This is a genomic window from Legionella cincinnatiensis (assembly GCF_900452415.1).
Taxonomy (GTDB): Bacteria; Pseudomonadota; Gammaproteobacteria; order Legionellales; family Legionellaceae; genus Legionella; species Legionella cincinnatiensis.
Window position 1 is genome coordinate 1325274 of sequence record NZ_UGNX01000001.1, and the last position, 922746, is coordinate 2248019.

Sequence of the window (922746 nt, forward strand, 5' to 3'; positions counted from 1 at the left end):
TCGGGGATGTAGGAACAGTAGTTGTTACTTTAGGTACCACTAGCATTGGAGCGCTTGATCCGCTCACTGAAATTTTGCAGCTCAAATCGATTTATTCTTTTCGAATTCATGCTGATTGTGCTTATGGCGGTTATTTTACTCTATGTAGTAATTTACCAGCTTCTACAACAGAGCATTTTAATCATCTGATCGAGGTAGATTCCTTAGTAGTCGATCCTCATAAACACGGATTGCAACCTTATGGATGTGGATGCATTTTATTTAAAGATACCTCAGTAGGGCGGTTTTATAAACATGATTCTCCTTATACTTATTTTAGTTCCTCTGAACTACATCTTGGAGAGATTAGTTTAGAATGCTCAAGACCTGGTGCTTCTGCTGTGGCATTGTGGGCAACACAACAACTTTTACCTTTAATACGAAATGCTCAGTTTGCTATGGATTTGGAAAAATCAATACAGGCAGCATTGATGCTGTATCAAAATCTTGTTGATCATCCTAAATTTTTAGTGGCAATGCCTCCTGAGTTAGATATCGTGGTGTGGGCACCTAAAGCACCAAATGTCAAAGCAATATCAAATCTTAGTCAACAATTTTTTGATTTATCGGCACAATCAGATTTACATTTCGCATTAATCAAGTTACCAAAATCAATATTAAAATCCCACTGGGCACACCTGGAATGGGATGATGAACATGTCACACTTTTACGCTCTTGCTTGATGAAATCGGAACATTTAGATTGGATGGACGAAATTTGGAGCCGAGTAAAGCATGTCATTGCTTTAATGAACGTGTCTTAAAGTTTAGAGTATTTATCTGTAGACTGTTGTATTTTAATTTTTCTGTATTCTGTTCGATCTAATTTAATATGCTGATTCGATTAAAGGATTAAAAATGAAAATAGCGATTATTGAACCAATAGGTGTGACTAGCGATGAAATTCATTCTGAACTATTCAATGAGACGGTTACGGAATGTGACAGTCGGAATTGGTCTGATGAGCAATTAATCAATCATATCAAAGATGCTCATATTGTTGCGCTTACCAATCGTCCCTTGTCCGCTGCAGTGATTCATGCAGCAACAGAATTGAAATTGATTGCTGTTGCATTTGCAGGAATTGATCATATTGATATGGATGTTGTGAATCAGAGACATATTTTAGTGAAAAATGCCGCTGGGTATGCAAATACTGCAGTCGCGGAACTTGTGTTTGGGTTTATGATCTCTTTAGCACGCGATATTCCTGGTAATAACCAGAAAGTGAGACAAAAAGCTACGACCAATACAGGCATTGAATTAAAAAATAAAATATTAGGCATTGTAGGTTTAGGAGCGATTGGGTCAGAAGTCAAAAGACTTGCTGAAGCATTTCAAATGAAAACACTCGCTTATGGTAAAAATTCGCAATTAACCTTAGAAAATTTATTTTCACAATCGGATTTTATAACGCTACATATTCCTCTTGTTAAGGAAACCCGAGGTATGGTTGATTTAAAACTTTTATCTAAAATGAAAAAAACTGCTTATTTAATTAATTGTGCCAGAGGTCCTATTGTAGTAAGTAGTGATCTCAAACACGCCTTAGAACAACAACTAATTGCTGGTGCAGCAATAGATGTATTTGATATGGAACCACCACTACCGACTGATTATACTCTTTTTGAGGCTCCTAATCTGATAGCTACCCCACATATAGGTTTTAATACTCAGGAAGCACTTAGAACAAAAGGGCTATTAACATTAAAAAATATTCAAGAATTTCTCAATATAAATATCAATGACTAATCATTTTAAAGTGGGTTAATTTGTATTCTCTATGTGTCTTATAGATGCAAGCCTGTGATATTTAAACTTGCTACACAGGCTGGGCGTAATTATTTTTCGCCTTGTACTACATAAACAGAAAAAATAAACCAATACTCCCCGGCAAACTTCTCTTGGCATTCTTGCTCATAAACCCTCACTAAAGACTCATTAATAAGGTTTATTTGTTCCTTAGGGACTTGGCCTTGAAAAAAAGCAATACCATTTACAAATTTACGAAAAATATCCAAATTCGGTAAACGAATTTGATGCTTTAGCCGTTCAAGTTTGATGTGTTTAAAGGGAAGTGTGTGTATTTTTTCTTCTAAGTTTTGAAAGTGGCCATACTCTACGGGCGCTTTAAATTCATTGAGGCAAGAAAATTGGTGAGACTCTTTTACTTGATAATAGCTGAGAATAAAGGGATCATCGCCAGAAGGGAAAAGGGCGAATACTTTTCCATTTGTCTTTAAGGCTCTATGAATATTGAGAAATGCTTTATCTATGGCGAATGCACACCATTGTAAGCACCAAAAGGAGACAACATAGTCAAATTCATTGATAAAGGGCAAGGTTAATGCATCGGCATGTTGCAGTTTAGCATTTGGATAATCAGCTAACTCTTCTTTTGCTAATGCCAACATATTTTCTGAGGCATCTACGCCTAAAAAATGGTTTTGAGGAAATTTATTCAGAATTTTTCGACTAAATGATCCATTGCCACATCCAATATCTAAGACGTAATCCGTTGGTTTTATGTCCAAATATTTTAAATAGTTACTCGCAATGTTTGCTTGAATATAGGAGCCAATTGCATAATCATGAGCTGGCCACTCTTGTGTTGGCATTTGATATCCTTTTTTGCTGGCTTATAAGCATTAATAAACGATGCACTATCTTTAAAGAAAAAGCAAATTTCAGCGAGCAGCTTTAAATTCTTTTAGGAATTAGTGCACCTGTTAAGCTGACCATTATTGCAAGTACACCAGCTGCCGCCGCCACAACTTAAACAATGAGACTTATCAATATTGCAATAGTCGCCACCAGTAGAGTTTCCTCCATCCCAACTGCAAAAACCTACCTCCGAACCCTGATGTTCTTTACAATAAGAACTTTGTTGTGGTTCTGAAGTGCACTGAGATGAAGCGGCTGAAGGAGCATTTACATTATCCTGACGCGTATAACCATCTCTTTGGCAGGCAGGTAGTGGCCCAGAAACAGCTAAATCTTTAACGTGATCAGTCCAAGAGGCAGTTGGTTTCGCACAATCCATCATACGCGTCATAGCACAAGCAATCGAGTATTTATCTCCTAGGTTGCAGGGTTTAAAAAGCAATAACTCATAATTAGGTGGATCATCTTTACGTTTAAATCCTGTGAGTTGAGTGAGTTCATCAGGACATTTTACTCGTTCTGGTACATATTTAAATTTATAATTTAAACCATTCTCGCCTCTGTATTTATTATCAAAGCCATATTTACATAACATTTGTAGGTTATTAGTTTGACCATTACTACTTACTACCATGGGATATTCTGGCAAATTACTGCAATCAACTTCGTTTTGAATGCCACCATATACGAGCCCCCATTGAGACTTACTGCCGGAATACATGCTAATCTTGGGATCTCCTACGCATGCATTGAATGCGCCCATGCCGCCAGCCCCCATTTGTAAATCAAATTGATTGGGATTGTTCATGTCATATCCTGTATTTACTACTTGGGCTATGATATCTTTTTGATCATCTTTAAATACTAGCCGAAAACAACTCCCTAAATGCTTATCGGTGCCAACTTGATCGCCTTCTCCCATAAATGTGCCAACACCAAAATGTACATCTTGTCCAGTCTTATTTTTGAAGTTTTGCTCTGCTTGTTCCATTTGTGTGCTGCCTAAAGTCCAATCCATGCAAGCATAAGCACAGGAGTTATTTTCAGGTTCAGCAGAAGAAGCATTTTGTGAAAAAAAGGATAAAACCGTCAGGAGACCAAGCCCGATTTTAAATTTGCTAGGCAAAATTATTGAAGCTATTTTCATTTAGCTCTCCTTGGATAATGAAAATTGCGTTATTTATGAAAGTATAGAATAGTTTTAAGTGCTTAAATTGCTTAGAAATCATCGCAATCTTAGGTAAATCATAACCACTTCATAAACGATACAGGCTTGTGGAGACTGGATAGAGCATTTAATTGGAATCAGTAGAAAAATATTGTATCTTATCTATAAAGCATCATGTAATTCATGATTTTATAAACTTTCTCAATGAATGTGATCATGGACAAACAGTGTTGGTTCAAATGGATAACTGAACTGCAAGGACTTTGCCAAGCGGGCTTAACCTATTCGAAGAATAGCTACGATATCGAACGGTTTCAGCGAATTGAACAAATTGTGGCACAAATGGCTGCTTACTGTTCCTCACAATCGGTAGAGGTTATCCACGGACATTTTCAAGTAGAAAAAGGCTATCCGACTCCCAAAATAGATGTTCGCGCAGTCATTCTCCAGAATGAAAAAATATTATTAGTCAAAGAAAGATCAGACGGGCTTTGGTCTTTGCCGGGTGGTTGGATCGATGTATCTGAGTCACCTTCAGAGGCCATTATCCGTGAAGTCCGCGAAGAAGCGGGTTATGATGTCAAAATCATAAAATTACTGGCTGTGTGGGATAAATTAAAGCACGATCATCCGCCACAATGGCCGCATAGTTATAAATTAATTTTTTACGCCCAAATTCTATCCGAAAACTTTGAGCCTAACATAGAAATCCTTGATTTGGATTATTTTCCTCTCCATCAACTTCCTGAGCTATCCACCCATAGGGTCACACAAAAGCAATTAGAGCGTTTGTATCAACTCATTATCAATCCTACTGACACGCAATATGATTAGGCACCGTACAGCCTATTATTATGTAAAACCTAATAGAATAATTCAAAGTAGAGTTTATAAATTTAGCAAGCGCAGAAATAGACTTTGATTATGCTTTTATATTTAGATCTTCGTAATAATGATTTATCAGAATTGCCTACGTCATTATTGCAACTAAAATATTTAGAAAAAATTGATTTACGTTGTAACCATAAACTTATGTCTATTGTTCATCAATTCAAAATATTGGTAAAAGCGAAATAGAATTTATTATTTGCAAATCAATTTTCTAAATTAGGTCTTATAAGAGGAAGTTCATATCCCCTAGCTTGAAATAAGTCTAGGGGACCAAGTATTTGCGAAAAAAATTCTGAATAGTTTCTAGAACCTTAATAAATTTTTTGACGAGGAATCTAAATGCGAATTTCTTTGAGGATTATTTCCTAAAAAACCAATTCTATTCATGGTTTGTACATCTCTAAAACTAACAACTGTATCGTCTATAGGCTTTCCAAGTTGTTGGGATTCTATTTCTTCATAGATTTTTTGATCTTTATTTCTTAAATCTGATTTACCTAAATGATATTGTTTTTCCCATTCTTCTTTGTTTACAACCATATCTTCAATAAAAGCACGTTTCAAATTTTTATGCAAAGCAGGTTTTAAAGAAGGTACATAAAATAAATCACCAAAGGCTTCCGCATACGATGATCGGTATTCAGGATCAAAAACTGTATCAATATCAGGGGGGTATGAATGAATTAACTCACCATCCACCAAAATTTCATCGACAGGACGACTTTGAAAGTTTTGGGGATGGTTCTTTGCTATCCATGCCAGCCGCATTCTGGCTTTAGCAACATTCTCTGACATTGCTATTTCGCGCATTGCATGATATACATCGTGAATGGCACCAGCAAAGGCTGTTTCTGATGGATGGCCGTCAATTTTCGTTCTAAATCCGCCCCAATCATTTTGATACCTATTTGCTATGCTTTTTTCTGGCATATACATAGCCATAGCGATTTTTCCAAAAGATTTTAAGTCAGCGTAATGTTCAGGGTCAACATAACCATAAGTGGGAATTAATTCTACGGGATTTCTACCTAAGGTCTTTGCTTTTGCATTGATGGCTGCCTGAAACATGCTAAAGCTTGGCACAAGCATTATTTTTTCTGTTACTAATCCATCTTGGGAATCAACAAGCCAATCCAATACACGCATGCATTTTAATACTTTTTGTATATTGGCAATAATACTAGACCAACACCCTTCTTCCGGAGTGACCAGAATATGAAAAAATTGCTCTGTAGAAGGAGCTTTGGCCATTTCTTCGCAAAAATGACTCCATTCGGAGTTATTAAAATTGAAAAAACGTTGCATTAATGGTTTTCGCATTCGCCATGGCATATCAGATACTGACATACCACTTTTGGGTAGAATCATCGCGTTGTAAATAAGTCTTTTAACCGAAGTAGGTATCCCTTGTAGATTCGCTAAGGAAAACAGATTAAACGTTGTTGTGAGTTCATCATTATCATTCACATATTTATGAATAAAATATATCATGGGATTTACATATAAAGTACGAATTGCTGAATCAAGAATATGGAGTGTTGCTAATTGATTTACCGATATTTTCCCCTCTCTTAAATTTCTTAGTGCTGCCAAAAATAAAATTCGTGACTCCTTAATGTTTAAACCCACCAGTTCATCTTGTGAAAGCTCTTTGCAGAGTAATTGAGCTCGTTCAATAACCACATCACTATCCAATTCAGTAATAATATATTCGCGTTCTTCTGCTGGAAGAGAAAGCATTAATTCATAATAAGGAATTATGTATAGCTTATCTACGGTTGAAATGTTTTGAAGGGGCTTTTCCTGTTTTTTCTGTAGATCAGCTTCTATTTCTTTTCTCATTAAATACCCCCAGTGTTTCAATCAATAAATTTTATACTTCGTCATTATAAGCATTTTTTATATCAAGGATAACTGTTGAAATTTACTAGGTAAGTAAAACGTGTATTTGAAAATGATCTTGCCCTGAAAAAACGGAAATCTGACTAAGTGGCTTTCATCAAAAGATGAAATTCATTCAACATTGCGCTTATGGTTTTAGAAATTTTGAAAACTCCAGATTAAGGGTTAAAGTTTTGTGTTCTTGATTAATGCCCGTAAATGGGAAAGAGCCGCGATATATAGCACGCGTAGCCTGGTTGCTCGCAACCAGGATTTCACCTGATGTTCGATCCTTTAATGCCAGCGTAAAAAAATACGTACCGCCCCGAGTTTTTATTATTACAAAAGCGGCCCCTTTGATAAATCCTGGTTGCGAGCAACCAGGCTACGCTTGCTGGGTATTGATGAACATTTTTTTAGTCGAAAACAAGGATTTGCCACAACGATTTGTGACCTTAAGAAACATAAAATTTTTGATATTGTTAAAGGAAGAAGTGAGACAGACCTTTCGAGTTATCTTGCTTCTTTGGTAAGAAAGGAACGCGTTAAAGTGTGTATGGACTTAAGTAGTACGTACCGTTCCATTGTTAAAAAACATTTTCCCAATGCCAAAATAGTGGCTGACCGCTTTCATGTCATTCGCTTACTTCAACATCAATGTATGATGACCTACCGCGAATTATCGGGCCAAATAAAAAATAACAGAGGCATCTTGGCTTTACTGCGTACACGCCCTGATAGATTATCACCCCAACGAATGCTTAAACGTGATGCCTTTCTCGAAGATAACCCAGCAATAAATGCTATATATCAATTTCAGCAACAACTTCATTCATTGCTCCTACATAAATCCATGAATAAAGATTGGTGTAAAAAAATGATTCCTCTATTTTTAGATAAGCTTGATGAGTTAAAAAATAGTCCGTTTAAAGCCCTGGCAGCTCTTGGAAAGACTTTCTGTCAATGGAAGGAAGAGATAGTGCGTATGTGGCGTTTCAGAAAGTCTAATGGGATTACTGAAGGCTTTCATAGAAAGATGAAGTTGATTCAAAGAAGAGCTTATGGCTTTCGTAACTTTGAAAATTACAGAACTCGTGTTAGGGTGCTGTGCTGTTAAATGTGAGTGCCCCCGTAAATGGGAAAGAGCCTTAAATAGTGAGTGCCCCCGTAATTGGGAAAGAGCCGAAAGAGCCGCGATGCCTTCGGAATAGAGCCTTTGGTAATGGTGGCTATGGGTGGACTCGAACCACCGACCTCAGCATTATGAGTGCCGCGCTCTAACCGGCTGAGCTACATAGCCACAAGACGCGTGATTTTGTCGTTTTAATGAGAGTATGTCAAGTCTATTAAGGGATTTTTTTATATTTTTATTTAATATGAGTTTAAATTCAGGAAATAATGGTAATTTTTGATTGGAGTGGGTTAATTTTTAACCGGGAAAAGATGCTATTTAAAATGGATTGAGTTATATTTTTTATCGTAGGTATTGTGAATAAAAGCAATTTGAGCCTGGGTATGGTTTTACCCAGGCTATGAAAAAAACTAAATAATCAATAAATACATTGCGCCAGGTCCACGTAGTATTTGAACCAATAGCTCTTGCTTTTTCTGCAGCGCGATTTGTTGCAGAGACTTCACGTCTTTTACAGGAGCTTTATTTGCAGAAATAATAATATCTCCGGGTCTTAGACCAGCGCGCCATCCTGCACTTGTTTCTGAGGCCCCAACAACTTGTACCCCTATTACATTACCATGAGGTGGAGTTTCTTGCTCAAAATTTCTTAATGCTAATCCATAGAGGAAAGGATTTTCAGACTGAAGTTTTTGCTCATGAGATTTGATGTCAGTTACAACAGCATCAAGGGTAATAGGTTTACCATCACGTTGAACAATCATTTTAACATTTGAGCCCACACGTAAGAGGCTGATTGTTGTTTTTACTTGGGTTGCTTGGGTGATTTTAGTATTGTTAATTTGAGTAATTATATCACCTGACTTTAAACCAGCTCGTTCAGCAGGAGAGTTTGGATTAACCTGTGATACTAATGCCCCTTGAAAATCTTCAGAATAGCCTAAGGAGTGGGCAAGTTCAGGGGTTAAATGTTGAACATATATACCCATTAATCCTCGGTGAATAGAGCCAAATTTGATTATTTGTTGTGCTACATCTTTAGCCATATTAATAGGGATGGCAAATCCTATACCTACATTCCCACCATAGGGTGAAAGAATCGCTGTGTTAATTCCTATTAATTCTCCTTTGGTATTTACTAAAGCACCACCAGAATTACCTGGGTTAATTGCTGCATCAGTTTGAATAAAGTTTTCTACACCTTCAATATTTAAATCACTGCGTTTTAAAGCGCTGACAATACCAAAAGTTGCTGACTGGCTATTACCAAAACTATTTAGGCCAAAAGGATTACCGATAGCAACTACAAAATCACCCACTTGCAATTGATCTGAATCACCTATAGGTAACGATTTTAGATTTGTAGCATTGATTTTTAATACCGCTAAATCAGTTTCACTATCACTACCAATCAATTTTGCCTTCAATCGTCGGCCATCTTCTAAGGTTATGGTGATAAGGGTAGCATTACGAATGACATGATCATTGGTAATAATAATTCCATTTTGGGCATTTAAAATAACACCAGAGCCAATGCTTTCAAATTTACGTCCTTTTTCTGGAGCTGCTTGATGAGGGCGTCGGGTATTCAGTGCTTCATCATCATTTCTAGAAGAGGCTCCAGGAGGTGTTGCATCAGCAGGCAAATAACCTTGTACTGCAACATTAACAATAGCCGGCATTATATTTTTTAAAACCGGAGCAAGACTCGGAATCGGTGAGGCTTCATCAGCCGCATATGTAGCAGAAGCGGTTAGAAGAAGCAGGGTACTTATAAATAATTTGATACGTTTTATCATATTTTAGTCCTGAGGTTGATCATTAAACCAGATTAAGGTAGCTATTCTACCTGTTTGTGAGGTTCTTCGGTAGGAATAGAACTCATTTTTTAACTCAAAAGTACATAATTCTGACTGATAAACACCTTTAATTCCTTTAGAATGTAAGACAATTTCAGCGATTAAAGATAAATTAGCGAGCCATTTTTCCTTTACAGGCTTGAACGCTTGTTTACTGAAAGGATAAGTGGTAATGAATTTTTGATAGACTTCCTCACCTACTTCATAACATTGGTGGCAAATGGATGGGCCAATCCAGGCTAGTAGTTCCGATGCTAGACTGTTCATTTTATCCAGTGTATTTTCAATAATACCATGAGCCAATCCTTTCCATCCAGCATGAATTGCTGCAATCTCAGTGCCTTGTACGTTACATAGCATAATAGGTAAGCAATCCGCAGTAAGAATTACTAAGGGATGATTCTTCGAACGAGTTATTGAGGCATCTGCATTTCTATTTGAATCTTCTTCGATTATGACACAATGGGTGCTATGTGTTTGCTTTAACCATTGAGGTTCGCCAGGTAGCTGCAATAGTTCAATCAGTTGCTGCCTATTTTGCATCACTTGAAGGTCATTATCACCAATACCTAAGCCCATATTATTGCTTTCATAAGGTGCTTGGCTAAACCCTGAAAGTCGCGTAGTACTCAAGGCTGTAATATTTTCTGGGGCAAGCCAATTCGCTAATTTAGTCTTCATAATGCTCGTCCAATGTGTTTAGAAGGAGCTTAAAATCATCAGGCATAGGAGCCATAAGCGTCAACTCTTTTTCTGTTTTTGGATGATAAAATGAGAGAGTGCGTGCGTGTAGTGCTTGTCTTTTAAAGTTTTGAAATAGGGTGCGTAAGTGCTCGGATGCGTGCGTTGGAAATCGCATACGTGTTCCATAAAGCGGATCACCAACTACCGGATGGTGGATATATGCTAGATGAACCCTGATTTGGTGTGTTCGTCCAGTCATGAGGTTGACATCCAATAAAGTAAAATCATGATACTGCTTTTTTACTGAATAATGAGTTATGGCTTGTTTTCCATGTTCTTGTACAGCCATTTTTAGTCGATTTCTAGGATGTCGTCCAAACCCTGTATCAATAGTGCCGCCAGAAATAATGTGGCCTTGCACTAAAGTAATGTAATGACGTTTAATTTCACGGGCTTGCATTTGGCGTATCAAAGAAGTATGTGCGGGTAAGGTTTTAGCTACGATTAAAAGACCGGTTGTGTCTTTATCGAGTCGATGGACAATTCCTGCTCGAGGTAAATGAGTGAGTGAGGGGGCATGATGTAATAAGGCATTAACCAATGTATGTTCTTTATTTCCAGCACCAGGATGAACAACCATATGTGCTGGTTTGTTGAGCACTAAAACATCTTCATCTTCATAGATAATATTTAAAGGAATTTCTTCTGGAACACAATGCTCTAAATGAACATCTGTTTTATTAAAATCAACATTAATCTCGATTAGGTCACCATCCTCAACTTTGTCTTTGGGTTTACACGATTGGTGATTAAGCGTTATTGTGCCACTTTTAATCCAGCTACTGATTTGTGAGCGCGAATAGTCAGGGAGTAGATGCGCGAGTACACTATCTATGCGTTGATTATGGTACTCGCGAGGAATGGTCAATTGTTTTTGAATATGTTCTATCATTAAATCGTTTCGGTCTCAGCGGCAATGAGACGTCCTCGTAATGAGTTTGGTAATGCATCACTGATTTGAGTGTCAACGAATTGCCCAATCAAATGTGCTGGGCCCTCAAAATTGACTACTCGATTGCACTCAGTACGTCCAGAAAGTTGTTGTGAATCTTTTTTAGAATGACCAGTAACTAATATTTTCTGTATGGTTCCAACCATAGACTGGCCATAACGAGAGGCTTGTAATAAGAGCCTATTTTGTAAAATCTGAAGTCTTTGTTTTTTAACTTCCAAGGGTGTGTCATCGGGCAAATTAGCAGCTGGGGTACCGGGTCTTGGGCTATAAATAAAGCTAAATGAAGTATCAAAACCTATTTCGTAGACTAAATCCATAGTATCTTGAAAATCTTTATCGGTTTCCCCTGGAAAACCAACAATAATATCTGTAGATAAACGAATATCCGGTCGTACTTTTCGTAATTTTCTAATTTTAGATTTGAATTCTAAAGCGGTATATCCTCGCTTCATTAAACCTAAGATACGGTCTGAACCACTTTGTACCGGTAAATGCAGATGATTGGCCAACTCGGGTACTTCTGCATACGCATTAATTAGATTGTCGGAAAACGCCAAAGGGTGGGATGTTGTAAAACGGATTCTACCTATCCCCTCCAGGGCAGCAAGATAATGAATTAAAAGTGCTAAGTCAGCAATATCGCCGTTTTCCATTGGACCGCGATAATCGTTAACATTTTGGCCCAATAAATTAATTTCTCTAACTCCTTGCATGGCTAATTGATAACATTCTGCAAGTACATCATCAAAAGGGCGGCTAATTTCAGTGCCACGAGTATAAGGAACGACACAGAAGCTGCAATATTTGCTGCAACCTTCCATGATGGAAACAAAAGCAGTGGGTCCTTCAGCTCTAGGTGCAGGCAGATGATCAAATTTTTCGATTTCTGGGAAGCTAATATCAACAACTGGTTTTTTCTTTTCCATTCGCTCGTTAAGTAGCTCAGGAAGTCGATGTAATGTTTGAGGACCAAAAACAAGATCAACAAAAGGTGCTCTTTTAATGATAGCCTCACCTTCTTGACTTGCTACACAACCACCCACTCCAATCACCACATGAGGGTTTTTCGCTTTATATTCACGCCATTGCCCTAATTGAGAAAAAACTTTTTCTTGAGCTTTTTCGCGAATGGAACACGTGTTCAGTAAAATCACATCTGCATCTTCAACCTGATCTGTTTTGACCAAGCCATGTGATTGCAACAAAACTTCTGCCATTTTAGATGAGTCATATTCATTCATCTGACAGCCGTTAGTTTTGATATATAGTTTTTTTGCCATATTTAAATCTACTTTCAAAATGTATTCCAGGTGCAAAGAGTAGAACCAGATTTCTCTATTCTCAAGAGAGAACACTCTATTGCATCTAGGTTACTTTATATAATCTCAGGGAGCCTCGTATTATTTCATTACTGTGCACTTTGGCAATAAGTTTCTTTGATTTTTGGTAAAATAATTAAAGCAATGAGCATTCCTAGTGGAAGAATAGCAAGGCCAGTGTGATATGCTTCCAGGGGATAAACTCTGACATTACCATTGATTTCTCCTTCCCACATTTTATCAAGAATATAACCAATAAGGGGCTGTGCTAGCGCTATTCCTATCATATTCATCATATTCATGAAACTTAAACCCGTAGCAACATATTTTTTATTGCATAATTCTTTAGCAACGGTAAATGCAGGTAAAAATCCTGCAGAAAAAATACCAAATGCGAATAATAAAAGCTCCATATATATTGCTGTATTCATTGGGACAAAAATAAAGAGTAAAGAACAAATTAGAGCGCCGATACATCCTATATACATGGGGGGTTTACGCAAACCGATGCGGTTAGAAAATACTCCCCATAAGGGACTGGCAATTGCCCAACCAACAAAGACTAGAGAAATATAATTTGCTGCTGTCGTTTTGGTAATCATCATTTTGTTCATTAAGAAAGGAACACCCCATAGCCCACAAAAAACAGGAGTTGCCATGTACATTAGACCACCATAGCAGGCGACTAACCAGAGTTGTTTATTCTTTATTAATGCGAGTAAACTTGGTATTAGTTGTTCTTCTTCAATGGGATGAGAAGCAGTAACTTCATGATTTTTAGGGGTATCTTTGGCAATAAAAATGAGTAAAACGGCAAGTACAAGTCCTGTACTTCCCATGATCAGCATACTGTGACGCCAACCAAAATTGTCAATTAATAATGCTAAAGGAGCCTCTCCACCAATTGCTCCCAGCATTCCTAAAGTTACCATAAGGCCAGTTAACAAAGCAAAACGTTGAGCCGGAAACCAATTGGCAGCAAGTTTCATTGTTCCAACAGCTGCGAAAGCAGAACCAAAACCTATCATTAAGCGTGCAACACAAGCCATAAAAAAGCTATCAGTCATACCAAAAGCAATAGTACTCAAGGCACAAACTAGAGTGGCTAATGTTAACAGCCGATGTGGGCCGAAATAATCCATTAATACACCGCCTGGCAATTGCATGGCTGCATAAGAATAAAAATAGATGCCTGATAAAATTCCTAAAGTTTGGCTGGTAACTGAGAAGTCTCTCATCAACTCGTGACTCATAACACTTGGAGATACTTGTAAGAGACACTCATAAAAATAAAATAAACAACCTAAGCCCCATACCATCCAAGGCATAATTGATTGTATTCCGAAATTTGCTATTGAGTCAGGCTGTGTATTGTAATGTGCCATTCTTTTATCATTCTCCAGGTGTAAACACTATTGATTTTGACGAAAACGTGGGAGTAGTTCCATGCTGTAGATTAATCGATTAAACTTTATGATGTCCAGTTATGCAGTTTTTTCGATCATAAATGTTAACAAACAACCTTATCATACTAATGTATAAAATTCACCTTTTAAAATATTAACAGCTTGTTTATTATTTGTCTATTGCTCATTAGGGTCGTTTGGCTCATCAATAACAACTCGAGTTCCCTTCATACCTCCTCCAGGTAAATCTATAAATTCTTCGTTAAGCCACCGCGCATCTTCAATAAACATTCTGACACAACCATGACTTGCCCTATAGCCAGGCAATTCATAACTGCCATGAAGCGCATAACCCCTATAAAAATGCATACAATATGGCATTAAAGCGCCACCATCGTTGCCGTTAGATCGCCTTGGAAATACAGTTGAAACACAATCTATATCTTGTTTACGAATAATTCGAAATGAGCCTGTAGGTGTAGTACATCCACCAAGAACACCAGGACATTTTCCTATTCCTGACGAAATTGGCCCCCACCAGAGTAACTCTCCATCTTGGTCGTAGGCTGCCCATGCTAGCTTTTTCTGACTTACGTAAATTGTTTTTTCACCGTTGGGTTCTATGTATCTGGGAAATGGAGATACATCATAAATCGTTAAGCGATCGATATTTTTGGGTACAGCAATAGTTAATCCGGGACGCAAAGCAATATTCATACGATTAATTCGCTTCACCATATCTCGTTCTTCTTCATTTGGGAAAAGTTTATCCCAACTCTCACCACTTTTAATTTTCATACAAAAATAATCGGGTGAATTGCATAATGTTTCACCATATCGATTATGAGCGAGAACAAGTTGACTAGAAACTAAGAAACAGATGAAGGTTATTATTGATATTATAAGTTTCATACATGAATCTCAATTTAGGTACTATATTTTCTTTAGCGGCATTTTAAATAATAACTTTAAGTATATTGAAATGAAACAATAATTAGGCTTTAGAACATCGATAAGTGCGTCAATGCTGCCTTTTTAAATATTAGAAGATATTATCACATGAACAATATGTGGATTTAAGAATATTTTTTTCTGTGTATAATAATGAAATTTTTTAAATTAGGTTCCAATTATGAGTTGGTTTAAAAAACTATTACCTTCAAGAATTAATACAGAGACTTCTCAAAAAAAAGGAGTTCCTGAAGGTTTATGGCTGAAATGTTCTGGCTGTAATGAGGTTCTTTATAGTATTGAGTTAGAAAAAAATTTAATGGTTTGTCCATCCTGTAATTTTCATCACCGGATATCTGCCAGAACCCGAATTAAGCAATTTCTTGATGAGGGAGGGCAAGAGGAAATTGCTGCCTCTTTAGAACCTCATGACAGATTAAAATTTAGAGACTCCAAAAAGTACAAAGATAGGATTTCCCAGGCCCAAAAAGCAACTGGTGAAAAAGAAGCGTTAGTTATTGTAAAAGGAACTTTATTACAACAGCCTGTAGTAGTTGGGTCTTTTGAATTCAACTTTATGGGTGGATCCATGGGGGCAACTGTAGGTGAGAAATTTGTTCGTGCGGTTCAGGTAGCAACTAAAGAACAAAGACCCTATATTTGTTTTACCGCAAGCGGGGGCGCGCGCATGCAGGAGGGACTTTTTTCCCTAATGCAAATGGCGAAAACTTCAGCTGCTTTAGCGAAATTTGCAGAAACAGGATTGCCCTTTATTGTGGTGCTCACTGATCCCACTATGGGCGGGGTGTCTGCGAGTTTTGCAAGCCTTGGTGATGTAATTGTTGCTGAACCTAATGCTTTAATTGGTTTCGCTGGTCCCAGAGTTATTGAGCAAACAGTAAGGCAGATTTTGCCAGAAGGGTTTCAACGTAGTGAATTTTTATTAGAGCACGGTCACATTGACATGATTCTGGAGCGAAAACATATTCGTCCTGTTGTCGCAGAACTGGTTTCCAAATTAACGCGTCAAGCCGCAGGGGTTTAGTTGCCAAAACATCATGATATTAATGAATGGTTACGTGATTTAGAGACCAGAAATACTCAAGAGATACAACTGGGTTTAATTCGCATCAAAGATGTTGCACAAATATTGCATTTGCAACTTCCTGGATGTCGAGTGATTTCTGTTGCTGGTACGAATGGTAAAGGTTCGACTGTAACGGCTCTTGAAACAATTTATCATTCTGCTGGATATAAAGTAGGTTCTTATACTTCGCCTCATCTAATTCAGTTTAATGAACGTATTAAAGTCAATTTAACTCCAATTTCGGATGATGACTTATGTCAGGCATTCAGTATCATTGAAGAAGCTCGAGGGGAAGTCCTCCTGACCTATTTTGAAATGACTACTTTAGCAGCTCTGTGGTATTTCAAAAAAATGAAATTAGATATCATTATTTTGGAAGTGGGATTAGGTGGACGTTTAGATGCCACTAACATAGTTGATGCTGATTTATCCATTATTACAACAATTGATTATGACCATCAGGATTATTTAGGCGACACACTTGATGCAATTGGTTATGAAAAAGCTGGAATTCTTCGTTCAGGTAAACCATTCATTTATGCAGACAATGATCCTCCTGCTTCTATAACTAAGAGAGCGGCACAACTAGCTTCTCCTGCATATCTTTATGATCACGATTTCTCAATTCAGGAAAAGGATTCCACCTGGAGTATTCATTATGGCGAAAAGACGGGACTTTTTTCAATTTATGAATTACCTAAACCTTCGATACAACTCAAATCGGCTGCGGCTGCAATTACTGCCTGTTTTTTATTGGGGGAGTATTTACCTATAGCTCATACTCATTTGCAATTCGCGATGCAGCGCATTTTTATCCCAGGACGTTTACAGTTGCATCGAGGTGCTGTGGATGTCTTATATGATGTGTCTCATAATCCTCAATCGGTAAAATTACTTGCTGAAACGTTGCAAAAAATGAAAAAGACGAAGGTACATGCTGTTTTTTCTGCATTAAAAGATAAGGATATTCTTAACCTAATTATGCCTTTAAAGGATTGCATCGATTATTGGTATCCTGCACAATTAGACAATAAACGAGCTGCTGATGCTGATTTACTAATTACAATTTTAAGAGATGCAGCAATTTCTGTGGAGTTTTGCTATACTAATCCTCTGATTGCTTTTGAAGCTGCATTAAAACAATCTAGACTTGGCGACTTAATTGTTGTTTATGGGTCTTTTTTTACAGTGAGTCATGTTATGGCTAATAGGAGATTCAATGAAATTAGTAATTGATGAAAAGCTAAAACATCGTTTGGTTGGCTTGGCTGTTGTTTTATCATTGGGTGCTATTTTCCTTCCTTCCATGATGAAAAAATCAGGCCAGCGCTTTGAAAATAATTTTAGTGTCAATGTGCAGTTACCTCCTAAACCAACAGCTCCTAATGTGGTTATGTCTGATGAAAAAGAGATGTTTGAGACTATAAAAGTAGCTAAAGTAGAAATTCCTCCTGTTCTAGACCAAAAGGGATCTGATCTCGATAAAGAAGATTTTATTCAATCTGTTCAAGCGGTTGATGATGCAGCAATTCATATAGCTAAGTCAGCGCCTACAGCAAATCACGAGGTGGCTACAAAACCTATTGAGATTGCATTAAATAATGCCGCAAAAAATGCGGCTGAGAAGCAAATAAATGAAGTGGCAGCAAAACCAGCGAAACTGGTCAAACCTGTAAAGATACAGGCACAAGCGGCAGCAAAAAAAGTGGTTACTGAGCCAGTTGTTGCTAAAGCAAATGGGACTCATCCTGGACGTCAAAAAAGTATTTATGCCGTTCAACTAGCATCTTTTGCACAGCTTTCTAATGCTCAAGCTTTGGTAAGCAGATTACAGAGCCAAGGATATAAGGCAAACTACCTGAAAACAAATGGAAAGCGGGGCGTTATTTATAAAGTTTATGTAGGGCACTCACCTGTTAAAAGTGATGTGATAAAAGTAAGAACTCAATTAGCAAGTGCTATGCAGTTGAATGGTTTAGTGGTCAATACTGGAGTTAGCTGACGATGCAATTTCAATGGGTTGATATAATTTTTATAATAATAATTGGGTTATCCTCTATTACTGGTTTGCTAAGAGGGTTTGTTAAAGAGTTTATTGCAATAGGAGTATGGATCTTAGCCGTGTGGGCCGGTTATAACTATTCAGGCAGCGTTAGCCCTTATATCCAACCTTACATACAAAATGCCTCAATCCTTTCAATAGTAAGCTTTATGGTTGTTGTACTAGGTGTTTTAATCACAGGTGGTATCGCGAATTTTATCATCGGCCTTTTTTTAAAAGGCAGTGGTTTAGGTGCTATGGATAAAGTTTTAGGCGGTATTTTCGGTTTTGGCCGAGGAGTGTTTATTCTCTCACTTATCTTTGCGATACTGAGCATGACGTCTTTGCCTTATCAGCAATATGTTCAAGGCTCTAGGGTGTATAATCAGCTAACACCCGTGATTAACTGGGTTTCTGGATACTTGCCAGGGCTTCTTAATCAAGCGAAACAAATGGCTGCAAACAATAAGTCCTTTAATCTTATTGATATAACCCCTGATGTTTAATGTATTCATAGACTGAATAAGGGAGCTTATTTTTAACGTTGACTCCCTTTTTTATCTCTTTTCGAAGTGACGTAGAAGAAATTTCAAAATTCCCTGCATCAAATAAAAAGACACTCCCAGATTGAGTGTTCAAAAGTTCTTGTTTATTTTCATTTTGATATTTCTTTAAAAATTGTTGCATGATTTCTGGAATAGGTTGTGTGGTGAATTCAGAGCGGTTGATTACCATGAGATGGGCAAGGGTAATTATTTTTTGCCACTGATGCCATTGATATAAGGAAAGAAAAGCATCATAACCAATAATTAAAGTAATCGATGCCTCAGGAAACTCGGCTCTAAAGCTTTCGAGAGTTTCAACCATATAAGATGGCGTAGTACGCTCTATTTCACGCAAATCCAATTTGAAATTTTGCTTATAACGCTTTATTGCACGTAGAATCATTTCTATTCGTTGTTTGCTATTAGCAACAGTAGCGGGTTTTATTGTTGGTGTTTTACAAGGAAGAAAAATATAAGAATCAAAGTTGAAATGCTTTTGTATGGTTAAACTGGTGTGCAAATGCCCATTATGGATGGGATCAAATGCGCCCCCGAAAATAGCTATGCTGTACATAAATCACCTATTATGAGTCCTAGACACAATGAAAGAGCAATATTTTCCAAAGTATTCCATACTTGCTTATTTATATTTGATTTAATACGTTCATCAATGGAGTAACAGCAGCTATGTAATTTTATTAATGTTTCTTTATTAAATCGTTTACAACATGCTTGATAAAGATTAATACGTTGTGGCCATATTTTTAATTGATCACTAGCGCTCTTAATATCAATTTTATGCTCCAGGAAATGATAAAGTTGCATGATTATTCTGATTTCTTGGCTAAGTACCCATAACACCAAAGTAGCTTCAGTTTTATTATTTGCAGCATGACGTAAAATTTGAATTGCTTTATCACTTTGGCCAAGTAGGCATGCATGAACTAATTCAAAAAGATCGTGTTCGCATTGATCTGATAAATGTTCTTGCACTTGTTGGACATCAATTTTGTGATTACCATTATTAGAAAGCGCTATTTTTTCAATGACTTGAGCGCAAGCCAGCATATTTCCTTGGGTGTAATGGTGAATTAAATCAGGAACCTGTGGATCAAATTGGATAGAGTTTTTCTTTAATTGCATGACTATCCAATTTTTCATAGCCTCGGCATTAAGCGGGTAAGCAACAGTAAGTACGGCATGTTCTTGGGAGGAAAGCCATTGTAATTGTTTTAGAGGTAAATTAGGTGCTCTTATGATAATAAAGCAGCGTGAGTTAATAGAATTAAGGTATTCTACTAGAATTTTCTTTCCTAGCGCATCTATTGTTTTTTTATCAAAAAAGACATTTAAAAGTACAATATCTGAAAACAAAGAGTAACTGTTTGCCTCTTCTTTAACACTATTCCAATCTTCAGTAGACTGGATGGAGATGATTTTTTCATCATAATGATGATTTTTTTTGATGGCAGATTTTATTGTAGCTAGAGAATCCTCTAATAGATAGTTGTCTTGCCCAATAAGCATGTAGAGTGGTGCAATTTTTTTTTGGACTTGTTGAGCGAGCATTTGTTGTTTGATTTGCATAGGAACAGGTCACCCTTTGTCTTTGTAGCCGTAAACGTCACGCCCCATGCACCGAAAAGCTGCATTTGGCAAATCTTGCGCGAAAATAACACTTCAAAAACCTCACATACTGACGTATGCTCATTTTACTGCGGGCTATGTTAAGTTTGGTTCTTCCACATCAGGTTAAAATGAAGGTTTTTGTAGATGGCTTAGTCTATACAAGATTTGAGTCACAGCATCTTGTTTCATTTCTCCAATTAAAATGCTTTCTTCATCTTTAGAACCAAGAATTCTATCATTATTCAAGGTAAGCTGTCTGGACACACTAACCTTGCTCGGAGGAGTTAGCTCTTGCCCTTTTCGAGTTTTCAATATATAGATTACGGTTAAAGTTAACGTATACTGTCTGGGATTTGTGCTTGCTCCAACACTAATAATTTGCTGTTGCAGATTCACTTCATTAACTAGAAGCCAATATTGGGCATGAGAAGGCTCATTAATTTCAACCTTTGAACCTTCCAAGCGTGATTCTATTATGGAGATAAATTGTTTGTCGTTATTTTCAGAAATGATCGCAATATTATTAAGCCAACTAGGTACGTTACTAACCCCACGTAGATGAAATCCACAAGCAGATAGAAAAAGAGCGAGTACCATAATAGTAATACTTTTTAAAATCATAGATTGAAACTTTGAGTAGCTGTATTTCATCAACCAACGACCAAATTAATTAATTGTCTGTGCGCAACAACGATCGCTTTTTTAACCGTTTGATTCGCCAGAAAATCTTTTACATGTTGTTTGGCTGCAGCAATTAATGTTTCTTCTGTTGCATCTACGCTCGCAGTAAATTGTGCTCTAAGCTTGCCATTAACTTGAACCACATAATCAACCTCATCGGTTTTTAATGCTCCTTTGTCGACTCTAGGCCAATTAGCATCAATAATTGCTTTTTCAAAGCCCAATTGTTGCCATAAGTGATGCGTAATATGAGGGGTTATAGGAGCGAGTAATCGAAGTAATATACTTACTCCAGAATGAATAAAAAATTTATCTTCCTCAGTTTCTATAGAATAACTTGATAATTCATTAAACAGCTTCATACACCCTGAAACTACTGTATTAAATTGGTTGCGATCGTAATCGTGAGTCGCTTGGGCTAGAGTTTGGTGCACCACATGACGTGATTTTTTTAAGCGACTTTCAGCTTGTTGCCAGTTTACATGACCGTTACCACTGAGAATAAGGTCATTTATATCAATAAGCATATTTTGATGTTGATAAGCAAAAACCCAAATTCGTTTAAGAAAACGATGTGCGCCTTCTACTGCGGTATCTGACCATTCTAAAGATTGTTCAGGTGGTGCTGCAAACATAACAAATAGTCGTGCTGTATCTGCTCCATAAGTATCAATCAGATGGTTAGGATCTACGACGTTGCCAACAGATTTAGACATTTTATGCCCATCTTTTAAAACCATACCTTGAGTTAATAGAGCTTTAAAAGGTTCATCTGAATTAACTAAGCCTTCATCACGCATTAATTTATGGAAGAAACGGGCATAAAGTAAATGCATAACGGCATGTTCAATCCCCCCTACATATTGATCTACAGGAGTCCAATATTTTGCCCGATCATCGAGCATGGCATTTTCTTGGCCTTTACACGCAAAACGTGCGTAATACCAAGAAGACTCGACAAAGGTGTCAAACGTATCTGTTTCACGATATGCATCCTGTCCACATTTCGGACAAGTGATGTTCACAAATTCAGGGCATTGAGTTAAAGGTGAGCCTGTTCCGGTAAACGAAACATTCTCTGGGAGCACTACTGGAAGATCTTCATCTGGAACAGGGACTGTGCCACATTGTTCACATAAAATCATGGGAATAGGCGTTCCCCAATATCTTTGTCTCGATACACCCCAGTCACGTAATCTGTAATTAATTGTGGCCTTACCCGCATCATGCTCTTCAAGGAAATTCGTTATAGTTTCCATAGCTTGAGTAGAACTTAATCCATCAAACTGATCTGAGTGAATCAGCGTACCTTCGCCTGTATAGGCTGATAGGTTTAAATCGTGTACGACACCATTTTCTGGTTTTATGACTGCTTTAATAGGTAATTGATATTTTTTTGCAAACTCCCAATCTCTTTGATCGTGAGCGGGGACTGCCATTACAGCACCAGAGCCGTATTGCATCAGTACAAAATTTGCCACCCATATTGGTAGTTTTTCTCCAGTTATTGGATGAATCGCAGTCATTCCAGTATCTACACCACGTTTTTCCATGGTGGCTAACTCTGCTTCAGCCATTTTGGTGCCCTGGCAACTGTCAATAAATTCTTTTATTTCTTTACGATTATTGGCTGCTTCTTTAGCTATAGGATGATCCGTTGCTACTGCAAGATAAGTTGTACCCATGAGGGTATCAGGTCGGGTCGTATAAATTTTTAACCGTTTGGGATAGTTATTAACATTGAAATAAATTTCAGTCCCAGTAGAGCGTCCTATCCAGTTGCGCTGCATTTGTTTAACTTGTGCTGGCCATTCGTCCAGGCTATCTAATGAACTTAATAATTCATCAGCATAGGCTGTAATTTTAATGAACCACTGAGAAATTTCTTTTCTTTCAACCAGAGCCCCAGATCGCCATCCTCGGCCATCAACTACTTGTTCATTCGCTAAGACAGTTTGATCGACGGGATCCCAATTTACTACTGCATTTTTTTTATAAACTAAACCTTTTTCAAATAATCGGATAAAAAACCATTGCTCCCACCGATAATATTCAGGGGTACAGGTGCAAATTTCACGTTTCCAATCATAGGCATTACCAAGACGTAAAAACTGCTTTTTCATCGACTCTATATTCTTTTTAGTCCATTCAGCTGGAGGAATACCATTTTTTATCGCCGCATTTTCTGCAGGCAAACCAAATGCATCCCAACCTATAGGTTGGAGGACATTTTTGCCTAAAGCACGTTGATAGCGGGCAATAACGTCGCCAATAGTATAGTTACGCACATGCCCCATGTGCAATGTTCCACTGGGATAGGGGAACATGGATAAACAATAAAATTTCTCTTTGTTTAAATCTTCCGAAACATTAAATGATTGTTTTTTATGCCAATATTGTTGAGCTTGTTCCTCAACTTCTTGTGGTATATAGGTTTTATCCATGGTCCAATTTTTTAAGTGACTCTAAATCGCTAAGGATAACTCCTCTTGTGCTTGCCAGCAATAGATTATTGCTGGAATAAGCGACGAAGTTGAATAAAAAGTATAAAAATTATAAAAATTGTACAAAAAATTAAAGAAGGATACTCATACCAAATAATCCATGGGGTAAAACCTTGAGCAGGATAAACAGTACCTTGTAATAATCCAGAGCTAAATGGAGGAAGACTTTCAACTATATCACCATGACTATCAATTATTGAAGATAAACCATCATTGTTAACGACCACTTGATATCGCCCAGTCAGTAACGAGAGAAGTTGAGCCATTTGTAATTGCTGATAACTCGCTAGTGAATGTCCAAACCAACCATTATCACTGATGGAAACGATCCATTGGGCTTTGGGCATTTGTGCACGTAAAATATTGGGATAGGCAATTTCATAACAAATAAGACTGGCAATTGGGTGTTTAGCGATTTTAATTAAAGGCTGTTGTTTTTTTCCAGGTAATAAATTTGCTTCGGGTAAATTGAACCATTGATAAATCGTAATTAGAGGTTTAGGAATGTATTCTCCAAAAGGAACAAGTTGACGTTTGAATTTTTTTCCTTTGGCCTGTCCAAAAGTAATAATGGAGTTATAATAATGGGTTTCATTGTCATTGGTAGGTTGAAGTATACCTAACATTAAAGCGCTGTTTGCTTTTGTTGCTTTTTTGTTTAATTTAAGAAAATACTTATCCAGATAACTTGCAGGAAGTGGTATTGCGGATTCAGGCAAAATAATAAGTTGTTTTCCTAAAAGTTTATTTATTGCATTTTCATAATATTTTAATAAGTTCCAAAATAAAGTTTCATCCCATTTATCACGCATGGATAAATTGGCTTGAACTGCACCAACACTAATGGGTTCTTGCTTTATTTGTGACCAAGAAATATTTTTACATAACACAGGGCTTATCATGACAAGTACAAAAGCAATGAAGCAGTAATAGCGTTTTGGGTAATTTGGTGAAACTGCTAAGGTAAGCAATGCAGAGATAAAAACACAAACTAAACTTAATCCGTAGATTCCTAAAATAGGGGCAAGGTATTTAATAGGTGTATCAATAAGAGTTGTACCCACCAATAACCATGGAAATCCAGTAAATAATGTGGAGCGACAATATTCACTGAGGCACCATAAAGTACTAAATAAGAGTAAAGACAGCAGTGTTCGGTGTTTTAATTCAAGTAACTTATATAAGTAAGTAACAAGAGCGGGGAAAAGTGAGAGATACATGATAAAAATTAATGTAACTAATGCTGAGCCAAAATAATTTAATTGGCCATAATCATGAATACTGATGATAACCCACGAAACGCCGAAGCCAAAATAGCCTAATCCATAAAAGAATCCTAAGAAAGCACCTTGTTTTATAGAGCAGTTTTTCAGACTGAAATAGAGAGAGGCTAGACTTAATAAAGTGAGGCCTGGCATGTGAAAAGGGGCAAAGCCAAAAGGAGATAATATTCCAGCTATAAATACAAATAGATATTTTGTATAGCTAATACGGATTGATGATTTAAGCGTGGTGCTGTTCGCTAAAGCAGTTTGCTTCATATTTTATCAATAAATTATAAAAGGGTAAGATAAATGAGTACTGGATTTAGGTCAAGAATTAGCAAATTCTTTTCTTTAAAATCGAAAGATAACATGTATCGCAAGATATTGCACCATTAGTGACTAAAACAGCATATCTTCCATTAAAAAGTATATGTTAATTGGGAATCAGAATGATTCATTAAAAGTATCACTGATGCGGGGATAACTACCTTTTATTTATTCATGTACAAAATTTAGATTTAGAGAACACTATCCAAGCCTTGAGAATTTGTGTAGGATGATCGCGTTTTATAATGGGAGAGGGATTCAAATGTATAATGTAATGATTACTGGCGCAGGGAAAATTGGTAGTTTAATTTCTTGCTTACTGTCAGAAAGCGGTTCTTATCAGGTCCATTTAGTAGATATTGATTTTAATGGTTCCGATGTAAAAAGATTATTGGACGCGGTGCCACAAGTCAAAACTGTGGCTTTAGATGTTCAAGATAAAGAATCGACTCAAGCTTATATGGAAAAGCATGGAATTGTGGCTGTTATCTCAAGCCTTCCTTATTTTTTAAATACCCATGTTGCTGAAGCAGCAAGAGCTGCCAAAGCACATTATTTTGATCTGACTGAAGATACCGCTGTTACGGAGGCAGTCAAAGCAATTGCTTTGGATGCAGAAACTGCTTTTGTGCCTCAGTGTGGTTTAGCTCCAGGATTTATTAGTATCGCTGCTAATAGCCTAATGCAGGAGTTTGAGGAATGCCATCATGTGAAATTACGTGTGGGTGCACTTCCGCAGAATGCAAATAATGCACTGCAATACTCATTAACTTGGTCAACCGACGGTGTAATTAATGAATATGGTAATCCTTGCTATGCCATTAAATATGGAAAAGCAGTTACTGTAGCTCCATTAGAAGGTTTGGAAACGATTCAAATTGATGGTTGTGAATATGAAGCTTTTAATACCTCTGGAGGTCTTGGGAGTTTAGCAGAAATGCACGCAGGCAAAGTGCAAACCATGAATTATAAAACGATGCGTTATCCGGGTCACTGTCAAAAAATGCGTTTATTAATGAATGACTTGCGTTTAAACCAAGATAGACCTACATTAAAGCGAATCTTAGAAAATGCTATTCCTAAAACCTATCAGGATATTGTGATTGTTTATGTTTCTGTAGAAGGAATAAAACGTGGTGAACTTACAGAAAGAAATTATGTGAAGAAAATTTATCCAGTCGAAATTTGTGGTTTGGAGTGGTCTGCTATTCAAGTGAGTACAGCTTCAGGTGTTTGTGCTGTTGTTGATTTAGTACTAGGCCAAGCCAATGAATATAAGGGTTTGGTTTTACAAGAAAAATTCCAATTATCTGCTGTATTGGAAAATCGTTTTGGTCGTTATTACGCTTAACCGCGACCGCAACCCCATGTTCTTATCCACGATCGTTAGTGCAAATAGATGTTTTGGATTAGCGGTCGTATCTCGAGTTAAATGATATAGTTTTGGATTATTACGGAGATAATCAATGGATATATTAAAGCATTTAAAAATTCATGCTGTTAACCCAGGAGCTTTTAGCGGTCAGGGATGGCAAAGCAGGGTTCATAATCATCAATTAGTTTCTTTTAACCCTACCAATGGGGAAAAACTTGCCGAAGTTGCAACATGTACCATAGAAGATTACGAAGAGGTGATGAAGCGCGCGCAATATGCTGCACACGAATGGAAAAAAGTTCCAGCTCCGAAACGAGGGGAAATAATCAGACAAATTGGCCAAGCTTTACGTGAGCATAAAGATGCTTTAGGTAGTTTAGTTTCCTTGGAAATGGGCAAATCAAAGCAAGAGGGCGATGGCGAGGTTCAAGAGATGATTGATATCGCTGATTTTGCTGTTGGTCAATCACGAATGTTATATGGGAATTCTATGCACTCAGAACGGCCTCAGCATAGAATGTATGAACAATGGCATCCCTATGGAATTGTTGGAGTTATTTCAGCCTTTAATTTTCCCGTTGCTGTTTGGTCTTGGAATGCTTTTTTAGCTGCTATATGTGGAAATGTTACTTTATGGAAGCCCTCAGCAAAAACACCTTTATGCGCTATAGCAGTACAACAAATTTGTAACGAGGTATTAAGTCGCAATGGCTGTCCTGAGATATTTAGTTTAATTATTCCTGAAAGTCACGAGGTTGTGGAAACGATGGTTAATGACAATCGTATACCCCTGATTTCGTTTACCGGTTCAACGGCTGTAGGGAAACAAGTTGCTGCGAAAGTTGCTGCTCGATTAGGAAAGACTATTCTTGAGTTGGGTGGTAATAATGCCATTATTTTAGATGAAACAGCGGATCTTCATTTAGCGATACCTGCCATAGTTTTTGGGGCTGTCGGCACTGCAGGGCAAAGATGTACCTCGACACGACGTTTATTTGTACACCATTCCATGTATGATTATGTGCTTGAGCGTTTAAGTTTTGCTTATGAACAGATAACAATTGGTGATCCCTTGGATAAACACAATTTAATGGGGCCTCTTATTGATAAGCAAGCTGTAGAACAATTTAATAAAGCAATGTCGCGTATTAAATCAGCTGGCGGTCGTATTTTATTTGGTGGAGAGTCCTTGCATCAACCGGGATTTTTTGTGCAACCTACCCTAGTATGTGATGTAAAAAATCATTGGGATATTGTGCAAGAAGAAACATTTGCGCCTATTTTGTACGTGATGCCTTATCAGACTTTAGATGACGCCATTGCTTTGCAAAATAATGTTCCTCAAGGACTGTCTTCAGCGATGTTTACTCAAAACTTGAAAAATGCGGAGCATTTTTTAAGTGCCTGGGGCAGTGATTGTGGAATTGCCAATATTAACATAGGGACTTCAGGTGCTGAAATTGGTGGCGCATTTGGAGGAGAGAAAGAGACTGGTGGGGGACGTGAGTCTGGTTCTGACTCTTGGAAGGCATATATGCGTCGACAAACTAACACAATTAATTGGGGTAATGAGCTGCCTTTAGCTCAAGGTATTCGTTTTGATCTGTCTTGATAAAACTGTTGTTTGGTAACGTGAAGCATAGCGACCATTTAATTAAAGATATTTAATGTTACCTCGCTGTCGCAGCATGGGGCGAGGTAAATCAATGTGTTTCTCTCTAAATTTAATGGTACTTACTCAGATAATATAAATGAATAAGGAAAAAAGAATGCAGGGATCTTTTTTTATAAAAAAAGCCGCAGTTCTAGGGGCCGGTGTTATGGGTGCGCAGATTGCCGCGCATTTAGTGAATGCAGGTGTAGAAACCTTACTTTTTGATTTAGCATCAAAAGAGGGGAGCCCTAATGCTTTTGTTGACAAAGCAATAGCTCATTTAGGAAAGCTAAAACCAGACCCTCTTGCAACAGCCCAAACTACTGCCTTATTACAAGCACGAAATTATGATCAACATCTTTCGGACTTGTCCTCATGTGATTTAATTATTGAAGCTATTGCGGAGCGTTTAGATTGGAAAGAAGATTTATACGAACGTATTTCTCCTTACTTAGGAGAAAAAGCGATTCTTGTGAGTAATACTTCCGGTCTAAGTATTAATACTTTATGTTCTGTTTTGCCTGAACGACATAGAAAGAATTTTTGTGGAGTTCATTTCTTTAATCCCCCACGTTACATGCATCTTGCCGAGCTTATTCCTGCAGCAACCACAGATGAAGAATTGGTGAATCATTTAGAAACTTGGTTGACTCGCTATGTGGGTAAAGGAGTGGTCAGGGCAAAAGATACCCCTAATTTTATTGGTAATCGTATTGGGGTATTTTCTTTATTAACAACCTTACATCATGCATTTGCTATGGATATGGGTTTGGATGAAGTTGATGCGTTAACTGGCCCCTTATTAGGCAGGCCCAAATCGGCGACCTTTCGTACCATGGATGTTGTTGGTTTAGATACCATGCAACATGTTGTAAATACCATGCAACAGCAATTAGCTGATGATCCCTGGCATCATAGTTTTCAATTACCAGAATGGATTGTTAATTTAATTAAAGAGGGACATTTGGGACAAAAAACTGGCCAAGGTGTTTACCGAAAAAATGGTAAAATGATCGAGGTTTACGATGTAAAATCAGCAACCTATCGTCCCGCAGAACCTTCCGTTAGTGATGAGTTGAAAGCAATCATGGGGAACCAAGATCCAGTTGCTCGCATGCAAAGTCTGATTACCTCTAAGGACAAGCAAGCGCAATTTTTAGCTGAATGTTTTAGGGATTTGTTCCATTATTGTGCCTATCATCTTGCTTCTATTGCGGATAATGTAAGAGATGTGGATTTAGCAATTCGTTGGGGATTTGGTTGGATGCAAGGTCCTTTTGAAACCTGGCAGCTTGCTGATTTAGCAACGATGACCCAGTATATTTATCGAGAAATAAAAGAAAATAGGACCCTTAGCTCCGCGTCTTTGCCCGGATGGCTTTTTGAAATTAGTCATTTTTATACCGAAAAAGGCGCCTATTCGCCACAACTCAATGATTACCAACCTAGAAGTCAATTACCTGTTTATAAGCGTCAATTTTTCCCAGATAAAGTTCTCAAAGAGCCTGCGCATCCTAAACCTGTACTTTATGAAAATGAAGGTGTTTGTTTGTGGCATTTACAAGATGATGTTGCTGTAGTGAACTTTAAGAGTAAAGCGAATACAGTAGGGCAATCGGTGCTTGATGGGTTAGAAGCAGCATTGCAAATGGCGGAAAAACAATGTCGTGGAGTAATCCTACATCAGCAAGATGCGAATAATTTTTCCTCAGGCGCTGATTTACGTGGCGTATTAAAATTAATTCAAGATAATAAAATGCGTGATTTAGAGGCAATGATTGCCCAATTTCAGCATGTAGCTTTGCGCTTAAAATATAGTCCCATTCCCGTTGTTGCTGCCTTAAGAGGGCGAGCTCTAGGCGGTGGTTGTGAATTAATGATGCATTGTGATGCTGTAGTTGCTGCTTTTGAATCTTATCCTGGCTTGGTGGAGTTCGGTGTTGGTGTGATTCCTGCTGGAGGTGGATGTAAGGAAATGGCAATGCGCGCGGCGCATCTTGTTCCTCAAGGGGATTTATTGTCCGTGATACAGGTTTATTTTCAGCAAATTGCAACTGCCCAAGTAGCGAATTCAGCTGCTCATGCGATACAGATGGGATATTTGCGAAATACCGACAGTTACATCATGCATGCTAATGAGGTTCTATATGTAGCGCTAGAACAAGTAAAATGCATGCATGCAAAGAACTATCTTCCTCCTTTAAAGAAACAATTTAAAATTGCAGGCATTGAAGGTAAAGCTCGATTGCAAGCAGGTTTAGTGAATTGGTTAGAAGGAGGATTTATTTCTCAGCATGACTACTTTATCGCTACGGAGTTGGCAACAGTGCTTTGTGGTGGCAATCTCAATCAAAATACAGTAGTTGATGAGAATTGGATGCTTAAATTGGAGCGAGAGGCTTTTATTAATCTTGCTTCGGCACCGTTAACGCAAGCACGGATTAGTCATTTACTAGAGACCGGCAAGCCACTACGTAATTAAGGGAGATTGAAAATGACTAATGTATACATAGTTGACGTATTACGTACTCCAGTTGGTAAAGCACCTCGAGGTGTATTTAAGCATACTTTGCCTGATGATTTGTTAGCACATGTAATCAGAAATTTAATGCAGCGTAATCTGTCTGTAGAAACGTCAAAAATAGAGGATGTTGTTGTAGGATGTGCTATGCCAGAAGCAGAGCAAGGTATGAACGTAGCGCGTATCGCATCGTTATTGGCCGATTTACCTCAATCAGTTCCAGCAATGACCATTAACCGCTTTTGTTGTTCAGGTGTACAAAGTATTTCTATAGCTGCGGACTCTATTCGTAGTGGCGATGTACATTTGGCCCTTGCTGGTGGTGTTGAAAGCATGTCGATGGTGCCTTTAGGTGGAAATAAATATACAGCAAACCCAGCTATTTTTAATAATGAAGATATAGCAATCGCTTATGGTATGGGAATTACTGCTGAGAATGTGGCTAAGCGATGGGGAATTTCGCGAGAGCAACAAGATGAGTTTGCTACTGAAAGTCATAAAAAAGCCGTGGCAGCACAGCAACGTGGTGATTTTAAGGCAGAGATCAGTCCTATTGAGATTACGATAAGACAAGCAGACTTAGAAAACTCAAATGTATTAATTAAGAAAAAATTGGTAAGTGAGGATGAAGGACCACGTGCTGATACTTCATATGAGGCAATTTCTAAGTTAAAACCCGTTTTTGCCGCAAGAGGAACGGTCACTGCGGGAAACAGTTCGCAAACTAGTGATGGTGCCGGTATTGCTTTATTAGCAAGTGAGCAGGCGCTGCATTATTATAAGCTAAAACCTATGGGACGGTTGTTAAGTTATGCAGTAGCTGGGGTTCCTCCTGAAATTATGGGGATTGGACCTATTGAAGCTATTCCTATTGCGTTAAAAAGAGCAGGGCTTACGTTAGATCAATTAGATTGGATAGAGCTTAATGAGGCTTTTGCGGCTCAAGCTTTAGCCGTGATTAAAGAGCTTGAGCTTCCGCGTGACAAAGTAAATCCTTTAGGTGGTGCTATTGCCTTGGGTCACCCACTAGGAGCTACTGGTGCGATAAGGACGGCAACTTTATTACATGGTTTACAAAGAACTAAGGGTCGTTATGGCATGGTTACTATGTGCATTGGTACTGGCATGGGAGCTGCTGCCATATTTGAAGCTTTATAAAACGCTTTTTTCACATAATAGTGTCAACAGCTTTGATACTGGGCCCTGCGGTCTGCACCGCGGGGGTTCGGCATAAACCCGATGACGAGATTTATACCAAGCCATGTGTTGACCATGCAACAACGCCGCTTTTGCAGAAGGTGACGTAGAGAGTAGCGGCACAAATTAGTTTGCACTACTTGAGATCGAAAGTTCCTTCAAGATGATGTGCTTGAAGGATAATACGATGGAGTTACCACTAAATTCTCAATGGGATTAATTTTTATCGCGGAAGATAATACGACCCTTAGTTAGGTCATAAGGAGTTAACTCAACCTTGACTTTATCTCCAGTCAAAATTCTTATGTAATTTTTACGCATACGACCAGAAATGTGAGCAGTGATAACATGCCCATTTTCTAATTCAACACGAAACATGGTGTTGGGTAGGGTGTCTATAACAGTACCAGCCATTTCTATATGATCTTCTTTTGCCATAGGTCTCTCAGTGATGTACCAAATTGATAAAGTTTATTATGCATAATTATACATTTACTTGCAGCCATGTATACTGCACTAAAATAAATAAAATGGCAATCTAACCGGATTAATTTTCATGATTAGTATCCATTTCTTTGTATCAAATTGTTACCAGATGTAAAAATATTACCAAACATAACCGGTGAAATGTTTTTCTTGACTGGCTTGAGAGCGCTTGGGTTTTATGAGTCCTTGTAAGTTAAATTCGTGTTTTTGTAATTCCATGATTAATGTTTTGAATGGTTCAGAACTAACATGCTGTTCAAACAACTTTTTTGCAGTATTGATAAATTTTTTCATTTTCTTATCAAACTTTATTTTATCCGCGGTATATTTTTCTTTAATCGCAGTTGAATCTGTTTTTAGAGGTTCTTGGGGTGGCTTGGGGGCCATTTTCCATCCCTTTTCAGTTAGCCCAAATCGAATATGTTTTACTATATCTTGTTCTTGACAGTAATAGGAAACAGTGATTAAACCTGGATAAGTGGCGCTATCTCTTATTAAAAATACCGCCTTAGATTCTTTTGCTTTTGCATTATGCTGTTCTAGAAGGTTATGTATTTGGTAGCTGTTGATTAATCCAAAAATAATCGGGATCTTGGAGTTTGGTTCATTTTTTTGTATTGCTTCCATAAAGTACTCCAGTTTTATTAAAATCATATTAAAGCCAGGTCATAATCAGTAAGTTATGATAAAAAGACTGACTATTAGCTACCTTATACAGCCTTCTAATAGTATAGTTCTACTAATTCAAAATATTAGTGGTCAAAAAGAGAAATGCCATAGGCCTTGTTGAGTAGGATTAATTAATGTCTTGCCTAATAAACAAAGAAACTCTTTGCGATCAATTATCTTAGCACCTAGACTTTGTAAATGATTTGTAGGTATTTGACAATCAATAAAATCGAAACTCCAATCTGTTAACGTTTTACATAAATAGTAAAGAGCAATTTTAGACGCATCCGTTATTTTATGAAACATGGATTCACCAAAAAAAGCCCGTCCTAGATTAATTCCATAAAGGCCACCAACGAGTTCGTTTTCATACCATATTTCGAAGGAATGGGCGAAACCTAAAAGATGTAAATTGGTGTATGCTTCTATCATTTCTTCAGTAATCCACGTGTTATTAAACCGATCAGAACAAGTAGCGCAGGCCGTAATTACTTGTTTAAATGCGGTATCGATGGTGCAGCTAAAACCTTTTTTTAGAGATTTTTTTAAGCTTCGGGATAAGTTAAATTCCTTGGGAATCAAGATTAGTCTAGGATTTGGTGACCACCAAAGCACAGGCATGCCAGGTTCATACCATGGGAAAATGCCCTGTTTATAAGCCTGAAGTATACGTTGGGGAGCCAGATCGCCTCCGACCATCAATAAACCATGATCATCACTAGTTTCTGGGTTTGGGAAAGAGTATAGTTCATTATAACTCAACTTAATCTCCTGAACTTTGATTTCTATAAAATTGTATCTTACAGTGATTATAAGCAAGTATTAGAGAAAACAAGAGAACCCTAGAGACATTTTTAGGGACAAGATCTTGGGTTTGAAGAAATTTGGAGGCAGATATAAGATTAAAATACTTTATCAGCTGCTAATCAAAAATCATAGCCTGGGTGTAATTGGAAAAGCCCAAGCTATAATTTTGCGTCTTATTTATTTAAATTTAAATCTAAATATTGTTCTGCATCAAGGGCTGCCATACAACCAAAACCTGCTGAAGTAATGGCTTGACGATATACATGATCGGCTACATCGCCGCATGCAAATACTCCAGGAATGGATGTACTGGTAGCCATTCCATCAAGTCCTGATTTAATAACAATATAACCATTATTCATTACGAGTTGATCTTTGAATAAATCAGTATTTGGCGTATGGCCAATGGCGATAAATACACCATCCACATCTAATGATTCTTTGGTATCATCTTGTACGTTGCGAATTAAGGCTCCAGTTACTTTTTTACCGTCACCTATAACTTCTTCTAATGTTGAATTCCATATGATTTTGATATTTCCATTTCGAGTTTTCTCAAAAAGTTTGTCTTGAAGAATTTTTTCGGCACGTAAACTATCGCGTCGGTGCACTAAAGTAACTGATGAGGCAAGATTGGATAAATAAAGTGCTTCTTCAACTGCGGTATTTCCTCCGCCAATAACACAGACTGTTTTATTGCGATAGAAAAAACCATCACAAGTAGCGCAGGCAGAAACACCTCGCCCCTGATAGGCAGATTCAGATTCTAATCCTAGATAACGTGCGGAGGCTCCAGTAGCAATAATTAAAGCGTCACAAGTATAAGTTTCACTATCACCCTGAAGCACAAAAGGTGCTTGTGCCAACTCAGCTTTAACAATATGATCAAAAATGATTTGGGTTTCGAAGCGCTCTGCATGTTTTTGCATGCGCTCCATCAGGGCAGGGCCTTGTAATCCCTCAATATCTCCAGGCCAATTATCTACATCGGTTGTGGTCGTTAATTGGCCACCTGGTTGCATACCCGTGATTAAAACGGGATTAAGATTGGCTCTTGCAGCATAGACAGCGGCGGTATAACCTGCTGGACCTGAACCTAATATGATTAAGCGGTGGTGATTGCTTGCGCTCATCTCTCTGCCTTCCTTAATAATTTGTGTTAAGATGGCGAATATTATGATAAAAACAAAGATATGAAAATACCTATGGAAAAACAACGCTCCGGAAAAAAAAATCAAGGTACTAAAAAACACATGCCAAATTATGTCACCAAACGGTTGAGTGAGGGGAGTTTTATACTCATTTTAACTAGTGCTCTTTTTGTTCTTTTGTCCTTGCTAACCTATAAAGTAAGTGATCCTGGGCTGTCGCATGCTGCATGGAAGGGACTTACTGTTGCTAATTCAGGTGGACAAGTGGGGGCATACGTAGCAGATGCGCTTTATTTTACATTCGGGTATATTGCCTATTTAGTGCCTATATCTTTTGTATATGTTGCATGGCTTATTTTACATGATTTCCGTGTGTTAAAAATTCTTGATAAACGAGTTTTATTGCTGCGCTCTATTGGTTTAATTTTTATGTTTGCAGGTGGCTGTGGTTTATTAAGCTTACAAGTAGAGCTGAGTCAATTAAATTCCATTCGCGGTCCTGGAGGGTTTATCGGACAGGCAGTAGGTAGTGGTTGGTACCAAATGCTGAATGTATATGGAGCAAGTCTTGCGTTATTGGCAATATTTTTAGTAGGTACTACTTGGTTCACTGGTTTGTCCTGGATAAACGCGATTGAGTTAATCGGTTTTTATACTTTATTTATTGCAAATTATATAACCAAAACGTTACAAAGGGCATGGCAGTTCATCAAGTCCCAGATTGATAAAAATAAAGCAAAAAAAGTAACGAAGATTTCTAGCACCCCTCGTGAGAAATCTGCACCTAAATTGTTTAAACCTAAAGTAGTGAAGGAAAAAGAAACAGTGGTTGCTGCCCCTGTTTTAATAGCCAATGAAGTAAAGCCTGAAATTGTTAAACCTGCCAAAGAAATAAAAGAAATTCGTGCTCCCAAAATGAGTACTTCAGGCGATTTACCTTCGCTTAGCTTATTAGATAAGGGACAACCTGGCAAACCTATGGGTGGATACACACACCAAGAATTAGAAAATTTATCACGCGAAGTGGAACAGCATTTGTTAGATTTTGGTATTCAAGCAGGAGTAGTCGCTGTACATCCTGGCCCTGTGGTTACTCGTTTTGAATTACAATTGGCTGCTGGAATAAAGGTCAGTAAGTTAACTGCTTTGGCTAAAGATTTAGCCCGTTCTTTGTCGGTCATTTCGGTACGTGTTGTTGAAGTTATCCCAGGTAAGACTGTGGTTGGTTTGGAGTTACCTAATCATTCACGCGAAGTTGTTCGTTTATCTGATGTTTTATCAGCAGAGGTCTATCAGCAGGCACATTCGCCTGTAAGTATGGCTTTAGGAGTGGACATTGGAGGCCATCCAGTAGTGGTGGATTTGGCAAAAATGCCCCATTTACTTGTGGCTGGTACCACCGGTTCAGGTAAGTCTGTGGGGATAAATGCCATGATTTTAAGTATCCTATTTAAGGCAACTCCTGAGCAAGTACGCCTGATTATGGTTGATCCTAAAATGCTGGAATTATCGGTGTATGATGGTATTCCCCATTTATTAACTCCAGTAGTTACTGATATGAAAGAAGCTGCGAGTGCCTTGCGGTGGTGTGTTGAGGAGATGGAGCGACGCTATAAGCTGATGGCTGCGTTAGGGGTAAGAAATTTGGCAGGCTTTAATAGTAAAATTACTGAAAGCATTGCTAATGGTCAACCTTTAGCAAATCCTTTATGGAAACCTACTGATTCAATGGATGAGGTTGCCCCTGAATTGGAGCCTTTACCCTGCATTGTAGTTGTGATTGATGAACTTGCAGATATGATGATGGTTGTGGGCAAGAAAGTAGAACAATTAATCGCCCGTATCGCACAAAAAGCTAGAGCAGCAGGAATTCATATGATCCTTGCTACCCAAAGACCTTCCGTAGATGTTTTAACCGGTCTCATCAAATCAAATATTCCAACACGAATGTCTTTTCAAGTTTCGTCAAAAATTGATTCTCGGACTATATTGGATCAGCAAGGTGCTGAGCAATTATTGGGGCACGGAGATATGTTATACTTAGCACCAGGAAGTGGTGCTCCTTTACGTGTTCATGGTGCTTTTGTGGATGATAAGGAAGTGCATCGTATCGCTGATGATTGGCGAGCTCGCGGTGAGCCTGATTATATTGATTCTATTTTAAAAATGCCTGGAGATGGGAATGAAGGTGGCTCTGATGAAGAAGGTCAAACAGAAGAGGATGATCCTCTTTATGACCAGGCGGTAGAATTTGTAATTCAAACACGCAAAGCAAGTATTTCTGCGGTACAAAGACGTTTGAAAATAGGCTATAACCGTGCAGCACGAATGATTGAAGAAATGGAACGTGTAGGAATTGTTGGCCCCTTAGAAGGGGGATATCGGGATGTCCTAGTGACATCAGTGACAGAGGATTAACTATGAAAAAAATGTTTATTGCACTACTTTTAAGTATTTCTACCTCAGTATTTTGCCAAACACCAGGCGAATTATTGCAAGATAAACTCAATGGAATTCGCTCCATGACTGCCAATTTTAAGCAGGCAGTGAAGGCAAAACATCGCGTGGTCTCTCGTTCATCAGGTACTATGGCTTTGCAAAGACCTGGTCGATTTCGTTGGCAAACTGTGCAACCTATGGCGCAGTTGATGGTTGCCGATGGTCAGCGAATTTGGGTTTATGATAAAGACTTAGAGCAAGTAACGGTTAAAAAGCAAGATAAAGGTTTAGGCGGTACTGCTGCTTTATTTTTGAGTGGTTATGACGATACAGTAACTCGAGATTTTAATGTAGCTCAAAGTGGAATGGGTCATGAATTGGTTTTTGATTTAAAAGCAAAGTCGTCTAAAGCGAGTTTTCAACGAATTAAATTGGTTTTTCGGCAAGATCTCTTAACAGGGCTAGAGCTTTATGATCAATTAGGACAAGTGACTACTGTACAATTAACTCAAATTAAATTAAACCCTAAATTGACCTCCAATATGTTTCAATTCAAAACGCCTAAAGGTGTGGATGTGGTCCAACAATGAGTTTGTTTCAGGAAGAACCTACACCGCCATTAGCAGAACGTCTAAGGCCCAAGAGTCTCGATGAGGTGATTGGGCAAAGTCATTTATTAGGTGAGGGCAAATCTTTAAAACTGAGCTTTGCAGGAAAAAAACTTCATTCCATGATTCTATGGGGTCCTCCTGGCGTGGGTAAAACAACAATTGCACGCATTACTGCAGAAGCTTTTGACTGTGAATGGATAGCACTGTCTGCAGTTTTTTCGGGAGTGAAGGATATTCGTGCTGCGATCGAAAAAGCACAAGAAAACTTGATTCATGGTAAACATACCCTCTTGTTTATTGATGAAATTCATCGTTTTAATAAAGCACAACAAGACGCGTTATTGCCTTATACAGAATCAGGCTTGGTTACTTTCATAGGCGCTACCACGGAAAATCCTTCTTTTGAAGTAAATTCTGCTTTACTTTCGCGAGCCCAAGTATATGTTTTAAAACCTTTAACTGATGATGAATTACGGCAATTATTTCAAAAAGCGCATCAAGCAGTTTTATCCCATCTTCAATTTGATGAAGAGGCTATTCAAATGATCATTGGATTTGCTGATGGGGATGCTAGACGATTACTCAATACGCTGGAGCAATTACAAACTGCTTGTATTGCAATGAATAATCAACATGTGACCAAAGAATTGGTTATCAATTCTTTGGCAGAAAATACTCGTCGCTTTGATAAGAGTGGAGAAAATTTTTACGACCAAATTTCTGCGTTGCACAAATCTGTGCGTGGGTCTAATCCTGATGCCGCACTTTATTGGCTCTGTCGTATGTTAGATGGTGGGGCAGATCCTCGCTATCTAGCACGGCGTATTTTAAGGATGGCATGGGAGGATATTGGTTTAGCTGATCCACGCGCCATGCAAATTGCTAGCGATGCTGCAGCAACTTATGAGCGACTCGGTTCTCCAGAAGGGGAACTTGCATTGGGACAAGCTGTTATTTATTTGTCAATAGCTGCGAAAAGTAATGCAGGTTATATGGCTTTTAATCAAGCAATGGATTTTGTAAAACACGATAAGTCTCGAGAAGTGCCTATTCATTTACGTAATGCACCCACTCGATTATTGAAAAAATTAGGTTATGGAAAAGAATATCGCTACGCGCATGATGAGCCGCACGCTTATGCTGCTGGCGAACATTATTTACCTGAAGGGATGCAAGAACCGGGATGGTATAAACCAGTAGAACGTGGTTTAGAAATAAAGATCGCGGAGAAACTTGCTTTTTTAAGATCGTTGGACAAAAAAAATAATTAATGTATAATATGCGGCCATCATAGCTTTAGAAATAGCAGTAAATTTTCAGTGTTGATCAATATTTGAACTATTCTTCTCTTATGATTTGATGACAATGAAAATAATAATTCATTAAGGTTGTCCCATGTCTTTAGATATCCCAAGCGCCCATTCTTCAAAAGAACTCAAAAAACTGATAGATTTAATTACAAGATATAATGAAATTTCTGATAAAGAAGAAAATGCCGAATTAAAAAGGTTATTTTATCTACAACAGATTAATTATTTAACTAAATACAGTACAAACACTGTCATCATTCAGTGGCGAAATCAATACGATAAAAATGGACTAGAAAGTCATTTACAAAAATATGGAGTACATCGTGATTCATCACTGTTATTAGAAGGTATTGAATTTGCCAATGCTGTATCTCGTTTTTCTCCTCTATTAGGATCATCACCTGAACTATTGCAAACTGATTTTTATGAAGCAATGCAAGAGCGGGATAAATTATTTACTGAGGACCCAGCTCCGGGAAATATTACGAAATACATTCAGTATAACCAAATTATAAAAGCTTATTATCAACAAGATAAGCAATTACAAGAGAAAGTCCAAAGAAATTTATACTATTTATCCCTTGCTTATGCAAAAGTTGACGCCATACAAGGATTTGTTCAACAAGAGTTTGGAGAATATCAGACCGAAGTTCTTGGTAATCCTAAAGGCAATAATAAAAACTTTACGTTTACTATTGAAGGCGAGCCAGTAAAAACGGTAATCCGAGTAGAAGATCGGAATACCATTGGAAAAGAACAACAACTACAAACACATCAAGTGAGTGAGTATTTCTCTGAAGATTATGTAACGATCATGGTTCCCTTTTTGAATGATGATAATGAAACAGCGTATCAACCTGTTGTGATTAGTGAATTTGCCTCAAAGGGAGATTTAGCTCATTATGCCGAAAAGCTTAAAGGCCGAGATCCTAAGGATATTTTAAAACAAACAGTATATTTTATGGATAATCTAGGTGATTTTTGTACTAAATTAATGGACTCAGGGCATTATCATCCAGATATTAAATTATCTAATTTTTTAACTGATGGTGAGCGACTTATTGTTAGCGATAGAAAAACCATCACTGATAAAAAAAATCCTAAAGTTAATGAAATTTCCAGTTCACCTATTTATGGAGCACCGGAGTATCAGAAGTGTCTTAGATCAGGAAGTGTAGGTCTCAATTTTAGAGCATTTGCTACAACACTTGATATGCCTTCCTACATGTCTTTTCAAGTAGGTACGGCTTTGAAAGAGTTTATGCTCAAAAGTAATCTTATTCCTTATGACGAACAAAGTGAGGAAGACTTTGAGGAAAAATTTTCTAAATGGCAATCATTAAGTAAATTTGCTAATCCTCAACCATCTACAAATGAAATAAGAAATATGTCAGTACTTGTTCAAGAGTTAACTCGACAAAACTCAAAAGACAGGCTTCCGATTAAACACTTTCAAACATTATTAAAAAAAGTAACCTTATCTCCCGATGAATTTATGGACGAGCTGGAAAAATTATCTCCTGCATCTAAATTAAGCTCTTCTGAGGATATTGAATTAATTAAAACCATTTTAACCGCAGATACTTTAGATGAGAAATTAGAAGAAAAACTAGGGCAAATGGATCCAACTCATTTAGAAACACTATTTCTCGATCCTAGATTCCATTCAGAGTCATTGTTTAAAGGCAAATCACTTGCTCATGCTAATCAATATCTTAAAGCTGTGGATGGTGCACTATTAGCAAAAGATTTAGAAAAAGCCAGTGGTTTTAGATGGTTCATTCATGTGATTTCTTTTGGGTTTATCACTGTACCTAGAGTTAGTACCATTAATGACATAAAAAATAACTTACCTAAGATGGATAAAATAACACAGGCATGTTTTATATTAAGCGGAATAGCAGGTAATGAAACTTTCCCAGGTCTTGATGCAAACAAAAAAGATTTATTTCAACAGATTAGCAATTTGGAAGAAAGCTCTGAGGTCGAGAAACAAGCTTCAAATGAGGAAGAATCTAACTGTCGCCACAGGGGTCAATCAGCACAAAGTAGTACAAGCGGACTCCATAATACAGATACAAATGAAGAATGCGATGTGATAATTCATGATGTTGACCAAAAAGAAATAGATGAAGGTATAAAGAAAATAAAGCTTTCAGTTAAGAACGATGGAGCCTCTTTAGAAAGGCCAGCACATAACCAACAGGTTACTATTGCACCTTCAAATGTTGACAACATCGCGAATACAATTAATCGAGGTAATAAATTTAAAAATGGATTATTTGCAATAAAAGAGTCTGTTGTTCAAGAGGCTACTGAAAAAGAGAGTTTAAATAAAAACCCAATGTTTTAGTTTAAAATATCTAAGCATTATGTCGAATTACTTTTATTTAGAACTGGATCCCGTATAAATGTGGCGCATCCCCGCTTTCGCTGGGGACAAGCTTTACGGGATAACGTTCGTTTAGCGACATAAATGGCATAGAAATGCCTTTTATGTCGAACTCACGTTAATTACATAATGTTTAGATATTCTCATTTGAATCTAAATTTGTTAGAGTCAATATATTAATTATAATAATTTCATCTAGATGCATTATTCTAATTACCAAACTTGTGCGGTAAAACCACAAATACCTCTTTCTGAGTGGGATATCTTATCCAGTTTGCCTACGGCTTTAGTCATTATTAATTCTCAAGGGCGTATTGTTTGGCTAAATCCACCTGCTGAAGCGATGTTAGGTTATGGATTACTCGGCTCTTTATGGTTAGATGTGATTTTGCGGGCGTTTGTTCCGCGTGTTGATGATGGCCATGAGGTTTCTCTAGCGGATGGGAGGCGTGTTCATGTAGCAGTTGCTACTTTAGATAGTTTGCCAGGTATTTTAGTGAGTTTAACAGATATCACGGCAACACGAGATTATGAGAAAGCTAAAGAAAATGAAAAGCGCTTAGTTTCTATTGGCACCATGACAGCTCAGCTAGCCCATCAAATCAGAACTCCTCTAGCTTCCGCTATGTTGTATACGGAGCATTTGAATAATCTTCTTGATTTGGATTCTCGCACTCAAAATTGGATTCTTAGATTGCAAGAATGTCATAGCAGCATTGAGCAACAAATTCAGGATTTATTATTATTTGCACGTGGTACTACAATCGAGCCAACACGACTGGATGTGACTTATTGGTGCTCTTTGCTGATGCAACGAGCTCAACCTTATGTTTTAGCCCGTGGAGTAACGTTTAATGTGAGTAACCAACTCATTACTCATGAGGCATTAATCCATGGAGAGTCACTTCTTGGCGCAGTTTTAAACTTAGTGATCAATTCATTACAATCAGGGGCAACAGAAATTAATTTAACACTTGCATCTACTGATAATTCAGGTATACAAATAACAGTAGAAGATAATGGAAAAGGAATGACAGAAGAGGTGAAGAATCAGGCTTTTTCACCTTTTTATACTACAAAAGCTCAAGGCAATGGTCTGGGTTTAGCTGTGGTTTATGCAGTAGTAAAAGCACATGGAGGTCGAGTGAGTCTGGAGTCTACCGAAGGAATTGGTACACAAGTTAATTTGTTTTTGCCCTAAGGGGGTACTAACTTTTAGAAAAGGAAATCTTATGAGTCATGTTTTAATCGTTGAAGATGATCCAGTATTAAGGGAAGCTCTGGCTGAAACAATGACTATTTCTGGCCATACCTATATTACCGCTAAAAATGGCAAAGAAGCTTTAGTTCTTCTTGAAATCCATAATCCATCTGTAGTTTTATCCGATATTCGCATGGATGAGATGGATGGAAATCAGTTATTATCGGAAATCCAAAAAAAAAGACCGGGATTGCCTGTTATTTTAATGACTGCGTATGGTTCCGTCCAAGATGCAGTGACAGCTATTCATCATGGTGCAGTGGATTATTTACAAAAACCTTTTAGTGCCCAAGTATTAACTGAAAAAATCAATCAATACATTAAAGTTGAATTTGATGAAAATACTGGAGAACCTATAGCTCAAGATCCTAAGAGCCAAGCTTTATTGTCTATGGCGTTAAAAGTTGCTCAATCTGATGTGGGAGTAATGATTAGTGGTGAAAGTGGCACGGGGAAAGAAGTGTTAGCACATTTTATTCATGATCATTCACCACGAAAAAAACAACCCTTTATTGCAATTAATTGTGCTGCAATTCCTGAACAAATGCTTGAAGCAACCTTATTTGGTTATGAAAAAGGCTCATTTACTGGAGCATATAAGTCTACTCCAGGAAAATTTGAGCAAGCGCAAGGCGGGACTTTGCTTCTGGATGAAGTGAGTGAAATGCCTTTAAGTTTACAAGCTAAATTGCTTCGTGTTTTACAAGAGAAAGAAGTTGAGCGTATTGGCGCTAATAAAACAATAACTCTTGATGTACGTATTTTGGCTACAACAAACAGACTACTTAAGGATGAAGTGAAAGCGGGACGTTTTAGAGAGGATCTGTTCTATCGTTTGAATGTTTTTCCCTTACAATGGCATCCGCTGCGGGAAAGAAAAAATGATATTATTCCTTTAGCCAATTATTTAACTCGTAAACATTGTCAACATAAGCAACCCGTAGTTCCTGTAATTAGTCCAGCTGCGCAAAAGTTGATGTTAGCTTATCCATGGCCCGGAAATGCACGAGAGCTTGATAACGTGATTCAAAGAGCATTAGTGTTACAAACACAAGGTATTATCGAGGCAGAACATTTACAATTATCCTTAACTGCTCCTTTGGTTCCAGATACCAGTTCAACGGCGCACAGTAAAAATTTACAAGTCCATGAGTTTGAATTGATCGAGAAAACCTTATTAGAAAACGAAGGTAACAGGCAAAAGGTAGCTGCTTTATTAGGAGTAAGCGAGCGAACTTTACGTTATAAATTAGCGAAAATGCGTGAGGAAGGTTACACTGTATAAAGCTTAAAATGTAGTATGAGCAAGAAAGCAATGGTATAGTAAAACAATGAATGAGTAACCGAATCCTAAGTGTGAGTAAAGTATTTAAACGAATCTGGGTGTATTTAGCAGTCTTCATTATTTTTATGGCGGTGTTATCCAGTATTTTCCGTGCGCTGACTCCATGGGCGAAAGAGTATAAAGGGGAGATTGAGCAACATTTATCTCTTCTTCTTGGTCAGCCAGTTACCATTCAAACTATAGAGACAGGATGGTATTGGTTGCATCCTGTACTTAAATTAAATCAAGTTACGTTAGGCGATGACTCAAATAATAATTTTCATGTCACTAAATTATTAGTAGGGATTAATTTATTCAAATCTTTATGGAATTGGCAGATACAGCCAGGCGTTCTTTATATTGATGATATGCATCTTAATCTAAGAGAAAAAGATGCTCATTGGACTATTGATGGCATTACTACAAATGCACTCAGTAATGATATGACCCCCGAAAAAACCAAACAAATTTTGATTTGGTTATCACAACAAGAACGTTTAATTATTAAACATGTTTCAGCTTATTTTTATTTTAGTGATGGTGGTTTGATTCCAGTAGATGGATTAAATGTATCAGTAGCTAATAGTGGTGGACATTATAAATTTAAGGGGGGGGCTAGGCTTGCACAAACTAACAGTACTGATTTTCAATTATTAGGCGATGGATATTTTGATCCAGAGCATTTTGAAGAGATAAAAGGACGGTTTTATTTCTCAGCTAAAAATATCGTCCCCGCTCAATGGCAAAGTTTATTCCCTCAAGCAACGGAACATTTGGAAGGCGGTAAAGGTAATATTGCTTTATGGGTTGATATGCGTCATGGTTCTATTACTTCGGTACAAGCACAGGTAGATTTTAAACGCTTAGCTTGGCGCCTATTACGTAATCAACAAAGCCAATTAGTTCAGTCTTTTTTTGCTAACTTATCTTGGAAGCCTGATAATGTAGGATGGCAATTACTTGCTGATCACATTCAATTGCGTATGGGAGGCATAAGTTGGCCTGAAAATCAGATATTACTTAAATACAAGAAGGAGCAACAAAGTTATCAATTATTTGTGAAATCAATTATCATCGAATCGTTACTGTCTCATGCAATTGATTGGCCTAAAAGTATGCAAGCTCTGTTGGACATGAAACCCCAGGGATTCTTGCATGATTCTCAGATCATGATAACAGCAAATGCTAATGTCTCAAGTATTCCCCCCATTCCAAGTTTTAATACGTTGCGCTTTGGTGCAGATGAGTTACCTCAGCTCCAACTTGCTGGGGTTGATGAGAACAAGCAAAACCCTAATAATTTGCAAAAAGAAGATAATGAGATAGTTTTTAATGATTATTCTATTAATTATGTTTTAACCCGTTTTGAACAGCTGGGATGGAGTGCCAAAGACTCTATCCCAGAAGTACATAACCTTTCAGGAGTGATTAATTGGCAACCTGACCAAGGACGTTTAGAACTTGACTCCGAGAATACTTCCATAAAGGTCAATGGTTATCCAGAGCAAATTTTATCATTACTCAATGGTGCTTTTGATTGGAAGGACTTGAATGATGGTTTGCGCATTAGTGTAGATCGATTTGTCTTGAGCCAACCTGAGTTAACTATGAGTATGCAGGGTGTTGTCGATCAAGTAAGTCGTCAATCTATAGGCCATATTCGTTTGGGGGCTGAATTTTCTGGAAAAAATTGGCAGCAATGGGTGGTTTTTCTCCCTAAAGAATACTTGAAACCTAAATTATATCTCTGGCTGAAAAATGATCTAAAACGTATCGATGAAGCGAGTGGTCGAATTAGGCTTAATGGTTTAGCGAAGGATTTTCCCTTTGATAATAATACGGGGGAATTTACTATAGATAGTTTTGCAAGTGGGGGAGAGCTTGCAATCAATTCTAAATGGCAAGTGATTAAAGACATTGATGGATATATCCACTTAAACAAGCGTAATTTAAATATTGACATCGTCCATGCTAATTTTCAGGGCGTGCCAGCCAAACAAATGCATTTGCGTATTGATGATATAGGAAAGAATAAAGAAAATTTGATTGTTACGGGAAGAATTAATGCATCTGTTCAAAAAATGATGAATTATATTATGGCTTCTCCCCTCAAGAAAAAATTATCTCTTTTAAAAATGTTGTCAGTGAAGGGAACTGCATGGCTCAATTTAAGGGTAGAGGCTCCTTTATATCCTGAAAATGATACAGTGCTTGCACAAGGAACTGCGACTTTTAAAAATAATACCATTATTGTAAATCATGAATTAAGCTCATTTACTGTAAAGAATTTATCAGGTGAATTAATGTTTAGTGAAGCAGGCGTTACTGATAGTTCATTGTCTGCTAACATTCTTGAAAATCCAATGAATATTAAAGTTCAATCTGTTAAACAGCCTCAACCTGCTACAACAATTACCGTTAATGGAAAATGTACCGTTGATTCTTTAAAGGATCAATTTAAATTACCTATTTTTGCTTTAGCTGATGGTTCTTTTTTAGTGAATGCAGAATTAAAGCTAACCGATAAGCCCTCTGAGGCAGACAGTATCAGTTTAAGCAGTTCTTTAGAAGGATTGGCGATTCATTTACCTGCACCTTTAGGAAAAGAGGCAGATGAAAAAACTCCTCTAAATTTAGATATTGATTTTAATGCAAAAGAATCAATGCGACTAAGAGGTAATTATGATGGACGCCTCAGTGCTGATCTCTTGTTTAAAAAAGACAAGCAAGGTTTGGCTTTTAGTTCAGGGCAGTTGCGTGTGGGAAGTGCGAATGCAGTAAATCAGAATTTACCCGGTCTTTCACTAGTAGGCTCATTAAAAGGTTTTGATTTGCACGATTGGAAGGATATATATACTCAATTTTCTACAACACAAACGAATACATCTTTATTAAATAAATTACGTGTCATCAATATAACTATTGATAAATTTAACTTTTTAAAACAACAATTCAATGCAATGGCTGTTAAAGCAAAAATATTACCTAATAAGGATTGGTCTTTTAATTTACAACAAAAAATGATTGCCGCAGATTTGGTTTATCATGCACCCACCAACGAATTAAGCGGCCATGTCCAATATTTGAATTTGGATAAAATTTATGTTGCTGATAGAGATTATGTTGATTCAGTACAAATACATCCCGAGCAAATTCCAAATCTAAATTTGCGTATTGATAACTTATCAGTGAATAAATTACAAATTGGTAACGTTACTTTGAAAAGCCAGTCCAGTGTTGGAAAATGGTCGATAAATTATTGCCGAATTGATTCTCCAGTATATCAATTTGATATTCAGGGGGAGTGGACGGAGAAAAAGAAGGTCAACCAAACAAAGCTGGATGTAAAATTAAATATGACTCATTTAGCAAAAACTTTAGAACGTTGGAGAGTAACCCCTGCTGTCCATGCTAAAAAAGGATATATGGAGTTTCACGGAGGTTGGAAAAATCGAATATATAACTTTTCTCTTGCCTCCTTAAATGGACAGATGTATCTACAACTTAAAAATGGAAGAATTACTCATTTAAGTAAGGCAACTGAAGAAAAACTAGGTTTAGGTAAATTATTAAGTATTTTGAGTTTACAGACCATTCCTCGTCGATTGCAATTGGATTTTAGTGATTTGTCACATCAAGGGTACAGCTTTGACATTTTTCAAGGGAATTTTATGATTAACGATGGCATCATGAGTACCCAAGACAGTTATTTGGATGGTCCAGTTGCTTATGCCGGCATGAAAGGGGATTTAAATTTGCCTAAGCATACTTACAATTTGAACTTAAAGATCTCACCTCATATAACTGCAAGTTTACCTGTTGTCGCGACTATTGCAGGAGGTCCTGTTGCGGGTGTTGCAGCATGGGTTGCGAATAATATTATAAGTCAAAGTATGCAAAAAATTTCTGGGTACAGTTATAAAATATCAGGGCCATGGAATGAACCCGTCATTCAGCAGCTTAGCATGGTGAAGAAATTAATGAAGAGAGTAGTGGACTAATTTAATGGCAATAGGCGAATACTCTATGTTCTAAAATGAAGACATAAATGTTCCATCTTATATTTGATCGTTACTGGGATATCTGTTTATTAAAGGAAAGTCCTGAAAATACTCCTTATTCTATTTCTCGAATGGTTTTGAGTGGATTTTTTTTGGTGTTACTCATCATGATCGAATGGAATGTAACTTCGTTGAAATCTTCTAATGATATGGTGAATAGTGTCCTTATTTCTTTCTTCTTGATTGTTTCTGATGTGATTTATACTTATTTGGTTTTATCTTTTAAGGGATTAACAGCAAGGCTTGTACAAGTTGTAACTTCATTATTTTTTATCAACATTATTATTCATATATTAGTTGTGCCTTTATTACTGATAGCACCTTATTTATCTCAGATTCATTTAAAAGGCCCTTTATTTTTATTTCTGGGAATTATTTATTTATTGTTAAGTTTGGGATTATCGATTTGGCAACTTGTTATTACTGCTAATATTTATAAGTTCGCATTAAATGTGACCATGATTCAAGCTGTATTAACTGCTTTTGGTTTAGTGGCTGTTAATATTTTAACGGTTTCTTTATTACAATGAGATTAGGATTATTATGCATTTACATATATTAGGTATCAGTGGAACATTTATGAGTGCACTTGCTTTGCTTGCTCGTGAAGCAGGGCATAAAGTCACTGGCAGCGATGCTAATTGCTATCCTCCGGTCAGTGATTTGCTTGCGGCAAAAGGTATAGCTTGGACTGAAGGTTATGTGGATACACGTTATGCATTACAAGCAGATGTAGTTATTGTGGGGAATGCAATTAAAAGAGGCATGCCTGTGCTTGAGGCTGTTCTAGAGGCAGGAAAACCCTATACTTCAGGACCTCAATGGCTTGCTGAAAACATTTTATCCAAATATCAAACGATTGCTGTTTCAGGAACACATGGAAAGACAACAACCACCTCTATGATCGCTTGGATTTTACATCAAGCGGGATTGAATCCGGGTTTTTTGATTGGTGGGGTCTCGTCAGATTTTAAAACCAGTGCTTGTTTAGGTTCAGGAAAATGGTTTGTTATTGAGGCAGATGAATATGACAGTGCTTTTTTTGATAAGCGTCCTAAATTTATGCATTATCGACCACGAATAGCTATTTTAAACAATTTAGAGTTTGATCATGCTGATATATATCCTGATCTTGGCGCAATTCAATTGCAATTTCATTATTTTTTAAGAACGATACCCGCAAGTGGGGTTGCACTCAAACCTTGTCATGATAAAGCACTCAATGAAGTTATTGCTCGCGGTCAATATTCCCGTATTGAAGAGCTTTCTTTGGAGGGTGATGCTCAATGGTCTGCAAAATTACTGGAAGAGAATGGTTCGACATTTAAAGTATTGCATCTGGGGAAAGAGGTTGCAGAAGTTAATTGGCCTTTAATTGGTCGCTTTAATGTGGAAAATGGTTTAGCTGCGCTTGCTGCAAGCGTAAATGCTGGAGTGAGTCCAAAAGTTGCTGCTGAAGCCTTAGAACGTTTTACACCAGTGAAACGGCGATTGGAAGTTCGTTCCAATAAGCATGGTATTACCGTCTATGATGATTTTGCTCATCATCCTACTGCGATAATGCGCACTGTTGATGCTTTAAAACGAAGTAATAGACATCAACGAATTTTTGCAGTTTTGGAGTTTGCATCATATACCATGCGCACAGGTGTTCATGCTGAAGAAATGGCACACGCTTTGGAATCAGTTCATGGCGCCTATGTTTTAGAGCCTCAAGATTTTGATTTACATAAAACCTTAGAGCATTGGACTTGCCCTTACACTATTTGTAAAAGCCATGATGAAATCGTTAATGAAGTTTCCAAAACAGTAGAAGCAGGAGATGCTGTATTAGTTATGAGTAACCGTGGTTTTAATGGTATTCACCAAAAGCTAATTACTTCAATTGATGGACGTTTTGCAATGTAACGTTTTGATTGATAATTTAATAAAATGACTTATATTTAACAGTTAAAACTCAAGCATAAATTTAGAAAAAGAAACGCTTAATTCTTTTTATGTTCAATTCGTTAAATTAATAGTTGCAATATTTTTTATTGGTTGTTATAAAAAATGGAGGTGTTTACATTTTAGGACATAAATGACGCGTTGCAGTTTTGCGGGTCACTATTTGCAGGAGGGATGCAATGACTCAATTTGCTATGTTTCAGCAAAAAGCAAAACGGTTGGCGATGTGTTTAGCAAAAGCTTATGGACAACATGCGGGCTGTTTAAGTTTTTTTTCAATACTAATTCCTGACAATGCTGCCATGGATGATGCAAGCACAATAAGTCTTCTCGCTCAGAGTTTAGATGAGACTTATGATTTACTCAATTATGTTAAAGACGTTAAAAGAGATCCTAAGTTAACTCTTGATGATTTCGATGAATTTAGAACTAAAGTTATTATTGGGATATATTTGTTAAAGTGGTTGCAATATAACTCAATAATTAACAGTTACTTGCACCAACCTTTGATTGATTTGTTTCGCGGTCATTTGGGGGTGCAATCACTTGAAGAGATAAATAAGGGGTTCTTTGATTCGTGTCTAAGCGATCTTAGCTATTATTGCACTTTTGTTTATGAAAGACGTGAAGAAAAAACATACAGTGAGTTAAATACACGATTGGGAGTAACAATTCAAAAAGATATTCATGAGGCTAAACACTTATCGTTTCATAATGATCTTTCAGCGTTGTATGGTATTTATAGAGGGATCATGGGTTCCTTGGGATTGAATATGTAATAAGGAGATTGTATGACTTATACCCCACCACCATTTGCGACATTTAGAGTCAATACTCTTAACCTAGATACTGCATATTCTACTTTATTAGGCAGATATAAAGTGGTTGAAGCACGAAGTAGTGATTCAGCACAGCAAACGAGCCTTGAAGTATTAATAGCCAGAACAAATGAAGTAATAAAATGTAAGACTGATAGAGAGAGTCAGCGCGAAGTATTTAACTTATTAGTTAATGAATTGCGACAAATTCCCAGAGAAGATAGAGAAAAAACCACCCAAGGCACTTTGTTTTTATTAGGAGCATTAATTCATCGTTATTTTCGGTTAATCAAAGAGTATGATGATTATAATGGATATGCATCTTGGACCTATTTTGGTACATGTGATGTCACTAATTGTAAATTGTTCCTAGCAATAAGAAGAGCATTGCAATTTAAAGAAATAGAGCACATTCCTAAAAAGAAATTCAAAGAAGATGACTTAAAGATTCTGGATGTTGTAACTATTGTACGGGCATTAGAGGTTTTTCGTGATAATATGCTTATCGAAGATAAAGAAAAAGTTCTTCGATACATGAAATATCCTCATTTTGCTCAAGATACAAATTTCCAAAAGTACTTGCAGGATATCATTGAGCAACAAACAAGACGTGGTGCTGCGGTTTTGCATCGGTTTAAAGCAATCGCTTTTGTTCAATCTCTAATAAAGCAAATTGAAAATGAACGACAGCAGCTGGATAAAGATATAGAAAAATGGTGCAAAGCAATAGCAAAAGAGTATAAAGATTTTAATGTTTTTAGAACATTAAGTGACGGGGTAATTGGCGCAAGTATTCTTAAACATGTTGAAGCAGATAAATCAAGAAATATAATATATGATTTATATTACACACCCCTGATTCGAGATAATCTTGAGTCGATGGATCATAGTACTTTGGTAACTAAGATAAAGGAATGTTATGATCAAAAATGCAATTATATGCTTTTTGGTGGATATGCCTTATTATTGCAACAGCCAAGAGGACTGGATGACAATTTGTTGTTTACCTTACAGAAAGCATTAGGTCTTGAGCGTTCTTTAGATGAGTTGAGCAAAGAGGATCTGGGTAACGGGATAATGTTTCTCAAAGAATTTCTTGAACATGATCCAGGTGTGGTTTTGGATTGTGAGTTTTTTGGTGGACGAGATAAAATGGATACTCTTATTGCACGAGTAGAGAAAGAATTGACCAAAGCAACATCCCCGGAAGGTTTTGAGAACGCGCTTTCATTAACCTGTTAGTTTTCCAAAAACAATCCCGGTTAGAAAATCATAATCCGGGATGTTTACAAAATTCATTTTCTTGTTGAATAGAATCAAGATCAACACTAAATAACGTTTGATGTCTCTATTATGTTTAAAAAAAAACCAGAAATCAGTAATTTGGAGCCTAAGGTTCTTCAGGGTAAAACGATTCAATTAGAACCTATTACTATGAATCATTATGAGTTTTTACGATATCCAGCAAATGATGTACGAATTTGGACTTATATGCCATGCAGGGCGGATAAGGAATTTTATGATTGCTGGTTTCAGGATTGTTTACACCAACAAGCTTCGCGCACAAAGCTGACTTATGTGATACGAAGGTTAAAAGACAATGAATTAATTGGCAGTCGTGCCTACTATGAAATTGAACTACAGCATAAAAAACTGGAAGTAGGCTATGGCTGGTTTACTCCATCGGTATGGGGTATGCACTATAATCATGAATCTTTATTGCTTCTATTTAAAAATGCTTTTGAAGAATGGCATATCAATCGTGTGCAGATTGCAACGGATCCTTGTAATATCAAAAATTACAATACATTGAAGAAATTAGGTGCAAAACAAGAAGGTATTTTGCGCCAACATATGATTCACCATAATGGCCAGATAACGGATACCGTTTTATTCAGTATTCTGGCAGAAGAATGGCCCGAAATAAAAACAAGATTAGAAGCGCGGTTAATACAGCTGTATGTAAATAATCGATTTTAAACATCTTCTGAAATTTATCCCATATTTAGCTTGCATAGAGAAGTTGAGACAAGATGACTCAACCTTCTACTGCCGTTATTTTTCAACAACAAATCTATAATATTATTCATTCGTACGTTGTATTGGAAGACTGATAATACTTACTTAAGGTATTTGAATTATAATTGGTATTATGTGTCATTTTTTATTCATTTATAAAGTGCTTTTGAGTTAGGCAAAATTAATTTTAAGTTAAAAGGAATATATATGTTTGATAAAACAAATCCTCTAAGTGATAAGGGTTTTCAAAAATATAAGCAGGATTTTCAAAAAAAATTTCTTTTAAATTTAGAAAATCATCTAAAGCTGCCATATGATCCCGAAGGCGCGGATAATCAACCGTATAAAGTCATAGAAAAATCAAAGAACACAGCGGCTAGTTTTTCTCGTATATTTGATGAATACAAAGTTCCTTTACCCTCTTATGCTGAGTTTAAAAAATATGTAGAAGCACCAAGTTGTATTGGTGCATATATGCAATCGATAATGAATGAACTTGTACCTCAGATTTTAAATGAAGATAAAACGGCTTTAAATCCCAGAATAATTGACGCAATTAATCACAATAATAAAGAAAATTACCGCCTCATGCTGCAAAAAGCAAATAATGACCCTCAACAACTTGCAAGACTCTTTATACAAGCAATAGTTGTTGGTTATAGTCAGCAAATGTTAGACGAAGTTAGGAAAGACCCAAACCAAGAAGCACAAATGGCATGGTTCAATAATGAGGGTGCTGAGTTTACAATAGTAAGTAGACTAGTGACTATTGATGGACTTAGTGAGTTTGCGCAGAAACCTTTACCCATAGATAAAAAAGAACAAATATCCCGTATGCGGGATTTAATGGATGTATATGGAGGAGAGGAGAATGCCCCTAAAGCACTGAAGGATAAGTATCAAAGATTTAATGATTCTTTTGATTTTAGCAATATAAAAGCTCTTGAAGCTTATTTAGATGCATTAAACTGGGCATTAAAAGAAGAGAATTTAAAAGGATTATCTGAAGAAAAAGTCCAAGAATTATATAAGCTGGTTGAAGAAAATATTTCCCTTGTTCCATTGGATGAGAATTTAGAAGCTCGAGTCAATTTCAACGAGGCTTATAAGGATTTAGAAAAAATTAGTTCATCTCATCCAAGAGTTGGAAACCTTTTAAGCACTGTTAAAAAGCTTAAAGATAATGTTGATTTGAGTACAGAGGATTTGCAAAGAATAACTACCTACCTTAATGATACAAAAGCTTTTATCGAGAATCCTACCAAGGAAACCCGTGAAAAGCAGCATAATAATATAAGAGATGCAATTGGAAAAAACCAATCGTGGGGACCCATTATTGGTGGCGCACTACTCTTGGATAAAGTAGTTTATCACTCTCTGGATTTTGATGGATGTTATAGCAACGAGGCCTCAAGCTTTAATCTTGGTAGAAACTGGATTACAGAACGAACACTTGAAGAATCCAATAAAGCGTATCTAGAGGCAAATCGTGAATTTCTAGATTCTCTGAAAACAAAAGATAAAACAGTTCTTTTTATTGGTTCTAATCGCCAAGCACCTGATATAGATTTTAAAAATGGAACTGGTACGGACTATCCTCCTGGCTCCGTTTACCCGAGAATGGCCGCTATTGCTAAAGAATTGGGACCAAATGCAACATTTAATCCTTTTCTGCTTCCAGATTTAGAGAGTGATGTATTTGTGGCAGGAAAAACGCTTGAAAAATTCAATGAGAAGGGATACTTAAATGAGAATGGGAGTTATAAAGAGGAAATAAGATCAACATTTAAGGAGGATGGATTTTTAGAGTTAATAGATGATGAAAGTAAGGTTTCCTTGGCTCTGGCTCAAATGCATTATGCTGCCATGGAAAATCCTGATGATATCATTGAATTTAATTTTTACGACGATCGTAAAGATATCGTCGAAAGTATGGAACATTTTTTTAAAGAACATCCCGAATTAATTCCTAAGAATGTAATTTTAAACTTAAGAGGATATTCCGGACCCCAATTAACTCAAGAACAAGCCAATGAGAATCTCCTTCATTTTCTAACACTCACAACAACAGATCTTGAAAGTGAAGAAACAAAGAAGGCAATATCAGAAGCCCAACAACATAATTTTCCTATCCTCATTAAAATTTCAGGTGAGGAGAAAAAATTTAAAATATATTGCCGTGGTGCTAATGGAGTCTGGGGCTTCGCTGACTTTAATAGAAATATAGCCTCTAATTTTGATGGGGTTTTTCCGAAGCTTAAAGAGCTTGAAAGACTTAATACATCAAAAAACATGGAAATTTTTGATGAGTTAAAAAAGCATCATTTTTTGCCTATCCCAGTAACAAGAAACGATAAAATCTATAATTATGGAAGCCCAACATTAATAGCCTCAATACCAGGCGAAGGTAGTATTCCAAAAGAAGTAGCTGATTGGAAACCTCTTTATAGAGCAGTTCGGGAAGCTTCGATGAGTCCCGATGCGAAGCATTGTAAAGCAATGAAAGTTGCTAGTGAGTTCAGTTTTACAGAACTTATATCGCAATCCTACTCCGACACTCACTTACCTGCTAAAAGAGTGAAAGAATTTATTGATCACAATCTTTCAAAAATGGGAAATAAAGAGATTGCTGAAGTACTTTCTAAGAGCAAAATAAGTAGCCAAGCAGTAGTTCAAATCCTTAATGGGAATGAAAATAAAGATAATATAATTAAACAAATCATAGAAAACAAAATCAATCAGCTTAAAGAAGAATTAAGTAAGGAAGAACGTCAGCAGATAGAATCTTTTCTTAAAGGTTTTACAAAGACTATTAATACCATAATAAATGAAAAATTATTGGAATTGCGCAATGAGAATGATCTTGAAAAGAGAACTGCAATAGAGTCTTATTTAATTGATCTTTATAAGCTAAAAATTCGCGATGAAAATAAATTTTTAGCCGATATGGAAATAAATAAAGGGATAAAACAAACAAGAGATGCACTATGTAGCACCATTAGTGATGCATTGAACTCACCTATAACACTACAAGATTGTCAAAAATTGAATAGTTTAGTAGGGCATGCGAGAATTGCTGCGGCTCCTAATGTAGATCCGGAAACTAAATCAAAATCCCTTTGCGAACTTGCTTATCTTTCAGATGAGCTTGTTGGAGCAAAATCTGAGAAGTTGCAGGCAGTCTCTGTAGCATGTGGAGTATTTGCTGTTATTGCCACAATAGTAGCATTTGCTCTTGCTCCTACAGGTATTGGGTTTATTATTGGGATGGCTGTAGCTGGGGCACTGGCAGCGGCTAGCATAGGAACGGGAATAGCGGCAAAAGTTAAAGAATCCGATTTGTCGGAAAAAACTCGGGACTTCAAGAAGGCACTCGAGGAAAACAGAGAAGCTCCAGTGAAAGAGGATCAGAGCATCCTCAATTTAACTTTTCGTGACTAAGAAAGAGCTTTAGTCGAAATTTAGATGCAAAGAAGCTGGGCTGCAGCAACGTGTCAAATTTCTTTTGCTTTTTGAAATTGAATTCGTTGTTGTGATGTTGAGTTGGTGTAATGTCCGACTGCTAAGCGAAGAGGTTTCTAGTTTTTCCCATGGCTTTGGGGATTCATTGTAGCCTGGGTTCCGCTACGCTGTACCCAGGCTACCAATTCATTTAATTGAATGATCTATTCGTGACCAGTAAACTTCATCTCTCCATCTTGGTAAGTCACAGCAATAGTTTCACCTGATTTAAATTTTCCAGTTAAGATTGCTTGGGCCAGAGGGTTTTCCAATTGTTGCTGTATGGTTCGCTTTAAAGGTCTGGCACCATATACTGGGTCAAATCCTGCTTCAGCTAAATGTGTTAACGCCTCTTGAGTCACTTCAAGATGAATGTCTTGTTGTTGTAGGCGTTTTTGTAAATAGTTAATTTGTATGGCAGCAATTTTTGCGATTTGCTCTTTAACCAAAGCATGGAAGACAACTGTATCATCAATTCGGTTAATAAATTCAGGACGAAAATGTTGTCTAACCATTTCCATGACGGCTTCTTTGATTTGCTCGTATTTGAATTTATTACCCATTTCTTGAATTAGATTCGAGCCAAGATTGGACGTCATGACAATAATCGTGTTGCGAAAATCTACAGTACGCCCTTGGCCGTCAGTTAAACGACCATCGTCCATTACTTGGAGGAGAATATTAAACACATCAGAATGTGCTTTTTCCACTTCATCCAGTAAAATGACTGAATAAGGTCTGCGACGTACGGCTTCGGTTAAGTAGCCACCTTCTTCATAACCAACATAACCTGGAGGGGCACCAATTAGGCGAGCGACAGAATGTTTTTCCATAAACTCAGACATGTCAATACGCACCATTGCCTCTTCTGTATCAAAAAGAAATGTTGCTAAGGCTTTACACAATTCTGTTTTGCCGACACCAGTAGGCCCCAGAAACAAAAAGGATCCAATAGGACGATTAGGATCAGAGAGGCCTGCACGTGAACGACGAATGGCGTTAGACACTGCCTCTATGGCTTCATTTTGTCCTATGAGACGATGATGCAGTACTTCCTCCATCTTTAGTAATTTTTCTTTTTCGCCTTCCATCATTTTAGCTACAGGGATACCCGTCCATTTAGAAACAACTTCTGCAACTTCATCCTCAGTGACTTTATTACGCACGAGTTTGGTTTCATGCGATTCCGCAGTTGCTACTTGGGTTAGGCGTTTTTCAAGTTCTGGAATACGCCCGTATTGTAATTCGGACATCCGACTTAAATCTCCAGCTCGACGTGCGGTTTCCATTTCAAGCTTTGCTTGCTCAAGCGCTTCTTTAATTTGAGTGGCTCCTTGCATGGTTGCTTTTTCAGCTTTCCATACTTCTTCTAAATCGGAATAATTGTGTTCCAATTCGTCAATCGCATGTTGTAAATCTTCAAGTCGTTTTTTAGAAGCTTCATCATGTTCTTTTTTGAGTGCTTCACGTTCAATTTTTAATTGAATCAAGCGTCGCTCTAATTTATCCATACTTTCGGGTTTTGAATCGATTTCCATACGTATCAAGCTTCCTGCTTCATCGATTAAATCAATTGCTTTATCAGGTAGCTGCCTGTCTGTAATATACCGGTGTGATAAAGTAGCAGCTGCAACAATCGCGGGATCGGTAATTTCAACGCCATGATGAACTTCATAGCGTTCTTTTAATCCGCGAAGAATGGCTATGGTGTCTTCTACACTTGGTTCATCAACCAAAACTTTCTGAAAGCGTCGCTCTAAGGCCGCATCTTTTTCAATGTATTGTCGGTACTCGTCTAACGTAGTTGCACCAATGCAATGCAACTCTCCCCGAGCCAAAGCAGGTTTAAGCATATTTCCTGCATCCATTGCTCCTTCTGCTTTTCCGGCACCCACCATGGTATGGAGCTCATCTATAAAGAGAATAATTTGACCCTCTTGTTTTGCTAAGTCATTGAGTACGGCTTTAAGTCGTTCTTCGAACTCACCTCGAAATTTCGCTCCGGCAATTAATGCTCCCATATCTAGAGCGAGCAATCGTTTATTTTTTAGACCTTCGGGAACTTCACCATTAATAATACGTTGCGCCAATCCTTCAACGATAGCGGTTTTACCTACTCCGGGTTCACCAATCAAAACGGGGTTGTTTTTAGTACGTCTTTGCAGCACTTGAATGGTTCTACGGATTTCATCATCGCGCCCTATAACAGGATCCAGCTTACCTTGTTCTGCACGTGCTGTTAAATCTAGAGTATATTTTTCAAGTGCTTGTCGTTGTTCTTCGGCATTGGGATCGGTGACTTTTTCTCCACCTCTTAACTCATTTATGGCTTTTTCTATGGCTTTAACTTCACCACCAACTTGTTTGAGCATGCGAGAAAGAACGCCTTCTTCACTTATTGCTGCTAAAATAAAAAGCTCGCTGGAAATAAAATTATCTTTTTTTTGTTGTGCTAATTTGTCGGTAAGATTTAATAGGCGATTTAAAGCATTGGAAATATGAATATCGCCTCCTATGCCAGCTACTTTAGGAAGTTTATCCAAGGCTTGATCGAGCAAAGTTCTTAATAGAGGGATATTCACTCCAGCTTTACTAAGCAAGGGTCTACAGCTGCCTCCTTCCTGATCTAAAAGCGCTTTCATTAAATGTTCTGGCTCTATAAAACCATTATCTCTTCCTAAAGCTAGAGACTGTGCATCTGCTAAAGCGATTTGAAACTTTGACGTCAGTTTATCCATTCTCATAACGATTCACCTTATTTAATGGGTGTTAATTTTCTTTTATCTACCGTAAAATGAGGCTTAATTAAATAATTTCAAGTGATTTTAATATGACAAATGATATTTCTTCTAATCCGAGTCAGGATTCACAAGCTTTGCTGAATCAAATCATCATTGATTATATGAAAGAAGCCAAAAGAAAGCGTAGATGGAAATGGTTCATGCGGGTCATTTATTTATTAATTATTGCTTATATTGTTTATCAATTTTCTACGAGCTCAAATGAGGAAGTAGGTACCAATACCAAGCCTCATGTTGGAATTGTTGACGTTAATGGTGAAATGGCGGATGCAAAGCCTGCTAACTCTGATGATTTTGCTAAGGGTCTTGATACCGCTTATAAAAATTCAGGATTAAAAGCACTCATTGTTCGTATTAATAGTCCTGGAGGTAGTCCGGTACAGGCCGAGTATATGTATAACACAATAAAATACTATCAAAAAAAATATCCCAGTATAAAAATCTATTCAGTTTGTGTCGATGCTTGTGCTTCTGCTGCTTATTATGTAGCTGTTGCTACAGATGCTATTTATGCGAGCCCTGCAAGTATGGTTGGCTCGATCGGGGTTTTATACAATGGATTTGGAGTCGTGGATCTGATGAATAAAATCGGGGTTTCGCGTCGATTGCAAACATCCGGTGTTAATAAAGGATTTTTAGATCCTTTTTCTCCACAAACAGATTTTGAAAAACAAAAATTACAAACGATGCTTGATATAGTGCATCAGCAATTTATTAACCGCGTGAAAGAAGGGAGAGGAAGTCGTTTACATATTGATGATGAAACTTTTTCAGGACTTTTTTGGACAGGTGAGCAAGCTCTCACTATTGGCTTAATTGATGGATATGCCAGCAGCGGACAATTGGCTCGCGAAATTATTAATGTTCCAGAAGTTATTGATTATACGCATAAACAAAACCTCTTTGATCGCGTCACTAAAAATATTGGTACAGCAATGGCGGATGAATTACCTTTAAGTTTTGGGGCAAGACAAGGATTTAAGTAACGTGAGTTCGACATACAAGGCATTTTTATGCCTTGTATGTCGCTCAACAAACGTTATCCCGTAAAATACGCGGCATTTAATTGACAGTAAAGCTTTCTCCACAACCACATTGACCTGTTTGATTGGGATTATTAAATACAAATTTATGATTTAATCCTTGTTTTACATAATCAACATCCATTTTTTTTAGAAATGGATAGCTGGCTTTATCAACACAGACAACGTATTCTTCAGTTAAAGGTAGAATTAAATCTCCTTCTAATGGAGCTAACACATAATCTACTACATAGGACAGACCCGAACACCCTGTTTTTTTTACTGATAGGCGGATTCCTGCATGTTCAGGTTTTTTTTGTAAATAAGATATTACATGTTTTAAAGCTGCATCGGTAAAACTGATTTCAGGTGTTTTATTTTCTGCATGATGCATGATGACGCTCATGATACTACCTCTCAATTTATATGTAGACCTCTTTCATATCATCTTTAATTGTTTGCAATGAAGCAAAACCTACTGACTATGTAAGGGGTTTATTTTTGTTTTTTATTAAAAGCATGATTTCTTTATAAATACCTACGATTCTTAATGCTATAGGATATTGGGCAATAGGAATATCCAAATTTTTAATAATCAGCACATGATCAATCTGCGGTACATTATCTATAGCTTTTCCTTCTAACTGCCTGCATAACCATTCCAGGCCAGCAATCACATAGGGGTTTCCATTGGTTTTAAAGCAAGTGCGCACAATGGTGCCCTCTGAGTTGCATTGCATGTAAAACTCAATAGTTCCTTGATCTTTTTGGCTGTTTTTTACCATCACTGCAAGCGCATGATTGATATCAATGATCCCTACATGTTTTGGTAAAAAAAAGTAGTCTTGTACTATTTTATTATACATCATGATGGTGATATTTCGTGTAATCGAGTGATTTGAGTGCAAATTGTATTAATTGCATAGTCAACTTCTTCTTCTTTAGTAAAACGTCCAATGGATAATCTCACCGTACTTTGTGCCAGATCATCACTTAATCCTAAGGCTTTAAGCACGTAAGAGGGTTGAATGCTTGCAGAGCTACATGCTGAGGTAGTAGATACTGCGAGTTCATTTAATGCTAAAAGCAAAGAGTCACCATCTAATCCTGCAAAGCTTATATTCAAATTTCCAGCGATTCGTTGATGTTCATCGCCATTAAGCTGAATACCCGGTAGATGCTTTATGCCATTCCATAAACGCCTCCTATAACTTAAGATACGTGCCTGTTCTTCTTGACGCAAGAGCTCAGTTAATGCGAATGCTTCTCCCATACCTACTATTTGGTGGGTTGCTAATGTTCCTGAGCGTAGACCTCCTTCATGTCCTCCGCCAAAACTTTGGGGTTGAAGACGAATTCTAGGTTTATGTCTGACATACAATGCACCGATACCTTTAGGGCCATAATTTTTATGTGCTGAAAATGCCATTAAATCTACCGGAAGCTGGGTTAAATTAATCGGAATTTTTCCCGCACTTTGTGCTGCATCAACATGAAAAATAATTCCTTTGTGGCGTAATAAAGAACCTATAGCTTCAATATTTTGGACAACCCCAATTTCATTATTTACATGCATAATAGATACTAAAATAGTGTCGGATCTTAATGCTTGAGCTAATTGTTTGAGATCGAGCAACCCATCAGATTTTGGCTGCAGATAGGTCACTTCAAAACCATCCTTTTCTAGGCGGTTAAAACTATCGAGTACTGCTTTATGTTCTGTACTCATAGTAATTAGGTGTTTTCCTTTGCTGTGGTAAAAATGGGCGGCACCAATTATTGCTAAATTATTTGCTTCAGTTGCACCCGATGTAAACACAATGTCTTGAGGCGACGCGTGAATTGACTCCGCAATTTGGGTACGAGCATGTTCAACAGCACGTGCTGCGACTCTACCGTATTCATGAGTAGTTGATGAAGGGTTACCATAGTCTCCATCGGGCCCTAAATAGCAGAGCATACGCTCTACAACACGTGGATCAACCGGTGTTGTTGCCATGTAATCAAAATAAATTGGTTTTTTAATGATCCTGTTCACTCCTGCCTCTTTTGCTTGCCCATTCAATTGATTTTTGTACTTGGCTTAACATTCCTCTTAAAAGATTCACCTCCATTTTCTCTAAGCTCGCGCGGTTAAATAATCGTCGTACGCGTTGCATTAATCGTCGTGGATTAGACGCTTTTAAAAATTGGATCTCAATAAAAACTTCTTTGAGATGTTCGTAAAATTGTTCGATATCTTCTGCAGTTGCATATTCGTCTTGTCGTAATGCTACTTCTGCTTTAGGTGCTAATAATTTCATCCGTAACTCATAGGCAATAATTTGTACGGCTTGAGCTAGATTTAGCGAACTGTACTCAGGATTGCTTGGAATATTTATATGATAATGACATTTTAGCAGTTCTTCATTAGTAAGACCTGCATGTTCCCGCCCAAATACAAGAGCAATTTGAGTCTTATCTGCTTGCTGATTGACTAAATCCGCACAAGATGAGGGAGTTAGACCGGGCAAAGAAATTCCTCTAGGCCTTGCACTGGTTCCTAAAATGAGCTGACATCCCACCAAAGCCTCGTCTAAAGATTCTGTAACTCGTGCACTTGCTAAAAGATCATCTGCTCCAGCTGCCATTTCTTGTGCACGCAGATCAGGAAAAGATTTGGGTTTAACCAAATATAGAGATTTTAATCCCATAGTTTTCATTGCTCGAGCTGTTGAACCGATATTACCTGGATGAGAAGTTGCTACTAAAATGATGCGAATAGAGTTTAGATTCATAAAAAACAATAATTAATGTATTTCGATCATGTGATCATAACATTTAACTCTCTTTGTGCAAAAAAAGTATGATAGAATCGCCAGCTTTGTAGATTACATAGAGTATATTCATGGAACCACTTTTAAATATAGCAGTTAATGCAGCGCGACAAGCCGGTGATATAATAATTCGTCATATGGAGCAAGTGGATCGTCTTAAAATTACCGCTAAAAATAACCATGAATATTTTAGCGAAGTAGACATCAAAGCGGAACAGACTATTATTAATACCATTTATAAGGCATATCCAGAGCACGGAATTTTAGCTGAAGAAAGCGGGATACAAGAAGGGGACGGAGAAACAATGTGGATTATTGATCCGTTAGATGGAACATCTAATTATTTACATGGTTTTCCCTTTTTTTCAGTTTCTATTGCGGTAAAAGTTAAAGGAAGGATGGAACATGGAGTTATTTATGATCCCTTGCGACACGAATGTTTTGCTGCGAGTCGCGGGCGAGGAGCTCGGCTAAATGATCGAAGAATTCGTGTTTCGAAACAAACCCAACTCATGGCTGCATTATTAGGAACAGGTTTTCCATCCCGAGATATTAATGTTGCGCAAAGATATTTACCCACATTAGAAGCATTGTTGGGTAAGTGTGCTGGAATAAGAAGAACAGGATCTGCTGCTCTTGATTTAGCGTATGTAGCCAGTGGACGATTGGATGGTTTTTGGGAGTTTGGTTTACGCCCCTGGGATATTGCGGCAGGTTCATTATTAATTAGAGAAGCTGGTGGCTTAATTAGCGATTTACAAGGAGGAGATGATTTTATTAAACATGGAGATATTGTTGCAGGAACTCCTAAAGTATTTAAATCTTTGCTGCAAACTATTTCTCCTGCTTTGAAATAAGTATGAAAAGACAAGGTAATATCCCTGAAGTTTTTATACATCCGAATACTTTCCTTGGAAATTATCCAAAATTTGAACTATATTGCGCGCGATAGCGCGCTTTGTTGGTGTCTTTTTAAATGAGCATAGAAATTTTAAACATTCATCCCATTCAAAAGATATAACCTCAAGAATACCAGTCTATGCTGCCGCCGAGCATTTCATTGTTTGATAAAAATACCTTATATCTAAGTAAGTAACGTCAGTTATGGATAAAGATATAATTATAACGGGCCGAAGTAATAACCCGATCTCTTATCCGTAATTGACGTTAAGTAAACTTCAAACTGTGGTGAATTTAATTAATTAATAAATTCACCCTGTCCATTTAACAGTTAAAATGGTAGAATTTTTTAACTTAATATTTCCTTAATAAATGAATATCATTAAAACAATATTTACACTCTTTGAGATGTTTGGTACTATATAGACCATGGTGTTCGGTGAGTGTATGTACTGGGCATAATTTCATTTATTAATTTGTACTAGGAGACTTAAATGAGCACAGAAACAATGGTGCAAAGCAGCGAAGCACTTTCACATCAAGTAATTCGTGCTGTTAAGGGGTATTTGACGAGCATTAACAATAAAGACTCTAATTTGAATTTATATCAATTAATCGTTGAAGAAGTTGAAGCACCTTTATTTCGGACCGTTATGGAATTAACTCGCTACAATCAATCAAAAGCAGCGCGTGTTCTTGGTGTAAGTCGTGGGACCTTACGTACTAAATTGAAGCGCTATTTTGACGATGAGTTTATTGGAACTCGTGATTTTTAATTAATTTAACCCTAAATTCTCAATAGCATTTTTCGATTAATTATCCCCAAATAGTGGTCTTTCGGTAGGCACTCTGCTACTATTGATAACAGAGTTGGTCAGGCAATCGCTCTTTGCTGTTGCAAAGGGAGGAAAGTCCGGGCTCCAAAAGGGCAGAGTGCCAGGTAACGCCTGGGAGATGCAAATCTACGGAAAGTGCCACAGAAAATATACCGCCTTTTTAAGGTAAGGGTGAAATGGTGCGGTAAGAGCGCACCGCGCGATTGGTAACAGTCGTGGCAGGGAAAACCCCACTCGGAGCAAGACCAAATAGGAATCCATTTGGCTGTAAGGCTAACACGTGTGGCCCACACGGGATTCGGGTAGGTCGCTTGAGGCGTGTGGCGACACACGTCCCAGATGAATGATTGTCCACGACAGAACCCGGCTTATCGACCGACTCTTTTTATTTCCAGTTTTTTCATCTTCAAAAATAAAATGTAAGTTCTTATTTTTTAGTGTTTGCTAATGTGTAATTTTAGTTTTGGTCGTGCACGGCTTAGCATTCTATTCGCTATTCGGAGTAAAAATGAACACCATACTCCATACAATGCGGATAAATGCATTAAATATAATGAACGATAAGCAAGTTGAGCAACTTTGCCTCCTAGAAAGTAACGTACTTTGCCCATGCCTGAAATATCACCATAGGCACCATAGCAACTTAATGCAATTAAAGAACCTCGATCTTCATATTTAAAATCAAGTAGCTCCTCATTATTCAGTTTATTCTTCAATGATTTTGCTAAGAGATGAGCTTGCTGGTGAGCAGCTTGTGCACGTGGTGGTACAGGTTTTTCTGTAGCAATATCTATTACTTGAGCACAATCACCAATTGCAAAAATATGCTCATCATTCGCAGTTTGTAGTTTTGAGTTAATCATTATCCGATTTAAATTATCTACGGCTAACCCATCTAGAGTAGATAAAAATTCAGGCGCTTTAACGCCTGCAGCCCACACACAGATACTTGCCGGTAAAACTTTCCCACTTTTAGTGTGAATTCCTTCATGATCAATTTGACTTACAATTTCATTTGTTAAAATTTCAATTCCTAATTCTTGTAGTTTTTTAGTAGTTAAAGCAGAAAGCAATTCAGGAAGAACTGGTAAAATCCGCGGAGCACCCTCAATGATAGTAATTTTTGCTAATTTTCTAACCACATGATTAAATTGATATTTTTCAGTTTGGTTGAGGGTATGAAGTAATTCTGCACCCAATTCGATGCCGGTGGCACCTCCTCCAATAATTACAATATTAAAATCTTGGGGTGTTTCTCCTTCAGGAGTGTATTGCAGGGATAATAATTTATCTACGTATTTCTTTTGAAAATGGTTTGCTTGATCAAGATTATCAATGCTTAAGCAATGTTCTTTAACTCCAGGAGTATTAAAATCATTGCTTTGACTGCCTACGGCAATCACTAATGTATCGTATTTTAAAGTTCGTTCAGGCACTATAATGTTTTGTTCTTCATCTACTAGGGCAGCAATACGAATGATTTTTGCCTTACGATCCAAACCAATCATAGCTCCTGGTTGGTAGTTATAATGATGTGATACTGAATGAGAATAAAAATTGAGTTGATCCATATTGGAATCGAGTGAGCCTGCAGCTACCTCATGCAATAACGGTTTCCAGATATGGATTTCTTGCTTATCTAAAAGAGTAATATTTGCTAGTCCTTTCTTTCCTAAATCTTTACCTAAACGAGTAACTAACTCAACTCCACCAGCTCCTCCACCCACAACTACGATATGATGCAATTCCTTACTCATTTTAATTTTATCCTTAATTAATACTTTAAGATTGCCGAATTTCTGTTGCTTATTTAGTTTTTTGTTTCAGCATCAAGTAGCTAATGCCTAATACAACACCAAACACAAGATGGCCTACTAAAGCAGGTATATTTTGTTTTATGCCTTCAATAGTCCATTTGGCAAATAAAGGTGCGCCTGAAGAAAGGGCGGGCAGTAGTGTCATAGGACCTCCTACCCACAAAGCAAAACCAAACAGTATTCCAAGGCTTACAGCAGAAACCCAGGAGTTGATTAACCATCCTAAAATTAAAGCAAAAGCGATACCACCGCCTATGCTTACGACAGTATGAACTAGTAAACCACCCGTGATATTCGGAAGATTGATGATATTTCCTAATGTCTCAAGCATTCCAGCATGAACAAGAAAAAAAGCAAACACAATACCTGCAATTATCCCTGCAACGGCTCCTTGCCAAATCCAGTTAATGTCCTTCATGGCAAACTCCTTATTAAATAAATGCTGATCAAAATATATTTGCGATTTCACCTATGATGAGCTAATGACTCATCGTGCAAATGCATATCGTATAAAACTGCTCCTACGTCTTGAGGTATGGGTTTAAGCCAAGGGGATTTCTTAACGGCTAGCGTTGCTTGCTCGTATCCCATTTCAATACCTTCGCGTATTGATGCGGGTGAAAAGGCATAGTCTTTGGAAGAGAGATCGGTTGTTGTATGATGGCGATGAAAACGTACCATCAGCATTGTCGATTTACATCCTAGTGCTCTTAATTTTCGGGCATGCGGATCTTCTTTTATTTTATCTGGAAGCATATCATAAAGAGCAGAAATGGCATGTCGCATTTCGTGAGCTTCACTAAAAGACTTTATGACTCGTTTATAATTACTCGCATAACTGATGTCTTTATGTCTTAATAAGACTTGGTCTAAATTAGAAGGCAAATCCCCATCGGGATCAAACAAATGTACCATAAAGCACAACGTATTTTTGCGAGGTAAATCATTCAAAATCACCTCAATCGGTGTATTGTTGACGATTCCACCGTCCCAATAATATTCTCCATCAATTTTTACCGCTGGAAACCCAGGAGGTAACGCACCACTTGCCATAATATGTTCGGGGTATATCTTTTGGTTTTTTGTATCAAAATGGACTTCTTGTCCGTTATCCACTCTTACTGCAGATAAAGTTAAGCGAGTCTTACCACTGTTCAAAAGATCAAAATCGATGAGATTTTCCAGGGTATTACGAAGTATTGATGTGTCATAAAAACTGATTTCCTCAGGAACAGCCTGATGAATAAAATGAGGGGATATCATGCGTGGCTGAAAAAAACCAGGTTGGCCTAAGAGTAGGGTTGCATGGGCATGCCATTGATTATACAACTTCCTTAGACCCTCCTCTGAGCCCCAATAATACCACCAATTTAAGGATTCAGGGGAGCTAATTATTTGCCAGAACTCTTTTAGCTTTTTCACCCGATCTTCTGGTTTATTACCAGAAACAATAGCCGCATTAATTGCACCAATTGATATACCACTCACCCAATCAAAATGATATCCAGCGTGTTGTAGGGCGTCAAAAACTCCAACCTGAAAAGCTCCTAAAGCACCTCCTCCCTGAAATAAGAAGGCGACTCTATCCCATATTGGCTTTCCTTGCATCTTCTTAGCCATATTAACCTCTCTTCCCAAATTAATACTAATCCATATTAAAAAAATACAGCACTTCTTCTGAAAAATTAATTATTTCCATTCCATAGTTACTTGGCGTTTCTCAACTTATTATGGGGTGAATGATTAATAATATTTAGTATTAATTTTTTATTATTTCAAGCAAATTACTCGCTATAAAAAAATTTGTGGGGGTGGATAGGTAGTTCTAAAATTTATTTTTTGATCCTTATATTTTTTGCAACACGGTCGATACAAATCCGGTTGCAAAAAAACTAAGCATAATTAAGCATCTTTTGGTTTTGCCATACCAACGAATGCTACTAATCCATCGCCTCCTGTATTTAATTGTCCCTCAGTAATGGGAACAGGTTTCCAGTTATTGGTAACCCAAACATTGCCTGCGGGATCGATTAATACATAGGTTTGTCGCATTAAAGGACTAAAGGTGGGTGGTTGATTTTTTCCTCTCAGAGGATCGCCATTGGGCAAGCGCACTTGCGTTCCGCCTGAGGGTAAGGTATAGCCTGTTTCTGGTGATATACCATCTCCTGGTATAGTACTACCTGGAGGACAGGTTACCGGCTGATTGCCGCATAACTCACTTACTCTTGCTTTAAAGGGTTGGGAGCCTAGGGGCTGAGATTCAAAATTTCCCACCCAAATATGATCATTTCCATCAATTGCTAACCCCCAGGGGCCTGCAATTCCACCTCCTGTATAATTCCCTATAATATTATAATTATCTCCGTCAATCTGATAAACAGATGAGCTAATAGGGGTTGTATTATCCACAGTTGAAGCGACCCAGATATTGCCAATCGAATCTACAGCAATTTCTTTAAGCCTTAAACCTACCGGGCTGATAATTTTTAATAGCTTAATACCTGCCTCTGTTAACCTATAGACATAAACAGATCCAGGGTTTGAAGAACTGTCTTCTGGCAATTGTACTGCTCCGTTGTTTGTGACCCAGATACGTTCTTTTTTATCGATTGCAATGCCAAATGGGTAGCTCATGTCCGGTTCTTGATACGATATAGCATCATTTGGTAATCCTTTACGAAAAACCACTACTTTATTATTGGCAACACTTGCCATCCAAATGTTATTATGTTTATCTGAAACAATTCCTTGAACACGATCTAATTCATTCGGCGGTGCTGATTGATACCCATCCGGGCCAGAAATGGGGTGACCTAATGGAGTCAATTGAGAGGCGCTTCCATTGGGAATACAGGTGCTACAACTACCCCAACCAAAATTACCTTGCCAAATAGTGTTGTCTGCAGCAATACATATTCCCAATCCACCGCCTAAAAGTCCACCGCCAAAGATAGGTGAACTTGGTGTCCAATTTTTGCCATCTGCAGGGGCTCCATTGCTTTTGAGTACAATCATACAATTGCTGGAGTCAGGAGTACCTTGAATGGTGTTATTAGTTATCCAAATAAAACCATTTTTATCCTGAACCATTCCACCAGGACCTCCAAAAGGGCAAGAGGTATCATTCCCTGAATGGTTAAATTTCACTGCAATCGTCCATGCGTCAGGTTCTGATTGAAACTCAGGGAAAGGCAATTCGGGTATTGTTAAAGACGGGATATAAACCGTTGTAGTTTGTGCCAAATTAAATATTCCTGAAACATTATTGGAAGGATGTCTTGCGACGCTATAAATGGCCGCCAATACATTAGCGGGTCTCGCTCCATTAAAGGTAGTTTCATTATATAAAAAGGTACAATCACTTCCCCCATTTCTCACGCAAGGCAACAATAAATTTGCTAAAGAACCTAACGACCGTTGCGCGTTTGTTTCGAATGCATTTGGGGGCGAAGCAATTATCGAAGAGAAGGAGCCAGTCATAGGGTCAACTAAATTATGGTTCATTTGGCTGGCAATATTTAAACCTTTTAAAGAACCTTGCATTAAAGAAGATCCTAATAAAAGTTTTGATGGATCTAAGAACTGTGCCATAGCATAAGCGGTAGCCACCGTGGTCAGTTCATTTACTACAAGAGTGGGTATTATTTGGGTTCCCATGACATTAGCGAGTACTAAGTCATTTCCCTTCCTGGCAATTACAAAAAAGGTATAATCTTTGTATGTTTTTAAGGTGCCAGGGGAGAGCGCGATAAAAAACTCCCCATTGGCATTGGTTAGCGTACTTCCCACAATTTCAGAGCCATTAGGCCCTGCTGCATAGATTGTTACCGAAGCATTATTGATAAAGAGAATATTATTCGCAATACCTGATTGTACTTTGCCTGTAATTTCGGCTAATTTAATATTCAACTCATTGCCTGCACTAGGCTGATAACATTGATTGGGATTTCCTTGACTGCAAAGAATCGGGCCTCCTACCACAGCTCCTGAAAGCTCATTGCCATGAACCTGTAAAGTCAACGTGCAGAATTGATGATACCCTAAAGGCAAGCTACAGCCTGATGAGGTGATGCCCTTTATGGGCTTCATTATCAACTGATGCGTTCTATGTGATTGATTGGTTACTGTATATTTAATAGTGGCGTTACTGGTTTTCCCGACTGTGACTGTAGGAGGGAAATTTCCATCAGGTGTGAATGTCCATACAGGGGTTCCTGCGTAACTCATTCCCATAGTTAAAAAAATTAAAATAACAATACCTATTTTATAAATTCCATGTTGTTTCATGTTGCAATCCCTAAGTAATATATTGTGATGATAAAGAGTTAGTTTCGATCAATTTCCGCTTAAACGTTTCTTCAAAAGAAGATTAATTTGTTCAGGATTTGCTTTTCCTTTAGTTTGTTTCATTATTTGCCCAATAAAAAAGGCTAATAATTTTTCTTTTCCTGATCTGTAATCAGCAACTTGCTCAGGATATTGTTTTATTAACTGAGCAATCATCTCTTCCCAAAGAGCGGTATTATCTGATTGACGAAAACCTTCACGCTCAATGATAGTTTCAATATCTTTTTCACCAGACCAGAGTAAAGTAAAAATGGTTCGGGCATGATTTAGAGAAATAATATTATCCTGTAACTTATTGAGTAGATTTGCCATAATATTTGCCGCTACACGAGGTGTATCAAAGGTGAGATTTTCTTCATTCAACGCTGCAGTATATTGTCCTTTTAACCAATTAATGATCATTTTTTCAGGGGCATGGCTTTGTGTCTTTATTTCTTTATAAAAATAATAAGTTGCGGGCGAAGAAAGAATAAAATTAATGTCTTCTTCGTTTAATGAAGGAGTATTTTTTAATTCCAGATAAATTTTATCGGGAAGATCTGGTAAATTATTTTTTACTTCAGAGATAAGAGAAAGGGGGATTTGAATGGGTAATAAATCAGGATCGGGAAAATAACGATAATCATTTTCATTTTCTTTACTGCGCATTGCATGAGTAGTATGCGTATCAGGATTATAAAGACGAGTTTCTTGGGTTACTTGTTGTCCACTTTCCAATAAATCCATATGTCGCGCTTGTTCATACGCAATTGCTTTTTCAATAAAACGAAATGAGTTTAAGTTTTTTAATTCAGTTCGTGTCCCTAAAGTAGAAGAGTCCTTAGGTTTTAATGAGAGATTCACATCACAACGAAAATTACCCTCCTGCATGTTCCCATCACAAATATCCAAAAACTGAACTAGTTGATGCAGTTTTTTGAGATAGCTAACAGCTTCATGACTGGAAAATAAACAGGGAGTTGTTACAATTTCCAATAATGGAGTGCCTGCACGGTTCAGATCAATACCACTATAACCCGCATGTACTCCATGCAGTGATTTACCTGCATCCTCTTCCAAATGGGCACGTGCAATTAAAACTTCTTTTTCACTGCCATCCTTTAAAGTAATGGTTAATTTACCGTTGCTGATAATTGGTTTTTGAAATTGGCTGATTTGGTATCCTTTGGGTAAGTCTGGGTAAAAATAATTTTTGCGCTCAAAAATGGATTGATCTTGGATTTCTGCTTGGATGGCTAAACCAAATCGGATCGCCATAATGACCGCTTCTTGGTTTAATACGGGTAAGACTCCCGGAAGTCCTGCATCAATAAAGCATGTTTGTGAGTTAGGAGTAGAGCCAAATGTAGTAGAGGCGCCAGAAAAAAGCTTAGATTTTGTTTTAAGCTGAATATGTACTTCGAGCCCAATGACAGTATCCCATTCCATAGTTCGCCCTTATTGATTTGGACTGGCTAAATGCCAGTTGGTCTGTTGTTGATAATGGTGAGCAACCTGAAGCAAACGGTGTTCGCTAAAATGCTTGCCCATAAGTTGCAGCCCTACGGGTAACCCTTGAGCAAATCCTGCTGGTATGGAAATTGCAGGGAGTCCGGCAAGATTAGCCGCGACAGTAAAGACGTCCGCCAGATAATTTTGAATGGGATCTGCAATTTTTTCGCCGATCTTAAAAGCACATGTTGGCGAGGTTGGCCCCAAAATTATATCTACTGTTTTTAAAGTAGTGACAAGTTCTTCCTGGATTAAACGACGAATTTTTTGTGCTTGCAAATAGTAAGCATCAAAATAACCTGAAGAAAGTACATGAGTTCCAGTAAGGATACGACGTTTTACTTCAATACCAAATCCTTCACTACGCGTGTTGCGAATGAGCTCTGTTAAGCTTGTTGCTTTATCACTGTGGTAACCAAAACGCAGCCCATCATAACGCGATAAGTTAGATGACGCTTCAGCGCAAGCAACTACATAATAACAAGGCACCCATAATGGCTGTAGTTGCAAATCCAACTCAATAATTTCAGCTCCCATTCCCTCAAAAACATTTACTGCTGTACGAATTGCCTGTTGTACTTCTAGTTCTACTTGGGGTTGAAAGAAACAGGAGGGTAGGCCAATTTTTAGTTTGGTTAAGGACTTATTGAGTTCTTCATAATAATTAGGAATTGTTGCTTCAACGGAGGTTGAATCTTTGGAATCATGTCCGGCCATTGCTTGGAGCACCAGAGCTAGATCTTCAGCACTTCGGGCCAGAGGTCCGGCTTGATCAAGGCTGGATGCATAGGCAATCATTCCATAACGCGAAATAAGGCCATAGGTGGGTTTTATTCCACTAATTCCGCATAAAGAAGCAGGTTGTCTTATTGAGCCACCTGTATCAGAGCCGATTGCAAAAGGGATTAGACCTGCAGCTACGGCTGCTGCAGAACCTCCAGAAGAGCCTCCTGGAACTCGCTCTTTATCCCATGGATTTTTGACGACACCAAAGTAACTGTTTTCATTGGATGAGCCCATGGCGAATTCATCCATATTAGTTTTACCAATAAGAATGGAGCCATGTTCTAAAAGCTTATTCACCAGAGTTGCTTCATAAGGAGCTCGAAAATCAGCAAGCATTTTAGACGCACATGTCGTGGTCATTCGCTTAGTACAAAATAAATCTTTCAGGGCCATCGGAATTCCAGTGAGTACTTTGCCTTGGCCATTTTTTAATTTCTGATCGGCTTTTTGGGCTGCAAGCAGGGCGTATTCTTCATCAATGCTAATAAATGCATTTAAATCGCTTTGTTTTTCGATTTGTGTCAGATAGTGTTGCGTTAATTCAACGCTAGAAAGTTCACCTTGGTGCAAAGCATCGGAGTATTGTTTTAGAGATAAGATTTCCATAGTTATTTACTCTGTTCTATCACTTGAGGTACTAGATAAAGCTCATTTTCAAATTTGGGTGCAAGTGCTGCTAATTCAGTCACGCACGTTTCTTCCGTAACCAGATCCGGTCTTAGGCATTGATTTAGAGCAAGGGGATGAAAAAGTGGCTCTACTCCTTGAGTATTGACAGCACGCAATTGATCTACAAAATTCATAATGGCATTAATATCTTCAATAAGCTTGGGTGAATGTTCTATATCTGTATCGAGATAGGCTAGTTGAGAAATCTTTTCTAACTCTTTTACTGAGATGGTCATAAATTAGGTACCTTTCACGTTGAATCCTTATTATATCTAGGATGTAATAACTTACAAATATAATTATATTTTTGGTGAGGCGTGCTAAAGCCCGGGTTCAGCTGCGTTGCACCTAGGCTACATATATGGAGCATCAGTAGCTTCTGTGCGTATTTTTCGGAGCGATTTTTGTTTTCTTAGTAAAACGTAACAATGCTTTGCGAAATGGTTGAGTTGTAGTTAATGTTGCAGCCAATTATCTTTTTAAATAAGGAAACTCGTCGTATAACAATTGGACTACAGTAGGTAGTAACTCCTTATTTTTTACAATAAGAAGCACTGTATCATCGCCTGCAATAGTCCCCAAAATGCCGGAGTTTGGGATATTCTGAAGCGAAAAAGAGACATATTTTCTATCAATGTAAAAAGCAAGACTGTTTGCGTTTCCGGGATGGGTATGGAGTATTATGAGTCCATAATCCGAAATTTGCATATTCAAAACTAAGGGTAAATTGGGTAGATTAAAATCGATTACCTGATAAGTGCCACCAATTTTCGCAATTTTTAGTTTTTTGAGTCGACGCGATAAAGTTGCCTGAGGAATCGTGAAACCTCGTTTTTTTAAAGCATTTTGTAAATCAATTTGTTCTTCAATTTGTTCTGTCTGCACAATATTTAATATATGTCCATCCAAAGCGGGATCTTGGCTCATTGATATCTTCCTTTTATTCGATATTTTGAATATATAGTCACTTTTTAGAAATTATATTCATAATTCCTTGACAAAACAAGAGTGGGTTGTTAAATTTAAAAAACGCATAAAAACTGGATTTAAATTCAAATGAAGATCATATTTTCTATTGTTTTAACAAGCTTAACTTTTATTATATCTCTATGTTATGCCGATATATCTGATGAAAATACAAAAACAATTCACTTTGCCGTGGCGGCAGAATATCCACCATTTGAATATAACGACTATGGGGAAATTAAGGGATTTGATATTGATCTTGCCCGTTTAATTGCTAAAAAACTAGGTAAAGAAGCCTATTTTGATGCCATGCAATTTAGCGGTATTTTACCTGCGCTAAGCTTGGGGCAGGTTGATGCAGCGATTTCTACAATTACGATTACAAAACAGCGAAAAAAGAATTTTGATTTTACAGAACCTTATTATTTCGAAAGCATGGCAGCAGTTTTTCCAAAAGAAAAACCAATTAAAAATGCAAGAGAATTAACTGATAAAAAAATAGCAGTACAATTGGGGACTACTATGGAAATTTGGTTAAAAAAGAACGTGCCCAATGCCAATATATTAGTGATGGATAATAACAATCAAACTATAGCGGCATTAAAAGCAGGGCATGTGGATTTAGTTTTGGTAGATGGAATACAAGGAGCTGTTTATAGTCAAAAAAATCCCGGATTGTCTTTTGCTGTTATCGCTCAATCAGCAGATGGTTATGGTATTGCACTAAAAAAAGGCTCACTTTTAACACAGCAGATCAATAATGTGTTACAGGATTTGGATCAAAGTGGTGAGTTATCCAAACTGAAGAAAAAATGGTTGGGGGGTGCCCAATGGCAGAATTAAATCAAGATATTCTTTATATAGGTGAAGGAATTTTAGTCACTTTAATCTTGTTGTTTGGTGGTTTGTTGATAGGAACTTTATTGGGAACCTTGCTGGCGTTATTACGTTATCAAGGAATAATGAAACCTCTTATTAATGGATTTATTTCGATTATGCGAGGAACCCCAGTAATTTTACAGTTGAGTTTTATTTATTTTGCAGCACCTGCATTAATTGGAATTAAAGCAAATATTATGGTGGCGGGACTAATCACGTTTGGTTTAAACAGTTCCGCATATATAGCTGAAATTTTGCGAGCAGGCATCGACCATTTACCAAAGGGGCAGTTTGAAGCGGCAAAAACACTACACATTCCAAATTTTTATTTATGGAAAGATATTGTTTTACCACAAGTAATTAAAAATGTTTTACCTGCTTTTATTAATGAAATGATCGCGCTACTTAAAGAAACTGCTTTGATTGCGACCATTGGTGGTATGGATTTGATGCGTAGAGCACAGTCTGTTGCTGCTGAGCAATTTACTTATTTTATCCCTCTTTGTATTGCGGGTTTTTATTACTATGCGTTAGTCCTCTTAATTGAATCTTTGGGCAAAAAAATAGAACAAAGGGGAGCTTTATGTTAACCATTAATAAAGCATGTAAGTACTTTGGTGAAGTGCTGGTATTAAACAATTTAGATCTTCATGTTAAAGCACATACTGTACTTGGTTTGGCGGGACCATCAGGAAGTGGAAAATCTACATTATTGCGTTGCGTGCAACAGTTAGAAACCTTGGATTCAGGGACAATTGAGGTGGTAGGGAAAAGTGGTTTCATGTTCCAAGATTTTCAACTTTTTCCTCATATGACTGTAATGCAAAATTTAGTGTATGCACCGCAATTACACCACAAAAACGTAAATCATGAGGAGCAAGCACATACTTTCTTAAAGAGTTTGGGTATTAGTGATAAGGCATATGTTTATCCCCAACAGTTATCTGGAGGACAAAAGCAGCGTGTTGCCTTAGCACGAAGTTTGATGATGAAACCCCAGTTGCTACTTTGTGATGAACCTACATCAGGTCTTGATTTAGCAACGATTGATGAGGTGATTAGTTTATTAAATTCAGTAAAGTCTTTGGGTGTTACGATGATCATTGCTTCGCATGATCTTGATTTCCTAAGCAAAATGGCTGATCGATTAATTATTCTTAAAAACGGCCAATTAGTCGCAGATGTAGTTCCTAAAGAATTAGCTGAACCAATAGCACATTTAAAACAATATTATCAGGAGTAAACGATGACTGAATCCATAAAAAAAATTGTTCTTGCTTATTCAGGCGGCCTTGATACCTCAGTGATGATTCCCTGGCTTAAAGAACATTATCACCAAGCAGAAATTATCGCGATGGTTTGTGATTTAGGACAAAATGAAGATTTAGCTGCAATTAAGGAAAAGGCAATTAAAAGTGGTGCTACAAAAGCCTATGTGATGAATGTTCAAGAGGAATTTGCCAGTAATTATCTCTGGCGATTAGTAAAATCAGGAGCACTTTATGAAAATCAATATGTTTTAGGCACTATTTCTCGACCTTTAATCGCGCAAAAATTAGTTGAAATTGCATTACAAGAAAATGCAGATGCAATAGCTCATGGAGCAACTGGCAAGGGTAATGATCAGGTGCGCTTTGAATATACGATAAAAGCTTTGGCTCCCGAACTTAAAATTATTGCTCCATGGCGAATTTGGACGATAAAGTCAAGACAAGAAGCAATAGAATATGCCAAGTTACATGGAATAGAAGTGCCGGTAACACCTAAATCTCCTTATTCACGAGATCATAATCTTTGGTATATTTCGCACGAGGGTGGGGTGTTGGAGGATCCAGGACAACCCAAACCGAATGATTTGTTGTTAATGACAACCGCTTTAGAGCATACGCCCAATCATTCAGAGCTCATACATATTGATTTTGAACAGGGTATACCTGTTGCTCTAAATTCTAAAAAAAGATCCCCAGTTGAATTGCTGAACGAATTAAATCAAATAGCAGGTGCACATGGAATAGGTGTGGCTGATATTGTAGAAAATCGATTGGTTGGAATGAAAATCCGAGGCGTGTACGAAGCTCCAGCCGCGGCAGTACTTTATAAAGCACATCAAATGTTGGAAAGTTTATGCTTGGATAGATCAACATTGCATTTAAAACAATCCTTGCAACACATTTATGCCAATTTTGTATATGAAGGGCGTTGGTTTTCTCATGCTAAAAAAGCATTGGATGCCTTGATCGATGTAACCCAACAGCATATTACGGGGACGGTGGAGTTGCAGCTATTTAAAGGAAATATTATTTTTGAGGGTATGCATTCACCTTACAGTCTTCATGATCCTGCTTTAGCTACTTTTGAAGAGGATAGTGTTTATAATCAAAAAGATGCCGAAGGGTTTATTAATTTATTTTCTTTGTCAGCACAAGTCTATGGCAAGGTACATAAAAGCAAGGAGAATTGTAATGAGTCATAAAACTTGGGGCGGAAGATTTAAGAAAGCATTGGATCCCAGAGTGATGCATTTTAATGCCTCATTGCCTGTTGACAAGATACTTTTTAAGCACGATATATTGGGAAGTCAGATCCACGCAAAAATGCTTGCTCGCCAAGGACTTATTACGCAGAGTGAAGCGGACTGTATTTGCAATGCTTTGACAGAAATTGGTCATGAGCTCGAAAACAAGACTCACGAGTTTGATGAGTCTTGCGAAGACATTCATATGCTCATTGAACAATTATTGATTGCTAAAATTGGTGAGGTGGGTAAAAAGCTGCATACAGGCCGCAGTCGTAATGATCAAGTTGCTTTGGATCTAAGGTTATATTCTCGTGATATGGGATTACATATTAGCCAGCTCTTAAATCATTTACTTCATGTTTTAGAAGACCTCGAAAAATGCCATGCTCAGGAAAAAATGCCGGGTTATACTCACTTGCAACAAGCTCAGCCTATTTATTTAGGCCAATTTTTTGCAGCTTATCGTGCCATGTTTCATCGCGATTTAGGACGTTTGCACGATTGGCACGAAAGAATGAATTATTCCCCTTTAGGCGCGGGAGCCTTGGCAGGAAGCACTTTACCACTCGACAGAGTATGGGTGGCACAAACTTTGGGGTTTACAGGGATTATTGAAAATACATTAGATGCAGTAAGCGATAGAGACTTTATTATTGAATTTTGTTCCGTTGCTGCAATAGTCATGATGCATTTATCACGTTTGACTGAAGATTTAATTCTTTGGGCAACACAGGAATTTGGTTTTATCACACTTGATGATGCATTTGCTACGGGTTCTTCTTTGATGCCCAATAAAAAAAATCCTGATGTTTTAGAACTCATTAGGGGAAAAAGTGGTCGTGTTTATGGACATCTCATGGGTATTTTAACCGTAATGAAAAGCTTGCCCCTGGCTTATAATAAAGACATGCAAGAAGATAAAGAAGGGTTGTTTGATACTGTAAATACATTGAGTGCGTGTTTGGAAATCATGATTCCTTTCTTACAAAGTGTACAATTCAATACGAACCTGATGCAACAAAAGGCTAATAGTGGCTATTTAGATGCTACGGCACTTTTAGAATCATTGGTATTGCAAGGAATGCCATTTCGAGATGCACATCATCAGGTTGGGATGTGGGTTAAAGAAGCAATAGAGAATAACTGTTCTTTAAGTGAAATTATTAAAAATCAATGAGATGTTCTTTAAACAAATCTGCGATTACAAGAGGGGTACTGTTTACATATCGCGCTTTATGCGCGATATCGAACCTTAAAAATTCTAAAAAATGGTTCCCTTAGGTTCGCACTTTTGGAAATGGGTTACTGAAATCCTGGTTGACTGAGTTGAGATAGTTTCTTCATCTCTTTTGCGGCTACTTTAATGGTGTTATAGGTCTTCATTAAGATTGCTTCGATATTTTCCAATAATACTTCTTATTTTTTAAAAGTTGCATTAATTGAACTACTGGAGTAATATTTGTCCTTTTTTGCAGGGGTGTGACCTCAGATTAATGTAAGCAAACAATGACACAATTCACCAAATAGTCATTTTACGCATCACCCAAAGTATTCTTATTTTGTCTTCCATAAAATTTTATGAATGATCAAGTGGTTTAAATGAACAGATTTACAATTAAGATGTGCTGAAGCAAATCATTAATGGTGTTTACAAACACTAAATGATCAAATAAAATACAAAAATTAATTTACAGGAAAAGCCATGCACGATAAATTTGAACATTTTAATCAGTTGCCCAATGTTATAAAAGGTGAAATCACTAAGTTTTTACCCACCAAAGAGTTCCTAGACCTTTCTATGACTTCAAAAAGTAATCATAATTTGTTCAGAACAAATCAACACTTAGCACCATTACAGGAGGCTAGAAAATTTCTCCATCAAGTTGTTCGTGGAAATCATGAAGCTGTAGCAGAGATGCTGAAAAAGAATCCGGCTTTAATGCATATCAGGGGACAAGTGACTGATTTATCAGGCCGCAAATTTACCCATATTAGTGGTTTTGAATACGCTATGTGGGCTTTAGATAAGCACATGTGGACGAAGATGCTTGATTGTTTACCTAAAACAGCAGAAGGTGAAAAAATAAAGACGGTATTAAGGACACAATATCAAAGGATAAAAGAAACCGGTGTAACCTATGAACTTCATGGTGTCATCACGCAAACGCCAGAAAAGCATTTTGATTTTGAAGGTACTATTATTAAGGAACTTCAGGAATATGTTGATAAGGATGATGATAATCAATGGCGAACTGGTGTTGGCAGTGCTCAAAAATTATTGCCTATTCATGTTGTTTATGAATACTGTAGTGACACGCCCTTTTATCCGGTACCTGATTTTAAAGAACAACCCAAGTCGTCAACAGAATTTTATAATTGGTTAAATAATGGCGAGAAAGAATCTTGGTTTTGCGAGGGGTCTAAGTTAGGTATTGATTTTTCAATATATAAAGGCTGCCCCCGTGTGGTGGCCGTTGCCGCGTATGTTCTTGCCGGGGCCTGCGTTCGCATCGATTTAAATGCCATAACGGCGCTGGGCGTGGCCAGAACAAAAGATTTTCTTGCGCTAGAAAATGATCTCAAACCATGTTACTTGTCTGAACACCAGTATAAGAACTGATATTCGTTAAGCGCTGGGTATATTGCTGTAACAGTTCGGCGGCATACCCTGCCGCTCGCCTGTCCCAACAAACCTTCAAAAACCATAACAGCAAGTCAATGTAGTGCCAACTTGCGCTTGTTCTAACCCACCAATGACACCATCGATGCAAGTAACGTTTGATTTTTAGGGGAGAAACCCCATCGATAACCATCGATTTGACTTGCTCGCGCGCCTTTCTCAAAGTCCTCGGATGAGGAACGATGTTTGATTCCAAGCTAGGCTGCTCTTCTGATTGACATAGTGTCTCTGCCCCCCACAGAGGATATATTTTGTTCAGATGATGCTTGATGATAAGCAACATGAGCCACCTGTGTTACATTGGTGTTATCCAGAGGTCGCGTTTCTGGATATTGGATACCTAAAAAGTGAAAACCTTTATCAATTGCTCCTATTCGCGTTTTTTTGCCAGATAATTGCAATTTTCTTTCTCGTAAGACCTTCATCAATCGTTGTTTACATCGCTTCAAGCTACGCGCTGAAAAATCCTCTCATTTTTTTGAATAGCTAAAAAAGGATGCAAGCGATGGAATCTTTTGATCTAATAAGAGTTCCTACACAATCATTAGATAAGAACCATGCTTGCAGATGTATTTTGTCAGAACTTCATTACTAAATCACTTTCTTGGATGCACACAAAGACAAGAAAAAGCATAATCAACGAAGCGAGAAGTTTATTAAAGGGTCAAACCTACTTAAGTCTGAGTAGTATTGGAAGGAATTTACCTGGAAAGGCAAAAGTAACACATAAAATAAATAGGTGTTGGCGTTTTTTATCCCATAAAAAACTTTCTCAAAATCAAGTTGCCCTTTACAAAAGCCTGTTCAAAGACATGCTTACGGGGTTAAATGAGCTATTAATCGCAGTAGACTGACGGGTTGTTGTCGTTCAGATATTCATATGTTACGTGCAAGTTTAGTACACGAAGGCCGCTCAATCCCTATTTATAATGAAATCCACTCCCAGCACGATTTGGCAAAAGAAGAGATACATACCCAGTTTTTAATTCACTTAAAAGAGATTTTACCGGAAGGGAAGAAAATCATTATTATCACAGATGCAGGCTTCAAAACACCTTGGTTTACTCGCGTTAATCAACTCGGTTGGTATTTTCTTGGAAGGGTAAGCGGTACACTAAACTATCGTATGAATACCGACAAAAAATGGAGCCCTATAGCGAAGTTACATTCTGACATTGCTCGTGGAGAAACCCAATATTTTGGCATCGGTCAATTGGGACAAGATTCCAAAACACGCACTCACGTTTTATTTACAGGCTATTGGGGTGAAAAAAAAGGGACGCAAAAATCCCAAACCCAAATATCCCGACGTTGAAAAGAGATATTCTAAAATGTATTCCGAACCTTGGATTTTGGTATCCAATCTTCATCAAGACCTCTCCTTGGATGTGGAAAATCAACAAGAGACCGTAGCCATTTTGGCACGGGAAGTATATAGCAAAAGAATGCAGATTGAACAAAACTTCCGAGATGATAAGAGCGAGCGCCTGGGATTCGGTTGGCGGTTTAGTAGGACAAAAGATAAAAACAAAATAAGTCTTTTAATACTCATCACCACCATCGCCACACTAATCCTTTGGATGATTGGATTTGCCGCTGAAAAAAAGAAAATTCACTATCACTTTCAAGCAAATACTCTACGTACTCATCGAGTGCTTTCTTTCCTCTATTTAGCGAAACAGCTAATTATCAATGGATTGAAATGATTAAAAATACGAAAGTTTGACCGTACCATCGCTTGGTTTCAATTAGAGTATAATGAAAACTCCCCTTTTTGACTCTGTTTGCAAACGGGAATTTAAAAAAATCAGAGGATCACTCAGCGCGAGGGGTTATCCCCAATTTTTGTGGATAACTTCTTTAATAAAGGATCCTCATAGGTGACTGGACTTACGATACAACATTGAGATTCTTGCAGAACAGCATTTTTAAAGTACAATGATAAGCCATCCTAATCATTCTTTGAGTTTGTTATTTATGTTGCAACACTATAAAACCCAAGGCGGTGTTGAGATTGAGTGTACTCAACAAAGCTTAGATTACACCCAAGGTATAGGAAATCTTCTGGAACACTTAGATACGCAACGAGGTGCTTTATTTGCTTCGAGTTTTGAATACCCAGGACGTTATACATGTTGGGATATAGGTTTTTATAATCCTCCCTTGGCTCTTGTATGCCGAAAAAACCTGGTGCAAATCGATGCATTAAATCAACGAGGCCGTATGTTGTTGACGTTTATTAGTCCTTTATTGGCAAAGGAAGACTCTTTGCAGCTCGTGACGCAAAACGATTCTGTTGTTCAAATTAAAATTAAAACTTCTGATCAGGTGTTTCGTGAGGAAGAACGCAGTCGTCAGCCTTCTGTTTTTACTGTCATTCGCTTGCTTCTGGCTTTTTTTAAAATGGAGAATGAATCTTATTTGGGATTATATGGCTCTTTTGGTTTTGATTTAATTTTTCAATTTGAAGATTTGCAAAAGCATAAAGAACGAGAGTTATCGCAAAGAGATATGGTTCTTTATTTTCCTGATGAAATTTTTGTTGTCAATCATCAAAAAGAAGAGGCCTTTGTACGCCGTTACGAGTTTCAATTTCAAAACTTATCCACTAAGTCTTTAGCCCGAGAAGGTGTTTCTGTACCGTATGAGGCGTCGCAAAAGCCTGAAAAAACGTGTGATCATTTGCCTGGGGAATACGCAAAAATAGTCAATATCGCTAAAAATCGTTTTGCTTGTGGGGATTTATTTGAGGTAGTTCCCAGTCAAACCTTCTATACCCATTATACGGAGTTGCCTTCTACTTTATTCAAACAAATGAGGCAATTAAATCCTTCTCCTTATGGTTTTTTTATTAACTTAGGTGAGGAAGAGTATTTGGTGGGCGCCTCTCCAGAAATGTATGTGCGTGTACAAGGAAGAAGAGTAGAAACATGTCCTATTTCTGGAACAATTAAGCGCGGTGCTGATGCGATTGAAGATGCTCAAAATATCCAAGCTTTACTCGACTCCAAAAAAGAAGAGTCTGAATTGACGATGTGCACGGATGTGGATAGAAATGATAAGTCACGAATTTGTGAAGCAGGTTCAGTGAGAGTCATTGGGCGAAGGCAAATTGAAATGTATTCTCGGCTTATTCATACTGTGGATCATGTGGAAGGAGTTTTAAGAGAAAATTTTGATGCTGTTGATGCTTTTTTAACCCACATGTGGGTGGTAACGGTTACAGGTGCACCTAAAATTTGGGCGCTTAATTTTATTGAAGAACATGAAAAATCACCACGCAAATGGTATGCGGGTGCTGTGGGATGGTTTGGTTTTGATGGCAATTTAAATACAGGCTTGGTATTACGAACCGTTCGCATTGAAAAAGGAATTGCAGAAATTCGTGTAGGTGCTACTTTGCTTTATGACTCAGTGCCTGAAGCCGAGGAACAAGAAACTCGTTTGAAAGCATCTGCTTTTTTAGACATCTTGCAGAAAAAAGGAATCAGTGCACACGTTAAACCATCTTTACCTTTAACGGGAAAAGGAAAACGTGTTTTGCTTATTGATCATCAAGATTCTTTTGTTCATACCTTGGCAAATTACCTCCGCCAAACGGGAGCTGAAGTAAGTACGGTTCGCTTTGATAAGGCATTACATTATTTACAAGAGCAAAAATATGACCTTGTTGTTTTGTCTCCTGGCCCGGGTAAACCCAGTGATTTTCATGTTTCAGAAACAATAGCCGCAGTAATTTCTCAAGGCATCCCTTTATTTGGTGTTTGCTTAGGTTTACAAGGTATTGTTGAGCATTTTGGTGGTGTTTTAGACGTACTTGATTATCCCATGCATGGTAAACCATCAATCGTTAAGGTGACGCATCCTTCTCGTTTATTTTCTGGCTTGGGTGAGAGTTTTAAAGCGGGTCGGTATCATTCACTTTATGCGCGTTTAAAAACCATGCCTAAAGAGTTGAATGTGACGGCAGTAAGCGATGATGGTATTGTGATGGCTGTTTCGCATCAGCATTTGCCGATTCATGCAGTGCAGTTTCATCCTGAAACAATATTATCTTTAGTGAACCAAGCAGGAATAAAAATTATAACAAATCTGATGGGGATGATTTAGAAGCATGCGCAATAAAATATTGATACTGTATGTTGTATCTGTTGTATTGGGCATTGTCGTTGGTTTAGTGGGATCAACTTTTCGTTTATCCATCGACGTATTGAGTGCTTTATTAGATAATTTTTATCATTTTCTAAGTATCAATGGATGGCCATCCGGACTTATTTCTGGATTAGTCTCTATGATTATGGTCTATGCTGCTTACCTTGCCGTGAAACATTTTGCCCCTGAAGCTTCAGGAAGCGGAGTTCCAGAAATAGAGGGAGCATTACTCCACCTAAGACCTATATTTTGGCGACGTTTATTACCCGTAAAATTCTTTTTTGGTATTTTGGCGCTTGGTGCAAAAATGATTTTAGGTCGAGAAGGACCTACTATTCATATTGGTGGTAATTTAGGAGAAATGCTTGGTAGTTTATTTAATCTGGCACGACGTAGAAAAGATAGTTTGATTGCAGCAGGGGCTGCTGCGGGTTTGGCTGTTGCGTTTAATGCTCCGTTAGCAGGAGTAATTTTTGTTATGGAAGAAATGCGTAACCAATTTAACTACTCTTTCACAAGTTTCAATATGGTAGTTATTTGTTGTATTACAGCCACAGTAATTTTAGATTTTATGATTGGACCGCAGCCGACTATTCCAATGGATGTTTTTGAATTTCCACAACTTGACGCTTTATGGTTATTCGCTTTATTTGGTATTGTGGTTGGTTTGCTAGGCCTTTTGTTTAATCTTTCTTTAATGAAGACGCTAAAACTTTTGGATAAATTAACCTCAAGACAGAAATCATATTATGTTTTAATTGTTGGATTTTTAGTTGGTTTTTTAGCAATACATCATCCTGCCGCAGTGGGTGGCGGAATGGACATTATTCATCAAGCAATCACATTATCACCAAGTTTTAGTCTTTTGTGTTTTTTATTGATTGTACGCTTTATAGGTATGATGGCTTGCTATGGGACTGCTGTACCAGGAGGAATCTTTGCTCCTATCCTTTCTTTGGGCACACTGCTTGGATTAGCGATGTTTCGTATATTAGAGTTTATGCACATTGATTTTTTAACGCAACCAGGTATGTTTGCTATCGCAGGAATGGCTGCACTTTTTGCTGCATCGACTCGTTCTCCTATCACTGGAGCAGTATTAGTGGTTGAAATGACTCATAATTATTACCTCATATTCCCTGTGATGATGACTTGTATTACCGCAACTATTGTGTTGCAGCTTGCTCCTAATGGTCCAATCTATGAGCAGTTGCTGTATCGGACTCTTGCGAGTAAAAAGTTAAGATAGTACCTCTTAAGAGCTTGCAATAATTTTAATTGATAAGCGTAACAATTTTACCAAAGTGGGCACTTGATTGCATGTATTGGTGAGCTTCCTCAATTTGCTCCAGATTAAACTTAGAATCAATAATGGGCATTAGTTGTTTTATTTTGAGGGAATCAAGCCACATTTTATGGGCATCACTCCATAGTTTAGCTTTTTCTTCGATACTTTGGGCTCGAAGCACAAACCCAATAATTTTTAGTCTCTTACGCATAACCAGTGCAAGATTGCATTCGACAGTACTGCCTTTAAGACAAGCAATCTGAATTAATTTACCTTTAGGTTTGAGCAGATGCAGATGCTTATTAAAATAATCGCCGCCAATAAAATCAATAACTAAATCAATACTGTGATCGGCAATTAAATCTTCGAAATCGTGTTTATTATAGTTGATGACTTGATTTGCGCCTACCATAACGGCTTTTTCTACTTTGTCATCAGTTCCTACAGTCGTAATGATGTTCCCCTGAACGAGTTTTGCCATTTGAATTGCGAGTGAGGCAATACCACTTCCTGCCCCATGAATAAGTAAATTTTGTCCAGATTGAAAATTTCCTAGATCAAATAGGGTAGCATAAGCGGTTGTTAAAGCTTCAGGAAGGGCAGCGGCGAGTAGATAATCCCAATTCTCAGGAATGTGGCGTGCAAGCGATGCTTCCACAGGACAAAACTCAGCATATGCTCCACTACCCACTAAGCCATAGATTTTATCACCAGGTTTGAATTGACTTACTTTTGCGCCTACCTCGATTACATCTCCAGCTAATTCCAAGCCAGGAATTTCAGATTCTCCAGGAGGGGGTGGGTATTTTCCATACCGTTGCATAATGTCAGCCCGATTCAGAGCTGTTGCTTGAACTCGCACCAGGATTTGTGAGTCGCTGTACTCAGGCGTGATGCCATTTTCAATAATTAAACGACTGTGTACCCCAGGATTTTCTATGTGTACGTAGCGCATATATTCCTTTTTATCGTCACTTGGGCGCAGCGAAACGAGCCCTAGGTTTAATTGGCATAAGATTCCCGGGTTTTGTTTCGCTGCACCCAGGTGACGCGTTATCCATAAATTGCAATTTGTCTTAACATCTTATTCTCTTAGCTTACTAGAGACTGGTACATATCTCGACCAAAATGAGCATAATTTTCTATGTTCCAATTCTCATATAACTATATTGCTGCGTGTTGGTGTTCGAAGATCAACCCATTTTGATTTGGGCAAGCGAAATGTAAACAACCCCTACTTTACTTCAATAACTATCCCTATATAATGCTTGTACCTACCCTTTTATTTGTTGGGCAATGGCTAAATTCAATCATCAACGTCTTTATGCTTGGTTTTTTATAATTCCTCAACTTATTGTAACCTTGATGTTTTTTATTTGGCCTGCATGCAATGCATTACTGCACTCTTTTTTTTATACAGATGCTTTTGGCCTCCATAAACGATTCGCAGGCCTTGCCAATTTTTTAGATCTTTTTCGAGATCCAAGTTACAGTAAGGCAATTGGAGTTACGTTTAGCATCGCTTTTAGTGTCACATTTCTCACTATGAGTTTAGGGCTTTTTATTGCCATATTAGTGAATAACCGAGGTAAGACGCAAGGGGTTTATAAATCTTTGTTAATTTGGCCTTATGCCGTTGCACCTGCAGTTGCTGCAATTTTATGGCGTTTTTTATGTCATCCAACCTTGGGTTGGGTGACTCATTTTTTGCAATCAAAGGGAATAAATTTTGATTATGTCAATCATGTAAACCAGGCGCTTTTAGTGGTTATCATTACCGCGAGTTGGCAGCAGTTTAGTTATAACTTTTTATTTTATTTTGCAGCTTTAAAAGCGATACCCTCCTCATTAATTGATGCAGCAATTATTGATGGTGCTTCTGTATGGCAACGCTTCTGGCAGATTATTGTTCCGCTTTTATCGCCAACAACATTTTTTTTACTCATTATGAACTTAATGTATGGTTTTTTTGAGACTTTTGGCATTATTCAAGTGATGACTCACGGGGGGCCAGGTAATAGTACGACTAATTTAATTTATAAAGTATATCAAGATGGATTTGAGGGAATGGATTTGGGAAGTTCATCGGCTCAGTCAGTACTACTAATGATTATTGTAATCATTATTTCTTTACTGCAATTCAAATACCTTGAAAAAAAGGTTCATTACGCATGAAACGTTATTTCACACGTGTTTTATCTCATGGATTTTTATGTATTTTTGTTCTTTTAATGTTGTTGCCTGTCTATTTGGCACTTGTAGCTGCCAGTAATGATGGCAGTATCATGATGCAATCCCATATACCTATGGTTCCTGGGAGTTTATTATTTAAAAATCTAAAGGCAGTAATGACAGAGGGTCTATCCGTTACAGGGGGCGAGCCAATTACTTTTATGTTGCTTAATAGCTTATTTATGGCTTTAGCAATTGCTTTTGGTAAAATTATTTTTGCTTTAGGATCTGCGTTTGCTTTGGTTTATTTTGATTTTCCCTTTAAAAAATTGTGTTTTGCATTAATCTTTACGACGATGATGTTACCCATTGAAGTCAGGATTGTACCAACATTCCAGGTGGTTGCTTCTTTTGGCTTGTTAAATTCATTCACAGGATTAACTTTACCCTTATTTGTTTCGGCAACAGGTACATTTTTATTTCGTCAATTTTTTAAAACCATCCCCGCTGAACTAGTTGATGCAGCGAAATTGGATGGAGCAGGGGCGATCCGTTTCTTTTTTGATATTGTTTTACCTTTATCTAAAACACAAATTGCATCACTATTTGTGATTTTATTTGTGTATGGTTGGAATCAATATCTTTGGCCATTAGTGATTACTACAGAAACAAAAATGGCTACCGTAGTCATGGGTATTCGTTATCTTGCTGGAGTAGCTGACCAGATTCCTCAATGGCATTATATTATGGCTGTTGCATTAATTGCTTTAATTCCACCATGTTTGGTTGTGATGTTGATGCAGCGGTGGTTTGAAAAAGGGTTAAAATAAACATGGCAACAGTCAATTTAATTGAGGTATCAAAACGGGTTGGACAAACAACAATTTTAAATCACGTTAATGCGAGCATTAAAAAAGGTGAATTTGTGGCAATTGTTGGTCCTTCTGGATGTGGAAAAACAACTTTGTTACGTTTAATTGCCGGTTTGGAGGATGTAAGTTCAGGAACAATTTTAATTAATAACCAATGTGTTAATGAAATTTCTGCTGCTAAACGAGATATGGCTATGGTTTTTCAAAATTATGCACTTTATCCGCATATGACTGTATTCGAAAATATGGCTTATGGATTAAAAATGAGGAGATTTAAGAAAGCGGAGATTCAAAAAAGAGTTCACGAGGCAGCTCAATTATTACGTTTAACTCCTTATTTAGATCGTAAACCACAAGCGCTTTCTGGAGGGCAAAAACAAAGAGTTGCTATGGGACGAGCGATGGTGCGATCTCCTGCTGTTTTTCTATTTGATGAACCTTTATCTAATTTAGATGCAAAATTGCGCACTGAAATGCGACATGAAATTCGACGTTTACATCAACAGTTGAATACAACGAGTTTATACGTGACCCATGATCAAACTGAGGCCATGACTATGGCAGAACGGGTAATGGTGCTTAATCAAGGAGTTATTGAACAAATAGGAACACCACAAGAGTTGTATCAAAATCCTGCAACGTTATTTGTAGCAGGATTTACAGGCCATTATCCTATGAATCTTGTACCTGGTATTTATGATAAGAACAGTCGTTGCGTACAAACAGAATTAGGATTGAGTTTTCCTGTTCCAGAGTTAGCTCAGAATTTGCAAGATAAAGAGAGGGTCATTTTAGCGATTCGCGCGGAGCATGTGTTACTTTGTTCGGAAAATGAGCCCCAAGCAATATCAATCCAAGCTGAGTTTGTGGATGATATGGGAGCTGATAAATTAATAAGAGCTAAAACGAATAAAAATGGATTAATTTTGAATTTGCGCATTACAGCAGATCAATCTCTTCCTAGTGGACAATTTTATGTGGAGCTACCTAAAATAAAGATACATCTATTTCAGGATCAATCGGGAAAACGAATTGGAGAGGTAGTATGAATAAAGAAAAAAACACACTAAAATCAATTGACACACCTAATTATCGCTATTGGTCTGCATTGTATCTGTCTTTTTACTCCAGACTTCTTTATGTCGATGTAGGAAAGCGTTGGCGGGGACTCGGCTTTCTTTATCTTTTATTGGCTATTGCTTTATTTTCAATTCCATTTGTTATAAGAATGGATTTAAGTTTTAGTCATTCTTTTAAGGAACAGCTTATTAAACCTTTAGAAGAAATTCCGATTTTTTATATCCAGGATGGAAATGTTGTTTTTGACAAGCCTATGCCTTATTTAGTAAAAAATGATAAAGGACAAGTGAGTATTATTATTGATACTACAGGACAAGTTAATGATTTTTCTAAATATCCTTCACTTGCAGTTTTGGTCAATAAAAATAAAATTTCTTTAAAAATACCCAATTTACAATTATTTAATATGCCTCAAGCTCAATTAAGTAGTGGGCCTCCACTGGTGCAAGAGTTTAGTAAAGAAGATAATGCTGTGTTTGATGGTAAAATAATTACCAAAGAAAAGACAATAACTAATATGAAATACTTTGCACAAGTATTGATGTATCCCATGATTGTTGCGATATTTTTTTCAATGTTTATTACGGTTTTTTTATTATTTGGATTTTTAGGGCAAATTTTTTCTAGTGTATTTTTTTCCTTTAGTATTACCTTCAAGCAATCTTGTCGACTTTTAATTGTTGCAGCAACACCAATGCTGTTATTAATGCTTCTTTTATTAACATTTAATTTTATGTTCCCCGGCTCGGGATTTATTTTATTATTTTTGCTTATTGGGTATTTCAGTTATGCTCTCTATGCTTTGCGTGCAGAGAGTAAGAAAGTTGTTAAGACATGATTGAGTTAAAATATTTCCACAAGAATAATTGTTGAATTTTAGAGGAACAGTAACTTAACGCATATGGATAAGCGATCGGCTTATTATCTCGAATCGTTTAGGCTTAGGAGGCATTGATGCCTCACTAAGCCTTGTATGGGTTAAGTATCCTCAGTCCGAACGGACCTAGATATAGACTAGATCTTATATAATCTTTATCCATACTCATGTTAACTTAAAAGAGTTGCGTTTGGCTAAGAATAAGTGGTGACTTTATGAAAGAATTGATTCATTTTGCTCATGGAAATGGCTTCCCAGCTTTATGCTATAAGCAAATGTTGGATTGTCTAGAGAATCAATTTGATTATTGTTATATAGATAGGATTGGACATAATCCATTATTTCCAGTTAGTGAAAATTGGCACAATCTGGTACTGGAAGTTATTGCTAGTGTTAAAGCACAAGCAACCCGTCCCGTTATTGCAGTGGGTCATTCTTTAGGTGGTGTTTTAAGTTTATTAGCTGCGATAGAGCAACCCGAATTATTTAAAGCAGTAATTATGCTAGACTCACCATTAATTGGTACTTTTAAATCCAGTATGGTTCGTTTTGCAAAAACATTGGGGATTATTGATCGGATAACACCTGCACATAAAACTCGGGGACGTCGTATGTATTGGAAAGATCATGAGCAATTAATTAGCTATTTAAAAACAAGAGACTTATTTAAAACGTTTACTGATGACTGTTTAAATGATTATATTAGTTATGGACTAGAACATACGGACGATGGCTATTATTTACGTTTCGACAGACATATTGAATATCAAATTTATCGGACTATTCCTCATGTCATTCCTAATTTTGAAGGTAAGTTATTCATTCCAACAGCATTAATTTATGGTGACAAAAGCACTGTGGTTGGTAAAATGGATGTACGTTACATGAAAAAATATTTCAATGTAATCAACCATCGGATTCAAGGAACCCATTTGTTTCCTATGGAGTATCCTGAATTGGCGGCAAAGCAAATTATAAAAATTGTTTCTTGTTTGAATAGACCTTTACATGTGCCAAATAAAATTAGTTTGATATAAAGAGGCGCGTTATTTTTATATCAAACCTTACATTAATTAAGGAGAATACTGTGCTACATGCTATTTTAGTGCTCATAACCCTTGGAGCAGCAGGAATTTTACTCACGAGACAAGCAGCCATTTCGGTTTGGGCTATTAGCTTTGCTTTATTTAGTGCTCTTATTTTCTCCTATGGCTCTCCAAGCTTATTCACTAAAATTGTTCTTGTGATTATTGAACTCATTTTAATTGTCAGTTCTATAAAACCTTTAAGAAGAGAATTATTATCTAAGTATTTTTTTAGAGCAGTAAGCAAAGCAATGCCTTCTATGTCAGCAACAGAAAAGGAGGCCTTAGAAGCAGGTACAGTGAGTTGGGAGGGCGATTTATTTAGTGGTGCTCCTGATTTTTCCTCACTTAGAAATGCTCCAATTGTGCATTTGACTGAGGAGGAGCAAGCATTTCTTGATGGACCTGTGAATACTTTATGCTCTATGATTGATGATTGGAATATAACTCATAATCTTACTGATTTACCTCCTGAAATTTGGCAATTTATTAAAGAAAATCGTTTCTTAGGTATGATCATTCCTAAAAGTTATGGTGGTCTTGAGTTTTCTGCCACAGCACAAATGTCAGTTTTAGTAAAAATCTATGGGCGTTCGATCACTGCAGCAACAACTATTTCTGTTCCTAACTCACTGGGCCCTGGTGAACTGTTACTCAAATATGGGACTGAAGAGCAAAAAAATTATTATTTGCCACGGTTGGCTGATGGACGAGAAATTCCATGTTTTGCGTTGACTGGACCTAATGCGGGCTCAGATGCCGCATCGATTCCAGATAAGGGAATTGTCTGTCATCAAGAATTTAATGGTCAAAAAGTACTAGGGATACGCTTAAATTGGGACAAGCGTTATATTACTTTATGTCCAGTAGCTACAGTAATAGGTTTAGCTTTTCGATTATTCGATCCTGAGAACTTGTTAGGTCGGGGTGAAGATGTGGGGATTAGTTGTGCATTAATTCCTGCAAATACACCAGGAATTACTAAAGGACGCAGACACTTCCCATTAAATACCGGATTTTTAAATGGGCCAACTCAAGGTAAAGATGTATTCATACCTATGGATTATCTCATTGGTGGCGCAGCTATGGTAGGATGTGGTTGGCGTATGCTTATGGAGTGTTTAAGTGCTGGAAGAGCAATCTCTTTGCCTTCAAGTGCTAATGGTGGTGCTCAGGCAGTTGCTTTGGTTTCAGGAGCATATGCACGTATACGGAAACAATTCAATCAGCCTATAGGAAAATTCGAAGGAATCGAAGAGCCCTTAGCGCGCATTGCCGCGAATACTTATATTATTGATGCGGCATTAACAATGGCTGCTGCAGCTATTGATCATGGCGCTAAGCCGTCTGTGGCTGGGGCTATATTAAAATATCATACCACCGAACGTGCCAGACAAGTCGCATTCGATGCTATGGACATTCATGGTGGTAAAGGAATTTGTCTTGGCCCTAATAATTATTTAGGTCGAGGTTACCAGGGATCTCCTATCGGGATTACTGTTGAAGGCGCAAATATATTAACTCGTAGCTTAATTATTTTTGGTCAGGGCGCGATACGCTGTCATCCTTATGTGTATCATGAACTAGAAAGTATTAGAAATAATAACCTTGTTGATTTTGATCAGGCTTTTTTTGCACATGCAGGTTTTTTCCTGGCTAATTTTACTAAGTCCATTATTTTTGGCTGGACGGATGCTTATTTATCCAAAGCACCTGTAAGTAGTGCAAAACGGTATTATCAATTAGTCCATAGGTACAGTACTCACTTGGCATTTCTTGCGGATTTTTCAATGACCGTCTTAGGGGGGGCATTAAAGCGTAAAGAAAAATTATCTTCGCGTCTTGGTGATATGCTTAGTAATTTGTATCTTGCTTCCGCTGTTTTGAAGCGCTTTCACGAGGATGGAGAGCCAAAGGCTGATTTTCCTTTGGTTGAATGGAGTTGTCAGCAATTATTGTATGACTGTGAGACAGCAATGCAGGGCGTAATTGTTAATTTTCCTGCGCGTTGGGCAAGAATTATGTTGCGATTGATTATCAAACCATTAGGTAATCGTAGAAATAAACCAGATGATCAATTAGGTCATAAGTTAGCACGAATTTTAATTGAACCCAATGAAACTCGGTCGCGTTTAACTCGTTTAGTTTATAAAAAATCTGGGGAGAATTGTCCGTTAGGCCGTACCGAAGAAGCATTCCTTAAAATTTGTGCTGCAGAAGAGTTAGAAAGAAAAGTAATGCGCGCAGTCAAAGAAAATGTTTTAAAATCGCTTACTTTGCTTGAACAAATCGATGAGGCTTTGGCTTGTGGGGTACTCAGCGATAAAGAAGCAAACCAATTAAAAGAAGCTGAATTGGCTCGCCAAGAAGTGATCAAGGTAGATGATTTTAATGATGAGGATCTTCGTCGTCCTGTATTAACAAAAGCAGTAAAAAGTAAAAAAGTTAAAGATGACATAGAGTCAGAAATCATTTAATTCGCCTTTCCCTGGCTTGCTAAAATGATAGAAAGTTTTTCATAAATTTTTCTAAGGTGTGTTCGCTCCCATAACACACCTTAATTTCTTACTTATAACCCTTCATAACTATCAACTTGTTTGTATTTGTTCAAGAAGTATACTTATCTCTGGGGTGTGATAACAGGTAGTGCTAAAATAATACTGTTACTATTTTAATGGTCTTAGATCGTTTCTTTGGTTATTAGCATCGCATCTATAAGCCGTTCTTGGCGCTTCTTTAAAAAACATCTGTTGCGGCACTCGGGTATCCCAATTCTGATTTGCTGTATTTTTTATTTTGAATAGATAAAAACTCAGATTATACTTAATATCAACAACTTGTTGGTACGTTTTAGCAAGAGCAATATTCTTCGTTTGCTCCTCAGTGTATTTTTTTATTTCAATATTTTTATCGCTTGGATTATAAGAATTAAGTTCCTTTAAAAGAGATTCACATTTACTTATTTCTAAATCAAGAGCATGTTGCTTTATTGTTGTGACTTTTTTATGCAAAAATTTAGAAATAGCATTAATTTGTTCCAGACTATTGGAATGATTAATGTTGATAAACTGTTCCTTAATAAAGCAGCTTTTTTGGGGTTCCTCTGTGCCTAAATTATAAGAATTAAGTTCGTTTAAAAGGGTTTGACATTTAGTTTTTTCTAAGTCAAAAGTATGTTTTTTTATTGCTGTAGTCTTTTCATGCAAAAATTTAAAAATGGTATTAATTTGTTCCAGACTATTGGAATGATTAATGTTGTTAAGCTGTTCATTCATAAAACTAGCTTTTTGTGATTCTTGCCCTTCTAAATTATAAGAATTAAGTTCCTTTAAAAGGGTTTGACATTTAGCTTTTTCTAAATTAAGAGCATGTTGTTTTATTGCTGCAGTTTGCAGATACAAAAATTTAGAAATGGTATTAATTTGTTCCAGACTATTAGAGTTATTAATGCTTACAACCTGTTCTTTAATAAATTTAACCTTTTCAGATTCCTTGTCACCTAGATTATAAGAAGAGAAATCCCTTAAAAGGTTTCGACATTTAATTTTTTCAAGCTCTAATAAAGCATGATTGATTGAAATACGATCGGTAGGATTTTGTTTTATCATCGAGCGAATTAGTTTTTCTAATTCACTTCCTTCTTCAGTTTGAAAAATTGAACTACTGAAATCATACATATTTGCATCACTTTTATTATGAAGATATGCCGCCTGACAGCCTGTTAAATATTGGTATAAGTTTTTTCCAAGTATAAAAGAATGTAATTTATCTGCAGATAAGCGTGTACCTATTATCTCTGGTGGATTCATATGGGCAGAAGTAATAAGAAGGCACCAATTTTTGTTTAAATTATCTATATTAATGAATCCATCCTTATCTAAGGGAACAAAAGATTTTGTATCTGCTAATTGTATTTTTCCTTGCGGGTCTATCAACCAATCTGTATTTTTCATATCAGGAAAGCCAGCTTGCTTATAGACAAGATGCTGTAAAATATTAGCCATTTGACTGTATATATTTAGCGATGATTTGAGTCGATGAGAAGAATTAGCTGGAAAATTTTGACAATGCATTTCAAGATCTCCTCCGCAACAGAACTCAGTGACTAATAATGTTCTGGTTATCATCTCGTTATTCACTATATTTGAAGCTTGTCGTTCAACATAAACTGGAGTAAATACTTCTTTTAATTCATGTCTTAAATGTTGTTCTATACTTTTAGGCATGCCCATTCTATTATCAATTTTTAATACAAAGGGTTGTGTACCATTGGCAGGAATTACTTTAAAATTTTTTGAATTATTTCCCCCTAGAAAGATAATGGAATGAGTGTTAATAAACTTTTAGTAGTCTTGATAACCTGGCTCAGATGGACTGTACAAATTTGTAAGTTTATCTTTTTCAAATCCGCAACCTGCTGATAGAATTTGCAATAACAGATTTATTTTTTCAGGTTCCATATTCGCTAAAATAATAGGAAAACTATCTAGAGGTACATTGGTTAAATATTCGGAATGATACATTGAATATATACCATGATTTTTAGCCTCTAATTGTATTTGTTTGAACAGTTTTTTTTGAATTTGTTCCTGATAATCAGTATATCTGCTTATGTAATTATCACTATATGTATTATCCATTCTTTGCTTACAAAGAAATATATCTTTTAATAATGCAAGTTGCGCTTTATTATCTGCACAGTGATTGTATGTGTGTATTAACTCGTTCAGTTTTTTGATGTCTGTATTTACAGCAATTATAAAGGGATCTGTATTCGGACCTTGTATTAAATCGATATACATTAAACCAGCCATAATAATATTTCCTAAGATAAAACCCTGTTGATCCAAAGTAGATGATATCTATTTGCCATCATTGGTTATATTTTTGTCACTTTTAAGTTGATTTTAATTTAACCAAAGTGATCGCAATAAATCTAATTGATTTTATTTATATGTGATATCAAATAATTTAATAGTTAAATTAAATCTCGACCTACAATTGAACGTAATCTTATGGAATGATAAAAAATAATTAGGGCTTGATATGTTCTTGTTGCCTTAAAATTATTTCTGAATTTTGTAGGGAAGCCTGATGTTAGAACTGGGAATGGTGATATTCTGCGGGTAAAAAGAAACATCTCTATATTTGTGAAGCATTGACGGTCATATGATGTTTGTGGTGTTTTCAGCAGGGTTATCAATGGCTTTTGTTTCTCTTATATGTATTAATAAATTCTCACTCAACTCACTTTGGTGGCGCATAGGTATCTTGATTTAGGAGCTATAATTAATGGATAAAAGATGGGTAATCACAATTCATGTTGCTTTAGGAGAATAGCATGGAAAAGAGATCAATAAGGCATACTACCATGCTAGCTGCCTGCCTAGGTTGTTTTAGCTGTTTAGTATCCACCTTTATCTTTGCAGATCCTTCCTCCCAAGTAGTAAGGCTTAGTTATCTTAATGGGACGCTAAGCTTTCTGTCTTTTAAAGAAAGGCAACAGATTCTTTTAAAAAATGGGAGTAACCCCTGGAGTCCTTTGCAATCTTATAAAATGGCCACTAAAAAAAATTTCAACGATGTATTTCAAAAAGTTGAACCTAAAAATAAAAAAAATTTCAACGACGTATTTCAAAAAGTTGAACCTAAAAATAAAAAAAATTTCAACGATGTATTTCAAAAAGTTGAACCTAAAAATAAAAAAAGTATCAACGACGTATTTCAAAAAGTTGAACCTAAAAATAAAAAAAGTATCAACGATATATTTCAAAAAGTTGAGTCAGATAATCCTATTTAACATACACCACCAGTGGTTGTTTATCTTTTACTCGGAGATCCAATGACGCTTTTCTGATCAAATATTTATCACAAACAATAAGGATATTCAGCCTAAATCCATAAGTTTACCCTACGCGTAAAGTCAAACCCCTAACGTCCAATTAGAACCTAGAGTTAATTATGCACCTAAAGATGGATTCTGACCCTCATATTCCTAAAGTTTTATGCATTAAAGCTGGTGAATTTGAAAAACTTTAGAAGCATTATCTAGTTCAATAAATAAATGCGGGGATAAGGGATATAAACGGTAAATCGAGAAGCGTCTTCTAGTTTCAATGAAAACAATACAAGAAATGCCCTCCAGAGTGCGTTCACAACGAAAAGCTGGTGCGTTTAATAATAAAACTTTTAGAAAATATGCTTATGAGCAACTTAAGAATCGGGTAAGTTTGAAAATCCTTTTGAGTATTTATCGGAATTTTGCACGATAATTACAAATTGAGTGTTATGCGCTTTCTAAAGCATCATCCGGCATAGTAATGTTTAATTCAAGCACGGAATTATCACCCATACGCTCAAGATTTACACTGACCTGATCACGCGTAACATGAACGTATTTGGCAATAACCGCCAGAATTTCTTCTTGAAGTTTTGGTAAATAATCAGGTGTATGTCGTTGTGAGCGCTCATGAGAAATGATTATCTGTAACCGCTCTTTAGCAACTGATGCTGTAGCACTCCTTCTACGCAAATAATTAAAAATACTCATACGGTTACCTCCTCCTTGTTTTTACCGAATAAGCGACGCAATAATCCTTTACGATCATTACTTATAAAGCGCATTGGTTTCTCTTCACCGAGAAAACGAGCAATTGCATCTTGATAAGCAATGCCGGCATCACTGGTTTCGTCAAGTACTACTGGAGTACCTGTATTTGAAGCTTTAAGAACTGATTTTGATTCGGGGATGACACCAATTAAGGGAATAGCCAATATTTCCTTTACGTCATTAACCGAGAGCATATCGCCACGTTCAACACGTTCTGGATCATAGCGGGTTAGCAATAAATGTTCTTGAATTGGTGTTGCGTTTTCAATGGCTCTTTTTGTTTTGCTGGCAAGTATTCCTAAAATTCGATCAGAGTCCCGTACGGAAGAAACTTCTGGGTTAGTTACCACAATTGCATGGTCAGCAAAGTACATAGCCATTAATGCACCAGTTTCAATTCCTGCAGGGGAATCGCAAATGATAAAATCAAAATCTTTAGATAGGTCATTAAGTACTTTTTCAACGCCTTCAAGAGTCAATGCATCTTTATCTCGAGTTTGAGATGCAGGAAGAATGTAAAGGTTTGCAATGCGCTTATCTTTAATTAATGCCTGATTAAGACTTGCTTCACCATTGATTACATTAACAAAGTCATAGACAACACGGCGCTCGCAGCCCATAATGATATCAAGATTTCTTAAACCAATATCAAAATCAATGACAACTGTTTTGTGTCCCAAAAGAGCAAGACCTGAAGAAATAGCGGCAGAAGAAGTAGTTTTTCCTACTCCACCTTTACCTGATGTAATAACAATTATCTTAGCCAACGCTGAACCCATCCTATTTTTTGATTCAACACAATATTTAACCAACAGTGTACACGTTAATCAATAAATAATTCAAGTGCTGTATTCGGATCTATGAAAAAACATTTTCCAATGATTTAGCTTAAGCAGATTCTTATTAATTTTTATAAAAAATCACTCTGATTTTTGTTGGAGCAGCTTGCAATTGCAAGCAATTTTTGAATTCTTTAAGATACTTAATTAATAGAGCAAAACAAGTAAAATTATAACAAAATATCAGCTGATAAGTCTATTTACTGTTAATTATCTGTTTAATTTGTCTACTATTTATGGTAAACTATTCGGTTAATTTAACTCCGTAGTGATGAGAATAAAATGGCTCTTTCTATTGTGCAGCAATCATTAACTTTTGATGATGTTCTTCTTATTCCCGCCCATTCTTTGGTGCTTCCTAAAGATGTTTCTTTAAAAACAAAACTGACACAAGGTGTTGAACTAAACATACCCCTTGTTTCAGCAGCTATGGATACAGTAACTGAAGCACGTTTAGCAATTGCTTTAGCTCAAGAAGGGGGGATTGGTATTATTCATAAGAATATGACAATTAAGGCTCAAGCGGATGAAGTTCGGAAAGTGAAAAAATTTGAAAGTGGCATGGTGAGAAATCCAATTACGGTTACTCCTAATATCACTGTTAGAGAATTATTGGATGTGATGGAAAAATATAATTTTTCAGGTGTGCCGGTCGTTGATGGTGAGGATTTAGTTGGTATTGTAACCAGTCGAGACATACGCTTTGAAACAAATCTGTCTTTGAATGTAGAACAGGTTATGACGCCTAAAACAAAACTGGTTACCGTTAAAGAAGGGGCCAGCCGTGAAGAGGTTTTGAGTCTGCTGCATAAGCATCGTATCGAGAAACTACTCGTGGTTAATGATGCTTTTCACCTACGAGGATTGATCACCGTAAAAGACATACAAAAAGCTAAAGAAAATCCATATGCATGTAAAGATGAGGCAGAGCAATTGCGTGTTGGTGCTGCTGTTGGTGTGGGTGAAGGAACAAATGAGCGTATTGAAGCATTGGTCGAAGCCGGTGTTGATGTTCTTGTTGTAGATACGGCACATGGACACTCACAAGGCGTACTTGATCGTGTTAGATGGATAAAAAAATACTTCCCCAATGTCCAGGTAATTGGTGGTAATATTGCTACTGCTGCTGCTGCTCGAGATTTGTATGCTGCAGGTGCAGATGCTGTAAAAGTGGGTATAGGCCCTGGTTCTATTTGTACTACAAGAATTGTAACAGGTGTGGGTGTTCCTCAGATTAGTGCTATTGCGAATGTTGCACAAGAACTTAAAGGAAAAATTCCGATTATCGCAGATGGTGGTATTCGTTTTTCCGGAGATGTTTGTAAGGCACTTGCAGCAGGGGCGGATACTGTAATGTTAGGTAGTATGTTTGCTGGAACAGAGGAATCCCCGGGAGAAATTGAATTATATCAAGGCAGAACATACAAAAGTTATAGAGGAATGGGATCAATTGGTGCGATGGCATTATCACAAGGATCAAGTGATCGTTATTTTCAGGATGCATCATTAGGTTCCGAGAAATTGGTTCCAGAAGGGATTGAAGGTCGTGTTCCTTATAAAGGATTGGCTCAAGCGATTATTCATCAATTACTGGGTGGTTTGCGTTCTTGTATGGGTTATACAGGATGTGAAAATATCGAACAATTGCATACTAAAGCTGAGTTTGTGCAAGTGACAAGTGCTGGGATGCGAGAGTCGCATGTTCATGACGTGAATATTACAAAACAAGCACCAAATTATCAGGTGGATAATTAATCATGAAAGATTTAAAACAGCATCCTTTGTTAATCCTTGACTTCGGTTCCCAATACACACAACTGATTGCACGACGTGTTCGTGAATTAGGTGTTTATTGTGAAATTCACCCTTTCAATATTGAGCAAGGAAAATTTATTGCTCTGAATCCATGTGGTGTAATTTTATCTGGGGGGCCTGCAACAGTAACCTATGATATGAATCCGCGTGCGCCTGAATGGTTATTTACCACCGGAATACCTATTTTAGGAGTTTGCTATGGAATGCAAACAATGGCAGTTCAATTGGGAGGGGAAGTTCAATCTTCTTCGCTTAGAGAGTTTGGTTATGCAGAATTAAAATTACATGGCCACAGTCAGTTATTTTCACAAATTGAAGATCGTATCAATTCTGAGGGTTGTGCTTTATTAGATGTCTGGATGAGTCATGGTGATAAAGTAACGCAATTACCTCCAGGTTTTAAGATTGTTTGCGAAACACGCAATGCTCCTATTGCTGGAATGGCGGATGAAAGTCGACAAATGTATGGAGTACAATTTCACCCAGAAGTAACACATACCTTGCAAGGATTGCGTATTTTGCATCGTTTTGTGGTGGATATTTGTAAGGCTTCGACCAATTGGACTTCTGAGCTTATTATTGATGAAGCGATTAGTGAGATAAAGGCTCAAGTAGGAGCAGAGAAAGTCTTACTGGGATTATCTGGAGGTGTAGATTCTTCAGTTGTTGCTGCTTTATTACACAAAGCAATTGGAAAGCAATTGATTTGTGTTTTCGTGGATACAGGCTTATTGCGTATTCATGAGGCAGATGAGGTTATGAATATGTTTGGCAAGAACATGGGAGTACAAGTTATTGCCGTGAAAGCCGAAGATAAATTTTTAAATGCATTAAAAGGTGTCACTTGTCCTGAAGAAAAACGCAAAATTATCGGCCGCACCTTTATTGAAGTATTTGATGAAGAAGCTCACAAGATTCCTGGTGTTTCATGGCTTGCCCAAGGCACCATCTATCCTGATGTTATAGAGTCTGCAGCAACAAATACAAATGGAGCTTCAATGGTTATTAAATCCCACCATAATGTGGGTGGGTTACCTGAAACGTTAAATTTGAAATTATTAGAGCCTATACGTGAATTATTTAAAGATGAGGTTCGCAATATAGGTCTTGAGCTAGGTTTACCTCATGATATGATTTATCGTCATCCATTTCCTGGTCCTGGTTTAGGAGTGCGAATTTTAGCTGAAGTGAAAAAGGAATATGCTGATATTTTACGCAAAGCAGATGCGATTTTCATCGATGAATTGAGAAAGGCTGATCTTTATTATAAGGTGAGTCAAGCATTTGCAGTATTTTTACCCGTTAAAAGTGTGGGTGTGATGGGGGATGGTCGTAAATATGATTATGTCATTTGTCTTCGTGCTGTAGAAACAATTGATTTTATGACCGCACATTGGGCACAGTTACCTTGGGATTTTCTTGGTCAAGTTTCCAATCGTATTATAAATGAGGTAGATGGCGTATCACGTGTCACTTATGATATCTCGGGTAAACCACCAGCTACAATTGAATGGGAATGATATATATACTGCGCACAATCATAATTTGCGTTTTTTAAGTTATTCAAAATGAATGATCAATACTGGATGTGTAAAGCTTATGAACAGGCAATTCTTGCTCAAACTGAGGGAGAAATTCCTGTAGGCGCGGTATTAGTGAGTAAAGAGAATGAGTTATTAGGAATAGGACGAAACCTCATCCAACAGAGTCATGATCCATCAAGCCATGCAGAAATTCATGCCATCAGAAAGGCATCGCAGCGCTTACAAAATCACCGCTTATTGGATACAACTCTATATGTTACTCTGGAACCTTGTGCTATGTGTGCAGGACTTATGGTTCATGCACGCATTAGACGATTGGTTTTTGCGACACGTGATTTTAAAGCAGGAGCAGCAGGCTCTGTTTATAATTTATTACAAGGTTATCCGCTAAATCATAAAGTTCAAGTCGATGAAGGAATCATGCAAACTCAATGTGCTTCTTTATTAACTGAGTTTTTTAAAACCTGTCGCTAAATTTACTTATTGTTTCGATCTGAAAAAATATACTCCAGTAAATGGTTTTATACGTGTTGATTCGTTTGATGCAGTGTTAACAGAACTCTATCATGATATGGCTTGAGCGTTTTTTAATAGGTGTTGGAAAGCTCTTCAATAAGTTTTTCCCGTAGTATTTCTTTTTCCTCAGGAATTAATGCTTGATTTTTTTGATTTGTAATATAAAACGTATCTTCAGCACGTTCTCCAGCAGTTACAATTTTAGCATTATGTAAATGAATTTTGAGTGTTGAAAATACCCTACCAATTGTTGCTAGAAGTCCTGGTCGGTCGCTTGTGACTAAAAACAAACGAGTTTGGTTATTTACAATTTCATCGTAGTAATGAATTTGAGTTTTAACATTAAAATGCGCTAAAACACGAGACAGTCTTCTTTTCACTACTACAGGCAATTGATCACTTTGAGCTAAATGAATACATAAGGCTTCTTTGATGTCGATGGAGCGTTGGGTATCAAAAAATGCCTGATTTTGTTCGTCTAAGATAATATAGGTGTCTAAATCGTATTGATTATCACAGGTTAGAATCATTGCTTCCTGAATGGTTACATTGTGATTATTTAAGACTGTTGTTGCAATGGCAAATCGATCATCGCAGTGGGGCATATAGATAAATACTTCAGTTCCACCCTGACTATGATGAGGCATGATCATAACTAAAGGAAAATGAGTACAAGCCAAGATTGCTTTGGTGTGGCGTGCAATTATTTCAGAAGATTCATGCAAAAAATATTTATCTTTAAACTGAGCCCATAAATGTTCCACTGTTTTAGAGGCTACACCTTCAGCAATTAATGCGGATAAGGCATTTTGTTTTCGCACCCTAATGAGCATGGACTCATCCATTAATTCTTGCTCTTTATGGAGCATATGTTTTGCTGCATGATATAACTCTTTAAGCAGAGAGTCTTTCCATGAGTTCCATAAAGTAGGATTAGTACCGCAAATGTCTGCAACCGTAAGTAAATATAAATAATCTAAATAGTAGGGCTGAGGTAATAGTTGACAAAAGTTTTTTATTGTAGTTGGATCGTAAATATCTTGTCGTTGCGCAGTTTGTGACATGATTAAATGATTGCGTACAAGCCAGACAAGTAAATCACAATCTTCTTTTTTAAGATGATGATTTTTTGCAAAATGAAATACTTCAACAGCGCCCAACTCCGAATGATCACCTCCTCTACCTTTTGCAATATCATGAAATAATGCACTTATATATAAAAGCTCAGGTTTATTTAAAGTAGGCATTATTTGAGCACACAGAGGGAATTGTTTTGCATACTTTTCTTGTTTAAAGCGGGAGAGATTACGAATTACAAACAAAGTATGTTGATCAACTGTATAAACATGAAAAAGATCATATTGCATTTGTCCAGTAACCATAGCAAAACACTCAAGATAATGAGCTAAAACACCATAACGATTCATTCTATGCAGCGCTTTATAAGGATCATTTTCTGTTTTAAGGATGCTCATAAAAAGGTCTGTTGTTTCTTGGGAGGTTTTAAAGCGTTTATTCATAAGATAGAGCGATTCTCTAATTAATCGAATTGTATTTGCTCTAACTCCTTCAATATCAGTTCTTTTTGCAATCCAAAGAAATAATTTTAAAAGGGCTTGAGGATGTTGGCTGAAGATGCGGGAATTTCGTACTTCAATATAATTATTGGAAAGTTGGAATTCATTATCCAAATGAAACAGTTGTTGCTTAGGGGCGTGCACAATGGTTTCATCAAACCATTGTAATAACATTTCATTAAGTTCTCTATTACGCTTAATGATCTTAAAGTAATCTTTCATGAATTGTTCTATGGCTAATGAATGCGGTTTATCCTTATAACCAAAAAACTGGGCTAATTTAATTTGGTAATCAAAAGATAAACGTTCTTCTGCTTTTTCAGCCAATACATGCAAGGCAAAACGTACGCGCCAAAGAAAATGTTGGCAATACATTAAGTTTTCATATTCTTTATCAGTAATAAATCCGTAGCTTATGCCATCTGCTAATTTTTTAATATTAAAATGACGTTTACCTATACTCAGTAAAATTTGTAGATCGCGTAATCCTCCTGGGCCATATTTAACATTGGGTTCTAAGTTGTATGCTGTTTCACCATATTTAGCATCACGTTTTTCTTGTTCTTGACGTTTTGCTAAAAAATAATCATGACTGGTCCACATATGTAAAGGATGAGTTTGATAAATTAATTCCTCCATCAATGCACCGCGGCCATATAATAAAAACATGTCCATAAGACTAGAGATGACGGTAATATCTTGTCCGGCTAATTCTGCGCAATCAGAAACACTCGTAATTTGATGACTTAGATTTAACCCTACGTCCCAGCAATCTTGGATGAAGTTTTGCGCATATTGCAATTGTGATTTTGAAACTTTATCAGTATGTATTAAAAGTAAATCAATATCGGAATAAAGGAGCAACTCTCGGCGCCCGTAACCACCTAAGGCTAGAAGACAAAAAACATCATGATCCAGTTTGTTTTTAATGAAAAGGGTGATCACCAGCTCATCAATAAAGGCAACCAATTTGCGAATGATTGTAGTAACATTGGTTTTATAATCAAACTCTTTCCTAAGTTTTTCTTTAAATTCTTTAACCGTATTTTTAAGCTGATGTAAATTTACTGACATTCCTGATAAAAAGGGATGGGCAGCATTGGAATGTTTATTTTCGTTCTTCATTGCGCAGAGTTAAAATTTCTACACCGTTATCTGTGACCAATAAGGTATGTTCCCATTGGGCTGAAAGGCTGTGATCTTTGGTGACTACTGTCCAATGATCAGGTAATAATCGTGTATGATGTTTTCCAACATTGATCATTGGTTCAATTGTAAAAGTCATGCCTTGCTCTAATCTCATTCCAGTTCCAGGTACTCCATAATGTAATACTTGTGGATCTTCATGAAAAATGCGACCTATGCCATGGCCGCAATAGTCGCGTACCACGGAGCAACGGTTTTTCTCCGCATACTGTTGAATTGCATGGCCTATATCTCCTAAATGAATGCCTGGCTTGACCATTTCAATTCCGATAAATAGACAATCATGGGCTACTTGGACTACATGCTTTGCTTTAACTGATGGATTGCCAATAAAAAACATTTTGCTGGTATCGCCATGATAGTCATTTTTGATAACAGTCACATCAATATTAATGATGTCTCCGTCTTTTAAAACTTTTTTTCCAGGTATCCCGTGACATACGACATGATTAACTGAAGTGCAAATGGATTTAGGAAAACCATTATAATTTAAAGGAGCAGGAATGGCTTTTTGTGTATTTACAATGTAATCATGACATAAGGTATTAAGCTCATCCGTTGTAATACCTTCTTGTACGTGAGGGGTTATCATTTCAAGAACCTCCGCGGCAAGTTTGCCAGCGACACGCATTTTTTCTATTTCGTCAGGAGTTTTTATTGTAACTGCCATTATGAATCCAAAAAGTGTTATTTATTAGTGTTCCAAAGTTTATAGAGTGGCTAAATTAAAGAAAAATTTCTGGCATTATCAATCAAATATCCACAGATGAACAAAAAATACCCCCCAATTGTGACTATGAGATAAATGATGTTTTTTTGGAACGAGATCGATTTTATCATAACTGATTTTGTATGTCATCGAATTGCTTTTGCAATCAAAGTTAGCTATCAATCAATTCAGTTTATACTTAATTTAATAAGGCCTATTTATCTTAAGGAAAGAAAATGAAAATACATGTATCTTCTGTCATTTTTTTAATGTTTTTTTTCTTAAATACATCTGTTTTTGCTGATGAATATAGTGGTTATCATAGCGGTAATTATGAACATAATGGCTATCACAATAACGTCTGGTATGGTGGTACTATAGATGTCAATTCATGGGATGATGGAATTTGGTATGATAATAATCTAAATGATGATACAAATGTAGTAGTAGGGGTGCCTGATGAGGGGTATTATGATCCTTCATGCCAAACAATCGATGATTGCAGTACAGGTACATGCATGTTAGTAAATACGTGTGAATAAAGACGGATTATGCATAATAATAAATTTCAATGGGCGGTAATAGGAGCAGGACCTGCTGGAATTGCAGCGGTGGGTAAGTTATTGGATCATGGTATCTTACCGGAGCATATTCTTTGGTTAGATCCTCATTTTAAAGTGGGTGATCTGGGTTTTTTTTGGCCGAACGTATCGAGTAATACTAAGGTAAAGCTCTTTAAAAATTTTTTGTTAGCGGCTAACTCTTTTCATTACAAAGACGCCACTATTGATTTTAAATTAAACCACTTACCAGAAGATGAAACATGTACTTTAGCTTATGTGGTTGAACCGTTGCAGTGGGTTACTGATCATCTCTTAAAAAAAGTCCAGGCCATAAAAACAACAATTCATACTATGTTTTTGTCTGATCGGTTATGGTCCTTAAGTTCAGAGACAGAAACTTTTTACGCTAAAAATGTGATTTTAGCTACTGGTGCATTGCCTTCCTCGCTTAATTATCCTGGAGTGAATGTCATTCCTTTTGATATTGCGATTGATAAAGAAAAATTATCTTCGATGTTTCATCGTGATGAAACTTACGGAGTATTTGGTTCGTCTCATTCTGCAATCATTATCTTAAAACATCTAGTCGATTTAGGTGCAAAAAAAGTTATCAATTTTTATCGTTCACCTTGCTGTTATGCCATTGAAATGGATAATTGGATTCTTTTTGATAATACTGGACTTAAAGGTCAAAGTGCGGCATGGGCTCGAGAAAATATTGATGGAATTTTACCCTCAAACCTTGTTCGTTATAATGTTAGTGAACCTAACATTGCACGTTTTTTACCAGAATGTGATCATGTTATTTATGCAGTAGGTTTTGAGAAGCGTAAAGCTATTGTTATTGGTGATTATGAATATTCTCATCATAATCCCTATGTAGGTATTATTGGCCCGGGATTATTTGGTTTGGGTATTGCATATCCTGAAACAAAGGCAGATATCTATGGTAATGTGGAGTCTCAGGTCGGATTATGGAAGTTTATGGTGTACCTTAATAAGATTATGCCTATTTGGTTTAAATATCCTGCTTGAATCATATCAATGCATCTGCGCGTCAGTAAGTGGAGGATCACTTACTGGCATTGAGGTTGCAAAATTTAACTCTGCCAGCCTTTCCCACTCTACTATCTAATTAATAAAAAAATTTGTAAACTATACTCCCTTTTGAGGAGTGAACCATTATATTGAAACGTACTAGTTATTGGTCTAGTGAATTAATCACTTTATTATGCAGCATTTTTTTTACCTTAGCATGTAATACCTCCTTTTGGACTGAATTATTACGCGATAAGGAATTAATGAATGCCCATACCTGGTTTGTGATTTTTGGTACAGCAATCGCAATCACTGGATTACAGTGGTTTTTGCTCTTATTAGTGATTAATCGTTGGACTTTTAAGTGGGTTACCAGTTGCCTTTTTTTGATCACATCTATTGCAGTTTATTTCATGAGCACTTTTCATGTTTATATTGATTCCACAATGATCACTAATATTGTGAGCACTGATTATCATGAAAGTAGAGAGTTTCTGCAATGGCGAATTCTTCCTTATTTTTTATTATTGGGTGTCCTTCCTTGTTGGATTATATGGCAAATCGAAATTTATAAAAGAAGCCTGACTTCTTATTGGATTGGGCGATTAGGAACAATTTTTTTATCGCTATGTATGGTTTTTGGGGGGGGATGGGCAGTGTTTCATGATCTTGGCCCAGTTCATCGAGAGCGGAAGGAAATTGTTTATTTGATTACTCCATTAAATTTAATTTCATCTTCTGTAAAAGCATATAGGAAGACTCGCCAAGTTCTGGCGGATAAAACAAAAATCAAAATTGGTGAAGATGCATATCAGCTTCCACGCGCAGAAAATAGTAAACCTCGAGTTATAGTACTTGTAATTGGTGAAACGGTTCGAGCACTAAATTGGGGATTGAACGGTTATCACCGGCAGACAACACCTGAACTTGCAAAACGTCATGTAATTAATTTTAATCAAGTAACGAGTTGTGGCACTACAACCGCAGTTTCTCTACCCTGCATGTTTTCTCCTTATGGAATCCATGCTTATGACAGTCAAAAAATAAATCAAACAGAGTCTTTATTGCATCTACTCGATCGAGCTAATATTTCAGTATTGTGGCGAGATAACCAATCAGGATGTAAAGGAGTATGCGATGGCTTGGTCACTGAAAAATTGGAAATAGATGCTTTATGTAAAAAAGGGCGTTGTTTTGATGAAATTCTTTTGCATCAACTGGAACAACGTATTGTCAAAAATAAGGAAGATCAGTTAATCATACTCCATATGCTAGGTAATCATGGCCCCGCATATTACGAGCGATACCCAATGCAGTTTAAACGTTGGCAACCTACCTGTGAAACTACGGATTTATCCAGTTGCTCGCAAAAAGCTCTAATCAATACTTACGATAATGCTATTTTGTATACTGATACCATGTTAGCGAATGCTATTGATCTATTAGAAACGATAAAAACCCATGATACAGGACTGATTTATGTTTCTGATCATGGGGAATCATTGGGAGAACATAAGTTGTTTCTACATGGACTTCCCTATTTTATGGCTCCGGATGAACAAAAAAAGGTGCCAATGATCTTGTGGATGTCCCAAGGGCTTACAAAGCAATTAGTAGTAAAAGAGGATTGTCTACGCGATAAACAATCGGATTCTCTATCTCATGATTATCTGTTTTCTACATTGCTGGCTTTTTTTGATGTGAAAACAAAAGAATATGATTCAACATTTGATTTGACTTATTCGTGTCGAAATTTGAATAAGACCGTATAATGTTTTAAACGATAAAAAAGTCACTTTATTTTTTACATCGAACTAATGTTACATTAGTGTCAGTTATGGATATGGATGTAATTATAAGCAGTTCCTATCACGAATCGTTCCGGCTAAGGGGCGCGGTGGTGTAATAAGCCCATTACTGGCAAACTTATTTCTACACTACGCTTTTGATAAAGAGAGGGAACGGAATTATCCGCAAAACTCATTTGAAAGGTACTTTGATGATATTGTTGCACATTGCCAATTGGAAGAAGAGACTTATAAACTCAAGAAGGCATTGAACTGCGGTTACTTGAAATGCAAACTGGAGCTTCATCCTGCTATTGGTCCGATGGGCAATGAAAATATAAAAAGCTGGAAGGACACTAAAGGCGTGCTACATATTGGCTGGGACAAGTCGCAAAACGCGACACAAAACTGTTTCCTCATTGGAAACGCTTAAGGCTTTTCCCTGCGACTGGCCAAGAAGAGTCGGATGAGCGGAGACATTCAAGTCCGGTTCTGTGAGAACTTGAGTGGGAGATCCCCTCGGGCTACTCGACTTCTTATCCTGTGCTAAACCAAGCGCAATCTCAATCGTTGTAAACAGCGCCTCATGCAGATATTACATGAAAGGCGTCTGCGCTTGTCCGGTAAAAAAACGCGTATTGGGTCAATTGATAAAGGCTTTCACTTTTTAGGCATCCAATATCTACAGACGCGACCTGTGGATAACACCACAATAACACAGGCTATTGTAACTGTTTTTAACGTGGAGTAAGTTGATCAAAACCAATCCAAACCTGCGGGGTAGAGACAATTTGGCAACCCGATGAGCAGCCCCTTTTGCAAACACACATTGTTCCTCATGCAAGAACATTGCGCAAAGCGCGCGTGCAAGTTAAATGGATGGTCAAAGATGGGTTGTCTGCCTGGCGAATTATCAGTTACTTGCAGGGATGGTGTCTGTAGTGGGTGAGAATAGCAGCACACTGGTTATACCAGGGCTTGCTTTTATGGCTTTTAAACTCATGCTGGGATGAGCATGTGGCGGCGTACGCCGCCAGGCTTCTTCATAGCCATGCAGTCAACTTGGTCACATCGGAACAACTTGGTAGTGATTATCCAAGCCCGCTTGCTCTTCAAGTTGTGATTTGAGATTAATAAGATCCAGAGTTCTTACTTCACATAATGTCTTCATGGCATTTAAATCATGCGTGGCGCCCCCGTGCCATCCCCCATCTGCCACCCGGCCGGGTAAATACCAGATGCCTTTCCATATAGCAAACGCGGAACCTAACTTGGAATCAACACTAAACCAATCTTCGTCCTTATGAGTAGCCCAATTGTAGAATTGTTTCGATGATTCTGGCTGCGAGGTAAACTTAGGTACAGGACAAAATGGCTGATTAGAGCAGTATTCATCAACAACATGCATAGGCAGCAACTTTTGGGCACCACCAACACCTTCTCGCCACTGAGTATTAATAATGGCACTCCAATTCATATTCCCTAGCGCATTGATTAAATCTACTTGTGTTTGCAGCTCTTTAATGAGGGTATTTTCAAAATCAAAATGCTTTTCAGTGATTGTTTTCCCATTCAGCCTATAAGTGACTCCGTCGGTGTTGACTTTGTTGTATTGAGCAATCAATTTTGCAAATACTTTTCTGCTTTCTTTCTTCTGGGGTATGCACGCAATCATTTTTGCCCACATGTGTTTATCCAGAGCCCACAGTGCATATTCAAAGCCACTTATGTTCTCAAATTCTCGCCCAGAACAATCAGTAACGAAGCCCCTTTTAAAAAGTAAACTCCTGTCCTTCTTTAACATTGCTTTAACTGTATCATGCTTACCCTGCACGACATGGTGCAGTAGCTTACGAACATTAATCATGGGTTTAAACAAAGCTAAATGATATTTTGATGCCTGAGCCAAGTTCACTAAATCACGGTTTGATAAATTTTTTGCTGTTTCGACTTCGATTTCTGTCGGTAATTCATCAAACATCTCAAATTTGTCTTGCATACTTTTCCCCTATAATTTGAATTTTTATAATGGGAAATATTTAATCAATTTAACCTTAATTAATCCAATTAGTTTTATTCGTAAGTCATATTAAAAAAATTCATAACTCATGAATGGGCGAGGTTGAAAAGCATTGATAAAGGAGCAGCCTTCTTTTGGGAGGTTGCCTTTCAGTCCATTGTTATCACCTATATTATAGTTGGTAATAAATTTTGATTGATATTAGTTAATACATTAATACGAGGCCCCCTCAGCCAGAACGGTTTGAAATGTAATAACTCGATCTTTTATCCATAACTGACGTTAAATTACAAGTCTTTGGACGGTGATGTTGTATGAGCTTGATAATGCCAAAATTTGGGTAATAACAAACAGCATGCAGTTACTCCAACAATGCACAATATACCGCCTGAGATCAAGGCTGTCGAAATACCAAGAGAAGAGGCGATAAAGCCGGCACGTGTATCCCCTAATTTAGGCCCGCTTAAATAACTAATCATTTCAATACCGGCTAACCTGCCTCTGTATTCGGTTGGAATAGTATTATTCCATAGGGTAGTGCGAAAAATACCGCTTATGGCATCAAATGCACCAGACAGTGCTAAGAAAATAAGGGCTAACCAAAGTGAGTCTGCTAATCCAAATCCAATAATTGAGGCTCCCCAAAGTAGCGCAGCTATTGCAATTGCTTTACCATCTTGGTTTATTTTTGAAGTCCACCCACTAAAAAATGAAATAAATAGTGCACCAATAGCTGGGGCAGAGTAGAGTAGGCCTAGAGTTTTTGCACCACCAAATGATTGTGCCAGAGCAGGAAGCAATGCATTAGGCCAAGCAAAAATCATAGCAAAAAAATCAACAAAATAACTTCCTATTAATTCTTGTCGATTAAAAGCAAAAGAAATTCCTTGTTTTAAAGAAGATAAAATGGATGGGTGTTCTTTAATTTCTGGTTTAGGTAAAGTATGCATTCTTGCTAAAGTAATTAATGATAAGAAAAAAGTAAGCAAATCAATAAAATAAGTAACCACAATACCATAATGGGCAATTAGTAACCCAGCAATTGCCGGCGCACAAATCATGCAAAAACTAAATTTAAATGTAGCGAGTGCTCCTACTTTTTTATAATCACTTGGATTTACGATCTGCTGGATAACACTGTCAAAAGCAGGACGATGTAATCCATTAATGGCTGACATTGCCGCAGAAACAATAAAAATTAGCCATGTAGATGGAGTTGTATGATAAGAGTTCAACGCCAGTAAGAAACAGCCTCCAGTCAGAAATAGTTCACTGATAATTAATAATCTTCTACGATTATACCGATCAGCAAATACTCCTCCAATCAGTGCGGTGATTAATAGAGGCAGTAATTGCACAAGGCTTAATAATCCGACCATAAAGCTCGAATGGCTTATTTGATAAATTTGATAGGGTAGGGCAACACTACTGATCATAGTGCCAATAAATGAAATGAATTGTCCTGAATAGAGCAATCGAAAGTCACGATTTTTTTTGAGTAGAGAAAAATCTAAGAACTGACTCATTTTGAAATATCCAAAATTATGGAAAACTTAGTTTTATTGAAAAACTATTTGTCACGTGTTGCGAGCTGAGAGATGTTACATCTTTTATTGCCTACATATTATCTTTTATACATGGCTTGATGCTTAATACTAAATTTTATTAGCATTAAGCACCATCGATAACCATGCTAGCTCCAATTCATAATTTTGGGGAGAGGAGCATAGGATGGATTATAAACAATCCTCAATAGAACAGTAAACATTAATTTGTGCTTTTTATTTATTTCATAGTTAATAATGATTATAAGAGATTGAAAATACATTAATATTTGAAATTTTCGTATAACATATCAGAACAATCAATTGGATATAAATTTAACTTAATGTTTAAATTAAGTGAAAATAAGCCATGGCAAGCTGATGGTGAAAATTTGCATCTATTGAAGAAATTGGTGCGCGACTAAAACAAATTGGTACGAAAAAAATGAGTTGTTTAGATACCTTAAAATACATAATTCAAGAAATAATTAAAGAAAAAAATAAACTGCATCAAGAGAATACAGTTTATTTAGAGCGAACATGCTGTACTTTATACGAAAAAAAAGTAGTAATTGATAGTCTCATTAAAAACCTTGCTTTTGAGATTGCCGTTAGAGATGAGATTTTTACAAAGAGACTCCAGATACCAGAGGTAGGTATACAACCCTACTCAGAAACAACATGCAAGAATTTGATAAACATAACTGTTGCTATGGATACTTTAAATAAAGCATCCAACTCTGGAATCAAATTTTCTGAGAAAGGACTGGAAGATATACTTTTTAAATTTGGGAAAAAGGCAGAAAGTTATTTAAGTCATCCATTTATAAAACAATATATTGTTCACGATGGAAAATTTCAATTATTTATGGGTAGAACTATAAATACAATAAATAAAGTCTTCTTACAGAAATACATCTTCTTATAGCATTGTATAGCACCACCCATTAGGTTCGATACATCATTGCAAGCTCGGTTGGATTAGTCATGTACTTGGTTAACTCATTCAGCTTACTTTATTTGCACCTTGTCTCGTATGATTTTTTAATTTTTGAACCTTTTTCTTTTGGCGGATACACATCTGCCAACGATACAGAAGTACCATGTTCCGAAACAATACGCGCATGGTGCCGCCTTAATTCACGTGGTTCTTCTACACCACAGGAATGGCAAATGACTCCTACTTCATAAGTGAGGTTTTTTACATAGTGATATACGCGGTTCGCTTTAATTTTAGGATTTAAACCTCTAACAAGCCATTTATTGTGTGTTGTAATTCCTGTAGGACACGTATTTTTATGGCATTTTAATGCTTGAACACAGCCAAGAGCAAACATAAAGCCACGTGCTGAATTTACAAAATCAGCACCGACACAGAGTGCCCATGCAACCATGCCAGGGGTTATTAATTTTCCTGATGCTATAATTTTAATTCGTTCACGTAAATCATATTCAATGAGCTTATCAACAAGAACAGGAAGACTTTCTGTTAAAGGTAACCCCATATAATCTGCTAAAGTAAGTGGAGTAGCTCCTGTTCCACCCTCAGCACCATCCAGGGTAATAAAGTCAGGTGCATATTCAACTCCTCTTTTAATAATCTCTTGGCAAAGTTCATCGAGCCATTCATAATTTCCTAAAACAACTTTAAACCCGGTAGGTTTACCCGTTATTTCTCTTATGTGATGAATCATGTTCAGCAATTCAAAAGAGTTTGAAATTTCAGGAAAACGGTTAGGGCTTATTGCGTCTTGATGAGGTTTGATTCCGCGAATTTTAGCAATTTCTTGAGTTACTTTTACTGCGGGTAATAATCCCCCTTTGCCAGGTTTTGCTCCTTGACTTAGTTTAATTTCAAACATTTTAATTTGAGGGTGCGCTGCGGCTTCTTTCAATTTTTCATCAGATAAATTGCCATGTTCATCACGATAACCATATTTTGCGGTGCCAATTTGAGCTACTAAATCACAACCACCATCCAAATGATAAGGCGATAATCCACCTTCACCTGTATTAAGCCAGCAACCTGCTTTTTGAGCACCATGCGATAATGCTAAAATTGCATTTTTCGAAATGGCTCCATGACTCATTGCGGAAATGTTAATTAATGAGCTTGTTGTGTAAGGAAATTTACAATGTTTTCCTATTGTCACTGATCCTGCTTTTACGACATCCCGTTTAAGTACTGGGAAGGGAGAGTCTACAAAATATATTGTATTAATCGGTTTGCGATCTCGAGTAGTTCCAAATCCTATGGTGGTGTCTGTGTTTTTGCTTGCTTCATAAACCCATGTACGTTCAGTGCGATTAAAGGGTAACTCCTCTCGATCTCGAGCGTAAAAATACTCTCTTAAGTATACCCCTAATCTTTCGGCAATATAGCGTATGTAACCAATAATAGGAAAATTTCTTAATATAGTGTGTTTTTTTTGGGATACATTCCATATCGCTACAAGAATGATTAATGAGATTAAAATAATGACTAATAATTCTAAAAAGCTGGTGTATCCTTTCATAAATAAGCATCCAAGCTAGAAACTCACTCAGAATACAATACAAAAGTGTTTGCCAGCAAGGGTGAAGAGCGGTAGAACTCAGAATTAAGGAAATCAATGTATACCATAATTAGCGCTTATTGATTGGATAATGGCATAAAGATATTGCATATGTCATTTTGATCGTATAAATTGCATTTTATGCTAAATAAAAACTAAAGGATTAATGTTGTGTCAACATGTTGCGATCTCATCATACAAGTAGACACCATGGATGAAAATGTCACCGTTTACTTCACAAGAATCAATGCCCTATTGCATGTCAAAAAGATCTTAAGATTAGAGATACAACGATACAACCCAATGACTTATATGACTGATCAATATCAGCCTTTCACTATTAAAACAACATAAACTTTAATCTTCATTATTTTATCAAGGAGGATAAAAAAATTACTAAAACAGAACAAAATTAAGGATTAACACTTTGCACTGGACAAAACTTCAAACCCTATATGTTGTGTCTTGTCCATAGCCTTTCTAAGTGATCTAGATACTGTGGTTAGGCCGATATACATCGGGAATTAGTCCAAACACTCAATATTGTCTTGTACGAAGGGATTAACAACTTCCAAAAAGGGGTAAATATGTTTCAAGTGGATAATAGTGGTAAAGGCAATTGCATGTATTATGCGTATAGTATTTCTTTAATGTATTTTCTACGAGCCAAGAATATTCCTGATGTAGCTGAAGATATTTTTAATACATTAAAACTTGGAGAAGAGGAAAAAGTTCGTTTACGAGTTCTATTATCTAAGAAGTCAGACCAAGAGTTTTCCTCTTCTGAGATTAAAAATATCATTGAACCTATTCTTGGAAAAGCAACTCGAAATTTAGCGGCAGAATATACAAAAAAGGAATTTAAATTGTCTCCTCAAGATACTCCTTTATTTTCTTCTGCTCATTATGGGTTAGAGTTTTGTTTTAAATGTTCTATGCGGATTAATAGCTCAGAATTGTCCCATCTTATTGAGCATGAGTTTGATAATCCTGATTATATTGGAGCAGAAATCTATAAGGTCAAAGGCATGGACATAGCAATGCATGAGTATTCTTTAGCTCGATTGCCTTATGTTGTTGAAAAATTCAATCGTCAGTGGAGCATTAAAGAACTAGAATGCATACAACAGAAAAAAGAACTCACTGAACGTGAGATTCAATCTCAAAAAAGAACTCTTTTAGATAATATTCTGAGAAATGAGACAATCGAGTTTTTTTTAGGAGAAGAAGACAAGCATTTGGATCAATATGCTCATCATCTCCAACAAAACGGTGTATGGGGCACAGAAGAAACGCTTTTCGTCCTCCATCGTGCGATTCAAGGAGAACATTTAGTTCGGAATCAAGAGGGGAGAGCTCATATTTTATACGATAGAGAGATTATCTTACATCTGTATCGAAATGATGGAATTTCCTACGATCAATCTGGAAGTCCAGAAATGATTGTAAATAATAAAGGTAATGTTCATTGGACTTCGATCATACCTGATTCAATATTTGTATTAAAGTACACTCCTCAAGAACAAAGACTTTATCAATTACTTGATGACATGCAGATGGAGTATGAAAGTATACCACAAGGCTCAGAAAAACAGGCCAGTATTTCAAGCGATTGGATTCATGCTTTAAGAGTTCAAATAGGTGCCATGAAAGATAATCCTAGTCAAGAAGCGAAAGAGAAAGCAATGAGCGATTCGATGCAAATTCTTGGTAAGATGATGCCAATATTAGGTAATTATCCCTATTGGAGAGTTTTGCTCGCTCATTTTTTCACTGCCTTGCTCGAATGTATTCCCACCTTGATGGCAGACAAAAAAATAAGTTCGGGATTGATTCAATGTGAATCATTGCTCACTACACGACCACATCTTACTCCAGTAGCTTCAGAGAAAAAAGAATTATCACCTCCAGATATTACCAATACTGAGGAAAGGCCAAGCCAATCTCAAAAAGAAATGGTCAGTAAGTTTTCTCAACATACTCTGTTCAAAAAACCGTCTACAACAATTCAAAGGGCTTATCCTGAGGAAATTGCCAGATATATTCGAGAAAACAAACAAACAGGACCAAGGGTAGCAAAGGTGTTGAGAAAAATGTATCAAGAAGGACTTCATGGGAGTGAAGAGTATTCTCCAGAAAAGTGTAGAGAAATAGCCCAACGTTACATTGGTTATGTCAAATATCAAGGACGGCATTTTGTTCTTGAGGATGTGGTTCATTTTATAAAAGAAATGGATGAAGTGATAAAACAAAAAGAGGAAAATCTTGAGGAGTTTATTGAACATGTTGATGGTATGAAGTTCAACTAATTCATTAAATTCTATTGTTAATTGTCAGCACAATTTTTCCATCTCGACATTTTAGATGCATATCATAATTCATCGAGATGGAGCAATTTATAAACTAAATTTGATCTGACAGATACTTCTTAAAAACCCGGAAGCTGTCAGAGCACGTTTGAACTGCTACTGCATTTAATGCTTGTGTATCTAGAATTCGTTAGTTAAGTCTGATTCGATTGTTTCTCTCCTCTGTTATTTCCAAATCATTTAATTCAACTTCCAGTTGTGCCTTATAGTTTTTAAATTTATCAGTAAGAGTCTCTCGACCAACTAGCTTTTGTTCTTCAGTGTGAAGTGCATCATGTAAATAACGAGTAAATGAGTTCGCATTAACACCTGAAGTGTTAACTATTTCATGCGTTGCTTTTAATATTTCGGCCATAGGCCTATCCTGCTCAATCATTTTTATTAATTTGTCTGCTTGTTCTCTTCCATACGAACCATAAGACCAATTAGTGAGTCGCCAGCCTGTAGCGTTTGCGGTAGACCATTGTAAATATTTTTCTGCAGCGGTTTTTACGTTCTCTATGGTTTTGCCGATCTTTTCCTTTTCGGTAAATAGTTCCCCAATTTTTAGTCTTTTCTCGTCAATTTTTTCTTGAAGTGCAATTTTATCTTCTTCCTTAACCAAGGTATTTTTTTGATTCTCAAGCTTTTTTAATGCTTCGAGTAGATCTTTTTTGCATTCTTTGGCCTCTGTCATCGTTTTAGATTTTACTATTCGTTCAGGCTTAATGGCATTGCAGTCTTGAAGCAAAGCATTCAACGGGTTTGTAAGTCGATCAAATGTGTTTACCGCTTCAGCATTTTTCAATAAAGTCCCATCTCGCTTGATAAATAACCCTCCAGGATTACTTACTGTTCTCATGTGTTTATTGTTAAGAATTGTATAATCTTCCTTAGCTAATGCTTGCATAACCCCTAATGGTAACCCGGGAATTTTTTGTTTAAATGTTTTGTCATCGGTATGAATACGACGAGGCTCAGATGGAGGACCCTCAAAATTTTCATTAAGTCTAGCACCAATCATTGTCTTAGGTGGTCTGCTTGGGAAGGTATCTATAGAGATTGTAGGTTTACCCTTTCTATGTACTTCTATCCACATATGTTCGGGTAGAAGCTGTCCATGGCCTATGTCATTTTTATCTTCTTCTGAACTACCTCCCCCCCCATAACCACCGCACAGATAGACAGTGACCTCTTCTTCATCCATAGGCTGACCACATTGTCTGGTAGCGTGATTACCTAGTTCACCCATAATTGCTTTTCTTACATCTTTGCTGTCAATGGTAAGAGGAACATCTAAGGACTCCATGGTGCTTGCCAAATTACCCAAATTTTCTAAGGACCAATATTCACCATCATCAAGTCTGCCATCTGCAGCAAATCTAAAGCAGGCTATAGAGTCAATCGTATTTTTGTGATTCGCAAATTGTTGTTGATGATCTATGATTTGTTCATTCATGGCTTTAAAAAAAGCATCTTTGTTCATTTTTTGATCTTCAACGGTACTGTTATTTTTCAACCTATTCCAAAACAAGTTCATCATTTTGTTAAGATTTTCTTCATTAGGTTCACCGAGTTCACCCGTCTTCATTTGTCTATAGTATTCATTGATGGCCGGAGAAAGTGTAGAATACAAAGATTGTGTTCGTACTGTTGCCTGATAATCGTTAGGTGGGTTCGTCTTATTTACAATTGCAGTTATTATTTCTTTTATTGCCCCTTCAAACTCCCCCCATGTCTTGATGTCAGCCATAATTCATTCTCCATATTTAAGCAGTACTTTGTTTAATAATAGCAAAGAAATAGTTTTATTGTGGGTTATCCAATTTATTGATATATAGGATTAATAGGAGCAGCGAACAAATTAAGACTCTTTTTCGGCCTCTGTTGAACTGAGACATGGTTCAAAACACACGTATTTTAGTGAGCACAGTGCGAGTAAAATCAACTCATTCGATGTTTACTAAAAGGGCAAGAAATTTGCGGCTCTTTTGTGCCTCCGTAGAAATTAGTGATGCACAAATTTTCAACCTTTGAACATCAAGAATCAGATGCTGAAAAATGGTTTTAAAACCATAGTAACATCTTTTGGCTATTTTGATTTTACCCTAACAAAGCCGCTGTTTTAATCCTCAAGAGAATGCATATTTTAATGAAAAAATGATTATTTTCGGTACCATTATTTGCTGTTTATTCCCTATAGAAGGTGATAACATCATCAACGATTAAGTATGAGCTAAGGAAAGTAGCACTTATGCATAAGGGAGTAAATTCATTCATTTTTTTTGTTGCCTCGATTGCTGGGTTTGGAGGTTTTTTATTTGGGTTTGATTCCAGTGTCATCGCAGATGTTAAAGATCAGGTTATGGCCCAATTGTCTCTTTCAGAGTGGCAATGGTCTCAGGTAGTCAGCATTAGTCTAATTGGATGTATTCTTGGTATTCCGGTAAGTGGCTTTTTTGCGGATAAGATAAGTCGACGCTGCCTTTTAAAAACAGTCGCTTTAGGCTTTATTATAGGAACAATCTTATGTGCTTTGACCAATTCTTTAATCGTATTATTAGCAGGACGCTTTATTATTGGAATTTGTATCGGCATTGCTTCTTATGTAGCTCCATTATTTATTGCAGAAATCGCTCCTCCTAACAAAAGAGGAACATTAATTTTGATCAATGGCTTAACGATTACCTTCGGTCAGGCTATAGCGTATTTAATTGGCTACTTTCTTCATGAGTATTCTATAAACAGCTGGAGATTTTTATTCGCAATAGGTGGGATTCCTGCATTGGTATTATTTATAGGAATGTATTTTGTGCCTCATTCACCTCGTTGGATAATGAAACAATATGGAGTAGATGAAACAATAAAAACCTTAAAACGTATTCGTCCTTGCGGTTATAACATTCAACAAGAAATAGAAGAAATTTATAGCCACATAAAGAAAATTCAGCCAAGCTATAGTTTGTTACTTAAACCGCCAATTGTTTTCGTTTTAGCAGTCGGAATTATTTTAGGAGTATTTCAGCAACTCTCAGGGATTAACGCCGTAATGTACTATGGACCAGTTATCTTTGAATCCGCAGGTTTTTATCCAGTTTCTCAAGCCATTTTGGCAACTTTTTGTATGGGAGTAGTTAATTTTTTATTTACCGTACTGACTTTGTTGTGTGTCGATAAATTAGGACGACGTTTTTTATTATTAAGTGGTACTTTGATTGCTGCGTTTAGTCTCTTTGTCGTTGCTTTATTATTTAGTTCGGTCGTGCCACATCAAAAATTCTGGGTACTGGGTTTCTTATCAGTCTACATCATGGGTTACTGTATTAGTGTAGGATCTTTATTCTGGGTTTTAATCTCTGAAATTTATCCTTTGCATGTACGTGGTTTAGCAATGAGTATTGCTACAGTAGTGCAGTGGGGGGCAAATTTTTTAGTTTCCATATCTTTTTTGGCTATTTACCAAAATTTAGGGCAAATGCTTACTTTTGCTTTATTTGGTTCATTATGTTTATGCGCTTTTTTCTTTATTTATTATTTTGTACCGGAAACCGCTGGTGTTTCTTTGGAGAAAATAGAAAAAAATTTGATGTCAGGTAAAAAAATTAGAGCTATTGGCAAACAATTATCGAATCCAATAAAAATTAAAAATTTTGAATTAATGAGAGATTAAAATGGATTGTATCAATCAACAAAGAAGATGTCGTATTGGTATTATTGGCGCAGGACGTATTGGAAAATTACATGCAGAAAATATTAAATATCATTTACCAGAATATGAATTATCCGCTATCGCAGATCCTTATTTAGATAGAGAATGGGCAAATCAACTGTCAATTCAAGGTCAGTATCATCATGCTGAAGAAGTCATTTTTCATCGGGATTTAGATGCAGTGCTTATTGCTTCCCCCGCGAATTTACATACAGTGCAAATTAAAGCAGCTAGCGAAGCAGATAAGGCTGTATTTTGCGAAAAACCGATAGGCTTGAATGAAGGAGAAATTATAGATGCCTTAAAGACAATTGAGGCGAACAATACTTTATTACAGGTTGGTTTTAACCGACGCTTTGATCCAAATTTTTCTTATCTGCAAAAACAGGTGCAAGCTGGTGAAATTGGTGCTGTTCATGTCGTTAAAATTACTTCTCGTGATCCTGCTTGCCCTACTCAGGAATATTGTAAAAACTCAGGCGGTATATTTATGGATATGAGCATTCACGATTTTGATATGGCACGTTTTTTAACGCAATCAGAAGTTGTTGAAGTGTATGCCACAGGTGCAGTGCTTATTAACCCTGATTTTGAAGCATTGAATGATGTGGATACCGCAATCATACAAATGCGTTTTGCGAACGGTGCTATGGGAGTTATTGATAACAGTCGTCAGGCCGTTTATGGCTATGATCAACGTATAGAAGTATTTGGTAAAGAAGGAATGTTATTAGCTACGAATCAATTAACGCATTCCGTGTTTTATTATTCAAATACAGGTACCGAACAAGCGAATCCGAAATATTTTTTTCTTGAACGTTATCATCAAGCGTTTATAGCCGAGTTACGTTCGTTTTATGATGCCTGGTTGAATAATAAACCCAGCCCTGCTTCTGGAAAAGATGGCTTGCAAGCTTTGCGAATAGCACAAGCAGCAAAGCAATCTTTAGTGACTAAATTGCCTGTTTTTTTGAGTTGAGGATAGACATGATTTTCCCACCATTTTATTTTGATGCGGAACGACCAATAGATTTGATTTGTATGGGTCGTGTTGCAGTTGATCTTTATTCAGAACAAATTGGGACTGCCTTAAGGGATGTAGAAAGGTTTAAAAAATATTTAGGCGGTTGTGCTGGAAATATTGCTGTGGGTGGGGCTCGCCTTGGCCTTAAATGCATGATGTTTTCTTGCATTGGTAAGGATGAGATGGGATGTTTTCTAAAAAAGGAATTAGAAACTGAAGGGGTAAATATTGATTTACTCCAAGAAACTGAACATCATTTAACCGGACTTGTATTATTAGGTATAAAGCCCCCTAAAGAATTTCCCTTAATGTTTTATCGTACTGATTGTGCGGATATGCAAATTAAGACGCATCATATAAAGAGTGAAGTACTTCAGCAAGCAAAAGCCATTTTAGTGACCGGGACGGGCTTATCTACCGCTACTATGTTACAGACAACTGAAGAAGTGATCCAACTTGCGAAACACGCTGAAACAGCAGTAATTTTTGATCTGGATTATCGTCCTGTTCTTTGGGGATTAATGCAGGTAGGCGATGGGGAGACGAGGTATGCTCATAGCCAAAGAGTAAGTACTACTTATCAACGTATTTTATCATTTTGTGATTTAATCGTAGGTACCGAAGAGGAGATTTGTATCGCGGGTGGCTGTGATGAGGTCGTAAAGGCATTAGAGAAAATAAGAGCATTGACTCAGGCACCTGTAGTTGTAAAGCTAGGTGAAAAAGGTTGTGACGTTTATTTTGCAAATCATAATCAACCCTTAAAGACCAAACCATTTCCGGTTGAAGTGCTTAATGTACTTGGTGCAGGAGATGGTTTTATGGCGGGTCTTTTATCGGCTCTTTTGTACGGCAAGTCTTGGGAGGTTGCTACTACTTGTGCTAACGCTAGCGGAGCCTTAGTAGTAACTCGTCATGGCTGTGCTCCGGCTATTCCCTATAAAGAAGAGTTGGACTATTTCATTCAACATTTTGATGAACAGCCACAGATTTGGAGGAGTAATTATTTGACTCAATTGCACCAAAAAAGAGCTAAACGAAATTCGCATGGACTTATTAAAAATCCACAAGGTTTTAAGCAAGGATGTAATACGATTGTGACTATGGATTCTTTAGCAATGGAGAGCATGAGTTTTAGTGCTTTAAAACTGATTGCAGGAGAAAAATATTCATTTAATGAACATTATGAATTCGCTGCTTTATTAATGACTGGGAAGGTAGTATTTCATTATGCCGAACAAAGTCAACAAGTGGATAGATATGATTATTTTCTTCAGGAGCCTATAGTTTTACATTGCGCTTCAGGTCAAATAGCTTCAGTTGAAGCTCTGACTGATTGTGAGATTTTATTGATCGAAACAGAAAATAATGCGTCATTTGCTCCTTTATTATTTGATAAATCCAACCTTCTGGAGTTAGATAATCGGGGAAAAGGTATTTTAGATGACAGTTCATATCGTATTGTGAGAACGGTATTCGATAAACGTAATAGACCAGAGTCTAATTTAGTTGTTGGAGAAATTATTACTTTTCAGGGGCGCTGGTCAAGTTATCCCTCTCATTATCATGATCAACCCGAAATTTATCACTATCGTTTCTCAGAGCCACAAGGCTACGCGTTTGGTGAAAATGGGGAAGAGGTTTTACGTATTGAGCATTATGATACGTATCAAATTGCTCCTGGTCAGACTCATGCTCATTGTACCGCTCCAGGATATACTCTTTATACACTTTGGTTTATTCGGCATTTAACAGATAATCCTTACAGTACTCCAACTTTTCTAAAAGAGCATGAATGGACAAGAACAGATAAAGCAAATAATAGGGTATGGAAAAAGAAGGATTAGCATTGATGAAGATTCGATTAACTATGGCTCAGGCTTTATTGCGATTTTTGGCCAATCAATACGTAGTAATGGATGGCGAAGAACATCGATTTATTGCAGGAATATTTGGCATTTTTGGGCATGGTAATGTGACTGGTTTAGGTGAGGCTCTTGAGTATGATAGCTACGGTTTGACTTATTATCAAGGCCATAATGAACAAGGAATGGCACATGCAGCGACCGCTTATGCAAAACAGAAAAATAGATTAAGCATTTTTGCCTGTACTTCATCTATAGGCCCTGGTGCTACCAATATGATTACTGCTGCGGCAACGGCAACCACAAATAGAATCCCTTTATTGCTACTGCCAGGGGATGTATTTAGCTGCAGACAACCGGATCCTGTCTTACAACAACTTGAGATATCACATGATTATGCGTTATCGGTTAATGATTGTTTTAAACCAGTGAGTAAATATTGGGATAGAATTGTTCGACCAGAGCAATTAATGACTGCGTGCATGAATGCAATGAGGGTGTTAACAGATCCGGTTGAAACAGGTACAGTTACTTTATGTTTACCACAGGATGTACAGTCAGAAGCATATGATTACGAAGATTCTTTTTTTGAAAAACGTTTTTGGCACATTGATAGAGAGCCTGTCAGTGAGCGTGCGCTCGATGATACGACTCAACTTATTCTTAAAGCAAAAAAGCCATTAATCATAGCAGGGGGTGGAGTCCATTATTCTTTTGCTACAGATGTTTTATCGCAATTTGCGCAACACCATAAGATTCCAGTGGCTGAAACACAGGCGGGCAAAAGTGCTTTGCCAGCAAGTCATCCTATGAATGTAGGAGGAATAGGGGTTACTGGTTCTGAAGTAGCAAATATTCTTGCCTCTCAAGCTGATATGATCTTAGTAATAGGCTCTCGTTTACAGGATTTTACTACTGCGTCCAAATGGGGCTTTAAAAATGAAGCATGCCAGATCATTCACCTTAATGTTTCCCGTTTTGATGCATTAAAAATGAATGGTTTCATGTTGAAAGGGGATGCAAAAACCGGTTTAGAGCAATTAGGAAAAAAATTGGGAAGTTATCAAACTTCTAAAGACTATCAGCAATTGGTAGGGCATTATCAAAAGGAATGGCAGAAAGAATTAAAACGTATTTGTGCGACATCTCATGCTTCAGAAAGTGGTTTATCTCAAATTAAGGTTATTAGTCTGTTCAATGAAATGGTCACTGAAGATGACGTCATTATTTGTGCGGCAGGGAGTTTGCCAGGAGATTTGCATCGATTTTGGCAATCCAAAACACCGAAAGACTATCATCTGGAATACGCTTATTCCTGTATGGGTTATGAAGTTGCTGCAGGTTTAGGAGTGAGACTCGCTAAAGAAAATAATCCAGGTGAAGTGTATGTTTTAGTGGGTGATGGTAGTTTTGTGATGATGCATTCGGAGCTACTGACTAGTATTCAAGAACACAAAAAAATAATTATTATTATTTTTGATAATCATGGTTTTCAATGCATTAGAAATTTACAAGAAAGTCAGGGTAGTCAAGGTTTTGGCAATGAATTTCGTTTTCGAGAGGATAAAACGAAGCGGTTATCAGGAAATTATTTACCTATAGATTTTTGTAAGTATGCTGAAGGATTAGGAGCCCGCTCGTTTTATGTGAATTCTTACGAACAGTTGAGTGGTGCAATGGAAGTTGCTAGAAACGAAAAAAAATCTTCAGTGATTGTATTACCGATATTACCTAAAACCATGAGTCATGGATATCAAACTTGGTGGCGTGTAGCGGTTGCAGAAATATCGAATTCTGAAGAAGTGACTAAAGCACATCAAGCGATGTGCGAGCAATTGAAACAGGTTAGGGAATATTGAAGAAGGATAATAATCATGTGCAGCATGGGCATTGGTGTGTGAATAAAAATAAAATTGTAGGTTGGGCTTTGCTCAACAATAAAAACTTACGGTTTGAATTTTATAAGTTGGGCCAAGGCCCAACCTACAAATTTTTCTATGCAAGAATGTCTTCTAAGAATAGTTATCTTACTTTTGATTTTTAATAGAGGAATTATTGATGCACGTCAAATTAGGAATAGCACCAATTAATTGGTGTAATGATGATGATCCAGAATTGGGTAAAGAGATTAGTTTCGAGCAATGCATTCGTGAAATGGCGGAGTCGGGTTATAGTGGTACAGAACTAGGGAATAAATACCCTCGAGACACGTCTGTTTTAAAAAATGCGCTCAATAATTATGGATTACAATTATCCAGCGCGTGGTTTAGTACTTTTTTTACAGAGCCAGAACAATATGAAAATACTTTATCGCGGTTTATGGAGCATTTAAGCTTTATGAGAGCCATGGGCGCCTCCTTTATTAATGTCTGCGAATGTGGACATGCTATTCAAGGAACAGAATTACCCATTTTAAGTCACTATAAACCTAAGTTTACTGAAAAACAGTGGATGAGTCTGATTCAGGGGCTTCATGCTATTGGACGTATTGCCTATGATTTTAATATGCGTCTTGTTTATCATTACCATGCAGGAACAGGAGTTTTTTATGAGCATGAAATTGATTTTTTAATGGAGAATACAAGCCCTCAATTAATTTCTTTATTACTGGATACCGGGCATGCTGTATTTGCTGATATTGAGCCAGTTGATTTAATTAATAAATACAGTGAGCGTATTTTATATGTTCATTTGAAAGACATTCGCATAAATATTCTGGACCAAGTTGATCGAGAACAACTGAGTTTTATGGATGCGGTACGCCACGGGGTGTTTACCGTACCAGGTGATGGCTCTCTTGAATTTGCATCCATATTTAAAGCCTTACAAAAACATCAATATACTGGATGGATGATTGTTGAGGCAGAACAAGATCCAGCCAAAGCTTCCCCGCTTGAGTACGCTAAAAAAGCTTATAATTTTTTGCAGCAGTACATTATTTAGTTAATCTTTAACGTTAATAATGTTTGTCACTGTATTGCTATACATTAATTCTTGGTCATCGTATAATTTTTGCTTTTTTGGACTTGGGTAAGCACTTCATGTGCCACTCTAATCCCAGATAAATAAGCCCCATGTACGGTGCTTAGATCCGTTGTGGAAGTTGCTTCTCCAGCAAAATAGAGTTTTCCCGCAACGGGTGTGGCTAATAGTGCAATCATCTTTTTATCGACATCTTTAGGTAAATAAGAATAACTACCCAGAGTATAGGGATCGCTCGCCCAATGGGTTCTTTTGGTTTTTATCGGTTCAGGAATATGACTTCCATAAATCTGTCGTAGATGGTGCATAACCCATGGGGTGAGCGGTCCTTTTTCCATATTGCGCGCTAGCTTACCACTAGTAAATACGATAAGGATTGGTTTTTGAGTGTATTTGTAAAGATTGAAGATGTTATATGCTTCTTCTTTATTATTGGGTATCATACCAATCCATTCTTTATCTTTATCCCAAAAAACTTTATCAAATAATAAATAAAGTTTTTCATAATTACCCATTTTCAATTGAGCAATTGCATCCCGCTTGTCTTTAGGTAAGTCAGGACGAAATAGAATTTTATTGGATTTGAGTACTCCTAAGGAGACGGTGATGACGACTCGTTCGGCCTGATAGGTATCATTTTGGGTTATAATTGTAACCCCATCTGCATCATAATCAATTTCTCGGACAATTTGATTCAAATATAAGGGAATATGCTGCGAAAATTGTTGAAAAATCTGGAAATAACCTTCTGGAATAATGGCATTTTTACCCGTCGCAATTGATTTTTCAGAAACAAAATAGGAGTTAAGAGATAATTGTGGCAAATTATCTGCAAATTCGTAAGTATAAATATTGTCTAACGCATAATATAACAAGGAGCTTTGTTTCAAGGTTAATTTTTTTTGTTTCGCAAATTCAGTGAAATTTTGCTCAAAGGTGATTAACTTGTTACGAGTTTGGCAGTACTGTAAGAACTCATAAGTTAAACTCGAAAATAGGTGTAAGTCGTATTCTGATACAGGTTTTCCCTTGCTATCATACAAAGCAAAATCTTTGAGCATGGCTATTAGATTAGAGTTATCATAGCTTGTAGGCGCAATGGATAGTTTGCCTAGCAAAGGGATTAATGGGTTGTGATCAATGCCATGAATCCAAGAAGCGCCTAATTCAATGGCGAATCCCCAGCTATAGTTCGTATCTACTCTGCCGCCGATACGATTTTTTGCTTCAAGAATCAGTACATCTTGTTGTGCCTCATGTAATTGTTTGGCTGCAGTGAGGCCTGACACTCCAGCACCAATAATGATGGTATCGTAGCGATGGGCTGCCCAAGAGATTTTAAAAAGGAATAATAAAAAAATAGAATAGATAAATCGTTTTGTAACCCGAAAAAGACTCTTACTCATTACCTAGTTAAACCTATTTCTTTATAAAAATTTTGCTCAATCAAATAAGCACCAAAAATTGCTCATAGTAATATCATTTGCCTGCTTTATTCAATATGCTTTTAATATAAAAAGGGCTGTTTGTTGAAGTTTTGATGTTTTTCTCTCAACTAAGTACAACAAATTGCCTATCTTTGGCCAAATACATTTAATGTTGCAATAAAATTGTAGAACAGCGTTTTGTTTTGTAGATGCTAAATGTAAACTCAATAAGAGGGTTTTGAGTTCACTTTGAAGTGGGGTTCAGGTAAACCCTTAAAAGGAGTTTTCATTGCAAATAGATTCCCAGAGAAGGGACTTTGTTGTAATTGTTCCTCACTAAGCCCCATGCGCGCTGAGGTAATATAAAGTGTTGAAAGATTACGATCGCCAAAAGCAACACTAGTTGGTCTAGGAATAGGTAACTCGATAGAGTTCACTTTCCTCCCTTGTGGATCATAACGATTAATGCCCCACCCATCCCACATGGCAACCCATAAAAAACCATGGGCATCAACAGTCATGCCGTCGGGTAATCCTTCGGAATCGGGAATGCTGATAAATGATTTTTTATTTGCAATTGCCCCAGAGGATAAATCAAAATCATAACGATATATTGTGTGGGTTAATGAATCAGAAAAATATAAATATTTATTGTCGGGGCTAAAGCCTATACCATTTGACAAGATAAAGCCTTTGTCCATAGGTTTAAATACTAAATCAGCGGATAATTGAAAAAGCACTCCTATAGGAGATTGCCAATCTTTTGCTGCAGTACCTGACCAAAAACGTCCTTCACGATCACATTTACCATCATTAAAAATTACCGCTTGATTGGCATACGGATTACCCAGATCCTCTAAGGAGCCTGTTATAAGATTTGCAAAAGCGTATCCTTTTTCAGTAGTAATCAGTAAACTGGTTGAAGAATATAGAGCAATACTCGTTACAATTTGGTCTAAGACAGTAACTTTATCGGTGGCTGTCCGTGGGTTAAAACAATGTATCGCAGGCTGTAAACAATCTAACCAATATAGTACCTCTTCAAGTTTTGACCATATAGGGCTTTCCCCTAAAATAGCTTGGGAATTGAAGATAACTGTTGGATTAAATGCATTCATAATAATCATTATTATTCATAATATAATAATATAATAGAACAGGGAGAGTATGAATGGTGTTAAAAATTGTAGATTCTCATTTCCATTTTTACGATAAGAAAATAAATCATCATCCTTTTTTAGCAAATTACGATGAGAATCTTGCATTATTATGGGGAAAAGATTATCAGCAAAAACTACCAGAATCCTATCTTCCTACAGATTATTTTAGGGATATGAACGAATTTCAAATCGATGGTTTAGTAATGGCTGAATTGGTTTCAACTGACCCACTCAAAGAAATGCAATTTGCTCAGGATCTTGCTAATCAGAATCCACAGCTATCAGCAGTAATTGCTAATATTAGTCTACGTGATGAAAATCTTTCACAGCTTCTGGATGAGTATCTTAAAATCCCTTTGATACGTTCCGTTCGTGATCATTTGCTTTGGGATCCCAATAATTCTAATCGATGTTATACAGATAAGGCGGGGGTTCTTCTAGAGCCTATTATAAAAGAGTCTTTTGCAATTCTTAAAAACTATCCTTTTAATTTTGAATTTGAAGTTTATGCACACGAAATACCCTCAGTACTTCATTATGCAGAACAATTTCCTACAATTAAATTCGCGTTACATTGCCTGGGTTGGCCATTAGATCAAACTCAAACTGGTTTTTCAAAATGGAAAAAAGACATGCGAAGCTTAAGTCAATGTCAGAATGTCTCTGTGAAAATTACTGCTATTGAGTGTATTTTTGGTCTTGAATGGTCTTTCACTCAAATTGCTCCTTGGATAAAAACAACAATCGATATTTTTAGCCCGACGCGATGTATGTTTGGCAGTCATTTACCTATTACTAAATGTTCAAAAGGAGCCAAGGCTCTTTATGAGTCATATCAAACCATTGTTAAAGATTTCTCACTCCAGGAACAACAATCTCTTTTCGCAAATACTGCAAAGAATTTTTATAATATTTCTTAAGTGAAACATCGTATTATCTGTATGTTTGGCTGTAAAACAACTAGTGATCAAATTAAAAATTGGATTTGAATAGGATGATTTCTTCTATTGCCGATTACCATGAGTGAGGCTGCACAATGCAAATTACCTCATTTTTTATTCGATTATAGCTGCAAGAGAGTAAGCAGATGTTGAGCATCTGCTTGATGTAATTAAAGACTTAAGGAACTTGTAGTTGTTCTCGCGCACAATGTTCAAATAGAGATAGATTTCTGCTTCGCGAAAATGATAAAACTCTTAAGTCAATGGCAGTGGGGGGTAGCTCATCTGCAGTTATTGATCCATCTCATCTTTGTGCTTTATTGTGAAAAAATACATCTAACCTTAGATGATATATTGTAATCGCGTTAACATAAATCTCACATTAGTTAAGGAGATATTTAAAGATTAACAACACTGAAGAGTCTTTGTCATAGACCGTTCATTAAACTCCTTTATCAAGAAATCGATTTTTTCTCCTAACTGACTTTTCCCCATTATTGTTTCACTGGCTTTATAAAATGTTTGCGAAAAATAAGAATACATCGAGCTTGTGCTTGGTTGCGATTTACGTCGTTGGATATCATTTTCATCTGTTTGCATTTTTTGCAGTAACATTTTTGTAAGTTCTTTGTATTCACTATCTTCTTCATTATTTTCAAAACGTGAATATAGACTCGTGGCATTTTGGACATATTTAAGAATCAATTGTATCTTTGTATCGAAGATGTCTCTACCGGTTTTATTAGTAGCAAGTTCGAATTCTTTTTCAAGAATGTATTCATATAATACAAAAGAAAATTGATAAATCCAGGGTACACTTCTATTATTGTTAAACGATGAATTATCCTTAATGTTTTTGATGATTTCAGGGCTTTTTTGATATAGATCGCTTAAAGCATTAATAAAGTTTTTCAAACTGGATGTAAAAAATGATTCATAAAGATCGGATGTAAATGCTGTACCGTGTTTGCTATTATAATCAATAACAGTAGTATTAACGTGTTCTAATGTAGTAGTAATTTCATTTAAAAGTTGTTGAAAATACTGATTATAATCCTCATCGAATTCCTTTGATTTAATTGTTTTAATGAGACATCGAGCGAACTCATTTCTTTCGATTAATAATTCAGCTTCCTTACCTTTATAAGTTTTTTCATCTGCCTGTAATTTGTAGGCATCATATATTTTTTCACAATAACGGATTGCAATCTCTCTAAACATGCCCATTGTACCTCCCTTTAGTTCTCTAGGCTTAGTGTCTTCTTATGCAATATGGAAATAAATCATTTTTTAAGAACAATGTCTTCTTTTTTCCTATTGTGATGCACAATATTGTAATTATGAAAACATATAACTTCCAGATTGTTCGTTATGTTAACTCACTGTAAGCTTTAGGAAAAGTAACTTTAGGCTATTTTAGATTTTATATAGTGATTAAAGATATAAAAATGAATATCTAGGCCTAAGGTGAGTAGTAGATTTTTAATTAGTATTCAAGTTGGGGTATAGTGTAGTAAAGCCCATACTGTCAATATTGTGTTATTTTTTTCCAAATCTTATTTCGTCGACTCAATGATAGGGCAGGCAATGATAAAAATTGCTCGTGAGGGATACGAAAAACCAATTTTAAGAAATAAAGATTATACCTGTTGAGCTTATCAAAATAGAAAAGAGATTTGTTTCTTTAAGTTATAAAGGCTATGCTCATTAAGAACGGTGATTCTTGAGTAATAATATGGATTATCATCCACCTTCACAATTGGTTCCTTTGATACAGGAACTTAGGCAATTAAATATTTTAGAACACGAAGATCATTATAATATTGAAAAGGTTTCACTTATTTTAAAAAATTGGGTGAAAAGAACAGATTGGCTTGAAGATTATTTTTATCTCGTTGATACAACAAAAGGATTTACTTCTTGGTTGATTTTTGAGGAATCAGATCATTCGTTAGCGATTAACTTAGTTGCTTGGGAACCTGGGCGAGAAATTATCCCGCATGATCACAAAACCTGGAGTGTAGTAGGCTGTGTCGTGGGTGTAGAACAAAACTATCTGTGGAACCGTGTTGATGACGGTACTAAAGAGGGCTATGCAGAGATTAAGAAAGAAAATAAAGCCATTACCTGTTTTCCCGGGGATATTATTGCTTTTAATTCCAATGATATTCATAGTGTTGTTAATGTTTCTGACTCTGTGGCGATTTCATTACATATATATGGTAGAAATTTAAATTATACCAATCGGCTTCAGTATAATCCCCTTACTAAAACCGCTGAGCCTTTTATTATTAATTTTAGTTAGACAAGCGAGTCCTCTAATCCGATTTTTCTCCAGATTTTTAAGGTCTAAGAGGATAAGAGAATGAGCTATGGATGCAGGTGGGTAATAATGCGATCTAAGTGGTTCGAAAAATGCTGAATTTCTTTTGAACTCAATGTATCTAATCCTCCTCGAATTAAACCACTTTCTCTTAGAGATTCATTTAAATGACGCATACTGAGCGTTTGTTTTATATTATCGGTAGAATAAAGCGTGCCACGTGGGTTAAGGGCAGACGCTTGTTTTGTAATAATATGATCTGCCAAAATAATGTCAGCAGTAATTACCAGATCTTGGCTTTGGACATGAGCGAGAATGTATTTATCTGCCCCATCAAATCCTGAGTCAACTTTAACTCTTTTAATAAAGGGGGAAGGTGGAATGGTTGCTAAGTGGTTTGCGACAATAATTACCAAAATGTGGCGTTTCATGGCTGCACGAAATAAAATTTGCTTAATTACCTTTGGACAGGCATCACCATCAATCCAAATTTTCATTAATTGTCATTCACCTAAGTTAGTTAACAAAATAGTTTTTCATTCATTATAGTAACAAATAATTTATGATTTAATTTTAAACATTGAGTATATTGATACTTTAACTTAAATAATTTAAATAGAGCAAGGGAAGAATAAGTAATAAGATGTTTTTGGGTTGGTCATTTAACAAGACCAACCCGAAATTTGATTAAAAAAGATCTAGTTTACTTGAGGGTATGGGCTCTTTGGGCGTTTCTGCAGACATTTTTTTATTATGTATTGATTTAAAAAAAGACTGTAATGTACATGCATGGCGATAGATGCTTTCTGATTCAAAGTGGCTTGGTTTTCCTTCCTTATCCACTTGTAAACGATAACCCTTTTCGCGAGCCTCTTGTGCTTTCATAAAGGAGACTACACATTTCTTCGTTGTTTCACTGATCTCATAAACTGCTGCATTATGCCAAGGAGTACCACCGGGAGCATGATCTTCATTAAACCATATACCAATTTTGTCAGTAGCTATTGTTTTAGGATGACATGACAATCGCAGTGCTTCAGGCTCAATTACTGATAAATATTTGCTAAGTGCATTACTCATACGCGCAACACCACGAGAAATGATTTCAGCCTCTTTTTTAACTTTTGATTTGGACTTTTCTGGATAGCCCATACTTAGTTCAGTTGTAAAAAATTGAATTTGGCCTCGATATAAATTAAGGCTATTTATATCATCATCATTCTTAGGTTTTGAAACCCTTTGTCTGAAGCTGGTTTCAGTTTCTGCATATTTGTTTAAATCAACAGTACCTGCTAAGTTAATAATTTTAATGTTTTTTAAATCATTTTTTTCTATCATTTCATTTAATTTTGCGAGATAGATTTCACGTTTTTCTTTGGTATGAATATCAGGAAATACCTCTGCAAATGCAAATCCGTCTGTATAGATTACAATTTCGGCTCCAGGGCCATAAACAGCCTCTATTTTCTTACAGACATTATTTAGGTGTTGTAAGGAGACTAATTCGGCCATATCAGGCGTGTCCCCTAGGGTTTTTCCTCGTACTGGCGCTTTTTCTGGGAAGGCTGGTGCCACAAGTCGTATTTTTTTTCCTTCCAGTACCATATTATCTACTTTATTGATGATTGCATCTGAAAATTCGGTGACTGTATGACTTTCTTTTTCATTGTCAGGAATTTTTCGATGTTCAGATAATATATTCAAAATCTTACTTGTCAGGGGGTGAGGCATAATGATACTCCAATATTTGTAATCTTTATCTATTTAATCTTTTGACTTTTGGTTAATTAAAAATCCTTTTTATATAAAAACAACACATAAAGATTAAATAGTGATCCAATATGATATATTCTAAACATTAAGGAAACATTAAATTCGATTGAATATAATTCATTTGGCATTATTATTTTTCTCTTTGGATTTAATCATTTCATTTTGATTGTAAATTGAAGGAAGGGATTACAAAGAAAAATTGAATAATCTTAAATGGATTATGTTGCTTGTTTCGACTATAGGTTACAGAGCTTTGACCTTACACAACGGTAGAGTTTTCTTTAACTGATGTAGCTGTGTCCAGTATCCATGTCGTACATAAGATCTATTGTTTATTGTTCTCACGCCATAAAATGGATAATGGTATTTTCATATCATATACTTTTAATATTATTCAGCTCAGTTTTCTTAACTATTAAAAGTAGTTTTAATGAATTGATTTAGTCTTAGTACTTTAGATTAATGGTTAAAGCATTTGGATTAGGTAGTGTTGTTACTCTTTTAGATGTCTTGTGAGCACCAGCTACTATAGCGATGTTTTAAGAATGGAGCTGGTATTTACCTAAATGGCAAGGTTGTGTATTACCCAAATGATAAGGACAAGGTATATCAAAATGGATAATAAAAATACAATGCCCAGTAGGTTTGAGGCATATACAGCTCAGTTTCCCCATCATATTGCCGCAATTCATGGCCAAAAAATTCTCACTTACGCTCAATTAAATCAACAAGCGAATCAACTTGCACATTATTTACGAAGCATGGGACTTAATGCGGATACACCTGTTGCTGTGTGTTTCGAGCGTTCTTTTGATTTTTTAATCTCCATAATAGCTATTTTAAAAGCTGGGGGTGCTTACTTGCCTATTGATGCTTCACAACCTGAAGAGCGTCTTTTGTTTCTTTTAAATGATAGTCAAGCCCCGATTTTAATTACTCAAGCTGCCTCTGCTCATAAATTTTCACAATATCAGAGGAAGATAGTTTTCTTAGATAAAAGTCACGCATTGCTCGAGCAGCAACCTGACAATAATCCATCAACGTTTATCTCTGAACAGCAACTTGCTTATATTATTTACACATCAGGTTCTACAGGTGCACCTAAAGGCGTGCTCATCGAACACCGTTCCATTATAAATTATTGTCAATGGCTTGGAGAATATACTCAAAGTCAAGTGCAACAACGAGTGGATTTTTCTGCTAGCCCTATTTTTGATATGGCAGTTTCTGTTTCTTTAGCACCACTTATGTTAGGTTTAACCATTGTTATTTGTGATGCAGAAATAAAAAAAGATCCTAAAGCTTATTTAACCAATTTAGCAAGGTCACAAATTAATGTGATTAAGCTAACTCCAAGTTATTTTAAACTCTTAGTTCAAGAAACCAAAAACAATTTTATTGCCTTACCCCACCTAAAGTCGATTATTTTAGGCGGTGAACATCTTGCTGCTGCTGAATGTAAAGCCTGGCTTAGCTTGTATCCTGAACATATATTATATAATGAATATGGACCGACAGAAGCAACTGTTGCGGTTTCAGTATATAAAGTGCAACGCGATAATTTTACTGATTTTGATACTTATGTACCTATCGGTACGGTGGGACCGCAGATTTCCTATCATATTCTTGATAAATACCATCAACCAGTAGCTGATGGTGAAAAAGGTGAACTGGCTATTGGTGGAGTTTGCCTTGCACGGGGTTATTTAAATCGTCCGGATTTAACTCAAAAGCAATTTATTCAGCATTCTTTCAACCAGGAACCAGAAGCTCGTTTTTATAAAACGGGGGATTTATGCCGAAAACGCACTGATGGTGTGATTGAATATTTTGGGCGTATAGATGATCAAGTCAAAATACGAGGTTTTCGTGTGGAACCAAGAGAGGTAGAAAACTGTCTAGCAGCCCATTCTTTAATTAAGTCAGTTGCAGTGGTGACGCAAGAAAATGAACAAAAAGAACAACAACTAGTAGCTTATTATGTTTTAGACAATAAAAATACCGAACTAACTGCCGCACAAGTACGTCAATTTTTAGAAAAACAAATTCCTGATTATATGATTCCTTCAGCTTTTATAAGGGTGGATTTTTTACCCTTAACTGCAAATGGAAAGTTAGATAAATCAGCTTTATCTGTACCTAAAATGCATATAACTCATGATTATATTGAACCTGTAACCGCTTTAGAAAAACAGCTTGCTCGTATTTGGTCGGAAGAATTAGGGGTGAAATTAGTCGGTTTAAAAGATAATTTTTTTGAGCTTGGCGGACATTCTCTTTCTGCTGCACGTCTGGTGTCTAAGATAAATCATACCCTAAAAAGAAATATTACACTTTATGATTTTTATAAAACTACGTGTATTGCTGATTTAATCCCAGTGCTTCAACGCACAAAAAGAATTAGAAAAATTATTGTGAATGAAAAGACACTAGAAACAACACCATTAAGTGATTTCCAATTTGTGCTGTGGATGGCTGATACTTTTGAGCCTAAAGCCAAAAGATTAAATATTATTGCTAGAAAGCGCGTGCAAGGCCATTTTGATAAAGAAGCGTTAGATTTTGCTTTTCAAGCCGTTTTAAAAAAGCATGAGGTGCTTATTTATCGTGTTTTTAAGTTACAACCTAAACAAAAAGCAAGTAAAAATTTATCCATTAAACTGATTACAAAAGATCTTAGTACTTTATCCGCTGCAAAAGTGGAACAAAATCTCGAGCAATCAATGCAAGAACTGGAGAATTTTAAACGTTGGTCTAAAAATGTTCCTTTGATTGTAGCTCGTCTTTTTTACTTAAATAAACATGAATCAGAGTTGCAAGTTTGTATGCCTCATTTAATTTCTGATAATGCATCGGTGGATATTTTATTTAGTGACTTATCTAAATTCTACCTTCAGAAACTGAAATTTAATGAAAGAGAACAACTTACTACTTACAGGACAAGTGAGCTATTACAAGCAATAGAAGTTGATATGCATTTTAAAAAATATATTCTTACTGAACAGCAATTACTTGAAAATTTTTTAGAGAAGGATGTTCAGTTTTGGGAAAAATATTTGCAAAATGCTTCTTTCTTCGCTTTTCCTAAAAAGTATGTCGTCAGTGACATGAAAAAAGAGAAACTTGCTTATTCAACCTACATGCCAATACCCACTGAAGCCTTGAGTAAGTTAAAACACTTTTGTGAGCAGCATCATATTAGTATGAATAATGGCTTATGCACTGTACTAGCATTGGCCTTACGTAATTGTTGTAGCAATTCTAGAAATGATAAACCGTTCATGGTAATGAACATTATTAAATCAACACGAGATAATCCCGCTTATGATAATTCTATTGGCTGTTTCTTAAGAGTTGAGCCTGTTAAAATTGCTTTAGACAATAATGGGACTCTAGAAAGTTTATCGCAGCAAATTCAGCAATCAATCATTGAAACCAGTAACCATCAACATTGTTCCAATCTTATAAAATTGAGTGCAGTGAGCACCTTAAATACAAAAAAGAAAAAAATCCAAAGCTCTTTAATCAAGTTAGTAACGCCAGTGTTTACCAAAATTCTGCAAACACCGCTTATTTATCGCAAGATATTGCAACGTTGTATCAGTCGTTTAATGTTGTTTAAACGCAATCATTATTTTGTTATCAATCTGAATGTCAGAAATAATTTTCTAGCTCATGATGAAAACCAAACTCAGTTATTTGGTTTTAAAAGTCAGGGTGCCGATCTGCCGCAGAGAGACTTATTGGCCATCGATTATATTTTTGAAGCATGTTTTTTATATGATGAAGATCAAAAAATCTATTATTTGGTAATTTCAGCAAATTTAACACCAGAGTTCAAAAAGAAAATAGCGCAAGAATTTGTGCAGATAATGGGGGATACATCATTAACTCTATCATTAGCAGTACAAAGCAATTAATGGGGTAGGGCCAAGAGCGACGCATAAAGAGATCTAACTCCTCTTTTTCCTATTTTAAAAGTCAAATGATCAAAATATGCGCCAATATTAATTCGTCGGTTTGGTAGTCATTGAGGCACCTAAAGTTTCTGTCATTCGTTCAGTAGCGACTAAAGTACCTGGTGCTGAAGAATAATAATTCATATCCAAAGGATTACAAATCATTGCTCGAATCAATCGAGAACCTAATCCTGGCATTCCGGCATGCATTACTTTTTTATTATCAATGAGCAATACATCTCCTTTTTTCCAGATACATGAAGAATAATACTGACGCATTGTTTGTGCAAGAGCAGTCACCTCTTGATGATTAAAACAGCTTCCTACCTTTTTTTTATTGGATGACCTAAGCTTATTTTTTCTTGCTGCTTTAAAATTATAAAATTTGGTGCGCAAAATTTTATAAGAATTCTTTGGTGAATGAAAAAAAGAAATAAAAAGAATAGCCAGAAATTCTATCGAATTAAAAATAGGGGTGGGTAGTTTCCAAAAGAAACGATGCCAAAGCCATTTCTTACCTTTATAATCATTCATAAAACACTTTCTTAATTCATAATTCAAACTTGCAAGTTCAAACAGATTAATTTGCAATGCTTTTTCTTGAGTCAAGGGATGTTCTAAAACGCTTGGTTTATACATTACGGCAAACGACTCATTTCCTTCTCCTTCAATAGGAAGAGCAAACCGTTCGCATTGTTTTTTGACTTCATCTTCGGTGATCTGATACCTTTCTGCGATCTCTTTAATTGACCATTGGCATACAAAAAACGAATTCTTTTCTAATTTTTCTTTTAATTCTTTAGGTAAATGAGTGTAAATTTTTTGTGTATTGATTAAACCGGTTTCTCCGCCTAATGCTGAAGGTTGAAAACAGCAAAAACATAAATAACTGGGGACATCAGCAGAATAATAATTTTCAGTATGAAATCCTCCAAGATATAATGTCCCCCCGGTTTTATAAATAGAGTTGGTATGTAAAACATATTGAAGATCACCAACATGGACGCGACCATTTTCAGACATAAATGCTTCACTAATACCACGAAACTCAGAAATACTTAAAATAATATTTTCAAATTGTTCATCAGTTTCAATATTAAATCCTCTTAAAAGCACGGCGCCATATTGAGCCATATCCTGAATAATTTGACTGGAATAAGATTGTAGAAATTGCTGCAAAAATTCGAGATCAACTGCTTTGTCTGCCTCGATAACCAACGGCATTTGTTGTTCTTCAGATAAAATAAGTCGCTCATCTTTACGAAGAAAACGCGTGATAACACCTTGATATTCCTTGTGCATGCCTAAGCTTCTCTAACGAATTAAGATATGAAAACTATAGCATAAAGAGCAGACTTATTTGAGCGTTTTACAGAGTACCCGCTTTAACTTTTGCTGGTGGAACTACAATAGCAAAAGGTTCAATAGAGCTACCATCAATGGTTTTGCTTAGCAACTTAACTTGTATTAAAACCTCAGTAGTGTGGCTGTCTTCGGAACATTTGATGTCATACAATTCGCGTTTACAATTTGCAACCTGATGCACTGTATCTACGGAGCTGCTGTCTTTATCAATCACTTTTTGATTTTTTAGATCGAAAACAGTTAATTCTAAGTGACTGAGTTTCCACTCGTATCCATCAGGAGTATATCCTACTCGTCGCTCATGTACTAAAGTAACTTTTTCTCCTTTTTTAAGTACAGTACGGTACTCCCACACCGGGTTTTCTACAGTGAGTTCATTTTCTACAATATTGTTTCTTTGTTGAAACGCCTTTTCCATATTGAGATAACCCCAGCCGTAAGTTCTATTCCAGGCTGAGCCCATGATTTTAGAGTGTTTGGAGTCAGCACTTCCTGCATCAGTCCAAGTATCGGCACTATTGATAAGTAATGCCTTAATTGCCATAGGATCCTGAATTCCTGCATCTTGTAACAATAGGGCAGCAGCACCTACATGTGGCGCCGCAGAGCTAGTTCCCCCCATGAGACGATAACCATCTTTATAATTCATCGTATTGGAATAAATAAAACCATAAACTTTCGGATCAGGAGCACAAGTCATTGTATCATGACCAGGGGCAGTTAAATCAGGTTTCCGCCTACCAAAAGGGGTAGGGCCTCGACTACTTGTATTTCTAATGTGGTGTTTTTTTCTGTCGGCAGTTTTAACCACGGCATCATTTTCTAGGACAAGTGTATTCATATTCGCTATAGTCAACCCATTATAGTTGTCACCAGGAACAGTTAGTGTCGACGCATAAGGTAATTGGTGTGTTGCTTCTATATATCCAGCATTTCCGGCTGATTTTACCCAGAGGATTTTTTTTGTATTTACGACATAGTCAATGACTTTTGCAAGCCCACTCCACTCAGGACAAGAAGGGCAATTTAAATCCAATTTGCCGTTTCCCATGCTGTAATTAATGAGGGTAGGTTTCACTTCAGAACGGTTTAACATCCAATCTAATGTTTCCATCGTGAGTAAAATACTGGCTGGATCTGCTGTTTCTTCTCCTGCTAATCCAGAAATAATAGTCGATGCTCCATAAGCTATACCTTTGTATTTTTCATGGCTACTCGCATAAATACAAGCTACACCTGTGGCATGGGGTTCTTTTACACCGTTAATATGATTGGAATATCCTGAGCCTACATCTTGGCGGACAATTAACCTTTTGTTGGATAAAGCAGGATGTAAGGGATCTACTCCTGTATCGATAATACCAATAATTCCTTTTTGTCCTGTATAGCCATGAGCCCACCAATTATCTACATTAGGATAAAAAGAAGAGGGTGCTAGTTTTAAAGCTTGTGTTGTAATATCTAATTCAGTTTCGGCTGCTTTATGTGAAGAGATTTGCGCGGCGGCATCAAAATTAGCAATTTGCTCGACCAAATTACTATCCCTGGGAAGTTGTATTGCCACAGCAGGCATGAAACCTAAATCTTGTACTCGTACTCCCTGAATTTTTTTAATTTTCTCAATAAAAGATTCTTTTTCTGAAGGATTATGGAAAAAAACGAGGAGTGATAAAGGAGTGTGATTTACTTCTAATCTTTTCGAGTGTTTTACAGTATTGAGAACATCAATATCAATGATTGCTTTTGCAAAAAGAATAGGGTTTACGGCTAATAAAAAGATTGCTCCATAAAATCTTCTAGGTATGTACCGCATCCAGAGTCTCATTTTGAATTCTCACTTGTGAATTTCTTATTGATTTAGATGTAAATAATCCATATTAAATTAAGTACTTGCAAGTGAAAAGCTATTCGTTGCATTTTAAACTTTATAAATCGAGATCCCGCGAACAAGTAGAGGACGTCGGAATAAGGATAGATGGCAGTAGGGCCTAGGACATGCCAAGGCACCTAGGTGGTGGAGATCAATTGTTAACGCATTCTATTGAGAAATTGTTGATTATCTTTGGTGTCAATCGGGGCTGACATATGGTTATCTATTGCTGTTTTAGCTTTAGTTAAACTTGCGGTTATATCCCCTTTTTTATTTGGATCATAAGCTATTTTTTCAAGATATTGGTTTAATTCTTCACTCACATCGCTGGCAGGTTTTTTTTGTAATTTTGAGGCCAAAATTTCTAAACTGTCTGCTGCACGTAGATGAAGTGAAAAGAAACCAGCAATCTTGCTTCCAAAGTGTATTGAACGAGAATTGCTACGTATTTCAGCGGCTATTTTATTAAAAATATGAGAAAGTTCCATATTATCTACTTGATGAATTAAGCCTGCAAAAAATTGCTCTGATTTTTCCAGGTAATTTTTATGGGTCGCGTGGATAGTGGGAATTCCTTTTGTCTGTGCCGCTTCTATTTCTGTATGATCATCATCGATAAACACTTTTATCTTATTTCCGCTCATTTTTTGGATATATAAAATGAAACTTGCTTTATCAAGGAAGTTTGTTTCACCATACCTAGTAAATAATAAACGAGTATCATTCTCTTCAAATGCGAAATTGTCTAATGGCAAAACAGAAGACTCTAGACCATAACTTTGTAATTGAAGTTGTCTTAATTTATTTAACTCTCCGCGTGAACTGACGATCACAACATGATATTTTTCTTGTAGTTGTTTCAGTGCCTCTACAGCTCCAATGAACATAGGAGAAATTTGATAAAGAGTATTGTTTTCGTCTGTTACTGATTCAAAATCCTCTGCATTTTCTCTATTGACTAATGTATCATCCCAATCAATAAAAACTAGTTCTTTGGTCATCGTTAACTCCTGATTAAGTTAAATAATTTAATCCAATAATCATTAAAAGATCATAAAGGTTGATTTTTTTTCAATTATACGCAAGTCTAATGAGATAAATAACTGTCATGTTTTAACAGTGGAATAGATAGATTTTTTTCAAATTCCTTGCGCGGGAGAGGGGGCAGATCGCAATAATTTGAAAAATCTGGGCGCCGATTCGGTCTGGAAAAACTATAATAAAACTTTAGGAACGTTGCCTAGTATTTATAGGGCTAGGGAGCGAGTCATTTCCACATTTTCTAAATTATCCTGAAGTGCAGCTAACTTTAAATTTAACTTATCAGTTTGTGCAATAGTGACATGAAATGGAATTTCCTTTTTCTGACTATTCCAAATTTTAAATCCTTCACCAAATACACATGAAAGTTTATTAGAAAACATCTCCTGGATTTCTTTATTGGGTAAAAGATTTACAATAGTATCTCTACAACTACCCACAACTGGCGCAAAAGCTAAGTTAGCTTCAGTGTTTATTTTATTGAATTCTTTACTTGTTGAGACGATTTGGAAAGGGCATCCATTGATTTCAAAGGATACTTTCTGGCCATCTAATTCTTCATAAGCGGTATCAATCTTTTGTTGATCAAGATCGTTATCCGTATTTCTTCCTATTCTAAAATCGCCAAAATAAGCAAGAGAAAGATGGCATACATCGGTCATACCTGCGGCTAATTTATAGGTTTCAAACAAATCATTCACTTCTTCATTATTAACTTGAATTGAGGGAAAATTAGGTTTTAGTGTATTGAAAACACTCGCTAAAGTTGAAATGGGACTCCCATTAATATCAGTAATTTCAAGTGCTAAGAAATAATCATTGGGTAGTTGCTTTTTCACAAATCTATCTGTTCGTCCAGGTGTTTGGATCATCTTAATTGTTCCAGTAATTTTCATAGATTAAGTCCTATAGTTTAAAAGTGATAAAGGCAGAAATAAGCACCCGGCGTGATTATAAGCAAAAAGAATAAGTGCCATAACTGTTGGATTTTAACAGTTACTTTTTTAAATCAAAATGATTAAAATTTGACTTATTTTCTCAACTTAGAAGAGATAGCAAATACCATTAGTAACTATTTTGGAGTAATTTAAACATGCTTGATAGTAATATAAAAGAAATAATCAATGAATTACAAGAACAGGAGATACTTCCTCATACTGGAAGAATTATAGGTGGTTCCCGAAATCAATTTGATAAAAAAGGACAGGCAAAACAAGGGCATCTTTTTTCCGTTATTGAAAACAAACCAATAGGAAAAGGTGGGTTCGCTTCTGTTTATCCTATTACTCTGTATCGACAAGATGAAACTGGAATAGTTAAAAAATCTACTCATCATAAGGACTTTGTAACCAAGGAATTTAATTTAGAGAAACTTAAAAGAAATTATAGTGAATTAAATATAGAAAATTTAATTGAAAAAGAATTTGATTTTTGTCGAAAAGCAGGACACTTAAGCATAAAACCACCTGTCTATGATAATAATAAATGTTATCTTACGATGAAACGAATGCCAGGGAAGAATTTAGAGAGTATCTTTTATAAATTAATGGATAATCCTAATTATCTTACTGATAATCAACGAATTAAGATAACCTATGCTTTATTATTGGCTTTGAAAAACCAGGTAATTGATAAAGGGATTATTCATCGAGATATAAAGCCTGAGAATATTCATGTTAAAATAGCTGAACCTATTGAAGTGAATATTTTTGATTATGGACTTGCAAAAAAAGCAGGCGAAGAAGATGAGCTATTTCCTGGAAGCGAACTTTGGGCAGCACCTGAAATATTTACTGGCTTACAGCATGATAATAAAGCTGATATTTTTTCAATGGGAAGAGTAATTGCCTTCTTATGGGGTGAAAGTACTGACAACTATTTAAGTGTTAATCCTTTTAACAAAAGCAGGTATGCAGCAAAAAACCTTAATTTGCCTGAAAATGCTAAATGGGTAGAACCCTTTTTAAGGCGCATGTTAGCGGAAAAGCAAGAGGATAGAACAGATATTGATTCCGCAATAAATCAATTTAAGCAACTGGTGTCTATTAACGCACCGATGCTTAAATTACCTCAATGCCCAATAGAGAATCACTCAAATGTGAATAATCTTCGCTTTTTTCAAAATCCAATTGAAAACGCAAAAATTTCTCATCTGAAACAATTAAATATTCAACAGAATATCAAAAGAGATTTTCAGGAGTTATTAGAGTATCTTCCTTGTCAATATTCTCATTATCGCAGTAATACAATTTTTAAAAAAACAATCGGTCGCTTTACAACTCTACAAAAAATGATGAATGAATTAAAACAAATAATGAATGACAATGAATCACAAGACATACCTCAAGCATTATACAGGTTCTTGAGTCATCATCAGAATAAGCCTTTACATAGAAGCGAAGCTAATATTATGAGAAAAATAAATGACTTCTTAGAGGATATAAACTATCAAAATTTAACCAACTCAGGCTGTAAATTATAATATATTCATTGTTGCTCTGGGATTGTTAGGAGCGCATTGCTAACAAATCCCAGATAAGTGTAAGATTTTTCAAGCCTTTTTCAAAAGATTTAGTGTATATATCTTCTTTATTGTAACAACCCCATTTGCTTTTTATATTATTAAGATGAAAAATAACCGTTCTTTCAGTAATATGAAGCAATGGAGCAATAAGCTTGATGGTTTTTCCTTGTAAAAAATAATACAAAACTTCCATCTCTCTTTGCGACAAATTAATCGTTGTTTTTAACCAATCATCAACATCAATATTGATTTTAAGATTAGGTGCTAAAAAGGTATTTTTCGAATTGATGTTACTAATCAGTTCATGGAAATTCATAAATTTCGTAAAACCAATGACTCCATGCGTTTTTCCATCCTCATCTTTAAGCGGTAATTTGTGAGATAAGGCAAAGATTTTTTCGCCATTTTTAGCAAGACAATCGTCCAATTGAAAATAAATAATTTCTTCCATGGCGCAGTAATCATGACTATTATAAAAATCAGCATATTTTCCAAAAGGAAGTGCTTTATCGGGCATGCCAAGAATATCTTTTTCTTGTAATTGCAATTGCTTGAGCCCATTATTATTCATATACTGGTAATGACAATTTTTATCTTTGATGTATACGGTACTATGGGAATATTCAAAAATTGTTTTTGTATAGGTTAAGAGTTTTTCAGGGATCATAAAAGCTACGGTTATACCAACTCACAACGATTTAAAATTATACCATTGGTGTAATTTTAAATCAATTTGATTTTTTTGGATCGATATGATTACCAGATTAAAACCAGGTATCTGTCAGTGGAGCATGCTTGCCTCTTGGTGCAAGGATTTGAATGGGGGTTGCGCCAGCAGCCTTTCGGTGCATGAGGCGTGAATGCTTACAAAACCAGTCTTGACATTTATTAGACAAAAATTAAGTCTTTTCCTGAAATTAACTTCTTATCTATCAGAATAATTCATGAAACTTTCTTTAATAGGGTTCACCATTTTTACGAGAAAATTGCCAGTGCCCATTAGAATCAAAAATTGCGACTAAATCGTCAGTAGGATAACTTACCTTATCACCTTCAGTTCGATCGCCAATTTCAAGGTAAATAACATCGCTTGATGTGCGATTTATTAATTTATGTGCTACACCATCAGGAGTAAATCCAGCACACATTCCTGGTTGTAATGGAAGTTCATCAACATCAGTCACTAATGATGGTTGTCCTTCCAAAATAAAAATAAATTCTTCTTGTACTGAATGCCGATGGAGTAATGCAGATTGTGCACCTGGAGCAAGTCGAGTTAAATTTACACCAAATTTTTTTATTCCAAATAGATCACCTAATGGATGTTTTTCTCGCCCAGCCATCATGGAAGCAAATGGTTCTGGATAAACAGAAGGTTTCTTACGTGCTGGTGTATTTTCCGCCACAACAGCAATTGGACATTTGTTATTTTTATTCACATATTTCCTTATAAAAACGTACTAGAAATAATGCTAGGTTAGCATAAACAGATTGCTAAGTATTATTGTTGAATTCCATCAATCCTTTTTTATAATTTATATTTTATGAATAACTAATTTCGATTCCATGTTTCGAATTTTTTCGTAATCTAATAAAATTGATTCGCGGTCACCAGCTAGTCCAATAATGCCAATACTCGTGAGATAATCTACAGTCTGGGGTACCAGATCCCCATTTTTAAACCAAATATGTTCACTGAGAAAGGTCGGTAATTTAGAAATTTCAGCAAGAGCTTCAGCATTTGATATTATTCCTTGCGCGAACGCTTTCAAAAAAACGGGGATAACCGATTTTTTGAATACATATTGTTTAGTGAGTACATCACCATCAATATAGATTTCAACTAATTTATCAGCTTGACTACTACCGGTCGCTGCTCGTGCAAACCTCACAACTGGACCGCCGCACATTCGAGCACCTGTTTCTATAAGGCGCGGTCCTTGCTTCGTAAGCATAATTTCAGTGTGCGTAGCACCCCAACGAATTCCCAAAGCATCCAGCGCCTTTTGGGTATAAGCAAATAACTCCCCATACACTTTTTCACTATAGGGCACAAATTCAACATAGTCGTAAACCGTGTTACGATTATTAAATGAGGTTTTATTATATTTAATTAAATGCGCTAAATAGTGTTTTCCATGAGCACTTACAGTTCCGATGGCAAATTCTGTACCAATAGCTTGTTCTTGCACGACAACGGTTTCGCTAATCGCTCCAGTAATTTGAGATGGTTCGGTCATAACTCGATTGAAGGCCATTTTCCAATCTCCTTTTGCTGGAATGTGAAAAACCTTATCACTACCGGCAGACATTGGCGGTTTAATTACAAGCGGAGCATCAACTAATCCGTTTTCCTTAATCCAGGTATCCACTTCATGTTCCGATGACGTATTGAGCGTTTTAAGAACAGGAACGCCAGCTTCTTTCAAAGCATTTTGCATAAGGGCTTTGTGTAATCGATTAAGCGATTTTTTGGGGTCATTGGCGAATTGAGGCGTTAAAATCTCAGTCAGGTGTTCTGCCACAGAAATCCCTAATTCGTCACCAGGAATAATCGCAATAGGATTGTACTTTCTAATAACCTCGACCAGGTTTGGATGGTTAGGAATAATTTCGATAAAATCTGAAGTTTGAACTTTTAATCCAAATCCAATTTCTTCTAAGGATTTAAAAGTGACTGCAATGGCCGGTATTCCTCGAGCTTTAAAAGCAGGAGCTAAATCTATTCCTGATGACAATGGATTAACAATGACCACGGGTCTATTCACGTACTGCCTCCTTATTTGAATTTTTCATTAACATGATTGGAGTTTTGTCAAAACTCCAATCAAATAGAGATTCAACTTTATCTAACGGCGTGGACGATTCAATATAGGAATCCGGCCTGACCAAAATTGCATGGTTTCTATATTGAGTGTTCTGGGTCCAATAGTTTGCCTGCTGTTCATATGAATAAATTTGAATAACTTTTATAAATTCAGGTACGTTTAGCTCAACTGCACCATCATTAAAAATTAAGAGGGTAAATTTGGTATAATCTAAAAGAGAATAAAGTCGGGTTTTAACGATTCCATTAAAAATTTCAAAGTCAAAAAGGCGAGAGCCATTGCGCTCTTGATGACCATAACAAATGCCCATCCCAGTGATATTACCCGCACGTTTTTGTACAATCTTTACATAATCCTGGGCGTGGGTCCCGTTCTGCGAATACTTAGTTGAACGCACAAGTTCCCCGGAAGTTTCAATCACACTTTGAGCAACCGGTTTACGCTCGTTTTCATAGCTTTGCAAAAGTTGTGGAGAAGCCCCAAAATTGATAACCATATTTAACTTCCATATGAGATTAAATGCATCTGCAAGACCTGTATTAAGACCTTGTCCTCCGTTTACTGAATGAATATGACATGCATCGCCAGCAAGAAAAATGCGATCTTGCACGCAAAATTTCTCGGCTAAAGATTCTTTGACTGAAAATTGTGAAAACCACACGATTTCTTTAAAACGGAGGGTATGAGGCTGCATCGCATGATTAATTTTGTCAATTGCCTCTTCTAGGGTAAAGTCCTTAGTGTCCATTCTTACGTAAAATCTATCAATTTCTCCCTCTCTGGGAATCCATGCCACATCTGAGGTTTCTGCTTGAAAAACGATGATTTCAGGAACTTTTAGAAAATCTGTGTCTATGATGCCATCGATTACAGCCCATATAATTTGGGGGCGTATGATTTCAAAAGGTATTTTAAAATGATTGCGAACGAAAGAACGAGATCCATCGGTACCAATCACATAACGTGATTGAATACTTTCTTTATTGGAAAGCGTTGTGAGGCATCCCTCTTTATTGAGCTCAATGTTCTCAGCTGCAGTGGAACGTTTTACCGATGTTCCAATCTCTTTAAGCTTCCTATCTAACAGCTTTTCTACATAGGACTGTCCAAGCATAAGGAAATGTTTATGGAAGCAGCCTTGAAGTTCATCCCACCAAGAGGATTGACGTGAAATAAATTTACCATCCGCCCACACAGCACTGGTATTGCATGTCTTTCCCAAGGGATAGAGCTCATCAAATAAATCAACTAATTCAAGAAGTTGTAACGTACGTGCATTAAGAGCATCGGCTCTTCCAACTTCTAAGGGACCATCAGACTTATCGACAATAACAGTTTGCATTCCACAAAGTTGTCCTAAGTAAGCACACATGAGTCCTACCGGACCTGCTCCAACTATTACAATATCTGCTACTTGTATGTTCATTCGTAAGATTCCAAACCGGGGTTATCAAAAGGAGGGTTACTCAAAACATGAACTCGTTGAATATGACGAGGAGACTTAGAGGTGAAGCCTTCTCTACCATGTAAGAGTGAAAAATTATCTGCAATGACTACATCTCCAGTTTGCCATTCATGGGCATAAAAATTACCAGGAGAATAAAGCGCTTTTTCTAGACTTTTATGAAAGATATCTAATTCTTCATGACTAGCGCCCGTAAATTCAAGATCTGGCGGGTTTACGAAATGGCCTTTATCTTGAGAGGGGGGCTCATTGTAGCGAATGACAGGAAAATCTTTTTGAGGGTGCTTCGTAATGATTGGTGATATTGTTTTGCTATTATAAAATTTCATTTTTCTTTGATAGGTACCAGTTACTTTATGCCAAAGTTCTTTTATTTCAGAAGGTGTATGTTTTAAAACTAAAATGGTATTTGAAAAAGTTGTTTTTCCTCCTTGGCCAGGCAAAGGTGCTTTGACACAATGAAAAATCTGATACTCAGGGACTTGAGGGCGATACATGCCATCCCAATGCAATGGCATGTAACTATGATCAAAAATGTGATCTTCGGGGGCATCTTGCTCAATTAATTCAAGTACCTTTCCAAATGGCCAGACACTCACTTCTCCCCAGAGTTCGCAATAGTTAGAAAAATCTTCTGCATTCTGAAATGTCTCAAACCCTCTCAATACAACGAGTTGATTCTTCCCAAATAAATGCCGTAAACTCTCTATATCGAGATCTCCCACATTCTTTTTTTTGCTCAGAGGTTCTAAGAGCACACCAAATGGTTCAAGATCAGTAATTTTATAATTCATACCATATCCTTTCTATCGATAAGCATTAATCTGTGATTAGTTTATAATGGCTTGGACGTCCATCAGTGGCATAAATTAATTGAGCACCTAAAGCTTCGGCTTCTGAGCGTTTTAGCAAGATATAACCTTTCTTGCTTTCAATGACAACGCCATGCCATGGAGTCATCCAACTTTCATTTCCAATTAAACGGATCCCTAATTTTTTTGCACCGCAAGTTTGAGGGTGAATAGACAGTCGAACAGCGTTAGGAAAATGCTCTGCAATTAACTGACTCCAGGCATTACTTCTTCTTATAACCTCATATGCTTTAGAACGAGATTCTTTTTGGATCGCAGTACGACTTTTAGTTTGGCCTCGATACTTGGAGTCTTCAAATAAAAAGCGTGTGATACCACAATACATGCGATTTGATTCTTGTTCATCCGGGCTTGCTGTGGGTTTTGCGCCATTACGAATCTTATACTTAAGAAAATCTAATGATTGTGCATAACCTTTCATGAGTTCGTCACGCATTTGGATAAAGTTAAGTCCCCTATAAAAGTCATCAAGATTAAACGTTGATAAGTCTGGAAGGGACATTTCCTGTATCAGTTTATCTAATTCAACCTGGTAATCGGTCACATTACTTTCCTTCATCCCAACTACATCACTAAATACTCTTCCATCGGAACACAGAAAGATTTTAATTCCAGGTGGATAAAATCTTTTAATTTTTTGACAAAGATTTCCAAGAAAATGGAGCGCAAGTCTTTCTGCATGATCAGGAAAGTGACTAAGTACTTTTTCGGGATTTGGAGACTTTCCAGGGAAAGCTGGCAATACAAAAGTCACTGGTTCACTTTTTTTTACTGCTGAGAGTATCTTTGGTAAATGAGGCGAAGAACACTTTGGGCAATTTACATCGTTACATGCATCGATAGACTTTGGAACACGCCGAAAAATCATGAACTCAGCCAATATTTTTTTAGCCATTTCCATAGCATAGGCGCTATTTAATGATTTTCTAAGCTCAAAATTGTTAATTGAATGATTCTGAATTGTACTTAAATTAAATGTTGTATTTTTCATTTTTTCTCTCCTGAATTTAGATTACTTACTTTCAAGAGATAAATAAAATGACTTATTTTAATTGTTGTGATAAAATTTTTTTATGCCTTTATTATTAGATGACATAAAATATTTTATAATTGTCAGTGAAACCCTTAACATTACAAGGGCCTCTGAAATTATAGGGATATCTCAGCCTGCGCTCAGTTATGCTGTAAAAAGATTAGAAAGTAAACTGGGTGGGCAGCTTCTAATTCGACTTAAAACGGGTATCCAACTCACGAAACTTGGAGAGGAGTTTAAGCGACGTTCCTATCGTCTATTGTATGAGTGGGAGCAGGCTCAAAACCTGGCTAATTCTGAATCAGGGCTTATTCAAGCAAACTATACCATTGCTGTTCATCCATCAGTTGCTCTTCATACGCTCGAATACTTTATGCCAAAACTCCAAGTTAATTTTCCAAAACTTGGGTTTAATTTTATTCATGGCCTTTCAAGAGAGATGACTGAAAAGATTATTAGTTGGGAGGCCGATTTTGGAATCGTTGTAAACCCTATAAAACATCCTGATCTCGTTATTAACAAGTTAAATAAGGATGAAGTCACCGTCTTTTATGCGCAGAATGCTCAAGATAAACTGATTTATGATCAAAATCTCGCTCAATCACAATATATACTTAAAAAATTGGGTAAAAAATTAATTTTTAATGGCATACTTAACTCTGCTAATCTTGAGGTTGTTGCTAAATTAACATCATTAGGTCTTGGCTACGGTCTTTTGCCTTCAAGAGTTGCATCTCAATATGCTCATCTTAAAAAATTAAAAGATGCTCCCGTATTTCATGATGAGATTTGTTTAGTTTATAGGCCTGAAAAACATAAAAATCCCGTGAGTAAAAAAATAATTCAAATTATCAGATCATCCTTCAATATTGGGTAAAAAATAATGGGTACACAAGAGTAGTGCGGCATGCTTCTCAAAGTCCTTGCAAAGAGAGCTTAAACTTGTGCATTAAAATGGGTGCATTTAAAAAAAATTAGGGCCTTACTTAAGGTATTTTAAATACTATCCTGGAATGCTTCGGGAAAAATATTCATTCTGGAGTAGGTTTAGAATCCGCTGCTTTCTAAAACATTTTTTGTTACGTTTTTTGAGAAAGAGCAGGAAACACAAGGGCGTATTAATTAAAGCGAGTTACTTTATGACAATAGAAAAAACAGTTCTGGATCCTAAGATACTTCATAAGATTACTCATTTGTTACACACAAAATTTGCTACAGAAGTTAAGGTATGTTCCACTCAGTTTTTAAGTGAACCTGAACGTAGAAATTGTGTAGTAAGACTGGTTTTATCAAGCAAAGCGAAAACAGTGCCTGCAAGTATTATTTTGAAGCAATCTTTACGAGAAGAAATTGATGTTGATGATAAAGAAGCATATGCGCGATTTGCTCGAGACTGGGCGGGTCTTGAGTTTGCAAGTCAAATCAAACAAACGAGTCATAATGTACCAAAATTTTATGGGGGCGATAAAGAGAACAGATTTATTCTTATTGAAGACTTGGGAATACCGCATATTAGTTTAGTTGATTCACTTACTGCGGCAAATCAGGGAGCAGCTACTGCAGCATTGACTCGTTTTATGAAAGCTTTGGGTAGTTTTCATGCAGCAAGTTTTGGCAATACCGAGCTTTATGAACGTCTTTTAATATCTATTAATCAAAATGCTCAATCAATTGATGACGAACGGGATTTTATGTTTGCTGATTTGTTACCAAAACTGGAGATAGCAAATAAAAAGTTAAGTTTAATTTTAACCGATGAATGCATTGATGAAGCCAAGTCTGTCATTGAATATGTGCTAAAACCAGGACCCTTTACTGTTCTGACCCATGGTGATATTTGCCCTGATAATGTATTTGACCATACAGAAACTAAAGATCTGCAGCTTATTGATTTTGAATGGTGCGTAGTACGTAATGCGTTGCTAGATGGAACGTATTTACGTATGAGTATGCCTACTTGTTGGTGTGCGAAAGCAATCCCTGCTGATATTATTGAGCATTTAGAGCTCATTTATAGAGAAGAGCTGAAACAAAATATTCCGGCAGCAACAGATGATACGGAGTATGAGAAAGCCTATACCTATGCGTGTGGTTTTTGGATTTTACAACAAACAATACCTTTTATTGATTCAATTTGGGAAAAAGACAGAATCGGACCGTCTGGCCCTGTACCTAAAGATTCTTTATGGAAGGCAGAAAACAATTGGGTGAGACCAAGGGTTTTTTCAAGGTTGCAAGCATTTATTGATAAAACAACGTCCCATCAACAATTACCACATTTACGAAAGATGGCGGTAGCACTATTAAATGAGTTAAAACAACGTTGGCCCGAAACCCCATTTCTCGAATATTATCCCGCATTTTTGTCATGATGAGATGAACCCTCCGCGAAAAACGGAGGGGCTAGTCTAGATCTTATGTGTTTTTTTCTTACAACTAGGAATATGAAATTCCAATTAAGGAAATAATCTGTCTACAGTCCAAGACTCTACTCAAGATTCGGAGACTGGATCAAAAAAAACTACACCAAGCACGAGTGCGGTAGGCACTGCCTCAAAAGCAGGCCTACCAGTGACCAAGTAATTTACACGCAGAATAATAGATGCTTTATAAAAAGCAGCATTAAACTATAAGGAGCAGATGCGTGAGTTCTATTTATGTTTTGGTAGAGCCACAAATAATGAGCCTGCGTGATTTAACCCATTTGCTTCTATACCCGCTTGATTTCCCTCACCTTTATAAACATCTACATGAGCCCCTACAATAGCACCACCTGCGTCTTGGGCCAAACACCAGGAAGTAGATTTTTTGGACTGATAAATAAAACTCATTCCAATAGGAATGACTCGGTGATCGGTTGCGCATGAGGCATGAGGTGTTAGAGGAATATTTTCTGAACCATAAGGCCCACCATTTTCTTTGGCAAAAAATACATAGCTTTGATCACGATTTCTCAAATTCTGGGCTTTATCAGGGCTAAGAGTATTTAGATATTGGCGAATTAATTTTTCTGATGCCCCGCTTTGTTTGATTTTTTTAGAGAGATTGCAGCGTAACTTTGTTTCATCATGACATTTAGGATCTTTAGCACAACGTTCAATGGTATCCAGGTTGCCACCACAAGTTGGATCTTGTGCGCATTGAACTATTCGTCCAAGCATGGTGCGTGGTCTGCCGTTAGCCCCATCGTAATTAATCTGAAATAATTTACCATCAAGAATTAATGAACCCGAGCCTTGAAGCATTAAAAAAGCTGGATCATTGGGGTCTTTAACATAACCAATAATATACTTTGGATTTAAAGCTCCATGATTAATTTCTTCTCTATCTGGTACTAAGGAGTAGGTGTTATTGGCATTTTTCAGGCAAAATCCACGCACCATTTTGGTAAGTGGATCCACGCCGCAAAGAGGAATTTGCAAATGGAATTTTTTGCTTTCCGATGTTACTTGTACAACTCCGGGATTACTATAAATAGGATATAAAAATGCTCCATCCTGTTTGGTGCGAGCTTCAATAGGGGCGGGGGCATAATAAGCAGTAAATTGAAACTCTCCCTTTTTAAATCCCGCATGATTTTCAGGCCAGCCATCACTTTTATACCAATCAAATTCGGTTTTAATGGTTGCCAAAAATTTTTGAAAATCGCCATGGGCTGCTTTTGCAAGAGCGAGCATTTTTGTGTTGGTATTAAGACACCATTCTTGGCGCTTGAGTTTTTGGCCAGCAATCGTAACTGTCTGAAATCCACCATAGTTTTTATTGCAGTTTTCAAGCTGATTATTTAATGCTTTAATCACTTCATCCATGTTTCCTACAGGATTATCTAACGGTAACTCGGATGCTGAAATTTTATGAAATTTAAAGCGCAATACACCAGGTTCTTTAGCAGCCATTTTCTGTCTTGTGGTAAAGTCTGCAAGCCTTCTAATATCCAAACAGCGTTGAATTGGATCATTGGGAAGAGCTGCTTGAGTAATGACGCTAAACGTCATTAATGCAATTATTAAAATGGATCGAAACATAGGTATCCTCTAGCCTTGCTATGGTTGCGCTTTAGCCTAACCATTGATTTGAATTTATAAATAAGGATTATATAGACTATTGACCAGTCATCAAAGAGGATAAATTAGGAGAGTAATAGCCCTCAATATTTATCGAACCGCTACATACTCCAAAATCATGCATTACGAACTCATTTAATGAAGGCTATACTTGTTTATGAAATCCAGAATTGAAAAAATGAATAGCAACAGATTATGAGAAAATTTCATTTAGTAGAAGATAAATCGCCAACGCATGCTAATTTGGCTCGCTTTTTGAAAGCAGAGGGATGGAAGTCAAGTAAGTTTTCGGCACTGGCGTCAGTGAATGAAGATTGGCTTCAGTTTTCACCGTTGATTAGTAAGACATTGGAGTATAAACATCTTCTGGCATCCTTCTTACAAGAAAATCATCTCGAATATTTGATGCCGGAAACTTTTTTTATCGATGATCAAATTTGGCCTTTTGTATTGGCTGATATTGGCAACTCACAAGCTGCTAATTTGCCTTGGATATTGAAACCTTCTATGTTGAATAATGGACAACATATTCATCTATTTCATGACCTAAATGATGTTGAAACACATTTTCTTTCCCATCATCGCATGGGGGGGCCTCAAGTTTTACAGCGTTATATTGTTAAACCACAACTTATTCAGGGACCTACATTTGGGCATAAATTTTCTATTCGAGAATTGCTCGTGGTATCGACGCATGTAGGCTCAGCACTTTTTCCTAGTGGCTATTTAAATATTGCCTTAAAACCTTATCAAGAAGATAATTTCAACCTACTAGAAGCCCATCTCACCAATGAACATCTTAATGATGAGCGACTTAATGTTGTCCAACGCTTAAGCGATGATATGGCAATTTTTCAACCCTATAAGCAGGGTATTATTTCTATTTGCCAACTTGTAGTGAAGGCCTTAAAAAAGCAATTTGCCACTATTTGGCAAGATAGCCAGCCTCGAATTGCTTGTTTTGGTTTTGATTTTATGGTTGAAGCCGAGGGGAATAAGCTTTGGTTATTAGAAGTGAATCATGGGCCATGTTTTCCTGTTGATGACTCACATCCTTTATTTAATGTTTTATATCGTCCTTTTTGGCAGCAATTAATCAAACGGTTTATTGACAGAAAACCATCCACTTTTATTGCATTGGATGAGGACAATTGGAAGCGTTAGGTAAATCGATTTTAATTTTCATACCCCATGTTAAATTTTTTAACATAATTCAACATGCCTTTTGCAAGAATATTAGAAATATCTATTTGGTTAGTGGAATGTATTATGGTATTACAGGTAATTATTTGCTTTGCGCCCGCGTTTATGAGCATATTTTCCGTTTGAGTATTAAAAAGAGCATGTACACCAATACATATTGAATTTTTAAAGCCAGAGATTATTACTTGTTTTATTTCTGACTTTTGAATGAATGCAAATATAAGATTCCTTATCAGGAAAGGTTCGTATCTCTGCTTTACCCATTTCAATAGCGAGCTTATTGCTTAACTTTTTTGTAAGCCCTGAGTTTCCTGGTAATGAAAAAAGAATATGCTTATCCATATGCTTGCTCTTAGGCTATGTTTTTTCCGGTGTGATTTTAATAATGTTGGGTATAGATAAAGCATAAGTACAGGCATAGTCCAAAGTTCCTTTAGATTCAGCATGCACGCGATACAACAATTGTCCTTTTTCTATTTGAGTATTTAATTTTGCATAAAACTCAATACCCGCAGCAGGTTCATAAGGAGCTCCTGCTAATTTTGCTATTTTCGCTAGATTTCTATTATCAATTGCGGTAATAAGCCCATTTTTTGTCGCAGTAACATCATGTGTAAATGATGCAGTAGAGGGAACTCTAAAACCACCTTGAGCTTCGCAAATTGCTAAGAATTTTTTTAGTGCAGTTCCACTTTCCAATAATTTTATTGCTAACTCTGTAGCTTGCTGAGGGGGTATTTTTTTTCCCAACTCAAGTTTTATTTAACTGAACGATAACTCGGGCCTGGGTTTCAAATCCTTCCGAAATACAAATAAAACAATCTGAACGTATAAAAAGAATAAATTCCTGCTTTGTATCAATACCTAATTTAACTAATTTTAATTTATTGGATCTCTTTTGTTTGTTCATCTTAATTTTTCTTGATCTAAATAGTTAGGAATCACGCAGTTCCAATGAAGTTTTTGTTCTATTTTTATTTTAAGAGATTCGGAAGACTCTTTTTCACCATGAGTGATAAAAACTTTTCTGGGCGCATTTTTTAAACGTGCTAACCAAGAGAGTATTTCAGCATAATCTGCATGTGCAGAAATATTTTCCATTTGAATCACCTCAGATCGAATTGGAACCATTTGCCCAAACATTTTTATTTCTTTTTCACCGCGAAGCATTCTATCACCACGAGTTCCTCCTGCCTGAAAACCACTAAATAGGATTGTATTTTTAGGATTTGGGGCAAAATTTCGTATATGATGTACAACTCGACCTCCTGTGGCCATTCCACTTGCAGAGATTAGAATCATGGGCATTTTTTGGTGGCTCAATGCAATAGACTCTTCTGTAGTACGCACGTATTGGGCAACACCACAGAGTTCCATACATTGCTGAGCAGTTAATCGATTTTCATTTGCATGATGAGAAAATATTTCTGTTGCATTCGTAGCCATTGGACTGTCTACAATAACCGGAATATCTGCGATTATTTTTTTTGATTTTAATTGTTGAATGTAATACAACAAAGATTGGGTGCGGCCGACTGTAAAAGCAGGGATTAAAACAATACCACTACGTTTTACTGTACGGTTAATTACTTCTCCAAGTTGTTTCTCAGGATCCACTTTATCATGTAAACGGTTACCATAGGTTGACTCAACAACTAAATAATTGGACTCTATCGGCGCCTGAGGTGGATTCATAATAGGATCCTGGGTTCGGCCAAGATCACCTGAAAAAAGTAGTGATACATTATGATGACAAATCCGGATAAAAGAAGCTCCAAGAATATGACCAGCATAATGGAAGCTTGCATAAAAATCCTTATGCATTTTAAATGGCTTGTTTAAATCTGTAGGATGAAAGTAGTTCAGTGAGAGTTCTGCATCCTCTTGAGTATAAAGAGGAAGGGCTGGATGATGCTTTGAATAGCTTTTTTTATTTGCATAAAGGGCTTCCTCTTCCTGAAGATGGCCGCTATCGGGCAATAAAATTTTACACAAATCATAGGTTCCTTCGGTACAAATTATTTTTCCACGAAACCCATTTTTTACCAGTAATGGAATGTATCCACTATGATCAATATGAGCATGGGTAAGCAAAACATAATTAATATCTTGGGGTTTAACAGGTATTGAAGCCCAATTTCGTAAACGAAGTTCTTTATAACCTTGAAAAAGACCACAGTCGACAAGAATTTTCATATTTTCAGTTTGTACTAAATATTTTGAACCCGTAACTGTTTGAGTCGCGCCTAAGAACTGTACTTCCATGAATTCATCCTTTGCTTTATTGATACTCTTTATTATAGCGAGCGTTGGCCTACTATTGAAGAATATCAATCGCTCATCAGCTTTTTGTCTCTGGCAGTGTGCATGTATTGATGACTACACTTTGAGTAGTAATGGCTGCACTCACATTAATAGCGCCATATACCATCCCAGTGAACAGGTGATGAATGAGCTAACATTCGACAGCGCTCAATATATATTGAAGCTAATTGATCGCCTGGATAAGCAGGGGTAATTGCCAGAAAAGCCTCTATGCTTTTTTTCCATAAGCCTTTTTGATAGAGAGAAAATGCTTTTATAAATTCTTGTTTATGTTGCTCAAGATTTTCAATATCCTGATTAGTGATTAATTCATAAATGGCAATGCTTTCTTGTTTACCACGAACGGTAACTTCATCTAAAAAGCGAAAATGAAATTTCTCTGATACTTGATTGAATGTCGCATGACTAACAATAATTTGTGTATTATAATTCTTACTTATTGATTCCAAGCGACTTGCTAAATTCACTGTATCGCCTAAGGCTGTGTAATTGAGTCTGTCTTCGGAACCTACATTACCAACAATAGCCTCTCCAGTATGAATACCAATTCTAATGTTAAATTCAGGAAACCCCTCATTTTTATGCCTTTTATTGAGACTTTCAAGGCGTTTCTGCATCGATTTGGCAGTTTCACAAGCATGAAAGGCATGTTCTACATCTTTTGAAGGGGCATTCCAGATGGCCATAATTGCATCACCGATGTATTTATCCAGTGTTCCTTCGTGTTGAATCACAGCCTCTGTCATTGACTGGAAATAATTAGATAAATAAGTCATGAGTTTTTGAGGAGATGTTGATTCTGAAATGGTTGTAAAGTTCTTGATGTCTGAAAATAAAATAGTAATTGTTTGATTTTGGCCACCAACCTTAGCTATTTTTCCCGTATGTACTAATTTTTTAACTAAAGAATGAGGAACATAACGCTGAAAGGAAGTTAGACTCGAACGGAGGGTAGATAATGCTTTATCCAAATAGCTGATTTCTTTAATCATAGTTTTTAGGGGTGATTTGGCTTTCAGATGAAACATAGTGATTTTTTTTGATTCTTCGGCTAATTGAATGATGGGATTTGATATTTTTTGCGAGACGATACGAACTAAGATTGCTCCAATAAATAAAACTAAAATAGTTAACAAGACGTAGCCCTTACTTAAATTTTTTAGAGGCTTTATCACATCATTTTCAGGAGTAATAATTAAAATATGCCAAGGCTCTATTCCTAATTTATTTAATATGGGTTGGTACGAGAAAAAGTATCTTTGTTGTTTATACACATAGGATTGTATTTTTAAATGAAAATGATCGTCGAGTATCTTTGATGGAATGTTCAGTTTTTTTAGTAAATCAGAATCTAACTTTTTTCCTACAATATTTTCTGGAATCTTGGGATCACGAAAAGCGATGACATTTGACTCATTGTTAATAACAAAAATCATTGTATTTTTCGTTAGTTCCAGTTCTTTTATAAATTTTTGGAGGTGATTGATGGTCAAAGCAATTGCTGTAACACCTTTTAGATTATTATTTTTATCATATATAGGAGCAGCAACAGCAACACCAGGTCTTCTACCAAACAAATAAAATTTATATGTGTTGGTCCATATCGGTTTTTTATTGCGTACAACCTCTTGGTACCAAGGACGGGTTCTTGGATCATAGGGAATAGTCATCGTTTCTTTTTTAATTATTTTTCCTTGTTTATCTAACTTATAACGCATGTTGATAAAAGGAGGTTTAGAGTTCACTGTGTGGACTAATTGTAATCCTTTTTTTTCTTCTCTATTTATATTAAAGAAATCGCCATTTGCTGCTCCATAGTGAATCATAAATATGTCTGGATTATCTTGGATTGTTTCGAAAAGAAATTGCTCAAATAAGTTCTGGTTATTAGAATTGATAATATCATTACTAATCGCGCTTCTCATTTCCATTAGATTATGGTTTAGGGTATCTAAATAAGCTTGAAATCGTTCATTAACGAACAAAGATGTTTTTGTAATTAAATCTTTTGCACTATTATTAAGGACCTTATTGAAAGCGAGATAATTAATACCAATGATAGTAAAACCTATCAGACTTAATAAAAACACAAATAGGGCCATAATACTAATGCGTATGCTAATTTTAAAATTACGAGCCATAATTTTATCAACGTGTAGTTAAGAGGTTTGAAAAAAATTTGTTAATTGTTTATTTAATTTTATAGCAGAAATATTCAGCAACTATAGAAATATCAATATAAAAAAGCGTAATAGATAAAATAAATAATAGAGTTTTTATTAATTTTCAATTTTAACAGTTAACGATAGAAAAATCTTATTGGATTTTAGAGAACCTGCCCTATAATTACACTCATGTTAACGAAGCTTATGGATTAAGATAAAAACTGCTTTTGTCTATTTATTAAATATTATGAAAATTTCTTTTTTTAGCACCCAAAAATATGAACGACCTATTTTCGAGCAAGTAAATTGAATAATTCAGAAATAATTGTTTCCCCAACAATTGGCGTTTACCTAGGCTCAAGTATGGGCAATAATCCATCTTTTAAAGATGCTGTTGTCTCTTTAGGAAAAGGAATTGCCAAACACGGATATGCGGTGGTGTACGGGGGAGGAGGAACTGGTTTAATGGGGCTTCTTGCTAAAACGGTTAAATCTCATGGTGGAACAGTTATTGGGATAACTACGGAATACCTTGCTAAAATAGAGCCACCAAGCGAGTTTTTAGATGAATTGCATCTAGTAAGCTCCATGTATGAACGAAAACGTTTGATTCATGAAAAATCATCCCAGTTGCTAGCGATGCCTGGAGGGATTGGTACATTCGATGAGCTATTCGAAACTTGGTGCGCTATCAAAATAGGAGTTATTAAAAAACCGTTTGGACTGGTTAATATAGACGGATATTTTAATCCAATGCTCCAATTTGTTGCTTCATGTGTTAATTATGACTTGTTAGGCGAACAAGATATTAAAATTCCAACCGTCTATGATGAGATTTCATCCTATTTAAAATATTTAGAAGAAGAGCAACGGCGTAATTTTTTTGACGTTTATTCCAATTTAAATCTCAGTAATACTCAAAATAAGGATAAACATCCAATTGAAATCTATGACATAAGCTAAATTTTTTCGTTACGGTGCAAGTTGTGAAGTACTAGTCATTCTGCTAAGGAACCATGTTTAGGTCTCGCATCCTAGCAGGTTAATAGTTCAGTTAAGTATAATGAACAATAAATCAAAATGGATCTTAACTATGGCAATTTTTATAAAAAAAGTCTCTTCTGATGAGGATATTAAAAAATGTTTGGAGATTCGCTTTAAGGTGTTTGTTGCCGGCCAGCATGTTCCTCTACACGAGGAGGTGGATGGAAAAGATGCCGAGAGTGATCACTACCTTTTATGGTACAATAAGCATCCATCTGGGACAACCCGAGTGAGGTATGTAGAGGATTTTGCAAAAATCGAGCGGGTAGCTATATTGGACGAGCATCAAGGAAAAGGGTTAGGGTTTGCAATTATGCGGTTTATTTTATCTGATCTTCAGAAACATACATTGATAAAAAAAATTAAATTAAGTTCGCAAACTCATGCTATCCCATTTTATGAAAAATTGGGTTTTATAGTATGCAGTAATGAATACACGGATGCCGGGATCCCCCATAAAGACATGCAGTTATTTTTTGAGTGAAATGGATAATAGAGGAAGTAACTGTTATTTATTTCAAGATTAATTATTGCTAGGGGCTTTTCCTTATATCGTCTTCAGGATAACGGTGTGCAATTAAGTATAAAGCTTGAAAGAATTCATTACGCAGCTGAGGGGGGAGCATATCAATATGAATCGAGTTTTGATGTTCATTGGTTGAGCTGTAATTAGCATTATATGGAATAGCATTTCTTGAAATTTGGAATGGCTCTATATCTGTATCAGCAGCAAATCTTGCATCTATATTAATAGCGACAACACAATCAGCACCACTTATGTTTTTAACATAGGCTCCAGTATTTTTGCAAGAGCCTCCCATCCAAACGTCATACTCGAATTCGTCTGGGTGCATCCAGGAATATGTGCTGCTTTTACTCGAACATTCCTTTACAATTCCTTCTACTAAGCAGACCAATCTGGTTGATGGGGCATTCGAAAAATATTCATATTATTTTGCGATAAACAAGTAACTACTTAATAATTTGTCTGGCTCAGAAGGTGGGAGTTTTATTTGAATATAGAAAATAAAATCATTCTCCATACGGGATCTTTATTCCATGATGGGATTCGCTAACTGCTCTCATAATGTGCTCAAGAGCAGTGATATGATTACTCGTTATGCCTGTAATAGAATTGGCCAGTGAGAACACGCTTCAACATAGCGGAGCACATGTTGACATTAAACCCACTAATTTTCTTCTTGCTGAAAATGATACATTAGACAAACACAAGAGAGAACTATGGGCTACACCTTGCTAGGTCCCACCTATATAGATGCTAAGGTTTTCAATAGCTATTAGTAGGATTAGCACTTTCAAACTCAAGCAGGTCAGGAGATGCGAAAACTAATTGATTCTATGACAGATCCAGATCCAACTAATCAACCTAAACTTGATCGAGTTTTAGGCATTTGCGGTCAATATTTATTTACAAAGGTTTGTACAGTTCTTCTTGCTCTTTTTCAACGTGTTCTTCTTCAATAGGGTCTTTAGTTGTCAATTGGCTTTTATGATAAGCAAAATAGAGTCCATAAATATTATGAGATAGACGAGGAGAAAAGACATCGACTTTGGGAGCTTCGACCATTTCTATTTCTTTCTCAGCAAGTGTACCAAGTATATCAATTTTTATTTCATTAATAAGTTTTGCTGCTTTTTTTAATAATTCAATTTTAAGTAAAGGAGTTTTTGCTAATACAGCGGTATCAAATTTGTCTATTTCTGTCTTAATTAAACCAATAAATTCTTTCTTAATTTCTAATGTGCCATACAAGGTAGAATAGTTATATTGCTGTGCATAAAGGAGGCCTGAAATCGTCTTAAGTAATGCGTGCCAACTCCGATCATGAAGTATCCATAATATAGGATTGTTAGGAAATTCTTTATAGGAATCTTGTAAATAATTTGCTCCAGATTCCAATAATGTAACCAATTTAATTTTAAATGTATCGATATCTTTCTTAAATTGATCTAGTCCTTCATGGACTTTCTCAGTGTGGAGCAAGCTTAAAATTTCATTTTCAATTTTTTTTACTTCATTACACAAAGAAATTAAATCAACTTCTTCATGAAGTTGTTGTTTTAAAAAATTCGCGGACTCAATGTAATCTTTTTGTTGGGTGGTGTTTATTCCTTGATGACTATAAATGGCAAAATAAGTTTCGCAAGCGCCTAAACATACACGATAAATACTCAGAGCATAAGCAAATTGGCGCATAAAAACTTGTGCCATAGGAGTATATGGTTTTTCAGGTTTAAAGAGAAACAAGCCATCTTCTTGATTTAATTCCAATGGTAAACCACTTTTTAAAACATGATGATCAAAAGCAGCTATAAAGCTTGGATTTTCTGCTTCCTTGACAATTGTTTGAGCAGTTTCTATTAATATGTTCTCATCAACCAAACAATCTTCCATGGCTTTTTGAACTATATTGAAGCTAAAAACAACTTCTTCTCCTTTAGCAACTTCAGTAAGTCTTTGTGTTCGCCATGTATTAAAGAAATAATCCTTTAATAATTTCCTTATTTCAAACATGGTCTTTCGATAGTATTCTAGACGCTCAAAAATTGTTTGAGTTTGAACATTAAGTTCCTGCTGATAAAGTTCCAGTTTTCCTTCCATAACATTCTCCTTTTCATTCCTTATTAATGTTTTAATTTTTACAGGGCGACATGTTTAGTGTCAAGGTGTTTAATTTTGAGAAGTGCAAAATTAAGAATAAGCACTGGATCGTGTAATTGAGGTAAAAGAGGGTATTAATAGATTTCAATAAATTTTTGAAAATTTACCTAAATAAATAAAGAAGAAAAATAGTTCAAGTCAAGACTGTTTTTTTAATTTTTGTTTGTTTAAAATGTAAATGCATTAATTCAAATATTCAATCTGTGGATATTTATTCAATCCTAGTAATTGAAGTCCCTTTCAAAGATTCTTGAGAGCCTTGTTTTACCTAGGTTTTTGCTATTTTTAAATAGAGTCTATTTCCTCTAAGTTATGCACATTTTCTGTGGATAACTCTGTTTATATTCTGTCAAACTTCTTGTGGTAATTAACCTAACTTTCTGTAAACAATAAGATATTTAAAATATTAATAAAAGATGGGTGAACCTCTTTAAATTTATATTGTACCTGGGGCATAACATAGATTTCATGCCCCAGTTATCCCCGCTTTCACAAGCAATGAAGCCTTACTCACTTCTTAGCTCACCTTAATTGCAAAAGGAACATATACATCTTGTTCATTAATCCGAAATTGCGCAAATAATTTAACAAATCCGGTTTTTTTAAGCCCTATATGAAACATGAGCTCAGCGCCGCCGCGCTCGGATTCCCTAGTGGGCTCTTTTCCCATAGGATGAATATGAAGAATCGATGCATGATCGCCGCTAAAACCCACAACATGAGCAAATGCTCCCATCACAGGTTCAAGCTTAGTGAATGGTTTGCCATTCTTGGTAACGGTAATGGTTGCCATAACTTCTTGCCCCGCTTTTGGTTTACTGTCTAGTGTCAAAGTGAATTCATAAGGGCTCATCTTAGTATTTAATACTACTTTTTCTTTCACTAATGGATTTAGGGGGGAAGTTCCTAAATCAGTTACTAAAAACTCCTGCTTATTGGTTTTGATGGGAGTAATATCTACCCACATTTGATAAGCGCCAGTCTTTTTTGGGGTAAAACTAAATACAAAATCTTGTTTTTTACTATCTATTACAGGATGAACATGATGATAGTCACTAAGAGAAGGATCAATGATTAATACATGAATTTTCTGGGTATGTACTTCTTTTAACTCATCAATCTTGAGCGCTTTATTATCTCTTAGCAATTGAAACCTGATGGTTATTGGTTTATTGGCGGTGAGTATATTTGGTGATTTTTCAAGAGAAATCTTAATGCTACGGTTGCTCGCCTCATTTTTACCAGGGTATTGGTGGGAATGAGGGGGGTACCCCTGGGCGTAAGATGGGACTCCGTCCAGCATAAACCCTAAATATAATAGAAAAAATAAATACCGCATGAACTGCTCCTGCTAAGTTAACGAATAAATTTAATGTATAAATATTGCCTTAAGGGAATTGAGTAGTGACTTCAATACATGCGCCACATTGCCAGTGCCATTCCAATCATCATTAAGTTTTCGGTGAGGGAGATAAATCCCAAAGGAACATTGCTGTCACCGCCGACACAGGCACATTTCAATTCGCGTTTCTCAATATAGACTGCTTTAAATACAGAGAGGGCGCCTATTGTTCCTATAAACAAGGCAACCGGAATTGAAATCCAACTAAAGGCTCCTGCGATCATTAGAATCCCTGCTAATGCTTCTGCAAAAGGATAAATGTAGCTGTAGGGGACCCATCGCTTGGCTAAGAGGTCATAATTCAGAAACATAGTTGAAAATCCCTCAACATTCTGTAACTTTAAAAGCGCAAGAACGGTCATGCTAAAGGAAACAAACCAACTTAAAGCTCGAGTTGTAAACACAGTACTGGTGGATGCATAGCTTGTAGCAAGTGCCATAAGGGCAGTTATAGAAAAAAGAACAATTACTGGACGATAGCTTTTTTCTTTAGGATCTTGCACTTTTTTTCCAAAATAGCGGCGCAAATCGTCGTAACCCCCGATCCGTTTTCCATTGATAAAGGTTTGAGGTGTAGTTTTCACGTCATGTTCTTCTTTAAATGCATCTACTTGTTCACGACTAGTGAGCCACTTATCTTCAATAATATAACCTTGGCGTTCCAATAAATCTTTGGTTTTAAGGCCATAAGGACATATATGCTTTGGGATCACCATACGATAGAGAGTCGCTTTTTTAGCTGCTGTATTTCTCATTTGAATACTCCATTGATTCATGGTCTATAAATAATATAGAGTATGTACTATAGTACGGAGTCAAGTAATGAATAGTAAAACAATTAGTGAATTTGCTAAATTATGTGGAGTTGGGGTAGAAACGATACGTTATTACCAACGCCAAGGGATTCTTAGTATTCCACCACTTGCAAAAGAGTTTAGCGCGGGAAGAATCAGGCGTTATGGTGAGCATGACATCCGTCGTTTAAGGTTTATTCTTTCGGCAAAAAAAGCTGGTTTTACTCTAAAGGAAATCAAAGAATTATTAGATCTCGATGCAAAGAATGATCGTGAGCGTGTGAGAAGCATCGCCCAAAACCGTATTACAAAGTTGGATATGCAAATTGCTGAACTTACGGAGGCTCGAGAATCTCTTTACCGCTTAATAAAAGAATGTAAAAGAGCTGATTCAGCGCCATGTCCTATTTTAGTTGCATTTGAAGAAAAATAGAGTTCGATAGTACTCTATATTCGGGTTTATTGACAGATGTATTTTGCAAGAGCAATCACATACAAATAGATGAAAAAGCCATGCTACGACTTTTATTTAGGTATAAGGTTTTGCAGATATTTTAAAAATAAAGAAGGAAAATAGTTTAAGTCAAGACTGTTTTTTTAATTTTTGTTTGTTTAAAATAGCCATGCTTTAATTCTTTTCGAATATCCAAATCTGTGGATATTTAGTTTGACCCAATAGTTGCACTCAATTTTAGAGTTTCTCAAGATCCTTGTTTTATCTAGGTTTATTCCTATTTTAAATAAAATTCACTTCTCTAAGTTATGCACATTTTCTGTGGATAAGTCTGTTTATATACTGTCAAACTACCTTTAGTAATTGAAAGATAAAGCGATGATCCCTTATTTTCCAGTATTACGCACCAACATCGGCTGTTACTGGCTGCAGAATCTGCTGATTTTAGAAAAAGCATCGATAGCTTAAAAAAACTATGCCGATAAAACCGCTTGTTGACTCATTCATCAGTGCCGTATTTGTTTTTAGTAAGCAAAGATCGTTTTAGATCACTTCGCTCATTCTCACAAAGATGTCGCTAATTTTTGTCCTATACAAAAATCGTTTTTTTGCATTCAAATTAAGTCATGTGGATTAATATTTAGTTAATATCCTTATTTTATAATGAAGATATTGATGTTGTTTTTGGACTAATTATGTCTTTCACGCTTACTTTATTAGGTACTGATACTCAATTTACCCCGGATCACCTTGAAAATGCATATGATAAAGCAGAAACATTAAGTTACATTTCCACGCTAATTAACAAAGAGTCAACAATGCCTACGGATGATGTGACTCGTTTTAGAAATCAAGACGTAGCTGTGATTGATGGTCCTACTACTTTTGGTGCAGAAGTGGGAGATAGAATTGCACGTGGAGTTGCTGCAGTATTAGAAGCAATAAGCCGAGGAGAAACGAATATTAATGTCATTGCTCATAGCCGAGGTGCTGTTGAGGCGATATTGGTTGCGCATGAGTTAGAGCGTTTACAAAATCTAACAAAAGAAAAAAGATTAGATAGTTTTAGTCCTGAGATTTTAAATAGTGTATGTAAGTATACTAAAACGGCGATGTCTGGCTCTCATAAAGATGCTTTTGAGAATTTAAAATGGGATGAAATCAGTAAACATATAGGTGATGTAAAAATATCTATGTTGAATATTGATCCTGTTCCTGGAGGAAATTATGTAGGGGTTACTCATGTTTCTTCACTAGCCTGGAGAGATCCTCGTTTTTATGAAGTACCAAAAATTGTTAAAGAGTATGAGCAGGTTATTTATGAGAACGAGCGTACACGTTGTTTTAAACCAATCGTACCTAAATGTGTTTCTCCAGAAACTAAATTTAAACTGCAAAGTTTACCAGGACATCATGGAACCGGTTCTGGAAATCTTTTGGATCAACAAAGAGGTAAGAATTCATCTGAAAAATCAACGGCTCATGTACAAGAACTCGCTGTGGTTAAACTTATTGATTTCTTAACACGCAATGGAGTAAACATTACTCCACGAGCACAGCAAGATGATCCGTTTGCGGAATTAATGTCTGAGCTATTTGAAAGAGAATTTCCTGCTTGGGAAAAACGATTAAAAGATTTATATTTTAAATTGTATAATCAGATTATCGAAAATAGGGAGGCTTATTTAAATTACAATAAAACTTCCTACGCGGTACTTGGACAAGAACAAGCGCTACTTAAATTAATATGGAATGTTACTGATCAGCGGATTGTTCACCATTTAGCTCATAATGATACTTTTCTAGACGTGATTATTCCTCCTGTTCCAGGCGGGCATTTTCTTAATTACGAGCATGCTCGCATGCATTTAAATCATGAGTTAGGTTTATCAGATGATATTCCCCTTAGCGGGACTTTGGATATTGCTACGCAACGTCTGGTCAAAATTTGTGAACACACAAAGAAATTGCAAGAGTTGAAAGATTTGAAAAAAAAGGAGCCAACAGCAGCACTTCAGGATATGACTGAATCGATAATGTTTGATAAAATTGCCCATGCTATAGATTCTAAAGAGGGGTTTGATTTACTTTTACAAGGGATAACGACTCTTATTGAAGAAGTAAGGCAATCCTATTTACAAAATAAATTAGTAAACCCTGACGAACGGTTAGCTGTTTATGAAGCAATTCAACGAACATTTTCTGCGTTTTCAATTTTCACTCAAACCGATCCTCATAATGAATTAGCCACAAAGATTTTTGAGCGATTAAAGTCTGATTTAGAAGCCACTTTGACCATGAAGCGCAATACTTTAAAAGGTCAGTACCAGGAGCTTGCAAATAAATTAAAAGAAAAACAATTTCTTAATGAGTTAGACGGTAAAATTCAAAAAATTATTGATAACTTAGAAGAGAAAAGGGCAGAGGGCAACTCCTTAGAAAATGAATTATTAATAGAAAAGTTAAAAGGATTTATATCAAGATCCAAACAACTTCAGGAAAAGCACTCACTGTCTTATGAGGTGAAACACTTATTGGAGCAAGAGTTTTCAGAATTATCCAAACTTGAGTTGTCCAGTGAGTTAGCTATAAATAGCCGTGCATGGTCTTGCTTGTTAATCGATGAGGCTGTGGATGAAAATCTTACTTATTTATTACCTCATATTATTCAAGAAGTTATTGCTTCCTCCAATGAACTCGATAAATTTAGAAAAGCGCTTCCTGACTTTAAAGCACTTGATAATACCCTTAGTTACGAACAAGTTGAAACAGAGTTGGAAGAATATAAATCGCGTGTCATTTATCTAGTAGCTCAATATCTCCATCGCCATAAGATCCCTTTACAAAATGTTAAAAAGATATTTGGAGATGAAAATCAGGATCTTTTCCAACAAATTGAAGGACTAGCTATAGGAATGGGGGCTGTTAATCCTTTAGCGTTAGCTATTGAAGAAAAATTACATGTGATTCAAGAGTTATCATCAACTAATGAACAACAAGCGAATCAGATAGCGCTGTTGACCCAAGATAGACAACAACAAGCAGAATTGATGAACAAGTTAGGTCTTAAGGTTGAAGAGCAAGCAGCACTAATTAGCAATCTGCGGCTCGAAGTTACAGATCAAGCGGAGCTAATTAGCAATCTGCGGCTTGAAGTTAAAGATCAAGCAGAATTAATTAGCAATTTGCAGCTTGAGGTTAAAGATAAAGCAGCACTAATTAACAATCTGCGGCTTGAAGTTAAAGATCAAGCAGAGTTAATTAACAATTTGCAGTTTGAGGTTAAAGATAAAGCAGAATTAATTAGCAATTTGCGACTTGAAGTTAAAGATCAAGCGGAACTTATTAGCAATTTGCGACTTGAAGTTAAAGATCAAGCGGAACTTATTGGCAAGTTAGAGCTTGAGGTTAAAGATCAAGCAGAACTGATACGCCATTTGAATCTTGATCTTGGAATGCGCGCTAAGCTGATTAAAGCGCTAAACCTTAATATTGAAGAGCAAGCAGAATTGATTAAGGAATTGAGACTTGAGGTAGGAGCGAAAGCTGAAGTGATTCACAAGTTAGAGCTTGATATCACAAAGCAAGCGGAACTTATTAAATCATTAACTTCTGGAAAAGAGGAGAAAGCGAAATTGATTGTCTTGTTGACTGATGAATGGGACAAGCAAATGCAATTAGTAAATGCCTTAACCTCTACTAATGAAGAGCAACAAAAGTTAATTATTGAATTATCTAGAGCAAATGCCCTGCTTGAGGAGGAGAATCGTAATCTTCGTGGCAACATAGCTCATCTCAATCAACAATTGGAACTATTAAAAGCAGAACAAAGTACAACAGCAACGGTTGATGATGAGTATGAGTTCGATCTTCAAATCATTATTAAAAAAGAACTAACTCCATTAACTAAAGATTATTTAATTCATTTAGCTAAAGAAATAAAAAAATCTGTGGATCCTACTCTGGATGTGAATGACTTTCCTAATCTTGTTAAAAATGTGAGAAAAATTCAAAGTTGGCCTGAAAATGAATCTAGTAAGATTCTTAAGCAAAAATTTGATAAGGTTAGCGAGTTGTATGACACACTTAAAGCAAAGAATAAACCTAGTGTCAAAGTTGGTCAATTCTATAATCAATTAAATGAAGGAGAACGACTCATCCAAGCTCACCGAGATCCGGCATGGAAAAGATATACAATGATTGCTCTAAGTATATTGGTGACGGGTATTCTTCCTGGTTTAGGTGTTCTTGCTTATTCTGCAATAACGGGTAATACCCCAAAATTTTGGCAATCTACTGGGCAAACATTCTTTCAAAGTGCTAAAAAATTGGAAAATACTGTTGTTAATCCCGATCTGAAAGATGTTCCTGTTAAAGGATTTTAGGAAAAAATATGAGCATATCAAATAAATTAAGTCTTGGTTGAGGTAAAATGTCCAAATTTACGCTTCCCGGCTGTAAGCCAGCCGGTCTACCGATCTTAGGCCATGTTGACCCAAAATACGTTTTTTTAGAGAGTATATAATCGCGCTAATTCTGATAAGGATTGATCAATTGTTGTGAGTATGAAATTCACTTCATCCTCATTAATTGTCAAAGGCGGTGCTATTCGGAAAACATTACCAAATTGTCCTCCTTTTCCAACTAATAATCCTTTATCCTTACACAGATCCATTAACTGAAATGCTTCATCAGATGCTGGTGTTTTTGTTATGGGATCTTTGACGAGTTCAATCCCTAAAAGCAAACCACGACCACGAACATCTCCAATGAGGGGGTGCTTCTTTTGTAATTGATGGAATCCATCTTTTAATAGATTACCCATAATACGTGCATTTTCAACAAGTTGTTCTTCTTTAATGATTTCCAATGTGAGCTTAGATTGGATCATTTGCAATGGGTCACCTGCAAACGTATTAAAATACGTTTTGCCAGTCATTGTTTCAGCAACTTCAGTTTTCATAAGTACTGCTCCTACTGCAGCACCGTTACCGAATCCTTTTGCCATAGTTACCATATCTGCATCGATAGCCAAAGTTTTGGTAAGTAAAAGATCGCCGCCGCCACGGCCTGCTCCAGTTTGTACTTCGTCACTGATGTACTTACCACCGTAGTTATGAACAATCCGGGCGACCTCGGCAAAATAGTCATCAGGAGGAGTAATAAAACCACCTACGCCCATTACGGGTTCCAGTATAAAAGCAGCTATTTTTCCATGTGTCGAATTTTGAATGGTTGTTTCAACATTTTTTGCACATTCCAGATTGCAGCTTTCAGGTTTTTGTTTAAAGGGACAGCGATAGCAATAGGGTTCAAGAGCCGATGTTACACCGGTAACTGGCTGTCCCTTGAATCGCCAGATTGAATGGCCACATGAGGCCAGTGCAGCAGAAGTACCCCCATGATAAGAGTGGCGTACATTCACGACCATCGTTTCGCCAGTTGCGTGACGTGCTGCCATTATGGCAAGTTCATTAGCTTCTGAACCAGAATTAGTAAAGGATACCCTGTCCATACCATTAGGTGCTTCTTCAAGCAAACGCTCTGCAGTTTCGACAGGTGCTTGATTTAAATAAAGAAGACTTGTGTGCTGAATTACATCATCTTCTATTGCTTCAATCAGTGCTTTTTTGATCTTAGGATGATTATGGCCGGCTGAGATACAAACAATTCCACCTATGGCATCAAAGTAACGTTTCCCTTCGGAGTCCCATACATAAGTACCTTGTGCTTTGACAAGCTGAATTGGTTCTTTATGATAAAATCCAGCAGTAGGTAAAAAGTGATTTTTTCTAAAATGAATAAGCTCTTCGTTTGAGCGTAGTTGTTTTTGAGCATTGTTCTCATTCATGAGGGTTGTTTCCTTTTATGTTTGTGAAGACTTGAACTTGTAAATAAAGAGCTTTTGCAGACTCCTTTTACTTCAAATTCTTGTTGATTTATTTTGAGATTTACATCTTTTTCTAGTATTTCTTGAATACTATATTTTTTAAGGTTCATATTTTTATCATTCTCCTTTTTATATTCGTTATTAATAATAAGTTGTATAATATATTTAAGATCAAGAGCAATTTACTCATTTTCCAACCTGCATAAACTTATTTGAATATGCGTCATGATAGATGCCATATTTCTTCACGAATTAAAAGTGGTCTAAACAAATTTAATTTTCTTATTTTTTATGTTTGGAGATGTTTATCCAACTAGATGAGTTCTTTTGAAAATCAGTCAGCGCTTTTGCCCCTCATCAGTCTCACTGTCATTGACTTAAGGCACTTACAGTCAACTTCATCTGTATGATGATGTGTTTATTGAAGCCTGCATATTACTAAAGAATGTTTCTTGCTTGTTTTTAATCTGATTTTTTATCTTCAAATATAGTTTCTAGTATTTCATTGGGAAAGCTCAAGAATCGATGCTCATTCTTATAAGGAATGGTCAATCACCAAATGTAATCTCTTGCTCAGATTTAGATAAGACTGTTGCTATAAAATAAATACTCATAACTAGAGTGTTCCTATACTTTAAAGTCCTCAAAGGAGTAGTGATGATAAGATTATTAATTGACAATGATGGAACGATTGGGTCAGGAGAACCACCTCATGTAGTTCGTAATTCAGCCGTCTTTGCCTTGGCTGCTCTCCCTTGCTATAAAGAAGTATCAATTTTTACCCATGGTGGGGCAAAAGGGCCGACCTACGATCTTCTTATGGCTAATCAGATTTCTTTAGCGCAATTTAAAAAATTTGTATATACGGGGGCAATAAACGAATGGAGAGAGGCAGGAAAGATCTCTAAGGTATATACAACTTATGATATTGCTTGGGGGCAAGGCCCAGGCCAATATTATGAAGACATGATTGCTCCAGTTGAACGTGCGTTGATTGAGATCAAAGAAAATCTCGATAGAGGTAGTATTACACAAGAGCAAGCCAATGCGCGTTATGCTGAGTTGAAACCTCGTATGGAAGAAATGTCTCAATTTGAAAGAAATGGCGTTGCATTTTTGTATAATACAAAGAATACGCGCGGTAATCAGGATTTATACGACACTGTTCCTGGATTGCAAAAGGCATTAGAAGATTTTAAAGAATTTTTTATCAATAGTGGGGTGAATCAAGAACCCCTTAAAAAACTTGCGGAGCAGTATAATCAACAAGTTTTTGAGCAAAAAGAAGAAAACGCCTTGCTTAAAGAACAGATGATTGATTTACTTTCCACCATGGATCCACGCCACTCAAAAGAAAATGCAGCGGCTTATTTAAAATCAATCACTGATAGCAGTAATGGTACTGTGAATATAACACGAATAGGAAGGTATCAAGGCTCCTATGAAGAAGACTTAGCGCCAACAGTATACGAAATTACGAAAAAAGCATTGGGGTATAAACAAATTCAGCTTGAAAATCCCTATTTAGAAAATCAGATGTTTGATGATTCACTGGAAAATTTAGCCTGCATGGAAGCTGCTGATCGTTCTTTAATAAATGGTGATTTAACCACTGCACTTATTACGATGCGCGAAGATCGTAAAGGAAAAGAGTGTACCATTAATGATCCTAAGACACATTCACTCCTTACACGTCCCTATCTATATACTGAAGCAGAGATTTTAAATGCGCTTTGCGCTCATTCCTCAGCTATGCAGAAAGAATGTGAAAATGCCTATGAAGTATGCCAATCGCTTGTTAGTCCTAATAATTACCCGCAAGAAGGAAGTTTTAATATTAAGTGTAAGAGTATTGTTCAAAATGCAAATTTGATATCAAAAAATAGTAATAAACATCCTATATGGCTTCAAGCTTTAAAAGATATCCAGGATCTAACTGTACCTCAAGCATTAAAAGATAAGAAAAATTTGGACTATCTCATTGATTTACTCAATAAGGAACCTCAGAACGATCCTCAACGTATTCATGATTTAATTGATAAGTTAGTTCAAAGTGGAGACCGTGAATTTACGCGACAAAACTTTAGGGATAGTTTTTCTTATTATAAAGTGGCGTACTTGTTTTTAGATCCCGCTTATGCGGATGAGCATACTATTCATCAATTCAAGCAACAAGTATTTGAAAAGATGAAATATTCTTATACGACTGAGCGTTTGCAAGCCCGTGATAATCATTTTGATAATAGCTATATTCACCAATTAAATGGACAGCTTGAATCCAGTGGTGTCGAATCTCGCCTACGCATGGTTCAACTATACATAGATTTACATCAAAATATTCATCGTTTTGCTTATGCGGATCAAGGTATGTTTGGTTTTCGACAATCGCTATTTGCGAAAAACCACCGAAATCCAATGGAAAATGATTCATTGTTTTCAAGAAGAATTGTTGACTACCTCATTAAAACAATGGAAATATATCCAAATGCAGAAAAAATATGCAAAACGAAATTAGCGGCGCTCCACACAATTCTTTCAGCCCCAAGCTACAAAAATTACATTACGACGAAGCTTGAGTCATACGAACAAAATAAAGCCACTAAAGCATCAGTTATTCCAACAGCTCAACCTGTTTTTCAGTAGAGGAGTCATTATCAGGAAACAGAAGAAAATCTTATTATGCTGCCCCCAAAAGATCTTATTGGGGGCAATCTTAGTAAGCCCTAAGATCACAACTCTGTTATCCTAACGTGTATATTTCCTGACGGAGGAGTACAAGAAGAAAAATAGTTCAAGTCAAGACTGTTTTTTTAATTTTTGTTTGTTTAAAATAGCTATGTCTTAATTCTTTTCAAATGTCCCATCCTGTGGATATTTCTTCAAATAAAGGGCTGAGCCTTTTCCCGTACTTCTTAATCTTTCCTTGTTTTATCTAGGGTTTAGTTAGTTTTAAATGAAATCTACTCTTCTAAGTTATGCACATTTTCTGTGGATAAGTCTGTTTATAGAGTGTCAAACTCCTTGTGATAATTAGCGATTAAGAGGTGATGTATCATTTTCCATAGTGTCTTTTTTGATACGCTACACTTGTATAAGGTTCAATAGAAAAAGATTCATTATGAAAGATAAAAGTAAAGAATTGCAAATAAGCAGTAATCCGAACAGTGTGTTTTCAACGGCTTCTTCTAAGGATCGTTTAAAGGATTTTGATGCAAGCAAACAAAATGCATGGTTAGAATATACTGCGGCAGTAATTAATGAATTAGGTGATCTATTTCCTTTCTTTCCGGAGAAACCTCCACTAATCCATAAAGATCTGCGTTGCCCAGAGGACTTATTATCCATCCAAGTAGGATGTACCTATGCTTGGTTAGCAAATAAAAGGCGAGAAGTAGCTAAAATTTTAAAACATGGCCCTTTAAGACATCAATTTGGGTTATTTAATAAGCCAGGATTTGCATCTACCGATGAATTTAATTTAAACAGAGATTTATCTTCACAAAAAAATGAGATCTACGAGCATGTTCATGAGTTAATTAATAAACCTACAGAGAACATTGAAGTAACAGAACAAAAAAATGAGCATGAAGAGAAAACTCAATATATTATTCGCATTAAATTAACTGAGGATGAGCGCGCCAAATTACATGAAAAAAACAAGAATTCTCTTTTCCCATTTATTGAAGATGAAGTGGCACTTACGATTACGTTGCATGATTATGGCAAACAAGACAATCGAACAACTCTTGTTATTGATCATTGCATGACGCCTTTTGCAGAAAACTATGCGAGCAAATCCAGTTATTTTCAAGTTCAATTTGCATTAATTCAACCTTATTTTGAATTATGTTGTAATTGGAACTCTACTGAAAGCATCCACGAGTTCTTAATGAATGCGGGAAAAATTGCTCATGGGCTTGCGCGATTACAACCTGTTGGTCGAGGCAATTCTGCAATTGTAGAATGGATGATAAGAGGTTTAGCAAGAGCAAAAAATATTGAATTAGGATTTTTTACTCATAACGAATTAGGATGGGACTTTAAAGCCTTTTTAACTCCTGATATCGAAGCATATGCTCATTGGTTTGCTGAAAAAGCATTTGCATCATCTAATTTGATAGCAAAAGAAAGCATTTCATTAGGGGGCTAAAATGGCGGCGCAATTTTGCAAATAATAAATAAATTAAAAGAACAAAATATTTTTAAAAAATATGCTCACTAATTTACCAAATATTTTAGCTATTCTAATTATTATTTCCTAAAATAATTTATATACCTATTTTGAGTAAAAAAATGTGCAGATTTGTTGCCTATATTGGAAAAGAAAATATTTTACTATCTGAACTTTTAATTAAACCAAAAAATTCACTGGTAAAACAAAGCCTTATTTCTCAAGAATCACACACAGTGACAAATGGGGATGGTTTTGGTGTTGGATGGTATACTCCATTTGATAAAAATCCAGCATTATTTACTTCGTTATTTCCTGCATGGAATGATCAAAACCTATCTTATTTGGCAAAAAAAACAAAATCATCACTTTTTTTTGCTCATGTACGAGCCGCAAGTACAGGAGGTATTTCCCAATTTAATTGCCATCCCTTTATCTATAAAAATTGGCTATTCATGCATAATGGTTGGATTCCCTATTTTGAAAAAATAAGACGTCAAATTCATCATTTGTTGGAGGATGATATTTATAATTGGATAAAAGGAACAACTGATTCAGAGTTGATATTTGCTTTGTTTTTGCAATTATCAAAACAAATAAAAATTAAAAGTTCCCAGGATATCCATACAGTATTACTAGAAACCTTAACTCTTATTAATGATTTAGTAAAAAAAAATTATCAAAGAGCCGTATGCTATTTTAATATTTGTATTACTAATGGAAAACAGGTAGTAGCATTTCGTTATTGTACCTCTTCTCAAGCTAAACCGGAAACCATGTATTTTGGCAGGGATAAAAATTCTATTTCAGAATATGTCATAATCGCATCTGAAAAACTCTCTACAAAAGGGTTTGAATGGAAAATTATTCCTCGAAATCACAGTTTGTTAATTGAGTCTGATTTTAATCTTTCTTTAAATGAACTTTGAATCAGTGTGAGTTATCCATAAACTCCAGTATTGGTATGGTAATAAAAGTAATATTTTTTACTAGGTAAATGGTATTATCACTTAGACTATTCATTAGCAAAATTAATAAATTTTTGTCTATATTCGCAAAAATTCAACTCAAATCATTTAAAGCATGAGCAAATTGTGCTAATTTATGTATATTTTATAGGCAATAATGGGTTTCATAGTGAAGGATAAAGACATGGTTAAACCAGTTCATGTTCTAATAGTTGGTGGTGGTATCGCGGGATTGACTTTGGCTAATTTATTAATTCATGGTAATAAAAAAGTTAAGTTTCATATAACCCTATTCGAATCTCGGCCATTTTGCGATAGTAATGAGCAAAGTATCGGCGGAGGGATAGGGATTTGGCCACCAAGTCAGGCTGTATTAAGAAATATACCAAACTATCAAAACCTTATAGAACAATTTGGTTATATTATGCCATCGCCGAGTTACCGAGATGCAGAGGGAAAAATATTAGCACGAGCAAATGAAGACTTTGGTGATCGATTTCCTGTTCAGTGTTTAAACCGCGATGATTTAATCAATATGCTCTCAGCAGGATTAAAAAATAGAGATGATGTTGAAATTATTACGTCACAAAAAATTCGCGGATATGAAAGAGATAATGATCAAATCGTGGTTAATATTGATGGTAATAAATATAAAGGTGATTTACTTGTCGCTTGTGATGGGATTCACTCAAAAATTAGAAATTGCCTGATGTCTGAATTAGAACTGCCCCCAGTCCTCGAGACCGACCTTGGTTACACATATTTTCGGGCAAATACTCAACTTCCTGCAGATACCCAGCATAAATGGTGGTCTCAAGCATTTGAAACATGGGGAAATGGCACCTCTAAAAAGTATGGAAATCATGAAATTCGCTTCGGTTATGTGCCACTAAAACCCCCAAATGCCTTCTGGTTTATCGCGGTTAAAACACAAAAAGATCACCAATATTTATCGCCAATTAATGGTGTGCAGGTAGTTAATGAAGACACCAAGGAATTTCTGAAAGAATTGATTAAAGAATGGAAACCTATTCGAACAGATTCTGGTGAGATTGTAGTTGATTACGAAGAATTAATTAATTCGACGCACAAAATACTAAGAACGGATATTGCTAAAATTCAAGGAGTTGAACAATTTCCTTGGACATCAAAAGATCATCGAGTGGTGTTAATGGGGGATGCTGCTCATGCTACTGCACCGAATATTGCTCAGGGAGCTGGTTTATGTATCGAAGATGCAGCGTGTTTGGCTTCTAAGCTCAACCGAGTGGATTATTTAGAAGGCATATCTGAGTATGAGCAAGAACGAAAACCCCGTGCTAAAACGGTGCAAAATATTGCAGATTTGATTGCATCGGTAGGACAAGTTCAAAACCCGATAATCAAAATGATAAGAAACGGGGTAATGCGCACTGCGAGTAGTCTTTTTCCTTCGCTACAGCGAAGTATATTTGAATATTTTGTGTCGTTCAGCTTAGGTGGTTCAACGAAATCAAGATATTGGCAAGCTCCTCGATTATCAATAACTGATGATGCGTCATCTTCTGTATTCGGCAGCATTTTTCCTAAATTCAATCAACTGGATAATCATGTAAAAGAGTTTAAAACTTCGAGTATTGGCGGTAGTGGTACGGGTGTTGTTACCGTAGAAAAGCCTTCATCTTTTGCAAAGATACTGGGTGCTTTTGCAGGTTTTCCCCGTGATATGAGTCAGCAACCATTTTATGCGCAAGTAACCAATTTATCTAAAGATGTACAACGTTGGAGTAGGGTATTTGGCTATAACACTCCTCAACAGAAAACCTATTCAACCACACACTCGCTCTATCGCGGGTTTAATCAACAAATGTATTTAAGTGAGGGTATCGGTGGTTTTCTAGACAAGGCGTTTCGATTTATTTACCAAATAAAACTCCAAGCAGATAAGTCATTAAAATATGAATCTCAGGGGCTAACATTCTTTGATTCATTCCAAATACCATTACCCACATTTTTATTACCAAAATCAGAGTGGATCGAAAAACCAACGGAAGATGGTTGGAAATTTGATGGTAAAATTTCTTTTCCTATGATTGGTACGTTATTGCATTATTATGGTCAATTCCAAATTGACAAAAAAGATGTTGTAACGAATAAAAGAATTATTATAGCGGGCGGCTCTGGAATGATTGGCAAAGAGGTTTGTTTGGAGTTTATCAAAAAAGGATATGACGTATATTGTTTAAGTCGCTCTGCACAAACACAACTCAATATTGAAGGAGTCAAAGTCAGGCCTATTAATGAAGATTGGTCCGATTTGATTGATAAAAACACCATTATATTGAATTTAAGTGGATCAAATCCAGGCGCTAACAGATGGACCCCTTCCGTAAAATCAGATATAGCCGAATCACGCTTTCAGGTAATTGACACCATTGTTCAAAACATAGAAAGAGCTCACGAAAAACCATTAAAATACCTACAAGCTTCCGCAGCGGGATTTTACGGGGATGCTGGCGATACAATTTTGACTGAAGACAGTGAGTCCGTTGTGGGTAGTGATCCAGGAACAAAATTCCGAGTAGACGTATGTAAGGAAATTGAAGAAAGAGCAAATAAGGCGAATTGCAACGTGGTTAATTTAAGAATTGGACATGTTCTATCTAATGAAGGCGGTCTTTTACCCTATTATCGATTCGCTGGTTTTTTCTCTGCTGGTCGATTTGGTTCTGGTAATCAATTTGTGCCCTTTGTGCATGTCAAAGATGTTGCGAAGGCTATTGAATTTATTGCTAATAATGACACACTTATTGATGGCGCAATAAACATAACTGCCCCACAATCCTGTAGTAATTCTGAAATGTTGAGAGAATTGCGATTAATTAAATGGGCGCCCGGAGTACCTCTGCCTGAATCTGTATTAAAATTACTAATCGGCGAGTCATCTGTTGTGTTAACAGATTCTGAGCGAGTCCAACCGAAAAGGTTACTCGAGAGTGGATTCCAATTTGATTACAATACCCTAAATGAATCTTTGCATGGATTGCAGTAGGAGCGCTTCTTGCTGAAGGATATACTGGGTTTCGCAATAGAGAAACCCATCCTTCGAATATAGATTCAAGCGTTTATAATCACCTTGGTGTATAACGCGAATCTTCATGAGTTGAATCAATTGTTGCTTTTTTGATATGGTCTCGAAAATAATGGTGCACTTCCAATAAGCGTTCAGTTTCATCTTGAGTGGGTTTCCATACGGTGGCTGCTTCAAAATCTGTAACGTATTTTTCAACTCTGGCCAGCACTTTTGCTTGTAACTTAGGATCATATCCATACGTATCAAACTCTCCTTGAATTTCAGTTAAGGTTATATTCATTTCCCATATCTAGCTCAGCGCAGCAAAAAACATCCCAATGATGTATAGTATTAGTGAGTTCTAGAAAGTGTCTTGCATGCAGATAATACAAAATAACCCAAAATTTTTAATTTGATAATATTGGCACTAAAGCACTAGAAAATGAATAGGGGATTCTAGGACCTTTATCATCAGAGGCTTTGCTATCTTCATTGATGCTCCAAGTCATCGTCCCACCAAATGAGGACAATCCCTTAATATTTTGATATTCATTTGCTATTTCATTGTAGGTTCCATGCTCTAAGGCACCATGCCCTGCGCTTTCGCTCGAATTCGCAGGCTCTCCTATCATGATTTTTGTTTTTGAGTCTTTAGGCAATAATTTTTCTAAACATGGGGCAATTTTGCTAATAAACGTAGGGTATGTTTCATCTCCTACATTTTGCCATTGTACAGCACATTGGTTGTTAACTGTAAATCCAGGCGTGTTATATGCTTGTGCAAATATATAATCAAAGAGATTGTTACTTATCGCATCGTTATATACTGTTTCGGATCCGGTGTTAACAAATTGTATTGCTGTTCCAGAGGAATCTTGTACTGGGTTTATTTGAGGGGCACTAGTTATTATTAGTTTATTATTAAGAAGTTTTATTTGCTTTATTAAAGCAGATAAATATTGTTGTCGCTCTGTTGAATTTCCAGGAAAATCAGTTGTTGAGATATGTTCTAAATCAAAGTCTATGCCATCTAAATTTAGATTTTCTAAATAGTGTACTATGCTTTGTGCGAGTGTCGTACTATTAGTGGTTCCAGGTTTAAAGGTGTTATTAGCGCCACCGAAAGAAAGTAAGACTTTTACACCTTTGCTGTGAGCAAATGCAACACTATTGGTAAAGTTTGGTATCCACTCGGGTGGTTCAGGCCACCATTGCACAGAGGGTAAAAAGCAGCCATCAGGCATAGTTGGACCACAGTTTAGATTCATGCCCACTTTATCGCCATCAATAGTACCAAATGCAATGACAATTACATTATAGTTATTAGCGATTGCCTCTTCTATACTTATCTTTCCCCAAGATTCTAAATATCCAACCATGTTGTATTTGAGTGGAACCGTTGTTTGAGATGATAGTCGTTCAGCAAATTTTTCGGCTTGTTGTATTTCTTTTTTCTGTGCATTTTGTGTGGCAACATGAGTATTTTGAGCGGAAGCATTTGTAGGTATAAAAACCAGAGTAAAATCCAACAAAAAAACGGGTAATACTTTAATCATTAACTTGTTCATAACTAACTCCTTAGATGATAGTTATTTGGACAGATTTTTTATTTTATGTATATCACTATAGCTTGTTTTCTTAGCATTTATTCGAAAAGTCCTAATTTTTGCCGACTTCATGCCAATATATTTATGGTCTTGATAAAGTGGGGGATTTATTGTCGTTGATATTGGAGACAATAAGCTCTGTTTAAGTTTTACTATGTATTGTTTTTAACGTGAGTTTAGAATAAAGAATCTATTTTAGATCACGCAATTTAAAAAAAATCTCCCAGTCCCTATTTAAGTCCGTTCAGCCTGAGGAGGGGCAAAATGCCCCGTCTCGAAGGATTTTATTATTTGTTCTTAGCTATGAGGTTTCATCTTGAGATCTTTTTGGCTGAAAGTTTATCGGAAACCTCATCCTTGTCATGGGATTATTGTTATGCGAAAGGTGTAAGCCCAGTTTACCACTTTATTTGTCTAACTTGTGACCATCTAGAAATCGTTCACTACGTTCATTGTTTTGTTTTTCTATCTGCTTTTCTTGTTTCGTTCTTCCGAATTTAATGCGATTTTCAGAAGCTTTTTTTTCATTTTCTAAACGATTTTTAGTTTTTCTTTTTTTATTAAGATTAATCACGTTCATCATAGTAACTCTGTTATGTAATATTGTTTATACTATAGCGCATAAAATGTGAAAAGATCATCTCAATAAATAACTCAAAATCCACTGTTATGGGAATGTTGGGAATGGAAAACCCAAATTGTAACCCCTCTTTCTCTAACAGTGTATCAAAACATATCCCTGTGCATCGATGAATCCTTGTAACGTTTTCATAAGCCTATCTGCTGATATACTAACCAAGTCGCCATAAATAAAGTCCAATTAAATTTATTAGTATGTTATATTAAATAATTTAATATGCTTTTATTTTCAGTAAGTTATTTAATTTTTAGGATTGATATCCTCGATTGATCCAGATGCTACGTGTAGTTCCACCTAGTTAAGCTGTTAACGCATAAAATGCTCGCAAATAGTTATTGCTATCAGGTGATTAATAAATCATATAGAATTACCTACAATTGATTGCTTTATGAATATTAATCTCATTTTCTTTATTGGCAGCGAAAGAATCGATATAGCTATTTAAATTGGAAATAGCCTGGACATAATTGTTGCAATCATGTCCGGTGATAGACTGAGTGTTTTGGCATACCCTGGAACGACCAATATTACAGTCATAGTTAGACACTCCTCCGAAATCAATCACGTATGCTTTAAACGACTTTCCTTCGTTGTGAATCAAAATGTTAGGCTCCAAAGTATCGTTTTGGTACAAATTTTTAGCAGCCAAATCGTGTAACGCATGCGCGACAGCTAACCATATTTTAGCTTGATTCAATTTGTCGTCACATTCTATGTTATTTAGCCACCACCCTAACTCTTGGCCAGGCAAACAGGGTAATATTAATCGCGGACCATTCTCTTGATTGAATACTATCGTTCCTTTTTTATTCGGATAAACAATGTTCCATTTTTTTAGCTCACGTTCAAACTCTTTTGCCTCAAAAGCAAACAATTCGGAGCGTTTTTTGGGCGTGTCCCCATAAAATGCTATTTTTTTTTCCGGTATTCGCTTGACGATGTATAGAGGATCATCGGTTCCATTTTTGGCGAAAAATCGACTATCTGCTGAATATCCAGAGGGCGGACGGCTATGGGGCGAATAAGTAACCCCTAAATTTATAAAAGTTGAGTTCTGTTTTTCTAGCGTAGGAAATTGATAGGAAATTTCTAATTTTTCATTACTCATGAATAAATAGCTGCACCTTTTTTCATTATTTTACGTCTTTAAATGGGAAAGAACTATAGTTTATATACGCTTCATAATCAATAAGGAATTGGTAAGACACCAAAATCAACATACCGTTTGTGCTTATTAGACTTCAATGATTTTCTTTGAAAACTGCGACTTTTCTTAATACTCCATAAACAGTCAGTAGTGGGTTACGTAGAATGTAAAAGAGAGTCGCTTGCACTAAAAATATAAGAAATTTAATATGCTCAAAAGTAATAGTAATTGCGATTTTTAGTCATTCGAGGGAGTGTTCTGAGTAAGCAGTTCTGAATAGGGAAGTTTAATGAAATCAATTTTCAATAGCCTGCTATGTTGGCGTTCAATACTTGTGTGCATTGTGCTGCTTATGGCAAATGTGTCGCCATCTCAATCAATGCAGCCCAAACGGGATAAGCAGACAATACTGTATGCTACGAGAATTCTGGATGTTCGTAGTGGTATCTACCTCAAGAATTCTGCAATCTTGAGAGTGTCTTTCTTGTTCCTACCTTGTCAGGGCTCGATGCGAGAATAGCCAAGGCGTCTGGTGGATTGTCTTCCGATAGTATTCAGTCATTAGTCAAAGCAAAAAATCAGACATTTTTCTGTGCAAGACAGATCGGAGTCAAAATTGCTAGCGGCTCTGATCCTGCATCGGCAGAGCGTCATGGCAAAAATGCTGAAGAGCTTAAATCCATGACACGCCGAAAACTAAATCCGTTGGAAGCAATTCAAGCAGCTACTATCTCTGCAGCAGATTTGCTTGGATATAGGAACAATAGAATCTGGAAAGTTTGCTGATTTGATAGCCGTTCAGGGCGCTCCTATTGCTGATATCACAAGATTGCAACACGTTAAATTCGTTATGAAAAGTGGAGGAATTATCAAAAATAATCTTACATAGTTCGAGTTAGAGCAAAAATATGGTTCCTTTCTTTAAAATAGCGGCGTTGTTGTATAGCTCAACAAATGTCTTGGTATAAATCGCGTTATCTGTTTGGTGCTCCTGCTAAAGAAAGATACTCGGTTTTCATCTAAGATGACTACTTGAGCAATAGATTTTTGTCCCCTATATTTCTTCTGGACTGTCTTATTACACATTATTCATGATTCCTTTTATAGGAATAGATTACGTGTCTCAAGGCGATATCAAATCTCATCTCAATTTAAATAATTAAAACCTTAGTCCCTGGATTGGCTTTTACCCAATTAGCCACATATTCGATATAGTTATTTTTACCAACAGCAATGCATCCACGTGTTGAGTAAGGTAAGTTGTTAAACCAACTAAGCCTACTAGATGACTGAGTGGGTCCATGGATCCCTACATCTCTACCTGTATATCCTGCAGCTAGTTGCTTTGTGGTGGGATAGAGAATGGGAATAAATACTTTAAATTGATTGGATTTTCTTGGATGAGCTAACCCATATAAACCAATTGGAGTTTTATTATCACCCGCTTGTTTTTTACCGACACCTTTGTTTCCGAGAGCTACTTTAAAGCTCTTAATTACAGTACCATGTTTACAAATATTTAAAATTCGCTTTGTGGTGTGTACATTGATTCCGTTTGATAAAGGACAAGTAGCGGTACTGGCGAATAAAGCGACAGGGAAAAAAATAGAGATCATTAAATAAATTGCTTTTATTTTCATTTAAGTAGACCAATATTGTTTAAATTGGGCAATAATTATTCCATAATATTGCCTTTATTCATAGGGGTTGACAGGCTAAATTTTTATTATTTTTCAATTGAAGAAACATCAAATAGGTCTTAAACAGCGTCCAATTGGTATAGTAAGCAAAAATATCGTAGCCTAATTTGTAAGATTACTGATATTAGCCCTCCATTCTCTTTACAAGTACTTAAAGAAAAAAAGAAAATATTAGAAGAAGAAAAATTAGAAATGGCCCTTATTAAATGAATAGTACTAAAATTTCTACAGATTTTATGAATAATTATATTATTATGGGAGGTGGCCCTGTAGGGTGTTATTTAGCTTACACTCTATTAAGTCAAAAAAATGCTCGTGTTTTTATACTTGAAGGTCGTGCCTTTGAACGTCTGCAAGTTATTCGTATTCCTTTCTGTATTGCTAAAAATTTACCTGAATATGTAAAAAATATAATGTGGGCTGACGAGGAAACACGCTTACGAATATTTAATACATATCAAGCAGATGATGAAAATTTTTGGCCAAAACCAGGTTATCCTTATTGGCCATGGATTAATATTGGTTTATTCCAAGAAAGTATGATTAATTTTCTTCAAAATAATCCCGAATATAAAAATCGATTCTTTTTTATTCCTGTTTACTTCGATTTAGAGAAAATAAATTACCAGGCAGAAATAAAAAAAATACTTTCAATAAATCATTCAACAATTATAGAAAATATAACGGCAATTTATTGTACTTGTGGAACCTATGCAAAATCATTAAGAGGAGAACTAAATCTTCTTGATGGGAAAATATCTGAACCAAAAGGCCATGGTGTTTATTTAATTTATCAAAATAAAGGTGTAGAGAATTACCTCAGAAATTCTACTCCTATTTTATATACTAAATTAGGTGAAAATGGTATTTCATATGCGGCATCTAATAATTGCAACTATGATGTTCAACTATATACCTATCCAGCTGGTGAATTATCTTCTGTACTAAATGAAGTCCCCGAGGATTTTATCCACCGTGTAAAATATAATTCTCTATTCAATCGACTTGATATGACTGGGAGGGCGTTATCTGAAAACTCAAAACAATGGTTTGAAAATTATAAAAAAATTATTGTTAATGAAACAAATAAATATGGAATTGAGCTACCATCCGATTTAGAAAAAATAGAAATCTTCTATGCCTCTCGTAGCGAATATTACTGGAATAGGGCTGCAATAAAAGTTTCATGGCAAAAAAATCTTCATGTTCCTCTATTTTTTATTGGAGATAGTGCTGGAAGCACCGATTATAAATTTGGCTTGAGTGTTGGTCGGGGATTTTTAGCTGTCGATATGCTGATAAATTCAATGCAATATTATCGCTATGATTTTGATAAAATTGCTTCAAATTATCAAACTTATTGGAATAAGATAATTTTTTGTGAATTTAACAAAGGACCATTGTTGTCCTTAGAACCATGGATTCAATATCAATATTTAATAAAAGGCAGAGAGGTACAATTTCACAATAATAAGCGTATTCACTATATTGATAATGACCAATATGAAATTTATTTAGATGAGTATCAACATCTTTCAACGGATTTTTCAAAGACCAGCGAAACGAGTTCTATTTTATTTATTAACACAAAAGCGATAAAAGAAAATATCGAAAATATTATTTCTTTTGGGAAACATTGTTCGCATTCAAAAATAATTGGGGTGATAAAGAGTAATGGCTATGGATTAGGTTCCAAATTAGTTTCAGATTTAGCCATAGAAGCAGGTATCGATTTTTTAGCAGTTGCTAAATTGCAAGAAGCAATCGCACTGAGAAACTCAGGGATTCCCAGTTCTGTGCGTCTCATGACTTTTGAAGCGCCTATGATATATGATCTTAGCACTTATGCTGCCAATCAAATAGAAGTTATTTTGCCTTCTAGCAAAAATGCAGCATCCGTAAAAATGATTGAAAAATGGCTGCAAAATAAGCATCGTATTCTTGGAAAGTTAAAAGTACATATCATGGTTGATACTGGCTTGCGGCGAGACGGTGGCTATGAGAGTAATATACCTGATTCAGTCATGGAGACTATTTCAAAATTGCAACTTCTTGATCCTAATCAAGTGGAGTTTGCAGGGCTGTCTACTCATTTAGCTTGTTATCGTTGCACAGATTATAATGGAGATGAAATCATTAATTTCCGTTCTCTACAATTCCATAGATTGAAGGAAGTTATAAAATTTCTTTTTTTACAAGGCATTCATATCCCTTTGATTCATATTGGTGGAGGGCTTGCTCTTCTTGCTGAGAAATGGCCGTTGCAATTTGAAAAATTTTCAAAAGAATTTAATATGAGATTGTATACAAGAGTGGGGCATGGGCTTTATGGCATGGAACTTGAAAAAGATTTACATCTAGATAGTCCGAGGCTTCGCCCAGTTGTACAAATGGATTTACAAGTACGTAATGTTTTTTATGTTGAAGAAGGAGAGCCTGTCTCTTATGGTGGTTACTGGCGCGCTCCGAAAGATGGTGCCTGGATAGCTACCCTTGCAGGGGGATGGGCTGAAGGAGTCCCGCGTACAGCCCAGACATTAGGGGAATGGCAACATGGGATAATGGTTTGTATCAACAATCAGCAATATCCTATCGTTGGAAAAATTAACATGAATGCAATGATGGTAAATTTGGGATCTTTGACAAAAGTGAAACCAGGAGATAGGGCAATTATTTTTGGATGGAGAGATCATGAGCCAAAGTTGAATGACTTGGCGCAACTAAGTGGTCAAATTGCTCCATCTATTATGGTGAATGTGCCATTTTCAATGCCAAGAGTAGTAGTATCAGAGTAAATACGTTAATGAGTAACTTCAGATGTGAAACGAAACCTATATAATGATTTTAAATTTCCAGTCGATAGGACTACTCAAAAAAGGATTTTATTTTCTGCCTAAGTACATTATTTTTTTGACAGATAAAGCAACTCCATTCTAATAGGAGTTGCGTTTAGTTGAGAGAAATTTTTGAGAGTTTTCTGCGCCCCAAAAAACTCTCTGTTTGTGTTTCAAATTATTATGATAAAACTCTTTTATAGGTTAGCTTGATATCCATAACTAGATTTTAGCTCCAGATCCTCAGACTGTTTTTCTGGTTGGAAAAATTTAAATTGATGCACATTATCAGCTAAAAACCATTTAGCCAAAATATCACAATCAGTTTTCACATTTTCCATCGTCAGCTTTCTTAACCCCTGTCTAATTAGTGCTTGAGCTTCCAGAGGAATAATTTTACAACCTAGGGTCAGATCCTTATCATTTTGAAGCAAATACTCCTGAATTACACGCAATTGTTTTTCAATTTCAACTGTATCTTCAAGATTATAAAGTTTTGAGCAAAGGGCCATTAATCTCATGCTATGGATACGATGCTGCAAGCCTTTGCCAATGGTATTGACAATATCCTCACACCAATCATCAAACTGATATTGTTTCTGAGTGAATTGGCCACCAAGCCTTAGCATTAAGCCCATTAAGGCAGTACGTTTTTCATCTGCTGTAAAAGGAGTTAATGTATGCAACAAGGTATTATTAACATTAACTAGGGTTGCTTTTAATGTTTCCTCGGCCTTGTCTGCAATATTTTTCAATGCATCAAAAAATTCATGATAGTTAATAAGATATTGATAATCTCTTAATGCATTACTTGGGGGAAATCGATCTTGATAAACAGTATTTAAAACATTCCGTCTTGCAAAAAATGATAAGATCTTAATTTGTCCTAATTCATCTAAAGCCCAATCGTGATCAATTTTATAAAGATTTTTTTTATTTAATACAATATTGCCAAGATGTAAATCCCAATCTGAGACTAAAAAACTCGCGGCAATAATATGACAAAACTGAGTCAAAAACTGACTATCTTTTTTATAGTTTTCCTTTTTAAATTTAGAAAATAATTGTTCATTTTGAAATATAGAATTTCGAGAAGTAATAAAATCTAAACGTCTCGGAACGATAGTTTTTAAATGAGCCAAAAATGGCTGATTTAGAAATACACTACCCTCATCTGAGCAAACGGTTTGAGTCGGCAATATGTTTGAACAAAGCGGATGGGCAATAACACTTGCAATCGTGCTTGCTAAAATATCTTCTAAATGCTTTGGTTTTTTAAAAATAAATTGCTCTTGTTGTTGATTTTCATATATCGCTGCATTTTTAAAATGAGGAGGTGTAGGTTGTAAGGTATATCCTTCAAATTGAAGATATTTAAAATGTGAGGGGAGAATGGGTTTATCAGATGCAATTGGCTTTTGTAATATACCTAACCATTTATTCACTAGTGGTTCTGATACGAAAGACATTAAAACTGCTTCTGAAAATGTTTTGGCGATGATAAGACCTTCACTAGGAGATTCAAAAGTATTGATTTCAAACAGGGACTTTAATTCTAAATACAGATTGAAAATTTTATTTAATGCAATAAAGCTTTTTTTGTCTAATTTTTGTTCTATATCTTCCTTGATCTGAGATAAAACTTCAGGGTTTTTTTCTCTTAATAAGATTTTTACAAATGTTTCTGCCGCAAAATCAGTAATCTTAGTTAAAGATTCTTCATTTAAATTAATAACAATATCATGAAAAACTGTCCAGTTATCAATAGAAATAAGATTAGAAATATCTGTTTTAAACTCATTTTTAAGTTCATCCCAGTTAAAATGACTTACATACTCAGGCTCTATCTCTTTAATTTTGTCAAAAATTTGATTTAATAACGTATTACATCTATTGATAAACTCATATTTTCTATAGGCAAAAAAATACAGATAAGCGTTTTTTGCTTTTTGCATGAAATATTCAAACATTGTACTCTCCTGTAAAGCTTATCCCTTAAATTACAAAAAATAGTTTGCAATAAAATATAGTGTTAATTATATTTTGATTCTGCTCCTTTATTGATCTTTGTATTTTTGAAATTAGCATGAAATAAATATATAAATCAATAATATATTATTCATTATTGCAGCCTTGAAATAGTCACTTAAACAAGAAAGATCTGCGCAAAACATCTGCATTCTGAGTTTATAGTAAAGGGGTAAATGTAAGATGAAGTTTTATTTTGATAAAATTTAGCACAGCCTTTATTAAGGATTTAAAATCCTGAGTTCTGGCAAGTTGGCCTGCTGAGTATTGGCTTCGTCAACGTAGGTTTTCATACCATGATTGTTCTTGATGCAGGTGTTTATGATTATTTAGCTAAACCATCTAGTTTAATGTTGGCAAGAATTCCTTTTTTATGGCACTTCCAGAAAATATTACGATTTTTCTGTGGAATGACCCGCTACAAAATTATTTTCTAAATTACTCAGGCTTACACCTATTTCCTGATTCAGAGTAATACTATCAGCATCATTTTGCTTCTTATATTACTTGCCAAGCTCTTTAATTCTTCTGCTAAATCCAGTTTTCATTTGCAGTAAAAGCGATGGTTAGCCAACGTTGAGGCGTGTCTTCTCCAATAGCCAATGCGATTTCATTACGAATTTCATCCAAGGTTTCAATGCTCGAAATTGGGTAGTCCATGGGCACTACTATATGTATTTCAATAAATTGTGCACGTCCTATTTTTGCAACATAACTTGTATAGGTTTTGAAATTCCGTTGTTTGATAAGGTTATCTAAAAACGTTCTTATTTTTTCATCAAGACCTAAGGGTGCCATGCGAAATATGTCTCGTATGGCATCACGGACTGCAGCCATAGGCACAAAAATCAAACAAGCAGTAAGAATCGCTAAAATAAGAGGATCAATATAGGGGGTAAAATATCCGTAGACCCCACCATGCAATAAGGCAGCGAGGCCAAATGCTGCTAGGAGAGAAGAGGAAATCAAAGCAGACATTAACCAACTTTGAATGTCTAAGCGCAAAAATTCAGACTTAATTTTGCGGTTTTTTTTAATCAAATAAAAATACATGCCGGTTGATAAAAAAAATACTAAAAGAGCAAACACAAATGCCCAATCAAAATTCAGTTCATGCCCACCAGACATTAAACTGCCAATTGCATTTATCATCGCATAAACACAAAGAAGTATTAGAATACTACCATTCAAAACAAGAACCATAGGTTCAATATGCCAGTAACCATATTGAAATCTTCGATTCCCTTTGCTTGTTAAAAGACGGGCAACAAAAAATGCCAGGATTGACATAACGGTATCCACCATATTAAACATACCGTCAAAGATGATAGCTAATGAACCCGATAATAGCCCAAATAAAATACCTACCACAGCTAAGAGAAGTGTAACAGCTATTGATATTTTAAGAGCCCGTCGTTCATGAAGCCCGTCTTGTATTTTCATTTGAGTGATATCCTGATCTGCTAACTGTAGAAAAATCAACTTATTTGACGCACATTAACTTTGCATCTTTTTAATTTTCCATTTTGTAAATATTGGTACGCCTTGTACTGCAAAAAAAGAAATTTTTAAATTACTTAATAAAGACAAAGCAAAAGCAATCGTCTTTCCACTCCCTGTTTTTGCCTGAGCAATAATATCTTCATTTTTAAGAATTATGAGGGGGCTTTGCATTTGAATTGAGGTCATATTTTCATAATTTGAAGAAGCAAGGCTCTTTATTAATTCTTGGCGAAGAGGGCGTTGAGCGAATGATGGCTGTTGAGTGGTGTGTTCTGATTGAATCATGAAAAGTGCTTATTTTTATTAGGAGAATAGATTAACATTTTTTAGTGCAATTTTAAATCAATTTATTTTGAGCACTTTTTCTGATGCTTGTAACTGTTTTTTCTACTTTTAAGCCAGAGTTTTTAATGGATTAAAAATTAGTATCGTTATCGATGCCGCTGCCCTTCAGTGAGGGTTCTAAAGCCAGAACTTGAAATTTCTTTAAAGTGAGCAAAAACATCTGGACCTGATTCTTGCTTAATAAAACCAAATCCCTTCGATTCGTCAAACCACTTAACAATCTCATTTACTGTTTTAGACATAAGTATCCTTAAGTGTTTATTAAAATGCCCGTATAGGCGAATTTAACCGGAAGCCGGTCAAGAATTAAAAACTACCGAACGAGGGATTAAATGAATAAAACGACAATTTGGAGAGTATAAAAATAGATATTTTCTAGCTGGATATAAGGATACTATTATTCTAGGTTATAAGCTAGGCAGTGAACATGAATTGTCAACTTGCCTTAATCTTATTTGCAATAATAGTGTTTTGACTACGCCCACTAGCTATACCTAGAAAAAAATGTTTACTTATGCTTTTTGTTTGTAAGTAAATATCAATTATTAAAAGAATAGAATAAATTATTCATCAACATATATGGGATTTTTTTGAGCATTTTCTTTTACTGTATTTAAAAACAATTGGCGACCTTCTTTATCAGAGAAACTATTAATGCCAATTAATTTTTGGGTGCATGATGGACAGAGATGGTAGCAAAATAACTTTCCATTTTTAGCTCGAGATTTCCCTGTTAAGGAAAAATAATTTTTAATTTCTAAACAGTAATGACACGTTTGGTAGCTCATAGATATCCTATATAAATAGCTAATTGCTCCTAATGACTATGAGGTAAAGTAAAGAAATTACAAGATAAAAATGAATTTCCCTAGATAGGCAATAAGAAGATAATAGAAGGTTAACATTATAAATTATAACATCTAATTGGCTAATAAACTAGATTATGGATGTCAATAGCGGCTAGGAAGATTTATATCTCTTTTTTGTTTTGCTGATATGATGCATCCAATTGCCACAAAGATTAGAATCAGCAATGAAGCATCAATCAGCTATTTCAATTCCCTGGCTACTGCTTTTTAAGTAATAAGTGGCCCTTGCGCGAGAATGACTACAAGTTCATTAAGTCCTCTGGCAGTGCTCTAAGGTTGAATGGCCCTAAGTAGCACTGCATCTTCAGTATTTCAATTTTGTGAGGATCTCTCAGGGACAAGCCGCGGGATCTCGGGTTTTGGAAGCCGAATTGTCAACAGACTCTAATAATTATTTTGTAATTGTATCCTAAGTTCTTTAGGAAGAAATGTAAGGTTGTTTTTAATGGAATTATGATTTTTATTTTGACCTACAAAAAACAAGGCTTGACTGCGTAATGAAGGTACAGAATCTTTAATGCCACATAATTTGAGCCAGTTTGCTTCCTGCAATGGATTTTGATTGGCGAATACATCTTCTCCTTTATCCATAAATGTCACTTTGTTTAGATTGGGAAATACCGTCGTGAGTAGTTTAAGTTTTGTTGAGTGTTCTTTAGCTGAGTCATAAGTGATAACCATATTGGTAATCGTCGATAGAGTTGTTTTTTGCTGGCTTAATTGCTCCAATATAGCAAGCCAATCACTACCCAGCTCAAGAGTTGTCACGGAGGGTGGGATATTGGTAAATGCTATTGAGAGTTCCTCCCCACTTTTTTGGCCAAGTTTATTAAGACTCAAGTCTAGGGTAGTTATAGAGGATGGAATACTGGCAAAGGCGATCGCTAGTTCCTTGCCACTTTTTTCGTTAAGGCCATTAGTACTTAAATCAAGAGTAGTAACTGATGTCGGAATACTAGCAAGGATTATTGCTAATTCCTCACCACTTTTTTTACTAAGATGATTGAATCCTAAATTAATGGCAGTGATAAAAGGTGGAAGTTTATCAAAGGCTGTTGCCAATTCGTTGCTATTTCTAAAATTAAGATTATTAAGACTCAGATCAAGAGAGGTGACTGAGGATGGAATGTTAGCAAAGACTGTGGCTAATTCTTGACCACTTCTTCGGCCTAGGCGATTGAACCCTAGATTAAGTGAAGTCACCGACTTTGGAATCTTAGCGAGAGCTATTTTTAATTCTTCGACACCTCTGTGACCAAGGAAATTATGGTATAAATTAAGTGATGTCACTGAGGGAGGAATGCTAGCAAAGATGATCGCTAGCTCCTCGCCACTTCTTTTGTAAAGAAGATTGTACTCTAAATTTAGCGTGGTCACTGAAGTTGGAATGTTCGCAAAGGCTATTGCTAATTCTTCGGCACTTCTCTGGCTGAGGTCATTGGTGCTTAAATCAAGAGTCTTCGCCGAGATTGGGATGTTGACAAAAGCAATTTGTAATTCATTTGCAGTTAAATTTTGAAGAACAAGTTTATATGTGTACACGAGCGAGCACTCCATTAGTGAAGACATTCATTAGTGGTATCTAATGATGAAATTCAAAAAAGAGGCGAGTACACATCAAAGGATCTTACTAAGATAAGCTAAATATGCTGCGACACACCTCATCTTAGCGAGAACCCGTTTAATCATTAAAGCTAGGAAGCCAGTTCTCCTTTTATGCCATTGGGAGAAGATTATCGCATGGCCAATATTATAACAAAAAGATAAAATTTAATCTATAATATCGCCTTATACCTTTGCTACTTTTCTTCTAAATCTGTATTATAATTGAGCGATAGTGAGTTATATGAAGACATTCCCTCGTTTCCTTCGCTAGAGTACCTCATGACATCAAAATCAGATCATTCTGTGATACAATAGTTGGCTGTAGTAAAAAATAAGATGGTCCAATTGTTGATCTATTTTAGGGTTTTAATACAAGTTGAAGAAATAAAATAGCTTATGAAGATTACGTTCACGCAACTAACCGAATCATATTTTTCTCTCCTTTTGAAGTGGCTTGAAGCGAAGCATGTGAAAATATGGTGGGATCCGGATGTCCAGTGGACGGATGAATTGGTTTCTCAAAAATATGCCGCTTATGTTAAAGGGTATAAGTTGGTTCATGGTACTCCTAAACCAATCCACCCTTATATTATCTGTGTTGATGAGAAACCTATTGGCTATATCCAACTCTATAATGCTTATGATTTTCCCTGTTCAAAATCACTTCAAGGCTTACCTCAATCTCTTGCAGCCTTCGATGTGTTGATAGGTGAGACAGAGTATTTGAATCGTGGTATTGGCGCATCTGCGATTACAGCATTTTTAAATCAATATGCGGCTTCATATACCCATATTTTTGCTGATCCTGAACGTACCAATTTTGCGGCAATTCGAGCCTATGAAAAAGCGGGTTTTAAGAAACTTAGCTTACAACCAGATACAAATGAACTATGGATGATAAAACAAAAAAACACTTACATTATCTACTTGTTTGGCCATCCTGGTACTGGAAAATATACAATTAGCCAGGAATTGATGAAACATGATTTTATTGTTTGTGATAATCAGCTCATTAACAATCCAATTTTTGCATTACTGAATTACGACGGCTTTAGTAAAATCCCTGAGTTTGGATGGGATGCCATAGGGCGCATTCGTACTGTTGTTTTTGATTTCATCACTATGGAACAAAATCACAATTACGTTTTAACAAATTGCCTATATGAAAATGAAGGTGATCGGGATTGCTATATACAAGTAGAAACAATGGCATTAAAGCGCAACTCGATCTTTATTCCTGTGAAATTGCTTATCTCTGAAGAAGAACATCTAAGACGTATTACGGTTCCCTCTAGAAGAGCGCGATGGAAATCAATTGATCCTCAAGACGTATATCAAAGAGAGCAACTTATTCACATAGATCATCCACATTTGTTAGAATTAGATGTCAGCGCTTTGTCCGCAGCTCAGGCAGCGGAAAACATTTTAGAATACGCATTTAAGTTAAAAAATCATAATGGTGGAAAACATGAGTAATAAACCTGAGCCACTAAAAAAACCATAACCAGAAGAGGGTAAAAATACTGATACTATCCAAAAATTGGAGCTATCTCTTTTAACTCCAGACAGTAAAGGCAATCTTCGAAAAACAATTAAATAAATGAATAACGCATGAACAAAAACATCAGCCACCGTAAAGCCCATATAAATGACTTACCCTCGATCGTGGCTCTTCTCTTTGAAGATGAGCTTGGAAAAACACGAGAGAACAAGCAGCAAGCATTAGATCAGCGCTATGTTGATGCTTTCCACAAGATAGATATTGACCCTAATCAATACCTGATGATTGTAGAAAACGACGATGAAATTATCGGAACATGCCATTTAACCATCATCCCATCACTTACTTTTACTGGGCAAACCCGAATGCAGATTGAAGCTGTAAGGGTTTCTAAACAATATAGAGGTCAGAAAATTGGTGAATGGATGATGAATGCTGCAATCAATTATGGGAGATCCAAAGGTGCCTCAATCATTCAATTAACAACCAACAAAAAACGCTCAAGAGCAAAAAATTTTTATGAGAAATTAGGTTTTGAATCTAGCCATGAAGGGATGAAATTGTATCTGGATAAAAACAATGAACATACATTTTGAAAAAGCCAATGCTAGTCATTGATACAATTTTCGGTTGCTTGTACAGGCCAGAGTTCAATTATTGCCTTATTTTATGCTCGCAAGAAAACTGGTAACAATCGCTTGGCTGGAAACATGGCTTAATTAGATTCTAAATGCGGTGGGTGGTTCTTATCTCTTGGATGGATGTGTAGTTGTTGAAGCCAAGAAGTTGGAGTTGAAGGGCAATATTCAGAGGTATGTACGTAATCACCATCAATAATCTATCATTCATCTTAATATTTTATTAATATTTACAAGTCATAATATCGGCACTTTAAATAATCAAATTGAGCGAAATATATGTACAGCTCCAGTCTTCTAAAGCTTCTCAATGAGGTAGATAGTTCATATGACGTATTAGAAAAGCTTAAAGAAGCAAATTTTGCAGTCACTGATAGTACCGATGAGGGCGATTCTGTTTTACACATTTTAGCTAAGTCTAAGCATGCACAAACTCGATATTTTTTTGACTATCTCCAGAAGTTAGTAAATGCTGGAGCGGATATAAGTGCAATCGATAATCAGAATAAGGGCTTCCTGAGTTACTATTTAGAGCATGGGGTACGATACGATGAACATGAAACCTTTAATCTCTTGCTTAAAAAAGAAGGTTTTGACATCAATCAAATAATTACAAGTGACAAAACATTTTTCGAATTTGTCTACGATTCTCATGATTGGAACTCTCGTAGCTCCATGGAAATGTTTATAAAGCACAAAAAATTCAATCCTAATCTTAAAACCTCTAAACATAATTCTATATTGCTACATCTTATTTCTGAGAATGTCTTTGCTCATAAAGAGCACATGCAAGCGGTGGCTAACCATCCACAAACGAATCCAAACATTAAAAATAATAATGGACAGACAGTATTGGATTTGATTTTAAGTGATACGACATATAAGAATATGGCATTAGTTACTGCTTTAATCAATCATGAACAATGTGATATTGATCTCTTAGATAAAGATGGAAATAACTATCTGCAATTGGCAATTATTTCTTGCGAATATCAAGCAGAAGAGATCGCAAAACTACTTATTAACAAGGCTATTGATGTTGACCATAAAAATAATGAAGGTAAATCCGCATTTGATTTAATCCTTGAGAATAGAGCGGGTAGATCAGATTATGCAAATAATGCATTATTAATACAGATCCTTAAACTTCATCCAGCATCGCTTCTTGAGAAATATAAAGATGGTAAGTCTATATTAAATGAACTCCTCAAAAGCGAAGATTATACTCTTAAATCTGCATTTCCTACACTCCTTAGTCTATGTAAAGATCAAAAAGAGGGGGAGGAAACTATTAAAAGGACCGTAGCAGAATTCTTTAATGATTTTCGTCAAGGTTTGGTATCTGAGGAGACAATAATTGCTTTAACCCAAGCGCTTATTGATGCTCAAGTTAATATCGATGTCGAATATTGCTTTGCTCAGTGTGCGATTTATAACTCACATGGATATACAAACACCGTACTTAACAACAATTTCAAAATGCTCAAACCTCAGCTTGATTTGAAAGCAGTGATTAGCCATATAAAAAATTTGACCCTAGACAACAGTGATGAACGTTTACGCGCCTTATCTTATTTAAATGAATTTAGTTTTTCTCCAAATAATTTAGATGAAGGGACACTTGCATTAGAAGATGAATGTCTCCACGCTAAATCAAGACAAAATGTGAAGAAAGCAAGTAAAATGTTCGGCCATTTATTTTCATTAAGTGGTTCAATACCTACAGATAACCACCTCATCAAACTCACAGGAAGTTCTCCTCAGGATACCGCGCCATTTATGGTATATTTAATGAATGCATACGTTTCTTATTGCGAAAAAAATAATAAGAATACAGAGTACCTAGACACTATTCGAGAGGTAAGAAACATGGCAGTAAAAGCCATGCGTCTTTATTTTATGTCCCACTCGTATTACCAATCTACAAATACCTCTAAAGAAAAAATGTTGCTCTCTATGATAGAAGACAGTAAAAATGCGGGTGTCGAAATCATTACGGGTTGGCCTGAACATACGATAGATCTTGTTATGAAACAGAATGATCTGTACCGCAATAATGGTGGTGGGTGCAGTACTGATGCCACGATAGAACATTACAAAATATCTAAACCCGAGAATATAACCAAAGATATGTTTTCTACCCTCTATAAAGATGAGTGGGAGTCAAATAAAGCATATATTCAACGAGATTTGCACGGTCTTCTAGGATTAGTATTTATTGATAGTATTCCGGGTGATTTTCAAACTGTAGGCAATTGCAGTCTTTACAGTCTGTTACTCGCTTTAAAAACTAAATATCAGCTTTTTTTACCCGCAAACATAGCCGAGCAATTACATGCTGATACTATAAAATTTTTTGAACAGTTTTATTTGGAAGAATATCTTGCTCTTCATGCGAATAATCCAACTGTACCGCATCTGCTCATGCGATTAATTATTCAGAAACTAATGCCAGAGGGACAACTTGAGTTAGTAAAACGATTGCTCGCTGAGCATTTTAATACTGAAGCGAATCAGGAAATAATGCAAACTGAATTTATGTTGAAACGGTGGAAGTTAATTGCTTATGGAAAATCTACAGAACAATTTGACAAACAACTACAAACTTTAGGTGTGCATCTAGAACCCACGAATGAGCGCCTAGAAATTTTGCAACGCTTCCTTAATGATCAAGTAACCACTAATGATTTAGATGAGTTAAAATCCTGGCCTTTATTGAAGCAAACTTTTCAAGGTTATCATTTATTACATTTTGCGGTGATGAATAACAACTTAGCTCTGGCTTCATCACTTGTACAGATGTTTCCTAATGCTGTTAATCAAACTAATTGGTATGGTGAGGAACCATTATGTTTGGTGAGCTCTGTTGAAATGATTGATGTATTAATCAATGCAGGTGCCAGTGTTACTAGGACAGATAGTGATCATGCACTAGATTATGCAATCCGAGCAAACAGAGTAGATTTGGTAAGCTCTTTACTCAAACATGGAGCCAAACCCAGTGAGTACAGTGCTTATTATGCTGCTTCTAAGGATCCCAAAATTTTACAATCTTTAATGGAGCATTATCCAGAAACAGTGATAAAACCTACTCATGATTACAGTACTAGTATTCATGCTGCAGCCAGATCGGGAAACGATGAAAATATTCGTACATTAGTCTATTATGGCGGCGCTAATCCAGATACCAGTAACGTAAATGGTATTACGCCTTTACAACTAGCACTGAAAAATGGACATAAAAATACGGCTAAACTATTGATTGACTATCCAGGCACCTTATTTAAAGGCCCTCATCGAGGAGAGTCCATAATTAAGATGACCCAAGATGAGGATATTCAAAAGACGATTGAACTTAAAGAGCAAGAAAGAAAAGCAGATCTTGAGTATTTTCAGACAACGTTTAAAAATAGCAACCCGGGTATTATCAAAGAAAATATAGATTATCTCATTGTTGCTATCCGTCTTAATGACATACGAGCTATTCGCGGATGTTTACTTGCTTATCCTAATATTAAAGTAGTTGATACGAGTGATCATTATTGTACTACTCCTATAGGAGATGCGATACGTAGATTGGCAGGCCAAAAAGGAGAAGAGTATAACCAGGCGTTTAAAATAATAGAAATGCTTCTTAAAACCCCTGCAATTGATATCAATGCGATACAAGCAAGTTCAGAACCTATTTTATTCTGGGCTACATCCATTGGTGATGTTGCTGTTCTTGAATTATTCCTTGCAGATCGCAAACTGGATCCTAATAAACAGGATAATGTGGGATATACAGCTTTGCATGATGCAGTGGAACGTGGTCACCTAGACTGCGTTAAACGATTACTCGCAGATGATCGTGTTGATAGCACTATTGTTAATCACAAAAATCAAACAGCAGCAGAGCTTGATAGTTTTAGATACAATTCAAAAAAATGCATCGACGAAGTCGTAAAACATCAGCAATGTTTAAAACAAGGTAATATGAGTCGGGTAGGGCTCTATTGTTGAACACCTCTGAGCTAGAATGCGAAGCTATGATCACTTTATCCTAAAAACGCAGTGAAATCGTTAGGAGAGTGATTCATGTGCTGAGTACTTGAGAGAATTTGAAAAATTGCCTGCGAATTTCAGAAAAGAGTAATTGCCCCAGAAAAACGGCATGTTGGAGACAAAGACTATGATACAGCATATCTTACTGTGACTCATGCCACAGTGCATACTAGTTCCATCAGAGTAGTTAATCACTTACAAAATACAACGAATTTGTTTCGAAGTGAATTGGAGTCTTTACGTTCAATACAAGACATTCCAATTCCATATGCCATGCCAAGTGGGACCTAAATAAGGCCCATTGTAGCAGCTCTGCTGAAAATATTTTGTGCATCAAGATATCTAACTTAATAAAAAGAAAAAAAACTCAAGTCAAGACTGTTTTTTTAATTTTTATTTGTATAAGATCGCTACGTCTAGATTCTTTTCAAATATCCAAATCCTGTGGATATTTATTTTAACCCAATAATGAATAAATAATTGGCAATATAGGTGAACCCTTGCTGGGCTTGGTTTATTTCATTTTTTCATCTACAAAACATCATTTAAGTTATTCACATTTTCTGTGGATAAGTCTGTTTATAGTCAGTTAATTTCCTTGGAATAGTGAGGAGTTAATGAGATGATTCATCTTTTTTCAAAGTGTTTTTTCTATTTTTTGAGAGAAGCAACTTGTACCCAATTAGCTAGTTTAGTTAATAACATATTGAGTGTAGATTAAGAAATGGGTCAATTATGAAAATGGTTGTACCAAAGATTTTTGCAAGCGATTCTGGTCTTTTATTGACTGAATCACTCTGTTTCGGTTACTTTAATTAAGATTATGAGTTTATTCAAAAAATAGAACATGTTCTATTAGGTAAAAACCCTTAACTCCTATCAATCGGCGTGCACTTCATTTTAAAAAAGCTAGACTTATGAGTAAGGACTCAAGGTTTTATAAGGAAACAAAATGAAAGCAAAATACACTGCAAATGCCTATTGTAATGAAGAAAAAATTGCAACAGAAGCAGGAGACGATGTTGATAAACCTTATGCGTGGATGGTGTTGCAAGCCAATGGAAACTTTGGCGATGTTCATGGAGAAATTATTGATAATAAGACTCATGAGGTGGTGAAGACATTTCAAAAAACCTATTTGGATTGATTATAAAGAGTATTATTTAAATGTGTCCTCAATGAGGAATTGAAATGGATTTAAAAAAACTTCCAGGCGGTGATGATGTCTCTAATGAAATCAATGTAGTGAAATTTTCACAAAGTCTATAAAACCCAAGCCCTTGTTTCACTACTCATAATAAAAGAGGGCATTAATCATTTGAACCCCAAACAAACTGGAACTAGGAAAAAGCAAAAGAAAATGAAACAAAAATGCACTTATATCTTATTGTTTTTTAATTTGATAACCTTCCTTAAAAGTAGAAGAGCTAAATTCTTATTTCATGAAAGTCCACTATAATTACTTGTTTCAAAAAAATGCATTCACTTTCATTATGCTTTTAGGTCTTGTTAGTTTGTTTGCCGATATGACGTATGAAGGTGCACGAAGTATCACTGGACCTTATTTGGCTTTATTAGGGGCCAATGCGGCGATTGTAGGTTTTGTATCAGGATTGGGCGAGTTATTAGGCTATGTAGTACGCATGGTTTCAGGATATTTAGCAGATCGCACCGGTAAATACTGGACCATTACGATTGTGGGTTATATCTGTAATTTATTGGCTGTTCCTTTGTTAGCTCTTGCAGGCTATTGGTGGATTGCTGCGGTTTTGATGATTACAGAGCGTGTGGGTAAAGCCATGCGTGTGCCTTCACGAGATGCAATGCTCTCTCATGCTGGAAATCAAATCGGTATGGGCTGGGCATTTGGTCTTCATGAGGCATTAGATCAAACTGGGGCTATGATTGGTCCTTTGATTGTTGCTGTGGCGCTTTATTTTAAAGAAGGATATTCATTTAGTTTTGCAATCTTATTGGTTCCTGCACTCTTTGCTTTAACTATATTACTTTGTGCGCGATGGCTTTATCCACGGCCACAAGATTTAGAAATAGAGCGTGATAATTTAAAAACGTCCGGAATGAATCAGTCTTTTTGGTTTTATTTAGCAGGTGCAGCATTGATTGCAGCAGGTTATGCTGATTTTCCCTTAATTGCCTATCATTTCCAAAAAACAGCACTTTTATCACCCATCTGGATTCCTGTGTCTTATTCGATTGCCATGGGTGCTAATACCTTGAGTGCCCCATTATTAGGCTATTTGTACGATCGCAAAGGTTTTATTATTTTAATGGGTGTCACTTTAGTTTCTTGTCTCTTTGCGCCTTTAGTGTTTTTGGGCGATTTCAATTTTGCGTTACTCGGTGTTATCTTATGGAGTATTGGGGTTGGCGCTCATGAATCATTGATGCGTGCTATTGTAGCCCACATGATTCCAAAAGAAAAAAGAGGCTCTGCTTATGGAGTTTTTAATACTGGATTTGGTATTTTTTGGTTTTTAGGAAGTGTGTCCATGGGGATTCTTTATGATACATCGATTTTGGCAGTAGTTGTTTTTTCAGTAGGAATTCAGCTCTTGGCCCTTCCGTTGTTATGGATGGTCATGAAGAAAATAAACTAATTATTTGAACGATGAGGTTAAGGATGATTCAAGTTAAGATTCCAGGGTTTGCTGAGGTAACCATTAAAAATGTAATCTTTGATTACAATGGTACGCTTGCGGTGGATGGTTATTTGATTGAAGGGGTTGCCCCTTTACTGACCGAACTGGCTCAAAAGGTAAAAATTCATATCGTCACCGGTGATAGTTTTGGGACGGCTCAAAATGAAACCAAAGATCTTCCTTGTGAATTGTTGATTACTCCTTCAGAGAATCAAGGAACTACGAAAAAAAATTATTTACATCAATTAAATCCTAAAGAAACGGTTTCAATTGGCAATGGCCGTAATGATCACTATATTCTTAAAGAGTCTGTGGTAGGGATTATTATTTTGGGTAAAGAGGGGGCTTCGATTGCTGCATTAAATGCAGCTGATGTTGTGGTGACCCATATTTTTGATGCCATTGATTTGCTCCAACACCCAAACCGTTTGCGCTCAACCTTGAGGGCATAATGTCAAGGAGTATCAAATGAGTGTCCGTATTCAATCGATTCACGCCTCTGAAATTTTGGATTCACGTGGGAATCCTACATTAAGGGTTACCGTACAATTAACGAATGGTCTTAAAGGCCATTCTTCAGTTCCATCAGGTGTTTCAACGGGAAAATATGAGGCCATTGAGCTACGCGATCATGATGAAACGCGATATCAAGGGAAAGGGGTACTTACAGCGGTTTCTCATGTGAATACGATTATTGCGCCTGCCTTACACGGTATGGAAATACAAGATCGCCAAAAGGAGCTGGATGAGTTCATGATCCATTTGGATGGAACTTCTCTTAAAGCCAATTTAGGAGCCAATGCCATTGTCGGTGTTTCCCAAGCCTTATCTTGTGCGGCAGCCCAATCCTATAATCTTCCTCTTTATGCATACCTGAGCAATAATAAAGCAACCTTATTGCCTATGCCGATGTTAAATATTATTAATGGGGGAAAACATGCCTTTAATACGCTGGATTTCCAAGAATTCATGATTGTTCCCATTGGTGCGCCCACCTTTTCTGAAGCGCTTCGCTACTGTGTTGAAACATTTAATAGTCTACGTACTCTCTTACTTGAGCATCATTATGAAGTGGGTATTGGCGATGAAGGGGGTTTTGCACCAAAGTTAAAGAATAATGAAGAGGCTTGTGAGCTTATTGTACAGGCGATTGAAAAAGCTCAGTTTAAGCCAGGGGAAGACCTTGCGATTGCATTAGATCCTGCCGCCACTTCGTTTTTTAATACCGATCATTATCAATTAAAAAATGCAAAATATCAGCAAAAAAGCAGTGAGTTGATTGCGTTTTATAAAACATGGGTGAAACAATATCCTATTGTGAGCATCGAAGATGGTTTGGCTGATACGGATTGGCAAGGATTTCATGACATGACTCAAAGTTTAGGGGAGCAAATACAAATCGTGGGTGATGATATTTTAGTAACGAATCCTGAGTTTATTCGTCGCGGTATACAGGAAAGAACATGTAATGCGGCACTGATTAAATTGAATCAAATAGGAACAGTAACCCAAACAATTGAGGCCATTAACTTATGTCGCGAAGCCAACTGGAATTTTATTATTTCCCATCGCTCTGGTGAAACAAACAATTCCTACATTGCTGATTTTGCTGTGGCCATGGGCGGAGGGCAAATTAAAACAGGCTCTGTGTGTCGTGGAGAGCGTATCGCTAAATACAATCGGTTGCTCGAAATTGAACAGGAGCTTGGCGATAGAGCAGTGTTTGTCAATCCATTGAAAAAATAATAGGGTCGATCACTGTCAGTTGTGTTGAAGGGGTGTGGGTTATATTCTCTATAGGCCCCTAATTGAGCTGACGCAACTTACTTTGGGCATCTATCATTTATAACATGATATGAACATTATAATTTCATACATCAATCGATTGAGTTCCTAGCTTAAAGGACTCAATACAGTAGTCTTTTTCTAATAAGACAAGCAAATCATAAGGAGCCGATGTACTTAAAGGTTTTTTCCAGGAAATCAGAAATTGGAATTTAGATCTTTTAGTTCCTGTATCGCAAGAGCATTGAAGAAAATAAGCATGATACCCTAGAGGTTGAATTAATTGATTCAGATCGGGAGGAGTAAGCGTTTCTTTATTTGAAGAAACTAAAAGTAAGGCATGTTGCTTATGAGGTAACATAAGATCGAGTTTTTTTAATAATCCAATAACGACCAAACATACAACGGTGGTGATGGTGCCAAGGAGGAGTTGGCCTCCACCAAAACAAAGGCCAATAATCGTTACTGTCCATAAAGTAGCGGCAGTAGCCATTCCAATAATAAGATCCCCTTTTTTCAAGATACATCCCGCACCAATAAATCCTACACCGGTTAAAATACCAAGAGGCATACGCATAAGATCCATCACACCAAATGATTCGTGAGTTTTACCTCCTATAGAGAGCAGGATATTTGCTTGAATCATTGCTACTGAGGCAGCAAGACATAATAAAATGGTTGTGCGAAGCCCTGCAGCATGGCCTTTAGTTTCCCTGTTAAATCCGATTAAAGCACCAGCAAGAAGAGTCAAGAGCAGGCGAATAAAAATATCATACACTGTTGGAGATAAAGGCATTTGCATCATTTGTCCTTAAATAGTACAAAATATACCTACATTATAGAAAAGCTTTATTTAAATTATCTTGATAAATTGATAAAAGTTAGTGAGGGCAATCCTTAGTATTAAAGATTTAGTTCGATGAATATTTCTATGCAATTTTAGAAACGGAACTACTAAGTAGTTTCCATTAGAAATTGTTAAAGCAGTTGCTTTTTTAGGGGTTTCGGATGCTGGTTTTGCAACCAGCATTAACTTTGATATTAATGGTGTGTGGTTGTAATGGGTTCCTTTATTGTCTTTACCTAATTGGGCACTGAGTAGAATGCTTTTGCGAAATTTAAGTTGGTCGATATGCTGTTTCATGTTGATAAAATAATCATCATTCAATTCGGTTTTGAGGGGGGTAAATAATCGAGAAAATCCTTTTGATTTGAATTTAGGGGCGTATTCTTATGCAATCTTTTTTAATTGTTTTAGGGGTCCTTCATATAATGAGAGCATCTCCATGGAATAAGAAATCACTGAAGAAGAGGTCCTTGTGAAAATAAAAAACCAATGTTTTTTCTTGCCCTTCAAGAACGTGTTTTAGCCAATTCCAAATGTTATACTCAAGAGGTTGAGCAGTTATAGTAGAGTCCTATCACTATTGCCCTCAGGGTATGAGCTATAAGGAGTCTCCTTTAATAAAATTTATGGCGATGTGGCTTTAAAGTAGAATAAAATTGTCTTAACGCTGTTATTTGACAACTAATTTATTTCAACAACGCATTTGAAATACTGAAACAAAAATCTTGGAAAACTCATTAAATTAGGGATATTAGTTATGAAAGCATTAGTATATCAAGGACCAGGAAAAAAGAGTGTGGAGGACCGTCCCAAACCAACAATTAAAAGAAGTACAGATTCTATTGTTAAAATCAAAAAAACTACAATTTGTGGAACTGATCTGCATATTCTGAAAGGAGATGTGCCAACTTGTTCCTTAGGCCGCATTCTTGGACATGAAGGAATTGGTGTGATTGATGAGATTGGCTCAGGTGTTACCTCATTTAAGCCTGGCGATAAGGTGCTTATTTCTTGTATTACAAGCTGTGGTAAATGTGATTATTGCAGGAGAAGCATGTATTCACACTGTATTCATGGCGGATGGATCCTTGGCAATAAAATTGATGGTACTCAAGCAGAATATGTTCTTATACCACAGGCTGATACCAGTCTTTATAAAATTCCATCTGATATTAATGAAGATGCATTAGTTATGTTGAGTGACATTTTACTTACAGGATTTGAGTGTGGTGTATTAAATGGAAAAGTGCAACCAGGAAATACTGTCGCTATAGTTGGAGCTGGGCCAATTGGTCTATCTGCTTTGCTTACTGCACAGTTTTACTCACCTTCACAGATTATTATGATTGATATAGATGATAATCGTCTTGCAGTCGCTAAAAGGCTGGGTGCAACACAGATTATAAATAATAAACATGGTAAGGCAGTTGAGCAAGTTATGGCGATAACCCAGGGACAAGGTGTAGATACAGCTATTGAAGCTGTTGGTGTTCCTGCGACGTTTGTTCTTTGTGAAGATCTCATAGCCCCAGGTGGTACTATTGCTAATATTGGCGTACATGGAGTTAAAGCTGATTTACATTTGGAACGTCTTTGGTCCCAAAATATCACGATTACTACTCGGCTGGTTGACACAGTAACTACTCCAATGCTTCTTAAGACAGTTTGCGCTCACAAAATTGACCCTAATTTACTGGTTAGCCATCATTTTAAGTTTGAACAGATTTTGGAGGCTTATGAAACATTTGCACAAGCAGCTAGTACGCATGCCTTAAAAGTGGTAATTGAACTATAGAGTAATTGAAATTGTGCTAAGCTTACAATTGCTTCAATTTAATCCTAAGGCCAAGGAATAGGGCATGACTAGCACCAGAAATAAAATTCAGAATAGTCCAAGATTTCATGAAAAAAGATTAGCATCAGTGCCACCTGAATTTAAAGTGGGTGTCAATCTTGCGGTTACCTCGGATAAAGTAATCTATAGAAATCGATTAATCGAACTCATCCAGTATAAGCCAACAACAAAAAGGAGAAAAACACCTCTCAGCTGAAGTTTGGCAAGAAAAGGCAGCGCATTTTGATGGTTCATGGTGGCCTCAATGGGAACAATGGATAGCCAAACAGTCAGGAAGTCAGATAAAACCACCAACACTTGGTAATTCTGAAAAAGGTTTGAGTGCTCTTTGTGATGCACCTGGCACGTATGTTCACCAGAAATAGTGATGCGTGATTAATATTAAAAGGATATTAATATGAATCAATCCGATTTAATTACAGATGCAAATAAGGGGTTAAATTTTCAAGAAATCAAAAAAAGACAGGCTGCTTATGGCATAAATGCCATTGAGGAAAAGAGAACAAGTAAGGCTGTTAAATTTTTATCATTTCTTTGGGGGCCTATTCCCTGGATGATTGAAGCAGCACTTCTCTTATCTGCAATCTTACAACACTGGGAAGATTTTTGGGTTATCTTTTTGATGCTGGCACTTAATGCTGGTGTGGGTTTTTGGCAACAATATCAAGCAGATAATGCCATTGAAGCGTTAAAAAGCAAATTGGCATTGACTGCTCGTGTACTGCGTGATGGTAAATGGGAAACGATTCGTGCTCGAGAGTTAGTGCCGGGGGATATTGTTTTAATCAAATTAGGAAATATTATTCCAGCCGATATGAAATTATTAGTTGGTGAATATTTAACGGTTGATCAATCGACTTTAACCGGGGAATCTCTTCCAGTAGATAAGAAAGTAGGAGATGAAGTGTACTCAGGCTCTATTGTTCGACTGGGAGAAATGACAGGGGTTGTCACTGGAACTGGGATGAATACCTATTTTGGGCGAACAGCAAAACTGGTTGAAACGGCTAAAACAACCTCTCATTTTCAAAAAGCAGTATTAAAAATCGGAAACTTTCTCATTTGCCTAACTTTAATATTAGTTGTTATTATTTTGATCGTGACTCATTTAAGAGGAGATCCATTTCTACATACGCTTCTGTTCGCGTTAATTTTGACAATTGCTGCAATTCCTGTAGCACTTCCAGCCGTTCTAACAGTAACGATGGCAGTTGGTGCATTACAACTTGCTAAAATGAAAGCGATTGTTTCTCGATTATCCTCCATTGAAGAAATGGCAGGTATCGATATTTTGTGTTCGGATAAAACAGGAACACTGACGAAAAATCAACTCACTATGGGCGAGCCAATTATTATTGAGGCAACTGGGAAAGAAGAGCTTCTGCTTGCTGCTGCTTTAGCTTCAGAGGGAAACGCCGATGATGTGATTGATGAGGCAATTATTCAAGCGCTTCCCACAGCCATTCATTTAGAACAATATAAAACAGCACACTTTACTCCCTTTGATCCAAAGCATAAGCGTTCGGAAGCGCTCATTGAATACAATCATGATTCTTTTCAGGTATCTAAAGGGGCACCACAAGTGATACTTGAATTAGTTAATAATCCCGGAATTACGCAACAAGTGGAACGTGAAGTGGATAAGCTTGCAGTCACTGGATATCGCGCATTAGGTGTTGCAAGAAAAGAGAAGAATGGAGTATGGAAGTATCTTGGGCTTATTGCTTTATTTGATCCTCCAAGGGACGATACTGTCGACACAATTAAAACTGCGCAAAAGATGGGTCTTGAAATAAAAATGTTGACAGGAGATCACGGCTCTATTGCTAAGGAAATTGCTGGAAAAATTGGTCTAGGTAAACACATTATTTCTGTCGCTACCTTATTTAAGGACAAGAAAGAGGACGCCCAGCAACTTGAAGCAATTGATGGTTTTTCTGAAGTATTTCCTGAACACAAATTTAAAATTGTTAAACTGTTGCAATCCATCGATCATATCGTAGGAATGACCGGTGATGGCGTTAACGATGCGCCTGCTTTAAAACAGGCTGATGTGGGTATTGCTGTGGGTGGTGCCACTGATGCTGCGCGTGCTGCAGCAGCTTTGATTTTGACTGAGAGTGGATTATCGGTGATTACTCAAGCAATAGCCGTAGCCAGAAAAATTTTCGAACGGATGAACAGTTACGCTACATTTAGAATCGCCGAAACAATTCGAATATTACTCTTTATTTCCATGAGTATTGTGGTATTTAATTTCTATCCTGTAACAGCTATTATGATTGTGTTGTTGGCTATATTAAATGATTTTCCCATTATGATGATTGCCTATGATCATGTGCCAGTAGCTCCATTTCCAGTGCGTTGGAATATGCGGCGTGTTTTAATCATCAGTACAACCCTCGGTATTATAGGGGTGATAGAAACCTTTATCTTATTTTATATTGCTAAAGACTATTTTGAGCTGTCTGTGCCAATGATCCAAACCTTTATATTTTTAAAATTATTGGTATCAGGACATCTGACTATTTACTTAACTCGAAATGCGGGAGCCATCTGGCAGCGCCCTTGGCCTAATCTCTGGTTCTTTCTCACCATTGAATCTACCCAAATTATTGGAACTTTAGCTGCAGTTTATGGGTGGTTTATTACCCCAATTGGTTGGATGTATGCCTTACTCATTTGGGCTTATGCTCTATTTTGGATGTTTGTTGAGAGCGGTGTGAAACTAGTGCTTTACAAGAAGGTATTGACTTGTGATCACGAGTGTTGGACATGAGACAGCCATACTGATTGATTTTAGTAGAAAAATAGGGTTAATGAATAAAAAACCTTTAAGGTGATTTATATATTTTATTATGCTATAATAACCTTAAAGGTTATCAATAAGAGATGACCATGAATGAATCACACGCACCAAGCTATCATTTAAATGATATTAAAAAAGCTTTTAATAGCGCCAACAAGCTAAATATGACTGTCTCAGCTAAACAAGAACAAATCATGTTAGGATTTACGGATCAAGATGTAGTCGATGCTATTCAAAATTTACAGTGGAATGATTTCTATAAATCAATGGCACCAAAAAACAAAGGCTTTTTTGCTTGGCAAGATGTTTATAAATCTCATTTCAAGGGCGTGGATTTGTATATCAAATTCCAAGTGGGCACACGTGGTGAGCTTATACTCTCTTTTAAGGAGAAGTAAAATGAAATATGAAACTTGTAGTATATGCGGGGAAGAAACTGCTTGTCATGATATAAAGCCTGTAACCTATACATACAAAGGTCATGATTTCATCATTGATCAACCAGCAACTTGGTGTCATTCATGTGGTGAAGGAATAATCGGCCCAAAGGACAACAAAGCGGTTCAAGCAGAAATTCAGGCACATAAATCTAAAATTGACGGGATACTTTCTCCTTTAGAGGTCCAACAAATTCGAAAGCAACTACGACTTACTCAAAAAGAGGCCGGCGCTTTATTTGGCGGTGGGGTTAATGCTTTTAATCGTTATGAAAAAGGAATTAATCCCATTCCTAAGCCTTTAAGCCTTTTATTAATTATTTTAAAAAGGCATCCTGAGCAATTAAGAGAGATCTTGACTTATTGACCTTTCGATAAAATGTTTCATCCAGTGTAATTTTTGTAAGATAGAAAGATTGTTTTCTGCTTTTATTTTTTCTCTTAACAATGCTTCGCTAATAATCTCGGTTTGAATGATTTCGGATTGTTTAATATTTGATTGATTACTGAGAGGATTGAATTTATGAGAGCTCAACCAATTGAAATAATAAGTTCCATCAATTTCATCTTGCTAAAATGGCAATTAGAATAAATCTTTTGGAGATTCCAACTATACGGAGATATTAGGCTAAATAGTTCTAGTTCTTGTATGAAAGAGGGAGTTAATATGACACATGGGTCAATGCCATCTTTTCATATTCTACAGCTTCGATTAATGGTGCACCGGCACTACGGTTTCTGTTTGATCCATACCTCCACACGATATCGCACCTCTCGTATACATTCCATTTGACAGTGCACGATTAGAACAAATTTTGCAGTATTATTTAATCATGACCTTATTTAGCAAAAACCATAAAAGCAAATATTCCTTTGTCTACTATTATTTGAAAGTCTTTCCATGATTGTTGTTTCGCAATTTTTTTAAATGTTTTAATTGATTCTGGAAAATCATCAATATATGGATGCTCCATACGAGTTGCAACTTCATCGGATGTGATCTCGAGATTTGTTTCCTCGATTCGAGCCTTTAGAGCATCCAGCCATTCATCACGATTTTGGTTATGATTCAGTACGCCGTCAACCATTAACAAAAAGCCTGTCGAGTTTAATTGTTGTTTACAATTATCGATAAAAGTGATTTTATCTTGTAAAGAAAGATGATGAACTGCATAGCTTGTAAAAATGATATCAACAGTAGATGATAAATTTGGAAGAGCGGTTATCATATTATCTGTAATAAATTCTTTTTCACAACTGAGATGAGCAAGATTGTGTGATGCCATTATTAAAATATCTTTTGCAGCATCAATTCCTATATATTTTTTAATCGCATGATTAGTTAATATTGGTGCAACAGTACTGCTATCTCCGCAGCCAACATCCACAAAGGAAAAAGCACGGGCACCCATGTTTTCAGAGAGAAAATGGTGTAATGCAGCTAACATTTCCCGGTGATAGAGGGTATTATTTTTAACTGTTTGCAGGTATCGCTGCCAATTTTCATTAAAGTATGCGCTTGCAGTGTTTATCTTAGATTGCATCAGACTGTATCCATAATCTTATTTTCTTTATTTTTGTAATGGGACTCAAAATTTTTTAGGTAATTAAGAAAATCATGTGACTCATAATCATCAACAAGGAAAAAGTTTCTATTTTCTATGGTTTTTAAATGTTCACCAACTCCTATAAAATCAATTTTCAGAGCTTGTGTTGCTTTTAAATCCCACAATCTGTCGCCCACATAAATGATATTATGATAGTTGTTTTTGTTATAAAAATGCTGTGCTCTGGAAACAGCTGTCATAATAATGTCTTTTCTTTCAAAATGGTCGTCTGCATGTGCCATAGGCGTGTTATGATAGGGAATTCCTACGGTATCTAATTTCATTACAGCTGATTCATACCAACCGCCGGTGGCTATGGCAACATCCCAGTTAATTTGCTTTGCCATGTCAAAAACATCCCTCGCTCCTGGAATGCATTTTAAAGAGTTAGGGTTATGTTTGAATGAGGCAGATAAATAAGAAATATACCTATCTTTTATGGAACATTGCTCAGTATTTTTAGGTTCTCTTTGCAATGATTGAAAAAAGATTTCTGATAAAATACCAGACTCTGTGGAGTAGGAGTAGTCGTCCCATTTTGTACTTATTTTGTCAATTCCTATAACTGAATTGATGGACTCTACATAAGCGGTTGTTTCGCAATCAATATAATGAATTAGTGTTCCATCAATATCAAATACAATCAGATTATTCATCGTTAAGTTGGTATAATTTCGTATTATCAAGATTAGCTGATTATAATTTATTAAAAGATAATTATCCCTAAGTTTTTTATTAATTGGAGTTACAATCTGAGAGGAATAGTTATTTCTGGGTTTCCTGAGTTTGGTCATTTGCAAATTTAAATAGTAAATTAGATATAGCGTTCATGATAAATATTCCGATCAGTTATTATTAGCAAAGGTATGTTGCCAGAGAACGCCTCTTGATAGTGGCAAGCAATAGAATTTTATAAAAAATTAGGATTCAAACTTGACTTTGAGCGGTAAAATAAATGTCAGCCACCCAGGAATATAAAAAATATCCTGCCAAATTTTAATCATGCCTTGCAAAACCATTTGCCAAGAAGCCACCATCTACAGCGATGCATTGGCCTGTTATATAAGAAGCTGCAGGCATGCATAGAAATGCAGCAAGAGTTGCCACTTCATGAGGTTGTCCAACTCGGCGCATTGGTGTATTTGAAATGATATTATTCAGTTTTTCATGATTGGATAAAGCTGGTTTAGTTAATTCTGTTTCAATATACCAGGGCGCTATAGAATTAATTCTAATGTTATCTCGCGCCCATTCTACTGCAAGATGTTTTCCTAATTGAATCATCGCCGCTTTACTCATCCCGTAAGGAGCTCCTGAGGCATCATCAATTAATCCTGAAATAGATGCAATATTAACAATATTTCCTTGCACTGATTTTCTTAATAAAGGGTACGCTAATTGGCACAATTTAAACGTTGACGTTAAATTAGTTTGCATTATCTGCTCAAATTCATGAGGCAAGTAATCTTGAGCGGGCTTTCTGATGTTGATTCCAACATTATTAATGAGGATATCTAATACGCCCCATTTTTGGGTGATTGAATTGATTACATCGGAATAAGATGCTTCCTGATTGAGATCTGCTTCGATTCCAGTGACACGATAACCCTTTGAATTGCAATTGTTAATGACTTTCTCAAGATTATCTTTATTTTTAGCTACAACGACTATGTCTGCACCTAATTCCAGAAACTCATCAACAATTGCTCGTCCGATTCCACGAGTGCCGCCAGTAATGAGGGCTTTCTTGCCTTTTAAATTCCAATACGATTGATTCATGAGTTACACCTTCTAAAATTAGGTTGTATACAATAAATCATTGACAACTTCCATAGTAATTTCGGGTAGTTTTTGCGTTTGATCCATACACTCTTGAATGGTTATAACGGCTTTTTTAATTTCATTGGGTAACATCTCGGATGGTACATTGTCGCCTGGCCAAGAAGCATCTCGAGTCGCTTTATCAGGCCAACGAGAATAGGCAAGCCACATACCTTCGCTAGTTTTATGCAGGCAAGAACCTAATGCACCGCGATATTGTACAAAATAGGAAGCGACCTGATGCCAGGCTTTTTGATATTCCATCTCAAGCCCAGGCTTTATAAAGGCTCGATAAATAACAGCAAAACATTTTTGGGAAAGCAGCTTAAATTGTTCAAGCGCTTCTTCAGGTGTTAAGTCTTGGGTACCCAGAACTTCCTCTGCTTTGAATATGTTTATACCTTTGGGAATGGAAAATTGGGAGGTAAAATACATCTGATCAAGGCCTATTCCAAAAGCACAATGCTTATAGCCTAGAACACGAAAGTAATTAATTGGTTGCTGGTTTTCATTAACTAAGACATAGTTTCTGAATTTGGGATTATAAAACCCATAAGTCATGTAATAATGAATACCTTGGCTTTCAAGATGTTGAATGATGTGAACTAAATTTTGGTGCAGTTTTTCAGGCGAATAAAGTTCAATATACATCCCAGCTTTTTCAAACGTGGAGTGTTCATTCTCTGGATAGGGAGGGTTCAGTGCCACAAAATCACCTGGTGCAGCAATCGAAATCACTTCCATAAAATCACCACTGCTGAATGAAACTTGATTCGCATTAAGTAGATTAGATACTCGGTCAATTTCACTCAAGAACATTTCCAACGACAAATTCGCATGTTCAAGAAATCGATTAGCATTTTTTTCTTCAAATAATTCACCTTCGCGATAGATAATATTCAATTCCTTGTCATAAAAAAGGATACCGCTCCATGAATAATTAATGATAAAAGGGAGTAATAATGCTTTTTCTTCATCAGTTGCCCGGTTGTAATTCCCGATTGCTTCAAGAAAAAAATTTTTCTTCGATAGGGAGACATCATATTTTTCTATTAAGGCAGCATAAGAGGCTTTGACACGCGTAGGATTGTCTCTAATTAATTGAAGTGTATTAATCAGAATTTTATTGCTGTCATTGATAATATATTCTTCTGCAAGACCTATCTCCATCGCGGCCATGCTCCAAGAGGCAGAGCCTGAAAAAGGCTCAATTGCTTTCTTGTATTTTTTGCCCTTATTGTTTGCTAATAATACAGAGAAATGCTCATTTAACCAGCTAGTATCAGGGGACATATGCCCTGTCAAATCTGGAAGAGTAAGATACCTATTTCCGAGATAGTGGAGTGGTCCCCCATGATTTTGAGTTAATTGAACAATGATTGGGTTCATAATGATCACAATGCAGTAAATCTATCTTTAAGGAGGCACATCTTAACATGAAACAAAATTTTTCTTTACTCTTTTAAAAACGCTTTACTACTGCTTTAGCGAAACTGATTTTTCATGTGTCGGAGAAAACACAAGTTTGGGTTGTTTCGCATGCAAAGTCGCTTATTGATCTTTTAAAACAATATCAGGGATGTCCTCTTATAAAACTTGAGAAACAAATCGGACAAACAAAAATTCTGGGGCAATCGATTTTGGAAATGCCTTCTTGGCATTGGCCTGATTAGTTGCATTAGCTTGAATAATAAAGGAATATTCAGCCGATTTTCAGTGCTTCAGTAATTTGTAAGCCATTTCCATTATTGGCTAAGTTTTTGTATGGTTTGGAAAATCAACTTATTTTATGCACATTAACTTTGCGTCCTTTTAATTTTCCGTTTTGTAAGTATTGGTACGCTTTGTCTGCTTGGCTGTGGTGGATTGCAACATAGGAGTACATGGCAGTGATATTAATTTTACCGATTGTGTTGCCTGCTAATCCTGCATCTTTGGTTAATGCTCCAAGGATGTCCCCGGGACGAATTTTATCTTTTTTACCGGAAGCAAGACAGAGTGTAATCATTTCTGGCGCTAAACGAGTACTATGGTTATTTTCTAATTTATTAATGTTTCCCCAGTTAATGGGGTGCGGGAGGTTGTCTTCAATGACGCAAACTCGTTGTGCATCTGCAGGTGTTATAATATTTAGGGCAATACCTTTACTCCCAGCTCGCCCAGTTCGGCCAATACGATGAATATGGACGTCATGCTCAAAAGCGAGATCAAAATTAATCACTGCAGAAAGTTCCTTTATATCAAGTCCTCGCGCTGCAACATCAGTGGCGACAAGAATAGAACAACTTTGGTTGGCAAAACGCAATACCGCAAGATCCCGATCGACTTGTTCCATATCGCCATTTAAAGCGATGGCACTGAAGCCTTCGTGGATGAGCTGGTCTGTTACTTCCATTGTTTGTTGCTTGGTATTACAGAAGATTAACGTTGATACAGGTCGGTAGTGCACCAGTAATGATTTTAATAAGGGATATTTCTGAGCTTGTTTCGTTACTTCATAAAAATGTTGTTCAATATCAATTTCATCAGCAGGAGTTTCAACATGAACTTCTTTTGGATTTCTCATGAATTGTTTTGAAAGCTGTTTGATTTCTTCGGGATAGGTCGCAGAAAACAGTAGAGTTTGTCTTTGTTTGGGACAAGTCGAAATAATGCTTTTAATGTCATCAAAAAAACCCATATCCAGCATTCTGTCTGCCTCATCTAAAACTAAAGTTTTTACCTGAGATAAATCTAAAGAGGCGTTTTTTAAATGCTTAAGAATTCTTCCTGGTGTTCCTACACTGATATGAGCTCCATGCCTTAATGAATCAAGCTGCGGTTTCATAGGTATCCCGCCGGATAAATTAATAATTTTGACGTTAGGCATCAAACAGGCTAATCGACGGATGGCTTGGCTTACTTGTTCTGCCAGTTCACGAGTAGGGCAAAGAACTAAGCCTTGTACTGCAAAAAAAGAAATTTTTAAATTATTTAATAAAGACAAAGCAAAAGCAATCGTCTTTCCACTCCCTGTTTTTGCCTGAGCAATAATATCTTCATTTTTAAGAATTATGGGGAGGCTTTGCATTTGAATTGAGGTCATATTTTCATAATTTGAAGAAGCAAGGCTCTTTATTAATTCTTGGCGAAGAGGGAGTTGAGCGAATGATGGCTGTTGAGTGGTGTGTTCTATTTGAATCATGAAGCTTTCCCTCTTTGAGGCTTAATTGTTATTGATACGTATTAGGTGTGGTCTCGCCGAACGTCACGTTTTTGCCACAGTAATTTTTTCTCTCGTTCGATAAATACTGCCAGCTCACTCTTTGTGAATAAAATAGTTTTGATATATTGAGGTAAAATACATAGGATAATCTGTGTGCTGGCCAAAGCTTTTAATATTAAAAGTTGTATCAATTATCGATGCCGTTTGCGTGCACTGTAATTTTCTTGGGCCATAGTTACTTTTAATGGGCGTCCTTCCAGCATTTTACCATTCATACCTAAAGAGGATTGAGCTTCTTGTTGGGAGCTAAAGGTTATAAAGCCAAAACCTTTGATGTGGCCTGTAAAGCGATCTTTGATTAAAAGAAGCTCGTCTATCTTACCATATTTAGAAAATTCTGCTTGTAATGACTGTTCAGTAATTCCAAAGGGTAAGTTGCCTACATAAATTTTATTTTGTCTCACTGTCGTTTCCTCAAAGTAACCACTACAACCACAGTGAGATATAGTGGTTAAATAATATTAACTACTTCAATTAAAGAGCTATTATATTTTGTGCTTGAAGACCTTTTGCTCCTTGCGTCACAATGAATTGCACTCGCTGACCTTCTGTAAGGGTTTTAAAGCCAGAACTTAAAATTTCTTTAAAGTGAGCAAAAACGTCTGGGCCGGCTTCTTGCTCAATAAAACCAAATCCTTTGGATTCGTTAAACCATTTAACGACTCCGTTTACTGTTTTAGACATAAGTATCCTTAAGTGTTTATTAAAATGCCTGTATAGGCGAATTTAGCCGGAAACCGGTCAAGAATTAAAAACTACCGAACGAGGGATTAAATGAATAAAACGACGATTTGGAGAATATAAAATAGACATTTTCTAGCTGAAACTAGGTTACTACTCTTTCAGGTTAAAAGTCAATCTTATTGTAGCATGTGTTGTTTAAATCCCCTTAAGACCCTATAATATAATAAAGGACTGTATAAACATTTTATCATCTTATTTTTCTTAATCATATTATACCTTTCTTGGTTCGTACTTATTGTGCGCCTATTCACTTTCATATCGAGAGTAAAATGTTTACTTATACCGCAAAAATATATTTTGATAATATTGAAATTAATCAATCCTCTGGAAATAATTTAGACTCTCTTTTTATTTGGATGCTAACTCAGCAGAAGGGGGAATTTGGTAATTACAATGGTCAAATTACTAATAACAAAACGCATCTGATAGAAAAAGAATTTCGAACCAGTTCTTATTAATGTGCAGGCCTTTAAGTTTATATTTAATTATGCTTTTTGTTTACACATGACGTTTCAGCATATATGTGATTATTTAAATATTAAACCTTAATCTTAAGGAAACTATTCATCAACATATATGGGAAATTTTTGAGTGTATGATGGGTAGAGTTGATAGCCAAGGAATTTTCCATTTTTAGCTCGAGATTTACCTCTTAATGAAAAATCATTTAATTGACTAATAATACACTATGGCTATATTACACTTTGTTACAAATCTGCTACAGTAAATTTTTGTAGTTTTCCCGTTCAATAAAGGTTACCAACTCTCTTTCTGTTGGTAGTACAGCTTTATATTTAGAAGCGAAAATTTGCTTGTTTTCTTTGAGTACTGAATATTTAACCATCGCCTCATCTTTGTCTGCACAAAGGATAATGCTTATTGTTGGGTTATCATCCTTTTCCGCGCTTTGTAGTGTTTTCGCCAGATATAGATATTATTTTCTGCGACCCTTAACTCCCTTGCTACTTGGCGTAATGATTTACTGCTTTGCTCCAGTAATTCAACAGCTTTAATTTTGAACTCTTTTGATACGTTTCTTACCATTATTACTCCTTGTTGACGCTATTCAAAGGAAGATCAATGGCTGTTGATAAGTAATAATCCTAATAACATTAGACGATATCAAATAATTCAATATCTCTTATAAATATAACTGATTGTATTTTATTAGTAGATAATGGTTAAATAAAAAGCAATTTTTTACACGAAAGTGAAGTCTCCGCTTGCTGACCAATTAAAGTCCTCTTCAAATTGAGGATGATATCTTGATCTGAAGCAGTCCCTGTTATCATAAATTAGGAAATAACTATGCCAAAGTCCAACTTATCAGTTTACATACCAAGAAATGATAATGAAGCTTATGAAGAGCTTAAAACGAAACAGCTACCCATTGAATTAAAAGAGCAATTGCAAATAGTAGATTCATATCCCGAACTCATTGAAAAAAAAATTGAATCAATCATTCAAAGAATTTTTGAAAAAAATTCACTGACAAATACTCTTTGTATGCCCCAATTGCAATTATCTGGAAGTGATAATGAAAATGCTTCTATAATTACTATAGGAAAACAACCTGTACTTATTATAACCAAAGGACTCTTAAAAAATGTTCAAAGTGAGGATGAGCTTGCTGGTGTGATTGCTCATGAAGTAGGGCATTTATTACTTTATAAAGAGCACCAAGAAGCGGATCATCAAAACAAAATAGAGGAAACAGCTGCAGACAATCTAGGTGTAAACTTACTCCATCAAGCAGGATACGACCCTGATGGCGTCATTTACTTTTTGCGTCGGGCTGGTGGAGATAAAGGGCACCTTATCACGATAGAGGATATAACTCACGCGGGCTCAATAGACGAGGGGGCTCGTTTAATTCAGACTGTTACTGCTCCCCATCCTTCAGATAAGTCACGTATTCGTGCAATGGAAACTAATATTACTTCTCTAAAACGAGATGGAATCCTTACCAACATACCTGCGATTACTTTATTGGATCAAAAATTCAAAGAAGCCGTTAATAATGTATCCTATACTTCTCCCATTGCTAAGGGGTTAAATGATATAGGTTATGAAAATTTATCGATACTCGACAAACTAGGCGCTCTTACGACCTTATTAAATGATATTTATCCACCCACAAATAGCACTTCAGCCGAAAGACTTGCGGAAATTGCACGTTATATTGACCAATTAACGGTTGATTTTGCTCAACCCGATCAATCTGAGGCATTTAAATGCTTAGCTGATGTAACTATGGGATACAAAATATTGGACTCATGGCCCAACATCGTCCGCCCTAAAAAAATCCCTTTTGGCTCTCCTATTGACGGTCAAATTACTGTTGCTTTAGAGCATGTTTGGATACAGGGGGGTAAAGATTCACAATATCTTGCCCGGCGGGAAGACCTAAAAAAATCGCTCGAACAATTTTATGACGCCAAAACGAAGGAAGAGGCAGAGCATTTTGCTAGTGAAATTGTAGCATTATGCAAAAAAATAAGCGTTACTTATCAAGTTCCTTCCATATTTAAAGGATTTTATCCTCCGAGTATTCAAGAGGTAAAAACTGCTATAGACGTGCACGGCTCATGGAATCCCCCATACCAAAAGCAGGTTCTTTGGTGTTTAGAAGATCACTCTGAGAACATAAAAAAAGTCCTTAGTGGCATGAATATAGATAAAGATCCCTGGGCAAAAAACATTATAGGATTTATTGAAAACAATGAGAAAAACCAGCTACATAAGATTATTCATAATCCTAATGCTCCTACATTCATTGAAAGGGCAGTGCTATCCTCTGAAAATGTAGCGCTTTGGGCGCAATTTGTAAGAACTAAAGAAGGTGTGGCCACAGATCGATTAGTATTAGTCCCTCCTTATCCCTGGAAACATTTTGCTCCAGAGACTACTTTGGAAACGTTAACACTTTCTCATCAACAAGAATCAGAGAATAAACGTCTTTATGAAGAGCAAGTTATTTCTAATGTTGACTGGGAATTGCTAAAAACTGATTTCCCTCGTTTTATTCTTCAATATGGAAGATTAATATTTAACTATTACTCAGTCGTTCCCGTTGCATCTCCTTTTGCACGAAAGTTTTTTGATGAATTAACTACATTTCTTCCTCACGCAGACGAAGATTATATAGCGCAAATAAGCGGTTTTTTTGAGAATAATACACCCACAGATGGAGAAGCCCTTCTATCGTTTATGGATTTTTATCCTAAAGATAACCAATGGTCTTATCAGTCTGTCTCTAGGCCAAAAGGTTGGTATCTTAACCATCCCTTCATTCAATTTATATTGAATCCAATATCTTCAATTGTGATGACTGATGCCTTGAAATTAGTTCATTTAAATGAAACATCAGGTTTTATAATCCCAGACCCCAATAAAAAATTAAAGGATATATTTTCTATTCCTCTTCATTCCATACTTTCTCATTATCCGCAATCGATTAATACCGTAGCTGATCTTGAAGCTGCAGATAAAGGAACACCTGTTTATAAGGCAATTACACTCGCTTTGGAGGCAGAACGACTTGCTTATGATTTTGAAACCTCAGTGACTTTACAAGAGTTCGTTATATTGGATCAATCAAGTAGAGTAGGCCGTAATGAAGAAGTGTATGTCAGTAACATGAATACGTTCTTTACACAACTGAAACACAAAACAGTTCAACGTGCTCTTAATATTGATGATTGTGAAGAACTAATAAAAAATTATCGTTTTGCAATAGCACATTATCTATTGCAAGAGATCCCATCAATTAGAAATGAAGCCTATGAAAAAATAAAAACTCTTCTCCCCAAACTTCCAGCTTCGAAACAGTTGGAGTGTCTAAAAGCTTTATTTAAGCCCGAAGTCTTTACTCCAAGTAAAATTGGCATATCAGCGTTGGATAAAAAATACGATGGTTATATTGCATATCCTGAGTTTAGAAGCTGGGCGATTGAGCAACTCACGGATTTGATCGTGGCTGATTTAGGAAAAGATGACGGAAGTAGTGACTATTTAACCCGAATTAAATTAGTGATAGATGATATTGGAGCAAATACAGTTGGAATATCCCAGCTCACTATTTTAAGCACATTAGCAGCCAAAATTAATGCACAAAAAGAAGTTGCTTTTCTTATGAGGGACACTTACAACCATAATTCGGTTGCTAGCGCGCTTGCAAAATCTTATGAAGGAGTTGCTATTGAGTTGCTCATTAACGAATCGAACAAGGATCCAGTTTTAAGACAACATCTTCTCGACTTTCTTGCTAAGCCCTTAAACCAGAGTTCTACGAGCACCTTACGCGACTATATCAAGTCTAGATATGAGTATAAATTTCTAGAACTTTCGAAAGAGACGATTGATGATCTGATTGATGATCAGCTGCAAAACTACTATAGAAATTTTAGAGCCTCTTCTTTAACCATGCGAGTTATTTATTTAGAGCCTCTTCTTTTCCCCTTAAGCAGTACGGAAAATCAACAATTAGATATCATCCAAAAACTCATTGATGAGGTATTTCCCACCTCAGCAAATACTCCTGTCTTACAGCAAAATACAGCGGATGAAAATGAATACGCCAAAATAATTATCAATGCCTATCTTGGAGTCGCTCAACTAGCAGAACGTCGTTTGCTTACTACAGCACTTTTTGTGGCAACGATGCAAGAAGAGCAGGATACAAAACGCACACTTGGTCAAAAATTAAATATGGTTTTATCACATATGGGACCAGCCGGTGGTAAATTATTACAAGCTATTCACAGTCATCCACAAACACCGGAGGATTTAAAAAGAGATATAGCTTCCTCAAAAACATTGTTCGACCCTCCATTACGCTGGGAATTAGTCGAGTATGTTGATAAAAGTGGATTATTGGAGCACAGTGAGAATAACCCCAATCCTGTTATACACATCGGTCCCTTGGTCGGAGCAGGTTCATTTGGTCTCACCGTATTTAACACCTTAAGTGACGGAACAAAAGTGGCAGATACTTTCTTACGTGACCATGCTGCAATAAAAGCGGAGCGCGAGTTAACGATAATGAGCGCGGCTACAAATAAAATTGTCGCATTAAGACCTGAACTTAAACCTATAACCAATATGGTTAATGAAGCACAACGTTCCGCGCGCGAAGAAACAAATATGCAATTGGCGGAACAGGCAAACGCTCTCGCGGTAAAATCCTATCATAACATCCGGGTTGTTGTTGGGCCTCATAAGTTTACTCATGAGGTAACCCAATTACAAAAAACTGGGGATAACTTTAAGCGAGTGACTATCGCCCCAGGCGAACATTTCAATGACTTAAAAGCATCACCTTACAAAACCGCGCTGGCCAAAGCCATGGTTCTCACTCAACTCTCTTTACGCTTGGCTGGATTCAATACCGATTTGGATCGTCATGGGGGGAATATCAAAATTCAAGGAAACACGATTACCCACTTCGATTTTGGAGCAATGAATCTATCTCCAATCACTGAAGAGGATAAACGTATCACGGGAAAAATTCTGGCGCAAATTTTGATTGCTGTTTTTAACGGAGAGGCATTTTCTAAAGCCTTATTGACAACAATACAAAATGCTCAAGTTTCAGAAACATCTCTCATTTACCTCAATGGACTGAATAAGGATTTTCTGGCTTTAGGAGATTATCTTAAGGAAATCAACAAACAGGAACTGGCCTATCTTGTTGCTCAGTGTCTTATCGGAGATACAGTAGATTCTCCAATTAACACCGCGTTTAGAGAAGAGCTTGGCTTGGTACCTTATGTATTGTTTTATTTTAGTGAGATGCTTAATATGTTGATATCTAAAATACAAGGAACGGGCAGTGATATTCATCTAAATGAAACTGTCAGCAATGTTGAACAAGTTCAACATGAACCCAAGAATAAAATACGTTCGCCATTGTTATGTTATAGCTCCTTTTTTTCCCATAAGACGAGCGATGAAGTCCTATCACTATCAATAGAGCAAACTACAAACAACTCTATTGATTAATTATTGTAGCCAGCTCAAAATATTTTTGAGTTGGCTATTGATTGGGTTATCACTTTTCTTTGAAGCAAGAGATCAAAATTCAAGGATACGCCAACCATCTTTGGCTCTCCCTCAAATGTAGGGGCATTTTAATCAAGTTAGTTTAGACTAACCCATTGATTTGACGGTCAAAAGGAAGATTAAAATGCCTAAGAAAGATTGTATCCTAAATTTACCTGGATATTCTATTAAAAAAGTAAGTGGAGAGAACCCGGTTTATATCGAAGTCACTTATCGATGTGTTGTTCGCTGTATTCATTGTGGTAATAAGAAATTACGTAAAAAAGACAGCACGGGTAGCCTGGTTGCTTGCAACCAGGATTTCACCTGATTGTCGATCCTTAATGCCAGCATAAAAAAATACGTACCGCCCCGAGTTTTGTCTCATCTGTAATTGACCCTGAGGTTTTTGCTCTTCCTTGTGAACTTGCAACCAATAAAATAGCCTCTTTATTATTACAAAAGCCTGATAATCTTTGCCCCTTTGATAAATCCTGGTTGCAAGCAACCAGGCTACGCGTACTTTTGAATGATTATTTTGAGCAATCGCGTTGCACGCGCTTGCTCAATGATGAATAGTGGGTTGAATTTATTGAAAAATTTCGCAGCCCTTAGGCTGCGTCACTGCAGATACATTTGCAGTGACGCGGCATAAAGGACTGTTATCGGCATGATGTGTATGGTAGGGTTGCATGACGCAATGGAAAGCTATGCCCCCAACCTATGTCCAACATTCTGCCTACTCAAAATGGGCTATTGGTGCGCGCATCTATGGAATATGCACGCCATCAACCCGAACACACATTACTTTATCAAGTAATAGAAGCGTATTACCCCAAGTTTTTGGATTATCTTATTGAATCAGATAAGACACTTCCACAATATGTCCAGGATGAGTTTGAAGCTTACCTGAAATGTGGTCGTCTTGAGCATGGCTTTTTGCGTGTTCAGTGTGATACTTGTCATCGTGAGCAGCTGGTAGCATTCAGTTGCAAGCGCCGGGGTTTTTGTCCGAGTTGTGGTGCAAAACGCATGGTAGAGAGTGCCGCGCTTCTAGTTGATGAGGTATTACCAGAAAAGCCAGTACGACAGTGGGTATTGAGTGTGCCATTTCCATTACGCTGGCTATTTGCAAGCAATCCCGAGATGTTAAGCAAAGCGCTTTTGGTAGTAACAAGAGCCATTAGTAGCTGGCAGATTAAGAAAGCTGGATTGTCGAAAAAGACAGGCAGAACAGGTGCTGTGACATTGATTCAGCGTTTTGGAAGTGCCCTGAATTTAAACATTCATTTTCATATGCTATTTCTGGATGGCGTTTATGAAGTTGACTCTGAGGGAAATACTATCCAATTTCACACAATTAAAGCCCCCTCCAATCAGGACATGAATTTACTGTTACGCCGAATCAGCATGCGTATCATGAGGTTACTGGAGCGTGCTGGATTTTTGGAGCGAGACCAAGAAGAGGGTGGTTTGATGTTGGAAGGCTCTGATGACGATGTTATGAACCATCTTCAGGGGAGTTCAATTATTTATCGAATTGCGACAGGACGACGTTTAGGTCAAAAGGTTTTGACGTTAAAGACGTTGCCACCCCGGGATGAGTTTGATGAATCTGTTGGAGAGTCATTAGCCAAGTCAGGTGGATTTTCCTTGCATGCTGGAGTCAGTGCCAAATCGCACCAACGAGATAAGGTTGAACGGTTGTGCCGATATATAGCAAGGCCCGCAGTATCGACTCATCGATTAGAGATTTTGCCGGATGGCAAGATTTCTTATGAATTAAAGACCCCCGTATAAAAATGGCACTACCCATGTAGTGTTTGAGCCACTGGATTTTATTGCCCGCCTGGCATCGCTGGTACCCAAGCCACGAGGTCATCACTTAACGCGATTTCACGGCGTCTTTGCACCAAACAGCAAACAACGTGCTGCTGTGACTAGCGAGGGGAAATTAAATAAAAAGAACTCTTCACCCAAAAAATAGAGGATGTTGAAGAGCGTCGAAGCAAAATGAACTGGGCAATGCGTTTGAAACGAGTATTTAATATTGATGTATCGATTTGCAGTCATTGCCGAGGCAATATGCGAATCATTGCTTGGATTGAAGAACGAGCGGTCATTGATAAAATTTTGTTACACATCGAGCAAAAGCAAAAATCACAAACACCTTTCTATTGTTCGTCTGATATTCGAGCGCCTCCAGTAACGATAAAAAAGCAACTGGCTTGCCATTACAACTGAATAAAGAAAAAAACATAGTTTAATTATGCGGTTTTGTGTCGTCCTTGAATTATGCATGTTCATAAATAGAACGCTCAAACGCCTTATTTCAGAAGAAATGTTGCTCATTATTCATAAGTCTGGAGAAAATCTAAAAAACGGACCAAGGTTTTTGTAAATTTGTTGGTGATGATACTTTTGCAAAATGGAAAAAAGGTGCTTTAAAATTCTTATACCCTGATTTTTTGATACTGAACAAAACCTTAAGAAACGATAGATAATCCTCATACCCTATCCAACATCTGATTACTTAGAAACATATTTCCTTAAGACCCTCTCGATAAAATTCTAACTATGAACAGAGAAAAAACATTCTGGTTCTAAAATGGCTAGGAGAACATATCATGGGTATCGTCGAAAGCAAGAAAACATCAATATCAGAAAATCAAGGTAAAGGTATTGTTAAAGTGCAAACCTGGGGAACATCTCCTGATGGTGGTTCGGGATTAATGAATTTTTTAAGCACCCAATATCGTGGAGAAAATGTTGGGCATGCTTCTCTTGAGATTAGGCTTCCTGATAGTCCAGAAAACTCTGAGCTTATAAAAAAATATTGCTATCAAGATCCTGAAATTCCTGTTGAAAGAAAGATGCGGAAAAAAGATGATGGCACTGAAGAAGCAGAATATATAGTTAGATTTAGCTTCATCCCAGGTAAAAAGAGCCCATTCCATCTAAACTTCTCTTACAGCGACGATACCATTTATGAGAGAGCTGGTCATCATACTACAGAGAGACATTATCTAGAGGTTTCAGAGCTAGAAGAAAGAAGAGGAAGTAAAAGAGTCATTAGTGTATTTCCCGCTTGCTCATTAACAGAAAAGGGACGTGCACTAGATTTCTCTACTCCTCAAGGTCAGTATATTCTTAAAGTAAAAGAAATTGAAAATTGTAATGATTTATTAGAAACAGCAAAATTATTAGAGAAGAAATACAATGCATTGAAAGAAAATAAAAAAACTGTTGACTTGGATCATCCAAGTAATAAAACGATTTTGATTGCTGCTAAACGATTAGGTATAGAGCTTCCTAAAGGAAAATTTTCTCTGGAAGAGTTAGATAATATGCTGAACGTATCTGAAATTAAGAAAAATGTTCAAGACAAAATAGCCCAATTAAACAAAGAAAAGCTTGTTTTAATGGACAAAATTGACCAAAGAGAGAAGAAAGAAGAAAACAAGCAATTGGTTACAGCACTTAATGATATTTTAAAAAAACTTAACGACTCTAATCTTGACATTTTGCCTTCAGAAATTGAGAAGCTAAAAATTCCTGAAGAAATTAAAAATGAACTTCTCAAATTAACTGAATTAAACGAACTAGGACAATTAAAAGTCAAATTAGAGAACTTACGCGAACAATGCATCAAAGAAAATGAGCGGTTTTCTATAGAAAGTCTTACCTTTTTTAATAATAAAGACGACTACTTATGTCGTGGTAGACCAGCTGATGGGGAAATACAGCTTCCATTAGGAGCCGGAGAAAACGAACTTAATGCTGCTGCTATGTTGGAGCAAATGCGAAAAATAGTCGACTCAGGCTATGATTATGACTTATATACTCATAATTGTTCGAGCACTGCTTTAAGTATATTAAAGGCAGGCAGAGATGGTGCCGTATCGGAAGTCTCCCCTGCAAGAGGATTTACTACAACCAATCCCCAAACGGTTTACAACGAGGCAATCGCTTTAAGGGATAAAGTTTGCAAAGTATCAGCACCTCAATCACTCTCAAACCTAGATGATTTTTATGCTTCAAGAACTCTTGGAACTAAAGTTATACCTAGAGAATGTTCGAATGTACATGAAGCAATACTTAGTTTTGCGGTAGATAATATATTTCCAGAAGACGAAGATATAACAAATAAAACGTTTTATGTATTCTCAAAAAGTGATAGAGAGAGCATATTAAAACATCAGGACAAACTGATACCCACTGATTTACTACGAGATCTTTGGGGTATTATTCCTAATAGAACATTACCTCTGTCAAAAGATGGAGCAAATAATGTTGTAATAGATCGGAATATGACAATTGGCCAGTTAATGCAAGGACTATCTATTCTAGCACAAAAAAATGCTGAAACTCGCCTTACAAAGCAAGATGCTTTGATTGAATCCAATGAAAACGATCCATATAAGATTTTAAGAGATAAAATTGAATCTGAGATTATGAGACTCGGGAACAGAACCGACCAAAAATCCGTTAAAAAAACTACTGACTTAACTGAAGCTTACATCAATACAGTAGAAAGATTAAATTCAATTAACCCACCATTAAGTAACAAAGAGAGAGCTGCTCTTCTTTTTGAAGAATTAACGCCTCAACTAAAAGTAAATACTGGATTTAATTTTTACGAAGCAACATCTTATGCAGAGGTGAAGAAAACAGCTATAGAGCTGGGTGTATGTGAAAAAACAGATTACACAAATAAGTTTAGAAATATAGTTCATGAAATGAGAGAGAAATGTGAACAAACAAAACTTGAAATCACTGAAGAGCAACAAAGTTTGTTTTCACCTAAATAATGATTTGAATACTATGTATAATTGCTCAAAGCGATTAAAAGGTCATAATATAGAGTGCAGGACAACAAAGGACTGTGTATCTTGTCAAAGATCAGTTAATATGGAGTATTTAATAACAAATCCCGAGATTTATGACTGATCAGGAAAAGAAAACTCATTTTGGTTACAGCACTGTAGCCTGGGATTTTTTTCTTCAACTTCACCATCAAATAGTTCTCCAGCTAATCCTGAATCATCAGAGACTTCTTCTGTATCGTGCAAAAAGTCAGGTTTATGAAAGCTACTTTTGCAAAATGGAAAAAAGGTGCTTTAAAATTCTTATACCCTTTTGGCATTTCAAAAATATTTTTATTATCTAAAATAAGTTGCTTATTCATAAACATAGATAAATCTCATCATTACGTGGCACTATATTCAAACTATTCGAACAGCGCCTCAATGGTTGATTGCATTTCTTCCTGGCTTGGCTTCGCATACCTAAAAATTTCCTTAATAGATACATTTCCGCCAAGCTCTTGAGCAAAATGTACTCCATGTTTATCACCTCCATGAAATTATTATAGGTTTGTAAAGTGATTTTTATAAAGTTGTCTTTTTCTTTTAAGAGTTAATTAATCAAGAGAAGCATTTTCATCAAGTAAAAAGCTGTCAGTTATAACATAATGATTTAATAATTTAGCTTTTTGCATTGAATAACAATTTTTATGCATAATCTTTTTTATACTTAAGGATCAATGATGAGGTCCAGAATTTTTCAACACTAACGCACACAACCATGTGCAAATAAATCAAATTGATCCAAACCATGAAGATTATCCGCATTTATCCATAAACACACTTTTATACTTCCAATTACTGCTTTTTCTAGGTTTAATGAGTGGGGAAATAGGGTTAGGGCGTAAAACGACACTCTTCTTCTTCCAAATAGAGCGTAGGAAATAACACCATTTCTGTATGCTTCTCAACAAAATCAGTTACTTCTTTCATGAAACAATTAAAAGTCATTTTTTCAATACGATGAAAAGGATGTTCCGGGTTTTCCTTAAACTGAGTCAATAAATTGAGCTCCATATCATTTTGGTGTAGTACTGATATGTTGACGTTACAAATATCCACACCTAATTTTAATATATTGTGTAATGCGGTTCCTTCAGGAATATTATGAATTTTTTCAACCCAATAATTACTTGAATCAATAACCAAGCAATCCTCTCCCCATGTTCTGGGATCTTGAATATCGCTGCCATCATTTCTATTCAAAACCACTACCTCATGATTTTCTAATGAATTTTTTGATTGGATGCAAATATTTTCAATCACAGGACTGCAATTTACCCCATTTAGCTTTAATAAGGCCAAACTAACTAGTGAGGCATGTTCTTGGCAATGACCAAATCCATTTTTAAAGCTATCCAAAACACACTGCATCAGTGCCATATAATGAGCAGTATTATTCAGTACTTTATTGATGTGTAACAGTAAGTTTTGTTTCTCCTCTTGTAAACGAAGAGAAGTTTGTTGCTCTAGTAATTTCTTAATTACTAACGCTTCATTTTTTTGGATAATTACTATTTCCTCAACAAGATGATTTGAAATAGATCTGTAATACTCAGCATAACGAGAAAAACATTTTTTTCTTGCCAAACTATCTTGTTTGATCATTTGATCATGTAAAAAATCAAATAATGGTTTTAAGGTCGATATATCAATTCTCATAAATACCCCTCTGCTACATGGTAAAAGAATGTTGCAATGAAGCCGTATGTTCTTCCAATGCCTCTCTAAAACGACTTATTGATACCATATGATCATTTTTAAAATCTGCTGGCATGCAGGAACTGAAAGCTCGCTCTAAAGTTTGTAAACTGTTAATTATTTTTTGTAGATCTTCAGGCTTGGCCTCCATTTCGGAAAGAGCATCTTTCCACAACTGTATGTTTTCATCTTGACTTAATCCAGATTTATTTAAAGAACACACCGCCATTAATGTTTTAGTGAGGGTAATTGGTAGTGTGGTTAATAACGACATCCAATTTTCTTCGGGTGAAAAGTGTTCCCGTGCTGGGGCATCATTTCTCCATTTGTCAAAAATTTTATTAGAACGATCTACAGAACGAGACATTCTTTTCAGTTCGTGAATAACATCGGGTACCGAACATATTTGTAATTGAAATTTCTCAATTTTCAATATATTTTTAACGTCACTATCCTCTTCATCAATTTTCTCTAGCTCCTCTGGCGACCGTTTCTGCTGTTCGTTAAAGTGCGCCTCTAATTTCTCTAACATATCAGGATCATAATTTCGAGCGAGTCCTATATGGTACAAATCACGGATAGCGTCATTTCCCGGTTCTGCAGATACATGGCCCGTTCGGTCTGAAAATCCATTCTCTCGGCGCAAGCTATTTTCACAGAGTTGACCCGCCTCAATGGTCCAGTATTCTTCTGCTGCATCACCTACTTTTTTATCACTTTCCTTTGGATAAAGCAGTCCTAGCAAATAATCATCGGTTTTATCAATCCCTTCATAAAATGAATTAAAATTCCCTCGTGCACTTCCTGTTACATTATGAGTAGCATGAATCAACTCATGGGCTAATAAAATAAATGGTGGTCCAAGATCAGTTAATCCGACTTCAGGAGATGCATACGACTCAGTATTTAAAAATGCCATGGATTTGAGATAATTCATATCCATAAGAACTGAGACATCTTTTGTACCTTCTGAGGTCATTGTTGCTTTTTTTATTATATTTTTTAATGACGGTTCATCTAATGAACTATCTAAATAATCCAGTCGTTCTTTTGCTGCTCCAGCTAATGATGAGGAACATCCAAACTCTTGGCTGGGAGCCATATTTAGTTTTGCGGCTTTTGTTTCTAACAACCAATTGAGCTTAACAATCAAATTTTGGCCTTCTGGTCTGGCGATTATTTGCATGAGAAGTGAATTAATAAATGCTCGATCACTTTCTTTTAATTTCTTATTTTCGCCTATTTTTTCCAATAATTGATAATAATTCTCTCGTACGATTTCTTTTGGTGCTTTTTCTTTGAGTCCATCTAAAATATATTTTTCATTAAGCGAAATTGATTCTTCATTTTTAACGTAGATAAGTTTTTTTTCATTTAATTCTTTTGTTAACTCCAAATGTACAAATTCCAACTCTCTCAATTGAGCTTTAATATGGATTATATTTTTATAAAATTTGATCTGTTCGTCTTTACTTGCGTTAGGATCAAATTTAGCATATTGTTCTTCTATCGCTTTATACGCCGCATGTTGTAAATCACCCACTACTGCAATCAGCTTTAGTGGATCCTCCTCATTGCGGATACACACTTTAGTAAGTTTAAATAGTAAACTATTATCGAGAGATACTTGATACAGTGATAATTGTTTTATTATCTTTTGAAGTTGATTTACAGTGTTCATAATAAACTATGTTCCATTGTCTCTTTATTTCATTTTAAATAAGCAGGATGAATGCTTTATTAAAGGAATAAGACAATACCCAATACCCTCTTCGGTTATTGTTGTGAACTGTTAATGTTTATTTAAGGATCACCTTCAGGGGTAAGAAATCACGAGGATGGTGAATCGTCAGCATTCACGCAATGGCGTCGCTTAAGGACGAATTTTCCTTACTAAACATGTCGTCACCCTCCGCGAAAGCAGTGTTGTTGCATGGATAGAGTGGCCTTTATCTAAACAATGTAAGGCAAATTGAAACATAAGTTAAGGGAAAATAGTGCCTATCTGTTTTAGTTTTAACAAGTTAGGCCAAGGTCGAACCTACAATTTTATCCACGCAACAACGCCGCGAAAGCGGCGGAAGTCTTAGTATAAAATATACACAGAATTTATAGATTCAAAGAACACCAATTGTTCTAGAAATAAAGCGCTTACTGTTTGGCAAGTTATTTAGACCCCCGCTTTCGCAGAGGGCGACGTTCTTTCCTCTCCCGAAACCTCATCCTGATTGACGCCATTGACTGAACGGATAGGGGTTGGCTTTTTACCTGCAGGGAAATAAAAAAGGAAGCATTAACACAATCAACTTCCGTTCTTATTTTGATTGGAGTGAGTTTTTTTTGTGTGCGCTGAAGTGGTTCTTCTTTGTCCCATATCCAAAGACCAACCGCCCCCTAGGGCTTTAATTAATTGCACACTGGCAACTTGGCGACGCGTACTTACATTAACCAATGAAAGTTCTGATTGCAGTGCGATATTCTCCACAACCACTACTTGCAGAAAAGTAACTAACCCACCTTTATATCGATATATTCTCTGATTCCAGGCTCTTTTAGCAGCATAAGTTGCCGCTGTTTGAGTATGAATTTCTTTATCTAACTGGTGAATGGCAATAAGACTATCTTCAACGTCTTGGAACGCAGTAAGTACCGTTTGCCGATACTGTGCTACTGTTTCAAAGTATTGGGCTTTCGCTTGATTCAATAATCCACGTAAACGACCACCATCAAAGATCACTTGCTGAACTAAAGGTTGGGATAACGTTAATAAACTAAAAGGTCCAAGAGACCAAAAAAGACTAGGCTTCGAAAACAGATTTGAAAAACTCTGACTTTGAAAACCTCCTGTTCCCGTTAAGTTAATCGCAGGAAAAAAAGCTGCGCGCGCAACACCAATATTTGCATTCGCCGCTTGTACGCAGGATTCTGCTGCCACAATATCTGGTCTATGTTCTAAAAGAGTTGAAGGTAAATTAGGACCAATTGCCAGAAAACTCTTGGGTAGTTTGCCTGGAGCTAATGAAAAATTGCTGGGTATTTGTCCGACCAAAACCGCAATTGCATGTTCTAACTGAGCTCGTTGTAACCGGTTGTCAGCGGCTAATGTTTTTGCATTTTCTAATTGCGTTTCAGCCTCATCAACATTAGCGACCGGCGCAACTCCTCCTTGAAATCGATGTTTTGTCAAATAAAGTGCTTTTTGATAAGCAATAACTGTAGTATCCAAGATACGTTGTGCTTCATCAGTCCCTCGTAACGCAAAATAATCATTTGTAAGTTCAGCCTGTAAACTCAAACGAACTGAAGCCATATCAGAAGCACTTGCTCGAGCAAGACTTTCACTTGCTTTGACTGCATTACGAATACTTCCCCAAGCATCAACTTCATAAGTGAGATAACCACCCAATAAAATGTTATTGAAAAGAGGCTTAGAAGCAGAATTTGCTATAGTTTGTGACGTTTGCTCTCTATTTCCGTTCAATAAACCTTGGACTGTAGGATAAAAATTAGAGCGAACCACTTGAACTAGAGAAACGGCCTCTTGAAAACGAGCATAAGCTAACTTTAAATCTTGGTTTGCTAAATTAAGTTGTTTTTGTAAATCATTTAAAACAGGATCATGGAAGGCTTCCCACCAACCATCCGGTGTAACAAGTCGAGGTGTTGATTTAATTTCTATCCATTGTCCTGGCTCTTTAAAATGATCTGGAATAGGCATCGCAGGGCGTTGATAATTTGGTGCTAACGAACAACCTGTCAATGCAAAAATCAATAAACCTATGCTCACGAATTTATTCATGAAACAACCCGCACTGTTTCTCCATTGGTGATACCATCCGAAGGATTTAATATAATCCGATCACCTGGCAGAACGCCTGTGGCAATTTCAAGCTTCGAGCCAAAATCACGACGAACAGTAATTGACTTTAATACAACTTTATCGTCTTTATCTAAAGAAGCCACCTGTAAACCCTGAGCACGAAACAATAAGGTATTAACCGGTAACATCACCGTCTTAGGTGGAATATCCAAAGTAAACCAAACCTCCGTATAGCCCAGGCAACAGCTCTCCACTTTTGTTAAGCGTAGTAAATTGAGCCAGTAAAGTACGCGTTTTAGGATCAATAGCATGCGCCGTTTGGTATAATTTGGCAGTAAATGTCTGCTTTGGGCGCTCAGTAAAATGCAGCTTTACCGTCATATTAGGTCTAATCCGGGTAGAATAATATTGTGGGATTTTTACATAAATTCGTAAGGGACTGGTTTGAGCAATACGAAATAAAGGTGGGAGTGAAGAACTACTTCCCGAATCAATTAAATCACCTATATCCGTAGCACGATCCGTAATCACCCCATCGAATGGTGCGATAACACGTTCAAAACCAACTAGAGCTTGTAAACGTTGCAGATTAGCTTTAGAAGCAAAAACAGCAGCGTCAAGCGCCACTGCAGTCAGCACCTTCTCGTCGGTTTCTTGTTTTGATACGGACTCTGTTTTCAGGAGATAACGCCAACGCTTAGCTGTAATTTGTGCTAATTTATTATTAGCAATTGCTGTTTTTAAATCTGCCCTTGCCTGACGCTCTTGTGCATCAAGTTCAGGCGTTTCTATAACAGCAAGCAAATCACCTTTTTTCACACGACTACCAATATCCACATACCATTTTTTAACATATCCATTTGTGCGTGCATAAATAGGGGAATCATGCCATGCCTGCACATTGCCTGGTAGAATAATGCGATCAATGCCTTTTTCTTGTTGTGCTGTAATTACTTTTACTACAGGGACAGCATTCGCTATAGTTTCATTGCACAAACGAATAGCTGCAGCAATACGCATGAAAAAGATAATGAGTAGAATCATTAAAAACACTGAAAGCCCCATAAGAACTCGTCTATGCTTGGGGTTTTGTAAATGAGTGTGAATTCTTTTAAGCATGCTCGTTCCCTTGTTTTTGTTTCTTTTTCAATTTGCGCTCATGAATCACATAAAAAACAGAGGGGACAAAAAAGAGTGTAGCTATAGTAGCAAAGGATAGTCCACCAATTACAGCTCTCCCTAACGGAGCATTCTGCTCCCCTCCATCGCCTAAACCTAAGGCCATAGGAAACATACCAATGATCAACCCCCGACACCTTGGTTCGAAGCCTGCTCCTCTAGTTTAAAATTCGTTATAAATCAATATCTTGCGAAGCGTCAAATTCATCAGGAACTGCCTAAAACTGCCTATTACAGCGTAGTGCTACCACAGTTGAGACACGTTTTGGTCACAGAATAAATTTAACCTTTTTGTTTTAAATAAAATCAAAAGCTGGCTTTTGAATATCTAATTTACAAAGCGCTAATTTTTTCTATTGCACCCAGAACAATATTTCTAGAGCGTTCAAGCCGAGCGATTGCTTTTATCGCTTCTAACCATTTAGGATCTTCAATGAGCTTTTTAAAGTATCCTGAAATAAATTGGACAACATCTTTTGGTGAATTCATTATTTCTACTAATAATTCAGGCCTGCCATTAATAACATTGATGATATCTTCTAAATCCTTGCAATCCCAATAATCATTATTCTTATAGGCTCTATCAGTAAATGCCTCAAGCTTTATAGCAATGAAATAGACAGCGTTGAGTATTTTGATTTTTTTGTCTTTAATTTGAATCTCAATTGCATTGTCAAAACCCGCTTGATACCAATTTGAATTGATTCCTTGTAAAGCACCATCGGTGTACATGACATCAATCATAAAATCATCTAACACATACCTGCAATTGACATTCCCATCCGGCTTAAAACCTAAGCTTTCCAGTTTTTTCTGTAAAGAATAATGGGCAACAACATCAGTTCTTCCTAAATCCAGAGCGACATCAATATCATAGGTTGGTCGTACATCATCTTCTATTGAATCAGTTATCAATAGCCCAACGATTCTGCCACCGACATAAACAACTTGTTCATTTAGATCTTTTAAAAGGGTTGCTGCCTTATAAAGTGCTTCATTGTTTTGTTTAACCCTTATTGATTCCATACAAAATGTTCCAATAGTTCTTTTGCAATTTTATTTTCTCGCTTCCCACCTAAGCGGATTAGATCAAGCGCGCTAATAATGGCATAAAAATTCTCATCAGGGCTTCTATCTAAAGCATTGGGTAATGTTTTGTATATAGGAGTTAAGGCAAGCCCCTTTGTATCACCATTAATATAGGGCCATACATAGGACTCTTCGCTCATGATTAATTTTTTAAAATGAGGGGAGCTATAGACCGCTGGCATGCCGCGTGTTGCTATATTAATTTCCGCTGGAAAATGATACTTCACACTATGGACAAAAAATTCCATAAGCTCGTGCTTATGTAATTCAATGCTATCATCCGAATAACGCGTTAAAAGTTTTGTAGCTTCTAGCCTTTTAATACTTTTAGTCACTTCAGATTGGCTGATATAAAGCTCATAAGCTATGCTTTTAAACTCAATTTTTTCTTTATTATTATTTTTTAAAAGCAATTTAATGAGAATAGCTATGTCTTGCCCTTTAAGCATGCAAAGCTCCAGTCTATTTTAATGGAATTATAGCATGCTGGTTTCCGATTTCCAAATTGGAAACTGGAAATTATAGTGTAGTGAATGATAATTTCAAGGCACGGATTCTGTTAATTTGCTACAAAAAATGGCACATTGGCTTAAGTAGTACATAGGTAGCCAGGCGATTTGGTTTATATTTTTATGTTTAATTAAACTAAAAGTGTATGTATATCTGTAAGGGTAAACTAATCCCTGTGTTAAAGTTACAATGAGTTTAGGCTTGGATCATATGTTGCCATGCCTCAATAATCATAACCATGGCTAATGTATCTAACTCGCAATATCTCAATAAAGCGTTTCTAAGCTCTTCTCGTTCAAAATCACTCATATTTGTAAACTGTAATTTTGCATAAGCTATTGTTGCAGCACCACCTTCTTTTAAGTCTTCACTATCAAATAGAAACACCGCATCTTCATCAGAGATATCTTTATTGATTGGCGGTAGCAAATGGTAAGGATCTTTTATTCTGTCATTCTCTCTAACTATCCAGCGTTGGTTTATAAAGTTATGGCTTTGAATTCCATTGGCAGCGCCATAAATGGGTTGGTTATATTTTTTTTGAAGAAAATCTGATCGATTTAAGATTGCAGGAAAAACTTGTTTAATTGAGTTAGCACCATTAGTTAGAGGATCATAATAAAAACGTTTAACTAATTCCAAAATATCAACCATACAACGTGGTCCTTCCCATTTTACTTTGCTATCAGACGGTGACTTTGTGATGGAACGAATAAAGACACATAAACCTTCTTTGTCATCAGGTGGCTCAATCATGTGTTCTAGTTGTTCAAGAATGAAGTTGAGATAGGTATTTTCATGATTACTATATCTAAATATTGTGCCATCATCATTTTCTAATTCCTTTTTTAGATGGCGCACAAATTCGATGCTTGGATCAACACCAGGCTCCGAATTAAGATACTGGCCCACATGAGCAATTTGACCCTTTTCATTGAATATATGATGAGAGAATTGAAAAGCGATGCCTTGATAGGGATGAGCTCCTTTATTAAAGGGGATGGGTAGCATAGCTGTTTCGAAGTCAATGAAATGAAGAGGGTATTGCCATGAGTCAAGTTCAGCTTTTAGGTTTTCTTTGTCAATCCAGATACTATGATTTTGAGTTTTAATCTTCTCAATCTGTAGCCATTGTCTTTGTGTTCTGGAAATACCAGACTTATCTGGTTCCGTAATTTTGAATTTTGTTTCATCAATGTCTTTTAGCTTGATGAGTCCTTGCTTGAAATATTTCGGTTTGTCTCGGCAATCCCATAAGTTCAGAATGGTTGGATCATTAAAGTCAGTTTCTTTATATCCTAAAGCTTCACACCAACATTCTCTAAAGCCAGATAAGAGTTCGTCAGAGACAGTTGCAATCGCCACATTCTTTCTTTGCTTTAGGTGGAAATTTTTGTTCACTGAAATATATTTTGCTGAAATGATGGAATTGGTCTTTTACTGTTTGTCCCTCGTCATTTTTTTCTTTCCATAGTAACTCTATGTGATAGTCAACATTTACTTCTCTTAATATTTTTATCGATATGTCTTTTTCAGTTATTGGCGTGGTTAGGCTAACAATAGCTTTACCATTACAGTCTTTTTGAACCAGAAATTTTTGATTTAAGCCATCAGTCGGACAAATAGTATCTTTATCAACAAGCATTAAGTAACTGCTTATAGTGAAGGAAGGATAGAGTTGTTCGAGTACCCACTTTTGAAAAGCGATATCAGCAATATAGAGCCGCCATTCTGAACTTACTGTTCCTTTTTTAGTGGTCATCTTAGCTTCATCTTTTTTGCTGATTGATTTAGCTTTAACTTCGATTATTTTGATATGTCCTGGTCTTTTCTGCAGAATATCAGCGCGAAGGAAATAGTTTTGATGTTGGAAGGAGGCTTCAAATAGTGTTACTGAATCCCTTTGAATTAACTCTTGGGTTCTTTCTAGTGCCTCTTTTGTGCTTGAAGTCTCAATTGATATACCGTCTAAAAAGTAATATCTTGCCAAGGCTTCTACTTGAGCGCCACCCTCAGCCAATGCTTTTAGAAAAGAGTCTTCATCCAGTTTATTTGTATACTCATCAGGCCGATCGTAGTACCAGAGCTTAGTTGGACATTCTAAAGCCATCTTAAACTTGGATTTAGTAAGTAGCTTTGCCATCCCTGTCTCTACAAGTATTGGGTTTAACCTATTTATGTTATTAAGTTTAGTTGATAAAAATAAGAAGCCCCAATTGGGGGCTTAATAATACAAGAAAGTTATTGACAAAATAATAAGAGAATCATACAAGAGACAGCAAACAATGTGACTGATGATACCAATGCAAATTGGCTGAATTTTTGTGTCTTTCGTGTGAAGGAATGAGCTTCACTCAATGAATCCGAGATCAGCTTCTTCATAGCTTGAACCGATTCTTTAGTAGATTCGTGCAGCAATTTGGTTATAGCTTCTTTACTACTAGCTAATGCCGCATTGAGAACCTTTTCAGCTTTTTCTTTTGCATCATCTCTCCATTGTGAGGAAATGCTTTCCATTTCCTCTCGGAACTGTACTAGCAAATCTTGTTGGGCTTTTCGATTTTCCTCAATCAGTTGTTCATTCATTGTCTGAAGCATGAGGATTGGATCGTCTTTACCTAAAAGTACACCATGTTTGACAGTGATGTCTTGAATAATTTTATCGAGTTTCTCTGACATTAGATCACCCTGACGCTATCCAGCTGCCCAAACAGTTGATCGCGAACGATTTTTAAGCGTTGACGGGTCATAATGCTTTTCTCTGGCGTACCCAGGACTTGATCGAAGGTCAGCTTTTGTTGAAGTATTTCAGTTAAATCTCGGCCGTAGGTTTCTTTTTTCAGATCGGGGATTTGAATTAATGCTGATATTCTGTCTTTGTTATCTCGGTAGGCTTTCAGTTGTTCAAATGCTTTTCCTTCATGCTCTATGGCTCCCCAATAGGGATTAAGCCAGACAACAAATTGTGCTTCATTTGCAAACTGGTCAATCAGCTGTGCAAAACCATTAATGGTATCGAATAAGGCTTGGCCACCGGTGATGACTGTATGAATCACCATTTCATGGCCTAATTCCTTTAACAAAGCTGGAACTTGGTTGCTGATGAGGTAGTGAGATAGCGGTACAAAAGAACTGGCACCGTTGTCTATGACTACATCATTAGTTGTTGAGGCAATTTTTTCGATGAGGACATCAAAAAGACGGGGGTTGATTTCATCACCGCTCATGACTTGAATATGATCGACGTTGAGGGCTTTAAAGCCATGAAAGGTAGAATTGATGGGGTCGGTGTCAATGCAAAGTGGGGCTTGGTCTTTATGCTGTTTGTATTGAGCTGTGGTTGCTGAAATAAATGATTTGCCGACACCGCCTTTTCCCTGCAGTGTAATATGTATTTTTGCCATTACAAGAGTTCCTCCAGGTTGGGTTTGGGATTAAAAGTAAAACCGCGAATTTCATTTTTTGCTTTACTTTTAGCCTTTTCATCTTCCTTGGTGTTCTCCTGAATAGATGGCTTTTTTTCTGCAGCAATCAAACGTGCTACATAGCCACAAAAGGTTTTGTATGAAAATGAGATTTTACCTTCCTCAACTAAGGTTTCCCAGACAAGCTTTATAGACCAGCCGTCAGCTAGAGCTGAAGCGATATCATTTTTTAAAGCAAGAAATGCGGCTTTATTTACAGATTTAGCAGAGGCTTTTCTTACCATTTGCTTTGCTGCGATTCGTTCGCTGAGGGAGTTTCCCATGTCATACCGTCAACTTATTATTGTTCTCTTTCTGATGGTACAAACTATTTTATTGTTATGCAATTAATTAAGTTATTTTCTTTCCTTTTGGCGTAATTAAGCATCATCATAAACGTATAAATATGTAATTTATCGTAATAATTGGTAATTATTCGAAATTAAATTAGTTTTAAAACAAAGGGTCTTGAAATTACATAAAATTACCTGATAGGATGCTATTAAATGAACTTAAAACGCAGGGCAAGATAGGTGAAGTTAGCTAACCAGCAAGCTGGCTACCAAACCTCACAAGTCTTATTCGCACCTTCGGTGCTCAACGAAAAACCTGTGTTTTGAGGTCAAATTAATACCCAAAGGATTGCATAACCACTTAATAAAGAGGTCAGCATCCTTATGGACGATAAGCTTAAAACACCTACCAGAAAAAATGGTCGCCATCTTCGTGTACCTGTCTTGCCTTCCGAAGAAATTCAAATTAAATCGAATGCAGCCACTGCCGGCCTTTCAATTGCCGAGTACTTAAGACGTATTAGTCTCGGTTATCAAATTCAAAGTAGTGTTGATAAAGATCATATACTGCAGCTAGCCAAAATTAATGGGGACTTAGGACGGCTTGGTGGACTGTTAAAATTATGGTTGACTCAGGATAAACGCGTTGCGCATTTTGACCTCCAAACAGTAAAAACATTATTAAATCGTATTCAAACCACCCAAGATGCAATGTTGGAAGTGGTGAAAAAATTATGATTATTCGCCATATCCCTATGAAGAAAACAAGACATAGTAGTTTTTCGAGCCTTGTTCAATACCTGTGTAATCAACAAAACAAACAGGAGCGAGTGGGTAAGATCAGATTATCAAACTGTAATAGTCTTGATCCCATTTGGGCTGTTCAGGAGGTATTAGCAACACAAGCTAAAAATCAAAGAGCTACAGGAGATAAAACTTACCATATGCTTATTTCCTTTGCTCCAGGAGAAAACCCTTCGGCTCAAGTTTTACAGGAAATTGAAGATAGGGTGGCATTGTCGATTGGATTTAAAGAACATCAAAGAATCTCAGTTGTTCATCATGATACAGATAATCTTCATATTCATGTTGCGATTAATAAAATTCATCCTCAAACCTTTAATATGATTGAACCTTACAGAGCATATAAGAATTTTGCAGAGGTCGCCTCCAAGCTGGAAATTGAATTAGGCCTTCAAATAACCAATCATCAAACTCGGAAAAACCGTTCGGAAAATCTTGCAGACGATATGGAACATCACTCAGGTATTGAAAGTTTAATTAATTGGATGAAGCCTCACTGTAAAGAAAAAATTGATGCAGCCAGTAGTTGGCAGGAGATTCATAGTATTTTGGCAGAACATGGGTTGGTGATACGTGCTAAAGCTAATGGTTTTGTTTTCTGCAATGTGCAAGGGATGACTGTTAAAGCTAGTTCAATTTCCAGAAGCTTTTCTAAAAAAAATTTTGAATCCAAGCTAGGCTCCTTTGTATCATCCTACTCAAATGACTATGCATCTGCATCCAATGTTTACCGTTATGAACCATTAAATAAAAAAGTACTTGGTTCCGCTCTGTATGACAAATATAAGCACGAAAAATCCCATAATAAACACTTTATCTCATACCAACTTAAAAACTTGCGAGAGGCCAGAACGAAACTTATTGAAAAGGTTAAAAAGCGAGGTCGAATTAAAAGAGCGGCTTTGAAATTAATGAACCTCTCTAAAGTACAGAAAAAATTCCTATATAGTCACATAAACAAAACGCTGCTTAATGAAATTGATAACATAAGGAAAAATTACGCCAAAGAACGTAGCCGGCTATTAGATTCCTATCAAAACAAAACCTGGGCTGATTGGCTAAAACAAAAAGCACAAAGCGTCGACCAGGATGCCTTAGTGGCAATGCGTTATCGTAATCGTAAAAATAATCATGATTACACCATTTCAGGTGCAGACTCAGTTTTTACTACTTTAAATTTTGGACAAATCGATTCTGTTACTAAAGAAGGCACTGAGATTTATAAAAAAGATAACAGTGTTATTAGAGACAATGGAAAAGAAATTATCATTTCTAAGGGTGGGTCTATTTCTGCACTGAATAGAGCATTGGAGATGGCAAGACAGCGTTATGGTGACTGTATTTGTGTGAACGGGTCTCCACTATTTAAAAAGATTATTTTGCAAATTGTCATTCAATATCAAATGCCGATCACTTTTGCTGATTTTGATTTGGAAAATCAATGTCAAAAACTGAACTTTGAAAAGGAGAAATCTCATGAACAATCAAGATCAAACTGGCAATACCATCGAAGAGGAACTCCAAGAAGCCATGAAGCTATTGGAACAACCACTGGAAATCGGAGCACGAAGCCCAACGCTTTTAGCATTAGACAAGGCTCGCCAGCCAAAGATCATAACAGCCTGCGAAACCTGTCCCAATGCGATCTGGTTCAGCTCACCGGAAGAGGTCAAGTGCTATTGCAGGATAATGCACATGATCAGCTGGAGCGGCAAGGACTCCAACCTGATAACCATGTGCGACGGAAAATTTTTGGAATAATTAACAAAAATAAGAGTCGCAAAAATAAATAAATTGGGCAATTTACCACTGTGCTTTTATAGACATTTATGAAAAATAAGTGAGTCAACACCAAACGATTATTATATAATCCCGAAGTTTAAGATTATGGTCGTCATATAGGGAAATATTCGTGAAAAAACTCTTTAAAATCTTATTTGTTCATATAATGCTATCTTGTAATTTATTTGCTTCAGAGGCTATTAAAGTATACCCCCAATTTATAGGATATTCATTTGCAGAATATGAACCCTATGAGTTTATTCAAGATGAAGAGACCTGTGCAGACTCAGCTAAAATTACAATTAATACTCCAATGGATTTCCATAATGAAAATGAGTTTCCAGTTATTTTTTATTCCAAACTTCCATCGCTTCCTGATTGCAAATGGGATGTAAATTACAGCGCTGATGCTATTTCGGATAGTATTACTTCAAATTATGATCTGACTAAAATTAAAAAAACACTTACTGCTCAAGCATCCTGTTTTTCATCGGAAAGTGGACATTTTAATTTTTTCAAATTGAAAGCTCATCCTGTCTATTTATGCCCCAAAAATACAATATTCACTGGTGCTGGTTGTATGACAGTCGACAAAGAACATTGCTCAGGCGACATTGTTGCTAGAGATATGAATTCTTCAATACCAATGATAAAACTACAGGGTCATGTGGGACTAGTTTTCAGATTTAATTGGAATGCCGATGATACTCCACTTGATGTTGGTGATAAAATGCCTATCTACACCTTTGAAGTACTCAATAATGAAAATGTAATAAACTTAAATACTATTGATAACTTCGTAAATACTGTTCCAGGTGGGTATTGGGGTGAAAAATTTGGAGTTAAATCGCATCTTTATTTAAAAGATAATGATTTACATTTGATTTTTGAGTCTTTGATTGATTTATTAGAAAAATTAGAGGCAGGTATCCCCATAAGCTATAACTTCAGCTGGCATGTTAGCAATGGTGAGATTATTTCGAGGTATAAGTACATTGATGGCAAATTTATAAAACAATACCATCAACAACCTATTGGATTTCGTTGTGATACCTTTATAAGGTACCTTTTTGATAATGGCCCAGGTATTAAGTTCGATACAGGATTATTTATCACGCCACGTTTGCTTTATATAAGCTTATTACATCTGAGAAACGGTAAAGATATTCCACTTTCTATGATGCCAACTCCTTATAATATTCCCCTTGATACGGACATGGAAAAAGAAATTAAAGATGCATTAATTAATGACAATGTAGATCGCCTTGATGCACTAACATTTACTTATCTTTCAGAGAGCAGCATAACTGATGATTCAAAAGCTAAATTCATACTATCATTAGCTAGTTTATATTTTGAGGATGAGTATAAGTCGCAATACTTGCTGGATTTACTTTATGAGATCAAACTTTTTGGTATCTCATCAGATCTTATAAACTTGTACTTTAATACTACTAATAATGAAACTCGCGCGAAATTATATAAACTGATCGAATCTTCGGTTTTATTTGAAACTAAAGAAGAGACCGAGGAGTTATCTAGTTTCGATATGAATAAAATTATTTTCGTCAATGATTTTCTTCTTCATCAAGCTAGCACCATTGCTCCTCAAAGAACGGTAAATAATGAATTTATTGTTCAATTAAGGCACCTCCTTATGCTGAACAATAAAAGATTAAACTTTAATAAAGGCAATAAAAACTTGTGGAAAAAGAGTTATTGAGATGGTAGAAAATAAGGCTTGATGATCAGGCATTTTAGTCATACCTGGCCTCCATCGCATCCAGAAAATTCCTTTGGGTTTGTTTAAAAACTATATTAACCATTTTTTAAAGTAGAGGCAGTTTTTAATTTATGGCAGCAGTTGAGGTCCTCATCAATCGCTGCCAGTTGAATTGTATCTATGCGATATGAACCACATTAGTCTTTTGCATTAACTGCAAGCGACTGTTTTGCTTAATAACACTATCAATTTTTGATTTTAACTGCCGTTTTATTCCTTCGATTCCCAGCTTACTGTTGTTAGCCAGATCATTAAAATCGTTAAACTGTCGAGGGTTGATAACTGCTCTCCTAGAGCAAAGGTCGGTAGAATGATGAAGCCATTAACTGAATCTGCTGCCTCTTTTCCTTTTTCTTTTCCAGGATTAATACCCTTTGTTAACTCAAGGTGTTTGTCATCATCTGCAGCCACAATAATTGGAGTATCGGGATATTTATCATGTAGCGCTTTAGCGACTGGTTTGAGATTACCGGAGTCAAAAGCAGAGACAACAGCCGGTAATCCGGTTGCCTCTTTTATAGTTGCAGCTGTAGCATAACCTTCAGCAATAACAATGACAGGCGTTCCTGAAAGTTTTTCTAGGCCACCCAATACATGAAAACTGCCTTCCTTTCTTGAATCTTTTGCAAACCGTTTGGTTCCATCTTCCGCAATGTATTGAACAGTCCAAAGTGTTCCTTTGCAATCTGTTGCTGGAATACAGGTTAGTTTTCTTTCTTCATCAGTATATACGCCAGAATGACCCTCAATACCCTTGGCCTGCATATAAGGTGTGGGTTCCACAATCTCTGCCATCATAGATAATTTTTCCTTGAGTCTTAATGCAGTACTTTTTTGTTTAACTTCAAGCTCACGTTGGCGAGTCTGTTGATGCTCAAGTGCCTCTGCTTTGAGTGTTGCCTTCTGTTCATCAGTTAAAATGTAACCCTTACATTTCCAATTAAGATCAGCACCAGTTCGATTATTTTTAATATATCCAGCCGGAATACCATCTAAATGGGCTACATAAAATCCTGCCTTTTCACCGTTTTTATCACCCTCTGTGGCTATGCGATGAGGTTTACCATCCATAATTGGATGCCCACCTGAAACATTAGCACCAAGGCTCATCAATGCCGTAGGTATAAGCGCTTTATCCTGAGTCAGTATTCGATTTTCAGGAAGCCAGGCTTTGATTTTCTCAATAGGAACACCAGGATTTGCATACCAACATTTTTGAACTTTATCCCAGACAATACCTGGTGTTCCATCAGGGAGCTTTCCTATTGTGGATTTGGCACTTTCTTTTTGTTTGAAGGGGATGCTTAACCAGACCTTTTCAGAAGTGATGTTTTCAGACGTCATAACGGCTACCTCTTTAAGTTTCTCATCCCTGGTTTCAATAAGTTCTGCTAGTTGAATGTCTTGGGTTTGCTCTAACGCACACAGGTGATTAACTATTTTTTCTGCATCTGCAGATGCTCTGAATATTTCTAAAGGCTCATCTTCCAGAACTTGAATCCACGATTTGATATATGCCGTGTTTTGAGAAGGGTCATGGCCTATACCAAGCTCAGCACCTAAAAGCATGCTTGCAATTTCTGCTCTCAATTCTTCTTTGGCATAGGCATCTGAACCAAAGGGATGGCCTAAATCTCTATCCAGTCTTGATGGATGGCCACTCCAATGTCCAAGCTCATGCAGGGCAGTGGCATAATAGTTTGCTGCAGATTTAAATTGCTCTTTTGGTGGAAGATGGATGCTATCATTCGATAATCTGTAAAATGCTCTGTCCGCCTCAGAATGAATAATGGTGGCGCCAGAGTTAAGTAGTAGTTTTTCTGCTCTTTTAATTAAGGACCAGTCCGGCTCTTTGGCAATGAGTTCGGGCATATTATCAATTTGTGAGGCATGAAATACTGTTGCATAAAACACCTTGGGTCGTTCAAGATTCACCTGCACTTTTAATGGATTACCTTGCTCATCAAGCACAGGTTTACCAGCATCATCTTGTTTGATTTGTTCTTCATGAAATTTCCAGTACTGAATCGTCGTGCCTTTTTCTCCCTTACGTACCTGCGCATCCATGCTTTGTGCTTGTTTGTAAGTTAACCAGCGATTGTCATCACTTTGGTTCAGCATTAAATACAATGCATTAATCCCGCGATAACGTTTTCCTGTTATCGGATTATAAGGAACTTGATCATTACCTGTGCCTGGTTCCTATGGTTTTAACCAAGGCGCAGTTCCTGTTTTCAGACTTTCAATAATTTGATTGGCAACGACTTGATGATAAGGCATTTTAGTCATAAATAGCCTCCATCGCATCTTCTTCATTGAGTGCATCTTCAAAAAATGCGCCCATGATGTCTGCTTCTATCGGACTGACCTCAACAAGAAAGCCAGGGATTACTAAATCCTCGAGCTTTTCTGCAATCACATCCATTAACTCGGTTTCATGACTCATGTAGTTTTCTCCCGTTTATTAATTACCCATATGGGTGTGATCATTCCCTTGATTTGTCTTGTGTGAACAAGACCATAATATCGACCATCGAATGACCATTCGCTTTGATTGGTCATCGTCATGATTTCATCTTCTTGAAGTTGATAATTCATTACCTGCCATTGAGGTAAAGAGCGGTTCATTCCATCTTGTAATTTTGGTTTTGAATAAGGTATTAGCATTTGATTCACATAAACCCTGTCATTTGTCACAGAGAGGATATCCCCAGATACAGCCACCACTTTTTTCATTAAATAGCCATATCCATTACAATAAAGACCATGGTCTATATAACCTCTGTTCTTGGCTAATCTGAAAGTTTGCCTATCATCTGGGCAAAAAATCACATAAGCATTTTTTAGCGGCTCTGCACCGGTGATGCGATATAAGCCTACAGGAATTGATTCAGTAAGATTTATCCTAAAGCCCATAGAATGGAATAATGAGCCTGCAGCAATAGTACTTATCAAAACAATAGCGATGATGATGGATGGTTTTTTCATAACCGGATCACCTCGTCTTCACTTAAACGAACACGTAAAATATCTGAGTGAATAGGTGCCTCTACAGAGGCTCTAGCCATGAAGACTGGATCTTTAAAATAAAGTGGCTGTTTACCATAAATTGCAGGAAAGGGCTCTACCCCAAATAAAGGGGCATTTTAATCAAGTTAGTCTAGACTAACTCTTTGATTTGACGGTCAAAAGGAAGATTAAAATGCCTAAGAAAGATTGTATCCTAAATTTGCGTGGATATTCTATTAAAAAAGTAAGTGGAGAGAACCTGGTTTATATCGAAGTCACTTATCGATGTGTTGTACGATGCATTCATTGTGGGAATAAGAAGCTACGTAAAAAGGATAGTTTCATGAGGCGAATCCGCCATGAATCAATTGGATTGCGTCGCAGTTACTTGTGTATCAAAGCTCATAAGTATTATTGTCCCTCGTATGGTCGCTATTTTAATCAACGATTTCCCGGGATAGGTAAATATCAAAGGGCGAGTGAGAGTTTACGGAAACAGGTGTTTCACTATCCTAGCAAAGGAGTGAGTCAAAAGGATTTGGCTCGTGATTTAAAGCTGGGTAAATCGACTGTAGAGCGCTGGTATCATTACGGTTATGAGCTACGTTATAAAAAGATAGCGACTCGTTCCTGTCCCCGAGTATTAGGCCTTGATGAGCATTCGTTCAATAGAAAGATGGGGTATGCGACCACCTTTTGTGACTTGGCCAAACACAAAATATTTGATGTGGTTGAGGGGCGTTCAGCACGCGTAGCCTGGTTGCTCGCAACCAGGATTTCACCTGATTGTCGATCCTTAATGCCAGCATAAAAAAATACGTACCGCCCCGAGTTTTGTCTCATCTGTAATTGACCCTGAGGTTTTTGGTCTTCCTTGTGAACTTGCACCACATAAAATAGCCTCTTTATTATTACAAAATCCTGATAATCTTTGCCGCCTCTGATAAATCCTGGTTGCAAGCAACCAGGCTACGCGTACTGGTTTTTGTAATCCGACTCTCAGAGGATGGATGCAATACTATGGCAAATATTCCCCATCATCGCTTGAACCCGTTTGGACTCAGTTTAATGCTGTGTTGGTAAAGTGGACACTGCGTAAATATAAAAAGGTAAGAGGGAAAACTAAAGCGGCAACTATGTTGGAGAACATCCAGAAAAATAAGCCAGCTTTATTTCCACATTGGAAAATTGGTGTAGGTAGAAACTTTGCTTGATGGGAGCCGTATGAATCGAGAGGTTCACGTACGGTTCTGAGAGGGGCTGACGGGGAAGTTCCGTCGGTCTACTCAACTTAAAGTTTTGTGTTCTTGATTAATGCTCCCGGAATTGGGGATGAGCCTAAAGTTTTGTGTTCTTGATTAATGGGCTCCCGGATTTGGGGATGAGCCTAAATGGCGCGCTCGGAGGGACTCGAACCCCCGACACCTTGGTTCGAAGCCAAGTACTCTATCCAGCTGAGCTACGAGCGCAATAGGGGACGGATTTGATGCATTTACTGCATCTGTTCTTTTGGTTGACTGCTGGAAACCAAAATGGTGGGCCGTATAGGATTCGAACCTATGACACAGAGGTTAAAAGCCTCCTGCTCTACCACCTGAGCTAACGGCCCTCAAAAGGCTAAAACATTAAAACTATACTCTAAAACTGGTGGGCCGTATAGGATTCGAACCTATGACACAGAGGTTAAAAGCCTCCTGCTCTACCACCTGAGCTAACGGCCCTAAAGAGGCTCGAATCATACCGGATTAGGATAGAATTTCAAGTCTTTTTATTATGTTTCTCGTATTTTTGTTATTTTTGTGGTTGTTTTTTGTTTTTGATGGCAAAGAATTAACAAAAGTGGGATAAAGTCATTAATTTTTGACTTGAAAAATAGATGCTTTTTTCAGAGGCTAAAATCATGTAATGATGAGCTTTTAAGCGATTCTCTAAAGTTTGGGCTTTATGATTTGCAGTCACAAGTAAGATTACGTCTGAACCTAAAGCACCGCAACCTTTGATTGCAAGTATTTCAGTATATTCTTTAAGTCGATTTATCAAATTTAAACTGTGTTCTGCAACTAAATTCAATTCAACTAATTTTTTATGATAATCATTAATAGTTGTAATTAATTTTGTAGAGTCAGTCTGCTCAAATGCCAGTTTAGCCTCATCAACTAAAGTAGATAAATAGTCAATCTGATCAGGTAGGGTAGCGGTTTGTAAATGATGATGTGTTGCAAGTTTTACTCCTGTATGAATAAGAAAAAAAGACAGCTCGTGGAAGGGCCACCCATAAGATTGAAGCATTTTTTTTTGTGTATTAATATAGACACAACCTTCTTGTGCTTGCGCTATAACATCATACCCACTCGGCTTTAGCCCCGTTCCTGCCCATGATACTTTATAATAAGCAGTGAGCATGTCATCTAAATTAGGTTTATTTTTTTTGAGAAAACAGCTTGCTAAATAGCTCGCTAAAAATTGTGCACTGGATGCACCTAACCCCCCTCGTTCTGTATAGGGATCGTTCCAGATTAAACCGTGATCTAAATGTTGCTGTTGCCACCAGACTCCTGCTGGAGACTTGGGGTGAATTTCTGATAATTGGTTGTTTTTAGACGTTAAGGTAAGCTCAAAACAAGGGTATGTGGTTAGAAGAATCGCTGATGCCCCAGCTAATGCAGCATATTCGCCCAATAGAAATGTTTTTGCGGGAATTAGCCATTTCATACTGCAAGTGGAGTTTGTCTGATTTTTGCTAATAAATCATGGGCATTATTTAGGCTGATTCTTTTATGCAAAGCGAGCCACTTTTGTAAATGTTCTTTAAGAAGAGGCATTTCACTTTCATTAGCTCCTGCAGCAAGAAGCAAATTGTCGATATGAAGTTTCATATGACCTTGAATAATGCCTTCAGTACATAATGCTTTAATCGCACCTAAATTTTGTACAAGACCTACTGCAGCAATAACTTGAGAAAGTTGGTTTGCAGAAGAAATATTCATCATTCGTAAACACATCTGGGCAGTAGGATGGAGTGAAGTCACCCCACCTATAGTGCCTACTATAATAGGTGCAGTAAGTTGACCAGTGAGGGTGTTGTCTTCATAGCGCCAACGTGTGATTGCCTGATATTGCCCGTCACGAGCCGCATAAGCATGTACGCCTGCCTCCACCGCTCGCCAATCATTGCCTGTTGCAATTAAGACAGGATCAATGCCATTCATTACTCCTTTATTATGTGTAGCTGCTCTATAGGGATCCATTTCAGCAAAAAGAGAAGCTTCTTGAAGCTTTTGACCAAGTATTGGGTTTATTGCATGAATGGTGACTTGAGCGGTGGTTAGCTTTTGGTCGTTTAGGTTGGATAAAATGCACATGGTGACTTCTTCACCTGTTAACTGCTCTATAGGTGTCTTTAAGTATTCAAGTACTTGATTAATGATATTAGCGCCCATTGCATCGCAGCTGTTCATTGTTAAATGGATGACAACCATTTCTTGACCATCTTCTCTTTTGAGGAGACGTAGCTGTAGATCAACAACACCACCACCACGTTTTACCATATTCTCTGCTACATCTTTATTTGCTTTGCTAATCAGGTAAGCTCGGTTTTCATAAAAGATTTGAGAAAATTTGTTGAAGTCTTTAACTTTAGCTAATTGAATTTGACCTAAAATGCATTCACCTTGCACCCATGTTTTTATTTCACCACATTGTCTAATCCATTTAGCTGATTTGGACAAAGCGGCAATAATTGATGTTTCTTCAACAGCCATGGGAATCACATAATCTTGTCCATTAATGTTGAAGTTAGTTGCTACACCTAAAGGAAGCTGAAAGTAGCCTATAACATTTTCAATGAGTTTATCTGCTAAGTTTAAATCTTTTATGCCACCACTTTTAAGAAAAGCAACATCTTCTGCAGTGATTGCACCTAGGGCTAGCAAGCGTTTAAATCGTTCTTCACGTGAAAGTTTTGAGAATCCGCGGAATAGTTCATCAGTATTAGAAGATAAAGGCATGCTTTCTCCTTGGGTTAGCCGGCATTAACGCCAAGTTTAATAAGGTCGTTTTTGCATTGTTCAAAGTGGCTGTAGTCGTCTTGCATACCTAATTTTTACGTCTTTTGCGAAAAATGAAATAATTTTATCATAAAATAGGGAAGCAAACTACTTAAAACTCATCGCTTATATGATTTAGTTGTATTATAGCCTAGATTTTATTTCTGTTGCTTGTGTGATAATAAGGAACAGCAAATTTATTCTTCTTAAAGCCATTTTCGAAGGTCCTTAGTCTTAATATTTTAAAGAATAACATTATCTCATTGTTTAATACTTCATTTTGATAACACTTGTTTTAAAAAATCAAAGTTCTTTGAATACAATGAGTTACAACCCATAAATGTTTTTATTTTAATTTTATGGTATTTTTTTTGTGTTCAGTGTAAATTAATCGCTCTTTATGACTTGGATTAAGAGGGAGATGAAATGGGAAAACGCGCTCAAGCCGAAATGAAATCTTTTCTGTTGGCTGAAAAAAGACGATTGGAAGTTATTGAACAATTAAAGAAATGTGAATCCCATGAAGAGCTTTCCAAAAGTTTAAAAAAATATGAAGAAAAGAAGGAAAAAAAATTTTTTGTTATTTCTTCCAAATTAACTGAATACCACGTACAACGACTAAGAAAATTGGATGAAGAGATAAGTCAATTAAAAACAGAACTTAAAAAACAATTTCCTTTACCTGGCGCACACGTAAAATTACAGCAAATATTGCCGCCGAAAGTTAAAGTTGTTGCTTCTTGTGAGCAAACACTCGTTGAACGGACGTTTACTCAGAAGATGCCAGGACATTTGCTAAGTAAGCCATGTAATTTAGGTGACGATAAACTAGTTTTAGCTAAAGAAATGATAGCAAGAAGCGTAGAAATTCCTGAAGGTAGTTATGAAGGAAGTCTGCAACGAGATGTTAGTGAGAGTGCTTTTAGTTCAGAAGAATATATACAAGAAAATTCTGTAGATCCTAAAACTAAAAGAGAAAGAGAAACCCATCTTTTACAAGTTAACGTTCAACTAAGAATTTTTAAGCTGAAACAGGAAGAGCTTGAGGCTACCTATCAAAAAAATCTTAGTAAAGGAAAACAAGATCAAGCGAACAAATATCAAAAAGCTTCCAACGCTGCTAAAACTATTTATGATGAAATCTCTCGCTTAGCCAAACAATACATCAACGATGGAGATTTAGATGCTTTTAAAACCAATAGTCAAAGCATTTTAAAAGAAGATAATGATAATGTAAAAATAGTGCAGGAACATCGAGGTTGGAAATCTTTCTTAGCTAATTTGGCTGGACTTATTTTTACTGTTGGACTTGCTCAAGCAGGATATTCTCTCTATAAAAGAGAATTTTCGTGGTTTAAGCCTCCCACTGATACGGGTAAAAAGGTTGAGGATCTATATACATCAATTAATACAATTGCTGTGACTGGTTAAGATGATACTTATTCAATTTTAAAAAAATTTACTTCGCCTAACTCTGTAACAACACAGTGGATAGGCGAAGCCAGATTTATATAGGGTATAGGGTGCTATAAACTATCAGAATAACCATGCATTGTGATACTATAAGTCATCGTTTTTGCTCTTCTAGAATATTCGTATTATTCTGGGGAATATTTTTCAAAATAGATAACTATGGTACAAAGTAACGCACAAATCACTTTTGATAAGAAACAAATCAGATTTCACTGTACTGGTATCTGGTCTGTTTTGCAAATTGATAATTTGGTGAAACGGTTTAGTGCAGATGAGTTACCGAAAACAGAAAAAGTAACAATCAGTGGGAAAGGGATTAGTCACTTTGATAGTGCGGGCGCTTTGGCTTTAATGAAGTGTATTGATAAGCTGGAGCAACGAGAAAACCAAGTTGAATTAACTGATTTTACTGAAAGACAACAACAACTTTTGGATCTCATTAAATCAAAGAAAGATATTTTAGAGTATCATATTCCTTCACCCCCAAAAGAAAACGTATTTTACCAATTAGGTAAAGAATCAGAAAATAAATTTCGTCAAGTAGATGGTCTCCTCGTTTTAGTTGGTGATTTAACTACGAAAATAATTGAAGCATTTGGTAATTGGCGACGGTTTCAATTACCAAGCATCATTTCAAATATCTATACTACTGGGGTAACTGCTTTACCTATCCTTGCGCTGCTTTCTTTTTTAATTGGGGTGGTTTTAGCATATCAAATGGGACTGCAGCTACAAACCTATGGTGCTAACAGTTTCATTGCTTACCTATCCGGGATGGCTATTTTTCGTGAATTTGCTCCGTTAATTACTGCGATTATTGTTGCTGGACGAACGAGCTCTGCTTTTACAGCACAGATTGGTAGTATGAAATTGAATGAAGAGGTGGATGCTCTACTCACTATGGGACTTTCCCCCACAGAGTTATTAGTGCTACCTAAGGTTATTGGGTTATTGATTGCATTTCCTTTATTGATTTTTTGGTCTGATCTTTTTAGTATTTTAGGCTCAATGATTATGTCCAATAATATGTTAGGCATTAATTTTATTGACTTTTTGCAACGATTAAAAGACTCCGTTGGACTTTCTCAGTTGAATTTAGGACTTTATAAAGCACCTGCTTTTGCATTATTAATTGCCTTAGTAGGATGTTTTCAAGGGTTTAAAGTTGAAGCAGGGACGGAAAAAAATATTGGAAGCCAAACAACTAAAAGTGTAGTACAAGCACTATTTCTGATTATTATTGCTGATGCAATTTATTCAGTTATTTATAGCCGGATGCATTGGTAAATGAGTGAATCCATTATTGAAATTAAAGGGCTGAAGAATTACCTCGGTGGTCAATGGGTACACTCCGGTGTTGATTTAACTGTGCAGAAAGGAGAAATCTTAGCCATTATTGGCGGCTCTGGGAGTGGAAAAACCACAATATTACGTAGCGTGCTAATGTTAATGCAGCCGACAGCTGGTGACATTAAAGTATTTGGTAAAGATATTAATCATCTTGATGCCCAAGAAGCACTTTCTCTTCGTCGTCGCTGGGGAATGCTTTTTCAACATAGTGCATTATTTTCATCAATGACCGTACTGGAAAATGTGATGTTTCCTATGCAAGAGTTTACCAACCTTGAACATGAATTTATGCATGAATTGGCTTTATTAAAAATTGCTTTAGTTGGGCTTCCTCAAGAGGCAGCAGGAAAATTACCCTCAGAATTGAGTGGAGGAATGCAAAGAAGAGCGGCTGCAGCGCGTGCTATCGCTATGGATCCAGAATTATTATTTCTGGATGAACCTACCACGGGGTTAGATCCGCTGAGTGCAAGACGTTTTGATGATTTAATTGTTTTTTTAAGAGACTCATTAAAGCTTACTATAGTTATGGTAAGCCATGATATAGAATCCTTAAAAAGAACTACAGATCGCGTAGCTTTTATTGGTGATGGAAAAGTTTTAAGTATTGAACCCATTAAAGAATTAATGAAAAATAAGCATAAAATAATCGCAGACTATTTTAGCAAAGTGTAACTGGAGATAATATATTTGGAAACGAAAACCAATTATACCATAGTGGGAGTGGTCGTACTTATATTGCTTGTGGGACTTATAACTACAATGTTGTGGTTATCCATTGGTTTTAATCAAAAAAAATATACTACTTATACAGTTTATATGCATGAAGCTGCTTCAGGCCTCTCTCAGGATGCCCCAGTAAAATACAATGGAGTACAGGTAGGTTATGTTAAAGAAATAAGATTAAATCAAAATGATCCACGGCAAGTTGAAATTTTGTTGAATATAGAAGAAGGAACTCCTATCACGACCAGTACTTTTGCCACTCTTAATTCTCAGGGGATTACAGGAGTAACTTATATTGGTTTGAGTGCAAGTACTTCTAATTTGACACCTATACGAAAGATGCCTGGAGAACCATATCCCGTTATTCCTTCAAAGCCTTCAGTCTTTAACCAATTGGATGGTATTTTAAAGAAGGTATCTGAAGATATGGGTATTGTGACTACCGAAGCACAGCGTATATTTAATGAAGAAAATGCGAAACACATAAAACATATACTTTCAAATATTGATAGCTTTTCTAAAAATATGGCAGACAACGGTAAAAATGTGAATGTCTTTATGGATAATCTCGCGAAAACCAGCCGTGATTTTCCACACATGCTTGAAGAGTTAAGAGTGGGGATATCCAAGTTTAATCTTATGGCAGAAAGTTTGAGTAAGGCTGGAAATAGTGTATCAAAAACGATGAATTCAGGAAAAAACACTCTCGATAAAATTTCCCAGGAATCACTTCCACCGGCAACCATTTTGCTGCGTCGATTGAATGCAATTTCGGCAAATCTTGAAAAAGTGAGCAGTGAAATGCGACAAAATCCTGCGGTAGTAATTCGTGGAAGTAAACCCCCACACCCCGGGCCTGGAGAATAAATAATGAAAAAATTGGCTGTTTGTCTTGTGGGTTTAAGTGCTGTAATACTTAGTGCATGCTCACCTGTTAAAATTTCTGTAAAAGATCAATACCAATTAAGTGCCTATAGTGCAAAGCAGTTGGCTCAAAAACCTATGCCCATTACTTTATTGGTTACTGCACCTGACGCAGCTGGTGGTTATCAAACGGAACAGATGCTCTACATAAAAAAACCTTACGAGCTTGAAGCTTTTGCAAAAAATGCGTGGGTAAATCCTCCCGCTGACATGCTTTATCCTTTAATCTTGCAAAGCCTACAAAAGACAAATCTTTTTGAAGCAGTTACTTCTAATGCATATGCTTTAGGTGCAGATTATCGATTAGATACTCAACTTCTTTTTTTAAATCAAAACTTTCTCAAAAAGCCCAGTGTTATTGAGTTTTCGGTGAAAATAGTTTTAACTCATGTTAATGATAATAAAATATTAGGTTCACGCATTGTTAACTTAAGAGTTCCATGTCCAAGTGATACCCCTTATGGTGGTGTCATTGCAGCCAATAAAGCAACACAACAATTTACGGCGGAACTGGCTCATTTTGTAGTGTCTCATATAATGCATTAAGAAGGATGAATCAGCATAAAGTGCAAGGGAATTACTGTAGCCAAAAAATAAAAAGGATTGTACAATGTGCCTCCATAAGCCCTTTATGGGAATCTGACTAATAATAAAAAGAAAAGAGGAGATTGAGGATGAAAGCCAGATCATTATGTAAATTAGGTCTGCTTGTAGCGAGCGTTGTTTTAGTGGCTGCTTGTTCTAAAGCACCAGGCAGTGCTGATGGGTCTGCTTTGGCTGAAGGTGAGGCATCTGCTCAAGGCCTGGGGCAATTTACCCATTTTGCTGGCCAAGAACCAGGAGAGTCTTACACTACTCAAGCACCTCATAATCAATTGTATTTATTCTCTTACGATGATAGTAATTTGGCTCCAAAATATTTGCCATCTGTTAATGCCCAAGCTGAATACTTGAAGACACATCCTGGTGCTCGTGTATTATTGGCGGGACATACTGATGAGCGTGGAAGCCGTGAATATAACGTAGCTCTTGGTGAGCGTCGTGCAAATACAGTAGCTGATATTTTACGTATGGCAGGTGTTAACCGACAACAAATACGTGTTGTGAGTTACGGTAAAGAGCGTCCAATTAATTTAGGACATGATGATGCGTCACATGCACAAAACCGACGCGTAGAATTTACTTATGAGGCAACAAGATGATTTATTGCAAAAGACACATTATCGCTGCAGGCTTTATGCTTATGCTCCCTTTGACTGGTTGGTCAGAGGCGCCTGTTGTTGATGATAGTGAAAATTTTGCGATTATTGAAGGACGAGAGGCGCAAGAAATGCCTCTCGTTGGTTCTAAATATGATGATCCCCAAACTGAAAGCGGACAATTTGATTTAGCACAGAATGAGAATTACTCTATTGATAATTCTCACGATGATGATGGTCCTGCGCTGGCTAAGGATGATCATCCAAGTGATTCAGAGAACAATCTTACTGATAATGCCAAATTGATTGATAAGATTCAAAGCTTGCAACAAGAAATACAAGAATTGAGAGGTCAATTGGAAGTGCAGGCTCATGATTTAAAGTTATTACAGCAACAACAAGTGGCTTTTTATAAAGATTTAGATGCACGCTTAAGTGGAAATAGTCCTTCTAAGTTGACATCGAGTAAACCACCAATAGATCTTGATGTAGGCTCTAAAGAATCTATTTCCAAGACCAGTACACCTGCAGCAAAAACTGAAACGAATGCAATAGCGACGACTCCGGTTTCTGTTCCTATTTCTCGTGCGAATCCAGCTGATGAACAAATTAGTTATTTAGCTGCTTATGAATTAATAAAAAATAAACGTTATGATGATGCTGTAATTGCAATGAATACTTTTGTACAAAAATATCCCAAAGGTGGTTATACCGCTAATGCTCAATATTGGCTAGGGGAACTTTATTTGGTTAAAAAGGATTATTCAAAATCCATTGAGCATTTTAATACCGTTTTACAACAATTTCCTACCTCAAGTAAGTCTGCCGCAAGTATGTTAAAGGTTGGATACGCCTATGCAGAACAGGGAAATAAGCAAGAAGCAAAAAAATTCCTGCAACAGGTAGTTAGGGCCTATCCTAATACACCCACTGCCCAACTAGCGAGCTCAAAATTACGTACGATATGAACATAAAGAATTTTAGTTTTAGTTTGAAATGCAGCCTGGATTAGGGAAAAGGAACTTCGTTTTATCCAGCCTAAATTAAACCTTTTTGCCTCATCGAAAGATTATATTTTTGCACAAGGCATGCATATTTATTGAAAGGCTATGTTTGCGTAAATGAATAAGAAATATAAGGAATCGATAGTTTATCTAGGACGCGTTAACAATTCATTCTGCTCCCCTATGTTTTCAAATGGGGTGAATCTTATGAACCAATATTAGGTTCTTGCAAAGCTGGATGTTGTGTATAAAGACGCAACACCTAAGCAGTGGAAATCAATTGTCAACAGACCCTAATACCCAAGGAGAAATTATTATGTATTGGCTTGCTCATGCTCCAGCTAATATTGCTTTAATCAAATATATGGGAAAAAGAGATGAGAGTTCAAATGTCCCAGATAACTCTTCATTGTCTTATACTTTGAATGATCTTATCAGTACTGTAAGGCTTGAAAAATTAAGTTCAAAAAAAGACATTTGGGAACCCTTGATTGTGCCTGGGGGGATTGGGGAGCTGATTATATCTGTAGAGGGACAAAAAAGATTTCTTGACCATTTAGCACGGATAAAGAAACATTTTGATTATGAGGGTGGTTTTTTAGTGCAGTCATGTAATAATTTTCCACATAGCAGTGGTATGGCAAGTTCTGCTTCAAGTTTTGCAGCATTGACCCGTTGCGCTTCAATTGCTTTAAGTGAACTCACTCAAAAGCCTATGCCGTCTACAGATGAGCAAGCCCAATTAAGTCGGTTAGGCTCAGGCTCTTCTTGTAGATCTTTTTATTCGCCCTGGGCTTTATGGCAAGAGGACAAAGTGGAGGCTGTAGAGTTACCTTATCAGCAGTTGATTTATCAAGGTATTATAGTAAGTAATAAAAAGAAGGAAGTACCCTCTAGTGAAGCACACAAACGAGTAAAGACGAGTTTGTTCTATGCAAATCGCGCACAAGAAGCTGAAGAAAATTTAAAACTTTTATTAAGTGCCTTAATGTCCAAAGACTGGGCTTCTGCTTATCAAATATGCTGGCATGAATTTCAAAATATGCATCGTTTATTTCATACCTGTGAGCAGCCTTTCTCTTATATGACGGAAAATAGCGTAGATTTATTGCATCATTTGGAATATTTTTGGGATAAAAAAGGTGATGGCCCTATAGTGACAATGGATGCGGGACCAAATATTCACTTATTGTATCGCTCGGAGCAACAAGAGTTAGCACGCGAATTCAAACGTGATTATCTAGTAGGTAATTATGATGTTCTTTGATTTTGAAACTACCACCTATGGTAAATGGATTTTGGCAGGAGAACATGCTGTAGTGAGAGGTCATCCTGCACTGGTATTTCCAATTAAGAAAAAAAAATTAATTTTAAGTTATTCCACTTCAGCCCTAACTTTAGGTGCTGATTATGAGGGTAGTAGTGGTGCTGATATGCATCTTTTGTTTTGGAGTGTTTTGGAACACGGAATGCAATTATTAGACCGCTCTATAACTCAACTCAGAGGACATTTTCATTTAGAGAGTACCATCCCTGTTGGTACAGGAATGGGAGCCTCTGCCGCTCTTTGTGTTGCGATGAGTCGTTGGTTTTGTGCGCAGAAAATGTTGGATTTAAGCCAATGCAATGTTTTTGCTAAAGAGTTAGAACATTTATTTCATGGAAAAAGCAGTGGATTAGATATTGCAGGAGTTGCTGCGGAGGGAGGCATTTATTTTAAAGCAGGTAATACAATGCCTGTCCAACAAAAAATTTATCCCAAGTTTTTTTTATCTTCATGTAAACAAATTGGAATTACTTCTCACTGTATTAATCAGGTACAAAATTTATGGGATAAAAACACCAAATTAGCAGAACAAATTGATCAGCAAATGGTTGCGGCAGTAGAGGAAGCTAAAAATGCTTTAGAAAATAGCGACGTAGAAGCAATGCGTTCATTAATTAAAGCGATTAAAAAAGCAGGAGATTGTTTTTTTCAATGGGGATTAGTAAGTGAAGGCCTACAGCAACACATGAATCGATTAATAGCAGAAGGTGCCTTAGCTGTAAAACCCACGGGGTCAGGCGGAGGAGGTTATGTCTTAAGTCTTTGGGATAAACAACCACCTGATTTTCTGGAGTTGCTCAGTACTTAAACGTCCATGCTGAGGGAGAACCGCGCTTAATCAATAAAATGATAATAAACCTCATTTTCTTTGATCATCCCTAGCTCATAGCGTGCTTGCTCTTCCAGAGCTTGATCGCCGTTTTTAAGTTCTTTTATATCTGCTTCAAGCGAGCGATTACGTGTTGCTAATTTATTATTTTCTTGTTCATGAGCAGCAAGCTTTTTTTGAAGATCACGCCATTGAATCAAATTACCATCGCCCAGCCATAATTTATGCTGTAAAATAACCAACGAAACGATCAAAATAATAAACAGTGGGCGCATAAGTTTCGCTTAATTAATAGTATCCTTTACTCATTGTATTACTATATTGCAATGTGGAGCAATATCTGCTTTAAAGAATTTATTAAGTTCCTTTTGAATCACATTTTTAGTGAAAACCTAATCTAGTATTAATTCTATATTTTTCTCTGTTTTCGCAGAGATGAGCTTCACTGCTATTGACTTAATAGGTCCGTCATTTTCGCGAGGACGACTAGAAGTTCCTTCAATCAATGGCAATATGGATAAGTTTTGATACGATGGTGGGCCTAATTATCCTCAGAGGTTTATTTTTGTAAGTAATTCAGACTTGCTCTGATTGGAAATAAAAAAATCAAATGTGTTTGCGTAAAACATTCAGTTCATCAGTTAATAGATCTATTTTTTCTAGTAACTCTAACACAAGGGCTACTCCGGGTAGATTAACTCCTAAATCATGATGAAGACGAAATGCGGATTCAATTTTTCGTAAATCTTTTTGATTTAATTGAGGTTGCTCTGAGGTGGAAGTTTGGCTCGAAAATAGACCATATTCAACCATTTCCAGTAATAATTCTTTAGGAATTTGGTATTTTAGACAGACTTCATTAAATGAAATAGTAGTTGTTTCTTCAATAAGTACACCCACTACAGTATCATTTTGCTTCATGCTTATACTCCCATCTTTGCTCGTGGATTAAAAGGCATTACTTCAGCCATTTTTTTGTAAAATTCAGTTGCAGCTTCAGTCGTTGCTGGCGGAGTAATAATTTTTAAAAGTACGTATTGATGCCCAGGTGTTGTACCAGGTAAACCACGATTTTTGAGTCTTAACTTTTGTCCTCCTTGTGATCCAGGCGGAATTTTTAAATCAATTTTTCCTCCTAGTGTTGGAACGACTACTGTTGTTCCTAAAGCAGCTTCCCAAGGGGTAATTGGAAGTGTGAGATAGATGTCATTATCAATTACATCAAAAAGAGGGTGCTTTTCAACGTACACAGATAAGTAGATGTCGCCACGAGGTCCTCCATGTACTCCTGGGGCACCTTGTCCTGCTAATCGGATCTGTTGGCCTGATTTTACTCCGGCAGGAATTTTAACTTTTAAAGATTGCATCTTTATTTGTGAATTTTGTTCCGTTGGGATCTGTATGTTTTTTACTGTTCCTGTAAATGCTTCTTCAAGACCCAGGTGGATTTTTCCGTGATAGTCTTGACCTGCCGTAGGTTGTTGGCGATAGCGGGAATGACCAAATAATGATTCAAATAAATCTTCATTTATATGGCTACTGTAAAATTGCTCTGCTTCTTCAGGTCGCCAATGAGTATATTGTGTTTTCTGATTAAAGTCTTTATTCTTGCGGTACTTATCATATTCTGCTCTTTTTGCAGGATCTTTTAGTACTTCATATGCTTCCCCCATTTCTTTAAAATGTTCTTCAGCATCGGGCTCTTTACTTATATCTGGATGGTATTTACGGGCAAGCTTTCGATATGCCATTTTGATGTCCTTCTCTGAGGCATCTTCGTTAACGCCCATTATTTTGTAATAATCCTTGTCCATGTTTATTTTCTCATATGGGTGTTGTTGAGTAGCTCAACGTGCCGAAATTGTAAAACTTATCAATGTCCATTTTAGCAGATCCAAGAGGAAATCGTTATGGGTGAATGCTATTTTTGTAACACATATGTTCCTGGCGCATCTGGTAGTTTCTTATCAATCTTAGGCGGTTTCACTTGCTCTGAGTGGGATTGTTTTACTAACCAATGGTGCCAGGCTAACCACCATGAACCTGTTTTATTTTCTGCTACTTGCAGCCAATTTTTAGAAGACATATAGGGTTCTTCTTTTTTCTGTTCCCGAATGAAATAACTACGTCCTTCGTGTCCAGGTTCACTAATAATCCCGGCATTATGTCCTCCATTAGTGAGTACAAAAGTAATATCTCCTTTGATCATCAAATGGATTTTATACACTGACTCCCAAGGACTCACATGATCTTTTTCGGTGCTGACTGCAAAAGAGGGAAGGTTAATATTTTCAGCCGCTATATTTTTTCCTTCAACAGTAAATCGTCCTTCGGCAAAGTCATTATTAAGGAATAGTTTTTCGAGATATTCGCTATGCATTTTATAGGGCATGCGTGTTGCGTCAGCATTCCAAGCGAGTAATGGAATCATTCCTCTTTGTGTACCATGCATGTAATCTTGTACCATCTTAGACCAAATAAGATCATAAGAGCGAAGCATTTGAAAGCTACCAGCCATTTGTTTTGTATCTAAATATCCTTTTTCCCACATTACATTTTCTAGAAATGAGACTTGGCTATTATTAATGAACAGTAATAGCTCTCCTGCATCAACGAAATCTCCTTGAGCAGCGAGGAGAGAAAGACTTTTAAGGCGATCATCATTATCTCTTGCCATTGCGGCTGCTGTAATCATCGCTAAAGTACCACCCAGGCAATATCCCATTAAATGAATTTTTGTTTTAGGAAATAGGGTAGATATTTTATTGATTGCCGCCATAGCTCCAAGTCTGTAGTATTCATCAATTCCAAGGTCTCTATCTGCAGATCTTGGATTTAACCAGGAAATGATAAACACAGTATGCCCTTGTTGCGTTAACCAATTCACTAAAGAATTTTCGGGAAGCAGATCAAGAATGTAATATTTCATGATCCATGCGGGTAGGATTAACAAGGGTTCTTTATACACTTTTTTTGTTTGTGCTTCGTATTGAATCAGTTCGATTAAATGATTTTTATAGATCACTTTGCCTTTAGTGATTGCGACTTGTTTTCCTGGAGTAAAGTTTTCAACTCCTTCCGGAGGAGTTCCTGTTAATTTTTCAATAATATCCTGGAAAGCTAACTGTGTCCCACGAATTAAGTTCCTTCCATTTGAATTCAGTGTTTCTTGGAACAGGTCAGGATTCGTCAAAATAAAATTTGAGGGTGATAATGCATCGAGAAACTGTTTGGTTCTAAAGGAAACAATCCGTTTATTAGGAGCATTTAATCCAGGAATTTCACTGGCTGATTTTAAACTCCAATCTTCAATTAGCAGGAATAGCTCAGCCCATAACCGCCAAGGATAGATGCTCCAATTTTCTGTATGAAAGCGAATATCTGTACCATTTCTGGGGATATCATAATTAGAAAGATTAGTGATTAAATCAGAAAAATGCAGAAGAGGATAGAGGGTAAGTTTTAAAAATGTACCTGGAGCTTGAGCCAGTTGTGCTCCCCATGAAAAATAGGAGGTAGCCGTAGAAGCAGGGCTAATGCTCGCAGTAAATTTGCCTAAATTCGCCTGGTAATATTTATTGATGAAATCAAAAATATCATCCTTTTGATGATCTTCTTCATGCGGATGTATCGGTGTTTTTTTGGAGTGATTATCTATTTTTGATTTATTTTTTGAGAGAATCGGTTGAGCTGTTTTTTTCATTGCTTAGTCTTGCCATAGTATTTTTTAAAAAATAGTATAGCAGTGAAACGATTTTTATTTGTATCTTAACTAGTTAAAGTACATACTATTCGTTTAGTGATACTAGGTTAGAGAAAAGTAGCTTTTTAGCTGCTTGAATTTATATAAAGTTGGAGAAATGATGCACAAACATTTACTAAATGTACTCGTAATTTTTTTTCTGTTTTCATTAGCTGGTTGTCAGTCAAATCGGGCTACTGATACCTTCTTTAGTCCTTTAGCACCATTAGTTACCCCAAGCGCTAATTTGGCTCAGACAGTACAAGAGGCTTTAATGCGTAGCGATGATCCTGCAATTGCGCGCGTACACGTGCAAACACGACAAGATGTTGTTGTTTTATCCGGCTATGTTAAAAAAATTCGCCAAAGTGATGTAGCAGAGCAGATTGCTCGTCAGGTTCCTGGCGTTCGTGCTGTAGAAAATAATATTATTATTCGCCCATAAGATATCATGCTCTCCATTTGTACTATATTTAAAAAAGGGTTAAGTATGTTCAAATGGAGAATAAAATGGCTGACCTAATTCATAATGCCTTACCTACGCCAAGACGTAAGATTATTTGTATTCATCCTGAAGACTCAGTGAAAAAATGTATTAATTTAATGTCAGAAATGGATATAGGGGCCTTGGTTGTGGTTGATAATGACAATCAACTCATTGGCATCGTTGGTGAGAGGGATATAGTTCGCTCTTGCTTGCATCAATGTGTTAATTTGGAAACAGCAAAAGTTGCAGACGTAGTATATAAAGAAGTAACGATTCTAAGTCCTAACGATCATATAGAAAAAGCGATGCAAGTTATAACTGCAACAAAAAGAAGACATGTGTTAATTCGTGATGAAAATAATGAATTTATTGCTATTTTGTCAATTGGAGATTTGCTTTATCATTTGCTAGAAGATAAGGCTAGAGTTATAGAGCAACTCGAAAATTATATTCATACCTATTAACAGAGCTTATTTAATAGTGTTATAGTATTTTCATTTTAGTATGCAACCTTTATGAAGACATTATTTAGATTGTTGTGCGCTTTCTTTATAATTTGTGCTCATGTTTCGGCAGCTGATTTATCACCTTCGTGGTATTCTAAGAATGCTGATAATAAGGTTGTTATAAATGTAGAAATGTTTCTCTCATCTACTTGCCCTCATTGTCAAAAAGCAGATGCATTTTTCCGAGAACTAGAAAAGAGTTCTCCTGATCTCCATATTCAGCGTAATTTTATTAATCAGGATAAAAATGCACTCATTCGTTTTAGTCAATTATTAAATGCACAACAAATGGATGATTTTGCAGTTCCTTCAATCTATTTTTGCGATTCGCGTTGGATAGGTTTTGATTCTGCTAAAACTACTGGAAAAGATTTACTGGATGCGATTCAATATTGCAAACACCAAATTGAAAATAAAGGAAGTTTAACAAAAACAACAGTGAATACATTGAGGCATTGGGCCAATGCCAACCAATATACTAGTGGAATGATAGAAAAACCATCAGCATTACGTTACACCCTTACGATAGCTTTTATGGATTCCTTTAATCCGTGTGCTTTTTTTGTTTTTTCAGGATTTCTGGCTTTTCTTTTCATCATTGAACAGCGAAAGAAAAAAATTATTGCCAGTTCATTATTTATTTCTGCAGTAGTGCTTGTTCATTATTTTCAACAAGCCTATACCAGTGATTATTTTGCGATACTATCATGGTTACGTGTTCCTACCGTATTGTTAGGGCTAGTAACAATTTATTTTGTGATACAACATTACAAAAAACAATCAAATGATACCTTGTATTTTTTATTGGCGTTTTTTTTAGGGCTAATCACTACGATTTATCAACAGACTTGTATTATGAGCTGGGCTACTATTTTTGAGCAATGGTTAAATAATCAACACTTTTCTAATTGGCAAGTTAATTTATACCAGTTGCTTTATCATGGGATGTACATACTTCCTTTAATAGTAATTTTATGCATTTATTTGGCTTTATTAAAGATAAAAAATTTTGCTGTATTAAAGACTAAATTAGCCAGCATGGGTTTATTGCTTCTGATTGCCATTGCTGTGTGTTTTATTGTATATCCTTTTATCTTGTCTAATTTCACACTCTCTTTGTTGACTTTGTTTATTTTAGCTGTTTGTGGCTTCTTTATAAATTTGACTTGATCTTATTTTGATGATTTGGGATTATCAACATTCTTTGTTTTGTACGTATTTGCCACAGTTTAAAATCTTAGGAAAAGTCATATTCGCATGCAGGTTAATGCATCCGGCAGAGCTAGGTGAAATTGTGTTAAATAGCGCTCTTATTTTTAGGTGAGAACATGAGTAAGCTCATTAATATTCCGGTTGTTGTTGAAAGTGGACAAAAATATAAAACATCTCATGGCGTAACAGCAATTAAGGATGGTGTAAAATCAACTGGGCAAGCTTATGAGCGTTTACCTAAGCCCAAATGGTTACGTGTAGTGAATCAAATTACCCCTGCTTATAACCAAGTAAAAGATCAAGTCCAAAAACACCGTTTGGCTACGGTGTGTGAGGAAGCTAAATGCCCTAATATAGCTGAGTGTTGGTCGCATGGAACTGCAACAATTATGCTAATGGGTGCGATATGTACTCGCGCCTGTCGTTTTTGCTCTGTAGATACGGGAAATCCTCATGGTTGGTTAGATCCACATGAGCCTGAAAATACGGCAAATACCGTTGCTTTAATGAATCTTGATTATGTAGTTTTAACTTCAGTAAACCGAGATGATTTACCTGATGGGGGTGCTAATCATTATGCGCAAACAATACGTGCTATAAAAAATCGTTCTCCAAAAACCAAAGTGGAGGCGTTGACCCCAGATTTTCAAGGAGTAGAACAAGATATTGCTTTATTATTGGATAGTGGTGTTGATGTATTTGCACAAAATGTAGAGACAGTAGAGCGATTGACTCATCCTGTGCGTGATAATAGAGCCGGTTATATGCAAACATTGAATGTGCTTTCATTTGCCAAACGTTATCGACCTGATGTATTAACTAAAACGAGTTTGATGTTAGGCTTGGGTGAAAGTGATGAGGAAATTGTACAAACAATGGATGATTTACGTACGCATCATGTAGATATTCTTACTCTAGGGCAATATTTACAACCCACAAAAAATCATTTACCAATTGCTCGTTATGTAACTCCTGAAACTTTTGCTGAGTTAAGACAGATTGGCTTAAAAAAAGGTTTTTTCGAAGTGGCTTCTGGCCCTTTAGTTCGTTCAAGTTATCGTGCAGATAGAATATTTAAACAAGATAATTTAGGTTTGGATAATTAAGCAACGTCTTCAGATTCTAAGTGACTTGGGACATTGCACAAGAGAAGGTCGAGAGCGCTGCATTTCGCGCTCACTTTTACTCTATATTGTTATTAGATTGTATATGTAATGCTTGATGTTGCTTCATTCTCAACAATGGAGATATGTTCTCGCTGACGATTATGTCTAAATAAAGGTAGAGAATAGTTAACCGTTTCTTGTAACTGCTGTTGTTTGCCTTGGGTTAGGGTGGTGGTCCTAGTTGAATGATGATTTTCCGCTAAAGCTGACTCATTACGTCTTTCATGTTGTTCATTGTGGTAATGGTTATTGTGTTCTGCCAAGCTTTGTATTGCTGATATATTCATTAACACCGTTGCTGCTTCTTGGTTGCCAATCGATAAAGCAAAGCGCAGCAATTCATTGGGTCGATTAGGTGTTACTGTATGAGCTAGGGCTTTAACAGCCGGGATTTTCAGCAGAAATTGTAAGTCCTCTATTAATGCAGGGTTATTTCTGCGAATGAGATTTCGTGCAATATAAAACAAGAGCCTAGCTTCTTCAGGTGATGCTGCATTAAATTTGTTTGTTTCTGCTTTCATTTGTTGGATGCGAAGAGTAGTTAGTTTTTGCATCACCAATGGCCAGATGTAGCGATCATCGAATTCGATAGGATGCGCTTCAGCGTAAGAAAATGCCTGAGGATGATTCAATAAATACTGAACTATTGTAAAATGTTCGTATTGAGCTGCCCATCTAAGAGCAAAGAAATTGTATGATGCGATCATGTTTCCTAACTTGTCAGGCGCTTTTTGTGCTAGCCAGTTAAGTCCATCAAAATTGGTGCTGTAAACTGCTAGTTGAAAGATATAGAAATCGTTAGCTGCGATTATGTCCTGCAGTTGTTCTGGCGTTATTTTTTCTGCAAGGTAGTTAAGAACATTAAGATGGCCACTCGTTATCGCTAATCGAAAAGCTTCGAAATTGTTTGCTACGATCATTTCTTGTAGCTTATCAGATGTTATTTTTTCTTCCAGATATTTTAATACATCGAGATGTCCGTGTTCTACCGTTGATCGAAACGCATAAAAAATCATATTAGAGAATTTATCGGGTGCTTTTTCCGCCAGGTATTTGAGTACATCAAGATGTCCTCGTTCTGCTGCCAATTGAAAAGCAGCAAAATTATCCGCTGCAATGATGTTTTGCTGCTTATGAGATGTTTTAAACGATTTAATAATTTCTATAAAGTAGTTCGGGAATCCCAAATGAATGGATTTAAACGCTTCAATAACTCCGATAAAGAAGGCTTTAAACGACGTAATAACTCCTATGAGATACTTTAGAATATCAAGATGTCCAAATTGAGCGGCTCTTTGTATCCTTAATGAATAGTTCTTAAAGTTGTTGGTTGAATAAGGTTCTTTTTTAGAGAGTTTTTTCAATAAGTCCAAATGCTTTGGACTATCACCTAGTATGACTGCCAGGTTAAGCATTTCTGATGTACTCAGTCCTAACTGTTCACCTAAATCAATTATCCTTTGGTTTTCCATTTCGGGATGACTGTATATTATAGCAACCCATGCTTTATCTTTATTTTCATTTGATACAGAGGTTAACTCCTTTTGAAGGTTCTCATAAGACAGGCTCATCCATGGAATAATAAAATCAGGAATAGAATTATTTATAAAAATTTCAGACCAAACAGCTCCTGGGATTAAATTGACTTGGGGATGTTTTTCTTTTTGGGATTTTGAATAGAACTGCATGGGATGAGATATTATTGATTAACATGTTTGCAATTAAACCAAATTTATAATTCAAAGTTCCAATTAATTCTATTGATATGTCATATTAAATAATTTCATATCTTATTCATGATTAACTTAAAACAATATCTTTTTTCTTCATTGTTTTTTGTAAAAAATAGGCGCAAAGATACATTATTACTCCTAATCCCATTGCGCTAATGCCCAAAACTAAATAATAGTTTTTATAATAGGGTAGGCTCTCGAGAGCAGAGTGAACGGTGTTGGGTATCGCAACCCAAGCAGCAATTCTACCTGATATAGCATGGGCTAAAGAACTTGCAAGATACCAAACTCCCATGGCAAAAGCGATGGAATTTTGATCACAATATAAGCCTACCATGCTTAATCCAATAGCACTGACCCATAGTTCTGCAATGGAGATAAGAATATAAGTGAGCGCAATGTAATTGCCATTGATGATCCCGGTATGAGACCCATAAGCAGCAAAAGCCATCACTAAAAGCGCAATACCTGAAAGCAAAGTCCCTGAAGCAAATTGGTAAGGAATGGTGAAGCGAGGAAATAACTTATAAAAGCGAGGAAGTTGGCTACCAATTGCTAAAATAAGCAAAGGGTTAAGCATTTGATAATGAGCAGGAGAAACAGTTAAACCAAACATATTATGATCTGAATTGTTTGCAGCAAATAAAATTAGAGTGCTATTCATTTGGTTATAGATGACAAAAAATACTACCGCCTCCACAATCAGTAAGAGGGCAATTAATTGCTTATGGCGTATAATTCCTTTGAGCGATAACGTTTTTTTTAAAAACCATGTAATCCCAATAACACAGCCTAATCCAATAATGGTACTTGCTATATAGACATGAGAGTAGGCATACAACGTCAACAAATAAATAGCAACTATATAGGCTGTTAAATGCAATATACCTTTTTTTGAGAATTTAGATTGATCTTTACCCCAAATAACATTTTCATAAATAGAGTAACGTTTGGCAAAATTTAGCGCTGCAATTGATTTACCTATAAACGCTATAGTAAGGATTGAAAGAGGCCCATAACGACTTTCAAGAAGTAGTGGGGCAATTAAAGTAGCTAATAATGCCCCCACATTAATCGCAATATAATAATAAGTCATCGCTGATTTTGCTTTAATCGCATCGTCTGAATAAATATGAGAAACCATACTGGAAGATGTTCCCATTAAGAGAGAATTAGTAGCAGGTATAAAGGCATATGCAGCAATGAAAAAGGTATCTCCAAGAGAACTCACAGTATATCCACTGAGCATAATGAGTAAATAGGCAGTAGCCAACATGATGCTACCAAGTAGAATAGATCGCCTAATTCCAACCACTGTATCTGCCATATATCCACCCAACATAGGCATCAAATAACCCATTGCATGGGCTACGCCAATAAAAGCATAAGCTTTGGTTTGACTGTAACCCAAACCTTGAGACCATAGCGGGCGTGTTAAAAATAAGACTAATATGGTATTAAGGGCATATACAGAAAATTGGCTCCAAAAGGTAATAAATATGATGTTATTGGTTTGTTTTTGTCGTAGGGCCAATTCAGGCAAGTAATTTTTCACCTCTTGAGAAATCATTGCTCGAACCTCATCCTATGAAAGATAATCATCAGATTATCATTTTCTGGCAAGAACAACATCAATTATATGAGTGTCATGATAGGGAAAAGTGAAAATTTTACTGAATAATCGTTTGAGTCGTTGAATTAAAAATATTTTTGGCAGCATACGAATAGATAATGTATTGAGAAACCATGTTCCTTCGATACCAAAATGGGCTAACTCATCAATTGTATTTAGAGTTATGGGTATTTCCAGACGTTGATGGGCAATTACTTCGAATTGATTCTGTTTGAATGCAAGCATTAATTCATCATCACCTGCTGCAACGGTTGTATTTTTTACAATAGATTTGTAATAGTGTCCAACAACACTGCTTAAAATGGAGCCCTTACTAATAAACTCTGCTAGACATTGTTGAGCGACGGGGAATGAATCATAAGTAGTTGTGATCATTGAAAAATGACCATTAGCTCGGGTTAATAATTTGGCTTCATTAAATAATACTTTAATTGGAATATAAGCATTAATAAAATGCGCGAGAATCAAGTCTTGGCTGTGGGGTGGCAAAAACTTATTGGCTTGCGCAGCACTGCCTTCAATTGTGATCAACGATAATGCTTCTTGAGCACGCTTTAACATTTCCGAAGAAACATCAATTCCTGTAAATTCTGCTTGTGGCATAATTAGTTGAAGTTTTTTGAGAAATGTACCATCCCCAACACCTAAATCAAGAACTTTATAATGAGGTTTTGTCCCCAAACAAAAGCGCTTCATTTGTTCTATTGCTGTTTGATGGCTCTGGCTAATCGCTCCAAAACGATTGGCTATTACATAATTTTCAGCGATGTCGTTATACATGGCCTTTAAGGACATGCAAAATTCCAATTAAAAAAGGGTTTGGTTAGTATATCTCTAAATTAGGGAAATTGGCGACAGGTGATTTAGGAAATTTATCTTAATTTGTTGTAAATGTTTGTTATCATAGCACTAAATTAGTTTTCAGGTTGAATTATGTCAAAAATATTAATTACTGGTGCAACTGGATTTGTAGGAAAAAAACTAGTTCCTACCCTTATCCAATTAGGTCATGAAGTACGATGTGTTGTATCTAAAAAGGTAGATTGGCTTGAAACTGAGCAAGTCCTCATGAAGCGATTAGAATTCGAAACTGACTGGAGTAAGGCTCTTATAGGAATTGACGTTGTTATTCATTTGGCAGCAAGAGTTCATATCATGAAGGACAAGGCAAAATCAGCATTTGATGAGTATTACAAAATCAATACTATTGCGACAAAAAATCTTGCTGAGCAAGCGGCTAAGCATCAGGTCAAGCGTTTTATATTCTTAAGTTCTATTAAAGTCAATGGAGAATTAACTGTGGATGGAGCCCCTTTTTCCGAAGAAACTAAGGTTGATCCTGAGGATCCTTATGGACAAAGTAAGTTATATGCGGAACAACATCTACAGGAAATTAGTCAAAATACATCCATGCAAGTAGTTATTGTTAGACCACCTTTAATTTATGGTCCTGAGGTTAAAGCCAATTTTTTGAAAATGTTACAGCTTGTCAAAAAAAGAATACCGTTACCTTTTGCGAGTGTCCAAAATAAGCGTCATTTTATCTATATAGAGAACCTAGTTTCTGCTTTGTGTACTGTAGTAACTCATCCTGAAGCTGCGAATCAAACCTATTTAGTAGCAGATGATAATTCATTTTCTATGCCGCATTTGATGCGCCTTATTGCTAAAGAGATGAACACAAGAGTGTGGTTAATCCCTTTTCCTGTTCTTTTTATGAGGTGCATTTTTCGACTTTTGGGTATGCGAAATCTTAATACACGTTTGTTTTCATCTTTAGAAATAAACAGTAATAAGATAAAATCACAGTTGGGTTGGAACCCTCCTGTAAGTACTGTCGAAGGATTAAAAAAAACTGTTGCATGGTATCAAAGTGAATTTAACTCTTAGTTTCGTTTTTTTAGTATTTTCAATAGCATTGACCAAGTTATATTGTATTGTTGGCCAAGATACACTTCTTATGGACAAACCAAATAACCGCTCCATGCATTCCGTGCCTACAATTAGAGGAGGAGGGCTCATTTTTATTGGGTTAACCTTAATTTCGTTACCTATTCTTAGTTACATCACACAAACTTCCTTTGAAGAACAATTCATTTTTCTGCTCTGTATCTTTTTGCTTGCTACGGTAAGTTTTTTGGATGATCTTTATCATTTATCAGTAAAGGTAAGATTTTTTACTCAATGTGGCATTGCCTTATTAGTTGCTATTTTTATGAGGCCGGCACAGTTAGACTTGGGAATTGTGGTTCATCATTCTTTTTTCATTATTCCCTTTATCTTTTTTACCGTTATTTGGGCCATTAATCATTTTAATTTTATGGATGGGATTGATGGTTTTTGTGCAGCACAAGCCATTTTTTTATTAAGTGCCTATGCAGTTTTTTTGGGGATGAGTGATGCTGCATTTTACCAAGATTTTTGTTTTATTCTTATCTTTAGTCTTCTAGGTTTTTTATTTTTCAATTTCCCACCTGCTCGTGTGTTTATGGGGGATATTGGAAGTGCTACTTTAGGATTGATTACTTTTTGTATCGCATTAATTGCCCAACAAAAGTTCCATATATCTATTTTATATTGGTTTATGCTAAACGGATTGTTTCTTTTTGATGCGAGTGTTACTTTGATACGGAGGGTATTTCATAAAGAAAAGTGGTCTCTTCCTCATCGAAAGCATGCTTATCAAAGATTAAGACAATCAGGTGTCAAAGTTTCAACAATTTTATTAGGCCAATTGTTAATGAATGTTTCTTTTTTAATTTTGGTTTTGTGCATACAAATGCACATTGCTCATTTTAGTTTAATAGTATTACAATTATGCTTTATGTTGCTTATTTACTCTTTAATTGAAAAAAAATTACCTATGTACTCTTCTGTTTCTTCATGAATATATTTGCATAAATTCTGAATTAGAACAAAAAAATAAGATTTAAAAAGATTTCTTAATACTCTGTTAAGAATCACAGTGTAAAATTAAATTCGTACAACAATTATTGCTTTGTTTCTTAGTAGTTTCGTAGCTATCAAGAATACCATGGAAGTTCTGTGGAGGAATAGGTAGCTGCTTTGTTAGGGAGATTTTCTATGTTAATTTTAACTCGACGTATAGGTGAAACTTTAATTATCGGGGATGATGTAAATATTACCGTACTCGGCGTAAAAGGTAATCAGGTTCGCTTAGGTATTAACGCACCAAAAGATGTATCTGTTCACCGTGAAGAAATTTATTTGCGTATACAACAAGAAAAGCAATCAGATGAATCTGAAGAAACAGTATAAATCGATTTCCTCGCAGCTCATCCGGTCCCGGGTTCATAAATAAACTTGGGACAAACCTGAATTTTGGTATTCTGTATAAATGCGTAAAATTGTTGGCGCATGAGCGTTATGATTCTTGTAAATCCTCTTCCTGCATAATTTTCGTGTTAACTTTACACCCATAAAATTTTTAAAATGACACGTTTTTTCTGGGACGTTCGCGAGCATGCACGATGCTATTAAAGTGAGGTGTTGTATTCTCATCTTTATTATTGCTCATGCAGGGATGTATCCCCAGATGAGAGAAAATGTTTTTGACCGGATTCATCCTGTACTATTAATTGACCTAGTTGATTAATCCCACACGCAATACCAGTGAATGTATTTAAGGGTTGTGTCACTTTGATTGTTTTTCCAAACAAATAATCTGATTTGTTCCATTCATGCATAAAACTACTCAAATCATTATGAAAGAATTGAATCAAATAGCGCTCCAAATGGGTAATAAGCCTTGCTATTAAGAAATTACGATCAAAATGTTGCTGGGTAATTTCATATAAAGAACACCAGGGTTTATCAGGAAGAGGATGTTTTTGTGTATCTGTATTAACATTCACGCCAATGCCAATGATGACTTGAATAGTACTATTGGATTCCGTGATGATTTCAATCAGACTGCCACATAATTTTTTATCATTCCATAAAATATCATTTGGCCATTTAATCTTGATATTAGTGGATAATTTGAGTTCATTTAAAGTGGCTAAAACGGCCAGACTCGTTACCAGACTTAATCCAGAAAGTTTCGTGAGATCGTAGTTTAGATTCCAACGACTGGAACAATAAATATTTTCTCCAAAAGGGGAGTACCATTGCCTACCAAATCGACCTCTACCATGAGTTTGAATTTCGGCACAACAAATATCCACAGTATTTGAGATAGGTAATTCTTTCAAATAACGATTTGTCGAATCAATAGATGTAAATAGATGCAAATTTAATGGAGTTACTAATTTTTCCAATAAAAAATACCTGTTAATTTGTTCTTTGTCTAAAAGAATTAATGGATTAAGTAATTGATAGCCTTGATTGGGAAGTCGTTTTATAGGAATTCCTGATTCGATTAACTGGTTTATTTGTTTCCATATAGCGGATCGTGTAATACCCAAAACAGCCCCTAACTCTGAGCCGCTATGACAGGAGCCATCTCCAAGTAACTGTAATAAAGTAAGTTGTGAGGAAGTAAAATGCATAAGATCCGGTACCTAAAATATCAAGGAATCATTGTGTTGCAACTGAATAAATCCATGTCTGATTTCCCGTACTGTAGGGTGGTGACATAAGGCGCCACTGCATGCTATTTCGGGCATAAAAGAGCGTAATTGCCAAGTGATATGATGCAATGGGTCATCGACTAATTGCTTGGTAGGCATTGAAGTAGGGACACTAAACTCTTTGGTGGGGTAAGAAAGTCCTAATCCACATGCTTTAATGAAAGCCTCTTTTTGTGACCAGACGTGAAAAAAAACAGCGGGCTTTAAAGCTGGAGGTACTTTAATAAACTCCTCATACTCTTGTTCGGAAAATAAACTTTTTGCGATACCCTTATAAGGTCGAGCAGAGTATTTTTCTATGTCCACTCCCATAGGAAAGCCTTTTCCTACGGCCAAAAGAGCCAGATCTCCAGTATGACTGAGATTAAATTGCAGCTTTGCTGAATTGATGACCTCTGGTTTCCCATGTGCATTATAAGTAAACAGAATGTGTTCTGGATAAATATTTAGGTAGCGCGCTAAAATGATTCTCATCATTGCTCGCGCTGTAGAGAAACGTCGCTTGTGTCTGCTGAAGTAAAATCGATCAGCACGAGCCTGCTCCTCTGAGTTGAGCAGTTGAGGTGTATTTCTTAATTCACTTGCTAATGAAAATTGCCAAAGATCAATACGAGCTTCATTTAAAATACAATTTTGTGTGTTTAACGGGTTAAATTCTGTGATGATCATATTTTGTTAAAATCTGGCATCAATTAACGGTTAAGGTTATCATATACCATGATTTAATTCACCAAAAGGTATTGAATGAGCCGACAGTTTTTGGATTTTGAGCAACCCATCGAAGAGTTAAATCAGAAAATTGAAGCACTTCGAATGGTTGGTAATGATAACGAAGTAAATTTAAGTGATGAAATAGTTCGACTTCAAACAAAATGCTCTGAGCTAACTGCGCAAGTTTTCTCTAATTTAGAACCCTGGCAAGTTGCTCAAGTGGCTAGACATCCGCTTAGACCACAGACTACCGATTATATCGAACGTATTTTTACTGATTTTCAAGAATTACATGGTGATAGAAGTTGTTCTTCAGCCCCAGCAATTATTGGGGGCTTAGCACGTTTAAATGGTGAGCCAGTAATGGTGCTTGGCCATCAAAAGGGGAAACGTACTAAAGAAAAAGTATATCGTAATTTTGGGATGGCCCGTCCAGAAGAATATCGAAAAGCTTTGCGCTTGATGAATATGGCTGAGAAATTTAAATTGCCTATTTTTACTTTTATTGATACTGCAGGTGCTTATCCTGGAATAGGGGCTGAGGAGCGAAATCAGTCTGAAGCAATAGCACGCAATCTTTTTGTAATGTCACGTCTTAAAACACCCATTATCTGCGTGGTAACTGGAGAGGCTGGTTCTGGAGGTGCCTTGGCAATTGGTGTAGGTGATCGGATATTGATGCTGCAATTTGGAATTTATTCAGTAATTTCTCCTGAGGGTTGTGCTTCGATTCTATGGAAAGATGCGTCTAAAGCCAGTGAAGCTGCGCGTGCAATGCGAATTACCGCAGATAAAATTTTAGAAAACAAGTTAATTGATATAGTAGTGCCTGAACCATTAGGAGGGGCTCATCGTCATGTTGATGAAATGGCTACTCGCTTGAAAAATATTTTGGTTACTGAGCTACATACTTTAAGAAAAATGCCTTTAGATCAACTAGTTGAAAGTAGGTATCAAAAATTTATGGCTATGGGAGCATGTGATTAAAGTATTATTAAGCCCAGAATGGATTTTGCGTCTCAGTCAGTTTAATCAATTAATTATGGGGTATAGTGGGGGGCTTGATTCGACTGTGCTTTTGCATGTTCTTGCTGCCCACCCGATCTTATTAAAAAAGTTAGTTGCAGTACATGTAAATCATGGTATCAATGCGAATGCTCATTTTTGGCAAGAGCACTGCAACCAGTTTTGCCAGAAATTGGGTATTTTTTTTAGGGCGCAATCCGTACACTTTGATCGTTCAGCCAATATTGAAGAAGGAGCCCGAATTGCACGTTATGCTGTTTTTTCCTCTTTAGTCAAAGAGCAAGACTGCTTAATTTTAGGTCATCATTTGGATGATCAAGCTGAGACCTTCCTCTTGCAATTATTTCGGGGGGCTGGTGTTGATGGTTTGGCTGCTATGCCTGAGTTTACCCAATTTGGATTTGGGCAGCTGGCGAGGCCTTTTTTACACTATTATCGTGAGCAATTGGAACATTATGCATTGTTACATCAATTAAATTGGGTTGAAGATGAGAGTAATTGTGACATCGCTTATTCTCGTAATTATTTGCGTCAAGAAATTATACCGTTGTTGAAAAATAGATGGCCTAGAGTGGTGGGAAATATCGCACGAACGGCAAGTCATTGCCAACAAGCTAAAAGAAACTTGGATGCGTTAGCAATAAGTGATCTGTCTTGGAAAGAAATAAAGAATAGATCTCTTTCTGAATGTGCTCTCTCAATAGAGTTTGGAAGGGAAACTAATAGTAATGAGAGAGACAAGAGTCAAAATACCTTAACAGATAAGGCGCTAGCTATTGAATCACTTAAGAATTTAAATTTCGATCGCATAGCGAATATTCTGAGGGTATGGTTAAAAAAAAATCAAGTTCAATTGCCTTCAACGATTACATTTCATCGTTTGATTCATGAAGTAATTTTCTCCAGTCAGGATGCCGCTCCTAGAGTAAGTTGGGGAAATACTTCGGTTCGTCGTTATCAAAATCATCTTTATTTGGATAAGAAAAATAGATGTAATTTACCCTCTTATGTTGAATGGACCGAGTTTCCTTTGCCATTAAATTTAGGTACTTCGGAAATTAAATTAGTGGCCCAAAAGGCTAATCAAGGTTTAATCATTCCGCAAAATGCGGCAATATCTATTCGATTTAGGCAGGGAGGAGAAGATTTTTTTTGGCACGGTCAGACTAAACGTTTAAAAAAACTCTTTCAGGAATGGGATATCCCCCCCTGGTTAAGAGACAGAGTTCCCCTCGTTTATTTTGATAATACTTTAGCTGCGGTTGTAGGTTATGCGATGAGTGATTTATTTTTTACTCAAAATTCATCTAATGCTTGGGTTTTTGAGCAATTGCCCTTCTAGAAATTTACCCCACTGTTCGAGTCAATAAAATTATTCGAAGTTAATTTTTATGTATCTAATCGTATTTATTTTGATTAAATTTATTAAATTTTTTATAATAAGCCAATTTATATTGCTAATTAAATTTCATTATGAAAAACATTGCAGAGATTAAAGAACTTTTAGATCAGGTTGATAAACCAGGTACTATTTCAGAAGACCTTATGGCATTTTTTTTACATATAAAAGAAAGCACGCGGCTTGAAAAAAAAGGAGATGGCTTTAATGCGTTTGCAATGAGTAGTGATGAACTTGATGAATTAGCTTATATCATTGAGCAAATGGTAGAAAATTGCCATGAAGACGTGCGGTTTCAAATTGCTATTTCAAAATGGGATGGGAGCGCTCATTTAAATCATTGGTCCTTTTTAGAGTTTAATTTCAAAGCAAAAGAGTTCCCTACGTTGGATATTTTAATCTGTGATGCATTGGGTTTTGTACCATCGTTAGGGTTAACTAATTTATTAGCCAATCAGATGGAGTTTGGTCGTTTAAGTAAAATATGCAATCTCCATGTTTATGTACCTACAGATATTTTACAAAATGCTGGTCGTGGATGTGCTTATTTTACGACTGATAGTATCGCGATGTTATCAAATCAAGATAAATACCACCCAATTTATGATTATATGCGCTTCCATCAGCAGAAAGAAAAACAAAGTGAAGCAAAACATACCTTAGAAACCTATCGCGATGCTGTAGCTATGTGTTATACCAAGGAAGATCTTGATGACATGTATGATTTTAATCTGATAGTTGGCCCATTACCCGTTAGGCTTTTACGCACCAAACAATCTATCCCTTCTTTGGAAAAAGAAGTGCGAGATTCAACGGAACTTAGTGTTGAAGTTGTAAACAACAAAAGGGAGCGAGCATGGAAGTCAATTGAAAAGCATTTGTTTTTTGTTGAAGATCGTACAGGGCTTTTGCAGCATAGGAATATGAGGGTGAATCAAAAAATGGAAAAGTTAGGCGGAAAAATAAAGGCAATATCCTCCTCTTTCAATTCTGAAGAGGATATTAAGCCATTTAATGAAGCAGTAGAAAAACATCGATTGTTGGGGCTAGCAGCATTAGTAGAGAAACACTCTAAGCACGATGATTATACTTTTTCAACACTCGGGTAAATTAACAGCCAAACCTCCCATGGAGGTTTCTTTATAAATACTCTGCATGTCCATCCCTGTTTGCTTCATGGTTTTAATTACTTTATCCAAGGAAATTTTGTGTTGGCCATCCCCTATAAGTGCCATTCGTGTTGCATTTACTGCTTTTACAGCCCCCATTGCATTTCGTTCAATGCAGGGTATTTGTACTAAACCTAAAACTGGATCACAAGTCATTCCTAGATGATGTTCCATTGCGATTTCAGCTGCATTTTCAACTTGGGCTACAGTTCCTCCAAGGACTGCAGTAAGACCTGCTGCCGCCATAGAAGAGGCAACACCCACTTCACCTTGGCAGCCTACCTCGGCACCAGAAATAGAAGCTCCTTTTTTATAGAGGATACCGATAGCAGCTGCAGTGAGAAAATAAGTATAAATGTCTTTACTGCTCATTTTGTCATGTGCTTGTTGACAATATTTAAGTACAGCAGGAATAATTCCTGCTGCTCCATTCGTTGGGGCAGTAACAATACGTCCTCCAGCAGCATTTTCTTCATTAACTGCCATAGCGTAAAGATTTAGCCAATTCATAATATCTGATTGTTCGAAGACGCTTTTTACTCCTTTTTGATTCATCAACTTATTATATAAATCTGGAGCACGTCTTTTTAAATTTAAACCGCCGGGTAAAATACCATCATGTTTACATCCGTTAGTAATGCAATCATCCATTACTTTAGCAATGTCTAAAATACCTTCATGAATTTCTTCAGTGCTACGCCAAGTTTTTTCGTTAACCATCATTAATTCAGCTATCGTTAAATTATGCTCATGACAAAGCTGTAAGAGCTGGGATGCGGTCGAAAATGGGTATGGAGGAGGATTTGTATCTTCCGTAGGTTTGGAAAACTCTTCTTCTGTAGTAATAAAGCCACCGCCAATGGAATAGTAAACTTGTTCTATTAATAAGTTATTGAGTTCATCAAAAGCGGAAAAGCGCATACCATTAGTATGCTTTGGTAACAGTTCTTTTTGCAAAAAAAGAAAATCAGTTTGTTCATTAAATGGAATGTTCTTTTTACCTGCCAAATGAAGAGTATGCGAGTTAAGAATGTCATGCATGCGCGGTATCATGGACTCCGGAGCTACTGTTTCAGGAGCTTTATTTTCTAATCCATTTAAAATAGCTTTGTCAGTGCCATGACCTTTACCTGTTAAGGCAAGAGAACCATAAAGTTCAATTTTAATTCGTTGCGATTGATCCATAAGCTGTTTGTTGTCAAGCAATCTTAGGAATGCATTAGCAGCAAGCATGGGGCCCACAGTATGAGAACTTGAAGGACCAATTCCAATCGAAAATAAATCAAATACACTGATGTTCATGGGGTTTAAATCTCTAGTTATAATTAGTGCAAAGTGTAGAGCGATCTTCTTTATTTGTCTATTTTAATTATAGTGAACTGCGTGGGTATCATGCTGCAGATTTACTTAGAAAAGAGGTAAAAAAGCAGATTTAGGCTTACCCTTGAGACTCTTTATAGTATAATTACAATTAATCTGATTTAAGGTCTAGTAATTTCATGTAAATTTAGGCAGAATTATAGGGATATTTTTATAATTTCCTATTTACTATTTAAAAAATAGGATAATAGGCACAATAGAAAGACTACAAGGGGATTCTTTATGAAGATGAAATTGGTCACTGCGGCCATTATGGGGCTGGCAATGTCTACAGCAATGGCTACAACTGATGCTACATCGCTTACTACGGACAAAGATAAATTATCTTATAGTATTGGTGCTGATTTAGGAAAAAACTTTAAAAATCAAGGTATTGACATTAATCCAGAGGCATTAGCTAAAGGAATGCAAGATGGAATGTCTGGGGCTCAATTGATTTTGACTGAAGAGCAAATGAAAGATGTTCTGAGTAAATTTCAAAAAGATCTGATGGCTAAGCGTAGTGCTGAATTTAATAAAAAAGCAGAAGAAAACAAAGCAAAAGGTGAAGCTTTCTTATCTGCTAATAAGTCAAAGCCTGGGATAGTAGTGTTACCAAGTGGTTTGCAGTATAAGATTATTGATGCCGGTACTGGTGCAAAACCAGGTAAGTCAGACACTGTAACTGTTGAATATACTGGAACTTTAATTGACGGTACTGTATTTGATAGCACTGAAAAAGCAGGTAAGCCAGCTACATTTCAAGTATCGCAAGTAATCCCTGGTTGGACAGAAGCATTACAATTAATGCCTTCTGGTTCTACATGGGAAGTTTATGTTCCTGCTGATTTAGCTTATGGTCCACGTAGTGTAGGTGGTCCTATAGGTCCAAATGAAACTTTGATCTTCAAAATTCATTTGATTTCTGTAAAAAAAGCAGCCTAATCACGTGAGAAAATTTTCTTTCTCATCATACTCACTCCCTTTTTGGGAGTGAGCTCTTCTTAAGTTGCAAGTCCTCACCGCTTTGAGTGATCTTAAAGATGAACAAGCGTCTCTTTATTGTTTTCATTTTAGGTTTTTCTTCTGGTTTGCCTATGGCGCTAATCAGTAGTACGTTGCAAGCATGGTTTGCCTACAGCGGGATGTCTGTTTTTGTTACAGGAACGTTAAGTTTAATTAGTTTACCTTATGCTTATCGTATTTTCTGGGGGCCTATTCTTGATCGTTACTCATTATTTAACTTGGGTAAAAGAAGAAGTTGGATCTTAGCAATGCAATGTTTATTGCTTTTAGGATTTAACTTGATGGCATGGTTTACCCCGGAACAATACCCTAAGTTAATCGCTTTACTCGCATTAGCTTTGGCCTGTTTTTCTGCAACACAAGACATTGCAATTGATGCGCATCGGGCTGAATATTTACCAATGACTGAGCATGCTTTAGGTGCTTCTTTAGCAGTATTAGGTTATCGAATTGCTCTGTTATTGTCTGGTGGCTTTGCCTTGGTTATGGCACAGAAATTAGGTTGGGCTTTTACTTATCGTTTTATGGGTTGTCTCATGACTGTAGGGATGTTTGCTGTCTTTGTTAGTCAAGAGCCCAGTGCAGTTGTCAAAGAAAAGAGTAATTTTGCATTATCATTTATAGCACCTGTTAAAGAATTTTTATCACGTCAAGGAGTCATTCCTCTTTTATGTTTTATTTTTTGTTATAAATTAGGAGAGGCTTTTACAACAACTACTAGTGGTATCGTGATGCCTTTTCTCATTCAAGGACTTGGTTTTTCTTTAGATACTATTGGATATATCAACAAAATACTCGGGGTTGGCTCTATATTGTTAGGTGGATTATGTGCTGGATTTTTGTTGATGCATTATTCATTGTACCGTTCATTACTTTTTTTTGGTTTGCTGCAAGCATTAACTAATATTTTGTTTGTTATTTTAGCAATAACTGGCAAAAATGTTGTTTTACTCGCAATGGCAGTATTCTTTGATAATTTTGCAGCAGGTATGGGTTCTACCGCGTTAGTTGCTTTATTTATGCGCCTGGTAGATAAACAGTATACCGGAACCCAATTTTCTTTACTTGTGGCATTATCTACATTACCTCGCATTATCTCAGGTCCAGTGGCAGCAGCGATTCAAATGAAGATTGGATGGATTGGCTTGTACCAACTTTCTGTTGTATTTGCTTTGCTTTTTATCCCTTTTTTAATCAAAATCAAAGAACAAACAAAAGAAAACAGGCAAGAGGGAGTTTCTATAGAGAATGAAGGAAATTTTAATCCTGCTGGATGATGTTGGTAAGAGTCGCGTTACTTTTCTCTGTGTTCATGGTAGATATCCTAAATCACTCAAGGGATAAATTTAAAGATACAGAGAAACAAAAAACAAAAGCAAAATATATAAAAAAAGCAAATAAATGCAAATAAGAAATGTGATTAAATAACTTTCTTATAGGTCATTTTAAATTGGAATTTTTTTGAACAATATCCTATAGTTTAAGAGCTAACCCAAAAGAATAAATAAAAAATTGGGGTAAGTTACTGATGATGACTTTAAAGTCATTGAGAGTTCGCACTATAAATATTCCGATTACTCAGATGAAGTTGAAAAGTCGTCAAGGTCCTCCTAGAGGCAACCAAATATTAAATGGATATTTGAACAAGGAGATGTTATGAAAAAGTTAATTATAGGTTTTTTTATTATAGCTTCTTCTGTAGCCTTTTCTGCAACAAAAACTGATTTAAGCGCTAAATGGATTTGCACCACTAATGCAAGCAGTAGTGATGTAGCAGAAGATAAAGCTGCAGATGATAAGATGGCAAATACGCAAGGTTCAGCGGCTCAATCTTTCGCTTTTGCTGCCCAAAATTGTCGTGATTGCACTAAAATTACTTGTGAAGTACAAGAGTAATTATTGTTAAATGAAGCTGGGAAAATATAATGCCAGCTTCATTTAAGTATTTGTAATAAAGAATTAGGGAAAGACTTCATTGCTTATCCTCAGGATCAATAAGCGGAAAATTTGACTCGTAATTTTGCTTTGGGCGAATTTGACCAATGCTCCCTTTAACCCAACCCTCAGGCCCGCTTAATAAATAATTTAAAAATAATTATGGACTATTAATAGACCTTAATACTTCAGATTTTGCAAAAAATATTATGTATTCTTATATATCAAAATGAGTTAAATTTAATCTATGCTATTTATAGAGTAACTATGAAAAGGATTTCTAATATGAACCTAGTTTTATTGATTGTTTTAATTGTATTAATATTGGCATTGCTTCCCGCATGGCCTTATAGCGCAGGTTGGGGTTATTATCCTAGTGGAAGCATTGGCTTAATTCTTCTTATTTTGATTATTGTCTTACTCTTACGCGGTGGACCTTAAATAATCTTATAAGATTACCGCAATCTATAAAACTTAGATTGCGGTAAAATATTTATAACATTACCTGACGAATAGGCTATTTTTATGAGGGCAAATGCCTATCATTTTCTTCTTTTTCACAACGCATTCCATAACAAGCCCCAATGCAACTCGAAAAGGCACTAAGAAAAAATAGAATGAAAAGAATCCATCCACTCCAAGCTAAATGCTGAGGGTTTGCATGGAGTACTTTATTTTCCTGAGAAGAGACAGAAACATTCACATCTGTTGCTTTAGAAATCTGTGTAGGTACCAAAGCTGGATCTAAATTTTCTTGGTGAAAAGAAACATAATGCATCATTGGCGCGATTAATAAAGCACTTAGCATTAAACCTAAACTCCAAGTAATGAATCCATAAATTATACCTCCATGGCAATAGCAATGATAAAATCGTGCTAAATATCCTGTAACAAATCCTGCTACACCCATTGATGCGATGGCTCCGATTAATAAACCTAAGATACCACCAATTGCAACAGCAGTTGTACCATTAGGAGATGAAGTATATGCGCTTAAACCAATCGCCATACTAAAAATATTAAGTAAAAAACCTAAGCCAACACCAACAAATGCACCGGCAAAAATTGCAGTCCAATGAATATCAGTAATCGTAGTTTTATAACATTTTTGATTGTCCATAATAAAAATATCCTTGATTTTAAATGTGAGAAATTAGCCAAATTAATACTAATAAACTAACGGGAACGCCCAACAACCATGCAATGATGTATCCCATGATTTTTCTCCAAAATGCGTTTCTTACTTTTCCTAAAGCTTTATTTTTCTTTAAAATTATAGATTATGAATGGATAAATTATGAACAATAAGGGTAAACATTAATTGCGATAGATGATTACTTTTTGTCTTAGAAGAGGATATTTAAGAAAAAAATTATAAGTTTCACGTTTATTTTGATTTAAAAGAACTATAAAAGCCTACCTTATGTGAAAGCTGCTCCCTTACAGGGAGCCTGATCTTTAATTTTTGTTCTTATTTCTCCGTTGATATTGAGTGATTAGGCATGTGCCGTCATTGATGGAGGAACATTGTCTTCTTCAAATGGGCAGTCCATTTTGGCTTGTATATCCGCAATGGTACTATCAATTGCCTTTGTACAGGCATCACTTACGATCCGTGCGAAGATTTTACTTTTATCATCGCCGGGTATGAGTTCAATATCTTTTGCGAATAAATCCTTGAGTTTTTGTTCATCTTGACTGAGTAATGTTCTTAAATTTTCCAGACTTTGGGCCAGAGTGAAAAAGGACTCATTTTGATCTCTTACACCAAAAAATCGAATAGGATTTGAAACTTTTTGCAGATATTCACGTTCATCAAAAGGTAATTTAAGCTGATTTAACAATCGAATACACGTTTTTGGAATATTTCCATAGATGGCGCAAATGGCTTGAAGATTGAGGGTAATCGATTCAAAAGCAGGAGAGAATACTTTGCGGTCATAATCCTGGCCGTAGTGCTGCAATAATTTTGAGAGAGAATTATTTGTTAATTCTACTTTTCTGGGCATAAAGATACCAAAAATTGATAAATCTTGATGCAATTGTAAACTAATACAATTTTAAATGCCACCAAAATGATAATTTTCTCTTAATTTTGTTGATATAAAAAGCATCCTGCTTTTTATATCGAATCGGACGTATTATTTAGTACCATTAGGATTTTGTGGAGTAATTTTACTTATCTCTTCTAAAGTATCCTTGGTTGTAGGTTGCTCTTGTTTTTGTCTAAAGAACCGTGGTTGAGGATAATGAATCTTCTCTGTAGGTGATTTATCTTTCGTTGTACGTTTGTCCCTTTCAAATTCAAATCCAAAGTGTGATTTCACTTGTAATTTAGAATGTTTTTCCAAATGCAAATCTAATTTTATTTGTTGTTCGTGAGATAATGCCCGCTTCATCACTTTGGGCAATACTTCAATGGGGTGCTCAGGGTCTTTACTTAATTTTAATCCATGTAACATATCCCATTTCAATGGATCCGTTTCTTTGAGTGTTGGGTCTAAATTGTCTGTAAGTTGATGAGTTAATGCTATGTGAGAAGCGTGAGCTATTTTTAATACGACCGCTTGCCGTTCGGGAGCAAGTTCACTAAAGAGTTTAACCATTTTATTGGTATATTCTAGATCATTATCCTTATGTAAAATTTCCACACTTCGTCTTTCCAAGTATTCGATGAGCTTAATTTCATTAACATTTTCACAAAGCACCAATTTTAGAAATTCGGTATCACCATAGGCACTTTGTTGCACATTTGGATTGGGGAAAAACTCACCTAGCGAACCGTCTTTTTTAACCTCTCTAGCTCCTATTATTCGATCAGGGGATAAAAAAGGTAGCATATATTCCATTGCAGCCTCAGCATTACTTCGTTCTATTCCCATTCCTTTATCAACCTTTCCATCATAGCCTACACCAAAGCTAATATGACGGGCAACTGATGCTGCTTCATCACAGGCATATACGTAGATATAGCCATCTTGCATACCATAACTAGCAGCAAAATCAAACGCGGCGCAAAATTTTAAGTTGGCGGAAGTGGAGGTGATACCACCAGACCAGCCGATTTTTTCGCCTTCTGTTTCAAATACGTCATTGACATAAGGCTTACTAATGACGCCTGATTGGAAAGCCCACATGCTGACGAATTGAGGAGCTAGGCCTTCTTTAAAAGCCACCTCTGGTTTTCCATACTCACCCTCTGGGCGAATGGTTCTAAATTGCATTTGGCCATCACGGTCAATAAATTTGGCGTTATATTTTGAATTTTCTAGACTTTGCTTAATGTAAGCAACACGATTATTTCTAAACTCTGGCGATGTCACCATTAAAGTATTCGCTATTGTATTTACAATATTTTTTGCGTCTTTGATAAATTGTTGTTTGTCTAAAATTTCTTTGGGATGATCAACTTTTTCACCAGATTTTTTACGCAGATTAATCTCTTTGCTTATCTCGGAATCAAAATACTCTTTTACTTCTTGTTCATAAATGTCGTACTTTTTAGGATCGCCACTTGCAAGACGAATTGCTTGTTTGGCATCCACTTCAGCACCCTCAAAGTCGGAAAGCAATTTACTTGCTGCGGAGATAATCATTTTCTCTGTTTTAAGTTGATTATCAACGTATCGATTTAAATCATCTACAACTTTATTGAGCTTTTTTGTATTTTCATACGTTTTCTCTTTATACCAAAGGTCAATTTCGTCGGGATTACCATGAGCGAGTTTAATCGCTTCAATATGGAGTTTATCTAATCCTTCCCCTTCGTATTTTTTGGATATTATTTCTTGAATGAGCTTGGTTAATTTGACGCGTTCAGAATAAGTTAAATTTCTCATGATAACCTTTATGTATTTAGACTTTATACGTAAATTGTATCATCTATATATTAAGTGATTATTAAAAGATCATTTAAGGGGTTACGAATTTTCTGCAAGGCTTTTTAACGTTGATAGATATATGTGGATGTATTGCTCTCAAAAATATTTTTTTTTAATAAGTTATGTGATAGGAGGCGAGGGGTGTATTAATGGATACTTACTTATTATTGAGAACCATTAAAAAATGTTCAAAAGCACTTCAATGGTACTAAGATGGGACTCGAACCCACATGTAATTGATTTTATTTAATTAAAAAAAAATAGATCGAAGAACTTACCCAAAGTATGCAGGAATATTCAAAGAGGAAAGAACATAAGCGCAATATTAATGCATTGCTTCTTTCAATTAAAACCGAAATCACTGTTCTTCAGGAAAGGTTTAATAATTCTTTTGGGGCAATTAAACAAATAGAGGGACCAATTATGTCCTATTACTTTATAGAACAAAATTATTTTTTAGTGTTGGAAGGACAGGCGCCATTATTGGGGACAATTATTGATGAGAATTTAAGAGCACTTATTATTAAAACATATATTCACGTAAAGAGTTTAATTGATTCATTTAAAACAAATAATATTACATTGGCTAAGTATGAAGATATCAATTCATTTATTTTACAAAATCCTTTAAATCCATTTGCTCAAGAAGTAAAAGAAAAATATGAGTTAGTATTAGATGGTTATGCAAAATCAATCCGAGGCTTATTACAAGAAACGGAAAGTAATATTATATGTTTATTTTCTATAATCGATAAATATTTATGTAAACAATCAATTGTCGGTTCTCCCCCAAATGTAGGAGCATTTTAATCAAGTTAGTTTAGACTAACCCATTGATTTGACGGTCAAAAGGAAGATTAAAATGCCTAAGAAAGATTGTATCCTAAATTTGCCTGGATATTCTATTAAAAAAGTAAGTGGAGAGAACCCGGTTTATATCGAAGTCACTTATCGATGTGTTGTTCGTTGTGTTCATTGTGGGAATAAGAAGTTACGTAAAAAAGACAGCACGCGTAGCCTGGTTGCTTGCAACCAGGATTTCACCTGATGTTCGATCCTTTAATGCCAGCATAAAAAAATACGTACCGCCCCGAGTTTTGTCTCATCTGTAATTGACCCTGAGGTTTTTGCTTTTCCTTGTGAACTTGCACCATATAAAATAGCCTCTTTATTATTACAAAAGCCTGATAATCTTTGCCGCCTTTGATAAATCCTGGTTGCAAGCAACCAGGCTACGTATATGGACTCTTGTGATAATCCTTGTACTAAAAACAAGCCTACCTCCCTCAAATAACCTCGTATACGATTTCCTAATGCGGTTCTTTCATGGGTTAAACTCTCTCGATATCGATGTAACATCTGTACTTCTTGGTGCTCTATCGTTTTGATTGGAATGGCCTATTATCTTATTGTGCTGCTATGACTATTGCTCGTGCATCATTCTTATCATTTTTATTTCCCGGGACGAATGGCTGCACATGTTGCGGACTAATTTGAAATACCTCATGACCCTAGGACATGAATTTTCGAGACCAGTAATTTGAACTACCACAAGCTTCCATGACTATTTTGCAAGAAGGTAAATTTGTAATTAACGTAGGCAATTCTGAGCGCTTTACTTTTTTGCCTAGTATCTTTTTTCCATGCTCATTTACTCCATGCAATTGAAATACTTCTTTTGCCAAATCGATGCCTAATAACGTAATATTCTTCATTGGACTCTCCTTCCGATAAGGTTTGGTTGACCTTACCATTTTGGCTCATATAGTTGCCGAGTAACAGGGAGGATGAGTCCATATCATTGCTTGCTTGGTCGAATTTCAAGCACCAATCAGTCCATATCGGTATGGCGTTTTCCATCTTTTATTTTTAATGCTCTAATTTTTGCATCCGTAAGCATAGTACTACCTCAACTTGTGTGGTGCTTGGTAAGTTGAGTAAAGAGGTTTACCCAAGATCTTACCCAAAGTACGCACGGTTATATACGAAAAATAACGAACGATTGATAATGATTTGAGATAAATATTTGTGTGGTATTTACTTAATTAATTCAAAGAAGAGCTTATGGCTTTCGTAACTTTGAAAATTACAGAACTCGTGTTAGGGTGCTGTGCTGTTAAATGTGAGTGCCCCCGTAAATGGGAAAGAGCCAATATTGAGAACCATTGAGAAGTGATAATAATATCTCAATGGTACCTAGGGTGGGACTCGAACCCACACGGTGTCACCACCACCGGATTTTGAATCCGGCGCGTCTACCAATTCCGCCACCCAGGCATTTTAGTGGCCATTATAACAAAGAAATAAATTCAAACAATGGGTTTTAGTGTATTATTATTTAAAAATTGTTAATTATTAATAGGACGTTTAATGAGTAAATATCGATTTTTTATTTTAGTTTATTTCCTTACACAATTTAGCATAGGCCATACTACAAATTGTCCTGATCCAAAAACCACTTCCCTCAAGTGGGGTGTTCCACCAGACCCTTGGGTAGTTAATCCGGTTTCACCTCATCCTCCTCAAGGTGATGAAAATACTCGCTTTGTGCGTGCCAACATTTTAGTTGCTGGGTATGGTCGAGGAGTCGTGTGTACTTATAGAAACTCGATAGGTGAATATTCAATCTGGTGGCCAACTTTGACTAAAATTCCATCTCGCCTTGATTCTAATTGGATAGAAAGCCTGGGCGGTTTCGTGTGTGTTCAAGCTTTGGAACAATGTCAGTTTTACGGTTCATAAAAATTTAGCCCTGGTTGAGTAGCATCAATCAGGGCATGAAACAGGATGTTAATTAGAACACAGAAAATTTTGAAAAAATCATCTTTTATTAAATTTGATCTTCTGTAATATTAATCATCATTTGTAATGATTTTTTAGCATTATCTATAACCCATTGTTGCTCTTGCTCCGATAGTCTATTTCTACTGCCAGTGAATTCATTAACAACATCGCCTGCTTTAACTTCATTATAAGCCATCGTTTTTCCTTGTCTTAGTAAATCAACGAGAGCCACTAAGTGAGGAGGGTCATTACGTGACATGGTGGCACAACCACATCCTACGCCTTTTTCATTTTCTTTTTTAGGTGCTTGAGCTAAATTGATTACTTCTATTCCCAAACCTTTACAATATTGTTTGAGATTTTCCACCATATGATTTTCTGTACCTATGGCGTAACGTTTGGTTTGCGCACGATCATGGACTACATAATCCCAAATGAATGCGGTAGAACCTGAATGCTGGGCAATTTTAATGACCGTATTGCGGCATTCAGGATGAACAATAGTCGTGTATCCTTGACTATGCCAATATTCACACATTTCAGGTTGATAATGGGTGTGCACAGCACATTGACTGGAGAACAGAATAAGTTGGGCATCATCAAATTGTTTTAATGTTTGCTTGTCTTGATTTGCCAGCGAATATTGGGCTCCTGCTGTGCCGCCCGGCCAATAAGCAAGATTTTTGATTCCTAACCAATAAGCTACATTTTCGCCCATATGTTGATCGGGAATGAAAAGAATTTTTTTATTTTGTTTTTGTGCCCATTGGAATATTTTTTTCACATTAGAGCTGGTACAGACAGCTCCACCTTGAGCTCCAGTCATTGCTTTGACGCGGCCAGAAGTATTCATATAACAAACAGGTAAAATATTTTCAGCGCCATAACGCTCATTTAAATCGAGAAAGGCGGGTTCTACCATGAAATCTTTGGCAAGCATTTCCATGGTGCAACCCGATTTAGGATTGGTAATATATACCTGTTGGTTTTCATGAGCTAAGATACTAATTGATTCAGCCATAAAATGAACTGCCGACTCAATAATGATCGATTTTTCAGGATGCTCTGCGGCCATTAAGGCTAATTGGTAGGAGTCACCAATAAGTCCCCCAAATTGCTCTACTAAGCGAACAATTTCTCCACCCATATAATAATGAGCTAAAAGTAATAAGCGCTCACCAAAATGATCTTGTGCTTTTTTAAGATAAGGAGTCATCCATGCTAAGATTGTAGTCAATTTACGATCGGGCAATGCCTGGTATTCTTGAGCATAGGGTATAAAATCTTCCTGATACCAATCTATAGGGTAATCGCTTTGGCAAATACTCATATCATTTCTAATCTGCATTAATGTGGTTTCAGGAGTATAAAGAGTAGAATTTTTAAACATCTATTTGGCCTCAAATGTCACTATAGCCTCAATAAAGCTACAAATTTTATTTATTCAGGTGCAATATCCATTAATCCCAGTTTGGCAATGCTTTCTTTCGCTTTAGCATTTTTATTGGGGTAATCTTCACGGAAATGGCCACCGCGTGATTCGCGTCTTGCTAAAGCCGCTCTTACAATAAGCTCTGCATTGAGAATAATATTTCTGAGTTCAATAAAGTCACGGGTAATGCAATGTTTCCAGTAATATTCTTCAATTATTTTTTTTCGCTTCATAATTAATTGTAGTAGATCTTCAAGACCTGCTTCTGTTCGTACAATGCCTGCATAAGAAGTCATTTCTCCTCTTAAACCACGCCATTGCGCATTAATTTGACTTGCCCGTCTGGCATTAACTTCGCTCGGTGCGCTCCAGTTTGGAATATGATCTGTATATTTCCATGGAGTAGAAATATCTTTTAAGGTACAGTATGCTGCATTGGAGCCCATAACCAAAGCTTCGAGTAAGGAATTACTGGCGAGACGGTTAGCACCATGTAAACCAGTAAAAGCAACTTCTCCTACTGCATAAAGTCGTTTTAAATCGGTACGGCCATCAATATCCGCAAGTATTCCACCACATTGATAATGTGCTGCCGGAACAACGGGAATCATGTCCTGACTCATATCGATGCCTATAGACAATAAAGTGCTGTAAATTTGCGGAAAGCGTTTTTTAAGAAAGTCTTTTGATTGATGGGTAATATCGAGATAGACATATCCTATTTGGCTGCGCTCAATTTCACTAAAAATAGCACGAGCAACGATATCTCGGGTCGCAAGTTCCATTTGCTCAGGCGCATACTCCTTCATAAAACGTTCACCTGTTTCGGCATTTTTAAGCAAGGCGCCTTCGCCTCGTACTGCTTCTGAAATAAGGAAATTATTTAAGGAGTGATGGTGTAATAGAGTAGGATGAAATTGATAGAACTCCATGTTACCAACACGTGCTCCGGCTCTATAAGCCATGGCGACGCCATCTCCAGTAGCAACCATAGGATTTGTTGTATATCGGTATGTTTTACCAGCACCGCCTGTAGCTAATATGACACAGCTCGCTAAGAAAGTATGGATACGATTTGCTGAGCAATCTAGAATATATGCGCCTAAGACCTCGCTTTGAATATCTGTGCGATGAGGATGATAATGAGTAATAAGATTTACTGCTACATGATGTTCAAAAAAATGAATTTGCTGGTGTTGTCGTGCCAATTGATTCATTATTTGTGTTATTGATAAACCTGTTTGATCACCGCAATTAAAAATACGTCGATGAGAATGTCCACCTTCTTGTGCTAAATGAAAATGGCCATTGTTGTCCTGTTTAAAATGAACATTATATTGACTCAGTTGCTTTATAGTTGCGGGCCCTTGCCGAATAATGAACTCTACTGCAGGCTGATAGCATAAACCATCACCAGCAATCAATGTATCTGAAATATGCGATTCTAGAGAATCCTCTGCTGAAAAAACAGCCGCAATCCCACCTTGAGCATAACGGCTATTACATTCAATGGCAGCGGCTTTACTGATTAAGGCAATATTCAAATGTGGCTGTAGGCTTATGAGTTGCAGGCAGTATTGTAATCCCGCCAACCCAGTACCAATAACAAGAACATCAAACTCATAGGTTTGTCCTTGTTGTGATAAAGTATCACTCATAGAAAAGCCTTTACGAGCTGGGTTGCTAAGCCAGTGTAGCTTCCTGGAGTTAGTTTAATCAGTTGATCTTTAGCTTTTTCAGGAATAGAAAGCTCTTTAATAAAATTTTTAAGGCTTTCTTCATCAATGCCTTGGCCTCGAGTCAACGCTTTTAATTGTTCGTATGCATCAGGCACGTTATAACGACGCATCACTGTTTGAACTGCCTCTGCTAAGACTTCCCAGTTGGATTTTAAATCCTCTTGTAAAGCATGTTCATTGATTTGTAATTTCTCATTACCTTTGGCTAAGGCAAGATAGGCAATTAGACTATAGGAAAAGGCCATACCAATGTTGCGCAATACGGTAGAATCTGATAAATCGCGTTGCAATCGTGATTGAGTGAGTTTATTGGCAAAATGAATAAATAAAGCATTAGCCATCCCTAGATTTCCTTCCGCATTTTCAAAATCAATTGGATTTACTTTATGGGGCATGGTTGAAGAGCCAACTTCTTCGGCTACTGTTTTTTGTTTAAAATAGCCCAAAGAGATGTAGCTCCATATATCTTGCGTATAATCCAGTAAAATATTATTAATACGTACCATAATTTGTGATACTTCTGCTAAACCATCATGAGGTTCAATTTGAGTGGTATATGCATTAAAAGATAATCCTAAAGAGGTGACAAAATTGGCGCAGTGTTTGCGCCAATCTACTTCGGGATATGCTACTGTATGGGCGTTATAATTACCTACAGCACCATTAAATTTGCCTGGAATTAGTACTTCGGCTAACTGCTGTTGTGGTCTTTTAAGCCGAGCAACAAAATTGACTAACTCTTTGCCCATGGTTGTTGGTGTTGCTGGTTGACCATGAGTTCTTGATAACATTGCTACATCAGCATGTTGTTTCCCAAGCAAGGTAATCCCCCCCATTATTTCTGCGAGGGTTGGTTGAATTACTTGGGCGATAGCTTGTTTTACCATTAAAGCATAAGCCAAGTTATTTATATCTTCTGAGGTACAGGCAAAATGAATGAATGCTGTAATCGCTTGCAAACGCTCATTTTGCTGGAACTTATGCTTTAAGTAATATTCTATTGCTTTGACATCATGGTTTGTTTGTTTTTCAAACTCTTTGATTTTTAGGGCTTCATTTTCGTCAAAATTGGAAATGATGCTATTAAGAAAATCTTTTGCTTCTTTATCTAGTTGAGGGACCTCAGAAATAGCATTATTGGCAGCTAAAGATTCAATCCACCGGATTTCCACTGTTAAACGATAATAAATTAGAGCAAACTCACTAAAATAAGGACTCAAGGCCCGGGTTTTATTCATGTATCGTCCATCTATAGGTGAGATGGCATTTAAAGAAGTAAGAGTCATAACTACAAGCCCTATTGGTAAAGCGTATATGATATTAGATGCGAGCCCAGATGTGAATTAAAGTAAGAAATTTTCTATAGCTATTGATTTTGTTTTGATTTGTTTGGTTAAATTTAGATCTCATGATTAATCATTTATCCATTAGAAAGTTTATTTAATGCGATAGCATCCCTAATGTTTAAGAGAAGTATTAACGAATACGCGGGTGAATTTATCAGGCACGTCGGCTTTTATTATTCATTAAAAACATATCTCCCAAGGTAATTATCGAGCAAATAAAGTTTCTCATTCCCATAGCCGCACATTTTCAGTAGAATAACGGTCATTATTTATGGACTTGGGGCGGTTATGGCAATCAAAAAACACGTTATTGATTTAGCTCATCTAAGTATGCATGACTTAGAGCAGGTTGGTGGAAAAAATGCTTCTCTGGGGGAAATGATTAGTCATTTATCCTCTGCTGGAGTTGCTGTTCCAGGCGGTTTTGCAACCACCGCAGATTCATTTAGGGAATTTCTAGCGCAAAATAATTTAGATAAACAGATTTATACAAAATTAGAGGCCTTAAATACTGATGATGTACTGCAATTAACTCTTGTTGGTAAAGAAATTAGAGAAATGATTGTCAATGCGTCCTTTACTTCCGAGTTTGAAAATGCTGTACGCACGGCCTATGAGCAATTATCTCAGTCTATAGGCCATGATAATTTTAGTGTTGCTGTGCGCTCTTCAGCAACAGCTGAAGATTTACCAGATGCATCATTTGCAGGCCAGCAAGAGACATTTTTGAATGTTAAAGGTATTGAGGCAGTTTTATTATCGATTAAACATGTTTTTGCGTCACTATTTAATGATAGAGCAATTGCTTATCGCACACATCATCAGTTTGCCCATCATGATGTAGCTTTATCAGCAGGTATTCAACAGATGATTCGTAGTGATTTAGCAGTAAGTGGCGTAATGTTCACTATGGATACTGAATCTGGTTTTGATCAAGTAGTATTCATTACTTCTTCTTATGGTTTAGGAGAGATGATTGTACAAGGAGCGGTTAATCCTGATGAATATTATGTGCATAAACCCGGTATTCAAGCAGGAAGACCCGCTATTATTCGCAGAAATCTAGGCAGTAAATCTTTGAAGATGGTGTATTGTGATGATCCGAGTAAGCAACAACGAGTTAAAACTGTAGATGTAGATGTTAAAGAGCGTTTGTTATTTTCTTTAACTCCTGATGAAGTTGAAAGCTTAGCCCATCAGGCCATGATTATTGAGAAACATTATGGTCGACCAATGGATATAGAATGGGCAAAAGATGGTTTAAATGGTCAACTATATATACTGCAAGCTCGTCCTGAAACGGTAAAAAGTCGTGATAACAAGCAAATATTGGAACGTTATACTTTGCAACGTCAAGGTGAAATATTAGCTGAGGGACGTAGTATAGGTCAAAGAATTGGACAAGGTAAGGCTAGAATTATTACTGATGTAAGTGAAATGGATAGAGTGCAGCCTGGTGATGTTTTAATTTCAGATATGACCGATCCCGATTGGGAACCTGTCATGAAGCGCGCTTCAGCGATTGTGACCAATCGCGGTGGACGAACCTGTCATGCGGCGATTATTGCTCGTGAGTTAGGTATTCCCGCAGTAGTGGGTTGTGGTGACGCAACAAAAACCATACGTGATGGTGATGAAGTAACTGTTAGTTGTGCAGAAGGGGATAATGGCTATGTGTATGCTGGTTTATTGCCTTTCGAGCAAGTACATCTTGATGTAGAAACTATGCCTGAATTACCGATGAAAGTCATGCTTAACGTGGGGAACCCTGAGCGGGCATTTACTTTTCAATCTATTCCCAATTCAGGTGTGGGTTTGGCTCGTCTTGAGTTTTTAATTTCCAATACAATTGGCATCCATCCGCGAGCATTACTGGATTTTGATTCCTTAGAGGACAAGGAGTTGAAACAATTCATTATGCAAAAAACAGCAGCCTATGATTCACCTGTTGAGTATTATATCGAGCGCTTAAAAGAAGGTATTGCAACAATTGCTGCGGCCTTTTATCCTAAACCAGTCATTGTGCGATTGTCTGATTTTAAATCAAATGAATATGCCAATCTTGTAGGCGGTCATTTGTATGAACCTCATGAAGAAAATCCAATGTTGGGCTTTAGAGGAGCATCACGCTATGTTTCTGAATCATTTGCTGATTGTTTTGCTTTAGAATGTCAAGCGGTGCGGCGCGTTCGTGAAAAAATGGGGCTAACAAATGTAGAAGTGATGATTCCATTTGTAAGAACTGTGTCTGAGGCAAGTAACGTTATTCAAGTTTTAAAACAACATGGACTTGAGCGTGGCAAACATGGTTTACGCATAATTATGATGTGTGAGTTGCCTTCTAATGCTTTGTTAGCAAAAGAATTTTTAAAGTATTTTGATGGTTTTTCTATTGGCTCTAACGATTTAACCCAATTGACTTTAGGCTTAGATAGAGATTCAGGACTTATTGCTTCTCAATTTGATGAGCGTAATGAAGCAGTAAAAGCATTATTGCATATGGCTATCACCGCGTGCAAAAAAGAGAATAAATATATAGGTATTTGTGGCCAAGGACCTTCAGATCATCAGGATTTTGCACAGTGGTTAATGAAAGAAGGAATAGAAAGTGTTTCACTTAATCCAGATTCAGTTTTAGAAACGTGTCTGTTTTTGGCGAAACAATAAATGGGTGATGATTTAGGCTGCAAAAACGAGAAGCGTGCTCTATAAGTTTGCATCCATTTATCCAAAATGTGGCCTAATGCAATTGAAAAATAGACTTTTTTGGAAAAGTTATTACAGAAAAGAGCTTTCCGAAAAAGTCTGATGGGCGAATGGGGTATTGATGCAGGCTATAGAACAAATAATGCAGCGTTTTAAATGGTGGTTTCTTTTAGTGGGAGTATATCCACTATACGGATTTGCATCTGCTGAATCTGAGCATGTTGATCCAATTGCATTTGTATTACTTGCAGTGACTACTATTTTTTTCTTTGCGATTATTGGCCGCTATACTGCAAGGCGTTTAAAGCAACCAAGCGTTCTTGGTGAATTGCTCATGGGAATGTTGATTGGGAATATATTTTATTATTACGGTTTTCCATTAGCTATTTTATTACGAGAAGGTTCAGCAACTTTTGATGTGGTTCGAGAGGTACTTAAAGGAGTTTCTATAAATCAGGCGGTGACGTCCACTATTTCTAATGTAAATTATGCACAACAAGTGATTAATGCTTTAAGTGGACCACACGGAGCTGATTTTCTTAAAATTGCCTATATCGTAGATATTTTTTCACGCTATGGCGTTATTTTTCTTCTTTTCATGGTGGGTCTTGAAAATTCTGTTGAAGAAATGAAGCACACAGGGCGTGATTCATTTTGTGTTGCATTAATTGGGGTTGTTGCCCCTATGCTCTTAGGATTTGGTATTGCTTATATGTTGCTGCCAAATGATTCATATCAAGCTGATTTGTTTATTGCTGCAACTCTAAGCGCAACCAGCATTGGTATTACTGCTCGAGTACTTGCGGAAATGAAGAAACTGCGTACCCGAGAAGCTAGAACTATTTTAGGTGCAGCAATGTTGGATGATATATTGGGTTTGATTATATTGGCTGTAGTTAGCTCTTTAGTAATCAATGGTGCAGTGGATCTAATCGTTATTGTTCGTATTATTGTGAGCGCGCTGTTGTTTTTTTCGGGTACTTTGTTTTTAGGCCCAATTGTCTTGCGTAAATCAATTCACTTTTTTCGTTTTCTTGAGCCTTGGGAAGCAAAACTGTTTATTTCCTTTATATTCATTATGACCCTTTCTTGGTTAGCCTCAGTGCTTCAGCTTGCAACGATTATTGGCGCTTTTACTGCGGGAATAATCCTTCATGATGATTATTTTGATGGGATTGCCCGAGGAAAACAGGAAAGTCGTAGTATTTATCATTTGTTGTCACCCTTAGAGTCAATATTAACACCCATGTTTTTCATCGTGATTGGCATCCAGGTTAAATTAGAATGTTTTTATCATTGGAATGTAGTGGTTTTAGCCAGTGGCCTGATACTCGCAGCCGTGGTCGGAAAGCTTATAAGTGGTTTTGGAGCCACTGCAAAAGATGACCGGATACTTATTGGTATTGGGATGTTGCCTCGGGGGGAAGTAGGTTTGGTCTTTGCCTCAATTGGACGTACACTCGGCGTTATTTCAGATGATTTATTTTCTGCTATTGTATTAATGGTTATGATAACTACTTTTATAGCTCCTCCATTATTAAAGGCTCGTTACGCAATGAGGGATAGGAAAATTATAAATGAATAAAACTTCCATATTCGTAGAGGCTGATGTAACACGTGCATTACAGGAGGATATAGGTGATGGGGATGTTACTGCCGCTTTGCTACCTGCTGACCTTAAAGTAGAGGCAGAAATTATTTCACGAGAACCAATGATAGTTTGTGGTCAACCATGGGTTAATGAGGTATTCAAGCAAATAGACGAGCACATCCAACTTAAATGGCAAGTTTCGGAAACAGATTGGTTGGATGCCCCTACGACTTTATGTACTGTTTCTGGTTTAGCACGAACTATTTTAACTGCAGAACGGACGGCACTTAATTTTTTACAAACACTTTCAGCTACAGCGACTCAAACTCATTTTTATGTTCAAAAATTGCGTGGAACACCAACCCGATTACTAGATACACGAAAGACTCTTCCGGGATTAAGAGTTGCTCAAAAATACGCAGTTACTTGCGGCGGTGGTTTTAACCATCGTATGGGGCTTTATGATGCTTTTTTGATTAAGGAAAATCACATAAAAGCGTGTGGCTCAGTAGCTCAAGCGATTACTTTAGCAAGACAAACTCATAAAAACATGGTAGTTGAGATTGAAGTGGAGACTCTAGACGAGTTGCGTGAAGCAATTTTGGCGCAACCGGATAGAATTATGCTGGATAATTTTAGTCGGGACATGCTTGAAAAAGCAATTGAAATGAATCAGCCTAAGCATAGTACTCTAGAAGTTTCCGGAGGAGTAACTTTGGAAAATATCGGTGAAATAGCCCAATTAGGAGTTGACTTCATTTCTGTAGGCGCTATTACCAAATCAATTCAAGCAATTGACTTAAGTTTACTGATTAGGAATATTTCATGATGCCAACGATCATTTTTACTGGAGGGGGCACTGCTGGCCATGTCGCACCTAATATGGCGTTAATTCGAGAATTTAGCCATAAAAGTTGGGATGTCGCGTACATTGGTTCGGCTGATGGGATCGAAAAACAGATGATTCAACCGCTTAATATTCCATTTTATAGTGTAAGTAGTGGTAAATTACGACGCTATTTAAGTTTCAAAAATTTACTAGATCCATTTAAGATTGTATTGGGTATCGTACAAGCATTTTTTTTGCTTTATAAATTAAAACCTGATGCTGTTTTTTCTAAAGGTGGTTTTGTTGCCTTCCCAGTGGTGGTAGGAGCTTGGTTAAATCGAATACCTATCATTGCTCATGAGTCGGATATGAGTCCAGGTCTTGCAAATCGACTTTGTTTTCCTTTTGTGAATAAAATTTGTTTGACTTTTGATGCTGGGAGAAGACATTTTAAAAGACAAGATAAAATCGAAGTAACAGGCACACCCATTAGAGAGCAATTATTTTCTGGCAACAGTACCCGCGGATTGGAGTTATGTGGATTTAATGCAGAAAAGCCATGTCTTCTTGTTATTGGTGGTAGTTTAGGAGCTGGATCAATAAATCGCTGTATTCGTGATGCACTACCTCAATTAACTGAAAAATATCAGGTTATTCATTTATGTGGAAAAGGAAAAGTAGAGGCATCGTTGAATGGTTTAAAGGGATACAAACAATTGGAATATGCTAATGAAGAGTTGGCGGATTTATTTGCCGCTGCTTCATTTGTCGTTTCTCGTGCGGGTGCAAATTCTCTTTATGAAATATTAGCACTGGGTAAACCGCATATTTTAATTCCGCTATCTGCTGAGGTCAGTCGAGGAGATCAAATTCAAAATGCGAAATACTTTCAAGAGTTGGGTATTAGTTTAGTGATCGAAAATAGAGCGTTAAATGTAGATACCTTAATACAAACATTGTGTGATCTAGAACATAATAAAATGGAAATTATCAGTAAAATCAATGAATTAAACATTAAATCTGCTACAGAACAGGTTGTGGCGATTATTGAGGAGCAAGTTCATGTTCAATCCGCAAGCGCTGTATGATTTTGTTTGCCAGCAATGGGAGGAAGAGATTATTCCCAGTTTATGTGATTACATAAAAATTCCTAACAAATCACCGCATTTTGATGCTAAATGGCAAGAGCATGGCTTGATGGATCAAGCTGTAGAACATATTGGTAATTGGTGTAAAACACATGCACCAAAAGGAATGACTCTGGAAATTATAAGATTAACAGGGAGAACCCCTTTAATTTTCATAGAGGTTCCTGGGGAAATAGACGAGACTGTATTGCTGTACGGCCATCTTGATAAACAACCGGAAATGTCTGGATGGGATGAGGACTTACACCCTTGGAAACCTGTCCTAAAACATGGGCGCTTATATGGTCGTGGCGCGGCTGATGATGGTTATGCTACATATGCATCATTAACCGCAATTCGCGCGTTACAAAAACAAGGTTTACCCATACCTCGTTGTGTTTTAATCATTGAGGCATGCGAGGAGAGTGGTAGTTATGATTTGCCTTATTACATTGAATTGTTGCAAGAGAGAATTGGTAATCCTAAGTTAGTGATTTGCCTTGATTCTGGAGCTGGAAATTATAAGCAATTATGGATGACTACTTCCTTACGTGGCAATGTGGTAGGAGAGTTATCGGTTGAGTTGATTTGTGAAGGAGTTCATTCTGGTGCTGCTAGTGGTATTGTGGCCGACAGTTTTCGCGTAGCCAGACAATTAATAAGCCGTATTGAAGATGAGGTTTCTGGAGAGGTTAAATTACCTGAGTTGTATTGTGATATTCCTGAAGAAAGAAAAATGCAGGCAGAGCATTGCGCTCATGCTTTGGGGCATTCTGTTTATTCTGAGTTTCCTTGGCATGAGGGCGTTGAACCTGTAGAGAAAGATGTGCAACAACTCATTTTAAACAGAACTTGGCGTCCTGCATTGACTGTGACCGGAGCAGATGGATTCCCTGCAATTGCCGATGCAGGGAATGTTTTAAGACCCAAAACAGTGCTTAAATTATCGATGCGTTTGCCACCATTGGTAGATCCTAAAATTGCAACAACAGCATTGCATGATGCCTTAACAAAGGCTCCTCCTTATCATGCAAAAGTAAGTTTTAACGGAAAAGATGGCTCTCCAGGTTGGAATGCACCGAAACTGGCTTCTTGGTTGGAAAAGGCAGCCAATGCTGCATCTATGACTTATTATGGCAAGCCTGCTGCTTATCTGGGAGAGGGTGGAACTATACCCTTTATGGGAATGCTGGGTGAAAAATTTCCCAAGGCCCAATTTATGATTACTGGAGTCTTAGGCCCTCATTCTAATGCACATGGCCCAAATGAATTTCTTCATTTGGATATGGTTAAGAAATTGACGGCATGTGTTGGATATGTTCTTTATCATGTTGGTTTAGAATAGCCATCCAGTCACTTTTTTAATAAGTCACAAACATGCGCGTGTCTGCTCATGCGCTCGCATGTTTTTGCATCAATAATGATTACTATTGCTTCAATCTTTTCCTACAAAAAATAATTTAAAAATCTCTCGACAGTGCCTATAAATCTTGGGATACTCTGACCTGACTCTGGAACGAGTCATCTAGTCCAACAAAAAGGAGAAAATTATGAAAGCAAAATGTATTGCTGTTGTATTATCATTATTTGTTATTACCCTTCCTGTGCATGCAACTCTTGCTAAGCAGGGCGAAGCCCCAAAACCACCTCCAACGGCGGTTCATAAAATAGATCTCAACAAAGCAGATTTAACCATGCTTACAGGTTCAATTAAAGGTATAGGAAAAAAACGGGCTGAAGCAATTATTGCTTATCGCCAGAGCCACCACGGTTTTAAATCTCTTGAGGAGCTTTCTGATGTGAAGGGTTTAGGGCAGCATTTTGTCAATGTGAATCGTGAAAAGTTAAATGAAGTATTTGTTATTCATAAAATGGAGTAATAAATACTCAGTTGTTGTTGGTCTATTTAAGACCAACAACGGAAATGAAATTGTGCCTCATAATTTGGCATAATTCGCTCAATATTTAAAATTGTTCTCCAAGAACTGTCGATTTTTATCCAAATTTAGGATAAAGTAGCGCAAAAAAAAGAACGGGGTAGTACTGCTTATGTTCAGAAAATTAAGGGGTGTGTTTTCCAATGATTTATCAATCGACTTGGGAACTGCCAATACATTGATTTATGTAAGAGATAAAGGGATTGTGTTAAACGAACCCTCTGTTGTTGCTTTACGTAATGAATCAGGTCAAAAACGAGTTGCCGCTGTTGGTCTCGAAGCGAAGCGTATGCTAGGAAGAACTCCAGGCAACATTAATGCGATTAGACCCATGAAAGATGGTGTGATTGCTGACTTTTTTGTTACTGAAAAAATGCTTCAACACTTTATACATAAAGTTCACGAAAATAAATTTTTACGACCAAGTCCACGTGTTTTGGTTTGTGTTCCTTGTGGTTCTACGCAAGTTGAGCGTCGTGCGATTCGTGAATCTGCTATGGGAGCTGGTGCTCGAGAGGTATTCCTTATTGAAGAACCTATGGCTGCAGCTTTAGGATCTGGAATGCCAGTAGAAGAGGCAAGTGGCTCTATGGTTGTAGATATCGGTGGTGGTACTACAGAAGTTGCGATTATTTCCTTAAGTGGTATTGTTTATCATCAGTCTGTTCGTATTGGCGGTGATAAGTTTGATGATGCAATCGTGTCTTATGTGCGTCGTAATTATGGTACGCTTATTGGTGAAACCACTGCAGAGCGTATAAAACATGAAATTGGCTCAGCCTTTCCTAGTCGTGATTTGTTTGAAATCGAAGTGCGAGGACGAAACCTAGCAGAAGGTGTTCCACGTAGTTTCATTTTGACAAGTGCTGAGATTTTGGAAGCCTTACAAGAACCTCTATCAGGTATTGTTGGTGCTGTAAGAGCGGCCTTGGAGTTGGCTCCCCCTGAGTTGGCAGCAGATATTGCTGAACGAGGTATGGTTTTAACCGGAGGTGGTGCTTTGTTGAAAAACATCGATACTTTGCTGATGGAAGAAACGGGCCTACCTGTATTAATTGCTGAAGATCCGCTGACCTGTGTTGCACGCGGTGGTGGTAAAGCTTTAGAAACCATGGACTTACGCGGCGGTGATTTCCTCTCAACAGAATAATACGCATAACAGATTATTTAGTAGGAGCGGGTACAGTTCTATAGGATTTGTGCTCGCTCTTTTGTTTTCTGTTTTTCTTATGTTTTCTGATTATCATTATCGTTACTTAGATAATGTGCGTAGTGGTTTTTCTTTAATCGTTGCTCCTTTACAATACGCAGTTGATTATCCTGTACGTGTTGTAGGGTGGGTTCAATCGCTAGTTAGTGCTAAAAAAGCTTTAATTGCAGAAAATATGCAATTGCGTTATAAGCAAACCATGCTTGAGGCAGAGTTACAAAAATTAATTGTTATTCAAAAAGAAAATTTGCAATTGAAAGAATTGCTTCTCACCTCATCAAAAGCGGATATGAGTGCTATGGCGGCTCAAATCTTAGCTGTAGATACGAGCAATTCACGTCAAGTAGTTGTTTTAGATAAGGGTAAGCTGCATGGGGCTTATGTAGGCCAACCTGTTCTAGATGCGAAAGGAGTTATGGGACAAATTATTGATATTGGACCAATAACCAGTACGGTTTTACTTATTTCCGATTCTAAAAGCGCTGTCCCTGTTCGAAATAATCGAACCGGAGAGCGAGCAATTCTTGTAGGAACAAATGATATAGAGGAGTTGTCTTTAATTAATTTACCAAAAACTTCTTCGATTCATCCTGGTGATGTGTTAGTCACTTCAGGTTTAGACAGGCATTATCCGGAAGGTTATCCCGTAGGACTCGTAGAAGAGGTTAATAGTATTCCTGGTGAAGATTTTGTCAAAGTTAAAGTGAAGCCCGTTGCTTTACTGAATAGGAATCGATTGGTTTTGTTAATATGGCCTGATGTGAAACAAGAACAGTTGACGGCACAAATTAATGAGCGTTTAAATGCGAAGGAGACCATGTAATGAAAAATCTTCGTATTCGCTTAGGATTGAGTTTTATTGTAGCGCTTCTTTTATCTATCTTGCCTATGCCTGAATTAATTTCAGCTTTTCGCCCACCATGGATTTTGTTACTTATTCTTTACATAGAATATTTTTTGCCAGGTAATTTTAAATTAACTACATTATTATTTGTAGGTTTATTATTGGATGTACTGCTTGCCACAGTTATTGGAGAGCACTCTTTTGCATTACTTTTAGTAACGTGGATTGCTTCAAGTAAATCAAGACGGTTTCAATTTTTTTCAATGATGCAGCAAATATTTTTAATTGGATTTTTCTGCTTGCTATATCAATCAATTATTTCTTTAATTGCGGTACTTTTAGGTTTTAATTACAGCATATTTACACCATTTGCTAGCGCTATAGTAAGTATGTTTCTCTGGCCATGGATTCGTCTTCTTGGCCAGGATAATTTATTAAATCGTTTGGCTTATCGGTAAATGCTGTAGAATCTGCCATAAGATCATAAAAAGGTACTGGTTTTCCGAACGGAGACTCATAATCCGAGATGTCGCTGCACTATATCCTGGCCTACAATTATTTCTTCAGAGCAGTGTGAATAATCTTGTATTCACCAGGTTGTAAATTATCTAATTGCCAGTCGCTAATGCGATGCCTTACTAATCTTAAAGTAGGAAATCCAATTGCAGCAGTCATTTTTCGTATTTGATGATTTTTTCCTTCATTTAAAATAATTTCTAGCCATTTCGTAGGAACATTTTTTCTAAATCGAATCGGTGGATTACGGGACCAAAGCTTTGGTTCATCAATAAGTCTGGCTTCAGCTGGCAAAAAGGTGATGTCTTTGAGAACTAAGCCATTTCTAAGAACTTCTAGATCTTCATCACAAGGCGCTCCTTCGACTTGAACCCAATAATATTTTCTTTTGTTGAATTTAGGATGGGTCAATTTATGTTGTAGCGCCCCATTATCTGTTAATAAAAGTAATCCTTCACTATTTTTATCCAATCGTCCTGCTGCATAAAAATTGGGCATATCAATAAAAGCTGCTAATGTATGTTCATGCTCTTCACCGGAAAATTGGCTGACTATACCATAAGGTTTATTGAATAATATTATTTGAGACATGAGATACTTTCTTAAAGTTGAAACGAGTTAATAGTAGGCTGTATCTAGACTTAGGGCAATAGAGCTCTAGTACAATCAATCTGTTAAGGATGAACATCAAGCAGATTTTAACTACTGAGAATATCTTAATTTGATTCAACTATAATCTATTTTAGTTATGTAAATCTAGGGACAGGAGAATGTAAATGGATATTGCTTTAATGATCATTGATATGCAAAATGATGCTATTAACCGAATATTGCCCGAAGGCAAAGCTGTTATCCCAAATGTAAAGACAGTGCTTACTTTCTGCAGAAGTCAAAAATTACCTATTATCTACAATCTTCGTATACATCGTGAAAGTGGTATTGATGTCGAAAAATTTAGGCTGGAACTATTTGCTGAAAAAAAATTTTTTGTTGAGGGAACCCAAGGTGCGGAAGTAGTGGATGAATTGAAACCAATAGATGGAGAGCTTCTTTTATCTAAGCAAAGATTTAGTAGTTTTTTTCATACTAATTTGAAAAATATGTTAGATCGGCTTTGCATAGACACCTTAGTATTTACCGGAATTCAAACCCCTAATTGTATCCGTGGTACTGTGACTGATGCATTGGCTTATGATTATAACGTAGTTCTTGTTGAAGATGCGATTTGCGCAAAAACGGAAGAAGTACACCGTGCCAATATGTTCGATATGTGTAATATGGGGGCGAAGTCTATTACTATTGACCGTTTTATTAATGATTTTTCTAGATGGCGCAGTTTTTCAGATATCTAAATTTAGTGAAGCAGAAAGAACATAAAGTTTTAAAGCGAAATGGTGTCTTAATTTTTTGTTTATCTAATACTATTTTAATTATTTATAGGCTGAATAATATTGATATCAGAAATTTAATGATAGTCACAATTCATTGTTTTTATAGGTTAATTATTATACAATCACACAAAAATTGCTTTGTAGTGAAAAAAATAAATGATGAAATATGCTTTTTTAGTTTCAATATTTTTCTGTCAGTTTTCTTATGCTATGACTCACATAGTAATGGTTGGTGATGAAAAAGTAGAAATTAAACAAATCGTAGGTAGAGGAAAAACCTTTGTGCATTTACATCATAATGAGCAAACGGCTTTAAAAGCAGCACAAGCGGTTATACAAAATGAAGGGGGAAGTCTGATAACTTTAATTCATTCTGGTGGTAGAAATATAGTTTTTCATCTTAATAGTAAGCGCTATGAGTTTGATCCGAACCGTATTTTTACTGATAAGGGAATTAAGAACACACTTACATCATTAAGTCAGTATAGTCCTCAAGCTCATCAAGAGGTAAATAAGTTAGCTAGTAAAATTAAGCAATTATTACCTGAGGGCAAAGTAGTTGCTGTACATAATAATTCATCCTATTCCCTGAAAGATTATTTACCCGGAAAACCACTTGAAAAAGATGCACAGGCTTTTCATATGGTTCCTGAGAATTATTATCGAAATTTTTATTTAGTAACCAAAATTAGTGATTTTCTTCGTTTAAAAAGTAAAGGCTATAATGGGGTCTTACAAAAACCATCAGCAACAGATGATGGCTCATTATCTATTTATTTAGCAAAAAATGATTACATCAATGTTGAGGCTGGTTATGATCAATTGATGGAGCAAATTAAAATGCTGCAACATGCATAAGCAATTATTGATCCAAAATTGTGTTTGTAGCAAAGAAAGGCAGCTAGAAAAGAAGATGTTTATTGTTTTAAACTACATTTTCGCTGCATTATCCATCTTATCTATTTCATGTAAACCCTGTAGATGTTTATACAGATGAAAATCAACTCGTTACACAAGATGTTTATTATCTTATCTAAATGCTACATCATTATCTTAAGCTGCAAATTAAATAAAATCATGCTTGGGATTCCAAGTTATCACATGCTATTATTGAGGCCTCTCTAAATTTACGGAGTTGTCAATGACATACGATAAAATCAAAGTGCCTTCACATGGTGAAGCGATTACTGTAGCTGCTGATCTATCTCTTCGTGTACCCAATAACCCTATAATTCCTTTTATTGAGGGAGATGGTATTGGTGTTGATGTGACGCCCCCTATGATTCGAGTTGTTGATGCTGCGGTTGCAAAAGCATATGGTGACAAGAGGAAAATTGCCTGGATGGAAGTATATGCGGGTGAAAAAGCAACTAAGGTATATGGTGCAGATCAATGGTTACCTAAAGAAACAATGGATGCAATGAAAAAATATGTGGTTTCAATTAAGGGTCCCTTGACCACTCCGGTAGGTGGTGGAATTCGCTCCTTAAATGTAGCTATTCGCCAAGAAATGGATCTTTTTACTTGTTTACGCCCAATTCGTTATTTCGATGGAGTTCCAAGCCCAGTTAAAGAACCCTGGAAAACGGATATGGTGATTTTTAGAGAGAATTCAGAAGATATTTATGCAGGTATCGAATGGCAAGCAGATACTCCAGAAGTTAAAAAGGTGATTGAGTTCTTGGTAAAAGATATGGGCGTCAAAAAAATCCGTTTTCCTGAGCATTGTGGAATAGGAATTAAGCCAGTTTCCAAAGAAGGAACTACTCGTCTAGTAAGGGCAGCAATTCAATATGCAATTGATAATGATCGCCATACTGTAACTTTGGTCCATAAAGGTAATATTATGAAGTTTACCGAAGGTGCGTTTAAAGAATGGGGCTATGAAGTTGCACGCGATGTTTTTGGCGCCAAAGAGTTTGATGGCGGGCCTTGGATGGAATTCAAGAATCCTAAAACAGGCAAGCAAATTATCGTCAATGACGTCATTGCAGATGCATTCTTACAGCAAATTCTTTTAAGACCCGAAGATTATAGTGTCATTGCTACGTTAAATTTGAATGGAGACTACATCTCTGATGCCTTAGCAGCTCAAGTTGGTGGTATTGGTATTGCTCCTGGTGCTAACATAAGTGACAAAGTTGCAGTATTTGAAGCAACTCACGGAACAGCACCAAAATATGCGGGTAAGAATAAAGTAAACCCTGGCTCAATAATTTTATCTGCCGAAATGATGTTACGTCATATGGGCTGGAATGAGGCAGCTGATTTAATTATCAAAGGCATGGAAGGTGCTATAGAAGCTAAAACAGTAACTTATGACTTTGAACGTGGCATGACGGGCGCAACTTTGGTAAGTAGCTCTGGCTTTGGTGATGAAATAATTAAACATATGTAATTTTTTACATAGATAGCTCTTGTATGAGCTGAATTTAGGGCTGTAGTGAATAGAATCTGGGGTAGGGTAAAAGAGACCTCCAGGATCCTTCACCTCGCCCTAAGTAGTAATTTGTGATAGTGGTTTCATAATGAGTGGTATCTAATCAATATGTTTTTCATTATTCCAAAGGCTTTTTTTTCATTAAAATTAGCAGTTTTTACTGGCCAAAAACGCGCAGGGAGTCTATAAAAATAGTATAGAGGTTGTATGTTATGAGCGGACAAAATCTAGAGGAAATTGTAAGGCATAGAGTTACTGAACCAGAAATGAGCTCAGAAATCAAAGTGCCTAGAAAGTACAAAGTTGTGTTGCTCAATGATGATTATACACCAATGGATTTTGTAGTTGATGTTCTGAAGCATTTTTTTCACCTCAGCGAGGAAATGGCTGTTCAGATAATGCTGCAAGTTCATTTTCAAGGAAAAGGCGTGTGTGGGGTATTTACACGAGATATTGCAGAAACAAAAGTAGCTTTGGTAAATGAATACGCCAGACGAAATCAGCATCCATTGCTATCAAGCATGGAACCCGAGTAATTGCTGTGGGCTGAAGAGGAGCAACGACAATGTTAAATAAAGAACTTGAATTTACCTTGAACCTAGCTTTCAAGGAAGCAAAAGAAAAGCGTCATGAATTTATGACAGTTGAGCATTTGCTGTTGTCTTTGCTTGATAATCCATCAGCTGGAAGTGTATTGCAGGCCTGTGATGCAAATATTGAAGCATTACGCCGAGATTTGATTGAATTTATTGATGAAACTACTCCTAGAATTCCTGAAGATGAGGTAGATAGGGAAACTCAACCAACACTTGGTTTTCAACGAGTGCTGCAACGCGCTGTTTTTCATGTACAATCGGCAGGAAAAACAGAAGTAACTGGAGCAAATGTCTTAGCAGCTATTTTTAGTGAACAAGAAAGTCAAGCTGTTTATTTCTTACGTCGTGAAAATATTACACGGCTTGATGTAATTAATTATATTTCGCATGGTGTTTCTAAGTATCAGAATAATGACATGCATGAAAACATGAATTCTATGGAAGATGAGATGGGGGCATCAGAAGGTAATGAATCACCTCTTGAAAGTTATTGTACAAATCTTAATAGACGTGCGAAACAAGGCAAAATTGATCCTTTAATCGGACGACATGAAGAAGTACAACGGACTATTCAAGTGTTGTGCCGACGCAGAAAAAACAATCCATTACTTGTGGGCGAAGCAGGAGTTGGTAAGACTGCAATTGCTGAAGGATTAGCACGACGTATTGTTGATGGTGAAATACCTGATGCTATTCGTGATTGTATTGTTTACTCGCTTGATTTAGGAGCGTTACTTGCTGGAACAAAATATCGCGGTGATTTTGAAAAACGATTAAAAGCTGTATTAAAACAACTCAGCCAACAAGAGGGCGCTGTTTTGTTTATTGATGAAATTCATACCATTATTGGCGCTGGCGCAGCTTCGGGTGGGGTGATGGATGCCTCTAATTTAATTAAGCCTCTGTTAGCAAACGGCGAATTGAAATGTATAGGATCTACGACCTATCAGGAATACCGAGGTATCTTCGAAAAAGATAGAGCTTTGGCACGACGTTTTCAAAAAATTGATATTCCTGAACCTACAATTGATGAAACTTTTGAAATTTTGAAAGGATTAAAAGGTCGTTTGGAAGAGCATCACGGCGTAAAATTCACGATACCGGCTCTAAAAGCTGCAGCAGAATTGTCTGCAAAATACATTAATGATCGATTTTTACCAGATAAAGCGATTGATGTTGTTGATGAGGCGGGTGCATATCAAAATTTATTAACAGCCAGCAAGCGTAAAAAAATAATTAGTGTTACTGAAATTGAAAGCGTAGTTGCAAAAATCGCGCGTATCCCTATTAAGAAAGTATCCGCTCGTGATAAAGATACATTACGTAATTTGGAACGTGATTTGAAACTTCTAGTTTATGGACAAGATCAAGCAATCACTGCATTGGCTTCTGCAATTAAATTAGGTCGCTCTGGACTTAGAGATCCACAAAAACCAGTTGGCTGTTTCTTATTTGCTGGTCCAACAGGGGTTGGAAAGACTGAGGTAACCAGACAGCTAGCTAATGTTTTAGGGATCGAGCTGTTGCGTTTTGATATGTCTGAATATATGGAAAAACATACAGTTTCTCGATTAATCGGCGCTCCTCCAGGATATGTAGGATATGATCAAGGAGGATTACTTACAGAAGCAGTTACCAAAAACCCACATGCGGTACTTTTGCTTGATGAAATTGAGAAAGCACATCCTGACGTATTTAATTTACTGTTACAAATCATGGATCATGGCACGTTAACCGATACAAATGGCCGTCAAGCAGATTTTAGGCACATTATTCTGGTAATGACTTCCAATGCAGGGGCGGGAGAAATGGTGCGTAACTCCATTGGCTTTTCACAACAAGACAACAGTAATGATGGACTGGAAGTCATTAAAAAGCAATTTAGCCCAGAGTTTAGAAATAGACTGGATGCAATTATTAACTTTGCTCCCTTGGATGCAGTAACTATTGGTTTAGTCGTCGATAAATTTATTATGGAACTAGATGAGCAACTCAGCCACAAAGGAGTGACCTTTACTGTGGATAAAATGGCTCGTGAATGGTTGATTGAACATGGCTATGATAAAGTAATGGGTGCTCGTCCTATGGCGCGACTAATTCAAGAAAATGTGAAAAAACCTCTTGCTGATGAACTGCTTTTTGGTAAGTTGATGCATGGCGGTCACGTCACTTTGAAAGTAAAAGATGGTAAATTGCACTTTGATAGTCATGATCATCGTGAGGGCGTTTTTTAAATGACGTTATCGGTAATAATAATCACTAAAAACGAAGAACAGAATATCAGAAGGTGTTTAGAGTCAGTACAATTTGCTGATGAAGTTATAGTATTAGATTCAGGAAGTACGGATAACACAGTCGCTATTGCAAAAGAATATACAGATAATGTTTATTCTACAGATTGGCCTGGTTATGGGGCTCAAAAGCAGCGTGCTTTATCAAAAGCACACTGTGATTGGGTATTGAATCTTGATGCAGACGAATCTGTAAGCCAAGAATTGCAACAAGAAATAATACAGGCTATGGCTTCTGACTCCGCAGATGCTTTTAGGGTTGCAATTCAAATGTATTTCTACAATCAGCCTTTAAAGTACTCTTCCAGTCCTAAACGACATGCTCGTCTTTTTAAACGGGCTAACGCCCATTTTAGCGAAGATATAGTACATGAAAAAATAGTTCTTCCAGAGGGGGCGCGTATTGGTAAAATAAAAAGTCCGATTATGCACCATTCATTCAAAGATGTGAGTCATGTGCTTTATAAATTAAATAAATATTCATCCTACAGTGCAAAAACATATATTTCAAAGCAAAAAAGGCCAAGCTTAAGTAAGACATTAGCTAGCACTCTATGGATGTTTTTTAGATGTTATATCGTACAACGAGGATTTTTGGATGGTAAAAGAGGCTTTTTATTTGCTGTATTTAATGCACAAGGCACTTTTTATCGCGGTGTTAAGCAAATATATCGAGATAAAAATTTAGATCAATTACCATCTTTAGCTCAAAATGCAGAGGAGCTCATTTGAGATCGTTTTTTTCGGAAGAAAAAATCAATTTATTAGCCCCAATTCTTATTGTTTTATTGGTTTTTTCTATTCCTATCAGTTCCAGTATCAAATCAATTTTGATGGTCCTTAGTTTGTTGGCTATAGTATTTACACCCTATTATAGGCAATATTTATATTGTACTTTTAATACATTATGGGCACGTGCAGCATTGGTTTTTTTTCTTTATATTATTATTGCATGCTTTTGGTCCGATGCACCTTTAGCAACCCGTTATAATACGATTGATAAGTATTCTAAGTTAATTTTTTTACCAATTCTGACGGTTGCTTTTATTCAACCCAGAACAAGGCAATGGGTTTTAGATAGTTATCTATCCGTAATGTTATTAACTTGTATTCTTTCTATTTTGAAAGCAAGAAATCTTTTGGAATTGAATAATGTTTCTGATCCTGGAGAGGTATTTTATAACCATATAATTACCGGATATATGGTGGCTTTAGGAGTTTATCTGGCTGGATTGCAGCTTTTTAAAGCTGACGTGAGTCAATCACGCCGTCTTTTTTCCCTAAGTATATTTTTTTTAGGAAGTTATCAAATTCTATTTTTAAATACGGGAAAAACAGGTTATTTGATATATACACTTTTAATGACAATGCTTATGCTACAGAGAATGTCTTTGAAAAAAGCGATAGTAGGGGTAATGTTGTTTTTTTGCACAATTATTTTGGCCTATACTCTAAGCCCTAGGATGCAATTAACCACCCATGCATTGCTTAATGATGTTAAATCATTGCAACAACATCAGGAGAATAATTCTTTAGGATTTAGAATACAATTTCATCAATATGCAGAATCATTATTTAAAGAACATCCTCTTATAGGCATTGGTACTGGTGGGTTTCCCTACCGTTTTTCATTGGAACAACCTATACCAGCATGGGGGAAAAAATTAAATGAACCCCATGGTCAGTATTGGTTAACGCTCGCTGAACAAGGCTTAATTGGTATTACGCTGTTATTCTTATTCTTAGGTACTTTATTTATTACTTTTTTCAAGCTTAAAGAAACGAAACCTATTCTTTTAGGTTTATTAATTTCTTTTTGTTTTTCGTCATTTACAGATACAGTATTTTGCTATTCAACAGTAGGTTATTTATTAATTATTTTTAGTGCCTTATGTTTTGGTGAGTTAATAGAAATGCGTTAATAAAAAATTAAAGATCAAATAATTGAACGGGCCAAAGATGATAGAAATGTTGTACTGGTCCGTTTCCTAAACCCACGCTTTCATCTTTAGCAGCCTGAATTGCGTTAAATAAATAAGTTTTTGCAATACTACACGCCTTAATTAAGTCAATTTTTTGAGCGAGGCAGGCTGTAATTGCTGCCGAAAGAGTACAGCCAGTGCCATGAGTATTAGAGGTATTTATTCTTGGATTTATGAACCAATGAGATTTGCCATGAGATCTTATAAGTAAGTCATTGGAGTTTATTGAATTTAAATGTCCACCTTTTAACAAAACGTTTTTAGGGCCAAATTCTAACAATTTTTGCCCTACAGATAACATTTCCTCTTCCGATTGTGCAGTAAGTCCAGTAAATGTAGCTGCTTCAGGAATATTGGGAGTGATTAGGGTTGCTAGAGGCATAAGTAAGGTGATCAATGCATCAATAGCTTCGGGTAATAATAAAGCATCGCCGCTTTTAGCAAGAGTTACAGGATCGATAATAATAGGGATATTTTTTGCTTTTCTTTTAAGAAATGAAGCAACTAATTGAATAATCTCACTATTGAATAGCATGCCTATTTTGATGCTGTCAGGTCTAATATCATCAAATAGTGCATTTAATTGATCTTCTATGCTTTGTAGTGGCAGAGTATAACAATTTCTCACACCACATGTATTTTGTATGGGTAGTGCTGTAAGTACAGTCATACCATAACAGCCTAGAGCAGAAAAGGTTTTAAGATCCGCTTGAATGCCCGCACCCCCAGAACCATCAAATCCTGCAATTGATAAAGCTTTATATTGCATATAACCTACATTACTTACCAAGCTGCAATTTTTTCTTCAGGCCGCAAAGAGCATTCTTCGGAAATTGATCCATCGTTACATACAACAAAACCAGTAGTATTGTAGGTGGTGACGACTCCTCCTTTCCACAAACAGCAGCCTCTAAACAGTTGCAAATCCATTACAGCATGGGGAGTACAATAACATGCGGAATAAAATCCATTTTTACAGACTAGCCGGCCGGCAGAAGAGTCACAGTAACTAACGCCACCCATTTGGCTGCAACAACCAGATACATATCCAGACTGCGCACCTGATTGAGCATATGTAGGCGAGGTAAGCAAACAAAATAGACTGGCATAAAATAAATTTTTAAATGATAGCATCTGATTTCTCTTATTATTTTTTAATTTTAGGATAGCATATTGGTTTAAAAATTATTAGATAAAACCGAAATTATCTCCAGGAAATTAGGGTAAAGTCTTAATAAATAACTGGTCGCTAAACCTGCTAAAAGACCAAATAAATGCGCCTCCCAGGATACTCCCTTTTCTTTAGGAAAAATTCCCAAGAATATGCCCGCAAAATAGTACAGGCTAATCACACCTAAGATTAAAGTTGTTACAGTACCATTTTGATAGATATTACTCACTAATAGGCCCCAATAACCGGTAATTAAACCACTTGCACCCACATGTAAACCTGGTTTGGCAAAACACCAAATAGCAATACCGCTTAATAAGGTAATTAGCAAGGTCACAAAAATGAAGTAGTTAAGCCCATTAATTAAAATAAAATTACTTAAGACCACCAAAGGAATAGAGTTAAAAAATATATGATTGAAATCTGCATGCAAGAGTGGTGCAAAAAGAATACCAGGTAATCCACGAATATGCCTTGGGATAATTCCCAACAGTAAAATTCTTCTATAAATAAAGCGAATTACCAAAAAGAAAAACCAAGGAATTAAAAGAATAATAGTGAGGATTGAACTATTATTTTTTGTTTGAATAATGATTAACTCAAGGCTATTATTTAATTCTTCAAGCATATATTACTCTTGTATTTGTGTAACCTCACAAGTCAGATTTCCCTCTGCTAAGCGAACATTTATTGTATCGCCGACATGCACTTGCCCGCTAGCAAGCAGTACTTTATTTTTTTTAGTTGCAATCGCGTAGCCTCTATCTAGAGTCGCTAATGGACTTACGGCGTGTAAAGTCGACAATTGAGTACTTAATTGATATTTAAGCTGGTTTAATTTAGCGTGCATGAGTTGGGTTAATTGTGTCGAAATTTGTTGTAAATTAAGTTGAATTCGGGTGATTTTTGTTTTTGGGTTGCTTGTTTTTAGATTATTTGTATCGAGATGTAACCGATGTTTTTTTTGTTTGATGATGTAGTTCATGTGCGAAATAAGTTGTCTTTCTAAATAATCTGTAGTTTGCCAGTAGTGAGAAATGGCTTTTTGTGGCGATGATATTTTATCCATTAAGTGATGTAGTTTTATTTGATATTTTTGCAAAAATCGATGCATTGCGTCATGCAAACGTGTTATTGAATGATTTAATAATTTGAGGAGTTCATGACAATCAGGAGTTGCTGCGATAGCCGCTGCTGTTGGTGTTTCTGCTCTATAATCCGCAACAAAGTCAGCAATGGTAAAATCAGTTTCGTGTCCTATTCCAGATACAATGGGGATAGAGCTGCTTGCGATTTGACGAGCTAACTGCTCATCGTTAAATGCCCACAAATCCTCAATACTTCCACCACCACGAGCAAGAAGGAGCACATCACTACGTTTTTCTCTATTGGCACGTTGTAACGCTTGAATTAGTTGTTGTGCTGCTCCAGCACCTTGAACTTCACTGGGGTAGATTAAGACGTGGGCTAAAGGAAATCGTCGTGCAAGTGTTGATAATATATCACGAATTGCAGCTCCAGTGGTTGATGTGATTACCCCAATAGTACGCGGCATAGAGGGAATAGGGTGTTTGTTTATTGAAGCAAATAATCCTTCAGCAGCCAATTTATTTTTTAATTCTTCAAAACGTTGATACAGTGCTCCTAGACCTGCTTCGGTAACTTGCTCTACGATCAATTGATAATCGCCACGTGCTTCGTACAAACTTAATCTTCCGCTTACAATGACATGCTGACCATCAGATAACTTATTTGTAGGTGCGCTGTGGCGGTTTTTAAAATAGACACAGCGAATTTGGGCACCATTGTCCTTTAAAGTAAAATAGTAATGTCCAGATACAGGTTTACTTAGATTTGAAAGTTCTCCTTCAACGTAAACTATACCAAGTTCATTTTCAAGATAGCTTTTTACCTGGCGGTTAAGTTGGCTTACTGTGAGTATCGCACTTGGTGTTTTCATAAACTAAAGGGGTTCCATAGTGAAGTAAAAAAGAGCCAAATTGTAAAATACAGGCATTAGTTTTGTCATGCAGGAATTTTTTACATTTTATAATGCATTTTATATTATCAAAATCAGGCAGCAAAATTTATAATTGCTATCGCAAGACAGGAGTATCTTGGCAAATATTATAAGAATAAGCTATCATTCTCGTTCTAAAAATATAAATAAAAAATAAAATGAATTCTGCACAAAATAGAAAATTAAATTTTTTTATATCTTTTTGGCTCTCTCTTATGACAATGAGTTTAGTGGGGTGTGTTGACTTATCCGGCGGTAGAGCCTCCGTTAAAAAGCCAATACCTAAGTCTTCTCAACCTATAATGGCTCAATCTAGCAAACAACCTGTAAAAAAAGCAGTTAAGATGAGTAAGTCTCAACCTTACAAAGGCGAAGTACATACAATGTTGGGCGGTCTTGGATTATTCAGTACAGGAATGAGAACACTCAGTGACACTGTAGTGGATGAGTGTAATATTACAGCGCCTAGTGATATGTGGTATAATGCGGGTAATGTGACACGTAAAATTGTTTCTTATTATCAAACACATAAAATACATAGACCTATTATTCTCGTAGGTCATTCTTTAGGTGCAAATGAGCAAATCAAGGTTGCGCGTAATCTTAATAAAGTTGGCATTCCAGTTGACTTATTAGTTACTGTTGATGCGGTGTCACAAACGATTGTTCCTCCTAACGTAAAGTATGCAATGAATTTTTATAAGCCTAGTTTTGTACCTATGTTTAGTGGGTTAAGGCTTAAGGCTGTCGATCCTGAAAAAACTCGTATTGATAATATCAATGTGACTGAGGTAAAAGGAATAACAGTGAATCATTTCACTATTGATAAAGATCCTATTGTACAAGCTATGATAATGAAAGAAGTGAAAAAGGTGTTGAGTAATGCAAATAAAGCAAATGGGTAAAGACCATTGTCCTCGTGTCTGTGTTATAGGAGCAGGTCCAAGTGGGCTTGCTGCAATTAAAAATTTGCAAGAACAGGGTGTAAAAAATATCACCGTTTTTGAAAAAAATAATCAAATTGGTGGTAACTGGATTTATGATGAAGAAAATGATCATTCCAGTATTTATGAGACGACCCATATTATCAGTTCAAAGCGTTGGTCTGAGTTTGAAGATTTTCCAATGCCACATCATTATCCTGATTATCCTTCTCATCGATTGGTTTTAGATTACTTCCAAAGTTATGCGGATCATTTTAATTTAATTAAGTACATTCGCTTTAATACCCAAGTTTTAAATGCGGTACCCATTAATCAAAATCAATGGAAGGTAGTTTTCGAAAACGAGCAGGGTATTGGTGAGGAGTATTTTGATTATTTATTAGTGGCTAATGGACATCATTGGGATCCTGTTTTGCCAGAATATCCCGGCGAATTTTCTGGTCAGATACTTCATTCTCACCAATATAAAAAGGCTTCCATATTTAAAGGACAGCGTGTTTTAGTGGTAGGAGGGGGCAATTCTGCCTGTGATATTGCTGTCGAAATAGCAAGAGTTTCACCTAATACGTGTATCAGTATGCGTAGAGGGTATCATATTTTTCCTAAATTTGTATTTGGAAAGCCTACTGATGACGCGGTGGCAAAAATCCGATGGATGCCTTCTTGGCTGCGACAGAAAATTTTGAGTTTTTTTGCGCGTATCCTTCAAGGTCGCTATGCAAAATATAAGTTAATGAAGCCAGATTGTGGTCCCTTAGAAATTCATCCAACTATTAATACAGAGCTTCTTTATTTTATTCGTCATGGAGAAATATTTCCTCGCCCAGGAATGACTCATTTTGACGGTAAACGAGTATATTTTACTGATGGTAAATGCGAAGAATTTGATACAATCATTTTTGCTACCGGTTATAAAATTAGTTTTCCTTTCCTTGATAAGGTAGTGGCTGATTTTAGTAATTCTACTAAGATTCCACTTTATCGAAAAATGATGCATCCAAATTTTGATACACTTTATTTTATTGGTTTATGTCAACCACAAGGGTGTATTTGGCCATTGGCTGATTACCAATCAAAAATTGCAGCACGCATTATTATGGGTACTTTGCAGCGTCCCGAAAGTCTACATGAAAAGATAGAACTTGAAATGAATAAACCTCATTACCGGTTTAAATCACATATTCGACATGCTTTAGAAGTAGATTATCATAAATTTCGTCGCGAGCTCATGGATATGTTAGAAGCGTAACTGAGGAAGTATTCGAGGAAATGGTGTTAACTTGATAAGTTCAGTAATATAAGTTCAGTAATATTAGTACATGTAGCCCGGATTGACGCGGTCGTAATCCGGGAGTTTTGTACCACGCCTTCCCCCGGATTACGGCTTTGCCTAATCCGGGCTGCAGAAAAACAGAAATCAGTTTTCCTTAAGCTGGCACCATTATACGTGAACGCTTACTTTTTTGACGTATACTACCCAGTGATCACAAAAGTGTATGATTGAGTTTCTATGAGGAGTTTTTAGATTGTCGCTTAATAAGAGCACTCATTAATTTTTCAATGTTAGTCACGTGGGGAGTTTCTTGAAGTATCATGGCCTTAGTTCGTTCTTCACAATATCCTTTAACTTCTTTATCAGGAAAAATATAGAATTTTTTTTGTTCAACTTCGTGGATTATATATTCAGCAATATCAAGAGCAGGTCGGGAGTGAGATAAAAGTGACTTCAACATTTCTTGGAATTGTGAAGGGGTATGTTCGTTGGAAGATAACAATGCTGTATCCGTAAATGAAGGAAACACTACGGAGATATTTACCGGTTTTTCCATACGTTCTAGATCAAAATATAAAGATTCAGATAAAGCTAAAACTGCATGTTTTGACATCGAATAAGAAGGAGTCTGCGAACCTGTACAAAGAGCGTATAAGCTGGCTATATTAACGATATGCGAATAAAATGTTTGTTGAAATAAGAAGGGCATAAACGCCTGAATCATATGAATCATTCCAAATAAATTAACGTCCATTACTTTTTGAATGTGTTCAGGGCATAAATCCCAAATCGGGCTTAATTGGCCTATAATACCTGCATTATTATAAATCCAATCGACACGTCCCAACTCAAACTGAACTTGTTGAGCCAATTGACTCACGTGGTTTGGCTTGGTTACATCACAACAAACTTCCAAAATTTTTTCTGGAAATAAAGCCAATAATCGGGTGGCTTCATTTTTAAGTTTACCACTATCTTTATCCACCATAACTACAAAATGCCCTTGTTGTAAATGAACTTGGGTTAATGCTAATCCAATTCCATTTGCAGCACCGGTGATAACAGCTACTTTCATTTTATTTCCTTTGCTATAATTTTTTATAATCTTAACAAAATAAAGGATCTATTTTGAAAAACGGCGATGAAATACCACAACCTGATGAGTTTCCTAGTGTGCCGGATGAGTATCCAGACAATCCAGAGCCTCTTGAGCCAGATGATCCTGGATTACCTGAACCTGAGCCATTAGAATCCCCAGAACCAGATTTAGAATAATTTGCACCGTAAAGGCCACATTCGAAACATATGCGGGTGTGGCTTAGACGGTATTTATTGATGCATTTTGCGTGAAAATGATACTTTGGCAGTCATCATCTACCTGCTCGATGCTTCGCTCTATAAAGGTCATTTTTATTCAATATGCATTAAATTCATCTTTTCGCCAAAACCCAAGCCTACCTCGAACATACGATTTTTAAGCTTAGTGAGTTATTGCTTTACACCTCTTAATAAAAAATTGTGGCAGTCGAGTTATAAATATCAAGTATTTAATCTCAATCATATGCATTAGGTTCCATTGATGAGTTGATCTAATGCATTACCTATATCTTTAGCCCTCATTAAACTTTCTCCGACAAGAAAAGTATTTATGCCATGAGATTGCATCAAACGAATATCTGCGTGAGTATTAATTCCACTTTCAGTAATGGCTATTCGGTCGTTGGGAATATAGTGTTTTAAATCAATACTCAATTGTATCTCGGTATTAAATGTATGAAGACTACGATTATTGATTCCTATTAATGGAGTAGGTAAACATAAAGCACGTTCGAGCTCTTCTTGAGTATGACTTTCTACAAGGACGGCCATACCAAGCTCCTGAGCTAATTGGCAAAACTCAGCTAACTGAACATCATCAAGTAAGGCGACAATAAGTAAAATACAGTCAGCACCTAGAGCCAGACTTTCATAAATTTGATAAGTATCAAGAATAAAATCTTTACGTAATACGGGTAGGTTACAATGCATTTTTGCTTGAGCTATATAATCAGGATGGCCTTGGAAAAACTCAATATCAGTAAGTACAGAGAGACAACGCGCTCCATGTAGCGCATATATTGTTGCAATTTCTGCTACATTAAAATCTTCTCGAATTATTTCTTTGCTAGGGGAGGCTCGTTTAATTTCTGCGATAATGGCTGGTGTTTCTTTAGTTTGTAGTGCTGTAAGAAAGTTTCTTTGCGCCATGATTGGTTGTTGTTTTAGTAAATCTAATGGCTTTTTTTTCTTAGCCAAACTAATTTCTTCTAATTTTTGTTGCGTAATACGCTGTAATACACTATTCATGATTTGATTCTTTGTTTAAAGTTTGAGTTAATTGTCGAAGTTGTATAAAGCATTGTTTGGCTTTACCACTATCTATAGCGATTTTAGCGTGTTCTAATGCTTGTTCAAAAGATAATTCTTTACTAGCACAATAAATAGCTGCTGCAGAGTTTAACAGTACTATATCTCGTGCAGCTCCTATTTTTCCGGAAAATACTGCTTGGATATAGTCTAAGCTTTGAGCAGGTGAGTCCACAATAATGTCATCCAAAGATCTGTGGTTGATACCATAATCTTTAGGATTAATAATCCAATGATTGTATTCACCTTTTCGATATTCAACTATATTTGTAGGGGCTGCAATACTGATTTCATCTAAGCCATCTTGAGAACTAACTACTAAAGCTCTTTCACTCCCTAAACGAGCAAGAACAGAAGCTAATGGCTTTTGCCAATTCGCTGAAAAGACTCCTACCACTTGTTTTTTTACACGCGCAGGGTTAATTAATGGACCAAGTAAGTTAAATAAAGTTCTTATCCCTAATTGTTGACGCGCTACTCGAGCATATTGCATCGCCGGATGATAATGTGGGGCAAATAAAAATGTTAAACCATATTGTTTCATGCAAATTTGCATTTGCTCATCGGTAAGATTTAGTATAAATCCTGCTTTCTCTAATAAATCAGCGCTACCACTACGACTGGAGACTGAGCGATTACCATGTTTTGCAACAGGAAATCCCGCGCTTGCGACGACAAAACTACATGCAGTAGAAACATTAAACGTATTTTTTCCGTCTCCACCAGTACCTACTATATCAATTAAATTTGTCCCTAATTTTATATGATGTGCTAATTGCTGCATTACTTCTGCTGCAGCAATTAGCTCTTCAGTAGTTTCACCTTTCATGCGCATGAGCGCTAAAAAAGTAGCAATTTGAGCATCGCCATATTCACCAGACATACACGCATGAAGAACATCATGCATTTGTTCAGGACTTAAATTCTTTTTAGCGATTAGGTGTTCAAAGAGGAGATTAGGTTTCATATTTTAAAAAATTTTCTAATAGTTTTAGCCCATGCTGGCTTAATATTGCTTCTGGATGGAATTGTAGACCAAAAATGGGGTATTGACGATGTGAAATTGCCATAATGGTATTATCTGTCCATGCATCAATCGAGAAACAATCAGGAAGACTGTCTTTATCAACCGCTAGGGAATGATAACGGGTTGCTTTGAATTGATTGGGTATGTTGGTAAATATTCCTTGCTGATTATGTAAAATAGTTGATGTTTTTCCATGCATTATTTCTGGAGCAGATATAATTTTGCCGCCAAAAACCTCTGCAATACATTGATGTCCAAGACAAACTCCTAATATGGGGATATCTTGATAAAAATTATCAATTACTTCCATAGAGATGCCAGCATCCTTAGGCGCTTTGGGCCCAGGAGAAATCACTAAGTAAGTAGGTCTTAGCTTCTTTATTTGCATCAAACTAATTTGATCATGAGCGAAAACAATTACTTCTTGGTTTAAGCATTGAAAATATTGCACTAAATTGTAAGTAAATGAGTCGTAGTTATCGATGATGAGTAACATGTTCCATTAAAATTTGAATTAATAATCGTAGTTTAAAGTAGTCGCCCGAGTTCCACTGCGCTACGTCCCGAATTTTCTACACAACTTAACGAAAAGTTGGTGCTATTAATCTATTGTGTTTCATTTATAAGGTAAAGTCTTCGCCTAGATAAACAGCCCTTACTTGTTGGTTAGCCAGTATAATATCCGGTGTTCCTTCACACAATATTTTTCCTTGGCTGACAATATAGGCGCGTTCACAGATATCTAAGGTTTCTCTTACATTATGATCAGTGATGAGTACGCCAATGCCTTTATTACATAAATGTTGAATAATTTTTTTAATATCAATGACCGAAATTGGATCGACTCCAGCAAAAGGTTCATCAAGTAGAATAAAAGAGGGCTCTATAGCCAAGGCTCTAGCAATTTCGACACGCCGTCGCTCGCCTCCAGATAAGGACATGCCTAAGCTCTTCTCTAGATGGGAAATATGAAATTCTTGAAGCAAAAGATCGAGTTTTTCCTCTCGAGCTTGTTCACTTAAATCAGATCTCAATTCCAGTATCGCCATAATATTTTCTGCAACAGTAAGCTTACGGAAGACAGAGGCTTCTTGAGGGAGATAGCTGATTCCCAAGCGAGCTCGTTGATGCATGGCATTTGATGTAATGTCTTTTTCCGATAAGAAAATTTGACCTTCATCACAAGCTTGTAGTCCCACTATCATGTAAAAACAAGTCGTTTTTCCAGCACCATTAGGGCCTAGCAAACCAACACATTCGCCTTTGTTGATGTGAAGGGTAATTCCATCAACCACTGTTCGTGATTTAAAAGATTTTTTGAGGTTTCGGGCTTCTAGAATACTCATGACGGTTTCTTTTCTGGATGATAAATAATCATTATTCTTTTGCTGCCATCGCCTTGAGATAAAACATGCTGTTTTTCAGTATCATAGCTTATTTTGGTTGCAGAGAACGAGTTATTTCCTTGTTCAACTCGGGCATTTCCTATTAATTCAATTAAATGGCGCATAGGATAATAACGTATAGTATCAGCATAGGCATGAAGGGGAGGTTTTTTAGGGTCTGTTGTAGTCCAATAATGAGCTTGTTGTCCTGGAACTCCGCTGGCTATGGCTACCACAAGCTGATTTTTTTCGTTACCTAAGGTGATTGCTTTAGTTGCCCGTAGATTTGTTGTCCCTTGTATCAACTCAACATTGCCCGTATAAACCCCTTTATGTTGTTGTTGGCTCAAATCTGCTGAGTCGGCCATTACATGCATGACTTTTTCTTTATCTTCAGACAATGCATATGAAGAACAAGCAAATGTTAAAAAGAACCATAAACTGAACCACCATTTAAAACAGTGGTGTGACATACTATAACTAACCATTCGCTGGAACATAACTTCCTCGGGCTCGATGAAGTAACTCTACTCGTTTTTCATCTAGATAAGCATTCATTCCAGTAGATTGAACGACGTTACCTGATTGTTCAAAAGTTACTAAAATGTTAGAAATTGCTTTTTTTTCTTTTGGAAAGTAAGTGACCTCTTCAGTTTTTAAGGTGCTTTCTTGGGATTTATTGCCTTTCTTCTGATGTACAATCACGTTACCTAGAAACGTAACTTGTTTACCTCCTTCAATGGATTTGCCTTTTTCTGAGCGAATATCCCAAGGTGGTTGTTCGTCTTGACTTACAATAATATGAGGATTTTCAAATAAATAAACATTGTCTTTTTGAATATGTTGCATGAGTGGTGCGGTTAATAAATTCGCTAGAGTACCTTTTTGATTAAACTGGCGCACGGTTACATGAGAAATTGTAGTATCTACTGAATTTGCCAAAGTTTCATGATCCAGACGAATTATTGTTGTGGAATGGCTGTAATACCATCCTGAACAAGCTAGAAGAATTAATGTAAAAAAAAGCCACATGAATTGTTTTGCTGCGTTCATTGTTTTAAATAACCTGCTATAGCTAAATCCATTTTGCCCTGTGCATTAAGAATAAAGTCGCATAGTTCACGTACAGCGCCACGACCGCCTGGTAAAGTAGTTTGCCACATCGCAATTTCTTTAACTAAATATGTTGCATCAGCAACAGCAACACTAAGTCCTACCTGTTGCATAATAGGAATGTCTGGAATATCGTCACCTATGTAAGCGAAGTGTTCATCTTTTAGGTTTAATGTCATTTTGAGTTGATTGTAAGCCTCTTTTTTATCTATTTTATCTTTATAATAATGAGGAATACCTAATTGTTGCATTCGATGATCAACTAATGGATTACGAGATCCAGTAATCACAGCGACTTCAATACCGATTGCCATGAGTAGTTTTAACCCAACACCATCATGAATATGAAATGTTTTCTGCTCATTACAGTGAGTATCAATATATAAAAAACCATCCGTGAGTACACCATCGAGATCACAGATGAGGCATTTTATATTTTTTGCTTGTTCTATTAACTTGATCATTAAAAAACACCAGCTTTTAATAAATCATGAAGATGAAGTACGGCAGCAGGCCTTTTTTCTTCATCAATTACAATTAGGGACGTTATACTGTATTTTTGCATCATAGCTAAGGCTTCAGCAGCAAGCATTCCCTTGTAAATAGTGCGTGCATTACGTGTCATTACTTCTTTAATCGGAGTAGTATTAATGTCGTATTGACGTGTTAAAGTTCGTCGAATGTCTCCATCGGTATAGATACCAGTAAGATATCCTTTATTATCAATCACACAAGTCATCCCGAGTTTTTTATCGGTTACTTCAATAAGTGCCTCACTAACAGTTGCATTTTCATGCACAAGCGGTAACTGTGCTCCTTGATGACAGAGATCGTCAATACGTAATAAAAGCCGTTTGCCTAAAGAGCCTCCCGGATGAGATAAAGCAAAATCCTCTTCACTGAATCCTCGAGCTTGTAAAAGAGCAATGGCTAGCGCATCTCCCATCACTAAGGCTACTGTTGTACTGGTTGTGGGTGCTAACCCAAGGGGGCATGCTTCTTGTTTAATGCTGACGTCTAAATTCACATCCGATGCTTTTGCTAAAGCGGACTCAGAATTGCCGGTTAAGGTGATAAGGGGTATTTCTAATCGCTTTAGTAAAGGAAGTAAGGTGACCAGTTCCACCGTATTACCTGAGTGGGATATGGCGATCACGGTGTCTTGTCGCGTAATCATTCCCAAATCACCATGACTTGCCTCACCGGGATGCATAAAAAATGAAGGACTGCCTGTACTTGATAAAGTAGCAGCAATTTTATTGGCTATATGTCCTGATTTTCCCATGCCAGTTACAACGATCCGTCCTTTACAGGAAAGCAGCAACTCGCAGGCTTTTTCAAATCTGTTATCAATTCGTTGGCTTAATTCAAATACGGCTTGTGCTTCAGTTTCAATAACGGCAAGTCCAAGTTTACAAAAATTCATAAGCTTATTTTGTTTTTTTGTTTAATTTTGATTCTAACAAAAAAACATTTGAATAAATAGAATTAAATAACTCATTTTTTTTTGTGATCCAGTATATACTTCTACTTTTTGCTAAACCGGAAAAAGAGAGCATGCCTGAAAATTGGGTTGAAATAAAGAACTTAATATTTACTCGCGAGAATCGCCGCATCTTTGATGGCATTAACATGAACGTTAAACGAGGTAATATTACCGCGATCATGGGACCAAGTGGTTCTGGAAAGACGACTTTATTGCAGCTAATTGGTGCGCAGTTAAAACCCGATAGTGGTGTTATTCATGTAAATGGGCAAAATATGCATCAATTGCCTCGTAAAGCTTTATATGAAGCAAGACGTGATATGGGGCTTCTTTTTCAAAGCTCTGCCTTGTTTACCCATCTATCAGTATTTGAAAATGTTGCTTTTCCTTTAAGAGAGCATACGCAATTAAATGCATCCATGTTACGTAACATTGTATTGATGAAGCTTGAGGCTGTTGGTTTGCGAGGAGCTGTTGATTTAATGCCAGCTCAGTTGTCTGGCGGAATGGCAAGGCGTGTTGCTTTAGCACGTACAATTGCTTTGGATCCAGAGCTTATGATGTACGATGAGCCTTTTACTGGACAAGATCCCATTTCATTAGGAGTTTTGGTTCGGCTGATTAAAAGATTAAATGAGTTGTTGCATACGACAACAATCATTGTTTCTCATGATGTAGAAGAAACATGTTCAATTGCAGATTACATTTACCTTATTTTTGGTGGAAAAATTATAGGAGAAGGAACCCCCCAAGAATTAATACAATCTACCGAACCTCAGGTGAAGCAATTTATGCATGGGGAGGCAGATGGAGTGGTACGTTTTCATTATCCTGCCAGACCATATACGGAGGAGCTATTAGATGTTTGAATTCATAACGCGTATAGGTAGCCGCGGTTCAAGAATCTTACAAGACTTGGGTAGTTCCGGTTTATTTTTATTTCTCATGTTATTCAGGAAACCCAATATTTCAAAGCTATGGTCTTTGGTACGTTATCAAATTTATTTTGTTGGGGTATTATCCTGCTTAATTATTATTGTTTCAGCTTTATTCATTGGTATGGTAGTTGGTTTACAAGGCTACAATACTTTGCAAAAATTTGGTGCTTCAAGCCAGTTAGGCCAATTATTGGCCTTAAGTATCTCCAGAGAACTTGGACCAGTAATCAGTGCTTTGCTGTTTGCGGGTCGAGCTGGTTCCGCTTTGACTGCTGAAATTGGTTTAATGAAAGCAACGGAACAATTATCCAGTATGGATATGATGGGTGTTGATCCTTTAGGTAGAGTTATTTATCCTCGATTTTTAGCTGGTTTTATTGCTTTACCTCTTTTGGCATTAATTTTTTCAGCTGTAGCCGTCTTTGGAGGGTATTTTATTGGTGTACATTGGTTAGGAGTAGATGCAGGGAGCTTTTGGTCCAATATGCAGGCAGCAGTTGATTTTCGTATTGATGTACTCAGTGGTATTATTAAAAGCTTAGTTTTTGCTTTTGTTGTAACCTGGATATCGGTATTCCAGGGATTTGAATGTGTGCCTACTGCAGAAGGCATTAGCCAGGCGACGACTAAAACAGTAGTTTATTCTTCGCTTGCAGTATTAGGACTTGATTTTTTGTTGACTGCAATGATGATTGGAGACTGGTAAATGAATAAGCAACGTTACGTAGATTTTAGTGTTGGCCTGTTTATGTTGCTTGGTGTGTTGGCCTTATTGATTATGACCATGAAAGTGAGTAATTTCTCAAATTTCATGTCTCAAGACCATTATCAGGTAACCGCAGATTTTACTGATATTGGTGGTTTGAAAGTTAGGGCACCTGTTACAGTGGCTGGAGTTAAAATTGGAGAAGTAACGCATATTGAATTGCAGCCAGGGGAGCTTAATGCAAAAGTAACAATGCGCTTGAGAAATGATAAAAAAATTCCTTATGAAGATACTTCAGCACGAATTTTGACTGAAGGGTTGCTTGGCTCAAATTACATTAGTATTGTGCCGGGCTTTGAAGATGAGGAGAGTAAAGATCATCCTTATTTGCAAAATGGAGATGTGATCGATAAAACTCAAGAAGCAATAATTTTAGAAAATTTAATTGGTCAATTACTGTTTAACATTAAAAAATAAGGGTTAAAAACATGAGAATAATAAAAACCATCTTATTCGTTATAGGTGTGATTGTATCTCCATTAATGAGTGCTGCACAAAACTCTCCTATTCCTATGTTAGAGGAGACTGCCAATAATATTATTGCGACCCTTAAAGAAAATAAGTCCAGCTTGAAAAGTAACCCTAATATCATCTATCAAGCTGTGGAAACGCATTTACTGCCTATTGTGGATGTGGTTGGAATGTCTCGTTCTGTTTTAGGAAGGCAAGCATGGACTAAAGCGACAAGTGCACAAAGAGTACAATTCTCTAAAGCATTTACTCGTCTCGTCATTCGTACTTACTCTAGTCCTTTAGCACAATATGCTGATGAGAGTGTGCAGTTTTTACCTTTAAGAGGCTCTTTAAATTCCAGATTTATACGAGTTAACAGTATTATCGTTCGTCCAGAAGGCCAAAACATTCCTTTATCTTATAGCCTTGTTGCTAAAAATGGTCAATGGAAGATTTATGACATTAGTGTTGAGGGCGTGAGCTTGTTACAAAGTTTTAGATCACAATTTGCCCAAGCTTTACAAAATTCCAGTATTGATGATGTGATTAAATTGATGGAAAAGAAACAACTTAAAAGGGCTTCTTAATTGTGGATAGAGTTTATTTTAAACCTGATGTAGATCTGACATTTAAATCAGTAGTAGAAGTACGCTCGAAGCTCTATCAAGCTTTGACGGAAGATAAAAGTGGTCTATTTACTCTTGATTTAAGTAACATAAAGCATTGTGATAGTGCAGGTTTAGCATTGCTTATTGAGGCCAGAAAGCTATGCAAAAAAAGCCATAAAGCTTTTGAAGTTATTGGAATGCCTGCTGAAACACAATCTTTGGCAGAGTTTTGTGGTGTAAAGAGTATATTAGAAACAGTATAATACGTTTTGATTACATATGTAGCCTGGGTGGAGGCATGGCCGTAACCTGGGTTTTCTTTTTATCTGGAGAGTAGAAATATAGGTTGAATGTAACTTCTTTAATAAGTCTGTGCAAAACCGTAGAAAAAAGCAGTTTCCCCAGAGAGTTATTGAGAATTTATGATTGAATTACCTAACAGTTTGTATTTATTTCAATTTGTGAGCTAATTTTAATGTTGAAGAACGAAGAAATTGAACAGAAGTTTAAAGCCATTGAAGATGTTTATTACGTTAAAGTGGAGGGGGATGGTTATCACTATCAAATAACCATAGTAAGTGATATCTTTTTAAATAAATCCAAAGTAGCCAGACAACAATGGGTCTATGCGCAACTGAAAGAATTGATTACCACTGGTAGGCTTCATGCAATTAATATGAAGACGTGGACAAAAGAAGAATGGGGGAAGCAACATGGATAAATTATTAATTAATGGCGGTAAAGCATTACATGGTGAAGTGGTTATTTCTGGGGCGAAAAATGCGGCTTTACCAATAATGGCGGCGAGCTTGCTTGCAAGAGATCATGTAACGATTTCAAATGTTCCTCATCTTAAAGACATTACAACGATGATGGAGTTATTAGGCCAATTGGGTGCTCATTTAATTGTTGATGAAAAAATGAATGTCCAAGTTGATGCCAGTCAAGTGAATGAGTTTGTTGCTCCTTATGATTTGGTTAAAACAATGCGTGCTTCAATTTTGGTGTTGGGGCCTCTGTTAGCACGTTTTGGTAAAGCAGATGTATCTTTACCCGGGGGATGTGCTATTGGAACACGGCCTGTTGATTTGCATTTGAAAGCATTAAAATCTATGGGGGCTGATATCACCGTTAAAAATGGTTATATTAATGCTCATTGTAGACGTGGTCGTTTGCAAGGTAAGCGCATCATGTTTGATACGGTTACAGTAACGGGCACAGAAAACATATTAATGGCTGCAACGCTTGCTGAAGGAACAACAATTATTAAAAATGCAGCACGAGAACCCGAAGTAGTTGATTTGGCTCATTTTTTAACTCAAATGGGCGCTAAAATTTCCGGTGCAGGAACTTCAATTATTGAGATCGAAGGCGTCTCCGATCTTTCGGGTGGAGTTTATTCTGTAATGCCCGATAGGATTGAAGCAGGAACTTATCTGGCAGCTGGAGCTTTGACCCGAGGACATGTTACGGTCAAGCGAGTACGCCCTGATACTTTATTATCCCAACTCTGTAAATTTGAGGAAGCAGGGGCTGAATTAGCAATTGGTGAGGATTGGGTAAGTCTTAATATGAATAACCAACGTCCTCAAGCAGTAAATATTTCTACAGCTCCGTACCCAGCTTTTGCCACAGACATGCAAGCTCAATTTATGGCAATGAATTCAATAGCAGATGGATCTTCGACTATAGTTGAGACAATATTTGAAAATCGTTTTATGCATGTACAGGAGTTACAGCGCATGGGAGCTCAGATTCAGTTAAATGGTAATACTGCAATAATTAATGGTGTGGAGAAATTAACTGGTGCACCAGTAATGGCCACTGATCTACGTGCGTCAGCCAGTTTGATCTTAGCGGGTCTAGTCGCTGAAGGTGAGACTTCGGTTGAGCGTATTTATCATGTAGACAGAGGTTATGAACGTATAGAAGAAAAATTATCTTTACTAGGTGCTGATATTAAGCGAGTTTCTGAGCGGTGATTACGCGAGAAGAACTTTCATTATACCTGCATCAATTATTGAGTTGCGAACGTTATAATGATTACGCACCTAATGGAATACAGATTGATGGTAAATTACAGATTAACCGAATTTGCACTGCAGTAACTGCTTCTGATGATGCAATTGCTCAAGCAATCTCATGGGGTGCAGATGCACTTTTGGTTCATCACGGCTATTTTTGGCGTGGCGAAGCGCCAATAATTACTGGAATGAAGCGGCATCGGATTAATAATCTTTTACGAAATGATATAAATTTGTTTGCTTATCATTTACCTTTGGATTGTCACCCTGAATTTGGAAATAATGCCTGCTTGGCTAAATTGTTTGAGGTCGATTTGATTCATATGCACCGTGCGGGCACTACAGATAATTTGCTGTGGTCAGGCAAACTCTCGCAAACAATGAGCCCTACAGAGTTTTTAGAGTTTTTAGCAAAAAAATTGCAACGGACTCCATTACTTATTGTGGGTAGTGATAAACCTATCACCTCTATTGCTTGGTGTAGTGGAGGAGCTCAAGATTTTATAGAAAATGCATACCAATTGGGTGTAGATGCGTATCTTAGCGGAGAAATATCCGAACGAACCTATTATCAAGCAAAAGAATTAGGCATTCATTATTACTCTTGCGGGCACCATGCAACAGAGCGATATGGGATCCAGGCTTTAGGAAATTATCTGACATCTCAATTTGAGCTTGAGCATTTATTTATTGATAGTGAGAATCCCATTTAATCCCAGCTCGAGCCTTATCTCGAGCTGAGCCCTAAGAAATATTAATGATGAATATCTAAAGGTGCAATGTTTCCTATAGTAAATGTAGGTCCATGATCACCAGGTTCATAACTTTCTGGATTTTGATTATCCAGAACCTCTAACTGAATGCTTATTCCATCAAGTGAAAAGCTTGCCATTAATTCTTTCCCCATTTGTGCAGCAAGAATTTCCCAAAATACTTCAGCAGGAAATTCTTCAGAGGGCTCTAGGTATTTTAAAATAGTGGTACGCAACACCCGATAATCAGGATATTTACTGCTCGGTAAGTTTTTTTTATAAGCATAACGGACGTATACGCTAAGAGTTTGCCCTGACTGCCTAGTTGTATGATATTGAGGAATGACGAATTGAAAATAATTTCTTTCATTATTGTCTTCTTGCTGAGTTACAGCCCATGATGATATAGACCAATAAGAAATTACTAAAATTAATAAAATATATTTTTTCATTGAACTCTCCAAATAAATACCAACTTATGATGAAAATCATTGATAAAAGTGATTTAAAAATGTGTTTTAGCTATTGGAGAACGACGAGGTGGTTTATAGATGCGTGTTTTAAATCCTGTACATAGGATTAGTAAACAAAGCGTAAAAGAAAGTAAGCACAAAAGTGAATGTGTTTTAGATATGTTTAACAATGTTGGTATTACATAATTTTGACTGAGATTGCAGCGAATAGTCAAGGTTGGTGCCTTTTGGGAGCATTGGATAGTATAACCTGAAGCAGCCATTGTCCCAGGATTAGTTGTTATTTTATTGTTAATGGCGTAGGGCACAGCTACAACAAATAGAATAATAAAAATAAAATATTTTTTCATACTATGTATTATATTAGAGTTAGGCTTTGTTGACAATTTATCCAAAAATAACCTTTATTTATTAAGAGCGAAATTAGATGTGCTACATTTAATACATCAATGGTGATTAAGCTGTATACTACATACTTGTGCCGTGTAGTCTCATCAGCTAACATGAGTTAATAGTCACTAAAGGATTGTTTTTAATGATTAATTTCCGATATTTTTTATTTTTTGTTTTTATATTTTGTTCCTTACAGGGCTATTCGAACATGACTGAAAAGCAAAATAAGGCTTTTCGGAGTTTTTGGCATCCCACTTTCTTGGGTGAGCGTTTAGATTATTGTACTGCTGATGGTAAAGAATGTGGTAAATTGGTCGCTGATCGTTATTGTCGAATGTTGGGTTATAAGTATGCGAGTCAAAATGAAATCGCTTATAACATTGGTTTAACACATTACATCTCAAGTGGTTCAAGCTGTAAAGGTTGGCGCTGTAATGGTTTTATGACTATTGCTTGCGTTACTGACTTATCACATACCCCACCAAAATCATATCATTATCGAGAAAAACGTTTTGCTGATCCCCGTTATAATGCTTATCGAGTCGATTGGTGTTACGACCAAAAGCATGGTTGTGGTAAGCGTGCTGCGAACTCTTTTTGTAATCGAATGGGTTTTATACGTGCTAAATCTTTTGTTAAAGAAACTCAGGTAGGTGCTACTAAAACGATAGGGAGTGAAGAGTTATGTTTTGGTAACCTGTGCAATGCGTTTAAAACGATAGTGTGTTATCGATAATTTAATTATTGAGAATTTCCTACTATATTAATTATAAGAGAAAGAGAGAGGATGTAAAAGGTAACGCTTAGGATAAGTTTATGAGTATTAGTGACAAGGTTTATATCATTGATAATAATAGAAGTCGGGGTGAAAAACTACGCACTATACTTGATTTTATCGGTGAATCAACTGAAGTTAGCATGTATGATAAATGGCAGGTTTTTGCTGAGCCAAATCCGGATATAATTATTCTTGGTGCAAGCGAATCACTTGAAGAAACTTTGCATGAACTTGATGCATTAGTAAATAAATTTGCCAGAACTCCCATCATAATTATTGGTCAACAGTTAAATAATACACAATGTATCTTGCGAAATGTCGTTTCTTGTCAACCCTTTCCATTTAGTTATGGGCAAATAATGGAAGCATTACACCAATGTAAAATTGCCCAAGAAGCAATAAAGCCTATAACTATCTCTGGTGACAGCAATCCTTTATTTCGAAGTTTAGTAGGGAATAGTTTGAGTATTCGCACTGTGCGCAGGTTAATTGAACAAGTAGCAGATACGGAGGCCAGTGTTTTGGTTTTAGGAGAGTCAGGGACTGGAAAAGAGGTAGTTGCGCGTAATATACATGCATTTTCATCACGCGCAAACAAGCCTTTTATACCTATTAATTGTGGTGCTATTCCTGGAGAGCTCCTTGAAAGTGAATTATTTGGTCATGAAAAGGGCGCATTTACTGGTGCAATTACTTCAAGGCAAGGAAGATTTGAACTAGCCAATAGTGGTACTTTATTTCTTGATGAAATAGGTGATATGCCTTTACCTATGCAAGTTAAATTGTTACGTGTATTGCAAGAACGCTGTTTTGAGCGAGTTGGCTCTAATAAGAGTATTGATGTGAATGTAAGAATTATAGCCGCGACCCATAGGAATTTAGAAGAAGCAATCAAAGAAGGAAAATTTAGAGAAGATTTATTTTATAGACTAAATGTGTTTCCTATTGAAATGCCACCATTAAGAGAAAGGACAGAAGATATCCCACTTTTATTTAATGAATTAATTGCACGTATTGAAAGTGAAAACAGACCAATTGTTCATCTAATGCCTGATGCAATGGCTGCTTTGTCAGAGTATAGTTGGCCTGGTAATATTAGAGAGTTAGCTAATTTAGTGGAGCGATTAACCATTTTGTATCCTAAGGGTATTTTGAGCAAGGAAGATCTACCGCAAAAAATACGCAGTGAATATAAGCCTGTCTATTTTGATTTAGATGCATCAGGTTCTGAACGAGAAGCTTTATTGCGAGTAATAAGCCAGGCAACGGTTTCAAGTACAGAAGGTATCGATTTAAAAGAACATTTAGTAAAAACTGAGTTAGCTCTTATTAGCCAAGCATTAAATGAATCAGATTGGGTTGTTGCTCATGCAGCAAATTATTTGAATATGCGACGCACCACTTTAGTAGAAAAAATGAGAAAATATGGCCTTACTCGTCCTGAGTAAATTTGCAGCCACGACCCGTTTTGGCATATTCAAGCATGCGTTTTTGAAAGAGAGCAGCTCTCCGCTTTTGCGCAGAGATACAATATACGGAGCATACGTAGCTCTGTGCGTATTGTGGGGAGCGATTTCCGTTCAAAATAGGTTAAATAGGGCCTTTCTTTGATAGAAAATAACCTAATTATGAAAAAGTCAACCAGCTATTACGTGGCAAGCAATCCAGCGATAAGCGCTTGATCGCTTGTGAGCTAATAGCATATTAATGAAAAACAAAACAATTATTATTTTTTGCTATCATCTTTTATTGGTGCATCGACAGCTTGTTCTTCTGGATTAGGTGTTTCTTCTTGAAGAGGTTTATTTTCAATTATTACTTCTTCTTTTATAGGTTGTGCCTCTTGAACAGGCTTACTTTCAGTTTTTACCTCTTCTTTTGGAGGCTGTGTCTCTTGAACAGGTTGTGTCTTTGCTTGTTCACTTTCTCCTGCTGGTTGTGCTCTACTTTCTTTATAAGATTGGACAATCTCTCCTACACTTTTTTTGATGTCCGTATATAGTTTGCTTGTTATTGAAGCTAATTCCTTGAGATCAGGTAATTTTGATTTAAAGTCGCTCATAACTCACTCCACTCTGTAATATAAGTTAATTATATACCATTATCCCAATTTCAACAGTTCAATCATTTACTGTGTTAATTTCCTGAATTTTAAAAATTTTCTAATTGTGATTAACCCCAAGGATGCATTAATCGCATTGCTGGTTTAAGAAGTTTACTTGCCAGAAATGTTTTGGGAGGAACAGTAAGTTTAAACGCCTTATAGGTTGAGATTTTCTCTAAGAGATAATCATCACTTGTACATAACTTATCAATGAGTTTTAGATCAAAAGCGTCTTTTGCCAACCAATGTTCACCAGTCGATACTTTATCAATATCCAGTTGATCACGATTAGCAGCCACGTAATTTCTGAATGCAGCATGTATTTTCTCTAAGTCATCCTGAGCTTTTTCTCTACCTTTCTCAGTATTTTCTCCAAAAAGTGTTAATGTTCGCTTGTATTCGCCGGCAGTTAACAATTCTACATCGATATCATGTTTTTTTAGCCAGCGATGAAAATTTGGTATTTGCGCTACAACACCTATAGACCCAATGATTGCAAAAGGAGCGGCAATAACTTGATTCGCAACGCAGGCCATGAGATAACCACCGCTAGCAGCCATTTTATCAATACTTACGGTTAGAGGAATATTTTTATCGCGAATACGTTGTAATTGTGAAGCAGCTAACCCATAACTATTCACTATTCCACCAGGGCTATCTAAACGAACCAGAACTTCATCTCGGGAGGTTGCAGTACAAAGTATCGCATTTATTTCTTCTCGAAGTTGTTCCACTTGTGACGCTTTGATATCTCCATGAAAATCAACGACATACAAAGTGGGTTGCTCTTCATTTTTATGCTTTTTTTTCTTTGGAATTTTTTTACCAAGAACTTCTTTATTCATCATCGATGCGATATGGTCATAGTGTTCATTCAAAGAAGTGATTTCTAACTTATGTTTCGGTTTGCGGCTAATAGAAAAAAAGCCAGCGAACACTACCAAAATTGCAATGACAATAGTTATAGATTTTAAAAGGAACATACCATATTGACTCAAAAATTCCATTATTAACCCTTCAAATGAAATAAAAACAAATTATGTCGATCAATGGGTTAGTTCGCAAGTGTATAATTTAATTTATAGCCTAAAAATCTAAATCTCCTATGGGTAATGAGCACAAACCAAACTTATTTGTCTCAAAAAAAAGAGAAAAGGAAAGTCTATATCATTGTCCAGGGCCTTTCTCAAAGAATAGCGCGAGTTTAAAATGAATATCCCCTGTCTTTAATTTACGCACGCTTGTGGAATGGTTAGCAAAGAACTGCTTTCAGAGCCCTCTTGCACTTAGTTTCTTTTGGGGGACAGTTATTGTGAGCCAATGCGCGAACCTGTTGTTGAGCCTATAAGTTAACGTGAGTTTCGGATAAAAGATCTATTGAGATCCTGCCTCCATCTTGAACCGTTCGAGCTGAGGAGGCATTCATGCCGTCTCGTAAGGCTTCGAGACAGCGCGATGCGCTTCCTCAGCCCGAACGGATCAAACTAAAACCACGTTCTCTTATCCGAAACTCACGTTAAGTTAATAAAGCCTTAATTTTTTTTGGTTAAAATATGGTCTTTTATTTCAATAATTAAACTATTTGATGTCGAGATCATTAAGGATACCGCGTGAATAAAACTCTAACTTTGTCTCTTTTTATCATTTTTCAATTATTCTGTTTTCAAGCAAACGCACAAAAAGTAATTAAACTCAGTCCCAACGAAACCAAGTTACTAGCAAATAATACTCTTTGGACATTAAATGCCACCTGTGTTGTGCAAGGTGCTCATCAAAATAACAATAAAATTAAAATTAATGTAATAAAAAATAGTGGTACTATTAATGGTAAAAAACTATCTACTGGCCAAGGAACCTTAATTCAGGTTAAAACTCACAGTACTGTATCCGTAAGCGCAGAGTCAGGAACACAAATCAATCTTATCAATTTAGGCTCAGATGAGTTGGAGGCTGTTTGTTCTACCTAAACAGAATTAGTATTTCTGATTTTTGAATTCTCTATTTGTTCTCCAGCTCTTTTTTGCATCTCTTTAAAAAAGAGTTGATAACCAACACAATCACTCTGCTTCACCAAACCATTGTTACTTGCTTTAGCGAGTCGGTTGCACTGATCTATAACTGGATCTAAATTCGTTCTCGCTAATTTTTGATAATAGTTATCAATTTTCTCATTCTCCATAACACTTTCTGCCAATTCGCCGAATTCTTTTGCTCTAGGATCGCCAGCCAGTCCCGCTTGATTGTCATCACTTTTTTCACTTAGATCATGTATTGATCGAATAAGAGCTAATTTATTGATTGGATATGTAGGGGAGGTGGGATGAAAAAAACTCAAGCCAGTTGGGGTAACAGCTCTTTCATTATCAATGGTAGTAAAAATCAATTTATCTCCATCATCACGTACAATCATATTTGCAAGTTTGGTATCTGATTGTTTACCGATGATATGATCCGTTATGAGGGTCTCCTCTAATCCCACAGCTTGTTTTTTCTTTAATTCATCTGTTTTCCCTTGACGAACAAACTCCTCAACATCTTGGGTATTATCAAATTTGCGGGATAAGGTATGGTACTGAAAACCATTTCTGTTTTTTGTTTGCATGATTAAACATTCAGGTTGTTCTTTTCGAATTTCATGAAGTGCATTGGAAATCATTAATTCTTTTACTATATCCTCACGAGAATGCGCTCCTTTTTTAACGTACATCTGTCCAGTTTCTTTATGTCTCACATAGGAGGATGAAAGGGTCCCATGAATTGGTTTACCTATTTCTTCAAATTCTGATGGTGCTTTAACGAGATCCTCACAATGAGTTATTCCCTCTTTAGTTTTGATTGCATGTTCTCTTTGTATTTCATTCATTAACTTATGAGTCATATAACCAGCAGTTACAAGAGAGATACCTTTTAATAGTTTACTGAACATATTTTCATACACCATTTTAAATAGAAATTCTAATCACACAATCATTGTAGAGGAACTTGTGTTAGTTTACATCAACCTATATTGTTAATATTTTTTAATAATCTTCAAAATAAGGAAGCATTGATTTTTTTGTATTCTGTATGCTAAGGTAAGTAAATGGACAAATATCGCTCGCTTGTCATGTTGCTCCTTATGAGTGCTCTCCTTATTGCATCACTCAAGTTGCCAACATGCCCAAAACAAAGTGTAGGTTCGCCTGCGCTTCTTTCTTTTGCAGTAACACCTTGTTCGCCACAACAGGTTGTGAGCAACGGCTGTTTTTCTGCGCCTTATTGGCTGCAAGACGAATTTTATGTGACATCCAAATTAATAGTACAATGCCTTATTGGGCTGTTAAGTTTTTTACTTGTTTTTTCAAAATATAACTCTCCATTGGATGAAATTTATCGTCCTCCTATTTGATTCTATTTTATTTTTAAATTTAAAAAATAATTTTTAAGGAATCAAAATGAAAAAACTAATTTTGTCTTTATTGATGACATTTTTCTCCTATTCTATTTTTGCATCGGGTATTGGTGCTAATCCTGCTGATACTATGATGTTTATACAAAATCATAGTCCGATTTTTTATCTGGCTATGTTTTTCGGCTTAGGTGTCTTACTGGCATTTACTCCTTGTGTCTTACCTATGGTGCCTATTCTATCCAGTATCATCACAGGCCAAGGTGCGAGTACCGGATCTCGAGCGTTTAAATTGTCTTTAGGATATGTTCTGGGAATGGCCGTTACCTATGCAATAGCAGGGATGTTGGCAGCATGGTTAGGCTCAACGGTCCAAACGCTAATGCAACAGCCAATGATTATCGGAAGTTTCAGCTTTTTATTTATATTGATGGCCTTATGGTTGTTGGGTGTTTTTGAGTTTCGATTTCCGGTATTTGCACGGTTTACTCCTCGTCGCTCACGACAACATGGAATTCTCTCTGCAACCTTAATGGGCGTTCTCTCTACATTAGTCGTATCACCCTGCGTCACAGCACCTTTAATTGGGATCCTAACCTATATTGCTCAGAGCAATCATGTTTTCCAAGGTGGCTTATTGTTATTTGTTTTAGCTTTGGGAATGGGATTGCCTTTGTTGATTGTAGGCGCTGGATACGGTCGCTTTTTACCTGGTTCAGGACCTTGGATGGTGCGTATTAAACAAGTATTTGCCATCATGATGTTTGCTATGGCGGTTTGGTTATTAAGCCGTGTTGTACCACCGTTTTGGATTGATTTGCTGTGGATGATTGTTTTGCTCATGAACGCTTGGGTTTTTGGCGCTTTTCGTCAGGAGCAAGGCCTAGTTGGACGGTTGATGCAAGCTATAGCTTTATTCTCCATAATGGGGGCAGGGGCTTTAATGTATCAAACATTTACACCTACCCCTGTAATTCAATCGGTTTCGCGTTCCCCATTTATTGAGGTACATACTCTTGATGAAGTTAATGCTAAATTAGCTGAAGCCAGGGCAAATAATGAGCGCGTTTTTATTGAGTTTTATGCTGGATGGTGCAGTGACTGCCAAGCTATGGATAAGCATGTTTTTAATCAGGCCGCAGTTATTAATGCGATGCAAGGTTCTGTAAATCTTCGTGTTGATATCAGCGAAAAGACAGATGAAGTAGCTAAGATTCGTCAAGTGTTTCATATTTATGGTATCCCAACCATGCTCTTTTATGATCAGCAAGGGCAACAGCTTACTGATTTGAGTTCTGTTGGACAGATATCTAAAGAAAAGACCTTGCAATTGTTAGCACAATTCCGAAAATAAATTAATGTGAGCTTGGGATAAGAAAGTGAATCATTAGCATGGCTCGTTCGAGCTGAGGAGGCGCAAAGCGGTCTCGAAGCTTTATACCAGGCCTTCGAGACGGGGCATTTTGCCCCTCCTCAGACTGAACGATTCTAAATAGTGACTGGATCCCTATTTTTAAATTTCGTGGGGATGGGGCAGCTTGTGCAAGCGGGACTCATATGGATGGAGGCGCAATGCTTAGAAATGGATTCGTTAAAAGTAATTACTGCTACTTAATAAACGTGCATTTTGTTCAAAAGGATCTGGATCCTCTCCATTTATTTTGACTGCATACATGCCCATTGCTAAAAGTGGCGATGACTCAGAATAGGAAGGCGATAATGAATGGGGCTTTTTGATGGAGTAAGAGTAATGTGTTTCATCAGAAATCTCGACTTCTAGGGTAATATTATTCTCGTTATTTTTCATTAGAACGGTTCTAATTCCAGAGGATATAAGTTTGTTTTTGAACGCTTCATTTTTCAATATAGCGGTTGCAAAGCAGTGATAAACATTATTTAAGTTCGATGCGCGAGTATTATTTAGAGAGTTTTTAATGTATTTTTCTTCGAACTTTCCTGTGCAATGCTCGTCATTATTTCCTTTTTGTTCATATTCTATAGTAATATTATGAACATCTCGTTTTAGCATATCCTTGCAATAAGAAAGATGTCTTGCGCAGTAATCCGCAAAATAAGGATCTATTTTTGTTGTATCAGCATTTATCTTTTTTATTGCTTCTAATCTTTTGGTAGGGATGATGATTATTTCTTTAATATCAGATGTATTATCCATGTGAAAGATTTTTTTTAGTTGGGGTTTGGTAAGAAAGTTTTGTATTTCTTCGACGTGATTATTATTTTCTATTTCCTTGCTAACGGTTCTGCACGAAAAATTAAGCGCTAAATTCTCTTTAGTGATGGAGTGCTCCAGCTCTTGAATTTGATACTGATTCGGAAACTCTTTATTAATATAGTTTTTTATCTTATCTAGGGAAGTAGTTATTAAGTCATTGGGATTTGATTTTTTGTTGTTTGTGAATATGATAGATATCTTCATGAATTATATCCTTATTTATTTGTTCTTTTGAAAAGGCTAGCGCGTGGATTCTTTTAATTCATCGCATTAGAACTTGCACTTTGGTGGAAAATTTTTAATTATACTCATTAAACTTTAAATTGCGAGTTCTATAGAAACTGATAGTTTTATCGAATGTTGAAATGATTCGTTGCCACTATCAATCAAACCTACAAAAAGGAGAGTCAAATGTCGGCCAATACCATTAAACCTCTTGTAACAGCAACGGCAATGAATACAGGTGGCCGAAACGGCCATTCGGAAACCACTGATCACTCTGTGAGTGTCAACCTTTCTGTTCCAAAGGCAATGGGAGGCCCTGGTTTACCCAATACAACAACACCCGAACACCTTTTTGCTGCAGGTTATGCGGCATGTTTTGGGGGTGCATTAGAATTCGTGGCCAGCCAACACAAGAAAAATGTGGCAGATACGACTGTAACATGCCATGTTTCTGTTGGACCTCGTGAGGCAGGAGGATTTGGCATCGCTGTCAAAATGAATGTCAATATTCCATCGCTATCCACTGCAGAGGCTCAGGAACTTGTCCAGGAAACTCACGAAAAAATTTGTCCTTACAGCCATGCTACACGTGGTAATATAGATTTTGAATTGGATGTTAAGGGTAAATAATATGGTGATAACTGAGCGAATAGTTACCATTCGCTCAGTTTTATGGGTGAAGCTATTAACAAACAGGGCTCGCTGAAATATGCCAATAAGCAGACAAGGCGATTTTCTCATTTCTTAATTGGGCTTCCTCAGGGAAGAAAAGGGCATTAAACTGATAAACATCTCCAAGGTTATATTCATGTGCTGTGTAAAATCGAGCTGCATAGCTGTCTGCGGAATCCTCATCGAATTGCTTTCCACTGGTAGGGCGTAAGTAAGGGGGAATGGTTGTATGCCCAAACATTTGATGTCCCCACTCATGTGCCATTACAAATGCAATAACACTAATGGGTTGCTCTAATAATTTTTTACTGACAATAATCGAGTCAGGGAAAGATATTGCGGGCGATGAGCCTGTACTTTCTTCAATAATCACATTAAAACCGGTTTTGCTAAACGCCATTAATTGTGAAACAACAAGATTTAAATTTTTAAGTCCAGCTGTATTACAGGGGCACTTTAATAGAATTTTATTATATGGTGATTTCCCTGAGTTTGAAAAAAAACCTAGATTCATATTTGTTCTCCTTGTGTCTTTACTTTCCATTTCTTCAAAGTACAAGATCGTTATACTTTTTGCAATATATTTTTAAGTAAATATTAGATTGACTTGGGTTCATTTGTAGTACATCTTATTCTTATGTTTTTCTATCGAGTCAAAATGTGAACATCAAAGAACTGTTTAACTGGCTTCAATGTGATGAAGAGACGCTTTATCTTTCCGATAAAGTTTTGTCTCGAGAGCTTGTTGATCTGGAGCTAAATCAAGCAGAAAGAACGCATCAAATACTGCTTAGAGAGGTACATGCTGCTAGATACGGTGGTGGGGTCGCAACTGAGAAAATTAATGCATTAGAAAAACATAATTTATTTGTGAAATACCTTAAGTTCTGCAGCCAACAATTTTCAGAAAATTCTTTGTTGCCCATTACATTAAAATATTTATTGTCTCAAGCTCAAAAAGAACAACCCCAAATTCAGTTATCAGCTAAAGTGAACCAATTGTTTTTGATTTTACTTCAGGAAAATCAAGAAAGTACACTCGAATTTTATAAAGAAAATAAAGAATTGTTTAAAGATCATCCTGAAGTTCAAGAAAAAGTAGAGCTTGTATTATACAAGAAAAAAATTGATGAAGATGTTGAAACAGTTAAAAGAAATTTGTTGAATTTAAATAAGTTATTATCGCATCAAAAAAATCCTTTAGGAATTGTGGGATTATTCAGGCAATATATAGGTGATACAGAACAGTTTGCCGCATTAATACTTTGGTTATTACATCGCGGAGTTGGTGCTCAAAAAACATTACAAACCTACTTGCTTCATGATTTTCTTAAGTATCATTTCTTTACCTTACATGATAAGGATAATGAAATTGTTCGATTATATGCTTTGCTTGAGTGTTTTCCCCAAACGAAGGCTTTGCTGGAGATAGCGAAGAAAACGGCTAGTGATGAACGAGGGCTACAGCAATATTCGCTTAATGGTGTGTTTCAAGAACAAAAACTTCAAACAATTTTCCCACACCAAAATCCACTCCAATTTTCACAAGGAGTAAAGAATTTTTTAAGCCTGCATCAATTTTTTGGACTCCCTTTTTTAATTGAAGCGGTAATTCACTCGAGTGAATATACTAATCCTAAATGGCAAGAAACATTAAAACAGGCACTAAATAAGCCACAGGTCATTATTGCAGAACTTGCAGGAATTATTCATTTAATTGCATCTAAATATTCTCCATCAGTCTTAAAAGATTTGGCTGATCTGATTGATGATACTACTGCCCAAGAACTATTGTCTCATAGTGAAGGAGCCGTGTTATATTTAATACCTTATAAGCCTAAATTGTTTGATGCAATCAACGAAAAAAATAGTACGGAGCTTATTCAGCAATTTTCTAAAAAACATCCTGATGACTCAGGAATCGTTTACCAATTGACTGCTTTATTCATAGTTTTTTTGAGAAAAAAACATCCTGCAACATCATTAGTATTTCAAGCACTAATTGATAATCTGATACGATACCCACATCTACTTGAAGATGAAGAATTGCTAAGGCAGTTAAACAAATACTCAGAGAGTGGACGTTTACTATTCCAGCGTTATGAAGTAATTGCAAAGCAATTCAATGATTGTATTTTCGAACAAACATCAGAATCATCATTTAATAGTCGCAATTATCAAATTATCGAGGATTGCTGGTTTGAGGCGACGCGAAAATTTAATGCACTTGCTCTTATCAAGCCACAGACGAAATTTAATCTTGGTAATAAATATGCGTTTCAAGCAAAAATTGCTCAAATTGCATTTCTTCATCATGGAAGACAGTTTGATTTAAATGCCTTTATTGAAGCACTGTCGTTGCCTCCTATAACTTCGGACGCAGTGAGTGAATATGAACGAATACTTATTGAAATTCTTGCGACTATAGATAATGAATTACTGAGAATGCAGGTTATTAAAAAATTAGAAACTCATCCTGTAGAACGACTAGATTGGATGAAAAAAGAATATGAAGGTAAAACTGTTTTTCTCAAGGCAGCAAAATACGGTAATCTCGGTTTAATTAAGCTTTTTGAGGATGAACTTGCTCCAGAGCTCTTTAATAAAGCAATCCTAATTGCAGCCAAAGAAAATCAATGGAGCACGGTAGATTATCTTACGCGACTTGATAAAGTGCTTTTAAGCGAAAATGAAATAGAGACAATTGTACGTTTTGCTGCTCAGCAAGGGCAAGTTAACATCATAGAATATCTTTATAATACTTATGATTACGTACCATCTACTGATGAAATTGCTACAATTCTTAAGCAGGCTATAATTAATAATCACTTGAATGTGGTGACCTATTTCTATCAATCTACTTTTGCTTTGCCTAAGCAATCAGTAATTAATAGCCTATTTAATTTGGCAATAGAAGCGGAAGCCATTGACGTTATCCCATTTATTGCTGAAGCTGAAGAAAATAAACCTACATTATCTAATGTTGAAAAAGCATTTGAACAAGCGACTCTTAATCAAAAAACGAAAATAATACAAACTCTTTGCAATTTATCGGGTAATACCCCACGCCCTGTAGTAATAGAGCGAGCGTTTATAAAAGCCTGTCAGCTAAATCTTTTCGCAGCGGTTCAGTGCTTTTATGATTCACCCAAAAAATTAATATCTCAATCTACATTCCAAAATGCATTTGAACAAGCCATTATTAACAGGCATACGGATTTAGTCATTTACTTTTGCAACTCATTAACTAACCCCCCGGATCAATCTATGATTGAGCAAGGGGTTATAAGTGCTGCAAAAACAGGAAATCTTCGTTTAATTGAGTATTTTTGTTCGATGAGCTCTTCTAATAAACCAAGTCGGCATGCTATTACCCAAGCTTTATATCAGGCGATTAATCATGGCCATACAGAAGTGTTTACCTTTTTATGTTGCAATCCAATGAATCCGCCAGGCAAATCATCTCTAAAGGAATCATTTCTTCTTGCTGTTAAAAAAGGAAGAAAAGAAATTGTTGAATATCTGTGTGTGAATAAAATGGAAGCACTTGATCAATCCACTATTAAAAATGCACTTATATTAGCGGTTAAATTTCAGCAACCGAAAATTGTTCGATATTTATGTGAAATAAATGCCCCAGAACATAATGCAGTAAGAATGGCTCTGAATAAAGCAATTGGAAGTAAGCAGGAGGAGCTTATTGATTATTTAAGAGAGCGACTAAAAAATAATACAACTCATCAGACCAAAATGGAACCTGCACGTGGCGCTCATCATGAGGTTAACGCACCGTTAATCAATCATGGTCTGTTTAAAGTAAGCAATACAAGTCCAACAGGTGAGTCCTACCAATCCATTGACTGTGGCATAATGCTTAATAAATGATGGTTCGTTTCCTTATAACCAATTTATATGATGTTTGCTGTTTTGGGTGGCTCTATATGCTCATCCACAGTCGCTATCCTATTCGTTAAGTTTTGAGTGTTCTTCATGAAACCATTACTACTTAGTTGTTTTATTTCTATAGAGCAGATCTCACCCGGTTTATGGCCATGATTGTATTTATCAAGAACAGACTCCGATGTATTTTTCTCCGGAGCAGGCTTTTCTATCTTAGATTCTTTAGATTTTGCGGATGGTTCCTGAAGCAGCTTATCAATGTGAGTCAGCACTTTATCGGAACCATGAATAAGGTCTTGTTGTTCTTTATAAATAGTGTACTGCAGCTTATAGATAGATGCTCGTTGTTCTCCAAATACCATATAGCTTTGTTTTCTAGTTTGATAATGGTAAAAGGCGAGGGCTCCAGCCAATATTAACCCTACTCCCAGGGCGGCACTTACTCCTATAGGACCTGTAGCAACAATAAGCGCGGATAAACTAGTACCCATAATTGTAGCAGCGATACCCAAGCCTAAGCCTGTGATACCTAATAAACCAGAGTAAGTGCATAAAAAACTGCCAACTGAACTTAATGCAGCAAGTATTTTATCTTTTCTAGTTACATAATCTGCGGCATTTTTTTCATTACCTTTTACAAGTATTGGTTTTTGAATAGATTTTGTTAATTCCTTTTTCATCGATGTCAGTTCTTTCTGGTCCTCAGCAGTTAATGATTGTTGTGAAGAGAGATGCGTGATTCTCTTTCTAATGCTGTGTAAGAATGCTTGTTCCGCTTGTAATTCTTCAAGCTCTTCAGCAGCATTTTTTTCAGATTGATTTTTTTTATAGTTTGCATACATGATGGCGCTAAATCCAAGGATAGAAATAACAGCAAAGGCAATATTCAAGCCTAAGCCCACTGCTGCACTTGCTCCTGCCAATAATCCAGTATACGCAAACGATTCGGTTAATTCGGCTATAGATGCGGAAGGGCAAAAAGTTTCTAAAACTGCTGACCAGAAACTTTTATTTTTCAAGTTTCCTATGTGTTTTTGTCGCAGGCTTAAAGCCTTATCAATATGACTTTTTGTATAACCAGGTGCTGATTCAAGTAGTAAAAGCTTTTTATAGATCAGATCATCCTTTAATTTAGCGGCAATAATGAGTGGTATTTCACCTTCGTTATTAGGGACGTTGAGTAACGCCAATGCTTTACTTTCAGAATTTTTAAGTATCGTTAATTTATCGCTACGATCTTTATCAGTCCATTTTGCTTTTCTTTTTCTATCTTTTGCTGCTTGCGATATTTCAAGCATTTCATACACAATATTAAAATAACCTTGTTGTACTGCCAGGTGTAAGGCACTGTTGCCTTTCTTATTGGGTAGTGAAATATCTACTCCTTTAGCAAGTAGGTTTTTGACGAAACTTAAAGAACCTTGCTGGACCGCAAGGTGTAAAAGAGTATTGCCTTGCTCATCAACTTCATTAATTTGATTTTTGCTGCATAGCTCAATTGCTTTTTTAAAGCGTTCTTTATTGTTCTCTAAAAGGGCTTTTTTAGCTACTTCAATCATATTGATTTTCCATATTTGAATAAGGAGTAGGTGACACATTATAACAAGTGAAAATTAAGTAAAGATTAGAATCTTACTACTGATTGGAATAGGGTATGTAATAATTTATAAAAGAAGTGGACAAGATAGTCTTACTTGTCCATTTCTTTAAGAGCAAATTACTAAATTAACGTGAGTTATGGATAAAGATATAATTATAACGATTCTCTATCACGACCCATTCGAGCTGAGACGGCGCTAGTGCGCCTCCTCAGCCCGAACGGGTCGAAGTGTAATAACCCGATCTCTTATCCATCATTGACGTTAAATTAAATGGACACGATTGCTCATAAAGTATTTTTATAATGTGGTTGTCTAATAATTTGAAGCATTTGATGGTCTGATGTAATTTAAATGCTCATGTCATCAAGCTATACTTAAAACAATTAATCGAATTGATTTGATGATGGCACGAATTCTGGTTTTACAACATTCTCCTTATGAACCTTTAGGTATTATTATTCATACCTTAAAGAGGATGAAGTTGCGTATCCGTTATGTCAATTTTGCCAGAGATCCTCATCAACGAGTGAATATGAATCGTTATCATGGTGTTGTTGTCTTAGGTGGTGCTATGCATCCTAATGAGCTGGATTTGTACCCCCATCTAATTCATGAAATAGAATTGTTGCAAGTAGCCCTCACTAAAGAAATCCCAATACTCGGCATTTGTTTAGGCTCTCAATTGTTGAATATAGCTTTGGGTGGTCGCTGTTATGCTTTAGACAAACCTGAGTTTGGATGGATACAAGTCGATAAATGTGGTGAGCATGAATTATTTGGGTTGTTTGATCGGTCAATTCATGTTTTTCAATGGCATCAATTTGCAAGTCAGACTGCTACCGGTGTTGATGTTCTTTTAAAAAACAAACAATGCGTGCAAGCATTTTGTTATCGTAATAGTATAGGACTCCAATTTCATTTGGAAGTCGATGCTCATTTGGTGCGGCGGTGGTTAGAACATCCAGACTATTTAGAGCATCTGCGTCGCCATTTACAACCAGAAGATATTCAAAGCATCCACTTAGACAGCAAATACTATTTACCTAAGTCAATGGTACTTGCGAAACTATTTTTTACCGATTTTTGTCGCTTATTTAATAAGAAAGCATACGCACTGTCGTCACATACAGCGGGTAGAGACTTATTCTAAATCTTTTTAAGAATTGTTGGTTCCTAATGACCAATCCTCTATTACATTCTTAATTTTGCTGTTTCACTCTTTTCATAATCTTGAATTATCTCTTTTAGCTCGCCATGAATGGCTCTTCCCGAACCTTTTATTTTCTGTATTTCTATTTTGTATTCAGAGCTTTTTTCAAGATTTTTAGGATCTTTTAAATTTTGAGAAAATACGTCTTTGAGTGATGTTTTTTCATTTTTTAATTCTTTAAGCATTGCTTGGGCAAGAAGATAATTTTCTTTACGACTATTTCCTCGCGATTCTTTAAAGGCCAGAAATCCATGTTCAAAATCAATTTCACCTCCCTTTTTGTGAGATTCAATGCGCGCAATATATTTTTCAAGCTTTTCTATAAAAGGTTGCTTTTCCTTAGCTAACTTAAATTCTTCTATTTTTTTGGTTATTTCTTGGCATTCTTCAGTATTTTGTTGAATCTTTTTATCCATTTTCAAAAAATGTTTATCAGCTTTCTCCTTAAGATCCTTATATAAAGGAGAAATAGGGTCATAGAGAACCTCTAGATTTCTTTGTTTTTTATTATAATTGCTTACTAATGACCTATATTCCTCCTCTTTCTTAGTGAGTAAATTCTCTAGCTGTTTTATGTGTTCGGCTAGATCTTGCGCAGTTGCAGTTGTTTTTCTCTTGACCATATCGTACACCATTGATATCAATACTGCTGTATTATAATTATATGCAATATTGATCCAAGTTGTATTTATATTGGTCATCTGAAAATGAGTATGAGTACCATTAAGTTAACGTGAGTTATGGATAAGGATATAATTATAACGATTCTCTATCACGATCCGTTCGGGCTGAGGAAGCGCGTAGCGCTGTCTCGAAGCCTTAGCACGAATTTTTAAGATCTGTGTTCAGGCTTCGAGACGGCATACATGCCTCCTCAGCCCAAACGGGCCGAAATGAAGACTGGATCTAAATAGATTCTTTATCCGAAACTCACGTTAAGTTAACGTTGAAAAATTATATTCATTAACTAAGACAAGCTTAGGGGCTTCACAAAAGACGCCAATAAAATTGCCTGAAGAACGGCTCGCTATTTAAGCTTATTTAATATTTGCTCCAGATAAATGGCGGCTTTTTCTAGCTCTTCTTTGTGGTGATAATAGTGTGGCGAGATTCTAAGATATTGTCCTTCTCTAACTGAAACGGTAGTATTTCGTGTGTTTAGTTCATGATGGATTATTTCAGCATCAGGATGCTTAAATGTAACTATACCTAGCCGCATTTCTTGGGGGGTGAGCCAGTGTAATTGCGGGAAGTTATCTAAAAAGAATTGAGTGTTTGCTAATACTTTCTCCTTGATGCGAGCATATCCTATTGATGTTAAATGCTCTAAGGAGGCATTTAACCCTGCAATAGCAATATGATTCATAGTTCCTGTTAGATAGCGCTTTGCACTTTCTTGGAACGTTAAGTCATAATTTAAAAGCTCCCATGGATTTTCAACGCCTAACCAACCTACGTAACTTGGTATTAGTTTTTCTTGTAATTCATTGGTCACATAAATAAAACCGAGCCCTTCGGGGGCCATTAGCCATTTATGGCTACCACAGGATAAAAAATCAATGCCGATTTGTTCCACTTCTAAATCAGTGGCTCCTAATCCTTGTATCGCGTCGACACACAATAATGTGCCATTTTGTTTACAGATTTTGCCTATTTTAGCGAGATCAATTGCGTGTCCATTAAGGAATTGTACCATGCTAATGGATAGCAATTTGGTATTAGGCTTGAGTGCTCTTTCAATATCGGAGCTATCAATTATAGGGTTTTTATTATCGATATAATCAATTTCAACACCATGTCGCTGACAGTTTAAGAATGGATAAATGTTTGCTGGAAATTCTTGATTATTGAGGAGAATCCTATCTCCTTTTTTCCAGGGATAGCCATTTGCTAATATATTTAAGCCCGTGCTTGTATTTGGTGTAAGACAAATGCGTAGGGGATCCGTGTGTAGTAGCACACCAATTTTTTTGTAAACATCTTCTATGATAAGTTGAAATGAAAAATAATTTTCAATATTTTTTATATGCCTTTCTTCAACATAACTGATAATCGCTTCTTTTACACTGAAAGAAAAAGGGCTAACAGCAGCATGATTTAAGTATATTTGATTTTGAGTGTGGGGAAAGTTATCCATTACTTCGCCTTTAATATAAAAATAACATACAGTATAACTAAATGATATTGTTCACTAAATCAAGATATTCTGCTTCATTGAGTACAAACTACTGCCGCTTTTTGTTAAAGAAGTGTTAATTGTACCTTTACGAATTTATTAAAAAGCTGATTGTGTTATTTTTAGTACGTAACATATGCTTAAATATAAGGAATCTTGCGATGTCGAAAACCATGATTGCTCTTTCTGGATTTTTTCTCTTGTCGTTGTTTACTAAGATTTCTGCGGCTGAGAATATTGAATGTAAAGATCATAATCATAATCCAATAACGATCAAACCAAAGACAATAACCATTTATAATGATTCTGAGACAACGATTTATCCCGTCTTAGCAACCAGTAAAAATGCTGTAAATGAGTGGCTTCAAGGGTGTTTTCGTACTAGTGAACTCTATCCAACAGATTATGTTTATAAATTATATGTGAATGAAAATACAGGAATTGCCCCAGGATCATCGGTTACGATTATACTCCCATTGTATAGTGAATTATCGAAAGGGCGCTACATTACTTGGTGGAATGGCGGGCGTGTGGTGTTGGCTGATAAAAATGACAGACTTCGTAATGAAAAAGATGACGAGTTGGTGACTCCTTCTAGTGTTAGTTGTCAGGGACAAAACACTGAATGTAAACTGAGCACGTATTCGAGTGATGTTCAGTTTCCAGAAAATATATACGCGCAGTTATCAGAGTATACTTTTGGAGATTCTATTATACCACCGAAACAGTCCTTGCGCTTATTAAAGCCAGAGAATGTGGGCTACAATATTTCATACGTCGATCATGTTTACATGCCTATTGCCATAGCACCTAAAAATAATCCCTATATTGGGTATAGTGGATCAGGACAGTCTTTAAGTGCTTTTCGAGAGCATCTTGATTCATTTCTAAAAACAACTATTGGACAGGGCTGGCCCGTTTATAATTTGAGTGAATTAAAATTACCAGGTGGCTATAATATTTATGCACAACGCTCAGGCACCTTACCTCCCGAAGATAATGTCCCAGTCAAACCCAAAGATGGCTTTCCACCAGTATTGACTGTATTGGCTTGTATTCAAGGAGAATGTACTGAAGAACAAAAAAAATCACTTCACTTTGGGGAAGCGGTACAACGAATGCAAAATCTATGGGGTTCTTGTGTTGTCTGGGATGAAGACATTAGTAAATACGTGACACAAAAAATAGATTGCCCTCAAGATTTAAAAACAAACCTTCAGGCAGTACAGCAGTTTTTCAGACAAAACCATCAACAATATTTGCAAATGTATGCTGATGGAAAATGTAATTTGAATCATGGCTCCAAGCCAGTCCCGTTTAATTACTGGGAAGCGATTAATCATATTTATGGCTGGGTGCCCTTTAATGAAGGATGTGGTGCTGCAGCTAATCCATTAGCTGATACTAAGATTCCAGGGTGGGATCATGCTAAGATTCAATCCATGTATATTCATGATTTACAGTATAACTATAAGGGATCCAACATTTCTCCAGAAGTATTGTTCAATCCTTATGTGCAATTAATTCATGATAAAAATTATCTTTCTATGGATGCTTATGGATTCTCTGTTGATGATGCCGTAGGTTTTATGAGCGAGCTAGGGGATGGATTGATTTTTACGGTAGGTGGAACTCAAGGTCTTGAAAATCAACAGCAATTTAATTATGCCGATGGTTTTTCTGTAGCGATAGGAGTACCGTCTTCCATGGTCGATAAAGTGAATACTCCTTTGATTAAGAAATATGGTGTGTGTGTCTTAAATCAAGAAGCAGGAGATCCAAATTGTCAGCAAGATAAGCAGGACATTATTATGCCGACAAATAGCCAGATAGCTGGGTTTAGGGTGGGTACAGTGGCTGCTTATCCAATTAAGGTTCGATTTACAGATTTAAATGATAATGAGTATGTGTTTATCGTTAATGAAAAGTTTGCCCCATGTACGGGAGATCCTGCCCAATGTCCAAGTAATAAGGCAGAAATAGTCAATAAGCAATCCTGCCTTGTAACCAATAGTAAAGGAGAAAAACATCCTAAATCAGATGATTGGTGCCAAAATGCCAATCCAAATCAACAAAACGAGAAGCAATTGACTAAAAATTATATTAGCTTTCCATCACCTGTTGATTATATGAACTAATATTAAAAAAGACATGGTATGTTGCATGGATGCAATGATGTATCAAAAATAGAGGAAAATATTATTAATGGGTGTGAGAGAAGATAATGATTTTTTTGCTAATTCTTATAATCATTGTTGGCTATATAATAGTCACAGGACTTTATATAGTAAACCAACAAGAAGCGGTGCTTGTTGAACGACTAGGAAAATTCAATAGGGTGGCTTATGCTGGACTGAACTTCAAAATCCCACTCCTTGAATGGATTTCTGGGAGAGTATCATTGAGAGTGCAGCAGCTGAATGTGAAAATTGATACAAAAACAAAAGACAATGTTATTGTTCAAATTCAAGTTTCAGTACAGTATCGTATTAAGTCGGACGCAATTTATGAGGCATTTTATAAGCTTGAAAATCCCGCACAGCAAATTACTGCTTATGTATTAGATTTGGTTCGTTCCGAAACCCCAAGCATGATTCTTGATGATGTATTTGAGAAGAAAGACAGTATTGCCAATGCTGTGGGTAAAGAGCTGACTCAAACCATGCAGGAATTTGGTTTTGAAATTGTAAAGGCATTAGTGACTAATATTGAATTAGAAGAGAAAGTTAAAAATGCCATGAATGAAATTAACGAACAACAACGCTTACAGGTAGCGGCTCAGGCTAAAGGAGAGGCAGAGAAAATTTTAATGGTTAAAAGAGCGGAAGCCGAGGCAGAAAGTAAGAAACTACAGGGGGAGGGTACTGCTAACCAACGAAAGGCAATAGTGGATGGTTTACGTCAATCTGTAGATGATTTTCAAAAAACAGTTTCTGATATTACTGCAGCGGATATAATGAATTTAGTATTAGTGACCCAATATTTTGATACGTTAAGAGAAATTGGGGCTAATGACAAATCCAATACTATTTTGTTACCTCATTCGCCATCGGGTTTGAAAGATATTGCAGCTCAGATGCAAGAAGGAATTATCACTGGTAATTTGGTTAGTAAAGAAACTAAATGAGTATTTATTTCAGACAGTGTTTTCTTTAATGAGGTATATTAAAGAGCAAATCTATTACACCATATTGTTTTGCATTTGCATCAATTGATTCAGTTTACTTAGTCCAATTGTGCGACGTCATATCCAATTTTTAGCCTCGCATTTTTGTTTCGTCACTACACTGAGTAAAAAACTTTGCAGAGGACAATTTTTATGATCTAAGCATCTGTAGTGTATTAAAATTAAATAATTCGGATATACATATTCTAAATTGAGATACTTTCTTACAAGGATTAATGAGTAAATCCCGTATAAAATCTAAACCATAGCGAAAAAAGCTATTTTGAGGGCGATTATTTTCACGATGCCGATTTATTTTAATGGCTTTTTTATTACGTGCCCTCCATTCGCCTATTTTATGCGCCCAACACATACCAAGTGCTAAAACAGCCATTAATTTTTCAACGCGTTCTAAGGAGGTCATGTGAGTTTCCTCAAAACGAAAACCTCGTCCTTTTAAAGCATGAAAAAGACATTCTATCTCCCATCTTCTAAGATAGATTGGAATTGCATTTTTAGGAGATTGATTCGTTGCAACAATCATTAACTCACCTTTTTCAGAGCGTGCTCCCGCAATGAAAACTCGTTGCCCAAATAACTCTACTGCTACATCAAATACTTTGTGTTCTTTAGGTTTTAATTCTTTGAATATTTTTTTAGCAGTAAATAATTTTTTCTTCTTAATATGCACCATTGAGCCTTCTTTAATCCGAATATAAAAGGGGATATTCTTTTTATTTAACCAATTAAATAAACCACCACTGCCAAATTCACGATCACCTAATAGGCCCATAATTTGAGAAGAACCAAAACACTTTAAAAATCGATTTATTAATGCTTTTTGTTCTTTTATATTTGAGCTTCCTGCCTTAGGAAGACAAGTCCAAAACAAAGGAATAGATATTCCTTCATACGCAACACCTAACATAAAAATATTGATCTTTTGTTTCCCCCAATACCAATTGGTTCTATCTATTGTTAAATAGATTTTTTGTGTGTTAGAAAAAAATAATTTAAAGATTAACCGCGCAAAAATTGTGTAATCGATTTTGAATTGCCTGAAAAAGCGTTGAAGTCGTTTATAACGAGAACTCACTTCCGCTTTCGATGCAAAAGCCACTGCTAGTTCACTTAAATTGACTGTGCGAACCACATATAAAGCCAGTAGCATGCGTGCAAAACAATCTAATCTGGCCTTGTTCCAAGGAAGGTTTTCACCTAATATTCTCTTCAACTCGCTGATTTTATTCATATAATCCTCTTTTTTGGCGAAAAGAATTATATAAAATCACTTTAAAATCAGCGAGTTATTTCTTATTTTTCATCTCCCTTTTCAAAAATTGTCCTCTGCAAAGAGTAAAAAATATAAAACTTCAATTATTAATATTCTGTTAATTAACGTGATATATAATTCGCCAAAATTTAAATTTATTTAGCTTTTAGCTTAAAAAATTACGAAAGAGAATGCGATGTCAAAAGATTCACCAGAAGTACTCAACGCAAAGACCACCATTATTAAAAATAGTATTAAAGAAGATCAATTAGCAGTGGCACAGCAGTGGTTAAAAACATTTAAACATAATGCTTCAGATGATCCAGCTACTAATATATCTAAATTACTATTGGCTTGCGTTGCTCAGGGGGAGTTTAAAACACGTTCTTCATTGGTTAAAACTAAAGAACTGACCAATCCAAGTGATGTACTTACATCAATTGATTATTTATCACATGCTAGTCGAGTCATTGTCGATTATAAGAATTTATCAACAGAAAATCTGAAGGAATTTTTAGCGTTTTTTCCTGAAGCAGGAAGTAAAGGAATTGTCTCACGATCTGCAACTCATGGGGTTATTCGTAAAGGGGAAAAAATTACAGAACTAAAAGGCTTTATGCTCGGTGTTATGGGACAGATACCGACCCTTATTAAAACCCCCTATGATTTTGGCGTAAACATTGCCATGGGTGGAGAGAATGAAAAGAATCTAATTGGAAAGAATATCAATAAAAATGGCTTTAGCGGCCATATGTATTTCCATCACTATACTCCAGATCAGCTAATGATGTTGGGTTTAGAGCAAAGTGCTCCTTCTTCTTCAATTTTAGAAGCCCTCTGGGGACATCCTAAAGAAGATGAGAGTATACAGTCAGATACGGATCAATTTGGTCAGGGGCATTCTTTAACTGGTGCTTCGGATACATTCACCGCAGCAGGATCATTATATTTTAGTGATCCCGTTTATCAAGCAAAATTACTTACTGAAACTGGCAATGTAACTCCTGATAAATATGGCGCGATGCAAGTTTCTTTAAATGATGATAATTGGCCTAAAATTAAAGAATATTTAGAGACTTTAACGTCAAATTTTGATAAGGGTGATGAGTTTGTTTTAGAGCAAATAATGACACCACCTTCTACGGCCGTCAAAAAAGACTTGGAAATAGAAAGTTACATTGCACTTGATTTTAAAACATATTTAAAAAATATTAGACCCCTATTGGAAGAAGTTGATCCTTCTGTATTTGATATTCTTGTTGAAAGTCAAATGAAGCTGCAATCCAAATTATTATTGAATATTGAGACATTAAGCCAAGGCTATACTGTTGACGGGTATCAACAATTCTTGAAAACGTTGCAACAAATTTCGGAGGTTGCCAACACCCCTAAAGCATATATTGAAGCAATTTCACGAGTAAGAGATTTATTTGAATTACAACGAAAGATTGATCCCAAATTAAAACAAACCCATGACGATTTAATTATTCAACAACGTTGTAATGAACTTGTTCTTTCAATAAATAATCTAGAAACAAAAGCGAAACTCATCCGCAAACTTCTTTCTTCTGAATCTTATATTAAAGAAGACAATGTTTCAGAATATTTAGAGCATTTATCAACCCATATGAAAAAGCTTGAGGAAATCCTTAAAATTGTAAGCTCAGGATTTTTAGTAGAGGAAATGAAAATAGAAAAAGAAGTATCCATTGAGGATAGTTTGATTTTACAAGAGAACTTAGAAAACAGCTGGATTAATCTTAAGTCTTTAAAATTGGCTGACCTCGATGAATATGAAATGATGATGCAAAAAATGGGATTATTTTTACAACAATGTCCAGTAGAAGTAGAGAAAATGCTCAAAGTACAGGTTATTGAAGATTATACACTTGAAGAGAAACCACTGGAGATTGAACCTATTAAAGATGATATTACTGACTTTATGGAAGCGGTACAAAAATACTATCAGACAAGAAATGAAAAACCTGAAATTGCGATGTACAATTTCTGGAGTTGGAGTAAACAGGCTAAAAAAATTGCCGCTGATGTTTTAATTGATATTTTACAAAGTATTAAAGAAGGTAAAACAATTACTGAAACACAGTGCAATAATTTGGCAATTCATAAACGTTGTATCGAAAATGGAGAATTCGGTGTAGCAGTACAAACCTATCTTAAAAGACTTGGGTTTGAACGACTTGAGCAATTAGTAGAAACTAAATCAGAAGATAACTTATTTGATGTTCCTGATATTACTGAAAAGGAACTTGCTACGGTTAATGACATACAACCGCTTGTTAATACAATGCAACAATTCAAATTGGAATTGAGTAATTTGAAAGAAGAGGTCGAGGAAACGGAACTTACTCTTAACGCTCAAACAGTCAAAGTGACTGTCAAATAAGGATACATATTTTACTTACCCTGTTCTCGCAAGTTGTGAAAAGAGAACTAATAAGCAATTAGTTGAGTAAGATATAGGGATTTTTGAACATACGAATAGCTCTGCTGGTTAAGTGCTAAAAACAAAATCCTCACTGGATATTGCTTAGTGAGGATTGAGTGAGTTTCTTCAACTGATATTGTATAACGACAACATCGCATGGTAATTACTGGAAGCTTAATGAATTGATACTATCATTTTCATTCGCATTATCATGGGCGTTTGTATTCTCATTTTCACTGGTATTTGCAGTGATGAGATCATCATGTGCTCCACACGCTTTATCTAAATCACGTGGAGTTGCATTAGTCTGACTTGATGAAAGTTGGCCGAGTTGAGGGCCGTCTGCGTTTTGTGGTGTTTGTTGATTATTTTGCGCAGCATTCGTATTTTGTACGAATTGGTTAGGGGTTTGTTGCTTCTGGTTTGGTGCATCGACAGAATCCAAACCTTTAAGTAACCAATCCATCATTTCATTCGTAAGTGCTACCATATTCTTATAATAATCTTTTTCATCAGGACTTTGTTTCATTGCTTTCTCCAAAAAATAATTTCGTTTTTCTTAAAGGGCCATGGGGCTTGGTTTAGTAATAATTGGCAGTTTTCAATTTATCCAAACAGATATCATTGAATTAAGTGTTGACGAGTTCATGATTTTTCTCTCTTAAAAGTGTTTTGCATCTGATTAAATTAAATCATTATTGCCAATATTTGACCAATTCATAATTTTTATATATTATATTAAAATATTAAATAGTATTTTATTTTCAATGAGTTATGTGGAATTATCTGGCGATAATAAAAAATTTCTGCAGTTGCTGTTTTCATTTTTTAAAGAGCATGTTGATACACTTATTAAGGAGGAACATAGTGCTTGGTGAGTGCTCTTGAGATCTAAACGATGTTGATGTTTTTAATAAGTGGCTTCAAATGAAAATTTATGATGATGTTGTTTCCTTGAGGGGTGTAGCTAAGAGGACATGAAGCAATAAATTTGATCCTAATGAGCTATTTTACCTCCTGAGTTGGCAAAATATTTTTACTATCTTAAATATTTGCATTGGATAATTAAAAACTCGAGGGAAGATTCATTAATGATTATTAGCTGACTCTTCCAAAACTTCTTGAGAAGATGGGGGCTAGCCATATTCTGGTCGTAGTGGCCGCCAATTCATAAAAACTGCACAAGCTTGAGTATCTTGGCATTTTTAATCTGTCTTTTCTTTAGCATTTCGATGCAACTCAATTCCTGCAATAGATGTTGCGGGTGCTGCAAATGATTTAAAAACAATTGTCAAAAAAAACCGCATAAATTTTTATACATTTCTATTTTATTTAATGTGAAACAAAGAAGAGAGATTTTTTTAGCTTAAAAGTTACTTTATTATTTCTAACTAATTGAAATTAAAAACATATTTAACAAATATATATCACATATAAACATAATCAATTGGAATTATATTGGTCAATTAGATTAAATAGAAACATGATGTTTTAAATGTGCTTAGTCAATGGCTGCAAATTTATTCTGGCTAAGAGTTAACAAAAATCACTCAAGTAGGGACTTATAATGTTTGAAGAAATAATAAAAATCTTAAGAGATAAAGTAACTGTAAAAAAGAATGTTAAGGAAGCAATAGAGTTAAGTAAGCAAATTGGCCACCAAAAAAACTTGCTGCTTATTTTAGATATTTTAAAAAATGCACCAGAAAACAGTATTGATGTAGTTGTTTGCAATCAGTTAATATCTATTAAGCTTTGAGACAATATGGATAGCTTGTTTGTCGAATCCTAAAAACAAAAATCCTCACTTAATATTACTTAGTGAGGATTGAGAGCACTTCTACAACACATCACATAGTAATTCGTCCTACAATTTTTCTCAGTAATCACTGCTTTGCAATGTCCCTCCACATTTATATAAATCAGTTATTTTATGATGGTTATGTCTTGCTCCATCATCGATTGGAATACAACCATTTAAAAAATTTGAGCCCGAACTCGCAAAAAAACAACGAGATCAAAAACTTCTTTAGAAGAAGCCTTTTGACTAGTGAGTTAATTTTTCACTTCTAAACTTGACAAAACACAAATCAGATGGCAATACGCCTCGAGGTGATCTAAAATATACATTATGAATAAAATTTAAACATTTAGATTTAAATTTAATCATCTGTGGTGGTTGTCATGAAACAAAAAGACGATGAAGGCATTTTGGACCGTAGTAGGCGGGGGGTTGTAAAAACAGGGATTAACTATGTAAAAAAAACAGCGATGGTTGGTGTTTTCATAGGTGAGATAGTGCCTATAACTGTGACCGCACTGGCTGTTAAAGGGATCACTCATGTAGCGAGTAAGATGGATGAGGGAAATATCAATAAGCAAAAAAAATTAGAACAGGATCTGGTTGGACTAGAGCAACGCAAGCAGGAGTTGGAGCAAACAATAAACAAAACACAAGACATGCTAAAGCATATAAAGGAGCATCCAGAAGATCGCGATGAATTTCCTGACGTTGAGGAGTTGAAAAAAAATCTGAAGGATGCGCGTAACGAAAAAGCTAAAATTATAACGAAAGAAATTCCAAAAATAAAAGAGGAGATGGAGAAAGCTGGAAGTAATGTGCTAGTGAAGCAATTAAGTCTGGTGGATCAACAAATTAATGATACCTTATCGAAAGGAGTCGAAATGGTTAAAGATAATATTACTACTTTTAAAGAAAAAGGATTGGTTTCTGGAACGACAAAACTCGTAACAAATGTGGTATCGCAAGTCCCTGGTGCTAATACTACTTTGAAAACAGGCATGAAAATCGTTGATACAATTTCTTCTGGAAAATTGGAATCAGGAGTAGTTTCTAAGGTAACTAAAGAAATTACTGGAGGAATTATTAAAGCGAGTGGTTTAAATGATATTTTAAAAGTAACTGGTGGTAAGGAAGTTGTAAAGGCAATGGTTAAAGAAAATATACAACCTGGAATAAAAGATCAAGTAAAAAATATTGTCAGTAATATTGGAAGTTACTTTAGCTGGTGGGATAAAACACCTAAAGAAAATAAAGGCCTTAGCATTTGATAAGGAGAATAATTTATGAGTATCTTTACCTCCAGGATGATGGCAGCTTTCACACCAAGCGATTTGTTTATTAATTTATATGGTTCGATAATGAGCGAATATGATAAAGAACCACATAATTCAGGCGCTTATGATGAGCTTGCTGAAATTGTAGAAAGCGCCAATGAAGAGGGTATTTTATCAGTGATAATGCGAAATGAAAAAACTCTTTATTTGTTTCCTATAACAGATATCCCACAAAAAGATGATTTCCTCTTGCAACTAACTAGCAACAGCAAACAAATTTTACAATATGAATTTAAAAAATGGTTTGGCCCTAAAGAGGTGTATGATGCGCTAATACCCCAAGATCAAGAAATTACTCAAGTATTGTTACAGTATTTCTCTTATCTCTTCTTTGTGCATCATTTATCTTTTGCCAAGGGTCGATCGAATTGTCTTTATCTGAAGATTTCCCCCGGAAAAAAGTTAACAGAGTGGTTAATAAAAATAGGAAAAAAAGATATCAAACCAATGTTGAATTTAATAAAAAATAAACCTCCTGTTGAATTTTTTGATTCTATAACTACCATCATGGTTGAAACATCAGTAACTGATAAGGATGAGATTAATCTTTTTTTAAAAGAGCATATTGATACACTTATTAAGTATGAACATATTGCTTGGTTAGGTGCTCTTGAGATTGAGGATCCCCAATTACAATGGCCTTCAGATCTAAACGATCTTGATGTTTTTAATGAATGGTTTCAAATTGAAATTTACGATGATGTTGTTTCCTTAGGATCTATAGCTGATCAAGACGTGGGGCAATAAATTTGATTTTCTGTAATGAATCATCCCACCACTGAGTTGGCAAAATATTTTTACCCGCTTAATGTTCAAAACTTGAGTATATCCGGCATTTTTCATCTTTCTTTTCTTTTCATTTCGATGTAACTCAATTCCTGCAATAGTTGTTTCAGCTACTTCAAAATGATTTAAAACCAACTCTCAGAAAAAACGTATAAATCTTTATGTATTCTATTTTATTCCATATGAATCTAAGAAGAGAGATTTTTTTAGCTTAAAAGTTACTTTATTATTTCTAACTAATTGAAATTAAAAACATATTTAACAAATATATATCACATATAAACATAATCAATTGGAATTATATTGGTCAATTAGATTAAATAGAAACATGATGTTTTAAATGTGCTTAGTCAATGGCTGCAAATTTATTCTGGCTAAGAGTTAACAAAAATCACTTAAAGTAGGGACTTATAATGTTTGAAGAAATAATAAAAATCTTAAGAGATAAAGTAACTGTAAAAAAGAATGTTAAGGAAGCAATAGAGTTAAGTAAGCAAATTGGCCACCAAAAAAACTTGCTGCTTATTTTAGATATTTTAAAAAATGCACCAGAAAACAGTATTGATGTAGTTGTTTGCAATCAGTTAATGAATAAGTTTAATAGAAATTGGGCTTTTACATGTGCTGTCCATAATTTATTAATTACAAAGGAAATAATTAATGAGGCTAGCTTTAATAGCTTCATTACAATGGCAGGGAAAAACAGGCAGTTTGGTGCAGCAAAAAATGCCTTTGAGTTAGCTCGAAAAAGAAATTTAGCAAATGAGATTACCTTCAATAGTTTCATTGTTGCCGCAGGAAAAAATGGGCAATTTGATGCTGCGCAACATGCTTTTGAATTATCTAAAGAATTAAAATTAGCCAGTGCAGTGACTTTCGCCAGTTTTATTGATGTAGCCGGTAAAAATGGGCAGTTTAAAGCGGCACAAGATGCATTTGAGTTAGCTAAAAATTGGAAATTGGTCAATGAAGTCACCTTTGCCAGTTTTATTGATGTAGCGGGAAAAAGCAGGCATTTTGAAATCGCGCAATATGCATTTGAATTAGCTAAAAACTGGAAATTGGCCAATGAAGTTACCTTTGCGAGTTTTATTGATGCGGCAGGAAAAAACGAGCGGTTTGATGAAGCACAAAAGGCCTTTGAAGTAGCTAAACTCTCACACTTAGCAAATCAAATTACTTTTAATAGCTTCATTAACGCAGCAGGAAAGAATGGTCAGTTTGAAGCAGCGCAAAATGCTTTTGAACTGGCTAAGGAAAGACGATTAATCGATAAGATCACGTTTGCCAGTTTTATTGATTTAGCTGGAAAGAATGGACAGTTTAAAGCGGCACAAGATGCATTTGAGTTAGCTAAAAAGTGGAAATTGATCAACGAAGTTACTTTTAATAGTTTTATAAGCATAGCAGGGAAGAATAAGCAGTTTGAAATGGCGCAAAAAGCTTTCGAGTTAGCTAAAAAATGGAAGTTGGCAAATAAAGTTACTTTTGCCAGTTTTATTGATGCAGCAGGAAAAAATGGGCAATTTGATGCTGCGCAAAATGCTTTTGAATTAGCTAAGAAATGGAACTGGTATGATTGTTACACTTTTAATAGTTTTATTGATGCAGCCGGAAAAAATGGCCATTTTGGCGCTGCACAAAATGCTTTTAAACAAGCTATGGTTTTGCAATTAGCTGATGAATTAACGTTTGCTTGCTTTATCGACTCAGCGGAGAAAAATGGACAGTTTGAAGCAGCACAAAATGCCTTTGAGCTAGCTAAAAGATTGAAATTAGCAGAGAAACTTATTCTTCCTGGTTTTGTTGCTGCGGCAGTGTCTGAATAAAACAAAAGCGTGAATAAGAGATGAAAGTGCCTCCGTATTGCTTTCCTTGAGCTAAACTATTTAATACGGGTTCAATAGGATTGCAAGTATGAAATTCGTTGGTGTTCTTTTTTTGGGGCTAATCTCTGTTAATGTTTGGTCATCTGATTCCGCTTGTAGTGTTCAGGGTGCTTTTCGAAATACTAATGGGTGTATGCCTGTGGTATTTGTTATTCGTCATGCGGAGGATACGTCATCGGGAGAACATGCATTGACTGCTGAAGGAAAAAAACACGCAGAGCTCTATGTTATGTTATTTAAAAATTACATATGGGGTGATACTCATAGTGTAGGTAAAGACAAAAGTCAGGCTTGTGTGTGTCCTATCGGTAAAATTATAAGTATTAGTAATAAAGGAGGAGATGTTTCACCGCGAAATCCTAATCCTAATCCAAGTCCAAATCCCTATAGTACCGTAGAAAATCTGAGTCAAAGTCTCGGTATTCCAATTATTACTGATAATGGGGAAAGTCAATATTGGAGTAGTTTTCAATGGACTGCGGATGCCAAGAAAAAACTGTTTGATTATAGTGGAAATTCAGCTCAATATTCTGTCGTTATTGCATGGGATAAACAAGGTTTGAACCCTACAGAAGAGGACTATAAAAAATTAATGAGTTGGCTTAAGCCACCGGAGTCAAAAGTTCCATTTAAAGATTTTACACCTCTACTTAAGTATTTGCCTAATACACTTCCAAGTACAGGTTCGATTGCATTAGAACCTTTGAGAACAAACCTATGGGTATATTCTGATCAAAATGAAGAAGGTAAGTTTATGAATCTTCGCTTTTATCAACAAATATTTTATGCAAAAGATTGTAAAAAAGATCAGTCATTCGTTCCTACTATAAACTCAGAATGCATTATTCCTCAGCAACGCAGTTATTAGAGAGATCTATACTCTATTTGTCATTTTTATGTAATTTTTTTATAAAAAAAGATCTAATTGTTCTTTATGTGATATAGTGTTTCATTTGTTTTGGATGCCTGTTTTATGAAACATTTAAAGTGGTACTTTTGGCAATTTGTTATTTCTATTGTGTTGTCAAGTATATTGATTGCGACAAAAGTTAATGCAACGGTGGTGCGTATTCTGCAAGCGAACTTATTTTCCTGGTCTACTATGGATAAAAAAAAGAATCCTCCACCAATTGTTCGGATGACCTCGTACATTAATGAACATAATTTTGATTTTATTACCACTCAAGAAAATGATTACTTATTGACGGACAGTGTTTATAAGCTTGACCAAAAATATAAAATAGCCGGAATAAGAGAAGATGCTTCTATTTTTTATGATAGTTCTCGTTGGGCTAGGGTAGAAAATAGCCAAAAAACAATACCAATGACTGCTGATGGAGGAGGTAGAAGACTTGCAGTATTTTCTCAATTCAAAAATTTAAAAAGTGGTGAGATTGTTGCGCTTGGGACTACACATCTTTGTGTGGCATGGGGTGGGCATGCAGATTGTATTGGAGGACAAGTGGCTGCTCATAATAATGATGCACGAGCAATAAGCGAGTTTATTGAAGAGTACTCTGCTCACGTAAAAATTCCAGTGTTTGTTACTGGTGATTTTAATAATCTTCAAGATAATTTAAATCAAGCTCAAATCATAGAGTCCACTTTTGTTAATTATGGTTTGTCTGCTGTGAAATCTCATGGAAATTTTATAGGTCCAACCTTTGGAAATGCTGTAATTGATTTTGTTTATTTTCGCCAAGCAACATTGAAAAATGCATCACTTTATACACAAACACAAGGAAATCCTTCCGATCATTCAGCGATTGATACTACATTTCAGATTGGGCTATGAAATAGCAAGTGTAGCCTGGTTGCTTGCAACCAGGATTTATCCGAAGTGGCAACGATTATCAAGCTTTTGTAATAGCTATAAAGAGGCTATTTTATGTTGCAAGTCCACAAGGAAGAGCAAAAACCTCATGGTCAATTACAGACGCGACAAAACTCGGGGTGGTACGTATTTTTTTACACTGGCATTAAAGGATCGAACATCAAAAGTACTTACAAATAATATAGCATCGCTACGCCGTTCATTTCGACGAGCAAGACGGAATAATTTCTTTATCATTAAGGCGATTGTTGTATTACCTGAGCATATGCACCTCCTGATGGAACTTCCAGAAGAAGATGCAGACTATTCGACTCGATTACGGCAAATAAAAACCTATTTTTTACACGAGCTCTTATCTGCTGGAGCGCCCTTATTAAAAAATCAAAAAAATGAATACAATTTGTGGCAGCGTCGATTTTGGGAACATCGTATACGCAATGAATCTGATTTTTGTGCTCATGTGAATTATATTCATTTTAATCCAGTGAAACATGGATGGGTAAAAGAAGTTATTGATTGGCCTTACTCAAGTTTTCATAAATATGTTCGTGAAGGTATGTTACCGAAAAGTTGGAGTGGGAAGTTAATGGATGATTTTAATTTTGGTGAGTAAACAGCAAGTGTAGCCTGGTTGCTTGCAACCAGGATGTATCTGAAGTGGCAAAGATCATCAAGCTTTTGCAATAGATATTAAAGATGCTTTGCTTAATCCGGGCCACAGAGGAATAGGAATCAATTCCTTAAGCTGACGCTATTACCTAAATAGATACTAAAATGATGTTTAAGTCTGTCACTAAGGAATGGTGAGTGACCATTTAAAAAAATGAGGCGCTATTTCTTAGCAGCGACCATAAATATTCTTTGGAAAGGCAGCAAGACCTTATTATTTTTTTGCAAACGATATTCTTTTGAAATTTCCTGAATGTATTTTTTACTAAATAATTGGCCATCCTTTTCATTCATACTTGCCAATATGGGTCTTAATCCAGTGCCTTTAACCCAATCAAATATCGCTTGAAAATGTTCCATTTCCTGGTAATAAATTGTTTCCCATAAGTGTAATGGGTAAGATGATGAGGTGCTTAATAAATCGTAATAGAATGGCAAATGATAAAGAGGTTTGCTTAATTCACCATGAATCAATTGCTTTAAAAAAAGTCTCCATTCAGGATGTGTTTGTAATAACTTAATAATGACTTGATGAGTCGGTAAATGAAAATTATTCGGCATTTGTATGGCTAATATACCACCAGAATTAAGTAGTTCTAATAATTTGGGAAATAAAGAACGATGATCGGATAACCATTGCAATGAGGCATTTGCAAAAATACAATCGATTTTTTCTGGAGGGGAAAAGTGTGCAATATCACCTTGTATGAACGTAATGTTAGGGTAAGTCGATTGGGCTTTATTCAACATATCTGCAGAAGAGTCTAGTCCTACTATTTTGGCAGAAGGCCAGCGTTGCTTTAATAAGATGCTGCTATTTCCTGGTCCACAGCCCAAATCATAAGCAGTCTTAGGGTGAAATGAAGAAGGAATTACATTGAGTAAATCGTGAGCTGGACGTGTTCTTAATTCTAAAAATTGACTGTATATTTTTGCATTCCAAATATCTTCCATTTTTTTCGCTCCTAAACTATTTAGACGAAAAAGGAGAAAGCCTCATCTTACAATTTGAAAAGATAAAGGCTGTTTTTCCGATTATGAGGAAATATCCTTTTGAGCCTTTTCTACAGCTAAATAGACACAAACAATGGTTATTATCGCCATCAGGATGAGATAAACGGAAACTGGCCAAGTTTTTCCGTTTGTCGAATGGACTATTTCAGTCGCAATCAATGGAGTTAAGCCACCTGAGAGCGCTGCGGATAAATGATAAGCAATTGCCGTTCCGCTATAGCGAATACGTGTTTTAAAAAGCTCGGAATAAAATGCACCTTGAGCTCCATGCATTGCTGCATGAGCAAAGCACATGCCAAATATTACAGCAAAAAAAATTAAGGAAGGGTTTTTAGTTTGCAATAACCAGAAAAATGGAAAAGCAAACAATCCCATCAATACAGCACCTGAAATATACACCGGGCGACGCCCAATCCGATCAGATAGTCTCCCAAAAAAAGGAATGCAAAATGTTTCTAAAATAGCGCCCGTCATTACTGCATAGAGTAAAAGTGTTTTTGATAATTGCAGTTGGATTGTTCCATAGCTTAATATAAAGACTGTTAGTACATAAAAAGAAGAACTTTCTATAAAGCGTGCCCCTATTGCCAAAATAAAATTTTTAAAATGAGAGCGAAGCATTTCTAAAGCTGGAACTTTGGGAGGGCGTTTGTGTTTCATGGCTTTCACAAAAACCTGACTGTCCATGACTTTCAAGCGAAGATAAAAACCAATAAACACTACAAAACAACTCAATAAAAAAGGAATACGCCAGCCCCAAGATAAAAATTGTTCTTTGGGTAGAGAAGAAAAAATAAGTAATATTATGATAGAAAGTACTAAACCAAATGGGGCTCCAGAATTTGGCCAACTTGCATAAAAACCTCTTTCTTTTTCTCGACTTACTTCAGCAGACATCACCACGGCTCCAGCCCATTCACCTCCGACTGCAATTCCCTGAATACAGCGTAAAATGACAAGACAAATAGGTGCAAAGATACCAATTGTATTATAAGTAGGAAGTAAGCCAATCAAAAACGTAGAGCCACCCATTAAAGACAGTGTCGTAATCAGCATCTTTTTGCGACCTAATTTATCACCATAGTGACCAAAAATAATACCGCCCAGGGGTCTGGCAAAAAAACCAACAGCATACGTGGCATATGCGGCCATGACTCCTGCTATAGGACTAAATTTAGGGAAAAAAAGAACATTGAAAAATAAAGCAGAAGCAGTGCCAAATAAATAAAAATCATACCATTCAATTGTTGTGCCAATAAAACTTGCAATAGAAACTTTTCTAGATGCTTTCGATTTAGGATCTTGTCGTATGAGGGTCATAATAAACTTAAGTATTAACAATAGGTATTTATTTATCCTATATGAATTTTTTTGAAAATGCGAATTATTACTCCTAAGTCAATGATATAAATGATGATTTAGGGCAGTGTGTTTAATTGGCAACGTTTTTTCAGGAAGAATGAACTTTTGATTCATGAGGTACAAGAAAGGAGTGCAATTTATTTTCAAAATTTGGACATATTCTTAAAAAATAACTAGAATTTTTATAACACGCTCATGTTTTTAATTATATTGAGTGAGTAGTAAGAGATAGGGAAATCATATGAACTATTTGAATATTATTTTAAAAACATTAGATAAGTTTGCACAAAATTTTGTCGCGCTTATTCCCAATATCATTATTGGCGTTTTTTTTGCTGCTATCACTTATTTTATCGCGAAAATAATAGGAAAAATTGTAAGCTCATTCTTACCTAAAATGGCAGTTCGGGCAAATTTAGTAATAATTTCTCATAAATTAACCGTGATATTGGTTTGGTTTATTGGAATGTTAATTATTTCAGCCATAATTTTTCCATCAGTGACAACTGCAAATATTTTAACTACTTTGGGATTAACGTCAGTTGCTGTTGGTCTCGCATTCAAAAATATTTTTGAAAATTTTTTTACTGGTATTTTACTTTTACTTAGAGAGCCTTTTAGCATTGGAGACTTCATTGAAGTAGATTCTCAACAAGGTTATGTTCATCGTATTTCGATACAAAATACTCATCTACGTAAAACAGATGGAACACGTGCCTTTATTCCCAATATGAGAATGTTTACGAGCACTGTGAAGGTTCTGACTGATACAAGACTCAGAAGGAAAAAAATCATTTGTAGTGTGGATTTTGATACTGATTTGGAAAAGGCACGCACAACCATTAAAAATGCCGTCACACAATGCGAGAGTGTTTCCAAAGAAAAGTACATTCAGATTTATGTTGTATCTTTTTCATCTAATGGTATTGATTTTGCAATCTATTGGTGGACAAAACCCGAACCTAGCCACCTGCGTTATTCTCTTGATGAAGTTCTTACGAGTATCAAAAAAGCTCTTGATAAAGAAAAAATTTCTATGACTTATTCAACATCAGTGAGCTTTATTGAATCGTTAACAGTACATCAAAAGACTCCAAATTCTAAATCAAAAGATGAAGGACAAAACTCAAGTAAATAGCATTGTAGGTATGTCCTGTTTTGAACAGCTATGGCTGGGTTAATTTTTTAAACAGTCAACAATTTTACCTTCTTTGCTCCAAGAGCCTCCTTGACATTGCATTCCAGAATCAATGTTTACATTTTTAAAAATTACGGAGCTGCATTGGTTATATTTGCCGCAGAATATTCGCGCTTCTTTCTTAGAGTTGATACTATAAATATTTTGATAGGTTATATTTTTGATAATCACATAGGATTTACTGCCTGTTTCACTGTATTCCATGTCATATAAAATTGGATATTTGACATTCTCCATGGTGATATCACTGTAGGTAATGTTCGTTACTCGTCCTTTTTTAGTGTCAGAGCAGTCTTTCTTATCACATCGCGTTTTTATACGCAGTCCATTTGAGGCGTTATGAAAACTGGTATCGTTAATCATGATATCCGATACCGTGTTTTTGACCCCGCTGCCGATAGAAACTCCGTGCCCATAAAATAAATCGACATGGCTGATTTTAATGTCTTTGGCGGGTTCATTAATGGCATTAATTGCGATACCGTCATCACCGTTTTTTATGATAATATTATTTATCCGCATTTTAGTGATTGAACCTACATTAATGCCGTCAGTATTAGGCGAATCTTCTGGGGCATCGATACGCAAATCATGAACAGCGACGTTTTTACCACCTCGGATCATAAGGTGAAAACGCGGTGAATTTTTTAGTTGTAAATGATCGATAGTTAGATTTTCAACATGATTAACGTGAAGCAAAAAAGGCCTTTTTTTGGAGGTTTTGTATTCCCACCAACTTTCTCCATTGCCGTCAATCACACTACTCTCTGGATTATCACCACTTAACCTAAAGTGATTCACATGAATAAGATTGATTAAACCACGTTCTTTTTCCCAGCTTTTATCCTTGCGGCTCACAGCAACAAGAGTGACACCTGAATCTAAATGAAGGGTGATGTTGTGATGTTTTTTTATCGTAATTGGTTTTAAAAGGTATTCTCCTGATTGGATGATTAATGACAAATTATCCTGATATTTCTCCAGAGTTTTTTCAAGTTGTTGGCTCAGGTTATTACCTGAGCCAAAAAAAACACATTCGGTGTTGTCAGTTTTACTGGCGGGTACATTACAACTGACTTTTACTCCCTCAGCTTGAGCGGAACAGATGAAAGTAGTCAGAAGGCCAATCATCCATACTGGTTTTAGCTTGTTCATAGTGTCCCCATTGCATATTTGATTTGGGCAGAGTGTATCATTAAGGTTTAACTCTATAGTTAGGTGCGCGTATTTTTTGCATTATCTTAACTTAACGTGAGTTAAGGATAAGAAATAAATAATTTATTGAAAATAATGAATACAAAGAAGGTTCTTGGTAAATTTCGACTTTTTTCACCCTAGCGAGGTAAGAAAGGCGTCAAAAGGTTACTAGCACCTGTGGTGAAGTTTTCTGTAATATTGATGATTTTTGCAATAATTATTCGCAAAAAGAAAAACAAAAATATCTTCTCAGTCCGATCAAATTCATTTGCCATATGGAGCATTCTCGGTATCGTAGTCCTCTTAATTTTTTAGTTAATCTTGTTGGGGGGCTTGCGGCTTACTCTATTAAACCGCGTAAACCCTCCATTAAAACAACTAAACTACCTCGATCTTTAAATAATGCGCTTATCCATAATTGACGTTAACTTAAGGTGGGTTATGGATAAGGATGTTATTAGAACCAGAATCTATCTGACTTCGTTCGGGCTGAGGAGATGCTTACGCATCGTCTCGAAGCCTTAGCACAGAACTTGAAAATTCGTGCCAAGGCTTCGAGACGGCGCTGGTGCGCCTCCTCAGCCTGAACGGTTCGAAGTAATAACCCGATCTCTTATTCATAATGGACGTTAACTTAATGACCGTAAAGGCTGCTCATTAAAAAAATATCGGTTTTTTGTGGTCGTGGTGATAATGTAGGTCAGGGGTATGTGCTCGCTGAACAAGCCCATCAACGTGGACTTGTGGTGACTGTTTGGCAAGTAAGGCATAGCTTGACTCCCACCAAGCCCGAAAAAATGCATGATGAAGTTTGGGAGGTTATGGGATCCTGTATTCAGCGAGGTGTATCTTTACTTCCCTACAGTAATGAGGTTAATCTCGATGAGCCCGAACTTATTGTAGATGTGATTTTTGGCATTGGTTTACGAGGACGAGTCTCATTTGAGATCGAGATGCTTATTCAACGATTAAAAGATCCTAACGTTAGCGATTGAAGTTCCTACTGGAATAGATTCTAATTCTGGAATTATTGCAGGAGTCGCACTTCCTGCGGCAGCTACCCTTACTTTTTTAGGAATGAAATCAGGCTATTGATTGGAGAAGGCACTAAATACAGTGGTGCAATTTTTTTCAATGATTTGCAAGTTCCAGTAGATGTGTTTCAGTATGTGGACACTGTAGCAGAAATTTGTATGTATCATGCTTTTCAAAACACATATGGTTTAAAAAAAACTTAAACTTTTATTAATGAGATTCTTGAATGACAAAATAGTTTTTTGCTTTTTTATATCATCCAAGAATCTAATTATAGTGCTAGGTAATTGTCCAAACTTATTACTCGCAAGGAAAAAATGTTTTCTATTTAGATAGAAAATGCTCGCTGATGATCTGCTCTACGATCGACCGCTCTTTCAATCATCTCAAGCATCATCATACTAGCAATTAAATTATCAATAATTCGTTCCATCTGTGGCGCATAATGGCTGTGTACAAATACATGAGAAGGTTGTTGCTTGTGCTCCCTAGTAAAGTAGGTGTGATGTTCTGCCCCAAAAGATTTAGTTTTTAAATTTTCAGCATTAATCTTTGCTAATAAAATTTCCAAAGGCGATGGAGTAACATAATAAAATACAGATTGATTTCTATAAAATTTAGGCTGTTTGAATTGGGCTGCATCCTCATGAGAATTAAAGAAATAGTAGAAGGCTGGTTGGGGTTTAAAAAAGAAGTGTTTGCTGTATTGAGGTTTTGGGCGTGGCATTGTTTTAAATGAATTTGATTCACCGGGTTCATTAGTTTTCGATTTTGGCTGTGGACGAAAATTTTGCTTATCAGCATGTGGTTCAGCTTGATACTGAGGTTTAGGGCGATATTGAGGCTGAGTATTAAATTCTGGTTGAATTTCCTTACCTTGATCATTAACCAAACCTTGATCATATTTTTTACGCTTTTCTGCATCACCTAAGATCTCATAAGCTGCTGCCATTTCTTTAAATTTTTCTACAGCAACAGGATTATTAGGGTTTCTATCTGGATGGTATTGTAATGCTAATTTTCGATAAGCTTTACGAACTTTTACCTCATCTGCCTGCTCATCGATGCCTAAAATCTGATAAAGTTTTTTCGCCATAACTTGCTCCAATAGTGCATTAGGCATGGAGTATAATATACCTCTCCTTAACTCATGCTTAAGGACACACAGCTTTCTTAAATAAATCATAAAATCAGTTAGTTCTCTTATGTTTCTATGAAACCTAAAAAGTGTATACCTCCAACATAATTCGAATTACTCCATTAATCCTACCCTAATTTTTTTGTATTTAAATAAAGGGTATGAGGTTTTGATTTTAGGAGTAGAAAATGGACGAACTAAAAAAAGAAATATTACAAAACTTAATTGTTTCTGTAGAAATTCTTATCAAAGAAGAAATAAAACGCCATCCGACTCTCAAAGCACCTGCTTCTTCTGCCTCTAAGATTCTTAATCTGATTAATGAATTTAAAGCCTTAAGTGCAGAAGACCAAGATAATATCGAAAAACTTAATCACGTAGTCGCAAAAATAGAGAGATTAGCCGTTACTTCCCAACATAATCGAGATAATCCATTGGCTCGATTTTTGATGGCTGACTCTTCAGGAGTGTATGATGATATTGTGAATAGCATTGCTGTTATCAAAAATAAATTGCTGCAAGATTCGGTATCTTCTCCAGAAGTACAACAAAATGACGATGATTGGATAGAGCCTTCTTCAGAAGATAAATCCGAAACCTCTAATGAGAGTCAGAGTGAAAACATTATTGAACCTAGAGCTTTGCCTATATCCTCATCTTTACCTTCTTCGCGACCTCTTCCGGAGTTAAAAGAGGTACAAGAAGAACAAAAATTATCATTTTCGGCTAAAGCTTATGATGATGATGTCTGGGAAAGACCTATTCGAAGACGTAAGGCTAGAAGTCCTCTCGAGAGTAAAAAACAGGATACCAGTGAATCTAGTGATGTATCGATATCCTCTTCTGTATCTTCTTCGCAACCATCCCCAGAGTTAAAAGAAGCATCATCGTCCTCCAAAGTGCAAGATGATGAAGTTTGGAAAAAAACTCCTCCAAAAAGCACAATTGGAGACCCTATAAAAAGTAAAACCTCCGAAATTCAGTCCAGTGGTTCACCTATAGTTTCATCTTCTTCACAACCGGATCCAGAGTTAAGAAGACCACGGTTGCAACGTGCAGATCGAGCTATATTTAGACAGTCAGTAATAAGACCTCTGAGGAGTCTCAACACAGAAGATCAAGATAAAGCTGTCGAAAAAAAAGAGGCCCCACAAGCCTCCTCTCCCAGTTTTGCTTTTATTTCTGAAGCGACAAATCAGCAAATTATTAAAGTAATAAATACAAATTATGCACCAAATCTTAAGGGTAATTTTGAATCTATTTCATCTCAAAGCAGCCAAGAAATGCTACACAGTTTGGAGCAAAATTTAAGAATTTGTGAGCGCCTAAAACATCCTTATCCTACTTGGGTTTATACAAGAATTGAGCCTGAACACCCAGGAGAGAAGGCCATTATAAAAATTAAACACGATCCAACAACCTCAATCACCGCTGAAGAATTAGATACAAAGATTAAGTATTCTATAATTACCAGAAAATTAAGTATCATAGGAGGAGTATTAACTCTTCTTGACTCACCGGATTATTTAACATCTAACCCTGAACAAAAACAAGCGATAAGAAATGAACTTGCTAGGCTAAGCAATGAAATCATTGCCTCCAGAAACAATGCGGTGACGCCTGATCCCAAAGAAGAGCTGGATCGTTTTGTGGTCAGTTTAGCAACATCGCTTAAAACAATGACTCATCCAGTACCCAATAATATAATCCGTGATATTCGTGAAGCAGAGCGTTATTTTGTTGCCGAACATAACAAAAATCAGGTTTTAATCGTAGAAACCCCTAGAGAAAATGAAACAATCCTACAAATAGATATTGGACTTAATCATCAACTCACTTCGGAACAAAAACAAGAATATTTGGCCATTCATAATAACGAAGACAAGCAACCTAAGTGGTTTCAGGCGTTGAGTGCAGCCGAACAATCTTGGTATTTGGAAAAAATTCCACATCCTAATAATCCTGAAGCAGTAAAAGAAGAGAAATGGAATAATTTCCAACTTCTTTTCAAATCATCGGCTATGCCGCATGCCCCAGGTTTTCCTAACGCCCGAATCAATTATTTAATGTTAAAACGAAATGAAGACCTTGAAATTGTTAGCGCGAGTGTGAAATCTGCTACTCCTGTAAGTTATGAAATGCCTTCTGAGGAACAGGAAAAACACTCTAAAGATAACGCACAACAACTTGTAAATATTACCCAACATTTGGCCTCCATCAATCATGAAAATTTATGGGGGAATTTCTTTCGTGAGAATAAACCTAAAATACCGATTTTAATCCAATCGTTATTAAGCGAAAAAGTAGAAAAGATGGGGTTCGAAGTAGCAAAAGCTGATAACCGACTAATTCAAGGCCAGGTAAAGGCCATGAAAGATCTGGATGCAGAAGGATTTCACCTCATGTATCACAATGATGGGACTAATGCTTTTTCACGTGGAAATAAAATCAGTATGCGTGATGATTCTGAGTTTGAAGAATTAGTCAATATTGCTGAAGAATTCCTTGCTGCGGTTTATCACGAACTTGATCAAAGAATTAATGCAAAATCAGCTCATGCTAATTCTGCTTTGGAAATTGAAGGCGGATATTTATTTTGTGTTGAAAAAGGAAAAGCAGCTGAACAACAGAGCCGTCTTAATAAATTTATAGAAAGATTAGAAGCAAATCCACATATAACATCGGAGCAGAAGGCAAGTATCATCATCATGATTCGAGTTTTGGATGAGTATTATCGTGATCCTCAAGAAGACCCAAAATTATCACGCAATAAGGCAGAATATATTATTGCTTTAAAAAAGCTATTAGTTGAAGCAATGGGAGGAGCTGCTAGTAATAATTGTAAAAGTGGAAAAGATCGAACCGGACAAAGTGAAGTCTATCAACATGCTCTTACTTTATTTACCATGCTCCATTCAGAATCTGATGCACTCTTGCGTTATGATGAGAAAGGCGATCGCCGAAATGCATTTTGCCAACTTGCAGCGATGCTTAATGCATCACAAAAGATCCAAGAAGCAGCTGCTTTTAATACACCAGGTTGTGTAGGGACTAAATCAAATGGAATCTCTAAAATTATTGATGATGGTATTCGCCAAGAGGGCCAGTTTAAAGATCTTCATTCAAAAGGTTGTAAATTAGCGAGCATGAATAAGCCTAAAGAGTTTATTAAGGATGAAAGTAGCAAAGCAATGGAAGCGCAAAAAATGACGACTAAGACAACAAATGCGAAAAATAGATTAAATGAGATAAAAGGTTTAGCAAATAAAAAGGCTCAAAATAATGGGTACGAAGATATCAATCATGAAAGTAGAAGAGATATGTCAATGAGTAGATAACGTATTTGATTAAAAACATTATTGGGATCAGATATGTGAACATATACTCGAAAATCCCCCGAAATAGGGGACAGTTCTGAAAATAAGTTTTATCGTTTGCCTAAGGATAGGTGCGAGTTGCCTTTGGTGGCGTGTCGATTAAATCAAGAAGCTCAAGAAGTAATTGATTGGCTTTTTGAGTGTGGTTGAGCAATACCCATTTTTTCTCAGCTAAGTTGGGCTCAGTGCGATAATAAATTGAGAAAAAACCATTACCTATGTTTTCTTGTTTGATACGTAAAAGAGCGTGTTTTTGAATCAGTGGATGATCAATGTTTGCCTTATTTTGGCAGAAATCGCGAAACGAAAGAGACATTTTATCTTGATAATGTTCTAAGTACTCATCTTGTATTGTTTCGAAAAGGGTGGAATGTCCGCTATCAAGTTTTGAATCTTCACGTAGTATGCGTACTATTCTTGAAAGCATGTCGTTATATTGTGTAGGGCTCGCTTTTTTCAGAGCGGATTTTCCTTCCTGAAAATCTGTTTCACTCAAATCGAGAGAGTCCATTAAGAAATGAATGCATTGCATTGCTTCGTTATAATGAATAGTTGTGCCATAACTTGCACAAGCAAGTTGGAATGCGAATGGAGTGGGTCTTGCTCCCAAATGATAAAGACGTAACGCTAAATCTTCATGACCTAAACGCAACAAAAATTCAGCAGGAAGCATCGCTTCATAGGCAAAATTATCTTCATTATTAATAATGGAAAAGCGCTCATCGTGAGTTATGCTAGTCTCAATATAACCAATAAAATCATATAATAATTCAATAAGAGTAGGGTCATCTAAGCTCGATACAATTAAACTTTTGAGTGGATTATTGCCGCTTTTGGGATGGATCAAATTCAGATAAGGGGATTGATCAATAGCCGCAAAATTAACTCGCTTTGCTATCAACTCTCGAAACAAAGAGGCCATTTGCGCAGAAGAGAAATTTAATTCATTGGTAGCAATAATATTTGCTAAAGTTGTACTCGATTGGTTCTCTTGGGTTATCTGCTCAGGATAGCCATAAACTCTCTTTGTGGCGGTAGCAGTCCAGTGAGGGGGCGTATGCCCTTCTTTTTCAATAGTAGTATGGCTATTAACCATAATTTGTTGATTTAAATATTCAGCATCATGACTTTGAATGAAAGACATTAGTAGATTGTATTTGGTTTCTTTATCAAGCGGAGCATTTAATAGATCCTGTAATTTGCCATCCTTAACGATTAATGGTTGTTTGCTTAACGCTTGAGAGGAACCAGGATTAGCATGATGATAAAAAAAATGTGGGGTTTTTTCTGCCATTTTATCGCGCATAATTACGAACCTATTCAGAAAGTTTAAATTTGATTGCTAATATAACAAAAATGCTGAATCATGCTTCATTGTGTAACCACTATCTGAGATCTATCAGTAGCTTATTTTATCCATGATGACTTTATATTGATTACATTGTGCCTATAAGTCAAGTGAAAAATGGATCTACTTTGTGAAAAAAAGAACATCTCTGGTGTACTTAGGCCTTATCAAAATGAACATGTTTAATCCGCAAGCAATCTCAGCCTACGGATTGTTGAATTGAAAGGGTTTCAGTTTTTTTATGATGGAATGTTTCTATAAAGATTAAGACCTATCGCAGTTATTGGATTTTGGTTTAGCCTTGGTAACTTGGTGTTGTAGGTGAAGCTACCCGAGCATAGTGATCGTAATGACCATTCATTTCTGTTATAGGTTTATAGGCCTCCTCAGTTTGATATTTCGTTAATACAGAATGTAAAATTTGATTAAAGTCATCACTTGAGGTTAGATTCATTTCTTCTTTTAAATCGTTTAAGAAATCTCCTAAGCAATCTTCCCCAAATATTTTTTCTATTTTAGATAATGCTTCAAGCACATCTTTTTTTGACAATTCAAAACGTGAGTCTATTTCAGGACTAAAAATTTTAGAAATATCTGTAGGTATATTCTCTATAGATAAAGACTTAGCTTGAGCATAGTATAGGGATGCTCCTATATTGTAGCTTACAATATCAAAAGCGGCTTGCTGCAATGTGCCCATGAGTTGAGTCACTTGCCAATCGTCTTCTATTTCTTTATTTATTTCACCAGCTCTTTTAAGTTGCATATAACCAGCCCCTAACCTGATTAAAGGCTGATAGCGAGATAAGCTTGTAGTCGCATCCATGATTGCTTTTGTGTAATGATTTTCTTCATTAGATCCATAGGCGTTAGCTAAAGGTTCTATCATATTCAAAAAATACTGTGCATCAATATTATTAGTGCGAGCATAGTAATCTAGGCTGTTGGCTAAATTGGATCCACAGCTAAGTTCATTTCGTATGATTTGTTCGGCGGTAATCGGTAATTTCACTCGGGTAGCTTTCTCTTTTTTAAAAAATTGGTTTCTTATCCCCTTGGAGGTTGGAGTTTCGCCCCTCTTTTTTTGAGATAGCGTTTGCTTTTTAACGCCCATGATATCAAAATTGTGTGTTCCCTCCGCATACTTAGTGATACCCCATACATAGGTCCTGAGTGCAAACATTGAAAAATACTTACCATGCAGTGTATCATTTTTTAATTCACTGGCAGGAGAGTAATGATATTTTATAAACTCATCCCTTTCTTGTTTGGCCATGAGCTTACATCCTTTAGGACTATCAATCTCTTCAGTTCTAGCAAATAATGTTAAATCAGTAGGTATTGGCATTTATAATCCTCCTTCTGTAATTGTAGATCTAAAAATAAAGAATTGCAGGATAAAAATTATTACAGTGAAGTATTCAAGATTTAAACTTTGTAGCTTGTTGGTGCCCAAAGTATATAAAAGGCATCTGTTGATTTGACAAAATTTAAGCATTGTCTATAGTTTAGTTAAACACTTATTTAACTGTTAAACTAATTATGCTTACTCAAGACCAAATTATTACTTTAAGTGACACACTGCATTTAATGGGTGAAGCCAATCGTTTAAAACTTCTTATAACTTGCCTGCAAGGTCCAAAATCAGTTTCGGAATTAGCGGAGCAATTACATCTTTCAGTTCCTTTAACCAGTCATCACTTAAGTCTTTTGCGCTCTGCACGCCTCCTTGTTGCTAGACGTGAAGGTAAACATATTTATTACAGTATTTTTGATACGCATGTTCGCTGTATTTTGGAAGACATGCTGAAACATTTTACTGAAGAAACGGAGAATTAACATGAGCTTTATTAAGCGTATTTTTGGTAATTACCTCAATAGCCATCAAGGCGGATATCGTAACTCTCATCATGGTGGATACTCCAAACCGCGCCATGGGCAAAAGAATTATTATAATGATTCTTCGTTTAGCAATGAGCCTCAAGGTGTTCGCTGTTCGAAATGCCAAACCTATAATGCCCCAGATGCTCGTTTTTGCGGCCAATGTGGTCAAGGAATACAAAATATCATATGTGCTTGTGGCGCATTAATTGTGGTAGGTGCTAAATTTTGTGGCCAATGTGGGCAGTCAACAGGATAATGCCATTAACTGCAACAGTCTTCGCTGTGACTGGACTTGATTCTCCAGCAGAAGAAAGAACAGCCTCCACAGAAAAATCATCCTGAGAGTGGGTATACTGGTGGCTTTGGTGGTGATGAGAGACACATGCATCAAAGTTAATCATCAAAGAACGTAAAATTATTTAATAGGCATAACGAACTATCTATCTGGATATATTATTGACAATAAAATTTGAAATATGATTATAATGATGGGACGGATGTAATTTTTATCACAAGGAAGGTGTTCAATGAAAAAGATATTTCAATGGTTGGCTGTAGTGCTCGATGACATTGTTGGTGTTGGTGAGGAGAAACCTAACAAACGTTATATGAGTGTTTATGAGGCTCAGAAAAAATTTGATGCTGGCTTGATCAGCATGCATGAATACAATGAAGTATTGAAACGCACAAGAATGTGATTTAGATCCAAAACAATAAAATTTGTGAGTTTGTATTTCCAAAGCGCAGAAAAACTTGTTTTTCTGCCTCTGATTTCGGGATAATTACCCCTGTTTCCCACGACAAATTCTCATGTTTGCCCCATTACTGAAATGATGGCTGGATAGTAAAAAGTAATTCTAAGATGAAGTAGAAAACAGAGATGAATCCTCTAAAAATACCCATGGTTGATTGATTTTTGTGCAAAAATGGCGTATCATTATGAACTTACTTCAAATTAAGGCTTTTAAATCCGATGAGAATTGCAGCTTAAATATGCCCTGATTAGACAAGGGCAATTATCCTACCTTTAATTAATACTTAAGCGCGTAATTTCATGCACAAACCTATCCGGTTTAAAGAATTCAGTCTTTTCTTTCCTCATAAGCAATGCTTTTTCTGATTTTAGTGCAGAAGCTCTATTTTTAAAAGATTACTTAGGAGCAAAGATTGCAATTCTTCATGGAGGACGACTTTTAAAATTCATTGAAAATCAATACGTTTACTTAATTCATCAAGGAGCAATCGGATGGATGCCATCATTCGAGGAGATAAAATGAAAACAGCTTTATCATTAAATCATTTTATTTTACAAGCAATCAGGCCTTACAAACACTACATTTTTATGTTTGGTTTTATTGCACTTTATTGGGCAATCAATAATGCTCTAGCACCTTACATACTTAAAATTATCATTGATACGGTAGTAGCTCATGAGGGAAATAGGCAGGAAGTATGGCGTGCGGTACGGCCCTATGTCTTGTTTTATATCGCATTATGGATAGGAATTGCTTTCGATATGCGTCTATTGGATTGGGTCAAGTTGCGGGTATTTCCAAGCATACGCCAAGATCTGATGAATAAAATGTTTGATTATTTAACAGAGCATTCCTATCGTTATTTTCAAAACAATTTTGCTGGTAGTTTATCCAATAAAATTGGAGACATGCATTCTGGGGTTATCACTATATTAACAACTCTTGATGACGCTTTTGCTCAATTTTTGGGGTTAATAGTTGCTATTGGGATGATGTTGCTAGTCCATCCTCTATTTGCAGTTATTTTATTGGGCTGGGCAGTTTCTTTTTTATGTATTTCCTATTGTTTTTTCCATCCTATACAAAATTTATCACACATTTTTTCTACGACACGTACCAAAGTATTTGGTCGCTGGGTGGATAGTATTAGTAATATTACTAATATCCGATTATTTTCTAGAAATATTTATGAAAGCCAACGTATCAGAGAGTCAGTGGCAGAAGCTGTCAGTCAAGACAGAGCTATGGAGTGGATGATTATCAAGATGCGAATTTTCTGGGATATCAGCATTATTGTACTTATTGGTGTGAATATTTTGCTCTTGGTTAATATGTACCAAAGCAATCAAGTTTCTGTTGGAGACTTCAGTTTTATTATTTCCCTTTCCATCAGTATTTTTTACAACCTTTGGTATTTGGCAAGTCAATTTGTAACATTTGCAGAGGAAGCCGGAAAATGCAAACAAGCTTTAAGTATCATGGAGATGCCTCATGAAATCGTAGATAAAAAAGAGGCAAAACCATTGATGGTCAAAGAGGGACAAATTGAGTTTCATGATGTGACTTTTCATTATCAAGAAGGGGCTCATCTTTTTAAAAATAAAAATATTGTAATTCCTGCACGACAAAAAGTAGGTTTAGTGGGGTTCTCCGGAAGTGGGAAGAGTACCTTTGTGAATCTTATTTTACGTCTCTTTGATGTGGAGTCCGGTGAAATTCGCATTGATGGACAAAATATTGCTGAAGTAACTCAAAACTCTTTGCGCGAACAGATTACTATGATTCCTCAGGATACCACCTTATTTCATCGTAGTTTGCTCGAAAACATTCGTTACGGTTGTGTGACAGCATCTGATGAAGAAGTTATAGCAGCATCCAAAATGGCACATTGTCATGAATTTGTGAGTCAATTAAAAGAGGGGTATGAATCCTTGGTTGGAGAGCGGGGTATTAAATTATCTGGTGGCCAGCGTCAACGAATAGCCATTGCTCGTGCAATGTTAAAAAATTCACCTATCCTCATTTTAGATGAAGCAACTTCAGCATTAGATTCTGTTACTGAAAAGTACATCCAAGAGGGATTACATACTTTGATGCAAAATAAAACAAGCATCGTTATTGCCCATCGGTTATCAACTTTGTCGCAAATGGATCGTATTTTGGTTTTTAATGCAGGCAGTATTATTGAAGAGGGTACTCATGAGGAGCTCATACAAGCCAATGGTCATTATGCTCACCTGTGGCAAATGCAAGCAGGTGGATTTTTACCAGATCAAGAAAACAATGACTCTTGAATGTGGCATCAATTTTCTAAAAAGGTAACTTATTCATGTAATACGTGCTTTATAAAGCAGTTAGGGCTTCGATTAAACAATTAAATCAATAACATCAGAAAAATAGCTTGGTTGCTCTGTTCTTGTATACCAAGCTAGTACAAGTTTATTTTCATAGGATAAGCCGGAGTTGAGTAATATTAATTCTTTCCTGTTTAAATAAGGTTGGCATAATTCAGTAGATAGTACTCCAAACCCATACCCATCTATAAACAAAGATAATAATGATTCATTGATGTTAACAAAATGGCGTTCCGATCGAATATGCTTTAGTAAATCGTAGTATTTTAGATAATTTAAAGTCATGGGATCAGACTCATCAAAATCTATTATTCGTTCTGTTTGTAAAATCTCTTTTAAATCCCTTGTTTCCCAGGATGAAGTGCCTACTAAGACATAATTTTCCGCTTTGATGGGTTTTACTTGCATTTCTTTAAAAATATGTTGAGGCTCGATAATTACAAAATGACTAACGCCAGTTTGTAAGGAAGTAATTCTTTGTGCGGAGTCATTCACGTTGAAGGTCATTAATAAATTAGGATATTTTTTCATTAATTGAGAGCAATTAGGAATAATGCGAGAAGCCATAATACTGGTTGGGCCGCTAATACAAAGTCTTACAGTTGATTCAATTCCTGCACCATGAATATTGGCTAAAGTATGACCTTCTAACTCCTGTGACGCATGGCAATATCGAAGCAATGCTTCGCCTTCAGAAGTTAATAATACACCATGGTGTGTACGAATAAATAAAGTGGTGCGTAAACGGGCTTCTAACGTTCGTATTCGTTGAGTCACCGCTGTTTGAGTTAAATGAATCGCTTTGGCTGCAGCATGCATACTTTTATGTTGAGCTACAGCAAAAAAGACTTGTAGTTGTGGATCCAGTAACGTCACTAGTGATCTCATTGTATTCTATTTATTAATAGGTAAATCAAGTACGAGTTTAAACTGAAAAAAGCGAATCTGTATATGAGTTGCAATTTTTTTTGATTAAGTTCATTCCCCTTTTATTGGGTAAGATATATTTACCTATCTCTACTAAATAAAATTGTTCAAATCCGGGAATAATATATTTTACACAGTGAAACCCAGTATCAATATCTGCAATGGTTGTCGTATAGATTGCAAAATTTTTATTCCGAATTCGTTGAATGATTGTATGCAGTTGTCGTTCAAGCGACATATCTTCATGATAACCTGGGAGTGAGTTGAAATTTACCATCTGGGAATTCTTAATTAATTGAGAAATATCAGCTTTTGCACATTTAGCTAATAAGGGAGTGGTGATAAAGTTTTTTAATGTTTGGTTTTGATTCTTTTCTAAATGTTTATTAAACAAATGTAAGGGTTGTAATGATTCAAGGAGAGCTCTTTCCAGAGCGTAGTCTTTGAATAAAGAAGTTCCACAGCCAATAGGTTGAATAACCATAGGTTGATTTGTCATTGAAACGAGAACAGTAGGGATTCCAATATCGCTGGTTATATCAACAAGAATGAGCTCTTCTGAATACTCCTTTTCAAGGTGCTTAATCATTTTTTTTAAGTATTCTGGTACAGATTGTTTATCAATTATGGAAATTTTATTATTCAGTAAAAATGCTTGGATAAGGAATAAAGAGTAAGCATCTCGTTCCACAGCTTCATTTAGTGCATGGATGCTTGCTTCTTCTCTACTGGTTCCTGATGCTATTCCAGAATCGCATGCATTCCATGCGTACGGTTGATAATTAAATTGATCTGTAGAGGGTGGTTTTTTTCCATAGCGGGGATCAAGCAAATAAAAAGGATAGTACAGGTATTCACCTGTTATGATTTCTACGCATTGTGCAAATGGGATCTTTTCTTGATGTCTATAAATTCTAGGATCTAAGAGGTGAAGCTCTTTTAGTTTATTAACAATCAATGGATTATCTAAAGAATAGTAGCGTTCTCGGTTATGATTATATTGGCAGAATGCATGAACGGCATAATGTTCTATTGCTTCAAAACAAGCGCTGACCTTAGATTGAATACCTATACCTTTACCACAACCATAAAATAGGGTATTGTTTTTTGTGTCTAGTAATTTGCAATGGTAGGTTTTAAGATCTGTGCCATAAGTGTTGAATTCAGCACGTAGTTTTAATTTAGCCATAGTGGATTCTGCAATTTCCATAGCTATTTCTGGTAACAGTTGTCTTTCATAGTTGTTGTTCATTTAATACTCCTAAACCACGGTTTTTTATTGGCAGAAACTTTGCATCTCTAATCAGACTAAAGTTTTCTAGCTCTGGAATGAGGGTATAAGTTATAGCTACTCCAGTGAGGGACTTGTATAAAACTTTTGTGTATATATTTGCGCCGTGTTTTGATAAAAGATTCACCATTAATTGGATTTGTTGCTCAAGATTTTTAGACAAAGAGTAAGAAAAAATATTTTTCCATTCCACATCAATATATTGTTTTTTATCTACGAGACACTTTAAATCATTAATCATTGCCTTAAGTAATAAAGGGCTATTGGAAAAAAAGGCAACATTTTCTTCACGATATGCCCTAGCGTTTTGGTTAAATCTATCTTTGTATTGTATTGACTCAAAAAGTGCTTGTTTTAAGGCTGTTTCTTTAGCAAGTGATGCGCCAAATCCTTGGGGTTGTAATAACATGTTTTGCTTTGTAAAACTAACTACAAAAGAAGGAATATTAATATCACTTGTTACATCCATAATGATTAGGTTTTCATTAAAATGCCTCTCTATAGCTGAAACTATCTTAGCGATGTTTTCAGGAAGGGTTTCCTTCAAGAGTAATCGAGTAGGGGTTGGAGCTTTATTAATGATCGTTTTTAATAAAAATAAAGAATAAGCATCTCTTTCTATCCATTGATTGATCCCATGGATGATTGCTTCATCAGTAGTCGCACCTATTGCTAATCCAGTAGTATCACTGAGTTCACTAAGGTAATCTGTTCTGAAATTTTTTAATGGTGGAATAAAAGTATAAATTAAACCTAGAGGATAATGAATTTTTTGAGTTATATTTTGATAATGAGTTAATTCAATCCAGGGGTAACTATTATTTTGATACACTTCTTTTAATAAAAGCTTTGGCATTAACTTTTTATCTAGCAAAATTTGAGTTGATGGGGAGGTCGCAGTAGAATAAAAATGCAAACCATCAATCAAGCCATTGTTCCATATTTTGAAGCTAATTGATTTTTCTAAAGATTCGAATAATGCTTTTATTTTTGCAAGTTGGCTAAAACCGCTAGCGCCACCTAAAGAGGACAATTTTAATTCGTTATTATTAGCAGCGCAAAGGTAGGTACTTAAATGGATATCTTCTTGATTAATATCATTAAGGCATTTGAATCGTGGTGTAATGAGATTTTGTTCTGCTTCTTCCAGGCCAATCAGCAAAGCATCATCAAGATTATATGCCCGTTGACTGATTGCTTTTAAAGAATGATGCATAGCCACTACTCCTTCAACGGGACAATAAAAGTTATTTAAGTAATTCTTCTAATTCTTTATATTTTTCCATGTCGAATTCGCCATAACCTGGACCGGCAAATTTAGTGCGACCATAGTCTTTGTCGAGCGTTTTATAAGTGATGATACTTTCTTGTTCTGTGTTATTCTCAAGTAGTTCCATTGTTTCTAATCCTTATTTTTTATTGTTGAATTGATAAGTAAATTTTTTGCTTATCGCTTGAGATAATACGGTTTTTTATATAAATACAGATAATGAAAAGAATGAATTACGTGATAAGGAATTATCATCTCTCTGATAAGTGAATCTATGATGAGCGATATGAGTTTGCATTGAGTATGTGAATACTGTGACTGATATAAAATAAATGAATGATCCGATTTATATATTCTAAGTGGTCAAGCAAAGTCTTTTAAAATGGCTGTTCCTGCTCAGTAAGAGTTCTTGACCAGCAAAGAGATTTAGAATATTTTGGATTACATTACTACCATATTCCTATCCATATTCATCCTCTAGTGCTTTTGCATCACATAGCTTCCTTAAAGGTCATCCACATTTTGTTTTCAAAATCATATAACTTGCATTTCTTAAAAATACTTAACACGTATCGTAACTTAAACTGATATTCATGAAAGTACTCTCCATATTTGGCTTTTAATGCCTTATGTGCTTGCGGTAAGTGATAAAAAGGAATTCTTGGATCTAAATGGTGAGGGATATGTATCATTATATTGTGTAATAATACTCTTGAGATTTTTGAGCAATGGATAATCGTACTGCAGTACAAAGCACCCACAGAATGAGACCATTCGTTTTTTAAATCAAAGAAGGGGATATCGGGATGTGTGTGATGTAGATATACAATTATTGCAATGAAATAATTAAAAACGATAAAAGGTAAAATGACTGCAGCAAAAATACCAATAATACCTCCTGAAAAAGCATATGCCAAAATTGACATCATTAACGCGTAAAACAGAACGACAAGTTTACCATGTCGATAATATTGGCATTGTTCTTTTTCTTTACCTGGATTAAAGCATACCATTTGCTCCCACCAAATTCTGCGCAAATAATGGAAGGCACAAGTGAAAAAACACCGCTCTATTCGATAAAGTAAGCGTTGGAACGTAGAAAGTGATTGGTACTCTGAACACGTCAGAGGACGCCATATCCAATCTATTGGAGAAAAAGAGGCAAATCCATGGTGAACTTTGTTATGGCCAAAGGCCCACATTCGATAAATATTTAATGAGGGGAGCATCGCTATTGTTCCCAGCACCTTAGAAATTTTGTTGTCTTTGAAAAGAGCTCCATGTGCCGCGTCATGTGCCCAAACAAACATCATAGCTGTAGCTATGCCAGCAATTAAACCGCCTAGTAGCTGTAATTCCACATTGACATTTAAAATAACCAGGAAAATTCCTAACAAAAACAACATGAGATCAAAAAAATACCAGAATAAAGCCTTCATATGAGACTGCTTATAGCACTCCTTGGGAATGCTTGAACGAGCCACAGATGATTTTATTTCCTTTATTTGTTTCCATAATTTATCTGATTTGGGAGATTTCATAAGACGTTACCTCTATTTAATAAATAAAAAATAATGATGAAATTGCGTTAAAAAATAATTAATTAGAAAACACGATTGTTGCTGGTGTAATAATGCAACCTATAATCTTATTTTTTGATTATTTTAATGAGTTTTTTATAGATGACATTGATCTAGATCATGGAAATGTAAATGATGAAAAACTCGTGTATTAAATTTTTTGCTTAGAATATATCTAAAGTCAGGTGAATTTTATTCTATTAGTTATTAGAGTCGGTTCTAAAATTTTTTGCCATAAGTGGCATTCATGTCAGCAATAAGTTTTAATTTTTCCGGTCGCAGAAATTGAATGTTTTTATGATCGATCGCGATAATTTTATTTTCTTTAAATTGAGATAAAAGACGACTGATAGTTTCTGCGGTGAGTCTTAAATAGTTACCTATATCTTGACGAGACATTGGGATAAGAAACTTCATTTGCATTTCTGATGGATGTAATCGGAATGCTAAATCAATCAGAAAAGCAGCAAGACGTTGTTCTGCTGTGATTGAAAACAAATAATTTCCTATGTTTAGTTGTTGACTCATTAAATATAAAATATGTTTTTGTAGTGCAGGATTTAAATGCAGTAATTCTAGGAAATTATCATAAGGAATTTCACAAATAACACTATCAGATAATGCCACTGCTGAAAAAAGATAATGCCGGGTGTAAATTGCCTCAAAACCAAGGACTTCACCAGTGAAATAAAATCCTCGAATTAATTCATTTCCATCAGTATCAACTTGATAAGTTTTTAAATTTCCACATTGAATCACATAGATGTTTCGAAATATATTCTCAGGAAGATATAATACTTCATGTTTTTTTAAATAATGGTGTTGCTTTACTGCACGATTAATTTGATTCATCCATCGTGAGTTTCTCTCTTCTGTAATACAAAAAGGAGAGAAGGTACAACGCTCACATGTTAAATGATAATTATCAATGTCTATCATATTTGAACCATCATGTAGACTGAAAAGGCTAGATTATTTATTATAGATTGCAACTATATTTTATCATACAAATTTCTTCCATGATGGAGATCAATGTGGTTTATCAGAATGTTTTATAGAATCTTCATAGGCTCGCTTGCTGGTTCGATGGCCAGTTCATTTCTGGGAGAGGTTGGCCTCTCGTCTCTATAATTAAAAAATCCGTGCTGTTTTAATGCATCAATAGTTTCAGGAGCCAATGAGTTTTGTTCTAACCAAGTAATTATGTTGTCTGCTGAAGTCGGATGGATGTTTTGGGTTAATCCTAACAGTTTGGTACAAGCTGTTAAATCCAAGACTATTCCGGCCCCATAATTTCCATACACATAGAGCGCATAATAGAGGTATTCCCATGGATCAGTGCCATTTGGTGCTAAGTTGAATAAATTTGGGTGTGATGCAAGACTTGCAGCCGCATTTTTAAGCGCCAAAGCAGTGAGCGCGCAACAGCCTGTGATTAACAATGTTTTGAGCAGATCAACAGGTTTTTGTTTGACGTGGGCAACAACATTTCCAACAATGTGATCGGGAAATTCATATCCTGCCATAAAAGCTACTATACCCGCTGTGATTCCAGGAGTGATGGCAATGGCTAATTTAGCTGCATAATGAAGTTCATCCATGGGGCAATTGTCTAACAAGAGCTGGCAGATCAGTTTAAAACCATCATAACCCGCTTGACTGCAAAAAATAAAAAATGCCGCGCTCAACCAAGTACCAGTACCTGTCGTTGTTAGAAAAGTCACAAACTCACTAAGACGGGTAGAGCAAAATGGTGCTAATAAATCAGGCTGTTCTAACAGTTGTTGGTAAAACTGCCCCAACTTATCTTGAATTAATTCCTCATCAAAGGTTTGATCCGCTGGTCTTATCCATGCTAATGCTTCAGGATGCTGCTTATTAATAAGACTTAATTGCGCTATGATTTGTTTCTGAAATTGTCTGTCTTCATTAAATTTATTTTTAATCATGGTAAAAAAGTTGGGTAGGAAGACAAGACGCACAGCGGAAGTCATGCAAAAACTGGATAAAGCGGAAAAACTGGATAAGGCTTGCGGGGCCCAGCTAGCAGCATAATATCCCATGGCTCCTGAAGGTATAGCGGAAATTGTCGAGATCAGCATGATGGTAGAACTCGATAAAAAATTGCCAGTACTGGTGCAGAAGCTTCCGGCGATTTTTTTTAAGCTTGCCATCATGTGTTGATAATAACTAAAACGTGTTCCCGTACCCACAGCGAGAAAAACAGCGGATGAACCAACCAGATACAATTGTGTGTTCAGATCCAATCCGGCCCACCAATCGGCGCCTAACGAAGCAGGAGTTTTTGTCAATACATAGGGTAAAAAGGGGAGCGTGGTCACAAAAGCAGCAGTGCCATAAGCCACGGTCGACCAGGAAGGCAAATAGCATGTCAATGAGAACGGTGAAGGTAAGTAACGAGTCAGCCAGCTAGTGGGAGAAGTAGGGGATACATCAAAGATGGCGGCATTTTGATTTGGCTCGAAAGTATGATAATTAGGTTGGGGGTTGATATTCCATTCTCCTCCATTTTTTGAATGGGGCACGGGTGGAATCTCTTGCATTTCTAAAATAACACTATCATCTTCATGTCCTGATTTCATAGTCCATCTCGCTCAACAGCTTTGATTGAAAACTATCAAATCGGCACATACTGTGCAAGGATTTAAAATTTTTTATCCCAACGCGTTGGACTTCTATAAATAAATGGTAGTCACCCCAATCATATTCGCTGAGTTGGAGTACTAATATGCAGGGTATCTCTGGGTTTTTTCAGCAGCAATCACCCCAGAATCTCCATGATTACCTCCAAATAGTAAATAATGTTATCAATTTTTGTTTATTGTTTGCTATTTTGCAAGTAATTATACTTATTCTTATTCACGAATTTTGGAGGTTGTTATGCGCATCGTCGTTATAGGTGGAACAGGCACTTTAGGGCGGGCAGTGGTCAAGGAACTATCATCCCGTCATGAAGTAATAATCGCTGCAAGGCAAGATGGTGATGTCTTTGTTGATATAACAGAGTATCATTCGATAGAAAACATGTATAAAACGCTGGGCCGAGTCGATGCGGTTATTTTAACAACTGGAACTGTCCATTTTGGTGCGTTGGATGAAATGACGGAATCACAATATTGCATTGGTTTAAATAATAAACTTATGGGACAAGTTAATACGGTGTTGATTGGGCTTCCTTATGTCAATGAGGGTGGTTCATTTACACTAACTAGCGGTATATTAAACCGTGATCCTATTCGCTATGGTTCGTCAGCTGCCATGGTCAATGGTGCCTTGGATGGTTTTGTTAAAGGAGCCGCCATTGAAATGTCGAGGGGCGTGCGTATTAATGTGGTTAGCCCAACCGTTTTACAGGAATCGATGATTGACTACGCTGACTATTTTCATGGGTTTATACCAGTATCTGCTGCTAAGGCAGCAATAGCTTATTCCAAAAGTGTAGAAGGCACGCAAACAGGACAATTGTATTGTGTGTGACAGTTTAAATTGTAATAGCTGATATGAAGAGCGAAGAAAGAGCTAAAGTCATTACCTATCCAATGTTGTAATCATTCCAGATGAGTTTGACAGGCAAGCAATACTTCATCAAATGTAGGACTTTGATAAATATTTGGTCTTATCGTCTTTTGATGGATTTTTTTGCTAATACAGCCTGGGCCCATTTAGCAAAAGTATATAAATAGCCGGGTTGAAAGATATTTTCTTCTTTTAAAATTGAATTTGGGATGAGACTGTTTATAGTATTTTGCTAGGTGATCCAGGAGCGAACCATGCAATAGGGCAATAGTAGCCTGTGTGTCTAGGAAAAAGGGGGCATTGCCATGTGAAATGAAAGATCTTAATTATATTGGCTGTATCAAGGCTACATATTATTCATATTCTAACTGAAGATAAAAATTTAATCCTATTTTTGGCTTTTTTAAAGGTGTAGTTTAATAAAAAATACCATCTTGTTCATATTGCTTTTTTATAACATCCTGATTACTAGTCTCTTCATTCTGTGTAACTTTAGAAAAAAAGGTTAAATTAAAATCTGATTGACTCTTATCTAATTTCACCATCTAATGATGATTCTTTGAATGATCAATAAAAGGAGGAGGCTCTAATTCATGATCACTTTTATTCTTTTTATCACTTTTATAATAGATCCATCATGTAATTCCTATAAAAAGGTGTGAAATTTTTTTTAGTGGAATTATTATACTTAAGAACATGAAGCATTCCACATACTATTTTTTTGCACGTTTCTTTTTGGGTTCAGGGAGTTCTGATGCAGTAAGCCTAATTAGTTGAGTTAGCCATTCACTATCTTCTAGAAGGTCACCAGATATAAGTAAGTAAGGTTTTGCTCCTGGGTAGGGAATGCCTTCAACATAGTTATTGATAAATGCTTTACCGGAGGTGGTTGGTTTCATAAATAGCTGATCATCACAAACTAAAGCCACAACTTTTTCATGATAATAAATTGCATATTCTCCAAACATTTTTTTCACACGGATCATATTAGTATCTGCGATTTGATCAAGAATAAAATCAATAGTACTTTGTTTAGAGGACATAGTAATTCCTACGTTAATCTGGTTTTTTAAATTTCCAAGGATGCCAAATAACAGCAGTTACTGCTAGGAGTTTTAGGTTATTTTGGTGAGCAGACATGTAAATTGGAGCCTTTACCGAATCCTTTTGGGTCTAAAGTGTTACCTATGCCTCCGGTATAATTTGTAACCGATGTCTTCGGAATGAACCGTTGTCCATTGGCGTCTCGGAGAGGATTTGAACCTCAGACCTGCCCCTTAGGCGGGGGATTTAATAAACAACTCGATATATCTCCATGTAAATCATATCTTTATAAATAAAGGGTTTTTCCGGTTTTTAATTGTATGGAAATATATTGTAATATAATCATACGTTGAGATATGCACATTTGGCACCCATAGATGAATTTAAGTCAAATCTCTGCAACTTAAGGCTATTAATTTGTTAAACCAATTACTGAATTTATTCATTATTAAATAGTATTGAGGAATTTTATTCTAAAATAATAGGTTCAATATTTAGTTGTACATCATAATGTTCTTTAATTTGTATTTGAATCCAATCAGCAAATTCCAATAATTCTGAATGATGAGCACCACCATAATTTACCATAATCAATGCATGCTGCTGGTAAATGCCAACATTACCTTGTCGCGATCCTTTCAGACCCAAATTATCAATAAGCCATCCTGCTGATAGTTTAAGTTTATCGGGATTGGGTGTGGGGTATATAGGTAAAGTAGGGTGTTGAATACATAAATTCTGCGCCATTTTCTTTGATATAACGGGATTATGGAAAAAACTACCTGCATTACCTAGCTCGTTGGGGTCGGGCAATTTACTTTGACGAATTTTTATAATTATATTACGCAAATCATATGGTGTTGGATTAGTTAAAGATGAAATTTTTTGCGCCACATCACCGTAATTTACATTAATATTAGCCTCCGCTGATAAAGTAAACGTGACGCTAATAACGATAAAGCGCGAATTATTTTTTAAAATACTGTTCCGATAACTAAATTGACATTTACTGTTACTAAGATTAACCAATTTTGCAGTTTGAAGATCATATACCAAAACATTTTTTATAAAATCTTTAACTTCGACTCCATACGCGCCAATATTTTGAATTGGCGATGCACCTACCGTGCCTGGGATTAAGCTTAAATTTTCTAGCCCAAAAGCACCATGAGTAATACAATAAGCTACAAACTCATCCCAGTTCTCACCTGCCATTGCTGTAACAATTTGTTCTTGCCCAACAGTATTCATTGTAATGCCACGTAACTCATTATGAATAACTAAACCTTGATATCGAGTGGGTATAATTAAATTACTGCCTCCTCCCAAGACAAAGAACTTTGGAAAATTAGAAATAACTTCTCTAATTTCAGCTAGCTGTTGGATTTTATTTAAGACAACATAGTAAGATGCTGTTGATTTTAAGTGCAATGTATTTAAGGGAGTTAAATCTATATTCTCTAGTATGTTCAACATTGGTTGCCAGTCAGTGTGTATTAATTATCTATTATCGCGAGTTTAGTTTTGAGGTGCAATTGGTTCTGATATACAATTCACAAAACCTTACTAAGTGGCTTTCATCAAAAGATGAAACTCATTCAACATTGCACTTATGGTTTTAGAAATTTTGAAGACTTCAGATTAAGGGTTAAAGTTTTGTGTTCTTGATTAATGCCCGTACATGGGAAAGAACCGTGATATATAGCATGCGTAGCCTGGTTGCTTGCAACCAGGATTTCACCTGATGTTCGATCCTTTAATGCCAGCATAAAAAAATACGTACCGCCCCGAGTTTTGTCTCATCTGTAATTGACCCTGAGGTTTTTGCTTCCTTGTGAACTTGCACCACATAAAATAGCCTCTTTATTATTACAAAAGCCTGATAATCTTTGCCGCCTTTGATAAATCCTGGTTGCAAGCAACCAGGCTACGGTTGCTGATATACAATTCACAAAACCTTACTAAGTGGCTTTCATCAAAAGATGAAACTCATTCAACATTGCGCTTATGGTTTTAGAAATTTTGAAAACTCCAGATTAAGGGTTAAAGTTTTGTGTTCTTGATTAATGCCCGTACATGGGAAAGAACCGTGATATATAGCACGCGTAGCCTGGTTGCTTGCAACCAGGATTTCACCTGATTGTCGATCCTTTAATGCCAGCATAAAAAAATACGTACCGCCCCGAGTTTTGGCTCATCTGTAATTGACCCTGAGGTTTTTGCTCTTCTTTGTGAACTTGCACCACATAAAATAGCATCTTTGTTATTACAAAAGCCTGATAATCTTTGCCGCCTTTGATAAATCCTGGTTGCAAGCAACCAGGCTACGTATATGGACTCATCCGTTTTTGCAAGTAATTAGCTGTGAAAAGTGAAGTATTTGCATCCGTATATCCGACCATCCAAAGAGCGACTTATTTTATTCACTCGGGCCCTGATGATATTCGCACTCTGCCTCCTTTATCGCTTGCACGGACAATAATGCCCACCGTAGCCCACAGGTATTTACAGAGTAGATTTTACCCTTTTCACATCAGCTGTTATTTGCAAAACTCAGGTTCGTATTTTATCTCCACATGTGTTCACTCTGTTTATCACCCTGATTTAATAAACTTTTATTTAAGCGCAAAGCTTCAAATGAGCAACATACTTATCATCATAAGCCCTAATTGCCCACATAGGACGTGCATTTTTATTAGCTACTGCACAGCTGCTTTATTGTAACCTCGCTCTTTATGAAGGCGTTGTATCCAGCAATTTAAATAATCAGTTTTTTTTCCTGAATTTTTTACAACTGCCCGGCCACCATGTATCAGTAAACTGCGTATGTAGCTCTCCACGTTTACTGATAGACATGAAACACTGCTTTCCTCCACTGGAATGCTCTTTAGGAACTAATCCCAAGAAAGCAGCAAAATGACGCCCATTTTTGAAATGAGTGGGATTGCCCATCGTTGCATATACAGCACTTGCTATTATTGGGCTGACTCCTGATAGCTTCATCATGCGCTCGCACACAGGACTTTGCTGACAAAAATGCTCTATTTTTTGTGTGTATTTTTCTATATCTTTATCTAAATCCAGTAATTTCTTAGGACAACGAGATATTATTTCTCGCATTGTATTCGTCAATTCATTTTCGCCATCCTCTAACATCAGAGGAACCTGTTTTCGAACTTGTGATAATCCTTATACTAAAAACAAGCCTACCTCCCTCAAATAACCTCGTATACGATTTCCTAATGCGGTTCTTGATGAGTTAAAAAATAGCCCATTTAAAGCCCTGGCAGCTCTTGGAAAGACTTTCTGTCAATGGAAGGAAGAGATAGTGCGTATGTGGCGTTTCAGAAAGTCTAATGGGATTACTGAAGGCTTTCATAGAAAGATGGCTCTACCCCAACAAAGGGGGCACTTTAATCAAGTTAGGTTAAACTAACTAATTGATTTCGCGATCAAATTGGAGATTAAAGTGCCGAAGCATAATCTTATCTTAAATTTACCTGGATTTACTATAGAAAAAGTGAGTGGTTATCAGCCACTTATATTAGATATTTTGTATCATCGAATAGCACGATGTGCCCATTGCAATAGCAAAGAGGTACGTAAGAAGTCGAGTTACCTACGCAGTGTGGCTCATGAGTTAATAGGTAATCGTCGAACGATATTGCGCTTTAAGGCGTATAAGTTGTATTGCAATAGCTGCAAGCGTTACGGTAATCAGCAATTTGGTGGCATTAATAAACATCAGCGTTCCACGTGGCGTCTACAAGCTGCCGTTTTTCATAATCATACTCGTGGGATCTCTCAAAAAGACCTAGCGCAACAATTTAATAAAGGAAAGGCTACAATCGAACGTTGGTATCATCGACAATATAAGGAACAAGCTCGGGAGTTGATGAATACACCATGTCCGGTTGTTCTGGGGATTGATGAGCATTTCTTCAGTCGAAAACAGGGGTTTGCCACCACACTTTGTGACCTTAAGAAACACAAGATTTTTGATATTGTTAAAGGAAGAAGAGAAACAGACCTATCGACCTATCTGGCGTCTTTAGTTGGAAAAGAGCGAGTTAAAGTAGTGTGCATGGATTTAAGTAGCACGTATCGTTCTATTGTTAAAAAACATTTTCCTAATGCAAAAATAGTAGCAGACCGCTTCCATGTTATTCGGTTGCTTCAACATCAATGTATGATGACCTATCGTGAACTGGCAAGCCAAGTAAAAAGTAACCGAGGGATATTAGCCTTACTACGCACAAGACCGGATAAATTAACCCCTCAACGACTATTAAAGCGTGATGCTTTTCTTAAAGACCATCCTGCAATAGATGCTGTTTATCAATTTCAACAAGAAGTTCATTCATTACTTTTACATAAAGCAATGAATAAGCAATGGTGTCAGAAAAAGATTCCTCAGTTTTTAAAAATACTTAATGAACTAAGGAGTAGTCCTTTCAAAGCCTTAGCAGCTCTTGGAAACACATTTTGTAATTGGAAAGAAGAGATAGTACGTATGTGGCGATTTAGAAAGTCTAATGGCATTACTGAAGGCTTTCATCGAAAGATGAAGTTGATACAAAGAAGAGCGTATGGCTTTCGTAACTTTGAAAATTATAGAACTCGTGTTAGGGTGCTGTGTTGTTAATGGGGAGTGCCCCCGTAATTGGGAAAGAGCCGGGATTACTGAAGGCTTTCATAGAAAGATGAAGTTGATTCAAAGAAGAGCTTATGGCTTTCGTAACTTTGAAAATTACAGAACTCGTGTTAGGGTGCTGTGCTGTTAAATGTGAGTGCCCCCGTAATTGGGAAAGAGCCGGAAATAATTCATAACCCATTGATTTCATTGGCGTCCCGGAGAGGATTTGAACCTCCGACCTGCCCCTTAGGAGGCGCGTGCATATTTATCTTAATGAATCCACTATTATCCAGAAAACAATTGAATACAATAAGTTATTATTATTGATTTGTCCATTTGAATCCAATAGAATTCACCTAAAACCAGCAAATTGGTTATCCCCATGGTTAACCCGTTAATAAGAGCGTATCTTGAAGAACAAATTAACAAAATATGAAGTTGATAATGCTCCGCCCAAGAGCAAAGAATACAATCTTTCTGATGGAGATGGTCTTTTTTTACGAGTTAGACCCAGTGGTGCAAAAAGCTGGGTATACTTTTTTCGTTTAGGAGATGATCGACGATTACATCGAATAACGTTGGGTTCATTAGATGATCTTTCAATGAAAGATGCACGCGAAGAATTAAAGTCTATTCGTAAATTGGTGAGTAAGGGTATTGATCCAAGAACGGCACGTGCCGCAGCCAAAGCAGAAAATTCACAAGCTATCACTATGCAAACACTATTTGATGCTTGGATTATTTATGTTAAAGCAACAGACCAAATGAGTGAACTTTGGGCGAAGCGCCACGAAGATCGCTGGGCTCTTCACCTTAAAAAGGCTCTTGGTAATCTTTTAGTAAAAGACGTTAATAGATATCACTTATCAGCTGTCTTGGAAAAAATGACACTTAGTGGGATTAAAGAAGAAACGCGTAAAGCTCTTACGACCCTTAATTTAATGCTTGATTATGGTTTGAAACACCGACATCTAACTGAAAATCCTGCTCGTTTGTTAAAACCCAAAGATTTTAATGTGACTGCTAATATTCCTCGTGACAGAGCTCTTTCTCTGGATGAACTAAGTAAGCTATGGATTGCATTAGACAAGGCAACTACGTCTTATAATTCCACTTCCATAATTACAGTGAGTGCTATTAAATTGTTAATCTTAACTGGTGCTCGGAGAGGGGAAGTGGCGAAAATGTCATGGAAAGAACTAGATTTGCAAAATGGTATTTGGTCTCTTCCGAAAGAGCGTACAAAAAATAGCCGAGCTCATATTATTTACCTTTCTGATCTTGCAATCAGCATTATTAGAAATCTTCAGCCAATTACTGGACAATCACCTTATGTTTTTGATACGTCTCGTAATGCAAAAGAAAGTCATATCCGAGAAGATACCTTAACACGCTATATAGCTAGATTAAGACAAGCTCCCAAAAGTAATCGTCAAACACCGTCTCATGAAGATTTTTCTTTGGTTAATATGGAACCATTTACTGTGCACGATCTTAGAAGGTCTGCTGCGACGGCATGGGCCGAACATTTAAAAATTCCCCCTCACATTGTTGAAAAAATGCTAAATCACCAGCCACTTAATAAATTAGTGATTACTTACCAACGCGCAACGTACAGTGAGGAGCAAAAAAAAGCATGGCTAGCTTGGGATACTATGGTAAGGGATAAGATGGCGAGCTATGCCACAAATACATCAAAAGATTAATTACTTGATCGAGATATATGGATTTAAAAATGAAAATACCCCCAAGCCAAAGGCAAGAAAAAATTGCAGTAATAGATGATATCTCTAAAAAATGTACTTTAGATCAATTAAAGAGAATGTATGGAAACAACTGGAAATTTCCCTCATCAGGAGAGCGTATAAAAAGATTAAACATACTAACTGATCATGAGTTGGACTGTATTCTTGCAAGAACTGGGGAGTATAGAGATTACTATCAACAAGAAACTGAAAAAAGACGATTTTTTAATCAGCCGGATTGTAATGCTGATTTTGCATACTGGAGTAAACAAATTGTTTGGAGTATTGATGAGGGAGTTGCTTTAATATTAGGCAAAGATCCAAGAAAAGTTTGCTGGGAAAATATTAAAGAATTTGCAGCCTATTCTCTTTTTGTGAAAAATTTTGAAGAAATTAGAACAACTGCAAAAGGATATGTAAAGTTCCAACAGTTATTCGACCCTGTAACTCCATCAGCTTTTCTTACATGGGTTCAACGAATGAATTTCACTAATGTTACTATTCCCCCTGAACTTATCGAATCTGTTGAGGCTTTAGGAATTCAACTTACTGATTGGCAGGATCTTTATACAAAAATGGAAAGTAGCTGCAATAAATTAAAAGAACAATACAGTGAAGCTATAAGCCTTATTGATCGTCAAAGTAAGCTCATCCAGACATTAAAACAAGAAATAAATGAATCGGCTATTTCTCCTAAATCTGAAAGAACTCATCTAAATATAATTGGTGCATTAGTGATAACTATGTTTATGGAGACACAAGGAGGAAACCATATTTCCATCTTTGAAAGTCAGAATGCTTTAATTAATTTTTTAATACAAAATTTTCCTGATGTATCGGGTATAGCAAAATCTACGCTTGAAGAGAAATTTTCCAAGGGTAAAAAGTTACTGGAAAAAAATAAATAACCCCAGCTGGGGTTTTGAAAAATTAGCTGCTACCCCAGACGGGGTGTGGGCGCATTGAGGCAGATAATTGCCTATTCTATCATGGCTCCTGAATTCATTTGGACAGGAGCAAATTCTAATGTACGAACTACCTCAAACTGGTTTTCTAAGAATCGATCAAATTCTTGGCAGCCCTAAACACAGTCTCTCTCCATTAATTCCAGTAGGAAAATCCACTTGGTGGGAAGGAGTTAAAACGGGACGCTTTCCAAAGCCTGTAAAGCTAGGCCCAAAGATCACTGCCTGGCGAGTTGAAGATATTAAACAACTTATAGAACAGGATTTTCCAGAATATAAACCTAGAAAGGGGCGATTATGCAAGACAAAAGACTTGAAGTAATTCTTTCCTTGTTTTTGATAAGGATTTTAGGAACTAGTCAAAAGTATGGGATGGGGCAGGCTTATATCCAAGGTCAACTAGAAGAAGCATGCCACCAATTAACGCTATATTGCAAAAGGAACAATAAGGATTTGCATCATGGATTTTAATCAAATTATTAATCAATTCCAAGCAGAGTTCTTAGCAAACGGGATTACTCCTCCAGACGAGATCATTGCTGATGGGAAGCTGCATCGCTTCCACATTGAAGGAGATAAATTTAGATCTAAAAATGGATGGTATGTACTTTATCTTAATGGTGTGCCGTGTGGAGTCTTTGGGAGTTGGAAAAAAGGAGTTTATTTTAAATGGAGTGCTAAAAATCAAGGCTGCATGACAAAAACTGAACTCCGTAATCAAATGGAACGCATAAAAGAAGCCAGTAAAATGCGTAATGCTATGAAAGACAAGGAACAACAGGACGCGGCTTGTCTAGCTGAGAACCTCTGGGAAGGTTATCCAAAAGCAAATCCGCATCATCCATACCTGAAAAAGAAACACATATCGCCATACTATGCTCGTCAATTTTACCAAGAAATAGTTTTACCTGTGATTGATTTTGATGGAAAAGTATGGAGTCTGCAGTATATCAACGAACTTGGTGAAAAAAGGTTTTTGTTAAACGGGGCAATTAAAGAACATTTTATGCCTGTTCAGCATCAACCACACCATAATCAAAAGATACTTATTTGTGAGGGATTTGCTACAGGAGCTACATTGGCTGAAAAGTATCCTACATATTGTGTGATTGCCGCTTGCAATGCAGGAAATTTAAAACCAGTTGCTCTCCATATTCGTAAAAATATGCCTTGTGCAGAAATTACCATCTGCGCAGATGATGACAGGATGAGATCCGATAACCCTGGGGTAATAAAAGGACGTGAGGCAGCAATCGCATCTGGGGCATTATTTTGCAAACCCAAATGGCCCGAAGGTTCACCAGAGTCATTGAAAGATTTTAATGACTTGTATTGTTGGCTAGCTGACGCAGAGGTGCAGCATGTCTAACATAGATTTAGAAATTTATGAAGAAACAAAGGGAACAGAGGAAACCGAGAGAACCATTAGTGATGACGTGCTATTTGATGGTTCCCCTAAAGATTTAGTTGGGGGAACCATAGATACTGATGATATAGAAAATCCCGTGGATTTAAAGTTGGAGATAATCTCACCTAATCATGTTTCGCCAGAAAATCTCAATGAACCTGAAATCAAACGCCCTGGATACATGGTTTATGACGATTGGTTTTCAATTGGCGGCCAATCCAAGCCGCCAGGTTTGTATTGGCATGGATTTACAAATGGTCAAGATCCTAAACCAATCGATACATGGGTGTCTTCACCTATTCATGCAAACGCAATTACGGCGGATGAGCGTAATGAGTCGTTTGGTCTATTATTACGATTTATTCAACCCTTTGGGGGATGGCGTGAATGGTCAATGCCTATGCATCTTCTAAAAGGGAATGGCGATGAAATGCGTGGTGAATTACTAAATTTAGGGGTCAGAATAAATCTTGATGCCAAAAAACATTTAAATACTTGGTTAATGCTTCAAAAACCTCAATGCAGAACAATAGCCGCAACACGTACTGGATGGCACTCCAATGGGAACGCTTTTGTAATGCCTAATAAAACTATTGGTGATGATAATGTGCGCTTTCAATCAGAATATGCAGCACATGATGATTTTATTCAGCAAGGCGATATTCAAAAATGGCGTGAACAAATTGCTACACGTTGCAGCGGGAACCCAATTTTATTGTTATCAGTGTCTACAGCCTTTGCCGCACCGCTGTTATTAAAAGCAAAACAACAATCTGCAGGAGGTGGAGGTATTCATTTAATCGGCAAGTCTAGTAATGGCAAAACTACTGCATTACAAGTAGCTGCAAGTGTATGGGGTGGTCCAGGTTATGTGCGTGCTTGGCGTGCTACTGCTAATGGTTTAGAGGCTACAGCAGCGGCATTAAATGATAGTTTATTAGTTTTAGATGAAATCAGTGAGTGTGATCCTCGTGAAATTGGTTCCATAATTTATGCATTAGCAAATGGACAAGGAAAACAGCGGGCAAAGCGTAATGGTGGATCACGCGATTCATTTAGATGGCGAACAATCGTCTTATCTAGCGGAGAGCGTACTTTATCGGCTCATATGCAAGAAGCTGGGCAGAACATTAAGGCCGGTCAAGAAGCAAGACTGCTGAATATCCCTGCGACTGATCGAGCGTTTGGTACGTTTGATACTCTTCATGGATTAAACGATGGGCGCGCTTTTGCTGATTCTATGAAGCAATCTACAAACTTAAATTTTGGGGTTGCTGGTCCAGAATTTATAAAAAAACTTTTGGAAGATAAGGACAATCTATCAGAGCTATATGCCAGGTTTTGTAAATTAAGCGGTTTTTGTTCTTCAGATGGTATAGAAAGCCGCGCGGCTTGTTTATTTGCATTAATTGCCCTCGCTGGTGAAAAAGCAACTGAATATGGTTTAACTGGATGGCAAGAGGGTGAAGCATTAGAAGCCGCTATTGAATTATTCAGTAAATGGCGTGATTTTCGAGGTCAGGGGCAAACAGAAATGCGCCAGATACTTCAAGGGATACGTCATTTCATTGATAGACATGGAGATAGTCGCTTTTCCGGAATTGATCAAAAAGCGATCGCATACGAAGGAGATAACATTGATCAAAGACCTGTAGTTCGAGACCGTGCAGGTTATTGGAAAGATACTAATGGAGGACGTGTCTTCTTATTTAATTCGTCAGCATTGCAAGAAGCAGCAACAGGATTTGATTTAAAAATTATTTTACAGACATTGAATGACGCTCAGTGGATTATCGAAAAAGATCACGGGAAAAATTCTAAAAAAGTAAAAGTTGAAGGGCGGACTCTTTCATTGTACTGGATTTTAGTCAAAGAGGAGGCTTAACTATGGGCGTTCTTAACTTATTAGCTAGTATGGAGTTAATATCAAGCTCCCCGGTTCCCCCTAAAGCAACGCCCGAGGGAACCCTGGAAATGCAGGTGGAACAAGCAAGTTCCCCTGGTTCCCTGAGCTCCCTCGATAATAATCAAGAAGAATATAGTTTTGTTGCTGGGGATACTCAATCAACTATAGTTTGCAAATGCGGTTATCGGCAACCATTTTGTTCATGTGGTTTTTATAAATTTTCAGGCTAACTCAAGGAGAAGGATAATGGCTAGAAAGACCAAAGCTCAAATAATGTTAGAGCAAGATGAAAAGAAAAAAGCCGACGAAAAAAAGAACGCAGCAACTACAGAGTTTTACTTACATTGCCGTGGCCATGCAACTATGGCACTTAGTAAATTACATGGCAATGGATTTGATGGGAAAGCCGCACTTGAGCGATTGTCCAGGAGTGTGGATCGTATTCACAACAATGATACTAATGAAATTGAAGCCATGCTTATGACACAAGCTAAAAGTCTTGAGTATCTATTCTATGATGCACTAGGTAAGTTACCTAGTTCAAATATGGAACACGCGGAGGTTTTTGCGAGTATTGCACTAAAGGCTCAATCTGGCTGCAGAAAAACGCTAATGGCATTGGCAGAGCTAAAACACCCCCGTCGGACAACGACTATAATAAAACAACAAAATAATGCTATTACTCAGCAAGTAAACAATAATGTAAAATCTGAAGCATATGAAATTGAAAATAATAAAAAAATTGCAAACGAACTGAATGCTAAGGTCGCTTATGAAGCAAAGAATATGGACATTGGAACAACGATTGCAACAGGCACAGCGAATACGTCAACAGAAACCGTGGGAGTATTCAACGGGTCCTAGGACCATAGAGGGTAAAGCTATTTCTCAAAAAAATAGCTTTAAGCATGGGGCAAGATGTAAAGAGATCAGAGATATGCAGCATGAATTTGCTGAGTTGAAAAGGGAATTAAAGCAGTTGATAAGTTATGTTCATTGAGTAATTTGGCAGTTTCTCTGTAAGAGAGCGAGTAAAATTTGAACTAATATAAAGGTTGTAACAAGGGAGAATATTATGACCACAACCTTTATAATTGTAATGGAATTGGTATGGCTTTAGACCCAGATTATTTCTTATTAGAAACTGGATTAAATGCTTCGTGGCAAACATTTACTGAGAAGGAAAAACGTATTATTGCTTTAAAAAATGATCAGTTACCGAGAAGTGAAGATGAATTAGAACAGCAACATATTACTGCTACTGCATGTAAAAAATTATTGAAGTATAAAGATGTTAATTTAAAATTTTTATCTCAACAGGGCGAATCTTTTCCGGCAACCTACCAAGAGTTTATTTATCGAACGGCAAAACATTTTTGCGAATACCCAGAGAAGCTGCCAGAACAATTTATTGATAGATTGTATAAATATATTCTTAGTGATTATCCTTGTCACATAGCAACTTTAAACTACGATAAATTACTATACGAGTGGCTAATTGAGAAAAAAATTTGCAGTGGATACTATGGTGATTTAGTTGATGGTATACACAATACTACGGGTAATTTTTGTCATGAAAATTTACTACGTATTACAAAAAAGTTTGGTTGGTATTTACATTTACATGGTTCCCCTCTATTCAAATCAGAAAATGATGGTATTCGTAAAGAAAATATCAGACTTAGTTTACCGGAAGCATTTGATGAAAATGGTGAACACTCACACATTGTTTTAACGAATACAAAATACAAAACAGATGTAATCTCTGGGAGTGATTTACTTGCTGTCTACTTCGATTTTTTTATTAATGCATTATCAGAAAGTAATAAAATTATCTCTCTTGGTTATAGTGGTTTCGATGATCATATTAATTTTGAAATAAAAAAATGGATTACCAACAAAATCATGGGAAACACTAAAATCAATTCAAATCCCAAATTTACGATTGAAATAGTTGAATGGGATGGTTCAAATAATAACCAGTCTTTTTGGGAAGATAAGTTATTTCCAAAATTCAACTATCAAACTATAAGTGTTCATGATCATATTGTTATCAATATAAAACGACTACCAAATATTTTGAAATATGATTTTCGTTTAAATAATTAACGCTCATAGATGATCGATTCTTGCGGCAATACCCAATCCTTTTGGGATAGCTTTGATGCAAGCCGCTTCTTTTAATCGTTTAGGTAGAGTATAAATTACCATGTCAACTCTGAATCTTAATTTTTTGCTTGACACAATACTAAGGATTTCTTAGCATGCCTCTCGAGTGATTAATATATGATCACTAAGTTGAGTTGTTATCACCCGACAAGTGAATTCATTTTGCGTGAAAATAATAATAAAAGTTCGGCTCTGTAACTCATCGTTTTTTAATGAGGCTGTAATGAAAGCAAAATTTTTATTGTTAGGGTTGTGTTATTTTTCTTTATTACCAATATCTGCAAGTTATGCAAATCACGGCTACTCTTATTCGTATAAAACTCCAAGATATGGTTCTTCTTATGGCAGAACACATACGGTTAGGCCTTACATAAAAAGAAATGGAACTTTTGTTCAAAGACATCGCGCAGCAAATCCGCGATCTGGTGTTCATTGTCGCAATAATGTCTGCCATTAAACTTACAGACTTGGGACATTGTATGAAGAAATTTCTATTTCTTTCCATTTTCTTAATGTGCAATTTTATTACACCAATTTATGCTGATGGATTGACACTTTTTTCAGAAGAAGTCTCTGCACAAAGTCATTGCCCAGATGATGAAGTAGTTTGGTTAAATTTGCCAACGGGTATATGGCATAAGAAGGGGGCGCGTTGGTATGGATCTACAAAACGAGGTGCTTATGTTTGTAAGCAAGAAGCAGCCTCAGCCGGAGACAGGCAAAGCTTAAATGGTAGCTAGATTAATTTTATTAGCTGATTAGTTATCTAATTACAATTGAGGAATAAATGAAAAAACTGTTAATCATTTTTTCTATGTACATATTTTCAACATCAATATTGGCTTGTGAATCTGGACACTGGATTAAATCTAAATCTTCTGATGGTAGTGTAATTGTTCTTGAAGATAACTCTGTTTGGGAAGTCGACTCCATCGATAGAATTGATTCAACTTTATGGCTACCTATTGAAAATATTGTTGTTTGTGACGATGAGCTTATTAACTCTGATACCGGGGATAAAGTCAGTGCAACACAACTTAGGTAATTTTTATAATATTTTTTCAAAATTAATAAAAAAGATTATCCAGATGGGATTTACATTTATTTCTAAGGTTATTTCAATGATATATGAAGACGATAATTTTTTGGATTCTATAAAAAAAATTTCCAAAAAAGCAGAAAATGAAATTAACGCGAAAATTGAACAACACAAGGCAGCATTAGCTAAGCAGCATGCATTGGATTATGCCGCTGCTTTAGAATGTAAAAATAGACTGTCTCAATTTGCTATAGAGCACAAATTAGATTTGGCTTTGATCGATGTATGGGATGATATTCGTTACTATTCATCTTGGCTTAAACGCGAGGATTTTGAAAATCATTTGAATATATTTAACCTTATTGAATTTGAGGATGAGCAGAATAGAAATTCAAAAAAAATAACATTTAACTGGCAAAGTCATCAGTTAAGCATTTCTTACCATGAACGATCTTCTTGGCTGCCTGATGAATCTACTCAGCATGGTGTATTTAGTTTATTTGAAGGAGAGGAGCAAGTTTTTATAGTAGATGCAGAAATAGATGATGAATATGGTTTTAGGGATTATCAGGGTAGATCAATAGAATCATTTAAGAAGAAAGGAATATGGGCAGAATTCCTACTGCACTCATGGACTGTTCTTCAAATTAGAAAAGGTAAATGTCAGGCTAACTCCAAATACTATGGACTAAATCGCATGAAGGAAAATTTTCAAGAATAATGAATCTATAAAGGTAAATAATGAAATATATAATTAAATCAGTTGGTGTATGGTTATCTACCATTATTTTTTCAATGGGTTGCTCTTTACCAGTAAATGCGTCTTCCTCATGCAAAGAAATTAAAAAAGATCAGAAAACCTTAAAGGATAATCCAGGTTACTATTATTACCGTATGGGGTTATGCGAATTTGAGTTTATTCATGATCAGAAACAATTTGATACTGTGGTGCATGCTTTAATTAAATCATCAAAATATGATTATACTCCGTCCTATTTTGCTTTGGGCTTGTTATATGACAATAAATTTAAAAGCGGTTCTTTATGGCTTCATTCAAAAGGTAAACTTAGCGACTTACTAAAATCTATTGAAAACTATAAAAAAGCTGCTGAAAATCACTCCGTTTTAGCTGAGAATAATCTTGGTGAAGTTTATCTACATTCTGCGAACTTAACAGAGAAATATAGATCAAATAATGACTCAAACGATATTGCTGGGGTATCTAAAATCCTACCTAATCTTAATTTGGCATTTTATTGGTTAGATCGAGCCGCAAAACATGGGAATCCTGCAGCCCAAGGAACATTAGCAGATTTATATTATCGTGGCATAGGGATTCCCCAAGATTTTGTTATAGCTTATGTCTGGCAGAATTTATCTGTTGCTTCTCAATTTCGGTATAACAAATATATGCAAGATAATGTTACAGGAAGGCAACTCCTTAATAGTCAAAGATTACTGGCTCAAAAACAGTATAATAAACTTACCGAGTTGCAAAAGGATTCATCTCAAACTCTTTTAAAGGAATATACAAAACTTTATTTTAAATCACCTTCAGAATTAGATAATGTATGTCAGAGCACGCAAGCTTATATTGCTGGGACACTGGCTGTGAGATATTTAGCTGGGGTTAAAAAACTTATGGAAAATAAATGAGTCATTTAAATTTTGAGCTACGCTTTTTTAGATCATTGTATAAGTTATCAATATTGGCAAAATATGTTTTATCATGTTTCTGGCGTTGATCCTTATATGATTGAAATACGGCATAAAGAAAAAGAATATTATGTCCACAAGTATTTTGAATGTCGCCGCCATCGAGGTCACCTCGATCGTAAAAATAGCTGATTGTTTCTAAATAATCGATCAAGTTAAGACGATATATGAAATCGCTTCCATTTTCTCCATCTTTTCTACTTAACTCAAGAATGTCTTTAGACGTTTTACAGAGTGAGCAGTTATAATCATTAAAAGTCGTGCTTTCAGGATTTCTATAATTTTGAACAAAAAAATTGTGAATAATTTGTCTAGCTTTTATTATTTCAGGGCTGCTCCATCGATTTGAGATAAATAATAAAAATTCATTGCTTGAAAGTTTATTTGCTCTATTAAACTCAAAGTATGCTACACCAGCAAGCAATGCAGTAGCTGTAAACAGAAACCAATTAACCTCTACCTCTCTGGATTTATTTAGAAAATCAAAGTAATCGGTCAGCAAAAAAGCTATGCCACAAAAAAGAATAACAAATATAATCAATTTGGCTCTACCCCAAAAAAGGGGGCATTTTAATCAAGTTAGTTTAGACTAACTCTTTGATTTCGCGGTCAAAAGGAAGATTAAAATGCCTAAAAGAGATTGTATCCTAAATTTGCCAGGATATTCTATTAAAAGAGTAAGTGGAGAAAACCCAGTATACATAGAGGTGAGTTATCGTTGGGTAGTTCGCTGTATTCATTGCGGTAATAAGAAGCTGCGTAAAAAGGACAGTTTTATAAGACGAATCCGTCATGAATCGATTGGATTGCGTCGGAGTTATTTGTGTATCAAAGCCCATAAGTATTATTGTCCATCTTGTGGACGCTATTTTAATCAGCGATTTCCTGGGATAGGGAAACATCAAAGAGCGACGGAGAGTTTACGAAAGCAGGTGTTTCACTACCATAGCAAAGGAGTGAGTCAAAAGGATTTGGCGCGAGATTTAAAGCTGGGAAAATCGACTGTAGAGCGTTGGTATCACTATGGTTATGCACTACGTTATAAAAAGATAGCAACTCGCTCTTGTCCTCGCATCTTAGGATTGGATGAGCATTCATTTAATAGAAAGGTTGGGTATGCTACAACCTTTTGTGACTTGGCCAAGCACAAAATCTTTGATGTGGTTGAAGGGCGTAGTGCTAAAGACTTAGAGAGCTATCTCAAGTCCTTAGAGGGTCGGGATAAAGTACTTGTAGTGTGTATTGATTTAAGCAGCAGCTATCGCTTGTTAATTAAGCGTTATTTTCCTAATGCAAAGATAGTTGCCGATCGTTTCCATGTGATTCGCTTGTTGAATCAGATGAGTCTCCAGACTTATCAACAAATTGACCCTCAAATAAAGTATCAACGTGGTCTATTAGCTGCATTAAGAACGAATGAAGCCAATTTAACGATAAAACGATTAAATAAAAGAGCCAGCTATTTACAGCACCAACCAGCAATTGCGGCTATCTATCACTTTAAGCAACGTCTCCATCGACTCCTGATGAAAAAGCATCGGACAGCAAAACAGTGTCGGCGTTTACTGCCTTTGTTTCTTAAATACGTAACGCTTTTAAAAGAAAGTCCTTTTGAGTCACTAAAAACTCTAGGTAAAACATTATATCAATGGCGGGAAGAAGTGGTTAGAATGTGGCGGTTTACTAAAAACAACGGCATTACGGAGGGATTTCATCGCAAGATGAAGCTAATTCAACGACGTGCTTATGGATTTAGAAATTTTGAAAATTATAGGTTAAGGGTTAAAGTTTTGTGTTCTTGATTAATGCCCCCGGAAATGGGGATGAGCCATCAATTTAATGAGATGTCCAAAACGTCTAAACATTATCTATCCTGACGAAGATATTTGTATTTTCAATTATAGACGATAAGCGGCGCTTCGATTTTTTGAGTTGAGTCAATACTATTTTTTCTCAGTGCTTTTCTTCATGATTAAGTTTATTTCAGACTCATTAAATTGCATTTGAGTTTTCATGTGGTTTTGGGCTTTTTCTGGATTTTCTATCAGTATGGGGAGTGCTGTCATTATGTTATTAGGAGGAATATTTTTCTGAGTAGCTATGCTTATTAAGTTAGAAAGATTGATATCAGGGATTTTTAAACGATAGTGTTTATCTGTGTTATCCCTGTGGTTATCCCCATGAAATAATGGTCCACTCGGTACTCAAATAAAAATCCATAACCTATTGATTTCATTGGCGTCCCGGAGAGGATTTGAACCTCCGACCTGCCCCTTAGGAGGGGGCTGCGCTATCCAGCTGTGCCACCGGGACTTAAGAAAATTGTAAGTCTACCGTTATCATTGATAAATGACAACTTCCATTTCTATTTTTAGAAAATTGATGAAGATGAAGAAGCTTGGGATGATTAAAAATTGATATTTATGGGCGCGTGATAAACTTGCTATGGTATACTGTGAAGATTTTTCATGTTGAGCCGCTTAAATGGATACTTCCGATTTAAAATACCCATTCCATTCAGCCTGGCATTTTTTATGGCAGGTGATTAAGCCCTATCGGTGGTGGTATGTTCTGATGCTCCAGGCTCCGGTGCTTACTGCTTTTTATATTTTTGCGAATAATTATTCTTTTAAACTCATTGTTGATGCTTTTTCCAATGAAACAATTATCTCATACCATCAATTACTAGCTCCTATTTTGTTGTTTATTATAGCGCAAATTACTCTGGATGTAGTATGGAGAATCAGTGATTTTGCGGAATGGAAGGCCGAGCCTTACGCACGACAAAGGTTGTTAGCTTCTGCCTATAATTATGTGCAATATCATTCTTATGGTTATTTTCAAAATACCCCTAGTGGAACTGTAATCAGTAAGCTAAAAGGGCTTTTGGATGGCTACGATAGTGTTTTTGCGAATATTCATCATATTGTGGGCAAACATTTTTTTGTCGTTATTGTTTCGGTTTTTGTGCTTTTAGTGGTCAATCTAAGCGTATTTTGCTTTATGCTTGCCTGGTGTGTGTTAGTTATGGCAATCATGTTGCCCATGGCGCTTAAATTAAATCAGCTATCTAGTAAGACTGCAGAAAGTAAACACCAAGTAATAGGTGCTCTTTCGGATAATATTACCAATATATTTTCTTTATTTTATTTTGCAAAACGTCGTTTTGAACATCAACGCGTGACGCAGCTGATGTCTGATGATTTTGTACCGTGCCAAATTGCACTTTATCGATATGATTTTAAATTTAATATGATCGGATCAGTGCTTTACTGGTTCATGTTAATTACTGTTTTTTTGTTCATGATTTATTTGCGTACACATGGAGAAATTTCAACAGGTGATTTTTTGTTTGTCATGCTGACAGCGATTACCATTTCTTTTGATTTATGGACACTGATGAGTAGTCTTTGTACTTTTTTAAAAGAAATTGGTGATTTCAAATCTTCTTTTAACATTTTATCTATGCCTCATGAATCAGTTGATGAACTTCATGCACAAGATTTTCAAATAAGTGAAGGAAAAATTAATTTTCATCAATTGTCTTTTGTCTATAACGAAGGGAAACCTGTATTCACAAATCTTAATTTGCGCATCAAGCCTGGTGAGAAAATTGGTTTAGTCGGTCATTCTGGAGCTGGGAAATCTACTTTGATTTCGTTGTTATTGAAAAACTTCAAACCTACTTCAGGCCAAATTTTAATTGATGATAAGCCTATTGCAAGCGTTACATCCGATTCATTACGGCAACAAATTGCGCTTATTCCCCAAGATATTATGCTTTTTCATCGTACGATTGGTGAAAATATAGGCTATGCAAAGGATAATGCAACACTTCAGGAAATAAAGAAGGCGGCTGCCATGGCGAATATAGATGATTTTATTGAGTCATTGCCGGAAAAGTATAACACTCTTGTTGGTGAACGAGGAGTGAAACTTTCTGGTGGCCAACGCCAACGAATTGCCATTGCAAGAGCATTTTTAAAAAATGCAGCAATTGTTATTCTGGATGAAGCAACTTCAAGCCTTGACAGTATTTCGGAGCAAGAAATTCAACAGTCAATTAATGAAATGCTGGAGCAAAATAAGGCAACAGTTATTGCAATTGCTCATCGTTTGTCTACTATTCGTCATATGGATAAAATTGTTGTGATGGAAGATGGCATGATCATTGAAGAGGGAGCTTTTGATGAACTGGTCAACAACCAAGAAAGTTACTTTAAAAAACTTTGGGATAGTCAGGTAAATGGGATGGTTTTATAAAATCAAGAAAAATGAGTTATGTGAAGCAAAACAGAAGTAACTTTGCGACGTTCTGCTTCACGGTATTCTACAAACATAATTGTGAGTCATTCTTAATTTATTATTCGGGATAGCAATATATATCACCTCCCCCAGCACCACCTGAATGATATATAATTACATTGCCACCAACAACTTTCACTTTTTCTTTGAGGCATCGATATCCAGAGTACGTATAATAGTAATCACCTTGAGGTACAGGTCCTTCAACTGTAGTATAAGTTTGGGTTTGTGGATCAACTGTAATCGGAATGCTTTTCCATGTTTTGGTTTCTGTGATTATAGTGGTATCAGCAAAAACAGCTGTAGCAATTGCTAATTGTAATGCGATAAATAGTATGTTTTTCATTTGCATCCTCCCTGCGTGTATGTGCTAAAACAATCAGTATCCTTAATTAGGGATGCCATGATTAAATATAGCACTATTTGTTTGTTAAGTGAACTATATGGGTTTTAGGTTAACAAGGGAGAATAATATATTTTATTATGAATATTTTTAAATCCTCTCCCTATTGAGAGAGGAGTAAGATATTTTAACGACTATGCACGTAGCCACCAGTGTTGTGTACATGTACATGACTATCGTGCCCATGGACGTTACTATCGTGCCCATGTATATGGCTGCTGGTGTAAACAGTTCCTGTATCGGGATGTTCATGATGGTGAGAGTCTGGATAAACTGATGTAGTAGAGTAACTGGGTGAATAAAAGCCAAAACTATTATAACCAGTCGTAACGGTGCGATTTGGTATATAAGTAGTATTATTACGGCTAAATAAAAAAGGTAATACACAAACAAGACCGATTAGGACAAGCGCAATGGGAAATATTGGGGGAAAGGCTGATGCAAATGCCATTTTAGCAGCTATTGTGGTTGTGGTCGCTGCTGCGGACTTGAGACTTACTGCCGCAAATATCCCGGCGGTAGCTACTGCAGCTGCAGTGAGAGCAGCCATACATTTGAGTAAAAAACTATAATTAGTATTGTTTTCCTGCTTTGTAGGTTGTGTTTTCATAGGTTAGTCCTTTATGTTTCTGCTCGATTAATAATTAGTTCAACAAAAGTAAAAAAATGAATTTTACCCTTGATACATTCTTATGAATGCCACTCTCAAGAAAGCGAAAGTGCAGGCACAACAAATATTCTAATAAAATCATGCTCAATAGGATTTGCAAATTCAATGAATTCTGTTTTTCATTTTATGAAAAATGCTATTCATAAATAATCTGGTTGTTACTTTGTTAGACCCTCCACTTTCGCGGAGGGTAAGATTCACATATCAATATAAAGAGCATCAATTTTTATTTGAGTTTTAAAGAGTATTTTTTCGGGATGAGTTTCCAGAATGATGAATTGTCTATTTCAACGATATCAGAAGCTACATAGTCTAAAAACATGAAAACTCCTTCAATCAGATCTCGTGTTTCTTTATCACGAGCGAGAAAATGTTCTAGTATTTCTTTTAATCCCATTTCGTCTGCTTGAAATCCTGAGTATTCTGGATTGCTTACTACGAAGCCATCTATAGAAAACCCAGTTTTAAGATTCAACGTGATTGAGATAAAAGCATCAGTAGCTATAACTTCAGTACGTGAAAGATCTTCAGGGAGTTTATCGAGATCAATTTTTGCTGAAAGCAATGCAGTTAACCCCGTATAATTGCCATCCACGTCTTTGGTTGTTGAAGTGAGCACTCCTTTGATAAAAATGGCATCGCCATATTCTTCAGCATACTCTCTTACAGTTTCTTGCAAATATTCAATAGCACTAGGAATCATTTCATTACTTTCTTCACGTGTTAAAAACTTTGTGAAATCAAGTCCAATAGAACCTTTAAAAGCAGTGGTTGGCGATTTGCCATCACCATAGTCATAGCTTAGATTGTCAACTTTTACTTCAAAACTATTTTTTGAGCCGACTTTTTTATAAAGCCCATTTAAGGCGATTTTTTCGGCGCGTTCACTATTGAGTTCTACCGTATCAAATTTGAGTCTTGCGACAGTCTCTTGATTCTGAAGTGGTGCCAGAATATTTGTAATTTCTGAATTTAAAAGATCAAGCGCATTATCACTTGCGAATACACTAGATACAAGACAAAAACTTAAGCCAATAGAACAAAAAAATTTTTTCATATGAAACATCCTGTTTTATTTAAGTTTATTTAGGTTTGACAGTTTTATGTTTTTATTAAAAAAGAACCATGATATGGTTTTGCAAAAACTGTAGGCATGCATTATGCCATTCTTTAGCAATAAAAAGAATATTTACGTGTTCAAGACAATATATATCCATTTTTGGAGTAACGAATACGGCGGTTGATCTTACTGACTAACATTTTGGCGGGATGTGCCAATATTCTTTCTTGTATTGCTCTATGATCTCTTGACTTGATTGCTCAAACGCTAAAGGCTACGATGGTAGCTCCTACAGGTACAGAAAGACTCCATCAATTAAAGAGCTGGAATAGTAATAAATGTTATCTGAGAGGTTGTATGAGAGAATATGCTGTTCCTCCATCAGATTCATACTCAGAATTCTCGGAACTAATTTTAGTTTCGTAATGTGCCATAAGGATAACCTCACAATTAGAGCTCAATCTGCTGTTCCTTGCCACTAGGAGCAACCTTTGATTCGTTCATTACATAACAAAATACTTTCAAATTTTAACATAATAATTTATCAATTGTCCAGACAAAATTTAACTAAGATAAAAGCACAAACCTAACAAAATACCCACAGCCAGGGTGCGAGAAAACTTCGGTTTGCTAAACTAAAAATCACATTCTATATTTAATATAAATTGATTAATTATTTGTCGATATGAAACTGGATACGTCACCACACACGAGTGACATCCCTATAGCTGAAGGAGTATAATAATGTCCAGCAAACCACCATCACCACATCGAAAGTCACCACCACGGGTAGGTCTACCCATCAACAAAGGGGTCACAACAGGAGAAAGGGGGGTCAACCCAGAAGAATCAAAAAATCTACGAACACTCGAATTAGCTACCGACCAATCGTTAGCAGCACGTCACCTACTTTATTATCCAAATGAATCTTCTCTTCAAGTAATGAAACTATGCGCCAATGGGATGGATTCCGTAATGGAGAGACTAAAGCATACCGGCGAAGCAAAATCAGATCTGGATAATGATGAAGTTTTAATCAGTATGTGTACCAGGTTAATGGCTGATGGAGGAACTGGACGTCTCCCCTCAGGAGATTTTAACGCCAGGCTTGCCGAGCTCGTTGACATGAGAAAACGAGAACCAAGGCCTGAAGAATACACCGAAAAAGCAGCGTCCCTTGCTAACGACTGCCGAGAAAACATGGCCAACATAACAAACAACGCTAAAAAAGCTGGCCCTGAAGGTGCGCTCGCCCGTCAAGGTATTCTGTCATTTATGGGAGACCTGGGAGGACTCGAAAAGCATGAAACAGGTTTTGGGGCTGCATACAAAGGTCCACTTGGTGATGCCCATCGTGTATATGATGCCTACGTGGCTGGTCTTTGTGATGCCCAACGCAACCTCAGAGGTAAAGATGGACAGGCGTCTGTTGAAGAGGTTCAAGAATTTGAAAAAATCTTCCATCAAGCCAGAGTAGTCTCTTCACTGAAGGGGGGAGGTCTTTCCGCACCTTATCACACTGTAGGTAAGAAAACAGAACGTGCTCCAGTAGGATGGGGTGTCGTAGAAAGACGTGGTCTACTGAATCAAGGGGACAATGCAGAAGAACTGCTCAAGAAAGCATATCCTGAACATAAGAAATCGCTGGTGGACGCATCTTGGCCAAGCTACCTAGTATCCGATCAAGTCGTCGAGAATGTTACAGAGCCAGTAACAGGGCACGTGTCAGGAACATTCGGAGAGATGGCAACCACCATGAATTTGTTCTGTGGTACCTCTCCTACATCTTTGACTCTGGACCAGCCCTCAGGGAAACCACTCGAATCAGCGCATCCGGATCAAGTGACTTCAATTGCGGCATTGTCAGCTGCAGGACTGATCACTGCCGGGTTCCATTCTGCAGTGGAGGTGTTCCAACCCATGAGCACGTTTACTACGCACCCAACTTACGGCAGCATAGGACCAGATGCGGTTATGCAGATGAATAAGGAAGCGAGTGCCCTTCGCGCATATGTTGAATATTTGGAAACAAATGATAGGCCAGAAAGTTGGGAGTTTGAAGGATACAAACTTAGTGAGGATGAACTTAAGCTCAGCAAAGAAGATTTATTGAATAAAGCTGAGAGTATTGAAAACGCTGCAACTAAGTCTGTGGACATGATTTCTCTCCTCCAGGGAGAAGGTGGCACACTAGCGACACTCGAGGTGGCAAGAGTGATGGCCAATCACTCGGTTGATCCGAAGGTGCCAACCAAGATGTTCAGTTTGAATACGCGATTGGACGAGTTGGGGCTGCGAGGAGCTACTCCTGAACTTGAGAAAGCGCGTGCAATTGCAGAGTTGCCTTTCAGTAAGGAGCAACAACTTCAACTTGCAGAGGCTGTCACAGCTGCCGAAGAAGCTGCTGACCATTACGATTTATTAAAAGAGATAACTGTCAAATTTGAAAATACAGCTCAAAAAGCAGAAACAAAAGCTACCGAGAAAGAACAAGCATTAGAAAAAGCGAAGCAAGAACTAGATAAGGTATTAAAAGTAGGATGGGGAGTAGGAGTCGACCCAGAAGAAGCACGCAAAGCAAGGACACTTTCAGAATCATTAGAAGAAGTGAGGAAAAAAGCGTTCAGAGAAGCAAAAGCTGCAAGAGCAGAAGCCACTGCTGCAAGAGCGGAAGCAAATACTGCAAGATCAGATTTAACAGCTTTAGAGAAGGAAGTATCAGTTGCAGCAAGTGCAGAATTAAAAGCGGCAAGAGCAGAGGCAACTGTTTTAAGAGCAGAAGCAACTGTTTTAAGAGCGGAATCAACTGCTGAAGAGAAGGAAGAAATAGCCTCAGAGAAAGAAAAAATAGCTGTAGAGAAAGAAAAAACAGCTGTAGTGAAAGAAGAAACTTTCTCAGAGAAAGAAAAAATAGCTGTAGAGAAAGAAAAAATAGCCGTAGAGAAAGAGCAAGCATTAGAAAATGCGAAGCAAGAACTGGATAAAGCATTAAAAGTAGGGTGGGGAATAGGAGTGGACCCAGAAGAAGCACGTAAAGCACGGACACTTTCAGAATCATTAGAAGAAGTGAGAAAACAAGCTTTCCGAGAAGCAAAAGCTGCAAGATCAGAAGCAAATGTTGCAAAAGAAGAAGCAAATGTTACAAAAGAAGAAGCAAAAGTTGCAAGAGAAGAAGCAAATGTTGCGAAAGAAGAAGTAAAAGTTGCAAAAGAAGAAGTAAAAGTTGCAAAACAAGAAATTGAAAATGCAAAAGAAAAAGTAGAAGTTGCAAAAGAAGAAGCAAAAGTTGCAAGATTAGAAGCAACGAATACAAAAAAAGAAGCAACAGTCATGCTAGAAAAATTCAAGGGGATAAAAGAGCAGATACAGAGTATGAAAAAAGAGGAAGAACCTCAGGGGCCTCAATTTAAGGTGAATTAAAAATTTAATGTTGGCGAGGCACTATAAAAAGCAATGAAGTCCTGCTGGGCAATCTAAGGTACTGTGGATCTGCGGGATTTTATGTAAAAAAAGGTCATTCCCGATGAGGGAATGACCATATGGCTTATCTTGAACAAAAAGTACCCCAAAAAATGCCCGCATAGCCACCTATGCTTTGCTTTTCCGGAGTGCTTTTCATTCAACCTTTACCAATACCTCCTCTCGTGAACGATTACATTTCTATTCGTCTTCCCAGCTTAAAGTACCACCAGCTTGATATTCAATCACGCGAGTTTCGAAGAAATTTTTCTCTTTTTTCAAGTCCATCATTTCACTCATCCAGGGGAAGGGATTTACAGCGCCGGGATATTGTTCTGCTAAACCAATTTGGGTGAGGCGGCGATTTGCAATAAAGTGTAAGTACTCTTCAAACATTTCTGCATTCATTCCTAGAATTCCTTGTGGCATGGTGTCTTTGGCATATTGATATTCCAAATCTACTCCTTGACGAATGAGCTGGATTATTTCTTCTTTAAATTCAGAAGTCCATAAATGTGGATTTTCAATTTTAATTTGATTAATCACATCAATACCAAAATTCATATGCATGGATTCATCGCGTAAAATGTATTGGAATTGTTCTGAGGTTCCTACCATTTTGTTTCTACGACCCATGGAGAGAATTTGTGTAAAGCCAACATAGAAGAATATTCCCTCAAATACGACATAAAAAGCAATCAAATCGCGTAATAATCGTTGGTCGTTTTCTACAGTACCGGTATGGAATGTTTCATCAGCCAAACTTTGGGTATAGGGTAATGCCCACGCTGCTTTAGTAGCTACTGAAGGGATTTCGCGATACATATTGAAGACCTCTGCTTCATCAAGTCCCAAACTTTCAATAACATATTGATACGCATGAGTATGCAGAGCTTCTTCAAAGGCTTGTCGCAAGAGATATTGTCTGCATTCTGGATTGGTTATATGTCTATAAACAGCCAGAACCAGATTATTGGCCACTAAAGAGTCGGCTGTTGAGAAAAAGCCTAAGTTGCGTTTGATAATTAAACGCTCTGCTTCTGTAAGACCATTAGGATCTTTCCAGAGCGCTACGTCAGCACTCATACTGATTTCATTGGGCATCCAATGATTGGCACAAGCGGTTAAATATTTATCCCAAGCCCATTTATATTTAAAGGGAACAAGTTGATTTAAGTCAGCACGGCAATTGATGATACGCTTATCATCCACATGAATGCGTGCAGCTCCCATTTCAAGAGACTCATAGCCTGTCGCACCTGTAAGAATGATGTCTTGTTGTTGTATGATATTTTCTGACATTTAAGTTCTCCCTAATTATTGGCACGCTTCACAGTCTGGATCGAGTATGGAGCATGCTTTTGGTGCTTCGGCCATTATTTTGACTGCATTGAGTGCACTATCAGTCACTGTAGATTTCTCTGCATTAGATGCGCCCAAACTACGTAAGTAATACGTTGTTTTTAACCCACGTATCCACGCATGCATGTAAAGTTGATCCAGTTTTTTACCAGAAGGTTGGGCCATATAAATGTTGAGTGATTGAGCTTGATCGATCCATTTTTGGCGACGAGAAGCGGCATCTACTAACCAAATTGGATCAATTTCAAAGGAAGTCGCATAACGTTTTTTCAAGTCAGCTGGAATGCGACTGATTGGTTGTACGCTACCATTAAAATATTTCAAGTCATTAACCATTACTTCGTCCCAAAGACCCAGAGCTTTCAAATCTGCAACAAGATAAGGGTTGATCACGGTGAACTCGCCCGACAAATTGGATTTGACATACAAGTTTTGATAAGTAGGTTCAATAGATTGTGCTACACCGCAAATATTAGAGATAGTGGCTGTTGGTGCAATAGCCATCACATTTGAGTTACGCATTCCTTGAGTACGTACTTTAATGCGTAAGCTTTCCCAATCTAAGCGTTGTGAACGATCTTGTTCCAAGTATTTGTTACGTGCTTGTTGTAATAAATTGATAGAGTCAATTGGTAATATACCTTTACTCCATAAAGAACCTTCGTAACTGGAGTAGCTGCCCCTTTCTTTAGCTAAATCACAAGAAGCCTCGATTGCATAATAACTAATTAATTCCATAGATGAATCTGCAAATTCGACAGCCTCTTGGGAAGCATAATCAATTTTTAACTCATATAAGGCATCTTGGAAACCCATTAAACCAAGCCCAACAGGTCTGTGTTTTAAATTGGAATTGCGTGCTTGAGGTACAGAATAATAATTAATATCAATTACGTTATCCAACATACGAACAGCTGTTCTAATGGTTTGTTTTAATTTCTCAATATTGAGTCTGCCATTTTTGATGTGTGCAGGAAGATTGATACTGCCCAAATTACATACAGCAATTTCTTCCTCTGAAGTATTAAGCGTAATTTCAGTACATAAATTAGAGCTGTGAACTACTCCAGTATGTTGTTGTGGTGAACGTAAGTTACAAGGATCTTTAAACGTCATCCATGGATGGCCAGTTTCAAAAAGCATCGATAACATTTTACGCCACAATTTGACCGCAGATACAGTTTTTACATTTTTCATAAGGCCTTGGCGCGCTTTTTCTTCATATTCACCATACAAAACTTCGAAGTTCTTACCGAATTGATCATGTAACTCAGGAACTTCATCAGGAGAAAATAAAGTCCAATCAGCATCTTCACGTACCCGCATCATAAATAAATCAGGTATCCACAATGCGGTGTTCATATCATGGGTACGACGTCGATCATCCCCAGTATTTTTTCTTAATTCTAAAAACTCTTCTACGTCTTTATGCCAGCACTCCAAATAAGCACAAACAGCACCTTTACGTTTTCCTCCTTGGTTTACGGCAACTGCTGTGGCATCAGCAACATTGAGAAAAGGAACTACTCCTTGCGATTTTCCATTGGTTCCTTTGATGTGTGATCCCATTGCACGTACGGGCGTCCAGTCATTACCTAAACCTCCCGCGTATTTAGAAAGTAAGGCATTGTCTTTGATGGCACTGTAAATACCATCTAAATGATCAGGGACCGTAGTTAAATAGCAGCTGGACAGCTGTGGTCTAATCGTCCCAGAGTTAAACAGGGTTGGTGTAGATGACATGTAATCAAAAGAAGACAATAATTGATAAAACTCAATTGCTTTTTCATTTTTATCTTTCTCACGTATCGCCAGACCCATAGCAACGCGCATGAAAAAAGCTTGGGGCAATTCATAACGTATTCCTTGATCATGAATAAAATAACGGTCATATAAAGTCTGTAAGCTTAGATAGGTAAATTTCATGTCACGTTCAGGCAATAACGCTTTACCCAATTTTTCTAAATCAAAATCAATCATTTTTTCATCAAGCATTCCTTGCTTGATACCGTAGGCAACATAGGTTTTAAAGTAAGCTGGGTAGAGTTGACTCATTTCATCAAAGGTTGCATCGGTTTCAATACCTAATTTATGCAGTGCCTCTATTCGTAAACTGTCTAATAACAAACGTGCGCTGACATAAGTATAGTTGGGTTCTTTTTCAACTAAAGTACGTGCTGCCATAATTAATGCTTTATGCACATCTGCAAATTTTGCTTCATTGTAAAGGTTGCGCAGTGCATCTTTAATGACTGGTTCCGCATCAACATGTTCTAGATTACGGCATGCTTCATGAACAATCGTATTCATACGCTCTGTGTCTAATGGTTTTAATTCTCCATCAGGCATAGTGATTAACAGAAGCTTCTGGTCACTCGCTTGCTTTTTTAATTCAGTTTCGCGTGCTTTACGATGTTCTTCGCGGTATAACACATAAGCTCTGGCAACTTTATAGTGGCCGCTACGCATAAGCGCTAATTCGACTTGATCTTGAATGTCTTCTATATGAACTGCACCACCACTGGGTAAACGGCGTTTAAATACTTGAGTGATTTGACGGGTAAGCTCTTCAATTTGCTGGTGGATGCGATCCGATGTAGAAGCCGTGCCTCCTTCGTCAGCAATAAAGGCTTTAGTAATTGCTATTTTAATTTTTGTATCGTCGTAATTTACTACTTTGCCATTACGCTTAATGGTTTTTAATACACCAGGGGCATTAGCGGTCAGTTCCAATTGACTGATTTGCGGCACATCATTTACCGGATCAAGAGTTGCAGACATTTTTCCTCCACTCGGTTTTTATTTTTATTTGAGTTAGATATATTTACAGTATAGCAATAAAAAATCAATATATTGTGTAATTTTTTCATGAAAGTAACAAGATAATGTGTTTTTTAAAGAACAATGTGTTTTTGTCAAGAGAATAATATGGGGGTATTTTGTGGATAAGTTGTGATTCATTTCGTAATTATTTTTATGAAGGGATGATATTTTGTAGGTGCGATGAGCGATCTGCTTTGTTCTCTTAATTACCGCTTTATTTTTTTCACGATAATCGCATCGCTGACATTAGAAAATCCATGAACGTTAAGCAGAAAAGAACCTATATGAGCGTATAATTGGCTTGAGCTTCCTCCATCTAGGTTGATGGCATCGAGGCAAGATAAAGGTGGCGAACGAAGCAAATGAGCGAGTTTATTAGTAGTCATAGCAGCATTGGTCGTGACTAGGAGAACGACTTTACCGTCTGTAGTGATTCCCAAAGCTGAGCGTTCCGCAATTCCAGGTTTTAACGAGGGAATTTTCCGGTTAATCAATAATCGGGGACCACTTTGAATGGCAAAATCAATATCACTATCATATTGGAAATGAGAAAGGCTAGAAATATGCGCCTTATTATTTTTTATAAAGAAAACTCCCCACCAACTGATTCGCTTTAAAGGATTGGCTAATTTTCTATTAGTGATCCTTAGTCCAAGAGGATTAAATTCATGATCAAAAAAACCGCCATTGAGGCTTAGAAGTGCTTTACTGTGCTCTGCAAATTGATTAACAGATGCGTTTTTTAAGGATAAATTTTTTGCATTGACTAAGCCTAGCTTATTTTTATTGAGATCGATTCGAAAAACATAGACATGCGACCAAGGAGCCAGTATACCGCCAGCTAGATCTTGATACTCAATGCCAGGGCTTAATTTTTGCCAATTTCCTTCAGCATGAGATTGGAACGAAACTAAAAAAATAGCTATAAAAAACAAGAAAAAAAACAAATATAATTTGTTTGCATGATAAACATTGGTTTGCGAAGACATGTTATTGTATCCTTATGTACATCATTCAACACCACGGAATCTCTTATGCAAATTAAAACGCAACATAACAATAGTGAAGTACATAAGTCAACTACAGATTTAACTCGCTTGATGAATGAGGTACTTGAACTTGCCCGAAAAGAGGGCGCCACAGACGCTATGGTCGCTGTAACTAATGACAAAGGCTTTTCAGTCGATGTGCGTATGAGAGAGGTTGAAACTGTTGCTTTTAGTGAAGATAAAGGGATTGGATTGACTGTTTATATTGGCAAACGAAAAGGGGGGGCAAGCAGTACGGATACGTCGCCTTCTGCATTGGAGGCAATGGTTAAAGCCGCCTGCGATATAGCAAAAGTAAGTGCTGAAGATCCTTGTTTTGGCTTAGCAGATAAGGAATTAATGGCAACCAATTACCCTGATCTTGATTTATTTCATCCCTGGGATATAAATCCTCAACAAGCAATTGATTTAGCTTTAAAATGTGAAAATTATGCTTTGTCGTTGGATAAACGAATTACAAATTCAGATGGAGTTAATGTGTCCACTCATGAATCCCATCATGGATTTGCAAATACGCATGGGGGTTGTGGTTTCATTCATAGTACACGCCATAGTTTAAGCTGTTCGTTGATTGCGAAAGAAGGTGAGGAAATGCAACGTGATTATGATTATACCACTGTTCGTCATGCAAAGGATTTGGTGGATAGTCATTTAGTCGCAAAAAATGCAGTAGAACGAGCTGTCAGACGACTGGGAGCAAAACAAATTGCTACACAAACAATACCTATTATTTTTTCGTCGCGAATTTCTAGTAGTTTATTTTCAAGCTTTATTAGTGCAATTAGTGGTTCGAACCTTTATAGAAAAAATACATTTTTACTGGATTCAATAGGACAACAAGTGTTTCCTGAGTTTATTCGTATTTATGAACAACCTCATTTGTTAGGTGCCTTAGGGAGTTCGCCATTTGATAGTGAGGGTGTTCCAACTCGGCCTAATCTCATAGTAGAAAAAGGACGTGTGATGCAATATGTATTAGGTAGTTATTCGGCACGTAAGCTTGGGTTAAATACGACGGCAAATAGTGATGGAGTACATAATTTAACAATCGATCCAACAGCAGGTGATCTTGCTGATTTATTGAAAATAATGGGCAAAGGGTTGTTAGTTACTGAATTGATGGGACAAGGAGTAAATGGAGTTACAGGAGATTATTCACGAGGTGCGAGTGGTTATTGGGTAGAAAATGGAATGATTCAATATCCTGTTGATGAAGTGACCATTGCAGGAAATTTAAAAGATATATTTAAAGCAATTCTTGCCGTGGGAAGTGATATTAACCCTAATATTGCTACACGATGTGGTTCTGTACTTATTGAAAAAATGATGGTGGCAGGAAAATAAGAGCAATTCATTAACTGTATTAAGTTAAGAAAAAGCTTACTTATAAATAGAATCCCTCCTATTCATTATCTTCCGTGAAGATGGTGTTGTTGTATAGATTAAATATCAGGTACTACCCCCATATTTGACCTATGCAATAACATTGCGAGAGTGGAAGGTCTAATTCGCAATGGCTCTTTTACCAACAGTAAAAGATACTCTCTGAAACAGAGGCAATTCTTCTTTAAATAGAGGTAATTACTTGCTTTGTTGATTCTATATTCTACGCTTTAGATAAGAGGATTCAATTGGAGACAGCATGCGCAGCTTTATCTTGGCAGCATTGCTGGTTGTCAATACTGCTTTTGCTGATGGAGAGGTTATTGGTTTCGCAGCATTTGAAAATGGAGATTATACTACTGCTTATCCTTATTTGATGCAAGCAGCAAGAGACGGCAATATTGAGGCCATGTATTTGCTGGGACGCATGTTCCAATATGGGCAAGGGGTCTCAAAAAACCCCACAGAAGCACTCAAATGGTATCAAAAATCTGCAGAAAAAAATTATCCTTTAGCTCAATTAAGCCTAGGTTTTATGTATGATCTGGGTGAGGGAGTAAAACAAAATTTTCCTGAGGCGTTTCAATGGTATATGAAGTCGGCACAACAAGGTAATGCTATTGCGCAAAGAAATGTCGCTTTGATGTATAGTACTGGGGATGGTGTCAAAGCCAATAAAAAAATGGCATTTGATTGGTTCGAAAAATCAGCAAAACAAGGGTACAGTAAAGCGCAGGTGAATCTTGCTTATGATTATATTATGGGGGAGGGAACCAAAAAAGATGTGAATAAGGCTTTCTATTGGTATCAAAAAGCGGCAGAGCAAGGCGATGCAAAGGCTGAATACAGTTTAGGACTATTATATACGGGGCAGCAACCCGGTGTTCCCCAAGATGATCAATCAGCTTTTTATTGGTTTTCACAAGCAGCAAATCAAGGTCATCCCAGAGCACAAACTTATTTAGCTTATTACTATTTAAAAGGCTATGGAGTTGAGGCTGATCCACAAAAAGCAGCTTATTGGTATCAGGCCGCTGCTCAAAATGGGCAATCTGAGGCTCAGGTTGAAATAGGTCAATTGTTACTCACAGGCACAGGGATCGATAAGGATTATGCGCAATCTGTCTATTGGTTTACCAAGTCGGCGGCACAGGGGAACCCCTTAGGACAGGCTAAATTAGGTTATATGTACCTTGCAGGATTAGGAGTCGATAAAGATTGGATTAAAGCTTACGCGCTATTTAAAATCGCCGCAGAAAATAAAAATCAGGAAGCAGCAAAAGAGCTAAAAATGCTCCAAAAGAAATTATCTGTAGATGAGCTAAAAGCAGCTGAGGAGCTGACTAAAGAAATAGCCCAGAATATGAAAGAAGAATCTCAAGATAATTAGAAAATATTCAAGCTTTCTCTAAGAAGCGTAACCGTAATTTTTCCCTTTTTATCACGATTTCTTTTGAACAAAGAGTATACTGTTAAGTTTATATTATCACTAGTAGCAGAGGCTACATTAAGGAAGTAACTACTTTCTAGGGTGATCTGGTCACTAGCAATATCAAGCTTTTGGAGTAATTCAGCGATTTTTTTTAAGTCTTTAATTCCATTTTCTTTTCTTTGTTTAAGTAGTTCATTAAGTTGGGTATCTTTTATGGTACTGCTCAGGGACTTAAGTACTTGTTTTGATGCTGTATTGATATTAATAGGCGTGGTCTCAGGTAATACGCATATGAAGGGTTCTAAGGCTAAATAAATAGGTGCGCTTACATCTTTAACCAATCGTAATTCGGATTGGCTACTCATGAGTTGATGGCTTGGATAATAAGGGGGTTTTTGGCTGGTGTAATAAGATAAATAGTTATCTTTGCCTCGTGCAAGATCATAGGATGTGAGCCAATCACTGACAGCAAGAGTTAATTGCGTTTTTTCAGCTTCGGCAATTTGAGGTATGGTTGCGCCAATAAGATTGACAAACCCCATCATTGCTTTTCTATTTGTCAAATTATTGAGGTTATATCGAGATTGTAAATCATAAAGTGCACCACTTACTACTACTGTTTTCTCAATATGTTCCATATTTAGAGGATATTGACTTACCATTCCTTGAGCGTTCGCTTTAATAAATTTATTTTTTGGATTATTTAATTCTCCCATTGCCCAAAAAGTTTCCGCTTGAGCAGCAAGATAAAGCTTATCATGAGTGACTATAAGTTTTGTTCGGTAAATATCTAACTGGATTTTAGTACTCATTGCTGTAGCTACTATTGCAACTAAGGTCATGATAAAAAGAGCAGTAAGAAGTGCACTACCTTTATTTAGCCTCTTATGAAATGCTACAGTAGATTTTTCCTCAAATTTTACTATGGGATTAATCGTTTTAACTTTGGGCATAAAGTGCCCCTGGCAGTGTAAATAATAAATTGATTTCACCGAGATCCTGTAAAGTCAGATTCACTTGTATGGCTTTGGGAAATGGCTCTTTACGTTGATTTAAGTTCACTGCCTGTTCTCTCCATTCAGGGAGTATTTGTAAGTTTTGATTTAAGTAACCAAAATGGCAATCAGTAAGGTGGGCCAGTAAAGGCTTATCTTCATAAGCATCCCGATTTAAGGTATCAAGTGTATTCCATGACCTACGAATTAAAGTTCCTTCTTGACAAACATAAGCTACCCGTTTAAGTGTGCTTCGTTTTTCAATACTGCCAGGATTTACTACTCCATCACGAGTAAACTCCAGGTAATTCGTCTGTCCTATAAAAGCTGAAAATAGCCGCATGTCATTACCTCTTATCGCTCGTTCTACGGCTTGGCTTGTATCTTGCTGAATCAGACTTATTGCGAGTTGCAATTCATTTAAACGATTACTTTGTTCACTAACTCGAGAGCGGGTTGTAAATGCGTTATATAAAACAGATGTGGTGATTGTGGCAAGAATAGCAAATACTGCCAGTGCAATTAAAATTTCAATTAGAGTAAAGCCCCTAAATTTCTTTTGTCCTTTTAAGTGCTTTTTCATGATACATACCTGAATGCTTGTAACTCCTCTCTAAAAGGGCCTGCTTTTTCGGTGCTCACCAAAATAATTATCTTTTGAATATTTTTTTGTGACGTTGAACTGATTTTTGCTCGCCAATACCAATGTTCATTAAGCATCGTTGTATCTTGGGTTGTTTCTTGACTTTGATTCACCTGCAATAAGTTAAGCTGAATCATAGCCACTCCTTGCATGGCAACCCAGTGGCTTACTGTTTTTTCTTTGATACGGCGTGCGGTTTCAACATTTTGTGAAATTGCTTTGAGCAAAGCCGTTAGTGCAATAGCAATAATAGAAAGGGCTAATAATACTTCTATTAACGTAAACCCAGCTTTTTTATCATGCTTTATCATTTATTATTAACCACATTAAATTTTAAATCCCCATTTGCTTTGCCTACAATTAAGGCCATATTGTGTTCTTGCTCATTACCGAAATACAAAGAAAATGGAGTCATATCTCCAGATGAGGTAAGAATGATAGAGGGTACTCCAGACGGAGTACGGCGGTTGGTTTTTAGGCTAATGTGAGTGTCTTGGGGAAAATAGGTGATTTTAAACAACCCTTTATTAGAAATGGGTTTCCATTGCGAATTATTTTGCAGCTGAAGAATTTGATAGCTATCATTACTAATGCGTAGACCAAGTGTACTGGTCTCTAAAATGGCTTGTTGTTGTGCTAACTGAAGTTTATTTAGTAATTGCTCCGCAGCAAACAGAATACGCCGACTTTCCCCAAAATCACCAAAGCTAATTAAGGCAAAACCAAAGGTTATGCCTATAATCACTAGAACAATTAAAATTTCAATTAAAGTAAAACCTAGATTATTTTTTCTCATCCCAATTACCGATCTCGGCATTAATCCCTGTACCTCCAGGTTGCCCCTCCGCACCATAGGTAAATACATCCACATCACCATGTTGTCCGGGATTTAAATAAAGATAATCTCTTCCCCAGGGATCAGTTGGCAATGATTTTAAATATTGTTTCCAATTGTTAGGTATTGGGTTGGAAGTGGGTTTTTCAACAAGTGCTGATAATCCTTGATCTGTAGTCGGATAAGTGCCGTTATCAAGTTTATATAAGTCAAGAGCATTTTGGATTGCAAGTACATCTTGTTTCGCTTTGACTTTTCGTGCTTCGTCGGGGCGGCCCATAATTTTAGGAACTACTATAGAGGCAAGAATGCCCAATATAACGACCACAACCATGATTTCAATTAATGAGAACCCTTTTTGTCTATTCATCTTTACTCCGTAAATATAACCTAGGTACTAGAGGCACCTGCTATAAAGCAAATTCCCGAAAATTCACATTATACCCCATCTGGGGTTTTATTTATTGCGGTATTGTATCATATTCTTAAGTAATTAATTGTTCCATTGAGAAAATAGGCAGCAAGGTCGCTAAAACAATAAATAAAACTATTGCTCCCATCAACAGAATGACCATAGGTTCTAATAAGGTAAGTGAGGTATCAATTAAACGTTTTACTTCGTTATCAAGATGAAGGGCAGCACGCTCCATCATATTTGCTAATTGGCCGCTTTTTTCGCCGCTGGCAATTAAATGGATTGCCATAGGACTGATATAACCTGTGTCTTTTAGGGCCTCATTGATACCACATCCCTCCCTTACTTTTATTGCCGCAGTATCAAAAGACTGACGCATAATAACATTCGTTACTAAACTTGCTGCCACACGCATTGTTTCAAGAACGTTCACACCGGCAGCGAAAAGTATACCAAAAGTATGAATATAGCGTGAGACATTAATAGTTTTTACCAAATAAGACACTATAGGAAGCCTAAGTAGTAGACGATGCCAGAATGTTTTAATTTTAATATTCGCTAAGCTTTTCTTAAACGCAACCAATAGGAGAAGAAGTCCAAGTAAGGTGTAAAGACCATAATTTTTAATGAAATTGCTCAAACTGATTAAGAGCACCGTCATTTCGGGCAGTGTTTGTCCGCTGCTTGTGAATACTTCGATGATTTTGGGGACCACGAAGCTTAATAAAAAAGATATAATGCCAATTGACACGACAATCATAATGATTGGATAGATCAATGCCTGCTGAACTTTTTGTTTTGTTTGCTGTTGATTTTCTGTGTAATCTGCTAATTTTTCTAAAACGACATCCAAACGTCCAGTTTGTTCACCTGACCCGACTGTTGCTCGATATAATTCGGGAAATGCATACGGATATTGAGCCATAGCTTGCGCTAAACCATAACCCTCAAGTACTTTTGACCTAACCCCAATAATTAACTCTCTAACTTTATCTTTTTCTGTTTGTTCGCTGACACCACGTAATGATTCTTCTACAGGAATTCCAGCAGCCAGTAATGTGGCTAACTGACGAGTGAATAAAGCCAGGTCGGCTGCAGAAACTTTGCTTTTGGCGTGATTACCCGAGCGTTGCTGTGTTAAAATGCGAATTTGTGTGGGGATAAGCCCCCGATCGCGTAAAAGTTGGCGCGCATGGCGTTCAGAGTCAGCTTCTAGCACCCCTTTAGTGGTATTGCCACTTTTTCCTAGTGCTTGGTATTGATACGCACCCATAAATTTTTATAGTTTTGAAATAAAACATATAGTTTAATCTATTAGGTTTAAGAAGTCACTTAAGGTACACTATACAACCAGATTATCCTGGAGACCTATAATGAGCAAAAACATCATACTTGAGGCAATTAAAGAGCATGAGGCAAAATTAATTGACTTACGATTTACTGACATACGCGGGAAGGAACAACATATTACTATTCCAGTTTCAGCTGTAGATAATGATTTTGTTGAAAATGGAAAAATGATCGATGGATCTTCTTTTAAGGGATGGCAAAAGATTCATCAGTCAGATCTTGCTTTGGTACCTGATTTAGAAACAATTAAGCTTGATCCTTTTTTTCAAGACAATACCTTATTTATCCGTTGCAACGTTGTTGATCCTAAAACAATGATGGGATATGAGCGCTGTCCTCGATCTCTTGCTTTACGAGCCGAAGCTTATTTACAATCCACAGGAATAGCAGATACCGCTTTTTTTGGCCCTGAACCCGAATTTTTCATTTTTGATAGCGTACAATGGGAAACAAGTATTGGTGGCGCTTTTTATAAAATTGATTCGGAAGAGGCCCAATGGTACTCAGGAAAGGAATTGGATGGCGGAAATATTGGTCATCGTCCAGGGATAAAAGGTGGTTATTTCCCTGTTCCTCCAGTAGACTCTTCTCATGACATACGGTCAGCAATGTGTTTAACTTTAGAATCATTAGGAACGATTGTCGAAGCGCATCACCATGAAGTCGCTACTGCAAATCAGTGTGAAATTGCAACTCGCTTTAATACGTTGACCAAAAAAGCAGATGAATTACAAATTTTAAAATACGTAGTTCATAATGTCGCACATAACTATGGTAAAACAGCTACTTTTATGCCTAAACCATTAGTAGGAGACAATGGAAGTGGGATGCATTGTCATCAATCCTTGTCCAAAGACGGTGTTAATTTGTTTTCTGGGGATCAGTATGCTGGGCTTTCCGAAATGGCTCTGTATTACATTGGGGGCATTATAAAACATGCTCGTGCTTTAAATGCATTTACTAATCCAGCAACGAACAGTTATAAGCGTTTGGTTCCAGGTTTTGAAGCTCCCGTTCTTTTGGCTTATTCTGCAAGAAATCGATCAGCAGCTATTCGTATTCCTCATGTAAATAATCCTAAAGCACGCCGTATTGAAATACGATTCCCAGATCCTACAGCAAATCCTTATCTTGCGTTTTCAGCAATGATGATGGCTGGATTAGATGGTATTCAAAGGAAAATTCATCCAGGGCAAGCAATGGATAAGGATCTTTATGATTTACCAGCAGAGGAGCTCGTTGATATACCTACAGTATGTTCTTCTTTGGATCAATCGATGGAGCATCTGAAAATGGATCATGACTTCTTGTTGCAAGGTGATGTGTTTACTAAGGACTTCATTATGAACTACATTCACATGAAGGATGAAGAAACAAGTACAATTAGAAGTATGACTCATCCTTATGAGTTTGAGTTATATTACAGCCTTTAGGAATCAGGGTGATGAAAGTTTTTGTCTCTCTATTATTAATGATGATAATTTGCGCATCTAATGCGCAAATTTACAAATGGATAGACAATCAGGGCGGTGTTCATTTTAGTGATACCCCTCAAAAAGGAGCTCAAATCATTACTCTTCCGGATGAACAAAACTCTTCATCACTACCTTCTGTAACACCTCAAACAGCTACGAAATCAAACAAATTACACGATCATACTCTTGTAAAATTAAAACATTCTTATAGCAAAATGGAGATTGTTCGGCCTGAAAGTGGAGCGACAATTCGTAACAATCAAGGTTTTGTGACAGTAACAGCACAAACAGAACCCGATCTTTTTCCAGGCGATAAATTGCAATTGCTTTATGATAACGCTGCTCTTGGGGAGCCGCAAAAAAATCCTGTGTTTGAAATAAATGGTATGTATCGGGGATCACATACTTTAGCAGTTCAAGTGATGGATGAGGTTGGGAATGTAATTGATAGTAGTGATCCCATAACGATTTATGTTTTCAGACCGAGAGTGGGAATGGTTCCTGGCACTAAACCACATTAAGAATATATGGGAATGATTTATGCTTATTTTATTATCACCAGCTAAAAAATTATTAGAAATTTCTAAGCCATACGCAGCTAACACCTCTAAGCCCATATTTATGGATAAGACTTGCATTCTTGTAAAGTTGATGCAAACTAAATCTGTAGATGAAATTGCAGCTCTCATGGATTTATCCAAAGATCTCGCTGAATTAAATTATCATCGTTACCAAATATTTCATTTGGACGATAACGCTTCATTTCATTCATACCCAGCATTATTTTTATTTCAAGGGGATGTCTATCAAGGACTACAAGCAAAAAACTGGGATCAAAAAGCAATACAGTACTCTCAAGATCATTTAAGAATTTTGTCGGGGCTTTATGGTTTATTAAATCCTCTAGATGCAATTCAACCATATAGACTCGAAATGGGAGTTCGTTTAGAAAATCCCGCTGGCAAGAATTTGTATGATTTTTGGCAGCATACGATAACTCATACACTGAATCAACAGCTGGCCGTTCAAGAAAATCCTCTATTAATCAATCTTGCTTCTGTTGAATATTTTAAAGCGGTTGATGAAAAAAAATTAAATTATCCAGTTATTACGATTAATTTTTATGAAAAAAAGAATGGGAAATTAAAAATGATTGGTATTCATGCTAAAAAAGCTCGGGGTGCTATGGCAAGATTCCTCATGCAAAATCAATTTGATGATTTGGCGCGTCTTAAAGAGTTTAACGATCTCGGTTATCAGTTTCATGAATCAACATCTTCGGAACGACATTTCGATTTTGTCAGAGGCTCTCCGGCGTGAATTATTGCGTCAACCTCGTAGGTTAAGAGCTAGAGAGAGCTAATCGACTATCATGTGGAATTTATCCAGCAGAGTACATCGTTTAAACCATTTTCCTGCGGATGGGAGCGTTTGTTATGTCAAAAGGGATGATGAGCTAGGTTGTGGGATTAACGGTACGAAATTACGTAAATATGCCAGCCTCTTGCCTTTTTTGATGGATCAAAAAATACGTCATCTTATTATTATTGCGGGGCCTCAATCTAATAACTTACTTGCTGTTTTGCAGCTAGCAAGAGAGTTTCAATTAAAAGTGACTGCTTTTTTGATTAAGCCTTGGAAATTGGAGCTACAAGGAAATTATAAATTAAGTCGTCTTTTTCTTGAAGAGGAAGAGATTGTATGGGTTGCTCGTGATGACTGGCCTCAGGTGAATGAACTTGCTTCTAATTATCTGAATGTGCTCAATGAACCAGGTTTTGTATTATGTGAAGGGGCGAGCGTTTCTGAAGCAATGAAGGGTGCGGCCACTTTAGCTAAAGATATTATTTTAAATGAAAATACTTTAAAATTAAGGTTTCAACATATTTTTATTGATGCAGGAACGGGATTTTCTGCGTCCGTCCTTATTAGCAATCTCGCTGAATTAAACCATCAGGCCAAAATTCATGTCCTGTTATTGGCTGATGATGAAGAACTATTTTATAGCAAATTAAATCAATGGATTGGATTAATTCCTAAAAATTTCAGTTGTTTTTATCCAACAACTGCCAAAGCATTTGGATCCGTGAATCAAACGATTAAAAATGAGGTACGTCGTTTAGCAAGGGAGGAGGGGATTTTGGCGGATCCTATTTATGCGGCTAAATTATTTTATGAGTCAAGAAAACGTATCCAAATAGAACAATTAAAAGGAAATGTACTGATTATTCATTCCGGTGGAACCTTGAGTATGCCTTCATTTGATTATATTTAAATCAATGGAGATAAATTATCATCGACCTGTTTTCTATTTTAATAAACTCTTCTAATTTTTCATCATCTCGCCCTTGAAATTTCTCAACTGATCCCTATATCAATTAAATCATTAGAAAATGCGTAAACAGGAGACTAGATAAAAATGTCAAGCAAGCAACAAACTATGGGTTTTCAAACAGAAGTAAAGCAAATGCTGCATTTAGTGGTGCATTCGCTTTATAGCAATAAGGAAATATTCTTACGTGAGCTAATTTCTAATGCTTCGGATGCTTTAGATAAATTAAGGTTTTTAGCTTTATCAAATAGTGCACTTTATGAAAATGATTCAGATTTGAAAATCAGTATTGATTTTAATGAAAAATTAAAAACCATCACTATTAGTGACAATGGAATTGGTTTAAGTTGGGATGAAGCAGTTGAAAATTTAGGTACTATCGCTAAATCAGGTACTAAAGAATTTATGAGCCATTTAACTGGTGAAAGTGCAAAAGATTCTCAGTTAATTGGTCAATTTGGGGTTGGCTTTTATTCGGCTTTTATTGTTGCTGATAAAGTCACAGTTAAAAGTCGTCGCGCAGGTTTGAAACCGGAAGAAGGTATTGTTTGGGAGTCTAATGGGGAAGGTGAGTTTACTATAGACTATGAGAAAAAGACATCTCGTGGTACAGAGGTTATCCTCCATATTAAAGAAGATAATGATGAATTTTTGAGTAGTTGGCGTCTTCGCAGTATCATAAGTAAATATTCCGATCATATTTGTTGGCCTATAGTGATGAAAAAAACATCAACTGAGGAGAAAGAGTCCGATGAATATGAAACAGTAAATAAAGCAACAGCTTTATGGACAATGCAAAAATCAGACATTACTGACGAAGATTATAAATTACTTTATAAGCATATTTCTCATGATTATCAAGATCCGCTTACATGGTCGCATAATCATGTTGAAGGGAAACATGATTATATTTCTTTGCTTTATATTCCAGCACATGCTCCTTTTGATTTATGGCAGCAGGAAACAAAACATGGATTAAAACTTTATGTAAAACGCGTATTTATTATGGATGATGCAACCCAGTTTCTACCGCGTTATTTACGATTTATAAAAGGTATTGTTGATGCAAGTGACTTGCCATTAAATGTATCACGAGAAATTTTACAAGATAATAAGCAAGTAGAAAGCATCCGTGCTGCATGTACAAAACGTGTTTTATCCATGCTTGAAAAGATGAGTACTCAAGATAAAGATACTTATCAAAAGTTTTGGAATGAATTTGGTTTAGTATTAAAAGAAGGCCCTATTGAGGATTTTGCTAATAAAGAAACGATTGCTAAATTATTGCGATTTGCTACTACGGCTACTGAATCAGAGAAACAAGAAGCGACTTTGGATGATTATATAAGTCGTATGAAAGAAGGGCAGGATAAAATTTATTATATTACAGCATCCAGCTATAATGCGGCTAAGAATAGTCCCCATTTAGAAATTTTTAAGAAAAAAGGAATTGAAGTACTCTTATTAAGTGACAAAGTTGATGAGTGGTTGGTAGGTTATTTAAATGAATATGCTGGTAAGAAATTGCAATCGATTTCTAAAGGAAAGGTTGAGTTTGATGATGAGTCTATAGAGCAAATAAAAGAACAAGAAAAAACGCTAGAACCAATTCTTAATCACGTTAAGAAAATTTTAGAAAACAAAGTTAAGGATGTTGTTGTTACTAATCGTTTAACGGATTCCCCAGCATGCATTGTTGCTGATGAACAAGATATGGGCTTGGAAATGCAGCGCATTTTGCAAGCAGCGGGCCAACAAGTTCCAATGACAAAACCTGTATTTGAAATCAATCCTGAGCATGTATTAATTAAACGTCTGCATGATATTCAAGATGATAATTTATTTGAATTATGGGTCACCATGTTATTTGAGCAAGCCGTTTTGGCAGAAGGCGGTCAATTAGATAATCCTGCGGACTTTGTAAGTAGAGTGAATAAGTTATTAGCATCATCTGCGGTTTAAGTATGAATGAAGTGCAGCAAAATAACATTTCATGACGTTTTGCTGCACTTACTCGGATTTAGGCATAATCTTTCAAACTGTCTTCCTTTTTGTTCAGGGGGTTTGCCTGTTGGTGAAAGGCTGGATTTTCGCGCATGTACCAAAATATATCCTTTAGGTGCATGAGGCATGAACCTTTACTTTATTTCTAACAAGCATCGCTCTGATTAGAAAGGATTGATGATTAGATGTCTCGTCACCTTCCGCGAAGCGGAAGGCTCGATTCCAAGAAGAATAATGTCAGTCATTCCCTAGCAAGAAAGAGTATTTCTCTGAACTTGTTCTAATTCTTGGGCTGTTGGGTTAATTGTAGATTGAGTTGTTGCACCACTATTAAAGAAGGGCTTTATTGTATGTGTCACAACAACTTGTTTTGCCTGATAAAGTAAAGATTCTTCTTGTTGCTGCAAATTCTTAATTTTATTATCAAGTAAATTAAGATTCCTTTCCGCTTCATTGATCTTTTCTTTTAATGCAGGAAGTATTTCTTGTTCAAGAGATATGATTTCTCCAGATTGTTTCGAAATGGCTGTTCTGTTTTGCTGCATTGTCGTTTTATTGCGTTCCAACTCATTATTATCACTATTGTTTTTAAAAGTATATGCTAAAGTAGCGATGAAGATACCTACAGTAATAAAACTTATTACTGCCGCAGGGGCAAAACACAGAGAGATTAACGCCATAGGCATCAGATACATTCCTAAAAATCCTCCGCCAACAGCGAGTCCAGATCCTAGGAGGCTAAATAATCCAATCTTTAATAGATAATCTCTGTAAGCGCCTCGTTCTTCAATAGTATGTTCTAACTGTTGATTTTCTTCTTCAAGAGTTTGATTTTGAGCATGGAGCTGAGGATTTGCTTTTTTTAATTGAGCTACTCTGTTTTCTTTTTGATGAAAATCTTGTACAAGTGTTTCTTTTTCACGATAAGCTAATTGATGGATTGAACTTTGTTTTTGTTTTTCAGCTTGAGTTAAAAGATAATTTTCCACAGTGCTAACAATTTGTTTTAGCGCTTCTTTTTCTTGATAGTTTAAGGTTAAGGATTGTAAAAGATATCGAAGTCGGGTTAAAAATGTTTGATAGCTCCTCTCTGTTGCTTTTTGCATTAATTGATGCTCCATTTTTTGTAGCTTTTCATGTGCATCAACAATAGATTGTTGTAATGAACGATAATTTTTTGCGGATAATTGCTTTTCGATGGTTTCATCGTATAAATGAGCTTGAGCTCGTATGGTGCGAGCTTTTGCACGATCGTTTCGTTGTCTTTGTTTTTCAGGTAGTTCTATATTTAATCTGTTTGTTATTTCTTCTATGCGTCTTTGTTGCTGCTGGCTAAGAATTCGTTTGTTTCTGAATGTTTCTTCAAGTTGTCTCAGTTTTTGAGAAAGAGTATTTTTCTGAAACTCTAATGATTCGCTCTCATGAACATGGTGTTGTGTGGATTCTGGATGAGTATGCGTATGTTGTGTGGACTCTGGGTGAGTATGCGTATGTTGCGTTGACTCTGGGTGAGTATGGGTATGTTGTGTGGATTCTGGATGAGTATGGGTATGTTGTGTGGACTCTGGGTGAGTATGGGTATGTTGTGTTGACTCTGGGTGAGTATGGGTATGTTGTGTTGATTCTGGGTGAGTATGGGTATGTTGTGTTGACTCTGGGTGAGTATGTGTATGTTGTGTGGACTCTGGGTGAGTATGGGTATGTTGTGTTGACTCTGGATGAGTATGGGTATGTTGCGTTGATTCTGGATGAGTATGTGTATGTTGTGTGGATTCTGGATGAGAGGTTAGTGCAATTTGTCGTGCAATCTCTTTGATGTAGGATTCATGACGTAATATTTCCCCTTCAATTTCATTAAGCTCGTTACCAATTAATCGTTTTTGTACTTGAGCCGAGAGTAATTCATTTTCTAATTGAGCGACTAATTCTAAATCGTTTTGGCTTTCTTGATGATCTAGCTCTTTTTCTTTCAAATCTTGTTGAATTTGTTTTTTACATGCATCTAACGTTAATTGAGTGGCAGCGTTTTGTTTATCTATGTCGAGAAGGCGGCTAAGTTCTTTTTGAATTTCAGTGGTTACACCAGATACGGGCGATAAGTGAATACAGGAATTACGTAGAGTGGCATAATCCGAATGCGCAATGTACTTATCTGTTATTTGTTCAAGTAAATGATTAATATTAAGGGTTGATAATGACATACTGAGTTCCTCCATGCAAATTTTTTGTCCATTTTATCGAAGGCTACCAAAGAGTCAATCATTAAATTTAAAAAAGATCCTGAAAAAAGATCTCGTTCTTTTTTCAGGAGTTATCAATAAAGAATTATGCATAAGGGAGAACTAATACGGTTGTTCCTACATCAATAAAGTTCTCGTTAAGCCATTTTGCGGCACCTGGGAGCACACGAATACAGCCATGGCTGGTATTGTATTTGGGGACTTCATAAGCAGCATGAATTGCGTAGCCATCATGAAAATGCATGCAATAAGGCATTTTGGCACCGCCGGCTATATGACCATCACGCGCAAGAGGATATTCATTGGATTTACAATCAGCCCCTTTTTTATTAAATACAGTGAAAGATCCAACCACAGTTCGACATGATTCATTAGAGTCTGGGCAACGATCCACTCCTCCTGAGGCACTGCCTGTCATCACTCGATTACCTTGAGCATCGTAGGCTGCCCATGCATCAGCGTTGGGATCAAAAACAAAAAGTTTTTTACCTTTTACATTCCATGTCGCAGGGAACACTTTTTGGCCTCGTGTATCATCTTGGTAGGGTGTTGTGTAATGTAATTGGCCTGCATCATCAGCGATGACATCAGGTTTGTCAGTGACACAAGAAGTTGCAAGAAGACCGATTAGGGGCGCTAGATACATAAATTTTTTCATCTAATAAATCCTTAAAACATACCGTAAAAAAAGGCTCGATTCATCGAGCCTTTTTATTCTAATCGGAAATCATTCCAAATTAAAACTATTCGTCAGTTAAGCGAAAATATTTTGTTCCAAAATATCTTTGGAGTTTCTTCCTGATTGTGCCGCGACTAATGCCAAGCATTTTAGCAGCTTGTAGTTGATTGCCACGTCGTTTTTCCATTACTGCTTGCAACAATGGAGGCTCAACCTCAGATAATATCATGTCGTATAGATCATCAATGTTTTTATTTTTATTTTCGGCAAGAAAACGAGAGACTAAATTATAGACGAGATCTTGTAGACCTTGGTCTTGTTTAATGATACTTTGGGTTGTTTCAGGTGTTTCAATGACAGTCATCTTAACTTCCTTATTAATAATTAAATCATACATTCCAGTTGCTTACATTCACAATGAAAGCAAAATTAATTGTACATGAAGGATAATTGATATTCTATATTTTTAAGAGAAAACTATGCATTTTTTTTGTGCAATTCATTCGCCACAAGATCAAACAATGAGCGATCAGATTTTTCCGAAGACAATGACTGTTTCACCTTAGTTAATTGAGTGAGCATTTTGTGGGGTTGTTCAGGATCGTTATAAAAACGGTCAATATAGCGAGTTAATTCATAAGCATTGCAATCATATTGCAAGAACTCAGGAACAATCATTCTGTTTGCTAAAAGATTGCATAAACCTAAAAATTTTACTTTGATAAACTTCATTGCTAAAACATAATTGAGCAAAGATGATTTATAAATAATACACATAGGTTTTTCTAATAACGCACATTCAAGAGAAGCGGTACCTGAGGAAACGATCACAAAATCTGCTGCAGCCATACAATTTAATGCTTGTCCTTCTACAAAGCTTATTGACAGATTAGTGCCGAGAAAATAATGCTTAATTTTTTCGGAATTAATTGTATTTGCGATAGGAATGACAAAATATAAGTTAGGATAGCGTTTTTGAAGAAGTAGGGCGGTATCACGTAAGATTGGCATATGATGTTCAATTTCATTATTACGGCTTCCTGGAAGAAGTGCAATAATCTGCCTGTCAGAAGGAAGTTTAAGTATTTCACGCTGTGTTTGAGTATCGCTGGCAGTGGAAGATACTTTTTCTACTAAAGGATGACCCACAAAATTTACTGGAACTTTTGCTTTTTCATATAAAAGTTTTTCAAACGGTAAAATAACGGCCATTTGGTCAATACATTGCTTTATAAGATGAATACGTTTGGCCTTCCATGCCCAAATTTGAGGGCTTATGTAATAAAGAATCTTAATGCCCAGTTTTCGCTTTGCATATTTTGCTAATCTTAAATTAAAACCCGGGTAGTCAACCAGAATGAGTAGATCTGGTTTTTGCTGGTTTAAATGTTTCTTTACAGCAACAAATGCCTTACGAATTACTTTAAGGTGACGAATGACTGCTGTAAGGCCTGTTACCCCAAAGCGCGCTAAATCGGAAATTAATTCTGCGCCTGCTTCTTGCATATGCTGGCCACCTATTCCACTAATTTCTACATTGGGGTAGGCGTCTTTTAATTGGCGAATCAAAACTGATGCATGAACATCACCAGATTCTTCACCTGCAATAATGACAATCCGTTTAGATTCTTGCATGGCGTTCCATCAAGTTAGCATTGATAAGTGAAGTAATTTTTTCTGCTGTTTCCAAAGCCTGAAGGCCTTCTTCGCCAGTAACTAGCGGGATACTATCCTCTTCAATACATTTGATAAATGCTTTTATTTCTTCAAATAAAGCATCTCCTTGGGCAAATTCTTTTTGCTCGTGGGTGATATCAGGAATTCCTGGGAATAACTCACCCTTACCTTTTTTAAAGACTGCAAATTTTTTATTTTGATAATCTATGGAAAGATAAGTATCTTGTTGAAAAATTCGTGTCGTGCGTTCCGTTTTAAAACTAATACGGCTTGCAGTAAGATTGGCGACACAATGGTTGGCAAAAGTAATGCGAGCATTAGCAATATCGATTGCGTTTGTCAGTACCGGGGTTCCTTGAGCAGAAATTGAAGTAATAGGACTATTAACCATATTTTGAATTAAATCAATATCATGAATCATTACATCAAGGATCACATTGACATCAGCTCCGCGTGGATTATATGGAGCTAAGCGCTGTGAGTCTATAAACAAAGGATTTTCTAAGTACTCATCTAAAGCTAATCGAGCTGAATTAAAACGCTCTAAATGTCCGACTTGCAATTTAGCGTGGTGTTTTTTGGCAAGTTGTATTAATTCAGCGGCTTGCGATAATGTTTCAGTAATTGGTTTTTCGATTAAGGTGTGTATCCCTCGTTCTAAAAAGGATTTCGCAATTTCATAATGCCTGTTAGTCGTTGCCGCAATACTTACCGCATCAACCTTGTCAAATAAATCATGATAGTTAGCATAACCGGGAACTTGTAACTCATGCGAGACTGTTTCTAATGTTTTTTGATTTAGGTCACAAACGGCAACTAATTCTGCATTAGGAAGAAGTTGATATTTTTGTGCATGAAATCTACCTAAATAACCGACACCTATGACTGCACAACGAATTTTACTCATTCTGTCTATCTGTTAATTATTTGTGCGCATGATCGCATTTCTTTGATGATAAATCAATTTTAAAAGGATATTATTAGCCTTTAAATAATAAAGAATAATGGATAACATAATGCTTGTAGCTGGTGTAGATGAAGTAGGGCGGGGGCCTTTGGCTGGGGCAGTTGTAACTGCTGCTGTTATTTTAAAAGAGCCTATAGAGGGGCTTGCGGACTCCAAAAAATTAAGCGCCAAAAAGCGAGAATTACTGTCATTACTTATTAAAGAACAAGCTATTGCCTATGCTTATGGTCGGGCGGAAGTAGATGAAATTGACACGCTTAATATTCATCATGCAACTTTATTGGCGATGCAGCGAGCAGTAGAGGCTTTACCGGTTAAACCTGATCAGGTGTTAGTAGATGGTTTACATATTCCTAAGCTAAATATTCCGTGTAAAGCAATCGTTCAAGGTGATGATTTAATTCCCGAAATTAGCGCTGCCTCTATTCTCGCTAAAGTGTGTCGTGATGCGGAAATGGTGGCATTTGATGCGATTTATCCGGGATATGGTTTTGCAGGACATAAAGGATATCCGACAGTTGCTCATCGAGAAGCATTAAAGCGACTTGGACCGAGTCAGATTCATCGAAAAAGCTTTGCACTAATCGGTGAGATTTAATTTAACATGAGGATGAGATAAGACAGCAATCATTTTCCCGACACGTTTGGACTAAAGCGATGCGTCAGCATCTCGTCTCGAAGCTTTGGTATGCTCGTGAGGCTTCGAGACAGCGCTGCGCGCTTCCTCACCCCGAACGTTCCGAGGTAATGGGCGCGTTCTAAGCCATAATTCACGTTAATTTAATTCCAACTATTAAATAAAATCTTATGTGAGCTAATAGACATCAAGATCCCAAAGCTTGCTAAAAAGGTAACCATTGCTGTTCCTCCATAACTCACCAACGGTAAGGGAATGCCAACAACAGGAATGATTCCCATGACCATGCCAATATTAACAAAACCAGACATGAAGAAGGACATAGCAAGACTTGCTGCTAATAGGCGAGTAAATGTGGTTTGGGCGTTAGATGCAATATGGAGACTACGTAGAGCAATCATGACAATAAGAGCAATAATAGCGAATCCACCAGCAAAGCCAAACTCTTCGCTACTCACAGCAAAAATAAAATCAGTGGCATGTTCTGGTAAAAAATTAAGATGAGATTGACTTCCTTCTAACCAACCTTTTCCTGCAAGCCCGCCTGAACCAATAGCAATTTTTGATTGGATAATATGATAGCCTGCACCAAGGGGATCTTGTTCCGGATCAAGCAACGTATAAACTCGTTGTTTTTGATAATCATGCATAACATGCCAAATGACTGGAATAGCTGAGCCTACCATCAGCATAAGTAATAGAATTACTTTAAAGCGAATTCCTGCTAAAAATACAACACATAATCCCGCAGCCGATACCATAATCGCAGTACCCAAATCAGGCTGCTTGGCAATTAATAATGCGGGAACACAGATGATGAGGCCTGCAATAGCAATTGCTTTAAAACTACTAGGGCGTGCTTGACGGTCAAAATACCAAGCAGCCATCATGGGCACTGCTAATTTCATGATTTCAGACGGTTGAAATCGGAATAAACCTAATTCGAGCCAGCGTTGAGCTCCTTTACCGATTTTACCCATGAGCATCACTGCAATCAATAAAGTTAATCCTACACTGTATATCCATGGCGTCCATATCTTATATTTATGTGGCGGAATAAAACCAAGTATAAGCATAATGAACGATGCAAAAATAAGCCTCATTGATTGACGTAAGATCATTCCCGTATTCGCGTTAGAGGCACTGTACAAAATCAAAAGGCCAAAACTAATCAGGACAAGTAATAAGCCTAATAAGGGGAAGTCCAGGTGTAATGATTTTGCAGTAAAACGATAAACGGGTTTACTATTGAGTCTGTTCATGTGTCTTTTTCATCGGATAAAGTTTATAATAAGTATCAAGCATCTTACGAGCAACCATTGAGGCTGCAACATCATTTTCTACCACCACTGCGATTGCAATTTCTGGTTGTTCAACCGGAGTAAAAGCAATAAACAATGAGTTGTCCCGTAACGCTTCGGGAATATCTTCATATTTTGTTTTTTCATATTGCCTACCGCTAAAAACCTGGGCTGTTCCGGTTTTCCCTGCAACAGGATAGGGTGGATTGCGGCCAAAGCGATAACCTGTACCTTCATTACTGATTAAAACATTATGCATAGCGTCTGCAACTATGTCCCAGTTTGCTTCCTCTTTGAGATAAATGGGGTATTCTTCTATGGGGTTGTATCGTTTTACCTCACCACTGTCACTATTTACAGTTTTTGTTAATAAATGGGGTCTAAACCGGCGGCCATGTTGACTCAAAGACGCTGTTGCGTTTGCCATTTGTAATGGTGTGGCTAACATAAATCCCTGTCCTATAGAGGTAATTAAGGTATCGCCAGGATACCAAGGCACACCTTTAGTTTGTTTTTTCCAGCGCAGGCTGGGAACGATACCGGAGGCTTCTTCATGAAGATCAATTTGGCTTAAATGGCCTAGACCAAATTTGACAAGCATATCCTCAATATTAGAAATACCCATTTTATTACCTAGTTGATAAAAATAAGTATCACAGGAAACAGTAATTGCTCTTTTAAAATTGATCATTCCATGACCTGTTTTTTTCCAGTCTCTATAAATATGACTGGAGTTAGGTAGTTTATATTTACCTGGATCATAGATTGTTGTCGCTGTAGTTATAAATCCTTTCTCTAGGCCTGCTAAACCAACAAAAGGCTTAATTGTTGATGCTGGGGGATAGACACCGCGAACAGCACGGTTAAACAGGGGTCTTTGTAAGGTATTAGAAAGTTTTTTATATTCCTTAGAGCTTACTCCAGTTACAAAAATATTGGGATCAAAACTAGGGGAACTTACCATCGCCAAAACTTCGCCATTTTTAGTATTTATAGCTACGGCGGCCCCACGCTTATCTTTTAATGCTTCATAAGCTGCTTGTTGTAGTCTGACATCAAGGCTTAAGTAGAGTTTTGATCCGGAATGAGGATTAATTTTATCAATTGTTCTTAGAGTACGACCACTAACATCTGTTTCTACCATTTGATATCCTACTTTGCCATGGAGAATATCCTCGTAGTATTTTTCAATGCCAGCTTTGCCAATAAAGTTTGTAGCACGGTAATTGGTAGGATCCACTGCTTTTAATTCTTGGATATTGATTCTACCTACGTAACCAAGAACATGTGCCGTTATTTCTCCTAAAGGATAGTGACGCATCAGACGAGCTTTAATACTCACACCTGGAAAATGGTATTGATTAATAGCAAAAATAGCGACTTCTTCTTGGGTTAATTTTAGTTTGATAGGTATGGGGACAAAGGAACGATTTTGTTTTCGAGTGCGCTTGAAATTTTCAATATCTTCATCAGAAATTGAAGGAATTAGTTTTTGTAGTTCAGCTAATGTATGCTCCATATTTTTTACATGTTCAGGAATAATTTCCAAAACATATACGGGTACATTTTCTGCAAGCAATACCCCATTTCTGTCAAGAATAACTCCTCTTGGTGGTGCAATCGGAATAATACTCATTTGATTTTTTAGTGAAAGTGTTTGATATTTTTTGAATTCGGAAATTTGTAGAAATGCAAGTCTTAAAACTAGGATTAAAGATAAAATAATAAGAAAAGCGACCAGCAAGTTAATTCTGAAAAGTTGATGTCGAGATTCGATTCGATAATTTTTAAATGATTGATTTCGACTCATAGCCTACAGTCAATTAAGATGGATACAAAAAATCGCATGGTAACTTAAAATGGGGCTGTTTACTATAGCTTTACTTACTTATGATACGGATGATTGTGAATAATAGACCAAGCTCTATATAATGCTTCTAATAAAATAATTCGTACTAATGGATGGGGGAGAGTGAGTTTTGACAGTGACCATTGTTCAGCACAACGTTGAAGCGTTTCTTGTGAAAGTCCTTCCGGGCCACCTATTAAAAAACAGAGATGGCTATCTGTATGTTGTAATTGGGAAATTTTAACTGCCAATTCTTCACTGCTAAATGATTTTCCCCCAATTTCTAAAGCAATAATTCGTGCATTATGTGGTAATGCTTCTTGAATCAGCGCCGATTCTTTTTCTAATATCTTGATTAAATCAGAAGATTTACTTCGACGAATTAGAGGAATTTCGATAATTTTAAGCTGGATACCGTCATTAAGCCGCTTTGCATATTCTTGAGAACCTTGGCTGACCCAAGCTGGCATTTTATTGCCTAAAGTGATGATGGTAACTTTTAGCATAATATTTTAATGCGGATCTTCCCAAAGCCCCTCAAGATTATAGTATTGTCTGTACTCAGGTTGCATAACATGAACAATAATATCACTAAAATCAATCAATACCCAATCTCCAGTCTCCAGGCCAGTACAATGCATTGCAGGAAGCCCTGAGGTCTTCATTTCTTCCATTATCTTTTGTGAGATTGCTTTGACATGACGTGATGAGCGGCCCGAAGTAATAATCATATAGTCAGTAATAGTTGTTTGTTTGCGAACGTCGATTACTTTAACGTCAATTGCTTGATTGTCATCAAGTAGATGTAATAATTTGTCTAACATTGGGTTTTGTTCTGACATATTTTTAGGTAGTTATTTATAAAAAAGCGCTGAATGATAACAGTATTTTCTCTAATTAAAAAGAGCTCTAAGAAGAAACTGGCTTTAGGTTAACAATATTAAAAGCATTTAATCTGATTTATTCAGTCAAATGGACATGCGTTAATAAAAATTTAATCACTGCAAACAAAATCAGACAACATAAAGAAGCAAGAAAAATAATACCTAGTTGTTGCGTAAATGCAGTAGCATAAAGTGTTTTTAATACAGCAATGTTCTTTTCTCCAGAAGGAATTGCGGTTAATGCTGCGAGTTTTCCTGATAAAAATCCTCCAATTCCCAAGGAAACAAAAAAGATGCCCATCATAGTGCTCACTTTATTTTTATCGGCCAAAAGCGTGATTGCAGACAATCCCACTGGTGATAACAATAACTCAGCTAATGAAAACATTAAATATGCGGGAATAATTAAAAGTGGAGAAAGTAAAGAGTTCTTATCGGTAAAATTACTGACCAACGCAATGACTGCATAAGCTAAGGTAGTAATAAATATTGCAAGCAAGAATTTTTTTCCAATGCTTAAACCACGCTCAATTAAAGTAAGTTTGATGGTTCTGCGTGATAGGACAAAACCAATAACGAGCATGCCTATGCTTTGGATGGTAACGTAATAGGGAGGGGGAAATAAAATGCCGCAGAATGTGGGCTCAACAACTCGTGAAATAAACAGAGTCAGCGACATAAACATTTGAAAATAAAAAGCCCAAAATACCACTGAAATAATACACAATAAACCAATGACCAGTGTTTGTCTTGATTGATTAGCATTTTCTTTACTTACCGCATATAAGATGTAACCTGCAGAAAATAAAACGACAAGTCCAAATATAAGATCAGCTAATTTGGGAGAGTTGAGAATATAAAATGATAAAGACCAAAGAAATATCATTAGAACAATTGCTGCTATGATTTTTTTATATTGAAAAACAAAAGGGTTGTAGTCTTTTATTTTATATTTTTGGATTCCATATAAAAAGACAGTAAAAGCAATGATCATGCCAATTGCTGCACTTGTAAAAGAACTTACCCAGCCAAAATGATCATTTAAGATACTGGGTAAAGTAGTACCTAAGATAATACCAGTGGTTATTCCCATATAAAAGATGGTAAAGCCGCTTTCACGACGAGCGCAGCCTGTAAGATATTCATTACCTAAAAGAGAGGAAATATTGGGTTTTAACAAACCAGTTCCTACGGCAATAGCAGCGAGTGACGCAGTAAGCACGGAAGGATTATCTACCAATGATAGAAGACAATAACTTATAAATAAAACAACAGCTCCAAGTAAAACCGCTCTTTTTTGGCCAATTAATTTGTCGGCTATCCAACCGCCAACGACTGGAGAGAGATAGGTTAAAGCAGTAAACGAGCCAACTAAGGCATAAACTTGTTTATCCGGCCATTTAAAATACAATGCTAAATAAAGTGCTAGAAGTGATTGAACGACATAAAAGCCGTAACGCTCCCACATTTCAGTTGCGAAAAAAATGCGTAGTGATTTTGGATGTTTTTCGTTTTGCACTTTAATAATACACTTGGTTGGATAATTTAATTATATAACATATCATTTTTTATGTTATATACAAAGTGTTTTTTTATATTACATGTTGTAAGTTAGATAATACAATTATTAAGCATTTAAAAATAACATACAGTGTTAACATCAAGATATAGATTTCTCCATCTCGATAAAAGTCTTCTTGGTTTGTCAAATAAAAATTTATTACCTCATAAGCTATATAGATGTCTATGCTCTGAAATTTCTCTAGTGTATGATGCTTCTATTTGATTTTCTATAGGGGATTTTGTATGAATGGACACACCCAAAATCGGGTAATTAGGGCTCATCGTGGGACTGAAAAGCAAGCTAAAACTTGGTTGACAGAGGCAGCACTTCGTATGCTTTGCAATAATCTTGATCCAGATGTAGCAGAAGATCCTAATTCTTTAATTGTTTATGGAGGTTTGGGGAAAGCGGCACGTAATTGGGAGTGCTTTGATAAGATTGTAAAAGTTCTTAAATCCTTAGAAGATCACCAAACTTTATTAATCCAATCAGGGAAACCAGTCGGTGTATTTACTACCCATGAAGATGCGCCGCGAGTACTCATTGCTAACTCTAATTTAGTTCCTCATTGGGCTACTTGGGAACACTTTAATGAGTTAGATAAAAAAGGGCTGATGATGTATGGACAGATGACTGCAGGCAGTTGGATTTACATTGGTTCTCAAGGTATTGTACAAGGAACTTATGAAACTTTTGTCGCTGCGGCTCGCAAGCATTATAACGGAAGTTTAGAGGGGCGCTGGATTTTAACAGGCGGCTTAGGTGGTATGGGGGGAGCACAAACTTTGGCTGGAACCATGGCAGGAGCAAGTGTTTTGGCGGTTGAATGTGATTTATCAAGAATTGAGAAACGCCTTAAAACCAAATACTTAGATCGTTATACTACAGATTTAGATGAAGCTTTAAATTGGATAAACGAATCTTGTGAGAAAAAAACTCCTTTATCTGTTGCCGTATTAGGAAATGCAGCAGAAATCTTTCCTAAGCTGGTTGAACGAGGGGTTTCTCCAGCTTTAGTTACAGATCAAACAAGCGCCCATGATCCATTAAACGGCTATCTTCCAGCAGGTTGGACTTTAGAGCATGCAGCTGAATTACGAAAAACTGACCCTGAAGAAGTTGTGGCCGCAGCTAAAAAATCGATGGCAGTTCAAGTTCATGCAATGTTGCAATTTCAAAAGAAGGGCATTCCTGTTTTCGATTATGGTAATAATATAAGGCAAATGGCTTTTGAGGCGGGAGAAAAAAATGCTTTTGCATTTGAAGGCTTTGTTCCTGCTTATATTCGACCCCTATTTTGTGAGGGAATTGGCCCTTTTAGATGGGTGGCTTTATCAGGAGATCCTGAGGATATTTATGCTACTGATGAAATGGTAAAAAGACTTATTCCAGATAATCCTCATCTGCATCATTGGTTGGATATGGCGAAAACGAAAATTTCATTTCAAGGTTTACCAGCTAGAATTTGTTGGGTTGGTTTAAAAGATCGTGCACGCTTAGCCTTAATATTTAATTCAATGGTTCGCAGTGGAGAACTTAAAGCACCGATTGTGATTGGTCGTGATCATTTGGATTCAGGTTCTGTGGCAAGTCCAAATCGTGAAACGGAACGCATGATGGATGGCAGCGATGCAGTTTCTGATTGGCCTTTACTTAATGCTTTACTCAATTGCGCCAGTGGTGCAACTTGGGTTAGCATTCACCATGGCGGGGGTGTTGGTATGGGGTTTTCACAACATGCAGGAGTTGTTATTGTGGCTGATGGAACAGAAAAAGCCGCACAGCGAATAGCGCGAGTCCTGCATAATGATCCTGCGACGGGGGTGATGCGCCATGCTGACGCAGGTTATGCGGTTGCAAAAAAATGTGCTAAAGAAAATTCACTCTGGCTCCCTATGGAAGTTTAGAAATGTTCTGCGTTGTTCCAGTCACAATTGGAAATATCAGATTTGAGAGCATGTAGTAAATATGGCTTGCAGCAGAAAACTTAAGGGGGCAGCGAGATGAACCCCAATTTTTATGGCACGATTTCCCGGGTTTCGCTTCGCTGCACCCAGGCTATATGTTTTAAAATAGCAAGGAGTTAATTGAATGGCTGAACATTTTATTCTTCAACCTGGGGCATTGACTTTACAGTCAATTAAACACGTTTTAAGGCAACAGCTGAAGTGTAGCTTAGCTGAAGATGCATTGGCGCAAATTAATGCATCACATCAGACTGTTAAAAAAGTAATTCTTGATAAAAAGACAGTATATGGCATTAATACAGGGTTTGGATCATTAGCCAATCAAACCATCTCTTCAGAAAATTTAAAACAATTACAAAAAAATATTGTGCTTTCTCATGCTTGTGGTACCGGTGAATTACTCTCCGATGAAATTGTTGCACTAATATTATTACTTAAAATAAATAACTTAGCACAAGGTTATTCAGGGGTGCGGTTAGAGCTTATTGAAACCCTGATTTCTTTATACAATCATAAGATTTACCCTTGTATCCCATCTAAAGGCTCTGTTGGGGCTTCAGGTGATTTAGCTCCTTTAGCGCATATGTCTTTACTTTTACTTGGTGTAGGAGATGTTCGTTATCAAGGGAAAAAAATAAGTGCGGTAGAAGGCTTAAAAATTGCTGGTCTAAAACCAATTGAATTAGAGGCTAAAGAGGGACTAGCTCTTCTAAATGGATTACAAGTTTCAACAGCAATTGCTTTAACTGCATTGTTTACTGCGGAAAATCTGTTTGAAACGGCATTGATTGCGGGTGCATTATCCGTTGATGCAGCAAATGGCAGTGATGTTCCTTTTGATGATCGAATCCAAAAGGTTCGAGGTCATGAAGCTCAGCGAAGGGTGGCTGCATGTTATAGAGAATTATTAGTAGGAAGCCAGATCAGAGAGTCACATCTTGATTGTTCTCGTGTACAAGATCCTTATTCGCTACGATGTCAACCACAGATTATGGGGGCGATACTTCATCAAATTCAATTTGTAAAGGAGACGTTACAGGTAGAAGTGAATGCTATTTCTGATAATCCCCTCGTTTTTAGTGAACAAGAACAAATTATTTCAGGCGGTAATTTTCATGGTGAAATTGTTGCTATGGCAGCTGATAATCTTGCTTTAGCTATAGCTGAAATTGGTTCTAATGCGGAACGTCGGATTGCATTACTTATTGATAAAAACTTTAGTAATTTACCGGCGTTTTTAATTAAAGAAAGTGGTTTAAATTCAGGTTTCATGATTGCCCATGTGACTGCTGCCGCGTGTGCGAGCGAAAACAAAGCTCTTGCTCATCCGCATTCAGTGGATAGCTTACCTACCTCAGCCAATCAAGAAGACCATGTTTCCATGGCAACAAGTGCCGCCAGACGATTACATGACATGAATGATAATACTGCAACTATTTTGGCAATTGAATTATTAGCAGCAAGTCAAGGATTAGAATTCCATAGGCCGTTAAAATCATCGCAATTATTGGAAGAAGTGCATCAACGTATACGCTCTTATGTAGACCCTTATGATAGTGATCGTTTTTTTGCGCCTGATATTGATATAGTCAAAGAGAAAACTGTAGCTGGAGAGTTCGTCACACCTTTTTTTCACTTGTGGGATATTGAGTAGGATCCAATGTGATTGTTGAAATTTATACTGATGGGGCATGTAAAGGAAATCCAGGGCCTGGAGGTTGGGGGGTGCTGCTCCGTTATAAGGGGCAGGAAAAGACCCTGCACGGTGGAGAGGCACATACTACAAATAATCGTATGGAGCTTATGGCCGCAATTAAGGGTTTGGAAGCTCTAAAACGTTCTTGTACTGTTGAGCTGTATACTGATTCTCAATATTTAAGACAAGGAATGATGGACTGGCTACCTAATTGGAAAATGAAAGGATGGCGAAATTCCAAAAAGGAACCTGTAAAGAACGCTGATCTTTGGATGTTGCTTGATGAATTGGCTTCTCGTCACCAAATAAATTGGCACTGGGTTAAAGGTCATTCAGGTCATTTGGAAAATGAGCTTGTAGACGCTTTGGCGAACCAAGCTATTGCAGAGTTAAGAGAGAATAACGCATGAGACAAGTTGTTTTAGATACAGAAACTACAGGTATTGGACATGAGCAAGGACATCGAATCATAGAAATTGGTTGTGTGGAATTAATTGAGAGAAAATTGACTGGAAATCATTTTCATGTTTATCTTAATCCCCAACGTCTTGTTGATGAAGGAGCATTTCGTGTTCATGGAATAAGTAACGAATTTTTGCAAGACAAACCTTTATTTGAAGAGGTTGCAGAGGAGTTTTGGCAGTTTATTAGTGGGGCAGAATTAATTATTCACAATGCACCTTTTGATGTCGGTTTTTTAAACTCAGAGTTACAACTTATTAACTGGAATAAGAAACTTGAAGTTTATTGTAAAATTATCGATACCTTGGTTTTAGCCAGAGAAAAATATCCAGGACAACGTAATAGCCTAGATGCCTTATGTAAACGCTATGGAATTGATCATTTTAATCGTGAATTGCATGGAGCTTTACTAGATGCCGAGATTCTAGCCTTTGTTTATTTAGCGATGACTGGTGGACAAACTAGTTTATTTGCAGAAGTTGAAGAAACCTCCATTCATGTTAATACTAAAAGCCAAGAAACAGTTGCACTTCACTTAGAAAACTCGGTGGTTTTGCCAGCAAGCTCGGAAGAGCTTGAATTGCATCAATTATTTATTGATTTTTTGCATAAAAAATCTGGAGTGAATTATTGGGAAAGTAATTAATGGCTTTTTTCTGATTCAAGAATACAATTTGCGCAGAATTCACGAGGAGCTTCTGTACTCTCACCGTGCTTGATGGTTAACATGATTAAAAGAAGAGACTTGAGTTGCTCTGTTTCTCTGATTGAACTGTTTTTTCTTTTTTTAAACCTGTTGCGGGTAAATGAGTTGATAAGTTTGCATCTAAAGAATTTTCCTTTTCTGTCATTTGCGGGTGACTTTTTTGAGGTGTTTGTTGTTGGTCTACCTTCCCATTAACCCTCTTTAAGCCTGCACCTAAGGATTTTGACATTATCTTGTAACTTTCTTGAGGTGGAGCGGTACTATCCATCATCTCAGATTGTGGAGAAAGTTTTATTGTGTCAACTCCCATAGCACCACTAATTAATGCCAAGCCTCCTCCTATTGTTGTAGCAAAAGCAACTATGCTCAATATGCCGACATCAAAAGGAGCAAGTATGCCGATGGTGCATAGACTAGCTCCGATCCCAGTTCCAAGCAACAAACCTGTTAATTGATTGTTGTTTTTTTTCTCAGGAGAGGTATCTATATCTACTTTGTTATGATTGATTTTTTTCATTTTCATAGTTCAAGAAGATCTGTGGTTTGATTGGCTTTGATGTTTATAGTTTAATCTTATTGGTTAATACAAATCCAATTAATTATTTTTATATGTCATATAATTTTTACAAATAACCGATTAAGGGAATTTGAAGTAATCCTCAAAGAATCAGGTAAATTGACACACACATTTAAATGAACGTGTGATGCACGATGAAGAATGGGCTCAGGTCTTATCCCAAGCTCACTTTATGGATAAAGATTCAGAGTCTACCTGACTCGTGCTATTGACTTAAGGAACTTGTAGTTGTCCTCGCGAAAGGGTGAACCCATGTTGATGGAAACAGCATGCTCCTATAGAAATGGGTTTCCGCTTTCGCGAAAATGACGTACCCCATTAACCCAATGGTGGTATCCCTCTAAATAATTTTCATCCAATGTTCTTTTTATTTATCATTTTGTTAGTTTTTGGGAATCAAATACTTAATCGCAAAATCTTTACCGATACATTCCCCAAGAGTTTTTCCCCAAGTAGCAGTGGTCTCATCATTGAGTTTATCGGGAATCTTTGTATAGAGCTCTTGTTGACATTTACTGACACTTTCAGGAATTGCAGTCAGACATTGCTCGTGAGTCATTTTGATATCATCAAGTCGTTTTTTCAACTGAGCATCATTTTCGAATCCTTTACAAATAAGATCAGGTAGTAAAGGCGTAATTGATTTGAACCATTCATCTTTTGTAATACTTGGAGAAGTGCTAGATGTACTCGTGCTTGTAGTGTCAGTGCTTGTAGTGCTAGCTGTGCTAGGACTATCAGCTTGTGCCGTGTACGGTATAATGGTGCAACTCATAAAAATTGCTGTTACTGCAGGTATAAGACTACGCATGATTGAATCCTTTTAAAGTTGCTCAATTAATATAGTAGAACAATTATTGCTTGATTGTACAAAAAAATCTTGTTTTGATTAAAATTTAATCTAAAATATAAAGTGAAGATGAATAGTAATTAGGGAATAATTATGGAAAAACAAAATCCTATTTTATCGTCGTTAGCTTATCTCTTATTTCTTCCACTATTGTATTTCCTTTGTTTGTCTCCTGCTGAGGCGAATACTTTTGTTTTCAATCCAAATACGCTTTCGTGGAAAGCCATTAACTCACAAGGCAAGGTAGTTCGCACAGGAAGAGCTTCGGGAGGTAGGCGATACTGTCCAGATATACATCGAAGTTGTAAAACTCCCTCGGGTGTTTTCGCAGTTTTGAGCAAAGGTGGTCCAGGATGCGTTTCCAGTCGATATCCCGTAGGTAAAGGTGGAGCTCCTATGCCTTATTGCATGTATTTTACTAAGAATTATGCGATACATGGTTCCTATGAAGTACCTCATTACAACGCCAGTCATGGATGTATACGTTTGCTCCCTAGTGATGCGAAGTGGCTAAGTAATAATTTTATTAAAATAGGAACTAAGGTAATTGTTTATTCTTATTGATCCTAATCTTGTTCTAGTAAAACAGAATTTAATTTTCTGTTTTATTAGCAAGATGTTTTTTATTCTTCCTCATCAATGCTAAATGAGGAGCCACACCCACAAGTAGTTTTAGCATTTGGATTGCGGATAACAAATTGTTCGCCTTGAATTCCTTGAGTATAATCAATTTCAGCATCATGCAAATATTGATAGCTCATTGAATCAATAAGAAGTTTTACAGAGGATATTCCGTCTGAGCACTGTTGAACTATTACTGTATCATCTTCATTAATCTCTTCATCGAAACTAAATCCATATTGAAATCCGGAGCAGCCTCCGCCTGTAATAGAAATACGAAGATTCAAGTTAAAATTATTTTCTTCTTTAATCAGTTCAGCTACTTTATCTGCCGCACTAATAGAAAATCGAATGTCACTGATCATAGGGGATATATTTATAGCAGCCATTTTAACTCCCGTTGTATTCATATAATTATAATCTAACTATCCTAAATTTAGAATTATCTAATAATGTGTTCAATAGTAGCGCCACCTAGGCACTGGTTTTTATCATAAAAAACGATATATTGTCCTGGAGTAACAGCACGTTGCGGATTTGAAAACATCACGTAATGTTGATTTCCATCTTCAGGAGAAATCATGCATCCTTGCTCTGCTTGCCTATATCTTGTTTTTGCATAACACGTAAGTGGTAATTTATCCTTACAATCGGCTAACCAATGAATCGGGCCACATACAAGACCATGCGCATAAAGCATTGGATGTTGACTTCCTTGAGCTACATATAAGGTATTAGTATTTATATCTTTATCGACAACATACCAAGGATCATCTGTTGTGTTTTGTAAACCACCAATACCTAATCCTTGTCTTTGTCCTATAGTATAAAACATTAATCCATCATGTTTCCCTAATATCTTTCCTTCGGTACTTTTGATTTCTCCTGGCCGAGCCAAGATGAACTCTTGTAAGAAGGACTTAAATCGTTTTTCACCAATAAAACAAATACCTGTTGAATCTTTCTTCGCGTGCGTGACTAATCCTAACTTTTGGGCAAACTCTCTAATTTCAGGTTTTGTGTAATCACCAATGGGAAATAAAGTTTTTGCCAGAGCTCTAGGATCTACTGCGTGAAGAAAGTAAGTTTGATCTTTATCTCTATCTTTTGCTTTGAATAAAAAGCCAGCATCTCCATTGATTACGTTTTTAGCATAATGTCCGGTTGCAATATAATCAGCACCAAGGGTTAAAGCATGGTCTAAAAAAGCTTTGAATTTTATTTCTTTATTACAGAGTACGTCAGGATTGGGGGTTCTTCCCTTTTCATATTCACTCAAAAAATAAGTAAATACATTTTGCCAATATTCTTTAGAAAAATTAACAGTATGTAGCGGAATTCGCAATTGATTACATACCGCTTGAGCATCAGCAAGATCTTGGGTTGCGGGACAAAATCCATCTTTATCATCTTGTTCCCAGTTTTTCATAAACAAGCCTTCGACTTGATAGCCTGCTTCTTGTAATAACCATGCTGCAACTGAAGAATCAACTCCTCCAGACATTCCAATAATAACTTTAGCTTTCATAAAATTGAGATACCGCTTAATATTAAAAAGTGAAAAAACTTAATTTTAGTAAATTTAGATTCATATAGTAGAGTTTAACTGCTTTTTCACCGTTAAAGCAAAAAATATAACATTCTAGGATAAGATAATAATGCTTCACTTACAAGAAATGGTCAAACAAGGCTCGCAAAATAGAACAATAATGCTCAGTGAACGTTTACCGAATTTTATAACTGCTCCGTGCCATTTGCATGTGACTTATCAGGTTGAGGCTAAGGAGGATTTTTACCTCATTTATCTTCACGTTACAGGTGAGTTATCTCTTCAATGTCAGCGTTGCCTAGACGAATTTAATTTTCCATATGATAATAGCACCGTGGTTGCTGTATGTCGTAATGATGAACGTGCAGAACAGATACTTGAACATTATGAATGTATTGTTTCTGCTAATTTACAAATAAGTTTAGAAGATATACTTGTTGACGAATTACATCTTTATGCACCACAATTTCATGCGGAAATGAGTGATTGCAGCAGTGAAATAAATCAAATTTTGATGGGAACAAAGTGAATTTTATTGAAATTTTATCGAATTAACACTAATATTCACGCTCTATGAATGCAAATTGTTTAGGAGTAATACAATGGCTGTACAGCAAAATAAAAAATCACGCTCACGTCGTGATATGCGTCGTTCACATGATGCATTGACTAAGCCAACACTTTCTGTTGATGCAACTACCGGTGAAACACATCGTCGTCATCATATGACAGAAGATGGTTATTATCGTGGTAGAAAAGTTATTGATACTGATACCGTATACGAACAAGAGTAATTTTCTTGAAAAATATCACCATTGCCATTGATGCGATGGGTGGGGATCATGGGTTGAGTGTAGTGATTCCTGCCTGTGTTCGCGCGGCGAAAAATAATCCTGAATTGAAGCTGATACTTGTTGGAGTTCACGATAAGGTCCACGCTTTTTTAAAAAAATATGGTGTATCATCCTCAGATCAATTTTCCATAGTTCATGCCTCAGAAGTAGTAACTATGGATGAATTGCCTTCGCATGCCTTGCGCAATAAAAAAGACTCTTCTATGAGAGTGGCAATTAATTTAGTGAAAGAAGGCATGGCTCAAGCCTGTGTTAGTGCTGGAAATACTGGCGCCTTAATGGCTACAGCACGTTTTGTTCTTAAGACACTCCCAGGCATTGATAGGCCTGCGATTGTTTCTGAATTACCAACAAAAACTGGTAGAACCTGGGTTATTGATCTAGGTGCTAATGTGGATTCTTGTGCAGAGCATTTGTTTCAGTTCGCAGTTATGGGATCTGCATTGGTACAAGCAGTTGCCAATAAACCTAAACCTAAAATCGCCTTATTGAATATTGGCGTAGAAGAAATGAAAGGAAATGATCAAGTCAAACGTACCGCACACATGCTTGCTGAATGTTCAGTAATGAATTATGTGGGCTATGTTGAGGGCGATCATTTTTATACCGGAGAAGTGGATTTAGTAGTTTGTGATGGTTTTGTGGGTAATGTTGCTTTAAAAGCTAGTGAAGGCCTTGCAAAGCTTTTTGTGAGTTTGCTCATGGAATCATTTAATAAAAACTGGTATACCAAGCTTTCCGCATTAATTGCACGCCCGGCATTAAGGCATCTTAAGAGACGGTTCGATCCTTCTAGCTATAATGGAGCGAGTATGCTCGGTTTAAATGGTATTGTAGTTAAAAGTCATGGTGGGGCGAATGAACTTGGGTTTCAACATGCTATAGAGCAAGCAATTCTTGAAGTAAAAAATAATGTGATTGATTTAGTGCGTGCTCAAATAAATGATTTTATAAATCAAGGGTTGCTGTTATGAAGAATGCTGTAATTAGTGGTACTGGAAGTTATATTCCCGAGAAACAACTGACTAATTTTGAACTAGAGTCAAAGTTAGATACCACTGATGAATGGATTGTCACCAGAACAGGCATAAGCAGTCGTAGTATTGCGCAATCTTATGAAACTACATCATATATGGCAGCACAAGCTGCTGAACAAGCATTGAATGCATCAGGTTTAGATGCTAATGAAATTGATTTAATAGTAGTTGCTACCTGTACTCCAGATCATTTTTTTCCTGGGGTAGCATGCTATGTACAGCATGCTTTAAAAATTAAAAAACCCATACCTGCATTTGATGTGGGTGCCGCCTGTAGTGGTTTTGTGTATGTGATGGATATTGCTAAACAATACATTATGAGTGGTGTAGCTAAACATATTCTTGTTATCGGTAGTGAAAGCATGTCTCGGGCAGTGGATTGGACTGACCGAGCAACTTGTGTTCTTTTCGGTGATGGTGCAGGTGCGGTAGTTTTAAGCGCAAGTGATCGACAAGGTATTGTAGGAAGCGTACTGCATGCCTCTTACGATGCTGAAAAATTATTAAACTTGAGTAATGGAACGTTTGATACTCAGCGAGCTATGATAAGTATGCGTGGCAATGAGGTTTTTAAAGTTGCGGTCAAATATATGGGGGATGTTGTTGACGAGGTTTTAGAAGCGAGTCAATTGACCAAATCAGACATTCAATGGTTAATTCCACATCAAGCAAATATGCGTATTATTCAAGCTATAGCTAAGAAGTTAGACCTGCCTATGTCTCGAGTGATTGTTACAATAGGCAGTCAAGGTAATACCTCGGCTGCTTCCATTCCTTTGGCTCTAGATCATTCTATTAGGACCAATCAGATAAAGCGAGATGAGCTATTATTGATTGAGTCTTTTGGTGGCGGAATGACTTGGGGAGCTATGGTTATTCGTTATTAATTAATTGTAAATTTAAATTAAAATCTAGTTCGGAGCTATTTTTAACATGGTAAAAACGGCGTTTGTATTTCCTGGGCAAGGATCACAATCAATAGGGATGTTGGCTGACTTTGAGTTGCAATATTCTATTGTTGTTAAGACTTTTGCTGAAGCATCCGAGGCTGTCGGCTATGACTTATGGAAACTCATACAACATGGACCTGAAGAAAAACTTAATCAAACAGAACATACTCAAGTTGCAATGCTTGTAGCAGATGTTGCTATCCACAGGCTACTGATGCAACAAGATATTGTTCAACCATGCATTATAGCTGGCCATAGCTTAGGTGAATATGCTGCATTAGTTTGTGCTGATGCTTTATCATTGTTTGATGCTGCTTGTTTAGTCAGTCGTAGAGGACAAGTAATGCAAAATGCAGTGCCCTTAGGTGTAGGAGCCATGGCTGCTCTTGTTGGTTTAACTGATGAGCAAGTAAAAAATTTATGTGATCAAGCAAGTCGAACAAATGAAGTGGTTACTCCGGCAAACTATAATGCAATTGGGCAAGTGGTTGTTGCTGGTCATACTCCCGCAGTGACACGAATTTTGGGGTTAGCTGAAGATTCTGGAGCGCGATTAGCTAAAATAATTCCTGTAAGTGTACCATGCCACTGTCCTTTATTATTTGATGCGGCGGAGGTTTTTGGTGAGTATTTAGCTAAAATCGAATTCAAAAAACCAAAAATTGATGTGGTTAGTAATGTGGATTTAAGTATCTATCATTCAGCAGAACATATACGTAAAAAACTGCAAGAACAATTATATAGTCCTGTACGATGGGTTGAGACAATACAATTTTTTAAACAAAATGGGATAGAAATCATCCTTGAATGTGGGCCTGGAAAAGTGCTTAGTGGGTTAATTAAACGAATAGATAGAAGCTTAAATACTATTAGTGTTTACGATACCATTAGCCTTGAACAAGTTGAGGAACAATTCGCATAAATGGCAAAACTCTTGAAAAAGTTGAGCTTTGTCAACAAAATGTAATAAATTACTTAACACGTTATGTTTCTCAGGCATGCATGAGCATTGGCAGAGCTGGGTGTTAAAACAAACATTTTCTATTAGAGGAAACTAAATGATCAATTTAGAGGGAAAAATTGCCTTAGTTACGGGAGCAAGCCGAGGAATAGGTCAAGCAATAGCTTCAAAGTTAGCACAACAAGGAGCTTTGGTTTTTGGCACAGCAACCACAGAACAAGGTGCTCAATCAATCAATGCTCATTTTGAGAAGGAAAAGTTATCTGGAAAAGGCCTGGTGCTTGATGTAACTAATTCAGAGCAAATAGAAGAGATGATTGGGAAGTTGAGTCATGAAAACCAAGCTCCTTCAATATTAGTGAATAATGCTGGAATCACCTCTGATAATTTATTGTTACGTATGGATGATGATGAATGGTATAAAGTCATTGAAACCAATTTGAACTCTATCTATAAGATGACTAAAATTTGCATAAAGTCGATGTTTAGAGCACGATGGGGACGAATTATTTCCATTGGCTCAGTTGTTGGTTCAAGTGGCAATTCAGGCCAAGTCAATTATACTGCTGCCAAAGCAGGTGTCGTTGGTTTTAGTAAATCCCTAGCACAAGAATTAGGAAGCCGAGGAATTACTGTGAATGTTGTTGCACCTGGTTTTATTGATACTGATATGACTGCTTCATTACCCGATATGGTTAAAGAAGAAATGTTAAAAAGAATCCCTATGCGTAAGCTTGGGGAACCATCTGATATCGCTGAGGCCGTTGCTTTTCTAGCATCAGAAAGTGCTAAATATATCACAGGTGAAACAATTCATGTCAATGGTGGCATGTATATGAATTAATGCACTTGCGTTATCTGTATAAATGAATAAACTATACCACTTCCATTTAACTTTGACTGTTTTTGTTGGATTAGCTGCTAAATTTAAATACTGATAAATAAGTTAATGCACTAATGCACTAATGCTCTTGCCAAGCAGTTAAAGTTAAGTGGAAGTAGTATGATAAAATACCTATAGTTTTTATATTTCTATCAACCGAAAGAGGAAAATCAAGTTATGAGTACAGTTGAAGAGCGTGTTCGCAAAATTGTTGTTGAACAACTGGGTGTTAAGGAAGAGGAATTAAAGAATGATGCATCATTTGTTGATGATTTAGGTGCTGATTCTTTAGATACTGTGGAATTGGTTATGGCTCTTGAAGAAGAATTTGAAACAGAAATTCCTGATGAAAAAGCTGAAAAAATTACCACAATTCAAGAAGCAATTGATTATATTGAATCTAATTTAAATAAAGAAGAAGCATAATTTTTGTAATAACTCAGATCTCCTATGTCAATTTTTGCTCGAACGGTAGGATTTGAGTACATGTTGTGAGGAAGTTTTTCTAAGTAAGCGTAGCATACAAATTATGATATGAGCATGGCTTAGGAATATTTTCTCGCAAAATGTGCCAAGTATTGTTGTTTCTAAATAGGAGCTGACTACTTACTGATTTTTTGCTTTTATCTCATCTTTTTGCATATTATGTGCAAGAGATAGAGTGTGTTTTAAGGAGCTTTCATTGAATAAGCGGCGTGTAGTAATTACTGGCATGGGTATGATTACTCCTGTTGGACTTAATGTAAAAGAAACTTGGCAAAATATATTAGCCGGTGTGAGTGGTGTAGTTTTGGCAGAAGAATTTGATCCAAATGAATACAGCACACGAATATGGGCTAAGGTTAAGAATTTTAATATTGAGGACTATGTTCCGCTTAAAGATGCCCGTAAAATGGATGTGTTTACCCAATATGGCATTGCTGCTGCTGATGAAGCAATTCTGGATTCGGGTTTAAAAATAGATGCACGTTTATCAACGCGTGTTGGTGTTGCTGTCGGTGCAGGTATTGGCGGTATCCAAACCATCACGAATAACCAAGATAAACTTATGGCAGGTGGAGCTCGAAAAGTTTCTCCATTTTTTATTCCGGCGGGTATTATTAATATGGTTGCCGGACAGATTTCAATTAGACATCAACTTAAAGGTCCTAATATTTCCGTAGTTACTGCTTGTACTACCGGAACTCATAATATTGGGCTTGCCGGGCGCATGATTACTTATGGTGATGCTGATGTTATGGTATGTGGTGGAGCGGAAATGACTTTGACTCCACTGTGTTTAGCCGGATTCTCTGCGGTACGTTCCTTATCCAAACGTAATGATGAGCCTGAGAAAGCATCGCGACCTTTCGACAAAGACAGAGATGGTTTTGTTATGGGGGAAGGGGCTGGTGTTCTGATATTAGAAGAATATGAACATGCAAAAGCTCGTGGTGCAAAAATTTATGCAGAGCTCGTAGGTTTTGGTATGTCTGGGGATGCTTATCACATAACTGCGCCTGATGAAGATGCTGATGGTGCTGCTCGTGCAATGGAAGCAGCGCTACATGATGCACATATCGATGTAGAGCAAGTTGATTACATTAATGCGCACGGTACATCCACTTATCTGAACGATTTAAATGAAACAAAAGCGATTAAGCGAATATTTAAACAACATGCTTATGAATTAGCTGTCAGCTCTACTAAATCAATGACGGGCCATTTACTAGGTGCTGCTGGAGCAGTGGAAGCGATATTCAGTATTTTGTCGATAAGAGATCAAATTGTTCCACCAACCATTAATTTGGATAATCCAGATGAAGGTTGTGATTTGAACTATGTGCCTCATGCTCCTCAAAAAAGAGATGTTAATTATGTTCTTAGCAACTCCTTAGGTTTTGGTGGAACTAATGGTAGCCTCTTATTTAAACGGATCTAAATGGCATTTTTAAGACATAAAAAGTGGCTATTCTCTATTGCAATACTGTTTTTTATGTCTTGCACGTTTTTTCTTGTGCGTATCTATGTCCAGATAGCAACATCCCTGGTTCCTATTAAAGGGGTACCGGTGGTTATCGTTCTTGATCGAACTACAACAGCCTCACAATTTGTGCAAACCTTAAAGGAAAAAAATTTAATTTCTGCAGGATCGCCCCTGCTCATGGTGATTCGGTTCACAGGTCTTTCATCACAACTCAAAGCTGGAGTATATCAAATAAAACCTGGTGAAACGGCACTACAGTTGCTTCATCGAGTTGTAGATGGAGATGTTTTAACACAAAATTTTACCATTATTGCAGGTACTACCCAACAAAAAGTGACACAGGATTTAACAAAAGCTCCTTTTCTAAACTATCAGGCTAGTGATTGGAATGATATAAAAGGGAATTATCCTAATGCTGAGGGATTACTACTTGCAGATACTTACCAGTATCAAGGTGGAAGCAGTAGTAAGAGTTTATTAGAGTATGCACATCGTAATTTAATTAACTATTTGAATAAAAGTTGGGCTAATAGAGCGCCTCATTTACCTTATAAAACCCCTTATGAATTGCTTACAGCAGCTTCGATCATCGAAAAGGAAACTGCTATTCCACAAGAGCGAAAGCTCATTTCCGGAGTAATGATTAACCGCTTAAATAAAAATATGCCGTTACAAATGGATCCTACTGTAATCTATGGTTTAGGTGCTGCATACACAGGAAAACTGTCTCATGATGATATGCAAATTGATTCACCCTATAACTCATATCGTTATAGAGGCTTACCACCAACGCCTATTGCTATGGTAGGTAAAGAGTCTTTGGACGCAGCGGCTCACCCCCAACTCTCTAATTATTTATATTTTGTTGCTAGAGGCGATGGAACACATCAGTTTTCAGAAACTTATAAGCAGCAAAAGCAAGCAATTAACCAATATAAACGAAAGGATTTCTAAATGATCTCTGCAAAGGGAAAGTTAATTGTTATCGAAGGATTAGAAGGTGCAGGAAAATCCACGGCAGTAAATACAGTAATTGACCTTTTAGCCGAAAGGCAGATTAAAACGATCACTACACGTGAGCCAGGGGGGACGGCTATTGGGGAAATTTTACGTAATCTAATAAAGAATCCTGAGTATCATGATGTTTTGGATGATCGAAGTGAATTATTACTTCTTTATACGGCAAGAATCCAATTATTGAAACAAGTTATAGAGCCTGCACTGCAAAAAGGTATTTGGGTGATTGCTGATCGATTTGAATTATCAACTATGGCTTATCAAGGGGGAGGTCGAGGGTTGGATCAGGAGATGATTAGTCATCTCTCTTCTTTTGCATTACAAGGATTGAAACCTGATTTGACTTTGTATTTAGATATTAGTCCTGAAGAGGGACTGCAACGAGTTAAATCGAGAGGGGAACTTGATAGAATTGAACAACAATCAATCGAATTTTTTCATCGAGTGCATGATAGTTATCTTCAGTATATCAAAATGAATCCCTATATAGTGAGTATTAATGCATCACTCCCGTTAAAAAAAGTACATCAGGCACTTCAAAAAGCAATAAATGAGTTTATAGAGCATCAAACATGATCGCTTATACCCCAAAAGAAGAAAAATACTTGTCTCAATGGAAGCAGATTCAATTAGCATGGCAAAATGAGCGTATGCCTCAAGGAATGTTATTTGTTGGTTCATTAGACTGCCCTCTAATTGATTTTATTTGGAAGTTTTCTCAATTCGTTTTTTGTAAAAAAGAAATAAAACCGTGTGGTGAATGTGTTGATTGCCGAATGGTTCTCTGTTCTGAGCATCCTGATCTGAAGTGGATTAAGCCAGAAAAAAGAGGAGGACCAATAAAAATTGACTCAATAAGAGAGTTACACGATTATTCTTATTTAACCCCACAACGAGCAAATCATCGTTTGATTGTGATTGAATCAGCCGAACGCATGAATATCTCTGCAGCAAATTCACTATTAAAAATTTTGGAAGAACCTGCTCAACATATTTTGTTTTTACTGGTGGCGCAGCAGTTGAGCACAGTATTACCAACAGTTCTAAGTCGATGTCAGGTAATGCATTTTCCATCATATGTTGATTTATCCACCTTAAATCTTCTGCAGTTGGGGGAGCGCTATCCCCCAGAATCAGAGCAAACAGCGATTATGAGTCAAGCAGAATTTGTCTTAGATGGTTTGATTTCTGTGATTAAAGACAAGACACATCCGTGTATGGTGGCTGCTCAATGGAGCCAATTTGAGATTAATACTATATTGTGGTTTTTGTATTTGGTGTATTCACAAATACAAATAATGCAAATTAATGGGATTATTGATGTTGGACCTGCAACTCAACAATTGCAAAGCTTAGCAGGTTTATTAAGCCCCGTTATGATTTTTGCCCAAATTGATAAAATAAATGCATTGCAGAGAAAATTAAGCCGTAATGTTAATGTGAATCAAATTTTAGCATTAGAGGATTTATTGTTGGCTATTCACAGTGAATAGTTATAATAAGATGAATGGATTGCATTTGTGATTTAGGGGATAAGGAAATCAAGCATGGATAAACAATCGATCAACTGTATATTTCCTAACGAATCAGCGTTGTATGCAGCATATATGCCCTTTGTAAAAAATGGTGGAATATTTATTCGCACGAATCACCAGATTGAGTTTGGGGCAATGGTTAGTTTATCAATAAAACTGATGGATGAAGATGAGTTTTCCAACGTTGAGGGAAAAGTAGTATGGATTACGCCTAAAGGCGCTCAAGGTAATAAGACTCCTGGAATAGGGATACAGTTTATGGGAGAAAATAGCCGTAATTTGTGCAATAAAATAGAGACCTATATAGCAGGCATGTTAAAATCATCTCAGATAACAGATACAATTTAGTTGATTTTGAAATAACAAAACGCGGAAGAAACTTAATTATTCTAAGCTATTTTATGCCATTTAATGAGGTCATCCCATGTTAGTTGATTCGCATTGTCATTTGAATTTTCTTGATTTAACTGATTTTAATCATGATATTACAAATGTTTTAGCACAAGCAAAAGCCAATGATGTGGGGCATTTTTTATGTGTTTGTGTGGAGTTGGCTGATTATTCGCAATTAGAAAGTCTCGCCATGAATTACTCCAACATTAGTATTTCTGTTGGGGTTCACCCAAATAGTGAAATGGATTTTCCTATTACTTCTGAGATGTTGTGTGATTTAGCTGTGAATCCTGCATGTATTGCAATTGGCGAAACAGGCTTGGATTATTATCGAACACATACAGAGGAGGCACGAGAAGTACAGCGTCATCGATTCAGAGAGCATATAAAAGCCGCTTTAAAAACTGCGAAGCCCTTGATTATTCATACTCGTGAAGCAGCACAAGATACAATCACATTGATGAGAGAAGAAAATGCAGATCAAATTGGTGGGGTAATGCATTGTTTTGCAGAGAGTATAGATATAGCTCATAAAGCCATGGATCTGAATTTTTATATCTCATTTTCAGGCATTGTCACTTTTAAAAATGCAACTGCTCTCCAAGAGGTTGCTCGACAAATACCCTTAAATCGAATACTCATAGAAACAGATTCACCTTATTTGGCCCCAGTCCCTTATCGAGGCAAACAAAACCATCCTGCTTTAGTGAGATATGTAGCTGAAGCTCTAGCAGAACTTAGAGGGATGACATTTGAAGAAATTGCGGCGATAACAACAGAAAATTTTTATAATTGTTTCAAACTGAGGAACAGCTAATGAGTTTATATATAGGCTTAATGTCTGGAACAAGTATGGATGGTATTGATGCAGCACTTGTTGATATCTCTAAAAATAAATTACTTTTGGGTAACACCATAAGCTATAGTGAGGAGGTCAAAAATCGTATCAATGCTCTGTTGGATGGCTTAAATTTAAGTCTTGCTTCTATTTGCCAATTAAATACATTAATCGGAAAAGAATTTGCTCATGCGGTCAATCAGCTATTAAAAGAAGCCCAATTATCCTCCAGTGACATTTGTGCTATAGGAAGTCACGGTCAAACGGTTTGTCACGATACAAATTGCGCTATTCCATATACATTACAATTAGGGTGTGCCCATACTATTTCTACGTTAACCGATATTACCGTGGTGGCTGATTTCAGAACTCGAGATATAGTACTTGGAGGGCAAGGCGCTCCTTTTGCACCAATTTATCACCAAGAAATCTTTAAACATGAAAAGAATCATATAGCCGTAGCTAATGTGGGTGGTATTGCTAACATTACACTGATTCACCCCAATGAACCTATTAAAGGATGGGATGTTGGCCCAGGGAACTGTTTAATGGATGCCTGGATTATGAAGCATCAAGGAAAGGCTTATGATGCTCATGGTCGTTGGGCGCAGCAGGGAGAAGTTATTGAACCTCTGCTTACAACCTTAATGGCTGATCCTTTTGTGCATCTTTCCGCGCCAAAGAGTATAGGTAAAGAGTATTTTTCTTTAGCATGGTTAGAAGCTCATTTAAGCAATGATTATGAGCCTGTAGATGTACAAAAAACATTGTTGGTATTCACTGCAAAAACGATTGCCAATAGTCTTTTAACAGAAGAAAATTTTGTTGACAAGTTGTACTTATGTGGAGGTGGTACACATAATCTTGCTTTATTAGACATGCTTAATCAGTTAGTGTCTGAAACAGAGGTGAAGAGTATTGCCGAAGTAGGGATAAGTCCTGACTATTTAGAAGCAATGATGTTTGCCTGGCTTGCTGCACAAACAATAAATTATACTCCCCTAGATTTAAGAACGATAACCGGTTCAACGCACCCCACTATATTAGGTGCAATTTATCCTATGACCAAATAAACATGAGAAAACCTAGGATTTGCTGGTATTTCATTCTGCTCTTTTCTATCTCCCGCGTGGTATGCCTGAGAGATTAATCGTTATTGGTTAAATTTGGTGGGGATCTTTGCGGTATAAAGTGCACCCCATTGCCAAAGGCCTATTAAAACGGCTTAGATTATTTAAATTGATAAAAATTTAAACCATTTTGAATGAGCGTTTTACTTTAGATAGAAGATTACAGTATTATTTTAATATCTATTAAGTGGTAATTGTCTTTATATACTAGAATCATATTGACAAAGTAAATATGTATAAGCTTAAATGTGGAATTTCAAACGGAGTGACCTTAAATTGAGCTCATATAGTAATGATAATGCACCTCAAGGAGCGAATGTTCGACTTGGAACTGCATATTTTATTTTTTTTCTGGCTGCCTCATTTTATTTATACGAATTCATTCTTCAAGTAGCGCCAAGTGTTATGGCGGAATCAATGATGAAGACCTTTGGTGTTACAGGCCAGGGATTTGGTTTTATTTCAGCTTTTTACTTCTATGCATATGCGCCAACTCAATTGCCAGCAGGGGTGTTATATGATCGTTATGGTCCACGCAAGTTAATGACTTTTGCAATTATTTTATGTGCTTTGGGTTCCGCTTTTTTTGCGTCAACGGATAGTATATTTACTGCTTGTATTGGTAGATTTCTTATTGGAATTGGTTCTGCTTTTTCTTTCATAGGTGTTTTGGTTCTTTTATCTCGTTGGTTTCCTCCTTATTATTTTGCGATTTTGGCAGGAGTGGCTCAACTAATGAGTTCAGTAGGAGCTATATTTGGAGAAATGCCATTAGCCTATTTGATTGAGGGAGTTGGCTGGCGTAATGCAAGCTTTATTTTATCCTTCATTGGTTTTGTATTAGCGATATTTTTTTGGTTTTTTATTCGCGATTATCCTCATCAGCAAAATCAAGCCATACCTGAACATTATCTGCGTGAAGAGTGGAAACGCCTTGTTGCAGTGTGCAAACATGGCTATACCTGGATAACAGGAGGATATGCTTTTGCGATTTGGACTCCAATCGCTGTTTTTGCTGCACTTTGGGGGGTTCCTTATTTACAGGAAAAATTTCAAATTAGTGTAGTTGCTGCTTCTGGCCTCTGCAGTTTGATTTGGATTGGTATAGGAGTAGGGAGTCCTCTACTTGGCTGGCTCAGTGATCGAATTGAAAGTCGTCGCATCGCATTAATCCTTAGCTCGGTTTTAGGTTTATTGGCAACCTTAGTATTATTGTATGTTCCGGGATTAACTTATGGATGGGCTCCATTTGTTTTGTTTGTCCTTGGGTTAGGCGCTGGGGGACAAACAGTGAGCTTTGCTGTAGTTAAAGAAAATAATCCTCCAGAGCTTGTTGGCACTGCCTCAGGGTTTAATAATCTTTCCGTGTTAATCGGTGGAGCAATATTTCAGCCTTTAGTGGGTTATATATTGCAACATACTCATTCTTGGCATTTGGTTAATGGAGTACATGTATATAGTGTTGCAAGTTACCAAGTTTCTTTGATGGTTATGCCCATATGCTTTTTAGCCAGTTTGCTTATTGCAGCTTTCCTGCTTAAAGAATCTCATCCTGCACATAATAAGCACGCATAACTGCCCAGCTTTACGCCATTGACTTAATAGATGTATCTCTCAATTGACGTCCCGCGGTCCAAATGATGGATCCCGCGGGCAAGCTACGGGAACGTAGGGAAATAAGGATAAATACCTAATAAGACCAGCTTATTCAACCAATCATAATTTCAGCATATTTTTCAGGAGCTGATTTTTCATCCAAACCTAATTCCTTTTTTAATGGCGGTTGTTGGCGGACCCCTGAAAAGAACCCATTGATAGTGTTTGAAAAATATCGATTTGGTAAATAGGGTTTTCCAAAATGAGAATAAGATGGCTTCCCTTCTAAAATAGCTTGATTTAGAAGTGCTCCAGATACAGCTTGAGCCACTCTATCAGCAGCGAAAGATGCTTCAGTTCCATTGATATTAACTCTTAAAAATAATTCTTGGAACTGTGGTGCATTGATAGTGAGTTCGGGACGTTTAAAACGCTCTATTAAATTATCTGGCAAAATAATTTTAAATTGATTGTTTACATCCATGTGCTTCTTATACATAATTAAAAGTTCATTGAGATATGCATCTAAATCTTGAATGCCTGGATGAAGCCCAAGCCGAACTTGTATATTGGGATGGTTAGAGAGCTCAGTTAATAAACAATCTAAAAATTCCGTATCAGTAGAAATTGGTTGGGTGGTACTACTCACAAAAGCCAATGATTGGTTTTTTGTTACTTGCAGAGTGGTTTTGATTTCTTCAGCTGTTTTTTGGGGAGACGGTTTGAGTGAGTAAGCATTATCAATACTGAGATGCCCCGTCAGATGTACTTTATTTTTTTCATCAATCCCAAAGTCAGCTATTGCCTCTGTCAATGGGAGTGCCCATTGAATATTGGATTTCATCTTTAGTGCTGGCACATAGTTCCATAAACAATGTGTTTCTGGTTTAAACATAAACTCATAAGCTACAAGTACAGGAATATTTTCCGATGCTTCGGCAATTTGAAAGGGAATTGCATTATTTACTGAAGGTACCCCAACGTATAGGTAATGAATATTTTCATTTGTGAAAAATTTAATAACTTCTTTTAATTGTTCTTCGGTACATTTCCCTTCAGGATAAAGCTCTGGGTTGAGATGAAGTATTTCAGGAAGTGATTTTTTATCGACATGTGGTGATAACTGAAACCCATCTATACGTTGTTGTGCTGTTTTAGTCAATGAAATGAGGATACTTTTATGTAAGCCTTTTTGTTCCATAGATTTTATTGTATTTAAGGCTAAATCTGTATCTCCGATACTACTCACAATAAATGCTATCTTCATCCTCTTTAACACTAAAAATATTAATGGTGCACAATTATAAATCAATCATGACTTAATTTACTACATATCTAGTACAAATAAATCCACTTTTTGCGAGGCAGCGGAATTGGAACTTTTGTTTTTCGGTGCAAACCATAATAGTCCGCATTTATCTTTATAACTGACATAACTTGCTTCACTTAACCTACTTAAATACTTGGTCTGAGCGAAACCCTCATAACCCAAGGTTGATGCAGCCTGATCGAATTTTTTTTCATAAGCATTTAATTTGGATGCTAAAAAGATTTCTGCTTCAGCTGTACCATGGTAATGGGCTAAGATGGTTGTGATGTTGTTGGGATTGGTAAAAATATGATCATCAAAGGAATCAAATAAAAGATTCCATAAACTAAATGATTCATACTGGCCTTTGATTTGAGAGATTAATTGTATAAATTGACAAGTAGTTGGTGTATGAAGTTTTAAAACGCCTTCTTTTCTTGCTTCCTCTATAAGAAATAATTGAATTGTATGAGCCCATTTCCCATGTTTTGGACCAGCTCCTACATCTGCAGATAAGTAACCATTTTTTAATAGAACATTATTAAATAAATTGGCTGTTAATTCACCATATAAAATGGGAGTATGTTTGGGATATTGAAAATTAGTACTCGTTTTAAACTCCTCAGTACTATTAAGGGGAGTCGGATTATTGAAATAGTTTTGACTTCCCCAGTTATCAAAAAATTGTCGTAGAGATTTTTTTTCTGTTTTATTAAAGGCAAAATATTGTTCCGCAAGTTTTTTTAAACCGTGTAAAACCAATTGTTCGTTACAGAAAAATTTACAGATTGCTAAGACATCTTGCTTAAGGTTTTCATTGAGCTCGGTACATCCATATTCTTTTAACCAGAGATCATAATCATTGGTATCGATTTGTTCATTGCAAATAAGATCTAAGGTCATGATGATTTACCTCTTATGAAGAAATAGGGTCATTATCTTTCGCGTGACGGATATAGAAGTCACCATTAATAAAATAATGTTATTATTAGGGTATTTAAATTGAACCTATAAATCAATAGTTGTACGGAGGGCTTTAATAAAGAGCGGATTAAAGAAACTAAGTTAAAACTACGAACATTTTAACTTAGTGGGCAGTTTTTTGTTCACCAACAGCCATGTTTTTATCAACTAAAAAAATTAATCCTGTACATATAAAAAATATTAATTCTGTGATATTGCAATAGAGTCCAAAATGAAGATTATTATGATGTTCGTAAAATAAATTGCCAGTTTCTGTTCCTATTGCTCCAATAACCATAACACCTAAGCTGATTACAGCCGATGCAGTGCCTTTGCTAACAGGAGTAACAAAAAGACAATATCTGTTTAATGGTGCATTAATAATACTGAGTGCAAAGAAATAAATGATTGTTCCAGGCAGCAAATAGTAATAAGTATTTCCAAACAGATAAGGAAGGAGCGAGGTTAAAATTGCGCCAACACCCATAATGATATAACCTAGTAGGATGATTTGTCTGATTTGGTACCTATAAGTTAAGTGATGTAAAAACCAATTACCTAATATAGTTGCCCCAAAGACTGGAATTTGCCAAAGTGCATATTGCATTACTGTGAGTTTTGCTTCGACAATCAAAATAATAGGGGATAATGCAATCCAAGCAAGACAAGGAATACCAACTGTGCCTGCTGCCAAGGTTGCAAAACAAAAAATTTTATTAGAAAATAAGGCCTTATAGTTTTCAAAAACTTTTTTTGCAGAAAACTTGGCCTTAGGTGTTAATTCGCCATTTCTTTTAGTCTGACCTATAGGTTCAGGCATGTATCGCCATAAGCCCCATAAAGCAATAAGCGCACCTAGAGCAATGGTTACAAAAATATAGCGCCAAGAAGTATAGTGAATCACTATAGCACCCATAAGTGGCCCTAATAAAGGAGCTAGAATTGCTACATTTGCCATAATTGAAATGATGCGAATAGCATCCATTTCTTCAAAAATTTCTTGGATTGTGGCGTAACCAATAACGCCTATGAAACATAGCCCCATCCCTTGAAAAAAACGAGCAATTAAAAATTGACTCATGGAATTGGAACAGGCAATAAATAAAGTAAAAATAAAGAACAAAAATGCACCAAGAAGCATCATCGGTCTTCGACCATAGCTGTCTGATATAGGCCCTAAAATAACTTGTAGGCTTGCTCCACCGAGTATGTAAACAGTTAGAGAAGTTGCTATCGTTGATTCAGCTGCGTTAAATGAGTGTACGACATGAATCATGCCAGGCATAATCATATCGTTTGCTATATACGTTAGAAACTCATACATTACAAAGAAACAAGCGAAAGTTAGTGCATGTTTTTTAGTGATAGAAATAAGGGGTTCAGTCATAGCGGTATTTTCTTTTCTTCAAGTTGTTCTTCCTTGTAATTCTATGGTTAAATTTTGTATACTCTTCCAATATTTTTTTTGGGGAAACAATCTTATGAAATGGCATTTTTTTGGCGAAAATGGTAGCAAACCCAAAATAAGTGAGCATTTAATGCTCTACATTCTAAGTCTACTTGATCCTTCTTCACAGTTCAACGCCTCGTTAGTGAATCATAAATGGAGGGAGTTAGTTGATTTAACTCGTAAATATATGGGATTACTGCCAACGATTCAAAAAATTCCTATGCTTTCTACGCTTGGTCTTGATGTTTTAAGATTAAAATTAATGGCGGGTGGTATGACAAATACCACATACAGAGTGCAAATTGGCCCTGATATCGCTAAATGGCTTTCAAGAACTCCTGGAGTAGATCCATCTATTATTGATCGCCATAAAGCAAATCGATGGGTACTACGTATTCCCGGTGAAGTGTCATCGTTTTCAGTATCACGGGAACATGAAGCAAAAAATGCGCGTCAAGCGTCAGTTTTAGGACTTAACGTCCCTATAGAGTATTTCGACTCGAATGGATTGCAGTTAACAAAATTTATTGACAAAGTTAAGATTTTGGACAAAAAAACATTAGAGCGGGCTGATATATTGCAAACGCTAGCTGCCATGGCAAAACAGTTACATTCTTCAGAGCATTTTGCAAATGATACCGCTGTTTTTGAGCGCAATGAGGGATTACTCGAGGCATTAAAAATAAAAAACTTTAATTTTCCTGGTGAGATAGGGTTGATTGAAGAAGAGATGGCGGCTTTGCATCGATTATTTTCTGCTTATAAGATTGAAACATGTCCGTGCCACAATGATTCAACACCTCTAAATTATATGATGACCCAAGAAAAGGATAAAAAAGAATTGTTCTATCAAATTGATTGGGAATACTCAAGTAATAATGATTTTCTTTGGGATCTTGCTTATTTTGCTATTGAGGCCAAACTTGATAAAGAACAAGAGTTAACTTACTTAACTGCATATTTTGGTAAAGATAGGCTTACTGATTCGGTACTTGCCTGGTACACAGCTTATAAGCCTGTAGTTGAATGGTGGATAACTCTTTGGTCATGGACTCAACTAGCCAATGAAGCAAAATCAGTGGATCCGGAAGCTTACGCTCAATTAGGTTTAGAACGCTATCAAAAAACGCTAATGCATTTGCAGAGTGATGAGTATAAAAGTGCACTGGCTGTGATTGATAAAGAGCGGTTAATGCCTTCATTTTCCGGACAAAGGCCTTTTTAAAAATTGTGGGATATAAAATTTATTAGTTCCCTAAAGTTTTGGGCATTAAAATTGCTGAATTTAAAAAACTTTAGGGTCGTTACCTAATTGTTCACATCATATGGCTTAAAAACTCTTGTAAATGTTTTTTTTCCTTTTCGGAGCCTAGATAGGTTTTAAGTAACATTATTGAGTGCTCGTATTCTTCATGGTTAATCACTCCACGCATCAATTCAAATCGTAAAAAGACACAATAAGTATTCAGTACATCGGTTTCACAATAATCACGAATGTTTTTTATTTGACCCGATAAATACTGTTCCCAAACTTTAGACCCGCTCATTCCCATTTTTCCTGGGAAACCCAGCATACTGGAAATTTCATCTAATGGGGCAAATGCTTTATTTTGGTAGCCGGCAATTACATCCATGAGGTCAAGATGACGATAGTGAAATCGGCTTAAGTAATTGTTCCAGCGAAAGTGCTGTTGGTTTTCACCAATTTCCCAATAAGTAGGGGCCGGGATGCCGTGTAATAGAGCACGATAATGTAAAACAGGTAAGTCAAACCCGCTCCCATTCCAGCTTACTAAAGTTGGAGTATGTTTATCTATTCCAGCAAAAAAACGCGTGATTAATTCTTTTTCTTGCGAGAGCTCATCACCTAAAGACCAAACTTTAATTTGTGCGCCATGACTCATTACTAAGGAAATAGCACAAATCTTTTGTAAATAATGGGGTAAAAAATCGTTACCCACTTTAGCACGACGTAATGCAAACATAGCCTGAGCAGTATCTTCATCACTTAGTCCATGTAAATCATACAAATTTCGTCCAGATTCAATATCAGGAATGGTTTCTATATCAAATACAAAAATGGTCATTAGATACACTTTATTTTGTTTTAAATTAATCGATATATTATCATGCGGTAAAGCAGGGAAATAGACCTTCGTTATACTCGATAAAAATAGCAAAGCGTAGATTGTAGTAATCAAATTTGTTAGAATAAATTTTTTTGTGTTTGGTTACTCATGAGCTCTTTATCATTACTTTTTAAGAAGTTAAGAATAGCCGTTCTATTAATTACTGTATTGCTAACAGCCTGTGTTAGTCCTCCTCCAGCTGATGTAAATAATCTTTGTAATATATTTAGACAATATCCTAAGTGGTATACTGATGCTAAGGACGTTGAACGACGTTGGAAGGTACCAGTTCCAGTACAAATGGCTATTATTCATCAAGAGTCAAAATTTAATGCTCGGGCGCGACCACCACGAACGAAACTATTATATATAATTCCTTGGAAAAGACCTTCCTCAGCTTATGGTTATACACAAGCATTACATGATACCTGGAAACATTATAAACGAAGCAATGGTGGATTATTTGCTTCACGTGATGATTTTGGTGATGGTGTTGATTTTATTGGATGGTACGCAAATCAAGCACATATCAGAGCTGGAATTGCACGAACAGACACGTATTCCCTGTATTTAGCATATCATGAAGGGATTGGTGGTTATCAACGTAAAACCTATTTAAAAAAATCATGGTTGCTTCCTGTCGCAAGAAAGGTTCAAGCGCGATCACAACTTTACGCAATGCAACTTAACTCGTGCAGGAGATCTTTTGAGTCTCGTTCATGGTTCTAAGCTCAGAAAGGGCTGTATTACGAACGAATTGAACTATAATTCGAAGATATTTAGATTAATGAGGATACCTAAGTGAATATTCACAACATTAAAAATGTGGAATGCAATGGCATTAATGATACATACAGACTACATTTAATTTATTAAATTTTAAACTAATAGTATACTACTTAAAAATGAAACGGGTATAGATATCATTAAGGAGTTTTAATGCGATTAATGCTTTTAGGTGGTCCTGGTGCAGGAAAGGGAACTCAAGCTTTGCGTTTGATTGAACGTTATAAAATTCCACAAATTTCAACAGGTGATATGCTACGTGCGGCTATTGCACAAGGAACTCAATTAGGATTAAGTGCGAAAAAAATTATGGAAACTGGTGGTTTAGTATCAGATGATATTATCATTGGTTTAGTTAAGGAGCGCTTAAAGAAGAGTGATTGTGCTAATGGTTTTTTATTTGATGGTTTCCCTAGAACGATTATTCAAGCAGATGCTTTAAAACAAGCTGGTATTTACTTAGACCACGTCATCGAAATTGCAGTAGATGATGAGGAAATTATTAAACGAATTAGTGGTCGACGTATTCATCAACCATCAGGTCGAGTTTATCATATCCAAAATCATCCTCCTAAACAGGAAGGCATTGATGATGTTACGGGTGATCCTTTAATCCAACGTGAAGATGATAAAGAAGAAACGGTTAGAAAACGATTAGAAATCTATCACAATCAAACGGCTCCATTAATCAATTATTATAAGGCTTGGGCTGAAAGTGACAGCCATGGAGCTCCTGAGTTTCATAGTATTTGCGGTACTGGAGATGTTGATGAAGTATTTCAAAAGATTATAAATTCTATTGAAGCGAAGGAAGAAATATGACTTCTTTAAGTGTGACCAGTGCGGACTTTGAATCTTTAATCGATAATAATGAAATTGTATTTATTGATTTTTGGGCCGACTGGTGTGCTCCATGCAAACAATTTTCCAATGCATACGAACAAGTGGCTGAGCAATTTCCGAATATCAAATTTGCAAAAGTAAATATCGAAGCAGAGCAGCAATTATGTGATTTTTTTGAAATACGATCAATTCCTCATCTTATGGTTTTTAAAAAAGGGATCATTGTTTACTCAAATGCAGGAAGTATTCCTGCATCTACTTTAAAGGAGTTAGCTCAGCAAGCTTTAGTGGTTGATGTTAGTGCCATACAAGAGGAGCTTCAGCAGGATGATGATAAAGAGTAATTTTTGATAGATATTCTGCAAGATTTTCTCTACCCTCTGTATCGATGACTAACTCCAGTTTGGTTCGCCGTTTTAATATATCATCACAACTCTGAGCCCATTCTTCTAAAATTAAATAATCAACCTCTACTTGGTAAAGGTAAGTACAATATTTTTTACCTAAACACTCCATATTGGAACAGGAAGCAAGAAATTTTTCCATACAGCTGCCATAAGTGTATAGGTAGCGATTCAGTAAATCTGAATCCATCCATTTGTATTTTTCTTTAGCATAAATGACGTATTGATCAAAATTCATTTGCTCAAAAGAAGCTCCTGGCAAAGGAGTGGTTGCTGTCATGGGTTGATGCATGTTCGGAAATATTGGGATAAGTTGATTAATGATCTCTTCTGCTAATTGTCGATAAGTGGTAATTTTACCACCATAAATCGTAATAATAGGGGCTGGTTCAAAAATAACCTTGTAAGAATAATTACGGCTCAGGGATTTCGCTTCTTTATTTTCATCAGCTAATAAGGCTCTTACACCGCTCCACGTGTAGACGATATCTGTTTCAGATAATTTGCTTTTGAAATAGCAATTAACCAAATTAATTAAGTAATGAATTTCTTCATGACTAATAGTGACATGATCTGGATTACCCTGGAGTGGAATATCAGTTGTACCAATCATACTAAATCCATGATAAGGAATAACGAAAACGACTCTTTTATCTTGATGTTGTAAAAAATAAGCATGATTACCTTCATAGATTTGTGGCACGATAATGTGGCTACCTTTAACTAAACTAATTTTTTGTTGATCAGGAGTTTGCGTGAGTTCTTCTACAGATTTAACCCATGGGCCAGCGGCATTTACTATTGCTCGAGCATAGAGCACATAAGTTGACCCTATTTTAGGTTGAATGGTTAGTTGCCATAAATTGTTTACGATCTCAGTATGAATTACTGCCGAGTGTGTTCGTATGCTTGCCCCATGATTTTTTGCTTGAATTGCATTGATGATTGTTAATCGAGCATCATCAGTTATGGCGTCATAAAATAAAAAACCTTTATTGAATTCATTGATTAAAGGAATAAAATAGCTTTCTTTACTTTTTCTATGAATTGTTTTGCATTTCGGTAAGCGATTTTTGCGACTTAAATGATCATAAAAAAATAGCCCCAAACGTAAAAACCAAGCAGGGCGCATATGATGTTCATAGGGTAAAACTAATGCTTGTGGGTGTACCAAATGAGGAGCCAAATCTAATAATCTTTGTCGCTCAATGAGCGCTTTTTTAACCAGATTAAACTCATAATGTTCTAGATATCTTAAGCCACCATGAATAAGCTTAGTACTGCTTGAGGAAGTTTTGGAGGCCAAATCATCTTGTTCGAGAAGCACTACAGACAACCCCCTTAATGCTGCATCTGCAGCACAACCAGAGCCATTGATGCCGCCTCCAATAATTGCAACATCAAAAACTGCATTCATATTTTGGTCTCCCTAAAAAAGATATACACTAACAATATACACATAATAGTTGGGACAAGGAACAATGCAAATAATGGGTTATTTACTCGCTATAGATCAAGGAACGAGCAGTACACGCGCCATGATATACACCACTCAGGGGGAATTAGTCGCAGCGAGCCAGTACCCCCTTACTCAATATTATCCTAAAGCTGGTTGGGTTGAACATGATCCAGAGGAAATATGGAAAAAAACTTTAACGGCAATGAGAGATGTAGTATCTCGAGTCCCTCTGAAGCAAATCTTATGTTGTGGTATAACGAATCAAAGAGAAACTACGGTCATTTGGGATAAAAAAACGGGTGATTGTCTTGCTCCAGCTATTATTTGGCAGGATCGTAGAACTTCAGACTATTGTAAAAGTTTGATCGCTGATGAACGGATGATCCAAGAAAAAACTGGCTTGCTCCCTGATTCTTATTTTTCAGCCAGTAAATTGAAATGGTTTTTAGATAATAATGCAAAAGCTAATGAGCTGGCAAAAAAGGGTGAGCTAGCCTTTGGAACTATAGATAGTTTTCTGATTTGGCGACTCACTACAGAACATTTGCATTTAACTGATGTCACAAATGCATCACGGACAATGTTATTTAATATTAAAACAGAACAATGGGATCCTGATTTACTAAAATACTTCGTCATTTCTGAGTCTGTTTTACCTAAAGTTTGTGCAAGCGATAGCCATTTTGGGATTATTAGCAAACAGTGGCTTGGTTTTGAGCTACCTATTACTGGGGTAGCAGGAGATCAACAGGCTGCATTAGTTGGACAAGGGTGTTTTAAAACAGGAATGGTAAAAGCAACCTTTGGAACCGGTGCCTTTTTATTACTTAATACAGGCAATAAGCCAGTGTTTTCACATCATAAACTTTTAACAACCGTGGCTTATAAAATCCGAGGGCAGATGGTTTATGGATTAGAGGGAAGTATTTATCATGCTGGTACCACAGTAAAATGGCTGCGCGATTCAATGAAGTTAATTACTGATGTGGAGGAAACGGAGATATTAGCCCAATCATTAGAAGGAAATGAGGGTGTGTATTTAGTTTCAGCATTTACAGGTTTAGGTGCTCCTCATTGGTTATCAGTGCCCGGAGCATCGATTGTTGGCTTGAGTCTTTATAGTAATAGAGCTCATTTGGCTCGAGCAGCACTTGAAGGAGTATGCTATCAGGCTCGAGAGGTCTGTTTTTGCATGAAAGAAGACAGCCAAATGGACTTATCGCTGTTACGTGTGGATGGGGGTATGGCCGTTAATCAATGGTTTTTACAGTTTTTAGCAGATCAATGTCAACTACAAATCCAAAAACCTAAAGATATTGAAACAACTGCTAGGGGGGCAGCAATTTTGGCGGCATTAGGATGTGGTGTGTTTGATTCATTAGATGAGCTACACATAACATGGGATTTGGAACAAGAGTTTCAACCACAAAGGCCCTTAAATCAAGTAGAACAGGATTATCAAGGTTGGAGACATGCTTTACGAAAAACAAAAGGGTAGTCGTTGTGCTGTAAGAACGTCTTCTCCGTTATCTAGGGAGTATAATGACTTGAGAATTCTGTTTTTTCTTAGCTTGCAATAAGAGCAGTAGAGAACTCTGTTAACTCTATTAATTTCTCATGTCCTTCAAATAACACTGAGTGTTCTGCTCCTGTCAAGATACTTAGTGCTACCAGATAATGTCCATGATTCAATAGAGAAAAGTCGACCAATTCACCAAGTTCTGATGATTGAGACCCACTAAAAAATTTCTGTCCACAATATATTTTTTGATCAGTTTTAATTTCATACATTTTTAAGTGATGTTTTAAGGTCGCTTTATAGTGCATGCGTGCAATTATTTCTTGTCCTTTGTAACAACCCTTATTAAAGCTAATGTAATGGGTTTGATGTAAATCAAGTCGATGTGGAAGGAATAAACCGCGAGATGAAGGATAAATCTCAATTTGTTGTTGCGCTAATCGCAAAGTATGCCAAGTTAATGAGCCAAGCATTTGTTCTTTATCTGCAAAACACTGTTTTATATCATGAGCAAGATCAGATTGAACTAATAAAATATAAAACCCATTCCCTAAATGATAAAAGCAAGAGTAATTATTGTATGTTTGAGCATAAAAAGTGTTGGGGAAAAATTTTGTATTAGGAATGATATCCTCATCATTTTGCAAATAAAATCCAAAAATACTTAACTGATCATTTTTTTTAAGAGTGATGCGAGAAAGCATTGCAGTTTTACTTAATGATTTGATAGTGAGCTCTATTAAATCTTTGGGAAGTATTAACTTAACTCCCTGCCAAGAGACGATATCCATTAAAGATAAAATTCGTCCTTGGAGATTACATTGAGCACCTTGGAGCATTTGAATGTCAGAAATAGAGTGGATATTACAGGTTAATTGTCCTTGAAGAAAATCCAATGCTTTAACACCTTCAATTTCCAAAACAGCGAGATAGGATAAATCAAACAAATAGTTTTTCTTGGGTTGAAGTTTTAATTCCTCCGCTATAGGTTTAAATGTAGTTAGTATTCTGTCATTAATTGAATATTCAAAAGTACTCATCATCATATAACGCATTTCGTTTATAAATACAGTAGTGTATCATTTATAAGTTACCTAAATCACGAAGAGATTTTCAATGTTGGATAATCAAGAAAAAGCAAGGCTTGCATGGCATTGCCGCCGTGGCATGTTAGAATTGGATCTTATTTTACAACGATTTCTTGAAAAACATCTCGATCTCATATCAAACGAGGAGCTTGAGGCTTTTAACCACTTATTAAGTTGCACGGATCCTGAGTTATTTGCATGGTTAATGGGACATGATGAACCACAAGAGAACGAGTTAAAAAAAATTGTCGCTATTATTCGATCTAGTAATTGAACCAAAAAAATCAAAGAATTATTTACGATTGATTTTAATAGTTTATTTATTCACTGCCTTATTAATTTTATATTCATCAATATATCTATTTTTTAAATTCGCTTTGATTGGATTTATTGCTGTTTTATTAAGATTTGATTGGATCAATCGTAATCCGTGCATGGAAATTAAAAAGATTCAATTTATTGATGATCAATGGGTGTTAGAATTTCATGATGGCAAAAAGGAAAATTATCCTCAAGCTACAACTCTTATCAATAACTTCCTTTTTTCACTGATTCAATTGACAAATATTCGACGAAAAAAATTAATCGTTTTATTTCATGATCAGCTTACAGCGAATCAATTACGTTCCTTATATTTTAAAACACAAGATTAGCATATTGGTATATAATTAAACATAATAATTAATTATAAGCCATCAGCCTAAAGGAATAAGAGAACGTAATGAAGAAACAAACTTCTTATAGCGATGAAGACTTGGTTAATTTGGCACAACAAGGAGATAAAGATGCCTATAATTTGTTGTTGTCACGCTATAATAACAAGATTCAGCAAATCATTAATTTGCATATTCAAGATCGGGCAAATGTAAATGATTTAGTGCAAGAAGTACTCATTAAGGTCTATCGCTATCTACAGCATTTTAACGAGAAAAGCCAATTTTCTACATGGTTGTATCGAATTACAAAAAATACGATTAAAAATCATTATCGAGCAGCCAACTTGCGTATGGATTTGGAAGCAGAATATGCTGACAATTATGTCCCATCAGCTCAACTATCACCAGAATATTTATTAATTAATATTGAGTTTGGAGAGCAGTTAGAATTAGCTATTTCCACTTTGTCTGAGGAATTACGTATTTGTTATGGAATGCATATTATTGATGGGCGATCTTATGAAGATATTGCAAAAAAAATGGATTGTCCTGTTGGGACCGTACGGTCGCGAATATTTAGGGCTAGAAAATTATTAATGCAATCAATTGATTATCATTAATGAAGAATATTAGAAGGAAAAAATTTAATTTATTTTAGGTTCTTCAAGGGTTCAAAATTATTGTTGCAGAAAAATGATTTGATCTGAGATTTAATCGCCGAAATCTATAATTTTCTTTAATGGATTATGCAAAGCTATTTCAATAGTTAATTTTAAAGCTTTATGTGACTCAAGTATCTTTTTATTTCGTTACTTGTCGCATCCCAATTATATGTTTATCATAATATTTTATTTGTCCATTTCAAAATGATTGATGCAATACAAAACGAACTCAATAATGCATTTACTTATAGTTACAAACAACCTGACGAATATCATTTTAGTCTTGACTCAATCCACCTAGCGAGATTTGTTGCCATACAATTGAAATCCCACACAGATCTTGGTTCATTACGAGTATTAGATCTCTGCGCAGGCTGTGGGGTTATTGGGATGGAGCTGTCATGGCACCTTCAAGCCCTCCGGCAGATTGATTTTATTGAGATTCAGGATATTTATACTGAATATTTTTATCAAAACCTGGCTAACATCAATCGACCTGAATTGCAATTTCGCTGGCATCTTTTAAATTATGATGAATTACATGCAAAAAAATGGGAAGGTAAATTTGATTTGATTATCAGTAATCCACCTTATTTTCAACTAGGTCACGGAATGCTTTCCCCTTCTCAATTTAAAAATCGTTGTAGATTTTATTTGGATAGTTCTTTTCATAATTATATTCGAGCGCTAGAAAATTCACTTGCAAACAATGGTAGAGCTTATTTTTTATTACGCCCATTAAAACATCATGGGTTTGATTTATTTTCTGATATACAAAAAATACTGCAGGAAACATCAGCAACGGTAAGAAAAATATCGCATATCCGCGGTGTGGATATTATTTTATTAGAGAAACTGAATTGACATTTTGGGGCTGGATTAAGCTTCTTTTTAGTCGCGTAAGCTTGCTAAGAGTCCCGCGCTCATTAAATAAAAGCCACTATTCGCATTTAAAAAAGGTTTAAGGTCAAAAATAACTTTTGTTAAGGTCTCTTGATTTTTAAATGCTTAAGCAAGGCTAATGGCTCTTAATTCATGGCTATTTCCTGTGTAGATATATAATTAGAGTGACTAAGAAAGTAGCTATCGGGGTAGTAGGCGAATACTACAGAACCATTTTTAATGGCATTGATCACGGGTTTTGCTAAACTTTCCGCAATAGCTGGACAGCCCCACGAACAGCCGGCACGCCCTTCTTTTTTTATAAAAGTAGGTTCTACGTACCATGCTCCATGAACCACTACTCGTCTACTGTAGGCATTAGAGTTTAGGCCTTTTTCTAACCCTTCTAGGTTTAAGGAAAGCCCTTTACGTCCCATGTATGTATTTTCAGTAATATAGGTGCCCAGGCTAGATTTTTTGCTTGACATGTCATTCGAAAAGCTATCAGGTACTTTACCTTCCCCCGAATTACGACCATGAGCAACATAGGTTTCAAATACTAAGGACTCTTTATCCATATCAAAAATCCACATGCGAGGTTGATTGGATGGGACAGAATAATCGATAATAGTTAAGACGGGTCTTTTAACCTCTCCTTCTCCATAAGCTTTAGTATAAGCTCTTAACCCAAGCCCAATCACTTCTTTATTCAATGTGGGTGCTGATTCGCTAAGTTTTTGTATTTCTAATTGCTGCTCAGACTGGGCATTTGCTTCTTGCTCGATGTTGATAACAGGAAAAACTGAGATGGGAAGATTTGCTGCTAAGGTAGATAATAAAACAAGTAACTTAATCATTGGCTCTCTAATAGTTAAAATTTATGATGTTTATGCTTATAAGTGCTAGTTGAAATTCTTTTATTTTGTCCTTAATTAATCATTTTATAAAAGTGAACTTAACAGGATATTATACGAATATTCATATTAGGAATGTGTTATGAGAAAAGGTAATAGCTACTTGACGATAAAAATATTCAGTTACCAACGAAAAAAGCTTTGATAGGTTATAAAGAGTTCTATTTTTAATTTTTTAAAATCAGCTGCGATTCAAAAAACATATGATAAAATGCCATCATCCATCAAAATCCTTAAAATAAGATCCTATGCTGGAAAGTGACCGCTTAATAAGTACTCAAAGTAATGTTGCAGATGAAGTCATTGATCGAGCTATTAGACCCTTAAGTCTTAGTGAGTATATTGGACAAGAAAATGTAAGCTCACAGATGCAAATTTTTATTGATGCAGCTAAAAAGCGAAGTGATGCTTTGGATCATGTGTTGATTTTTGGCCCCCCGGGTCTTGGAAAAACAACTTTGGCCAATATTATTGCACATGAAATGGGAGTTAATCTGCGCCAAACTTCTGGACCTGTAATCGAAAGAGCAGGGGATATTGCAGCAATACTCACAAATTTACAAGAAAATGACATTCTATTTATTGATGAAATTCATAGACTTAGTCCAGTTATTGAAGAGGTGCTCTATCCAGCGATGGAAGACTATAAATTGGATATCATGATAGGTGAGGGGCCAGCGGCTCGTTCGATAAAGCTGGAATTGCCTCCATTTACATTAATTGGTGCAACAACGCGAGCAGGTTTATTGACTTCCCCACTTAGGGATCGATTTGGTATAGTTCAGCGTCTTGAGTATTATTCTGTAGATTCATTGACGAAAATTGTTGCTCGTTCTGCACAATTACTGAATGTAAAAACACAACCTGAAGGAGCACGAGAAATTGCTTTACGCTCGAGAGGTACCCCTCGTATTGCCAATCGTTTACTTCGTCGTGTTAGAGATTATGCTGAAGTGAAAGGTGGCGGTATTATCAATATTGAGATTGCCCAAAAAGCTTTAGAAATGTTAGAAGTAGATAAACACGGCTTTGATCTTATGGATAGAAAATTGCTTATGGCGGTAATCGAGCAATTTAGTGGTGGCCCAGTAGGAATTGATAGCATCGCAGCTGCAATTGGTGAAGAAAAAGGCACAATAGAAGATGTATTAGAGCCATTTTTAATACAACAAGGATTCCTTATGCGCACGCCAAGAGGTAGAATAGCTACCCCAAGGGCATATATGCATTTTGGCATACCGATAGAGCAGGATTAGTAAAATGGATGATACAACCACGCATCAATATGCCTTTCGAGTTTACGTTGAAGATGTAGACTATATGGGAATTGTTTATCATGCGAACTATCTTTGCTATTTTGAACGTGCTCGAACAGAAATGTTACGACAAAATAATATGGTTCTTTCTGATTTAATAAAGCAAGATACTTTGTTTGCTATATATGATGTGCATATTCGTTATAAGGCACCGGCGCGTCTGGATGATTTATTAACGATTAAAACTCAAGTTCAGCAATTAGGTGTGTGCAGTTTTTTATTTGATCAGGTAATACAAAACCAACAAGAACAAATAATTTGTGAGGCTAAAATCCAAGTGGTATGTGTGAATAGTAATTTAAAACCAAAACGAATTCCGTATTAAACGGGTTTTTATAAATCCTATTTTAGGTTGAATAAAGTACAATAAAATTCCAGGGTATATTTTTGGAATGGATTTTCTGCTGTACTTTCTTCCAAGTGATGAAATTGATAGAAGTAAAAAGATCTTGGTACTGGAGATGATAGATGGGTAATCAAGCAAATGTATTAATGTACTTTATGCAAGCAGGTTTAGTGGTTAAGACTGTCATGTTATTGCTGGCCGCTGCATCCATTACTTCATGGACATTAATATTTCAAAGGGCATGGTTTTTTAACCAGAAAAAACAACTTACAGATGCTTTTAATCGAAGATTCTGGGAAAGTGGTGATTTAAGTAGGCTTTATGCTGATGTTGATAGTAATTCTGATGAGCGACAGGGAATGGCGGCTATTTTTCATTCCGGCTTTAAAGAGTTTATACGTGCTCGCAAGCAGGGAAATGTAGTTATTGAACCGATACAAAGAGTCATGCAAATTACTCATGCTAAAGAGGCGGAAAAGCTAGAAAAACATTTACCTTTTTTTGCTTCAGTAGGCTCTATTGCACCTTATGTGGGACTATTTGGCACAGTTTGGGGTATAATGACCTCTTTTCAGGCATTAGGCCATGCCCAACAAGCTACTATTGCTATGGTGGCTCCAGGGATTTCTGAAGCACTTGTAGCTACAGCTTTAGGTTTATTTACAGCAATACCTGCTGTTATTGCCTATAACCGCTATACAACTCGTGCTAATGATTTATTAAATCGATTTGATTTATTTCAGGAAGAATTAATATCGCTTATAGAACAACAAAGTAATGAAACTGTAAGAGGGTAAAAATGATCAAAGCAAAAACAAAACGTGATCGTCCCATATCAGAAATTAACGTTGTACCCTATATTGATGTGATGTTGGTTTTACTGGTTATCTTTATGATTACGGCACCAATGCTAAGTCAAGGCGTTACCGTTGATTTACCTAAAGCAGCGAGTCAGACTCTAGCACCTACTGATAGAGAACCTATTATTGTTTCAGTAAATCAACAAGGGTCCTATTTCCTTAATATTAGCAGTACGCCTGCAGAACCTATAGAAGCTCAAGCTTTAGTTGTTCGTGTTGCTGCGGAATTAGAGTTAGCAAAGCAGTCAAATCAGAAACTTAATGTTTTAGTTAAGGGAGATCAAGGAGTTGCATACGGTAAAGTTGTGCAAGCAATGGCATTGCTCAAGCAAGCCGGAGCAGAGCAAGTAGGCTTGTTGACTGATTCAGAATCAGAGAAATCAGAGGGTCAAGCATGATAAGCAATTCCAGTTACCGTAATGCCTTTTTTGCTGCAGTTGGTTTGCATCTTTTCTTAATTGTGATGCTTTTAACTGATAATTCCAGTCAACGTCCTGTCTTAACAGCTGAAACTAAAAATACGCCTGGTATCGAGCAACCTATTGCGGTGACACCCCAAAATGAGGTTGTTAAAGCAGTAAGCGTTGACAATAAGCAAGTCATGGAAACGGTTAATCGTTTAAAACAAGAACGTGAACAACAAAAAAGAGCTGAAATCAATAGACAAAATGAGCTGAAGCGTCAGGCTGAAGCTGCTCGACAGCAAAGAATCAAAGAGCAACAGCAACTGGCACGACTTAAGGAAGAAGCCAATAAAATTGCCATTGCAAGAAAAAAACAAGCTGAGGAAGAAAAAAAGCGTTTAAAACAATTGGCTGAGCAAAAAGCATTAGAAGCAAAGCGTATCGATGAATTAAAAAAACAAAAAGAAGAGTTAGTCAAACAGCAAAAATTGGAAGCGCAGAAACTTGCTGAATTGAATAAAAAGAAATTGGCTGAAAAAGAAAAAGCAGAGAAAGCCCAAGCGGAAATGGAGAAAAAGAAAGCTGAAGCTGAGGCAAAAAAGCTGGCTGAAGCAGAGGCTGCTGCTAAACAAGCGCAAGCAGCCCAAAATGCTGAAAGACAGGCTCGTATAGCCGGTGAGGTGGATAAGTATAAAGCACTTATTGTAAATGCTATAGGCAGAAATTGGATATTACCTGAAAATGTTGATAGTACTTTGTCAAGTCAATTTAGAATCCGCCTTGCGCCTGATGGCATGGTGTTAGAAGTTACTTTAACACGCAGTAGCGGTGATTCGCTTCTTGATCGCTCAGCGCAAACAGCTATTTATAAAGCATCACCACTACCTGTACCTACAGATCCTGATACCTTCAGTCTGTTTCGTGATATAAGTTTAACCGTTCGTCCTGAACAAGTTAGGGGGTAAAACTCGTGATTAATCGAATTATTAAATTATTTCTTCTGCTTTGTATGCAGCAAGTTTTTGCTCTTGATTTAGAATTAACCCAAGGAGTTAATTCAGCGCTACCTATTGCTATTAACTCTTTTGGAGACAATAGCGGCGCACAAGAAATTGGGCAAATCATTGAAAATGATTTAAATTTATCGGGACAATTTAGAATTGTTTCAGGTCCTCAGGGTCCAAACGGACAATCACCGGTAAGTACTTTACGACAATTGGGTGCTGATAGTGTTGTAACTGGCCGAGTCAATCAAGTAGGAAATCGTTATGAAGTAAGTTTTACCTTAACAGATGCAGTAGCCAAAGGCGCAACTTTACTGACTAAAACCTATCAAATTAGTGCTAATCAGCTTAGACCATTAGCACACCATATTAGTGATGAGGTATATCAAAAATTAACTGGAGAAAGAGGAGTATTTTCTACACGTATCGCTTATATCTCCGTACAAAGAACCCCAAAGATTACACGCTATTCACTCGAGGTTGCTGATGCAGATGGGTATAATCCTCAAAGTTTATTGGTTTCCGGGGATCCCATCATGTCTCCGGCCTGGTCCCCTGATGGCAAATCAATTTCTTATGTTTCTTTTGAGAAAAAGAAAGCTCAAATCTTTACGGTTTCAGTGGAAACAGGACAAAGACGTTTAATCACAAGTTTTCCAGGCATTAATGGTGCTCCCGCATGGTCGCCGGATGGAAATCAATTAGCTGTCGTTTTATCTAAAAGTGGGACACCAAAAATATATAGCGTTGACATCCATAGTGGTACTATGAAGCAATTGACTTTTGGGGATGCTATCGATACGGAGCCTCGGTATTCTCCTGATGGGAAAAGCATATTATTCACTTCGGGTAGAGGTGGCTCGCCACAAATTTATCGGTTATCTTTAGCAACAGGCGAGGTGGCTCGTGTAACCTTTGAAGGAAATTATAATGCGCGTGCCTCTTATACACCTGATATGAAAAATATCGTGATGTTGCATCGCGATGACAGGCAATTTAATATAGGATTACAAAATGCTGCCGGTGGGCCTATTCTTAGCTTGACTTCTTCTGGTCGAGATGAATCTCCATCTGTTGCTCCAAATGGTCGTTTGGTTCTTTATGCGACGCATAATCAAGATAAAGGTGTGCTGGGTATTGTTTCTCTTGACGGTAGAATAAGGATGAGGCTTCCCGCGCGCGAAGGAGATGTACAAGAGCCTGCTTGGTCTCCCTATTTAGGCTAACAAATGATTCGAATTATTTATTCACTTATTTTTTGTTTTTGGGTATTCCAAGCTTACGCTTGGAATGCGGCAGGCCACAAGGTAGTGGCTCAAATTGCTTATGATAATTTATCGCCTGAAGCAAAAGTGATGTGTTATAAATATCTTCGCTCGCGTACTCATAATACTCCTAATTCAAGTTTTGTAAGCGCTTCAACCTGGATGGATGAAATTAGGTTTAGAGAGGTTTATTGGTATGATGTAATGCATTATATTGATATTCCTTTTAGCACAGAAGAGATTGATTTGCCTCCGGTTGAAAGTACTAATGCAGTATGGGCAATTAAGCAGGCAATGCACGTATTTTCATCTAAAAAAACAACACCATCAGAGAAGCGACTTGCGTTACGCATGTTAATCCATATTACGGGGGATATCCATCAACCATTACACGCAGTAACTCGAGTGAGCCAAGAATTTCCTAAGGGAGATTTAGGTGGTAATTTATTTCCCTTAGGTGCGAATCCTGTAGGCAATAATTTGCATAAGTATTGGGATAGTGGCGCGGGTCTTTTTCTAGGTCAATATAATGCCAAGAAAGTGAAAAAGACAGCACATGATTTAGAGCAAAAGTTACCATGTTCACGTATTAGTACGCAAATAGAACCTAAAAAATGGGCTAAGATGTCTCATAAGCTCGCTTTAAAAAATGCGTATCAACTCAACCCTAAAGAAAGTCCAAGCACTCAATATCAAGAAAATGCCCAAATGTTAGTACAAAAGCAGGTTGTATTTGCGGGTTGTAGATTAGCTGTGTTACTCAATAAATTGGCAAAAGCATAAATCAAAATTTTTATAAATTGAACGTAGGGCAGTGACTCTGATTATTTGATTCTAGTTTTGATGAGTCACTGAAATGGCATCAATTTTTAATCAAATAGTCTTTAATATCTAAATTTTGATTTATATGGTACTATTCGTTCATTTTATACCATAACTGCTTATATGTGAGATTTATAATGAGTAAGAAGCCTAAGGAAGTAGCTCGTGCGACAGCAGAAAAAATCGCCAAAGATTTATTGGATACACGAAGAGAAGAGCCTTTAACGAACCAAGAAGTGAGCACTCTCCTTAATAAACATATAGAAGATGCTTATCTGGATGTCACCCCTGCAGATATAACATCCTTATATAAAGCACTCTCTGTACTCTTGCATCCTGATAAACTTGATTCCAGATTAAGCAGCTATTTGAAACAGGAAGAATTAGATCTTACTGGAGAGCCATTTAAAATCTTAAATCGGATTAATCAGAAGTATCTCCTTAAAAATGCAGCTAAAAATCCAAAGGATGGTTTTAGTAGTTTTATTGAGTATTTCGATCACTTAATGAAACCTATGGAAGAGTCTTTGGATCGGTATTATCAACCCTTTCGTTTTTTAGCAAAGGCTTCTTATGGGATACTTTCTATATTTATTGGTGCGGCTGTTTTCATTGGGATCATTGGTTTTTTTCTTTCGGCGATTGTTTTAGACATTGCTAATGGGCTTATTCATTTTACATTAAATTCATTAACAAATAATCAATATACTAAAGAGTTAAATAATTATTTGGATCCTCATTTTGAAGAATATAAAGCATTATTTTTAAAAAATTATAGAATTCAGGCAGTCGAATTACTCATAGCGCAACAAAAAGAGCACGAAGCAGAGCAAATTCAGACAATGAGTGATGATGATTTATTGACACAGATTATTAATGCTGAAGTGGAGGTTAAGTTACGAGAATTATTTCAACGTATAAATCCCTTCGCACCTAATAAAGAAGCATTGATGATGCAAATAAGAGAACAGTATACTGAATCATTAAAGAATGAAATAAATGACAATTATAGACAACTCATTAAAAATAGGGTCTCTATTAATGATTTTACGCGATTGAAATTAATTTCTGTTGCTTTATATCACGCGATTACGAAACCATTAGATGAAGTTGAAGGAAATAAATTGTTTTCCGTAATTTTAAGACCTATACAAATCGTAGCATCGCCATTAATTCTTGGAGCTACAACGCTAGTAGGGTTAGTAAGTGCTATTGGTGTCGGTTTAGTTCTTACTGGAGTAGGCGTAAGTTTCGTGGCTAAAGCTGCAGCATTGGCATTGCTTAATACTCCTCTTTATGCATTGGATTTAGGTCAGTATATAGCAAAAAAAATCAAGGGATGTGTATTTGGTAATGAACATAGTGAGTTTATGAATGAAGGGCCACGAAACTTACTGATGCTTGAATGGTATCAAGATAAATCGCCAACACGCACAGAAAAACCTCCTATTCATAGCGGGTCTTTGTTTGCCAATCCAAAATCTGGAGTGCCAACAAAAACCGAGGAGCAAGAGCTCCCACGAAGACATTCAATAAGTTGTTAAAAATTTAAGAAACATGGATACAGGTGGGGGGATCAAGGAAGCTCCACCTTATCATAATAGATCAATAGATCTTTCTTTTAATTAACTGCATTTACTTATAATGCACGGTTATTGTTAAAAAGCGATTATGACATATCCACACAAACAGCATGTCATTCTGTCCGAGCAAATGAATGAGTTAAAAAATAAAATAACTCAGTTACAACAAAAACAAAAATTATCATTTATCGAAAGAATCAATAAAAATGGAAATTTATCCAAATTTTTTCTCGATGGTGTGCAAAAAATACTCGATTTTGTAACCTCAATCATTACGTCCAGTAAAGAACTGCCTATCATTGGGTTTGTAATACGAATGATTTCAGCAATTCCCACTGCGATAACTACCTTGACCCATAAAAAAAGTTCTGTTGGAAGTAAAATCTTAGCTATGACGCTTCTTTTAGTTACAACAGGTTTAGGTATTGCAGCTTTTGTTTTAGGAGGAGTAATATCTGCCGGGATTGGATTGGCTTTCGCGTCTCTTGGTACTCTTATCGAGGGCATTTCATTACTAAGCTCGATAGTAGAGAAATATCAATCCGCAAAAGTATATAAAGAAAAAAAAGCATTTACAGATCTCATGAAGAAACGAGATCTATTGGCATTAGATTCTGATACTTATAGGGAGCGATTGGAGATTCGTGCTTTAGAACTAAAATTTTTGCTCAATAAGCTACACGCCTTATTTAGTGAGCAAATGGAAGAAGAACTGAAGTTTATTAATGCGATTAGAACTCAAAGAGAATGGAAACAATTTCCTTCTTCCGATGATAGTTCTCCATCTAAACTTTTAAGGTTATATCAAGAACGTGATGAAATACTGTTGTACTTAGAGAAAATCATACAAATTCTCGAAAAAGGAGAGACTGTAGGAACAAATATTGAAAGCTCACAACTCATTGAATTAGTGAGCAATCTTCAATATGAGATCACTCAAATTGATGAAGATATTGAAAAAATAACTGAACCATTGCACAAATTGAAACAACAAAACTTACTAGCCAATGAGACTATTGCCAAATCCTATACAAATTTTGCGCTAGGTGGTGTCGGTGTGATTTTGTCAACTCTTGGATTAATGGGGCTTATTGGTGCATTTGCTGCACCACCTTTAGCAGGTGTTATTTTTTTTGGATTTGGTATTGGACTTGCAATATTTGGATTGATTAAGTGGAGCGTTGAACAATATGCAAATAAGGAAGATAAAAAGCTCATCAAGGAGCGTACAAAAGAACACGAAGAAACGATACTTGAGGAAGCGCTTGATTGCTACGAGCGCGAATTATCAAAAAAATACCAACATGAAGAAACGTGCAGCTATTCAACAAGCTTAAGAAGTCTATTATCGAGTGAACCAAGAGGAGATGTTCCTAAAGATTTTATAAAAACATTTAAGGTACCAGTATTTACTATGGAATCTACAGAAAAAAATCGGAACCTTTCTGATATAAGTGAGATAGATTTTAAACAATTAAAATCACTATATTTTCATTAGATCTCAAGGGTGTGTTGATAATTGGTTTCTGCTTATGTCTCGTGACCTATTTCTGAAAGCTCCCCACAAAATTTAAAAATGAGGATCCAGTCGCTATTTAGAACCGTTCCACCTGAGGTGGGGTAAAATTCCCCGTCGCTAAGGCTCTATCCGAAGTGTAAGGGGACTAAATTAAATAAACCTTAAAAAACAAAAAAAATAATGTGCTATATTTTAAGGGTCAATATAAATAAGATGCAGATCTTAAATAAAAGGAATAAAAATATGAATAAATTATTTGCAAAAATGGGTATATTTACTTTATTAATGAGTATGAGCTTTTGGGGGTGGTCAGCAGGAGCTTGTAAGGCGATTGTAATCTCTTGCATGCAAAATGGTTATTTTAAGGGTGGGGAAAGTGGCGGAAAAGATTTAATGAAACATTGCGTAATACCTGTAGTAGCAGGTACTAAAACATTACCAAATACAAATTTTAGCCCAGAACAATTGCAACAATGCAAGATGGCCCTGGCTGAAAAAATGAAGGATAAAATGCAACAACAAACTCAGCAACAACCACAACAATAAAAAACAACCTCTTTTTCCCTTAAGCTGTCTTTTAGACTAACTCCGCGGCTTGTCTGCGGGGTCATAGTACTCCTGGATTCTGCGGAACGTCGGAGAGTAGAGTTAGATTAAATTTTTAGAGAGATGTAGAAGATTTAGCCCTCAAAAGGGAGGGCTTTTTATTTATTCCCTTTGTAAGGATTGTATTACCGAGCCTAAGAAACGAGTTGCTTCACCACCTGTAACTGCTCTATGATCAAAACTAAGTGATAAAGGAAGGATATTATGTACTTCTATCTTTCCTTCGGCGGGAACAACCCCTTGATAAAGTCTGCCAACAGCTAAGATTGCAACCATTGGCGGGACAATAATGGGGCTTGCAAAGCGACCAGCAAACTTTCCAAAATTCGAAAGCGTAATCGTCGCTCCTTTCAATTTGTCTGCTGTAATTTCACGATTACCTACTGACTGTTTGAATTCATTAATTATAGTGCGTAATTCGGTATCAGAGCGTTTTTCTGCATCATGGATAACAGGAACAAATAGCCCTTCCTCATTGTCCATCGCCAAGCCAAGATGTACTTCATTAAAACATTGGCGTGCGCCATGCTTTGTATCAAACCATGCATTTAATGCAGGTTCACTTTTAGTGGCTTCAACTATTGCTCTAATTAGACGAACGGTAATATCAGTGCCAGATTTCCAGGCGCTTATATCTGCTTCATCAAAGATGCTTACAGGAACTACTTCAGCATGTGACTGCACCATGCTATTGAGCATAGCACGTCTTACTCCACGCAGAGGTTCAAAACCTACGGGAACTTGTGCGTTTTTATCTGCTTGAGCTTGAACATCATCTCGAGTGATGACTCCAAATTCTCCTGTACCTTTTACTGTGGATAAATCAACACCCAGTTTTTTTGCAAGCATTTTTACAACAGGGGTTGTTTTTATGCGATTTTGAGCAGTGTGTTGTATCCCAATAGTAAAAGTATCTTCGGAAATTTCGCTACTTTCTTCTAGGTTGCCAACTACTGTTCCCTTATCTGCGGCTTTTGCAACTGACGATGCAAAGGCAACTAATGGTTCTCCTGTTTTAATAATATCGCCTGGTTTGCCATATAATTTACTTATAATTCCTGTTTGTGGGCAAGGAACATCCACCACCGCCTTAGCTGTTTCCATAGAAACTAGTGGCTGATCTACGACAACAGTATCTCCTTCTTTGACAAACCACTCATGAATCTCAGCATCCGGTAAGCCTTCACCTAAATCAGGTAGATTGAAAATATTCATTATTACTCCATTATGCTCATAACACTGTTTTTAATACGTGAAACACTAGGTATGTATTGCTTTTCCAATTGGAAATAGGGCATTACTGTATCGTATCCAGTCACCCTCTGAACAGGGGCCATTAAATCAGCCATGGCATTTTCCATAATGAGCGCTGAAATTTCAGCACCTACACCACAGGTTTTTGCTCCTTCATGCACAATAACACAACGACCAGTTTTTTCTACTGAGGCTAAAATTGTTTCGATATCTAAGGGCTTAATTGTAGCTACGTCAATTATTTCACAAGAAACACCTTCATCTCTTAATTGCTTCGCTGCTTGTTGCGTTTCATGCAAACTTGCTCCCCAACTTATTAAAGTAACATCATCACCTTGTTGTAAGGTAAAACACTTGCCAATGGGAAGCGCCTCTCCGTTATCTTCTACAGGTTGTTTCACGAGGCGATAAATGCGCTTCGGTTCTAGAAAAATTACTGGATCAGGATTACGCATCGCCGCTAAAAGCAAACCATAAGCACGTTTAGGTGAAGAAGGTATAACAACTTGTAAGCCTGGAATATGGGCAAATAATGCTTCAGTACTTTCAGAGTGATGTTCTGGTGCTCTGATTCCTCCTCCAAAAGGAGCTCGAAAAACAAGAGGGCAGTGTAGGCGTCCGCGTGTTCTATTACGCATACGAGCCGCATGAGAGATAATTTGATTCATGGCAGGGTAAATAAAACCCATAAATTGAAATTCGGCAACTGGCTTTAGGCCTTGTATGGACATTCCAATTGCTAATCCTGCGATCATTGACTCTGCTAAAGGGCTATCAAATACTCTTTTTTCTCCGAAACGCTCTTGTAATCCTACTGTTGCACGAAAAACCCCGCCGTTTTTACCTACATCCTCTCCAAAAACTATTACATCTTCATCGTGAGCTAACTCATAAGCTAAAGCCTGAGTCACTGCTTCAATTAAAGTAATATCAGGCATTTGTTGCTTCCTCCATAGCTATTGCACGTTGCTCAATCAAATATTCAGGTAGCTCAGCGTAATGATAATCAAAAATACTCGTAACGGGTTGAGTTTTCATGTCCAGATATTCATTAACCGCTTTTTCAACTTCTTCTGAGCACTGGATAACTAGGCTCTCTTCATCTTGCGCATTCCATATCTTTTGCTCCATGAGAAATTCTTTAAATCGTGCGATAGGTTCTTTGGGTTTTGCTTTTTCTACGTCTTCAGTAGGCTGGTATCGAGTTGCATCATCAGCGGTTGTATGATCGGATAAACGGTAAGATAATGCTTCAATTAATGTTGGACCTTCTCCTTGGCGTGCTTTTTCAACGGCATCACCGATGATCTGTCTTGTTGCTAAGATGTCGTTGCCATCAACTTGCATGCCAGAAAAACCAGCAGCAATTGCTTTTTGTGCAATAGTTTGCGTCCCCGTTTGCTTCTCTCTGGGCACTGAAATAGCCCATTGGTTATTATTTACCACAAAAACTACCGGTAATTTCCAAGCCCCCGCTACATTGATTGCTTCATAAAAATCGCCCTCAGAAGTACCACCTTCACCAAGACATACTACCGCAACGCGAGGTTGATTCCTGTATTGGAAAGCAAAAGCAACCCCTGTTGCATGCAAACATTGTGAGGCAATCGGAACGCAAATAGGCAAGTCTTGAGAATTACAAGAAAATTGACTGCCACGCTCATCTCCTCCCCAAAAAGCAAGGATTTCAGACATTTTTACGCCACGCTGAAATTGTGCTGCGTAATCACGATAATAGGGTACAAATACGTCTTCAGGACGCATAGCATGTCCTATGGCCGCAGAAATTGCCTCTTGCCCATTAATAGGAGCATAAGTTCCCATTTTTCCGGTTCTTTGTAACGCGATTGCTTTTTTATCAAAGGTGCGCGTAAGAACCATTATTTTATAAAGCTCTTTTAATGCGGTATGATCCTTGGCAAAAGCAGGAAGTTGGCCTGCTAATTTGCCATTTTCATCCAAAAATTGAGTATAAGTAATATCAAATTGAGCAACTGTTGCCATGTAGGCTCCTTGTCAATAAAGCGTGTGCATAGCATACTCACAAATGAGTTTAAAAACCAGAGATAAGTAACGTGAGTTTGATTGAAAAGGCCTCGAACTACTTTTGAGTTTCTCAGCAAAAGCTATCTCATAAAGCTTGTGATTAGCGAAGGCATGGATGTGTCATAATTAATGTGAGATTTTCAGTTTCAATTCAAGTAGTTTGCTATAAAACTCGAACTGGGTATTGTGAAAAGCAACTAGCCTTATAGAGAACAATGATGTTACATTTAAAAATTATCTCGGTTGAGAGAGATAATTAAGAAGGTGCTCAACTGTATTAGACCATTAAGGGCTAACTGAATTTATTGATGAGGATATATTTTGAGTCAATTTGTACTATATTCTTTAGACTATTCTCCTTTGTTACCCGAGTTTTATCAAAAGCTTAGTCATCTTCCTGGTTTTGTACTACTTGAAAGTAGTGATCATTTAAGAGGACGTTACGATATTGTCAGTGCATACCCTTATGATTTTATTCAGATCGATCAAAATATGCATAACGTATCGCAACGAGTAAATCAATTGAATCATCTCTTATCTTCTCAATTGGCAGTCACTGATCTTCCATTTCAAGGAGGGGCTATAGGTTATGTTTCTTATGATTTTGGGGCAAGACAATTAGGAATCGAGTCAAAAATACAATCGACATTGCAGAATATGCCTCTATTAAATCTTGGTTTGTATGATTGGGCTATTATTGCGGATCATGAGCAAAAATTAGTGACGTTATTTGCTGCAAATTTGCATCAGTCGACACATGGAGTAGTCAAGGAAGTTTTAGATTTATGGCATGATTCAGAATGGCAATGCAACGATGCGGCTTTGCAAAGTAATTTTACTCCTTTAATGAATCAGGAAGATTATATCAAAGCTTTTATGGAGATTTATCAATCACTAAAAGAGGGCAGAAGTTATCAAGTCAATCTCACTCAACCTTTTCGTGCTGCTTATGACGGAGATAGTTGGGCCTTATATAAAAAAATCAGTAAACAAAATCCAGTTCCTTTTGCTGCTTTTTTAAGGACAACTTGTGCTGATATTTTAAGTTTTTCTCCGGAACGTTTTTTATATTATGAAAATGGTCAATTAATTACGTCACCCATTAAAGGAACTATTCGACGTTCTAATGATTCTCTGGAAGATGAACAATTAAAGCTTGAGTTAGGTTCTTGTGAGAAAAATAGAGCTGAAAATGTAATGATCGTGGATCTCCTGCGTAATGATTTAGGTAAAATTGCTCAACCAGGTTCAGTCCAAGTAACAGGTTTATGTGAGATTCAAAGTTATAATTCAGTGCACCATTTGGTGAGTACAATAGAAGCTATGTGTTTATCATCTGTTCAACCATTTGATGCATTCTTATCTTGCTTTCCAGGTGGTTCTATTACGGGGGCACCAAAAATTGAATCGATGCATATTATTCATGAGCAAGAGTCATACGCCCGTGGCGTTTACTGTGGTGCAATAGGTTATTTTTCACGGCATGGGCGTTTTGATACGAATATTGCTATTCGTACGATAACAGCTAAAGATAATTTTTTGCATTTAGCTGCTGGTGGCGGAGTTGTTATTGACTCAAACCATGAAGATGAATATCGTGAATGCTTTATTAAAATGGCGGCGATTATGAATGGCCTCAAATGAATTAATAAGAAGTAGTTTTAAAAATTCAGCTGTGATTGTTCTTTATGAACAAGAATCTGATTCGTTAATTCTAACTCAACGTAGTGATCAACTTCGTACTCACCCAGGCGAAATTTGTTTTCCTGGTGGAAGGTGGGAAGAGGGTGATGAGAATTACTATGCTACAGCACTTAGAGAGTTGGAAGAAGAGTTAGGGATTAGTTCTAATCGTGTAACACTAATAAAAGAATTAAAGACCGAAAAAACACTCTTGGGAAGTATTATTCATCCTTGGCTAGCAGGCATCCAATCAGTACATCCTTATCATTTAAATACTCAGGAAGTAGTTCGTTTAATTTCTATTCCCATGTTCTTGGCGCAAGATGCAAAGAATTATAGAACTTTTATGATTGAACGTAATGGGCGGCGGTATAAAACATGCGAGTTTACAGCAAATAAAGATTGGGTTTGGGGAGCAACAGCTCGGATAATGATGCAATTGATAAAATAAATTCAGTGGTCAATTAGTACCTGAAAATTTTATACAAGCGGAAGCTCATTGCTATTGAGATATAGTACTTCCATTAAAATGGGTTCCGCTTGCACGAGGACGAATACATGTTCTTTAAGTCTATGTATCTGGAACGGCTGTATTGTGAGAGTGCATCTCACGCGAAAAATAATACTTTGAAAGCTTTTCGCGTTTCCAAAATATTGTTCTTGCATCAAATCCGATACACATCTCTAGGCTACTTTTATACTGCAACAGCAGGTTTTTTATTGGATAGGCTAGGAGATGGGCTGCTTTGCGAGTCTTTAAGGGCGCGACGCAAGATTTTGCCTACATTTGTTTTGGGAAGCTCCTCATAAAACTCGATTTCTTTAGGAACTTTGTATGCAGTTAAATGTTCTCGGCAATAAGAAATAACTTGTTCGGCAGTTAAGTTAGGATCTTTTTTCACAATACAGGCTTTGACGCGTTCACCAGAGTCCTTATCAAAAATTCCAACAACACCAACCTCTAAAACACCTGGATGCATTCCTATAACTTGTTCTATTTCATTGGGATAAACGTTAAATCCAGAGACGAGGAGCATGTCTTTTTTTCGATCAACTAAATAAATGAAACCTTCTTCATCCATTTTTCCTATGTCACCAGTTTTTAAATAGCCATTCTTAGTAAAAACTAAAGCCGTTTCATCGGGTCGTTTCCAATAACCTGGGGTTACCTGCGGTCCTTTGATACATATTTCTCCACTTGTTCCTATAGGAACCTCATTCTCGTTATCATCTAGAATAATTACTTCTGTAGATGAAATAGGTACTCCTATACTGCCAGTGTATTCGGTGAGATTCATTGGATTCATTATGGCTGCAGGGCTTGTTTCTGTTAAGCCATATGCTTCTAATACAGGAGTTTTAGTCACTTCGAACCACTTAAGAGCAACACTTTTTTGTAATGCCATTCCACCAGAAAGGGCAATCTTTAATCTACTAAAATCAACATCCTTAAATTGTGGATGGTTTAATAAACTATTAAATAAAGTATTTACGCCAGTAATTGCCGTAAAACGAACATTTTTAATCTCTTTAATAAAATTTGCTGTATCACGAGGATTTGTAATGAGTACATTTTTTGCACCTTCTTTTAAGAAGGTTAGACAATTAGCAGTAAGGGAAAAAACATGATATAGAGGAATCGCGGTGACAATGATTTCATCATCATCTAAACCTAAAGGCTTTATCCATGAGTCAGCTTGCAAAATATTGGCGATCATATTGCCGTGGGTTAAAATAGCGCCTTTGGCTACACCAGTTGTTCCTCCTGTATATTGTAGAAATGCAATATCATCATGAGCTAAGTCCACGTGATGTAATGAAGATTGTTTTCCTTCTAATAACGCATAATTAAAGGCTACTGCATGAGGAATGTGATAAGCAGGTATCGCTTTTTTTACGTATTTAACTATCGAATTGACAATGATTCGTTTTATCGTAGGAAATAAATCGCCCACTTCGGTGACAATAACATGTTTTAAGGCGGGAATAGAGTTTAATCCTTTTTCAACAGTTTTTGCAAAATTAGCAAGTACTATGATTGCTTCAGCCCCGGAATCATTCATTTGATGAATGAGTTCATCAGTGGTATATAGCGGATTTGTGTTAACAACAACATAGCCAGCGCGCAAAATAGCAAATAATGCTACAGGATATTGGAGAACATTAGGGAGCATAATTGCAATTCGTGCTCCTTTTTTTAAGTGAAGTTGTTGCAGGTAGGCAGCAAAATCACGACTTAATGTATTTAGTTCTGCAAAGGTAATACTATGTCCCATATTGGTGTATGAAGGTTTATGAGCATAACGAGTACATGATTCTTTAAACAAAGCTACAAGGGAAGAATATTGACTTGGGTCAATTTCATGAGGAACTCCTTTTTGATATTGTTCAAACCACCGTTTATCCACCTTAATATCCTTCTGTTATTGGTTTTCACATGTTAGTATAAACAAAAATATTGATTATGGATATCATACTCATGAGTGAAAATACAACACAGATACAAGCGTTTAAATTAAAAGGGCGTCTTTATACATTTACTGTATTACATGTATTAAATACAAACATTAATCTTTTTTCACAACAACTCCATGATACAATAACCAAAGCACCCAAATTGTTTGAACATATTCCAGTGGTTTTTGATTTGTCTGCGGTTCAACATCTAGAATTTGATTTACAAGCTTTAGTCCAGGTTGCACGAACTCATGGCATGATTCCTGTTGCTATTCAAGGTGGAACCCCGTTGCATCATTCTTTAGCCCAATGTCACGGTTTAGCGGTGTTGCATGCTTCATCAACTCAAGATAAGCCCATTGTCGAAGCTATTGAAAATACACATCATGAAATAGTGAAAACAACGGCAAAATTACTAACTACCCCCGTTCGATCCGGTCAACAAGTGGTTGCAAAAGGAACCGATCTTATTGTTACTTCTTCAGTGAGTCATGGCGCCGAATTATTAGCTGATGGATGTATCCATGTATATGGTGCTTTAAGAGGAAGAGCTTTAGCGGGTATTTCTGGAGATAAAGAAGCACGTATTTTTTGTCAGTCACTTGAGGCAGAATTAGTGTCCATTGCCGGTTTTTATCGCTTAAGTGATGCTATAGAACCTTGTAATAAACCTTGTCAGATCTATTTATTAGATGAACATATACATATTGAGCCCTTATGATAGATGTTGTTTTTATTTCAGATCTTCATTTGCATCCCGAGAATCAAGAGATTCAAGAGCGATTTAATCAATTTCTTAAATGGGCAAAAGTTTCTGTGAAAAGTATTTATATTTTGGGTGATTTTTTTCATGCTTGGGCAGGAGATGATTCAATTGATGAGTGGAGTAGAAGCATCGCTCTTCAATTATACTCTTTGAAAAATCACGGGATTGATATTTTTTATATGCATGGTAATCGCGATTTTTTATTGGGTAGAGATTTCGCTCAACTTGCAGGCTGGACTATTTTATCGGAACCTACTGTTATTCAGTTAGATCAAGAAAAAATACTTTTAGTCCATGGAGACCGTTATTGTGCTAAAGACTTAGCTCATCAACGTTTTAGGCGATTAACGAGGAATAAGGTATTTTCCTACTTTTTTTTAAAGTTACCGTTGAAATTGCGTCAGCGTTTGGTGAGTCAAGTGCGTTATCGAAGTCAGATGAATCAAAACAGATCAATGGAAGAAATGGATGTAGTTTCTGAAGTGATTATTAAGCATATGAGGCACTATAAGGTAACGCAATTAATTCATGGACATACTCATAAACCGGGTATAACTATTTATGAAAATAATGTGGAAAAATTAAGACGTTATGTATTAAGTGATTGGGATGACAAACCCCAATTATTGTGTTATGATAATACAAAGGGGCTATGTTTTGTTCATGTGTAATTTTTGTGGAGAGGTTGGGTATGACTAGTAGTAAAGATGATGAATATGCGAAGAAGATAGCCGAGGCACAGGATAAATCTGCAAAAGCAGCTGAGGAATTACGCAAGCAAGAAAATGAAAAAATGGCGCAAGATTATATGAATGCGCAAATGCTTAAGCGGCGGATGGAATATGCTCAGGCAATGGAAGAGCTTAGAAATAAGCATATAAAAGGACACGATGACAAAGGTAATGCAATCACTTATTGGGACGAAGTTAATCGCCTTGCTGACGAAGCTATGAAGCCAGAACAAAACTCCTATCAAGACTACCGTGCTGCAATGATGTCTTTGTTGAATATGTTTGGCAAAATGAACAAAGCAATAGCTGTTTCACGAGAGCAAACATTTGGGGAGTTTTATAACAAATATGTATATGAGAAAAATGAAGATCCCCTTGGTAAAGCATGGATTAAGTTGAAGAGTAATATGCGTGATGCAATTAAAGGTGATGCTGACATTGATCTGCCTACTCTTCATCATAATGTTACATTTAAAGATGGAAAGCTAAATGTTGCTCCATTAACTCGTAAAGATGGTGCTCCACTCGTAGTTTACGAACGAGATGAAAAGGGAAATATTAAATATGAAATAGATCAAGAAACAGGAAAACCTAAACTTGATGATAAGAACCAGCCGATAAAGATAATTAGCAAAGAGCCTCACCCTGCAAATGAAGCATTTAAGGCTCTTGTTGATGCGTGGTTAATAGAAAATAATTACCAGATAGTGCCCGGCGAGCCAAATAAACACATGAATCCCACTACTGGTAAATATCTAGATGAAGAGGCATTTAATAGCTTAAAACCAACTCTTGTTGAATTCCTAAAAAATCCAGCAAATGCTGAATTGACCTTTGAAGAAGAACCACAACCTCATTCTCCTTCAATATAAAGATTTGAGAAGAAGTTTTTAGCCAAATGCACCCGAAAGGCTGCATTTGGCACATCCTGCGCGAAAATGATACTTCGAAAGCCTTACTACTGATGTATGTTCCGTTTTCTCAGAGCTATTTTCGCGCACAACCCGCGCTCCAATCCAGCCTTTCACCAAGAGGCAAGCATATCCCTGAACAGATACAGCTTTTATTGATGAGGTATTCCGCTATGAAAGCGAAATACCTCATCTGTTGCTAAGATAAAGCTATTTTCCAAAGATAAAAATATGCTGAGTCGGTTTTCTATATCTCCGCCGTATAATTTCGCTAGCTTCAAGTAATCTTCAAAATGTCGGGCTTCGGATTTAATTAAAGTATTGTAAAATTTTGCCAAATCTTGGTCTTCAAGGTAAGGAATAATGGCATGGAAACGCTCACATGAGCGAGCTTCAATGATGGCGCCGATTATAAGTTGATCGCATAAACGCTGAATCATGTCTCTACTCGTAACCTGCTTATGCATTTGAGTTGCATATCCCGAGGGTTGCAATGGACTAAATTGAATGCCTTTTCGAATCATAATTTGTATCACTTTTTCAAAATGAAGCAGTTCTTCACGGGCTAAAGGTGACATGACGTCGACTAATTCCTTTTTTTCTGGATACTTACTGATGAAATTGATGGCAGTTGCAGCTGCTTTACGTTCACAATGAGCATGATCAATTAATAGTAAAGGGACGTGTTTTGCTGCATACTCTAACCATTTTTGAGGTGTTTTTATCTGCAGAAAATCATTTACTGATTGTAAATCAGTATCTAATCGTTTTAACATCTATGAATACACTATACTTATTAAAATAAGCTGTCTTATATCACATACTTTGAAAAAATTAAATCGGATGAAAAATGAACGGGGAAGAAGTTAATAATGAATTAAGCCATTGGTTTTCCACTTATGGGGTAATCACGGCTGAACGTATCTTGGGGAAATACCAAGTTAATTTAGAACATGCAGAACTGGTTGAAGCAATTAAAACTCCGACGAGCTTATATCATCATTTAGTGCGGGTTCCATTAAGAAATGTATTAAATGGTATTATCTTGGAACAAGCAAATGATTATCATGTTTATGCTCAAAAACTGTTTATTGATTATTTGTTATCTGGTGAAAGTGCTAAAGATGAAGAAGCCCAAGGTGCTGTAACTCGCGAAGCTTTAGAAAGAGAGCGACAACAATTAATCGCCCTTGGTGATGAGTTTCATAGAATACATGGCCAACATGATTATCTCATTGCTGAAAGCCAATCAGTCCTGATAAAAGTATCGCACATGTTTAATAGTGAAATGGAAAAAGCAATTAATGCTTTGAAATCTCCCTTAAAAACTGCGAATTTTTCTGGACCCAAAAGTGAAATTCGTAAAGCAATGAGGCATGCTTTGATTTATTGTAACATAATGGATAATCAGACAGAGGAAAACAAGTTTTCTTTTATTGAAAAAATGAATGACATTCTTAAAATATCATTAACTCAGGATCTCAAAGTAAGAATCGTCTTTAATTTGGAAAAAATATTTAAAATTGAATCTGATTTTAATGTACAAATACAAGAGTATATTGTTAAAACCGAGGAAATAACCCAGTCTGCTAATTCTTTTCGAGATCAATTTTACGAGACAATTCTTCGTGTCGTTGATCTTATTAAGTTTTTACCTGATTATAAGATTGATCCAGAACAAGACGCTATTAATAGAGAGCCCCTATATTTTGATAAGAGCATAGGAGCTGCCGGGTAGAGCAAAACAATCTAACTTAAAAAGAATAAACCAATCATTGACTTAAAAATGAATTTATATTAGCCATAGAGCAAGGATTTCGTGTATAATATGGCACTTTAATCTAACCCCTATGGAGTGCATAATGGCAAAAGAATTAACATTGTCAATTATTAAACCTGATGCAGTAGCTAAATCTGTAATTGGTCAAATTTATACACGTTTTGAAAATGCTGGTCTAAACATTATTGCAGCAAAAATGATGCAACTTTCTCGTGAGCAAGCAGAAAATTTTTATGACATTCATCGTGCACGACCATTTTTTAAAGATTTAGTTGAGTTCATGATTTCAGGTCCAGTAATGGTCCAAGTATTACAAGGCGAAGACGCTGTTTTGAAAAATAGAGAAATTATGGGTGCTACCAATCCTAAAGAAGCTGCACCTGGAACCATTCGTGCTGATTTTGCTGATAGTATTGATGCAAATGCAGTACATGGTTCGGATAGTTTAGAAAATGCCACTCGTGAAATTGCGTTCTTCTTTGAACCACATGAAGTTTGTGAAAGATAAAAATTTTAAAGGCATTAAGTGATTGTTGTAGATTGTAGCCTAGGTGAGCGAAGCGGAGCCTGGGTTGTTACTTTGATTAAAGTCCTGAGATTTGCTCTTTTGTGCACTGGCTACATCATTCCTTAATCACATCCTTTACTTAGTGTCATTAAATTTGGAGCGAAAATTGACTGCACAAAAAGTAAATCTTCTGAATTATAATTACCAACAAATGCGTGAGCTATTGAGTAGCTGGGGTGAACAACCATATCGAGCTCAGCAAATAATACAGTGGATTCATCAAGCAGGCTTAACTGACTTCGCTAAAATGACTAACCTAGGAAAGGCGCTAAGAGAAAAGCTACTTCAATTATCCTACATTAAATTACCAGAAATAATTGCGTGTCAAAAATCTAATGACGGAACTCATAAATGGTTATTAAAGCTTGAATGCGGAAATTGTATTGAGACTGTATATATTCCCGAAACTAACCGAGGAACTTTATGTGTCTCCTCTCAAGTTGGATGCGCTTTAAATTGTTCTTTTTGTTCTACAGCGAAACAAGGTTTTAATCGAAATCTCACAACAGCCGAAATTATTGGACAGGTTTGGTTGGCAGTACGTGAACTATCACAAAGCCAAGGGAATCATGACAAAAGAGTCACAAATGTGGTGATGATGGGAATGGGGGAACCATTACTTAATTTTGATAATGTTGTTTCTGCAATGAATATTATGATGGATGATTTTGCATATGGCTTATCAAAACGACGAGTTACTTTAAGTACTTCTGGGGTTTTACCTGATCTAGAGCGTTTAAGAGAGGTAAGTCCGGTCGCTTTAGCAGTTTCTCTTCATGCACCTAATGACGAATTGAGAAATGAACTTGTCCCAATTAATAAGAAATATCCATTAGCTCAATTAATGGCCTTGTGTAAAATTTATTTTAAAAATGAACCAAGAAGGAAGGTAACTTTTGAATATGTGATGCTTAAAGGAGTAAACGATCAACCAGAGCACGCAACTCAATTAATTAAGTTATTACGTAATATTCCTGCAAAAGTAAACTTAATTCCTTTTAATCCATTTCCAATGACACAATATGAGCGTTCTTCGCAAGAAGCAATCGATGCATTTAGGGAAAAATTGATGGCACATGGAATTAACACCATTACTCGTAAAACACGAGGTGATGATATTGATGCTGCATGTGGTCAGTTAGCGGGAGAGGTAAAGGATAGAACAACCCGCTCTCAAAGATGGCAAAAATTAAATTTTATATCCAAGGCTGATCAAGAACAGCGTACGAGGGAATAAAATTCAGAGATATGTAGAAGATTCAGAGCATTGGAAGCAAGATGAATTGCCAACAAACCTTATTATTTATGACAAATCATTTTTAATTTATCAGTAAGCGGTTATAATGCCCAATCATTTTATAATCTTAATGTGGAAGATTGTGTTAAAAAGGTTTTATTCCTTGTTGATTATGGTCTGCTTGTTGATGCAGGCATGTACTCATAATGAAGAAAGTGAAAAACAAAATTTAAAAAAGCCCGATCTTGGTAGGGCTGCATCATACAATGTTCAGCTGGGGTTAAGCTATTTAAAACAAGGCGACAGACCGCGAGCGAAAAAGAAATTGCTTACTGCATTTGAGCAAGAGCCTGCGTCCCCTGATGTTAATTCAGCATTAGCTTATTATTTTGAACAAACTAAAGAATTGGATCAAGCAGAAAAATACTATTTAAAGGCAATATCTCTAACCGGAAGCGGAGGGCCCCAGCTTAATAATTATGGTGCTTTTTTATGTCGCCAAGGTGATTATAAAAATGCTGAAAAATACTTTTTAAAAGCAGTTAATGATTTACAATATATCCATACTGCTGGGGCTTATGAAAATGCAGGACTATGCGCATTATCTGTTCCTAATGATGAAAAGGCTCTGTTTTATTTCACCAAAGCATTGAATCAAGATCCCTCACGGAAGGTATCTTTTTATGAATTGTTGAAATTAGAAATTAAAACCGGAAAAGAGCAAGATGCTTTTGCTTTAGTGCAGAATCATCCTGATTTAGTTTTAAATGACAAAATATTGTTATCTTTAGCTAAAGAAGTTTCTGATAAAGTGGGTCAGCATCATATCGCTGCAGAATATGAGCAAAGTATAAATAATTTGAATTCCCATATCGATAACAGTGGAGTAAATAATGAACACAATAACCACTCTGGATGAAAATATGCTTGAAAATGATAAGAATCCAGGAGCGCACCTTGCCTCTATACGAGAACAAAAGGGTTATACTATCGAATATGTTGCTAATAAGCTTCATTTAAGAGCTCGTATCATTGAATTAATTGAAAATAACGAGTTTCATTTGTTGCCTGAACCTGTTTTTGTTAAAGGATATTTGCGTGCTTACGCCAAGTTATTAGGTACTTCTCCCGAGCCTTATTTAGCAATATTTAATAAACAGTACCTTGTTGAGAGAAAACCAGAACGTGCTTTATGGCAACAGAGTAAACGCGAATCACATAAAGCAGAACATATCATTCGTTGGTTTACTCTCTTATTTGCTTTGGGGGTTATTGTTGCTGTTGGTATTTGGTGGCAAAAAAATAGGGATAATCAACAGGTATTTTCGACAAATAGCACCACTACTCCTGCCGATTTATCGCTGAATCAACAAATACCAGTCAATAAAAATTTAGAGATTAAGTTAACTGATATATCTAAAATGCAATCTTTACTCAATCCTAAACCAGAAATGTCTCCAATGGAGAAGAGAGGTGACTGAACGAATTCAAGCAATCCGTGGAATGAATGACGTACTGCCTGAGGTAACTGTTCTATGGCGCGCTTTAGAGCAAGTGTTTATTCAGGTTCTCACTTGTTATGGTTATCAAGAAATTCGTTTTCCACTTGTTGAAAGTACGCAATTATTTAAACGTACTATTGGGGAAGTCACGGATATCGTTGAAAAAGAAATGTATACTTTTAACGATCTAAATGGCGACAGTATTACCCTTAGACCAGAAGGAACCGCAGGTTGTGTTCGTGCCTGCCTTGAGCACGGTCTTTTACATAATCAGCAACAAAAATTGTGGTATATGGGCCCCATGTTTCGTCATGAACGACCTCAGAAAGGCAGATATAGGCAGTTTAATCAACTTGGTGTCGAAGCATTTGGAATGTCAGGAGCAATGATTGAACTTGAGTTGATCTCTATTTGTCGGAAGTTCTGGGAGCAGCTGGGTTTTAGTGATTTAGTCCGATTGCAAGTAAATACTTTAGGTGAATTATCTGAGCGACATCACTATAAGAAAGTCTTGGTAGAATATTTGTTGGATCATAAAAGTCAATTGGATGAGGACAGTAAACGAAGGTTAGATCGAAATCCATTGCGGATTTTGGACAGTAAAAACCCTGAAATGCATCAGTTATTAGCTAATGCCCCAAAATTAATTGACGTCTTAGGAGAGAATAGTCGTGCACATTTTCAGTCCTTTTGTGATGGCTTAGATGCATTAAAAATTTCTTATGAAGTAAATCCAGTTTTAGTTCGTGGACTTGATTATTACGGGTATACAGTATTTGAATGGGTTACTGATAGATTAGGTAGCCAAGCAACTGTTTGTGCTGGAGGTCGTTACGATATACTCGTAGAACAATTAGGTGGTAATCCAACGCCCGCGGCTGGTTTTGCATTAGGTATAGAAAGAATTTATTTGCTTATGGAAACTTTAAATCTATTAAAGCAAGAAGAGAAAAAAAATACGTTATATATTATTGCCACAAATGATCATGCTGTGGTTTGTGGGCTTAAGATTGCTGAATCAATTCGTAATGTATATCCTAAAGTCGAAGTATTGGTAAATACTGCAGGGGGAAGCTTTAAAAGCCAATTTAAAAAAGCAGATAAAAGTGGTGCACGCTTGGCTTTAATTTTGGGTGAAGATGAAATGCTCCAAGAACAAATTGGCATTAAAGATTTACGCAACGGAACAGATCAAATTACAGTAAATCAAAATATGCTTCATCAAGCTTTAAAAGATTATTTAGAATGAGGGTGGGAGAGTACTATGTCAGTGTATATGACTGAAGAGGAACAATTAGAATCAATAAAAAAATGGTGGAAGCAATACGGTAATCTAATTACTATTGTATTATCGCTAATACTCTTTAGTGTTGCTGGATATCGGTATTTGCATTGGCATCAAGATAAATTGACCCAACAAGCTTCAATTGCATATGAGCATATGATGGTTGCTCTTTCAAATCATAATATTAAAGCAGTAAGATCTTATGCTAATGAATTAATCCATGAACATAGTGGATCGGTTTATGCAGATGCCGCTCATATGACTCTCGCCAAGATTTATGTATCCAAAAATAAATTAGACAAGGCTACAGAGGAGTTACAAAGTGTCGCTTCTAATAGCCAAATACTTGCTTTAAAACAAATAGCAAAAATTCGTATAGCACGTATCTATGCGGCAGAAAAATCTTATACTAATGCATTAAAAGAGCTTAGCAGTATTGATGATAATACCTATTTACCCGTTATTAATGAATTGAAGGGGGATATTTATGGGGCAACAGGTCAATATCAAGAGGCCATGAATTCTTATAAACTAGCATTAGATGAAGTAAAAACAAATGGAATGGGTAACTTATTTTTGGAAATGAAAACGAATGAGATAGCAAGTAAGTCGCATTCAATGATTTCAGGAGAGAAAAAAGTACAGTCTGCATAGTGAGTCATTGTAAATGGATTTGATAAAATTTATATCGGGGATTCTGTATGATTTTGCTAATCCGTAATTCGATGGAAAGAAGCATCCTTTGATTCCCGGGCTTACTCTGTCTGTAGTTAAAAATCTTGGAGAAAATCAGATTTGAGGGCAGGTTGGATGAAAATAATCTTAGAAAGATCGTTATGTAAGTATTTTCATCCAAAGAGATACTAAATATGACTTTTTGGTGAGCTATTAAAAAAATTTAGAGCATCATTAAGCGATGGAATTTAATAAATTTGGGCAGTACAAATTGAGGTTTTATTTTCATGAAAATTAAATTTTTTATTTTACTTTTCCTTATTATAGCGCAAGGGTGCTCTAAGCTTGATGATTATATGTTAGGTAAAGACAATACCCCCAAGCCTAAAGAGCTTAAAGAAATTCAAGATAAAGTTAAAGTGACTACAAAATGGACTGTTCCTGTAGGGAAAGTGTCTAAAAATAAAGAATACTTAAGACTCAAACCTGTAGTTCAGGGCGCCACTATATACATTGCAGATGCGAGTGGACTTGTTCAGGCAGTGAACAAAAGTAACGGTAAAATAAAATGGACCACGCCCCTTAAACATGGTTTAGTGAGTGGTCCTACCATTGCAAATGGATACATTGCTGTAGGTACAAGCAACTCTTCAGTTGTTGTATTAAATCAGAATAATGGTAAAAAATTATGGCAGGCTAAGGTTTCCGGCGAAATTTTATCTCCACCTGTCATTGTGCACCGGAAAGTAATCGTTAAAACAATTGATGGCAAGGTATACTCATTTAATGTTGCAGATGGTAAACAATTATGGACAGCAGAACATGGTTCACCCAGTTTGATTCTCAAAGCAAGCTCATCTCCAATAGTAGTGGGAAATTTGCTGCTAATTGGTTTTTCTGATGGGAAATTAGATGCACTTGATATAGATACAGGTCGTGTTATCTGGCAACGAAGTATTGTTTATGCTGCTGGATCAAGCGATGTAGAGCGTTTGGTAGATATAGATGCAGATCCAATAGTTGAAAATAATGTGGTTTATTTGGCAACTTATCAAGGTTTTATTGGTGCATTGTCACTTTCTGATGGACAATTTCTTTGGAAAAAACCAGGCTCTGTTTACAAGAATATGGTTTTAAGTGGAAATACTTTATATGTTACTGATAGCCATGATGTAATATGGTCACTTGATAAACACAGTGGTCGAGTAAATTGGAAGCAAACTGCTTTAAAAGCAAGGATATTGACTGAACCTACTTTCATTAATAATGATATTGTTGTAGGTGATAAAACGGGATACCTCCATTTTCTAGACTCACAAACAGGTGAAGTACTAGCTCGCGCAAAAATTTCGGGAGGAATAAGTATTTCTCCAACTGTAATAGGAAGCAAGTTATACGTATTAACGGACAATGGAATGCTTAATCAATTATCTGTGAGTTAAACATGATCCCTGTGATTGCACTTGTTGGACGTCCTAATGTTGGTAAGTCTACTTTATTTAATAAATTGACAAAAACACAAGATGCTCTTGTTGCAGATTATCCTGGCTTAACTCGTGACAGACAATATGGCCAAGCGCAACATGATGGTAAGCATTATATTGTTGTTGACACTGGTGGTATTGGCGTCGACGATATTGCTGTTGATGGTTTAATGTCGAAACAATCTGAAATAGCATTGAATGAAGCTGATATTGTATTGTTTTTAGTTGATGGACGCGCTGGTTTAACAGGTATTGATGAAAAAATCGCAAACAATTTACGAAAATTAAATAAAAAAGTTCACCTTGTAGTTAATAAAACTGAAGGTTTAGATGATGATATTGCGTGTGCTGATTTTCAATCTTTAGGGATTGCAAGCGTTCACTCCATTTCTTCATCTCATGGTAGTGGTATACGATCTTTATTGGATGATATTTTATCACCCCTTGCCCCACAATGTGAAAAAGTTGAAGAGGATCATGCGATTAAAATTGCGTTTGCTGGTCGGCCTAATGTTGGAAAATCAACTTTGATTAATCGAATTTTAGGCGAGGAAAGAGTCGTTGTTTATGATATGCCTGGAACTACCAGAGATAGTATTGCCATTCCTTTTGTCAGGGACAGTCAAAAGTATGTTTTAATTGATACCGCAGGGGTGCGCAGAAAATCTCGAATAGATGAAAAAATTGAAAAATTTTCAGTGATTAAAACACTAAAGGCAATTGAAGAGTCCAACGTATGTTTACAACTTTTGGATGCTAATGAAGGAATTACTGATCAAGATATGAACCTGCTTGGTTATATTATTGAATCGGGTAAAGCGTTAGTGATTGCTGTGAACAAATGGGATGGATTGGACGAAGAGCATAAAGAAAAAATAAAAAGTGACTTATCAAGAAGATTACACTTTGCGAATTTTGCAAAAATCAGATTTATTTCAGCCTTACATGGTAGTGGGGTAGGAAATCTGTTTAAAGATATTAATGAAGCTTATACTTCTGCAACCCAATCTTTTTCTACACCAAGATTAACCCGTTTACTTCAAGACCTCAGTACAAAACATACTCCTCCATGTGTGAATGGACGCAGGATTAAGTTGCGTTATGCCCATCTTGGTGGTCATAATCCACCAGTTATTGTCATTCATGGAAACCAATTAGCTGACTTGCCTGATAGCTATAAACGTTATCTCAATAATGAATTTATTAAGCATCTTGGATTAGTTGGAACCCCTTTGAAACTCGAATTTAAAGGAGGAGTGAATCCTTTTGCTGATAAGAAAAATAAGTTATCACAACGACAAGTTAATAAAAAAAGAAGATTAATGAGTCATGTGAAAAAAAATGTCAAAAAAAAGAAATAGATTACATTCAAAAGGACTATCTATTTTGGTTCAATATTGATTGAGTTAGGTTGGGTAATTAAGTAACCTTGCTCATTAACTTAAATCAGTCTAATCTTTGAATTAGATAACAAATTTATTATTTATTAAATCTATAGAGCTTAAATAGAGCGGGCATATATTTTTAGATAGCCGTAAATGAACTTAGTTTTCTGCCTTCAGAAGGAGAAGCTTATGGATAACCCCATCTCTGAAAATCTGGAATTATATAATTTCATGAAAGAATTAGATTTATTCAAGATGCTCAATAAGAACGCTCTTTGGCCTTTAGTTAACTTGGCAACACTTCGTCATTTTGAACCGAATGAATTGATTATCGCTGAAAATAGTAATCCGACAGGCATCTTTGTCGTCTATAAGGGTACAGCTCAAGTCTTTAAAACGTTACACGATGGTAGTGAATTAGTAATTACTCAATTAGAGCGTGGGCAAATTATTGGCGAAATTTCTGTAATTGATAAGCTCAAAACCACTGCCTCAGTGAAAGCATTAGGAAATGTAGAGTGTATTTTTATTTCAGAATGGGATTTTACCACTCAAATACATGCTTATCCTGCTATTGGTCTTCAGCTTCTTCCTGTGCTGACTCATCGAATTCGTATTATGTATGAGAAAATAAAATGAAAGAGTCAGATCTCTATCGTAAGCAGGCAGTAGAGTCATTTTATGAGCGCGAAGATTTCCAGCAAACCATTCGAATTATTACCCCTAAGTCATGGGTTTATTTAATCATTTTTTTTATGTTAATCGTAGCTGGCGTGCTATGGTTGATTTTTGGTCAAATTTCTACTTTAGTTGAGGGGCAGGGAATAATTTTTGCAAAAAATGCGGAAATTATTAATGTGATGTCACCTATTTCTGGGGGTTATGTAAAACAACTATGGGTTCGTCCTGGAGTTAAAGTAAAAAGGGGGCAATTACTCGCTACTTTAGTGAATCCCAATATGAATAGTGAAGCTAAAGAATTAAATAATTATATAGAGCAACAGAAAATTAAATTGGCTGAGCTGACAAAAACTGCAAAATCCGAAATCGATATTCGCTTAAAACAAATTCAAGATTCTGTTACTCACGCCCAAACAATTAATGACAGTTTACAAGAAAAAAAGAATCGTCTTGAAGCTTTATTAAAAATTCAGGAAGCTGCTTTTAAAAAGGGAATTTTATCGCGTTTGGAGTTAACGGACATACAAGTTGCTTACTATGATTCGAAAGAACAAATTACTAAAAATGAGAATACGCTTATCGAATTGAATCAAGAAAAAAATGATTATATTGAATCTTGGAATACAAAAATTCGTGATTTACAGGAGAAATTGGCGCAATCACAATTTAATTTAAAAAAACTTATGGAAAACATTAAATTAACTGAAACTGTTTTGAGCCCAGAAGATGGAATCATTTCGAATGAGTATGTAAAACCCGGTGATTTTTTAACTGAAAAACAAACGCTCCTTAATATCATTACCCACAATAAAGATTTAGAGGTTATTGCCTTTTTCAATGCCGATGTTGGCAAAAAAATTGTTGTTGGCATGCAATCTAAAGTCTTCCCTAAACATGTCAATGTGCTTGAGTATGGTGGAATAGTTGGCAAAGTAACTTTTGTGAGCGAGTTACCTATAACTCCAGAAGGTCTTGAAAGTATATTAGAAAATCAAAAAATGGCTGATGTATTTGAACAAAACGGTCCTGTTTTTAAAGTAAAAATAGAACTAGATCATTCGCCAGATACTCCAACAGGCTATCGTTGGACTACCTCATCCGGCCCTAAAGAAAAGCTCTCAATTGGTACTGTGACGAAGGTGGAAATTGTTGTTAAAAAAGAACATCCTCTTTCTATAATTTTGCCAATTTTAAAATCGGCAAAAAACTGGGTAACGAATAAAAATGATTAAATTTGATCTTGATCCTGGTTTATTAAATACCCCGCATAAGCGAGTTAAAACTCCTACTATTCTCCAAATGGATGCCATGGAATGTGGATCTGTTTGTCTTGCAATCATTCTTTCTTACTATGGCTTATATATTTCTGCTGAGGAAATGCGAGAAGCCTGTGGGGTTACCCGCGATGGTTCAAAGGCAATCAATATTATTAAAGCAGCTAGAACTTTAGGCATGAATGCAGAAGGTAAACGTATTCAGGAAATAGATACCCTTCGTTATATGCAAACACCATTTATCATTTTCTGGAAATTTGAGCACTTTATGGTAATTGAAGGGATTATAAAGAATAAAGTATATGTCAATGATCCTGCTACAGGACCTAGGATTATCACGATTGAAGAGTTTGATAAAGGTTTTACCGGTGTTATTTTGCGTATTACACCAAGTAAAGAGTTTAAAGCGGGGGGCAAAAAAGAAAAAACAGTCCTTGATTTACTGCGTGATCATTTAAAGGGAGACTCAACAGAAATTATTTATATCGTCCTGGTTTCAGCACTTCTGTCAATTCCGCAAGCATCTTTGGCTTTATTCATTGAGTTTTTTGTTGATAATATTATTGTTAAACATCAGAAGCAATGGATGCCTGGTTTTATTATTGGCATGACGATTACCTTAATTATTACGATAATACTTTTGGGGATTCAGCAATATTATGTAGTACGATACAAATTAAAATTTTCAATTAAAAGAATTCCAGAGTTCTTCAATAAACTTTTGCACTTACCTATGAACTATTACTTGCAAAGAGCCACCGGTGATATTGCAAATAGGGTGCATATTTTTGATGAAATAGCGACAAAGACAACTGATTTTTTATCTGAATCAATCATTGGAGTTTTAAGCATCTTAATCTATTCAGCTCTTATTTTATTAATAAATCAAACCATCGGACTGATTACGATTTTCATTACGGTATTAAATTTTTTAGCAATTATTCTTACTAAGAGAAAAATAATTGATCTTGGGCGTCGTTACTCACAGGATCATGCAAAGATATACGGTATTGAATATAGTGGTGTTCAAATGATTGAGACACTAAAATTTATGAATGGAGAAAATCGTTTTTTTTCTCGTTGGCTAAGCTATAAATCTAAACTAATTGACTCAGACCAAAAAATTGATTTTTATACAGCACTTATTTCATTACTACCCAGTGTTCTTTATTTCTTTAATCTGGTTTTTCTGGTTATCTTTGGCCTTCATTTTATTATACAAGGAACAATGACCGTAGGAGGTTTAATTGCAATTTATACTTTATTGCTTCTTTTTTCCGGCCCAGTCATAGAAATTGTCGATAATTTTTTGAAAATCAATGAGCTTAAAGCAGATTTAATTCGAGTTAATGATGTTTTATTGGCACAAAAAAATGAGAAGGCAATAGAGGAAAGTAATATAAAATCGAATAACTTAATTGATATAAAAGATCTATATTTTGGTTATTCAAAACTAGAAGCTCCTATCTTGTCAGAAATTAATATCCATTTAAGAAAGGGTGGTACAATTGCGATTACAGGTCTTTCAGGTGGTGGAAAATCTTCATTGCTCAATTTGATTTGCGGACTCTTTGAGCCTTGGTCAGGTCAAATTTATCTTAAAGGAAAAAGCATAAAAAATTATACTCCCAAAGAATTGTTTAAGATTGTTTCCTACGTTGATCAACATGTTTTTCTTTTCGAAGGAACTATTCGAGATAATGTTACCATGTGGGACAGAAGTATTGATGAAGAAACCATAATTGAGGCTCTTGAAGCCGCCTGTATTTATGATTTAGTTAAATTAAAAGGAGGCCTTGACTATCCTATTCAGGAAGGGGGAGGTAATATAAGTCTTGGACAGGCGCAAAGGATTGAATTAGCACGGGCTTTGTTAAAAAAACCAGAATTGATTCTTCTTGATGAAGCAACCTCAGCTCTTGATTCTTTAAGCGAAGCAAGAATCTATGAAAATTTGCGTAAAATGAATTGCAGTTTTCTCATTGTTACGCATCGTTTGAGCGCTATAAAATATTGTGATGAAATTATTCTCATTGAAGATGGAGGAATTATTGAAAGAGGAGATCATGATCAATTAATGAGGCTCAACGGACGATATAGGGGATTTATCGAAAGGGATTACTTATTATGAATGATTCAGAGCTTGAAGATATTGCGCCGGGATTATTGAAAATTCAACAAGTATTAGGTCATAAAAATACCAAAATTCATTCCACCTCAGATAATAAAAAATTATTGATTGATGCTTTATTACATTTAGCTGAGCTTGTGGATGTCAGTCTTAAAATACCTAGTGGAGATCTTGATGACGATCTCGATGATTTAATGGAAAAAATTTCAACTCACTCAGGTGTTAGAATACATAAAATGATCCTTAAAGACAAATGGTGGACTTATGATCTTGGTATTTTTCTTGGATTTATGGATAATTCTCCATGTGTCTTAGTACCTAAAAAAAATGGCGGTTATCAATGTTCTACTCCAACTGAAGTTGTCACTTTATCTCCAAATCAATTAAATAAAATAGAAACTTATGGTTTTTCGTTTATTAAACCACTTCCTAAAACGGCAACCAAACTCTTCGATATCCTTAAATTTTCATTCAGTACTCTAAAAAGCGAATTTCAATCAGTTTTGTATTTGCAATTAGGATCAAGCCTTATTTTGATGAGTTTGCCTGTATTAATGAGTTACTTTTTTAACAATTTTAGTCAATTTATCGAGTCCAGGCAGATAGTACTTTTAGCAATTTTATTAATGATTAACACATTAATCTTCTTCTTATTATCAATCAATCAAACGGTTCTAATGTTAAATCTTCGTTTTAAAATACAAAGACGGCTTGAACCCGCGATTTGGGATAGGCTTCTTAAATTAACGCCAACCTTTTTTCGCCAATTGAACGCCGGAGATATTGCTTATCGCGCAGGGGTTGTATCCACCATTCAAGAAATGCTGACTCAATCAACAATTTTATCTCTCTTTAGTGTGATCGTTGCTTTTTTATCTTTTATTTTAATGTGTTATTACAACTGGATGCTTGCATTTTTTGCTTTACTCAGTGTTTTTATAATTAGTTCTATAATCCTTTTTATTAGCCATCACTTGCTTATTCATCAGCGTAAAGTCTATGAATATTTGACCAAACTTTCGGGTTTTGTTTTCCAAGTAATTAGTGGCATTATGAAATTCAAAGCATCAGCAAGTGAGTACAGAGCGTTTAATATCTGGTCTGATTATTTCTCAAATCTTTTAATCGCGAGATATAAAGCAGATAAGATCCAGATTAGCATACATATTATTCATGGTTCTTTGCTCCTGTTTATGACCCTTATTCTCTTCTGTATTTATTTTTATTTTAATAAACAAATGCAAATTGGTACTTTTATTGCTTTTAATGCAGCATTTTCGCAATTTTTTTCAGCTTTACTGACGCTTACTACTTTTGTTTCGTCAATTTTGATTATTGTACCTCTTTTTGAACAATCACTGATTATTTTTGAGGCAAAAGTCGAGCCGCTGCAGCTTGGAGGCAGTCATATAAAGCTAGAAGGAAAAATTCAAATCAAGAATTTATCTTTTCGCTATGAGGACAATCAGCCATTAATTTATAAAAACATTAATTTATTAATTAATCCTGGTGAAGTAATTGGGATTACAGGAAATTCTGGGTGCGGTAAATCCACTTTATTCCGAATTTTATTAGGCATGGAAAAGCCTTTAGATGGTCAAATTTTTTATGATGATATTAATATTGATATGATTAATTTAGCTAATTTACGCCAACAAATTGGTGTTGTTACTCAAAAATCAGTTCTGACACCGGGAACAATACTTGAAAATATTATTGGCAATGACAAACATCTCACTAGAAATGATGCGTGGGATATTATTTATCACTTGGGCTTGGAGCAAATGATTTCGGGTTTACCTATGGAAATGGATACTTTTATTAATGAAGGGATGCAATCATTGTCAGGAGGGGAACAACAACGAATTGTTCTCGCCCGTGCTTTGATAAAAAAACCAAAAATTTTATTTCTTGATGAAGCAACTAGTGCTCTTGATAATCAAAATCAAACAAAAATTCAAGAGTATTTGGCAAAATTAAAAATCACCCAGGTTATTATTGCCCACCGTCTCTCCACTTTAAAAAGTGCATCGCGAATTTTGGTGATTCATGACGGACGTATTATACAGGAAGGAAACTTTGAACAGTTAATTCAAACTAAGGGATATTTTGCAGAGCTTGCTAAATTTCAATTTCCTGATTTTGAGAGTAAAACTCAAAAGACATGATGATGAAGTTCCTCCAATAGATAATTCAAAAAAGCGAGATTAGGAGGAGATAAAAAATTTTTAGATTTTCCCATTTTCAAAAAAATACATCTATAGTTAACAATAGCTAGTTTATTTAGGATTTAGAAAATTAAATATTTGTTAAACAAGGAGATACATATGGAATATGTACAAGTTGATGCCTGTACTCGCGTTTTTGTGCAGGATTGGGGCGCTGGTAAACCAATCGTATTTATTTCTGGTTGGCCTTTTGACCATCGCTGCTATGAATATCAATTTACTCAGATACCGAAACATGGCTTTCGTTGCATTGGCATCGATATGAGAGGCTACGGAAAATCGGATAAACCTTGGGGCGAGTACAATTACGATGTTTTTGCAGATGATATTTTAAAAGTTTTACGTCATCTTAATTTATATAATGTCACACTCGTTGGTCATTCAATGGGTGGTGCAATATGTATTAACTATTGCGTACGCCATCATAATGAACGGGTTTCAGGGTTGGTACTCTTAGGGGCAGCAGCGCCTATTTGGACTCAGCGCTCAGATTACCCTCATGGTTTAACTATTGATCAATGCAATGAGTTGCTTAATTTATGCTATTCCGATAGACCTCAACTATTGGAAAATTTTGGAAAGCTCTTTTTCCATAAAGAGGATTCTGTTAGTCCTAAATTTGCAGATTGGATGCAGAATATGGGTATGGAAGCATCTCCCTACGCAACTGCGGAATGCATCATTGCTCTTAGAGATACCGATCAACGTAAAAATCTAGAAAAAGTTAAAGTACCAACTGCTATTTTCCACGCTCCTGCCGATAGAGTTTGTCCTTTTGGCTTGGGTGAAGCAATGCATAAGGGCATTAAGGGTTCCAAACTGATACGTTTTGAAAATAGTGGACATGGTTTATTTTATGATGAATGGGAAAAATGCAATGATGAACTGATGAAATTTGTTAATGAACATAATAAATAAAGTTCATAATGCCGTCCTCCGGTTTATCCGGAGGACAATACCTGAGTTCATTAGATGAAATCCAAACCTATAATAGATCCTATCGTTCAGACGTTCTTAGATCAGGTGAACAGCCAACCTGGGTCCAGATTTCATGAACTTACACCCCAACAAGCTCGGGATGCTTTTAAGCATCTACAAACAATGGTTTCTGTTAAAAAAGAACCGGTTGATACTGAAAAGCGTGAGCTTCCTGTGGGTCCAAATGGTAAAGTGAGTATACGCATCCTTCGCCCACCCGGCACTCTCGGAGTTTTGCCAGTGTTGGTTTATGTGCATGGAGGTGGTTGGGTACGAGGCGATTATAAAATGTATGAACGTTTGCTAAGCGCGTTGACGAATGGTTCCGGCGCAGCTCTTATTTTTGTGGAATTTCAAAGAGCACCGGAAGGACAATACCCCATTCCGATCGAAGAAGTCTATGCAGTGATCCAATGGATTGCGGAAAATGGGGGTCAACTCAACCTTGATGTTTCACGGTTAGCTATTGCTGGAGAAAGTGCAGGAGGGAATATTGCCGCAGCCGTAACTCTTCTAGCAAAAGAGCGCAGGGGACCAAAAATTGGTTTTCAGCTCCTTCTTTATCCTGTGACAAGTGCAGCATTCGATCAGCCATCTTATCAGGAATTTGCAGATGGTTACTTTCTTTCTGTAGAGGCAATTCAATGTCTGTGGAATTTCTATTGTCCCGATACTACTGTACGGAATCAGCCTACTGCAGCACCACTCCAGGCTACTCTTGAACAACTATCCGGGTTGCCTCCTGCACTCATTATTAGTGCTGAGTGCGATATAACTCGTGATGAATGTGAAGCCTATGCGCACAAACTCATTGAAGCGGGAGTTCCTGTTTTGTTGGTTCGCTTTGAAGCCACCGTTCATGCTTTTCTCATGCTAGATGCTCTCGCAGAAACCCAAGCTAGCAGGGGTGCAATAGCTCTTATATTTTACAAACTGCGGGAGTTTTTCGGAAATTAGGGGACGTTGCTTAATACAAAATTGAGGGATATTTTGCAAAGTTTGTCACATTTCAATTTTTCTTGATTTTGAGTATAAAACTCAAAAGAGCGATGTTTCCACTCAAACAGTAAAGATAGCAGAGGAAGTACAACGGCAACTTTAAGACTCTATTAATGGTCGTTGAAAATAATAAACCGGGACGTAGATTACTCACACGTCCCGGCTTAAGAAGGGAAAACAATCTAAATTTATCTAAGTCTCTTTGCAGCAACAGGGGTAGGAGCAGATATAACAGCTTTTTTAGCTTGAGCACGTTCAAGTCCAGCACTCTTTAATGGAGTTGCTAGTACTCCTTTGCCTCCTGCTTCATTACCAACAGAAGGAGTCAAACTGATTACTAGCTTTCCGGACTCCACATTTTGTAAGGTTTCATCAGGTAAATTATTTATATTTTCGGCAAATTGGTTTATCAATGATTCAATAATATGTTCGCGTTTCATTTTTTGATACCTCTAATTTCTTGCATCAGGAATAAAGCTTCAAGATGCCAACAACTTTAGTCAACTTCTGATCAATCTAATGGCCATAACATCAGTTCCTTCTGGCTTTTTCGAACAGATAAAGAAAGCCATATTCGTAATCCGTTCTCAATTAAAAATCAAATCGCAATATAATAAAAATCCATTTTGGTCATTTTATGACCTATCTTCACATTAAGTTTAGTTCACCAAGTTAATTAATACAAACGTATCAATCTCTAGATATTCCTACCTTTACTTATGTATTCAAGTGAATAAAGAAATAAATTCTATTCTAATTAATGCTTATACTATGAGTTTTTGAGTATTAGTCATAAATGGGTACATCACAGAGTATGACACGACGTATATGGATATTTGTAATTTATTAAATTGCAAAAAGGGCCAGACGTGGATTATTCACACGTCTGGTTCAAAAATGGGAGATTCTTTTACCAATAATCTATCTTACTAGTCTTTGCTTATTACCTCGGGATACTATAGCTCGGCCACCTGCTTCTTTATCAACAGTCGGTGTCAAACTAATTACCAGTTTACCAGATTGAATACCTTGTAAAGTTTCGTCAGGTAAGTTTTTTATATTTTCAGCAAATTGATTCACTAATAATTCAATAATATGTTCGCGTTTCATTTTTAATACCTCTAATCTCTTGCGCCAAGAACACGTTCAAGATGTTTTACTACTTTAGTCCGCTTCTGATCACTACAATGACCTTGATAGAGTAACCTTTAGCTCTCAGAAGAGAAAGGCTGTGTACTCTTCCTAGTAAATAATAGCCACTTTATTGATTGTTTTTGATCCTATTCAACCTAAGTTTAGTTCACTAAGTTAACTAATACAAACAGATTGGGCTCTAATGAGTCTACTATTCTATTGCAGTTCTAAGTTGGAAAAGAGCGTCAGTAATAGGTCATGAACATTATATTGAGAAAAAATCACTATATAACCAATCCTCTTACTGACGTTTTTGAAGTCATAGCCGTAAAGTGAGTACATCACATGGAGCATGATTTACAGTGGCATGGGCTGTGCTTCCTAAAAAAGTGTGAAGTGTAGAAGAATGACTGCCTAGAATAATTAATTGACAGTTTAGTTCTTTTACTTTATTAAAAATATGTTCTTTAACTGAACCTACTTCAACAAATTGTTGTTCACTGGGAATATTAAAATTCTCACCTATTAACGCTAAAACCGTTTGTGCGTCATCTTTGGCAGGATTTGCCAGTTCGGTAAATCCAAGGCCTTGCGCGAGTTGGAAGCTTGCGGGTAATTCAATGACATGTAATAAAAAGAGTCTGGCATTAAATTGTTGTGCAATAGTGATTGCTTTTGCTGTGAGATGATTATGTTCTTTAAGCAAATCCGTAGCAAATAAAATATTTTTATACATGATAACCTCACCAATGAACTGTTATTGTAAATTGTAGTTGATTCTACACTATAATTACCTATTTTATTTCATAAATTGAAAAAGATTGGTGTGAACAAAATTAATGCCAATGTGGCACCACGGTATAGAAATATCACAAATACATATTTAAGCTACAACTTTATAGAAACTTAGGATTAATTTCTTTTAAGGGAATTAACACAAAATCTCTAAGTTGGATGTAAGGATGAGGAATAATGAGCTTTTGTGATCGAATGACTCGATTTTCATAATAAAGAATATCAATATCAATTATTCTTGGGCCCCATCGTTTTTTGCGAACGCGGCCTTGCTTTTTCTCAATTTGTTGACAGGCGCTAAGTAATTGGAGAGGCGATAAACGAGTGCTTATTTCAATGACTGTATTACAGAAGTCCTGTTGGCTTTTTAACCCCCAAGCCTTACTCCAGTAAAATGATGAAATTTTAGTAACTGCTATTAGTCGTAATGCTCTAATGGATTGGATTGCTTTACAAAGTTGGCGTTCGGGATTCTTCTGATTTGAGCCTAAACCTATATAACAGATATTCATTGACTATCACTTGTTTTGGGTTTTCGGCGCCGTTTTTTACGCTTAGAAAAATCGGGTGTAATTTGAGCAACCATTTTTGTTTGTTCTGCTTCATCTGCATCCTGAAAAATTGTCCACCATTGCGCTAATTCTATGGCTTCGTCACCAGCTAATGAACGCAGGGCCATAAAATCATAAGACGCCCTGAATCGTGGATGTTGCAGAAGATTAAATGCTCTACCACCTAATCTTTTTGCAAAACGATATTGCAATAACCAGATTTCTCGAATAATTTGACTGTAACGTTTAGGAATAGAAATAATTTTGTTTTGTTCTGAAAGAACAAAAGACATAGCTTGTTCTATAGAAGGAAGTGGGTCAATACCTGCACTTTGCAATTGTTTTGAATGTTCAACCATTGGAAACCATAGAAAAACCGCAAATAAAAATGCAGGAGTAACTGGTTTTTCTTCACGAATACGGGTATCTGTATTTTCAAGTGCAATTGCTAATAATGCGTTTATTGGATAAGTACTATCGAATAGTTTATGCGTTTGTGGAAATAAATGCTCAAACAAACCATATTGCATGAGTAGTCTTTGTACTGTTTCTGCATTACCGCATTGGTATAATTTAGTCATTTCATCAAATAAACGAGAGTTGGATACATGGGTAATGAGATGACTAATTTCTGGGAAGGGGGCCGCTGTTTCTGAGGCCAACTTAAAATTTAATTTGGCACTGAATCGAATGGCGCGCAACATTCGTACAGGATCTTCTTGATAACGCTTAATTGGATCACCAATCATACGAATTAGCTTTTCTTCTACGTCTTTTACTCCACCCGTAAAGTCAATAATCGAGGAGTCGTTAATATTGTAGTAAAGTGAATTAATGGTGAAATCTCGCCTCCACGCATCTTCATCAAGAGAGCCATAGGCATTGTCGCGGACTAACATCCCACGCTCATTTGTTACTTGATTTTCATCAATAGCTACATGGCTTCTAAAGGTTGCGACTTCGATGATTTCACGATGAAAGAGGATATGAACTAATTTAAAGCGACGGCCAATAATTCGCCCATTTCTAAACAAACTTTTGACTTGATTCGGTGTTGCATTTGTTGCGACATCAAAGTCTTTTGGCGCTTTATGAAGTAATAAATCCCTAACGCTACCACCCACAATGTATGCTTGAAAACCAGCCCCTATTAAACGGTTAAGCACTTTAAGCGCATTGCTACTAATATCTGTTTTGGATATGTTATGTTTATTTCTAGGTATTATATAAGCAGAATCAACAGGTGCAACGTGAGCCCTGTTTCTCTTTAACAGCTTTTTGATGAACTTGATGATCTCAATATCTCACAAAGATTAACGAAACATATTCATTATAACCAAGCAAATAAATAAAGTGAATCATTTACCTTTATAAATCTTAGACTAAGATTATATCATAGGCCCACCAATATTTTGATATCAGAGGATTTAATGGATTTCCTAGGTGTTATTACAAGCTTAGTTGTATTAATTATATTAGAAATTGTTTTGGGGATTGATAATCTGGTTATTTTATCTATTTTATCGGAAAAACTTCCTGTTCATCAGCGAAAAAAAGCAAGGCGTTGGGGGTTAACATTTTCTTGGGTTACACGCCTCATGTTACTTGCTCTTGCAGTGCACATGATCAAATTAACCAAGCCATTGTTCATAATAGATCAATTTTCTTTTTCGTTACGTGATTTATTTCTCATGCTAGGTGGCGCCTTTTTAATATGGAAAGCAACTGATGAGATTCATCAGGATGTTTCAGAGAAATCGCCAGAGCCTAAAAAAAATATACGATCCTTTAAGGCAACATTTAGTATGGTGATCTTACAAATTGCAGTAATGGATATTATATTTTCTTTAGATAGTGTACTCACTGCGGTGGGTTTAACGTCACGTTTTTGGGTGATGGCTGTTGCAATTACATGCGCTATTCTCATTATGATCTTTGCTAGTGAAATCGTTAGCGCTTTTATTCAAAAGTACCCAACGCTTAAAATGCTTGCGCTGAGCTATTTAATTTTAATAGGAATGATACTCGTAGCAGATGGTTTTTCTTTTCATGTGCCTCGAGGATATGTATATTTCGCGATGGGATTCTCCTTAGCAGTTGAGTTTTTGAATTTATTAAAACACTCACGTCAAAAAAATAATAAAGCATCAGGAAAATAAGCATGCTGTACATTAAAGCGTTTCATATTATTACAATGGTTGCCTGGTTTTCAGGCTTATTCTATTTACCACGATTATTTGTGTATCATGCAGACACTCATGATGAGATTAGCCTTAATCGATTTAAAATCATGGAAAGGAGACTTTATTATGGTATTACTTGGCCTGCTGCTCTTCTAACCAGCATATTAGGTTTATGGCTTCTCAGTTATAATCCAGCATATTATCTTAAAGAAGGTTGGATGCATGCTAAGTTGGGCTTAGTAGTTGTTTTGTGGGTTTATCATTTGTTGTGCGGTCATTATCGTAAAGCGTTTGCTGAGGATAAAAATCAGAAAAGTACACGCTTTTTTCGCATTTATAATGAAATGCCGACTTTATTATTGATAGGTATTGTTATTTTAGTCGTGGTTAAACCATAAACTGAATGATTCATTTTTAATAATTTCGTGAACATGCTCATTGTTGGAATAAGACTAAAAATGGCATGTCCACAGATTTTTTCTTTCTATTCTATTTCAACCATTTCAAAATCTTCTTTACCGGCACCACAATCTGGGCAGAACCAATTCTCAGGGACATCTTCCCATCGTGTACCAGGCTCTATACCATCTTCTATCCATCCTTCAGCTTCATCATAAATAAAGCCACAAATAACACAAATGTATTTTTTATATTCTTGCATAATAACACTCAGTTAAAAGGGTGTAATTTATCTACTGTAAGCCTAGATGTAAAGTTAATCTGTGCATTTTGCAATTTTTCAGAATAGCTGTACTATACACGGCAAAATTTATGGAGGTTTTTATGTCGCGTTCAATAGATTTATTTCACCACGCCCAGATGCTGATTCCTGGGGGTGTAAACTCACCTGTTCGTGCTTTTAAAGGTGTAGGTGGAGAGCCTATTTTCTTTAAGCAGGGAAAAGGGGCGTATCTTATTGATGTTGATGACCGAGATTATATTGACTATGTAGGCTCTTGGGGACCATTAATACTTGGGCATTGTCATCATGCAGTCATTGAGGCGGTAAATAAAGTGCTTTATAGTGGAATGAGTTTTGGAGCACCTACTGAGCTTGAAGTAGAATTGGCTGAAAAAATTATTTCTTTAATTCCTTCAATTGAAAAAATACGCATGGTGAATTCAGGGACTGAAGCAACAATGACTGCTATTCGGTTAGCAAGAGGATTCACTAAGAAAAATAAATTTATTAAATTTAATGGTTGTTATCACGGGCATAGTGATGGTTTGTTGGTAAAAGCGGGCTCTGGTTTGCTGACATTAGGTATTCCTTCAACGCCAGGAATTCCACAAAGTGTTACTGAGCATACTTTGACTGCGGACTTTAATAATCTAGAACAAGTTGTCCAATTATTCGAAAAATTTCCAGAAGATATTGCCGCAATAATTCTTGAACCAGTAGCTGGAAATATGGGATTTGTTTTACCTGAGCCTGAATTTTTAAAGGGTTTACGGCAATTATGCGATCAGTATAAAACCCTATTAATATTTGATGAAGTTATGACTGGATTTAGAGTAGGGCTAACGGGGGCTCAAGGAATATTTAATATAACTCCTGACTTAACTACTTTAGGTAAAGTAATCGGAGGAGGGATGCCTGTAGGTGCTTTAGGTGGTAAAGCTGAAATTATGTCATTTTTAGCTCCGGAAGGTCCTGTCTATCAAGCAGGTACTCTTTCTGGCAATCCACTTGCTATGGCAGCTGGCCTTGCTACGTTATCAGAAGTTGAAAAGCCAGATTTTTTTGCTGAATTAAGTCATACAACACAAGCATTAACACGGGCTTTGGCTTCTGTTGCGGAGGCATTAAGTATTCCATTTTTTACTGCATCACTAGGTGGTATGTTTGGTTTTTGCTTTACAGAAAAAACATATATTGCTAATTATGCAGACGTAGCTGCGTCAAATGAAGTTTTATTTAAAAAGTTTTACCACGGTATGTTGGAAAAAGGAGTCTATTTTGCTCCTTCAATGTATGAGGCTGGATTTGTTTCGAGTGCACATGGGGAAAAAGAAATTCGTAAAACACAAATGGCAGCTGAAGAGGTACTAAGTCAATTAAAACAATAATGATATCGTTCATCGCTTAGGTGAAATAAGTAAAAATATGAAACAATGCTCCTAATATTAGCATTGTTTCGCCTTATCTGAGAATATGGATTAAGGGCTAAATTAACTAGATAATAAGATGGCAAAATTTATTTTTAAAATACTAGACAGTAATTTTCCCACATGTCATATTCATAGATGTTCTTGAGTTAACAAGGAAAGTCATGACGTCAATAATGACAAATCAAAAGGAGTTCCTAAAAGCAATGCCACAAGGGATTGTCCCTTTGTTTTTTATTCAGATAGTATCTACTTTAAGTTTTAGTGTACTTTATTCAACATTGGTTTTATTCATGATGGGGAAGCTTGGATTGCAAGCAAGCGCTGCCAATAGCATCATGGGTGTTTTTATTGCTTTTAACTACGGATTACATTTGCTCGGTGGTTTTTGGGGTGGTCGCTTGTTATCTAATCGAGCTCTGTTTTGCGCGGGAATGATAGCGCAAATCATAGGTTGTGTTTTGTTATCATTTAGTGATTTAACATTCTTGTATTATGGTTTGGCCGCTTTTTTGACAGGTTCTGGCCTGAACGTTACTTGTTTGAATTGTATGCTTACCCAGCGTTTTTCTCCTGAAGATACTCGCCGTGAAACAGCATTTCTTATGAATTATGCAGGGATGAATATTGGTTTTTTTGTGGGCTTTAGTTTAAGTGGTTTATTTCAGCTGACTCAAAATTATGAACGACTTTTTTTACTCAGCAGTTTAGGTAATTTAGTGGCATTAATTATTTGTTTATATTGTTGGCAACAATTATCGGATAGAGAAACATTGTTTTCAAAAAAAGATAAATATAACCAAAAAAAATCTATTCTATGGGGTATTGCTCTGATTTTGTTACTTCCTTTCTTTTTAGGACAAATGTTGCAGTATGCAGACTGGGCTAAAAAATTAGTATTAGTTACAGGCCTTGTGATGTTAGGAGTCATACTCTATCTTGCAAGACAACAACCTACTAAGGAAGCTAGGGATAAAATGGTTGCTTTTGCTGTATTGATGATTGTTGGTACCATTTTTTGGATGCTCTATCAAATAGCGCCTATGGGACTTACTGTTTTTATTGATCATAATGTGCAGAGAGAGTATGCCGGTTGGGTTATTCCACCGCAATGGTTTCAAAACATTAATACGGTAGCTATCGTTATTGGTGGTCCATTATTGGGTTTATTGTTGCATAAAATGCGTAAAAATGGGGTGCAAATCAATATCCCCACCCAGTTCGCTTTAGCACTACTCTTTATCGGTATTGCCTTTGCTGTATTGCCTATAGGAATCGCTTATGCTAATTATGAGGGTTTGGTTAGCCCAAGTTGGATTGTTTTTAGTTATATTTTACAGAGTATTGGCGAGCTTTTAATTTCACCAATTGGTTATGCTATGATAGGCTATTTAGCGCCCACATCATTGCAAGGAGTAATGATGGGGATGTGGATGTTAAATTCAGGTGTTGGTGCGACTTTATCCAGCTATAGTTCAAACTTGATGATTGCTGGACAAAAGAGCGTTTCGCCTGTACTTACAAATAGTGGTTATAGCCATGTATTTTTAATGTTAGGGTTATTTGCTATTGGTTCTTCCATTGTGCTTTTTATTTTAATTCCGAAGTTACGGGGATTACTTCAAGAAAAAAAGCTCGTTGAGTTACAAGAATCTAAAGCAATGACTACGAATCGAGTAGTTGTATGTGAGTAATTTTTTTGTACCTATTAAAAAAGCAGAGCTTGATTGGTCCGGAGCTCTGCCTATTTCAATTCAATATGATGATGTATACCACTCTTCGGGTGGAGGGATAGAACAAAGCCTTTATGTGTTTGTCCATGGGAACAATCTCATTCAACGTTGGCAATCATTTCCTAAGACTACCCAGCAGATTTTTACCATTGGCGAAACTGGTTTTGGAATTGGTTTAAATTTTCTTTTAAGTTGGCATTTATGGGAGCAATATGCTCCATCCTCATGTCGACTTCATTTTATCTCTTGTGAAAAACATCCACTTTCTCTTGATGACTTGGTAAAAAGTCTTGCTTTCTGGCCGCAATTGGTAAAACAAGCAGAGCAGCTTATCGCCAATTACCCTATCTTAACTCCAGGATATCATCATCTTTCATTTTGTGAAGGTAGGGTTACTTTGACTTTAATGCTTGGTGATGCATTTGAATGCTATGAACAATTATTGATTTGTGGTGAATCGGAGCTTGAGCGTGAATTGAGACCTTCTTATATCGATGCATGGTATCTTGATGGTTTTGCGCCAGCAAAAAATAAAAGTATGTGGTCTAATTCTCTAATAAAAGCAATTGCTATGTTGTCGAAAGAGAATACTACTTTTGCAACCTATACTGCAGCAGGCTCTGTAAAAAAAAGTTTAAGTCATCATGGATTTCTGATTGAAAAAAGAAAAGGGTTTGGATTAAAGCGACATATGATATGTGGTCGTTTTGCTCAGACCCCAGAACCAATAACTACAAAACGACATACGCCTTGGCATACGGGTAAACCCGAAAAAACTTTTAATAAATCAGCTATTATTATAGGAGCAGGTTTAGCTGGTTGTTTTACTGCCTTTTCCCTAGCAAAAAAAGGTTGGAAAGTAACTGTAATTGATGAATTAAACGAAGTAGGTAACGGCGGATCAGCAAATCAACAGGCGGTTTTATTTCCTAAGTTATCTGCCTATAGTGCTCCACTTACTCAATTTATGTTAACCGCATTTTTATATGCTGTGCGTACATATCAGTTTATTTTAAATCAGACCAAACTTGGTGAATTAAACGGGGCTTTATTGCTTGCACATAATGAAAAGGAAAAAGCTGCACAAGAGAGTTTACGTACGTGGCTTCTTCATTATCCTGAGCTGGGCATGCTAATAGAGAAAGAACAAGCATCTGAGTTAGCAGGATTTTCATTACCAAATTCTGGATTATTTATCCCTTTATCAGGATGGATAAATTCACCCGCATTATGCCAGTTCTTAGTGAATACAAAAGAAGTTTCTCTAGTAACAAATACATCAGTAATTGATTTAAGATTTGATAAGCGCTGGATCGTTAATAATTGGGAGGCGGAGGTGGTTATTTTAGCGAATGGGCATAAAGTAAATTCGTTTAAAGAAACGAAGTATCTACCCATAAAACCTATTCGTGGTCAAATGACAGCAATTTCCTCGACCCAACAAAGTGCTCAGTTAAAAGTGCCTTTATGCGCTGAAGGGCATGTGCTGCCCGCACTAAATGATATGCATCAAGTGGGTGCTACGTATGAGTTAAATTCGTCCATAGCTAAAATTAAATATGAGGATGATCAAACTAATTTAACGAAGCTAAAGCAGCTTTCCTCTAATAATTTATGGTCTGATACTGTAACAGGCCATTGGTCAGGAGTTAGAGCATCAACACCTGATTATCTTCCTTTAGTTGGAAAAATTGCTGATGCTGAAAAATTTCTTAAGCATTATGCACGATTAGAAACAAATGCGAAATGCTGGATTCCACAAGCAGGGCCTTATTATCCCGGGTTGTATGCTTGTGCTGGATTTGGTTCGCGAGGGCTTACCTCTATTCCTTTGTGTGCAGAGTGGTTAGCCTCTTTAATTAATAATGAACTAAGCTTTTTGCCAAGAAATTTGCAATACGCTTTATCTCCTGCGCGGTTTTTACGTAAAAATATAATTCGAGCTAAGGTTAAAATCGATTGAGATGAAGGTCTCATTAGAGCATAATATTATGCTTTAAAGATCAAGGAGTGACAGTTGATGGCCGATTCTAAAGGCAAGTATTTCAAACAAATAATCGAAGAACACAAACCTTTACCTGTCTTAGGCACTGTGAATGCCTATTCTGCGATGCTCGCTCAATTTTCTGGAGCCAAAGCAATCTATCTTTCTGGAGCTGGAGTTGCGAATGCTTCTTATGGTTTACCTGATCTTGGGATGACTAATTTATCACAAGTTCTTGAGGATGCCCGTAGAATTACAGAGGCTTGTTCTTTACCTCTTCTTGTAGATGTAGATACCGGATGGGGACATGCTTTTAATATTGCTCGAACAGTAAAACTCATGGAAAAAACAGGAGTTGCTGCCATTCATATTGAAGATCAAGTTCTTGCAAAACGGTGTGGGCATAGACCTAACAAAGCAATTGTATCCATGAAAGAAATGGGCGATAGAATTAAATCAGCTGTGGATGCACGGCAAGATCCCGATTTTGTGATTATGGCAAGAACAGATGCTTATGCTGTTGAGGGCATGAGTGCGGCAATTGAGCGCGCATTATTTTGTATCGAGCTAGGTGCCGATATGATATTTCCTGAAGCCATGACTCGCTTAGATGAATATCAGTTTTTCACGCAAAAGGTTCAAGTACCTGTTCTGGCCAATATTACTGAATTTGGCAAAACTCCTTTGTTTAGTCGAGAGGAGCTTAAAGACGTGGGCATCTCTTTAATTTTATATCCGTTGAGTGCATTTAGAGCGATGTCTCAAGCTGCCTTGAATACCTATCGAGCTATCTTGAGTGATGGAACGCAAAAATCCATGCTTGATAAAATGCAAACACGAGAGGAACTATATGAGGTACTCGGCTATTATCAATACGAACAAAAACTAGACCAATTGATGGAGGAAGATAATGAGTGTTAAAAGCGGCGGCTTAGCCGGTGTTGTTGCGGGTCAATCAGCAATTTGTACAGTTGGGCTAGCAGGGAAAGGTCTTAATTATAGAGGTTATTCAATTGATGATTTAGCGGAGTATGCTACTTTTGAAGAGGTCGCATATTTATTACTCTATGGCAAATTACCTACCCAAAAGGAGTTAACTGAATATACTGCAAGATTGGTTAGTCTTAGAGTATTGCCTGAAAATTTAAAAACAGTACTTAAGTTGATTCCTAAAAATACTCATCCAATGGATGTATTAAGAACAGGATGCTCTTTTTTAGGAAATATTGAGCCAGAGGAGCAATTCTCACAAGAACATCAAATTGCAGATCGCTTGTTAGCTTTGTTTCCAGGAATGATGTGTTATTGGTATGCATGGCACTTTCAGAACAAAGAGATATCTGGTTTGAGTGAGGAACAAACAACAGGAGCACATTTCCTCTCATTGCTGCATGGTAAAAGACCAAGTAAAATAGAAGCTCAGATGATGAATGTATCTTTGATTTTATATGCTGAGCATGAGTTTAATGCATCAACCTTTGCGGCACGTGTGACTGCTGCAACGCTTGCTGATTTTTATTCAGCAATCACTAGTGCTATAGGTACATTGCGAGGTCCTTTGCACGGCGGTGCTAACGAAGCAGCAATGGCGCTTATAGAGCGATTTAAGAGTCCTGATGAAGCAGAAACTGAATTGAAAAAAATGCTAATCAACAAAGCGCTCATTATGGGATTTGGTCATAGAGTATATACAACGAGTGATCCTCGCTCTGATATTATTAAAAAATGGTCATTTCGTTTAGGTGAAGAGAAAAGCGATCTTCAGTTGTATCATATTTCAGAACGAATTGAAGAAGTGATGTGGAATGAGAAGAAGCTATTCCCCAACTTAGATTTCTACAGTGCCTCAGCATATCATTATTGCGGCATTCCTACTTTCTTATTCACCCCAATTTTTGTAATGTCTCGTATTACAGGTTGGGCTGCACATGTATTTGAACAAAGAGCAAATAATAAACTTATAAGACCTACTTCTGAGTATACTGGACCAGAACCTCAAAAGTTCACTCCAATAGAGAAAAGGGGTTAATAGTTGGATCAGCCCATATGGAATGCTGATGTTAGTAGGGTGCAGGAAGATATAACCCGGGATTTCTGAACAATCAACGCTTAAAGCTTTGTTGTGCTGCACCCCAAGCTATGGAATTAAGTACTCAACTGAATAATGATATATAAGAGGATAATATGCACGGTTATGTCGAAGATAATATTAAGCCTGATTATGATCAGGTGATGATAGATATTGCAGATTATGTATTAAACAAAAAAATCGACAGTATTTTAGCTTATGAAACAGCGCGATTATGTTTGATGGATACTCTTGGCTGCGGTATCCTTGCTTTAAATTTTTCTGAATGTACGAAGCTGTTAGGGCCTGTTGTTCCCGGGGCTATACTCCCTGGTGGGGCACGTGTTCCTGGCACAACTTATGAATTAGATCCTGTTCAAGGAGCTTTTAACATTGGTACCATGATTCGTTGGCTTGATTTCAATGATACATGGCTTGCTGCTGAATGGGGACATCCTTCTGATAATTTAGGTGCCATACTCGCAGTTGCTGACTATATGTGCAGAGAAAATTGTTCTAAAGGTAAAGCACCCATATTAATGCAAGATGTACTGACTGCCATGATTAAAGCACATGAAATTCAAGGCTGTTTAGCTCTTGAAAATAGTTTTAATCGTGTTGGTTTGGACCATGTGTTTCTAGTAAAAATTGCAAGTGCAGCTGTTGCAGCGCAACTCTTAGGCGCGGACAGAGATATGATGTTGAGAACATTGTCCCAAGTTTTTGTTGATGGCCAAAGTCTACGAACTTATAGACATGCACCTAATGCGGGGTCCCGAAAATCATGGGCTGCAGGTGATGCAACATCCAGAGCAGTGCGGTTAGCCTTAATTGCCAAAACAGGAGAAATGGGTTACCCAAGCGCTTTAACTGTACCAACATGGGGATTTTATGATGTATTATTCGGCAAAAAACCGTTTAAGTTTCAACGCCCTTATGACAGCTATGTGATGGAAAATGTTTTATTTAAGCTCTCCTATCCTGCTGAATTTCATGCACAGACTGCAGTGGAATGTGCTGTAAAGTTGCATCCAATTGTAAAACATCGATTTGATGATATAGCTAGAATTGATCTAGTGACCCATGAATCTGCAATTCGCATTATTAGTAAACAAGGTGCTTTGCATAATCCTGCGGATCGAGATCATTGCTTGCAGTATATGGTAGCGATAGGCTTATTATTTGGAGATTTAAAAGCGGAACATTATGAAGATAATGTGGCTGCTGATCCTCGAATTGATGTTTTACGTGCTAAAATGCATGTTACCGAAAATGAACTTTTTTCTCGTGAGTATCTTGATCCAGAAAAACGCTCAATTGCTAATAGTATTAAATTGATTTTTAAAGATGGTAGTGAAAGTGATTTGATTACTGTTGATTATCCGATCGGGCATAAACGTCGACGCGAAGAAGGCATTCCTGTTTTATTATCCAAATTTAAAAAGAATTTGAGTACTCAATTTTCTGAGGATCGTGTAGAGAAGATCATCCAGGTCATGAATGATACAAATGCACTTGCAGCAATGAAGGTTGATGATTTTATGCAATTATGGGTTGTTGCACAATGAATTTTATAGTGTAAAGCAAATTTGCCGAAGATAAGGGAACAAAGAAACTAAAAGTAATGGCAATGAATATACTGGATTTTACATAGGATTTGGCTTATTTACTTTGGATTCCCCCGCTTCGGCTTCTTGTAATAACGTTATTTTTTCCAAATTTCTATTTGCTCTTGCATAATCTAAAGGCTTTTTTTGGTTAGCGTCAACCGAATTAATAGGGAAATGGACAAGAGTTGTCTTTAGCACCTCAGAGGTACTATAAAGAGCTGCATAGTGAAGAGCATTTCTACGGTTGTTGTCCCTGATAGTTATATCACTTTTATTTAATAAATAATTTGTAGCATCAAGTTGATTATTTAATACTGCCAGTAATAATGGAGTCATGGATTGATTATTTTTTTTATTTAAACAATTTGGCTCTATCGAATAAATGTAATTTAATATGTCAACAATACCTCTTTGGGCAGCAAGATGTGCCACAATGTCACCATTGTAATTTGCTGCTAAAAGTTGTGAATTATCTTTGCACAGCAAAGTAAAAATATCCTTGATATTTTGGATATCATTGTGTTGTGAAAATAAGGAATGGAGGGGTAGTTGTCCTAATTTTGAGGGAGTAGAAATTGAGGCTCCATGCTTTAATAAAACTTTGATTGCTTCAACATGTCCATAGAGACATGCAAAATGTAAAGATGTTAATCCACCTTCGTTCGTTATTGCTAATAAATCTGATTTTATTTCATTATCTTGTATTGAGCTTAATTTGTTATCAATATAATCACTCAACCCATATTTTGCAGCGAACATTAAAGGAGTTAAATTACCAAGGTCTTTACTTGCTCTATGAAGTGGATAGTTTTGTCCGTTAATAATTTCTAGGGGGTTCATTTGTGGCTCAAAATACGTTCCTATGATTAAAAAAGTAGTATATTCCTCACTATATATCAAGAGTTGCTCAAGATGTGCAACTTCATATTTTCTTGAAAATTCCTATAAGATGGACTAATAAGTTTACATATGAAATCCATTAGGTCACTTTCATGTTAGACAGGATAAATAATCGTAAAAATGACCTTCGTATTGATCGCCTAAATTCATTAATAGATGAGTATAATGAACTTTACACTAAGATATTGCAAAATAAAGCTAAACCTCTAGAAAAAATACGTGTATATAATGTTTTGGAAGAAATTAATTACGCGGGTAATCTTTTAAAAAAACTCCATACGGATGCTCTTTCAGTCACTGTGACTTCCCCTGCTGATGTCGAATTGTTAGGGCCAATGGCAAATTGGAGAGGTATAGCCAAGGAACTTGGGCAGCATCTTCCGCCTCCCAGTATTGGTTTAGCTGCCGAAATGAAACTACTCAATTTGACTGGAGCAAATGAACCAATAGCCTCAGTAGATGCATGGGTCGTGAGTAGCAGAACTAAATCACGTTTTAAAAAAAATGTAAAAGAAAGTGTGGAGGGTATTAGTATATTAGCGCAGTTAGACGAGATACACAGAGCCAAAAATAGCCTTCCGCCAAGTGATTACTTTTACAAATTACAAGAATTTAAATCAACTCTACTTATTAAATTAGCTTTCCAATTAAATGAGCGGAAAGATATCAATAATTTTAGAACGTTGGTCAGTCAGATAAATCAAGAAATATCTAAAATCATACATCATACGCCTGATTTGCGAATGCGCTACATGGCTCATTTAAAATTTTCAAATCAAAAGCTAGTTAGTGAACTGGCTACAGCGAGCATAGAGGATATGGACTGGCTAAAAAATAATCTTAGAAGCATAACTGCGATTAATCCTGGTCCACCAACAAAAGCGGATATAGTGGAAAAATTTCCGGGGGTAGCTGAATTTGAAATAACAAGGCTTGGAGGAGCAAATAATGTTAATTGGCGCATAAGAAACGAGGAATCAGGAGAACAATTTGTATTGACTATAGGTGAAGTTCCTAAGCAGCAAGTATTTCTCGATAACCTTAGTAATTTCCCTCTTAATGAATATTTTTCCCATGACTATTTAGTCAATCAACCCTCTTCAGTAGAAGCTTTTAATTCTGTTGTTATTTCTAATTTTGCTGGAGGTGGGGATTTATATGGCGAAAGAGAAAGAAAACTTGCTCAGGAGGGCAGTGATGTGATTACTCTTTCAGCATGTAATAGAATTGGGCAATTAACAACCTTCTGCCGTGATCTACTTCAACATAATGGATCACATGTTGACATTAAACTCACTAACTTTCTTCTTGATGATAATGGCAGACTTATAGTCGCTGATAAAAAAGGTATCACGCCACTTTTTGAGAATCGTACGTTGAATAAAAGCCAGCGGGAGTTATGGACTACACCTTGCTATGCTCCACCCGAATATTTATTAAAAAATACCAACATAGATGCGGAAGCTTTTAATAGTTATCAATTAGGATTGGCACTTTATGATTACTTGATTTTACCGCCGATCGATGAGGATCCCGCTAAATTTTGGGCTATGCAAAATCCACTAAATTTTGATAATCCTTATTTTCAAACTCAAACAGGTCAGGAGATGCGGAAATTAATTAATTCTATGACGGATCCAGACCCGACTAATCGACCGAAACTTGATGAAGTTTTGCAACGTTTATATGATATAGAAAATAAAATAAAAAATGTACAAAATAATCAAATTCAAATATTACCTCAAATAGAACTAAAAGGATCATCATTAGCGCCATTAAGGGTTAGTGATCAACCCTTGGATTTGCCAAGTTCCTATAATAAAAAATCCAATCAGTTGTTCAAATTATTAACGAAGTTTGAAGAATCACTATCGAATATATCTTCCAAGGAAGAACTGCAACAAAAAGTGGAAGCATTTAAATCTAGTGAGGATTATCAAATTCTTAGTAGCAGCCGAGATAGCAACAAAATAAGTGAAAAACTAGATGAAATAGTAGAGCGTGCTATGGAACAGATCAAAGATAATAAATTTAATATCAAATAATTACCAAGTAACATTTTAGAAATTTTGGATAGGCTTGGCTAAACTCCTACAACCATGCCAAAGGTGATTCCCTAGCAGACTTGGTAAATATTGTCTCAACTCATGAGAGTCAGGCAGCCAAGGGACTTTTAGGGGTTGTGAATTTTTCTTGTTGGGCAAAGTATGTGTATTGATACTTTTCAGCGATATTTAGACAAAAGTGGTAATATTACTAACTTTATATGATGTAATACCTTTAGTTTGCTTATCCCTAATATGTGATTATAATTTAATCATGTAGGTTGATTTATGGATCAAATAAATAATGAACTTAAAAAGAGTTTTCTCTTGTTCTGTAGTATATGCATTGATCCTTAATTATTCTCCTATGTTATTTTCTATGCCCACCACTACAGAGTTAATGAATAATAATTCTATGCAAAAAGAGAAAATTGTTTCTGTTTATTTACTTATTGATACACCGGAACAATTACAGAAATATGTGAATGATTTAGCTAAAATTCAAAAACCTAATTTTAATCGTGTTCTTTTTTCATTTGTTAGACCAACATTACTTGATTATCAATCCGAGAACCTTGCGACCACTGGCATATTAGGCTATTACACGGATCATGATGGAAAAGGAGCACAGGCTTTTCAGGCATTAAAAGCAGCAATTAAATTATCTAAAGAAAAACATATTCAAACGTTTCTGTCAGTAGGTGGTTGGAATTACAGTTGTAATTTTGATGTAGACAAAGAAGTATGTGGCCCTCCGCCTTCACCTGATAAAAATAATTTTTATGATTGGTTTCCTGATCCCACTGATCCTGATCAGGTCTCTATAGCGAAAACTTCTTATGCTAATTTAATTAAACTGGCTAATGATCTAGGTGTAGATGGGATTGACTTTGACTATGAGGAATTTTGGCATGCTGATAAATTTGCAATTAATTGGAGCCCGAGTGCAAGCGGTGAATGGTCAATAGATATTGCGAACACTATTATGAAAGAAGGAGGACCGACTTATAATAATTTAATGAAATACGCCACTGGATCCGGTTCTTCTTTTGTTATGCCTAGAACTGTGGAAAAAGTAGATGCTATTTTACATGCAATTATTGATGATCCTGGCGCAAAATATCTTAAATTTGCTACAGCAGCCCCACCTGTTGGAGCTCGTCCTATTACTGGTTTTGTATTTAATGATAGATTACCTGATATTTACACAAAAGGTGGTCTTTGGTGGAAAGGTAATTTAAAAGGTTTATGGTATAACTTGGCTAGCTATGATGAAGCGATTGTTTCTCGTTTTGATAGTTTAGGATTAATGACCTATGATCTTTGTGGTGATAATCAAACATTATGCGCTCCATATCCAAACGGACCTTTAGATTTACCAGGACAGGTCAGTGCTTATATGAAAGATTATACAAACTGGCTCAAATCAGAGAATGTCAGTAAACCTATTTTAACAATCGATAATATTGGCAAAGTCACTTTTCTGCCTGCTAAATATAATATTAAATCCAAAATTCAATTTGGTTTTGAAGTGAACCAACCCGCTTACCCAAAAAATATTAATGGCCAATTACAGCTTACAAATCAATTAGTCGATCAAATTCTTCAACAACAAAAAGAAAGCGATGGGGTAATCATTTGGCAAATGTATTCCAAGCAAAATACAGCCGTACCTGATGCGACTACAGTAAAATATACTATTAATCAAAGTTGTAAAATTTTTTTAGGTAATGACAGTCGATACGATTGCAATGCAGATTTTCCTAGTACTGCGCAATAATTCAGCATTAACTGTATACCTAGTGAAATTAATATATCAAAATTAGATTTTACGTTGTATTCCTGAGGCAGCAAGGATTTTGGTAGATATTTCCTCAATTGAATATTTGGTCGAATTAATATATGGAATTTTTTCTTTTTGGTACATTGCTTCAACCTCACTTACTTCTAGCCGACATTGTTCTGGAGAAGCATATTTGCTATTTGGCCTGCGTTCAGCTCTGATTTGTTGTAAACGTTGTGGATCAATGGTTAACCCAAAAAGTTTGTTTTTGTAAGGTCTTAGTATTTCAGGTAACTTAAAACCCATCATTTCTTCTTCAGTGAACGGATAATTTGCGGCTAAAACTCCATACTGTAAGGCCATATATAAACAGCTGGGTGTTTTTCCACAACGTGACACTCCGATAAGAATGATATCTGCTTTATCATATCCACGAGGTTTGATGCCATCATCATGAGACAATGCAAAATCAATTGCTTCAAGCCGATGTAAATAGAGTTTGCTGTTTACTACTCCGTGAGTTCTTCCAACGGTATAAGAAGATTTTTCATGAAGCTCCTCCTCCATAGGCCCAATAAAAGTACTAAATAAATCGAATACACAAGCATTCGCTTTTTTTAAATAAGCCCTTATTTCAGGATCAATCAAAGTCATAAATACTAATGGCTTAACTCCTTGTTCATTACAGGCTTTATCAATCTGATGAACAACTTGTGCGGCTTTTTTTAAGGAATCAACATAAGGAATAGTAAGTCGTTCGAATTTTATATTTTCGAATTGAGTGATTAAACTATGACCTAAGGTTTCAGCGGTGATTCCTGTGCCATCTGAGATCATAAAAACATAACGTTTCATGCGGTGCCTTTAATTAAAATAAATGGATATAATCCATTTTAAAATGAATTAGTTAATATAACCAGTAAGTGTACTTATTTACATCTATCTGCTATCTTAAACTTAACGGGGAGTAAATGTTTTAAGGTAAATATGGAACAGGATCGATTTAGTCATAATCATAAGCTTTATATCTTAGGGATGATTTGCTTATTGCTTAGCCTGGGGTTATTTGTTTTTAGCTTATACATTATACCGTTTTTCATTTGGGATCTAAATTATAATGTTCCATATTTCATTTTAGCGCTTTTGAATTTATTTCAAGAGGAATATGATTACAGTATTGAGGCTAGTAAAGTAATCGTTTGGTGCATCTTTTTTATCCCGAGTATTGTTACTGGTCTTATTTCATACGTAGTATCAAATTACATTGATAATCGAATATACAAAACAGAGCAAGAAAGTGAGGAGAATCAAGGAAATCTTTATAACCAAGAAAAAAGAAGAGCAAGGCAAGAATCAGTAGTTTTTTCATTAAAAATTCTAGGCTTAATGATTCTTTTTATTTTTCTTATTTTCTTATTTCAATATCTTATTCAATCTTAACAGAATATGGTAGGACTCATTATGGCTTATTTAAAACGTTGGCAAATCAAACGAATTGTTAAGAAAATAAAAGCAATGCAGGCTAGTCGGGTGAGTAATCAACCTGGTGATGAAGTACTTAAAAAAGAAATTTCATATTACTATGAATTAGCGTCTATCTATCATAAGTTGATTGGCAAAAAAAAATTTCCCTTTGCGCAGGTAATGTATATGGAGTGTTACAGAGCAGCTGCTGCGCTTGATGATCCAGAGGCTAATTATCAATTAGGCCAAATGATTCTCGAAGAAGCAAAATTCAGACAAAATTTGGAAAATGAAGGCGTTTTTAAAAGTGAATCGAATCTGAAAAGGTGTAATCAGCTTTTCGAGGAGGCCCATGCTTATCTGTCGGCTGCAATTGCACTCGGACATGTTGTTGCCAAGCGTTTACGAGGGCTTTGTTTTATTAATGGTTGGGGATTAGAGACCGATAAAAAGACAGGATTTGAGTTAGTGGTTGCAAGTATTGAGCAAGAGGGGGCTTGGGATAGAGTTCCACAAATTTTTGCATCCATAGGACTGAATAAGCCAGAGTTTTTTTCGCAAATTATGCAACGGAAAAAGTCATAAGTTCAGAATATTTTTTTCAGTGGGTGTAGGATGAATTATCATCACACCCAAACAAATGAGGTTGATCTCAATGAAAATTGCAGTATGCAGTGATGAACTTTATCCTGTAAATGATTTTGTTGTTCAAGAGCTGGAGCATCTAGGTCATCAGGTTATTCCATTTGGTGCTCTTAAATCCCGACATACAGAATCATGGGTTCAAACTGCACGAGTCGCTGCTGAGGCGATTAAGAGAGGGATCTGTGACGAAGGAGTTTTCTTTTGTTGGACGGGGACAGGTATTTCTATTGTTGCGAATAAAATTCCAGGAATAAGAGCTGCTTTATGTACAGATGCTCAAACAACACGAGGAGCAAGAATTTGGAATAGGGCAAATGTCTTGGCCTTATCGAATCGTTTGCTAACTCAAGACTTAGCAAAGGAAATCTTGGATGCTTGGTTTAATACTCCGTTAAATGAAAGTAACGGAGATATTATTAAAGAAATTGAGCGAATAGAACGTGAATATCGATAAAAAGACACAATAGGGGTAATTTACTCAAAATGAAATTTAACCGTTTTGTATAGGTACTTCTCAAACTTAATGGCATCTATGTATACAGAGTAAATTTCTGTGTTACACTTATGACGGCGTAAACTTAAAAAATGAGGCATCAGTGAGAGTTACGACGTTTATGATGCCCTAGTCCTACTGCCTGCCAGCAATCAGGCTATTTGTTTGATAAATAAAATTTACTTAAGTTGATGCTGAAAAGCACGTGCTTATGTCAACTTAAGCATTTATAGTCTAGATGGAGTAAAGTAGAGTTTGGTATTTTCTGCTAAATTTTCTAGATCTTAGCGTTATCGCACTACCATTAAATAAAAGGAATTGTCATCGTACTTTAATGTTTTTGCAATAAAAGGATGCCATCATGCTAAAACGTGATATTTCAGCAACTAATATTCTTATTGCTTCTGCCGGAGGAATGATTGGATCCGGATGGTTATTTAGTCCATTTATTAGTGCGCAAATGGCAGGTAGCAATGCATTAATTTCCTGGATCATTGCCACTATTTTTATGCTTTTTATTGCATTACCTCTATGCGAACTTGGAACAATGTTCCCTATTTCAGGAGGTATGTCTAACTATCCAACTTTTACTCATGGAAAAGAAGTTGGTTTTTTATTCGCATGGACATCTTGGCTTTCTTATGTTGTTATGACTCCAATAGAAATACAGGCGATTTTACAGTACTCAAGTCATTTTTTTCCACTATTACTTGCTAATGATCCATCGACATTTAAGCTTTCAGGCTATGGTTATATGGCTGCTATAGCAATTATGCTTTTTGTAGTTATGTTAAACTCATATGGCATTAAATTTCTTGCTGAATGTAATAAATACGCAAGTATTATTAAATTTATTTTACCCACCATTGCTATTGTTTCATTATTCCATGTCGCTCCCTCATTCAGTAATGTAGCAATCAATTTATCGGAAAAGGAAAGTTGGGTGAATATCTTTACTGCCCTGTCTGCTGGTGGAATAGCATTTGCTTTTACTGGATTTCAAAATGGGTTAATTCTTGCAGGAGAAGTTAAAAATCCTCAGCGTAATATTCCTATTGCTATCTTAGGAGCGGTCTTAATTGGTTTTGTTTTGTATTTTATGTTGGAACTTAGTTTTATTGTCGCAGTTCCCCAGAAGTATTTAACTCATGGTTGGCATGCCCTTAGTTATCCAGGAGATAGTGGCCCATTAGTCGGTTTAACATTGCTATTAGGGCTTGGTGTTGTTGCCACTTTATTAATGATCGATGCTGCTTTTTCTCCTTTTGGTACAACTTTGGTTTATACTGCAGCAACCTCTAGGATTTTATATGGAATGGCGTTAAACGCTCATTTGCCTAAAATATTTTTAAAGGTCAATCGTCATAAGATACCTTACGTTACTCTTTATGCAAATTTACTGGTAGGTATGTTTTCTTTCCTGCCATTTCCTGGCTGGCAAAAACTAGTTGCTTTTCTTTCTTCTGCGAGTATTTTATCTTACAGCATAGGGCCTATATGCCTTTTAGCAATGCGTAAGTTACAACCGCAAACCCCTAGACCCTTTAGATTATCGGGTGCATTGATCTGTTCCCATTTTGCTTTTTATTTTTGTAATTTGATGCTGTATTGGTGTGGATTTTCGATCATATGGAAACTGGATATTGCCTTGTTTATTGGCATTCTTATTTATTGTGTTTATCATCGCCAAAATTCTTTAGATAATAGCTCCGCTTTATATTGGTTTTTATTTTATATGGGGACTATCTTTGTCGTGTCCTATTTAGGTGTTTTCGGAGGCATAGGAGTTTTAAAATTTCCTTTTGATTTATTGACTCTTTTCCCCTTAAGTGTTTTTATTCTTTATTCGTCACAAAGATTATTAAGCCTTGATCGCCATGAGCATGTGTTTTCTATGACCGAGGAGCCTACAGATGTTTTAGAAGATAAGATACTGGTATAAATGGAGTTGACACGAGTTACTTACTAATGCGTTGATATTATTTAACTGATTACAGGCATGCTTTTCTTCACTGTGCGCCAAGAGAGGGTGAAGGTCTAGGCATTGTAGTATATAGTCCACGATAGATTGCGTGAAGGAATGCAAAGTAACTCTTTTCTAGCTATAGAGTCATTGTGGGAGACAACCTTGACGAGCTCGGCCATTTAGCTTCGCACGTTGTTTAGCTATTGAAGGCTAAAATCAATCACCAGGTGGCGCATTTGTCTCAATTATATTACTGATTTAGAATCTATTAGAAGGAGTTGGATTTACTTGGTCGTCTTTAATATCACGTAAAGTGCGAAGTTTATCTTTAAATGCTTTACATATAGTTTGTAATGCTGGTTTTTTTTCTATTAATGACTGCTGTGCATGGTTTTGATCTATTTCTTTTCGAGAATTCTCTCTAATACTAACTTCTTTGTTAGATGATGCTGGTTTTAAATTCTTAATTACTTCTTTTGATAATTCATCGCATCGGTGATAATTGTTAAATGATAAAAATTTTTCTTGTCCCTCTATAATTTCTTCTGCTAATTCTTGATTTGCAAAGCCATCAAAGCGATTTGGATTATCCATAATCGCAGGTGTTAGTTTATTTTCTAATAGCAATTTATTTAGAAGCAAGATACAAAATGTTCGACAATTTGCATCAGTAAAAGGATGCAATATTTCAAGTTTTTGAATAAATTTTGCAATTATTTTTATTTTATCTGTATCATCTTTGGCTTTTTCTATTTTAGACTGATAATCTAAAATAAGATCGGACATGATTTTTTTTAATAGATTATTATCTACACCTTCTGATCTGAGAACTATTTTATTTTCATTTGAGATAAGATCCTGCAACTGCTCGAAATCAAAATTTTTAATATCAATTGTTTCATCTTGTTCATCCAGTGATCTAGCTACTCTTGTAAGTGATAAAATATTTCCGTATTGCTCATTTGTACTATTTATATAATCAAGAACTTCTAATAGCCCATTTTTAGTTATATTTGCTTTATTCTCCAGTACTTCCTTTAGTGGGCTATCGCAAGGATAAACGCACAACAGACCAAAATTTACAGGGATGTTGTTTCGGATGTTCAGCATAGGCACAGGTTTAGGAGGATCTATATTAATTACCTCAGCTTGATTTTCTGTTGATCTTAATTGGTCAAATTTTTGGTTATGTGCCTCAATATTTATTTTTACATTTTTAATGCACTCATCATGAAGCTGTTCTATGAAATTACATGTTAATGGCTGATGTAGCGTCGCAGCGATATAATCTAACCCTTTCATCATCTCTACTAAATATCCTGGTTCACCTTTATTGCCTACATCAAAAGTAAGTGGACCCGTATCTTGTCGATTTCCATCAATAACAAAGCGCCATAAATGGGCCGCATGAAATTCAGGCATAAACTGTAAATAATAACATCCAGGTGCTTTCTCAAATTTCTCGCTTACAATTTGCTTCCTATTTCGCTGGATTGGGTTAAACATAATAATTCTCCAACTAAATGATTTTGTTTCTTCATTGTTGGTTTAAATGTTATGCAATAAGGTCTATAATAATCCAATTAAATGTTTTTATATGTTATATGAAATAGATAAATATATTATTATTAACAATAAATTAGTTCGTTTTTGCATGACCTCTCAATGATTAAATTTTGAACTTTCGTACAAAAAATCGATTGTTTGAAGTTCAAAATGTGGTTTCAAGAAGACTAAAAAGGGTAGGTTAACGTAATAATAAAAATTCATTGCGTGCTTAATGCGGAAATTCGAGAGATACATTGTTTGCTACTACTGGGTTACAGTAAAAACTTTACAAAGGGGGCTTGCACTTAAGTCTTGAATCGGTAAAGCTATACTTTATGTATTTCATGAGGATGAACTGAGTGCGCTATTCTAACTGTTTATGGTTTTTAGCAGCTTTTTTCTTTAACCAAGTTGCAAACTCACAAACTCTTGCAGAAAAAATAGATGAGATTATTAAACAACAATTACCCCATGCAACTATTGGTGTGCTTGTTAAAGATGCACAAACGGGTAAAATTATATATAGTAGAAACGCAGATAAATTGTTATCTCCAGCCAGCAGCATGAAGCTTTTTACTGCTGCTGCAGCGCTTTACCAATTAAAGCCTGATTTTCGTTTTGCAACAACACTGTTTCAGAAAAATCAAAATTATTACATTACATTCACTGGTTCGCCTTCTTTTACTCAAGATAATTTAACTGAACTATTATTAAGTTTTAAAAAGAATCATCTAAGTACTATTAGCGGAAATATAATTATTGATAGTTCTCAATACCAAGCGCCAAATTATCCAAGCGGTACTTCATATGATGATCTTGGATGGTATTATGCTGCTCCCGATACAGCAGTAATATTAAATGAAAATAAAGCATCATTTGAGCTAATCAGTGCAAAGGAGCTAGGAAAGTCTGCACAAATTAAAGCTAAGACAATGCCAAAAGCTTTAAAACTCATTAATCAAGTGACTACAGTGAGTAAAGAAGAAGAGAAAGGGCATTGCAGTTTGAATCTTGAAATTAAACCTGGCAATACAATCCGGTTGTTTGGTTGTATGGTTCAAGAAAAAAAACCAAAGCTTATCGAGCTTGCAATTCCGGATCCCGTCTTGTTAGTCAAACAAAACATTAAAAAGGTACTGGATAAAAACGGTATTGTATTGAAAGGAGAAATAATTACTGGAGTTTCTCCAGCAGATGCTCAAGCGGTTATAAGTTTTTATTCAAAGACCTTAGATAAGTTAATTACTCATATGTTGCAAGAATCAGACAACCTTTATGCAAATAGCCTTACTAAAAAATTAGGGTATTCGTTAACTGGGAAAGGGACTCATAAAGAAGGTGCTTATGCAATAAAAAAAATACTCTCTGAACATACACATCTTGATATGTCTCAGATAGAGCTCGTTGATGGTGAAGGAACTCGCTATAATTTAGTCACAGCAGAGCAAATGGTCCTATTGCTTTCTGATCTTTATTATGACAAAGGCATTCAACCCATTCTTTTAAATGCATTACCCCAAGCCGGTGTTAAAGGAACTTTAAAAGAAAGAATGAAAAAAACGATATTGGATAAAAAAGTTTATGCAAAAACTGGATCAATGCATGATATTTCTTCCTTATCGGGTTTTATGGTAAATCCAAATGAGAAAACATATATTTTTTCTATTATTATCAATGGAGTGAATAAACCTTTAGAAAAAGCTAAGGCGCTTGAGGAAAAAATATTGTTAGCTATAGATGAATACACTTTAGAAGATTCTAATGTTTAAGTAGCAAAGTGCTTTTTAGTGAATGAATCGTTAAATACTTAATGGACTTGTTTCTTCTAGAAATTTGCACTGTTCAGAAACAGCAAAATCAGGAGCAATTTTTACGATATTATTCGCCTGAAAATTTTTCCAGTTTATTTTTTGATACAGTTGACGATTAAAATTAAATGAATAACAAAATGATTTAATTTTATTTCCATATAAATCTGTAGTAAGCACATATGAAATAATATGAATTTGGTCTTTTTTATTGTTTGAATGATAGAGATTTTTAATCAACTGGGTTACATAGGGTATTGAAGACATAGCTGCTAGTTGTGTTTCATAGAAGCTTATTTCGGTATTTGTGAGATTTCTATCTACTATTCCTTTTTTCTGTAGCTTGGAAATATTTTTCAATATCTTGTTTTGATCAATATATACAGAAAGATCTGATTTTGAAAGATTATGAGTAATTCCTATAGATGGGCTATAAATTGATGACTCTTTTGCTTCAACACAGGATAAAAATATTAGAAAAATTAAGGTAATGGATGTATTTAGAAATCGCATTATTTTTGTCCTTAAATAGTGCGTTGCAATAATTATAGTACAAATAAAGCATATTTTTGAAAAAACTTCGAGGTGTCACAGTATCTGCCTCCATAAAACTAACTTGGCTCGTGTCTCACTGGTTTGTATTAATCGGAATATAGTTGTCTAGGCTTCCGGGTTTAGTGCTACTTAAACCTTTTTTATAGCGAGATTTAATGGGGTTTAGGAAACGATCAATTGGTTGCCGCACTCATTGCCATAGTTGAGTCGATTTTCGGCAACAGATAATTTGAGGCAATTAGCTATTTAGTCTTAGTCATGCCTATCATCATTAATCTTCTCTTAAGGAGAAATATTTAAAATATGAACCCAATTTAAAGAGCAATAAGGAGTGTACAAATGAAAAGTCGGGATGAGATATTGCGATGGACGCGCCAGGACAAAAGAAATACGAAAAATAAACACACAGTCGTCACTTCAATGAATGGACAAAGGCAATATCAGCTGATGGGTACGTTAGATGAGGAGGAATCAAATCATTTATTTCAACAGGTGGGAATAGATTTAAAAGGTAAAGCGGTATTGGGCAAAGGACAATTTGGGAAGGTTAGATTAGTACGTAATAAAGAAGGTGATTTTTTTTCTGTTAAAAAAATAAAGTTCATTAATAATCAGTCGAACTTTAATTTCGATGTTGAAGCATTGCAGCGTGAAGGTAAATTTAATGATATTTTACGTGAAAAAAACATCAGCGGAGTAATGAGGCCAATAGATGTATTTACTACGACTGACAGTAAAGGTAATTCAGTGATGTTCCAAATTATGCCCATTGCGAATTTGCGGGACGGAGAGAATTTCATAAGGCTTCAATCTTTTCTTGTTTCTGATATTGATAATAATAAATTAGAATTCCCGAGTGATTTGCTGGAACAATTACGATTATTTGATGAACAAGATTATTCAAATAGTAAAATTAATCATCAAATGATTATCGAGAATGAAGAAAAGGATGTTGATCTATTAGAGAGCAGTGGAGATGAAAAAAGCGATGCTGATCTATTAGAGAGCAGTGGAGATGAAAAAAGCGATGCTGATCTATTAGAGAGCAGTGGAGATGAAAAAAGCGATGCTGATCTATTAGAGAGTAGTGAAGATGAAAAAGGCGATGCTGATCTATTAGAGAGTAGTGAAGATGAGAAAGGTGATGCTGATCTAATAGAGAGCAGTGAGGATGAACTTAGCGGGAAATCAGAGCTTAAGCTCAGTGGTTTACTAATGAAAGTCATTTCCCTGCATATTACGCAATCCCTAGCAAAAATACTCCATGAAATGCACCAAAATAGTATCTATCACCGAGACATTCACTTTAAGAATATTTTATTTGATAGCAGGGGACGAGTTTATTTGTCCGATTTTGGTACTGGTATTGCCTATGACAAAGATAGAGTAGCGGTTCAAGTGACTAGTAAGCTACAAAGCAATATTCTTCCACCCGAAGCAAAATTTCCCCAGGTAAGGCAAGAAATTATTAAAAGGGGCCAGAAATCTCATGAAGTTATTGATGAATGGGAACTTGGATGCACATTACTTTCATTTATGGGCTCCAAATCATCGGAAATATTGCAAAAATTACAAATGCCAATACGTGAAATTCAAAAAACACATTTTTCAGGAAAAGGTAGCCAGTATCAAAATTATATGAACTATTTGGCTAAAGAGTTAGAGAAATTTGATAAAGAAGTTTTATCAACGACTGGACATCCTGCGGTAAGAGAAGTGATTTTAGGTTTATTAAATCCAGATTATAACAAACGGATGAGTCTTATTCAGGCAGCGAACCTTATAAATGGAGTGCAACCACCCAAGGATGAGATTATTTTGAAGGCTTTTCATTTATTATCACAATATCAGACTAAGCAAGAGAATAGATTTAATTCTCAAGGTAGATTTTTTGATGATAAAAAGAAAAAAAATGAGGAAGAGCTAGATTCACTAAGCCTGAAAACTAATCAGGTTTCCTTAAACACCTAGAGTACCGCGCTTAGGGTTGGTTGAGCACCTTAGCGTGCTCCAAGGGGTTCATAAAGAGCAACAATGCCTATATAGGCCCAAGCTTGCATGGTTAATCAGGGGTAGCCTGGGGTTGGGACGAAGCGAACCCCAGCCAGTTGTTGTTTTGGTGGATTTTTTGGGCGTTGGCGAGTCATTTTTAGCCTTGGATGGTTAAAATTAATCACGAGGTAGAGCGAGCATCGCAATTTAGAATGGTGAGTGAGTACTCCTTTTTTAGGTTAACCGAACTAAGCTAACCTAGGAGTAAAACTCCGGCGAGTGTTTAACTTTAGCCCATGCATCAGGATCATGGCCAACAAAGATGGTTGCATGATTGCTTTCAGCAATTTCTTTGATTTTTCTCAGGCTATTTTTACTTAACTCTGCGTCCCAGACTAAACCTGGTGGAATACTATCGCGAAGATTCTCTGTGGTGTAGCAAGCATCGCAGGTCAAAAGCAGGTTACCACCCGTCAGGCGAATCAGGCCAGACTGATGTCCTGGCGTATGGCCAGGCGTTGGAAAAGTACAAATTATACCATCGCCAAACAAATCAAAATCCCCATCAATTAGTTGCCACTGTTCTGGTTTATTGTGTATCAGATCATCAGTAATATAGGCATTTTTTTGTGTATTCTTAATGCTAAATGCCCAATCATATTCAGATTTTTGCACGAAAATTTGAGCATTTGGAAAAGAGCTGATACCACCAGCATGGTCAAGATGCAAATGTGACAGCACAATATGAGTGATTTCTTCCGGTACTATGCCCAACCTAGCTAATTGGTTGGTCACATATTCAGATTTCTGCATTTTGGGATAGTAAATATCAATGATATCACCCCAATGTGCGCGGGGATTATGACATACTTTGAGTGAATTGCCGGTATCAAATAAAATTTTTTTCCCATTCTCATGCTCTAGATAATAGAATGGTACAGGAACATTAAAGGGTACTCCCTGGCCTCGCCCTAAAGTGAAATATTGTTTTTCACTTACCAGGACACCAGAAGAAAATAAATATATTTTTGTTGATGACATAATAACCGCTCCCTACTGATGGCTTTGTTACTTAACTATCCGCCTAGTTTTGTTTCACAAAATTCAGACAGAACTGTAGCTTTTTTTGGTAAACTATCTCTATTAAGTATATCTTGTAAACAAAGTGGTACAAATTGCTTTTGAATACCCTAATTTATCTGTAAATTCGGCAACTATCTTTGGGATCAATCCAGGTCGCTAGTTTTTAAAGCAATATATACCGGCGCTTTTGTAAATCGTGCTTAGCTTTTTTAGTAATAAAAAATACCCTCTTTTTGAAATAGAGAGCACGTTGGCGTGGCGGAAGAAAATAATCTATCACTTTGGAGAAACAGCCTTTATAATACATGGATTAGTCAGTAAGAATTGTAATGCTAAATACTGTAAGCTCAGGAGGAGCGATACATTGAACACCAAGTATAATCATATATTAGGGCCTGGTAGAAAATGTGCTATTTTAGTGTCAGACATGCAAAGAGCTTATACGGAAGGTTTGTTTGAGACTGAATTTCGTCAGGACAAAGAAATTGAGACAATCCAAAAGCTGCTGCAGGTGGCCTGCCGAAATAACATCCCTGTTATTTATACTCTCATCGCATTTAACGACTATGAAATTCAATATCCCAACATCTGGTTGCAAAAAATTCCGGAACTGACAAGGCTAAAAATTGGTAGCTTTGAAACAGAATTAGATCCTAGGCTTTTATTTGAGAAACAAAATTCAATCATAATAACAAAAAAAAATACTTCATCATTTTTTGGAACACAACTTGCGAACCAATTAAGATGTCAAGAAATAGATACCGTCATTGTTACTGGATGCACGACAAGTGGATGCGTACGAGCTACAACTGTTGAGGGTTTAGAAAATGGTTTTAGGATGATGGTTGTAAAAGATGCAGTGGCAGATCGTTGGCCAGAGGCTCACAAACAATCTCTTTTCGAAATAAATGCTAAATATGGAGATGTAATTGATTCTTCTGAAGCAATGATGATAATGAAAAAGAAATGATTGGCGCTGTTTAAGGAGGTTTCTAACTAAGCTCTGATCTTGGAGAATGTAATCACATATCCAATGTTGGCAGCGAAAGGTGCTCCATATTAAAATTTTGTTAAAAAGATGGGTTCTGAACTATTGAAACTCATTTAAGTCTCAATGAGACTTAAATGAGTGATGTTTTAATGAGTCGCTCGATGCTCATCTTTAACCCACCTCATTAAAAAAGCACCAATAATTTGATACAGAGGTAGAATGGCTAAAGCAATATGATAGCTAAATAGTGAAAAGTCATGTGTGATACCTGAATTGCTAAAAACATCGAGTAATTTCCCTATAGCAGGCTCGGAAATTGCATCTAGAAATGCATCACTTGCATTAATCAATGAGGTGACTGTGCCAGCCAGATAGAGAGGATTTGATTCTTTTCCAATGACAAACACTATTGGAAAAGCACCCAAACTAAAACCGAAGAGAAAAAGCAAAGTGCTGAGTAACCAAAGAGGCATCGGATGTGCGTAGATAACTAAACTAATGGATAAAGCAGAAACAAGAGTGCTATAAAACATAAATGCACAGCGATTTTGAATGCGATGAGCAAATAGAGCAAATAAAGGACATGCAATTGCTAAACCTACAAATACTAGGGAAATTAGTGAGGGGGCAACTAATTTATCTAACTGATATGCTTTTTGTAGAAAAGGGTTTCCCCATAATCCACAGAAGATTACTACTGGAGAGAATGCTAAACCACTATAACCGGTTAATAGCCAATTTTGTTTGTTTTTTACAATTAATAAAATATCTTGCCATAAGTGTTGGTTTTTTGATGTTTGTTTGATTTCGGGCTCTATGGGGTTAATTACTCCAGGAGGTTGATCTTTAACAATCAATAAAAAAAGAAAAGCTAGAAAGACCCCTAACCAAGCAACATCAACCAAACTTGCTCTCCATCCTACTTGATTCACAAGCCATGCGAGGGGCATCTGGCCGCAAACAGCACCAATCATTCCCGATGCAACGAGCAAGGAAGTCAGTAAGGCATAATATTTTTTGGAAAACCATACAGCAGCTAATTTGAAATATGCAATGGATGCAAAAGAAACACCAACTCCAGTTAAAGCTCGTCCCCATATAGCAGTATTTAATTCTTGGGCTTGGGAAAAGACATAAATACCCAAAGCGCAGCAAAAAATTGCTCCTGTTGTAATCCATCGGGTACCGTACTGATCAAGAATGATCCCTACAAATAAAGGTACGATAAGATACGTCCAAAAATAAACTCCTGATAAAACACCAAGTCCTAATCCTTGTAAATGAAAGATTTCCATAAGTTGTTGGGGCATGACACTTGGAAAATTTTGGAGAATGTATTTATAAAATAAAAATCCAGAACATAAACTTACAATTAGAACAGCACGACAGGTAATTTTGTTAGGTACTTTATCTATATCAGGGTGGGGGGTTCCCATAGCGACTCTCCTCAGGGTAGTTAGCGTTTATTTCACATGATTATTTAGCCTTCCCTAGAGAGGCTAAATAATCAAAATACGCGACTCTAGGGCGAGGAGAGAAAGACCACGACCACCACGACAGCAGAAATGATAGAATAGACTGCATGCAACAACTTAGCTGTGCTATTTAAACATAATTGATGTTGCAGTCTGTGATTCATAATAAAACAGAGTGGGTAATAAATTATTGATTTCATTATAGTAACAATTTGCATTTGATTTTGTCAAATAATTATTAAAAAATTTCACAATAAACGGGATATCATCAAAAGTTATTTTGTAACATGTGTCTAAGTGGGGGAGTAACTTTAGACCCACCGTGAAAACGGAGGGCCTAATCTTTCATAAGTTTCTTGATAGCAATGGTTACTTGAGTTTAGAGGATAAAGTTGGCTCTAATTCTGGTTCTATAACATCAGGTATTAAATTTTGGGCTCTATGTAACCAATTAAGTCGAACTTCTGGTGACATAATTTTACCAGGATTTACTTCATCAATCAGTTTATACAGATCGTTTTGATGTTCTGGTGGAATAACACTTTCAAGTACGCGAGTCACATTATGGATATCTTCTTCCTTCGGTGCAGGAGCTTTTGTGGGTACTAAACGCTCCAAGTTACGCATCATAAAAGAATAACTGCATGGGAAAGGGGGATGCTTTGGTTTAGGGCAAAACTTTGGAGACAAGTTGTCTTTTTCCCTGTTTCTTTGTACTGGATTAGGTTTAGGTGACATGCTTAAAGGTGGGCTTCCGCAAGTTAACAATGCTCTTTGAGCTTTATTACTTGATAATGCTTGCAAGACCTGTACTTTGCTGGCTTTTACGTCTTGAATTTGTTCAATAAATTCCTTTCTAAGATTTTTATAATGTTGTTTGCGTTCTTGATGCTGTTCAATATCATGTTGCATACACTCATGATGCTGAACAGGGACTACTCGAACTTCATGTTTTAATTTATCGTAGTTAAGTTGGGCTTGTAACCAATCTTCTTCACTTAAATTATCTGGGTCCATTTCCTCTGTACAGATAGCATAACAATTCCCTCGTTTTTGAAAACGTGGTTTATGACTTGGATCAACAACAAAATGAGCTTGGCTAAAGTCATTGACTTCTTCTAATTCAGCATTAAGAAGTATTTTTTCCTTTCTTAATACTTGCAAAACATGGAGGAACCCTTGTTCTTGTAATTTCAAACCTTCTAATTCATGTAACAAATAATCTGAAGGTTGATTTTCATGTACATGCTGGCATTCATTTAATTGTTCACGAATGTGTTCAAGGAGCTGCTCGAATACATGTTCAGCACATTGCGGTGGCTTTTTTAATTGTGCCTGATGGAATGCAAGCTGATGTTCCAACATTTTTATTTTTCGATGGGTAGCAGGATGTTCCGGTTGTGCGTTAGGATTGTTCTCATTATGTTGTTGTTTTAACGCGGTCAATTGTGTCGCTAATGATTCTATTTGTTGATTAGTATGAGCAATATAATCCATGGGTTGATCATGGAGTATAGGCAATTGAAGGTACATATTTAATTGATCTATATGATCATTAAGATGAGCATGCTTCTCATTCATGAGCACGGCTTCATCTTCAAGCATCATCAATTGGCTGTCTATTTCAGCTAATTTTTGTTCGAGCTCACCAAGCTTTTTATCTAAAGCATTAAGAGTCTCTGAATATGCTTTGATATTTGCATCAAGTATATCAACTAAGCTTGGTTGTCCAGACTTAGTTTGTTCGCTTTGTTTTGTTTCTTTTAATTTTTGCTCAATTTGTTGTTGCGTAATTTCAGAGGCCTGTTTTGCAAGAGCTTTATCTTTAGCTATTAACCCCATAAGCAGAAAAATTAAATGTCGTTGCATGGCAAGTAGTTCTTCTCGATATTGTTCTGCTTTGCGTTGATTTAATTCTTCAATTTTTATTAATTCTTGGCTAATCAATGCAAGTGTCGTTTTTCCTTCAGGTGACTTTAGGAACTCAACAATTTGTAGGGGGTTTTGGAATCCAAAACGGTTCAAAAATTGAGTAGAAAAGTAAGCATCTGTTTTTTTGCTGTATGTGTGGTTTTTTTCTAAAGTTGCAAATAAGTGTTCGAAGTTGTTTGGGGTTAAATTAAGCGTAGTTACAGATGAGAATTGTCTAGGCACAGGAAAAACTCCATATTAATGTCTGTTCAAATTATAACCTTTTTTCATTTTGAAGTAAAGTATAATTTCTTGAAAGCAAATTGAAAATAACTAGTCTTTTATGAATTAAAATCTCAATTAGGCACTGATAATCTGAGTTAAGTTGCAAATTACCAGAGATTCAAAGAGTAATTACTGCTGCTCCTGTAAATCGTCCATATCGAAGATCATCAAGGGCTTCATTTACTTTAGTTAATGGGTAGATGTGAATTTCTGTTTTAACAGGTATTTGTGGTGCTAATTGTAAAAATTCTTTGCCATCCTTTCTCGTGAGATTGGCTACAGAACAAAGCGTACGTTCCCCCCAAAGAATTTGGTAGGGGAAACTAGGGATATCGCTCATATGTATACCCGCACAAACAACCGTCCCACCTTTTAGTGTATTGCGTAATGCATGAGGTACGAGCTCTCCCACTGGGGCAAAAATAATCGCTGCATCGAGTGGATGTGGTGGGTTTTGTTTTGAATCTCCAGCCCAGGTGGCTCCTAATTGATAAGCAAAACTCTGTGCTTTATTATCTCCAGGAGTTGTAAAAGCATAGACTTTACGGCCTTGTTTATTGGCTACTTGAATAAGAATATGTGCTGCCGCACCAAAGCCATATAGTCCTAAATGCTTCGCATCAGCTGTTTTTAATAAAGCACGATAGCCAATTAATCCGGCACAGAAAAGCGGCGCGGCTTGATAATCAGAATATCCCTCGGGTATAGGAAAACAAAATCGATGGTTAGCCACACAATATTGAGCAAATCCACCATCAATTTGATATCCAGTAAAACGAGCATGATCACACAGATTTTCACGTCCTGACATACAAAATGAGCACGTTTCGCAACTACCGCCTAACCATGGGACACCTATTCGCTCTCCCACATTAAAAGAGCTTACTGAAGATCCTAATTGTTCAATTGTACCTACAATTTGATGACCTGGAATTAGAGGAAGTTTGGGGGCGGTTAATTCTCCATCAACGACATGCAAATCAGTGCGACAAATGCCACAGGCGTGAACTTTAATGAGTAACTCATTAGATTTTGGTTCTGGTTTTTTGATTTTTTTTAGAACGAGTGGTTGTCCTTTATGCTCCATAATCATTGCGTACATGATTATATCCTTTTCCTCTTTTTATACATTAAATGTAGTTTAAAAATTGATTTTTAGCACTTGACAAAAAGACTTTGTAGATCAAACTTAATAGTTGTAATGGGCATGGATAATAAATTTAAGGGAGCTAAATGATGAATACATTACTTAAATGGAAGAAAGGACACTCTGTTCCTGTTGAACATTCCAATAATCCATTTTTAAGCCTCCAACATGAGGTCGATAGAGCATTTCGTGATTTTTATGATATGTTCTCGTTCAATAGGCCTACTGGTGAACAGTTTGAAAATCTTAATCTTCTCCCATCAATGGACGTGGTTGAAGATGAAGCGCATATCTCAGTGCAAATAGAAATGCCTGGCATGGATGAGAAAGACATTAAAGTATCTTTTGTGAATAATATTCTTACTATTAGTGGTGAAAAGTCTACTTCTAAAAAGAATGAAAATAAAAAATTTCTTTCCCGCGAAATTAGCTATGGAAAATATGAGCGATCCATTTCTTTACCATCAACCGTTGATGCAGAGAAAGCTAAAGCAACTTTTAAGAAAGGTATGTTGTGGATAGAATTACCTAAAAAACCAGAAGCTAAAGGTAAAGGACGTGATATTAAGGTAGAACAAGCTTAAAGATTACTTTGCTAATGCTTCTGTCAGGGGCATTAGCAATTGGACTTATTGGGAGTTTTGTGCTGAGATTGGAAAGGACAGGTAATACAATACTATAAGATAGGAGTCGAAGCATGAAACAACATTCCCCAGGATTTTTGGCCTTAGTTAAAGATTCTAAAAGTCGTATTCAAGAAATAACACCTCAAGCATTAAAAGAAAAAATTGAGCTTCAAGAACCTATGCTAATTATTGATGTGCGTGAATCTGATGAATGGGAAACAGGATATATTCCAACTGCAATTCATTTAAGTAAAGGGATTATTGAGCGTGACATTGAAAAGAAAGTTCCAGATTTGAATACAAAAATGGTTGTGTATTGCAGTGGTGGTTTTCGCTGTGCTTTAGTTGCGGATAGTTTACAGAAAATAGGATATACGCAGGTTTATTCTCTGGATACTGGCTTACAAGGTTGGCTTGATGCAGGTTATTCGTTGCAAAAATAGTCTGCATTTTGCGTCTCCAATATAATAAATAGGGTTAATATTTTTTAAGTTTTAGAATAAAGCGTAACGGTATAAACGTGATTCCAAAACCAATCATTATCCTGAGTGGTTGTAATCATAAAAGACTTTACTCTTTTTTCATTTAAGTTGACATTTTTTTGATACAGCAAAGAAAACTCCATGGTATTTTCAATAAGAGGGGAAAGAAGAAAATCCGATTTTGCCATGCTTGCAATCAAGCGATAATGCCTCACAGATCCATTTTTTAAATGTAAGATTATCTGTAATTGATTTGGTTTAAAGAAAATTGTTACTAGCTTTCCCCAAATAGTTGGTTGTATCTCTATTGTTGCAAAGACAGGTTTTTTCTGTTCTGGTAAAATAACAAGTTCTCCAAGAGTATGTTGTTCACTACTTAATAGCGACTCCTTTTCTTGAGCAATCGTTTTTCTTTTGTGTAAGAACAAAAAATTGTTATGTACCTTTGTGGGCTTATAATGGGTGAGCAATAGAGGCCAGCTTGCTCCATCCTCTAAAGAAGGTACTCTTCCATCAATCGGTTCAATTTTAAAAAAAATATTGTCTGGGCTTTGTCTTCCTTGTAAATGTTTTTTATTATCTTCGGCCAAACTAGGGGTAAAGACAGAATAGCTTTGAAAAATTGGGCGAGGGGACCAGCGATTTTGAGAGGAGATGAGGTAAGACTGATTATATGAATAAATATCCGTAGTACCTTGGAGCAAGGGGAAGTTTGCTTGTTCCCGTAAGAAATTCATAGTAAATGCAAAATTCTTTTCCAACCATTGGGAATCTTGGATTCTGCTTTTTAAACCATGCCATGTTGCTGAATAAGAAGATTTAAAATTATCAAAAATGGATATTTTTGTGTAGTGCCCATTAATATAATTCCAGCTACTTAATGAAAGAAATAGAATGAGATAAGTGCTACCCGAGTGAAATAGAAAAGGTAAAAAAAGTCCTGCTAATAACACGGAGGTTCCGGGTATGAATGCATGACCAACATGACGGGTAAAACCTGTTTTAAACGAAACAAACAAAAAAGCAAAAAAAACGCAAAGTAAAAATAACTTAGCTCCGGCTTGTACTCGTTTATGGCATAAAATAAGCAGGAAAATTGAGCTTGAAGTTATTAAATACAGTACAATATCACTAGTATTCCCAATAGTAGACATTGCTTCACTAAAGCCGGAAGCTATAGAAAGGCTGCTGACTAAGTAGTCCGGTAAATAAATTATAGATTGGCCTGCTGCAAGCCAAAATAGGGTAAGTGAGGCAATCAATGAAGCGAAACACATTAAACCAAATTTGACTTGTTTATTGACAAGAAAAAATATGGAGCACAAGCAGGTTACCGCGAGGCAAAGAATAAGCATGGAGCCTTTTATTAAAGCCAATAACCCAAAAGGAGTAAAAAAGAACGCTATTAAAAACATACAGGCGTTGTTTGAGTGGGATATTTCCTTGGTTTGGTACATCATTTTAAAACTGATTAATCCAACAAGTAGCGCATAGGAAAAAAATAATGAATCTCGAGCATATAGCATTCCAAAAAGAGGGACACAAAAAATGAGGGTCCAGTACCATCGGGTGTTCTTCATTAAAAACAGCAAGGCTACCCAATAGGAAATTGCTAAGTATAGACTTCCTACATCCATCATTATATGAGTAGTAGGATGGTAAGCCTTGGTATAGATGGACGAATAAGGGCCTAAGGTAAATATGATGTCTTTTCCAAAGGCTAATCCTTGCGCGACTGCTTGATTTAATCCTAATGCCCATGAAGAATCAATACCCGATGCGGGTAGCTTGGGAGAGAATGGGATAAAGACACTCACCGTAATAAGAAGTAAGATGAGCTTACAAAGAAGGGCAAATATTTGATTTAAATTTTCGAGCACCTTCTTTTGGGGAGTACGCAATGCAAGCATACAAAGCTCCAATTTTTTTCAGCATAGTGTAGCTTAATTCATGGTTTGCTGTAATAACATTTTGATCCTGTTGTTAGAAGAGGAAGGTTGCCCCTAAAGAAACAGTATTTGAGATATCTGGGACAGTACTTGCATCTTCAATTATTTTAAATGCACCATAATCATGCTCATTTTCATACTCTACAAAGATGCTTAAGCCAGGCATAAGACGATAATAAGGTCTTACGGTATATCTCATTTGATTCAAACCACTACCAATTTCAGCAGGAATCACGGTTTTAGTGGCTATAATACTGCGAACCCCCGTTTTTATTAAAAAATTATTTGTAATTTGTGTATCGCGGGCAAGTTCAATGTCAAATTTAACACTGCCCCCATAAAAATAAGTTCTTATGTCTGTTGCAATAAAAAATGGCATTAATCCTTCGATGCCAATGCCTGCTTGCCAATAGGGTTTTGCTGCGGGTTGATTGAAATAATTTGCTCCACCTTTAATGGCCCAAAATTGGCTGATTAAATGCCAATAAAAAATATCAATATCTGCATTTTCAATAACTCCTTTGTAAATTTCTGCATCATTTGTAAATAATTCCAATTTATTATAATCAGGTCCGTACATGCCTTTATAAGTAAGGCGTTGTGCATTATGAAAAGGATCAGCACCCACATCTAGATAAGTTGCCATCCAAAATCCAGCATTGTGAGCCATAGGATGTTTGACCAAAGAGGAGTTTATAGGCTTGATTGCTTCATCTACACGTACAATTGGTCTGTTACGATATTTAGTATTTTGGTCAATGTTTTCTGGTTTTAATTTCCCATTAGTAATCGCTATTAGAGTTGAATATTGGAAGACTCGGGACATACCAGACATCATGTGATACAACATATGGCAATGGAAGAACCATTGGCCACTAGCATCCGTATCTACATCTGCAGTGATTGTAGCTCCTGGTGGAATATCAAGCGTATGCATCAATGGATCAAAGGAGTTTTTTCCCGTACGTAAAATAAACCAATGACCATGGAGGTGCATAGGATGATGCATCATTGATGTATTGGTAAATACAAAACGATAACGTTTTCCTGGTTTTAATGGAATGGGCTTTGCTTTATATCCAGGTGTGCCATTGATAAACCAAATGTATTGTCCCATGTAGCCAAATAACTCTAAATTAATGATTCCTTCAACAGGTTTGTTGGGGTTATTAGTAGGGGCTGTGGCGAATATATCGCGATATTTAATATCTAATGAAGTCATAAAAGATGGTGTGGTTGGCGCTATTGTGTCATTAAATCGGGTTGGTTCAATTGGCATTTTCATGGAATGATCCATCCTCATGGAGTGATCCATTTTCATGGCCTGCTTTGGATTTTTTGAAGCCATTAAAGGGTGTTTTTTGGGGGTATTGCTCGGTAAGGATCCATGATACATCCCCCCCATCATGATGTTCATCATTTCTTGAGTAACAGGTATAGGTTCGGGAAAAGGTTTTACTTTAGAATCAATGAATTGCTTAGTATTGGTTTTTAGAGCTCCGAACACAGTCCCTACTGTATCTTTTGATGCTGCGTAAATAATATAAGGTTTATTTTTGTCTATTTTCACTAAGACGTCATAAGTTTCAGCAGGGGCGATTGTCAAATTTTTAACAGAATATGGTTTGACATCATTTCCTTGGATATGTACTACTTTCATAGTAGTACCCGGTATTTTGATGCGGAAGATAGTGCTACTCCCAGCATCAATGAAGCGTAAACGGACAATATCACCTACTTTAACAGGGGCTGTCCATGGATTGGCATTAGTATGGCCATTCAGTAAAAATGCATCATAAGCTACATCGCTGATATCATAAATGCTCATGCGCATTTGTTGCATCGTTTTATAATCTTCCATAAGCTGGAGGCGTTCTTTTTTAGTGTCTTTTTGATAATCGTGAATAAATTTTGCTAGTGAAGGTTGAAGTGGAAAACGAGGAGCATAATAATCCCCAGATTTTTTCAGGTTAGCTTGTACCTGATTAGGTTGAGTATTAATCCAATCTGATAAAACAATGACATAATCTTTAGTGTATGTGTACTTAGGGTGTTTTAGAGGATCTACAATAAAAGCACCATATAATCCTTGTTGTTCTTGCAAACCAGCATGCGCATGGTACCAATAAGTGCCAGATTGTTTTAAGGTAAATTGATACCGGAATGTACCCCCAGGAGGAATTTCAGTTTGTGATACACCTTCCACACCATCCATTTGCCAAGGAACTAATATTCCATGCCAATGTATTGCTGTACCTTGATCTAAATGGTTAGCGACATTAATGGTGACATGATCTCCTTCCTTAAAATGGAGTGTAGGTGCCGGAATTTGCTGGTTTACTGCAATTGCTTTTTTGGGTTTCTGCGCAAAATATACTGTTTTATAACCTACCTCCAAATTGATCACTCGATTCGCTGCAATTACCTCATCAATTGAAAAAGAAAATAAAAAAAAAGTGCTAAATAGAACAAAAGAGAACTTCTTAAAAAATATCCTATAAGTATTGATCCCCACCAATGATTCCTTGTGACAATTGATGCTCAATAGCATTATCATTTTTTAGCATATTCATTAGTAATTTTCTAGAAGATAAAAAGATTTACTCTTTCAAACGAAAACAAAAGAGATGCGAGTAGCCAAGAAAGTATAAGAGTAACCAATTCTTCTGTTTTTTAGGAAAATTAGCGCCACTAATTGAGGTGAAAGTAATTTAATTAACTACGGCTCTGTGAGCCGATGTGTATTTTCAGTTCACAGCAGCACTTTAAATTTATTAGAGATTAGCTTGTAATCGTGTGATTTCAGTAATTGCACTCCAATCTTTATGTTCCATATGATGGGCTAAAGCAATAATAAACTTATCTTTGATTATATTTGCAATTTCAGGAACAACTCCTACATTAGCAAAAGCTTGTTGAAATAAATTCAAGTCCTTAAATCCTCCTTTAATATCAAAATTTACGTCATCAAAATCTCGCTGGTTAATTTTATCAACATAAAGTTGGAAGGCTGGATGGGCAAATACAGTATGAAATAGGGTGTTCAAAATAGAAGGATTAATCTGGCTTTTTTCAGCAAAGGTATAGAGTTCGCCCATGGTTTCTATTGCAGTGACCAGGAAATAATTCATGCATATTTTGATAACATTGGCTTGAAAAGGTTGGGTGCCTACAGGAATGACTTTTATTGAGTATGATGCAAATATAGGTTTGCATTGCTCAATTACATCCTCTGAACCCGCCACAATTGTTGTGAGTTCACCTCGTGCAGCAGCTTTAGGAACCCCTAAGACATTAGCTGCAATGTAGGCGCTTCCGTGTTTTTGATGAAGATCAAACAATTTTTTTGAAGTTTCTGGCAATATAGTTGAGGTTCCAACATGTATGGCATGGGGTGATAGATAGTGAACAAAATTTTGAGTAGTCTCTAAAACAGCATGATCATCAAGAAGGCAGGTGATAATTATTTTAGCTTCTTTAACAGCATCTTCTAAAGTTTCTGCTCCTTTGGCACCCGCTTCAATTAAGGGGACCATTTTTTCTTTTGTACGATTAAATACAGTTAAATCAAAATTGGCTGCTAATAAGCGTTCAGCTAAAACGGAGCCCATTTTACCAAGTCCTATTAAAGTAACTTTCATAAATTGTTCCTTATTTATTCATTTTCCAGGAGGAATAATTTCATTGATTTATTCTCTTTAAAGAATACTATAAAGGATATTGCCCCATTATCAATTGTAAAGGTAAAAATAATGCTTGAATCATGGAAACACACATTGCACGATATTATTATTCCACCATTTTTATATGGTACTGCTTGGAAAGAAGAGAGGACTCAAGAGCTTACGTACCAAGCATTACAAAATGGATTTACTGGAATTGATACTGCAAATCAACGCAAGCATTATTTTGAAGAAGGTGTTGGCCTTGGAATTCAACAATTTTTAAAAATCAGTGGGAAAAAGCGTACAGATCTCTTTTTACAAACAAAATTTACCCCGGCATCAAGTCAAGATCACCGTAAGCCATATGATGAAATGAGTTCCTATAAAACTCAAGTGAACCAATCGGTTACAAGCTCATTAAAACATTTGCAGACTGATTATATTGACTCCTACATTCTTCATGGCCCATCTTATTATTCAGAGCTAGTTCAAGATGATTTAGAGATTTGGTGTGCTATGGAGGATTTATTCCGTGAAGGAACCGTCAGGTTATTAGGTATTTCGAATGTTAATTTGGCCCAACTTGAAGCGCTTTATAAGCATGCTGCTGTTAAACCGTCATTTGTACAAAATCGATGCTTTGCCAATACTCAATGGGATTTACCCATTCGTTTGTTTTGTAAAAAGCATGGGATAATTTATCAGGCATTTTCCTTGCTTACAGCAAATCAATCCTATTTGTTTACTGATAGATTGCAAAAGCTTACTCAACAATATCATAAAACAATAGCACAAATTATTTTTCGTTTTGCTCTGCAACTAGAAATATTGCCACTCACTGGTACAAGTTCTCAGTATCACATGCAAGAAGATTTGGATATAGATTCATTTGAGCTTTCTCCTGATTCGTTGAAAGCGATTGAAGAAATTAGCAAAGAAGAATAAATGATTTGTTAAAAATAAATATTTTATGCTTTACAGATTGAGTACAACATGACTCAACCTGTATTTGTAACATTACTTTTGCATATCAATATCTTGAGATCCGGTTGTGCTTATGCAATTGAACGAACAACCCCTCCATCGACGCGAACGGAAGCGCCATTAGTTGCAGAAGATAAAGGACTGCATAAGAAGGCCACCATATTGGCGATTTCTTCGGGTGATGTAAATCTTTTGAGTAATGAAGAGGGTCTGACTGTTTTGAAAAACTCTTCCTCAATTTCTCGAGGTGATTTATTTTGCTCTTTCCCAATACTTGTGACAAATTGGCTAACACCTTCACTACTCGTCGGACCGGGGAGTACCGAATTTACAGTCACATTAGTGCCTGCTGTTATTTCTGCCATTCCACGTGCAATGGCAAGCTGTGCTGTTTTACTCATGCCATAATGCACCATTTCCGCAGGAATCTGTAGGCCAGATTCACTTGAAATAAAAATAATCCTTCCCCAATTTTGTTGGAGCATGGAGGCAAGATAATGGCGGCTTAAACGTACCCCACTCATTACATTGACATCAAATATATGTAACCACTCTTCATCAGTAATATCAACAAAAGGTTTTGCGTTATAAATACCAACGTTATTAACCAGTATATCTACTGTAGGTATTTGCTGAATTAATGCATCTACTTCTTTTTTATGGCTTAGATCAGCAGGTGATGCAATTAATTTTGCATCAGGATGAGTTGTAAGAATTTTCTGAATTGCTTGTGTTACGCGCTCTTGCGAACGACCATTAATAACTACAGTAGCACCTTCATGAGCTAATGTTTGAGCAATGGCTAAGCCGATTCCAGCAGTAGATCCGGTTACCAATACAGTTTTATCTTTAAGTTTTAAGTCCATGTTGTTCGTCCTTAGAATCGAGTTAGAATAAAGATCTGGCTTGGGAAGTTACAATTAAAAAATAGATTAGCAAATATTTTATTATTTTTGTAATTGCTTAAAGAGGTAGACTTCGGCCATTTTTATAGGCTGATATTTCTGCCAAGTCTTTCCTTTACTTGGTGCCATTAGAAAGTATACATCAGTATGTGGGACTTTTTGCGAAAACTCTTGTTTTCCTGTAAGAGGTGCGAATAGCTACTGTATTTCAATCGCGCTCTAAATAGTTCCTATTGCTTTAAAAGGATAAAAAAAAGTAGCTTCATGCTTATTATGAAACATATTGGTAATATAGGAGTTAGGTATCAATTGAAACTGTTGGATTGTGGATAGATTTATTTTTCCTTGTAATTTTATAGTAAAAATCATTTGTTTTGCTTTTTCTGACTCTATCCATTTCATGATGAGTGTATAAGCGCGATCAGGGTAACAAGCTACGTCTGACAAGACCCAATCATAATCTTGATCCAATTGCATTGGATCTATGGCAAAAGCACTTTGTTGTAAATAGTTGATATGTGGTAGCCGTGCAATTTTAGGATCAAGAGGGGCTTTATCTACAGCAGTCACATAGGCTCCTAATGATTGCATGACATATGTCCACCCCCCAGGTGAGGCACCTAAATCTAAAGCTTTATCTCCTGGTTTTGGATATTTTTCTAACAAAGTGAGTGCCTCCCATAATTTTAAGTAAGCACGGTTAGGCGGATTAATTTTATCTTCAATAAAATAGCATTTTCCTTGAGGCCACTTTTTAAGTCTTTTTGCACTATATATCAACGTATTTTTATCTAATAAACTAAAAGCGCCTATAGATGGTATTTTTTCTTCAAGAGGAAAATGACCAGCAAGAGCAGGGATTTTGTGTAATTGTTCTTCGATGAGTCGTGATCGTCGTATATGGGAAATAGGATGCAAGTACCAATATTTTCCCGTTTGGCGAAGGATTTTTGCTGCCTCTGAAATGGACTGAAATGTGGCAATTTTGGGTTCTAACCAAATATCTTGCGCAAAGCAAACATCAGTTTTTTTCTGAGTTGAAAAAACCAAATCCTCACAAGTAAATACAACATCATTTAATTCTTCACAAAGTACAGAAAGAAACTCAGGTTTAGTTACATAAATTGCATCAAAATTTTTATCCATGAAGAAACCTTATTGGATTAAAAAATTGAGCTATCATATCATTGTGACATTTTATTAAAAGAAGTTATTAATTAACGTGAGTTTCGGATAAGAGAGTGTGGTTTTACTTTGATCCGTTCGGGCTGAGGAAGCGCATAGCGCTGTCTCGAAGCCTTAGGACAAATTTTCAAGCTCTGGACTAAAGCTTCGAGACGGCATGAATGCCTCCTCAGCCCGAACGGTTCGAAATGGAGGCTGGATCTCAATAGAGCCTTTATCCGAAACTCACGTTAATTAATAAAATGAGTGCTTCTAAAAAAAGAATTAGCAATGTTAGGTAATGTGACAATGAAAAGTGCATATGTTATGTAGTTACTCTACCTTTTTTAACTGATGTTGGGCGAGGATTATCCTGAGGTAATGCTAAAAAAAATGCATGAAATTAACAGAGCCTAATAGAGCATTTGATTTATATACCAAAATTGCTCGAAAATCACTACTGATATATTAACAGTAGGCTGAACGTGATCCCTTATTAAAGTATGTATTAAGTGAGCAGGCTTTGGATTTTTTCAGTACACCGCAACATGTAAGCTTAACGTAAAAATTTAAGAGACTGGCAAATAGTTTTAAGACGGTTTAGTGATGAAAAAGACTTTAAATCTTTTTCATCACTAAATTATAGATTACTTAACATAGACGGTGCTTGCTGCGGGACCATCATTACTCATCGCCTCAATAAATGATACTCGAAAACCTATTTCCAATTTATCGAACTCATAATCAATGACACTTTTGCTCGTAAAGCGAAGTCTTCTGCCATCAACGGTTTCAATAAATCCATAATCAGCTACAGGAGCAATTTCACGAATACGACCCTCAGGTGGAGACTCATGATGTTTCACTTCTCCTCGTTGCTTATGAACATATTTTTTTAGTTGGCGAGTTAAAGCAAGAAATGCATCTCTTATAGCAACATAGACATCTTCATGGGCATGATTTTCAGGCAAGTCGCGGTTGGCTACTAATTCTGCACCTGGCACAATAAGATCAACACGAATATGATAGATTTTTCCTTTATTATGATGACGATGTGTTTCAATACTTACTTTGCAACTCAAAATACGGTCAAAGTATTTTCCTAATTTTTGGGCATGCTTATATGCACTATTCTCAATGGCTAGGGAGTGCTTCAAATTATTAAATACTATTTGGATAGGAAAATGTACTGAATTATTCATTTATATAACTCCTTATCTCACATACAATACATATTGTATAGGGGTTGTTAAAGCTACGTTCTTTGTTTGGCTTCTTTTTGTTGTTGAAGCTTAATGACATCAACTACGTTAGCCATGTTTTCAGCTAGAATTTCAATAAAATCATCTAGAGTAATAATTCCTACGAGTGCTTTATCATTATCAACAACAGGGAGACGACGTATTTTTTTTGAATGCATTAATTCTAAAGCATCTAATAAGTTGTCATTTTCAAAGATACTGTTAAAAGGTTCAGTGATAATATCTTTAATGAGTATAGATTCGGGAGAGATTCCTGCTGCCATGACTTCAATGACCAAATCACGATCAGTGACAATACCTATAGGAGTTTTTTTATTCTTTTGTTCTTCAAGCAAAACTAAATCACCAACGTGGTAATGGCGCATGAGTTCTGCAGCATTCTTTACTGATTCATTGCAATTGATAACTACTACATCCCTGTTACAGTATTCTCCAACTATCATAAGCTCTCCCCAAAATAATCATTGTTTTAGTTTTGATTAATACTCGCATTTAGTGATCTGCGAGTGTTTCTAATTTTAAACCGCAATTGATTGCGGGGAATGGTAAAGAAATAGCTTCATTACTGTTTTAAGTATAGTATATAAAACCGTAATAGGCAGAATAATCCCATCAACGCTCATTATTCATGATTTGTTAATAGAAATTTCCTAAAAATCAACTATATTAAAAAATAATACTTGTTTAAATAAAGTAAAGGGTTTTCTTAAACTCTGAAGAAGAAGGAACAATAACATGTTAACAGGAGTTTTTATTTTTTTTATTATAGCTATTGGTTCGGGATATTTGGGATATAATGGCACAGATCCAACAGCGATACGCTATGCAAAAATAGTCTTTTATATTTCTTCGATTATTTTCCTGATATTACTTATTACCTACTTCTTTTATCCAGCAGCAGCACCACCTCCAGCAGTACCTAAAAATCCGCTTGTATAAGCTTGAGACAAAGATAATTTTAGTTCTTTGTCTTAGATAGAGAATTACAAGCTCTGGATGTTGATTGGCAATATATCCTAAGTGGATATTGAGTTGATATTAGGTTCATTTTTGCAAAATTTAAAATGAATGAATAGTTGATTGATCAAGAAAAATAATGTGCCTAATCCCAATGAAAAAAATAGATTTTTCTTGAGCAACATTAAAATAAAAATGATGAGTATCGCTCGTGAAAACTCTATTGTAAGGATTTTTTTGCCATTGGCTACCGCTCCAAGTTCATAAAGGGTGAATAGGATTAATAGTCCAATTAACCATGAGCTCATTGCATTTGGATTAAAAATAAAAGATAAATATCCATATAAAATAATCGCAAATGAAATATTTATAAGCATGTATAATCGAGGCGATTGATTGCTTTTCTGAAAAGCAATTTTTTTTGAAACGATGGAGTGTTGTTGTTTTAAACGATGAAGAATCCACTCTGGGGGCATAAAAAAGGCGCGAACAACATCCAGTTTACTTTGTAAGTTCTTACCATAATATAAAACATCCTTGATGACTTTGACATTGGCATAAAAAGGATTCCATGAATCTAAAGGTTCAGTAACACCATATTCAGCAGGAGTATTTTCAGGTTCGAAGGTGCCAAACAACTTATCCCAAATAATCAAGCTTCCAGCATAATTTTTATCTATATATTGTGGGTTTTTGCCATGATGTACTCGGTGGTGAGAGGGAGTATTAAATATTTTTTCAAACCATCCCATTTTTTTTATAGATTGGGTATGAATCCAAAATTGATAAATAGTATTTAGAGATGATACCGTAACAAACATAGAAGTAGGAAAACCAATTAAGGCCAAAGGTAGATAAAAAACCCAAGAGGTTAAGGTCTGGAAATAGCCCTGACGTAAAGCAACCGTTAAATTGTAATATTCACTTTGGTGATGAACGGAATGACCTATCCAAAAAAAATTACATCGGTGGCTTGTCCGATGAAACCAATAATAGCAGAAATCAACCCCTAGCCAGAGCATAAACCAGGCGATAATAGAATGAGAGTTAATATGGAAATATGCATGATGTTCGTATAAATAATAATAACTAAAAATAATTAGTCCTCTAACAGGTAATGATGCAATTTCTTCCAAAATGCCACTACTTAGATTATTTATAGAATCATTGAATTGGAATGCGTTGCTCTTTCTGTAATAAGCGACAAGCACTTCAATGCCTATTAAAATTAAGAAAATAGGTGCAGCAAAAACCGTTAAGTTAATATCCATATTAATCCTTTAATAGTTCTTTCATTAAGCTTCATGAATTACCGTCATCGATTTATATGTCTCTACAAAAATCTCATATTCAGCTTTATAGCCCATACATATGGGTAAATGAGCAACAGAGTTAATATTGTATTTGATAGGGGGGTCAGAAGGTAAAACATCCAATGAATGATTATTAATAAAACAGAAATCAATTCCGAAATTCTTTGCTCCATGGCCATCACTTATTATTGAATCGCCAACCATTAACATTGAGTGTTTTTCAATGCAATACTGCCGCTTGCTAATCATTTCTGCTACGGCAATTTCAAAAATTTTTATATTAGGCTTAGCAACACCAATCTCACTAGAAATAATATAACAATCAAACCAATTCGATAACTCAAGTTGTTGGTGCTTTTGCTCTTGTGTTTCCGTAAAGCCATTTGTAATAATACCTAAAAAATGGCCTTTTTGATGTAAAAATTCAATAGCAGCTTTTACATGAGGCAGCCAACAGGCATGGGCGCAAAGATTTTTTTCATATTCACTGGCTATTTCTTCGATAGGGGTGGGGCATGAAAGTTTTTGGTTTAGATGTGTAAAACGCAATAATCTCACATCACTAGAGTTCAGCGAACTACCTACTTGTTGCCATAGCTGAGTGTTGATTTCCTTATATAAATGTTCAAAAACAGTGTATTCTACCGACGTATAAAATTGATTGTAAATACTTATTAATCCCATTCGTTCCGAATGAGAAAAATCGATTAAAGTATCATCTAAATCAAACAGAATAACTTGATAAGGCATTAATGACTCCTCTCAGTCATTTTACATCCAAAAATGTAAATACCAGTTCACTATATATTTTCCCCAAAATAAGCATATTAATCCGCTTATACATAAAAAAGGACCAAAGGGAATGGCTGTTTCTTTTGTTTTACCTTTTGAATACAAATATAAGAGACCAATAATTGTACCACTAATTGAGGAAAGAAGTAGAATTAAAGGTAAGTATATCCAACCTAACCAAGCGCCAAACGCAGCAAATAATTTAAAATCACCATTCCCCATGCCTATTTTACCAGTAAATAAATAGAATAGTTTTATAAATAGCCACATTCCAATATATGCGATTGCTGCACTCAGCACCGCTTGAGGTAGAGGTGTAAACAAGTTTGCAGTATTGGCAACTAATCCCAACCACAATAAGCTTAAAGTAAGGCAATCGGGTAATATTTGATGATCTAAGTCAATAAAAATTAAACAAATTAAAATCCATATAGCTATTAATACAAAAAGCAAGTGTGCAGTAAATCCAAAATGCCAACTTGCATATAGGGAGAGAAGCATGGTACCTAATTCAATTAGAGGATAACGGATTGGAATAGGGCTTTTGCATTGATGGCAACATCTGCGTAAAAAAATGTAACTTAAAATGGGAATGTTTTGCCATGCTTTAACCATTGCTTTACAGGAAGGGCAAAATGACCTGGGAAAAAATAAATTAATCTTTTCTTGTTTGTTTTCTTCAATACCCATTAACTCATTATATTGCTGCCTCCACTCGATTTCGAGCATTATAGGCAAGCGGTATATAATCACGTTAAGCAAGCTACCTACAGCAACTGAAAATAACGCGACTAAAAGATACATCAACCATGTATTATGAGTGATTAAATCATATACCATCGAACAGTCCTACCTAAAATTAAGCCTGGGTTTTCAGTGAAGAAATACCCAGAAAAGTAATACAAAATCTCTAGGACTCGCTTTGCAGTACCTAGGTTATTGATGAGAAACTCTTATATTGCAGCACCTAATTTAAAAATTGGCAAATACATTGAAACTACAAGACCTCCCACTAGAACTCCTAAAATAGTCATAATTATAGGTTCTAGTAAACTACTAAGTGAGTCTACACTATTATCAACATCTTCTTCATAAAAATCAGCAACTTTACTTAGCATTCTTTCCAATGCACCTGATTCTTCGCCTATGGCAACCATTTGAACTACCATATTTGGAAATAATTGAGTATTTTCCATGGCCGTATTCATTTGTTGTCCCGTAGAAACTTCTTCTCTGATTTTATTTGTTGCATTAGAAAAAATAATGTTTCCTGTTGCCCCTGCTACTGATTTAAGTGCTTCAACCAGAGGCAATCCTGCAGCGAAAGTAATTGACAATGTTCTTGCAAAACGAGCAATCGCAGCTTTTTCAATAATGGAGCCGATTATAGGTATTTTTAATAGAGTTCTATCTACATTTTGAGCAAATTGTGGAGAATGTTTTATTGCATAAATAAAAGCGTAAACAGCCCCAATTAATGATCCAAAAATAAGATACCAATAGGATTGGAAAAAATTAGAAAGGTTTACTACAGCTTTTGTCATCATAGGCAAATCTGCGCCAAAACTTTTAAATAAGGCTTCAAACTGAGGTACCACAAAAATCAGTAATCCTGAAGTAACCATAAGAGCTATAACGATTACTGCTATAGGGTAGGTTAATGCTTTTTTGATTTTCTTTTTGATGGTTTCTATTTTCTCTTTATAAGTAGCGATCTTATTCAACATGATGTCGAGAGAACCTGATTTTTCGCCAGCGTCAACTATATTGCAAAATAAATCATTAAAATGCGCGGGATGCTTTTTTAAGCTTTCAGAAAGTGTTAATCCTGTTTCCACATCGTGTTTAATGTGTTCAATTAGCTCTTTGAGACGTTTGTTGTTAGTTTGCCCTTTTGCAACAATATCAAAAGAGTGAACTAAAGGGATACCTGATTCTATCATTGTAGCTAATTGACGGCTAAACACAGCAATGTCTGAAGATTTAACTTTTCTGCTTTTTCGTTTGAAAAAGGGACCACGTTTTTTGACAATTTTGCTAATAATAATCTCTTGTCTACGTAGTTCTACTTTAGCTAATGCAAGGCTTCTAGCTTCAATATCTCCATTGATTTTTTGAGAGGCTTTATTAATTCCTATATAATGAAAAGTTAAAGTGGTATTTGCATTTTTTTTCATTTTTTTATCTAGTTAATCAACGGTTACCCGATTGACCTCCTCTATCGTTGTCATCCCATGTTTTATCTTTTCAAGTCCAGATTGGTAAATAGTGAGCATGCCTTCGTCTTGCGCCACTTTTAGAATATCAAGAGCATTGCCTCCTGACATGATTAACTGACCTATAGTTTTAGTCATAGGTAATACTTCAAATAATCCAATTCTTCCTCGGTATCCACTAGTACATTTGTTACAACCTATTGCTTTGTATAGCTTGATTTCTTGTATGTCTGCTTCTGTAAAGCCTAATTCGAGTAACCCAGATTTAGTGAAATCATCTCTTAAAATTTTACAATGTTCACATAATTTACGAGCCAGACGCTGCGCAATAATGAGGGTGATGGAGCTGGTGATATTAAATGTGGGAACACCCATATTCACTAAACGATTTAGTGTTTCAGAAGCACTATTCGTATGTAAGGTTGAAAGGACTAGATGTCCTGTTTGTGATGCTTTAACTGCTATTTCTGCTGTTTCCAAGTCACGTATCTCTCCTACCATAATGATGTCAGGGTCTTGACGCAAAAAAGATCGTAGGGCATTAGAGAATGTTAATCCTGCTTTAGGATTAATATTAACCTGATTAATGCCAGGCATTTTAATTTCTACAGGATCCTCAGCAGTGGAGATATTTACTTGCTTAGTATTAAGTATATTTAATGCGGAATACAACGTGACGGTTTTGCCGCTTCCGGTAGGTCCGGTAACTAAAATCATGCCTTGAGGGCGTCGAATTGAATGGATAAAATAATCTTTTTGCAGCGGATTAAAACCTAAAGCTTCAATACCTAATTTGACAGAGTCTGGATCAAGAATACGGGTTACTACTTTTTCACCAGCAATAGTAGGGCAGGTGCTAACACGAAAATCGATGGTTTGTGTTTTAGATAATTTCATTTTAAAATTACCATCTTGTGGAATCCGTCTTTCAGAAATATCTAAGCAAGACATAATTTTGATACGGGCAGTAATTCTGGCTGCCAGTCTTGCAGGTGGAGTTGCTATTTCATGTAAAATCCCATCTTGACGATACCGTATACGATATTCTTTATCATAGGGCTCAAAATGAATATCAGAAGCTCCTTGTTTAACGGCATCAAGAAGAATCTTATTGACAAATTTAACGATTGGAGCATCCTCTGTTATCGAGATGGGGGCATTGAGATCATGCCCTTCTTCATTAATAATGAGTCCATCCATCTCAAAGTCGGATAAACATTGGTTTTCTTTAGTGGTGAGTAAATGATCAATTAGAACATTAAGCTTATCTGCTTCTACTACGATTGCATAAGTATTAAGTCCAGTTTGAAATTGGATCTCTTTCAGTGAGGTTTGTTTGCTTGGATCGTCAGTAGCTAAATATAAATGATTGCCTCGACAAAATAATGGAAGCATCGAATGACGACGAATTAATGTTTCATTCACTAAACTTGTAGGGAGTGTTTCTACATCAATACAATCAAGATCCAGCATGGGTACGCCAAAATTTTGTGATGCGGTGCGGGCAATTTGGGTTGCAGATAATATATTGTTTCTAACAAGATATTGAACTAAAGAAATTTTTTCAGCATTGGCAAACTTATAAAACTCTATGGCCTTAGATTTTTCTAAAAGTTTCTCTAGGACAACAAGTTGTCCTATACCATATAATTTAAATTCATCGCTTCCTAACATAAATTCCAATTAGCTTTATAATAATATTAACTATAATTAGTACATTTAATAAAATGCACTAATATTTAATCAATACTAGGTGATTCATTTTATTTGAGAAGAAAAGAGTTATGAAAAAAATTCATCCTAAATTTTTTATCCAAAAATGCGACGAACTTAGATGCATTAACAATTCATTCTCGCTTTCCAATGATGTGAATCTATTTGAATCAATAATAGGTTTCTTGCAAAGTTGGAGATAAAGAAAATTGATTGTATGCGCCTAAAACTCGTTGTATTGTAGTTTAATTCAGGATTAACTATTTTAAAAGGCATTATTTTGTTGATTGAACGTCAAATAAAACAATATCGCGCCCTGAATAAATGGTTCCATTCGCCTTTGGGGCATTTTACTGCCCATGAGTTTTTGGTTAATCTGGATTCTACAATGGAGTATTCATATGGTAGGACATTATTGCAATTAGGAAATTGTGGCGATAATCCTTGGTTAAAAAAATTTAATTACATGCATAAATGGATTGCTTCTCCTTTTTATTTGGCCAACAAAAAGACTCAAATAGAATGTGCTTTAAATCAACTTCCTTTAGAACGCAATAGTATAGATTGTATTATTGCGCCACTTACATTAGAGCCTTTTGGAAGCAGTTTTAGTCTTATTGATGAAATTGATCGCGTACTTAGCCCCATGGGCTTTGTCATTTTATTAGGTATTAACCCTTGGAGCTTATGGGGTGGTGCCATGAAAATGGGGTTGCTTCATTGTTATAGCGACTCAAAAATTAAAATGCGTACTCCTTTTAATCTTAATAGAGTGTTTTTGCAAAGAGGTTATCGACAATACTTCCTAAGTAGTTTTTGCTATATTCCTCCAGTAAGTAATCCTGCACTCATTAAAAAACTCACTTTTTTAGATGAAATAGGTAAAATGCTTTGGCCATGTCCATCGGGATTTTATTGTTATATTGCACAAAAATATCAACTCATCGAACCATCACTACAGATACAATCAATGACTAAATCAATAAAAGATTATGAAGTGCCATTACAGCCGATTTAATTTGAAATCTGCATTTGTAATTGATCTAACTGCATCAGAATCTTAATCATTTAAAGAGTAGTAGTTCTCTAAAGCCATGGTTGCTGGAGGTAACGTATCATTTTATCCTGTACCTGAGTTAATTTAATTTGAACAGAGTACCAGTGTTTTTGTATACTTCGCATTCTCATAAGATAAGGTTAGTTTTATGAATAAGAAAACAATATTCAAAATCACTTTTGCTAATCAAGATGCAATTTATGAAATTTATGCGCGATCTGTAAAGGAAAGTGATATGTTTGGGTTTCTCGAAGTTGAAGAACTCGTATTTGGTGAGCAAACATCATTGGTTGTTGATCCTTCTGAAGAGCGATTAAAAATTGAATTTAATGGTGTAAAACGAACATTTATTCCCATGCATTCTATTTACCGTATCGATGAAGTAACAAAACAAGGAACAGCCAAAGTCAAAGATAATCCAGGCTATGGCAATAAAGTTAGCCCTTTTCCCGGAACAGGGAAAATAAAAGATTAATCAATATTTAGCGAGAACCAATTTTGCCTAGGAGATTTACAATGACTATTCCAGATAAAATCAAAGATGTTTATGAGAAATCAACTTGTTTGTATACGACAAATGAGGTTGAGGCAGCGCTTGATCGAATGGCGATTAATATTCACAAAGAATTACAAGCTGAAAATCCAGTTCTTGTTTGTGTTATGGTAGGAGGCTTGGTTCTTTTAGGTAATTTATTGCCACGTTTAGATTTTCCTTTAGAAGTAGATTATGTACATGCGACTCGTTATCGAGGTGGGTTAATTGGCAATGAAATAGTTTGGAAAGTAAGGCCATCAGAGAATTTAAAAGGACGTACAGTTCTTGTTGTTGATGATATTCTTGATGGAGGTGTTACTTTGGCAACAATTATTTCTGAAATAAAGGCTTTAGGTGCAGCAAAAGTATATAGTGCTGTTTTAGTAGACAAATATCGTAAGCGCGTAGCAAATGGGCTACCAAAAGCTGATTTTGTCGGTTTAGAGGTTGAAGATCATTATATATTTGGTTATGGCATGGATTACAACGAATATCTTCGCAATGCCCCAGGTATTTTTGTAGTACATCCAGATCATGAATAAAATAACAAAAGAGTTTTAATGCGATTAATATTGTCACTAGCATTATGTTTAAGCAGCAATGTTCAAATTGCTGCTTAGGATTCCGTTACAAATTGAGCCTTGATGCCTGGTTTACTTTTTTACTTCTTCAGAATTAAATAATTAGAAATTATTATCATGGTTTTGGGGAATCTACTTAAGAAATATAATTTTGATGAGTTCCTGGATGAAATTTAATTATCCTGATCATTTATGCCATTCAACGATATCAGCAAAGTTATTGAAAGGGTCATGTTGCTTTAATCTTGCCTTAATCATAGTTGTTTAAAATATGCGCCTCTCAGGGTTTTTATAGTCTTGGTCAATTAAATATTTAAGTAGAGGTTAATCATGGCATTTACATACAATGATATGAGGAAATTTAATAAACATTTTGATGGTGATTCGCGAAATACTCTAAGCTCAGAGTTTTTGGCTCAATATATTGCAAACCAGATTTTTAATATAATGGGGAACAACGTATTGGCAAATCATCCTGTGGTGAGCAAGCAGTCCGGGATATTTGCTAAGTTTTTTAATATAATAAGCAATAATGAAAAACCTATTTTGAAGAAACAATCCGGTTGTCTTTTGATGAAAATTTTGAGCGTTTATGATGAGATTCGACAAAGAAAAGATGAAGAAATTGCTCATGAGATAATATTAAAAAATATTGGTGGCTCGCTACCGATGCTTAGTGATTTAATTAAAAAACTTGAAATCACACTCACTGAGGAAAGTAAGGGATTGCTGGAGACTATACAAAAAGCCTACAACACTCGAGCACAAGGTATTTGTCTTTCATATGCGACGAACCATTTGTTCACTAGCGATGAAAATATAAAACATAAGATCCAGGTGTCCAAAACAGATAGAAACATAAAATATAGTGTACAAGATATAAAAGAAGACTTGCAGTTGCTTCCAGTGGGTTCAAGCGAAAATCGTTTATACAAGGGTACTATTTAAAATACACTAAAATTTGTCAAATACTTTCATGCGCTTATTTTGAGCAATGATTCTATTTGATAAAATTTTTGCCATACACTCATGAAATTGCGCTATTAACTGAGGAGTGGTTGCTGATAATTTTTGAATGAACTCAATGTCTATTTCATAAATGATGGTTGTTTGAGATGCGATTAAAGTGGCGCTTCTTTTTTTATTAGTATACATAGCGATTTCGCCTAAAATGTTTCCTGAGTCAACGGTAAGTATTAATTTACGTCCAACATACACATTAACTTGTCCGCGATGGACAAGTAATACATTCGAAGTTTTTTCTCCCTCTTTGCAAATAATAGCATTTTCTTCATAGTAATTTGGTTGGATATTTTCTTTAATAATTTTTATCAGCTCTGATGAAAATCCAATATCTGATAATTGGTTTTCAAGGTTTAACTCTTGTAGATGAAGATGTGGGTATTTACCAATTAATTGATTTTCACACCATTGGAAAGCTTGTTCACGATCTTTAAAAAATTTCAACCAATTCGTATCTTTTTCTAAATTTGAGAGATTAATGATGCTTGCATGCATAGTGTCATTCATGGAACAGAAGACAAAAGTTACTTCATTTTTTAAGGACAATTGTTTTAAGTTTTTAAATAAGATGACTAAGGAAGAATCTATATTGGTGGTTAATTCAAAATCTAAAATAATGTAATGAATATTAGATAATTTCTCTATTGTTTTATTAATGTTGTAAACCGAACCAAAAAATAGAAATCCTTGTAATTTAAGATACTGAATTTCATCTCTATGCTGCATTAATATTTTATCTAAATCGGGTTTCCTCATAAATGATGAGTGAAAGACAGCACCTGAAAATTGGTGTTTAATAGGATTTACCATGCTGTAACGAAAGGCAAAAAGAATAGTAGAAATAACAATGCCTAACCCTACTGCAACAATGATATTAAAAAAGATAGAGGCGGCAACGATAAGCAAAATAATTGAGTATTCAGAGGCACTCACTACTTTCCATGCTTTAATCAGCCAATCGTATAAAAAGCTAATAGCAATATAAAATAAATAAGCTCCTATAATTAATTTGGGTAGAAACGCTACAGCGTGTGTACCCAAAAAGAATACAATAATAGCTGGGATAAGAGCAATAAATCCTGTGATTTTACTTTTTCCTTGTTCTTTAACGAAAGTGGTTGCGGTCACTGAAAGATAACCAATAATTCCTCCTAATAATCCACTAGCCATATTCGCTTGGCCAGTAATTTTCAATTCTTGGTTCAAATCAATCGATGTTTCTGTAACAAACTCTAAACTACTTACGTTGAGCAATAGTGCAATAAAGCTCAGTAAAATGATTAGTCCTATGCAATTTAATAAATCTAATGAAAAGAAAAAATGAAATGAACTCAAATGAAAATCTAATGATTGTGATGTTGAAATATTATTAAATGACACAAGCATAAAACCGCGGGTGCCTGCCTCCGCAATTGTAATATTCATTGCATGTAAGACAATATAAAATAAAATAATTAATAGAAAAAAAATGCCTTGCAAAATATAGGGGTATTTGAATTTCATTTTTAAAAAAAAGATAAGAAATGCAGCTATAAGTGCAGGAAGCCAATGTATCAGTATTTCAGGAGAAAACCATAGAGCCCAGTGATGGTAATCTATTGGGTGGCCCACGAGTAAATTTAAATTTGCTGAGAAAATTAACCGCCCTGTGGCTGCAAAAAATCCGCAAATAACAGGATAGGGCAGGTAACGAATGATATTGCCAAGCTCGAATTTACCCACTAAATAAAAAATAAGTCCGACAATAAAAGTGGTACATCCTATTGTTATAAGTGTAGTCGTAAAAATAACTTCCGTACTTGCTCCTATAGGTAAGCTTTGATAAATAATAATTGCTAAAGTGGCATATAAAATGGCTGCTTCATCTTGAAATTGGGCAATTGCATAATTAATTTTCGAACGTAATAAACTATTTGTTCCAATGATAATCAATGATAGGATAAATAAATTGATTATCATTGGAACATAATTGCTTAAAATACCTTGATAAATAATTGAGGAAAAAGCAATTATAGAAATAATATTATCAATACCTATGATCAATCCTGCCATAGCTGTCGTGATAAGTTGGCTGCGAGTCATTCCTATTTCCTAGATGCTTATCCCTATTTTGAGAGTAAGATATTTTGTGGCTTTCAGCAAATTTCTTATTTAATTGTTTTTGTAATGGAATAAAGCTCCGTTTCTCTTTGCGCATTTCTTACGGCAGTGAGTTGGAGAAATCTATTTTTTCTGATGGAACCAAGGTTAGTGAATTTTGTTTTCATCTAAACTCAGTTCCATTGCAAACTAGCTGATAGACTGTTTTTCAATGATATAAATAAGTTTTTTTTCTTCCTCGGTGGGCAAGTCAACTAAAGAAGAGGGGCTAAAAAAAAATTGTTTTAGGGAAACGGGGGGATCGAGCTTGCCCTTCTTATCTAGACCCTTTTTTGCCATGTTTCTCACATCAGGAGTTATGGCGTGGGTATTAAGAAACTCTAATTGGCTGAGCATTAATTTTTGTCGTTTCTCATCATATTTATCCCAACTATTAAATTTTTCTGTCAAATTAGCAGCTAATGTGGGATTTATTTTTTCTAATTGTAAAATAACATCAACAATTAATCGGTAACCTTCACCTGATGAAGCATGAAAACCATATGGATTTTTAATAAATGCACCCAATAATGCATTGATTTTATTAGGATTGGATAAATCAAAAGCAGGATGTAACATCAATTGAGTAACATGTTGTACTACGTTTTTTGTATGTGCTGCTGCTTGAACATTAAACCAGTAATTAACTGCACTTACATCCTCTTGCCAATAATGATAATAGCGCTCGAGAAGCACATCTGATTTACTGCTGTTGTACTGAAGCAATAAATTTAATGCAGACATGCAATCTGTCATATTTTTACCTAGTGAATCATTAAATTGTTCAATTAATGCTTGCTCTGTTTTCTCTGGTTGCACGGAAAGTAGATAATCATGAGATACATGTTTTAAGCGGCGTAGACCTGCGGCGAAAATATCGAATGAGATAAACGGTGAGTTCTCAGGTATAGGTAACTTGTCCAGATTTTTTTGCACGTGCAGTAAGTCTTCTTTCAATTCTGTTGCAAGTTGGTTTTGTATTAATTGACGAGCTTGCGTGATTTTTTCAAAATCCTGATTTTGTAATTCGGCAAATAAAATTTCTTCTGAGGGGATGGCTATAAGTTCAGCCAGTAACCAATAATTTAAGGAGTGAGTGCTCTCTTTGAGCAAATTACGGTATACCTGAAAAAATTGAGGTTCAAATACAATTGACTTACCCAAACAATAATCATTCACCATTCGTATAATCAATCTTTTTGCTGCTTCACACCGATTATAGGTATTTGTATCATGTTGCATTAATAACAATAATTGTTCAGTGCTGTAAGTAAACTCAAGTGAAACAGGAGCTGAAAAACTGCGTAATAAAGATGGGGTAGGGTGAGAATCAATATTATCAAAATGAAACTCCATCTCAGGGTTATCCACCGTAATTAGAGTATCACTTAGAATTTCTGCACCATCACTATCGAGCAATCCTATCACAATAGGTATTGGTCGATCTTTGCTTTCTTTAATTTTAAATTTTAAAGAATATCGTTTTGTTTCTGCATTATATGTGTCAGTAACAGCTACGTGTGGGATGCCTGATTCAGTAAACCACTTTAAAAAAGGATGCATGTCTTTTCCGGTGTATGTGCTTAATGAATCTAATACATTTTCTAAGGTAACCGCTCCACCATCATTTTCTTTTAAAAATTGAGTCATGCCGGCATAAAAATCTTTTTCGCCCAAAGAAAGCATCATCATGCGAAAAATATCAGCGCTTTTTTCATAGGCGGCAGGAGTATAGAGGCTTCTCACATTAGTATATGTGTCTTGACGTGGGGCGCGTTCATCAAGATTTTTCCCGTCAAGAATACGGATTAAATCCGTACCAAACAAATGCTCACGCAACATGGCCGCTCTAAATGTCGTTAGCCCCTCTTTAAAGGGTAAGTTAAACCAGTCACGAATTGTAACGCGATCTCCTGACCAATAATGAAAATATTCATGGGCCACAACTTCTAATACGCGTAAAATATCATTATCAGTACGTGTTTCGGGGGTTGCGAATAAATTTGCAGTATTAAACAGATTTAATCCAGTAGGTTCTGACGCTCCTGAAGCATATTTATCAACACCTGCAACCATATGTTGAGGTAAATCACATTCTAAATTAAAAGTGTTTTCTTCCCAGCGCATCGCTTCTTTTAAGGTCTCTTTAGCAAAATCACACTTTGCAGTAGCAGTAGGAGGCACGTAAAATTCAATAGGCAACTCACGATTAGAACGAGTCTTAAAATAAGTTACCGATTTTTGCAGTTTTCCTGCAACTAAAGCAAAAAGATAACTGGGTTTAGGAGTCATATCCAACCAAGTCACTGAATGGAGCCCATCATTTTGGTCTTTTTGCTCTATCAGTGTTCCGTTAGAGAGTAATACTGGATAATCTTTCTTTTTAGCAATAATGGTTGTTTTATATGTGGCTAAATTATCGGGGCGATCGTGGCAGTATAAGACACGTCGGAGACCTTCAGTTTCAGCTTTAACAAGAATTGTTCCTTCCGTTTCATACAAACCGAATAAATCAGTGTTTTCGCCTAAACGGGTTGTTGTTTCAAGTCTAAACGTTTTTCCTTGAGGAATATTTCTGATAATTAAAGAATCTTTTGTAATCTCATATGCTTCAGGAGAGAGTATTTTCCCATTAAGAGCAATTGATTCCAAGGTCATATTCTCACCGTCTAATGCTAAATTAATGGAGTGGGATTGTGATTTTGGATTTGGTTCAATAGTCAAACAAGCTTTTGATTGTACAGGTTTTTTAGAAAGATCAATTTCTAAATCAACATGTTTTACTAAATAATCAAGAACCTGATAGTCACTTAATCTAAATACTCCAAGATGGTTTTTCATGAAAACTCCCTAATTCATGTTAGATTCAGGAGCAACAATATAAGATCAAAATGGTTATTTCAACTGAAATAATGGTTCTTAGAATTCAAAAGTGTATCGATGAGTCTAAGTAATGTGAGTTTCGTGTGAGAAGAGGTTCTATTCATGAATGCTTTATTAAATCAAATTCGTTAAACCACATAATGCTTATTGCTTTTACAGAGCTTCTTGATGGGGCAATTACTTAACTTATTGCGACATTTTAGGGTGCATAATAGCTCCTATATAATGACCATCTGGATCAATGATAAAGGCGCCATAATAATGAGGGTAATAATGGGTTCTATATTTAGGTTCGCCATTACATGTTGCCCCTTGTTGCAAAGCTATAGTGTAAAACTGTTCCACAGCTTTTTTATTTTCTGCAACAAAAGTAATATGGCTAAAATAATCACTCTTTTTCCCTTCGCCAAACCAGAATTCAGGCTTACCTTGTTTGCCAAATCCCGCCCACTGATTTTGTTCTTTGATTAAAGTAATGCCTAACGGTTCTAAAACATGGCTATAGAATTTTTTTGATTGTTCGTAATTAGAAACGGTAATTCCAACATGATCAAGAATCATCAATAATCTCCTCGATTTTTATAGCTCATAAAAATGATCATTATCCTCCAAAACTCATATAAATTAAATTGAACGCGTTCTCATCGGCAATACTAACCATCCAATTAGTCCATCACATAATGAAAGTTGGGAGCGAGGAGCCAAAAACATCCATTAATTTTATGAAAATATTACATTATTTGAATCTTTTATATCACACATAAAAATTATCGATTGGATTATTATTGGGTTAATTGATTAAATTATGGATAAATACTGTGGTTAGGAGAAAAGTGATGACAAAACCAAAGAAAATTGTTGTATTCGATATTGATGGACCAATAAATCACCATTGTGGTGGTGGCGACAATGGCGAGCACTGCAATGAGTATAATTTTTTGCCAGGAAAAGATAGAAAACAACACTTTCCTAATAGTAGCGATCAAACAGATTTTTTTGTAAGCAACCTCTCTTATTTAAAATTAACATTGGAAATTTTATCTAAAAATGGGATTCAACCAGTGATTGGCTCCCAGAGAATTCACATGTTAGATGAACGTTATAAACCGGTTAAAGAAGCCATGTATAATGGACTTAATCATTTTTTCGGAAAAAACCGATCTTATCTCAAAGAGGATATTGCTAAAGAAATAGGTGGAGAACTTGTTGGCTTAGATTCTAACAGCTCAAAGAATGAGATATTGGAAAAATATAAGAATAAATATGAATTAAAACCCCAAGATGTTATTTTAATTGATGATAATAGAGGGTATGAAAAACCGGCTAAAGCGAGTCAGTATAAATTTGTTTTTGCACCAAGAAGAGCTCAAATTAACTCTGTAGAGGATAATGCATATCTTTATGAAACACTTTTTATGACGATACCTGCAAAAGATATTTATAACAGTGTAGAAAAGTCGAGTGCAAGCAATAAAGAAAAATGTGATTTTAAAAAGCAATTATTAACGCACCAATTATTTCACCTCTCCAAGGTTACGAAGGATCAGTTAGAATTATTAAAAGAAAAAGAGTTGCCTTCAAACTCAATTGATATGAAACCAAAAGATACTGCTGCAAGACAAACCTTACAGGTTCTTCAACATCTTATTGTGGATAATAAGTGGGAGCTTGGCTATTTTGGCGGAGTAAGAATCCGTGATGAAAACACAGGTGCTCGTAATATTATACCTAAAGGAATGTATGAAATTTTAAAAGAAATTGAAAAAGCTCAAAAAGGACATACAACTTGGAGCAATGCATTAACTGTAGTACAGAATAAAATTGCTGCATCAGCAGATAGAAAAGATCATGGTTTCTTTAATAAAAGAGGAGAAACAACGCAAGCCTTTTATGACAAAACCAGACAGATGCTTCAAGAATTACGTGATCAAGAATCCAAAGAAAAGGTACCTGAACTTTCAAGTCCTGTTTCGTAATTTTAAATAGGGACTTTTTAGTTTTTAAAGGGTTAATACTTACTAGAGTTGGCAGAGCCTTAGGGCTCTGAACGAGCTAAAGTGCTGTATTGAGGATATGGCAATACGAAAGTTATCATTAATGGTTATAAGGATAATAAACCAGGAACTCCATTTTCATCCTTATGAAGTACTCAAAGGGAATGATTTTTTTATTACAGGCAGCGCTGTAGTAACGTCAGGCTCTCAAATCAGCTGTTACTTTTTCAATTAGAGCATTATCGATCGCTTCATTGTGTTAATCAGTTAAGAGATGCTTTTAAACAATACTCCCTCGACTTTTTGACTAATGGTGCCTTAGATAGATATACAACTAAAGATGCCGGTAGATTACGAGGTAATGTTGCTGATCTTTATAAAGAAATAAAAGAAAATCTTGATGAACTTGCCAAAAATCAATGTTTAATAAATAAGTATGTAGAAAAAATAAACAGTGAAATTGACTCAGCCGTAGGGTGCTTTGAACACAAAAATCATCTTAGTTTTACATTACCAACGGGTGGTGAAACAAAAACTCAGAAAATACGTAAAATTACGCAACTAGGTCTAGGAATCGGTAGTATAACTAGTGGTGTGCTTGCTGTTGGTGCTGTAATTATAACGCCTATATTTCCTCCTGCAGCAGCTGGCGCTATTGTTTTTGGTGCTAGCGCTGCCGTTTGTGGTCTTGCAGGCTCAACCATTTCTATTTGTAACAGTGCAGAAAATTATTTGAAATATAAAATACCGCCCAATAGTCGGGAAAAAATAGTAATGACACTATTAGCTACTTCAGTCCTAGCGGGTGGGTATAATGCTGTGTTAAGTTCTTCTTTACCTATTGTTAATTCGCTTATTTCTGGCACAAACAATGCTGCAAAAATAACTTATGGAACCGGTGTAATTGGAAAAACACTGCATCATATTCCTGATCAAAAAAAGCTAAAGAATGAAATAAAAGCAAACACACCGGAACAAAGTCCTTCCAACTCAAACATGCCTAATCCCTCACACAACAGATAATAAAAATATTCAGCCTCTATTCATTCAATGAATAAAGGCGAACATTCAATAAAAAAACTATTGAGGCTTAGAATAAGTGTCATCGTTAGGTGATGGAACATAGGAATCTGTAATTGATTTAAATATGTCTAATCGATGAGATTTACTTTTATTGGTTAGCAGAGAAAAGTTGAGCAAAGAATCAATCGTATGGGTATCCTTAACTTCCGCACTCGTTAATATTTTGTTTACATCTTGCACTAACATCTTAAATCCAGGAGAAGTATCCATATGATTTAATTTGTTACACGCATCAATAAAAGCTTGAGCAGTTTTTAATGTGCTGTATTTTTTTAGAATTATCCTTAATTGATCAAAGTTAATATCAACTTTGTGATTTAAACTTGCAAAAGTATCCCTTTCTAATTGATTGAGAAACTTAATCCATGATTTTTTTTCTCCACCTATATCTAAAAATTTTGCAATTTTATCTAAAGTGGGAATAAAATCTGAGCTCCAAATGCCCAGATCGTTACTTGATTTAATATAAAGGAGAGTGAGTCCGAAAAGATGTCTTGAAAATTCAGTTAATGTGACAGAATTAGGTTCCTTATCCCCAAATTTTGAAAATGCTTTGTCAATAAGTCCTAAGAAAAACTCCATTTCAGGTTTTGCTTCCACCTTATTAATGCATAAAAAGAGTTCGTTTAAAAATAATTCCCCATCTTTTCTTTTTTTAATTGGCAGTTTATCCAATAAATTATGCATTATTTCTAAATACCACATACTTAGCTCATGTAATCTAAAAGAGCATATAATAACAAAAATACATTAAGTGATTATTAATAAATCACTATAGGGTAAAGAAATTTATCTTTTATTTTAATAACTCAAGTTGAAGATACTCAATTCGTCCGTATGGACGAATTGTAAACACGTTCTCCTAGACCTAGAAGTAAATATTTTAATGTGTTTTACTTTGCACAAGCATTTTATTCGTTAAAGCAATTGCTAAAGCAGAAATGAGGAGAGTTAAATGAATAATGACTTGCCACATTACCGAAAAATTGCTGAGTTTGTTGGGATCAATAAATGTTCTTAATAAATGAATGGATGAAATGCCAATTAATGAAAGAGCTAGCTTTATTTTCATAGCACCTGCATCGAGATGATCAAGCCATTCGGGCTGATCGGGATGTGAGTCTAATGCGAGGTGAGAGACAAAAGTTTCATATCCTCCCATGACAACCATAATCAGGAGATTAGCGATCATGACAACATCAATAAGATCCAGTACCCCTAACATGATGAGAGTATCATCAAAACTGTTAAGATGAGTTATTAAATGAAACAATTCATACACAAAACGATAAACATATACAGCCAAGATTAAAATAAGACCTAAATATAATGGAAGTTGTAACCATCTTCCCATAAAAATAAACTGACTAATGCCTCTTTTTAAATTACTCATATGATACACCTTTTACTCATTAAAAAATTTTGTTATCGAACTGCATTTAATATGTTGATGCTCTAATTTATCAAGCAGGGAATTTAAAATATTTTTTGCCTTAGGTCGATTAAAAACTTTTAAAATTATTATTCTAATAAAAAGCAGAATTGATTACGGTACTATTCTTTTTAGGACGATTGTACCCCCGCAACGCGGGGATGGCTATGTGCTTCTAAAGAGGTTTTCACAGAAGATGAACATTATTTTATAAATCCAAAAAGTTAAGGTGTCTTATTGTGAGTTTGTTCCTGCTGCATTTCATTTTGTACTGGTTTTATTGTTGGTCGTTGAAACAAAGACAATGAATGGAGCGGTTCCTCAATCTCTACTTCATCGTTATTTTTCTTAGAAGAGTTTTTCTCATTTTCATCGACTAATTTTTCGTACAATATCGCATGGGAAGCTGGAACCTCTTTTTTAACAATATGGGTTTCCTCTTTGGGAGTAATGATCCAACGAAAGAAAGGAAGTTGGCTAAGAAAGTTGGCAAAAGAAAGCTGTCCTGCCCACCAAGCACGAAGATTGGGAAATAAAATTCCTTCACCTCGCCATGCAGCACGAATGTCTGCAAGAAATCCAACGAGCAGACTTGGATTTTTTACAATTTGTACACTACCAGCAGCAGTAGGATCATAATGTTCTTGCAGTCGTACTTTTTGAATATCTTCAACGATTACAGAATCTTGTTTGATTTGTTTTAATTCACTTAACCATCGTTTTAACAGTTTGGGCGTTTTGATGTTGTGGATAGGAGTACTTTGCTCTATATCCTTCTGATCTTGGGGCAATTGCTCTGTAAATTCACGCCAAAGTTCTTGCGCTTTTAGATTATGTTGTTTCAGTTGCTCATGGATGATGTCGATATTTGGGTTTTTTTGTTCTAATTGAGCTTCAATTACTTGAAGAGTTAGGTCTTTACTGTGATTGTATTTTTCTAAAAACTCGCTCCAAGCTATTGTTAAATCATTATCTTCAGTTTGAAGTGCTGCATAACGATCTGAAAAATACGATAAGTAATTATCATAAGCACGATGGAACAAGCGGCGAAGCTCTTTCGTATGGGTTGCAAAAATTTGCAGTTTTCTAATAAAGTCCTCGGGATTAAGATAGAAATCAGTATTAACTTGGTTGATACCAAAATCCTTTTTAAGTTCATTGAGATTCAAAACCATTTGTGTCTCACCAATCGCACCATATCGTCCAGAGCGGCCAATAATTTGACCATAACTTCTTTCTCCATGAGGAAGATAAGTCAGTAAGACTTTAAGCCCTGCCTTATGAGCTTTCTCTTTGAGTTCAATATCAACACCTCTTCCTTCCATCTCAGTGGTAATAGTGACTTGGCCTGGTTTTCCAGCTTCATTTTTAATATAGTTTGCTTCAGAAATGGATTCATCATAATCGATTCCCGCATGAATACGAGTCAGTTTGGGCAAACCCTCTTGATTTCGTTTTGATTTTAAACGCTCCTCTAATTTATCATGAAGTATTTTAGATTCATTGTCGTTTTTACAAATCAAAAGAATTGGTTGATGTTTCGCTCTCGACTCCAAGATATGATCGACTAACGCATCTAATTGTTTTGTTTCATTTTGAGTAATGCGAGTAGGGCGATCAAAACGGCGTATTCCTTTATGTCTTGGTACAAAGATAAATTGCGTTCCAAATTCAGATTGAGCTTCTCTTTGTTCCATCTGTGAGCCTATAGTCCCAGTTACTGCATGTAAGCTGCCTTGATTATAGGCTTTAAGTAGGGTATTAGAAGAACTACTAAAGGTAATTTTTCTTATAGGATCAATGTTAAAAACACGTTTCTTATTTTTACATTGCTCAAGTGCTTCTTTTAGATATGGATTTTCTATATTAGGGTTTTGTGCTTTTATGAGACGATTGAGTTCGGCATGTAAGCATTGATGCACTCCATCACCAAAATTAGAGTTCTTACTAATACGTGAACCGATGAGACACATCGCAGCAGCTACTTTTTTATCACCAAGCGGAGTCGGCGTGGTGGCATCAGCTACAACTGTATAATCAACATTATATTCCAGATGACGAGCTGTATAGGCTGCATCTTGCCATTTTTCTAGTTGTGAGACAGGTATTGATTTAATAATTTGGAATAACCCGGGGTTTCTTGTCTCAATAAAAGTGAGTAGTTGTTCATTGCAACGTTGTTTGTTTTCTAAGTATGTTTTTTCAGTATCACTTTGCGCAAAAAAATCCATCAGTAATGGGAAAAGTGCTAGCAAATCGATATTTTGCTTAGGGATTGTCGAAGAGTAGTTATATTTTAAATTTGCAACATCAAAATAAGTGACATCGGCTTCATCCAGTAATAAGGCTCGTTTTTCAGGATCTTTATTAAGTACTTGATCCGATTTATTTTGGCTGAATGCTTTATTACGAAACAGGCATAGATTTTCAGGATCAGAGAAATTAATTCCGCCCATTTTATAATCTTCAATTTTAGATGAAGAGGTAATGAAATTAACTTCAGCGCCCAGAGAGTTAAAGAAAGGCAATGAGTCAAGGTAATCACGTTCTGCAAGAGCTAAGTTGCTGGTCAAAAAATCTACAGTTTTGCCTTTAAGGAATTGACAGGCATTTAGAATCATCATGATTCGTGTTTTTCCTTCCCCAGTTCCTATTTCAGCAGTAACTTTATTACCTGTTTCCAAGAGGGAAAGGATGGCTATAATTTGAGTGGTATTTAGCTCATAGGAGCGTCCAGGTACTTGGCTTTTACCCACAAATTCTGGAAGACGACCTTTACATCGATGTAATAACTCTGCTGTGAGCATAACCATTTTAATATGATTTGCAGGTGGTCTTTCTTTAAATAATTTAAGTTGGTCCAATATTTGTTGGGTAGATAAGTCTCTTACTCGTTCTTGTTCATTTTTAATTTCATCAAGATAGTCTTGAGTGAATATTTTTTGGACTTCAGGCATCTGTTTCAGCGTTTTTTTCGCAGCATCGAGCTTGAATCCATTTTCTTTTTCACGTCCGTCATGGGTGCTTGTGGCACAAGGGTGTTTGTCGAAGTATTGGTATCGTTCTTCAACTTTTCTTTCAGATATTTCTGTTCCAGATCGTACTGTTTTAGTCCAGTCTATAAAGGTGGATAAGGAAGGAAATGGGGCATGTTGATAGTACTTGTGAAGAAATTGAGTGATTGAATCATTTTCTTTATTTTCATGAATAAATTTAAGAAAAGTGTGGACATCTGCTTTGCTGCATTTCACTCCATTATTCATTTGGGTGATTACAGCATTAATGTAATCTTTTTGCAGATGTTGAGATAATTCATTGTATTCTTTGGAGTTAAACAATTCGATTAAATCTTTTACACCGCGATCAGGAAGACCTCCTGAATAGTGGTACATGAGACTTAACACCAGATTTTGATGATCAAGAGCAACTAACTTATCAATAAGTTGACATATATCGTTATGATTTTTGCTCACATTATCTGGCGAACCCTTAAGAGCCATGCTAATAAAGTGATTCGTACGAGTGGAAATATTGCTGTATTTTTGAATTAATTCTCTTTTTTTCGCGTGGAGATGAAGGACAACATTTTGGAAACTGTGATTTTCTTTATTCTTGATTGTTTGGAGATCTTTGTATGTATTTGATTCCTTTTCTACTAATTCTGGAGTGAGGCCAAGTGATTCCAAGCTATCTAGTTCTTCTCCAGTTACCTCATCAGTAGGGGGGGTCTTCCAGAAATAGCTTAAAACATTTTGGATGAGGTTTTTATTTTGTTGTTGGGTAGAGCGCTCCTCTACTGCTTTGATGATTTCAGTAATGCGGGTGCTAATTGCTTGGCAGTCTTTAAAATATTCGTTGTCATTTACTGAAAGCATTAAAATTGCATCAATATCTTGTTTAATTTTCTTTAGTTTATCGACTGATTTAATACCAGAGTTAGGATTGTCTATTAAATCGGAAATAGAGTCCCTTAATTCGTTTAATTCTTGCGGATAATCCATTGCTTCAGGGACTTTTGCTTTCGTATGATATTCATGGAGTGAGCCAGGCATGCTCAGGCAGACTAGTTCGGCTGAAAAATTAAATGCTTCCTTACGTGTGATTTGTTTTTTTAAGAGTTTGGGGTAAAGAACATCCAGTAAGTAGCTGCATTTTGCAAGGGAATTGGTTATATCCCCTTTATTTGATCGGTGCTCTTGAATGAGATTCATATACTGTTCAAACTCATCAAAGGAGTTGTTTTTTGTAATGCTATCAATAAGAGCCTTAAATTGTGTCAGATAACTAGGCGGGCCAGGATGATGGTTGCGTGACAACAGTCCATTAGTTTTAAATGCTTCTTGACAGAACTCAAAGAATCGTATTTTTTGAGCGGGAGTTAAAATTTTTGTGAGACTTACTAAGCTTCTTACAAGAGCCTCATGTTGATCTTTTTCTTCCTCATTATCAAAGTTACTGACCATCTGTTCAATTAGCGAGCATGTCTCTTTTTGAGTACACTCAAGCTCTCTGAACAGTGTACTAAAATTAACTGCGTCTTTAAGATCAAGCAACATTGTTCCACTAAAGTGGTTGCCATAGTGTTCATGCATCCATTCCCGAATCTCTTTTTTAGTTGTTGGTTTGGAACGGCAAATCAGAATCATTAAATCATCTTGGATTTTATTGAGTACTGTGTAGTTCAGCTTATTAGGATGGTTTCTGTTTTGGATTAATTGTAATAAGGATAAGCCATAGGGTAATAAGTTTTGAATTTTTTCTTGGTACTGAGCATTGTTTGGATTAGTGAGTCTTCTTTTATAGGGCTCAATGATTTCATTGACTAATCGCGTTTTATTTTCATATTCTAAATGAAAGGAAGTAAGTAGAGGTAATAATACTTCTTTTGGATTTAATTCCGGAGGATTCGCTGTATTGACGTTTGCATCGGTCAATGCTTCACAGGCGCTAATGAATTGTTCTAGAAGAGTGATATCCTGCGGTTCAGGAAAGTATTGGCCATCCTTATTTGCTTTGATGGTTTCTGTTTTAATCAGACGAATTGCATGCATCATGCTCTCAGGATAATCTTTATAGAGTGAGGCTGCCTTATCCATTTTTTTCATCATGTCTTTTTGGACCGCTTGTAACTCTAAGAGACTAAGTTTGGGATCGAGAAATTTATATTCAGAAAGTTTCAATAATTTGTTTAAATAACTCATGGGTGGAGTAACAGGCATGTCCATAATAGGTTTTAATGTTTGAATACGTACGGCTGGAGTTCCTCCTTGCGCATCGATGCCTTTTGAGAATAATGCTCGTCCCACGGTACTACGATTCGCTTTAAGTCGCTCTAGAGAATCGAGTTTTATCATTCTTGTCTGAAAGCTTTCCCATTCTTCAAGTACGGCTTTGGCGTCAAAACCTGTTTTCGCATTTGTGCTTGTTGATTTGGCTAAAATATAAAGCATACGTATTTTAGCTTCATTATTGATTTCTTGATTTGAAAACAATTCATCAATAATTTTTCTATACTGATCCAAAGGTAAATGTTGCTCTTGGGTAGCAAGATAACGATAAAAAGCAGGTTTAACCAGTTCTGGATTGCTGTTTTTATCTTGTACTAAGAGCCTTTTTACCCATTCAAGCTCTCCTCTTTCTCCCAAGTTAGTTTCCACTTGCATTTCTGGAATAATAAAATGGAAATTATTAGGATTGGGAATGATGATGTTATTGATACACTGCCATTGAAAGGCTTGATCGTGGGGATGACATTTATTTAAAAGATCTATAAGGGCAGTGAGTGTAGGTAAGAGCTCTTTTTCATCTTTAATCGTTTTTATTTCGTGAAAACTTAAGCCCATGTGTTCGATGGTGTTCACTGCGTCAGTAAATTGTTTAAATAAACCAGGTAAGTCACTATAACCAATTTTACGGCCATGATTTTGGATTAGAGCCATCCACCAACTTCGATGTTCTTTACTGAGGTTGGCAATTTTAGAAAGTGTCTCTTGGAATTCTTTATTGTCAATAAAAGGTAAAAAAGTTGGCATGTATTTAAATAAAGAGGCATACGTATCTATGAATGCAGGTCCTTTGTAAGGATCTTGATTGTACTCATCCCATATTTTAAATAACTGGCTTAGTCCAGGTGCTCCATATTGCCCATAAACATCGAGAAGTGCATTATATTGTTCTTTGTCAAATTTGAGTTTTGTACTCCATGTTGTAAGATTTTGTACTAATTCCCTATTATTTTTTAGGAGTCCAGGTAATGGGTGGTTCTCTTTATTAAATTGAAGACCTAGATCCTTTTTAAAGGTTTCTGCTTCTTTTCTGTTCGTTAATTCGTTCCATTTGGACAGATTTGCCCTCTGAGTTGGTAGTGACAAAATGTCAGTGACTATCTTAGTGGCAATTGGTGAACGATCCAATTTAGGTAAATCATTCGTGGGTATTACGGTTGATGGATTTTCTACCTCAGTCACAGATATTGGTTGAATTTCTGTACTTACCTCTTCATGTAGAGTAATTTCAATTCGAGGTATAATTTTTCCTTTAGGAAGTATTCTCCCCTCTGATTTTTTTGACGTAGACTGTGCTGATTGTGGAAGGCTATTTTCTAACTTTTGTTGATTCTTTTCTAAACGATGATTGGAAATAAGATTGTCCAATTCAATTTGAATTTGGGTGTTTTCCAAATGTTCTGGAAGATTAATATTCAGTGTAATTTGTTGGTGTGTTTTTAGAAAATCAAGTATTTTTTGTGCCTGAAGAGCAGTCATTTCGCTGCCCTGAATTATTAAACTTTTGACAGGGCTATCAATGAGATTTGTTAATGCCTGAGTGATTTGAATATCAATATCAGACGCAGGCACTATGTTTAAATCGAGCAAAGCGTCATCGTTTTGATATTTAAGAATTTCATGATCTCGCCTCTCAAGCATACATCCTCCTATTAAAATAGGTACTGGTCGATACATAGGCATTATAGTTTTTATTTATTAACAAAGTCTTAACATCTTTCAATTTAACAAACAAAAATTTTGCAATATAATTAGGAAATTGATCAGTGACTATGTCATTATCTAAAATAAGGTAAGTAGTTTCAGAGGAAGTTGGGCTAAATTCCCTATCTAGCTCTGCCTTTTTTTTATGGTATATCTGATATGCTTTCATGGGGACTCCACAGGAATAAAAAAATCTTTAATTGTTCATTGATTACAAAATGACATCATTAATACATTGGTTATACATTGGTTGTAGGTTTGATCCCTCCACGTCCTATCAATAAAATCATGCGAGCCCTTCAAGTCCTATTATGTGGCTCCTAATCTACCTAGTTAAGCTAAAGAGCAAAGGTTCCTTGCTTTTGATCATTGTTATCAGTTTCAGCACAGGCTGATTCCGTATTACTGTCTTCTCTCAAACTTGAAGTGCTTGTAAAAAAAGCGGGTGAAAAGTTAGAGTTTCTTGTAGTACCTGCAATGGCTCTCTCTGAAAAGACTTCTCGCTCTTCTTTAGATGCATGCTCTGTCTGTTTCTGTTGTTCTGGATTTTGAACCAATTGCATAGCTTCCATAAATTTAAAAAGACAAAGCTCTAATTTGCTCCGATAGCCCTTGCAATGTGTAGGATATTCAACGATGGGGGTTTGAGTTAACGGGCATTTATTCAGTAATCTATCATTATGAAAAATACCATCCGCATCATAAACTTGACCCGTTTCTGTTAGGTAATAGGGCTCTAGAAATAACTCCTGTGTGACAGGACAGAAAAGATTATCTCGTAGGTTGCATTTCTCCAACCATTCAGCAAATTGCTCTTTTAATTGTGTAACTTCCTGAAGGTGATCTCCATTCTTAAAAGGTTTAGGTTGGCGAAAATGTTGAATCAACTCCTCTGACGTTATATTGGGTAGACTATATTCTTTTAAAAAATCTAGAGCGTTATTAGGTTCATTTTCATCTGCTTTGGGATCTTTTAGTCCAGCTAAAATAGAATTTAATATTAGTTCAACATTATTTAATGCTTCGAGGGGGTTACCATAAAGGAACGCTCTTCCAGCTCCAACTTTCATATATACCTGATGAATGTCACAATAGCCTGAATACTCAGGTGTTGTAGAAGCTTGTTTTGCTGTAGGGATAAGAATGTTTGTTTTTTCTAGTTTTAGGATAGTAAATATTTGCTTAAGAAGTTCATCGCACTTTTCTTTAATGTTTTCTTTCATTAACTGTTGATAGCTATCAGGTCTTGAGTAATTGTCAAGCTCGTCTCCAGTCACTTCTTTCCAATTCTCACCCACAAAAGCAAATCGCACGTGCTTGATTTGTCCTCCTTTCTTATAGGTGACACTAATCATTCCCAATTTTCTACTTTCGCGAATTAGCCAATATCCTTCGGGTTTATTTCCCAACATGTTTTCGAATGTGAGAAGAATATTTTCTGCATCTGCAATAGGTGTAATTTGTCTTTTAAAAATAAGAATTTGCCCTTTATCTTCCTGTTTAAAAATTTTTTTGGCCTTTTTTTTAGAAATTTCCCAACCTAAAGAAGGATCGTCATCGTCCTCTTTAGACATTAATTTTTTTGCCGCAATTGCATCAAGTTCAGCATCTGAAAATGAAGAATCTACTGAATTTCCTAATTCATTATTTTGCGCCATTTGTTGTCTTAAGGATTCACGAATTTCTTCTTGGCTTTGCATTCAATATCTCCTAAAGTTTTATGAAATAAAAATAAACTTTATGATAATAAATTATTATTAAGTGAACTTTAGATTGTATATGGATAGATATACCCAATTTGATTTAACCCATATTTTTTCGAGGCCTTAATCACTTCTGCCATATTTTTAAGTTAAATAAAATCAAATGGTTATGAGAAAATCTGGAGGGCTCATTCTAACTTTAAATGCGACAATCATTTATATACTTTTGCTTGAGGGAGATTCTCGCTCCACTCCCTCCTAAATTTCTACTCTCATCTATAAATACCCCTTATGGGGTTAAACTAGGTACTTAGCAGTGGAAGAACGTTTTTTGCTCTGATTTTGTTAGTACAAATAATTGAACAGAAAAACATCTTTTGCCAAATCGGTTCCTGATACAGTAACATTGCTCTTGGACTCCTCTTTGGGCTCATAGAGTAGACTGTTTAAAAGAGGGGTATGAGTCCATATTATTGCCTAATTTTGAATTAATAGAATTAACATATTTTAAAATGTTGGAGATTTATTCCATGACTTTTATTGAAAAATGCCAACAGTTACATTTAACTAAAGATAGTCATTTTCACCAACTTGCTCAAGCTGCGATTGAAAGCTACTATTTAATTCCATATCCGGGAAAAACAGATATAAGACCTCAGGTCAATAGACCACGCCATGGCGGTTTACATGTCAGTAGTGCTGCACTTAACTTAGAAATGTTCCTTGAATTGTATCAGAAATATGCTCCTGACTATTTAAATGTGTTAAAAACACAAGATGGTTCTTCTTTGAATCCAGAAACGATTAAATTACTCAAACTAGCAGCCATTTATCATGATTCTGCAAATATCAATGAAATTGAAGCTGATGAGAAAGCTCATGCAGAACATTTTAAACGTGATATGTTATTGCTAGGATTTCCACCAGATGCTGTAGAACCTATCGCGTTAGCAATAGAAAAAAAAGATGGTGAGGCTGGTAAAAATAAGAAATCTTTGAAGACTAAAGAAACAAAAAATATTTATCAAAAGTTAATCCATGATGCTGATTGTCTTGACATTATTCGTGTTGTAGCAGAAAGGGGTTTTGATAAAGAGTATCTTGATATTTTTAATGACTTACAACAATTTCCTTATTTTTTAAAGGAACTCGATGAAATCATTGAAAATCACTTAGAAACACTGAGTATTTTTGAAGGTGATGGTAAGGTCGGTAATCTTCACAGTGAATGTGAATATTCCTCAAATTGTTATTTAAGTGCGCTTGAAGCAGAAAAGAATATGTTATTGCAAACAATTTTGTTTGCTTGTTTACGTGAAGGAAAAAATGTTACTTTTTCTGATATTGATATTTCTTCTCTGTCATTGTTGGATCTTTATAATCGTAAAAACAGCCCCAAAGTACGCAGCATTATTGCTGAAATCAATCCTTTGCCTCTTCTAAAAGGTATATCTGAACAACAGTTAGCTATGAAGCTCTATCAAACGGATGGTTGCTATGTGCGTGCGTTAAAAGGCACTGCATTGGATGATGAATTAAAAGTATTAAAAGAAAACAAACGCGTATTGGATAAGAGCGGTATCCATTCTACTTGCGAATTAAAACAATTTTTTGACCAACAATATGAAAATGACAAGGTTTGGGCACCAAAAGGATTTAAATGGCGTCCATGTTCTTTTCTGATGAAAGAAGCAGCTACAGAGCTTCATGGAAGTGATTTGCTGGTTATTATTAATCCGCATCATCAAGGGACTTTGGTCCCCTATTTGTATAAAAGAAATGTCGTGAGTAATAGCGTAGCTGATGGAACATTTCAATATGATTCTAAAGTTGGCTTTAATAAGAACAAGAAAGATCTTCTGGGTATTCGAGAAAAAATGATTGAGATGGAGAAGCGCAGAAAAGGAGTTTCTTCAGATCTTATTCCCGATACGGGCCTCCATTATTGGGGGAAACCAGTCCTTGGTCACAATGAAGTATTAGGTACCTATGAAGAAGAAGGTATTGTAGGTATTATTGTTGGTAATACAGAAAAATCGGCAAAAGATGCTTTATTATTACAATCAAAATTAGGGTATCCTCTTCGAGAGTTTTATAGATACTCACCGGAAAAAGGGCTAAGTTTTGTGAGTAAAACAGAAATTCTCGCGCAAGCCCGTCTTACAGCGGATGGGGTTTATCTCTCAGAAATTGAGAGTTGGATTAACAAACTTGGGTTGCCTCCTAATACCCTTTCAATCCAAACGATACTCTATGAAGAACATATCCAGCAATGGAATAATCTTCCTATGCCTGTAGTTGATTTCATTATACGCTGCAATTATACAGGACTTGATCAAATAACAACCAAAAAAATACAATTTATATTAAATAACTTACTAAAATTGAAACCAGAAAGTTTGGATTATGCTGATTTAATTATGGATGTAATTGTCAGCAATTCTGACAAGGGCACAAAGATACTTATTCATTCGTTTGATGAGGGTTATCGGTATAGAGATAAATTTATCAAAGCAATAGTTGATGATTTAGAGAAAATCATCTCCGATTCAATCCAATTGGAAGATATTATTTTGGGGAATCAATTAGTGGATGAATTGAAAACTAACACCATAAAAAATATAAAATTAGCCAACCTAGCTCCTTACCAATATACTTTTGCTCATCCAATCAATGCTCAGATCCAATGTTTTGCTTGGGTTAAGAACGGACGATCAGAAATTGAGTTTTTGTTAGACAATAATAAAAAGATTACCCGGCCGATAGATTTTTTACCCGCCATTAATAAGCAATATTTTCAAGAAAGAATTGATTCGCTTAATCTTGCAGTAAACCATGAATCAATTAGGAGTGCATTAAAAAAAATTGGCATTGAGAGACTTCATTTTAGTCTATCTCCATATGGAGGCAAGGAAAAATTAACTTTAAAATTTACGCCTAATGATCCTCATGGACATAATATAGCGATGAATGGCATAAAAAAAATTTTAGCAATAACTGATATAACAAAATACAGAGTCATCAATAAAAATGAAATAGTTACTACTTTTACACCTAAAAATATTCAAAAACTATTTGAATATTTTAATGAAAACAAGGTTCAGTTTTCTTCTCCTAAGATGTATGAAAAACACGGGTTCTTTTTTACCAATGAAAGCAAAAAGAAAGAAAGTTCTTTTTCTTGCTTTAAACAGTTATTCCCCTCTTATTTTTAAAACCATTAGGTAAGCTCCCTAAAGTTTTTTGTAGAGGGTAATTGATTAGTTGTGACTTGGTAACAGCGGCTGCTATCCCAATAAAAACAATGAAACATCACCTTCCGTTCTCATCGAGGGTGATGTTCTTTGATTTATTGTAAGTTAGTGACTGTAATTACTGAAGAAACACCTTGTGCTTTCGTATTAGGATTATACATTGCTTCTGCATAAGCTGGAGGAACAATGTATTTTCCAATGTTAACCGCTTTGATTTTATAAACAATTTCTTTAGCAGAAGAATCTATGCCACCAAAGAAATTTACCCGATCTTCACGTATGTCTATGTAATCCATAGTATCATTTTTTACTGAATCGTTTACTACTTCAAATCCCCCAGGTAAAAGATCTTCAATTGCGATATTGGGTAGATAATCGCTTTCTAAAGCACGGATGTGGATATGTACTTCAATTTCGCTGCCTAGGGTTGTTGAATTGATCGCATTCCCTTTACTGTCTTTGTATTCTCGGAAAATTTCTAGGCCTTGTTTTAAAGGGGTATCTGGCATAATTCGGTTAAAACCAGATTGCATCAGCTGATAGAAAAATGTTTGTTTATCAGGATTATTAAACTGTATTTTTTGGACAGCATTATCAATTTCAGTTTTTTGATAATTTGAATTAGTAATGGGGACGTTCATTTTCTGATTATTCGCCATAATCTTTGTCATTGATAAAGCAGATGCGGCGTCATTAGATACGTTTTGATGATAAGCACCTAGTGCAAGACTTGTATAGCCGGATAATACTGTATTTATTTCATTATTATTAATTGCTTCAATTAATCGCATTAATAATTGATTTCCTACTTGTGGCAATAAGTTAGGGAAATGTTTCGCAACAATATATAAGTATTGAGCATCTGCTATAGCGCTATTATAAAAATCGGTCACATATGCTTGATTGTTCTGCGGCTTATATAGACCAATCAATTGATTTGCTTCATCATGACTTTGTAGCAATTGATAAGAAGCAGCGATATAGACTGTGGTAATATCTTTTTGCCATGCTTTTGTTTTGTCTTTTTCTAAATACAATTGCAGGTTTGCTAGATAGTTTGTAGTTACAATTTCATTGCGTGTTAAAACATAAATCGCATAAGCCTGAATTCTAGCTGCTTCCATATCTGAAACATTTTGACTTGCTAATGTTTTAAGATAATTAATACCGTTAAAGAATAAATCATTAGGTACATTAAATCCTTGGGTTCTTGCTTCAGTTAGGAAGTGCATTGCATAAACACTTGCAAAGTCGTTGCCGTCATTGTCGCCAAGTCCAGGCCAATAACTAAAGGCTCCATTAGACATCTGGCGTTGGCTTAGCATTTGGACCGTGTCATTTACTTTCTCATGTACTTGTTTTGTTTCTTCACCAAATCCAGTTTGGTTATTCATGGCGAGCAAGGGTAGGGCTTTGCTGGTTAATTGTTCTGTGCAGCCATAAGGATAATTATCAAGATAACGTTGTAAGCCAAAAACCAGAATCATTGGGCTTGTCGAAACAGTAGCATTCACTTTTCGATACTCAGGATACAGTGTTTGCATGATATCTAATGTTTTTTGTTTTTCTGCTGATTTGCCGCTCGTGATATAGGTACTGAGAGGCATTGCTGGTCTGACACTAAGTGTAGCACTCATTGTACTGGATTTATCACCCATACTTGTCTTAAAGTTGAGCTTTGCTGCACCTAATTGAGATGTTGCTTTCAGTTTAAAATGTACCGTTTGTTCATGGCCTTCGGCAATTTCTAAAGTTTGTGTCGCTGGGCCCATGATTTTGAGTTCAGGTGAGGCACTTAAATCAACACGAATGGATGCATGTTCTCCCGAATCCTTGACGTTATTCGCAATCGATGAAGATACTTCAAATTCATCTCCTGGAGCGACAAACGTGGGAACATTGGGATTAATAATAAAATCCCCTCGTATTTCGGCAGAAGTTTCTTGTGAGCCAACAGAGTCAGAGGATACCGCAACAGCCATAACTCGTAAGGTACCGTTAAAATAATCTGGAACTTGATAGACTAATTGATGATTACTGGGATCTGTATCTACGATGCCTGACCAATAGGCGACAGGTAATTCAGTCTTTCTCTTAAAAGGATTAAGACGGCTTGCCATGCCTTCCTCTCCATTATCACCACCAACAGCAGAAAGCTCTCGATCTTGAATAAATTTGGGCATTATTTGGTCTACTGTTTGTTGCGTCAAAACTTCAAGCGCATGTTTTTGAAAAAAGAACGCTAATGGATCAGGTGTTTCATAGCGCGCGACTTGGAGAATACCTTCATCTACTGCAAAAACAATAATTTTTCCAGGTTTATCTGTATGATAATTGATGGTAAATGGTTCCCCAGGACGGGCAACTTTCTCAGTGAGCAAGTCAATTTTTATATCGTGGTTATCATGATTGACCGTAAATGGAACAACACTATAACTAAGTGGGCTGATAAAAATTTCAGGTGAATTCCAGTCGCGAATGAAGGCAACATTGATGTAACCATCTCCTTGAAAATCAGCCGGAATATGAATGGTTTGTATTGAATTAGTTGTATCTGTTTTGAACCATTGTGCTGCATAAACCTTATCACGTTCAATTGTAATCAAACCTGATCCTGTGTAGGGAGATGTGATTTGGATTTCGATGTCTTCATTGACTTGGTATTCAGGTTTATTTAATTTAATCGATAGCTCAGCATTTTTCGCTAAGGGTTGTTGGCTTGCCCCTACAACACTAAATTTTAATTGATTTAGAACGGTATCATCTTTACCTAAAACATTTAAAGAGAAATTGCCAATTTGTTGGGTTGGTAAAGTATAGGCAGTACCTTGTTCTGCAATGTTAAATGGAGTGGTATTTAGTACTTTAGATTGAATAACCGATTGATATTGATAGGTTCCGTCTGGTTTTTTAACCAAAGTGGTTATGGGTTGCAACGAAATAAGTTGGATTTTTAAATCTTTTACTTCTTCTTTATTTAATTGGGGATTTACAGCAATATAATGAACACTACGTGCACTATTTTGTTTAATAAATGATAAATCACCGTCAGGTTTGTATCCAACAAAATAAGGCAACGGACTGATTAATGCCTTAGATTGGCTTGTTACACTACGACCACCTTCTGATTCAAAACCTTCTGCGAAAAAGGTAAGTTGATAGGTTGCTTTTTCATAACGGTCAAGATTTAAATCAAACTCTGCTTCACCTTTATCATTTGTTGTAAGGTCAGATAATGTTTCTGTAAATACTTTAGGGGGTTTTTTCGGATCTAATAATGGATCAACAAATAAATAATCTGGATATTGTTCAAATTCAACTTTCTGGGGTATGAGTAAAATTTTAGCACTTATTCTTCGATGAGCAGCAGGTGCGCCATATAAATTCCAAAGATTGACTTCACCTTTTAATCCTGTGGGTGAACTCCATCCTGAAGAAGGTTTTGGAGAGAACTGTGTCGTAATTCTCATTCTATCAGGCAGGAACTCAGAAACTCGTATGGTTGTGGAACCGAGAAGATTTTGCGGATAACCATCTTTGACTAAATATAAATTAACCATATACTGACCCGTAGGAGAGTTAGCATTGGTTGTAAAATCAAGATCCATATAACCTAAATCATTGAGGGTAATTTTTTCATCTTTTATGGTGGTTCCTCTTGAATCAACTACAGTAACTTGCAAAGGCAATCCTGCTGGTTGAGGTTGTGCATAAGCTTGCTTTACTATCATGCCAATGTGGACAGCGTCACCTGGTCTATAAATACCTCTGTCAGAAAAAAGATAGGCACTGAGACTATGCAGCTCCTGGTTGTATGTATAAAGCCCTCCAATGTCAAATTTAGAGAAATTTAATTGTCGATTGGCGTTATTATAAGGAATGAACGAGACATCATTATTTAATTGCGCTAAATAGACTGTTGGTTCTCTATCATCAACAAAATCTTTTAACGATGGAAAAGTGGCTCGGCCTTGAGCATCGGTGACTCGAGACAAGATAGGTAAACCATTTTTACCTAAAACAGTGACAGTTGCATTAGCAACTGGTGCTCCTTGAGTTATTGAGTCAACAAAAACATCATGACTGCCATCATTATTATCTTTTACCAATAAGGCCAGATCTGTAATTAATATCATACGACTTGCTTTTACATCTAATGCTGTCTTATTAGCAACATCCCATCCAGTAGCTTGTAGTAAAAAGAGTCCTTGTGGGCCCAGGGTATTTGTGCTCATTGTAAGATACTTATTAAAATCAAGAGCAGTATACTGTTGCTTTGCTAAATCAGAGGCATCAAACTCTTGAGTTTCTGAAGAGATTTGGCTGATATTTTGTTGATTAAATGTAGGATTAATGAAGTAGGGATTATTAAAATCACCTTGGGTTTGAGTAATTAATTGATTGACGTTTTCAGGTAAAACTCGAGCAAAATCAAATTTTACAGCGGGTACACCCCGAACCAGTACGGAAAGCTTTTTCTCACTACTTAAGGCTAATAATGAGCCTTTGTGTAAAAAACTAATTTCTTTAGGGATTGCTGGAACAGGAATGACCGTTGCATATTCATTTCCTAACGTAAAGTTTCCAAATCCCTGCATTCCTTTATCAATTTTTATATAAATGTATCGTGGTGTTTCGGCTTTAAATTTGAAGCTATGGAGGGTTGAGTAGTTCTGTTCTGTGGGGAGAGCTTCCCTATTTAAAGGAGTTGCTAAAGAAAGTACGGTTTGGGTTACTTCGCCTGGATTTTGCCATTGATAATTTGCTTTGGCCTCTTCTGCAACAGTTGCAGGCTTATCTTTAGGGAGTAAGAAAATGTGTACCGATTTGTTAAATTCACTTTCGTTGATGCCTAAAGATGTTTCAATTGTAAGAACTTGCTCTGGCCTATCTTTGTCATTGCGAATAATTGAAGCAGATGCAGAGATAATTTTTAAGAAATCTTGGGCGCTAGGTATTAAGAGATTCTGCGTGAGCTCATGTTGTAAATGAGCGGAGTCAGTTGAGGAAGTTACTTCCTTATTTAAGGTTAATCGTAAATAGCGAGCTACATTATCTATTTTTATTGTTTCTGAATGCAGATAGGCAACACGTTTATTTTTATCATAAGTCACCGTAAAAGACTGTTTTGCAGCAGTTGCACCTGGCTGTGCCTGGTACATTAATAAAGTATTTTTCTCCAAGGTTTTGGGGTTTACTGGATAATTGAACTCTATTGTGGCTACCGCATTTCTAATTTCGGCATGTACCGGATCTTGATAAAGTTTAAATTCAGTAATTGTTCCTTGGAAAGGATTGGTGTTAAATGAATAATCATAACGTTCCATATTTGCATTTTTTGTAAAAAAATCGGGGGCAAAATGAATCGTAAATTTCTGTCCCGCAGGCCAATCTTCAGAGGGAGTAAATACTAATTGACTGTCTGTATTCCAGGTCCATGTTCCAGGTATAATTGGAGTCATTTCTATACCATGAGTGACTGTTTTACCTATTTCACTCAATGGCGCAACAGATTGATTAATAAATCCATTATTTTTTATTCCAAAATCAATGATTAAGTTATTGGGTACTAATTGTTCTTCAGTATTGGGTGTGATATCAGGTACTGTAATTTGTGCGGTAGTATAAATGGGCTTTGGTAAGTTTTTATACCAATGGACTGTATAGCCTGCTGCAATTAAAATAAGGATGAGTAAAAAACTACTTCCCCAAAACATTTTAGGAGATGATTTTGATTTATTGCAAAGATAATTCACCCATGGAGGGCTTCGCCAATTTAATTTGCCAAATACAGATGAAAATGCATTTAGAATTAAAGAGAGTGGACTTTTAGTCATAGTTTATCCCATGTGGTGAAAACTGATTGAAACTTTTTGCACCTATTTTATACTTTTTAGTGCATAATAGCGACTATGAACAAAACATTTAAATTCTTAAGCATAATCTTTGTTGGACTATTTGTCAGTGCCTATTTGATAATATTTTTTTTACCAAAACCGATGCTATTGGAAGGTACTCGTTTTTCGCGCGCAGTTTATGATGATCGTCATCAGTTATTAAGATTAACTTTAAGTCAAGACGAGAAATATCGACTTTTTACACCATTATCACAAATCTCAAAACAACTCATTGATGCGACATTGTTACAAGAGGATCAGTATTTTTATTGGCATCATGGGGTCAATCCTTGGGCGACCATAAAGGCGATTTGGCAAACTTATGGCGTACAATCGCGCAGAGTTGGCGCTTCAACGATTACGATGCAAGTTGCACGCATGCATTATGGTTTAAATTCAAAACACATAACAGGGAAATTCATCCAAATTATTCGTGCGATACAAATTGAAATGCATTATAGCAAAGAGCAAATATTAGAGGCATATTTAAATTTGGCTCCTTATGGTGGCAATATTGAAGGAGTGGGGGCCGCAAGTTTGGTTTATTTTGGAACTTCAGTAAATAAGATTACTTTACCACAAGCTTTAACCTTGAGCATCATTCCTCAAAACCCAGGAAAAAGAACACCAAACAATAAAGAGTTACGCAAAATCAGGGCGCATTTATTAGAGCGTTGGCTCTATAAACATCCTGAGGATGTCAATAAAAAGGGAATGTTTGATTTGCCTTTAGTCATGCAAAATATCCATACCCTCCCGTTTTACGCACCTCATTTTACGAATACTCTATTACAAGATACATCATTGAAACAACAAAGTATTGATACAACTTTAGATTACCGCACGCAAATGATTATCGAGCGGATTACACGCCATTACCTTGCGAGAAAAAAAAGTATGGGCGTAAATAATGCGGCAATTTTACTTTTAGACACCCGAGATATGGGGATTAAAGGGATGTTGGGCTCCGCTGACTTTTTTAATCAAAGTATTAGTGGCCAAATTAATGGTACAGAAACCAAACGATCACCTGGGTCAACACTTAAGCCCTTTATTTATGGTTTGGCTTTGGATCAAGGTTTAATTCATCCAGATACTGTTTTAAAAGATGTGCCTCATAGCTTTAATGGCTATAATCCAGAAAATTTTGATTATGATTTTATGGGACCAATTAAGGCCAAAGATGCATTGGTTCTCAGTCGCAATATTCCTGCAATTTATCTTGCAAGTCAATTGACCAATCCAACGCTGCATCAATTGTTAGAGAAAGCACAAATAAGTCAACTTCGCTCAGAATCTTTCTACGGCCTTTCTTTAAGCTTAGGTGGTGTTGAGTTAACCATGAAGGAATTGGTTGGGTTATACGCCATGTTAGTGAATGATGGTTTTTGGTATCCCATTCGTAGTATTAAAGATGAAGTAAAACCTAAAGGTATTCGTGTATTAAGTCCTGAAGCAAGTTACCTTGTATTAGATATGCTAAAAAACACGCCACAATTGGATTATCTCCCTCGAGGAGGAACACAGTTACCCGTTGCTTGGAAAACTGGAACATCATCAGGTTATCGTGATGCTTGGGCAATTGGTGTATTTGGTCCTTATGTTTTAGCGGTATGGATAGGAAACTTTGACAATAAAGCCAATCCTGCGTTTATTGGTAAAGATATTGCTGCTCCATTGTTCTTTGAACTTATTGACGCATTAAAACAAGAGCGAGGGCCCGTTCGAGCATTAGATAAAGATCCAGAACAAATGAATCTGAAAAAAATAGAAATCTGTAAAGCTTCTGGAATGTTACCAACACGCTATTGCCAAGATACTGAATGGGGCTGGTTTATTCCAGGAAAATCACCTATAAAGACCGATACAATTTATCGAGAAGTTGCCATTAATAGCAAAACAGGTTTACGAACATGTCATATTGATGCAGATACACGTTTCGAAATTTTCGAATTTTGGCCCTCTGATTTACTCAATATTTTTAAGAAAGCTGGAATACAAAGACACTCGCCGCCTTTTTTTGAACCTGATTGTGCATTATCAGGAAATGCGAGTATTAATCCACATATAACTTCTCCTCAAAATGGAATTACTTATGTTATTCGGGCTGACTCTCAGCAAAATAATACTATTCCCCTTACTGCTGTGACGGATGCAGGAGTTGCTTATGTATATTGGTTTATCAATGAAACATTCATTGCAAAAACGAAAGCAGGTGAGTCTTATCTCTGGAGTGCTAAGCCTGGTAAATTTGTGGTTCGAGCAGTCGATAATCATGGCCAATCTGCTGCTCGCGATATTACTGTTCAATTAGACAGTTAAAAAATATTCTATATAGATGTTAAAATTATCGAGATGAGCGCTATTAAATCCAAGAGATTTCTTTTTTAATTACAGTATATTTTTAATATCATGGCTTCCAGGGTTAAGCCTGGCCCAAATGCACAACTAAAAATATTTTGATTATCGTTTTTAATCTCTAATTTATCCCAAATTTTTTTCAAAACAAATAATACGGTTGCAGAAGACATATTTCCATAGTTTCTTAATACTTCATAAGCATGTTCATTCTTTTGAGTAGGGATGTTTAATGTTGCTTCACATGCCTGCAGAATTTTAATACCGCCAGGATGAATTGCATAATGATGAATATCATCAAAGGAATAATGTGATTGTTGCAATAGTTTTTTAGTAAACATAAAGATCCCTGATTTAATCGCCTCAGGTACATAAGAGCTCAATACAATATCAAATCCATAGTCAGCAATACTCCATGCCATATCGTGATGAGTTTGTGGCACCAGATCACAATAAAATGATTGAATACAGAAATGCTTATCTAAGTTAGAATGATTTTGAATCAAAACAGATGCCGCGCCATCAGCAAAAAGAGCATTTGAAACCATGTTTTCTAGGTTAAAATTATTTTGAAAGTGAATACTGCATAACTCAACACATACTAATAATACATTGGCGTTTTGTTCTGCTTGGCAAAATGCATTAGCTACTTTTAAACCATTAAACGCTCCATAGCATCCCATAAAATTAATTGCTGTGCGCTTTACAGAGGGAGCCAAATTAAGCTTTTGAACAATTTCAATATCAATCCCAGGTGCATACATGCCAGTACAACTTACTGTGATTAAATGCGTGATATTTTTTTTATCAAATGCAATCGAATTTAGGCAATTTTCAATAGCTGCCATGGACAAATGAAGTGCATTTTGTTTATATAAGTGCATTCGTTGTGCTGTGGAAGGAAAAGTATCTTTAGGATCATTGGGGAAAAATTCGAACTCTCCAGGCAACTTGCAATAATCGCTTAAGATGCTATATCGAGTGTTGATTCCTGAGGATTTATAAATTTTTTTTAATATTCTTTCTTGGCTCTCATCAAGATGAAATGCGTCTACAATCAGTTTAGCAACTTCCACTTGCGTGCGTTTAAAAGGTGGATTTGCTATGCCAATGGCGGTAATTTTTGATTGCATTTTTTCCTTTTTAAATAGTCCCTTAAGAGAAATAAATTTATACCATAAATTTTAGGAAAGAAGAGTAATTGCAGTATTTATTTATTTATTGCAAAATAAAAATTTGCTTGTTGTTAAAAAGGATATGACTCAACTTACAAAACGATCAAAAGAAAAAGAATTAATTGATCTAGGCCCAGACTATTATACGCCGCAGGAATACATCCAGTCATTAAAAAAGCTTTTTAAAATTAATCAATTAATGGGTATTTTTAAACATACCGTCCATTTGCTAAAACAATTTCCTCCCAATGCGGTACTAGTTGATGTTGGTTGTGGCGGCGGATTATTTTTGATAAGTCTGGGTAAATATTATCCTAATATGCGTTTATTAGGTTTAGATGTCTCTAAAGAAGCTATTCAATTAGCTCAAGATGAATTGCAAAATTGTCAGCAACTCAATAGAACAATTTCTATTGAGTTTCAATTACAGCATCAACCCAAATTAGAATTAACACCAAATAGTGTAGATATCATATTAATCAATTTAGTTTGTCACCATTTAGATGATGAAGAGTTAGTTCATTTTTTACTTAAAGCCAATAATACAGCTCGTCATGCTGTCATAATCAATGATCTGCAGCGAAATTTTTTCGCTTATTGGTTTTACAAAATCATCAGTCCATTACTCTTTAATAATCGTTTAATTACTCATGATGGGCTTATTTCGATTCAGAAAGGTTTTACTCGAAAAGAACTAAAAACTTTATTGAAGCAGGCAAATATTAATAATTACCGTATAAAATGGCACTTCCCATTTTGGTGGAGTATTCTTATCTTAAAAGAGTAAGGATTAAAATCGATGACATTGGATGTGCTGATTATCGGAGGAGGGCCGGCTGGTGCTACGGTTGCTATTTTGCTTGCCGAAGCGGGGTGGTCAGTAGGCTTAATTGAAAAGAAAGAATTTCCACGTAAAAAAGTTTGCGGCGAATTCATCTCTGCCACGAGTTTGCCACTTTTACAAATATTAGGATTGGAAAAGTTCTACTTTGAAAAAGGGGGACCTGAGATTACCCAGGTAGGTCTGTATGCTGGTGATGTAATTTTGACAGCTAATATGCCACACTTGAGTTCCGCAACAAACCCATATGGAAGAGCACTTGGACGTGAATATTTAGACACTGCATTAGTTAATAAGGCTAAGTTTAATGGTGTCAATATTTGGCAACCTTGTGAAGCAACACATATACAGCATAAAAATGGCTTATTTTTTTGTACTATTAAAAAAGAAGATAGAACGTCTGAGATTATTTGTTCTGTGCACGTTGTTATAGCTTATGGTTCTTGGGGTAAACCCATTAATTCTTCAGATCCTAAAATACATAAGGCATCCGATCTCTTAGCATTTAAAGCACATTTCAAAAATTGCAGTTTGCCAACGAATTTGATGCCTTTATTAGCTTTCCCTGGAGGATATGGCGGCGTTGTGCATAGTACCCCACAACACGTCGCTCTTTCATGCTGTATTCGACGAGATATGTTGAAAAATTTGCGGCTGAAATCTCCTGATTTACCCGCAGGTGAAGTAGTGTTTCAGTACATTAAAGCCCATTGTCGTGGGGTTCGTGAGGTATTTGACCACGCCCAGAATGAAGGAAAATGGCTGGCTGCCGGTCCAATTCAGCCCGGTATTCGAAGCTGTTATAAAAATGGTATTTTTTTTGTGGGTAACATTGCTGGGGAAGCTCATCCTGTTGTAGCTGAGGGAATTAGTATGGCAATGCAATCCGCATGGCTACTTTCACAAAGTTTGCTTCAATTTAATCTCAAACAGAATAAAAATCAGAATGATGCCGGCAAATATTATACACAGCAATGGCGTAAATATTTTGCTCATCGAATCCATGCTTCTGCTTTTTTTGCACATATGGTAATGATAAAGCCTTGGGGTAGGGCATTGTTGCTGCCTATCGTGCAACAGTTTCCTGCTCTTTTAACCTTAGGGGCAAAATTCAGTGGTAAAATACAACAAGTTGTACCCACTAATAATCGTAATAATATTTAAATAAGAATTATTCTATTTCAGAAAAGTTGAATCTTAAAAAAGACATACGTAGGCGGGGTGGGGATGAATTGTCAACCTGCCATAACTGGCTTTAGAGTACCTTTCGTTCCATTACGTGTCACACCCCAAACAAAGCTCTTCCGCGCATTATTGCATTGATCAAAACAGAATGGACTAAACTGTATCGTTTTGAGCTAAAAAATAAAATCCCAAGATGATCATTTGTTGAGCATTATGTAAATATAAACTACAATTACTTATATGAATATCGAGGGAAAGTATTCCTTATAAGGTAAATATGTTTGAGCATCTTTTTAGTTTTTTCAAAAATAATGATAGTAAAAATGATGAATTATCAAAATATCTAAAGGCAAAATATTTTGAAGAATTATGTAGAGATAATATTTGGACTTCTGGAACCCCGAAAATTGGACAAATTGGTCCATACACCTTAATAAATAATGGGGGAGAAATTTTCTTTGAACATGAGGGACTACGTAATTTAGAAAAAAAAGAGTATATAAAAAAGAGTGGTGAGTTGAATTGCAATTGGAAAGCAAGAATTACTATAAACAAGGAGGAATTATTTAAAGCCTATGAAATAATAATGCCCATCATTTTAAAGTACTCGAAAGAATTCCCATCTTTTAAGATACAAAATATTTTTCGTCACACTAGAAAAATAGAAGAACTTAACATGGAAATAAAGCATACCCAAAAAAATCCCCATAAAGAAGTGAAAGTTAATGATGAGGGTAAAATTGTTACTTTAAGTGGACATAATTTAGAAACTTACTATCAAAAATGCATTGAATCCATTAACCGTTTAAATGAAGGTCTGCAATTCACCGTTTACATAACCCCTGGTAACGAAAAGAAAGTAAATTTTCTTCTTGCCAAGATAGAAAAGGCTATTAAGCAAAACAAAATTAGGCAAGGGGCTATTCATAAAAGTGATTTACAATTAGGAGAATATACTTCCGTTCGCCATCCTGGAAAAAAATATACTTATGGTATTTCAGCTGAGTCTTTTAACCCTGATGGTGTGCCTAATCCCTTTTTAAGCATCAAACGGATAAAATATAAACTTAATAAAAGACAAAATAAAAAAAACTATAAGGAGCATTCTAATACATTCGGCGATGAGTTATTCAGCGATAAGCAGACATTCAGCGAAACTTTTTTTCAACATAACACTCAAAACACTCAAGAAGACTCTAAGAAAAACAACCCATCTAATGATATTAATCTAATAAAATAGGGGTCTAGGCGCTAATCCCAGAAATTTCTGGAATAATTCTTATTACTTTGTTGTAATGATAATAGGTATTTAAATTCTTCTTGCAATCTGATTTGAATCGGTAAATATTATGCACAGCAATGGCGTAAATCGATTTTATGCCTTTTGAAATACTCGGCCCCTAGATGTGATTATCCCATCAATGTGATGAGCAGATGCCGCTGTTGTGGCGTATAACGATGCTCATACAAATAGATCCCTTGCCAACTTCCTAATGCGAGTTTCTTATTTTGTATAGGGATGCTCAGACTTGTTTGAGTTAATATGGTTCGGATATGAGCTGGCATATCATCTTTACCTTCTACAGTATGCTTAAATAAGGGATCACCATCTGGGATAAGTTTCTGCAGAAAGTTTTCTAAATCTTCGCGTACTTGTGCATCATAGTTTTCGCATATCATTAATGACGCACTTGTATGCTGTAAAAATAAGTGGCATAGTCCGTTTTGAGAAGAAAAATTTGCGCCTATGAGATTGATTTTATCCGTGATATCAAAAGTACCTCGACCAGTTGTATTCAGTATCAGTGTATGTTGTTCTAAGTGCATTCTCGTTCTACTCTCTAGAAAATTTTTTTCCTTGAATGATTGTACTATTCCATTTCATAATTGTGTATTTTTTTTAATTCAATTAATTCATCATGAAACAACAGAAGAGAAAAATGAAAGTTGGTGCAATAAAATATATGACAGTAAGTGTGCTATGGGGAATTATGATGTCGAGTCATGCTGATCAAAACAAATTTTTATTAATTGCCGATCCCAAAATACTCGCTATCCCCATCATAGATAACCATGAAAGGATGATTGATTTAAAAAAACAGCATGAAATTGCTTACGGTCCTTCGCCTGAAATTCCGAATAATAGCGACTATACAAAACTAAGAAAAACAGTTTATGAGAAACTAAAACAAGCACAAGCATTATTGCCCCAAGGATTACGTTTTCGTTTGTATGAGGGATATCGGAGCTTAAAATTGCAAGAAATGTTATTCGATGCACGATATGCAAAAGTTAAAGCACAACACCCATCCTGGTCTCCTGCGCAGTTGTTTCATGAAACTACCAAATTGGTTTCACCGGTATTTAATTTGGATTCTTCAAAAAATATTCCACCGCATTCAACAGGTGGTGCTATTGATGTCTATTTAATTAATGACAAAGGTGAGGAAGTGGATATGGGCATTCATCCTAAAGATTGGATGAGCGATTTACATGGCACATTATCATTAACAAATTCTGATGTTATTTCAAAAGAAGCAAAACATTACCGACATATTATGAGTGACGTATTAAGTCGTGTAGGTTTTGTCAATTATCCCACCGAATATTGGCATTGGTCTTATGGTGATCGTTATTGGGCTTACAACTACCATAAATCTCATGCAATCTACAGTAGTTATACTGCAAAGGAAAACAAATAAATTAAGAGGCATTAGTGAATATGTTCTCATTCAATATGATGCGCCTGTTTGTTGGAGTCTGTAACTTGCATGGCTACAACTGGCTCCATTTACTTACCACATAAAAAGCATTTTCAAGGAATGAGAAGAATTTTTTGATGATTTTATTTTTTATCAGTTCGACTTATAATGACGCAAAAATCCCAGTATATTTTTGCTTCCTCAAAGTTCATAATCAAAAACAATAGGGGAGTTGATGCCATTAACTAAATTAGGTAATATTTTATTAGTTGCGTAATTAATATGAGCAGGATGATTTAAATATATTTCTCTATCTTCTGCAGTAAGAAACTCCATAACAAATCCAAATAAATATCCTCTGTCTAAATTCTCTGGGCTGTTATTTTTTCCACAACTAAAAGATTGTATTTCTGGGATTATTTCTATTAATGCTCCTAGCCCTTTTAGTAACTCCAAGCATTCATTATCATTAAGTTCATCTTTAAAAGGTAAAAGAACAATATGCCTTATCATTTAAGTGGTCCTTTAGTTTATTGCATTGGATAAATTTTAAATTAATTTCTGAGAAAAGGGTAGCGTTCCTGAATTTGATTAATTTAAACGTATTGTTGCTAAACGAAGGCACAGATAAAAAAATTAAACTCACTGCCGCGAAAAAAGTTAGGCTATGCAACACCCAATGAAATTTTTAACAAGGGTAATAATTTAAGGATTTAATTTAATTTTATAAATCTTCTTCAATAGCATTCAAACCTGCTTGTCCACAAATACCATCTAGCTCTGGATTAGCGCCACTGATTCCAATTGCACCAATATGTTGACCGTCTTTAGTAATGATAGGAAGGCCGCCCTCAAGTAGAACGATGCCAGGGACACTAAGATATGGGCCGTTATCGATATTTTTATTTCTATCTGCAAGTACTTTCGTTGAAACAGGTATGCTTGCTGAAGTCATAGCTTTAAGTTGAGACATTCTAACACTAACAAAGTTATTATTATCCATACGGCGGTAATATTTGAGATTTCCATGAGCATCCATAATAGCAATTGCTATACACACTTTATTTTCTATGGCTGTCTTTTCTGCGGCATCAGCCATTTTTTTTGCCATTTGCAATGATAATGCTTTAATCTCTAATGTCATTTTCCGATTCTCATTTAATTATTTTACGACGGAATTATAGTACATGTTTCGAGTTAGTTTTATTTGTACCTTCTTTCAATTCTGCAGAAACTGGGGTATTGACCCCATTTGTGTCAAAATTTACGGTTTGATATGCTCCATAATGAAGTTCGTTAGTTTTACTCCTCTAATTTCTACATTTTGTTGTTTGACTACTTTAAATCCTTTAGCTTCAAAAAATGGTTTTGCTGTAATACTCACTTCAGCAAACACTCGCTTTAGGTTCAAATCGTTTGCCTTATTAAAGATTTCATTCATTAATGAAGCACCAATGCCAAAACCTTGATATTCATGATGCACATAAAAGCAATCAATGTGACCATTTGGTTCAAATTCTGTAAATCCAACTATTTTATCGTCGATTAGAGCAACCAAAGGCGTAATAGTTTCCCATTTTTTCTTCCATCCGGTTAATTCTAGAGATGAATAAGGTGCCCAAGCATTAATTTGGTCTTCAGAGTAATCCTGAATATTAATATTATGAATGGTATAGTAATAAATATTGACTAAGTGTTGCGCATCAGCAGGTGTATATGGTCGAATATTAATTTGAATGGTCATAATAATCTCTCTTTGCTGTCAAGCTGAAGCGTGCTCCATTCTGACGTCAGGATAAAATGTAAGCGGCCAAATTAAATTGCCGCCATCAGCCCCATTATTTTGCCTATTTTTCACCGATTAATAGACACTTTCTAGCGGCCTCTATGAAATTATAAAATAAAATTTACTTTTTGAATCCAGTTTATTTTCTTCTATGCTTAATTAATCAATGTTTCTAAGGGAGATAAATATGGAAGACGTGGATGGTCACCTAAATTCGGCTGTATCTTTTAATTACCGAATTAAATAAAAGTTTACTTTCGGCTTTACTTATATTTCTCTATGGCAACAAAAATAATTAGCTTTATTTTGAAATCTGGATTGCTAGCAGATATTTACAGTAGAATAAGAAGCTTATTGAATAATACTAAGGAGATAAATTATTAATGGAATATTCTTATGGACAAAGAAACTTTACAGCCATTGCAATGAAGATAACGTAACAACCCGCGCAGCAGCTTTGGCTTATTATACTCTATTTTCTCTAGTTCCTATATTATTAATTTCCATTTACTTCGCTGGAACATTTTTTGGTGAAGAGGTAGCAAAAAGCCAAGTGTTAGCTGTAATAAAGGGTTTATGGGGAAGTGAAGTTGCCTTACAAATTCAAAAAATAATTAATGGCGTAAATTATTCTTCTACCACTTTATTCGCAAGAATAATAAGTACTTTTATTTTATTATTTAGTTCAGCAGGTGTTTTTAACGAAATTCAAGAGGGATTAAACACTATTTGGAAAGTTAAATCGAATGTTAACAAAGGATGGTTTTATCTTATTAAAAAAAGATTTTTATCCTTTGCGATGGTTTTTGTTTTCGCTTTTTTATTATTAGTTTCTTTAATCTTAAGTGCTTTTTTAGCATTGTTGAGTTCTCATATAAATTATTTTTTAGGAACAAATGTTTTAATGCAATTACTCATTAGTGATTTAATTTCATTTTTTATTTTAACTCTATTATTTGCTATGATTTTTAAATACTTACCTGACGTAAAACTTGCCTGGAAGCATGTATGGTTGGGTGCTCTAGTAACTTCTCTACTATTTAGTTTAGGAAAAATTGGAATCGGAATTTACCTAAATCAAGTTCGTCTTGTTTCAGTGTTTGGGGCGGCTGGTTTTTTAATTGTACTTTTGTTGTGGTTTTATTATTCAGCTCAAATTTTTTTTATTGGTGCTGAAATTTCAAAAATTCATTCGGAAAAAAGTACTTTATAAGTGAGCATCAAAATATTTAATTATCCTATTTACAGTAACATTCTTTCCTCAGCCCCTAGTTGAAATTTTATACTGGAGCAACGTTTTTGAAGAATACTTCTGTATATAATTTACTGTTTTTTTATCTTATAAAAAATTTAAACTAAAGAAATACCTACTATTTTCCACGCATTAATTGGAGTAAAAGAGGAATCCTTTGTCAATACATGTATCAATCCTTTAGGATCAATAGCAAATAAAGGCACATTTTTAGCATGTAAATAATCCTCATAGGAAAACTCTTCGGTTATGAGTGTTGTTTTTAATTTAGCATTTTGATTTAACCAATTTTCTAAAAACTGGTATGTTATTTCTTCCGTAAAAATCGTTCTCCCACTGTGTTTGAAATTAAATTTTTCCTGCTTTTGTCCTTCTTCAGGAAGAATAGTTTGAATAGTAAAAATATCTTGTGACTGAAAGTAAGAGCGAAAATGTTTTGCTGCAAGTATATTTAACTCTAAATAAGGTGTAAGGATTAATAATTGTTTGATTTTGATTAAATCCATATTATTTTCAACATGTTGCGATATAGGATTGCCCCATATTGTTGCTAACCCTTTCATTCTTGCCTCACATAAGGAAGGCCATTCTTCAGCAATTAAACAAACATAAAATTCGTTTTTATGCAGTTCCTCTGCGATTGCTTGTGCTACTTTATTTGCTCCAATAATAAGAAATCCTTGAGGTTCTGGTTCGGCTACATTTAATTTTAGCGCAATTATTTTAGCGGTAAGACTTTGTAATGTGATGGTACCAAGAATCATAAAGAAAGTTAGAGGAACTAATTGTTCTGCTTCTGGGTACCCAAAATGGCCTAATTGTATGGCAAATAAGGAAGAGATTGCTGCGGCAACAATACCACGCGGAGCAATCCAAGCAATCATATGTCGCTCCGCCAAAGATAATGTGGAACTTATTGAGCACACATACACATTTAATGGACGAATTAAAAATTGAATGAACAAAAACAATAAAATAGCTGGATAACCTAAACTAATAAATGAAGATAAATTAATACGTGCAGCTAAAATAATAAATAAAATCGATAGAAGTACTAAACTTAAACTTTCCTTAAAATTGAGTATATCATCTAACTCAATGTCTTTGACATTGGCTAAAGTAACTCCCATAACAGTAGCACTAAGTAAACCTGACTCAGAAATAATATAATTAGAACTTGCATAAATAAGACTTATCACTGTTAACACAGCAAAATTATGCAGATATTGAGGAATCCAATATTTTTTAAAGGCAATTCCTATAAATAAACCTCCAATAACTCCAAAAGAAACACCAGTAATGATTATTTTCCCAAAAGAAAGAAGTCCAGAAATAAAACCCTCTGAAACGTTATTAGAAATAATAAATTCAAACACCAATACAGCTAAAATTGCGCCAATGGGATCAATTAAAATTCCTTCCCAATGTAATACATTAGCAATATTACTATTAGGGCGTAAAATTCTTAACATTGGCCCAATTACGGTAGGGCCGGTGACTACCATTAGGGCAGCAAAAAGGAAGGAGACCTCCCAAGAAAAATTAATTATCCAATGGGTTGTTAATCCAGTGGAGACAAAGGTAATAAAAACACCTATGCTAATTAAATTACAAATTACAGAACCTAATCCAATAATTTTTGAGTATCTTAATGTCATACTACCTTCAAACAAAATTATGGCAACTGCAAGGGAAATGAAAGGAAGTAATAAAGCGCCTAATTGTTTGTCAGGATTTATCCAATGCATGATTGGACCAATAAAAATGCCTGTACAAAGTAAAAAGAGAATTGCAGCTATTTTAAAATAGGAGGCAATCCATTGACATAAAAAACCTGCGAGTAAGATAAGTGAAAATGCAAAAACTAATTTTTCAGGCATATAATTTCCTATTTTAATTTGTTAAAACTCGTTAAATACGTCTTCCTAAAACTTCATTTATATGAATTGCTTTTATTATTGCTAATTAACTTATTGCCATAGGTTCCCAAAATATTTTAATGAAGTTTTCAAAAATCCCCATGCTTCTTTTATGCGGCCTGATGTTGCCAATGGACTCTATATATCTTGATAAAACACCAACAGAAATGTGTGGAGGTAAGACCGGAACATCAGGATTAGTCCATACGTCAACTAAAACCACACCTTCATAAGAAAAAGTTTCCTGAAGTACTGGCTCTCTAATGAATCAATTTTTTTGACACTGTAACTTTCCCCATTGGTCAATGTAAAAGACTCTCACCCATATAGGCCACTAACCGACACATAAATTCCTTTTTTGTTAGTAAATATTGTCCAATTATAGACGTTTCCTGAATATGTAGTTCTTAATGTTTTCCTGGATATGGAGTTTTTAATTTATTGTCTATAAGTAAAAATAGCTTAAAAATTTTTCTTCACATGAGTTCCTATAAAGAAAAGGGTATGTCTCCAAGAAACATTGAAGTAGCAAAAAATATATTAATGTCTTTGAGTCTGAAGCCCAATTTACTTAATGTGTAATAGGTAATGTTTCAATGAGGAGTTTAGGTTTCAACTTACACATAATGAGTACAAAAACTTGAGAGCACAAGTCGTGACCTCAAGTTGTCTCATAAAATCTGATTAATTATAAAAGCACCATCCCGAATGAAGTAAAAAAGGGCTTTATACAACAAGCCCCTAGACAGATTATAAATTACATTATGCTACATTCAGGTCTAGTACCATCTCGCTGACATAGCTGCAAACGGACCAGCATCCATTCGTTCATATCTCGCTTGCAAGTTATGGGAGTCTCTCCAATCAGGGAACATGCCTAGCAACTCTTGGTATTGCTTATTGCTTGCGATAAGTGCATCATGCTCGCCTGGGTTTTCTGCTTTCAGTTTTCTTAGATGTTCGCATTGAGCTCCAATCCAACTTCCATAGCCTCTTGATGCACCATCTTCAAAAATAATATTTACTAATTGACTTAGACGATCGGCTAATCTCTTTTGATATTTCGTTAGTACTGGCTTGGTTGACTTTGCTATAGCTTCTTCTTCGGTAATTTCGGCATTTTTAGCTAGAGCCTCTTCAACAGATGGAGCTGAAATATTAAAATATACATAAGCGTCATACATTGCGGTTTTTTGATTTATAGAAATAACGCTAATATCATTATAATAAATGTTGTACATAACCTTATCAAAATCTGGTGTTTGTCTTTCACATCGAACTCGAGGAGAATCAGGCATATTTAAAAAATAATATCGTCCTGTTTTTTCCATGCTATCTAAATTAAAACCTAATTTTACCAATAGTTCTCTTTCTTGCTTGTTTGGTAATCGTGCTCCAAAAGGTACTCTCATAATGTTACTCCAATATTAAAATGATCATCGATCCATATAAAGGGTAGAAATCCATAATTTGGTTAATTTTTCTGACTACTGCGCCTGCTGTTCTTTTATTTTGTTATGTGTGCATATTTTATTTTTTTTGGTTGTTGGATATAACTGCTAAAAATTAACAGGTTACAAAAGCAGAAAAAAATGCACTTAATGAAGGGAATGAAATGTGACTTCAGAAGGGATAAAAACTAAATCCGGTAACATCATTGTTAAAGGACACATAAATGGTGCCAATTTCTAGAGTAGTTGAATCCACCCGATCTATAATTATACTAGGTCTGATTATCGAAATAATCAGACTTAATGAGCTTGGTTAATATTATAGCTCCCCATTTTTCACTTGCTGTTCAAAATATAAACTAACAAGCGCTTTAATAAGTTTATTCTTATTGAGCGATTAAGCATTTACTATAAACAGTGATCTAAACCTGCCCTGCTTCTTATCTATTAATAAATTCGTAAACAAATTTTAATATCTCTAAAATGTTCAGAGTTGAGAGGAATTGTTTTTATCACGCAGGAAGCTGGATTAATATTGCATATTCAGTAGGAATCTACTAATTCAACCGCCTTATGTTTGATGTTTATTAAGAATAAACGTCTGTATCTTATTTCTTATAAAATAATACAGTTATTCAATGCACTATGCTCCTTCTTGGATATATCAATCGTTCCACTAGAAATGACAGTACCTTTAAATAAACCATGTGTGGCGAGCTGCTCACTTATCTGGGAAGGTATTCCATTTAATTTATTTTCTTTAGTTTGTTCTAAATGATTGGAAATAATATTTGTAATCTCCTCATTATTCAAATAAGCAGCAAGTTCCAATGGAGTAAATTCTAATTTTTTGTTTTCAGGTTTTATTTCATAAGAGGCCTTTAAATCCGCACACGCCCCAAATTCCAGGAGCCATTTAACCTGTTCCTTTTGATTATTCAAAACTGCATGATGTAATAAAGTTCCCCTTTCAGTGTTCACAATATAGGAAGGATGAGAGTATTTACTTAAATGATGAAGTAAATAATCTAAATCACTTGATGAAGCTAGTTTTATTGGATTATCAGACCATCGGGGAAACGGATCAAATAATGAGGTATACTCATCGTCTACCAGAATACACTCCTTTTTCTCCTTATTTACATAAAAAATTTGGTCAGGCTTTAATGTTGCCACATAAGCGTCATTCGTTGTGAAGGGTAAAACTAATAATTTTTCTACGGTGGTTATTTTTTCTTTCAGAAATACGAGGCTGCATGGTGATAAAGATTTCTTACTGAAAGCACACGTCATTTGTTCATTAATATTGCCATAGGATAAATTGTTTTCTAAAAGTTGGCGATCATTTAGGTCTAACCAAAAAAATAAGCCTGGTGTTTTCCCACAATAAGATTTGTAGCTGGTTTTCTTAACTCCTAGTTCAGTATCAGTAATAAAAGATATAGATGAATCAAAGCACAAGGTGTTTGAAATTCTAGGAAATTTTATCCAGTTATCAAAGGTTTCCTTGATTTGGTTATTAAAACGATGAGGAGAGTACATAATGTAAAAATCATTTGTATTATCAAAACCTGATTTTGCGGTTTTTGCTTCATCATGAATTGGTAAATTAATGCATTTTTCCTTTGCAGGATAGACATTTGTATCAAAAAAATAGCCACTTTGGCTTAGTAATAGAAACAATGAGAATTCATCTTTAAACTTGACTCTATCTTGGATCGTATTACTTTCTTTTGCTAATGAGTTTACCATAAGTTGTTTTACAAATTCAGCACGCTCACTTAAATCACTCTGGGATTCTTTACTTAATAGTTTTTCTATAGAGCAAACCTCTATTTTAACTCCAACATCTTTAAATTGCCTTTGATAAAATGCTTGATATTCATCCAAACACCAAAATTTTATTGGGTTAACTTTGTCTGCTTGCTCCTGAAGCTTTTGAGCCATTTGAATAGGGCCTGCCACATCATGGCCAGCAATACCTGTAGAAGGAGCTAGTTTAGTTGGTGCGCCAACCCAAAGATAATGAATTGTTGGTAACATTTACTACTTCCCCTTATATTGCAAAAGGAGAATCATAAATTTAAATCAATTAACCAATTATTACTTCTAGATGAACAATATTTGTTCTTGAAATTCCATTATGGAATATATTAAAAGTTAATCATATTTCAGATAGTGTTTTGGCTTTAAAATCGAAACCAAAATGTTTTGGTCCAAGTAATTCTAGAGCCTCTGGGCTTCGGAAGCTCTCTGAGGCTGGTATACCAAAGACTATCACATCAGATCCTTCATTTAGTTTACCGATAATGGCTGGTTCAAATGTGGATAGATCAACCATTGTGATTAAATCAGGGCATGCAATATAAGGTTCATCATTTAACCAAGATAAAATACTCTCATTTTTAACCCATATTTTGAATTTATCACCTTTGAAACGATCAATACCATCGATATTAACATGGCCTATGTAATACCCATCTTGAACCGCTGCCTTACGTTTTGTCACTTTACCAATAAATAAAGTTTTAGCTTGAGTTAAGTTAATGACCGATTGCAGAGAGTGGTTCTTTCCCTCTCTCGCTTCCCTCAAAGCGGAACCAACCGATAACGCTTTTGACAACGTATTAAATAACATGAACGATTTTATTTGCTTCAGTTGCTTCAATAAAGCCGCCTGCCCCACCAAACCTAATGATGCGGTTGCCATAATTTTACCTAACCTTTCCGTCATTTGGAGGCCAGTTGTTTTTTTGATAATCACTTGATTACCATAAGCGTCACAACTTGCGATAGGCAATAAATTAACATGGTGAATAGCAGGTAATATTTGTGCAACTTCAGGTAATGCCCTACCTGCATAATCTCCATCAATTGTAGGTACACCAAGCCAAGCAGCAGTAGCAACTGCACTGGAAGTAGCTGCTGCACCTAATTCAAGAGGAATAACAGCATTGAGTTTAATTTTTTCGTGTGCAAGCAGAAGTTGTGTGGCAGCTGCAGGCATATTTGATACAAGTTCTTGTGTTAGGCCATAGTTTTTTCTTGCTTGTATCACTTCTTTTGATTCAGGTCCTGGAGCTGGCCCCATTAAGTAAGGGCATATTGTCCAGGCCTCATCAGGTAATTCTTTTGCATCAATAATACAAATTTGTTTGCCGGCATCTAAGGCTTCACGTAACATTTTTTGCCCAAAGAGAGGGTCTCCTCCACCGCCTGTCGCAAAAAAACAACATCCACGTGTGAAGTCTTCAATTTGTTGATTCGTAGTAATTGTGATCATATTTTTTAGTTTCACAAATTATCGTGAGAATTGCTCACTGGATTTTACTGTGATTGAATGAATCTTACCTTTTGGATCAAGATGCATGATACCTATATTTTCAGCTTTCTTAATATTATTTGTTTGATCGGTAAATTGAAATTGGATACAAAATGCGATCTTATTATCTTCTGATACAACATCAATAAATTCGAAATGAGTGATTTTTTCGTTATCTTTCCCCCATGCGCAGTGTTTTTCTAACTCTTCTCGAGAAAGAGTTTCTCCATTGAACTCACCTGTGACAGAAGTTGCATAATAACGTTTCATGTTTTCAACAGAGGATAAAACCCATACATCATAAAACCATGATTCGAGAAATCGCTTTGCAATGATACTCATACTAATCCCTATAATAATTAAGCGAATCGTTTTGATTGTAACAATCCCTTTAAATTATGTAAATTAATAGGTTATGCTTGGGCCCTGCCCTTTACTTTTTTAGGCCAAAGCATTCCTTTAATTCGTAAATGCCATAGGACGATTTTTTTCTATATTTTTATCAAAATTTTTAACATAAGTGTTCATCGACTGCATTATAAGAATGCCGTGGAAGTGCAATTGTGAATCTAGCGCCTTTTAATATCGGTGATTGTGTAGCTATGATCTTTCCTGCATGGAGATTAACAACTTTCTTAACAATAGCTAATCCTAACCCAATATGTTTTTCTCCAATTTCAACGTCTTCGGCAATCGTATATTCAGAAAAAATGTCATCCACACCATCCTTTGGCAAACCTGGGCCATCATCATCTACGTGAATTAAAATATAACTATCATCCAGAGAAATGGTTAAAGAAATATGATGCACTGCAAATTTCATAGCATTTGTAATCAAATTAGTAACCGCATGTTTGAAAATATTTTCATCTATGTATGCTCTCAAAGAATTTAACTCATTAGTATGAAATGTGATTTCAAATGTCGATGCAGAATAAGGCTCTAATAACTTTCTTAACCATACTATTATATCGGTCTCTGATTGTTTTAATTTTAACTCGCTTGAATGCATTTTTGAGTAAATCAAAAAAGTGCTGACGATGCGATTCATGTCTGCAATATCTTCTTGAATGCTATTCACTTGTTTATTGAGTAATACATCTTCTGCGTTTTTTCTTTTAATACTATCCGTCGCCATTTGTATGGTTGACAATGGAGTTCTGATTTCATGTGCGACAAATCGGCACATTTGTTTATGTGATTCAATCAGCTCTTTTAGGCGCTTACCCATGCGAATGATATTTATATAAAGCTCATGCAAAACAGAGGTTGGGCCTATTTTTTGATGAAAGTCAAAGTTTCCTTGACTAAAATTTTTAGTGATTTGATATACCTTCTTCATATTTCTCACAAAAAGCAGTGAGAGAAATGTAATAAGACAAAGGGATAAGAAAAAGAAAGCCACTATAAAATAATACATTACATCACTGATTCTTGCTGTAATTGGTAGATAGCTGAGTGGGCCAATTTTGAGTATTCCACCACTAAAACCATAATAGAGAATAGCAATTTGTGACGAGTTTTGGTTTGTTTCAAATATTAGCTGTTTTGTTGATAAAGAATTAATTATAGTCCTTGGCAAGTGTTTACTCTTGGTTTTATAAACATGAAGTGGGAGGCCATATACTTTTTCTAGCTTTGATATTTCTTTATCCCACGTATTTTTGGGTTTTAATAATAAATGTTCAACGATTTGTTTTAAAGCAGGACTCATATAATGAAAAATAACTTGGCCGGGATCTGAAAAATAATAAACTAATGCGTATGGGGTATTCCCAATTTTTTTATACGCAGTATGTTGTACAATGACCAAGTTGAGAAATTGATAGGTTGCACCTGATAAGAAAATTATCTCACCCTTGTTTAAGTGGTTATTCTGTGTGGGGGTAAGTTTTAGATTGTCGATTGCTATAAGATGAACAACATTATCGGTCCCGTTCTTTATTATTGTATCCCAATTTGATTTCGAGTTATTAATTAATTCGTTTTCTAAACTAATTAAAAGTCCTTGTGACATCGTTTTCCCTGCATTAATAACTATCTCTGCCTCAACCGACTTTAAATATTTAAAAAATGCCAAAACAAAAATTAAAAAAAGTACAAAGAACGCAGTCAAAATTTTAATATATACATTAAATTTCATTACCATGCACTCTAAATATTCCCAAGCAAAGCTTTTATTTTAGATGCTCTTTATTAAGGAAATCATAAAGAGTTGCGATTAGTGGATCTACCCTCAATATAAAATGAGTGTAGCATTACTACTATTATATTGATACTCAAGCAAAATCTGGATCAATCTTTTGGACAGCAGATTTAGCTAATAAATATCGGATGTTTAAAATGCATTGTTTACGTTCTTGCACGGTAGGTACTGTAGCCCTTTTTGCTTGTTTAGAAAGATAGTCATATTGTTTAAAGACCTGGAAAGAACTATCGGATGTTCCAGAAAGCTCACCTATAATCTCTTGCATTTCTTCATCACTCAGATGAAGCATATCCACTGGTTTTCTTCCTTTATAATCCAGTGCATCACAATCAGCGCCACGCTTTAGTAATGCCTTAATCAATTCGAAACAATCGCCTCTTAAGCAAGCTATATGCAATGGAGTCATGCCGTTTCTTAAATGAATGCAATTGACTTCAAGCACTTTTTTGGCAAGTAACGCTTCAATAATTGGCTTTTGAGCTAAGGAGTGCTTTTTAGAGTCCACGTGATTCCATCCTTTACACAAGGCAAGCAAAATGGGGGTATAACCAAACTCCATACTGTAATCGTTAATATAATCACCCTCTTCTATATAGTGGAGTGCGGCATTAGTTCGTGAGTTTGCTATATGATATAAAAGCTCGGTTTGCGAACTCATAAGACCTTCATCCACGTTGCCGAGTTTAAAACAACGCCTGGGTATCATTAAGGAAGAAGTACGCATCAATGGTGGATGTATGAGTACACGTTCATTATAAATCTCACATTCTGGTTGAGTGCTATCCCCAATCCCGTGGAGTCTTATTTTCTTGAAATTTGCATCATAAGTTGTATGGACAATATTTACCTTTTTATTTTGGAGTAAGTTACTAAAATATAAATAATGCTGATAGTCTCTTTTAAGCGCTTGATGGAACTTCTTCAAAGTAGATTTTGGTATTGAATATTCCTTAATCTGTTGCATATAAGGAATTACTTTTTTTATGCGGACAGTAAACTCCTTTTCGCTAAGTGTTTTAGAAAATACTTCTAACAATTCAACAGAATGGTGGTCTATTCTCTCGCGGTATCTAGTCTGAAGTAACTCGCTCTTAATTTCCATTTGATTCACCCTAGTAAAAACGTTTACCCTCATATTTTCATTATAAAAATCCATAATTAAAATAAAGTTATTTTGGAATGAATAATTGGAATAGAGCATTCTTGGGAAAATCATGAGTAAACTAGTTTGAAGTGCGATAATTACTCACTCATTGATAAATTTGGACCCTGCTAATAACTAGTCAAGTTAATCCGCTTAACTTAACGTGAGTTTCGGATAAAGAATCTATTTAGATCCAGTCTCCATTTTGCCCGTTTGGGCAGAGGAGGCATGTATGCCGTCTCGAAGCCTTAACACAGATCTTGAAAATTCGTGCGAAGGCTTCGAGACAGCGCTACGCGCGTCCTCAGCCCGAACGGATCGTGATAGAGAATCGTTATAATTATATCCTTATCCATAACTCACGTTAACTTAAGATTCTCAATTCCATGTTTTTCAAATTCATTAGCGTATTGCTCTTTGATTTCTTCGACTTTTCTCATACGTTCAATAGGATCCATTTTCATGTATTGTTCCACTCCTATTGTATGAATTGCATCTCGTTCACTTAATTTATAAATTAACTCATCCCAGAACAATTTCTTTTCATAAGGTTCAATAAATTTCTCATTAAGTAACTCTTCATACTGAGTTTTTTCAAAGTGCTCATTGAATTCTGGAGAAAACTCTATCTGGTCCTCTGCTTCCATTTCTTTAAAATAAGATAAAAGTTTCTGTTTTAAGGCTTCATACTCATTTTGCTTCGTTTCCTTTACGGTATAGGAATGCATTACCCAGTCTGCTATGTATAACATATCCAGTAATGTGCGATATTCTTTCTTAGTAATATTAATTTTCATAACTTATTTCTTCTGATCATTTATTGGCTTCTGATGCAAGCAGCCTGTTTTAAAAGTTTAGAAAACTGCTTTGCGGTATTTGATAATTTAATCATTTTAAGGGGTTGATGTTAATATCCTTAGTAATACGATCTGTGTTTTATTTGCCTTTGAGCCTTCAACGCATCCTAACATAAAAATCAGCACAATTTATGCAAACTTGATTTTATCTCTATTTTGCCCTCTTTTAGCAAGTAATTTGAAGCAATTGGGTCGGTTACAATTTTTTAGAGTATTTAATGATTATTTAATGGTCATTGGGTATAATTTGTCCTCAATTAATCTGAGAAAATAAAGGTACTATAGATGAAGTCTAAATATGAAAAAATATTTAAAAATAAAAAAATAATAAATAAAACAATAAACGACAATGCTTGCTCGGAAAAAAATAATAAATTGATAAAACAATCAATGTCGCATAAAAAATCAAAAACAGAAAATAGAATAAAAGAGAATACAAAACTAATTGATACTGTAGAAATCCCTGATAATGATATGCTTAATCCTAATCAATTTTTCAATAGGAGTTATATTAAAGGCGAAAAACAAAAATCTCAAAATGCAACTGGAATTCGTCAATACCATACTACTCGTAAATCGAATAAACCAGACTCAGCGGTTATTGATTATCTTCATACCAAATCAAAAGATTTAGATAAGCAAGTAGCTAAAAAACAAAAAGAAGGTGGATATAAGTCTGATGATTGGGGTATGGCTACCTTTGGACAAATTTTTAAGAAAAATGGAGTCAAGATTGTTGTGCAATCTTTAGTAAATGGTGCTAATAGCTTAATCACCACCCTAAATAAGCCCCTAAATGAGCTCAGTGTTAAAGATTTACAAAATCTCGGCATTTTATATGTGAATGGTCATTTCCCAATCGGTGCTAGTTTATATTTTGCATCACCTAATGCACTTAAGACCGGTCTGATTCATCCAGAATATTTATATAATAAAGAATGGAAACACTTCGGCCATTTTACCCAAGTATCCCCTACTCGTTGCCAACATACAGGGAACATTCAGCGAAATCTAAGAGAAACTACAGGACTTTTTAGAATCCCAGATTGGTTAGATGAAATTCCATTAGCAGTTTCTGAGGTTAAGGCAAACTCTAAGCATAAAATGACCCTTACCAATGGTACTGACAAAGAATATGATATTGGTTGTGGTGGAGTTCTACAAATATATGTAAGTCCGGAAGTTATGGGTATTTTGCACCAAAATGTTACTAAAGTTATTTATCAAACAAAAGATCAGCATGGGATCAAAACAGCAGTTCGTGATAACGAAGGTGTAATTGTTGAGTTTAATTTTAAGGGACATAATGGCAAGGCTGGTGAAAAAGGATTTATTATTGATTTAAGTGGAGGAATCCAGGAAGTCCACTCGACTATAGAAGTGGCTCCTAATGGCGAGGCTTACCCTGTTTTTAGAGGATAATTACTAATAATGTGACATTATTGCTGGCAGATGCCAATTATTTACAAAATAAGCACACGCAATCCAAATTTTTTACGAACTATAGAAATTAAGATCACTGGTTTTAAAGTTAAAAGAAGCGCCGTGGCAGAAGCCGTTCCTATAATATTAAAATAATATGTTGCAGGAATGGCCACAAAAACCATAAATATCAACTCAAAAATTGTCCAACGCAAAACTAGGTGCTCATATCCACCAAAAATCAAAATAACCGGAGCAATACGACCAAAGCAAGACATCATTACCCCGAATGTTAAAATGATTAATGCGGGAGAGGCATTGACATAATCTGGTCCAAAATGACCAAGGATATTTTTTGAAAACAGTACAATCGTTGAGCCAGCAAGTATCGTAGTGGAAATAATAATCATCATAGTGCTGTTAATTTTACATTGCAACTCTTTTTTTCCCATCTCTGATTCGAGGAGAAAAGATAGCTTGGATTTTAAAGCTTGTAGGACAGTTGTAGGAATAAGCCACAAAAAACCAATTATTGTAAGAATGGCCGCATAATCGCCAACCATTGTTTCATTACTGCCAAATACCTCCACTATAAGTAAATCCAGAGCTGAAACTATAACAAAGAGGATGTTATTTGTAATTAATCGTACTGATGTTTTTAGCCAATCCATTTTAGTAAGCGGTGTTTTCCTTGCTTTATGAAACCCATACTTAAATAACTCCAAGAGTTCCTGATTTAAAGAAAAAAGAGACAAGGTTAAAAGTAAAATAAACGTGATTAGTAATACTGAGACTATGTAAAAATTCGTTAATACTGGCTCAACAAATAGAACCACAGAAATAAATAAAAGAACTTGCAATAAGTATTTTAAAAATTGGGTTAATAATGTAGATAAATAAATGCGATCAACTACTATAAGATAACTACTTAACAATGATAGCAGTGCAGAAAATGGGATGAGCCATAAGACATAAATCGCCAAATGATAATCGTTAATATGTTTCACGCTGAAATGATGAAGTAAAATCATCAGCAATGTTGATGCTAGCGCAATAAATAGTGAAATAAAAAAGGTCACACTAATGAGCTTAAGATTCCAGGCAACATATTCAATAGCATCTGCTTTTTGATTTAAATTTATATACTTACCTAAGAAGCGTTTTGAACTTATATCTGTTCCCAAAAGAGACAAGGCCGTCATTATCGTCAAAAGTTTAATAGCAATGCTGAAATCGCCATAAATAGATTTTGCAAGATGACGCGCCATAAAAACGTTAAGTGAGTATTTAGAAGCATAGGTCACCAAGCTAATCAATAATAAAACAAGAACAACCCTGGTTTCTTTATTCATAATTCTTTCCTTAACATGGGGTTTTGCAGGCAATTTACCATTTTATGCTATCTTACACTGAATATAGAGATTTTTTATTTAGACCAAAATATTGATATATTTATCCATCTTGATAATCATGCTTTTCCACGGGTCGCTCAATAGCGATAACCGTTCTCAAAATCGATTGCATTTCTTCTAAAACTTCAATCGCTTGATGTGAATCTTGAAAAGATTGATTTAGATCAATGACATAAGCCAAATTTTTGGGCAAAATTCCTCTTCTTATCGAACGATGAATGCTTGAGTAGAACCAATCTGATGCTTCTTCACATAGCTATGTTTTACAGGGTTATGATGAATATAGTTGAAATGATGCTCGAAATTTTTTTCATCACGGATAAGATGTTTCCAAAATCTGCGCTGCCATATGCCCACAATCTTAATAAAGTATTAGAAATCTTGGAAGGGTATTATATTCGGGGATATGGAGATAGTCAGAAACCAGATGCCACCGTGGATATAAAAGGCGAATGCAATAATAGATCAATTTCAACTAATTCAAATAAAAAATTCATAATAGCACAAGTGCTTACGCGAACGGCAGAATCTCTCCCAAAATGTGGTCAATACTGCCGTTATCGCCACGAACTGACTACTTACTAAAACTCTCATTAAATAGGCAGTAGGTTATAACTGCCTATTTAATACACCTATGAATTTTTAATAAAATTTCGATATTAGATTGGGTGGAGGAGTATCTTCAAGTAATTTGATAGGCTCTAAGAGATGATAATCTACTTTATGTTCTAAAATTTCTTTGGCTTCAGGTGAATCATTGACTTCTGATATATCTATTGATGGACAAGTTAATTTTTTTTGTACCTTAAATAAACCCAAACCACAACCTCGCTCCCGCATTTCTTCTCGGATATCTTCCATTTTTTGCGAGTAGATAATATTAGGTGTATAAACACTGACAGCATCATCTTCATTTTTTGGGAGCCGATACTTGGTAAAACCAACTACTTTTTGACCTTGTTTGAGTAAGGTTGAATGCCTATTATTACTTTTCACTTCATCCAAGGATGATTCTATTGATTTGGATAATGTGCTTTTTTCTATTTTAATCATTATTGCATTGTTTTTTTTGAAAAAATTCATCATTTAATAAACTTCCTGTTCAATTTTTATTATTTATAATAACAATAATTTTTAAATAATTGCAAACATTTTGATACTGGAACGAGTATTGTTAACTTTGACCGTCCTTTTTTAAGTTAGTTATCATCGAAATTCGAACGACTGCGATCTCTTCATGAATAAATCCCGAATCTAAATTTATAATTTGAGATGAATTTTGAGTAAATGCGAAAAAAGCCATTTTAAAAAGACTTCTTTGCAATTGATACTCATTTTCAGGATGGATAACTTCCGTTTTTAATTGAAGTTCTGATCTCATTCTGCTCCCCTACTACATCTCGCGCATAAAGAGTGACATGTAAACAGCGGGAGCTAATTGTCAACAGGCTCTAAATATTAGGTAACGTTGCTAAAACTTTTTATATTTTGTAAGCAAGCGTTTGAATATAGCGGATAACTCATGCCAAAATGCGAGCATTATTATCAAAAAAGTAATCAAAAAGACAGCAACTACCATTTGAATGATATTAAAATTAAGGGCATCTTGTGCAACAAACCAACTTGTAATTGCCCCTGAAATCACCAAGAGTATTCTAACGATCCATCCCAATTTTTCATCCAGTCTCAAAAAAACATAATAATTTAGAATTGATTATTATTTTAGAAATCACAAACTCATAGCGCTATTATTAAGCTAGTATATATCTTACTTATTAAACCATGCAAATATCAGCTTACGTTAACTTGTGCTAACCTTTCTAAAGTAGGTGTAGCAAATTGTTAAACTGTTTTTATTCAAAAAATAGATATATAGGGACAATAGGTGATTAATTTTTTACTAGTCGTTTTAGCTTTTATTTTGGTCTTACTAAATGCCTTTTTTGTGGCTGCTGAGTTCGGAATGGTAAAACTTCGAGTTACTCGAGTAAAAGCAATCAAAAATATGTATGGTTTACGAGGGAAGATTTTATTTCATGTGCATAAACATCTGGATGCGTATTTATCTGCTTGCCAACTAGGTATAACCTTCGCATCCCTGGGATTAGGTTGGATAGGAGAACCTGCTTTTGCCCATCTTTTAGAGCCACTCCTGTTTTTTATTGGAGTTAACTCCCCTCAATTAACAACTATAATTGCCTTTTTTATATCATTTTCGTTTATTTCTTTTCTTCATATTGTCGTTGGGGAGTTAATGCCCAAATCGCTAGCTATCCGACAATCGGAACGAGTATCTTTATGGACCGCTCTCCCTCTATATGGATTTTATTGGCTCATGTTTCCTGCAATTTGGACTCTCAATAGTTGTTCAAATTTTTTACTAAAAATTTTTCATCTCGATGCAGTGCATCAAGGGGAACACTCTTACTCTACAGAAGAAATCAAGTTACTCTTAAATGCAAGTCATCGGCATGGTGAACTTACTGAAGAAGAAGTTGAAATTATTGAACATACCTTTGATTTAGCAGATCTTAAGGTTACCGAAGTCATGCGATTTACTGAAGAAATGGTCATGCTCCCTATAAATAAACCTATTGCGCAAATCATGGATATAATCATGGAACACCGCTATAGCCGTTACCCTGTATATGATCCTGATAAAAAAGATGTTATTGGGATTGTCCATGTAAAAGATATTTTTCCTGTACTCTATCAACAAGGTGAGATAAAAGAATTACGTACACTACTTAGACCTATGCTAAAAGTTTCACGTCGGCTTCCTGCATTGGATTTATTACGCAAATTTCGCGAAGGGATGCCTCATTTTGCTCTTGTTTACAGTGGTCGAAAAACGATTTTAGGATTTGTTACACTCGATAATTTACTTCAAGTACTTATTGGTCGAATTAAAGATGAGTTTCATCGCACTAAAGTTGATTGGGTATTAAACGATGATGGAAGTATATCTGCATCAGGAAATTGTTCTATATACTCTTTGGAACAAGCCATCGATCGTGATATTGATGTGGATAACAACATTGACATTTTGAATGGTTTGTTTTTTTATCGACTAGGCTATGTACCTAAAGAAGGAGAACACATTGATTTTCCAGAATTCAATGCGGAAATAGAGAGCGCAATTGCTTCAAAAATTGTTAAAGTAAAAATTTACCCGAAGAAATTGCCCGATGAACACTATTGAAGATGAGTGACTTATGAATAAAAACGCTACACGTTCCTCTGATGCTCTTTTAACGATTGTTAATCATAATGATTTAAAAGGCGAATTAACATTTCAACGCATTTTACAAGCACTTGGGGAAAGGGCATTCGGCATTGTTTTGTTATTTTTTGCTTTACCAAGCGCATTACCTTTTTCTACCATTCCGGGCGTTTCGGTGGTTTTTAGTGTGCCTATATTACTATTTGCTTGCCAAATGGTATTTGCCAGAAAAACACTATGGTTACCAAAAATTATTGCAGAACATACGATTCACCAAAAAAATATTTCCAAAATTATTCATGCAACAGTACCCTATTTGATTAAAATTGAATATTTCTTAAAACCTCGATGGTCATTTATGACTTGTCGTTTTATGGAAATAATAAATGGAACTATTATTTTCTGTTTAGCGATACTTTTGATGCTGCCTATTCCTTTAAGTAATTTTATTTTTGCAGCATTACTGATTACTTTTAGTTTAGGTTTGATAGAAAAAGATGGGGTATTTGTTGTTTTAGCGTATGTTGGTGTCTTTTTTTATATCAGTTTTATTTATGTATTTATTGTGGCAATCATTAAGCATTTTTTTCATTAGATTTCATTAACTGTTTATTCCCCACATAGACAATTATTAAAGCTATGGATACCATATCACCTTTTTTAGTCAAAAATTACCTTATTGGAGCACATATGCCATTATTTACTCCTCAAGATCTCGTGCCTTTAGCAAAAAAGAATTTGGGTTTAAGACTTACAGGAAATACTCAGGAGGCTAATTCAGGTGGGTTTGGCGATGCCATTCCGTTGTCTCATCTTGGCGGAGCTAAAGATATTATAGAGTTTTTAACATGGGCTTTTCTTCCTGAATTACCGAAAGCGCAAATGGAGGTTATTTATAATCGATACAAAGAAATTGATATTCACTCAAGTGATTGCATGCCGCGACTGATATTACATTATGCTGCGCAGAATAATATTGGCGATGCTAAAGAAAGATTATCTAATAAAAAAAATGATGCACTATCGATGCTTTATTTTAAATTGGAACTCGCATCGATTGAGGTTGAAGCAAAAAAGCTAGTATCTTTTTATAACTCTACCGCAAGGATAGCGCCTTTAGAATTGGTCACAAGTCAATTTCCTTATTTAGCTCAAGAATTAGCTCATAATTTTAATGAAAAATTTTTTTTGCGCTTGAAAAGAAATTGGGAGGTATATGCCACTAGCGATGATATGGATTATCTCTTTTTATCAGACAATCTTCCCCATGTTCAAAAATATGAGGTAGGTTATGATTTTAATAATTATCCACTTGGTAAAGTTGGGCGTCATCATTTTGAAGCTGTAAATGTTATAAAGCAGGTGATGTTTTTAGGTGGTGAAAATCGAACTCCTGATGCCGAGAAAAATTTAGAGCAGCGTATTTACAACTCTATAAAAAGTATTATGAAAGAAGTGTTATATACCTCCTTGGATGAGCTACAACAAAATATTGAAATAAAATTATCGCAACATCCAGAATATCCTATTAATTTTAAAAAAGCGTGTAATGAAATGGTAATGTTAGTTGGTAAACTTCAAAAAAACGAACAGCTCTCATCGGAAGAATCGCTTGATTTGATGAAAAGAACGGAAGATTTAATCGATAATCCATCAGAATATAAGACATTTCTTACAGCAGCAAATAGTTATCGTATGGTTTCTGGAGGAGAGTTATCAGCCTACATGATGTTAATTGCTGGTTGGGCTGCTAAGATTATGACAATAAATTGTATAGGTGATGCGTGGATTAAGTTTGCAACTGAAAAACTCGAGTTGATTTCAGCATCCCAAGAGCTTGCTCATGTTAGCCAAGCCTATTCACTATCATGCTCTTGAATAGATTTAACTTATCTAAATAGCTAACCCATAGTTTTCATTAGATTTTGATTTAATACTCATAGAGTTGTTATATTAAAAGTCTAAAGAACATGGCCTCCATCAACCTCAAAAACTTTACCTGTAATCCAACTTGCTTTTTCGGAAGCAAGAAATAAAGCCATATGAGCAATGTCATTTGGTGTTCCAGGTCTTTGTAAGGGAATATTGCTTAGAAGATAGTTCCATAACTCTGGATTGCTAGTAGCTGTGTCTTCATTCATTCCTGCCTCAATAACACCAGGCGCAATAGTATTTACCCGTATCCCATATTTTGCTAGATCCAGAGCCGCATGTTTCGTCCATTTATTTAATGCTGCTTTTGAAGCGCCATAGCCAATACCTTTGGGCATGGTTATAGTTCCACTGATTGATGAAATATTTATAATACAACCTTTATTTTTCCCACCTATCATGTTCTGAGCGCAAAGTTGGGTTAAATAGAGTGGAGAAATACAATTGATCTGGAAAACTTGTTGCATTTTTTCTGGAAGTAGTTCAAATATTGTTTCACGAGAGGATATGCCGGCATTATTCACTAATATGTCTACAGATTCTAAATAATTAATTGCTTGTTCAGCAAAAATTGGAACTTGATTTATATCCGAAAAATCCGCATAAAATGCTTGAGCATTTCCTCCTATTTTTTTGATAGATTGAATGGTTTGCTCAGCGCCTGAAGCGTCACTATGATAACTAATGACTACATCTGCTCCTTGTTCAGCAAAAGCTATAGCTATTCTTTGACCTATGCTGCGGTTTGCTCCCGTAACAATAACTTTTTTCTTTTTAAAATTCATAGAGCCCCTCGTGAATAAAGTCGGCTAAATTTTTTATAATTTATGAAATGTACAAGAAATTTAATTACTGCTAAAATGAATTGTAGACTAATAATTTAATAAAAAATGGAATTTTTATGCGTTTTATTTCGTATGTTTTATTCATTTTCCTGAGTATTTCAACCGTTCATGCTGAAATCAAAATTGGAACTATTCATTATTATCCTCCCTTTATTATTAATAAATACCAGGGATTCGATATTGAATTAATGAATTACCTTTGCAAAAAAATAAAAACCAAATGCTCATTTGTGCAAATGAAGGACACAGAATTATTTAAAGCTTTAGAAAATCGAAAGGTTAATCTTGTAGTAGCAGGTATAATGATCCCTCCTCATAGTAAGGGAAACTTTATATTTAGCTTACCCTATTTGTCTGTGCGCGCTGTTTTTATTGTACCCAATCAAAGTAGTCTGCAACAGGAAGAAGATCTCCATGGAAAGAAAGTGGGAGCCGCAAATGATCTCAATGGAGAAGTTTTTGTTGATTATTTACAAACCAATTTTCATAATCAATTACAAGTTAAAAAATACGACTCTGCTGATGCTTTGATTAATGACTTAGAGAATGGTTCTTTATCTGCTGCCTTTGTTCGTGAATTCTACGCAAATTATTGGCAAAATAATGGTCTAGCCAACATTAGGGTACTAGGTCAGCCCCGGGCGGTTGGAAACGGAATGGCTATTGTAGCTTTACCTGAAGAACGGCCATTAATTGATAAGATCAACAAAGAACTGCAAACCATTGAAAATAATGGCGACTATCTAAAATTATATAAAACCTATTTTGGTGATAAATATTAGTGCATTTTTATAACTATAAAACAAATTCCATACATTGTATTATGGAAAATATTTTGCCATGGAATCAACTGACTCTAATTCAATATTTTGCTAATATATACAAATAGTATTTTGTTTGATCAAAAATATAGTTTGGAGTTTCAAAATGTCCGAAAAAATACGAAAGGGTTTTAGTAAATCGATAGACTGGAATGTAACTACTGATAAAAAAAGAACAAACACACTCAGCGAAAATACAAAAACAATCGCTAAAGAATTGGATAAAAACCCTATCCCCAATAGCAATGAATTAAATCCAGACAAAAAGCAGCAATAAATATTCTTAGTCATATAAGACTTGCTTTTTATTTATAAAAATTTATTATTGCTGTAACTGCATTTTAGAAAAGGAATTGGCCATGATGTTTTTTAAAAGGTTTGTCACTCCTAATAACCTCAGCAAAGTGATTAAAAATCCCCCTGCTCCTCCCTCTTTTTTTAAACAAATGGATTGGTCTTTAGTTAAAAAAAGCGAAGGACAACAACTAAGCAAATCTGTCCAAACTATTGTGAAGGAACTCGAAAATACTTCAGCATCTGATGCTCCAGGTCCTCTGTTAAAAAACTAAGAAACCTTCCTTGGTTATTCTTCTTACAATATCGTACAGAAACTTTGGGAGTTTTTAGAGGCTAAAGTGTCTAACGCTTCAAAATGTTCAGGGGCAGTTGAACATAGCTCCTCAAAGTGTTCTTTATCCAAAACGTTAAGTTCACTCTCTTGAACAACAGCCACTATGTTTTTCTCTAAATCATTAATTGCTGTTGATTTAATATCGGGCCGAACAAAAGCAATCTTAGCAGAACCAAATTTGTTTGTATCAATTACTCTTTTAATACTGGCAGTCACTGAAAGATCTGCATTCTCATAGAGTTCTTGGATATTAGTAGCCTTACTATTGAGCTGGCTTTGATTAATGAAATCTATGTATTGCAATAAATTGACTATATAGATTGTATTAGTCTCACAATCCACGACAACGGCAGGTTTATTATCCTCAAACGCTTGTTCTTGATTTTGTTCTTTGTTGAATTTTTTCTCAATGGCTAACTCGTTATTTACAACACTAATAATAACCTTTTTGGACTGGTTTTCTTGGATAACTTGTGGGAAGCGCTCACTAACACTTCGATATGAATTTAATACATACTCTGGGGGAGTCACAAAATCATTATTTTCAATTCCTCTTTTGATAACACCTTCAACTGCTTTTTCGGGTTTTCTTGTTGAAACCGTTATTAAATAAGTTCCATCTTTTTTTAAGCCTATGTCAAGCCAAGTGGGCCAAATATTGCACATCTCTTTGAAAACATTAGGAACCTTTTTATTTTGATCCATGCGGCGAGATAAGAATTCTCCACTCATGTTATAAGTCACAACAGCTTCTTCATGTGTTAATGTACCAATATGTTTTTTATGAGTACCCTTAACACAATCATCGTCATAATAAATGGTTCGTTTTCTATCAACAGTAAGAAGTGCAAGCTCATCTAATGCATATCCTGTTTGTTGTTGTAACTGCAACGCAAAACTTTCTGTTGTAATCGATTTACCACTTCCAGGACCACCTGCCATCAATACTGTAAAACGATCCGGATAATTTTTTAAAGGTTTCTCAGGGGAGCCAATAAAAGTATTTGCATCAATTGCCGATACTAATGGCAATGCTTCAAGTTTACCTTTTCCAATAAGTGACTCAATTTTGTCTTCTGTAATAGTAAACAATGTAGTATCCACTTCTTGTTTAAGCAATGCATCTGCTACGCGCCTTACAGCTAACTCCGTTAGTTCAGAGTCGGATAAAGTAATAACCTCTTTTTCTCTTCGTTTTAAAAGTTCTGCTTTAGCTTGGTTAAAATAATGATGTATCAGTGGATGCTCCTCTCTTGTAGCGCTATTGCTTACAATGGAAGAAACCCAATTAAAATATTTTTCACGCTGCATCAACATGTTTAATACAGGAAGAGCTGGAATGACATGTTGCGCATGGAATTCCCGCACAAATTGGCCAAAATCATTATTTTTAGGGGGAGTTTTTACTAATAGTGGAATTAAAGCCCCTGTGATTTGCAAGGATCGTCGTTCAGTTTCAAAAACCATCAAATTACCGATGGATGCGCCATTATGGCCTTGATAACGTCCAAACCCCTTCATCATCTGGGTTAGTTCTTCTTGTTTCTGGACTGAATTTTTTACTGCTGTAAATTCAACGGTATTATCTTGAAATATATCTGGAAATGATTTTTTGCCCGATAAAAGCACTGATTCAATGGAACAAGAGCTTTCATTGAACTTCTTCCAATTGTAATCCGAATAAAACCGAACAATCTTTGTATTGCCCCCTAAATATAAGTTTCTTGATAATTTTGATAATGTATTTAATTTAGTAAACATAATAAATTTCTCCCCAATTAGTGGCTACATCATACAAAAAATATCTTAATTAAATATTAAGCAGTAAGATCACTTATTTACTCAGATGATTTTTACATGCATACACCAGTGGTATTTATGATTGCTATAATTAAAAGAATTAACTGGGGTGAGGTGTAACATCCCATGCTAACACAATGAAGGTTATTTAACCGTTAGAGAATCGTGATAATAGAGGAGTCACTATGAAAAATCCTTATGGTTCTAAAGAATACAATGCTTTGTTCCAAGAGAATGAATCAGAAATAGCCGACCCACAAGGTCGTCTTATATATGATAAAGGAATATCATGTCACGTGTTTGCCATAGCAAGCCCAATTCATTGGGCCACCTGTAAGGAACTGAATAACCAATATAGTGAAATTGGGATGCAAAAAGAGCTGGAACGTGCAATGAACGATACCCAGCCTCCTATTGGTGAGGAACTGAAACAAGAGCGGCAAACAAACATGGACGATATTCTCCAACTTCGAAATAATCAAGAAACCTGTTTGCACGTTGAAAAAATGTACCTCTGCGGTGGGTTTCGCGAAGGTAAATCTTGTCCTGAACACATGTGGCTAGAGGATGTTACAAACAATATGTCTCTAGATACCTTTATAAATCGGAACGGGATTGCATTGAGAAATTGCACTGGCGAAGCTAATCAAGGGTTTCAACCTGGATGCGAAGGCCATCAGTTCGAGGCTAACGACATCATGCGTGTGAAAGTTCCAGGGTATACCTATGGACAGCTAGTAGCAATAGCTGCTGGATCGGAAAGAAGAGATGCTTTAACCAATCAAGGGATGCCAAAATTTCCCCCTGCTATTGCTGATACACCACAAGTTCTAACAGCCATCGCTGCTGTCAATCGAGCCAGAGAGGCACTCAATCTAGGAGGAGATAGAAACGCAGCACGTAATGCCGCATATGTGCATCCAGATTGGATATTTGCAATAAAAAACATGAATAGCCAGTTGACTGATTTGGGCTTTACTCCGGCAACAATACAACATTTAATCGACCATAATCAAGCTGCAGCAGATGATCACGAGAAATTTTACCAGGCCACATTAAAATCAATCGAAAGGTTCACTCCACATGTCAAAAATGCCCAAGATTTAATAGATCAGATTGGTCAACTGGATATAGGTGGATTAAAAGACACGGCAATGAATCAATTGCAAGCAATCAAGAATGACATTTTGCAAAACTCTAGTTCACCACAAGATTTATCCGATAAATGGGGCGTGTTCGCTGGTGATTTAAAGGATAAATTACAGTTATATCAGAACTATCAAAAAGTAAGACAAGAACTGGCCGCTTGCAAATTTGGTAATAATGATGCCCGCATCGACAAACTTTTAGCTGATTCTGCCTTGAAAATAGGACAGCAGGACATGACAACGGTACAAATCAAGGAAGTCATTGATCGTCTGAATTTACAAACACAAACATTAAAAAATTCACCCCTTGAATCACTTAGAGCGCTTATAGATCTCGGAAAAAGTAGTCCTAGCCGTCAAGAATGGGCCAAAAATGTTGAAGATGCTATGGCAAAATTATCCCTTGCAGACCGAGTCGATTTTCCAACCAACCAAAGTAATGACGTAAAAGCAGCGCTCTTGGTTTTAACGCAGGAAAACAAGGAACATGCAATGGGCCTGTTGAACAACCCACAGATGTTCACCGAGAAAATAAATAAAGCAATTCAAAATTTGAATAAAGAGCTCCACCCCGAGCCTGAAGAAGTTGAGCAAAGTACTATGCGATTTAATTACTGACGATAACTGACATTAAACGAGCTAATTTATTTGGATAATATTTTACCATTTGATATTAGCTTTTTTCATCTTTTTTCGACTTCATCTGTTGATGATTATATCAATGGATTTTGATAAAGTTGTAAATAACGAGTCGCTAAATGATATGAAGCGTAATCAGTAATATGTCCGGAATCACGAAACATAGGTATGCCATTAATATCTGCACTACATTGACCTTTGAGGCATTGAGCCTGTTTAGGATCAATAATTATTAATTGTGTATATTTTCTTTTAAGACGTGCAAATAAATCATCCTGCCAATTTGGTTGCATCGAAAAATTACATTCTTTGGATTTGTATTTTCTTCTTAGTTTAATATGATCAAAAAAACAATTATAAGAATTATTGATTACAATTGTTTTGAGTAAAACTGGTGTAGCGCCAGAAGTAATAATAATTTGCAAAGCATCATCCAATGCTTTTTCGATTCGTTTTTTTGTCAACTCTACAGATTCATTGGTAATGAGTTTGCCGCCTAGATAACCATCCCAATTTTGACCTAAGATCACAAAATCATAATGATTGTTCTTGATCATATTATAATAGCGTTTGATTTGTTGGTGGCATGCAGTATAAACTTCCTTATTCCAATCATATTGCTCAACTCCAGGTAAGGAGAGACAAGCAGCAGTTGCATGAGCCAGAATAGAGGCATTCGCTTTTTTTGCAAGAGCATCCATAAATCCCCACAAATGATTCGCATGAGAATCACCAAACATAAAACCAGTTCTTGTATTGGAACTTTTTGCCCCAAGGATACAGTTAGTATTGATTTCAACGCTTTTATCCTGAAGGCATAAGGGTCTGAGTGGATATGAATATTGTTTTAGCTGCTGATCAATTTGGGCCATTTCGTTAAAACGTTTGGGATATCCCTCATGTTTTTTGATCGCATAATCGCCTAAATGAATTAAAACACTAGGAAGTATACATAAATAAATTAGGCTATAACCGAGCCTAATAGTGTGAAATTGGCGTGTTGGTTTCTCAATAAATCGCCAAGAAAAATAAGCAATAATAAGGGTTAAAATACATGCATACATTAAAACAAGAGGTGTCTCTTCAATTTTTAAATAACGAATAATCACGAATATTGGCCAGTGCCAAATATATAATGAATAAGAAAGCAAGCCGATAAACACCACTGGTTTTAGGGAAAGCAATCGGGTTAAAAATGTCTGAGGATAATTTGTCCCTGAAATGATAAGTATGCTTGTTGCACAACATAAAACAACAGCATACCAATTTGGAAAGCCTATCTGAATATGCGCCTGCATTGCTATATAAAATATGCTTATAACCGCAGCGATATTTAGACTTTCTAGCAAATACCTATTCAATGAAAATTGATTTTGCCTAAATACGATACATGAACCCATTAAGAATTCAAAAATGCGACTCAACAGTTGGTAGTAGTTTTTTGTCGGCTCTTTTGTGGACAAAAATAACGCTAAAATTAAAAAAAATACTGTGAGCAAATAAGTTATTTTTGCAATATGCTTTTTGTTAACAATTCGATAAACACCATAGATCATTACAGGTAGAATCAAATAACATTGCCATTCTATTGATAATGACCAGGTATGTAATAAAGGTAATTGATTCGCATTTGGGGAAAAATAACCTTTTGTTGCTTTTTCAAAAAACATATTTGAAAGAAACAATGAGGTTTTTCGAGCACTTTTGGAATATTGGATTAAATCTTCAGGCAAATAAAAAAACAAGGAAAGCAAAAGAGTGCTTACTATCAAGCAAATAAATATAGGTTGTAGTCGCCATAATCTTCGATTATAAAAATCAATGAACGAAAACCGATCATTTTGCAAAGAGCTATAAATAATACTGGTGATTAAAAATCCAGAAATAACAAAAAAAATATCCACCCCAATAAAGCCAGAAGGAAATAACCTAAATCCTGCATGAAAAAAAATAACTAACAAAACAGCAACAGCTCTTAAGCCATCAATATCTGGCCGGTACTTCATTGTATGTATATCCACTCGCTATTACATTGTTCTTTTGATTTCTGGGATTTCCTCACGGTTATTGTCCAATCAGGGCCTGATCCGATGTGATGAATTTTAGCAAAACTACCTTGATTTGTTGCTATGGCCAAAGAAAGCAAGCTATTTAAATAAAGTAAATCTTTACCTTTTGGAGTCTCACCAAATGTCTTTTGGTACCACAATAAACCTACAAATTCGTTATGATTTTTTTTGTAGATTCTCACTCTGTAGCATTTGTTAGGCTCAAAACCATATTTTTCAAGTAGTTCCTTATTAATATTAGTCCAGAGGTTTCCATATTGAGGATCAAGAATTACTATTGTACCTTGCAATCTACCATTTTCGATAGAAGGCTTTTGATAAGGAATTTTTACAATAGGTTCATTAAGTTTAGGACCAACCTCTTCAAAAGAAATTTTACCAGAAGCTAATTTTGCAGCAGTATAACCATATACATCTCTACCAAAAAAAGTATATGAAGAACCGGAACCTTCTAAACGATTCTTGGTTTCATCTATCTCCCGTACTTCTTTAATTCCAAATTTTTCCTCAATAAGAGTTAAGGTTCCATTGTCAGGGGTTACAAAATATTGCCCATTATTTGTTAAGGCAACTATAGAACGACGCTTGGTTCCAACTCCAGGATCAACTACGCTTATAAATACAGTATTTTTTGGCCAATATGGAGCAGTTTGATAGAGCCGATATGATGCGTCCCAAATATTATAAGCGGGTATTTCATGAGTTAAGTCCGAAATAATAAGGGAGGGATCGACAGTGAACATAACCCCTTTTACCTCACTTACAGCTCCATCCTTAATACCAAAATCACTTTGAAATACTATAATACCTGAGTGAGCCCCCTTGGCTAATAAACAAAGGAAAAAAACCAGTGAAAAGTTATTTAATTTATAGAATATACTTTTTATTCTTACCATTAATGAGTTCATTTATTTTTAGAATTATCTATGATAAACATCTGATAGATTATGTCTATACCTAATACCCTTTTATTTCAATATTATTTAAGGCATGTCTCTGATAATCTAATCAATAAAAAGTGTTTTTTAATCTTCTTCATCAATTTGCACATTAAAAGTAGTAGATGCCTTGCCACATTTATTAGTAACATTAACAAGGACATCGAAATTATCTCTGCCATCAGCTTTAATTTTTATTCTGCCATTATTTGAATCAATAGTGACTTGATTTACTTTATTGTGAGGATGTGCTTTTACAGAATAAATTAAATTTTCTCCTTGAAACGCTTGGCTTGTTGGAATGTCTGCTGTATTAAAGGCAACAATCTCCCAATTCTCGATTGGAATGATGACTTGAGGTTTGCACGATTTAGTATCATGACTTGCAAATACCATTGATGAAATTAAACTTATCAATATGCTCAATAGTGATTTAAACATTCTATCTCTCAAGTATATAATGCATGTAAAACATTGTGCTTTAAAGAGCACTCTTATAAAAGAGTGTTCTTGTAAAAGTCTATTTGTTATTTAAAGCATCTAAGCGCGAAACAGAAGGATCTAATCTATCCAATGCTTGAAAAGGAAGCATCCAGCCAGGATACTCAGGTGGTAAGGCACTAACCTCGTTTAACTGTTTTATTTCCTCTGAAGATAATTTTAGACTTACTGCGGCAAGATTATCTTGCAACTGATCAATGCGCTTAGCACCAATAATCACAGAAGTTACAGTCGGTCTTGTGAGCAACCAAGCTAAGGATACACGAGCAGCACTGCAATTATGATGCCGTGCAATAGGCTCGATCACCTCGAGAACTCTCCAAACCCTCTCCTTGTCTACAATAGGGAAATCAAAATTGGAACGTCGAGAATCTTCTGGTTTTTGATTATCACGATTAAATTTACCTGAAAGCAAGCCACCAGCTAGAGGGCTCCAAACTAGTAAGCCCATTTTATCAGCTTCCAGTAAGGGAATAATTTCACGCTCCAGATCACGACCAGCAAGAGAATAATATGCTTGTAAGGTATCAAAATGAACAAGATTCTTAAGCTGAGAAACACCTAAGGCTTTTGCAATTTTCCATGCTGGCCAATTGGAACAACCAACATAACGCACTTTTCCTTGTTGTACTAATGTATCTAATGCTCGCAATGTTTCATCTATTGGGGTGATGGGATCATTTCCATGAATTTGATATAAATCAATATAATCTGTATTTAAACGACGAAGGCTTGCATCAGCCGCCTCCATAATATGCTTTCTAGAAGCTCCAATATCATTGTACCCAGGACCAACTCTGCCGTATACTTTGGTTGCAATCACTACATCCTTTCTGGCGATATTAAGATTTTTCAGCGCCTGACCAAGAACACATTCACTTTCACCTTCAGAATAGACATCAGCAGTATCAAAAAAATTGATTCCAGCATCAAAAGATGTCTTTATAATTTCATCAGCACTTGATTGTCCTACTGATCCAATTGCCTCCCAAAAACCTCTACCTCCAAAGGTCATGGTACCTAAGCAAAGACTAGAAACAAGTAATCCAGTATTACCTAATGTTTTGTATTCCATAGAAAATCTCTCTCCAATTTCCATTTAAAAATTAAATAACATGATTATGAGTATAAAGCAAATATAAATCACAACCGGATAACTCGGTGCGTCAAGGATGTTGCCTGCCAAATATGGCAAGTCCTTGGCTGCGAAACCAATGCTCATCATTCTCTAAAAAATATGCTTTAAGACCAGGAATATCATAAATATTTGCATAACCTGTTGTCACAAAATAACGTTTTCCAATGAGGTAAAAATCTTTAACATTTTTAGAAGGACTCACTATAATACGCCCATTAGGAATTATTTTAATCAATTTTTTCATAAATTGTACTATGTCTTTTTCTTTCTCTATGCCGTTTTCTACGCCTAAAAGGTAGGGAATAAATGCAGTATGAAAACTCTGTCTTTCATGAATTATAGAAATTTCATCTATTGTGCCTACATGAAATTGAATTTTTTTATCAAGCTCAAAGCTCTCTTGTGTTTTTATTTGAATGGCTTTTTGAATCAATGCCACCATGTAATGAATATAAGCTCTTCTTAGCGAATTAGGATGCACAATCCAAAATAAAAAATGAATTAATTTCACTCGCGGTATATTAACTAAATCAGGATACCAATACGTAAGCGAGGTAAACAATTCACCAATTGATGCCAGAGGCTTGCCTTGAATATCATATTCCCGATAATGATAATATTTTTTAAATGCTTTCATCCACGCAATTGTTATAGGATCTTTATCGTAAGTAGTCACTGATTTTGCACCAGCTTGGGCCATTAGAAAACTACTGTTCCCATGGCCAGGGATCACTAAAACATTTTTTCCTTCTATATCTGAGCGAATATTGTATCGATATGTTTGATTTCCCATTAAAGCTGATGATAAATAGCGCTCAGCACCCATGGGATATATTTGTACCTCTTTATTATCAGAGAGTCGTGTCACTCGCCTTTCCAAAATCCATTGTTTCTCTTGCTTGCTTAAAATTGTTTCATAAGCGTGCATAATACTTCCTACTTTTATTGTAATTGATTTAACTTTAATGATTTTACTCTCTTTCTGGTAAATAAATTCGATGTGAGAGAGTTTGAGCTAAGTTCTGCTGTAAGCTTTCTTCCCAATATTTGTGAAGGTTTTTCAATAAAGAGGTGAAGGAACCAGGAAAGTATAATTGCAACAGTACTAACTATAATTAAGGAGAATCCAGCATTAAACCCTTTATCTAATAAAATGCGAAGAAACACATAGCCACCAATACAATGAGTAATATACAAAGGATAACTAATATTCGCTAAAAATTTAACTAATGGATTTGTCTTAAAAAAATAAGGAAAAGTATAAGCAAACATAAAGGTTAACAAGGCTAAGGCATAACTCCATACGAGAATCAAACTCTCTGAATAAGGCCCTGCCCACCAAGTAATACAAAATAAAAGAAACAAAAATCCTATTGCAAAATATCCTTGATCAGGTTCAAGCTTATGACAATAAAGATAGTGAAATACCACACCAAGAAACATAAAAATGAGGTATTGAGAAGGCAGAATAAAAATTCTACTCCAGATAAATGTGGTGAAATTACTTATCGCCCATTCAGGAAGCATATATGAGATGTAACAGTTTAAAAGAAAGAAAAATAGAGGTATAAAGAATATTTTTATTGAGTATTGACGAAACCAAAATCCCAATAATGCTACAAGTAAATAAAATTTCATTTCAACTTCTAAAGTCCAAATAATTGAATCTATATTTTTTGATTCAAGTATGTCTCGGATACCTGGAAAATAGTGGATGATTATTTCTTGTGAAGAGTAAGACCAAGAAGTTAAAAAATATTGAGCCCCTAAAAACAGAGCAAGTATCGTGATACTAAATCCAAAAACATAAGTAGGAATAATTCGCAAAAATCGGCTCACTAAAAAACCGAGCATATTTGTTCTTTGTAATGAAAAAGGAATGACAAAACCGCTTATTAGGAAAAATAAACCTACTCCATAAGAGCCCCAATCAAACAAAGAAAATTTATTAAGCCATACTATATAAATAGGTGTGTTACAGTTTTCCGGCGCAAGTAAAGGTACATGAATCAGGTGAGCTATTGTATCTCTTTTGTACCAAAAAGTACTGAAATAATGAGAGACCACAACGATTAGAGCTGCAATCCCGCGCAGTGTATTCACAAATTCAATCTTAGTTTCGGATTGTATGTTTTCTTGCACCTTATCTGCCTAATTTTTTAGATGGACTTCGTGCAAACTATTTAATTCTTTGTTGACCAGAGTTTTAAATTGCTTTGCTTCGAGTTCTTTAGGTTGATTGCCTACGTTATTTATTAACACATTCATATAAGTTTTATAACCTATATTGGTTATTAAATTATTGTAAGCAGGTATATCCAATTTTTGTAATATCTTATTTTCTTTTGGCATCTTTGGTTTTATTCTTGGCTGTGATTTTTTTTCATATGCGTAAGCCATTTCGATGAGTTTTCCTTCGCTGAATTGTGCTCCAATTAACTCCACTCCAATAGGCATTTGGCTGTGATTATATCCAAAATTAATTGTAATTGCGGGCAGGCCGGAATTGGATGAAACAGGCGCAAGCCATGTATTCACTTCATCAGGTTCATAAGTTGCAATACCTATAGTACTTATGGGCATTAATAGAGCATCAAGTTTTTGTTGCTTCATTATTTCTTCAACATATTTTCTATTTTTTGCAAATGTTTTTAATGCTGTTTCATACTTTGGCCCATATTTAATTGGCATTGATGCAAAAAATTGGATGCACTTTTGAGCCTTACCAAAAACTCTTATTCTATTTGAATCACACAAATCTTCGAAATTCTTACGTACGGAAGGATAAGAACCTAGATAACGATCCACATCTTGCCTCATACCTGCCATATTAGAAGAACGATCGGGGTTAAATTCAGATAAATTCACTTCATTAATGATGGTAGCTCCTGATTTTTTCAGGGTGAGTAATGATTGCTTCAATATTTGTAATATGTCATCAGGCATTTCTTTAAAGACATTTCTAGATCCAACTTTGTGTACAACTCCTATACGTTTTCCAATAAGCCCATTTTTATTCAAGTAAACAGTATAAGTTTTTTCTCTCGGAACATTTATGGTTTTCTTATCCTCTGGATTTACTTTTGCAAGAACATCCAAAACATGTGCAAGATCTTGAACTGTTCGAGTTAAAGGCCCGGCTGTACCATCCAAATTACCTGAAGGAAAAATACCGTTTTGACTGATTAAACCCGTACTTGGTCGTAAACCGTAAACCCCATTGAAGGCAGCAGGAATTCTGATGGAACCACTATTATCTGTACCAATTCCAATCACTGTGAAGTTAGCACTGACTGCAGCAGCAGAACCTCCACTTGAACCTCCAGGATTTTTTTCTGTATCATAAACATTCCCAATACGCCCAGTTCTACTGCTGATACCAAACATACCTGCAGCTAACTCATCCATCCCCCCTTTTCCCAAAATAATTGCCCCTGCTTTTCTTAATTGAGTTACTAAAAAAGCATCGTGGCTGGGTTGATTACCTAATAATGCGAGAGATCCAGAACTTGAAGTTGCATCATAAGTATTAATATTGTCCTTTAATACAACAGGAATACAATGCAATGGCCCCATAAATTGTTGTGCCTTTGAATGAATTTTATCAAGTTTCCTTGCTTGATCCATTACATTTTGATTGATTTCTACAAATGCATTAATAGGTGCAACTTTTACTGCACTCAAATTATACTTTTTAATTCGTTCAAGATAGAGATTAATTAATTGTTCACAAGTCAATTGGTGATTTTTTATTGCGGTATGAATCGAGCTAATCGTCGTTTCTTCTAAAAAAAATGAAGGATTTTTAGGAGTAAAATCAACATTATCTGCCTTAGCAACATAAGATAAAAAAAATACTGCTAAAAGAATAAACGGTATCGCCTTATCCATAGCATAAGCCTTTTATTTTCAATAAATTTTGTATGGTTTGTGAGTATAATGCAATTTGATAAACAAACATAAGAAATCTTTCGCTTGCAAAGAATAATGATGTTACATTATGAGTTCTATTATTTTTGGCGGGTTCCACAAGCAAGTTTTTAAAGCAAATTTTACTCATTTAACCATTCAATTTAAGGAAAAATTATGGCTAAAATTCTGTGTGTTCTTTATGATGATCCAATTCATGGTTGCCCAAAAACCTATGCACGTAACGACTTACCTATCATTGAGCAATATCCTGATGGACAAAGTATCCCTACTCCTAGGCATCTTGATTTTAAACCAGGTACTTTATTAGGTTCGGTGTCTGGGGAGCTAGGCCTACGTCAATTTCTTGAGTCTCAAGGACATCAATTTATAGTAACCTCAGATAAAGAAGGCTCAAACTCTGTTTTCGAAAAAGAATTACCTGATGCGGATATCGTTATTTCGCAACCCTTTTGGCCTGCCTACTTAACTTCTGAACGAATCGCTAAAGCTAAAAAGTTAAAGTTAGTGATTACTGCAGGAATTGGTTCTGATCATGTGGATTTACAAGCTGCGATAGAAAATAATATTACCGTTGCCGAAGTTACCTATTCAAACAGTATCAGCGTGGCGGAACATGTGGTGATGATGATTCTCGCATTAGTACGTAATTATTTACCCTCCCATCATTGGGTGGTACAAAAAGGTTGGAATATTGCTGATTGTATCGAGCGCTCTTATGATCTTGAGGGTATGGCAGTGGGTTCAGTTGCATGTGGGCGTATTGGTTTAGCAGTCATGAAACGCTTAAAACCTTTTGACGTCAAATTACATTATACAGATCGCCATCGTTTACCCGAAAAAACTGAAAAAGAGTTAGGCTTAATTTTTCATGAGAATGTTGAATCATTGGTACAAGTATGTGATGTAATTACCATTAATTGTCCGTTAACTCCTGAAACAGAAAACCTGTTTGATGAAAAACTGCTTCGTAAAATGAAACGCGGCACTTATCTTATCAATACAGCACGAGGTAAAATTTGCAATCAAGAGGCAATTGTAAATGCTTGTGAAAATGGTCAACTAGCTGGCTATGCGGGTGATGTTTGGTTTCCACAACCAGCCCCTAAAGATCATCCTTGGAGAACTATGCCTCATCATGGCATGACACCACATATTTCCGGCACATCATTATCCGCACAAGCACGTTATGCAGCAGGAACTCGAGAAATTTTGGAATGTTGGTTTGACGGCCGTCCTATCCGCGATGTTTATTTGATTGTTAATAAAGGCGCACTTGCAGGTACTGGTGCACATTCTTACACCACAGGAAATGCAACCGTCGGAGCTGAAGAAGCTTAGCTTGTATATATGATTCATAATGAATGTTGTTAGGAACAACATTCATTGTTTATTACCCCGGGTAAGCATTTTTAATAGTGTGATCTATTCATAGAATATAACCGTGGATTTGCTACCATTTCTGAACTTTCAACATTAAGAAATCCTAATTGTGCAAGAACTGAAACTTGGTCCCCATTTGGAACTTACATTTCATAAAGGTGCTATTGTTATTGATTCTTATCATCATATAAAAATCAATTTGACCTAAAATTAATTATAAAACGTATATACTTATAGAAAAATAATACTAAAAAATAAAAAAAGGCTAAAAAGCATTATGATTCATCACATCAAAGTGAGTATTTATTTATGCATTATTACCTTATTTGTGGTTTTATTAAGCCTTGTTGGGGTTACTATTATTAGTATTAATTACATCGGATTAAATAAAATCCTTAGTTCCAGTGCTCATAGCTCAATTGAACAAACCTCTGAAATAATTAAATATCATATTTCGGACTATTTACTTCCCCTAAATCACGATCTTATCCAAATCCAATACATGCTAACCCATGGTATCATTGATGATCGAAATGAATTTGAATCCTTTATTTTTAACACCGTTCGCAAAAATCCGGGAATTTCAGCGGCTTATTATGCAACATTAAATGGAGATGTTTATGGAGTTGATCGCCAAGACCCAGGGATTATTGCAGTGGATATTATTACTAATTCAATAAAACCTCCTTATAAAACCCGTTATGAATACGATGACCAAGGACATTTTCTAAAAAAGACGACACTAAGCATAAACTACGATCCTAGAACCCGTCTGTGGTATCAAGAAGCAGTTAAAGCGAAGAAACTAATCTGGACTAATATCTACAAATTTCACTCATTTACTAAAAACACTGATTTTACCTATGGTATTACTGCAACAATCCCTATTTATGGTGAGCAGCACAAGCTAGAGGGCGTACTGGGAATGGACATAGCAGTTAATAGCATGCAAAAATTCATTAATAAATTGCAAGTTACACCAAACTCAATTATTTATATAACCAATGAAAAAAATCAAATTATAGCTTATAGAAATCCAAAGCAGCTATTAGATATTCGTGGCCAAAGGTTAACCCCCAAGGATCTTCGATTTAAAATCCCGATCCCACTTTCTAAGCTGGACATGGACAGCCAGAAAACTCCAGTGACATTCTACGAATATAATAAACAGCAATTCTTTTTAGTGAATCAACCTATTTTTAACGCAAATTCAGAAAAAATTTGGCATATTACGATTATTGTTCCTGCAAGTGATGTTTTAGCACCACTTAGAAACCTAAGTCTTAGAATACTATTTTTGACTGTTTTTATTCTTATTCTAGGTGTTCTGATTGCTCGTCTTGTTTCGCAAAAAATATCACGTCCAATTATTAAACTGTCAAAAGAAGCTCAAGAAATTACACAATTAAATCTTTATCCCAAACCCTTACTTAAAACGATGATCAAAGAAATCAGCTACATGGATAAAAGTCTTTCAAATATGCGCTCGAGTCTTGCTTCATTTCAACGTTATGTTCCAAGTTCATTAGTAAAAAAATTATTACATAGTGGAAAAATTGCTAAAGTGGGTGGGGAATACCAAAACATCACTATTCTATTTTCTGATATTAAAGATTTCACTAAACTCGCTGAAGCCACACCTCCCAAACAGTTAATGAATTATCTCTCTGGATATTTTCAATTGATGACAGATGCAGTTCTGATTCATCAGGGAATATTAGATAAATACATAGGCGATGCGATTATGGCGCTTTGGAATACCCCCTTGCCTGATGAACTTCATATTCTTCATGCATGTCAAACTGCGGTTAGTATGATAGAACAAGTTAAGCAGTTTAATGCCAAAACTCAAAATCGTGATCTCCCCGAGCTTATTTTGAGAATTGGAATTCATTCAGGAGAAGCTATTGTGGGGAATGTTGGCTCAGAAGAACGACTTAGTTTTACAGCTTTAGGAGATTCAGTGAATTTAACAAGCCGTCTTGAAGCAATTAATAAAGCCTATAATACTCAGATTATTGTCAGTAAATCCATTTTCGAAGAAGCTAAAAGCCACTTTTCTTTTCGTATGCTTGATGAAGTGGCTGTTCGTGGAAAACGAGAAAGCACTACCATTTATGAGCTCATTACTGCCCCAAATATTCAACACCTAAAACAACATAGAGTGGAATTCGAACAGGCCTTTTATCATTATCAAAAAGGCAATTGGGACGAAAGTTTTAAGTTATTTGAAAAACTTACTCCAGCCTATCCAGGCGATCAGTTAGCGGCACTTTATATTAAGCGATGTCGCATATTAATAAAAAAGCCACCCGAATTTTGGGATGGGATATGGCGTAATGAAAAAGAATTCTAATTTTTTTAAATCAAAGTACATTTAACGTCACTAAGATTGTTTGAGGGATCTCCCGCATTTTTGATCTGTTTAAAAAAACTCATCTAAATTAGAAAAAATCTATTGAATTCAATCCTATTTTCACCAAAATCATCTATACTATTCTATGATTTAACTCACTAAGGATGGAACATAACATGTATAAGAAAATCGCTCAAACAGTTTTATTCGCATGCACATTAGTGCTTAGTCCAGTTGTTCTAGCCCACTCCTGTGGTTGTGGTGAGGGATTGAAGCATATGGTTAGCTCTTTAAAACTTGATGATAGCCAAAAAGCTAAAATCAAACCCATCTTAGAACAACTTGCTTCAACAATAAAAAATGATGCAAGTCAAATGAAGGATTTGGAGCAACAACTCCAACAACAAGTTGACTCAGCGAATATGGATCAAGCAACAGTAGATAGCTTGATTGACAAAAAAACAAAACTTATTGGGGACATGATTAAAGCCAAAGTAACTGCTAAAAATCAAATCTATTCTGTCCTTAATTCACAACAAAAAACAGAGTTACAAAATAAAATGAAAAAAATGGAAGAAAAAATGGCAGACCAATTCAAAAGTTGCCATGATGATGAGTAAGTAAAATATCAACTCAGGAACAATCAGTGTTGTTCCTGAGTTTTTAAGCCATTAGGTAATTTCATGTTAGTAAACGAATATATTCATTATGATGTACACGAACTTGCTCAACTCATCAAAAAAAAGAAAGTAAGCGCTCGTGAAGTTCTTGATTGCGCATTAATGCGAGCCAATGAGGTTAATCCGTTACTTAATGCCATTGTTCTTAGTTGTCCTGATTTTGCAATAAAATGCCTTAAAAATCTCCGTGGTGATGAGCCTTATTATGGAGTTCCTTTATTAGTTAAAGATTTAGGACATCATATTACTGGTGTTTTGAGTACCGAAGGATCACGTTTTTTTGCGAGGAATATTGACCTATTCACGAGTGATTTAGTGAATAAACTTATTTCTCTAGGTTTTATTCCTTTTGCAAAAACAAATACCCCTGAATTAGGCCTCTCTTACGTTACTGAATCCGTTTTGCATGGGCCTTGTCGTAACCCCTATGATCTCAATCGAACTTGCGGAGGATCTTCAGGTGGTTCAGCCGCAGCAGTTTCAACAGGTATCGCTCCCATTGCGACTGCAAGTGATGGTGGTGGTTCTATCAGAATCCCTGCTTCATGTTGTGGATTAATAGGCTTTAAACCCACCAATGGACTTACTCCCTCAGGACCTTTAACTAATGAGCTATGGTCTGGTCTGGCAGTAAATTTTGTCTTAACTCGTTCACTTAGGGATTCTGAGGCATTATTTCATAAGTTAATAACCCCTCGAAGATTACCATTACTTTCATCCAAGAAAGTACTAAATATCATTCGCTTAGAAGGCGCTTTTTCACCAGTACCGATAGCATCACCATACCTTGTAGCCATTCATCACGTCGAAGAGTTATTAAAAAAATTAGGGCACAGGATCCAAAAGCGACATTTAACTTTAGATTTCAAAACTATAGGGGAATGCGCCCTAACTTTAATCGCAGCAAATACTTTTACAACAATAAAAATCCAAGAAATGCAATTAAAAAGAAAAGTAACCATTGATGAGCTCGAACCCATTACCTGGGATTTTTATCAAAAAGGGCAAGCCATTTCTGCATTTGAATACCTCATTGCTAAAAGAAAATTGTACCAATTATTTTGTCCCTTACATCAGTTATTAAGTGAAACAGATATAATTTTAACCCCTGCGTTAGCACAACTTCCTTTATTAATCGGTGAATTAAAAACAGATGATGAGTTTGGGAATTATTTACAAAAAAATCTTGAGTTTTCTCCATTTACCTCTTTGTTTAATCAGGCTGGCTTACCTGCTATAAGCATGCCAGTTATGTTTCACAATCATCTCCCAATTTCAATACAGCTTGGAGCTGCTCAAGAAAAGGATTTGCTGCTTTACTCATTGGCAAAACAGCTACAATTGATGTTACCGGATTTTAGTCAAGCAATAAACATCACAGCAAATCCCCCTTAATTTTAAAAATATTTGCGGACTTGCCTAATTTTGTCCAGCCATAACACCACCATCGCGGTTCCCGCTATACAGCTGTCCCCTGCCCTCCTAGTCCATAAAGGAATAGCTCATTTGAAAGATGCGCGTCGATTTAAGGGAAGACTAATTTTTAAAGCTTAAAATTGGTTTTCAAGGGTTTAACAATAAAGTTAAAGTATTGAAACATCGGTGCTAGGTTTTATCGAATATACCAGATTATTTCTAAGGAAATATTATGGGGATTTATTCAGTTTGGAATCAAATTTACTATTCCACGTGAAAACGTGTAGAGCAGAAAAAACCTTGAGTGAGAAAGCTGATGCTCAATACGTAGTTAACTACCCAAATCCTGCAATTAAAGAATAAACTTAAGTGTGAGGTATCATGAAATTTAAAGAGCTAACTACTAATGCATTGAGTAGTAACGTTAAAACGTTAAGTGAAATTTATGCAAGCTTTCTCTTTATAAAGCCCAGAAAAGACAAAGTAATACGATTAAAAAAAGAATATAAACCCGATTTTTATGCTCATGGAAGAATTACTCAATATTACATGGACCAGAGAAATGATGCTAATTTAGTCCGTGAGGCAACTAATGCTATATCGGCGCTGGATATCTTTAACGATTATAATAATCCCGAGGCATCTTTAAAATTGCATATAAGTCTTAATGAGATAAGTGAATTAGATCACTCTGTTATATTAAATTTGATCTCTTTCTTAATAAAAGAGTCCGAATCAGCAGATAATGAGCTGAGCTTTAAATTTAAAATCATTCAACCTGAATGTCTTGATAACCGTTTTAAAAATACAGATCAGTTTACAGTTTACTTTGATAACTATTCTTCTATCGCTGATATTATTAATTTAGCAGAGAAGATTGATGCTTTTTTAAAAAGCCAAAATGTTCAGGAAAATCAAATACAATTAGGACCTAAAGATAGTTTTGGATTTAATTCTTTTGTCTCGGCAAGATTTGATACCCTCAAGTTACTAAAAAAATATGGTGAATTCCCCTTTTTCGATTTAGAACTTAAGAAGTTTTTTGAGCGTCACTCCAAAGATGAACTTAAAAATCTTCCTGTAGGAACGCTGGATGCTGTTTTTGACAAGATTTTTACTTTGCGACTTAAACCAGATACATGTGATGAGGGCGATTACGTTATTTCTGCAATTGATTTAATAACTCTTGACGAGCGCTATAAAAAAGACATATCAGATTATCAAGAATATATGGAAGAATTCAGTAAAGCAATACAGCATGAATTTGATGAGTTGATAAAAAATCCAGAAGTATATCTTGGAGTAACAGATCAAAAACAGGATTATAGTGGTGAAAAAGCCACTGAAAAAGAGCACCAAGGTGTTGAGGATGCTCAAACTGATAATGATAAGGTTGAATTAGCAACTGATTTAGATTGTACTTCACCAAATTCAGTTCTTTTCTCTTTAGATTCAAAAGACTCGAACTTTAGGGAAAGCTTCCCTGACTTATCATCATGGACTAATGATGCAGATCACGCTGAAACTCCTGAAGCTCCATTATCAAGACCATTGAGACCCAAGTTAAATCCGCAAGCAGTCCACCATTTTCAAAACCTTTTGGATCAAATTAAAGCAAAATCAGAAAAATTCAACAGGAATAACAACAGACTAAAAGAAGAAACGGCAGTGAAATTACATAAGAACCTCAATGCTGAGTTCATTCAATATCAATCTGGTAAGATTGAATTTGATCAGTTTAAGGAGCGATGCAGTGAGCATATAAATATAAGTAGGCCTATCCTAGAAGTGCATACGGGCTGGAAAGAACTCTTTATAAATGTCTTAAAAACCATTACCAGCTTAGGTATAGTGCCTTTATATCATTATATAAATAGCAATAGACAAACGTTTTTTAACAAAGTCAATACTGATTCAATTAATAAGGTAGATAAAATAGAAAAAACTCTTAATACGCTTAAAGAAGATATTAGGGGTGAATCATTTGACGCGGGCTTTGTTCAATAATTAAAAAAAGTCCGATGATCGGAATAGAATTTTCACCACATGTTAGTCAACCTATGCTCATCGTGGCGAAGATAATCATAAATTTATTCCATAATTTCCGGAAGGCTATAGTTCCTTCCTTTATTCTGTTCATGCAGCCAGTCAACTAGTGGTTGAAAGTATTCTAACATTGCTTTGGCACTCAGCTCATCTCCGGTTGATTCTTTGAGTACTTGCCTCCAGTCCTTAGAAGCTCCATAGCGCATAATATGCATTAGAAAATCTCCTATAGCTTTCTGACCAAAGTAGTTGGTAGCATGAGGGTCTTGGTGCAGTATATTCTTGGCTATATGGTTGTGCAGCTGATATAAGAGAGCATAAGACAATGCATAATCATAATATTGAGCAGGATCGTTGTTGATATGTGTTTTAGTGGCTGCATCGCAATATTCTTCACCTCTAATAAATGGCGGCTCAATTCCTTGGTATTTCTTAACCAGCTCCCACCACTTTGCGTTGAACTGGTCCGCAGATAAGTTATCAACATACATGGCTTTTTCAAAATGGCTCATCGTGCCCGCAGAGAAAAAAATAAACACTACGGAGTTGAGCGCTTCTTTAAGAAGAGTATGCATATTATCTATTTCTATGGAATTATCGATCAAACCACGCTCCACCAGATAAGGCTTCTTCTTGGCAGCAAGCCCCATCATGGTGCCAATAGCTTCATGAAAGGCGCGGTTAGCGCCTTTCCGTAACAGTGGTGGAACATCTTTATTAGTATAAGTGAGGTAGTAATAGATATGACCTAATTCATGGTGAGCGGTCCTGAACGACTTAGCGTTAGACTCCAAACTCATTATGATGCGTATATCTTGATCAAGGTCAATGTGCCAGGCAGATGCGTGGTTATTCTTTTTAATGGATGAATTGGAAGGATAGGGATAAAGATTTGACTTTTTCCAAAACGTTACCGGCAGTTTGGGATAACCAAGGCTTACATACAGACTCTCTGCTGATTTCATAATCCAATCAGGGGATTTGTTTTTAAGGATACTATCAATATTAATGCTTTTTTCCTTCAATATAGAACTCCAGTCCTGCCCCCAGCGGTTTGGTAGCCAGTGTGCGGGTAGATATTCAGGCACAGTGTTCACACCATATCTCTTGGCTAGTTCATAACGCATCCAGGTATGCAGTTCACGGTATAGAGGATAAAGTTCCCTCATGAAACGCTCCATGGTCTGCATCATTTCAGCAGTGCTCATATGGTAACTGTTTACCTGATAGGCGAAAAAATCAGGGTACCCTAGCACCTGTACTGTTTGATTTCTTAAGTTGCGTAAATTGATAAGCCCGGCTTTGAGAGTAGGTCCAACTTGTTTACTTGCTTCCCATGCTGACAGACGTTTATTGAGGTTGGATTCTTTTTTAAGAATATAATCTATGTTATTAATACCTATTTTCTTGCCATCCAGTATATATTGATATCCATATAGCTTATATATTTGCTCGACCTCAGCTTGTATTCTTTTTTCCACAAGGGCTGCTACCTCTTGAGGACTATTAGCAGCAGAATAGAGAATTAGCTCCAATTGCTTTACTTGTATCTTTGTTAGCTTATATTGGGGGTTGAGGTATTTGCGGGCGCTCTTAATGTTTTCTTTACTACCGATAAATATAGCGAGAGCTTTCTCCGCTTTCTGCGCAATCATCGAATTAGTAAAATCATTCGGCTTTATCTCAATGTTTGATTGCCATCGTGCATTTTTAGCACTTGCATAAAGTTTTACATACTGTTTGGTGTAGTTATCAATAAATTTTTGTGCCTCTGCCGCGTCGGTATTGGGGTTACTCCAACTATTAGGGCAAGATAAAAGTAGAGAGGATGAAACCAGTATTATTATATAATAATATTTCATATGATCGATCCTTTTCATCAGAGAGATGAATATCCTCAAAACCTTGATTATCATCTTCTTGCGTTCCATCATTCCAGGTAGCTATTCGGTTATACTTATCTATCTTAATTATATGAATAAAGCTCTCCAAAAGCAGTATTGTTTTTCAGGCTCTGCCGTTTGATATATTCGCCGCTTAGCTCCATTGTAAAACCGGATATTAGCTTATAATCTACTCTAACCATATTCCCCAATGGAATTTTAAAATGCGTTCAACAAAACCTATTGCATACAAATAAAGTACCGAAATAATTGTTTAGACGCATACGCAACAATCAAAAGTGACAATGCAAGATTTTGATGTATGGTACACGCACAGAAGCATCTTTATCAATAATGAACATCGGTCTATATTATTCTCCTTATAAGCGTCAACTATTTTGCCTATAAATGATTTAACAATATTCCTCTCTTCTTGTGTTAGATTGCAAGAAGTGGTTTTCCAGGCAAAAATAGATTAAGAAATAAAATATACATGCTGATAGATAGGCCATTTAGGAGGTTATTGGGTTGGCGGAGACAGGCTAAATTTATGAGATAAGAATACATCAATCCGAGGTCATACCCCTAAGCAACCTCAAAATCTAGGTTGCATAGAGAATAATTCGTAAAAATGAGAAATCTGTATGCTAGGAACAATTATTTTCTAATGTTTTTGGATATTCAAATCTTGTGTGGTACTTTTCTCAGGAATAGTATTCACATTTGACATATTTTCACTGCCATGTGATGTACTTTGATTCGTTGGCTCCTTTGCATGAACTGGTGTTGAAGTAGATTCTTTAGCTTTCCTTTTTTCAGTTTTTGTGTCATGTGTTTTACTTAATTTAGTAGCTTTAGTATCTTTTTTGGCATTGGCTGTTGTGGGATGTGAAGCAGCTTTTTTTACAGTGGATACTGGTTTTTTTGTAGCGGCAACTTTTTTGGCAGCACTTTTAGATGCAGTAGCTGCTTTTTTAGCGCTTTTTTCTATGGTAGCAGATGCTTCTCTCATCATTTGTTGTTGATTTTGATCAAAATTACGAGAAACATTAAACCAATGACTTTCTAATATATTGAAAGTAGTTCTCATGTAATCAAGTATCATTTGACTATTTTGGGCAAATAGTTCGATTTGTTTTTCAAAAATCTCCTCTGGTTTTTTTACACTTAATAAATCGAGGGGTTTCATATGAGATAAATTTTGCATCATTTTGATATTGAGTTCCATTAATTTTTGTATTGGAGTATCAAAATTATTAAAAATTTTTTGATCAAAAAATTGGTTTTTCATAGCATCTCCTTATGTTGCATTGCACAATTCAAGATTAGTTACTCTCTTTATATTTGTCAAATAAAATTAACTTCTGTTTAAATCTGAATATTTCCATTTACACTATACACAACAAAAAAACTATTTTTCTACTGGCGCTCATATAATATATTCATTAATAATTTTATGAAAGTTGATAAATAGAATTTCTAATTCTTTCAACTGCTTGATCTGACTTGGTTTGCGAAAACAAGCCTAATCTACCCGTAATTTGATAATTAACTCCTAATGCAAAAAGATATCCGACTCCTAACAAACTAATTGCAGTGATTATTTCAGCAACTATCCATCTTGAATCGCGATGCTTTTGCAACAGTTTTCTGGATGAGTCTATTTTTTTGAAACAATTTCTACGATAAAGATCAAATAGCGCGGGATCCGGATTTTTAGCAAGCATTTCTGTATATTGTTGTAATTTCTTTGCTAAATACTCTGCTTTTCTACCCTCTTGTCTAAATCCTCTGTGGACTAGCTCACCTCCCTTTTTAGACAGTTGCGCTACTAAGGTAAATATTGTTTGAATTTGCTTTTCTATTGTTTTTTCATATTGTCTAAGCTCAGTTTTAGACACCTGCTGAACTTTCTTTAAGTGATATTTTCGCAGGTCTATTTTTAAAAATGATTGTCTCGCTTCCTCTACAGTCCAACGCTCTGCACTATTTTCTTTTAAAAGACCATTGAGGCATTGCTTTATTTGATCTTCATCTTTTTTGAAAAGAGCTATTTGCGGATCTGAAAACAAATCATTATTTGTGATTTTCTTTTTAATTTCACTCCAAGGAGATTTGTGGGCTAGATAATAATTTTGATAATCATCGCCCCATAAATAACTTAAAATTCGTCCCACTGCATAAGCATCTGATTTTTGAGTATAACTTGGAGTCCCCCAATAGAGCTCTGGAGGCCTATAAGCAGTCGTACCTACTCTGCGATTTTCGATACACTCCCCTCTTATTGCATTTCCATAATCAATAATGGTCACTTTAGAGGGAGAGGCAATACTTATATTTCCTTCTTTATCAATAGTAATAGAAGACGTTTTACTTAAATCAATTATCATATTACCTGGTTTTAAATCACGATGAATCAAATCCTTATCGATTACCTGCTCTTTTACGGCATTAAGAATTGCAAAAGTAATTTCTAGACGTTTTTCTACAGTGAGTACGGGAATAAAACCTGCATACTTCTTTCGTTTATTAGGATTAAGTAATGTTTCTAGAGGGATGCCTTTTGCCTGTTTCATTACTAACAAACTTTCTTTTCCATTGTTATGAACAAACACTGGCGGTTTAGCACCTAAATGTCCCACATGGACTAGATTATTATATTCTTGTAGCACTGAATGGCTTCGATCATACTCATTATGTTGTTCTATTTTGACTATTCGATTTTTACTCGTTCTTAAAATTGGATTATTTGCTTCAAACTTGATTGTTCCTACTATGGGATAAACGACAGCATATCCACCTTGACCTAAAGGCTCATTATTTAAGTCAAATATCTCGAATCGCTCTCCTTCCTTGTTCTTACTTCTTTTTCTTCTTAATAGTGATTTAGTAAAACAAAAAACATACTCAATACCTTGAACGGTAGTATATTGATATCCTTGATTTTTGAGCCACATGTTATCAATGTGTTTACTTTTCAGAAATTCTTGGAGGGCATTTTTCTCAGCTTCACTTAGATTTGCTTCATAAATTTGTGTGGGATCAAGATTGATTTTTATCGACATTTATTTTGAAAATATATTTAATCAATATGTTTTATTGTACATCAATATAATTGAATCGTTAACTTGTTTACTAATAAATGTATTATTTTTATTAAAAAAGAAATAGCATATTTCCCATTACTTCATGTAGGATGAATGGGGTTTTATTGATTATTTTTTTCAAGGAGAGTACTGTGGGCAAACTAACTGTTGAAGGAATGACTGCCGTTGAAAAAAACAAAAGAGAACGTGCAGATGCTTTAAAGATTTTAACTTCAAAAGTCTTTAACCCAAATGATGATGAGCAACAAGCCTCGCTCAGAAAATACATTAATAACTTTGAATACAATGCCAATCTAATGTATCTCTTTCAAGGAATGAGTACAGGGCTCACAGCATGGGGTGGTTCTTGGCTTGTAGGCTTTCTTTTACCCGTTCCTGAATTTGCGAATTATTTTTTAAGTATGTTTCTTTATTGTGGAGCAGCTGGTTATATTCTCCAAAATTTTAGTCTCGATGATTTTCACAATCAGCTTGACGAAATGAAAACCATTTATAATTGGTGCTTAAAAAATGGGCAGCCAAAATACGATGGTACAGACAATACTGCAATTCTCACTAATCCTGATATTCAACGATTAATTAAATTAATTGCTCCTTTATGTACCACAGAGTTTATGCTGGCATGGAAACCGGTATCAGAAGCCGAACAACCTCAAAGCACTTTTTGGAGTAGTATTTCATCAGCTTATTCATTTTTTACAGCACCCACACCTAGTGTAGATCACAATCGTCTTCTAGATTTAAAAGCTAGTGTAGAAAGACGAGAACTTGATGTAGGTGTTTTTAAAGGTGTTGAAAGTGCCGTTCGTTATTTTGCAACTGATCCTCATTTTAGAGAGCTTTTAACGGCTAAAATAAAACAGCCAGTAGAGCAAATTAGAGGAATGCTTCCTTCTGTCTTGAGTTTGAATTACTCCAAATCTGACTAATCAAATATACCATGGAGCGAAGAGCTGTCTAACTTTCGCTTCATGCTTTGCTTATTATATTTTAACTATTTGATTTGACAATGATTTTTTATTATGTAGAATCCCTTATTTTTTATAGGAGCTTAAAATATGGGTAATACTTCTTCATTTGAAAAATCAATTGAAAAACAAGAAGCATATGTAAATAAGCGAATGAAAGATCCTGATATGAGTCATTTAAAACATGGTTTTTTTAGAGATGGCCATGAGAAATATTCTAATCGTCAAGTGAAAGGTTATCTGCGCCAAGAATATCACAATACACGTAGGCCAGACTCTTATGTTTCAGATCATGATCTACATGCGTCAAAGAAATACAGAATGTCGTAAAGGATGTAGAAATAAATTTATTTATCGCTTACACCTGAATACTTAGAAGCAAAAAAAGCACCCAGAACAGACGAATTAAAAAGAGAGCTTCATAAATGTATCTGTTCAGGCAGTATGCTTGTTTTTTGGTGAAAGGATTGATTTTTGCGCAAGAGGTGCTAAATATAGCCTTTCGGTGCATGAGTCGTGAACGCTTAATGGTATCAACTTAAGTACGTGTAGTCCGGGTCAGATGCAGTCGAAATCCGGAAATTTTGTACCACGCCTTTCCCCGGATTACGGCTTTGCCTAATCCGGGCTATAGAAAAATAGGAATCAGTTTTCCTTAAGTTGATGCCATTATGTGAACAGCTACTCATAAATTTCCAGTTCGTAACCTGCAAGTGAGAGGCTTGGTTCTACCAACAAAGTTAGAACCTTACTTCGAGAGCGATCTAAAGCATTTTTTTCATCAAATCATCGGAAGATTATTATTTAAGTTAAAATCATAAACTATTCTGATTCTCACTCTGCTCAATGGATGGGAAAGACAATTGAGAGGAGGATGTTTTTTCTTCTATCAGCCCCATTTTTGGCAATCCAAAAAATCGATGCATAGAACTATTTTTATTTGATCCATAAGAACCATTACCTGCCATAATGCCACCATCAATATTATATTGGGAGCCTGTAATAAACAAAGAATCATCAGACGCTAAAAACACAGCAAGATTTGCCACTTCACTTGCTTGTCCCATACGTTTCAGCGGAATTGTATTTGTGTACGCCTCAATACGTTGAGTACGTTCTTCATCCTGGCCAAATTCTGAGTTCCACATTTCAGTCAAAATAGCCGCAGGCACAATAACATTGCAGCGAATAGGATAGTCTTTTTGGGCACAATGCATAGCTACTGTTCGTGTAAGATTCAAAATAGCAGCCTTACTTGACGCATAAGCAGCATTAGAAGGAATCCCTACTAAACCTGAGCGAGAACCCATATTAATAATTGACGCATTAGCGCTCTTTTTCAAAAGCGGCATCATCGTTTTACATCCCAAAAACGTTCCATCCAAGTTCACTGCATGAACAACTCGCCAATCGTCAAGAGAGCAATTTTCTATATCTTGAGGTTTATCTGATTTGGGAGCAGAATCTATACCGGCATTATTCACTAAGATATCAAGTCTATGATATTTGTTTTCAATGTATTCTGCTACCTCTTGCCAATTTTGTTCAGAACAAACATCTAAGTGGAGATAATCGCTAGCCCCTATTGATTGTGCAAATTTTTCTCCTTCAGGCTTTGAGAGCCTTCCTGTTACAATTACGGTAGCGCCTTTTTTACAAAATGACTCTGCAATTGAAAGACCAATTGATTTGGTACCACCTGTAATTAATGCAATTTTATTCTTTAATTTTGCCATCACTACCAATCCCTGATTTATTTATTTTGATAATACGATTTATTGACAGTAAAATCATTGACTATCTCTCATTTGCTCCTAGCTTGTAATGTTTGACGCCATCGCTGACATAATCTTCAGGTGCTTTCGACTTAAATAAATAAACTGCTGGCTATTTTAAATCCTTTCGTCAGTACCTTGTCTCAATCAATATAGTTTTATCTTAAACCTCAATAAAACATCAAGTTACTTTCAATAGACTATCTTTGGAAGTTGTCATTCGTTCTATTAGGAAATACATGCTTATTCCTAAAATGATAGCACCATCGATAACAAGAGCAACAGGACGCATCGAGCCATCAAATAGCAGTCCAGTTAAAGCCACAGCCCCTGATGAAACAAACAAGCGAGTGGACATAATGAATGAAGAGCATGTCCCCTTTAGGTTAGGTAAAATTTCCAAGGATTGTGCAAAAGTGACGCTCATTGGAAAAGCACAGCCTACCGCCATCCAGCACATTGCAAATGTAATCAGCCGTGGAGAATCTGGATACTGGAATGCAAAATAAGTGAAAAGCACAATGGCTATTGTGCAACACATCATCCCCAAATTAACCGCTTTTCGACTTCCAATTTTTGCGATCACTTTATCAGCATAAAAACTAGTAAGTGAGAATAGCAATACAATTAATCCTTGTTGCATGGCGAATTGGAAATATGATAATTTAGACGTATTAATATAATAAAAAGAAGCGCTACCAACAAATGTTAAATAAGCCGTAACTAACATATTAGGCATACTGGCATAAATTAAAAATTTACCATGTGAGAAAACTGTCCAATAATCTTTAAATAGAGTCAAAATATTTAAAGGTTGTTTGTTGATTTTAGTTTCCGGCAATTGCCAGATCAAAAAAAGCCAGGAAATCAAAGCAATGATTGCAACGAAGGTAAAATTCGCTCGCCAAGTAAAATAATTGATAATAGCGCTCCCTAAAATGGGGGCTGCGGCCATAAAAATAGTAACGTAAGCGTTAATTTTACCAATGTAATTTGCAGCCACTTCGCCACTATACCGATCGGAGATCATAGCAAAACCCATCACTAAAGTACTACTAGCACCTAAGCCTTGGATAAAGCGCCAAAACATTAATTGATATATAGAAAATGAAAATACGCAACCAACTGCTCCAATCAAGAAGCAAGTTGCACCAAAAATCATTAAACCTCGCCTACCCCAAGATTCTGATAATGGTCCATACAACAATCCAGAAAGACAAAATGCCAAAAAATTAAGACTTAATGTACTTTGAACTTGTGCTTCTGTGCTACCGAAATAAGTCATAATGCTAGGAAAACTGGGTAAGGAAATGTCGATTTCCATACAGCATCCCAATAATGAAATAACAATGAGTGGTACAAGCGGCAACCGAAATAAACTGGATAACATGATACATCTTCTTAATAGAATAAATAACTGGTATTAGCTGAATGAAATCTTAACAGCCATGTAATTATATCGGTATTTGTACATTTTTAGAATATAAATGATCTACTAAAGCAATTTTTATAGATTCCGCTTGCGCGAAAATGACGAAATCCTTAAAGTGCTACTTAGATTGAATGGCTCTAAGTAGCGATTGGATCTTCATTGCTCCAGTTACTTTAGCAAAGTGCCAACAGTGGCAGCCTCAACAGAAACTCCCCTAAGCTTATTTAGAGAAAGTTGGTTCATAATTATCCATCCCAATTCCATTCACATAAGTAGGAATATCATTTTTTTCCTGCTTTGCGAAGAAAGACGGTTGCAAATTCGGTTCATAGTTATCTACCCCAACTCCATTTACACAGATGGAATGCTTACTTAACAATGTTTTTGGCGTCGGCTCATAATTATCTATCCCCACCCCGTTCATACAAGTAGGAATATCATTTTTTTCTTCCTTTATAACCAATGAAGTTTTAAGATTCAACTCATGGTTATCTATCCCAATCCCCTTAACATAACTTTCTGTTTTTGTAGAAAAAAATCGGCCTTGCTGCTTTACATTATTTTTTAAGAAAGTATTTATTTCTCTCTCAAGTTTATTAGCAAATATTTTTTGGAATGGTTTCATAGGAAGCCTCTAAGTTTAAATACCTCTGTGGCAAGCCGCGGAGGAAAGTTAAGTATTCAAAATATTTTTTTATAATTTTGTGAACACGAATGATTATATATGTCTTAAAATTTTATCAATGTATTTAATTATGCTCATGATGGCTTGAATCGTGTCGCAGTGTATCAAAATATATGTCATGGCTCAAACATAAATCATGAGATAGAGATTATTATGAGATAGAGATTATAAAGTAAGTTAAAATTATGAGCATTTTTAATGGTAATAATAGGATTGAGTATGTTTAACTCGTTTCATATAGAAGAAGCGCTTAGCCAAGCTAAGAAATTCGCACCCGAAGACTCCTCTATTACCGAGGAAGAAACGAAGTTGAACGAATCAAAATTGGCTGCTCTTCTTATATCTACACCTCAAACATTATTTGGCGGCTCAAATCCTGATTCTCGAGGTGTTGGAAGTAAAACAGTTCAAGAATCAAGTTTCCAAGTTGATTTTAACTAAAATTTTCTGGAGTATATTTCGTTCATTGCCACTATGCGGTAAAACCCTATTTTTAGCAAAAAAGACGCAGGTGTAGGATGTCAGATAGATATTTATTAATATCTCTGTTTAGAGAAATATTATTTTTATTTTACAATAAAATCATTTTAATTATTTTAAATGCTAAATTTATTATTTGATGATTCAAATTCAGAAACTATTGACTCCATATCATTTTTAAAATTTGTATTGCTAAGCGCGTTAATGGCATTCTTAAGTGACGTTATTGATGAGAATTCCATGACAAAATCTTGATTTTTAGCCCTACTGTTTGATAGGTTTTGATAGTCACTATCAAAATATCCTCCACCACCATCTTTTACTTGCGCCCGTAAAAAATCATCAGCCAGATCTAATTTTTTTGAATTAAAAACTAATTGATACATCCCGTTTTTATGGGTGATTTGGACGTCTAGAGTTCTTGATGGAATAGATATACCACTTTTACTAAATGCTCCTTGTTTTAAACCAGATTCCAATTGAGAATATTGCTGATCAGTTAAATAAACTCCAAAATAGCCTTCTTTGTTTTTTTGTACTGTTTTAGGTTGACCCACATGAGTTGTGCTACCTATATTAGCTTTAAATATTTCTTGGGCAAATGCTTCTGCTTGTTTCTTGTCTTTAAATGAAAAAAAGTAATTTTTCTCTTTGGGAAAAATCCATACTGTTTCATGAACGCCTTTAATCTGACTTTTAACCGCTGATGCGATTTCTTTTAGTGAGTCTTTGGGGCTTGATTGAGAGTCAGTGGAGGATGACGGACCCAATGTATAAAGGATTTTCGCTAAAGATCTCTGAAAGTGTGGATGATTTTGTTGAGAAGGAGAAATTTTTTGACCATGCGTTGGTTGGTGACTCATCAAATTATTTACAAAATTAAGCGAGTGAGGACTGTTTTCAAATTTAAGACGCCAGTAGCCCTGCTTATCTTGAAATTTTTCATATACATGTATGTGTGCTTGTGTTAATTGTTGTGCAAGAGCATCTACTTTGGCAAGGTCTGGGGAGGAAACCTCATAACATGGTGTTCCATCCTTAGTGCTTCGCTGATTATCAGTAAAGAATTTGATAGAAGAGGTGCTGGTTGCCCGAGCCGTGGGAATATTAGGTGAAGTTACTGGAGAAGCCACCGCAGCTTTAGGTTGTGCTGGGGCTGGGGTACTCAATATTGTCGATGGTATTTTAACAAAATCAAAATGGCTGGGATTTTGATCTTTATTTTGTACGTATAGAAAGTTAGATACCTGCCCCAACTGTTCTTCAAGAGCTTTGGGATGGCTATTAAACTCCCCTGGATTATTAGGACTTGCTCCTCTTTGGCGATCATAACTATGACTGCCATTGGACAATTTTCTACCACGATCATTATAGGCTCCACCACCGGGCACATGATCTGAACCTGGATTACAAATAGCAATTTCTTTGCCAGATTGAGTCATATGCCGCCCCAATGTCAGCATGTCTGTATTGCTTAAAGTAACCGATTTTTGAGAGGTAGATTTAGACATTACATCTTCAATTAAAGCGAAATCGGGTGAATCACTTCCATCCGGCTGATTAGGGATAGAGAGATGAATTTCTCCAATATTTTGAAAAGACGGATTATTGGCCGCTTCTATCATTGTTTCTGCAATAATACGCTTGGCTTTCTCTTTTTCTGCAGGTGGTAAACCATCTAGATAAGCCCCACCGCCAGCCAAAGGAGTGATAACATCTATTCTTTTACCCGTACGTTTTGCTTCTTCATTCGCTGCAAAAAAGAATCGAGTCCAAACTTTTTTCATTTCTTCTCTGTAGGCATCAGCATTCAAATTACCATTGGACTTAATAAAACTTTTATAATCATTGGGGTTTTCAGGGATATTATTTGATTTTCTTAAATTAGGGGCACACGATGTTAACATCGTTGCACTTACAGGATTTTGTGGGTGAAAATCACCAGAGCTATTAGCAATATAATGCGCTTTACTTGCAATGACTCGCTCTCTTGTTTTATGTCTTTCCGATGGAGGAATCGCATAACCGTCTTTTCTTGATAATGTCGCGCTAATATCTTGTTCCGGTAGCGAACTATAGACTCTTACTCCAGCTTTTCTATCCTGCGCTGTGAGTTGTTGTAATTTAGAATCAGTTTGAAAGGCGTCATAGGATTGTTTTCGAGTCTTTACATTTGTTCCTAAATTAAAGGATGGTAAGTTTGTTAAATTTGTACTTCTGGGTTGTGTGCCAATAGTTTTAAACTTAGCCATAAAAACCTCTGATAAATACGTTGATCGTTAAATTATAGTACATATTACAATACAGGATAGGTAATATTTGTGTAAAAATAATCCTATGGTAGTAGGTAAAAAATGAATAAATTTAAAAATTATTTTAACTTTTTATCTGAGTTATACCTCAACCACAACAACTGAAATCACACCTAATATTAGTTTTGATATTGTGCAAAACAGTTCTAATGAAATAGTGTATGGAGTCAAGTTTGGCAAGCAATTTTAAGGAAGTACCTCCACAGCTATTTTGCAGCAAGGGTGATAGGCTTTTTTTATAAATTAATATTGCTGATCGATTGTGTCATAACCGACAATTGACTGATTTAAAAATAAAACCATCCTTTTTGTCAAAATCCCGGCAGGCTCTCTAGAGAGACATCAATGCTTAAGGAGAAAAATGGGGCTTTACAATTATCCCAAGATTTTTGCGGTAAAACTACTTCTTAGGTAAAATCCGCGTGGTAATGTTTTGATTTTATTGCCATGACTATCAAATCCATAGCATAAGGATCTTCCGTTTGCAGCTTTAGGTCTAACTTGTAAATAATCTCCTGATTTTGCATCAAGAGCTTCAAGATTCCCAGTGCTGATTTGTAATGTTAAATAATTCCAATCAGCCGCGAGAATACGCTCTTGTTCTATGCCTGGAGACCATAAAAAGCCTTGGCCAATCCTTCGGTGTGGATAAGGAATCTCCGTATCCCCTTCTATAGGAATCCATAAAATCCTTTTGAGCTTCGCATAACATTGTGACGTTTTCCATTGTTGTTGATGAATTGTTAGTAAAGGAATAGATGTAATAAAGGTGGATTCAGTAGGTCTTCCAGATTTCCCAATAGGAAGAGTTTTAAGTTCTATGCCTAAATCTTTGAAATCCGGTAATGATTTGTTAAAGGCGTTGGCTCCTAAAGCTAATTCAATCGCCTGTCCAACCCACCCTTTTCGTTGATGAGAATCAATTGGAATCAATAAATCTAAGCTCAAACTTAATTGAGTCAAACTAAGTCCAGCGATACTTGAGCAACGTTCCATTAATTCAGTTTCAGTTTGTGGTGGTGTGTTTTTTAGCAGTGAAATCATTATGTCCCTCTTTCTCTTTAATCTCAACTGCAATAGGTTCAATAGGAGGTTTTACATTTGCCGCTTTAAATTGAGCCATAATAGCAAACAACACTTTAGATCGTACTTCAAAACGAGTATGAATTTGCACATTGATAAAATAGCGTGCTTCAAATTCAAGCAGTGCCTCATCGATTTTCTTGAGAAAAACCTGAGCAGGCGGATCAGCAACAATTTCTGGGGTAGTTGCCAAAACATCTAGGATAATTTGTTGAATCATCACTGGATCATCTGAACGGCTCACTTTTATAGGAAAAACTGTTCTGACAATACTGTCTTGGTGTGTCCAGTTCGTAAAAGGTTTATTAAAAGTTTCTGCATTAGGAATTAACACTTCCATATTATCCCATGAAGAAACACGCATGGAACGAATACCAATATGAGCAACTCGTCCTTCATGCTCCCCTATAGTGACTAAATCACCTTCTCTTACTGGTCTTTCAATAAGAAGCATAAGGCCCCCGACAATATTGCTGGCAAAATCCCGTAAGCCAAATCCCATACCTACAGCTAAGCCTCCAATGATCATTGACATCCCGCTAAAATCAAATCCCAGTACATGGAGTGTTACAAAACCACCTAAAAGAACTACTGCATATTGGCTAAAGACCGAAAGGCTGTGACGTATTCCTGGATCTTTTGTATTTTTATAGACCCATCGATAACAAAACTCTCGAGTCCACTTTGAAGCCCAAGCAAAAAATGCAAGGAGCATAAAAAACTCGATTGTGCTATATACAGTAATATGAATACCAGGAAAATTAACAATCGCATATTGCGCAAATTTTCCTAAATTAATCATGACTAAAGAGTCAGAATGCCAACCAAATAATTGAAATAAAACTAGAATACTTGTAATAAGCAATAAAATCCGCATTATATTGTCTATAGGCTTTAAAAAAACCTCAATCCATAGCCATCCATTTCGTAATGAGGAAATCATTAATTCAGAAAACAATTCAAGGGCATCAAAGAGTAATCCTCGTGCGAGAATATAACCTACCAATACTAGTAAAGCATATGCTTGATATAAACTCATGCTCCACGCTAAATTAGTAAACCCAAATAATCCAATTACAGCAGTAGAAAACACGGTGATTGGCACTAAAATAACCAATAAAGAAATAGCATTTCTAACATATCGTTTCTGACTATTTAACAAAGGTCGAAGTAGATAAGGAATGACGTCTTTACTTTTCCAGGCAACCAAAGATACGGTCAAAATAAACAACATAAATAATCGGTTAAATATATCCTGAATTAAAATAGACAGAGGAAGTAAATGACCAATTGTCATTAAAGCGGTTGTCCATCCACCGAAAAGCAATAACCATTTTAAACGGTAATACAATTTAACATCTTTTCCCGAAGAGTCTGTTATTCGCTCTAATAAAACTAAACGGGCAATTAAAATTAAAATTTTAAAAGTGAACCATACCGCAATTAATTTAAATAATAATTGATAATTCGCGAAGGAAATATGAGTAATAGCGAGCAAAATCCACAACATAGACACGATACAAAGATAAGGTATATTTCTTTGTACTAAAACCAGCACCCCATCGTATAAGTAACCGGTTAAACGTGATCGTTCTTTATCTCTACCTAAAGTTTTTAAGAAACGGCTTATTAAAAATGAAATAACCGCTATTATTACAAACCCACTCCATAACACGACCACAGATAAAGGACTTAACCATAAATAACTATCATAAACTTTTAAACTTAATATCTTTATATATTTATAAAATAAACCAGGAATCGCGGCTATCTTATTAAGAATAAGTGGCCAACTATTAATGTTATAATCAGCCAGAGTTTGTCTTGAAGACATCAATTTTTTAAGTTGTGTTTGATAGTCTGTTAAACTTTTAACCAAAAGTTGTTTTTGTTTGTTTGAGTCATTGATCTCTTGAGTTAAAGTTTTCTGTAACGAACTAATCGATTGCTTCAAACTAGCAGCATTAACTAGTTTGGCTTCATTCTCAAGAAAAGTATTTATTTGCCGTAAAGATTTTTCAATCTTGGAATATTGATTTAATGCATCTTTATAAATATCAGTAATTAATTGTAAATTTTTTGTATCAGGATTTTTAAGAAAAATCATATCCCCTTTAACAAGCGTTCTTTGAATGTTTAAGGCATTAATACGATTTTGAACAACAGCAATATTTTGATTATTAATCAGTAGCTTTGCTTCATAATCAGATGAAGATAAGGGTGCTTGCTTAGAGCGCTTATCAGGCTGATTGTTAATATTTTCATAAAGCTCAAGCAGTTGTCGATTAAGCTTTTCTTTTAAGGTTCTTATTTGTACTAACTTTTGTTCAAGAACAAAATTTGAATGCCAAAGCTCTAAGTTCTTTATTTCCTCAGTAAGCGCCGATTGATAATCATTTGCAAGTTTTAAATTATCAGTAGTGAGCTCTATGGTTTGTTTATTAATTAAAAGTAAATTTTCTACCCTTGCAACCCGTTCAGGAATCGTGGTGTCTTCTTTAATAATAGGTAATTGCTGCAGAAGCTTTAAACGCTGATTTAAGTAGCTCTGTTCTTTATTCTCATGCTCAAGAAAACCCTCTAAGCTTTTTATTTTAACATCTATCATTGTAAGTATTGAGGATACCTGCTTCATTTTAGCAGCGTATTCTTTTTCATTTTTCAGAGTTATTGGTTGCGTGGTTTCCTGAATTGACGCAATCAAATGTGTTTTTTCTTGGGTTAAGTACTCGATGAAAGTGGTAGGATTCTTTACAGGCGCTGAGGTGGTTGCCGCGTATAATGAACAACCAAAAAACAAAAAGAATGCAAAAGTGGCGAATTTTCGACTTCTGGACATTACTTGCAAAGCGAGTTGCTTAAAGTAACTCATGGAGGAAGGACGTATGTTGTTGCTTCTCATCGCTAACAGACATCCTCCTCCTAATATGTTATTTAGTTTGCGTAGTTGGAGCAAGTCTTATTCCTAATTCTGTTAGTTGTGCACTACCCGTAGGTGACGGTGCACTCGTTAAAGGACACGATGCTGTTTGAGTTTTAGGAAAAGCAATTACATCTCTAATGGATGTTGAATCTGTTAATAACATAGCTAAACGGTCGATGCCAAGCGCTATTCCTCCATGTGGCGGAGCTCCATATTGTAAAGCATCTAGTAAAAAGCCAAATTTTTCCTGAGCTTCTTGTTCATTAATTCCAAGTAATTCAAACACTGCTTTTTGTAACTCTGATTGGTGAATACGTATCGATCCACCACCAATTTCATAGCCATTAATTACTATATCATAAGCTTTGGCTAATGTATGGGTAGGGTTGGCGTGCAAATTATTAGGGTCCAAATCTTTTGGTGAAGTAAAAGGATGATGCATAGGACTTAATTTGTTACTCTCGTAATCCCGCTCAAACATTGGCCAATCAATAATCCATAACAATTCCCAACTTTCTTTGAGCAATTTTTTGTCATGCCCTAATTTAATTCGCAATGCTCCCATAGATTCATTGACTATATGATTTTTATCAGCACCAAAGAAAATAACATCACCTGTTTTGGCTTCTGTACGATGTAAAATAGCACTAACGGCATCCTCTGGAAGGAACTTCAAAATCGGCGATTGTAGCCCTGTCATTCCTTCATCCAGATTATTTACTTTAATATAAGCAAGTCCCTTAGCCCCGTAAATAGAAACAAAACGTCCATAATCATCCAAATCTTTTCTACTAAGATCGCAACCTCCAGGTAACTTTAAGGCAACAACTCTTGAGTCAGCATCATTCGCAGCAACTGAAAATACTTTGAAATCAGATTCTTTTACTAAATCTGCTACATCGACAAGCTCTAAAGGGTTACGCAAGTCTGGTTTATCACTACCAAAGCGCCTCATTGCTTCAGCATAAGGCATTCTGTTGAGTTTTTCAGGTAAATCCACATTAAGGATTTGCTTAAATACGGTTTTTAGTAAGCCCTCAATAAGATTTAAAATATTCTCTTCATCAATAAAAGCCATTTCAATATCAAGCTGTGTAAATTCAGGTTGTCTATCAGCACGCAGATCTTCATCACGAAAACAACGAACGATCTGATAGTATTTGTCAAATCCTGAAATCATTAATAATTGTTTGAATAGTTGTGGCGATTGCGGTAGCGCATAGAATTGACCAGGATGTACTCTTGAAGGTACTAAATAATCACGTGCCCCTTCAGGTGTCGCCTTCGTTAACATGGGGGTTTCAATATCAAGGAAATTTTGCTCGTTAAGATAGGTACGAATACAGCTATTTAACTGGTGTCGTACAGTTAGCTTATGCTTCATAGCAGGACGTCGCAAATCAATGTAGCGGTATTTATAGCGCAAGTCTTCATTAACCATCTGAAAATCATCAGGCAAGAATGGAGGTGTAGGTGATTGATTTAGAATTTCCAGTTGCGTACCAACTACTTCAACTGTTCCAGTTGCCATGGCTTCATTAATCATACCAGCAGGTCGTTGACGAACAAGACCCGTCACTCGTACTACAAATTCGGAACGAAGCTTTTCTGCATCACAAAAAGCGTTTACATTTTCTGGCTCATACACCACTTGCAATAAGCCTGAGCTATCACGAATATCTAAAAATATTACTCCACCATGGTCACGACGATTATGAATCCAGCCGCATACAATCACTTCTTTCCCTAAACTTAATTCATTAACCTCTAAACAATGGTGTGTGCGCATATAAAAACCGCCTATATAAATATTTATTAACTTGTTGCCAGTAATGCTGCACTTGGTGTAGGCGGCATTACTCCTAAAGAAATTATAAATTTTAGTGCTTCATCAATACTCATATCCAACTCTACAACATCTCGCTTAGGAATCATCATCAGAAAACCCGAAGTGGGATTAGGAGTAGTAGGTATAAATACAGAAATTAGTGTATCTTTTATTTTATCATTAATTGGGCTATTTGCTGTTCCAGTTTGAAAAGCAATACTCCATAATCCTTTGCGCGGGTATTCAATGATGACTACTTTACGAAAGGCTTCGCTGTTTGTTGATACAACCGCATTAATTACTTGCTTGACTGTTTTATAAATTGAACGCACCAAGGGGATTTTTGAAAGAATAGACTCACCCCATGCAACCAGTCTTTGGCCAAAATAATTAGTAGCGACTACTCCTGTGACTAGCAATATCACTAATGATAAAATAACTCCTAGACCAGGAATATGATGTCCTATCAATTGTTCAGGCTGATAGACTTTAGGAATTAAAGCTAATGTATTATCAAGCAAGTCAATAATGAATCGTAACACACCAATGGTAATAAGTATGGGTAGCCATACCACTAATCCAGCAAGTAAATAGCGTCTTAATGACAGTGTTTTCACTTAGTATCACCATCTTGTGTTGTTTTAGATGCAGTAGTCTCCTTTGCCTGAACTGTGGCAGAAGAGTCATCTTTCTTAGCTCCTCCTCCCTCTTCTGACTTACTGCTTTTGTTTTTAAAGTCAGTAGCATACCATCCAGTACCCTTCAATTGGAAACCAGCAGCGGAAACCAATTTAACTACGGTATCCTTATAACAAACGGGACATTGTTTTATTGGATCGTCACTGATTTTTTGCATCAAGTCAAAATGGTGATGACAACTTGTACATTGATATTCATAAATTGGCATCTAAGGCAACTCCATTAACTTCATATTACTTAATTTAATTTAGAATTATAGCTAACTCATAAAGAATGAACAATATATAACCCTTGATAAGGTAGATCGATTGCACTATAAATCCATTATTTTAAGAACATGAGGAAGGTTAAACCCAGCCCTATATGGTTTCCCTTTAATTGCTATTTTGAACGAATAATAATAAAACAATTGTCTTGAAATTTACTCTAATAGACATTTTAATGTATCAGGACTTGTTCGCAGCATCCAGCCGGTCTTAAAAAAACAATTGTTAATACACCTATATTTTTATAAAAATTTTTCGCCAATATAAAAATGCGGCCACTAAAAAATTTAAGAAAAGAAACATTAAAGAATAAAACAAACCCGCATTTTTAGGGTTAAAATTACCGAACAAATATTCTGCAATCGCTACTCGTACTATATCTTGCGTACCATCTGGCAATGGTAATAAGAAAAAAGATTGGATTTTTAATAACATCACATGCAAAACAAAAATAAATAATGCATTCATTCCAAGAATCTTAAAAGGTAAGGACCATTTGTTATATCCTATTATATCAATAATAAAATAACAGAAACTAAAGACAATAAGTGAAAATCCGCTGCACCATAAAACAAAAGAGCTTGTCCACAAATTCTTATTTATGGGAAAGCTGTAACTCCATAACCATGCTAATAGAAGAAAGAATAGACCTGCTGCAATCATTAGAATACATTTCTTTTGTTTTTGAATCTGAGCCAACAATAAACTTCCTGCAATAAGACCAGATAGAGTTGTCGCAACAGAAGGGATAGTACTTAAAAGCCCTTCGGGATCAAAATTTCTAAATAATAAGTGTGAGGGTGAAAGAAGTAACTGATCGACATAACCAACCCAATTTCGTGTTATGGTTAATTGATTCATTCCTATACCTGGCAAATGAATATGAACCAAAAAATACCAATAACCCAACAATATGCCCCAAAAAATAAAAATTTGAGTTCTTATTGTTGTATGTAAATAAATAAAAGCACAAATTAAATAACAAAGAGCGATGCGTTGCAAAATACCATAAATTCGTATTGATGATATATCAATATTTTTAGGAAAAACATTCAGGAAAATGCCTAATAAAAATAAGATAATAGTACGCTTAAAAATGCTATAATAAACTTCGGCCTTACTTTCTTCTTTTACGTGTCTTTTTAGACTAATAACTGTGGTCATCCCTACTATAAATAAAAAACTGGGAAATACAAAATCAGCTAAAGTACAACCATTCCATTCTGAATGCAGTAAAATAGGGTAAGAAATCCTCGTTCCCAAACTATTTACTAAGACCATAAGCGCCATTGTCAAACCACGAAACACATCTAAAGATAAGATTCGTTCATTTTGCAGCAAATGATTACTCATAAAATAATTTTCTTAAAAAGGAAGCATCATAGCAGGATACTAAATTGTCTTCAAACCTCGCACCGGAACATCCATGTGATATACATAATGTTTAATAATCTGCTCTGCTTGCTCACAAGTTAATGGCTTGCTAATTGCACCTTCCATAAAATAATGCTGACAATCATATTTTACTACATCTGCTTCAAAGCCTGTTAAGGCAATAATAGGCACATGATGTTGTGTTTCTCTTTCCTTTTGTCGCAACTGCTTTGCCACTATATAACCAGAAGAATCTTCTAATCCTATATCCATCAACACCAAATCATATTTTCCTGGATAGAACAACTCCACAGCACTATCTGCTGAACTTGCAATATCTACCTGACAATTTAGAGCGGTTAATAATGCTTTTTCAACATTCTGTGCGATAATATTATCTTCTACCATAAGAATTTTAGGCAAATAGTTTTCTTTTGAAACTTGCTCTACATTTTGAACACTTTTTGTATGTACTTCAATCTCGTCATTAGGCGTTAAATAATTCAAAATAACAATCAAACCAATTAAGTCTTTATTACTATTATGCATTGGTATACGTGAAGATTGAAAGTAATAATTCTTACCTGAGTCATCTCTAATGGGTTTTTCTTGTACATTATGTTGTGGAATACCCGAAAAAATTACTTTCATATCATCCAGTTTTAACTCTTCTACTCTATCTTTATCCCAATGGCCAAATGCCTCCATCTGTTGATAAGGAGTACCATCCAAATCTTGAAGGGTATTTAGTCCTAGTAATTTTATAAAGTTATTGTTACATCCTTTCAAATTACAATTAGTGTCCAACCAATAAACAATATTGGGCATTGAATTAATAATTTCCATATAGTATTGATGAATAGAATCAATATCCTCTTGAGGTTTGTTTTTTGCGTAGGAAGACATGCAAATACTCCGATAAATTTAATTTGCATGTAAATTATAGTACAGATTAATTAACGTGAATTCGACATAAAAAAGCATTCGTGTGCTTCTTAAATATCGCTAAACGAAATAAGATAAAAACAGCTCAAATAAATTAGCTATTTTTCATATAGAACGTACATAGATTACTTTAATTATAAATCATTTTCCGAAATAGCCCAAAATTATGGCTACTAAATACATAACGGTTGCTACTTTTAGGGTGGTTCTTAACCAATAATCCATTCTATTTGATTTTTCAAGTCAATTGATATCTCTGACAGTTCTTCAAGCTCATAATCCATATATACATTTTCAGCCGAGCAATTTGCTTGATGCTGCAAAATCCTCTTATCACGTTCTTGATGTAACCATAAAATCTGAGGGGTAAATAGATGAAGAATTCCTTCTACCCATTTGTCAAGTACTTGCCAATATGGATCATTAATTAAAGTCATTTTGTAGCGTTTTATCAGACGAGCAGCGTGTTCAGAGTCATACCAAATTTCAGAGGTTACCCATCGATTTACAGTAAATAAGCGAATTGGTTGCCCAAATTGATTCATGCCGATCGCTACCAAATGTGTCATAGGATTGTCAATGTATCTATCCCAATCTGTTAAAGGCGCGGGTTTGATGCTTTTAGGAATATGTTTATAACGTAAAAAACAATGAAAATGGCCATGCTCCGTACTTTCGTAATTTTCACGGTGACAGTGATAAAAATATTGCGCTCCAGTTTTATGATCGATACGGTCTCCTTGTGGATAATGATTCATTCGCTCAAAACGTCGTTTATTTTTTAAGGTATAATGAAGAATGCTTTTCCCTTTGTTAGAGGTCATTAATTGTTGTGCTTCTAAAACTTGTTGCGCATAGCCTAAATAAACTTTTTTATGCCATCTGCTAAGTTGGGGTAAATTGAATTCTGAGTGAATAATCATATCCTTACTACATTAAGAGAAGACAAGGTAATGAAGAGGTAGTAGAAACTACCTCTTTACAGAATAAAACTGCTGATTAGTCACCAGAGCAACCACCACAGCCTTTGCAACCCTTACAACCTTTGCAGCCAGTACAACCTTTACAACCGTTGCAACCTTTACAACCTTTACAACCATTGCAAGAGCTTGAAGTAGCTGGAGTAGAAGCATCTGCATAAGCAACAGAAACTACAGGAGCTGCTAATACAGTTAGTAGTGCGGCTACCGCCATTGTTGATTTTTTCATAATTTTTACTTCCTTGATAGTTAATGATTTTTTAACCCAATTAGATATTAGCAAATAAATTAAGATTTTGCTTCTTTTTTTAATAAAAAATTTGAGTTATTAATAGGGTTTTTGACAATTTATTCTGCTCTCTTGCGTGTTCTGCTTATGCACTGAAGATCCAGTAGGTACTTAGAATGAGGGTCGCTAAAGCTCTATCCTAGGATTCGAAACAGCGCCTCGCGCTTGCTAAACCCAAACACCCCAAGCAAAGCAAGGATCAAAAGCATTTTTTTAGTTTTCAACTTTATGGAACTTCCGGGCATAAATCACAGTCGTAAGATACTGAATGAATAGTCAACAGCCCCTATACTTTTCTTAAAAATTTTCATGAGGCATGTAGAATAGATTATAAAGTATGAGTCACAATTTTTACGATAACTCTTTTTTAGAAGTGGATGAAAGAATTTTATCAAGCATCTTGGTAGTTAAAATTCTTTTTAGAAAAATCATTAAATGAGAAGGAATAGTGATCGGGTATTTTGCTTTAGGTCTTTTAGACTCTATTGCGTGATGCAATTTTTTGATCACCGCATCTGGCTGCCTAGTAAAAATAGAAGCAGATTTTTTCTGTTTAAATTCCTCTAACATACGCTCATATTGCTTGCTAAAATAACTATGTTGTTTATCTATATAATTTAAAGAATTATCAACACAATTATCCCTGAAACGGCTCTCTATAGGCCCTGGTTCCACAGTAATAACATCAATTCCTGATGATTGTAATTCTAGCCTTAAGGTATCACTGACACCTTCTACGGCATATTTTGAAGCATTGTATGCACCACGAAAAGGCATACTAATAATCCCCAGTATGGAACTAATATTAATAATACGACCATGTCCCTGTTGACGCATAATAGGAATAGCTAGGTTTGTAAGTTCAACCAAACCGAAGACATTTGTTTCAAACTGAGCACGCAATACATCACGAGTAATATCCTCCAAAGCTCCTGCTTGACCATATCCCGCATTATTAATTAAAACATCTATTCGCCCTTCTGTTTGGGCGAGCACCTTTTCAAAGGCGCTTTGAATCGAAGATGAATCAGAAACATCCAGCTGAACGGCCTCAAGTCCAATGTTTAATAACTTTTCAACATCTTCTTTTTTTCTACATGAGCCAATTACTCTATGCCCTCTTTTTTTTAAAGCAAATGCAGCATCAAAGCCAATACCACTTGAACATCCAGTAATTAGAATTATTTTTTCCTTCATTTATTGATCCGAAATAGTTCACAAAATAATTTATAATCGATAATTCTAAATGTAACAATAGGTTTGTTGATAATTGATTTGTGAACTTTATCTTAAAATAATTAAGGTGAAGTTAATAAATATTACTTAAGTGTAAAATTTAATCAAAGAATCTATTTCTGATTTAACTTCTAGTGCTAACCTGTGCCTACATTAATCGCGGAGAAATTATCATGCCTTTTTTTCAAAAGAACTCTCACACAACCGCAGTAGAAAAAATTAACGCTGCTAAAAATTTGTTAGCGCAAAAACAACTAACAGAGGAACAAACAGAATTTTTCTTTGAGATGTTAAATGCTCGCATTAATGATTTTGAAACCGCATTAAAGAAAAACCTTGAGTCTTATGAGCGAGAACAAATAATAGATCAATACAACCGTTTCGCTAAGGCCTTATTTCATTGTTTATCCAAACCTGAATCTACTCTTTTTTATACAAATAATTATCATAATTTCAAATATTATCCTGTTGGAATTAATGATGTAATAAAAAAAGACCCTATAAACCAGAACATTTCAATCGCCACCGCTGTCTTAGGTGCAGCCCTTATCCTAGCATCTTTAGCTGCCTTTGCATTTAACCCACTTATCGGAGCCATACTTTTACCTATTGGAATTACCTTATTAGCCCCCGCTTGTCTTTATTTATTAACACCAGAGTCCCTTGATACGACTTCAAAAAAACTTGAAGAGAAAATTATTTTCCAAACAGGAGCAAAATTAATCAAACCTTCTCTAAACTTTGATGAAATGCAAGAGCTTGATACCTCTGAATATACTTTTGATACCCCCGTATACACTACCCCAATGTAAAAAGCTAAAGTGAATTTTATAAGATCTCATGGAATTTTCTTAAATTTGAGCTATCATTCAATTTTTGATTTCAGGAGCTTTTTATGAAAGTAGGTCGTGACAGCTTGTCAACAAAATGCGTATTGCAAGTAGACGATAAAACATATCATTATTTTAGTGTAAAGGAAGCTGAGCATAAACATTTTAAAGGTATTAATCGTCTCCCGTACTCTCTAAAAGTTCTTCTAGAAAATCTATTACGCTTTGAAGATGACAATACTGTTACTACCAAGGACATTAAAGCCATTGCAGAATGGTTGCATAAGAAAACATCGCAGCATGAAATTGCATTTAGACCTGCGCGCGTGCTCATGCAGGATTTTACGGGGGTACCTGCTGTAGTTGACCTCGCTGCCATGCGTGCTGCGATTGCAAAAATGGGAGGTAATCCCGATAAAATTTCCCCACTTTCTCCGGTTGATTTGGTTATTGACCATTCAGTAATGGTAGATAAATTTGGGACTCAGGATGCTTTAACAGTCAATACCGAAATTGAACTAAAGCGTAATAAAGAGCGCTATGAGTTTTTACGTTGGGGACAAAAAGCTTTTGATAATTTTCAAGTTGTTCCACCAGGAACGGGCATCTGCCATCAAGTAAATCTTGAATACCTGGGGCAAACTGTATGGAGCAGTGATGATAATGGCAATTTATATGCTTATCCAGATACCCTGGTTGGAACCGATTCTCATACAACTATGATTAATGGTCTCGGTATTTTAGGTTGGGGAGTGGGCGGCATCGAAGCAGAAGCAGCAATGTTAGGACAACCTGTATCGATGCTCATACCCGAAGTGATCGGATTTAAATTATCTGGAAAAATGAAAGAAGGGATCACGGCAACTGATCTCGTACTTACTGTAACACAAATGCTTAGAAAAAAAGGTGTTGTTGGCAAGTTTGTTGAGTTTTATGGCCCTGGTTTGAGTGATTTGCCACTCGCTGATCGAGCAACTATTTCTAATATGGCCCCTGAATATGGAGCAACATGTGGATTTTTCCCAATAGATAAGGAAACCATTCGTTATCTCGATTTAACAGGACGCGATAAACATACTGTCGCCCTAGTTGAAGCCTATGCTAAAGCTCAAGGCATGTGGTATGACAAAGATAGTGAAGATCCCGTGTTTACTGATACATTAGAACTTGATTTAAGTACTATTGTACCTTCGTTAGCAGGCCCCAAAAGACCTCAGGATAAAGTAACTCTTAGCACATTACCTGTTGAATTTTCTAACTTCCTTAAAGAAGCGGGCAAAGAAAACGAGAAAGATACTTCATTTACAGTTAAAAATCATGATTTTCAAATGAAACATGGAAATGTAGCTATTGCTGCGATCACCAGTTGTACTAACACATCCAATCCAAGCGTGCTCATGGCCGCAGGTCTAGTCGCTAAAAAAGCAGTTGAAAAAGGACTTAAGCGTAAACCTTGGGTTAAATCCTCTTTAGCTCCAGGCTCCAAAGTTGTTACTGATTATCTTAAACAAGCTGGGTTACAATCTTATTTAGATCAATTGGGTTTTAATTTAGTAGGCTATGGTTGTACAACTTGTATCGGTAATTCAGGCCCACTTCCTGATGCAATTTCTCACTGCATCAGTGATAATGATCTGGTTGTTTCTGCAGTTTTATCAGGAAATCGTAATTTTGAAGGACGAGTTCATCCTCAAGTTAGAGCAAACTGGTTAGCTTCTCCACCTTTAGTTGTTATCTATGCATTATGTGGAACAACGACGATTGATCTCAGTAAAGAACCAATAGGCCAAGATGATCATGGTAACGCTGTCTATTTGAAAGATATTTGGCCCTCAAATGCAGAAATTGCCGCTGAAGTATCAAAAGTTACAGGCAGTATGTTCCGCAAAGAATATTCCGAAGTATTTCGTGGTGACGAGCATTGGCAAGCAATTAAAACCAGTAGCGGTAAGACTTATGAATGGAATGAGGACTCAACTTACATCCAACATCCACCATTTTTTGATAACTTAAAAGCCAAACCAGATCCAATTAAGCCAATCAAACAAGCTTATGTCCTAGCTCTGTTTGGTGACTCAATTACTACTGATCATATCTCTCCTGCAGGCTCAATTAAAGCGAACTCTCCCGCGGGTTTATATTTAAAATCTAAAGGAGTGGATGAAAAAGAATTCAATTCTTATGGTTCTCGACGTGGTAACCATGAAGTAATGATGCGGGGTACTTTTGCAAATATTCGTATTCGCAACGAAATGACCCCTGGCCAAGAAGGAGGAATTACACGTTATATCCCCTCAGGTGAAATCATGCCAATTTATGATGCGGCGATGCTCTATCAGCAACATCATCATGATCTCGTTATCATTGCAGGAAAGGAATACGGTACAGGATCATCAAGAGATTGGGCGGCAAAAGGCACTAATTTACTTGGGGTTAAGGCAGTAATTACCGAAAGCTTTGAACGTATCCATCGTTCTAATTTAATTGGGATGGGGGTTTTACCTTTACAATTTTGCAATGATATGACACGTAAGACTTTGAATCTAAAAGGAGATGAACGAATTAGTATCGATGTGTCTGACTCATTAAAACCTGGTTCAATGATCCCAGTAACAATAGAGCGTGCGGATGGCCAAGTAGAACAAATTCAAACCTTATGCCGTATCGATACCGCTGATGAATTAGAGTACTATAAAAATGGAGGTATTTTGCAGTACGTTCTAAGAAATTTATGTGCCTGATATAAAATTGGGTTGGATTTTAGCTTAGCAGTAATCTGGTTTTTCTAAAAAAGAAACTTTGATAGTGAAATACTCAATAAGTATACATCCCTCCTGTAGATATCCCGTACGTTTAAACGCGCGGGATATCGAAAATTCTTAGATAGGCATTTGATAGAAACCAACCGATAGTAACTCTACATCCAAGTTATTGGCGGTTTAACCTAGACCGCAATTATTAAGGATTAATCATGAATCACCCCAAAAAGGTTTTAAGCGTCTTCTCTTTGGTAATGATTAACGTAATCGCTGTTGATAGTCTACGCACCCTACCCATCAGTGCAAAATTAGGACTATCCTTAATATCCTATTACGTTGTTGCCGCATTCGCTTTTTTTATTCCGGTTTCTCTTGTAGCAGCAGAATTAGCAACAGCATTTCCCAATACTGGGGGAATCTATGTGTGGGTTCGTGAAGCGTTTGGCAAACGAGCGGCGTTTATCACAATTTGGCTTCAATGGATATATAACGTAGTTTGGTATCCTACTATACTTGCATTTATAGCGGCTACACTATCGTATTTATTCGCTCCTGAATTAGGAAATAATAAATTTTATTTATTAAGCACTGTACTCGTATTATTTTGGTTATTCACCATCCTCAATTGTTTCGGGATGAAAATATCAAGCATCCTGAGCACCATTGGCGCAACCATTGGTACAATATTTCCGATGCTTTTCATTATTGTTCTCGCTGTATTTTGGGGAATGGAAGGAAAACCAATAGCCGTAGGTTACTCTTCTAATTTGTTACCGAACTTTGAGTCGTTAGGTAATTTATCACTTTTTGCGGTTGTCTTATTTGGTTTACTCGGCATGGAAATGTCTGCTGTGCATGCAGAAGAAGTTAAAAATCCTCAACACGATTATCCAAAAGCATTGTTTTATTCAACAATATTGGTTATTTCTACTCTTTCTTTAGGCTCCTTAGCGATTGTTATGGTCGTTCCTAATGAAAACTTAAGTGTCGTATCCGGGCTTATTGATGCTTATGCGGTATTTTTTAAAGCGTATCATATGCCTTGGATGACCTCAATAATCGCTGTGTTAATTATTTTAGGTGGACTTAGTGGTGTGTCAGCATGGATTATTGGGCCAACTAAAGGATTAATGGTCTCTGCACGTGATGGTTCCTTACCCGCAAGGTTTGCACAAACTAACAAATATGGCGTTCCAACGAACATTCTTTTGGCTCAAGCTCTGATTTTTACCATTTTAAGTACCGCTTTTATTTTGCTGGACTCTATCAATGCTGCCTATTGGATGCTCAGTGATTTATGCGCTCAAATGGCGTTATTAGTGTATGTCTTCATGTTTGCAGCAGCTATTAAGCTAAGATATAGCAAACCCCATCAACATCGAGCATATACTATTCCTGGAGGCAATAAAGTCATGTGGCTTGTATCGGGAATAGGTATTTTGTGTTGTCTCGTTGCTATTCTTATTGGTTTTGTACCACCCACTCAAATTCCAGTAGGCAATGTAATCATTTTTGAATCATTTCTAATTGGCGGATTAATTCTATTTGTATTAATTCCATGGTTTCTGGCTAAAAAACATTGATGATTAAAAATTTATGCTTGATTATTTTAATTTAAAACCCGAGTACGTTACTCGGGTTTTAGCAGACCAACTTCTCACTCTAATAAGTAAACTTATCAATCACAGATTGATTCCACAAATTTGGTTGTTCTAAATTAGATAAATGTCTTGCATTAGCTAAAATAACAAGTTGACTATTTTTAGAAAGAGCATGCATAGCGACACTTTGTTGCGGAGAAATTACCCTATCAAATTCGCCTGTTATAATAAGCACGGGTACTGTAGTTGTAGCTAACACCTCTGAAGTAGCCTCACGTAATGCCATGCCGCGTAATGCAGAAGCAATAGCAGTTGGTTTTTGCTGCGTTAAAATATGATAAAGATAGGCTATGGTTTGCTCCGAAGCATTTGGAGAAAGAGCTTTTGCCATAAATCCATTTCTTAGATTATCTATTCCATTTTCCAATACATCAAGAGCTGTACTTTCTCGCGTAGCTTTCGTTTCTTGGCTATCAGCTATAGCTTGAGTATTAGAAAGCACCAATCCTGCTGTTTGATTTGCGTATTTTTGCAAAAATGCAAGAGCGATATATCCACCCATTGACTCACCCGCAATAATCGCTTTATCAATGTTTAAGTAATCTAACAAGTGTTTTACTTCATCCGCATATTCACTCATAGAGACTGCCCTTCCATCCACCTCTGATGATTGACCAAAGCCCCATAAATCTAAAGTAATAACATGAAAATGCTTTTTTAGCCCATCCAGTTGAGGTTGCCATAAGCGTTGATCGGTTGGAAATGCGTGAATAAGTACAAGAGGTTTTCCCTGACCTGCTTCAGTATAAGAAATAAATCGATTTGAATCAGGCAGCTTCATTGTTGAGGCGAACAGCGTATTATTGAAAAAACAAAAAAATAGAAGAAGAATTGAGAGGGATCGTTTCATTATAAATTACTCCATTAATTTGTAGCTTCCTATTATCTTAAATAGGCACTTAACATGTGTTTGGAATCTAGTTAAGGAAACTTAAGGTACTTATCGTCGTCCTCGCGAAAGCGGGGACCCATTTTGATTTTGACACAATGTTAAAATAAAAATGGATTTCCGCTTTCGCGAAAATGACAAAGCCTTAAGTTGATGCCATTACCCGAACAGTTCGTAGTAAAGAATCCAGCAAAGCAAGAACTCAAGCTTTAGTCAATTCCAAGATCTTGTTTGCTGCCCCCTGACTACCTATCAATTAATCCGGCAAAGACATTAAACTCGCATTACCACCTGCAGCAGTAGTATCTACGGTATAGGTCCGCTCATGACAAAGTCTAATTAAATAATTAGGTCCACCAGCTTTGGGTCCCGTTCCCGATAACCCTTCGCCTCCAAAAGGTTGTAAGCCTACAACAGCACCTATCATATTGCGGTTCACATAACAATTGCCCGCATGGACTCTTTGCCTGATATACTCAACAGTTTCATTAATTCGACTATGAATTCCTAAAGTTAAACCATAACCGGTAGCATTAATTTGTTCAATAACATGATCCAAATCCTTTCTCTTGAATTGAATTACATGCAACACTGGGCCAAATACTTCTTTCTCTAATGCATTAATGTGATCTATTGCAATAGCAGTCGGTGGCATAAAATAGCCTGATTCAAGTGACTCATCTAATGAACATTGATAAATAATTTCAAAACGTTTTTTCATATTCTCTACATGAGCGGTTAATGTAGATAAGGCAGTTTTATCAATAACAGGTCCCACATCAGTGACTAACCAACGCGGATCACCAACGACTAATTCAGCCATTGCACCTTTTAAAAGTGCTATTGTCCTGGGATAAACTTCTTCTTGAACAAATAATACACGTAATGCCGAGCATCTTTGGCCTGCACTTCCAAAAGCAGAATTTACTGCATCAACAACTACTTGTTCTAACAGAGCAGAAGAGTCAACAATCATCGCATTTTGGCCCCCTGTTTCAGCAATTAAAGGAATAATTTCACCACCGCGTGCCGCCAAAGTGCGATTAATAAGATATGCAGTGTCTGTTGATCCCGTAAAGAGAACTGCTTTTATTCTTTTATCCGCCACTAATGCAGCACCAATCGTTTCGCCAGGACCAGGAAGCAATTGTATTACTCCTTCCGGAATTCCTGCTTTATGCATTAATTTAACGGTATATGCGGCGATTAATGGAGTTTGTTCTGCGGGTTTTGCTATGACACAATTTCCAGTAGCGAGCGCGGCAACAACTTGACCGGTAAAAATAGCTAAGGGAAAATTCCATGGGCTAATGCATAATACTGTTCCGCGTGGATGGAGACTTAACTCATTTAATTCGCCTGTATAACCCGACAAGCGTAAAGGTTGGGCCAATATTTGCTGTGACTGGGTCGCATAATAACGACAGAAATCAATTGCCTCCCGCACCTCAGCGATGCCATCATTCATTGTTTTACCCGCTTCAAGACAGGCTAAAGCCATAAGTTCAGTATCATTTTCTTGCAACAAATCAGCAAAACGGTTCAGACATGCCGCTCTTTCTCGAACAGAGATACTTGACCATATAGGAAAGGCTTTGATTGCTTGTGATAAAGCTTGCTCCACATCATCAAGGGTTGCATTTTGAACAGTTCCAATGATACTTTCCATTTGTTGCGGTGATTCTATTGGTTGCTCCTCACCTTTAGAAATAACATTTCCTGCCACAATAGGCCCTGAAACCCATTGTTGTAGTTTAATTTTTGCCATTTTTTGCTGTAACAAAGTACGTTCGATGCGATCAGAAAAATCAAAACCTTTAGAGTTTTTTCTAGAGGGTTGAAATATATCTTCTGGCAAAGGAATATTTTTATTCATTTTATGCAATAAAGACTGCGCTTTTTCAACAGGATCTTCAACTAAGGTATTGATGGGCGCTTTATCATCAACAATACGATTTACAAATGAAGAGTTGGCACCATTTTCTAATAGTCGTCTTACTAAATAGGGTAATAAATCTTCATGACTTCCTACAGGCGCATAAATACGACAGGGGATTCCATAGCGTTCTGCGGGTACGATTTGCTGATACAGCTCATTACCCATCCCATGTAGACATTGAAACTCAAAATCTCGATAATCTCCAGTGATATTCAAGATCATAGCAACAGAGTAAGCATTATGTGTGGCAAACTGTGGGTAAATTGCATCAGTCATAGTTAGAATTTTTTTCGCACAGGCTTGGAAAGAAACATCGGTAAAAACTTTTCGAGTAAACACAGGATATTCTGCCAATCCTTGCATTTGAGTCTTCTTAATTTCACTATCCCAATATGCACCTTTAATTAAGCGTACCATTATTCGTCGCTTCTTTCTTCTTGCCAATGCAGCAATCCAGTCTAATACATAAAAAGCTCTTTTTTGATAGGATTGTACCGCCAATCCGAAGCCGTTCCACCCTTCTAAACTGTCATCATTAAAAACACGTTCGATTACATCAAGGGATAGCTCTAAACGCTCAGATTCCTCAGCATCAACTGTTAAAGCAATTCCGTATTCCTTAGCTAAACAAGCCAATGCTAATAACTTAGGCGACAACTCAGCCATAACCCGTTCGTATTGGCTTTCATTATAACGTGGATGTAATGCAGACAATTTAATAGAAATTCCCGGGCGTTTATATACATCAGAGTCTTTTGCGACCTGTTTACCTATAGCCTCTATTGCTCGTTTATAGGCCTCAAAATAACGGTTCGCATCAACAGAAGTAAGTGCCGCCTCACCTAACATATCGTAAGAATAGCGATAACCTTGAGCTTCTTTCTTTTTGGCTCGAGTAAGCGCTTCGTTGATGGTACGTCCCATCACAAATTGCTTGCTCATAATACGCATTGCTTTATCGACTGCTTTTCTAACTACTGCCTCACTACTGCGATTAATAAGTTTCATTAGTGATTTAGTTAAAGTATTTTGTGCCTTTTCAGGGGTAAGTATCTTACCGGTTAACATTAATGCCCAGGTAGTTGCATTTACAAAAAATGAGTCACTTTGACCAATGTGAGATTTCCAGTCACCACCAGATAATTTATCTTTAATTAAATTATCGATTGTGGCGCTATCTGGCACCCGAAGTAATGCTTCAGCAAGACACATGAGTGCAATACCCTCATCACTCGATAAAGCATATTGTGTCAAAAATGAATCAATACCGGTATTTTTTTTACGCTCAGTTCGTACTAACTCAACTAATTTAGTTGCACTGTTTCTAATTGCAATCAATTGCTGTTCACCTAGTGTCGCTTTTTCACAAAGCTCTGTTATCAATGATAACTCATCAACACGATAGGCTTGACTAATGGCAGCTCGTATTCCTTCGGGTAACTGCATGATCTGCTTTTCCAGCATAGTATTCTCCGAATCAAACATGGAACTATTCTCTTGCCTCTTTCTCTCTAAAACATAGAAGAGATAAGTAAAAGCTGGGTTTAGGATAGTTTTAAAAGGAAGAATGAAGTATAGTTTAGTGCCCTATAAAATGGAATGCACTTAAACTATTTTTGCTGTAAAAATTACCTATTCCAGTATGAAATCAAGATAGAATACCTTATTTTTAGCTCAAATTAAGGTATTTTTTTAATCAACACGATCTAATTTAATACAATTTAATTGTATTAAAAAATTCCTATTTAATGAAATTTTAATCTAATGGGTTAATTAAAATACAAAAATAACCTGTGGAATTGAATTAAACCTATGAATTGAGTAATATTTCACCCCGATGGGCAATTAAAGATCTTCTAATTTTACAATTACATGATTTGTTAATATAATCACCATTTTTTTGAAGAATTGTAACGGTGAATAAGAAAAAGACGGGAGAAGTATGAATACTTTGTTGACTCTAATCTCAACCTTGATTTTGACCAGTAATATTACAACGAGCACCGCTTCGTTTGCTCAGTCTGAAACTGACATTAATACCAAAGTAGAACACTTAAGCCATAAGGCTCCACAGTTAAACAAGAAAGTACTAAAGCTTGCTTTAACTGCTTATAAAAATGCAAGCAAAAAAGGTAGTGTTAAAAAACCTGTATTGACTGTGATTGATTACTCTTTACCCTCAAATAAGCAACGTATGTGGATCTTTGATCTTCGTAGAGAACGTCTTCTTTATAATACCTATGTTGCACATGGTAGAAATTCTGGTGTAAATAGAGCAAGTCATTTTTCTAATATCCCTTCTAGTAAACAATCCAGTTTAGGAACTTACATTACAAAAGATACTTATATTGGTAGTAAAGGATATTCCTTAAACCTACAAGGCCTAGAGAAAGGCATCAACGATAATGCATTAAGTAGACGCGTAGTGATACATGGTGCATGGTATGTAGAGCCAGACTTTATAAAAAGAGCTGGGCGTGCCGGATTATCCTGGGGTTGTCCTGCAGTTGCACAAACTCTTGCAAAACCAGTGATTAATACAATCAAAAATGGTTCTGTAATTTTTGCTTATTTTCCTGATAGGAAGTTTTTATCACGCTCTGGCTACTTAGTAGGATAAAATAAAAAAGCCAGGGTTCCCACCCTGGCTTTCCGCAGTCATCCGTATAAGAACTAAAAGTTCTTATGGTCATCCTGACAAAACCATATCCTTATGATTACAATTCCTTTTGTCTGACTTACATCCATATAAGTCATGCCTTAAATGTAGCAATAGAAAATAAGAAGTGCAAGACTGTTAAAACTGAAAATATCTTACTGGTGACTCGATATAAACATATTAACTTTTGGAAAAAAATTTTTAAAACAAGGAGTTAATTTAATATTTATGAAGTTACATTTAAAATAACGTCCATTGTCTTTAAGTAAATTGAGAAATTTCTTACAAGAAGTCAAGCAAAACACCTCATTATAATTTTGTAAAAAATAACATACCAACCTATTTCAAAAAGAAATAATCAACGATATACATGTCTAATGCTTGATTCTCTCAGAAGATGTGCTAGTTTATTCAGCATCTCGATTTCGCTTTAGAGAAAAATGATGGATAAACAATCGTTAACTACAGTAAAAAAAGACAAACTCCAAATTATTGACTGGCTTATTGAACATTTCCCTAACGCTTTTTTTAAAAAAGGCAACCAAATAAAACCCCTAAAGATTGGTATATTTGACGATATCATTGATTTCTATGAGCGGTTGGATTCGCCTCCCTTTAGTAAAAAATCACTGCGTGATGCTTTAAGCTACTACAGTGCCTCTCCTGCCTATTTAAATTGTCAAAAAGAAAATGCAGCACGAATTGACATTTATGGCAATGAAGTTGACGTGGTTACCCCCGAACAGGCTAAATATGCCTATCAGCGTTACCAAGAACGATATAATAAAAAGAAGAACTTAGAAAAAAAAGAATAAATATACTTTTGTACCTAGCGTACTCATCCTATTTCGAGAAGCAGGGTTTACATGAAATAAGCACCGCAATATAAAATGCTATAGGTGACGCACTTGCTGTGCGATGCCCCATTTAACTGGTTGGAAGTTCTTTCTCGATACCGCAATAGGCACAGAGAGAGAAATTGTCAACACAGCCTGATTTTTAATCTAAAATTATTACAAATGAATGATTAAGCAAAGGGATGAATCATGCGTATCAAACTGGCTCTGTTTCTCATTTGGATTTTCTCTTATACTTATGCTGCTGATCAAACAAACATTGGAGCTTGGACACAAAACCTCTTAATAGAAACACTTTCAGCAAGTTATAAAGACACTCCTTCGGAAATTAGGGCTGTACAGAAAAATTATCTTCCCTATGCATGGGGCCCAATGCATCAATTTTTACTTGATAAACGCGTTGAAATTAACGAAAAAATGCTAACCTTACATCCAAAGGCTTTAACCGCTCCTCAAATAACAGAAAGCAACGATTGTGAACTATCCTCTTGTTGGCAAGTCATTCAATCGTTTAATATCCCAGAATTATCCCTTAATATTGATTTATCACTTCAAGTTATTCCAGGAAATATTGTTAAAGGCTCTGACTCTCCTTTTGTTGTTCAAAGTCTCTCAATGATTCTACGTTATTATTGATAAACAAATTATTACAGACTTTGGAGAGCGCATCATCCTTGTAATGCTAATAAATAATTAACTTTCAAATCAGTCCCCAGGGAGGCTTTTCTTAAAAAAGGGTTATAATCCATTCCTTTCATATCACTCAATTGAAATCCAAACGAACGAGCTATAGCAAGTAATTCACTGGGTTTTATAAATTTCTTATAATCATGTGTTTGTTTAGGTAATAAATTTAATAAATATTCCGCAGCTATAATTGCAGTAGCATAGGCTTTAATAGTTCTACTAATCGTTGATAAAAATAAAAAACCCTTTGGCTTAAGCAAGCGTCTACAATGTTGCAAAACCAGCTCAGGATTCTGTACATGCTCCAGCATTTCCATACAAGTTATTACATCAAAGCACTGATTTTTATATGCTTCAACAGAAGTACACAAATAATCAATATTTAGATGACCTTCTTTTGCATGCTCCTGCGCAACAAGAATTGTCTCAATTTCAGCATCAATACCAGTAACTTTTGCGCCTGCATTTGCCATAGCTTCACAAAGAATACCGCCACCACATCCTACATCTAAAACACTTAAATGAGATAATGAAATATGTTGCTGTATAAAATCAAGACGTATACCGTTAATATCATGTAATGTTCTTAACGGCCCTTCAGTATCCCACCATAACTTAGCATGTTGAGCAAACTTATTAATTTCTTCGGGATTAATAGTCGTTTCTGTATTACTCATGGTGTAATAAGTCCAAAGATTTAAAAAAATGAATCACTTGGGGATTCGTAATAAAACTAACATTATAGGGGTGTTCCGCAATAAGACCTATAGGTAATTTATCAAGAGCAGCAGTTTTTGCGATTTTGCCTAACAAAATCAATTGAATATCTGGTTTAATGAGTGCAAGTTGAGCAAAAATACTTTGCATAAAAGGCATCCATTTACGTGCATGATATGGAACTTTCCCTTCACTATAAACCAAGCAGGCATTGAGTAATAAAATACCTTTTTGCATCATTCTCTCAAACAATTCATTTGCTGTTTGTACCAATGAGCTTTTGTCAATGAGAGCGATACTTGCTTGTGAAGTATCCTCTTTGAGATCGCCACGAGCTTTCAATAACATTTTGATTATATTACGTAAAGAAGTTGCTCTATTAACCCTTTTACTCAGTCCATTTAAGCTCCATAAACTTCCTACCGAATTGTCCCAAAAAGCATATCCATTTGCAGATTCCTGACGTGGATATGGCGACTCACCAAGTAAAATATATTGAGTTTTTGTAAGCGGCAAACTAAATGCTGTTAATAATCGCTCTTTCCCTGGCAACCAATCTTCGGTATTCATAAGCTGGTGTAAATAGTCTTGATCCATGGCTTCTAAAGCATTAATTAGAATCTCCTTCCATTCAGAATGACAATGATGTAAAAAAAATTGATTTTTCACTTTATTATCCTGTAGCGAAGAGTCAAAAAACACTTCCATTATGCCCCCTTTTTAACTACAATGACGATTGATTAAACACTCTCTATGGAAGTCATGAGTACTACAGCAAAATCACAAAGCACCTTCACTAGCGATGCCATCCATAATCGTAACTGTTACGCTTATTTTCTTCAATTAAAACCAGTCATAAATAAAAAAATCAATGCATTATTGCCTGTTTTTGCCAAATTACAATCAATAATGGACCAAGAATATAATGACAACTATCCTTACGGCGATTTATATTCTTCATGTATCTCTTCCTTAGAAGAGTTTATCAGCAATAATTCACTTAAAAAGGTAAAAATTCTTGATGATTTAGTTCAAGCCATCTACCATAATGATAATCATATTCTTGAAAAACCATCTGAATGGATAAATGATATAGGTGCAACAACTCGTCCTCAAAAACCCTCAGCTAATAAAATTAAACAAAAAGTAAAAGATACACATAATACTATTAATCAGCGAACGCCAAATGATGTTGGTGGTATTTTTAGCCGTTTGTATTCTTTATTTGCGAATAATTTTAAACCTCAATATGAGACTAATTTGCCTTCCATTAAAAATTATTCTTATAAAAATATCTTAAATCCTGTAGAGTACCGTTTTAGCACACAGGCGCAACGCCATAATGGCGAAACCAGAATTAGTCCTCTTTTTAAACGTTGGTTACAAATCAATGCTGAAAAAAGCAGTTCTACGCAACCAATATGCCATATCTATTTTAATAATCTTGCATTAGATCGAAGCGATCTGGATATAGCTGGCTCTAAAGAAAGAAAGTTCACTCTGGAACTTCACAAACTTGAAAAGAATCCAAATTATAAAGTTTTGGTTATTACTCTCCCTGCTCATGAAGGTTTAATGGACTCAAACCATTATAAAATTAATAATGATCGATTACCGATTCTCTCTGTATTTAATGAATTTCTTGATGTAGCAAAAGGAAAGCGCCATAAAAGTGGGATTTCTGATTTTAGAATGAGTCGTGAAGCACGAAAACAATTGTTCGGTACTTCTAAAAATGAAGAGATAACTCTAAAAAGGTTACTTAAAAAAAGTTTTAAAGCACAAGGCTTGGAAAAAAATCACTTTATATCTACTGCTCAGAAACAAGCTATTTGGCTACATTTTATCAAATACGAACTAACAAATTATATTATTAATACAATTCAACCTAATAGTTTTAATTTTTCATGTAAAGACGCTATAGACCGCGGAGCCCTCTCTTCATCTTATTATAATTTGATGCGATCTTTGGAGTTAAATAAACCTATAACTCGAGAAGAGTTTGAACGCTCTATAGATGCTGCAGCTGCAAGCATCAAAGGACGAGGAATGAATTTTCACAGGAAAATTATTTGGAATGCATTAAATGTGTATGTTAATGCACACTATACAAAGCTACTTTCTAACCGTGAAAAATCATGGTTGATTTACTGGCGTGATATGAATTGTCCTCATAGTCAGGCTGAAGAGCTGCTTAAAATCCGACTCGAACAAACTATGGAACAATATAAGCAACTACCAGAAGATGAAAAAAGTAAGAATATCAAAAGAGTAGGCTTAAAATTGTTAGACACAACTCATGAATTGAATGAACAAAAAGCGAGTGGTAAGCGCCTCTTACTCGAAGCAGTCTCGCGAACCTCGGAGTTAATGCATTTATCATCAAAAAAATCAATAAACGATTACAAAAACTTAGCAAATGAGCTTAAGATAAATCATCCAGCTTTATATGTACTTGGTGGTCTTATGGAGTTATTACTAGGTGCAATTTTTTACCTTCCTTCTTTAGGATATTCACAAAAGATGATTGATCATGGACTGGCTACAGCAAATACTGGCTTTTTTGCATCTAATCGAACAAAATTAAGTGATGAAATACTCGAATTTTCTTTAATTAAAGCTCATAACTCTAATATCAATGAGATCATATAACCCAACTTAGATGCTGAAAATTAGCTTCCAACTGTTGTATTAAATAATTCCAAAAAAACAAATTTTTTACTTGCTTATTCATTCTTTGTGGTTAAAAATAGAATCTACAGGGAGATTATTAAACACAGGGAGTGGGCATGGCTAGTAATGAACAAGAACTTCAAGAAAAATTAAAAACCGAATCAAATCTGTCTGATAAAAATAGAGTCCTTGTTGAAAAAACATTAGCACAAATGAATTTTTCAAATGCGGCCAAACAATTATTATTGGATCCAAATAGCCCGACAACAGACTTAGATAGCTTGCAAAGTATTGCCCTAACGCAAGAGCACTTGACACAGGTCAAAAAAAGCCTGGCAGCGATTGTAGATAGTTTACAAGATAATCCCAGCCTTATTTCGCGGGCCGCTAAATTTTGGGGTGAGATCCCCTTATGGCAAAGAATTTTAGGCGGTGTTGCTATCTCCGGCCCCACATTTCTCGTAGGTGCTGCTGCGCATATTGGTTTTTTAGTGACTATTAGCGGTATAAGTGCCTTAGCCTATACCACCAGTGGTATTATTCTTGATGATCATCATTATCACAGTCAAAGCATTGCTCAAAAATTAAAAGAAGGAATTTTTGGTGTGGCCGAGGTTCTCGAATTAACTATTGGCGCATTAGACTCCATTCGTAAAAAATTAGCTATTGAAGTTGAGCGATTTAAAACTGAAAATGATAGGCTTGCTAAAGAGGTTACTCACTTACATGATGAAGTTGAAATGTTGAGTATGCAGGTCGAATGCTTACAAAAGACTGCGGATCTGTTGAACAATCAAAAAATAGAGCTTGAAAAAATCGCAATAACATTAAAGCAAGATTTAGGAAAAAATGGCGAGCTCTTTAAAGCAAATCAATTGGAACTTGCTAAAGTTAAAGAATTGCACGAAAAAAGCTTATTGCAATTGTCTGAACAAGCTTCTCAGTTATCAGAAGTAAGAAAATCGATGGGAAATGAAGTAGAAAAGGCAAAAAAAATCGCCTCAACTTTAGAAACAACTGTAAAATTTTTAACCAATACCGGAATTAATGACTCCAAGCAACGACAAGTATTTCAAGAAAAGCTTGATAAGTTTTTATCAGAAAAAACGAGTGGTTTTGATGAAGTTACTGAACGAATGAGTAATGCTGAAAAAGAGCTTTCACAAGTTAAATCTGAATTAAAAGCCAGTAACGAACGATATAAAATATTGTTAGACGTCCAAGAAAAGCTAATTTATCGTCTGCAACTTCTTGATCAAAGTGTATACTCAAGTATGAATCCTCAAAGTATACAAACTCCGTCCCAAAATCCAGAACAAGTAAAAACTGGAGGGTTACTGAGTGTTCTGGGATTTATGTCTAGACCTCTGTGGCCAAGTAGCGTGCCTAAAATTGACCAAAAAGATCAAGAAATAAGCGAAAATAAAGAGCCTAGTGAAGGAATAAAATTAACCCAATCTCTATAAAATTTTAGGGGCAGTTCTGCTCTCAGATACTCCGCCAACGTAAGTGGAGCAGAATAACCTCTTTAATATCTTGGTGCAATTTCTCCGAATTTTAAATAGGAAGGAGAAAAATCAATACAATTACGAGTTACTCTCTTTCAAAGGCACCAAACACATTGTGAACCATCTTAATTTAAGTTATTGTGTATCCTTTAGTTTTAAATCTAAGACCATGAAAAGCATATATAAAAAGCTCATAACTAGAATAACAAATAGCCAAAAAACAATGGTAGAACAACTCCATCAGTTTTGTGAGATCAATTCTAGTACATCCAATTTACCGGGATTGGCACAAATGAGTGATGCTTTACATACTGCATATAAGCCAATCGCAGATACAATTCAAATACAAAAACTTCCTCCAATCTCCCTTATTGATATGTCAGGCAATACCCAAGTACAAATCAGCGGTGATGCGTTATTGATTAGAAAAAGACCTCACTTAAAAAGGCGAGTATTACTCAGTGGGCATATGGACACAGTTTATTCTCCAGAAAGTCCCTTCCAGAAATTAACTTATATAAATGATAATTGCATTAATGGGCCAGGTGTAGCCGACATGAAAGGAGGACTTATTGTCATGTTGCATGCCCTATCTGCTTTTGAACAAGATGAGGATGCACTAAAGCTCGGTTGGGATGTACTGATCAATGCAGATGAAGAAATTGGATCTCCCGCATCAAGTATGCTTTTTGATGAGTTAGCTGCACACTATCAGGCAGCACTAGTTTATGAACCAGCAATGACTGAAAAAGGCACTTTGGCCAAAAATCGCAAAGGAAGCGGTAAGTTAACTCTTATTGCTACAGGAAAATCAGCGCATGCAGGTCGTGATTTTTCGGAAGGACGTAATGCAATTTGTTATTTGGCTGAAGCAGTATGTGCCATTAATGTACTTAATGGAAAACGTGATGGAGTAACCATTAATATCGGTAAAATTGCAGGAGGCCAAGCACTTAATGTTGTTCCTGATAAAGCCGTGGCACAGCTTGATATACGTATTAATCTGCCTGAAGATGAGTTTTGGGTACGAACTGAGTTCGATAAAATCATTCAGCAACTCAAACGCCCAGATTATTCTTTGAGTCTATACGGCGATTTTGGTAGACCAGTGAAACGTATAAATTCTGGTACGGAACGCTTATTTCATCGCATTCAGCATATAGGAAAAGAGCTAGGCATTTCTATAGATTGGAAAGATAGTGGTGGCTGTTGTGATGGTAACAATATAGCAAAACACGGAATACCTGTTTTAGACTCACTCGGAGTTAGAGGAGGTAAGATTCATAGTGAAGAAGAATATATATTATTAGACAGCTTGCCAGAACGTACTGCATTGAGTACGTTACTTTTACTGGATTTAGCACAAGGTGGTTTAGAGGACCTAACAAAATGATACTATTTCGAAGCGCTTGTGACAATGATTTAGATGCAATTCACCATTTGGCTGAAGAAAGTGGAATTGGAATCACTACGCTTTCCAAAGAGAAAGAAATATTGCAAAAACGTTTGTCTTGGGCTACTGATTCTTTCAAAAAAGAGATCCAACAGCCCCATAATGAATATTATTTATTTGTATTGGAAAACGAAAATGCAGAAATAGTAGGGGTTTCAGGCATTGAATCGCGTACTGGGCATGATACACCTTTTTATTCCTATAAAATTTCCAAACGTACACGTGTTTGTCGCTCATTAAATATTAGAAGTGATTACGAAGTTTTGAGTTTGGTTAATGATAATCAAGGAAGAAGCGAAATTTGTACTTTATTTTTAGAGCCTCAGTACAGAAAGAAACATTATGGTCTATTACTTTCTAAAGCTCGTTTTTTATTTATGGCTCAACATACTAAACGCTTTGCTTCTACAGTAATTGCTGACATGCGTGGCATTTCTGATAAAAATGGTATCTCGCCTTTTTGGGAAAACGTAGGTAGGCATTTTTTTCATATGTCTTATGCTGAAGCAGATCGTCTCACCATAGCAACGGATAAACAATTTATAGCAGATTTGATGCCGCGAAATCCTATATACGTTAAATTGCTCTCGCCCGAAGCTCAGTCAGTCATTGGTCAACCCCACCCTTCCACTGCTGCCGCCATGAATATCTTGTTAAAAGAAGGATTTAGATATAACAAATACGTAGATATTTTTGATGGTGGTCCTACTCTTGAAGTACCCATCTCAGAAATAAAAACTATAGAATTAAGCCGCATTGTAACGATTAAAAGTATTAGCGATGAAGTGAGCAGCGCTGATTATTTATTGTCTAATGCTCAATTAGATTTTCGCGCAACCATTAATAGTGCTCTAGTCAATAATGAAAATAATACTTGTATTATTAGTAAAAAAACTGCTGAATTATTAAAGGTAACATGTGAAGATCAGTTACGCATAGCTCCTTTACAATTTGATCATGAGGAATAGGATGTCTAAAACATCAATGATGCAAGGCAAAGGTCAATACATCAATGGACACTGGATAAGAGGTAGTGGAACTTCCTTAGAGTCTATCAATCCAAGTTATGGAACCTTGTTTTGGCAAGGCATGGGCGCTACTGAACAAGAAATTTCTGCAGCGTGTCATGCTGCACATCAAGCACTATTCTCTTGGTCTACTCTTGATTTTGAGCAACGAGCAAATTACACTCAAAAATTTGCGCAACAAGTTGAAAAAAATCGCGATCAATTAGCTTACTTAATTGCTTTGGAAACAGGAAAACCATTATGGGAGGCTCACACTGAAGTTTCTGCAGTCATAGGAAAAATTAATTTATCCATTCAAGCCTATCATGAACGAACAGGAGAAAAAACAAGCAAAACGCCTGAGGCAACCGCTTGTCTTCGTTTTAAACCCCATGGTGTTGTGGCAGTTCTAGGTGCATTTAATTTTCCGGCCCATCTTAGCAATGGACATATAGTTCCTGCTCTATTAGCGGGCAACACCATTCTTTATAAACCAAGTGAATTCACACCTGCTGTTGCCGAATTTATCATGCAATGTTGGCATGATAGTGGACTACCTCCCGGCGTCATTAACTGTTTACAAGGGGATGCAGCTTGTGGAACTATATTGTTGTCCCAAGACATTCAAGGAGTCTATTTCACAGGAAGTTATCAAACTGGTTTAAAAATACATCAACAATTTAGCAGTAAACCAGAGGTCATTTTAGCACTTGAAATGGGAGGAAATAATCCTTTAGTGATTGATAAAGTCAATGATCTTACTGCTGCAGTCTATCATACTTTACTGTCGACTTTAATTACTTCCGGTCAACGATGTACTTGTGCACGTCGAGTCATCATACCTGATTCAGTTCAAGGTGATGCGTTTTTAAAGCATTTTAAAAAGGCATGTGAATCCATCAAAATAGGACCATTTGATCAACATCCAGAACCATTCATGGGTTCCATCATTGGTCATAAACAAGCATTAAAACACTTACAAACGCAACAAAAGCTTATTGAATCAGGGGGTAAATCATTATTGCCTATGTCATTACTTGCTGAAAATACGGGCTTACTTTCACCTGGTATTATTGATATGACTCATTATCCTAATCCCCCTGATGAAGAAATTTTTGCACCTTTGGTACAGATCTATCGCTACAGTCATTTTGAACATGCAATAGAACTTGCCAATCAAACACGTTACGGCCTAGCAGCAGGATTATTAAGTGATGATGAACACCATTATCACCAATTTTATCAAGAAATACGCGCTGGATTAATTAATTGGAATAGACCAACAACAGGAGCACCAAGCAGCCTTCCTTTTGGTGGGGTTGGTTTAAGTGGCAATCATCGTCCCAGTGCTTATTTTGCAGCTGATTATTGCTCCTATCCAATAGCGAGCATGGAACAAACTCATGTAACAAAGCCAACCCAGATTTTACCTGGCATTGTATTAGAATAAAAAATTATTGATTCTCTTAATATACTACGTAAAGAGAAAAAACGGAACATGGACTATTAAAAATGAATGCTTATGAATTAAACTTGGACGGCTTAGTTGGCCCTACTCACAATTATGCAGGTCTTTCAACAGGGAATATCGCCTCTACTTCTAATGCATTAAGTGTCTCCAATCCACAAGCTGCAGCGCTTCAAGGATTACAAAAAATGCGCTTGCTTCATGAAATGGGTCTAAAACAAGGTTTGCTGCCACCTCATCAACGTCCTAATCTTGAATTACTTCATCAATTAGGTTTTAACGGCACTCCACGTGAGCAAATTAATAAGGCGTATAAAACAGCTCCAGAGCTTTTAAGTGCATGTTATTCTGCTTCAAGCATGTGGACTGCTAATGCAGCTACAGTTTCTCCCAGTATAGATACCCAAGATAATAAGCTTCATTTTACAGTAGCAAATCTTATATGCAATTTACACCGCCATCATGAAGCTGATTTCTCAAAAAAGATTCTAGAGATTATTTTTTCTAATGCTCACTATTTTTATCATCATCCGATTTTACCACGCTCCTTGATTACAGGAGATGAAGGTGCCGCCAATCACAATCGTCTCTGCCAAAGCTATGGGACACCAGGAACGCACCTCTTTGTTTATGGAAAAAAAGCTTTAGGAGTAAATAATATTGGACCAAGCAAATATCCTGCACGACAAACTAAAGAAGCAACTGAAGCTATAGCTCGCCAGCATCAACTCATGCCTCATCAAATTGTCTTCGCTCGCCAAAATCCAGATGCAATTGATCTTGGTGTTTTTCACAATGATGTGATTTCAGTAGCCAATGAATCAGTTTTTCTTGTCCATGAACAAGCGTTTGCGGAGCAAGGCGCTGTATTAAATGAGTTACGTGAAAAAACCACCTTTCCAGTAACAATTATTGAAATCTCTCCGGATGAACTTAGCATTCGTGATGCTGTTGAAACTTATTTGTTTAACTCACAAATAATTAGTTTAAGCGAAAAAAACTCTATGGCGCTCCTTGCTCCTTATGAGTGTCAAACTAATCTTCGTGCTCATGCCTGTATTGAAAGAATACTCTCTGAGAGCAGCAATCCCATCAACTCCGTTCATTTTCTTGATCTCAAGCAAAGCATGAGAAATGGTGGTGGCCCAGCTTGTCTTCGATTACGCGTTCCTATAAATCAAGAAGAACTTCAAGCCATGCATCAAGGAGTTTTAATGAATCATGAACTATTAAATATTCTTGAAAAATGGGTAATAAAGCATTATCGCACCGAATTAACCGCAAACGATTTAGCTGATCCTAATCTGGTCAATGAAGTCTTTTATGCTTTAGATGAATTAACACAAATCCTAAAATTGGGTTCAATCTACCCCTTTCAATTAGAAAAGATACGCTAAAATGTGGCAAACAAAGATGGGGACTTGCATTTACACCTCTCCTTCTGGCTATAAAGTATATCAAAATTTATTTTATCGATGGTTAACTTTGGGAAGTGATGCATTACAGACTGTAATCAATAGACGCGAGCCTCATAGACCTATTTTATATTACCTTCCTGCCCTAACCTTGATGGCTCGCACCTATCCTGGAAGCATTTGTCTTTTAGGACTTGGAGGTGCAGGAATTCCATTGATGTTAAGCGAGAGACCGTTGATTGCTGTAGATAATAGTGAGGAAGTTATTGAGATTGCAAAACGTTTTTTTATGACAGATAACTTAAAACACTTAAGCATTATCCATGAAAATGCTAGGGACTACGTACAAAATTGCAAAACAACCTTTTCACATTTGATTGTTGATTTGTACAACGCGAATCATTTCCCTCCCGAATGTGCCGATGAAGCATTTTTTAGTTCCTGCAAAAAAATAATCACCGAAAATGGTTTTTTTGCAATTAATTTAGCTAATTTAAAAGAACAATATCCTCTTTTTCAGCTGCTAAAAAAACAGTTTAAAAACACCTTTATTGTACCCATAAGAAATAGTGCTAATATGGTCATTTATGCAGTAAAAAACGGCATCATGGAATCGTTTATCCATAAAATGGAACAAACAGCAGCATTTAAACGAATCATTTGGGTCGAGTCCTGGGGTTATGTAGGGGATTATAAATAACAGCTTTACTTCATGCCGGGACTGCTAACATTAAGACAATCCTCGACAGTCTTTAATTGACTCGCTCTTAGATCTTTTACGGTGTTTTTGTAACGAGAGGCAATAATAATCGCTGGTATTATGCCAATAACTGTTGCAGCAAGAGCCACGCATGCTATTTTAGTTGCAGTTGATAAACAGGGTTGCTTATTTACATCATTAGCATATTTCGCATACAACTCTTGTTTTTTATCTTCTGGAGACAATTCTGCTTTTATAATAAGTTGCCTCGTTTTTTCCAGTAACTTATGCGGATTATCAGACGCCTTATCCTTTAAAATTGTACCCATTAATGTTTCAAGATATTGAGCTTTATTTGGGTCTTCTTCTTTATAACGAAAGATAAGGCGATTGAAATTATCAACTGCTTTACTCTGAATTAACTCTGATAAATTTAATTCACATTCCATATCAGGTTTTTGAACTTTACCAATTAAGTCGGGGGCAAAACTTGCACTACCAATTTGGCCATCAAACATCACACAGCACGACTCAGAAGGATCTGCATGATAAATTGTTTGGATTTTTTTTTCATTTTTAAACGCTCTATTTTGCAAAACTCTTTCAAATTCCCTATCTGATTCACCTGTAGAACTATAACCTGGATAATGAGCTAGCTCCAGATTGCCGTTAAATCCTTGCTCTGTACAATGACTAATAAAGCCTTCTAATTTATTTTTGTCTAATCCACCTACAAAATGTTGCATCGCCATCTTCGTAATATTACCATCAACATCTCGTTGAACCATTGTTAGGGCATGACACGCAGACATCCCTGCCGTATATATTCCTGCATACCGAGTCGAGTTATCAATAATTACACAATCTTCCTGATATTTAGGATCTGTATCACCCGAATAAGTTGCCCATTTTAGACAAAGATTTCCCTCCATATCTAAAACAGGAACATTCTTATTGTAAAACTCTGCCTGAGGCTTTACTCCCTCTTGTGAGTTAACAAATTTTGGCATCACCCTCTCCACTTATCATCTTTAATAATATAAATATCGCATCTGGAGATGATGAGAAGATTAGGGTCTCTCATCACAGTTTGCATAGCCTTTACGCATATCATTTTATGAGCTCAGTTTTCAGACTTATTGTCGAGAAAGGACCAAATAGAGCATATAAAAGAAAACGTTAAACAAAAATTAGGAGCAAAGTTTAAATGGAGATCAATATGACAATCATTTTCTAATATCGATATTGACAAGAACATCATGAGTCATAATAATGTTTGTTGTATTTTTAACAATCAACCAACTGCAAGGATTGCCGACCCTAACTGGAAAAAATATGAATAATAAAATAGTTATGTTGGCTCTAATATCTTCGTCTATTATTTTTTCTCATGACTCTAATGCGGCTGATTACCGTATTAAGGGCTTGTCAGCGAGCACTTCTTTGGGGGTTTTATCAGGTAAAGCTGAGGAATATGTTTATTATCCAAACACAGATAAGAAATTAAGCCAACTCGATTGGCGCATAAAAAATGCAGCCATACTTAATGGAGAAATAAATTATAATTTCGTAGATTGGCTTAGCCTTGTTGGCCGGGGCTGGATTACCCTAGCAAAAAATACTGCAGCTATGGATGACTATGACTGGCTTAATCCACATCAAAAAAACTGGACGCATTGGTCACACCATGAAAATACAAATCTTAATTATGCCAATGAATTTGATCTGAGCCTAAGAGCTTGGCTGCTTCAAAAACAAAATTATAAGTTAGGTGTAGCTGCTGGGTACCAAAGAAATTCTTTTAGCTGGCAAGCAAATGGTGGATGTTATCAATATGACAATGGGGCACATGTTGGCTGTTTTCCAAGTAATGAACCTGGAATTGGGTACCAACAAAAATTTAGTACGCCTTACGTGGGTCTAGCCAGCAAATATTCTATCAGCAATTTTGAGTTTAATGCCTTTTTAAAATTTAGTAATTGGGTTTCAGCCCGGGATCATGATGAACATTATGCTCGCAACTTAACATTCAATGAATATGGAAATAATGCTAAGTATTATGCTGCAACAATAAATTCGGGTTATTTTTTAACAAAAAATGTTAAAACTTTTGTTGAAGCATCCTACAGTCATTATTCTAATGTGCGAGCTGATAGTGAAATCATAGATAATGATACTGGCCAGCATGTTTATGACGATAACTCATCTGGTTTATCCAATCACAGTTACACTGTTGCTCTTGGCCTTCAGTATCTTTTTTAGAAAATAAGAGTTTATTGGGCTTTGATGAGTCAATAGTAGCTCAGGTAATCAATGATAAGTTTTCCACTTTTCAATGATTTTTTCATCTCTATAGGCTATTATTTTAAATTAAGAGTGCTTATTTTAGAATTTTCAACTTTGTAGCTAATAATTTTTCAAGAAAAACACCCAATACAATTATTTTATTAGCGAATTATTGGGGGCAAATAGAATGCAGATTGACTTTCTTAATCGAGAAGAATTACAAGAATTTATTTTTCAATTTGAACAAGCACTTTATAATCATCAACAATGGTATAACTCAATTATCCGTTCTCTTGTTTGTAGATTACCGTCAGATCAGCATGATGTAAGTGTTAATGCCCATAAAGAGTGTCGTTTTGGGCAATGGTATTATGGGCCAAATTCTCATAAACTCAAACAACATGCCGCATTTATTGCACTAGGAGAAGAACATCACTACATGCATAAAGCAGCTACAACCTTATTAGTTGCAATAGATAATGACAATAAAATATCGCCACATGATTATGATATTTTTTCAAACAGTATCGAAAAATTGCATTTAGAAATATCTGCTCTGCAGCGAGAATTGAATGAATTGCTTTATAGTCGTGATTCACTTACGGGTACCATCAATCGCAACAATATGCTACCTATTTTACGAGAGCAACAAGAACTCGTTAAGCGACAAGTGCAGTTATGCTGTATAGCAATGCTGGATTTGGATAAATTTAAAAATCTTAATGATCAACATGGCCATCTGGCTGGTGATTGTGTATTAGCCACTGTATCACGGTTCATTATTGAAAACATGCGTCCCTATGATAAAGTTTTTCGTGTGGGTGGTGATGAGTTTTTACTGTGTCTTCAAAATACGAGTACAGTTCTTGCCTTAGAAATTCTCGAGCGTATTCGTAGCGGAATTGCTAAAATGGCAATTCATATTAATAATAATGAGTCTGTCCATACCACAGTATCTATGGGTCTTACATCACTTAAAGCAAATATTTCGATTGAGCAAGCTATTGAGCAAGCAGATCAAGCCCTTTATAAAGCAAAAAATGAGGGAAGAAATTGCATACGAATTATTTAATAATTCGTCCATCCCCGTTATTATCTATTTTTAAACTGCTCACGTGTTGTTGGATGTGAGCAGGAACTCTTATCGCGTAGTTGCTGCTCACTTCATAATTTATTTTATCTTGAATGGGTACTCAAGCAAAATTTGGAATAATCTTTTGGACAGCAGATTTAGCTAATAAATATCGGATGTTTAAAATGCATTGTTTACGTTCTTGCACGGTAGGTACTGTAGCCCTTTTTGCTTGTTTAGAAAGATAGTCATATTGTTTAAAGACCTGGAAAGAACTATCGGATGTTCCAGAAAGCTCACCTATAATCTCTTGCATTTCTTCATCACTCAGATGAAGCATATCCACTGGTTTTCTTCCTTTATAATCCAGTGCATCACAATCAGCGCCACGCTTTAGTAATGCCTTAATCAATTCGAAACAATCGCCTCTTAAGCAAGCTATATGCAATGGAGTCATGCCGTTTCTTAAATGAATGCAATTGACTTCAAGCGCTTTTTTGGCAAGTAACGCTTCAATAATTGGTTTTTGAGCTAAGGAGTGCTTTTTAGAGTCCACGTGATTCCATCCTTTACACAAGGCAAGCAAAATGGGGGTATAACCAAACTCCATACTGTAATCGTTAATATAATCACCCTCTTCTATATAGTGGAGTGCGGCATTAGTTCGTGAGTTTGCTATATGATATAAAAGCTCGGTTTGCGAACTCATAAGACCTTCATCCACGTTGCCGAGTTTAAAACAACGCCTGGGTATCATTAAGGAAGAAGTACGCATCAATGGTGGATGTATGAGTACACGTTCATTATAAATCTCACATTCTGGTTGAGTGCTATCCCCAATCCCGTGGAGTCTTATTTTCTTGAAATTTGCATCATAAGTTGTATGGACAATATTTACCTTTTTATTTTGGAGTAAGTTACTAAAATATAAATAATGCTGATAGTCTCTTTTAAGCGCTTGATGGAACTTCTTCAAAGTAGATTTTGGTATTGAATATTCATTAATCTGTTGCATATAAGGAATTACTTTTTTTATGCGGACAGTAAACTCCTCTTCGCTAAGTGTTTTAGAAAATACTTCTAACAATTCAACAGAATGGTGGTCTATTCTCTCGCGGTATCTAGTCTGAAGTAACTCGCTCTTAATTTCCATTTGATTCACCCTAGTAAACAATTAGTCTAATTTCAAAAATTTTTCGAACTCTTTTGTGACTCATATTATGCTCATTATGTTCATCAATTATCCAATTCATTATTTTTATATATCATATTAAACATTCAAATATTTAATTTATTTCAAAAAGTTACAGGATTATTTCGTATCTCATAAATTACTCAAAGTAAAAATACTCTGTACAATTCATCAAAAACTTATGAGGCATTTTCAAGTTCTTAATTAAAATTTTATCGAATGAAGCTTAAGGAAAGTTGTCTAAAACAAGCGGATTTTGTATAGGGTATTCTAATTTCGAATAGCAAAAAATTTGTCATAGCAAACGACACTTAGTGTAAACTTGACAAAAAATGCGTCCAAAGTATCAGAATAAAAAATTCTAAAAAACCTGGTAACAGCCCTGCTTCCAGGCTACAAAAAGAAAATCAGATACAATTTATTTCTCACCTATAAACGAATTTCACGATTCCAAGAAGATACCTCAGTAGTAAATTCATTAAGTGCGTTCATTTCTTTTGATGTCTTAAATAAACCAAATGCAGTGATACCGCCCGCTGCTGTACCAATTGTTATGCTTGACGCGGTAATGGCTAACGCAGCACTGTAACCTCCGATAAGCCCTGTTACCAAAGCCCCAGGCCCCATCCAGCTTCCAAGGAAAAAACTTATGCTAAAGCCAATAAACGCAGCAATAAGAGTTACCACTGCAGCAACAGCAACCGAAGCTACTGCTTTAAGCACATTAGGATGGTTTTCTTCCAAAATAGTTTTACAATTACTTGTAAAATCCTCAATCGCATCACCCTTGGTTTGTGAAACAACACCAAGTTCTTCTTCTCTAGCTAATATTACTTTTGCTAATTTTTCTAATTCAACTTTTATTAATTGCTCTTTATTTCGTGGTAATTCTTTTAAGCTAACTAATAAATTTTGAACCGATCTATTCCATAAGGATTCATTTAAGCCTTGACAATATTTTGTAATCTCAGCATAAAGTTCATCTATTCCAATTCGTTCTTTTGCTGAGGTAATCATACAATTGCTGAACAATTCATTTGGGGCATTTTTTTTAAATGCTTCAATATCCGCATCAAGAGAATCTGCTTTTGTCCCCACTAAAATAATAGGGGCATATGGGCAAAGATCACGAAACAATTGCACTTCTTCGTTGATTTGATTTTTATCATTTTCCTTAGTTAAATCAATACAAAACACGCCAACAATTGCCCCCATATAGTATGATTGATGTAATTTTTTATAAACTTTACTACCCGAGATATCCCAAAAATGGAGATCGTTGTTCCCATCAATTTTTCGACTTAAAAACTCAATACCTACTGTTGAGGAAGCGTTTTCTTCATAATTTTCTTTTAAGGCAATCCGATGGCTTAGTTGTGTTTTACCACTACCTTGTTTACCAAAAAGCACTATTTTAAATTTTGCCATAATAATCCTCGCAATTAGGTTGCATTTAGAAATAACCAATGATTAGAACTTATAAATTTTATTCTAAATAGGGAAAAACAGCTTATACGTTTCTTCTTTAATTCTCATTTATATCTTAAATGCACAAGGAATAAAATAAGGGTTTAGATATGAGATAAAATCACTGGGTTTAGCTACACTAGACCCAGCTCAAAGATAGGATAAAAAATGTTTTAGAATATAAAAAATACTACAAAGAGAAAAATGGAATATAAAAGTCTATTAAACTTCCATCAAGTCTTTTTCTTTTTCAGCTAATAATGCATCGACTTCAAGCACATACTTATCAGTTAATTTTTGAATGGCCTCAACTGCACGACGTTCGTCATCTTCTGAAATAGACTTATCTTTAACCAAGTCTTTTAATTGATTATTCGCGTCCCGTCTAATATTACGAATAGAAACCTTACCTTGCTCTCCTTCGTTACGAACCACTTTAATCAATTCTTTTCTGCGTTCTTCTGTCAATGGAGGCATTGGAACACGAATTGCATTACCTGTTGTGGCAGGATTCAGACCTAAATCAGAAGTTAAAATAGCTTTTTCTATTGCTGAAACCATAGATTTTTCCCATGGAGTCACTAATATAGTTCGCGAATCACTGGCAGAAACATTCGCAACTTGATTCAATGGGGTTAAAGTTCCATAGTAATCAACTTGTACGTGGTCAAGCAATCCAACATTCGCCCTTCCCGTTCTAATTTTTGACATATCAATCCGCAAAGCTTCAATGGTTTTTTTCATTCGCTTTTCAGAATCTTGCTTAATCTCATTAATCATGATTAGCTCCGACTATAGTTCCTACACGCTCTCCTAATACAATTCTTTTTAAAGCACTAGGTGCAGTCATATCAAAAACTTGTAAAGGCATGCCTTGATCCTGACAAAGACAAATAGCAGTAGAGTCCATTACTTCCAAACCTTGCGTTAATACTTCAATATAAGTCAAATAATCATATCGTTTAGCATTTGGGTTTTTTAAAGGATCTTCTGAATAAACTCCATCCACCTTGGTTGCTTTTAAAACTACATCAGCACCTATTTCGATAGCTCGTAAACAAGCTGCAGTATCTGTTGTAAAAAAAGGATTTCCAGTACCTGCTGCAAAAATAACAACATGACCAGTACGCAAATGAGTGATTGCTTTACGTCTATGATAAGAATCAACTACCCCGAGCATAGGGATAGCAGACATAATTCGTGCAGGCATATCAATACGCTCTAAAGCGTCTCTCATTGCCAATGCATTCATTACAGTGGCCAACATTCCCATATGGTCCCCAGTAACACGACCCACCCCTGCTTGAAAGAGTGCCTTACCACGAAACAAGTTACCGCCACCTAATACGAGGCCTACTTCTACGCCCATTTTTATTAATTCTGAAACATCCCTAGCCAATGTATCTAAGACGGAGGGATCTATACCGAATTGTGACTTGCCCATAAGGGCTTCGCCACTGTACTTCAGTAAAATACGTTTATATTTTAATTTAGAGTGACTTTCATTCATCATGTGCGAACCTGAGCCATCACTTCTTCAACAAAGTTATCTTCTTTTTTCTCTATACCTTCACCAACTTCATAGCGAACAAAAGAAAGAACTTCTGTACCTTTTTCTTTTAACAGTTGTCCCACTTTAATATCAGGATTTTTAACATAAGGTTGACCTAATAAGCTTACTTCATCAATAAATTTATTGATACGCCCTTCAATCATTTTGTCGATAATATCTTGAGGTTTTCCGCTTTCTTTTGCTTGAGCTGTAAAAATCTCGCGCTCATTTTCAATCGCTTCAGCAGATACTTGATCTCTGCTTACTACAATTGGCTTACTTGCTGCAATGTGCATTGCAATGTCTTTAGCAAGCTCTTCATTATTGCTTTTTAGGGCAGCCATGACCCCAATTCGTGAACCGTGCAAATAACAACCGATAACACCACTATCACAACTCATACGCTCCAAGCGCCGTAGTTTAATGTTTTCACCGATTTTTGCTACTAATTCTTGGCGTGCTTGTTCCACAGAAGCACCGGCAGTAAAGGGAAGAGCAGATAATTCTTCGATAGTACTCGCTGAACTATTTAGTGCTACTTCTGCAACCGTATTAGCAAAGTTAGTAAAGTTCTCATCACGAGCAACAAAATCAGTCTCGCTATTAATTTCTAACATTACTGCAGTACGCCCATCAGCAGAACGAGCAATAATCACAACACCCTCGGCTGCAACGCGATCTGCTTTTTTATCCGCCTTTGCCTGACCTGCTTTACGCATTTCAGTAATTGCTGCTTCAATATCACCATTGGTTGCTATTAGAAATTTTTTGCATTCCATCATGCCTGCACCAGTACGCGCACGTAATTCCATGACTAAACTTGCACTAATTGACATTTCATTTCTCCGTATAGCAAAAAGGGGGCGAATCAAGGGTTCATACCCCTAGCCCCCTATATTTTAAATTTAATTATTCGCCCGCTTTTTTTGCATCACTTGCTTGTTCAACTACTTCAACAAATTCAGTATCTGATGAACCTACACCCACGGTGTTGCTGCCTTTAGCATCTAAAATCGCATCTGCAACACAACGAACATATATGTCTACAGCTCGCATAGAGTCATCATTACCAGGAACAATATAATCAATGTTCTTAGGGCTATTATTAGTATCAACAATACCAATAACAGGAATTCTTAACCGATGAGCTTCCTCAACAGCAATATGTTCGAATCCAACATCAACAACAAAAAGAGCATCAGGCAAGCCACCCATGTTCTCAATACCGCCTAAACCACGCTCCAACTTTTCCAGTTCACGTGTCAGCATTAATGCTTCTTTTTTAATCATATCATTGAACAATCCTTTTTCTTTCATTTCTTTTAGCTCTTTTAAACGAAAGATGGACTGACGCACCGTTTTATAGTTAGTTAACATACCACCTAACCAACGATGATCGACATAAGGCATACCACAACGTTTCGCATGTTCACGAATACTTTCTTGGGCTGCTCTTTTTGTACCTACAAAAAGAATTTTTGCTTTATTAGATGCTAATCGTCCAACATAGTTCACTACGTCGTTGAGCATCACCATGGTTTTTTCAAGATTGATAATATGTATCTTGTTTCGAGAACCAAAAATATACTCACCCATTTCAGGATTCCAAAACCGAGTTCTGTGTCCAAAATGAGCTCCTGCCTCAAGCAATTCACGCATGCTTATATTCATAATTTATCTCCAGGGTTATTCGTCCACGCCTCCCATACGAAACCCAACAAAGGGACCCTATCATATGTGACGAAACGTGTGTGTATTTAAAGCGCGATATTTATAACATATCAAAGGAGATTCATCAATTAAATTTACTTAAAAATCATTTTTTTTAGATTGTGCTAAGCTTTGATTAAGAGCCATTGATAATTTTATTCCTGGTGACTCTTGTAGTTACTTATTGAACTCAAAATAAAGAATAAAAAATGTATCAATATAACCCAAGATTACATGTTAAAATCTGGCTAAGTAATGATCCAAATGTATTTATGAATTTGGAAAACCAAATTCGTCTTCTTGAAATGCGTGAGAAAAATCCTCACGATACGGTTCACTTAGTCTATGACTCTACATTATTGACTCGCTCATCAGTTCAAGCACTTTATGAATTTAGTAAAGAGAATAATATCACTCTGATTGATGCATATGTAATTGAAGAGAAACTTGAATTTGAAAGTGAAAAAAAATTATATGGTTTTTATAAAGAAGAAATTTCCAACTTAAATTCAGGAGGAAATTTGGGAGTTGCTAGCGATATTTTAAGATGGCTTTCACCAATCTTTAAACTAGGAACCTATACAGACTTTGATGTTCCCATTGACACCACAAATATTCCTTCGAATATACCCATAGAAAGCCCCCTGTTACTTAATATTGGTAGTTTAAAAATAGGAAAAAAAGAGTTCATCCTCGCAAATAATGATTTTGTGGCAATCATTGATGATGTTGCCGCTAAAAAAGAAATTGAACGTGTTCAAAGTGGTCTTTTAGCAACACTGGCCCAATATGATACTGATTTTATAGAAAAAACAGAAAAAGAGCTAATAACTGATAGTTTTATCAATCGCTATATTGTCAAATTGATGAAAAATCGTTCTGAATCTCTTTATATCGCGAAATCTAAAGAACTTATTTCCCCGGATACTCCCAATTCTTCGTTAAAAATCAGGGCTTATATTCATGAAATGATGATGAATAAAGTTGACTTTTTAAATTTTAAAAAAATTTCTCCTACAGAAACATCTCAAGACATTATCAATAGATTGAGAAAAGAACTTCAATCGCAATTAAACCTAATAAAATATCTTTTTTTTAGCAAAGAATATTCTTTAATTAAATATACCCTAGAAGCGAATGATGAGAAGTTTTTAAGCTATTTAATGAAAAAAGAGCATGATCTATACCTAAAATCTATTGTCATTTGTACTACCGGCCCAATACAAATAGCTAATTCATTATTTAATGATTATGTTGTGAATATTGATAAATTTAGAAAAGAAATTCAGCCTTTATCTTTTAACTACTATGGATTACAAAATGCTTTTCGCTCTCAAAACTCTATTCCATTACATGAAAATGTTTTGGGGATGCTCAAATTTCTTGGAGTTGAAGATGGTGAATTGAACGACTCATCATGGCTTAATACTGGGAAAGAATTACAAGCGTCACGTATAAAACAGCTTGCTATGCGCCAGCAAGAGCTTGCACTAAGTTTACCTTTGTCTTTTTCTACGATAAAAAATCACTTGGAAGCACATATCATTAACTCTTCTCGAGTGATAAATAAAATCAATCAAGAAAAAATGAAAACTCTTAGGCTTATATTAAACTGCTTTCAAGAAAATGAATTTGATATTCTTCAGTTTAAAAAGGTTTTACTCAGCATCGAACACCAGTCAAAAGATATATACACCTATAAATTAATTGAAGATTTAAAAAAACTTACTCATGAAGCGGTTATCTTTAGCCTTGCAAAAGAAAAAAAAATTGAAATTAGCCAAACATTCTAGTCCTATTCAATCTTCATACAATAATATTCGTAACATTAAACAATATGTGCATGATCTTATAACTTGGTCAAAATAGTCTATACTTCATGAGTCAATGAGAATGACCCCTGTTATCTCGCAAGGCTTGTTCTTAGCGAAAGCGGTGATACGCGAGATCCAGTTTCAAATAAAAGCAGTTAAAATAAAAAAGTTAATTTAATAATGATGAGGAATAAAAATAATGAATAGAAAACTTATCTGGTTATCGGCTATTACTTTGATAATAACTCTAGGGCAGCCAAGTTTTGCATGTTCTGGGGATTCTAAACACTGCAATGCGCATCATCGCTCTGATAAATTAGCAAAAGAGCTTAATCTTACACCTGAGCAAGAAGCGAAGCTTCAAACTTATAAAGAGAAAGCACAAGCGAACTTCAAAACCAACTACGCACAACTGCGAACACTACGTACTCAAATTAACACTTTAATTCAATCTAATAAAATGGACGAAGCAAAACTGGATTCTTTAATAGAGCAAGTTAATAAAATAAGAGGCTCTATGTTAAAAAATAAGGTCATGATGCAGCATCAGATGTTTACCATTCTGGATACCAAACAAAAAGCAAAGTTTCTTGAGTTAAAGAAAAAATGGTATTTGGATCATAATGTCTAATTTCAGATAAGGCCTAGCTTTAAAACAATCGTTGTTTCAATCAGTTGTTTCTTCATAATAAGAATTTCATCACTCTCCGCTTTTGGGCAGAGAGTGGCGAACTTTTAATAGTTTAGAGTTTTTGAATAAGCTGCAAGTGTTTACGAGCCTTGATGAAGCAACTTAGAATGCTCTCGCATTGAGGATTCGAAAGATTGCTGCAATGACAACTGTTTGATCCGGATGCTCATGTAAGAGCCCCTCTGCCTGGCGGCTATAAAATGCTTAGTACTTTCACTTTCATGGGAACATTCTCCGTAATATATCATCCTTATTAATAAAATGGTGCTTTAAAGCTGCGGCTGCATGCATACATATAGCAGCAATGAGCGCATATCCTAGCCATTGATGAATCCATTCAAATAATATCCTTTTATTTTCATCTGGAGCAACGAGATTGGGTAAGGTAAATAACCCGAAAAATGATGCAGGTAGTCCGGCTGAGGAAGTAATTAACCAACCAGTGATAGGCATAGCAAACATGAATCCATAAAATGCCCAGTGCATACTACGTGCAGCAATTTTTTCAAGCCAGGGTAAGGCAAGTTCTGGCATTTCATTACTCATACGCCAAATAATTCTAAAAATTGCTAAAAAAAGTACTAAAAAACCATATTCTTTATGCCAACCATAAAATTTTAATTTTTCAGGACTCCATGGCAGTGGCACCATATACAAACCTAATGCTAATAACCCAATTATGAGTAATGCAATAATCCAGTGAAGTAATATAGCAACTATTCCAAAGTGTGTTGTACTGTTTTTTATTTGCATAAACTTACCCTGCTTTTTTATCAAGATAAGCTTCGGCACCGATTTTGATATTTACTTTATCGCTTAAAGCAGGTAAGAAAGCATTGATACCAAAATCTGAGCGATTTATCGAAGTAGTCGCTGTAAATCCAGCAGACATTTTATTACTGATTGGGTTCATTCCCTCTTTATTTAAAGTGACTTGTAATACAACGGGTTTGCTGACCCCACGCAAAGTTAACGTGCCATCTACAGTTGCAGTATCTTTACCTGTTGGAGTCACTTTATTGCTCACAAAAGTTGCAGTAGGAAACTTTTTTGTATCGAAGAACAATTGACTTTTTAAATGCTCATCAAGTTCTGGTATACCTGTAATCATATCCGTTACATCAATTTTGACATCAACTTTACTTTGACTTGGGTTATCTTGATCAAGAGTGAGTTTACCCGTTGCATACCACTTTCCATATTGAGTTGAAAAACCAAGATGATCAATACTCCATAGCACATAAGTATGTTTCTTATCTAAGATAAAAGTTTGTGGTGCTGCATTAGCTTGAAAAGAACTTATAGAGAATAAGATAAATAATGATAAGTACTTCGCTAGTTGTTTCATACTAAAATTCCTTTTTTAATGATAATTAATATTCGTTTAGCAACATAAACTTCTATATTATTTGTATTTAATTTACACTAATAGATTTATTTTTTTGCTGCAAGACTGCCACCCACAATGCGCTCACAAATCCCTTTAGGTAACAAAATAAAGGCATCTTTTTGATTATCCTTAGTAGCCGAAGAGGCACATGAAGCAGTCGCAGTAGCACAATCATTCATCCCCTTTTTAGCAATTCCATAGCACTTCTCAGATGCGGTAGTGTCATTACTATCAGCAGCACTACTTCCAGTTGCAACAAGAATAAAAAAAGCAGTCATTACTGATTGAATAATTTTTTCCTTTGTCATTATGATTTATCCTTAATAGTTTAAACTCTTTTTAACATACAATAGAGTAATTAAATCAACAAGTAGATTTAAGATTATTTTAAAGCTCATTGGGAATAAATTAATAATAAGAATTTTAATAAGACTTTTACGATATAAAAGGTATTTTCATACCTTTTATATCGAATTAATGCAGATTAAATTGTTAAATCACGTGAACAACGAACTTTAAATTGATTTAATTTAAAGTCATAAAGTTGGAAATTATCCCCACTAGAAGAAAAATTTTGAAACCATGCATAAAACATTGGTAAGTTAGAGTATTCGGTAGAACTCCAGTAATAACCTGAGAAACCACCTATGCCCTTTTCAACCAAATTAGTTTGAATATTTTGTTGCGTCGAGCCACACCCGCTCCCACAACTACCAGGATATTTCTCATATCCCAGCTCACAAATGGCCGGCAAATACCAATCTGAATATCCTTCAATATCCATTTTGCATAGTCCTGCAGCATAATAGGCCAAAGGATAGGAGGAAACTGGGCTGTAATAATTTAAAATATTCTTACTATTACATTGTCCATTAGTATCTCCTTTACACGGTTTTGAAGATTTTTCATTGATTCCATGGATGGCATAATGTACATCGCAGCTGGCTCTTCCTGCTCCATTAGAACTCCAAATGATGCCCTCATGATCATGCTCTGTCTGATCTGAACTATTTACTACTTTACCCCCTACACTTCCATTCGCTAATGTATCATCGATTGAATAAATATATCCCCCCTGATAAATACATCCATAGCCTAATATAAGAACATCTAGCTGAGTTGAAAAACCATTGTCAGATGTTAGATTTATTTTTCCAGGTATAGGTTGGGACCCCGAAGTACAAGGAGTACTCTGTGCACCATTGCTTGCAACAGGACCTGGGAGAACCGTAACAGTACATGAATCATTAGGTTGAAGTGTGTTCGAACAGGTAGTTGAGACTCTTGTTCCTTGCGGTAATCCAGATGAGTCTACTGCAACATTGGTCGCATCTATTGAGCCTAAGTTAGTAATGACAAATTGCCGAGATGCTCCAGATAAAGCAGCATTTACATGAGCACAAGAAGGATTAGCAGTGGAACAAGCTACTGAGAGCGATAACTGAGATGCATTTGGAGTCAGAGTCGCCTTGCCAAAATTTACTTTAACGGTGTGGCTTGTTGTAATGTTGCTAAGCTGAAAAGTGTTTCCTCCTTTTTGTACTCGCTTTTCATCGACAAACCAATCATTCACACCATAACCAGCTTCAGGTGTTGCATTAAACGCAATAGTGCTTCCAATTTTCACTTGTTGAACAGTGTTTGGACTAATCGAGCCATGCTCTTCTGCACTAGGGGTTATGCTGTACTCTGGAGAGGGCTTTGGTTGATTAATTAATTGAATTGCAAGTTGAATTGCAGTAGGCGGTTGGCTACATATAAGAGGAAATAATCGAAAACACAACTCAGGCCCTCCAAAAATATCTCCTTTGAGTTCATCTCCTTTAACCTCTAAAACCAACTTACATGTTCGACCTGGCAATAAAAGCATATGAGGCTCGCAATCCCCCTTTTCATTATGAACTTGATCAATACCAGGTATTTCTTTCATGGCCATATATTGAGGATCTTTTATTGCTGTATTTTTTACTATGTATTCAATTCTTTTGATTTCAGTTGGCGCTAGAGTAATATTTGTTTGTGTTAAGGGAGTAAATTCTATATTTAGCCTCGTAGCACCTTTTGCTTGAGCTGCTACTGAAATAAAAAAAGATGCAGCTACAAAGATTGCTTTGTTGATTAAATTCATTCTTCAACCTCCTAAAAAAGCAAGATACATTAGATTTAAAATGGAGTCATAACTGTTGCAATTAATAGCAAACGTTTCGTTTTACTAATTTTCTGCGTAAAATAACTAGTTAATTGCAACAATGAGAACTATTTAAAAGTTGAAACAAGGGGAGCTGTCTCGAATATCCTCTTCCTGACTTAGTGACATCTCATCACACTCTTCATGGTGTGTTCGCTTAGAGGTTTTGGAAAAAAATGAGACTAGGCTTGCCTCATGTTCGTATTCAAGGCTATGGCGACTATAAGATTTAAATTCAGTCAAACAGGCAAAAGATTTGTATGCGGCTGCAAGCATTGCGCCAACAATGGTTATTCCTACTGCAAGACCTAATACTGGTTGAACAATAAGTATGGGCAAGGCAATACCAAAAACAGCTGCGTATAAAGTGGTTGCTGTAGCTGCCCAGAATAATGACTCTGCTGCTTTAGCAACATCATGAAAAAAAATATTTCTTTTTCTAGAATTTATATCACGGCTGATTTGCTTTAATGCCATATCAGGGCTAAGTTTCGTGTTTTTAATTTGAGTTAGATTATCCACTAATAGCTCATAGCTAGAAGCGATTTGCTCAATGGTTTTTGTGCGAGTTGCTTTCCGATAAGATGAATTATAATACTGCTCTATTGCTTGGATTGTTTGGGACATCAATTGATGACTCTTCATATAATCCTGAAATAAAGTATGTAACTTTTTGTCACACTTCTTTAAACGTTTTTCTATATCACTATTATAAACAACCATTTCCAATTCCTTATGTTATATATTAACTCAAAATTACATTTTTAATGGGCAAAAGTAATTTGTTTCTATATGTAACATATATTTCATCAAATTGTTATTATTTTTTATTAACTTAGTAAAATAATTGCATAAATCTCTGAATGAATTCAATTATTTTCTTGAGAATAAGTAGGTAACGACCCTAAAGTTTTTGTGGATTCCCAGCTTTAAGCTATGCACGTAATTTTAAGCATACCTTGCTCTACTCCCTCTCCCGCCAAGGAATTTGAATAGATAATTCCTTTTCGCGGGGAGAGGATTGGGGCTAAGTCATCCGAACTTTAGGGTCGTTACCTAATGAAGACAGGAATGCGCATCCAAGATATCCAGAACAATTTCTTAGGTCATCATGGATTTGGCAATAGATAGCCATACATTTTATTATTTATTATCCAACTCAGGCCAAAAATGAATGTGTAGTCGATTGTTTGCAAAAGGGACCGTCGCTAATAGAGGAGAATCAAGTTTATGAATTAAGGTATTGATATTTTCGGATAATGCTTGCATATTGGGATCGATACAATTCGCGATCCAGCCGGCACATTCAATTTTATGAGCATTTAAAGCAGCTTCCGTAAGTAAGGCGTGATTAATACAGCCTAATTTCATTCCCACAACAAAAACAACAGGAATTTTAGTGATTTTCAACCAATCAATCCATGTTTCATTGTTATTCAAAGGAACCATCAATCCTCCAGCTCCTTCGATAAATAAGTGTTCAATGCCATCTAAGTGTAAATTAAGACAATAATCTGCTATTTCAGTTATTGATAAGCACACTCCTTCATTTTCAGCTGCAATATGTGGTGATACAGGCAATTTAAATCGCCAAGGATTAATAAGTTCTAAATCAAACCTATTATCTTTTTGCAATAATTGAGCATCATGACTAATTAATTGATTTTCAATTTCTAGACATCCACTTGCAACTGGTTTTATTGCGGCTGCATTTAAAAAATAATCTACTAGACGTGCCGTTACATATGTTTTACCGCAATCAGTATCAGTACCAGTGATAAAATAACGTCTCATTTAATAAACTCTCTAATTTCGTTTACAAATAAATCCATATGCGATAAAAAAGGCATGTGTGCTGCTCGGTTAAAAAGCATGTAGTTGAATTTTGGATACTCTATTTGCATAAAACGCATGGTTTTAACCGGAACAATAGGATCAAGTCGGCCAAACATAAAATATGTAGGTTTAGCAAATTGTTTTAATTCCTCGCGAAAATCCCAAGTTTCTAAAATGCTAAGTCCAAATCTTAATCCTTCTGAGGATGGAAGTTTATCAGGAAGGTATTGTAATTTTGCATGCGTGGCTAATCCATGAAGATCGAGAAACTCACTTAATGTTGCATAGGGATCATCTGTTATCTTTTTATAAAACCCCTGAAAAACCTCTTGAGAAATACCTGGCCATGAATCATCAAGCAAAAATCGTGGCGATGAAGTAACACTGATAAAAAAATCTACTCTTTCAGACTCTTCTAGCGCCAAATGCATCGCATATAGCCCTCCCATAGACCAACCGACTAAAGCAAATTTTTTTGGTAATTGATTCAGTAAAACCGTTTTAAACAATTGCCAATCCATGATTGGACTATGTCCAAAGCCTGGTAAGTCGACAAGTATTAATTGATAATATGGCTTTAGTTTTGGCACCAATGCCAACCAGACCTGGCTGTCAAATCCCCACCCATGAAAAAAAACAAGAGGAAATCCATCGCCATACTTATGGATGTTTATATTCATAAATTCTACTTAGTTTATCAAAAAACTCATAAATCTGTTCTGGGGTGTGATTATAATTTAAAATAACCCGTAATCCGGATTCTTTAGTGCTGACGGTTGGTTTTCTTATCGCACAACAACTAATACCTTGTTTTTTAAGCTCATTTGCATAATATAATGCTAAATGTGGGCATCCTAATTGCAATCTTTGAATCGGACTTGTGGAGTCAGCCCAATTTAGTGGCGACTGTTTAATAAGACTGCGAAATAAAGCAATTAGTTGCATTAACCTTGCTCTTCTATCTTCGGCAAGAACGATAATTTCTAAAGATTTAAGTAGGCCGTAACTTAAAGCCGGACTAACAGCGGTTGAATAAATAATCGAACGCCCTGCTTGTAATAAAGCATAGATCCAATCAGCTCTTCCAGCAACAATGGCCCCTTGGGCAGCAAATGCTTTTCCTAAGGGAATCATTCTCAATGGAACTTCCTTTTGGGTTAATCCATGAGAAACAACAGCACCTTTGCCCTGAGGGCCTAAAATACCAAAAGAATGAGCTTCATCGACTACGAGCATGCTTTGGCTATCACTACAAAGAGAAGCAAGATCGGTCAAAGGGGCTAATTGACCACTCATGCTAAAAATCCCTTCAGTGATTACAACACTCCCAGCAAAATTTTTTGTACATTTACGTCTTAAGTCATCTAAATTATTATGAAAATAACGCCTATAGTTAACCTGTGACAAAATTAATCCATCGTAAACTGAAGCATGGATTTCTTTATCAATGAAACAATGTATTTTTAGCTGACCCAATAAAGCTGTCACAGCAAGATTTGCAGCATACCCTGAAGAAAATAAAAGGCAATCATCTACTGCTAAAAGGTTAGCAAATGCTTCTTCAACCGCTCGATGATTTGCATGGTAACCACTAAGCAGCATAGAACCACCACTACCGCTTGGATATAAGGCATATCCCTGTTGGTATGCTTCAGAAATTCGTTTGTCTTTTGTTAAAGATAAATAATCATTGCTGTCAAAATGTATTAATGATGAGTTCTCCGACATCACTCGTGTTCTTAATAAACCGTGAGCAGCTAACTGATTTGTATAATCTCTAATTTTATTGCTTACAAGCATTTATACCATCTCAGTAAGACCCAGTTTACTAAAAAGAACCTTATCTTTAGACCGCTGAGGATTATCTTCCGTTAATAATTTATCACCAATAAACACTGAGTTAGCACCTGCAAAATAACAAAGTGCCTGCAACTCATCATTCATTTCAGTTCTTCCCGCAGTCAATCGGATAACACTTTTGGGCATTAATATTCGTGCAGTGGCAATGGTACGAACTAATTCAATACCTTCCACCTGCTTTGAGTGAGCAAGTGGTGTTCCTTCTACAGGAATCAGGCGATTGATTGGTACACTTTCTGGCGGTGTTTCCATATTTGCAAGCGTTAATAAAAACTCTATACGGTCTTCTCGTGTTTCACCTAAGCCCAAAATACCACCACAACAAACACTAATTCCTGCTGTACGAACATGATTTAACGTTTCCAAGCGGTCACTAAACTTACGTGTAGTCACTACTTTTTCATAATACGAAGGTGAAGTATCAATATTGTGGTTATAAAAATCTAAACCGGCTTCTTTTAAGCTAGATGCCTGTTCTGAAGTTAACATACCTAAAGTCATGCAAGTCTCTAATCCTAAGCTTTTTACGCCTTTAATCATCTCCTGCAAATCATTCATCGCCTTATCAGGTGGACAACGCCAGGCAGCACCCATACAAAAACGTTTCGCTCCTCCGTCTTTAGCTTCTTGCGCACATTTTAATACCTCAGCAACTGACATTAATTTTTCTTTTTCAACATGGGTCTTATGATGTCCGCTTTGTGAACAATAGCCACAATCCTCAGGACAAGCACCAGTTTTAATACTCAATAAAGTAGCGAATTGTAATGAATTGGGTTGATGATGCGCTCTATGTAAGGTATGAGCATCATGCAACAAATCATTAAATGGTTGCTCATAAATTGCCGTAATTTCAGAAATAGACCAGTGCTTCTTTGTTTGAGTCACAATTATACCCCTCTGATATTCTCATTTTATTTATGAAGTGAACATGATAAAGTTCGCCTCAAGCTTGTCAACCAAAATTTTTTAAATGGTCAACACTGAACAATTAATTACTCGCGACTTAAAACATGTTTGGCACCCTTGTGCGCAAATGAAAGATTTTGAAATTTGTCCTCCCCTGATTATTGAAAAAGCACAAGGATGTTATCTATATACAGATAAAGGGCCATTAATCGATGCTATTTCAAGCTGGTGGTGTAAATCTTTAGGGCATGCTCATCCTAAAGTAATTGCGTCAATAACTGCCCAACTTAATCGGTTTGAACATGTTATTGCTGCAAATACCACACACCCTTTATTGGTTGAATTAGCAGAGGAATTAGCAAATATTACTCAAAAGCAACATATTTTCTTTGCGAGTGATGGGTCTAGTGCTGTTGAGATCGCCATGAAATTAGCCATTCATGCGAATCAAATCAAAGGCTTTTCCAACAAAAATGAATTTATCGCATTAAAAAATGGCTATCATGGGGAAACACTAGGAACTATGGGCGTTAGCGACCTAGGACTCTACAAAGCACCTTATACATCCTTTAATCTAAAATGCCATTTTCTGGACAATATTCCCTATGTTACAGGGAAAACAGATCCCTTATGGACTAATTGCGAAGCGTATTGGTCTTCTATAGAAAAGCAATTAGAAATAATTGGTGATAATGTCTGCGCCCTTATTGTTGAACCAATAATCCAAGGCGCAGGCGGGATGTTATGCTATAGCCAAGATTTCTTAAAAAAACTAGCTCTATGGGCTAAAAGTAAAAACATTTATCTTATTACTGATGAAATAATGACTGGAATAGGTCGAACTGGTGAATGGCTTGCTGCCAATCATGCTGAAATCGAAGCAGATATTATTTGCCTATCTAAAGGATTGACTTCAGGATCCATCCCTCTAAGTTGTATTATGATCGACCATTCTATTTTTGAACTTTTTTACGCAGATTATTCAAGTGGTAAATCATTTTTACATTCTCATACATACAGTGGTAATCCACTCGCTATAAGTGCCGCTTTAGCAACAATTAGAACAATGCACGAGGAAAAAACAATCGCTCATGTTCAGAATTTAGGCAAATATATGCTAGCGGCCTTAAATGAAGTCGCACAGCTTTCAGGCAAATTAACAAATATTCGTGGAATTGGTGCTATTGTCGCAGCAGATCTTGAAGATTCAGCTTATCATAGAGTAGGGAATAAAGTTTATCAGCGCGCATTAAATCATGGTGCATTGATAAGACCAATAGGAAATACGCTTTATTGGCTTCCTCCATTAAATACAAGTCACGAAATAATTGGGAAATTAGCAGAAATAACACTAAAATCTATAGAGGAAGCATATACGATGCCTTAAACATGCGAGAATTACTCAAAAATTGGTTATTTTTTATCTATAGACGATTTAAATTGCTGTGGATAGTATTGACTATTTTTTCTTTTTTAATTTTTTCTTATATTAATTGGTATAATAATGCTATCCAATCGTCGATTTTAGCCTCAAAAGTTGCAAACAGGCTGACGAATGATATAGATAAATTTATTAATAGCATATTTAGCGATATAAATAAGTTACTTTTAGATCAAAAACAGCATCCAGCAGATAAAGAGACGATTACTTCTTCCTTACAACATATCAATATAAATCACCCACGGGTTTCTGGGATAGCCATTTGGGATCCAATTCACCAAATTGTATATTCCACATTACCTCATAATAAAAGTTTTTTATTGAATATTAATCCAGACCATATCTTTATTGGCCCGATAACTTCCGCCTGGTTTGTTCATCCAATTTATATTGTACAAAGAAGAATTGGACATTTTCAAGCTGAAGTCATTATTATGTCCTCCATACTTGAAAATATATTAAACTCTCCGGAATATAGTAACTACTCCATCGTTTTACATGATGAAAATCGCAAAAAAAATATATTAACCCTAAGAAAAACAGAAAAACACCCTTGGGTTGATAATGGGCTTCTTAAAGTAAAATCCCTATTATTTCCCCAATTACTTGTTACTACACGATTAAATAGCATTAGTGGTATTACAGTCACGGTTGTTGAAAACAGACAAACTATCGTCAGTAATTTTTGGTACAAAGAAATTTTACTGGCTCTTGATATCTTAGTACTTGCTATTTTGTTATATTTTGTACTTAAAAAAATCCTGAACAAATATTATTCTTTGCATGGAGCCATCAAAAAAGCAATAAAAAAAGAACAGTTTTACCCTGTTTATCAACCTTTATTTGACGCGAAGAACAATATTTACTCTGGAGCAGAAGTTCTTTTAAGATGGCAATATTATCATGATACAATCATAATGCCTGATCTGTTTATTGAAGAAGCGGAAGATACAGGTTTAATTATTCCAATAACGTTACAAATTGTGGAAACAGCATTTAAAGAAACTAAAGAACTTCTCCATGGCTGCTCTTCATTTCATTTAGCATTTAATCTATGTGCTTATCATTTCACTGACACGCTTTTTTTTGCTCAATTTTATAAATTGGTTGATCAATACTCTATTTCGCCAAAACAAATATTATTAGAAATTACAGAACGTTATTTACTTGATGTAAATGATAAATCTTTTATCAAAAGAATGTTAGAGCTCCGGGAAGCAGGCTATTCTCTAGCTATAGATGATTATGGGACAGGACACTCAAGCATTACCTATTTACAATATTATCCTTTCAATTTTTTAAAAATTGATAAAATATTTATTCAAGCTATAGGCACAAAAGCAATTACAGAAACTTTAAATGATGCCATTATTCAATTAGCAAAAAAAATAAATTTAACTATTATTGCAGAGGGTGTAGAAACTAAGGAGCAAGTTAATTACTTATTGGAAAATGAAGTGCATTTCTTACAAGGATGGCATTTTTCGAAAGCACTTTCAATTGACCAATTAGCTAACTTATTAAAAGGAGAAAAAAAATGAATCGGTATATCACTTACTGTTTTCTAATTCTTTGGGGTACATCTATTTCATGTTTTGCGGCACCCGTAGATCTAAGCGGTAATTATTGGCAATGTACAACCCATGATGCGACAAATACCTTTTGGACCTCAAAAAATATTTATCAAAAAATTGCACTGAATTTTTCTTATGCTCAATGCAAAAAAAATAGCCGATTACCTGCTACCTGTCGAACAAGCAAAGCCAACTGTGAAAATTTCATCGCAGGAGTTAATGTAATGCCTATGTGGGAATGTACTGCATTTGATAAAGAAGCATTTGCTTGGACCAGCAACCGTTATCGACATCGTGAAGATGCTGCTTTAGCTGCTCAAGCTTATTGCAAACAAAAAAGTCCTATACCAGATACATGTTATATTAATTTAATAACCTGTATGAATAAGCAGGCGATTTAATAAATGGTTTATTGCGTTGGGCTCACAGGCGATATAGCAAGTGGTAAAACCACTGCCGCCACTCTTTTTTCGCAGTTGGGTATAGAAGTGATCTCTGCTGACAAAATATCGCGAGAGCTTACCCAAAAAGATCACCACATCTATAAAAAAATTGTCGAACACTATGGAACTAAAATTCTAAACTCAGATAAAGATCTAAATCGTGCCCAATTAAGAGAAATTATTTTTTCAAATCCCAAAGAACGAGAGTGGCTCGAACATCTTTTGCACCCACTTATCCGCCAGAAAATTAAAAAAAAAGTGGCCTCTTGTACTACACCCTATTGCATTGTAGAAATACCTTTATTGATTACGAAGCATCATTATCCTTACATCGATAGGGTATTACTTATCACTACACCAATAGAAACTCAAATATCACGGGTAATGAAACGAGATCAATGCACTAAAGAGCAAGCACAGGCTATCTTATCAGTTCAACCGAATATCAGTCTTCGTTTAAAAAATGCCCATGATGTAGTGGTTAATGATTTGGGAATTGAAGAGCTGACAACAAAGGTAAACAATTTACATCGTAAATATCTTCACTTATCAAGTGATCCTAAATTCGGCAGTTGAATTTGCCTCGTTTCTGTAAATAAACCCATTCTCAATGATAGATTAATAATAAGTATTCGTTCACAATTCAAGAATCGAAAATATCTATTTCGTTTGAGTACTTAATTTAATTATGTGTTTAATGGTGTTATTTTTTGATAACCCACCTTAATTTTGACTTAATATTGGTTAAATAGAATTTTATATATACATTTAACCTAATGAGATAAAATTATGAGTGCAGTTGACGAGTTATTTCAAGATAAGGACCTAGATAATTTAATTGCTAGAGTTGGCTTCAATAATTCCAAAATACTAGATCAATTCCTAAAATCAACTACTTGGCAGTATATTCTCGAAAAAGAACTCCAGATAGAAGAATTTAAAAAAATAAAACAAGTAACTTCTGTTAAGTATCAGCAACTAGAGGAAAAACTACAAAAAATTTTGCTTTTATCTGATTTAGAAGAAATAGAACAAGCTAAAGAGGATTTAAATAAAGCTCTGATACAGCTAGATGAAGAAACAGCCTTACAAACATCAAATACAGCCTCACAAACATCAAATGCAGCCTCACAAACATCAAATGCAGCCTCACAAACATCAAATGCAGCCTCACAAGCATCAGATACAGACTTACAAGCATCAGATACAGACTTACAAGCATCAGATACAGACTTACAAGCATCAGATGCAGGCTTACAAACATCAGATACAGACTTACAAGCATCAGATGCAGACTTACAAGCATCAGATGCAGACTTACAAACATCAGATGCAGACTTACAAGCATCAGATGCAGACTTACAAGACTTACAAGCATCAGATACAGATTTACAAACATCAGATGCAGACTTACAAGACTTACAAGCATCAGATACAGACTTACAAGCATCAGATGCAGACTTACAAACATCATATGCAGGCTTACAAACATCAGATGCAGGCTTACAAACATCAGATGCAGACTTCCAAACATCAGATGCAGACTTCCAAACATCAGATGCAGACTTCCAAACATCAGATACTTCACAAACACAAGATTTAACTTCACCAACTAGTAGTGCTACTAGTCCGTCACAAGCAGGAGCGCAGCAGCTTGATGGGGTGGATTACAGTGAGACACAAACTGAAGAAAAAACCTCAGAAAATCCTGAAGAGAAATATGATTTAGGAGAGGAAAACGACTCACGATACGGGGTTAGTCCCTGAGAGATGGTCACAAAATGTGACCATAACTTTTTGAAAAAAAGTGATAATTTTTTTGATGTGCATGATGAACTGTGATCAAATAGTGTTTGACGACATTACATCAATAAAGAAATATCAGTGTTGGCAGTAAGTTAACTTTAGGAATATTAGCAGAAAAGGATATAGCGCATGATCGCTTATGGATGTTGCAACCATCTGCTTTAAACCAAGTAACATATCTAAACCGTTCCGTACTAGAGAAAAATAACCTGTAAAATCAGTGCATGAGACCCTATCGCTACGATTCAACTGCTGAATTTAGGATGATGATATAGCATAGTGATTATATCTTGATTGGCTGCGGGGAAATCTTTAGGGTTCAACTCCTGAAGACTAACCCATTTCATATCTAACTGATTTTCCTTACAGGAGGGTTCACCAGAAAAATGCGTTACCAGAAAAACGATTAATGTTACCGCCTTATCTGAATACTGATGGTTTACTTCACCTAATAACTGGTATTGATGAACATCTAGATCAACTTCTTCTTTGACTTCTCTAATCAGCGCAAATTCAGACGTCTCATTTTCTTCTAATTTACCGCCAGGAAACTCCCAACATCCTCCATGAGGAACATGAGTAGGACGTTGGGTTATCAAAAAACGCTGTTGATTATCCATGATAACTGCTACTGCAACTGCTATTTTCACACTAAACTTCCATGACACGCTTTAAATTTCTTACCAGAGCCACAAGGACAAGGATCATTTCGTCCAATTTTTTTCTCCTGGCGCTTATAAGTTTGAGCTTTATCATTTTCTTCATCAGCATCATTAAAATCACTGTGTTGTAAACTCATTTTGCTCACTTGCTCCGCACGTCGTTGCTCTTCAACGGCATTGACATCGGCAGCAGTCTGAACTTCCACAGAAGAAATTAGTCGAATTACATCATACTTTAAATTATCAAGCATTGTAGAAAATAAAGTAAATGCCTCTTTCTTATATTCTTGTTTTGGATCTTTTTGCGCATAACCACGCAAATGGATACCTTGACGTAATTGATCCATTGCAGCAAGGTGTTCACGCCATTGATTGTCTAGGGTTTGCAAAATCACAGATTTTTCAAACTGAGACATCGTCTCTCTTCCTGCCTGATTCACTTTTTCATTATAATGTCTTGCTGCTAAATCAAGAATTTTTTCTTTAATTTGCTCTGGTTGGATATGATGATCTTCCTCAATCCATTCAAGTACAGGAATTTTAAGTTTAAATTCATCTGCTAAAACATCACTTAAAGCCTTAGGCTCCCATTGATCTTCTAAACTTTGTGGAGGAATATATGTGTCCACAAGATTAGACATCACTTCCTCTCTCATCATACTTACCGTCTCTTGTGTATCTGCCATTTCCATGATTGAAGCACGTTGGGTATAAATGACTTGTCGTTGATCATTGGCCACATTGTCATAATCTAAAAGTTGTTTTCTTACATCAAAATGATGCCCTTCCAGTTTACGTTGTGCATTCTCAATTGCCTTTGTTACTAAACTATGTTCAATAGGTTCTCCAGGCTGCATCCCTAATCGCCGCATCATTGAAGCAACACGTTCAGAAGCAAATATTCGCATTAAATTATCTTCAAGTGATAAGTAAAAACGGCTGCTTCCGACGTCGCCTTGACGACCCGAGCGCCCCCTAAGTTGGTTGTCAATTCGGCGCGACTCATGACGTTCTGAGCCAATAATCCTTAATCCACCTGCAGCAATAACCTCATCATGACGTTGTCTCCATAATTTCTTCACTGCCTCTTTTTCTTCCTCAGTGGCAGTTTCTGGTAATTGAGATAAATCTGCAGCCAAACTTCCACCTAAAACAATATCAGTTCCTCGACCAGCCATATTTGTTGCAATAGTAACAGTGCCTGGACGACCTGCTTCAGCAATAATTTGCGCTTCCTTTTCATGGAATTTGGCATTTAAGACTTGATGTTTTATATTTTGCTTTTTTAAAATTTGGCTCAAAAACTCTGAAGCTTCAATAGACACTGTACCCACTAGCACAGGTTGCTTACGAGCAATACAATCACTAATATCGGCAATAACTGCTTGAAATTTATCTTTTTGGGTTAAATAAACCAAGTCAGGTTCATCTTTGCGTACCATTGGCTTATTCGTGGGGATAACGACTACATCAAGATTATAAATCTGCTGCAGTTCAAAAGCTTCCGTATCTGCTGTTCCAGTCATTCCTGATAATTTACTGTACATGCGGAAAAAATTCTGAAATGTGATAGAAGCAAGTGTTTGGTTCTCATTTTGGATCGAAACATTTTCTTTTGCTTCAACAGCCTGATGCAATCCTTCAGACCATCGTCGCCCTGGCATTGTTCGACCGGTATGCTCATCCACAATGATAACTTGGTTGTCTTTAACAATATAATCTACATCACGATGAAACATAGCATGAGCTTTTAATGCCGCATTCACATGGTGCATTAACATAATATTGCTCGCATGATATAAACTCTCGCCATGATCCAGCAATTTTGCTTTAACAAGTAATTCTTCTATGTGTTGATGGCCGGCATCGGTAAGATGAGCTTGTTTTTGCTTTTCATCAACAGTATAGTCGCCCTCCTCCCCACCTTCTTCTTGTTTTTTTAAATAAGGAATTAAGGTATTAATTTTTATATACAGCTCCGAACTGTCTTCGGCAGCACCAGAAATTATCAAAGGGGTGCGTGCCTCATCAATAAGAATTGAATCTACCTCGTCTATTATCGCAAAATTAAGCTCTCTTTGTACTTTATCTGCAAGACTAAATGCCATATTGTCACGCAAATAATCAAAACCATATTCATTATTGGTTCCATAAACAATATCACATCGATAAGCTTCTTGTTTTACAGCATGAGGCATGTCGGGATAAATAACGCCCACAGTTAAACCTAAAAATTCAAATATAGGCTTCATCCATTGACTATCGCGTTTGGCAAGATAATCATTAACAGTAACAACATGAACGCCTTTTCCACTAATCGCATTTAAATATGCAGGGAGTGTAGCCACTAGTGTTTTACCTTCCCCTGTACGCATTTCAGCAACATTACCTTCATGCAACACCATTCCACCAATTAACTGCACATCAAAATGACGTAATCCTAAAGTGCGTACCGAGACTTCTCTTACGATAGCAAAAGCTTCAGCCAACAATTCATCAAGGGTTTCTCCCTCAGCAAAACGTGCTTTAAAATGCTGGGTTTTTGCAGCTAACTCAGCATCGGTTAAGGTTTGCATTTGCGCCTCAAACGCATTAATTGCCATTACTGCCTTTTCCATACGCCGTAATGTACGCTCATTTCGGCTTCCAAACATTTTCTTAATCAACGCATTCAGCATGGCCTAAATAATCCTCTGGAGATTTCAAATAACAAATTTGTTAATGTACTAAAAATTGGAAAAAAATACCATGAATACCTTTAATTTAAGTGAATATTGAATGCTTATTTTCAATTTCCAACAAGTACTGACTTAATTGTTCAAATAAGCGGACATTTTTAGTTTGCAAAATTTCCATCAACTTTTTTTTCCACTGACTCGCTCCAGGTAAGCCAAAACTCAGATTAAAGATGGGCTTAATCAGTAAACTAAGAGAAGCCCCTTGATAAAACTCATCTAGCAAATACTCTAAATAGTCATTAAATAGGTGACTACGGGAACTTTTAGGTATTTGAGGATAGAGCCCATGATGTATTGTTGCGATTTGAAAAGGATTATCGCAGGCTAAACGCCCAAGCATCACCCCATCCACATAATTCAGATGCTCATTAATTTCATTTAAATTCAATATGTTACCATTCATAACAAGAGGAATGTCGGGAATTTCCTTTTTTAAGCGATAAACATACTCATAATGAACAGGCGGAATGGTTCGGTTTTGTTTTGGATTTAAGCCCTGCAACCATGCTTTCCGCGCATGCACAATTATTTTTTGCGCACCTGCTTCAACTAATTGATGTACAAAATTACTAAAGAACTCATAGCTGTCTTGATGGTCTATTCCTATTCGAGTCTTGGCCGTAATCGGTATACTTACTACCTCTCTCAAAGCACGAATACAAGCAACCACCTTTTCTGGTTCCTTCATTAAACATGCCCCAAAATTCCCGGCTTGGACTTTATCACTAGGACACCCTAAATTAATGTTGATTTCATCATATCCTTCTTGTTCTGCTCGTTTGGCACACTGAGCTAGAAGGTTTGGCTCAGAACCCCCTAGTTGCAATGCAAGAGGATGTTCCCTTCTATTAAAGGGTAATGAGCGAGTAGGATTATTGCATACAGCCCCTGTAGTTTGCATTTCAGTGTACAAAAGCGCATTAGGTGCCAATATACGCATAAATACACGAAAATGCCCGTAAGTCCAGTCAATCATCGGAGCTATAGCTAAAGGAGAAAATAAAATCTGAGACACTTTTATATTTAATTAAAAACCGTGATTATAACTGATCTTTCAATTTGTCACAAAATTAACATAGACATTATCCTCTTATCCTAGCAAGTCATAGGTTGCATTAATCCTTAATATCCAAGAATATATATATAACACCGGTGCTAACATCTTGCTTCCTTACACAATTCAGAACAGCAAAATGTCTTTTGCACTGGTGAGTTTCAATTTTTTATCAACAATCATTTTTATACAAACTGAAGTTAGATTTGCCGCCACTTAGATTTTGTGAACATATTAACAAGGATGCATATGAAAAACGCAAAATTATCACAGCGTCGTCTATTTGTGTTAGATATTGATGAAAATCTCGCCAGCATTCAATTAGATGAAGATGAGCCACATAATTTGTCAAAAAGCGCTGAACGAAGCTTAAGCCAAAGTACTTCGGGTATAATCGATAAACCAGAACTGACTCCTGGGCTGTTATGGAAAAAAGCAACAGCATTTAGGAGGCATGAGTGGAAGACATTTTTTGAAGAAATTACTACAATCAACGAGCGCTATAAAAAGCAATCAAATGATGATACTCCATTGATTTCTATTATTTTTTTGACGAATGCTTCTTATGATGGCGAAAAATTTATTAACAATGTTTTTAAACATTTTTTTGGAGAAAAATTAACAGACCAATTGGTTCCTGATCTTAGTGGATTTTATAATAGACAGAATCAATTACAAGCAATGAAGTATCTTGATAAAAGTGATTACCTAGAATACCTATTTCCTCACTTACAAAATAAATTCGCCCTTATCAATCGATCGCAAATAATATTGATTGATGATGCGCAAATCAATATTTATGGTGCTAAGCAATATGGTTTTTCTGCAATTCACCATCCCTCTAATCCAAACCAAAGACCCTCTTTTTTTACTTTTACCACACATGGTGCTGAGGTGTTTCAACAGATGCATCAAATGCTTAAGGAAGCTGAAAATTTTGTCTATTTATTAGAAAAAAACAAACTTATTTGCTAAGAAATGGGGCTCAACTCTCTCAACCGTCACCTTCTGCAAAAGCGGAAGGTCTAAAAAGCAACAAGCATTACTAGGAGTTTCATCTTGCAGCATAACCTTTAGCGTATGATTTTAAGAGTTTTCGAGATAATAATCAGATAACACTCGTAGGATGAGTGACGCTATTCATTACCTGAATTAACAATTGCAAACGAGTACGCCCTTGAAAAAAATTAATATCCAATTTATATGCAGCATGAATATACCTAACTCGGTGATTTGGCCAGGACTTTAGATCTATATTAAAAGCAATCGCATCTACTTGCTGCTTACTTTGCGTTTCAATTAAGGTCATTTTTAAATGATTCTTTCCTACTAAACGCTGTTCAAGAACCTCAAAAATATTATCAAAAATAGGTTCAGCAAATTGCTGGCCCCATGGTCCAGCCTGTTGTATTAACTGAGCGATCTCAAGCGTCAATTCATTGGATTGCAATGGGCCATCAGTGAGTATTTCGCCCTCGCATTGAGATAAATCAATATGTTGACCTACTTCTAAAACAAATGCCTCACGAAAAGCCCTAAGAGAGTTAGGATGAATACTTAAACCAGCAGCCATAGCATGCCCACCAAATTTCTTAATGAGGCCAGGATGATCCTTATCTATTGCAGCGAGTACATCTCTAATATTTAAATCTGAAATAGAGCGCGCTGAACCTTTTAATTCATCATCACTCACTGCGGCAAAAGCAATAACGGGGCGATGATAGCGCTCTTTCATCCGTCCAGCCAAAATACCAATCACTCCTTGATGCCAGGTTTTATCAAAAAGACATAAAGCAATAGGTAAATGAGTACTATTATAATCAGCATCCAGAGCAAGTTTTTCCAAAACAAGTAACGCTTGCTCTTTCATTTCTATTTCAATTTGTTTTCTTTCTTCATTGAGTTCATCTAATTGCTGGCAATAATCTCTTGCTTGTTGCTCATCTGTACTAATTAAGCATTCTATGCCCAAAGCCATATCATCTAATCTTCCAGCGGCATTGAGTCTTGGTGCAATAGCGAACCCTAAATCAGACTCTCTTAATCGTGCATATTCACGCCCAGATACTTCAATTAAAGCTTTAATTCCCACACGACCTAGGCCTTGGCGTATTCTTGCCATCCCCTGGTTTACCATAATACGATTATTTTGATCAAGCCCAACCACATCAGCAACTGTTCCTAAAGCAACTAAATCCAAAAAGCTTGCCATATTCGGCTCGGCAATATTCATTTTTTGAAACCAATTGCTATTAACCAAATGTCTGCGTAGCGCCAACATTACATAAAAAATAACCCCAACTCCGGCAATGGATTTACTGGGAAATTGACAACCTGGCTGATTAGGATTCACAATCGCACAAGCATTAGGAATGCTTTCTGCTGATAAATGATGATCGGTGATTAAAACATCGATACCTAATTGATTTGCCCTCTCAACCCCATCAAAACTAGCAATGCCATTATCTACCGTAATAATAAGAGCTGGCTTCCACTTACTGGCTACATCGACAATTTGAGGAGTTAAACCATAGCCAAACTCAAACCTATTAGGCACTAAATAATCAATAAACTGGGCTCCCATAGCACGTAAAGCAGTAATAGCAAGTGCGGTTGAAGTCGCTCCATCGGCATCAAAATCACCAATAATTATAATACGCTGCTGTTCATGTAACGCTTTTTCCAATCGCAAACACGCAGCATCAATTCCCTTTAAAGTATCAAAGGGCAATAAAGCTTGTAATTGCTTATCCAATTGTGATACTTCGGTGATACCTCGAGAGGCAAAAATTCGCTTAAGTACCTCAGGCACATTAGGTATATTGAGTGAATGTTTTGGTTGCACACGCTGTTTAATAAGCATGGATAAGTTTTCTCCACAAATGAACAAACCAGCCATCAGAAAATTGGATATAAGCAGCATTATTCCAATACCAATGAACTGTCATTTTTTTTAATTCTTCTTGATGTTGTTCACTGAGCATAGAAAACTCGGTGAGCAATAAAATTTTATAATCCTTAAGTACTAATGAAGAGTGATACAAACTCACGTTTGCCCCACAAATTTTTGCCCAAGGTAAAAATTGTTCATCAGCACAAATAGCAATTGTTTTTTTATCCTTAAGTAATGCATTTCCCCAAACCCATAATCCATTAATTAAAGAGTCATTAGGTCTAGACGCAAAAAGCATTTGGCATTCAGTTAAAAACTTTTGCCAATACATTGTGTTATCTAATTGCGCTAATTCAGGCATTAATGATTGATTCAATAAATGCTGTACTGGCTTAGCACGTAATAAATACTTTTTATCATTATAAAACAACCATGTCTCTGGATTATGATAATGAAGAATTTTACCTTCCTCGGCAAGATATTGCGACAATAATTCGAACCATAATTTAGCATCGCTCTCTTGAAGTTGCAGAGCGTTACCGCAAGCCGTAATCATGGCGTCATTATGCGTTGCTGTCCAATGAACGGGGCTCAAAACAAACCACTCACCTTCTAGGTGATGGTACTGCCTTAACAGATCGGCAAAAGGTGGATCAGAGGGATCATAGTCAAGGCAACGTAAAAAATTAAGTAGTGCATTTCCCTCTGAAGTTAATAATTTCGCCCGCTCTGGAATAACGTTACATTCGGAATCAACCACTACATACATACTTGTGAGGCCTTAATCAGTCCATCTTTTTTAAATAATGCCTTTATATTTCTTAATGCTTGACGCATACGATCTTTATTTTCTATGAGGCCGAAACGAACATAACCATCTCCTTGTTGACCAAATCCTATTCCAGGTGATACTGCAACATGTGCTTCTTTTAATAGGTGCTTACTAAATTCAAGTGAGCCCATGTGCTTATAATGAGAAGGAATAGGAGCCCAAACAAACATAGTTGCTTTAGGGCGCTCTACTGCCCAGCCTAGTTCATTTAAACCATCACAAAGAATATTACGACGTTTTTCGTAAAGATCTCTAATTTCTCGTACACACTCGTCAGAACCTTCTAATGCAGCAATTGCTGCAACTTGAATGGGTGTAAACGTACCATAATCCAAATAAGATTTAATTCGAGTAAGTGCTGCCACAAGTTCTTCATTACCACAAGCAAAGCCAATACGCCAACCCGGCATATTATAAGATTTAGACATTGAATAGGTTTCAATTGCGATATCTGTAGCACCAGGAACTTGTAATATTGAAGGTGCTTTGTATCCATCAAATACAATATCTGCATAAGCTAAATCATGAATCACCCAAATTTCATGTTTTTTTGCTAAATCGACTATTTGCTCAAAAAAGGCACAATCAACACAATGAGTACTTGGATTCGCCGGAAAATTAATCACTAAAGCTTTGGGCTTAGGCAAACTTCTATTGATTGTATCTTCTACGGAGGCTAAAAATTGAGTTTCGTTTATAAGTGGAACTTGTTTTACGTTGGCTCCAGCAATAATAAATCCATACGTATGAATGGGATATGCGGGATCAGGTACTAAAATCGTATCTCCTGGACCACTAATCGCCAGAGCTAAATGAGCTAATCCTTCTTTGGAGCCAATAGTTGCCAGGATCTGCGTTTCACTATTTAAATGTACATTATAATTACGTGTATACCAAGAAGCCATTGCCCGCCTTAATCTCGGAATCCCCTTAGACATTGAGTATCGGTGAGTATCTGGTCGTTGCACTGCCTCAATCAATTTATTCACTATATGGGGAGGTGTTGGTTGATCAGGGTTTCCCATTCCAAAATCAATGATATCCTCTCCACGCGCTCGTGCCTCTGTTTTTAATTGGGTTAATGTGTTAAAAACATAGGGGGGTAAGCGGTTAATTCGTGGAAATTGATTCATAATATCTACCTCTGTAGTATACTCACAACCACTATAACTCAATCAATCTTCCAAAACTATGAATATCAATTTAGAAGAATCAGAATTACATGCGGTACAAGCTTATAGTAATAACAAAATTCAGATTAACTCCATTATTTACGAGAAAAGTTTCATTGTTTCCAAAACAGAAATCATCAGTGAACTATCCATTGAAAATATCCAAGAAATTGATGAAGTCTACATGAACTTATTAACGCAATTCAAACCGGAAATTATAATCATTGGCCATGAAAATACCGGAAAACTGCTGCCTCTGTCAATTATGAATCAACTTGCACAACAACGAATTGGAATTGAATCTATGTCAATCGGTGCGGCCTGTCGTACTTACAATGTTTTATTAAGCGAACATCGGGCCGTTGTTGCAGGTTTTATTTTTTGAACACAGTCTGGGATAAACTATTTAAAATTCGATTTACCGCTTAGTGCTCCTATAACCACTCTGCAAAATCGATAGTTGTTCTTTTTCCAACATTATCATAATTTTTTTCAATCCAAAGACTGGCTTCCTGTCTTCCTAAGTCACGCATAGCTACTAAAAACTCCCAATCAGGGGTATAAACAGTGGATAAGGGAAAATCACGTAACTCTTCATCAGCACGAATACAATGCATAAATATCTTTTTATAATCCTTTTCATATTCTTTTTTCAACTGTCCTTGTGTGATCAAACTGCTAACAAAAGCTACGGCACGCATTTCACGCATCAAAGAAGAGTTAAATGATACTTCTCTGACTCGAGAATCAATTTCTGCTGGAGTTTTTGGAATTTCGTTACGAACGATTGGGACTGTATGAAAAATCAAAATATCTCTGCAGCTTGTTTGATATATTAAGGGGAAAATAGCAGGATTACCCAGATAACCACCATCCCAATAAAATTCACCATTGATTTCAATTGATTGATATAATTGGGGTAAACACGCGGAAGCTAAAAGAGTATCTATAGATAACTCTTTATTGTCAAAAATACGTATTTTACCAGTTTGAACATTAGTAGCACATATAAAAAGCTTAATAGCACTTTTATTTTTGATTTGCTCTACATCAATTATCTTTTCTAAAACATTTCGAATAGGGTGAAAATTAAAAGGATTAAATTGATAAGGAGAAAAAAGGCTCGCTATTGAATTAAATAAATAAAAATTAAAGGGTGCCTTTAAGACAGGTTCTATAAAATAATCAAAAGGAGATTTTGCTGTGATGCCAAACACTTTCCCATAGTCACTCATCGCATGCCAAAAATCATACAATGATTGCCTAGCACCCTCTTCCTTTCCTTGCAAAAAGCCATACATAAGAACAGCTGCATTCATGCTGCCAGCACTTGTTGCTGAAATACCTTCGATTGTAAACAACTTTGACTCAAGAAACTTATCTAATAAACCCCAAGTAAAAGCACCATGAGCACCACCGCCTTGAAGGGCAAGATTTATTTTTTTTCTTTTAGGCATTTCAATCTCCCTATTAATAGGATGAAACCTTCGCTGTCCTTAAGTTAACGTCAATTATGGATAAGAGATCGAGTTATTACTTCGAGCCGTTCGAGCTGAGGAGGCGTATCAGCCCGAACAGCTCGTGATAGAGACTCGTTATAATTATATCTTTATCCATAACTGACGTTAAGTTAACTTGGGTTATGGATAGGCAATAGAATCATTATCTCGAGCCTTTCCAGCTGAATAGCTCTAAGATCCTCATTTTTAAATTTCGTGGAGATATATTAGTTCGAGACGATGTTCAGGTATTCCTCAGCCCTACTGCCATTGGCTTAAGGAAACTATCCTTATTCCTACGTTCCGCAACTTGTTCGCGGGATCCAGAAATCAAGCCACCGGATCCGCGGGCACACCGCGGGACATCGAGAGGATGTATCTGAATAAACTCCCTCCACTTACTCCTAACCTAACTCAAATAGTCTTCAACCACAGTGCCATAAGGTAACGTTAAATCCGTAACAAAATGAACTACTGATACAATTTTTTTAACAGGTAACTCTGCAATGGGAGCCAAGGCATGAGGATGCAATTCCAAACTACCAGGACCCGTCCAGGCACCTTTAACCGTTACATCCTTTAAATAGGTTCGAGTCAATTGATTTACTTCAGGGGTACCATCAACACCTGGTATATTCTTTAAAAGAAAGGTAGGTTTTTTCAATGAATCTAATACAGTCGTTTTATCGATTTCATGATGTTTGTATCCCATAGTTGCTGTAGCAATGCGCAAACTGCCATAATCTAACAAACCAATAAGCACATCCTCTTCAACAAATAATTTAGGTTTTGCTAGTTTTTTAGGAAAGCCCCAAATCTCTCGGCCACCCGCAATAGGAGCATGACAATCAAGAAACATTGAGATAGTGAAGCCCCCTTCCTCCCCTTTATAGCGGACAGGAATCACTTGACCCGACTCTGTATAATCCCCAAAACCTGTTGAATCCGGCATCCTGATAAATTCAAACTTAACAAAAGGTTCAAGCAGCTCTAGACCAGGAGGTAGAATGTCTTCAAGCAACTCAGGAAAGGTTTCATAGGTAATAATGAAAAATTCGCGATTAATAAACCGGTAAGGTCCTGCAGGATACGTTCTGATCCAACGTGGTGCAGGCATATCAAACTCATTGACCATCTTTGACTTTTTCATTGATTTCTTCCTTTAAAGTTTTTTTCCTATACAAAGTATAATGCCATCTCAAATATTTTTTATTCTTTAATTCACTTATTTATTGTTATCTTTTATCGCAGGTTAAAACTTATCTGCCACACCTACAAACATTTCAAGACAGTGTAAACCTCTCCTACTCGAACGAGCTATGGCAATAATTCGCTTTCTTACCCCAATCTCAGATTAATCTACATAAACATTTCGTAGTAAAACTCTAAAATCTGATAAACAAACCTAAGAAAAACTTAATGTTACTAATCATACAATGTACCTAAAGACGTTTCAAACTTAGGTAAATCAAAGAAGTGATCTTTTCCAGTCCAACGTCAGGTGATATTGCTGCATTGATACTGAAAATAGAATTTAAGGAACAATTGAATAAGTGCAAAGAGAGTCTTAATACACAGGATAAACAGGAAGATCAGCCCACGCACTTTGAAAAACGAGATAATGAAGTGCGTTTTCGCTATAAAAAGCGTCGAGTGAAAGATCTGAACGGTGCTTTTTCTGAAGTACAAATTAATCGAATTTGCTTTACAAAATAACGCCATTTAGAATTAAAACTATAGATGCATCAATGGAGTGAAAAGGCATGAATAAGTGTAAGCTACAAAATACTGCTGTGATTACAGCAGCTCTGAGCGCTTCGCTCATTTCTATCTACATAAATACCGACTGGTTTTCTGAAGAACAAGAGCATGTAGAACTTGAAAGGTGCTATGAAATAGTACGTGCAGGTAAAAATGATTGTGCAACCTCGAAACATTCTTGTGCATCACAAGCAATAAAAAATAATGATCCCGAGGAGTTTATTATGCTGCCTAAAGGATTATGTGAACGGATTATTGGAGGTAAGAGTGCTTAAATATACTCAGTTACCGGCTCGTGTTAAAAATGAGATACAAGCACAACAGTATCAAAGTGAGTTACTGGTAGGAGGAGTGCAATTAGGTGTAGTCATATTACTGATGATTATTAACTGCTTAACTCCTGTAGGTTATACCCCTAATGCCCCCGTACATTCTGCTTCATTAGGTTTATCACTATTTGCTATTCTGATAGTAACAAGATTATGGTTTGCCTACACAAATCAATTAACGCATTTAGTGCTTGGACTATCAATAATCCTAGAAATGCTATTATTGCTATTTATTATCTGGACCTATTATTTACAATACCAAACGTCACCAACAATTAATTTAAAAAATACCCATATTAACTATGTTTACATTTTGATTGCCCTACGTGCGCTACGTTTTGAACCAGAATGGGTGCTCCTTTCTGGTTTAACCGCAGTTATAGGCTGGAGTGTTATTGTTTGGCAAACTTTGGCAAGTACGGGTATGAATGTAATTACTTGGGATTATGTCACTTATGCCTCTACACGAAGTGTCTATTTAGGTTCTATTTTTGATGTACTTTTATCAATTTTATTAGTTACGATTATCCTATTTTTAGTGCTTGAGCGCGCAAAAAAAATATTATTCCAAGCAGTAGAGCAAACCAGTGCGGCAAAAGATTTAGCACGTTTTTTTGATGCAGGAGTTGTCAAAAAAATAACCTGTTCCGACTCCTTATTGCAAGCCGGTTATGGCGAAGTCCGACAGGCAGCCATAATGTTTACAGATATGCGAGGTTTTACTAAAGCCTCAAATACCCTCTCGCCCAGTGATTTAATTAAGTTACTTGGAGAATATCAACATATTCTTGTGCCCATTATCCAAAAACATAATGGAAGTATTGATAAATTTATGGGTGATGGAATTATGGCAAGCTTTGGTGCCGTTAGTCCTTCCCCCACTTATGCAGCGGATGCGCTAAAAGCAGCAGAGGAGATACTCTCTGTACTGTCTTTCTGGAATGAAAAAAGACAAAAAGATAAGGAAATTGTTATTGATGTCGGTATAGGGCTTGCAGTAGGTGAAATTGTTTTTGGGGTTATAGGGAATATGGATAGACTTGAATATACCGTGATTGGAGAAACAGCAAACTTAGCAGCAAAATTGGAAAAACATAACAAAATAGAACATTCAAAAGCATTAACTACGGCATTCTCTTTAGTAGAAGCTTTAAAACAAGGTTACAAAAAACAAGAAGAAATAATTGAACTTAAAGCAAGACTTGTAGCAGGAGTGAATGAGCCTATGGATTTAGTAATTCTTGGAAAGTAGACATTATAGTCCTATTTTAATAAGTCTTAGATGCACATTTTATTTTCCACAACAAATGATTTTCTCGAATAAATTGCAATGCTGCATGTAAATCAAAATCTGAATTTGTTTTATAAACGGCTTCATAAGCATGAGTTAACGAAAGACGATTTTGAAGGAACATAAAAAAGCGAAACATGTCTTGAGAAATCCAGTGAATACTCACACAATGATATTGTCTCGAAATAACTACATAACACTCGACTGGCCTCAAATTAATAATCTGCTTTTCGTCCGGCCTTTCAATTAAGTCAACAATCTCTTTTAATGAATAAGGTGACGAAAATAAGTAAACGGATGGATTAAAAATCAAGTATATTTCTTCTGGAAGCTCTAACTTTTTTGGCCATTTTAAAGGATTAAGAAGTCTAAATTTTGCAGCCCGATAACTCATATGTTTCAACCATTCCAACTCCGCTATATCGGGCAAATAAATAAGATGCTTAATCGGTTCAACGCTTTGTAAAAAATGAGGAAAACTTGCTCCCCAATCATCAAGACAGTTAGTTATAGGTAGATTTTTTTCCTCTCGACAAAAAAGAGCCGCTAAGTTATCTGCACATTCTTTTCCCACTAATTTCCAAACAGCGGGAAAGGTTATTTCTAAAGCACGATAAAGATTTTGAAGAATGTTATTTCGGTATATGTTTAATCTAAATGCAGAATTTATTGAGCTTTCTCGAATATTTTTCACAAATTCAACATCATTTGGATTGAATATTGCTTTAACAAAATCATTCTGCATTTGCTTCATCGTTGATATAATGAGCTGACTTTTTTGCTTCATTCAATAAAACCTCCAAATCAGGTATGTTCCTGTCCCACTCCAGCAAAGTTGGAACACCGCCTATATACTTTATAGCGTAACGATATAACGCCCACACGTCCTGACAGACATAATTGTCATGTGTATCTAAAAGCAAGTGATTATCATCTTGGGTATGTACTGAATGCCCTGCCAGATGAATTTCTTTTATTGCTGTCTGTGGAAGAGCCTGTATATATTGATAAGGATCCCAATTATGATTAAAACAAGAAACGTAAAGATTATTCACATCCAATAAAATTTGAACATCTGTACGTTTAACTAATTCTGCTAAAAACTCGGCTTCTGAATAGCTGGAAGTTTGATATTCGAAATAAGAGGAAGGATTTTCAATGAGCAAAGTTCTTTGTAAATAGTTTTGAGCTGTATCAACATTGTTAACAAGAGCTGTTAAATTTTCTTCATTATAAGGAATAGGTAATAAATCGGGAAGATAAAACTGTCCTGTATTACTCCATGATAAATGATCCGAGAGCAAAATAGGCTCAAATTGATTAATTAGCTTTTTAATTCGCTTTAAATGATTTTTACATATACCCTGTACCGATCCCAGAGACAAACCAACGCCATGAAAACTTATAGGGTAAAGCTCACGAATCGAGAATAGAATATCATGCAACGGCCCACCATGATTCATAAAATTTTCGGTATGAACCTCCAACCAATCAATTTTAGGTTTTTCCTTAAGAACTTGATAATAGTGAGGCTCTCTTAAACCAATACCTATTTGATCACCGCTTATTCGCATTATTTTTAAAATAGAGTTTCTTGATTAATTAGAATAACCGTTCTATATTTCCATTACTACAATTTATATTTTAAACAAAGAGTTATGAGTTAATCATTTGTGTAACTATATTTATGATATAAAAATAAACATGGTGATCAAAAGGAATTCAAATCATGAGTATTAAAACTACTATAGCAAAGTCTTTTTTATCTACAGGATTGGCTTTATTCTTGCCGATAGCTACGAATGCAGCAGTACCTCAATGGGAAATTGTCCCTGATGAAAGTCAATTAACCTTCACTGCAACCCAAAACGGAGCTCCAGTAACCGGTCAATTTAAAACCTTTAGTGGGACTATTTTAGTTGATCCTAACGACTTAAAACACAGCAGTATAGACATTATTGTTGATATTAACTCAGTAAGCGCTTCTTATGCTGAACTAAAGAGCACTTTACTTACTCCAGATTGGTTTAATCCCAAAGTTTTCCCAAAGGCTGAATTTAAATCAAACCAAATCGAAAAAACGGGTAATAACACGTATAAGGCCGTAGGTACGCTTACTATTCGTGATAAAACTGAACCAGTAACTTTAAATTTTACTGGAGATCAATCTGACCCTAATAAGGGAATTGTTACCGGAAATACGGTCATTAAAAGAACTCAATTTGGTGTTGGTCAAGGAGACTGGTCAAAAACCAATGAAATTAAGGATGAAGTAACAATAAACTTTAAAGTAGTCGGTGTTAAAAAATAAAATCGTCTATTATTGTCCTCGCACGGCATTAGCGTGTAATAAAAAATATAAGGTTGGGCCTTGGCCCAACCTTAATAAGATTCAAACAATATATCGAATCTCATCTTTAAACTCTGTTTTACAATTGCCTTCGTGCTTCCAAAATATTAGGTATTTGTTCTAGTTTTGTTAATAAACGAGACAAACTGCTTAGACCATCTACATCAACAGTTAAAGTAATATAAGCCATATTTTCTTGTTTATTGCTTTGAGTTTGTAATGCATAAACGTGGGCCTTTTCATTTGCCAGTAAAGAAGTAATGTCCTTAAGTAATTCCGAACGATCAAATGCTTTAATCAGAATATCCACTACGTAATTCTCACGAGTAGCACTTCCCCAGCTTACTTGTAAGAAGCGTTGTTTTTGTCGCTCACTGGCATGAATAATATTAGGACAGTCTTGTCTATGTACTGACACCCCACGTCCTATAGTAATATATCCTACCACTGCATCTCCTGGAACGGGTTGACAGCATCGAGCCATAAAAGTTAACAAATTCCCTACACCTTCAATGCGTAAATCACTTCCCGTAACTTCAGGTTTTGAGTGAGGTTTGACAAATCGCTCTAAATTAAGTTCAGATGGCGTAGGAGGCGCAATTTTGCTAATAATCTGTCCTATCTTAATATCGCCACGTCCTAAGTTTGCATAAAGATCATCAAGTTTTTTGAAATGTAACATTGGCACAATTTCATTTAACTTATCCGATTTTATTCCTAAAGATTTTAACTCTTTGTCTAATAGTTCGCGACCTTCTTGAACATTACGGTCGTAATCTTGCATTTTAAACCAATGCAACACTTTGGCTTTTGCTCTAGATGTTTTTAAATAATTTAAGTGGGGGTTAATCCAATCACGTGAAGGTTTAATTTGTTTTCCAGTTAAAACTTCTACGCGATCCCCTGTTTTCAATTGATAAGTTAAAGGGACTATATGACCATTTATTCGTGCACCACGACATCGATGCCCTAAATCGCTGTGCACGTGATAAGCAAAGTCTAAAGGTGTAACCCCATGAGGTAAATCAAGAACATCTCCATCAGGAGTAAAAACATATACCCTATCCTCAAGAAATTCAGTAGTACTGCTTTCAGGAACTCCTTTGTTACTTGCCATTTCCCGATGCCAAGCCAGTACGTCACGTAGCCATTCGATTTTACGCTCATGACTTTCTTTTGGCTTACCACCACCTTCTTTGTATTTCCAATGTGCAGCTACACCCATTTCTGCTAAGTCATGCATCTGAAATGTTCGGATTTGCACCTCAAAAACCCTGCCTTCTGGCCCTTGAACCGCTGTATGTAATGATTGATAACCGTTAGGTTTAGGATGAGTAATGTAATCATCAAATTCTGCGGGAATTTGCTTCCAAAGCGTATGCACCATACCTAATACTTCATAACATTGAGGTTTAGTATCGACAAGTACACGTACCGCTGTAGCATCATAGATTTCATCAAGAGATACATTCTTACGTGTCATTTTTTTGTAAATGCTATGAATATGTTTGGAACGCCCATAAACAGCAAAATGCTCTATTCCACTCGCTTTAATTTGCTCATTCAATTGAGCAACAATAGCATCAACAAAACTATCTCGTTCCAACCGCTTTGCTTTCAGACCTTTTGCAATCGCCTTATAATCCTCCGGATGTAAATAGCGAAACGCAAGATCTTCCATTTCCCATTTAATAGCTCCTATTCCAAGCCGATTGGCCAAAGGAGCATATATTTCCATTGCTTCAGTAGCTAATTGTTTGCGTAATTCTTCAGATAAATGCGAGGCAGTTCTCAATACACATAAACGTTCGGCAAGTTTAATCAACACCGCCCGTACATCATCAACCATCGCTAATAACATTTTACGAATATTATCAATTTGCTGTTTATTTTGTGGATATTTGTTCAAAGCCTGTAAACTGTGCATAGCACTCATACGCTCTATGCCCTTTACCAACTTTGCAATGTTAGGACCTAATTGCTCGGAAACATCATCAACCGACAAGTCAGCATAATGCACGTTTTCAAAAATAATGGCTGCAGCAAGTGTCTCCTGATCTACTTCAAGATCTGCAAGCAAATCAGCCATAGATAAACCTTGTTGCAGACAAGACTGGCCTGTTTCTGTTGCATGTTCTTGCCCAGCTAATTGACTTAATGTACATGCAGCACGAATGAGCTCGAGATTATCCAAATAGCCTTTTGCACTTAACTGATGAAGCCATAACCCCACATCAATGCTACCATCGGCACATAATGGAATAGTGTCCTTTACTCTAACCATAAAATTTACCCTTTCTCAAACATCGCAATTGATTCAACATGAGCGGTATGAGGAAACATATCCATTACTCCTGCCTTTATCAATACATAACCTTTTTGATTCACTAAAATATCTGTATCACGTGCCAATGTTATAGGATTACATGATACATAAACAATACGTTCTGGATTGAGCAAATCAATTTGCTTCACAATTTCAAGTGCTCCTGATCGAGGAGGATCAATTAATATTTTGTTACATGGCTGTTGTACCAGCTTCTTTACTTCATTAACATCGTCTAAATTAGCAGCATAAAAATCCACATTTAAAAGACCATTTCTTTGAGCATTCATAGATGCTCTTTCAACCATAGTCTTACTGCCTTCTACACCGAGCACTTTGGAACAAAATTTAGCCATCGGAAGTGAAAAATTACCCAACCCACAGAATAAGTCTAGCACTATATCCGTACTTTTTAAGTCCATCAGTTGTAATGCAAGAACTACCATAGCACGATTTAACATGGAATTAATCTGCGTAAAATCAGTTGGATGAAAAGCGAATGAAATTTGAAAGTCTGGTAAGTAATAAGCTAAATACTCATTAGAATTAGGAGGATAAAAACAATAAACACTGTCTGGACCGCCTGGCTGAAGATAAATTTTATAATGATATTCTTCAGCAAATTTTTTAATTTTAAACTCATCGTCAGCAGTTAATGAAGTTAAGTTTCGAAAAATAAGAGCAACCTCATCATCTCCTGCTGCAACTTCAATTTGCGCAATGCAGTATTTATCGTCCATTGAGTCTATCAAATGCCTTAAAGGCAAAATGTCTGCATCAAGTTTTGCATTTAAAACAGGGCACTGAGTAATTTCAGTAATATATCGGGGGTTATTGCGCTCTCTAAATCCGATCATCGTGGCCTGTTTTTTTTCTACATAACGCACACTCAGTCGTGCTTTATTTCTATAATTCCAATAATTAGCAACTAAAGGTGACAAAACGGTCTGTGGTTTAGTATGACCATATCGTGATAATAAATCCAACAATTGATCTTGTTTGAAATGGATTTGTTCTTCCTGGCTTAGATGCTGTAGCGAGCAACCACCACACATTACATAGTGAGGGCACTTAGGTGTAACTCGAAGAGATGATGATTCAAGAATTTTTAGTAAAAAACCCTCATCAAAATCTTTTTTTACCCTCGTGTATTGGAACTCAACTAATTCACCAGGCAATGCCCCTTGGATAAAAGTCGCTTTACCATCAATACGTGCAATTCCCTTTCCATCATGACTTAAATTATCAATTCGAGTAGTTTGCACAACTGGATTCGTTTTGGACTTTGCTCTTCTCATCAAAATATTCTCATTAATAAATCTTTTAACTTCCTGAAAAAAGCATCATCTTAAAAAAACAGATCGATCTCTTTAGCATGCACAACAGAAAATGCTCTTTATTTGATCATAATCATTACAAAAGAGATCGCTTTTTTCAAAATGTTAGAGGTTATCATAGGCCTCGACTATTTGTCATGATAATTTGTCATAACAAAACCCATAATGCATAACATCATTACACTTTTCTTTTTAGCCACTCCCCTAACCTATATCTATCATATATTAAATTGTAACACTCACCTAAATAGGGGTGCTTGGGATGACCTATAAGTTTGTGTTTGGTTAAATTTAAATCATTTTAGAAATGGGCTTATTTATCAAACAATTCGTAGGCCTATTCACAGTGTTATCCACAGTTTTTGTGGATAACACTAAATAATTACGCGACTTTAAAGATGCCATAAATTCAATATAAATAAGGCTATATAAGGTCATGATTTAATAATGAATATGTGAAGAAAGAAGGTTATTTAAAAGTTATCCACAGGAAAACTTAAAGTGAACTAACTAGTGGGCTGAACATTTTATACAAAGAAAATATAAAAGAATAGTCTTGACATCATTTTTTTTAAATTTTTTTATTGGCATTTGATAATGACCTAAAAATGCAACATTTTCTTCAACAAAATCGCATCTTCAACATTATTATTATCTGTATAATATGCCGGTTTTATTTCAGCTTGTTCAAATCCCATGCTGTGATAAAGACTCAAAGCAATTTTATTGCTAGGTCTTACCTCCAAAACTACATATTCAATATGAGACAATTGGATCAATGAATTAAGGACATTTTGTAAGAACTTGCGTCCGTACCCTTGGGATTGATAGGACTTTGCAATACAAAAATTTAAAATATGAGAACAATTATTACTGATCCTACAAATTATATAGCCAATAATAACCGGCTTATCAGCGACATTTGTTTCAAATACACGACAATCGTAGCCTACACGCACACAATCTCTTAAGATATCTCGATTCCAAGGAGCAATATGAACATTTTTTTCAATTGCATACACAGCGTCTATATCTGCTTCAGTCATGCTACGAATACTAAATGTCATTTCTTGCTCCTCCTAAGAAAATAAATTGCTTGCCTGAGTGAATCATTCTCAACTCAGGCTGTGCAAAATGATAAAGTGTCTAAGACGCGCTATCCGTATTTTTCTTCTTTTTGGGCAAATAAAGATCTGTAATTGTTCCCTCAAATGCCTCTGCTGCTTGAGCAACCGTTTCAGAAAGCGTTGGATGAGGGTGAATAGTTAAAGCAATATCTTCAACGTCGCAACACATTTCAATGGCTAAAGAGGTTTCAGCGATCAAATCCCCTGCATTAACCCCAACAATTCCTGCTCCTAATATTCGCTTCGTATCTGGACAAAACAATAACTTTGTCATTCCTTCTTCGCGTCCCATACTCAGTGCCCGGCCACTAGCAGCCCAAGGAAAAGTGGCTTTTTCATAACGAATATTTTTTTCTTTAGCCTCTTTTTCAGTGAGCCCAGTCCATGCAAGCTCTGGATCAGTATAAGCAACACTAGCAATACATTTAGGATCAAAATAATGTTTTTTACCTGCAATAACTTCGGCAGCGATTTTTCCTTCTGGAATGGCCTTATGTGCTAACATTGGTTGACCTACAACATCGCCAATAGCAAAAATATGCGAAACATTCGTTCTTTGTTGATTATCTACTTTGATGAATCCCCGCTCATCAACTTTAACTCCGGCCTTTTCTGCATCAATCATTCCACCATTAGGTTTTCTGCCCACTGATACAAGGACTTGTTGGAAACAAAGTGGCTTGTCTGTTGCATGCTCTCCTTCCATAGAAACATAAATACCGTCTTTTTTAGCGTCTACTGCAGTTACTTTTGTTTTTAAAAGGAATTTAACCCCTTTTTTCTGCATCCGCTTTTGAAGAACATTGACTAAATCAGCATCAGCTCCTGGAATAAGTTGATCCATAAATTCAACTACAGTTACTTCAACCCCTAAAGATGAATAAACTGTAGCCATTTCTAAACCAATGATACCTCCGCCTAAAACCAATAAACTACCTTTAATATCTGCAAGTTCTAATGCGCCAGTAGAACTAAAGATTCGTTTGTCTTCAGGAATAAATGGTAAATTGATAGATTCAGAACCAACTGCAATAATCGCATTTTCGAACTCAACTTCCACCACTCCATCCTTGGTGGTAACGGTCACTTGATGTGTACCCGAAAATTTACCAACTCCAGCAATGACTTCGACTTTACGTTGTTTTGATAACGCTTTTAAGCCGCCCGTCAATTTAGAAACTACGGAGTTTTTCCAAGCAACAATTTTTTTATTATCAAGCTTAGGTTTGCCAAAACTAACACCTTGCTCAGACATTTCATGAGCCTCTTCAACAACCTTAGCTATATGGAGTAACGCTTTAGATGGAATGCAGCCAACATTTAAGCAAACACCACCAAGCGAATCATAACGTTCTACCAATACTACTTTTTTGCCTAAATCTGCTGCTCTAAATGCTGCCGTATATCCCCCAGGACCACTTCCTAATACAATGACATCTGTTTTTATTTGATTAGCCATTACAAGCCTCTTAAATTAGATATTATTAAAATCATTCACACAAAGGGTATCTCTACCCATTAATTGGAGTTTTTCCTCGCAAACTACAATAAAACTCGTCTTATATCACTTAAGCAATCACCAATAAAACGAGTAAAACGCGCTGCTTCTGCGCCATCAATAACTCGATGATCATAAGAAAGAGATAAAGGCAACATTAATCGTGGTTGGAATACACCATTTTCATAAACAGGTTTTATTTCTGAGCGAGATAAACCAAGAATAGCAACTTCCGGACTATTCACTATAGGGGTAAAAGATGTACCACCAATTCCTCCTAAACTAGAAATAGTAAAGCACCCTCCTGACATATCCGCTGGCATTAAACCTTTATCTCGAGCTTTTGTGCTCAAACGAGTCATTTCAATTGCAATTTCTGCAACACTTAATTGATCCGCATTTTTAATGACAGGCACTACTAAACCATTTGGCGTTTCTACTGCAATTCCAATGTTGCAATATTTTTTGTAAATAAGATTAATGCCTGAAGAGTCTAGGGATGCATTAAATTGAGGAAACTCTTTTAAGGCTTTACTAACTACAACACAAACAAATGCTAATAGGGTCAGTCTATATCCCTTTTCCTTAGCTTTTTCTGCCTCAGATTTTCTAAACGCCTCAACATCAGTAATGTCTGCCGCATCAAACTGAGTCACATGAGGTATAGTTACCCAAGAACGATGAACATTGGTTCCAGTGAGCCTCTTAATTTTATTCAGTGGCTTTGTCTCAACTTCACCAAACTGGGAAAAATCAATAGCAGGACTTGGGGGTATACCAAAAGTCCCAGTATTCGGTTGTGCACTTAGCCTTGCTTTTACATAAGCTTGAACATCTTCTTTAGTAATACGTGACTTGCGTCCACTACCTTGTATCTCAGTTAAATTTACTCCAAACTCTCGTGCTAATCGTCTTACAGCAGGACCTGCGGCTATAATTTGTGTTGACGCTGTACTCTCCGGAACAGCTTGAGTGTACTTAGGTATTTCAGGAACAACGGCAGATTGCTGAGAAGTAGAGATGGTTTCTTCTTCAGTTTTAGCTTCATCGTCTTTAACTGCTTCAGTTTCACTCTCTACTGTAGCTATTAAAATCTCATCACCTTCTGATACCTTATCACCCACTTTAACATTCAGCTTAGTAATTTTTCCTGCAACCGGAGAAGGAATCTCCATGCTAGCCTTATCGGATTCTAATGTAATTAGAGGCATATTTATTTCTATTTGATCCCCAACCGCGACCATAACCTCGATCACATCAACCTGAGTAGCACCTCCAATGTCAGGAACTTTAACCTTTTTTTCAGAACCGACTTGTTTTTCATTTGATTTTTTTTCTTGTTCCTTTTTCGTTTCAGACTGCTTCTCTTCTTTAGTATCTGATTCTTTTTTTTCAACAGTTGTAGATTCAGTTTCTTTGGCTGTTTCAGTTTCTTTTTCAACAGTAGCCAATAAAATCATATCTCCTTCCGATACTTTATCGCCTACATTAACACTCAGCTTTGTAATTTTTCCAGCAATCGGAGAAGGAATCTCCATGCTGGCTTTATCGGATTCCAATGTAATTAGAGGAGTATCTACTTCTATTTGATCTCCAACCTGAACCATAATTTCAATCACATCAACCTGAGTAGCACCGCCAATATCAGGAACTTTAACTTCTATTTCTTTTGACATTTCTTTCCTCAAATTTAGCCTAGGTAGAAATACAGCTATCCCCCAGAACAGATTGTTAATACATCAGAACTTACAGATTACGGCTTTTGCCCTCTCTCGATTATTTAATTCAATTCTAATGATTAACCGGATTCAATTTATCAGGATTAATGTTATAGCGTTTCATTGCATCCACAACCTTAGACTTATCCAGGTTTCCTTCAGCCACTAAAGCATTCAAAGCTGCCAAAACGATGAACTTAGCGTCAACTTCAAAAAAATGACGCAACTGTTGGCGCGTGTCACTTCTTCCATAGCCATCAGTTCCCAAAGTTACATAATGATTTGGAACAAAAGGACGAATTTGATCCGCATAAATTCTCATATAGTCAGTCGCAGCAATTACTGGGCCTGGTCTATCCTTTAATTGCTCCACCACATAACATTTTTGTTCTTTTTCTTGGGGATGCATTGCGTTATAACGTTCTACAGCTAAGCCATCTCGTCTTAATTCATTAAAGCTCGTCACACTCCAAACATCAGAAGTCACCGAATAATCGTCCTTTAACATTTTTGCTGCTTGAAGAACTTCACGCAATATTGTTCCACTGCCCATGAGTTGTACGTGATGCTTCGATTTTTTCTTGCTTGTTTGCAGTAAATACATTCCTTTTATAATACCCTCTTCTACTCCTTCAGGCATATCTGGATGCGTATAATTTTCATTCATTACAGTAATGTAATAGAAAATATTTTCCTGCTTTTCATACATACGATGCAATCCATTCTGAATGATCACCGCGAGCTCGTACGCATAAGTAGGGTCATAAGAAACACAATTAGGAATGGTAGAAGCATACAAATGACTATGACCATCTTGATGTTGTAAACCTTCGCCAGCAAGTGTGGTACGTCCAGCAGTACCACCAAGTAAGAATCCTCGTGCTTGTATATCTCCGGCTGCCCATGCTAAATCACCAATGCGTTGAAAACCAAACATGGAATAATAAATATAAAACGGAATCATCGTTAATTTATTCGAACTATACGATGTTGCTGCAGCGATCCATGAACAAAAAGCACCTGCCTCATTAATTCCTTCTTCTAAAATTTGTCCATCGCGTGCTTCCCGATAAAACATGACCTGCTCATGATCGACTGGAGTGTAAAGTTGGCCAACAGGTGAATAAATACCTATTTGTCTGAATAATCCTTCCATACCAAAAGTTCGACATTCATCTGGAACAATGGGAACAATTCGTGAGCTAATTTCTTTATTTTTCAACAAAGTTGAAAGAATGCGAACAAAAGCCATAGTTGTAGAAATTTCTCTATCTCCCAGTCCTTTAGTAATTGAAGAAAAGTCTTCTAAAGGTGGGGTTTTAAGGGGGTCTACGTGAGTAGAGCGTGCTGGTAAATAGCCGCCTAAAAGTTCCCTTTGCTTTTTAATATACTTAATTTCAGGACTATCATCTGCAGGCTTATAAAAAGGAATATCAGCAATCTTATCATCACTGATAGGAATACTAAATCGATCTCTAAATACTTGCAGTTGCTCTACAGTCATCTTTTTTTGTTGGTGAGTAATATTTTGTCCTTCACCAGCAGCCCCCATACCGTAGCCTTTTATTGTTTTTGCTAAGATAACTGTTGGAGTTCCTTTATGCTCAACTGCTTTAGCATATGCGGCATAAACTTTTTGCGAATCATGGCCACCTCTATTTAAGCGCCAAATTTCCTCATCCGTATAATTTTCAACCATTTTCCTTAATTCTGGATAATGATTAAAAAAATGTTGTCTTACATAAGCCCCGTTATTTGCCTTATAAGCTTGATAATCTCCATCGACACACTCTTGCATCCGTTTTTGCAACCAGCCATCTTTATCACGGGCCAATAGTGGATCCCATCGTCCTCCCCATATAACCTTAATTACATTCCACCCGGCACCACGAAATAATCCTTCTAATTCTTGAATAATTTTGCCATTGCCTCGAACAGGACCATCTAAACGTTGCAAATTACAATTTATAACAAAAATGAGATTATCTAATTTTTCTCGAGCAGCAATACTTAAAGCACCAACAGATTCAGGCTCATCCATCTCTCCATCACCAAGAAAAGCCCATACTTTTCTATTCTCTGCTTTTATGAGTCCTCTATTTTCCAAATATTTTAAAAATCTTGCTTGATAAATAGCTTGTAAAGGCCCCAATCCCATTGATACAGTAGGAAATTGCCAAAACTCGCCCATAAGCCAAGGATGGGGGTAAGATGATAAGCCATCGACCTCAACTTCCTGTCTGAATTTACTTAATTGTTTCTCTGTAAGTCGTCCTTCTAAAAACGCGCGCGCATATATCCCCGGAGCAGAATGGCCCTGCATATAAATTAAATCACCACAACTTTCATTATTAGAACCTTTAAAAAAGTGATTAAATCCTGTTTCATATAAGGTAGATGCAGACGCATACGAAGCAATATGTCCGCCGAGCTCTGCTGCATATTTACCAGCACGTAACACCATAGCCACTGCATTCCAGCGGATTAAAGCACTGATTCGTTTAGCAAGTCCCTCATCGGGAGGCATTTGTTTTTCTTCATGAGGCTTAATGGTGTTTCTGTAAGGCGTATTAATCGAGCTGGATAAATTTACGCCTTCTGTGTTTGCTTTATTAAGAAGCTGTTTTAAAAGAAATGCACCTCTTTCCGGACCATCATTGATCAATACAGCTTGCAGGGCATCCAGCCATTCACGTGTTTCTACAGGATCCAAATCTAAATTATTTTCATTTGCCATGAAAGTGTTCCCCGAAATCTATTAAGTACAATTAGGTACAGTTTGTAATTTTTTTGGAATTACTCCAGCACAACTTTGCTTACAAACAGTCAAGTCTGACAAGCAGTCACAAGTTACTTTGCGGCATTGTAGTGGATCGCGATAAGAATTCAACTCACGCATCACTTTTTTGCCTTCAACTTTTCTTTCGTGCACATATTTTTCAAAATCACTAGCAGCTGTAGTTTGAGATACAGCAGAACAAGTTGGGCAATTATCAATACAATTTTTCTTACAAAACTCAAAATGCTGCATGCAGGTCATATTGCACTGTGCTATAGCCCGTTCCTTAAGTACATTTTGCCGCATTCCTTGACAACCCAATAGGTGAAGCAATACAACACAACACAATAATCGCAAAAAAAAGCTCATATAAATATCCGTTATAAGCTACATCCAAGAAAATAATGTAAATAAAGCAATAAAGACCAACATAACAATAATTGCATGCTCCACTAAACTTTCGGCTGCGGGCATTGATATTTCGTCCATGTCATTGCTTCTAACCGCTTGCAACCCACAATCTCGTAACATCTCAGAATTGATTTCTGGTTTTGCAAAAAGAAAACGAGTAAATAAGGAAATACCTCGTTGAAAATTTCCCACAAGCAAAAAAAGAATTACTGTAAGTCGTGCGGGTATCCATTCAAGCAGATCCGTGATTTCATTTGCTTGTTCATGAACAGTATTAAATTCTCGGCATAAAGTAATCAAGCGGTAAGCTAGCGCTCCAATTGGCCCAGCAACAATGAACCAAAATACAAGAGAAAATAACTGTCTGTTTGCGCAGATAAAATAATCTGCTATTAGCTCCTGATCACTTTTAGCCTCTGAGTGGGTGACTGGATAGAATATATTTTGAGGTCCTAAACAATAGAAAAAAATTAAAATACTTAAAATCAAACCCATTAAACCAAAAAAAATAGGGTGCAATAATAAGTAGATAATTAACGCCACCAGTAATAGAGGTATTACTATTAAAGCCAGGAGCGCCCAAGGATTGGCAAAAAAACTATTCTTATCCGCCCTGCTTTTTATCTTTTGATAATAACTAGTAAACCAATAAAATCGTTGATAAGAGGCTGTATGAATCAAGAATCGTTCACAAAATAGACATAAAAGTATTACTAATAATTTCATTATTTAATCCTTACGCATTTTATCAGATAAGGCTATAGGCGTTGGGTATTTCAACACAACAAAATATGATGAAACAATAAACGTTAAAATAGTCGTTGCTTGGATCAAATTTGATGCTTTATCGGAAATGAGCTGTGTACTCAATGCAATGCTTGCCACAAGCAATGAGAACTCACTTGCCTGCCCCAATCGAACTCCAACTTCTTTTGCAACCTGTTTTTTTTCACCGGATTTGTTAAGAAGAAAATAAAACAAAAGAGGTTTAATAAGTAGAATTAAAGCAGATAAGATCAAAGCAGGCATAACAATTTGCTTCGCCAAATCAAAATTAAAAGTCGCTCCAATTGAAAAGAAGAACATCACTAAAAAAAAGTCTCTTAATGGCTTTAAGCTTTCTGCAATAAAAAGAGAAATAGGACTAGCCGCTAATGCTACTCCGGCAATAAAGGCACCTATATCTTCTGACAAACCTATTGTTTGTGCGAGAACAGATAAACCAAGACACCAACCAATAGACAATAGAAATACATATTCTTGAGTTCTATCAAAGCGGGCAAGTAAACGTATCAAAACATATTTTTCAACTGCAAAAGCAAAAAGGCAAAGCGCAGGTAAAGCAATACCAACTAACATAATATCATCAAAAGAGAGACCACTCCTGTGTTGGGCGCCATTAATCAAGATTAATACAATTATTGCAATGACATCTTGCATTAATAGCACACTAATCATGACTTCGCCTGTGTGTTGATGATGTAAAATAGTAGTGGGTAATAATTTCAAGCCAATAATTGTACTTGAGAACATCATGGAACCACCTAAAATCCATGACTCAGCTACAGTTAATCCAAAAAATCTTCCAATCCAATATGCAGTTACAGCAAAAAGTATGGAGCTAATTAAAGCAATCCAGGTTACTTTTCTCAACATGTGGATTAGATTTTGCGGCTGTAAGTGCAATCCAAGGAGAAATAGAAGAAATACAATGCCAACATCGCCAATTTGCTTCACAACACTAATGTCAGATACAAGCTTCAACCCCCAAGGTCCAAGCATTGCTCCAAGTAGAATATAAGCAACTAATAAAGATTGTTTGGTATAAAGAACCAACGTAGATAAAAATGCAGCGCCTGCGAAAATTAAAAAAATGGTGTAAAACACAGAACCATCATGCATTGATCAAGTACCTTATTAATGTTTATCAGCCAAAAAATTTAGAAAATATTATCATGAATCAAACAAAACATTAATGATTAATGTTCACACTGTTTTGTTTCATCCAGACTACACTATTATTGTTACAATATTAGTATCTTGAAATATAGACGCAATAATTTTATCTATTTATCCGCAAATTAGCTATCTCTATATTCCATTATTCAATCAAATCAAAACGGAAAATGATCCTCTCACTCCATTAACTGCTAACTTACGCTTTAAATTGTCCGCTGTATTTTTTGATCCCAATGGTCCTACCCTAACAATGTAGTTTCGGCCATAGCGTTCTATAGAAACAGGTAATGCTGTAATACGCGCCAACTTTTCTTTTAAGTGTTTTGCAGAAACCTCTGTTGTAAAAGCTCCTGCTTGTATGTAATAACGAGCTTGTCTTGGTCCTGCCAAGGTTTCTATTTCAACATTAGCAGTCCCTTTAGGGAACACACCCAGTTTTAAGGCCGCTGCATAAGATAAATCAATAATCCGATTGGAGTGAAAAGGTCCCCGGTCATTCACTTTAACTATAGCCTCTTTCCCGTTATCTAAATTTTTTACTTTTATATAAGTAGGCAAAGGTAACGTCTTATGGGCTGCAGACATAACATACATGTTATAAGGCTCACCACTTGAAGTTCTTTGTTTATGAAACTTGGTTCCATACCAAGAAGCAACTCCTCGTGTTTTATAGCCTGATGAATTTCTCATCACTTGATAGGAGCGCCCATCAACTGAATATTCACCGGGATTACCATATCGACTCAAAGGTTCTTTTGTCGGAACAGGCTCTTTAAAACTGATTTTCCTCTGCTTTGCTGGTGCTCCATCCTGAAATTGTGTATATCGATTTGTTCTATTCTTATAACGGTTATAAATTGAATTATTCGTACTTTGAGATGCATTTCGTGTAGATTTTTTTCCGCCGGAGGACGCCGTATTGGGAGGCTGATTTGTAGTTTGACATCCTACTAATAAAATTGTCATAGCAATAAGTATCTTTCGCATATTTACCATTTCGAATAATTATTATTTTTGGCTAATATACCGAAATATAACTTAATTTCGAAGAATTATTTTCAATAGAAAAAAATTTCATTATTTTTCACATGTCCTTTTGTTGCATGGAAAAGGGTGTGGTAACATAAGCAAATTTTTGTAATTACATTAGGCAATAACATGACAAGAACAACGTCTATTCTTTTAACCACATTGTTTATCATCACTTTATTTGTACAGTCAACTCATTTGATGGCTGATGAAGGTACGTTACCCCCAAAACCTACAGCAAATTTAGACAGACCATCCCCTACAGTTATGAATAAACCGTTAGTAACTCCTGCAGCGCCTATTCTTAATGCTAAAGCGTACATATTAATTGATGTAAATAGTGGAAAAATCATTGCTGAAAAGAACAGTGACGAACGATTACCACCTGCTAGTTTAACTAAGATGATGACCTTATATGTTGTCTCTAACGCCCTTCATCATGAACAAATCCATCTCAATGATAATGTTAGAGTAAGCCGTGAAGCATGGAAAATTGGTGGTTCACGTATGTTTATTAAAGAAGGACAACAAGTACCTGTAGAGGATTTGCTGAAAGGGATTATCGTTGACTCTGGAAATGATGCATGTGTTGCTATGGCAGAGCATATCGGTGGAACTGAAAACTCCTTTACAGATCTCATGAACCAACAAGCCCAGAATTTAGGAATGAAAAACAGCCACTTTACTGACAGCACTGGATTGCCCGATCCTAACTTATATACTACGGCTAAAGATTTAGCGATTCTTGGTAGAGCATTAATTATTGACTTCCCTCAATACTATGAATGGTACAAGCAAAAATGGTTTACCTACAATGGTATTCGCCAACCGAATAGAAATAGATTGTTGTGGCGTGATAATCAAGTAGATGGTATAAAAACAGGCCATACAAACGAGGCAGGTTTTTGTTTAGTCTCTTCTGCAAAACGCGACAATATGCGCTTATTAGCAGTAGTTTTAGGCGAGCCCACTGATTCATCTCGTGCAGATGATAGTGAGAAACTACTTAACTATGGTTTCAGATTTTTTGAAACACATCAACTTTATAAATCCGGTCAATCAATTACAGAGCTACCTCTGTACAAAGGACAAATAGATAAGGTAGCTGTAGGGCTAAATGAAAATCAGTACATCACTATTCCAACTGGGCAATATCAACGTCTCAATATTACAACTAAAATACCTTCTTATCTTGAAGCTCCAATTAAGAAAGGAGATAAAATAGGTGAATTAGTTGTACAATTTGATAATAATGTTGTATCTACTCAAACTCTTTATGCGCTGCAAGATGTTGAGTCTGGGGGCTTTTTTACTCGAACCAAAGATTCTATACGCTTGCTCTTTAAAGGATGGTTTGGTTCTTAAGGTTTATAAAGGATGACTAAAGAAACATTCATTGATTTTCCCTGTTACTTTCCTATAAAAATAATAGGGAATAATTCACCTTTTTTTCTGGAGGAAATTAGGCAAATTACCTTAACCCATTTTCCTAATACAGCTCAAGATGCATTGACACACAAAATGAGTAATAACTCTAATTACTTGGCGATCACAGTTTCAGTATTCGTTGAAAATCAAGAAAGTCTTGATGCATTTTATCGAGCCCTTACTCAGCATCCAGAAGTAAAGATGGTTCTATAATGAAAATACGACAGCTAGGTATTCAAAATTACGATGATGTTTGGCTGCAAATGAAAGATTTTACGCAGAGCCGCCAAACTACCACTGAAGATGAGCTTTGGCTGCTTGAGCATTTTTCTGTATATACTCAAGGTCAAGCAGGAAAGCCAGAACATATCTTAAATCCGACTAACATACCTATAATACAATCTGATCGTGGAGGACAAGTCACTTATCATGGACCTGGCCAACTTGTGGCCTATATTTTAATGGATTTAAGAAGAAAAAATTTAGGTATCAGATCATTAGTCAGCAAATTAGAACAAATTTTAATCTCTGTTCTTGAACAATACAAAATTGAAGGATCGATTCGATGTGGGGCCCCAGGAGTCTATGTCAAAGAACAAAAAATTGCATCTATAGGTTTAAGAGTAAAAAATGGTTGTACTTATCATGGAATTGCACTTAATGTTAATATGAATTTGAAACCATTTTTGGGCATTAATCCTTGTGGATTTGAAAAAATGGAAATGACTCAGATAAGTCATTTCTATCCTACGGCACAATTAGATGAAGTCAGCCAGCATTTTGTGCAGTATTTTTTACAACAATTCTATCCTTAGTGACACATGAACTTGTTCATAGACTATGTACAACCACTTACAGACTGGTTGCAACAAAACCCTCACTGGTCTTTATTTATAACCTTTCTTATTTCATTAGCAGAGTCATTAGCAATCATAGGAAGTATAGTGCCTGGAAGTGTTACAATGACTGCTATAGGAATTCTCGCGGGTTCAGGAGTCATGCGCGTCGACCTTACTTTATTGGCAGCTATTTTAGGTGCCGTAGTAGGCGATAGTTTAAGCTATGCACTAGGTTACTATTATAGTGAGCAATTAATTGACATTTGGCCATTTAAGAAATACCCCAAATGGTTACAATATGGTAAAGACTTTTTTAAAGCTCATGGGGGGAAAAGTGTTCTGATAGGCCGTTTTGTAGGCCCCTTACGCTCTATAATTCCGGTTATTGCAGGAATACTGCATATGAAACAATGGCATTTTTTTGTTGCCAATGTTTTATCTGCTATAGGATGGTCTCTTTTATATGTAATGCCCGGAGTCATTCTTGGTGCAGCAAGTCATGAGTTATCTACTGAGAACGCGACACATTTATTTGTATTAATCCTTATACTTCTTGCTGGAATTTGGCTTATCAGCTTAATATTTAAGTGGCTCATTAAGCAATTAAATTCCTTCTTGAAATTATCACTACATAATTTATGGATAACATTTAAAAATAATTCATTACTAGCTTCTGTATATCAAGCAATTACCCCGAAAGATGAAAAAGACCACTATCCTACAGCATCTTTAGTACTTATTACTCTTTTTTGTCTCATCAGTTTTATTATCCTTCTAGTTTTAACAATTAAGACATCATGGCTATCTTATATCAATTTGCCCATTTATTTATTTCTTCAAAGTTTTAATACAACGTTACTTAAAACTTTTTTTATTTTTTGTACCCAACTTACTAGCACAATAACCATTGTTAGTTTTTTCATTATTAGTTCCTGCTGGTTTCTTTACCAGAATAAAATTTCTACAGTAATTTATTTATTCAGCCTTGTTATTTTTAATTGTCTTCTCGTATTCATCTTAGCATTCTCCGTATATGTACCAAGACCTACTGGAATTTTAGTGGTTATGCCTGGTTCCTCTTTTCCAGCAATTAATCTTGAAATTGCTACAGCATTATATGGATTCGTCTTATTTTATATAAAAAATACTTATGATCTCTTTACGAATGCCCTTAAGTCTCTAATATTTACAATTTTAGGCTTAAGTGGTTTAGGCTCTATTTATTTAGGGGATTATTGGTTCACAGATATTATTGCATCTTATTTTGCAGGTGCAACAATCTGTCTTATTCATTGTCTGATTTATAGAAAAACAAACTTTAATCTTACAAAAACATCTTTTTCTTTAGCGGTATTTTCACCTTTTTTTATCAGTATTATTTTATTTTCATTATTATCCACCTCCTATAATTTCCAAAAACTATCCTATAACCACACCCCATACCATCAACAATATACCTTAAGTGAAAAGACATGGTGGCAACAAAAAAAACCCATATTGCCAATTTACCAATTAAGTAGAATTGGAAAAAGGATCAGTCTATTTAATTTACAATATGCTGGGGATTTATATTTATTCCAACATAGCCTAGAAGAAAATGGATGGGAGTCACATTTGGATTCATTTTTTTCCAATTTATTGATGCGTATGGATAAAGAACCTCATAGTGTTAAATTACCATTATTAACTCAACTCTATGAAAACAAACCGCCAGTATTAATAATGACCTATACCGAGAAACAATCTGATTTAACTTTAGAATTAAGAATCTGGGAGTCTAATTATACTTTATTGAAATCAAATAAACCTTTATGGATAGGTAGCATTCATTCATCCGTATCTGTTTCTAAACAAAAAAATAGGGGTGCTTTTAAAGAACCTATTAATCCACTTCATTATATACTTAAAAACGAGGAGACTTTCGCTGTGAAACAAATCATGCTTCCCGAAGCGATAGTTAAAACAACACGATATCCTGTACAACCAAGTATTATTCTTGTAAAACAAAAAAATCTATACTCCAACTAAACTGAGGCAACTTCACTATACACCAATTAAAAATACTGTTATAACTATATGGTTTATAGGAATAAATATAAGGCTTATTGCTCATCAATGTCCTTAGCTTTGTGCGCGACGTAAGCAGAGGGAAAGCAATTGTCAATAGACCCTAATTTTAAGAGTATCTCTTGATATGTATATCATTGCAAAATTAATCCAAGATTTTTTTCCATTAATTGCTTTAATACTCCTAATTATTGGCATAAAAAAAAGTGCCATCTATTACATGATTTCAGCTCTTTGGCTAAGCCTGATAGCTATGTTGATTCATCTCCAATTCTCAGGTAATCAAATTTTTGGCACTTATTTTAACTATTATAATGCGGCAATATATTCCTCTAATTTGCTTATATTGTTGATTACCTTAATTTACGTGATCTCACATTTAAGTAATGGGAGTACTTTGAAATATGTATACAGCTTTGTTAATGCATTTCTAGTTGTTATTGCACTTTTAAGTATTATTAATCTTTGGTTGAATGCCTTTTTTATTGAAAATAAAATGGAGGGAACTCCTATAATACAAGTTGCGCTTATTAATAAACCTGATTATTGCAAAAGTAAATATGTATTTTATAAAGTTAATCTTGATAGTTCTATCATGTATCTCTGTCCTAATTATTATGGTTTAATACCATCTGTAGGACATTTAGCAGTAAGCCCTGATTTTATTGCTGCGCAATTACCGTTATCGATAAAAAAACAAATGTTAATAAAGCATAAAAAAGAATGAAAAAGAAGTTCAGTGGTAAATGTATGAGCTAGGTTTGATAACACGGGAAGACAAATTGTTCTTTGGATTATTATTTGATACCATGTCAAAATTTTATAATTTTAGTATTTACATGAAACGAGTATATGCTCTTATTATGATAGTATTTAGCTTTAATAGCTATGCTATGGCACCTAAGCTTAATTGGGATCAAGCTGTTGATCGTGCTGTAAAACGCTATGGTTTAAGAGTTGAACCTCAGTTAAAATCCTATTTTTCTAGAGCCGGGATCAGTTATCCTCCTCGAGAGGTAGCTTTACTTGCCTTTAAATCTGAAAGAAAGGTAGAGCTTTGGGCAAGAAACTCGAAGCAATCTTGGAAACATATTCATGATTATCCACTAACAGGTTTTAGTGGACGATTAGGGCCTAAATTACGTGAAAATGACAAACAAATTCCTGAAGGTGTTTATAGGTTAGTTAATTTTAACCCATTTAGTAGCATGCACCTATCCATGATGATTAATTATCCTAATAATTTTGACAGACAAAAAGGTTATCAGGACGGAAGACGACAATTAGGAAATAACATCTTTATCCATGGCAAAAACTTATCTGTAGGTTGTTTGGCTATTGGTGATCTTGCAATTGATCAGCTATTTATTTTAGCAAGGCGTGTTGGATTAAATAATATTCAAGTGATTATTGCACCTAATGATCTTCGCAAGAAAAAGCCATCCACATCAACATTTGCACAACCAAGATGGCTTCCCGAATTATATAAACAAATTGCAGAGTCATTAAAACCTTTTGGGAAAAGCAATTATACTGCTTAAACGCAAAATGCTCCCTAACCTTTAGGCAAAGAAGTCAAAAAGTCTGAAACCTCTTTAGGGGTTAATTCATAATGCTGGCCTCGAGATAAATATCGTGGCATAGTAATCATTCCATAGCGAATTCGAATCAGACGACTTACTTCAACACCTTGTGACTCCCACAGACGTCGCACTTCTCTATTTCGGCCTTCATTTAAAGTCACATGATACCAACTATTTGCACCCTCCCCACCACGAAACTCTAAACGAGTAAATTTTGCCACTCCATCATCTAACTCAACTCCTTTAATTAAATTATTTAAAGCTTCCTGAGAAACCTGTCCATGGACCCTAACAGCGTATTCTCTCTCTAATCCATATTTAGGATGCATTAATTGATTAGCGAGTTCACCAGAATTAGTAAAAATAAGTAAGCCTGAAGTATTTAAATCCAAACGCCCTACTTGTACCCAACGACCTTGTCTTAAATGAGGCAAATGATCAAAAACAGTTTTTTCAAATTTGGGATCATGACGGCTTGAAATCTCTCCTACTGGCTTATGATAAAGTAAAATTCGTACGTTCTTTTTAACTTTTAGTGGATTAGGAATCAATTTTCCTTTTACGGTAATTTTATCCTCAGCACTCGCTGAATCACCCAATTTCACCGGTTTTCCGTTGACTTGAACCCAGCCATTTTCAATCCAGCGCTCCATTTCACGTCGAGACCCCAGGCCTGCTTGGCTTAATATTTTTTGCAACCTATAGCTGTTCATTCAGTAATATACTCTTCTTCGTTAGAATTATGTAAAGTTAAGGTTTCCATAACCTCTGGTAAGGATGGAAGCTCATTTAAATATTGTAAGTTAAAATAATTTAGAAATTCTCTTGTTGTAGTATAAACAGCAGGCTTACCTGCTACATTTTTATAACCAGAAATACGAATCCATTCTCTTTCCAATAAGGTTTTTATAATTTGGCTATTTACTGCTACTCCTCGCAACTCCTCAATATCTGCTCGAGTTACTGGTTGCTTGTACGCAATAATTGCTAATGTTTCAAGCAAAGCACGTGAATATTTTGTGGGTTTTTCTATTTGCAAACGTGCTACCCAACTACTGTATTCTTTTTTTGTTTGGATGATAAAACCTGTTGCAACTTGGACAAGATCAAAAGATCGTGACGAATAATCTTCTCTTAATTCGTTAATAACAGTTATCAGTTGTTCTCTTGATGGTCTTGGTCTCTCATCAAAAACTTCTAATAAGCGCTCTACAGATAAAGGCTCATTAGAACTTAGAAGTAATGCTTCAATGATGCTTTTTAATAACTTATCATCCATTATTTATGCTGCCTGTAATAATATGGAAGCAAATGCTTCATTTTGGGTAATAACAATTAAGGATTGTCTCGACAATTCTAAAATGGCTAATAAGGAAACAATAAGCCCCTTTCTTCCTTCTTCTAAAGTAAATAACTGTTTAAATTCCAGAACAGGATACTCCTGCAGCTTGAGTAAGATACTGCTCATACGCTCTCGAACTGACAAAGCTTCGCGAGAAATTTGATGATGGCTCACGTGCTCTTCTCTTTTCATTAACGCAATCATTGCTTCAACTAAATCCTCTAATTCAACTTCCGGATGGACGATGATTCGCTCAAGTTCAGCTGGAACTATTTGGATTAAGAAGTGATCGCGCTCTTGTCGAGGAAGAGCATCAAGCAATTCTGCAGCACATTTTATTTGCTCATACGCTTGTAATCTCCGCACTAAAGCCATGCGTGGATCTTCGTCCTCCTCATCGTCACCTTTTGGAGGGGCTGGCAATAAGAGTCGTGACTTAATTTCAGCAAGCATTGCAGCCATCAATAAATAGTCGGCTGCAAGCTCCAATCTCCGGCATTCCATCAACTGAATGTAATGCAAATATTGCTTTGTAATACTCACAATAGGAATATCTAATATATCAATATTTTGCTTTCGAATCAGATATAAAAGTAAGTCAAGCGGACCACTAAACGACTCCAGTAATACTTCAAGCGCATCGGGCGGAATATATAAATCATCAGGTAACTCAGTAAGTTCTTTACCTGCAACTACGGCTTTAATTTCTGGCTTAATTGATAATTCAATGTCCATTCAAACTCTTTAATAATCGAGTCCCATAACTTCTCTGACAGTACTCAAATTTTTACAAGCTACTTCTCGTGCTGATTCACTTCCCTCAGAAACGATTCGTTTTACTGAGCCTAAATCAGACTCATATTCAGTAATCGCTTCTTGAATGGGTTTTAACTCTTTATTAATACTATCAACAACAGGTCTTTTACATTCAATACAACCAATTCCAGCAGTACGGCATCCTGTCTGAACCCAATTTTTAACTTCCTCATTGGAGTATATTTTGTGAAATTGCCAAACTGGACATTTTTCAGGCTCTCCTGGATCTGTTCGCTTTACTCGCGCTGGATCTGTTGGCATAGTTAATATTTTCTTTTCTACCTGTTCAGGAGGTTCTCTTAGCATAATGGTATTATGATAAGACTTAGACATCTTTTGTCCATCAAGACCAGGCATTTTAGCCGTTTCGGTAAGTAATGGATGAGGCTCAGGTAGGATGATTTTACCACTACCTTCTAAATACCCCAATAAACGCTCTTTATCACCAATGGATAAGCTTGACTGGTCCTCCAAAAGAGCTTGGGCTGTCTTAATTGCGTCGTGGTTTCCAAGCTCTTGAAATTGCCGACGTAACTCGCTATAGAATTTACTGTTTTTCTTACCCATTTTTTTTATAGCTTCAATTGCTAACTCTTCAAAATTAGGTTCTTTACCATAAAGGAAGTTAAAACGACGAGCAATTTCTCGAGTAAGCTCTATATGAGAGACTTGATCTTCACCAACAGGAACATAATCTGCATGATAAATCAAAACATCAGCACTTTGTAATAAAGGATACCCTAAAAAACCGTAGGTTGCTAAATCCTTTTCCTTTAGCTTTTCTTGTTGATCTTTAAAAGTTGGAACCCTTTCTAACCACCCCAAAGGAGTAATCATGGATAAAAGTAAATGCAACTCCGCATGTTCTGGAACCCAAGATTGGATAAAAATTCGTGATAACCCAGGATTAACGCCACAAGCTAACCAATCAATAATCATATCCCAAAGATGTTTTTCTATAAATCTAGGCTCATCATATTGAGTCGTTAATCCATGCCAATCTGCAGCAAAAAAGAAGCAATCATATTGATGTTGTAAGTTAATCCAATTTTTTATTACCCCATGGTAGTGTCCAAGATGTAATCTTCCACTGACACGCATTCCAGAAACAACTCGTTTATTGGAACTAAATAATACTGACATCAATATCCTCTTTTAATGATTTTATTTAACATAACTCTCAACTTTTTTAGACTTTTCAGGAGCATACGACGCAGGTGTCCAACCCGAGATTGAACCCTAATACATGCAAATACGTCCCCGTTCACGAAAAAGTTGAAAATCGCCTCAATTTATTTAAAGGGCTCAGGATCGCCTTTACCCTCTCTTATGATTACTGGATAATCACCGGTTAAATCAACTACAGTTGTCGGTTCTTGTCCACAGTGACCACCATCAATTACTAAATCAATTTGATTTCCTAAAAGATCTCGAATTGCTTCAGGTTCACTTAATGGTGCTTTAGCACCCGGAAGAATTAAGGTAGTACTCATCAAAGGCGCCTCCAGACATTCTAATAATGCAAGTGTAATTACATTATCTGGAACACGTAAGCCCAAAGTTTTTCTTTTAGGGTGAAGCATAAGCCGCGGCACTTCATGCGTGGCATTAAGGATAAAAGTATAGGCACCAGGAGTAAATGCTTTTAATAATCTAAATATAGGATTCGATACCCGAGCATAAAGACCAAGTTGGGAAAGATCACGACAAACAAGAGTCATATTGTGATTTTTATCCAATTGTCGTAATCTTCGTATACGCTCAAGTGCTGACTTATTACCTAAGCCGCAACCTAATGCGTAGCCAGAGTCGGTAGGGTAAACAATGATACCACCGTCTTCAATTATATTTACGGCCTTTCGCAACAAGCGTGCTTGAGGATTATCAGGATGTAATGCAAAAAACTGACTCATAAAGTCCCCTGTTCAATGTTCCATTCATGCCAAATAGGCGTACAATTTGCTGGTAGCAGCTTCTGGCCACCGAGATTTACACGAGAATGGCTATCACTATGATAGTCTGATCCAGAAGAAGCCAATAAATGAAACCGCAAACTGGTTGCAGCCATTTCATTAACTTCATTAAGTGTCATTTCTCCCGACACTACCTCTATACCAACACCACCAGCCTCTTTAAATTCGTTAATTAACTCATGCAATTTAGATCGCGTCAATCCGTATTTAAGTGGATGTGCAATCACTGCTTGCCCACCTGCCGCTTTAATTCCCTCTACTGCCTCTTGAACAGTCAACCACAAGGTAGGCACATAAGCTTTTTTACCTCTTCCTAAATATTGCTTAAATGCTGAAGCAAGATCTCGAGCTTTACCTTCATTAACTAAAAGTTGAGCAAAATGAGGCCGACCTACACGCGTGTGCCCAGCTAATTCACAAGCTTTGGAATAAGCATCGGTGATACCTACCGAATTTAATATTGTGCCTATTTGCCGCGCACGCTCCACTCGGCTTTGATTTTGGCGCTGAATAAGCTCTAGTAGACTTGTCGTATGGTGAATTTGATAACCTAAAATATGAAGTTCGTGTTTTTTCCAACGTACGCTGATTTCTATCCCATTAATTATCTTAATTGAGGTATTCGTAGCCGCCTGTAATAACTCTGGATAACCCGCTACTGTGTCATGATCAGTAAGTGACAAACACCGAAGCTTTTGGTTTTGTGCTTTTTGTATCAATGCTTTTGGAGTTAAGGCCCCATCAGAAAAATTACTATGACAATGAAGATCGATCATGGATGTATGTTATATAACAAAAAAATGATTGTATCATAAATCTTGCAGAAGATGAGTGTTCTGCACTATTCTTGTGTGCCTATACTTCACCTTATCGAAAATAAAAATAAAATGAAAGTAACGGGCATCCACTCTCCTCCTTGTGAGAGCTCTCTAGATTTTTGGCCCAACACTATCATTTTAGGATATCCTTCGCTAAATTTAGCGATAATCCTTTGGGTGAGAAGGTATAAAAAATACTATACTCATAATATATAAATTACTGGTTGAGGAAAATCCAAAAATAATGATTCATAATGTTCATCATGTTAAGTTATGCCGTAAATCAATTGCTGCACGAAATGACAAACAAGCTAATTTTCTTGATGCAATTGATCGTTTTGCAGTAACTTTTGCAGTTGGCCCTGCAGGCACTGGAAAAACTTACTTAGCGGTTTCTAAAGCGATACAATGTTTTGAAAAAGGTGAGGTACATCGGTTGATTTTTGTAAGACCCGCAGTAGAAGCTGGTGAAAAGTTAGGTTTTCTACCAGGAGATTTAGTGGAAAAAGTGCTTCCTTATTTAAGACCTATTTATGATGCCTTATATGAAATGATTGGTTTTAAAGAAACCCAAAAATTAATTCAAACCGATACTATTGAGGTTTTACCTTTAGCATTCATGCGTGGACGTACTCTTAACGAATCATTTATTATTCTTGATGAAGCCCAAAATACTACCATCATGCAAATGAAAATGTTTTTAACTCGCATAGGTTTTGGTTCAAAAGCAGTCATAACCGGGGATATGACCCAAGTAGATTTACCCAAAGGTATTGATTCTGGGCTTGCTCATGCAGTAGGATTATTCAAAAAAATACCTGAAATCAGTATTCATACTTTCACGAGTCGGGAGGTTGTCCGACATCCGTTAGTCTCTAAAATTGTTGATTGCTATGACCATGCATCAGCCGGAAAAACTAAATGAATTATTACATCGATATACAAAATGCAACTGCTGAATCTCTTCCTATCAATGAAGACCAATTAACCCACTGGGCCTTACTCACTTTGAGAGATTACAAAAAAGAAACAGAGCTCACGATTCGACTAGTTACCCCAGAAGAAATGACCCAGTTAAATCATACATACAGAAAACAAAATAAAACGACTAATGTATTAGCATTTCCCTGTACCTTACCTCCAGAGGTACAATTAGAATATTCTCTTTTAGGGGATGTTATTATTTGTCCACAGGTATTATCTGAGGAGAGTAAGCAACTTAATAAAACTTTAGAATCACATTGGGCTTTAATCGTAATTCATGGAATACTGCATTTATTAGGCTATGATCATATTAAGGATGATGATGCAGCCATTATGCAATCTATTGAAATTAAATTGTTAACTGAGCTTGGCTTTGCTAATCCTTATGACGCAGAGGGTAATCAACTTGAATAAAGAGGAAGACAGTAGTTCGTGGTTTTCTCGGTTTAAACAGTTTTTACAGGGTGAACCACAGAATCAAGAAGAACTGGTTAGTTTATTAAGGGATGCGCATATTCGTTCTCTTATTAGTTCTGAAACATTGGCAATGATAGAAGGCGCTATTTCATTCTCCAAAATGCGAGTACGAGATATTATGCTGCCAAAAAATCAAATGGTTTGCATAAAACAAGATGATCCGTTTCAAGATATTATAAAAACTGTAACACAAACGGGTCACTCAAGATTTCCTGTGCTTGATGAAAACTCTGATGAAATTATCGGAATATTGCATGCCAAGGATTTATTACCTTATCAATCATCTAATCTGGACTCTTTTAATTTGCTTGATATTTGTCGTCAAGCTACTTTTGTGCCTGAAAGCAGGCGCTTAGACAGTTTACTCAGTGAATTTCGTCGTAATAAAAATCATATGGCTATAGTAGTCGATGAATACGGAGAAGTTTCAGGATTTGTTACCATCGAAGACATTATTGAACAAATAATTGGTGATATTGAAGATGAGTTTGATATTGATGAAGATGCTTATCTTAAAGTCCATGAAGACAATCATTACATTGTCAAAGCACACATGCCTATCGAGGAATTTAATGAACAGCTTAATGCACACTTTAGCGATGAATTTTATGATACTATCGGTGGGATAGTAATGAATAGTTTTGGTCATTTGCCTACACGAGGTGAAACAATTATTATTGATTCTTTTGAATTTAAAATTATTAATGCAGATTCCAGACGTATTAAATTGATGGAATGTATTGATAAACGCAAGGCATAATGAATATGAATGGTAATATTCTCATAATAGATGATGATACAGAGCTAACCGACTTATTGTCCCAGTACCTAGAACCAGAAGGCTATCATGCTGTTTGTGTTCATGATGGGGAAAATGGCGTAAAAAAAGCCTTAAACCAACCTTTCGATGCGGTTATTCTCGACGTTATGCTCCCTAAATTAAATGGTTTTGAAGTATTAAAATCCATTCGAGAACATTTAGAAACTCCTGTCTTAATGTTAACGGCCCGAGGAGACGATATTGATCGTATTGTGGGCCTCGAAATCGGCGCAGATGATTATTTGCCCAAACCCTGTAATCCACGAGAACTAGTGGCTCGCCTAAGAGCCATTTTAAGACGTACGCAAAAAATTCCAACCTCAAAACCCGTTATTGAGCAGCACAATATAATTGTTGACTGTTCCAAACGCCATGTAACTATGGCAGGTCATTATCTTGAACTCACGAATGCCGAATTTAATATTCTGGAAATGTTAATCAAATCACCAGGCCAGGCTTTTTCAAAGGAAGAGCTGACTGAATATGCACTCGGAAGAAAATATACTGCGTATGATCGAAGTATCGATGTCCACATTAGTAACTTAAGAAATAAATTAGGTGATAATCCTCAAGGTGAGCCCATAGTTAAAACAGTACGTGGATTTGGATATATGTTTAATGCGTAGTTTATATTGGAAGATTTTTATTTCATTTTGGCTAGCAACTATCTTTATCATTTTTACCACAGCTTGGATTATTAGTCATATCGTACATAAATCATCGTTACCTGCTCAAGAACAACTGTTTATGGATAGTTATGCTAACGCAGCGGTTGCAACTTATGAATCAGGCCAACAAGCTGCCCTGTTAAAATGGCTGAATAAAATTGGTATTTCCCGTCATATGTCTATTTATTTGCTCACCAGTACTGGTGAAATCATTGGCACTCATGTGGCTCCAGCAAACGTAAAAAAGGTTGCAGAAAATTTACTTCAAGATCAATTAAGTGAAGGTATTTTAAAATCAGATAAACTTATTGTAAGCCATGAAATTTTATCAACATCTGGAAAATTTTATCGACTCGCAGCAGTTAGTGAAAAACCCATTTATTATTTTGTTGGTGTTCCATGGGCAGGCCTCACCATTCGCCTTGCTTTAGCAATTTTTATTAGTGGCCTTATTTGTTATTTATTATCACGTTACTTAACCCAGCCCCTGCGATCATTAGGAATGGCAGCTAAATCAATAGCAAAAGGTAAGCTAAATACCCGTGTTGGGCATTTAAGAGGACATAACAAAGATGAAATCGCTCAGCTTAGTGCTGAGTTTGATCGTATGGCAGAACAAGTAGAAACATTAGTCAAATCGAAAGAAAGATTATTACAAGATATTTCCCATGAATTGCGTTCACCACTTGCGCGATTACAAATTGCGATTGAGCTTGGACGCAAAAAAACAAACCATTTGGCTGATGGTGAATTTAATCGTATGGAACTTGAGTGCTCGAGATTAAATGCCTTAATTACTGAAGTATTAGATTTTGCTCGTCTGGAAAAATCAACAACTGATCTTAATTTTAATGAGATGGATCTTTCCGCTCTTTTATTAAATATAATAAATGATGCAAATTTTGAATTTGGCAACGACTTGCCTCGGGTCAAAGCAGGAGTTATTGAATCATGTCACATACTTCTTGATGAACGTTTAATTCATAGAGCAATAGAAAATGTAATTCGTAATGCGCTACACTACTCTCCCGCAACCGAGCAAGTTACCGTTTCGTTAAAGCGTAACGAAACCCAGGAACATATATACATTGATATTAGTGATAAAGGACCTGGCGTCCCTGAAGATCAACTTAATCGAATATTTAATCCATTTTATCGGGTAGATACTTCAAGAACTAAAAAAACAGGTGGGTATGGTTTAGGATTGGCTATAGCTGCTCGTGCAATTCAACTCCATAACGGAGAAATTATAGCCTCAAATAATCCCGATGGCGGTTTATTAGTACGAATTATACTTAATTCTTGTAATCCAGAAACCTAATTATAAAATAAAGTAAAAAACTGCGGCTAACTCCGCGTTTTTCCTTAGAAAAAAATAAAAATCACGTCTAGAATTAAACTATTTTTTTCTGTCTAATTAAGTTACAATGTGGCAGCTTAAAGAAATACTGGAACTTCTGTATTATGACTGTAGCTCAGAAATTAGAAAAAACAAGCGGTATATTTTTTTTCTTAGGTTTTCTGCTGTCAAAACTTCAATATCTTCCTTTTCCATTAGTATCCGCTATTTTCAGGTTTCTTTCCTTAGGTATTTATTCTCTAGCTTATGGCTCTTGGTCCATTGCATGTCTTCTTCATCCAGATCATAAAGAGCATCACCATAAATGGTATGGTTTTGCACAGATTAAAGAACAATTTCTTCTTTCATCATTTATAGGACTAATCGCTACTGTACTCAGTACAGCTGCTGTTTTTGTACCTGTTCTGTTTCCACCAGCAGCTTGGCTTTTTCTTATTGGTAATGTGCTTTGGGCTATTGGTGAATACCATAAATTAAAAAATCCTCCCCAAAATAATGAAGATATTTCTTATACCCAACAAAAAAATTATTTATATTATGCAATAACATCATGTGCAATAAGTTTAGTCGCAGCAGTTTCAGCTACCCTCATTGTTGCATTTCCTCCTTTAGCGATACCAATTACTATTTTTTCACTTCTTCTTTATACAGGTTTAGGGGCACTAGCATTTGAATATTGGTTGTCCAGTAAAAGTGCGGAAAATCCGCAATCCATTCAAGGTAGTTATAAGCAAATGAATGATTCATTAGGCCCAACGACTTCTCCTAAGCAATCTAATTCTCTAGAGCCCAGATTTACTAAGAGTATTTTTAATAAGCACGAAGATAAAATATCTGAAATCGAACTAACCACCATCAATAGTCATGAAAAAAGTGGCAATGAGTATGATTTGCAAATCCATACTTCTTCTTTATAATAAAAAATCTTAAGATTTGATTGAGATTTATATGGATCCTACAATTACGAAAATGATTTCTAGTGCTTATAAGGCACTTACTCATTCATATTCACCCTATTCCAAATTTAGTGTGGCTAGTTGTATTTGTACTGATAAAGATACTTTATACACAGGCGTCAATGTCGAAAACAGCTCTTATGGATTATCAACGTGTGCTGAGGCTTCGGCTATTTCTGCGATGATCTCTGCGGGAGAGAAAAATATTAAAAGCATTGTTGTTCTTGCTGGAACCAATTTATTGTGCCCTCCATGCGGTGCATGCAGACAAAGAATTTATGAGTTTTCCACTACAGACACCATTGTCCATCTTTGCAGTAAAGATTCAATATTACGTAGCATAAAAATGAGCGAACTACTGCCCCTTGCTTTTGATTTTAACCCTTAATTAATAGGAACATTTGTATGATAAATACTGCCCCAAAGCAGAATTATGCTCTTTTAGCAGCAAACTATATAAAAAATTTATACCCTTCATTTAAACCAATCGTGGCTATAGTGTTAGGCTCAGGATTAGGAAAATTTGCTGATGAATTGCAAGATGCAGTACGCATCAGTTATGAGGATCTTCCTGGTTTTCCCAAAATTACGGTACAAGGACATGGCGGTAATTTAATTCTTGGCTATTGGAATGGCGTAGGTGTTATTTGTTTGCAAGGAAGAGCACATACCTATGAAGGCTTAGAAAATTATGAAACAGTAAAAACCTATGTCCGCACCATGAAGCTCTTAGGATGTACTCATTTTATTGCAACTAATGCTTCTGGCTCGCTGAGAGAAGATGTGGGCCCAGGTGAGTTAATGCTTATTTCAGACCATATTAATTTACAACCAAGCAATCCTCTTATTGGTCCTAATGATGATGAGTTTGGCCCAAGATTCTACCCTTTAGATAATGCCTACGATCAAACTATGCGCTCGAAGTTGCTAGCCATTGCTGCAGAAAACTCAATCAAACTGACTGAGGGTGTTTATATTTCCGTATTAGGACCACACTATGAAACTGCCGCAGAAATTAGAGCATTTAAAATTTGGGGAGCTGATGCGGTAGGAATGTCTACTGTCCCAGAAGTATTGGTTGCGAATCATTGTGGAATGCAAGTTGCAGTAATTGCGATGATTACAAACTATGCTACAGGCCTATCCAAAACAGCACATAGTCATGAGTCAGTCGTTGCAATGGCAGAAAGTGCTGCAGCAAAGCTTAATTTTATTATAAAACAATACATTGCAGGTTTAAAGTGACAGTAGAAAATCATTTAAATAAAGTCATGGAAAAACTACTTGACCATTTTCCGCAGCAATCCATCACGGTCGAGCAACTGATTCATTCTATAGATCTTACTCTACTTGATGAGCATGCCTCTACCAAGGCATTATCTCAATTAAAACAGGATGCCCAACAAAATCAGGTTGCAGCCCTATGCATTTATATGCAACATTTGCCTGAAATTATGCCACAAAGCAGCATCAGCACGGCAACAGTAATTAATTTTCCGCAAGGAATGGAAGCACTTGATGTTTCACTGGCCTCAGTAGAAAAAGCGGCTCTCTTAGGGGTCACTGAAATTGACTATGTTTTCCCCTACTCCATGTATCTTGGAGGCCAAACACAAAAGGCACTTCATCACTGCCTTGCAATTGTCCAATTATGCAAACAGCATAAACTTGTTTTAAAGGTAATTTTAGAAAGTGGAGCATTTCCTAACCTTCAAGCTATTTATACAGTTAGCAGGGAATTAATTGAGCTAGGATGTGACTTCATTAAGACATCTACGGGCAAAATCGCTCAAGGAGCTTCTTTATCTGCAGCACTAGCCATTTTAAGTGCAATTAAAGATACAAACGCATCTTGTGGTATTAAGATCTCTGGAGGCATAAAAACACCACAACAAGCCTTTCATTATGCAGTGCTTGCAGAATTAATAATTGCCAAACCAATTAATAAAAACTGGTTTCGTATTGGAGCTAGTAGTTTATTAGGTGAACTGTTAAAAACTAATTAAATCTCAGTTATACTTCGTACGCTCGAAACATAATTAACAGTCGTGACATTGATAACTGATCAGGATAGGGTCATTAAGTTAGATAAGGAATATAAAGTTATTCTAGTTCACTTTTCAACTGGAGTTTAATCTATGCAAAGAAAAAAACTATTTTTTAAATCAGTTCTTGTTATGCTTTTTGGTCTCATTTTATCAAGTTGTAATAACACTCTACCGCCTGGTGAATACGATACAAATGAAGTCGGTAAAGTAAAAAAAGTCATTCCAGGAACCATTATTTCTAAACGCCCTGTCCATTTACGGAATATGGCTAATATGAATAACAATACAAACAACAATAATCTTGTTGATAGCGGATATAGTCAAACACGTGGTGTTGAATACGTTATTAAGTTAAACTCCGGAGGAATCATCTCTGTAGTACAATCAGAAGATCTAAAGCTCAAAAATAAACAAAAAATTCTAGTCATTTATGGTAAACATACTCGTGTTGTTGCTGATAATGGCAGTGAGGTTTTTTAAATTTCCCGGAACATTCGTAAAAGCAACTGTCTTGGATTAAAAAATAATTTCAAGACAATTGTTTTTACGAACTATTTATCAATTTGGCATGACATATAAATTTAATCAATTAAATGTTTTTAATCTTATTAATTAAATAAGATCACGTGATGAACGATTTTAAATTGCTCAAATACTAAAGACAGTATGCTGTTTTATGAATTTCTTAATTCCTTTAGGTTAGGGTAACTTGTTACAAAGCCATCAATAACTTTTGCATTTACAAAAGATAAATCTAACATCCTCTCCTCTCAATATAGCAATTCAAAATACTTATTAAATACCTACACCAACCGCCAGCCACATCAAAGCACCATAATAAACGCTGACAATAAAGGCTTTAAAACAATCTTGGGGCTCTCGTTTATAAATTAACCTTTGTTGATAAATTAAAACAAAACTCGCTGTCAGCCAAAAAAGGTAAAACAATAAATTTACTTGATTTATAATAGCCCAAAGTAGCCATAAGCCATGAAATAAACCTTGTAATAGACCAATAATTAATCGATCATAACTTGCAAAATAAATAGCCGTAGATTTCACACCTATTCGCAAATCATCTATTTTATCCGTCATGGCATACATCGTATCGTATGCCAAAATCCAGGCAAAATTGATAAGAAATAATAAAAAAAATTCACTGCTTAAAGAAACATTTGAAGCCACAAATGCCATAGGAATTCCCATAGAGAATGCAAATCCAAGAACTAATTGTGGTGCATTTAGAAAACGTTTACAAAATGGATAAACAAAAGAAATGAAAAGAGCGATTAATCCCAGATAAAAGCAATTTTTAGGCAGCTGAACTAATATATACAATGCGGTTAAAAGCAGCAGGGCTAATAAAATAAATGCTTCAGTCAAGCTTACTTCGCCAGCTGTTAATGGTCGAAATTGAGTTCGCATGACATGCTTGTCAATATTTCTGTCTGCAACATCATTGATGATACAGCCTGCAGCACGCATCAATACAGTACCACACACAAAAAAAGCTAAAAGCCTAAAATTAGGCATTCCTTTATTAGCAAGCCATAATGCCCAAGCTGTTGGAAACCAAAGTAAGAAAATTCCTATTGGTTTATCAAAACGCATTAAACGCCAATATGCACCCCATTTCATAAAACAAGCTCAAGTTCAGGAAGCATTATTTCTGCTATATAAAAAGATTCGCGTTGTTGAAAAGAAAACTCGGTCAATCGTACCCATAGAATGCCTTCAACTGTATTAATATTTTTTTTCACCCAATAAAACTCAATACAATGATGATCAATTGCATAATTTATTCCATTGATACGTTGTACTTTATCGTTTCCAAAGATTAAATTTTTTATTGATTCATTTTTTAAACGATCAAAAAAAGCAGGCTCAAGCTCGTAACATTTCTTAGGAATAATACTTCGAGCAAACCAATAAGAGACTCCTTGACTCTTCATAATGATGTCACGCTTGAAAATAGATTCCTCTTGAATCTGTAGAACATGTTGATCCCACCAATCTGTATTTACCCAGTGTTGAGAAATAAGTTCAAGCTGTGTTTCACCCTTGATATTTTGCAATCTCTCGGTTAATGAAGCTTGATAATTAAGCCACTTTTTAAGATTTTCGGGACTTTGCACATTTATTACAAAAATAGAATGAGTATTGATAGGCATGGACTTTGATTATTTACAAAATATATTTCAGTATGATCTTACAAAATTACGGCTTTAGGGACAAGTTATTACTTACTCTTATTCTACCTAATCGATTTAAAATAAGTGTAATTTGTTCATGAGTATGATTATTTATCAAACTAAAATGTCCATTACACATTGCTTGGGTTGGGGTATTAGAAAAAACAATTTTATTATTTGAGCTAACACCTATCCAATTTAAACTCCAGCGCGAATGATTCCATTGCCATTGATGAATCAACTCTACTTGATTTGTTTGTTTATTCAGGGAATTCAGGATCATACCTTTAGACCAATTCAATGAAACATCTAATGGTATAAGAAACACGGAATTACCTCTTATCATTGCTTGTAGCTTTGCATACTGGACTGCATTTCGTAGCTCATCAATTATTATTTGCTGTTCATTTTTCTGGATAAAATAACTATATGAACTTACGCCAATAATTAATAAACTTGCAAATAAAGTCATAGTGATAAGCAATTCAAGCAACGTAAATCCTATTGCTTTTATAAAAACACGTTTAATTTTATTTAATTCCTTAATTGGGACTTACTTCGATAAATTATTTTGATGACTCACATATTAGACAGTATAAGAAAACGCTTCCTCGCATTCAAAATCATCATAATCCTCACAAAAAACTCCTGAAACTACACGTTGCATAGGCTCGCATTTTCTACTTAAAGAGCGAATTAAACGAAAATGAGGATGTGAGTTGTCACCTATCACATTTAATATCCGTATACTTTGTGAAAAAGTCAAATCCCAGCGCGCAAAATATTCTTCTTTATAAATATCCTTACCCGATGTGAGCAACTGCAATACTTGATCTAATGCAGTATATACCTTTTCACTTGGATTTTCTTTCAGTTCCTTTAACAAATTAATCACAATGTGAATAATCACATGTGCTTCCTTGCGAATTTTTGCAAAATGTTTTAAACAAGCAAAAGGATATTTTAATGAAAAAGAATGACGTGCCTCATCAAAAACTTTTTTATCAGCGCTGTCTTTCAAAAAATCTTGAGATAATTTTAAAAAGATAGGAAACACGGCTAACAGAATTTTGTGATTTTCTGATTGAATTGAAGATAAAGATGATTGTGGCACTTCATTACCAAAAAAAGTAAAAGGATTATCTTCCTGCTTAGGACTTTGAGATACAGAATTTGTTGAATTAAAATAAAGCGCTTTTAACTCTTCCGCTTGTTTCATTAATTCACTTTGATTCGGGGCAGTAGACTCTTCAATAAGTTGATAGACAACGTCAAACCAATACTTATCCCCTCTATAACAACAATAGGAAAGCAATTCACCTAGTGAGCTAAATGTTGAATACATATATTCTTCGTTTTCATATTCCTGCATTTCATTTTTATGATACCGCATATTTAAATAATTTAGGGTCTCTTTATAACCGGCCTCAATCATTTCTTTTCTACTTTTTTCACTCACTGAAAAAGAAGAGCTTGATACGTTATCTACATTAATCACTATTGACTGACACGCATATTTTCTTAATTTCAATCGATCGCGCTCCCAACCACTGGCAGGATCACTCACGCCTGTAAGTAACGTGTAAATCCCGTTAAGAACAACATTTTCTCTATAGACTCTATCCATAACACGATCTATTGCTTTTCTTTCTGGTCCATCGTCAAATTTTACCGCTAATACTTTTAGATTATTGCCATATTCAGACTCAAGTAATGTAGAATGATCATCAAAAAATGCTTCTGTAGGAAAATTATTTAATACTCCACCATCATTATGCTCTTCTCCATCAATAAGCGTTGAGCGATATACTATAGGGAAACTCGCTGAAATTTTAACTGCCTCACTGACTTCAAAAGTCGGCGAACGAACTAACGAAAAGTAACGTGTGCTTCCTTGGCGCTTATTAGTGGCAGTAACAACTAACTCCTTACCAATTCCACAACCAGGGCACTTTTGTCGGATCATTTCTAAAGTGGCAAAAGTAATTTTTCCTTCCGGATATGGAATTTGATATTGGGTAACAATTTGGTTCAATTTATATGCAATTGCAAAATCTAACGCTGTTTTTAATGAATGTGCCTCTGAAATTCCATTAAGATTAATATCAAAATGAACTAAATGTTCGTGTTTAAAATGCTTAAATAACTCTTCAATTTCATCTCCTGAATAGCCTAAATAACACATTAATGCCATAATCGCACCTGCTGAGCTACCGGCAAATTTTTCAGGATAAATTTTAGCTTTATTGAGGGCTTTACAAACACCAACATGGGCATAAATTTTAGCGCCACCACCACAAAAAACTATGTTTTCTATATTCGGTTTTTTTTCTCGAACTAGAATCTGGTGTGATTTTAGAAAACGAAATATTTCTAATTTTTTCGTTTCATGCAATGGGACAATTTGCTTTTCTTTAATTGATTTACTTTTCTCTTTTTCTTCAGTTAACCAGGGAAATAACCAACTCCACATACGAATATACCAAGGTTTAAGCGACATAAACCTCTGCATTTTTCGATAATCATACATTTTATCAAGCCGTTCTTGCTGATCAGCTACCTCTATAGACTGCGGATGTGGATTCTTACATATGGATTCAAATTTAATGTTTTTAGTATTTAAAGCAATAAGCCGATCAACAAGTTTATCAGTAATAAAAACTCTTTTTGTATTTCCCAATGGCTCTTGCTGAGGATCATTGGGATCTTTATATTTTGTTCCTGTTCCAGGAACAAGAAATTGATGAAAACCAATTAATATTCCATGACTTCCATGACACATTTCAATCCCAGTCAACTTATACTGAGATATATTTTTCAGTGATAAATTTAAATCACTTATTTTCCAATACTCTAGGTATGTACCTTCGATCCAGCTTTTTAGTCTACCCCACCATGTTAAAGAAACTTCTGCGGTAAATCCACGATATTCATTTACTATAGAACCACTTAAAAAAGTCTTAGTTTTTTCCTTTTGATGAGGCTCCAAAAACCATTGCATAAATATTGTTTTTTTTTCATCGCTTAAACGTGTAAAATCAAATATTAATTGCTCGTTATCGAATAAATAATTACCTAAAGCAATTTGATTGTCTGGGGACAAACCATTAATTTGTAAGCGCCCTAAATAGGCGGTAATAATAATTTTTTTTAATAATTCTAGGTTTTTGGGGTATTGGGAAGAGTCAGACTCAAGCAGCTGGCTAATTATATGTTGTGGTGTCATTACTTATCCTTAAGTTATGATAATCCATAAATCTGAAAGATTTGCTTTATTTATCTCGAGCCTATCTATTTTTCATCACCTATATTTAGCTGTTAATTTATGAGCATTATTTTTATTTTTTTATCCATCACAAATATAATTAACACAAATTACTCAGAAATTAAATAGTAAAAATAAATTATTGACAGGATTAAATCGCGTCCACTAAGCAATAAAAATCCACAAACACTTTGATAGGCATAATGCTGCAATGTATCCCTATGATACTGTTAACAAATATGACTAGATTGAAGAACTTCTTAGGGGCAAGATAGAACACTCAAATATAGTAATGAGATAGAGAGCTCTATATACAGCAAAATTTCGCCTTTAAGATTAGCTACGTTTTGTCTAGCGCTCAGAGCGATCACCATCTCATTGCCATTTAAAAGAGAGAAGGAATACATTTCATTGATCTCTAAAACTCTTTAGCAAGAATCAATAACTAAAAAGTTAAGCGATATCCTTTAAAATTTCAGAGATAACTTTTTGAGGATCTGTTGCTTGTGTTATTGGACGACCCACTACTAAATAATCACTACCTACTTCCATGGCTTGTTTTGGTGTCATTACTCTTGATTGATCATCTTTTGGGCTTGTTTCCAATCGTATGCCTGGTGTAACCGTTATAAATGGAACATCACAGATGTTTTTGATGACTTTTACTTCCTGAGCAGAACAAACAACCCCATCTAAACCTGATTCTTTTGCCAGAACCGCTAATTTTTTTACTTGTTCTATTATGGGTATATTAATACCTATAGTACTCAATTCATTCTGATTAAAACTAGTAAGGACCGTTACTGCAATTAATAGAGGTCTATCGACACCATAAGACTCAAGCACATCCCTTGCGGCGTGCATCATGTTTGTACCACCTGCTGCATGTACATTCATCATCCAAACGCCTAAATCAGCACCAGCTTTGCATGCTTTTGAAACGGTGTTAGGAATATCATGAAATTTTAAATCCAAAAAAACTTTAAATTGTCTTTGAATCAATCGTTTTACAAATTGAGTTCCAAATAAAGTAAAAAGCTCACTTCCCACTTTCAGGGCACAATGATGAGGATCTAGTTTTTCTATTAAATTTAGAGCATCTTTCTCTGTATTAAAATCTAAAGCAACAATTAATTTAGATGACATTTATGCCATTACCTCTTCTTCGTGTAGCATTAACGCTTTTTTAACTGCTGCAACGACTCTGTTTTGCTCTGCTTCTTGTAAATAAGGATGCATAGGTAAGCTAATAACACGACGACTTGCTTGCTCTGCATGAGGAAAATCACCTATTTTATAACCTAAATAAGTCATGGCAGCTTGCTGATGCAGGGGTACAGGATAATGTACTGCCGTAGGAATTTCTAATTCTTGCATTGCTTTTTGAAAAACATCTCGATTACTTACTTCAATGGTATATTGTGCATATACACTAGTATTATCACTATGAATAAATGGTATTTTTACTAAAGGTGATAGCATTTGATCATAGGCTTTAGCAACCCTTTGGCGCATAATGATTTCGTCAGGGAAAAGTTTCATTTTTTCAATTAGAACAGCAGCTTGAATCGTATCCATTCGCCCATTAATGCCAATACGATTATGACAATAACGTGCATTTTGGCCGTGAATTCTTATTTCAATAAGTTTTTGCGCTAATGCATCATCATTAGTAAAACATGCTCCTGAATCGCCATAGCCGCCCAAAGGTTTAGATGGGAAAAAGCTTGTACATCCAATTGTGGATAAAGCACAAGAGTTTCGTCCTTTATAGGTTGCTCCAAAACTTTGAGCCGCGTCTTCAATCACTGGAATGCCATATTTTTCAGCAATAGCATTAATTTTATCATGATCAGCACATTGACCATATAACCCAACAGGCATTATTGCCTTAGTTTTATTGGTGATAGCATTTTCTAATTGATTGGGCTCCATATTATAGGTAAGTGGGTCAATATCCACGAAAACTGGTTTAGCCTGGCATAAACTGATCACCTCAGAGGTAGCAAAAAAGCTGAAGGGTGTAGTAATGACCTCATCTCCAGGCTGAATTTCCAAAGCCATGAGCGCCATTAACAGAGCATCAGTCCCACTTGAATTGGCAATAACATGTTTCACTCCGACAAATTCAGCCAATTGCTTTTCAAGCTGAGCTATTTCTGGTCCCATGATATATTGGCCATGGTTCAAAACATTTTTTATGCTGTTTAAAATATCGTGTTCAATTATTGAATATTGTTTTTTTAAATCGATAAATTGCATCATAGTCTCTTAAAATAGTTAATACCCTTCTAAGCCATGAACTGGCTTCATTCTTCCCCAGTTTTTACAACTAGGGCAATGCCAATGTAAATGTTTTCCACCAAACCCACAGTGTACACATCGATATACTGGCTTATTGTCTAAAAATTTGCTAGTTATATCATAAAGCATTTGTAATTTATCGCGTACTTTTCCATGAGCAGATTCAAGATGCCAATAAATTAATTGGTTTAAACCGCGTATCGAGGGATGTTTACTCAAATTATCGGCTACAAAATCTATTGCTGCATCCATATTTTTTTGTTGTTTTAAATATTCCGCTATAACGAAAATTACTGAGGCCCGAGGATTATCTGCTAAAGTCTGCTCAAGATATTTGATACACTCATCCATAGTATCTAATTCTTTATGGCATAAAACTAAAGGCTCAATAATCTCTGTTAAAAAGTCAGCATCTTGTTGAGGAACTTTTTTTAATGAGCGAATTGCTTGTTTGTAACGCCCCTCTTTCATTTCCAAGCTCGCATGCATTAAACTCGCCCGAACAGAGGCTACATCGACATTAATTGCTTGTTTAATACAATAAGCTGCCTTATCTAAAGAGTTGGTTTTTAATGCCTGGCTTGCCATCTCGCAATAATAATGAGCTGCTTGATGATGAAAACTTGTACCCGTTGTGATTTCTAATTTTTTAATTACATCTAATGCTTTTTCCCAAGCTTTTTCTTGTTGATAAATCGCCAACAAACCATGCAAGCTACTGGTTTCTTTGGAGCCGCCTAATTCAACCACCTCTAAAAAAATTCGCTCTGCCCTATCGAATAAACCCGCACTCATATAATCTTGGCCTAAAGCCATTAAAGATTCTTTTTTTTGCACTAAGCTTAATTGAGGTCTAGCAATTAAATTTTGATGAATACGAATAGCTCGATCAACTTCTCCACGACGTCTGAATAAACTTCCCAAGGCAAGATGGGTTTCAACCGTATCACTGTCTACTTCTAATAACTTAATAAATATATCAACAGCCTTATCAGATTGCTCATTTAATAAATAGTTAAGTCCTACAACATATTCACGGGATAAACGATTAGAAAGGTTTGGAATATCTTTTGATTTGCTACGATTTGCCATCCACCAACCAGACCAAGCAGCAGCAGGCAATAGTAATGGCCATAAATCAATCATTATTACCCTCCTCTGTGCATGTTATACTTAATAATAATAAAACTAGTGTTGATCTTGCAATGGGATTGAACGTAAGTTCTTAATTTCTTTTTCAGTCAATTTTAATTGATTTTTGAGTCTATGACACTCTGCTTTTAAACGCCAATAGCGTACTATAAAAAGTATAAAACCTATTACAACACCAATCCCCAACATAATCGTCATCAAAACAGAAATAGGCATTGATAGTGTCTCAAAATAAAAATTAACATCTACCGATGTTGCATTTAAGGCCGCAAAGCTAACACCAATAACAATAAGAAGAATATAAATAACTAGCATTAATATGCGCATTGAAGTCTTCCTTTTTTGTAGCCTGGGTAAAACCCTGTCTCTTAGTCCAGTTAAAATTTTGGAAAAAAGTCATATTTGAGTTCAGATTGGACAGAAATAGCTCTCAAACATGCGCGCATAATCCTTTATGCTGCGCTTTTTTGAAAGTTACTTTTATTCAAGATGTACCAAATGTGGCTTTTCGGTAAATTATATAGAAGATTCAGGGCAAAACCCAGGATCCTCCAGGACACAATAGCCATAACCTACCTAGGCAATACCTCATTTTACCCAGATTAACAAAACAAAAAAAGCGTAGAAGTATCTACGCTTTTTAACTCATTAGCTATAAAAATCATTCACTTTCTTTACTAGCCATTTTTTCCTTGAGCAAATCACCTAAAGTTGTTGTAGATGAACCCTCGGTTCTGGAGTATTTCTTAATGGCATCTGCTTCATCTTGTGCGTCTTTTGCTTTTACTGAAAGTGTGATTGAGCGGTTTTTACGATCAACATTGATGATTTTTGCTTCAATTTCATCACCTTCTTTAACAACAGTAGTGGCATCATCAACACGCTCATCAGATAATTCACTTGCGCGAATGGTACCTGTAATATCGCCAGCTAATGCTACAGTAACTGTTTTTGGATCTACAGCAGTCACAGTACCTTTAACTATTGCGCCTTTAGTGTACTCATCAACAAAACTTGTAAAGTTATCCCCTTCAAGTTGTTTAATTCCTAAAGAAATACGCTCACGTTCAGGGTCAATAGCAAGAATAACTGCTTCAATTTCTTGTCCTTTCTTGTATTGTTTTACTGCTTCTTCACCAGGAGTTGTCCAAGAAATATCAGATAAATGAACTAAGCCATCGATATCTCCATCTAAACCAATGAAGATTCCAAAATCAGTGATTGAACGAATCTTACCACTTACTTTTTGTCCTTTATTGTAACTTGCAGCAAATTGTTGCCAAGGATTGCCAACACATTGTTTCATACCTAAAGAAATACGACGTCTTTCTTCATCAATTTCAAGAACCATAACATCAACAACATCACCCAGTGCAACCACTTTACTTGGATGTACGTTTTTGTTGGTCCAATCCATTTCAGACATGTGGACTAAGCCTTCAACACCTTCTTCAATTTCCACAAAGCAACCATAATCAGTAATATTGGTTACCTTACCTTGCAACTTCTTACCAATAGGATAACGTTCTACGAGATCAACCCATGGATCATTTCCTAATTGCTTCATGCCTAAGGAAACTCGGTTGCGTTCACTATCGAAACTTAATACTTTTACTTTTATATCCTGGCCAACGGATAGCACTTCACTCGGATGCTTCACTCGTTTCCAAGAAATATCAGTAATATGCAGTAAACCATCAATACCACCTAGGTCAATAAATGCGCCGTAGTCGGTAAGATTTTTAACAATACCATGAAGTTCTTGACCATCATGTAAGGATTCAAGTAATGCTTGTCTATCGGCACTGCTTTCTTCTTCAACAACTGCACGACGTGATACCACAATATTATTACGCTTTAAATCCATTTTGATTACTTTGAATTCAAGCTCTTTGCCTTCAAGATAAGAAGGATCTCTTACAGGTCTGACATCTACTAATGAGCCAGGTAAGAATGCGCGTATGGAACCAATTTCAACAGTAAATCCACCCTTAACTTTTCCAGAAATAAGTCCAGTAACTGTTTCATTGTTTTCATGTGATTTGGATAATTTACGCCAAGCTTCCTGACGTTTTGCTTTTTCTCTTGAAAGGATTGTTTCGCCATAGCCATCTTCTACAGAATCCAAGGCTACTTCAACCGTATCACCCAAATTTACTTCCAATGCGCCATCTTTGTCATAAAATTCTTCTTTAGGTACAATTCCTTCAGATTTTAGACCCGCATTTAAAATGACGTAATCACTATCAATACCAATAACTTTAGCATTAATAATAGCACCAGGATAAAATTGAGCGCCGGCAATACTTTGCTCAAACAATTCTTTGAAACTTTCAGACATGTTTATAAACTCTTTAGTAAAAAAATGAAAGAATGAGTTCCACTCATCTTTCCCCCAACAAACATTTAAACACTGTATAGACGTTCATTAATTAAGTTTAATACATTATCGAACACTTGTACAATGGATAATCTGGTTGTATCAATTTGCACTGCATCAGCCGCAGGCTTCAATGGCGCATGCGTTCGTGCAGTATCCCTTACATCACGCTTAGCCAATTCTTCTACGACCTGCGCGAGGCTAACATTAATTCCTTTTTCTTTCAACTGTAAATAGCGTCTATTTGCTCTTTCTTCCGCATTTGCATATAAAAATATTTTTAAAATAGCATCAGGAAAAACTACAGTGCCCATATCTCTACCATCTGTCACCAAACCTGGGGGTTGAGCAAAATTACGTTGGCGCTCAAGCAAAGCTTCTCTTACTTCAGGAATAGCAGCGATCTGAGATGCATCTTGACCACATTGTTCACTTCGAATTTCACGACTGACATCTACATCATCAAGAATTGCCCGTGAGCCATGTTCATCAGAAAAATCAAAGCGCAAATTAAGAGAACGAGCCCACACAACTAATTGTTTTATATCGTGGGGGGCAATATTATTTTTTCTAGCTGCATAAGCTAAGACACGATAAATTGCTCCACTATCAAGCATATTCCATTGCAGATGTTTTGCAAGCAACTGACATAAAGTTCCTTTACCAGTTCCACTTGGTCCATCTAAGGTTATTACAGGTACATCGTCATTGTACATTATCAACTGTTTCCTCTATTTGAAGTTGAAGTTGCTGGGCTGTTTCTACAAACAAAGGAAATGAGGTAGCTACATTAGCGCAATTTCTAACAGTAACTGGGGCACTAGCTACAGCGCCTGCAACAGCAAAAGACATAGCAATACGATGATCTTCTCTGCTTTCAACAATGCCTCCTTGTAAAGTGCCTCCTTCAATGAAAACGCCATCATCTAATGCCTCTGCTTGAATTCCTAATTTTTTTAGACCATCAACCATAGCAGCAATTCGATCGCTTTCTTTAAAGCGTAATTCACTTGCACCACGAAGAGTAGTTCGTCCGCGAGCACAAGCAGCGGCTATAAAAATAACAGGAAATTCGTCAATTGCAAGCGGAACCATGTTTGCAGATATATTAATTCCTTTCAAAGGAGCATATTGAACACGCAGATCAGCAACCCATTCTTCACCAAGTTGGCGCTGATTTAAAAGGGTAATATTAGCTCCCATTTCCAACAGAATATGAATAATTCCTGTACGAGTTTGATTAATACCGACATTACGTATGAGCACATCCGATCCAGGAATAATTGTTGCTGCAACAATGAAAAATGCAGCTGAAGAAATATCGCCAGGAACATATATTTCAGTAGCTAAACACTCATGATCAGAATTAATTACTAGCGTATTTCCTGAGCGATTTATGGGGTAAGAAAAATTTTTTAACATGAGTTCTGTATGATCACGACTCACCCCTGTTTCAGTGATCAATGTCTCACCTTCAGCATAAAGACCTGCTAATAAAATACATGACTTAACTTGGGCACTTGCTTCTGGCATTACATAATCGATTCCATGAAGTTTTTTCCCACCCTTAATAGTAATTGGCGGTTTTCCATCAACTGTTGAAACATCAGCCCCCATTAAAGCGAGTGGTTTGCTAATTCGCAACATTGGCCTTTTTAACAAGCTCTCATCCCCAGTTAATTGACTGTCAAAAGATTGTGCAGCTAATAATCCAGCTAATAGACGCATACTGGTTCCGGAATTCCCACAGTCAATAGCCTGATCTGGTTTTTTCAAGCCATATTTGCCTACACCATAAATCACTACTTGCTGTTCATCAGGGCCTTCTATTGTAACACCCATTGCTTGAAATGCTTTCAAAGTAGCGATGCAATCATCACCATCTAGAAATCCATTAATAACTGTTGTTCCTTTTGCAATAGAACCAAAAATGATAGAGCGATGTGATATCGACTTATCTCCAGGAACAGTAATTTCCCCTTTTATCGAGGTAACAGGTTTACTTATAAAATTGTGTATTCTCACAGACTATTTTCCTTTGCAAATTCAGACATGAATTCAATTAAAGCATCTACTCCAGCCATAGGCATAGCATTATATAGGCTCGCACGAATCCCACCTACTAACCTATGTCCTTTTAATGCGTATAAACCTCTTAGCTGCGCCAATCTAAGAAATTCGCTTTCTAATTGAGTATTTTTAAGAGAAAAACATACATTAACCATAGAGCGTGCTTCATGATCTATCTCTGTACTATAAAATTCTGAACTATCTATATACTGATATAATTTAGTTGCTTTTTGGCAATTGAGTCGATACATTGCATCAATCCCACCTTCTGCTTTTATCCAGCGAAACATTTTATCCGCTAAATAACAATTAAATACCGGCGGAGTAGCATAAAGCGAATGATGTTCCGCTTGAGTTTTATAATGAAGCATTGTCGGAACAGGAGGATTTGGCGCTCTTTCTAATAAATCATCCCGTATAATCACTATAGTTAAGCCAGCATTAGCTATGTTTTTCTGTGCACCTGCAAAAATCAAGCCAAATTTGCTCACATCCAAAGGCTCACTAAGCAAAGAAGAAGTCATATCAGCAACTAAAGGGATTTCTTTAGTCGGAGGAACATAGGAAAACTGAACGCCATTAACCGTTTCATTAGCCGTATAATAAACATAGGCGGTATTTTCATTGATTTTCCAGTCTTTCCGACTAGGAATGTTTTTATAGGAATTTTCTTCACTGCTGGCGATACAATATGCTTTTTTTAAATATTGGGCTTCAGAGAAAGCTATGTGTGACCATATTCCAGTAACTATATAACCTGCTTGTTCATTCGGATGCAAAAGATTCATTGGAATCATCGCAAATTGCGTACGAGCAGCTCCTCCTAAAAAGAGGACTTGGTAGTTTTGAGGAATGATTAGTAATTCCCTTAGTGTTTGTTCCGCATTACTTAATAAGGTCATAAACTCTGAACTACGGTGCCCAACCTCGAGAACGGAAATACCTAAGTTTTGCCAATCAAGGAATTCTTCCTGGGCCTCTCGGAGTATGCACTCCGGAAGCATCGCAGGTCCGGCACCAAAATTATATACTCGAGTTGTCATCACTACTTTCTTCAGTTTCAACTACATCATTATTTACGTCATTGGAATCTTCGCCTAAATCTTCAATTTTTTGCATTCCAACTACTTTTTCACCTGAGCTAACATTAATAAGACGAACACCTTGGGTATTTCTACCAATGACTGATAATTCATTGACTTTAAAGCGCACTAGAGTTCCTTTATCAGTGATCAACATGGCTTCATCTGCATCGGTGACTTGCACTGAACGAACTACTTTACCATTACGTTCATTCACCTGAATTGAAATTACTCCCTGTCCTCCTCGGCCGGAAACACGATACTCATCAATTGAAGTGCGTTTACCATATCCATTTTCTGTGGCAGTCAATATAGTTCCGTCAAGATGAGCAACAACTAAAGAAATTACTGCTTGTTCTTCTTCGATACGAATACCTCGTACTCCACGAGCAGTACGCCCCATCGGCCTTACTTTATTTTCATCAAAGCGAACAACCTTGCCCGCATCAGTAAACAACATAATATCTTTGCTGCCATCAGTAATATCCACACCAACCAAGCTATCATCTTCATCCAGATCTACAGCAATAATTCCATTAGATCGTGGTCTACTAAAAGCATTTAAAGGTACTTTTTTAACGGTACCTTTTTTAGTTGCCATAAATACATAATATCCATCCAAATATTCCCTTACCGGCAACATGGCATTAATTTCTTCACCTTCAGCAAGTGGTAATATATTAATAATCGGTCGACCACGAGAAATACGACTCGCTAAAGGAAGCTCATACGCTTTTAACCAATAAAGCTTTCCATGATTCGAGAAACAGAGCAAAGTATCATGAGTACTTGCAATGACTAAACGAGAAACAAAATCTTCATCTTTAACATTTGTAGCTGATTTTCCCTTGCCTCCACGACGTTGAGCTTGATATGCGCTAATTGGTTGATATTTAACATATCCTTGATGTGATAAGGTTACAACGACGTGCTCTTCAGTAATTAAGTCTTCAATAGTTAAGTCTTCTTGTGATTCAATAATTTCAGTACGACGTTCGTCACCAAACTGAGTTTTTATTTCAACAAATTCATCACGAATGACTTGCATCAACCGCTCTGGTGAAGCCAATATTTCTAACAACTCTCGAATCAGCGTTAATAACTCTTCGAATTCATCTAATATTTTATCTTGTTCTAAAGCAGTTAAACGATGAAGTCTTAATTCAAGAATAGCTTGAGCTTGTGCCTCTGATAACTTATATCCTTCGGTACTCAAACCAAACTCAGCAGCCAAATCATCGGGGCGCGAAGCATCTGAGCCTGCTCGTTCCAACATCGCTTTAACCATACCTGGTTGCCATAGTTTCGCAAGCAAGGCTTGTTTTGCATCTTGAGGAGTGGGTGATTGTTTAATTAAAGCAATCATCTCATCGATATTGGCTAAAGCAATCCCCAAACCCTCTAACAAATGCGCGCGACTTCGCGCTTTCTTTAATTCAAATAAAGTTCTTCTCGTTACTACTTCACGTCTATGTTTGATAAAATACTCTAGAATTTGTTTCAAATTCAAAGTACGCGGCTGTCCATCCACCAATGCAACCATGTTAATTCCAAAAACATTTTGCATCTGAGTCTGAGTATATAAGTTATTTAAAATAACATCTGCAATTTCTTGTCGTTTCAATTCAATAACGACACGCATTCCTTGCTTATCTGATTCATCCCTAAGGCCCGAAATTCCTTCAATTTTCTTGTCTCTTACTAATTCAGCAATTCGCTCAACTAAACGTGCTTTATTGACTTGATATGGAAGCTCAGTAATGATAATCGATTGACGGCCAGAATCCTCATCAGTTTCAATTTCTGTTCGCGCTCGAATAATGGCGCGCCCTTTTCCTGTACGATAGCCTTGAATGATTCCAGCTCTACCATTAATGATGGCAGCAGTAGGAAAATCAGGGCCAGGAATAATTTGCATAATCTCATCTAAACTAATTTCGGGATCATCAACTAAAGCGATGCATGCATTAATCACTTCACTAAGATTATGAGGTGGAATATTAGTGGCCATGCCTACAGCAATACCTGAAGAACCATTTACCAATAAATTAGGTACTCTTGAAGGCAATACCACAGGAGCGAATTCGGTTTCATCATAGTTAGGGCTAAAATCAACCGTCTCTTTATCCAAATCAGCTAACAAAGCATGCGCTACTTTAGACATTCTTACTTCGGTATATCGCATTGCTGCCGGAGCATCACCATCTACTGAACCGAAGTTACCCTGACCATCTACCAAAAGATAGCGCAGCGAAAAAGGCTGTGCCATGCGCACAATCGTATCATAAACCGCGGTGTCGCCATGTGGATGGTATTTACCAATCACATCCCCTACCACACGTGCAGATTTTTTATAAGGTTTATTCCAATCATTACCTAACTCACTCATCGCGTAAAGAACACGTCGATGAACAGGTTTAAGTCCATCACGCACATCAGGCAAGGCTCTGCCTACAATGACACTCATTGCATAATCCAAATAGGATTGTTTTAACTCATCTTCAATATTAACTGGCAAGACTTCTTTCGCTAGATCAACCATAGTTTGGACGTATCCTTGATGAAAAATTTTAATGATGAAGAATAGCATACAGACGCATTTAATTAAATGTCTGTACTAAATATGACTAAGCGAAAAATAGGAAGCTTTTAATAATTTTAAATGTGGCAGTTAAAAATTATGGCGCATGCTGCACTACAGCATTATCTCAATAATTTTATTATTTTCTACTGTAATTCTTTCAAATTCTAACCCATAATAAAATTGACTGTAAGTGCTCATTTTGTATATAGTGCCACCCACAAACAACAAGAATCCTTAATCAGGAGTAGCAATGACTAAAAAAATAGCTAAACTCAGTATCGAAGGCCAAGAGCCGCTTGAACTACCCGTTTATACACCCACTTTAGGGAACGATGTGATTGATATCACTCAACTGGGTGCTCGTGGCGTATTTACCTTTGATCAAGGCTTTTTATCTACTGCTTCCTGCGAATCCAAAATTACCTATATTGATGGCGATAAAGGTATTTTGCTCTATCGAGGTTATCCAATAGAGCAACTTGCTGAGAAAAAAGATTTTCTTGATGTAAGTTATCTCTTACTTAATGGTGAATTACCTAATGCTGAAGAAAAGAAAAAATTTGTTGGCTTAATTAATAACCATACTATGGTACATCAACAAATGTATCAATTCTTAAATGGTTTTCGTCGTGATGCACATCCTATGGCAATTATGGTAGGAATGGTTGGTGCTCTTTCTGCTTTCTACCATGACACTATGGATCTGAATAATGCAGAAGATCGCTTTATTTCAGCGATTCGTATGGTTGCAAAAATGCCTACTTTTGCGGCTATGAGTTATAAATATTCAATAGGATTGCCTTATATTTATCCCCAAAATAAGATGTCTTATGCTGAAAACTTCTTACATATGATGTTCAGCGTTCCAACAGAAGAATCAACTCCTGATCCAGTTCTCGTGCGGGCAATGGATACTATATTTATTTTGCATGCGGATCACGAGCAAAATGCATCCACTTCCACAGTACGGCTTGCTGGTTCAACAGGTGCCAATCCTTTTGCATGCATTTCTGCAGGTATTGGAGCGTTATGGGGCCCTGCTCATGGTGGTGCAAATGAAGCCTGCTTAAACATGCTTAAGGAAATTGGAAGTGTAGATCGAATTCAACATTACATTAAACGAGCAAAAGATAAAGATGATCCATTCCGCTTAATGGGTTTTGGCCATCGTGTGTATAAAAGCTATGATCCCAGAGCTAAAGTGATGCGTCAAACGTGTTACGATGTTTTGGAAGCTGTGGGTGCAAAAGATGCTCCTTTGTTCAAATTAGCCATGGAGTTAGAACGCATTGCTCTTGAAGATGATTATTTTATTGAGAAAAAACTTTATCCTAATGTTGATTTCTATTCAGGATTAACATTAAGTGCTATTGGTATCCCAACAAATATGTTTACTGTAGTATTCGCGCTGGCTCGTACAGTAGGCTGGATGAGTCATTGGATGGAAATGGTTGCTACCAAATCAAGAATAGGTAGACCTCGTCAGCTTTATACTGGTGAAAAAACCAGAAAGGTACCTTAACAAGCGTAAATGTGGCATAAAAAGCAGGTAAATGCTTTTTATGTCACTTCACCTACATTAATTTGTTCCTTGCTAAAACACAACATCATACTTGTCAGAAAAGCATCCTATCATTGTTCAAAACAACAGGAATGATAAAGCCTTAGCTCCTACCAATTCGTAATAATTTAATGTCAGTATGGATAGAGATATAACATAGATAAATTTTCATATACCAGCATTCTTTTGAATCTTTGGAAATAAAATCCTACATGCAATATGGATAGGATTGTACTGTAGTTTGAATTAAATCCAACAACTCCCTGATTGCAACAAAAAACATAGTATAGTGCGGGTAGCTCGGATTACAGCTTTGCCTCCGGGGGCTGCAGAAGAAGGAATCAGTTTCCTTAAATGGTCGCCATTAAGTTGCTCGGGTAAAGGCATGAAGCCTAAACCCGGTTTCATTTTGCTTGATTCAATACAAATAGGGTGTTGTGCTAACGGTTATTCTATGCCTCCTGCTCTTCTAAGGCATAGGATTGTATTGTAGTTTGGGTTAAATCCAACAATTCTCTGATTGCAACAAAAAACATAGTATAGTTTAGGACTGTACTTGCTTTCAGATCAGCTAAAATGTAACGCCAACGTTGAATTAATGCCCTATGTGAGTCACCCCAAGAAGTAAGACGTGCTTCCAGATCAGGATTATCGCTATCATAGTTAATTAATCCAGCGGTAAGTTGGCGTTGTTGCCAATCTAGATCATCTCGCAGTGCTTCTCTAGATAAAGATTCCCAATGATTTTCGCTAGGATGAATAATGATTTGTTTTCTTATCCAGGCAAGATCTAAGAATTCACCTATTCCATAATAAATTTCAGCAACCTTTGCAACACTCATATTTTTCTTATAGGCAATTTCAATCATGTCAGTTGCCGCAAATAAGCCACGAGATATAGTTAACTCATGAGCCAATGTGGGCGAAATACCCTCATCAATCAACTTTTGATAATGCTCTTGGTACTTAACACGCCGTTCTTCACTTAAAATAGAAGGTATAGATTTCTTCAGTGCAATTATCCCATCTGCATAGAGTTGTACAACTTCTGAAATATCTATCGCTTTCCGTTGACTACGCAAGAACCAACGAGTAATACGTCTTGCAAGTCTGGCATATAACATCATCATCTCAATTTGTTGCTTAGCACTTATCTTAGTACCTAGCTCCTCAATTTGTCTCCAGACAGATTCTAAGTTAAGAACGGAGCGAGTAATGATGTACGCTTTGACAATCGCAGAAACAGGTGCGCCAGTTTCATCCTGTAATCTATAAACATAAGTAAAACCCATTTCATTAACTATAATATTGCTTAATTTTGTAGCAATTATTTCTCGTCTTAATGGATGAGATTGCATTTGTTTGCTAAAACGCTCTTGTAAAGGTATTGGAAATGAACAGGTTAAAAAATACTCCATATACGCTTCTTCGGGAACACCTGATGCCAGAATTTGTTCTTTCAAAATCGTTTTACTGTAGCACATCAAAACTGCAATACTGGGGCGCATTAATCCTTTCCCCATTAATTTGCGCTCCATAATCGCCTTGTCATCAGGTAAGTATTCTAAACTACGATCAATTTTTCCGGTGCGCTCTAGCTCATTGATATAGCGACTTTGGAGATCCAAGACTTGCAAAGGTTGAGAAGCAGTTAGGCTGATTGCACGCGTTTGTAAGAAATTGTCTCTCAGAACTAACCTGCTCACTTCATTGGTCATTTCTATTAAAAGTTCATTTCTTTGTTTGGGAGTCAAATCACCACTTGCCACAATACTGTTTAGTAAAATTTTAATATTTACTTCTTTATCAGAACAGTTCACTCCGCCAGAGTTATCAATAAAATCAGTATATACCATCCCCCCATTTAAAGAGTATTCGACTCGAGCCAATTGGGTTAAACCTAAATTACCCCCTTCACCTATAACTTTACAACGGAGTTGTTTTGCATTAACTCGAGTTGCATCGTTAGTCCTATCACCTACATGGGTATTCGACTCAGTACTGGCTTTTACATAAGTACCAATTCCGGCACTCCAAAGTAAATCAACCTTAGCTTTTAAAATCGCTTTAATTAATTCATTAGGCTCAATTTCAGTCTGTTTAATACCTAAAGCTGCTTGCATTTCCTTACTGACGGGAATTGATTTAGCATTGCGATTAAAAACCCCTCCTCCCTTAGAAATTAGTTTTTTATCATAATCAGTCCAATTTGACCGGGGTAAATGAAATAAACGCTCACGCTCTTTAAAACTCTCTTCCGCATTAGGATTAGGATCAACAAAAATATGTATATGGTTAAAGGCACCAATTAACTTGATATGCCTTGATAACAACATTCCATTACCAAAGACATCTCCAGCCATATCACCAATACCAACCACAGTAAAATCGTTATTTTCAATGTCTATATCTAACTCATAGAAATGGCGTTTCACAGATTCCCAGGCGCCTTTAGCAGTAATCCCCATTTTTTTATGGTCATAGCCCACTGAACCACCCGAAGCAAAAGCATCGCCTAACCAAAAACCATATTCTTGAGAAATTGCATTTGCAAGATCAGAAAAGGTGGCCGTGCCTTTATCTGCAGCAACAACAAGATAAGGATCATCCTCATCAAAACAGACAACATTTTTGGGTTTAACTACCTTACCATCAATATAATTATCAGTAATGTCTAATAAGCCACGTATAAATAATTGATAACAACTGATTCCTTCAGCCATTATTTCTTCTCGTGTACCATTAACAGGCAAGAACTTGGGTACAAAACCACCTTTAGCGCCGCTTGGTACAATTACTGAGTTTTTCACTTGTTGTGCTTTCATTAAACCAAGTATTTCTGTACGGAAATCTTCTCTTCGATCTGACCAACGTAACCCTCCTCGAGCCACTTTACCGCAACGCAAATGAACTCCTTCAAAACGAGGTGAATAAACAAAAATTTCAAACATTGGATGGGGTTTGGGTACACCCGGAATTATTTTGCTATTCAGTTTCAAGGAAATGTAAGGATTGTGATGCCCATTTTTATTAATTTGATAAAAATTAGTACGCAATGTCGCACTAATAGCATGAATATATTGTCTAATTATCTTATCTTCATCAAGGTTTGATACTCCATCAAGATCAGCTAAGATTTCAATGGACAAATCAGTAAAACGATCTTCTCGATTAGGATCATCAGCTGGATTGCAACGAATCTCAAACAACGTTACTAATTTTTTAGCAATAGCAACATTATTATTTAAAGCCATTTCCATATAATCTTGGCTAAAAGTAATGCCAATTTGTTTAAAATATTTAGCATAGGTACGTAAAACAGCCACCTCACGCCAATTTAGGCCGGCTGCTAAAACTAACTGATTAAAGCCATCATTTTCAGCTTCACCAAACCAAACTTTAGCAAAAGCATTTTGAAATAACTCTTTAATTTCATCAAGATCGAACTCAGTGGATTTATTATATTGCATAGCAAAATCATTAATCCAAGTAACCTTACCATCATCAAACTTTAATGGATAAGGGCGTTCACTAATCGCACGCAACCCTAGCTTTTCCAATATGGGTAAAACATCAGAGAGTGGAATCGTCGAATCATGTTGATAAACTTTTAATCTAAAACTATTTTCTGATTCATCCAATGGCTTATAAAAATTAATTCCCAAAGGATTTTCAGGCGTAAGCATTTCAATATGCTTAATATCATATACTGCAGTTCTGGGAGAAAACATATCACGATAAGCAATGGGAAATGCATTTTTATACTGGGCATACAAACAATTTGCTTGCTCCTCTCCATATGACTCATATAAATGAGTTTGCAAATCATCTGCCCATGAGCGTCCCGCTTCGATCAGTTTCTTTTCAATTTCTTTTAAATCGTATTCAAGAGGCAATTGAGGATTAATTTTAATAATAAAATGAACACGTGCTAACACTGATTCTGTAAACTGTTGCGAATATGTAGTCTCAATCGAATTAAAACTCTCATCAAGAATTTTCTTCATAGTCATTCTTAATTCTGTATTGATTCTTTCCTTAGGAACATACACCAGACATGAAACAAAACGGTGATAAACATCCATTCGCGCAAACAAACGAATACGCTTTCTATCTTGCATGTAAAAAATACCCATTGCAATTTCGAGAATTTCATCTTCAGTTCCCTGAATTAAATCATCGCGCGGCAAAGTTTCAAGAATATTTAACAAAACTTTACCTGCATGACTTCTGGGATTAAGTCCAGAATTTTCCATAATGAGCGCTACTTTACGACGCAAAAATGGAATTTGTTTGGGGTTAGTGTGATAAGCAGCTGAAGTATACAAACCAATAATTCTTCGCTCCCCAATAACCTCTCCTTCTGCGTTAAAACGCTTAATACCTATATAATCGGTATAAGCATCACGATGTACGCTTGCCAATGTATTGGTTTTTGAGGTCACTAATATGCGAGGAGATAAAGAAAATTCTCGTGCCTCAGGAGTCATTGCAGAAATGCTACGCGCCATTGATTTTGTAACATTTTCACGCAAAAGTCCTAATCCTGTGTCAGGTATTGCTTGTAAAACTGTTTCTTTCCCTTTTTGTACAAGCTCATAATCCCGCATGCCTAAAAAAGTAAAATGATGGTCTTCAATCCAATGTAGAAAAGCCTTGGTCTCCTCCACTTCATCCATGTCGAGCACTGAAGAAACTTTATCGATCTCAGCAATTGCCTCGCGAACCGCGGCGCGCATTTTTTCCCAGTCTTCAAAAACAACTCTATTATCCTCAAGGGCTCTTTCGCATCCTTTATGCAATTGTTCAAGCATTTCAGGATCGGTTTGTCGATCAATTTCAAGAAATATTGGAGCTTCATGAAGTACTCCTGTTTCAGCGGTCAATTGATTACGCGGTAAAATCTCACAAATTTTATTATCTTTATCTCTTTTAACGCGAATCCCGCCCATATGAATTGTTAAATGAGATGATAATCCCATTCTATGGATTACTAGACGAATTGAATCAACTAGAAAAGGCATATCATCACAAATCACTTCAATCACAGTATGTGTCGTTTGCCAGCCGTGCCGTTCAAAATCTGGATTATAAATTCTTATTTTCGTTTCATGTGGAGCACGTTCATTAATCAAGGACCAAAAATTAACTACAGCCCCATAAAGATCATCCAGATTCCATGCATCAAGATCTTCCATAGCCACAGTACCATATAACTGTTTGGCAAATTCGGCGCAGAATTCAGCTTGACTACCAATCATAGAGCTTTTAATTTTATCTACAATGGCTTCAATTAATACATCTTTACCCTCTTCAAACTTATAAGACATTGTTTTACCTCGTCGATTTTGCCTCGGCCCTGCAGCGAGAATTATTGTTTAAATAAATAACCAGCCACTCATACCTCACTGCAGTGACAAGAGATAAGAGTGGCTCAAAAATTATGTTTTACTCAAGCATCTTGATACTTCATCCTCTCGAAGATTAATATCAATGCCTTATCATTAAGAGTTACCAACTGCTATGGTTTTGATATTAACAAATTCTAATATACCTTCTCTTGATAATTCACGACCATAGCCAGACTCTTTTATTCCACCAAATGGTAACCTAGGGTCAGATGCAACAAAAGCATTGACAAAACATACTCCGACATCAATTTCATAGGTCGCAATATGTTCCCCTTTTTCTAAATCACGAGTAAACACAGCCGCACCTAAGCCATATTGGCTTTGATTGGCATAGGCTATGGCTTCTTTTTCATTATTGGCTGAAATAATAGCAATAACAGGCCCAAATAACTCTTCATCAAAAGCAGGCATGCCTGGTGTTACATTAGTTAACAAAGTTGGTGGGTAAAAATACCCTTGACCGTCAGGAATTATACCACCAAGCAATAATTTAGCACCTTGTTTCAGTGATTTTTCTACTTGCAAATGCAAGCTGTCTCTCAAGTCCAAACGAGCCAAAGGACCAAGTTTAGTATCTGGATGAAGTGGGTCTCCCATTTTAAATCCAGCCATTTGTTCCATTATTTTTTGAACTAACTCATTTTCAATAGATTTTAAAACAATGATACGCTTAGCAGCAATACAAACTTGGCCTGAATTATTTAATCTTGAATTAACAATACAGTTTGCAGCCAAATCAAGATCAGCATCTTCAAGTACCAAATAAGGATCATTTCCACCAAGCTCTAAAACAGATTTCTTCAAAAATTTTCCTGCATGTCCTGCAACAGCACTTCCAGCGCGCCCACTACCAGTCAAAGTTACAGCAATAACAGATGGATGTTCAATTACTTTAGCTGCTCCATCATTATCAACAATTAAATGTTGGAAAACATGGGGCGGAAAACCTGCCTCTAAAAAAAGCTGCTCTATCTTATTTCCTGTACCTGTTGAAATAGGCGCATGCTTTAAAGCCGCGACATTCCCCGCCATTAATGATGGAACCGCAAAACGAAATACCTGCCAAAATGGGAAGTTCCATGGCATAATAGCAAAGACTATCCCTAAAGGTAGATGGCATACTTTGGCTTTTCTCATCTCAGTTTGTACAATTTTAGGCGCAAGATACTCCTCCGCATGCTCCGCATAATGCTCACATAGCCAAGCACATTTATTAATTTCTGCCTTACCTGCGGTGATTGGCTTTCCCATCTCATAAGTCATTAATTGTGCAAGCTCGTCAGTTTTATTTTTTAAAAGCTGTGCAAGTTGCAGCATTAATGATTTTCTTTGGGTAAACGATGTCTGCTTCCATGATAAATAGGCTTTGTGACCTTGATTTAGTTTTTCATGAATTTCCTTTATACTCAGACAATCATAGCTTTGTAAAACTTGTTCTGTTGTGGGATTTATTGTTTGAATTTTCATTGTATCTCCATACAAAATAAAAGTATATTTAACTCAAAGTTAACAACTCTCCTTGCGTACTACTTTTGATTATTGATACTATTTTTATGTTTTACGCTTTATTATAAAAAAGTAGTAGTCAATATATTAAATAGACTTGTTTATTATCTTCGAAATTCGCTTTTAGAAGAATACTTTTTTAAATAATGGATTTCTATTAACCCTAGGATAATTGATGAATTTAAGCAAATTGAAATTCCATCCATTACAATACATTGCTGCTTGGTCAGTACATGTCTTTACAGCAAGTGCCGCGTGTATTGGTGTTTTTTCGTTGGTAAAAATGTATCAGCATGAATACATTTTTGCTTTGTGGCTCATGTTAATCACGGTAGTTATAGATGCAGTTGATGGCAGTTTTGCACGTCTTGTTGAGATTAAAAAAATCTTACCACAGATCGACGGAGCTCTGCTTGATAACATTGTTGACTATTTAAATTATGTTATTACTCCATGTTTTTTCTTATTAGTTAAACCTGACATGCTCCCTCCACAATATTCCGTTTTTCTGATAGCTGCAGTGACAATTACTTCTGCTTATCAGTTTTGTCAATCAGATGCAAAAACTCCAGATCACTTTTTTAAAGGGTTTCCGTGTTATTGGAATGTAGCAATTTTATACATGTTTATATTTAATACTTCTGCAACAACTAATGCCATAATATTATTCATTCTTTCTATACTTATTTTTGTGCCTGTAAAATACGTTTATCCTTCAAGACTGGATTACTTAACAGAGTCAAAGATATTAAAAATACTCATGCATATTTGTTCTATTATTTATGCTATAAGCTCTATTTGTTTACTCATAAGCTATCCTAATCCCAATATTGTTTGCCTTAGCCTCTCTATGGCATATGTTTCAATGTATTTGTTTTTAAGCTTTTATAGGACTTATTATCCATTGATTAAAGCAAAAATTACTGCACATAGAGAATAGGCTTCTTTTACTGAAGGATAGACTTTGTTTTTTTTATGATTAAAATAACCCAAAAATTTACTTATTGAGGTCGTCATGTTTTTGTTGCATCAAATAAATAAATCTCTAATTCTCTCTCTGATACTAGTGAGCTCAGTAGAGGCAGCAGGACCATTCCCGCGAGGGTGTGAGGTCACAGGTTTTGGATATAATCAAAATTATTTAATTTTAAATGAGACCGGAAATCAATCTTATTATTTAATACAAAATCATTCTGATAGTAAAATTGAACTAGAGCGTTTAAATACTGAAGAAGCTTTTATGAGTCCCCCTTTACATGCCACATTAGATCCAATGAACTGGGGAGCATTTGCTTCTGATGTTAAAAATTTAAATTTCAAATGCTATAAACGCAACGATGACGACTCCGTTCTTGTAGCTTGCCAAGATGTATTAGATGTATGTCAATACCCAAGAGTAAAATTCGCCCTCAGTAACATGGGGAATTATTGGATTTCATTTAATAAACCACAAGGAACAATTATCCAAGAGTCTGTGGCTAAAGGAATTTATTTAAAATGGTGATTTGTGCTTAAAAAACTCTTCATCCTATTGGGATGGTTTGGCACACTTATTATATTATTTGGAACCACTCAAAAACCATCCCATGTTTATTATATTGCTGGCGCTGTAATATTACTTGCCACAGCAATCTACTATAGGTTGTTTTTTTATATTGCTCTTGAGCTTATTCTTATAGCAGGACATTTAGCAATTATTCTGAGAATCGGACCATATACCCAACTTTTTCTGCCTATACTACTCTGTACCCAGCTATTAACCTTCTATTTTGTATTTGGTAAGGTAAAAATCTTTTTAGTCCTTGGGATTTTAGGAATTGCTTTTCTCTCAATAGGATTAGCTTATAATAATCAATGGATATTTTTTTCTGGCAGTACATTTATTGCCACTTACTCTTATTATGCTGGGCACAAAGGACAACACCCCGCTTATATTTGGGCTGGTTTAAATACCGCGCTTGCTTTAATTGCCCTTAGCAGGATTCTTATATTTTAATCAATGTTTGACAAATTATTGGGAACCTTCCGTTTTTGCGGTGTTGTTGCATGGAGCAACAAATGTCTTGATATAAATCTCGTCATCGGGTTTATGCCGAATCCCTGCGGCGAAGACCACGGAGCCCATTTACTGAATTATATGGTGGTGTCAATCCTTCCAGTCAGGATTCATTTTTGAATAAGAGTTATTTTCCATTATCGCTTCCATCCGTTTAGACGATCCATCTGAACCCCGCGGTCTGCGCCCATAGGTATCTACACTGCGGGGACTCACATGAAAGCCATGTAATTGGTTGAGTTTAAAACAAACATGAGTTGCTACATCCCATATTTGATCGATGCAACAACGCCGCTTTTGCGGAAAGTGACGAGATTCCCAACCTGTGCAAAAACGTCATCTCTGCGTCAGCAGCTGGACCTTGCGCAAAAGTTCAGTCTTTACCAAGAGACAAGCATACCCCCTGAACAGATACCACGGGGTTTATGCAGACAAGCCGCAGAACATCGAAGAGTAGAGCTAGACTGGATTTTTAGAGATGATAGATTCAAGTGTAAGCCAGGGAGCTATTGAAGTATGCTATAAGCAAAGCAGAGTATATTTTTTTAATATCTATACCTTGCTTCGCTTTATGCAATAATAAAAAGATCTCTATTTGGCAGGAACAATTTCAATACTTAAATTAGCAATCACATCACTATGAACATGTATTTCAACAACAAAAGTACCAATTGAATGCAAAGGACCTTCTGGCAGCACAATTTCACGCTTACTTACTTCAATATTTTTTTCAATCAAAGCATCTTTAATTTCATTAACACCAACAGACCCGTATAATTTACCTTCGTCACTAGCCATAGCACTAATAACTACATGAGTATCATTAAACTTAGAAGCACGCTGTTCTGCAGTAGATAAAGCCTGTTGTGCTTTCTTTTCAAGTTCTGATCGACGTTGCTCAAATACTTCAATATTTTTAGGTGTAGCAAAAACAGCTTTATTTTGTGGTATTAAAAAATTACGACCATAACCTGCTTTTACATTAACTTTATCACCTAGGTTACCTAAATTTCTCACTTTTTCTAATAAGATAACTTCCATCTCAATAACCCCTTAAATTGATTCGCCTACCCTTGATGGGAGGTACGTTCTAAAATTAATTAAACTATCTAATGAACCAAGGACAATGTAGATACACAGTACAAAAGTTGGCTTCAATAATATTAATAACATTAATAAAATGAATATACTAATCTGGCCTTTACGAGAAAAAATAAAATAAACCAAAGTAAATCCAGCAAGTAAAAAATAGCAAAGCAGCAAAGGAAGAACATTGATAGCTAAAGGAATTTCATAATAAGAAGCTAGCGAAACTCCCAAAAACACTAAAAACGATAATTTGCTACTTCGAAATGTCATAAACTCATTCTTGAACCCCCCAGGTACAAACAATTTAGCCTGGATTGCACGAGCAACCATCAACGACATTACTGATGAAATAATTACACTTAACATCTGAACGCCGAAAAACAATTGTGCTAAGATTAATGAATTCATGCCATCGAGAGAACTTTCAACGAGCTCCTGATATTGTATAATGAGCATTTTAAATTGCTCAAATTGCCCCAAAATAAAATTAGGTGCTAAAAGTTGAAGAAGCAAACATCCCAAAAATGCTTGTATGAAAAACACTCCAAATGCTATTTGCCATTTACCTGTTTTCCGCAAATATAATGCTGCAAAATAACAGGGCATATAAGTAATAAGCGTATTAATTAAAGCACCGGATAATGGTACCAACATCATCAATGGAACAGAATGAATCACTAATGCGGGTAATAAAATATCAAAACCAGACTTTGCACCTCTTCTTAAAGTTACTAGACAAACTAAAGCAACCGAAAGCCAAGAGACAAATGGCAAGACTGAGCAAACCACTGCACAAGCAATTGCATACTGCTTATTTTCAAGCATTACCTTGCATTGTTTTGATATAAAATTACCTGCTCGATTCATTTGATTTTATTTATGGCTATCACAATATGGCAACAGACCAAGAAATCTGGCTTGCATAATTGCTCTTGCTAACTGTCTTTGAAAACGAGTATGTGTACCAGTAATACGACTTGGTACTATTTTTCCTGTTTCAGAAATATAATTTTTCAATAGATTGATATCTTTATAATCAATTTCATTACCACCTTCTGCACTGAAGCGGCACATTTTTTTTCTACGAAAATAAGCTGACATAAATAAGACTCCTCTTAAGCTGCTCTGGTTTCTTTTTCTTTCTTCATCAAAACAGACTCAGTAGTAATCGCTTGTTTTTGACGTGTAATTAAGTTTCTGATGATTGCATCATTGTATTTGAATGCATTTTTAATCTCTTCCAGAGCTTCAAGACTGCACTCAATATTCATAAGAATATAATGTGCTTTATGTACATCACAAATTGGATAAGCTAATTGACGACGACCGAGGTCTTCTTTTCGGTGGATTACTCCAGTGTGCTTACTTATGATCCCCTCGTAACGCTCAACCATTGCAGGCACTTGCTCACTTTGATCAGGGTGCACAAGAAACATAATCTCATAATGTCTCATGATTTCTCCTTATGGGTAAAAGCCTTCTGTATTCAATGACAACAGTAAGGCAAGGTTTTAAAAAAGCTGCCAATTATAACTATTTTAACTCGCTCTTACAATCTTAAGCCGTATAAAAAATAGAAATTTTTAAATTTTGTTGCTTAATGCTATGAGATAAATTTTTTTATTCATTTATCTCAATTTGTAGTGGCAAATATCTATAAATTAGGTTACCGTGCACAAGATAAATATTATGGACTTACAATCAACTTAATCAAAAATTATAGAGGTTTTTAATGGATATAATTTCTCTTCAATTTGAAGAACCTTTAATGATTCATATTGGCAAGACATCTGTCAAAATTTTAGCTTTTAAAACACAAGAGCCTGGAAATATTAAATTTGGAGTCGATGCTCCTAGATCAGTAAATGTGCACAGAGAAGAAATTTTTCATGCAATTAAACAGAAACAACTTTTAGATACAGTCGAATAGTTACTCAATGAACCAAATATCATCACGGTCAATTAACATTCTTGCTGGGTTAATACTGGTTTTATCTTCTCTTGCTTTTTTAATTAATCATTATTTTTTTAAATATAGGGGAAATAATTACTTTCCAGAAGGCATTCCCTTTCTAGCAACAGTTTTGTTTCTTTTCAATTTGGGATTAATGCTTTATTTCAAAAAAGGGAGCAAGTTCAGACAAGTTGGTAGAGAACTTCTTTATTTATTTGGGGTAATGAGTTTGATTGCAATAGCAACCAATGCAGTGCAATTAACTCCCTTCTCACCCATAGACCCATCTATTGTTGATGTTGAAAACTATTTACATTTTCCTATGGAATCAGTTGTGGCTTGGACGAATAATCACCCAAAGTTTAAATACCTCCTTGGAGTAACTTATGATAGCCTAACCTATCAAATGAGCATTTTACCCTTATTTGTCATTTTTACATGTCACTTTCACCTCGTTCGAGAATATTATTTCTATTTATTGTGCACAACCTTAATTGGATTTTCATTTTATTACTTTTTTCCTACTACTGCTCCGGCAAGCGTTTTAAACAGCACTCTATTTTCTATTTCACAAATAGCTACGGGCCTTAAGTTTGAACAAATTCATCATTATATTAATCCTACTACAAATGATGGTGGTCTTATTGCTCTTCCCTCTTTTCACGCCATTTGGGCAATATTATGTGTAAACTTAGTCCGAGATTGGAAAATTTTATGGATTATTTTATCGGTGATTAATTTGTTTCTAATCGCATCATGTGTACTTTTAGGATGGCATTATATAACCGATATCATAGGTAGTTTTATTGTTTTATGGATAAGTTACTACTTTTTTAAACAGTGTAAAACAGAAAACAACATTATAGAAGAGCGTGCTATCTTGAGGGACTCTTAAAAAAGGGTATTATAAAAATTGGATTGCACAATATCTCTCAAGATTTATATCATTTCATATCTTATATTTTTCGCACTAATCCTGACGGGAACGCAAGCTCATTTTGGATGACCTTATTATTCCAGTTCGCTTGATTCAAACCTGCTAATTGTTTTTCTAGTACAGCCCGTAACTGTATGTTACGCTGCTCGCTGAGCATTGGATATACTTGTAACACCACTTGCCCATCTTGTTTACCTGTTTTTACGGGTTGATTAATGATTCTTACTTGAGTACCAACTGGGACTGAGCGAAATAAAAGTTCAATATCATCAGGGTACATCCGTATGCATCCTGCGCTTACACGAGTACCTATTCCATCTTGTCTATTGGTACCATGAATAAGAAATGTAGGCCATCCTAATCGTAAAGCATACTGACCCAATGGATTATACGGGCCTGACGGAAATTCTTCTGGAAGGAAATCACCATTTTTTTCAGCCTCCACGCGTAGGTTTTTTGTTGGCCTCCACTTAGGATTAGCTACTTTAGCAACAATTTTGGTCACTCCTAATGGAGTTTTCCATCCTTTGCGTCCTATACCAATAGGAAAAGTAAGCACTACATTTTCATTTTCGGGAAAATAATAAAGTCTGTATTCTGCTAAATTAATTACAATCCCTTTTCTAGGAACATGGGGCAAAATATACTGAGAGGGAATAATTAGCCGTGAATTAGCGGCTAAAGTACGTCTGGGATCAATATGTGGATTAGCTCTAACTAACTCATGATAACCTACATCAAATCGTTTCCCTATTTCGTCAATGGTTTCAAGACCTTCAGTCAAAGTGTATTGTAGCTCACCTACTACATCTCCTGTAGTGGGTAAAACCAACGTGGTTGCATGAGCAATCATGAAAAGCCCAATGAGTTGTAAAAAAAACAAAAAAAATAGTCTATTTTTGCTTAAGTACATTTTTCATCATTACTCAAAAACATACTTGGGTGACACAAAGTGAACTCTATATTTTATCATGCTCTTCTGAGGTTCACCTTTGCTTCACCCAAGTGACTTATGCTTATTCAATAAGAGAACTTATAAGCTCTCGTCTACTTTGAAACGTTCACCATATTTTGACTCTAAAGTCTTAAATAGTTTTTCTAGATTATTTGTCCCAAAATCCTTAGCATAATTCATTGGGCCTCCACGAAATGGGGCAAAGCCTGTAGCAAAAATCATACCTGCATCCAGTAAATCTGCATCAGCAACAACTCCTTCACGTAAACAAGCAGCTGACTCATTTACCATTCTCAAGATTAACCGATCTGCAATATGGGCATCTATAGCAACAGTTGGTCGCTTTTTAATTGCCTTACCATTTTTATAGTGATAAAACCCTTGGCCAGTCTTACGGCCCAATTTGCCTTCTTTCACCATATCACGTAACTTCTGGGGAACAGTGCCGCCAAAATGCCCTGTTAAATTTTCAGCCACAGCCAAACCCACATCTAAGCCGACCGTATCTGCCAATTCCACTGGCCCCATGAACATACCAAAAGCTAAAGCTGCCTCATCAATTGTTTCGGCGCTGTAGCCCTCATCCAATAATTGAACACATTCCATCAAATAAGGCATTAACACTCGATTCACTAAGAAGCCTGGACTGGATTTAACGGGTAATGGAAGCTTGCCAATTTGATTCACAAACGCACAGGAATTAAGCTCAACTTTTTTGGATGTTTGTACACTACTTACAATTTCAACCAAATCCATCTTTGCTACCGGATTGAAAAAATGGATTCCCACAAGACGTTTAGGATCATCCATTACAGCGCTCATTTCATCTAATGGAATGCTCGATGTATTCGTAGCAATAATGGCATCTTTTTTAGCAAATTTTTCGACTTTTTTTATAATTTCTTGTTTGACTGCAAGATTTTCAAAAACAGCTTCAATGATTACATCAGCCCGAGCAATACCATAACCTTCTGGATCAGGAATTAAATTGTCCATTGCGGCTTGAATCAATCTAGGTTTGCGTAATTTTTTCTTATATAAAGCATGGGCACGGCCAATTGCTGGAGCAATTTGAGCATAGGTCTTATCTTGTAATGTGACTTTAAGCCCGCGCAAGGCACACCAGGCAGCGATATCACCTCCCATCACTCCTGCTCCAATAACATGTACCCGCCTGGCCTTAAACTCGCTTCCTTTAGCAAAGCCCTTCAATCGCTCACGCAAAGTAAACGCACGGATTAGGTTTTTTGAAGTAATTCCTGTAGATACTAAATGCTCTACGGAGTCTATCTCTTTTAAATAAGCCCTATCTCCTATACCTCCTTCATGCTCCCATAAATCAATAATGGCGTAAGGCGCTGGGTAATGCTCTTTGCGAACTCGTTTAGCAACATTACGACGCATTAAAGCAGCAAGAGGCTTTCTTACCCATGCATTATTAGTAATTCCCTGTATTAATGAAGGCTTATGCTTCGCGGGTTTGTTTTTAATAAAATAAATCGCTGCTCGTTTTAACTGACGAACGGGTACTACATCATCAACCATACCTAGGCTTTTTGCTCTTGCAGCGGGAACCGCACTTCCTGTTAAAATAATTTGCGATAAGGCATTAAAACCTCCTATCAGTTGCGGTAAGCGCACCGAACCACCCCAACCAGGATGTATGCCAAGCATTACCTCAGGCAAACCAATTCGCGTATCTTTTTCATCACTAGCGACACGGTAGGTACAAGCTAAAGCTAACTCATAGCCTCCGCCCATACAAAAGCCATCGATCATAGCAACGCTAGGCATAGTTAATGTCTGTAGCCTAGCAAATACGGCTTGTCCTTTTCGTAAGAAATCAACCGCTTGAGCTGGTGTTTCAAATTTAGAAAAAGCATTAACATCCGCACCGGCAATAAATCCTTTTTCCTTAGCAGAATATACAATTAACCCTATAGCATTCTTATTTTGTGATATTTCATAGAGTAAACTATTCAGTTCGTCTAACACTTCTTCATTAATGCTATTTACAGTAGTATCTATTCTGTTTAAACCCAACCATAGGATATTGTCACTGTCTTGTTGCAATTCCCAATGTTTATAATTATTCATGTCCTTTCACCTCAGTCACTCTTTCAAGATACATTGCACCACCCTGTCCTCCACCAATACAAATAGAGGCCATACCTCGCGACTCATTTCTTTGCTCTAATGATTTTAATACATGTAATACAATTCTAGCCCCACTTGCACCGATTGGATGTCCAGCCGCGATTGCTCCACCTTCACGATTTAATTTGTCTAATGTAGGCCCACCCCAAGCTTTCTCTAAACCTAATTGAGTACGACAATAATCATCATTGTTCCAAGCCGCAATACATCCAAGAACTTGGGCAGCAAATGCTTCATTAATTTCCCAACAATCCATATCATTCGGTTTTAATTTTTGTCTTTGTAAGATTGGCGTTGCCGCATGCACTGGACCAAGCCCCATTTGGGAAGGATCAAGAGCAGACCACTGTGAATCTACAATTCTTCCAATAACGGGCAAACCATATTTTTTCACTGCATCAGCGCTAGCAAGTAATAACAAACATGCCCCATCAGTTATTTGGGAACTATTGCCTGCAGTTACCATCCCGTATTTTTTATCAAAAAAAGGTTTTAGTTTTGCTAGTTTTTCTACTGTCGAATCCGCTCTTAATCCATCGTCTTGGGCATAAACACGCCCTTTATAATCAATAATAGGCGATACTTCTATCATTTTGCTTTCATTATATGCTTGAGCTAATCTGATATGGCTCTGACAAGCAAATTCATCCATTTGCTCACGATTGATATTGAATCGATAAGCTACTTTTTCAGCGGTTTGCCCCATGTTCATTCCAACAATAGGATCTGTAAGTCCACGAAGTAATGCAATAACAGGAGCAAGAAATGAAGGTCTAAATTGAGTTACAAGACCTAATTTTTGGCCAATACTTTTGGAAGCGTACCAACTTGCCAACCAAGAGGCCATTTTTTGATTAAATAATAAAGGAGCATGACTCATCGCATCCGTTCCACCAGCAAGAATTAAGTTACTGCGACCGCTAGCAATTTGCATTGCGGCATTATCTAAAGCTTGCATCCCAGAAGCACAGTTCCTCATTACAGTAAACGCAGGAACTTTCTCACCGCAACCCAAACGCAAGGCAATTACGCGAGCAATATTGGCCTCATCAGGCCCAGGCATGGCACTGCCAATAATTACCTCATCCAGTTCTGTTGGAGAAAACGGCTGCCGATTTAATAATGTTATACCTGCAGCTACAGCCAAATCTGATCCAGAAAAAGGACCTATTCCTTTGGCTTTAAGAAATGGCGTTCGATTTCCATCAACAACATAAACATTCCGACCATTTAAATTTGACTGCTGTTTCATTGATCCTCCTTATTTATCTGCATTCATGTCACGGCAATCACATTTATCATCTTCTTAAAAGCAGGCATGACACGAGAAATATTTTCTTAATTCAATATTAACCCGATTTATAAATGTTAAAGAGTAGCAGTAAACATGAAAATTTGGAAATTTTATAAAACATCCAATAAAAAATAAATGACACTAACTATTTGAATAAAAAAGAACTCTGCACACCAATATTAGCACAACCTGACCCATCATGATTCACCGCGCTTTGCACATGATAATTTATACAGCAAATTGATTTTATTGAGAGCTTCATATAACGCTGTGAGCCCCCACACCAAAATGAGCTTTAGAGGATAATCTCATTTAATATAAAAAGGATTTCTATGATTTTTATGCCAAACGTTAATTAGATTTGACAAATATGAGTTCGATACTTACTTTCTAAAAACTGTATTGTATCAATGAGCTTATCCTTTGGGCTAATAATTTCAATCCCATATAATTTTTCAAGAATACTATCAACGTCTTTTAATTCTTTTTGCTTAATTTTTTCGACTATTTCAGTAACATCTCGACCATGACCATATGTTGATGCTAAGCAACAAAAAAAGTGTATATTAAAATGAGATTTTGTTTTTTTTAGATATTCTTCAAGTTGCAAACATATTTCATGAATTACTAGAGGTAATAAGTCCTCTTCATTTTTTCTTAATTCGAAAATAAATTCATCAAACTTTTCATCTTTTTTTTCTAATGCTTCAAGAAAAAATAATAATTGAGAAACAAACTGATGCGGATCACTTGCCTCTGCTATTAACATACGAAATACAAGAATTAATTGGTCTACATTCACTGATACATTATGATCAAGATTCCAAAATACTTCATTTTCAATTCCGAGTAATATTTTTAAAAAAAATTTATTTGGCAGAGAAACAAACAACTTCTGAAAATCCCTGGATAATTGATCAGTATCTTTTAATGGAGTTTCTGTATAGATACCACTTATTAACTCGTTTACCTCATTTTGTATATCCATAGCTGTAAATATGACTTCATCTTTGCATAAAGGAATAAAATCGCTGACCCTAACCACATAGTCATCCGCATACTTCACATGAAGAATAAGTAACCCCATACAGACTCTGGAAAATTCAGATAAAGAAACATCTCGATATTGATTGTTTTCTGCAAACAAATATAAGTCTTTGATAAAACCTAGGACCGCCATTAATTCAAATTCATAATCCCATTGTGTTTCTATTAAATTAATTAAATGAGTAATAAATTGCTCAGCCATTTTCTTATTTGACCTGCAAACTTTTTTAGCTTGATACTGTAAGATATCCGTATACCACATAAGCGATTACAAAAGTTAATTTTATTTATGGTATTAACATAGTTTTTAGCCTATGGAAATATTCTGAAATTTTTATAAACACATTGATCTTTTTATTTTTATTTACCCAAATAAGATTTCAATTAATTTACAACGTATATTGACGATATTAAAATACCTGATATACTGCGCAACCATTGATTGGAGAGATGGCCGAGTGGTCGAAGGCGCTCCCCTGCTAAGGGAGTATGGGAGAAATCCCATCGAGGGTTCGAATCCCTCTCTCTCCGCCAATCAACGCGCCCGTAGCTCAGTTGGATAGAGTATCTGGCTACGAACCAGGGGGTCGGAGGTTCGAATCCTTCCGGGCGCGCCATTAAATCAAGTACTTACGTGTGTTTTACGAAGGTTGAAAAAAGGGTATGTAGCAAATTTGTAACACTTTTTTCAAGTTCTTCTGTAAAACTAGTTACAAAACGTTACATGAAGCCCACTAATTCTGTTTGCAGCATCTCGTAAATGCTCCCCAGAAAGATGGGCATAACGTAACACCATTTCAAAACTAGACCATCCCCCTAATTGTTGCAACTCTTGGAGTGATGTTCCGTTTTGAACATGCCAACTGGCCCACGTGTGACGCAAGTCGTGCCAACGAAAATTTTCTATCCCTGCACGATCTAACGCCTTTCTCCAAGCTTTAGTATTACACTGTCGAATTTGTTTATCCTGATAAGTAAACACATAATCCGTATGTAAGGCTCGACGTCTTTTAAGAATAGCTAATGCATGAGCATTCAACGGAACCGGGATTGCTTTATTAGCCTTCGCTTGATCAGGGTGAATCCACGCATGTCTCTTAATGAGGTCTACATCGTTCCACCTTAATCCAGTAACGTTCGAAGCACGCAATCCAGTAGATAAGCTAAAGTCAGCCATATCTTTTAAATGCGAAGGCAATTCATTGAGTAAACGATTTGCTTCCTCTATGGTTAACCATCGGATGCGCTGTTTTTCAACATGCCGCATACGCACTACTGGAACCTTATCAAGCCACTCCCATTCTATCTGAGCTTTACGTAATATAGCCCGCACTATTTCAAGCATACGATTAATCGTGGTTGGCGTTACTCCTGTATCCTCCTTCTTGATAGCCACTTCCTCAAGTATATCGCGAGTAATTTCCTGCAGCTGAAATCCTCTAAGATAAGGATCTAACCAACGTAAATGCATGATATCGTCTTTCAAACTTCGTTTGTGCTCATTTTCCTTTAACCACCTAACAACAGCATCCTGCCAAGAATAAATACATTTACTCTCTAATTTTACCTGAGACCACAATTCTGCTTTGAATTTATCGTGGTATTCTTGTGCGGCTATTTTACTGGTAGTCCCAGTACTTCGCTGTATTCTTTGTCCATTTTGGGAGATACTAATCCACCAAATGTTCTTTCTTTTGTAAAGCGCCATTGACTTTTACTCCTATCCACAGCAGCGCCTTGCGATGTAACGGCATGAGCATACTTTGACCGCATGTAGATCACAAGATCATTTTCAATAAAACGCCAGCTTCGACCAATTTTTACCCCAGGTAATTGGCCTTTAGCGGCTAACCTTCGAACTGTTTCTTTATGAGCACCGAGAAATTCAGCTGCTTCTGTTATATTGAAGGTTTTCATGGTCATTCACTAAATTGCGTATTTGGGTCTTGGGATTTATCAAAATTGAGCTCAAGAATAATTTGATAAAGTTTAACGAGGTGTAACTCAAACTCTTCTAAATTAGCCGGAATTTGTCCATGAGAATAAATTAATTTAATTTGCTTTATAGAAGCATTTGACATAAGTGCAATGCTCTTTAACGTATAATTTGTTGAATCTAATAAATATTGGATCATTCCCTTATAAATAGATGCTTTTACATTATTATCCATGCTTTTATCCTTGCTCAAAATTTAGAGTGCTCATGATAAATAACAAGAAATCAGATGACATGGGCAAAGTAGCTCTTGAAATGGTGTTTTAATTGTGATAACTATGGCGTTTTTTAGGGATAGCGTTACAAACTCACATGGATAAGAGCTTATTTTTAAATGATATTATTGCTTCAGAAGAAGTAAATAAGGAAAATTATAAGTACTTATTAACCATCAAATACGAAAATGAAATCAGTGAAGCCTGTGTTGACCTACAAAAGACGTTAGGTGTTGAATATATTTCAATTTGTTTAACACTTCCTAATAACCGTAAACAAATTATTTCAAATAATCCCGGTAACATTGCTATTCCCTATCAAATTAATGGCTTAGTACGATTGGATAATGTTTTTGATATTGCAAGCTATGATCATCATGATTTTAATTTTTTCACTGCCAAACAGATTAAACACGATGCCTGCTCAAAAATATATGAGCAAATTATGAATGAACGATTTAATGTATATAACGCATTCGGATTTTATCGAGAATATGGTGGTTATAAATTAATGTGTGTGTTTGCAAGAAAAAGAGAGTCCGTTACACCCAGACTAAATTTTTCAACGGAAAAATCAATGATGAACGTAGTTTGGAAATTCCTTAATCAAATACTACCCTATTACGAACAAGAAAACAGTGCGTTAAAATACTCAAGAATTAGTCAGGATACTTCATTTAGAAAAAATTTTATATTCGGCCAATATAAATCAAAGTTACCCGAACTAAAAGATAGAGAGCGGGAATGTTTATTCTGGGCTCGATATGGTAAATCCACATCTGAAACTTCTGAAATTCTAGGTCTTAAGCGGTCAACAGTAAAAAATTATCTTGAAGGTGTTCGAGAAAAATTCCAAGTTAGCAGTGTTCAAGAAGCAATAACGTTGGCACTACAAAACCAAATCATCTCATGAGTATATATGAAAAATAAAAAGAAACGAGTCATTGTTGCATCAATAGGAACGTTCCTAGAATGGGCTGAGTTTACTTATTTCGCTTATATAGCAAATATTATTGCTGCTTTGTTTTTTCCAGAACTAGGTAGTCGTCTAGGGTTGATTGCAACATTTTCTGTTTTTGCAGTTGGTTATTTTTTTCGTCCCTTAGGCTCTCTTTATTTCGGATATTTAGGTGATAAACTGGGACGACGTCTTGCGTTGCAAGCATCGATTATGCTTATGGGCATTTCCTCCCTATTGATAGGTTGCCTTCCTACTTACAGTACCATTGGAATCCTAGCGCCAATTTTATTAGTTCTATTTCGCTGTACCCAGGGTTTTGCTGTCTCAGGTGAATTTAATGGCAGTGCCATCTACTTAATTGAACATGATCTAGAAAAACCCTGTCAGGCAGGAAGCTGGACAGGATTTGCTTCCGCATTAGGCATGATGTTTGGCGGACTGATGGCTACTTTGATTTCATTCCATCAGATGCCAGTGTGGGCTTGGCGCATTCCCTTTCTATTAGGAACTTTTTCCTGCTTCTGTGCTTTGTATTTTCGAAGAAACTTAAGCGAGTCACCTGCCTTTTTGGCAATGACAAAGGAAAGGTCAACAAACCCCCTAAAAATTTTATTTAAAAATTACAAAAATAAATTACTCAAAGCCGCTTTACTCGTAGCTGCCTTAAGTATTTATATCTACATTATGAATGTCTTTTATGCTACTCATTTAGCAAAATACACTACATTGCAGGCCACAGAAACAAAGCTCATTGTAACCTTCGCGCAAGGACTTGTTGCACTATTTATCTTTTCAATAGGTATTCTCGCGGACCAAGTTAAGGAGCAACGTCTTATTGCAATAGGTTTAATAGGATATTTTATAGCTGCTCCTACAGCTTATTTAGTCCCTCAAACCAATTCATTTATTTTGATTTTGTTAGCACAGATTCCATATGCTTTATGTAATGCTTTGGTCGGTATACCTATATTTAAGCTATTAAATGATTTTTTTCCAACACATATAAGATATAGCGGTGTTTCTATTGCATGGGGAGTGAGTACAGCTATTTTTGGTGGAACAGCACCCTTGGTTGCTGTTTATTTGCAAAACATATTCCAACTGTCCTATGCGCCTATATTTTATATACTTTTATTCGCTGCAATTGCCTTACTTGTTTTGCAAAATGAAAAGAGATATAAGGTAACTTCGATAAAATTAGAGCTTAGATAACTGAATATGATCATTAATGAACCTAAGGTTTTGTGGGATCCAGAACACTATTTTAAACATTCAGCAACTCAATTTGGACATGCAACAGGATTGTTAAAGAACTATCATTTTAAAGGTGATGAATCCATTTTGGATGTTGGTTGTGGCGATGGTAAAATTACTGCAGCAATCGCAAACCTTGTCCCAAATGGTAAAGTTATAGGTTTAGATAAAGATATTACAACTATTAAGTTTGCCCAAGCAAAGTTCCAACCCACTAATCACCATAATCTCAGTTTTTTGCATGGTGATGTCACACAAATAAGCGAACTTGGTAAGTTTGATCTTATCGTTTCCTTCAGTTGTCTGCATTTCGTAAAAGATCAATACACTGCATTAATAAATATTAGAAACAATTTAAAAGAAAACGGCCATATTATGTTAATGTTGTATAGAAAATGCAAAGCCCAATGGGATGCACTAAACAAAACTTCAGCCAATAAAAAATGGTACCATTATTTTGAAAACTACGATCCAGGCTATTATGAGTACCAACCAGTCCCCTATCAACAGTTATTAAATAAATCTGGTTTAGGAAAATTTAAAGCCGAATTTACTGTAGAAGAACAGATCAGCTATGAGAATCTGACCACATTTGCTAATTTTATAAAAGGTTGGTTACCACATCTTAATATTCTTCCTCAAGAATACCATGATGAATTTTTATCATTATTTATTACTGATTATTTGAGTAATTTAAATACTTCAATTAATAAGATTACTATTCCTTTCGTAAGATTGGTTATAAATTAGATTTTTTTATTAAAAACAATTATTCTATTCTTACTTTAATTTATGATTTATTTTGAACGATTGTATTTTGAAATATAATGGGGTGCTAGTGGTCGAAGGTTCAAATCCTTCCGTCCCGACCAAGCCCAGTAAGGGTTTTATGAAAACCCCTTCAGAAATATTTGGTACCAGTTTTGGTACCGATTGCAAAATGGTACCATAAACCAATCGTGAAAACTCTGGTTGGATTAGGGAAAACTACATTTTATAAATATATAAATCAGTAAGAATTTGGCAAAGTGTCTTGCAAATTCTAAAAAAATGAACTATACTGTAAGGTGATTTTTTAGATTGTATTTATGGCATTATATAATTTAATGAAAATTATAGCCTAGTGGATTCCAAAATACAAGAAAAAAATCAAATTTCTAAATTTTGGGAGATGCTTATGCTAAAGAAAAAAGGTGTAGTTGAACGAAGTTTTATAGGGAAATCCGGTGGAGATCCATATGCTTTTATAATAAGAGGAGAAGATAATCAAACATATTTCACTCATTTGGGGGATTTAGTTCAGAACGAAAACAAGCTTTATAAAGACCTAAATATGCCTACAGAGTTTTTACAAGAAGGAGATTTGGTTGAATTTGATTGCTTCACGCCCAGTACTCATCTTTTGGCAATTCATGTTAAGAAAAAAGATAAAAATTAACACATTAATAAGCCTACTCCGGTAGGCTTGTTATTTATTCTTAATATGGAGATTAAATATGATTTTTCTTAGCCATACATATAAAGATAAACCTATAGTTGAGAAATTAGCAATTCCCCTTGCTCAAACATTTGGCAAGGAAAATGTTTTTTATGATAGTTGGTCTATTCAACCTGGTGATGGAATTATTGATAAAATGAATTCGGGTTTAGAGAAATGCAAATTCTTTTTCTTTTTTGTAAGCCAAAATAGTCTTCAAAGTAATATGGTAACAATGGAATGGCAAAATGCCTTATATAAAAAAGCACAAGGGCATTTAGATGTGATTCCTATAAAAATTGATAATTGTATGATGCCGACAATTATGTCCCAAATATTATATATTGATTTATTTGGACAAGGTATTGATGTTGCAACAAAACAGATCATTGATGTTGTTTCTGGAGAGAATACATTTCAACCTTTGTCTGGTTTTCAGAATGTTAGAGCTTATATTACCAGTCGCAGTGAAACGAAAATCATAATAGAATTTAGGGCAGAAGTTTATATGGAGCCCCAATCTATGTATGGAATATTACTTGGTAATGATAAGGATGACATTTTATATAAAGCGCATGAGGCAATGTTCAATAATGGTTTTGTAGAGAACATGATATTAAGTAATGGGATCAAAGGTAATTTGGTTATGTTAAGTCGAGCTAACCCTACATCACCTGATTTTCCGTTTTCAGTAGAGATCGAATCCAAAACAACATTAAAGATTATAGGGGCAATGAAAGCTATTTCTAGAGATAAATATACAATGATTCCACTTATTGATAAGTCCTGTTAGACAGTTAAAGAGTAGATTCTTAAAGTAAGAGCATTTTATGTGTAACATAGTATATGAAGATAGAACATGTGTATTTATTGATATACTTGGTTGGAAAGATGCGATAAATCACCTTTCAGCTAAAGAGATATATGAAATTCTTAAGCCGTTTTTAGTTATTTATCAAGACCACCGCAATCGTCACGCATCTATAAAAAATGCAAGAAAAAATTCAGTTAATACGCACACTGAAGAGAACCAATACTCTATTAGTACGATAGATGAAGATGGTCAGCCTTATGAAGTCCCCACAATGTATGAACAAGTTCATCTTACCGTATTTTCAGATTCATTAGTTCTTAGTATGCCTTTAGCATTTGAACACAGAATATATTCTAAGCTGCCTTCTATTATTATTGGTTTCTTAGAAAAAGGGTTTCTCCTTCGAGGAGGTATTTCCGTAGGCAAATTATATCATATTGATAATATTATTTTTGGACCAGCTTTAGTAGAAGCCCATAAACTTGAATCTAATGAGGCTAAATTTCCTAGAATCCTTATTAGTGATAAAGTAATTGACGAAATTGAACCCCACCCTTGTCTACCTATTATGAAAGACCAAATAAACAATTGGGTAATTAATCCTTTCCCTAAAGAATATGAATTTAACTACAATGATCAACAAATGTTATCCTTTCTTAATGAGAACTATAAAGTTGAAAAAGTCACAAGGATAATTGAGCAAAAAATAAAAGAATATTCAAAAGATTACTCTCTGTGAAATAAGTGGGTTTTTCAAGCAGAACTTTGTGCTAAATCTTTAGAAAAATTTGATGGTGCTACACAAGCTTTAGTTCAAAAACTTAGACAACATGTTAATAATTTATAAATTCAGACAAATGGTTAACGTATTACGATTGATAATCGCGACAATAGACCTTTATTTTTCTTAACTTTAATCTAGGTTTGAAACTATTTAAAGTTAGCTATAATTATATAACGATGGATTTAATGGAACTCATAGAATATGAAGAGTATACGGATCATTGTCTTCGGTATATGTTTATTGTTAATAAAATTTGCTGCTGCTGATCAAATGGTTGGTCGACCTTACGATGGGGAGGTTCAGGAATGTTATGCAGCACGTCAAAATATATCCACTAACCCCACCATACAGGCTCTCCATTCAGAAATTAGTAAGATTTGTAGTGAAAAAGGTGGATTAAAAGTGGCGTATAAGATGGAAAAGCTAAATTATTCAGAAGTAAATACGATAACATTCATCTGTTTTAAAGAAATGAACTCCTCACTATCTCCTATGTTCGGTTGTCGATATTATTTAACTGGATTTTCAATGTGATTTTATGAATTAAAAAATTCGTGTGCCACCATATTTGAAAACTACATATTTTTTAATCACAAACGTGCAATTATCTGCACTAAAAAAATTAATAATTTATAAATTATAAGATCAGAGCTAATAACAAATAAACTTTTTAATAAATATTAAGATAAAATACACCTTTCGCATTTTTAAAAATGCGGGTTCAACCCTTTATTTATAAGCATTTTCGGTAATTATTTACATAATATAGGTTTAAAAAGCTGGTGTATGTGTGGTGAAGGGTAATGGTGAAGAACAAAAATCAAAGGATCTAGATTTTATCAGGGCTATGAGAAAAGTTTTTAATTCTTCTCCACCGCCCTACACCATAGATTCACCATTTTTCACCACTTTGCACCGCATTTTTATCCTATAAAAATAAAGAAATTCCCTATAATCAGTGAAAAAAAAGCACCGTATTAAGCATTTTCATGATACATATTTTGCAATTCATTATATTTCATCAAAGCCCCTTGCTGTAACTTGTCAAAATCATCCCTATTCAGCTTTAATAGTTCAGCAGACATATTTTTAATCAGGGCATTCATCTGAATAATGAGTTGATGGCAGTGCTTTTCAACAGCGGTCTTCTCCTTTAAAGGCTCACTCTTCTCGAACCAATGATTTAATCCGACCTGAATTAATAGATTAATCATATGGGACATGGAGTCATTATTTTTTATCGCAAGTGATGCAATTCGATTATGTAAGTTATTGGGTAGTGAAATGGTAAGACGTGACATGATTTCTCCTAATTTTATAGCTCTAATTCTTTGATTAATGGTCGATTGATTTCTGTTTTTTTATGGTGAACGAGCAAGTCATCCATATTGATTTTTGAATGCCTTGATTGCGGCGGTTCTTGTAATTCAAAAGCCTGCTTCTTGGTTATCACTGCTTGCATGGAACGTTTATTAGATTGAGCGAATCGCTCTTCATGGCGCATTAGTTGTTCACTGGATATTCTATCCAGTGCCACTGGTTTTTCTTCAGTATTTCTTCGAATCGCATGGACCAGTTCTTCCTTATTATCCGTCACCAGAATCATACCGTGAATGGCCCTGGAAATTTGTACATAAAAGTTATTTAAAGTGGTACCAAAACGATGATAGGACTCCATTAAACCAATGCCAAACGGCGCATCCTTTCCTTGAACTTTATAGTTGGTTAATACATAGCTGTAGTCCAAGTGTTTTAGCGCGGGATGGTTCTTTTCCAGGGTGAATTGATGTCCTTCTTTAGTAATAAAAGTGAGTGCATTTTCTTTAATTTCATGTAGGGTGACACATTGACCATTTCTTAGATTATTGGCTTTAAAATTACGCGTCCACATCACCTTATCGCCTACCAAAAGCTCTAACTTCTTTGGCTGATAAAGTTCAATGATTCGCTCAAAAGGTGCATTATGAGTTTTGTATTGGGGTAAGTTATTTAATTTAAATTGAATTTGTTTTCCCTGTTCGTTAATTAGGGGTAACACATTATCTTGGCGATTTTTTTTGCTTATTTCACCAACGGTATAATAGGCACCTGCTTGGATGTTATTTTTTCTAAACTCCTGATTAAAACGCAGCCTATCGCCCTTTTGATAATAAGCAATAAATCGGCTCTGTATAGGCTCTATCCTTTTTGCTTTAAGTACCGTTTGGCAAAGACCCTCTTTTGCTAAAACGCCTTCTTCTTTCAATCCATTACGAATCAGTTGGGTGATTTCTTCTCGATGAGCGTGGGTTGGTGCAAATAATAAGGTTTCATCGCGCTTTTTTTGCGACAAAGACAGCCAATGATTGGCAATCCATGCAATGCGCTCTTCATGGGTGACGCATTCTTTCACGTCCAGCTTGTCTAAAGCCTCTTTGACATTTCCTTTGGTTGCAGCAATTACGGCCTCTTTAAGGACTGTATTTTTTTGCCTCACAATTTCATCCATAATACTGTGGTCAATGCCATATTCTTGAGTTAAGCCAAAGATTCGCCCTGCATTGACGCTAGGCAACTGTGCCCTATCCCCAACCAATACGAGTCTTGCATGAGTACGTTCAATTTGTTTCATTAGTTCATGGCCTTGATGAGAAGAAAGCATGGAAGCTTCATCGACTATAAATAAGGTTTTGCTTAAAGACGCTGTGGGTGTATTTTTTAACTCCTGGTGTACTAAAGGGAACACATCGGTTTTAATGCCTGCTTTTACTTGTAGTTCATCGGCAGCAGAGCTTGCTACAGTAATACCACGAAGTTCATAACCTTGGGCTTCAATTAATAACTTAGCCTCAGATAGCATGGAAGTTTTGGCAACCCCTGCATAACCTTGAATGGCTAAATAGCGGTCTTTGCTGGTTAATAGCACAGTCATTGCTTCTTTTTGCGAATGGGTCAGTGGATAAGGCAATATAGGGTGTCGCTGTTTTTGAAATGCTTTGACCATTTCTTTAGTGGCAATGGCAGGAACAGCCCCTTTATTGTGTTCAATGCGAGCAAGGGTTTCTGTCTCGGTGGTTAAAAGCCAAGGCGTTGTTAAAAAACGCTGTCCGGTTTCTTGGCATCGCGCTTCATATAAAGAGTGATTTTTAATTTCATGTTGAATCGCATGATTAATGGATTCTTTGGATACTGCTTTAGGGTAAGCAAGGCTATGTTTCATTGCTTCAAAGGATAGGCTCCTTGCTGAAAACATCGAAGTGCGCTGGCTTAATGTTTCAGTAGCTACATGGATACAGGCAATTGCCGCATCTAGTTCTGAGGGATTTTTATCTTTGGATTGTTTGCCCACTAAAGCCATTAATTTCTCTTTAATGGCTGAAAACCAGGACAGGGATTGAACTTGATTTCGATTTTGCATAAAAGCTTGTGCATCAAAACCTAATTCTATTGCGCGCTCTTTCCAGTCTTGTTCTAACAGCGTAATGTCCTGTTCTTCCTTGTTCTGGCGAGTGAGCAATGTAGCCGCTGAAGCACTTTTTGCACCACTCCAGCCTCTTTCCTCCATATGACGTTCAATGTCTTCCCGCCTTCTAGAAAACTCCTGTAAGACTTTTTCAGGAATTCCATCAATTTCAAATAATCCATCGCCGCTTAACCGTAGTGGGAAATCTGCCTCTTTCATTCGGTTGGCTAAATATTGACGGTACATCAACCCACAATAATGGGCATTATTTTGAATTTGCTCAATTACTCCATTGCTTCTTGAAATGTCACTTGCCAACGAGCGAGCTTTCCCTTCATGAAAGGTGAGGTTCATAGTGACACAGTGGGTATGCAATGCGGGGTCATTGGCACGAGAGCTTGGTTGTCTAAAGGCTGCAACCGCTAGGTTTCCTGTTTTTTCATAAAAAATTGCTCCGTTGCGAGAAACTCGGGCTTCTGCAAACTCCTTTTCAATTTGGTCTATGGCATAGGCTACTGCTTCATCATGATAGCGAACTAATTCGGGGGCCACCCCTAATCCCACTAATAACGATACACTTTTAGGTGCAGAAAAGGTCATATCAAAACCAGGACGATGTTCCCCTTGTAGGTTGTGTAACGACTGCCCATTAGGCAGTTGCCCTTCTAATAAAGCAAGCATTTGTTCTTTTTGCACAATTCCTGTTAATTGCATCTTCTGGCTCGCTTGCCCTAGCCATCTCATCGCTTGGGCATCACCGGCATAGTAATTAAAGGTTGCCGCATAATAATCTGCTGCACCTTTGGCTGATTTTAAGGGTTGAATACTGAGCATCGTGAATTCCTTGGCTAGAGTTCAAATTCCATAACCGAACGCTTTTTAGAACTTTGTGGCCCATCCGTTGATTCCCCATGACACTCATTGACTTCAACCTTTGCTGTTATGGGCTCATTATTCACCATCTCGCGCGTTACAAAGCCCTTCAAATGAGTAGGACGATTTTGATAGTGGAGTTTAAGCTGAGTCACCGGATAACTTCCTGGCAAGCGCACAAAACAGCTTAATTTTTCCAACTCTAAAATTTGTGGATACGATACAATTGGACGGGTCACCCGTTGGCTACCCAGTGAAATTCCATCCCGGATGCTGTTTGCCCCATAGGAATAATTTTCCCTTGATTCCTCTATTTCTTCCTCACCAAGTTCGCTGGCCACAAGGCGCGCCATATCAGCACTTGGGCTTCTGAAGAAAAAGCGGGTGTTTAATAAATCAAAAATCTCTTTGCCGCCAGGCTGTCCATATACTTTGGTCAGCTGAGAAAAACTTTGCATACCTAATAAAAAACAACCACCAAATTTTCGTACCTCAGCAATCGTTTCGCCAAGTAAAGGAAGCTTGTGAAGACTAGGCAACTCATCACAAATAAACCAAATGCGGCGCTCCGGATTGGGAGTTAAACTTAATAAAGTTAAAGAAGCCATAGCCAACCACATCGAGATTAAAGGAGTTAAGGTTTTATGGCTCTCGCCATTGGATGAAATAAAAAGCCAGCCATTATGATGCTCATTAAGAATGTAATCACGAATCGAAAATGGTGCCGCTCCTTCGCTATTAAGGCCTGTTAAGTGAGTCATTGATTTTAAATAGGTGGTAATCACCGAACGTATAGAAATAGCGGTTTTCTCAATTTTTCCACTGACTAACGTTGCGGCTGGTGTACCTTTAAGATATTCATCCAAATGAGTAAACTCACCGGTCAGCAATAATTTTAGTAATTTTTCAATGGAGCGCTCCGAATCATGGCGCATCTTAGCCGCACATGAAGCAAATACTGTGCGTGCCGCATTCACCCAGAAGGGATCGGATTCCCCATGCATGGGAATTAGGCTATCGGCCATGTTTTCAAAGTCGGAATCACGTGGTGCCTCACGCCACATATCCCAATTGGGGCATCGGGCATCAAATGGATTTAAAATGACATCACTATTGGGATCAAAATAATGAGGAATAAAAGCACACCCTTTATCATAAACAATAACGCGATCACCTCTTTGGCGTAATCCATCCATGATTTTCATAATCAATTGACTTTTACCAGTACCTACAGTGCCATGGACTAAAAGATGTTGTACTTCGGAATTTGCAATCAGCGGAAATCCATCAATTGTAATATCGGAGTCCTCTTTTTGGGCAATAATTTGTTCTTTTACCTTGTCGCATGTCTCTATTCGACTGCCGCGAATAAACTGATTGATGCGCTGTGCTTTGCCTCGGCGAATAAAATAAACAGCAAAAATAAGACCTAAAACAAAGGAGACTATAAACGCAGCAAGCGAAGACTTTCCTAATAAATCCACCATGTGATTGGCATTTTCACGGTAATAGGGATAGTGCAGAATCGTTTCTACGTTTTGTTGATAATTTTTGCCGTGAAAAGAAATAATAAATACATGCTTCTGGCCCACACTATTTAAAAAATACGCATAGTAATAAACAAGCGCTTGATAGAGTTTCTCAGGTGAAGTAACCAACCAGGTGATTAATCCACTTAATACGACCCATAGAGAAAGACAAACGCAGGTTAGTATTTTATTAATTTGATCCCACATACGAAAGTTGTGAAAACTAATTATTCCACCACGGGTATAATGTTTGAAATTGGGTTCTTCACGCACAATGTTTACTCCTTATCAGCTTTTTAGGCAAAGCAGTAGCTACCCCACCTTAAAAGTGAATAAAATGAAATCAGTTTTTATTGAATGAACGATTACCTAGGCAAATTAATACTCAAGTCTTTTCCTTTATTAAAATAGTGATCAAACAAGATGAACAGTGTATAGACACCGATACGATTTAACTCCATTTTTACTAAAAAGTAAGTTGCAGCAAGGCTTCCAAAGAAAGCAAATCCAATTCCCATAAAGATGGCAGCCGATTCAATGTAGCTTCCAAATAAAGTACAAAGAAGAATAAAGCATCCAAAAAAGATGTAGGCAACATGCTTCAATTTCCGAGCTAGCAAAGCTCCTGTTTTAAGTGATGGCTCAAGGTGAAACCGAAAAAGAATGAAAAAATTAAGCGCAGGAGTTAACAAAAGCATCACCCCAAAACTTAAGAAAAAAGCCATCAGGGTTGCCTCTCGCATCACTTGGGACATGGCTTCTCGTGCTAAACCATCATTTGATGGATGAGTAATTCCCGCATAGGCAATGGTTAATGAGACGATAAACCAAACTTTCAAAAAACTACTCACAAATAACCGGAGCAATCGCGGGTAATATATTTTGGCAGGAATTATTTCAGGATTCAGCGATTTGATGGTTTCCATATCGTCACTTATCGCTTTTCTTAAGTCTTGATGATTCATTGGTCTATTCTCCTTTATTATGAAGACCCCAAGTTTTTGGTAATTGGCCCATTAAAATGACGTCTTTTTGGGCACGCTCCATTCCTTCGTGTACCGTACTTTCTTTTTTATTCATAAGATCATACTGATCGGCATTAATCAAGGCCTCACCATGATTAAGATTTTGAGGCAAGGTATTCATTTGATGATGAATCTCTTGTTGTAAAGCGTGGCGCTTAGGCTCATCAAGACCCAGACCACTTGCTTGAGCCTCGTGCGCTAAGTGCTCGCTGCCTTTTTGATAGTTCGTTCCTAAGTCGTTTTCTTTGGCAATAACATCACGTTGCTCTTTCTGATAGAACGCTTCAACTTCTGCCTGTTTTTTTTGACTGCCAAATTCGGCAATTAATTTGTCTCGTTTGGAGGCAATAAAATCTTGGCCGAGTTCATTGAGTTTATTAAGGGCTGTCATGTCTCCAGGATGGCTAAATAACGCATCACGTGCTGACTCTCCGATACGTTGTCCAACATAAGATGGGAAGGCCTGATTTAAATCGGTGGTAATTTGCGACGAATGGGACGCTACATAACTTTTTGCCTGTTGAATGCGCTCTGCTTTTGCAAGCGAAGCATCGATATTGTGGCTTGCGGTTTCAGCTTCTCGTAAATCGGCACCTAATTGATTGGACAATGAAGAAGCTTTTGAATAGCTGTCATCAAAATGATGGCTTTGTGAAAAATGCGTCACATAATTCATCGCCTCATTGAAGTCCTTCGATTGCCGAGCAGAGAGCGTCCCATCCATACCCGTATGATATTTATCACTGCTGGTCGAATTACGATCAAATTTAAGATGGGCATCCGCACCAGCATGAAAACCAGTTCCCAATTGAGCCAGTTTACCCCAAATACTGCCTTGGCTTTTAACACCGGCTTGAGCACCCCATCCTCCACTGGTTAAATGCGACAGTGCGTCTTCTTTACTTACACCAGTACGGCGTGCCACATCCTCAGCAATATGACTAATGGTCGAGAGCGCCTTAGAGTACTGGCCTGTTTCAGATTCGGATACTCCATCACCTAAGCGCATGTCATGGCCTGCCAATTGTGAAAGTTGCAACGCACGGTGCGCAAAATTCGAAAGGGAGGATTGATAATGCTTTGATTCATTGCGGGCGGCTTGAGTGGATTGTTCATAAGCTTGCGTTAGTGAGCTACTTAAGCCCTCAGCGCTATTAATAGATACGGCACTACGCGTCATCCCAGGGCTTACATCAAAAACCCTATCGCCACTACCAGTGATGGTTTTCAATACCCCGCTTCCTAATTGTTCGGTATGCATGCCATGCATGTGCGTCCAATTGGAATCATGCTTGTTGGCTGAAAAATTATTGGCCGTGGTGTTGTAGAAACTCGTTTGACCAAGCCCAAAAGAGCCACTTGCCGCCTCCCCTGCCACAGACATGCTAGAGCCTTGCATATGACTCATCATGCTGGTGGCCAGATTACTGAACGCACCACCTAAATTAGACACCAAACCATGAGAAAGAAAAGGAATAAGCATCATCAAATAGCCACTTGCGCCTGAAATGTCGGCATGAAGTTCATCAATTTTATCGAGATTCACCATCGTGAACTGGCCGTATTCACCAGAAGATGAAGCACCATAAATGGTCATACCGGCATTCAGTATGGCAAAGAGCACTGGCCAAAATTGCAGCGACATAAAAAATTGCATGTAACCGTAGAGAATTTTTACGCCACCTGGTAAGGTGGATAACGCAATAATCAAGGGAAATACCCCAAATAATAAAAGCGTTAAACAGGTATGAGTAATCGGTAAAATCCATAACGCCTTTTGCCCTAGCACTTCCCAACTCCAACGGTGTTGTACTTGGGATTTGGTAAATTGTTGGTTCACAATCCCTGCGGTGGCATCGGTAAACGCTTGATAATGGGCTACTCCATCGTTCATGGCATTAATCATCATGCTTTGTAAAAAGATATTGCTGGAAGAATCCGTTAGCCCTTGGTAGTACTCAAAAGCTGATTTGAGATGAGTACTAAATAACGCTTCATAAGTGGTATTTTTAGGTTTACCAAATAAATTTACCCCAAAAAACGTATAGGCTTTTTTAATCTCTGCATCGAGTTTTTTTCTTAAACTGTATGGTCCATCAGGTTTTGAGGCCTCAAGACAAGTCACTAATTTGCCATTAACAGAAATCATGCGAAGCGGTGATGCTTTGGCGCTAATGAGACTCCAAATGTCGGTGGAATGAGCTAAATCACTGACACTGTACTTTCGATTTAAGCGAATATCGCCCACCACACACACGCGAAAATACTCATTTAGTTCCTCTTTAAGCACGGGGTCTTTAATGCGAAAAGAGGTAGACGCGGAAATTAAGCGTGACCCAAACAAAGCGCCTGTTTTGGTGTAGTACATATCATCGGGCATAGTCAGCAACGCATCATAAGTTTGCGCTAAACCGTAACCAATGATTGTTACAAGACTTGCTCCTAGTGCAAACACAACTGGCACATTGTCCACCAGTTTTGGTGTTTGTGCGGAAATGTCATCAATGAGTACCGATGTTTTAGGCAATAACACCACGTTCACAAACAACACATAGCCTAAAAACCAACGGGCAAAAGCCATGGGGTCGCGCGTTTTAAGAAAACCAACGGTTGCCATGACAATTCCAATAAGCGCAGTAATGCGCAGTAATCCAAGAAAACTATCTTGTTTCATAAACGCAGTGATGGCATTCAGTACGTGCTGAAATAATTCGCCACCCGCCAATACATGTATGGTTATCATTTGCTGCACTCCTTAGCCTGCAGTACTGGTCATTTGTGAAGCTACCTGTTTTTCAATCTGGGCCATCCGCTCAATTAAAGTGAGCTTTTCTTGCAGTTTTCGACCTACTTTAGGGTCAATAGAAGAAACTCTTGTGGTGGCTTCATTAATACGTTTTTGAATTTCTTTGACTAAATCGGCGTTTAATTCGGAACCTGCTGTAGCCACATTCACTTCTTTGAGTAATTCGGAAAGATAACTGGTCAATAAATCTTGAGCAATCAACATGGAGTACTCTTCAATGTCTACTGCACTGCTGCCATAGTGCATGCTGTTTAATACCGATAAAAACTTCATGACTGGCAACGAGGTCATACTTAAAAAATTAAGTTCTCGATTGCCTGGTTTTTCATCATTAAGAAGTTTGGTGTTTATGGTGCGAATAATCTCACGAACTTTGTAGGTCAGTGTTGAAGTATCTTGAATGGTGATGTCTTGTAAACTTACCTGCATGCACTGGCTGTTGGGGCCTCCATCCTTACAACGCCATATTTTAGCGGTGTGGGTGCCATTTCCTGTCCCAATTAATGCATTGATTAAATCAGCGTCACCCGCCAATGAGGGAACGTTGGTTACTTTACCCTCTTTATCAATAATTAAGGTACCCGTTAAACTCATCACCATTTCCGCAAGTTCTTTGTCGCTGTTTAAAAACGATTTGGCTTGCAATAAAGACCATACCAGATTTTTGTTTAAAACCACCTGCTTTTTACGCTCAGGGTCTTGGGATGCCTTATTCATCACGTTATCAAATCCATTCCCTGAACAGGCCATACGAGCTTGAACATAGTCACTAAATAAGCCCTCTTTTCCCATCGCTGCTTGGTCTTTACATATTTTTTGTTGGCTGGCTGCCGTTTTTGGCCAGATGCCACCTATCATATTTTCAGAAAGCTGACAGGAGTTGATGCTGCTGTGATTGGCCAATTGTTCCAGGTATAAGTTGAAATCACGCACTTGTTTTAATTCAGGGACAGTAGACGCTAACATTACATCAGCTGCATAAGCACCCGCATTGGTCATAATGGATTTTCCTAAATCCACTAATTTTTGATTGCTCAAAAAACTCATACTGCCGGTGTATAAATCAATGCCCCCGCACCCCGCCCGATAACTGGGTAAATCAAGTTGAACCAATTGATATTGGCGCACCTGATTACGTGCATAAAGAGAACCTCCACCAAAAAATCCTGCTGCTTGGGACTCAAAGGCCGAAGGATTGGTTACATTGGAGGCATAGCCCATCCCGTTAAAAAAATTATCCAAGTCTTGGCTTACCGAAGCCTGGGTATTTGCAAATAGAAAAAGCAAAACGAATGAGAAAATTAAATGCTTCATTCTATTTCCTTGTGTTCATACTCGTTAATTTTAGCGATCACTGCATCCATACGCGCATGAAGCTCCTCCTCACTCATTGAACCAAATCCAACGGGGTATAAGATTTTTTCTTTAGCGTTCATAATAAAAACGGCAGGATAGTTGATTGGACTTCCTTGAAAAGCCGCATTCACCCATTCCGTGGTTGCGGGTAAAAAATGAGGAAATTCAGGTAACGATTGGTTATCAAAGGATAAGGGAAGAACTTCGGCACCGATTTGCTCTGCCCATCGTTTTACTATCGGAGCAAATTGCCGGCAATGCGGACAAAGGCTACCATAAAATAAAATCACCCCATGGGAGTTAAAAAACTTAGGTCGCTTTTTATTGGGTTGCGCTATAGGTTTCGGCTGAACGCTATGCTCTCGTTCGGCAATCATCTGGGTTAACCACCGTCCATTACCAGCAGGGACATTTAAGGCGGCACCTGCCAACACTAATCCTATCCAGAATGCGACACGCATTAGGCTTCTCCTTGAAATTGGGTGGCCACTTGAACGATGCGCTCCATTAAGACATCTTGAGTGGTCAATCCATAGGCGATTGGGTTTACCTGATGGTTTTCGGGATTGACCAAAAGGAGTGCTGGAAAATAACGAACCCCCAAACGCTCTGCTTGCCCCTGGTCGATTCGTGAATTTGTCAATTCAGGTACCACCACGCCATCGACACTCACGGGCATCATCGAAATATTAAAACGCCTGCAAAAATCAACCAGGATAGGGATTTGCTTTTGGTCATAGGGGCTTTTGCCACGGTAAAAAAACAACAATCCATGAGATTTTGCAATGCCATGAATCACTTCTTCTTTTTTTTGTTCACGCACTTCATCGGTTATTTTGCCTCCCAGATTCGAGGTAGGATGGGTAACCGTATAATCATACTGAGGATAGGCAAGCATCGTTTTTTGAAACAATTGCTTAAAATTTGAGGATTCTTTAATCCAGTAATCTTGAAGGCTTAAAAAAACACGCATGTCCTCCACTTTTTTGGTTTGGCGTGCTTTGTGCAACGCTTCCATGGTGTAAAAACGAAGTACGGCATCCTGCTGTGTATAACTAAGCTGATTAAACGGCGTGCCGCGAGGAGGTGTTTTTTTTATTTTATTGTGTTCCTTTTCGATGCTGTACCAAAGAAAGCCCACCGGTTTTTCAGCAAGTACGGTCATTGAATGAAAGACGATTAATAAAAAAATACTCCATTTAATCATGGGAGCGCTCCATTTGTTTTAAGCGCTCAATGTGCGATTGGTTTAACGCTGCAACACTTCCATTATTTGGCAGCACCTTGCGACTCATAAGCTCTTGCTCAATAGACGATAAATCTAATGCAGAAAAATTAATGCGCTCTAACTCTTCAGGCGTAATGCCACGACAATTGGCATGATTTTCTTCATATTTTGCCCAACCAAAATGAATCCCTAATTGGCTGTATCGTCCTTGAATCTGAATAATAGCGGCTAATTTAGTGGGGAAAACACACCAGGATTGTTTTTCTTCCAAGCACATACCCATTTTTTTTAGGGCGCAAAATTTCCCCACTTTAAAAGCGCGTCCTTCTTCCTTAGCTTTAGCCAAACGTTTTTCATCCTCACTGCAATGGGTCATTTGGTAACTGCCTTTACAACAATTACGCACATCGGCTTTTACTTTGCGACAGGTGGAGTTTTTTCCGGTAAAAATGGAAGGCACGCCACTTTGAACCTGTTTTTCGGCAACTTCCGAAGCAGCTCCTGCAAGAACGCCTAGTCGAGACAGTCCTTCTGCAGCATCATCACTGACCTCATCTTCCGATAAGTCACAGCTCCCATCACTGCAACCTATTGTTCCTGGGCAAACTGTTTTTTCAGGCAGGCACGACTTCTGGAAGCAGGTGAAGGTTTGTAAATAAGAACTGCAAAGACCATTGGAGGCATTCACACATTGGGAATCACGTTGGGAGCATCCTTCCATTAATAAGGGCGTACAGGTGCTGTTTTCTAGATAACTGCATTGGAACTGAAAGCTTCGACCCCAACAGGGGCGAGTAATGGCAACACCTTGAATGGTCTTTTCGGAGTTAGGCTCAAGGCATACACTTTCGTTTTTTAAAAGACAATGGCTTGCGCTACGGTCTTGGCGGATGGCATCACACGCTTTTGCAGACCAGGTATCCTCACTCATCCATTGAGTGAGGTGTATACTTAGGCGAGCATAGTGTCGTCCCTTTTGGGGCGTTACTATGCTGACCGTCGGGTCGGTACAGGTAGGTTGTTTGATGAGTTGAACCCGTTTATTTTTATAAGTAATGGAGACAGTTAATGCCTCACATAAAGGAGTAAGCTCAGCAAGCGCTGCTTTAGTACAATATTTATCATGGGGCGCACATCGGGTTACATCAAAAGTAGCATTACCATTGGATGTCGTAATGACACGGTTTAATTGCTGAGCAAGCGGTTGTAAAGTAACCGCCAGTTGCTCGGTACAGGCCTTATTTTTATAGCTTAGAGTTTCTTGGCAGGTTTTTGTTTCAGAAATAGTCTCACAGTGTGCCGGCTCTTTATAACACACACCCTCCAAGACACCCTCAGGATTTTCGAGTAGATTTTCGGCATAACGCATTTCTGGACTGTTTGGATTGTATCGTCCTTTGCTACGAGTTCCAGCGCTTTGATACACCTCAAAAGCGGTGGGATTTTTGTTGAGCGCATTTAATCCTTGCGAACTTAAGGCATTACTGCCCTCTTGAGGATTAAGGGATGTTTCATGCGGATTAGTGGTATAGCCTTCAATCGCTGATGCGGGATTAAAGCCGTGCAAGGCCTGCATGGCTTGCTCGCGCGCCTTTAGCACATCAGCAGGAATTTGACTAAACCCTGTAGGCATTATCAAACAGGAGTATAAAATAATAAGGCGTTTAAGCACCGCTGATTCTCCGTGCCTCAGTTATAGAAAAATGCGTGTCTCCATGTCCTGCCATTCGCATGAGTCCTTCTTGAAGGGGCAAATGGCCATAAATCACATCAAAGGTTTTTCCCTCCTCAATGACGAGTGCAGGTACTTGCCCAATGCCAAAACGTTCAAACAAGGTCGGGTCAATAGCTAGATTTAGATTAGGAATCTTCTTGCTTAGCTCCATGACTTTAAGCGCCGTATCCTTCATCGAGTTTTGATAAAGGCCATTTAAATAGGCAGGAATATGTAAACGACTGCATTCGTTAAGCGTTTCTTCCAAAAGAGTATTAGGCATGGAAAAACTGATAAATACCGATACCGTTGATGCAGCAATTACGGTATTGGTAAGGCATCCCAATAGTAAAGTAAGTCCTTTTTTGAACATCAGCTTCTCCACATTATAAAAAGGTGCATGAGCGTTTGCGCCACACCAAAAACCCATATTGGTCAGGAGTATGGAGCTTAATTTTTCCCGCTTCCCAAGCCAATGTACTTAATCCCCCTGGATAGCAATGTTTGCCATCGGCCACCTGATTGACGAGCTCATAGCGGTAGCGAGATTTAGGGGTAACTGAATAATGATGCTCTTTGCAAATGGCCCCGCTTTTAGGGCTGGAATCTGAGAGCAAAAATTCACGATGCATTTTGTAGTTCATTCGCTCGGTTAACAGCAGTGCGGTTTGTACTGGAGACAGAGGTGCATTCACATGACCTGTCATCGGGTAATGAGTGCCTTGAGCTCCGGCACACCAAAAAAGGCTATCTAATGGTTTTTTAGTCAACGTTGAGGACAATGCATCGGCCGCACAAGCAGAAGCCGCTACTGGATTACCAAATAAGACCGATTCGGGGCTTAATACAAAACTCATTTCTGAATCCTGCCAGGTGGGGTCAAGTTCGGTAAGATAAGCAATATCAAAATCCCCGCCTTGCATACAACCCACTGAAGTGATGAGGTTTAGCCAATGAATCAGCGGGTATTTATACCAATGTACATGAAAAAACGCGCGCTGCTGGCCAGTACCAACCACCTGGCGGCCGCCCCTACCCTGCTTTAAGCCTAAATTTAATCGAGTACCACCAAGATTAACCAAACAATAAGGGGTGTCGGTGACATCGGTGAGTGCCATGGGCTCCCAAAAACCAATATTTAATCCTACGCGAAGTCCTGTAGGTCCTGGACATACACCAATAGGGTTCGATGCATTTTCAGTATCAGGCAAAGATGAATGAACCACTTTAATATTTCCAATTGATAAGGGAAAAAGACAGCGCCAACATACATCGGTAATGGGGTTAACAAAATGTCCGCTGCACTGCTTACCAAATCCAGCACAAGAAAAAATAAAAAAGGTAATCATAAAGACTGTCTTAGAGCGCATTACCATTCTCCTTAATCGCCTCTTCAACAATAAAAAGATGATTCGCTTTGCGTGTGACTCGAGCTGGCACATGAATAATATTAAGCTTGCTTGTAATGCGTCCTTCCTGATCAAAATAAATCACGGCATTTAGACTCTTTTCAGCAATCTTGATTGCCCCTCCAGTCAAAATAAATTTGGGACTAGAACAGTTATTCTTTTGTATCTGCGCCCAACGAATCTGTGCTTCGTCATCCGCATTGAAAAACAACCAACAAGGGTTATACGCTGGCATATACTCCAGGGCATTGATATAAGTTCCCTTTGGGTAAAGAATCTTACCTTTATAATCAGTGATATCCTGACTTAAAGTGATTTCTGATGTGTAGTAATGACTGATGGTTTGGCTGGTACGCTCCAAACTTAATGCGCTAGGTCTGTTAGTATGGTTGACCACTGTATGAAGCCATTTCTGGTTTAATGCATCCAACTCCCCACTTAAAGTTAATGCGTGTAAACGCTCTTCAATCAGCACTAAAAAGCTTTTTTCTACGACTGGAAATATCTCACCAATCACGCCAAAAGATTTGGTGAAGCCTTGGCTACAACACACTACCAGGAGTACTAAGGAGCATAAAATTTTCATGTTTTGCTCCTCATGAGGCCACTTAATTTCAAAGCAACTTCCTCGGTAATGTCGTTACCGCCTTCAAACACATATTTTTGATTCAAAATGACCGCCTGATGGTCTTTAGAATATTGCGCTAATATCTTTTTTATGGATTGATGAAAGTGTTGCGTGGCCTGTTCGACTTGCATGGCGGTTGCATGATGTTCTGCTAATTGGCGAATGAATTGACCTTGAAGTGCCTCTTGATTAAAAAGGACAATACTTTGTTTCGGTTGTGCACCATAAAATAAAACGCCCAAAAGAAACGCTAAAAAAGAAGGTCCTAAAGCCAGTGAAGTAACTCGCATCACACTTCTCCATAATAGTGATGAGCTACGGTTTCAACTGCTTGCGCCAGAGATACCCCCTGTTCCATCAACGACTCAATCTCGCTGACTTCATCACCTGAGGTGGAAAACAACACTCTTGAAAAAGGGTCGCAAAAATAGCGATGAAAGGTACTGACGTTGCCAAACTGGAGCATTAAATTGGAAAAACCCTGCATTTTGGCCTCCCCAAAAGATTCAATTAGGGTTGCCTCTAACTCAGTAAAATGGTCTGGGTGTTGTTGAACATACTTTTTAAAATCCCCTTGGCGCATGATTATTTTGGTATCACTACTTGCCGCAATGGCTTGTCCCTGAAGGGTATTCATGGTGTCTAACAGATTTTGAGTAATAACAGCAAAGCCACCGTTATGTTTTCGTGCGGTTCGAAAACCCTGCTCAATAAAACCTGCGGTTAATGGATTAGCCCCTGCTTTTAAAAACTGCCAAGCCTCATCAATCACACAACGTTTTTGACGTTTTCTATCCGAGTGGTAAAACTGACCCTGAATAATGACAATCATCACAAACATAACAATGGTCAATAATTCAGGATTGGATTTTAAAGCCCCCATTTCCAATACAACAAAATTAGAGCCATTTAACAGCGGTGTATCACTGTTAAACATTTTGCCATAAATGCCTGAGCTGCCGTATTTATCGAGTAAAATCAGTAAGTCTTTGAGCCGTTGGTCATTAAATGACTCTGGTTTTTGTAATAAATGACGCAGCGCTTCGAGTACGTTATCCATACGCGCATGTCGGCCATACACGTTCCAAGTAGCAAGTACCGCATCCAATAGCCACGCTTTTTGAACTTCGCCCAAAGCTTCGTTGGGACTCGCCATAATCGCCAACAAATCTCTAATTTGAATATAATCGTTAAGGTTTTCTCCCTTAATTTCGGTTGTCCCTTCAAAATCAAATAAAGTAAATGGATTTAAAGTTAATGTTGAGACATCAATATAACTTCCACCCACCAATTTACATAAATGCGTGTAGGAGCCACCCAAATCAATCACAAAAATCTGCTGCCCTCGTGATAAACCATCTAAAATTTGTGCTTGTTCAAAAAAGGATTTACCAGCCCCCGTACTGGCAACCGTTAAACGATTAAAATTGGTAATCGGTAAAGCTCGGTCATCAAAGGTATCTAAATAAAACAACTGATGGCGGTAGGTAGGCACAATAAGACCTTGCCTTGCGCCTTTAAAATCGGCCACCACCGGCAAAAGGTTGGCTACATTGCCATGGCTTAATTGTTTGGTCATGCCTAAAAGCTCAAGGCTTGAAAAGAGGCCCTCAGTCAGCATAAAGGGAAGACTTCCTAAGAATCGAAGCCACTGCTTGCAACGACTTTGAGTCAGTGTAAAGCCTAATTGCCTGTAGCTTGCAATTGCTTTGGCAACCTGTTCGCGCTCCTTCTCCTTCGAGGTATAAAGGATTAGGTTGTAAAATGTGGTTAAAAGATGCAGCTCGCCACGTGAAGCATGCTCATGCACCAACTGCCACTCTGAAGCTTCATCACTAATTGATGGATTAATAAAGGCTTGAATGGCGTTGTTATTTGCATTTAATGATTTCGCCCGAGTTTTAGCTTTGGCCTTCATCTTTTCCTGATTCATTCCACGAATCGTAAATGAAATTAGAAAAGGGCATTCAATCCCCTGTTCCGATTTAAAGAGATTGGCAAACAAATCAGGGGTTTGCCAGAGGCCGAACAAGGTATTAGGGTAACTCGTAAGTTCACAGTTGACCATTCGGGTGTATTGAGGATGTCCTTTTTCATCAGCAAGCGACACATCCATTGCATCGGCTCCTATTTCATATACGGTCGTAGGACTTGGAATGGATTCGCCAATCATCAGGCCTCTTTCTTCCACTGAAGGCCAGGAACATTCATTAAAATTAGGAGAAACGAGCGCACGCATCAGCATCTTAAAGTGATGCTCATTACATCGTTGCAAGTTAAATCCTGCGACTTTGAATTCCGATTCAAAATCATGGCGCAAGCGCTCTATTTGCTCTTCCACGCCCGGTTGTGTGGGTCGTGAAATAAAAAGATAACAGCAGTAATCACTTAGGCCCGCCGGAACATTTCGGCCATTTTTATACCCATTTTTAATGGCATTCAAATGGTATTGAAGACTTTGTCTCGCCAATTCAGCATAAATACCACCTAGCTGTAAAATGGGTTCATAGTTTTGCGAAAGAGAATGCGAAAGCCAAGGATGCTTGTAGAGCAGCACCGTACAATCCGTCCCCACAGTCAGCTTGTTTTTAAAAGTCTCCGCAAGAGATTTCATCAGAGATTCATCAGCGCCAGCCATGGGTGTAAGCATCATTCCAAAACCTAAAGAGCCTCGATTTACAAAAATATCGCCATCGGTTACGGTTTCATAAGGAAGAATTTTAGAAAGTGCGGGCAAATCCACTTCTAAAGATTCCAGTGCTTTTCCCGTTGTGACGCAAGAATCCGGTTTAATACCGACTTGTTCCCCCAGTTTATGGCTCATACGATAAAGCATTTCCCGAGTTTTATCGCGCCACTTGGCTGTATTTAAGCCCATGAGCGTTCCTCCGCTGTTTTTGCTACCCATAAGGATTGGCCTGGTGCTTGTTGGACCAATCGTCCTGAAGGCTTGGAGAGGTTTTTCTCTGCATTTATCCTTCTTGATGTTGCAGCAACCGGTTGGGGGGCATCGGCAAAGCGGGTCATGGCATCGACTTGCTCAATAGTCAAGCAGCTATCCCCTGCGGTTGCATTACAGCTGAAATTAGAGTTCATGGTGCAGCCGGTAAGCGTAAGAAGCGCGCCTGTTAAGAACATCAAATCACGTACAGTCATTACATACCTCCTATTTGATTGCTGCTTAATGCATTGGCTTGGTCAATTTTTCCTAGAACTTCAGGAGGTACGGCAAAGTTCATTTCGGATGGGGTGTTAGGCTCTTGAGCAATAAGATGACGCGTCTCCTCGCGTGTTTTGGCTTGATTCAGTGCATGCTGACTCATGGAATCATCGGGTTCTAAATAAAACCCATCTTTAAAGACTATAGTGACCACATTCCCTGAACCGACTTGAATCACAGGATGATATTGTTCAGCACGTTTGACGTAATAAGCTGATAACGTATCAGCGGCTTTAGAAGCACCACCATAAGCAGCAAAGGGCGCAATTTGACTTGAGGCAATCATCGAAGTACCACCATACGGCCCAATGAATTGCGTACTTTGAGCGTATTGAGCAGCAGAGGCGATACCGGATAAAGCGCCACTTACTCCTGCCCAAGTCATTACTTTATTATCCCGCATTAAAGGTCTTCCCTTAATGCCTACCTTGCCATTGAAAAATACCCAACCTGTCACTTCTTTATCAATAATGGGCTGACCTGGATGCGCACACGACAAGCGATAAAGTGTCGCAAACGCACGCTCACTGGAAATATCTCCATAAGAGTTGGCACTAACCCGACATCCTTTCAGTCTGGAGCGCTGGCCATTGGGGAGTGTGCCGTCTTCTAAAAACTTAAAGAGCATCACCCCATTGTTTTTTGATTGGCCATTCACGGAGGCATCGGCATCAGCACCGCCTAAAATCACCGCCCTTATTGATGTATTGGATGGGACGTAATGAGTAGGATTTAAGTACAAATTGGGGTGCGTACGATGGAGGCGCCTTTTTGGTCTAAAAGAAACCGTATTAATCCGAGGCATAGCATCAGCAAGGGTGTTGCCTGAAGCCATCATGGTATTCATGGCATAAGTATTGGGGTGATGCCAAAGTTGGTTTTTCGCCTCTTTTAATTCGGCAGGCATATTAGGTTGTTCAAGGCTCTCGTTATTCTTTTGAGTTACCGAAGCCAACGTAGTTAATTGAGCTTTGATTTCTTCTTTTTGAGATTGGAGTTGCCGAAGATGTTCTTCGCCCATTGCTTTAACATTCTGAGTTAATTCGGTGATTTGCTTTTTAAGCGACTCCAATTCCGTTTGTTGGGCGGTTAGTGCATTATTCGCAGCCGCCTCCGTAAAGGACTCATCCACAATACCGGTTAAGTCCACTGACTTTTTCGATACTTCTGGCTTTTTCTTATGTCCTTGCGTCAACAACAAAAGGACCAGCGCAACAATCACAATAAAACAACTTCCTGTGACCATTAAGGCACGTATTTGACTGCTTTTAATTAATTTATTTAATTGCCAATTAACCATGGCTTACCCCTTGTACGCGATAAAGCATGGCACGTTCACCGGATTTAAGAATCGGTTTGGAGTATTTCACCGCTAAAGTTCCTTTTTTAGCAAACCACTCCTGGTTTAACTCTAAAGGCTCTTTCCCGCCATTATAAAGTTCGATGACCTCGCCTTTTAATAGTTTGCTATCCCAAGACTCCTTGGGTAGGAGCGTTAAGCCTTTTGCCCAGCGTTGGGCTTTGCCAAATTGCCGTACTACTTTGACATCAGCAAAAGGTTTTTGTTGTTCCATGTGAGTCAACATCGCCAGAATCGCCTCGGGCACCGCATCTTTACTATTGGTGATGTTCTTATTGGTCAATTGTGGCTTCGTTGTTTTTGCTACAATTGAGTGTTGGGGCACCAATTCAATAGTTTTACCCAAAGACTCTTCTCCATTTAAAGTAACTGAAAAATGGATTCCTTTTTCAGTGGTTACAAACAAAGTAAAAGGATTTTGAGCAGCTAATAGCACATAAACAGAGCCATCGTGCTCATCTCGTTTGACGGCCATGCTGTTTGGAGGAAACACCGCCTCCATTATTTTATCGTTCTTCACCACAATGCGATTGTAATTACTTTGGCTTAAGGTCAAGGCAATATCACTGTTGTTTTTAACAGGAATACTGCTGGAGGCTTGAGCCATCATGGAAGCTAATACCAAAGCGATACCTAAAGAGTTATGCATCTTTGTTCTCCTTCATCAGCGAAAAGTTAAGGATGGACAAGCGACTGTTTCGATAGTGAAATTGCAATCGATAGGTTTTACGTTCTTCAGTTAACGCTTGCAGTCCCACATAGCGTTTCAAGGTGCCCGATACAATTGATGTAAGTTTGTTGGGGTCAGTTTTAATGTGCGTGATGTTGAAGGTCGATGACATGTTTTTGGCTTTAATCACTGTGGCTTCACGGGTCAAACGCCTTAGCATCTCGGGATAATTTTGATGGTTCACAAAGGAAAGCAAACGTTTGTGATTTCCATCCACCGTTTCAGGACTAACGTTCAAACGTTCATTAATAAAATTTTCCGTCATTAAACTTAAATAATGACTGTCCACACTGGATGCTGATTTGAGATAACTTAAGTTTCCTGAAAAAGGTGTTACTTCAATACGGTGGTGGTTCCATAGAGTATAAATAAAACTGGTTAACACTACATTTGATAAGAGCAGACCAAAGACAAGACACACCATCAGATTAAATCGTGCAGAGATTTGGCTTAAGCGACTTTGATAACTTTTAAAATCCATTTTGATGCTCCTTAAGCGACATAGATTCGATGGTGAGATGGTGGGAGTTTGGGCAAAAAGAACTGCGTCAGGCTGCTTGGCAAATACCAATAGGCAAGAACCAGCAATGACTTTGGTCCTTCTCCTTTTTTCAAGAAACGCAAACTGCTTAATAATCCCAACCCTAATAACGACACCAATATTTTTTGGTTAGCAATAACGAGCAACATAAATCCTAATACTGCAACAAAGAGTTCATCTCCGGTTAAGGTCAGTATCCGCTTTGGTGCATCTATGTGGTTTAAAAACTGATACGCTATGTTGCTCATTCTCCCCCCTCTCAAAAAACAAATGTTTTTAGTAAAAATGCAGGAATAAACGCCACGGCAGTCACTCCCACAAAGACCATGGGGTTTTTACTTTTCACCGCCATTGCCGTGGCTAAAATAATGTCTACTAAAATAAAGACCTTCCAAAACATCGAACCACTTCCTAAGGAGTCTTTGACATCGCCCTCTAGTGCTTTGGATAAAAGATCATTAGCCCACAGGCTTGATGAAAGAAGTAAACAACCTAAAGCACTAGCTCCTCTTTTTATGGTCTTAGTAAAATTATTTAGTACATTCATTTCCTCCTCCTTGTTTCATGATTACGTACGACCGGTTTTAAAAACTCTGGAACTTGCAACACTTTTCTTAGATAAATTTCCTCCTTATTGATATCCATATTTTGAGGTGCCTTAAAACCTAATCGAATCATATCGCCATTGGGCTTAAGTACCTTCACCTCAATTGCACCGTTATCTATCACCACCTTTTGTCCAATTTTTCGCTCCAATACCAACATATTTTTCTTCCTTATTTTTGATTTAAAATTTCTTTGCATTTTGTCAATTGTGCTAAAACTATTTCTTGTTTAGCTTGAATATGCTCTTTTTCTACCACATAAAAGTTATTGCGCTTTTTAATTGCACGACAGCAGGCGATCATTTGTGGCAATGACGGAGGTAATTCGTAATATTCCCGACATTGCATGATGGCTTTATTGATGATGTGTTCATTAAACCCACTTAATCCCTCTTGCCATTCTCTTTTGGCAAACTCTAAAAATCCTTCACTCTTAAATTGGCTCCTCCATAAATGGCCATAAAAAGCCGCAAACTTTGAAAATAAGGTATCAATCAGTTTGCTTTGGTGATCAATTTTTGTGGAAGTAGACAATATTGTTTCTCTCTGGCTCATGGTGTTCTTCACCTGGATTCCAGAACATATCTTTTGTTGATTCATGTTGATGATTGTCCCGATGTTTTTCATGCTTCTTCTCCTGTGTTACTTCCATTAGTTCATCTTCCCAGCACCGTTGACCTAACCAATTGGCTGGATATTTCCAAGGTGGTACCCATAGTCCACTTACTTTCATGGCTTCGATATGATTAATTTGGTGTTGCAAGGACTCCATGAGCTGCCTAAATAACGTGGTATTAGGATTTAATTGCTCAAAAGCTGCTTGGGCCTTTTGTTTGGATTTTTTTTCTGGATAAAGCGACCAAAATTTTTCGAATCGCGATAATAAATAAATATAATAATTATTCTCTTTATGAGGTATGGCGGCTTTTTGAGATTCGACTATGTCAGCTTTTAATGGCTCACACCCAGATAAACCAGTATTTTCAAGAGATTCTTCGGGCGGCTTTATGGCGGCTTTCTGTGGCGGGTGTATGGCGGCTTTATTTTGGACAGAAAAATGCCGTGAAGCTAAGTTACATTTTAAAATTAATTGCATGCCCTCAGATTGCATTTCAATTATGCCAGCACGAACCAGTCCAGAAACGGCACGCCGTACTTGATCACGTGAAAAGCGTTGACTTTTAATACCCTGATGGGGTTCAACGTAAAGTTGTTCCGATATGGACTGATAGCTAATTCCTCGTTTTACACCTACTAATCCGGTTTTAACATCCATGTACGGCCTTATTCCTCTTAAGTAAGTTAGCTGTTGAATATGTGGCAACCCACCTAATACAGCCAATTCTTCACCGTTAATCAAAAAATCCATTACCTACCCCAATCCGTGAAACGATTCGCTATTACTTGTTTCTGTGATATCTTTATTTTTAATAGAAACAATTAAATCCACTATTAGTGGATGAAAATTAAATATAACACGAATAGTGGATAATTCAATATCAATTTTCCACATTTAGCTTGTTTTGGTTAAATTAATATGAACATCAAAGATAAAATTGGGCAAAGAATAAAAGAAGAGCGTGTAGCTAAAGGCCTTACACTGAAGGCATTGGAAGAATTAACTGATGATCTAAAGCAGACAAGAATTAGTAATTGGGAGCGTGGATATAGAACTCCTGGACCCGAAGAGATTAAACAACTAGCTCAAGCACTAGGTGTCTCACCTGCCTATTTGATGTGCTTAACGGATGAAAAACAACCGAAAAAGAAACCAGGATTAAAATTAATTCCTATACTTAATTTTCAACAAGCTTGTAAAGCTAAATTATTTATTCAAAAGATTAAGAATGATCAAAACACAAGTTATATTCCGGTTGCTGCTGAATTTAGCGCAAAACTTGAAGAATACTCATTTGCTTTAAGAATGAATGATGAAAGCATGTATCCTGAATTAAGACTAAATGACATATTAATTATTAATCCCAGTGCTAAATTACACCCAGGCAATCTCGTTGCAGTGCAATTAGAAGAAGACCAAGTCATCATCCGTCGTTATAAGCAGCTGACTTTCTCTAAAAAGACTAATTCATTTGAATTAAAAGCAGAAAATGATCATTGGGGTAATATTATAATTGATAAAATGTCTGATTGTTCTATCATTGGTATAGTGGTAGGAATAATTAGATATTTAACTGAGTGATAAATCCTAATCAAATAAATTGTCCCATACTAAAGACATAATGAGCTTTACCTATTTTATTTTGTATTTTTATTTTTCAACATCAATTGATCTGCAACACTTTCTTTCAAGGGTTGAACTTTTTTGAGGTCAGTTTTCTAGCTTAAGGTCTACTTTTCACAGTAATCAGACTTAATATACTTCCCAGGGCCTCACCACAAATGCCCTACTCTCACAATATGAAAATATCTTTGGAACGCTGTAATCCTACTTGATATTCACCTACTTTCACTAGGACCTGAGTGTATAGAAATATTAATTAGCACCCAACTTTAGCCGAAAGACCTCACCTTTCAATTCAATCGTATCTCCTGCAACCATCTTTTTTCTTTTCTGTTTTTCTATTATGCCGTTTACCAATACAGAGCCCGCAGCTATCATATCCTTAGCTTCTGCTCCACTCAAGGCGATACCTTCAAATTTAAGAATTTTAAAGAGTTCAACAGGTTCTTTATTAATGAAAACATCCTTCATATTATTTATTACTCCAGTAATTATGAGTTGTCGCAATTTTTATCTTTTAAGGAAGCAAGATAAAGGATTTCAATTTCCTTTCTTGCCCATGGTGTTTTGCGCAGGAATTTAAGGCTTGATTTGATACTGGGGTTGGAAGAAAAGCAGTTAACTTTGACTCTTTCCGCCAGGCCTTCCCAGCCATAACAAATCAACAAACTATTTAGGATAGCCTCTAGGGTAATGCCGTGCAGTGGATCATTAGAAGTTCTGTCCATCAACTATACCTTTTTTTGTTACACATTGGGGTGTTTAGTCTAGACCTCGCTAAACTCTTTATCATAATAATATAATAGGACCAAATTGCTCGGAGATTTATTTATAGAATTACAGTGTTGAGTCTGAGATTACGATTAATCAGACTGAGAAGCATTAGGAGGATTTACCCACCATATACCCTAACAGAGCTGAAATTATCCCACTCACAATAGTGGTAGCCCATTTTTTCTCACTATCATTAGAGCTATGAGTACAAATTACATACATACAAAGTATAAATATGGCCGATACCATTAGCAGAGCTACTATAAATAGGGACATCTCTTTAAAACGTCTGTTCCGAGCATCTGATGGATGTTCTCTTTTGACACTTTCAATTTTTACATTATAGTTTTCACTGTCTGCAAAGCTCCCCAGATCTACTTGTGGAACATTTGTCCTATTATCATTATCATTTGAAGTAACCATTAGAATCCAATTATCTCTTTAACGATTTTATTTTTTCCATCAAATACACCTAAATGATTACCCTCTTTTTTTTCTCTAACTGCCATTTCAAGTAAAGCTATAGATTTTCTTAAAACTTCACTTTTAGTTGAATGGGTTTCTTTAACTATCTCATCAAGAGCATTATTTAACTCTGCAGAAACATCTAATGATAGTCTAATATTCTTTTTCATGATTTTTACTCCTATGTGTAAAAAATACTGAAATATTACTCATATAATAGACCATTTTATGTGCAAAATGTCAATGGGACTTAAATTATTTTTATTAATATTTAAAATCAAATCCTGTAAATAAAACGGGGCGGCCTGTTGAAAAATATGAAAAAACTTTACTCAAATTATCAAAAATGATCTAATCCGATTTTATTTTCAATGAGTTAGATTATTTGTATGCAAGGATCAATTAATGGGAATAATAGTATTTCAGGCTCGGAGCTGGAAGAGTTCTCTCGAAAAATGTTCTGTAGTAAACTAATTTCTTTACTACTCAACTTATTCTACACATCGCTAAATCTTATCAAAAATTTATCTTAGTTGTGTTATTGGAAGATAGCGCTAACATGTGAGATGATGACTCTTACAGCGAATATCAAAAATCAAATCTACCTATTCCATTAATATAACCAAAGGTAAAAGTAATTTTTAGACCATAGAAACTTTAATGTCGCAATTTGGCCGCACTCCTTAATTAAACACTCAGAATAGATGATTAAAATACACTCACACTGATCAAAGTAATTATATTATGAGTTATTCAAATTTAGAAACTGTGCGTAGCACAAACCTTACAACCTTAAATGTTTGGCTTTGTAACGATGGTGATTTTAACACTGATATACAAAAAGCAGAGAAATATTTGCAAAATATGGGTAATTTTATTTTATCTTCTGTTGATTTCACTCCATTAGAGTTTGCAGAAAAAATGGAAGTTAAATTGAAAAGGATCTTAGGTCAAGCCGATAATACAATACAAGAAGAAAAACTCAATGACTGTATCAATAAAATTGAAAATTATAAAAAATTTCTTAAATTAAATTTAGCTGCAGCTGAAAAAAAAGCGAATAATTTAATTAAACAATACGAAAATGTAACTGACATTAAAGAAGAATGTTTAAATGAAATGTTGCGTGCTAAACCAAAGCTCCATAGAGCGCGAAATTTATTTATTAAAGTAGCTCAGCAAGCCGATAAATCTATATTTCAGCGTGGCATTAATAGCTATCAAATTCTATGGGATCAATTGAGTACTAATCTTAAAATCTTTAAAGATATTGTGAAAAAATATCCTGAAAATCAATTAGCTCTCCTTTTACACGATCATCAATCTTTTATAGAAGCTTTAGAAGATGGAAAAATTCCATTAGGTGGTGAATTGGGTGCTCTTGCATTACAACGAATATTCTCAGAATATCCACAATTAACTGTTAGACAAAAAGTGAGTATAGCGACACTTATTGAAAAAACTCAGATTGAAAGAGACACACATTGCAATAGTGTAGCGCTTAAATCAGAAATTATAAAACTACAATTATATGCTCAATATTGTCGTGATAATGATCTGCCGCTCGTAGCGTGGATAGGAAGTGCTCGTCCTGTTTTTAGCATGATTGCAGATCATCCGGGAGAAGGTGCATACTTAAATTGCGATGATGCAAAATGGAGTCCTGAATTAAACTCTACATGGTTACTTATCGTCTCAAGTATGGGTTATGAAATTAAATTAGTAGAACAGCACTATCCTAAAGTTGTGGATGCGCTGACATCAGGAAAGATTTTAAATTATGTATCTGCGCTTATAGATGAAATACGTCCATTTCCTAAAGAATTTGACTCTCAATATCATGGTGGGGATCAACCTACTGCGACACCTCAAGAAATATTAAGATTAATGAGTATTGGGTGTAAAGCCAAGAAGAATGATGATGGAAGTGTTTCACTCACACCTCCCAAGTCCTGGGTTGCAGAAGATTATAGAAGCCGCAAGATTAAAGGGTTACCACAAAAACATAATATCGGCCGCGAAAGTCAGGATGTTGGCGTCAGTAGAACAAGACGCCATAGTGTATCCTTTTTCAAAGGCTCGGCTCAACCAGTAAAAAAGTCACTTTTTGAACACCCAGGAGAATCAGAAGAGATTCGAAAAAATGAAAAACCAAAATTATAATTGTTGCTGGCTTTCGTGTAGTAAGATCCTCGGTAATAAGCCAAGTGTAATGAAATGGACTCCTCTCCTTATAGACGGGATAATATCCCAGTCTAAGGATTGGAATAAATAAGGAGTTCATAATGAATATAACAACCATTGGTATTGATCTGGCAAAGAGTATATTTCAATTACATGGAGCGAATAGTTGCGGTAAAAAAACTTTTAGTAAACGTGTTAGTCGCGAGAAATTTACCGAAATTGTTCAGCAGCTTCCAGCAAGTTTAATTGGAATGGAGGCCTGTGGTAGTGCTCATTACTGGGCAAGGCGATTTACCCAAATGGGCCATAGAGTACAATTGATGAGCCCCCAATACGTTAAGCCTTATGTAAAGACAAATAAAAATGATCGTAATGACGCCGAAGCAATTTGTGAGGCAGTGACTAGACCCACGATGCGTTTTGTTGCCATAAAAACGGTGGAGCAACAAGATATTCAACTGTTGCATAAAGTACGAACAAAAATTATTAAAGAAAAGGTTGCTCTTGGAAACCAAATTAGAGGTTTATTAATGGAATATGGTGTAGCAATTCCTCAAGGTGATTGCTCTTTAAAAAAAGCACTTGCAGATTTATCCTCGATTAAAAATAGTGATCTTACAGAAAACTCTATATTTATCTTCAATGAATTATACACCGAGTTTCTAAACCTTGAATTGAGAATGGAACAATACACAAAGAAATTGTTATTAATTAGTAAGCAGAATGAGTCCTGCAAAAGACTAATGAGTATTCCAGGAATCGGTGAAATTACATCGACAGCCCTTATCTCTTCCATAGGCAATTTCAGCAACTTTAAAAATGGACGTAATTTATCAGCTTGGTTGGGATTAGTTCCACGCCAAAATTCGAGCGGCCAAAAAACGAGATTATTAGGCATTAGTAAACGGGGTGATAAATATCTTCGGTCACTTCTAATTCATGGTGCTCGAGCCGTTGTAAATCAGGTAAAAGACAAAGTCGATAAGACTAGTCTTTGGATAAAGGGACTATTAGAAAAAAATGGTTTTAACAAAACGGTGGTTGCCCTGGCAAATAAAAATGCTCGGATTGCTTGGTCAGTAATTACAAAAGATACTAATTATAACGCAGAACACGCGCATGGTTAGATGAGGTAAAAGTACAATCCCAGTTTGCGATAAATTATCAACTGATGGTCATAAAGTGTTAGCTGCTATCCTGAAAACCTGTGACGTACACTGATCTACAGAGATCGATAGTGTGATTTGAGGAAAAGATAGCCCGCAAATTTCATCATGGCACTAACTTTAAGTTTTGATGCCGAATATATGTGTGCAAACTAAATTTGATCAGCAAATGATAATGAGGTTGCAAAAACCGAGGAGTCCATATATGTACGTAGACCTCATTTTAGGACAATATTGGTTCTCACTTTGAAATGGTGGTTTTTATCTATTACTGTGTCGCTTACTATCCCGTCCAATTTAAGGCCAATTATGACCCTAATTCTCAGGTCGAATGGGTGATGCAACACTTAAGACAAATCTATGGGACCAACATCCCTAACCCAATGAAAATGAAACAAACTCACTGGGCAAGCGATCCATTCACTCGTGGTAGATATTGTTATTTGCCCAGTAACGTTGATTGAAGTACGGTGACTCTACTGGCGAGGCCTGTGGCTAATAAGCTTCATGTTGCTGGTGAGGCACCCTCAATTATCGACCCAAGCACCGTGCATGGCGCCTATTGGGGATTTGGGCAGCAAAAGAGATCTTGGCACGCATCAAAAAAGAGTAAAAAGCCCGGATGAAAAAATCGCCCTACCTCAACATACTTTATCACGCGTTCTATTCCGTTAAGGAATCGTTAATGAAGCTAATTTTCATTTTCAGATAATCATCAGTTAACCTCGTTCAGACTAAAATTAAACCACTTCGAATCAGAATAAACCAGTTGTTTCTTGTTGAGATCCCTGAACTAGATACTATCCACATTATTATGAGGTGTTTAATTATGCTCCCTTTATTCCCCAAAGAGGACCAACCTATTACTATAGAACAAGGCAGAGTAGGCGACTGCTATCTTCTTGCAGCTATTGACTGTCTTTATAACTCTAAGGATGGCAAAAAAAGATTAACCAATATGTTTACTGAGCTAAGTAACGGGGATATAGAAGTACGAATCCAATATAGCAAGCAAAGCCAATATCTTAAGCCAGAAAAAGTGAAGCTAAAATATCAATATAAAAATAACATCGAAAACGATATTATTACGATACCTAAAGATCGTCTGGAATTAATTGCTAAAGATCAGAGAGGAGTAAAAACAAATTCTTTAGCTGTTTTAATTTTAGAGCATCTTAGCCCCTATTTTTTTACGGTTGCACGAGAGGATAGCCTTCTGGCGCATAATCATATAATACGCTATGAAGGCACTGACGCTGATTTTATAGCCAAACTAGTAGGTTTTGAAGCCGGTTATTTGGAGGATATTAATCAAGTAATCAAGTTAAAAACCATAGCACCCCACGAACCTGTATACCTTACCCTGGACTATGGTCAGCAAGATAGGCGCGGTGTATATCATTCCCGGCATGCACTCAGAGTTGACAAAGTAACCCCAAATCCCAAAACGCCTGGTGGATATGAATTTAGTCTGGTTAATCCATGGAATACTAAGATCATAGAAACAGGGAATCTAGAAGACATCAAAAAACGTCGACCTAAATATGCCTGCTTTTACAAAAATCAAGCGTGTCGCTACCTCGTTAAAAATTCTGGGACATCCAAGTCCCCAGAATTCACTTGCCAACGCGACAGGTTAAAGGCCGCGAGCGTCCTGTTTCCGGCACGTTTGCTCTGAACGAGCAAAGCGTATGCCTACACCAACGACTTAACGACTGCATAAAGATTTACTCCGCATCCCTACGGGCTGTCTGCGTAAATCGCACTCTATCGCGGACTATGCGCCTCGGCTTTCAGCCTTCCTTGGCGCACAGCGAAAGAAAAAAAGCATTTTCTTTAAAAATTTTATCCATTGCTGAACATGAAGCTGGTTTTATTTTTAACCATTCAGAATTAAAAGAAAATCTATTTTCTCTGTTCCGAACCCGAAATGATGTGAATACCCAATTCCTGCTTAATGGCGTATCTCTTTATAAAAGATTTCCTTCGATTTTTGATAAGATATCCTCCATTGCGTCTAGACAATTATCTATCTTTAATAGTTCTATTCAGAAAGATGCATTAATTGCTTGTTTGAAAAGCAGTCCCGAACAATTCGAGAATAACTATAAACTCCTCATCAAAAAATGCTTTCCGAATACAGATTTTGCTTCTCAAGAAGAAGTTAATAAGTTGACCGATCTTATTAATCAAAATGTCAGAAGACAATCAGGAGCACCGATTGAAAAACCAGAGGAAGAAATTATGGATTTTTATTTTTTCCAGGACTTTGAAAAGCTGCCTCCTGGCAATATTCGCAATATCTTTATTCATCCAGAAACAATTGCTGCTGTACCTCGATTAGAGAAGAAATTGTTGGCTAGAGGCTTACATTTACTAGCCATAAATGATATTGGGCAGTTTGGAGTTGATGGCAAAGATTTTCTTAAATCGGCACATCTTGTTGATCAACAACTTTATAAGGATATAATAACGCAGGAAAGGAACATCCTGAATCCTCTAAAAAGCATATTTAACGTGCGAGCCATTAATCCTTCTCTCAGCAAGCAATTATTAAAATTGGTCAAAGAAGATTTAGCCAAGACTAATGTAAAAACCATGATAGATAAACAGCCTGATGATGCATTCAAAGTCTGGTTAAAATCTATGTTTGATGCTGATATAGAATTACGTACAAAATGGAATAATAATATAACCTTTGAAATAAGAGCACTTTTAAAAGACGCATCACAATTAAATTCATTGCCTGCATTTCTCGAAAAAATAAACAACGATGATTTTATTAACAAATATATGAAAGTTTACGAAAAACACTTCGGTATTCTCCCTGAAAAAGAAATTGGTGATATTGTATTGAATGAATGGCAGCGAAAGATGAATAATGAACGGCATCAACGCACAAAACCATTGGGTGAATCTACACCGGATGATGCACCAGTGAGAAATCTTAATTTATTATTTAAACCATTTCCCCAGCCATCTTTTAATAAAGACCTAAATAATGATAATGAGGAAACCTATAGCAAAAAACTCTTAGCTTGAAGGCTAAGGGGCTTCTACCAAAGCAACTAAATTAACACGACCGCCCAAAAATGAACAAGCGTGTCGCTACCTCGTTAAAAATTCTGGGACATCCAAGTCCCCAGAATTCACTTGCCAACGCGACAGGTTAAAGGCCGCGAGCGTCCTGTTTCCGGCACGTTTGCTCTGAACGAGCAAAGCGTATGCCTACACCAACGACTTAACGACTGCATAAAGATTTACTCCGCATCCCTACGGGCTGTCTGCGTAAATCGCACTCTATCGCGGACTATGCGCCTCGGCTTTCAGCCTTCCTTGGCGCACAGCGAAAGAATTCATTTTGGTCATTTTTTGTCAAGTGAAGAGTCGATTTATATTTTATTGGAATGTGTTTATTCTTCGTTAAGATATATTATTAATTGAATTGGTGTAAATACCGAGGGAAACTGTCGGATTAATTACCAAGCGATTTTATCGTGACACAATATCAGCTAAAGATAATTCGATCAATCCTCACTAAGCAACTTTTAGTGAGGATTTTGCTTTAAGGATTCTAAGGGCGCTGGTATTCATGTGTTCTCGAAGCCATATATACCTTACTCCAGCAGGACTAATCTCAATATCTTAGTTCGTTTTTAATTGTGCTGATACTTGCGCTTGTCCTAGGTTAGGGTTTTTCAGTGACTTGTAAATAACCGTTGGCAGTTTGTATATCGCTGATATTTTGTAAGCGTAGCTCTGGGATGAGGCGATCTTGGAACGTAACGAATGAGCGATCAATACGACCTTTTTCCTTGGCAGAATTGGCAAATATTATTTTGATACCAAGCTCCTCACAGGCTCTTAGCATTTGTGAGAAGTTACATCGTTTGGGTCCACTAAATATACCAGCTCTATCAGGTGGGCAATTTTCAATTGTCCCGAAGACCTCATAACCGAGCTTCAGATAAAAATCTTTGGCCTGCCAGTCAAAAGTATCGTTATGAGACGCTGTTACGCCTTTGTTTTTAGCCTCTTCTTCAATTTTTTTAAGAAGCGTGGAGCCTATGCCTAGATTTCTAAGCCGAATCTATCCAATATTCACTAATATAAACCATTTCTTCCTTTAGAGAGTTTTAATAAGGTGTTAGCATGAGATCGAACTAAATCATACTATTATTTAGGCTAAGGATGCAGAAGCCCCAGCCAAATTCTTAGCAGAAATATTAGGACTACCATTCCCTACTTATTTTGGCTCCTTTCTTGTTGTCAAAACCAGTAATGCTGTAAGTCTAGATTTCAGAACGACGTCCAACGAAATTAAACTAAGACATTTCGAATTTCTTGTTAGCGAACCTGAGTTCGATGAGATTTTTAGTAGGATTTTAAAAAAACAATTAAAATAATTGGGCAGATCCTAGACAAACCAAACCTCAGCAGATTAATCATAACGACGGTGGACGTGGCTGCTATTTTTTAGCTCCAAATAGTCATTTTCTTGAAATCATTACTCATCCCTATATTCAGATCTCAATAAGTTCATAAATTTTAATTTATTATGGAGACGAATTTCATTTGAATTGTCAATTATTTCTTGTCCTGCTAAATTCAATACTTTCATTTAAATCCCTTTCTACAAAATCATTAAGAATAAATAACTAATTATTTTCTCTTGAGATCCCGGTAAAAGTTTTCATGTACCCCAAGCGCCACTAAGATCCTTAATGTCGGCTCCCATTCATAAGCCAAAAGAAATTGTTGATGATTCATTTTAAATTTGTAAACATAGACTCCAGCTAAATCCCCTTTTTTCTCCTCTCCAACTTTAGGATTATTGACAATTATACGTACAGCCTCGTTAATGATGGATTTATGTGAGCTTGGTAGTTTTTTATAAGCTTTCTTAAACGCAGGCATTTGCCTTATTTCGATATCACCCACCTTCACCCTCGAATTGAAAAGGTTCAGCTAAAGACTTGTCTTGAAGTTTAGAAAGCAAAACGTCCTTTATAAATTCAATGGGTAAATCAGGATTATCCAACGCGCACTTTCCCAACTTAGCCCAATATTCTATTTGATTTGGAATAGAGCGAAATTCTGCAGCCGCAACTTTTTTTGCCTCATAATAAATGGTTTCGTCAATTCTTATTGGAATTCCCATAGTTCACCTACATTAGTATTTTTTTGCTACATTTGTAGTATAGTATAATTCTAAATTAAATAAAAGTTAAAGTTTATTATCAAATAACAACAACTATTTTAATACATTTTCGGCGTTTTCTGTGTCATAAAACGTGAAATAACTGTGACAACACCCCACCGATCTAGGCAGTTTTATACTGTTTTTCTTGATTATAATTCATCGCAACATATTGATTTTAAAGGATATTAAGTATCTGGCTGCGAACCAGGGGGAGGAGGTTCGAATCCTTACGGATCGCCATTTTTAAGTAAAATCAATAGGTTAGTTAAAAGCTTGTTTCATAAAAACCATCTACTATGGCAAAAACGTGTCGTAGTACCGTCTCATAATTTGACCATCCACCAAGCTGTTGTAACTCATGTAAAGTAGTTCCATGCTGTACATGCTAACTAGACCATGTATGACGTAAATCATGCCAGCGAACATCATTTATGTTTGCTCGTAAGAGCGCTTTTTTCCCAGCATGATTATATTCCAATAATCCCTGCAATATTGACATCCCCTATCAAATCAATGGTTTAGTACGGTTGGATAATGTTTTTGATATTTCAAGCTATGATCATAATGAGTGCTAAACCGATTAAACACGATGCCTGCTCAAAATATATGTGCAAATTATGAATGAGCGATTTAATGTGAAAGTTTGGACCATTATCAATACTTTTTATGATATAATTTCAGCCCATGATTTAAGGGATTTATTCAAACTCCCTTAAATCCCTACAACTTATCTTCTCCATAAGGACAGCTCGGAGGACTGGTAGATTACCTAGCATTCAAGAATAAACAGGTTCGTTGCTGAGATAAAGCATACGCCAAAAAGTCATTGTACTCTGATACTAAAAATCAGTGACACGATACTTCTATTGGTACTTTATGTCAGCGAAGCGATGATGTCTGTTTACAGCTCTTGGTTCGTTTTTCAGTATGTTTTATCTCAATGAGCTAAAAATTCGCTTAATTTTTAGCATGAAAAAGCATTAGCGCCTCAATACTACTGGAGAATTAAAATGAGATACTGCATGAGAAACCTTGGAAACATGTCTGAGGAAGAAATAACACCAGCCTTTGCCACCATACCACAAGGAGTGAGCGCACTTGATATAGGCTGGAATGCGCTTGGCGAAAAATCAGGAGCAGAGTTGGCCCAAGCCTTTACAGCCATGCCACAAGGGGTGACCACACTTGATTTAAGGAATAATCAATTTTACAAAAAAGCACAGAAGAATTGACACTCATTTTTGAAGCAATACCCAACTTTAACGGTGCAAGAATTAAATCAAATGAGTACCGAACAACGTAAAGCCATTCAAAAGCGTTACCCCTGTGCGGAACAAATTATCCTGGTGGATGAAAATGATGAAAACCGCAAATTAAATCCCGCCATAAGTAGAGCAGATGTCAATGCGTATGTGCGTTTTGGCTTTAAGGGCTCGGCCCCATCCTTATTTCACACCACATCTTTTTTTATAGCTAAGAATAAAAAACAGGTGGAGAAGTGGAGACCAGATTTTGAGCAACAGCTTCATCCAGCATTGTTGAATGGAATTAATCAATTTAGAGGATAAAAAAACAGCAAAGTGACTATGGGAGAGCATGCGCAATTCATGGCAATTGCTCCCCTTGATATGAATCAACAGCAACTTATTTTCACTTGAATCCGTATACCTTGTTTTTAGAATTATAAATCACTTGATTAACGGTTTAAATATTACGAAACCGGCTTGGGAATACTTAAAAAAACAAATTATAAAACTCAGAGTCATAATCCAAATATTGTTTAAGATGTATAAATTGAATTGTGCTAAGTGTACACCTACCTAAAAACTCCTTTTATATTACACTTCCTTCTTGCATTATCAAATCTTAGGTAGAATGTCGCTTTTTAGAATCATTGCTTTTAGCTCTTTACTTCAACTACTATCTGATAGCAGCAGATGGTGGTTCACCTTCATCACTATAATTATCTAAAATTGCTTCAGCAATATATTTATCTATCCTTTCACAAGGACCTACCAACTCGCCTCCGGGTTGGTTAGCGTCGAAAAAAGCACAGCTTTTCTTATCAACATTCATACCTCTATAGATCATATGTCTATCTCCTGCAGTAGGATAAATAATCAGAGCATCTTGTGATTCATTAAAGGTTTTTCGTAGCCCTGCCGGACTTATTAGGTCGTTTTTACTTAACTCTTTTTGGGTATAGTGTGCTCCTTTATCTATATAGGCAGAATAATATCCATCTTTACCTTGATGTAATAATTCGATTTCATGCTCCAACTCTTTCGTTGCTTGTTGATAAGCGTCTTCGTTGCTTTGTAAGAAAGTTGCTGGCATATTCTCTATTCTCGATTTGGCATATAAATTTGTCAAGGGAACACACATGCCCGGCTCGCCTTCATAACCGTATTGCTCCAGCATTCTTGTTTGATTTATAAATTTATTCTGTTCTGAAATAGTTGTATCGCTCTTTTTCTTATTAGATAAATTTGAGGAATCTTCTTTTTTCGAAAAAAATTTTAAAAACATGTCGCTTATCTCCTTTTAATTGTATTCATTTTTGCATCATACAATCGGAAAATGAAGATAAAATTAATTTCTATAGCGCAAAAATGACAAATCAGCGTGCAACCGTCTCGCTACCTGGGTATCCGAGTCTTCAGAAATAACTCGCCGATTCGGCATTTCAAAGGCCGCTAGCATCTTGTTTCCGGAACGCTAGCTCCGAACGAGAAAAATATATGCCTACCCCAATGACTTAACGGCTGCAGCTAGATTTACTCCGGCTCCCTTCAGTCTGTCTGCGTAAATAGCAGGCTACCGCGGTGTCCTCGCCTCGTCTTTGAGCCTCCTTAGCGAGCAGTAGAGAAACCTAGTTGCGTCCACAATTTAATTAAGGATTTTCATCAAAAATTGCTTTATATATTTTAAATAATAAATTCATAGAGTTATCTTGATTTTTTGTATCAATAAATAGAACACTATTTAATTAAGCGAAACAAGTAAATTATTACATGGCGTTATCATATTGAGTAATCGATAGCCTTTGGATTTTCTTTCATAGAACCAATAAATTTCCAAATCAGGATTATATCCTTGAGCTACTCTTAAGCCATAACCCAAAGAAATATTGCTGTCGATATTTTGTGTTGCTGCATGGATAGAACTAATCTACCTGAAAACAAAAGACGAATCCAATGTACCAATTCCTCTGTCAAGGTGATAATAGCTCCTGCTTCAGCTGCTAATGACATATGACCTCATGTGACATCTTCCCGATGAATTAAACTTCCAGTGTTTTCCATAATAATAAGCATGTGTTAATCGAGATAAAATCTTATTGCTGGCCGATTTGGCATAAATGAGTATCATTCAGTTGAGGACTTTGGTTTCTCAAGACACGTTTCCTACAAAAAAATTGCTCTATATGATTATCAGGTAAACCAGCGCATCCTGAAAGATGCAGTTTAGTTTTCTACTTATTTATTTTGATCTAAATAATGATTAAATGTATGTTTAATTGTTGTTTTTGAGGTGGTTTACATACCATACACTGCGCTGGAAAGAATGATCAATAAGGTGACTTAATCTCCATTTATTTGTTTTTCATTATGCTCGTTTAAGCCATTGACAATTGTTTAACACCATCTAATTGTGACGATGATATCTAGAGTTCTTACATAAGAATTCTAGGCTGGGTTATCTAATAAAACATTATTCAAGAATTTCAATAAAAAAGCTCGTTGTCATTTTTGCGACATAACAACTCATAGTTTGTTCATCTTCAGATCATAAAATTGAAAATGAAAGCAAATAAATAGTGAGGTGCAAAATGAAAACTAAATTTGAGAATCTTATGAAAGCGTTTAATGCCGAATTTGACAATTCTGGTGTATCTGTTTCAGAGGACTATAACCCAACATTGAAAGAGTCAACGAAGGAACTACTGTATATTATGAGTAGTGTCCCTCATCAGCCTAGTTCTGAGCGTGAATTTAGGTGTAAAAATCGTGAAGACCTTCACGTGCATGCTAAAGGAAAAGAAACCCCAGTGACAGGTGTAAATGCCAAATTGGATGATAGAGGTATTAAATTATCAAAAAATGAAAGAGACTGTTTTAAAGCTCAAGTGGATGATTATTCTAAATACGGCCATGAATCAGAAAAAGGGAGAATATACAGTACTGCCCATGAACAGGTCATCGCAGATACTGTTCGTGATGAAAAAAATAAATTAATAGCAAAAGCAAATCGATTGGAGGAAGACGGTTTAATGAAACCAGCACAGCGCGATGCCTACAAAACTAGTATAAACAGTCATCATGCTGGTGAATTTGCCCATCGTGTCTTTGGTGTTGCTAAAAATGTTTTCCTATGCAAAACCACTGCGGCCGGTGATCATAGTGTTTTCAATGTAGGAGAAATTACTGAATCATTGGTTGATGCTACACTGGAGCAAATCAATAGAAAGAAAGAAGCTAACTGTTCACAAACCAAGCTTCTCAGGGAAAAACTAATAAGCGAAAAGGGCTTAGATGCAGACACGTCCTCGCCAACCTTAAAAACAATTAAACCCTAATTTGATGGAATACCTTACACCTCTGCCCAATAGAATATATTGGGCACTTTTATTATAAAAGAAATTAATGGTTTAAAATTATATTAATAGGGTATCGAAAAGAGGACTACTTGCTCATCAAGTTTTAGATTTTAAAATTTTCTGTTGGAGAATGAGGATGGAGGCTATTGATAATATGAAAGCATATACTGCTTTCCTTGCCGATGCTTATAGAGACATTTTTGAGCGAACATACATCGATTTTTGGGGATATCTGTATTTTGATTTGCAAGGAAAATACCTACAGCTAAACTCCGAGAAATATATTATTGATGAGATACTTAACAAAGAGTTATACATAGAGCAGAATCTTTGCAAAAAGAATTATCAGCATAATAGCCTTTATATGTGCAATGTAACGAATGATAATGTAATTGCTTCTGGGATTAAGAAGTGCTTATTGGATAGAGAATACACTTTTTTTATAGATTTTATTCATCAGGATTCCTCTCGAGTTGAAATGGTTACCTTTGCATCCGCAAATTGTCCAGAAACTACAAATAATTTTGTAGTCAATAATCTTGATTACTTTAGAATGATAGCAGATAACATATGTGCCAAACTCAGGAGACTACATAAGAAAGAAAATTATTTAACTCTTCCTAAAGAATGCATCATCAGGATGAATGAGCTAATTCAGTCAGAAAACAATGGAGAGGAAGATAAATTAAGAGATATTATTTTACAATCTTCTAACAATCAAATTGTTGAACTTATAAAAGATACCGTTTTTGATTACAATCAACTACCGTTTAGTTTTTTAGGAGCAAAAGATCTCACCCACAGAGAAAAGGAAATGATTTATCTTTATTATAATGATTTTAATTTGCAACGAATTGCTTCAATTTTTGAGATTTCCAGAAGAACTGTAGAAAGGCATTTTGAGAGTATAAAGAAGAAGCTTGATTGTGAAAATAATGGGCAAATAATTCCTGCTCTAATAAGATTTGATTCTAGTTTAAAAAAGATTCTAAATAAGTAATTATTCATTTCTAGAACCAGAAATTTTAACTGAAAATTGCTAACTGGGTTGTAACATTTTGGTTGACCGCATCATTTTTGGGTCTCGACTATCGCTTCCTAGTCTTTTAAGCCGATTTTTAAATATTTCTGTAATAACTATTGAAGCAAATACACCTAAATCCAGGATCCTAAGTCTATCAATGCAATTAATCATATTAAAACAAGATTCTAAAAGTCTCTTAACCAATAAGCGTAATTTAGTAACGCGCCATTTAAAAAGTGCTAAAAAAGTACAGGGATGCATGAAATCTTAAAATTCCAATGTAAAAGCTCATGTAATGCTCGAAATTCTAAACTTAACTCCCTGCTCAATAATCGACTAAAAAAATCAGTAGCTGGTTGGAGAGTTGCTTAATCTAAATCTAATTTTTCATCTTTTCTTATAGACTGTAAATTTTTTTCATTTTCTTGTTTGTTTCAATATGTCATTTTGATCACAGATGATATTTGCTAAATTATTAATTGTCATTTGTTTACTATTCTTAACAGCTAAGTTAGAAATTGTACTAGAAATAACCGTGGGATTTCAGAGTAATATTTTATAGTAGAAGCTGCGATTAAGGCAGGAAGAATATTAAAGTTGACTATGGCTAGATACTTCATTATTAAAAATTACATTTATGTAAATATTATTATTTGTCTTTAACCCCTTATGGAATTCGATTTTGGAAATCGTAACATCTTCAACACAGTTAGATACTACAATCAAACCTACAGGGTTATATCTATAGATACATTTCTCATAGCAAGCTCTTATTTATCTATATTAAAAATATTATACTCCTATTCGCATAAGGACATCATTGGCCGCTGGTAATTGGAAGTACCGTAGCAGGGTTTATATGAATTTTTAGTAGAGCTAAATATCTCCCTTCGAGAAACTCATCTAACAGAAGATCTGGCAAGTGCAGTAGTTATTATTAAATCGTGACCTTGCAGCAAAAAAGCATTGAGTCATTATTTTTTTCTGCAAAGTCACTACAAATCCCGATGAAATGAAATGCCGATTTTATTTTTTTTAGCGTAATACATTGATTCGTCCGACAGATCCATTAACTTTTTATAATCACTTAATTGAGATGTGGGCGGAATAAAAACAACACCAACACTCATTGAAGCAGAAACTTGATGACCATTTATCTCGATTGTTTTTTTAAGCTCTTTCTCTATTCTTTCGAAGAAAAAGTTCACCTCTTTTTCATTTCCAACATTTGGCAATAAGAATACAAATTCATCACCACCCACGCGAGCAAAAGTATCTCCACTTCTAACATGTGAATTGATTGTATTAGCAACATGCTCCAGTAAGCCATCACCCGTTAAATGACCATAAACATCATTCACTTCTTTAAATTTATTTAAATCAGCATAACATAGAGCTGATAATTTTACAGCTGATGAATTTTCATGGATATGATTGATAAAAGTTTTAAAACGTTCATAGAGTAAATTTCTATTTGGTAATTTAGTTAACGGGTCATAAAATGCTAAATTAATTTTTTCTGGCAAATCTTTTTCTAAAAAACTAATGTCACTAAAAATAGCTAAAAAATAATAGGTTTTATTTTCAGGATCATCAATCTTACTAATAGATAATAGTTCAGGACAGATCTCGCCTGATTTTTTTCGATTCCATATTTCACCTTCCCAAAAATTATTAGTTAATATGCTTTCCCACATTTGTTGATAAAAAGGTTCCCTATGCCTCCCTGAGTGAAGCATACCGGGATTATTACCAATTGCTTCTTCGTATTGATATCCTGTTATTCTAGTAAATCCTGAATTGACATATAGAATTTTTGAATACTGATCTGTGATTGTTATACCATTGCCGATGCGGCTTAATAGAAATTCAAGATTATTCTCTTTTCCCAGGTGTAGCACCCGTTTGATTATTGCTAAGTTGATTTCACTCGGCATCAACATTTCCTTTTTATTACCAAACTTTAGCGAATCTAAAGCTTTCTCATGAAAATTTCTTATGTACAACGTATTGCGTAAGAATCCACGTTTTCAAAATGAGATTTCGACTATGGATGGGGATAACCCATATCGACATACTCCCTCCGTACTCACCTAGTCATACCAATATTTAATTCCATCTGATATCTGTTCAAATGCTCTAATGAGTTCTGGATCAAATGTACTTATGAGATCCCCCTTCTTTTCCGTCATTTCTTCAAGAACTTTTTCGTGACTTAATTTCTCATCGCGATATGGTCTAAGCGAACGCATAGCATCATACACATCACAAATCCGACATATCCTAGCTTCAATCGGTATCTTATTTCCTTTAATTCCATTGGGATATCCAGACCCATCAAATGCTTCATGATGATTCAAAATCACTTTCTTAGCTATCGCAGTAAATGGATGTTTGATTGTTTCTATGAGGTGACAACCAATTTGTGGGTGTCGCTCAATGACATAACGTTCAAAATCATTCAATTTACCACATTTTTCCAATATGCTCGAAGGAATTGCAATCTTACCAATATCATGCAAATTCCCTAATAAGGAAAGCTGACTGGCTTCATTTTCACTATAGCCAAGTGTTTTTCCAAAATGAAACATCAGTTTTCCAACATTTTTTTCATGCGATTCTGTATAGTTGTCATGATAGCTTTCAATTCTATGGAGTAAGTTTTCCAATGTTTTGAAAAAATCATCCATAATTTTTTTACCTCGTCGTTTTCGATAATTTTTCTTGATCAGAAAGGCTTTGTATATTAATGCATTAATTGAACAGGTCGAGACTTTCTAATCGGAATATTCTAAGCATGGCTGTCATTTAAATCTTTGTCAATTGATACGGTTACGCCCTTAAAGATCCCCACATTTTTGATATAAAAAAGTTTTATAAAGGATTGATAAATTGAAAGAAAGGATCATTATTCTCATTTTCAAATGAGGATGATGTTCCAAATGAAAGGTGAGTCAGCACATAAATTAGTTAAGATCGCTACAGTTATCGAAGATAATTTATGGTGATGATTTACACAAAAAAGGTCAACAGTCACTTGTTTATGCAGCCATGGTTGTTTTGGCCAGCGAATCACTGTTTCTCCATCGAATAGCAGAAGGTTTAGTTGACACCCGAGGTGACAATAAGATGCATGCTACAAAACAAATTGATCGCTTGTTAAGTGTGACCTTGCAGCAAAGAAGCATTGAGTCATTATTTTCGACCCAACCTATTGATTTTATTGCGCCTGCTAGCTAACCTTGCTGCCCTTAAGAGGAGCAGGGTTGTTAAATGACACCAGCAAAAGAACTACCGAATGTCATTGAAAAATCACAAGAAGACGTTGATCAGATCATTGCATTGGTACACTCATCAAACTTACCAGAGGGAACAAAACCTTTTATCATTGGGTGTATTCACCTGGCCTCCTGGATCCCGGGCGCATTGATCGAGCATAAAATAACCGTATCTAATCTAAAGCGACTTATCTTTGGCAAAGGAGATAAGACCACTAATCAACAAGACAAATTTCCAAAAGCAGAAGAGAATAACGCCGATACAGAAGAATCCGAAACCAGCCCTTTAAATGATGAGAACCATGAGTCCAAAGAACCCACAGGACATGGACGCCTTCCGCATACCGCCTACATCAATGCACAGGAACACAGCATCACCTTAGATTCCCTAAGTGCTGGGCAACTATGTCCACATCACTGTGGCGGCAAGCTTTATTCCATCAATCCCGGCATCCTCATTAACATCAAAGGACAAAATTTAGCATCTGTTAATAAATACTGGATTGAGAAACTGCGATGTGACTTATGTAATGAAATCTTTTCAGCCACTATTCCTGTTCATGTTCACCAAGAAAAATATCATCCAAGTTTTAAAGCAATCCTGGCTCTACAAAAGTACTACATGGCCATGCCGTTTCATCGACAAGAATACGTGCAATCACTTTTTGGTTTTCCCATTCCCGCATCCACCCAATGGCAATTGATGGAAGAGTTGATGGCTTGTGCGCTATTGGTATTCCCAGCATTAGAAGAAATAGCCGCCAATGGCTCTTTGATTCACAATGATGATACTGTTCTTAGAATCGTAGATACGATTCGGCACAACCGACAAAACCCAGATAAAAAACGTATCGGCATGTACACCACAGGAATACTGGCACAAAACGGCGCCCATAAAATAGCACTCTTCTATAACAGCCAATGCTACTCTGGCGAAAACATGGAGCGACTTCTTAATAAACGCCATAAGAAGAATGGAACAGTCATCCAAATGTGTGATGCACTAAGTCATAATATCCCAGAGACCCATGACACCATTGTGTGCAACTGCTTGTCTCATGGCTTTCGTAAGTTTGATGAGTTGCAGGCATTCTACCCAGAACATTGCCTGCCCATTATGAAGTGGCTTTCAATTCAATTAAGATGGAAAAGGAATCAAAACAACTTGGGCATAATGAAGAGCAGCGTCTAGTCTATCACCAGCAACACAGCTTGCCCGCAATGATGGAAGCAAAGGTGTATATGGAGAACTTCTGTCATCTAAACAAGTCGAACCTAATGATTCCTTAGGCAAAGCCATAAATTACATGCTGAAGCATTGGGAGAAACTCACCCGTTTTCTACAAATTACGGGTGCGCCCATCCATAACAACGACCTGGAGCGAGGATTAAAAATCCCTATCAGAGGAAGTAATCCCTGGTTGTTTTATAAAACCGAATATAGGACAATGGTAGGAGGTGTACTCACGAGTATTATTTATACCTGTGAGTTAGCAGGAACCAACCCCTTTGAATATTTGGTGGCACTGCAAATTTATAAAGACCAAATTGTTAAAGAGCCCAAAGCATGGCTTCCCTGGAATTATGAGGGCACCAAGGCTTTGTTCGAATCATCACTGGCCGCATAAGCAATTGAGCGCCAATCGTCTGGAAGGTTTGCTTTGATGGGATGGCCTTGGGCAAGCAGTATCAATAACTCACTGGAGCGTAATTCAACGGAGGGACTCAATCCACTAGGCCACCAAGCCAGCTTGCCTCGACTGAACCGTTTCTGGCAGAGCCAAAAACCACTCGCATCATACACCAAAAGTTTTACTGAAGTTCGTATGCGATTGGTAAAAACAAATACCGTACCGCTGAAGGGGTCATCAAGCAGTTTTTGTCGGCATAGGGCTTTCAAGCCATCGATGCCTTTTCTAAAATCAACGGGTTTAACAGCAAGTAACAGTCGATGTTGTGGTGTAATCTGAAGCATCGTTACCCCATAAAATCCAGCATGAGTTTTGATACCCTACTCATCGGTACTGCATTGATTTTCAGTATACTGCCACAGGGACGATGAAGTTCAACACTACAAGACACATCGCCATTTGATAGAAACTCTGAATCAAGCCTCCTAGGTTTTCCTTTTACCTCAACAAACTGCAGGTTCGTTTTCTCTACAGGCAATAATTTTTTCCTGATTTGGATTGGACTAATCCCTAAATGACTGCCGATTTTCGAAGGAGTATAATCACTTAATAGTTCTTTAACCTGCTATCATAGATAATCAGGGATTTGCCCGCGCTTTGTTCTTGTGGCTCGCCAGTGTCTAAAGGCTTTTTTGGCAGTTTCTAGTTTATTGGTGCCATTTATCATTAAGTCGCCTCCTAAAATCATTGAGGCTATAGGCTAAACAGTAACTCTGTCTTTAGTCACGCACGTTTGCCGAAACGTCCAGATTAAATCAGCGAACAACTTGTCTGTGGTATGATCACTTAAAAGTTCTTTAACTTGTTCCCATAAGTTATCAAGGATTTACCCTCACTTTGTTCGTGACACCCGCCAATGCATCAACGCTTGTTTGACAGTGTCTAATTTATTGGTGCCACTTATCATAAAACCGGCTCTTAAAATTTCTAGGCGATAGGCTAAAGACTAGATCTGTCTTCAGTCACACAGACTTGCCGAAAACTCACAATCAAGGGAAAACAAATCGGGATGGAAAAATTTATAATCTAAATTTGACCTGACAGAAACTTTGTGAAAAACCGATAACTGTCAGATCAAGTTCGAACTACTGGAACTGCTAGAACTAATACATCTTAATACTAACTAAAACTTAGATTTAAGGTTTATTTTCGATATCCAACTCTTGATTTAAATCAATATGTTCATTTTGACTCGGGTTAATACTCGCTGGCTTAAAAAATAAGCCAAACCGATATCTATTAATATCTATTGATTGATTTAAATCAATTCTTTGATTTGGATCAATCCTTAATTCTTGATTTAGATCGATATTTAAACTTTGATTTGGATCAATGTTTAATTCCTGATTTAGATCGATATTTAAATCTTGATTTGGATCAATGTTTAATTCTTGATTTAGATCAGTGTTTAATTGTTTAAAATATAACCCGAACTGGAACAGAGCATCTACCTCACGTAATTTCTCGCCAAAAGCTTTTTCGATGGTAGCATTATCTAGTTGAGAATGTTTTTTTTGAGAAAATGCACGATTCTTTATTTTTTGCAGCTCTGATATTACAGCTTCTTTGTATTTCTTAACTGATTCTATAGAATCATCAAAATTAACAGAAGCTATAGGGTATTCACTAATCAGAGTCACATAATATTTAGTTAAGTCTACTTGTTGAGAAACTACAGAGCGAGCAGTCGGTACTGCAGATAGGAAAGAGTTTATAAATTTTGTCGGTTTTGAATTTATGGCAACACATGAAATCATTGCTTTTTGGTCGCTAGGAGATAACGCATCAAACAGATTTGGAAGACCACTAATCCTTTCATATAGTTTAACGCATTTATTAATTGTTCTTAAATCTAATGCATTGCCATTCACTCCGCTCATTTTTAGAACCATCTGATAGAGTTTATCATCGGCAAATATTTTTTTTCCTATTTTTTGATAGACTTTGAACAACTTTTCTCTAAGATCCTGTTCATAAAATTTAAGATCATTTTTATAAGGTTTGGTGCTAAATACAGAGAAGCGACATTTTCTTTCTAGGATTTCATCTAAACTATAAGTTTCTCGCTTTTGGTTATCCCATGGATTGACTAAGACAAAATCATATCCACCTGCACTATTAGCATTAGGAATAATTTTATCAATTCTCAAAGCATGACGCCCATGTCTTTCCCCATGAGCATCAACTTGCCCATAACTCATACTAATATAAATTGGCGATTGAGGGGCTATAGTTTTTAATCGTACGATCTCATGAACATCACGAGTATCATGAGCCATAAAACCTAATAATTGCCCCATAAATTTCGTTGAGGTCTCTTTATGCCTCTTTGATGTTTTATGAGCAACAATACTTGCCAACGGTAGTTTTTGATCCCAATCTGATACCAAGTAATAAGAGCTTAGGCGCTCTAAAATTTTTATGGCTAAAGAATTACTTTTTACTCCATAGGTAGTCTGGTCAATTTCTTGTAGTTTCTTTTTGTCAATAAAAAACACGTCTTGATTCGTCATAGGATCGTAATGATAATTGTATTTACCGTGCAACTTCTCTTTTTGCAAATATTGAGTTAGATCGGTAGAGTTTATTCTTACTTCAACGCCATCTTCTCTTTCTTTGAATAATGATTTGATAGCAGCATAACCTTCAAGCCCTGAGTTTAGTATACAATCTAAGGCTGCCAAAAGATAACAGTCTCCTGTTTTACCTTGGCGTATAGTTACGAAAGCGTCATTTTTTGGGAATAGTGGTGTTGTCATAATTTAATCTCCTAAAAATTTTAAGTTGGAAATTTAAGTTACTCTTAGAAATTTCCATGATTTAAATCCTATGAATACGTATGTTTTTAAAGAGATTATGAAAATCTCTCAGGTCTATGAGTTAAATTAATTTAAGAATCAATTAACATCATTCCTGAAAGTAACTATTTTATTCATAGTTTACTGTATTTTAATTGATCATTATTAATAAATAATTTTTATTAATGTCGTTTTTTAGACAACCAAGTAGGATATAATTCCATCTAAAGCTAAGCCATATGTGCTCATTAAACGCACCAATCAATCTATTTAAATCCATTTGGAAAATCTTTATACTGATCGCACCATTAGAAAAACTCTTTAGAATTATCCCAAGAAGGCAGGCATTGAACTTTCTATTTCGCCGTATAAACTACGACATTTTTTATTTACTTGATTCAAGGAACAGGGAGTTGATAGCGTATTAATACAGCCTTATTCTGATCACGAAAGTAGGAAATCGCTTGACATTTACTCAAAACCATCCCTTTCTGGCATACAAACTGAATATGAAGATATTATTGGCAAGTTTACAGTCTAATTTTTATCCAAAATAACTGTAAAAGAGACGAAACTATTGGTGCTACTCACCATTGAGGTGGACAAGTAAAAGTTTACAACTCAGTTAAACAACTCTCATTAAAATTTCTATATTTTGTTAGAATTGGTTCGGACTCTGATACCCAAATAAGAGGGCAATCAGTTGCTATTATTGAACACTATGATGTAGTTCAAAATATCTTACTTAGCCTCCAAACGCATTTGATAATTGCGCCATTGGACTCGTTCTTGCTCCAGGCTACACAAAAGCTTTCAATAACTCTTATCCCCGCAATCGTCTTTTTTACTCACTCTTTCAACAAAATGGCTCATTTTTATTAAATTCCGATATTCCTTACTTGCATATTGAGGCCCTCGATCAGAGTGAACAATTAAACCATGCGGTGGTTTTCGTTGCCAAATAGCCATATTCAGTACGTCACATACCAGAGAATTTTACATTCTCGAACCCATGCTTCAACCCACAATCTTTCTTGAAAATAAATCCATAACAACGGCTAAATATAGCTAACCCTCTTGTGTACAGACATAGGTAATATCTGCAACATAGGCCCTATTTGCTTCAGCTACATGAAATTGTCTATTTAAAATATTTTCATAAACCGTTGTTTATGTTTGCTATTAGTAATGACTTTATATTTTTTCCAGTAACGAACAAAAACCGCTGCTTCTTTCATTAAACGTTGAGTTCTTCGTCGTGCTATTGGATGGCCAAATGCATTTAATGCCTTCCTCATAAGGCGACACCCATAACAATAATGATTCGATTCAGCTATCTTTTTTATTCATTCTATCAATTCAATATGTAGGAGATCTTTAGGTTTATAGTTCTGCCGTTTTTGATAGCTATAATGGCCAATTTACGCCCATTAGCGGGCACAGCCAGATCTTCTTGTGTTGAACAATAAACGAGTTTCCTGAGCAATGAATACTCTGCCTTCCTAAGAAACTCCTTTTACATAAGGGTTCGGATTTTCCTGTAGAGTGTATCCCAAAGCCGCTTCTTTTCTTGATAAATTACTAAGTAGCCGTTTTTGATAACGCTCTTCATAATAGTTTGCCCCAGGATCCATATACTTCATGCCATAACGTATCGCATTATAAAATAAAGTTGCAATCTTTCTTGCTGTAGCCGTAATCGCTTTTGATTTACCTGTTCGAGCGCTTAATCGTCGATAAAAAGCACCCAGTGCTGTACTGGTTCTTCCGAATGTCGTAGCAGCTAACCTTAAGACTGCAGCGGCTCGACTCGATGAACGACGGGTTTGGGTCGATAATACTTTTCCGCCTGATATTTTATTGCCTGGTGATAGACAAAGCCAAGATGTGAAATGCTTGCTGTTTGGCCAACGCGACATATCATTGCCGCATTCAGCGATTAACTTTAGTGCTAATGAGGGTCCAATAACATGAATTTGTGTTAAATCAATCCCCAATACTTGATATAGAGCTGCCCTGACATCAAAACTTAAATCGTTAGGTTTGCTTAGTTCGATGTTTTGCTTTAGGCAATGGCTCTGTTGGTGATTCATTTTTCTTCTGTACAAGATTTAATGTTATTTCTATTCACTTATCACATTCACTGACTTTGTCAGAATAATAATCAAAGAACTCGACAGCTTGTTTCAAAGTAAATAGGTGCTCTTCTTGATAATTACCCATTAATGCGCTTTCGATCGCTTCTACTGATTCCTTGCAACGGGTATCCCTATAGGAAGCTAATTTCCTAGGGTTATATTCACCAGCAATAATGGCTCTAATAATTTTCATTCCAGTTACTCCAGTCACATCTGAAACCACGTGATGTAATTGTAGGTTCATTTGCATTAAAGCTTTCTGCATATGTTGAATATGAGAAGCTTTAAATTCTAACAAACGCTCGCGCTGTCTTATATAGGCTCGCAATACCGCAATATCTTTACCTGGCCTAAAACTAGCACGCAACAATCCATATTGATGCAACCGCTGAATCCATTGCGCATCATTAACGTCGGTTTTACGTCCAGGAACATTTTTTGCCTCTCTGGCATTGACTAAAAATACTTCAAAGCCATAACTTTCAAGAATTTCAAAAGCAGGAATCCAATAAATACCTGTTGATTCCATAGCAATGCTCGTTATCTTGCACTCTTGAAGCCATTTTGCCATTTCATGAAGTTCAGTTGTAAAACTTTGAAATGTGCGGACTGGTTCTTTTGATAAATTGTTGCCTACTGCTACAACATGAAATTTGGATCCAATATCAATCCCTGCAGCATTAGCATGGATAATAGGCATGCCAGACTTTTTATTAAATGAGCTCATTCTTTTCCTCTCAAATTAAATCAACCAAAGAGCGGGGTAGCAATGAATAATCACCTTCCTAAACGGGGTCACTAGTGTGCCTCCAATGCCGGGTTCGCAGTACGCCCTGGACCATGTTTTTTAACGGGGTATAAAACCACCAATAGGCGGACGGTCGCTCTCTTTGGGTGGTAAAATTATATTGAAAAATTCAGAGGAGTTTCTATTTAACAGAGCAAGATCGTGTCTTGCGGTTGTTTTTTAAGATTTCTTTCTTCATCTTTAATTGTTTACTTTCTTCATTTAACTGGGGTATTTCTGCTTGCTCTCCGCTCAGATTTCCGTTGCCTCTAAATACCCCACTATCAGGTTCTTTGTATTCACTATTTCAGCGGCTAAGAAGAGCCTGATGAACTCCTAAACTCTTAGCTGCCTCTGTGCAACCATAGCCTTGATCTAATACCAGACCCACTGCATCAAGTTTAAATTCTTTTGAATACTTCTTTCTTAATACCATTCTTTTATCCAGTTAAGTACATTATCTCTTAACTGGAGTGGCAAAAACTATTAGAGCACATCCGAAAAGGATGGGTTCCGTTTACATGAGAAAATTACAAGTTTAGGATAGCTACCGAATTGATGGAGATATGATTAAAAAACAGCTTTGTTGGGGTAGAGAACCTCTCATCCCGAGTTGGTTTAACCATGACTCGAAACAAGGTGTTCTCTCTATTTGGGGCTAGCTTAGTGTAACCCACATATCCGAATCTACGGCTTCCTCTTCCTCATGCTTCACAACATATTGTTGGTGCGGTGCATGTTGTGATGCTGAGTTCAGGGTACTGATGCAGTGTGATACATCAGTGTTGTTGAGCCAATGTTCTTGTAAATTGTAGCTCTTCGTACCGATTAATCTATCTCCTGTATTTTCAATAAGGGTTTTAGAGTAGTTTACCAGGTTGCTAGCTACGTCAATCCCCAGGTCATCTTGAAGCGGTTTGGTTACTTTCTTCGCAAATTCATCTTTAGGATAGCATCTTAATAAATCCAGACAATGACATTGTCTCATTATTTTCGCTATGATTGCTTGTTCGGGTTTGTTCGCATCGGGATGAAAGCCGGGGTTTCCATAATCAAGTACCAAGCGCTTCCAGTAAGCAATTTGCTCTGGTGAAGTAAATAAGTCTTTATAATGCGTTTTTGCATACTGTTCAAAAAGTTCCGCGCTGTCTTTTCTGTATCCTCCATATACCCCTGGGTTATCTGCAAATCCCAGTTCACTTTTTCTACCAACAACAGAAAATAACATGGCCACTTGCATTCGTTTGATGTCATTCTTGCTTAAGTTTAGAACCATATCTCTGGTCTTCTTATCGTTGGAATGCATTGCATAGGAATAAAATACTTCTGGAACAATAGCAGCACCTCTTAAAGTGTGAGAAAGTCCGTGGTTGGGTCTGTGAAGAATTTTATTATTACCGCAACTTAAAGTCCAATCGCCAAGATTGGGGTCGTTGTTTTTTTCTAATGGGTCGTATGGTTTTGATAGATGATCTTGATGCAACTTATTAATTACATCAATATTTCTGGGGTTTTCAAAAAAGCTTTGATGCTCTGCAAAATATTCAGTTATTGAACTTTTGAACGTATCTAATCCCCTCATTTCATTCTCAACCTGAGAACAGATATTTTGTAAGGTTTTAGAAAGTACACCAGCACTATCTAACCCTTTAGCATAAGATAAGGAGATATTATCTATGTTTTGGGCTTTTTGAATTGCCTGATGAAGAATTTCAATAATTCTATTGTGAGCGGCTGTATGTTCTATGTATCCGTTTTCTAAATTGTCAAGCAATCCATTCATGGATTTTTTTATTTCTTCTGCAAACTGAATTTTATAAGAGCCTTTACCATAGGTATTATCTATATTAGCTAAAATTGACCATTTGCTTTTATCTTTTTCAGCTTTGCCCTCAAGATATTGATTTGTAACATCAAGAGCAAATTGTGCGAATTTTTTTACCATATCTTTCTCTGCTTTTACTACCAGGTTCTCAGCCTGTTTATAAGTACCACCACTTGGCAAATTTAATATTTGATTTATGTTGGCAGGAGGGGTGACTGGGCATGCCAAGAAATAGTGTTTTCCATTTTCCTCACGATGATGCAGGTATTTGACTTTACCAGGAGCAATTAAAAATTCACGCTCAGTAGGATAATACGAAATTTCTCCTATATCCAATCCTTGCATTCCATAAAATACGGTTCGAGTGGGTCCTTTAAAATGCTCCACAGGCTTTTCAAAAGCACTACTGACAAAAGCTGTGTCTTCATACACTTCTAGTTCTATACCTTTTGACTGGGCGCATTTAATTCTTTCATCTAGAATATCCTTCGGAAGAGTGTTCCCGTCGTACCGGAAGGTCAATGGAAGTTTATGGTTTTGTCCTTTACTAATTCCTGAGAGTGCTGCTGCGCTATGAAGTATTACCTGACGCATATTTTCCTGAAAGTTTGGATTGCTTCCTTTGTAAAGATGTTGACCTCTTAATAAACCATTCATGTCTTTATAATAATCTTGGGTGTATATATTTAATCCAGCAAGCTCTCCTTCATGAAGATATTGTAATTTGGTTGCTTTCTTTTTTAGCTCCTTGCAACTAATTTTCCCACCCTGAAATGCACTTTTAGTTGTTGCTTCTGTATCAACATAATTAACATACTGATTTAGTTGTTCAGGAGACAAATTTATTTGAGCACGTTGCATGTTACCCAGAATTTCATCCAGGTCGAATTTTTTCCCACTTACATTTATAAAATATTTGCCATTATTTTCTGTAAAGACAATATTGGATTTATTGGTAAGTAAAGTGGAAACAATAACTTCAAATTGCCTGGTATATTTATTTTTGCTTACGGGAGCTATCACTTGGGGTTTTGCAACAGCGATAATTTCTTCAAGTTGATTAGGCTTGGCATTTTTATCAACTTTTTGAATAAACGATTGAAAAAGCTCACCAGCGTTTCCTTGTTTAAAAAGGATTGATTTGTCTAGTTTTGTTTTCATGGCACACCTCATTTAAAATTAACCTAAAAGATAAATTAATAATCTTTATGATTTAATTTTAACCTTTCGCGGTTATCGAAAAATGAGGTGACATGTCGCTTAAGCGACATTTAGTACACTCCGAGAAACTCCAACACCTGATAGATGGGTAGAATTTTGGAGTTCTAGTTTTTAAATATTTATTAATAAATTGCCTGATGTAGTGTAATATAGCTTCATTAAGGACAAAGCAGTCATAAGCCCTCTCCTTCATCACCTCGTTAAAATCATGCCCATACTTAAGCAAGTAAATAAAAAGCGCCAGTCGTATCACCTATGGAATCAAACATGATGTCATCGGCAATAATTTGATGTTTTTCATCAACGGCCATATGGACGCCATGTTCTTCCTTTTGACTTGGCATCATGCTTCTCCTGGTGCCATTCCGGTTTTCCATACACCTTAATTCCTGTAGAATCAACAATCACTTAAACTCCTGGGGTTAGGGTTTGTTTGAGCGCTCAACTTACGGTCAATACTGCGGTTTGATAGTGTAGAGAAATCAGAAGGAAAAGAGAGGGCATGCTAGCAAAAAATATTACCTATCTCGCTGTAAAATACTCCAATATCATCGTAAATACAGTGGCATAAAATAAGATCCCAAGCTCATCGATAAAGCGGTATACGCTTGAACCTTTTCCATTGCCGAAATATTTAAAAGACTCGTTAGTATTGATTCAGCAGAGACATAATGCTTTTTCCATCATTAGAAATATGCAATAATTTTTTTCTCGTTTAAATTTTGCAGGCAACCGCAGTATTTCCATCAAATCAGTCGGTGACTGATTTACAGCATGAAGGTTTGTAATGAAAAACACCAGTTAACTATATTGGATCACGAAGAAGCAATTTTTTGTGACAAAACCTATGAGGGGTTCAACTCATGCTTCTTGGGTTCTATTTTATCAACCACGATAAATCTATCCCTCTGATCTTCGCCTTCTATTTGTACGGAGTCATCTTCATTCTCTATTATAAATACCCTGCCTTGTTCATTTGCGGAAAGAAGTGTTGTATAAGTAATAAAACTAGATGCAATACCGGATAAGTTTTCTTTCAATGCTATTCTAAAACTATCTGACTGTCCCATCTTGCATGCAAAAACCTCCAAGTAGGGGAGATTTTTATCTTCTAGTTCCAAATCCTCTTTCAGCAGCTCCAAAAAAACATCAACTTCTAATCCAGCTATTTTATCATCATCAAGATTACCTTGTGCAACAATGATTAATGTCTCAATATTTTCTAACAATTTTTTAAAATGCATAAGACCATTTTGTTTAGTTAGATTATGAACCACATCACTTGCTTGTCTTTGATGGAGACTCTCTTGGATATCGATAACCATTGACTCATCCAGTGAATAAATGAAATGATCATTTTGCTGGTACCGTTTTCTTAATGGTACTCCTACGTCTAGGTTTCCAGTAATTTCATGATTGTAGTTTTCACTATTTTTTTCTTCTTTTTCAAAATGAGAGTAAAGCTCCAAGATGAGCACTTTGCTTTCTTTAGGAGGGGGATCCACTTTTTTCTTTTTAAATATTCCTATTTGTGAGCTTTCAGATTTTTCCAACTTTCGTTTCATAAATACATACTCTAATTAAAATCAATATACTTAATTATAATCTAAATAGAAAAATTGAGCGGTATATATACATTTTGGACGATCTTAAGAGCACCTTATTATGGACGTAGTTATACGTCCTTAAGTGTGTAAAAATTTTCAACAGGTCTCTTTTTCGTATAACATCAAAGCAAGAATATTAATCGTCAGTCACCGTATTGATGCAACTCGTGTTTATAAACAGAAATAATTCAAGGTTAGGCTGGCCACTTCTGCTTCATTTAATTTTTCATTAATCTGATTATTGAGTTGCTCTATAGGGGACGATATTGATTTAAAAAAAGAGCCGCCGTGACGCCGGTAACTTGCATAAAGCAACTCCCCTTCATTTGCTGTAACTGACTTGATGATTTTGTTACGAATTATTGACCTGCTGGGTAGGTGTGCTTGCTCTGGTAAAAGGAAAGATAAAATTTCACTTGCCACATCAAAACTAACTATTTCTTGTTTTATAGCAGACATTAACGGTAATAAAGCTCGAGCAAAAGAAGCTTCACCATTATGGGACAGAAGCAGCCTACCATTTTGCTCAAGAGGTTTTAATGCATTCAATATCGCATCACGTTCAGCGTATGTTTTATTGAGAAATAGTTCATTATAGCTTAAGTCAATACAGGCAACTGTGGATGGAATTGCCTGTAAAGCCTGCACTAAATCAGTCACCGTTAATAGATGTAGTTTACTATTACTTAAATTAAGATGAGTGATACCGACTGGTATGGCTGCAAAAGCCTCACCTAATGAAGCACTACTCATATATCCCAAGAAATTATTACTTAAATCAAGATAGGCAAGACCTATTGGAAGTCCAGCAAAAGCCAAGGCTAACTCTGTACCTGTTTGTTGATAAAGACCATTCCATTGCAAATTAAGATGAGTTATATTGGTTGGGATAAAGCTAAAGAACAAGGCTAATTCAGCACCTGCTCTATTGCTTAGAATACTATTCTCGGACAAGTCAAGATAAGTCACGCTATCTTTAATAGCAGCAAAAGCTGCGGCTAATTCATGATTAGTTCTGTAGGCCAGAGCATTATATCTCAAATCAAGGTGGGTAACCCCTTCAGGGATAGAGTTAAATATAAAAATGAATTCTTCGCTCGTTGTATTTGTAAGATGCAATATTTGGTGATAAATCATAAGTTCCTATATCGTGTATTAAGTTATTGGATAAAAAATAGGTAAATCAACCCGTAAAAATACATGTTGATTACAAAAGCCCTATTGAACCAACATACATATAGCTAATTATTGTGTTGTACACTATTTAAGTGTTAATAGTTACGGACATAAAAAAATTACGAATAATCTGATAGACGGTGAGACGTATAATAACGTTTAGTTGTAAAGAATGTTTGATAAGGGCTTTTATTTAAATACACAGCATTTTCACATGAAAAAAATCATAATCATTTTAGTTTGGTTTATTATTTAAATCAAGGCGAAGAATTTTTCAAAATGAAATGAGTCTGGACAAATCTAAAGGAGTCTTCGTAATCACGAGATGAATATGCTCATGAAGTTAGATAACTTAAAGACTATTGAATTTTAAATGCTCATTATTAATGGGTTGTTTTCATAGTGGACGCTTTTGAAATAAGCAAATGTAGGGTATAACTCATTCACTGTAACTTTTGATAATGCAAGAGAGCTATGAGAACGAATTTTAGGAGCAAAGAGTCTCGGCAGCAGCCCCATAGAAGATATTTCTGGTTTTACCCATGAGCGCCAGAGCGCGCTGAGCCCCTGCTGGTGATTTGAAACGCAAAAGGTATTACCCTTTTCTACCTATATCTCTAGCATCCGCTTCAATACCTAGTTCATCCGATAAATAAAGTACAGTAACTCAAAGTTAGGCGATGCACTTTCAAGCTGAAAAACAATTGTTTAACACTACCTTACTACGCCGGCGATATCTAGAGTTCTTAAATAAGAATTCTAGTCGGGGTTAACTAATAAAGGATTATACAAGAATTTCAATAAAAAAGCTCGTTGTCATTTTTGCGACATAACAACTCATCAGCCGTTCATTTAAAGATCATAAAATGGAAAATGAAAGCAAAAAATAGTGAGGTGCAAAATGAAAACTAAAGTTGAGAAGCTTATGAAAGCAAATCGATTGGAGAAAGGCGAGTTAATGAAAAAAGCTCAGCGCAATGCATATAAAATAAATATATACAACCATCATGGGCTCTCAACTAGAGGGGCAACACAGCATTGTGAACGAGCTGAACAATACCTGATTTTTGGTGGAAAATACTTCCTTAGCAATTAACAACTGCCGATCTGTACCATCCGCGGCGTAGTCTAGTGCCATCCCTCTTCAACTTCTAAGTTGCTTACCGTGTCAGGATGATTCAGTAAAGCATAATCTCTTGATTATTAATGGTTGCATAATGCAAATCTTGTTGCTTAAACTCTAGAATTAAATATATTCATTAAGTTGAAAGCTAGATTTGTTTTAAATAAATTTAATATCAACATATAATGCAATGTACTATTTGTAACTTAAAACATATAGGGATAAATCGTAATGTATGAATATGACAGTGAATTAGAGCAAGCTATTGAAAAACTATTACGAGATATTCTAATCGATATAATGGATGAGGCTAGGAAGGATATTGAACAAAATAAACCCAATCCATTGTTCTTAATAGAAAGTTTGAGTGCGGAGATTATTAACTATCTTCAAAATCACCCAGAGGAAAGTGATGAATTCTACCTCCTACTTTTTAACAGTTCCATCCAAATCATAATAAAGCAACTCAATAATAACATTTGTGATAAGACCACCTTAGATCTGTGTCTGAATACCCCCGGTTGTAAAGACTATTTATCCAAACATCTTGGTATGCAATACAACATTGACACCATAAAGGAACTCATAGCAAAAAAGGAACAGGAGTTAGCTGATCGGGATGTTACTCAAAAAATGGAGAGTCCTTCTTCTGCGGAACAAATCATTAAAAAACCAACAAACTCATTATTTGAAAAAGTATCTTTAAAAACAAAGAAAACTTTAGCAACCAAAGAAACGGTTCAAAACCTTTATAGCTTGTGGAAAAAAGAAAATCCATTAAAGTTTAATAATTTGATTTGTTTTCAAAGCGATCAAATAAGAAAAAATAAGGAAAAATACGTCCAATTCTCTATCAATCCATATTTTATTGATGAATTATTACTAAGACTTTCTCCTCTCACAGAAGATATTCAAAAAATAGCCGTCCTGCCTCTATATTTCTCTTATAAGGATCCCCCAAATCAACAGTTTTGGACAAAAAGCATGAAGAGGATTAATAATTATTGGGAAAAGAAAAAAGAGTTAAAGAAATACATCATTTTGGCCGATTATTTAAATTCTGTTGTCTTTTCAGATTTATCACAACTAACTACAGAGCAAACTAACAAAATGCTAGCAGATATATCACGAATCGGTTCGATTGCAGAAAATTTTCACTCTAGAAATAAACTTTATAGATTTTGTAAAAAAATTATAAAAGAGAAAAATATAATTGATTATCCCATACACGAAGTTAAAGAAGCTAAAGTTTTCGATTATTTCATTATTGAACTTAAAAAATTGTTAGATACGTATAATGGTAAAAAAGATAAGGTTAAATTAGGATTAGGAGGACTCCCATATGAAAAATCACAGTTATCCAAAAATTTAACATTATTATGGGAGATTTACAGTTTCAATATTTTACCGCTTTGTCATCACATAGAAGATGTTATCAAAAAGAAAGAGGATGATGTTCTAAGCCCATTTCATAAACAGCTATATAAAAGCTTAATCCCCCAGATAAAAGAAATGAAATTTGAATGTCAACGGTATCAAATCGCAGCGAAAAATATGGGAATAGTTCCAGAGTTAGAATCCACTCCTCAAAGGAAAAACTCAGATCTGATTTTTGATAAAATAAGCTTTCATTCTGCATATTTTGAGATTACGCACAACTTCCCCAATTTTAGGAAAGAGAAAAAAAAATATAACACCACCATTAACAAAGAAGTAGACTCTTTTATAAAAACATTAAAAAATTTTTTAAAAGAAAAAAATGAAACTAATCCCTCAAACGCAATTGTCTCATCAACCTCCCTCAAACCTCATAAATCAAATAAAACATATACACAAAGACCTACTAACCAATTGAGTTTTTTTAAAGAGCTAAAGACAAAAAATACAGATGAAAGACTGCAACCATATATAGGAACCCACAAAAGTATTATGAACTGAGCATAACAACTTTTCTAAGGAGAAAATCTTTTATTAAATTGTCTGTTAATTGGGTTTATGATTGGATGCCTAGAGCAAATATCGCTTTGTTTATAGGTCTTTCTCAATTTATTGGCACCTGAGGACCAATGGTTGCAGCAGGCTCACTAACCTCATCTATAATTGAATGGCGTGTTATATTTTTCAGCATGGCGGTCTTTGGTATCGTTATTGCTGCACTAACATTGTTATTTGTAGAAAAATCCAAATAAAAAAAGGATTTTCCCTATCCTTTTCTTCCTATATGATAACATTAGTATGGTTGGGTTATGCGTTAGGTTGCCCCTTGCTTGGTTTTATATCTAATAAAGTGCAACGTAGAAAGCCTGTAATGCTGGCAAGTGCTTTTACACCATAGTATCCCTATCAGGGATTATATATTTTCCATATGGAAAAACACTAACAGGGGTCCGCTTTTTAGCTCTTGGGTTAAGTGCTAGTGGGCAAAGTATTGGATTTGCAGCCATTGCGGAGCAGTGTAAAGAAAATTTTTTAGCTATAGGATTAAATGCAATAATCGCTCTAGTTACATCAATTAATGCTCCAAAATTAGGTAGTATGTTATCTTATCCCTTAGAAATAAAAAACTCTCAAGGAGTTCTCTTTGCCTTGATTATCGTTGCTAGTCTTTGTAAAGAATTTTGCTATCCTGATGCTCGTGTAATGCTTTTTTGGCTCAATTGTGGTTCAAACTATCTATTGGTTTAATCTCGATTATATTATCTGATTGCTGTAGCATTAAATAATATAATTGCATAAATTTCGAGATATGTTCAGACAACTAAGCAAATTAGTAGATTTTCCCAATAGAAGTTTATTTTTTACGCGATCCACAAGAACAATGACAAAAAATTTTGGTGAGCTTGTTCGTGTTAGTGCAATTGATCATGATGGGTGTTTTAGATTGCGATATACGGAACCTAGCGAAATTGGCAAGTGCATAAACCTGTGATTGAGTATCTAAATCATCAAAAAGTAAACAAAAAATATCCTGTTGATTATGTTACAAGTAATTCCAATCGGCAAAGTAGCCGTCTGGATTGCCCTAATAGCATATACAATGAAAATAACTTGGCATTTCCTGTAGCAAAAGTTTGAGCAAAATCATTGGGGGCATAGTTTGATCCTCTATTATTAGCAGATATCACCGCAAATCGTAAACCCGGATTTACCATTAATTGTATCAATAAGGTGGCACAGGAAAAAAATTTAAATCTATTAAAAAACTGTGTATCAAATGAAGTCGTAGATAAGCTTTTGCAAGAACCCCACTCAGAATTTACCTTTTCCGAAGATAAAATAAACATTGTATATCCTCAAATGCATCGAATTGCACTATACCACCCTCAAGCAAGTATTCATTTTAATGTTTATGATGATTTACTTAAGCAAGTCTTAGTACCCTTAAAACATTTTTATTGCAGTTATCCAAATTTAATACCTGAAAATGTGATATTAAATCTCTATTATTTTAATACGGTGAATAATGAACCACCAAATCATGAATTAAATTTACCAAGTCTCATCCATACCATTCATGGTACTGGTTCCATTGATACCCACTAATATCGTACTGTAAAAAAATGGAGGACATAGCAAAAAACGAAGAAGGTGAACTAAGTAAGTATTATATGAGCCAATATATTACTCCTGAACTTTTGCAAAAAGATTTTAATTCTAAGTTCCCTAGAGAAACGTATTTTTAATCCAACTTTTTGAATTTTGGGTTTATGGGGCAAAAGCGACACAGACCACCTAAAATAGGAGTTATATAGACAAGGCTTCAAAAATTCTTGCGTAGCAAATTTGTAACAAACTTTAGTATAACCATAGTTGTTTCAAGCAGTTTAAGGCAGTAGTTGCTCATTTTGTTACATCACAACCCGCTGATTTCATTAAACAATTTTCTTGATCAATGTGGCTACGAACCAGGGGGTCGGAGGTTCGAATCCTTCCGGGCGCGCCATTTTTAAATAAATGGGCTCATCCCCAAATCCGGGGGCATTAATCAAGAACACAAAACCTTAAGGTGAGTAGGCCAACGGAACTTCCCCATCAGCCCCTCTTAGAACCGTACGTGAACCTCTCGACTCATACGGCTCCCATCAAGCAAAGTTTCTTCCTACTCCAATTTGCCAATGTGGAAATCTTTTTGTACTTACGCAGAGTCCATTTACCAGAACAATATTGAATTGGGTCCAGACTGGCTCAAGGCATGATGGAGAATATTTGCCATAATATTGCATCCATCCTCTAAGCGTTGGATTACACAATTCAGCTATCTCTTCAAGACTTAACTCCACTTTGTACTTCAATTTCCACTGTCTGATCAAGATGGCTTGAAAGACCCATTCTAGGGTAATGCATTAAGTGATTAAGGCCTCGTAACTCAAATTGGGTATATCTCCCCATACACAATCTAATGTTCATTTAATAATAATTTCTTACCATAAAGTTTATTAGAAGATATTGAATGCAAAGCCAAGAAGAAATCCGTACACCCTTAAGACAATAAATGGCGCAAAATAATGAATCAGGATATTCAGTAGATTCTTCATTTTCAGATGCTGAACTTAATGCAATTGCGGCAAAAAATTAATGTCTAAAATAACCTTTTCTCTTTAGTGAGTTTTTAATCATGATATCAAAACATAATTTTTTTAAGTTACATAAATTGAACCTTGAGAAAAAGAAAAACAGGATTGAGCAAACACTCAATGATATAATCTTACCCTATTTACTTCATACAAAAAAATTAGTAGAACCTATGAACGAAAGAGTTTGGGAAAAAACTCTTGTAAGGGATAGACATTGGGGGGTTGTCGTAAAACCTTATCCAGCCTCTACAGAGAATAGCAGTAAAGCAAGAGAATTTTATAACGAATTATTGGACTTATTAAAAATACATATAGTGAGCATGAATTCTAGAAATGAACTGGCCCGTTTTATTAATAAAGAAATTTTAAAGATAATAAACATCAAACAGGAACTAACAACGAAATACTCCAATGCTTGGGATGGTCAAAAATACATTCAAATCAGAGTAGACGCGGAGCCGGAAGAGCAAATGAGAAATATTGAAATATGGTATGGACGATTTACGCGTGCTTTAAATGAGATAAAAACAAATCATGAAAACAGCGTAACTTACGGACCATAAGCTTTTTTATTACTACCTAGCTTAAATTCCTCACCCAAAGGGAATGTAGATTTATATGAATTCACCAAAGCTCTCATGTAAAATGGCAAAATGGCTGTGAGAAAACTTGCCGAAAGAGCAGACCTCTCTCCGACTGTTATTCAAAAAATTCGCTCAGATGAGTAAGACGATGTAAAAACCAAGGAACTTTTTAATCTCTCCCCTCCTGTTGTTTTAAGTTATTTTAGAGAAAGGGGAAAACTAGCTGGTATATAAATTAATTTGCCTAACCTTCATCCATGGTAAAAAAGTTACTTCTTTGTAATGCTCTATATAAATTTAATTATTTTCTTCTGTAACTATGAAACAAAGTTCAATCCAACTCTCAGTTTTATAGTTTTTATCATAACCATTTGATTTTATTTAACTTAAAAATATGACAGCAGTAATTAAGGCCTCAAAAAAATATGGGTTAACTCAAATTGGGTATATCTCCCCATACTCAATCTAATGTTCACTTAATAATAATTTATTATCATAAAGTTTATTTTTATTTCATAAAACTTTAAGAGATATTGAATGCAAAGCCAACAAGAAATCCGTGCACCCTTAAGACAACAAATGACGCAAAATAATGAATCAGGAAATTCAGTAGATTCTTCATTTTCAGATGCTGAAGTTGATACTCTTATTGTGGGGGCTGGCCCCATTGGCTTGCTAAATGCAATCGGATTACTACAAAAAAATTCGCAGAGAAAAGTACTGATTTTGGAAAAACGAGAAGAATATACTCGTAAACATGTAGTTCGATTTAGTGCTGCTAAACTTACCGAATTTATGGAAGCAATAGGAGCAAAAGGTAAAAAATCCATTCCAGAGCTCCTTGAATTAGAAAAGCGATTGCAAGAAAATTCCGCAATTAGAATCAATGAGCTCGAGACAATACTAAAAAACATTGCCCTAAGAATGGGGGCTAAAATTCAGCATAAAGAAGTTAAAGATGTACAGAAGCAAATCTATGATCAATATCCTAAGCTTGAATGCTTGATTGGATGTGACGGTACGCACAGCACAGTATCTGCTCAGGTATTTGGAATAGAAAATCAGATTAAGAACTCGTATGATTATGTCTTACAGGTCCGCTTTGAAGTATCCGGTCCTAGTTCAGTTAATAAAGTAGATTTACCCACTTGGCCTACTTATTTACAAGCTTATGGGCTTGTGGGTGAAGAGATAGTCGGCAAACGGTCCGATGGAATAACGCCTATAACGATGCAAATCATGATCCCTAAGGAAGATTTTGATGCATTAAAACCTTATGCAACGGCTAAGGATCCTATTAAACCTTTTAATGAGGAAGAGACTAAGCTTCAACATATCCCTGATGGAATTATGCAGAAAGTAAAAGGATATCTTGGCTTTAGACTAGCTCACTATACAAAACATAAAGTTGGCGAGCAAATTGATATGTCTGATATTAGATTAAGTGTCAATGAAGCTCCAGCTACTCGCGCCAAACAGGTTGTTAAATACGAAGAAGTTAATGGTCGGTTAATCTGTGTCATGCTAGCCGGTGATGCAGCATTAGGACTATCCTATTTTAAGGGTGTTAATGCTGGCTTGGAAAATATGTCAAAAGCACTTGTTGCTTTAAATACAGAATCTGAAACAGAACGCAAAGCAAAACTTGCTGCCTACGCTACATGGTTCGATCAAGATTTAGCGCCTCGTAAAATTAAGGAAGTGGCAGACTATAGCAAGTATATCGCTCGTCTTACAGAATCAATAACCTCTTTTTTGAACAGGCATCTTGGTCGAGATTTTCTTATGAATACCACTCAGGCAGAGCGCTATGCCGAATTGTACTATCTTAATCAGCGAGAAGCGCGGAAAAACCCTTCTAATCCGCCTTCACTTGATTCAGCATATCCGCATCGTAAAAACTATTTTATTGCAGTATTGAACAGCACTCCAGTGCCTCTTTCTCAATATGGGAAACAAACAAAAGACCATTTTAAAAAATACTTTAAGACCTATAAGTCTAACTTCTATTTGTATCAAGATTTACTGCAGCCACTTAATGCGCTGAGACATATTTTAGAAGGTGTTGCTAAAATTGTATTTTCCCCATTAGCGTTCATTGTTTTTACACCGGTTAATTTAGCAATTTTTACCTATACTGTATTTATTAATTTGTCAACAATGGCAGAGTTCAAAATGCACTGGAATGAAATAAAGACAAATTTCAAATCAGCCGCGGCTAGAATGCTCGATGGTTTGGCAGAAATAGGGTTGGGAGTTGTTCTTGCTGCAACTAGTATTCTGTTACCCATTAAACTCATTGTAAATAGTATATTAACCAATAGAGAAGAATCACGAAAAATTGAAAACAACCCAGGAATGGTTCGCTTAGTAGAAGAGGCGGGCCGAATTGCAGCGAATGATGCGTTTTCGACAAGTAAAATGCACGCGTTACTGATCGATGCACATCGAAAATTTAAAAAGTCGCTGGGTAGAATGCAATATACACAAGTATCCAAAGAGGCGGAAAATAAAGCTTATAATGAATGCAATCTTCATGAACCAGACTCCTATAAGCGTTATTTCAATTTATTTAAAACTCATGATTTACAGAAACAGATAGCGCATGTATCTAAAGAAGAGCGAGAAGTCCTTTCAGAGAGAGCCATTGCAGATACTCCAGGAAAACTCTAACTTTTCACCCGTTTTTATACAAGCACTCCAAGTTTGAGAGAATAGCCTTTAAAGCCATTACTACCCTATTATCCACGGCAGTTTTTAAAGCACCAGCTAACGCAGGGTCCTGCCGAGCTTGTTCTTGAGCCGTCAACAATCTTGCATAGCAGTCTAAAGCTCGTTGTTCATGTTAAAGATAGTAGCCTTATGATCACTATCATCTTGTTCTCCTAGTTCTTGTTGCAGACAATAGCAGTGCTTTTCTAAGGATGCCGGGTTCCTTCATCAAAAGGGAAATAAAGATCAATAAAAAATTCTCTGCTCAATTTATCTGCCCTTAAAGTCTCTTGCATTTCCTGTAAATCGCTAGCCATGGTTTTGTATTGACTAATTAAACATTATGTGATGATTCAACGAGCAAGTGTAATGCTACTAAGGTCAGTAAATCTGTCAAATGGATAAATATCAGAGCTTACTAGTCTTTGTGAGACAACCATCATTGATTATGTACATGGATATGTAGCCAGTATTCTTCAATGAGCAACAACCCAAGGATGAGCCAAGCAAAGATACAAAAAAGCAAGTTGATGCTTATGCTCCCAGCCGAAATTTGAAGATTTCTCGATCTGATAATCTAATGCTTAAAAAATTCGGAAGTAATGATCGCATCAGGTCGCTCAATTTGTTTTGTTATTGCTTTTAAGATACTTTTTTCTGCATATCGAAAACCTATCAAAATTTTTCTTCTAAAATCTTCTTTATAGTCACTTTAGAATTATCCAATATCCATGTAGGTGAAATAAACTCAAAAGTAATGCGCTCTATATATGTGGTTGATTAGCCTTTTAATTACCCACAGTTTTTGCTATGACTTCATTCTTCTCTGAATTAGACTCAATAAAGTATATTAAATTGAGTCAATCATTTAAAAAAGTTTATGATTTTATGCATGAGAATAATTCTCTTAATATGGATACACACTTTCATAACATTTTAGCTGATGAAGATACTATTTATCTCAGTAATTTTACTTTAGCACTGTCAAAGAAATTTGATTTATCAATGATTGAACAAAATTTTGTATATGATTATAAAAATTATGGTGGTTATTCTGTCAATTTACTGCATGGTATTCTAGTATCTTATAAAGACAAGGAAAATTAGGACAAGACATTAAGTGATTGCTTAACACATAAACTTTCAATTAAGTTGTCTGATAAATAAATGAAGTATTATTTAAAAATACGTATATTACGGAAAAATGAAAAAATTTTTTACAGGAAAGTTCAGAAAGACAAATATAATGGTGATGAAAGTGATCCTCAGGATGCAGCTATTGGGAAAGAAATTATGATCCAAAATAACGACAATAAAATATCAAGCGTATTGAATTTATTATTCGACTATATGCGTCATCATAAAAGTAGCACCTTTTTTTTCATTGCTTTTGGATTATTTTGGGCATTTACATTGCCGTATATGTCCTATCTGTTTGGTGTTATTATCGACAGAATCAAAACTCATGGTCTTGAATCTGTTTCTATATATTCATTTGTTCTTGTTCCATTATGCTTATATATAAGCATCCACGTTTTACGAAGTGTTGGCTATTATGCCGGCGGCTTATTTTCACTACTAAGCATTCCCGCATATAAATCCGAGATGGTAAACAACTTATTTACTCATTTAGGGAAACAATCCATCGATTATTTTGAAGCAAAAAAATCAGGATTTTTATCTAATAAAGTGATGAATGCTTGCATAGGATTAGAACCGGTCATAGTTAATTTATTTTTCACAATTTTCCCCCAATCCTTAGCAATTTTGATCACGGGTATTTTATTGTCCACTGTGATCCCTTATTTTGGCATGGTACTCTGGGTTTGGGGAATAGCCATTATCATTTATACGTATCAATCGGCCAAAGTAGGTCAAATAAAAGCCGCCACATTTGCAGACAGCTGCAGTGTCTTTAATGGTCATATTGTAGACATTATTGGGAATATTCAATCTGTTATTCATAACGCCACTTTTGACCAAGAGACAAAATTGCTCAAACACAATATGTATGACTTGATTGACAAAGAACGCCTTCGAAATCGTCATGCCAATAAAGTCATGTTTTTGCAGCATCTTGCCATGAATGCACTTGTTGCATTTTATCTTATCGGTTCCATTATCGGATACGTAAACCATCTAGTGAGTATTGGTGAACTGGTATTCGTAATGACCGCGGTAACAGCCATTGCTGGCTTAACCAGCAGCCTCGGCAATTGCTTTTTAGAGTTCATTTATAACATTGGTTTATTACAAGACGGCTTAAACTTATTGAAACATCACCCCGATGTAGCTGACAGGGAAACCGCCTCTAGCCATAAAATATCCAAAGGGAATATTGAAATCAAAGACATCACTTTCTCTTACCCTTCTCTGCCACCAGTTTTTAAAAATTTTAGTTTGTCCATTCCTGCGCAACAAAAGATTGGGATTGTTGGGAGTTCCGGTGCTGGGAAAACAACATTAATGAAACTCCTTATGCGGTTATATGATATCAATGAAGGAACTATTGAGATAGACGATATCAATCTTGCCTCCTTTACTAAGGATTCATTACGCAGTCAGATTGCTATTGTTCCACAACATTTAAACTTATTTCATCGCAGCATTTTTGAAAATATTGCTTATGGTTGTGGGCACGTTAGCAAAGAAGACGTCATTGCAGCTGCTAAAAAAGCCAAATGTCATGACTTTATTACCTCACTAGAGCATCAATATGACACCATTATTGGGGAACAGGGCGTAAAATTGTCAGGAGGCCAACGACAACGTATTGCCATTGCTCGTGCACTTTTAAAAAACGCCCCTATTTTATTGTTTGATGAAGCAACCTCCGCTTTGGATTCTGCAACAGAGCTAGCGATACAGGAGGCATTGGAAACGTTACTCGAAGAAAAAACTGCTCTCATTATTGCACATCGATTATCTACACTAAAAGCAATGGATAAAATTATAGTGCTTGAAAATGGTCATATTGTAGAGTCAGGAACGCATAACGAACTACTAGCAATTAAGGGCGCTTATCATACTTATTGGACGCATCAGTCAAGTGGATTCATTAAATAGCAACCCAAAGGTTTGCCGAAGATAGGAGAAAATGAATAAAGAACACAAGCTTGGTCTTTCTTTTAATCAAGTAAAATCAATAAGCTAGTTAAAGCCTTGTGTCATAAACTCGCTCTGAAGCCACTTTCAAATGATCACTTGAGAGATGTGCATATCGTCGTAATACCGTCTCATAATTTGACCACCCACTAAGTTGTTGTAACTCATACAAAGCAGTTCCATTCTGTACATACCAAATAATGTAAATTATGCCAGTGAAAATCCTTTATGTTTGCTCGTACGAGTGCTTTTCTCCAAGCATGATTATTACATCGAGTAACAGGCTTACTCTGGCAGGTAAATATATAAACAGAGTTTTTACCTTTTTGTGACTGTATAATTGAAATAGCTGTTTATTCAAAGAAACAGGAATGACTATTTTAGTTTTAGATTCATCCAAATGAATAAGAGCATGTCCTTTATCCAGATCAACTGCACTCCATTTTAATTGAGTTTTAACGTTCAAATATTAGGTTAAAAAGATAGTGCATCCCAAGATTGAGATGCATATGAGAATTATTAGTGATAATTTTTTTTAAAAGCAGCCATTTTTGAACCAATTTCAAGCAGTTGACTTTCGCTAAGAAGTTTTGCAACTTCCGGGAATAACTTCTCCTCTTCTTCTTTCGCATGATGCCGCACATCTTCTTTAAATTTTGCAAAATGCTTTCTCCAAGCGGCTTCTGTTTTTAATTCATTCATCTTTTTTATTTCTTTCTCCGCCATGTTTTCTTCTTTTAATAAATGTTTCACAGTATCTGGTAAATTATCCTTAAAATAAGGATACCATACTGAATGTTCCATCGCTTCATGACGAATTAAATCCTTGCCCAAACGCTCAAAACAATTTTGTTGGGTCTCAAAACGATGCGAATCATCAGCAATATCAGTTAGCATTGTACGGACTCGATTATGCTCCATAATTAAAAAGTCGATGGCATTCATTTTCTCCTCCTTAAGAAAAATAAGTCTTATTAGGTATAGCACATTTTAAGAACAGTGCTATTTTTTATAGTTAAATAATATTGCTTTCCTAAGGTTATCATTTAGATAAAAGCATGTGATTTATTAGTTTTATTCTATAATTTTAAAGGATCATAAAGTTTTAAAACGCGCAGGGAGAAACATCATGGGCTACATTATTGCATGGTTATTAGGCGTTCCAGTGAGCTTATTAATATTAATCTGGTTAATTTCACACCTTTAATAAGGATATTTTATTATGGATAATTTGACATGTTATAAAACTACTGCCACTAAACTGCATTGGTCAGCAATTTTTGCTGGTGCATTTGTAGGATTAGGACTTAGTTTTTTATTGAATATTTTTAGTATGGCTATTGGATTAAGCGCATATTCGTCCACATCTAGCGGTGCCACTGTTATCGCTATAGGAGGCGTCTTAGGTTTATTAATTGGCGTCATTGTGTCGATGGGTGTTGCAGGGTTTGTTGCCGGTTATTTAGCGCGTTTCTATCACTGCTATTGTCATGGTGGCGTGATTTATGGATTTATTACTTGGAGTCTGGCATTAACGTTAAGTGCCTTATTAACCTTACCAATGATACATTATGTTTCTTTTCATCAAGAAAATTTAGACCCAGCCTTAGCCCCCACTCAAATTTCAACGCTTACGGATAATAGTACAATTGCCACTCAATCTAATGTTCCAAAAATGATGAAAAATAACCCTGAGCATTTAGCCTGGAATGGGTGGATTTTATTTATTTTATTTTTCTTAAGTGCCATCTCAAGTTGTATTAGCGCCTGTTATGGAATGAAATGCAAAAAAGAGGACCAAGAAGTACAGAAATTCAAAAGTATGTAAAATCTTCTATAATTACAGCGATCTACCCACTCAAGGAGGATAAAAATGAACAAAGACATTTTTGAAGGCAAATGGGAAGAACTAAAAGGTAAAATGAAACAAACTTGGGGTAAATTAACTGATGATGACTGGACAGTTATTGAAGGCAATCATCAGGAGTTATTTGGAAAACTTCAAAAACATTATGGTTATACGAGAGATGAAGCAGAAAAAGCCATCAAAGACTTTCAAGATGAAACAAGACATTAAAATTAACAAGGAGAAGTTATGAACAAGTTAATTATAGTTTTTTTTATTTTAGGCTCTTGCGTCAGTTTTGCAGCAACGCAAACAGATATGAGCTCTAAATGGATTTGTACCACTAATGCCAGCAGTAGCGATGTAGCTGCTGATAAAGCAGCAGATGATAAAATGGCAAATACCGCTGGCGCCGCTGCCCAATCTTTTGCTTTTGCTGCTCAAAACTGCCGTGATTGCACCAAAATCACCTGTGAAGCAAAAGATTAATCAATCTGAAAAAGAGCTGGAAATTTCCAGCTCTTTTTTTCGAATACTTTATCTACCCTTGTCCCAAAGGATGCTCTAAATAGATATTAAAGGGTTAGTCCCTCATTTTTTATTTCCGCCCACTTCTTTTCTATATCAGTATTATCCATAGTTTCAATATATAAAATTATTTTTCCAGTTTCTATTGCCTCCGCATACTCTTGAGCTTTACTTTCAGAAATGCCTAAAGCTCATTAGTGTTCCTACAAACAATCCAGCAATGGGGCCTGCGATTATAACTCCAATTCCTGGAACAATAAAATTTCCTCCCATCGCAATAATCAGTCCTAATATACCCCCAATAGTAGCTCCTGTAGCACCACCACGCCCTATGTCCTCTAAAGTATTGGTATTTTCTTTCGTGATTAAATTAGAATCATAATAATTTTCTAACATAATAACGGCTATATCTTTAGGGACATAGCCACAATCCAAAGCATATTTATAAGCTTTTTCTGCTGCAACTAGGTTAGGAAATATTTCTATTAATTTTGCAGTACTCATTTTCATATCCTATAAAATTGAGCTTATAATTAAAAATAGAATAAATCCCACATAATATCGTCTCAATGAAAGGGAATTTTCCTTTTATAGAATCCAATTTAAGGCCCGAAGATAGTTTTTATTTTTAAGCTATATTTAAAGAGTATACTTAAAAAGGAATTTAATGATGAATCTCATTTTATTTATTATATTAATTGTTCTTTTAATCGGCTTATTGCCTTCCTGGCCCTACAGTAGTGGGTGGGGGTATTACCCCAGTGGTGGTGTAGGTTTAATTCTCCTCATATTAATTATTGTACTGCTTGTACGAGGCGGACCTTAATCGTCCATTGGAATTGCCAACAATTAATTTTAACAAAATTTATTATCTAAGTAGAAATAATCTACTTTTTGAAAAACAGGAGATTAATATTTTAGTTTTTTTGAGCATGCATATCTATCTGCTCCACATCGCATCTTACAATCATCAAGGAGAATCACCATGAATGATTTTAATGACAATGCAAAAGACATAAAGAAAAAAGCTTCTGAGCTATATAAGACCGCCAAAGAAAATACAAAGAATGCATATTATGAAACGAAACCTAAAGCAGAAGAACTGGTCGCGCAATTCGGTACTACTGCATCTGATTTATATGCTTCAGGTAAAAAGGAGGTGGAATGTGCAGAAAAGTATGTTCAAGAATCAGTTAAGAGCATATCGCACTCTATTCAAAAGCAACCGCTCACTTCCGTTTTAATAGCGGCTGGAATTGGTTTTCTTTTCGCTAAATTTTTTAAAATAGATTAAATCCATTAAGAAGCAACTTAACTTCTAGTTTTACACTGAAAAATGATGTCTTTAAAAATACAGTTGCTCAAAAACCAAGTTTGTAAGTATGTTTTAATAAAAAAGGGCTAAAAGCCCTTTTTTCATTTTTCGTTGCGTTCATGGTCTGTAGTATGCTTCCCCGCCTCTGATGAGTAATGTTTTGCATGCTCTTAATGACCAGAAGCCGAACTTTACCCCTGAGTCAAGCTATTTTTCCCGTCCCTACCCATCCAAGCCTAGTAAATGCACATGAAGAGCTCAGAAAACAAATTTTAAAATAAGTAATTGATATTACTAACTTTTGGACTAAGGATGCCTCAAAAAAATGTTTTTAGGATATTCCAGACTTTTGACTTTACTATGAATTAAGCTAAGATAAGTATTGTGCAGTGCAATAAGGAGATAGCCATGCAAAACTTTCACTTCAATTTAAATTCATTAGAAAACCTCAGTACCCCTATACAACAAATCATGGATTTAAATCAAAAAACACTGAGAAAATTTTCTTTTATGGAACCTGGAGAGTTAACTCAATTCAATGATCCCAAAATGTTGTTAGAAAAAAACATACAAATTTTTATAGATAATGGACATGCAAGCTTAGATTACATGCATCAATTGTTTCATATCATGGAGCATTCATGGATAAATTTATCAAATGATACTCGTGAAAAAACCAAAGATATGATGAAACAAACACAATCCATTGCAAAGTCAGTCATAAACAAAGCATCACATACAAAAACAAGCACGTCGCTTACTAAGCATGCCTCATCTTCATCGAGAAAGAAAACATCCAGTTCTAGTGCTGACAAATTAAAACATAATAGCTCCAAAGATGAATCGCCAAAAACAAACTAAAATGAAACAATTAAAGCTTAATAAAAAAGACTTTATTTCATTGGAGAGAGAAAATGAAAAAATTAATTATCAGCATGCTATTTCTATTATTGTCTACTAGTGTTTTTGCAGAAAATGTTATTAATACTCAAACAAACACATGGAAAAGTATTCCTATAACAGTAGATGCTGGTAAACATACCTATACTATTGAAAAAAGCTTTTTAATGCCTGAAGGAGATTATTATTATACTTATTCAGGATATCGTTGTCTTAAAAATAAAATCGAAATTGCTGGAGTAAATCCTGTTGAATTAAATCCTGTCAATAACGAAGGAACGGTGATTTATTGCTATCCAGATAAATAATAATTTATTGTCATAATATCTTGTTTAAGAAAGAATTATGAGTAATTTCAATTTTTCTTGCTTAATATTGGCACACTAAATAAATTGCGCTCCAATCTTGGAGCGCAATGAATAAATCATTAGAAATGATTATAATGACTCCAAGTTGACGATAAATGGCTATTGGGGTGTGTTTCATTGACACTCAATACAATTCCACCTTCTTTGATACCGGATTCAAATACTTTAGCTTTATCTTCGGGGACTCCCCACCCAATTAAGGAGCCTATTAAACCACCGCTTATTCCACCAGCTCCTGCGCCAGCAAGCCCTGCTGCTATTGGACCGGCAACTACAAGCCCTAATCCTGGTATCACAAGGCTGGTTCCAACTGCCGCTATAGCCCCAACAAGACCTCCAACCGTAGCGCCGGTAGCACCACCTATTGCCAAGCCTTGTGATGCTTTAGAGCCTTCTTTGACTAAAACAGAATCATAATATCGTCTTCGAGAATCCTCAGACATCATCACATTAATGTCTTTTGGAGTATAACCCTCATCAATAGCATCTTGGTAAGCTTTTTCAGCATCTTCTTGGGTTTTAAAGACTTCTGTAGTTAAATGAACATCTTTTTTAGTGTCTCTCATTTTGATCTCCTTAAGGGAATGATCTCTTTAAGATTCATCCCACTATCACTACATCCGTTTTTTCAATACACATCCGGAACAATTTATAGTCATAGTTACCTCCTTGTGGATACAAAATTAAATAAACTGATTATTTAACTATAGTATAAAAGCAGAGCTTTCTCTTGATTTCAACTGGAGAAGATGGTTAAAAAAAGATAATGTTACTAACACGCGTGATTGACTAGATTTAAAGAAATTACTGGATAACCCTAGATCATTAGATTTTTCTTAAGACAGTGCAAGGTTAGAAAAACGAGTTTATTTAATTTTTCGCTTGCCACTTAAGTAATATGTTGTAAAAAATTCAAGACAATAGGTCAGGATGTTGATAATTTTAAGATTTTTCGTATTGATTCGCTTACTACCTCTGATGCGATTTAAAATAATTCGTAGCAATTTAAGCCGAAAATAATTAATAAAAAATCTATATAACATTAAAGTCTCCTCTGTTTAAATAGATTATAGCTGATATTTAAGCACCGAATAATAGATTAGCTCATCATAGCACCTCTCTTAGTCATACGCTCTGCTCGCCATAAAGGAAGATGGCATAGTGCCAAGGTAGACACATCATTACCCATAATTATTAATTGCTGTTATTCAATCCACTAATTTGTATACTGCCATCCCGTAGATCAGGATGATGAATATGAGTTGGGCAGCAGCACGCGTAGCCTGGTTGCTCGCAACCAGGATTTCACCTGATTTAATGCCAGCGTAAAAAAATACGTACCGCCCCGAGTTTTGGCTCATCTGTAATTGACCCTGAGGTTTTTGCTCTTCTTTGTGAACTTGCACCACATAAAATAGCATCTTTGTTATTACAAAAGCCTGATAATCTTTGCCGCCTTTGATAAATCCTGGTTGCAAGCAACCAGGCTACGTCTATGGACTCATCCGTTTTTGCAAGTAATTAGCTGTGAAAAGTGAAGTATTTGCATCCGTATATCCGACCATCCAAAGAGCGACTTATTTTATTCACTCGGGCCCTGATGATATTCGCACTCTGCCTCCTTTATCGCTTGCACGGACAATAATGCCCACCGTAGCCCACAGGTATTTACAGAGTAGATTTTACCCTTTTCACATCAGCTGTTATTTGCAAAACTCAGGTTCGTATTTTATCTCCACATGTGTTCACTCTGTTTATCACCCTGATTTAATAAACTTTTATTTAAGCGCAAAGCTTCAAATGAGCAACATACTTATCATCATAAGCCCTAATTGCCCACATAGGACGTGCATTTTTATTAGCTACTGCACAGCTGCTTTATTGTAACCTCGCTCTTTATGAAGGCGTTGTATCCAGCAATTTAAATAATCAGTGTTTTTTCCTGAATTTTTTACAACTGCCCGGCCACCATGTATCAGTAAACTGCGTATGTAGCTCTCCACGTTTACTGATAGACATGAAACACTGCTTTCCTCCACTGGAATGCTCTTTAGGAACTAATCCCAAGAAAGCAGCAAAATGACGCCCATTTTTGAAATGAGTGGGATTGCCCATCGTTGCATATACAGCACTTGCTATTATTGGGCCGACTCCTGATAGCTTCATCATGCGCTCGCACACAGGACTTTGCTGACAAAAATGCTCTATTTTTTGTGTGTATTTTTCTATATCTTTATCTAAATCCAGTAATTTCTTAGGACAACGAGATATTATTGCTCGCATTGCATTCGTCAATTCATTTTCGCCATCTTCTAACATCAGAGGAACCTGTTTTCGAACTTGTGATAATCCTTGTACTAAAAACAAGCCTACCTCCCTCAAATAACCTCGTATACGATTTCCTAATGCGGTTCTTTCATGGGTTAAACGCTCTCGATATCGATGTAACATCTGTACTTCTTGGTGCTCTATCGTTTTAATTGGAACAGTTGGCCTATTATCTTGTGGTGCTGCTATGACTATTGCTCGTGCATCATTCTTATCATTTTTATTTCCTCATAACCCTAGGACATGAATTTTCGAGACCAGTAATTTGAACTACCACAAGCTTCCATCACTATTTTGCAAGAAGGTAAATTTGCAATTAACGTAGGCAATTCTGAGCGCTTTACTTTTTTGCCTAGTATCTTTTTTCCATGCTCATTTACTCCATGCAATTGAAATACATCTTTTGCCAAATCCATGCCTAATAACGTAATATTCTTCATTGGACTCTCCTTCCGATAAGGTTGGGTGGACCTTACCCTTTTGGCTCTTATAGTTGCCGGGTAACAGGGAGGATGAGTCCAGATCATTGCTTGCTAAAAGCCAGCGATTTGACCCTTGTTTGGCCCTTTACATGATTATTGCTTGGCGGATTCTTTATCTAACTCTATGGCTCTACCCAAAAAAAGGGGCATTTTAATCAAGTTAGTTTAGACTAACTCTTTGATTTCGCAGTCAAAAGGAAGATTAAAATGCCTAAGAAAGATTGTATCCTAAATTTGCCTGGATATTCTATTAAAAAAGTAAGTGGAGAGAACCCGGTTTATATCGAAGTCACTTATCGTTGTGTTGTACGATGCATTCATTGTGGTAATAAAAAGTTACGTAAAAAAGACAGCACGCGTAGCCTGGTTGCTTGCAACCAGGCTACGCGTGCTGCTGCCCAACTCATATTCATCATCCTGATCTACGGGATAGCAGTATACAAATTAGTGGATTGAATAACAGCAATTAATAATTATGGGTAATGAGGTGGGTAGAGGGGCACTCCTTTTTTTTCAGCCATGAGTATTTTTTAAAAGTTTAGGTGACACGATTATAACCGGCTATCAGGAATTACTTATACTATTTCACAAAATAAAGCCTAAATAATCAACTTACTTAGGCTTTTAAAAGTTTAAGATCATTTTTTCTTTGCGCCTTTATCTTGTTTGTTAACCGTACGCCAAGCTCTTTCTTCTGCTTCTTTTTTAGAGATACCCTTTTTTTCGTATGAATCCTCAATATGTTTTGCCTGACGCTTTTGTTTCTCTGTATAACTTGATTTATCTCCTTTGCTCATAACGATCTCCTTTCAACTGTACGCCAATTCAAATTTTGAGACCTACGCCATCTGCAATTAAAGTATAGATATAAAAAATAATTATAAGCTTTCTGTTTACCTGAATAATTCTATATTTTTTTTGTAAAAATCCTCTTATTTTCCCTAAAAAACTCTAATATCCTTAAAGTATATCTAACCTGCTATTGTATTTCCTCCTAAAATAGGAAGAATTAGTCCACTAATGTATCCCGAATCTGCGTTAGAAGCGAGAAACACGTAAGCTGGAGCAATTTCTTCGGGTTGAGCAGGTCGCCCTATAGGAGTGTCTCCACCAAAATTTTTTATGCTCTGGCTTGATCTTTCTGCCGGATTTAAAGGAGTCCAAACAGGTCCAGGCGCTACACAATTTACACGAATACCCTTATCTATTAGATTCTTAGCTAGAGATTTGGTAAAGGCATGAATAGCTCCTTTTGTGGAAGAATAGTCCAAAAGCTCTTTACTCCCTTCTAATCCGGTAATTGAACCGGTATTAATAATGACGCTTCCAGGCCGCATATGCGGTACTGCAAATTTACAAAGATAATAATAGTTGTAAATATTACTGGTAAAGGTAATATTCCATTGGTCCATACTCACCGCATCCAGATTGGGTTGATGTTTTTGAAAAGCCGCATTATTAACCAAAATATCTATCTTTTTAAAAAAATCCAATGTATCCGTCACTACTTTTTTGCAAAAATCCGCTTGTTTTAAATCACCCGCAATAAGCAAAACTTTTCTACCTAAAGCTTCAATCTCCTGCTTGATTTTATCTGCATCCCGAGTTTCTTCGGGTAAAAAAACCAAGGCTACATCTGCACCTTCACGAGCAAAAAGTAACGCAACAGACCTCCCTATTCCTGAGTCCCCTCCACTTATCAAAGCTACTTTATTTTTTAATTTCTCAGCGGGATTATAGGACTCCGCCTCATAGAGAGGTTTGGGATTCATATTTTCTTCAATTCCAGGTGGAGTAATGTGTTGGTCAGGAAATGGAGGTTTCGGTTTTTTAGACATAATAGTATCCTTTCTTTTAATTCATCCAAATATATATAATAGTCCCCCTTCCCATGAATTTAAAATTGAAAGAAAGTAATTCTAAATAAGTCTCAACTATCCCGTTAACTTTTTAGAATAACCTTACTATTATTGTGAATAGATATCCTATACTCTAAAATAGAAAATACTTCGGAAAAGAAAATTTTAAAAACTTCGGTTTATCACTATAATTAGCTTAAACTTTTCACTTATAAATATAATAAAAGTAAAATGAGAAAAATGAAAAAACCTCCAAAGCCTTTTCGCCCTCTTGAACCACCTGTCTCAAATCCTATTGAGAATACTAATGAACCTCCACAACCGATCAAGCCCCTACCTCCTAGTGACCCATCCGATTTACCTCAAGAGAACAACTCCCCCAAAACATCAAATTCAAAAATACCTCCGCGACCTCTTGAACCCCCTCTTTCTCAACCTATGGATAAAATCAAGAAAAACACACCCAAATAATTAATGTGATCTAATGAATTAGGTATTACCAAGCAACTAGTAATCCGAGTAGTCAAACTCTTTTTTTATTTTGTTGTCCGCTCTTTCATAATTGATTTAATGGTTGCGAGTCTGTAGGTGCATTGTTATTTTCCTCACTATCAAAATAACAATAAATGGTTTCATACCCATTTATCAATTAATAAATTTTTCTGATTAAGCTCCTTTAGATGCAATAGAACTAAAATCTTTAAATTCATTAAAGGATAAAAGCCTTATTAATTATTCTATAACTCTCTTATATTATATTTTTGACTGTCTTTGATCCAACTTAGAAAAATCTCATCTTTAAAGTATCCATCATGTAAAATTTTGCATCACCTGCAATAAATTGTTAGTATGTAAATTTTACTTAAAGGAAAATCAACATAATAAATACCTTATGAAAAATTCGAAACTCACTATTTGTAATGCAATTATCCATCCTGGAGAACGGGTTAATCTGGCTCTACCTTTACCTGATTTCTATTCATGCACTTCATTTTATATGCCTATAAAAGTAATCCATGGTAAAGAGGCCGGCCCTTGTTTGTTAATTTTTTCTGCTGTGAAAGGTGATGAGCTAAATGGCTTGGAAATTATCAATCGATTACTTGAATCCGATAAATTGTCCCATATGCGAGGAACACTAATTGCGGTGCCTGTTTTAAATATTCTGGGGTTAATAGGGCCGTCAAGAGCACATAATGATTTAAACCTTGAGCGTTGCTTTCCTGGCATAGAAAATGGTTCGTATGGAGAACGTATAGCCCACATCTTCACGCAAGAAATACTCAGTAAAAGTGATTTTGGTATTGAATTACAAACTGGCTCAATGAACCATGAAATTTTGCCTCAAATATATTGTGATTTGAACAACGTTGAAAGTAAGCGTTTGGCACAAAGTTTTAAAGCTCCAGTTATTACTAATGTTAGTATGCAAAATAATTTAAGAAAAACTACAGAGCAATTAGGAATTCCCATGCTTGTCTATCAAGCAGGAGAGGCAATGCGATTCGACGAGTCGGCGATTAATTTAGGGTTGGCTGGGATTTATAATGTAATGGAAACATTAAATATGCTTGACCCAGCTAATCTCAATGAGAACAATATTTTCAAACCTGTTTTTTCACAAGATCAAGATTGGTTAAGGGCACATCGGAGCGGTGTTTTATTGAGCACTGTAGAACTTGGAGAAAAAATTCAAAGAGGACAACCTATCGGGGTCATTAGTGATCCCTTTAGCGCGGATACAGCTGAAATGTTAAAAGCCGAGCATGAGGGAATAGTGGTTGGTATAAACCGTAATCCATTAATATATGAAGGACAAACTATTTTTAAAGTAGCAACTTTCATTGATACTAATCGAGCTGAAATTGCTTTGGAAGCATGGGCTAAAGAGGTATAAGGATGGGTTTAGAAAACAAAATCAATTTAAAAGGTTTATTCATCTGGCTTATCTGCGCACTCTTTTTTATGTATGAATTTTTATTACGTACCGTGGTTGGTACTTTTCAAGCACAGATAATGAATGACTTACATTTAACTCCGATGACTTTTTCTTTATTAAGTACAACAGGGTATTTAGTCATTTATGGAATAATGCAAATTCCTGTTGGAATTATTACTGTTCGTTTTGGCTTAAAAAAAACATTATTAATTGCGCTAATTTTTTGTGCATGTTCCACACTGGGATTTGCTTTATCCCATCAATTCAGTATAGCGATGTTTTTTCGTATCCTTATGGGCTTAGGCTCTTCTTTTGGATTTATTTGTCTGTTAATTGCTGTTTATGATTGGATGCCTAGAGCAAATATCGCTTTGTTCATAGGTATTTCTCAATTTATTGGTACCTTAGGACCAATGCTTGCTGCAGGCCCATTAACCTCATTGTCTCAAACCTCTATGATTGGATGGCGTGTTATATTTTTCAGCATGTCTGTCATTAGCATAGTTATTGCTGTCCTAACATTGTTGTTTGTAGAAAACAATCGCAATACTCGAGAAAAATTTATTGTACTTACTAAGCCCATGAAAATATCAGAAAACTTATTAAAAATAATAAGTCAAAAGCAGGTCTGGAGCATTGCTCTTTTTTCTGGTTGTGTTTACTTCGCTATTGAATATTTTTCAGAAAACATAGGTGTGGAATTTCTCATAAAAAAAGGATTTTCCCTCTCATTCTCTTCCTACATGATAACATTAGCATGGTTAGGTTATGCATTAGGGTGTCCCTTACTCGGTTTTATATCTGATAAAATACAACGCAGAAAACCTCTAATGCTTACAAGTGCTTTTACAGCTTTAGTATCCTTATCAGGAATTATATATTTTCCATTTGGAAAAACACTAACAGGGATCTGTTTTTTAGCTCTTGGTTTAAGTGCTAGTGGGCAAAGCATTGGATTTGCTGCTATTGCAGAGCAGTGTAAAGAAAACTTTTTAGCTATAGGATTAGCTTTTAATAATGCGATGATCGCACTAATTACCTCAATTAATGCGCCAATATTAGGGAGTATGTTGTCTTATCCTCTACAAATAAAAAACTCTCAAGAAGTTCTCTTTATTCTGATTATATTTTCTATCATTTCAATTGTTATTTCCGCTTTTGCAATAAAAGAAACATTTGGAAAGTCAGTGAAAGAAAATACAGTGCTACTTTGGGCCTAACTACACTATTCAATCATAATTTATAGGACAATACAGTTTGATACCCTATACCATTTTCGCAATAAAGTTATCTGGTCAAGGTTCGACCTCGCCACGATTATTTGTCTCTTCTCCTTAAATCGTTGGTTGCACATAAAGTGTTTGTGTTGGAAATGCGCATTCAGCACCGTTTCTTGCAATAATATCAAGTATCTTCATCAAGATTTCATGTTGCACATCATAAAATTGAGACCCTTTTATCGTTTTGCAATAAGCCGAAACCAGAATATTTAACGAAGAAGGACCAAACTCGACTAAACTTACGGTCACTATTTGAGATTTATCAATTTCTTTATTATCCAAAAGAAATGCTTTGATTTCTTTAGTTATTTTATTAATTTTATCCGCATCCTGGTAACGAACGCCAATATTTGTTTTAATACGTCGGTGCTGCATCCGTGAGGGATTTTCAACACTAATGGTTAAAAATATCCCGTTAGGAACATATAAAGGTCGTTTATCAAAAGTCCTGATACGAGTCATTCGCCAGCCAATGTATTCCACAACGCCCTCAATATTTTTGTCTGGTGAGCGAATCCAGTCCCCCACTTTAAAAGGCCTATCCAGATAAATAACCAAGCCACCAAAAAAATTCGCCAGTAAATCCTTAGCAGCTAAAGCAACTCCCGCACCACCAATGCCTCCAAAGGCAAGTAACCCAGCTACGGGAATGTCCATAGACTGCATAATGAGTAGCACACCAATAATAAACACAGCAATAGTTAGCAGCTGCCGTGTAGCATGCACCAATGTTTTATCTACTTCTTTCGTTTGTTGCTCACAAAAAGCTAAATACAACTCTTCAAAGCATCGTATAAAACGAACCAATATCCAGCATAAAATAAAAACAATACCGATTTGCTTAATTACAGAAAGATTGGCAATTAAAAAAGAATTCTTTTTATAAGCTAAAAAAATAGTACTAGTAAAAGACAAACCTAAAAACCAAATTAAAAAACCCATAGGTAAAGCAAATGCTTTTAAAAATGCTTCTGCAAAGAGTACCTTGCGTTGTTCTGCCTTTTCAGTTAAATGACGGCTAACTCGGGCAAGCACCATATGTACTAGTCCAGTACTAATGATGGCGGTAACAATATAAATAATCCACATATTAACTTTGATATAGTCAATCACTTATACCTCCTCTGATCATTGTATGCCCTTCAATTTAGTTTGAAATCTTTAATACTACGTCGAATAATGGCCGAGTTGCTCCCGCCCTTCTCCTAAGAACCATACTCTTACCCATAACTAAAGTACAAAACTCCATCATTCTGTAAGATCAACTAACCTCTCTAATAACTTTCTTAATTCTAATCACGAAACATCAAAAGAAAAAGTCAAAAACAGTAATGAGTTGAATGTATTTTTTGTAATAAACGGGTAGCTATCCGCTTTTTAAACCAGCTCTTGGGTGCTGACTCAAAACCACCTGTGATTATCACGGATAAACTTCCAAGCGTGAGGTCGACTTTTGAAGCCTTTCGGGAACTTGGATGTCCCGGAAGGTTTCTCAAAAAAGGGCGACACGCTTGTTATTCATTAATATTTATCGCATTGACGCCCAATAATGAAAATGCGATTTTATTCATCCATGATTATAACTTCATGCACATATCATCTTCTGTGAGTTGTGTTAATTTTGTTGAGGTATTATCTGTTTTAAACAGTCCTTTTTTATGTACGGCATTCATCCAAGAAATTGATGAGTCAAGTTGATTGGGATTAAAACGAGATATATTTTCTTCTAATGCGAGTTGCTCTGCTTTTAGTTGTTCTAGTCGACGTTGGCATGTGCTACTCTCATTAGCCAATGAAGAGATAATATTATTTTGGAATTTTAGATCTCTTTCTAACTTAGCAATCGGTTGCTTTAAACGATAACTTTCTGTATATAAATCTATTATCTTATTATTAGTTTTATTTGCTTTTTGTTGTAAAATACTTTCTCCAACCACTCCTACTATCGCTAGTGAAGCTAATATCAATGCGGCAGGAAGAGATGATATTACTGTTGCTGTTGCAAGGGAAAATGTTAAAATAGTCAAAACCATCAATACATTCTTGCCAATTTGGTACTTCTTTTTTTCAGTTGTTAATTCAGCTCGTTCTTTATCAAGCTCTTGAATTGGAGTTTCATTATTCTTCTGAATGGTTTCAAGTTCCTTAACCTTAATTTTGACTTTACTAATACGGTCTTGATGGTCGCGAGCCAAGGAAATAAGTAAATCATTTTCAGCTTCTATTTTACGTTTCAGTTCATATAACTTGAATTTATTCGCTATATATTCAGGAGGTAAATTTTCTCTATTTGCTTTTTTTTTATGGTATATCTGATATGCTTTCATGGGGACTCCACAGGAATAAAAAAATCTTTAATTGTTCATTAATACATTGGTCGTAGGTTCGATCTCTCCACGGCCTATTAATAAACTTTATTGTAAGAAATTATTATTAAATGAACTTTAAACTGTATATGGGTAGATATACCCAATTTTAATTAAATGCTGAGATATTGGTGGTTACTGCTTTAGGGAGATGAGATTTGAGATAAAGTTTTGGCCACCCGATACATTTCCGAGTAAATGAAATCAAGTTTATCTGCATCTTTGGCTATACTTACTAATAAGGGCCAGTAAGTAGCACGAGCAATAGACTAATGGATGAAAATGTTTTAGAAAATTTTATGAGGCAATCTCATCTTCTCAATGATTTGTGTGAACCATTGTTCTTGAAGTATGGAGTGAATTTTTTCAGGTACATGGAAATTCATGAAAGTGGGGATTTCATTGGTTTAATCAATAATCTCAAATATTACGAATTTGTAGCGTCTCAAATGCAAAAAAATGACCTCTTTCTTTCCGCCCCGTTATGGTCGATAAAGCAATATCCTCAAAGTGGGACCTACTTGTCTTATCTGCGTGACACCAATGGACCTGAAATTTTACAGAAAGTTGCTAGAAAATTTGGAATTGGCAATTTTTTTACGATAGTTAACAAGGAGGTGACTAAGGAAGGGATTTTAATTAAGATTTTCGTTTATGGAACAGACATCAATAATATAAATATTAATCAATATTACTTAAGAGATCTCAAATTATTTCAGGAATTCAGTCATTATTTCAATAAACGTATGCTGCGTTTATTAAGTACTATGGACAGGGCTTCACCGAGTCGGCATTTGACTGCTGCTATTAATCAAGCGGTATATAATTTTGATTGGGAGAAAGATACTTTAGAGACAATAAACGTCCAGGATAAAATAATAAAAATTAAACAGGATATAAGGATATTGAATTTGACGAAAAGAGAGCAGCAGATTATTGCTGAATACATGCAAGGATTAAATCATAGAGAGACAGCAGACAAATTATTTATCTCGAAAAAAACAGTTGAAAGACATTTTGAGAATATTAGAGCCAAGTTAAATTGTAGCACCAAAGATGAAATAGTATCTAAATTAATGGACAAGGGATATTTTTATATAGAAGAGCCTTAGCATCCCACATAACTCCGCGAAGTAAGTAGCTATTGACTCTGGAGTCCTTCCAGAAAGATTTGTAAACCGATTAGATATGATGTTCGAAATCAATTTTTACAGTCAAAGACAGCCTTTATCCGTATTTCTTAGATCAATTGTCTTAATTACCCAGGGTGAATTCCAGTTCCTCTATATTAACCGGCGATTCCGATGAGACTTATTATTTTTATAGGACACTCAATTGAATAAAGGCAACAGGCAGTTATTAATAAGCAGTAACCACCAATATCTCAGCATTTAATTAAAATTGGGTATATCTACCCATATACAATCTAAAGTTCATTTAATAATAATTTCTTACAATAAAGTTTATTAATAGGCCGTGAGGGGATCGAACCTACGACCAATGTATTAATGAACAATTAAAGATTTTTTTATTCCTGTGGAGTCCCCATGAAAGCATATCAGATATACCATAAAAAAAAGGCAGAGCTAGATAGAGAATTTAGCCAAATTCCTTCTGAAACTACTTATCTTATTTTAGATAATGACATAGTCACTGATCAATTTCCTAATTATAATGAATTGGTTGAGTGTTTTTCTACGCTGAGCAACCTAACCAACCTGACTCATCTTCGTTTAGTAGGAGCAAGGTATCTTGATGAACTAAGTGGAGAAGAGTTAGCTAATGTATTCGGTCTTCTCCCACAAAATTTGACTCATCTGGATTTAAGTTTTAATAACTTTAAAAGATTCAGTGGTGAGGAGTTAAGCAACATTTTTGCTAGTCTTCCTAAAAACCTGACTCATCTGGATTTAAATCACACTAAATTTGACAATCTAAATCGTGAGGAATTGTCTAATGCTTTTTCGAAACTACCTCCGAGCCTGAGTCACCTTAGCCTGGAAGTGTGGGGAGAAAATACTCGGGAGCGAACCTTAGAGAAATTCACTAGCCTTTTTGCTGCCATTCCAAAATCAGTTTCTCACCTTAGTTTGAGTGAATGTATTTGGCATCCCTTAAGTCTTAAAGAATGGGCTCAGTGTTGCCAAGCTATTCCTGAAAACGTGACCTCTATTGATTTGTCAAATACTCACTTAGATAGAATCAATTCTAAGTATTTAATAAATCTCGAGTCGTCCTTACCTCATGTAAATACTGTTTATTTAAGTATCGATGAAATTAAATCCATATCTCAAGAGGGTCGGGGTAAATTAGGTATGATGTTCCCCAACGCAAAAAATATCGTTTTTCTTGATTCTGCCAATAAAGAAATAGAAACCCCTGCGTATTATAAAGAACAAATTTTGGCGCATGAGCTTCCTGGGCAGCAAGAGCATCAACAAGAATTGGAGCATCAACAAGAATTGGAGCATCAACAAGAATTGGAGCATCAACAAGAATTAGAGCATCAACAAGAATTAGAGCATCAACAAGAATTGGAGCATCAACAAGAATTGGAGCATCAACAAGAATTGGAGCATCAACAAGAATTGGAGCATCAACAAGAATTGGGACGTCAACAAGAATTAGAACGTCAACAAGAATTGGAACGTCAACAAGAATTGGAACGTCAAAAAAGTCAACAAAGAGAGAGTAAAATAAATAATACTACCAAGAAAATTGATAGTATTATTACAGAGCTTGCATGCAAAATAGACCGAGTAGATCATCATACCTACAAAAAAGCACATGAAGCTGCTACGACACTTTTAACTAACTTGATAGCTGCTCGTAATGTTTATGAGGATAATCTAAGAGCAAATAACATTCCTCATGAAGAAACTGAAAACCAATTCAAATTCACTTGTAAAAAAGCAATAAATGATGCCAAACCAGTTTTAGAAAAAGATTTGGGTTGGGGTGACTATCTGAAGAACCTAGTAAAAAGCTTGGCTAACGCAGTGATTACCTTTGCTACTCTGGGTTCACGCCACAGCATCTTCTCATACGCACGTCCACAATCTGTAAAAGCTGTAGAAAAAGCTGCAGAATATTTAGAGATTAATCAACAAAATACCCTTTCCTAATAACGCCCCGGTTGTCTATGAGTGGCGACCGGGAATACAAACAATGTGGCAGGTAAACGGTTTGAGTGAAACTAGTTATATATACTTTTTAAATAAGAAGGATATTGAGATGTTAGGCCAATCATTAGTAGTTATCATAGATCCAAGGCAAGAAAGTAAAGTTGATTCTGAATTAAAGAAAGCAAATCAAAACTTCATCAAATTCAAAGAAAGAATAAATAAAACGTTAAACTTTGCTATTGCTCCATTTTCGTGGCTAAAATCACTATTTACAACAGATGATGATAATTATTATAACAATACCCATAAATTGAGTGCGCTATTTTTAGGGCTAATCTTCAGTCCAGTATTTATAATTTGCGGTATGGTAACTATCGGAATAGGAACTCTCGTTTTAGGAGCACAACTCATATTTTTTCCTTTTCAATCGATAGCAGCTAAAATTCAAGATTCTTTTTATGATGCAGAGGCATTTAAAGGCTTTCCTAACAATCAAAAATTATCCCTAGATAGTATCGTTGAATACAAAGAGCAAAAAAATGATCGGGTATCTGATCCACTAGCTAATAAAAATGTAGAGCACGAACAAGATAAAGCATCTAAAACTCGATACAAAAAGCATCCAAAGCAATCTGTGCCAACAGCTCAAACAACAAAATTTGATTCGAGTCCAAGCCTCTATCTGAAGAAATATGTCTTAGAGACTCATGAAAAAGAAGTACAGGAGCAGGAACAAGATAAAATACAAAAAACTCAAGATAAAAACTCTCCAAAACAATCTGTATCAACAGATAAGAAAGCCATTTTTGAGTTGAGCCCACATCTCTATTTGAAATATGGTCTAGACACAATGCATAAAAATCAAGACAAAAAGCATCCAAAGCAATCTGTGCCAACAGCTCAAACAACAAAATTTGATTCAAGTCCAAGCCTCTATCTGAAGAAATATGCCTTAGAAGCTAATGAAAAAGAAGTACAGGAGCAGGAACAAGATAAAGTACAAAAAGCTCAAGATAAAAACTCTTCAAAACAATCTGTATCAACAGATAAAAAAGCATTTTTTGAGTTGAGCCCACATCTCTATCTGAAATATGGTCTAGGGGCAATGCATAAAGCTCAAGACAAAAAGCCTCCAAAGCAATCTGGATCAACAGCTCAAACAACAATGTTTCATCATCAACCCTATATTGGCCCAGGTATTGTATATGCTAAGACAAAAATTGTTAAAAATGGAAGAGTTATCGAAGATAAGGTTTTTAATAGAAGCTCTCAAGATCCAGGCGATACCTCAAAGAGAGCATTTAAAAGCAGCTTTAGAATTTGAGTTCATTGGACAAATGTTCAGGTAGATGCAGAAACTCATAATTGGTACATTAATGATGTTTAACTAGAGGGTTGAAACTCTAGTAGCCTTCTACTGCTGATTATAGAATTTGTATTGAAACTAGTTATTCGATAAGAGGAAACATGAATAAAATATTCGGTTTAATTTCTTTAGTCCTAATTAATTCTTCTCTGCTCTATCTTATCTATTGGTATGTTTACATAGCGAGCTCCATTAAAGTCGATAATATTTTTAATATCCCTTATGAACCCTCGGGAATGCAACTTTTCTTTTACTTTATATCTCTTCCATTTTTTTTAGTGTTAGCGCTGTTAAGTCTGCTTCATAGTTATCATTTTGAATTAAGAAGATCTTTATGCACTGGTATTCCTATAATTTGGCTTGCGTATTTTATTTTAATTCTTTGTATCGATTTTATAGTTCATTTTTCCGCAAGGAATAATCTTTTATATTATGGAATACTGAGCATTTCATGTGTTGCAGTTGCCTATTTAATTTATTCAACCTATTGCCAATTTCTTCAATTAAGCAACTCTACACGCAAAAATTAAAACAACCACAATAATTTTTATTTTAATTATCAGTCGCTTATAATATTCCCCTAAAATCAACGCGAAAGGAAATCTTATCTGAGGAATTAGAGTGTTAAATTATTAGGCATAATAAGTTCATAATAATGATTAATCCTGTCTATGTAAAAATTCCATCATTTGTAGGGGAAGCTAGTCGCACGTGGTTTATCTGGAACCGACCCATTAGGTCCTGTAGGTATTGCTACCGCTCCTAATTATAAAATGAGACCAACATCAGTACTCGAAGCTATGGATAGCGCCACATATTCAAAATAATACCATCGATGATTTTAAATCAAGAACTCGATAAAGAAAACTTATCTTAGAAGCCTTCACATCAATAAGCAGCTTTTTTCCTCTTTTGGAGCATGCTCAAAATTGTGATTTAGAAACTCATCAAGAAGAGCTGGTGAAATTACGTTACCTTTATTATTAGCAAAAATTGAAATTTCTTCTTCGGCTATTACTTTAAAAAGAGATGTTAATCCTTCAATATGAGAATCTCCCATTACTACAATGAAAGTGTTCCTATCTTCATTACACTGTAGTTTTTCCCAGATATCACATACTAACGTAGCATCATGAAAGCTCAATAGATATTGCAGGCAAACATCACGTAACATCGATATTAGTTTCAAGGAATTCGTTTTTTTTATCATTTCAATGCAATTGTTTACTAAATTGCCATCTCGAAGCCTCGCCTCATCAAGCTGTAACGAACGATATTCTGTTTCAATTTGTATAAGTAACCCTAATGCATCGTTTATATTTAAAATAGAATCTCCAATGAAATAATACAGTTCTTTGTTGCTATTGATATAATTATCCGCCATGTTATCCAATAATTTAATCTGCGCGGAGAGAAATTCTGCCAATTCATTAAAAGAACAACATTTAGAATAAAGTAATCCTAAATTATCCAGTTCTTTCGACTGAATAAATTCTGTAATTGTCTCGAATGGCCGCCGCACTTTTTTGTTTCTCTCTGTAATTGATTTTTCAATTTCCTCAATCTTCTCGAGGAAGAGCCACAAACATACATATTTTTTGTTACAAAACTCACTTCTTTTTTCGGTGAATATCATTTCTAAATTGGATGATGGTGTTAAAGTCTCTAACGAGTCCATAAAACCTATTGTATTTGAGCTTTCTTCTCGTGTTTTGCCTGTACTTTCTAGGAATAAAACTACTTTATTACTCTTCGCGTATTCATTGAGAACATGATGATATTGATGAGCCAAATCCATAGCTATTGGCTGATGAACCTCGCCTATTAAAATAATCGGTGTATTGTTATAAATAAATTTATGATAACTTCGGGGCCCACCTAAACGATAATAATCATCTGTTTTATTTGCTGTGTTGAAAAACCGAGAAAACATTACGACATCACTCCAATTCAGTTGTGCTAGCTTTTGATACTAGAGATTATTCTTCTAATTTGACGCCCACCTAGAGCCCGTATTAGCGTAAGCATAATATGGGATTTACCAGCACTCCATCCCTAATCTCGATTAAATTATATATGATTTTTGAACTATTATTAAAAAGTAAACCAAAACTAAATACCTCATTATGTTTAATTATAATAAATAATATTTGATAAAGTATTATTACCGTATTGTAATAATGAGGTAATAACCCCCGTATTTCGAGGCAAACATGGGCAATTTTTTAGGGATAGACGAACTTTTGAATTATGGCCTCTATTTACGAGGAGTAGCGATTACCTTGTATGCGATTGTGATCTTCAGAATGAACTTGTCTCGGCTTTATGGAAA

General features: G+C 36.2%; 804 protein-coding genes, 8 tRNA genes, 1 other RNA gene and 23 pseudogenes (2 of these 836 running past the window's edge). 414 read left to right on the forward strand and 422 right to left on the reverse strand.

What is annotated here, in order from left to right; all coding sequences use genetic code 11:
- Both DYH34_RS05875 and DYH34_RS05880 read left to right on the forward strand, forming a co-directional pair.
- Nucleotides 1-803: the 3' portion of a pyridoxal phosphate-dependent decarboxylase family protein gene (locus DYH34_RS05875; protein WP_058464771.1), read on the forward strand. It extends 550 nt beyond the left edge of the window; only the last 803 of its 1353 coding nucleotides appear in the window; its start codon lies beyond the left edge, outside the window; the stop codon is at nt 801-803.
- A gap of 94 nt (nt 804-897) precedes the next feature.
- On the forward strand, nt 898-1791 hold the full coding sequence (locus DYH34_RS05880) for an NAD(P)-dependent oxidoreductase (protein WP_058464772.1): 894 nt from the start codon (nt 898-900) through the stop codon (nt 1789-1791).
- Between the two features lie 89 nt (nt 1792-1880).
- On the opposite strand, the gene DYH34_RS05885 is transcribed toward DYH34_RS05880, so the two are convergent.
- On the reverse strand, nt 1881-2657 hold the full coding sequence (locus DYH34_RS05885) for a class I SAM-dependent methyltransferase (protein ID WP_058464773.1): 777 nt from the start codon (nt 2655-2657) through the stop codon (nt 1881-1883).
- A gap of 92 nt (nt 2658-2749) precedes the next feature.
- A complete protein-coding gene (locus tag DYH34_RS05890) occupies nt 2750-3850 on the reverse strand; it encodes an endoglucanase (protein ID WP_058464774.1) in 1101 nt (366 codons plus the stop codon).
- Between the two features lie 237 nt (nt 3851-4087).
- On the opposite strand from DYH34_RS05890, the gene DYH34_RS05895 reads away from it, so the two are divergent.
- A complete protein-coding gene (locus DYH34_RS05895; protein ID WP_058464775.1) occupies nt 4088-4705 on the forward strand; it encodes an NUDIX hydrolase in 618 nt (205 codons plus the stop codon).
- A gap of 360 nt (nt 4706-5065) precedes the next feature.
- On the opposite strand, the gene DYH34_RS05900 is transcribed toward DYH34_RS05895, so the two are convergent.
- Nucleotides 5066-6604: a hypothetical protein gene (locus DYH34_RS05900; protein ID WP_058464776.1), complete on the reverse strand. Its 1539-nt coding sequence runs from the start codon at nt 6602-6604 to the stop codon at nt 5066-5068.
- A gap of 149 nt (nt 6605-6753) precedes the next feature.
- On the opposite strand from DYH34_RS05900, the pseudogene DYH34_RS18695 reads away from it, so the two are divergent.
- Nucleotides 6754-6849: pseudogene (locus DYH34_RS18695) on the forward strand (transposase); the annotation flags it as partial.
- 182 nt (nt 6850-7031) lie between these two features.
- A pseudogene (locus DYH34_RS05910) lies at nt 7032-7760 on the forward strand (ISL3 family transposase); the annotation flags it as partial.
- A gap of 106 nt (nt 7761-7866) precedes the next feature.
- Here the strand turns inward: DYH34_RS05910 and DYH34_RS05915 are convergent.
- From DYH34_RS05915 to DYH34_RS05945, 7 genes are all read right to left on the reverse strand, one after another.
- Nucleotides 7867-7943 (reverse strand) — tRNA-Met (locus DYH34_RS05915).
- 242 nt (nt 7944-8185) lie between these two features.
- Nucleotides 8186-9574 carry a Do family serine endopeptidase gene (locus tag DYH34_RS05920; RefSeq protein ID WP_058465961.1) on the reverse strand — a complete coding sequence of 463 codons (1389 nt, stop codon included), beginning with the start codon at nt 9572-9574 and terminating at the stop codon, nt 8186-8188.
- 3 nt (nt 9575-9577) lie between these two features.
- Complete coding sequence (gene pgeF, locus DYH34_RS05925) at nt 9578-10315, reverse strand: peptidoglycan editing factor PgeF (protein WP_058465962.1); 738 nt, start codon at nt 10313-10315, stop codon at nt 9578-9580.
- On the reverse strand, nt 10305-11270 hold the full coding sequence (rluD, locus tag DYH34_RS05930; protein ID WP_058465963.1) for a 23S rRNA pseudouridine(1911/1915/1917) synthase RluD: 966 nt from the start codon (nt 11268-11270) through the stop codon (nt 10305-10307). The genes pgeF and rluD overlap by 11 nt, the downstream gene beginning before the upstream one ends.
- Complete coding sequence (miaB, locus tag DYH34_RS05935; protein ID WP_058466284.1) at nt 11270-12613, reverse strand: tRNA (N6-isopentenyl adenosine(37)-C2)-methylthiotransferase MiaB; 1344 nt, start codon at nt 12611-12613, stop codon at nt 11270-11272. The genes rluD and miaB overlap by 1 nt, the downstream gene beginning before the upstream one ends.
- Nucleotides 12614-12741: 128 nt before the next feature.
- Complete coding sequence (locus tag DYH34_RS05940) at nt 12742-14037, reverse strand: MFS transporter (protein ID WP_058465964.1); 1296 nt, start codon at nt 14035-14037, stop codon at nt 12742-12744.
- A 198-nt stretch (nt 14038-14235) separates the two neighbouring features.
- Complete coding sequence (locus DYH34_RS05945; RefSeq protein ID WP_058465965.1) at nt 14236-14970, reverse strand: L,D-transpeptidase; 735 nt, start codon at nt 14968-14970, stop codon at nt 14236-14238.
- A gap of 220 nt (nt 14971-15190) precedes the next feature.
- On the opposite strand from DYH34_RS05945, the gene accD reads away from it, so the two are divergent.
- Genes accD through DYH34_RS05965 form a run of 4 tightly spaced genes read left to right on the forward strand, consistent with a single transcriptional unit; the run spans nt 15191 to nt 18643 of the window.
- On the forward strand, nt 15191-16054 hold the full coding sequence (accD, locus tag DYH34_RS05950; protein ID WP_058465966.1) for an acetyl-CoA carboxylase, carboxyltransferase subunit beta: 864 nt from the start codon (nt 15191-15193) through the stop codon (nt 16052-16054).
- On the forward strand, nt 16055-17332 hold the full coding sequence (gene folC / locus DYH34_RS05955; protein WP_058465967.1) for a bifunctional tetrahydrofolate synthase/dihydrofolate synthase: 1278 nt from the start codon (nt 16055-16057) through the stop codon (nt 17330-17332).
- Nucleotides 17316-18098: an SPOR domain-containing protein gene (locus DYH34_RS05960; protein WP_058465968.1), complete on the forward strand. Its 783-nt coding sequence runs from the start codon at nt 17316-17318 to the stop codon at nt 18096-18098. Before folC ends, DYH34_RS05960 begins: the two co-directional genes overlap by 17 nt.
- A gap of 2 nt (nt 18099-18100) precedes the next feature.
- Entirely contained in the window at nt 18101-18643 is a 543-nt protein-coding gene (locus tag DYH34_RS05965) for a CvpA family protein (protein ID WP_058465969.1), read from the forward strand.
- Here DYH34_RS05965 and nadD read toward each other — a convergent pair.
- From nadD to lnt, 5 genes are all read right to left on the reverse strand, one after another.
- Complete coding sequence (gene nadD / locus DYH34_RS05970) at nt 18618-19256, reverse strand: nicotinate-nucleotide adenylyltransferase (protein ID WP_058465970.1); 639 nt, start codon at nt 19254-19256, stop codon at nt 18618-18620. The two genes, DYH34_RS05965 and nadD, sit on opposite strands and share 26 nt — an antisense overlap.
- Entirely contained in the window at nt 19244-20269 is a 1026-nt protein-coding gene (gene holA, locus DYH34_RS05975) for a DNA polymerase III subunit delta (RefSeq protein WP_058465971.1), read from the reverse strand. Before holA ends, nadD begins: the two co-directional genes overlap by 13 nt.
- Before the next feature lie 165 nt (nt 20270-20434).
- Complete coding sequence (locus DYH34_RS05980) at nt 20435-20932, reverse strand: LPS-assembly lipoprotein LptE (RefSeq protein WP_238589558.1); 498 nt, start codon at nt 20930-20932, stop codon at nt 20435-20437.
- A gap of 29 nt (nt 20933-20961) precedes the next feature.
- Nucleotides 20962-23436, reverse strand: a complete 2475-nt coding sequence (leuS, locus tag DYH34_RS05985; RefSeq protein ID WP_058465973.1) for a leucine--tRNA ligase — start codon at nt 23434-23436, stop codon at nt 20962-20964.
- A 65-nt stretch (nt 23437-23501) separates the two neighbouring features.
- Nucleotides 23502-25037: an apolipoprotein N-acyltransferase gene (gene lnt, locus DYH34_RS05990; protein WP_058465974.1), complete on the reverse strand. Its 1536-nt coding sequence runs from the start codon at nt 25035-25037 to the stop codon at nt 23502-23504.
- Between the two features lie 313 nt (nt 25038-25350).
- Between lnt and DYH34_RS05995 the strand changes: the two genes are divergently transcribed.
- The 4 genes from DYH34_RS05995 to DYH34_RS06010 all read left to right on the forward strand — a co-directional run bounded on the left by DYH34_RS05995 (nt 25351) and on the right by DYH34_RS06010 (nt 31796).
- Nucleotides 25351-26439, forward strand: a complete 1089-nt coding sequence (locus DYH34_RS05995; protein WP_058465975.1) for a saccharopine dehydrogenase family protein — start codon at nt 25351-25353, stop codon at nt 26437-26439.
- A 115-nt stretch (nt 26440-26554) separates the two neighbouring features.
- Entirely contained in the window at nt 26555-28075 is a 1521-nt protein-coding gene (gene amaB / locus DYH34_RS06000; protein ID WP_058465976.1) for an L-piperidine-6-carboxylate dehydrogenase, read from the forward strand.
- Between the two features lie 157 nt (nt 28076-28232).
- A complete protein-coding gene (locus DYH34_RS06005) occupies nt 28233-30599 on the forward strand; it encodes a 3-hydroxyacyl-CoA dehydrogenase/enoyl-CoA hydratase family protein (RefSeq protein ID WP_058465977.1) in 2367 nt (788 codons plus the stop codon).
- Between the two features lie 12 nt (nt 30600-30611).
- Nucleotides 30612-31796, forward strand: coding sequence for an acetyl-CoA C-acyltransferase (locus DYH34_RS06010; RefSeq protein WP_058465978.1), 1185 nt, complete (start codon nt 30612-30614; stop codon nt 31794-31796).
- A gap of 255 nt (nt 31797-32051) precedes the next feature.
- Here DYH34_RS06010 and infA read toward each other — a convergent pair whose 3' ends face one another.
- The 4 genes from infA to trxB all read right to left on the reverse strand — a co-directional run bounded on the left by infA (nt 32052) and on the right by trxB (nt 34930).
- On the reverse strand, nt 32052-32273 hold the full coding sequence (infA, locus tag DYH34_RS06015; protein ID WP_019233117.1) for a translation initiation factor IF-1: 222 nt from the start codon (nt 32271-32273) through the stop codon (nt 32052-32054).
- Nucleotides 32274-32441: 168 nt separating this feature from the next.
- Nucleotides 32442-32948, reverse strand: a complete 507-nt coding sequence (locus tag DYH34_RS06020; RefSeq protein ID WP_058465979.1) for an SH2 domain-containing protein — start codon at nt 32946-32948, stop codon at nt 32442-32444.
- Nucleotides 32949-33080: 132 nt separating this feature from the next.
- Complete coding sequence (gene aat / locus DYH34_RS06025; RefSeq protein WP_420795590.1) at nt 33081-33689, reverse strand: leucyl/phenylalanyl-tRNA--protein transferase; 609 nt, start codon at nt 33687-33689, stop codon at nt 33081-33083.
- Nucleotides 33690-33970: 281 nt separating this feature from the next.
- Nucleotides 33971-34930: a thioredoxin-disulfide reductase gene (gene trxB, locus DYH34_RS06030; RefSeq protein WP_058465981.1), complete on the reverse strand. Its 960-nt coding sequence runs from the start codon at nt 34928-34930 to the stop codon at nt 33971-33973.
- A 72-nt stretch (nt 34931-35002) separates the two neighbouring features.
- Between trxB and DYH34_RS06035 the strand changes: the two genes are divergently transcribed.
- The 13 genes from DYH34_RS06035 to DYH34_RS06095 all read left to right on the forward strand — a co-directional run bounded on the left by DYH34_RS06035 (nt 35003) and on the right by DYH34_RS06095 (nt 56571).
- Nucleotides 35003-37366 (forward strand): DNA translocase FtsK, encoded by a 2364-nt coding sequence (locus tag DYH34_RS06035; RefSeq protein WP_058465982.1) that lies wholly within the window; start codon nt 35003-35005, stop codon nt 37364-37366.
- 2 nt (nt 37367-37368) lie between these two features.
- Nucleotides 37369-37977: an outer membrane lipoprotein periplasmic chaperone LolA gene (lolA, locus tag DYH34_RS06040; RefSeq protein ID WP_058465983.1), complete on the forward strand. Its 609-nt coding sequence runs from the start codon at nt 37369-37371 to the stop codon at nt 37975-37977.
- Nucleotides 37974-39269 (forward strand): replication-associated recombination protein A, encoded by a 1296-nt coding sequence (locus DYH34_RS06045; RefSeq protein ID WP_058465984.1) that lies wholly within the window; start codon nt 37974-37976, stop codon nt 39267-39269. Before lolA ends, DYH34_RS06045 begins: the two co-directional genes overlap by 4 nt.
- Nucleotides 39270-39393: 124 nt before the next feature.
- Nucleotides 39394-41661, forward strand: coding sequence for a hypothetical protein (locus DYH34_RS06050; protein ID WP_058465985.1), 2268 nt, complete (start codon nt 39394-39396; stop codon nt 41659-41661).
- A gap of 238 nt (nt 41662-41899) precedes the next feature.
- On the forward strand, nt 41900-42901 hold the full coding sequence (locus tag DYH34_RS06055) for a sensor histidine kinase (protein ID WP_058465986.1): 1002 nt from the start codon (nt 41900-41902) through the stop codon (nt 42899-42901).
- Nucleotides 42902-42932: 31 nt separating this feature from the next.
- The gene (locus DYH34_RS06060) at nt 42933-44246 is read left to right on the forward strand and encodes a sigma-54-dependent transcriptional regulator (protein WP_058465987.1); all 1314 of its coding nucleotides are present in this window, start codon (nt 42933-42935) and stop codon (nt 44244-44246) included.
- 50 nt (nt 44247-44296) lie between these two features.
- Nucleotides 44297-48286: a YhdP family phospholipid transporter gene (locus DYH34_RS06065; RefSeq protein WP_058465988.1), complete on the forward strand. Its 3990-nt coding sequence runs from the start codon at nt 44297-44299 to the stop codon at nt 48284-48286.
- 47 nt (nt 48287-48333) lie between these two features.
- A complete protein-coding gene (locus DYH34_RS06070; RefSeq protein ID WP_058465989.1) occupies nt 48334-48876 on the forward strand; it encodes a hypothetical protein in 543 nt (180 codons plus the stop codon).
- A 13-nt stretch (nt 48877-48889) separates the two neighbouring features.
- The gene (gene mpl, locus DYH34_RS06075) at nt 48890-50254 is read left to right on the forward strand and encodes a UDP-N-acetylmuramate:L-alanyl-gamma-D-glutamyl-meso-diaminopimelate ligase (protein WP_058465990.1); all 1365 of its coding nucleotides are present in this window, start codon (nt 48890-48892) and stop codon (nt 50252-50254) included.
- Between the two features lie 218 nt (nt 50255-50472).
- Nucleotides 50473-51072, forward strand: a complete 600-nt coding sequence (locus tag DYH34_RS06080; protein ID WP_058465991.1) for a hypothetical protein — start codon at nt 50473-50475, stop codon at nt 51070-51072.
- A gap of 12 nt (nt 51073-51084) precedes the next feature.
- Nucleotides 51085-52353 (forward strand): hypothetical protein, encoded by a 1269-nt coding sequence (locus DYH34_RS06085; RefSeq protein ID WP_058465992.1) that lies wholly within the window; start codon nt 51085-51087, stop codon nt 52351-52353.
- 111 nt (nt 52354-52464) lie between these two features.
- Nucleotides 52465-53091, forward strand: coding sequence for a GNAT family N-acetyltransferase (locus DYH34_RS06090; protein ID WP_058465993.1), 627 nt, complete (start codon nt 52465-52467; stop codon nt 53089-53091).
- A gap of 246 nt (nt 53092-53337) precedes the next feature.
- On the forward strand, nt 53338-56571 hold the full coding sequence (locus DYH34_RS06095) for a hypothetical protein (RefSeq protein WP_058465994.1): 3234 nt from the start codon (nt 53338-53340) through the stop codon (nt 56569-56571).
- Nucleotides 56572-56795: 224 nt separating this feature from the next.
- Here the strand turns inward: DYH34_RS06095 and clpB are convergent, their stop codons facing one another.
- Nucleotides 56796-59375 (reverse strand): ATP-dependent chaperone ClpB, encoded by a 2580-nt coding sequence (clpB, locus tag DYH34_RS06100; protein WP_058465995.1) that lies wholly within the window; start codon nt 59373-59375, stop codon nt 56796-56798.
- Between the two features lie 86 nt (nt 59376-59461).
- Here clpB and DYH34_RS06105 point away from each other — a divergent pair, with 86 nt between their 5' ends.
- Complete coding sequence (locus DYH34_RS06105; protein WP_058465996.1) at nt 59462-60418, forward strand: S49 family peptidase; 957 nt, start codon at nt 59462-59464, stop codon at nt 60416-60418.
- A gap of 76 nt (nt 60419-60494) precedes the next feature.
- Here DYH34_RS06105 and DYH34_RS06110 read toward each other — a convergent pair whose 3' ends face one another.
- From DYH34_RS06110 to trmJ, 4 genes are all read right to left on the reverse strand, one after another.
- Nucleotides 60495-60860 carry a HesB/IscA family protein gene (locus DYH34_RS06110; RefSeq protein ID WP_058465997.1) on the reverse strand — a complete coding sequence of 122 codons (366 nt, stop codon included), beginning with the start codon at nt 60858-60860 and terminating at the stop codon, nt 60495-60497.
- 76 nt (nt 60861-60936) lie between these two features.
- Nucleotides 60937-61323 carry an iron-sulfur cluster assembly scaffold protein gene (locus DYH34_RS06115; protein WP_172465404.1) on the reverse strand — a complete coding sequence of 129 codons (387 nt, stop codon included), beginning with the start codon at nt 61321-61323 and terminating at the stop codon, nt 60937-60939.
- Nucleotides 61320-62492: an IscS subfamily cysteine desulfurase gene (locus DYH34_RS06120; RefSeq protein WP_083502802.1), complete on the reverse strand. Its 1173-nt coding sequence runs from the start codon at nt 62490-62492 to the stop codon at nt 61320-61322. Before DYH34_RS06120 ends, DYH34_RS06115 begins: the two co-directional genes overlap by 4 nt.
- The gene (trmJ, locus tag DYH34_RS06125; RefSeq protein WP_058465998.1) at nt 62476-63231 is read right to left on the reverse strand and encodes a tRNA (cytosine(32)/uridine(32)-2'-O)-methyltransferase TrmJ; all 756 of its coding nucleotides are present in this window, start codon (nt 63229-63231) and stop codon (nt 62476-62478) included. The genes DYH34_RS06120 and trmJ overlap by 17 nt, the downstream gene beginning before the upstream one ends.
- 110 nt (nt 63232-63341) lie before the next feature.
- Here trmJ and DYH34_RS06130 point away from each other — a divergent pair, with 110 nt between their 5' ends.
- The 3 genes from DYH34_RS06130 to rnpB all read left to right on the forward strand — a co-directional run bounded on the left by DYH34_RS06130 (nt 63342) and on the right by rnpB (nt 65393).
- Nucleotides 63342-64127, forward strand: a complete 786-nt coding sequence (locus DYH34_RS06130) for an inositol monophosphatase family protein (protein ID WP_058465999.1) — start codon at nt 63342-63344, stop codon at nt 64125-64127.
- A gap of 537 nt (nt 64128-64664) precedes the next feature.
- A complete protein-coding gene (locus DYH34_RS06135) occupies nt 64665-64946 on the forward strand; it encodes a helix-turn-helix domain-containing protein (RefSeq protein WP_058466000.1) in 282 nt (93 codons plus the stop codon).
- 90 nt (nt 64947-65036) lie between these two features.
- Nucleotides 65037-65393: RNase P RNA component class A (rnpB, locus tag DYH34_RS06140), an RNA gene on the forward strand.
- Nucleotides 65394-65440: 47 nt separating this feature from the next.
- On the opposite strand, the gene DYH34_RS06145 is transcribed toward rnpB, so the two are convergent.
- The 8 genes from DYH34_RS06145 to DYH34_RS06180 form a co-directional block, all read right to left on the reverse strand.
- Nucleotides 65441-66763, reverse strand: a complete 1323-nt coding sequence (locus DYH34_RS06145) for an NAD(P)/FAD-dependent oxidoreductase (protein WP_058466001.1) — start codon at nt 66761-66763, stop codon at nt 65441-65443.
- Nucleotides 66764-66812: 49 nt separating this feature from the next.
- On the reverse strand, nt 66813-67241 hold the full coding sequence (locus tag DYH34_RS06150) for a hypothetical protein (protein ID WP_058466002.1): 429 nt from the start codon (nt 67239-67241) through the stop codon (nt 66813-66815).
- A gap of 47 nt (nt 67242-67288) precedes the next feature.
- Nucleotides 67289-68443, reverse strand: coding sequence for a patatin-like phospholipase family protein (locus DYH34_RS06155; protein ID WP_058466003.1), 1155 nt, complete (start codon nt 68441-68443; stop codon nt 67289-67291).
- Nucleotides 68444-68725: 282 nt separating this feature from the next.
- The gene (locus DYH34_RS06160) at nt 68726-71113 is read right to left on the reverse strand and encodes an NHL repeat-containing protein (protein WP_238589559.1); all 2388 of its coding nucleotides are present in this window, start codon (nt 71111-71113) and stop codon (nt 68726-68728) included.
- Between the two features lie 48 nt (nt 71114-71161).
- Nucleotides 71162-72601 carry an Asp-tRNA(Asn)/Glu-tRNA(Gln) amidotransferase subunit GatB gene (gatB, locus tag DYH34_RS06165; RefSeq protein ID WP_058466004.1) on the reverse strand — a complete coding sequence of 480 codons (1440 nt, stop codon included), beginning with the start codon at nt 72599-72601 and terminating at the stop codon, nt 71162-71164.
- Nucleotides 72602-72610: 9 nt separating this feature from the next.
- Nucleotides 72611-74056 (reverse strand): Asp-tRNA(Asn)/Glu-tRNA(Gln) amidotransferase subunit GatA, encoded by a 1446-nt coding sequence (gene gatA / locus DYH34_RS06170; RefSeq protein ID WP_058466005.1) that lies wholly within the window; start codon nt 74054-74056, stop codon nt 72611-72613.
- Nucleotides 74057-74058: 2 nt separating this feature from the next.
- A complete protein-coding gene (gene gatC, locus DYH34_RS06175) occupies nt 74059-74355 on the reverse strand; it encodes an Asp-tRNA(Asn)/Glu-tRNA(Gln) amidotransferase subunit GatC (protein WP_058466006.1) in 297 nt (98 codons plus the stop codon).
- Between the two features lie 235 nt (nt 74356-74590).
- Nucleotides 74591-75046 carry an arginine repressor gene (locus DYH34_RS06180; RefSeq protein WP_058466007.1) on the reverse strand — a complete coding sequence of 152 codons (456 nt, stop codon included), beginning with the start codon at nt 75044-75046 and terminating at the stop codon, nt 74591-74593.
- Between the two features lie 129 nt (nt 75047-75175).
- On the opposite strand from DYH34_RS06180, the gene DYH34_RS06185 reads away from it, so the two are divergent.
- The 6 genes from DYH34_RS06185 to DYH34_RS06210 all read left to right on the forward strand — a co-directional run bounded on the left by DYH34_RS06185 (nt 75176) and on the right by DYH34_RS06210 (nt 81102).
- Nucleotides 75176-75928 carry a substrate-binding periplasmic protein gene (locus tag DYH34_RS06185; protein ID WP_058466008.1) on the forward strand — a complete coding sequence of 251 codons (753 nt, stop codon included), beginning with the start codon at nt 75176-75178 and terminating at the stop codon, nt 75926-75928.
- Nucleotides 75916-76554, forward strand: coding sequence for an amino acid ABC transporter permease (locus DYH34_RS06190; RefSeq protein ID WP_058466009.1), 639 nt, complete (start codon nt 75916-75918; stop codon nt 76552-76554). Before DYH34_RS06185 ends, DYH34_RS06190 begins: the two co-directional genes overlap by 13 nt.
- Complete coding sequence (locus DYH34_RS06195) at nt 76548-77207, forward strand: amino acid ABC transporter ATP-binding protein (protein WP_058466010.1); 660 nt, start codon at nt 76548-76550, stop codon at nt 77205-77207. The genes DYH34_RS06190 and DYH34_RS06195 overlap by 7 nt, the downstream gene beginning before the upstream one ends.
- Nucleotides 77208-77210: 3 nt before the next feature.
- Nucleotides 77211-78437, forward strand: a complete 1227-nt coding sequence (locus DYH34_RS06200; RefSeq protein WP_058466011.1) for an argininosuccinate synthase — start codon at nt 77211-77213, stop codon at nt 78435-78437.
- Nucleotides 78427-79659: an argininosuccinate lyase gene (gene argH / locus DYH34_RS06205; RefSeq protein ID WP_058466012.1), complete on the forward strand. Its 1233-nt coding sequence runs from the start codon at nt 78427-78429 to the stop codon at nt 79657-79659. Before DYH34_RS06200 ends, argH begins: the two co-directional genes overlap by 11 nt.
- Before the next feature lie 525 nt (nt 79660-80184).
- Nucleotides 80185-81102 (forward strand): F-box protein, encoded by a 918-nt coding sequence (locus tag DYH34_RS06210; protein ID WP_115342568.1) that lies wholly within the window; start codon nt 80185-80187, stop codon nt 81100-81102.
- 257 nt (nt 81103-81359) lie between these two features.
- Here the strand turns inward: DYH34_RS06210 and DYH34_RS06220 are convergent, their stop codons facing one another.
- Complete coding sequence (locus DYH34_RS06220) at nt 81360-81587, reverse strand: hypothetical protein (RefSeq protein WP_058466039.1); 228 nt, start codon at nt 81585-81587, stop codon at nt 81360-81362.
- Between the two features lie 455 nt (nt 81588-82042).
- On the opposite strand from DYH34_RS06220, the gene DYH34_RS06230 reads away from it, so the two are divergent.
- From DYH34_RS06230 to clcA, 4 genes are all read left to right on the forward strand, one after another.
- Nucleotides 82043-82477 carry a transposase gene (locus tag DYH34_RS06230; RefSeq protein ID WP_058466041.1) on the forward strand — a complete coding sequence of 145 codons (435 nt, stop codon included), beginning with the start codon at nt 82043-82045 and terminating at the stop codon, nt 82475-82477.
- 16 nt (nt 82478-82493) lie between these two features.
- A complete protein-coding gene (locus tag DYH34_RS06235; protein ID WP_058466042.1) occupies nt 82494-82868 on the forward strand; it encodes a hypothetical protein in 375 nt (124 codons plus the stop codon).
- A gap of 271 nt (nt 82869-83139) precedes the next feature.
- Nucleotides 83140-85272 (forward strand): anthranilate synthase component I, encoded by a 2133-nt coding sequence (locus DYH34_RS06240; RefSeq protein ID WP_058466289.1) that lies wholly within the window; start codon nt 83140-83142, stop codon nt 85270-85272.
- Nucleotides 85273-85276: 4 nt separating this feature from the next.
- Nucleotides 85277-86563 carry a H(+)/Cl(-) exchange transporter ClcA gene (gene clcA / locus DYH34_RS06245; protein ID WP_058466043.1) on the forward strand — a complete coding sequence of 429 codons (1287 nt, stop codon included), beginning with the start codon at nt 85277-85279 and terminating at the stop codon, nt 86561-86563.
- A 25-nt stretch (nt 86564-86588) separates the two neighbouring features.
- On the opposite strand, the gene DYH34_RS06250 is transcribed toward clcA, so the two are convergent.
- Entirely contained in the window at nt 86589-87557 is a 969-nt protein-coding gene (locus DYH34_RS06250) for an NAD(P)H-quinone oxidoreductase (RefSeq protein ID WP_058466044.1), read from the reverse strand.
- Between the two features lie 341 nt (nt 87558-87898).
- Here DYH34_RS06250 and DYH34_RS06255 point away from each other — a divergent pair, with 341 nt between their 5' ends.
- The 6 genes from DYH34_RS06255 to DYH34_RS06280 all read left to right on the forward strand — a co-directional run bounded on the left by DYH34_RS06255 (nt 87899) and on the right by DYH34_RS06280 (nt 95165).
- On the forward strand, nt 87899-88777 hold the full coding sequence (locus DYH34_RS06255; RefSeq protein ID WP_058466045.1) for an ABC transporter permease subunit: 879 nt from the start codon (nt 87899-87901) through the stop codon (nt 88775-88777).
- Complete coding sequence (gene ugpE / locus DYH34_RS06260; protein WP_058466046.1) at nt 88774-89604, forward strand: sn-glycerol-3-phosphate ABC transporter permease UgpE; 831 nt, start codon at nt 88774-88776, stop codon at nt 89602-89604. Before DYH34_RS06255 ends, ugpE begins: the two co-directional genes overlap by 4 nt.
- Before the next feature lie 2 nt (nt 89605-89606).
- On the forward strand, nt 89607-90695 hold the full coding sequence (locus DYH34_RS06265) for an ABC transporter ATP-binding protein (protein WP_058466047.1): 1089 nt from the start codon (nt 89607-89609) through the stop codon (nt 90693-90695).
- Nucleotides 90692-91564 carry a DUF1189 family protein gene (locus DYH34_RS06270; RefSeq protein WP_058466048.1) on the forward strand — a complete coding sequence of 291 codons (873 nt, stop codon included), beginning with the start codon at nt 90692-90694 and terminating at the stop codon, nt 91562-91564. Before DYH34_RS06265 ends, DYH34_RS06270 begins: the two co-directional genes overlap by 4 nt.
- Nucleotides 91565-91818: 254 nt before the next feature.
- The gene (locus DYH34_RS06275) at nt 91819-92640 is read left to right on the forward strand and encodes an alpha/beta hydrolase (RefSeq protein ID WP_058466049.1); all 822 of its coding nucleotides are present in this window, start codon (nt 91819-91821) and stop codon (nt 92638-92640) included.
- 50 nt (nt 92641-92690) lie between these two features.
- Nucleotides 92691-95165: an acyl-CoA dehydrogenase gene (locus DYH34_RS06280; protein ID WP_058466050.1), complete on the forward strand. Its 2475-nt coding sequence runs from the start codon at nt 92691-92693 to the stop codon at nt 95163-95165.
- A gap of 189 nt (nt 95166-95354) precedes the next feature.
- Here DYH34_RS06280 and DYH34_RS06285 read toward each other — a convergent pair whose 3' ends face one another.
- A complete protein-coding gene (locus DYH34_RS06285; RefSeq protein ID WP_083502803.1) occupies nt 95355-97025 on the reverse strand; it encodes a protein kinase domain-containing protein in 1671 nt (556 codons plus the stop codon).
- A gap of 6 nt (nt 97026-97031) precedes the next feature.
- The gene (locus tag DYH34_RS06290; RefSeq protein WP_058466052.1) at nt 97032-97502 is read right to left on the reverse strand and encodes a hypothetical protein; all 471 of its coding nucleotides are present in this window, start codon (nt 97500-97502) and stop codon (nt 97032-97034) included.
- A gap of 527 nt (nt 97503-98029) precedes the next feature.
- On the opposite strand from DYH34_RS06290, the gene DYH34_RS18315 reads away from it, so the two are divergent.
- Nucleotides 98030-98488: a hypothetical protein gene (locus tag DYH34_RS18315; RefSeq protein ID WP_058466053.1), complete on the forward strand. Its 459-nt coding sequence runs from the start codon at nt 98030-98032 to the stop codon at nt 98486-98488.
- 486 nt (nt 98489-98974) lie between these two features.
- Here the strand turns inward: DYH34_RS18315 and minE are convergent, their stop codons facing one another.
- Entirely contained in the window at nt 98975-99238 is a 264-nt protein-coding gene (gene minE, locus DYH34_RS06300; RefSeq protein WP_003636261.1) for a cell division topological specificity factor MinE, read from the reverse strand.
- Nucleotides 99235-100065 carry a septum site-determining protein MinD gene (gene minD, locus DYH34_RS06305; RefSeq protein WP_058466290.1) on the reverse strand — a complete coding sequence of 277 codons (831 nt, stop codon included), beginning with the start codon at nt 100063-100065 and terminating at the stop codon, nt 99235-99237. Before minD ends, minE begins: the two co-directional genes overlap by 4 nt.
- A gap of 354 nt (nt 100066-100419) precedes the next feature.
- Here minD and guaB point away from each other — a divergent pair, with 354 nt between their 5' ends.
- From guaB to tadA, 3 genes are read left to right on the forward strand one after another with little or no spacing between them, the layout of a single operon-like run.
- Nucleotides 100420-101892, forward strand: coding sequence for an IMP dehydrogenase (guaB, locus tag DYH34_RS06310; protein WP_058466054.1), 1473 nt, complete (start codon nt 100420-100422; stop codon nt 101890-101892).
- A gap of 2 nt (nt 101893-101894) precedes the next feature.
- Nucleotides 101895-103472 carry a glutamine-hydrolyzing GMP synthase gene (gene guaA / locus DYH34_RS06315; protein ID WP_058466055.1) on the forward strand — a complete coding sequence of 526 codons (1578 nt, stop codon included), beginning with the start codon at nt 101895-101897 and terminating at the stop codon, nt 103470-103472.
- Between the two features lie 48 nt (nt 103473-103520).
- Nucleotides 103521-103970 (forward strand): tRNA adenosine(34) deaminase TadA, encoded by a 450-nt coding sequence (gene tadA, locus DYH34_RS06320; protein WP_058466056.1) that lies wholly within the window; start codon nt 103521-103523, stop codon nt 103968-103970.
- 113 nt (nt 103971-104083) lie between these two features.
- Here tadA and glnD read toward each other — a convergent pair whose 3' ends face one another.
- On the reverse strand, nt 104084-106663 hold the full coding sequence (gene glnD / locus DYH34_RS06325; RefSeq protein ID WP_172465430.1) for a [protein-PII] uridylyltransferase: 2580 nt from the start codon (nt 106661-106663) through the stop codon (nt 104084-104086).
- A gap of 34 nt (nt 106664-106697) precedes the next feature.
- Nucleotides 106698-107465 carry a type I methionyl aminopeptidase gene (map, locus tag DYH34_RS06330; protein WP_058466058.1) on the reverse strand — a complete coding sequence of 256 codons (768 nt, stop codon included), beginning with the start codon at nt 107463-107465 and terminating at the stop codon, nt 106698-106700.
- Nucleotides 107466-107740: 275 nt separating this feature from the next.
- Between map and DYH34_RS06335 the strand changes: the two genes are divergently transcribed.
- The 3 genes from DYH34_RS06335 (at nt 107741) to DYH34_RS06345 (ending at nt 110877) form a co-directional block, all read left to right on the forward strand.
- Entirely contained in the window at nt 107741-108046 is a 306-nt protein-coding gene (locus DYH34_RS06335) for a hypothetical protein (protein WP_058466059.1), read from the forward strand.
- Between the two features lie 9 nt (nt 108047-108055).
- Nucleotides 108056-109102 carry an FAD-dependent oxidoreductase gene (locus DYH34_RS06340; protein ID WP_058466060.1) on the forward strand — a complete coding sequence of 349 codons (1047 nt, stop codon included), beginning with the start codon at nt 108056-108058 and terminating at the stop codon, nt 109100-109102.
- Nucleotides 109103-109254: 152 nt separating this feature from the next.
- Nucleotides 109255-110877: a phosphoethanolamine transferase gene (locus DYH34_RS06345; RefSeq protein WP_058466061.1), complete on the forward strand. Its 1623-nt coding sequence runs from the start codon at nt 109255-109257 to the stop codon at nt 110875-110877.
- Between the two features lie 1081 nt (nt 110878-111958).
- Here DYH34_RS06345 and DYH34_RS06365 read toward each other — a convergent pair.
- On the reverse strand, nt 111959-112891 hold the full coding sequence (locus DYH34_RS06365) for a hypothetical protein (protein ID WP_058466062.1): 933 nt from the start codon (nt 112889-112891) through the stop codon (nt 111959-111961).
- Between the two features lie 308 nt (nt 112892-113199).
- A complete protein-coding gene (locus DYH34_RS06370) occupies nt 113200-114438 on the reverse strand; it encodes an MFS transporter (protein ID WP_058466063.1) in 1239 nt (412 codons plus the stop codon).
- Nucleotides 114439-114901: 463 nt separating this feature from the next.
- Between DYH34_RS06370 and DYH34_RS06375 the strand changes: the two genes are divergently transcribed.
- Nucleotides 114902-115384 carry a hypothetical protein gene (locus tag DYH34_RS06375; RefSeq protein ID WP_058466064.1) on the forward strand — a complete coding sequence of 161 codons (483 nt, stop codon included), beginning with the start codon at nt 114902-114904 and terminating at the stop codon, nt 115382-115384.
- Nucleotides 115385-115472: 88 nt separating this feature from the next.
- On the opposite strand, the gene DYH34_RS06380 is transcribed toward DYH34_RS06375, so the two are convergent.
- Nucleotides 115473-116972 carry an FMN-binding glutamate synthase family protein gene (locus DYH34_RS06380; protein WP_058466065.1) on the reverse strand — a complete coding sequence of 500 codons (1500 nt, stop codon included), beginning with the start codon at nt 116970-116972 and terminating at the stop codon, nt 115473-115475.
- A 210-nt stretch (nt 116973-117182) separates the two neighbouring features.
- Here DYH34_RS06380 and DYH34_RS17890 point away from each other — a divergent pair, with 210 nt between their 5' ends.
- A complete protein-coding gene (locus tag DYH34_RS17890) occupies nt 117183-117365 on the forward strand; it encodes a hypothetical protein (RefSeq protein WP_131775157.1) in 183 nt (60 codons plus the stop codon).
- 233 nt (nt 117366-117598) lie between these two features.
- Nucleotides 117599-119320: an OTU domain-containing protein gene (locus DYH34_RS06385; RefSeq protein ID WP_058466066.1), complete on the forward strand. Its 1722-nt coding sequence runs from the start codon at nt 117599-117601 to the stop codon at nt 119318-119320.
- Nucleotides 119321-119510: 190 nt separating this feature from the next.
- On the opposite strand, the gene DYH34_RS06390 is transcribed toward DYH34_RS06385, so the two are convergent.
- The gene (locus tag DYH34_RS06390) at nt 119511-121112 is read right to left on the reverse strand and encodes a hypothetical protein (protein WP_058466067.1); all 1602 of its coding nucleotides are present in this window, start codon (nt 121110-121112) and stop codon (nt 119511-119513) included.
- 501 nt (nt 121113-121613) lie between these two features.
- Between DYH34_RS06390 and DYH34_RS06395 the strand changes: the two genes are divergently transcribed.
- The 5 genes from DYH34_RS06395 to iolE all read left to right on the forward strand — a co-directional run bounded on the left by DYH34_RS06395 (nt 121614) and on the right by iolE (nt 128900).
- Nucleotides 121614-123029: a sugar porter family MFS transporter gene (locus tag DYH34_RS06395; protein WP_058466068.1), complete on the forward strand. Its 1416-nt coding sequence runs from the start codon at nt 121614-121616 to the stop codon at nt 123027-123029.
- A 1-nt stretch (nt 123030) separates the two neighbouring features.
- Nucleotides 123031-124047 carry an inositol 2-dehydrogenase gene (iolG, locus tag DYH34_RS06400; RefSeq protein ID WP_058466069.1) on the forward strand — a complete coding sequence of 339 codons (1017 nt, stop codon included), beginning with the start codon at nt 123031-123033 and terminating at the stop codon, nt 124045-124047.
- 8 nt (nt 124048-124055) lie between these two features.
- A complete protein-coding gene (gene iolC / locus DYH34_RS06405; RefSeq protein ID WP_058466070.1) occupies nt 124056-125939 on the forward strand; it encodes a 5-dehydro-2-deoxygluconokinase in 1884 nt (627 codons plus the stop codon).
- A 5-nt stretch (nt 125940-125944) separates the two neighbouring features.
- On the forward strand, nt 125945-127816 hold the full coding sequence (gene iolD, locus DYH34_RS06410; protein ID WP_058466291.1) for a 3D-(3,5/4)-trihydroxycyclohexane-1,2-dione acylhydrolase (decyclizing): 1872 nt from the start codon (nt 125945-125947) through the stop codon (nt 127814-127816).
- 199 nt (nt 127817-128015) lie between these two features.
- Complete coding sequence (iolE, locus tag DYH34_RS06415; RefSeq protein ID WP_058466071.1) at nt 128016-128900, forward strand: myo-inosose-2 dehydratase; 885 nt, start codon at nt 128016-128018, stop codon at nt 128898-128900.
- Nucleotides 128901-128944: 44 nt separating this feature from the next.
- Here iolE and DYH34_RS06420 read toward each other — a convergent pair whose 3' ends face one another.
- Complete coding sequence (locus DYH34_RS06420) at nt 128945-130345, reverse strand: flavin monoamine oxidase family protein (protein WP_058466072.1); 1401 nt, start codon at nt 130343-130345, stop codon at nt 128945-128947.
- A gap of 245 nt (nt 130346-130590) precedes the next feature.
- Nucleotides 130591-131484, reverse strand: coding sequence for an SMP-30/gluconolactonase/LRE family protein (locus tag DYH34_RS06425; protein WP_058466292.1), 894 nt, complete (start codon nt 131482-131484; stop codon nt 130591-130593).
- Between the two features lie 53 nt (nt 131485-131537).
- On the opposite strand from DYH34_RS06425, the gene DYH34_RS06430 reads away from it, so the two are divergent.
- The gene (locus tag DYH34_RS06430) at nt 131538-132446 is read left to right on the forward strand and encodes an amidohydrolase family protein (protein WP_058466073.1); all 909 of its coding nucleotides are present in this window, start codon (nt 131538-131540) and stop codon (nt 132444-132446) included.
- Nucleotides 132447-132872: 426 nt separating this feature from the next.
- On the opposite strand, the gene DYH34_RS06435 is transcribed toward DYH34_RS06430, so the two are convergent.
- A complete protein-coding gene (locus tag DYH34_RS06435) occupies nt 132873-133694 on the reverse strand; it encodes a hypothetical protein (protein WP_058466074.1) in 822 nt (273 codons plus the stop codon).
- Between the two features lie 508 nt (nt 133695-134202).
- Between DYH34_RS06435 and DYH34_RS06445 the strand changes: the two genes are divergently transcribed.
- Nucleotides 134203-134772 (forward strand): cysteine dioxygenase family protein, encoded by a 570-nt coding sequence (locus DYH34_RS06445; protein ID WP_058466075.1) that lies wholly within the window; start codon nt 134203-134205, stop codon nt 134770-134772.
- Between the two features lie 65 nt (nt 134773-134837).
- On the opposite strand, the gene DYH34_RS06450 is transcribed toward DYH34_RS06445, so the two are convergent.
- Both DYH34_RS06450 and DYH34_RS06455 read right to left on the reverse strand, forming a co-directional pair.
- The gene (locus tag DYH34_RS06450; protein ID WP_058466076.1) at nt 134838-135287 is read right to left on the reverse strand and encodes a YaiI/YqxD family protein; all 450 of its coding nucleotides are present in this window, start codon (nt 135285-135287) and stop codon (nt 134838-134840) included.
- A gap of 190 nt (nt 135288-135477) precedes the next feature.
- Nucleotides 135478-136521, reverse strand: coding sequence for an L-tyrosine/L-tryptophan isonitrile synthase family protein (locus DYH34_RS06455; protein ID WP_058466077.1), 1044 nt, complete (start codon nt 136519-136521; stop codon nt 135478-135480).
- A gap of 656 nt (nt 136522-137177) precedes the next feature.
- Here DYH34_RS06455 and DYH34_RS06460 point away from each other — a divergent pair.
- A complete protein-coding gene (locus DYH34_RS06460) occupies nt 137178-140483 on the forward strand; it encodes a non-ribosomal peptide synthetase (protein ID WP_238589561.1) in 3306 nt (1101 codons plus the stop codon).
- An 87-nt stretch (nt 140484-140570) separates the two neighbouring features.
- On the opposite strand, the gene DYH34_RS06465 is transcribed toward DYH34_RS06460, so the two are convergent.
- The 4 genes from DYH34_RS06465 to DYH34_RS06480 form a co-directional block, all read right to left on the reverse strand.
- Nucleotides 140571-141824 (reverse strand): TauD/TfdA family dioxygenase, encoded by a 1254-nt coding sequence (locus DYH34_RS06465; RefSeq protein WP_058466079.1) that lies wholly within the window; start codon nt 141822-141824, stop codon nt 140571-140573.
- A 67-nt stretch (nt 141825-141891) separates the two neighbouring features.
- On the reverse strand, nt 141892-143700 hold the full coding sequence (locus DYH34_RS06470) for a S8 family serine peptidase (RefSeq protein ID WP_058466080.1): 1809 nt from the start codon (nt 143698-143700) through the stop codon (nt 141892-141894).
- 215 nt (nt 143701-143915) lie between these two features.
- The gene (locus DYH34_RS06475) at nt 143916-144758 is read right to left on the reverse strand and encodes an HAD family hydrolase (RefSeq protein ID WP_058466081.1); all 843 of its coding nucleotides are present in this window, start codon (nt 144756-144758) and stop codon (nt 143916-143918) included.
- A 246-nt stretch (nt 144759-145004) separates the two neighbouring features.
- Nucleotides 145005-145694, reverse strand: a complete 690-nt coding sequence (locus DYH34_RS06480; protein ID WP_058466082.1) for a hypothetical protein — start codon at nt 145692-145694, stop codon at nt 145005-145007.
- Nucleotides 145695-145891: 197 nt separating this feature from the next.
- Here DYH34_RS06480 and DYH34_RS06485 point away from each other — a divergent pair, with 197 nt between their 5' ends.
- Nucleotides 145892-147280 (forward strand): protein kinase domain-containing protein, encoded by a 1389-nt coding sequence (locus DYH34_RS06485; protein ID WP_058466083.1) that lies wholly within the window; start codon nt 145892-145894, stop codon nt 147278-147280.
- Between the two features lie 25 nt (nt 147281-147305).
- Here the strand turns inward: DYH34_RS06485 and DYH34_RS06490 are convergent, their stop codons facing one another.
- The 6 genes from DYH34_RS06490 to DYH34_RS06515 form a co-directional block, all read right to left on the reverse strand.
- Entirely contained in the window at nt 147306-147989 is a 684-nt protein-coding gene (locus tag DYH34_RS06490) for a LuxR C-terminal-related transcriptional regulator (RefSeq protein ID WP_058466084.1), read from the reverse strand.
- Nucleotides 147990-148278: 289 nt separating this feature from the next.
- On the reverse strand, nt 148279-148761 hold the full coding sequence (locus DYH34_RS06495) for a cupin domain-containing protein (protein ID WP_058466085.1): 483 nt from the start codon (nt 148759-148761) through the stop codon (nt 148279-148281).
- Between the two features lie 96 nt (nt 148762-148857).
- Nucleotides 148858-150090, reverse strand: coding sequence for an ATP-grasp domain-containing protein (locus DYH34_RS06500; protein ID WP_058466086.1), 1233 nt, complete (start codon nt 150088-150090; stop codon nt 148858-148860).
- Nucleotides 150083-151576, reverse strand: coding sequence for an FAD-binding protein (locus DYH34_RS06505; protein WP_058466087.1), 1494 nt, complete (start codon nt 151574-151576; stop codon nt 150083-150085). Before DYH34_RS06505 ends, DYH34_RS06500 begins: the two co-directional genes overlap by 8 nt.
- Nucleotides 151573-152409 carry a TauD/TfdA dioxygenase family protein gene (locus DYH34_RS06510; RefSeq protein WP_058466088.1) on the reverse strand — a complete coding sequence of 279 codons (837 nt, stop codon included), beginning with the start codon at nt 152407-152409 and terminating at the stop codon, nt 151573-151575. The genes DYH34_RS06505 and DYH34_RS06510 overlap by 4 nt, the downstream gene beginning before the upstream one ends.
- Nucleotides 152410-152434: 25 nt before the next feature.
- Nucleotides 152435-153478 (reverse strand): L-tyrosine/L-tryptophan isonitrile synthase family protein, encoded by a 1044-nt coding sequence (locus DYH34_RS06515; RefSeq protein WP_058466089.1) that lies wholly within the window; start codon nt 153476-153478, stop codon nt 152435-152437.
- An 82-nt stretch (nt 153479-153560) separates the two neighbouring features.
- On the opposite strand from DYH34_RS06515, the gene DYH34_RS06520 reads away from it, so the two are divergent.
- Both DYH34_RS06520 and DYH34_RS06525 read left to right on the forward strand, forming a co-directional pair.
- Nucleotides 153561-154397 (forward strand): LysR family transcriptional regulator, encoded by an 837-nt coding sequence (locus tag DYH34_RS06520; RefSeq protein WP_058466090.1) that lies wholly within the window; start codon nt 153561-153563, stop codon nt 154395-154397.
- A gap of 262 nt (nt 154398-154659) precedes the next feature.
- Nucleotides 154660-155892: a phosphotransferase gene (locus DYH34_RS06525; protein ID WP_058466091.1), complete on the forward strand. Its 1233-nt coding sequence runs from the start codon at nt 154660-154662 to the stop codon at nt 155890-155892.
- Between the two features lie 279 nt (nt 155893-156171).
- Here the strand turns inward: DYH34_RS06525 and DYH34_RS06530 are convergent, their stop codons facing one another.
- Nucleotides 156172-157545, reverse strand: a complete 1374-nt coding sequence (locus DYH34_RS06530) for an MltA domain-containing protein (protein WP_058466092.1) — start codon at nt 157543-157545, stop codon at nt 156172-156174.
- A gap of 234 nt (nt 157546-157779) precedes the next feature.
- On the opposite strand from DYH34_RS06530, the gene DYH34_RS06535 reads away from it, so the two are divergent.
- Nucleotides 157780-158748, forward strand: a complete 969-nt coding sequence (locus DYH34_RS06535) for an ATP-grasp domain-containing protein (RefSeq protein WP_058466093.1) — start codon at nt 157780-157782, stop codon at nt 158746-158748.
- Nucleotides 158749-158952: 204 nt separating this feature from the next.
- Here the strand turns inward: DYH34_RS06535 and DYH34_RS18320 are convergent, their stop codons facing one another.
- From DYH34_RS18320 to DYH34_RS06555, 4 genes are all read right to left on the reverse strand, one after another.
- Nucleotides 158953-159129: a ribose-phosphate pyrophosphokinase-like domain-containing protein gene (locus DYH34_RS18320; RefSeq protein WP_238589562.1), complete on the reverse strand. Its 177-nt coding sequence runs from the start codon at nt 159127-159129 to the stop codon at nt 158953-158955.
- 15 nt (nt 159130-159144) lie between these two features.
- Nucleotides 159145-159537: a hypothetical protein gene (locus DYH34_RS06545; protein ID WP_058466094.1), complete on the reverse strand. Its 393-nt coding sequence runs from the start codon at nt 159535-159537 to the stop codon at nt 159145-159147.
- Nucleotides 159538-159693: 156 nt separating this feature from the next.
- A complete protein-coding gene (locus tag DYH34_RS06550) occupies nt 159694-161052 on the reverse strand; it encodes an MBL fold metallo-hydrolase RNA specificity domain-containing protein (protein ID WP_058466095.1) in 1359 nt (452 codons plus the stop codon).
- 146 nt (nt 161053-161198) lie between these two features.
- Nucleotides 161199-163253, reverse strand: coding sequence for an adenylate/guanylate cyclase domain-containing protein (locus DYH34_RS06555; protein ID WP_058466096.1), 2055 nt, complete (start codon nt 163251-163253; stop codon nt 161199-161201).
- 330 nt (nt 163254-163583) lie between these two features.
- Here DYH34_RS06555 and DYH34_RS06560 point away from each other — a divergent pair, with 330 nt between their 5' ends.
- Both DYH34_RS06560 and DYH34_RS06565 read left to right on the forward strand, forming a co-directional pair.
- The gene (locus DYH34_RS06560) at nt 163584-164240 is read left to right on the forward strand and encodes an LOG family protein (RefSeq protein ID WP_058466097.1); all 657 of its coding nucleotides are present in this window, start codon (nt 163584-163586) and stop codon (nt 164238-164240) included.
- 130 nt (nt 164241-164370) lie between these two features.
- Nucleotides 164371-164805, forward strand: a complete 435-nt coding sequence (locus tag DYH34_RS06565) for a GNAT family N-acetyltransferase (protein WP_058466098.1) — start codon at nt 164371-164373, stop codon at nt 164803-164805.
- Between the two features lie 49 nt (nt 164806-164854).
- Here DYH34_RS06565 and DYH34_RS06570 read toward each other — a convergent pair whose 3' ends face one another.
- A complete protein-coding gene (locus DYH34_RS06570) occupies nt 164855-165142 on the reverse strand; it encodes a hypothetical protein (protein WP_058466099.1) in 288 nt (95 codons plus the stop codon).
- 299 nt (nt 165143-165441) lie between these two features.
- On the opposite strand from DYH34_RS06570, the gene DYH34_RS17980 reads away from it, so the two are divergent.
- On the forward strand, nt 165442-165582 hold the full coding sequence (locus DYH34_RS17980) for a hypothetical protein (protein ID WP_172465405.1): 141 nt from the start codon (nt 165442-165444) through the stop codon (nt 165580-165582).
- Nucleotides 165583-165750: 168 nt separating this feature from the next.
- Here the strand turns inward: DYH34_RS17980 and DYH34_RS06575 are convergent, their stop codons facing one another.
- The 3 genes from DYH34_RS06575 to DYH34_RS06585 form a co-directional block, all read right to left on the reverse strand.
- Entirely contained in the window at nt 165751-166944 is a 1194-nt protein-coding gene (locus tag DYH34_RS06575) for a hypothetical protein (protein ID WP_058466100.1), read from the reverse strand.
- A 577-nt stretch (nt 166945-167521) separates the two neighbouring features.
- Nucleotides 167522-168343, reverse strand: coding sequence for a hypothetical protein (locus tag DYH34_RS06580; protein WP_058466101.1), 822 nt, complete (start codon nt 168341-168343; stop codon nt 167522-167524).
- Between the two features lie 71 nt (nt 168344-168414).
- Nucleotides 168415-169161, reverse strand: a complete 747-nt coding sequence (locus tag DYH34_RS06585; RefSeq protein ID WP_058466102.1) for a MauE/DoxX family redox-associated membrane protein — start codon at nt 169159-169161, stop codon at nt 168415-168417.
- A gap of 67 nt (nt 169162-169228) precedes the next feature.
- Between DYH34_RS06585 and DYH34_RS06590 the strand changes: the two genes are divergently transcribed.
- On the forward strand, nt 169229-169633 hold the full coding sequence (locus DYH34_RS06590) for a MerR family transcriptional regulator (RefSeq protein ID WP_058466103.1): 405 nt from the start codon (nt 169229-169231) through the stop codon (nt 169631-169633).
- Nucleotides 169634-170349: 716 nt separating this feature from the next.
- On the forward strand, nt 170350-174039 hold the full coding sequence (locus DYH34_RS06595; protein ID WP_238589563.1) for a coiled-coil domain-containing protein: 3690 nt from the start codon (nt 170350-170352) through the stop codon (nt 174037-174039).
- Between the two features lie 125 nt (nt 174040-174164).
- On the opposite strand, the gene DYH34_RS06600 is transcribed toward DYH34_RS06595, so the two are convergent.
- Complete coding sequence (locus DYH34_RS06600; RefSeq protein WP_058466104.1) at nt 174165-175505, reverse strand: aspartate aminotransferase family protein; 1341 nt, start codon at nt 175503-175505, stop codon at nt 174165-174167.
- Between the two features lie 696 nt (nt 175506-176201).
- On the opposite strand from DYH34_RS06600, the gene DYH34_RS06605 reads away from it, so the two are divergent.
- The 4 genes from DYH34_RS06605 to DYH34_RS06620 all read left to right on the forward strand — a co-directional run bounded on the left by DYH34_RS06605 (nt 176202) and on the right by DYH34_RS06620 (nt 183714).
- Entirely contained in the window at nt 176202-178187 is a 1986-nt protein-coding gene (locus DYH34_RS06605) for a hypothetical protein (RefSeq protein WP_058466105.1), read from the forward strand.
- Nucleotides 178188-178662: 475 nt separating this feature from the next.
- Nucleotides 178663-179694, forward strand: coding sequence for a hypothetical protein (locus DYH34_RS06610; RefSeq protein WP_058466106.1), 1032 nt, complete (start codon nt 178663-178665; stop codon nt 179692-179694).
- 143 nt (nt 179695-179837) lie between these two features.
- A complete protein-coding gene (locus DYH34_RS06615; protein WP_058466107.1) occupies nt 179838-180644 on the forward strand; it encodes a class II glutamine amidotransferase in 807 nt (268 codons plus the stop codon).
- Between the two features lie 223 nt (nt 180645-180867).
- The gene (locus DYH34_RS06620) at nt 180868-183714 is read left to right on the forward strand and encodes a TIGR01777 family oxidoreductase (RefSeq protein WP_058466108.1); all 2847 of its coding nucleotides are present in this window, start codon (nt 180868-180870) and stop codon (nt 183712-183714) included.
- A 79-nt stretch (nt 183715-183793) separates the two neighbouring features.
- On the opposite strand, the gene DYH34_RS06625 is transcribed toward DYH34_RS06620, so the two are convergent.
- From DYH34_RS06625 to DYH34_RS06640, 4 genes are all read right to left on the reverse strand, one after another.
- Nucleotides 183794-184036: a hypothetical protein gene (locus tag DYH34_RS06625; RefSeq protein WP_058466109.1), complete on the reverse strand. Its 243-nt coding sequence runs from the start codon at nt 184034-184036 to the stop codon at nt 183794-183796.
- Between the two features lie 106 nt (nt 184037-184142).
- The gene (locus tag DYH34_RS06630; RefSeq protein WP_058466110.1) at nt 184143-185303 is read right to left on the reverse strand and encodes a glycosyl hydrolase family 18 protein; all 1161 of its coding nucleotides are present in this window, start codon (nt 185301-185303) and stop codon (nt 184143-184145) included.
- 445 nt (nt 185304-185748) lie between these two features.
- Nucleotides 185749-185925, reverse strand: a complete 177-nt coding sequence (locus DYH34_RS06635) for a DUF4169 family protein (RefSeq protein WP_065240119.1) — start codon at nt 185923-185925, stop codon at nt 185749-185751.
- A gap of 424 nt (nt 185926-186349) precedes the next feature.
- Nucleotides 186350-187090: a serine/threonine protein kinase gene (locus DYH34_RS06640; protein WP_058466111.1), complete on the reverse strand. Its 741-nt coding sequence runs from the start codon at nt 187088-187090 to the stop codon at nt 186350-186352.
- Nucleotides 187091-187666: 576 nt separating this feature from the next.
- Here DYH34_RS06640 and DYH34_RS06645 point away from each other — a divergent pair.
- Nucleotides 187667-187915, forward strand: a complete 249-nt coding sequence (locus DYH34_RS06645) for an amidohydrolase family protein (RefSeq protein WP_058466112.1) — start codon at nt 187667-187669, stop codon at nt 187913-187915.
- A 365-nt stretch (nt 187916-188280) separates the two neighbouring features.
- Here DYH34_RS06645 and DYH34_RS06650 read toward each other — a convergent pair whose 3' ends face one another.
- A complete protein-coding gene (locus tag DYH34_RS06650) occupies nt 188281-188769 on the reverse strand; it encodes a L,D-transpeptidase family protein (protein ID WP_058466113.1) in 489 nt (162 codons plus the stop codon).
- A 266-nt stretch (nt 188770-189035) separates the two neighbouring features.
- On the opposite strand from DYH34_RS06650, the gene alr reads away from it, so the two are divergent.
- Nucleotides 189036-191624 (forward strand): alanine racemase, encoded by a 2589-nt coding sequence (gene alr / locus DYH34_RS06655; RefSeq protein ID WP_058466114.1) that lies wholly within the window; start codon nt 189036-189038, stop codon nt 191622-191624.
- 236 nt (nt 191625-191860) lie between these two features.
- On the opposite strand, the gene DYH34_RS06660 is transcribed toward alr, so the two are convergent.
- From DYH34_RS06660 to DYH34_RS06685, 6 genes and pseudogenes are all read right to left on the reverse strand, one after another.
- On the reverse strand, nt 191861-193633 hold the full coding sequence (locus tag DYH34_RS06660; protein WP_058466115.1) for a hypothetical protein: 1773 nt from the start codon (nt 193631-193633) through the stop codon (nt 191861-191863).
- Nucleotides 193634-194222: 589 nt separating this feature from the next.
- A complete protein-coding gene (locus DYH34_RS06665) occupies nt 194223-195134 on the reverse strand; it encodes a cation diffusion facilitator family transporter (RefSeq protein WP_058466116.1) in 912 nt (303 codons plus the stop codon).
- A gap of 96 nt (nt 195135-195230) precedes the next feature.
- A pseudogene (locus DYH34_RS06670) lies at nt 195231-195479 on the reverse strand (DEAD/DEAH box helicase); the annotation flags it as partial.
- Between the two features lie 155 nt (nt 195480-195634).
- Nucleotides 195635-195781, reverse strand: a pseudogene (locus DYH34_RS06675) (cold-shock protein); the annotation flags it as partial.
- A 321-nt stretch (nt 195782-196102) separates the two neighbouring features.
- Nucleotides 196103-196327 carry a hypothetical protein gene (locus DYH34_RS06680; RefSeq protein ID WP_058466119.1) on the reverse strand — a complete coding sequence of 75 codons (225 nt, stop codon included), beginning with the start codon at nt 196325-196327 and terminating at the stop codon, nt 196103-196105.
- 465 nt (nt 196328-196792) lie between these two features.
- Nucleotides 196793-197950: a leucine-rich repeat domain-containing protein gene (locus DYH34_RS06685; protein WP_058466120.1), complete on the reverse strand. Its 1158-nt coding sequence runs from the start codon at nt 197948-197950 to the stop codon at nt 196793-196795.
- Between the two features lie 459 nt (nt 197951-198409).
- Between DYH34_RS06685 and DYH34_RS18325 the strand changes: the two genes are divergently transcribed.
- The 7 genes from DYH34_RS18325 (at nt 198410) to eno (ending at nt 208602) form a co-directional block, all read left to right on the forward strand.
- Nucleotides 198410-199489 carry a GNAT family N-acetyltransferase gene (locus DYH34_RS18325; RefSeq protein ID WP_242606205.1) on the forward strand — a complete coding sequence of 360 codons (1080 nt, stop codon included), beginning with the start codon at nt 198410-198412 and terminating at the stop codon, nt 199487-199489.
- 135 nt (nt 199490-199624) lie between these two features.
- Nucleotides 199625-200110: a GNAT family N-acetyltransferase gene (locus DYH34_RS06705; RefSeq protein ID WP_058466122.1), complete on the forward strand. Its 486-nt coding sequence runs from the start codon at nt 199625-199627 to the stop codon at nt 200108-200110.
- Between the two features lie 321 nt (nt 200111-200431).
- Entirely contained in the window at nt 200432-204154 is a 3723-nt protein-coding gene (locus DYH34_RS06710; protein ID WP_058466123.1) for an ankyrin repeat domain-containing protein, read from the forward strand.
- Nucleotides 204155-205148: 994 nt separating this feature from the next.
- A complete protein-coding gene (locus DYH34_RS06715) occupies nt 205149-205343 on the forward strand; it encodes a hypothetical protein (RefSeq protein ID WP_058466124.1) in 195 nt (64 codons plus the stop codon).
- Nucleotides 205344-205638: 295 nt separating this feature from the next.
- Nucleotides 205639-206814, forward strand: coding sequence for an MFS transporter (locus DYH34_RS06720; protein ID WP_058466125.1), 1176 nt, complete (start codon nt 205639-205641; stop codon nt 206812-206814).
- Between the two features lie 23 nt (nt 206815-206837).
- The gene (locus tag DYH34_RS06725; protein ID WP_058466126.1) at nt 206838-207308 is read left to right on the forward strand and encodes an HAD family hydrolase; all 471 of its coding nucleotides are present in this window, start codon (nt 206838-206840) and stop codon (nt 207306-207308) included.
- Between the two features lie 16 nt (nt 207309-207324).
- Nucleotides 207325-208602 (forward strand): phosphopyruvate hydratase, encoded by a 1278-nt coding sequence (gene eno / locus DYH34_RS06730; protein ID WP_058466127.1) that lies wholly within the window; start codon nt 207325-207327, stop codon nt 208600-208602.
- A 124-nt stretch (nt 208603-208726) separates the two neighbouring features.
- Here eno and DYH34_RS06735 read toward each other — a convergent pair whose 3' ends face one another.
- A complete protein-coding gene (locus DYH34_RS06735; RefSeq protein ID WP_115342658.1) occupies nt 208727-209437 on the reverse strand; it encodes an MgtC/SapB family protein in 711 nt (236 codons plus the stop codon).
- An 808-nt stretch (nt 209438-210245) separates the two neighbouring features.
- Here DYH34_RS06735 and DYH34_RS06745 point away from each other — a divergent pair.
- From DYH34_RS06745 to DYH34_RS06770, 5 genes are all read left to right on the forward strand, one after another.
- A complete protein-coding gene (locus tag DYH34_RS06745) occupies nt 210246-211283 on the forward strand; it encodes a zinc-dependent alcohol dehydrogenase family protein (RefSeq protein ID WP_058466130.1) in 1038 nt (345 codons plus the stop codon).
- Nucleotides 211284-211347: 64 nt separating this feature from the next.
- Nucleotides 211348-211539 carry a hypothetical protein gene (locus tag DYH34_RS06750; protein ID WP_058466131.1) on the forward strand — a complete coding sequence of 64 codons (192 nt, stop codon included), beginning with the start codon at nt 211348-211350 and terminating at the stop codon, nt 211537-211539.
- 201 nt (nt 211540-211740) lie between these two features.
- Entirely contained in the window at nt 211741-214122 is a 2382-nt protein-coding gene (locus DYH34_RS06760; protein ID WP_058466132.1) for a plasma-membrane proton-efflux P-type ATPase, read from the forward strand.
- A 119-nt stretch (nt 214123-214241) separates the two neighbouring features.
- Entirely contained in the window at nt 214242-214550 is a 309-nt protein-coding gene (locus tag DYH34_RS06765; RefSeq protein ID WP_058466133.1) for a type II toxin-antitoxin system MqsR family toxin, read from the forward strand.
- A gap of 1 nt (nt 214551) precedes the next feature.
- On the forward strand, nt 214552-214956 hold the full coding sequence (locus tag DYH34_RS06770) for a type II toxin-antitoxin system MqsA family antitoxin (protein WP_058466134.1): 405 nt from the start codon (nt 214552-214554) through the stop codon (nt 214954-214956).
- A 472-nt stretch (nt 214957-215428) separates the two neighbouring features.
- Here DYH34_RS06770 and DYH34_RS06775 read toward each other — a convergent pair whose 3' ends face one another.
- The 4 genes from DYH34_RS06775 to DYH34_RS06790 all read right to left on the reverse strand — a co-directional run bounded on the left by DYH34_RS06775 (nt 215429) and on the right by DYH34_RS06790 (nt 219406).
- The gene (locus DYH34_RS06775; RefSeq protein WP_238589565.1) at nt 215429-216037 is read right to left on the reverse strand and encodes a class I SAM-dependent methyltransferase; all 609 of its coding nucleotides are present in this window, start codon (nt 216035-216037) and stop codon (nt 215429-215431) included.
- 95 nt (nt 216038-216132) lie between these two features.
- Nucleotides 216133-216882, reverse strand: coding sequence for an HAD family hydrolase (locus DYH34_RS06780; RefSeq protein WP_162263072.1), 750 nt, complete (start codon nt 216880-216882; stop codon nt 216133-216135).
- Between the two features lie 310 nt (nt 216883-217192).
- Nucleotides 217193-217975 (reverse strand): SDR family oxidoreductase, encoded by a 783-nt coding sequence (locus DYH34_RS06785; RefSeq protein ID WP_058466137.1) that lies wholly within the window; start codon nt 217973-217975, stop codon nt 217193-217195.
- An 18-nt stretch (nt 217976-217993) separates the two neighbouring features.
- On the reverse strand, nt 217994-219406 hold the full coding sequence (locus DYH34_RS06790) for a DNA adenine methylase (protein ID WP_083502807.1): 1413 nt from the start codon (nt 219404-219406) through the stop codon (nt 217994-217996).
- A 116-nt stretch (nt 219407-219522) separates the two neighbouring features.
- Here DYH34_RS06790 and DYH34_RS17990 point away from each other — a divergent pair, with 116 nt between their 5' ends.
- Complete coding sequence (locus DYH34_RS17990) at nt 219523-219690, forward strand: hypothetical protein (RefSeq protein WP_157061469.1); 168 nt, start codon at nt 219523-219525, stop codon at nt 219688-219690.
- Between the two features lie 104 nt (nt 219691-219794).
- Here DYH34_RS17990 and dbpA read toward each other — a convergent pair whose 3' ends face one another.
- The 5 genes from dbpA to DYH34_RS06820 all read right to left on the reverse strand — a co-directional run bounded on the left by dbpA (nt 219795) and on the right by DYH34_RS06820 (nt 223070).
- The gene (gene dbpA / locus DYH34_RS06795; RefSeq protein WP_058466138.1) at nt 219795-221201 is read right to left on the reverse strand and encodes an ATP-dependent RNA helicase DbpA; all 1407 of its coding nucleotides are present in this window, start codon (nt 221199-221201) and stop codon (nt 219795-219797) included.
- A 212-nt stretch (nt 221202-221413) separates the two neighbouring features.
- Nucleotides 221414-221686, reverse strand: a complete 273-nt coding sequence (locus DYH34_RS06800) for an RNA recognition motif domain-containing protein (RefSeq protein ID WP_058466139.1) — start codon at nt 221684-221686, stop codon at nt 221414-221416.
- 70 nt (nt 221687-221756) lie between these two features.
- A complete protein-coding gene (locus tag DYH34_RS06805; protein ID WP_027228556.1) occupies nt 221757-221966 on the reverse strand; it encodes a cold-shock protein in 210 nt (69 codons plus the stop codon).
- 778 nt (nt 221967-222744) lie between these two features.
- Nucleotides 222745-222951 carry a PDDEXK nuclease domain-containing protein gene (locus DYH34_RS06815; protein WP_083502809.1) on the reverse strand — a complete coding sequence of 69 codons (207 nt, stop codon included), beginning with the start codon at nt 222949-222951 and terminating at the stop codon, nt 222745-222747.
- On the reverse strand, nt 222903-223070 hold the full coding sequence (locus tag DYH34_RS06820; RefSeq protein ID WP_083502810.1) for a transposase: 168 nt from the start codon (nt 223068-223070) through the stop codon (nt 222903-222905). Before DYH34_RS06820 ends, DYH34_RS06815 begins: the two co-directional genes overlap by 49 nt.
- A 264-nt stretch (nt 223071-223334) precedes the next feature.
- Here DYH34_RS06820 and DYH34_RS06825 point away from each other — a divergent pair, with 264 nt between their 5' ends.
- From DYH34_RS06825 to DYH34_RS06850, 4 genes and pseudogenes are all read left to right on the forward strand, one after another.
- On the forward strand, nt 223335-228029 hold the full coding sequence (locus DYH34_RS06825) for a M48 family metallopeptidase (RefSeq protein ID WP_058466141.1): 4695 nt from the start codon (nt 223335-223337) through the stop codon (nt 228027-228029).
- A 184-nt stretch (nt 228030-228213) separates the two neighbouring features.
- Nucleotides 228214-228360, forward strand: a pseudogene (locus tag DYH34_RS06830) (ISL3 family transposase); the annotation flags it as partial.
- 431 nt (nt 228361-228791) lie between these two features.
- Nucleotides 228792-230312 (forward strand): annotated as a pseudogene (locus DYH34_RS06835) (transposase).
- A gap of 383 nt (nt 230313-230695) precedes the next feature.
- Nucleotides 230696-232879, forward strand: coding sequence for a hypothetical protein (locus DYH34_RS06850; protein WP_058466143.1), 2184 nt, complete (start codon nt 230696-230698; stop codon nt 232877-232879).
- 129 nt (nt 232880-233008) lie between these two features.
- Here DYH34_RS06850 and DYH34_RS18530 read toward each other — a convergent pair whose 3' ends face one another.
- The 14 genes and pseudogenes from DYH34_RS18530 to DYH34_RS06910 form a co-directional block, all read right to left on the reverse strand.
- Nucleotides 233009-233140 carry a hypothetical protein gene (locus DYH34_RS18530; protein ID WP_274519451.1) on the reverse strand — a complete coding sequence of 44 codons (132 nt, stop codon included), beginning with the start codon at nt 233138-233140 and terminating at the stop codon, nt 233009-233011.
- A 630-nt stretch (nt 233141-233770) separates the two neighbouring features.
- A complete protein-coding gene (locus DYH34_RS06860; RefSeq protein WP_058466144.1) occupies nt 233771-234595 on the reverse strand; it encodes a hypothetical protein in 825 nt (274 codons plus the stop codon).
- Between the two features lie 13 nt (nt 234596-234608).
- Nucleotides 234609-236315, reverse strand: a complete 1707-nt coding sequence (locus tag DYH34_RS06865; protein ID WP_058466145.1) for a type III secretion system effector protein — start codon at nt 236313-236315, stop codon at nt 234609-234611.
- Nucleotides 236316-236936: 621 nt separating this feature from the next.
- Nucleotides 236937-238433 carry an efflux transporter outer membrane subunit gene (locus DYH34_RS06870; RefSeq protein WP_058466146.1) on the reverse strand — a complete coding sequence of 499 codons (1497 nt, stop codon included), beginning with the start codon at nt 238431-238433 and terminating at the stop codon, nt 236937-236939.
- The gene (locus tag DYH34_RS18330; RefSeq protein ID WP_238589566.1) at nt 238430-238666 is read right to left on the reverse strand and encodes a permuted SH3 domain-containing protein; all 237 of its coding nucleotides are present in this window, start codon (nt 238664-238666) and stop codon (nt 238430-238432) included. The genes DYH34_RS06870 and DYH34_RS18330 overlap by 4 nt, the downstream gene beginning before the upstream one ends.
- Nucleotides 238650-239573, reverse strand: a complete 924-nt coding sequence (locus DYH34_RS06875; RefSeq protein WP_238589567.1) for an efflux RND transporter periplasmic adaptor subunit — start codon at nt 239571-239573, stop codon at nt 238650-238652. Before DYH34_RS06875 ends, DYH34_RS18330 begins: the two co-directional genes overlap by 17 nt.
- Nucleotides 239566-239760: pseudogene (locus DYH34_RS06880) on the reverse strand (efflux RND transporter permease subunit); the annotation flags it as partial. The pseudogene DYH34_RS06880 and the gene DYH34_RS06875, both read right to left, overlap by 8 nt.
- Before the next feature lie 206 nt (nt 239761-239966).
- A complete protein-coding gene (locus DYH34_RS06885) occupies nt 239967-240659 on the reverse strand; it encodes a hypothetical protein (RefSeq protein WP_042234541.1) in 693 nt (230 codons plus the stop codon).
- On the reverse strand, nt 240647-241171 hold the full coding sequence (locus DYH34_RS06890; protein WP_058466148.1) for a LysR family transcriptional regulator: 525 nt from the start codon (nt 241169-241171) through the stop codon (nt 240647-240649). The genes DYH34_RS06885 and DYH34_RS06890 overlap by 13 nt, the downstream gene beginning before the upstream one ends.
- A gap of 256 nt (nt 241172-241427) precedes the next feature.
- Nucleotides 241428-242597 (reverse strand): DUF2779 domain-containing protein, encoded by a 1170-nt coding sequence (locus tag DYH34_RS18335; RefSeq protein WP_238589569.1) that lies wholly within the window; start codon nt 242595-242597, stop codon nt 241428-241430.
- Nucleotides 242575-243375, reverse strand: coding sequence for a hypothetical protein (locus DYH34_RS18340; protein ID WP_238589570.1), 801 nt, complete (start codon nt 243373-243375; stop codon nt 242575-242577). The genes DYH34_RS18335 and DYH34_RS18340 overlap by 23 nt, the downstream gene beginning before the upstream one ends.
- A 98-nt stretch (nt 243376-243473) precedes the next feature.
- Entirely contained in the window at nt 243474-243911 is a 438-nt protein-coding gene (locus DYH34_RS06900) for a conjugal transfer protein TraM (protein ID WP_058466149.1), read from the reverse strand.
- Complete coding sequence (locus tag DYH34_RS06905) at nt 243911-244636, reverse strand: ArsA-related P-loop ATPase (protein WP_058466150.1); 726 nt, start codon at nt 244634-244636, stop codon at nt 243911-243913. Before DYH34_RS06905 ends, DYH34_RS06900 begins: the two co-directional genes overlap by 1 nt.
- A complete protein-coding gene (locus DYH34_RS06910) occupies nt 244636-244980 on the reverse strand; it encodes a TraK family protein (RefSeq protein ID WP_058466151.1) in 345 nt (114 codons plus the stop codon). Before DYH34_RS06910 ends, DYH34_RS06905 begins: the two co-directional genes overlap by 1 nt.
- Nucleotides 244981-245373: 393 nt before the next feature.
- Between DYH34_RS06910 and traJ the strand changes: the two genes are divergently transcribed.
- The 3 genes from traJ to DYH34_RS06925 all read left to right on the forward strand — a co-directional run bounded on the left by traJ (nt 245374) and on the right by DYH34_RS06925 (nt 249298).
- Complete coding sequence (gene traJ, locus DYH34_RS06915; protein WP_058466152.1) at nt 245374-245727, forward strand: conjugal transfer transcriptional regulator TraJ; 354 nt, start codon at nt 245374-245376, stop codon at nt 245725-245727.
- The gene (gene traI / locus DYH34_RS06920; RefSeq protein ID WP_058466153.1) at nt 245724-247586 is read left to right on the forward strand and encodes a TraI/MobA(P) family conjugative relaxase; all 1863 of its coding nucleotides are present in this window, start codon (nt 245724-245726) and stop codon (nt 247584-247586) included. Before traJ ends, traI begins: the two co-directional genes overlap by 4 nt.
- 119 nt (nt 247587-247705) lie before the next feature.
- The gene (locus tag DYH34_RS06925; RefSeq protein WP_058466154.1) at nt 247706-249298 is read left to right on the forward strand and encodes a hypothetical protein; all 1593 of its coding nucleotides are present in this window, start codon (nt 247706-247708) and stop codon (nt 249296-249298) included.
- Nucleotides 249299-249476: 178 nt separating this feature from the next.
- On the opposite strand, the pseudogene DYH34_RS06930 reads toward DYH34_RS06925, so the two are convergent.
- From DYH34_RS06930 to traF (DYH34_RS06935), 3 genes and pseudogenes are all read right to left on the reverse strand, one after another.
- Nucleotides 249477-251647 (reverse strand): annotated as a pseudogene (locus DYH34_RS06930) (zincin-like metallopeptidase domain-containing protein).
- Nucleotides 251640-251804: a hypothetical protein gene (locus DYH34_RS18005; protein ID WP_058466155.1), complete on the reverse strand. Its 165-nt coding sequence runs from the start codon at nt 251802-251804 to the stop codon at nt 251640-251642. The pseudogene DYH34_RS06930 and the gene DYH34_RS18005 overlap by 8 nt, the downstream one beginning before the upstream one ends.
- Nucleotides 251801-252346, reverse strand: a complete 546-nt coding sequence (traF, locus tag DYH34_RS06935; RefSeq protein ID WP_058466156.1) for a conjugative transfer signal peptidase TraF — start codon at nt 252344-252346, stop codon at nt 251801-251803. Before traF (DYH34_RS06935) ends, DYH34_RS18005 begins: the two co-directional genes overlap by 4 nt.
- A 214-nt stretch (nt 252347-252560) precedes the next feature.
- On the opposite strand from traF (DYH34_RS06935), the pseudogene DYH34_RS06940 reads away from it, so the two are divergent.
- Nucleotides 252561-253118, forward strand: a pseudogene (locus tag DYH34_RS06940) (helix-turn-helix domain-containing protein); the annotation flags it as partial.
- Between the two features lie 199 nt (nt 253119-253317).
- Entirely contained in the window at nt 253318-253581 is a 264-nt protein-coding gene (locus DYH34_RS06945; RefSeq protein ID WP_274519454.1) for a group II intron maturase-specific domain-containing protein, read from the forward strand.
- 178 nt (nt 253582-253759) lie between these two features.
- On the opposite strand, the gene DYH34_RS06950 is transcribed toward DYH34_RS06945, so the two are convergent.
- The 5 genes from DYH34_RS06950 to DYH34_RS06970 all read right to left on the reverse strand — a co-directional run bounded on the left by DYH34_RS06950 (nt 253760) and on the right by DYH34_RS06970 (nt 256374).
- Nucleotides 253760-253836 (reverse strand) — tRNA-Arg (locus tag DYH34_RS06950).
- A 64-nt stretch (nt 253837-253900) separates the two neighbouring features.
- Nucleotides 253901-253976 (reverse strand) — tRNA-Lys (locus DYH34_RS06955).
- A gap of 36 nt (nt 253977-254012) precedes the next feature.
- A tRNA-Lys gene (locus DYH34_RS06960) sits at nt 254013-254088 on the reverse strand.
- Nucleotides 254089-254197: 109 nt separating this feature from the next.
- Nucleotides 254198-255079 (reverse strand): mevalonate kinase family protein, encoded by an 882-nt coding sequence (locus DYH34_RS06965; protein ID WP_058466158.1) that lies wholly within the window; start codon nt 255077-255079, stop codon nt 254198-254200.
- Nucleotides 255076-256374, reverse strand: a complete 1299-nt coding sequence (locus DYH34_RS06970; protein ID WP_058466159.1) for a hydroxymethylglutaryl-CoA reductase, degradative — start codon at nt 256372-256374, stop codon at nt 255076-255078. Before DYH34_RS06970 ends, DYH34_RS06965 begins: the two co-directional genes overlap by 4 nt.
- Before the next feature lie 465 nt (nt 256375-256839).
- On the opposite strand from DYH34_RS06970, the gene DYH34_RS06975 reads away from it, so the two are divergent.
- From DYH34_RS06975 to DYH34_RS07015, 9 genes are all read left to right on the forward strand, one after another.
- Nucleotides 256840-257844, forward strand: a complete 1005-nt coding sequence (locus DYH34_RS06975; protein ID WP_058466160.1) for a hypothetical protein — start codon at nt 256840-256842, stop codon at nt 257842-257844.
- 201 nt (nt 257845-258045) lie between these two features.
- Nucleotides 258046-259173: an MlaE family ABC transporter permease gene (locus DYH34_RS06980; RefSeq protein WP_058466161.1), complete on the forward strand. Its 1128-nt coding sequence runs from the start codon at nt 258046-258048 to the stop codon at nt 259171-259173.
- Nucleotides 259174-259911, forward strand: a complete 738-nt coding sequence (locus DYH34_RS06985) for an ABC transporter ATP-binding protein (RefSeq protein WP_058466162.1) — start codon at nt 259174-259176, stop codon at nt 259909-259911.
- 15 nt (nt 259912-259926) lie between these two features.
- Nucleotides 259927-260829: an MlaD family protein gene (locus tag DYH34_RS06990; RefSeq protein WP_172465408.1), complete on the forward strand. Its 903-nt coding sequence runs from the start codon at nt 259927-259929 to the stop codon at nt 260827-260829.
- 3 nt (nt 260830-260832) lie between these two features.
- Nucleotides 260833-261432: an ABC-type transport auxiliary lipoprotein family protein gene (locus tag DYH34_RS06995; RefSeq protein ID WP_058466163.1), complete on the forward strand. Its 600-nt coding sequence runs from the start codon at nt 260833-260835 to the stop codon at nt 261430-261432.
- 128 nt (nt 261433-261560) lie between these two features.
- Complete coding sequence (gene pal / locus DYH34_RS07000; RefSeq protein ID WP_058466164.1) at nt 261561-262088, forward strand: peptidoglycan-associated lipoprotein Pal; 528 nt, start codon at nt 261561-261563, stop codon at nt 262086-262088.
- Nucleotides 262085-263053: a tol-pal system protein YbgF gene (ybgF, locus tag DYH34_RS07005; RefSeq protein WP_058466165.1), complete on the forward strand. Its 969-nt coding sequence runs from the start codon at nt 262085-262087 to the stop codon at nt 263051-263053. Before pal ends, ybgF begins: the two co-directional genes overlap by 4 nt.
- A 352-nt stretch (nt 263054-263405) precedes the next feature.
- Nucleotides 263406-264356 (forward strand): diphosphomevalonate decarboxylase, encoded by a 951-nt coding sequence (locus DYH34_RS07010; protein WP_058466166.1) that lies wholly within the window; start codon nt 263406-263408, stop codon nt 264354-264356.
- Nucleotides 264346-265224 (forward strand): mevalonate kinase family protein, encoded by an 879-nt coding sequence (locus tag DYH34_RS07015; RefSeq protein ID WP_058466167.1) that lies wholly within the window; start codon nt 264346-264348, stop codon nt 265222-265224. The genes DYH34_RS07010 and DYH34_RS07015 overlap by 11 nt, the downstream gene beginning before the upstream one ends.
- 26 nt (nt 265225-265250) lie before the next feature.
- Here the strand turns inward: DYH34_RS07015 and ftsB are convergent, their stop codons facing one another.
- The 4 genes from ftsB to DYH34_RS07035 form a co-directional block, all read right to left on the reverse strand.
- Complete coding sequence (gene ftsB, locus DYH34_RS07020; RefSeq protein WP_058466168.1) at nt 265251-265520, reverse strand: cell division protein FtsB; 270 nt, start codon at nt 265518-265520, stop codon at nt 265251-265253.
- A 331-nt stretch (nt 265521-265851) separates the two neighbouring features.
- Entirely contained in the window at nt 265852-266166 is a 315-nt protein-coding gene (locus DYH34_RS07025) for a chaperone modulator CbpM (protein ID WP_058466169.1), read from the reverse strand.
- A 2-nt stretch (nt 266167-266168) separates the two neighbouring features.
- Nucleotides 266169-267059, reverse strand: a complete 891-nt coding sequence (locus tag DYH34_RS07030) for a DnaJ C-terminal domain-containing protein (protein ID WP_058466170.1) — start codon at nt 267057-267059, stop codon at nt 266169-266171.
- Between the two features lie 107 nt (nt 267060-267166).
- Nucleotides 267167-268948 carry a PHA/PHB synthase family protein gene (locus DYH34_RS07035; RefSeq protein ID WP_058466171.1) on the reverse strand — a complete coding sequence of 594 codons (1782 nt, stop codon included), beginning with the start codon at nt 268946-268948 and terminating at the stop codon, nt 267167-267169.
- Nucleotides 268949-269108: 160 nt separating this feature from the next.
- On the opposite strand from DYH34_RS07035, the gene DYH34_RS07040 reads away from it, so the two are divergent.
- The 4 genes from DYH34_RS07040 to lipA all read left to right on the forward strand — a co-directional run bounded on the left by DYH34_RS07040 (nt 269109) and on the right by lipA (nt 272298).
- A complete protein-coding gene (locus DYH34_RS07040; protein WP_058466172.1) occupies nt 269109-269432 on the forward strand; it encodes a BON domain-containing protein in 324 nt (107 codons plus the stop codon).
- Between the two features lie 65 nt (nt 269433-269497).
- The gene (locus DYH34_RS07045) at nt 269498-269938 is read left to right on the forward strand and encodes a CBS domain-containing protein (RefSeq protein ID WP_058466173.1); all 441 of its coding nucleotides are present in this window, start codon (nt 269498-269500) and stop codon (nt 269936-269938) included.
- A gap of 51 nt (nt 269939-269989) precedes the next feature.
- Nucleotides 269990-271150: a thioredoxin domain-containing protein gene (locus tag DYH34_RS07050; protein WP_058466174.1), complete on the forward strand. Its 1161-nt coding sequence runs from the start codon at nt 269990-269992 to the stop codon at nt 271148-271150.
- 158 nt (nt 271151-271308) lie between these two features.
- Complete coding sequence (gene lipA / locus DYH34_RS07055; protein WP_058466175.1) at nt 271309-272298, forward strand: lipoyl synthase; 990 nt, start codon at nt 271309-271311, stop codon at nt 272296-272298.
- A gap of 92 nt (nt 272299-272390) precedes the next feature.
- Here lipA and DYH34_RS07060 read toward each other — a convergent pair whose 3' ends face one another.
- The 3 genes from DYH34_RS07060 to DYH34_RS07070 all read right to left on the reverse strand — a co-directional run bounded on the left by DYH34_RS07060 (nt 272391) and on the right by DYH34_RS07070 (nt 276519).
- A complete protein-coding gene (locus tag DYH34_RS07060; RefSeq protein ID WP_058466176.1) occupies nt 272391-274046 on the reverse strand; it encodes an ankyrin repeat domain-containing protein in 1656 nt (551 codons plus the stop codon).
- Nucleotides 274047-274158: 112 nt separating this feature from the next.
- Nucleotides 274159-275661: a peptide MFS transporter gene (locus DYH34_RS07065; RefSeq protein WP_058466177.1), complete on the reverse strand. Its 1503-nt coding sequence runs from the start codon at nt 275659-275661 to the stop codon at nt 274159-274161.
- A gap of 39 nt (nt 275662-275700) precedes the next feature.
- Complete coding sequence (locus DYH34_RS07070) at nt 275701-276519, reverse strand: class I SAM-dependent methyltransferase (RefSeq protein ID WP_058466178.1); 819 nt, start codon at nt 276517-276519, stop codon at nt 275701-275703.
- Between the two features lie 138 nt (nt 276520-276657).
- Here DYH34_RS07070 and DYH34_RS07075 point away from each other — a divergent pair, with 138 nt between their 5' ends.
- The 3 genes from DYH34_RS07075 (at nt 276658) to csrA (ending at nt 279003) form a co-directional block, all read left to right on the forward strand.
- Entirely contained in the window at nt 276658-277614 is a 957-nt protein-coding gene (locus DYH34_RS07075) for a UDP-glucose 4-epimerase family protein (protein ID WP_058466179.1), read from the forward strand.
- Nucleotides 277598-278611 carry an MraY family glycosyltransferase gene (locus DYH34_RS07080; protein ID WP_115342576.1) on the forward strand — a complete coding sequence of 338 codons (1014 nt, stop codon included), beginning with the start codon at nt 277598-277600 and terminating at the stop codon, nt 278609-278611. Before DYH34_RS07075 ends, DYH34_RS07080 begins: the two co-directional genes overlap by 17 nt.
- A gap of 197 nt (nt 278612-278808) precedes the next feature.
- Nucleotides 278809-279003 carry a carbon storage regulator CsrA gene (gene csrA / locus DYH34_RS07085; protein WP_003636647.1) on the forward strand — a complete coding sequence of 65 codons (195 nt, stop codon included), beginning with the start codon at nt 278809-278811 and terminating at the stop codon, nt 279001-279003.
- Nucleotides 279004-279251: 248 nt separating this feature from the next.
- Here csrA and DYH34_RS07090 read toward each other — a convergent pair whose 3' ends face one another.
- Together DYH34_RS07090 and DYH34_RS07095 are read right to left on the reverse strand one after the other, a co-directional pair.
- Nucleotides 279252-280235 (reverse strand): biotin--[acetyl-CoA-carboxylase] ligase, encoded by a 984-nt coding sequence (locus DYH34_RS07090; protein WP_058466180.1) that lies wholly within the window; start codon nt 280233-280235, stop codon nt 279252-279254.
- A gap of 12 nt (nt 280236-280247) precedes the next feature.
- A complete protein-coding gene (locus tag DYH34_RS07095; protein ID WP_058466181.1) occupies nt 280248-280985 on the reverse strand; it encodes a 4'-phosphopantetheinyl transferase family protein in 738 nt (245 codons plus the stop codon).
- A 75-nt stretch (nt 280986-281060) separates the two neighbouring features.
- On the opposite strand from DYH34_RS07095, the gene DYH34_RS07100 reads away from it, so the two are divergent.
- From DYH34_RS07100 to DYH34_RS07110, 3 genes are all read left to right on the forward strand, one after another.
- Nucleotides 281061-282014, forward strand: coding sequence for an acetyl-CoA carboxylase carboxyltransferase subunit alpha (locus DYH34_RS07100; protein ID WP_058466182.1), 954 nt, complete (start codon nt 281061-281063; stop codon nt 282012-282014).
- The gene (gene tilS, locus DYH34_RS07105; protein ID WP_058466183.1) at nt 282007-283395 is read left to right on the forward strand and encodes a tRNA lysidine(34) synthetase TilS; all 1389 of its coding nucleotides are present in this window, start codon (nt 282007-282009) and stop codon (nt 283393-283395) included. Before DYH34_RS07100 ends, tilS begins: the two co-directional genes overlap by 8 nt.
- A gap of 131 nt (nt 283396-283526) precedes the next feature.
- Nucleotides 283527-284561 (forward strand): hypothetical protein, encoded by a 1035-nt coding sequence (locus DYH34_RS07110; RefSeq protein WP_058466184.1) that lies wholly within the window; start codon nt 283527-283529, stop codon nt 284559-284561.
- On the opposite strand, the gene DYH34_RS07115 is transcribed toward DYH34_RS07110, so the two are convergent.
- Nucleotides 284547-285923, reverse strand: a complete 1377-nt coding sequence (locus DYH34_RS07115; protein ID WP_058466185.1) for an L-serine ammonia-lyase — start codon at nt 285921-285923, stop codon at nt 284547-284549. The two genes, DYH34_RS07110 and DYH34_RS07115, sit on opposite strands and share 15 nt — an antisense overlap.
- Nucleotides 285924-286223: 300 nt before the next feature.
- Between DYH34_RS07115 and bamJ the strand changes: the two genes are divergently transcribed.
- From bamJ to DYH34_RS07135, 4 genes are all read left to right on the forward strand, one after another.
- Nucleotides 286224-286925 carry a BamJ family beta-barrel-assembly machinery protein gene (gene bamJ / locus DYH34_RS07120; RefSeq protein WP_058466186.1) on the forward strand — a complete coding sequence of 234 codons (702 nt, stop codon included), beginning with the start codon at nt 286224-286226 and terminating at the stop codon, nt 286923-286925.
- Nucleotides 286926-287023: 98 nt separating this feature from the next.
- The gene (locus DYH34_RS07125) at nt 287024-288283 is read left to right on the forward strand and encodes an AmpG family muropeptide MFS transporter (RefSeq protein WP_058466187.1); all 1260 of its coding nucleotides are present in this window, start codon (nt 287024-287026) and stop codon (nt 288281-288283) included.
- A gap of 379 nt (nt 288284-288662) precedes the next feature.
- The gene (locus DYH34_RS07130; RefSeq protein WP_058466188.1) at nt 288663-288902 is read left to right on the forward strand and encodes a hypothetical protein; all 240 of its coding nucleotides are present in this window, start codon (nt 288663-288665) and stop codon (nt 288900-288902) included.
- A gap of 324 nt (nt 288903-289226) precedes the next feature.
- On the forward strand, nt 289227-289382 hold the full coding sequence (locus DYH34_RS07135) for a DUF3309 family protein (protein ID WP_083502812.1): 156 nt from the start codon (nt 289227-289229) through the stop codon (nt 289380-289382).
- Between the two features lie 82 nt (nt 289383-289464).
- Here the strand turns inward: DYH34_RS07135 and DYH34_RS07140 are convergent, their stop codons facing one another.
- The 3 genes from DYH34_RS07140 to DYH34_RS07150 form a co-directional block, all read right to left on the reverse strand.
- Nucleotides 289465-290061 carry a hypothetical protein gene (locus tag DYH34_RS07140; protein WP_058466189.1) on the reverse strand — a complete coding sequence of 199 codons (597 nt, stop codon included), beginning with the start codon at nt 290059-290061 and terminating at the stop codon, nt 289465-289467.
- A gap of 376 nt (nt 290062-290437) precedes the next feature.
- On the reverse strand, nt 290438-290983 hold the full coding sequence (locus tag DYH34_RS07145) for a hypothetical protein (RefSeq protein ID WP_238589571.1): 546 nt from the start codon (nt 290981-290983) through the stop codon (nt 290438-290440).
- Between the two features lie 99 nt (nt 290984-291082).
- Nucleotides 291083-292780, reverse strand: a complete 1698-nt coding sequence (locus tag DYH34_RS07150; RefSeq protein ID WP_058466191.1) for a hypothetical protein — start codon at nt 292778-292780, stop codon at nt 291083-291085.
- 327 nt (nt 292781-293107) lie between these two features.
- Between DYH34_RS07150 and DYH34_RS07155 the strand changes: the two genes are divergently transcribed.
- Both DYH34_RS07155 and DYH34_RS07160 read left to right on the forward strand, forming a co-directional pair.
- Nucleotides 293108-293632, forward strand: a complete 525-nt coding sequence (locus tag DYH34_RS07155) for a hypothetical protein (RefSeq protein WP_058466192.1) — start codon at nt 293108-293110, stop codon at nt 293630-293632.
- Between the two features lie 52 nt (nt 293633-293684).
- Nucleotides 293685-293831, forward strand: a pseudogene (locus tag DYH34_RS07160) (ISL3 family transposase); the annotation flags it as partial.
- 50 nt (nt 293832-293881) lie between these two features.
- On the opposite strand, the gene DYH34_RS07165 reads toward DYH34_RS07160, so the two are convergent.
- Together DYH34_RS07165 and DYH34_RS07170 are read right to left on the reverse strand one after the other, a co-directional pair.
- Nucleotides 293882-294181: a hypothetical protein gene (locus tag DYH34_RS07165; protein WP_115342578.1), complete on the reverse strand. Its 300-nt coding sequence runs from the start codon at nt 294179-294181 to the stop codon at nt 293882-293884.
- A 152-nt stretch (nt 294182-294333) separates the two neighbouring features.
- On the reverse strand, nt 294334-294537 hold the full coding sequence (locus tag DYH34_RS07170) for an IS110 family transposase (protein WP_058466193.1): 204 nt from the start codon (nt 294535-294537) through the stop codon (nt 294334-294336).
- Nucleotides 294538-294867: 330 nt separating this feature from the next.
- On the opposite strand from DYH34_RS07170, the pseudogene DYH34_RS18700 reads away from it, so the two are divergent.
- A pseudogene (locus DYH34_RS18700) lies at nt 294868-294942 on the forward strand (transposase); the annotation flags it as partial.
- Nucleotides 294943-295012: 70 nt separating this feature from the next.
- Here the strand turns inward: DYH34_RS18700 and DYH34_RS07175 are convergent.
- Nucleotides 295013-295099: transfer RNA gene (locus DYH34_RS07175), tRNA-Leu, on the reverse strand.
- A 93-nt stretch (nt 295100-295192) separates the two neighbouring features.
- Between DYH34_RS07175 and DYH34_RS07180 the strand changes: the two genes are divergently transcribed.
- Nucleotides 295193-295564, forward strand: a complete 372-nt coding sequence (locus tag DYH34_RS07180; RefSeq protein ID WP_058466194.1) for a DUF3757 domain-containing protein — start codon at nt 295193-295195, stop codon at nt 295562-295564.
- 88 nt (nt 295565-295652) lie between these two features.
- Here the strand turns inward: DYH34_RS07180 and nadA are convergent, their stop codons facing one another.
- The 3 genes from nadA to purB are packed head-to-tail and all read right to left on the reverse strand — an operon-like array spanning nt 295653 to nt 300063.
- Nucleotides 295653-296996, reverse strand: coding sequence for a quinolinate synthase NadA (gene nadA / locus DYH34_RS07185; protein WP_058466195.1), 1344 nt, complete (start codon nt 296994-296996; stop codon nt 295653-295655).
- Nucleotides 296997-297046: 50 nt separating this feature from the next.
- Nucleotides 297047-298696 (reverse strand): L-aspartate oxidase, encoded by a 1650-nt coding sequence (gene nadB, locus DYH34_RS07190; protein ID WP_058466196.1) that lies wholly within the window; start codon nt 298694-298696, stop codon nt 297047-297049.
- Nucleotides 298693-300063 (reverse strand): adenylosuccinate lyase, encoded by a 1371-nt coding sequence (gene purB / locus DYH34_RS07195; protein WP_058466197.1) that lies wholly within the window; start codon nt 300061-300063, stop codon nt 298693-298695. The genes nadB and purB overlap by 4 nt, the downstream gene beginning before the upstream one ends.
- Nucleotides 300064-300411: 348 nt before the next feature.
- Here purB and ppsA point away from each other — a divergent pair, with 348 nt between their 5' ends.
- From ppsA to mreD, 9 genes are all read left to right on the forward strand, one after another.
- Complete coding sequence (gene ppsA / locus DYH34_RS07200; RefSeq protein ID WP_058466198.1) at nt 300412-302790, forward strand: phosphoenolpyruvate synthase; 2379 nt, start codon at nt 300412-300414, stop codon at nt 302788-302790.
- Nucleotides 302791-302971: 181 nt separating this feature from the next.
- The gene (locus DYH34_RS07205) at nt 302972-304414 is read left to right on the forward strand and encodes a cation:proton antiporter domain-containing protein (protein WP_058466297.1); all 1443 of its coding nucleotides are present in this window, start codon (nt 302972-302974) and stop codon (nt 304412-304414) included.
- Nucleotides 304407-305249 (forward strand): carboxylating nicotinate-nucleotide diphosphorylase, encoded by an 843-nt coding sequence (nadC, locus tag DYH34_RS07210; RefSeq protein ID WP_058466199.1) that lies wholly within the window; start codon nt 304407-304409, stop codon nt 305247-305249. The genes DYH34_RS07205 and nadC overlap by 8 nt, the downstream gene beginning before the upstream one ends.
- Nucleotides 305246-306337 carry an undecaprenyldiphospho-muramoylpentapeptide beta-N-acetylglucosaminyltransferase gene (locus DYH34_RS07215; protein ID WP_058466200.1) on the forward strand — a complete coding sequence of 364 codons (1092 nt, stop codon included), beginning with the start codon at nt 305246-305248 and terminating at the stop codon, nt 306335-306337. The genes nadC and DYH34_RS07215 overlap by 4 nt, the downstream gene beginning before the upstream one ends.
- On the forward strand, nt 306312-307721 hold the full coding sequence (locus tag DYH34_RS07220) for a M20 family metallopeptidase (RefSeq protein WP_058466201.1): 1410 nt from the start codon (nt 306312-306314) through the stop codon (nt 307719-307721). The genes DYH34_RS07215 and DYH34_RS07220 overlap by 26 nt, the downstream gene beginning before the upstream one ends.
- Before the next feature lie 205 nt (nt 307722-307926).
- A complete protein-coding gene (locus tag DYH34_RS07225) occupies nt 307927-308256 on the forward strand; it encodes a ComEA family DNA-binding protein (protein WP_058466202.1) in 330 nt (109 codons plus the stop codon).
- Between the two features lie 169 nt (nt 308257-308425).
- Nucleotides 308426-309463 carry a rod shape-determining protein gene (locus DYH34_RS07230; protein ID WP_003636696.1) on the forward strand — a complete coding sequence of 346 codons (1038 nt, stop codon included), beginning with the start codon at nt 308426-308428 and terminating at the stop codon, nt 309461-309463.
- Nucleotides 309441-310346 carry a rod shape-determining protein MreC gene (gene mreC / locus DYH34_RS07235; protein WP_058466203.1) on the forward strand — a complete coding sequence of 302 codons (906 nt, stop codon included), beginning with the start codon at nt 309441-309443 and terminating at the stop codon, nt 310344-310346. Before DYH34_RS07230 ends, mreC begins: the two co-directional genes overlap by 23 nt.
- Entirely contained in the window at nt 310346-310825 is a 480-nt protein-coding gene (gene mreD / locus DYH34_RS07240; protein WP_058466204.1) for a rod shape-determining protein MreD, read from the forward strand. Before mreC ends, mreD begins: the two co-directional genes overlap by 1 nt.
- A gap of 97 nt (nt 310826-310922) precedes the next feature.
- Here the strand turns inward: mreD and DYH34_RS07245 are convergent, their stop codons facing one another.
- Entirely contained in the window at nt 310923-311474 is a 552-nt protein-coding gene (locus DYH34_RS07245) for a pseudouridine synthase (protein WP_058466205.1), read from the reverse strand.
- Nucleotides 311475-311659: 185 nt separating this feature from the next.
- Here DYH34_RS07245 and DYH34_RS07250 point away from each other — a divergent pair, with 185 nt between their 5' ends.
- The 7 genes from DYH34_RS07250 (at nt 311660) to DYH34_RS07280 (ending at nt 319523) form a co-directional block, all read left to right on the forward strand.
- On the forward strand, nt 311660-312235 hold the full coding sequence (locus DYH34_RS07250) for a cysteine hydrolase family protein (protein WP_058466206.1): 576 nt from the start codon (nt 311660-311662) through the stop codon (nt 312233-312235).
- 195 nt (nt 312236-312430) lie between these two features.
- The gene (locus DYH34_RS07255; RefSeq protein ID WP_115342579.1) at nt 312431-313132 is read left to right on the forward strand and encodes an SAM-dependent methyltransferase; all 702 of its coding nucleotides are present in this window, start codon (nt 312431-312433) and stop codon (nt 313130-313132) included.
- Nucleotides 313133-313415: 283 nt separating this feature from the next.
- Complete coding sequence (gene icd, locus DYH34_RS07260) at nt 313416-314672, forward strand: NADP-dependent isocitrate dehydrogenase (RefSeq protein ID WP_058466207.1); 1257 nt, start codon at nt 313416-313418, stop codon at nt 314670-314672.
- Between the two features lie 254 nt (nt 314673-314926).
- On the forward strand, nt 314927-315250 hold the full coding sequence (clpS, locus tag DYH34_RS07265; RefSeq protein ID WP_058466208.1) for an ATP-dependent Clp protease adapter ClpS: 324 nt from the start codon (nt 314927-314929) through the stop codon (nt 315248-315250).
- A gap of 29 nt (nt 315251-315279) precedes the next feature.
- Nucleotides 315280-317544 (forward strand): ATP-dependent Clp protease ATP-binding subunit ClpA, encoded by a 2265-nt coding sequence (gene clpA / locus DYH34_RS07270; protein WP_058466209.1) that lies wholly within the window; start codon nt 315280-315282, stop codon nt 317542-317544.
- A complete protein-coding gene (locus tag DYH34_RS07275; RefSeq protein ID WP_058466210.1) occupies nt 317545-318333 on the forward strand; it encodes a glycosyltransferase family 2 protein in 789 nt (262 codons plus the stop codon). It begins immediately after the preceding gene.
- A complete protein-coding gene (locus DYH34_RS07280; protein WP_058466211.1) occupies nt 318330-319523 on the forward strand; it encodes an O-antigen ligase family protein in 1194 nt (397 codons plus the stop codon). Before DYH34_RS07275 ends, DYH34_RS07280 begins: the two co-directional genes overlap by 4 nt.
- A gap of 7 nt (nt 319524-319530) precedes the next feature.
- On the opposite strand, the gene thiD is transcribed toward DYH34_RS07280, so the two are convergent.
- The 4 genes from thiD to xseA are packed head-to-tail and all read right to left on the reverse strand — an operon-like array spanning nt 319531 to nt 322714.
- The gene (gene thiD / locus DYH34_RS07285) at nt 319531-320352 is read right to left on the reverse strand and encodes a bifunctional hydroxymethylpyrimidine kinase/phosphomethylpyrimidine kinase (RefSeq protein WP_058466212.1); all 822 of its coding nucleotides are present in this window, start codon (nt 320350-320352) and stop codon (nt 319531-319533) included.
- Nucleotides 320353-320366: 14 nt separating this feature from the next.
- A complete protein-coding gene (locus DYH34_RS07290; protein ID WP_058466213.1) occupies nt 320367-320717 on the reverse strand; it encodes a hypothetical protein in 351 nt (116 codons plus the stop codon).
- A gap of 44 nt (nt 320718-320761) precedes the next feature.
- The gene (locus tag DYH34_RS07295; RefSeq protein WP_058466214.1) at nt 320762-321382 is read right to left on the reverse strand and encodes a rhomboid family intramembrane serine protease; all 621 of its coding nucleotides are present in this window, start codon (nt 321380-321382) and stop codon (nt 320762-320764) included.
- Between the two features lie 3 nt (nt 321383-321385).
- Nucleotides 321386-322714 carry an exodeoxyribonuclease VII large subunit gene (gene xseA, locus DYH34_RS07300; protein WP_058466215.1) on the reverse strand — a complete coding sequence of 443 codons (1329 nt, stop codon included), beginning with the start codon at nt 322712-322714 and terminating at the stop codon, nt 321386-321388.
- Nucleotides 322715-322932: 218 nt separating this feature from the next.
- Here xseA and DYH34_RS07305 point away from each other — a divergent pair, with 218 nt between their 5' ends.
- On the forward strand, nt 322933-323679 hold the full coding sequence (locus tag DYH34_RS07305; protein ID WP_058466216.1) for a hypothetical protein: 747 nt from the start codon (nt 322933-322935) through the stop codon (nt 323677-323679).
- Nucleotides 323657-324967 carry a flavin-containing monooxygenase gene (locus DYH34_RS07310; protein ID WP_058466217.1) on the forward strand — a complete coding sequence of 437 codons (1311 nt, stop codon included), beginning with the start codon at nt 323657-323659 and terminating at the stop codon, nt 324965-324967. Before DYH34_RS07305 ends, DYH34_RS07310 begins: the two co-directional genes overlap by 23 nt.
- 259 nt (nt 324968-325226) lie before the next feature.
- On the opposite strand, the gene DYH34_RS07315 is transcribed toward DYH34_RS07310, so the two are convergent.
- Nucleotides 325227-326066: an SDR family NAD(P)-dependent oxidoreductase gene (locus DYH34_RS07315; protein ID WP_058466218.1), complete on the reverse strand. Its 840-nt coding sequence runs from the start codon at nt 326064-326066 to the stop codon at nt 325227-325229.
- Between the two features lie 53 nt (nt 326067-326119).
- Between DYH34_RS07315 and DYH34_RS18010 the strand changes: the two genes are divergently transcribed.
- A complete protein-coding gene (locus DYH34_RS18010; protein ID WP_165481795.1) occupies nt 326120-326266 on the forward strand; it encodes a hypothetical protein in 147 nt (48 codons plus the stop codon).
- Between the two features lie 291 nt (nt 326267-326557).
- Here the strand turns inward: DYH34_RS18010 and trpC are convergent, their stop codons facing one another.
- From trpC to DYH34_RS07355, 8 genes are all read right to left on the reverse strand, one after another.
- A complete protein-coding gene (trpC, locus tag DYH34_RS07320; RefSeq protein WP_058466219.1) occupies nt 326558-327337 on the reverse strand; it encodes an indole-3-glycerol phosphate synthase TrpC in 780 nt (259 codons plus the stop codon).
- The gene (trpD, locus tag DYH34_RS07325) at nt 327330-328364 is read right to left on the reverse strand and encodes an anthranilate phosphoribosyltransferase (protein WP_058466220.1); all 1035 of its coding nucleotides are present in this window, start codon (nt 328362-328364) and stop codon (nt 327330-327332) included. The genes trpC and trpD overlap by 8 nt, the downstream gene beginning before the upstream one ends.
- Entirely contained in the window at nt 328354-328920 is a 567-nt protein-coding gene (locus DYH34_RS07330; RefSeq protein WP_058466221.1) for an aminodeoxychorismate/anthranilate synthase component II, read from the reverse strand. Before DYH34_RS07330 ends, trpD begins: the two co-directional genes overlap by 11 nt.
- Before the next feature lie 124 nt (nt 328921-329044).
- Nucleotides 329045-329770, reverse strand: coding sequence for an LPS export ABC transporter ATP-binding protein (gene lptB / locus DYH34_RS07335; RefSeq protein ID WP_058466222.1), 726 nt, complete (start codon nt 329768-329770; stop codon nt 329045-329047).
- Entirely contained in the window at nt 329767-330282 is a 516-nt protein-coding gene (gene lptA / locus DYH34_RS07340) for a lipopolysaccharide transport periplasmic protein LptA (protein WP_274519452.1), read from the reverse strand. Before lptA ends, lptB begins: the two co-directional genes overlap by 4 nt.
- A gap of 7 nt (nt 330283-330289) precedes the next feature.
- On the reverse strand, nt 330290-330862 hold the full coding sequence (gene lptC / locus DYH34_RS07345) for an LPS export ABC transporter periplasmic protein LptC (RefSeq protein ID WP_058466224.1): 573 nt from the start codon (nt 330860-330862) through the stop codon (nt 330290-330292).
- Nucleotides 330859-331386 carry a KdsC family phosphatase gene (locus tag DYH34_RS07350; RefSeq protein ID WP_058466225.1) on the reverse strand — a complete coding sequence of 176 codons (528 nt, stop codon included), beginning with the start codon at nt 331384-331386 and terminating at the stop codon, nt 330859-330861. The genes lptC and DYH34_RS07350 overlap by 4 nt, the downstream gene beginning before the upstream one ends.
- Entirely contained in the window at nt 331386-332348 is a 963-nt protein-coding gene (locus DYH34_RS07355) for a KpsF/GutQ family sugar-phosphate isomerase (protein ID WP_058466226.1), read from the reverse strand. The genes DYH34_RS07350 and DYH34_RS07355 overlap by 1 nt, the downstream gene beginning before the upstream one ends.
- 131 nt (nt 332349-332479) lie before the next feature.
- Between DYH34_RS07355 and DYH34_RS07360 the strand changes: the two genes are divergently transcribed.
- From DYH34_RS07360 to DYH34_RS07395, 8 genes are all read left to right on the forward strand, one after another.
- Nucleotides 332480-333277: an ATP-binding cassette domain-containing protein gene (locus DYH34_RS07360; protein WP_058466227.1), complete on the forward strand. Its 798-nt coding sequence runs from the start codon at nt 332480-332482 to the stop codon at nt 333275-333277.
- Nucleotides 333270-334052, forward strand: coding sequence for a lipid asymmetry maintenance ABC transporter permease subunit MlaE (mlaE, locus tag DYH34_RS07365; protein ID WP_058466228.1), 783 nt, complete (start codon nt 333270-333272; stop codon nt 334050-334052). Before DYH34_RS07360 ends, mlaE begins: the two co-directional genes overlap by 8 nt.
- The gene (gene mlaD / locus DYH34_RS07370) at nt 334053-334529 is read left to right on the forward strand and encodes an outer membrane lipid asymmetry maintenance protein MlaD (protein ID WP_058466229.1); all 477 of its coding nucleotides are present in this window, start codon (nt 334053-334055) and stop codon (nt 334527-334529) included. It begins immediately after the preceding gene.
- A gap of 11 nt (nt 334530-334540) precedes the next feature.
- Nucleotides 334541-335152, forward strand: a complete 612-nt coding sequence (locus DYH34_RS07375; RefSeq protein ID WP_058466230.1) for an MlaC/ttg2D family ABC transporter substrate-binding protein — start codon at nt 334541-334543, stop codon at nt 335150-335152.
- Between the two features lie 2 nt (nt 335153-335154).
- Entirely contained in the window at nt 335155-335436 is a 282-nt protein-coding gene (locus DYH34_RS07380) for an STAS domain-containing protein (RefSeq protein ID WP_058466231.1), read from the forward strand.
- A 212-nt stretch (nt 335437-335648) separates the two neighbouring features.
- Nucleotides 335649-335894, forward strand: a complete 246-nt coding sequence (locus DYH34_RS07385; protein ID WP_058466232.1) for a BolA family protein — start codon at nt 335649-335651, stop codon at nt 335892-335894.
- Entirely contained in the window at nt 335887-337155 is a 1269-nt protein-coding gene (gene murA / locus DYH34_RS07390) for a UDP-N-acetylglucosamine 1-carboxyvinyltransferase (protein ID WP_058466233.1), read from the forward strand. The genes DYH34_RS07385 and murA overlap by 8 nt, the downstream gene beginning before the upstream one ends.
- Nucleotides 337152-337910: a Nif3-like dinuclear metal center hexameric protein gene (locus tag DYH34_RS07395; protein ID WP_058466234.1), complete on the forward strand. Its 759-nt coding sequence runs from the start codon at nt 337152-337154 to the stop codon at nt 337908-337910. The genes murA and DYH34_RS07395 overlap by 4 nt, the downstream gene beginning before the upstream one ends.
- 41 nt (nt 337911-337951) lie before the next feature.
- Here DYH34_RS07395 and DYH34_RS07400 read toward each other — a convergent pair whose 3' ends face one another.
- Complete coding sequence (locus DYH34_RS07400) at nt 337952-338401, reverse strand: hypothetical protein (protein WP_058466235.1); 450 nt, start codon at nt 338399-338401, stop codon at nt 337952-337954.
- Between the two features lie 556 nt (nt 338402-338957).
- Between DYH34_RS07400 and DYH34_RS07405 the strand changes: the two genes are divergently transcribed.
- Together DYH34_RS07405 and DYH34_RS07410 are read left to right on the forward strand one after the other, a co-directional pair.
- Nucleotides 338958-339551: a hypothetical protein gene (locus tag DYH34_RS07405; RefSeq protein ID WP_058466236.1), complete on the forward strand. Its 594-nt coding sequence runs from the start codon at nt 338958-338960 to the stop codon at nt 339549-339551.
- 80 nt (nt 339552-339631) lie between these two features.
- Nucleotides 339632-341041 carry a sigma-54 dependent transcriptional regulator gene (locus tag DYH34_RS07410; protein ID WP_058466237.1) on the forward strand — a complete coding sequence of 470 codons (1410 nt, stop codon included), beginning with the start codon at nt 339632-339634 and terminating at the stop codon, nt 341039-341041.
- Nucleotides 341042-341319: 278 nt separating this feature from the next.
- Here the strand turns inward: DYH34_RS07410 and DYH34_RS07415 are convergent, their stop codons facing one another.
- Together DYH34_RS07415 and sohB are read right to left on the reverse strand one after the other, a co-directional pair.
- Complete coding sequence (locus DYH34_RS07415) at nt 341320-341655, reverse strand: hypothetical protein (RefSeq protein WP_058466238.1); 336 nt, start codon at nt 341653-341655, stop codon at nt 341320-341322.
- Nucleotides 341656-341765: 110 nt separating this feature from the next.
- Nucleotides 341766-342704 carry a protease SohB gene (sohB, locus tag DYH34_RS07420; RefSeq protein WP_058466239.1) on the reverse strand — a complete coding sequence of 313 codons (939 nt, stop codon included), beginning with the start codon at nt 342702-342704 and terminating at the stop codon, nt 341766-341768.
- 603 nt (nt 342705-343307) lie between these two features.
- Between sohB and DYH34_RS07425 the strand changes: the two genes are divergently transcribed.
- Nucleotides 343308-343664, forward strand: a complete 357-nt coding sequence (locus DYH34_RS07425; RefSeq protein ID WP_058466240.1) for a hypothetical protein — start codon at nt 343308-343310, stop codon at nt 343662-343664.
- Here the strand turns inward: DYH34_RS07425 and DYH34_RS07430 are convergent.
- On the reverse strand, nt 343661-344623 hold the full coding sequence (locus tag DYH34_RS07430) for a hypothetical protein (protein WP_058466241.1): 963 nt from the start codon (nt 344621-344623) through the stop codon (nt 343661-343663). The genes DYH34_RS07425 and DYH34_RS07430 overlap by 4 nt on opposite strands.
- A 156-nt stretch (nt 344624-344779) precedes the next feature.
- Between DYH34_RS07430 and DYH34_RS07435 the strand changes: the two genes are divergently transcribed.
- Together DYH34_RS07435 and dsbD are read left to right on the forward strand one after the other, a co-directional pair.
- A complete protein-coding gene (locus DYH34_RS07435) occupies nt 344780-345085 on the forward strand; it encodes a hypothetical protein (RefSeq protein ID WP_058466242.1) in 306 nt (101 codons plus the stop codon).
- Nucleotides 345086-345131: 46 nt separating this feature from the next.
- Complete coding sequence (gene dsbD, locus DYH34_RS07440; protein WP_058466243.1) at nt 345132-346439, forward strand: protein-disulfide reductase DsbD; 1308 nt, start codon at nt 345132-345134, stop codon at nt 346437-346439.
- Between the two features lie 237 nt (nt 346440-346676).
- On the opposite strand, the gene DYH34_RS07445 is transcribed toward dsbD, so the two are convergent.
- Nucleotides 346677-347522 carry a hypothetical protein gene (locus DYH34_RS07445; protein ID WP_058466244.1) on the reverse strand — a complete coding sequence of 282 codons (846 nt, stop codon included), beginning with the start codon at nt 347520-347522 and terminating at the stop codon, nt 346677-346679.
- A 207-nt stretch (nt 347523-347729) separates the two neighbouring features.
- Here DYH34_RS07445 and DYH34_RS07450 point away from each other — a divergent pair, with 207 nt between their 5' ends.
- Nucleotides 347730-348173, forward strand: a complete 444-nt coding sequence (locus DYH34_RS07450) for an organic hydroperoxide resistance protein (protein WP_058466245.1) — start codon at nt 347730-347732, stop codon at nt 348171-348173.
- A 55-nt stretch (nt 348174-348228) separates the two neighbouring features.
- On the opposite strand, the gene DYH34_RS07455 is transcribed toward DYH34_RS07450, so the two are convergent.
- A complete protein-coding gene (locus tag DYH34_RS07455; RefSeq protein WP_058466246.1) occupies nt 348229-348729 on the reverse strand; it encodes a M48 family metalloprotease in 501 nt (166 codons plus the stop codon).
- Between the two features lie 146 nt (nt 348730-348875).
- On the opposite strand from DYH34_RS07455, the gene DYH34_RS07460 reads away from it, so the two are divergent.
- Nucleotides 348876-352100, forward strand: a complete 3225-nt coding sequence (locus DYH34_RS07460; protein ID WP_058466247.1) for an ankyrin repeat domain-containing protein — start codon at nt 348876-348878, stop codon at nt 352098-352100.
- A gap of 23 nt (nt 352101-352123) precedes the next feature.
- Here the strand turns inward: DYH34_RS07460 and DYH34_RS07465 are convergent, their stop codons facing one another.
- Nucleotides 352124-353674: an ankyrin repeat domain-containing protein gene (locus DYH34_RS07465; RefSeq protein ID WP_058466248.1), complete on the reverse strand. Its 1551-nt coding sequence runs from the start codon at nt 353672-353674 to the stop codon at nt 352124-352126.
- Between the two features lie 442 nt (nt 353675-354116).
- On the opposite strand from DYH34_RS07465, the gene DYH34_RS07470 reads away from it, so the two are divergent.
- Nucleotides 354117-354866 carry a type 1 glutamine amidotransferase gene (locus DYH34_RS07470; protein WP_058466249.1) on the forward strand — a complete coding sequence of 250 codons (750 nt, stop codon included), beginning with the start codon at nt 354117-354119 and terminating at the stop codon, nt 354864-354866.
- A gap of 41 nt (nt 354867-354907) precedes the next feature.
- Here DYH34_RS07470 and DYH34_RS18180 read toward each other — a convergent pair whose 3' ends face one another.
- Both DYH34_RS18180 and DYH34_RS07480 read right to left on the reverse strand, forming a co-directional pair.
- Nucleotides 354908-355549 (reverse strand): hypothetical protein, encoded by a 642-nt coding sequence (locus DYH34_RS18180; protein ID WP_065240120.1) that lies wholly within the window; start codon nt 355547-355549, stop codon nt 354908-354910.
- A 404-nt stretch (nt 355550-355953) separates the two neighbouring features.
- Nucleotides 355954-357063, reverse strand: a complete 1110-nt coding sequence (locus DYH34_RS07480; protein ID WP_058466250.1) for an aminotransferase class V-fold PLP-dependent enzyme — start codon at nt 357061-357063, stop codon at nt 355954-355956.
- Nucleotides 357064-357263: 200 nt separating this feature from the next.
- Here DYH34_RS07480 and DYH34_RS07485 point away from each other — a divergent pair, with 200 nt between their 5' ends.
- Both DYH34_RS07485 and DYH34_RS07490 read left to right on the forward strand, forming a co-directional pair.
- Complete coding sequence (locus DYH34_RS07485; protein ID WP_058466251.1) at nt 357264-359240, forward strand: hypothetical protein; 1977 nt, start codon at nt 357264-357266, stop codon at nt 359238-359240.
- Between the two features lie 86 nt (nt 359241-359326).
- Nucleotides 359327-360229, forward strand: a complete 903-nt coding sequence (locus DYH34_RS07490) for an SPFH domain-containing protein (protein WP_058466252.1) — start codon at nt 359327-359329, stop codon at nt 360227-360229.
- A gap of 190 nt (nt 360230-360419) precedes the next feature.
- On the opposite strand, the gene DYH34_RS07495 is transcribed toward DYH34_RS07490, so the two are convergent.
- Entirely contained in the window at nt 360420-361520 is a 1101-nt protein-coding gene (locus tag DYH34_RS07495) for an IS4 family transposase (RefSeq protein WP_058466253.1), read from the reverse strand.
- A gap of 217 nt (nt 361521-361737) precedes the next feature.
- Between DYH34_RS07495 and DYH34_RS07500 the strand changes: the two genes are divergently transcribed.
- On the forward strand, nt 361738-363945 hold the full coding sequence (locus DYH34_RS07500; RefSeq protein WP_058463352.1) for a hypothetical protein: 2208 nt from the start codon (nt 361738-361740) through the stop codon (nt 363943-363945).
- A gap of 205 nt (nt 363946-364150) precedes the next feature.
- Here the strand turns inward: DYH34_RS07500 and DYH34_RS07505 are convergent, their stop codons facing one another.
- Nucleotides 364151-364516, reverse strand: a complete 366-nt coding sequence (locus tag DYH34_RS07505; protein ID WP_058463351.1) for a hypothetical protein — start codon at nt 364514-364516, stop codon at nt 364151-364153.
- Nucleotides 364517-365554: 1038 nt separating this feature from the next.
- Between DYH34_RS07505 and DYH34_RS07510 the strand changes: the two genes are divergently transcribed.
- The 7 genes from DYH34_RS07510 (at nt 365555) to DYH34_RS07540 (ending at nt 372247) form a co-directional block, all read left to right on the forward strand.
- Nucleotides 365555-365746 (forward strand): hypothetical protein, encoded by a 192-nt coding sequence (locus tag DYH34_RS07510; protein WP_244918533.1) that lies wholly within the window; start codon nt 365555-365557, stop codon nt 365744-365746.
- A 425-nt stretch (nt 365747-366171) separates the two neighbouring features.
- On the forward strand, nt 366172-367059 hold the full coding sequence (locus DYH34_RS07515; protein WP_058464424.1) for a hypothetical protein: 888 nt from the start codon (nt 366172-366174) through the stop codon (nt 367057-367059).
- A 15-nt stretch (nt 367060-367074) separates the two neighbouring features.
- Complete coding sequence (locus DYH34_RS07520; protein ID WP_058464425.1) at nt 367075-367872, forward strand: hypothetical protein; 798 nt, start codon at nt 367075-367077, stop codon at nt 367870-367872.
- Between the two features lie 452 nt (nt 367873-368324).
- On the forward strand, nt 368325-369740 hold the full coding sequence (locus tag DYH34_RS07525) for a pentatricopeptide repeat-containing protein (RefSeq protein ID WP_058463350.1): 1416 nt from the start codon (nt 368325-368327) through the stop codon (nt 369738-369740).
- A gap of 88 nt (nt 369741-369828) precedes the next feature.
- Nucleotides 369829-370668: a hypothetical protein gene (locus DYH34_RS07530; RefSeq protein WP_058463349.1), complete on the forward strand. Its 840-nt coding sequence runs from the start codon at nt 369829-369831 to the stop codon at nt 370666-370668.
- A gap of 105 nt (nt 370669-370773) precedes the next feature.
- Nucleotides 370774-371595 (forward strand): exonuclease/endonuclease/phosphatase family protein, encoded by an 822-nt coding sequence (locus DYH34_RS07535; protein WP_058463348.1) that lies wholly within the window; start codon nt 370774-370776, stop codon nt 371593-371595.
- Between the two features lie 127 nt (nt 371596-371722).
- A complete protein-coding gene (locus tag DYH34_RS07540; protein ID WP_058463347.1) occupies nt 371723-372247 on the forward strand; it encodes an REP-associated tyrosine transposase in 525 nt (174 codons plus the stop codon).
- 218 nt (nt 372248-372465) lie between these two features.
- Here the strand turns inward: DYH34_RS07540 and DYH34_RS07545 are convergent, their stop codons facing one another.
- Together DYH34_RS07545 and DYH34_RS07550 are read right to left on the reverse strand one after the other, a co-directional pair.
- Nucleotides 372466-373257: a methyltransferase domain-containing protein gene (locus tag DYH34_RS07545; protein WP_058463346.1), complete on the reverse strand. Its 792-nt coding sequence runs from the start codon at nt 373255-373257 to the stop codon at nt 372466-372468.
- A gap of 81 nt (nt 373258-373338) precedes the next feature.
- Complete coding sequence (locus tag DYH34_RS07550; protein WP_058463345.1) at nt 373339-374637, reverse strand: MFS transporter; 1299 nt, start codon at nt 374635-374637, stop codon at nt 373339-373341.
- Nucleotides 374638-374920: 283 nt separating this feature from the next.
- Here DYH34_RS07550 and DYH34_RS07555 point away from each other — a divergent pair, with 283 nt between their 5' ends.
- The gene (locus DYH34_RS07555; protein WP_058463344.1) at nt 374921-375817 is read left to right on the forward strand and encodes a mechanosensitive ion channel family protein; all 897 of its coding nucleotides are present in this window, start codon (nt 374921-374923) and stop codon (nt 375815-375817) included.
- 39 nt (nt 375818-375856) lie between these two features.
- On the opposite strand, the gene DYH34_RS07560 is transcribed toward DYH34_RS07555, so the two are convergent.
- Nucleotides 375857-377032 carry a glycoside hydrolase family 28 protein gene (locus tag DYH34_RS07560; protein WP_058463343.1) on the reverse strand — a complete coding sequence of 392 codons (1176 nt, stop codon included), beginning with the start codon at nt 377030-377032 and terminating at the stop codon, nt 375857-375859.
- A gap of 752 nt (nt 377033-377784) precedes the next feature.
- Between DYH34_RS07560 and DYH34_RS07565 the strand changes: the two are divergent.
- Nucleotides 377785-378169: pseudogene (locus tag DYH34_RS07565) on the forward strand (NAD(P)H-hydrate epimerase).
- A 268-nt stretch (nt 378170-378437) separates the two neighbouring features.
- Here DYH34_RS07565 and DYH34_RS07575 read toward each other — a convergent pair.
- Nucleotides 378438-379205 carry a DnaJ domain-containing protein gene (locus DYH34_RS07575; RefSeq protein ID WP_058463355.1) on the reverse strand — a complete coding sequence of 256 codons (768 nt, stop codon included), beginning with the start codon at nt 379203-379205 and terminating at the stop codon, nt 378438-378440.
- A 230-nt stretch (nt 379206-379435) separates the two neighbouring features.
- On the opposite strand from DYH34_RS07575, the gene DYH34_RS07580 reads away from it, so the two are divergent.
- Entirely contained in the window at nt 379436-382585 is a 3150-nt protein-coding gene (locus DYH34_RS07580; protein ID WP_058463341.1) for a hypothetical protein, read from the forward strand.
- Between the two features lie 100 nt (nt 382586-382685).
- On the opposite strand, the gene DYH34_RS07585 is transcribed toward DYH34_RS07580, so the two are convergent.
- The gene (locus tag DYH34_RS07585; protein WP_058463340.1) at nt 382686-383930 is read right to left on the reverse strand and encodes a hypothetical protein; all 1245 of its coding nucleotides are present in this window, start codon (nt 383928-383930) and stop codon (nt 382686-382688) included.
- Nucleotides 383931-384267: 337 nt separating this feature from the next.
- Nucleotides 384268-385248 (reverse strand): hypothetical protein, encoded by a 981-nt coding sequence (locus tag DYH34_RS07590; protein WP_238589407.1) that lies wholly within the window; start codon nt 385246-385248, stop codon nt 384268-384270.
- Nucleotides 385249-385514: 266 nt separating this feature from the next.
- Between DYH34_RS07590 and DYH34_RS07595 the strand changes: the two genes are divergently transcribed.
- From DYH34_RS07595 to DYH34_RS07605, 4 genes are all read left to right on the forward strand, one after another.
- Nucleotides 385515-385811, forward strand: a complete 297-nt coding sequence (locus DYH34_RS07595; protein ID WP_058463338.1) for an ArsR/SmtB family transcription factor — start codon at nt 385515-385517, stop codon at nt 385809-385811.
- 1 nt (nt 385812) lies between these two features.
- Nucleotides 385813-386112, forward strand: a complete 300-nt coding sequence (locus DYH34_RS07600) for a zinc ribbon domain-containing protein (RefSeq protein ID WP_058463337.1) — start codon at nt 385813-385815, stop codon at nt 386110-386112.
- A gap of 271 nt (nt 386113-386383) precedes the next feature.
- Nucleotides 386384-386554 carry a hypothetical protein gene (locus DYH34_RS18015; protein WP_165481786.1) on the forward strand — a complete coding sequence of 57 codons (171 nt, stop codon included), beginning with the start codon at nt 386384-386386 and terminating at the stop codon, nt 386552-386554.
- 548 nt (nt 386555-387102) lie between these two features.
- Complete coding sequence (locus tag DYH34_RS07605) at nt 387103-388905, forward strand: ABC transporter ATP-binding protein (protein WP_238589406.1); 1803 nt, start codon at nt 387103-387105, stop codon at nt 388903-388905.
- 72 nt (nt 388906-388977) lie between these two features.
- Here the strand turns inward: DYH34_RS07605 and DYH34_RS07610 are convergent, their stop codons facing one another.
- The 7 genes from DYH34_RS07610 to DYH34_RS18345 form a co-directional block, all read right to left on the reverse strand.
- Nucleotides 388978-389841 (reverse strand): LysR family transcriptional regulator, encoded by an 864-nt coding sequence (locus DYH34_RS07610; protein WP_058463336.1) that lies wholly within the window; start codon nt 389839-389841, stop codon nt 388978-388980.
- Between the two features lie 49 nt (nt 389842-389890).
- Nucleotides 389891-391144 (reverse strand): YcaO-like family protein, encoded by a 1254-nt coding sequence (locus tag DYH34_RS07615; protein ID WP_058463335.1) that lies wholly within the window; start codon nt 391142-391144, stop codon nt 389891-389893.
- Entirely contained in the window at nt 391128-392399 is a 1272-nt protein-coding gene (locus tag DYH34_RS07620; RefSeq protein ID WP_058463334.1) for a YcaO-like family protein, read from the reverse strand. Before DYH34_RS07620 ends, DYH34_RS07615 begins: the two co-directional genes overlap by 17 nt.
- 31 nt (nt 392400-392430) lie before the next feature.
- Nucleotides 392431-392580 (reverse strand): hypothetical protein, encoded by a 150-nt coding sequence (locus tag DYH34_RS18020; protein WP_157061438.1) that lies wholly within the window; start codon nt 392578-392580, stop codon nt 392431-392433.
- 364 nt (nt 392581-392944) lie between these two features.
- Nucleotides 392945-393994 carry a fatty acid desaturase gene (locus DYH34_RS07625; protein WP_058463333.1) on the reverse strand — a complete coding sequence of 350 codons (1050 nt, stop codon included), beginning with the start codon at nt 393992-393994 and terminating at the stop codon, nt 392945-392947.
- Between the two features lie 258 nt (nt 393995-394252).
- Nucleotides 394253-394972 carry a Crp/Fnr family transcriptional regulator gene (locus DYH34_RS07630; protein ID WP_058463332.1) on the reverse strand — a complete coding sequence of 240 codons (720 nt, stop codon included), beginning with the start codon at nt 394970-394972 and terminating at the stop codon, nt 394253-394255.
- Between the two features lie 113 nt (nt 394973-395085).
- On the reverse strand, nt 395086-396636 hold the full coding sequence (locus tag DYH34_RS18345; RefSeq protein ID WP_238589405.1) for a hypothetical protein: 1551 nt from the start codon (nt 396634-396636) through the stop codon (nt 395086-395088).
- Nucleotides 396637-396934: 298 nt separating this feature from the next.
- On the opposite strand from DYH34_RS18345, the gene DYH34_RS07645 reads away from it, so the two are divergent.
- On the forward strand, nt 396935-397531 hold the full coding sequence (locus DYH34_RS07645) for a short chain dehydrogenase (RefSeq protein WP_058463331.1): 597 nt from the start codon (nt 396935-396937) through the stop codon (nt 397529-397531).
- A 752-nt stretch (nt 397532-398283) separates the two neighbouring features.
- Here the strand turns inward: DYH34_RS07645 and DYH34_RS07650 are convergent.
- Together DYH34_RS07650 and murB are read right to left on the reverse strand one after the other, a co-directional pair.
- A complete protein-coding gene (locus tag DYH34_RS07650; protein ID WP_058463330.1) occupies nt 398284-398613 on the reverse strand; it encodes a TfoX/Sxy family protein in 330 nt (109 codons plus the stop codon).
- A gap of 469 nt (nt 398614-399082) precedes the next feature.
- Nucleotides 399083-400090 carry a UDP-N-acetylmuramate dehydrogenase gene (gene murB / locus DYH34_RS07655; protein WP_058463329.1) on the reverse strand — a complete coding sequence of 336 codons (1008 nt, stop codon included), beginning with the start codon at nt 400088-400090 and terminating at the stop codon, nt 399083-399085.
- Nucleotides 400091-400183: 93 nt separating this feature from the next.
- Between murB and DYH34_RS07660 the strand changes: the two are divergent.
- Together DYH34_RS07660 and DYH34_RS07665 are read left to right on the forward strand one after the other, a co-directional pair.
- A pseudogene (locus tag DYH34_RS07660) lies at nt 400184-400282 on the forward strand (transposase); the annotation flags it as partial.
- A gap of 296 nt (nt 400283-400578) precedes the next feature.
- Nucleotides 400579-400677 (forward strand): annotated as a pseudogene (locus tag DYH34_RS07665) (transposase); the annotation flags it as partial.
- A gap of 725 nt (nt 400678-401402) precedes the next feature.
- On the opposite strand, the pseudogene DYH34_RS18705 reads toward DYH34_RS07665, so the two are convergent.
- Nucleotides 401403-401605: pseudogene (locus DYH34_RS18705) on the reverse strand (transposase); the annotation flags it as partial.
- Between the two features lie 238 nt (nt 401606-401843).
- Between DYH34_RS18705 and DYH34_RS07680 the strand changes: the two are divergent.
- From DYH34_RS07680 to DYH34_RS07755, 16 genes are all read left to right on the forward strand, one after another.
- Nucleotides 401844-402050 (forward strand): transposase, encoded by a 207-nt coding sequence (locus tag DYH34_RS07680; RefSeq protein ID WP_083502794.1) that lies wholly within the window; start codon nt 401844-401846, stop codon nt 402048-402050.
- A gap of 33 nt (nt 402051-402083) precedes the next feature.
- Nucleotides 402084-403259 carry an ISL3 family transposase gene (locus tag DYH34_RS07685; protein ID WP_115342582.1) on the forward strand — a complete coding sequence of 392 codons (1176 nt, stop codon included), beginning with the start codon at nt 402084-402086 and terminating at the stop codon, nt 403257-403259.
- On the forward strand, nt 403204-403398 hold the full coding sequence (locus DYH34_RS18710; protein ID WP_083502793.1) for a transposase: 195 nt from the start codon (nt 403204-403206) through the stop codon (nt 403396-403398). The genes DYH34_RS07685 and DYH34_RS18710 overlap by 56 nt, the downstream gene beginning before the upstream one ends.
- 262 nt (nt 403399-403660) lie before the next feature.
- Nucleotides 403661-404956 carry a tyrosine-type recombinase/integrase gene (locus DYH34_RS07695; protein ID WP_058465830.1) on the forward strand — a complete coding sequence of 432 codons (1296 nt, stop codon included), beginning with the start codon at nt 403661-403663 and terminating at the stop codon, nt 404954-404956.
- A 17-nt stretch (nt 404957-404973) separates the two neighbouring features.
- Entirely contained in the window at nt 404974-405903 is a 930-nt protein-coding gene (locus DYH34_RS07700) for a hypothetical protein (RefSeq protein ID WP_131775226.1), read from the forward strand.
- 118 nt (nt 405904-406021) lie between these two features.
- Nucleotides 406022-406282, forward strand: coding sequence for a helix-turn-helix transcriptional regulator (locus tag DYH34_RS07705; RefSeq protein WP_058465828.1), 261 nt, complete (start codon nt 406022-406024; stop codon nt 406280-406282).
- A gap of 138 nt (nt 406283-406420) precedes the next feature.
- Entirely contained in the window at nt 406421-407329 is a 909-nt protein-coding gene (locus tag DYH34_RS07710; protein WP_058465827.1) for a toprim domain-containing protein, read from the forward strand.
- Nucleotides 407322-409253 (forward strand): DUF927 domain-containing protein, encoded by a 1932-nt coding sequence (locus DYH34_RS07715; protein WP_058465826.1) that lies wholly within the window; start codon nt 407322-407324, stop codon nt 409251-409253. The genes DYH34_RS07710 and DYH34_RS07715 overlap by 8 nt, the downstream gene beginning before the upstream one ends.
- Before the next feature lie 2 nt (nt 409254-409255).
- On the forward strand, nt 409256-409504 hold the full coding sequence (locus DYH34_RS07720; RefSeq protein ID WP_058465825.1) for a hypothetical protein: 249 nt from the start codon (nt 409256-409258) through the stop codon (nt 409502-409504).
- A 16-nt stretch (nt 409505-409520) separates the two neighbouring features.
- Complete coding sequence (locus DYH34_RS07725; RefSeq protein WP_058465824.1) at nt 409521-410138, forward strand: hypothetical protein; 618 nt, start codon at nt 409521-409523, stop codon at nt 410136-410138.
- A gap of 246 nt (nt 410139-410384) precedes the next feature.
- Complete coding sequence (locus DYH34_RS07730; RefSeq protein WP_058465823.1) at nt 410385-411383, forward strand: SIR2 family protein; 999 nt, start codon at nt 410385-410387, stop codon at nt 411381-411383.
- A gap of 283 nt (nt 411384-411666) precedes the next feature.
- The gene (locus DYH34_RS07735) at nt 411667-411900 is read left to right on the forward strand and encodes a hypothetical protein (protein ID WP_058465822.1); all 234 of its coding nucleotides are present in this window, start codon (nt 411667-411669) and stop codon (nt 411898-411900) included.
- 22 nt (nt 411901-411922) lie between these two features.
- A complete protein-coding gene (locus DYH34_RS07740; RefSeq protein WP_115342583.1) occupies nt 411923-412183 on the forward strand; it encodes a hypothetical protein in 261 nt (86 codons plus the stop codon).
- A gap of 47 nt (nt 412184-412230) precedes the next feature.
- Nucleotides 412231-412488, forward strand: a complete 258-nt coding sequence (locus tag DYH34_RS07745; RefSeq protein ID WP_058465820.1) for a hypothetical protein — start codon at nt 412231-412233, stop codon at nt 412486-412488.
- Nucleotides 412489-412564: 76 nt separating this feature from the next.
- Entirely contained in the window at nt 412565-413203 is a 639-nt protein-coding gene (locus DYH34_RS07750) for a hypothetical protein (protein WP_131775225.1), read from the forward strand.
- A 20-nt stretch (nt 413204-413223) separates the two neighbouring features.
- Nucleotides 413224-414138: a tetratricopeptide repeat protein gene (locus DYH34_RS07755; protein ID WP_058465818.1), complete on the forward strand. Its 915-nt coding sequence runs from the start codon at nt 413224-413226 to the stop codon at nt 414136-414138.
- 1 nt (nt 414139) lies between these two features.
- On the opposite strand, the gene DYH34_RS07760 is transcribed toward DYH34_RS07755, so the two are convergent.
- Entirely contained in the window at nt 414140-414739 is a 600-nt protein-coding gene (locus DYH34_RS07760; RefSeq protein WP_058465817.1) for a DUF4760 domain-containing protein, read from the reverse strand.
- Nucleotides 414740-414824: 85 nt separating this feature from the next.
- Here DYH34_RS07760 and DYH34_RS07765 point away from each other — a divergent pair, with 85 nt between their 5' ends.
- Complete coding sequence (locus DYH34_RS07765; RefSeq protein WP_058463644.1) at nt 414825-416000, forward strand: ISL3 family transposase; 1176 nt, start codon at nt 414825-414827, stop codon at nt 415998-416000.
- Between the two features lie 434 nt (nt 416001-416434).
- Here DYH34_RS07765 and DYH34_RS07770 read toward each other — a convergent pair.
- Nucleotides 416435-416511 (reverse strand) — tRNA-Arg (locus DYH34_RS07770).
- 171 nt (nt 416512-416682) lie between these two features.
- Between DYH34_RS07770 and DYH34_RS07775 the strand changes: the two genes are divergently transcribed.
- Nucleotides 416683-418461: an ABC transporter ATP-binding protein gene (locus tag DYH34_RS07775; RefSeq protein ID WP_058463643.1), complete on the forward strand. Its 1779-nt coding sequence runs from the start codon at nt 416683-416685 to the stop codon at nt 418459-418461.
- A 100-nt stretch (nt 418462-418561) separates the two neighbouring features.
- Here DYH34_RS07775 and DYH34_RS18025 read toward each other — a convergent pair whose 3' ends face one another.
- From DYH34_RS18025 to DYH34_RS07785, 3 genes are all read right to left on the reverse strand, one after another.
- On the reverse strand, nt 418562-418849 hold the full coding sequence (locus DYH34_RS18025; RefSeq protein WP_162263040.1) for a hypothetical protein: 288 nt from the start codon (nt 418847-418849) through the stop codon (nt 418562-418564).
- 184 nt (nt 418850-419033) lie between these two features.
- Entirely contained in the window at nt 419034-419516 is a 483-nt protein-coding gene (locus tag DYH34_RS07780; RefSeq protein WP_058463641.1) for a hypothetical protein, read from the reverse strand.
- Nucleotides 419517-419802: 286 nt separating this feature from the next.
- Nucleotides 419803-420633 (reverse strand): hypothetical protein, encoded by an 831-nt coding sequence (locus tag DYH34_RS07785; protein ID WP_058463640.1) that lies wholly within the window; start codon nt 420631-420633, stop codon nt 419803-419805.
- A 747-nt stretch (nt 420634-421380) separates the two neighbouring features.
- Between DYH34_RS07785 and DYH34_RS18030 the strand changes: the two genes are divergently transcribed.
- Nucleotides 421381-424056, forward strand: coding sequence for a hypothetical protein (locus DYH34_RS18030; protein WP_058463639.1), 2676 nt, complete (start codon nt 421381-421383; stop codon nt 424054-424056).
- 240 nt (nt 424057-424296) lie between these two features.
- On the opposite strand, the gene DYH34_RS07795 is transcribed toward DYH34_RS18030, so the two are convergent.
- The 3 genes from DYH34_RS07795 to DYH34_RS07805 all read right to left on the reverse strand — a co-directional run bounded on the left by DYH34_RS07795 (nt 424297) and on the right by DYH34_RS07805 (nt 429269).
- Nucleotides 424297-425397: a ribonucleotide-diphosphate reductase subunit beta gene (locus DYH34_RS07795; protein WP_058463638.1), complete on the reverse strand. Its 1101-nt coding sequence runs from the start codon at nt 425395-425397 to the stop codon at nt 424297-424299.
- Nucleotides 425398-425412: 15 nt separating this feature from the next.
- The gene (locus DYH34_RS07800; protein ID WP_058463637.1) at nt 425413-428238 is read right to left on the reverse strand and encodes a ribonucleoside-diphosphate reductase subunit alpha; all 2826 of its coding nucleotides are present in this window, start codon (nt 428236-428238) and stop codon (nt 425413-425415) included.
- A gap of 248 nt (nt 428239-428486) precedes the next feature.
- The gene (locus tag DYH34_RS07805; protein ID WP_058463636.1) at nt 428487-429269 is read right to left on the reverse strand and encodes a phosphodiester glycosidase family protein; all 783 of its coding nucleotides are present in this window, start codon (nt 429267-429269) and stop codon (nt 428487-428489) included.
- A 45-nt stretch (nt 429270-429314) separates the two neighbouring features.
- Between DYH34_RS07805 and pmbA the strand changes: the two genes are divergently transcribed.
- Together pmbA and DYH34_RS07815 are read left to right on the forward strand one after the other, a co-directional pair.
- Nucleotides 429315-430673, forward strand: coding sequence for a metalloprotease PmbA (pmbA, locus tag DYH34_RS07810; RefSeq protein ID WP_058463635.1), 1359 nt, complete (start codon nt 429315-429317; stop codon nt 430671-430673).
- A gap of 298 nt (nt 430674-430971) precedes the next feature.
- A complete protein-coding gene (locus DYH34_RS07815; RefSeq protein ID WP_058463634.1) occupies nt 430972-432102 on the forward strand; it encodes a tetratricopeptide repeat protein in 1131 nt (376 codons plus the stop codon).
- Here the strand turns inward: DYH34_RS07815 and gspK are convergent.
- The 6 genes from gspK to lspF all read right to left on the reverse strand — a co-directional run bounded on the left by gspK (nt 432099) and on the right by lspF (nt 436305).
- On the reverse strand, nt 432099-433097 hold the full coding sequence (gene gspK / locus DYH34_RS07820) for a type II secretion system minor pseudopilin GspK (protein WP_058463633.1): 999 nt from the start codon (nt 433095-433097) through the stop codon (nt 432099-432101). The two genes, DYH34_RS07815 and gspK, sit on opposite strands and share 4 nt — an antisense overlap.
- The gene (lspJ, locus tag DYH34_RS07825) at nt 433084-433722 is read right to left on the reverse strand and encodes a GspJ family T2SS minor pseudopilin variant LspJ (protein WP_058463632.1); all 639 of its coding nucleotides are present in this window, start codon (nt 433720-433722) and stop codon (nt 433084-433086) included. The genes gspK and lspJ overlap by 14 nt, the downstream gene beginning before the upstream one ends.
- On the reverse strand, nt 433719-434093 hold the full coding sequence (gene lspI, locus DYH34_RS07830; protein ID WP_058463631.1) for a GspI family T2SS minor pseudopilin variant LspI: 375 nt from the start codon (nt 434091-434093) through the stop codon (nt 433719-433721). Before lspI ends, lspJ begins: the two co-directional genes overlap by 4 nt.
- Entirely contained in the window at nt 434090-434578 is a 489-nt protein-coding gene (gene gspH / locus DYH34_RS07835) for a type II secretion system minor pseudopilin GspH (protein WP_058463630.1), read from the reverse strand. The genes lspI and gspH overlap by 4 nt, the downstream gene beginning before the upstream one ends.
- Nucleotides 434565-434987 carry a GspG family T2SS major pseudopilin variant LspG gene (gene lspG / locus DYH34_RS07840; protein ID WP_058463629.1) on the reverse strand — a complete coding sequence of 141 codons (423 nt, stop codon included), beginning with the start codon at nt 434985-434987 and terminating at the stop codon, nt 434565-434567. Before lspG ends, gspH begins: the two co-directional genes overlap by 14 nt.
- Before the next feature lie 115 nt (nt 434988-435102).
- Nucleotides 435103-436305, reverse strand: a complete 1203-nt coding sequence (gene lspF / locus DYH34_RS07845; RefSeq protein WP_058463628.1) for a GspF family T2SS innner membrane protein variant LspF — start codon at nt 436303-436305, stop codon at nt 435103-435105.
- Nucleotides 436306-436405: 100 nt separating this feature from the next.
- Here lspF and glnA point away from each other — a divergent pair, with 100 nt between their 5' ends.
- The 5 genes from glnA (at nt 436406) to htpG (ending at nt 442151) form a co-directional block, all read left to right on the forward strand.
- Complete coding sequence (gene glnA, locus DYH34_RS07850) at nt 436406-437815, forward strand: type I glutamate--ammonia ligase (RefSeq protein WP_058463627.1); 1410 nt, start codon at nt 436406-436408, stop codon at nt 437813-437815.
- Nucleotides 437816-437826: 11 nt separating this feature from the next.
- Nucleotides 437827-438378, forward strand: coding sequence for a DUF4124 domain-containing protein (locus DYH34_RS07855; RefSeq protein ID WP_115342584.1), 552 nt, complete (start codon nt 437827-437829; stop codon nt 438376-438378).
- Between the two features lie 19 nt (nt 438379-438397).
- On the forward strand, nt 438398-439177 hold the full coding sequence (gene yaaA / locus DYH34_RS07860; RefSeq protein WP_058463625.1) for a peroxide stress protein YaaA: 780 nt from the start codon (nt 438398-438400) through the stop codon (nt 439175-439177).
- 52 nt (nt 439178-439229) lie between these two features.
- A complete protein-coding gene (locus tag DYH34_RS07865; protein WP_058463624.1) occupies nt 439230-440132 on the forward strand; it encodes a pyridoxal-phosphate dependent enzyme in 903 nt (300 codons plus the stop codon).
- A 144-nt stretch (nt 440133-440276) separates the two neighbouring features.
- Nucleotides 440277-442151 (forward strand): molecular chaperone HtpG, encoded by a 1875-nt coding sequence (htpG, locus tag DYH34_RS07870; protein ID WP_058463623.1) that lies wholly within the window; start codon nt 440277-440279, stop codon nt 442149-442151.
- A gap of 290 nt (nt 442152-442441) precedes the next feature.
- Here htpG and DYH34_RS07875 read toward each other — a convergent pair whose 3' ends face one another.
- The 5 genes from DYH34_RS07875 to DYH34_RS07895 all read right to left on the reverse strand — a co-directional run bounded on the left by DYH34_RS07875 (nt 442442) and on the right by DYH34_RS07895 (nt 447696).
- Nucleotides 442442-444394: a hypothetical protein gene (locus DYH34_RS07875; RefSeq protein ID WP_058463622.1), complete on the reverse strand. Its 1953-nt coding sequence runs from the start codon at nt 444392-444394 to the stop codon at nt 442442-442444.
- A gap of 124 nt (nt 444395-444518) precedes the next feature.
- Complete coding sequence (locus tag DYH34_RS07880) at nt 444519-445091, reverse strand: L,D-transpeptidase (protein WP_058463621.1); 573 nt, start codon at nt 445089-445091, stop codon at nt 444519-444521.
- An 85-nt stretch (nt 445092-445176) separates the two neighbouring features.
- Nucleotides 445177-445476, reverse strand: a complete 300-nt coding sequence (locus tag DYH34_RS07885) for a helix-turn-helix domain-containing protein (RefSeq protein ID WP_027269723.1) — start codon at nt 445474-445476, stop codon at nt 445177-445179.
- A gap of 113 nt (nt 445477-445589) precedes the next feature.
- Nucleotides 445590-446747 carry a lipid-A-disaccharide synthase gene (gene lpxB / locus DYH34_RS07890; RefSeq protein WP_058463620.1) on the reverse strand — a complete coding sequence of 386 codons (1158 nt, stop codon included), beginning with the start codon at nt 446745-446747 and terminating at the stop codon, nt 445590-445592.
- The gene (locus DYH34_RS07895; RefSeq protein WP_058463619.1) at nt 446734-447696 is read right to left on the reverse strand and encodes a Gfo/Idh/MocA family protein; all 963 of its coding nucleotides are present in this window, start codon (nt 447694-447696) and stop codon (nt 446734-446736) included. Before DYH34_RS07895 ends, lpxB begins: the two co-directional genes overlap by 14 nt.
- A gap of 109 nt (nt 447697-447805) precedes the next feature.
- Here DYH34_RS07895 and rnhB point away from each other — a divergent pair, with 109 nt between their 5' ends.
- A complete protein-coding gene (rnhB, locus tag DYH34_RS07900; RefSeq protein WP_058463618.1) occupies nt 447806-448354 on the forward strand; it encodes a ribonuclease HII in 549 nt (182 codons plus the stop codon).
- Nucleotides 448355-448536: 182 nt separating this feature from the next.
- Here the strand turns inward: rnhB and rodA are convergent, their stop codons facing one another.
- From rodA to DYH34_RS07925, 5 genes are all read right to left on the reverse strand, one after another.
- On the reverse strand, nt 448537-449655 hold the full coding sequence (rodA, locus tag DYH34_RS07905) for a rod shape-determining protein RodA (RefSeq protein ID WP_058463617.1): 1119 nt from the start codon (nt 449653-449655) through the stop codon (nt 448537-448539).
- Nucleotides 449639-451504 carry a penicillin-binding protein 2 gene (mrdA, locus tag DYH34_RS07910; protein ID WP_058463616.1) on the reverse strand — a complete coding sequence of 622 codons (1866 nt, stop codon included), beginning with the start codon at nt 451502-451504 and terminating at the stop codon, nt 449639-449641. Before mrdA ends, rodA begins: the two co-directional genes overlap by 17 nt.
- Nucleotides 451505-451578: 74 nt before the next feature.
- On the reverse strand, nt 451579-452049 hold the full coding sequence (gene rlmH, locus DYH34_RS07915) for a 23S rRNA (pseudouridine(1915)-N(3))-methyltransferase RlmH (RefSeq protein WP_058463615.1): 471 nt from the start codon (nt 452047-452049) through the stop codon (nt 451579-451581).
- A gap of 6 nt (nt 452050-452055) precedes the next feature.
- Entirely contained in the window at nt 452056-452385 is a 330-nt protein-coding gene (gene rsfS, locus DYH34_RS07920) for a ribosome silencing factor (RefSeq protein ID WP_058463614.1), read from the reverse strand.
- 118 nt (nt 452386-452503) lie between these two features.
- Nucleotides 452504-453946 (reverse strand): peptide MFS transporter, encoded by a 1443-nt coding sequence (locus tag DYH34_RS07925; RefSeq protein WP_083502698.1) that lies wholly within the window; start codon nt 453944-453946, stop codon nt 452504-452506.
- A 287-nt stretch (nt 453947-454233) separates the two neighbouring features.
- On the opposite strand from DYH34_RS07925, the gene hutU reads away from it, so the two are divergent.
- The 4 genes from hutU to dnaQ all read left to right on the forward strand — a co-directional run bounded on the left by hutU (nt 454234) and on the right by dnaQ (nt 458762).
- Complete coding sequence (gene hutU / locus DYH34_RS07930; RefSeq protein ID WP_058463613.1) at nt 454234-455898, forward strand: urocanate hydratase; 1665 nt, start codon at nt 454234-454236, stop codon at nt 455896-455898.
- Between the two features lie 184 nt (nt 455899-456082).
- Nucleotides 456083-457612 carry a histidine ammonia-lyase gene (gene hutH / locus DYH34_RS07935; protein WP_058463612.1) on the forward strand — a complete coding sequence of 510 codons (1530 nt, stop codon included), beginning with the start codon at nt 456083-456085 and terminating at the stop codon, nt 457610-457612.
- Nucleotides 457613-457620: 8 nt separating this feature from the next.
- Complete coding sequence (gene rnhA / locus DYH34_RS07940; RefSeq protein WP_058463611.1) at nt 457621-458064, forward strand: ribonuclease HI; 444 nt, start codon at nt 457621-457623, stop codon at nt 458062-458064.
- Nucleotides 458061-458762 carry a DNA polymerase III subunit epsilon gene (gene dnaQ, locus DYH34_RS07945; RefSeq protein ID WP_058463610.1) on the forward strand — a complete coding sequence of 234 codons (702 nt, stop codon included), beginning with the start codon at nt 458061-458063 and terminating at the stop codon, nt 458760-458762. The genes rnhA and dnaQ overlap by 4 nt, the downstream gene beginning before the upstream one ends.
- 85 nt (nt 458763-458847) lie before the next feature.
- Here the strand turns inward: dnaQ and DYH34_RS07950 are convergent, their stop codons facing one another.
- Together DYH34_RS07950 and DYH34_RS07955 are read right to left on the reverse strand one after the other, a co-directional pair.
- On the reverse strand, nt 458848-459339 hold the full coding sequence (locus tag DYH34_RS07950) for a hypothetical protein (RefSeq protein WP_058463609.1): 492 nt from the start codon (nt 459337-459339) through the stop codon (nt 458848-458850).
- Nucleotides 459340-459781: 442 nt separating this feature from the next.
- Nucleotides 459782-460210, reverse strand: coding sequence for a hypothetical protein (locus tag DYH34_RS07955; protein ID WP_058463608.1), 429 nt, complete (start codon nt 460208-460210; stop codon nt 459782-459784).
- A gap of 132 nt (nt 460211-460342) precedes the next feature.
- On the opposite strand from DYH34_RS07955, the gene DYH34_RS07960 reads away from it, so the two are divergent.
- Entirely contained in the window at nt 460343-460813 is a 471-nt protein-coding gene (locus DYH34_RS07960; protein WP_058463607.1) for a L,D-transpeptidase, read from the forward strand.
- Nucleotides 460814-460872: 59 nt separating this feature from the next.
- Here DYH34_RS07960 and erpA read toward each other — a convergent pair whose 3' ends face one another.
- Together erpA and mnmA are read right to left on the reverse strand one after the other, a co-directional pair.
- On the reverse strand, nt 460873-461259 hold the full coding sequence (gene erpA / locus DYH34_RS07965; RefSeq protein ID WP_058463767.1) for an iron-sulfur cluster insertion protein ErpA: 387 nt from the start codon (nt 461257-461259) through the stop codon (nt 460873-460875).
- Between the two features lie 53 nt (nt 461260-461312).
- On the reverse strand, nt 461313-462398 hold the full coding sequence (mnmA, locus tag DYH34_RS07970; RefSeq protein WP_058463606.1) for a tRNA 2-thiouridine(34) synthase MnmA: 1086 nt from the start codon (nt 462396-462398) through the stop codon (nt 461313-461315).
- A 130-nt stretch (nt 462399-462528) separates the two neighbouring features.
- Between mnmA and DYH34_RS07975 the strand changes: the two genes are divergently transcribed.
- The 15 genes from DYH34_RS07975 (at nt 462529) to DYH34_RS08045 (ending at nt 475558) form a co-directional block, all read left to right on the forward strand.
- Nucleotides 462529-462948 (forward strand): YceD family protein, encoded by a 420-nt coding sequence (locus tag DYH34_RS07975; RefSeq protein WP_058463605.1) that lies wholly within the window; start codon nt 462529-462531, stop codon nt 462946-462948.
- A 73-nt stretch (nt 462949-463021) separates the two neighbouring features.
- The gene (gene rpmF / locus DYH34_RS07980; protein WP_058463604.1) at nt 463022-463213 is read left to right on the forward strand and encodes a 50S ribosomal protein L32; all 192 of its coding nucleotides are present in this window, start codon (nt 463022-463024) and stop codon (nt 463211-463213) included.
- Between the two features lie 5 nt (nt 463214-463218).
- Nucleotides 463219-464247 carry a phosphate acyltransferase PlsX gene (gene plsX / locus DYH34_RS07985; RefSeq protein ID WP_058463603.1) on the forward strand — a complete coding sequence of 343 codons (1029 nt, stop codon included), beginning with the start codon at nt 463219-463221 and terminating at the stop codon, nt 464245-464247.
- Complete coding sequence (locus DYH34_RS07990) at nt 464244-465197, forward strand: beta-ketoacyl-ACP synthase III (RefSeq protein ID WP_058463602.1); 954 nt, start codon at nt 464244-464246, stop codon at nt 465195-465197. Before plsX ends, DYH34_RS07990 begins: the two co-directional genes overlap by 4 nt.
- A 46-nt stretch (nt 465198-465243) precedes the next feature.
- Nucleotides 465244-466182, forward strand: a complete 939-nt coding sequence (gene fabD / locus DYH34_RS07995; RefSeq protein WP_058463601.1) for an ACP S-malonyltransferase — start codon at nt 465244-465246, stop codon at nt 466180-466182.
- A 136-nt stretch (nt 466183-466318) separates the two neighbouring features.
- Nucleotides 466319-467065, forward strand: coding sequence for a 3-oxoacyl-ACP reductase FabG (gene fabG, locus DYH34_RS08000; protein ID WP_058463600.1), 747 nt, complete (start codon nt 466319-466321; stop codon nt 467063-467065).
- A gap of 216 nt (nt 467066-467281) precedes the next feature.
- Nucleotides 467282-467530, forward strand: a complete 249-nt coding sequence (gene acpP, locus DYH34_RS08005; protein WP_003631752.1) for an acyl carrier protein — start codon at nt 467282-467284, stop codon at nt 467528-467530.
- A gap of 256 nt (nt 467531-467786) precedes the next feature.
- Nucleotides 467787-469025, forward strand: coding sequence for a beta-ketoacyl-ACP synthase II (fabF, locus tag DYH34_RS08010; RefSeq protein WP_058463599.1), 1239 nt, complete (start codon nt 467787-467789; stop codon nt 469023-469025).
- Nucleotides 469026-470024, forward strand: a complete 999-nt coding sequence (mltG, locus tag DYH34_RS08015) for an endolytic transglycosylase MltG (RefSeq protein ID WP_058463598.1) — start codon at nt 469026-469028, stop codon at nt 470022-470024. It begins immediately after the preceding gene.
- Nucleotides 470025-470663, forward strand: a complete 639-nt coding sequence (gene tmk, locus DYH34_RS08020; RefSeq protein WP_058463597.1) for a dTMP kinase — start codon at nt 470025-470027, stop codon at nt 470661-470663.
- Nucleotides 470660-471580 (forward strand): DNA polymerase III subunit delta' C-terminal domain-containing protein, encoded by a 921-nt coding sequence (locus tag DYH34_RS08025; RefSeq protein WP_058463596.1) that lies wholly within the window; start codon nt 470660-470662, stop codon nt 471578-471580. Before tmk ends, DYH34_RS08025 begins: the two co-directional genes overlap by 4 nt.
- 54 nt (nt 471581-471634) lie before the next feature.
- Complete coding sequence (locus DYH34_RS08030) at nt 471635-471970, forward strand: PilZ domain-containing protein (RefSeq protein WP_058463595.1); 336 nt, start codon at nt 471635-471637, stop codon at nt 471968-471970.
- A gap of 76 nt (nt 471971-472046) precedes the next feature.
- Nucleotides 472047-472832: a TatD family hydrolase gene (locus tag DYH34_RS08035; RefSeq protein ID WP_058463594.1), complete on the forward strand. Its 786-nt coding sequence runs from the start codon at nt 472047-472049 to the stop codon at nt 472830-472832.
- Nucleotides 472832-473926 carry an anhydro-N-acetylmuramic acid kinase gene (locus tag DYH34_RS08040; protein ID WP_058463593.1) on the forward strand — a complete coding sequence of 365 codons (1095 nt, stop codon included), beginning with the start codon at nt 472832-472834 and terminating at the stop codon, nt 473924-473926. The genes DYH34_RS08035 and DYH34_RS08040 overlap by 1 nt, the downstream gene beginning before the upstream one ends.
- A gap of 333 nt (nt 473927-474259) precedes the next feature.
- On the forward strand, nt 474260-475558 hold the full coding sequence (locus DYH34_RS08045; protein WP_058463766.1) for an MFS transporter: 1299 nt from the start codon (nt 474260-474262) through the stop codon (nt 475556-475558).
- A 133-nt stretch (nt 475559-475691) separates the two neighbouring features.
- On the opposite strand, the gene DYH34_RS08050 is transcribed toward DYH34_RS08045, so the two are convergent.
- The 3 genes from DYH34_RS08050 to DYH34_RS08060 form a co-directional block, all read right to left on the reverse strand.
- Nucleotides 475692-476846: a hypothetical protein gene (locus tag DYH34_RS08050; RefSeq protein ID WP_058463592.1), complete on the reverse strand. Its 1155-nt coding sequence runs from the start codon at nt 476844-476846 to the stop codon at nt 475692-475694.
- A 60-nt stretch (nt 476847-476906) separates the two neighbouring features.
- Nucleotides 476907-477791: a LirA/MavJ family T4SS effector gene (locus DYH34_RS08055; RefSeq protein ID WP_058463591.1), complete on the reverse strand. Its 885-nt coding sequence runs from the start codon at nt 477789-477791 to the stop codon at nt 476907-476909.
- Nucleotides 477792-477975: 184 nt separating this feature from the next.
- Nucleotides 477976-479238: an MFS transporter gene (locus DYH34_RS08060; protein WP_058463590.1), complete on the reverse strand. Its 1263-nt coding sequence runs from the start codon at nt 479236-479238 to the stop codon at nt 477976-477978.
- 94 nt (nt 479239-479332) lie between these two features.
- On the opposite strand from DYH34_RS08060, the gene DYH34_RS08065 reads away from it, so the two are divergent.
- The gene (locus DYH34_RS08065) at nt 479333-480526 is read left to right on the forward strand and encodes a phosphotransferase (RefSeq protein WP_058463589.1); all 1194 of its coding nucleotides are present in this window, start codon (nt 479333-479335) and stop codon (nt 480524-480526) included.
- 91 nt (nt 480527-480617) lie between these two features.
- Here DYH34_RS08065 and DYH34_RS08070 read toward each other — a convergent pair whose 3' ends face one another.
- Nucleotides 480618-481388: a 3'-5' exonuclease gene (locus tag DYH34_RS08070; RefSeq protein ID WP_058463588.1), complete on the reverse strand. Its 771-nt coding sequence runs from the start codon at nt 481386-481388 to the stop codon at nt 480618-480620.
- A gap of 150 nt (nt 481389-481538) precedes the next feature.
- Between DYH34_RS08070 and DYH34_RS08075 the strand changes: the two genes are divergently transcribed.
- The 3 genes from DYH34_RS08075 (at nt 481539) to DYH34_RS08085 (ending at nt 483403) form a co-directional block, all read left to right on the forward strand.
- Complete coding sequence (locus DYH34_RS08075) at nt 481539-482159, forward strand: transglycosylase SLT domain-containing protein (protein ID WP_058463587.1); 621 nt, start codon at nt 481539-481541, stop codon at nt 482157-482159.
- 210 nt (nt 482160-482369) lie between these two features.
- A complete protein-coding gene (gene adk / locus DYH34_RS08080) occupies nt 482370-483038 on the forward strand; it encodes an adenylate kinase (protein ID WP_058463586.1) in 669 nt (222 codons plus the stop codon).
- Nucleotides 483035-483403: a thioredoxin family protein gene (locus tag DYH34_RS08085; protein ID WP_058463585.1), complete on the forward strand. Its 369-nt coding sequence runs from the start codon at nt 483035-483037 to the stop codon at nt 483401-483403. The genes adk and DYH34_RS08085 overlap by 4 nt, the downstream gene beginning before the upstream one ends.
- Here DYH34_RS08085 and glpD read toward each other — a convergent pair.
- Nucleotides 483357-484880: a glycerol-3-phosphate dehydrogenase gene (gene glpD / locus DYH34_RS08090; RefSeq protein WP_058463584.1), complete on the reverse strand. Its 1524-nt coding sequence runs from the start codon at nt 484878-484880 to the stop codon at nt 483357-483359. The two genes, DYH34_RS08085 and glpD, sit on opposite strands and share 47 nt — an antisense overlap.
- Nucleotides 484881-484953: 73 nt before the next feature.
- Here glpD and glpK point away from each other — a divergent pair, with 73 nt between their 5' ends.
- Complete coding sequence (gene glpK, locus DYH34_RS08095) at nt 484954-486420, forward strand: glycerol kinase GlpK (protein WP_058463583.1); 1467 nt, start codon at nt 484954-484956, stop codon at nt 486418-486420.
- A gap of 68 nt (nt 486421-486488) precedes the next feature.
- Here glpK and ygfZ read toward each other — a convergent pair whose 3' ends face one another.
- On the reverse strand, nt 486489-487484 hold the full coding sequence (gene ygfZ / locus DYH34_RS08100; protein WP_058463582.1) for a CAF17-like 4Fe-4S cluster assembly/insertion protein YgfZ: 996 nt from the start codon (nt 487482-487484) through the stop codon (nt 486489-486491).
- 73 nt (nt 487485-487557) lie between these two features.
- On the opposite strand from ygfZ, the gene DYH34_RS08105 reads away from it, so the two are divergent.
- The 4 genes from DYH34_RS08105 (at nt 487558) to DYH34_RS08120 (ending at nt 489711) form a co-directional block, all read left to right on the forward strand.
- Complete coding sequence (locus DYH34_RS08105; protein WP_058463581.1) at nt 487558-487803, forward strand: FAD assembly factor SdhE; 246 nt, start codon at nt 487558-487560, stop codon at nt 487801-487803.
- Nucleotides 487804-487963: 160 nt separating this feature from the next.
- A complete protein-coding gene (locus DYH34_RS18350; RefSeq protein WP_238589416.1) occupies nt 487964-488182 on the forward strand; it encodes a hypothetical protein in 219 nt (72 codons plus the stop codon).
- Nucleotides 488183-488250: 68 nt separating this feature from the next.
- Entirely contained in the window at nt 488251-488805 is a 555-nt protein-coding gene (locus tag DYH34_RS08115) for a sigma-70 family RNA polymerase sigma factor (protein WP_058463579.1), read from the forward strand.
- 246 nt (nt 488806-489051) lie between these two features.
- Nucleotides 489052-489711 carry a methyltransferase gene (locus tag DYH34_RS08120; protein ID WP_058463578.1) on the forward strand — a complete coding sequence of 220 codons (660 nt, stop codon included), beginning with the start codon at nt 489052-489054 and terminating at the stop codon, nt 489709-489711.
- 164 nt (nt 489712-489875) lie between these two features.
- Here the strand turns inward: DYH34_RS08120 and DYH34_RS08125 are convergent, their stop codons facing one another.
- Nucleotides 489876-490586 carry a murein L,D-transpeptidase catalytic domain family protein gene (locus DYH34_RS08125; RefSeq protein WP_058463577.1) on the reverse strand — a complete coding sequence of 237 codons (711 nt, stop codon included), beginning with the start codon at nt 490584-490586 and terminating at the stop codon, nt 489876-489878.
- Between the two features lie 305 nt (nt 490587-490891).
- Here DYH34_RS08125 and ruvB point away from each other — a divergent pair, with 305 nt between their 5' ends.
- From ruvB to DYH34_RS08175, 10 genes are all read left to right on the forward strand, one after another.
- The gene (ruvB, locus tag DYH34_RS08130; protein ID WP_058463576.1) at nt 490892-491899 is read left to right on the forward strand and encodes a Holliday junction branch migration DNA helicase RuvB; all 1008 of its coding nucleotides are present in this window, start codon (nt 490892-490894) and stop codon (nt 491897-491899) included.
- A gap of 4 nt (nt 491900-491903) precedes the next feature.
- Nucleotides 491904-492284: a YbgC/FadM family acyl-CoA thioesterase gene (locus tag DYH34_RS08135; RefSeq protein WP_058463575.1), complete on the forward strand. Its 381-nt coding sequence runs from the start codon at nt 491904-491906 to the stop codon at nt 492282-492284.
- 143 nt (nt 492285-492427) lie between these two features.
- Nucleotides 492428-493102 (forward strand): protein TolQ, encoded by a 675-nt coding sequence (gene tolQ / locus DYH34_RS08140; protein ID WP_058463574.1) that lies wholly within the window; start codon nt 492428-492430, stop codon nt 493100-493102.
- 2 nt (nt 493103-493104) lie between these two features.
- Nucleotides 493105-493563: a protein TolR gene (gene tolR, locus DYH34_RS08145; protein WP_058463573.1), complete on the forward strand. Its 459-nt coding sequence runs from the start codon at nt 493105-493107 to the stop codon at nt 493561-493563.
- Entirely contained in the window at nt 493560-494534 is a 975-nt protein-coding gene (tolA, locus tag DYH34_RS08150) for a cell envelope integrity protein TolA (RefSeq protein ID WP_058463572.1), read from the forward strand. The genes tolR and tolA overlap by 4 nt, the downstream gene beginning before the upstream one ends.
- A gap of 5 nt (nt 494535-494539) precedes the next feature.
- The gene (tolB, locus tag DYH34_RS08155) at nt 494540-495799 is read left to right on the forward strand and encodes a Tol-Pal system beta propeller repeat protein TolB (RefSeq protein WP_058463571.1); all 1260 of its coding nucleotides are present in this window, start codon (nt 494540-494542) and stop codon (nt 495797-495799) included.
- A 3-nt stretch (nt 495800-495802) separates the two neighbouring features.
- On the forward strand, nt 495803-496621 hold the full coding sequence (locus DYH34_RS08160) for a S1/P1 nuclease (protein WP_058463570.1): 819 nt from the start codon (nt 495803-495805) through the stop codon (nt 496619-496621).
- 176 nt (nt 496622-496797) lie between these two features.
- Nucleotides 496798-498204, forward strand: coding sequence for a hypothetical protein (locus tag DYH34_RS08165; protein WP_058463569.1), 1407 nt, complete (start codon nt 496798-496800; stop codon nt 498202-498204).
- Nucleotides 498205-498331: 127 nt separating this feature from the next.
- Complete coding sequence (locus DYH34_RS08170; RefSeq protein ID WP_058463568.1) at nt 498332-499741, forward strand: T4SS effector SidA family protein; 1410 nt, start codon at nt 498332-498334, stop codon at nt 499739-499741.
- A 264-nt stretch (nt 499742-500005) separates the two neighbouring features.
- A complete protein-coding gene (locus DYH34_RS08175; protein ID WP_058463567.1) occupies nt 500006-500308 on the forward strand; it encodes a hypothetical protein in 303 nt (100 codons plus the stop codon).
- 162 nt (nt 500309-500470) lie between these two features.
- Here the strand turns inward: DYH34_RS08175 and DYH34_RS08180 are convergent, their stop codons facing one another.
- Genes DYH34_RS08180 through pdhA form a run of 3 tightly spaced genes read right to left on the reverse strand, consistent with a single transcriptional unit; the run spans nt 500471 to nt 503626 of the window.
- Nucleotides 500471-501583, reverse strand: coding sequence for a dihydrolipoamide acetyltransferase family protein (locus tag DYH34_RS08180; RefSeq protein ID WP_058463566.1), 1113 nt, complete (start codon nt 501581-501583; stop codon nt 500471-500473).
- 2 nt (nt 501584-501585) lie between these two features.
- Entirely contained in the window at nt 501586-502560 is a 975-nt protein-coding gene (locus tag DYH34_RS08185) for an alpha-ketoacid dehydrogenase subunit beta (protein WP_058463565.1), read from the reverse strand.
- Entirely contained in the window at nt 502553-503626 is a 1074-nt protein-coding gene (gene pdhA, locus DYH34_RS08190; RefSeq protein WP_058463564.1) for a pyruvate dehydrogenase (acetyl-transferring) E1 component subunit alpha, read from the reverse strand. The genes DYH34_RS08185 and pdhA overlap by 8 nt, the downstream gene beginning before the upstream one ends.
- A 363-nt stretch (nt 503627-503989) precedes the next feature.
- Between pdhA and pabB the strand changes: the two genes are divergently transcribed.
- Both pabB and DYH34_RS08200 read left to right on the forward strand, forming a co-directional pair.
- Complete coding sequence (pabB, locus tag DYH34_RS08195) at nt 503990-505312, forward strand: aminodeoxychorismate synthase component I (RefSeq protein ID WP_058463563.1); 1323 nt, start codon at nt 503990-503992, stop codon at nt 505310-505312.
- Nucleotides 505299-505802: an NUDIX hydrolase gene (locus tag DYH34_RS08200; protein ID WP_058463562.1), complete on the forward strand. Its 504-nt coding sequence runs from the start codon at nt 505299-505301 to the stop codon at nt 505800-505802. Before pabB ends, DYH34_RS08200 begins: the two co-directional genes overlap by 14 nt.
- A gap of 244 nt (nt 505803-506046) precedes the next feature.
- Here the strand turns inward: DYH34_RS08200 and DYH34_RS08205 are convergent, their stop codons facing one another.
- On the reverse strand, nt 506047-507759 hold the full coding sequence (locus tag DYH34_RS08205) for an AMP-binding protein (protein WP_058463561.1): 1713 nt from the start codon (nt 507757-507759) through the stop codon (nt 506047-506049).
- Between the two features lie 71 nt (nt 507760-507830).
- On the opposite strand from DYH34_RS08205, the gene minC reads away from it, so the two are divergent.
- From minC to DYH34_RS08220, 3 genes are read left to right on the forward strand one after another with little or no spacing between them, the layout of a single operon-like run.
- Nucleotides 507831-508529: a septum site-determining protein MinC gene (gene minC / locus DYH34_RS08210; protein WP_058463560.1), complete on the forward strand. Its 699-nt coding sequence runs from the start codon at nt 507831-507833 to the stop codon at nt 508527-508529.
- Nucleotides 508526-509245 carry a UDP-2,3-diacylglucosamine diphosphatase gene (locus DYH34_RS08215; protein ID WP_058463559.1) on the forward strand — a complete coding sequence of 240 codons (720 nt, stop codon included), beginning with the start codon at nt 508526-508528 and terminating at the stop codon, nt 509243-509245. Before minC ends, DYH34_RS08215 begins: the two co-directional genes overlap by 4 nt.
- A gap of 20 nt (nt 509246-509265) precedes the next feature.
- Nucleotides 509266-510177 carry a hypothetical protein gene (locus tag DYH34_RS08220; RefSeq protein ID WP_058463558.1) on the forward strand — a complete coding sequence of 304 codons (912 nt, stop codon included), beginning with the start codon at nt 509266-509268 and terminating at the stop codon, nt 510175-510177.
- A 191-nt stretch (nt 510178-510368) separates the two neighbouring features.
- Here DYH34_RS08220 and DYH34_RS08225 read toward each other — a convergent pair whose 3' ends face one another.
- On the reverse strand, nt 510369-510992 hold the full coding sequence (locus tag DYH34_RS08225; RefSeq protein ID WP_058463557.1) for a MiaE family protein: 624 nt from the start codon (nt 510990-510992) through the stop codon (nt 510369-510371).
- Nucleotides 510993-511066: 74 nt separating this feature from the next.
- Between DYH34_RS08225 and DYH34_RS08230 the strand changes: the two genes are divergently transcribed.
- The 15 genes from DYH34_RS08230 to DYH34_RS08300 all read left to right on the forward strand — a co-directional run bounded on the left by DYH34_RS08230 (nt 511067) and on the right by DYH34_RS08300 (nt 528381).
- On the forward strand, nt 511067-511954 hold the full coding sequence (locus DYH34_RS08230; protein WP_058463556.1) for a hypothetical protein: 888 nt from the start codon (nt 511067-511069) through the stop codon (nt 511952-511954).
- 124 nt (nt 511955-512078) lie between these two features.
- A complete protein-coding gene (gene ndk / locus DYH34_RS08235; RefSeq protein ID WP_058463555.1) occupies nt 512079-512504 on the forward strand; it encodes a nucleoside-diphosphate kinase in 426 nt (141 codons plus the stop codon).
- Between the two features lie 166 nt (nt 512505-512670).
- The gene (gene rlmN / locus DYH34_RS08240; protein WP_058463554.1) at nt 512671-513801 is read left to right on the forward strand and encodes a dual-specificity RNA methyltransferase RlmN; all 1131 of its coding nucleotides are present in this window, start codon (nt 512671-512673) and stop codon (nt 513799-513801) included.
- A 142-nt stretch (nt 513802-513943) separates the two neighbouring features.
- Nucleotides 513944-514720 carry a type IV pilus biogenesis/stability protein PilW gene (gene pilW / locus DYH34_RS08245; protein ID WP_058463765.1) on the forward strand — a complete coding sequence of 259 codons (777 nt, stop codon included), beginning with the start codon at nt 513944-513946 and terminating at the stop codon, nt 514718-514720.
- Nucleotides 514695-515282, forward strand: a complete 588-nt coding sequence (locus DYH34_RS08250; protein ID WP_058463553.1) for a helix-turn-helix domain-containing protein — start codon at nt 514695-514697, stop codon at nt 515280-515282. The genes pilW and DYH34_RS08250 overlap by 26 nt, the downstream gene beginning before the upstream one ends.
- A complete protein-coding gene (hisS, locus tag DYH34_RS08255) occupies nt 515275-516552 on the forward strand; it encodes a histidine--tRNA ligase (protein WP_058463552.1) in 1278 nt (425 codons plus the stop codon). Before DYH34_RS08250 ends, hisS begins: the two co-directional genes overlap by 8 nt.
- A gap of 15 nt (nt 516553-516567) precedes the next feature.
- Nucleotides 516568-517242 (forward strand): YfgM family protein, encoded by a 675-nt coding sequence (locus DYH34_RS08260; protein WP_058463551.1) that lies wholly within the window; start codon nt 516568-516570, stop codon nt 517240-517242.
- Nucleotides 517243-517550: 308 nt separating this feature from the next.
- Nucleotides 517551-518705, forward strand: a complete 1155-nt coding sequence (bamB, locus tag DYH34_RS08265; RefSeq protein WP_058463550.1) for an outer membrane protein assembly factor BamB — start codon at nt 517551-517553, stop codon at nt 518703-518705.
- Between the two features lie 2 nt (nt 518706-518707).
- Nucleotides 518708-520108 carry a ribosome biogenesis GTPase Der gene (gene der, locus DYH34_RS08270; RefSeq protein ID WP_058463549.1) on the forward strand — a complete coding sequence of 467 codons (1401 nt, stop codon included), beginning with the start codon at nt 518708-518710 and terminating at the stop codon, nt 520106-520108.
- A gap of 213 nt (nt 520109-520321) precedes the next feature.
- A complete protein-coding gene (locus DYH34_RS08275) occupies nt 520322-520771 on the forward strand; it encodes a Crp/Fnr family transcriptional regulator (protein WP_058463548.1) in 450 nt (149 codons plus the stop codon).
- Nucleotides 520768-522045, forward strand: coding sequence for an NHLP bacteriocin system secretion protein (locus tag DYH34_RS08280; RefSeq protein ID WP_083502697.1), 1278 nt, complete (start codon nt 520768-520770; stop codon nt 522043-522045). Before DYH34_RS08275 ends, DYH34_RS08280 begins: the two co-directional genes overlap by 4 nt.
- Nucleotides 522038-524218 carry a cysteine peptidase family C39 domain-containing protein gene (locus DYH34_RS08285; RefSeq protein WP_058463547.1) on the forward strand — a complete coding sequence of 727 codons (2181 nt, stop codon included), beginning with the start codon at nt 522038-522040 and terminating at the stop codon, nt 524216-524218. The genes DYH34_RS08280 and DYH34_RS08285 overlap by 8 nt, the downstream gene beginning before the upstream one ends.
- Nucleotides 524215-526386 (forward strand): ATP-binding cassette domain-containing protein, encoded by a 2172-nt coding sequence (locus DYH34_RS08290; protein WP_058463546.1) that lies wholly within the window; start codon nt 524215-524217, stop codon nt 526384-526386. The genes DYH34_RS08285 and DYH34_RS08290 overlap by 4 nt, the downstream gene beginning before the upstream one ends.
- 159 nt (nt 526387-526545) lie before the next feature.
- Complete coding sequence (locus DYH34_RS08295) at nt 526546-527364, forward strand: alpha/beta fold hydrolase (protein ID WP_058463545.1); 819 nt, start codon at nt 526546-526548, stop codon at nt 527362-527364.
- A gap of 105 nt (nt 527365-527469) precedes the next feature.
- Entirely contained in the window at nt 527470-528381 is a 912-nt protein-coding gene (locus DYH34_RS08300) for an alpha/beta hydrolase (protein WP_244918534.1), read from the forward strand.
- Nucleotides 528382-528611: 230 nt separating this feature from the next.
- Here DYH34_RS08300 and DYH34_RS08305 read toward each other — a convergent pair whose 3' ends face one another.
- The 5 genes from DYH34_RS08305 to pcnB all read right to left on the reverse strand — a co-directional run bounded on the left by DYH34_RS08305 (nt 528612) and on the right by pcnB (nt 532177).
- On the reverse strand, nt 528612-528863 hold the full coding sequence (locus DYH34_RS08305) for a hypothetical protein (RefSeq protein ID WP_058463543.1): 252 nt from the start codon (nt 528861-528863) through the stop codon (nt 528612-528614).
- A gap of 481 nt (nt 528864-529344) precedes the next feature.
- Complete coding sequence (locus tag DYH34_RS08310; RefSeq protein ID WP_058463542.1) at nt 529345-529533, reverse strand: hypothetical protein; 189 nt, start codon at nt 529531-529533, stop codon at nt 529345-529347.
- Nucleotides 529534-529876: 343 nt separating this feature from the next.
- Nucleotides 529877-530293 carry a universal stress protein gene (locus DYH34_RS08315; protein ID WP_058463541.1) on the reverse strand — a complete coding sequence of 139 codons (417 nt, stop codon included), beginning with the start codon at nt 530291-530293 and terminating at the stop codon, nt 529877-529879.
- Nucleotides 530294-530453: 160 nt separating this feature from the next.
- Nucleotides 530454-530864 carry a 2-amino-4-hydroxy-6-hydroxymethyldihydropteridine diphosphokinase gene (gene folK, locus DYH34_RS08320; protein ID WP_058463540.1) on the reverse strand — a complete coding sequence of 137 codons (411 nt, stop codon included), beginning with the start codon at nt 530862-530864 and terminating at the stop codon, nt 530454-530456.
- Nucleotides 530861-532177: a polynucleotide adenylyltransferase PcnB gene (pcnB, locus tag DYH34_RS08325; RefSeq protein ID WP_058463539.1), complete on the reverse strand. Its 1317-nt coding sequence runs from the start codon at nt 532175-532177 to the stop codon at nt 530861-530863. Before pcnB ends, folK begins: the two co-directional genes overlap by 4 nt.
- Before the next feature lie 156 nt (nt 532178-532333).
- Here pcnB and DYH34_RS08330 point away from each other — a divergent pair, with 156 nt between their 5' ends.
- Together DYH34_RS08330 and hemJ are read left to right on the forward strand one after the other, a co-directional pair.
- Nucleotides 532334-533062 carry a TerC family protein gene (locus DYH34_RS08330; RefSeq protein ID WP_058463538.1) on the forward strand — a complete coding sequence of 243 codons (729 nt, stop codon included), beginning with the start codon at nt 532334-532336 and terminating at the stop codon, nt 533060-533062.
- A 2-nt stretch (nt 533063-533064) separates the two neighbouring features.
- On the forward strand, nt 533065-533484 hold the full coding sequence (gene hemJ / locus DYH34_RS08335; protein ID WP_058463537.1) for a protoporphyrinogen oxidase HemJ: 420 nt from the start codon (nt 533065-533067) through the stop codon (nt 533482-533484).
- Nucleotides 533485-533570: 86 nt separating this feature from the next.
- Here the strand turns inward: hemJ and DYH34_RS08340 are convergent, their stop codons facing one another.
- Nucleotides 533571-533747 carry a rubredoxin gene (locus DYH34_RS08340; protein ID WP_058463536.1) on the reverse strand — a complete coding sequence of 59 codons (177 nt, stop codon included), beginning with the start codon at nt 533745-533747 and terminating at the stop codon, nt 533571-533573.
- A 122-nt stretch (nt 533748-533869) separates the two neighbouring features.
- Between DYH34_RS08340 and hemL the strand changes: the two genes are divergently transcribed.
- The 6 genes from hemL to DYH34_RS08370 all read left to right on the forward strand — a co-directional run bounded on the left by hemL (nt 533870) and on the right by DYH34_RS08370 (nt 542548).
- Nucleotides 533870-535156 carry a glutamate-1-semialdehyde 2,1-aminomutase gene (gene hemL / locus DYH34_RS08345; RefSeq protein WP_058463535.1) on the forward strand — a complete coding sequence of 429 codons (1287 nt, stop codon included), beginning with the start codon at nt 533870-533872 and terminating at the stop codon, nt 535154-535156.
- A 245-nt stretch (nt 535157-535401) separates the two neighbouring features.
- Nucleotides 535402-536889: a peptide MFS transporter gene (locus tag DYH34_RS08350; RefSeq protein WP_172465435.1), complete on the forward strand. Its 1488-nt coding sequence runs from the start codon at nt 535402-535404 to the stop codon at nt 536887-536889.
- Complete coding sequence (mnmC, locus tag DYH34_RS08355) at nt 536882-538891, forward strand: bifunctional tRNA (5-methylaminomethyl-2-thiouridine)(34)-methyltransferase MnmC2/FAD-dependent 5-carboxymethylaminomethyl-2-thiouridine(34) oxidoreductase MnmC1 (protein ID WP_058463533.1); 2010 nt, start codon at nt 536882-536884, stop codon at nt 538889-538891. The genes DYH34_RS08350 and mnmC overlap by 8 nt, the downstream gene beginning before the upstream one ends.
- Before the next feature lie 57 nt (nt 538892-538948).
- Nucleotides 538949-539833 (forward strand): methylisocitrate lyase, encoded by an 885-nt coding sequence (prpB, locus tag DYH34_RS08360; protein WP_058463532.1) that lies wholly within the window; start codon nt 538949-538951, stop codon nt 539831-539833.
- Nucleotides 539823-540941 carry a bifunctional 2-methylcitrate synthase/citrate synthase gene (gene prpC, locus DYH34_RS08365; protein WP_058463531.1) on the forward strand — a complete coding sequence of 373 codons (1119 nt, stop codon included), beginning with the start codon at nt 539823-539825 and terminating at the stop codon, nt 540939-540941. The genes prpB and prpC overlap by 11 nt, the downstream gene beginning before the upstream one ends.
- Before the next feature lie 155 nt (nt 540942-541096).
- Nucleotides 541097-542548 carry a bifunctional 2-methylcitrate dehydratase/aconitate hydratase gene (locus tag DYH34_RS08370; protein ID WP_058463530.1) on the forward strand — a complete coding sequence of 484 codons (1452 nt, stop codon included), beginning with the start codon at nt 541097-541099 and terminating at the stop codon, nt 542546-542548.
- 78 nt (nt 542549-542626) lie between these two features.
- Here the strand turns inward: DYH34_RS08370 and DYH34_RS08375 are convergent, their stop codons facing one another.
- Entirely contained in the window at nt 542627-543430 is an 804-nt protein-coding gene (locus DYH34_RS08375) for an ankyrin repeat domain-containing protein (protein ID WP_058463529.1), read from the reverse strand.
- A 152-nt stretch (nt 543431-543582) separates the two neighbouring features.
- Here DYH34_RS08375 and DYH34_RS08380 point away from each other — a divergent pair, with 152 nt between their 5' ends.
- Together DYH34_RS08380 and DYH34_RS08385 are read left to right on the forward strand one after the other, a co-directional pair.
- The gene (locus tag DYH34_RS08380) at nt 543583-545535 is read left to right on the forward strand and encodes a protein kinase domain-containing protein (RefSeq protein ID WP_058463528.1); all 1953 of its coding nucleotides are present in this window, start codon (nt 543583-543585) and stop codon (nt 545533-545535) included.
- Nucleotides 545536-545839: 304 nt separating this feature from the next.
- Nucleotides 545840-547315: a glycoside hydrolase family 18 protein gene (locus tag DYH34_RS08385; RefSeq protein ID WP_058463527.1), complete on the forward strand. Its 1476-nt coding sequence runs from the start codon at nt 545840-545842 to the stop codon at nt 547313-547315.
- 42 nt (nt 547316-547357) lie between these two features.
- Here the strand turns inward: DYH34_RS08385 and ppsR are convergent, their stop codons facing one another.
- Nucleotides 547358-548173 carry a posphoenolpyruvate synthetase regulatory kinase/phosphorylase PpsR gene (gene ppsR / locus DYH34_RS08390; protein ID WP_058463526.1) on the reverse strand — a complete coding sequence of 272 codons (816 nt, stop codon included), beginning with the start codon at nt 548171-548173 and terminating at the stop codon, nt 547358-547360.
- Between the two features lie 132 nt (nt 548174-548305).
- On the opposite strand from ppsR, the gene DYH34_RS08395 reads away from it, so the two are divergent.
- The 4 genes from DYH34_RS08395 (at nt 548306) to DYH34_RS08410 (ending at nt 551862) form a co-directional block, all read left to right on the forward strand.
- A complete protein-coding gene (locus DYH34_RS08395) occupies nt 548306-548758 on the forward strand; it encodes a hypothetical protein (RefSeq protein WP_058463525.1) in 453 nt (150 codons plus the stop codon).
- Between the two features lie 21 nt (nt 548759-548779).
- Entirely contained in the window at nt 548780-549367 is a 588-nt protein-coding gene (locus DYH34_RS08400; protein ID WP_058463524.1) for an SEL1-like repeat protein, read from the forward strand.
- Between the two features lie 70 nt (nt 549368-549437).
- Nucleotides 549438-549881, forward strand: coding sequence for an RpiB/LacA/LacB family sugar-phosphate isomerase (locus tag DYH34_RS08405; RefSeq protein ID WP_058463523.1), 444 nt, complete (start codon nt 549438-549440; stop codon nt 549879-549881).
- Between the two features lie 400 nt (nt 549882-550281).
- Entirely contained in the window at nt 550282-551862 is a 1581-nt protein-coding gene (locus tag DYH34_RS08410) for an APC family permease (protein ID WP_058463522.1), read from the forward strand.
- 282 nt (nt 551863-552144) lie between these two features.
- On the opposite strand, the gene DYH34_RS08415 is transcribed toward DYH34_RS08410, so the two are convergent.
- Nucleotides 552145-553392 (reverse strand): Fic family protein, encoded by a 1248-nt coding sequence (locus DYH34_RS08415; protein WP_058463521.1) that lies wholly within the window; start codon nt 553390-553392, stop codon nt 552145-552147.
- Nucleotides 553393-553793: 401 nt separating this feature from the next.
- Between DYH34_RS08415 and dacB the strand changes: the two genes are divergently transcribed.
- Nucleotides 553794-555203: a D-alanyl-D-alanine carboxypeptidase/D-alanyl-D-alanine endopeptidase gene (gene dacB / locus DYH34_RS08420; RefSeq protein WP_058463520.1), complete on the forward strand. Its 1410-nt coding sequence runs from the start codon at nt 553794-553796 to the stop codon at nt 555201-555203.
- A gap of 30 nt (nt 555204-555233) precedes the next feature.
- Here dacB and DYH34_RS08425 read toward each other — a convergent pair whose 3' ends face one another.
- Nucleotides 555234-555755, reverse strand: coding sequence for a hypothetical protein (locus DYH34_RS08425; protein WP_058463519.1), 522 nt, complete (start codon nt 555753-555755; stop codon nt 555234-555236).
- A 489-nt stretch (nt 555756-556244) separates the two neighbouring features.
- Here DYH34_RS08425 and DYH34_RS08430 point away from each other — a divergent pair, with 489 nt between their 5' ends.
- Nucleotides 556245-557768: a serine/threonine-protein kinase gene (locus tag DYH34_RS08430; protein WP_172465411.1), complete on the forward strand. Its 1524-nt coding sequence runs from the start codon at nt 556245-556247 to the stop codon at nt 557766-557768.
- 279 nt (nt 557769-558047) lie between these two features.
- Here the strand turns inward: DYH34_RS08430 and DYH34_RS08435 are convergent, their stop codons facing one another.
- The gene (locus DYH34_RS08435) at nt 558048-558830 is read right to left on the reverse strand and encodes an N-acyl homoserine lactonase family protein (RefSeq protein WP_058463517.1); all 783 of its coding nucleotides are present in this window, start codon (nt 558828-558830) and stop codon (nt 558048-558050) included.
- Nucleotides 558831-559236: 406 nt separating this feature from the next.
- Between DYH34_RS08435 and DYH34_RS08440 the strand changes: the two genes are divergently transcribed.
- On the forward strand, nt 559237-559842 hold the full coding sequence (locus DYH34_RS08440) for an isochorismatase family protein (protein ID WP_058463516.1): 606 nt from the start codon (nt 559237-559239) through the stop codon (nt 559840-559842).
- Between the two features lie 167 nt (nt 559843-560009).
- Here DYH34_RS08440 and DYH34_RS08445 read toward each other — a convergent pair whose 3' ends face one another.
- The 3 genes from DYH34_RS08445 to DYH34_RS08455 all read right to left on the reverse strand — a co-directional run bounded on the left by DYH34_RS08445 (nt 560010) and on the right by DYH34_RS08455 (nt 564636).
- Entirely contained in the window at nt 560010-561299 is a 1290-nt protein-coding gene (locus tag DYH34_RS08445; RefSeq protein ID WP_058463515.1) for an MFS transporter, read from the reverse strand.
- Between the two features lie 408 nt (nt 561300-561707).
- Nucleotides 561708-563492 (reverse strand): hypothetical protein, encoded by a 1785-nt coding sequence (locus DYH34_RS08450; RefSeq protein WP_058463514.1) that lies wholly within the window; start codon nt 563490-563492, stop codon nt 561708-561710.
- 160 nt (nt 563493-563652) lie between these two features.
- Complete coding sequence (locus DYH34_RS08455; RefSeq protein ID WP_058463513.1) at nt 563653-564636, reverse strand: zinc-dependent alcohol dehydrogenase family protein; 984 nt, start codon at nt 564634-564636, stop codon at nt 563653-563655.
- A gap of 134 nt (nt 564637-564770) precedes the next feature.
- On the opposite strand from DYH34_RS08455, the gene DYH34_RS08460 reads away from it, so the two are divergent.
- Nucleotides 564771-565265: an Hsp20/alpha crystallin family protein gene (locus DYH34_RS08460; RefSeq protein ID WP_058463763.1), complete on the forward strand. Its 495-nt coding sequence runs from the start codon at nt 564771-564773 to the stop codon at nt 565263-565265.
- Between the two features lie 113 nt (nt 565266-565378).
- Nucleotides 565379-565750: a rhodanese-like domain-containing protein gene (locus tag DYH34_RS08465; RefSeq protein WP_058463512.1), complete on the forward strand. Its 372-nt coding sequence runs from the start codon at nt 565379-565381 to the stop codon at nt 565748-565750.
- Between the two features lie 44 nt (nt 565751-565794).
- Here DYH34_RS08465 and DYH34_RS08470 read toward each other — a convergent pair whose 3' ends face one another.
- From DYH34_RS08470 to DYH34_RS08480, 3 genes are all read right to left on the reverse strand, one after another.
- Nucleotides 565795-567699: a hypothetical protein gene (locus tag DYH34_RS08470; protein ID WP_058463511.1), complete on the reverse strand. Its 1905-nt coding sequence runs from the start codon at nt 567697-567699 to the stop codon at nt 565795-565797.
- Between the two features lie 73 nt (nt 567700-567772).
- Nucleotides 567773-570172, reverse strand: coding sequence for a multicopper oxidase domain-containing protein (locus DYH34_RS08475; protein WP_420795569.1), 2400 nt, complete (start codon nt 570170-570172; stop codon nt 567773-567775).
- A gap of 340 nt (nt 570173-570512) precedes the next feature.
- Nucleotides 570513-571379 carry an NAD(P)-dependent oxidoreductase gene (locus DYH34_RS08480; RefSeq protein ID WP_058463509.1) on the reverse strand — a complete coding sequence of 289 codons (867 nt, stop codon included), beginning with the start codon at nt 571377-571379 and terminating at the stop codon, nt 570513-570515.
- Between the two features lie 111 nt (nt 571380-571490).
- Between DYH34_RS08480 and DYH34_RS08485 the strand changes: the two genes are divergently transcribed.
- On the forward strand, nt 571491-572348 hold the full coding sequence (locus DYH34_RS08485) for an aldo/keto reductase family protein (RefSeq protein WP_058463508.1): 858 nt from the start codon (nt 571491-571493) through the stop codon (nt 572346-572348).
- Nucleotides 572349-572458: 110 nt separating this feature from the next.
- Here the strand turns inward: DYH34_RS08485 and DYH34_RS08490 are convergent, their stop codons facing one another.
- The 4 genes from DYH34_RS08490 to DYH34_RS08505 all read right to left on the reverse strand — a co-directional run bounded on the left by DYH34_RS08490 (nt 572459) and on the right by DYH34_RS08505 (nt 576161).
- Complete coding sequence (locus DYH34_RS08490; protein ID WP_058463507.1) at nt 572459-573253, reverse strand: SDR family NAD(P)-dependent oxidoreductase; 795 nt, start codon at nt 573251-573253, stop codon at nt 572459-572461.
- A gap of 258 nt (nt 573254-573511) precedes the next feature.
- Complete coding sequence (locus tag DYH34_RS08495; protein ID WP_058463506.1) at nt 573512-574438, reverse strand: SAM-dependent methyltransferase; 927 nt, start codon at nt 574436-574438, stop codon at nt 573512-573514.
- Nucleotides 574439-575103: 665 nt separating this feature from the next.
- A complete protein-coding gene (locus tag DYH34_RS08500) occupies nt 575104-575658 on the reverse strand; it encodes an HPF/RaiA family ribosome-associated protein (RefSeq protein WP_058463505.1) in 555 nt (184 codons plus the stop codon).
- 53 nt (nt 575659-575711) lie between these two features.
- Nucleotides 575712-576161, reverse strand: a complete 450-nt coding sequence (locus DYH34_RS08505; protein WP_058463504.1) for a CBS domain-containing protein — start codon at nt 576159-576161, stop codon at nt 575712-575714.
- A 292-nt stretch (nt 576162-576453) separates the two neighbouring features.
- Between DYH34_RS08505 and DYH34_RS08510 the strand changes: the two genes are divergently transcribed.
- Entirely contained in the window at nt 576454-576657 is a 204-nt protein-coding gene (locus DYH34_RS08510) for a DUF1328 family protein (protein WP_058463503.1), read from the forward strand.
- A 77-nt stretch (nt 576658-576734) separates the two neighbouring features.
- Here DYH34_RS08510 and DYH34_RS08515 read toward each other — a convergent pair whose 3' ends face one another.
- From DYH34_RS08515 to pilB, 5 genes are all read right to left on the reverse strand, one after another.
- On the reverse strand, nt 576735-577946 hold the full coding sequence (locus DYH34_RS08515) for a sterol desaturase family protein (protein ID WP_058463502.1): 1212 nt from the start codon (nt 577944-577946) through the stop codon (nt 576735-576737).
- Nucleotides 577947-577970: 24 nt separating this feature from the next.
- Complete coding sequence (locus tag DYH34_RS08520) at nt 577971-578738, reverse strand: HAD-IA family hydrolase (RefSeq protein ID WP_058463501.1); 768 nt, start codon at nt 578736-578738, stop codon at nt 577971-577973.
- A 21-nt stretch (nt 578739-578759) separates the two neighbouring features.
- Nucleotides 578760-579620, reverse strand: coding sequence for a prepilin peptidase (locus tag DYH34_RS08525; RefSeq protein WP_058463500.1), 861 nt, complete (start codon nt 579618-579620; stop codon nt 578760-578762).
- Between the two features lie 113 nt (nt 579621-579733).
- Nucleotides 579734-580957 carry a type II secretion system F family protein gene (locus DYH34_RS08530; RefSeq protein WP_058463499.1) on the reverse strand — a complete coding sequence of 408 codons (1224 nt, stop codon included), beginning with the start codon at nt 580955-580957 and terminating at the stop codon, nt 579734-579736.
- Nucleotides 580958-580969: 12 nt separating this feature from the next.
- Entirely contained in the window at nt 580970-582670 is a 1701-nt protein-coding gene (pilB, locus tag DYH34_RS08535) for a type IV-A pilus assembly ATPase PilB (RefSeq protein WP_058463498.1), read from the reverse strand.
- A 319-nt stretch (nt 582671-582989) separates the two neighbouring features.
- Between pilB and DYH34_RS08540 the strand changes: the two genes are divergently transcribed.
- The 4 genes from DYH34_RS08540 to DYH34_RS08555 all read left to right on the forward strand — a co-directional run bounded on the left by DYH34_RS08540 (nt 582990) and on the right by DYH34_RS08555 (nt 585830).
- A complete protein-coding gene (locus tag DYH34_RS08540; protein WP_058463497.1) occupies nt 582990-583727 on the forward strand; it encodes a methyltransferase domain-containing protein in 738 nt (245 codons plus the stop codon).
- A 187-nt stretch (nt 583728-583914) separates the two neighbouring features.
- Nucleotides 583915-584241: a DUF1820 family protein gene (locus tag DYH34_RS08545; protein WP_058463496.1), complete on the forward strand. Its 327-nt coding sequence runs from the start codon at nt 583915-583917 to the stop codon at nt 584239-584241.
- Nucleotides 584242-584282: 41 nt separating this feature from the next.
- Nucleotides 584283-584843 carry a hypoxanthine-guanine phosphoribosyltransferase gene (locus DYH34_RS08550; RefSeq protein ID WP_058463495.1) on the forward strand — a complete coding sequence of 187 codons (561 nt, stop codon included), beginning with the start codon at nt 584283-584285 and terminating at the stop codon, nt 584841-584843.
- A gap of 369 nt (nt 584844-585212) precedes the next feature.
- Nucleotides 585213-585830 (forward strand): hypothetical protein, encoded by a 618-nt coding sequence (locus DYH34_RS08555; RefSeq protein ID WP_058463494.1) that lies wholly within the window; start codon nt 585213-585215, stop codon nt 585828-585830.
- A gap of 6 nt (nt 585831-585836) precedes the next feature.
- Here the strand turns inward: DYH34_RS08555 and DYH34_RS08560 are convergent, their stop codons facing one another.
- From DYH34_RS08560 to DYH34_RS08570, 3 genes are all read right to left on the reverse strand, one after another.
- The gene (locus DYH34_RS08560; protein WP_058463493.1) at nt 585837-587987 is read right to left on the reverse strand and encodes a SulP family inorganic anion transporter; all 2151 of its coding nucleotides are present in this window, start codon (nt 587985-587987) and stop codon (nt 585837-585839) included.
- 207 nt (nt 587988-588194) lie between these two features.
- Nucleotides 588195-590885, reverse strand: a complete 2691-nt coding sequence (pepN, locus tag DYH34_RS08565; protein ID WP_058463492.1) for an aminopeptidase N — start codon at nt 590883-590885, stop codon at nt 588195-588197.
- A 228-nt stretch (nt 590886-591113) separates the two neighbouring features.
- Nucleotides 591114-591488 carry a VOC family protein gene (locus DYH34_RS08570; protein WP_058463491.1) on the reverse strand — a complete coding sequence of 125 codons (375 nt, stop codon included), beginning with the start codon at nt 591486-591488 and terminating at the stop codon, nt 591114-591116.
- A 377-nt stretch (nt 591489-591865) separates the two neighbouring features.
- Here DYH34_RS08570 and DYH34_RS08575 point away from each other — a divergent pair, with 377 nt between their 5' ends.
- On the forward strand, nt 591866-592903 hold the full coding sequence (locus DYH34_RS08575; RefSeq protein WP_131775155.1) for a hypothetical protein: 1038 nt from the start codon (nt 591866-591868) through the stop codon (nt 592901-592903).
- Nucleotides 592904-593224: 321 nt separating this feature from the next.
- Nucleotides 593225-593944, forward strand: coding sequence for a hypothetical protein (locus DYH34_RS08580; protein WP_238589415.1), 720 nt, complete (start codon nt 593225-593227; stop codon nt 593942-593944).
- A gap of 57 nt (nt 593945-594001) precedes the next feature.
- On the opposite strand, the gene DYH34_RS08585 is transcribed toward DYH34_RS08580, so the two are convergent.
- The 5 genes from DYH34_RS08585 to DYH34_RS08605 form a co-directional block, all read right to left on the reverse strand.
- Nucleotides 594002-594709 (reverse strand): hypothetical protein, encoded by a 708-nt coding sequence (locus DYH34_RS08585; protein WP_058463489.1) that lies wholly within the window; start codon nt 594707-594709, stop codon nt 594002-594004.
- A 178-nt stretch (nt 594710-594887) separates the two neighbouring features.
- Complete coding sequence (locus tag DYH34_RS08590) at nt 594888-595397, reverse strand: TIGR00645 family protein (RefSeq protein WP_058463488.1); 510 nt, start codon at nt 595395-595397, stop codon at nt 594888-594890.
- 263 nt (nt 595398-595660) lie between these two features.
- Complete coding sequence (locus DYH34_RS08595) at nt 595661-602362, reverse strand: preprotein translocase subunit SecA (RefSeq protein WP_058463487.1); 6702 nt, start codon at nt 602360-602362, stop codon at nt 595661-595663.
- A complete protein-coding gene (locus DYH34_RS08600; RefSeq protein ID WP_058463486.1) occupies nt 602355-602594 on the reverse strand; it encodes a hypothetical protein in 240 nt (79 codons plus the stop codon). Before DYH34_RS08600 ends, DYH34_RS08595 begins: the two co-directional genes overlap by 8 nt.
- A gap of 169 nt (nt 602595-602763) precedes the next feature.
- Nucleotides 602764-604125, reverse strand: coding sequence for an SH2 domain-containing protein (locus DYH34_RS08605; protein ID WP_058463485.1), 1362 nt, complete (start codon nt 604123-604125; stop codon nt 602764-602766).
- Between the two features lie 533 nt (nt 604126-604658).
- On the opposite strand from DYH34_RS08605, the gene DYH34_RS08610 reads away from it, so the two are divergent.
- Entirely contained in the window at nt 604659-607343 is a 2685-nt protein-coding gene (locus DYH34_RS08610) for a hypothetical protein (protein WP_058463484.1), read from the forward strand.
- A 134-nt stretch (nt 607344-607477) separates the two neighbouring features.
- On the opposite strand, the gene DYH34_RS08615 is transcribed toward DYH34_RS08610, so the two are convergent.
- A complete protein-coding gene (locus DYH34_RS08615) occupies nt 607478-613219 on the reverse strand; it encodes an alpha-2-macroglobulin family protein (protein ID WP_058463483.1) in 5742 nt (1913 codons plus the stop codon).
- 75 nt (nt 613220-613294) lie between these two features.
- Here DYH34_RS08615 and pbpC point away from each other — a divergent pair, with 75 nt between their 5' ends.
- Nucleotides 613295-615601 carry a penicillin-binding protein 1C gene (pbpC, locus tag DYH34_RS08620; RefSeq protein ID WP_058463482.1) on the forward strand — a complete coding sequence of 769 codons (2307 nt, stop codon included), beginning with the start codon at nt 613295-613297 and terminating at the stop codon, nt 615599-615601.
- A gap of 65 nt (nt 615602-615666) precedes the next feature.
- On the opposite strand, the gene DYH34_RS08625 is transcribed toward pbpC, so the two are convergent.
- The gene (locus DYH34_RS08625; RefSeq protein WP_058463481.1) at nt 615667-616770 is read right to left on the reverse strand and encodes a type III polyketide synthase; all 1104 of its coding nucleotides are present in this window, start codon (nt 616768-616770) and stop codon (nt 615667-615669) included.
- 124 nt (nt 616771-616894) lie between these two features.
- On the opposite strand from DYH34_RS08625, the gene DYH34_RS08630 reads away from it, so the two are divergent.
- The 3 genes from DYH34_RS08630 to DYH34_RS08640 all read left to right on the forward strand — a co-directional run bounded on the left by DYH34_RS08630 (nt 616895) and on the right by DYH34_RS08640 (nt 620078).
- Entirely contained in the window at nt 616895-617599 is a 705-nt protein-coding gene (locus tag DYH34_RS08630; protein ID WP_058463762.1) for a methyltransferase domain-containing protein, read from the forward strand.
- 12 nt (nt 617600-617611) lie between these two features.
- Entirely contained in the window at nt 617612-618817 is a 1206-nt protein-coding gene (locus DYH34_RS08635) for an NAD(P)/FAD-dependent oxidoreductase (protein WP_058463480.1), read from the forward strand.
- Between the two features lie 298 nt (nt 618818-619115).
- Complete coding sequence (locus DYH34_RS08640; RefSeq protein ID WP_058463479.1) at nt 619116-620078, forward strand: hypothetical protein; 963 nt, start codon at nt 619116-619118, stop codon at nt 620076-620078.
- Between the two features lie 170 nt (nt 620079-620248).
- Here the strand turns inward: DYH34_RS08640 and DYH34_RS08645 are convergent, their stop codons facing one another.
- Entirely contained in the window at nt 620249-620665 is a 417-nt protein-coding gene (locus DYH34_RS08645) for a secondary thiamine-phosphate synthase enzyme YjbQ (RefSeq protein WP_058463478.1), read from the reverse strand.
- 167 nt (nt 620666-620832) lie between these two features.
- On the opposite strand from DYH34_RS08645, the gene DYH34_RS08650 reads away from it, so the two are divergent.
- Nucleotides 620833-621540, forward strand: coding sequence for a M15 family metallopeptidase (locus DYH34_RS08650; protein WP_058463761.1), 708 nt, complete (start codon nt 620833-620835; stop codon nt 621538-621540).
- 201 nt (nt 621541-621741) lie between these two features.
- Here the strand turns inward: DYH34_RS08650 and DYH34_RS08655 are convergent, their stop codons facing one another.
- The 3 genes from DYH34_RS08655 to DYH34_RS08665 all read right to left on the reverse strand — a co-directional run bounded on the left by DYH34_RS08655 (nt 621742) and on the right by DYH34_RS08665 (nt 623284).
- On the reverse strand, nt 621742-622053 hold the full coding sequence (locus DYH34_RS08655) for a Dabb family protein (RefSeq protein ID WP_058463477.1): 312 nt from the start codon (nt 622051-622053) through the stop codon (nt 621742-621744).
- Nucleotides 622054-622264: 211 nt separating this feature from the next.
- The gene (locus DYH34_RS08660) at nt 622265-622684 is read right to left on the reverse strand and encodes a GlcG/HbpS family heme-binding protein (protein WP_202972233.1); all 420 of its coding nucleotides are present in this window, start codon (nt 622682-622684) and stop codon (nt 622265-622267) included.
- 120 nt (nt 622685-622804) lie between these two features.
- Complete coding sequence (locus DYH34_RS08665) at nt 622805-623284, reverse strand: GNAT family N-acetyltransferase (protein WP_058463476.1); 480 nt, start codon at nt 623282-623284, stop codon at nt 622805-622807.
- A gap of 430 nt (nt 623285-623714) precedes the next feature.
- On the opposite strand from DYH34_RS08665, the gene DYH34_RS08670 reads away from it, so the two are divergent.
- On the forward strand, nt 623715-624539 hold the full coding sequence (locus DYH34_RS08670; protein ID WP_280524243.1) for a YihY/virulence factor BrkB family protein: 825 nt from the start codon (nt 623715-623717) through the stop codon (nt 624537-624539).
- A gap of 137 nt (nt 624540-624676) precedes the next feature.
- Here DYH34_RS08670 and DYH34_RS08675 read toward each other — a convergent pair whose 3' ends face one another.
- The 8 genes from DYH34_RS08675 to DYH34_RS08710 all read right to left on the reverse strand — a co-directional run bounded on the left by DYH34_RS08675 (nt 624677) and on the right by DYH34_RS08710 (nt 635420).
- Entirely contained in the window at nt 624677-626458 is a 1782-nt protein-coding gene (locus tag DYH34_RS08675; protein ID WP_058463474.1) for a cation:proton antiporter, read from the reverse strand.
- A gap of 818 nt (nt 626459-627276) precedes the next feature.
- Entirely contained in the window at nt 627277-627909 is a 633-nt protein-coding gene (locus DYH34_RS08680; protein WP_058463473.1) for a hypothetical protein, read from the reverse strand.
- Between the two features lie 654 nt (nt 627910-628563).
- Nucleotides 628564-629991, reverse strand: a complete 1428-nt coding sequence (locus tag DYH34_RS08685; protein WP_058463472.1) for an ankyrin repeat domain-containing protein — start codon at nt 629989-629991, stop codon at nt 628564-628566.
- A 121-nt stretch (nt 629992-630112) separates the two neighbouring features.
- Nucleotides 630113-631246, reverse strand: coding sequence for an S-methyl thiohydantoin desulfurase family protein (locus DYH34_RS08690; protein ID WP_131775154.1), 1134 nt, complete (start codon nt 631244-631246; stop codon nt 630113-630115).
- Nucleotides 631247-631249: 3 nt separating this feature from the next.
- Complete coding sequence (locus DYH34_RS08695; protein ID WP_058463470.1) at nt 631250-631612, reverse strand: hypothetical protein; 363 nt, start codon at nt 631610-631612, stop codon at nt 631250-631252.
- Nucleotides 631613-631781: 169 nt separating this feature from the next.
- Entirely contained in the window at nt 631782-633413 is a 1632-nt protein-coding gene (locus DYH34_RS08700; protein WP_058463469.1) for a sensor histidine kinase, read from the reverse strand.
- 136 nt (nt 633414-633549) lie between these two features.
- Nucleotides 633550-634581: an ankyrin repeat domain-containing protein gene (locus DYH34_RS08705; RefSeq protein ID WP_115342588.1), complete on the reverse strand. Its 1032-nt coding sequence runs from the start codon at nt 634579-634581 to the stop codon at nt 633550-633552.
- 401 nt (nt 634582-634982) lie between these two features.
- A complete protein-coding gene (locus tag DYH34_RS08710) occupies nt 634983-635420 on the reverse strand; it encodes a hypothetical protein (protein ID WP_058463262.1) in 438 nt (145 codons plus the stop codon).
- Nucleotides 635421-635765: 345 nt separating this feature from the next.
- Here DYH34_RS08710 and DYH34_RS08715 point away from each other — a divergent pair, with 345 nt between their 5' ends.
- Nucleotides 635766-636902, forward strand: coding sequence for a hypothetical protein (locus tag DYH34_RS08715; RefSeq protein ID WP_238589399.1), 1137 nt, complete (start codon nt 635766-635768; stop codon nt 636900-636902).
- A gap of 41 nt (nt 636903-636943) precedes the next feature.
- On the opposite strand, the gene DYH34_RS08720 is transcribed toward DYH34_RS08715, so the two are convergent.
- From DYH34_RS08720 to DYH34_RS18715, 3 genes and pseudogenes are all read right to left on the reverse strand, one after another.
- The gene (locus DYH34_RS08720) at nt 636944-638254 is read right to left on the reverse strand and encodes an MATE family efflux transporter (RefSeq protein WP_058463263.1); all 1311 of its coding nucleotides are present in this window, start codon (nt 638252-638254) and stop codon (nt 636944-636946) included.
- 100 nt (nt 638255-638354) lie between these two features.
- Complete coding sequence (locus DYH34_RS18185; RefSeq protein WP_174905301.1) at nt 638355-638507, reverse strand: hypothetical protein; 153 nt, start codon at nt 638505-638507, stop codon at nt 638355-638357.
- Nucleotides 638502-638668 (reverse strand): annotated as a pseudogene (locus DYH34_RS18715) (REP-associated tyrosine transposase); the annotation flags it as partial. The pseudogene DYH34_RS18715 and the gene DYH34_RS18185, both read right to left, overlap by 6 nt.
- Between DYH34_RS18715 and DYH34_RS08730 the strand changes: the two are divergent.
- A complete protein-coding gene (locus tag DYH34_RS08730) occupies nt 638591-638899 on the forward strand; it encodes a hypothetical protein (RefSeq protein WP_058463264.1) in 309 nt (102 codons plus the stop codon). The pseudogene DYH34_RS18715 and the gene DYH34_RS08730 sit on opposite strands and share 78 nt — an antisense overlap.
- Before the next feature lie 57 nt (nt 638900-638956).
- On the opposite strand, the gene DYH34_RS08735 is transcribed toward DYH34_RS08730, so the two are convergent.
- Together DYH34_RS08735 and DYH34_RS08740 are read right to left on the reverse strand one after the other, a co-directional pair.
- Nucleotides 638957-639400, reverse strand: a complete 444-nt coding sequence (locus DYH34_RS08735) for a hypothetical protein (protein WP_238589403.1) — start codon at nt 639398-639400, stop codon at nt 638957-638959.
- 88 nt (nt 639401-639488) lie between these two features.
- A complete protein-coding gene (locus DYH34_RS08740; RefSeq protein WP_058463265.1) occupies nt 639489-639695 on the reverse strand; it encodes a hypothetical protein in 207 nt (68 codons plus the stop codon).
- Nucleotides 639696-640199: 504 nt separating this feature from the next.
- On the opposite strand from DYH34_RS08740, the gene DYH34_RS08750 reads away from it, so the two are divergent.
- The 3 genes from DYH34_RS08750 (at nt 640200) to DYH34_RS08760 (ending at nt 643415) form a co-directional block, all read left to right on the forward strand.
- Nucleotides 640200-641516: a hemolysin family protein gene (locus DYH34_RS08750; protein WP_058463267.1), complete on the forward strand. Its 1317-nt coding sequence runs from the start codon at nt 640200-640202 to the stop codon at nt 641514-641516.
- Nucleotides 641517-641529: 13 nt separating this feature from the next.
- A complete protein-coding gene (locus tag DYH34_RS08755; RefSeq protein WP_058463268.1) occupies nt 641530-642132 on the forward strand; it encodes an exopolysaccharide biosynthesis protein in 603 nt (200 codons plus the stop codon).
- A gap of 95 nt (nt 642133-642227) precedes the next feature.
- Nucleotides 642228-643415: a hypothetical protein gene (locus tag DYH34_RS08760; RefSeq protein ID WP_058463269.1), complete on the forward strand. Its 1188-nt coding sequence runs from the start codon at nt 642228-642230 to the stop codon at nt 643413-643415.
- A gap of 83 nt (nt 643416-643498) precedes the next feature.
- Here DYH34_RS08760 and DYH34_RS08765 read toward each other — a convergent pair whose 3' ends face one another.
- Nucleotides 643499-644254 (reverse strand): SDR family NAD(P)-dependent oxidoreductase, encoded by a 756-nt coding sequence (locus tag DYH34_RS08765; RefSeq protein WP_058463270.1) that lies wholly within the window; start codon nt 644252-644254, stop codon nt 643499-643501.
- A 116-nt stretch (nt 644255-644370) separates the two neighbouring features.
- Here DYH34_RS08765 and DYH34_RS08770 point away from each other — a divergent pair, with 116 nt between their 5' ends.
- From DYH34_RS08770 to DYH34_RS08775, 3 genes are all read left to right on the forward strand, one after another.
- Entirely contained in the window at nt 644371-645096 is a 726-nt protein-coding gene (locus DYH34_RS08770) for a transporter substrate-binding domain-containing protein (protein WP_058463271.1), read from the forward strand.
- Nucleotides 645097-645241: 145 nt separating this feature from the next.
- A complete protein-coding gene (locus tag DYH34_RS18040; protein WP_165481791.1) occupies nt 645242-645412 on the forward strand; it encodes a hypothetical protein in 171 nt (56 codons plus the stop codon).
- An 82-nt stretch (nt 645413-645494) separates the two neighbouring features.
- Nucleotides 645495-645704 (forward strand): hypothetical protein, encoded by a 210-nt coding sequence (locus tag DYH34_RS08775; protein WP_058463272.1) that lies wholly within the window; start codon nt 645495-645497, stop codon nt 645702-645704.
- A gap of 23 nt (nt 645705-645727) precedes the next feature.
- Here DYH34_RS08775 and DYH34_RS08780 read toward each other — a convergent pair whose 3' ends face one another.
- Nucleotides 645728-647527: a hypothetical protein gene (locus DYH34_RS08780; RefSeq protein WP_058463273.1), complete on the reverse strand. Its 1800-nt coding sequence runs from the start codon at nt 647525-647527 to the stop codon at nt 645728-645730.
- A gap of 224 nt (nt 647528-647751) precedes the next feature.
- Between DYH34_RS08780 and DYH34_RS08785 the strand changes: the two genes are divergently transcribed.
- Nucleotides 647752-649332: a hypothetical protein gene (locus tag DYH34_RS08785; RefSeq protein WP_058463274.1), complete on the forward strand. Its 1581-nt coding sequence runs from the start codon at nt 647752-647754 to the stop codon at nt 649330-649332.
- Between the two features lie 95 nt (nt 649333-649427).
- Here the strand turns inward: DYH34_RS08785 and DYH34_RS08790 are convergent, their stop codons facing one another.
- From DYH34_RS08790 to DYH34_RS08820, 7 genes are all read right to left on the reverse strand, one after another.
- Nucleotides 649428-651359, reverse strand: a complete 1932-nt coding sequence (locus DYH34_RS08790) for an acyltransferase family protein (RefSeq protein ID WP_058463275.1) — start codon at nt 651357-651359, stop codon at nt 649428-649430.
- A complete protein-coding gene (locus tag DYH34_RS08795) occupies nt 651356-652318 on the reverse strand; it encodes an SAM hydrolase/SAM-dependent halogenase family protein (RefSeq protein ID WP_083502687.1) in 963 nt (320 codons plus the stop codon). Before DYH34_RS08795 ends, DYH34_RS08790 begins: the two co-directional genes overlap by 4 nt.
- A gap of 129 nt (nt 652319-652447) precedes the next feature.
- Entirely contained in the window at nt 652448-652801 is a 354-nt protein-coding gene (locus DYH34_RS08800) for a hypothetical protein (RefSeq protein WP_058463276.1), read from the reverse strand.
- 79 nt (nt 652802-652880) lie between these two features.
- On the reverse strand, nt 652881-653936 hold the full coding sequence (locus DYH34_RS08805) for an aldo/keto reductase (RefSeq protein ID WP_058463277.1): 1056 nt from the start codon (nt 653934-653936) through the stop codon (nt 652881-652883).
- 91 nt (nt 653937-654027) lie between these two features.
- On the reverse strand, nt 654028-654927 hold the full coding sequence (locus DYH34_RS08810; RefSeq protein WP_058463278.1) for a hypothetical protein: 900 nt from the start codon (nt 654925-654927) through the stop codon (nt 654028-654030).
- Between the two features lie 14 nt (nt 654928-654941).
- Complete coding sequence (locus tag DYH34_RS08815; protein WP_238589404.1) at nt 654942-656102, reverse strand: acyltransferase family protein; 1161 nt, start codon at nt 656100-656102, stop codon at nt 654942-654944.
- A gap of 48 nt (nt 656103-656150) precedes the next feature.
- Nucleotides 656151-657890 carry an amidase family protein gene (locus tag DYH34_RS08820; protein ID WP_058463280.1) on the reverse strand — a complete coding sequence of 580 codons (1740 nt, stop codon included), beginning with the start codon at nt 657888-657890 and terminating at the stop codon, nt 656151-656153.
- Nucleotides 657891-658085: 195 nt separating this feature from the next.
- On the opposite strand from DYH34_RS08820, the gene DYH34_RS08825 reads away from it, so the two are divergent.
- The 5 genes from DYH34_RS08825 (at nt 658086) to DYH34_RS08845 (ending at nt 665771) form a co-directional block, all read left to right on the forward strand.
- Nucleotides 658086-659270 carry an NAD-dependent formate dehydrogenase gene (locus DYH34_RS08825; protein WP_058463281.1) on the forward strand — a complete coding sequence of 395 codons (1185 nt, stop codon included), beginning with the start codon at nt 658086-658088 and terminating at the stop codon, nt 659268-659270.
- Nucleotides 659271-659589: 319 nt separating this feature from the next.
- A complete protein-coding gene (locus DYH34_RS08830; protein ID WP_058463282.1) occupies nt 659590-661668 on the forward strand; it encodes an adenylate/guanylate cyclase domain-containing protein in 2079 nt (692 codons plus the stop codon).
- 176 nt (nt 661669-661844) lie between these two features.
- On the forward strand, nt 661845-662288 hold the full coding sequence (locus tag DYH34_RS08835; RefSeq protein ID WP_058463283.1) for a Spy/CpxP family protein refolding chaperone: 444 nt from the start codon (nt 661845-661847) through the stop codon (nt 662286-662288).
- Between the two features lie 63 nt (nt 662289-662351).
- On the forward strand, nt 662352-663743 hold the full coding sequence (locus DYH34_RS08840; RefSeq protein ID WP_058463284.1) for an amidase: 1392 nt from the start codon (nt 662352-662354) through the stop codon (nt 663741-663743).
- A 402-nt stretch (nt 663744-664145) separates the two neighbouring features.
- Nucleotides 664146-665771, forward strand: a complete 1626-nt coding sequence (locus DYH34_RS08845) for a hypothetical protein (RefSeq protein WP_058463285.1) — start codon at nt 664146-664148, stop codon at nt 665769-665771.
- An 83-nt stretch (nt 665772-665854) separates the two neighbouring features.
- Here DYH34_RS08845 and DYH34_RS08850 read toward each other — a convergent pair whose 3' ends face one another.
- The 3 genes from DYH34_RS08850 to legK1 form a co-directional block, all read right to left on the reverse strand.
- A complete protein-coding gene (locus DYH34_RS08850; RefSeq protein WP_058463286.1) occupies nt 665855-667672 on the reverse strand; it encodes a M2 family metallopeptidase in 1818 nt (605 codons plus the stop codon).
- A 685-nt stretch (nt 667673-668357) separates the two neighbouring features.
- A complete protein-coding gene (locus tag DYH34_RS08855; protein ID WP_058463287.1) occupies nt 668358-668984 on the reverse strand; it encodes a hypothetical protein in 627 nt (208 codons plus the stop codon).
- A 163-nt stretch (nt 668985-669147) separates the two neighbouring features.
- Nucleotides 669148-670758 (reverse strand): Dot/Icm T4SS effector kinase LegK1, encoded by a 1611-nt coding sequence (gene legK1, locus DYH34_RS08860; protein ID WP_058463288.1) that lies wholly within the window; start codon nt 670756-670758, stop codon nt 669148-669150.
- Nucleotides 670759-670931: 173 nt separating this feature from the next.
- On the opposite strand from legK1, the gene DYH34_RS08865 reads away from it, so the two are divergent.
- Together DYH34_RS08865 and DYH34_RS08870 are read left to right on the forward strand one after the other, a co-directional pair.
- On the forward strand, nt 670932-671729 hold the full coding sequence (locus DYH34_RS08865; RefSeq protein WP_058463289.1) for a hypothetical protein: 798 nt from the start codon (nt 670932-670934) through the stop codon (nt 671727-671729).
- A 129-nt stretch (nt 671730-671858) separates the two neighbouring features.
- The gene (locus DYH34_RS08870; RefSeq protein ID WP_058463290.1) at nt 671859-672098 is read left to right on the forward strand and encodes a hypothetical protein; all 240 of its coding nucleotides are present in this window, start codon (nt 671859-671861) and stop codon (nt 672096-672098) included.
- Between the two features lie 485 nt (nt 672099-672583).
- Here DYH34_RS08870 and DYH34_RS08875 read toward each other — a convergent pair whose 3' ends face one another.
- The 3 genes from DYH34_RS08875 to DYH34_RS08885 all read right to left on the reverse strand — a co-directional run bounded on the left by DYH34_RS08875 (nt 672584) and on the right by DYH34_RS08885 (nt 675600).
- Nucleotides 672584-673504: an SDR family NAD(P)-dependent oxidoreductase gene (locus tag DYH34_RS08875; RefSeq protein WP_065240082.1), complete on the reverse strand. Its 921-nt coding sequence runs from the start codon at nt 673502-673504 to the stop codon at nt 672584-672586.
- 220 nt (nt 673505-673724) lie between these two features.
- Nucleotides 673725-674933 (reverse strand): multidrug effflux MFS transporter, encoded by a 1209-nt coding sequence (locus tag DYH34_RS08880; RefSeq protein WP_058463291.1) that lies wholly within the window; start codon nt 674931-674933, stop codon nt 673725-673727.
- 262 nt (nt 674934-675195) lie between these two features.
- A complete protein-coding gene (locus DYH34_RS08885; RefSeq protein ID WP_058463292.1) occupies nt 675196-675600 on the reverse strand; it encodes a hypothetical protein in 405 nt (134 codons plus the stop codon).
- A gap of 279 nt (nt 675601-675879) precedes the next feature.
- Here DYH34_RS08885 and DYH34_RS08890 point away from each other — a divergent pair, with 279 nt between their 5' ends.
- Complete coding sequence (locus DYH34_RS08890; RefSeq protein ID WP_058463293.1) at nt 675880-676101, forward strand: hypothetical protein; 222 nt, start codon at nt 675880-675882, stop codon at nt 676099-676101.
- Between the two features lie 155 nt (nt 676102-676256).
- Here DYH34_RS08890 and DYH34_RS08895 read toward each other — a convergent pair whose 3' ends face one another.
- From DYH34_RS08895 to DYH34_RS08945, 11 genes are all read right to left on the reverse strand, one after another.
- Nucleotides 676257-678392, reverse strand: coding sequence for a hypothetical protein (locus tag DYH34_RS08895; protein WP_058463294.1), 2136 nt, complete (start codon nt 678390-678392; stop codon nt 676257-676259).
- Between the two features lie 435 nt (nt 678393-678827).
- Nucleotides 678828-679496, reverse strand: a complete 669-nt coding sequence (gene mutH / locus DYH34_RS08900; RefSeq protein WP_058463295.1) for a DNA mismatch repair endonuclease MutH — start codon at nt 679494-679496, stop codon at nt 678828-678830.
- Nucleotides 679459-682374 carry a mechanosensitive ion channel domain-containing protein gene (locus DYH34_RS08905; RefSeq protein ID WP_115342661.1) on the reverse strand — a complete coding sequence of 972 codons (2916 nt, stop codon included), beginning with the start codon at nt 682372-682374 and terminating at the stop codon, nt 679459-679461. Before DYH34_RS08905 ends, mutH begins: the two co-directional genes overlap by 38 nt.
- Before the next feature lie 91 nt (nt 682375-682465).
- Entirely contained in the window at nt 682466-684247 is a 1782-nt protein-coding gene (gene aspS, locus DYH34_RS08910) for an aspartate--tRNA ligase (protein WP_058463297.1), read from the reverse strand.
- 26 nt (nt 684248-684273) lie between these two features.
- Nucleotides 684274-684903, reverse strand: coding sequence for a DUF502 domain-containing protein (locus DYH34_RS08915; RefSeq protein ID WP_058463298.1), 630 nt, complete (start codon nt 684901-684903; stop codon nt 684274-684276).
- Nucleotides 684900-685193, reverse strand: coding sequence for an FmdB family zinc ribbon protein (locus DYH34_RS08920; RefSeq protein ID WP_058463299.1), 294 nt, complete (start codon nt 685191-685193; stop codon nt 684900-684902). Before DYH34_RS08920 ends, DYH34_RS08915 begins: the two co-directional genes overlap by 4 nt.
- Nucleotides 685194-685485: 292 nt before the next feature.
- Entirely contained in the window at nt 685486-686604 is a 1119-nt protein-coding gene (locus tag DYH34_RS08925) for an acyltransferase family protein (RefSeq protein ID WP_058463300.1), read from the reverse strand.
- A gap of 39 nt (nt 686605-686643) precedes the next feature.
- Nucleotides 686644-687531, reverse strand: coding sequence for a response regulator (locus tag DYH34_RS08930; RefSeq protein ID WP_058463301.1), 888 nt, complete (start codon nt 687529-687531; stop codon nt 686644-686646).
- A gap of 248 nt (nt 687532-687779) precedes the next feature.
- A complete protein-coding gene (locus DYH34_RS08935) occupies nt 687780-688493 on the reverse strand; it encodes a DUF6969 family protein (RefSeq protein ID WP_058463302.1) in 714 nt (237 codons plus the stop codon).
- A 76-nt stretch (nt 688494-688569) separates the two neighbouring features.
- A complete protein-coding gene (locus DYH34_RS08940) occupies nt 688570-688779 on the reverse strand; it encodes a hypothetical protein (protein ID WP_058463303.1) in 210 nt (69 codons plus the stop codon).
- Between the two features lie 411 nt (nt 688780-689190).
- Entirely contained in the window at nt 689191-690036 is an 846-nt protein-coding gene (locus DYH34_RS08945) for an SDR family NAD(P)-dependent oxidoreductase (protein WP_058463304.1), read from the reverse strand.
- Nucleotides 690037-690248: 212 nt separating this feature from the next.
- Between DYH34_RS08945 and DYH34_RS08950 the strand changes: the two genes are divergently transcribed.
- From DYH34_RS08950 to DYH34_RS08960, 3 genes are all read left to right on the forward strand, one after another.
- Nucleotides 690249-690887 (forward strand): lpg1689 family Dot/Icm T4SS effector, encoded by a 639-nt coding sequence (locus DYH34_RS08950; RefSeq protein WP_058463305.1) that lies wholly within the window; start codon nt 690249-690251, stop codon nt 690885-690887.
- A gap of 83 nt (nt 690888-690970) precedes the next feature.
- Nucleotides 690971-693646 (forward strand): aconitate hydratase AcnA, encoded by a 2676-nt coding sequence (acnA, locus tag DYH34_RS08955; protein WP_058463306.1) that lies wholly within the window; start codon nt 690971-690973, stop codon nt 693644-693646.
- A gap of 230 nt (nt 693647-693876) precedes the next feature.
- On the forward strand, nt 693877-695247 hold the full coding sequence (locus DYH34_RS08960; RefSeq protein WP_058463307.1) for an APC family permease: 1371 nt from the start codon (nt 693877-693879) through the stop codon (nt 695245-695247).
- A 79-nt stretch (nt 695248-695326) separates the two neighbouring features.
- Here the strand turns inward: DYH34_RS08960 and DYH34_RS08965 are convergent, their stop codons facing one another.
- Together DYH34_RS08965 and putA are read right to left on the reverse strand one after the other, a co-directional pair.
- Entirely contained in the window at nt 695327-696175 is an 849-nt protein-coding gene (locus DYH34_RS08965) for an alpha/beta fold hydrolase (protein WP_058463308.1), read from the reverse strand.
- Nucleotides 696176-696470: 295 nt separating this feature from the next.
- Nucleotides 696471-699617 (reverse strand): bifunctional proline dehydrogenase/L-glutamate gamma-semialdehyde dehydrogenase PutA, encoded by a 3147-nt coding sequence (putA, locus tag DYH34_RS08970; protein WP_058463325.1) that lies wholly within the window; start codon nt 699615-699617, stop codon nt 696471-696473.
- Nucleotides 699618-700095: 478 nt separating this feature from the next.
- Here putA and DYH34_RS08975 point away from each other — a divergent pair, with 478 nt between their 5' ends.
- From DYH34_RS08975 to DYH34_RS08985, 3 genes are all read left to right on the forward strand, one after another.
- Complete coding sequence (locus DYH34_RS08975) at nt 700096-700773, forward strand: murein L,D-transpeptidase catalytic domain family protein (protein WP_058463309.1); 678 nt, start codon at nt 700096-700098, stop codon at nt 700771-700773.
- Between the two features lie 482 nt (nt 700774-701255).
- Complete coding sequence (locus DYH34_RS08980) at nt 701256-701627, forward strand: ProQ/FINO family protein (protein ID WP_058463310.1); 372 nt, start codon at nt 701256-701258, stop codon at nt 701625-701627.
- Nucleotides 701628-701858: 231 nt separating this feature from the next.
- The gene (locus DYH34_RS08985) at nt 701859-702305 is read left to right on the forward strand and encodes a hypothetical protein (protein ID WP_058463311.1); all 447 of its coding nucleotides are present in this window, start codon (nt 701859-701861) and stop codon (nt 702303-702305) included.
- Between the two features lie 32 nt (nt 702306-702337).
- Here DYH34_RS08985 and ubiG read toward each other — a convergent pair whose 3' ends face one another.
- The gene (gene ubiG / locus DYH34_RS08990) at nt 702338-703033 is read right to left on the reverse strand and encodes a bifunctional 2-polyprenyl-6-hydroxyphenol methylase/3-demethylubiquinol 3-O-methyltransferase UbiG (RefSeq protein WP_058463312.1); all 696 of its coding nucleotides are present in this window, start codon (nt 703031-703033) and stop codon (nt 702338-702340) included.
- Nucleotides 703026-703781 carry a uracil-DNA glycosylase family protein gene (locus tag DYH34_RS08995; protein WP_058463313.1) on the reverse strand — a complete coding sequence of 252 codons (756 nt, stop codon included), beginning with the start codon at nt 703779-703781 and terminating at the stop codon, nt 703026-703028. Before DYH34_RS08995 ends, ubiG begins: the two co-directional genes overlap by 8 nt.
- Before the next feature lie 54 nt (nt 703782-703835).
- Between DYH34_RS08995 and DYH34_RS09000 the strand changes: the two genes are divergently transcribed.
- The 7 genes from DYH34_RS09000 to DYH34_RS09030 all read left to right on the forward strand — a co-directional run bounded on the left by DYH34_RS09000 (nt 703836) and on the right by DYH34_RS09030 (nt 713297).
- On the forward strand, nt 703836-705725 hold the full coding sequence (locus DYH34_RS09000) for a hypothetical protein (protein ID WP_165481792.1): 1890 nt from the start codon (nt 703836-703838) through the stop codon (nt 705723-705725).
- Nucleotides 705726-705862: 137 nt separating this feature from the next.
- Nucleotides 705863-707212, forward strand: a complete 1350-nt coding sequence (locus DYH34_RS09005) for a LegC2/C7 family Dot/Icm T4SS effector (protein ID WP_058463315.1) — start codon at nt 705863-705865, stop codon at nt 707210-707212.
- A gap of 211 nt (nt 707213-707423) precedes the next feature.
- Nucleotides 707424-708647, forward strand: a complete 1224-nt coding sequence (locus tag DYH34_RS09010; RefSeq protein WP_083502689.1) for a hydrolase — start codon at nt 707424-707426, stop codon at nt 708645-708647.
- A complete protein-coding gene (locus tag DYH34_RS09015) occupies nt 708644-709675 on the forward strand; it encodes an arginine N-succinyltransferase (protein WP_058463316.1) in 1032 nt (343 codons plus the stop codon). Before DYH34_RS09010 ends, DYH34_RS09015 begins: the two co-directional genes overlap by 4 nt.
- Nucleotide 709676: 1 nt before the next feature.
- Nucleotides 709677-711164, forward strand: a complete 1488-nt coding sequence (gene astD / locus DYH34_RS09020; protein WP_058463317.1) for a succinylglutamate-semialdehyde dehydrogenase — start codon at nt 709677-709679, stop codon at nt 711162-711164.
- Between the two features lie 62 nt (nt 711165-711226).
- Complete coding sequence (astB, locus tag DYH34_RS09025; protein ID WP_058463318.1) at nt 711227-712579, forward strand: N-succinylarginine dihydrolase; 1353 nt, start codon at nt 711227-711229, stop codon at nt 712577-712579.
- 1 nt (nt 712580) lies between these two features.
- On the forward strand, nt 712581-713297 hold the full coding sequence (locus tag DYH34_RS09030) for a spermidine synthase (RefSeq protein ID WP_058463319.1): 717 nt from the start codon (nt 712581-712583) through the stop codon (nt 713295-713297).
- Between the two features lie 5 nt (nt 713298-713302).
- Here the strand turns inward: DYH34_RS09030 and DYH34_RS09035 are convergent, their stop codons facing one another.
- Entirely contained in the window at nt 713303-714307 is a 1005-nt protein-coding gene (locus DYH34_RS09035) for a hypothetical protein (protein WP_058463320.1), read from the reverse strand.
- 325 nt (nt 714308-714632) lie between these two features.
- Here DYH34_RS09035 and DYH34_RS09040 point away from each other — a divergent pair, with 325 nt between their 5' ends.
- Both DYH34_RS09040 and DYH34_RS09045 read left to right on the forward strand, forming a co-directional pair.
- Entirely contained in the window at nt 714633-715559 is a 927-nt protein-coding gene (locus DYH34_RS09040) for an omptin family outer membrane protease (protein ID WP_058463327.1), read from the forward strand.
- A gap of 211 nt (nt 715560-715770) precedes the next feature.
- A complete protein-coding gene (locus DYH34_RS09045) occupies nt 715771-716655 on the forward strand; it encodes a diguanylate cyclase (RefSeq protein WP_065240083.1) in 885 nt (294 codons plus the stop codon).
- Between the two features lie 121 nt (nt 716656-716776).
- On the opposite strand, the gene DYH34_RS09050 is transcribed toward DYH34_RS09045, so the two are convergent.
- The 6 genes from DYH34_RS09050 to rpsB all read right to left on the reverse strand — a co-directional run bounded on the left by DYH34_RS09050 (nt 716777) and on the right by rpsB (nt 722540).
- Nucleotides 716777-717808 carry an ankyrin repeat domain-containing protein gene (locus DYH34_RS09050; RefSeq protein WP_115342589.1) on the reverse strand — a complete coding sequence of 344 codons (1032 nt, stop codon included), beginning with the start codon at nt 717806-717808 and terminating at the stop codon, nt 716777-716779.
- A 468-nt stretch (nt 717809-718276) separates the two neighbouring features.
- On the reverse strand, nt 718277-719275 hold the full coding sequence (locus DYH34_RS09055) for a Rab family GTPase (RefSeq protein WP_058466317.1): 999 nt from the start codon (nt 719273-719275) through the stop codon (nt 718277-718279).
- A gap of 261 nt (nt 719276-719536) precedes the next feature.
- Nucleotides 719537-720094: a ribosome recycling factor gene (frr, locus tag DYH34_RS09060; RefSeq protein ID WP_058466318.1), complete on the reverse strand. Its 558-nt coding sequence runs from the start codon at nt 720092-720094 to the stop codon at nt 719537-719539.
- Nucleotides 720087-720827: a UMP kinase gene (gene pyrH, locus DYH34_RS09065; protein ID WP_058466319.1), complete on the reverse strand. Its 741-nt coding sequence runs from the start codon at nt 720825-720827 to the stop codon at nt 720087-720089. Before pyrH ends, frr begins: the two co-directional genes overlap by 8 nt.
- Nucleotides 720824-721702 carry a translation elongation factor Ts gene (gene tsf / locus DYH34_RS09070; protein ID WP_058466320.1) on the reverse strand — a complete coding sequence of 293 codons (879 nt, stop codon included), beginning with the start codon at nt 721700-721702 and terminating at the stop codon, nt 720824-720826. Before tsf ends, pyrH begins: the two co-directional genes overlap by 4 nt.
- Before the next feature lie 73 nt (nt 721703-721775).
- Nucleotides 721776-722540, reverse strand: a complete 765-nt coding sequence (gene rpsB, locus DYH34_RS09075) for a 30S ribosomal protein S2 (RefSeq protein WP_115342590.1) — start codon at nt 722538-722540, stop codon at nt 721776-721778.
- Nucleotides 722541-722785: 245 nt separating this feature from the next.
- Between rpsB and DYH34_RS09080 the strand changes: the two genes are divergently transcribed.
- Nucleotides 722786-724369 carry a glycosyltransferase family 88 protein gene (locus DYH34_RS09080; RefSeq protein WP_058466322.1) on the forward strand — a complete coding sequence of 528 codons (1584 nt, stop codon included), beginning with the start codon at nt 722786-722788 and terminating at the stop codon, nt 724367-724369.
- A 220-nt stretch (nt 724370-724589) separates the two neighbouring features.
- On the forward strand, nt 724590-725021 hold the full coding sequence (locus DYH34_RS09085) for a Spy/CpxP family protein refolding chaperone (RefSeq protein ID WP_058466323.1): 432 nt from the start codon (nt 724590-724592) through the stop codon (nt 725019-725021).
- Nucleotides 725022-725300: 279 nt separating this feature from the next.
- Here DYH34_RS09085 and DYH34_RS09090 read toward each other — a convergent pair whose 3' ends face one another.
- From DYH34_RS09090 to bioB, 9 genes are all read right to left on the reverse strand, one after another.
- Nucleotides 725301-725834 carry a cytochrome b gene (locus DYH34_RS09090; protein WP_058466324.1) on the reverse strand — a complete coding sequence of 178 codons (534 nt, stop codon included), beginning with the start codon at nt 725832-725834 and terminating at the stop codon, nt 725301-725303.
- 4 nt (nt 725835-725838) lie between these two features.
- Nucleotides 725839-726429 (reverse strand): YceI family protein, encoded by a 591-nt coding sequence (locus tag DYH34_RS09095; protein ID WP_058466325.1) that lies wholly within the window; start codon nt 726427-726429, stop codon nt 725839-725841.
- 86 nt (nt 726430-726515) lie between these two features.
- A complete protein-coding gene (locus DYH34_RS09100; RefSeq protein ID WP_058466326.1) occupies nt 726516-726782 on the reverse strand; it encodes a BufA1 family periplasmic bufferin-type metallophore in 267 nt (88 codons plus the stop codon).
- Between the two features lie 173 nt (nt 726783-726955).
- Nucleotides 726956-728599: an InlB B-repeat-containing protein gene (locus DYH34_RS09105; RefSeq protein ID WP_058466327.1), complete on the reverse strand. Its 1644-nt coding sequence runs from the start codon at nt 728597-728599 to the stop codon at nt 726956-726958.
- A gap of 132 nt (nt 728600-728731) precedes the next feature.
- Nucleotides 728732-729382, reverse strand: coding sequence for a DUF5638 domain-containing protein (locus DYH34_RS09110; protein ID WP_058466328.1), 651 nt, complete (start codon nt 729380-729382; stop codon nt 728732-728734).
- A 420-nt stretch (nt 729383-729802) separates the two neighbouring features.
- A complete protein-coding gene (gene bioD / locus DYH34_RS09115) occupies nt 729803-730453 on the reverse strand; it encodes a dethiobiotin synthase (protein ID WP_058466329.1) in 651 nt (216 codons plus the stop codon).
- On the reverse strand, nt 730450-731175 hold the full coding sequence (locus DYH34_RS09120; RefSeq protein WP_058466330.1) for an alpha/beta fold hydrolase: 726 nt from the start codon (nt 731173-731175) through the stop codon (nt 730450-730452). Before DYH34_RS09120 ends, bioD begins: the two co-directional genes overlap by 4 nt.
- Entirely contained in the window at nt 731156-732295 is a 1140-nt protein-coding gene (locus DYH34_RS09125) for an aminotransferase class I/II-fold pyridoxal phosphate-dependent enzyme (protein ID WP_058466331.1), read from the reverse strand. The genes DYH34_RS09120 and DYH34_RS09125 overlap by 20 nt, the downstream gene beginning before the upstream one ends.
- Entirely contained in the window at nt 732296-733243 is a 948-nt protein-coding gene (gene bioB, locus DYH34_RS09130; protein WP_058466332.1) for a biotin synthase BioB, read from the reverse strand.
- A gap of 85 nt (nt 733244-733328) precedes the next feature.
- Between bioB and bioA the strand changes: the two genes are divergently transcribed.
- The 5 genes from bioA (at nt 733329) to DYH34_RS18045 (ending at nt 738489) form a co-directional block, all read left to right on the forward strand.
- A complete protein-coding gene (bioA, locus tag DYH34_RS09135; RefSeq protein ID WP_058466333.1) occupies nt 733329-734651 on the forward strand; it encodes an adenosylmethionine--8-amino-7-oxononanoate transaminase in 1323 nt (440 codons plus the stop codon).
- Nucleotides 734652-734653: 2 nt separating this feature from the next.
- Nucleotides 734654-736246 (forward strand): EAL domain-containing protein, encoded by a 1593-nt coding sequence (locus tag DYH34_RS09140; RefSeq protein WP_058466334.1) that lies wholly within the window; start codon nt 734654-734656, stop codon nt 736244-736246.
- A complete protein-coding gene (locus DYH34_RS09145) occupies nt 736243-736680 on the forward strand; it encodes a hypothetical protein (RefSeq protein WP_058466335.1) in 438 nt (145 codons plus the stop codon). Before DYH34_RS09140 ends, DYH34_RS09145 begins: the two co-directional genes overlap by 4 nt.
- Before the next feature lie 3 nt (nt 736681-736683).
- On the forward strand, nt 736684-737298 hold the full coding sequence (gene coaE / locus DYH34_RS09150; protein ID WP_058466336.1) for a dephospho-CoA kinase: 615 nt from the start codon (nt 736684-736686) through the stop codon (nt 737296-737298).
- A 213-nt stretch (nt 737299-737511) separates the two neighbouring features.
- The gene (locus DYH34_RS18045; RefSeq protein ID WP_058466337.1) at nt 737512-738489 is read left to right on the forward strand and encodes a coiled-coil domain-containing protein; all 978 of its coding nucleotides are present in this window, start codon (nt 737512-737514) and stop codon (nt 738487-738489) included.
- Nucleotides 738490-738773: 284 nt separating this feature from the next.
- On the opposite strand, the gene mutT is transcribed toward DYH34_RS18045, so the two are convergent.
- From mutT to dusA, 3 genes are all read right to left on the reverse strand, one after another.
- Nucleotides 738774-739178 carry an 8-oxo-dGTP diphosphatase MutT gene (mutT, locus tag DYH34_RS09160; protein WP_058466338.1) on the reverse strand — a complete coding sequence of 135 codons (405 nt, stop codon included), beginning with the start codon at nt 739176-739178 and terminating at the stop codon, nt 738774-738776.
- Nucleotides 739175-741868, reverse strand: coding sequence for a preprotein translocase subunit SecA (secA, locus tag DYH34_RS09165; RefSeq protein ID WP_058466339.1), 2694 nt, complete (start codon nt 741866-741868; stop codon nt 739175-739177). Before secA ends, mutT begins: the two co-directional genes overlap by 4 nt.
- A gap of 85 nt (nt 741869-741953) precedes the next feature.
- Nucleotides 741954-742943, reverse strand: coding sequence for a tRNA dihydrouridine(20/20a) synthase DusA (gene dusA, locus DYH34_RS09170; protein ID WP_083502816.1), 990 nt, complete (start codon nt 742941-742943; stop codon nt 741954-741956).
- A gap of 288 nt (nt 742944-743231) precedes the next feature.
- Here dusA and DYH34_RS09175 point away from each other — a divergent pair, with 288 nt between their 5' ends.
- The gene (locus tag DYH34_RS09175; RefSeq protein WP_058466340.1) at nt 743232-743957 is read left to right on the forward strand and encodes a hypothetical protein; all 726 of its coding nucleotides are present in this window, start codon (nt 743232-743234) and stop codon (nt 743955-743957) included.
- A 133-nt stretch (nt 743958-744090) separates the two neighbouring features.
- On the opposite strand, the gene recJ is transcribed toward DYH34_RS09175, so the two are convergent.
- From recJ to alaC, 3 genes are read right to left on the reverse strand one after another with little or no spacing between them, the layout of a single operon-like run.
- The gene (gene recJ, locus DYH34_RS09180; protein WP_058466341.1) at nt 744091-745845 is read right to left on the reverse strand and encodes a single-stranded-DNA-specific exonuclease RecJ; all 1755 of its coding nucleotides are present in this window, start codon (nt 745843-745845) and stop codon (nt 744091-744093) included.
- Entirely contained in the window at nt 745835-746644 is an 810-nt protein-coding gene (locus DYH34_RS09185) for a hypothetical protein (RefSeq protein WP_058466342.1), read from the reverse strand. The genes recJ and DYH34_RS09185 overlap by 11 nt, the downstream gene beginning before the upstream one ends.
- On the reverse strand, nt 746635-747840 hold the full coding sequence (gene alaC, locus DYH34_RS09190; protein ID WP_058466343.1) for an alanine transaminase: 1206 nt from the start codon (nt 747838-747840) through the stop codon (nt 746635-746637). Before alaC ends, DYH34_RS09185 begins: the two co-directional genes overlap by 10 nt.
- Before the next feature lie 58 nt (nt 747841-747898).
- On the opposite strand from alaC, the gene DYH34_RS09195 reads away from it, so the two are divergent.
- Nucleotides 747899-748264 (forward strand): Mth938-like domain-containing protein, encoded by a 366-nt coding sequence (locus tag DYH34_RS09195; protein WP_058466344.1) that lies wholly within the window; start codon nt 747899-747901, stop codon nt 748262-748264.
- A 49-nt stretch (nt 748265-748313) separates the two neighbouring features.
- Here the strand turns inward: DYH34_RS09195 and DYH34_RS09200 are convergent, their stop codons facing one another.
- The gene (locus DYH34_RS09200; RefSeq protein ID WP_058466345.1) at nt 748314-749336 is read right to left on the reverse strand and encodes a patatin-like phospholipase family protein; all 1023 of its coding nucleotides are present in this window, start codon (nt 749334-749336) and stop codon (nt 748314-748316) included.
- Between the two features lie 451 nt (nt 749337-749787).
- Entirely contained in the window at nt 749788-750528 is a 741-nt protein-coding gene (locus DYH34_RS09205) for an acetoacetate decarboxylase (protein WP_058466346.1), read from the reverse strand.
- A gap of 326 nt (nt 750529-750854) precedes the next feature.
- Here DYH34_RS09205 and DYH34_RS09210 point away from each other — a divergent pair, with 326 nt between their 5' ends.
- The 3 genes from DYH34_RS09210 to DYH34_RS09220 are packed head-to-tail and all read left to right on the forward strand — an operon-like array spanning nt 750855 to nt 752720.
- Complete coding sequence (locus tag DYH34_RS09210; protein ID WP_058466347.1) at nt 750855-751094, forward strand: hypothetical protein; 240 nt, start codon at nt 750855-750857, stop codon at nt 751092-751094.
- Between the two features lie 47 nt (nt 751095-751141).
- Entirely contained in the window at nt 751142-751414 is a 273-nt protein-coding gene (locus tag DYH34_RS09215; protein WP_058466348.1) for a BufA1 family periplasmic bufferin-type metallophore, read from the forward strand.
- Nucleotides 751407-752720: an adenylate/guanylate cyclase domain-containing protein gene (locus DYH34_RS09220; RefSeq protein WP_058466349.1), complete on the forward strand. Its 1314-nt coding sequence runs from the start codon at nt 751407-751409 to the stop codon at nt 752718-752720. The genes DYH34_RS09215 and DYH34_RS09220 overlap by 8 nt, the downstream gene beginning before the upstream one ends.
- Before the next feature lie 16 nt (nt 752721-752736).
- On the opposite strand, the gene DYH34_RS09225 is transcribed toward DYH34_RS09220, so the two are convergent.
- Both DYH34_RS09225 and bufB read right to left on the reverse strand, forming a co-directional pair.
- A complete protein-coding gene (locus DYH34_RS09225) occupies nt 752737-753546 on the reverse strand; it encodes an HvfC/BufC N-terminal domain-containing protein (RefSeq protein WP_083502817.1) in 810 nt (269 codons plus the stop codon).
- Complete coding sequence (gene bufB, locus DYH34_RS09230) at nt 753494-754333, reverse strand: MNIO family bufferin maturase (protein ID WP_058466350.1); 840 nt, start codon at nt 754331-754333, stop codon at nt 753494-753496. Before bufB ends, DYH34_RS09225 begins: the two co-directional genes overlap by 53 nt.
- A 155-nt stretch (nt 754334-754488) precedes the next feature.
- Here bufB and DYH34_RS09235 point away from each other — a divergent pair, with 155 nt between their 5' ends.
- Nucleotides 754489-755070: a YceI family protein gene (locus DYH34_RS09235; RefSeq protein WP_058466351.1), complete on the forward strand. Its 582-nt coding sequence runs from the start codon at nt 754489-754491 to the stop codon at nt 755068-755070.
- A 118-nt stretch (nt 755071-755188) separates the two neighbouring features.
- On the opposite strand, the gene relA is transcribed toward DYH34_RS09235, so the two are convergent.
- The 10 genes from relA to DYH34_RS09285 form a co-directional block, all read right to left on the reverse strand.
- Nucleotides 755189-757393: a GTP diphosphokinase gene (relA, locus tag DYH34_RS09240; RefSeq protein WP_058466352.1), complete on the reverse strand. Its 2205-nt coding sequence runs from the start codon at nt 757391-757393 to the stop codon at nt 755189-755191.
- A 5-nt stretch (nt 757394-757398) separates the two neighbouring features.
- Nucleotides 757399-758733 (reverse strand): 23S rRNA (uracil(1939)-C(5))-methyltransferase RlmD, encoded by a 1335-nt coding sequence (gene rlmD / locus DYH34_RS09245; RefSeq protein WP_058466353.1) that lies wholly within the window; start codon nt 758731-758733, stop codon nt 757399-757401.
- 641 nt (nt 758734-759374) lie between these two features.
- A complete protein-coding gene (gene rimI / locus DYH34_RS09250; protein ID WP_058466354.1) occupies nt 759375-759839 on the reverse strand; it encodes a ribosomal protein S18-alanine N-acetyltransferase in 465 nt (154 codons plus the stop codon).
- Nucleotides 759840-759918: 79 nt separating this feature from the next.
- Nucleotides 759919-761358, reverse strand: a complete 1440-nt coding sequence (gene lpdA, locus DYH34_RS09255; protein ID WP_058466355.1) for a dihydrolipoyl dehydrogenase — start codon at nt 761356-761358, stop codon at nt 759919-759921.
- Nucleotides 761359-761441: 83 nt separating this feature from the next.
- The gene (gene aceF, locus DYH34_RS09260) at nt 761442-763073 is read right to left on the reverse strand and encodes a dihydrolipoyllysine-residue acetyltransferase (protein WP_058466356.1); all 1632 of its coding nucleotides are present in this window, start codon (nt 763071-763073) and stop codon (nt 761442-761444) included.
- A gap of 115 nt (nt 763074-763188) precedes the next feature.
- The gene (gene aceE / locus DYH34_RS09265; RefSeq protein ID WP_058466357.1) at nt 763189-765852 is read right to left on the reverse strand and encodes a pyruvate dehydrogenase (acetyl-transferring), homodimeric type; all 2664 of its coding nucleotides are present in this window, start codon (nt 765850-765852) and stop codon (nt 763189-763191) included.
- 21 nt (nt 765853-765873) lie between these two features.
- Entirely contained in the window at nt 765874-766263 is a 390-nt protein-coding gene (locus tag DYH34_RS09270) for a hypothetical protein (protein ID WP_058466358.1), read from the reverse strand.
- 18 nt (nt 766264-766281) lie between these two features.
- The gene (gene ampE / locus DYH34_RS09275) at nt 766282-767031 is read right to left on the reverse strand and encodes a regulatory signaling modulator protein AmpE (RefSeq protein ID WP_058466359.1); all 750 of its coding nucleotides are present in this window, start codon (nt 767029-767031) and stop codon (nt 766282-766284) included.
- Nucleotides 767032-767034: 3 nt separating this feature from the next.
- Complete coding sequence (locus tag DYH34_RS09280) at nt 767035-768207, reverse strand: cation:proton antiporter (RefSeq protein WP_058466360.1); 1173 nt, start codon at nt 768205-768207, stop codon at nt 767035-767037.
- Nucleotides 768208-768414: 207 nt separating this feature from the next.
- Entirely contained in the window at nt 768415-769251 is an 837-nt protein-coding gene (locus DYH34_RS09285) for a septal ring lytic transglycosylase RlpA family protein (RefSeq protein WP_058466361.1), read from the reverse strand.
- Between the two features lie 171 nt (nt 769252-769422).
- Here DYH34_RS09285 and DYH34_RS09290 point away from each other — a divergent pair, with 171 nt between their 5' ends.
- The 6 genes from DYH34_RS09290 (at nt 769423) to DYH34_RS09315 (ending at nt 775168) form a co-directional block, all read left to right on the forward strand.
- Nucleotides 769423-770658, forward strand: a complete 1236-nt coding sequence (locus tag DYH34_RS09290; protein ID WP_058466362.1) for a D-alanyl-D-alanine carboxypeptidase family protein — start codon at nt 769423-769425, stop codon at nt 770656-770658.
- Nucleotides 770659-770670: 12 nt separating this feature from the next.
- Nucleotides 770671-770934 carry an HP0495 family protein gene (locus DYH34_RS09295; RefSeq protein WP_058466363.1) on the forward strand — a complete coding sequence of 88 codons (264 nt, stop codon included), beginning with the start codon at nt 770671-770673 and terminating at the stop codon, nt 770932-770934.
- On the forward strand, nt 770934-771536 hold the full coding sequence (lipB, locus tag DYH34_RS09300; protein ID WP_058466364.1) for a lipoyl(octanoyl) transferase LipB: 603 nt from the start codon (nt 770934-770936) through the stop codon (nt 771534-771536). The genes DYH34_RS09295 and lipB overlap by 1 nt, the downstream gene beginning before the upstream one ends.
- Before the next feature lie 6 nt (nt 771537-771542).
- A complete protein-coding gene (locus DYH34_RS09305; RefSeq protein WP_058466365.1) occupies nt 771543-773588 on the forward strand; it encodes a VTT domain-containing protein in 2046 nt (681 codons plus the stop codon).
- A gap of 166 nt (nt 773589-773754) precedes the next feature.
- Entirely contained in the window at nt 773755-774354 is a 600-nt protein-coding gene (locus DYH34_RS09310) for a hypothetical protein (protein WP_058466366.1), read from the forward strand.
- A 112-nt stretch (nt 774355-774466) separates the two neighbouring features.
- On the forward strand, nt 774467-775168 hold the full coding sequence (locus DYH34_RS09315; protein ID WP_172465412.1) for a L,D-transpeptidase family protein: 702 nt from the start codon (nt 774467-774469) through the stop codon (nt 775166-775168).
- A gap of 14 nt (nt 775169-775182) precedes the next feature.
- Here DYH34_RS09315 and rluB read toward each other — a convergent pair whose 3' ends face one another.
- The 6 genes from rluB to DYH34_RS09345 all read right to left on the reverse strand — a co-directional run bounded on the left by rluB (nt 775183) and on the right by DYH34_RS09345 (nt 780117).
- Complete coding sequence (gene rluB, locus DYH34_RS09320; protein ID WP_058466367.1) at nt 775183-775923, reverse strand: 23S rRNA pseudouridine(2605) synthase RluB; 741 nt, start codon at nt 775921-775923, stop codon at nt 775183-775185.
- A complete protein-coding gene (gene scpB / locus DYH34_RS09325; protein WP_058466368.1) occupies nt 775920-776489 on the reverse strand; it encodes an SMC-Scp complex subunit ScpB in 570 nt (189 codons plus the stop codon). Before scpB ends, rluB begins: the two co-directional genes overlap by 4 nt.
- Nucleotides 776490-776492: 3 nt before the next feature.
- The gene (locus DYH34_RS09330) at nt 776493-777287 is read right to left on the reverse strand and encodes a segregation and condensation protein A (RefSeq protein WP_058466369.1); all 795 of its coding nucleotides are present in this window, start codon (nt 777285-777287) and stop codon (nt 776493-776495) included.
- 9 nt (nt 777288-777296) lie between these two features.
- A complete protein-coding gene (locus DYH34_RS09335; protein WP_058466370.1) occupies nt 777297-778511 on the reverse strand; it encodes a tryptophan--tRNA ligase in 1215 nt (404 codons plus the stop codon).
- Nucleotides 778512-778660: 149 nt separating this feature from the next.
- Nucleotides 778661-779281 carry an L-threonylcarbamoyladenylate synthase gene (locus tag DYH34_RS09340; protein WP_003636994.1) on the reverse strand — a complete coding sequence of 207 codons (621 nt, stop codon included), beginning with the start codon at nt 779279-779281 and terminating at the stop codon, nt 778661-778663.
- Nucleotides 779278-780117, reverse strand: a complete 840-nt coding sequence (locus DYH34_RS09345) for a PHP domain-containing protein (protein ID WP_058466371.1) — start codon at nt 780115-780117, stop codon at nt 779278-779280. Before DYH34_RS09345 ends, DYH34_RS09340 begins: the two co-directional genes overlap by 4 nt.
- A gap of 286 nt (nt 780118-780403) precedes the next feature.
- Here DYH34_RS09345 and DYH34_RS09350 point away from each other — a divergent pair, with 286 nt between their 5' ends.
- The 10 genes from DYH34_RS09350 (at nt 780404) to DYH34_RS09395 (ending at nt 787952) form a co-directional block, all read left to right on the forward strand.
- A complete protein-coding gene (locus DYH34_RS09350; RefSeq protein ID WP_115342592.1) occupies nt 780404-781084 on the forward strand; it encodes a PhoH family protein in 681 nt (226 codons plus the stop codon).
- Entirely contained in the window at nt 781081-781557 is a 477-nt protein-coding gene (ybeY, locus tag DYH34_RS09355; RefSeq protein ID WP_058466373.1) for an rRNA maturation RNase YbeY, read from the forward strand. The genes DYH34_RS09350 and ybeY overlap by 4 nt, the downstream gene beginning before the upstream one ends.
- Complete coding sequence (locus tag DYH34_RS09360) at nt 781529-782380, forward strand: CorC family transporter (protein ID WP_172465413.1); 852 nt, start codon at nt 781529-781531, stop codon at nt 782378-782380. Before ybeY ends, DYH34_RS09360 begins: the two co-directional genes overlap by 29 nt.
- 5 nt (nt 782381-782385) lie before the next feature.
- Entirely contained in the window at nt 782386-783066 is a 681-nt protein-coding gene (cpxR, locus tag DYH34_RS09365) for a two-component system response regulator CpxR (protein ID WP_058466481.1), read from the forward strand.
- A complete protein-coding gene (gene cpxA / locus DYH34_RS09370) occupies nt 783059-784429 on the forward strand; it encodes a two-component system sensor histidine kinase CpxA (RefSeq protein ID WP_058466375.1) in 1371 nt (456 codons plus the stop codon). Before cpxR ends, cpxA begins: the two co-directional genes overlap by 8 nt.
- 143 nt (nt 784430-784572) lie before the next feature.
- A complete protein-coding gene (locus DYH34_RS09375) occupies nt 784573-785385 on the forward strand; it encodes a hypothetical protein (RefSeq protein WP_058466376.1) in 813 nt (270 codons plus the stop codon).
- A 31-nt stretch (nt 785386-785416) separates the two neighbouring features.
- Nucleotides 785417-785812: a cytidine deaminase gene (gene cdd / locus DYH34_RS09380; protein WP_058466377.1), complete on the forward strand. Its 396-nt coding sequence runs from the start codon at nt 785417-785419 to the stop codon at nt 785810-785812.
- A gap of 17 nt (nt 785813-785829) precedes the next feature.
- Nucleotides 785830-786669: a purine-nucleoside phosphorylase gene (locus DYH34_RS09385; RefSeq protein ID WP_058466378.1), complete on the forward strand. Its 840-nt coding sequence runs from the start codon at nt 785830-785832 to the stop codon at nt 786667-786669.
- On the forward strand, nt 786666-787430 hold the full coding sequence (gene deoC, locus DYH34_RS09390; RefSeq protein WP_058466379.1) for a 2-deoxyribose-5-phosphate aldolase: 765 nt from the start codon (nt 786666-786668) through the stop codon (nt 787428-787430). Before DYH34_RS09385 ends, deoC begins: the two co-directional genes overlap by 4 nt.
- A gap of 132 nt (nt 787431-787562) precedes the next feature.
- Nucleotides 787563-787952 carry a hypothetical protein gene (locus DYH34_RS09395; RefSeq protein ID WP_058466380.1) on the forward strand — a complete coding sequence of 130 codons (390 nt, stop codon included), beginning with the start codon at nt 787563-787565 and terminating at the stop codon, nt 787950-787952.
- A gap of 315 nt (nt 787953-788267) precedes the next feature.
- Here the strand turns inward: DYH34_RS09395 and ubiA are convergent, their stop codons facing one another.
- The 13 genes from ubiA to gyrA form a co-directional block, all read right to left on the reverse strand.
- Nucleotides 788268-789110 (reverse strand): 4-hydroxybenzoate octaprenyltransferase, encoded by an 843-nt coding sequence (gene ubiA / locus DYH34_RS09400; RefSeq protein WP_083502818.1) that lies wholly within the window; start codon nt 789108-789110, stop codon nt 788268-788270.
- Nucleotides 789107-789643 (reverse strand): chorismate--pyruvate lyase family protein, encoded by a 537-nt coding sequence (locus tag DYH34_RS09405; RefSeq protein WP_058466381.1) that lies wholly within the window; start codon nt 789641-789643, stop codon nt 789107-789109. Before DYH34_RS09405 ends, ubiA begins: the two co-directional genes overlap by 4 nt.
- Before the next feature lie 46 nt (nt 789644-789689).
- On the reverse strand, nt 789690-790211 hold the full coding sequence (locus DYH34_RS09410; protein WP_420795591.1) for a GspH/FimT family pseudopilin: 522 nt from the start codon (nt 790209-790211) through the stop codon (nt 789690-789692).
- A gap of 39 nt (nt 790212-790250) precedes the next feature.
- A complete protein-coding gene (vpdC, locus tag DYH34_RS09415) occupies nt 790251-792890 on the reverse strand; it encodes a Dot/Icm T4SS effector VpdC (protein ID WP_058466383.1) in 2640 nt (879 codons plus the stop codon).
- A 492-nt stretch (nt 792891-793382) separates the two neighbouring features.
- On the reverse strand, nt 793383-794075 hold the full coding sequence (gene pyrF / locus DYH34_RS09420; RefSeq protein ID WP_058466384.1) for an orotidine-5'-phosphate decarboxylase: 693 nt from the start codon (nt 794073-794075) through the stop codon (nt 793383-793385).
- Nucleotides 794076-795191, reverse strand: coding sequence for a DegT/DnrJ/EryC1/StrS family aminotransferase (locus DYH34_RS09425; protein WP_058466385.1), 1116 nt, complete (start codon nt 795189-795191; stop codon nt 794076-794078).
- A gap of 18 nt (nt 795192-795209) precedes the next feature.
- A complete protein-coding gene (lapB, locus tag DYH34_RS09430; RefSeq protein WP_058466386.1) occupies nt 795210-796379 on the reverse strand; it encodes a lipopolysaccharide assembly protein LapB in 1170 nt (389 codons plus the stop codon).
- 42 nt (nt 796380-796421) lie between these two features.
- Nucleotides 796422-796712 (reverse strand): LapA family protein, encoded by a 291-nt coding sequence (locus DYH34_RS09435; protein ID WP_058466387.1) that lies wholly within the window; start codon nt 796710-796712, stop codon nt 796422-796424.
- A gap of 334 nt (nt 796713-797046) precedes the next feature.
- Nucleotides 797047-798726 (reverse strand): 30S ribosomal protein S1, encoded by a 1680-nt coding sequence (gene rpsA / locus DYH34_RS09440; RefSeq protein ID WP_058466388.1) that lies wholly within the window; start codon nt 798724-798726, stop codon nt 797047-797049.
- Nucleotides 798727-798791: 65 nt separating this feature from the next.
- The gene (gene cmk / locus DYH34_RS09445; protein WP_058466389.1) at nt 798792-799481 is read right to left on the reverse strand and encodes a (d)CMP kinase; all 690 of its coding nucleotides are present in this window, start codon (nt 799479-799481) and stop codon (nt 798792-798794) included.
- Nucleotides 799471-800790, reverse strand: coding sequence for a 3-phosphoshikimate 1-carboxyvinyltransferase (gene aroA / locus DYH34_RS09450; protein WP_058466390.1), 1320 nt, complete (start codon nt 800788-800790; stop codon nt 799471-799473). Before aroA ends, cmk begins: the two co-directional genes overlap by 11 nt.
- Nucleotides 800787-801878 (reverse strand): 3-phosphoserine/phosphohydroxythreonine transaminase, encoded by a 1092-nt coding sequence (serC, locus tag DYH34_RS09455; RefSeq protein ID WP_058466391.1) that lies wholly within the window; start codon nt 801876-801878, stop codon nt 800787-800789. The genes aroA and serC overlap by 4 nt, the downstream gene beginning before the upstream one ends.
- Nucleotides 801859-804459: a DNA gyrase subunit A gene (gene gyrA, locus DYH34_RS09460; RefSeq protein ID WP_058466392.1), complete on the reverse strand. Its 2601-nt coding sequence runs from the start codon at nt 804457-804459 to the stop codon at nt 801859-801861. The genes serC and gyrA overlap by 20 nt, the downstream gene beginning before the upstream one ends.
- Before the next feature lie 292 nt (nt 804460-804751).
- Between gyrA and gltA the strand changes: the two genes are divergently transcribed.
- Complete coding sequence (gltA, locus tag DYH34_RS09465) at nt 804752-806023, forward strand: citrate synthase (RefSeq protein ID WP_058466393.1); 1272 nt, start codon at nt 804752-804754, stop codon at nt 806021-806023.
- A gap of 491 nt (nt 806024-806514) precedes the next feature.
- On the opposite strand, the gene DYH34_RS09470 is transcribed toward gltA, so the two are convergent.
- Nucleotides 806515-811392 (reverse strand): NAD-glutamate dehydrogenase, encoded by a 4878-nt coding sequence (locus tag DYH34_RS09470; protein WP_058466394.1) that lies wholly within the window; start codon nt 811390-811392, stop codon nt 806515-806517.
- 174 nt (nt 811393-811566) lie between these two features.
- Nucleotides 811567-812940 carry an NAD-dependent succinate-semialdehyde dehydrogenase gene (locus tag DYH34_RS09475; RefSeq protein WP_058466395.1) on the reverse strand — a complete coding sequence of 458 codons (1374 nt, stop codon included), beginning with the start codon at nt 812938-812940 and terminating at the stop codon, nt 811567-811569.
- 214 nt (nt 812941-813154) lie between these two features.
- Between DYH34_RS09475 and pcsA the strand changes: the two genes are divergently transcribed.
- From pcsA to DYH34_RS09490, 3 genes are all read left to right on the forward strand, one after another.
- Nucleotides 813155-813919, forward strand: coding sequence for a phosphatidylcholine synthase (gene pcsA, locus DYH34_RS09480; protein ID WP_058466396.1), 765 nt, complete (start codon nt 813155-813157; stop codon nt 813917-813919).
- A gap of 75 nt (nt 813920-813994) precedes the next feature.
- Nucleotides 813995-814483, forward strand: a complete 489-nt coding sequence (locus DYH34_RS09485; RefSeq protein WP_058466397.1) for a hypothetical protein — start codon at nt 813995-813997, stop codon at nt 814481-814483.
- Between the two features lie 3 nt (nt 814484-814486).
- Nucleotides 814487-814975 carry a hypothetical protein gene (locus DYH34_RS09490; protein WP_058466398.1) on the forward strand — a complete coding sequence of 163 codons (489 nt, stop codon included), beginning with the start codon at nt 814487-814489 and terminating at the stop codon, nt 814973-814975.
- A 651-nt stretch (nt 814976-815626) separates the two neighbouring features.
- On the opposite strand, the gene rplI is transcribed toward DYH34_RS09490, so the two are convergent.
- The 4 genes from rplI to rpsF are packed head-to-tail and all read right to left on the reverse strand — an operon-like array spanning nt 815627 to nt 817578.
- The gene (rplI, locus tag DYH34_RS09495) at nt 815627-816076 is read right to left on the reverse strand and encodes a 50S ribosomal protein L9 (protein WP_058466399.1); all 450 of its coding nucleotides are present in this window, start codon (nt 816074-816076) and stop codon (nt 815627-815629) included.
- A 12-nt stretch (nt 816077-816088) separates the two neighbouring features.
- Complete coding sequence (locus DYH34_RS09500; protein WP_058466400.1) at nt 816089-816991, reverse strand: hypothetical protein; 903 nt, start codon at nt 816989-816991, stop codon at nt 816089-816091.
- A 6-nt stretch (nt 816992-816997) separates the two neighbouring features.
- A complete protein-coding gene (rpsR, locus tag DYH34_RS09505; protein WP_003636950.1) occupies nt 816998-817225 on the reverse strand; it encodes a 30S ribosomal protein S18 in 228 nt (75 codons plus the stop codon).
- Between the two features lie 14 nt (nt 817226-817239).
- Entirely contained in the window at nt 817240-817578 is a 339-nt protein-coding gene (rpsF, locus tag DYH34_RS09510) for a 30S ribosomal protein S6 (RefSeq protein WP_058466401.1), read from the reverse strand.
- A 278-nt stretch (nt 817579-817856) separates the two neighbouring features.
- Between rpsF and DYH34_RS09515 the strand changes: the two genes are divergently transcribed.
- On the forward strand, nt 817857-818054 hold the full coding sequence (locus DYH34_RS09515; protein ID WP_058466402.1) for a carbon storage regulator: 198 nt from the start codon (nt 817857-817859) through the stop codon (nt 818052-818054).
- Nucleotides 818055-818061: 7 nt separating this feature from the next.
- On the forward strand, nt 818062-818973 hold the full coding sequence (locus DYH34_RS09520) for a phosphatase PAP2 family protein (protein WP_058466403.1): 912 nt from the start codon (nt 818062-818064) through the stop codon (nt 818971-818973).
- 61 nt (nt 818974-819034) lie between these two features.
- Here DYH34_RS09520 and DYH34_RS09525 read toward each other — a convergent pair whose 3' ends face one another.
- The 4 genes from DYH34_RS09525 to DYH34_RS09540 form a co-directional block, all read right to left on the reverse strand.
- Nucleotides 819035-819928: a L,D-transpeptidase family protein gene (locus DYH34_RS09525; protein WP_058466404.1), complete on the reverse strand. Its 894-nt coding sequence runs from the start codon at nt 819926-819928 to the stop codon at nt 819035-819037.
- A gap of 120 nt (nt 819929-820048) precedes the next feature.
- Entirely contained in the window at nt 820049-822067 is a 2019-nt protein-coding gene (locus tag DYH34_RS09530; protein WP_058466405.1) for a 3-hydroxyacyl-CoA dehydrogenase NAD-binding domain-containing protein, read from the reverse strand.
- On the reverse strand, nt 822060-823379 hold the full coding sequence (locus DYH34_RS09535; RefSeq protein WP_058466406.1) for an acetyl-CoA C-acetyltransferase: 1320 nt from the start codon (nt 823377-823379) through the stop codon (nt 822060-822062). The genes DYH34_RS09530 and DYH34_RS09535 overlap by 8 nt, the downstream gene beginning before the upstream one ends.
- A gap of 397 nt (nt 823380-823776) precedes the next feature.
- Nucleotides 823777-824730: a hypothetical protein gene (locus DYH34_RS09540; RefSeq protein ID WP_058466407.1), complete on the reverse strand. Its 954-nt coding sequence runs from the start codon at nt 824728-824730 to the stop codon at nt 823777-823779.
- A gap of 182 nt (nt 824731-824912) precedes the next feature.
- Between DYH34_RS09540 and DYH34_RS09545 the strand changes: the two genes are divergently transcribed.
- Together DYH34_RS09545 and DYH34_RS09550 are read left to right on the forward strand one after the other, a co-directional pair.
- Nucleotides 824913-825002: transfer RNA gene (locus DYH34_RS09545), tRNA-Ser, on the forward strand.
- A 6-nt stretch (nt 825003-825008) separates the two neighbouring features.
- A tRNA-Arg gene (locus tag DYH34_RS09550) sits at nt 825009-825085 on the forward strand.
- 89 nt (nt 825086-825174) lie between these two features.
- Here DYH34_RS09550 and DYH34_RS09555 read toward each other — a convergent pair.
- Genes DYH34_RS09555 through DYH34_RS09565 form a run of 3 tightly spaced genes read right to left on the reverse strand, consistent with a single transcriptional unit; the run spans nt 825175 to nt 826639 of the window.
- Entirely contained in the window at nt 825175-826176 is a 1002-nt protein-coding gene (locus tag DYH34_RS09555; protein ID WP_058466408.1) for a tyrosine-type recombinase/integrase, read from the reverse strand.
- Complete coding sequence (locus DYH34_RS09560; protein ID WP_058466409.1) at nt 826083-826385, reverse strand: helix-turn-helix domain-containing protein; 303 nt, start codon at nt 826383-826385, stop codon at nt 826083-826085. Before DYH34_RS09560 ends, DYH34_RS09555 begins: the two co-directional genes overlap by 94 nt.
- A 2-nt stretch (nt 826386-826387) precedes the next feature.
- Nucleotides 826388-826639: a hypothetical protein gene (locus DYH34_RS09565; protein ID WP_058466410.1), complete on the reverse strand. Its 252-nt coding sequence runs from the start codon at nt 826637-826639 to the stop codon at nt 826388-826390.
- Nucleotides 826640-826776: 137 nt separating this feature from the next.
- Here DYH34_RS09565 and DYH34_RS09570 point away from each other — a divergent pair, with 137 nt between their 5' ends.
- The 7 genes from DYH34_RS09570 (at nt 826777) to DYH34_RS09600 (ending at nt 832503) form a co-directional block, all read left to right on the forward strand.
- Nucleotides 826777-827592, forward strand: a complete 816-nt coding sequence (locus DYH34_RS09570) for a LuxR C-terminal-related transcriptional regulator (protein ID WP_058466411.1) — start codon at nt 826777-826779, stop codon at nt 827590-827592.
- Between the two features lie 6 nt (nt 827593-827598).
- Nucleotides 827599-828852, forward strand: coding sequence for an MFS transporter (locus DYH34_RS09575; protein WP_058466412.1), 1254 nt, complete (start codon nt 827599-827601; stop codon nt 828850-828852).
- A 6-nt stretch (nt 828853-828858) separates the two neighbouring features.
- Nucleotides 828859-829644, forward strand: a complete 786-nt coding sequence (locus DYH34_RS09580) for a class I SAM-dependent methyltransferase (protein ID WP_058466413.1) — start codon at nt 828859-828861, stop codon at nt 829642-829644.
- Nucleotides 829645-830071: 427 nt separating this feature from the next.
- Nucleotides 830072-830332, forward strand: a complete 261-nt coding sequence (locus DYH34_RS09585) for a hypothetical protein (RefSeq protein WP_058466414.1) — start codon at nt 830072-830074, stop codon at nt 830330-830332.
- 58 nt (nt 830333-830390) lie between these two features.
- Complete coding sequence (locus DYH34_RS09590) at nt 830391-831164, forward strand: toll/interleukin-1 receptor domain-containing protein (protein ID WP_058466415.1); 774 nt, start codon at nt 830391-830393, stop codon at nt 831162-831164.
- 37 nt (nt 831165-831201) lie between these two features.
- Entirely contained in the window at nt 831202-831924 is a 723-nt protein-coding gene (locus DYH34_RS09595) for a hypothetical protein (RefSeq protein ID WP_058466416.1), read from the forward strand.
- A gap of 246 nt (nt 831925-832170) precedes the next feature.
- Complete coding sequence (locus tag DYH34_RS09600; RefSeq protein WP_058466417.1) at nt 832171-832503, forward strand: hypothetical protein; 333 nt, start codon at nt 832171-832173, stop codon at nt 832501-832503.
- Nucleotides 832504-832946: 443 nt separating this feature from the next.
- On the opposite strand, the gene DYH34_RS09605 is transcribed toward DYH34_RS09600, so the two are convergent.
- The 23 genes from DYH34_RS09605 to DYH34_RS09715 all read right to left on the reverse strand — a co-directional run bounded on the left by DYH34_RS09605 (nt 832947) and on the right by DYH34_RS09715 (nt 855804).
- Nucleotides 832947-833270: a hypothetical protein gene (locus tag DYH34_RS09605; RefSeq protein WP_058466418.1), complete on the reverse strand. Its 324-nt coding sequence runs from the start codon at nt 833268-833270 to the stop codon at nt 832947-832949.
- 14 nt (nt 833271-833284) lie between these two features.
- Nucleotides 833285-836245 carry a MobF family relaxase gene (mobF, locus tag DYH34_RS09610; RefSeq protein ID WP_058466419.1) on the reverse strand — a complete coding sequence of 987 codons (2961 nt, stop codon included), beginning with the start codon at nt 836243-836245 and terminating at the stop codon, nt 833285-833287.
- Nucleotides 836246-836259: 14 nt separating this feature from the next.
- Entirely contained in the window at nt 836260-838086 is a 1827-nt protein-coding gene (gene traD, locus DYH34_RS09615) for a type IV conjugative transfer system coupling protein TraD (RefSeq protein ID WP_058466420.1), read from the reverse strand.
- Nucleotides 838087-838178: 92 nt separating this feature from the next.
- Nucleotides 838179-838778, reverse strand: coding sequence for a hypothetical protein (locus tag DYH34_RS09620; protein ID WP_058466421.1), 600 nt, complete (start codon nt 838776-838778; stop codon nt 838179-838181).
- A gap of 4 nt (nt 838779-838782) precedes the next feature.
- Nucleotides 838783-841581, reverse strand: coding sequence for a conjugal transfer mating-pair stabilization protein TraG (traG, locus tag DYH34_RS09625; RefSeq protein WP_058466422.1), 2799 nt, complete (start codon nt 841579-841581; stop codon nt 838783-838785).
- 12 nt (nt 841582-841593) lie between these two features.
- Nucleotides 841594-842958, reverse strand: coding sequence for a conjugal transfer protein TraH (locus DYH34_RS09630; RefSeq protein ID WP_058466423.1), 1365 nt, complete (start codon nt 842956-842958; stop codon nt 841594-841596).
- The gene (trbB, locus tag DYH34_RS09635; RefSeq protein WP_058466424.1) at nt 842955-843461 is read right to left on the reverse strand and encodes a type-F conjugative transfer system pilin assembly thiol-disulfide isomerase TrbB; all 507 of its coding nucleotides are present in this window, start codon (nt 843459-843461) and stop codon (nt 842955-842957) included. The genes DYH34_RS09630 and trbB overlap by 4 nt, the downstream gene beginning before the upstream one ends.
- Complete coding sequence (gene traF, locus DYH34_RS09640) at nt 843461-844207, reverse strand: type-F conjugative transfer system pilin assembly protein TraF (protein WP_058466425.1); 747 nt, start codon at nt 844205-844207, stop codon at nt 843461-843463. Before traF (DYH34_RS09640) ends, trbB begins: the two co-directional genes overlap by 1 nt.
- A complete protein-coding gene (gene traN, locus DYH34_RS09645) occupies nt 844200-845900 on the reverse strand; it encodes a conjugal transfer protein TraN (RefSeq protein WP_058466426.1) in 1701 nt (566 codons plus the stop codon). Before traN ends, traF (DYH34_RS09640) begins: the two co-directional genes overlap by 8 nt.
- The gene (gene trbC / locus DYH34_RS09650; protein ID WP_058466427.1) at nt 845893-846315 is read right to left on the reverse strand and encodes a type-F conjugative transfer system pilin assembly protein TrbC; all 423 of its coding nucleotides are present in this window, start codon (nt 846313-846315) and stop codon (nt 845893-845895) included. The genes traN and trbC overlap by 8 nt, the downstream gene beginning before the upstream one ends.
- A 13-nt stretch (nt 846316-846328) precedes the next feature.
- A complete protein-coding gene (traU, locus tag DYH34_RS09655) occupies nt 846329-847312 on the reverse strand; it encodes a conjugal transfer pilus assembly protein TraU (RefSeq protein ID WP_058466428.1) in 984 nt (327 codons plus the stop codon).
- Nucleotides 847302-847937 carry a type-F conjugative transfer system protein TraW gene (gene traW, locus DYH34_RS09660; RefSeq protein WP_058466429.1) on the reverse strand — a complete coding sequence of 212 codons (636 nt, stop codon included), beginning with the start codon at nt 847935-847937 and terminating at the stop codon, nt 847302-847304. Before traW ends, traU begins: the two co-directional genes overlap by 11 nt.
- A complete protein-coding gene (locus tag DYH34_RS09665; protein ID WP_058466430.1) occupies nt 847934-848269 on the reverse strand; it encodes a TrbI F-type domain-containing protein in 336 nt (111 codons plus the stop codon). The genes traW and DYH34_RS09665 overlap by 4 nt, the downstream gene beginning before the upstream one ends.
- A complete protein-coding gene (gene traC / locus DYH34_RS09670; protein WP_058466431.1) occupies nt 848269-850857 on the reverse strand; it encodes a type IV secretion system protein TraC in 2589 nt (862 codons plus the stop codon). The genes DYH34_RS09665 and traC overlap by 1 nt, the downstream gene beginning before the upstream one ends.
- The gene (locus tag DYH34_RS09675; RefSeq protein WP_058466432.1) at nt 850848-851135 is read right to left on the reverse strand and encodes a TraV family lipoprotein; all 288 of its coding nucleotides are present in this window, start codon (nt 851133-851135) and stop codon (nt 850848-850850) included. Before DYH34_RS09675 ends, traC begins: the two co-directional genes overlap by 10 nt.
- Nucleotides 851135-852499, reverse strand: a complete 1365-nt coding sequence (locus DYH34_RS09680) for a TraB/TrbI/VirB10 family type IV secretion system protein (protein WP_058466433.1) — start codon at nt 852497-852499, stop codon at nt 851135-851137. The genes DYH34_RS09675 and DYH34_RS09680 overlap by 1 nt, the downstream gene beginning before the upstream one ends.
- On the reverse strand, nt 852492-853208 hold the full coding sequence (gene traK / locus DYH34_RS09685; RefSeq protein ID WP_058466434.1) for a type-F conjugative transfer system secretin TraK: 717 nt from the start codon (nt 853206-853208) through the stop codon (nt 852492-852494). The genes DYH34_RS09680 and traK overlap by 8 nt, the downstream gene beginning before the upstream one ends.
- Complete coding sequence (gene traE, locus DYH34_RS09690; protein ID WP_058466435.1) at nt 853201-853770, reverse strand: type IV conjugative transfer system protein TraE; 570 nt, start codon at nt 853768-853770, stop codon at nt 853201-853203. Before traE ends, traK begins: the two co-directional genes overlap by 8 nt.
- A gap of 11 nt (nt 853771-853781) precedes the next feature.
- Nucleotides 853782-854078: a type IV conjugative transfer system protein TraL gene (gene traL, locus DYH34_RS09695; protein ID WP_058466436.1), complete on the reverse strand. Its 297-nt coding sequence runs from the start codon at nt 854076-854078 to the stop codon at nt 853782-853784.
- 11 nt (nt 854079-854089) lie between these two features.
- Entirely contained in the window at nt 854090-854377 is a 288-nt protein-coding gene (locus DYH34_RS09700) for a hypothetical protein (RefSeq protein ID WP_058466437.1), read from the reverse strand.
- A complete protein-coding gene (locus tag DYH34_RS09705; RefSeq protein ID WP_058466438.1) occupies nt 854374-854595 on the reverse strand; it encodes a carbon storage regulator in 222 nt (73 codons plus the stop codon). Before DYH34_RS09705 ends, DYH34_RS09700 begins: the two co-directional genes overlap by 4 nt.
- Nucleotides 854596-854606: 11 nt before the next feature.
- Nucleotides 854607-854969, reverse strand: coding sequence for a hypothetical protein (locus DYH34_RS09710; protein ID WP_041819069.1), 363 nt, complete (start codon nt 854967-854969; stop codon nt 854607-854609).
- Nucleotides 854947-855804: a hypothetical protein gene (locus tag DYH34_RS09715; RefSeq protein WP_058466439.1), complete on the reverse strand. Its 858-nt coding sequence runs from the start codon at nt 855802-855804 to the stop codon at nt 854947-854949. The genes DYH34_RS09710 and DYH34_RS09715 overlap by 23 nt, the downstream gene beginning before the upstream one ends.
- Before the next feature lie 168 nt (nt 855805-855972).
- Here DYH34_RS09715 and DYH34_RS09720 point away from each other — a divergent pair, with 168 nt between their 5' ends.
- Complete coding sequence (locus tag DYH34_RS09720) at nt 855973-856635, forward strand: helix-turn-helix domain-containing protein (protein ID WP_058466440.1); 663 nt, start codon at nt 855973-855975, stop codon at nt 856633-856635.
- A 294-nt stretch (nt 856636-856929) separates the two neighbouring features.
- Here the strand turns inward: DYH34_RS09720 and DYH34_RS09725 are convergent, their stop codons facing one another.
- From DYH34_RS09725 to DYH34_RS09740, 4 genes are all read right to left on the reverse strand, one after another.
- Nucleotides 856930-857148: an RNA-binding S4 domain-containing protein gene (locus tag DYH34_RS09725; RefSeq protein ID WP_058466441.1), complete on the reverse strand. Its 219-nt coding sequence runs from the start codon at nt 857146-857148 to the stop codon at nt 856930-856932.
- Between the two features lie 20 nt (nt 857149-857168).
- The gene (locus tag DYH34_RS09730) at nt 857169-857405 is read right to left on the reverse strand and encodes a VF530 family protein (RefSeq protein WP_058466442.1); all 237 of its coding nucleotides are present in this window, start codon (nt 857403-857405) and stop codon (nt 857169-857171) included.
- 154 nt (nt 857406-857559) lie between these two features.
- Entirely contained in the window at nt 857560-857874 is a 315-nt protein-coding gene (locus DYH34_RS09735) for an ABC-2 transporter permease (protein ID WP_058466443.1), read from the reverse strand.
- Nucleotides 857874-858086: a hypothetical protein gene (locus DYH34_RS09740; RefSeq protein WP_058466444.1), complete on the reverse strand. Its 213-nt coding sequence runs from the start codon at nt 858084-858086 to the stop codon at nt 857874-857876. Before DYH34_RS09740 ends, DYH34_RS09735 begins: the two co-directional genes overlap by 1 nt.
- A gap of 574 nt (nt 858087-858660) precedes the next feature.
- Between DYH34_RS09740 and DYH34_RS09745 the strand changes: the two genes are divergently transcribed.
- The 5 genes from DYH34_RS09745 (at nt 858661) to DYH34_RS09765 (ending at nt 864308) form a co-directional block, all read left to right on the forward strand.
- Nucleotides 858661-860079: a hypothetical protein gene (locus DYH34_RS09745; protein ID WP_058466445.1), complete on the forward strand. Its 1419-nt coding sequence runs from the start codon at nt 858661-858663 to the stop codon at nt 860077-860079.
- Nucleotides 860080-860201: 122 nt separating this feature from the next.
- Nucleotides 860202-861227 carry an IS110 family RNA-guided transposase gene (locus DYH34_RS09750; RefSeq protein ID WP_058466446.1) on the forward strand — a complete coding sequence of 342 codons (1026 nt, stop codon included), beginning with the start codon at nt 860202-860204 and terminating at the stop codon, nt 861225-861227.
- Nucleotides 861228-861604: 377 nt separating this feature from the next.
- Nucleotides 861605-861730 (forward strand): FAD-dependent oxidoreductase, encoded by a 126-nt coding sequence (locus DYH34_RS18355; protein ID WP_238589584.1) that lies wholly within the window; start codon nt 861605-861607, stop codon nt 861728-861730.
- A gap of 365 nt (nt 861731-862095) precedes the next feature.
- Nucleotides 862096-862944, forward strand: coding sequence for a hypothetical protein (locus tag DYH34_RS09760; protein ID WP_058466447.1), 849 nt, complete (start codon nt 862096-862098; stop codon nt 862942-862944).
- Nucleotides 862945-863045: 101 nt separating this feature from the next.
- The gene (locus tag DYH34_RS09765) at nt 863046-864308 is read left to right on the forward strand and encodes a hypothetical protein (protein WP_058465023.1); all 1263 of its coding nucleotides are present in this window, start codon (nt 863046-863048) and stop codon (nt 864306-864308) included.
- A 664-nt stretch (nt 864309-864972) separates the two neighbouring features.
- Here the strand turns inward: DYH34_RS09765 and DYH34_RS09770 are convergent.
- From DYH34_RS09770 to DYH34_RS18360, 5 genes and pseudogenes are all read right to left on the reverse strand, one after another.
- Nucleotides 864973-865188, reverse strand: a pseudogene (locus DYH34_RS09770) (ISNCY family transposase); the annotation flags it as partial.
- Nucleotides 865189-865227: 39 nt separating this feature from the next.
- A pseudogene (locus DYH34_RS18720) lies at nt 865228-865356 on the reverse strand (GNAT family N-acetyltransferase); the annotation flags it as partial.
- Between the two features lie 572 nt (nt 865357-865928).
- Nucleotides 865929-866207: a type II toxin-antitoxin system RelE/ParE family toxin gene (locus DYH34_RS09785; RefSeq protein WP_202972253.1), complete on the reverse strand. Its 279-nt coding sequence runs from the start codon at nt 866205-866207 to the stop codon at nt 865929-865931.
- Complete coding sequence (locus tag DYH34_RS09790) at nt 866200-866427, reverse strand: TA system antitoxin ParD family protein (protein WP_058466449.1); 228 nt, start codon at nt 866425-866427, stop codon at nt 866200-866202. The genes DYH34_RS09785 and DYH34_RS09790 overlap by 8 nt, the downstream gene beginning before the upstream one ends.
- 307 nt (nt 866428-866734) lie before the next feature.
- Nucleotides 866735-866938 (reverse strand): annotated as a pseudogene (locus DYH34_RS18360) (tyrosine-type recombinase/integrase); the annotation flags it as partial.
- Nucleotides 866939-867491: 553 nt separating this feature from the next.
- On the opposite strand from DYH34_RS18360, the gene DYH34_RS18365 reads away from it, so the two are divergent.
- Both DYH34_RS18365 and DYH34_RS18370 read left to right on the forward strand, forming a co-directional pair.
- Nucleotides 867492-867701 carry a hypothetical protein gene (locus tag DYH34_RS18365; protein WP_238589580.1) on the forward strand — a complete coding sequence of 70 codons (210 nt, stop codon included), beginning with the start codon at nt 867492-867494 and terminating at the stop codon, nt 867699-867701.
- A gap of 51 nt (nt 867702-867752) precedes the next feature.
- Entirely contained in the window at nt 867753-868037 is a 285-nt protein-coding gene (locus DYH34_RS18370; protein WP_242606202.1) for a hypothetical protein, read from the forward strand.
- 352 nt (nt 868038-868389) lie between these two features.
- Here the strand turns inward: DYH34_RS18370 and DYH34_RS09805 are convergent, their stop codons facing one another.
- Both DYH34_RS09805 and DYH34_RS18050 read right to left on the reverse strand, forming a co-directional pair.
- Nucleotides 868390-868998 (reverse strand): hypothetical protein, encoded by a 609-nt coding sequence (locus DYH34_RS09805; RefSeq protein WP_058466450.1) that lies wholly within the window; start codon nt 868996-868998, stop codon nt 868390-868392.
- Between the two features lie 578 nt (nt 868999-869576).
- Complete coding sequence (locus tag DYH34_RS18050; RefSeq protein ID WP_157061472.1) at nt 869577-869723, reverse strand: hypothetical protein; 147 nt, start codon at nt 869721-869723, stop codon at nt 869577-869579.
- A gap of 578 nt (nt 869724-870301) precedes the next feature.
- Here DYH34_RS18050 and DYH34_RS09810 point away from each other — a divergent pair.
- A complete protein-coding gene (locus DYH34_RS09810) occupies nt 870302-871048 on the forward strand; it encodes a hypothetical protein (RefSeq protein ID WP_058466451.1) in 747 nt (248 codons plus the stop codon).
- A 157-nt stretch (nt 871049-871205) separates the two neighbouring features.
- Nucleotides 871206-872069, forward strand: coding sequence for a LuxR C-terminal-related transcriptional regulator (locus DYH34_RS09815; RefSeq protein WP_058466452.1), 864 nt, complete (start codon nt 871206-871208; stop codon nt 872067-872069).
- A 1019-nt stretch (nt 872070-873088) separates the two neighbouring features.
- Here the strand turns inward: DYH34_RS09815 and DYH34_RS09825 are convergent.
- Nucleotides 873089-874030, reverse strand: coding sequence for a sensor domain-containing diguanylate cyclase (locus DYH34_RS09825; protein ID WP_058466454.1), 942 nt, complete (start codon nt 874028-874030; stop codon nt 873089-873091).
- Between the two features lie 156 nt (nt 874031-874186).
- A complete protein-coding gene (locus DYH34_RS09830) occupies nt 874187-874783 on the reverse strand; it encodes an HD-GYP domain-containing protein (protein WP_058466455.1) in 597 nt (198 codons plus the stop codon).
- Between the two features lie 583 nt (nt 874784-875366).
- Here DYH34_RS09830 and DYH34_RS18535 point away from each other — a divergent pair.
- Both DYH34_RS18535 and DYH34_RS18540 read left to right on the forward strand, forming a co-directional pair.
- On the forward strand, nt 875367-876563 hold the full coding sequence (locus DYH34_RS18535) for an IS66 family transposase (protein WP_274519456.1): 1197 nt from the start codon (nt 875367-875369) through the stop codon (nt 876561-876563).
- 61 nt (nt 876564-876624) lie between these two features.
- Complete coding sequence (locus DYH34_RS18540; protein ID WP_083502820.1) at nt 876625-876999, forward strand: IS66 family transposase; 375 nt, start codon at nt 876625-876627, stop codon at nt 876997-876999.
- On the opposite strand, the gene tnpB is transcribed toward DYH34_RS18540, so the two are convergent.
- The 10 genes and pseudogenes from tnpB to DYH34_RS09900 all read right to left on the reverse strand — a co-directional run bounded on the left by tnpB (nt 876954) and on the right by DYH34_RS09900 (nt 888575).
- Entirely contained in the window at nt 876954-877346 is a 393-nt protein-coding gene (gene tnpB, locus DYH34_RS09850) for an IS66 family insertion sequence element accessory protein TnpB (protein WP_058466457.1), read from the reverse strand. The two genes, DYH34_RS18540 and tnpB, sit on opposite strands and share 46 nt — an antisense overlap.
- A gap of 852 nt (nt 877347-878198) precedes the next feature.
- Nucleotides 878199-879821 (reverse strand): hypothetical protein, encoded by a 1623-nt coding sequence (locus tag DYH34_RS09860; protein ID WP_058466458.1) that lies wholly within the window; start codon nt 879819-879821, stop codon nt 878199-878201.
- A gap of 697 nt (nt 879822-880518) precedes the next feature.
- Nucleotides 880519-881333: pseudogene (locus tag DYH34_RS18380) on the reverse strand (IS3 family transposase); the annotation flags it as partial.
- A 29-nt stretch (nt 881334-881362) separates the two neighbouring features.
- Complete coding sequence (locus DYH34_RS18235) at nt 881363-881953, reverse strand: transposase (RefSeq protein WP_202972254.1); 591 nt, start codon at nt 881951-881953, stop codon at nt 881363-881365.
- A gap of 34 nt (nt 881954-881987) precedes the next feature.
- Nucleotides 881988-882725, reverse strand: a complete 738-nt coding sequence (locus tag DYH34_RS18240; protein ID WP_202972255.1) for an IS110 family RNA-guided transposase — start codon at nt 882723-882725, stop codon at nt 881988-881990.
- A 367-nt stretch (nt 882726-883092) separates the two neighbouring features.
- Nucleotides 883093-883221 carry a transposase gene (locus DYH34_RS18725; protein ID WP_083502822.1) on the reverse strand — a complete coding sequence of 43 codons (129 nt, stop codon included), beginning with the start codon at nt 883219-883221 and terminating at the stop codon, nt 883093-883095.
- Nucleotides 883222-883443: 222 nt separating this feature from the next.
- Nucleotides 883444-885771: a SidE phosphodiesterase domain-containing protein gene (locus tag DYH34_RS09890; protein ID WP_058466459.1), complete on the reverse strand. Its 2328-nt coding sequence runs from the start codon at nt 885769-885771 to the stop codon at nt 883444-883446.
- Between the two features lie 278 nt (nt 885772-886049).
- Entirely contained in the window at nt 886050-886178 is a 129-nt protein-coding gene (locus DYH34_RS18545) for a hypothetical protein (protein WP_274519457.1), read from the reverse strand.
- A 498-nt stretch (nt 886179-886676) separates the two neighbouring features.
- Complete coding sequence (locus DYH34_RS09895) at nt 886677-887384, reverse strand: hypothetical protein (protein WP_131775182.1); 708 nt, start codon at nt 887382-887384, stop codon at nt 886677-886679.
- 225 nt (nt 887385-887609) lie between these two features.
- On the reverse strand, nt 887610-888575 hold the full coding sequence (locus tag DYH34_RS09900) for a leucine-rich repeat domain-containing protein (RefSeq protein ID WP_058466461.1): 966 nt from the start codon (nt 888573-888575) through the stop codon (nt 887610-887612).
- Nucleotides 888576-889515: 940 nt separating this feature from the next.
- On the opposite strand from DYH34_RS09900, the gene DYH34_RS09905 reads away from it, so the two are divergent.
- The 3 genes from DYH34_RS09905 (at nt 889516) to DYH34_RS18385 (ending at nt 893280) form a co-directional block, all read left to right on the forward strand.
- Nucleotides 889516-889710 (forward strand): hypothetical protein, encoded by a 195-nt coding sequence (locus DYH34_RS09905; RefSeq protein WP_058466462.1) that lies wholly within the window; start codon nt 889516-889518, stop codon nt 889708-889710.
- Between the two features lie 258 nt (nt 889711-889968).
- Nucleotides 889969-891675, forward strand: coding sequence for a hypothetical protein (locus DYH34_RS09910; protein WP_058466463.1), 1707 nt, complete (start codon nt 889969-889971; stop codon nt 891673-891675).
- Between the two features lie 1230 nt (nt 891676-892905).
- Nucleotides 892906-893280 carry a hypothetical protein gene (locus DYH34_RS18385; protein WP_238589582.1) on the forward strand — a complete coding sequence of 125 codons (375 nt, stop codon included), beginning with the start codon at nt 892906-892908 and terminating at the stop codon, nt 893278-893280.
- A 539-nt stretch (nt 893281-893819) separates the two neighbouring features.
- Here the strand turns inward: DYH34_RS18385 and DYH34_RS09925 are convergent.
- Entirely contained in the window at nt 893820-894047 is a 228-nt protein-coding gene (locus tag DYH34_RS09925; RefSeq protein ID WP_274519458.1) for a group II intron maturase-specific domain-containing protein, read from the reverse strand.
- 305 nt (nt 894048-894352) lie between these two features.
- Here DYH34_RS09925 and DYH34_RS09930 point away from each other — a divergent pair, with 305 nt between their 5' ends.
- The 4 genes from DYH34_RS09930 (at nt 894353) to DYH34_RS09945 (ending at nt 900673) form a co-directional block, all read left to right on the forward strand.
- Nucleotides 894353-894874, forward strand: a complete 522-nt coding sequence (locus DYH34_RS09930) for a hypothetical protein (RefSeq protein ID WP_058466464.1) — start codon at nt 894353-894355, stop codon at nt 894872-894874.
- A 558-nt stretch (nt 894875-895432) separates the two neighbouring features.
- Entirely contained in the window at nt 895433-897568 is a 2136-nt protein-coding gene (locus DYH34_RS09935; RefSeq protein WP_058466465.1) for an MDR/zinc-dependent alcohol dehydrogenase-like family protein, read from the forward strand.
- A 951-nt stretch (nt 897569-898519) separates the two neighbouring features.
- Complete coding sequence (locus tag DYH34_RS09940) at nt 898520-898714, forward strand: hypothetical protein (RefSeq protein ID WP_131775181.1); 195 nt, start codon at nt 898520-898522, stop codon at nt 898712-898714.
- 60 nt (nt 898715-898774) lie between these two features.
- Nucleotides 898775-900673 (forward strand): ABC transporter ATP-binding protein, encoded by a 1899-nt coding sequence (locus DYH34_RS09945; RefSeq protein WP_238589583.1) that lies wholly within the window; start codon nt 898775-898777, stop codon nt 900671-900673.
- Nucleotides 900674-900761: 88 nt separating this feature from the next.
- Here the strand turns inward: DYH34_RS09945 and DYH34_RS18600 are convergent.
- Nucleotides 900762-901166, reverse strand: a pseudogene (locus tag DYH34_RS18600) (tyrosine-type recombinase/integrase); the annotation flags it as partial.
- 65 nt (nt 901167-901231) lie between these two features.
- Nucleotides 901232-901657 carry a hemerythrin domain-containing protein gene (locus DYH34_RS09955; protein ID WP_058466468.1) on the reverse strand — a complete coding sequence of 142 codons (426 nt, stop codon included), beginning with the start codon at nt 901655-901657 and terminating at the stop codon, nt 901232-901234.
- Nucleotides 901658-901934: 277 nt separating this feature from the next.
- Here DYH34_RS09955 and DYH34_RS09960 point away from each other — a divergent pair, with 277 nt between their 5' ends.
- From DYH34_RS09960 to DYH34_RS09970, 3 genes are read left to right on the forward strand one after another with little or no spacing between them, the layout of a single operon-like run.
- Complete coding sequence (locus tag DYH34_RS09960; RefSeq protein ID WP_058466469.1) at nt 901935-902540, forward strand: hypothetical protein; 606 nt, start codon at nt 901935-901937, stop codon at nt 902538-902540.
- A gap of 45 nt (nt 902541-902585) precedes the next feature.
- Nucleotides 902586-902789 (forward strand): CsbD family protein, encoded by a 204-nt coding sequence (locus DYH34_RS09965; protein ID WP_058466470.1) that lies wholly within the window; start codon nt 902586-902588, stop codon nt 902787-902789.
- An 18-nt stretch (nt 902790-902807) separates the two neighbouring features.
- Complete coding sequence (locus tag DYH34_RS09970) at nt 902808-903047, forward strand: hypothetical protein (RefSeq protein ID WP_058466471.1); 240 nt, start codon at nt 902808-902810, stop codon at nt 903045-903047.
- 213 nt (nt 903048-903260) lie between these two features.
- Here DYH34_RS09970 and DYH34_RS09975 read toward each other — a convergent pair whose 3' ends face one another.
- Nucleotides 903261-903590, reverse strand: coding sequence for a hypothetical protein (locus DYH34_RS09975; protein ID WP_058466472.1), 330 nt, complete (start codon nt 903588-903590; stop codon nt 903261-903263).
- Between the two features lie 163 nt (nt 903591-903753).
- On the opposite strand from DYH34_RS09975, the gene DYH34_RS09980 reads away from it, so the two are divergent.
- The 4 genes from DYH34_RS09980 (at nt 903754) to DYH34_RS18055 (ending at nt 905609) form a co-directional block, all read left to right on the forward strand.
- Complete coding sequence (locus tag DYH34_RS09980) at nt 903754-903912, forward strand: DUF3309 family protein (protein ID WP_274519459.1); 159 nt, start codon at nt 903754-903756, stop codon at nt 903910-903912.
- Between the two features lie 159 nt (nt 903913-904071).
- Nucleotides 904072-904380 (forward strand): ElaB/YgaM/YqjD family protein, encoded by a 309-nt coding sequence (locus DYH34_RS09985; protein WP_058466473.1) that lies wholly within the window; start codon nt 904072-904074, stop codon nt 904378-904380.
- A 429-nt stretch (nt 904381-904809) separates the two neighbouring features.
- Entirely contained in the window at nt 904810-905262 is a 453-nt protein-coding gene (locus DYH34_RS09990) for a hypothetical protein (RefSeq protein WP_058466474.1), read from the forward strand.
- 53 nt (nt 905263-905315) lie between these two features.
- Nucleotides 905316-905609 carry a hypothetical protein gene (locus DYH34_RS18055; RefSeq protein WP_058466475.1) on the forward strand — a complete coding sequence of 98 codons (294 nt, stop codon included), beginning with the start codon at nt 905316-905318 and terminating at the stop codon, nt 905607-905609.
- A 119-nt stretch (nt 905610-905728) separates the two neighbouring features.
- Here DYH34_RS18055 and DYH34_RS09995 read toward each other — a convergent pair whose 3' ends face one another.
- From DYH34_RS09995 to DYH34_RS10010, 4 genes and pseudogenes are all read right to left on the reverse strand, one after another.
- Nucleotides 905729-906235 (reverse strand): hypothetical protein, encoded by a 507-nt coding sequence (locus DYH34_RS09995; RefSeq protein WP_058466476.1) that lies wholly within the window; start codon nt 906233-906235, stop codon nt 905729-905731.
- A 642-nt stretch (nt 906236-906877) separates the two neighbouring features.
- The gene (locus DYH34_RS10000) at nt 906878-907147 is read right to left on the reverse strand and encodes a hypothetical protein (protein WP_058466477.1); all 270 of its coding nucleotides are present in this window, start codon (nt 907145-907147) and stop codon (nt 906878-906880) included.
- A gap of 451 nt (nt 907148-907598) precedes the next feature.
- Nucleotides 907599-908210, reverse strand: a pseudogene (locus DYH34_RS10005) (IS110 family RNA-guided transposase); the annotation flags it as partial.
- A gap of 23 nt (nt 908211-908233) precedes the next feature.
- Nucleotides 908234-908437, reverse strand: a complete 204-nt coding sequence (locus DYH34_RS10010; RefSeq protein ID WP_115342599.1) for a transposase — start codon at nt 908435-908437, stop codon at nt 908234-908236.
- 249 nt (nt 908438-908686) lie between these two features.
- Between DYH34_RS10010 and DYH34_RS10015 the strand changes: the two are divergent.
- Nucleotides 908687-908833, forward strand: a pseudogene (locus DYH34_RS10015) (ISL3 family transposase); the annotation flags it as partial.
- 284 nt (nt 908834-909117) lie between these two features.
- On the opposite strand, the gene DYH34_RS18060 reads toward DYH34_RS10015, so the two are convergent.
- Together DYH34_RS18060 and DYH34_RS10020 are read right to left on the reverse strand one after the other, a co-directional pair.
- Nucleotides 909118-909276: a hypothetical protein gene (locus DYH34_RS18060; RefSeq protein ID WP_058464428.1), complete on the reverse strand. Its 159-nt coding sequence runs from the start codon at nt 909274-909276 to the stop codon at nt 909118-909120.
- A 174-nt stretch (nt 909277-909450) separates the two neighbouring features.
- A complete protein-coding gene (locus DYH34_RS10020) occupies nt 909451-910317 on the reverse strand; it encodes an SDR family oxidoreductase (protein WP_058464429.1) in 867 nt (288 codons plus the stop codon).
- A gap of 261 nt (nt 910318-910578) precedes the next feature.
- On the opposite strand from DYH34_RS10020, the gene DYH34_RS10025 reads away from it, so the two are divergent.
- The 3 genes from DYH34_RS10025 to DYH34_RS10035 all read left to right on the forward strand — a co-directional run bounded on the left by DYH34_RS10025 (nt 910579) and on the right by DYH34_RS10035 (nt 913497).
- On the forward strand, nt 910579-910809 hold the full coding sequence (locus tag DYH34_RS10025) for a hypothetical protein (protein WP_058464430.1): 231 nt from the start codon (nt 910579-910581) through the stop codon (nt 910807-910809).
- Between the two features lie 421 nt (nt 910810-911230).
- Complete coding sequence (locus tag DYH34_RS10030; protein WP_058464431.1) at nt 911231-912235, forward strand: succinylglutamate desuccinylase/aspartoacylase family protein; 1005 nt, start codon at nt 911231-911233, stop codon at nt 912233-912235.
- Nucleotides 912236-912237: 2 nt separating this feature from the next.
- On the forward strand, nt 912238-913497 hold the full coding sequence (locus tag DYH34_RS10035; protein WP_058464432.1) for an MFS transporter: 1260 nt from the start codon (nt 912238-912240) through the stop codon (nt 913495-913497).
- 114 nt (nt 913498-913611) lie between these two features.
- On the opposite strand, the gene DYH34_RS10040 is transcribed toward DYH34_RS10035, so the two are convergent.
- The gene (locus DYH34_RS10040) at nt 913612-914670 is read right to left on the reverse strand and encodes a mechanosensitive ion channel family protein (protein WP_238589469.1); all 1059 of its coding nucleotides are present in this window, start codon (nt 914668-914670) and stop codon (nt 913612-913614) included.
- Nucleotides 914671-915134: 464 nt separating this feature from the next.
- Nucleotides 915135-915884, reverse strand: coding sequence for a hypothetical protein (locus tag DYH34_RS10045; RefSeq protein WP_058464433.1), 750 nt, complete (start codon nt 915882-915884; stop codon nt 915135-915137).
- A gap of 311 nt (nt 915885-916195) precedes the next feature.
- On the opposite strand from DYH34_RS10045, the gene DYH34_RS10050 reads away from it, so the two are divergent.
- From DYH34_RS10050 to DYH34_RS10065, 4 genes are all read left to right on the forward strand, one after another.
- On the forward strand, nt 916196-917035 hold the full coding sequence (locus DYH34_RS10050) for a LuxR C-terminal-related transcriptional regulator (RefSeq protein WP_083502734.1): 840 nt from the start codon (nt 916196-916198) through the stop codon (nt 917033-917035).
- A 435-nt stretch (nt 917036-917470) separates the two neighbouring features.
- A complete protein-coding gene (locus tag DYH34_RS18390) occupies nt 917471-919048 on the forward strand; it encodes a leucine-rich repeat domain-containing protein (RefSeq protein ID WP_058464435.1) in 1578 nt (525 codons plus the stop codon).
- Between the two features lie 43 nt (nt 919049-919091).
- Complete coding sequence (locus DYH34_RS10060; protein ID WP_131775221.1) at nt 919092-920372, forward strand: hypothetical protein; 1281 nt, start codon at nt 919092-919094, stop codon at nt 920370-920372.
- Between the two features lie 143 nt (nt 920373-920515).
- Complete coding sequence (locus tag DYH34_RS10065) at nt 920516-920944, forward strand: hypothetical protein (protein ID WP_058464437.1); 429 nt, start codon at nt 920516-920518, stop codon at nt 920942-920944.
- A gap of 353 nt (nt 920945-921297) precedes the next feature.
- On the opposite strand, the gene DYH34_RS10070 is transcribed toward DYH34_RS10065, so the two are convergent.
- A complete protein-coding gene (locus DYH34_RS10070; RefSeq protein ID WP_058464438.1) occupies nt 921298-922347 on the reverse strand; it encodes a hypothetical protein in 1050 nt (349 codons plus the stop codon).
- A gap of 280 nt (nt 922348-922627) precedes the next feature.
- Here DYH34_RS10070 and DYH34_RS10075 point away from each other — a divergent pair, with 280 nt between their 5' ends.
- Nucleotides 922628-922746, forward strand: the start of a protein-coding gene (locus tag DYH34_RS10075) for a DUF421 domain-containing protein (protein ID WP_058464439.1). It continues 370 nt past the right edge of the window; only the first 119 of its 489 coding nucleotides appear in the window; it begins with the start codon at nt 922628-922630; its stop codon lies beyond the right edge, outside the window.

Bases quoted from the DNA above. Each gene is read 5' to 3' on its own strand.
- DYH34_RS05880 (WP_058464772.1), top strand. From the start codon at position 898: ATGAAAATAGCGATTATTGAACCAATAGGTGTGACTAGCGATGAAATT.
- DYH34_RS05885 (WP_058464773.1), bottom strand. From the start codon at position 2,657: ATGCCAACACAAGAGTGGCCAGCTCATGATTATGCAATTGGCTCCTAT.
- DYH34_RS05890 (WP_058464774.1), bottom strand. From the start codon at position 3,850: ATGAAAATAGCTTCAATAATTTTGCCTAGCAAATTTAAAATCGGGCTT.
- DYH34_RS05895 (WP_058464775.1), top strand. From the start codon at position 4,088: ATGGACAAACAGTGTTGGTTCAAATGGATAACTGAACTGCAAGGACTT.
- DYH34_RS05900 (WP_058464776.1), bottom strand. From the start codon at position 6,604: ATGAGAAAAGAAATAGAAGCTGATCTACAGAAAAAACAGGAAAAGCCC.
- DYH34_RS05920 (WP_058465961.1), bottom strand. From the start codon at position 9,574: ATGATAAAACGTATCAAATTATTTATAAGTACCCTGCTTCTTCTAACC.
- pgeF (WP_058465962.1), bottom strand. From the start codon at position 10,315: ATGAAGACTAAATTAGCGAATTGGCTTGCCCCAGAAAATATTACAGCC.
- rluD (WP_058465963.1), bottom strand. From the start codon at position 11,270: ATGATAGAACATATTCAAAAACAATTGACCATTCCTCGCGAGTACCAT.
- miaB (WP_058466284.1), bottom strand. From the start codon at position 12,613: ATGGCAAAAAAACTATATATCAAAACTAACGGCTGTCAGATGAATGAA.
- DYH34_RS05940 (WP_058465964.1), bottom strand. From the start codon at position 14,037: ATGGCACATTACAATACACAGCCTGACTCAATAGCAAATTTCGGAATA.
- DYH34_RS05945 (WP_058465965.1), bottom strand. From the start codon at position 14,970: ATGAAACTTATAATATCAATAATAACCTTCATCTGTTTCTTAGTTTCT.
- accD (WP_058465966.1), top strand. From the start codon at position 15,191: ATGAGTTGGTTTAAAAAACTATTACCTTCAAGAATTAATACAGAGACT.
- DYH34_RS05960 (WP_058465968.1), top strand. From the start codon at position 17,316: ATGAAATTAGTAATTGATGAAAAGCTAAAACATCGTTTGGTTGGCTTG.
- DYH34_RS05965 (WP_058465969.1), top strand. From the start codon at position 18,101: ATGCAATTTCAATGGGTTGATATAATTTTTATAATAATAATTGGGTTA.
- nadD (WP_058465970.1), bottom strand. From the start codon at position 19,256: ATGTACAGCATAGCTATTTTCGGGGGCGCATTTGATCCCATCCATAAT.
- holA (WP_058465971.1), bottom strand. From the start codon at position 20,269: ATGCAAATCAAACAACAAATGCTCGCTCAACAAGTCCAAAAAAAAATT.
- DYH34_RS05980 (WP_238589558.1), bottom strand. From the start codon at position 20,932: ATGATTTTAAAAAGTATTACTATTATGGTACTCGCTCTTTTTCTATCT.
- leuS (WP_058465973.1), bottom strand. From the start codon at position 23,436: ATGGATAAAACCTATATACCACAAGAAGTTGAGGAACAAGCTCAACAA.
- lnt (WP_058465974.1), bottom strand. From the start codon at position 25,037: ATGAAGCAAACTGCTTTAGCGAACAGCACCACGCTTAAATCATCAATC.
- DYH34_RS05995 (WP_058465975.1), top strand. From the start codon at position 25,351: ATGTATAATGTAATGATTACTGGCGCAGGGAAAATTGGTAGTTTAATT.
- amaB (WP_058465976.1), top strand. From the start codon at position 26,555: ATGGATATATTAAAGCATTTAAAAATTCATGCTGTTAACCCAGGAGCT.
- DYH34_RS06005 (WP_058465977.1), top strand. From the start codon at position 28,233: ATGCAGGGATCTTTTTTTATAAAAAAAGCCGCAGTTCTAGGGGCCGGT.
- DYH34_RS06010 (WP_058465978.1), top strand. From the start codon at position 30,612: ATGACTAATGTATACATAGTTGACGTATTACGTACTCCAGTTGGTAAA.
- infA (WP_019233117.1), bottom strand. From the start codon at position 32,273: ATGGCAAAAGAAGATCATATAGAAATGGCTGGTACTGTTATAGACACC.
- DYH34_RS06020 (WP_058465979.1), bottom strand. From the start codon at position 32,948: ATGGAAGCAATACAAAAAAATGAACCAAACTCCAAGATCCCGATTATT.
- aat (WP_420795590.1), bottom strand. From the start codon at position 33,689: ATGGTCGGAGGCGATCTGGCTCCCCAACGTATACTTCAGGCTTATAAA.
- trxB (WP_058465981.1), bottom strand. From the start codon at position 34,930: ATGAGCGCAAGCAATCACCACCGCTTAATCATATTAGGTTCAGGTCCA.
- DYH34_RS06035 (WP_058465982.1), top strand. From the start codon at position 35,003: ATGGAAAAACAACGCTCCGGAAAAAAAAATCAAGGTACTAAAAAACAC.
- lolA (WP_058465983.1), top strand. From the start codon at position 37,369: ATGAAAAAAATGTTTATTGCACTACTTTTAAGTATTTCTACCTCAGTA.
- DYH34_RS06045 (WP_058465984.1), top strand. From the start codon at position 37,974: ATGAGTTTGTTTCAGGAAGAACCTACACCGCCATTAGCAGAACGTCTA.
- DYH34_RS06050 (WP_058465985.1), top strand. From the start codon at position 39,394: ATGTCTTTAGATATCCCAAGCGCCCATTCTTCAAAAGAACTCAAAAAA.
- DYH34_RS06055 (WP_058465986.1), top strand. From the start codon at position 41,900: ATGCATTATTCTAATTACCAAACTTGTGCGGTAAAACCACAAATACCT.
- DYH34_RS06060 (WP_058465987.1), top strand. From the start codon at position 42,933: ATGAGTCATGTTTTAATCGTTGAAGATGATCCAGTATTAAGGGAAGCT.
- DYH34_RS06065 (WP_058465988.1), top strand. From the start codon at position 44,297: ATGAGTAACCGAATCCTAAGTGTGAGTAAAGTATTTAAACGAATCTGG.
- DYH34_RS06070 (WP_058465989.1), top strand. From the start codon at position 48,334: ATGTTCCATCTTATATTTGATCGTTACTGGGATATCTGTTTATTAAAG.
- mpl (WP_058465990.1), top strand. From the start codon at position 48,890: ATGCATTTACATATATTAGGTATCAGTGGAACATTTATGAGTGCACTT.
- DYH34_RS06080 (WP_058465991.1), top strand. From the start codon at position 50,473: ATGACTCAATTTGCTATGTTTCAGCAAAAAGCAAAACGGTTGGCGATG.
- DYH34_RS06085 (WP_058465992.1), top strand. From the start codon at position 51,085: ATGACTTATACCCCACCACCATTTGCGACATTTAGAGTCAATACTCTT.
- DYH34_RS06090 (WP_058465993.1), top strand. From the start codon at position 52,465: ATGTTTAAAAAAAAACCAGAAATCAGTAATTTGGAGCCTAAGGTTCTT.
- DYH34_RS06095 (WP_058465994.1), top strand. From the start codon at position 53,338: ATGTTTGATAAAACAAATCCTCTAAGTGATAAGGGTTTTCAAAAATAT.
- clpB (WP_058465995.1), bottom strand. From the start codon at position 59,375: ATGAGAATGGATAAACTGACGTCAAAGTTTCAAATCGCTTTAGCAGAT.
- DYH34_RS06105 (WP_058465996.1), top strand. From the start codon at position 59,462: ATGACAAATGATATTTCTTCTAATCCGAGTCAGGATTCACAAGCTTTG.
- DYH34_RS06110 (WP_058465997.1), bottom strand. From the start codon at position 60,860: ATGAGCGTCATCATGCATCATGCAGAAAATAAAACACCTGAAATCAGT.
- DYH34_RS06115 (WP_172465404.1), bottom strand. From the start codon at position 61,323: ATGATGTATAATAAAATAGTACAAGACTACTTTTTTTTACCAAAACAT.
- trmJ (WP_058465998.1), bottom strand. From the start codon at position 63,231: ATGAATCTAAACTCTATTCGCATCATTTTAGTAGCAACTTCTCATCCA.
- DYH34_RS06130 (WP_058465999.1), top strand. From the start codon at position 63,342: ATGGAACCACTTTTAAATATAGCAGTTAATGCAGCGCGACAAGCCGGT.
- DYH34_RS06135 (WP_058466000.1), top strand. From the start codon at position 64,665: ATGAGCACAGAAACAATGGTGCAAAGCAGCGAAGCACTTTCACATCAA.
- DYH34_RS06145 (WP_058466001.1), bottom strand. From the start codon at position 66,763: ATGAGTAAGGAATTGCATCATATCGTAGTTGTGGGTGGAGGAGCTGGT.
- DYH34_RS06150 (WP_058466002.1), bottom strand. From the start codon at position 67,241: ATGAAGGACATTAACTGGATTTGGCAAGGAGCCGTTGCAGGGATAATT.
- DYH34_RS06155 (WP_058466003.1), bottom strand. From the start codon at position 68,443: ATGGCTAAGAAGATGCAAGGAAAGCCAATATGGGATAGAGTCGCCTTC.
- DYH34_RS06160 (WP_238589559.1), bottom strand. From the start codon at position 71,113: ATGAAACAACATGGAATTTATAAAATAGGTATTGTTATTTTAATTTTT.
- gatB (WP_058466004.1), bottom strand. From the start codon at position 72,601: ATGGAATGGGATACTGTCATTGGGCTCGAAGTACATATTCAGCTTAAA.
- gatA (WP_058466005.1), bottom strand. From the start codon at position 74,056: ATGGAAATCTTATCTCTAAAACAATACTCCGATGCTTTGCACCAAGGT.
- gatC (WP_058466006.1), bottom strand. From the start codon at position 74,355: ATGACCATCTCAGTAAAAGAGTTAGAAAAGATTTCTCAACTAGCCTAT.
- DYH34_RS06180 (WP_058466007.1), bottom strand. From the start codon at position 75,046: ATGAGCCAAGATCCCGCTTTGGATGGACATATATTAAATATTGTGCAG.
- DYH34_RS06185 (WP_058466008.1), top strand. From the start codon at position 75,176: ATGAAGATCATATTTTCTATTGTTTTAACAAGCTTAACTTTTATTATA.
- DYH34_RS06190 (WP_058466009.1), top strand. From the start codon at position 75,916: ATGGCAGAATTAAATCAAGATATTCTTTATATAGGTGAAGGAATTTTA.
- DYH34_RS06195 (WP_058466010.1), top strand. From the start codon at position 76,548: ATGTTAACCATTAATAAAGCATGTAAGTACTTTGGTGAAGTGCTGGTA.
- DYH34_RS06200 (WP_058466011.1), top strand. From the start codon at position 77,211: ATGACTGAATCCATAAAAAAAATTGTTCTTGCTTATTCAGGCGGCCTT.
- argH (WP_058466012.1), top strand. From the start codon at position 78,427: ATGAGTCATAAAACTTGGGGCGGAAGATTTAAGAAAGCATTGGATCCC.
- DYH34_RS06210 (WP_115342568.1), top strand. From the start codon at position 80,185: ATGCACGATAAATTTGAACATTTTAATCAGTTGCCCAATGTTATAAAA.
- DYH34_RS06220 (WP_058466039.1), bottom strand. From the start codon at position 81,587: ATGAAGGTCTTACGAGAAAGAAAATTGCAATTATCTGGCAAAAAAACG.
- DYH34_RS06230 (WP_058466041.1), top strand. From the start codon at position 82,043: ATGTTACGTGCAAGTTTAGTACACGAAGGCCGCTCAATCCCTATTTAT.
- DYH34_RS06235 (WP_058466042.1), top strand. From the start codon at position 82,494: ATGTATTCCGAACCTTGGATTTTGGTATCCAATCTTCATCAAGACCTC.
- DYH34_RS06240 (WP_058466289.1), top strand. From the start codon at position 83,140: ATGTTGCAACACTATAAAACCCAAGGCGGTGTTGAGATTGAGTGTACT.
- clcA (WP_058466043.1), top strand. From the start codon at position 85,277: ATGCGCAATAAAATATTGATACTGTATGTTGTATCTGTTGTATTGGGC.
- DYH34_RS06250 (WP_058466044.1), bottom strand. From the start codon at position 87,557: ATGCGCTACGTACACATAGAAAATCCTGGGGTACACAGTCGTTTAATT.
- DYH34_RS06255 (WP_058466045.1), top strand. From the start codon at position 87,899: ATGGCTAAATTCAATCATCAACGTCTTTATGCTTGGTTTTTTATAATT.
- ugpE (WP_058466046.1), top strand. From the start codon at position 88,774: ATGAAACGTTATTTCACACGTGTTTTATCTCATGGATTTTTATGTATT.
- DYH34_RS06265 (WP_058466047.1), top strand. From the start codon at position 89,607: ATGGCAACAGTCAATTTAATTGAGGTATCAAAACGGGTTGGACAAACA.
- DYH34_RS06270 (WP_058466048.1), top strand. From the start codon at position 90,692: ATGAATAAAGAAAAAAACACACTAAAATCAATTGACACACCTAATTAT.
- DYH34_RS06275 (WP_058466049.1), top strand. From the start codon at position 91,819: ATGAAAGAATTGATTCATTTTGCTCATGGAAATGGCTTCCCAGCTTTA.
- DYH34_RS06290 (WP_058466052.1), bottom strand. From the start codon at position 97,502: ATGGCTGGTTTAATGTATATCGATTTAATACAAGGTCCGAATACAGAT.
- DYH34_RS18315 (WP_058466053.1), top strand. From the start codon at position 98,030: ATGGAAAAGAGATCAATAAGGCATACTACCATGCTAGCTGCCTGCCTA.
- minE (WP_003636261.1), bottom strand. From the start codon at position 99,238: ATGAGTATTTTTAATTATTTGCGTAGAAGGAGTGCTACAGCATCAGTT.
- guaB (WP_058466054.1), top strand. From the start codon at position 100,420: ATGGCTCTTTCTATTGTGCAGCAATCATTAACTTTTGATGATGTTCTT.
- guaA (WP_058466055.1), top strand. From the start codon at position 101,895: ATGAAAGATTTAAAACAGCATCCTTTGTTAATCCTTGACTTCGGTTCC.
- tadA (WP_058466056.1), top strand. From the start codon at position 103,521: ATGAATGATCAATACTGGATGTGTAAAGCTTATGAACAGGCAATTCTT.
- glnD (WP_172465430.1), bottom strand. From the start codon at position 106,663: ATGTCAGTAAATTTACATCAGCTTAAAAATACGGTTAAAGAATTTAAA.
- map (WP_058466058.1), bottom strand. From the start codon at position 107,465: ATGGCAGTTACAATAAAAACTCCTGACGAAATAGAAAAAATGCGTGTC.
- DYH34_RS06335 (WP_058466059.1), top strand. From the start codon at position 107,741: ATGAAAATACATGTATCTTCTGTCATTTTTTTAATGTTTTTTTTCTTA.
- DYH34_RS06340 (WP_058466060.1), top strand. From the start codon at position 108,056: ATGCATAATAATAAATTTCAATGGGCGGTAATAGGAGCAGGACCTGCT.
- DYH34_RS06365 (WP_058466062.1), bottom strand. From the start codon at position 112,891: ATGCAAGACAAATTTGAGATGTTTGATGAATTACCGACAGAAATCGAA.
- DYH34_RS06370 (WP_058466063.1), bottom strand. From the start codon at position 114,438: ATGAGTCAGTTCTTAGATTTTTCTCTACTCAAAAAAAATCGTGACTTT.
- DYH34_RS06375 (WP_058466064.1), top strand. From the start codon at position 114,902: ATGAGTTGTTTAGATACCTTAAAATACATAATTCAAGAAATAATTAAA.
- DYH34_RS06380 (WP_058466065.1), bottom strand. From the start codon at position 116,972: ATGAAAGGATACACCAGCTTTTTAGAATTATTAGTCATTATTTTAATC.
- DYH34_RS06385 (WP_058466066.1), top strand. From the start codon at position 117,599: ATGTTTCAAGTGGATAATAGTGGTAAAGGCAATTGCATGTATTATGCG.
- DYH34_RS06390 (WP_058466067.1), bottom strand. From the start codon at position 121,112: ATGGCTGACATCAAGACATGGGGGGAGTTTGAAGGGGCAATAAAAGAA.
- DYH34_RS06395 (WP_058466068.1), top strand. From the start codon at position 121,614: ATGCATAAGGGAGTAAATTCATTCATTTTTTTTGTTGCCTCGATTGCT.
- iolG (WP_058466069.1), top strand. From the start codon at position 123,031: ATGGATTGTATCAATCAACAAAGAAGATGTCGTATTGGTATTATTGGC.
- iolC (WP_058466070.1), top strand. From the start codon at position 124,056: ATGATTTTCCCACCATTTTATTTTGATGCGGAACGACCAATAGATTTG.
- iolD (WP_058466291.1), top strand. From the start codon at position 125,945: ATGAAGATTCGATTAACTATGGCTCAGGCTTTATTGCGATTTTTGGCC.
- iolE (WP_058466071.1), top strand. From the start codon at position 128,016: ATGCACGTCAAATTAGGAATAGCACCAATTAATTGGTGTAATGATGAT.
- DYH34_RS06420 (WP_058466072.1), bottom strand. From the start codon at position 130,345: ATGAGTAAGAGTCTTTTTCGGGTTACAAAACGATTTATCTATTCTATT.
- DYH34_RS06425 (WP_058466292.1), bottom strand. From the start codon at position 131,484: ATGAATGCATTTAATCCAACAGTTATCTTCAATTCCCAAGCTATTTTA.
- DYH34_RS06430 (WP_058466073.1), top strand. From the start codon at position 131,538: ATGGTGTTAAAAATTGTAGATTCTCATTTCCATTTTTACGATAAGAAA.
- DYH34_RS06435 (WP_058466074.1), bottom strand. From the start codon at position 133,694: ATGGGCATGTTTAGAGAGATTGCAATCCGTTATTGTGAAAAAATATAT.
- DYH34_RS06445 (WP_058466075.1), top strand. From the start codon at position 134,203: ATGGATTATCATCCACCTTCACAATTGGTTCCTTTGATACAGGAACTT.
- DYH34_RS06450 (WP_058466076.1), bottom strand. From the start codon at position 135,287: ATGAAAATTTGGATTGATGGTGATGCCTGTCCAAAGGTAATTAAGCAA.
- DYH34_RS06455 (WP_058466077.1), bottom strand. From the start codon at position 136,521: ATGCCTCACCCCCTGACAAGTAAGATTTTGAATATATTATCTGAACAT.
- DYH34_RS06460 (WP_238589561.1), top strand. From the start codon at position 137,178: ATGGATAATAAAAATACAATGCCCAGTAGGTTTGAGGCATATACAGCT.
- DYH34_RS06465 (WP_058466079.1), bottom strand. From the start codon at position 141,824: ATGCACAAGGAATATCAAGGTGTTATCACGCGTTTTCTTCGTAAAGAT.
- DYH34_RS06470 (WP_058466080.1), bottom strand. From the start codon at position 143,700: ATGCGGTACATACCTAGAAGATTTTATGGAGCAATCTTTTTATTAGCC.
- DYH34_RS06475 (WP_058466081.1), bottom strand. From the start codon at position 144,758: ATGACCAAAGAACTAGTTTTTATTGATTGGGATGATACATTAGTCAAT.
- DYH34_RS06480 (WP_058466082.1), bottom strand. From the start codon at position 145,694: ATGAAAATTACTGGAACAATTAAGATGATCCAAACACCTGGACGAACA.
- DYH34_RS06485 (WP_058466083.1), top strand. From the start codon at position 145,892: ATGCTTGATAGTAATATAAAAGAAATAATCAATGAATTACAAGAACAG.
- DYH34_RS06490 (WP_058466084.1), bottom strand. From the start codon at position 147,989: ATGATCCCTGAAAAACTCTTAACCTATACAAAAACAATTTTTGAATAT.
- DYH34_RS06505 (WP_058466087.1), bottom strand. From the start codon at position 151,576: ATGAACATACAAGTAGCAGATATTGTAATAGTTGGAGCAGGTCCGGTA.
- DYH34_RS06510 (WP_058466088.1), bottom strand. From the start codon at position 152,409: ATGAATTATAAAATTACTGATCTTGAACCATTTGGTGTGCTCTTAGAA.
- DYH34_RS06515 (WP_058466089.1), bottom strand. From the start codon at position 153,478: ATGAAAAATACAACATTTAATTTAAGTACAATTCAGAATCATTCAATT.
- DYH34_RS06520 (WP_058466090.1), top strand. From the start codon at position 153,561: ATGCCTTTATTATTAGATGACATAAAATATTTTATAATTGTCAGTGAA.
- DYH34_RS06525 (WP_058466091.1), top strand. From the start codon at position 154,660: ATGACAATAGAAAAAACAGTTCTGGATCCTAAGATACTTCATAAGATT.
- DYH34_RS06530 (WP_058466092.1), bottom strand. From the start codon at position 157,545: ATGTTTCGATCCATTTTAATAATTGCATTAATGACGTTTAGCGTCATT.
- DYH34_RS06535 (WP_058466093.1), top strand. From the start codon at position 157,780: ATGAGAAAATTTCATTTAGTAGAAGATAAATCGCCAACGCATGCTAAT.
- DYH34_RS18320 (WP_238589562.1), bottom strand. From the start codon at position 159,129: ATGGATAAGCATATTCTTTTTTCATTACCAGGAAACTCAGGGCTTACA.
- DYH34_RS06550 (WP_058466095.1), bottom strand. From the start codon at position 161,052: ATGGAAGTACAGTTCTTAGGCGCGACTCAAACAGTTACGGGTTCAAAA.
- DYH34_RS06555 (WP_058466096.1), bottom strand. From the start codon at position 163,253: ATGGCTCGTAATTTTAAAATTAGCATACGCATTAGTATTATGGCCCTA.
- DYH34_RS06565 (WP_058466098.1), top strand. From the start codon at position 164,371: ATGGCAATTTTTATAAAAAAAGTCTCTTCTGATGAGGATATTAAAAAA.
- DYH34_RS06570 (WP_058466099.1), bottom strand. From the start codon at position 165,142: ATGGGAGGCTCTTGCAAAAATACTGGAGCCTATGTTAAAAACATAAGT.
- DYH34_RS17980 (WP_172465405.1), top strand. From the start codon at position 165,442: ATGCCTGTAATAGAATTGGCCAGTGAGAACACGCTTCAACATAGCGGA.
- DYH34_RS06575 (WP_058466100.1), bottom strand. From the start codon at position 166,944: ATGGAAGGAAAACTGGAACTTTATCAGCAGGAACTTAATGTTCAAACT.
- DYH34_RS06580 (WP_058466101.1), bottom strand. From the start codon at position 168,343: ATGCGGTATTTATTTTTTCTATTATATTTAGGGTTTATGCTGGACGGA.
- DYH34_RS06585 (WP_058466102.1), bottom strand. From the start codon at position 169,161: ATGAGAAATACAGCAGCTAAAAAAGCGACTCTCTATCGTATGGTGATC.
- DYH34_RS06590 (WP_058466103.1), top strand. From the start codon at position 169,229: ATGAATAGTAAAACAATTAGTGAATTTGCTAAATTATGTGGAGTTGGG.
- DYH34_RS06595 (WP_238589563.1), top strand. From the start codon at position 170,350: ATGTCTTTCACGCTTACTTTATTAGGTACTGATACTCAATTTACCCCG.
- DYH34_RS06600 (WP_058466104.1), bottom strand. From the start codon at position 175,505: ATGAATGAGAACAATGCTCAAAAACAACTACGCTCAAACGAAGAGCTT.
- DYH34_RS06605 (WP_058466105.1), top strand. From the start codon at position 176,202: ATGATAAGATTATTAATTGACAATGATGGAACGATTGGGTCAGGAGAA.
- DYH34_RS06610 (WP_058466106.1), top strand. From the start codon at position 178,663: ATGAAAGATAAAAGTAAAGAATTGCAAATAAGCAGTAATCCGAACAGT.
- DYH34_RS06615 (WP_058466107.1), top strand. From the start codon at position 179,838: ATGTGCAGATTTGTTGCCTATATTGGAAAAGAAAATATTTTACTATCT.
- DYH34_RS06620 (WP_058466108.1), top strand. From the start codon at position 180,868: ATGGTTAAACCAGTTCATGTTCTAATAGTTGGTGGTGGTATCGCGGGA.
- DYH34_RS06625 (WP_058466109.1), bottom strand. From the start codon at position 184,036: ATGAATATAACCTTAACTGAAATTCAAGGAGAGTTTGATACGTATGGA.
- DYH34_RS06630 (WP_058466110.1), bottom strand. From the start codon at position 185,303: ATGAACAAGTTAATGATTAAAGTATTACCCGTTTTTTTGTTGGATTTT.
- DYH34_RS06635 (WP_065240119.1), bottom strand. From the start codon at position 185,925: ATGATGAACGTGATTAATCTTAATAAAAAAAGAAAAACTAAAAATCGT.
- DYH34_RS06640 (WP_058466111.1), bottom strand. From the start codon at position 187,090: ATGAGTAATGAAAAATTAGAAATTTCCTATCAATTTCCTACGCTAGAA.
- DYH34_RS06650 (WP_058466113.1), bottom strand. From the start codon at position 188,769: ATGAAAATAAAAGCAATTTATTTAATGATCTCTATTTTTTTCCCTGTC.
- alr (WP_058466114.1), top strand. From the start codon at position 189,036: ATGAATAGTACTAAAATTTCTACAGATTTTATGAATAATTATATTATT.
- DYH34_RS06660 (WP_058466115.1), bottom strand. From the start codon at position 193,633: ATGTTTGAATATTTCATGCAAAAAGCAAAAAACGCTTATCTGTATTTT.
- DYH34_RS06665 (WP_058466116.1), bottom strand. From the start codon at position 195,134: ATGAAAATACAAGACGGGCTTCATGAACGACGGGCTCTTAAAATATCA.
- DYH34_RS06680 (WP_058466119.1), bottom strand. From the start codon at position 196,327: ATGAGCTACCAAACGTGTCATTACTGTTTAGAAATTAAAAATTATTTT.
- DYH34_RS18325 (WP_242606205.1), top strand. From the start codon at position 198,410: ATGAAGATTACGTTCACGCAACTAACCGAATCATATTTTTCTCTCCTT.
- DYH34_RS06705 (WP_058466122.1), top strand. From the start codon at position 199,625: ATGAACAAAAACATCAGCCACCGTAAAGCCCATATAAATGACTTACCC.
- DYH34_RS06710 (WP_058466123.1), top strand. From the start codon at position 200,432: ATGTACAGCTCCAGTCTTCTAAAGCTTCTCAATGAGGTAGATAGTTCA.
- DYH34_RS06715 (WP_058466124.1), top strand. From the start codon at position 205,149: ATGAAAGCAAAATACACTGCAAATGCCTATTGTAATGAAGAAAAAATT.
- DYH34_RS06720 (WP_058466125.1), top strand. From the start codon at position 205,639: ATGAAAGTCCACTATAATTACTTGTTTCAAAAAAATGCATTCACTTTC.
- DYH34_RS06725 (WP_058466126.1), top strand. From the start codon at position 206,838: ATGATTCAAGTTAAGATTCCAGGGTTTGCTGAGGTAACCATTAAAAAT.
- eno (WP_058466127.1), top strand. From the start codon at position 207,325: ATGAGTGTCCGTATTCAATCGATTCACGCCTCTGAAATTTTGGATTCA.
- DYH34_RS06735 (WP_115342658.1), bottom strand. From the start codon at position 209,437: ATGCCTTTATCTCCAACAGTGTATGATATTTTTATTCGCCTGCTCTTG.
- DYH34_RS06745 (WP_058466130.1), top strand. From the start codon at position 210,246: ATGAAAGCATTAGTATATCAAGGACCAGGAAAAAAGAGTGTGGAGGAC.
- DYH34_RS06750 (WP_058466131.1), top strand. From the start codon at position 211,348: ATGACTAGCACCAGAAATAAAATTCAGAATAGTCCAAGATTTCATGAA.
- DYH34_RS06760 (WP_058466132.1), top strand. From the start codon at position 211,741: ATGAATCAATCCGATTTAATTACAGATGCAAATAAGGGGTTAAATTTT.
- DYH34_RS06765 (WP_058466133.1), top strand. From the start codon at position 214,242: ATGAATGAATCACACGCACCAAGCTATCATTTAAATGATATTAAAAAA.
- DYH34_RS06770 (WP_058466134.1), top strand. From the start codon at position 214,552: ATGAAATATGAAACTTGTAGTATATGCGGGGAAGAAACTGCTTGTCAT.
- DYH34_RS06775 (WP_238589565.1), bottom strand. From the start codon at position 216,037: ATGTTAGCTGCATTACACCATTTTCTCTCTGAAAACATGGGTGCCCGT.
- DYH34_RS06785 (WP_058466137.1), bottom strand. From the start codon at position 217,975: ATGAATCAATCGTATTGGAATTTAAAAGGCAAGAAAGCCCTCATTACT.
- DYH34_RS06790 (WP_083502807.1), bottom strand. From the start codon at position 219,406: ATGAACCCAATCATTGTTCAATTAACTCAAAATCATGGGGGACCACTC.
- dbpA (WP_058466138.1), bottom strand. From the start codon at position 221,201: ATGATTCAAATAGAACACACCACTCAACAGCCATCATTCGCTCAACTC.
- DYH34_RS06805 (WP_027228556.1), bottom strand. From the start codon at position 221,966: ATGTCTAAAACAGTAAACGGAGTCGTTAAATGGTTTAACGAATCCAAA.
- DYH34_RS06820 (WP_083502810.1), bottom strand. From the start codon at position 223,070: ATGGTAAGAAACGTATCAAAAGAGTTCAAAATTAAAGCTGTTGAATTA.
- DYH34_RS06825 (WP_058466141.1), top strand. From the start codon at position 223,335: ATGCCAAAGTCCAACTTATCAGTTTACATACCAAGAAATGATAATGAA.
- DYH34_RS06850 (WP_058466143.1), top strand. From the start codon at position 230,696: ATGGGTATCGTCGAAAGCAAGAAAACATCAATATCAGAAAATCAAGGT.
- DYH34_RS06860 (WP_058466144.1), bottom strand. From the start codon at position 234,595: ATGAGAATTGATATATCGACCTTAAAACCATTATTTGATTTTTTACAT.
- DYH34_RS06865 (WP_058466145.1), bottom strand. From the start codon at position 236,315: ATGAACACTGTAAATCAACTTCAAAAGATAATAAAACAATTATCACTG.
- DYH34_RS06870 (WP_058466146.1), bottom strand. From the start codon at position 238,433: ATGAATAAATTCGTGAGCATAGGTTTATTGATTTTTGCATTGACAGGT.
- DYH34_RS06875 (WP_238589567.1), bottom strand. From the start codon at position 239,573: ATGCTTAAAAGAATTCACACTCATTTACAAAACCCCAAGCATAGACGA.
- DYH34_RS06885 (WP_042234541.1), bottom strand. From the start codon at position 240,659: ATGGAATCAATAAGGGTTAAACAAAACAATGAAGCACTTTATAAGGCA.
- DYH34_RS06890 (WP_058466148.1), bottom strand. From the start codon at position 241,171: ATGCTTAAAGGGCAAGACATAGCTATTCTCATTAAATTGCTTTTAAAA.
- DYH34_RS18340 (WP_238589570.1), bottom strand. From the start codon at position 243,375: ATGGCAAAGCTACTTACTAAATCCAAGTTTAAGATGGCTTTAGAATGT.
- DYH34_RS06900 (WP_058466149.1), bottom strand. From the start codon at position 243,911: ATGTCAGAGAAACTCGATAAAATTATTCAAGACATCACTGTCAAACAT.
- DYH34_RS06905 (WP_058466150.1), bottom strand. From the start codon at position 244,636: ATGGCAAAAATACATATTACACTGCAGGGAAAAGGCGGTGTCGGCAAA.
- DYH34_RS06910 (WP_058466151.1), bottom strand. From the start codon at position 244,980: ATGGGAAACTCCCTCAGCGAACGAATCGCAGCAAAGCAAATGGTAAGA.
- traJ (WP_058466152.1), top strand. From the start codon at position 245,374: ATGGACGATAAGCTTAAAACACCTACCAGAAAAAATGGTCGCCATCTT.
- traI (WP_058466153.1), top strand. From the start codon at position 245,724: ATGATTATTCGCCATATCCCTATGAAGAAAACAAGACATAGTAGTTTT.
- DYH34_RS18005 (WP_058466155.1), bottom strand. From the start codon at position 251,804: ATGAGTCATGAAACCGAGTTAATGGATGTGATTGCAGAAAAGCTCGAG.
- traF (WP_058466156.1), bottom strand. From the start codon at position 252,346: ATGAAAAAACCATCCATCATCATCGCTATTGTTTTGATAAGTACTATT.
- DYH34_RS06965 (WP_058466158.1), bottom strand. From the start codon at position 255,079: ATGAAATGGCTAATTCCCGCAAAAACATTTCTATTGGGCGAATATGCT.
- DYH34_RS06970 (WP_058466159.1), bottom strand. From the start codon at position 256,374: ATGCCTTTATCTTCTAATACTGATGAACTATTCCGCGGATTCTCAAAA.
- DYH34_RS06975 (WP_058466160.1), top strand. From the start codon at position 256,840: ATGGGAAAACGCGCTCAAGCCGAAATGAAATCTTTTCTGTTGGCTGAA.
- DYH34_RS06980 (WP_058466161.1), top strand. From the start codon at position 258,046: ATGGTACAAAGTAACGCACAAATCACTTTTGATAAGAAACAAATCAGA.
- DYH34_RS06985 (WP_058466162.1), top strand. From the start codon at position 259,174: ATGAGTGAATCCATTATTGAAATTAAAGGGCTGAAGAATTACCTCGGT.
- DYH34_RS06995 (WP_058466163.1), top strand. From the start codon at position 260,833: ATGAAAAAATTGGCTGTTTGTCTTGTGGGTTTAAGTGCTGTAATACTT.
- pal (WP_058466164.1), top strand. From the start codon at position 261,561: ATGAAAGCCAGATCATTATGTAAATTAGGTCTGCTTGTAGCGAGCGTT.
- ybgF (WP_058466165.1), top strand. From the start codon at position 262,085: ATGATTTATTGCAAAAGACACATTATCGCTGCAGGCTTTATGCTTATG.
- DYH34_RS07010 (WP_058466166.1), top strand. From the start codon at position 263,406: ATGTATTGGCTTGCTCATGCTCCAGCTAATATTGCTTTAATCAAATAT.
- DYH34_RS07015 (WP_058466167.1), top strand. From the start codon at position 264,346: ATGTTCTTTGATTTTGAAACTACCACCTATGGTAAATGGATTTTGGCA.
- ftsB (WP_058466168.1), bottom strand. From the start codon at position 265,520: ATGCGCCCACTGTTTATTATTTTGATCGTTTCGTTGGTTATTTTACAG.
- DYH34_RS07025 (WP_058466169.1), bottom strand. From the start codon at position 266,166: ATGAAGCAAAATGATACTGTAGTGGGTGTACTTATTGAAGAAACAACT.
- DYH34_RS07030 (WP_058466170.1), bottom strand. From the start codon at position 267,059: ATGGACAAGGATTATTACAAAATAATGGGCGTTAACGAAGATGCCTCA.
- DYH34_RS07035 (WP_058466171.1), bottom strand. From the start codon at position 268,948: ATGAAAAAAACAGCTCAACCGATTCTCTCAAAAAATAAATCAAAAATA.
- DYH34_RS07040 (WP_058466172.1), top strand. From the start codon at position 269,109: ATGCACAAACATTTACTAAATGTACTCGTAATTTTTTTTCTGTTTTCA.
- DYH34_RS07045 (WP_058466173.1), top strand. From the start codon at position 269,498: ATGGCTGACCTAATTCATAATGCCTTACCTACGCCAAGACGTAAGATT.
- DYH34_RS07050 (WP_058466174.1), top strand. From the start codon at position 269,990: ATGAAGACATTATTTAGATTGTTGTGCGCTTTCTTTATAATTTGTGCT.
- lipA (WP_058466175.1), top strand. From the start codon at position 271,309: ATGAGTAAGCTCATTAATATTCCGGTTGTTGTTGAAAGTGGACAAAAA.
- DYH34_RS07060 (WP_058466176.1), bottom strand. From the start codon at position 274,046: ATGCAGTTCTATTCAAAATCCCAAAAAGAAAAACATCCCCAAGTCAAT.
- DYH34_RS07065 (WP_058466177.1), bottom strand. From the start codon at position 275,661: ATGATTTCTCAAGAGGTGAAAAATTACTTGCCTGAATTGGCCCTACGA.
- DYH34_RS07070 (WP_058466178.1), bottom strand. From the start codon at position 276,519: ATGTCCTTAAAGGCCATGTATAACGACATCGCTGAAAATTATGTAATA.
- DYH34_RS07075 (WP_058466179.1), top strand. From the start codon at position 276,658: ATGTCAAAAATATTAATTACTGGTGCAACTGGATTTGTAGGAAAAAAA.
- csrA (WP_003636647.1), top strand. From the start codon at position 278,809: ATGTTAATTTTAACTCGACGTATAGGTGAAACTTTAATTATCGGGGAT.
- DYH34_RS07090 (WP_058466180.1), bottom strand. From the start codon at position 280,235: ATGCATTTTACTTCCTCACAACTTACTTTATTACAGTTACTTGGAGAT.
- DYH34_RS07095 (WP_058466181.1), bottom strand. From the start codon at position 280,985: ATGATCATCACAGAATTTAACCCGTTAAACACACAAAATTGTATTTTA.
- DYH34_RS07100 (WP_058466182.1), top strand. From the start codon at position 281,061: ATGAGCCGACAGTTTTTGGATTTTGAGCAACCCATCGAAGAGTTAAAT.
- DYH34_RS07110 (WP_058466184.1), top strand. From the start codon at position 283,527: ATGAAAAACATTGCAGAGATTAAAGAACTTTTAGATCAGGTTGATAAA.
- DYH34_RS07115 (WP_058466185.1), bottom strand. From the start codon at position 285,923: ATGAACATCAGTGTATTTGATTTATTTTCGATTGGAATTGGTCCTTCA.
- bamJ (WP_058466186.1), top strand. From the start codon at position 286,224: ATGAAGATGAAATTGGTCACTGCGGCCATTATGGGGCTGGCAATGTCT.
- DYH34_RS07125 (WP_058466187.1), top strand. From the start codon at position 287,024: ATGAACAAGCGTCTCTTTATTGTTTTCATTTTAGGTTTTTCTTCTGGT.
- DYH34_RS07130 (WP_058466188.1), top strand. From the start codon at position 288,663: ATGAAAAAGTTAATTATAGGTTTTTTTATTATAGCTTCTTCTGTAGCC.
- DYH34_RS07135 (WP_083502812.1), top strand. From the start codon at position 289,227: ATGAACCTAGTTTTATTGATTGTTTTAATTGTATTAATATTGGCATTG.
- DYH34_RS07140 (WP_058466189.1), bottom strand. From the start codon at position 290,061: ATGGACAATCAAAAATGTTATAAAACTACGATTACTGATATTCATTGG.
- DYH34_RS07150 (WP_058466191.1), bottom strand. From the start codon at position 292,780: ATGAGAAATTTAACTTATTCTGAACGCGTCAAATTAACCAAGCTCATT.
- DYH34_RS07155 (WP_058466192.1), top strand. From the start codon at position 293,108: ATGCAGGAATATTCAAAGAGGAAAGAACATAAGCGCAATATTAATGCA.
- DYH34_RS07165 (WP_115342578.1), bottom strand. From the start codon at position 294,181: ATGTTACATCGATATCGAGAGAGTTTAACCCATGAAAGAACCGCATTA.
- DYH34_RS07170 (WP_058466193.1), bottom strand. From the start codon at position 294,537: ATGAAGAATATTACGTTATTAGGCATCGATTTGGCAAAAGAAGTATTT.
- DYH34_RS07180 (WP_058466194.1), top strand. From the start codon at position 295,193: ATGAGTAAATATCGATTTTTTATTTTAGTTTATTTCCTTACACAATTT.
- nadA (WP_058466195.1), bottom strand. From the start codon at position 296,996: ATGTTTAAAAATTCTACTCTTTATACTCCTGAAACCACATTAATGCAG.
- nadB (WP_058466196.1), bottom strand. From the start codon at position 298,696: ATGAGTGATACTTTATCACAACAAGGACAAACCTATGAGTTTGATGTT.
- purB (WP_058466197.1), bottom strand. From the start codon at position 300,063: ATGACTCTTACTTCTTTAAATGCCATCTCACCTATAGATGGACGATAC.
- ppsA (WP_058466198.1), top strand. From the start codon at position 300,412: ATGGCAATCAAAAAACACGTTATTGATTTAGCTCATCTAAGTATGCAT.
- DYH34_RS07205 (WP_058466297.1), top strand. From the start codon at position 302,972: ATGCAGCGTTTTAAATGGTGGTTTCTTTTAGTGGGAGTATATCCACTA.
- nadC (WP_058466199.1), top strand. From the start codon at position 304,407: ATGAATAAAACTTCCATATTCGTAGAGGCTGATGTAACACGTGCATTA.
- DYH34_RS07215 (WP_058466200.1), top strand. From the start codon at position 305,246: ATGATGCCAACGATCATTTTTACTGGAGGGGGCACTGCTGGCCATGTC.
- DYH34_RS07220 (WP_058466201.1), top strand. From the start codon at position 306,312: ATGTTCAATCCGCAAGCGCTGTATGATTTTGTTTGCCAGCAATGGGAG.
- DYH34_RS07225 (WP_058466202.1), top strand. From the start codon at position 307,927: ATGAAAGCAAAATGTATTGCTGTTGTATTATCATTATTTGTTATTACC.
- DYH34_RS07230 (WP_003636696.1), top strand. From the start codon at position 308,426: ATGTTCAGAAAATTAAGGGGTGTGTTTTCCAATGATTTATCAATCGAC.
- mreD (WP_058466204.1), top strand. From the start codon at position 310,346: ATGAAAAATCTTCGTATTCGCTTAGGATTGAGTTTTATTGTAGCGCTT.
- DYH34_RS07245 (WP_058466205.1), bottom strand. From the start codon at position 311,474: ATGTCTCAAATAATATTATTCAATAAACCTTATGGTATAGTCAGCCAA.
- DYH34_RS07250 (WP_058466206.1), top strand. From the start codon at position 311,660: ATGGATATTGCTTTAATGATCATTGATATGCAAAATGATGCTATTAAC.
- DYH34_RS07255 (WP_115342579.1), top strand. From the start codon at position 312,431: ATGATGAAATATGCTTTTTTAGTTTCAATATTTTTCTGTCAGTTTTCT.
- icd (WP_058466207.1), top strand. From the start codon at position 313,416: ATGACATACGATAAAATCAAAGTGCCTTCACATGGTGAAGCGATTACT.
- clpS (WP_058466208.1), top strand. From the start codon at position 314,927: ATGAGCGGACAAAATCTAGAGGAAATTGTAAGGCATAGAGTTACTGAA.
- clpA (WP_058466209.1), top strand. From the start codon at position 315,280: ATGTTAAATAAAGAACTTGAATTTACCTTGAACCTAGCTTTCAAGGAA.
- DYH34_RS07275 (WP_058466210.1), top strand. From the start codon at position 317,545: ATGACGTTATCGGTAATAATAATCACTAAAAACGAAGAACAGAATATC.
- thiD (WP_058466212.1), bottom strand. From the start codon at position 320,352: ATGCAATATAAAGCTTTATCAATTGCAGGATTTGATGGTTCTGGGGGT.
- DYH34_RS07290 (WP_058466213.1), bottom strand. From the start codon at position 320,717: ATGCTATCATTTAAAAATTTATTTTATGCCAGTCTATTTTGTTTGCTT.
- DYH34_RS07295 (WP_058466214.1), bottom strand. From the start codon at position 321,382: ATGCTTGAAGAATTAAATAATAGCCTTGAGTTAATCATTATTCAAACA.
- xseA (WP_058466215.1), bottom strand. From the start codon at position 322,714: ATGAAAACACCAAGTGCGATACTCACAGTAAGCCAACTTAACCGCCAG.
- DYH34_RS07305 (WP_058466216.1), top strand. From the start codon at position 322,933: ATGAATTCTGCACAAAATAGAAAATTAAATTTTTTTATATCTTTTTGG.
- DYH34_RS07310 (WP_058466217.1), top strand. From the start codon at position 323,657: ATGCAAATAAAGCAAATGGGTAAAGACCATTGTCCTCGTGTCTGTGTT.
- DYH34_RS07315 (WP_058466218.1), bottom strand. From the start codon at position 326,066: ATGAAAGTAGCTGTTATCACCGGTGCTGCAAATGGAATTGGATTAGCA.
- trpC (WP_058466219.1), bottom strand. From the start codon at position 327,337: ATGAATAGTGTATTACAGCGTATTACGCAACAAAAATTAGAAGAAATT.
- trpD (WP_058466220.1), bottom strand. From the start codon at position 328,364: ATGAAACCTAATCTCCTCTTTGAACACCTAATCGCTAAAAAGAATTTA.
- DYH34_RS07330 (WP_058466221.1), bottom strand. From the start codon at position 328,920: ATGTTACTCATCATCGATAACTACGACTCATTTACTTACAATTTAGTG.
- lptB (WP_058466222.1), bottom strand. From the start codon at position 329,770: ATGAGTATTCTAGAAGCCCGAAACCTCAAAAAATCTTTTAAATCACGA.
- lptA (WP_274519452.1), bottom strand. From the start codon at position 330,282: ATGTCACACCACTGTTTTAAATGGTGGTTCAGTTTATGGTTCTTTTTA.
- lptC (WP_058466224.1), bottom strand. From the start codon at position 330,862: ATGAACGCAGCAAAACAATTCATGTGGCTTTTTTTTACATTAATTCTT.
- DYH34_RS07350 (WP_058466225.1), bottom strand. From the start codon at position 331,386: ATGATCAAGTTAATAGAACAAGCAAAAAATATAAAATGCCTCATCTGT.
- DYH34_RS07355 (WP_058466226.1), bottom strand. From the start codon at position 332,348: ATGAATTTTTGTAAACTTGGACTTGCCGTTATTGAAACTGAAGCACAA.
- DYH34_RS07360 (WP_058466227.1), top strand. From the start codon at position 332,480: ATGCCTGAAAATTGGGTTGAAATAAAGAACTTAATATTTACTCGCGAG.
- mlaE (WP_058466228.1), top strand. From the start codon at position 333,270: ATGTTTGAATTCATAACGCGTATAGGTAGCCGCGGTTCAAGAATCTTA.
- mlaD (WP_058466229.1), top strand. From the start codon at position 334,053: ATGAATAAGCAACGTTACGTAGATTTTAGTGTTGGCCTGTTTATGTTG.
- DYH34_RS07375 (WP_058466230.1), top strand. From the start codon at position 334,541: ATGAGAATAATAAAAACCATCTTATTCGTTATAGGTGTGATTGTATCT.
- DYH34_RS07385 (WP_058466232.1), top strand. From the start codon at position 335,649: ATGTTGAAGAACGAAGAAATTGAACAGAAGTTTAAAGCCATTGAAGAT.
- murA (WP_058466233.1), top strand. From the start codon at position 335,887: ATGGATAAATTATTAATTAATGGCGGTAAAGCATTACATGGTGAAGTG.
- DYH34_RS07400 (WP_058466235.1), bottom strand. From the start codon at position 338,401: ATGAAAAAATATATTTTATTAATTTTAGTAATTTCTTATTGGTCTATA.
- DYH34_RS07405 (WP_058466236.1), top strand. From the start codon at position 338,958: ATGATTAATTTCCGATATTTTTTATTTTTTGTTTTTATATTTTGTTCC.
- DYH34_RS07410 (WP_058466237.1), top strand. From the start codon at position 339,632: ATGAGTATTAGTGACAAGGTTTATATCATTGATAATAATAGAAGTCGG.
- DYH34_RS07415 (WP_058466238.1), bottom strand. From the start codon at position 341,655: ATGAGCGACTTTAAATCAAAATTACCTGATCTCAAGGAATTAGCTTCA.
- sohB (WP_058466239.1), bottom strand. From the start codon at position 342,704: ATGGAATTTTTGAGTCAATATGGTATGTTCCTTTTAAAATCTATAACT.
- DYH34_RS07430 (WP_058466241.1), bottom strand. From the start codon at position 344,623: ATGTTCAGTAAACTATTAAAAGGTATCTCTCTTGTAACTGCTGGTTAT.
- DYH34_RS07435 (WP_058466242.1), top strand. From the start codon at position 344,780: ATGGACAAATATCGCTCGCTTGTCATGTTGCTCCTTATGAGTGCTCTC.
- dsbD (WP_058466243.1), top strand. From the start codon at position 345,132: ATGAAAAAACTAATTTTGTCTTTATTGATGACATTTTTCTCCTATTCT.
- DYH34_RS07445 (WP_058466244.1), bottom strand. From the start codon at position 347,522: ATGAAGATATCTATCATATTCACAAACAACAAAAAATCAAATCCCAAT.
- DYH34_RS07450 (WP_058466245.1), top strand. From the start codon at position 347,730: ATGTCGGCCAATACCATTAAACCTCTTGTAACAGCAACGGCAATGAAT.
- DYH34_RS07455 (WP_058466246.1), bottom strand. From the start codon at position 348,729: ATGAATCTAGGTTTTTTTTCAAACTCAGGGAAATCACCATATAATAAA.
- DYH34_RS07465 (WP_058466248.1), bottom strand. From the start codon at position 353,674: ATGATTGAAGTAGCTAAAAAAGCCCTTTTAGAGAACAATAAAGAACGC.
- DYH34_RS07470 (WP_058466249.1), top strand. From the start codon at position 354,117: ATGATGGCACGAATTCTGGTTTTACAACATTCTCCTTATGAACCTTTA.
- DYH34_RS18180 (WP_065240120.1), bottom strand. From the start codon at position 355,549: ATGGTCAAGAGAAAAACAACTGCAACTGCGCAAGATCTAGCCGAACAC.
- DYH34_RS07480 (WP_058466250.1), bottom strand. From the start codon at position 357,063: ATGGATAACTTTCCCCACACTCAAAATCAAATATACTTAAATCATGCT.
- DYH34_RS07485 (WP_058466251.1), top strand. From the start codon at position 357,264: ATGTCGAAAACCATGATTGCTCTTTCTGGATTTTTTCTCTTGTCGTTG.
- DYH34_RS07490 (WP_058466252.1), top strand. From the start codon at position 359,327: ATGATTTTTTTGCTAATTCTTATAATCATTGTTGGCTATATAATAGTC.
- DYH34_RS07495 (WP_058466253.1), bottom strand. From the start codon at position 361,520: ATGAATAAAATCAGCGAGTTGAAGAGAATATTAGGTGAAAACCTTCCT.
- DYH34_RS07500 (WP_058463352.1), top strand. From the start codon at position 361,738: ATGTCAAAAGATTCACCAGAAGTACTCAACGCAAAGACCACCATTATT.
- DYH34_RS07505 (WP_058463351.1), bottom strand. From the start codon at position 364,516: ATGAAACAAAGTCCTGATGAAAAAGATTATTATAAGAATATGGTAGCA.
- DYH34_RS07510 (WP_244918533.1), top strand. From the start codon at position 365,555: ATGTTTGAAGAAATAATAAAAATCTTAAGAGATAAAGTAACTGTAAAA.
- DYH34_RS07515 (WP_058464424.1), top strand. From the start codon at position 366,172: ATGAAACAAAAAGACGATGAAGGCATTTTGGACCGTAGTAGGCGGGGG.
- DYH34_RS07520 (WP_058464425.1), top strand. From the start codon at position 367,075: ATGAGTATCTTTACCTCCAGGATGATGGCAGCTTTCACACCAAGCGAT.
- DYH34_RS07525 (WP_058463350.1), top strand. From the start codon at position 368,325: ATGTTTGAAGAAATAATAAAAATCTTAAGAGATAAAGTAACTGTAAAA.
- DYH34_RS07530 (WP_058463349.1), top strand. From the start codon at position 369,829: ATGAAATTCGTTGGTGTTCTTTTTTTGGGGCTAATCTCTGTTAATGTT.
- DYH34_RS07535 (WP_058463348.1), top strand. From the start codon at position 370,774: ATGAAACATTTAAAGTGGTACTTTTGGCAATTTGTTATTTCTATTGTG.
- DYH34_RS07540 (WP_058463347.1), top strand. From the start codon at position 371,723: ATGGTCAATTACAGACGCGACAAAACTCGGGGTGGTACGTATTTTTTT.
- DYH34_RS07545 (WP_058463346.1), bottom strand. From the start codon at position 373,257: ATGGAAGATATTTGGAATGCAAAAATATACAGTCAATTTTTAGAATTA.
- DYH34_RS07550 (WP_058463345.1), bottom strand. From the start codon at position 374,637: ATGACCCTCATACGACAAGATCCTAAATCGAAAGCATCTAGAAAAGTT.
- DYH34_RS07555 (WP_058463344.1), top strand. From the start codon at position 374,921: ATGAACTATTTGAATATTATTTTAAAAACATTAGATAAGTTTGCACAA.
- DYH34_RS07560 (WP_058463343.1), bottom strand. From the start codon at position 377,032: ATGAACAAGCTAAAACCAGTATGGATGATTGGCCTTCTGACTACTTTC.
- DYH34_RS07575 (WP_058463355.1), bottom strand. From the start codon at position 379,205: ATGGCGAAAAAACTTTATCAGATTTTAGGCATCGATGAGCAGGCAGAT.
- DYH34_RS07580 (WP_058463341.1), top strand. From the start codon at position 379,436: ATGGACGAACTAAAAAAAGAAATATTACAAAACTTAATTGTTTCTGTA.
- DYH34_RS07585 (WP_058463340.1), bottom strand. From the start codon at position 383,930: ATGCGCGATAAAATGGCAGAAAAAACCCCACATTTTTTTTATCATCAT.
- DYH34_RS07590 (WP_238589407.1), bottom strand. From the start codon at position 385,248: ATGGCCAAACAAGAAAGGGATGAGTTTATAAAATATCATTACTCTCCT.
- DYH34_RS07595 (WP_058463338.1), top strand. From the start codon at position 385,515: ATGCTTACTCAAGACCAAATTATTACTTTAAGTGACACACTGCATTTA.
- DYH34_RS07600 (WP_058463337.1), top strand. From the start codon at position 385,813: ATGAGCTTTATTAAGCGTATTTTTGGTAATTACCTCAATAGCCATCAA.
- DYH34_RS18015 (WP_165481786.1), top strand. From the start codon at position 386,384: ATGAAAAAGATATTTCAATGGTTGGCTGTAGTGCTCGATGACATTGTT.
- DYH34_RS07605 (WP_238589406.1), top strand. From the start codon at position 387,103: ATGGATGCCATCATTCGAGGAGATAAAATGAAAACAGCTTTATCATTA.
- DYH34_RS07615 (WP_058463335.1), bottom strand. From the start codon at position 391,144: ATGAACAACAACTATGAAAGACAACTGTTACCAGAAATAGCTATGGAA.
- DYH34_RS07620 (WP_058463334.1), bottom strand. From the start codon at position 392,399: ATGCATCATTCTTTAAAAGCAATCAGTCAACGGGCATATAATCTTGAT.
- DYH34_RS18020 (WP_157061438.1), bottom strand. From the start codon at position 392,580: ATGGAACTACTTGAGAATAACACAGAACAAGAAAGTATCATCACTTAT.
- DYH34_RS07625 (WP_058463333.1), bottom strand. From the start codon at position 393,994: ATGAAATCTCCCAAATCAGATAAATTATGGAAACAAATAAAGGAAATA.
- DYH34_RS07630 (WP_058463332.1), bottom strand. From the start codon at position 394,972: ATGATAGACATTGATAATTATCATTTAACATGTGAGCGTTGTACCTTC.
- DYH34_RS18345 (WP_238589405.1), bottom strand. From the start codon at position 396,636: ATGAAATCAGGACATGAAGATGATAGTGTTATTTTAGAAATGCAAGAG.
- DYH34_RS07645 (WP_058463331.1), top strand. From the start codon at position 396,935: ATGCGCATCGTCGTTATAGGTGGAACAGGCACTTTAGGGCGGGCAGTG.
- DYH34_RS07650 (WP_058463330.1), bottom strand. From the start codon at position 398,613: ATGTCCTCTAAACAAAGTACTATTGATTTTATTCTTGATCAAATCGCA.
- murB (WP_058463329.1), bottom strand. From the start codon at position 400,090: ATGTTGAACATACTAGAGAATATAGATTTAACTCCCTTAAATACATTG.
- DYH34_RS18710 (WP_083502793.1), top strand. From the start codon at position 403,204: ATGGCTTTCGTAACTTTGAAAATTATAGAACTCGTGTTAGGGTGCTGT.
- DYH34_RS07700 (WP_131775226.1), top strand. From the start codon at position 404,974: ATGGATTTAAAAATGAAAATACCCCCAAGCCAAAGGCAAGAAAAAATT.
- DYH34_RS07705 (WP_058465828.1), top strand. From the start codon at position 406,022: ATGTACGAACTACCTCAAACTGGTTTTCTAAGAATCGATCAAATTCTT.
- DYH34_RS07710 (WP_058465827.1), top strand. From the start codon at position 406,421: ATGGATTTTAATCAAATTATTAATCAATTCCAAGCAGAGTTCTTAGCA.
- DYH34_RS07715 (WP_058465826.1), top strand. From the start codon at position 407,322: ATGTCTAACATAGATTTAGAAATTTATGAAGAAACAAAGGGAACAGAG.
- DYH34_RS07720 (WP_058465825.1), top strand. From the start codon at position 409,256: ATGGGCGTTCTTAACTTATTAGCTAGTATGGAGTTAATATCAAGCTCC.
- DYH34_RS07725 (WP_058465824.1), top strand. From the start codon at position 409,521: ATGGCTAGAAAGACCAAAGCTCAAATAATGTTAGAGCAAGATGAAAAG.
- DYH34_RS07730 (WP_058465823.1), top strand. From the start codon at position 410,385: ATGGCTTTAGACCCAGATTATTTCTTATTAGAAACTGGATTAAATGCT.
- DYH34_RS07735 (WP_058465822.1), top strand. From the start codon at position 411,667: ATGAAAGCAAAATTTTTATTGTTAGGGTTGTGTTATTTTTCTTTATTA.
- DYH34_RS07740 (WP_115342583.1), top strand. From the start codon at position 411,923: ATGAAGAAATTTCTATTTCTTTCCATTTTCTTAATGTGCAATTTTATT.
- DYH34_RS07745 (WP_058465820.1), top strand. From the start codon at position 412,231: ATGAAAAAACTGTTAATCATTTTTTCTATGTACATATTTTCAACATCA.
- DYH34_RS07750 (WP_131775225.1), top strand. From the start codon at position 412,565: ATGATATATGAAGACGATAATTTTTTGGATTCTATAAAAAAAATTTCC.
- DYH34_RS07755 (WP_058465818.1), top strand. From the start codon at position 413,224: ATGAAATATATAATTAAATCAGTTGGTGTATGGTTATCTACCATTATT.
- DYH34_RS07765 (WP_058463644.1), top strand. From the start codon at position 414,825: ATGCCTAAAAGAGATTGTATCCTAAATTTGCCAGGATATTCTATTAAA.
- DYH34_RS07775 (WP_058463643.1), top strand. From the start codon at position 416,683: ATGGATACTTCCGATTTAAAATACCCATTCCATTCAGCCTGGCATTTT.
- DYH34_RS18025 (WP_162263040.1), bottom strand. From the start codon at position 418,849: ATGAAAAACATACTATTTATCGCATTACAATTAGCAATTGCTACAGCT.
- DYH34_RS07780 (WP_058463641.1), bottom strand. From the start codon at position 419,516: ATGAAAACACAACCTACAAAGCAGGAAAACAATACTAATTATAGTTTT.
- DYH34_RS07785 (WP_058463640.1), bottom strand. From the start codon at position 420,633: ATGAAAAAATTTTTTTGTTCTATTGGCTTAAGTTTTTGTCTTGTATCT.
- DYH34_RS18030 (WP_058463639.1), top strand. From the start codon at position 421,381: ATGTCCAGCAAACCACCATCACCACATCGAAAGTCACCACCACGGGTA.
- DYH34_RS07795 (WP_058463638.1), bottom strand. From the start codon at position 425,397: ATGTCAGAAAATATCATACAACAACAAGACATCATTCTTACAGGTGCG.
- DYH34_RS07800 (WP_058463637.1), bottom strand. From the start codon at position 428,238: ATGTCTGCAACTCTTGATCCGGTAAATGATGTGCCGCAAATCAGTCAA.
- DYH34_RS07805 (WP_058463636.1), bottom strand. From the start codon at position 429,269: ATGTCTTCGCAAACCAATGTTTATCATGCAAACAAATTATATTTGTTT.
- pmbA (WP_058463635.1), top strand. From the start codon at position 429,315: ATGCAAATTAAAACGCAACATAACAATAGTGAAGTACATAAGTCAACT.
- DYH34_RS07815 (WP_058463634.1), top strand. From the start codon at position 430,972: ATGCGCAGCTTTATCTTGGCAGCATTGCTGGTTGTCAATACTGCTTTT.
- gspK (WP_058463633.1), bottom strand. From the start codon at position 433,097: ATGCCCAAAGTTAAAACGATTAATCCCATAGTAAAATTTGAGGAAAAA.
- lspJ (WP_058463632.1), bottom strand. From the start codon at position 433,722: ATGAAAAAGCACTTAAAAGGACAAAAGAAATTTAGGGGCTTTACTCTA.
- lspI (WP_058463631.1), bottom strand. From the start codon at position 434,093: ATGATAAAGCATGATAAAAAAGCTGGGTTTACGTTAATAGAAGTATTA.
- gspH (WP_058463630.1), bottom strand. From the start codon at position 434,578: ATGAGAAAAAATAATCTAGGTTTTACTTTAATTGAAATTTTAATTGTT.
- lspG (WP_058463629.1), bottom strand. From the start codon at position 434,987: ATGAATAGACAAAAAGGGTTCTCATTAATTGAAATCATGGTTGTGGTC.
- lspF (WP_058463628.1), bottom strand. From the start codon at position 436,305: ATGGGTGCGTATCAATACCAAGCACTAGGAAAAAGTGGCAATACCACT.
- glnA (WP_058463627.1), top strand. From the start codon at position 436,406: ATGAGCAAAAACATCATACTTGAGGCAATTAAAGAGCATGAGGCAAAA.
- DYH34_RS07855 (WP_115342584.1), top strand. From the start codon at position 437,827: ATGAAAGTTTTTGTCTCTCTATTATTAATGATGATAATTTGCGCATCT.
- yaaA (WP_058463625.1), top strand. From the start codon at position 438,398: ATGCTTATTTTATTATCACCAGCTAAAAAATTATTAGAAATTTCTAAG.
- DYH34_RS07865 (WP_058463624.1), top strand. From the start codon at position 439,230: ATGTGGAATTTATCCAGCAGAGTACATCGTTTAAACCATTTTCCTGCG.
- htpG (WP_058463623.1), top strand. From the start codon at position 440,277: ATGTCAAGCAAGCAACAAACTATGGGTTTTCAAACAGAAGTAAAGCAA.
- DYH34_RS07875 (WP_058463622.1), bottom strand. From the start codon at position 444,394: ATGTCATTATCAACCCTTAATATTAATCATTTACTTGAACAAATAACA.
- DYH34_RS07880 (WP_058463621.1), bottom strand. From the start codon at position 445,091: ATGAAAAAATTTATGTATCTAGCGCCCCTAATCGGTCTTCTTGCAACT.
- DYH34_RS07885 (WP_027269723.1), bottom strand. From the start codon at position 445,476: ATGACTGTCATTGAAACACCTGAAACAACCCAAAGTATCATTAAACAA.
- lpxB (WP_058463620.1), bottom strand. From the start codon at position 446,747: ATGCAAGAATCTAAACGGATTGTCATTATTGCAGGTGAAGAATCTGGT.
- DYH34_RS07895 (WP_058463619.1), bottom strand. From the start codon at position 447,696: ATGAGTAAAATTCGTTGTGCAGTCATAGGTGTCGGTTATTTAGGTAGA.
- rnhB (WP_058463618.1), top strand. From the start codon at position 447,806: ATGCTTGTAGCTGGTGTAGATGAAGTAGGGCGGGGGCCTTTGGCTGGG.
- rodA (WP_058463617.1), bottom strand. From the start codon at position 449,655: ATGAACAGACTCAATAGTAAACCCGTTTATCGTTTTACTGCAAAATCA.
- mrdA (WP_058463616.1), bottom strand. From the start codon at position 451,504: ATGAGTCGAAATCAATCATTTAAAAATTATCGAATCGAATCTCGACAT.
- rlmH (WP_058463615.1), bottom strand. From the start codon at position 452,049: ATGCTAAAAGTTACCATCATCACTTTAGGCAATAAAATGCCAGCTTGG.
- rsfS (WP_058463614.1), bottom strand. From the start codon at position 452,385: ATGTCAGAACAAAACCCAATGTTAGACAAATTATTACATCTACTTGAT.
- hutU (WP_058463613.1), top strand. From the start codon at position 454,234: ATGAATGGACACACCCAAAATCGGGTAATTAGGGCTCATCGTGGGACT.
- hutH (WP_058463612.1), top strand. From the start codon at position 456,083: ATGGCTGAACATTTTATTCTTCAACCTGGGGCATTGACTTTACAGTCA.
- dnaQ (WP_058463610.1), top strand. From the start codon at position 458,061: ATGAGACAAGTTGTTTTAGATACAGAAACTACAGGTATTGGACATGAG.
- DYH34_RS07950 (WP_058463609.1), bottom strand. From the start codon at position 459,339: ATGAAAAAAATCAATCATAACAAAGTAGATATAGATACCTCTCCTGAG.
- DYH34_RS07955 (WP_058463608.1), bottom strand. From the start codon at position 460,210: ATGCGTAGTCTTATACCTGCAGTAACAGCAATTTTTATGAGTTGCACC.
- DYH34_RS07960 (WP_058463607.1), top strand. From the start codon at position 460,343: ATGGAAAAACAAAATCCTATTTTATCGTCGTTAGCTTATCTCTTATTT.
- erpA (WP_058463767.1), bottom strand. From the start codon at position 461,259: ATGGCTGCTATAAATATATCCCCTATGATCAGTGACATTCGATTTTCT.
- mnmA (WP_058463606.1), bottom strand. From the start codon at position 462,398: ATGAAAGCTAAAGTTATTATTGGAATGTCTGGAGGAGTTGATTCTTCA.
- DYH34_RS07975 (WP_058463605.1), top strand. From the start codon at position 462,529: ATGCTTCACTTACAAGAAATGGTCAAACAAGGCTCGCAAAATAGAACA.
- rpmF (WP_058463604.1), top strand. From the start codon at position 463,022: ATGGCTGTACAGCAAAATAAAAAATCACGCTCACGTCGTGATATGCGT.
- DYH34_RS07990 (WP_058463602.1), top strand. From the start codon at position 464,244: ATGAAGAATGCTGTAATTAGTGGTACTGGAAGTTATATTCCCGAGAAA.
- fabD (WP_058463601.1), top strand. From the start codon at position 465,244: ATGGTAAAAACGGCGTTTGTATTTCCTGGGCAAGGATCACAATCAATA.
- fabG (WP_058463600.1), top strand. From the start codon at position 466,319: ATGATCAATTTAGAGGGAAAAATTGCCTTAGTTACGGGAGCAAGCCGA.
- acpP (WP_003631752.1), top strand. From the start codon at position 467,282: ATGAGTACAGTTGAAGAGCGTGTTCGCAAAATTGTTGTTGAACAACTG.
- mltG (WP_058463598.1), top strand. From the start codon at position 469,026: ATGGCATTTTTAAGACATAAAAAGTGGCTATTCTCTATTGCAATACTG.
- tmk (WP_058463597.1), top strand. From the start codon at position 470,025: ATGATCTCTGCAAAGGGAAAGTTAATTGTTATCGAAGGATTAGAAGGT.
- DYH34_RS08025 (WP_058463596.1), top strand. From the start codon at position 470,660: ATGATCGCTTATACCCCAAAAGAAGAAAAATACTTGTCTCAATGGAAG.
- DYH34_RS08030 (WP_058463595.1), top strand. From the start codon at position 471,635: ATGGATAAACAATCGATCAACTGTATATTTCCTAACGAATCAGCGTTG.
- DYH34_RS08035 (WP_058463594.1), top strand. From the start codon at position 472,047: ATGTTAGTTGATTCGCATTGTCATTTGAATTTTCTTGATTTAACTGAT.
- DYH34_RS08040 (WP_058463593.1), top strand. From the start codon at position 472,832: ATGAGTTTATATATAGGCTTAATGTCTGGAACAAGTATGGATGGTATT.
- DYH34_RS08050 (WP_058463592.1), bottom strand. From the start codon at position 476,846: ATGAAGATAGCATTTATTGTGAGTAGTATCGGAGATACAGATTTAGCC.
- DYH34_RS08055 (WP_058463591.1), bottom strand. From the start codon at position 477,791: ATGACCTTAGATCTTATTTGCAATGAACAAATCGATACCAATGATTAT.
- DYH34_RS08060 (WP_058463590.1), bottom strand. From the start codon at position 479,238: ATGACTGAACCCCTTATTTCTATCACTAAAAAACATGCACTAACTTTC.
- DYH34_RS08065 (WP_058463589.1), top strand. From the start codon at position 479,333: ATGAAATGGCATTTTTTTGGCGAAAATGGTAGCAAACCCAAAATAAGT.
- DYH34_RS08070 (WP_058463588.1), bottom strand. From the start codon at position 481,388: ATGACCATTTTTGTATTTGATATAGAAACCATTCCTGATATTGAATCT.
- DYH34_RS08075 (WP_058463587.1), top strand. From the start codon at position 481,539: ATGAGCTCTTTATCATTACTTTTTAAGAAGTTAAGAATAGCCGTTCTA.
- adk (WP_058463586.1), top strand. From the start codon at position 482,370: ATGCGATTAATGCTTTTAGGTGGTCCTGGTGCAGGAAAGGGAACTCAA.
- DYH34_RS08085 (WP_058463585.1), top strand. From the start codon at position 483,035: ATGACTTCTTTAAGTGTGACCAGTGCGGACTTTGAATCTTTAATCGAT.
- glpD (WP_058463584.1), bottom strand. From the start codon at position 484,880: ATGAATGCAGTTTTTGATGTTGCAATTATTGGAGGCGGCATCAATGGC.
- glpK (WP_058463583.1), top strand. From the start codon at position 484,954: ATGGGTTATTTACTCGCTATAGATCAAGGAACGAGCAGTACACGCGCC.
- ygfZ (WP_058463582.1), bottom strand. From the start codon at position 487,484: ATGATGAGTACTTTTGAATATTCAATTAATGACAGAATACTAACTACA.
- DYH34_RS08105 (WP_058463581.1), top strand. From the start codon at position 487,558: ATGTTGGATAATCAAGAAAAAGCAAGGCTTGCATGGCATTGCCGCCGT.
- DYH34_RS18350 (WP_238589416.1), top strand. From the start codon at position 487,964: ATGGAAATTAAAAAGATTCAATTTATTGATGATCAATGGGTGTTAGAA.
- DYH34_RS08115 (WP_058463579.1), top strand. From the start codon at position 488,251: ATGAAGAAACAAACTTCTTATAGCGATGAAGACTTGGTTAATTTGGCA.
- DYH34_RS08120 (WP_058463578.1), top strand. From the start codon at position 489,052: ATGATTGATGCAATACAAAACGAACTCAATAATGCATTTACTTATAGT.
- DYH34_RS08125 (WP_058463577.1), bottom strand. From the start codon at position 490,586: ATGATTAAGTTACTTGTTTTATTATCTACCTTAGCAGCAAATCTTCCC.
- ruvB (WP_058463576.1), top strand. From the start codon at position 490,892: ATGCTGGAAAGTGACCGCTTAATAAGTACTCAAAGTAATGTTGCAGAT.
- DYH34_RS08135 (WP_058463575.1), top strand. From the start codon at position 491,904: ATGGATGATACAACCACGCATCAATATGCCTTTCGAGTTTACGTTGAA.
- tolQ (WP_058463574.1), top strand. From the start codon at position 492,428: ATGGGTAATCAAGCAAATGTATTAATGTACTTTATGCAAGCAGGTTTA.
- tolR (WP_058463573.1), top strand. From the start codon at position 493,105: ATGATCAAAGCAAAAACAAAACGTGATCGTCCCATATCAGAAATTAAC.
- tolA (WP_058463572.1), top strand. From the start codon at position 493,560: ATGATAAGCAATTCCAGTTACCGTAATGCCTTTTTTGCTGCAGTTGGT.
- DYH34_RS08160 (WP_058463570.1), top strand. From the start codon at position 495,803: ATGATTCGAATTATTTATTCACTTATTTTTTGTTTTTGGGTATTCCAA.
- DYH34_RS08165 (WP_058463569.1), top strand. From the start codon at position 496,798: ATGAGTAAGAAGCCTAAGGAAGTAGCTCGTGCGACAGCAGAAAAAATC.
- DYH34_RS08170 (WP_058463568.1), top strand. From the start codon at position 498,332: ATGACATATCCACACAAACAGCATGTCATTCTGTCCGAGCAAATGAAT.
- DYH34_RS08175 (WP_058463567.1), top strand. From the start codon at position 500,006: ATGAATAAATTATTTGCAAAAATGGGTATATTTACTTTATTAATGAGT.
- DYH34_RS08180 (WP_058463566.1), bottom strand. From the start codon at position 501,583: ATGAATATTTTCAATCTACCTGATTTAGGTGAAGGCTTACCGGATGCT.
- DYH34_RS08185 (WP_058463565.1), bottom strand. From the start codon at position 502,560: ATGCCTGATATTACTTTAATTGAAGCAGTGACTCAGGCTTTAGCTTAT.
- pdhA (WP_058463564.1), bottom strand. From the start codon at position 503,626: ATGGCAACAGTTGCTCAATTTGATATTACTTATACTCAATTTTTGGAT.
- DYH34_RS08200 (WP_058463562.1), top strand. From the start codon at position 505,299: ATGGCCTCAAATGAATTAATAAGAAGTAGTTTTAAAAATTCAGCTGTG.
- minC (WP_058463560.1), top strand. From the start codon at position 507,831: ATGAGTGAAAATACAACACAGATACAAGCGTTTAAATTAAAAGGGCGT.
- DYH34_RS08215 (WP_058463559.1), top strand. From the start codon at position 508,526: ATGATAGATGTTGTTTTTATTTCAGATCTTCATTTGCATCCCGAGAAT.
- DYH34_RS08220 (WP_058463558.1), top strand. From the start codon at position 509,266: ATGACTAGTAGTAAAGATGATGAATATGCGAAGAAGATAGCCGAGGCA.
- DYH34_RS08225 (WP_058463557.1), bottom strand. From the start codon at position 510,992: ATGTTAAAACGATTAGATACTGATTTACAATCAGTAAATGATTTTCTG.
- DYH34_RS08230 (WP_058463556.1), top strand. From the start codon at position 511,067: ATGAACGGGGAAGAAGTTAATAATGAATTAAGCCATTGGTTTTCCACT.
- ndk (WP_058463555.1), top strand. From the start codon at position 512,079: ATGGCAAAAGAATTAACATTGTCAATTATTAAACCTGATGCAGTAGCT.
- DYH34_RS08250 (WP_058463553.1), top strand. From the start codon at position 514,695: ATGAACACAATAACCACTCTGGATGAAAATATGCTTGAAAATGATAAG.
- DYH34_RS08260 (WP_058463551.1), top strand. From the start codon at position 516,568: ATGTCAGTGTATATGACTGAAGAGGAACAATTAGAATCAATAAAAAAA.
- bamB (WP_058463550.1), top strand. From the start codon at position 517,551: ATGAAAATTAAATTTTTTATTTTACTTTTCCTTATTATAGCGCAAGGG.
- der (WP_058463549.1), top strand. From the start codon at position 518,708: ATGATCCCTGTGATTGCACTTGTTGGACGTCCTAATGTTGGTAAGTCT.
- DYH34_RS08275 (WP_058463548.1), top strand. From the start codon at position 520,322: ATGGATAACCCCATCTCTGAAAATCTGGAATTATATAATTTCATGAAA.
- DYH34_RS08280 (WP_083502697.1), top strand. From the start codon at position 520,768: ATGAAAGAGTCAGATCTCTATCGTAAGCAGGCAGTAGAGTCATTTTAT.
- DYH34_RS08285 (WP_058463547.1), top strand. From the start codon at position 522,038: ATGATTAAATTTGATCTTGATCCTGGTTTATTAAATACCCCGCATAAG.
- DYH34_RS08290 (WP_058463546.1), top strand. From the start codon at position 524,215: ATGAATGATTCAGAGCTTGAAGATATTGCGCCGGGATTATTGAAAATT.
- DYH34_RS08295 (WP_058463545.1), top strand. From the start codon at position 526,546: ATGGAATATGTACAAGTTGATGCCTGTACTCGCGTTTTTGTGCAGGAT.
- DYH34_RS08305 (WP_058463543.1), bottom strand. From the start codon at position 528,863: ATGAAACGCGAACATATTATTGAATCATTGATAAACCAATTTGCCGAA.
- DYH34_RS08310 (WP_058463542.1), bottom strand. From the start codon at position 529,533: ATGAAACGCGAACATATTATTGAATTATTAGTGAATCAATTTGCTGAA.
- DYH34_RS08315 (WP_058463541.1), bottom strand. From the start codon at position 530,293: ATGTATAAAAATATTTTATTTGCTACGGATTTGCTTAAAGAACATAAT.
- folK (WP_058463540.1), bottom strand. From the start codon at position 530,864: ATGAATATCTGTTATATAGGTTTAGGCTCAAATCAGAAGAATCCCGAA.
- DYH34_RS08330 (WP_058463538.1), top strand. From the start codon at position 532,334: ATGGATTTCCTAGGTGTTATTACAAGCTTAGTTGTATTAATTATATTA.
- hemJ (WP_058463537.1), top strand. From the start codon at position 533,065: ATGCTGTACATTAAAGCGTTTCATATTATTACAATGGTTGCCTGGTTT.
- DYH34_RS08340 (WP_058463536.1), bottom strand. From the start codon at position 533,747: ATGCAAGAATATAAAAAATACATTTGTGTTATTTGTGGCTTTATTTAT.
- hemL (WP_058463535.1), top strand. From the start codon at position 533,870: ATGTCGCGTTCAATAGATTTATTTCACCACGCCCAGATGCTGATTCCT.
- DYH34_RS08350 (WP_172465435.1), top strand. From the start codon at position 535,402: ATGCCACAAGGGATTGTCCCTTTGTTTTTTATTCAGATAGTATCTACT.
- prpB (WP_058463532.1), top strand. From the start codon at position 538,949: ATGGCCGATTCTAAAGGCAAGTATTTCAAACAAATAATCGAAGAACAC.
- prpC (WP_058463531.1), top strand. From the start codon at position 539,823: ATGAGTGTTAAAAGCGGCGGCTTAGCCGGTGTTGTTGCGGGTCAATCA.
- DYH34_RS08370 (WP_058463530.1), top strand. From the start codon at position 541,097: ATGCACGGTTATGTCGAAGATAATATTAAGCCTGATTATGATCAGGTG.
- DYH34_RS08375 (WP_058463529.1), bottom strand. From the start codon at position 543,430: ATGAACCCCCTAGAAATTATTAACGGACAAAACTATCCACTTCATAGA.
- DYH34_RS08380 (WP_058463528.1), top strand. From the start codon at position 543,583: ATGTTAGACAGGATAAATAATCGTAAAAATGACCTTCGTATTGATCGC.
- DYH34_RS08385 (WP_058463527.1), top strand. From the start codon at position 545,840: ATGAACTTAAAAAGAGTTTTCTCTTGTTCTGTAGTATATGCATTGATC.
- ppsR (WP_058463526.1), bottom strand. From the start codon at position 548,173: ATGAAACGTTATGTTTTTATGATCTCAGATGGCACAGGAATCACCGCT.
- DYH34_RS08395 (WP_058463525.1), top strand. From the start codon at position 548,306: ATGGAACAGGATCGATTTAGTCATAATCATAAGCTTTATATCTTAGGG.
- DYH34_RS08400 (WP_058463524.1), top strand. From the start codon at position 548,780: ATGGCTTATTTAAAACGTTGGCAAATCAAACGAATTGTTAAGAAAATA.
- DYH34_RS08405 (WP_058463523.1), top strand. From the start codon at position 549,438: ATGAAAATTGCAGTATGCAGTGATGAACTTTATCCTGTAAATGATTTT.
- DYH34_RS08410 (WP_058463522.1), top strand. From the start codon at position 550,282: ATGCTAAAACGTGATATTTCAGCAACTAATATTCTTATTGCTTCTGCC.
- DYH34_RS08415 (WP_058463521.1), bottom strand. From the start codon at position 553,392: ATGTTTAACCCAATCCAGCGAAATAGGAAGCAAATTGTAAGCGAGAAA.
- DYH34_RS08425 (WP_058463519.1), bottom strand. From the start codon at position 555,755: ATGCGATTTCTAAATACATCCATTACCTTAATTTTTCTAATATTTTTA.
- DYH34_RS08430 (WP_172465411.1), top strand. From the start codon at position 556,245: ATGGGTACGTTAGATGAGGAGGAATCAAATCATTTATTTCAACAGGTG.
- DYH34_RS08435 (WP_058463517.1), bottom strand. From the start codon at position 558,830: ATGTCATCAACAAAAATATATTTATTTTCTTCTGGTGTCCTGGTAAGT.
- DYH34_RS08445 (WP_058463515.1), bottom strand. From the start codon at position 561,299: ATGGGAACCCCCCACCCTGATATAGATAAAGTACCTAACAAAATTACC.
- DYH34_RS08455 (WP_058463513.1), bottom strand. From the start codon at position 564,636: ATGTACGCAATGATTATGGAGCATAAAGGACAACCACTCGTTCTAAAA.
- DYH34_RS08460 (WP_058463763.1), top strand. From the start codon at position 564,771: ATGAATACATTACTTAAATGGAAGAAAGGACACTCTGTTCCTGTTGAA.
- DYH34_RS08465 (WP_058463512.1), top strand. From the start codon at position 565,379: ATGAAACAACATTCCCCAGGATTTTTGGCCTTAGTTAAAGATTCTAAA.
- DYH34_RS08470 (WP_058463511.1), bottom strand. From the start codon at position 567,699: ATGCTTGCATTGCGTACTCCCCAAAAGAAGGTGCTCGAAAATTTAAAT.
- DYH34_RS08480 (WP_058463509.1), bottom strand. From the start codon at position 571,379: ATGAAAGTTACTTTAATAGGACTTGGTAAAATGGGCTCCGTTTTAGCT.
- DYH34_RS08485 (WP_058463508.1), top strand. From the start codon at position 571,491: ATGCTTGAATCATGGAAACACACATTGCACGATATTATTATTCCACCA.
- DYH34_RS08490 (WP_058463507.1), bottom strand. From the start codon at position 573,253: ATGGACTTAAAACTTAAAGATAAAACTGTATTGGTAACCGGATCTACT.
- DYH34_RS08495 (WP_058463506.1), bottom strand. From the start codon at position 574,438: ATGGATAAAAATTTTGATGCAATTTATGTAACTAAACCTGAGTTTCTT.
- DYH34_RS08500 (WP_058463505.1), bottom strand. From the start codon at position 575,658: ATGAATAATTCAGTACATTTTCCTATCCAAATAGTATTTAATAATTTG.
- DYH34_RS08505 (WP_058463504.1), bottom strand. From the start codon at position 576,161: ATGATAGTTGGAGAATACTGTAACAGGGATGTAGTAGTTATCAATTGC.
- DYH34_RS08510 (WP_058463503.1), top strand. From the start codon at position 576,454: ATGTTAACAGGAGTTTTTATTTTTTTTATTATAGCTATTGGTTCGGGA.
- DYH34_RS08515 (WP_058463502.1), bottom strand. From the start codon at position 577,946: ATGGATATTAACTTAACGGTTTTTGCTGCACCTATTTTCTTAATTTTA.
- DYH34_RS08520 (WP_058463501.1), bottom strand. From the start codon at position 578,738: ATGCCTTATCAAGTTATTCTGTTTGATTTAGATGATACTTTAATCGAT.
- DYH34_RS08525 (WP_058463500.1), bottom strand. From the start codon at position 579,620: ATGGTATATGATTTAATCACTCATAATACATGGTTGATGTATCTTTTA.
- DYH34_RS08530 (WP_058463499.1), bottom strand. From the start codon at position 580,957: ATGAAAAAAAATGCAAATACCACTTTAACTTTTCATTATATAGGAATT.
- pilB (WP_058463498.1), bottom strand. From the start codon at position 582,670: ATGTTAGGAAGCGATGAATTTAAATTATATGGTATAGGACAACTTGTT.
- DYH34_RS08545 (WP_058463496.1), top strand. From the start codon at position 583,915: ATGAATAAGAAAACAATATTCAAAATCACTTTTGCTAATCAAGATGCA.
- DYH34_RS08550 (WP_058463495.1), top strand. From the start codon at position 584,283: ATGACTATTCCAGATAAAATCAAAGATGTTTATGAGAAATCAACTTGT.
- DYH34_RS08555 (WP_058463494.1), top strand. From the start codon at position 585,213: ATGGCATTTACATACAATGATATGAGGAAATTTAATAAACATTTTGAT.
- DYH34_RS08560 (WP_058463493.1), bottom strand. From the start codon at position 587,987: ATGACTCGCAGCCAACTTATCACGACAGCTATGGCAGGATTGATCATA.
- pepN (WP_058463492.1), bottom strand. From the start codon at position 590,885: ATGAAAAACCATCTTGGAGTATTTAGATTAAGTGACTATCAGGTTCTT.
- DYH34_RS08570 (WP_058463491.1), bottom strand. From the start codon at position 591,488: ATGATTCTTGATCATGTTGGAATTACCGTTTCTAATTACGAACAATCA.
- DYH34_RS08585 (WP_058463489.1), bottom strand. From the start codon at position 594,709: ATGTGGTATTTAGAAATAATGCATAATTTATTGGATAAACTGCCAATT.
- DYH34_RS08590 (WP_058463488.1), bottom strand. From the start codon at position 595,397: ATGAGTAATTTAAAAAGAGGCATTAGTCAGTTTATTTTTATGGGAAGA.
- DYH34_RS08595 (WP_058463487.1), bottom strand. From the start codon at position 602,362: ATGCTTGAGAGGCGAGATCATGAAATTCTTAAATATCAAAACGATGAC.
- DYH34_RS08600 (WP_058463486.1), bottom strand. From the start codon at position 602,594: ATGAAAGCATATCAGATATACCATAAAAAAAAGGCAGAGCTAGATAGG.
- DYH34_RS08605 (WP_058463485.1), bottom strand. From the start codon at position 604,125: ATGCAAAGCCAAGAAGAAATTCGTGAATCCTTAAGACAACAAATGGCG.
- DYH34_RS08610 (WP_058463484.1), top strand. From the start codon at position 604,659: ATGACTTTTATTGAAAAATGCCAACAGTTACATTTAACTAAAGATAGT.
- DYH34_RS08615 (WP_058463483.1), bottom strand. From the start codon at position 613,219: ATGACTAAAAGTCCACTCTCTTTAATTCTAAATGCATTTTCATCTGTA.
- pbpC (WP_058463482.1), top strand. From the start codon at position 613,295: ATGAACAAAACATTTAAATTCTTAAGCATAATCTTTGTTGGACTATTT.
- DYH34_RS08625 (WP_058463481.1), bottom strand. From the start codon at position 616,770: ATGCAATCAAAAATTACCGCCATTGGCATAGCAAATCCACCTTTTAAA.
- DYH34_RS08630 (WP_058463762.1), top strand. From the start codon at position 616,895: ATGACTCAACTTACAAAACGATCAAAAGAAAAAGAATTAATTGATCTA.
- DYH34_RS08635 (WP_058463480.1), top strand. From the start codon at position 617,612: ATGACATTGGATGTGCTGATTATCGGAGGAGGGCCGGCTGGTGCTACG.
- DYH34_RS08640 (WP_058463479.1), top strand. From the start codon at position 619,116: ATGTTTGAGCATCTTTTTAGTTTTTTCAAAAATAATGATAGTAAAAAT.
- DYH34_RS08645 (WP_058463478.1), bottom strand. From the start codon at position 620,665: ATGCACTTAGAACAACATACACTGATACTGAATACAACTGGTCGAGGT.
- DYH34_RS08650 (WP_058463761.1), top strand. From the start codon at position 620,833: ATGTCGAGTCATGCTGATCAAAACAAATTTTTATTAATTGCCGATCCC.
- DYH34_RS08655 (WP_058463477.1), bottom strand. From the start codon at position 622,053: ATGATAAGGCATATTGTTCTTTTACCTTTTAAAGATGAACTTAATGAT.
- DYH34_RS08660 (WP_202972233.1), bottom strand. From the start codon at position 622,684: ATGACATTAGAGATTAAAGCATTATCATTGCAAATGGCAAAAAAAATG.
- DYH34_RS08665 (WP_058463476.1), bottom strand. From the start codon at position 623,284: ATGACCATTCAAATTAATATTCGACCATATACACCTGCTGATGCGCAA.
- DYH34_RS08675 (WP_058463474.1), bottom strand. From the start codon at position 626,458: ATGCCTGAAAAATTAGTTTTTGCATTTTCACTTATCTTACTCGCAGGT.
- DYH34_RS08680 (WP_058463473.1), bottom strand. From the start codon at position 627,909: ATGAGAGTACCTTTTGGAGCACGATTACCAAACAAGCAAGAAAGAGAA.
- DYH34_RS08685 (WP_058463472.1), bottom strand. From the start codon at position 629,991: ATGTTACCAACAATTCATTATCTTTGGGTTGGCGCACCAACTAAACTA.
- DYH34_RS08695 (WP_058463470.1), bottom strand. From the start codon at position 631,612: ATGAGTATCATTGCAAAGCGATTTCTCGAATCATGGTTTTATGATGTA.
- DYH34_RS08700 (WP_058463469.1), bottom strand. From the start codon at position 633,413: ATGAAATTTAATGTATATATTAAAATTTTGACTGCGTTCTTTGTACTT.
- DYH34_RS08705 (WP_115342588.1), bottom strand. From the start codon at position 634,581: ATGGAAATTAAGAGCGAGTTACTTCAGACTAGATACCGCGAGAGAATA.
- DYH34_RS08710 (WP_058463262.1), bottom strand. From the start codon at position 635,420: ATGAAAATTAATATTACTAAGAAAGAATATCGCACATTACTGGATATG.
- DYH34_RS08715 (WP_238589399.1), top strand. From the start codon at position 635,766: ATGAAGTCTAAATATGAAAAAATATTTAAAAATAAAAAAATAATAAAT.
- DYH34_RS08720 (WP_058463263.1), bottom strand. From the start codon at position 638,254: ATGAATAAAGAAACCAGGGTTGTTCTTGTTTTATTATTGATTAGCTTG.
- DYH34_RS08730 (WP_058463264.1), top strand. From the start codon at position 638,591: ATGAATATAGTTGAAATGATGCTCGAAATTTTTTTCATCACGGATAAG.
- DYH34_RS08735 (WP_238589403.1), bottom strand. From the start codon at position 639,400: ATGATGAATTTTTTCAAAAAAAACAATGCAATAATGATTAAAATAGAA.
- DYH34_RS08740 (WP_058463265.1), bottom strand. From the start codon at position 639,695: ATGAGATCAGAACTTCAATTAAAAACGGAAGTTATCCATCCTGAAAAT.
- DYH34_RS08755 (WP_058463268.1), top strand. From the start codon at position 641,530: ATGAATAAAAACGCTACACGTTCCTCTGATGCTCTTTTAACGATTGTT.
- DYH34_RS08760 (WP_058463269.1), top strand. From the start codon at position 642,228: ATGCCATTATTTACTCCTCAAGATCTCGTGCCTTTAGCAAAAAAGAAT.
- DYH34_RS08765 (WP_058463270.1), bottom strand. From the start codon at position 644,254: ATGAATTTTAAAAAGAAAAAAGTTATTGTTACGGGAGCAAACCGCAGC.
- DYH34_RS08770 (WP_058463271.1), top strand. From the start codon at position 644,371: ATGCGTTTTATTTCGTATGTTTTATTCATTTTCCTGAGTATTTCAACC.
- DYH34_RS18040 (WP_165481791.1), top strand. From the start codon at position 645,242: ATGTCCGAAAAAATACGAAAGGGTTTTAGTAAATCGATAGACTGGAAT.
- DYH34_RS08775 (WP_058463272.1), top strand. From the start codon at position 645,495: ATGATGTTTTTTAAAAGGTTTGTCACTCCTAATAACCTCAGCAAAGTG.
- DYH34_RS08780 (WP_058463273.1), bottom strand. From the start codon at position 647,527: ATGTTTACTAAATTAAATACATTATCAAAATTATCAAGAAACTTATAT.
- DYH34_RS08785 (WP_058463274.1), top strand. From the start codon at position 647,752: ATGAAAAATCCTTATGGTTCTAAAGAATACAATGCTTTGTTCCAAGAG.
- DYH34_RS08790 (WP_058463275.1), bottom strand. From the start codon at position 651,359: ATGAAGTACCGGCCAGATATTGATGGCTTAAGAGCTGTTGCTGTTTTG.
- DYH34_RS08795 (WP_083502687.1), bottom strand. From the start codon at position 652,318: ATGGTAAGAATAAAAAGTATATTCTATAAATTAAATAACTTTTCACTG.
- DYH34_RS08800 (WP_058463276.1), bottom strand. From the start codon at position 652,801: ATGTTTAAATCACTATTGAGCATATTGATAAGTTTAATTTCATCAATG.
- DYH34_RS08805 (WP_058463277.1), bottom strand. From the start codon at position 653,936: ATGGAATACAAAACATTAGGTAATACTGGATTACTTGTTTCTAGTCTT.
- DYH34_RS08810 (WP_058463278.1), bottom strand. From the start codon at position 654,927: ATGCACGCTTATGAAACAATTTTAAGCAAGCAAGAGAAACAATGGATT.
- DYH34_RS08820 (WP_058463280.1), bottom strand. From the start codon at position 657,890: ATGGATAAGGCGATACCGTTTATTCTTTTAGCAGTATTTTTTTTATCT.
- DYH34_RS08825 (WP_058463281.1), top strand. From the start codon at position 658,086: ATGGCTAAAATTCTGTGTGTTCTTTATGATGATCCAATTCATGGTTGC.
- DYH34_RS08830 (WP_058463282.1), top strand. From the start codon at position 659,590: ATGATTCATCACATCAAAGTGAGTATTTATTTATGCATTATTACCTTA.
- DYH34_RS08835 (WP_058463283.1), top strand. From the start codon at position 661,845: ATGTATAAGAAAATCGCTCAAACAGTTTTATTCGCATGCACATTAGTG.
- DYH34_RS08840 (WP_058463284.1), top strand. From the start codon at position 662,352: ATGTTAGTAAACGAATATATTCATTATGATGTACACGAACTTGCTCAA.
- DYH34_RS08845 (WP_058463285.1), top strand. From the start codon at position 664,146: ATGAAATTTAAAGAGCTAACTACTAATGCATTGAGTAGTAACGTTAAA.
- DYH34_RS08850 (WP_058463286.1), bottom strand. From the start codon at position 667,672: ATGAAATATTATTATATAATAATACTGGTTTCATCCTCTCTACTTTTA.
- DYH34_RS08855 (WP_058463287.1), bottom strand. From the start codon at position 668,984: ATGAAAAACCAATTTTTTGATCAAAAAATTTTTAATAATTTTGATACT.
- legK1 (WP_058463288.1), bottom strand. From the start codon at position 670,758: ATGTCGATAAAAATCAATCTTGATCCCACACAAATTTATGAAGCAAAT.
- DYH34_RS08870 (WP_058463290.1), top strand. From the start codon at position 671,859: ATGGGTAATACTTCTTCATTTGAAAAATCAATTGAAAAACAAGAAGCA.
- DYH34_RS08875 (WP_065240082.1), bottom strand. From the start codon at position 673,504: ATGGCAAAATTAAAGAATAAAATTGCATTAATTACAGGTGGTACCAAA.
- DYH34_RS08880 (WP_058463291.1), bottom strand. From the start codon at position 674,933: ATGTTATCCAGTTTATTTCGGTTGCCGCTTGTACCACTCATTGTTATT.
- DYH34_RS08885 (WP_058463292.1), bottom strand. From the start codon at position 675,600: ATGAAACCATTCCAAAAAATATTTGCTAATAAACTTGAGAGAGAAATA.
- DYH34_RS08890 (WP_058463293.1), top strand. From the start codon at position 675,880: ATGTTTAACTCGTTTCATATAGAAGAAGCGCTTAGCCAAGCTAAGAAA.
- DYH34_RS08895 (WP_058463294.1), bottom strand. From the start codon at position 678,392: ATGGCTAAGTTTAAAACTATTGGCACACAACCCAGAAGTACAAATTTA.
- mutH (WP_058463295.1), bottom strand. From the start codon at position 679,496: ATGATTTCACTGCTAAAAAACACACCACCACAAACTGAAACTGAATTA.
- DYH34_RS08905 (WP_115342661.1), bottom strand. From the start codon at position 682,374: ATGTCCAGAAGTCGAAAATTCGCCACTTTTGCATTCTTTTTGTTTTTT.
- aspS (WP_058463297.1), bottom strand. From the start codon at position 684,247: ATGCGCACACACCATTGTTTAGAGGTTAATGAATTAAGTTTAGGGAAA.
- DYH34_RS08920 (WP_058463299.1), bottom strand. From the start codon at position 685,193: ATGCCAATTTATGAATATCAATGTACAAGTTGTCATCACCATTTTGAC.
- DYH34_RS08925 (WP_058463300.1), bottom strand. From the start codon at position 686,604: ATGAGTAATCATTTGCTGCAAAATGAACGAATCTTATCTTTAGATGTG.
- DYH34_RS08930 (WP_058463301.1), bottom strand. From the start codon at position 687,531: ATGTCTTCCTACGCAAAAAACAAACCTCAAGAGGATATTGATTCTATT.
- DYH34_RS08935 (WP_058463302.1), bottom strand. From the start codon at position 688,493: ATGATTATTCACTCAGAATTCAATTTACCCCAACTTAGCAGATGGCAT.
- DYH34_RS08940 (WP_058463303.1), bottom strand. From the start codon at position 688,779: ATGAAAAAATCAACAATGGCGGTAGCCGCACTACTAACTGTATTAGCA.
- DYH34_RS08945 (WP_058463304.1), bottom strand. From the start codon at position 690,036: ATGAAGGAAAAAATAATTCTAATTACTGGATGTTCAAGTGGTATTGGC.
- DYH34_RS08950 (WP_058463305.1), top strand. From the start codon at position 690,249: ATGCCTTTTTTTCAAAAGAACTCTCACACAACCGCAGTAGAAAAAATT.
- acnA (WP_058463306.1), top strand. From the start codon at position 690,971: ATGAAAGTAGGTCGTGACAGCTTGTCAACAAAATGCGTATTGCAAGTA.
- DYH34_RS08960 (WP_058463307.1), top strand. From the start codon at position 693,877: ATGAATCACCCCAAAAAGGTTTTAAGCGTCTTCTCTTTGGTAATGATT.
- DYH34_RS08965 (WP_058463308.1), bottom strand. From the start codon at position 696,175: ATGAAACGATCCCTCTCAATTCTTCTTCTATTTTTTTGTTTTTTCAAT.
- putA (WP_058463325.1), bottom strand. From the start codon at position 699,617: ATGCTGGAAAAGCAGATCATGCAGTTACCCGAAGGAATACGAGCTGCC.
- DYH34_RS08975 (WP_058463309.1), top strand. From the start codon at position 700,096: ATGAATACTTTGTTGACTCTAATCTCAACCTTGATTTTGACCAGTAAT.
- DYH34_RS08980 (WP_058463310.1), top strand. From the start codon at position 701,256: ATGGATAAACAATCGTTAACTACAGTAAAAAAAGACAAACTCCAAATT.
- DYH34_RS08985 (WP_058463311.1), top strand. From the start codon at position 701,859: ATGCGTATCAAACTGGCTCTGTTTCTCATTTGGATTTTCTCTTATACT.
- ubiG (WP_058463312.1), bottom strand. From the start codon at position 703,033: ATGAGTAATACAGAAACGACTATTAATCCCGAAGAAATTAATAAGTTT.
- DYH34_RS08995 (WP_058463313.1), bottom strand. From the start codon at position 703,781: ATGGAAGTGTTTTTTGACTCTTCGCTACAGGATAATAAAGTGAAAAAT.
- DYH34_RS09000 (WP_165481792.1), top strand. From the start codon at position 703,836: ATGAGTACTACAGCAAAATCACAAAGCACCTTCACTAGCGATGCCATC.
- DYH34_RS09005 (WP_058463315.1), top strand. From the start codon at position 705,863: ATGGCTAGTAATGAACAAGAACTTCAAGAAAAATTAAAAACCGAATCA.
- DYH34_RS09010 (WP_083502689.1), top strand. From the start codon at position 707,424: ATGAAAAGCATATATAAAAAGCTCATAACTAGAATAACAAATAGCCAA.
- DYH34_RS09015 (WP_058463316.1), top strand. From the start codon at position 708,644: ATGATACTATTTCGAAGCGCTTGTGACAATGATTTAGATGCAATTCAC.
- astD (WP_058463317.1), top strand. From the start codon at position 709,677: ATGTCTAAAACATCAATGATGCAAGGCAAAGGTCAATACATCAATGGA.
- astB (WP_058463318.1), top strand. From the start codon at position 711,227: ATGAATGCTTATGAATTAAACTTGGACGGCTTAGTTGGCCCTACTCAC.
- DYH34_RS09030 (WP_058463319.1), top strand. From the start codon at position 712,581: ATGTGGCAAACAAAGATGGGGACTTGCATTTACACCTCTCCTTCTGGC.
- DYH34_RS09035 (WP_058463320.1), bottom strand. From the start codon at position 714,307: ATGCCAAAATTTGTTAACTCACAAGAGGGAGTAAAGCCTCAGGCAGAG.
- DYH34_RS09040 (WP_058463327.1), top strand. From the start codon at position 714,633: ATGAATAATAAAATAGTTATGTTGGCTCTAATATCTTCGTCTATTATT.
- DYH34_RS09045 (WP_065240083.1), top strand. From the start codon at position 715,771: ATGCAGATTGACTTTCTTAATCGAGAAGAATTACAAGAATTTATTTTT.
- DYH34_RS09050 (WP_115342589.1), bottom strand. From the start codon at position 717,808: ATGGAAATTAAGAGCGAGTTACTTCAGACTAGATACCGCGAGAGAATA.
- DYH34_RS09055 (WP_058466317.1), bottom strand. From the start codon at position 719,275: ATGGCAAAATTTAAAATAGTGCTTTTTGGTAAACAAGGTAGTGGTAAA.
- frr (WP_058466318.1), bottom strand. From the start codon at position 720,094: ATGATTAATGAGATTAAGCAAGATTCTGAAAAGCGAATGAAAAAAACC.
- pyrH (WP_058466319.1), bottom strand. From the start codon at position 720,827: ATGATGAATGAAAGTCACTCTAAATTAAAATATAAACGTATTTTACTG.
- tsf (WP_058466320.1), bottom strand. From the start codon at position 721,702: ATGTCAATTAGTGCAAGTTTAGTCATGGAATTACGTGCGCGTACTGGT.
- DYH34_RS09080 (WP_058466322.1), top strand. From the start codon at position 722,786: ATGTATCAATATAACCCAAGATTACATGTTAAAATCTGGCTAAGTAAT.
- DYH34_RS09085 (WP_058466323.1), top strand. From the start codon at position 724,590: ATGAATAGAAAACTTATCTGGTTATCGGCTATTACTTTGATAATAACT.
- DYH34_RS09090 (WP_058466324.1), bottom strand. From the start codon at position 725,834: ATGCAAATAAAAAACAGTACAACACACTTTGGAATAGTTGCTATATTA.
- DYH34_RS09095 (WP_058466325.1), bottom strand. From the start codon at position 726,429: ATGAAACAACTAGCGAAGTACTTATCATTATTTATCTTATTCTCTATA.
- DYH34_RS09105 (WP_058466327.1), bottom strand. From the start codon at position 728,599: ATGAATTTAATCAACAAAGCAATCTTTGTAGCTGCATCTTTTTTTATT.
- DYH34_RS09110 (WP_058466328.1), bottom strand. From the start codon at position 729,382: ATGGTTGTTTATAATAGTGATATAGAAAAACGTTTAAAGAAGTGTGAC.
- bioD (WP_058466329.1), bottom strand. From the start codon at position 730,453: ATGAGACGTTATTTTATCACTGGTACTGATACTGATTGCGGTAAAACA.
- DYH34_RS09120 (WP_058466330.1), bottom strand. From the start codon at position 731,175: ATGAATATAAACATCCATAAGTATGGCGATGGATTTCCTCTTGTTTTT.
- DYH34_RS09125 (WP_058466331.1), bottom strand. From the start codon at position 732,295: ATGCTTGTAAGCAATAAAATTAGAGATTATACAAATCAGTTAGCTGCT.
- bioA (WP_058466333.1), top strand. From the start codon at position 733,329: ATGGTCAACACTGAACAATTAATTACTCGCGACTTAAAACATGTTTGG.
- DYH34_RS09140 (WP_058466334.1), top strand. From the start codon at position 734,654: ATGCGAGAATTACTCAAAAATTGGTTATTTTTTATCTATAGACGATTT.
- DYH34_RS09145 (WP_058466335.1), top strand. From the start codon at position 736,243: ATGAATCGGTATATCACTTACTGTTTTCTAATTCTTTGGGGTACATCT.
- coaE (WP_058466336.1), top strand. From the start codon at position 736,684: ATGGTTTATTGCGTTGGGCTCACAGGCGATATAGCAAGTGGTAAAACC.
- DYH34_RS18045 (WP_058466337.1), top strand. From the start codon at position 737,512: ATGAGTGCAGTTGACGAGTTATTTCAAGATAAGGACCTAGATAATTTA.
- secA (WP_058466339.1), bottom strand. From the start codon at position 741,868: ATGCTGAATGCGTTGATTAAGAAAATGTTTGGAAGCCGAAATGAGCGT.
- DYH34_RS09175 (WP_058466340.1), top strand. From the start codon at position 743,232: ATGAAAAACGCAAAATTATCACAGCGTCGTCTATTTGTGTTAGATATT.
- recJ (WP_058466341.1), bottom strand. From the start codon at position 745,845: ATGCTTATTAAACAGCGTGTGCAACCAAAACATTCACTCAATATACCT.
- DYH34_RS09185 (WP_058466342.1), bottom strand. From the start codon at position 746,644: ATGTATGTAGTGGTTGATTCCGAATGTAACGTTATTCCAGAGCGGGCG.
- alaC (WP_058466343.1), bottom strand. From the start codon at position 747,840: ATGAATCAATTTCCACGAATTAACCGCTTACCCCCCTATGTTTTTAAC.
- DYH34_RS09195 (WP_058466344.1), top strand. From the start codon at position 747,899: ATGAATATCAATTTAGAAGAATCAGAATTACATGCGGTACAAGCTTAT.
- DYH34_RS09200 (WP_058466345.1), bottom strand. From the start codon at position 749,336: ATGCCTAAAAGAAAAAAAATAAATCTTGCCCTTCAAGGCGGTGGTGCT.
- DYH34_RS09205 (WP_058466346.1), bottom strand. From the start codon at position 750,528: ATGAAAAAGTCAAAGATGGTCAATGAGTTTGATATGCCTGCACCACGT.
- DYH34_RS09215 (WP_058466348.1), top strand. From the start codon at position 751,142: ATGAATAAGTGTAAGCTACAAAATACTGCTGTGATTACAGCAGCTCTG.
- DYH34_RS09225 (WP_083502817.1), bottom strand. From the start codon at position 753,546: ATGAAGCAAAAAAGTCAGCTCATTATATCAACGATGAAGCAAATGCAG.
- bufB (WP_058466350.1), bottom strand. From the start codon at position 754,333: ATGCGAATAAGCGGTGATCAAATAGGTATTGGTTTAAGAGAGCCTCAC.
- DYH34_RS09235 (WP_058466351.1), top strand. From the start codon at position 754,489: ATGAGTATTAAAACTACTATAGCAAAGTCTTTTTTATCTACAGGATTG.
- relA (WP_058466352.1), bottom strand. From the start codon at position 757,393: ATGGTTAGAGTAAAGGACACTATTCCATTATGTGCCGATGGTAGCATT.
- rlmD (WP_058466353.1), bottom strand. From the start codon at position 758,733: ATGAGAAGAGCAAAGTCCAAAACGAATCCAGTTGTGCAAACTACTCGA.
- rimI (WP_058466354.1), bottom strand. From the start codon at position 759,839: ATGACATTTAGTATTCGTAGCATGACTGAAGCAGATATAGACGCTGTG.
- lpdA (WP_058466355.1), bottom strand. From the start codon at position 761,358: ATGGCTAATCAAATAAAAACAGATGTCATTGTATTAGGAAGTGGTCCT.
- aceF (WP_058466356.1), bottom strand. From the start codon at position 763,073: ATGTCAAAAGAAATAGAAGTTAAAGTTCCTGATATTGGCGGTGCTACT.
- aceE (WP_058466357.1), bottom strand. From the start codon at position 765,852: ATGGCAAATGAAAATAATTTAGATTTGGATCCTGTAGAAACACGTGAA.
- DYH34_RS09270 (WP_058466358.1), bottom strand. From the start codon at position 766,263: ATGAGCTTTTTTTTGCGATTATTGTGTTGTGTTGTATTGCTTCACCTA.
- ampE (WP_058466359.1), bottom strand. From the start codon at position 767,031: ATGAAATTATTAGTAATACTTTTATGTCTATTTTGTGAACGATTCTTG.
- DYH34_RS09280 (WP_058466360.1), bottom strand. From the start codon at position 768,207: ATGCATGATGGTTCTGTGTTTTACACCATTTTTTTAATTTTCGCAGGC.
- DYH34_RS09285 (WP_058466361.1), bottom strand. From the start codon at position 769,251: ATGCGAAAGATACTTATTGCTATGACAATTTTATTAGTAGGATGTCAA.
- DYH34_RS09290 (WP_058466362.1), top strand. From the start codon at position 769,423: ATGACAAGAACAACGTCTATTCTTTTAACCACATTGTTTATCATCACT.
- DYH34_RS09295 (WP_058466363.1), top strand. From the start codon at position 770,671: ATGACTAAAGAAACATTCATTGATTTTCCCTGTTACTTTCCTATAAAA.
- lipB (WP_058466364.1), top strand. From the start codon at position 770,934: ATGAAAATACGACAGCTAGGTATTCAAAATTACGATGATGTTTGGCTG.
- DYH34_RS09305 (WP_058466365.1), top strand. From the start codon at position 771,543: ATGAACTTGTTCATAGACTATGTACAACCACTTACAGACTGGTTGCAA.
- DYH34_RS09310 (WP_058466366.1), top strand. From the start codon at position 773,755: ATGTATATCATTGCAAAATTAATCCAAGATTTTTTTCCATTAATTGCT.
- DYH34_RS09315 (WP_172465412.1), top strand. From the start codon at position 774,467: ATGAAACGAGTATATGCTCTTATTATGATAGTATTTAGCTTTAATAGC.
- rluB (WP_058466367.1), bottom strand. From the start codon at position 775,923: ATGAACAGCTATAGGTTGCAAAAAATATTAAGCCAAGCAGGCCTGGGG.
- scpB (WP_058466368.1), bottom strand. From the start codon at position 776,489: ATGGATGATAAGTTATTAAAAAGCATCATTGAAGCATTACTTCTAAGT.
- DYH34_RS09330 (WP_058466369.1), bottom strand. From the start codon at position 777,287: ATGGACATTGAATTATCAATTAAGCCAGAAATTAAAGCCGTAGTTGCA.
- DYH34_RS09335 (WP_058466370.1), bottom strand. From the start codon at position 778,511: ATGTCAGTATTATTTAGTTCCAATAAACGAGTTGTTTCTGGAATGCGT.
- DYH34_RS09340 (WP_003636994.1), bottom strand. From the start codon at position 779,281: ATGAGTCAGTTTTTTGCATTACATCCTGATAATCCTCAAGCACGCTTG.
- DYH34_RS09345 (WP_058466371.1), bottom strand. From the start codon at position 780,117: ATGATCGATCTTCATTGTCATAGTAATTTTTCTGATGGGGCCTTAACT.
- DYH34_RS09350 (WP_115342592.1), top strand. From the start codon at position 780,404: ATGATTCATAATGTTCATCATGTTAAGTTATGCCGTAAATCAATTGCT.
- ybeY (WP_058466373.1), top strand. From the start codon at position 781,081: ATGAATTATTACATCGATATACAAAATGCAACTGCTGAATCTCTTCCT.
- DYH34_RS09360 (WP_172465413.1), top strand. From the start codon at position 781,529: ATGACGCAGAGGGTAATCAACTTGAATAAAGAGGAAGACAGTAGTTCG.
- cpxR (WP_058466481.1), top strand. From the start codon at position 782,386: ATGAATGGTAATATTCTCATAATAGATGATGATACAGAGCTAACCGAC.
- cpxA (WP_058466375.1), top strand. From the start codon at position 783,059: ATGCGTAGTTTATATTGGAAGATTTTTATTTCATTTTGGCTAGCAACT.
- DYH34_RS09375 (WP_058466376.1), top strand. From the start codon at position 784,573: ATGACTGTAGCTCAGAAATTAGAAAAAACAAGCGGTATATTTTTTTTC.
- cdd (WP_058466377.1), top strand. From the start codon at position 785,417: ATGGATCCTACAATTACGAAAATGATTTCTAGTGCTTATAAGGCACTT.
- DYH34_RS09385 (WP_058466378.1), top strand. From the start codon at position 785,830: ATGATAAATACTGCCCCAAAGCAGAATTATGCTCTTTTAGCAGCAAAC.
- DYH34_RS09395 (WP_058466380.1), top strand. From the start codon at position 787,563: ATGCAAAGAAAAAAACTATTTTTTAAATCAGTTCTTGTTATGCTTTTT.
- ubiA (WP_083502818.1), bottom strand. From the start codon at position 789,110: ATGAAATGGGGTGCATATTGGCGTTTAATGCGTTTTGATAAACCAATA.
- DYH34_RS09405 (WP_058466381.1), bottom strand. From the start codon at position 789,643: ATGCCTATCAATACTCATTCTATTTTTGTAATAAATGTGCAAAGTCCC.
- vpdC (WP_058466383.1), bottom strand. From the start codon at position 792,890: ATGACACCACAACATATAATTAGCCAGCTGCTTGAGTCTGACTCTTCC.
- pyrF (WP_058466384.1), bottom strand. From the start codon at position 794,075: ATGTCATCTAAATTAATTGTTGCTTTAGATTTTAATACAGAGAAAGAT.
- DYH34_RS09425 (WP_058466385.1), bottom strand. From the start codon at position 795,191: ATGCAATTTATCGATTTAAAAAAACAATATTCAATAATTGAACACGAT.
- lapB (WP_058466386.1), bottom strand. From the start codon at position 796,379: ATGATTGATTTATGGCCATTACTATTGCCTGCTGCTGCTTGGTCTGGT.
- DYH34_RS09435 (WP_058466387.1), bottom strand. From the start codon at position 796,712: ATGCGCATATTAATGCTAGTTATTTATATTCTTCTTATTGTTATTGGT.
- rpsA (WP_058466388.1), bottom strand. From the start codon at position 798,726: ATGTCTGAAAGTTTCAAAGAATTGTTTGAGCAAAGTATTGCCGGCGCT.
- cmk (WP_058466389.1), bottom strand. From the start codon at position 799,481: ATGTACAATGACGATGTACCTGTAATAACCTTAGATGGACCAAGTGGA.
- serC (WP_058466391.1), bottom strand. From the start codon at position 801,878: ATGACAACTCGAGTATATAATTTTGGTGCCGGACCTGCGATGCTTCCG.
- gyrA (WP_058466392.1), bottom strand. From the start codon at position 804,459: ATGGTTGATCTAGCGAAAGAAGTCTTGCCAGTTAATATTGAAGATGAG.
- gltA (WP_058466393.1), top strand. From the start codon at position 804,752: ATGACTAAAAAAATAGCTAAACTCAGTATCGAAGGCCAAGAGCCGCTT.
- DYH34_RS09470 (WP_058466394.1), bottom strand. From the start codon at position 811,392: ATGTCTTATAAGTTTGAAGAGGGTAAAGATGTATTAATTGAAGCCATT.
- DYH34_RS09475 (WP_058466395.1), bottom strand. From the start codon at position 812,940: ATGAAAATTCAAACAATAAATCCCACAACAGAACAAGTTTTACAAAGC.
- pcsA (WP_058466396.1), top strand. From the start codon at position 813,155: ATGAATTTAAGCAAATTGAAATTCCATCCATTACAATACATTGCTGCT.
- DYH34_RS09485 (WP_058466397.1), top strand. From the start codon at position 813,995: ATGTTTTTGTTGCATCAAATAAATAAATCTCTAATTCTCTCTCTGATA.
- rplI (WP_058466399.1), bottom strand. From the start codon at position 816,076: ATGGAAGTTATCTTATTAGAAAAAGTGAGAAATTTAGGTAACCTAGGT.
- DYH34_RS09500 (WP_058466400.1), bottom strand. From the start codon at position 816,991: ATGAATCGAGCAGGTAATTTTATATCAAAACAATGCAAGGTAATGCTT.
- rpsR (WP_003636950.1), bottom strand. From the start codon at position 817,225: ATGTCAGCTTATTTTCGTAGAAAAAAAATGTGCCGCTTCAGTGCAGAA.
- rpsF (WP_058466401.1), bottom strand. From the start codon at position 817,578: ATGAGACATTATGAGATTATGTTTCTTGTGCACCCTGATCAAAGTGAG.
- DYH34_RS09515 (WP_058466402.1), top strand. From the start codon at position 817,857: ATGGATATAATTTCTCTTCAATTTGAAGAACCTTTAATGATTCATATT.
- DYH34_RS09520 (WP_058466403.1), top strand. From the start codon at position 818,062: ATGAACCAAATATCATCACGGTCAATTAACATTCTTGCTGGGTTAATA.
- DYH34_RS09525 (WP_058466404.1), bottom strand. From the start codon at position 819,928: ATGTACTTAAGCAAAAATAGACTATTTTTTTTGTTTTTTTTACAACTC.
- DYH34_RS09530 (WP_058466405.1), bottom strand. From the start codon at position 822,067: ATGAATAATTATAAACATTGGGAATTGCAACAAGACAGTGACAATATC.
- DYH34_RS09535 (WP_058466406.1), bottom strand. From the start codon at position 823,379: ATGAAACAGCAGTCAAATTTAAATGGTCGGAATGTTTATGTTGTTGAT.
- DYH34_RS09540 (WP_058466407.1), bottom strand. From the start codon at position 824,730: ATGTGGTATACGGATATCTTACAGTATCAAGCTAAAAAAGTTTGCAGG.
- DYH34_RS09555 (WP_058466408.1), bottom strand. From the start codon at position 826,176: ATGGCGCTTTACAAAAGAAAGAACATTTGGTGGATTAGTATCTCCCAA.
- DYH34_RS09560 (WP_058466409.1), bottom strand. From the start codon at position 826,385: ATGAAAACCTTCAATATAACAGAAGCAGCTGAATTTCTCGGTGCTCAT.
- DYH34_RS09565 (WP_058466410.1), bottom strand. From the start codon at position 826,639: ATGGATAATAATGTAAAAGCATCTATTTATAAGGGAATGATCCAATAT.
- DYH34_RS09570 (WP_058466411.1), top strand. From the start codon at position 826,777: ATGGATAAGAGCTTATTTTTAAATGATATTATTGCTTCAGAAGAAGTA.
- DYH34_RS09575 (WP_058466412.1), top strand. From the start codon at position 827,599: ATGAAAAATAAAAAGAAACGAGTCATTGTTGCATCAATAGGAACGTTC.
- DYH34_RS09580 (WP_058466413.1), top strand. From the start codon at position 828,859: ATGATCATTAATGAACCTAAGGTTTTGTGGGATCCAGAACACTATTTT.
- DYH34_RS09585 (WP_058466414.1), top strand. From the start codon at position 830,072: ATGCTAAAGAAAAAAGGTGTAGTTGAACGAAGTTTTATAGGGAAATCC.
- DYH34_RS09590 (WP_058466415.1), top strand. From the start codon at position 830,391: ATGATTTTTCTTAGCCATACATATAAAGATAAACCTATAGTTGAGAAA.
- DYH34_RS09595 (WP_058466416.1), top strand. From the start codon at position 831,202: ATGTGTAACATAGTATATGAAGATAGAACATGTGTATTTATTGATATA.
- DYH34_RS09600 (WP_058466417.1), top strand. From the start codon at position 832,171: ATGAAGAGTATACGGATCATTGTCTTCGGTATATGTTTATTGTTAATA.
- DYH34_RS09605 (WP_058466418.1), bottom strand. From the start codon at position 833,270: ATGTCACGTCTTACCATTTCACTACCCAATAACTTACATAATCGAATT.
- mobF (WP_058466419.1), bottom strand. From the start codon at position 836,245: ATGCTCAGTATTCAACCCTTAAAATCAGCCAAAGGTGCAGCAGATTAT.
- DYH34_RS09620 (WP_058466421.1), bottom strand. From the start codon at position 838,778: ATGAATCATCAAGACTTAAGAAAAGCGATAAGTGACGATATGGAAACC.
- traG (WP_058466422.1), bottom strand. From the start codon at position 841,581: ATGATAACCATACATGTATTGGCGGGTGGCGAATTATTTCAGCACGTA.
- DYH34_RS09630 (WP_058466423.1), bottom strand. From the start codon at position 842,958: ATGAAGCATTTAATTTTCTCATTCGTTTTGCTTTTTCTATTTGCAAAT.
- trbB (WP_058466424.1), bottom strand. From the start codon at position 843,461: ATGCGTGTCGCATTCTGGATAGGATTAGTGTTGGCAGGTGCCGCCTTA.
- traF (WP_058466425.1), bottom strand. From the start codon at position 844,207: ATGATTAAATGGAGTATTTTTTTATTAATCGTCTTTCATTCAATGACC.
- trbC (WP_058466427.1), bottom strand. From the start codon at position 846,315: ATGTTCAAAAAAGGACTTACTTTACTATTGGGATGCCTTACCAATACC.
- traU (WP_058466428.1), bottom strand. From the start codon at position 847,312: ATGCGCTCTAAGACAGTCTTTATGATTACCTTTTTTATTTTTTCTTGT.
- traW (WP_058466429.1), bottom strand. From the start codon at position 847,937: ATGAAAATTTTATGCTCCTTAGTACTCCTGGTAGTGTGTTGTAGCCAA.
- DYH34_RS09665 (WP_058466430.1), bottom strand. From the start codon at position 848,269: ATGCGAGTTACTTCACTGGCTTTAGGACCTTCTTTTTTAGCGTTTCTT.
- traC (WP_058466431.1), bottom strand. From the start codon at position 850,857: ATGGGCTTAAATACAGCCAAGTGGCGCGATAAAACTCGGGAAATGCTT.
- DYH34_RS09675 (WP_058466432.1), bottom strand. From the start codon at position 851,135: ATGACTGTACGTGATTTGATGTTCTTAACAGGCGCGCTTCTTACGCTT.
- DYH34_RS09680 (WP_058466433.1), bottom strand. From the start codon at position 852,499: ATGGTTAATTGGCAATTAAATAAATTAATTAAAAGCAGTCAAATACGT.
- traK (WP_058466434.1), bottom strand. From the start codon at position 853,208: ATGCATAACTCTTTAGGTATCGCTTTGGTATTAGCTTCCATGATGGCT.
- traE (WP_058466435.1), bottom strand. From the start codon at position 853,770: ATGGATTTTAAAAGTTATCAAAGTCGCTTAAGCCAAATCTCTGCACGA.
- traL (WP_058466436.1), bottom strand. From the start codon at position 854,078: ATGAGCAACATAGCGTATCAGTTTTTAAACCACATAGATGCACCAAAG.
- DYH34_RS09700 (WP_058466437.1), bottom strand. From the start codon at position 854,377: ATGAATGTACTAAATAATTTTACTAAGACCATAAAAAGAGGAGCTAGT.
- DYH34_RS09705 (WP_058466438.1), bottom strand. From the start codon at position 854,595: ATGTTGGTATTGGAGCGAAAAATTGGACAAAAGGTGGTGATAGATAAC.
- DYH34_RS09715 (WP_058466439.1), bottom strand. From the start codon at position 855,804: ATGGATTTTTTGATTAACGGTGAAGAATTGGCTGTATTAGGTGGGTTG.
- DYH34_RS09720 (WP_058466440.1), top strand. From the start codon at position 855,973: ATGAACATCAAAGATAAAATTGGGCAAAGAATAAAAGAAGAGCGTGTA.
- DYH34_RS09725 (WP_058466441.1), bottom strand. From the start codon at position 857,148: ATGAAGGATGTTTTCATTAATAAAGAACCTGTTGAACTCTTTAAAATT.
- DYH34_RS09730 (WP_058466442.1), bottom strand. From the start codon at position 857,405: ATGGACAGAACTTCTAATGATCCACTGCACGGCATTACCCTAGAGGCT.
- DYH34_RS09735 (WP_058466443.1), bottom strand. From the start codon at position 857,874: ATGGTTACTTCAAATGATAATGATAATAGGACAAATGTTCCACAAGTA.
- DYH34_RS09740 (WP_058466444.1), bottom strand. From the start codon at position 858,086: ATGAAAAAGAATATTAGACTATCATTAGATGTTTCTGCAGAGTTAAAT.
- DYH34_RS09745 (WP_058466445.1), top strand. From the start codon at position 858,661: ATGAGTTATTCAAATTTAGAAACTGTGCGTAGCACAAACCTTACAACC.
- DYH34_RS09750 (WP_058466446.1), top strand. From the start codon at position 860,202: ATGAATATAACAACCATTGGTATTGATCTGGCAAAGAGTATATTTCAA.
- DYH34_RS18355 (WP_238589584.1), top strand. From the start codon at position 861,605: ATGCAACACTTAAGACAAATCTATGGGACCAACATCCCTAACCCAATG.
- DYH34_RS09760 (WP_058466447.1), top strand. From the start codon at position 862,096: ATGCTCCCTTTATTCCCCAAAGAGGACCAACCTATTACTATAGAACAA.
- DYH34_RS09765 (WP_058465023.1), top strand. From the start codon at position 863,046: ATGCGCCTCGGCTTTCAGCCTTCCTTGGCGCACAGCGAAAGAAAAAAA.
- DYH34_RS09790 (WP_058466449.1), bottom strand. From the start codon at position 866,427: ATGGGAATTCCAATAAGAATTGACGAAACCATTTATTATGAGGCAAAA.
- DYH34_RS18365 (WP_238589580.1), top strand. From the start codon at position 867,492: ATGAGAAACCTTGGAAACATGTCTGAGGAAGAAATAACACCAGCCTTT.
- DYH34_RS18370 (WP_242606202.1), top strand. From the start codon at position 867,753: ATGAGTACCGAACAACGTAAAGCCATTCAAAAGCGTTACCCCTGTGCG.
- DYH34_RS09805 (WP_058466450.1), bottom strand. From the start codon at position 868,998: ATGTTTTTAAAATTTTTTTCGAAAAAAGAAGATTCCTCAAATTTATCT.
- DYH34_RS18050 (WP_157061472.1), bottom strand. From the start codon at position 869,723: ATGTCATTAGCAGCTGAAGCAGGAGCTATTATCACCTTGACAGAGGAA.
- DYH34_RS09810 (WP_058466451.1), top strand. From the start codon at position 870,302: ATGAAAACTAAATTTGAGAATCTTATGAAAGCGTTTAATGCCGAATTT.
- DYH34_RS09815 (WP_058466452.1), top strand. From the start codon at position 871,206: ATGGAGGCTATTGATAATATGAAAGCATATACTGCTTTCCTTGCCGAT.
- DYH34_RS09825 (WP_058466454.1), bottom strand. From the start codon at position 874,030: ATGCCGAGTGAAATCAACTTAGCAATAATCAAACGGGTGCTACACCTG.
- DYH34_RS09830 (WP_058466455.1), bottom strand. From the start codon at position 874,783: ATGGATGATTTTTTCAAAACATTGGAAAACTTACTCCATAGAATTGAA.
- DYH34_RS18535 (WP_274519456.1), top strand. From the start codon at position 875,367: ATGACACCAGCAAAAGAACTACCGAATGTCATTGAAAAATCACAAGAA.
- tnpB (WP_058466457.1), bottom strand. From the start codon at position 877,346: ATGCTTCAGATTACACCACAACATCGACTGTTACTTGCTGTTAAACCC.
- DYH34_RS09860 (WP_058466458.1), bottom strand. From the start codon at position 879,821: ATGACAACACCACTATTCCCAAAAAATGACGCTTTCGTAACTATACGC.
- DYH34_RS18235 (WP_202972254.1), bottom strand. From the start codon at position 881,953: ATGAATCACCAACAGAGCCATTGCCTAAAGCAAAACATCGAACTAAGC.
- DYH34_RS18240 (WP_202972255.1), bottom strand. From the start codon at position 882,725: ATGAGCTCATTTAATAAAAAGTCTGGCATGCCTATTATCCATGCTAAT.
- DYH34_RS18725 (WP_083502822.1), bottom strand. From the start codon at position 883,221: ATGGTATTAAGAAAGAAGTATTCAAAAGAATTTAAACTTGATGCAGTG.
- DYH34_RS09890 (WP_058466459.1), bottom strand. From the start codon at position 885,771: ATGAAAACAAAACTAGACAAATCAATCCTTTTTAAACAAGGAAACGCT.
- DYH34_RS18545 (WP_274519457.1), bottom strand. From the start codon at position 886,178: ATGATGCCAAGTCAAAAGGAAGAACATGGCGTCCATATGGCCGTTGAT.
- DYH34_RS09900 (WP_058466461.1), bottom strand. From the start codon at position 888,575: ATGATTTATCACCAAATATTGCATCTTACAAATACAACGAGCGAAGAA.
- DYH34_RS09905 (WP_058466462.1), top strand. From the start codon at position 889,516: ATGAAAACTAAAGTTGAGAAGCTTATGAAAGCAAATCGATTGGAGAAA.
- DYH34_RS09910 (WP_058466463.1), top strand. From the start codon at position 889,969: ATGTATGAATATGACAGTGAATTAGAGCAAGCTATTGAAAAACTATTA.
- DYH34_RS09930 (WP_058466464.1), top strand. From the start codon at position 894,353: ATGATATCAAAACATAATTTTTTTAAGTTACATAAATTGAACCTTGAG.
- DYH34_RS09935 (WP_058466465.1), top strand. From the start codon at position 895,433: ATGCAAAGCCAACAAGAAATCCGTGCACCCTTAAGACAACAAATGACG.
- DYH34_RS09940 (WP_131775181.1), top strand. From the start codon at position 898,520: ATGGATACACACTTTCATAACATTTTAGCTGATGAAGATACTATTTAT.
- DYH34_RS09945 (WP_238589583.1), top strand. From the start codon at position 898,775: ATGAAGTATTATTTAAAAATACGTATATTACGGAAAAATGAAAAAATT.
- DYH34_RS09955 (WP_058466468.1), bottom strand. From the start codon at position 901,657: ATGAATGCCATCGACTTTTTAATTATGGAGCATAATCGAGTCCGTACA.
- DYH34_RS09960 (WP_058466469.1), top strand. From the start codon at position 901,935: ATGGATAATTTGACATGTTATAAAACTACTGCCACTAAACTGCATTGG.
- DYH34_RS09965 (WP_058466470.1), top strand. From the start codon at position 902,586: ATGAACAAAGACATTTTTGAAGGCAAATGGGAAGAACTAAAAGGTAAA.
- DYH34_RS09970 (WP_058466471.1), top strand. From the start codon at position 902,808: ATGAACAAGTTAATTATAGTTTTTTTTATTTTAGGCTCTTGCGTCAGT.
- DYH34_RS09975 (WP_058466472.1), bottom strand. From the start codon at position 903,590: ATGAGTACTGCAAAATTAATAGAAATATTTCCTAACCTAGTTGCAGCA.
- DYH34_RS09980 (WP_274519459.1), top strand. From the start codon at position 903,754: ATGATGAATCTCATTTTATTTATTATATTAATTGTTCTTTTAATCGGC.
- DYH34_RS09985 (WP_058466473.1), top strand. From the start codon at position 904,072: ATGAATGATTTTAATGACAATGCAAAAGACATAAAGAAAAAAGCTTCT.
- DYH34_RS09990 (WP_058466474.1), top strand. From the start codon at position 904,810: ATGCAAAACTTTCACTTCAATTTAAATTCATTAGAAAACCTCAGTACC.
- DYH34_RS18055 (WP_058466475.1), top strand. From the start codon at position 905,316: ATGAAAAAATTAATTATCAGCATGCTATTTCTATTATTGTCTACTAGT.
- DYH34_RS09995 (WP_058466476.1), bottom strand. From the start codon at position 906,235: ATGAGAGACACTAAAAAAGATGTTCATTTAACTACAGAAGTCTTTAAA.
- DYH34_RS10010 (WP_115342599.1), bottom strand. From the start codon at position 908,437: ATGAAGAATATTACGTTATTAGGCATGGATTTGGCAAAAGATGTATTT.
- DYH34_RS18060 (WP_058464428.1), bottom strand. From the start codon at position 909,276: ATGAGCAAAGGAGATAAATCAAGTTATACAGAGAAACAAAAGCGTCAG.
- DYH34_RS10020 (WP_058464429.1), bottom strand. From the start codon at position 910,317: ATGTCTAAAAAACCGAAACCTCCATTTCCTGACCAACACATTACTCCA.
- DYH34_RS10025 (WP_058464430.1), top strand. From the start codon at position 910,579: ATGAAAAAACCTCCAAAGCCTTTTCGCCCTCTTGAACCACCTGTCTCA.
- DYH34_RS10030 (WP_058464431.1), top strand. From the start codon at position 911,231: ATGAAAAATTCGAAACTCACTATTTGTAATGCAATTATCCATCCTGGA.
- DYH34_RS10035 (WP_058464432.1), top strand. From the start codon at position 912,238: ATGGGTTTAGAAAACAAAATCAATTTAAAAGGTTTATTCATCTGGCTT.
- DYH34_RS10045 (WP_058464433.1), bottom strand. From the start codon at position 915,884: ATGAAAGCATATCAGATATACCATAAAAAAAAAGCAAATAGAGAAAAT.
- DYH34_RS10050 (WP_083502734.1), top strand. From the start codon at position 916,196: ATGGATGAAAATGTTTTAGAAAATTTTATGAGGCAATCTCATCTTCTC.
- DYH34_RS18390 (WP_058464435.1), top strand. From the start codon at position 917,471: ATGAAAGCATATCAGATATACCATAAAAAAAAGGCAGAGCTAGATAGA.
- DYH34_RS10060 (WP_131775221.1), top strand. From the start codon at position 919,092: ATGTGGCAGGTAAACGGTTTGAGTGAAACTAGTTATATATACTTTTTA.
- DYH34_RS10065 (WP_058464437.1), top strand. From the start codon at position 920,516: ATGAATAAAATATTCGGTTTAATTTCTTTAGTCCTAATTAATTCTTCT.
- DYH34_RS10070 (WP_058464438.1), bottom strand. From the start codon at position 922,347: ATGTTTTCTCGGTTTTTCAACACAGCAAATAAAACAGATGATTATTAT.